812 protein-coding genes, 4 tRNA genes, 33 pseudogenes and 1 riboswitch (2 of these 850 only partly in view) are annotated in these 915,631 nt (G+C 63.4%); of the genes and pseudogenes, 426 read left to right on the top strand and 423 right to left on the bottom strand.

The genetic code is table 11. The annotated features are described in order from the left end of the window. The 3 genes from IVB19_RS06615 to IVB19_RS06625 form a co-directional block, all read left to right on the top strand. On the top strand, positions 1-96 hold the end of the coding sequence (locus IVB19_RS06615) for an aspartate/glutamate racemase family protein (RefSeq protein WP_247296136.1). Its footprint begins 570 nt before the window's first position; 96 of the gene's 666 nt are visible here — the last part of the coding sequence; its start codon lies off the left edge, out of view; it ends in the stop codon at positions 94-96. A gap of 126 nt (positions 97-222) precedes the next feature. Then, positions 223-3,528 carry an acetyl-CoA carboxylase family protein gene (locus IVB19_RS06620; protein WP_247821166.1) on the top strand — a complete coding sequence of 1,102 codons (3,306 nt, stop codon included), beginning with the start codon at positions 223-225 and terminating at the stop codon, positions 3,526-3,528. Between the two features lie 109 nt (positions 3,529-3,637). Continuing rightward, positions 3,638-5,515, top strand: coding sequence for a sigma-54-dependent Fis family transcriptional regulator (locus tag IVB19_RS06625; protein ID WP_247296133.1), 1,878 nt, complete (start codon positions 3,638-3,640; stop codon positions 5,513-5,515). 190 nt (positions 5,516-5,705) lie between these two features. Here IVB19_RS06625 and IVB19_RS06630 read toward each other — a convergent pair whose 3' ends face one another. Together IVB19_RS06630 and IVB19_RS06635 are read right to left on the bottom strand one after the other, a co-directional pair. Then, on the bottom strand, positions 5,706-6,275 hold the full coding sequence (locus IVB19_RS06630; RefSeq protein ID WP_204512308.1) for a flavin reductase family protein: 570 nt from the start codon (positions 6,273-6,275) through the stop codon (positions 5,706-5,708). Positions 6,276-6,332: 57 nt separating this feature from the next. Further along, positions 6,333-7,430, bottom strand: a complete 1,098-nt coding sequence (locus tag IVB19_RS06635; protein WP_018453642.1) for an LLM class flavin-dependent oxidoreductase — start codon at positions 7,428-7,430, stop codon at positions 6,333-6,335. A gap of 239 nt (positions 7,431-7,669) precedes the next feature. Between IVB19_RS06635 and IVB19_RS06640 the strand changes: the two genes are divergently transcribed. The 3 genes from IVB19_RS06640 to poxB all read left to right on the top strand — a co-directional run bounded on the left by IVB19_RS06640 (position 7,670) and on the right by poxB (position 11,047). Then, the gene (locus IVB19_RS06640) at positions 7,670-8,584 is read left to right on the top strand and encodes a 2-dehydro-3-deoxygalactonokinase (RefSeq protein ID WP_018453643.1); all 915 of its coding nucleotides are present in this window, start codon (positions 7,670-7,672) and stop codon (positions 8,582-8,584) included. A 13-nt stretch (positions 8,585-8,597) separates the two neighbouring features. Beyond that, positions 8,598-9,230, top strand: coding sequence for a 2-dehydro-3-deoxy-6-phosphogalactonate aldolase (locus IVB19_RS06645; protein ID WP_204512306.1), 633 nt, complete (start codon positions 8,598-8,600; stop codon positions 9,228-9,230). A gap of 80 nt (positions 9,231-9,310) precedes the next feature. Continuing rightward, positions 9,311-11,047: a ubiquinone-dependent pyruvate dehydrogenase gene (gene poxB, locus IVB19_RS06650; protein ID WP_204512305.1), complete on the top strand. Its 1,737-nt coding sequence runs from the start codon at positions 9,311-9,313 to the stop codon at positions 11,045-11,047. On the opposite strand, the gene IVB19_RS06655 is transcribed toward poxB, so the two are convergent. Both IVB19_RS06655 and IVB19_RS06660 read right to left on the bottom strand, forming a co-directional pair. After that, positions 11,044-11,409 carry a hypothetical protein gene (locus IVB19_RS06655; protein ID WP_166517536.1) on the bottom strand — a complete coding sequence of 122 codons (366 nt, stop codon included), beginning with the start codon at positions 11,407-11,409 and terminating at the stop codon, positions 11,044-11,046. The two genes, poxB and IVB19_RS06655, sit on opposite strands and share 4 nt — an antisense overlap. 69 nt (positions 11,410-11,478) lie before the next feature. Further along, positions 11,479-12,387 carry a PaaI family thioesterase gene (locus tag IVB19_RS06660; RefSeq protein WP_204512304.1) on the bottom strand — a complete coding sequence of 303 codons (909 nt, stop codon included), beginning with the start codon at positions 12,385-12,387 and terminating at the stop codon, positions 11,479-11,481. A gap of 148 nt (positions 12,388-12,535) precedes the next feature. On the opposite strand from IVB19_RS06660, the gene IVB19_RS06665 reads away from it, so the two are divergent. After that, complete coding sequence (locus tag IVB19_RS06665) at positions 12,536-12,856, top strand: hypothetical protein (protein ID WP_204512303.1); 321 nt, start codon at positions 12,536-12,538, stop codon at positions 12,854-12,856. Between the two features lie 38 nt (positions 12,857-12,894). Here the strand turns inward: IVB19_RS06665 and IVB19_RS06670 are convergent, their stop codons facing one another. Beyond that, positions 12,895-14,364 carry an amidase gene (locus tag IVB19_RS06670; protein WP_247296130.1) on the bottom strand — a complete coding sequence of 490 codons (1,470 nt, stop codon included), beginning with the start codon at positions 14,362-14,364 and terminating at the stop codon, positions 12,895-12,897. Between the two features lie 124 nt (positions 14,365-14,488). Beyond that, positions 14,489-15,601 carry a cyanuric acid amidohydrolase gene (atzD, locus tag IVB19_RS06675; RefSeq protein WP_247296127.1) on the bottom strand — a complete coding sequence of 371 codons (1,113 nt, stop codon included), beginning with the start codon at positions 15,599-15,601 and terminating at the stop codon, positions 14,489-14,491. Positions 15,602-15,899: 298 nt separating this feature from the next. Between atzD and IVB19_RS06680 the strand changes: the two genes are divergently transcribed. From IVB19_RS06680 to IVB19_RS06695, 4 genes are all read left to right on the top strand, one after another. Further along, positions 15,900-18,236 (top strand): Tex family protein, encoded by a 2,337-nt coding sequence (locus IVB19_RS06680; protein WP_247296124.1) that lies wholly within the window; start codon positions 15,900-15,902, stop codon positions 18,234-18,236. Positions 18,237-18,426: 190 nt separating this feature from the next. Beyond that, a complete protein-coding gene (locus IVB19_RS06685) occupies positions 18,427-18,894 on the top strand; it encodes a hypothetical protein (protein WP_085349581.1) in 468 nt (155 codons plus the stop codon). 97 nt (positions 18,895-18,991) lie between these two features. Continuing rightward, positions 18,992-19,684, top strand: a complete 693-nt coding sequence (locus IVB19_RS06690) for a response regulator transcription factor (protein ID WP_018453654.1) — start codon at positions 18,992-18,994, stop codon at positions 19,682-19,684. Beyond that, entirely contained in the window at positions 19,671-20,744 is a 1,074-nt protein-coding gene (locus IVB19_RS06695) for a sensor histidine kinase (RefSeq protein ID WP_018453655.1), read from the top strand. Before IVB19_RS06690 ends, IVB19_RS06695 begins: the two co-directional genes overlap by 14 nt. On the opposite strand, the gene IVB19_RS06700 is transcribed toward IVB19_RS06695, so the two are convergent. Both IVB19_RS06700 and IVB19_RS06705 read right to left on the bottom strand, forming a co-directional pair. Next, positions 20,741-21,112 (bottom strand): response regulator transcription factor, encoded by a 372-nt coding sequence (locus IVB19_RS06700; RefSeq protein ID WP_007614569.1) that lies wholly within the window; start codon positions 21,110-21,112, stop codon positions 20,741-20,743. The two genes, IVB19_RS06695 and IVB19_RS06700, sit on opposite strands and share 4 nt — an antisense overlap. Next, positions 21,109-21,975 carry a S1C family serine protease gene (locus IVB19_RS06705; protein ID WP_018453657.1) on the bottom strand — a complete coding sequence of 289 codons (867 nt, stop codon included), beginning with the start codon at positions 21,973-21,975 and terminating at the stop codon, positions 21,109-21,111. The genes IVB19_RS06700 and IVB19_RS06705 overlap by 4 nt, the downstream gene beginning before the upstream one ends. Before the next feature lie 201 nt (positions 21,976-22,176). Between IVB19_RS06705 and IVB19_RS06710 the strand changes: the two genes are divergently transcribed. The 4 genes from IVB19_RS06710 (at position 22,177) to IVB19_RS06725 (ending at position 27,784) form a co-directional block, all read left to right on the top strand. Then, entirely contained in the window at positions 22,177-23,142 is a 966-nt protein-coding gene (locus IVB19_RS06710) for a VOC family protein (protein WP_085349580.1), read from the top strand. 63 nt (positions 23,143-23,205) lie between these two features. Continuing rightward, positions 23,206-24,081, top strand: coding sequence for a dihydrodipicolinate synthase family protein (locus IVB19_RS06715; RefSeq protein ID WP_018453659.1), 876 nt, complete (start codon positions 23,206-23,208; stop codon positions 24,079-24,081). Between the two features lie 168 nt (positions 24,082-24,249). Beyond that, positions 24,250-25,335 (top strand): S1C family serine protease, encoded by a 1,086-nt coding sequence (locus IVB19_RS06720; protein ID WP_018453660.1) that lies wholly within the window; start codon positions 24,250-24,252, stop codon positions 25,333-25,335. A gap of 124 nt (positions 25,336-25,459) precedes the next feature. Continuing rightward, positions 25,460-27,784, top strand: a complete 2,325-nt coding sequence (locus tag IVB19_RS06725; RefSeq protein WP_085349579.1) for a xanthine dehydrogenase family protein molybdopterin-binding subunit — start codon at positions 25,460-25,462, stop codon at positions 27,782-27,784. A gap of 107 nt (positions 27,785-27,891) precedes the next feature. Here the strand turns inward: IVB19_RS06725 and IVB19_RS06730 are convergent, their stop codons facing one another. Genes IVB19_RS06730 through IVB19_RS06740 form a run of 3 tightly spaced genes read right to left on the bottom strand, consistent with a single transcriptional unit; the run spans position 27,892 to position 31,111 of the window. Further along, positions 27,892-29,088: an acyl-CoA dehydrogenase family protein gene (locus IVB19_RS06730; RefSeq protein ID WP_204512298.1), complete on the bottom strand. Its 1,197-nt coding sequence runs from the start codon at positions 29,086-29,088 to the stop codon at positions 27,892-27,894. A gap of 15 nt (positions 29,089-29,103) precedes the next feature. Beyond that, positions 29,104-30,252: an acyl-CoA dehydrogenase family protein gene (locus IVB19_RS06735; protein WP_085360485.1), complete on the bottom strand. Its 1,149-nt coding sequence runs from the start codon at positions 30,250-30,252 to the stop codon at positions 29,104-29,106. Between the two features lie 4 nt (positions 30,253-30,256). Next, entirely contained in the window at positions 30,257-31,111 is an 855-nt protein-coding gene (locus IVB19_RS06740; protein ID WP_204512297.1) for an enoyl-CoA hydratase, read from the bottom strand. A 184-nt stretch (positions 31,112-31,295) separates the two neighbouring features. Here IVB19_RS06740 and IVB19_RS06745 point away from each other — a divergent pair, with 184 nt between their 5' ends. The 6 genes from IVB19_RS06745 (at position 31,296) to IVB19_RS06770 (ending at position 36,523) form a co-directional block, all read left to right on the top strand. Next, positions 31,296-31,904 carry a LemA family protein gene (locus IVB19_RS06745; RefSeq protein ID WP_018453665.1) on the top strand — a complete coding sequence of 203 codons (609 nt, stop codon included), beginning with the start codon at positions 31,296-31,298 and terminating at the stop codon, positions 31,902-31,904. A 132-nt stretch (positions 31,905-32,036) separates the two neighbouring features. Then, a complete protein-coding gene (locus tag IVB19_RS06750; protein WP_085349575.1) occupies positions 32,037-32,945 on the top strand; it encodes a TPM domain-containing protein in 909 nt (302 codons plus the stop codon). A gap of 3 nt (positions 32,946-32,948) precedes the next feature. After that, positions 32,949-33,446, top strand: coding sequence for a TPM domain-containing protein (locus IVB19_RS06755; protein ID WP_247821167.1), 498 nt, complete (start codon positions 32,949-32,951; stop codon positions 33,444-33,446). Positions 33,447-33,715: 269 nt separating this feature from the next. Continuing rightward, positions 33,716-34,690 (top strand): hypothetical protein, encoded by a 975-nt coding sequence (locus IVB19_RS06760; RefSeq protein WP_018453668.1) that lies wholly within the window; start codon positions 33,716-33,718, stop codon positions 34,688-34,690. Between the two features lie 93 nt (positions 34,691-34,783). Beyond that, on the top strand, positions 34,784-36,331 hold the full coding sequence (locus IVB19_RS06765; RefSeq protein WP_247296117.1) for a hypothetical protein: 1,548 nt from the start codon (positions 34,784-34,786) through the stop codon (positions 36,329-36,331). A 27-nt stretch (positions 36,332-36,358) separates the two neighbouring features. Beyond that, positions 36,359-36,523: a hypothetical protein gene (locus IVB19_RS06770; RefSeq protein ID WP_007596528.1), complete on the top strand. Its 165-nt coding sequence runs from the start codon at positions 36,359-36,361 to the stop codon at positions 36,521-36,523. 8 nt (positions 36,524-36,531) lie between these two features. Here IVB19_RS06770 and IVB19_RS06775 read toward each other — a convergent pair whose 3' ends face one another. The 3 genes from IVB19_RS06775 to putA form a co-directional block, all read right to left on the bottom strand. Continuing rightward, positions 36,532-37,179 (bottom strand): glutathione S-transferase family protein, encoded by a 648-nt coding sequence (locus IVB19_RS06775; RefSeq protein ID WP_018453670.1) that lies wholly within the window; start codon positions 37,177-37,179, stop codon positions 36,532-36,534. Positions 37,180-37,371: 192 nt separating this feature from the next. Continuing rightward, complete coding sequence (locus tag IVB19_RS06780) at positions 37,372-38,577, bottom strand: CaiB/BaiF CoA transferase family protein (protein WP_018453671.1); 1,206 nt, start codon at positions 38,575-38,577, stop codon at positions 37,372-37,374. Positions 38,578-38,690: 113 nt separating this feature from the next. Further along, the gene (putA, locus tag IVB19_RS06785) at positions 38,691-41,690 is read right to left on the bottom strand and encodes a bifunctional proline dehydrogenase/L-glutamate gamma-semialdehyde dehydrogenase PutA (RefSeq protein ID WP_018453672.1); all 3,000 of its coding nucleotides are present in this window, start codon (positions 41,688-41,690) and stop codon (positions 38,691-38,693) included. A gap of 114 nt (positions 41,691-41,804) precedes the next feature. Here putA and IVB19_RS06790 point away from each other — a divergent pair, with 114 nt between their 5' ends. Continuing rightward, positions 41,805-42,266, top strand: coding sequence for an Lrp/AsnC ligand binding domain-containing protein (locus IVB19_RS06790; protein ID WP_018453673.1), 462 nt, complete (start codon positions 41,805-41,807; stop codon positions 42,264-42,266). 168 nt (positions 42,267-42,434) lie between these two features. On the opposite strand, the gene IVB19_RS06795 is transcribed toward IVB19_RS06790, so the two are convergent. From IVB19_RS06795 to IVB19_RS06810, 4 genes are all read right to left on the bottom strand, one after another. Beyond that, positions 42,435-42,635, bottom strand: coding sequence for a cold-shock protein (locus IVB19_RS06795; protein ID WP_007596519.1), 201 nt, complete (start codon positions 42,633-42,635; stop codon positions 42,435-42,437). A 208-nt stretch (positions 42,636-42,843) separates the two neighbouring features. Continuing rightward, the gene (sorB, locus tag IVB19_RS06800) at positions 42,844-43,152 is read right to left on the bottom strand and encodes a SorB family sulfite dehydrogenase c-type cytochrome subunit (RefSeq protein WP_026232570.1); all 309 of its coding nucleotides are present in this window, start codon (positions 43,150-43,152) and stop codon (positions 42,844-42,846) included. An 11-nt stretch (positions 43,153-43,163) separates the two neighbouring features. Then, the gene (gene sorA / locus IVB19_RS06805; RefSeq protein WP_018453675.1) at positions 43,164-44,363 is read right to left on the bottom strand and encodes a SorA family sulfite dehydrogenase catalytic subunit; all 1,200 of its coding nucleotides are present in this window, start codon (positions 44,361-44,363) and stop codon (positions 43,164-43,166) included. A gap of 135 nt (positions 44,364-44,498) precedes the next feature. Next, the gene (locus tag IVB19_RS06810; protein WP_018453676.1) at positions 44,499-46,232 is read right to left on the bottom strand and encodes an adenylate/guanylate cyclase domain-containing protein; all 1,734 of its coding nucleotides are present in this window, start codon (positions 46,230-46,232) and stop codon (positions 44,499-44,501) included. Between the two features lie 225 nt (positions 46,233-46,457). On the opposite strand from IVB19_RS06810, the gene IVB19_RS06815 reads away from it, so the two are divergent. Further along, the gene (locus tag IVB19_RS06815; protein ID WP_018453677.1) at positions 46,458-48,023 is read left to right on the top strand and encodes a glycosyltransferase family 39 protein; all 1,566 of its coding nucleotides are present in this window, start codon (positions 46,458-46,460) and stop codon (positions 48,021-48,023) included. Between the two features lie 193 nt (positions 48,024-48,216). On the opposite strand, the gene IVB19_RS06820 is transcribed toward IVB19_RS06815, so the two are convergent. Together IVB19_RS06820 and IVB19_RS06825 are read right to left on the bottom strand one after the other, a co-directional pair. Then, positions 48,217-49,245, bottom strand: coding sequence for a YcjF family protein (locus IVB19_RS06820; protein ID WP_247821168.1), 1,029 nt, complete (start codon positions 49,243-49,245; stop codon positions 48,217-48,219). Continuing rightward, entirely contained in the window at positions 49,242-50,711 is a 1,470-nt protein-coding gene (locus tag IVB19_RS06825) for a YcjX family GTP-binding protein (RefSeq protein ID WP_026232571.1), read from the bottom strand. The genes IVB19_RS06820 and IVB19_RS06825 overlap by 4 nt, the downstream gene beginning before the upstream one ends. Positions 50,712-50,895: 184 nt before the next feature. Between IVB19_RS06825 and trhA the strand changes: the two genes are divergently transcribed. After that, a complete protein-coding gene (gene trhA, locus IVB19_RS06830) occupies positions 50,896-51,591 on the top strand; it encodes a PAQR family membrane homeostasis protein TrhA (protein ID WP_018453680.1) in 696 nt (231 codons plus the stop codon). Between the two features lie 56 nt (positions 51,592-51,647). Then, a complete protein-coding gene (locus tag IVB19_RS06835; protein WP_018453681.1) occupies positions 51,648-52,442 on the top strand; it encodes an SDR family oxidoreductase in 795 nt (264 codons plus the stop codon). 60 nt (positions 52,443-52,502) lie between these two features. On the opposite strand, the gene mdlC is transcribed toward IVB19_RS06835, so the two are convergent. From mdlC to IVB19_RS06855, 4 genes are all read right to left on the bottom strand, one after another. After that, the gene (gene mdlC, locus IVB19_RS06840; protein WP_247821169.1) at positions 52,503-54,125 is read right to left on the bottom strand and encodes a benzoylformate decarboxylase; all 1,623 of its coding nucleotides are present in this window, start codon (positions 54,123-54,125) and stop codon (positions 52,503-52,505) included. Positions 54,126-54,263: 138 nt separating this feature from the next. Continuing rightward, on the bottom strand, positions 54,264-55,112 hold the full coding sequence (locus tag IVB19_RS06845; RefSeq protein WP_018453683.1) for an HTD2 family dehydratase: 849 nt from the start codon (positions 55,110-55,112) through the stop codon (positions 54,264-54,266). 15 nt (positions 55,113-55,127) lie between these two features. Continuing rightward, on the bottom strand, positions 55,128-56,231 hold the full coding sequence (locus IVB19_RS06850) for a CaiB/BaiF CoA transferase family protein (RefSeq protein ID WP_026232572.1): 1,104 nt from the start codon (positions 56,229-56,231) through the stop codon (positions 55,128-55,130). A 10-nt stretch (positions 56,232-56,241) separates the two neighbouring features. Continuing rightward, positions 56,242-57,411 (bottom strand): acyl-CoA dehydrogenase family protein, encoded by a 1,170-nt coding sequence (locus IVB19_RS06855; protein WP_018453685.1) that lies wholly within the window; start codon positions 57,409-57,411, stop codon positions 56,242-56,244. Positions 57,412-57,535: 124 nt separating this feature from the next. On the opposite strand from IVB19_RS06855, the gene IVB19_RS06860 reads away from it, so the two are divergent. Then, on the top strand, positions 57,536-58,456 hold the full coding sequence (locus tag IVB19_RS06860) for a LysR substrate-binding domain-containing protein (protein WP_085349559.1): 921 nt from the start codon (positions 57,536-57,538) through the stop codon (positions 58,454-58,456). Positions 58,457-58,778: 322 nt separating this feature from the next. Here IVB19_RS06860 and IVB19_RS06865 read toward each other — a convergent pair whose 3' ends face one another. Continuing rightward, positions 58,779-60,053: a cytochrome P450 gene (locus IVB19_RS06865; RefSeq protein ID WP_018453687.1), complete on the bottom strand. Its 1,275-nt coding sequence runs from the start codon at positions 60,051-60,053 to the stop codon at positions 58,779-58,781. A gap of 93 nt (positions 60,054-60,146) precedes the next feature. Beyond that, a complete protein-coding gene (locus IVB19_RS06870; RefSeq protein WP_018453688.1) occupies positions 60,147-61,412 on the bottom strand; it encodes a cytochrome P450 in 1,266 nt (421 codons plus the stop codon). Between the two features lie 379 nt (positions 61,413-61,791). Between IVB19_RS06870 and IVB19_RS06875 the strand changes: the two genes are divergently transcribed. Further along, positions 61,792-62,937 carry a YjgN family protein gene (locus IVB19_RS06875; RefSeq protein WP_026232573.1) on the top strand — a complete coding sequence of 382 codons (1,146 nt, stop codon included), beginning with the start codon at positions 61,792-61,794 and terminating at the stop codon, positions 62,935-62,937. Between the two features lie 3 nt (positions 62,938-62,940). Then, positions 62,941-64,050, top strand: coding sequence for a M48 family metallopeptidase (locus tag IVB19_RS06880; protein ID WP_026232574.1), 1,110 nt, complete (start codon positions 62,941-62,943; stop codon positions 64,048-64,050). A gap of 18 nt (positions 64,051-64,068) precedes the next feature. Here IVB19_RS06880 and IVB19_RS06885 read toward each other — a convergent pair whose 3' ends face one another. From IVB19_RS06885 to IVB19_RS06900, 4 genes are all read right to left on the bottom strand, one after another. Beyond that, positions 64,069-64,278, bottom strand: coding sequence for a hypothetical protein (locus IVB19_RS06885; protein ID WP_026232575.1), 210 nt, complete (start codon positions 64,276-64,278; stop codon positions 64,069-64,071). A 78-nt stretch (positions 64,279-64,356) separates the two neighbouring features. Beyond that, positions 64,357-64,986, bottom strand: a complete 630-nt coding sequence (gene upp / locus IVB19_RS06890; protein WP_007614501.1) for a uracil phosphoribosyltransferase — start codon at positions 64,984-64,986, stop codon at positions 64,357-64,359. A 91-nt stretch (positions 64,987-65,077) separates the two neighbouring features. Continuing rightward, complete coding sequence (locus IVB19_RS06895; protein ID WP_247296112.1) at positions 65,078-66,316, bottom strand: URC4/urg3 family protein; 1,239 nt, start codon at positions 66,314-66,316, stop codon at positions 65,078-65,080. 7 nt (positions 66,317-66,323) lie between these two features. Then, entirely contained in the window at positions 66,324-67,580 is a 1,257-nt protein-coding gene (locus IVB19_RS06900) for a GTP cyclohydrolase II (RefSeq protein WP_018453693.1), read from the bottom strand. 389 nt (positions 67,581-67,969) lie between these two features. Between IVB19_RS06900 and IVB19_RS06905 the strand changes: the two genes are divergently transcribed. Continuing rightward, positions 67,970-69,097: a threonine synthase gene (locus IVB19_RS06905; RefSeq protein WP_247821170.1), complete on the top strand. Its 1,128-nt coding sequence runs from the start codon at positions 67,970-67,972 to the stop codon at positions 69,095-69,097. 104 nt (positions 69,098-69,201) lie between these two features. After that, positions 69,202-70,005: a class I SAM-dependent methyltransferase gene (locus tag IVB19_RS06910; protein WP_247821171.1), complete on the top strand. Its 804-nt coding sequence runs from the start codon at positions 69,202-69,204 to the stop codon at positions 70,003-70,005. Positions 70,006-70,042: 37 nt separating this feature from the next. On the opposite strand, the gene IVB19_RS06915 is transcribed toward IVB19_RS06910, so the two are convergent. Together IVB19_RS06915 and IVB19_RS06920 are read right to left on the bottom strand one after the other, a co-directional pair. Next, positions 70,043-70,858, bottom strand: a complete 816-nt coding sequence (locus IVB19_RS06915) for a DUF2927 domain-containing protein (protein ID WP_018453696.1) — start codon at positions 70,856-70,858, stop codon at positions 70,043-70,045. A gap of 68 nt (positions 70,859-70,926) precedes the next feature. Further along, on the bottom strand, positions 70,927-71,505 hold the full coding sequence (locus tag IVB19_RS06920) for a L,D-transpeptidase (protein WP_007596474.1): 579 nt from the start codon (positions 71,503-71,505) through the stop codon (positions 70,927-70,929). A 266-nt stretch (positions 71,506-71,771) separates the two neighbouring features. Between IVB19_RS06920 and IVB19_RS06925 the strand changes: the two genes are divergently transcribed. Beyond that, complete coding sequence (locus IVB19_RS06925; RefSeq protein ID WP_085349553.1) at positions 71,772-73,319, top strand: acetolactate synthase large subunit; 1,548 nt, start codon at positions 71,772-71,774, stop codon at positions 73,317-73,319. A gap of 36 nt (positions 73,320-73,355) precedes the next feature. Next, a complete protein-coding gene (locus IVB19_RS06930; RefSeq protein ID WP_018453698.1) occupies positions 73,356-73,874 on the top strand; it encodes a hypothetical protein in 519 nt (172 codons plus the stop codon). A 44-nt stretch (positions 73,875-73,918) separates the two neighbouring features. Here IVB19_RS06930 and IVB19_RS06935 read toward each other — a convergent pair whose 3' ends face one another. The 4 genes and pseudogenes from IVB19_RS06935 to IVB19_RS06955 all read right to left on the bottom strand — a co-directional run bounded on the left by IVB19_RS06935 (position 73,919) and on the right by IVB19_RS06955 (position 78,464). Then, complete coding sequence (locus tag IVB19_RS06935; RefSeq protein WP_247296111.1) at positions 73,919-74,485, bottom strand: hypothetical protein; 567 nt, start codon at positions 74,483-74,485, stop codon at positions 73,919-73,921. A 22-nt stretch (positions 74,486-74,507) separates the two neighbouring features. After that, a complete protein-coding gene (locus IVB19_RS06940) occupies positions 74,508-76,109 on the bottom strand; it encodes a tetratricopeptide repeat protein (RefSeq protein WP_018453700.1) in 1,602 nt (533 codons plus the stop codon). A 262-nt stretch (positions 76,110-76,371) separates the two neighbouring features. Then, positions 76,372-77,906: pseudogene (locus IVB19_RS06945) on the bottom strand (peroxidase family protein). A 324-nt stretch (positions 77,907-78,230) separates the two neighbouring features. Next, complete coding sequence (locus IVB19_RS06955; RefSeq protein WP_007596464.1) at positions 78,231-78,464, bottom strand: DUF3551 domain-containing protein; 234 nt, start codon at positions 78,462-78,464, stop codon at positions 78,231-78,233. Positions 78,465-78,718: 254 nt separating this feature from the next. Here IVB19_RS06955 and IVB19_RS06960 point away from each other — a divergent pair, with 254 nt between their 5' ends. The 4 genes from IVB19_RS06960 to IVB19_RS06975 all read left to right on the top strand — a co-directional run bounded on the left by IVB19_RS06960 (position 78,719) and on the right by IVB19_RS06975 (position 81,028). After that, positions 78,719-79,057 carry a hypothetical protein gene (locus tag IVB19_RS06960; RefSeq protein WP_018453701.1) on the top strand — a complete coding sequence of 113 codons (339 nt, stop codon included), beginning with the start codon at positions 78,719-78,721 and terminating at the stop codon, positions 79,055-79,057. A 149-nt stretch (positions 79,058-79,206) separates the two neighbouring features. Beyond that, positions 79,207-79,722 carry a ribosomal eL19 family protein gene (locus tag IVB19_RS06965; protein ID WP_018453702.1) on the top strand — a complete coding sequence of 172 codons (516 nt, stop codon included), beginning with the start codon at positions 79,207-79,209 and terminating at the stop codon, positions 79,720-79,722. A gap of 91 nt (positions 79,723-79,813) precedes the next feature. After that, positions 79,814-80,296 (top strand): transcription elongation factor GreA, encoded by a 483-nt coding sequence (gene greA / locus IVB19_RS06970; RefSeq protein ID WP_026232577.1) that lies wholly within the window; start codon positions 79,814-79,816, stop codon positions 80,294-80,296. A gap of 54 nt (positions 80,297-80,350) precedes the next feature. Beyond that, positions 80,351-81,028: an SNARE-associated domain-containing protein gene (locus IVB19_RS06975; protein ID WP_247296109.1), complete on the top strand. Its 678-nt coding sequence runs from the start codon at positions 80,351-80,353 to the stop codon at positions 81,026-81,028. A 228-nt stretch (positions 81,029-81,256) separates the two neighbouring features. Here the strand turns inward: IVB19_RS06975 and IVB19_RS06980 are convergent. The 3 genes from IVB19_RS06980 to IVB19_RS06990 form a co-directional block, all read right to left on the bottom strand. Continuing rightward, positions 81,257-81,331 (bottom strand) — tRNA-Val (locus IVB19_RS06980). Between the two features lie 156 nt (positions 81,332-81,487). Then, positions 81,488-82,786, bottom strand: coding sequence for a coiled-coil domain-containing protein (locus IVB19_RS06985; RefSeq protein ID WP_247337937.1), 1,299 nt, complete (start codon positions 82,784-82,786; stop codon positions 81,488-81,490). 119 nt (positions 82,787-82,905) lie between these two features. Beyond that, positions 82,906-83,511 (bottom strand): DUF1134 domain-containing protein, encoded by a 606-nt coding sequence (locus IVB19_RS06990; RefSeq protein WP_018458350.1) that lies wholly within the window; start codon positions 83,509-83,511, stop codon positions 82,906-82,908. Between the two features lie 139 nt (positions 83,512-83,650). On the opposite strand from IVB19_RS06990, the gene IVB19_RS06995 reads away from it, so the two are divergent. Then, positions 83,651-84,136, top strand: a complete 486-nt coding sequence (locus IVB19_RS06995; RefSeq protein ID WP_026233560.1) for a YHS domain-containing (seleno)protein — start codon at positions 83,651-83,653, stop codon at positions 84,134-84,136. A gap of 14 nt (positions 84,137-84,150) precedes the next feature. Here the strand turns inward: IVB19_RS06995 and IVB19_RS07000 are convergent, their stop codons facing one another. Next, entirely contained in the window at positions 84,151-84,978 is an 828-nt protein-coding gene (locus IVB19_RS07000; RefSeq protein WP_247300655.1) for a 3'(2'),5'-bisphosphate nucleotidase CysQ family protein, read from the bottom strand. A gap of 171 nt (positions 84,979-85,149) precedes the next feature. Here IVB19_RS07000 and chpT point away from each other — a divergent pair, with 171 nt between their 5' ends. The 6 genes from chpT to IVB19_RS07030 all read left to right on the top strand — a co-directional run bounded on the left by chpT (position 85,150) and on the right by IVB19_RS07030 (position 91,870). Continuing rightward, entirely contained in the window at positions 85,150-85,803 is a 654-nt protein-coding gene (gene chpT / locus IVB19_RS07005) for a histidine phosphotransferase ChpT (protein WP_018458347.1), read from the top strand. 197 nt (positions 85,804-86,000) lie between these two features. Further along, positions 86,001-88,793, top strand: a complete 2,793-nt coding sequence (locus IVB19_RS07010) for a hybrid sensor histidine kinase/response regulator (protein WP_247471177.1) — start codon at positions 86,001-86,003, stop codon at positions 88,791-88,793. 24 nt (positions 88,794-88,817) lie between these two features. Beyond that, the gene (locus IVB19_RS07015; RefSeq protein WP_085409211.1) at positions 88,818-89,288 is read left to right on the top strand and encodes a chemotaxis protein CheW; all 471 of its coding nucleotides are present in this window, start codon (positions 88,818-88,820) and stop codon (positions 89,286-89,288) included. 72 nt (positions 89,289-89,360) lie between these two features. After that, positions 89,361-89,726, top strand: a complete 366-nt coding sequence (locus IVB19_RS07020) for a response regulator (RefSeq protein WP_007600538.1) — start codon at positions 89,361-89,363, stop codon at positions 89,724-89,726. Between the two features lie 75 nt (positions 89,727-89,801). Then, a complete protein-coding gene (gene cheB, locus IVB19_RS07025; RefSeq protein WP_247294705.1) occupies positions 89,802-91,001 on the top strand; it encodes a protein-glutamate methylesterase/protein-glutamine glutaminase in 1,200 nt (399 codons plus the stop codon). Continuing rightward, a complete protein-coding gene (locus tag IVB19_RS07030; RefSeq protein WP_085357855.1) occupies positions 90,998-91,870 on the top strand; it encodes a CheR family methyltransferase in 873 nt (290 codons plus the stop codon). Before cheB ends, IVB19_RS07030 begins: the two co-directional genes overlap by 4 nt. A 173-nt stretch (positions 91,871-92,043) precedes the next feature. Here the strand turns inward: IVB19_RS07030 and IVB19_RS07035 are convergent, their stop codons facing one another. The 4 genes from IVB19_RS07035 to ctrA form a co-directional block, all read right to left on the bottom strand. Further along, positions 92,044-93,204, bottom strand: coding sequence for a glutathionylspermidine synthase family protein (locus IVB19_RS07035; protein ID WP_247294704.1), 1,161 nt, complete (start codon positions 93,202-93,204; stop codon positions 92,044-92,046). A 3-nt stretch (positions 93,205-93,207) separates the two neighbouring features. Beyond that, entirely contained in the window at positions 93,208-93,594 is a 387-nt protein-coding gene (locus IVB19_RS07040) for a hypothetical protein (protein ID WP_247294702.1), read from the bottom strand. 1 nt (position 93,595) lies between these two features. Further along, a complete protein-coding gene (locus tag IVB19_RS07045; RefSeq protein WP_247294700.1) occupies positions 93,596-94,000 on the bottom strand; it encodes a DUF350 domain-containing protein in 405 nt (134 codons plus the stop codon). Positions 94,001-94,170: 170 nt separating this feature from the next. Beyond that, positions 94,171-94,872: a response regulator transcription factor CtrA gene (ctrA, locus tag IVB19_RS07050; protein WP_007600544.1), complete on the bottom strand. Its 702-nt coding sequence runs from the start codon at positions 94,870-94,872 to the stop codon at positions 94,171-94,173. Positions 94,873-95,287: 415 nt separating this feature from the next. Here ctrA and fliI point away from each other — a divergent pair, with 415 nt between their 5' ends. The 6 genes from fliI to IVB19_RS07080 all read left to right on the top strand — a co-directional run bounded on the left by fliI (position 95,288) and on the right by IVB19_RS07080 (position 101,640). Then, positions 95,288-96,613: a flagellar protein export ATPase FliI gene (gene fliI, locus IVB19_RS07055; RefSeq protein ID WP_018455719.1), complete on the top strand. Its 1,326-nt coding sequence runs from the start codon at positions 95,288-95,290 to the stop codon at positions 96,611-96,613. 121 nt (positions 96,614-96,734) lie between these two features. Beyond that, positions 96,735-97,154 carry a flagellar export protein FliJ gene (gene fliJ / locus IVB19_RS07060; protein ID WP_007606301.1) on the top strand — a complete coding sequence of 140 codons (420 nt, stop codon included), beginning with the start codon at positions 96,735-96,737 and terminating at the stop codon, positions 97,152-97,154. 178 nt (positions 97,155-97,332) lie between these two features. Beyond that, positions 97,333-97,878, top strand: coding sequence for a sigma-70 family RNA polymerase sigma factor (locus IVB19_RS07065; protein ID WP_018455718.1), 546 nt, complete (start codon positions 97,333-97,335; stop codon positions 97,876-97,878). Between the two features lie 51 nt (positions 97,879-97,929). Next, positions 97,930-98,985, top strand: coding sequence for an anti-sigma factor (locus IVB19_RS07070; RefSeq protein WP_247294696.1), 1,056 nt, complete (start codon positions 97,930-97,932; stop codon positions 98,983-98,985). A 333-nt stretch (positions 98,986-99,318) separates the two neighbouring features. Beyond that, positions 99,319-100,278, top strand: coding sequence for a helix-turn-helix transcriptional regulator (locus tag IVB19_RS07075; protein ID WP_247294694.1), 960 nt, complete (start codon positions 99,319-99,321; stop codon positions 100,276-100,278). Between the two features lie 141 nt (positions 100,279-100,419). Next, positions 100,420-101,640, top strand: a complete 1,221-nt coding sequence (locus IVB19_RS07080) for an NAD(P)/FAD-dependent oxidoreductase (RefSeq protein WP_247294692.1) — start codon at positions 100,420-100,422, stop codon at positions 101,638-101,640. Between the two features lie 299 nt (positions 101,641-101,939). Here the strand turns inward: IVB19_RS07080 and IVB19_RS07085 are convergent, their stop codons facing one another. The 8 genes from IVB19_RS07085 to IVB19_RS07120 all read right to left on the bottom strand — a co-directional run bounded on the left by IVB19_RS07085 (position 101,940) and on the right by IVB19_RS07120 (position 109,300). Continuing rightward, a complete protein-coding gene (locus tag IVB19_RS07085) occupies positions 101,940-102,140 on the bottom strand; it encodes a hypothetical protein (protein WP_247294690.1) in 201 nt (66 codons plus the stop codon). Positions 102,141-102,433: 293 nt separating this feature from the next. After that, complete coding sequence (gene flhA, locus IVB19_RS07090) at positions 102,434-104,575, bottom strand: flagellar biosynthesis protein FlhA (RefSeq protein WP_085383680.1); 2,142 nt, start codon at positions 104,573-104,575, stop codon at positions 102,434-102,436. A 346-nt stretch (positions 104,576-104,921) separates the two neighbouring features. Then, complete coding sequence (locus tag IVB19_RS07095; protein ID WP_085357864.1) at positions 104,922-105,224, bottom strand: copper-binding protein; 303 nt, start codon at positions 105,222-105,224, stop codon at positions 104,922-104,924. Positions 105,225-105,240: 16 nt separating this feature from the next. Continuing rightward, positions 105,241-105,696: a cupredoxin domain-containing protein gene (locus IVB19_RS07100; RefSeq protein ID WP_085383679.1), complete on the bottom strand. Its 456-nt coding sequence runs from the start codon at positions 105,694-105,696 to the stop codon at positions 105,241-105,243. A gap of 35 nt (positions 105,697-105,731) precedes the next feature. Further along, positions 105,732-107,069 (bottom strand): copper oxidase, encoded by a 1,338-nt coding sequence (locus IVB19_RS07105; protein ID WP_247294688.1) that lies wholly within the window; start codon positions 107,067-107,069, stop codon positions 105,732-105,734. 13 nt (positions 107,070-107,082) lie between these two features. Then, positions 107,083-108,504 carry a TolC family protein gene (locus IVB19_RS07110; RefSeq protein WP_247821172.1) on the bottom strand — a complete coding sequence of 474 codons (1,422 nt, stop codon included), beginning with the start codon at positions 108,502-108,504 and terminating at the stop codon, positions 107,083-107,085. Positions 108,505-108,513: 9 nt separating this feature from the next. Next, positions 108,514-108,798 carry a hypothetical protein gene (locus IVB19_RS07115; protein WP_018455708.1) on the bottom strand — a complete coding sequence of 95 codons (285 nt, stop codon included), beginning with the start codon at positions 108,796-108,798 and terminating at the stop codon, positions 108,514-108,516. Positions 108,799-108,877: 79 nt separating this feature from the next. Beyond that, positions 108,878-109,300 carry a hypothetical protein gene (locus IVB19_RS07120; RefSeq protein WP_018455707.1) on the bottom strand — a complete coding sequence of 141 codons (423 nt, stop codon included), beginning with the start codon at positions 109,298-109,300 and terminating at the stop codon, positions 108,878-108,880. Between the two features lie 176 nt (positions 109,301-109,476). On the opposite strand from IVB19_RS07120, the gene IVB19_RS07125 reads away from it, so the two are divergent. After that, complete coding sequence (locus IVB19_RS07125) at positions 109,477-110,742, top strand: MFS transporter (RefSeq protein ID WP_026233006.1); 1,266 nt, start codon at positions 109,477-109,479, stop codon at positions 110,740-110,742. On the opposite strand, the gene IVB19_RS07130 is transcribed toward IVB19_RS07125, so the two are convergent. Together IVB19_RS07130 and IVB19_RS07135 are read right to left on the bottom strand one after the other, a co-directional pair. Next, positions 110,739-111,146, bottom strand: a complete 408-nt coding sequence (locus tag IVB19_RS07130) for a DUF4864 domain-containing protein (RefSeq protein ID WP_247294684.1) — start codon at positions 111,144-111,146, stop codon at positions 110,739-110,741. The genes IVB19_RS07125 and IVB19_RS07130 overlap by 4 nt on opposite strands. Positions 111,147-111,199: 53 nt before the next feature. Continuing rightward, positions 111,200-111,844, bottom strand: coding sequence for a TetR/AcrR family transcriptional regulator (locus IVB19_RS07135; RefSeq protein ID WP_247294712.1), 645 nt, complete (start codon positions 111,842-111,844; stop codon positions 111,200-111,202). 240 nt (positions 111,845-112,084) lie between these two features. Between IVB19_RS07135 and IVB19_RS07140 the strand changes: the two genes are divergently transcribed. From IVB19_RS07140 to IVB19_RS07150, 3 genes and pseudogenes are all read left to right on the top strand, one after another. Continuing rightward, positions 112,085-112,582, top strand: a complete 498-nt coding sequence (locus tag IVB19_RS07140; protein ID WP_018455702.1) for a (2Fe-2S)-binding protein — start codon at positions 112,085-112,087, stop codon at positions 112,580-112,582. Next, the gene (locus IVB19_RS07145; protein ID WP_247294681.1) at positions 112,579-113,634 is read left to right on the top strand and encodes an FAD binding domain-containing protein; all 1,056 of its coding nucleotides are present in this window, start codon (positions 112,579-112,581) and stop codon (positions 113,632-113,634) included. Before IVB19_RS07140 ends, IVB19_RS07145 begins: the two co-directional genes overlap by 4 nt. Further along, a pseudogene (locus tag IVB19_RS07150) lies at positions 113,627-115,881 on the top strand (xanthine dehydrogenase family protein molybdopterin-binding subunit). The gene IVB19_RS07145 and the pseudogene IVB19_RS07150 overlap by 8 nt, the downstream one beginning before the upstream one ends. A gap of 42 nt (positions 115,882-115,923) precedes the next feature. Here IVB19_RS07150 and IVB19_RS07155 read toward each other — a convergent pair. Continuing rightward, positions 115,924-116,076: a hypothetical protein gene (locus tag IVB19_RS07155; protein WP_018455699.1), complete on the bottom strand. Its 153-nt coding sequence runs from the start codon at positions 116,074-116,076 to the stop codon at positions 115,924-115,926. A 140-nt stretch (positions 116,077-116,216) separates the two neighbouring features. Then, positions 116,217-116,765 (bottom strand): type II toxin-antitoxin system RelB family anti-toxin, encoded by a 549-nt coding sequence (gene relB, locus IVB19_RS07160; protein ID WP_007600574.1) that lies wholly within the window; start codon positions 116,763-116,765, stop codon positions 116,217-116,219. Between the two features lie 149 nt (positions 116,766-116,914). Between relB and aptA the strand changes: the two genes are divergently transcribed. Together aptA and IVB19_RS07170 are read left to right on the top strand one after the other, a co-directional pair. Further along, a complete protein-coding gene (gene aptA / locus IVB19_RS07165; RefSeq protein WP_247821173.1) occupies positions 116,915-118,243 on the top strand; it encodes an omega-aminotransferase AptA in 1,329 nt (442 codons plus the stop codon). A gap of 70 nt (positions 118,244-118,313) precedes the next feature. Further along, positions 118,314-119,579: a D-amino acid dehydrogenase gene (locus tag IVB19_RS07170; RefSeq protein WP_247821174.1), complete on the top strand. Its 1,266-nt coding sequence runs from the start codon at positions 118,314-118,316 to the stop codon at positions 119,577-119,579. A gap of 105 nt (positions 119,580-119,684) precedes the next feature. Here the strand turns inward: IVB19_RS07170 and IVB19_RS07175 are convergent, their stop codons facing one another. Further along, positions 119,685-120,341, bottom strand: coding sequence for a helix-turn-helix domain-containing protein (locus IVB19_RS07175; RefSeq protein ID WP_247294672.1), 657 nt, complete (start codon positions 120,339-120,341; stop codon positions 119,685-119,687). Between the two features lie 181 nt (positions 120,342-120,522). Here IVB19_RS07175 and IVB19_RS07180 point away from each other — a divergent pair, with 181 nt between their 5' ends. Genes IVB19_RS07180 through IVB19_RS07195 form a run of 4 tightly spaced genes read left to right on the top strand, consistent with a single transcriptional unit; the run spans position 120,523 to position 123,992 of the window. After that, positions 120,523-121,281: an ABC transporter substrate-binding protein gene (locus tag IVB19_RS07180; RefSeq protein ID WP_247821175.1), complete on the top strand. Its 759-nt coding sequence runs from the start codon at positions 120,523-120,525 to the stop codon at positions 121,279-121,281. 30 nt (positions 121,282-121,311) lie between these two features. Then, entirely contained in the window at positions 121,312-121,965 is a 654-nt protein-coding gene (locus IVB19_RS07185) for an amino acid ABC transporter permease (protein WP_018455693.1), read from the top strand. After that, entirely contained in the window at positions 121,962-122,693 is a 732-nt protein-coding gene (locus tag IVB19_RS07190) for an amino acid ABC transporter ATP-binding protein (RefSeq protein WP_247375406.1), read from the top strand. Before IVB19_RS07185 ends, IVB19_RS07190 begins: the two co-directional genes overlap by 4 nt. A gap of 12 nt (positions 122,694-122,705) precedes the next feature. Beyond that, positions 122,706-123,992 carry an NAD(P)/FAD-dependent oxidoreductase gene (locus IVB19_RS07195; RefSeq protein WP_247294666.1) on the top strand — a complete coding sequence of 429 codons (1,287 nt, stop codon included), beginning with the start codon at positions 122,706-122,708 and terminating at the stop codon, positions 123,990-123,992. 2 nt (positions 123,993-123,994) lie between these two features. On the opposite strand, the gene IVB19_RS07200 is transcribed toward IVB19_RS07195, so the two are convergent. The 3 genes from IVB19_RS07200 to IVB19_RS07210 form a co-directional block, all read right to left on the bottom strand. Beyond that, the gene (locus IVB19_RS07200) at positions 123,995-125,584 is read right to left on the bottom strand and encodes a gamma-glutamyltransferase family protein (RefSeq protein ID WP_247294664.1); all 1,590 of its coding nucleotides are present in this window, start codon (positions 125,582-125,584) and stop codon (positions 123,995-123,997) included. 227 nt (positions 125,585-125,811) lie between these two features. Continuing rightward, positions 125,812-125,988, bottom strand: coding sequence for a hypothetical protein (locus tag IVB19_RS07205; protein WP_018455689.1), 177 nt, complete (start codon positions 125,986-125,988; stop codon positions 125,812-125,814). Between the two features lie 9 nt (positions 125,989-125,997). Beyond that, a complete protein-coding gene (locus IVB19_RS07210; RefSeq protein ID WP_007606355.1) occupies positions 125,998-126,231 on the bottom strand; it encodes a DUF6894 family protein in 234 nt (77 codons plus the stop codon). 205 nt (positions 126,232-126,436) lie between these two features. Between IVB19_RS07210 and IVB19_RS07215 the strand changes: the two genes are divergently transcribed. From IVB19_RS07215 to IVB19_RS07225, 3 genes are all read left to right on the top strand, one after another. Further along, the gene (locus IVB19_RS07215) at positions 126,437-128,509 is read left to right on the top strand and encodes a PQQ-dependent sugar dehydrogenase (protein WP_247294662.1); all 2,073 of its coding nucleotides are present in this window, start codon (positions 126,437-126,439) and stop codon (positions 128,507-128,509) included. Beyond that, entirely contained in the window at positions 128,466-129,407 is a 942-nt protein-coding gene (locus tag IVB19_RS07220; protein WP_026233001.1) for an SMP-30/gluconolactonase/LRE family protein, read from the top strand. The genes IVB19_RS07215 and IVB19_RS07220 overlap by 44 nt, the downstream gene beginning before the upstream one ends. Before the next feature lie 126 nt (positions 129,408-129,533). Further along, a complete protein-coding gene (locus tag IVB19_RS07225; protein WP_018455686.1) occupies positions 129,534-130,559 on the top strand; it encodes a histone deacetylase family protein in 1,026 nt (341 codons plus the stop codon). Positions 130,560-130,697: 138 nt separating this feature from the next. Here the strand turns inward: IVB19_RS07225 and IVB19_RS07230 are convergent, their stop codons facing one another. The 4 genes from IVB19_RS07230 to IVB19_RS07245 form a co-directional block, all read right to left on the bottom strand. Further along, positions 130,698-131,678 carry an LLM class flavin-dependent oxidoreductase gene (locus IVB19_RS07230; RefSeq protein ID WP_018455685.1) on the bottom strand — a complete coding sequence of 327 codons (981 nt, stop codon included), beginning with the start codon at positions 131,676-131,678 and terminating at the stop codon, positions 130,698-130,700. Further along, entirely contained in the window at positions 131,675-132,406 is a 732-nt protein-coding gene (locus tag IVB19_RS07235) for a 4'-phosphopantetheinyl transferase family protein (protein WP_247821176.1), read from the bottom strand. Before IVB19_RS07235 ends, IVB19_RS07230 begins: the two co-directional genes overlap by 4 nt. A 245-nt stretch (positions 132,407-132,651) precedes the next feature. Next, complete coding sequence (locus IVB19_RS07240; RefSeq protein ID WP_247821177.1) at positions 132,652-132,822, bottom strand: hypothetical protein; 171 nt, start codon at positions 132,820-132,822, stop codon at positions 132,652-132,654. Between the two features lie 141 nt (positions 132,823-132,963). Beyond that, positions 132,964-139,407 (bottom strand): non-ribosomal peptide synthetase, encoded by a 6,444-nt coding sequence (locus IVB19_RS07245; protein WP_247821178.1) that lies wholly within the window; start codon positions 139,405-139,407, stop codon positions 132,964-132,966. Positions 139,408-139,549: 142 nt separating this feature from the next. Here IVB19_RS07245 and IVB19_RS07250 point away from each other — a divergent pair, with 142 nt between their 5' ends. The 3 genes from IVB19_RS07250 to IVB19_RS07260 all read left to right on the top strand — a co-directional run bounded on the left by IVB19_RS07250 (position 139,550) and on the right by IVB19_RS07260 (position 144,857). Continuing rightward, positions 139,550-143,020, top strand: a complete 3,471-nt coding sequence (locus IVB19_RS07250) for an ATP-binding protein (RefSeq protein WP_085350333.1) — start codon at positions 139,550-139,552, stop codon at positions 143,018-143,020. Beyond that, positions 143,017-143,811, top strand: coding sequence for a protein-L-isoaspartate O-methyltransferase family protein (locus tag IVB19_RS07255; RefSeq protein WP_018455681.1), 795 nt, complete (start codon positions 143,017-143,019; stop codon positions 143,809-143,811). Before IVB19_RS07250 ends, IVB19_RS07255 begins: the two co-directional genes overlap by 4 nt. Positions 143,812-143,906: 95 nt before the next feature. After that, on the top strand, positions 143,907-144,857 hold the full coding sequence (locus IVB19_RS07260; protein WP_247821179.1) for a DUF6492 family protein: 951 nt from the start codon (positions 143,907-143,909) through the stop codon (positions 144,855-144,857). A gap of 3 nt (positions 144,858-144,860) precedes the next feature. Here the strand turns inward: IVB19_RS07260 and IVB19_RS07265 are convergent, their stop codons facing one another. Then, positions 144,861-145,928, bottom strand: coding sequence for an endo-1,4-beta-xylanase (locus IVB19_RS07265; protein ID WP_018455679.1), 1,068 nt, complete (start codon positions 145,926-145,928; stop codon positions 144,861-144,863). 304 nt (positions 145,929-146,232) lie between these two features. Here IVB19_RS07265 and IVB19_RS07270 point away from each other — a divergent pair, with 304 nt between their 5' ends. From IVB19_RS07270 to IVB19_RS07280, 3 genes are all read left to right on the top strand, one after another. Beyond that, positions 146,233-147,669, top strand: coding sequence for a lipopolysaccharide biosynthesis protein (locus IVB19_RS07270; protein WP_247294652.1), 1,437 nt, complete (start codon positions 146,233-146,235; stop codon positions 147,667-147,669). A gap of 181 nt (positions 147,670-147,850) precedes the next feature. Continuing rightward, positions 147,851-148,900: a fatty acid desaturase gene (locus IVB19_RS07275; RefSeq protein ID WP_018455677.1), complete on the top strand. Its 1,050-nt coding sequence runs from the start codon at positions 147,851-147,853 to the stop codon at positions 148,898-148,900. A gap of 329 nt (positions 148,901-149,229) precedes the next feature. Beyond that, positions 149,230-150,786: a L,D-transpeptidase gene (locus IVB19_RS07280; RefSeq protein ID WP_247441313.1), complete on the top strand. Its 1,557-nt coding sequence runs from the start codon at positions 149,230-149,232 to the stop codon at positions 150,784-150,786. Between the two features lie 23 nt (positions 150,787-150,809). On the opposite strand, the gene IVB19_RS07285 is transcribed toward IVB19_RS07280, so the two are convergent. From IVB19_RS07285 to IVB19_RS07295, 3 genes are all read right to left on the bottom strand, one after another. Then, a complete protein-coding gene (locus IVB19_RS07285; RefSeq protein ID WP_018455675.1) occupies positions 150,810-151,622 on the bottom strand; it encodes a class I SAM-dependent methyltransferase in 813 nt (270 codons plus the stop codon). Between the two features lie 114 nt (positions 151,623-151,736). Further along, positions 151,737-152,273 (bottom strand): VOC family protein, encoded by a 537-nt coding sequence (locus IVB19_RS07290; RefSeq protein ID WP_247489659.1) that lies wholly within the window; start codon positions 152,271-152,273, stop codon positions 151,737-151,739. A 25-nt stretch (positions 152,274-152,298) separates the two neighbouring features. Beyond that, complete coding sequence (locus IVB19_RS07295) at positions 152,299-153,288, bottom strand: Bug family tripartite tricarboxylate transporter substrate binding protein (RefSeq protein ID WP_085384393.1); 990 nt, start codon at positions 153,286-153,288, stop codon at positions 152,299-152,301. A gap of 118 nt (positions 153,289-153,406) precedes the next feature. On the opposite strand from IVB19_RS07295, the gene IVB19_RS07300 reads away from it, so the two are divergent. The 6 genes from IVB19_RS07300 to IVB19_RS07325 all read left to right on the top strand — a co-directional run bounded on the left by IVB19_RS07300 (position 153,407) and on the right by IVB19_RS07325 (position 158,415). Continuing rightward, positions 153,407-154,108, top strand: a complete 702-nt coding sequence (locus tag IVB19_RS07300) for a TetR/AcrR family transcriptional regulator (protein WP_247821180.1) — start codon at positions 153,407-153,409, stop codon at positions 154,106-154,108. Beyond that, positions 154,086-154,637 (top strand): carboxymuconolactone decarboxylase family protein, encoded by a 552-nt coding sequence (locus IVB19_RS07305; RefSeq protein ID WP_085384392.1) that lies wholly within the window; start codon positions 154,086-154,088, stop codon positions 154,635-154,637. Before IVB19_RS07300 ends, IVB19_RS07305 begins: the two co-directional genes overlap by 23 nt. Before the next feature lie 9 nt (positions 154,638-154,646). After that, a complete protein-coding gene (locus tag IVB19_RS07310; protein WP_247489653.1) occupies positions 154,647-155,495 on the top strand; it encodes an SDR family NAD(P)-dependent oxidoreductase in 849 nt (282 codons plus the stop codon). A gap of 73 nt (positions 155,496-155,568) precedes the next feature. Next, entirely contained in the window at positions 155,569-156,150 is a 582-nt protein-coding gene (locus tag IVB19_RS07315; RefSeq protein WP_085359682.1) for a HutD/Ves family protein, read from the top strand. A 149-nt stretch (positions 156,151-156,299) separates the two neighbouring features. Next, the gene (locus tag IVB19_RS07320) at positions 156,300-157,484 is read left to right on the top strand and encodes an adenylate/guanylate cyclase domain-containing protein (protein WP_085350341.1); all 1,185 of its coding nucleotides are present in this window, start codon (positions 156,300-156,302) and stop codon (positions 157,482-157,484) included. A gap of 133 nt (positions 157,485-157,617) precedes the next feature. Further along, positions 157,618-158,415 carry an adenylate/guanylate cyclase domain-containing protein gene (locus IVB19_RS07325; RefSeq protein ID WP_247372482.1) on the top strand — a complete coding sequence of 266 codons (798 nt, stop codon included), beginning with the start codon at positions 157,618-157,620 and terminating at the stop codon, positions 158,413-158,415. Between the two features lie 15 nt (positions 158,416-158,430). Here IVB19_RS07325 and IVB19_RS07330 read toward each other — a convergent pair whose 3' ends face one another. The 3 genes from IVB19_RS07330 to IVB19_RS07340 all read right to left on the bottom strand — a co-directional run bounded on the left by IVB19_RS07330 (position 158,431) and on the right by IVB19_RS07340 (position 161,383). Then, positions 158,431-159,264 carry an enoyl-CoA hydratase-related protein gene (locus tag IVB19_RS07330; RefSeq protein WP_247395445.1) on the bottom strand — a complete coding sequence of 278 codons (834 nt, stop codon included), beginning with the start codon at positions 159,262-159,264 and terminating at the stop codon, positions 158,431-158,433. A 212-nt stretch (positions 159,265-159,476) separates the two neighbouring features. Continuing rightward, positions 159,477-160,478 (bottom strand): NADP-dependent oxidoreductase, encoded by a 1,002-nt coding sequence (locus IVB19_RS07335; protein ID WP_018455665.1) that lies wholly within the window; start codon positions 160,476-160,478, stop codon positions 159,477-159,479. A gap of 47 nt (positions 160,479-160,525) precedes the next feature. Then, complete coding sequence (locus IVB19_RS07340) at positions 160,526-161,383, bottom strand: oxidoreductase (protein ID WP_247410401.1); 858 nt, start codon at positions 161,381-161,383, stop codon at positions 160,526-160,528. A 115-nt stretch (positions 161,384-161,498) separates the two neighbouring features. On the opposite strand from IVB19_RS07340, the gene IVB19_RS07345 reads away from it, so the two are divergent. From IVB19_RS07345 to IVB19_RS07365, 5 genes are all read left to right on the top strand, one after another. After that, on the top strand, positions 161,499-162,050 hold the full coding sequence (locus tag IVB19_RS07345) for a TetR/AcrR family transcriptional regulator (RefSeq protein WP_247821181.1): 552 nt from the start codon (positions 161,499-161,501) through the stop codon (positions 162,048-162,050). A gap of 120 nt (positions 162,051-162,170) precedes the next feature. Further along, positions 162,171-162,353, top strand: coding sequence for a hypothetical protein (locus IVB19_RS07350; protein WP_018455661.1), 183 nt, complete (start codon positions 162,171-162,173; stop codon positions 162,351-162,353). A gap of 25 nt (positions 162,354-162,378) precedes the next feature. Further along, on the top strand, positions 162,379-163,251 hold the full coding sequence (gene rpoH, locus IVB19_RS07355) for an RNA polymerase sigma factor RpoH (RefSeq protein ID WP_204513727.1): 873 nt from the start codon (positions 162,379-162,381) through the stop codon (positions 163,249-163,251). 365 nt (positions 163,252-163,616) lie between these two features. Next, positions 163,617-164,108 carry an Hsp20/alpha crystallin family protein gene (locus tag IVB19_RS07360; RefSeq protein WP_247821182.1) on the top strand — a complete coding sequence of 164 codons (492 nt, stop codon included), beginning with the start codon at positions 163,617-163,619 and terminating at the stop codon, positions 164,106-164,108. A 166-nt stretch (positions 164,109-164,274) separates the two neighbouring features. Beyond that, on the top strand, positions 164,275-164,565 hold the full coding sequence (locus IVB19_RS07365) for a hypothetical protein (protein ID WP_018455658.1): 291 nt from the start codon (positions 164,275-164,277) through the stop codon (positions 164,563-164,565). Positions 164,566-164,637: 72 nt separating this feature from the next. Here IVB19_RS07365 and IVB19_RS07370 read toward each other — a convergent pair whose 3' ends face one another. The 5 genes from IVB19_RS07370 to IVB19_RS40200 all read right to left on the bottom strand — a co-directional run bounded on the left by IVB19_RS07370 (position 164,638) and on the right by IVB19_RS40200 (position 166,289). Further along, a complete protein-coding gene (locus IVB19_RS07370) occupies positions 164,638-164,934 on the bottom strand; it encodes a hypothetical protein (protein WP_026232997.1) in 297 nt (98 codons plus the stop codon). A 103-nt stretch (positions 164,935-165,037) separates the two neighbouring features. Next, positions 165,038-165,250 carry a hypothetical protein gene (locus tag IVB19_RS07375; RefSeq protein ID WP_018455656.1) on the bottom strand — a complete coding sequence of 71 codons (213 nt, stop codon included), beginning with the start codon at positions 165,248-165,250 and terminating at the stop codon, positions 165,038-165,040. 261 nt (positions 165,251-165,511) lie between these two features. Beyond that, on the bottom strand, positions 165,512-165,691 hold the full coding sequence (locus tag IVB19_RS07380; RefSeq protein ID WP_247489641.1) for a hypothetical protein: 180 nt from the start codon (positions 165,689-165,691) through the stop codon (positions 165,512-165,514). A 120-nt stretch (positions 165,692-165,811) separates the two neighbouring features. Beyond that, positions 165,812-166,021 (bottom strand): hypothetical protein, encoded by a 210-nt coding sequence (locus tag IVB19_RS07385; RefSeq protein ID WP_018455654.1) that lies wholly within the window; start codon positions 166,019-166,021, stop codon positions 165,812-165,814. A 139-nt stretch (positions 166,022-166,160) separates the two neighbouring features. Beyond that, a complete protein-coding gene (locus IVB19_RS40200; protein ID WP_018455653.1) occupies positions 166,161-166,289 on the bottom strand; it encodes a hypothetical protein in 129 nt (42 codons plus the stop codon). A gap of 304 nt (positions 166,290-166,593) precedes the next feature. Between IVB19_RS40200 and IVB19_RS07390 the strand changes: the two are divergent. From IVB19_RS07390 to IVB19_RS07405, 4 genes and pseudogenes are all read left to right on the top strand, one after another. Further along, a pseudogene (locus IVB19_RS07390) lies at positions 166,594-167,063 on the top strand (alpha/beta fold hydrolase). Positions 167,064-167,126: 63 nt separating this feature from the next. Continuing rightward, on the top strand, positions 167,127-167,453 hold the full coding sequence (locus IVB19_RS07395; RefSeq protein ID WP_018455651.1) for an antibiotic biosynthesis monooxygenase family protein: 327 nt from the start codon (positions 167,127-167,129) through the stop codon (positions 167,451-167,453). Between the two features lie 8 nt (positions 167,454-167,461). Further along, entirely contained in the window at positions 167,462-168,349 is an 888-nt protein-coding gene (locus IVB19_RS07400) for a DMT family transporter (RefSeq protein WP_247489639.1), read from the top strand. Then, positions 168,346-168,918 carry a CGNR zinc finger domain-containing protein gene (locus tag IVB19_RS07405; protein ID WP_247489637.1) on the top strand — a complete coding sequence of 191 codons (573 nt, stop codon included), beginning with the start codon at positions 168,346-168,348 and terminating at the stop codon, positions 168,916-168,918. The genes IVB19_RS07400 and IVB19_RS07405 overlap by 4 nt, the downstream gene beginning before the upstream one ends. 34 nt (positions 168,919-168,952) lie before the next feature. Here IVB19_RS07405 and IVB19_RS07410 read toward each other — a convergent pair whose 3' ends face one another. Together IVB19_RS07410 and IVB19_RS07415 are read right to left on the bottom strand one after the other, a co-directional pair. Continuing rightward, a complete protein-coding gene (locus IVB19_RS07410; protein ID WP_247821184.1) occupies positions 168,953-170,602 on the bottom strand; it encodes an amidohydrolase in 1,650 nt (549 codons plus the stop codon). 467 nt (positions 170,603-171,069) lie between these two features. Then, entirely contained in the window at positions 171,070-171,501 is a 432-nt protein-coding gene (locus IVB19_RS07415) for a hypothetical protein (protein WP_240543239.1), read from the bottom strand. 184 nt (positions 171,502-171,685) lie between these two features. Here IVB19_RS07415 and IVB19_RS07420 point away from each other — a divergent pair, with 184 nt between their 5' ends. From IVB19_RS07420 to IVB19_RS07430, 3 genes are all read left to right on the top strand, one after another. After that, entirely contained in the window at positions 171,686-171,859 is a 174-nt protein-coding gene (locus IVB19_RS07420) for a hypothetical protein (RefSeq protein WP_240543238.1), read from the top strand. A gap of 166 nt (positions 171,860-172,025) precedes the next feature. Then, positions 172,026-173,066, top strand: coding sequence for a glycosyltransferase family 4 protein (locus IVB19_RS07425; protein ID WP_247489631.1), 1,041 nt, complete (start codon positions 172,026-172,028; stop codon positions 173,064-173,066). A gap of 140 nt (positions 173,067-173,206) precedes the next feature. Next, on the top strand, positions 173,207-173,722 hold the full coding sequence (locus tag IVB19_RS07430; RefSeq protein ID WP_085350354.1) for a PRC-barrel domain-containing protein: 516 nt from the start codon (positions 173,207-173,209) through the stop codon (positions 173,720-173,722). 280 nt (positions 173,723-174,002) lie between these two features. Here the strand turns inward: IVB19_RS07430 and IVB19_RS07435 are convergent, their stop codons facing one another. Further along, the gene (locus IVB19_RS07435) at positions 174,003-174,230 is read right to left on the bottom strand and encodes a hypothetical protein (RefSeq protein WP_085350355.1); all 228 of its coding nucleotides are present in this window, start codon (positions 174,228-174,230) and stop codon (positions 174,003-174,005) included. Positions 174,231-174,425: 195 nt separating this feature from the next. On the opposite strand from IVB19_RS07435, the gene IVB19_RS07440 reads away from it, so the two are divergent. From IVB19_RS07440 to IVB19_RS07450, 3 genes are all read left to right on the top strand, one after another. Beyond that, complete coding sequence (locus tag IVB19_RS07440; protein WP_247821185.1) at positions 174,426-175,538, top strand: DUF1236 domain-containing protein; 1,113 nt, start codon at positions 174,426-174,428, stop codon at positions 175,536-175,538. A gap of 25 nt (positions 175,539-175,563) precedes the next feature. Then, a complete protein-coding gene (locus IVB19_RS07445) occupies positions 175,564-175,884 on the top strand; it encodes a hypothetical protein (RefSeq protein ID WP_085350357.1) in 321 nt (106 codons plus the stop codon). 371 nt (positions 175,885-176,255) lie between these two features. Further along, entirely contained in the window at positions 176,256-176,630 is a 375-nt protein-coding gene (locus IVB19_RS07450) for a response regulator (protein WP_085350358.1), read from the top strand. On the opposite strand, the gene IVB19_RS07455 is transcribed toward IVB19_RS07450, so the two are convergent. From IVB19_RS07455 to IVB19_RS07465, 4 genes and pseudogenes are all read right to left on the bottom strand, one after another. After that, entirely contained in the window at positions 176,627-176,797 is a 171-nt protein-coding gene (locus IVB19_RS07455; protein WP_162847249.1) for a hypothetical protein, read from the bottom strand. The two genes, IVB19_RS07450 and IVB19_RS07455, sit on opposite strands and share 4 nt — an antisense overlap. A gap of 81 nt (positions 176,798-176,878) precedes the next feature. After that, positions 176,879-177,112 (bottom strand): annotated as a pseudogene (locus IVB19_RS07460) (sensor histidine kinase); the annotation flags it as partial. Between the two features lie 166 nt (positions 177,113-177,278). Then, a pseudogene (locus IVB19_RS40635) lies at positions 177,279-177,533 on the bottom strand (histidine kinase dimerization/phosphoacceptor domain -containing protein); the annotation flags it as partial. 906 nt (positions 177,534-178,439) lie between these two features. Continuing rightward, positions 178,440-178,994, bottom strand: coding sequence for a hypothetical protein (locus IVB19_RS07465; RefSeq protein ID WP_247821186.1), 555 nt, complete (start codon positions 178,992-178,994; stop codon positions 178,440-178,442). A 233-nt stretch (positions 178,995-179,227) separates the two neighbouring features. Between IVB19_RS07465 and IVB19_RS07470 the strand changes: the two genes are divergently transcribed. The 4 genes and pseudogenes from IVB19_RS07470 to IVB19_RS07485 all read left to right on the top strand — a co-directional run bounded on the left by IVB19_RS07470 (position 179,228) and on the right by IVB19_RS07485 (position 182,573). Continuing rightward, positions 179,228-179,440 (top strand): hypothetical protein, encoded by a 213-nt coding sequence (locus tag IVB19_RS07470; protein WP_247821187.1) that lies wholly within the window; start codon positions 179,228-179,230, stop codon positions 179,438-179,440. A gap of 150 nt (positions 179,441-179,590) precedes the next feature. Continuing rightward, the gene (locus IVB19_RS07475; RefSeq protein ID WP_247821188.1) at positions 179,591-180,106 is read left to right on the top strand and encodes a hypothetical protein; all 516 of its coding nucleotides are present in this window, start codon (positions 179,591-179,593) and stop codon (positions 180,104-180,106) included. After that, positions 180,058-180,303: pseudogene (locus IVB19_RS07480) on the top strand (SOS response-associated peptidase family protein); the annotation flags it as partial. The gene IVB19_RS07475 and the pseudogene IVB19_RS07480, both read left to right, overlap by 49 nt. Before the next feature lie 116 nt (positions 180,304-180,419). Next, positions 180,420-182,573 carry an exonuclease domain-containing protein gene (locus IVB19_RS07485; protein WP_247821189.1) on the top strand — a complete coding sequence of 718 codons (2,154 nt, stop codon included), beginning with the start codon at positions 180,420-180,422 and terminating at the stop codon, positions 182,571-182,573. 43 nt (positions 182,574-182,616) lie between these two features. Here IVB19_RS07485 and IVB19_RS07490 read toward each other — a convergent pair whose 3' ends face one another. Beyond that, on the bottom strand, positions 182,617-183,438 hold the full coding sequence (locus IVB19_RS07490; protein WP_256474593.1) for a Gfo/Idh/MocA family protein: 822 nt from the start codon (positions 183,436-183,438) through the stop codon (positions 182,617-182,619). Positions 183,439-184,142: 704 nt separating this feature from the next. Here IVB19_RS07490 and IVB19_RS07495 point away from each other — a divergent pair. Continuing rightward, complete coding sequence (locus tag IVB19_RS07495) at positions 184,143-184,367, top strand: hypothetical protein (RefSeq protein ID WP_247821191.1); 225 nt, start codon at positions 184,143-184,145, stop codon at positions 184,365-184,367. A 464-nt stretch (positions 184,368-184,831) separates the two neighbouring features. On the opposite strand, the gene IVB19_RS07500 is transcribed toward IVB19_RS07495, so the two are convergent. The 6 genes and pseudogenes from IVB19_RS07500 to IVB19_RS07520 all read right to left on the bottom strand — a co-directional run bounded on the left by IVB19_RS07500 (position 184,832) and on the right by IVB19_RS07520 (position 191,488). Then, the gene (locus IVB19_RS07500; RefSeq protein WP_247821192.1) at positions 184,832-185,476 is read right to left on the bottom strand and encodes a recombinase family protein; all 645 of its coding nucleotides are present in this window, start codon (positions 185,474-185,476) and stop codon (positions 184,832-184,834) included. Between the two features lie 67 nt (positions 185,477-185,543). Beyond that, positions 185,544-185,915: pseudogene (locus IVB19_RS40640) on the bottom strand (recombinase family protein); the annotation flags it as partial. Positions 185,916-186,038: 123 nt separating this feature from the next. Continuing rightward, complete coding sequence (locus IVB19_RS07505) at positions 186,039-189,224, bottom strand: efflux RND transporter permease subunit (RefSeq protein ID WP_247821193.1); 3,186 nt, start codon at positions 189,222-189,224, stop codon at positions 186,039-186,041. Further along, the gene (locus IVB19_RS07510; RefSeq protein ID WP_247821194.1) at positions 189,221-190,639 is read right to left on the bottom strand and encodes an efflux RND transporter periplasmic adaptor subunit; all 1,419 of its coding nucleotides are present in this window, start codon (positions 190,637-190,639) and stop codon (positions 189,221-189,223) included. Before IVB19_RS07510 ends, IVB19_RS07505 begins: the two co-directional genes overlap by 4 nt. Then, positions 190,636-191,043 (bottom strand): FixH family protein, encoded by a 408-nt coding sequence (locus tag IVB19_RS07515; RefSeq protein WP_247821195.1) that lies wholly within the window; start codon positions 191,041-191,043, stop codon positions 190,636-190,638. Before IVB19_RS07515 ends, IVB19_RS07510 begins: the two co-directional genes overlap by 4 nt. A gap of 91 nt (positions 191,044-191,134) precedes the next feature. Continuing rightward, entirely contained in the window at positions 191,135-191,488 is a 354-nt protein-coding gene (locus tag IVB19_RS07520) for a hypothetical protein (protein WP_247821196.1), read from the bottom strand. A gap of 276 nt (positions 191,489-191,764) precedes the next feature. On the opposite strand from IVB19_RS07520, the pseudogene IVB19_RS07525 reads away from it, so the two are divergent. Next, a pseudogene (locus IVB19_RS07525) lies at positions 191,765-191,968 on the top strand (metal-sensing transcriptional repressor); the annotation flags it as partial. Between the two features lie 13 nt (positions 191,969-191,981). Further along, a pseudogene (locus IVB19_RS07530) lies at positions 191,982-192,117 on the top strand (nickel/cobalt efflux protein RcnA); the annotation flags it as partial. Positions 192,118-192,217: 100 nt separating this feature from the next. On the opposite strand, the pseudogene IVB19_RS07535 reads toward IVB19_RS07530, so the two are convergent. From IVB19_RS07535 to IVB19_RS07545, 3 genes and pseudogenes are all read right to left on the bottom strand, one after another. Then, positions 192,218-192,949: pseudogene (locus IVB19_RS07535) on the bottom strand (PRC-barrel domain-containing protein). Positions 192,950-192,982: 33 nt separating this feature from the next. Next, entirely contained in the window at positions 192,983-193,354 is a 372-nt protein-coding gene (locus IVB19_RS07540; protein ID WP_247821668.1) for a response regulator, read from the bottom strand. Between the two features lie 56 nt (positions 193,355-193,410). Then, positions 193,411-194,634: a sensor histidine kinase gene (locus IVB19_RS07545; protein WP_247821669.1), complete on the bottom strand. Its 1,224-nt coding sequence runs from the start codon at positions 194,632-194,634 to the stop codon at positions 193,411-193,413. Positions 194,635-195,024: 390 nt separating this feature from the next. Between IVB19_RS07545 and IVB19_RS07550 the strand changes: the two genes are divergently transcribed. Beyond that, entirely contained in the window at positions 195,025-195,471 is a 447-nt protein-coding gene (locus tag IVB19_RS07550) for a hypothetical protein (protein ID WP_247821197.1), read from the top strand. Between the two features lie 202 nt (positions 195,472-195,673). Then, entirely contained in the window at positions 195,674-195,859 is a 186-nt protein-coding gene (locus tag IVB19_RS40645; RefSeq protein WP_524536743.1) for a DUF2934 domain-containing protein, read from the top strand. Between the two features lie 519 nt (positions 195,860-196,378). On the opposite strand, the gene IVB19_RS07555 is transcribed toward IVB19_RS40645, so the two are convergent. Together IVB19_RS07555 and IVB19_RS07560 are read right to left on the bottom strand one after the other, a co-directional pair. Then, positions 196,379-196,618, bottom strand: a complete 240-nt coding sequence (locus IVB19_RS07555; protein ID WP_247821198.1) for a DUF6894 family protein — start codon at positions 196,616-196,618, stop codon at positions 196,379-196,381. A gap of 455 nt (positions 196,619-197,073) precedes the next feature. After that, entirely contained in the window at positions 197,074-197,463 is a 390-nt protein-coding gene (locus IVB19_RS07560) for a response regulator (RefSeq protein WP_247821199.1), read from the bottom strand. A 1,166-nt stretch (positions 197,464-198,629) separates the two neighbouring features. Here IVB19_RS07560 and IVB19_RS07565 point away from each other — a divergent pair. Next, a complete protein-coding gene (locus IVB19_RS07565; protein WP_247821200.1) occupies positions 198,630-198,827 on the top strand; it encodes a hypothetical protein in 198 nt (65 codons plus the stop codon). Between the two features lies 1 nt (position 198,828). Here IVB19_RS07565 and IVB19_RS07570 read toward each other — a convergent pair whose 3' ends face one another. Then, entirely contained in the window at positions 198,829-198,996 is a 168-nt protein-coding gene (locus IVB19_RS07570; protein WP_247821201.1) for a hypothetical protein, read from the bottom strand. A 160-nt stretch (positions 198,997-199,156) separates the two neighbouring features. Between IVB19_RS07570 and istA (IVB19_RS07575) the strand changes: the two are divergent. Both istA (IVB19_RS07575) and istB (IVB19_RS07580) read left to right on the top strand, forming a co-directional pair. Then, positions 199,157-200,647: pseudogene (gene istA, locus IVB19_RS07575) on the top strand (IS21 family transposase); the annotation flags it as partial. An 8-nt stretch (positions 200,648-200,655) separates the two neighbouring features. Then, a complete protein-coding gene (gene istB / locus IVB19_RS07580; RefSeq protein ID WP_166107168.1) occupies positions 200,656-201,519 on the top strand; it encodes an IS21-like element helper ATPase IstB in 864 nt (287 codons plus the stop codon). 9 nt (positions 201,520-201,528) lie between these two features. On the opposite strand, the gene IVB19_RS07585 is transcribed toward istB (IVB19_RS07580), so the two are convergent. The 5 genes from IVB19_RS07585 to ku all read right to left on the bottom strand — a co-directional run bounded on the left by IVB19_RS07585 (position 201,529) and on the right by ku (position 206,140). Next, entirely contained in the window at positions 201,529-202,434 is a 906-nt protein-coding gene (locus tag IVB19_RS07585) for a GAF domain-containing protein (protein WP_247821202.1), read from the bottom strand. Positions 202,435-202,603: 169 nt separating this feature from the next. Then, positions 202,604-203,767 (bottom strand): PAS domain-containing sensor histidine kinase, encoded by a 1,164-nt coding sequence (locus tag IVB19_RS07590; protein WP_247821203.1) that lies wholly within the window; start codon positions 203,765-203,767, stop codon positions 202,604-202,606. Continuing rightward, a complete protein-coding gene (locus IVB19_RS07595) occupies positions 203,768-204,556 on the bottom strand; it encodes an alpha/beta fold hydrolase (RefSeq protein WP_276017732.1) in 789 nt (262 codons plus the stop codon). 78 nt (positions 204,557-204,634) lie between these two features. After that, positions 204,635-205,003 (bottom strand): response regulator, encoded by a 369-nt coding sequence (locus tag IVB19_RS07600; RefSeq protein WP_247821205.1) that lies wholly within the window; start codon positions 205,001-205,003, stop codon positions 204,635-204,637. 210 nt (positions 205,004-205,213) lie between these two features. Continuing rightward, positions 205,214-206,140 carry a non-homologous end joining protein Ku gene (ku, locus tag IVB19_RS07605; protein ID WP_247821206.1) on the bottom strand — a complete coding sequence of 309 codons (927 nt, stop codon included), beginning with the start codon at positions 206,138-206,140 and terminating at the stop codon, positions 205,214-205,216. Between the two features lie 370 nt (positions 206,141-206,510). Between ku and IVB19_RS07610 the strand changes: the two are divergent. From IVB19_RS07610 to IVB19_RS07630, 5 genes and pseudogenes are all read left to right on the top strand, one after another. After that, positions 206,511-206,757: pseudogene (locus IVB19_RS07610) on the top strand (hypothetical protein). 32 nt (positions 206,758-206,789) lie between these two features. Then, entirely contained in the window at positions 206,790-207,011 is a 222-nt protein-coding gene (locus tag IVB19_RS07615) for a hypothetical protein (protein WP_247821207.1), read from the top strand. A gap of 150 nt (positions 207,012-207,161) precedes the next feature. Next, positions 207,162-207,299: a hypothetical protein gene (locus IVB19_RS07620; RefSeq protein ID WP_247821208.1), complete on the top strand. Its 138-nt coding sequence runs from the start codon at positions 207,162-207,164 to the stop codon at positions 207,297-207,299. 127 nt (positions 207,300-207,426) lie between these two features. Further along, a complete protein-coding gene (locus tag IVB19_RS07625) occupies positions 207,427-209,490 on the top strand; it encodes a diguanylate cyclase domain-containing protein (protein WP_247821209.1) in 2,064 nt (687 codons plus the stop codon). Continuing rightward, positions 209,487-209,797 (top strand): annotated as a pseudogene (locus IVB19_RS07630) (PilZ domain-containing protein). Before IVB19_RS07625 ends, IVB19_RS07630 begins: the two are co-directional and overlap by 4 nt. Before the next feature lie 33 nt (positions 209,798-209,830). Here IVB19_RS07630 and IVB19_RS07635 read toward each other — a convergent pair. After that, a complete protein-coding gene (locus IVB19_RS07635; RefSeq protein WP_247821210.1) occupies positions 209,831-210,733 on the bottom strand; it encodes a GNAT family N-acetyltransferase in 903 nt (300 codons plus the stop codon). A 209-nt stretch (positions 210,734-210,942) separates the two neighbouring features. Beyond that, positions 210,943-211,101, bottom strand: a complete 159-nt coding sequence (locus IVB19_RS07640) for a hypothetical protein (RefSeq protein WP_201263780.1) — start codon at positions 211,099-211,101, stop codon at positions 210,943-210,945. A gap of 762 nt (positions 211,102-211,863) precedes the next feature. Here IVB19_RS07640 and IVB19_RS07645 point away from each other — a divergent pair. Further along, positions 211,864-212,075, top strand: a pseudogene (locus IVB19_RS07645) (hypothetical protein). A 72-nt stretch (positions 212,076-212,147) separates the two neighbouring features. Here IVB19_RS07645 and IVB19_RS07650 read toward each other — a convergent pair. Together IVB19_RS07650 and IVB19_RS07655 are read right to left on the bottom strand one after the other, a co-directional pair. Beyond that, on the bottom strand, positions 212,148-213,347 hold the full coding sequence (locus IVB19_RS07650) for an extracellular catalytic domain type 1 short-chain-length polyhydroxyalkanoate depolymerase (protein WP_247821211.1): 1,200 nt from the start codon (positions 213,345-213,347) through the stop codon (positions 212,148-212,150). 4 nt (positions 213,348-213,351) lie between these two features. Then, entirely contained in the window at positions 213,352-213,771 is a 420-nt protein-coding gene (locus tag IVB19_RS07655; protein ID WP_247821212.1) for a ribbon-helix-helix domain-containing protein, read from the bottom strand. Positions 213,772-214,004: 233 nt separating this feature from the next. Here IVB19_RS07655 and IVB19_RS07660 point away from each other — a divergent pair, with 233 nt between their 5' ends. Further along, positions 214,005-214,187, top strand: a complete 183-nt coding sequence (locus IVB19_RS07660; RefSeq protein WP_247821213.1) for a hypothetical protein — start codon at positions 214,005-214,007, stop codon at positions 214,185-214,187. 340 nt (positions 214,188-214,527) lie between these two features. Here the strand turns inward: IVB19_RS07660 and IVB19_RS07665 are convergent, their stop codons facing one another. Next, entirely contained in the window at positions 214,528-214,758 is a 231-nt protein-coding gene (locus IVB19_RS07665) for a hypothetical protein (RefSeq protein ID WP_247821214.1), read from the bottom strand. Positions 214,759-215,468: 710 nt separating this feature from the next. Between IVB19_RS07665 and IVB19_RS07670 the strand changes: the two genes are divergently transcribed. From IVB19_RS07670 to IVB19_RS07690, 5 genes are all read left to right on the top strand, one after another. After that, positions 215,469-215,771: a hypothetical protein gene (locus IVB19_RS07670; protein WP_247821215.1), complete on the top strand. Its 303-nt coding sequence runs from the start codon at positions 215,469-215,471 to the stop codon at positions 215,769-215,771. A 123-nt stretch (positions 215,772-215,894) separates the two neighbouring features. Next, entirely contained in the window at positions 215,895-217,712 is a 1,818-nt protein-coding gene (ligD, locus tag IVB19_RS07675; RefSeq protein WP_247821216.1) for a DNA ligase D, read from the top strand. Between the two features lie 5 nt (positions 217,713-217,717). Continuing rightward, the gene (locus IVB19_RS07680; RefSeq protein ID WP_247821217.1) at positions 217,718-218,281 is read left to right on the top strand and encodes a hypothetical protein; all 564 of its coding nucleotides are present in this window, start codon (positions 217,718-217,720) and stop codon (positions 218,279-218,281) included. A gap of 282 nt (positions 218,282-218,563) precedes the next feature. Next, the gene (locus tag IVB19_RS07685) at positions 218,564-218,818 is read left to right on the top strand and encodes a hypothetical protein (protein WP_247821218.1); all 255 of its coding nucleotides are present in this window, start codon (positions 218,564-218,566) and stop codon (positions 218,816-218,818) included. A gap of 84 nt (positions 218,819-218,902) precedes the next feature. Then, positions 218,903-219,142, top strand: a complete 240-nt coding sequence (locus IVB19_RS07690) for a DUF6894 family protein (RefSeq protein ID WP_247821670.1) — start codon at positions 218,903-218,905, stop codon at positions 219,140-219,142. 900 nt (positions 219,143-220,042) lie between these two features. On the opposite strand, the gene groL is transcribed toward IVB19_RS07690, so the two are convergent. From groL to IVB19_RS07715, 5 genes and pseudogenes are all read right to left on the bottom strand, one after another. Continuing rightward, the gene (groL, locus tag IVB19_RS07695) at positions 220,043-221,692 is read right to left on the bottom strand and encodes a chaperonin GroEL (protein WP_247821219.1); all 1,650 of its coding nucleotides are present in this window, start codon (positions 221,690-221,692) and stop codon (positions 220,043-220,045) included. 140 nt (positions 221,693-221,832) lie between these two features. Continuing rightward, the gene (locus tag IVB19_RS07700) at positions 221,833-222,150 is read right to left on the bottom strand and encodes a co-chaperone GroES (RefSeq protein WP_247789780.1); all 318 of its coding nucleotides are present in this window, start codon (positions 222,148-222,150) and stop codon (positions 221,833-221,835) included. Positions 222,151-222,253: 103 nt separating this feature from the next. Then, positions 222,254-222,514, bottom strand: coding sequence for a DUF1488 family protein (locus IVB19_RS07705; protein ID WP_247821220.1), 261 nt, complete (start codon positions 222,512-222,514; stop codon positions 222,254-222,256). A 1,110-nt stretch (positions 222,515-223,624) separates the two neighbouring features. Continuing rightward, positions 223,625-224,778 (bottom strand): IS3 family transposase gene (locus tag IVB19_RS07710; protein WP_247821221.1). Its coding sequence is split into 2 segments (ribosomal slippage): positions 223,625-224,529 and positions 224,529-224,778, totalling 1,155 coding nucleotides; the frame shifts between segments, so codons are not numbered across the junction. A 61-nt stretch (positions 224,779-224,839) separates the two neighbouring features. Then, positions 224,840-225,142, bottom strand: a pseudogene (locus tag IVB19_RS07715) (ABC transporter substrate-binding protein); the annotation flags it as partial. Between the two features lie 616 nt (positions 225,143-225,758). On the opposite strand from IVB19_RS07715, the gene IVB19_RS07720 reads away from it, so the two are divergent. Next, positions 225,759-226,373, top strand: coding sequence for a hypothetical protein (locus tag IVB19_RS07720; RefSeq protein ID WP_247821222.1), 615 nt, complete (start codon positions 225,759-225,761; stop codon positions 226,371-226,373). A gap of 14 nt (positions 226,374-226,387) precedes the next feature. On the opposite strand, the gene IVB19_RS07725 is transcribed toward IVB19_RS07720, so the two are convergent. The 24 genes and pseudogenes from IVB19_RS07725 to IVB19_RS07840 all read right to left on the bottom strand — a co-directional run bounded on the left by IVB19_RS07725 (position 226,388) and on the right by IVB19_RS07840 (position 249,321). After that, on the bottom strand, positions 226,388-227,308 hold the full coding sequence (locus tag IVB19_RS07725; protein WP_247821671.1) for a ribokinase: 921 nt from the start codon (positions 227,306-227,308) through the stop codon (positions 226,388-226,390). A gap of 13 nt (positions 227,309-227,321) precedes the next feature. Next, a complete protein-coding gene (gene rpiB / locus IVB19_RS07730) occupies positions 227,322-227,768 on the bottom strand; it encodes a ribose 5-phosphate isomerase B (RefSeq protein ID WP_247821223.1) in 447 nt (148 codons plus the stop codon). Between the two features lie 67 nt (positions 227,769-227,835). Next, positions 227,836-228,630, bottom strand: a complete 795-nt coding sequence (locus IVB19_RS07735) for a transporter substrate-binding domain-containing protein (RefSeq protein ID WP_247821224.1) — start codon at positions 228,628-228,630, stop codon at positions 227,836-227,838. Positions 228,631-228,646: 16 nt separating this feature from the next. Beyond that, on the bottom strand, positions 228,647-229,405 hold the full coding sequence (locus tag IVB19_RS07740; RefSeq protein ID WP_247821225.1) for an amino acid ABC transporter ATP-binding protein: 759 nt from the start codon (positions 229,403-229,405) through the stop codon (positions 228,647-228,649). A 2-nt stretch (positions 229,406-229,407) separates the two neighbouring features. Further along, the gene (locus IVB19_RS07745) at positions 229,408-230,076 is read right to left on the bottom strand and encodes an amino acid ABC transporter permease (protein ID WP_247821226.1); all 669 of its coding nucleotides are present in this window, start codon (positions 230,074-230,076) and stop codon (positions 229,408-229,410) included. A gap of 7 nt (positions 230,077-230,083) precedes the next feature. Further along, entirely contained in the window at positions 230,084-230,767 is a 684-nt protein-coding gene (locus IVB19_RS07750; protein ID WP_247821227.1) for an amino acid ABC transporter permease, read from the bottom strand. A gap of 10 nt (positions 230,768-230,777) precedes the next feature. Further along, positions 230,778-231,677 carry an NAD(P)-dependent oxidoreductase gene (locus tag IVB19_RS07755; RefSeq protein ID WP_247821228.1) on the bottom strand — a complete coding sequence of 300 codons (900 nt, stop codon included), beginning with the start codon at positions 231,675-231,677 and terminating at the stop codon, positions 230,778-230,780. A gap of 31 nt (positions 231,678-231,708) precedes the next feature. Further along, on the bottom strand, positions 231,709-232,449 hold the full coding sequence (locus IVB19_RS07760; RefSeq protein WP_247821229.1) for a FadR/GntR family transcriptional regulator: 741 nt from the start codon (positions 232,447-232,449) through the stop codon (positions 231,709-231,711). A gap of 376 nt (positions 232,450-232,825) precedes the next feature. Continuing rightward, positions 232,826-233,179, bottom strand: a complete 354-nt coding sequence (locus IVB19_RS07765; RefSeq protein ID WP_247821230.1) for a hypothetical protein — start codon at positions 233,177-233,179, stop codon at positions 232,826-232,828. A 137-nt stretch (positions 233,180-233,316) separates the two neighbouring features. Continuing rightward, on the bottom strand, positions 233,317-233,730 hold the full coding sequence (locus IVB19_RS07770) for a cyclophilin-like fold protein (protein ID WP_247821231.1): 414 nt from the start codon (positions 233,728-233,730) through the stop codon (positions 233,317-233,319). Positions 233,731-233,784: 54 nt separating this feature from the next. Beyond that, on the bottom strand, positions 233,785-234,540 hold the full coding sequence (locus IVB19_RS07775) for an SDR family NAD(P)-dependent oxidoreductase (protein WP_247821232.1): 756 nt from the start codon (positions 234,538-234,540) through the stop codon (positions 233,785-233,787). A 154-nt stretch (positions 234,541-234,694) separates the two neighbouring features. Further along, positions 234,695-235,089 (bottom strand): annotated as a pseudogene (locus IVB19_RS07780) ((R)-mandelonitrile lyase). A gap of 101 nt (positions 235,090-235,190) precedes the next feature. Continuing rightward, on the bottom strand, positions 235,191-235,973 hold the full coding sequence (locus IVB19_RS07785) for a carboxymuconolactone decarboxylase family protein (RefSeq protein ID WP_247821233.1): 783 nt from the start codon (positions 235,971-235,973) through the stop codon (positions 235,191-235,193). After that, the gene (locus IVB19_RS07790; RefSeq protein ID WP_247821234.1) at positions 235,970-237,178 is read right to left on the bottom strand and encodes an arabinose transporter; all 1,209 of its coding nucleotides are present in this window, start codon (positions 237,176-237,178) and stop codon (positions 235,970-235,972) included. Before IVB19_RS07790 ends, IVB19_RS07785 begins: the two co-directional genes overlap by 4 nt. A 17-nt stretch (positions 237,179-237,195) precedes the next feature. Beyond that, the gene (locus IVB19_RS07795; protein ID WP_247821235.1) at positions 237,196-238,212 is read right to left on the bottom strand and encodes a zinc-dependent alcohol dehydrogenase family protein; all 1,017 of its coding nucleotides are present in this window, start codon (positions 238,210-238,212) and stop codon (positions 237,196-237,198) included. A 107-nt stretch (positions 238,213-238,319) separates the two neighbouring features. Next, positions 238,320-240,539, bottom strand: coding sequence for an aldehyde oxidoreductase molybdenum-binding subunit PaoC (gene paoC, locus IVB19_RS07800; RefSeq protein WP_247821236.1), 2,220 nt, complete (start codon positions 240,537-240,539; stop codon positions 238,320-238,322). Next, on the bottom strand, positions 240,536-241,489 hold the full coding sequence (locus IVB19_RS07805) for an FAD binding domain-containing protein (RefSeq protein ID WP_247821237.1): 954 nt from the start codon (positions 241,487-241,489) through the stop codon (positions 240,536-240,538). The genes paoC and IVB19_RS07805 overlap by 4 nt, the downstream gene beginning before the upstream one ends. Then, on the bottom strand, positions 241,486-242,118 hold the full coding sequence (gene paoA, locus IVB19_RS07810; protein ID WP_247821238.1) for an aldehyde dehydrogenase iron-sulfur subunit PaoA: 633 nt from the start codon (positions 242,116-242,118) through the stop codon (positions 241,486-241,488). Before paoA ends, IVB19_RS07805 begins: the two co-directional genes overlap by 4 nt. 125 nt (positions 242,119-242,243) lie before the next feature. Beyond that, positions 242,244-243,479, bottom strand: a complete 1,236-nt coding sequence (locus IVB19_RS07815; RefSeq protein ID WP_247821239.1) for an MFS transporter — start codon at positions 243,477-243,479, stop codon at positions 242,244-242,246. Positions 243,480-243,625: 146 nt separating this feature from the next. Further along, complete coding sequence (locus IVB19_RS07820) at positions 243,626-244,534, bottom strand: LysR family transcriptional regulator (RefSeq protein ID WP_247821240.1); 909 nt, start codon at positions 244,532-244,534, stop codon at positions 243,626-243,628. Positions 244,535-245,149: 615 nt separating this feature from the next. Beyond that, the gene (locus IVB19_RS07825) at positions 245,150-246,628 is read right to left on the bottom strand and encodes a T6SS phospholipase effector Tle1-like catalytic domain-containing protein (protein ID WP_247821241.1); all 1,479 of its coding nucleotides are present in this window, start codon (positions 246,626-246,628) and stop codon (positions 245,150-245,152) included. Between the two features lie 14 nt (positions 246,629-246,642). Next, entirely contained in the window at positions 246,643-247,626 is a 984-nt protein-coding gene (locus tag IVB19_RS07830; RefSeq protein ID WP_247821242.1) for a CBASS cGAMP-activated phospholipase, read from the bottom strand. Continuing rightward, positions 247,623-248,087, bottom strand: coding sequence for a type II CBASS E2 protein (locus IVB19_RS07835; protein ID WP_247442217.1), 465 nt, complete (start codon positions 248,085-248,087; stop codon positions 247,623-247,625). The genes IVB19_RS07830 and IVB19_RS07835 overlap by 4 nt, the downstream gene beginning before the upstream one ends. Positions 248,088-248,121: 34 nt before the next feature. Beyond that, on the bottom strand, positions 248,122-249,321 hold the full coding sequence (locus IVB19_RS07840; RefSeq protein WP_247821243.1) for a nucleotidyltransferase domain-containing protein: 1,200 nt from the start codon (positions 249,319-249,321) through the stop codon (positions 248,122-248,124). 149 nt (positions 249,322-249,470) lie between these two features. Here IVB19_RS07840 and IVB19_RS07845 point away from each other — a divergent pair, with 149 nt between their 5' ends. Genes IVB19_RS07845 through IVB19_RS07855 form a run of 3 tightly spaced genes read left to right on the top strand, consistent with a single transcriptional unit; the run spans position 249,471 to position 251,277 of the window. Further along, positions 249,471-250,100, top strand: coding sequence for a hypothetical protein (locus IVB19_RS07845; protein ID WP_247442221.1), 630 nt, complete (start codon positions 249,471-249,473; stop codon positions 250,098-250,100). Then, the gene (locus tag IVB19_RS07850) at positions 250,097-250,522 is read left to right on the top strand and encodes a hypothetical protein (RefSeq protein ID WP_247442223.1); all 426 of its coding nucleotides are present in this window, start codon (positions 250,097-250,099) and stop codon (positions 250,520-250,522) included. The genes IVB19_RS07845 and IVB19_RS07850 overlap by 4 nt, the downstream gene beginning before the upstream one ends. Next, positions 250,519-251,277, top strand: coding sequence for an ImmA/IrrE family metallo-endopeptidase (locus IVB19_RS07855; RefSeq protein ID WP_247821244.1), 759 nt, complete (start codon positions 250,519-250,521; stop codon positions 251,275-251,277). The genes IVB19_RS07850 and IVB19_RS07855 overlap by 4 nt, the downstream gene beginning before the upstream one ends. 244 nt (positions 251,278-251,521) lie before the next feature. On the opposite strand, the gene IVB19_RS07860 is transcribed toward IVB19_RS07855, so the two are convergent. Together IVB19_RS07860 and IVB19_RS07865 are read right to left on the bottom strand one after the other, a co-directional pair. Then, positions 251,522-251,597: transfer RNA gene (locus IVB19_RS07860), tRNA-Ile, on the bottom strand. 380 nt (positions 251,598-251,977) lie between these two features. Then, positions 251,978-252,952: a Bug family tripartite tricarboxylate transporter substrate binding protein gene (locus IVB19_RS07865; RefSeq protein ID WP_247489629.1), complete on the bottom strand. Its 975-nt coding sequence runs from the start codon at positions 252,950-252,952 to the stop codon at positions 251,978-251,980. Between the two features lie 107 nt (positions 252,953-253,059). Between IVB19_RS07865 and IVB19_RS07870 the strand changes: the two genes are divergently transcribed. Then, positions 253,060-254,037, top strand: coding sequence for a TAXI family TRAP transporter solute-binding subunit (locus IVB19_RS07870; protein ID WP_247363727.1), 978 nt, complete (start codon positions 253,060-253,062; stop codon positions 254,035-254,037). Between the two features lie 184 nt (positions 254,038-254,221). Here IVB19_RS07870 and IVB19_RS07875 read toward each other — a convergent pair whose 3' ends face one another. Continuing rightward, on the bottom strand, positions 254,222-255,451 hold the full coding sequence (locus tag IVB19_RS07875) for an ABC transporter substrate-binding protein (RefSeq protein ID WP_247489626.1): 1,230 nt from the start codon (positions 255,449-255,451) through the stop codon (positions 254,222-254,224). A gap of 99 nt (positions 255,452-255,550) precedes the next feature. Then, a complete protein-coding gene (locus IVB19_RS07880; RefSeq protein ID WP_247821245.1) occupies positions 255,551-256,444 on the bottom strand; it encodes a substrate-binding domain-containing protein in 894 nt (297 codons plus the stop codon). Between the two features lie 301 nt (positions 256,445-256,745). Between IVB19_RS07880 and IVB19_RS07885 the strand changes: the two genes are divergently transcribed. The 3 genes from IVB19_RS07885 to IVB19_RS07895 are packed head-to-tail and all read left to right on the top strand — an operon-like array spanning position 256,746 to position 260,702. Then, on the top strand, positions 256,746-257,579 hold the full coding sequence (locus IVB19_RS07885) for an ABC transporter substrate-binding protein (protein WP_247489623.1): 834 nt from the start codon (positions 256,746-256,748) through the stop codon (positions 257,577-257,579). Between the two features lie 54 nt (positions 257,580-257,633). Beyond that, complete coding sequence (locus IVB19_RS07890) at positions 257,634-258,740, top strand: molybdopterin-binding protein (protein ID WP_247821246.1); 1,107 nt, start codon at positions 257,634-257,636, stop codon at positions 258,738-258,740. 12 nt (positions 258,741-258,752) lie between these two features. After that, positions 258,753-260,702, top strand: a complete 1,950-nt coding sequence (locus tag IVB19_RS07895) for a molybdopterin biosynthesis protein (RefSeq protein ID WP_085359758.1) — start codon at positions 258,753-258,755, stop codon at positions 260,700-260,702. A gap of 7 nt (positions 260,703-260,709) precedes the next feature. On the opposite strand, the gene mobA is transcribed toward IVB19_RS07895, so the two are convergent. Together mobA and fdhD are read right to left on the bottom strand one after the other, a co-directional pair. Next, positions 260,710-261,387 (bottom strand): molybdenum cofactor guanylyltransferase MobA, encoded by a 678-nt coding sequence (mobA, locus tag IVB19_RS07900; RefSeq protein WP_249799859.1) that lies wholly within the window; start codon positions 261,385-261,387, stop codon positions 260,710-260,712. Then, complete coding sequence (gene fdhD, locus IVB19_RS07905; RefSeq protein ID WP_018456157.1) at positions 261,332-262,222, bottom strand: formate dehydrogenase accessory sulfurtransferase FdhD; 891 nt, start codon at positions 262,220-262,222, stop codon at positions 261,332-261,334. The genes mobA and fdhD overlap by 56 nt, the downstream gene beginning before the upstream one ends. Before the next feature lie 207 nt (positions 262,223-262,429). Between fdhD and mobB the strand changes: the two genes are divergently transcribed. From mobB to ybaK, 8 genes are all read left to right on the top strand, one after another. Next, the gene (gene mobB / locus IVB19_RS07910) at positions 262,430-262,957 is read left to right on the top strand and encodes a molybdopterin-guanine dinucleotide biosynthesis protein B (protein ID WP_085350470.1); all 528 of its coding nucleotides are present in this window, start codon (positions 262,430-262,432) and stop codon (positions 262,955-262,957) included. Between the two features lie 9 nt (positions 262,958-262,966). Then, positions 262,967-264,223 (top strand): molybdopterin molybdotransferase MoeA, encoded by a 1,257-nt coding sequence (locus IVB19_RS07915; RefSeq protein WP_018456155.1) that lies wholly within the window; start codon positions 262,967-262,969, stop codon positions 264,221-264,223. Positions 264,224-264,289: 66 nt separating this feature from the next. After that, positions 264,290-264,553 carry a sulfurtransferase TusA family protein gene (locus IVB19_RS07920; protein ID WP_018456154.1) on the top strand — a complete coding sequence of 88 codons (264 nt, stop codon included), beginning with the start codon at positions 264,290-264,292 and terminating at the stop codon, positions 264,551-264,553. Positions 264,554-264,869: 316 nt separating this feature from the next. Continuing rightward, a complete protein-coding gene (locus IVB19_RS07925; protein WP_018456153.1) occupies positions 264,870-266,525 on the top strand; it encodes an OFA family MFS transporter in 1,656 nt (551 codons plus the stop codon). A gap of 91 nt (positions 266,526-266,616) precedes the next feature. Next, positions 266,617-266,904: a hypothetical protein gene (locus IVB19_RS07930; protein ID WP_026233096.1), complete on the top strand. Its 288-nt coding sequence runs from the start codon at positions 266,617-266,619 to the stop codon at positions 266,902-266,904. 248 nt (positions 266,905-267,152) lie between these two features. Further along, positions 267,153-268,862, top strand: coding sequence for an NADH-ubiquinone oxidoreductase-F iron-sulfur binding region domain-containing protein (locus IVB19_RS07935; protein WP_018456151.1), 1,710 nt, complete (start codon positions 267,153-267,155; stop codon positions 268,860-268,862). Further along, the gene (fdhF, locus tag IVB19_RS07940; protein ID WP_018456150.1) at positions 268,859-271,627 is read left to right on the top strand and encodes a formate dehydrogenase subunit alpha; all 2,769 of its coding nucleotides are present in this window, start codon (positions 268,859-268,861) and stop codon (positions 271,625-271,627) included. Before IVB19_RS07935 ends, fdhF begins: the two co-directional genes overlap by 4 nt. Before the next feature lie 246 nt (positions 271,628-271,873). Further along, complete coding sequence (ybaK, locus tag IVB19_RS07945; RefSeq protein WP_018456149.1) at positions 271,874-272,347, top strand: Cys-tRNA(Pro) deacylase; 474 nt, start codon at positions 271,874-271,876, stop codon at positions 272,345-272,347. Positions 272,348-272,360: 13 nt separating this feature from the next. Here ybaK and IVB19_RS07950 read toward each other — a convergent pair whose 3' ends face one another. Then, on the bottom strand, positions 272,361-273,044 hold the full coding sequence (locus IVB19_RS07950; protein ID WP_018456148.1) for a GntR family transcriptional regulator: 684 nt from the start codon (positions 273,042-273,044) through the stop codon (positions 272,361-272,363). A gap of 157 nt (positions 273,045-273,201) precedes the next feature. Here IVB19_RS07950 and tcuA point away from each other — a divergent pair, with 157 nt between their 5' ends. From tcuA to tcuB, 3 genes are read left to right on the top strand one after another with little or no spacing between them, the layout of a single operon-like run. Then, a complete protein-coding gene (tcuA, locus tag IVB19_RS07955; RefSeq protein WP_018456147.1) occupies positions 273,202-274,593 on the top strand; it encodes an FAD-dependent tricarballylate dehydrogenase TcuA in 1,392 nt (463 codons plus the stop codon). A 28-nt stretch (positions 274,594-274,621) separates the two neighbouring features. Next, the gene (locus IVB19_RS07960) at positions 274,622-275,650 is read left to right on the top strand and encodes an alpha/beta hydrolase (protein WP_085384376.1); all 1,029 of its coding nucleotides are present in this window, start codon (positions 274,622-274,624) and stop codon (positions 275,648-275,650) included. A 4-nt stretch (positions 275,651-275,654) separates the two neighbouring features. Then, the gene (gene tcuB, locus IVB19_RS07965; protein ID WP_247821247.1) at positions 275,655-276,761 is read left to right on the top strand and encodes a tricarballylate utilization 4Fe-4S protein TcuB; all 1,107 of its coding nucleotides are present in this window, start codon (positions 275,655-275,657) and stop codon (positions 276,759-276,761) included. A gap of 72 nt (positions 276,762-276,833) precedes the next feature. Here tcuB and IVB19_RS07970 read toward each other — a convergent pair whose 3' ends face one another. Continuing rightward, on the bottom strand, positions 276,834-280,238 hold the full coding sequence (locus IVB19_RS07970) for an acyl-[ACP]--phospholipid O-acyltransferase (RefSeq protein WP_247821248.1): 3,405 nt from the start codon (positions 280,236-280,238) through the stop codon (positions 276,834-276,836). Between the two features lie 539 nt (positions 280,239-280,777). Here IVB19_RS07970 and IVB19_RS07975 point away from each other — a divergent pair. Next, the gene (locus IVB19_RS07975; protein WP_162496297.1) at positions 280,778-281,398 is read left to right on the top strand and encodes a TetR/AcrR family transcriptional regulator; all 621 of its coding nucleotides are present in this window, start codon (positions 280,778-280,780) and stop codon (positions 281,396-281,398) included. A gap of 14 nt (positions 281,399-281,412) precedes the next feature. On the opposite strand, the pseudogene IVB19_RS07985 reads toward IVB19_RS07975, so the two are convergent. The 3 genes and pseudogenes from IVB19_RS07985 to IVB19_RS07995 form a co-directional block, all read right to left on the bottom strand. Next, positions 281,413-282,721: pseudogene (locus tag IVB19_RS07985) on the bottom strand (GGDEF domain-containing protein). Positions 282,722-282,967: 246 nt separating this feature from the next. After that, positions 282,968-284,272 (bottom strand): nicotinate phosphoribosyltransferase, encoded by a 1,305-nt coding sequence (gene pncB, locus IVB19_RS07990; protein WP_247397742.1) that lies wholly within the window; start codon positions 284,270-284,272, stop codon positions 282,968-282,970. A gap of 51 nt (positions 284,273-284,323) precedes the next feature. Beyond that, positions 284,324-285,268, bottom strand: a complete 945-nt coding sequence (locus IVB19_RS07995; RefSeq protein ID WP_247294527.1) for a LysR family transcriptional regulator — start codon at positions 285,266-285,268, stop codon at positions 284,324-284,326. An 83-nt stretch (positions 285,269-285,351) separates the two neighbouring features. Between IVB19_RS07995 and pcaH the strand changes: the two are divergent. Together pcaH and pcaG are read left to right on the top strand one after the other, a co-directional pair. After that, positions 285,352-286,107 (top strand): annotated as a pseudogene (gene pcaH / locus IVB19_RS08000) (protocatechuate 3,4-dioxygenase subunit beta); the annotation flags it as partial. Positions 286,108-286,111: 4 nt separating this feature from the next. After that, positions 286,112-286,738, top strand: a complete 627-nt coding sequence (gene pcaG / locus IVB19_RS08005) for a protocatechuate 3,4-dioxygenase subunit alpha (RefSeq protein WP_026233093.1) — start codon at positions 286,112-286,114, stop codon at positions 286,736-286,738. An 18-nt stretch (positions 286,739-286,756) separates the two neighbouring features. On the opposite strand, the gene IVB19_RS08010 is transcribed toward pcaG, so the two are convergent. Next, positions 286,757-287,368 (bottom strand): LabA-like NYN domain-containing protein, encoded by a 612-nt coding sequence (locus IVB19_RS08010; protein WP_018456136.1) that lies wholly within the window; start codon positions 287,366-287,368, stop codon positions 286,757-286,759. A gap of 359 nt (positions 287,369-287,727) precedes the next feature. Next, entirely contained in the window at positions 287,728-288,633 is a 906-nt protein-coding gene (locus tag IVB19_RS08015; RefSeq protein ID WP_247821251.1) for a helix-turn-helix domain-containing protein, read from the bottom strand. Between the two features lie 48 nt (positions 288,634-288,681). On the opposite strand from IVB19_RS08015, the gene pobA reads away from it, so the two are divergent. Continuing rightward, positions 288,682-289,854, top strand: a complete 1,173-nt coding sequence (gene pobA / locus IVB19_RS08020) for a 4-hydroxybenzoate 3-monooxygenase (RefSeq protein ID WP_247410623.1) — start codon at positions 288,682-288,684, stop codon at positions 289,852-289,854. Positions 289,855-289,889: 35 nt separating this feature from the next. Here the strand turns inward: pobA and IVB19_RS08025 are convergent, their stop codons facing one another. Together IVB19_RS08025 and IVB19_RS08030 are read right to left on the bottom strand one after the other, a co-directional pair. Continuing rightward, positions 289,890-292,031, bottom strand: coding sequence for an adenylate/guanylate cyclase domain-containing protein (locus IVB19_RS08025; RefSeq protein WP_247410625.1), 2,142 nt, complete (start codon positions 292,029-292,031; stop codon positions 289,890-289,892). 18 nt (positions 292,032-292,049) lie between these two features. After that, positions 292,050-292,721, bottom strand: coding sequence for a hypothetical protein (locus IVB19_RS08030; RefSeq protein ID WP_085384366.1), 672 nt, complete (start codon positions 292,719-292,721; stop codon positions 292,050-292,052). 589 nt (positions 292,722-293,310) lie between these two features. Here IVB19_RS08030 and IVB19_RS08035 point away from each other — a divergent pair. Then, positions 293,311-293,769 carry a hypothetical protein gene (locus IVB19_RS08035; protein WP_018456130.1) on the top strand — a complete coding sequence of 153 codons (459 nt, stop codon included), beginning with the start codon at positions 293,311-293,313 and terminating at the stop codon, positions 293,767-293,769. Positions 293,770-293,809: 40 nt separating this feature from the next. On the opposite strand, the gene galE is transcribed toward IVB19_RS08035, so the two are convergent. Both galE and IVB19_RS40205 read right to left on the bottom strand, forming a co-directional pair. Continuing rightward, positions 293,810-294,802, bottom strand: a complete 993-nt coding sequence (gene galE, locus IVB19_RS08040) for a UDP-glucose 4-epimerase GalE (RefSeq protein WP_247821252.1) — start codon at positions 294,800-294,802, stop codon at positions 293,810-293,812. A 33-nt stretch (positions 294,803-294,835) separates the two neighbouring features. Continuing rightward, entirely contained in the window at positions 294,836-294,958 is a 123-nt protein-coding gene (locus tag IVB19_RS40205; RefSeq protein ID WP_256474595.1) for a hypothetical protein, read from the bottom strand. 236 nt (positions 294,959-295,194) lie between these two features. Between IVB19_RS40205 and IVB19_RS08045 the strand changes: the two genes are divergently transcribed. After that, a complete protein-coding gene (locus IVB19_RS08045) occupies positions 295,195-295,479 on the top strand; it encodes a hypothetical protein (protein WP_247475214.1) in 285 nt (94 codons plus the stop codon). 147 nt (positions 295,480-295,626) lie between these two features. Then, entirely contained in the window at positions 295,627-296,073 is a 447-nt protein-coding gene (locus IVB19_RS08050; protein ID WP_085359795.1) for a CHRD domain-containing protein, read from the top strand. A 43-nt stretch (positions 296,074-296,116) separates the two neighbouring features. Here IVB19_RS08050 and IVB19_RS08055 read toward each other — a convergent pair whose 3' ends face one another. From IVB19_RS08055 to IVB19_RS08065, 3 genes are all read right to left on the bottom strand, one after another. Then, positions 296,117-296,482 (bottom strand): VanZ family protein, encoded by a 366-nt coding sequence (locus IVB19_RS08055; RefSeq protein ID WP_247397750.1) that lies wholly within the window; start codon positions 296,480-296,482, stop codon positions 296,117-296,119. Between the two features lie 115 nt (positions 296,483-296,597). Beyond that, positions 296,598-298,187: an EAL domain-containing protein gene (locus IVB19_RS08060; protein ID WP_524536745.1), complete on the bottom strand. Its 1,590-nt coding sequence runs from the start codon at positions 298,185-298,187 to the stop codon at positions 296,598-296,600. Positions 298,188-298,787: 600 nt separating this feature from the next. Beyond that, entirely contained in the window at positions 298,788-298,961 is a 174-nt protein-coding gene (locus IVB19_RS08065; RefSeq protein ID WP_162847250.1) for a hypothetical protein, read from the bottom strand. A gap of 1,315 nt (positions 298,962-300,276) precedes the next feature. Between IVB19_RS08065 and IVB19_RS08075 the strand changes: the two genes are divergently transcribed. Next, positions 300,277-300,693, top strand: a complete 417-nt coding sequence (locus IVB19_RS08075; protein WP_018456120.1) for a hypothetical protein — start codon at positions 300,277-300,279, stop codon at positions 300,691-300,693. A 203-nt stretch (positions 300,694-300,896) separates the two neighbouring features. After that, complete coding sequence (locus tag IVB19_RS08080; protein WP_083926416.1) at positions 300,897-301,172, top strand: hypothetical protein; 276 nt, start codon at positions 300,897-300,899, stop codon at positions 301,170-301,172. 20 nt (positions 301,173-301,192) lie between these two features. Here IVB19_RS08080 and IVB19_RS08085 read toward each other — a convergent pair whose 3' ends face one another. Next, positions 301,193-302,416 carry a hypothetical protein gene (locus IVB19_RS08085; RefSeq protein ID WP_018456118.1) on the bottom strand — a complete coding sequence of 408 codons (1,224 nt, stop codon included), beginning with the start codon at positions 302,414-302,416 and terminating at the stop codon, positions 301,193-301,195. Between the two features lie 759 nt (positions 302,417-303,175). Next, complete coding sequence (locus tag IVB19_RS08090; protein WP_204513756.1) at positions 303,176-303,568, bottom strand: hypothetical protein; 393 nt, start codon at positions 303,566-303,568, stop codon at positions 303,176-303,178. A gap of 142 nt (positions 303,569-303,710) precedes the next feature. Here IVB19_RS08090 and IVB19_RS08095 point away from each other — a divergent pair, with 142 nt between their 5' ends. After that, positions 303,711-304,160, top strand: a complete 450-nt coding sequence (locus IVB19_RS08095; RefSeq protein WP_247363721.1) for a hypothetical protein — start codon at positions 303,711-303,713, stop codon at positions 304,158-304,160. A 41-nt stretch (positions 304,161-304,201) separates the two neighbouring features. Here IVB19_RS08095 and IVB19_RS08100 read toward each other — a convergent pair whose 3' ends face one another. Next, positions 304,202-304,741, bottom strand: a complete 540-nt coding sequence (locus IVB19_RS08100; RefSeq protein ID WP_231188850.1) for a hypothetical protein — start codon at positions 304,739-304,741, stop codon at positions 304,202-304,204. Between the two features lie 183 nt (positions 304,742-304,924). Further along, positions 304,925-305,662 carry a metallophosphoesterase family protein gene (locus IVB19_RS08105; protein ID WP_247821254.1) on the bottom strand — a complete coding sequence of 246 codons (738 nt, stop codon included), beginning with the start codon at positions 305,660-305,662 and terminating at the stop codon, positions 304,925-304,927. A 192-nt stretch (positions 305,663-305,854) separates the two neighbouring features. On the opposite strand from IVB19_RS08105, the gene IVB19_RS08110 reads away from it, so the two are divergent. After that, entirely contained in the window at positions 305,855-306,478 is a 624-nt protein-coding gene (locus tag IVB19_RS08110) for a transglutaminase-like cysteine peptidase (protein ID WP_247821255.1), read from the top strand. Positions 306,479-306,488: 10 nt separating this feature from the next. Here the strand turns inward: IVB19_RS08110 and IVB19_RS08115 are convergent, their stop codons facing one another. The 3 genes from IVB19_RS08115 to IVB19_RS08125 form a co-directional block, all read right to left on the bottom strand. Next, on the bottom strand, positions 306,489-307,769 hold the full coding sequence (locus IVB19_RS08115) for a hypothetical protein (RefSeq protein ID WP_085359809.1): 1,281 nt from the start codon (positions 307,767-307,769) through the stop codon (positions 306,489-306,491). Between the two features lie 155 nt (positions 307,770-307,924). Next, positions 307,925-308,200: a hypothetical protein gene (locus IVB19_RS08120; RefSeq protein WP_247821256.1), complete on the bottom strand. Its 276-nt coding sequence runs from the start codon at positions 308,198-308,200 to the stop codon at positions 307,925-307,927. Between the two features lie 74 nt (positions 308,201-308,274). Next, a complete protein-coding gene (locus IVB19_RS08125; RefSeq protein ID WP_247821257.1) occupies positions 308,275-308,796 on the bottom strand; it encodes a hypothetical protein in 522 nt (173 codons plus the stop codon). Between the two features lie 278 nt (positions 308,797-309,074). On the opposite strand from IVB19_RS08125, the gene IVB19_RS08130 reads away from it, so the two are divergent. From IVB19_RS08130 to IVB19_RS08150, 5 genes are all read left to right on the top strand, one after another. Beyond that, positions 309,075-310,277, top strand: coding sequence for a polysaccharide biosynthesis/export family protein (locus IVB19_RS08130; RefSeq protein WP_247453669.1), 1,203 nt, complete (start codon positions 309,075-309,077; stop codon positions 310,275-310,277). A 218-nt stretch (positions 310,278-310,495) separates the two neighbouring features. Beyond that, positions 310,496-311,017, top strand: coding sequence for a hypothetical protein (locus tag IVB19_RS08135; protein ID WP_247821258.1), 522 nt, complete (start codon positions 310,496-310,498; stop codon positions 311,015-311,017). Between the two features lie 29 nt (positions 311,018-311,046). Beyond that, positions 311,047-312,534 (top strand): O-antigen ligase family protein, encoded by a 1,488-nt coding sequence (locus IVB19_RS08140; RefSeq protein ID WP_247821259.1) that lies wholly within the window; start codon positions 311,047-311,049, stop codon positions 312,532-312,534. Positions 312,535-312,672: 138 nt separating this feature from the next. Continuing rightward, complete coding sequence (locus IVB19_RS08145) at positions 312,673-313,299, top strand: hypothetical protein (protein ID WP_247821260.1); 627 nt, start codon at positions 312,673-312,675, stop codon at positions 313,297-313,299. A gap of 280 nt (positions 313,300-313,579) precedes the next feature. After that, on the top strand, positions 313,580-315,835 hold the full coding sequence (locus IVB19_RS08150) for a succinoglycan biosynthesis protein ExoP (RefSeq protein ID WP_247821261.1): 2,256 nt from the start codon (positions 313,580-313,582) through the stop codon (positions 315,833-315,835). Positions 315,836-316,579: 744 nt separating this feature from the next. On the opposite strand, the gene IVB19_RS08155 is transcribed toward IVB19_RS08150, so the two are convergent. The 10 genes from IVB19_RS08155 to IVB19_RS08200 all read right to left on the bottom strand — a co-directional run bounded on the left by IVB19_RS08155 (position 316,580) and on the right by IVB19_RS08200 (position 328,627). After that, complete coding sequence (locus IVB19_RS08155) at positions 316,580-317,479, bottom strand: class I SAM-dependent methyltransferase (RefSeq protein ID WP_247821262.1); 900 nt, start codon at positions 317,477-317,479, stop codon at positions 316,580-316,582. A 39-nt stretch (positions 317,480-317,518) separates the two neighbouring features. Then, entirely contained in the window at positions 317,519-318,532 is a 1,014-nt protein-coding gene (locus IVB19_RS08160) for a glycosyltransferase family 4 protein (protein ID WP_247821263.1), read from the bottom strand. 230 nt (positions 318,533-318,762) lie between these two features. After that, positions 318,763-320,091, bottom strand: a complete 1,329-nt coding sequence (locus tag IVB19_RS08165) for a polysaccharide biosynthesis protein (protein WP_247821264.1) — start codon at positions 320,089-320,091, stop codon at positions 318,763-318,765. Continuing rightward, the gene (locus tag IVB19_RS08170) at positions 320,088-321,470 is read right to left on the bottom strand and encodes a glycoside hydrolase family 71 protein (protein WP_247821265.1); all 1,383 of its coding nucleotides are present in this window, start codon (positions 321,468-321,470) and stop codon (positions 320,088-320,090) included. The genes IVB19_RS08165 and IVB19_RS08170 overlap by 4 nt, the downstream gene beginning before the upstream one ends. Before the next feature lie 685 nt (positions 321,471-322,155). Further along, on the bottom strand, positions 322,156-323,490 hold the full coding sequence (locus IVB19_RS08175; RefSeq protein WP_247821266.1) for an O-antigen polymerase: 1,335 nt from the start codon (positions 323,488-323,490) through the stop codon (positions 322,156-322,158). A 13-nt stretch (positions 323,491-323,503) separates the two neighbouring features. Further along, the gene (locus IVB19_RS08180) at positions 323,504-324,541 is read right to left on the bottom strand and encodes a glycosyltransferase family 4 protein (protein WP_247821267.1); all 1,038 of its coding nucleotides are present in this window, start codon (positions 324,539-324,541) and stop codon (positions 323,504-323,506) included. 35 nt (positions 324,542-324,576) lie between these two features. Next, a complete protein-coding gene (locus IVB19_RS08185) occupies positions 324,577-325,590 on the bottom strand; it encodes a glycosyltransferase family 4 protein (RefSeq protein WP_247821268.1) in 1,014 nt (337 codons plus the stop codon). Further along, positions 325,577-326,689 carry a glycosyltransferase family 4 protein gene (locus IVB19_RS08190; RefSeq protein ID WP_247821269.1) on the bottom strand — a complete coding sequence of 371 codons (1,113 nt, stop codon included), beginning with the start codon at positions 326,687-326,689 and terminating at the stop codon, positions 325,577-325,579. The genes IVB19_RS08185 and IVB19_RS08190 overlap by 14 nt, the downstream gene beginning before the upstream one ends. Next, positions 326,686-327,246, bottom strand: coding sequence for a WcaF family extracellular polysaccharide biosynthesis acetyltransferase (locus IVB19_RS08195; protein WP_247821270.1), 561 nt, complete (start codon positions 327,244-327,246; stop codon positions 326,686-326,688). The genes IVB19_RS08190 and IVB19_RS08195 overlap by 4 nt, the downstream gene beginning before the upstream one ends. A gap of 13 nt (positions 327,247-327,259) precedes the next feature. Further along, the gene (locus IVB19_RS08200) at positions 327,260-328,627 is read right to left on the bottom strand and encodes an undecaprenyl-phosphate glucose phosphotransferase (RefSeq protein WP_247821271.1); all 1,368 of its coding nucleotides are present in this window, start codon (positions 328,625-328,627) and stop codon (positions 327,260-327,262) included. Positions 328,628-329,019: 392 nt separating this feature from the next. Between IVB19_RS08200 and IVB19_RS08205 the strand changes: the two genes are divergently transcribed. The 4 genes from IVB19_RS08205 (at position 329,020) to IVB19_RS08220 (ending at position 333,113) form a co-directional block, all read left to right on the top strand. Continuing rightward, a complete protein-coding gene (locus IVB19_RS08205) occupies positions 329,020-330,009 on the top strand; it encodes an ABC transporter substrate-binding protein (protein WP_247821272.1) in 990 nt (329 codons plus the stop codon). 207 nt (positions 330,010-330,216) lie between these two features. Next, positions 330,217-330,489, top strand: a complete 273-nt coding sequence (locus IVB19_RS08210; RefSeq protein WP_247821273.1) for a hypothetical protein — start codon at positions 330,217-330,219, stop codon at positions 330,487-330,489. Between the two features lie 284 nt (positions 330,490-330,773). After that, positions 330,774-331,748, top strand: a complete 975-nt coding sequence (locus IVB19_RS08215) for a GDP-L-fucose synthase family protein (RefSeq protein ID WP_247821274.1) — start codon at positions 330,774-330,776, stop codon at positions 331,746-331,748. A 57-nt stretch (positions 331,749-331,805) separates the two neighbouring features. Further along, positions 331,806-333,113: a WcaI family glycosyltransferase gene (locus IVB19_RS08220; protein WP_247821275.1), complete on the top strand. Its 1,308-nt coding sequence runs from the start codon at positions 331,806-331,808 to the stop codon at positions 333,111-333,113. 118 nt (positions 333,114-333,231) lie between these two features. On the opposite strand, the gene gmd is transcribed toward IVB19_RS08220, so the two are convergent. The 3 genes from gmd to IVB19_RS40120 all read right to left on the bottom strand — a co-directional run bounded on the left by gmd (position 333,232) and on the right by IVB19_RS40120 (position 335,005). After that, entirely contained in the window at positions 333,232-334,323 is a 1,092-nt protein-coding gene (gene gmd, locus IVB19_RS08225) for a GDP-mannose 4,6-dehydratase (RefSeq protein ID WP_247821276.1), read from the bottom strand. 138 nt (positions 334,324-334,461) lie between these two features. Then, on the bottom strand, positions 334,462-334,764 hold the full coding sequence (locus IVB19_RS40115) for a transglutaminase-like cysteine peptidase (protein WP_345946561.1): 303 nt from the start codon (positions 334,762-334,764) through the stop codon (positions 334,462-334,464). Further along, on the bottom strand, positions 334,652-335,005 hold the full coding sequence (locus IVB19_RS40120) for a transglutaminase-like cysteine peptidase (protein ID WP_253075558.1): 354 nt from the start codon (positions 335,003-335,005) through the stop codon (positions 334,652-334,654). Before IVB19_RS40120 ends, IVB19_RS40115 begins: the two co-directional genes overlap by 113 nt. Positions 335,006-335,161: 156 nt before the next feature. On the opposite strand from IVB19_RS40120, the pseudogene IVB19_RS08235 reads away from it, so the two are divergent. Next, positions 335,162-335,362, top strand: a pseudogene (locus IVB19_RS08235) (UDP binding domain-containing protein); the annotation flags it as partial. Between the two features lie 544 nt (positions 335,363-335,906). Beyond that, positions 335,907-336,053, top strand: a pseudogene (locus tag IVB19_RS08240) (tyrosine-type recombinase/integrase); the annotation flags it as partial. Between the two features lie 150 nt (positions 336,054-336,203). Here IVB19_RS08240 and IVB19_RS08245 read toward each other — a convergent pair. The 7 genes from IVB19_RS08245 to IVB19_RS08275 form a co-directional block, all read right to left on the bottom strand. Next, positions 336,204-337,357 (bottom strand): IS3 family transposase gene (locus tag IVB19_RS08245; protein WP_088930867.1). Its coding sequence is split into 2 segments (ribosomal slippage): positions 336,204-337,108 and positions 337,108-337,357, totalling 1,155 coding nucleotides; the frame shifts between segments, so codons are not numbered across the junction. A gap of 88 nt (positions 337,358-337,445) precedes the next feature. Continuing rightward, the gene (locus IVB19_RS08250; protein ID WP_247821277.1) at positions 337,446-340,817 is read right to left on the bottom strand and encodes an adenylate/guanylate cyclase domain-containing protein; all 3,372 of its coding nucleotides are present in this window, start codon (positions 340,815-340,817) and stop codon (positions 337,446-337,448) included. Positions 340,818-340,859: 42 nt separating this feature from the next. Continuing rightward, on the bottom strand, positions 340,860-341,258 hold the full coding sequence (locus IVB19_RS08255) for a YybH family protein (protein ID WP_246648595.1): 399 nt from the start codon (positions 341,256-341,258) through the stop codon (positions 340,860-340,862). A 269-nt stretch (positions 341,259-341,527) separates the two neighbouring features. Continuing rightward, positions 341,528-341,947, bottom strand: a complete 420-nt coding sequence (locus IVB19_RS08260) for a hypothetical protein (RefSeq protein WP_247295628.1) — start codon at positions 341,945-341,947, stop codon at positions 341,528-341,530. Between the two features lie 950 nt (positions 341,948-342,897). Further along, positions 342,898-345,288, bottom strand: coding sequence for a peptidase domain-containing ABC transporter (locus IVB19_RS08265; RefSeq protein WP_247821278.1), 2,391 nt, complete (start codon positions 345,286-345,288; stop codon positions 342,898-342,900). A 3-nt stretch (positions 345,289-345,291) separates the two neighbouring features. Next, positions 345,292-346,542, bottom strand: coding sequence for a beta-barrel domain-containing protein (locus IVB19_RS08270; RefSeq protein WP_247821279.1), 1,251 nt, complete (start codon positions 346,540-346,542; stop codon positions 345,292-345,294). Between the two features lie 117 nt (positions 346,543-346,659). Continuing rightward, on the bottom strand, positions 346,660-346,854 hold the full coding sequence (locus IVB19_RS08275; protein WP_157643074.1) for a hypothetical protein: 195 nt from the start codon (positions 346,852-346,854) through the stop codon (positions 346,660-346,662). A gap of 815 nt (positions 346,855-347,669) precedes the next feature. Between IVB19_RS08275 and IVB19_RS08280 the strand changes: the two genes are divergently transcribed. Together IVB19_RS08280 and IVB19_RS08285 are read left to right on the top strand one after the other, a co-directional pair. Further along, entirely contained in the window at positions 347,670-348,287 is a 618-nt protein-coding gene (locus IVB19_RS08280; protein WP_247821280.1) for a sigma-70 family RNA polymerase sigma factor, read from the top strand. Positions 348,288-348,428: 141 nt separating this feature from the next. Then, entirely contained in the window at positions 348,429-348,971 is a 543-nt protein-coding gene (locus IVB19_RS08285) for a hypothetical protein (RefSeq protein WP_247821281.1), read from the top strand. Positions 348,972-349,026: 55 nt separating this feature from the next. On the opposite strand, the gene IVB19_RS08290 is transcribed toward IVB19_RS08285, so the two are convergent. Beyond that, positions 349,027-349,503: a hypothetical protein gene (locus IVB19_RS08290; RefSeq protein ID WP_247821282.1), complete on the bottom strand. Its 477-nt coding sequence runs from the start codon at positions 349,501-349,503 to the stop codon at positions 349,027-349,029. A 186-nt stretch (positions 349,504-349,689) separates the two neighbouring features. Between IVB19_RS08290 and IVB19_RS08295 the strand changes: the two genes are divergently transcribed. From IVB19_RS08295 to IVB19_RS08305, 3 genes are read left to right on the top strand one after another with little or no spacing between them, the layout of a single operon-like run. Beyond that, positions 349,690-352,917 (top strand): hypothetical protein, encoded by a 3,228-nt coding sequence (locus tag IVB19_RS08295; protein WP_247821283.1) that lies wholly within the window; start codon positions 349,690-349,692, stop codon positions 352,915-352,917. 12 nt (positions 352,918-352,929) lie between these two features. Then, complete coding sequence (locus IVB19_RS08300) at positions 352,930-354,750, top strand: type I secretion system permease/ATPase (protein WP_247457052.1); 1,821 nt, start codon at positions 352,930-352,932, stop codon at positions 354,748-354,750. An 18-nt stretch (positions 354,751-354,768) separates the two neighbouring features. Beyond that, on the top strand, positions 354,769-356,130 hold the full coding sequence (locus IVB19_RS08305) for an HlyD family type I secretion periplasmic adaptor subunit (protein ID WP_247475241.1): 1,362 nt from the start codon (positions 354,769-354,771) through the stop codon (positions 356,128-356,130). A gap of 3,130 nt (positions 356,131-359,260) precedes the next feature. Here the strand turns inward: IVB19_RS08305 and IVB19_RS08315 are convergent. The 4 genes from IVB19_RS08315 to IVB19_RS08330 form a co-directional block, all read right to left on the bottom strand. After that, positions 359,261-359,473 (bottom strand): Ada metal-binding domain-containing protein, encoded by a 213-nt coding sequence (locus IVB19_RS08315; RefSeq protein WP_247821285.1) that lies wholly within the window; start codon positions 359,471-359,473, stop codon positions 359,261-359,263. A 97-nt stretch (positions 359,474-359,570) separates the two neighbouring features. Continuing rightward, the gene (locus IVB19_RS08320) at positions 359,571-360,140 is read right to left on the bottom strand and encodes a hypothetical protein (protein ID WP_247821286.1); all 570 of its coding nucleotides are present in this window, start codon (positions 360,138-360,140) and stop codon (positions 359,571-359,573) included. Then, positions 360,137-361,300, bottom strand: coding sequence for an ERF family protein (locus tag IVB19_RS08325; RefSeq protein ID WP_247821287.1), 1,164 nt, complete (start codon positions 361,298-361,300; stop codon positions 360,137-360,139). Before IVB19_RS08325 ends, IVB19_RS08320 begins: the two co-directional genes overlap by 4 nt. Beyond that, positions 361,284-362,144, bottom strand: a complete 861-nt coding sequence (locus IVB19_RS08330) for a YqaJ viral recombinase family protein (protein WP_247456025.1) — start codon at positions 362,142-362,144, stop codon at positions 361,284-361,286. Before IVB19_RS08330 ends, IVB19_RS08325 begins: the two co-directional genes overlap by 17 nt. A 244-nt stretch (positions 362,145-362,388) precedes the next feature. Here IVB19_RS08330 and IVB19_RS08335 point away from each other — a divergent pair, with 244 nt between their 5' ends. After that, positions 362,389-362,784 carry a hypothetical protein gene (locus tag IVB19_RS08335; RefSeq protein ID WP_247393936.1) on the top strand — a complete coding sequence of 132 codons (396 nt, stop codon included), beginning with the start codon at positions 362,389-362,391 and terminating at the stop codon, positions 362,782-362,784. A 617-nt stretch (positions 362,785-363,401) separates the two neighbouring features. Here IVB19_RS08335 and terL read toward each other — a convergent pair. The 5 genes from terL to IVB19_RS08360 all read right to left on the bottom strand — a co-directional run bounded on the left by terL (position 363,402) and on the right by IVB19_RS08360 (position 368,541). Beyond that, the gene (terL, locus tag IVB19_RS08340; protein WP_247821288.1) at positions 363,402-364,658 is read right to left on the bottom strand and encodes a phage terminase large subunit; all 1,257 of its coding nucleotides are present in this window, start codon (positions 364,656-364,658) and stop codon (positions 363,402-363,404) included. A gap of 133 nt (positions 364,659-364,791) precedes the next feature. Then, the gene (locus tag IVB19_RS08345) at positions 364,792-365,214 is read right to left on the bottom strand and encodes a DUF5681 domain-containing protein (RefSeq protein ID WP_247375316.1); all 423 of its coding nucleotides are present in this window, start codon (positions 365,212-365,214) and stop codon (positions 364,792-364,794) included. Then, positions 365,211-366,674 carry a site-specific DNA-methyltransferase gene (locus IVB19_RS08350; protein ID WP_247456027.1) on the bottom strand — a complete coding sequence of 488 codons (1,464 nt, stop codon included), beginning with the start codon at positions 366,672-366,674 and terminating at the stop codon, positions 365,211-365,213. The genes IVB19_RS08345 and IVB19_RS08350 overlap by 4 nt, the downstream gene beginning before the upstream one ends. 103 nt (positions 366,675-366,777) lie before the next feature. Then, entirely contained in the window at positions 366,778-367,476 is a 699-nt protein-coding gene (locus IVB19_RS08355) for a hypothetical protein (RefSeq protein ID WP_247821289.1), read from the bottom strand. An 849-nt stretch (positions 367,477-368,325) separates the two neighbouring features. Continuing rightward, positions 368,326-368,541 carry a hypothetical protein gene (locus IVB19_RS08360; protein ID WP_007595450.1) on the bottom strand — a complete coding sequence of 72 codons (216 nt, stop codon included), beginning with the start codon at positions 368,539-368,541 and terminating at the stop codon, positions 368,326-368,328. Positions 368,542-368,939: 398 nt separating this feature from the next. Here IVB19_RS08360 and IVB19_RS08365 point away from each other — a divergent pair, with 398 nt between their 5' ends. Further along, positions 368,940-369,284, top strand: coding sequence for a hypothetical protein (locus IVB19_RS08365; protein ID WP_247363667.1), 345 nt, complete (start codon positions 368,940-368,942; stop codon positions 369,282-369,284). A gap of 735 nt (positions 369,285-370,019) precedes the next feature. On the opposite strand, the gene IVB19_RS08370 is transcribed toward IVB19_RS08365, so the two are convergent. The 4 genes from IVB19_RS08370 to IVB19_RS08385 all read right to left on the bottom strand — a co-directional run bounded on the left by IVB19_RS08370 (position 370,020) and on the right by IVB19_RS08385 (position 372,368). Continuing rightward, complete coding sequence (locus IVB19_RS08370; protein ID WP_247821290.1) at positions 370,020-370,196, bottom strand: hypothetical protein; 177 nt, start codon at positions 370,194-370,196, stop codon at positions 370,020-370,022. Positions 370,197-371,282: 1,086 nt separating this feature from the next. Continuing rightward, on the bottom strand, positions 371,283-371,474 hold the full coding sequence (locus IVB19_RS08375) for a hypothetical protein (protein ID WP_247402629.1): 192 nt from the start codon (positions 371,472-371,474) through the stop codon (positions 371,283-371,285). A 123-nt stretch (positions 371,475-371,597) separates the two neighbouring features. Beyond that, complete coding sequence (locus IVB19_RS08380) at positions 371,598-371,876, bottom strand: hypothetical protein (protein WP_247821291.1); 279 nt, start codon at positions 371,874-371,876, stop codon at positions 371,598-371,600. A 318-nt stretch (positions 371,877-372,194) separates the two neighbouring features. Further along, entirely contained in the window at positions 372,195-372,368 is a 174-nt protein-coding gene (locus tag IVB19_RS08385; protein ID WP_166517574.1) for a hypothetical protein, read from the bottom strand. 521 nt (positions 372,369-372,889) lie between these two features. On the opposite strand from IVB19_RS08385, the gene IVB19_RS08390 reads away from it, so the two are divergent. The 3 genes from IVB19_RS08390 to IVB19_RS08395 all read left to right on the top strand — a co-directional run bounded on the left by IVB19_RS08390 (position 372,890) and on the right by IVB19_RS08395 (position 374,145). Then, the gene (locus tag IVB19_RS08390; RefSeq protein WP_018459961.1) at positions 372,890-373,135 is read left to right on the top strand and encodes a PilZ domain-containing protein; all 246 of its coding nucleotides are present in this window, start codon (positions 372,890-372,892) and stop codon (positions 373,133-373,135) included. 431 nt (positions 373,136-373,566) lie between these two features. Next, positions 373,567-373,701, top strand: coding sequence for a hypothetical protein (locus IVB19_RS40210; protein WP_007595432.1), 135 nt, complete (start codon positions 373,567-373,569; stop codon positions 373,699-373,701). Between the two features lie 231 nt (positions 373,702-373,932). After that, positions 373,933-374,145: a hypothetical protein gene (locus tag IVB19_RS08395; RefSeq protein WP_085351526.1), complete on the top strand. Its 213-nt coding sequence runs from the start codon at positions 373,933-373,935 to the stop codon at positions 374,143-374,145. A 180-nt stretch (positions 374,146-374,325) separates the two neighbouring features. On the opposite strand, the gene IVB19_RS08400 is transcribed toward IVB19_RS08395, so the two are convergent. Next, positions 374,326-374,502, bottom strand: coding sequence for a hypothetical protein (locus tag IVB19_RS08400; protein WP_247547148.1), 177 nt, complete (start codon positions 374,500-374,502; stop codon positions 374,326-374,328). Between the two features lie 318 nt (positions 374,503-374,820). Continuing rightward, the gene (locus IVB19_RS08410) at positions 374,821-375,030 is read right to left on the bottom strand and encodes a hypothetical protein (protein ID WP_247821292.1); all 210 of its coding nucleotides are present in this window, start codon (positions 375,028-375,030) and stop codon (positions 374,821-374,823) included. Between the two features lie 1,184 nt (positions 375,031-376,214). On the opposite strand from IVB19_RS08410, the gene IVB19_RS08415 reads away from it, so the two are divergent. From IVB19_RS08415 to IVB19_RS08425, 3 genes are all read left to right on the top strand, one after another. Continuing rightward, positions 376,215-377,117, top strand: a complete 903-nt coding sequence (locus IVB19_RS08415) for a hypothetical protein (protein WP_247821293.1) — start codon at positions 376,215-376,217, stop codon at positions 377,115-377,117. Between the two features lie 868 nt (positions 377,118-377,985). Then, the gene (locus tag IVB19_RS08420; protein WP_247821294.1) at positions 377,986-378,432 is read left to right on the top strand and encodes a hypothetical protein; all 447 of its coding nucleotides are present in this window, start codon (positions 377,986-377,988) and stop codon (positions 378,430-378,432) included. A gap of 152 nt (positions 378,433-378,584) precedes the next feature. Next, positions 378,585-378,818, top strand: coding sequence for a hypothetical protein (locus IVB19_RS08425; RefSeq protein WP_247475248.1), 234 nt, complete (start codon positions 378,585-378,587; stop codon positions 378,816-378,818). Between the two features lie 1,150 nt (positions 378,819-379,968). Here IVB19_RS08425 and IVB19_RS08430 read toward each other — a convergent pair. Then, positions 379,969-380,205 carry a PilZ domain-containing protein gene (locus tag IVB19_RS08430; protein ID WP_247475249.1) on the bottom strand — a complete coding sequence of 79 codons (237 nt, stop codon included), beginning with the start codon at positions 380,203-380,205 and terminating at the stop codon, positions 379,969-379,971. 820 nt (positions 380,206-381,025) lie between these two features. Here IVB19_RS08430 and istA (IVB19_RS08435) point away from each other — a divergent pair. Beyond that, positions 381,026-382,536 (top strand): annotated as a pseudogene (istA, locus tag IVB19_RS08435) (IS21 family transposase). Continuing rightward, positions 382,533-383,345, top strand: a complete 813-nt coding sequence (gene istB, locus IVB19_RS08440; protein ID WP_247300139.1) for an IS21-like element ISBj11 family helper ATPase IstB — start codon at positions 382,533-382,535, stop codon at positions 383,343-383,345. The pseudogene istA (IVB19_RS08435) and the gene istB (IVB19_RS08440) overlap by 4 nt, the downstream one beginning before the upstream one ends. A 2,416-nt stretch (positions 383,346-385,761) precedes the next feature. Here the strand turns inward: istB (IVB19_RS08440) and IVB19_RS08445 are convergent. From IVB19_RS08445 to IVB19_RS08455, 3 genes and pseudogenes are all read right to left on the bottom strand, one after another. Further along, positions 385,762-386,019 (bottom strand): PilZ domain-containing protein, encoded by a 258-nt coding sequence (locus IVB19_RS08445; protein ID WP_085383468.1) that lies wholly within the window; start codon positions 386,017-386,019, stop codon positions 385,762-385,764. 194 nt (positions 386,020-386,213) lie between these two features. After that, positions 386,214-386,651: pseudogene (locus IVB19_RS08450) on the bottom strand (IS5 family transposase); the annotation flags it as partial. Between the two features lie 220 nt (positions 386,652-386,871). Continuing rightward, positions 386,872-387,072: a DUF6494 family protein gene (locus IVB19_RS08455; protein ID WP_247475250.1), complete on the bottom strand. Its 201-nt coding sequence runs from the start codon at positions 387,070-387,072 to the stop codon at positions 386,872-386,874. A gap of 26 nt (positions 387,073-387,098) precedes the next feature. Here IVB19_RS08455 and IVB19_RS08460 point away from each other — a divergent pair, with 26 nt between their 5' ends. Next, the gene (locus IVB19_RS08460; protein WP_247821295.1) at positions 387,099-387,413 is read left to right on the top strand and encodes a hypothetical protein; all 315 of its coding nucleotides are present in this window, start codon (positions 387,099-387,101) and stop codon (positions 387,411-387,413) included. 1,828 nt (positions 387,414-389,241) lie between these two features. On the opposite strand, the gene IVB19_RS08465 is transcribed toward IVB19_RS08460, so the two are convergent. From IVB19_RS08465 to IVB19_RS08475, 3 genes are all read right to left on the bottom strand, one after another. Further along, a complete protein-coding gene (locus tag IVB19_RS08465) occupies positions 389,242-390,780 on the bottom strand; it encodes an OpgC domain-containing protein (RefSeq protein WP_247821296.1) in 1,539 nt (512 codons plus the stop codon). A gap of 96 nt (positions 390,781-390,876) precedes the next feature. Then, positions 390,877-391,314, bottom strand: coding sequence for a hypothetical protein (locus IVB19_RS08470; RefSeq protein WP_085349975.1), 438 nt, complete (start codon positions 391,312-391,314; stop codon positions 390,877-390,879). 855 nt (positions 391,315-392,169) lie between these two features. Beyond that, positions 392,170-392,577, bottom strand: coding sequence for a hypothetical protein (locus IVB19_RS08475; RefSeq protein ID WP_085357631.1), 408 nt, complete (start codon positions 392,575-392,577; stop codon positions 392,170-392,172). 596 nt (positions 392,578-393,173) lie between these two features. Here IVB19_RS08475 and IVB19_RS08480 point away from each other — a divergent pair. After that, positions 393,174-393,443, top strand: coding sequence for an antibiotic biosynthesis monooxygenase (locus tag IVB19_RS08480; protein WP_009859273.1), 270 nt, complete (start codon positions 393,174-393,176; stop codon positions 393,441-393,443). A gap of 233 nt (positions 393,444-393,676) precedes the next feature. After that, positions 393,677-394,108, top strand: coding sequence for a hypothetical protein (locus IVB19_RS08485; protein ID WP_247821297.1), 432 nt, complete (start codon positions 393,677-393,679; stop codon positions 394,106-394,108). A 114-nt stretch (positions 394,109-394,222) separates the two neighbouring features. Here the strand turns inward: IVB19_RS08485 and IVB19_RS08490 are convergent, their stop codons facing one another. Beyond that, positions 394,223-395,056 (bottom strand): Crp/Fnr family transcriptional regulator, encoded by an 834-nt coding sequence (locus tag IVB19_RS08490; protein ID WP_204514099.1) that lies wholly within the window; start codon positions 395,054-395,056, stop codon positions 394,223-394,225. Between the two features lie 1,399 nt (positions 395,057-396,455). On the opposite strand from IVB19_RS08490, the gene IVB19_RS08495 reads away from it, so the two are divergent. Further along, positions 396,456-396,671: a hypothetical protein gene (locus IVB19_RS08495; RefSeq protein WP_247821298.1), complete on the top strand. Its 216-nt coding sequence runs from the start codon at positions 396,456-396,458 to the stop codon at positions 396,669-396,671. A 413-nt stretch (positions 396,672-397,084) separates the two neighbouring features. On the opposite strand, the gene IVB19_RS08500 is transcribed toward IVB19_RS08495, so the two are convergent. Both IVB19_RS08500 and IVB19_RS08505 read right to left on the bottom strand, forming a co-directional pair. Further along, positions 397,085-397,351 carry a hypothetical protein gene (locus tag IVB19_RS08500; protein WP_247821299.1) on the bottom strand — a complete coding sequence of 89 codons (267 nt, stop codon included), beginning with the start codon at positions 397,349-397,351 and terminating at the stop codon, positions 397,085-397,087. Positions 397,352-397,549: 198 nt separating this feature from the next. Continuing rightward, complete coding sequence (locus tag IVB19_RS08505) at positions 397,550-397,723, bottom strand: hypothetical protein (RefSeq protein ID WP_247821300.1); 174 nt, start codon at positions 397,721-397,723, stop codon at positions 397,550-397,552. Between the two features lie 184 nt (positions 397,724-397,907). Here IVB19_RS08505 and IVB19_RS08510 point away from each other — a divergent pair, with 184 nt between their 5' ends. Continuing rightward, on the top strand, positions 397,908-398,171 hold the full coding sequence (locus tag IVB19_RS08510) for a hypothetical protein (protein ID WP_247821301.1): 264 nt from the start codon (positions 397,908-397,910) through the stop codon (positions 398,169-398,171). Between the two features lie 90 nt (positions 398,172-398,261). Here IVB19_RS08510 and IVB19_RS08515 read toward each other — a convergent pair whose 3' ends face one another. Continuing rightward, positions 398,262-398,999 (bottom strand): metallophosphoesterase, encoded by a 738-nt coding sequence (locus IVB19_RS08515; protein ID WP_247821673.1) that lies wholly within the window; start codon positions 398,997-398,999, stop codon positions 398,262-398,264. A 588-nt stretch (positions 399,000-399,587) separates the two neighbouring features. Between IVB19_RS08515 and IVB19_RS08520 the strand changes: the two genes are divergently transcribed. Next, positions 399,588-401,018 carry an undecaprenyl-phosphate glucose phosphotransferase gene (locus IVB19_RS08520; protein WP_247821302.1) on the top strand — a complete coding sequence of 477 codons (1,431 nt, stop codon included), beginning with the start codon at positions 399,588-399,590 and terminating at the stop codon, positions 401,016-401,018. Positions 401,019-401,120: 102 nt separating this feature from the next. Here IVB19_RS08520 and IVB19_RS08525 read toward each other — a convergent pair whose 3' ends face one another. From IVB19_RS08525 to IVB19_RS08535, 3 genes are all read right to left on the bottom strand, one after another. Next, the gene (locus IVB19_RS08525; protein WP_247821303.1) at positions 401,121-401,408 is read right to left on the bottom strand and encodes a hypothetical protein; all 288 of its coding nucleotides are present in this window, start codon (positions 401,406-401,408) and stop codon (positions 401,121-401,123) included. A 484-nt stretch (positions 401,409-401,892) separates the two neighbouring features. Beyond that, positions 401,893-404,124: a succinoglycan biosynthesis protein ExoP gene (locus IVB19_RS08530; RefSeq protein ID WP_247821304.1), complete on the bottom strand. Its 2,232-nt coding sequence runs from the start codon at positions 404,122-404,124 to the stop codon at positions 401,893-401,895. 27 nt (positions 404,125-404,151) lie between these two features. Next, positions 404,152-404,715: a hypothetical protein gene (locus tag IVB19_RS08535; protein ID WP_247821305.1), complete on the bottom strand. Its 564-nt coding sequence runs from the start codon at positions 404,713-404,715 to the stop codon at positions 404,152-404,154. 434 nt (positions 404,716-405,149) lie between these two features. Between IVB19_RS08535 and IVB19_RS08540 the strand changes: the two genes are divergently transcribed. Genes IVB19_RS08540 through IVB19_RS08555 form a run of 4 tightly spaced genes read left to right on the top strand, consistent with a single transcriptional unit; the run spans position 405,150 to position 409,920 of the window. Further along, complete coding sequence (locus IVB19_RS08540; protein ID WP_247821306.1) at positions 405,150-406,361, top strand: acyltransferase family protein; 1,212 nt, start codon at positions 405,150-405,152, stop codon at positions 406,359-406,361. A 7-nt stretch (positions 406,362-406,368) separates the two neighbouring features. Next, positions 406,369-407,703: a hypothetical protein gene (locus IVB19_RS08545; protein WP_247821307.1), complete on the top strand. Its 1,335-nt coding sequence runs from the start codon at positions 406,369-406,371 to the stop codon at positions 407,701-407,703. Positions 407,704-407,722: 19 nt separating this feature from the next. Then, entirely contained in the window at positions 407,723-408,829 is a 1,107-nt protein-coding gene (locus tag IVB19_RS08550) for an acyltransferase family protein (RefSeq protein WP_247821308.1), read from the top strand. After that, positions 408,826-409,920 (top strand): acyltransferase family protein, encoded by a 1,095-nt coding sequence (locus tag IVB19_RS08555; protein ID WP_247821309.1) that lies wholly within the window; start codon positions 408,826-408,828, stop codon positions 409,918-409,920. The genes IVB19_RS08550 and IVB19_RS08555 overlap by 4 nt, the downstream gene beginning before the upstream one ends. Before the next feature lie 16 nt (positions 409,921-409,936). On the opposite strand, the gene IVB19_RS08560 is transcribed toward IVB19_RS08555, so the two are convergent. From IVB19_RS08560 to IVB19_RS08600, 9 genes are all read right to left on the bottom strand, one after another. Next, on the bottom strand, positions 409,937-411,073 hold the full coding sequence (locus IVB19_RS08560) for a glycosyltransferase family 4 protein (RefSeq protein WP_256474601.1): 1,137 nt from the start codon (positions 411,071-411,073) through the stop codon (positions 409,937-409,939). A 92-nt stretch (positions 411,074-411,165) separates the two neighbouring features. Beyond that, on the bottom strand, positions 411,166-412,671 hold the full coding sequence (locus IVB19_RS08565) for a lipopolysaccharide biosynthesis protein (RefSeq protein ID WP_247821311.1): 1,506 nt from the start codon (positions 412,669-412,671) through the stop codon (positions 411,166-411,168). Between the two features lie 36 nt (positions 412,672-412,707). Continuing rightward, on the bottom strand, positions 412,708-413,832 hold the full coding sequence (locus tag IVB19_RS08570) for an acyltransferase family protein (RefSeq protein WP_247821312.1): 1,125 nt from the start codon (positions 413,830-413,832) through the stop codon (positions 412,708-412,710). Between the two features lie 302 nt (positions 413,833-414,134). Further along, positions 414,135-418,049, bottom strand: coding sequence for an RHS repeat protein (locus tag IVB19_RS08575; RefSeq protein WP_247821313.1), 3,915 nt, complete (start codon positions 418,047-418,049; stop codon positions 414,135-414,137). A gap of 466 nt (positions 418,050-418,515) precedes the next feature. Beyond that, positions 418,516-419,907: a hypothetical protein gene (locus tag IVB19_RS08580; RefSeq protein ID WP_247821314.1), complete on the bottom strand. Its 1,392-nt coding sequence runs from the start codon at positions 419,905-419,907 to the stop codon at positions 418,516-418,518. Continuing rightward, positions 419,904-421,178 (bottom strand): glycosyltransferase family 4 protein, encoded by a 1,275-nt coding sequence (locus tag IVB19_RS08585; protein WP_247821315.1) that lies wholly within the window; start codon positions 421,176-421,178, stop codon positions 419,904-419,906. The genes IVB19_RS08580 and IVB19_RS08585 overlap by 4 nt, the downstream gene beginning before the upstream one ends. A gap of 27 nt (positions 421,179-421,205) precedes the next feature. Continuing rightward, positions 421,206-422,552, bottom strand: a complete 1,347-nt coding sequence (locus tag IVB19_RS08590) for a cellulase family glycosylhydrolase (protein ID WP_247821316.1) — start codon at positions 422,550-422,552, stop codon at positions 421,206-421,208. A 34-nt stretch (positions 422,553-422,586) separates the two neighbouring features. Beyond that, entirely contained in the window at positions 422,587-423,762 is a 1,176-nt protein-coding gene (locus tag IVB19_RS08595; protein WP_247821317.1) for a glycosyltransferase, read from the bottom strand. A gap of 221 nt (positions 423,763-423,983) precedes the next feature. Next, a complete protein-coding gene (locus IVB19_RS08600) occupies positions 423,984-425,069 on the bottom strand; it encodes a glycosyltransferase family 4 protein (protein ID WP_247821318.1) in 1,086 nt (361 codons plus the stop codon). A gap of 382 nt (positions 425,070-425,451) precedes the next feature. Here IVB19_RS08600 and IVB19_RS08605 point away from each other — a divergent pair, with 382 nt between their 5' ends. From IVB19_RS08605 to IVB19_RS08615, 3 genes are all read left to right on the top strand, one after another. Continuing rightward, positions 425,452-426,459, top strand: a complete 1,008-nt coding sequence (locus tag IVB19_RS08605; RefSeq protein ID WP_247821319.1) for an NAD-dependent epimerase — start codon at positions 425,452-425,454, stop codon at positions 426,457-426,459. A 24-nt stretch (positions 426,460-426,483) separates the two neighbouring features. Next, complete coding sequence (locus IVB19_RS08610; protein WP_247470628.1) at positions 426,484-427,896, top strand: mannose-1-phosphate guanylyltransferase/mannose-6-phosphate isomerase; 1,413 nt, start codon at positions 426,484-426,486, stop codon at positions 427,894-427,896. 74 nt (positions 427,897-427,970) lie between these two features. Continuing rightward, positions 427,971-428,861, top strand: a complete 891-nt coding sequence (locus IVB19_RS08615) for an aldose 1-epimerase family protein (protein ID WP_247470625.1) — start codon at positions 427,971-427,973, stop codon at positions 428,859-428,861. A 30-nt stretch (positions 428,862-428,891) separates the two neighbouring features. Here the strand turns inward: IVB19_RS08615 and IVB19_RS08620 are convergent, their stop codons facing one another. After that, positions 428,892-429,740: an MBL fold metallo-hydrolase gene (locus IVB19_RS08620; RefSeq protein ID WP_247821320.1), complete on the bottom strand. Its 849-nt coding sequence runs from the start codon at positions 429,738-429,740 to the stop codon at positions 428,892-428,894. 246 nt (positions 429,741-429,986) lie between these two features. Here IVB19_RS08620 and IVB19_RS08625 point away from each other — a divergent pair, with 246 nt between their 5' ends. Next, positions 429,987-430,799: a response regulator transcription factor gene (locus IVB19_RS08625; RefSeq protein WP_085349962.1), complete on the top strand. Its 813-nt coding sequence runs from the start codon at positions 429,987-429,989 to the stop codon at positions 430,797-430,799. Between the two features lie 149 nt (positions 430,800-430,948). On the opposite strand, the gene IVB19_RS08630 is transcribed toward IVB19_RS08625, so the two are convergent. Both IVB19_RS08630 and IVB19_RS08635 read right to left on the bottom strand, forming a co-directional pair. Beyond that, a complete protein-coding gene (locus tag IVB19_RS08630; RefSeq protein ID WP_247821674.1) occupies positions 430,949-431,851 on the bottom strand; it encodes a transglycosylase SLT domain-containing protein in 903 nt (300 codons plus the stop codon). Between the two features lie 85 nt (positions 431,852-431,936). Continuing rightward, positions 431,937-433,079: an alpha/beta hydrolase family protein gene (locus IVB19_RS08635; protein ID WP_247475120.1), complete on the bottom strand. Its 1,143-nt coding sequence runs from the start codon at positions 433,077-433,079 to the stop codon at positions 431,937-431,939. A 141-nt stretch (positions 433,080-433,220) separates the two neighbouring features. On the opposite strand from IVB19_RS08635, the gene pgm reads away from it, so the two are divergent. The 4 genes from pgm (at position 433,221) to IVB19_RS08655 (ending at position 437,958) form a co-directional block, all read left to right on the top strand. Then, entirely contained in the window at positions 433,221-434,867 is a 1,647-nt protein-coding gene (gene pgm / locus IVB19_RS08640; protein ID WP_247821321.1) for a phosphoglucomutase (alpha-D-glucose-1,6-bisphosphate-dependent), read from the top strand. Positions 434,868-435,158: 291 nt separating this feature from the next. After that, entirely contained in the window at positions 435,159-436,208 is a 1,050-nt protein-coding gene (locus IVB19_RS08645; RefSeq protein WP_198957655.1) for an aromatic ring-hydroxylating dioxygenase subunit alpha, read from the top strand. A gap of 6 nt (positions 436,209-436,214) precedes the next feature. Next, the gene (locus IVB19_RS08650; protein ID WP_247821322.1) at positions 436,215-436,967 is read left to right on the top strand and encodes a GntR family transcriptional regulator; all 753 of its coding nucleotides are present in this window, start codon (positions 436,215-436,217) and stop codon (positions 436,965-436,967) included. Between the two features lie 10 nt (positions 436,968-436,977). Continuing rightward, positions 436,978-437,958, top strand: a complete 981-nt coding sequence (locus tag IVB19_RS08655) for a PDR/VanB family oxidoreductase (protein WP_247821323.1) — start codon at positions 436,978-436,980, stop codon at positions 437,956-437,958. Between the two features lie 145 nt (positions 437,959-438,103). Here the strand turns inward: IVB19_RS08655 and IVB19_RS08660 are convergent, their stop codons facing one another. Both IVB19_RS08660 and IVB19_RS08665 read right to left on the bottom strand, forming a co-directional pair. Then, positions 438,104-440,065: a putative bifunctional diguanylate cyclase/phosphodiesterase gene (locus IVB19_RS08660; RefSeq protein ID WP_247821324.1), complete on the bottom strand. Its 1,962-nt coding sequence runs from the start codon at positions 440,063-440,065 to the stop codon at positions 438,104-438,106. Positions 440,066-440,409: 344 nt separating this feature from the next. After that, the gene (locus IVB19_RS08665) at positions 440,410-440,775 is read right to left on the bottom strand and encodes a nuclear transport factor 2 family protein (protein ID WP_018455021.1); all 366 of its coding nucleotides are present in this window, start codon (positions 440,773-440,775) and stop codon (positions 440,410-440,412) included. Between the two features lie 100 nt (positions 440,776-440,875). Between IVB19_RS08665 and IVB19_RS08670 the strand changes: the two genes are divergently transcribed. The 3 genes from IVB19_RS08670 to hemC are packed head-to-tail and all read left to right on the top strand — an operon-like array spanning position 440,876 to position 444,149. Continuing rightward, entirely contained in the window at positions 440,876-441,466 is a 591-nt protein-coding gene (locus IVB19_RS08670) for a TetR/AcrR family transcriptional regulator (RefSeq protein WP_018455020.1), read from the top strand. A gap of 51 nt (positions 441,467-441,517) precedes the next feature. Then, on the top strand, positions 441,518-443,143 hold the full coding sequence (locus IVB19_RS08675; RefSeq protein WP_085394149.1) for a GMC family oxidoreductase: 1,626 nt from the start codon (positions 441,518-441,520) through the stop codon (positions 443,141-443,143). 25 nt (positions 443,144-443,168) lie between these two features. Next, complete coding sequence (gene hemC / locus IVB19_RS08680) at positions 443,169-444,149, top strand: hydroxymethylbilane synthase (RefSeq protein WP_247475124.1); 981 nt, start codon at positions 443,169-443,171, stop codon at positions 444,147-444,149. 202 nt (positions 444,150-444,351) lie between these two features. On the opposite strand, the gene hemE is transcribed toward hemC, so the two are convergent. Further along, positions 444,352-445,386, bottom strand: coding sequence for a uroporphyrinogen decarboxylase (gene hemE / locus IVB19_RS08685; protein ID WP_085357455.1), 1,035 nt, complete (start codon positions 445,384-445,386; stop codon positions 444,352-444,354). 110 nt (positions 445,387-445,496) lie between these two features. On the opposite strand from hemE, the gene IVB19_RS08690 reads away from it, so the two are divergent. Further along, positions 445,497-445,712: a hypothetical protein gene (locus tag IVB19_RS08690; protein ID WP_007595236.1), complete on the top strand. Its 216-nt coding sequence runs from the start codon at positions 445,497-445,499 to the stop codon at positions 445,710-445,712. 170 nt (positions 445,713-445,882) lie between these two features. Beyond that, positions 445,883-447,787, top strand: a complete 1,905-nt coding sequence (locus IVB19_RS08695; protein ID WP_085357456.1) for a sensor domain-containing diguanylate cyclase — start codon at positions 445,883-445,885, stop codon at positions 447,785-447,787. Positions 447,788-447,793: 6 nt separating this feature from the next. Here the strand turns inward: IVB19_RS08695 and IVB19_RS08700 are convergent, their stop codons facing one another. Both IVB19_RS08700 and trhO read right to left on the bottom strand, forming a co-directional pair. Continuing rightward, positions 447,794-448,012, bottom strand: a complete 219-nt coding sequence (locus IVB19_RS08700) for a SlyX family protein (RefSeq protein WP_007606917.1) — start codon at positions 448,010-448,012, stop codon at positions 447,794-447,796. Next, entirely contained in the window at positions 448,002-448,784 is a 783-nt protein-coding gene (trhO, locus tag IVB19_RS08705; protein WP_018455015.1) for an oxygen-dependent tRNA uridine(34) hydroxylase TrhO, read from the bottom strand. Before trhO ends, IVB19_RS08700 begins: the two co-directional genes overlap by 11 nt. Positions 448,785-448,968: 184 nt before the next feature. Here trhO and ggt point away from each other — a divergent pair, with 184 nt between their 5' ends. The 5 genes from ggt to IVB19_RS08730 all read left to right on the top strand — a co-directional run bounded on the left by ggt (position 448,969) and on the right by IVB19_RS08730 (position 455,179). Beyond that, a complete protein-coding gene (gene ggt, locus IVB19_RS08710; protein ID WP_018455014.1) occupies positions 448,969-450,555 on the top strand; it encodes a gamma-glutamyltransferase in 1,587 nt (528 codons plus the stop codon). A 169-nt stretch (positions 450,556-450,724) separates the two neighbouring features. Next, positions 450,725-451,339: a (2Fe-2S)-binding protein gene (locus IVB19_RS08715; protein WP_026232860.1), complete on the top strand. Its 615-nt coding sequence runs from the start codon at positions 450,725-450,727 to the stop codon at positions 451,337-451,339. Between the two features lie 4 nt (positions 451,340-451,343). Next, positions 451,344-452,360 (top strand): FAD binding domain-containing protein, encoded by a 1,017-nt coding sequence (locus IVB19_RS08720; RefSeq protein ID WP_026232859.1) that lies wholly within the window; start codon positions 451,344-451,346, stop codon positions 452,358-452,360. Positions 452,361-452,362: 2 nt separating this feature from the next. Further along, on the top strand, positions 452,363-454,654 hold the full coding sequence (locus tag IVB19_RS08725) for a xanthine dehydrogenase family protein molybdopterin-binding subunit (protein ID WP_018455010.1): 2,292 nt from the start codon (positions 452,363-452,365) through the stop codon (positions 454,652-454,654). 60 nt (positions 454,655-454,714) lie between these two features. Next, complete coding sequence (locus IVB19_RS08730; RefSeq protein ID WP_026232858.1) at positions 454,715-455,179, top strand: FKBP-type peptidyl-prolyl cis-trans isomerase; 465 nt, start codon at positions 454,715-454,717, stop codon at positions 455,177-455,179. Between the two features lie 58 nt (positions 455,180-455,237). Here IVB19_RS08730 and IVB19_RS08735 read toward each other — a convergent pair whose 3' ends face one another. Further along, positions 455,238-455,456, bottom strand: a complete 219-nt coding sequence (locus IVB19_RS08735) for a CsbD family protein (RefSeq protein WP_007606928.1) — start codon at positions 455,454-455,456, stop codon at positions 455,238-455,240. A 127-nt stretch (positions 455,457-455,583) separates the two neighbouring features. Here IVB19_RS08735 and IVB19_RS08740 point away from each other — a divergent pair, with 127 nt between their 5' ends. The 3 genes from IVB19_RS08740 (at position 455,584) to IVB19_RS08750 (ending at position 457,187) form a co-directional block, all read left to right on the top strand. Then, positions 455,584-456,096, top strand: a complete 513-nt coding sequence (locus IVB19_RS08740) for a cupin domain-containing protein (protein WP_018455007.1) — start codon at positions 455,584-455,586, stop codon at positions 456,094-456,096. Between the two features lie 131 nt (positions 456,097-456,227). Beyond that, positions 456,228-456,656 (top strand): VOC family protein, encoded by a 429-nt coding sequence (locus IVB19_RS08745; protein WP_026232857.1) that lies wholly within the window; start codon positions 456,228-456,230, stop codon positions 456,654-456,656. A gap of 42 nt (positions 456,657-456,698) precedes the next feature. Next, positions 456,699-457,187 (top strand): VOC family protein, encoded by a 489-nt coding sequence (locus IVB19_RS08750; protein WP_018455005.1) that lies wholly within the window; start codon positions 456,699-456,701, stop codon positions 457,185-457,187. 155 nt (positions 457,188-457,342) lie between these two features. On the opposite strand, the gene IVB19_RS08755 is transcribed toward IVB19_RS08750, so the two are convergent. Further along, positions 457,343-458,512: a hypothetical protein gene (locus tag IVB19_RS08755; protein ID WP_247821326.1), complete on the bottom strand. Its 1,170-nt coding sequence runs from the start codon at positions 458,510-458,512 to the stop codon at positions 457,343-457,345. A 2-nt stretch (positions 458,513-458,514) separates the two neighbouring features. Further along, positions 458,515-459,216 (bottom strand): FecR family protein, encoded by a 702-nt coding sequence (locus tag IVB19_RS08760; protein WP_346283651.1) that lies wholly within the window; start codon positions 459,214-459,216, stop codon positions 458,515-458,517. A 51-nt stretch (positions 459,217-459,267) separates the two neighbouring features. On the opposite strand from IVB19_RS08760, the gene IVB19_RS08765 reads away from it, so the two are divergent. Continuing rightward, positions 459,268-460,698, top strand: coding sequence for a phospholipid carrier-dependent glycosyltransferase (locus IVB19_RS08765; protein ID WP_085352672.1), 1,431 nt, complete (start codon positions 459,268-459,270; stop codon positions 460,696-460,698). Positions 460,699-460,755: 57 nt separating this feature from the next. Here the strand turns inward: IVB19_RS08765 and IVB19_RS08770 are convergent, their stop codons facing one another. After that, entirely contained in the window at positions 460,756-461,397 is a 642-nt protein-coding gene (locus IVB19_RS08770; protein ID WP_018455001.1) for an OmpA family protein, read from the bottom strand. A 513-nt stretch (positions 461,398-461,910) separates the two neighbouring features. On the opposite strand from IVB19_RS08770, the gene IVB19_RS08775 reads away from it, so the two are divergent. From IVB19_RS08775 to IVB19_RS08835, 13 genes are all read left to right on the top strand, one after another. Next, positions 461,911-462,156: a hypothetical protein gene (locus IVB19_RS08775; protein ID WP_018455000.1), complete on the top strand. Its 246-nt coding sequence runs from the start codon at positions 461,911-461,913 to the stop codon at positions 462,154-462,156. Between the two features lie 119 nt (positions 462,157-462,275). Next, positions 462,276-462,524 (top strand): hypothetical protein, encoded by a 249-nt coding sequence (locus tag IVB19_RS08780; RefSeq protein ID WP_007595197.1) that lies wholly within the window; start codon positions 462,276-462,278, stop codon positions 462,522-462,524. A gap of 108 nt (positions 462,525-462,632) precedes the next feature. Continuing rightward, the gene (locus tag IVB19_RS08785; RefSeq protein ID WP_018454999.1) at positions 462,633-463,796 is read left to right on the top strand and encodes a winged helix-turn-helix domain-containing protein; all 1,164 of its coding nucleotides are present in this window, start codon (positions 462,633-462,635) and stop codon (positions 463,794-463,796) included. A gap of 145 nt (positions 463,797-463,941) precedes the next feature. Further along, positions 463,942-465,273: an MFS transporter gene (locus IVB19_RS08790; protein WP_018454998.1), complete on the top strand. Its 1,332-nt coding sequence runs from the start codon at positions 463,942-463,944 to the stop codon at positions 465,271-465,273. Positions 465,274-465,489: 216 nt separating this feature from the next. Continuing rightward, positions 465,490-466,596, top strand: coding sequence for an efflux RND transporter periplasmic adaptor subunit (locus IVB19_RS08795; protein ID WP_085361298.1), 1,107 nt, complete (start codon positions 465,490-465,492; stop codon positions 466,594-466,596). Between the two features lie 179 nt (positions 466,597-466,775). Next, positions 466,776-469,913, top strand: a complete 3,138-nt coding sequence (locus IVB19_RS08800) for an efflux RND transporter permease subunit (protein WP_018454996.1) — start codon at positions 466,776-466,778, stop codon at positions 469,911-469,913. Positions 469,914-469,947: 34 nt separating this feature from the next. Continuing rightward, the gene (locus tag IVB19_RS08805) at positions 469,948-470,547 is read left to right on the top strand and encodes a TetR/AcrR family transcriptional regulator (protein WP_018454995.1); all 600 of its coding nucleotides are present in this window, start codon (positions 469,948-469,950) and stop codon (positions 470,545-470,547) included. 178 nt (positions 470,548-470,725) lie between these two features. Beyond that, on the top strand, positions 470,726-471,349 hold the full coding sequence (locus IVB19_RS08810) for a flavin reductase family protein (protein ID WP_026232855.1): 624 nt from the start codon (positions 470,726-470,728) through the stop codon (positions 471,347-471,349). 176 nt (positions 471,350-471,525) lie between these two features. After that, positions 471,526-473,793, top strand: coding sequence for an acyl-CoA dehydrogenase (locus IVB19_RS08815; RefSeq protein ID WP_018454993.1), 2,268 nt, complete (start codon positions 471,526-471,528; stop codon positions 473,791-473,793). Then, positions 473,793-475,076 (top strand): acetyl-CoA C-acetyltransferase, encoded by a 1,284-nt coding sequence (locus IVB19_RS08820; protein ID WP_247821328.1) that lies wholly within the window; start codon positions 473,793-473,795, stop codon positions 475,074-475,076. The genes IVB19_RS08815 and IVB19_RS08820 overlap by 1 nt, the downstream gene beginning before the upstream one ends. Before the next feature lie 2 nt (positions 475,077-475,078). Beyond that, positions 475,079-477,175 carry a 3-hydroxyacyl-CoA dehydrogenase NAD-binding domain-containing protein gene (locus IVB19_RS08825; RefSeq protein ID WP_247299594.1) on the top strand — a complete coding sequence of 699 codons (2,097 nt, stop codon included), beginning with the start codon at positions 475,079-475,081 and terminating at the stop codon, positions 477,173-477,175. A gap of 36 nt (positions 477,176-477,211) precedes the next feature. Next, complete coding sequence (locus tag IVB19_RS08830; RefSeq protein ID WP_018454990.1) at positions 477,212-477,622, top strand: acyl-CoA thioesterase; 411 nt, start codon at positions 477,212-477,214, stop codon at positions 477,620-477,622. 222 nt (positions 477,623-477,844) lie between these two features. Then, positions 477,845-478,036, top strand: a complete 192-nt coding sequence (locus tag IVB19_RS08835) for a hypothetical protein (protein ID WP_018454989.1) — start codon at positions 477,845-477,847, stop codon at positions 478,034-478,036. A gap of 230 nt (positions 478,037-478,266) precedes the next feature. Here the strand turns inward: IVB19_RS08835 and IVB19_RS08840 are convergent, their stop codons facing one another. Further along, complete coding sequence (locus IVB19_RS08840; protein ID WP_026232853.1) at positions 478,267-478,743, bottom strand: nuclear transport factor 2 family protein; 477 nt, start codon at positions 478,741-478,743, stop codon at positions 478,267-478,269. Positions 478,744-478,897: 154 nt separating this feature from the next. On the opposite strand from IVB19_RS08840, the gene IVB19_RS08845 reads away from it, so the two are divergent. Both IVB19_RS08845 and IVB19_RS08850 read left to right on the top strand, forming a co-directional pair. Further along, positions 478,898-479,572 carry an HAD family hydrolase gene (locus IVB19_RS08845; RefSeq protein WP_018454987.1) on the top strand — a complete coding sequence of 225 codons (675 nt, stop codon included), beginning with the start codon at positions 478,898-478,900 and terminating at the stop codon, positions 479,570-479,572. A gap of 91 nt (positions 479,573-479,663) precedes the next feature. Further along, positions 479,664-480,506: a DeoR/GlpR family DNA-binding transcription regulator gene (locus IVB19_RS08850; protein ID WP_018454986.1), complete on the top strand. Its 843-nt coding sequence runs from the start codon at positions 479,664-479,666 to the stop codon at positions 480,504-480,506. 2 nt (positions 480,507-480,508) lie between these two features. On the opposite strand, the gene IVB19_RS08855 is transcribed toward IVB19_RS08850, so the two are convergent. Continuing rightward, positions 480,509-480,934: a type II toxin-antitoxin system VapC family toxin gene (locus tag IVB19_RS08855; protein WP_018454985.1), complete on the bottom strand. Its 426-nt coding sequence runs from the start codon at positions 480,932-480,934 to the stop codon at positions 480,509-480,511. Beyond that, positions 480,931-481,209: a type II toxin-antitoxin system Phd/YefM family antitoxin gene (locus IVB19_RS08860; RefSeq protein WP_018454984.1), complete on the bottom strand. Its 279-nt coding sequence runs from the start codon at positions 481,207-481,209 to the stop codon at positions 480,931-480,933. The genes IVB19_RS08855 and IVB19_RS08860 overlap by 4 nt, the downstream gene beginning before the upstream one ends. Before the next feature lie 230 nt (positions 481,210-481,439). On the opposite strand from IVB19_RS08860, the gene glpD reads away from it, so the two are divergent. The 7 genes from glpD to IVB19_RS08895 all read left to right on the top strand — a co-directional run bounded on the left by glpD (position 481,440) and on the right by IVB19_RS08895 (position 489,143). Continuing rightward, complete coding sequence (gene glpD, locus IVB19_RS08865; protein WP_085361305.1) at positions 481,440-482,990, top strand: glycerol-3-phosphate dehydrogenase; 1,551 nt, start codon at positions 481,440-481,442, stop codon at positions 482,988-482,990. Further along, the gene (locus IVB19_RS08870; RefSeq protein ID WP_018454982.1) at positions 482,987-484,126 is read left to right on the top strand and encodes an ABC transporter ATP-binding protein; all 1,140 of its coding nucleotides are present in this window, start codon (positions 482,987-482,989) and stop codon (positions 484,124-484,126) included. Before glpD ends, IVB19_RS08870 begins: the two co-directional genes overlap by 4 nt. Positions 484,127-484,138: 12 nt before the next feature. Beyond that, positions 484,139-485,224: an ABC transporter ATP-binding protein gene (locus IVB19_RS08875; RefSeq protein ID WP_247821329.1), complete on the top strand. Its 1,086-nt coding sequence runs from the start codon at positions 484,139-484,141 to the stop codon at positions 485,222-485,224. Then, on the top strand, positions 485,224-486,126 hold the full coding sequence (locus tag IVB19_RS08880; protein WP_018454980.1) for a carbohydrate ABC transporter permease: 903 nt from the start codon (positions 485,224-485,226) through the stop codon (positions 486,124-486,126). Before IVB19_RS08875 ends, IVB19_RS08880 begins: the two co-directional genes overlap by 1 nt. Further along, a complete protein-coding gene (locus IVB19_RS08885; protein WP_018454979.1) occupies positions 486,126-486,932 on the top strand; it encodes a carbohydrate ABC transporter permease in 807 nt (268 codons plus the stop codon). Before IVB19_RS08880 ends, IVB19_RS08885 begins: the two co-directional genes overlap by 1 nt. A gap of 11 nt (positions 486,933-486,943) precedes the next feature. Further along, a complete protein-coding gene (locus tag IVB19_RS08890; protein WP_018454978.1) occupies positions 486,944-487,273 on the top strand; it encodes a DUF2160 domain-containing protein in 330 nt (109 codons plus the stop codon). Positions 487,274-487,400: 127 nt separating this feature from the next. Then, positions 487,401-489,143, top strand: a complete 1,743-nt coding sequence (locus IVB19_RS08895) for an ABC transporter substrate-binding protein (RefSeq protein WP_039799251.1) — start codon at positions 487,401-487,403, stop codon at positions 489,141-489,143. Positions 489,144-489,331: 188 nt separating this feature from the next. Here the strand turns inward: IVB19_RS08895 and IVB19_RS08900 are convergent, their stop codons facing one another. From IVB19_RS08900 to IVB19_RS08910, 3 genes are all read right to left on the bottom strand, one after another. Further along, a complete protein-coding gene (locus IVB19_RS08900; protein ID WP_018454976.1) occupies positions 489,332-490,432 on the bottom strand; it encodes an alkene reductase in 1,101 nt (366 codons plus the stop codon). A 183-nt stretch (positions 490,433-490,615) separates the two neighbouring features. Beyond that, a complete protein-coding gene (locus IVB19_RS08905; protein WP_018454975.1) occupies positions 490,616-491,119 on the bottom strand; it encodes a DUF1993 domain-containing protein in 504 nt (167 codons plus the stop codon). 256 nt (positions 491,120-491,375) lie between these two features. Beyond that, the gene (locus IVB19_RS08910) at positions 491,376-492,677 is read right to left on the bottom strand and encodes a lytic murein transglycosylase (RefSeq protein ID WP_247366961.1); all 1,302 of its coding nucleotides are present in this window, start codon (positions 492,675-492,677) and stop codon (positions 491,376-491,378) included. Positions 492,678-492,863: 186 nt separating this feature from the next. Here IVB19_RS08910 and htpX point away from each other — a divergent pair, with 186 nt between their 5' ends. Next, the gene (gene htpX, locus IVB19_RS08915) at positions 492,864-493,796 is read left to right on the top strand and encodes a zinc metalloprotease HtpX (RefSeq protein WP_026232852.1); all 933 of its coding nucleotides are present in this window, start codon (positions 492,864-492,866) and stop codon (positions 493,794-493,796) included. Positions 493,797-493,930: 134 nt separating this feature from the next. Further along, on the top strand, positions 493,931-494,572 hold the full coding sequence (locus IVB19_RS08920; protein WP_026232851.1) for a tetratricopeptide repeat protein: 642 nt from the start codon (positions 493,931-493,933) through the stop codon (positions 494,570-494,572). Positions 494,573-494,766: 194 nt separating this feature from the next. On the opposite strand, the gene IVB19_RS08925 is transcribed toward IVB19_RS08920, so the two are convergent. Together IVB19_RS08925 and IVB19_RS08935 are read right to left on the bottom strand one after the other, a co-directional pair. Then, positions 494,767-495,108, bottom strand: a complete 342-nt coding sequence (locus IVB19_RS08925) for a hypothetical protein (protein WP_018454971.1) — start codon at positions 495,106-495,108, stop codon at positions 494,767-494,769. A gap of 164 nt (positions 495,109-495,272) precedes the next feature. Further along, a pseudogene (locus IVB19_RS08935) lies at positions 495,273-496,078 on the bottom strand (hypothetical protein). Positions 496,079-496,307: 229 nt separating this feature from the next. On the opposite strand from IVB19_RS08935, the gene IVB19_RS08940 reads away from it, so the two are divergent. After that, complete coding sequence (locus IVB19_RS08940) at positions 496,308-496,601, top strand: antibiotic biosynthesis monooxygenase (RefSeq protein WP_007607017.1); 294 nt, start codon at positions 496,308-496,310, stop codon at positions 496,599-496,601. Between the two features lie 138 nt (positions 496,602-496,739). Here the strand turns inward: IVB19_RS08940 and IVB19_RS08945 are convergent, their stop codons facing one another. Further along, on the bottom strand, positions 496,740-498,185 hold the full coding sequence (locus IVB19_RS08945) for a helix-turn-helix domain-containing protein (RefSeq protein ID WP_018454969.1): 1,446 nt from the start codon (positions 498,183-498,185) through the stop codon (positions 496,740-496,742). A 222-nt stretch (positions 498,186-498,407) separates the two neighbouring features. Here IVB19_RS08945 and IVB19_RS08950 point away from each other — a divergent pair, with 222 nt between their 5' ends. The 3 genes from IVB19_RS08950 to IVB19_RS08960 all read left to right on the top strand — a co-directional run bounded on the left by IVB19_RS08950 (position 498,408) and on the right by IVB19_RS08960 (position 501,029). After that, on the top strand, positions 498,408-500,039 hold the full coding sequence (locus tag IVB19_RS08950) for an isocitrate lyase (RefSeq protein WP_018454968.1): 1,632 nt from the start codon (positions 498,408-498,410) through the stop codon (positions 500,037-500,039). 29 nt (positions 500,040-500,068) lie between these two features. After that, entirely contained in the window at positions 500,069-500,275 is a 207-nt protein-coding gene (locus tag IVB19_RS08955) for a DUF4170 domain-containing protein (RefSeq protein ID WP_007595122.1), read from the top strand. A gap of 199 nt (positions 500,276-500,474) precedes the next feature. Beyond that, the gene (locus IVB19_RS08960; protein ID WP_018454967.1) at positions 500,475-501,029 is read left to right on the top strand and encodes a hypothetical protein; all 555 of its coding nucleotides are present in this window, start codon (positions 500,475-500,477) and stop codon (positions 501,027-501,029) included. 39 nt (positions 501,030-501,068) lie between these two features. Here the strand turns inward: IVB19_RS08960 and IVB19_RS08965 are convergent, their stop codons facing one another. Then, positions 501,069-501,950, bottom strand: a complete 882-nt coding sequence (locus IVB19_RS08965) for a metallophosphoesterase family protein (RefSeq protein ID WP_018454966.1) — start codon at positions 501,948-501,950, stop codon at positions 501,069-501,071. Positions 501,951-502,030: 80 nt separating this feature from the next. Between IVB19_RS08965 and IVB19_RS08970 the strand changes: the two genes are divergently transcribed. The 5 genes from IVB19_RS08970 (at position 502,031) to IVB19_RS08990 (ending at position 506,042) form a co-directional block, all read left to right on the top strand. Then, a complete protein-coding gene (locus IVB19_RS08970; protein WP_018454965.1) occupies positions 502,031-502,522 on the top strand; it encodes an NUDIX domain-containing protein in 492 nt (163 codons plus the stop codon). 62 nt (positions 502,523-502,584) lie between these two features. After that, a complete protein-coding gene (locus IVB19_RS08975) occupies positions 502,585-503,532 on the top strand; it encodes a glycosyltransferase family 2 protein (RefSeq protein ID WP_247821333.1) in 948 nt (315 codons plus the stop codon). A 67-nt stretch (positions 503,533-503,599) separates the two neighbouring features. Beyond that, positions 503,600-504,115, top strand: a complete 516-nt coding sequence (locus IVB19_RS08980) for a GNAT family N-acetyltransferase (protein WP_018454963.1) — start codon at positions 503,600-503,602, stop codon at positions 504,113-504,115. A 37-nt stretch (positions 504,116-504,152) separates the two neighbouring features. Then, entirely contained in the window at positions 504,153-504,854 is a 702-nt protein-coding gene (locus tag IVB19_RS08985; RefSeq protein WP_018454962.1) for a methyltransferase domain-containing protein, read from the top strand. Between the two features lie 30 nt (positions 504,855-504,884). Beyond that, positions 504,885-506,042: a hypothetical protein gene (locus IVB19_RS08990; protein ID WP_240543335.1), complete on the top strand. Its 1,158-nt coding sequence runs from the start codon at positions 504,885-504,887 to the stop codon at positions 506,040-506,042. Between the two features lie 22 nt (positions 506,043-506,064). Here the strand turns inward: IVB19_RS08990 and IVB19_RS08995 are convergent, their stop codons facing one another. The 7 genes from IVB19_RS08995 to IVB19_RS09025 form a co-directional block, all read right to left on the bottom strand. Further along, positions 506,065-508,425, bottom strand: a complete 2,361-nt coding sequence (locus IVB19_RS08995; protein ID WP_018454960.1) for a TonB-dependent receptor — start codon at positions 508,423-508,425, stop codon at positions 506,065-506,067. A gap of 147 nt (positions 508,426-508,572) precedes the next feature. Then, the gene (locus tag IVB19_RS09000) at positions 508,573-508,977 is read right to left on the bottom strand and encodes a DUF2946 family protein (RefSeq protein ID WP_018454959.1); all 405 of its coding nucleotides are present in this window, start codon (positions 508,975-508,977) and stop codon (positions 508,573-508,575) included. Between the two features lie 221 nt (positions 508,978-509,198). Then, positions 509,199-510,212: an alpha/beta fold hydrolase gene (locus IVB19_RS09005; protein WP_026232849.1), complete on the bottom strand. Its 1,014-nt coding sequence runs from the start codon at positions 510,210-510,212 to the stop codon at positions 509,199-509,201. Positions 510,213-510,473: 261 nt separating this feature from the next. Next, positions 510,474-512,537, bottom strand: coding sequence for a membrane protein (locus tag IVB19_RS09010; RefSeq protein ID WP_018454957.1), 2,064 nt, complete (start codon positions 512,535-512,537; stop codon positions 510,474-510,476). Between the two features lie 7 nt (positions 512,538-512,544). Continuing rightward, entirely contained in the window at positions 512,545-515,358 is a 2,814-nt protein-coding gene (locus tag IVB19_RS09015) for a DUF4159 domain-containing protein (RefSeq protein WP_026232848.1), read from the bottom strand. Beyond that, positions 515,355-516,299 carry a DUF58 domain-containing protein gene (locus IVB19_RS09020; RefSeq protein ID WP_018454955.1) on the bottom strand — a complete coding sequence of 315 codons (945 nt, stop codon included), beginning with the start codon at positions 516,297-516,299 and terminating at the stop codon, positions 515,355-515,357. The genes IVB19_RS09015 and IVB19_RS09020 overlap by 4 nt, the downstream gene beginning before the upstream one ends. Then, positions 516,299-517,297 (bottom strand): AAA family ATPase, encoded by a 999-nt coding sequence (locus IVB19_RS09025; protein WP_018454954.1) that lies wholly within the window; start codon positions 517,295-517,297, stop codon positions 516,299-516,301. The genes IVB19_RS09020 and IVB19_RS09025 overlap by 1 nt, the downstream gene beginning before the upstream one ends. Before the next feature lie 280 nt (positions 517,298-517,577). On the opposite strand from IVB19_RS09025, the gene IVB19_RS09030 reads away from it, so the two are divergent. From IVB19_RS09030 to IVB19_RS09050, 5 genes are read left to right on the top strand one after another with little or no spacing between them, the layout of a single operon-like run. Further along, a complete protein-coding gene (locus IVB19_RS09030) occupies positions 517,578-518,189 on the top strand; it encodes a DUF1285 domain-containing protein (RefSeq protein ID WP_018454953.1) in 612 nt (203 codons plus the stop codon). Further along, positions 518,186-518,857: a CoA pyrophosphatase gene (locus IVB19_RS09035; protein ID WP_027568565.1), complete on the top strand. Its 672-nt coding sequence runs from the start codon at positions 518,186-518,188 to the stop codon at positions 518,855-518,857. Before IVB19_RS09030 ends, IVB19_RS09035 begins: the two co-directional genes overlap by 4 nt. Beyond that, entirely contained in the window at positions 518,854-519,117 is a 264-nt protein-coding gene (locus IVB19_RS09040; protein ID WP_018454951.1) for a DUF6111 family protein, read from the top strand. The genes IVB19_RS09035 and IVB19_RS09040 overlap by 4 nt, the downstream gene beginning before the upstream one ends. A 9-nt stretch (positions 519,118-519,126) precedes the next feature. Next, entirely contained in the window at positions 519,127-520,383 is a 1,257-nt protein-coding gene (locus tag IVB19_RS09045) for a CCA tRNA nucleotidyltransferase (RefSeq protein WP_018454950.1), read from the top strand. Beyond that, entirely contained in the window at positions 520,380-521,147 is a 768-nt protein-coding gene (locus IVB19_RS09050; RefSeq protein WP_018454949.1) for a TSUP family transporter, read from the top strand. The genes IVB19_RS09045 and IVB19_RS09050 overlap by 4 nt, the downstream gene beginning before the upstream one ends. 50 nt (positions 521,148-521,197) lie before the next feature. Here the strand turns inward: IVB19_RS09050 and IVB19_RS09055 are convergent, their stop codons facing one another. Next, the gene (locus IVB19_RS09055) at positions 521,198-521,617 is read right to left on the bottom strand and encodes a nuclear transport factor 2 family protein (RefSeq protein WP_231188813.1); all 420 of its coding nucleotides are present in this window, start codon (positions 521,615-521,617) and stop codon (positions 521,198-521,200) included. A gap of 41 nt (positions 521,618-521,658) precedes the next feature. On the opposite strand from IVB19_RS09055, the gene IVB19_RS09060 reads away from it, so the two are divergent. After that, entirely contained in the window at positions 521,659-525,408 is a 3,750-nt protein-coding gene (locus IVB19_RS09060; RefSeq protein WP_247363615.1) for a LuxR C-terminal-related transcriptional regulator, read from the top strand. A 99-nt stretch (positions 525,409-525,507) separates the two neighbouring features. Here IVB19_RS09060 and IVB19_RS09065 read toward each other — a convergent pair whose 3' ends face one another. Further along, positions 525,508-525,723 (bottom strand): hypothetical protein, encoded by a 216-nt coding sequence (locus IVB19_RS09065; protein ID WP_018454947.1) that lies wholly within the window; start codon positions 525,721-525,723, stop codon positions 525,508-525,510. A gap of 390 nt (positions 525,724-526,113) precedes the next feature. Between IVB19_RS09065 and IVB19_RS09070 the strand changes: the two genes are divergently transcribed. After that, positions 526,114-527,187, top strand: coding sequence for a TauD/TfdA family dioxygenase (locus tag IVB19_RS09070; RefSeq protein WP_026232847.1), 1,074 nt, complete (start codon positions 526,114-526,116; stop codon positions 527,185-527,187). 112 nt (positions 527,188-527,299) lie between these two features. On the opposite strand, the gene IVB19_RS09075 is transcribed toward IVB19_RS09070, so the two are convergent. The 6 genes from IVB19_RS09075 to IVB19_RS09100 all read right to left on the bottom strand — a co-directional run bounded on the left by IVB19_RS09075 (position 527,300) and on the right by IVB19_RS09100 (position 531,027). Further along, positions 527,300-527,506: a YodC family protein gene (locus IVB19_RS09075; protein WP_018454945.1), complete on the bottom strand. Its 207-nt coding sequence runs from the start codon at positions 527,504-527,506 to the stop codon at positions 527,300-527,302. A gap of 371 nt (positions 527,507-527,877) precedes the next feature. After that, a complete protein-coding gene (locus IVB19_RS09080; RefSeq protein ID WP_018454944.1) occupies positions 527,878-528,630 on the bottom strand; it encodes an HAD family hydrolase in 753 nt (250 codons plus the stop codon). Continuing rightward, positions 528,621-529,520, bottom strand: a complete 900-nt coding sequence (gene hemF, locus IVB19_RS09085) for an oxygen-dependent coproporphyrinogen oxidase (protein ID WP_088930634.1) — start codon at positions 529,518-529,520, stop codon at positions 528,621-528,623. Before hemF ends, IVB19_RS09080 begins: the two co-directional genes overlap by 10 nt. Positions 529,521-529,524: 4 nt before the next feature. Further along, positions 529,525-529,890, bottom strand: coding sequence for a 6-pyruvoyl trahydropterin synthase family protein (locus IVB19_RS09090; RefSeq protein ID WP_018454942.1), 366 nt, complete (start codon positions 529,888-529,890; stop codon positions 529,525-529,527). Between the two features lie 17 nt (positions 529,891-529,907). Then, positions 529,908-530,540: a 7-carboxy-7-deazaguanine synthase gene (gene queE, locus IVB19_RS09095; protein ID WP_018454941.1), complete on the bottom strand. Its 633-nt coding sequence runs from the start codon at positions 530,538-530,540 to the stop codon at positions 529,908-529,910. Positions 530,541-530,568: 28 nt separating this feature from the next. After that, positions 530,569-531,027 carry a tRNA (cytidine(34)-2'-O)-methyltransferase gene (locus IVB19_RS09100; protein ID WP_018454940.1) on the bottom strand — a complete coding sequence of 153 codons (459 nt, stop codon included), beginning with the start codon at positions 531,025-531,027 and terminating at the stop codon, positions 530,569-530,571. Between the two features lie 279 nt (positions 531,028-531,306). Here IVB19_RS09100 and petA point away from each other — a divergent pair, with 279 nt between their 5' ends. From petA to IVB19_RS09125, 5 genes are all read left to right on the top strand, one after another. Next, positions 531,307-531,837 carry a ubiquinol-cytochrome c reductase iron-sulfur subunit gene (petA, locus tag IVB19_RS09105; RefSeq protein WP_026232845.1) on the top strand — a complete coding sequence of 177 codons (531 nt, stop codon included), beginning with the start codon at positions 531,307-531,309 and terminating at the stop codon, positions 531,835-531,837. Positions 531,838-531,899: 62 nt separating this feature from the next. Then, entirely contained in the window at positions 531,900-533,972 is a 2,073-nt protein-coding gene (fbcH, locus tag IVB19_RS09110) for a cytochrome b/c1 (RefSeq protein WP_018454938.1), read from the top strand. Positions 533,973-534,116: 144 nt separating this feature from the next. Next, a complete protein-coding gene (locus IVB19_RS09115; protein ID WP_008134159.1) occupies positions 534,117-534,791 on the top strand; it encodes a dienelactone hydrolase family protein in 675 nt (224 codons plus the stop codon). Between the two features lie 314 nt (positions 534,792-535,105). Then, a complete protein-coding gene (locus IVB19_RS09120) occupies positions 535,106-537,268 on the top strand; it encodes an anthranilate synthase component I (RefSeq protein ID WP_018454937.1) in 2,163 nt (720 codons plus the stop codon). 12 nt (positions 537,269-537,280) lie between these two features. After that, positions 537,281-537,820: an adenine phosphoribosyltransferase gene (locus tag IVB19_RS09125; RefSeq protein WP_007595035.1), complete on the top strand. Its 540-nt coding sequence runs from the start codon at positions 537,281-537,283 to the stop codon at positions 537,818-537,820. Between the two features lie 23 nt (positions 537,821-537,843). On the opposite strand, the gene IVB19_RS09130 is transcribed toward IVB19_RS09125, so the two are convergent. The 9 genes and pseudogenes from IVB19_RS09130 to IVB19_RS09170 form a co-directional block, all read right to left on the bottom strand. Continuing rightward, positions 537,844-538,176 (bottom strand): GIY-YIG nuclease family protein, encoded by a 333-nt coding sequence (locus tag IVB19_RS09130; RefSeq protein WP_018454936.1) that lies wholly within the window; start codon positions 538,174-538,176, stop codon positions 537,844-537,846. A gap of 86 nt (positions 538,177-538,262) precedes the next feature. Next, positions 538,263-538,931, bottom strand: a complete 669-nt coding sequence (locus IVB19_RS09135; RefSeq protein WP_018454935.1) for a hypothetical protein — start codon at positions 538,929-538,931, stop codon at positions 538,263-538,265. Positions 538,932-538,991: 60 nt separating this feature from the next. Then, positions 538,992-539,747: a P-loop NTPase family protein gene (locus IVB19_RS09140; RefSeq protein ID WP_018454934.1), complete on the bottom strand. Its 756-nt coding sequence runs from the start codon at positions 539,745-539,747 to the stop codon at positions 538,992-538,994. A gap of 204 nt (positions 539,748-539,951) precedes the next feature. Next, positions 539,952-541,195: pseudogene (locus tag IVB19_RS09145) on the bottom strand (M48 family metallopeptidase). A 32-nt stretch (positions 541,196-541,227) separates the two neighbouring features. Next, a complete protein-coding gene (locus IVB19_RS09150; protein WP_085352637.1) occupies positions 541,228-541,788 on the bottom strand; it encodes a LemA family protein in 561 nt (186 codons plus the stop codon). A gap of 138 nt (positions 541,789-541,926) precedes the next feature. Continuing rightward, positions 541,927-542,907, bottom strand: coding sequence for a small ribosomal subunit Rsm22 family protein (locus tag IVB19_RS09155; protein WP_247821334.1), 981 nt, complete (start codon positions 542,905-542,907; stop codon positions 541,927-541,929). Between the two features lie 60 nt (positions 542,908-542,967). Continuing rightward, on the bottom strand, positions 542,968-546,432 hold the full coding sequence (gene smc / locus IVB19_RS09160; protein WP_247821335.1) for a chromosome segregation protein SMC: 3,465 nt from the start codon (positions 546,430-546,432) through the stop codon (positions 542,968-542,970). A gap of 217 nt (positions 546,433-546,649) precedes the next feature. Beyond that, a complete protein-coding gene (locus IVB19_RS09165; protein ID WP_018454930.1) occupies positions 546,650-547,324 on the bottom strand; it encodes a DsbA family protein in 675 nt (224 codons plus the stop codon). 126 nt (positions 547,325-547,450) lie between these two features. Continuing rightward, complete coding sequence (locus IVB19_RS09170; RefSeq protein ID WP_018454929.1) at positions 547,451-547,945, bottom strand: DUF721 domain-containing protein; 495 nt, start codon at positions 547,943-547,945, stop codon at positions 547,451-547,453. 122 nt (positions 547,946-548,067) lie between these two features. Here IVB19_RS09170 and mutY point away from each other — a divergent pair, with 122 nt between their 5' ends. Both mutY and IVB19_RS09180 read left to right on the top strand, forming a co-directional pair. Continuing rightward, a complete protein-coding gene (gene mutY / locus IVB19_RS09175; protein ID WP_018454928.1) occupies positions 548,068-549,183 on the top strand; it encodes an A/G-specific adenine glycosylase in 1,116 nt (371 codons plus the stop codon). A gap of 52 nt (positions 549,184-549,235) precedes the next feature. After that, positions 549,236-549,658, top strand: a complete 423-nt coding sequence (locus IVB19_RS09180; protein ID WP_018454927.1) for a PaaI family thioesterase — start codon at positions 549,236-549,238, stop codon at positions 549,656-549,658. A gap of 206 nt (positions 549,659-549,864) precedes the next feature. On the opposite strand, the gene IVB19_RS09185 is transcribed toward IVB19_RS09180, so the two are convergent. Beyond that, positions 549,865-551,142 carry a flavin-dependent oxidoreductase gene (locus IVB19_RS09185; RefSeq protein WP_018454926.1) on the bottom strand — a complete coding sequence of 426 codons (1,278 nt, stop codon included), beginning with the start codon at positions 551,140-551,142 and terminating at the stop codon, positions 549,865-549,867. Between the two features lie 128 nt (positions 551,143-551,270). Here IVB19_RS09185 and IVB19_RS09190 point away from each other — a divergent pair, with 128 nt between their 5' ends. Continuing rightward, positions 551,271-551,891, top strand: coding sequence for a glutathione S-transferase family protein (locus tag IVB19_RS09190; RefSeq protein WP_247821336.1), 621 nt, complete (start codon positions 551,271-551,273; stop codon positions 551,889-551,891). A gap of 199 nt (positions 551,892-552,090) precedes the next feature. On the opposite strand, the gene IVB19_RS09195 is transcribed toward IVB19_RS09190, so the two are convergent. Continuing rightward, complete coding sequence (locus IVB19_RS09195; RefSeq protein WP_018454924.1) at positions 552,091-553,011, bottom strand: LysR family transcriptional regulator; 921 nt, start codon at positions 553,009-553,011, stop codon at positions 552,091-552,093. A 90-nt stretch (positions 553,012-553,101) separates the two neighbouring features. Between IVB19_RS09195 and IVB19_RS09200 the strand changes: the two genes are divergently transcribed. Both IVB19_RS09200 and IVB19_RS09205 read left to right on the top strand, forming a co-directional pair. Next, entirely contained in the window at positions 553,102-553,545 is a 444-nt protein-coding gene (locus tag IVB19_RS09200; RefSeq protein ID WP_018454923.1) for a nuclear transport factor 2 family protein, read from the top strand. Positions 553,546-553,885: 340 nt separating this feature from the next. After that, on the top strand, positions 553,886-555,895 hold the full coding sequence (locus IVB19_RS09205; RefSeq protein ID WP_247821337.1) for a methyl-accepting chemotaxis protein: 2,010 nt from the start codon (positions 553,886-553,888) through the stop codon (positions 555,893-555,895). Between the two features lie 59 nt (positions 555,896-555,954). Here IVB19_RS09205 and IVB19_RS09210 read toward each other — a convergent pair whose 3' ends face one another. The 3 genes from IVB19_RS09210 to IVB19_RS09220 form a co-directional block, all read right to left on the bottom strand. Next, entirely contained in the window at positions 555,955-556,638 is a 684-nt protein-coding gene (locus IVB19_RS09210) for a glutathione S-transferase family protein (protein ID WP_247821338.1), read from the bottom strand. 132 nt (positions 556,639-556,770) lie between these two features. Next, complete coding sequence (locus tag IVB19_RS09215; protein WP_018454920.1) at positions 556,771-557,097, bottom strand: hypothetical protein; 327 nt, start codon at positions 557,095-557,097, stop codon at positions 556,771-556,773. Positions 557,098-557,218: 121 nt separating this feature from the next. Continuing rightward, the gene (locus IVB19_RS09220) at positions 557,219-558,349 is read right to left on the bottom strand and encodes a site-specific DNA-methyltransferase (protein ID WP_026232842.1); all 1,131 of its coding nucleotides are present in this window, start codon (positions 558,347-558,349) and stop codon (positions 557,219-557,221) included. A 400-nt stretch (positions 558,350-558,749) separates the two neighbouring features. Between IVB19_RS09220 and ypfJ the strand changes: the two genes are divergently transcribed. Together ypfJ and moaB are read left to right on the top strand one after the other, a co-directional pair. Further along, positions 558,750-559,685, top strand: a complete 936-nt coding sequence (ypfJ, locus tag IVB19_RS09225) for a KPN_02809 family neutral zinc metallopeptidase (protein WP_018454918.1) — start codon at positions 558,750-558,752, stop codon at positions 559,683-559,685. A gap of 134 nt (positions 559,686-559,819) precedes the next feature. Beyond that, entirely contained in the window at positions 559,820-560,383 is a 564-nt protein-coding gene (moaB, locus tag IVB19_RS09230; protein ID WP_018454917.1) for a molybdenum cofactor biosynthesis protein B, read from the top strand. Between the two features lie 244 nt (positions 560,384-560,627). Here the strand turns inward: moaB and IVB19_RS09235 are convergent, their stop codons facing one another. The 4 genes from IVB19_RS09235 to IVB19_RS09250 all read right to left on the bottom strand — a co-directional run bounded on the left by IVB19_RS09235 (position 560,628) and on the right by IVB19_RS09250 (position 566,138). Next, entirely contained in the window at positions 560,628-561,554 is a 927-nt protein-coding gene (locus tag IVB19_RS09235) for a bifunctional helix-turn-helix transcriptional regulator/GNAT family N-acetyltransferase (RefSeq protein WP_018454916.1), read from the bottom strand. Between the two features lie 63 nt (positions 561,555-561,617). Next, complete coding sequence (locus IVB19_RS09240; RefSeq protein ID WP_247821339.1) at positions 561,618-562,193, bottom strand: glycosyltransferase family protein; 576 nt, start codon at positions 562,191-562,193, stop codon at positions 561,618-561,620. Positions 562,194-562,530: 337 nt separating this feature from the next. Continuing rightward, positions 562,531-563,715 carry an acetate/propionate family kinase gene (locus tag IVB19_RS09245; protein WP_018454914.1) on the bottom strand — a complete coding sequence of 395 codons (1,185 nt, stop codon included), beginning with the start codon at positions 563,713-563,715 and terminating at the stop codon, positions 562,531-562,533. Between the two features lie 8 nt (positions 563,716-563,723). Continuing rightward, positions 563,724-566,138: a phosphoketolase family protein gene (locus IVB19_RS09250; RefSeq protein ID WP_039799262.1), complete on the bottom strand. Its 2,415-nt coding sequence runs from the start codon at positions 566,136-566,138 to the stop codon at positions 563,724-563,726. Between the two features lie 211 nt (positions 566,139-566,349). Between IVB19_RS09250 and IVB19_RS09255 the strand changes: the two genes are divergently transcribed. The 4 genes from IVB19_RS09255 to IVB19_RS09270 all read left to right on the top strand — a co-directional run bounded on the left by IVB19_RS09255 (position 566,350) and on the right by IVB19_RS09270 (position 570,534). Beyond that, positions 566,350-567,513, top strand: coding sequence for a PA0069 family radical SAM protein (locus IVB19_RS09255; protein WP_018454912.1), 1,164 nt, complete (start codon positions 566,350-566,352; stop codon positions 567,511-567,513). Between the two features lie 23 nt (positions 567,514-567,536). Further along, positions 567,537-567,992, top strand: coding sequence for a VOC family protein (locus tag IVB19_RS09260; protein ID WP_018454911.1), 456 nt, complete (start codon positions 567,537-567,539; stop codon positions 567,990-567,992). 77 nt (positions 567,993-568,069) lie between these two features. After that, positions 568,070-568,927: a ribonuclease HII gene (rnhB, locus tag IVB19_RS09265; RefSeq protein ID WP_247821340.1), complete on the top strand. Its 858-nt coding sequence runs from the start codon at positions 568,070-568,072 to the stop codon at positions 568,925-568,927. A 98-nt stretch (positions 568,928-569,025) separates the two neighbouring features. Then, the gene (locus IVB19_RS09270; protein ID WP_018454909.1) at positions 569,026-570,534 is read left to right on the top strand and encodes a glycosyltransferase family 39 protein; all 1,509 of its coding nucleotides are present in this window, start codon (positions 569,026-569,028) and stop codon (positions 570,532-570,534) included. Positions 570,535-570,658: 124 nt separating this feature from the next. On the opposite strand, the gene IVB19_RS09275 is transcribed toward IVB19_RS09270, so the two are convergent. Beyond that, the gene (locus IVB19_RS09275; RefSeq protein WP_018454908.1) at positions 570,659-571,468 is read right to left on the bottom strand and encodes a uracil-DNA glycosylase; all 810 of its coding nucleotides are present in this window, start codon (positions 571,466-571,468) and stop codon (positions 570,659-570,661) included. Positions 571,469-571,603: 135 nt separating this feature from the next. Between IVB19_RS09275 and IVB19_RS09280 the strand changes: the two genes are divergently transcribed. The 3 genes from IVB19_RS09280 to IVB19_RS09290 all read left to right on the top strand — a co-directional run bounded on the left by IVB19_RS09280 (position 571,604) and on the right by IVB19_RS09290 (position 576,312). Next, positions 571,604-573,265 (top strand): electron transfer flavoprotein-ubiquinone oxidoreductase, encoded by a 1,662-nt coding sequence (locus IVB19_RS09280; RefSeq protein ID WP_018454907.1) that lies wholly within the window; start codon positions 571,604-571,606, stop codon positions 573,263-573,265. 331 nt (positions 573,266-573,596) lie between these two features. Continuing rightward, positions 573,597-575,399: a tetratricopeptide repeat protein gene (locus IVB19_RS09285; protein WP_026232840.1), complete on the top strand. Its 1,803-nt coding sequence runs from the start codon at positions 573,597-573,599 to the stop codon at positions 575,397-575,399. 28 nt (positions 575,400-575,427) lie between these two features. After that, positions 575,428-576,312 carry a 4-(cytidine 5'-diphospho)-2-C-methyl-D-erythritol kinase gene (locus IVB19_RS09290; RefSeq protein WP_018454905.1) on the top strand — a complete coding sequence of 295 codons (885 nt, stop codon included), beginning with the start codon at positions 575,428-575,430 and terminating at the stop codon, positions 576,310-576,312. Positions 576,313-576,339: 27 nt separating this feature from the next. Here IVB19_RS09290 and IVB19_RS09295 read toward each other — a convergent pair whose 3' ends face one another. From IVB19_RS09295 to IVB19_RS09315, 5 genes are all read right to left on the bottom strand, one after another. Beyond that, positions 576,340-577,215, bottom strand: a complete 876-nt coding sequence (locus IVB19_RS09295) for an alpha/beta fold hydrolase (RefSeq protein ID WP_039799260.1) — start codon at positions 577,213-577,215, stop codon at positions 576,340-576,342. A gap of 7 nt (positions 577,216-577,222) precedes the next feature. Continuing rightward, the gene (locus tag IVB19_RS09300; protein WP_018454903.1) at positions 577,223-577,855 is read right to left on the bottom strand and encodes a LysE family translocator; all 633 of its coding nucleotides are present in this window, start codon (positions 577,853-577,855) and stop codon (positions 577,223-577,225) included. 58 nt (positions 577,856-577,913) lie between these two features. Then, positions 577,914-579,170, bottom strand: coding sequence for a beta-ketoacyl-ACP synthase II (gene fabF / locus IVB19_RS09305; RefSeq protein WP_026232839.1), 1,257 nt, complete (start codon positions 579,168-579,170; stop codon positions 577,914-577,916). Between the two features lies 1 nt (position 579,171). After that, positions 579,172-579,687: a winged helix-turn-helix transcriptional regulator gene (locus IVB19_RS09310; RefSeq protein ID WP_018454901.1), complete on the bottom strand. Its 516-nt coding sequence runs from the start codon at positions 579,685-579,687 to the stop codon at positions 579,172-579,174. Positions 579,688-580,098: 411 nt separating this feature from the next. Beyond that, positions 580,099-581,106, bottom strand: a complete 1,008-nt coding sequence (locus IVB19_RS09315) for a polyprenyl synthetase family protein (RefSeq protein WP_007594965.1) — start codon at positions 581,104-581,106, stop codon at positions 580,099-580,101. A 131-nt stretch (positions 581,107-581,237) separates the two neighbouring features. Between IVB19_RS09315 and IVB19_RS09320 the strand changes: the two genes are divergently transcribed. The 6 genes from IVB19_RS09320 (at position 581,238) to glyS (ending at position 586,900) form a co-directional block, all read left to right on the top strand. After that, the gene (locus IVB19_RS09320) at positions 581,238-581,465 is read left to right on the top strand and encodes a putative signal transducing protein (RefSeq protein WP_007607161.1); all 228 of its coding nucleotides are present in this window, start codon (positions 581,238-581,240) and stop codon (positions 581,463-581,465) included. Further along, the gene (locus IVB19_RS09325; protein ID WP_204513854.1) at positions 581,458-582,228 is read left to right on the top strand and encodes a tRNA1(Val) (adenine(37)-N6)-methyltransferase; all 771 of its coding nucleotides are present in this window, start codon (positions 581,458-581,460) and stop codon (positions 582,226-582,228) included. The genes IVB19_RS09320 and IVB19_RS09325 overlap by 8 nt, the downstream gene beginning before the upstream one ends. A 211-nt stretch (positions 582,229-582,439) precedes the next feature. Further along, the gene (locus IVB19_RS09330; RefSeq protein ID WP_018454897.1) at positions 582,440-583,348 is read left to right on the top strand and encodes a S49 family peptidase; all 909 of its coding nucleotides are present in this window, start codon (positions 582,440-582,442) and stop codon (positions 583,346-583,348) included. 118 nt (positions 583,349-583,466) lie between these two features. Further along, on the top strand, positions 583,467-583,658 hold the full coding sequence (locus IVB19_RS09335) for a hypothetical protein (protein ID WP_018454896.1): 192 nt from the start codon (positions 583,467-583,469) through the stop codon (positions 583,656-583,658). A gap of 195 nt (positions 583,659-583,853) precedes the next feature. Continuing rightward, on the top strand, positions 583,854-584,789 hold the full coding sequence (locus IVB19_RS09340) for a glycine--tRNA ligase subunit alpha (protein ID WP_085352612.1): 936 nt from the start codon (positions 583,854-583,856) through the stop codon (positions 584,787-584,789). Further along, entirely contained in the window at positions 584,789-586,900 is a 2,112-nt protein-coding gene (gene glyS / locus IVB19_RS09345; RefSeq protein ID WP_026232838.1) for a glycine--tRNA ligase subunit beta, read from the top strand. The genes IVB19_RS09340 and glyS overlap by 1 nt, the downstream gene beginning before the upstream one ends. A 267-nt stretch (positions 586,901-587,167) precedes the next feature. Here the strand turns inward: glyS and IVB19_RS09350 are convergent, their stop codons facing one another. Further along, the gene (locus IVB19_RS09350) at positions 587,168-587,521 is read right to left on the bottom strand and encodes a DUF1236 domain-containing protein (protein WP_018454893.1); all 354 of its coding nucleotides are present in this window, start codon (positions 587,519-587,521) and stop codon (positions 587,168-587,170) included. Positions 587,522-587,742: 221 nt separating this feature from the next. Between IVB19_RS09350 and IVB19_RS09355 the strand changes: the two genes are divergently transcribed. The 3 genes from IVB19_RS09355 (at position 587,743) to IVB19_RS09365 (ending at position 592,895) form a co-directional block, all read left to right on the top strand. Further along, complete coding sequence (locus tag IVB19_RS09355) at positions 587,743-587,898, top strand: DUF3096 domain-containing protein (RefSeq protein ID WP_007594951.1); 156 nt, start codon at positions 587,743-587,745, stop codon at positions 587,896-587,898. Between the two features lie 96 nt (positions 587,899-587,994). Beyond that, positions 587,995-590,961 (top strand): pyruvate, phosphate dikinase, encoded by a 2,967-nt coding sequence (ppdK, locus tag IVB19_RS09360; protein WP_018454892.1) that lies wholly within the window; start codon positions 587,995-587,997, stop codon positions 590,959-590,961. A 479-nt stretch (positions 590,962-591,440) separates the two neighbouring features. Next, on the top strand, positions 591,441-592,895 hold the full coding sequence (locus IVB19_RS09365; protein WP_247821342.1) for a cell wall hydrolase: 1,455 nt from the start codon (positions 591,441-591,443) through the stop codon (positions 592,893-592,895). 4 nt (positions 592,896-592,899) lie between these two features. On the opposite strand, the gene nadC is transcribed toward IVB19_RS09365, so the two are convergent. From nadC to nadA, 3 genes are read right to left on the bottom strand one after another with little or no spacing between them, the layout of a single operon-like run. Beyond that, a complete protein-coding gene (gene nadC / locus IVB19_RS09370; RefSeq protein ID WP_085352608.1) occupies positions 592,900-593,778 on the bottom strand; it encodes a carboxylating nicotinate-nucleotide diphosphorylase in 879 nt (292 codons plus the stop codon). 11 nt (positions 593,779-593,789) lie between these two features. Next, on the bottom strand, positions 593,790-595,391 hold the full coding sequence (locus IVB19_RS09375) for an L-aspartate oxidase (RefSeq protein ID WP_247363584.1): 1,602 nt from the start codon (positions 595,389-595,391) through the stop codon (positions 593,790-593,792). Between the two features lie 9 nt (positions 595,392-595,400). Beyond that, complete coding sequence (gene nadA, locus IVB19_RS09380; RefSeq protein WP_204513858.1) at positions 595,401-596,507, bottom strand: quinolinate synthase NadA; 1,107 nt, start codon at positions 596,505-596,507, stop codon at positions 595,401-595,403. A 328-nt stretch (positions 596,508-596,835) separates the two neighbouring features. On the opposite strand from nadA, the gene IVB19_RS09385 reads away from it, so the two are divergent. The 8 genes from IVB19_RS09385 (at position 596,836) to IVB19_RS09420 (ending at position 608,812) form a co-directional block, all read left to right on the top strand. Beyond that, positions 596,836-598,089 carry an MFS transporter gene (locus tag IVB19_RS09385; protein WP_018458839.1) on the top strand — a complete coding sequence of 418 codons (1,254 nt, stop codon included), beginning with the start codon at positions 596,836-596,838 and terminating at the stop codon, positions 598,087-598,089. A 40-nt stretch (positions 598,090-598,129) separates the two neighbouring features. Continuing rightward, positions 598,130-599,116, top strand: a complete 987-nt coding sequence (acuI, locus tag IVB19_RS09390; RefSeq protein WP_085352604.1) for an acrylyl-CoA reductase (NADPH) — start codon at positions 598,130-598,132, stop codon at positions 599,114-599,116. A gap of 112 nt (positions 599,117-599,228) precedes the next feature. Next, on the top strand, positions 599,229-599,828 hold the full coding sequence (locus IVB19_RS09395; RefSeq protein WP_026233672.1) for a hypothetical protein: 600 nt from the start codon (positions 599,229-599,231) through the stop codon (positions 599,826-599,828). Positions 599,829-599,987: 159 nt separating this feature from the next. After that, on the top strand, positions 599,988-600,239 hold the full coding sequence (locus IVB19_RS09400) for a DUF6894 family protein (RefSeq protein ID WP_007594936.1): 252 nt from the start codon (positions 599,988-599,990) through the stop codon (positions 600,237-600,239). A 206-nt stretch (positions 600,240-600,445) separates the two neighbouring features. Further along, positions 600,446-602,179 (top strand): methyl-accepting chemotaxis protein, encoded by a 1,734-nt coding sequence (locus IVB19_RS09405; protein WP_240543332.1) that lies wholly within the window; start codon positions 600,446-600,448, stop codon positions 602,177-602,179. 329 nt (positions 602,180-602,508) lie between these two features. Then, the gene (locus tag IVB19_RS09410; RefSeq protein ID WP_247374553.1) at positions 602,509-604,665 is read left to right on the top strand and encodes a methyl-accepting chemotaxis protein; all 2,157 of its coding nucleotides are present in this window, start codon (positions 602,509-602,511) and stop codon (positions 604,663-604,665) included. Between the two features lie 206 nt (positions 604,666-604,871). After that, positions 604,872-606,842, top strand: a complete 1,971-nt coding sequence (locus IVB19_RS09415; RefSeq protein WP_026233670.1) for a methyl-accepting chemotaxis protein — start codon at positions 604,872-604,874, stop codon at positions 606,840-606,842. 281 nt (positions 606,843-607,123) lie between these two features. Next, a complete protein-coding gene (locus IVB19_RS09420) occupies positions 607,124-608,812 on the top strand; it encodes a methyl-accepting chemotaxis protein (RefSeq protein ID WP_018458833.1) in 1,689 nt (562 codons plus the stop codon). Between the two features lie 3 nt (positions 608,813-608,815). Here the strand turns inward: IVB19_RS09420 and IVB19_RS09425 are convergent, their stop codons facing one another. From IVB19_RS09425 to ygfZ, 6 genes are all read right to left on the bottom strand, one after another. Beyond that, on the bottom strand, positions 608,816-611,524 hold the full coding sequence (locus IVB19_RS09425; protein ID WP_247363575.1) for a DUF2339 domain-containing protein: 2,709 nt from the start codon (positions 611,522-611,524) through the stop codon (positions 608,816-608,818). Positions 611,525-611,573: 49 nt separating this feature from the next. Then, positions 611,574-612,542: an NUDIX hydrolase gene (locus IVB19_RS09430; protein ID WP_018458831.1), complete on the bottom strand. Its 969-nt coding sequence runs from the start codon at positions 612,540-612,542 to the stop codon at positions 611,574-611,576. Between the two features lie 205 nt (positions 612,543-612,747). Beyond that, entirely contained in the window at positions 612,748-613,254 is a 507-nt protein-coding gene (locus tag IVB19_RS09435) for a tyrosine phosphatase family protein (RefSeq protein WP_007607206.1), read from the bottom strand. A 107-nt stretch (positions 613,255-613,361) separates the two neighbouring features. Next, positions 613,362-613,976 (bottom strand): YfbR-like 5'-deoxynucleotidase, encoded by a 615-nt coding sequence (locus IVB19_RS09440; protein ID WP_085352596.1) that lies wholly within the window; start codon positions 613,974-613,976, stop codon positions 613,362-613,364. Beyond that, positions 613,973-614,599, bottom strand: coding sequence for a DNA-3-methyladenine glycosylase I (locus IVB19_RS09445; RefSeq protein ID WP_085361347.1), 627 nt, complete (start codon positions 614,597-614,599; stop codon positions 613,973-613,975). Before IVB19_RS09445 ends, IVB19_RS09440 begins: the two co-directional genes overlap by 4 nt. Beyond that, positions 614,596-615,477, bottom strand: a complete 882-nt coding sequence (gene ygfZ, locus IVB19_RS09450; protein ID WP_018458827.1) for a CAF17-like 4Fe-4S cluster assembly/insertion protein YgfZ — start codon at positions 615,475-615,477, stop codon at positions 614,596-614,598. Before ygfZ ends, IVB19_RS09445 begins: the two co-directional genes overlap by 4 nt. A 101-nt stretch (positions 615,478-615,578) precedes the next feature. Here ygfZ and IVB19_RS09455 point away from each other — a divergent pair, with 101 nt between their 5' ends. The 5 genes from IVB19_RS09455 to IVB19_RS09475 all read left to right on the top strand — a co-directional run bounded on the left by IVB19_RS09455 (position 615,579) and on the right by IVB19_RS09475 (position 619,547). Continuing rightward, the gene (locus IVB19_RS09455) at positions 615,579-616,916 is read left to right on the top strand and encodes a dihydroorotase (RefSeq protein WP_018458826.1); all 1,338 of its coding nucleotides are present in this window, start codon (positions 615,579-615,581) and stop codon (positions 616,914-616,916) included. Next, positions 616,917-617,786, top strand: a complete 870-nt coding sequence (locus IVB19_RS09460) for a sulfurtransferase (RefSeq protein WP_018458825.1) — start codon at positions 616,917-616,919, stop codon at positions 617,784-617,786. A 104-nt stretch (positions 617,787-617,890) separates the two neighbouring features. Further along, positions 617,891-618,595, top strand: coding sequence for an RNA polymerase sigma factor (locus IVB19_RS09465; RefSeq protein ID WP_026233669.1), 705 nt, complete (start codon positions 617,891-617,893; stop codon positions 618,593-618,595). A gap of 90 nt (positions 618,596-618,685) precedes the next feature. After that, a complete protein-coding gene (locus tag IVB19_RS09470; protein ID WP_247821343.1) occupies positions 618,686-619,219 on the top strand; it encodes a DUF4142 domain-containing protein in 534 nt (177 codons plus the stop codon). Between the two features lie 10 nt (positions 619,220-619,229). Continuing rightward, positions 619,230-619,547, top strand: a complete 318-nt coding sequence (locus IVB19_RS09475; protein WP_018458822.1) for a cupredoxin domain-containing protein — start codon at positions 619,230-619,232, stop codon at positions 619,545-619,547. 92 nt (positions 619,548-619,639) lie between these two features. On the opposite strand, the gene IVB19_RS09480 is transcribed toward IVB19_RS09475, so the two are convergent. The 4 genes from IVB19_RS09480 to IVB19_RS09495 form a co-directional block, all read right to left on the bottom strand. After that, entirely contained in the window at positions 619,640-619,906 is a 267-nt protein-coding gene (locus IVB19_RS09480) for a hypothetical protein (RefSeq protein ID WP_007594892.1), read from the bottom strand. A 142-nt stretch (positions 619,907-620,048) separates the two neighbouring features. After that, entirely contained in the window at positions 620,049-620,426 is a 378-nt protein-coding gene (locus tag IVB19_RS09485; RefSeq protein ID WP_007607220.1) for a TIGR02301 family protein, read from the bottom strand. A gap of 47 nt (positions 620,427-620,473) precedes the next feature. Continuing rightward, positions 620,474-620,908: an NUDIX hydrolase gene (locus tag IVB19_RS09490; RefSeq protein ID WP_018458821.1), complete on the bottom strand. Its 435-nt coding sequence runs from the start codon at positions 620,906-620,908 to the stop codon at positions 620,474-620,476. A gap of 18 nt (positions 620,909-620,926) precedes the next feature. Then, a complete protein-coding gene (locus IVB19_RS09495) occupies positions 620,927-621,427 on the bottom strand; it encodes a hypothetical protein (protein WP_085352590.1) in 501 nt (166 codons plus the stop codon). A 63-nt stretch (positions 621,428-621,490) separates the two neighbouring features. On the opposite strand from IVB19_RS09495, the gene IVB19_RS09500 reads away from it, so the two are divergent. Then, positions 621,491-622,246 carry an SOS response-associated peptidase gene (locus IVB19_RS09500; protein ID WP_026233667.1) on the top strand — a complete coding sequence of 252 codons (756 nt, stop codon included), beginning with the start codon at positions 621,491-621,493 and terminating at the stop codon, positions 622,244-622,246. A 12-nt stretch (positions 622,247-622,258) separates the two neighbouring features. Here IVB19_RS09500 and IVB19_RS09505 read toward each other — a convergent pair whose 3' ends face one another. The 6 genes from IVB19_RS09505 to IVB19_RS09530 all read right to left on the bottom strand — a co-directional run bounded on the left by IVB19_RS09505 (position 622,259) and on the right by IVB19_RS09530 (position 628,168). Beyond that, positions 622,259-623,452 (bottom strand): CaiB/BaiF CoA transferase family protein, encoded by a 1,194-nt coding sequence (locus IVB19_RS09505; RefSeq protein WP_018458818.1) that lies wholly within the window; start codon positions 623,450-623,452, stop codon positions 622,259-622,261. Between the two features lie 36 nt (positions 623,453-623,488). After that, positions 623,489-624,418, bottom strand: coding sequence for a glycine reductase (locus IVB19_RS09510; RefSeq protein ID WP_018458817.1), 930 nt, complete (start codon positions 624,416-624,418; stop codon positions 623,489-623,491). A gap of 279 nt (positions 624,419-624,697) precedes the next feature. After that, entirely contained in the window at positions 624,698-625,279 is a 582-nt protein-coding gene (locus IVB19_RS09515) for an NUDIX hydrolase (RefSeq protein ID WP_018458816.1), read from the bottom strand. A 9-nt stretch (positions 625,280-625,288) separates the two neighbouring features. Further along, complete coding sequence (locus IVB19_RS09520) at positions 625,289-625,732, bottom strand: GNAT family acetyltransferase (RefSeq protein WP_018458815.1); 444 nt, start codon at positions 625,730-625,732, stop codon at positions 625,289-625,291. Next, positions 625,729-627,156 (bottom strand): FAD-binding oxidoreductase, encoded by a 1,428-nt coding sequence (locus IVB19_RS09525; protein WP_018458814.1) that lies wholly within the window; start codon positions 627,154-627,156, stop codon positions 625,729-625,731. The genes IVB19_RS09520 and IVB19_RS09525 overlap by 4 nt, the downstream gene beginning before the upstream one ends. 22 nt (positions 627,157-627,178) lie before the next feature. Continuing rightward, positions 627,179-628,168: an L-threonylcarbamoyladenylate synthase gene (locus tag IVB19_RS09530; protein WP_026233666.1), complete on the bottom strand. Its 990-nt coding sequence runs from the start codon at positions 628,166-628,168 to the stop codon at positions 627,179-627,181. 68 nt (positions 628,169-628,236) lie between these two features. Here IVB19_RS09530 and IVB19_RS09535 point away from each other — a divergent pair. After that, positions 628,237-628,313, top strand: a tRNA-Pro gene (locus tag IVB19_RS09535). 198 nt (positions 628,314-628,511) lie between these two features. Here the strand turns inward: IVB19_RS09535 and IVB19_RS09540 are convergent. From IVB19_RS09540 to IVB19_RS09550, 3 genes are all read right to left on the bottom strand, one after another. After that, positions 628,512-628,838, bottom strand: a complete 327-nt coding sequence (locus IVB19_RS09540; RefSeq protein ID WP_085352582.1) for a hypothetical protein — start codon at positions 628,836-628,838, stop codon at positions 628,512-628,514. Positions 628,839-629,058: 220 nt separating this feature from the next. Then, the gene (locus IVB19_RS09545) at positions 629,059-629,283 is read right to left on the bottom strand and encodes a hypothetical protein (protein ID WP_026233665.1); all 225 of its coding nucleotides are present in this window, start codon (positions 629,281-629,283) and stop codon (positions 629,059-629,061) included. A 161-nt stretch (positions 629,284-629,444) separates the two neighbouring features. Beyond that, positions 629,445-629,675, bottom strand: coding sequence for a hypothetical protein (locus IVB19_RS09550; protein WP_456777241.1), 231 nt, complete (start codon positions 629,673-629,675; stop codon positions 629,445-629,447). Positions 629,676-629,882: 207 nt separating this feature from the next. Here IVB19_RS09550 and IVB19_RS09555 point away from each other — a divergent pair, with 207 nt between their 5' ends. The 6 genes from IVB19_RS09555 (at position 629,883) to IVB19_RS09580 (ending at position 635,236) form a co-directional block, all read left to right on the top strand. Beyond that, the gene (locus IVB19_RS09555; protein WP_018458810.1) at positions 629,883-630,317 is read left to right on the top strand and encodes a hypothetical protein; all 435 of its coding nucleotides are present in this window, start codon (positions 629,883-629,885) and stop codon (positions 630,315-630,317) included. 233 nt (positions 630,318-630,550) lie between these two features. After that, on the top strand, positions 630,551-631,432 hold the full coding sequence (locus tag IVB19_RS09560) for an N-carbamoyl-D-amino-acid hydrolase (RefSeq protein WP_247821344.1): 882 nt from the start codon (positions 630,551-630,553) through the stop codon (positions 631,430-631,432). 1,042 nt (positions 631,433-632,474) lie between these two features. Then, the gene (locus IVB19_RS09565; protein ID WP_039799656.1) at positions 632,475-633,095 is read left to right on the top strand and encodes a TetR/AcrR family transcriptional regulator; all 621 of its coding nucleotides are present in this window, start codon (positions 632,475-632,477) and stop codon (positions 633,093-633,095) included. A 52-nt stretch (positions 633,096-633,147) separates the two neighbouring features. Continuing rightward, a complete protein-coding gene (locus IVB19_RS09570; protein ID WP_018456177.1) occupies positions 633,148-634,341 on the top strand; it encodes an MFS transporter in 1,194 nt (397 codons plus the stop codon). Between the two features lie 136 nt (positions 634,342-634,477). Continuing rightward, positions 634,478-634,888, top strand: coding sequence for a hypothetical protein (locus tag IVB19_RS09575; RefSeq protein ID WP_026233102.1), 411 nt, complete (start codon positions 634,478-634,480; stop codon positions 634,886-634,888). 138 nt (positions 634,889-635,026) lie between these two features. Next, a complete protein-coding gene (locus IVB19_RS09580) occupies positions 635,027-635,236 on the top strand; it encodes a hypothetical protein (RefSeq protein ID WP_018456179.1) in 210 nt (69 codons plus the stop codon). A gap of 257 nt (positions 635,237-635,493) precedes the next feature. Here the strand turns inward: IVB19_RS09580 and IVB19_RS09585 are convergent, their stop codons facing one another. Then, complete coding sequence (locus IVB19_RS09585) at positions 635,494-636,465, bottom strand: LysR family transcriptional regulator (RefSeq protein ID WP_018456181.1); 972 nt, start codon at positions 636,463-636,465, stop codon at positions 635,494-635,496. A 121-nt stretch (positions 636,466-636,586) separates the two neighbouring features. On the opposite strand from IVB19_RS09585, the gene IVB19_RS09590 reads away from it, so the two are divergent. The 9 genes from IVB19_RS09590 (at position 636,587) to IVB19_RS09630 (ending at position 645,823) form a co-directional block, all read left to right on the top strand. Next, the gene (locus IVB19_RS09590; RefSeq protein WP_018456182.1) at positions 636,587-637,624 is read left to right on the top strand and encodes a class 1 fructose-bisphosphatase; all 1,038 of its coding nucleotides are present in this window, start codon (positions 636,587-636,589) and stop codon (positions 637,622-637,624) included. Positions 637,625-637,637: 13 nt separating this feature from the next. Continuing rightward, positions 637,638-638,513 (top strand): phosphoribulokinase, encoded by an 876-nt coding sequence (locus tag IVB19_RS09595; RefSeq protein ID WP_018456183.1) that lies wholly within the window; start codon positions 637,638-637,640, stop codon positions 638,511-638,513. A 16-nt stretch (positions 638,514-638,529) separates the two neighbouring features. Next, positions 638,530-640,551, top strand: a complete 2,022-nt coding sequence (gene tkt, locus IVB19_RS09600) for a transketolase (RefSeq protein ID WP_018456184.1) — start codon at positions 638,530-638,532, stop codon at positions 640,549-640,551. Positions 640,552-640,565: 14 nt separating this feature from the next. Beyond that, positions 640,566-641,651 carry a class II fructose-bisphosphate aldolase gene (gene fba / locus IVB19_RS09605; RefSeq protein WP_018456185.1) on the top strand — a complete coding sequence of 362 codons (1,086 nt, stop codon included), beginning with the start codon at positions 640,566-640,568 and terminating at the stop codon, positions 641,649-641,651. A 31-nt stretch (positions 641,652-641,682) separates the two neighbouring features. Beyond that, positions 641,683-643,143: a form I ribulose bisphosphate carboxylase large subunit gene (locus IVB19_RS09610; RefSeq protein ID WP_085352576.1), complete on the top strand. Its 1,461-nt coding sequence runs from the start codon at positions 641,683-641,685 to the stop codon at positions 643,141-643,143. Positions 643,144-643,154: 11 nt separating this feature from the next. After that, positions 643,155-643,562 (top strand): ribulose bisphosphate carboxylase small subunit, encoded by a 408-nt coding sequence (locus IVB19_RS09615; protein WP_018456187.1) that lies wholly within the window; start codon positions 643,155-643,157, stop codon positions 643,560-643,562. Positions 643,563-643,660: 98 nt separating this feature from the next. Next, entirely contained in the window at positions 643,661-644,596 is a 936-nt protein-coding gene (gene cbbX, locus IVB19_RS09620) for a CbbX protein (RefSeq protein ID WP_247821345.1), read from the top strand. Then, positions 644,593-645,330, top strand: coding sequence for a ribulose-phosphate 3-epimerase (gene rpe / locus IVB19_RS09625; RefSeq protein WP_018456189.1), 738 nt, complete (start codon positions 644,593-644,595; stop codon positions 645,328-645,330). The genes cbbX and rpe overlap by 4 nt, the downstream gene beginning before the upstream one ends. Positions 645,331-645,610: 280 nt before the next feature. Next, complete coding sequence (locus IVB19_RS09630) at positions 645,611-645,823, top strand: hypothetical protein (protein ID WP_018456190.1); 213 nt, start codon at positions 645,611-645,613, stop codon at positions 645,821-645,823. A gap of 114 nt (positions 645,824-645,937) precedes the next feature. Here the strand turns inward: IVB19_RS09630 and IVB19_RS09635 are convergent, their stop codons facing one another. Further along, positions 645,938-646,774 (bottom strand): universal stress protein, encoded by an 837-nt coding sequence (locus IVB19_RS09635; RefSeq protein WP_018456191.1) that lies wholly within the window; start codon positions 646,772-646,774, stop codon positions 645,938-645,940. Positions 646,775-646,983: 209 nt separating this feature from the next. Here IVB19_RS09635 and IVB19_RS09640 point away from each other — a divergent pair, with 209 nt between their 5' ends. Both IVB19_RS09640 and IVB19_RS09645 read left to right on the top strand, forming a co-directional pair. Further along, positions 646,984-648,522: a Do family serine endopeptidase gene (locus tag IVB19_RS09640; protein WP_018456192.1), complete on the top strand. Its 1,539-nt coding sequence runs from the start codon at positions 646,984-646,986 to the stop codon at positions 648,520-648,522. Between the two features lie 267 nt (positions 648,523-648,789). Beyond that, the gene (locus IVB19_RS09645) at positions 648,790-649,158 is read left to right on the top strand and encodes a hypothetical protein (RefSeq protein WP_247821346.1); all 369 of its coding nucleotides are present in this window, start codon (positions 648,790-648,792) and stop codon (positions 649,156-649,158) included. Between the two features lie 6 nt (positions 649,159-649,164). Here IVB19_RS09645 and IVB19_RS09650 read toward each other — a convergent pair whose 3' ends face one another. Together IVB19_RS09650 and IVB19_RS09655 are read right to left on the bottom strand one after the other, a co-directional pair. After that, a complete protein-coding gene (locus tag IVB19_RS09650) occupies positions 649,165-649,482 on the bottom strand; it encodes a DUF6496 domain-containing protein (RefSeq protein WP_018456194.1) in 318 nt (105 codons plus the stop codon). 85 nt (positions 649,483-649,567) lie between these two features. Further along, positions 649,568-649,762 (bottom strand): DUF3072 domain-containing protein, encoded by a 195-nt coding sequence (locus IVB19_RS09655; protein WP_018456195.1) that lies wholly within the window; start codon positions 649,760-649,762, stop codon positions 649,568-649,570. Between the two features lie 115 nt (positions 649,763-649,877). Between IVB19_RS09655 and IVB19_RS09660 the strand changes: the two genes are divergently transcribed. Both IVB19_RS09660 and IVB19_RS09665 read left to right on the top strand, forming a co-directional pair. After that, positions 649,878-650,099, top strand: coding sequence for a hypothetical protein (locus IVB19_RS09660; RefSeq protein WP_018456196.1), 222 nt, complete (start codon positions 649,878-649,880; stop codon positions 650,097-650,099). Between the two features lie 18 nt (positions 650,100-650,117). Further along, positions 650,118-650,327, top strand: a complete 210-nt coding sequence (locus IVB19_RS09665; RefSeq protein ID WP_039799669.1) for a hypothetical protein — start codon at positions 650,118-650,120, stop codon at positions 650,325-650,327. 130 nt (positions 650,328-650,457) lie between these two features. Here the strand turns inward: IVB19_RS09665 and IVB19_RS09670 are convergent, their stop codons facing one another. After that, positions 650,458-650,706, bottom strand: coding sequence for a hypothetical protein (locus IVB19_RS09670; protein WP_018456198.1), 249 nt, complete (start codon positions 650,704-650,706; stop codon positions 650,458-650,460). 94 nt (positions 650,707-650,800) lie between these two features. Further along, a complete protein-coding gene (locus IVB19_RS09675) occupies positions 650,801-651,058 on the bottom strand; it encodes a hypothetical protein (RefSeq protein WP_018456199.1) in 258 nt (85 codons plus the stop codon). A 138-nt stretch (positions 651,059-651,196) separates the two neighbouring features. Between IVB19_RS09675 and IVB19_RS09680 the strand changes: the two genes are divergently transcribed. Then, the gene (locus tag IVB19_RS09680; protein ID WP_018456200.1) at positions 651,197-651,418 is read left to right on the top strand and encodes a hypothetical protein; all 222 of its coding nucleotides are present in this window, start codon (positions 651,197-651,199) and stop codon (positions 651,416-651,418) included. Here IVB19_RS09680 and IVB19_RS09685 read toward each other — a convergent pair. Beyond that, entirely contained in the window at positions 651,415-652,905 is a 1,491-nt protein-coding gene (locus tag IVB19_RS09685) for an HWE histidine kinase domain-containing protein (RefSeq protein WP_018456201.1), read from the bottom strand. The two genes, IVB19_RS09680 and IVB19_RS09685, sit on opposite strands and share 4 nt — an antisense overlap. 13 nt (positions 652,906-652,918) lie before the next feature. After that, positions 652,919-659,206 (bottom strand): HAMP domain-containing protein, encoded by a 6,288-nt coding sequence (locus IVB19_RS09690; RefSeq protein ID WP_247363566.1) that lies wholly within the window; start codon positions 659,204-659,206, stop codon positions 652,919-652,921. A 281-nt stretch (positions 659,207-659,487) separates the two neighbouring features. Here IVB19_RS09690 and IVB19_RS09695 point away from each other — a divergent pair, with 281 nt between their 5' ends. Then, positions 659,488-659,784, top strand: a complete 297-nt coding sequence (locus IVB19_RS09695) for a hypothetical protein (RefSeq protein ID WP_026233105.1) — start codon at positions 659,488-659,490, stop codon at positions 659,782-659,784. A 4-nt stretch (positions 659,785-659,788) separates the two neighbouring features. Here the strand turns inward: IVB19_RS09695 and IVB19_RS09700 are convergent, their stop codons facing one another. After that, positions 659,789-660,301: a DUF4142 domain-containing protein gene (locus IVB19_RS09700; protein ID WP_018456203.1), complete on the bottom strand. Its 513-nt coding sequence runs from the start codon at positions 660,299-660,301 to the stop codon at positions 659,789-659,791. Between the two features lie 96 nt (positions 660,302-660,397). Here IVB19_RS09700 and IVB19_RS09705 point away from each other — a divergent pair, with 96 nt between their 5' ends. Next, a complete protein-coding gene (locus tag IVB19_RS09705) occupies positions 660,398-660,592 on the top strand; it encodes a hypothetical protein (protein ID WP_026233106.1) in 195 nt (64 codons plus the stop codon). Between the two features lie 315 nt (positions 660,593-660,907). Then, complete coding sequence (locus IVB19_RS09710) at positions 660,908-661,114, top strand: hypothetical protein (RefSeq protein ID WP_007594775.1); 207 nt, start codon at positions 660,908-660,910, stop codon at positions 661,112-661,114. Between the two features lie 137 nt (positions 661,115-661,251). Here IVB19_RS09710 and IVB19_RS09715 read toward each other — a convergent pair whose 3' ends face one another. After that, positions 661,252-661,500, bottom strand: a complete 249-nt coding sequence (locus IVB19_RS09715; protein ID WP_018456205.1) for a hypothetical protein — start codon at positions 661,498-661,500, stop codon at positions 661,252-661,254. Positions 661,501-661,676: 176 nt separating this feature from the next. On the opposite strand from IVB19_RS09715, the gene IVB19_RS09720 reads away from it, so the two are divergent. After that, entirely contained in the window at positions 661,677-661,844 is a 168-nt protein-coding gene (locus IVB19_RS09720; protein ID WP_162847273.1) for a hypothetical protein, read from the top strand. Here the strand turns inward: IVB19_RS09720 and IVB19_RS09725 are convergent. From IVB19_RS09725 to IVB19_RS09755, 7 genes and pseudogenes are all read right to left on the bottom strand, one after another. Further along, positions 661,841-662,329, bottom strand: coding sequence for a DUF3147 family protein (locus IVB19_RS09725; protein WP_018456207.1), 489 nt, complete (start codon positions 662,327-662,329; stop codon positions 661,841-661,843). The genes IVB19_RS09720 and IVB19_RS09725 overlap by 4 nt on opposite strands. After that, the gene (locus IVB19_RS09730; protein ID WP_018456208.1) at positions 662,329-662,676 is read right to left on the bottom strand and encodes a DUF3147 family protein; all 348 of its coding nucleotides are present in this window, start codon (positions 662,674-662,676) and stop codon (positions 662,329-662,331) included. Before IVB19_RS09730 ends, IVB19_RS09725 begins: the two co-directional genes overlap by 1 nt. Next, positions 662,673-663,257, bottom strand: a complete 585-nt coding sequence (locus IVB19_RS09735) for a phosphatase PAP2 family protein (RefSeq protein WP_018456209.1) — start codon at positions 663,255-663,257, stop codon at positions 662,673-662,675. The genes IVB19_RS09730 and IVB19_RS09735 overlap by 4 nt, the downstream gene beginning before the upstream one ends. A gap of 134 nt (positions 663,258-663,391) precedes the next feature. After that, positions 663,392-663,490 (bottom strand): annotated as a pseudogene (locus tag IVB19_RS09740) (SDR family oxidoreductase); the annotation flags it as partial. Positions 663,491-663,678: 188 nt separating this feature from the next. Then, positions 663,679-664,230 (bottom strand): DUF4142 domain-containing protein, encoded by a 552-nt coding sequence (locus IVB19_RS09745; protein ID WP_026233107.1) that lies wholly within the window; start codon positions 664,228-664,230, stop codon positions 663,679-663,681. Between the two features lie 87 nt (positions 664,231-664,317). Beyond that, positions 664,318-664,545 carry a hypothetical protein gene (locus IVB19_RS09750; RefSeq protein ID WP_018456212.1) on the bottom strand — a complete coding sequence of 76 codons (228 nt, stop codon included), beginning with the start codon at positions 664,543-664,545 and terminating at the stop codon, positions 664,318-664,320. Between the two features lie 8 nt (positions 664,546-664,553). Further along, complete coding sequence (locus IVB19_RS09755; protein WP_018456213.1) at positions 664,554-666,341, bottom strand: thiamine pyrophosphate-requiring protein; 1,788 nt, start codon at positions 666,339-666,341, stop codon at positions 664,554-664,556. Positions 666,342-666,498: 157 nt separating this feature from the next. On the opposite strand from IVB19_RS09755, the gene IVB19_RS09760 reads away from it, so the two are divergent. From IVB19_RS09760 to IVB19_RS09790, 7 genes and pseudogenes are all read left to right on the top strand, one after another. Continuing rightward, positions 666,499-666,873, top strand: a complete 375-nt coding sequence (locus IVB19_RS09760; protein ID WP_007594753.1) for a PRC-barrel domain-containing protein — start codon at positions 666,499-666,501, stop codon at positions 666,871-666,873. 24 nt (positions 666,874-666,897) lie between these two features. After that, a complete protein-coding gene (locus tag IVB19_RS09765; RefSeq protein ID WP_204513880.1) occupies positions 666,898-667,056 on the top strand; it encodes a hypothetical protein in 159 nt (52 codons plus the stop codon). Positions 667,057-667,255: 199 nt separating this feature from the next. Then, complete coding sequence (locus IVB19_RS09770) at positions 667,256-668,410, top strand: HlyD family secretion protein (RefSeq protein ID WP_247821347.1); 1,155 nt, start codon at positions 667,256-667,258, stop codon at positions 668,408-668,410. Further along, the gene (locus IVB19_RS09775) at positions 668,407-670,026 is read left to right on the top strand and encodes a DHA2 family efflux MFS transporter permease subunit (protein ID WP_018456216.1); all 1,620 of its coding nucleotides are present in this window, start codon (positions 668,407-668,409) and stop codon (positions 670,024-670,026) included. The genes IVB19_RS09770 and IVB19_RS09775 overlap by 4 nt, the downstream gene beginning before the upstream one ends. 107 nt (positions 670,027-670,133) lie before the next feature. Continuing rightward, a complete protein-coding gene (locus IVB19_RS09780; RefSeq protein WP_018456217.1) occupies positions 670,134-671,135 on the top strand; it encodes an NAD(P)H-dependent flavin oxidoreductase in 1,002 nt (333 codons plus the stop codon). Positions 671,136-671,242: 107 nt separating this feature from the next. Continuing rightward, positions 671,243-671,662: a hypothetical protein gene (locus IVB19_RS09785; protein WP_026233109.1), complete on the top strand. Its 420-nt coding sequence runs from the start codon at positions 671,243-671,245 to the stop codon at positions 671,660-671,662. A gap of 227 nt (positions 671,663-671,889) precedes the next feature. Beyond that, positions 671,890-672,706, top strand: a pseudogene (locus IVB19_RS09790) (aldo/keto reductase). Between the two features lie 235 nt (positions 672,707-672,941). Here IVB19_RS09790 and IVB19_RS09795 read toward each other — a convergent pair. Continuing rightward, positions 672,942-673,169 carry a hypothetical protein gene (locus tag IVB19_RS09795; protein WP_026233110.1) on the bottom strand — a complete coding sequence of 76 codons (228 nt, stop codon included), beginning with the start codon at positions 673,167-673,169 and terminating at the stop codon, positions 672,942-672,944. A 96-nt stretch (positions 673,170-673,265) separates the two neighbouring features. Beyond that, a complete protein-coding gene (locus IVB19_RS09800; RefSeq protein WP_026233111.1) occupies positions 673,266-673,718 on the bottom strand; it encodes a hypothetical protein in 453 nt (150 codons plus the stop codon). Positions 673,719-673,875: 157 nt separating this feature from the next. Here IVB19_RS09800 and IVB19_RS09805 point away from each other — a divergent pair, with 157 nt between their 5' ends. After that, positions 673,876-674,148: a helix-turn-helix domain-containing protein gene (locus tag IVB19_RS09805; RefSeq protein WP_018456224.1), complete on the top strand. Its 273-nt coding sequence runs from the start codon at positions 673,876-673,878 to the stop codon at positions 674,146-674,148. 4 nt (positions 674,149-674,152) lie between these two features. Here the strand turns inward: IVB19_RS09805 and IVB19_RS09810 are convergent, their stop codons facing one another. Together IVB19_RS09810 and IVB19_RS09815 are read right to left on the bottom strand one after the other, a co-directional pair. Next, the gene (locus tag IVB19_RS09810; protein WP_018456225.1) at positions 674,153-675,385 is read right to left on the bottom strand and encodes an aminotransferase-like domain-containing protein; all 1,233 of its coding nucleotides are present in this window, start codon (positions 675,383-675,385) and stop codon (positions 674,153-674,155) included. A gap of 91 nt (positions 675,386-675,476) precedes the next feature. Further along, positions 675,477-676,004 carry a DUF3124 domain-containing protein gene (locus IVB19_RS09815; RefSeq protein WP_026233112.1) on the bottom strand — a complete coding sequence of 176 codons (528 nt, stop codon included), beginning with the start codon at positions 676,002-676,004 and terminating at the stop codon, positions 675,477-675,479. 67 nt (positions 676,005-676,071) lie between these two features. Between IVB19_RS09815 and IVB19_RS09820 the strand changes: the two genes are divergently transcribed. The 4 genes from IVB19_RS09820 (at position 676,072) to IVB19_RS09835 (ending at position 681,477) form a co-directional block, all read left to right on the top strand. Further along, positions 676,072-677,799, top strand: a complete 1,728-nt coding sequence (locus IVB19_RS09820) for a cation:proton antiporter domain-containing protein (RefSeq protein WP_018456227.1) — start codon at positions 676,072-676,074, stop codon at positions 677,797-677,799. A 153-nt stretch (positions 677,800-677,952) separates the two neighbouring features. Next, positions 677,953-679,029 carry a 3,4-dihydroxy-2-butanone-4-phosphate synthase gene (gene ribB / locus IVB19_RS09825; protein WP_018456228.1) on the top strand — a complete coding sequence of 359 codons (1,077 nt, stop codon included), beginning with the start codon at positions 677,953-677,955 and terminating at the stop codon, positions 679,027-679,029. 160 nt (positions 679,030-679,189) lie between these two features. Beyond that, positions 679,190-680,404, top strand: a complete 1,215-nt coding sequence (locus IVB19_RS09830; RefSeq protein WP_007594720.1) for an acyl-CoA dehydrogenase — start codon at positions 679,190-679,192, stop codon at positions 680,402-680,404. A 149-nt stretch (positions 680,405-680,553) separates the two neighbouring features. Beyond that, the gene (locus IVB19_RS09835) at positions 680,554-681,477 is read left to right on the top strand and encodes an MBL fold metallo-hydrolase (protein ID WP_085352554.1); all 924 of its coding nucleotides are present in this window, start codon (positions 680,554-680,556) and stop codon (positions 681,475-681,477) included. Between the two features lie 7 nt (positions 681,478-681,484). On the opposite strand, the gene IVB19_RS09840 is transcribed toward IVB19_RS09835, so the two are convergent. Continuing rightward, positions 681,485-682,339, bottom strand: coding sequence for a DUF1499 domain-containing protein (locus IVB19_RS09840; protein ID WP_018456230.1), 855 nt, complete (start codon positions 682,337-682,339; stop codon positions 681,485-681,487). Positions 682,340-682,581: 242 nt separating this feature from the next. After that, complete coding sequence (locus IVB19_RS09845) at positions 682,582-684,210, bottom strand: fatty-acid--CoA ligase (protein ID WP_018456231.1); 1,629 nt, start codon at positions 684,208-684,210, stop codon at positions 682,582-682,584. A 65-nt stretch (positions 684,211-684,275) separates the two neighbouring features. Here IVB19_RS09845 and IVB19_RS09850 point away from each other — a divergent pair, with 65 nt between their 5' ends. Further along, positions 684,276-685,412 carry an extensin family protein gene (locus IVB19_RS09850; protein ID WP_247821348.1) on the top strand — a complete coding sequence of 379 codons (1,137 nt, stop codon included), beginning with the start codon at positions 684,276-684,278 and terminating at the stop codon, positions 685,410-685,412. 37 nt (positions 685,413-685,449) lie between these two features. Here IVB19_RS09850 and IVB19_RS09855 read toward each other — a convergent pair whose 3' ends face one another. After that, the gene (locus IVB19_RS09855; RefSeq protein WP_018456233.1) at positions 685,450-686,136 is read right to left on the bottom strand and encodes a L,D-transpeptidase; all 687 of its coding nucleotides are present in this window, start codon (positions 686,134-686,136) and stop codon (positions 685,450-685,452) included. A 335-nt stretch (positions 686,137-686,471) separates the two neighbouring features. Here IVB19_RS09855 and IVB19_RS09860 point away from each other — a divergent pair, with 335 nt between their 5' ends. Then, entirely contained in the window at positions 686,472-687,449 is a 978-nt protein-coding gene (locus IVB19_RS09860; RefSeq protein WP_018456234.1) for a magnesium transporter CorA family protein, read from the top strand. A 186-nt stretch (positions 687,450-687,635) separates the two neighbouring features. Then, a complete protein-coding gene (locus IVB19_RS09865; protein ID WP_026233114.1) occupies positions 687,636-687,854 on the top strand; it encodes a hypothetical protein in 219 nt (72 codons plus the stop codon). Positions 687,855-688,060: 206 nt separating this feature from the next. On the opposite strand, the gene IVB19_RS09870 is transcribed toward IVB19_RS09865, so the two are convergent. Together IVB19_RS09870 and pdxH are read right to left on the bottom strand one after the other, a co-directional pair. Further along, positions 688,061-688,813 carry an SDR family NAD(P)-dependent oxidoreductase gene (locus tag IVB19_RS09870; protein WP_026233115.1) on the bottom strand — a complete coding sequence of 251 codons (753 nt, stop codon included), beginning with the start codon at positions 688,811-688,813 and terminating at the stop codon, positions 688,061-688,063. Positions 688,814-688,910: 97 nt separating this feature from the next. Continuing rightward, positions 688,911-689,552 (bottom strand): pyridoxamine 5'-phosphate oxidase, encoded by a 642-nt coding sequence (gene pdxH, locus IVB19_RS09875; protein ID WP_018456236.1) that lies wholly within the window; start codon positions 689,550-689,552, stop codon positions 688,911-688,913. A gap of 113 nt (positions 689,553-689,665) precedes the next feature. Here pdxH and IVB19_RS09880 point away from each other — a divergent pair, with 113 nt between their 5' ends. Both IVB19_RS09880 and IVB19_RS09885 read left to right on the top strand, forming a co-directional pair. Then, positions 689,666-690,073: an RT0821/Lpp0805 family surface protein gene (locus IVB19_RS09880; protein ID WP_018456237.1), complete on the top strand. Its 408-nt coding sequence runs from the start codon at positions 689,666-689,668 to the stop codon at positions 690,071-690,073. Between the two features lie 109 nt (positions 690,074-690,182). Next, the gene (locus tag IVB19_RS09885) at positions 690,183-691,145 is read left to right on the top strand and encodes a DnaJ C-terminal domain-containing protein (protein ID WP_247821349.1); all 963 of its coding nucleotides are present in this window, start codon (positions 690,183-690,185) and stop codon (positions 691,143-691,145) included. A gap of 322 nt (positions 691,146-691,467) precedes the next feature. Here IVB19_RS09885 and IVB19_RS09890 read toward each other — a convergent pair whose 3' ends face one another. Both IVB19_RS09890 and IVB19_RS09895 read right to left on the bottom strand, forming a co-directional pair. After that, a complete protein-coding gene (locus tag IVB19_RS09890; RefSeq protein ID WP_085352549.1) occupies positions 691,468-692,238 on the bottom strand; it encodes an anti-sigma factor family protein in 771 nt (256 codons plus the stop codon). Positions 692,239-692,344: 106 nt separating this feature from the next. Then, positions 692,345-692,833 carry a sigma-70 family RNA polymerase sigma factor gene (locus IVB19_RS09895; protein WP_007594679.1) on the bottom strand — a complete coding sequence of 163 codons (489 nt, stop codon included), beginning with the start codon at positions 692,831-692,833 and terminating at the stop codon, positions 692,345-692,347. A 172-nt stretch (positions 692,834-693,005) separates the two neighbouring features. On the opposite strand from IVB19_RS09895, the gene fabI reads away from it, so the two are divergent. The 4 genes from fabI to IVB19_RS09915 all read left to right on the top strand — a co-directional run bounded on the left by fabI (position 693,006) and on the right by IVB19_RS09915 (position 696,960). Next, positions 693,006-693,821, top strand: a complete 816-nt coding sequence (fabI, locus tag IVB19_RS09900; RefSeq protein ID WP_026233116.1) for an enoyl-ACP reductase FabI — start codon at positions 693,006-693,008, stop codon at positions 693,819-693,821. Between the two features lie 14 nt (positions 693,822-693,835). After that, on the top strand, positions 693,836-694,435 hold the full coding sequence (locus IVB19_RS09905) for a histidine phosphatase family protein (protein ID WP_018456242.1): 600 nt from the start codon (positions 693,836-693,838) through the stop codon (positions 694,433-694,435). A 165-nt stretch (positions 694,436-694,600) separates the two neighbouring features. Next, on the top strand, positions 694,601-695,689 hold the full coding sequence (gene aroC, locus IVB19_RS09910) for a chorismate synthase (protein WP_018456243.1): 1,089 nt from the start codon (positions 694,601-694,603) through the stop codon (positions 695,687-695,689). Between the two features lie 80 nt (positions 695,690-695,769). Beyond that, complete coding sequence (locus IVB19_RS09915; protein ID WP_018456244.1) at positions 695,770-696,960, top strand: adenylate/guanylate cyclase domain-containing protein; 1,191 nt, start codon at positions 695,770-695,772, stop codon at positions 696,958-696,960. 44 nt (positions 696,961-697,004) lie between these two features. Here the strand turns inward: IVB19_RS09915 and IVB19_RS09920 are convergent, their stop codons facing one another. The 8 genes from IVB19_RS09920 to IVB19_RS09955 form a co-directional block, all read right to left on the bottom strand. Beyond that, the gene (locus IVB19_RS09920) at positions 697,005-698,174 is read right to left on the bottom strand and encodes a sensor histidine kinase (protein WP_026233117.1); all 1,170 of its coding nucleotides are present in this window, start codon (positions 698,172-698,174) and stop codon (positions 697,005-697,007) included. A gap of 61 nt (positions 698,175-698,235) precedes the next feature. Further along, positions 698,236-698,487 (bottom strand): hypothetical protein, encoded by a 252-nt coding sequence (locus IVB19_RS09925; RefSeq protein WP_247565638.1) that lies wholly within the window; start codon positions 698,485-698,487, stop codon positions 698,236-698,238. 189 nt (positions 698,488-698,676) lie between these two features. After that, positions 698,677-698,871, bottom strand: coding sequence for a hypothetical protein (locus IVB19_RS09930; RefSeq protein ID WP_219678576.1), 195 nt, complete (start codon positions 698,869-698,871; stop codon positions 698,677-698,679). Between the two features lie 178 nt (positions 698,872-699,049). Then, entirely contained in the window at positions 699,050-699,355 is a 306-nt protein-coding gene (gene clpS / locus IVB19_RS09935; protein WP_007594672.1) for an ATP-dependent Clp protease adapter ClpS, read from the bottom strand. Positions 699,356-699,400: 45 nt separating this feature from the next. Next, the gene (locus IVB19_RS09940; protein WP_007594670.1) at positions 699,401-699,742 is read right to left on the bottom strand and encodes a putative PII-like signaling protein; all 342 of its coding nucleotides are present in this window, start codon (positions 699,740-699,742) and stop codon (positions 699,401-699,403) included. Positions 699,743-699,744: 2 nt separating this feature from the next. After that, complete coding sequence (gene crcB / locus IVB19_RS09945; protein ID WP_247821350.1) at positions 699,745-700,173, bottom strand: fluoride efflux transporter CrcB; 429 nt, start codon at positions 700,171-700,173, stop codon at positions 699,745-699,747. 6 nt (positions 700,174-700,179) lie between these two features. Beyond that, positions 700,180-700,578 carry a fluoride efflux transporter CrcB gene (crcB, locus tag IVB19_RS09950; protein WP_162847276.1) on the bottom strand — a complete coding sequence of 133 codons (399 nt, stop codon included), beginning with the start codon at positions 700,576-700,578 and terminating at the stop codon, positions 700,180-700,182. Between the two features lie 7 nt (positions 700,579-700,585). Then, positions 700,586-701,794, bottom strand: coding sequence for an MFS transporter (locus tag IVB19_RS09955; RefSeq protein WP_085384122.1), 1,209 nt, complete (start codon positions 701,792-701,794; stop codon positions 700,586-700,588). A gap of 126 nt (positions 701,795-701,920) precedes the next feature. Next, positions 701,921-701,998: riboswitch (Fluoride riboswitch) on the bottom strand. Between the two features lie 286 nt (positions 701,999-702,284). Between IVB19_RS09955 and IVB19_RS09960 the strand changes: the two genes are divergently transcribed. Both IVB19_RS09960 and IVB19_RS09965 read left to right on the top strand, forming a co-directional pair. Continuing rightward, positions 702,285-703,169 carry a DUF1194 domain-containing protein gene (locus tag IVB19_RS09960; RefSeq protein ID WP_018456251.1) on the top strand — a complete coding sequence of 295 codons (885 nt, stop codon included), beginning with the start codon at positions 702,285-702,287 and terminating at the stop codon, positions 703,167-703,169. A gap of 175 nt (positions 703,170-703,344) precedes the next feature. Next, positions 703,345-703,977, top strand: coding sequence for a hypothetical protein (locus IVB19_RS09965; RefSeq protein ID WP_018456252.1), 633 nt, complete (start codon positions 703,345-703,347; stop codon positions 703,975-703,977). A gap of 4 nt (positions 703,978-703,981) precedes the next feature. Here IVB19_RS09965 and IVB19_RS09970 read toward each other — a convergent pair whose 3' ends face one another. The 7 genes and pseudogenes from IVB19_RS09970 to IVB19_RS10000 form a co-directional block, all read right to left on the bottom strand. Next, positions 703,982-704,365 carry a hypothetical protein gene (locus IVB19_RS09970; protein ID WP_247821351.1) on the bottom strand — a complete coding sequence of 128 codons (384 nt, stop codon included), beginning with the start codon at positions 704,363-704,365 and terminating at the stop codon, positions 703,982-703,984. 405 nt (positions 704,366-704,770) lie between these two features. Then, positions 704,771-705,094, bottom strand: a pseudogene (locus IVB19_RS09975) (SAM-dependent methyltransferase); the annotation flags it as partial. Positions 705,095-705,132: 38 nt separating this feature from the next. Continuing rightward, positions 705,133-705,735, bottom strand: coding sequence for a plasmid pRiA4b ORF-3 family protein (locus tag IVB19_RS09980; RefSeq protein WP_247365006.1), 603 nt, complete (start codon positions 705,733-705,735; stop codon positions 705,133-705,135). Continuing rightward, positions 705,732-707,297, bottom strand: a complete 1,566-nt coding sequence (gene tnpC, locus IVB19_RS09985) for an IS66 family transposase (protein WP_247476114.1) — start codon at positions 707,295-707,297, stop codon at positions 705,732-705,734. Before tnpC ends, IVB19_RS09980 begins: the two co-directional genes overlap by 4 nt. A 51-nt stretch (positions 707,298-707,348) precedes the next feature. Then, a complete protein-coding gene (gene tnpB, locus IVB19_RS09990) occupies positions 707,349-707,702 on the bottom strand; it encodes an IS66 family insertion sequence element accessory protein TnpB (RefSeq protein ID WP_247282115.1) in 354 nt (117 codons plus the stop codon). Then, positions 707,696-708,118 (bottom strand): IS66-like element accessory protein TnpA, encoded by a 423-nt coding sequence (gene tnpA / locus IVB19_RS09995; protein ID WP_247282116.1) that lies wholly within the window; start codon positions 708,116-708,118, stop codon positions 707,696-707,698. Before tnpA ends, tnpB begins: the two co-directional genes overlap by 7 nt. An 87-nt stretch (positions 708,119-708,205) precedes the next feature. Further along, positions 708,206-708,952, bottom strand: a pseudogene (locus IVB19_RS10000) (class I SAM-dependent methyltransferase); the annotation flags it as partial. Positions 708,953-709,120: 168 nt separating this feature from the next. Here IVB19_RS10000 and IVB19_RS10005 point away from each other — a divergent pair. Continuing rightward, entirely contained in the window at positions 709,121-709,720 is a 600-nt protein-coding gene (locus tag IVB19_RS10005; RefSeq protein ID WP_018456256.1) for a hypothetical protein, read from the top strand. Here the strand turns inward: IVB19_RS10005 and IVB19_RS10010 are convergent, their stop codons facing one another. The 9 genes from IVB19_RS10010 to IVB19_RS10050 form a co-directional block, all read right to left on the bottom strand. Beyond that, the gene (locus tag IVB19_RS10010) at positions 709,721-710,968 is read right to left on the bottom strand and encodes a class I SAM-dependent RNA methyltransferase (RefSeq protein ID WP_247821353.1); all 1,248 of its coding nucleotides are present in this window, start codon (positions 710,966-710,968) and stop codon (positions 709,721-709,723) included. Next, positions 710,961-711,695, bottom strand: a complete 735-nt coding sequence (locus IVB19_RS10015; RefSeq protein ID WP_026233121.1) for a TlyA family RNA methyltransferase — start codon at positions 711,693-711,695, stop codon at positions 710,961-710,963. The genes IVB19_RS10010 and IVB19_RS10015 overlap by 8 nt, the downstream gene beginning before the upstream one ends. Positions 711,696-711,721: 26 nt before the next feature. After that, positions 711,722-712,276, bottom strand: coding sequence for a nucleoside 2-deoxyribosyltransferase (locus tag IVB19_RS10020; RefSeq protein WP_018456259.1), 555 nt, complete (start codon positions 712,274-712,276; stop codon positions 711,722-711,724). A 33-nt stretch (positions 712,277-712,309) separates the two neighbouring features. Beyond that, on the bottom strand, positions 712,310-714,238 hold the full coding sequence (gene dxs, locus IVB19_RS10025; RefSeq protein WP_026233122.1) for a 1-deoxy-D-xylulose-5-phosphate synthase: 1,929 nt from the start codon (positions 714,236-714,238) through the stop codon (positions 712,310-712,312). A gap of 175 nt (positions 714,239-714,413) precedes the next feature. After that, positions 714,414-714,614: a hypothetical protein gene (locus IVB19_RS10030; protein ID WP_085361378.1), complete on the bottom strand. Its 201-nt coding sequence runs from the start codon at positions 714,612-714,614 to the stop codon at positions 714,414-714,416. A 222-nt stretch (positions 714,615-714,836) separates the two neighbouring features. Then, the gene (locus IVB19_RS10035; RefSeq protein ID WP_007594646.1) at positions 714,837-715,088 is read right to left on the bottom strand and encodes an exodeoxyribonuclease VII small subunit; all 252 of its coding nucleotides are present in this window, start codon (positions 715,086-715,088) and stop codon (positions 714,837-714,839) included. 73 nt (positions 715,089-715,161) lie between these two features. Beyond that, positions 715,162-716,091 (bottom strand): histone deacetylase family protein, encoded by a 930-nt coding sequence (locus tag IVB19_RS10040; RefSeq protein WP_018456262.1) that lies wholly within the window; start codon positions 716,089-716,091, stop codon positions 715,162-715,164. Positions 716,092-716,224: 133 nt separating this feature from the next. Then, positions 716,225-717,883: a bifunctional metallophosphatase/5'-nucleotidase gene (locus tag IVB19_RS10045; RefSeq protein WP_247821354.1), complete on the bottom strand. Its 1,659-nt coding sequence runs from the start codon at positions 717,881-717,883 to the stop codon at positions 716,225-716,227. A 200-nt stretch (positions 717,884-718,083) separates the two neighbouring features. Next, positions 718,084-718,842: an enoyl-CoA hydratase-related protein gene (locus IVB19_RS10050; protein WP_247821355.1), complete on the bottom strand. Its 759-nt coding sequence runs from the start codon at positions 718,840-718,842 to the stop codon at positions 718,084-718,086. A 245-nt stretch (positions 718,843-719,087) separates the two neighbouring features. On the opposite strand from IVB19_RS10050, the gene IVB19_RS10055 reads away from it, so the two are divergent. Then, a complete protein-coding gene (locus IVB19_RS10055; protein WP_247821356.1) occupies positions 719,088-720,329 on the top strand; it encodes an MFS transporter in 1,242 nt (413 codons plus the stop codon). A gap of 91 nt (positions 720,330-720,420) precedes the next feature. Here the strand turns inward: IVB19_RS10055 and IVB19_RS10060 are convergent, their stop codons facing one another. Beyond that, entirely contained in the window at positions 720,421-722,199 is a 1,779-nt protein-coding gene (locus tag IVB19_RS10060; RefSeq protein WP_247821357.1) for an acyl-CoA dehydrogenase family protein, read from the bottom strand. 254 nt (positions 722,200-722,453) lie between these two features. On the opposite strand from IVB19_RS10060, the gene IVB19_RS10065 reads away from it, so the two are divergent. From IVB19_RS10065 to IVB19_RS10075, 3 genes and pseudogenes are all read left to right on the top strand, one after another. Next, a tRNA-Gln gene (locus tag IVB19_RS10065) sits at positions 722,454-722,528 on the top strand. Between the two features lie 274 nt (positions 722,529-722,802). Next, positions 722,803-723,082, top strand: a pseudogene (locus IVB19_RS10070) (aldehyde dehydrogenase family protein); the annotation flags it as partial. Positions 723,083-723,157: 75 nt separating this feature from the next. Beyond that, complete coding sequence (locus IVB19_RS10075; protein WP_083926417.1) at positions 723,158-723,634, top strand: 2Fe-2S iron-sulfur cluster-binding protein; 477 nt, start codon at positions 723,158-723,160, stop codon at positions 723,632-723,634. Here IVB19_RS10075 and IVB19_RS10080 read toward each other — a convergent pair. Further along, complete coding sequence (locus tag IVB19_RS10080) at positions 723,582-724,034, bottom strand: cyclic nucleotide-binding domain-containing protein (protein ID WP_346283652.1); 453 nt, start codon at positions 724,032-724,034, stop codon at positions 723,582-723,584. The genes IVB19_RS10075 and IVB19_RS10080 overlap by 53 nt on opposite strands. A 1,636-nt stretch (positions 724,035-725,670) precedes the next feature. Between IVB19_RS10080 and IVB19_RS10090 the strand changes: the two genes are divergently transcribed. After that, positions 725,671-726,015, top strand: coding sequence for a hypothetical protein (locus IVB19_RS10090; RefSeq protein WP_204513898.1), 345 nt, complete (start codon positions 725,671-725,673; stop codon positions 726,013-726,015). Positions 726,016-726,785: 770 nt separating this feature from the next. On the opposite strand, the gene IVB19_RS10095 is transcribed toward IVB19_RS10090, so the two are convergent. From IVB19_RS10095 to IVB19_RS10105, 3 genes are all read right to left on the bottom strand, one after another. Continuing rightward, positions 726,786-726,959 (bottom strand): hypothetical protein, encoded by a 174-nt coding sequence (locus tag IVB19_RS10095; RefSeq protein WP_162847274.1) that lies wholly within the window; start codon positions 726,957-726,959, stop codon positions 726,786-726,788. Between the two features lie 1,037 nt (positions 726,960-727,996). Next, positions 727,997-728,179 carry a hypothetical protein gene (locus IVB19_RS10100; RefSeq protein WP_245333112.1) on the bottom strand — a complete coding sequence of 61 codons (183 nt, stop codon included), beginning with the start codon at positions 728,177-728,179 and terminating at the stop codon, positions 727,997-727,999. A 1,038-nt stretch (positions 728,180-729,217) separates the two neighbouring features. Next, the gene (locus tag IVB19_RS10105) at positions 729,218-729,556 is read right to left on the bottom strand and encodes an H-NS histone family protein (protein WP_085357172.1); all 339 of its coding nucleotides are present in this window, start codon (positions 729,554-729,556) and stop codon (positions 729,218-729,220) included. Positions 729,557-730,024: 468 nt separating this feature from the next. On the opposite strand from IVB19_RS10105, the gene IVB19_RS10110 reads away from it, so the two are divergent. Together IVB19_RS10110 and IVB19_RS10115 are read left to right on the top strand one after the other, a co-directional pair. After that, the gene (locus tag IVB19_RS10110; RefSeq protein ID WP_247821358.1) at positions 730,025-730,702 is read left to right on the top strand and encodes a hypothetical protein; all 678 of its coding nucleotides are present in this window, start codon (positions 730,025-730,027) and stop codon (positions 730,700-730,702) included. A 159-nt stretch (positions 730,703-730,861) separates the two neighbouring features. Next, positions 730,862-731,056 (top strand): hypothetical protein, encoded by a 195-nt coding sequence (locus tag IVB19_RS10115; RefSeq protein ID WP_247821359.1) that lies wholly within the window; start codon positions 730,862-730,864, stop codon positions 731,054-731,056. A gap of 258 nt (positions 731,057-731,314) precedes the next feature. On the opposite strand, the gene IVB19_RS10120 is transcribed toward IVB19_RS10115, so the two are convergent. Next, on the bottom strand, positions 731,315-732,871 hold the full coding sequence (locus IVB19_RS10120; RefSeq protein WP_247821360.1) for an ISL3 family transposase: 1,557 nt from the start codon (positions 732,869-732,871) through the stop codon (positions 731,315-731,317). Positions 732,872-734,257: 1,386 nt separating this feature from the next. Then, positions 734,258-734,743 (bottom strand): hypothetical protein, encoded by a 486-nt coding sequence (locus IVB19_RS10125; RefSeq protein ID WP_247404706.1) that lies wholly within the window; start codon positions 734,741-734,743, stop codon positions 734,258-734,260. 91 nt (positions 734,744-734,834) lie between these two features. Between IVB19_RS10125 and IVB19_RS10130 the strand changes: the two genes are divergently transcribed. The 17 genes from IVB19_RS10130 (at position 734,835) to IVB19_RS10210 (ending at position 776,913) form a co-directional block, all read left to right on the top strand. After that, on the top strand, positions 734,835-760,751 hold the full coding sequence (locus IVB19_RS10130) for a VCBS domain-containing protein (RefSeq protein ID WP_247821361.1): 25,917 nt from the start codon (positions 734,835-734,837) through the stop codon (positions 760,749-760,751). Positions 760,752-761,026: 275 nt separating this feature from the next. Then, complete coding sequence (locus IVB19_RS10135; RefSeq protein ID WP_256474602.1) at positions 761,027-762,739, top strand: type I secretion system permease/ATPase; 1,713 nt, start codon at positions 761,027-761,029, stop codon at positions 762,737-762,739. Between the two features lie 109 nt (positions 762,740-762,848). After that, positions 762,849-764,105: an HlyD family type I secretion periplasmic adaptor subunit gene (locus tag IVB19_RS10140; protein WP_247821363.1), complete on the top strand. Its 1,257-nt coding sequence runs from the start codon at positions 762,849-762,851 to the stop codon at positions 764,103-764,105. A 552-nt stretch (positions 764,106-764,657) separates the two neighbouring features. Continuing rightward, entirely contained in the window at positions 764,658-764,873 is a 216-nt protein-coding gene (locus tag IVB19_RS10145; RefSeq protein WP_247821364.1) for a hypothetical protein, read from the top strand. 102 nt (positions 764,874-764,975) lie between these two features. Continuing rightward, on the top strand, positions 764,976-765,482 hold the full coding sequence (locus tag IVB19_RS10150) for an A24 family peptidase (RefSeq protein WP_247363528.1): 507 nt from the start codon (positions 764,976-764,978) through the stop codon (positions 765,480-765,482). Position 765,483: 1 nt separating this feature from the next. After that, complete coding sequence (cpaB, locus tag IVB19_RS10155; protein ID WP_247821365.1) at positions 765,484-766,449, top strand: Flp pilus assembly protein CpaB; 966 nt, start codon at positions 765,484-765,486, stop codon at positions 766,447-766,449. After that, positions 766,449-767,654, top strand: coding sequence for a CpaE/TadZ family protein (locus tag IVB19_RS10160; RefSeq protein ID WP_247821366.1), 1,206 nt, complete (start codon positions 766,449-766,451; stop codon positions 767,652-767,654). The genes cpaB and IVB19_RS10160 overlap by 1 nt, the downstream gene beginning before the upstream one ends. Further along, positions 767,651-769,075 (top strand): TadA family conjugal transfer-associated ATPase, encoded by a 1,425-nt coding sequence (locus tag IVB19_RS10165; protein ID WP_247821367.1) that lies wholly within the window; start codon positions 767,651-767,653, stop codon positions 769,073-769,075. The genes IVB19_RS10160 and IVB19_RS10165 overlap by 4 nt, the downstream gene beginning before the upstream one ends. After that, complete coding sequence (locus tag IVB19_RS10170) at positions 769,072-770,004, top strand: type II secretion system F family protein (protein ID WP_018458246.1); 933 nt, start codon at positions 769,072-769,074, stop codon at positions 770,002-770,004. The genes IVB19_RS10165 and IVB19_RS10170 overlap by 4 nt, the downstream gene beginning before the upstream one ends. Then, positions 770,001-770,909, top strand: coding sequence for a type II secretion system F family protein (locus IVB19_RS10175; RefSeq protein WP_018458247.1), 909 nt, complete (start codon positions 770,001-770,003; stop codon positions 770,907-770,909). The genes IVB19_RS10170 and IVB19_RS10175 overlap by 4 nt, the downstream gene beginning before the upstream one ends. A gap of 2 nt (positions 770,910-770,911) precedes the next feature. Next, positions 770,912-771,559, top strand: a complete 648-nt coding sequence (locus IVB19_RS10180; protein ID WP_247441157.1) for a methyltransferase family protein — start codon at positions 770,912-770,914, stop codon at positions 771,557-771,559. A gap of 51 nt (positions 771,560-771,610) precedes the next feature. Next, a complete protein-coding gene (locus IVB19_RS10185; protein WP_247821369.1) occupies positions 771,611-772,057 on the top strand; it encodes a hypothetical protein in 447 nt (148 codons plus the stop codon). A 9-nt stretch (positions 772,058-772,066) separates the two neighbouring features. After that, complete coding sequence (locus IVB19_RS10190) at positions 772,067-773,404, top strand: TadG family pilus assembly protein (RefSeq protein WP_247821371.1); 1,338 nt, start codon at positions 772,067-772,069, stop codon at positions 773,402-773,404. Continuing rightward, on the top strand, positions 773,401-773,820 hold the full coding sequence (locus IVB19_RS10195) for a TadE family protein (RefSeq protein ID WP_346283653.1): 420 nt from the start codon (positions 773,401-773,403) through the stop codon (positions 773,818-773,820). The genes IVB19_RS10190 and IVB19_RS10195 overlap by 4 nt, the downstream gene beginning before the upstream one ends. 406 nt (positions 773,821-774,226) lie before the next feature. Then, complete coding sequence (locus tag IVB19_RS10200) at positions 774,227-775,882, top strand: type II and III secretion system protein family protein (protein WP_247821374.1); 1,656 nt, start codon at positions 774,227-774,229, stop codon at positions 775,880-775,882. Between the two features lie 12 nt (positions 775,883-775,894). Beyond that, positions 775,895-776,293 carry a hypothetical protein gene (locus tag IVB19_RS10205; RefSeq protein WP_247821375.1) on the top strand — a complete coding sequence of 133 codons (399 nt, stop codon included), beginning with the start codon at positions 775,895-775,897 and terminating at the stop codon, positions 776,291-776,293. A 203-nt stretch (positions 776,294-776,496) separates the two neighbouring features. After that, positions 776,497-776,913, top strand: coding sequence for a tetratricopeptide repeat protein (locus IVB19_RS10210; RefSeq protein ID WP_018458254.1), 417 nt, complete (start codon positions 776,497-776,499; stop codon positions 776,911-776,913). A gap of 37 nt (positions 776,914-776,950) precedes the next feature. On the opposite strand, the gene IVB19_RS10215 is transcribed toward IVB19_RS10210, so the two are convergent. Beyond that, positions 776,951-777,721, bottom strand: a complete 771-nt coding sequence (locus IVB19_RS10215; protein ID WP_026233543.1) for a hypothetical protein — start codon at positions 777,719-777,721, stop codon at positions 776,951-776,953. A gap of 598 nt (positions 777,722-778,319) precedes the next feature. After that, positions 778,320-779,582 carry an ROK family protein gene (locus IVB19_RS10220; RefSeq protein WP_026233544.1) on the bottom strand — a complete coding sequence of 421 codons (1,263 nt, stop codon included), beginning with the start codon at positions 779,580-779,582 and terminating at the stop codon, positions 778,320-778,322. Positions 779,583-779,836: 254 nt separating this feature from the next. Here IVB19_RS10220 and IVB19_RS10225 point away from each other — a divergent pair, with 254 nt between their 5' ends. From IVB19_RS10225 to IVB19_RS10240, 4 genes are all read left to right on the top strand, one after another. Next, complete coding sequence (locus IVB19_RS10225; RefSeq protein ID WP_085352214.1) at positions 779,837-780,802, top strand: sugar-binding protein; 966 nt, start codon at positions 779,837-779,839, stop codon at positions 780,800-780,802. 65 nt (positions 780,803-780,867) lie between these two features. After that, positions 780,868-782,394 (top strand): sugar ABC transporter ATP-binding protein, encoded by a 1,527-nt coding sequence (locus IVB19_RS10230; protein WP_085352050.1) that lies wholly within the window; start codon positions 780,868-780,870, stop codon positions 782,392-782,394. Beyond that, positions 782,391-783,452 (top strand): ABC transporter permease, encoded by a 1,062-nt coding sequence (locus IVB19_RS10235; RefSeq protein ID WP_018458260.1) that lies wholly within the window; start codon positions 782,391-782,393, stop codon positions 783,450-783,452. The genes IVB19_RS10230 and IVB19_RS10235 overlap by 4 nt, the downstream gene beginning before the upstream one ends. A gap of 137 nt (positions 783,453-783,589) precedes the next feature. Then, positions 783,590-784,936 (top strand): carbohydrate porin, encoded by a 1,347-nt coding sequence (locus IVB19_RS10240; protein ID WP_026233545.1) that lies wholly within the window; start codon positions 783,590-783,592, stop codon positions 784,934-784,936. Between the two features lie 109 nt (positions 784,937-785,045). Here the strand turns inward: IVB19_RS10240 and IVB19_RS10245 are convergent, their stop codons facing one another. After that, positions 785,046-785,933, bottom strand: coding sequence for a VOC family protein (locus IVB19_RS10245; RefSeq protein WP_018458262.1), 888 nt, complete (start codon positions 785,931-785,933; stop codon positions 785,046-785,048). A gap of 166 nt (positions 785,934-786,099) precedes the next feature. On the opposite strand from IVB19_RS10245, the gene IVB19_RS10250 reads away from it, so the two are divergent. Continuing rightward, on the top strand, positions 786,100-787,287 hold the full coding sequence (locus tag IVB19_RS10250) for a CaiB/BaiF CoA transferase family protein (protein WP_018458263.1): 1,188 nt from the start codon (positions 786,100-786,102) through the stop codon (positions 787,285-787,287). Here IVB19_RS10250 and IVB19_RS10255 read toward each other — a convergent pair. Then, positions 787,284-788,069, bottom strand: coding sequence for a DUF72 domain-containing protein (locus IVB19_RS10255; RefSeq protein ID WP_018458264.1), 786 nt, complete (start codon positions 788,067-788,069; stop codon positions 787,284-787,286). The two genes, IVB19_RS10250 and IVB19_RS10255, sit on opposite strands and share 4 nt — an antisense overlap. Here IVB19_RS10255 and IVB19_RS10260 point away from each other — a divergent pair. Beyond that, positions 788,068-788,379: a hypothetical protein gene (locus IVB19_RS10260; RefSeq protein WP_018458265.1), complete on the top strand. Its 312-nt coding sequence runs from the start codon at positions 788,068-788,070 to the stop codon at positions 788,377-788,379. The two genes, IVB19_RS10255 and IVB19_RS10260, sit on opposite strands and share 2 nt — an antisense overlap. Before the next feature lie 6 nt (positions 788,380-788,385). On the opposite strand, the gene IVB19_RS10265 is transcribed toward IVB19_RS10260, so the two are convergent. From IVB19_RS10265 to IVB19_RS10280, 4 genes are all read right to left on the bottom strand, one after another. After that, positions 788,386-789,534, bottom strand: coding sequence for an amidohydrolase (locus tag IVB19_RS10265; RefSeq protein WP_018458266.1), 1,149 nt, complete (start codon positions 789,532-789,534; stop codon positions 788,386-788,388). Positions 789,535-789,639: 105 nt separating this feature from the next. Further along, positions 789,640-790,728, bottom strand: a complete 1,089-nt coding sequence (locus IVB19_RS10270; protein WP_018458267.1) for a mandelate racemase/muconate lactonizing enzyme family protein — start codon at positions 790,726-790,728, stop codon at positions 789,640-789,642. Positions 790,729-790,802: 74 nt separating this feature from the next. After that, positions 790,803-791,996 (bottom strand): M20/M25/M40 family metallo-hydrolase, encoded by a 1,194-nt coding sequence (locus IVB19_RS10275; protein WP_018458268.1) that lies wholly within the window; start codon positions 791,994-791,996, stop codon positions 790,803-790,805. A gap of 24 nt (positions 791,997-792,020) precedes the next feature. Next, on the bottom strand, positions 792,021-793,274 hold the full coding sequence (locus IVB19_RS10280) for an MFS transporter (protein ID WP_018458269.1): 1,254 nt from the start codon (positions 793,272-793,274) through the stop codon (positions 792,021-792,023). A 143-nt stretch (positions 793,275-793,417) separates the two neighbouring features. Here IVB19_RS10280 and xylB point away from each other — a divergent pair, with 143 nt between their 5' ends. From xylB to IVB19_RS10320, 8 genes are all read left to right on the top strand, one after another. Next, a complete protein-coding gene (gene xylB, locus IVB19_RS10285; protein WP_247363508.1) occupies positions 793,418-794,848 on the top strand; it encodes a xylulokinase in 1,431 nt (476 codons plus the stop codon). A 210-nt stretch (positions 794,849-795,058) separates the two neighbouring features. Next, positions 795,059-796,594, top strand: coding sequence for a sugar ABC transporter ATP-binding protein (locus tag IVB19_RS10290; protein ID WP_247821376.1), 1,536 nt, complete (start codon positions 795,059-795,061; stop codon positions 796,592-796,594). Beyond that, the gene (locus IVB19_RS10295; RefSeq protein WP_018458272.1) at positions 796,587-797,642 is read left to right on the top strand and encodes an ABC transporter permease subunit; all 1,056 of its coding nucleotides are present in this window, start codon (positions 796,587-796,589) and stop codon (positions 797,640-797,642) included. Before IVB19_RS10290 ends, IVB19_RS10295 begins: the two co-directional genes overlap by 8 nt. Before the next feature lie 153 nt (positions 797,643-797,795). Continuing rightward, the gene (locus IVB19_RS10300; protein ID WP_247821377.1) at positions 797,796-798,743 is read left to right on the top strand and encodes an ABC transporter substrate-binding protein; all 948 of its coding nucleotides are present in this window, start codon (positions 797,796-797,798) and stop codon (positions 798,741-798,743) included. Between the two features lie 247 nt (positions 798,744-798,990). Next, the gene (locus IVB19_RS10305; protein WP_247821378.1) at positions 798,991-799,506 is read left to right on the top strand and encodes a TadE/TadG family type IV pilus assembly protein; all 516 of its coding nucleotides are present in this window, start codon (positions 798,991-798,993) and stop codon (positions 799,504-799,506) included. Beyond that, a complete protein-coding gene (locus tag IVB19_RS10310) occupies positions 799,458-800,369 on the top strand; it encodes a vWA domain-containing protein (RefSeq protein WP_247821379.1) in 912 nt (303 codons plus the stop codon). Before IVB19_RS10305 ends, IVB19_RS10310 begins: the two co-directional genes overlap by 49 nt. Positions 800,370-800,774: 405 nt before the next feature. Then, entirely contained in the window at positions 800,775-801,722 is a 948-nt protein-coding gene (locus IVB19_RS10315) for a phosphatase PAP2 family protein (protein ID WP_247368254.1), read from the top strand. A 387-nt stretch (positions 801,723-802,109) separates the two neighbouring features. Continuing rightward, the gene (locus IVB19_RS10320) at positions 802,110-803,156 is read left to right on the top strand and encodes a sensor histidine kinase (protein ID WP_247363506.1); all 1,047 of its coding nucleotides are present in this window, start codon (positions 802,110-802,112) and stop codon (positions 803,154-803,156) included. A 156-nt stretch (positions 803,157-803,312) separates the two neighbouring features. Here IVB19_RS10320 and IVB19_RS40365 read toward each other — a convergent pair whose 3' ends face one another. From IVB19_RS40365 to IVB19_RS10345, 8 genes and pseudogenes are all read right to left on the bottom strand, one after another. Then, positions 803,313-803,738 (bottom strand): hypothetical protein, encoded by a 426-nt coding sequence (locus tag IVB19_RS40365; protein WP_026233324.1) that lies wholly within the window; start codon positions 803,736-803,738, stop codon positions 803,313-803,315. A 196-nt stretch (positions 803,739-803,934) separates the two neighbouring features. Further along, complete coding sequence (locus IVB19_RS40370) at positions 803,935-804,135, bottom strand: adenylate/guanylate cyclase domain-containing protein (RefSeq protein ID WP_345946757.1); 201 nt, start codon at positions 804,133-804,135, stop codon at positions 803,935-803,937. Between the two features lie 14 nt (positions 804,136-804,149). Beyond that, a complete protein-coding gene (locus tag IVB19_RS40375; RefSeq protein ID WP_026233323.1) occupies positions 804,150-804,383 on the bottom strand; it encodes a HAMP domain-containing protein in 234 nt (77 codons plus the stop codon). A gap of 103 nt (positions 804,384-804,486) precedes the next feature. Next, on the bottom strand, positions 804,487-804,831 hold the full coding sequence (locus IVB19_RS40380) for a hypothetical protein (protein WP_085362217.1): 345 nt from the start codon (positions 804,829-804,831) through the stop codon (positions 804,487-804,489). A 335-nt stretch (positions 804,832-805,166) separates the two neighbouring features. Then, a complete protein-coding gene (locus tag IVB19_RS40385) occupies positions 805,167-806,573 on the bottom strand; it encodes an invasion associated locus B family protein (RefSeq protein WP_345956515.1) in 1,407 nt (468 codons plus the stop codon). A 358-nt stretch (positions 806,574-806,931) separates the two neighbouring features. Continuing rightward, positions 806,932-807,282 carry a hypothetical protein gene (locus IVB19_RS10340; protein ID WP_039799972.1) on the bottom strand — a complete coding sequence of 117 codons (351 nt, stop codon included), beginning with the start codon at positions 807,280-807,282 and terminating at the stop codon, positions 806,932-806,934. A gap of 407 nt (positions 807,283-807,689) precedes the next feature. Then, on the bottom strand, positions 807,690-807,971 hold the full coding sequence (locus IVB19_RS40305; protein WP_083926460.1) for an HGGxSTG domain-containing protein: 282 nt from the start codon (positions 807,969-807,971) through the stop codon (positions 807,690-807,692). Positions 807,972-808,025: 54 nt separating this feature from the next. Next, positions 808,026-808,622: pseudogene (locus IVB19_RS10345) on the bottom strand (hypothetical protein); the annotation flags it as partial. 441 nt (positions 808,623-809,063) lie between these two features. On the opposite strand from IVB19_RS10345, the gene IVB19_RS10350 reads away from it, so the two are divergent. Beyond that, positions 809,064-810,038 (top strand): Bug family tripartite tricarboxylate transporter substrate binding protein, encoded by a 975-nt coding sequence (locus tag IVB19_RS10350; protein ID WP_026233321.1) that lies wholly within the window; start codon positions 809,064-809,066, stop codon positions 810,036-810,038. On the opposite strand, the gene IVB19_RS10355 is transcribed toward IVB19_RS10350, so the two are convergent. After that, positions 810,025-810,507, bottom strand: coding sequence for an NUDIX hydrolase (locus tag IVB19_RS10355; protein WP_018457185.1), 483 nt, complete (start codon positions 810,505-810,507; stop codon positions 810,025-810,027). The two genes, IVB19_RS10350 and IVB19_RS10355, sit on opposite strands and share 14 nt — an antisense overlap. Positions 810,508-810,609: 102 nt before the next feature. Here IVB19_RS10355 and IVB19_RS10360 point away from each other — a divergent pair, with 102 nt between their 5' ends. After that, the gene (locus IVB19_RS10360) at positions 810,610-811,734 is read left to right on the top strand and encodes a DUF1236 domain-containing protein (protein ID WP_018457184.1); all 1,125 of its coding nucleotides are present in this window, start codon (positions 810,610-810,612) and stop codon (positions 811,732-811,734) included. Between the two features lie 49 nt (positions 811,735-811,783). Here IVB19_RS10360 and IVB19_RS10365 read toward each other — a convergent pair whose 3' ends face one another. Continuing rightward, entirely contained in the window at positions 811,784-812,740 is a 957-nt protein-coding gene (locus IVB19_RS10365; RefSeq protein ID WP_018457183.1) for a lytic transglycosylase domain-containing protein, read from the bottom strand. 183 nt (positions 812,741-812,923) lie between these two features. Between IVB19_RS10365 and IVB19_RS10370 the strand changes: the two genes are divergently transcribed. Continuing rightward, positions 812,924-813,958: a L,D-transpeptidase family protein gene (locus tag IVB19_RS10370; RefSeq protein ID WP_247821380.1), complete on the top strand. Its 1,035-nt coding sequence runs from the start codon at positions 812,924-812,926 to the stop codon at positions 813,956-813,958. A 346-nt stretch (positions 813,959-814,304) separates the two neighbouring features. On the opposite strand, the gene IVB19_RS10375 is transcribed toward IVB19_RS10370, so the two are convergent. Further along, positions 814,305-815,162 (bottom strand): VOC family protein, encoded by an 858-nt coding sequence (locus tag IVB19_RS10375; RefSeq protein WP_018457181.1) that lies wholly within the window; start codon positions 815,160-815,162, stop codon positions 814,305-814,307. A 147-nt stretch (positions 815,163-815,309) separates the two neighbouring features. Further along, positions 815,310-816,500: a urate hydroxylase PuuD gene (locus IVB19_RS10380; RefSeq protein WP_026233319.1), complete on the bottom strand. Its 1,191-nt coding sequence runs from the start codon at positions 816,498-816,500 to the stop codon at positions 815,310-815,312. A 235-nt stretch (positions 816,501-816,735) separates the two neighbouring features. Between IVB19_RS10380 and IVB19_RS10385 the strand changes: the two genes are divergently transcribed. After that, positions 816,736-818,076: a PQQ-dependent sugar dehydrogenase gene (locus IVB19_RS10385; protein WP_026233318.1), complete on the top strand. Its 1,341-nt coding sequence runs from the start codon at positions 816,736-816,738 to the stop codon at positions 818,074-818,076. Positions 818,077-818,244: 168 nt separating this feature from the next. On the opposite strand, the gene IVB19_RS10390 is transcribed toward IVB19_RS10385, so the two are convergent. From IVB19_RS10390 to IVB19_RS10400, 3 genes are read right to left on the bottom strand one after another with little or no spacing between them, the layout of a single operon-like run. Further along, positions 818,245-819,045 carry an SDR family NAD(P)-dependent oxidoreductase gene (locus tag IVB19_RS10390; protein ID WP_018457178.1) on the bottom strand — a complete coding sequence of 267 codons (801 nt, stop codon included), beginning with the start codon at positions 819,043-819,045 and terminating at the stop codon, positions 818,245-818,247. Between the two features lies 1 nt (position 819,046). Then, positions 819,047-819,601 carry a carboxymuconolactone decarboxylase family protein gene (locus IVB19_RS10395; RefSeq protein ID WP_018457177.1) on the bottom strand — a complete coding sequence of 185 codons (555 nt, stop codon included), beginning with the start codon at positions 819,599-819,601 and terminating at the stop codon, positions 819,047-819,049. A 14-nt stretch (positions 819,602-819,615) separates the two neighbouring features. Beyond that, on the bottom strand, positions 819,616-820,428 hold the full coding sequence (locus IVB19_RS10400; RefSeq protein ID WP_018457176.1) for an SDR family NAD(P)-dependent oxidoreductase: 813 nt from the start codon (positions 820,426-820,428) through the stop codon (positions 819,616-819,618). A gap of 231 nt (positions 820,429-820,659) precedes the next feature. On the opposite strand from IVB19_RS10400, the gene IVB19_RS10405 reads away from it, so the two are divergent. The 4 genes from IVB19_RS10405 to cyoD are packed head-to-tail and all read left to right on the top strand — an operon-like array spanning position 820,660 to position 824,510. Next, a complete protein-coding gene (locus IVB19_RS10405) occupies positions 820,660-821,493 on the top strand; it encodes a cytochrome ubiquinol oxidase subunit II family protein (protein WP_247821382.1) in 834 nt (277 codons plus the stop codon). Further along, positions 821,483-823,483: a cytochrome o ubiquinol oxidase subunit I gene (gene cyoB / locus IVB19_RS10410; protein WP_085362444.1), complete on the top strand. Its 2,001-nt coding sequence runs from the start codon at positions 821,483-821,485 to the stop codon at positions 823,481-823,483. Before IVB19_RS10405 ends, cyoB begins: the two co-directional genes overlap by 11 nt. Beyond that, entirely contained in the window at positions 823,483-824,124 is a 642-nt protein-coding gene (locus tag IVB19_RS10415) for a cytochrome (ubi)quinol oxidase subunit III (protein ID WP_018457173.1), read from the top strand. The genes cyoB and IVB19_RS10415 overlap by 1 nt, the downstream gene beginning before the upstream one ends. Further along, positions 824,121-824,510 carry a cytochrome o ubiquinol oxidase subunit IV gene (gene cyoD / locus IVB19_RS10420; RefSeq protein WP_018457172.1) on the top strand — a complete coding sequence of 130 codons (390 nt, stop codon included), beginning with the start codon at positions 824,121-824,123 and terminating at the stop codon, positions 824,508-824,510. Before IVB19_RS10415 ends, cyoD begins: the two co-directional genes overlap by 4 nt. Before the next feature lie 219 nt (positions 824,511-824,729). On the opposite strand, the gene IVB19_RS10425 is transcribed toward cyoD, so the two are convergent. Further along, on the bottom strand, positions 824,730-825,518 hold the full coding sequence (locus IVB19_RS10425; protein WP_018457171.1) for a thermonuclease family protein: 789 nt from the start codon (positions 825,516-825,518) through the stop codon (positions 824,730-824,732). A gap of 196 nt (positions 825,519-825,714) precedes the next feature. Here IVB19_RS10425 and IVB19_RS10430 point away from each other — a divergent pair, with 196 nt between their 5' ends. The 4 genes from IVB19_RS10430 (at position 825,715) to IVB19_RS10445 (ending at position 830,665) form a co-directional block, all read left to right on the top strand. After that, positions 825,715-827,313 (top strand): GMC family oxidoreductase, encoded by a 1,599-nt coding sequence (locus tag IVB19_RS10430; protein ID WP_247363502.1) that lies wholly within the window; start codon positions 825,715-825,717, stop codon positions 827,311-827,313. Between the two features lie 7 nt (positions 827,314-827,320). Then, the gene (locus tag IVB19_RS10435) at positions 827,321-827,770 is read left to right on the top strand and encodes a hypothetical protein (RefSeq protein ID WP_018457169.1); all 450 of its coding nucleotides are present in this window, start codon (positions 827,321-827,323) and stop codon (positions 827,768-827,770) included. 91 nt (positions 827,771-827,861) lie between these two features. Continuing rightward, positions 827,862-828,881, top strand: coding sequence for a S1C family serine protease (locus IVB19_RS10440; RefSeq protein ID WP_018457168.1), 1,020 nt, complete (start codon positions 827,862-827,864; stop codon positions 828,879-828,881). Positions 828,882-828,940: 59 nt separating this feature from the next. After that, complete coding sequence (locus IVB19_RS10445) at positions 828,941-830,665, top strand: FAD-dependent oxidoreductase (RefSeq protein WP_018457167.1); 1,725 nt, start codon at positions 828,941-828,943, stop codon at positions 830,663-830,665. Positions 830,666-830,870: 205 nt separating this feature from the next. Here IVB19_RS10445 and IVB19_RS10450 read toward each other — a convergent pair whose 3' ends face one another. Next, positions 830,871-834,347, bottom strand: a complete 3,477-nt coding sequence (locus tag IVB19_RS10450; RefSeq protein WP_247363501.1) for an indolepyruvate ferredoxin oxidoreductase family protein — start codon at positions 834,345-834,347, stop codon at positions 830,871-830,873. 176 nt (positions 834,348-834,523) lie between these two features. Between IVB19_RS10450 and IVB19_RS10455 the strand changes: the two genes are divergently transcribed. The 3 genes from IVB19_RS10455 to IVB19_RS10465 all read left to right on the top strand — a co-directional run bounded on the left by IVB19_RS10455 (position 834,524) and on the right by IVB19_RS10465 (position 838,065). Further along, positions 834,524-835,492 (top strand): hypothetical protein, encoded by a 969-nt coding sequence (locus IVB19_RS10455; protein ID WP_026233316.1) that lies wholly within the window; start codon positions 834,524-834,526, stop codon positions 835,490-835,492. Positions 835,493-835,697: 205 nt separating this feature from the next. Continuing rightward, positions 835,698-836,399: a cysteine hydrolase family protein gene (locus IVB19_RS10460; protein ID WP_018457164.1), complete on the top strand. Its 702-nt coding sequence runs from the start codon at positions 835,698-835,700 to the stop codon at positions 836,397-836,399. Positions 836,400-836,409: 10 nt separating this feature from the next. Then, on the top strand, positions 836,410-838,065 hold the full coding sequence (locus IVB19_RS10465) for a xanthine/uracil/vitamin C permease (protein ID WP_018457163.1): 1,656 nt from the start codon (positions 836,410-836,412) through the stop codon (positions 838,063-838,065). On the opposite strand, the gene IVB19_RS10470 is transcribed toward IVB19_RS10465, so the two are convergent. From IVB19_RS10470 to IVB19_RS10515, 10 genes are all read right to left on the bottom strand, one after another. Continuing rightward, a complete protein-coding gene (locus IVB19_RS10470) occupies positions 838,066-838,890 on the bottom strand; it encodes a carbohydrate ABC transporter permease (RefSeq protein ID WP_018457162.1) in 825 nt (274 codons plus the stop codon). It abuts the gene before it with no gap. Then, positions 838,887-839,825 (bottom strand): carbohydrate ABC transporter permease, encoded by a 939-nt coding sequence (locus IVB19_RS10475; RefSeq protein ID WP_018457161.1) that lies wholly within the window; start codon positions 839,823-839,825, stop codon positions 838,887-838,889. Before IVB19_RS10475 ends, IVB19_RS10470 begins: the two co-directional genes overlap by 4 nt. Next, positions 839,822-841,144: an ABC transporter substrate-binding protein gene (locus IVB19_RS10480; RefSeq protein ID WP_026233315.1), complete on the bottom strand. Its 1,323-nt coding sequence runs from the start codon at positions 841,142-841,144 to the stop codon at positions 839,822-839,824. The genes IVB19_RS10475 and IVB19_RS10480 overlap by 4 nt, the downstream gene beginning before the upstream one ends. Before the next feature lie 78 nt (positions 841,145-841,222). After that, on the bottom strand, positions 841,223-842,002 hold the full coding sequence (gene soxA, locus IVB19_RS10485; RefSeq protein ID WP_018457159.1) for a sulfur oxidation c-type cytochrome SoxA: 780 nt from the start codon (positions 842,000-842,002) through the stop codon (positions 841,223-841,225). After that, the gene (soxZ, locus tag IVB19_RS10490; protein WP_018457158.1) at positions 841,999-842,316 is read right to left on the bottom strand and encodes a thiosulfate oxidation carrier complex protein SoxZ; all 318 of its coding nucleotides are present in this window, start codon (positions 842,314-842,316) and stop codon (positions 841,999-842,001) included. The genes soxA and soxZ overlap by 4 nt, the downstream gene beginning before the upstream one ends. Beyond that, on the bottom strand, positions 842,316-842,783 hold the full coding sequence (locus IVB19_RS10495) for a SoxY-related AACIE arm protein (protein ID WP_026233314.1): 468 nt from the start codon (positions 842,781-842,783) through the stop codon (positions 842,316-842,318). The genes soxZ and IVB19_RS10495 overlap by 1 nt, the downstream gene beginning before the upstream one ends. A gap of 8 nt (positions 842,784-842,791) precedes the next feature. Continuing rightward, entirely contained in the window at positions 842,792-843,244 is a 453-nt protein-coding gene (gene soxX / locus IVB19_RS10500; RefSeq protein ID WP_085362234.1) for a sulfur oxidation c-type cytochrome SoxX, read from the bottom strand. Continuing rightward, entirely contained in the window at positions 843,237-844,508 is a 1,272-nt protein-coding gene (locus tag IVB19_RS10505; protein WP_018457155.1) for an NAD(P)/FAD-dependent oxidoreductase, read from the bottom strand. The genes soxX and IVB19_RS10505 overlap by 8 nt, the downstream gene beginning before the upstream one ends. A 54-nt stretch (positions 844,509-844,562) precedes the next feature. Beyond that, the gene (locus IVB19_RS10510; RefSeq protein WP_085352085.1) at positions 844,563-846,749 is read right to left on the bottom strand and encodes a xanthine dehydrogenase family protein molybdopterin-binding subunit; all 2,187 of its coding nucleotides are present in this window, start codon (positions 846,747-846,749) and stop codon (positions 844,563-844,565) included. A gap of 11 nt (positions 846,750-846,760) precedes the next feature. Then, on the bottom strand, positions 846,761-847,210 hold the full coding sequence (locus IVB19_RS10515) for a (2Fe-2S)-binding protein (RefSeq protein WP_007594050.1): 450 nt from the start codon (positions 847,208-847,210) through the stop codon (positions 846,761-846,763). A 257-nt stretch (positions 847,211-847,467) separates the two neighbouring features. Between IVB19_RS10515 and IVB19_RS10520 the strand changes: the two genes are divergently transcribed. Next, complete coding sequence (locus IVB19_RS10520; protein WP_018457153.1) at positions 847,468-849,087, top strand: B12-binding domain-containing radical SAM protein; 1,620 nt, start codon at positions 847,468-847,470, stop codon at positions 849,085-849,087. A gap of 4 nt (positions 849,088-849,091) precedes the next feature. Here the strand turns inward: IVB19_RS10520 and IVB19_RS10525 are convergent, their stop codons facing one another. Next, positions 849,092-850,480: an MFS transporter gene (locus tag IVB19_RS10525; protein ID WP_018457152.1), complete on the bottom strand. Its 1,389-nt coding sequence runs from the start codon at positions 850,478-850,480 to the stop codon at positions 849,092-849,094. Between the two features lie 169 nt (positions 850,481-850,649). Here IVB19_RS10525 and IVB19_RS10530 point away from each other — a divergent pair. Continuing rightward, positions 850,650-851,712: pseudogene (locus tag IVB19_RS10530) on the top strand (isocitrate/isopropylmalate dehydrogenase family protein). A gap of 237 nt (positions 851,713-851,949) precedes the next feature. Further along, entirely contained in the window at positions 851,950-852,303 is a 354-nt protein-coding gene (locus IVB19_RS10535) for a UBP-type zinc finger domain-containing protein (RefSeq protein WP_081747934.1), read from the top strand. A gap of 110 nt (positions 852,304-852,413) precedes the next feature. Here IVB19_RS10535 and IVB19_RS10540 read toward each other — a convergent pair whose 3' ends face one another. Next, positions 852,414-853,157 carry an SDR family NAD(P)-dependent oxidoreductase gene (locus tag IVB19_RS10540; RefSeq protein ID WP_085352088.1) on the bottom strand — a complete coding sequence of 248 codons (744 nt, stop codon included), beginning with the start codon at positions 853,155-853,157 and terminating at the stop codon, positions 852,414-852,416. Between the two features lie 163 nt (positions 853,158-853,320). Here IVB19_RS10540 and IVB19_RS10545 point away from each other — a divergent pair, with 163 nt between their 5' ends. The 5 genes and pseudogenes from IVB19_RS10545 (at position 853,321) to IVB19_RS10565 (ending at position 859,486) form a co-directional block, all read left to right on the top strand. Beyond that, positions 853,321-854,091, top strand: a complete 771-nt coding sequence (locus IVB19_RS10545; protein ID WP_018457149.1) for a methyltransferase domain-containing protein — start codon at positions 853,321-853,323, stop codon at positions 854,089-854,091. 209 nt (positions 854,092-854,300) lie between these two features. Beyond that, entirely contained in the window at positions 854,301-855,302 is a 1,002-nt protein-coding gene (locus tag IVB19_RS10550; protein ID WP_018457148.1) for a DctP family TRAP transporter solute-binding subunit, read from the top strand. A 151-nt stretch (positions 855,303-855,453) separates the two neighbouring features. Then, positions 855,454-855,933: pseudogene (locus IVB19_RS40390) on the top strand (TRAP transporter small permease); the annotation flags it as partial. Between the two features lie 204 nt (positions 855,934-856,137). Next, positions 856,138-857,430, top strand: a complete 1,293-nt coding sequence (locus IVB19_RS40395; protein ID WP_039799985.1) for a TRAP transporter large permease — start codon at positions 856,138-856,140, stop codon at positions 857,428-857,430. 124 nt (positions 857,431-857,554) lie between these two features. After that, positions 857,555-859,486, top strand: a complete 1,932-nt coding sequence (locus IVB19_RS10565) for an alkyl/aryl-sulfatase (RefSeq protein WP_018457146.1) — start codon at positions 857,555-857,557, stop codon at positions 859,484-859,486. A gap of 133 nt (positions 859,487-859,619) precedes the next feature. On the opposite strand, the gene IVB19_RS10570 is transcribed toward IVB19_RS10565, so the two are convergent. Together IVB19_RS10570 and IVB19_RS10575 are read right to left on the bottom strand one after the other, a co-directional pair. Continuing rightward, on the bottom strand, positions 859,620-860,690 hold the full coding sequence (locus IVB19_RS10570) for a glycosyltransferase family 4 protein (protein ID WP_018457145.1): 1,071 nt from the start codon (positions 860,688-860,690) through the stop codon (positions 859,620-859,622). A 110-nt stretch (positions 860,691-860,800) separates the two neighbouring features. After that, entirely contained in the window at positions 860,801-861,046 is a 246-nt protein-coding gene (locus IVB19_RS10575; RefSeq protein WP_018457144.1) for a hypothetical protein, read from the bottom strand. Here IVB19_RS10575 and IVB19_RS10580 point away from each other — a divergent pair. Genes IVB19_RS10580 through IVB19_RS10595 form a run of 4 tightly spaced genes read left to right on the top strand, consistent with a single transcriptional unit; the run spans position 860,969 to position 866,874 of the window. After that, positions 860,969-862,732, top strand: a complete 1,764-nt coding sequence (locus tag IVB19_RS10580) for an ABC transporter ATP-binding protein (RefSeq protein ID WP_026233312.1) — start codon at positions 860,969-860,971, stop codon at positions 862,730-862,732. The genes IVB19_RS10575 and IVB19_RS10580 overlap by 78 nt on opposite strands. A gap of 56 nt (positions 862,733-862,788) precedes the next feature. Beyond that, positions 862,789-864,993 carry an amylo-alpha-1,6-glucosidase gene (locus IVB19_RS10585; RefSeq protein WP_026233311.1) on the top strand — a complete coding sequence of 735 codons (2,205 nt, stop codon included), beginning with the start codon at positions 862,789-862,791 and terminating at the stop codon, positions 864,991-864,993. A 22-nt stretch (positions 864,994-865,015) separates the two neighbouring features. Continuing rightward, the gene (locus tag IVB19_RS10590; protein WP_026233310.1) at positions 865,016-865,537 is read left to right on the top strand and encodes a PRC-barrel domain-containing protein; all 522 of its coding nucleotides are present in this window, start codon (positions 865,016-865,018) and stop codon (positions 865,535-865,537) included. Between the two features lie 23 nt (positions 865,538-865,560). Further along, complete coding sequence (locus IVB19_RS10595; RefSeq protein ID WP_166517750.1) at positions 865,561-866,874, top strand: MFS transporter; 1,314 nt, start codon at positions 865,561-865,563, stop codon at positions 866,872-866,874. Between the two features lie 37 nt (positions 866,875-866,911). On the opposite strand, the gene IVB19_RS10600 is transcribed toward IVB19_RS10595, so the two are convergent. From IVB19_RS10600 to fixL, 4 genes are all read right to left on the bottom strand, one after another. Continuing rightward, the gene (locus IVB19_RS10600; protein ID WP_026233309.1) at positions 866,912-867,610 is read right to left on the bottom strand and encodes a helix-turn-helix domain-containing protein; all 699 of its coding nucleotides are present in this window, start codon (positions 867,608-867,610) and stop codon (positions 866,912-866,914) included. A gap of 103 nt (positions 867,611-867,713) precedes the next feature. After that, the gene (locus IVB19_RS10605; protein WP_018457138.1) at positions 867,714-868,136 is read right to left on the bottom strand and encodes a response regulator; all 423 of its coding nucleotides are present in this window, start codon (positions 868,134-868,136) and stop codon (positions 867,714-867,716) included. A 59-nt stretch (positions 868,137-868,195) separates the two neighbouring features. Next, on the bottom strand, positions 868,196-868,813 hold the full coding sequence (fixJ, locus tag IVB19_RS10610; protein WP_018457137.1) for a response regulator FixJ: 618 nt from the start codon (positions 868,811-868,813) through the stop codon (positions 868,196-868,198). Positions 868,814-868,816: 3 nt separating this feature from the next. Beyond that, positions 868,817-870,334 carry a sensor protein FixL gene (gene fixL, locus IVB19_RS10615; RefSeq protein WP_247821383.1) on the bottom strand — a complete coding sequence of 506 codons (1,518 nt, stop codon included), beginning with the start codon at positions 870,332-870,334 and terminating at the stop codon, positions 868,817-868,819. Between the two features lie 205 nt (positions 870,335-870,539). On the opposite strand from fixL, the gene IVB19_RS10620 reads away from it, so the two are divergent. From IVB19_RS10620 to ccoS, 10 genes are all read left to right on the top strand, one after another. Continuing rightward, positions 870,540-871,373 (top strand): universal stress protein, encoded by an 834-nt coding sequence (locus IVB19_RS10620; protein ID WP_018457135.1) that lies wholly within the window; start codon positions 870,540-870,542, stop codon positions 871,371-871,373. A 38-nt stretch (positions 871,374-871,411) separates the two neighbouring features. After that, positions 871,412-871,837 (top strand): CBS domain-containing protein, encoded by a 426-nt coding sequence (locus IVB19_RS10625; RefSeq protein WP_018457134.1) that lies wholly within the window; start codon positions 871,412-871,414, stop codon positions 871,835-871,837. Positions 871,838-872,048: 211 nt separating this feature from the next. Further along, complete coding sequence (ccoN, locus tag IVB19_RS10630) at positions 872,049-873,698, top strand: cytochrome-c oxidase, cbb3-type subunit I (RefSeq protein WP_007607681.1); 1,650 nt, start codon at positions 872,049-872,051, stop codon at positions 873,696-873,698. 10 nt (positions 873,699-873,708) lie between these two features. Next, complete coding sequence (gene ccoO / locus IVB19_RS10635) at positions 873,709-874,443, top strand: cytochrome-c oxidase, cbb3-type subunit II (RefSeq protein WP_018457133.1); 735 nt, start codon at positions 873,709-873,711, stop codon at positions 874,441-874,443. A 13-nt stretch (positions 874,444-874,456) separates the two neighbouring features. After that, positions 874,457-874,621, top strand: a complete 165-nt coding sequence (locus tag IVB19_RS10640; protein WP_018457132.1) for a CcoQ/FixQ family Cbb3-type cytochrome c oxidase assembly chaperone — start codon at positions 874,457-874,459, stop codon at positions 874,619-874,621. 6 nt (positions 874,622-874,627) lie between these two features. Continuing rightward, positions 874,628-875,503 carry a cytochrome-c oxidase, cbb3-type subunit III gene (gene ccoP / locus IVB19_RS10645; protein WP_018457131.1) on the top strand — a complete coding sequence of 292 codons (876 nt, stop codon included), beginning with the start codon at positions 874,628-874,630 and terminating at the stop codon, positions 875,501-875,503. Positions 875,504-875,614: 111 nt separating this feature from the next. Next, complete coding sequence (gene ccoG / locus IVB19_RS10650; RefSeq protein WP_018457130.1) at positions 875,615-877,081, top strand: cytochrome c oxidase accessory protein CcoG; 1,467 nt, start codon at positions 875,615-875,617, stop codon at positions 877,079-877,081. Between the two features lie 15 nt (positions 877,082-877,096). Then, positions 877,097-877,582, top strand: coding sequence for a FixH family protein (locus IVB19_RS10655; RefSeq protein WP_018457129.1), 486 nt, complete (start codon positions 877,097-877,099; stop codon positions 877,580-877,582). 11 nt (positions 877,583-877,593) lie between these two features. After that, positions 877,594-879,786 carry a cation-translocating P-type ATPase gene (locus IVB19_RS10660; RefSeq protein ID WP_247821384.1) on the top strand — a complete coding sequence of 731 codons (2,193 nt, stop codon included), beginning with the start codon at positions 877,594-877,596 and terminating at the stop codon, positions 879,784-879,786. After that, the gene (gene ccoS / locus IVB19_RS10665; RefSeq protein ID WP_007594007.1) at positions 879,786-879,953 is read left to right on the top strand and encodes a cbb3-type cytochrome oxidase assembly protein CcoS; all 168 of its coding nucleotides are present in this window, start codon (positions 879,786-879,788) and stop codon (positions 879,951-879,953) included. The genes IVB19_RS10660 and ccoS overlap by 1 nt, the downstream gene beginning before the upstream one ends. Here ccoS and IVB19_RS10670 read toward each other — a convergent pair. Further along, the gene (locus tag IVB19_RS10670) at positions 879,950-881,152 is read right to left on the bottom strand and encodes an MFS transporter (protein WP_085352100.1); all 1,203 of its coding nucleotides are present in this window, start codon (positions 881,150-881,152) and stop codon (positions 879,950-879,952) included. The two genes, ccoS and IVB19_RS10670, sit on opposite strands and share 4 nt — an antisense overlap. A gap of 100 nt (positions 881,153-881,252) precedes the next feature. Further along, positions 881,253-881,735, bottom strand: coding sequence for a cupin domain-containing protein (locus IVB19_RS10675; RefSeq protein ID WP_018457126.1), 483 nt, complete (start codon positions 881,733-881,735; stop codon positions 881,253-881,255). Positions 881,736-881,977: 242 nt separating this feature from the next. Here IVB19_RS10675 and IVB19_RS10680 point away from each other — a divergent pair, with 242 nt between their 5' ends. Further along, positions 881,978-882,262, top strand: coding sequence for a hypothetical protein (locus tag IVB19_RS10680; RefSeq protein WP_018457125.1), 285 nt, complete (start codon positions 881,978-881,980; stop codon positions 882,260-882,262). An 80-nt stretch (positions 882,263-882,342) separates the two neighbouring features. Further along, positions 882,343-883,059, top strand: coding sequence for a peroxiredoxin-like family protein (locus IVB19_RS10685; RefSeq protein ID WP_018457124.1), 717 nt, complete (start codon positions 882,343-882,345; stop codon positions 883,057-883,059). Positions 883,060-883,083: 24 nt separating this feature from the next. Here IVB19_RS10685 and IVB19_RS10690 read toward each other — a convergent pair whose 3' ends face one another. Continuing rightward, positions 883,084-883,971: a LysR family transcriptional regulator gene (locus tag IVB19_RS10690; RefSeq protein ID WP_018457123.1), complete on the bottom strand. Its 888-nt coding sequence runs from the start codon at positions 883,969-883,971 to the stop codon at positions 883,084-883,086. Positions 883,972-884,148: 177 nt separating this feature from the next. Between IVB19_RS10690 and IVB19_RS10695 the strand changes: the two genes are divergently transcribed. The 3 genes from IVB19_RS10695 to IVB19_RS10705 all read left to right on the top strand — a co-directional run bounded on the left by IVB19_RS10695 (position 884,149) and on the right by IVB19_RS10705 (position 887,213). Beyond that, complete coding sequence (locus tag IVB19_RS10695; protein WP_018457122.1) at positions 884,149-884,964, top strand: 3-hydroxybutyrate dehydrogenase; 816 nt, start codon at positions 884,149-884,151, stop codon at positions 884,962-884,964. 68 nt (positions 884,965-885,032) lie between these two features. Beyond that, positions 885,033-886,178, top strand: coding sequence for a patatin-like phospholipase family protein (locus tag IVB19_RS10700; RefSeq protein ID WP_018457121.1), 1,146 nt, complete (start codon positions 885,033-885,035; stop codon positions 886,176-886,178). 36 nt (positions 886,179-886,214) lie between these two features. Continuing rightward, entirely contained in the window at positions 886,215-887,213 is a 999-nt protein-coding gene (locus IVB19_RS10705) for an oxygenase MpaB family protein (RefSeq protein ID WP_249799825.1), read from the top strand. Between the two features lie 128 nt (positions 887,214-887,341). Here IVB19_RS10705 and glgA read toward each other — a convergent pair whose 3' ends face one another. Beyond that, positions 887,342-888,757 carry a glycogen synthase GlgA gene (gene glgA / locus IVB19_RS10710; protein WP_256474603.1) on the bottom strand — a complete coding sequence of 472 codons (1,416 nt, stop codon included), beginning with the start codon at positions 888,755-888,757 and terminating at the stop codon, positions 887,342-887,344. 195 nt (positions 888,758-888,952) lie between these two features. On the opposite strand from glgA, the gene IVB19_RS10715 reads away from it, so the two are divergent. The 3 genes from IVB19_RS10715 to IVB19_RS10725 all read left to right on the top strand — a co-directional run bounded on the left by IVB19_RS10715 (position 888,953) and on the right by IVB19_RS10725 (position 892,608). After that, complete coding sequence (locus IVB19_RS10715; RefSeq protein WP_018457118.1) at positions 888,953-890,149, top strand: CaiB/BaiF CoA transferase family protein; 1,197 nt, start codon at positions 888,953-888,955, stop codon at positions 890,147-890,149. Between the two features lie 184 nt (positions 890,150-890,333). Beyond that, positions 890,334-891,401, top strand: coding sequence for an alcohol dehydrogenase (locus IVB19_RS10720; protein WP_018457117.1), 1,068 nt, complete (start codon positions 890,334-890,336; stop codon positions 891,399-891,401). A gap of 127 nt (positions 891,402-891,528) precedes the next feature. After that, the gene (locus IVB19_RS10725; protein ID WP_085362255.1) at positions 891,529-892,608 is read left to right on the top strand and encodes an isocitrate/isopropylmalate dehydrogenase family protein; all 1,080 of its coding nucleotides are present in this window, start codon (positions 891,529-891,531) and stop codon (positions 892,606-892,608) included. Between the two features lie 33 nt (positions 892,609-892,641). Here the strand turns inward: IVB19_RS10725 and IVB19_RS10730 are convergent, their stop codons facing one another. The 5 genes from IVB19_RS10730 to IVB19_RS10750 form a co-directional block, all read right to left on the bottom strand. Next, positions 892,642-892,926 (bottom strand): hypothetical protein, encoded by a 285-nt coding sequence (locus IVB19_RS10730; RefSeq protein WP_085352111.1) that lies wholly within the window; start codon positions 892,924-892,926, stop codon positions 892,642-892,644. 180 nt (positions 892,927-893,106) lie between these two features. Then, complete coding sequence (locus IVB19_RS10735; protein ID WP_018457114.1) at positions 893,107-893,928, bottom strand: enoyl-CoA hydratase; 822 nt, start codon at positions 893,926-893,928, stop codon at positions 893,107-893,109. Between the two features lie 111 nt (positions 893,929-894,039). Continuing rightward, positions 894,040-895,389, bottom strand: coding sequence for a L,D-transpeptidase family protein (locus IVB19_RS10740; RefSeq protein ID WP_018457113.1), 1,350 nt, complete (start codon positions 895,387-895,389; stop codon positions 894,040-894,042). A 374-nt stretch (positions 895,390-895,763) separates the two neighbouring features. Beyond that, a complete protein-coding gene (locus IVB19_RS10745; RefSeq protein ID WP_026233304.1) occupies positions 895,764-896,135 on the bottom strand; it encodes a helix-turn-helix domain-containing protein in 372 nt (123 codons plus the stop codon). Between the two features lie 29 nt (positions 896,136-896,164). After that, positions 896,165-897,211 carry a LysR family transcriptional regulator gene (locus tag IVB19_RS10750; protein WP_018457111.1) on the bottom strand — a complete coding sequence of 349 codons (1,047 nt, stop codon included), beginning with the start codon at positions 897,209-897,211 and terminating at the stop codon, positions 896,165-896,167. A 515-nt stretch (positions 897,212-897,726) separates the two neighbouring features. Here IVB19_RS10750 and IVB19_RS10755 point away from each other — a divergent pair. Continuing rightward, positions 897,727-897,993, top strand: coding sequence for a hypothetical protein (locus IVB19_RS10755; protein WP_018457109.1), 267 nt, complete (start codon positions 897,727-897,729; stop codon positions 897,991-897,993). A 206-nt stretch (positions 897,994-898,199) separates the two neighbouring features. Further along, the gene (locus tag IVB19_RS10760; RefSeq protein ID WP_083926459.1) at positions 898,200-898,931 is read left to right on the top strand and encodes a cytochrome c biogenesis CcdA family protein; all 732 of its coding nucleotides are present in this window, start codon (positions 898,200-898,202) and stop codon (positions 898,929-898,931) included. On the opposite strand, the gene IVB19_RS10765 is transcribed toward IVB19_RS10760, so the two are convergent. The 3 genes from IVB19_RS10765 to IVB19_RS10775 form a co-directional block, all read right to left on the bottom strand. Further along, positions 898,928-900,064, bottom strand: a complete 1,137-nt coding sequence (locus IVB19_RS10765; protein ID WP_247375570.1) for a mandelate racemase/muconate lactonizing enzyme family protein — start codon at positions 900,062-900,064, stop codon at positions 898,928-898,930. The two genes, IVB19_RS10760 and IVB19_RS10765, sit on opposite strands and share 4 nt — an antisense overlap. 13 nt (positions 900,065-900,077) lie before the next feature. After that, the gene (locus tag IVB19_RS10770) at positions 900,078-901,535 is read right to left on the bottom strand and encodes a sensor histidine kinase (protein WP_039799959.1); all 1,458 of its coding nucleotides are present in this window, start codon (positions 901,533-901,535) and stop codon (positions 900,078-900,080) included. A 346-nt stretch (positions 901,536-901,881) separates the two neighbouring features. Then, a complete protein-coding gene (locus IVB19_RS10775; RefSeq protein ID WP_018457104.1) occupies positions 901,882-902,226 on the bottom strand; it encodes a DUF1236 domain-containing protein in 345 nt (114 codons plus the stop codon). A gap of 137 nt (positions 902,227-902,363) precedes the next feature. Between IVB19_RS10775 and IVB19_RS10780 the strand changes: the two genes are divergently transcribed. From IVB19_RS10780 to IVB19_RS10795, 4 genes are all read left to right on the top strand, one after another. Beyond that, positions 902,364-902,597, top strand: a complete 234-nt coding sequence (locus IVB19_RS10780; RefSeq protein WP_247821388.1) for a hypothetical protein — start codon at positions 902,364-902,366, stop codon at positions 902,595-902,597. 374 nt (positions 902,598-902,971) lie between these two features. Continuing rightward, the gene (locus IVB19_RS10785) at positions 902,972-903,970 is read left to right on the top strand and encodes a TRAP transporter substrate-binding protein (RefSeq protein ID WP_247821390.1); all 999 of its coding nucleotides are present in this window, start codon (positions 902,972-902,974) and stop codon (positions 903,968-903,970) included. 84 nt (positions 903,971-904,054) lie between these two features. Continuing rightward, the gene (locus IVB19_RS10790) at positions 904,055-904,570 is read left to right on the top strand and encodes a TRAP transporter small permease (RefSeq protein WP_026233300.1); all 516 of its coding nucleotides are present in this window, start codon (positions 904,055-904,057) and stop codon (positions 904,568-904,570) included. Further along, positions 904,567-905,886, top strand: coding sequence for a TRAP transporter large permease (locus tag IVB19_RS10795; protein ID WP_018457100.1), 1,320 nt, complete (start codon positions 904,567-904,569; stop codon positions 905,884-905,886). The genes IVB19_RS10790 and IVB19_RS10795 overlap by 4 nt, the downstream gene beginning before the upstream one ends. A gap of 49 nt (positions 905,887-905,935) precedes the next feature. Here the strand turns inward: IVB19_RS10795 and IVB19_RS10800 are convergent, their stop codons facing one another. After that, positions 905,936-907,210 carry a serine hydrolase domain-containing protein gene (locus IVB19_RS10800; RefSeq protein WP_018457099.1) on the bottom strand — a complete coding sequence of 425 codons (1,275 nt, stop codon included), beginning with the start codon at positions 907,208-907,210 and terminating at the stop codon, positions 905,936-905,938. A gap of 170 nt (positions 907,211-907,380) precedes the next feature. On the opposite strand from IVB19_RS10800, the gene IVB19_RS10805 reads away from it, so the two are divergent. After that, positions 907,381-908,298, top strand: a complete 918-nt coding sequence (locus IVB19_RS10805) for an intradiol ring-cleavage dioxygenase (protein WP_018457098.1) — start codon at positions 907,381-907,383, stop codon at positions 908,296-908,298. Positions 908,299-908,329: 31 nt separating this feature from the next. Here the strand turns inward: IVB19_RS10805 and IVB19_RS10810 are convergent, their stop codons facing one another. After that, positions 908,330-909,223, bottom strand: coding sequence for a LysR family transcriptional regulator (locus IVB19_RS10810; RefSeq protein ID WP_018457097.1), 894 nt, complete (start codon positions 909,221-909,223; stop codon positions 908,330-908,332). A gap of 100 nt (positions 909,224-909,323) precedes the next feature. Here IVB19_RS10810 and IVB19_RS10815 point away from each other — a divergent pair, with 100 nt between their 5' ends. Further along, a complete protein-coding gene (locus tag IVB19_RS10815) occupies positions 909,324-910,193 on the top strand; it encodes an SDR family oxidoreductase (RefSeq protein WP_018457096.1) in 870 nt (289 codons plus the stop codon). Between the two features lie 42 nt (positions 910,194-910,235). Further along, a pseudogene (locus IVB19_RS10820) lies at positions 910,236-910,908 on the top strand (NAD(P)-dependent oxidoreductase). Between the two features lie 23 nt (positions 910,909-910,931). On the opposite strand, the gene IVB19_RS10825 reads toward IVB19_RS10820, so the two are convergent. Together IVB19_RS10825 and IVB19_RS10830 are read right to left on the bottom strand one after the other, a co-directional pair. Further along, positions 910,932-912,668, bottom strand: coding sequence for a bifunctional protein-serine/threonine kinase/phosphatase (locus IVB19_RS10825; RefSeq protein WP_018457094.1), 1,737 nt, complete (start codon positions 912,666-912,668; stop codon positions 910,932-910,934). Between the two features lie 55 nt (positions 912,669-912,723). Beyond that, positions 912,724-913,563: a formate/nitrite transporter family protein gene (locus tag IVB19_RS10830; RefSeq protein WP_018457093.1), complete on the bottom strand. Its 840-nt coding sequence runs from the start codon at positions 913,561-913,563 to the stop codon at positions 912,724-912,726. 674 nt (positions 913,564-914,237) lie between these two features. On the opposite strand from IVB19_RS10830, the gene IVB19_RS10835 reads away from it, so the two are divergent. Both IVB19_RS10835 and ntrB read left to right on the top strand, forming a co-directional pair. Further along, on the top strand, positions 914,238-915,557 hold the full coding sequence (locus tag IVB19_RS10835) for a CmpA/NrtA family ABC transporter substrate-binding protein (protein WP_085352121.1): 1,320 nt from the start codon (positions 914,238-914,240) through the stop codon (positions 915,555-915,557). A 60-nt stretch (positions 915,558-915,617) separates the two neighbouring features. Then, positions 915,618-915,631, top strand: partial view of a nitrate ABC transporter permease gene (ntrB, locus tag IVB19_RS10840; protein ID WP_018457091.1) — the start only. The gene runs 883 nt beyond the window's last position; the window shows 14 of its 897 coding nt (coding positions 1-14); it begins with the start codon at positions 915,618-915,620; its stop codon lies beyond the right edge, outside the window.

Here is a 915,631-nt window from a genome sequence, read left to right on the forward strand (position 1 = left end):
GAGCTTCAGCCGATGTTCACCGTGCCGATCATCGCGCCGATCCCGTCTGCCGTGGCGCGGATTATTCGCCTCATCACGGCGCGCGCGACCGATTGAAATTCCGGCCCGCGGGAACGGTCGTCGGGACCGCGTTCTTGCCCTTGACGGCCTCGGTTAAAGTGACGAAGCAGAACCATGGGACCTGCCGACCCGCGCTTGGGCACGCGGGCATGGAGACGCTGCATGTCGTTCAAGAAGCTCCTGATCGCCAATCGCGGCGAGATCGCCATCCGCATCGCGCGCGCCGCAGCCGATTCCGGCATCGCGACGGTCGCGATCCATCCCGCGGACGATGCGATGTCGCTGCATGTGCGGGTTGCCGACGAGGCCGTCGAAATCCCCGGTCGCGGCGCGCGGGCCTATCTCGACATCGAGGCCGTGGTCAAGGCGGCGAAGAGCGCAGGCTGCGACGCCGTGCATCCCGGCTACGGCTTCCTCAGCGAGAACGCTGCGTTCGCGAAGGCCTGCGCCGATGCAGGCATCGCCTTCGTCGGGGCCCGGGCCGCGGCGCTCGAGTTGTTCGGCGACAAGGTGGCGGCACGGCAACTGGCAAAGCGCTGCGGCGTCCCGATCATCGCCGGCACCAGCGGGCCGTCCTCGCTGGAGGACATCGCGGCGTTCTTCACCTCGCTCGGCAGCAACGCGGCAATCGTGATCAAGGCAATGGCCGGCGGCGGCGGGCGCGGCATGCGCGTGGTCGAGCGCGCTGCCGATCTCGCGGAGGCCTATGCGCGCTGCCAGTCCGAGGCCAAGGCCGCGTTCGGCTTCGACGGCGTCTATGCCGAGCGGTTGATCCGGCAGGCGCGCCATATCGAGGTGCAGATCATCGGCGATCGCGACGGCGCGATCTCCCACCTCTGGGAGCGCGAATGCACCATTCAGCGCCGACACCAGAAGCTGATCGAGGTGGCGCCGAGCCCGTCGCTCAGCGACGGCTTGCGTGGCCGTATCATCGCGGCGGCGAAGCAACTCGCCGTGGCCGCGTCGTACGACAATCTCGGCACGTTCGAGTTCCTGGTCGACGGTGCCGCCGAAGACAGTTTTGCCTTCATCGAGGCCAACCCGCGGCTTCCGGTCGAGCACACCGTGACGGAAGAGGTGCTCGGCCTCGATCTCGTCCGCGCCCAGCTCGCGGTCGCCGCCGGTGCCTCGCTTGCCTCGCTCGGCCTGGCGCAAGGCTCGATCCCGAAACCGCGCGGCTATGCCATGCAGCTCCGCGTCAACATGGAGACACTGGACGAGCTAGGCGCGACGCACCCGACCGGCGGCGTGCTCGCCGTGTTCGAACCGCCGTCGGGCCCCGGCGTCCGCGTCGATAGTTTCGGTTATGCCGGCTACAAGACCAGCGCCGCCTTCGACTCGCTGCTGGCAAAGGTCATCGTGCATACGCCCGGTGAAGCCTGGCACGACGTGGTCGCCAAGGCTTCGCGCGCCTTGCGCGAGTTTCGGATCGACGGCGTCATCACCAACATCGCCTTCCTCCAGGCGGTGCTGGCGCATCCCGACTTCAGGTCCAACCGCATCGCGACCGACTTCATCGATTGCAACATGGGCAAGCTCGTCGAAGCCGCGGATGGCGCGGCCAAACCACTTTATTTTGCAGCGACGGAGCGAAACGGCGGTCCCGGCACCGAGGCGCATACGGCACAGACCGTGCCCGAAGGCACAGTGATGGTCGCGGCACCCTTGCAGGGGACCATTGTCACTATTCAGGTGAAGGAAGGCGAGGTCGTGCGCCCGGGCCAGCAGCTCGCCGTGATCGAATCCATGAAAATGGAACATCTGGTCATGGCCGAGCAGGGCGGCCGCGTCACGAAGCTACTCGCCGGCGACGGTATCACGCTGATGCATGGCGAGCCGATCATGTATCTGGAGCCGCTCGACGTTGCGGCGGACGCGTCGGCAACGGAAACCGATGTCGATCTCGACCACATCCGTCCTGATCTCGCCGAACTGATCGCCCGCCAGGCCAACACGCTCGACGAAAATCGCCCTGCCTCCGTCGAGCGCCGCCGCAACACCAATCAGCGCACCGCGCGCGAGAATGTCGCGCAGCTCGTCGACGACGACTCGTTCATGGAGTACGGCAGCCTTGCGATTGCGGCGCAGCGGCGCCGGCGCAAGCTCGACGATCTCGTCAAGAACACGCCGGCCGACGGCCTCGTCATGGGCGTCGCGACCGTGAACGCCGAGAAGTTCGGTCCCGAAGGCGGGCGCTGCATCGTCGTGGCCTACGACTACACCGTGCTCGCGGGCACGCAAGGCCACATGAACCACAAGAAGATCGACCGCATGCTGACGCTCGCGGAAGACTGGCGCGTGCCGCTGGTGTTCTATGCCGAGGGCGGCGGCGGCCGCCCCGGCGATACCGACCGGCTCGGCATGACCGGGCTTGATGGTCCGTCCTTCGTGCAGTTCGCAAGGCTCTCGGGTCTGGTGCCGGTTATCGGCATCGTCTCCGGCTATTGCTTCGCCGGTAATGCCGCGATGCTCGGCTGCTGCGATGTCATCATCGCAACCAAAAACGCCTCGATCGGCATGGGGGGCCCCGCGATGATCGAAGGCGGCGGGCTCGGTGTCTATCACCCGGCCGAGGTCGGTCCTGTTACGTTCCAGTCGCCGAACGGCGTGATCGACATCCTCGTCGAGGACGAAGAAGAGGCAACATCCGTTGCGCAAAAATACCTATCCTATTTCCAGGGTGCGGTGACGGACTGGCAGGCCGCCGACCAGCGCCTGCTGCGCCGCGCGATCCCCGAGAACCGCCTGCGCGTCTACGACATCCGCAGCGTGATCGACCTCGTCGCGGATAAGGAGTCCGTGCTGGAGCTGCGCCGCGACTACGGTGTCGGCATGATCACGGCGTTGATCCGTGTCGAGGGCAAGCCGTTCGGCCTGATCGCCAACAATCCGCGGCATCTCGGCGGTGCGATCGACGCCGATGCCGGCGACAAGGCCGCGCGCTTCCTCCAGCTCTGCGACGCCTTCGATCTGCCGATCGTCTCGCTGTGCGACACGCCCGGCTTCATGGTCGGTCCGGAAGCCGAGAAGACGGCAATCGTGCGCCACGTCTCGCGCATGTTCGTGACAGGCGCGAGCCTGACTGTGCCGTTGTTCGGCATCGTGCTGCGCAAGGGCTATGGGCTGGGTGCACAGTCGATGATTGGCGGTGGCTTCCACGCCTCATTCTTCACCGCGGCCTGGCCGACCGGCGAGTTCGGCGGCATGGGCCTGGAGGGTTACGTCCGCCTCGGCTTCCGCAAGGAGATGGAGGCGATCGCCGACCCCGTCGAGCGCGAGACTTACTATCGCAACAAGGTCGCCGAGCTCTATGCCAACGGCAAGGCGGTCTCGATCGCCTCCGTGTTCGAGATCGACAACGTCATCGACCCCGCCGAGACCAGGCGCTGGATCATGGCGGGCCTGCGCTCGGTGCCGAAGCCGCCGGCGCGGACTGGGAAGAAGCGGCCCTGTATTGATACGTGGTGAGGGCGGTGCAGCAATTCTGATTGCGCTTCGCCGCGTTCCCGGTTCCCGATTGACATCCCCGCCTGCGGTGCCAGACTTTGCACAATAATGCAGGGTGGAGACGTCCGCGATGGCCAGCCTTTCGGCCTCGAACCATGTCGCCCGTGTCTTGTCCGTCGCCAATCAGGTTATAGACCGCTTGGCCGACGTCGATGCCTCTTCGCGCATTGCCAATTCCTGGCGGCGCTGCCTGGTCAGCCACAAGCTCGATCCCGGCCGTCAGGGGCCGCCGCAGACGCTCACCGAAGCCGAGATCCGTCACGTCGCCGAACCCATGGAGGAGACGATCCGGCTTGCAACACCGGAGCTCGACGACCTCGCCCGGGTACTGCGCGGTGCCGGTTATTGCGTCAACCTGGCAGACGTGAACGCAACCATGCTGTTCAGCCGCCTGCCCGGCGAGGCCGACGCACGACTATTCATGGACTGGAAGATCTACACAGGCTCGAATTTTTCCGAGGCCTCCGAAGGCACCAATGGGCTCGGCACCGCGCTCGCCGAGCAGAAGCCGATCCTGGTGCATCGCGACGAGCATTTTCGCGCGCAGTGGCACATGTTTTCCTGCGCCGTGACGCCGCTGTTTGACCAGGCGGGACGGCTCGCAGGCGCCGTGAACATCACCTCCTGCCGCGAGGACCTCGAACGCACCGCGCATCAGCTTGCGCTCGCGGTGACGATGGAGGCAACGCGGCGCATGGAGGGCGCGATCTTCCGCAGTCATTTCCGCAACGCCTGGATCGCGACCGTGCCGGGCGACGGCGGCGGCGGCCTGCTCGCCTATGACGACGATCGCCGCATCGTCGGCGCCTGCCGTTCGGCGCGCGCACTGCTGGGTCTCACCGACGGCTTGATCGCAGCCGGCATCGATCTGTCGCGCTATGTCAAATTCGACCATCCCGCCGCGCGCGACGCAGACGATCTCGTCGAACTGCGCCGGGCCGATGGCAGTTCACTAGGGCACGGCCATGTCGCGCCGCCGCTGCGGGCGAGGGCCTCGACCCGTCCGCTCGCGCCGCGCCGCGATGCACCGGTCGATCGCTTCGATGCGCTGCAGCGGCTCGCCGGACGCGATCCCAGCCTGATCAGGAGCGTGAAGCGACTTAGAAGCATCGGCGATCGCAATCTGCCGGTGCTGCTGCATGGCGAGACCGGCGTCGGCAAGGATGTGTTCGCCCGTGCCATTCACGCAGCCGGCAATCGCGCGCGCCACAACTATGTCGCGCTGAACTGCGCGGCGATGCCGGAAAGCCTGATCGATGCCGAGCTGTTCGGCTACGAGGCCGGCGCCTTCACCGGCGCACGCCGCGACGGCTCGAAGGGCCTGATCGTGCAGGCAGACGGCGGCACGCTGTTCCTCGACGAGATCGGCGACATGCCGATCGCGCTGCAGACGCGGCTGCTACGGGTGCTGGAGAACCGCGAAGTCTGGCCGCTCGGCGCGCTGAAGCCCGTGCCGGTCGACATTCGCCTGATCAGCGCCACCCATCGCGATCTCGGCCGCATGGCCGAGGAGGGCGCCTTCCGCACCGACCTATATTTCCGTCTGCGCGGCATGGAGGTGCGGCTGCCGGCCTTGCGCGAGCGCGCCGACCGCGACGACGTCATCCGCCAGATCGCTCACGAGGAGGCGCCGAATTGCTCGCTCTCGGACGAGGCCTGGGCGCGGCTCGCGGCCTATCCCTATCCCGGCAACATGCGCCAGCTTCGGCATGTGCTGCGGCTCGCCGGCTGCACGGCGGAGGACGACGTCATCACCGATGCCGACCTCGATCTGCCGCCGTTTGGTGGAAGGGCGGAGCCGGATCTCGCAGCGGCGGAGCGCGCGGCGATCGTCGAAGCCTTGCGCAAACACGGCGGCCGCGTGACGGAAACAGCGCGCGCGCTGAAGCTGAGCCGCGCCACGCTGTATCGCAAGATCAAGCAGTTGAAGATCGAGACGACGCAGTAGCGATCTTTCTTCCCTCTCCCCTTGCGGGAGAGGGCGGCTCGCCGCGAACGCGGCGAGACGGGCGAGGGGTATCTCTCCGCACTTGACTCTCTTGCTTCTGAGTCCGCGGAGAGATACCCCTCATCCGGGGCTTCGCGCCACCTTCTCCCGCAAGGGGAGACGGGAGCGGCAGCGAGCCTGCCGCCGCTCTCTACGAAAAATCGCTCCAGCTCAGATGTCGCGAGTCGAGGTCGCCGACTGTCACGGTGCCGCGGATTTCGCGCGGGGCGTGGAAGCTGCTGCGCAGATACACGAGCGGCGCCGCCCCGTCGGAATGCGATGCGCCGCGCACCTCGCCGACGAAGATCGAATGCGTCTTGGTCTCGAATTCCTGCGCCAGCACGCAGTCGAATGCGGCGACCGCATCGCTCAGCACCGGCGCGCCGGTCACCCCACGCGTCCACTCCCCGAACGCAAAACGGTCGTCGCCATTGACGCCCTTCTGGCCACTGAAGGTAAGCGCCAGGAGGGCGTGGTCCTCGTGCAGGAAGTTGATCGCGAACGCGCCTTCCTCGCGGATGCGCGCGTGCGCACTGGCGTTGCGGTTGACGCACACGATCAGGGATGGTGGCGAGTCCGACAGTGAGCAGGCCGAGGTCACCGTCAGCCCCGTGCGCTTGCCGTGCTCGGCGCCGACCGTCACCAGCGCGACCGCGCCGGCGCACTGGCGCATCGCCTGCTTGAAATTCTTAGCGTCGAAAGCACTGGCGTCCACCGTCACGCGGAAATCTCCGAAATGGATGTGGGTGCGGCACGATCGCGCCGCACCCGCGTCGGGTCAAGCCGCCTTCTTCGCGGAGCCGAGATGCTTCAGGCGCGGCATCACCTCGTTCTTCAGCAGCGACAGCGAGTGATGCCAGGCTTCAGCCTTGTGCTTGTAGTCGAAGCCGAACACCAGCAGCACGCCGAAGCCGCCGACCTCCTCGTAGATCTTCTCGATTTTCTCGGCGACGGTCGCTGGCGAGCCGACGATCCAGTTCCGCTTGGCGCAATATTCGACGGTGACGTCGCTATCGGGCACGTCGGGCGCGTGCTTCAGATAGTCCTTGAAGCCGAAATGGCCGAGCAGCGGCAGGAAGTACTCGCCCATCATCCGGCCCATCATGTCGCCGGTCGAGAGCCGCCACGCTTCCTCGTCGGTATCGGCGACGAACACCTCGCGCACCAGCCGCCAATCGGCCCGGTCCGGCTTGCGCCCGGTCTTGGCGGCACCGGCTACAACCGAATCCCAATGACTGCCGACATAGGCCGGGTTCAGGTTGAGGCTCATTGGAATGAAGCCGCGCTCGCCGGCGAGCTTCAGCGTGTCCGAGTTCTTCGAGAGCCCAGCGACGCCGATCGGCGGGTGCGGCGTCTGCAACGGCTTGATGTGGGGTTTCAAGAAGTCGAACATCGTGTCCGGCTTGGTCACCGTCCAGAATTTGCCCTTGTAGGTCCAGGGCGCGGGATCGCTCCACATCTTCAGAATGATCTCCAGCGCCTCGCGCGTCATGTCGCGGTTCTGTCCGCTCATGCCGTCGACATTGAACATGGCCCAGTCGCTCGGCAGGCCGCTCGCCGCGACGCCGAAATTGAGCCGACCTCCCGAGAGGTGATCGAGCATGGCGACGCGGTTGGCGAGCTCGGCCGGGTGGTGATAGGGCAGCAGGAAGCCGCCCGGCCCGATACGGATATTCTTGGTCTGCATCAGCGCCTGCGCGATCAGCAGATCGGGCGTGGGATTGGGTTCCCAGGGCGCGGTATGGTGCTCGCCGACCCAGGCCTCCTGATAGCCGAGCTCGTCGAGCCAGCGCATGACCTGCAGGTCCCAGTCGTTCCCTTCCTTCAGGCCGCACTCCGGCGGGTGCGAAGGCATCGTGAAATAGCCGATCTCCATGGGTTTCCTCATCTGATGTTGACGCGTCTTATTGCGCGGTTCACGGACGTGAGCAGGGTTGCTTGAGCAAGCGGTGTGCCACCGCTCCGCAAGCGGTGTGCCAGCGCTACAGCGGCTCAGTCCCGCGAGAAAACGCTGGTTTGCGGCGGCAATAGCCGATATCCCGTGGCGAATTTGCGGGCCGTCGTCTCATTGTCGCGAGACGGCGTCTTGCCGGTGAGACGAGGACGAGAACCGAGATGACCGAACCCGCTTACGTCGCGGTGGACTGGGGCACCAGCAGCTTCCGGCTCTGGTTGATCGATCGTACCGGCGTAGTGCTGGCCGAACGCCGCAGCGGCGAGGGCATGCTGGCGGCGGCAAAGACCGGCTTCGCGGCCGTGCTGCAATCCCATCTTGCCGCCGTCGAAGCACCAGCTCATCTGCCGGTTCTGGTCTGCGGCATGGCCGGCGCCAAGACGGGCTGGGTCGAAGCCGGATATGTCGATACACCCGCGCCGCTCGCGGCCGTCCTGGAGCAGGCCGCGCACGTGCCGGGCGAAGCACGCGATATCCGCATCCTGCCGGGTATCGCGCAGCGCGATACAAGAGCGCCGGACGTGATGCGCGGCGAGGAGACACAGCTGCTCGGCGCGCTTGGTCTCGATGCCGCAGGTGAGGCGCTGGTCTGCATGCCCGGCACGCATTCGAAATGGGTACGCCTGAAGGACGATACGATCGCGCATTTCTCCACCTTCATGACCGGCGAGCTCTTCAGCGTTGTGTCGCGCGAGACGATCTTGTCGCTTGCGGTCGCAGGCGCCGAAGACGCCGAGGACGTCGCGAGCTTCAAGGCGGCGGTGAGAGCTGCGTATGAGGCGCCGTCGTTCGCGGCCAATTTTCTGTTCGGCGCGCGCTCGCGTCAGCTTCTGTTCGGGAGCACACCGGCCGCGGCGCGCGAAACGCTGTCGGGCACTTTGATCGGCATCGAGCTGGCCGCCGGGCTCTCCGGCGCCGTGCCGAAAGCAGGCATTACGTTGATTGCCTCGGGGCGGCTCGCGATGCTGTACACGTTGGCTTTCGATGCGTTGTCGGTCACCGTGAACCCCGTCGATGCCGATGAAGCGGTCCGCCGCGGTCTGTCGATGGCGGCTGCCGCGATCTGGACGAAATGAGAGGACTGTTGAAATGAGCGTTCCCTTTCCGGCGATGAAGCGGCCACTGCTTGCGATCCTGCGCGGCGTGAAGCCAGAGGAAACGCAGGCCATCGTCGGCGTGCTGATCGAGGCCGGCATGACCGCGATCGAGATCCCGCTAAACTCGCCCGATCCGTTCCGCTCCATCGCCACCGCCGTCAAGCTCGCGCCGGCCGGCGTGCTGATCGGCGCCGGCACGGTGCTGACCACAGCGGATGTCGATCGGCTCAACGATGTCGGCGGCAAGCTGATGGTCTCGCCGAATGTCGATACGCAGGTGCTCACGCGTGCGCACCAATACGCCATGGTCACGTTGCCGGGCGTGTTTTCGCCGACCGAGGCGCTGCTGGCCGCGCGCTCCGGCGCCTCTGGCCTGAAGTTCTTTCCGGCAAGCGTGCTCGGCGCGTCCGGCATCGCCGCGATCCGCGCCGTGCTGCCGGCCGGCGTGATGATCGCCGCCGTCGGCGGCGTCTCCGACCAGAATTTCGCGGAGTACATCGAGGGTGGCGTGACGGCGTTCGGGCTGGGCTCCAACCTCTACAAGCCCGGCATGACGGTAACGGACGTTGCCGCTCGCGCAAAATTGACGATCGCGGCCTACGATCGGGCGATTGCGAAAGACTGAAGCGGCAATAAACAAGCCGTGATGTCGTCACGGTCGCACGTTATCCTATCTTGCTGCACCAGCGAGATCAGGAGACCGACATGGCGATCAACAATGTAGCCGATCTGTTCGTGGCAACGCTCGAACAGGCTGGCGTCAAGCGCATCTACGGCATCGTCGGCGACAGTCTGAATGCGCTGACCGAAGCGCTGCGGCGGCGCGGCACGATCGAATGGATCCATGTCCGGCACGAGGAGGTCGCGGCCTTCGCCGCCGCCGGGGAAGCGGAAATGACGGGCAGCCTTGCGGTGTGCGCGGGCTCGTGTGGTCCCGGCAATCTGCATCTGATCAACGGCCTGTTCGACGCCCATCGCAGCCGCGTTCCCGTGCTGGCGATCGCCGCGCAAATTCCGACCGCCGAGATCGGCAGCGGCTATTTCCAGGAGACGCATCCGCAAAACCTGTTCCGCGAGTGCAGCCATTATTGCGAGCTGGTCTCCGATCCGAGTCAGCTTCCCTACGTGCTGGAAAACGCGATCCGCGCGGCGGTCGGCATGCGCGGCGTCGCCGTTGTCGCCATGCCGGGCGACGTCGCCTTCCGCAGCCCACCCAAGCGCGCGCTGTCGACGGCGCGTGGCCTTGCGCTGTCGGCGCCGAAGGTTGTGCCGCAGGCGGATGAGTTGAAGGCGCTTGCGGATCTCCTGAACGGCGCCGAACGCATCACCCTGTTCTGCGGTCGCGGCTGCGCCGGCGCGCATGCGCCGCTGATGCAGCTTGCGGAAGCCTTGAAGAGCCCGATCGTGCATGCGCTGGGCGGAAAGGAGCATGTCGAATACGACAATCCCTACGATGTCGGCATGACCGGCTTCATCGGCTTCTCCTCCGGCTATGCCGCCATGCACGCCTGCGACGCGCTGGTGATGCTCGGGACCGATTTTCCCTACAAGCAGTTCTTCCCGACCGATGCCAAGATCGCGCAGATCGACATCCGTCCGGAAAATCTCGGGCGCCGCTGCAAGATCGACCTCGGCCTGGTCGGCGACGTCAAGCTCACCCTCGAGGCGCTGCTGCCGCTTCTGAAATCCAAGACGCAGCGCAAGCACCTCGACGATGCGATCGCGCATTACAAGAAGGCGCGCGAAGGCCTCGACTCGCTCGCCAAGGGCACGCCGGGCAGCAAACCAATCCATCCGCAATACCTGGCAAAGGTCATCAGCGACCATGCGAGCGATGATGCGGTGTTCACCGCCGATGTCGGCACGCCGACGGTGTGGGCCGCGCGCTATCTCGAGATGAACGGACGCCGCCGGCTGATCGGCTCGTTCGTGCACGGCTCGATGGCCAACGCCATGCCGCAGGCGATCGGCGCGCAGGCCGCGCAGCCCGGCCGGCAGGTGATCTCGCTCTCCGGCGACGGGGGCTTCACCATGCTGATGGGCGATCTGATCACGCTGACGCAGATGAAGCTGCCGGTGAAGGTGGTCATCTTCAACAACGGCGTGCTCGGCTTCGTCGCACTGGAGATGAAGGCGGCCGGTTTCGTCGACACCAATGTCGATCTGGAGAATCCGGACTTCGCGGCGATGGCGCGCGCGATGGGTATCTTCGCAAGGCGGGTCGAGGATCCCGGCGAGCTTCCAGGTGCGATGAAGGAGATGCTGGCCCACCACGGACCGGCGCTGCTCGATGTGGTCACCGCCAAGCAGGAGCTGTCGATGCCGCCGACCATCACGCCCGAACAGATCAAGGGCTTCAGCCTCTGGGTCTTGCGCGCCGTGATGAACGGCCGCGGCGACGAGGTCGTCGATCTCGCCAAGACCAATTTGCTGCCGCGCTAGCCGCGCTTGACCGATGGCACGGGCAGCCGCTCATGGCGGCGCTGGAAGCGTTGCCAGTGCAGCACGATCCCGATCAGCAGCGCCGGCACGAAGCCGAGCGCGATCAGAAAGTGGGGCAGCTGCGTTGGCGAGATGAACGCGATGCCGATGTCGGAGATCAGCCAAAGCGCGGCGAACATCACCGCGAAATCGGTGCGCGGGCAGCGCAGATAGTAGAACACGGCGGTGATGACGACGGCGGGTCCGATGGCGATGCCGATCATCACCGTCGTCAGCTCCTTCGGCGTCAGCGCGTCGAGCACCATCGCTGCCAGCAGCCAGAGCGCGGCGAACATGGCGATGATGTCGAGCGGATGCCGCAAGCCAATACCTCTCGTGAGGGGACGCGCTATCGTTGTGGCCCAGACCTTGGCCGTCAAGGGAAAATGCGCCTATTCCTCGTCGTTTCCGGGCGTCGGCCGCAGCATGAAATGGCCGAAGGCTGTGGCGATCGGCTTGTTCGCATCGTCCTGCCAGGCCCGTGCCTCGAAGGCGACGATGCGCCGGCCCTGTTTCACGATCGAGACGTTGGCGAACGTGTCGAGCGCGCGGCCGGAGCGCAGATAGTTGACGGTCAGTCCGATCGGCTTGGGCAGTGCGGTGGCGCCGAGTTCACGGGCCACTCCGAAGATCGCGGTGGTTTCGAGGAAGGCGCCGGTCATGCCGCCATGGATCGCAGGCAGAATCGGATTGCCGATGATCTTTGGCGAGAACGGCATCGTCAGTGTGCCGTCGTCGTTGACGCGAATGCCGAGGCAGCGTGCGAACGGGCTGTTGGCGAACGGGCCTTCCGGATCGTCCGGCGCCTCCAGCCTCGGGATGCCGGGCGAATCCATCCTGCGATCCGCGAGCATGTTGGTGCGGTTGGCGCCGATCATGAAACAGGCGGTCGCGGTCGCGACCGGATCGTCCTCGGACTCCTGATAGGCGGTGGAGCGCACGAAGGCAATCGAACGCGTGGTGCGGTAGCAGACCGAATGCGCCTTGATGTCGAGGCCCGGCGTTGCCGGCTTCTGATAGTCGATGCGCAGATCGAGCGTCGCGATCGCGCTTGTGCCGTCCAGCGCGAGTTGCACCGCCATGCCGCAACTCTCGTCCAGCATCGCGGTGACGACCCCGCCATGCAGGACGCCGGTCTCGGTGTCACCGACAAAGACCGGCCGGTAGGGCAGGCTGGACCAGGCTTCGCGCGGTGCGAAGCGGTCGAGCTGGAGCCCGCTGATCTGGCCGTAATCGGAGCGGCGACCCTTGATCGCCTCGGCGAGGTCCTCGAACGAAAGTGTGGTCGGTGAGCTGGACATGAGGACGTTCTAGACCAGTGGCGGGCGCGGCGCAAAACCCCGAATGCGCGTCCCACGGTGGGTGCCGGGGGCGGTTTGGCCTCGACAGGGCGGGCCGAAGCAACGATGGTGGGCGCCTCGTTCGTTCGACCAGCCGTAAGGAGTGCCCATGGCCGATCCCGAAACGCCCGTCACCAGCCAGGGGCCCGTCATCATTTCGACATCGAGCTCGGAGCGGGCGCCGATCATCTATTTCGACGGTGCATCCTGCTTCGGCCACCACAACGGCGCGATTCAAATCGAGCTTGCGGCGAACCTTCTGATGCCGGTCGGCGCCGCCGTCAGGGTTGATGTGGTCCAGACCGCGCATCTGCGTTGCAGCGTGGCCGCGGCGCTGGCTCTGCGCGAAGCGCTCGAAAAGGCGCTGGCAATGTACCAGCAGGGCCAGCAGCAGCCCCGGCCGGAGGAAATTCCCTCGGTGAAGAACTGAGGCCGTTCGCGGATCGCAAGTTAATGCGATCAACTCGCTCAGCTCACATGCACCTTCGGCTTCCTGCCGTCGTTCCACTTGCCGTCGAGCGCGCGCTCGATCTGGGCGGCGAGTTGCAGCAGGAGGCCGTCATTGGCCTGCTTCGCAATCGCCTGGATGCCCAGCGGCAGGCCGTGGTCCTGCGTGGCCATCGGCATCGAGATCGCCGGCATGCCGCAGAGATTGGCGAGCGGCGTGAAGGCGAAGAAGCGCCAAAGATTGCCGAACCAGTCGAGCACGTCGGGGTTGTCGGAGATGGTGAGATATTCCCGGGTGCCGACCTTCGGCGTCGGCAGCGCCGTGATCGGGGTCAAGATCACGTCCCACTGCTCGAAGAAGGCGCCGAAGGCGCGCGAGGTCGTGTTGAACACGCCTTGCATCTTCGCCCGCTCGGCGAAGCTCGTATGCCGGCCGGCTTCCCAGATCCGGATATTCATGGGTTCGATGAGATCTTCCGGCGGCCGTTCCAGTCCGCGCGCGGCGAGCATGTTGGAGATCACCACGGCAAAATTCGAGATGTAGCAGGTGGTCTGCGCCTCGAACGCGGCGCGGAACTCGAGTTCGGGCAGGGCGTAGTCGACGTGATGGCCGAGGCCTTCGAGGAAGCGGCCGGCCTTCGCCAGCTCGGCCGCGATCTCGGGCGTCGCGGTGTAGTCGCCCCAGCTGTGCGACAGCGCGATACGAAGCTTTGACGGGTCGCGCTTGATCATCTCGGAATAAGGCTGCGCCGTGGTCCAGAACGGCATGAATTCGCCGGGCGCCGCTCCCCTTGCATGGTCGACGAAGGCGGCGGTGTCGCGCACCGAGCGCGACTGGCAGCCCTGGATCGAGACGAGGCCGGTGAGATCGGACATGTGCGGTGCGAGCGAGAACACGCCGCGCGAGACTTTCAAGCCGATATTGCCGTTGACGCCGGCGGGAATGCGGATCGAGCCGCCGCCGTCAGTCGCGTGTGCGATCGGCACCACGCCGGCCGCGACCATTGCGGCGCTCCCGGCCGACGAGCCGCAGGTGGTGTAGTCGGTGTCCCAGGGATTGCGCGTGACATAGACGGCCGGATTGTCGGCCGAGCTGCAGACGCCGAACTCCGGTGTCGTGGTGCGTCCGATCAGGTTCAGTCCGGCCTGGCGGAATTTGCCGGTCAGGAACGTGTCGGCGCTGGCGCGATTGCCGCGCATTAACAGCGAGCCCATCTCCTGGAGCCGCCCCTTCATGGTCGGGCCGAGGTCCTTCATCAGGAAGGGCAGGCCTGCGAACGGGCCGGCGAGATTGGCGCCGTCCTTGGCCGGATCGGCGATCACGTCATCGAACAGCTCGACCACGCCCGACAGTGCCGGATTGACCTTGGCGACGCCCGCGGCGGCCTGGCGCGCCAACTCCTTTGCCGTGAGCTCGCCCTTGCGGACGCGCGCGGCCAGCCCCACGCCATCGTGCTGCGCCCATTCGTTCCAGCTCATCGGGAAAGTCATGCGATCCAAACCTCTTCGTGCGGCGCCACCTTAGTTTCGCACAGGAACACTTTAATCAACTGAGCGGCGCGAAGGGCAGGGTTGCGCCGGATGGAGAGGTAATCCCGAATTGCATGCGCGCGCATCAATTGGAGAACTTTGCGATCACCGCGACCGGGCCGCCGCCGGCTGGGCCCTGATGCTCGGCGCCGCCGGAGACGTAGACCGCACCAGTGCCGGCGAGGCCGGCAATCAACCCGCCAACGGCAGCCCGGGCGTGGCGTGTCGAGCTGATATCGGTATCTTCGAGCATGGTGTGGCGGAAGCCGCGCACGCAGCCATCAGGGGAGGCCTCGGCCTTAGCGAAGATGTTGACAAGCTTGCTGCCGGTCGTCGTCTGTTGCCCGGCACGGAGCCCAACGCTCTCCAACGCCGCAAGCACCGCCGCGGTGTCGATCGCATCGCTCATCACGGCATGCCCGATCTCGAATTCGCTCGTCGAGGACATCGAATTGCCGAGCACGATGACGACGTTATGCATGAGCTCGATCCCGGACGAGGTCGAGGCGACGTTCGAGAACAGATCGTAGCGTCGCAGCACGTCCTCATCACGAACGCCGGTTGCGATCTCGCCGAGCGCGACCGCAACGCCGAGTGCGGAAGCGCCGCGCGAATAGGCCATCGAACTGTAGGCGCTGGTCGTCGCTGTCTTGTGACCGCGCGCATTCGCCGCTTCGACGCGCTCGCTGGTGAGCAGCGGGCATTTGATCTGCACGAAATGGACGTCGGCGGGATCGGCGATCCCGGCATCCGCCATCGCGGCCTTCACGGCCTTGGCTGTCTCCGTGATCTGAGCGGAGCGGCCGAGCTCTTCAGGGAGAAAATCCCGCGTGTGCGCCATGCCGATGCTCAGGCGCTTGCCGGAGAGGCCTGCCGGGCGCTGTAGAATGTCCTGGCGCGTGAACACCGTGATGTGCGGGCTGAGCACGCCCTCGGTGCCGCCCGACATCACGAAGGCGATGCGTTGCTCGACCTCCTGCGGCGACAGCCCGAGCTGCGGCGCCAGCGCCGTGCACAGCGCGGCAACGGCATATTCCCGGGTAAAGTCGTTGACGCCGCCGTTGCCTTCGGTCTTGCCGAGGATCGCCAGGATGGATGCCGGATCGATCGCGCCGGAGCCGATCATGCTCATCAATCCGGAGACGTCGCCGGGGCCTCTGGTGGCGACCTTGAAGACGCCGACCGATGTCGTCCGCATTATAATCCTCACATGAAGTTCAGGAGTCCGGCAGACAAAACAGCCGCTGAACCGGGGCGCCTGTCAAGGTGTCGAGGCAATCCCCGTCGTCGTCCTGGCGAAAGCCAGGACGACAGCAGGACGTGCGCCGTCTGCGTAGCACCCACGATTGTGGCGAGATCGCATCGCTTCGACAAAAAATCCCTTGTCGACGGTCGTCCGCCGCACCTTGATGAATCAACCCCGATTGGTCCATAAGCGGCGTCCCGCAGCCGGTGGTTCGCCTCCGCGATGCGTGCTTGGATAGAGGGGTTCTCGCGTGGTAAATATCAACCAGAAAATTGCGCAGGAGCTTGGGGTTCGGGCGGAGCAGGTCGAGGCGACAGTGGCGCTGCTCGACGGCGGCGCCACGGTTCCCTTCATCGCCCGCTACCGCAAGGAAGCGACCGGTGCGCTCGACGACGCACAATTGCGCACGCTGGAGGAGCGCCTGGGTTACCTGCGCGAGCTCGAGGACCGCCGCAAGGCCATCCTCGAATCGGTCCGCGAGCAGGGCAAGCTCGATGCCGCGCTGGAGGCCTCCATTCTCGCTGCCGACAGCAAGGCGCGCCTCGAAGACATCTATCTGCCGTTTAAGCCGAAGCGCCGCACCAAGGCCGAGATCGCCAAGGAAGCCGGGCTCGAGCCGCTCGCCTTTCAGCTCATGGCCGAGCCCAACAACGATCCGAAGGTGGTCGCTGAAGCCTTCGTCAATCCCGAGAAGGGCGTTGCCGATGCCGCTGCGGCACTCGATGGCGCCCGCGCCATCCTGGTCGAGCGCTTCGACGAAGACGCCGACCTGATCGGCGCGCTTCGCGAGGAGGTGTGGACTAATGCGCGCATGACCTCCAAGGTGCGCGACGGCAAGAAAACCGAGGGCGAAAAGTTTGCCGACTATTTCGAGTTCTCCGAGCCGCTGACCAAGCTGCCCTCGCACCGAATCCTCGCAATGTTCCGCGGCGAGAAAGAAGAAATCCTCGATCTCCAGATCCAGGCCGAGGCCGAACCATCGCCGCCCGGCGTGCCGAGCGTCTATGAACTGAAGATCATGAAGCGGTTCGGCATCGCCGACCTTAAGCGCGCCGGCGACCGCTGGATGATCGATACCGTGCGCTGGGCCTGGCGCACCAAGATCCAGGTGCATCTCAACATCGACCTGCGCATGCGGCTGTGGAATGCGGCCGAGACAGAGGCCGTGCGCGTGTTCGCCTCGAATCTGCGCGACTTGCTGCTCGCGGCGCCCGCCGGCACCCGCGTCACCATGGGTCTCGATCCCGGCTTCCGCACCGGGGTCAAGGTCGCCGTCACCGACGCGACCGGCAAGGTGGTGGATACCGCCGTGATCTATCCGCACGAGCCGCAGCGGCAGTGGAACGAGGCGCTTGCGATCCTCGGCAAGCTCGCGCTGAAACATCGTGTCGAGCTGATCGCGATCGGCAACGGCACCGCCTCGCGCGAGACCGACAAGCTCGCGGCCGACCTCGTCAAGGGCCTGCCCGACTTGAAGATGACCAAGATCGTGGTGTCGGAAGCCGGCGCGTCGGTTTATTCGGCCTCGGCGTTCGCCTCGGAGGAGTTGCCGGGCCTCGACGTCACCCTGCGCGGCGCGGTGTCAATCGCGCGGCGGCTCCAGGATCCTCTCGCCGAGCTCGTCAAGATCGAACCCAAGGCGATCGGCGTCGGCCAGTACCAGCACGACCTAGGCCAGGCCAAGCTCGCCAAATCCCTCGACGCCGTGGTCGAAGACTGCGTGAACGCCGTCGGCGTCGACGTCAACACCGCGTCCGCTCCGCTGCTCGCGCGCGTGTCGGGCGTCGGCTCCGGCCTCGCCTCGAGCATCGTGGCACACCGCGACGCCAACGGGCCGTTCAAGTCGCGCAAGGCGTTGAAGGACGTGCCGCGGCTCGGCCCCAAGGCGTTCGAGCAGTGCGCGGGCTTCCTGCGCATCCTCGGCGGCGAGGACCCGCTCGACGCCTCCGGTGTGCATCCGGAAGCCTATCCGGTGGTGCGCCGGATTCTCAGCGCCACCAAGAGCGACATCAAGGCGCTGATCGGCAGCAGCGACATCGTTCGCACGCTGAAGCCGAAAGACTTCGTGGACGAGACGTTTGGTCTGCCGACCGTCACCGACATCCTGCGCGAGCTCGAGAAGCCCGGTCGCGACCCGCGTCCGGCCTTCAAGGCAGCTGTGTTCATGGACGGCGTCGAGGAGATCAAGCACCTCAAGAAGGGCATGATCCTCGAGGGCACCGTAACCAACGTCGCGGCGTTCGGCGCCTTCGTCGATATCGGCGTGCACCAGGACGGCCTCGTGCACATCTCGGCGATGTCCAAGACCTACATCAAGGATCCGCGTGAAGTGGTGAAGCCCGGCGACATCGTCAAAGTGAAGGTGCTAGACTTCGAGGTCGCGCGCAAGCGTATCTCGTTGACACTACGGCTCGACGACGAGGTCGGCGCCAAGAAGGACGCGCCCGGCATGCAGCGGGATAACAGCTCACGTAACCCGTCCCGCATGACGTCGTCGGCCCCGCGCCAGCAGGAGTCTTCCGGCGGCGGTGCGCTCGCCGAAGCGCTGCGCCGCGCGGCCGAGAAAAACGGCGGCAAGCGGGCGTAGCTTCTAACCTCTCCCCGCTCTCACCCCACCCTCTCCCCGCAAGAACGGGGCGAGCGAGTGAGAGAGCAGCGTCTCCCTAACTTCCGCGTCAGAATCTGGCGCGTTTGTAAGTTGAAGGCGCCTGTCCCTTCCTCTCATCTGATCCTCCTCGCGCGGCAGAATATTGTCGCGCAGCACGGAGGATGCTTCGATGGACAACAGGATTCTCAAAGGCCTCACCGCGGTGACGATCGCAGCGGTGATGGCGCTCGCTTCACCGGTGCTTGCCAGAGGCGGTGGCGGTGGCGGTGGCGGTCATGGCGGATTCGGCGGTGGTGGGCATTTCGGTGGCGGCGGCATGCACACGGGAGGCTTCGGCGGCGGCATGCACACCGGTGGCTTCGGTGGTATGCGCGTCGGCGGCATGGGCGGCGCCCGTTTCGGCGGCCCGGGCTTTGGCGGTGCACGTTTCGCGCATGCGGCGATCGGGCCGCGCTTCGCTGGCTCCGGCTGGCACGGCAGGCCCTTCATCGGCCGCCATGCCTTCTTCCGGCAACACCATCGCTTCTTCTTCGGAGCACCTTTCATCTATGCCGGCTACTATGACGGCTGCTGGCGCAGGAGCTTGACGCCCTATGGGTGGCAATGGGTCAATGTGTGCGGAGACTCTTGGTACTAGCATCGCCGTACCGCACCATTGTCGCGATCGTCATCGGACGGTTCCGCTCAGCCCCGGAACGGGATAGTCTGGTGGCGATCGTCGCGCGGAGTTTGTCATGACCGGAGCTCACCGCCGCATTCTGGTCGTCGAGGACGACGCGGAAACCGCAGGCCAGCTCGTCGAGGAGCTGACGACTTCCGGCTACGACGTCGATCTCGCCGCCACCGGGCGCGAAGCACTCAGCCATGGCGCCGCGCGCGACTATGCCGTGATCACCATCGACCGCATGCTGCCCGATATCGACGGCATCAGCGTGATGCGCCAGTTGCGCGACGACGGCATCGCCGCGCCGTTCCTAATCATTTCCGCACTTGGCGAGGTCGACGACCGCGTGCGCGGCTTGCGGGCCGGCGGCGACGATTATCTCGTCAAGCCGTTCTCCTTCACCGAATTGCTGGCGCGGCTGGAGGCACTCGGCCGGCGCAGCGACACCGTCGCCAAGGAGACGATCCTGCGGGTCGGCGATCTCGCCATCGACCTGATCGCACGCAGCGCGAGCCGCCGCGGCCGGAAGATTCCGCTGTTGCCGCGGGAATTCCAATTACTCGAATATCTGGTCCGCAACGAGGGCCGCGTCGTCTCGCGTGCGATGCTGCTCCAGCATGTCTGGGATCTGCATTTCGATCCCTCCACCAACATCATCGACGTCTATGTCGGACGCGTCCGTCGCAAGGTCGATGATGCCCAGGCCTATCCGCTGATCCACACCATCCGCGGCATCGGATATTGTCTCCGTGCTCCTGGCTAAAACGCTCCGCTCCTCGACCTTCCGCCTTGCGCTGATCGCGATCGCGGCGTTCGGGCTGATCGTCGCGGCGATCATGGCCTATGTCTATTTCGGCACGATCGCCTATGTGCAGAGCCGTGTCGGCGATGCCGGCGACCACAGCGGCTTCACCGCGATGATCGAGCTCGCAATGGCCGCTGTCGCCGTGCTGATGCTGGTGCTCGCCGGGCTCGCCGCGGTGCTGGTGACGCGCCGCACGGTCGGGCGGATCGAGGAGATCAACGCCACCAGCCGCGCCATCATGATGTCGGGCCTCGACCAGCGCATTCCCTTGCGCGGCAGTCACGACGAATGGGACCGGGTCGCCGAAAACCTCAACCAGATGCTCGACCGCATCGAGACTTTGATGGGAGAGGTCAAGCAGGTCAGCGACAACGTCGCCCATGATTTGCGTACGCCGCTGACGCGCATGCGGGGTCGGCTGGAAAAGGCTTATCACGCCTCGCGCAATGGCGAGGCCGACGCGGCGCTGATCGGTGACACCATCGCCGATCTCGACGCCGTGCTCGGCATGTTCGCCTCCATCACGCGCATCTCGGAGATCGAGACCCGCGCCCGCCGTAGTGCGTTTCGCACCCTCAATCTCGCCGAAATCGCCGGCGAGGTCGTCGAGCTCTACGATGCCGCCGCCGAACAGGTTGCGACGCGGCTCAGCCTCGGCGGCGATCGCGAGGTGGCGATTATTGGCGATCGCGACCTGCTGTTCGACGCTATCGCCAATCTCGTCGACAACGCGATCAAGCACGGCTGCAAAGGCGGGCAGGTGACCGTCACCTGCAGCAGCACCGACGGCGGTGCGACGATCGCGATCGCCGACGACGGCCCGGGCATTCCGGCGGATCAGCGCGATCACGTGTTCAAACGCTTCTACCGGCTCGAGCAGAGCCGCTACACCCCGGGTAACGGCCTTGGCTTAAGCCTGGTCGCCGCGGTCGCTCGCCTCCATGGTGCCGAGATTGCCCTGCACGACAACGCGCCGGGCCTGACGGTCCAGCTCAGCTTCCCGCCGCACCCGACCTAGAGCTCGATCACGCCGCGGCGGGCCGCATGTGCCACCGCATCGGTGCGGCCGGTAGCGTCGAGCTTGTCGAGCAGCGAGCCGACATGGAATTTCACCGTGTGGACGGAAATGCCGAGCTGACGCGCGATCATCTTGTTGGAGCCGCCTTCCGCCATCAACGCCAGCACGTCGAGCTCACGTTGCGTCAGCGCAATGTCCTCAGGCATGATGCGCGGATCGCGAGTGACAATCGTCGCGGCGGCTTTCTCGCCGGGTTCGGCGAGGCGAAGCCCGGCGATATTGCCGAGCAGAGCAGCCAGGCGATCGGCGAGGGCGGGATCGTCGATCTCCAAAGCCAACACGATCTCGGGCGCGATGTCCTCGCTCACGCCGCCGGCCTCTCGCCGATCGTGACCTTGAAGCTGACCGGCTCGCCGCCGCGGCGCGCCGCGATATCGACCACCGCGCCCACGCTCGCCGGACCCAGCGTCCGCGACAGCGCGCGCACGCCGGACAGCTTCTGGTCGTTGACCGCGACGATGACGTCGCCCTGGCGGATGCCGGCCGCCGCCGAAGGGCCGGCCTTGTCGACATTCATCACCATCGCGCCGACGCCGTCGTCGAGCCGGACCGGCTGCAGCCCGAGGCCGAGATATCCGCGTGCGATGCGGCCGCGCGCCTCTAACTGGGCCGCGACCCGCTCGATCGTCGCTGTCGGGATCACCAGCACACGCCTCGGGCCGAGCACGGCCATGCCGAAGGCTTCGCCCGATGCGTCGAGCGCGAGGCCGCCCTGCTGGCTGGAGCGCAAGCGGACGTCGAGCTCGATCCGCGCGTCGATGTCGCCGCCGCGCAGGGAGCGCCAGCTCTTGCCGGACTGCGACACCATCGCGAGCGCGGCGCTCGGCGTATCGCGGTTGGTGGCGACGACGACCGACAACGCGCCAAGGGGCGGCACAATTGTGGCCAGCTTGACCGGGGCAATCGCCGTATCGGCGCGCAGCAGTGCGATATCCGTCGTATGGTCGCGGCCGGCGATCGTGGCGGCCGCGGTGCTGCCGTCGGGGAGGCCGATCTCGACGTCGCCCTCGTCGGCCAGCGCCTCGTCGGCGGTGACGATCAGGCCGGGTTTCCAGACGAAGCCGGTGGCGCGGGAACGATGCGAATGGACGGCGACGACGGACGGCGCGGTGCGGGACACCATATCCGCGAGCGCGGACGACAGCGAAGTCAGGGGAGTTGAGTCGGTCATGGCAGGCTCCTGTAAAGCTGTCCTCAATCTGGGATGTCGCGGGCGATCGCGTAACTGGCCGCATGGCCAGGAAATAAGCAGGGAAGCTGGTCCGTAAGAGCACGGCCGACGAACATGTGATTGGAGCCGCTCACGGGAACGTGTAGCAATCGGCTCGACCTTGTGCCGTACGGCCTCAAGCCTTTTTGCGAGCCCTGATTGATGACCATCGACCTTACCCGCCGCACCCTGCTTCAACTCGCCGGCGCCAGCTCGCTCGCAATGGCGGCTGCGGGCGCGGCGCGCGCCGAGGGCACACCGCAGGGCGGCGGTCCGACCTATGCCAGCCGCACGCCGATGCGCGTCGGCATGGTGACGCTCCGGGTGAAGAATCTCGACAAGGTTGCGAACTACTACCGCGACGTGATCGGGCTCACCGTGATGGAACGCTCGGCGAGCGCCGCCAAGCTCGGCACGGCCGGCATCGCGCTGCTGGTGCTGGAGGCCCGTCCTGATGCCGAGATCGAGCCGCGCAACGCCGCCGGCCTCTATCACACCGCCTTCCTGATGCCGACCCGCAAGGACTTGGCCCGCTGGCTGGTAGCAGCCGCTTCGCATCGCGTGCCGCTGTCGGGCTTTGCCGATCATCTCGTCAGCGAATCCGTCTATCTCGACGATCCCGAAGGTAACGGCATCGAGGTCTATGCCGACCGCGATCCCTCGCAATGGCAGTGGAGCGAAGGCAGCGTGAAGATGGCGGCCGACGAGCTCGACATTCCCGACCTGCTGTCGCTGACCAATACGCGCGTGCCTGATTATGCCAAGGCACCGGACGGAATGCGCATCGGCCACATGCATCTGCGCGTCGGCGACCTCGCGCAGGCGCAGAATTTCTACCACGGCACGATCGGACTCGACCCGACCCGCAGCCGCAACGGCGCCGCGTTCCTGTCGTCGGGACGCTACCATCATCATCTCGGCATAAACGTGTGGCAGAGCGAGGGCGCCGGCCAACGCGACGATCAGACAACGGGGCTCGCCTGGTTCTCGCTGGTGACAGCTAAGCAGGATCTGCTCGCCGCACAGGAAGAGCGCCTGCGCAAGGGCGGCGCGAAAGTCACGGCGCTAGCGGACGGCGTTGAGGCGATCGATCCCTGGGGCACGCGGGTGCGGCTGATCAGGATTTGATCGCCGGCACGAGCGTTGGTAAGACCGTCAGGCGCTAGCCAGTTTCCGGGATTCACACCTGACATGTCCGATTTTCGCGGCGTCTTCCCTTATCTCGTCTCTCCCGTCGCTGCCGATGGCGCGGTGCGGACGAACGTCCTCGCAAAGCTCTGCGACGATCTGATCGGCGCGGGCGTCCACGGTCTGACCCCGCTCGGCTCGACCGGCGAGTTCGCCTATCTCAACGCCGCCCAACGCACCGCGGTCGTGCAGACCACGATCGAGGCGGCAAGGGGACGTGTGCCTGTTGTCGCGGGCGTCGCCTCCACCTCGACGGCAGATGCGGTGGCGCAGGCGAAGGCGTATCAGAAGCTCGGCGCCGACGGCATTCTGGCGATCCTGGAAGCGTATTTCCCGCTCGCCGACGCCCAGATCGAATCCTATTTCCGCGCCATCGCGGATGCCGTGGACATCCCCGTCGTCATCTATACCAATCCGCAATTCCAGCGCTCCGATCTCACCCTCGAAATCATCGCGCGCCTCGCCGAACATCCGCGCATCGGCTACATCAAGGACGCCTCGACCAACACCGGCCGGCTGCTCTCGATCATGAACCGCTGCGGCGATGCCTTGCGGGTGTTCTCCGCCTCCGCCCATATCCCGGCCGCGGTGATGCTGATCGGCGGCCTCGGCTGGATGGCGGGCCCCGCCTGCATCATTCCGCGCCAGAGCGTCGCGCTCTACGACCTCTGCAAGGCCGGCCGCTGGGACGAGGCGATGGCGCTCCAGCGCAGGCTGTGGCGCATCAACGAAGCTTTTGCCCGCTTCAACCTGGCGGCCTGCATCAAGGCCGGCTTGGCCATCCAGGGGTACGACGTCGGCGATCCTGTCCCGCCGCAGGCCGCTCTCACCGCCGATGCGCGCAAGGTCGTAGAAGCGGCATTGCGGGAGCTGGCGTAGCGGTTTGTCACGCGGCAATGGGCCCCGGCACGGGCAGCGGAACCGTCCTTAGCTGCCCGATTCGAGAAACTTCCATTCATTTTCGACGTTGCTGCGTGAGCTGGCTCTGTCACCTCCCGGCATGTGCATTCGAGAGATCGTCTTCAGCATACGACACGGTGATCACTGATGAATCGTCGCTACGCAATCATTGCGGCGGCTTTTGCCGCCCTGCTGCTCGTGGTAACTGCCGTGAAGGTCCAGCATGCGCCATGGACAACCCCCTCCGCGCGCGCCGTCGAGCAACGTGGTCCGCTGTCCGAGGCCGAAAGGGCCACCATCGACATCTTCGAACGAGTGTCGCCCTCGGTTGTCCAGGTTGCGGTGAGATCGGCCGCTACTCCTGTCATGGGAGAGGAGGGGCAGGGCGGCGCTTCCGGCACGGGATTTGTCTGGGACCGCGACGGGCATCTCGTCACGAACAACCATGTCGTGGCCAATGGCGGCGAGATCGCGGTGCGCTTTGCGTCGGGAGAGGTGGCTCGGGTTGATCTGATCGGCACCGCCCCCAATTACGATCTTGCGGTCCTGCGGATCCGCAGCGTGCGCGAGCTTCCACCGCAGGTGGCTCTCGGCAGCTCGACCGACCTGAAAGTCGGGCAATCCGCGTTTGCGATCGGCAATCCTTTCGGGCTAGATCAGTCGATGACGAGCGGCATCATCAGTGCCCTCAAGCGGAGGCTTCCGACCCATGGCGGCCGGGAGATTGCCAATGTCATCCAGACGGATGCCGCAATCAACCCGGGCAATTCAGGCGGGCCGCTGCTGGACTCCGCCGGCCGGCTGATCGGCGTCACGACTGCGATCATATCGCCGTCCGGCTCGAATGCAGGCATCGGTTTCGCGGTGCCGGTGGACGTCGTGAACCGGATTGTCCCCGAGCTCATTCGCAATGGCCGCGTGCCGACGCCCGGCATCGGCATCGTCGCCGCCAGCGAGGATGTGTCGACGCGGCTTGGCGTCCAAGGGGTGATCGTGGTCCGGACAGCCCCCGGCAGCCCTGCGGAACAGGCGGGGATTCGCGGTGTCAACTTGTCGACTGGAACGGTCGGAGACATCATCACCGCGGTGGAAGGCAAGCCGGTGCGGCGGCTCTCCGACCTGACTGATGCGCTCGAGCAGGCCGGTGCCGGTAAGACCGTTCGCCTCACGGTAAAGCGGGATTCGGACACCCGTGATATCAATGTGGGCATCATCGACATAGAGCGCTCCTGACCCGGCAATCTGCGGCCAAAGCGGGCGTGACACGCAATGCAGATGTGCCGCGGCTCGGTTGTATCGACCGCAAAATCGGCTAAAACCCCCGCGGTCGTTTTCTGGGTTTCAAGGACATGGTGGAATGAACATTCTTCCCGGCAATTTGCGTTTCGGAGCGGGGCAGCCCGTCAAGCGTTTGGAAGACCAGCGACTGCTCACCGGGAAGGGGCAGTTCATCGACGACAAGCCGGAAGATGGCGCGCTGTGGTTGTACCTGCTGCGCTCGCCGCATGCCCATGCGAAGATCGTCTCGATCGACACCAGCGCCGCCACGGCGATGCCCGGCGTGACCGCGGTCTATACCGGCGCCGACCTCGTCAAGGACGACATCGGCGTCATCCCGACCTTGAGCATCTTCAAGCGCCCCGACGGCAAGCCGATGACGGTGCCGCCACGCCGCCTGCTGGCGCACGAAGTCGTGCGCTATGCCGGCGAGGCCGTGGCCGCCGTGGTGGCCTCCTCGCGTGCCGACGCGCAGGGCGCGGCCGAAGCGATCGTGGTCGAATATGACGTGCAGCCGGCGGTGGTCGATCCGGTCGAGGCGGTCAGGCCCGGCGCGCCCGTGGTGTGGCCGGAGGCCCCCGACAACATCGTCGGCGCGATGGCTTACGGCGATGCCGCCAAGGTGGACGAGGCTTTTGCCAGGGCGGCGCATACCGTCGAGCTCGATCTCGTCAGCCAGCGCCTGGTGCCGTCGGCGATGGAGCCGCGCTCGACCATTGCCGAGATCGACAAGACGTCCGGCCGCCTCCTGCTGCATGTGCAGTCGCAGACGCCTGCCTCGACCCGCGACGTGCTGGCCGAGGCCGTGCTGAAGCGTCCGAAGGACAGCGTTCGCGTGCTGGTCGGCGATATCGGCGGCGGCTTTGGCCAGAAGACCAACCTCTATCCCGAGGACGGCATCGTCGCCTATGCCGCAACCAAGCTGAACAGGAAGATCCGCTGGCGCGGCGACCGCACCGACGAATTCGTCGGTGGCACCCACGGCCGCGATCTTACCTCGACAGCTTCCTTCGCGCTCGACGAGAAGGGCAAGGTGCTGGCCTACCGCGTCAGCTCGATCGGCTGCACCGGCGCATATTCCTCAGGCGCGGCCAACATCATCCCGCTGGTGCTGGGGCCGTTCGTGCAGACCGGCGTCTACGATTTGCCGCTGGTACATTTCGAGGTGAAGTCGGTGATGACTCACACCGCGCCGGTCGGCGCTTATCGCGGTGCGGGCCGCCCGGAGGCCGTGTTCATCGTCGAGCGCCTGTTCGACGCGGCCGCGCGAAAAATCGGCATGGACCCGCGCGCGATCCGGAAAGCCAACTACATCAAGCCGGCGCAACTGCCCTACACCAACGCTGCAGGGCAGGTTTACGATTCCGGCGCCTTCGCGCACATGCTCGATCGTGCCGTGAAGCTTGCGGATTGGGACGGCTTTGCCGCGCGCAAGAAGGCGGCGAAGAAGAAGGGCCTGCTCTACGGCCGCGGGCTCACCTCCTATATCGAATGGACCGGCGGCCGCGCCCACACCGAGAAGGTCAGCCTGCATGCGACCGCGCAGGGCCGCGTCGTCCTGCATTCCGGCACCATGGCGATGGGGCAGGGGTTGCAGACCACCTACACCCAGATGATCTCCGACACGCTCGGCATCCCCATGGACAAGATCGACGTGGTCCAGGGCGACACCGATCTGGCGACGGGCTTCGGCAGCGTCGGCTCGCGTTCGCTGTTCGTCGGCGGCACGGCGGTCGCGGTCTCATCCAACGATCTGATCCAGAAGGCGCGCGAGAAGGCGGCGAACGTGCTGGAGACCTCGATCGAGGACATTGAATATCAGGGCGGCATGCTCACCGTGGTCGGCACCGACCGCCGCATCAGCCTGTTCGACATTGCCGAGAAAGAAGGCGGCGCAAAGCTCAGCGTCGATTCCGAAGGCGAGGTGGACGGTCCGAGCTGGCCGAACGGCACCCATATCTGCGAGGTCGAAATCGATCCCGAGACCGGCGTCTCCAAGGTCGTGCGCTACACCACGGTCGACGACGTCGGTGTCGCGGTGAACCCGATGCTGGTGACGGGACAGATCCATGGCGGTGTGGCGCAGGGTATCGGCCAGGCGCTGTATGAGGGGGTGTCCTATGATGCCGACGGCCAGCTGCTCACCGCGAGCTACCAGGACTATTGCATCCCGCGCGCCGACGACGTTCCGCCGATCGTGGTGACGCTCGACGATTCCGCGCCCTGTCGCACCAATCCGCTCGGCGCCAAGGGCTGCGGCGAATCCGGCGCCATCGGTGGCCCCCCTTGCGTCACCAACGGCGTGATGGATGCGCTCGCCGAGCTCGGCATCACCCAGCTCAACACGCCCCTGACGCCGCAGAAGATCTGGCAGGCGATCCGGGATGCGAAGGTGGGCGGTTAGCGGCCATTGTCGTGCTGGCTGTCGCCACAAATCCAACTCGTCGTCCCGGCCTTCGCCGGGACGACAGTGAGACCGGGACGACAGTGAGAATGTAGCGCCAGTGCCCCTCAGATCCCCAACATCATCTTCGCAATAATATCGCGCTGGATCTCCGAGGTGCCGCCGAAGATCGTATAGGCGCGGCCGTTGAGATATTCCGGCATCACCGTCAGCATCTCCTCCGGCATCGCCGGCTCGTGGTTGAGCTTGTAGAGCGGGCGCATCGGCTCGACCGCGAGGGCGTCATGGCCGATCACGTCGGCGCCGAGCCGGGTCACGGCCTGGCGGATCTCGCTGTTGCGCAGCTTCAGGATCGACGACACCGCACCGGGATTCTGTCCGGTCTGCAGCGCCGACAGCACGCGCAGCTCGGTCATCTCCAGCGCGTCGATGTCGACCTCGACTTCGGAGATGCGCGTCGCGATGTCGGGACTGTCGATCGCGCGGCCCGTCAGATCGGACTCGGCAAGCTCCGCGATCGCCTTCAGCCCCTCGCGCAGCTTCGCCGAGGCGATGCCGGAGCCGCGCTCGAACTCGAGCAGATACTTGCCGTAGGTCCAGCCCTTGCCTTCCTCGCCGACGCGGTTCGCCACGGGAACGCGCACGTCGTCGAAGAATACCTGGTTAACCTCGTGGTCGCCGCCGATGGTGAGGATAGGACGCGTCGTGATGCCCGGTGTCTTCATGTCGATCAGGATGAAGCTGATGCCGTCCTGCTGCCGTGGCCCGTCGCTGGTGCGCACCAGCGCGAACATGCGATTGGCGTGGTGGGCATGCGTGGTCCAGATCTTGGTGCCGTTGATGACGTAGTCGTCGCCATCGCGCACCGCGCGCGTCTTCAGCGAGGAGAGATCGGAGCCGGAGCCCGGCTCGGAATAGCCTTGGCACCAATAATCCTCACCGGACAGAATGCGCGGCAGGTAGAAGTTCTTCTGCTCCGCCGAGCCGAAGCCGATGATGACGGGCCCGACCATCTTCACGCCCATCACATTGACATTGGGCACGCCGGCCCGCGCGCTTTCAGTCTCGAAGATCCAGCGCTGCGCCGGGGTCCAATCCGGCCCGCCATGCTCGACCGGCCAGCCCGGCGCGCCCCAGCCTTGCTTGTGCAGCGTGCGCTGCCAGGCCATGCCGATATCGGGATCGGAGAACACCGACGGCGTCAGCGCCGTCGCGCGCTTCATCTCCTCGGTGAGGTTTCTGGCAATGAAGCCGCGCACCTCGTCCTGGAAGGCGCGCTCCTCGGCATTGAACGACAGGTCCATGATGCGCTCCTTGTATCAGGCCGGCACGCTGGCGCGGCCAAGCCGGGCGTGGCGGCCATAATGGTGGGCGCTGCCGCCGAACAGCGTGTCGAACGCGACCAGCCGCTTGAAATAGGCGCCGACCTCGAGCTCCTCGGTGACGCCCATGCCGCCGTGAAGCTGGATCGACTGCTCGCCGACGAAGCGCGCAGATCTGCCGATCTTCGCCTTCGCGCCCGACGCGGCCCGCGCGCGCTCGACCGGATCGGCGTCGAGCTTCAGCGCGGCGCGCAACGCCATCGAGCGCGCTTCGTCGACCTGCACCGCCATGTCGGCAAGGCGGTGGCGGATCACCTGGTTGGCGGCGAGCGGCCGGCCGAATTGCTTCCGGATTTTTGTGTACTCCAGCGTAGTATCCAGCAGTACCTGCATGATGCCGACGGCCTCGGCGCCAAGCGCAGCCATGGCGCGATCAACAGCCCATTCGATTGCCGGCAGCGCGTCATGCCCGTTGCCGAGCAAGGCATCCTCCGGCAGTTGCACGTCCGACAGCTCGATGTTGCAGGCCCGCCCGCCGCCGAGGCGCTCGTAGTCGGAGATCGCAACACTCGGAGTTGTCGCCTGCACCAGGAACAGGCCGATGCGGCCGGAGGAGCCCTGATGATCATGGATATGCGCGGAGACGATGATCTCGTCGGCGGCGTGGCCATCGAGCACGGCAATCTTGCGACCGGCCAGGCGCCAGCCTTGCGCCGTGCTGTGGGCGGTGGTTGCGACCTTGGCAAGATCGAACCGCGCCGCGCGCTCGGAATGCGCGAGCGCGAGCTTCAACGATCCGTCCGCGATCTTCGGCAGGATGGCCTGCTTCTGCGCCATGCTGCCGCATCGCTCGATCAACGCGGCGCCAAGCACGACCGACGCGATATACGGCTCCGACACAAGCCCGCGGCCGAAGGCTTCCATCAAAATGCCGATCTCGACCGCGCTGCCGCCGAGCCCGCCACACTCCTCCGCGATCGGCAGCGCCAGCCAGCCCAGTTCTGCGAATTGTTTCCACACCGCCGGACTGAAGCCGAGCGGATCGTTCGCCATCTTGCGGCGGTGATCGGCATCGTAGCTTTCGGCCACGAAGCGCTCCGCGCTTTCGCGCAGCAGGCGTTGCTCGTCGCTGAGATTGAGATCCATCCGTCTACTCCGCGGCGGCCGGCGGCTTGCGGACGGAGGGGTGTAGGCCCGATGGATCGACGATCATGCCGAATTCCTGAAGATTATGCGCGTGACAGAGCTGATGCAGCGCAAAGGCCTGGTCGATTGCAGCCGGTTGGCCCATCACGTCAACCGAACGATTCACGGCTTCCTTGGTCAGCTTCAGCGCAAAGGACGGTTTTGACGCGATTTTGCGCGCCAGCGCCAGCACGGCGGATGACAGCTCTGCGCGCGGCACGACCCGGTTGACCATCCCGAGTTGATGCGCCTCCTGCGCGCTCCATGCGTCGGCCGTGAACAGAAATTCCTTGGCCTTGCGCGGGCCGAGCTCCCAGGGATGCACGAACCATTCGACGCCGCAGACACCCATGGTGACCACGGGATCGCAGAACTGCGCATCGCCACTCGCGATGATGAGATCGCAGGCCCAGGCCAGCATCAGGCCGCCGGCGATGCACTTGCCGTGAACCTCTGCAATGGTCGGCTTGGCGAGGTTGCGCCAGCGCCGGGTGATCTGGAGATAGATCTCCTGCTCGCGCGCGAAGCGGCCATGGGCGTTTGCTTCGGCGAAGCCGCCCCAATTTCCGATCGGCGGAAAATCCACGCCCGCTTCATTCTTGCTGCCGGGTCGCAGGTCATGGCCTGAGGAGAAGTGCGGACCATTGCCGGCGAGAATGATCACCTTGACCGCGTCGTCCTGCACCGCCTCGTCGAAGGCGGCGTTGAGATCGTAGGTCATTTGCAGGTTCTGCGCGTTGCGCGCGTCGGGCCGGTTCATCACGACCCGGGCAATCGCCGGCTCCGGCCTCTCCACGAGGATGGTCTCGAACGAGCTCATCGCGTTCCCCTGGCGTTCCCGACCTGGCATTATTGTTCCCTCAAGTTGACTATTACAGCCAGGATTAAGCAAGAGGCTTGCGTACATCGGCTGCTTTTCACAGGCCACGGCCGGGACGCAAGATGTCTGGCATCTCGCGCGCGCAATCTGGTAGCTTGCGCCCGATTCCACCGGGAGAAATTTGATGCGCAAGATCCTGACCGTGCTGGCGGCGCTGGCCTCGTTGAGCCTCACCAATTGCGGCTATAACGCGATCCAGAGCGAGGACGAGCAGATCAAGGCCAATTGGTCCGAGGTCGTGAACCAGTATCAGCGTCGCGCCGATCTCGTGCCCAACCTCGTCAACTCGGTGAAGGGTTTTGCGCAGCAGGAGAAGGACGTGCTGCTCGGCGTCACCAATGCCCGCGCCAAGGTCGGCAGCATCCAGGCGACGCCCGAGGTGCTGAACGATCCCGCCGCATTCCAGAAATTCCAGGCCGCCCAGGGCGAACTCTCCGGCGCGCTGTCGCGGCTGCTCGTGGTCACCGAGAACTACCCCCAGCTCAAGTCGGATGCGCTGTTCAAGGATTTGATGTCGCAGCTCGAAGGCACCGAGAACCGCATCACGGTGGCGCGCAACCGCTACATCAAGGCGGTGCAGGACTATAACGTCACCATCCGTTCGTTCCCGAGCAACGTCACGGCGATGATGTTCGGCTACAAGGAAAAGCCGAACTTCACGGTCGCGAACGAGAAGGAAATCTCGACCGCGCCGAAGGTCGATTTCAATCCGGCGCCCGCGCCGTCGAAGTAAGTGCCTTCGACCCCGATGCATGCCCCACCCACCACCGTCATTCCCCGCGAAAGCGGGGAATCCAGTACGCCGCGGCTTCACGGTTCAATCACTGCTGCCTCTGGAATACTGGATCGCCCGCCTTCGCGGGCGATGACAACGATGTTGTGGCGTGCCGTTTTGGGCTTCTCAGCATTCGTCCTCGTCTTCGCGCTCCTGTTCACCTTTGCGCTCCCCGCCTCAGCCGATGTCGCCGTGCCGCAACTGACCGGCCGCGTGGTCGATCAGACCGGCACGCTCTCCAGCGGCGACATCGCCGCGCTGTCGCAAAAGCTGCAGGACTTCGAGATGCGCAAGGGCAGCCAGATCGCCGTCCTGATCGTGCCGACGACGGACCCGGAGACCATCGAGCAATTCGCGATCCGCGTCGCGGAGGCCTGGAAGATCGGACGCAAGAAGGTCGACGACGGCGCCATCCTCGTTGTGGCCAAGAACGACCGGCATTTGCGCATCGAGGTCGGTTACGGCCTCGAGGGCGCGCTCACCGACGTCACGTCGCGGCGCATCATCGATGAAGCCATCACGCCGAAATTCAGGAGCGGCGATTTCGCCGGCGGCATCACGGCGGGCGTCGACCGCATGATCCGCGTCATCGACGGCGAGCCGCTGCCGACGCCCTCGCGCAGCGTGAATTTCGGCGATTGGAACGACGTCGAGCCGCTTTTCTACTTCCTGCTGTTCGGCCCGCTGGTCATCGGAGGCATCCTGCGCTCCATGTTCGGGCGGCTGTTCGGTTCGGGAATAACGGGAGCGATCGTTGGTGTCCTCGCCTGGTTCGTGATCGGCTCAGCGGTCATCGGACTGGGCGTCGGTGTGCTCGGCGCTGTCCTGACGTTTATCGCCGATCTGTTTGGGGCGGGATCGGGCACGGGGTCCTCGCGTCGTGGCTCGTGGTCGAGCGGCTCGTCATCCGGCGGCTGGAGCAGCGGGTCGTCGTCGAGCGGCGGCTTCAGCGGTGGTGGCGGCAGTTTTGGCGGCGGCGGCGCCTCGGGGAGCTGGTAGGTCATGAGCATCAGGCGCATCACCCGGCATCTGCTCCAGCACCATTGGCGTGCCAAGCAGGTGTTCCCGAAGGGCGTGCTCGGCCGCATCGAGCAGGCGATCAAGCGCGGCGAAGCCAGCCATTCCGGCCAGCTCCGCTTCGTGGTGGAAGGCGCGCTCGACGGCGGCCCGCTGTTTCGCAACCAGCCGACGCGCGAGCGCGCGCTTGACGTGTTCTCGCAACTGCGCATCTGGGACACCGCGCACAACAATGGTGTCCTGATCTATCTCCTGCTCGCCGACCGCGATGTCGAGATCATCGCCGACCGCGGTATCGATGCGAAGGTTGGTGGCGAGCGTTGGGAGAGCATCTGCCGCGCCATGGAAGTCGAGTTCAGGTCGGGGCAGTTCGAGCGCGGCGTGATCGGCGGCATCGAGGCGGTGTCCCGGGAGCTGACAAAGCACTTTCCGTCAAGCGGCCCGCACCCCAACGAGCTGCCGGATCCACCGGTGCTGATGTGACGGACAGTGATGTGGACAGAGCGGGCGTCATCCACGCCCGTCGTTGACCACGTGGGGGCGGCAGACCCTGTCCGTTGCGCGGCCGTTCATCTTCGCCCGGTTACAAATTGCTTCATACCCGCCACACCGGTTCCACGTTCCCGGCCCAATTCGGCCCCGGATGACTCCCTAAAATTTCGGTAAGCGGGTCCCGAAGTAAGGATTTCGCAAGCAATGAAAGTTACCAAAAGGTCAATCCAGAGTGGAGTATTTGAGCTGTGAGCGAACCAATGGCTGAGCAGGCTGCCCAAACGACCGGTGAGCAGACGAGCGTCGTCGAAGCCGCCGCGACCGCGCCGCAGGCCGTCGAGTCTGCGGGAATCGAGGCCCCTTCGATTGCCCCTGACCACGAGGCGCCGCCCAAGCCTGATCCGATCGAGATTGAGCCGCCGCGGATCGAGGTGCCGAAGTTCGAGGCCCAGGTTGAGCCCAAAGCCGAGACCAAGTCCGAGCCAAAGCCCGGCAAGCTCATCGTCATGGCACCCGCAGAGCGGTCCTGGGACCGTGAGGAGTTTGCGCCGCATGTGAAGGCGGACGAGCCGCGCGAGAGCGGCGGCGCGCGCCGCCTGTCGGCGATGGCCGCGGTAGTGGCGATTGCAGCCAGTGTCGGCGCCATCAGCGGCGCGCTCGCGACCGCAGGGATGATGCACTTCGCAAGCTCCGCGCCGGCACAGGTTGCCGACACCAGCGCGCTGGAATCCTCGGTCGCCCGGATTGATGCCGATGTCGTCGCGCTCAAAGCCAACGTCGAGCATACCTCCAAGACCGGCCTCGGCCAGTTCAACCGGACCAACGACCGCCTCGACAAGCTCGAGAAGGCGCAGGCCGAGCCAATGGCCAAGATCGCAAAGCTGTCCGAGACGGTCGACAAGCTCCGCGCCACCCCGCCCGCGGCGCCCGTCCAGGCCGCAGCCGCCGTGCCCGCCAAGGAGACCACTGGTTCGATCGCACCGACCCAGGTTGCAACCGCCGCAGCTGCGCCGGCTCCCGTCGCACCCAAGACCGAGGTCGGCCGGTTGCCGACGGTCGAAGGCTGGGTGCTGCGCGACGTCTCCAACGGCGGCGCACTGGTCGAGGGCCGCGGTGGCCTCTACGAGGTGTATGCCGGTGACCCCATCCCAGGGGTTGGCCGTGTCGATGCGATCCGCCGTCAGGACGGCCGCTGGGTCGTCGTCACCAGCAAGGGGCTGATCGTCGCGCGCTGAGCGGCCCATATCCGATTTCCGAAAAGGCGCTTCACCACGATGTGAAGCGCCTTTTTGCTTGAATAGCCGTCCCTGCGCGGTGTTACCTGAGGCATGAGCCGCGCCTTGCGAATTCTCGTTGCCGCCGCCGTATTTTTCGGCGGCATCGTGTCGTTGTTGGCCGCGGAGAACGCGCAACTGGCACGCGGCACGGCGATCACCGATCCCGATCTCCTGCGCGAGCTCGACCAGCACGATGCGCTCACGATCTCGCGCCTGTTGTGGCCGGAGCGGAACGCGAACTTTCCGCTGACGACCGATCTGATGTTTTCGTGGTTGTCGCAGCTCAAGGAGATTCCTCCCGCGATCGAGGCGGAGATCGATCGCTACGTCGCCCAGCAGAAGGCGGCATATCCGACCGAGACCATCGGCGTCGGCGAGGGCTTCGACGTACAATTGTTCGATCGCGCCAATCTGAAATCCCGCGACACCCGTTTCGTGCTGGCCGGCATCGTCAACCGCATGGACCGGGCCTATGTCTCGGAAGACTCCTGCGGCGAGATCAGGCTGATCTATCGTCTTGTGCGTTTCGAGACCAAACCGGATGGCGGCAGGACAGCCACGCGGCTGCCGATGACGCTCAATCTGGTGATGAAGGCGCGCGACGTGCGCCAGATGGACGGGAACGGCAAGCCGATCACCTGCGCCGAGGTCGCGCGACGCTGGCTCGGCAATGGCGACTGGCAGGGGCTGATCGGCAGCGACTTCTTCCCTTACGATGCGATGCTCGATCGCATCGAGACCAACATTCAGATCTCAGTTGCGGCGAAATCGGCGCTGCACGATTTCCGCTCCGACTATCTGCTCAAGGTGTTCAAGTACGACGCCGCCTCGAAGACGTTCGAGGAATCGACGCTGGAGAACCAGATCGACCGCGACCGCATTCTCGCTGACAATGATCTCCGGCGCGACTTCAGGGATTGGCTGCTCGCGCCCGATCATCTTCGCGACTTCGATCGCGGTACGGTGCTGATCCCCGAGAAATTCCTGGCCAAGGCTGCAATCGTGCCGACGCCAGCCGGCCTCGATGCTTCTCCGTTGCAGCCGGAGTTCGGGATGGTGCAAGGGGAGCGCAACGGAGAGGGACAGGGCGAGCCGGTCTTCTCCGACAACGATGTGGTTGGTGCGTTGAAGCAAGCTGCTGCGCGCGGGGACATCCAGAACGTCCGCTCGGTCGCGGGCTTCCAGCGCCGCCTCAATGACGTCACCTGCGCCGGCTGCCACCAGACCCGCGGCATCGGCGGCTTTCACTTCCCGGGCGTTGATTGGCTTGCGGACAAGCCGTCCAACTTGACCATCGTGCCGGCCTCGCCGCATTTTCTTGGCGACCAGGTCCGCCGCCGTGACATCCTGACCGCGATGGCCGCAGGCAAACGTCCTGATTTCTCACGTGGATTTGCCAGCCGGCCGCAGACCCGCGGCAGCACTGAGCTGGCGGGGACCGAATATCAGGACGGCTGGGGCGCGCATTGTTCCCTGGAAAATGCGGGATCGCGATCGACCGACAGGAGTTTTACGTCATGGAGCTGTGCTAAAGGATTGACCTGTCAGGCTGCCGCGGCTTCGCGCCGCATCGGCATGTGCTTCATCAAGACGCGTTAGGCTGTCTCGAACCGGTTTGGATGACCCATGACGGACTCCAGCGAAGCCAACAAGGAGCGCAATCGCGAGATCGCGCAGAATGAAGAGGCCAAGCAGGTTACCGGCAGCATCCGCGTCAGCACCTGGGCGGTCGCGGTCGTCGTCATCATCGGCGGAATCCTGTTCACGCTCGGCTGGCTGGCGCTGAAGTAGCCGCGCCCTCACTTCGCGTAATTCGTCATCCGCTTGCCGGGCAGCAGCTCGTAGGCCGGCTGCCAGCCGGGCAGTGTGGCCATGCGGCCAAGCCAGGCGTGAATGGCGGGATAGCTTTCCGCGAAGTCGAAGCCGTGCTCGTCGCTCGGATAATGCAGATAGGCCATCATCGAGATATCGGCGACGGTCGGCCTGGTTCCGATCGCGAATTCGTTGTGCTGGAGATGACCGTCGAGAATGCCGAGAAAGTCTTCGAGCCGCCTGCGAAAATGTTTCAGCACCTGCGGATCGTTGCTTTGCGTGAAGGCGCGCATGAAGCGGTAGGTCGCCATGTAGCCGGTGAGCTTGTGGTTGTCCCAGAACAGCCAGCGCAGCAGCTCGAACTTTTCCTCCTCGGTCTCGGCGCCGAAACGCCCGTGCTGCTCGGCAAGCTTGAGCAGGAGAGGCGCGGTCTGCGTCATCTTCACACCGTCGACTTCGAGCACGGGAATCTCACCCATCTCGTTCACGCTCTTGCGCCATTCCGGCGTGCGCGTGACGCCGCCGCCAAAATCGGTCCAGACCGGCTCGAACCTCTCGCCGCAAAGCGTCAGCATCAGCCCCAGCTTGTAGCTGTTGCCGGATTCGGGGAAGTAGTGCAGGCGGTAGCTGGGCATGGGACCTCGCGATGACTGTGATTGTTGAAGCGATCTACGTCGTCGTCCCGGCGAAGGCCGGGACCCATAACCACCGAACGCAGTTTGGCGAAGATTTGGAGTTATCAGCTTCGTTCGACCTCTTCCTCTCTGGGATATGGGTCCCGGCCTTCGCCGGGACGACAGCGTGGATGTATGACCGCTGTCGGCTCCTTACCCCACAGCCCCCTGCGACCGCAGCTGCTTGATCGCGGCGTCATCGTATCCCGCGCCGCGCAAAATTTCGTCACTGTGCTCGCCGACGTCGGGCGGCTTGCGCGGCTGCACTTTCTTGGCGCCGTCGATCCAGATCGGGCTGGAGATGGTGAGCATGGTGTCGTTTTCGAATGGCACTAGAACTTCGTTGTCAAGCATCTGCTTGTCGTTCGGGATGTCGTCCAGGATGCCGACGATGCCGAACACGAGACCGTTGCCGTCGAGGATCTTGCGCCATTCGGCGAGATCCTTGGTCGCAAAGGTCTCGTCAAAGATCTTGATCAGCTCGACGGAGCGGGCGTGGCGGTCGGGCTTGGTGGCAAAGCGCGGGTCGGTGATGAGATCTTCGCGGCCGAGACACCTGGCCAGCGTCGGAAACTGTTTCTCTTCGCTCAGCAGTGACAGGATCAGCCAGCGGCCGTCCTTGCACTGGTAGTGGTTGGCGACCGCGTTCAACGCGCGTTCGCGCGGCCGCCGCTCGGCGAACTTGGCGCCGCAGAGCTTTGCCTGCGCCAGCACGCTCGCAGCCCACACGCCGTTCGCCATCAGATTGGAGGCGACGTGCGAGCCCTTGCCGGTCTTCTCGCGCTGGTACAGCGCGGTGACGATCGCGCCGTAGAATGCCATGGCGCAGGGATGGTCGCCCATGCCGGCGACCGAGCGGGCTGGCGTCGTGTCGGTGTCGGCGCGGACGAGGTCCATCAGGCCGGAGCGCGCCCAATAGGCGTTGCTGTCGAAGCCGGGCTTGTTGGCCTCTTCGCCTTTCTCGCCATAACCGGTGAACGAGGCGTAGATCAGGCGATCATTGAGATGGGCGAGATGGTCATAGGTGATGCCGAGCTTGGTGCGCACCGGCGGCGGCATGTTGGTGATGAAGACGTCGGCCTCTTCGACCAGCTTGTAGAGCACGGCCTGCGCCTCGGGCTTTGCGAGGTCGAGCGCGATGCTCTTCTTGTTGCGGGCCTCCAGCAGCCAGGCGAAATTGTGCTCGCTGGTCGGATAGCCCGGAATGTTGGGCAGATTGCGGTAGGGATCGCCGGCGCCGGGCGGCTCGATCTTGACGACTTCGGCGCCGAAATCCGACAGCACGGTCGCGGCCGCTGGTGCTGCGATGAAACTCGCGCAATCCAGCACCTTGAGCCCTGCAAAAATGCCCTTTTCCATTGCGGCGTTGCTCCCTCACTCGTGTTGTATCCCGCGCGCTGGAATTGGCGAGGGCCACGTCACGGCAGCATTAGACCGATGTTTCGGCGGGATGCAACGCTCCTCGCCGCGCCTCACTCATCCCCTGCGAGCAGGGCAGCATTGCCGCCGGCTGCTGCGGTGTTGATCGTCACGGTCTGCTCGGTCGCAAAGCGCGCGAGGTAGTGCGGGCCGCCGGCTTTCGGGCCGGTTCCGGACAGGCCGTTGCCGCCGAACGGCTGCACGCCAACCACGGCACCGATCATGTTGCGGTTGACGTAGATGTTGCCGATCTGGACGCGGTCGACGATCGCCTCGATCGTATCGTCAATGCGGGAGTGGATGCCGAGCGTCAGCCCGTAGCCGGTGCGCTCGATCGCTTGCAGGACGCGTTCGAGATTTTCCGCACGATAGCGCACGACGTGGAGGATCGGGCCGAACACCTCCTCGGTGAGCTGGCCGGCATCCCCAAGCTCGAAGATGTGCGGCGCCACGAAGCAGCCCTCCGGCGCGGTGCCGGCAAAGTGCAGCCGCGCCTCTCTCTTCATGCGTGCGATGTGCGCATCGAGGCGCTGCTTGGCCTCGACATCGATCACCGGCCCGATATGGGTCGCGACGTCGCTTGGATCGCCGATCTTCAACTCGCGCGCCGCGCCCGCGATCATCTCGATCATGCGGTCGGCTACGTCCTCCTGCACGAACAGCAGCCGCAGCGCCGAGCAGCGCTGGCCGGCGGAACGAAACGCCGAGGTGACGACGTCGTCCGCGACCTGCTCTGGCAACGCGGTCGCATCCGCGATCATGGTGTTGATGCCGCCGGTCTCCGCGATCAGCGGCACGATCGGCCCGTCCTTGGCTGCCAGCGCCCGGTTGATGCTGCGCGCGACCTCGGTCGATCCGGTGAAGACGATTCCACCGATATCGGGGTGCGCGGCCAGTGCGGCGCCGATGCGGCCGTCGCCAGTGACGAGGTGCAATGCGCTTGCGGGGATGCCGGCCTCGTGCAGCAGCCGCACCGCCTCGACCGCGATGCGCGGGGTCTGCTCTGCGGGCTTGGCCACCACGCTGTTGCCGGCCATCAGCGCCGCCGTGACCTGGCCGAGGAAGATCGCCAGCGGAAAATTCCATGGCGAGATTGCCACGAAGACGCCGCGGCCGCGCATGGCCAGCGCATTGCTCTCGCCGGTCGGGCCCGGCATCGCCACATCGTTGCCGAACAGCTTGCGACCCTGCGCGGCATAATAGCGGCAGAAGTCGGTGGCCTCGCGCAGCTCCGACAGCGCATCGTCGAGCGTCTTGCCGCCCTCGCGTTGCAGCAGCGCTATGAAATGGGGCGCGCGGTTCTCCAGAAGATGCGCGGCCTGCTCCAGCGCCGCCGCGCGCGTGGCTGCGGGTGTCCGGCTCCAGGCGGCAAAGCCGGCGCGCGCCGCAGCCACTGCCGCATTGGCCTGATCCGGCGTTGCGTCCGCGATCGGCTTGAGGTCGATCGTCTCGGCTTTGACCTCCGTCAGCAACCGGTCGAGCGCGGCGCGCGCGCCGAATTCGACGCCGCGCGAATTGCGCCGCTCGGGCGCGAACAGGTCGCCCGGCAACGGAATCTTGGGATGGGCCGCGTGCTGCGGCCGGACGATGGCATCCGCCGGGCGCTGCAACAGCGCCGTAACCGGCACGCGATAATCGGACGCTTGCGCCACGAAGGAGGAGTTGGCGCCGTTCTCCAACAGTCGCCGCACCAGATAGGCGAGCAGGTCGCGATGGCTGCCGACCGGGGCGTAGGTGCGGTAGGCGATGTCCGGGTGATCCTTGGCGAGCTGCTCGTAGAGCGCCTCGCCCATGCCGTGCAGGCGCTGGAATTCGAAGCCGCCGTTCGCACCGGCAAGCTCCAGCACGGTCGCGACGCTCAGCGCGTTATGGGTGGCGAATTGCGGGAAGATGCGTGGCCGCAGACTCAACAGCTTTTGAGCGCAGGCGACGTAGTTCAGATCCGTCATCGCCTTGCGGGTGAACACGGGATAGCCGTCGAGCCCGCGCTCCTGCGCGCGCTTGATCTCGGTGTCCCAATAGGCGCCCTTGACCAGCCGCACCATCAGCTTGCGGTCGTGCGCCCGGGCGAGCGCATCGACATAGTCGATCACGTCGCCGGCGCGCTTCTGATAGGCCTGGATCGCGAGGCCAAATCCGTCCCAACCGGCAAGCGAGGGATCGGCGAGCGTTGCCGCAATCACGTCGAGGGACAATTCCAGCCGGTCGGCTTCCTCGGCGTCGACGGTGAAGTTGAGATCATGGACCTTGGCGCGCTGCGCCAGGTCCAGCAGTTGCGGCACCAGCTCGGCCATCACACCGTCGCGGCTGATTGCCTCGAAGCGCGGATGCAGCGCCGACAGCTTGACGGAGATGCCGGGCCGATCGGGCAGGGGATGGCTGCCCGCCGCCTTGCCGATAGTCAGAATCGCGCTGGCATAGGCGTCGAAATATCGCCTTGCGTCGGTGGCGGTGCGGGCGCCTTCGCCGAGCATGTCGAAGGAATAGCGCTGCCTCTCGCCGGAGCGCGGCCGGGCCCGCTCCAAGGCCTGCGCGATGGTCTCCCCCAGCACGAAATGATTTCCCATCAGCCGCATCGCCTGGCGCGTGGCGGTGCGCACGGCGGGTGCGCCCAGCCGCTTCACCAGCCGGCCGATGGTGCCATCGGGCGTCTCGCCGGGCTGGATCACCCGCGCCGAGAGGCCCAATGCCCAGGCCGAGGCGTTGACCAGGAAGGCGGTGGACTTGGTCTCGTGGTGGATGAAGTCGCCCTCGCCGAGCTTGTCCTCGATGAACTGGTCGGCGGTGCGCGCGTCCGGCACGCGCAACAGGGCCTCGGCCAGCACCATCAAGGCCAGCCCTTCCTTGGTCGAGAGCGCAAATTCCCGCAGCATATCCTCGACTCCACCAAGCCGGTCGTCGCGCTTGCGGATGGCTTCGATCAGCCGCGTCGCGGTGCGATCGATCCGCGCCTCCTGCGGCGGGCCGAGATGCACAGATGGCAAAAGGCGCGCGGCGATATCGGCGTCATCGGGCGCGTAGGCGGCGGAGAAGGGAGGCGGAATGTTCGGCATGGCGTGTCCTGTGGCTTCAATTCAGGATAATGCCCACGCTACCTTAGCTCGATAGACAATTTAGCTCATTCGGCTTAGAAAATGAAGTCGCCCAGTCATTTGACCTTACGGAATATGGAATTAGATCGAACCGACCGGAAGATCCTCTCGATTTTGCAGCAGGACGGGCGAATCGCTAATGTCGAGCTCGCGGAGCGCATTGGGCTGTCGCCGACCTCGATCGGCGAACGGCTGAAGCGTTTGCAGCGAGAGGGCTTTATCGAGGGCTATGGCGCGCGGCTAAACCCGCACCGGCTCGGCCTCGGCCTCCTGGTGTTTGTCGAAGTGCTGCTCGACAAGACCACGCCCGACAATTTCGAGCGTTTTGCCCGCGCGGTGAAGCTGGCGCCCGAGGTGCTGGAGTGTCACATGGTCGCCGGCGGCTTCGACTATCTTGTGAAGGCGCGGCTGGCAGACATGGCTGCGTATCGGCGCTTCCTCGGCGAGACCTTGCTGTCGATGCCCGGCGTGCGCGAAACGCGAACCTATGCGGTGATGGAGGAGATCAAGCGCGACGCACCATTGCCGGTGGACTAACGAAGTGCCGTCGCGATTGTCATTGCTGTGGCGTCCAATGGGCGGTCTTCGCGGGCAAATAGTTCTCCCTGTGCAATCGCAACGCCTGTCGTCGAGTGCACTGACCGTTTCTAAAATTTCTTGGCCCGGCTCCCGGATCGATCCGGGAGTTAGCAAAAGCCGGCGGGCTTATACTTTGAGGTTCTCTGCGGAGCTTTTGCCTCGGTTTGCGATCTCTTCATATTCAACCGTCTGTCCTTCGTTCAGGGACGACAGACCGGCTTTCTGCACTGCCGAGATATGCACGAACACATCCTTGCCGCCCGACGCAGGCTGGATAAATCCATAACCCTTCGTCGGGTTGAACCACTTGACCGTACCTTTAGCCATCACGACTTCTCCGCGGGTCTTCCTCCGAGATCTCGAACCGCCAGTCCCCGCCAACCGGCCGGTTCGGTCCTAATACGATACGCGGAATGTGGCTGGCTTGGTAGCTCAAACCACATCGGCATTTCGGCGAATTCCGCTCAACTTCGCGGCGTTTTTGCCGGATTTGCCCTTTTCGCGGTCACTTGGTCGGCGCGCCGCGCGCCATCCGTCAATAAGTCGCGGCCAGATAATCGACGATCTTGCTGACATCGGCATCGTCGATGGGGGCGCCATAGACCTTGATCATCTTGGTCACCTCGGCCTGCCAGAAACCTTTCTTGTCCTTCATCGGCGGCTGCGTGTTGATGTAGTCGGCGGAGTGGCAGGCGCTGCAATTGCCCTGCACGACTTCGAGATTGGGCCCGAGCTTGAACGCCGCGACCTCATCGGGGGTCTTGTAATTGACCGGTGCTGCAAGTGCCGAACCCACCACGGCGGCGAGGGCGAGCGTGATGGCGAGGAAAACGGTGCGCTGCATGATCATTCCCCTCAAGCCACGGTAACGCGGACGGTTTCGACGACGTTGCGCAAGTAACCCGCCGGATTCCAGCGCGGCGTATCCGGCTGGGTTTCGCCGCCATTGCCGGTGGCGCGCACCTTGAGCTCGTGGGAGCCCGCCGCGAGCTTCACCGGCAGCGTCCATTCACGGAATGAGTATTTGCCGAGATCCTTGCCGAGCCTGGCGTTGGTCCAGGTCTTCCCGCCGTCGGTGGAGACCGCGACCTCCTTGATACCCTTGCCGCCGTCGAAGGCGATGCCGCGCAGCGTCGTGCCGCCTGCTTTCAGCTTGGCTCCGTCCGGGACGCTGGTGATGAAGGAACGGATGGTGAAGCGGTTGATCGGGATCGTCGCCTTCGGCGCGGTGCCCGGCTCGACCGCATTGTTCGGCGTGTCCGGAATGCGATAGGCCGACTTCATCCAGAACCCGTCATAGACATTGTCGACGACGGTGATCTCGTTGAGGTGCTTGACCCAATAGGTGCCGAAATAGCCGGGCACGATCAGGCGCAGCGGAAAGCCGTTGAGGAACGGCAGGTCTTCGCCGTTCATGCCATAGGCCAGCATCACCTCACCGTCGTTGGCGTGATCGATATCGAGCGCCTTGACGAAATCGGGCGTTTTGTCGCTGACCGGACCGTCCATGCCGTTGAAGGTGACCTGCTTGGCGCCGCTCTGCACGCCCGCCATCGCCAGCACGGCCTTCAGCGGCACGCCGCGCCAGCGCGCATTGCCCATCGCGCCGTTGGCGAGCTGACCGCCGGCCACGCGCGGATCCAGGAAGCCGCGGCTGTTGCCGGAGCACTGGTTGACGGCGACGATCTCGGTCGCCTTCATCTTCCTTATATCCTTCAGCGACAGCTTGAGCGGCTTGTCGACCTTGCCCTTGACCTCGAGCGTGAACTTGTCGGGGTCGAGACTGTAGGGCAGGTCGGAAAGGTGATAGCGCACGAAGAACGCGTTATTCGGCGTGATCGGGCCGTCGTTGAACACCGCGAACGGCGTCTCGAGCTGCGGCGGGCGGCTGGTCAGGCCGATCATCGGCCGCTTCTGCGGATATTTCACCAAAGGCCGTTCGCCATTGGCAAAGGGCAGGGCGACGGTGTCGAGTGCCAGCGCTTTGGTCGAGTTCAGTGCAGTCGCAACAGCGGCAAGGCCCGCTCCTTTGAGCAGGTCGCGTCGATCGAACATGTGGTCTCCTCCCGGAGCTTTTCGTTGGATCACGGTCATCACCGCGATCTCTCACTCATCTGTCGCAACGACTCAGATGAAGTCAATTCGTGCTTTCGCAGCAGGCCCATGCCGCTGCGTTGCAGCAAGCCGGTGTTACGCCGCGACGCGTTCGCCGGGATCGACGAGCGCCGACAGCTCCCTCGCGTCCGCAACCACACGCACGGCCATCGGTTCGTCGCGGCCGCGGATCGCGACCTCCTGCTGCGGCAGCGCATCGTCGGCAAGGCCGGCGGTCCGGCGGACTTCCTCCGAGACGATCGCTTCGCAGGCCAGCGTCTTGGTCATGTCCTGGAGGCGGGCCGCGACGTTGACAGCATCGCCCAGCGCCGTGAAGACGATGTGATCGCGATACCCGATGTCACCGATGATGACCTCGCCGCCATGGATGCCGATGCCGAAGCGGATCGGCTGGCGTAGATCGTGGGACAGGAGCTCGTTGAGCTCATCGATATGCCTGGCGATGCCGGCGGCGGCCTTCAGCGCCTGCCGGCAGGCGGTTTGCGGATCGGCGCTCAGTCCGAACAGCGCCAGCATGCCGTCGCCGACAAATTGGTTCGGCTGGCCGCCATTCTCGATCACAGCCTGCGAGACGGCGCCGAGGAAGCGGTTGACGATGAACACGGTGTCGAACGGCAGCCGCTTCTCGGCCAGCTGCGTCGAGCCGCGCATATCCACGAACAGGCTGACGAGATAGCGCTCCTGGCCGATTCTGGCAGGCGTCGAGGCCTGTGTGTTCGCCGAAAGCGTATGCGCGGTGAAGAGCTGGAAGAAGGAGAGATCCGACGTCGGCCGCAGCTGGCAGGCCAGCCTGATCGAGGGGTCACTGGTGCCGACACGGGTGAGCACGAACGCCTCGCGCTGCGACGGCTCGGGCAGGGCGCCATGATCGCCGATGATGCGGATGCGGCAGGTCGAGCAGCGGGCGCGGCCGCCGCAGACGCTGGCATGCGGCACATTGTGGCGCAGGCTCGCTTCCAGCACGGAGAGGCCCTTGGGGACGCGCACCGTCTTGCCGTTGCCGTAGGACAGCGCGATCATGCCGCCGCGCCGCTCGCACAGGGCGCGCGCGCCACGCGCCAGCAGCGCCAAAGCGAGCAGTCCGAGATAGCCGGCGGTGAGGCCGCCGGTGATGCGGTCGAGCATCGCGGCCTCTGCCGTGGTGCCCAGCTGGCGGCGCGTGAGATTGTGCGTCCGCCATTCCCCGTCGTCGGCCTCGACCTCGACGCTGCGGCCACCCTGGTAGACACCCAGCAGCGACAGCGTCGGGATCAGCACGGCAGCCGCGAGCAGATAGGGCGCCGCGCGCGTGAAGAACGGTTTGAGGCGAAGCCAGAAATAGATGCCGATGCAGCCGTGCACCCAGGCGATGAGAAGCAGGATCGTCATGGTCCAGATACGGTTCGACGCGACGAAGAACAGATAGAGTTCCTGCGGATAGAGTTTTTGGTGTCCGTAAAGCGTCTGACCGAGCCGCACCCCGATCACATGCGCCATGACCAGCGCGGGGATGCTCAAGCCCAGCACGAGCTGCAGCGGCTCGACCGTCCGCCAACGGAACTGCCGGCGCTGATACAACGCGTAGATGCCGAGCCCCATATGCGTGAGCGCCGCCGTGTAGAACACGATCGCAACCGGCAGGAACTGCCAGAACAGCATGTGGTAGTAGACCCCGATCTCCATGGCATCGACCGAGATGTTGCCGAGCGCATGGTTGAGGAAATGGCTGACCACATAGGCGAACAGGATGACACCGCAAACCAGCCGCACCTGGCGTACGCTGATGGCGCGGGAAAGATCGGAAAATCGTGTGGATGCGGTTGCGGCCATGATTCTGTTGTATCAGTTCATGAAGGAGAACAGCCAGCGTCGCGTTTAATTCCGGGGGTGGATAGCGCGCCCGATCACATGCGCGGCAAGCGGCCGCAATCTCCGTGTCGTCCTGGACAAGCACCCCCGGGGGCGCACGCGGATCCGGGACGACGGTACCCAACATTGACTCCCCCTCCCAGGTTGGCGAAAAGCGCCGCCGTGAGGACAGCTCCCGACATCACGATGCTCCCCGCCGGCGCGGCGCGCCGGCCGCTCGTCATGGCCGCGGCGATCATCGCCGCGATGACGCTGCTGCGCATCGTCTACGCCTCGGTCATCGAGCTGCGCACGGACGAGGCCTATTACTGGACCTGGTCGCAGGAGACGGCGCTCAGCTTCCTGGATCATCCCCCCGGCATCGCCTGGCTGATCCGGTTCGGTACTGCGATCTTCGGCGACACCACACTCGGTGTGCGCTTCGGCGGCATCGTCGCGATGCTGGTGACGCAGCTCCTGCTCGCGGACATCGTCCGCCGCCTCACTCATGATGTGCGCGCCGTCGTGCTCGCGGTGCTGATGCCGGAGGCCGCGCTCTATTACGGACTGCTGATGGCCAAGGTCGCGCCCGATGTCGCCATGATCCCGTTTGCGGTGGCAATGATGTGGTGCCTGGTGCGGCTCGCGCAGGGCGGCGACGGCCGCTGGTGGCTCGCGGCCGGCCTGTTCGCCGGGCTCGCGATGCTGTCGAAATTTACCGTGATCATGTTCGCACCGGCGGTTGCCGCCTTTCTGCTGGTGCCGGATTGGCGCTGGCGCTGGTTGCGCAGCCCCTATCCTTATCTCGCGGTCCTGATCGCAATCGCCGTGTTCTCGCCGGTCCTGATCTGGAACGTGCAGCACGACTGGGCCGCGATTCGCTTCCAGGGTGTGCGCGCCACCACCAGCTACGGCATCTCGCTCCGCACATTCGGCGACTACATCGGCCTGCAATTCGGACTGGTCGGCTTCGTCATGCTGCCGGTGGTACTGACGGGGGTGGTGCTGACGGCGTGGCGCGGCTATAGCACGCGCGAGCCGGTCGCGATTTTGCTGTCGACCGCGGTCCTGGTGCCGTTTCTCTATTTCCTGGCGAAATCGCTGACCCTCCGCGTCGGCGACACCTGGCCGATGTTCATGTGGCCGGTCGGTTTCGCCGCCGCCGCTGTCAACCTCACCATGCTGTCGCGTGAAAAATGGTCGGCGCGGATGATCAGATCGTCGCTGTTCTGGGTCAACACGGCGGTGGTCTCCGGCACCGCCTTTGTCGTCATCGTGTTCCTCTACTACGTCGCCGCGCCCTGGAATTTACTTGGCAAGATCGATCCGATCGGTGCCGAGTCCGGTTACGAGCAGGTCGCCGCGCGCGCACAGGCCGCATTGGACGAGACTGGCGCGACCTGGATCGCCACCACGGACTACCGCACCTATGCCATGATGCGCTGGCTGTTCAGGGGACGGGTGCCGGTGATCGAGATCAACGAGCGCGGCCGCTTCCAGGACTTTCGCGATCCGGGCATGGACCGGATCAAGGGCCACGTCGGCATCTATGTCGGGCGCGAGCCGGACAATCGCTCATCACTGTGGGAGAACATCCCCGCCAAGCGCGAGCCGCTCGGTCAGGTCGAGCGCCGCTGGCGCGGTCTCGTGATGGACACGTACACGCTGGAAAAGCTCACCGGCTGGACCCCAGAGCTGTCGCCGCCGAAAGACTCGCCGCTGTTCCGGTGGCGCGTGCTGGCGGGCGAGTTTGAGCGGCGTACGCTCGCCTAGCAAGGCGGCCTTCTTCCTTCTCCCCTTGCGGGAGAAGGTGGCGCGAAGCGCCGGATGAGGGGTCTCTATCCGCTAAGACGACTGCGAGAGGCGCGCGCGGAGAGAACCCCTCACCCGTCTCGCCGCTCTGCGGCGAGCCACCCTCTCCCGCAAGGGGAGAGGGGAAAACGAGTCCGCCGCGCAAGATGGCGTTCTACTCTTCCTCGTCCTTCTTCCGCAGCAGATCCGTCGCGAGGTCCGACAGCTTCGGCGGCGGCAGTGCGGCGAACGGCAACGGCCGTGTGACGTCGATTGCGGCGAGGCCGAGCCGCGCCGTCAGTAATCCATTCAGCATGCCTTCGCCCAGCCGCTGCGACAGCTTCGCCGCAATGCCGTGGCCGAGCATCTGCTGCACCAGGCTGTCGCTCGCCGCCATGCCGCCGGTGATGGCGAGATGGGCGATGACATGGCGGAGCAGGCGGATCATGCCCAGCGCGCCAGGCCGGCCGCCATAGAGGAAAGCGAGCTGGCGGATCAGGCGCAGCGACACGATGAACACAAACATCACGTCGATCGCCGCTCGCGGGCTCACCGCCGTGACGATTGAGACTTTTTGCGCGGCTGACGACACCAGCCGCCGCGCCTCGATGTCCAGCGGCGACATCAATTCGCGCTCGGCGAGCCGGATCATGTCGGCGCCGTCGATGATCTCGCCGGCGTGGCTCTCCAGGGCGGCACGGGCGCGCGCGAGCTGCGGGTTCTGATGCGCTATCTTGAGCAGATCCTGCACGATGATGCGGCTCTCCTTGCGATCGTCGCTGGCAAGAACAGCGGCTGCGCGCTGATGCAGCTTTTCGATGGTTGCTAGCCGCGCCAGCCCGAAAGCCTCGCGTCCGGTCACCACCGCGAGCGCAAGCGCGGTGATCAAGGCAAGGGCCACTCCGACGAAGCCGAGGCTGTCGCTGCGCGCAAACAGATCCTCGATCAGACGGACGACGCCGAGTCCGACCCCGAGCAGCGTCAGCCCGGCAACGCCGGACCAGAACATTGGGCCCCAGGGAAAGCCGCGCCGCGCCGGAAGCGTCGCTGCGATTGGCACCGGCAAATTCGCCGGATCGGGCTCCGGCGTGATCTGGATGGTGGTACGGCCGAGCCGGGTCGTCTCGTCGGCCTCGGTGACGACGACGCCGGGGTCGTCGAGCCGGAACGTCGCCGGTCGCCGTGGCTTCGATCGGTCGTTCATGACAATTTGTCTCCGATCAGGAACTGCAAGGCACGGTCGAGGCGGATGTGAGGCAGCGCCGGGTGGTCGGCCCCCTCACGTTCGAGCTTCGGCGGACGGAAGCGCAGGAAGCGAAAATCGCTCTTCCCGGCGGCCTCGGTCGAGAGGCCGCGGAATGCGTCGGTGCCGTTGAACAACGGCTCGGGATCCAAGGGCAGGTCGCCCGGAAAGGTTGCCACCTCGGTGCTGCCGTCGAAGAATTCGCCGCCGGCGCTTTCTCCCGCGGCGGGCGTTCCCAAGATCGACGGCAATTTGTCACGGCCATGCGCGACCTGCGCCTCGCGCGTGGCGCGGACGGCGGCGAGCGCGACGACGTCGATCGCCGCACCGGTATTTTCCGCGCGCGCAACGGCGCGGGTGACCGCGCGGCGCAGCACGGCCTCGAGCCGGTCATGGCTGGAATGATGCAGATGATCCGCCTTGGTCGCCGCGAACAGCACGCGGTCGATCCGCGGCCGGAACAGGCCGGAGAGGAATGTGCTGCGGCCGATGTTGAAGCAGTCGAGAATGCCCGCGAGTGCGGCTTCGAGATCGTGCAGCGCTTCGGGGCCGGCGTTGAACGCGGCGAGCGCGTCGGCCAGTACGATCTGGCGATCGAGCCGAGCAAAATGATCGCGGAAGAACGGCCGCACCACGACGTCCTTGTAGGCCTCATAGCGGCGCACCATCATCGCCCACAGCGATCCCTCCGGCGCCTGGCCACCCGCGGGTACGTCGAGCGGCGCAAAGGTCAGCGCCGGTGTGTCGGCGAGATTGCCCGGCATCAGGAAGCGGCCGGGCGGCAGCAGGCTCATCGCAAACCGCTCGTCGCGGCAGCCTTGCAAATAGCCCCTGAAGAGCTTTGCGGCCGTCAGCGTCGCCTGCTCGTCCTCGCGCGCCTCGGGCTTGAGCGTTGCGAGATGCGCGTGCCAATCCGCGGCAAGATGGACGCGCGGCGCCTCGCGTGACAAGGCGAGACTTTCGGCCGACCATTGCTCAAAACTCTTCTGAAGCAGCGGCAGGTCGAGCAGCCACTCGCCGGGATAGTCGACGATGTCGAGCGTCAGCGTGCGGTCGGCGCCGTTCTGGCGCTGGTAGTCGATGACGAGCCTGAGCTCGCTGATGTCGACAGTCGAGTTCGGCCAGCGCCGCTCCTCGATCAGCGCGCGCAGATGGCTCTCATAGGCAAAGCGCGGCACCGCGTCGTCCGGCTGCGGCGCCAGATGCGCCCGCGCGATCCGCCCGGATGAATAGGCCTCGAACACCGGAAACCGGCCGCCACGGGTGAGGCCGTGGATCAGCGCGGTAATGAACACCGTCTTGCCGGCCCGGGACAGGCCGGTAACCCCCAATCGTACCGTCGGATTGAAGAAATGCTCGCCGTAGTCGATCAGCGCCCGAGCCGACAGGCGCGCCTCCTCGATCATATCCTGGAAACTAAATGCCATATGAACGTTGGGAATCCCGGGCGAGGGCGGATAGGCAAAAAGGACTAATCACAAAAGTGGCAACTGCCTGAGGAAAATCAAGCTTCATACTTCCACCGTCTTTGTCGGCAAATCAGCCGTTTGAACGACGCGCCGATCCCGAAACACCCATACAAGAGGGTATTAACTCACCTTGCGGATTGCCATGACCGTCTTCCAATTGAAACAGCTCGCATCCTCCTCCGTCCACGCAGCCGCCGACGCGGTCGGCTGGCATTACGACCGCGCCGAGTTGATCGCCGACGGCGTGATCCACGCGATCGGCGTGCTCTGCGGCATCATTGCCGCGACCGTGCTGGTGGTGCTGACGGTGCTCTTTGCCGACGCGACCGACATCGTCGGCGTCTCGATCTACGTCGCCGGCCTGCTTTCGATGCTGGTGTTGTCGGCGACCTATAATCTGTGGCCAGTCTCGCCGGCCAAATGGCTGCTGCGGCGCTTCGACCATTCGGCGATCTATCTCCTGATCGCGGCGACCTACACGCCGTTCATCCTGGAGGTGAAGGACAGTGGGTTCGCGCTGGTGCTGCTCGCCGGCGTCTGGTGCGTGGCGCTCCTCGGCATCGTGCTGAAACTTCTCTACCCCGGCCGGTTCGACCGCGTTGCGGTCGGGATCTACCTAGCGATGGGCTGGAGCGGCATCATGCTCTACGATTCCGTGGTCAAGGCGCTGCCTGCGCTGGTGCTGGGCTTCGTCCTTGCGGGTGGACTGCTCTACAGCTTCGGCGTGATCTTTCATGCCTGGCGGCGGCTGCGCTTCCAGAATGCGATCTGGCACGGCTTTGTCTTGGCCGGCGCGGCGTGCCATTATACCGCGGTGCTCGACCTCGTGTTGAGCTGAGCAAGCTCCGCGAAGCGCAATAAGCCAAAACGGTACAAGACAAGAGGAGACGTCGCATGCAGGTGACCGGCAAGGTCGTGGTCGTCACGGGCGGCGCCAACGGCATCGGCAAGGCGCTGTGCGAAGCCTTTCACAAGGCGGGTGCGGCCAAGGTCGTCGTCGCCGACATGGACGCGGACAACGCGCGGGCGGTCGCGGCCACGGTGGATGGCGCGGCCTTCAAATGCGATGTCGCGCAGGAAAAGGATATTTCCCACGTCATCGAGGAGACCGAGCGTCAGTTCGGCCCGATCGAATTGTTCTGCTCCAATGCCGGCATCGGCGGCGGCTTCGACCCGATGTCGGTCAATGCCGGCGGCGCCTCGGATGAGCCCTGGCAGCGCAGCTGGGCGATCCACGTCATGGCGCATGTCTATGCGGCGCGGCATCTGATCCCGCGCATGAAGGCGCGCGGCGGCGGCTATTTCCTTAACACGATCTCGGCCGCCGGCCTGCTGTCGCAGGTCGGCAGCCCGGCTTACTCCACCACCAAGCATGCCGCGGTCGGCTTTGCCGAAAATCTCGCGATCTCGCACAAGGCGCACAACATCCGTGTCTCGATCCTCTGCCCGCAGGGCGTGGACACCAACATGCTGCGTTCGATCCCCAAAGGCCCGCAATCCGGCGACGGCGACCTCTCGCCCGAGCAGGTCGCCAAGGACGTGCTCGCCGGTCTCGATCAGGAGACGTTCCTGATCCTGCCGCACCCGCAGGTGCTCGGCTACATGCGCAAGAAGACCGAGAATTACGACCGTTGGATCGGCGGCATGGCCAAGATCCAGGCTAAGATGCGGGAAGATTTCGGGACGTAGGAAGGGGCCTGCCACGACCTCCGGTGTCGTCCTGGCTTTCGCCAGGACGACGGTCGGCCCTCAATGCTTCTGCCCGTACAGCACCGGCACCGCCGAATCCACGACCACCTCCACCAGGCTCGTCCCTTCGAATGCCATCCCGCGCTTGAGCGCCTCGCCCAGTTCGGCCGCCTTGCTCACCCGCACCGCATGGCAGCCCATGCCCTCGGCCAGCCGCACGAAATCGATCCCCGGCAACTCGAGTCCCGGCACGTTCCTCACCTGCATCACCTGGCTGAACGAGCGCATCGCGCCGTAGCCGGAATTGTTGACGACGATGATGGTGAGCGGCAGCTTGCGCTGCGCGGCGGTCCACAGCGCCTGGATCGAATACATCGCCGAGCCGTCACCGATCAGGCACACCGTGCGGCTCGTCGGCTTGCCGAGCGCCATGCCGACCGCGGCCGGCAGCGAGTAGCCGAGGCCTCCGCTCGCCATGGTGTAAAAACTGTCCTGGCCGCGCATCGGCATGAACTTTTGCATGGCCGGCCGGTGCGAGGGGATTTCCTCGACCAGCGACGCGCCGTCCGGCATCGCCTGCGACAGCGAATGCAGCAGGAATTCGACCGGCAACGGATCGCCGGCTAGCAGGGCCGGCGGCAGCGTTCGCCCCTTCGGTGCCGCGCGCTTGCTCTCCGGCAAGAGGTCGAGCAGCATTGCGAGCGCCGGCTTCATCGTCGCGATGATGCTGGTGCCGACCGGCGTCACCGCCGCGGCATCCGGGTCATCGGTGATCTGGAAGATCGTCGCGCCGCCGTCGAAGATCGCGGCATGGCCCTCGACGTGGAAGGTGAACACCGGCGCGCCGATCACGACGACGAGGTCGTGCTCGCGCAGCGCGTCCGACAATTGCGCCGGCGAGGCATGCAGGAAACCCGCGAATTGGGGATGACGTTCCGGGAACGAGCAGCGCGCCGAAAACGGGCTGACCCAGACGCTGGCCCTGGCCTTCTCGGCCACGCGCACCATCAGGTCGACCGCGCCGGCGCGATCGACGCCGGGGCCGACGACGAGGGCAGGGTGCTTGGCTGAATTGAATGCGGTGACCAGCGCCTTCATCGCGTCAGCTTCGGGCCCGATCTCGCGGCTGACCTTGCGTGCTTCGATGGGAGCGGCCGCATGCGCCCAGTCGTCGACCGGGATCGAGACGAAGGTCGGCCCGCATGGCGGCTGCATCGCGGTGTAATAGGCGCGCGCGATGGCGGCCGGAACGTCCTCGGGCCGCGCCGGCTCCACGCTGTACTTCACATAAGGCCGCGGGAATTCGGACGCACGCTCGGCATAGAGGAACGCCTGCAAGGGGAGGATCGAGCGTGCCTGCTGGCCCGCGGTGATCACCAGCGGCGTCTGGTTGCGATGCGCGGTATAGATGTTGCCGAGCGCGTTGCCGACGCCGGCGGCCGAATGCAGATTGACGAAGCCGGCATTGCGCGTCGCCTGCGCATAGCCGTCGGCCATGCCGACGGCGGAGGCTTCCTGAAGCGCGAGCACGTAGTCGATGTCGTCGGGCCAGTCGCTCAGGAACGGCAGCTCGGTCGAGCCGGGATTGCCGAATACCTTCTTGATGCCGAAGGAGCGTAGCAGGTCGAGCGTCGCCTGCTTGACGGTGACGGATTTGGTTGTGGCTTTGCCGTTCTTCACCATGGTTGCCGTTCCCTGTTGTCCATCGGCGCTGCTACCTCACCCGTCATTGCGAGCGCAGCGAAGCAATCCAGAATGCCGCCGCGGCGACAGTCTGGATTGCTTCGTCGCTTCGCTCCTCGCAATGACGAGGAGAGACCATCACCACACCGCGGTCCCCTTCATCGTCGGCTGCCCCTCCGCGTTCGCGGTCCACAGCTCCATGCCATCAGCGGTCTCGTTGGCGTTGATGGAGAACTCCGAGCCCTCGAACAGCGGCTGGAGGCCGCGATAGGTGAACTTCTTCGGCGGCTTGCCGCCGCGCAGCTTCGCCGCCATCTCGATGATGAAGGTTGCCTGCAACGGCCCGTGGAAGATCAGGCCCGGATATCCCTCGACCTTGGTGACGTAGTCGCGGTCGTAATGGATGCGGTGGCCGTTGAAGGTCAGCGCGGAATAACGAAACAGCAGCACGGGATCGGAGACATGCGTCTGGCGATGCTGCGCCTTCGGCGGCGGAGGCGGCGCCTTTGCCGGCGCGGACGTCGTCGTCATCTCGCGATAGACGATGTCCTGCCGCTCGCGGATGGCGATGCCGCGCGGCGAGGAGATGCTGTGCTCGACCGAGACGAAGCACAGCGTGCCGGTCGAGCCGGTCTTCACCTGTACGTCCGCGATGCGCGAGCTCCGCGTCGATTCGTCGCCGACGCGCAGCGGCTGCAGGAACTCGATCTCGCCGCCGGCCCACATCCGGCGCGGCAGCGGCACCGGAGGCAGGAAGCCGCCGCGGGTGGGGTGGCCGTCGGGGCCGAGCATCGACATCGGAAACACCGGCTGCGCCAGGCACCAATGCACCGTGAACGGCGCCGCGTCGCCCGGCTTGGGCGCGCCGACCTCCTGGAACAGCGTCGCACGCAGGCCCTTCACGAGCTGCGCGGTGACGGTGTCGGTGGCCTCTTCGCTGCGGCCGATCCATTGCCTGAGATGATCGATGTCGAGCTTCTCGGTCATGACGCCTCGCTCTTGTTATTTCTTGGATTGGGGATTTTCGCCGATCGCCGGTACAGCACCATAGCTGCGCGTCTCGCCGACAATGATCGGCGCCGGCGCGGGATAGCTGACGCGTCCCTGCGGCGTGTCCACCTCGATGCGGCGCAGATGCGGATGCTTGGTGAGGTCCGCCATGGTGTTGACCTCGGCAAAGGCGATGTCGGCCTCGGACAGCCGCTTCAATAGCTCATCGCGCGTCATCTTGCCGAAGGCATCCGCGACCGTCTTGTCGGTGAAGTCGCGGTTGCGCACGCGCTCGACCATGTTGGCCACGCGCGGATCGGCGGGCAGATCGGGCTGGTCCAGCACTTTTGCGCAAAGCGTCTTCCACTCGCGCTCGCTTTGGATCGAAATCAGGATGTCCTTGCCGTCGCTAGACGTGAACACGCCATAGGGCGCGATCGAGGGATGGCGCAGCCCCATGCGCTTGGGCGGATTACCGGCTTCGGAATTGAGCAGCGGCACGGTGCACCAGTCCGCCATCACGTCGAACATAGAGATGCGGATGTCGGCGCCCTTGCCGGTGCGTCCGCGCCCGATCAGCGCCTCCAGGATCGCCGCATGCGCGGTGGCACCGGTCGCGACGTCGACGATGGACATGCCGACGCGCGAGGCGCCGTCGGGATTGCCGGTGATCGAGGCAAGGCCGCTCTCGGCCTGGATCAGGAGATCATAGGCCTTGCGGTGCGCATAGGGGCCGTCGTCGCCATAGCCGGTGATCGTGCATGAAATCAGCCTGGGATAATCCTTCAAGAGCCGCTCCCGCGAAAAGCCGAGCTTGTCCATCGAGCCGGGCTTGAGATTCTGGATCAGCACGTCGGCGCTCGCGATCAGTCGCTCCAGTTCGGCGCAGCCTTCCCTGGTGGCGAGATCGACCACCGCCGATTGCTTGCCGCGGTTGAGCCACACGAAGTAGCTGCTCTGGCCCTTGGCCGCCGCGTCATAGCCGCGGGCAAAATCGCCCTCGGGCCGCTCGATCTTGATGACTTCCGCGCCGGCATCCGCCAGCCGCGACGAGCAGAACGGTGCCGCCACCGCCTGCTCGACCGCAATCACCCTGATCCCGTCAAGTGCTCCCATGATGGCTGCCTCAGTACGAGCGGGGCATGCCGAGGACGTGCTCGGCGATGAAGGACAGCACGAGGTTGGTCGAGATCGGCGCGACCTGATAGAGCCGCGTCTCACGGAATTTGCGCTCGACGTCGTACTCCTCGGCGAAGCCGAAGCCGCCATGGGTCTGGACGCAGGCATTCGCCGCTTCCCACGACGCATCGGCCGCGAGCATCTTGGCCATGTTGGCCTCCGCGCCGCAGTCGAGCCCGGCCTCGTATTTGCGCGTCGCTTCCTTCACCATCAGTTCGGCCGCGCGCATCGCGGCGTAGGCCTTGGCGATCGGGAACTGGATGCCTTGGTTCTGGCCGATCGGCCGGCCGAAAACGCTGCGCTCCTTGGCGTAGCTGGTGGCCTTGGCGATGAACCATTTGGCGTCGCCGACGCATTCGGCAGCAATCAAAATGCGCTCGGCATTCATGCCGGAGAGGATGTAGCGAAAGCCCTTGCCCTCTTCGCCGATCAGATTTTCCGCCGGCACCTTCATGTCGGTAAAGAACACTTCGGTGGTGGCATGGTTCATCATGGTGCGGATCGGGCGGATCTCGAGGCCCTTGTTCTTGGCCTCGCGCATGTCGACGATGAACACCGAAAGTCCATCCGTGCGCTTCTTGACCTGGTCCTTCGGCGTGGTGCGCGCCAGCAGGAGCATCAGGTCGGAATGTTCGGCGCGGCTGGTCCAGATCTTCTGGCCGTTGACGACGTAGCCGGCGTTGCCGTCCTTGCGCGCGAAGGTCTTCAGCGAAGTGGTGTCGGTGCCGCTGGTCGGCTCGGTGACGCCGAAGGCCTGCAGCCGTAATTCGCCGCTCGCGACCTTCGGCAGATATTTTGCCTTCTGCTCGTCATTGCCGTGCCGCAGCACGGTGCCCATCGTGTACATCTGGGCGTGGCAGCCGCCGCCGTTGCAGCCCGCGCGCTGGATCTCTTCGAGGATCGCCGCGGCCGCTGAAAGCTTCAAGCCCGCGCCGCCATATTCCTCGGGGATCAGCACCGAGAGATAGCCGGCCTCGGTCAGCGCGTCGACGAAGGCCTTCGGGTAGGCCATCTCACGGTCGAGCTTGCGCCAGTATTCGCCGGGAAACTGCGCGCAGAGCTTTGCGACGGCTTCGCGGATGTCGGCGTGATCTTCGGTGTGGTGTTCTTCACTCATGGGGTTTCCCGTATGTGCGGCAGTTAAGATAACGCCGGCCGATCCTCTGGCGTTGTGAAAACACTGCCAGCCCCCTATGCTCATTTGCTATAGCGTATGGAGTAGCCTTCCAGGATTGGCAAGCATGGATTTCCGTCAGCTCAGGACCTTCAGTTGCGTGGCGGAGCTCGGCAGCCTCTCCAAGGCGTCCGATACGTTGCGCGTGGCGCAGCCGGCGCTCTCCAGGCAGATCAAGCTCCTGGAACACGAGCTGCGCACGGAATTGTTCACCCGCAACGGCCGCGGCATGGTGCTCACGGATGCCGGCCGCCTCTTGCTGGCGCGCACCTCCGGTATCGTGCGGCAGATCGACCAGATCCGCGACGACATCCAGTCGTCCAAGGGGCCGCCATCGGGCCAGGTCGTGCTCGGCCTGGTCCCGACCGTGAGCTGCGTGCTGTCGGCGCGCTTCGCGCGGCGCTGCGTCGAAAAATTTCCCGGCATTTCGCTGCGCATCGTCGAGAGCTACAGCGGCCATCTCGTCGAATGGCTGCATCGCGGCGAGATGGATCTCGCCATCCTCTACGGCCGCTCCGCCGATCTGCATCTCAACGTGGAGAGCTTGGGGCGCGACAACATCGTCGCGGTTGGTCCGCGCGGTTGTGGCCTCGCGCGCAAGAAGAGCGTCGATGTCGGCTGGCTGCTGCGGCAACGGCTGGTGCTGCCCAGTCATTCCCACGGTCTCCGTGCGCTGATCGAGCATGCGGCGGCCCAGCGCAAGATCAAGCTCAACGTCCAGCTCGAGGCGGATTCGTTCCGCGTGCTCACGAGCCTCGTCGAGGAAGGCCTCGGCTTCGCGCTGCTGCCGCCCTCGTCGGTCCACGGCGAGGTCGCGGACGGGCGGCTGGAAACGGCTGTCGTCTCGAAGCCGATGACGCGCGAACTCATATTCGCCTCTCCGATCGACCGTCCGGTCTCGACGGCCTCGCTTGCCGTCACCGCCCTCCTGCGCGAGGAAGTCGCCGCCTGCCGCAAGGACGGCGTGTGGGACATCAAGTTGAGTTAGATGTGGCGGTGCGGTTTAGGACAGAAGGCCGTATGCGACCCATCGCATGTTGCGCGAGCTGTCATGCCGGAATTTTATAGCTGGGGTGGAGTCGCCCGCTCTCAATCCACCCCCGCGTGTCATTGCCCGCGAAGGTGGGCAAATCCAGTATTCCAGAGCCCGCAGTGCTTGAGCCGAGAAGCCGCGGCATACTGGATGCCCCGCTTGCCGCCTACGCTAAAGCTTCGGCGCCCCTGGACCTCAGCCCGGCGAAGCCTTGGCGTAGCCGGGTCGCGGAGCATGACAGCTGAGGTTGAGAAACACCTGCCGTATAGCGAGCACTCTACCCCGGAATCCTCACCGGCAGCGACTCGTACCCCTTGATGAAGCTCGAATAGATCCGCTTGGGCTCGCCGACTACCTCGATGCGGTCGAAGCGCTTCAGCATCTCTTCCCAGACGATCTTGAGCTGGAGTTCGGCGAGGCGCATGCCGACGCAGCGGTGGATGCCGAAGCCGAAGGAGAGATGGGTCCGCGGCCGCGGGCGGTCGATGATGAACTCGTTCGGCTTTTCGAACATCTCCTCGTCGCGATTGCCGGAGACGTACCACATCACGACGCGGTCGCCCTTCTTGATGTGCTTGCCGCCAACTTCAGTGTCCTGCAGCGCGGTGCGCCGCATATGCGCGAGCGGGGTCTGCCAGCGGATCACTTCGGGCACCATGGAATCGATCAGTTCCGGGTTGGCGCGCAGCCTGTCGTACTGCTCCGGATTCTCGTTCAATGCCAGCACCGAGCCGGTCATGGTGTTGCGCGTGGTGTCGTTGCCGCCGACGATGAGCAGGATGATGTTGCCCATGAGATTATCGGGGTCCATGAAGCGCGTGGCGTCGTTGTGCGCCATCAGCGACAGCAGGTCGTTGCGCGGCGCGGAGTTGACGCGCTCGTTCCAGAGCTTGGACATGTAGGCGTAGCATTCGTCCATCTCGCGGCGGCGCTCTTCGGCCGAGGCCACGATGCCGCTCTTGGGCAGCGCGGTCGCGACATCGGACCAGCGCGTCAGCTTGCGCCGTTCTTCCCAGGGGAAGTCGAACAGGGTGGCTAGCATCTGCGTCGTCAGCTCGATCGAGACGCGCTCGACGAAATTGAAGGTCTCGTTGCGCGGCAGATTGTCGAGCACGGTCTGCGAGCGCTGGCGGATCAGTTTTGCCAGTTCGTCCAGATGCGTCGGCGTGAACATCGGCGACACCGTCTTGCGCTGCGACGAATGACGCGGCTGGTCCATGGCGATGAAGCTCGGCCAGTCATAGCCTTCCGGCACGTCGCGGATCCCGATGCCGCCGAGCGTTGAATCCGAGGAGAACAGGCCGTGATTGGTGTCGACATGCATGATGTCGTTGTACTTCACCACCGACCAATACGGCTCGATCGGCGCATTGGTGCAGTAATGCACCGGCTCTTCCTTGCGCAGCCGCTCGAACCACGGCCACAGGGTGTCGTCCTGGAACAGCCTGGGCGCGCCCGGGTGGAATTGCGCCAGCGGCGTCGCATAGGCCTCCTCGCGCGCCCTGCGCATGCGTTCGGCCTTGTCCACTTGAACCGGCGCTTGGATGTTCATGGTGGTTTGCTCCAGTTGCTTGCTTGACCTCTCCCGCGTGCGGGAGAGGGGGCACAGCTTCCTTGTGGACGTGTCGAACTCATCTTTGCGAATCTAAGCCGCGATCTTCACCGGCAAGGTTTCAAGACCCTTCACGAAACTCGAATAGACCCGCTTGGGTTCGCCGACCACCTCGATATGGTCGAATCGCTTGAGGATCTCTTCCCAGATAATCTTGAGCTGGAGTTCGGCAAGCCGCAAGCCGACGCAGCGGTGGATGCCGAAGCCGAACGAGAGATGCGTGCGCGGCCGCGCGCGGTCAATGATGAATTCGTAAGGCTTTTCGATCGCATCGGCGTCGCGGTTGCCCGAGACGTACCACATCACGACCTTGTCACCTTTCTTGATCTGCTTGCCGCGGAACTCGAAGTCCGCAAGCGCTGTGCGCCGCATATGGGCCAGCGGCGTCTGCCAGCGGATCACTTCCGGCACGAAGCTGTCGAGAAGCGCTGGGTTTTCGCGCAGCTTGCGATATTGCTCCGGGTGCTGGCTCAGCGCGTGGAGCGAGCCCGACATGGTGTTGCGGGTGGTGTCGTTGCCGCCGACGATCAGAAGGATGAGATTGCCGAGGAAGTTCTTCGCGTCCATGTCGCGCGTCGCGGCGCCATGCGCCATCATCGACAACAGGTCGCTCTTCGGCGGCTGTTCGATGCGTTCCTTCCACAGTCGCGTGAAATAGCCCGCGCATTCCGTCAGCTCGGCCTGACGCTCGTCTTCGGTGGCGACGAGGCCGTCGGGGCCGGGAATGGTGGTCGCGATGTCCGACCAGCGCGTCAGCTTGCGGCGATCCTCCCAGGGAAAGTCGAACAGCACCGCGAGCATCTGCGTGGTGAGCTCGATCGAGACATGGTCGACCCAGTCGAACACCTCGCCGCGGGGCAGATTGTCCAGGCACTCGGCCGAGCGCTGGCGGATGCTGAGCGCGAGATTGTCCAGATGCGTCGGCGTGAACATCGGCGCCACGGTCTTGCGCTGCGCCGCATGGCGCGGCGGGTCCATCGAGATGAAGCTCTCGCGGCGCAGTTCCGGATCGATGTCGCGGATGGTGATGCCGCCGAGCGAGGAGGCCGAGGAGAATACCGAATGATTGGTCTCGATCTCCATGATGTCGTTGTAGCGCGTCACCGACCAATACGGCCCGAACATCGAGTCCTTGCAATAGTGCACGGGATCTTCGCGGCGCAGGCGATCGAAATAGGGCCAGAACGTATCGGTCCTGAACAGCTCTGGGTCGCCCGGATCGAACTGCTCCAGCGGCAGTGACGTAGCGCGTGCGCGTAACGCGTCGAGCTTCGCCGCGTTTTCGATGGTCCCATGCATGACCGCTCTCCCTGACATCAACCGCGCGTTCTCGTTGAATTCTGCGCTGCGGTATTTGATTTGCAATTACAGCCGGTTGTCTGCGCCGGAGCAAGGGCGAGTTTTGCCACATGGGTGTGATGTAGCCCGGATGGAGCGGAGCGAAATCCGGGATTCGGTCCGCCACTGCCGCTGTCCCGGATTGCACTGCGCTCCATCCGGACTACGAGGCCATTGATCCAACAACGTGATCTCGCGCACGCCCTCGGCCGTGGAATCGTGCCAGAAATCGACCGGAATCGAGCTAAATCGAACCCGCCCATCTTGGGGATCGACTAATCTCTGATCTATAAGTTTGATCGAACCAGGTCCGCACCCCGAGGTTGCCGCCGTGAACGACATGCAATGGGCCCCCATCGGCTCCGAACCCTTACCCCCGCCGCTGCCGCCCACGCGGGTCGATTTCACCGGCAACCGTACCGAGTTTCGCAAATTGGTCACCAAGGGTGCCCTGCTCGAGCTCGTCACCTTCGGCTTCTACCGGTTCTGGCTCGTCACCGACATCCGCCGTCATCTGTGGGCGAACACCGCGGTTGATGGCGACGCCGCCGAATATACCGGGCGGGCCAAGGAGCTGCTGGTCGGCTTCCTGTTCGCGCTCGCGATCCTGGTGCCGATCTACCTCGCTTACTTCCTTGTCGGTATCGAGTTCGAACGCTGGCAGGGCTTTGCCTCGACGCCGCTGTTCATCAGCTTCTACGCCTTTGGTCAGTTTGCGATCTTTCGCGCGCGGCGCTATCGCCTGACGCGCACGGTCTGGCGCGGCGTGCGGTTCTGGATGGACGGATCGGGCTGGGCCTATTCGTTCCGCGCCATGCTGTGGGGCTTGCTCGTGTTCCTGACGCTCGGGCTCGCATTGCCGTGGCGCGAGGCCTCGCTCGAACGCTACAAGATGCGGCACACCCATTACGGCGATTTACGCGGCGATTTCGAAGGCGACGGCTGGACATTCTTCAAGCGCGGCTGGTGGCTGTGGCTGCTGAGCCCGATCGCGATGGTGATCTTCCCGCTCGCGCCGTTCTTCTATGCCGAGTTCAAGGCGCGCGAGTGGCGCTGGTGGCTCGACGGTATCCGCATCGGCGACGTCAGCGTGTCCTCGCAATTGCCGCACAACGCATTCTACGCGTTGTACTGGAAAGTGATCGGCTGGTGGATGCTGCTCTCGGCCATCTTCGCCGCCTATATCGGCGGAGCGACCATGCTCGTCGTCAAGCTGAGCGGTCTTTCGGTCGAGCAGGCGTTGGTGCGGGGCAATGCCGCCAAGAGCATCCCGACGCTGGTGATGATGGTGATCGGCTACTTCGCACTCGCTCTCGCCCTCAACATCGTCATGCGGGTCTATCTCCAGCGCGATCTCTGGGCCAAGGTGCTGGAAACTGTCGAGGTGCACAACATCGGAGCCGCGGCGGATGTGCGCGGCAGCGCCGAGCTCGCCAGCGCGCTCGGCGAAGGCTTTGCCGATGGACTCGATGTCGCGGGATTCTGAGCTGTGAGTGAGTTGTCCACAGAGGTCCCGGCGCAATCCGCAAAGCCGACGATCTTCTTCGACGGCGTGTCGAGCCGCAGGCGGCAGGTGGCGCTGACGCTCGGTGACGCGCTCGAGATCCTCGAAGAGGGTGCGACGCCCGTTCGCTGGGCCTATGCCGACATCCGCCGCGCCGATAGCCCGCCCGGCATCTTGCGGCTCGCCTGCGCTTCCGCTCCGCCGCTGGCCCGGCTGGAAATCCGCGACGCTCTGCTCGCGTCAGACGTGACCGCGCGCTGCATGCGGCTCGACGAGCACCAGACCTCGCGCCGCGGGGTCGCAAAAATCGTCGGCTGGTCGATGGCTGCCGCCGTCTCCATTGTCTGCGTCGTGCTGTTCGGCGTGCCGCTCGCTGCCGACCGCCTCGCGCCGCTGGTGCCGAAACCGATCGAGCGGCGCATTGGAGATGCGGCGGAGGTTCAGGTGAAGACGATCTTCGGGCGCAGCGAGTGCCAGGATGGGGCGGGGAAAGCCGCCTTCGTCAAGCTCGTCAATCGGCTGCGCGATGCCGCCGGCCTCGACGACGATTCCATGACCGCGGGCGTGCTGCCGACCCCGGTGCCGAACGCGTTCGCGCTGCCGGGCGGCAAGGTGTTCGTGCTGAAGGGCCTGCTCGACAAGGCCGAAAATGCCGACGAGATCGCCGGCATCCTCGCCCACGAGCTCGGTCATCTCAAGCATTACGACAACATGCGCGGCCTGATCTACAACGGCGGCACCTCGTTCCTGATCGGCCTGTTGTTCGGCGACGTCACTGGCTCGAGCGCCGTGATCTTCGCCTCGCGCAGCGTGGTTGAGGCTTCCTATTCGCGCGAGGCCGAGACCGCTGCGGATACGTTTGCCATCGAGATCATGCACAAGCTCGGCCGTTCGCCTAAGCCTGCAGCCGAATTGATGTTCCGCATCACCGGCAAGGAAGGCGGCGGCCTCACGTCGATCCTGGCGAGCCATCCGCTGACCGAGGACCGCCTCGCGCGCATGACGAAAGAAGACCGCCCCGCCAGCGGCCCGCCGCTGCTCACGGATGCGGAGTGGCAGGCGCTGAAGGGGATCTGCGGCAGCGGCAAGGTGTGACGGCCCGCCCTCAGCGCATCACTTCGCGGGCGCAGCAGGTGGATTCGATCCGGTGGTGACGCTCGGCGCGTTGTTCGGATTGGAGGTCGTGGTCTGCGGGCCGACGTCGCGTCCATTGTAGAAGAAGACGGCAGCGACCACGGCGATCACGAAGATCGCGCCGATCGCCCAGCCCACCGGGCTGTTGCGGCGTGCTCTGTCTGCCCTGCGGTCATCCTGATAGGTCATCGTGCTCTCCATCGTAGAGCAGGAAAACCTTGCGCGAGCGAACCTGTTCCTAACGTGACGCGGTTTGCAAGCCGGCGCCTATCTCGTCCCGTAGGCGCGGTCGCCGGCGTCGCCGAGGCCCGGCAGGATAAAGCCGTTCTCGTCGAGACCTTCATCGACTGCGGCCGTCCAGATCGGCACGTCAGGATGCAGTCCGCGCAGCCGTTCGAGCCCTTCGGGGGCGGCGATCAGGCAGGCGAGGCGAATATCCTTGGCGCCGCGCTCCTTCAGCCGGTCGATTGCGGCCACAGCCGTGTTGGCGGTCGCAACCACGGGCGTCACCACGATCGCCAGGCGCTCGCTGAGATCGGACGGCGATTTGAAGAAGTACTCGACCGCGGCAAAGCTGTGCGGCTCGCGGTAGAGGCCAATATGGGCGACGCGCGCGGTCGGCACCAAATCCATCATGCCGTCGACGAAAGTGGTGCCGGCGCGCAGCATCGGCACGAACACCAGCTTCTTGCCCGCGATCTTGGCCGAATGCATCGTCGCCAGCGGCGTTTCGATAACGGTATCGGCGAGCGGCAGGTCGCGCGTCACCTCGTAGCACAGCAGCATGCCGATCTCCTTGATCAGCTCCCGAAACGATTTGGTCGAGATCGATTTGTCCCGCACCAGGGTCAGCTTGTGCTGCACCAACGGATGATCGACGATCGTGACGCCTTGCATGATCGGATGCCTTTCTTCCTTCTCCCCTTGTGGGAGAAGGTGGCGCGAAGCGCCGGATGAAGGATCTGTTTCCGCGAACTCGAACGAGAGACTAGAACACCGTACCGTCGCTGATCACCTTGAGCGGCGGCGAACCATCGGGCCGGCGCGCGAAGGCGATGGCGCGGCCCGCGGCCCAGGTGCCGCCTTCGAGAATGCTGGCGAGCGGCAATGTCTCAGGAGTGCGCCCGAGTTTGGCGCGGACCAGTTCGGCGAGCCGGTCCAGCAGCGCCACGGTCAGCGCGCGCCACTCGACGACGAGCAGGGAATCCACCGCATGCGCGCGCTCGGCATCGGCGGCGTCGCGCAGGCGCAGCACCTCGTGATCGACGAACAGCCCGCCATTGCGATATTCGGCAAGCCCGGTCAGGCCGTCGATGTCGGTGACGTCGAATCCGGCGCGCTGCAGCGGCTCGATCAACGAATAGCTCAGCCATTGCGACAGCTTGTGCAGGGGCACAAGGCCCGCGGTAGCGTCATCGGCCTTGATCGCCGGGTGGCGCCAGCAATCGCCGAGCGGAATCCCGGCAAGCTCCAGCCGCGACGGCCAGATCGGTCCGAGCTGATTCAGCACCGCCGAGAGAATCGCGGGCGCGGGAACCGCGCCGCCCTTCGCCTGCGCCGCGATGTGATCGAACAGCCCGCCCGGCCGCGGGGTGTCGTGCGCGCCGAACACGTCCGCCCGCTCCGCCACCAGCTTGCCCAAGCGGCGCAGCAGATCGGTCCGCCCCTCGACCCCGAGCAGCGGATTGGCATCGCTCACCTGAAAGGCCGAAGTGAGCGCGGCGAGTGGCAGTCGCGCGAGCACGTCGGCATCGGTCCTGAAGGGCGCGCGGGGATCGTGGGAAAAAAGGCCGCTTGCGAACATGTCGAGGCTCGCAATCGCGAGTCCCTCGGATCGGCCGATGCTCTGTCCCGTCACCGCGTCGCGGTATCGCCACGCGGCACCCGCGCCGGCGTCGAGCAGCACGCTGACGATGGCAAGGTCGAACTCCGCGCGCGCCCGTGCCGCGCGGTCGGGCCATGACGTCGCGTCCGCGAGCCGCGCCCAACGGTCGACGCCATCAAGCACGAAATGCCGCCAGCGCGCATGGAACGGAATCTCCAGCGTCGGATAGGCCTCGCGCGTCACGGCGAGAACGGCGTCGGCAACGCCATCCATGCGATCGAGATCGATGGTGAAATGCGTCAGCCCGCCGTTCAGACCGATCCCAAACATCTCGCCGGCACGCGCGCGAACCGCTGCTGCGCTAAGCAGCGAACGGGCCTGCAATTCCAAAGCGTCTGCCATCAATCGATCAGTATTTTTCCAGCGAACGCCCGACCACGCCGTCGACGTCCTTCTCCGGCGCAATGTCGGTGGAGTAATAGCCGGCGGCCTTCTTCGCGGCGATCTCGACATAGGCGTCGGCGGGAATGAGCTCGGGCGGGATCGGCACGCGCTCGACGATGTCGATGCCCTGCGAGGTCAAAGCGTCATGCTTCATGTCGCTCATCGAGAGGAAGCGGTCGATGCGCTTCAGGCCCAGCCAGTGGATGGTGTCGGGCATCAATTGCTGGAAGCGCGCGTCCTGGACGCCGGCGACGCATTCGGTGCGCTCGAAATAGGCGGCGGCCGCATCGCCGTCCTCCTGGCGCTTGCGCGCATTGTAGACCAGGAACTTCGTGACCTCGCCGAGCGCGCGGCCTTCCTTGCGGTTGTAGATCACGAGCCCGAGTCCGCCCTCCTGCGCGCCGCGCGCGGATTCCTCGATGCCGTGAATGAGGTAGGGCCGGCAGGTGCAGATATCGGAGCCGAACACGTCGGAGCCGTTGCACTCGTCATGCACGCGGCAGGTGATCTTGGTGCGATGGTCCGGCAGCTTGGTGACGTCGCCGAACATGTAGACGGTGGTGCCGCCGATCGGCGGCAGAAACACCTTCATGTCCGGCCGGGTCACGAGCTCAGGGAACATGCCGGCGGTCTGCTCGAACAGCGTGCGCCGCAGCTCGGTCTCGTTGGTCGCAAAGCGCTCCGCAAGGCCTGGCAGATACCAGACCGGATCAATCGCGATCTTCACCACCGACACGCTGCCATTGGCGTGCACGACGTCGCCGTCGGCGCGCAGGCGCTTGGCGGCGAGCGCCTCGCGGATCTCCGGCAGGTCCAGCCGCGCGCGCGTCACCGCGATGCTCGGCCTGATGTCGATGCCCTCGGCGATGTCCTTGCCGAAATTCTCGGCGACGAGATGCCCCCAGGGATCGAGCGCGACGATCTTGGCGGGATCGCTCCATTGCGGGAACGGCCCGATGGTCGCCGCGGGAAACGTGTTGGTGAGGTCGGGCCTACGAATCGGATCGAGCGCGCCGGCGGACACCGCGAGCGCGCGGTACATCGCATAGGAGCCGCCATGGCTGCCGATCACGTTGCGATCTCCCGCGCGCGACACCGTGCCGATGATCGGACCGCGGGTGCGTGCGTCGGCGGCGCCCCAGTGGATCGGGAAGGCGGCTGTCCTGCCCGGCTCCGGATGGGAGGTGAGGCGGATGTGGTCGGTACGGTTCGCGCGGCTCATGACCAAACTCCTAAAAAGCCAACGGCCCGCCGCTCGGACGGGCCTTGGCTCGTCGCGCTGCCGATGCGGAACACCGGCGGCGCGAGCTCAATCCAACATATTGTAGCGGGCAGTCGCGACAGACAAGTTAATCGTGCTGCGCGGGGGCGGGGCGGTTCGCGGCCAAATTCCTGTCGTCCCGCGACCCGGCAGCGCTTGCCCGAGTCCCACGCTACCGCACTGGCGGAGCTCTCCGCCACCGCAGTAAGATGATGAAGTAATTATGGTTTTCACGTTTTCAAGAGGCGCCACACGGTTGGCGTGCCGGGCGTCGAGTTTCCGGACAAAACGTGTCATCAAACCAAAACGTACAGATCGCCTTTGCCGCATCGCCTTCCTTGGAGACCGCCATGCCCGCCCCCGCCTACATCGACCCCCGCAACGGTAAGCTCTATCCGCTGGACCAGCCGCGCTGGTGCTCGGACGAGCGCACGCCGCTGCTGGTGACGCCCGGGGCAGGGATGTCGCGGGAGGAGATCGAGCCGCGCACGCGTTCGCTCTGGCGCTACCGGGCGGCGCTGCCGGTCGAGATCAAGACTCCGATCACGCTCGGCGAAGGCTGCACGCCACTGGTGCAGCAGGCCTGGGGCGAGCTGCGCCCGTTCTTCAAGCTCGAATGGTTCAACCCGACCGGCAGTTTCAAGGACCGGGGCTCCGCCGTGATGCTGTCCTTCCTTCGGCAGATCGGCGTCGACGCCATTCTGGAGGACTCGTCCGGCAATGGCGGCTCGTTGATGGCGGGTCTCGGCGCCGCCGGCGGCATGCGCGTGAAGATTCTCGCGCCGGCCTCGACATCGCCGGCCAAGATCGCGCAGGTCCGCGCCTATGGCGCGGCGGTGCAGCTGGTCGAGGGCCCGCGCGAGGAATCGGAGGCCGAGGCAATCCGGCAGTCGAGCCAGACCTTCTATGCCAGCCACAATTGGCAACCGTTCTTCCTCGAAGGCACCAAGTCGCTCGCCTATGAGATATGGGAGGACCTCGGCTTCCGCGTCCCCGACAACGTCATCGTGCCCGTCGGCGCCGGCAGCAGCCTTTTGGGTTGCGCCCTTGGTTTCCGTGAGCTGTTGAAAGCCGGCCAGATCACCAGGCTGCCGCGCCTGTTCGCGGCGCAGCCGCTCAACTGCTCGCCGATCGATGCAAGCTTCAAGGCCGGCGTCGACACCCCTGTCGCGCGCGAGGTGAACAAGACCATCGCCGAAGGCACCGCGATCAAGCATCCGCTGCGCCTGCGCGAGATCATCGGCGCGTTGCGCGAGAGCGGTGGCGGCACTGTCGCGCTGACCGAGGACGAGATCGTCGCCGCGCTGCGGCGTCTTGCGCGGCAGGGCCTGTTCGCCGAGCCGACCAGCGCAAGTGCTGCCGCCGCGCTGGAGAAACTATCCGTCACCGGTAGCATCAAGGCGACCGAGACCACGGTCGCGGTCCTCACCGGCACCGGCCTCAAGGCCGCGACCATCGTTGCCGATCTCGTGCAATAGGACCGCCAGGGAGGCGAAGCCGTCGCCGTCATGGGCTTGCGTTGAACCTTTGGCATCCGTCGTCAGCCTCATGAAAAACTGACATTGAGCGAAGGGAGAGTTCCATGGCCGACCAAGACCCGTTTGCTGGTTTCAAGGCAGTCCAGAAGGAAGCCTGGTCGCTGTTCACGCCGATGGAAGTGTTCACCACGCCCTCGGCCGCCAAGCTCGTGAGCTTCGCCGGGGTCGCGACCGGCCAAATGCTGCTCGACGTCGGATGCGGCACCGGCGTTGCCGCGATCACGGCGGCGCGCCGCGGTGCGAAGGTCAGGGGTCTCGACCTGTCGCCGGTCCTGCTCGAGCGCGCCCGCGAGCACGCGCAGCTGGCGAATCTCGATGTCGACTTCGCCGAAGGCGACGCCGAAAGCCTGCCCTATGGCGACAACGAGTTCGACGTGGTGCTCAGCCAGTTCGGCCACATGTTCGCGCCGCGTCCCAAGGTCGCCATCGGCGAGATGCTGCGCGTGCTGAAGCCCGGCGGCACCATCGCCTTCTCCACCTGGCCGCCGCATCTCTATGTCGGCCGGATGTTCGCGCTGATCGGCCGCCATCTGCCGCCGCCCGAGGGCGTGGCCTCACCGGTGTCGTGGGATCCGAAGATCGTCGCCGAACGTCTCGCAGGGAAAGCGAAGGATATCACCTTCGAGATGGACATCATGACGCCGTCCGCACTCAGCCCGCAGCATTTCCGCCGCACCATGGAAACGACGATCGGGCCTTTGATCAAGCTCGTCGCCCAGTACAAGGACGAGCCGGACAGGCTGCGGAGTTTTCGCAGCGAGTTCGAGGCGCTGATCTCCGAATATTACGACGGAAGCAACAACGTGATGCGCCAGCAATTTTTGATGTCGAAGGCGAAGAAGGCGTAAAGCCGCGCCACGGTGCTTTCCTTCTCCCCTTGCGATCTCACTCCTTCAGATCGTTCACGCGCCTTACCCAAATGCGTACATCGGTGAGCACGTCGGGCAGCGCCGCCTTGACCTCAGCCACGGTCATGCCGGCCTTGATGCGGGGATCGTAGAGCAGGTTGAGGATGTACTGGTCATAGACGTCGAAATAGCCCATCGAGACGTTGTCGTTGAACATGGTCCAGGGCACGCTGGCGGTGTCGTTGATCGGGCCGAGCGATTGCAGCAGCTCCTCATAGGCGCAGTCGAGGAAGGTGAAATCGCCGTTGTCGACGGTGAGGATGACGTCGGAATGCTCGATCTCGAAATTGTCGTTCTTGCGGAAGCCGGACAGGCATTGCGGATCGAGCGAGGTGCGGATCTCGCGGGCCTTCTCCGCACCGTAGAAGCTCGAGATGGTGCGGAACAGATCGCGGTCGCGCACGAGCTTCACGCGCACATTCGCCGCTTCGCTGGAGTCGATCATGGCGATGTCGAGATGCTGCACGCGCTTGCCGATGTCGGCTACGACTTTCGCGAGCTGCGCCTTGCGGTCGGCGCGATCGCTCTCGGCGAACACGCGCACCGGTCCGTCGAACTTGCGGATGCGATCGACACGGCCGGCAAGGTGGTATTCGGCGCCGAACGCCGTCTTCAGAAAGCCGTCGACGATCTCGCCGTCGGTAAAGCTCTTCTTCTCGGCGCGCTGGCGCGAAGCGATCGCGGGCAATTCGCCCGCGACGGCGATGGTAGCGGTGTCAGGCGCGAACGCGACGGTGGCGAGCGCCAGCAGCACGATGCGAAAGCCGGACGGAGACGGGGCCAATGCGCTCATTGCCAGGCGACGCTGCCGTATTCGGAACCGACGCACAAGGCCGCATATCCACGCGCCGCCGATTCTTGCTAGTTGTTCAGCACGACCACCGTGGTGCCGACCCCGACGCGGCCGTAGAGGTCGGTGACGTCGTCATTGGTCATGCGGAAGCAGCCCGAGGACACCGCCTGGCCGATCGTCTCCGGCTCGTTGGAGCCGTGGATGCGATAGAGTGTCGAGCCCAGATACATCGCGCGCGCACCGAGCGGATTTTCGACGCCGCCCTTCATGTGACGCGGCAGGTCCGGCCGGCGCGCCAGCATCTGTGACGGCGGCGTCCAGTCCGGCCATTCCTTCTTGGCGGTGATCCGGTGCACGCCGCCCCAGCGGAAGCCGTCGCGGCCGACACCGATGCCGTAGCGCAGGGCCTGGCCGTTCTGGAGCACCAGATAGAGCCGGCGCTCCGAGGTGTTCACCACGATCGTGCCCGGGGCGTAGTTGCCGTTATACATGACGGTGGTGCGGGGAACTGGGCTCGAGCCGCCGCGGAAGAAATTCGGGCCGCCGCCCATGATGTCGCGCGAGTCGAACTCCTCGGCGAAGGCGCCGCCGGCGGTCGCCGACAGCAGTGCGATGGCGGCAATCGGCGCGGCAAAATACCGGATCATTGTTCCCCCAGCAAAAAATCGATTCAACTGAAGTTACAGGCCATATTTGCGGGCTTTCCGCAAGCCACGGCCTCGTGAGACGGGGCATCCTTAACGGTTGGCGTTACCAAACCGGCAACCGCGCCAATTTGCCGGAAAGTATTAGCCAAACCAGCGCATCGCCGCGCGGGGCAGGGCGGCGACGCCGGCTATTGCTTTGACGAGACGAGCGAACAATGATTGATCGGATGGATTGTTGGAACATTGCCGGTTGCGGGAGCTGACGGATGAACGGTGCGGAAAGTCTGGTGCGGACGATGGTCAAGGGCGGGGTCGACGTCTGCTTCTCCAACCCCGGCACCTCCGAGATGCATTTTGTCGCAGCGCTCGACCGCGTGCCCGGCATGCGTTGCGTGCTCGGCCTGTTCGAAGGCGTGGTGACCGGCGCCGCCGACGGCTATTTCCGCATGAAGGGCACGCCGGCCTCGACGCTGCTGCATCTCGGCCCCGGTCTTGCCAACGGCCTTGCCAATCTGCACAACGCCAAGAAGGCGAATTCCGGCATCGTCAACATCGTCGGCCAGCACGCCGTCTACCACATCGACTACAACGCGCCGCTGACCTCCGACATCGAGGGCCTGGCCCGGCCGATGTCGTCCTGGGTCCGCACTTCGCCGGACTCCAAATCGGTCGCCGCCGACGGTGCCGCGGCGATCGCCGCCGCCAAGAGCGCGCCGCCGCAGATCGCGACCCTGATCCTGCCCGCCGACACCGCCTGGAACGAAGCGGACGGCATCGCCGAGGTTCCGGCCGAGCAGCAGCGCGCGAGCTATTCGCCGCAGGCGGTCGAGCAGGCCGCAAAGATCCTGCACGGCGACGGCGAGGGCACGCTGCTGCTGATGACCGGCAGTGCGCTGAGCGAGCAGGGCCTGGCGCTGGCCGAGCGCATCGCCGCCAAGACCGGTTGCACCGTGATGGGCCCGACCTTCCGTCCCAGGATGGCGCGCGGCCGCGGCCGCTTCTCGATCGACCGCATCCATTACGTGATCGACAACGCGCTGCAGATGCTGGCCAGGTTCCGCCATATCGTGCTGGTCGAGTCCGACGATCCCGTGGCGTTCTTTGCCTATCCGAACAAGCCGAGCATCCTCAAGCCCGAGGGCTGCGAGGTGCATCGCATGACCTCCTGGGGGGAGAATTCGGTCGCTGCACTGGAAGCGCTCGCCGGCGCGGTGAAGGCCAGCGCGAAGGACGTCAAGCCGCAGGCCGCGGCTGAGCTGCTCAAGCCGACCGGCGCACTGACCCACGCCTCGATCGCGCAATCGATCGCCTATGCGATTCCGGAGAACGCGATCCTGGTCGACGAATCCCTCACCACCGGCCGCGCCTTCTTCCCGCCGACAGCGGCGGCTGCTCCGCACGACTGGCTCCAGAACATGGGCGGCTCGATCGGCTTCTCGACGCCGCTCTCGATCGGTGCCGCGATCGCCTGCCCGGACCGCAAGGTGATCTGCATGGTCGGCGACGGCAGCGCGATGTACACGATCCAGTCGCTGTGGACGCAGGCGAGAGAAAACCTCAACATCGTCACCATCGTGTTCGCCAACCGCATCTACCAGATCCTGCGCGGCGAGTTCGACAATGTCGGCGCCGGCGAGCCCGGACAGCGCGCCAACGACATGCTGCGGCTCGACCGGCCGACGCTGGATTTCGTGGCACTGGCCAAGGGCATGGGCGTGCCCGGCCGCGCCGTCACCAACGCGGACGAGTTCAACAAGGCGCTGGCCGAGGCCGTCGCCGAGCCCGGACCGCGGCTGATCGAAGTCCAGATGTAGGGCACCGCATCAGGAGCGCCGAGGGCCGGGGGCAAGATGCAGACCGAGCTGAACAAGGTGATCGCGGCACTCCGGGACTTCTACGCACACGAAACATTCCTGTTCGAGAAGGACATCGGCGAGCGTGCCATCACGCACCGCTTCGCCGTGCATCTGGAGAAGCAGTTCTGCGGCTGGTCGGTCGATTGCAACTACGACCGGCTAGGCGAGCGTACGCTGCATCTGCCGCACGGCACCATCATCTCGACCGACGATCATCTGGGCAAGTCGATCTACCCTGACGTCGTGGTGCATCAGCGCGAGATCCCGAACAATTTGCTCACCATGGAGATCCGCAAGGCCAGCAATCACACCGCGCTCGACCACGACCAGCACAAGCTGATGGCGTTGACCGATGCGCATGTCTGGTTCGCCTTTTGGATCGGCGTGCTGCTGGTGCTGGACAAGGACAACGTGACGATCTCGGAAGTCTATGTCAGCGGCGTCCTCGATCAGCCGCTGTCGCGCTGGTTCGCCACGCGGCTGGAGGAGGTCGGCCTCGGGATGGCGCGTTAAGGCGTGTGCCGAATTGTCGCCTTTAATTCAGCTATTCCCTTGAGTCATAGCCCAAGCGCGATCTCGGCCCATTTCAGCATGCGGTCGCTATTGAGGAACGCCAGCACCGCCGGCTCGAGCGACGCGGTGGCGCCCGGTGCGAGCAAAGCCGTCGCGGCCACCATGTCGCAGCGTTGATTGAAGGCGAGTGAGAGCGCGGCCTTGGCGTTCCCCTCGACGCGATATGCCCGGCTGCGGCCGCGCATTGGACCGACAAGGATCTCTCGGCCGGCGGCCGTCGGCGTTGCCTTCCCAATCAGCGCCAGGTCGCCCATCTGCTCGAGGTCGCCGTCATCGGCAATGCCGGTGGCGCAATTGCAAAAGCCGAGCTTGGCGCGAACGTAGAGCTGGACTTCGCCGCCGCAATCCGCGGCCTTGCAGCGGAACGCTTTTCCTTTCCCCCAGGGATCCGCACCGAAAGGCCAGTCGATTTCCGTCCACACTGGGCGAACCTCGCCGGAGGTCGCTGTTGCGCGTGCCGGTTCACCGGATCGCAATATCCAGAGCGCTGTGGCTGAGCAGAACAGTGCGATGGCTGCGCTGGTTGCAACGAGCTTGCTTGTCAGGCGCATGGAAGTTGCCGCGACATCTTTGCTAATTCTGAGCCATCAACTTTCGTGCGGCCGCGAGGTCCTCTCGCGATGAGTCGCCATTTCTCGCGGTTTCGACGACTTTCGCGTAGTACTGGCGGGCCTTCACAGGATCCCCCGCTTTCTCGGCCGCGTGAGCGGCGCCGATCGTCGCGCCAAATCGGTTCGGCTCCTTGCGCATGGTGCTTTCGAACGCGACCAATGCCTCCGTCGCCATGCCGCGTTCGAGCAGCATGGTCCCGTAAAGCTCGCGTGCGGGGGCAAGTGGACCCGGCGTCACGATGGATTTTTCGGTCTTGTCTTCGGCATCGGCGGCAAGGCGCATCGCTTCCAACGCATCCGCCTGCTTCCCCAGGGCGTTGAGCTGCCAGGCTGTAGCGACCTGCCGCTGAATGTCCACGATTTCGGCCCAATAGGCGTCCTTGTCCTGCTGCAGCTTGTCCCGCAACTCCGCCAGCTTGGCGATGTCCGCCGTTGCCGCGTCTGCATTGCCGGAGCGCGCGGCGCCAAGGGCGCGGGCGAAATAGGTGATCGCATCGACATAGGCAAACCGGCTCGGCTCGACCTTCAGCGCGGCGGCGCCCTGCCAATCACCGCGCTCGACCATATAGCGCGCTTGGCTGGCTGCTATCGCGTAGGGACCGGCGCGGACAGCCGGCACATAGCCAGTGGTCGCAATCATGTCCGCGATGACCTCGCTGGCTCGGCTGTCCTGCGCAAGCTGGAGCAGCGCGTAGACCATATAATCGTCGGCATGCAGCTGCTCGCTGGGGTCTTTGCCCTCCTTGGCAGCCTTCGCGGAACGGCTATTGGCGTCGATGGATTCGTTCCAGTAGCCGACGCGCGTGAAGATGTGCGACGGCATATGCAAGGCGTGCGGTGCCGCCGGCGCGATCTCGGAATAACGCTTAGCAGCGTCGAGTCCTTGCTCTGCGATCGCCGGATAGTCATAGAGATGGATCAGGTAATGTGCGACGCCGGGATGCCGCGGCTGGCGCTTGAAGATCGGCTCCAGGATAGCGGCGCCCTTGAGCTGGTTGGCATAGGACTTGTCGTTTGGTGACGCCGTGACGTTCAGCGTAATGGCGTAGGCGATCTGCGCCTCGTCATCATCGGGATAGCGCGCGGCGACGGCTTCGGTTGCCCTGAGATAGGCCTGCGCACGCTGTCCAAACGTCGTCTTTTCGTCGCCCGAATAGAAGGCCAGCAGCGCATCGATATAGTCGCGTTCGCGTTCGCTCTTGGCGCCGAGTGCCTTCGCCTTCTGCAGCGCGGCGAGCCCTCCGGTGAGGTTTTCCTTCGGCGCGGCAAAATGCGGATTGTACAGCAGGCTCAGCGCAATGCCCCAATAGGCGATCGCGCATTCCGGATCGGCCTGCAGCGTCTCCTCGAAAATTTCCTTTGCGGGCCGGTACCAGAACGAGTGCTGATAACGCATCCCGCGATCAAAGCGGCGCTGCGCCACCTCGTTGCAGGAAGTCTGGAAGTGCACCTTGCCAAATTGCTCATCGGCCCCGTCTTCCGCGCGTGCGGCGGGCGTGCCGGAAATCGAGCCTAAGGTAGCGAGGGCGAGAAGAGAGACGGTTCTCAAGGCGAGCGCGCGCATCGGCCCCTCCGTTTCTGTTCAGAATAAATCTGGTCAGATGGCGCCGATAAAACCGAGGGCGCCGAAGTTCGTACTGCTGAGATCGGCAATGGCAATTGCGTTGTTGAAGGATTTCTCCATTCGCGATGCGAGTCAACAGGAAGCGGACGGATTTGCGTTAGGGAAGCACGCCTGCCAGGATCCATCCGCCCGCGCGTCGAGGCGAGTGGGTCACAAGGCCGCTCGCACGACGAGCGGCCTTGCATCATCGACCGTCATCCCCTCAATGCAGCGGATCGCCCTGGCCGAGCGCGTAGGCGACGAGGTCCTTCAGCGCGAAGCTGGAGCCGGTCACCGGCGTCCATTGCGGGTCGAGCGACAGCACGGAGGAATTATCTCCGAACATCATGCCGAGGAAGACTTCGGCGACGATGCGACCGCCCACCGGTCCGAGCTGCGGTGTCTTGACCGTGGCGGGCCCACCAGTCGCGGAGATTGGCACGTCGGTCATGTTTTGCCGCGCCTCGGCCAGGATGTAAGCCCACAGCGGACAGTTGCCGGCGAACGCGCCGTTCGCGATGCTCGCGATCTTGACTTGCGGATCGCCCGTCCCGGGCTCGTCGACGGCCTTGCCGATGATGATCTCGTCGTCGCTCAGCGGCGTCAGGTTCATCGCCCTGGCGACGGCCTGGCCCGACGGCAGTCCGAGCCGCCAGCTGCGCTCGAGATTGCGCAGCGCCAGCGACGCCGGATTGGACGCGACTTCCGGCGGCAGCTTGCGCAGCGGGTCCACCAGCGAGGCATCGATGCGATAGGCAAACTGCAGCCGCCTCTTGTTGTCGGGATTGGTGTCGACGTCCTCGACCCCGTAGGGGCGCGTGTCGAGATCGATGAAGCGGCCCCAGTCCATGGCGCGTCCCGGTCCCATGGCGCGGAAGCCGGTCAGTGCGTTGTGGTCGGGATTGTTGGGATCGGGGAAGATCTGCAGCAGCATGTTGGCCGCGTCGTTCAGCCGGTATCCAGGGCGGATCATGGAGTGCCCGAGCCGGTAGGCCGCGACCGAGAACTCGACCGGCATGAACGGATAGGTCTTCCAATGGTAGTAAGCGAGCTTGCTGCGATCGTAGTGACCCGCGGTCTTCAGCTGGTCCAGCACGCTGGCGTGGACGATGCGCGGCAGGAAGTCGTTCAGCACCACATACTGATAGTGGAATCGAACGCGCTGCTGCACGTCTTCGAACGACAGGCTGTCATTGTCGTCGACCATGCGGTTGTGAAAGCGCAGCATCAAGGCCTGGAATTGCGAGACGATGCTGTTCTCGTCGTTGCGGGGTCGCCGATCAGCGCGCGGCCCTTGAAGCGCGGCAAATCGACCGCATCGGGCACGCCCGCGCCGGTGACCTTTTCGCCGAGGCGGAACTTGATGCCGTCATACATGTAGGGCTGGTCGTTCGGACCGCGGCCGTAGACATTGTCCATGTCGAGCGACGGCGTGCGGAAATCGACGAGACCGTCGGGGTCCTGCTGCTTGGTCAGCGAGCTGACCGGATCGAAGGTGATGTCGTGGTCGATGAACTGGCCGAAATAAGTGTAGAGCGAGGGAATGCCGCTCTCTTCCGCGTCCGGTCCGTCCTTCGGCCCGTCGAAGCCGGCGACCATCTTGTCGGCGAGCGCCGACAGGTTTGCGATCGTGTTGGAATCGTTCGGGCCGAATTTGGCCGGTGCGAGCTTGCGGAACATGCGGCCGAAGCGGCCTTGCGAAAGCGGCGAACGCGTTGCGTTCAGACCGCGCGGAACAATTGCGTGGCGGCTGCTCATTGAAACACCTTCCTGAAAAGTCGAATGGAAAGATCGGGCTAAGGTTTCTCGCGCTGGAGTTTGCAGCCTAGGCGCGATCACGCCTGCCACGAGCGAGATGGATCACAATTGCCCGGTATCGAAATTTTCGGAAGGTGCGCCTTGGCCCGCAAGCCACGGCTGCGCATCGTGAATTTCTCGGTGCTGATGACGGATAACATTCTCGTCATCGACGGACGCAAGCGGCTTCGCACAGTTTCAATTCGCCGGCACGTCGGCGAAGCGGGTCGTCTTCACGCAAAAATTGTGGCGGCGCGCGCGTCATACGCGCACGCCGCCAATTCGTCAGTAGTCGCGCTGCTGCGAGAACGCGTAGCGCGGGTTGATGCCGCAATAGGACGACGTGCCGGAGGCGGTAGCGAGGCACTGCTGATAGCTGGCGAACTGGCAATTGCCGGGATAGCCCCACGAGCGGCCCTGGATGCAATATCGATCGTTCGCAGGATGTGCCTGGGCTGCCGGGGATGCTACGGCGAGCAGGGCCGCGAGCGATGCGAGAGTGAGGATCGTGCGACGCATGTCAGTCTCCTTCGAGAGCGAGTGGGTGGGAATGTCAGCGAGCCTGGCTCGTCTGTTGCGCAGTCATGCCTGTATTGGTGTCGCCAGAATGCTTTGCGTTCGCGACAAGGCGCATCATGACGCAGCCTGCTGCCGGCAATGTGATCTCGGCCACAGTTCACCATGGGGTTCGAGCCCATCGTGAACGGACTTGCACGCGTCGATCCCGCAGAAATACGCTTGCCTTATTCGGATCAGGTATTTTGGAGGTTCTAATGCAGAAATCATACTTGCTGGCTGCGACAGCAGCGCTGGCGCTTCTCATGCAGACACCGCTCGCGTTGGCGCAGGGCGCACCAGCCGCCGCCGGAACCGCGGCGCCTGCGGCGACAACCGCCGCGCCGGCAGCGACGCCGGCAGCGCCGGGCGCAACCAACGACACCTCCAGCCAGCCGACCGACTCCAAGAAGAGTGCGTCGAAGAAGCCGGCGAAGAAGAAGATGACGCGGCAGCAGGAGATCGATCACTCGGTCGACAGCGGCACGGTGCCCGCGCGCTACCGCAGCTCGGTGCCGAAGCAATACCAACAATACATTCCGTTCGATAAGCAGTGACGGATCGCACGGCAGCGCGGCGTGATCGGGCATCGCCCCGCCAATGCCATCACGTGAAATAGGATCTTGGCCGGACGGAATCCGGCCATACATCCCCAGTGGCGGTCCGCGCGAGCGGTGCTAGAGTAGGTCGAAGCCTGGGGGGAGTAATGAGTGACGACGTGAAGGATGCTGGCCTCGTGGCCATGATCAGCAGCATCCTGGGAGGCAACAGGCGCGCCGCAGAAAGCATTGCGCCGCCGCCGCTCATCGAGGTTCCGCCGCCGACCGCGCCGACGAACGGATTTGAGCTGGTCGAGCCGCCCGCCGCCGATACGCCGCCGGCCAACCTCGAGGGCAAGCCCGAAACAAATTCCGAGAACGCGCCCGATGCGGCGCTGGCCCCCGCGAAGCCAGTCGAGCCGCCAGCGAAGATCGCCACGACACCTGATGGCAAGCAGTTGCTGCCTGCTGAAGCGATCGCCGATCTCGTCCTGGGTGAGTTGCGCAAGCTCGAGAATTTTCCGGCGACCGGCGCCTCCGTCACGGTCTACGGCTACAGGCACTGGAACGCGATGATCACCTTCGCGCCGTTCTCGACCACGTTCCGGGATGCCACGCGGTTCCGGCAGGCCATGCCGGACATCGTTTTCAAGCTGCGCCGTTTCGTCGTACTTGAGATATGATCCGGGATGATCGCCAGCTTCTGCCCGCCGCGATTGCTTGCGGCGCGAAGGCGCGGGCCGTGAGCCCGAACAGTTCGACAGGATTTTCGACTTGAGCGTTGCCTTTACCAAGGAAGAGAGCGCGGAAACCGCCGCCGAGACGCTGTTGCCGGATCGGCCGATCTCGCCGCATCCAAACCTCGTGACGGAAGCAGGCTTGCAGGCATTGCAAAAGCAGCTTCAGGACGCGCGCGAGGCCTATGAAGCCGCGCAAGCCATCGAGGACGTCAACGAAAAGCGCCGGCAGTCGGCGGTGCCCTTGCGTGACGCCCGCTATCTCACCGAACGGCTGCGCACGGCGCAGGTCATTCCCGCCCCGGCCTCGACCGATGTCGTCGCCTTCGGCAGCACGGTGACCTTCAGCCGCGCCGATGGCCGCGTGCAAACCTATCGCATCGTCGGCGAGGACGAAGCCGATCCCAAGGCCGGCACGATCTCATTCGTGGCACCGGTGGCGAAGTCGTTGATGGGGAAGGCGGTCGGGGATGTCGTGGGGTCCGGTGCGCAGGAGATCGAGATTTTGTCGATTGGGTAGGGGGCGTTTATCGATGGTTTCCGCTGTGTCCGCGCAACAAGGCGCGATAGCTGGATGAGGCGGTTTCTATCGGGAGCATTGCCGTTTTACGCGCTGGCCGGGTTGGCCATGTGCATGTACCTCGTCCTGTACAGGACAAACCTCTTCGACCTGAACGCCATCGTCCAGGATGCGACCGGTTCGGCGTGGTTTCCGGCTTTCATATTCGTCTGCGTGCTGCTGGAGGCGGTCTTCCCGTATTTTGGCTATTTCCCCGGAACCGCTCTCATCTTGATGTCCGTGGCGCTCAATCCGAAGCCCGCGGACGTCTCCGTTTTCATCGTGGCATGGCTGGCCATCATCCTGGGCGCCGTCCTGAGTTACGGACAGGCTCGTTTTTTCAGACCGCTGTTGCAGCGAGTTGCCTCAAAGGCGGCACTGAACCGGTGTGAGTCCCTCCTCGACGCCTACGGTCCTTACGCGCGCATTGCGCTGTTCGTTCATCCTAACGCCTGCGCGATGTATTTCACGGCACTCGGACTCCTCGGCCGCAAGCTGACGCGCGAGCTCGCCTATCTCGGCGTGGGTGCAGCAGCCTCCGTGGGCATTCTGTTCGTCGTGGTGACCAGACTTGTGTCGTCCGTAGGCACCACGGACGATGGAGAATTGCAGCTGCTGCTGGCCGCAGCGCTGGTTATTATCGGCACCCTGGTCGGTTTGTACGCAGCCTGGCGACCGGCGCGGGTTGCGTGAAGCTTGATGCGATCGCGCTTCAGGTCCCCGCGATGATGCCATCATGCCGGTGTTTTGCCCGACGAGTCAAATTCTATTTCGGAAAAGTCGCAATCCCGTAACTCATTGATCCGACTGAGGTCGGCTACTGTGCATGGGGTTGTTTTCGCTGTTTTTGATTTGGACGGGTGAAGACAGCCGCCGAGCGTCGGTTATCTTCCGCAGCAAATTATGGTTCAGGAAGGTGAATGGTGGGCGCACAAGGGATCGAACCTTGGACCTCTCCCGTGTGAAGGGAACGCTCTCCCGCTGAGCTATGCACCCGAAACCATCATGCAGGCGACCCGAGTTTCGGCCGCCGATGCTTTGGAGCCCGCGATTTAGAAGTGCAGGCCGAAGGTGTCAAGTTTCGAGGCGCTGCCGGGCCGGAAAACCTTCCCCCGGACCCGCAATTCGGCGGTCAGACCATCTTGGGGCCGCTTACGCGCCCTGCTGGCGGGCGCGGGAGGCGTGGGCCTGGAGCGCGCGGATGCGTTCGGCCAGTGTTCCGCCGCCTTCGGGCAGGGTGCCTGCGGCGGTGCCGTTGGCAGGGGCGTCGTTGGCCGGGCGTGGCGCCGGCCTCGGCGGCTGGCCGGCCTCCGCCGCGAGCAGGGCCTCGATCGGCGAGTTCGGCCCTTCGAGCTGCATCGCGAGCTTGGCCACCTCGGCTGCGATGTCGTTGATGCGTTCGCGCAGCAGCGCGTTCTCCATCCGCTCGGTCGCCCAGGAGCTCTCGGCCTGTTGCTGGATCGCGTTGATGTCGCGCTGGAGCTTGGCGCGCTCGTCGCGGGCGGTGTGCAGCTGCTCCTCGAGCGCGGTCTTTTCCGCGCGGATCGATTCCATTGCGGCCGAGGACTTGCCGCCGCTCAACGCCGCGATCTCAACGCGCAGCTCCTTGATGATGCGCTCATTGGCCTCGTTGGCCTGGCGGAGCTGGTTGTTCTCATAGTCGCGTTCGGCGAGCAGCTTGCCCTGCGTGGCAAGGCGTCCCTCGAGATCGCCGACGCGGCCCGACAACATCTCGGCCTCTTTCACCTGCACGATGAGTTGGCGATCGAGGTCGGTGACGCGCTGGCTCAGATTCTCGACGCGGCCGCGGGCGTCGCCGAGCTCGCGCGAAGCGGTCTCGGACTCGGTGCGCTCCTGCGCCAGCCGCGCCTGTGTCGCGGCAAATTCCTTTTCGGCGTCGCCGACGCGGTGCTTCAGCTCCTCGATCTGCGCACGGACCGCGACCAGCTCGACCTGACGGCTCTCCGCCATCATCGAGCGGTCGGACAGTTCGGAATTGATCTTTGCGAGCTCGCCCTGCTTGTCGGTCAGCGCGAGCTCGGCGGCGCGCAGGGCTGCGGTCTTGGTGTTGAATTCCTCTTCCGTGGCGCGGAGCTGCTCCTTCACCGCCTTCTCGCGCGCTTCGAGCGCGAAGATCGTGGCGTTCTTCTCGCCGAGCTCGATCTTCATGCGGTTGATGGCGTCGCTCTTCTTGCCGAGCTCGGCGAGCTGGCTCGTGGTCTTGTTCTTGAGCTGGTCGACGCTCATCTCCAGCCGTCGCGCCGACATGGCGAACTCGGCGCGGAGCTGGTCCTTGTCGGCCTGGATCTCGGCCATCGACAACGGCGTGGCGGCCTCGAGCCGGCGCGTGGTCAGGCGCACGGCGCGGTTATGCACCAGCGGCACGATCGCGAGCCCGCACAGCATCGAGAGCAGGAAACCGATCGCCAGGTACATGATCGGTTCGACCATGGGCCAGAACTCCCAAAGCTAAGGAAAAATTTACCAAGGACATTGCATGCGGGGCCGGCAAAAAGCCAGCCCCGACATGTCGTTAACCTTGATCCGTCGCCGGAGGGGAAAGCGGAACGCTAGAACGGGTTCCAGGTCGCGCGCGGGGTGAATTTCAAATAGCCGATATTGGCTCCCAGCCGCAGGCCGAGGCCCGAGCGGATCGGCACCAGCACGATGTTGTTGGCGGTGAGCGCCGTCATGCCGAAGCCGCCGATGATGTAGGCCGAGCCGTCGAGGCCGGCGAAGCGCTGGTAGATCGCGTTGGTGGCGGGCAGATTATAGACCAGCGTCATGGTGCGCGCGCCGTCGCCACCCCAGTCGAAGCCGAGCGAGGGACCCTGCCAGTAGACCCTGAGGTCACCGGCGTTCTTGGTGTAGAGCGTGCCTTCGCCGTAGCGCAGGCCGGCGACGAAAGCGCCGGACCCTTCCTCACCGAGGATATAGCCGTTGGGCAGGCCCCATTGGCTGACCGCCTTCTCGATGATCGAGGCGAGACCGCGCGAGACGTTGCCGAAGAAGCGATGCCCGGCGTTCACGAGTTCGTCCGGCCCATAGGTGCTGGGCGTCTGGGTCCGCTGCGGCGGCGGCAAGTCGGGCGGCGGCGGCTGCTGGGCGGAAGCCGGACTGATCCACCCGACCATCGCGGCAAGCGCGACTGCGGCAAGGCGTGATGCGAAAGTCATAAAAGAACCCCTGGTATCGAATCCGGTCGCTTCCTTAACCTGGCGCCAACAGGCGCGGCTCTAGGTTGCGCCGGATGTCCCCTCGACTCGGATGTTATCCGCAGCAACTATGACGGCACAACGGCAGGAAGCCAGCCCTTTGCGCCCCGGAATTGCCTTGATCGGCCTTCTGGTCTGCATGCTGTCGGGCATTTGGATCCTCTGCGCGGGGTTGCCGGCGCAGGCGGCCACCACCGAGCGGATCGTCGTCAACCGTTTCAGTGGCGTGGCGATCGAGGGCTTCGACCCCGTGGCCTATTTCGTCGCTGGCACGGCCGTGCAGGGGACGGCCGAGTTCGAGGCGAACCTGTGGGGCGCCGTCTGGCGCTTTCGGAACGAGGGCAACCGGGCGTCTTTCCTCGCCCATCCCGAGGTCTACGGGCCGCAGTTCGGCGGCTACGATCCGGTCGATATCGCCCGCGGCGTCATCATCGCCGGTAACCCCCGCTTCTTCGCGATCGCGGCGCAGCGGCTCTATCTGTTCAGCCGGGAAGCCAATCGCGACGCCTTCGCCGCCAATCCCGAGCGCTTCCTCTATGAGGTGGGCAAGCGCTGGCCCGCCCTCCAGGACAAGCTCAGCCAGTAGGCCCCTTTACGACCTCAGAGTCTTGCCGCCTGCGGGTCACCCCAAGCAATGAACTCCGGGATGATGAAGCCGCCATCGTGCCGCTCGCCGAAGCGGAGCGCGCCGCCCTTGCCGTCGGTCACGCTGCCGCCGGCCGCGGTCACGACCGCGTAGCCGGCCCCGACGTCCCATTCACAAGTGGGCCCCAAGCGGGGGTAGATGTCGGCACTGCCTTCCGCGATCCGTCCGAATTTCACGGCCGAGCCGACCGCCTTTCTGACGGCGCTGGGGCGATGATCGATGAACGCCTCGGTTCGGGGATCTCCATGCGAGCGGCTCACCGCGGCGATCCAGGGTTCGCCCAGGGGCGGCAGCTTGCGGGTATGGATCGGCTCGGCAGCGCCGATGGTTGCGCCGTCGAACCCGACGCGCTCGGCGCCACGGCCGACGATGCCGCGCCAGAGCAGCCCGAGTGCCGGCGCGCTGACGATGCCCAGCAGCGGCACGCCCGATGTCACCAGGGCAAGGTTGACGGTGAACTCGTCGCGCCCGGCGACGAACTCCTTGGTGCCGTCGAGCGGGTCGATCAGGAAGAAGCTGGCGCGGAACGGCGGCGAGGCGAGCTGGGTCCGCTCTTCCGAGAGCGTCGGGATGTCGCCCGCAAGCTGTGCCAGCCCGTCCGCGATGATGCGGTCGGCCGCAAGGTCGGCCTCGGTCACCGGCGAGCCGTCCTGCTTGCCGTCGACCCGCATCGCTGCGCGGTTGACCGCGAGGATGGCTTCGCCCGCCTTCACCACCAGGGCGGTGAGCGGCTCCATCAGGTGGGAGGCGGCCGCGCCGTCGATGATCCGCTTCACCTGCATGCCTCATTCATCGGCAATTCCATCCCTAAGCGAGTGATTCGCCGCGGCATTAGGGCCGCTTCGAACCGATCGCAAGCTAGCTGCCACGTGCCAGCGAATGTTAGAACCTGCGGCATTCGTCAAGCATGCTTGATTCGCCGCGTCCGCGCCGTGCAATTCCAGGAACCCTTTATGTCTGACGCTTCGTCACCCGCTACCGCCACCGCTCCAGATGCGCTCGAACTCGCTGCGCTGCTGTGCTCGCGGGTCTGCCACGATCTCATCAGCCCTGTCGGCGCCATCGTCAATGGGCTCGAAGTGCTCGACGACGATCCCAAGCCCGACGACCGCGAGTTCGCACTCGACTTGATACGCAAGAGCGCGAAAACCGCCTCCGCTCGCCTCCAGTTCTGCCGCCTCGCTTTTGGTGCGGCCGGCTCGTCCGGCGCGCAGATCGATCTCGGCGATGCCCAGACCATGGCGCGCGGCCACATCGAGGACGGCAAGTGCTCGATCACCTGGAATCTGCCGCGGATCTTGCTGCCGAAGAATCGCGTCAAGCTGCTGCTCAACATGCTGGTCGTTTCGCAGCACACGATCCCGCGCGGCGGCACGCTGACGATCGATCCGATCGGCGAGGGCGAGACCATGAGCTTCCGCATCACCGCGACCGGACATAATGCGCGCCTGCCGCAGAACATCTCCGAGCTCCTGAGCGGCGAGCGCGGCCCGGCTGCGGATGCACATGCGATCCAGCCTTATTATACGCGGCTGTTGGCAGAGGCTTGCGGGCTGACCGTGAGGCTCGCGCACGAAGGCGAGGCCATCACCATTATCGCGTCGTAGACACGCCGCCGCTCTCAAACGTTAATCGAATCTTTACGAGGCGCTTCGGCTTGTCCGGAGCGCCTTATCTCTTTGTTGGTTCCGTTCTTTTCCACATACTCAACCATTATTAAACGCTTTGCGGTGAAGCTGGCCCCATTCCGAATTGGCGCATCACGTCTTGTGTGCGCGCCCTCCCTGTATGAAGGCCTGTTTTCATGGATGATCTGTTGCGGGAGTTTTTGACGGAAACCAGCGAGAGCCTGGACACCGTGGACAATCAGCTGGTGAAGTTCGAACAGGAGCCGAACAACGCCAAGATCCTGGATAACATTTTCCGGCTGGTCCACACCATCAAGGGCACGTGCGGCTTCCTCGGATTGCCGCGACTGGAAGCGCTGGCGCATGCCGGCGAGACGCTGATGGGCAAATTCCGTGACGGCATGCCGGTGACGGGGCAGGCGGTGACGGTGATCCTGTCCTCGATCGACCGCATCAAGGAAATTCTGGCCGGGCTGGAGGCGACCGAAGCCGAGCCCGAGGGCACCGACCGCGATCTCATCGACAAGCTGGAAGCGATGGTCGAGCAGGGCATGGCCGCCATGGCGGCCGGCGCTGCTGCTGCTGCCGTTGCCGAAGCGCCGCCGCTGGTGCCGGACGCGCCTGTCGCCGTCGAAGCCGCGCCGACCTCCGGCGTGCTGGCCGACCAGAGCCTGGAGCGTCCGCTGCGTCCGGGCGAAGTCTCGCTCGACGAGCTCGAGCGTGCCTTCCGCGAGACCGCGATCGAAGTGCCGGTCCCGGTTGCCAGGGCCGAAGTCAAGGCGGAGCCTCCGCCTGCCGCTGAAGCCCCGGTGCCTGTTGCCAAGGAAGCCGCGAAGGAGACCAAGGCGAAGGACAAGGCCGCGCCGAAGAAGTCGATCGCCGACGAGGGCGCCGCCGAGGGAGCCAGCATCGCCAACCAGTCGATCCGCGTCAACGTGGATACGCTGGAGCATCTGATGACCATGGTCTCGGAGCTGGTGCTGACCCGCAACCAGCTGTTGGAGATATCCCGCCGCAACGAGGACACCGAGTTCAAGGTGCCGTTGCAGCGGCTGTCCAACGTCACCGCCGAGCTGCAGGAAGGCGTCATGAAGACGCGCATGCAGCCGATCGGCAATGCCTGGCAGAAGCTGCCCCGCATCGTTCGCGACCTCTCGAGCGAACTCGGCAAGCAGATCGAGCTGGAGATGCACGGCGCCGACACCGAGCTCGACCGCCAGGTGCTCGACCTGATCAAGGACCCGCTCACCCACATGGTGCGCAACTCCGCCGACCATGGCCTGGAGACCCCGGCCGAGCGTCTCGCCGGCGGCAAGGGCGAGCAGGGCACCATTCGCCTGTCCGCCTATCACGAGGGCGGCCACATCATCATCTGCATCGCCGACAACGGCCGTGGCCTGAACACCGACAGGATCAAGGCCAAGGCGATCTCCTCAGGTCTGGTCACCGAGGCCGAGCTCGAGAAGATGAGCGAAGCCCAGATCCACAAGTTCATCTTCGCCCCGGGCTTCTCCACTGCTGCCGCCATCACCTCGGTGTCGGGGCGCGGCGTCGGCATGGACGTGGTGCGCACCAATATCGACCAGATCGGCGGCACCATCGACATCAAGTCGGTCGCCGGTGAAGGCTCCTCCGTCACCATCAAGATCCCGCTGACGCTCGCCATCGTCTCCGCGCTGATCGTGGAAGCCGCCGGCGACCGCTTTGCGATCCCGCAGCTCTCCGTGGTCGAGCTGGTGCGGGCCCGCGCCAACTCGGAGCACCGCATCGAGCGCATCAAGGACACCGCGGTTCTCAGGCTGCGCAACAAGCTGCTGCCGCTGATCCATCTCAAGAAGCTGCTCAAGATCGACGACGGCGCCGTCTCCGATCCCGAGAACGGCTTCATCGTGGTGACGCAGGTCGGCAGCCAGACCTTCGGCATCGTCGTCGACGGCGTGTTCCACACCGAAGAAATCGTGGTCAAGCCGATGTCGACGAAGCTGCGCCACATCGACATGTTCTCGGGCAATACCATCCTGGGCGACGGCGCGGTCATCATGATCATCGACCCCAACGGCATTGCCAAGGCGCTCGGCGCCGCCGGCTCCTCGGCCCATGACATGAACAGCGAGAACGGGACGCACAGCATCGGATCGGGCGAGCAGACCACCTCGCTGCTGGTGTTCCGCGCCGGCTCGTCCCAGCCCAAGGCGGTCCCGCTCGGGCTCGTCACGCGCCTGGAAGAGCTGCCGGCCGACAAGATCGAGTTCTCGAACGGCCGCTACATGGTGCAGTACCGCGAGCAGCTGATGCCGCTCGTTGCCATGGAGAGCGTCACCATCGCGAGCCAGGGCGCCCAGCCGATCCTGGTGTTCTCCGACGACGGCCGCTCCATGGGCCTCGTCGTCGACGAGATCATCGACATCGTCGAGGAACGGCTCAACATCGAGGTCGGCGGATCCTCCTCCGGCATTCTCGGCTCGGCCGTGATCAAGGGCCAGGCCACCGAAGTGATCGACGTCGGCCACTTCCTGCCGATGGCGTTCGCCGACTGGTTCACCCGCAAGGAGATGAAACCGTCGCTGCACTCGCAATCGGTGCTGCTGGTCGACGACTCGGCGTTCTTCCGCAACATGCTGGCCCCGGTGCTCAAGGCCGCCGGCTACCGCGTCCGCACCGCGCCGACCGCGCAGGAGGGCCTCGCGGCGTTGCGCGCGCAGAGCTTCGACGTGGTCCTGACCGACATCGAGATGCCCGACATGAACGGGTTCGAGTTTGCCGAGACCATCCGCTCCGACAGCAATCTGGGCGCGATGCCGATCATCGGCCTCTCCGCGCTGGTGTCGCCGGCGGCGATCGAGCGCGGCCGTCAGGCCGGCTTCCACGACTATGTCGCCAAGTTCGACCGTCCCGGTCTGATCGCGGCGCTGAAGGAACAGACCGCGGGCGCCGCCGGTGCCTCCGAGCTGAGCCGCGCAGCAGCGTAACCAGCGGGATCAGGAGATACGCACATGACCAAGAAGACCCAGTCCGGCGAAGGCGCCATGGTCGAATACGTCACCGCGATGATCGGCGGCCAGCTGTTCGGCCTGCCGATCTCCCGCGTCCAGGACGTGTTCATGCCCGAGCGCGTCACCCGCGTGCCGCTGTCCTCGCGCGAGATCGCGGGCGTGCTGAACCTGCGCGGCCGCATCGTCACCGTGGTCGACATGCGCGCCCGGCTCGGCCTGCCCAAGCCCGAGGACGGCAAGATCCCGATGGCGGTCGGCGTCGACCTGCGCGGTGAATCCTACGGCCTCCTGATCGACCAGATCGGCGAAGTGCTGCGGCTCGCCGAGGACGGCATGGAAGAAAACCCCGTCAATCTCGACCCCCGCATGGCCAAGCTCGCCGGCGGTGTCCACCGTCTCGACGGCCAGCTCATGGTCGTCCTCGACGTCGATCGCGTCCTCGAGCTCGCGCCCGATATGATGGCGGCCTGATACGCCGGCACATCCGCCGACGTACCTGCAATTGGAAGTGCCCCCGCAAAAGGGGGGGAAGCAGAGGTTCACATGCGAACTTGTCTCGTCGTTGATGATTCCAGCGTCATCCGCAAGGTTGCGCGCCGGATCCTGGAGGGCCTCGACTTCCAGATCCTCGAAGCCGAGGACGGTGAGAAGGCGCTGGAGGCCTGCAAGCGCGGCTTGCCCGATGCGGTGCTGCTGGACTGGAACATGCCGGTGATGGACGGCTATGAGTTCCTCGGCCATCTCCGGCGCATGCCCGGCGGCGACCAGCCCAAGGTGGTGTTCTGCACCACCGAGAACGACGTCGCGCATATCGCGCGCGCGCTGCACGCTGGCGCCAACGAGTACATCATGAAGCCCTTCGACAAGGACATCGTGACGGCGAAATTCCAGGAAGTCGGCCTTATCTGAGCGACCGCCCTGGAGGCTGAACGGCTCCTTCGGCGTTTGTTTTCAACTGACCGTTTCAGTCTGAGTTGGTGAGTAATGAGTGTTGCGTTCGCAGGTAATTCGACCCCGGGCTCGTCGCGGGAAGCCGGACCGTTGCGGGTGATGGTCGTCGATGACTCCGTCGTCATCCGCGGTCTGATCTCGCGCTGGATCGGCGCCGAGCACGACATGGAGGTCGCGGCCTCGCTGCGCACCGGGCTCGAGGCGGTCAACCAGATCGAACGCATCAATCCCGATGTTGCCGTGCTCGATATCGAAATGCCCGAGCTCGACGGCATCTCGGCGCTGCCGCAACTTCTGGCGAAGAAGCGCGATCTCGTCATCATCATGGCCTCGACGCTGACCCGCCGCAACGCGGAGATCAGCTTCAAGGCGTTGTCGCTCGGCGCCGCCGACTACATTCCGAAGCCGGAATCGACGCGCGAGGCTTCGGCTGCGGACATCTTCCATCACGACCTGATCCAGAAAATCCGCCACCTCGGCGCACGGCTGCGCCGCAAGGCCGCGGTTGCGAGCCCGCCGCTCGCGCCCGCAAGCCCGGCTCCGGCGACACGTGGGCCGGTTGTCGCGCGGCCTGCCGCGTCCGCGGCGGCTCCGGCTTTGCATGCGTCGTCGTCCTCGCCGCTATCCACGCGTCCGTTCTCGACCCAAGCCCCGAGGGTGCTGCTGATCGGCTCATCGACCGGCGGTCCTCAGGCCCTGATGGCGCTCGTCGCCGAGCTTGGCCCCGTGATCGACCGCGTCCCGGTGCTGATCACCCAGCACATGCCGCCGACCTTCACCACCATTCTCGCGGAGCATCTGGCACGCACGAGCCGCAAGCCGGCGGCCGAGGCGGTGGATGGCGAGCCGGTGAAGCCGGGCCGCATCTATCTTGCGCCGGGCGGCAAGCACATGCGCGTCGTGCGTAGCGGCGCCGACGTGGCGATCGCGCTCGACGACGGTCCCGCCGTCAATTTCTGCAAGCCCGCGGTCGATCCGCTGTTCACGTCCGCCATCGACATCTGGCATGGCGCCATCCTCTCCGTGATCCTGACGGGCATGGGCTCGGACGGCATGCGCGGCGGCAAGGACATCGTCGCCGCCGGCGGCAGCGTGATCGCGCAGGACGAAGCTTCCAGCGTGGTCTGGGGCATGCCGGGCGCAGCGGCCAATGCCGGCATCTGTGCGGCGATCCTGCCGCTCAACCAGATCGGCGCCCGGGTCAATCGCCTGTTCGCGGGAGACCGCTCGTGACGCCGGTTGACTACGACTATCTGCGCAAATTCCTGAAAGAGCGCTCCGGCCTCGATCTCTCCCCGGACAAGCAGTATCTGGTCGAGAGCCGGCTGCTGCCGCTGGCCCGCAAGGCGAGCCTCGCCGGGATTCCCGATCTCGTGCTGAAGATCAGGAATGGCGACGGACGGCTTGCAAGCGACGTGGTCGAGGCGATGACCACCAACGAGACTTTCTTCTACCGCGACAAGATCCCGTTCGATCACTTGCGCGAAACGATCCTGCCGGGACTGCTTCGGGCGCGCGCGGCGCGCAAGTCGCTGCGCATCTGGTCGGCGGCGTCGTCGACGGGACAGGAGCCGTATTCGATTGCAATGTGCGTGAAGGAGATGGGCGCAGCCTTCGCCGGCTGGCGCATCGAGATCGTCGCCACCGATCTGTCGCAGGAGGTGCTGGAGAAATCCAAGGCCGGCGTCTACAGCCAGTTCGAGGTGCAGCGCGGCCTGCCGATCCAGCACCTGATGAAATACTTCACGCAAGCGGGCGAAGTCTGGCAGCTCAATGCCGACATTCGCGCGATGGTGCAGTTCCGCCAGCTCAATCTGTTGCAGGACTTCTCCCATCTCGGCACGTTCGACGTGATCTTCTGCCGCAATGTGCTGATCTATTTCGACCAGGACACCAAGGCCGTGATCTTCGAGCGCATGGCGAAGGTTTTGGAAGCCGACGGCACGCTGCTGTTGGGCGCCGCCGAATCCGTCGTCGGAATTACCGACGCGTTCCGCCCGATCGCCGATCGTCGTGGCCTCTATCAGCTCAATCCGACGCGTTCCGGCCGCCCGATGGGTGGACTGATGCCGCCGTCATTGAAGGTAGCAGCGGCGCGTTGAGATGCGTTCTTCCCCTCTCCCCTTGCGGAAGAGGGTGGCTCGCCGCGTAGCGGCGAGACGGGTGAGGGGTTCTATCCGCGAGCCCACCGACACTTGAACTCGCGGATAGAACCCCTCATCCGGCGCTTCGCGCCACCTTCTCCCACAACGGGAGAAGGAATGAAGAGCGCACCTCACAAGATCGCATGCGGCAGAAACCGCGAGCCGTTGCCGGTGATCGGGCTTTCGTCCTCGCGGATCGACAGGCCGCAGGGTTCGTGATCCACCAGCCAGCTTCCGATCACGGGATAGAAGCCGGAAAAATTCGGCAGCGGCGCGAGCGCCTGCCGCACGAATCCTTCGGCGCCGTAGGGGCCTGCCTGCTCGTCGAGCGGCATTCCACCAGACACCAGCGTGACATTGGCCCCTTCGCGCGACAGCAGCGGCTTGCGCACATAGGAGCTGCCGAGCTCGGCTGCCTGCGGATCGTCCTCGAAGAACGCCGGTAGCAGATTGGGATGGTTCGGAAACATCTCCCATAGCAGCGGCAGGATGCCCTTGTTGGAGAGCACCGCCTTCCACGGCGGTTCGATCCAGCGTGTCTGTGCGTCCCTGAGCTTTGCGCCGAAGCTGTCGTGGAACATCCATTCCCAGGGATAGAGCTTGAAGGCGAGCGTGATGTCGCGGTCGCCGAGATCGACGAAGCCGCCGGTATCATTGCGCCAGCCGATCGCCTCGATGTCGAGTAGCGTGGTCGTCAGTCCCGCCTGGCGCGCGGTATCTTCGAGATAAGCGAGCGTGCCGGCGTCCTCCTCATTGCCCGTGGTGCCGGTGAGATGGACGTGGCGGCTAGCGGCAATCTGCTTCCAGGCTTCGATCAATCGTTCGTGGATGGAGTTGAACTGGTCGGCCCGCGACGGGATGATGCGCCGTTCGATCGCCTGTTCGAGCCAGGTCCATTGAAAGACCGCGGCTTCGAAAATCGAGGTCGGCGTATCCGCGTTGTATTCGAGCAGCTTTGCCGGTCCCTTGCCGTCGAATTTCAGATCGAGCCGGCCATAGAGGCTGCGGTCGTCTCGTGCCCAGCTCTCGGCGATCAGGCTCCAGAACGCCTCCGGTATCTTCAAGCGCTGCAGATGGCGCTCGTCGCCGATCACGCGGCCGGCGAGCTCCAGGCACATCGCGTCGATCTCGCCGGTCGGCGCCTCGATGCCACGCTCGATCTCGTCGAGCGTGAAGGCGTAATAGGCGCGCTCGTCCCAATAGCGCTCACCGTCGATGGTGTGGAAGGCGAAGCCGCATTGTTCGGCGGTCTGCCGCCAGTCGTCGCGCTCGGGGCAGACGATGCGTTGCATGGGTCAGCCGCCGCCGGAGAAGCCATGGCCAAACGAGCCGAAGCCGCCGCGGCTCACGCCGCCGGAGCCTGAATCGGACGACGTTCCGGACGAGGAATGGCTCGAGGAGTCGCTGCTGAAGAAACTCGATCGCGACGAACTGCCGCCGCCGCTGGAGGAGCTGCGGCTGCTGCTGCACGAGGTGCTCGCTTGCACCGCCGGGTCCGTGCCGGCAGGAGAGGGCTCGCAATTCTGCCGCGGCATCAGCGTGTAGGCGGTGGTGCCGACCGCGATCGTGCCCATCACCAGCAGCGCGACATGGCGGGAGCGCTTCACCGGCTGTTGTGCAGGCGGCGGTCCGGCCGCCGGCCGGCGCTTGCCGAACTCCTTTTTGGAGGGCTTGCCGGCCATGTCAGTAGATCATGCAGGCGGCATTGAGCAGGCCTGCGGCGAGCGAGGACAGCCCGAGCCAGATGGCAGCTGCAAGTTCGCCGGCGGCAATCCGCGCCGACAGGTTCGGCACCGGCACTCTCACCAGGAAGAACACGACGATCTGGACGATCAGCGCGATCATCGCCCAGATCAGGCAGTCCAGCACATTGGCCGAATGCGCGATCGCGCTGACCAGCGGCGCCACGAAGCCGAGCAGGCTGAGGCCGAGTGCGATCGCCGCAGCCGGATCGTTGTCGCGGATCAGCTGGAATTCGTTATGCGTCGTGATGCGGGTGTAGACGAACAGGTACGCCACGATCGCGATCAGCCCGGTGCAGAAATAGACCAGGAAGGCGGGCAGGCCGGTCAGTGATTGCAGGATCATCGTTCCCCCATCGTGCAGCGACCATTCGTCGGCGGGGGAAGGATAGCGGTTCAACGGCGCAAGGACGATGAGGCCCCGTTCGCGTCCCCAAAAAACAAAACCCCGCCATTTGCGGCGGGGTCCAGGCTGGGAGGAGCAAGCCCCGAAGGGCTCGCGGGTAAAACCCAGGATCAGGCGGGGATGCGCTCTTCGACCTCATGCGGCTCGCGCAGCACGTAGCCGCGGCCCCACACGGTCTCGATGAAGTTGCGGCCTTCGGAGGCATTCGCGAGCTTCTTGCGGAGCTTGCAGATGAAGACGTCGATGATCTTCAGCTCGGGCTCGTCCATGCCGCCATAGAGGTGGTTGAGGAACATTTCCTTGGTGAGGGTCGTGCCCTTGCGGAGCGAGAGCAGCTCCAGCATCTGGTATTCCTTGCCGGTCAGATGCACGCGCTGGCCGCCGACTTCCACGGTCTTGGTGTCGAGGTTGACGACGAGGTCGCCGGTCTGGATCACCGACTGGGCATGGCCCTTGGAGCGGCGCACGATCGCGTGGATGCGGGCAACCAGCTCGTCCTTGTGGAAGGGCTTGGTCATGTAGTCGTCGGCGCCGACGCCGAGACCCTTGACCTTGTCCTCGATGCCGGCGAGGCCGGAGAGGATCAGAATGGGTGTCTTGATCTTGGAGACCCGAAGCTGCTTGAGCACGTCGTAGCCGGACATGTCGGGCAGGTTGAGGTCGAGAAGGATAATGTCGTAATCGTATAATTTACCGAGATCGACGCCTTCTTCCCCCAAATCGGTCGTGTAGACGTTGAAGCTCTCAGACTTCAACATCAGCTCGATCGACTGCGCGACGGCGCTGTCATCTTCAATCAGCAAAACGCGCATGCCAGTTCCCCATAGTCGCCGCTCCTGGGCGTCAGGTCGGCCGCATTCGCGGCACACAACAAAACGCCTTTGAACAACTGATTCGGATCCTGACAACAGATGGTTAACAAATTCTGATTCTGGAACGCAAGCCCTGTAGATGCAATTTTCGTCGAATCGCCCTAAGGTCTTGTGTGCGAAGCAGCTTTCGTTATCCGGTTGCGTTCAAGTTCCACTTTAAGAGACGGGCCTAACCGACTCCCGCGACTCAGCCTTCTTCTGAAGGGGAGCCACGCTCAGTCACAAAGACAGTGACGCAATGATTAACGATGCGGGTAAACACGAAGTTAAGCGCCGTTCAGAAATATGGCGAAACTTAAGGTTCTCGCCACGAAACCCCGGATTATGAAGGCGATCACCTCATGAAGGCCCTCTTGTGAAGGCTCTTGCCGAACAGATCGGCGACATTGACGGCATCAATATTTATGGCCGTGTGGTCGGCGTGCGCGGCCTGATGGTCGAGGTCGCCGGTCCGATCCATGCGATGTCGGTCGGCGCGCGGCTCGTGATCGAGACCGGCGGCAACCGTTCCATCCCCTGCGAGGTGATCGGCTTCTCCGGCAACAACGCCGTCGTGATGCCGTTCGCCGGTCTGGACGGCGTACGGCGCGGCTGCAAGGCCGTCATCGCCAATGCCGCAAATCAGGTGCGGCCTTGCGCGGCCTGGCTCGGCCGCGTCGTCAATGCGCTGGGGGAGCCGATCGACGGCAAGGGGCCGCTGCCGCAGGGCCCGGCGCCGATGCCGTACCGCAATTCGCCGCCGCCGGCGCACTCGCGCAAGCGCGTCGGCGCGCCGCTCGATCTCGGCGTGCGCGCGATGAACACCTTTCTGACCTGTTGCCGCGGCCAGCGCATGGGCATCTTCGCAGGCTCCGGCGTCGGCAAGTCGGTGCTGCTGTCGATGCTTGCGCGCAACGTCGATGCCGCCGTCAGCGTCATCGGGCTGATCGGCGAACGCGGCCGTGAGGTGCAGGAATTCTTGCAGGACGACCTTGGCGAGGAGGGCCTGGCCCGTTCCGTGGTCGTGGTCGCGACCTCCGACGAGCCGGCGCTGATGCGCCGCCAGGCCGCCTATCTGACGCTTGCGGTCGCCGAGTATTTTCGCGACGAGGAGCAGGACGTCCTCTGCCTGATGGATTCGGTGACGCGCTTTGCCATGGCCCAGCGCGAGATCGGCCTGTCCGCTGGCGAGCCGCCGACCGCCAAGGGCTACACGCCGACCGTGTTCACCGAGCTGCCGAAGCTTCTGGAGCGCGCCGGTCCGGGCCTCGGGGAGGGCGCCATCACCGCGATCTTCACGGTGCTGGTCGATGGCGATGACCATAACGAGCCGATTGCGGATGCCGTCCGCGGCATCCTCGACGGACACATCGTGATGCAGCGCTCGATCGCCGAGCGCGGCCGCTACCCCGCCATCAACATCCTCAAATCCATCTCCCGCACCATGCCGAAATCGGCCGACCCGCAGTTCTGGCCGACCATCCAGAAGGCGCGGGCGGTGATGGCGACCTATGCCGACATGGAAGAATTGATCCGTCTGGGCGCCTACCGCGCCGGCTCCAGCCCCGAGGTCGACGAGGCGATCCGCCTGCACGAGCCGCTGGAGGCCTTCCTGCGCCAGCGCAAGGATGAAAATGCATCGCTGGCGGACGGCTACCGCCAGTTGGCGCAAATCCTTGGTGATTTGGAAACGGAACGCTAACTTTGTCCCGTCATCATCCCATCCCACAGAGTAGTAGAGCCGGTCTTGGCCCCCGTCGGGCCTGTGGGGAGACCGGTGTTGTCCCACGTGCAGCCAAGGGACTTCTGGGGAGTACGAGTCGATGAAGTCACGTGATACACTCATCCGCCTGAAGAAATTTCAGGTCGACGAGAAGCGCCGCCGGGTCACCCAGATCGAGACCATGATCGCCGACTTCCAGCGGATGTCGACCGATCTTGAACGCGAGATCTCGACCGAGCAGGAGCGCGCCGGGATCAACGATCCCTCGCACTTCGCCTATCCGACCTACGCCAAGGCTGCCATCCAGCGTCGCGAGAACCTGACCCGCTCGGCCGACGAGCTGAAGGGCCAGCTCGACGAAGCCAAGGCTGCGCTGGCCGAAGCCTTCGAGGAGCTGAAGAAGGTCGAGCTCCTTGACGAGCGCGATCAGGCCCGCGAACGCGCCGAGGAAAACGCCCGCGAGCAGGCCGATCTCGACAGCATCGGCCTGATGCGTGCCCGCATGGGCGCCGTCGCCTGAGACGCTAGCCGCCAGACCTGCGAGAATTTGCAGAACCCGGACCCCAAGGTCCGGGTTTTCGCATGCCCTGTCCACAGTGTGGCGCCGCGCCCCCTTGGTGGTCGGCTTTGTCGCGCGCTATGGTGGCGGAATGCCAGCGCCTGCGCGGAATGCGACGGGCCGCGCATTGGGGGGCTGAATGCTGACGCCAGCAGAGCTGGTCGGGCTGATTGGGGCGATGGCGCAGGGCGATCAGGCCGCGTTCGAGCGCCTCTACGTCGCCACGCGCGCGAAACTCTATGGCGTCGTGCTCCGTATCTTGCGCCGACAGGATCTCGCAGAGGAGGTCATTCAGGAGACCTACGTCAAGATCTGGAACAGCGCCGGCCAGTTCAATCCCGCTCTCGCGTCGCCGATCACATGGATGGCGTCGATCGCGCGCAACCGCGCCATCGACATCGTGCGCAAGAAGACGGAAGTCTCCATCGAGGAAGAGCCCCAGGCGATGGAAGTCGCAAGCGACAGCCCCGATCCGCTGGCGCGGAGGGAGATGACCGAGGAATTGAAGCGGCTGCTGGAATGTATCGGCCGGCTCGAGCCGGACCGTCAGAGGCTCGTGCTTCTCGCCTATTACAACGGCTGGAGCCGCGAGCAATTGGCGGAGAAATTCGCGGCGCCCGTCAACACGGTGAAGACGTGGCTTCGGCGCAGCATGATGGATATTCGCGAATGTCTCGGGCTATGAGATTCGGGCTACGGGAGCTCATACGGTGAGGGTGGGTCTGGACCGCAAGTGATGGCCTATACGGAGGACCATATCGCGCTCGCCGCGGAATATGCGCTCGGCACGCTCGACGCCGGCGAGCGCGCGCAGGTCGAGACAATGATGGCGGTGGACAAGGCGTTCGCCGATGTCGTGCAGGCGTGGGCATTCCGGCTCGGCGTCCTCAACCAGATGGTCGGCTCGATCGAGCCGCGTCCGATCGTGTGGGAGAACATCAGGTCCGAGCTCGCGCGGACGGGCTTTGCGCAGGATCCGCCAGCACTGCCGGACGCAGCGCCGCCGCCACCTGTGCCGGAATATTCCTCGCCCGAGACCGTGCCTCCGCAGGTGCCGTCGGAGAATATGCAGCCGGCGCCGCAGCCTCCTGAAGCGGAGCAGCCTGCCGCGGCGCGACTTGAGACCGATGCGATTCCCGACGTCGTGCCGATATTCATGCCGCAGGTCCACGCGCCGGACCCGGAGGTCGCGCGTGCGCCACCGCCGCCGGTTGCCGACAACAGCAACGTGATCCGGCTCGAGGGCCGCGTGAAGCGCTGGCGCACCATCGCATCCGCCGTCGGCGCGCTCGCGGCCGCGCTGCTCGTGACGCTGTCGCTTCAGATCTTCCTGCCCGACGCGCTGCCGGGCGGCTTGCGACCGGCACCGCGCATCCAGACCGTCGAGGTGAAGACACCGGCGCCGCTCCCGGCGTCGTCGCAATATGTCGCCCTGTTGCAGGGCCAGGGCGGAGGTCCCGCCTTCATCCTCACCATCGACGGCGCGACCAAGAACTTTACGGTGCGTAAAGTGGGCGCGACACCGGAGCCCGGCAAGAGTTTCGAGCTCTGGCTGATCTCCGACAAGCTGCCGCGTCCGCGTTCGCTCGGCGTGATCGGCGCCGGCGATTTCACCGCACGACCGGTGCTCGGCTCGTACGATGCCGACGTCGTCAACGGCGCGACCTACGCCGTCACGCTCGAGCAGGCGGGCGGTTCGCCCAACGGCCAGCCGACCTCGGCGCCGGTGTTTTCCGGCAAGCTGATCGAAACCGTGCCGCCGTCACAGCCGCAGGCGCCCGCGAAGAAGTAGGTTTCCATTGTCGTCCTGGCGAAAGCCAGGACCCATTGCCCCAAGAGCTTGTTGCAACGGGTGAGCAACCACTCAATCTCGGGGTAATGGGTCCTGGATCGGCGCTCGCTCTGTTCGCTTGTCCAGGACGACACCGGGGGCATTGGACGCTTCAACATCGTGGTGGCAATGCCTGATCGGTTCTGTCGCCACGGTCCGTCCCGCCGTCGTCTTCCGACAAATTCCGCCGAATCCGCCCTCGATTTGAACCTCTCCGCGCTTCGCGGCGTCAAATGCCCGGAATTTGCAGTCGGCGCCCCCCAATCATGGTGCCGGAGAGGGGCGAGAAATCAGATGGATGCAGCGAAAACATCGGGCATCTTCATTCACCAATATGCGGGGCTGCCACACGGCCCGGCCTTCGAGCATTGGCGCGAGCGGACTTTCGGGGCCTGCGGCCTCGATATCGGGCCGAGCCGAGGCGATAGCATCGATTGCCGGCTCCAGGTCAGCGTGGTCGACAATATCGCGCTCGCCATTCCCGAAGGCGCCTCCGCGCAATATTCACGCACCCAGAGCCATCTTGCCGACGGCAGCGACGATCTCGTCCTGATCGCCGCGCATGCGGGCCTCGTCCGCGTCGGGCAGAACGGCCATGCCGTGGAGCTTGCGCCCGCGCAAATGGTGCTCGTCGACATGGGCATCACCGGCACCGTCGGCCACACCGAGGAAGATCGCTTCACCACCATCCGCATGCCGCGCCGCGCGCTGCTCGAGATCCATCCGCGCGCCGAGGACAAGCTGTCGCAAGTGCTCTCGGACGGCGCGCTCGCCGAGACGATCTTGCGCTACCACTCCCTTGCCGCCCATCATGCGCCGCATCTCGATGCCGTCGGCCAGCGCCTCACCGCGCAGCACATGGTCGATCTCGTCGGCCTGCTGCTCGGCACCGACGCCGAACATGCAAGTCTCGCGCGCGGGCGAGGTCATGCGGCGGCCCGTCTCGATCTCATGCGCGCCGACGTGATGGCTGCGCTTGGCCGCAACGATCTCTGCCTGTCCGAGATTGCTACGCGCTCCGGCCTGAGCCCGCGTCAGGCACAGCGCCTGTTCGAGCAGGCCGGAACGACCTTCACCGAATTCGTGTTGGAGCAGCGCCTGCTGCAGGCGCGCAAGCTGCTCAGCGATCCCCGCGCCAGGACCCGCAAGATCAGCGACATCGCGCATTCGTCTGGCTTCTCCGATCTGTCCTATTTCAACCGCGCCTTCCGCAAGCGCTTTGCCGCGACGCCGTCGGAACTGCGCGAGGCCTGAGCCGACCGAGAATTTGTGCGGCGCGCCGGTACCACCGCAGTTGGTCCATCCGGCAGGATGAGCTATATTTGTCTGCGCGGTCAGACAGCTTGATCGTTCGTCGCTTCGTCGTCGCTCTCTTGGGAAATGCAGTCAACGGACATGGCGCGTATCGTCGTGCTCGGCGCCGGGTTTGCAGGTCTGTGGGCGGCCATCGGTGCCGCACGCAAGCGCGAGGAGATCGGCGCGGCCGGCCGTGACATCGAGATCCGTGTCATCGATCGCAATCCCTACCACAACATCCGCGTCCGCAATTACGAGGCCGATCTCAGCGAGGTCGCGCTTCCGCTGCCGCAGCTGCTCGATCCGATCGGCGTCAGTCACGGGATCGGCGAGGTCGAAGCCATCGATCCGGCACGGCGCGAGATTTCGCTGGTCACGGGAGGCGGCGACGAGACGCTGGCTTATGACCGGCTGGTGCTGGCGCTCGGCAGCGAAGTGATGCGTCCCGACATTCCCGGGATTGCCGAGCATGCTTTCGATGTCGACACTTATTCAGCGGCGCGCCACCTCGAGGATCATCTCACCTCGCTCGGACGCAGCGTGCCCGCGCCGGGGCGCTCGACGATCGTCGTGGTCGGCGCCGGCTTCACCGGCATCGAGGTCGCGGCCGAGATGCCCGACAGGCTGGCGCGCGCCGGCATTACCGGCAGCCGCCGCATCATCCTGGTCGATCCCAATCCGGTGGTGGGCGCCACGATCGGCGCGCATGCGCGTCCCGTCATCGCGACGGCGTTGGCCTCGCTTGACGTCGAGACGCGGCTCGGCGTGCGCGTCGTCTCCGTCGAGGCCGCCGGACTGCGGCTGAGCTCGGGCGAATTCATTCCGACGCGGACGGTGATCTGGTGTGCCGGGATGCGCGCGAGCCCCTTGGCCGCAAGCTTTCCGGACGCACGCGATCGCCTCGGGCGTCTTCTGGTCGATCCCATGATGCGGGTTGCGGATGCCGGCGGCGTGTTCGCGGCCGGCGACGTCGCCTCGAGCGTGGTCGACGGCTTGCATCCGACCGTGATGTCCTGCCAGTTCGCGCGTCCGATGGGCCGCTTCGCCGGCCACAATGTGGTCGCCGATCTCGCGGGCCTGCCGATGCTGCCGCTGCGGATAGACTGGTACGTGACCGTGCTCGATCTCGGCGGCTGGGGCGCACTCTATACGGAAGGGTGGGACCGCGAAGTCCGCGCCACCGGCGCGGCCGCGAAGGCAACCAAGCAGACGATCAACCGCAAGCGCATCTATCCGCCGTTGTCGGGCAGCAAGGACGAGCTATTCGCTGCGGCAGTCCCAACCGTGCAGGCGCCGCCGCCGACGTATGGGGCGCGGTAGTATCCGTGCCTGTTGCGGGATGACGGCGGTACGTTTTCCATCGTCATTGCGAGCGTAACGAAGCAATCCAGAATGTCTCTGCGGAGGGATTCTGGATTGCTTCGTCGCAAGAGCTCCTCGCAATGACGCAGCTGCACGCGCGTGCGCTCACGGTGACGACATACCCCAGACATGAGAAAGCGCCCGTGGGGGGCGGGCGCTTTCTGTAGTCGACTTGGGGTTGGGGTCGTCTACATATCCACGTGGCGACTTTGGGGGGCTGATAAAGAGCCGCGTGAATTCCTGAAACTCAAATCTCCTTAGCGAACGAGGGAAACGTTCGAGCTGGTGATAGCGATCGGCTTGCCCGCCTTCATGACGCGAGCGGTCTGGGTCAGGCCGTCATCTGAACTCGTACGCGCGGTGATCCCGAGACCCGCCACCGTGATGCCGGCAACGAGCGCGACAACCACGATCTTGAGGTGGGTCGAGCGATCTGCGCTGTAAATCGAGTGGTTCATGGAAGGCTCCTGCCGCCATCTACCCGAAGTAGTCGCCTGCGTGCTTGGGCAGATTCATGCTTCCGGTGCCCAACAACCTAGTATTGGGGGGATTCGTTCCCAAGAGGCGATCACAAGGGCGTGACAGGACGTGAGAAGCCGCGATCAGAAAACGACCCTATCGTGCAATTTAGCAATTATTTCAAAGCTGTAATGTGTCTGCCAAGCGCCTTGCCCGCCGTCGATCGGCAAGGCGCCAAAACCTGAAAAACCATTTGCCTGTGGCCAAAAAACACACGGCTTCTTAAGGCAAATCAGATGCTTCCGACCGTTTTCAACCTCGCCCTGGGGTGGATTTCAGCCTGCGACAGCACGGTCGTCTGGGCCCGGAACCGCTCGACCAGGGAACGCACGAAGGGACGAATTGCCGCAGAGGTGACCAGCACCGGGGCCTCGCCTTCACGCGCCGCGCGCTCGAAGGCGTCGCGCACGCCGGTCATGAACTCCGACAGCTTCGAGGGCTGCATCGCGAGGCTGCGCTCCTCGCCCTGGCCGATAATGGATTCGGCGAAGGCTTGTTCCCAACGGGCCGACAGCGCGATCAGCGGCAGGTAGCCGCTGTAAGAGGTGTTCTGCGCACAGATCTGCCGCGCCAGGCGGGCGCGGACGTGCTCGACCATGGTGGCCGGATTGCGCGAGAAGGCGAGCGAGTCGGCGATGCCTTCGAGGATGGTCGAGAGGTCGCGGATCGAGATGCGCTCGGCGAGCAGCAGCTGCAGCACGCGCTGGATGCCGGAGACGGTGACCTGTCCGGGCACGATGTCCTTAACCAGCTCGCCCTGCTCCTTCGGCAGCTCCTTGAGCAGCTTCTGCACCTCGCCATAGGAGAGCAGGTCCGACATGTTGGCCTTGAGCAGCTCGGTGAGGTGGGTCGAGAGCACGGTCGCGGCGTCGACGACGGTATAGCCCTTGAGCGAGGCCTCCTCCTTGAGGCTGGCATCGACCCAGGTCGCGGGCAGGCCGAAGGTCGGCTCGGTGGTGTGGATGCCGGGCACCTGCACCTGGCTGCCGCCGGGGTCCATGACCATGAACTGGTTCGGCCAGATCTTGCCGGTGCCGGCGTCGACCTCCTTGATCTTGATGATGTAGGTGTTGGCTTCGAGCTGGACGTTGTCGAGGATGCGCACGGCGGGCATCACAAAACCCATCTCGATCGCGAGCGAGCGGCGCAGCGCCTTGATCTGCTCGGTGAGGCGATCGGTGCCGTCGGGGCCGTTGACCAGCGGCAGCAGGGCATAGCCGAGCTCGATCTTGAGATCGTCGATCTTCAACGCCGCGGAGATCGGCTCCTCCGCCGCAGCGGAGCCGGCTGCGCCCGGCGTTCCCGGCGCAGGTGCGGTCTTCGCGACTTCCTCAGCCCTGGCAGTCGCCCGGTTGCGGTTGCGGGCGTGCCAGGCGAGCGCACCGGCGCCGGAGCCGAGCGCCAGGAAGGGAAGGGTCGGGATGCCCGGCAGGGCCGCCAGCACCAGCATGACCGCCGCGGACATCGCGAGCGCCTGCGGATATCCGGAGAACTGCTTCATCAACGCCTTGTCGGCGGCGCCGGACACGCCGGCCTTGGAGACGAGCAGGCCGGCCGCGGTCGAAACGATCAGCGCCGGCACCTGGGTGACGAGGCCGTCACCGACGGTCAGCAGCGTGTAGCTGCGGCCGGCATCGGCAAAGGACAGACCCTGCTGCGCCACGCCGATGATCATGCCGCCGACGACGTTGATGAAGACGATCAGGAGGCCGGCGATGGCATCGCCGCGGACGAATTTGGAGGCACCGTCCATGGCGCCGAAGAAGCCGCTCTCGTCCTCCAAATCCTTGCGCCGCTGCTTGGCGACCGTCTCGTCGATCAGGCCGGCGGAGAGGTCGGCGTCGATCGCCATCTGCTTGCCGGGCATGGCGTCGAGGTGGAAGCGTGCCGCGACTTCGGCGATACGGCCCGAACCCTTGGTGATGACGACGAAGTTGACGATGATCAGGATGGCGAAGACGATGATGCCGATGACGAAATTGCCGCCCATCACGAAGCTGCCGAAGGCTTCGATGACGTGACCGGCGGCATCCGTGCCCTCGTGCCCGTGCGACAGGATCAGGCGGGTCGAGGCCATGTTGAGCGACAGCCGCAGCATGGTCGAGATCAGCAGAACGGTCGGAAAAGCGGAGAATTCCAGCGGCGCCTGGATGAACAGCGACGTCATCAGGATCAGGATCGAGAGTGTGATCGAAATCGCCAGGAACAGGTCCAGCACTATCGCAGGCAGCGGAAGGATCAGCACCACCAGGATGGTGAGAACGCCGAGCGCGAGCGCGATATCGCCGCGCTTGAGGATGTTGCCGACTTCGGCAAGGGTCGGGAAACCGGCGTTCGTGCTGCCTACGCCCTGTCCTGCGGTGACGTCGACCATGGTAGCTGCCCCTCCGCGCGACTGCCGTCCGCGCGCCCCAAATGTCTGCGCGGCGGCCGAGGGGCCGCCGTTCCGAAAGTGAGGCACCGCACTGGCGTCCACGGGAGCTCCCGTTCTACGCGGCTGACGACACTCGACTCCACTGGGCAATTCTTGCCGGGTGTATGGTTAGCAAAGGGTTAATAAAGGGTGCGGCATGGGGGCTGACCGGGGTATTTCGGCCATCTGGCAGGCAAGCAGTCGTCATGCCCGGCTTGTCCCGCCGAAGGCGTGGATGGCCGGGACGAGCCCGGCCATGATTTGTGGAAGCGTCTGGGGCCGATATCGGCGGACGGAGGAAGTGGCCCTACTTCGCCTTCTCCATCCGGGTCACCGTATAGCCCGAAGTCGCCTCTTCGGCTTCGAAAGTCACCTTGTCGCCGACCTTCACCTGCTTGAGCACGGCCGGGTCCTTGACGCGGTAGATCATGGTCATGGGTTCATCCATGCCGAGGTTCTTCGCGGGCCCGTGCTTGAGCGTGATCTTGCCGGCGCCCTCGTCGATCTTCTTGACCTCGCCGCTGATCGCGGCGCCCTGGGCTGCCAGGGCACCTGTGGCAAGGCCGACGGCCAGCGCCAGCGCGGCGGCGATACGGATGATGCGGTTCATGGGAGCCTCCCTTGCGTTACTTCACGGTGACGTGGCCGACCATGCCGTAGTCGCGGTGGTCGGGAATCAGGCAGGAAAATTCGAACGTGCCGGCCTTGCTGAACTTCCAGAGGATCTCGGCTGTCTTGCTCGGCGCGAGCCTGACCCCGTTGGGATCGTCATGCTCCATGTGCGGGTGCTTCTTCATCTCCACCGCATGCGCGAGATTCTCCTTTGTGGTGGCGAGCAGGAATTCATGGTCCTCCTTACCGACATTGCGCAGCACGAAGCGAATCTGCTCGCCGCGTTTGACCTCGATCCTGGCGGGGGCATAGTCCATCTCGTTCAGCAGGATCTCGATGGTGCGCGCGGGCTTTTTGGGATCGCCGGGCTCGCCGGCCGAAAAGGTGCCGTGCCCGTGCTGGTCGTGGGCCAAGGCCGGCGCGGTGGAAAGCGCGGCCAGCGCGAGACCGAGCTTGATCGTCGTCTTCATTGGTAGCTCCAGTTGGTGGTGGTTCATCGAAACGCTCACATCTTCATGTTCTTCATCGGCGGTCCGCCTGGTTGTTGCCGCACGGGCTCCGGGGCCGGCGGCGTGACCTCGTAGGCGACGGTGCCCTGCGGGAATTGGTAGGGGCCGGGATCGCGATAATCGTCCCGCGCGAGGCCTTCGCGGATCTTCATCACCGTGAACATGCCGCCCATCTCGATCGGGCCGAACTGACCGGTGCCGGTCATCATCGGCAGCGTGTTGTCGGGCGCGGGCATCTCCATGTTGCCCATCGCCATGCCGGTCGAGCCCATCGCCATGCCGTCAGGCGCGAGCTTGCCGACCGCCTTGACGAGATCCTTGCGCGACACCCCGATCATATTGCGCATGTCGTGTCCCATCGCATTCATGGTGTGATGCGACTTGTGGCAGTGGAACGCCCAGTCGCCGGGGTTGTCGGCGAGCACGTCGAACACCCTGACAGCGCCGACCGGTACGTCCGTCGTCGTCTCCGGATATTGCGCGCTCTCCGGAATCCAGCCGCCGTCGGTGCAGGTCACCGCAAAGCTGTGGCCGTGCAAATGGATCGGATGGTTGGTCATGCTGAGATTGCCGATGCGCACGCGCACCTTGTCGCCGAGCCTGACCGGCAGCGGATCGATGCCGGGAAACACCCGCGCATTCCAGGTCCACATGTTGAAGTCGGTCATCTCGTTGACCTTCGGCAGATAAGTGCCGGGATCGACGCGATAGGTGCTCATGACGAAGACGAAGTCGCGGTCCACGGCCCGAAAGCTCGGGTCGCGCGGATGCACGACGACCATGCCCATCATGCCCATCGCCATCTGCACCATCTCGTCCGAATGCGGATGGTACATGAAGGTCCCGCTCTTCCTCATCTCGAACTCGTAGACGAAGGTTTTTCCCGGCTGGATGTGCGGCTGGGTAAGTCCGCCGACACCGTCCATGCCGCTGGGAATGATCATGCCGTGCCAGTGCACGGTGGTGTATTCGGGCAGCCTGTTGGTCACGAAGATGCGGACCTTGTCGCCCTCGACGGCCTCGATCGTCGGGCCCGGTGACTGGCCGTTATAGCCCCACAAATTCACCTTCATGCCCTCGGCGAATTCGCGCACCACGGGCTCGGCAACGAGATGGAATTCCTTCCAGTCGCCGTTCATCCGGAACGGCAGCGACCAGCCGTTCAGCGTGACGACGGGTCGATAGTCCGGCCCGCTGACGGGGTGCAGCGGCGGCTGCATCACGACCTTGTCCATGTGCGGGGCTTCCGGAATCGAGGCGGCCTGGGCGCGGCCGCTGACGACGGATGCGCCGGCGAGCGCGGCGCTACCCAAAAATCCTCGGCGGGAAAACATGTTGGCCTCCATGTCAGTGACCGCCATCGGCAGGCGCTGCCGCGGCGAGAGTGGTTGAATTGTCGCCGTCAGCAGGCGCGCCGCCGCCATTGACAGCGGTCTGCAAGTCGGATTGGGCAAGGAAAAATCTTTGCCTGGCATCGATTGCACCGCGCAGCGACGCGAGCCGCTGCCGCGCCTCGGTGAGCAGCGCGAAGATATCGACCTGCATGCTGGAGAAGCGGAGCTGCATCTCCTCGGTGATGATTTTTCGCAAGGGGATGATCTCGCGCTGATAATGGCTGGCGATGTCGTAGCCGGAGCGATAGACCCGATAAGCATCGCGTGCCTCGGAGCGTACATTCACGGCGCGCTCGGTCAGCCGGTTGAAGGCGAAATTGTAGGTCTCCGCCGCCTGCCGCACCCGCACCTCGCCGCCGTCGAAGATCGGGATCTGGAACTGCACGTCGAAGCCGCGCTCGCGGAACGGCGCGCCTTCCGGATCCCGGGTGCGGCGGGAGATGCCGGCGAGATCGAGCAGGGTCACGAAGCGCGTCGCCTCCGTGAGGTTCAGCGACTTTGCGAGCGCGCTCAGCTCGAGCCGCGCGATCTGCAGGTCGATGCGATGGGCGACCGCGTCGGCTTCGATCGACGGCAAAGCCTGCGGCCGGCGTGGCAGCGGCGGCAGTTGATTGGGCAGCCGGAAGTCGAGGCCGCCGTCCCACAGCCCCATCAGGCGCGCCAGCTTTTCGCGCGCGCTCGTCGCCGTCTGTCGCGCGGTGGCGAGGTCGGCGGTGGTTTCGGCGTAAAACACCTGTTCTCGGGCCTGATCGAGCTTGTTGATCGAGCCAGTTTCGCCGAGCTTGACCGCGAGCTGCGCGGTTGATTCCGCCGTCGCCTTCGCATCCGTCAGCAACGCCACCATCTCGTTGCCGCCAACGGCGCGCCAATAAGCGCGGCGGACATCGGCGGCAAGCCGCAACGTCGCCAGGCTTGCGCGCAATTGCGCCTGGCGGAAACGGTCGCGGGCGATTTCCGAGCGGAACGGCAGGGTGGCGAGCGCGAGGATGTCGCTGACAATTTGACGCTCGATTTCGCTGGCGCCGTTGCCCGAGATCCGGGAGACCGAGAACACGGGATTGGGCGGCAGGCTCTGCTCGACGAGATCGGTCTCGGCCAGCGCCAGCTCGTTATAAGCGGCCTGAAGCCCCTTGTTGTTGAGCAGTGCGATCTGCACGGCGGTCTCGATGCTGAGTGTTCGCGACAGCAGCTGGCGACCGCGCGCGTCGACCGCGCCGGCTCCTTCGGTTGTTCGCACAAAGGCGACATCCTTGTTGATGGTCTGGCTCGTCAGTTCCGAGACGGCCTTCATGCCGCTGTCGGGCGAGAAGGCGGCGCAGCCTGCAAGTCCAAACGAGGTGAGACCGAGCAGGCTTAGCGCGAGACGATGTGTCATGGCGCGCTCCTACCGGTCTTGCTTGAGCTGCGGCGCGACGCTCTCGTTGCGCTCGCGCCATGGTGCCGGCGTCGCGGGCCGCAGGCTGGTGTAGGGCGCAATCGTCGAACGATAGCCGGCGCGCGCGATCTTGGCCGCGGGATCGGCAGGATCAGCGCCAGCGACTTGTATCGTTGCCGGCATGCAGCCGGACAACGCCAAGGCCGTCGCGGCCAGCAGCGGCCAATTGAATCGAAAGTGTCGTCCCCGCGCCGCGGATGCAGCGGCGGACTTCGCCCCGGAAAGCGTAAGCATGAGTCATCCCTGATCTGTCTGGAGACCACAGGTGCGCGCGCGCGGATGCGCGCTCGGCCTGACGTCGTCGCGCGTCAGATCAGGCGATCGGAGGGCGGTAGTGCAGGGGCGGCGCCGCGCTGTGCAGGCTGGCCACGATCTCGGGCGAGCAGGCGGAAACCGGCTGAAGCGACTTTGCGACGCTGGGCAGGTCGGCCGGCAGCGCGCTCACGCACATCATCGCGCAGCACGGTCCCGCCGTACCCTTGCCGCCGTGATGATGAGGGGTGGGGGGCGCGTCCTGCGCGGCGCCCTGATGATGCGCATGCGGCCTGGCGTGGTCATGCGAGGCGCCGTCATGCGTGTGGCCGGCCTGCATCTGGTGATGCACCGGCACGCGGTCGGCGAGAAGCGCGTCGTCGAGGCACGGTGCTGGAGCGCTACCCCAGGCGAGGCTTGCGGCCGGCGCGATCACGCAGAACAGATAGGCGAAGGCAATGAAGCGCCCCACCTTGATCCGCATCGATCGTGTCAATCGCAGCAACATTCCGCCGACATGCTCTCCGCGCCGCCGTGTTGCATGCGCTGATTTGCAAAATAATGACAAAACGCGCGTTCGCCAAGCTCCATCTTACCGCAGTGCACCGTGCATGCCCAATATCGCGCCACAATGGTTGACCCTGTGGTGATCCGCGGGCCATGGTCCCGCCCGTGCACGCACCAAATCAGTCAGGACAAACACCCGAAGCATTCACCCCTGATTCGCGTCAGGCCTGGATGCGCCTCGTCATTGCGCTTCTGATCGGCTCGATCGGCGGCGTCGGCATGTGGGCGATCGTCGTCATGATTCCCGCGGTGCAAGCCGAATTCTCCGCCACGCGCGGCGCGGTGTCGCTGGCTTTCACCCTGATGATGTTCGGTTTCGGGCTTGGCGGCGTCATCGCCGGCAGGATCACCGACCGCTTCGGCATCGTGGCGGCTATGGCGATCAGCATTGCCTTCCTCGGGGTCGCCAATGTGCTGGCGGGTCTGTCGACCCAGCTCTGGCAGTTCGTGGCGGCGTATTTCCTGATCGGGCTCGGCACGTCGGCGACCTTTGCGCCGCTGATGGCGGAGGCCTCGCACTGGTTCGAGCGCTATCGCGGCCTGGCCGTGACGATCGTCGCCAGCGGCAATTATGTCGCCGGCACGATGTGGCCGCCGCTCGTGAGCACGGGCATGCAGACGATCGGCTGGCGCTTCACTCATATCGGCATCGGCCTCGTCTGCGTCAGCCTGATGACCATCCTGGTGCTGGTCCTGCGCGCGCAGATGGGCGACGACAAGGTTCACGATCATGCCAATGCAGCTCCGCCGCGGGTCGACCTCAAGCTCTCGACCAACACGCTGACGGTGCTGCTCTCGATCGCCAGCATTTCCTGCTGCGTCGCCATGGCAATGCCGCAGGTGCATATCGTCGCCTATTGCGGCGATCTCGGATATGGCGTGGCGCGCGGCGCCGAGATGCTGTCGCTGATGATGGCCTGCGGCATCGTCAGCCGGATCGGCTCGGGCTACCTCGCCGACAAGATCGGCGGCATCCCCACACTGCTGATCGGTGCGGTGGCGCAAGGCTTCGCACTCGTGTTCTATCTGTTCTTCGACGGCCTGACCTCGCTCTATTTGATCTCAGCGATGTTCGGCCTGTTCCAGGGCGGGATCGTTCCGAGCTATGCCATCATCGTACGCGAGGCGATGCCGGCGAGCGAGGCCGCAACCCGCGTCGGCATCGTGATCTTCGCGTCCGTGTTCGGCATGTCCTTCGGCGGCTGGGTCTCGGGCGTCATCTTCGACGCGACAGGTTCCTACGCGGCGGCGTTCGCCAACGGCGTGGCGTGGAACGCGCTCAATATCGGCATCGTCTTGACGCTGCTGATCCGCTCGCGGATCAATGCAGTCAGGACCGGTCCGGGTTTTGCGACCTAGACTGCCTGTCCCACCTTCAGCAGCGAACAACCCGTGATCTTGTAGCTGCCGTCCGGTTGCTGCTCCAGCGTGTAGAGCGCTTCCCAGGCCTCGCCATTGGCATCGATGATATGGACGTGCTGGGCAATCCGGCTGCCCTCGCTCTTGCTGCCGCCAAATTCAAAGCTCTTGTGCCGGTACACCGGCGGATAGCCGTTTTGCACCATGGACATGAAGATGTCGGGCGCGGGGAAGATCTCCTGGATCGCAGGAGCGGCGTAGGAATAGGCCCCGCGCGCGTCGTCACGGCCGAATGCCTGCTCCTGGGCGCGGATGATACTCTGTGCCGTCGCGACATCGTCGGCGCGCGCTGAGATGGGACCGAAGGCGACACTGAGAAAGACCAGCAAGGCGGCGATGCGCATGACAAGCTCCGCGTTGAAATCCCGGCGGCGCCGATCCTAGCACATCTCGAGGGCTATCGCTTCCGCTTTGCAGCCGGCTTCGCAGGCTTGGCGGACGCGCGGACCTTGGCTTTCATGGCAGGCTGCACCCGCAAACCGTCAACGAACACGTCGAGCATCCGCAGCACCGAGGATTGCCAGCCGGGCTGGTCGTGCATGTAGCACATGCCAAAGAACGCGCGCAGCAAGTCCTCGGGACTGACGTCCGCGCGCATCGCGCCGGCCGCGGCTGCGCGATCGAGCAGCGAGCCGATCGCCTTGGTCAGGCGCTCAAAGGAAAAGGCATGCAACTCCGACCCGCTCTGCACCGCGAGTGCCAAGGCTGCCACCATGCCCTTCTTGGTGGCAACGAATTCGACTCCTGAGCGCAGCCAGCGCCTGAGCGCGTCGACCGGGTCACTGGCGTTCTTCAACTGCTCGGCGAGCTCGCTGAGCTGCTCGACCTCGCGCCGGTACACCGCCTCGAACAAATCCTCGCGGGTCGGGAAATGCCGATAGAGCGTGCCGATGCCAACGCCGGCGCGTTTTGCCACCGCCTCCAGGCTCGCCTCCGGACCACCCGCGTTGAACACGGCCTTGGCCGCCTCGAGCACGCGCTCGCGATTGCGCACGGCATCGGCACGGGGCTTGCGGGTCTGGTCGGTGGTGTGGTCGTCCATCCACGCAATGTAGATCACGAATTGGTTAGATTGAACCCTTACGGGGCTGCATCGCGCTGATGCGCACGGGCTTTTGACGAATTCCAAATATTTCCCGCCGGCCCTTGTTAAGCGGAGGCTGCCTCCGTATCTTCGCTGAAGTCGTTGCCCCGGATGATGTTCGGGGGGCGCATATCGACGGCGGCCACGGCGGTGGCGCGCTGCGCGATCACTCATGTCTATTCCTGATCGGAGCCTTGTATGAACCACTCCATCAGCCTCACCGTGAACGGTGCGCGGCGCGACTTCGTCCTCGACGATCCGCGCGTCACGCTGCTCGATCTCCTGCGTGAGCGCCTCCACCTGACCGGAACCAAGAAGGGATGCGACCGCGGCCAATGCGGCGCCTGCACCATTCTCGTCGACGGCAAGCGCATCAACTCCTGTCTCGCGCTGGCCATCAGTCATGATGGCGCCGACATTCTCACCATCGAGGGCCTGGCGCGCGGCGACCAGCTTCACCCCGTGCAGGCCGCTTTCATCTCCCACGACGGATTTCAGTGCGGCTTCTGCACGCCCGGCCAGATCATGAGCGCGATCGGCATGATGAGCGAGGCACAGGCCGGCAACGATCCCGAGCGCATTCGCGAATGCATGAGCGGCAATCTGTGTCGCTGCGGCGCCTATGCCGGCATCGTCGATGCCGTGCTCGACGCGCAGGCCGGCATGGACGAATCCAATCAGAGGCGCTCCGCATGAAGCAATTTGATTATGTCAGGCCCGCCACGGTCGCCGAAGCCGTCGCGGCCGCGACGCAGCCGGGCGCCGTCTATCTCGCCGCCGGCACCAATCTGCTCGATCTGATGAAGGGCGGCGTCAGCCGTCCGGATCGTCTGGTCGACGTTACCCATCTCGACGGACTCGATCGGGTCGAGCGCCTCGCCGACGGTGGTATCCGCATCGGCGCACTGGTGAGCAACGCCGATCTTGCGCATGACGCAGACTTTGCCAAGGCCTATCCGGCCGTCGCCGAAGCGCTGCTCTCCGGCGCATCGGCGCAACTGCGCAATGCCGCGACCGTCGGCGGCAATCTGCTGCAGCGGACGCGCTGCGCGTATTTCTACGACACCGCAAGCCGCTGCAACAAGCGCGAGGCCGGCAGCGGCTGCGACGCCCGCGACGGCGAGAACCGCACCCACGCCGTGCTCGGCTGGAGCGAAAACTGCATCGCCACGCATCCGTCCGATTTCTGCGTGCCGCTGGTCGCGCTCGACGCCATCGTCGAGATCGAAGGCAGGAACGGGCGGCGCGAGATCGCGCTCGACGAACTGCATCGCCTGCCCGGCGATACGCCTGAGCGTGAATCGGCGCTCGAACCGGGGGATCTCATCGTCGCGGTGCGTCTGCCGCCCGCGGCGCGCGGCTTTGCCGCTCATGCGCGCTATCTCAAGGTCCGCGATAGAACGTCCTACGCGTTCGCCGTCGTCTCGGCTGCGGCTGCGCTGCGGATCGAGAACGGCAAGATCGCGGAGGCGCGGCTTGCGCTCGGCGGCGTCGCCGCAAAGCCCTGGCGCGCCCGCGCTGCGGAGGACATGCTCAGGAACGTCGCGCCCACGGTGCACGCTTTCCAGGAAGCCGCCTCGCGCGCGCTCGCCGACGCAAAACCGTCCGGCGACAACGCCTTCAAGATCGAGCTCGCGCGCCGCATCGTCGTGCGCGCGCTGAGCCTCGCCGCTGCCGGTACGCCTGCGCGCATCCCCGCGCTGCCGGCCTCTCCCTTTGCCTCGACGTCCGGAGCCATTCATGCCTGAGGTTAATCTCACCAGCGCGCCCGCTCATCTGCGCCACGGCTCGAACATCGGCCAGCCGCTGACCCGCCGCGACGGCGTGCTTAAGGTCAAAGGCCAGGCGACCTACGCCGCTGACAATCATCCGCCCGGTATGCTGTTTGCAGTGATGGCCGTTTCCAGCATCGCGCACGGCCGCGTGACTTCGCTCGACGTCAGCGCCGCCAAGCGCCACCCCGGCGTCGTCGATGTCATGACGCCAGACCACAAGCCTGGGCTCGCGATCGATCCCGAGATCAAGACCAATCCCTTCGTGTTCCGGATGGAGGTGTTGCAGAGCAATGAGGTCCGCTACGCCAACCAGCCGATCGCCGTCGTGATCGCCGAGACGCTGGAGGCTGCGACCGAAGGCGCGGCGCTGCTGGCGCCGCGCTACGAGACGCTGCCCGCGCTCATCGGCCTCGATGCGGGTGAAAGCTTCGTGCCGCCGGTCGTCGGTGTCGGCAACCCCACGGAAAATCACCGCGGCGATGTCGAGGCGGGGCTTGCCTCCGCCGACAAGCGGATCGACGCGATCTACGAGACGCCGCCGCAATATCACAATGCGATGGAGCCGCATGCGATCGTGGCTGCCTGGGACGGCGACAGTCTGCAGATCGACATGCCGACCCAGGGTCTCATGCTGTCGCTGGCGCGCGTTGCCGAATTATTCGGCATCGCGCACGACAAGATCCACATCCGCAGCCCGTTCCTCGGCGGCGGCTTCGGCTCGAAGGGGCTCATGGCCGGCCCTCCGGTGCTCGGCATCATGGCGGCAAAGCTCGTCGGCAAACGGTCAAGCTGGTGCTGCGCCGTGAGCAGATGTACGGCCCGGTCGGCCATCGCGCGCCGACGCGGCAGCGGCTGCGCATCGGCACAGATGGCGAGGGGCGCCTGACCGCGCTCGATCACCATGCGAGGACCGTGTCGAGCACGTTCGACGATTTCTACGAACCCGCGGCTGATGCCTCGCACACGCTCTATGCGGCGCCCGCGATCCGCACCTCGCATGATGCCGTGCGCGTCAACACCGGCACGCCGTTGTTCATGCGCGCGCCGGGCGAGGCCACCGGCTCGATCGCGCTAGAGAGCGCGATCGACGAGATGGCGTGGGCTTGCGGCATCGATCCGCTCGCCTTTCGTCTGAAGAACTATGCCGAGGTCGAGCCCATCACCGGCAAGCCGTTCTCGTCCAAGGCATTGCGCGCCTGCTACGAGCAGGGAGCGGCGCGCTTCGGCTGGGCGAAGCGATCGCTCCAGCCGCGGCAGATGCGCGACGACGATGGCCTTCTGGTCGGCTGGGGCATGGGCACCGCGACGTTCCCGGCGCTGATGTTCCAGGCCGAGGCACGCGCAGTGCTTCGCCGCGACGGCTCCGGCGCCATGGAAATCGGCGCGCATGACATGGGGCAGGGCGCCTGGACGGCGCTGGCGCAGATTGCGGCCGACGAACTGGGGCTTGATATCGACCGCGTCGAGTTCAAGGCGGGTTCATCCGACCTGCCCGATGCCGGCATCGCCGGCGGCTCGGCACACACGGCAACCGCGGGTGCCGCGATCCACAGCGCAGGCGCGGCCGTGATTGCAAAACTCGCCGATCTCGCCACCAACGATGAGCGCTCGCCGCTGTTTGGCGCCGGCAATGCCGGCGTGATCGCGCGCGATGGCAGGTTGATCCGGCGCGACGACGAGAGCCGCGGCGAAAGCTATTCCGAGATTCTCGCGCGCGCCGGCGTCGCCGAGCTCGAGGCGCGCGGCACGGGCGCGCCGAATCCGGCGGCGATGGAGGAGTATGCGATGCACGCCCACGGCGCGGTGTTCGCGGAGGTGAAGGTCGATCCCGAGCTCGGCCAGGTCCGCGTCACCCGCATGGTCGGCGCTTTCGCCGCCGGACGCATCGTCAACCCGCGTATGGTGCAGAGCCAGCTGTTCGGTGGCATGATCTGGGGCCTGTCCTTTGCGTTGCACGAGGAAGCCATCACCGACCGCCGCACGGGCCGGATCATGAACGCCAATCTCGGCGAGTACCATATCCCGGTGAATGCCGACGTGCCGCCGCTCGACGTGATCACGGTCGATGAGCACGACCCGCACGTGAACGCGCTCGGTATCAAGGGTGTCGGCGAGATCGGCATCACCGGCAGTGCGGGCGCGGTCGCCAACGCGGTGTGGCATGCGACTGGGGTGCGTGTCCGCCGTTTTCCGATCCGGATCGAGGAGTTGCTGACGTAGCCTGAGGCCGCGGGCCGGCGAGGCTGTCTCGCTCTCCGCCTGCTAGTGCAGCTTCTTGCGAAGAGCCTTGAGCGCTTCTCGCTGCGACTCGATGTAGTTCGCGATGGCCTTGCGCAGCTCCTCCGAATGGAGCTTGTCGTTGTCGCGCTGCACTTCATCGAGTGCGGCCTCTGCATTTGCGAGCGTGATCTTCATAGCGAGCCCTGTTACGAAGCGGCTCCGGAAAGCGGAGGCTGCTTGGCTATGGCTCGAAATATATAGAGGATCAGGCTGCGGAAATTGAGATGGCTCAAGCTCCGTAAGATACCGGTGGCTCCGTAGGATCGCGGATAACTTTAAAATGTCGGCGGTGTGCAGGCCGAGATCACCTCGCACGGCTTGCCGCCGACGCAGCGGAAGCGATGCGGACGCCGGCTCTCGAAGTAATAGGCATCGCCCGGATTGAGGATGCGGCGCTCGTCCTCGACGGTGACTTCGAGCTTTCCCGAGATCACGATGCCGCCTTCCTCCCCGTCATGGACGAGGTGAACGCGCCCGGTGTCGCTGCCGGGCTCGTAGCGCTCCTTCAGGATCTGCAGGCTGCGACCGAACAGATTGTCGCCGATCTGCCGATAGGAGATCGGCTTCTTGCCGACCTCGGTCAGCTCTTCGCCGCGGTAAAATATCTTGCGCCGGCTCTCCGGCTCCAGCGCGAAGAATTCGGCGAGCCCCATCGGAATGCCGTCGAGGATGCGCTTGAGGGCGCCGACCGACGGGTTCATCTGGTTGGATTCGATCAGCGAGATCGTCGAATTGGTGACGCCGGCGCGCTTGGCGAGTTCGCGCTGCGACAGCTTCTGGCGCGCCCGGATGAATCGCAGCCGTCCACCGATATCGACGCTCATGTCCCTGTCCCGTGTTGCAGGTGTTGCGGATCGCGCAAATATGGACCGGCAGCCCCAGTCAAATCAATGGCTTGCAGCCTCTCAGAAAAGGACTTGTTGCGCTTTTCAAGCCGTGCCTCTGGTAGCAGGTCAGCAAAGGAGCGTGGCCCGTGACCCTTCATCAGATTCCGAACACCATCAAGACCGACTCGTTCTGGATGCCGTTCACGGCCAACCGGCAATTCAAGAAGGCGCCGCGCCTGTTCTCCTCGGCCGAGGGCATGCACTACACCACCGTCGACGGCCGCAAGGTGATCGACGCCTCCGCCGGCCTCTGGTGCGTCAATGCCGGCCACGGCCGCAAGCAGATCGGCGCCGCCGTCGAGCGCCAGCTGATGACGCTGGATTTCGCACCGTCGTTCCAGATGGGCCATCCGCTGGCATTCGACTTCGCCGAGCGTCTGGCCGAGATCGCGCCGAAGGGCCTCGATCGCATCTTCTTCACCAATTCCGGCTCCGAGTCGGTCGACACCGCGCTGAAGATCGCGCTCGCCTATCACCGCGCCAACGGCCAGGCGAGCCGCACCCGTCTGATCGGCCGCGAGCGCGGCTATCACGGCGTCGGCTTCGGCGGCACCTCGGTCGGCGGCATGGTCGCCAACCGCCGCGCCTTCGCGACCCTGCTGCCGGGCGTCGACCACATCCGTCACACCCACGATCTCACCCGCAACGCCTTCGCCAAGGATCAGCCCGAGCATGGCGCCGAGCTCGCCGATGATCTCGAGCGGTTGGTGGCCCTGCATGGCGCCGAGACCATCGCCGCCGTCATCGTCGAGCCAGTGCCCGGATCGACCGCGGTGTTGCCGCCGCCGAAGGGCTATCTCCAGCGCCTGCGCGACATCTGCGATAAGCACGGTATTCTCCTGATCTTCGACGAGGTCATCACCGGCTTCGGCCGCCTCGGCACGCCGTTCGCCGCCAACTTCTTCGGCGTCACGCCTGACATGATGACGACGGCCAAGGGCATCACTAACGGCACCGTTCCCTGCGGCGCCGTGTTTGCGAGCCGCAAGGTTCACGACGGCCTGATGGTCGGCCCGGAGAACGCGATGGAGCTGTTCCACGGCTACACCTATTCGGCGCACCCGGTCGCCTGCGCCGCGGGCATCGCGACGCTCGACATCTACAAGGATGAAGGCCTGCTGACGCGCGGTGCTTCGATCTCTGAATACTGGCGCGACGCGCTGCATTCGCTGAAGGGCCTGCCCAACGTCGTCGATATCCGCAATTGCGGCCTGATGGGCGCGGTCGAGCTGTCGCCGCGTGACGGTACGGTCGGCGTGCGTGGCTACGACGTCATGGTCGACTGCTTCAATCGCGGGCTGTACTTCCGCATGAGTGGCGATAGCTTTGCGCTGTCGCCTCCGCTCATCGTCGAGAAGAGCCACATCGACGATATCGTGTCGATCCTCGGCGATGCCATCAAGCGGGTGGCCTGATAATTGCTCTCGCCGTTGCGGAGTTCCCTCTTGCAGCGGCGAGCGTGATGCCGCAGGAGTTTGACCAAGCGTGAAAGTTCTGATCCTCGGCAGCGGTGTCATCGGTGTCACCTCTGCCTACTACCTCGCGCGTGCCGGCCATGAGGTGACGGTCGTCGACCGTCAGCCCGAACCGGCGCTCGAGACCTCCTTTGCCAATGCCGGCGAAGTGTCGCCCGGCTATTCCTCGCCCTGGGCCGGTCCCGGCGTGCCGGTGAAGGCGGTCAAATGGCTGCTGATGAAGCACGGCCCGCTGGTGATCCGGCCGAAGCTCGATCCCGTGATGTGGGTCTGGCTGCTCAAGATGCTGCGCAACTGCACCAGCGAACGCTACGCGATCAACAAGAGCCGGATGATTCCGATCGCGGAATACAGCCGCGATTGCCTGCGCGACCTGCGCCGCGACATCGGCGTCCAGTATGACGAGCGCTCGCAGGGCACGCTGCAGCTGTTTCGCTACCAAGCCCAGCTCGACGGCACCGGTGAGGACATCGCCGTGCTCAAGCAATACGGCGTGCCGTTCGAGGTGTTGAGCCGCGAGGGCTGCATCGCGGCCGAGCCGGCTCTGGCGGGCGTGAAAGAGAAGGTCGCGGGCGGACTACGCTTGCCGCAGGACGAGACCGGCGACTGCCACATGTTCACGCAGGCACTGGCCAAGCATGCCGAAGCGCTCGGCGTGCGCTTCATGTTCAATACCGGCATCGACCGCATCGTCACCGACGGGGCGCGCGTTAGCGGCGTCGCGACCAGCGCTGGGATGTTGCAGGCAGAAGCTTACGTGCTCGCGCTCGGAAGCTGGTCGTCGCGGCTGGTCGCGCCGCTCGATATTTCGCTGCCAGTCTATCCCGTGAAGGGTTATTCGATCACGGTACCGATCAAGGACGCTTCCGGCGCGCCGGAATCGACGGTGATGGACGAGAGCTATAAAGTCGCCATCACGCGCCTCGGCAATCGCATCCGCGTCGGCGGCACCGCCGAAATCTCCGGCTTCTCGAGCCAGCTCTATGGTGCGCGGCGCGCCACGCTCGATCACTCGCTGACCGATCTGTTTCCGCGAGGCGGCGATCTCTCCAAGGCGACGTTCTGGAGCGGCCTGCGCCCGATGACGCCGGACGGCCCGCCCGTGATCGGCCCGACGCAATACGCCAACCTTCACCTCAACACCGGCCATGGCACGCTAGGCTGGACCATGTCCTGCGGCTCCGGCCGCGTGCTCGCCGACATGCTGTCAGGCAAGAAGCCGGACATTGATGTGAGTGCGCTGACAGTGGACCGGTACAAGTACCGGTTTGGCTAAGACTCTATCCTCCCGTCATTGCGAGGAGCTCTCGCGACGAGGAATCCAGAGTGTCTCCGCGGTGAGAATGTGGATTGCTTCGCTTCGCTGGCAATGACGGCTGCGCTACGCCGTCCCCGTCACGCAATTCACCCACAGCACCACCGCCTTCGCGTCATTGGCTGGATTTAAAAACCGGTGCGGCCGACGGCTTGCAAACCGAAAACTGTCGCCCGTCTTCAGCGACCACGTCTCGCTGTCCACCGTCAGCATCATCTCGCCTTCGAGAACGAGGCCGGCTTCCTCGCCGTCATGGGTGTAGAGCTCGTCACCGGTGGAGCCGCCCGGCTCCAGATGCACCAGGAACAGGTTGAGCCGGTTGTCGGGGCTGGCGGGGCTCAGCAACTGCTTGGACACGCCGGTGCGCCAGAGCTTCAGCTCGGGCCGCTGCAGTCCGCGCGTGACCACCTGATCTGGTGCACCGTCGGCGTTCGGGCTCGCGCCGAACAGCGCGGCGATGCCGACGCCGAGCACGTCGGCGAGCGTGGCCAGCACGCGCAGCGACGGCGACGACAGTCCGCGCTCGATCTGGCTGAGGAAACCGATCGACAGCTCCGTGCGCGAGGCGACCGTCTCGAGCGAGAATTGCCTGATGCGCCTGAGATCGCGAATGCGGCGGCCGACCGCAACATCCATCGCCGGCTCGGCCGCTTTGGCGATAGCCCGGGCGGAGGCTTTCACCTTCACCTTCTTCACCGGCTTTGCGGCGGCCGGCCTGTGCATTCTCTTGCCACCGCTCACGTCAAACCGCTTCCTTCATGTGCATGAAAACCACTTGCATCGGCCGCAGAAGTGTGACCAAATTTTCATATTGGTGAAAATAGGCCGAAACGGCTTTGCCCGCAACGTCTGCGATGAACGAGGTTTGCGAGCGCCGCCATCGGTCGGGCCCAAGGGGGATGCGATGAAGCGTTTTGGTCTGGCCGCGCTCGCGGCACTCGCGATTGCCGCAGCAGCGCCGGCTTCGGCGCAGCAAGTGCTGAAGGTCGGCTCGACGCCGACAGGCATTCCCTTCACCTTCCTCGACACCAAGACCAATAGCATCCAGGGCATCATGGTCGATCTCGTCACTGAAGTGGGCAAGGATGCCGGCTTCAACGTGCAGATCGAGCCGATGCAGTTCTCGGCCCTGATCCCGTCGCTGACATCAAGCAAGATCGACATCATCGCGGCCGCGATGTTCATCACAGCGCCGCGCAAGGAGGTCGTCGACTTCTCCGACCCGATCTACACCTATGGCGAAGGCCTCGTGGTCCCCAAGAGCGACACCAAGGCCTACGCCACCCAGGACGATCTGAAGGGCGAGACGGTCGGCGCTCAGGTCGGCACCGCCTTCGTCGACGCGCTGAAGAAGTCCGGCCTGTTCGCCGACGTCAAGGCCTACGACACCATCCCCGACATCCTGCGCGACGTGAACACCGGCCGCCTCAAGGCCGGTTACGCCGACTATCCGATCCTCGCCTACAATCTGAAGCAGGGCGGCTTCCCCGAGGTGCGCCTGGTCGATGGCTACAAGCCCGTCACCCTCGGCTCGGTGGGCATCGGCGTGCGCAAGGGCGAGGCCGCGCTGCTCGGCAAGATCAACGCTTCGCTCGCCAAGCTGAAGGCCAACGGCACCATCGACAAGATCCTCGATAAATGGGGTCTGAAGGCACAGGGTTGATCGGCAGAGGCCATCGATGAAAGCTGATCGATGAAAGGCTTCTGGCACGACGCGGCCGAATTCTTCCCGATCCTGATGAGCGGCGTCGCGCTGACGATCGTCGTCACCATCGGCTCGCTGCTGCTTTCGACGGTTCTTGGCCTCGTCTGGGCGATGATGCGGGTCTCCGGCATCCGCGTCCTGTCGCTGCTCAGCGCCAGCCTGATCAACGTGATCCGCGGCATTCCGATCATCGTGCTGTTGTTCTACCTCTATTTCGTGATGCCCGATCTCGGCGTTACCCTGTCCGCGTTGCAGGCCGCGATCCTCGGGCTCGGCATCGCCTACTCGGCCTATCAGGCGGAGAATTTCCGCGCCGGCATCGAGGCCATCGACAAAGGGCAGATCGAGGCGGCGCAATCGATCGGCATGGGCTGGTGGCTGACCATGCGCCGGGTCGTGCTGCCGCAGGCGGTGCGGATCGTGCTGCCGCCCTATGGCAACGTCATGATCATGATGCTGAAGGACTCTTCGCAGGCCTCGACCATCACGGTCGCCGAGCTCGCCCTTCAGGGCAAGCTGATCGCGTCCTCGACCTTCAAGAACACCAACGTGTTCACGCTTGTCGCGCTGATGTATCTCACCATGAGCATTCCGCTGATCCTGCTGGTCCGTCACTTCGAGAAGCGGGCCGGCAAGAAATGATCGAGTTGACCGACGTCCACAAGAGCTTCGGTGCGAACGAGGTGCTCAAGGGCATCACGGCGTCCGTCCAGAAGGGCGAGGTGGTCTGCATCGTCGGCCCCTCCGGCTCCGGCAAGTCCACCATCTTGCGCTGTATCAACGGTCTCGAAAGCTACGACCGCGGCGAGATCAGCGTCGAGGGATTGAAGGTCGACAGCGACGCGCCGTCGATCGTGAAAGTCCGCACCCAGGTCTCGATGGTGTTCCAGCGCTTCAATCTGTTTCCGCACCGGACGGTGCTGGAGAACGTGGTTGAAGGTCCGCTCTATGTGAAGCAGGAGCCACGCGCTGCCGCATTCGAGCGTGGCCGCGCGCTGCTCGCCCAGGTGGGCCTTGCCGAGAAAGCCAACGAGCATCCGCCCCAGCTCTCCGGCGGCCAGCAGCAGCGCGTCGCGATCGCACGGGCGCTGGCGATGCAGCCCAAGGCCATCCTGTTCGACGAACCGACCTCGGCGCTCGATCCTGAATTGGTCGGCGACGTTCTCGGCGTGATGCGCAAGCTCGCCGACGACGGCATGACCATGGTCGTCGTCACCCATGAGATGGGCTTTGCCCGCGACGTCGCCGACCGCGTGCTGTTCATCGACGGCGGCGTCATCGTCGAGCAGGGGCCGGCCAAGTCGCTGCTCAATCAACCCCAGCATCCGCGCACGCAGGACTTTTTGCGCCGCGTGCTGCATCCGCTCTGACCGGTCTTCGCCATGACCACGCGCCTGCCTCTGCCGCCGTCCCTCTACGCCGACACCGCCGTCGTGCCGCCGACTACGCCGCCGCTCGAAATCGACAGGACGGTCTCGGTCGCGATCGTCGGCGGCGGCTACACCGGCCTGTCCACGGCGTTGCACCTGGCGGAGCAGGGTGTCGAGGCACTGGTGCTGGAGGCGCAGGAGCCGGGCTGGGGCGCATCCGGCAATAATGGCGGTCACACCAATCCCGGACTGAAGCACGATCCCGATCAGATCGAGGCGGATTTCGGCGCTGAGCTCGGCCGCCGCATGGTCGCGTTCTCCTACGGCACGACGAACTTCACCCACGATTTGATCCGCCGCTACCAGATCCCGTGCGAAGCACGGCAGAACGGCACGCTGCGCGCGGCCTATAACGAGGCCAGCGCCGCCGCGATCGAGACAACCGCACAGCAGTGCATCGCCCGTGGCATGCCGGTGTCGTACCTCAATCGCGAGCAATTGCGCGAGATGACGGGCACGGATCGCTACATCGGCGCCATGCTGGATGCGCGCGGCGGCGATCTGCATCCGCTCAGCTATGCCCGCGGCCTCGCGCGCGCCGCGATCTCCGCGGGCGCGAAGGTGTATGGCGAAACACCCGCACTATCACTCCGTCGCGAGGGCAGCCGCTGGCGCATCGAGACGCCGCGCGCGGTGGTGCATGCCGACAAGGTGCTGCTCGCGACCAACGGTTTTACCGACGATCTCTGGCCGGCGCTTCGCCGCACCATCGTGCCGGTGTTTTCCTCGATCGCGGCCACGGCCCCGCTCTCTGACGACGTGGCCCGTTCGATCATGCCGACGCGTCCCGTCCTTTACGAGAGCGGCCACATCACCGTCTATTACCGCATCGATCAGCAGAACCGCCTCTTGATGGGGGGCCGCGGCCCGATGCGCTGGATCAGTTCGCCGCGCGACGTCGCCTATCTCATGCGATACGCCGAACGGCTATGGCCGCAGCTCAAGGGCGTGGCCTGGACCCATGGCTGGAACAGCCGGCTTGCCATCACCGCGGATCATTACCCGCATGTGCACGAGCCCGCGGACAACATCCTGATCTCGCTCGGCTGCAACGGCCGCGGCGTCGCGCTCTCGACCGCGATGGGCGCGCAGCTCGCACGACGTCTGATCGGCGGCGCCAAGGCCGAGATCGACATGCCCGTCACCGGCATCAAGCCGATCCCGATGCACGCCTTCTGGCCGGTTGGCGTGACGACGGCAGTGATCGCTGGCCGCGTGCGGGACCGGTTGGGGATCTAAGCTCAGCCTTCCGCCACTGCGTCGGCCCAGGGCTGAAAAATCTCGACCGCGCCGGAATTGGTGTCGCCGTCGCGCATCACGACGCTCGGGCAGGCGAACTTCTGCGGCAAGTACTGCACCCGCGCTTCCTCGTAGTCGAATCGGGCCGCGAGCATCTCGCGTGTGTCCGCCGGCAGCCTGGTATCGCCGATCACGATCGCGCCTTCGCTGGCGTCGATGCGCGGTTGATGGATTGCGGCATCGAGATCCATGCCAAAATCCATCGCAAACGACACGATCTGCATCACCGACGGGAGGATGCGGCGACCGCCGGAGGCACCGACCGCGAGCCGTCTGCCGTCCTCGGCCTCGGCGATGACGGGCGTGTAGTTGGTGAGACAGCGCTTGCCAGAGGCGAGCGAGTTGGTGGTGCCTGGCTTCGGGTCGAACCACATGATGCCGTTGTTCATGGCGATGCCGGTGTGCGGCGTGACGTATTTCGAGCCGAAGGACGACAGCAGCGTCTGCGTCACCGCCGCGATGTTGCCGTGGCGGTCGACCACGGAGAAGTGCGTGGTGCAGGCGGGCGCCAGATATTCCGCGCCGAGCGAGCGCTTGCCGTCGGCATCGCCCATATCCTTGAGTCGCTCGCGATAGGCCGATTGCAGCGCGGCGGCATATTCGGCATAGGCGGCCGCGTCGGGCGCGCTTCCCGGCTTCAGGTTCTGCTGCAACAGGCGCAGCGCATGCGCCATTGTCGGTCCGGCTGTGAGCTCCGGCGTCGCAAACACGTTGCCGCCACGATAGGGGATCGCCAGCGGATCGCGCCGATGAGCTCGGAACGCGGCGAGATCCTCCACTGACAGCGCGCCGCCGTCGGCCTTGATGTCGGATGCGATGCTCCTGGCGAGATCGCCCTGGTAGAAATCGCGCGGACCGGCGTCGGCCAGGTGCGCCAGTGTCGCCTTCAGCGTGTCCAGCGGCAGTCGCGTCTCGGACTTGATGCCCCACGGCGCGCTCGGCGGGAGGCCGTCCTTCAGGAACGTTGTCGCGCTCGCGGGATAGCGCCGAAGATCGGACGCCGATGCCGCGATCGTCAGCGTGGTCCACCAATCGACCAGCAGGCCTTCGCCGGCGAGGGCGACGGCCGGCGCGACCAGATCCTTCCACGGCAGCCTGGCGTGACGGCGATGCGCCTCCTCCATGCCGGCGACGACGCCGGGCACGGCGATCGAGCCGGGGCCGTGGATGTTGCGGTCGTCCTTCACCCGCTGCCAGGGAAACAGGTCGGAAGCCGCGCCTTCGCCGCTGAGCGGATAGTCGGCGGCGCGCAGGCTTTGCGGCGCGCACATGCCGTAGTCGATCACCTCGTGGAGATTTTCCGCGGCACGGTAGAGCACCATCGCGCCGCCGCCGCCCATGCCGCTGTTCCAGGGCTCCAGCACGTTAAGTGCGAAGGTGGTGGCGACGATCGCGTCCACACAGTCGCCGCCCGCCGCCAGCACTTGCGCCCCCACTTCGGCCGCCCGCCGCGATTGCGCGGCGACGATGCCGCCTTTGGATGTGACGGCGGGCTTGCGGACGGTTTGGGTGTGGCTGAACTGGTGCGGCATGATGATGTCTGTGTGCTGTCTTCGGTTTGGCTTCGTTGCGCTGAGCTCCGCGAAGAATGGCACATCGCCCCCATCGAGAACATCGAAAGGGCGACGCGGCATGGCTGGTGTGTAACAGCGGGGGTGGCGCAGTCGGCAAGACGTAGATGCCAAGACGAGAAAGCCCGGGACAGGCCCGGGCATGACGAGTTATGAGACCGATCAGTGGGAAGCGGAAGCCGCAGGGCTCAGCGCGCGCGATCCAGCCGGCTGGCCTGATACCTGGCGTGCCATTTCGGGCCAGGCCCGCGCATGTAGTGGAGCTCGGGGCGGTAGGGATTGCCCGCGATCCGGATCAGCGTCAGCCATTTGCTGGCGATGAAGTTCAGGGGCTGGCGGAGCAGGGTCAGTGACGCGAGCAACATGGCATCACCTCAGTGCGGCTTGCCGAGCATGGCAGTGAAGGGGAGGTCGAAGATCTCCTCGCCGTCGGAGCCGCTGACATGGATTACCCAGTCGCGCCAATCCTCAGCGCCGGGCGTCAGGATCATCGCGTTCATGATCTGGGCGGCACGGTCGCGCGCCTCGGTCAGGTTGGTCACGGCTGTGCCGCTGCGATCGATCAGCGTGCCGTCCAAGTTGGAGCAGTGAAAATAGACCTGGACCATATGCGTCTCCTATTGGGAGCGATTGGGACGGCAAACCGATACCATTCCAAGCCTTCGCGAAACATTCGGGTCGAGCCCGGTAAGGGAATCTACGGAGATTGGTCGGCGCCAAGCCCCCTGCTGGTTTGATCACAAGGGGTGTTGATCAACTGCACGGCGTTCCCGCGGCGTGGAACAACCCTGGACGGAACGTCCGGGAGGCGCCGTGAACCACCTCACATTTTGGCGTGAAAGCCGAAGCCTGCGCGCATGCACGGGCGCCTTGGTGGTCCTCCTGACCCTCGCCTCGGTAGGCTCATCAGAACCGGTCCGCAAGAGCGGCTATGCGATCGGCACGGAGACCTGCGGCAGCGCCGATCTCGCCTTTCCCAGAATCCAGATCGACATGAAGGCGGGATTTTGCGCTGGCCTCGTCGCCAGCGAGGAGGATCGGCTGAAATTCCCGCGCTCGATCATCCAGGTGCCCGGTCGTGACCTGTTCGTGGTCGCCGACATGGCGGGCTGGGGCCATACCGTTGGCCGGCTGCTGTTGCTCGACCCGCGGGCACCCCAGGGACAGCTGTTCAAGGAGTTGCTGACTGCAATCGAATATCCGTTCGGCCTCGCGATCGGCCCGGACAAGAAGCTCTATGCCTCGAGCGCGGAGACGATCTTCCGGTTCGATCCGCTCGCCGACAATCCGCGCGACACGGTCGAGACCGTCGTCCGTCACATGCCCGGCCGCCGGATCACATTGCCCGACGGCAAAAAGCTCGACGAGAGCGCGCATCCATTCAAGCAGTTTGTCTTTGATAAGAACGGCCGGCTGTTCGTCAATGTCGGCTCGCACAGCGACGACTGCATCACGCCGGCGCCGATCACGAGACCTTGCGCGGCGGCCGAGGGCGTTTCCGCAATGGCGTCGATCTGGCTGTTCACGCCGCCCCCGGGCGGTATCTTCCCGGCGTTGAAGCCTGGCGAACCCGACCCGCCGCACGGTGTCTATGCGCGCGGCCTGCGCAACTCGATGGCGCTGGCGCTGCATCCGAACTTCCCTGATGCGGGCTATGCCTTTCTGCAAGGCGAGAACGGCCGCGACCTGCCTGACATTTTCAAGCCGAACGAGGAGATCAACGCGATCGAGCAGGGCAGGCATTACGGCTGGCCCTATTGCTACGATTTGTCGACGCCGAGTCTAGAATTCAGGATCGTATTGCGGTCGGGGGTCTACAAATCGCTGTGCACCGCCAACGCTCTCTACAAGGCGCCGTTCTCGCTGCTGCCGCCGCACGGCGCGCCGCTCGCGATGCTCTATTATCGCGGCGCGAAATTTCCGGAGCTCGAGGGCAAGCTGCTGGTCGGCCTGCATGGCTATCGCCCGACCGGCAGCCGCGTCATCGTCTATGACGTCGACGATCACGGCTTCCCGAAGCCCGCCCCGGCGCCGGTACGCTATCATGTCAGTTGCGCGGCCGATCCGACCCACAGCTTTCAGACCGAGGCCGGCGCCGTCGCCGCCGCGCCGTTCGAGGAGCTGATCGCAGGCTGGCACCGCGTCAACGGCGCGCGGCCGCAAGGTGCGCCGGTCGGCATGACGGTCGCGGAGGACGGCGCAATCTGGCTGGTCGAGGACAAAAACCAGACCGTGATCCGGATCGACCGCGCCGCGGGCGATGCGCCGTCGCCGCTGCCCTGCGACGTGCGTAGCCAGGCGCTGATCGAGCAACTGGCGGTCTTCGTGGCCAGGGACGCGCAGAACAGCGTCCGGCTCACCAATTTGCGCAAGGGCCTCGTCGAAAAGCACTGCGTCGGCTGTCACTCGGATTTCGGCCTGAAGCCGGGCCTATCGGACGCTCAGAAGGACGCGACGGTGCTTCGCTTCATGCTGTCGCAGGATGGCTGGATCTATCCTGGTGATCCCGATTCCGGAAAGTTGCGCACGCGGCTTCGTGGGTTGGGCGCGGAGAAACTGATGCCGCCGGGTGGCGACGGCCTGCCGAAGGCCGAACCCGGTTACACGCGCCTGCTCGACACGGCGGATCTGCTGGTGTCAAGAATGGTTCCAGGCATCCGGATGCGGATCAAATCCGGCCCGCCGCAGCGCAAGTTCTTTGGCAAAACGAACAAGGAATGCGGCGAAATACCGGCTGCCAAGGTCGTCGTCGTGACACAAAGGAACGCTGTAGACAAACCCGGTTTCAGCCGCTTCTTCCGACCGGCCGATGCCTATCTGAATGGCGAGTGCAGCGACGGCGATGGCTATTACATCCGGCAGGAATTTCTGGTGCCTGTGCAGTAGCGTTGTTCTCGTCCTTGCGACGGCACCGGCCCGAGCGGAAACGAAACTGTTCGAAAGCGTGCAGGTGACGCCATCAGGCGAATACACGTTCGGCATCGAAGGGCCGGCCGCCGATCTCGACGGCAATCTCTTCGTCGTCAATTTCGGCAAGCCCGGCACCATCGGCAAGCTGCCCGTCGGCGGCACGGCGTCCGAGCCGTTCACGGCGCTGCCCGAGGGCAGCGTCGGCAATGCCATCCGCTTCGCGCGCGACGGCACCATGTTCATCGCCGACTACAAGAAGCACAACATCTTCGCGATCCCGAAGGGATCGACCGAGCCCGCCATCTGGTTTCACTCCGACGAGATGAACCAGCCCAACGACATCACCATCGCCCGCGACGGCACGATCTACGCGAGCGATCCGAACTGGAAAGGTCGCGAAGGCCACATCTGGCGCATCGCGAAGGGAGCCGACGGAACGGTGCAGGGACAGCTGATGTCGGCGCCGCGCGCGATGGGCACGACCAACGGCATAGATCTCAGCCCTGATGACAAGACGCTCTATGTCGGGGAATCCAGCAGCGGTCAGATCTGGTCCTATACGGTCGCCGGCAACGAGCTCACCAGTCCAAGACTCGTCAAGGCATTTCAGCCCGACACTGTCGACGGCCTGCGCACCGACATCGCTGGCCGCCTGTATGTTGCGCGCATCCTCAAGGGCACGATCACGTTGATGAAGGCCAATGGCGCGGTGGAGCGGGAGATCACGCTGAGAGCCAAGGAGCCGACCAACCTCGCCTTCGGAGGCCACGACGGCAAGACGATCTTCGTCACTCAGCGTCAGGGCGGCTTCGTCGAGTCCTTCCGCACCGACCAGCAGGGCCGCGAGCACTGCCTTCAGCGCGGGCGCTGCTGAGCTTCACGAGGGATCTGCTTCCGGCGCAGGGCGGTGCGACAGGGGCGGCATTCTTCTTGCTTGCATCTCGCCGCCGCGGGGATTTAGACATCTGTGGCACCCTCAAAGCGACCACGGAGTGTTCGAGTGAAAGCCGTCCATACCGAGCTGCATCGCAGCCACGATCCGCAATTCTTCCTGGTTCGCGGTGTGGTCAAGCGCACCACCGAGCAGCCCGAACGTGCCGACCGCCTGCTCAAAGGGCTCAAGGACGGCAAGCATCAACTGGTCGAGCCGACCACATTCGGGCAGGGACCGCGTGCGCGCATCCACAGTCCGGAATATCTGTCGTTCCTGAGCGAGGCCTGGGAGGCCTGGACCGCGCTCGGCGATTCCGGCCCGGAGATGATCGGCAATATCCATCCGGTGCGCCATGCCGCGACTTATCCCACCCATATCACCGGCAAGCTCGGCTGGCACACCGCCGACACCGCGGCGCCGATCGGCCCGGGCACCTGGGCTGCGGCCTGCGCTGCGACCGACGTCGCGGTCACCGCGGCACAGATGGTGATGGACGGCGAGGATGCGACCTATGCGCTCTGCCGGCCGCCCGGCCATCACGCCTATCGCGACATGGCCGGCGGCTTCTGCTTCCTCAACAACAGCGGGATCGCGGCGGCGCATCTGCGGCAGAGGCACGAGCGTGTCGTGATCCTCGACGTCGACGTCCATCACGGCAACGGCACGCAAGGAATCTTCTACGCGCGGCCGGATGTCTACACGGTCTCGATCCATGCCGATCCCGTCGCGTATTATCCTTACGTGTGGGGCTATGCGCATGAGCGCGGCGAAGGTCCCGGCCTTGGCACAAATCTCAACATTCCCCTGGCGATCGGCACCGGCGATGACGGCTACATCCAGGCGATGGACGTCGCGCGCAAGGCGATCGAGTCCTTTGCGCCCGGCGCCCTCGTCATCGCGCTCGGCCTCGACGCCTCCGAGCACGATCCGCTCAAGGGTCTCGCCGTCACCACGCCGGGCTTCCGCCGCATCGGACAGGCCATCGCGAAGATGGGCCTGCCGACCGTGTTCGTGCAGGAGGGCGGCTACCTCTCGGACATCCTCGGCGCGAACCTGACCTCGGTGCTGGCCGGCTTCGAAGAGGCGCGCTGATTCTCGCTGAGTAGCCCATCATTCTCCGTCATTGCGAGGGTAGCGAAGCAATCCAGAATCTTTCCGCGGAGGGACTCTGGATTGCTTCGCTACGCTCGCAATGACGATGTGGATGGTTAGGTCGACTTCATCCACAACTCAAAACATCCCGCTTGCCGCGAGCGCCTTGCAGACGTGCTGCATCTCGGTCTCGTCCGCGACCATGTCGAGCATGATCGTGGTCAGCCCCTTCGCGGCAAACTCCTTCAGCTTCGCGCCGATCTCCGCGTAGCTGCCGACGAGGTAGGGGCAGTCGGCCTGGAAGGTCAGGAACGGCAGCAGCCAATAGCCATTGTCCGCGAGCTCGCCGCTCTGGCTCTCGTAGAGGCGCCGTTTCCACACGGAATCGCTGTTCTCCACGGTGAGCGCGAGCAGCTCGCGATCGTCGGCATTATCGCGGAAACGCGCCTTTGCCGCTTGCCGCGCCTCGTCGCGTCCCTCGCGGGCGAAAATTCCAAAATTCATGCCCGGCGCATCGAGGCCGCGGTCGAGATCCGGCGGCAACATCTGCATCTTGATGCAGCCGGTCTCCTTTGCGACGCGCTGTGCCGGCTCGGACTGGCCTGCGACCAGAAATTCCGGCATCAGCTCCGGCGGCAGGCGCGGCCGAAGTTGCAGGTTGCTGGCGCGGTAGAACCGGCCCTCGAAAGTCGTCGGACGCGGGCTTGCCAGCAGCTGGCGCATCAGCGCAACGAATTCGCCGAGCCGGACATAGCGATCGGCGTGCGACTGCTCGTCGCCGAGCCCCTGCAGATCGCTGACCGCCGTCCCCGTGATCATGTTGAGATAGACCTTGCGGCCGTGGAGCTGCGCAAAGGACGAGACGAATTTTGCCGCCGTGAACGGGTGCATGTAGACCGGATTGACCGCGATCAGCGGCGAGGATCGGGTCGTCTCGCCGATGATGTGCTGGGCCATCGCCCAGGGCTCGACGAACACGTCGTTGCCTTCGAATAGCAGGATGCCTTCGAAGCCGTTGCGATCGGCGAACTGCGCCACCCGCATCAGCTCGTCGACATATTTCTTGGGGTCGCGGTTGCGCGAAATCGCGGGAAAGACGCGCAGCCGCCGCGGCGTCATTCAGCCGCCTCCTGTAGCGGCCATCCATTGCGGGTGATGGGAAGGCCGCCGGTGGCGCGGGAGCCGTCCGCGATCGCGAGACGATGCGAGGGCGACGGCGAGATCAGCTGGAATCGCCAGCCTTGCGGATCGTCGGGGATATCGGGCTTGAAGCTGATCTCGATGGCCTCGCGCGATACCTGCATCGCGAAGGCGTCGAGCGGCAAATTGAGGCCGAAACCCCTGGCCTTCAGATAGGCTTCTTTCAGCGTCCAGTAGTCGAAGAAGCGCTCGGTCGCGGCGGGCTCCGGCAGCCTGCGCAGCGTTTCGACCTCTTCCGGCGCGAAGAACCGAAGCGCGGTCGACAGCGGCGCCACCCGACGCGACACGGTCTCGACATCGACGCCGACGGTCTCATGCCCCGACACGACGCAGGCGACGCAGCCGTCGGCGTGCGACAGGCTGAAATGCAGCGTGCTCGATGTCCTGGGTGATGCGACAAACGGCCGCCCGTAACGCCCGGCCGCAAATGACCAGTCGGACGGTGCGACCTCAGGTGCGACGTGCGAGAGCGCAAGGCGCAACATCGCGTGCGCGAAAATATACTGTCGCTGGTGCCGCTCGAACACGAAGTGGTCGGCTCGTACCCGTTCGTCGACCGAGAGCAGGCGCCGGCACGTATCGATCGCACCTGGCGTGTCAAAATTCTCGATCAATCCGACAAACAGTTCAATTCTGTCGTCTGCCATCAATTGGGCCCATGGCGCCAGGCCGGGGCCAAATCCCCTGCCATGACGGAAGAATCAACTGAGCAAGAATCAACTAAGCGGACCGCTTCTAGCGGTCCACTCGGGCGAATCCTTGTCGATTGCTGGCCGGTTTACGGGCGCAAGCTTGTGCGAGACCCCAACTCGACACGCGAGCGGCCAAATGTGAAAAATGAAGCCCGAAAACTGAAGCCTGAAGATTCGTGCGGCGTCCCGGCCGACGAGTCTTACGTCTTCTTCTTCTTGGACTTCTTGGAGCTGCCCAACATCGAAATGCTGGCGTCGACGTCCTTCAGCGCGGACTGCAGCTTCTTCTTCTCGGCGCCGAGCAACTTCTGCAGGGCCTTGCGGTCCTTGTCGCTCAACGAGGTGCCCTTGGTAAATTTGATGAAACCCATAACGAACTCCCCGGTTGAAAATACTCGTCCAAATCAAAACGCGAGAATAATCTTGCGCGATGGCGCCAAATAATCAAGATGCAACTTGGTCATTCACAGCTTTGACGAGTGACCCCGTATTCATCCGTGATGTACGGCCGGTCATGCCGCCCTGCGATTGAGCAATCGGCCGAGCGGTGTGTTGGGTTGGGCGAGGGCGGCCGCGAGCAGCGCGAGGAGATCCTCCATCCACTGGCCGACCGTAGCGCCGTCGAGCAGCTCGCTCTTGTAATTGCACGAACCGGTGATTCCCGTCGGCCGCTCCTTGAGCATCAGCGACAGCCATGTCTGGTCGATCGGCAGCACCGGCTGGCCTTCGCGGGCGATGTTGCCGATCGATCCTGTCGTGAGATCAGGCAGATCGAGCGGCTGGCGCAGCGGATTTTGCAGGGTGAAATAGACCTGGAGCAGCGAGGCTGGATTGACCCCCTCCTGCTCCAAATGATCGGCCAGGATGTTGAAAGGCAGCTCCTGGCGCGCATGCGCGTCAAGCACGCTCTGGCGGACCCGGACTACGGCCTGCGCGAACGACAGCTCCGGCGTGATTTTGGTGCGAACGATCACCGTGTTCTCGAACGGACCGACGATCCGGTCGGTGTCCGGCTGGGCGCGATTGGCCATGGCGGTGGCGATCGAGATGTCGTCGCGGCCGGTCCGCGCCAGCAGCACGGCCTTCAAGCCGGTCAGCAGGCACATGAACAGCGTGCAATTGTGCTGGCCGGCGAAAGCCGCGAGCCGGCCGATCAGCTCACGCTTGAGACTGACCGGATGGTGCCCCCTGGACGGGCCCGGCCTTGATTCGCCCTCGAAGAGGGGAGCCGCCCCGCGCAAATTCTCGGTCCAGTCGGCCGCCTGACGGCGGGCGGCATCGGTGCCGCACCACCAGCGCTGCCAGCGCGCCACGTCCGAAAAGGCCGGCGGCGGTTTGGGCAGCGGCACCGACGAATATCCGGCCAGCGCCGCATAGCGGTAGGACAATTCCTCGAACAGCACGCCGATCGACCAGCCATCGACGACGGCGTGGTGCAGCGTCAGCAGCAACACGTGATCGCCATCGTGGAGCCGCAACAGCCGGGCGCGCAGCAGCGGCGCGCGCGTGGTGTCGATCGGGACATAGGTCTCCTGTTCGATCAGGAGATTGATCTTGCGGAGCTCCAGCGCCTTGCGCCGCTTGTTGTTGTGGGGCTGACCGTCGCCGATCGTCCCGACAGTCAGGACACGGCCGAGGGCGCCGGGCGCGGCGATGCGGCTGACGGGCTCCCCGCCGCTCCAGCCGAAATGAGTCCGCAGCGATTCGTGCCGGCGCACGATGTCGTCGATCGCCTGCGCCAGGGCGGCCGGATTCAGCGGCCCCTGGAGGCGGAAAGCGAAAGGCAGGTTGAACAGCGGCAGTCCGCGAAGATTCTGCTCGATCCGCAGCATCTGGTCCTGCGCGATCGAGAGAGGGCTGCCTTCGGCCAGGCTCGCACTAGCCAACCTCGCTACAGTTGGGGCCGGCTTGCGCGGCTTTGCCGCCACGGCCTCGTCGACCCGCCGGGCAAGCTCGTCGATCGTCGGTGCCTCGAAGATGGTCTTGATCGGCAGCGACGCGCCGAGCGCCCGAGCGACGCGCGCCATGACCTGGCCCGCCAGCAGCGAATGGCCGCCGAGGTCGAAGAAATTGTCGGTGACGCCGAGGCTTTCGACCTTCAGCAGGTCGATCCAGATGTCGGACAGCACCTTTTCGGTAAAGCGCCGCGCCGGCACGGCCGCATCCGGTCCGAACGTTTCCTGCTGCGCCGACGCCAGCAGCGCGGCCCGATCGATTTTGCCATGGGCATTGAGCGGCACCTGACCCAGGAACAGGAACGCGGACGGGATGGCATGGCCCGGCAGCCGGCTCTTCAGGAAATCGCGCAGCTCGCTGGCGCTGCTCCGGCTGCCGGATCTCGCGACGATATGGGCAATCAGCCTGATATCGCCGCTTGCTTCGCGACGCGGCTCGACGATGCCGGCGCACACACTGGGATGGTCGGTAAGCGCGTTCTCGATCTCCTTGAGCTCGATACGGTAGCCGCGGACCTTGACCTGATGGTCGGCGCGACCGAGGCATTCGATCGTGCCGTCGGCACGGCGACGGGCGAGGTCGCCGGTCCGGTACAGCCGGCTGCTAGCTTTGCGCGAGAACGGATCGGGCAGGAAGCGCTGCCGGTTCTGCGCGGGATCGTTGACATAGCCGCGGCCGACGCCGGCGCCGCCGATGCAGAGCTCGCCGGTTACGCCGACCGGCTGCGGCTGCAGGCTTGCGTCGAGCACGTAGAGCTGGGTATTCGGCAGCGGCGCGCCGACCGGGACGTTGCCCGTCGTGGTCGTGGGCGCCCTGGTCAGGCGATGCAGCGAGACGTCGTCGGAACATTCCGAGGCACCATAGGCGTTGATCAGCGGCACTTTCGGACAGCGGGCGAACCAGGCCTTGCACAGATCGACGGGCAGCGGTTCGCCCGTCGAGATCAGAAGGCGCAGCCTCGCAAAGGCGCGTCGGATTTGTGCCTCGTCCATGCGATCGAGGATCACGCGCAGCAGCGATGGGACGATCTCGAGCACCGTGATGCCCTCGCGCTCGATCTCGCGCGCGAGCAAAATCGGGTCCTGCACGATCGCGGTCCCGCAGATGTGGACGCGCGCGCCGACCATGGGCCCCGCGAGGAACTGCCACACCGAGATGACAAAACTCTGTGGCGCGGTCTGCGCGATCACGTCCCGGGACGAGAGGTTCAGCTCGGAGATGAGCGACGCCAGATGGTTTGACAGCCCGCGCTGCTCGATCATGACGCCCTTGGGCGCGCCGGAGGACCCGGAGGTGTAGATGAGATAGGCAAGGCTCGACGCCGCGCGCCGCTTTGCGGGGGCCGGCTTGGCCGACGCTGGCGCGATCGCGTCCTCGAGCTCGGCCATTTGGATGCGCTCGACCAGCGGTTCGAGCAGCGCCTCCGCCATGGATGACTGCGCCCGTTCGATCAGCAGCATGCGGGCCCCGCTCGATCCGAGGATGGTTGCGAGCCGTTCCCGCGGCTGGTCGGGATCGAGATTGAGGAAGGCGGCGCCCACGCGTTGTACGGCGATCATCGCGGCGAGCAGGTCGGGCCCGCGATCTGCAAGCAAGGCGACCACGGCCTCGGCGCCGACGCCTTCGAGAGTGAGCCAGCGCGCAGCCGCTTGGCTGCGGCGCGCCAGCTCGCGGTAGCTCAGGGATGTGCGGCCGTCCGACACCGCGATCGCGTTCGGCGTCTTCTTGACCTGGCGATCGAAACCTTCGCTCAAATTGCCGCGCGCGACGAAATTGGCCGGCACGCCCCGGCCCTGCGCCAGCAGCTGCCGGCGTTCGGCCTCAGTCAGGAGTGCCAGGCGGGAGATGCGCTGCTCCGGATCGGCGATGACGGATTTGAGCAGGGTTTTGAACTGAGCGGCCATGCCCTCGATCGTCGCCGCGTCGAACAGATCGGTGGCGTATTCGAAGAAGCCGGTGAAACGGCCGTCGGCCTCGACCAGTTCGAGCGTGATGTCGAATCGCGCCACTTTTGGATCGATCTCGATCCGCCGCGTCGACAGACCGGAGAATCGTGCCGCCTCGATCGAGGCATTCTGGAGGATGAACATGATCCGGAACAGCGGATTGCCGTCCGTCCTTCGTGCGATCTGAAGCGAGCGCAGGACTTCCTCGATCGGGAGATCCTGATTGCGATAGGCATCGAGCGTGACCTGCCGTACCCGGCGCAACATGTCGCCGAAGCTCGGATCGCCGCCAAAATCATTGCGCAGGATCAGGGTGTTGGCGAACACTCCGATCAGGCGCTCGCTCTCGATCTGATTGCGGTTGGCGATCAGCGATCCGGTCGCGACATCTTCTTGTCCGGTGTGACGGAACAGCAGGCACTGCAACACGGCGAGCAGGGTCATGAAGGGCGTGACGCCCTTGTTCTGGCTCAGCGCGCGCAGGTCGGCCGACAGGGTTTTGGAGAATTCGAGATAGTGACGGGCACCGTGGCCGCTCCAGACCTCCGGCCTTGGGCGGTCGGTTCGCAGCGGCAGCGTGATGACGCCGTCCAGTTGCACCCGCCAGTAATCGAGCTGCTCCTTGGCCGCCGGCGTCTGCGCCCAGCTCTGCTGCCAGAGCGCAAAGTCGCGATACTGGAAGGCGGGCGAAGGCAGTGCTGCCACGTCGTTCTTGCGCGCTGCCGAATAATGGGCGGCGAGTTCTTCCCAGAACAGCCGCTGCGACCAGCCGTCGGTGACGAGGTGGTGGACGTTGACCACCAGCACATGGCTGCTCTTGTCGAACGAGAGCAGCGTGACCTTCAGCGGTGCCTCGTTCGCAAGGTCGAACGGATGTTGCGCGAGCCGGAGTGCTTCGCGCCTGACAACAGCGACCCGCTTGTTCGCGGGGCAGGGCTTGAGCTTGATCCGCTCGAACCGCGGTGGCGATTGCAGCACAAGCTGCACCGGCTCGCCCTCGCGTTCGACGATGACCGACCGCAACGCCTCATGGCGCGCCGATACGGCGGTGAGGCTCGCAGAAAGTGCGGCGACGTCGAGCCCACCCTTGAGGAGCGCGACTTCGACGACGTTATAATTGTAGCGCGTGGGGTCGAGCCGCGAGAGCACGTACATCCGCTGCTGCTGGAACGACAGCGGCGCGTCTGCTTCCCCGGCCTGGCGCCAGGCCGGTAGCATCGTTTCGCGATGGATTGCGGCGGTCTCGATCCGGGCCGCAAGCGCGGCGGCCGTGGCGCAATCAAAAACGTCCTCGAACGAGAAATCGACATTGAAGCGTTCGCGCAGGCGCGAACGCATCTGCGTCACCGCGAGCGAGTCGGCACCGAGCGCAAAGACGTCCTGATCGCCCCCGACCTGCGGCAGCTCCAGCAGATTGGCCCAGATCCCGGCGAGCTCGGTCTCCAGCTCGTTGCGCGGCAGACGGGCCTCCTCCTCGCCGCCGTCCGTTGCAATCAATTCGGCGAGCGCATTGCGCTTGACCTTGCCGCTGGCGCCTTTCGGCAGCGTCGCGACGCTGCGGATCAGGCTCGGCACCTTGTAGGCCGCGAGCCGTTTCCGGGCGAACTGGCGCAACTGGTCCGAAGTCGCCTCGGAATTCGGCCGCAGCACCACGATTGCGGCGACGTTCTCGCCGAGCTTCGGGTGCGGGACGGCAAACACGCCGGCCTCCAGCACCGCCGGATGGCTGAGCAGAACCTCTTCCACCTCCAGAGGCGAGATCTTCTGCCCGCCGCGGTTGATGACGTCCTTGATGCGGCCGACGATGAAGAGATAGCCGTCGGCATCGAGATAGCCGAGATCGCCGGTCCGGAACCAACCGTCGCGGAAGGCAGCCTGCGTCGCCGCCTCGTCATTATAGTAGCCGCGGCTCATGTTGGGTCCGCGCAGCATGATCTCGCCGTGCTGGCCGCTGGCGAGCGCGCGGCCCGTCTCGTCCATGATTGTGATCTCGGGGCCCGCGGCGCGGCCGACCGATCCGACCTTGCGCAGCTCGAACGGGTTGGCCGCGATCTGCGAGGCCGCCTCCGTCATGCCGTAGGTTTCGAGCACGGGAACGCCGAACGTCGCCTCCAACCCGTCGAGGATCGCAGGCGTAAGCGAGGCCGAGGCGGAGCGGATCACGCGCAGCGACGACGATCGGGCAAGATCCGGGTTGGCTTCCGCCGCCGTCAGCAGCGCGCGATGGATGGTCGGCACTGCCGTGTACCAGGTCGGTCGCAGCTGCCGCATCCAGCCGAAGAAGGAGGCTGCGTCGAAACCCTCGGTACAGACTACGCTGGAGCCCGCGGCCAGCGCCGTCAGCAGGCCGGAAATCAAACCATGGGCGTGAAACAGCGGCAGGACGTTGAGCAGACGATCGTGGGACGCGAGCGAGAGCACGCGGCCGGCATTGTAGGCGGAGAGGCACACATTGCGATGCGTCAGCGGCACCATCTTCGGTCGCGCCGCCGTGCCCGAGGTCAGCAGGATGAACGCGTCGTCGTCGCCGCGCGAGGCGCCGCTGCTGCTCGCCGGTCCGACCGCCGGCCCGACCAACGCGCAGCCGCCGAGATCGTCTTGCGGCCCCGGCACGAAATCGATCACCGCAATATCGAGCGCCTTGGCGACATCGCGGGCCGCCGAGTTCGTGTCGGCCCGGGTGACGAGCGCCGTCAGCTTCAATTCGCTGAAATAGCGTTGCAGCTCGTCCGCCGTCAGATCGGGATTGACGGGAACGCAAGCGCAGCTCGAGGCTACCGCGATCAGGGCCAGTGCGCTGTCGGCACCGCGCGGCAACGCAACCGCGATGCGGTCGGTAGGAGCGATGCCGAGCCCGCGCAGCGTGCGGACGAGATCCTGCGTCCGCGCGCCAATCCCGCCGTAGTTGAGGACCGGCTGGCCGGGGGCGAGGAGGGCGGGGGCCACCGGCATCTTGCGGGCATGGAAATCGAGAAGACCGCCGATATCCTCGAATATCTTCGCTTCGGCCGTCGTGCTCGCTTCCCGCGGGGCTGGGCGTGTGGCGTCCGACAATTCCGTTCCCTTTTGATCCGATTGGGCTATTCTTCCAAGAAGTTAGGAAAGGCGTCCAGTCTGAGGTGAAGTTTTGGCCCCAAAATCTGTGGTTGCGGGGCCCTAAGCCCTTCGACGGAGTGATTGGTCGGGCGGAATCACCATGCTGGAGAATGAGCCGGGCACGGGAGCGGAAGGCGGGCTGAAGCGCTGGCTCGAGGGTATCGGTCTTAGCCACTATACCGATCTCTTCGCGCAGCACCGTCTCGATCTCGACGTCATGGCGGACCTGACCGAATCCGATCTGGTCGAGCTCGGATTGCCGCTCGGCGATCGGAAGCGGCTCCAGCGCGCCATGACCGCGTTGTTCCGGGCCGAAACCGCGGAGAAGCCCGACGCGACGGCGCGCCCGCAAATCCGGACGGAGGTCGGCGCCGAGCGGCGTCAGCTCACCACCATGTTCTGCGACATGGTGGATTCCACCTCGCTCTCGGTGCAGTTCGATCCGGAAGACGTGCGCGACATGATCGCGAGCTTCCGCGAAACCTGTGTCCGCGTCGTGAAGCATTACGAAGGTTTTGCTGCCCGCTTCGTCGGAGACGGTATTTTGGTCTATTTCGGCTATCCGACCGCACATGAGGACGACGCCGAGCGCGCCGTGCGTGCGGGGCTGGAAATCGTCCGGGTGCTGTCGACCGCTCGCGCGATCGAGCCGCGTGGCGCGCTCAGCCACTCACCCGCCGTCCGCATCGGCATCGCAACCGGTCTCGTCGTGGTTGGCGACCTCGTCGGACAGGGCACCGAAGAGCGCGACTCCGCGGTCGGAGAAACCGTCAATCTCGCCGCGCGCCTGCAGGGCCTGGCGCCGCCCAACGGTGTGGTGATTTCCACGTCGACCCAGTCGCTGCTGAAGGGGAAGTTCGACTACCGCGATCTCGGCGTCCACGTGCTCAAGGGAATCTCGGAGAAAGCCCAGGCCTGGCACGTGATGCGCGCCTCGCGGGTGGAGACCCGCTTCGCCGCCGCCATGGGCACGCGGCTGACCCCGCTCGTCAACCGGGAGGAGGAGATTGCGCTGCTGATGGGGCGCTGGCAGCAGGCCAAGGAGGGCGAGGGCCAGGTCGTGGTCAAGTTCGGCGAGCCCGGCATCGGCAAGTCGCGCATCATCCAGGAGATCTTCGACCGGATCGCGGGCGATCGCCATGGACAGGTCTCGTTCCAGTGCTCGCCCTATTACACCTCCACGGCGTTCTATCCGTTCGCCGAGCAGCTCAAATTCTCTCTCGGTCTCGATCGCGAGGATGCGTCCGTTCAGTCGCTGGCGAGCCTGGAGACCGCGATCGCCGCCGCTCATGGCGACATCGAGCAGGTTGCGCCGCTGTTTGCCGTGCTGTTGTCCATTCCGACCGGCGACCGCTATCCGCCGCTCGAGCTGTCGCCGCAGCAGCAAAAGGATGCGACCGTCGCGGCGCTGGTCAATCATTTCCTCGGCCTTGCGCGCGAGCAGCCGCTGGTGATCGCATTCGAGGATCTGCACTGGATCGACCCGACGTCCCGTGAGGTGATCGATCTCCTGGTCGACCGGGCACAGAACCGGGCAATCCTGGTCATCATCACCGCGCGCACCGAATTCCAGCCGAGCTGGAACGCCCATTCGCATATCACGACCCTGGTGCTGAACCGGTTGAGCCGGCAGTTGCGCGCGACGCTGGTCGAGCGCGTGGCGGGACGCGAGCTTCCCAAGGAGGTCATCGAGGAGATCATCGTCAAGACCGACGGCGTGCCGCTGTTCCTGGAGGAGCTGACCAAGACGGTTCTCGAATCCAACCTCCTGACCGAACGGCACGGGCGCTACGTGCTGTCGGGTCCGTGGCGGCAGCTTGCGATCCCGGCGACGCTGACGGACTCGCTGATGGCGCGGCTGGACCGGATGGGGCCGTTCAAGCGGATCGCGCAAATCGGTGCCACCATCGGCCGCGAATTCTCCTACGAGACTCTGCACGCGGTCGCCAACACACCCGCCGAACAGATCGAGGCCGCGCTCAATCATTTGGAGGAGGCCGGACTGATCATGCGCCGCGGCCATCCGCCCGACGCGCTCTACTCCTTCAAGCACGTGATGATTCAGAACGCCGCGCATGCGAGCTTGCTGCACAGCGAGCGGCGCAAGCTGCATTCCCGGATCGCCCAGGTGCTGGCCGAGATGTATCCCGAGAAGACCGAGCGCGAACCGGAACTGCTCGCCCATCATATGACCGAATCCGGCCAGAGCGAGAGCGCCGCCAGCTTCTGGCTTAAGGCCGGTAAGCAGGCGGCCAAGAGTGGCGCCAATCTAGAGGCGATCGGGCATCTGGGCCGCGGCCTCGGCGTCGTGCAGGCCAATGCGCGCATGCAGGGCGCCGATGAGATGGAGCTCGAATTGCGCATCGCGCTCGGCAACGCGCTGATCGCCGCCAAGGGCTATGCCGTGCAGGAGGTCGAGGAGAACTACGTCCGCGCCCTCGAACTCGGCCAGCAGCTCGACGACGACGAAAAGGCCTTCGCCGCCACGCGCGGGCTCTGGGTCTGTCATTTCATCCGCGCCGATCTGACCCGCGCGCACGATCTCAGCGTCGAGCTGTTGAAGTTCGCCAAGCGCGAGCGGCTGAACGAGGGGACGCAACCGGCGCAGCAGACCGGCTATCTGATCGAGGCGCATCGCTCGATCGCGATGACTATGCTCTATCGCGGGCGCTTTGCCGCGTCCCAGCATCATCTGCACCGCTGCATCAACCTCTACAGCCCCGACCTGCACTCCGATCTGATGGAGCGGCACGGCACCGATCCCGGTGTCGTCTCGCTGTCCTATCTCGGCTACCTCCTGTGGTTCCTCGGCCGGCCCGACGCGGCGCGCCAGCACAGCGAACAGGCGATCGCGAACGCCGAGAAGATCCGCCACCCATTCACGCTCGCCTTCGCGCTCGTGTTCGGCGCCTATCTCTGCCAGCATTTGCGCGATGTTGAGGGCACGCGCGACCATGCCAACCGCGCCATGATCATCGCCACGGAGCACAATTTCCTGCACTGGAAGCAGCAGGCGGCGATCCTGCGCGGCTGGGCGCTGGCGCAGCTCGGCGAGGCCGACGAAGGCCTCAGCCAGATGCGGTTCGGCCTCGACGAATACGAAGCGATGGATTCCTGGCTCGCCGGCTGCTGGTTCCGCTGCCTGCTCGCGGAGGCCTACGCCAAGGTCGGAATGCGCGATGCCGCCTTGCGCGCGCTGGACGGTGCGCTCGCGACCGCAAGACGGACCGGCGACCACTCCTACCTCGCCGAAGTCTACCGCCTGCAAGGCGAGATCACCCTGTCGGATGAGAATCCGGCCTCGGTGCAGGAGGCCGAGGACCTGTTCAACCTGTCGCTGGAGATCGCGCGTAAGCAGGGCGCTCTGTCCTGGGAGCTTCGCACCGCCGTCAGCCTCGCGCGCCTGTCGCACCAAGCCGGCAAGCGCGAGCACGCTCGTCTCCTGCTCGTACCGATTGTGGCCAAGTTCAGCGAGGGCTTTTCCACGCCGGACCTGAAACAGGCGATGCAACTGATCGACGAGCTCGGCGTGGACGCGCTTGTTCGTAAACAGGCCGATTCCGTGAGATGAGCGATCTTGCCGCCGCGCGTGCGCGTTACGTGGAGCTGATCTCAAAACGCGAGCGGATCTCTTCAACGCGCCTGCTCGAAGCCCTCGGCACTGTTCCGCGCGAAAAGTTTCTGGCGAAGGGGCCGTGGCGCATCAAGACCGAGGCGGCGCGCAACTATCGGCTGACGCCGGATGCTGATCCCGTTCATCTCCAGGACAATGTGCTGGTCGCGATCGATGCGCGCCGCAAGCTTGATACCGGACTTCCGAGCCTGTGGGCGCATTTCATCGATTTGCTCGACGTCGGGGAAAAAGACCGTGTGGTCCAGATCGGCTGCGGGCTCGGCTATTTCTCAGCCGTGCTGTCGAAGATCGTGGGGCCCAAGGGCAGGGTGCAGGCAATCGAATGCGACGAGCGGCTTGCGGCGCGCGCCGCAACCTATCTTGGCGCCTATCGCAACGTCGCGGTCGTCCATGGCGACGGATGCGAGGACATCGGCGAACCCGCCGACGTGATCATCGTTCATGCCGGCTTCTCGCAGCCGCATCCGCTCTGGCTTCGGTCGCTTCGTCCGCGCGGCCGGCTTCTGGTGCCGCTGACCCAGCGGGACCGCGAAGGCGCCGCCCTCAAGATCACCCGCAAGGGCAGGGGGTTCGAAGCCGAGGCGGTGCAGCAGATCCGGATATTTCCCGGCCAAGGCCGCGGTCTGACCGCGCTCGACGACCGCGTCGCCGACTGGTGGCAGCGCGCCTCCGCGCTGGCGCCGCTGCGCTTTCGCGGCATCGCGCAGGGGTTGCCGTCGGATGGCTAATGCTTCGTTTCATTTTACCTTGATTGCGAATGTAAGTATCCAACGCGTCTCGGCGCCGCTATGACTGCGGCCTGATCGCCATACGAGCGCGCGCCATGCATTCCGTTGCCCTGCTGACCGCCAGCTACGCCAAGGATATCGAGCGCTTTTCGCTGCTCAGCGAGAGCATCGACATCTGGTTGACGGGCTACACACGGCATTATGTTCTCGTTAACGATGAGGATCTGCCGCTGTTCGCGCGGTTCGCTTCCGACAAACGCGTCATCGTTCCGGCCTCGCGCTATTTGCCGAAATGGCTGTGGGCGTTGCCGCCGGCTCTGCAGTTCATCAGCAAACGGCGCGTCTGGCTGTCGCTGCTGTCGTCACCTGTTCATGGCTGGCACATTCAGCAGATCCTCAAGATCGCCGGCGTCCTCAACGCGCCAGAGCAGCGCGTTTGCATCCTGGATTCGGACAATCTGTTCTTCCGCGAATTCGACGTCGGTGAGTATGCCGGCGCCGAGAAGACCCCGCTGTTCGTCACGCGCAACGGGATCGACGCCGCCCACCCCTTGCATGTCCTGTGGCTCCGCACCGTCGATCAGCTCCTTGGCATCAAGGACCGGTCCTTCCCCGCGGACGACTATGTCGGCAACGCGCTGGTCTGGAACAAGGACACCGCGCGCGCGATGACCGATTCGATCAAGTCGGCAACGGGATTGAACTGGGTTCTAGCACTGTGCCGGAAGAAGAAGTTCTCGGAATATCTCATGTACGGCCATTTCGTCGCGAACGCGCCCGCGCATCTGGCCACTCATCGGGTCACCGAGGACAGCATCGCGGTCTCGCATTGGGACGACACCCGCCTCGACCGTCCCGCCATCGAAGCGATGATGCGCGCCGCTTCGCCCGACCAGGTCGCGCTGTGCATCCAGTCCTATTCGTCGACCTCGATCGACGACATCCGCGACGTGTTCCGCCTCAGCTCGCGCGACCGTCGCGGTCCGAGTCTTTCGCCCGAGCACATGGGCGACGAGGCTCAGTTCGAAGTGCCGAAAGCTCGCTAGACCTTACACGTCTCTCGTGAACTTGCTGATCACGTTCATGAACGGCTTCGGCTTGAACTCGCCGTCGAGCGGCAAAGGACGGTTCGGCTGCTTGTCGGCGCGGGCAAAGGTGCCGTTGATCCAGCTGTAGCGGTCCGAGAGGCCCCAGGTCAGGATCGAGCGCACCGGTCCGCTGGTCGAGATCGCGGTCAAGAGATCATCGACGCGCTTGGCGACGATGGCATCGCGCTCCGCCGGCGTCCCCGTCAGCTTCTGGTCGTCGACATCGAGCTCGGTGACGAGCACCTCGAGGCCCCAGGCGCGCAGCTCGGTGACGAATTCGGCAAGCCCATGGGTGTCGATCTCGAGCTCGGCATGCAGATGCGCTTGCAGTCCCACGGCGTGCAACGGCACGCCCTGGTCGAGCAGCTCCATGATGAGATGGCGGTAGGCAGCGCGCTTCGCGACGAACGTGTCCTTGGCCGACTCGATGTCGTATTCGTTGATCGCGAGCTTGACGAAGGGATCGGCCGCGGCCGCCGTGCGGAACGCCAGCGGAATCCAGCGGTTGCCCAGATGCTGCGTCCAGAACGACTCGCGTCGGTCTTTCGGGCTGTGCGGATTGTCCGGGATCGGCTCGTTGACTACGTCCCACGACGTCAGCTTGTCCTTGTAATAGGAGACGACGGTGCCGATGTGGTCGACATAAGCGCGCTCGACGCCCTTGGTATCCTTGATCTGCTTGGTCCAGTCCGGAATGTCGTGATACCAGGCGAGCGCGTGGCCGCGCATCGTCAGGTCGTTCTGCCGGGCGAAATCCAGGATCGCGTCGGCGCGTTCGAAGGCAAAGGTGTGCGCGTCCGGACGCAGCATCGGCCATTTCAGCTCGAGCACCGGCACGACTTGTGTGCAGTAGGTGCTGATGGCTTCGCCGAGCCTGGGATCCGCTTGCAGATCCCAGAGCGTGGCCGCGGCACCAAATCCCTGATAGCGCTGGGCGAGTTTCGACGCCGGCGCTGCGGACGCCGATGCGGCTGCCGCGAGTGCTGCGGCGCTGCCGAGGAGAAATTCGCGTCTGTCGAGCCTGGTCACGGCATTCCTTATCGGAGCCAACGCGCCACCGTACCAAGCGACGCCTTGCAACGCCGGGGATTTCCCTCGTTGGGTTAACTTTGCCAGTGCGAATCACGGTTCCTTTCGGTGGCCGTGGCGCCGTCAGGGAAGGGCAAATTTAACGCTAACCCGCGAAAGCGGCTTCAAAACCGGATTCGCCGCCCGATCTCCAGACTTATGTGACACTCTTGAGAGATGTTGCGGCGCAATTCGTTGGCCCCGCCATGGTCCAATTGATGAACGGCCGTCACACTCGCAACAACGTTGCCGGTCCCGTGCTCGCATGCTGAACCGCCATTTCTCGATTTATCTCGTCGCCTACATCCTGCCTGCGGCGGTGGGCTTCTTTGCCGTCACGGCCTACACGCGGCTGCTGACGCCGGCGGAGTACGGCGTTTATGTCGTCGGCATCAGCCTGGCTGGCATTCTAGGCGCAATCTTCTTCGCCTGGATCAAGCTGTCGGTGTCGCGCTATCAGGCGATGTCGGCCGAGGTCGATTTTCGCGGCACAGCGATTGTCGCCTTCGCGCTCACCGTTGCCGTCCTCTGCGCCACCACGCCGCTGGTTTTCCTGTTCCGCAATGATCTCAGCGTTGGGCTGCTGCTTGCCAGCATGTTCGTCGCGATCATGGCGAATGCCGTCGATGTCGGCCAGGAGTTCGAGCGCGCAAAACTGCGCCCTTACAGGTTCGCGGCGATCTCGATCGTGCGCAGCGTGTCGAGCGTCGGTTTCGGCCTGCTCGGCATCTGGCTCGGCTGGGGTGGACTGGGACTGCTCGCCGCATTCGGCCTGGGTTCGCTCGCCGGGATCATCCTGAACCTTCTCGGTGACCGCACCAGGATCGCGCGCTTTCAGCGCAGCCAGTTCGTGCAGCTCGCGCGCTACGGCCTGCCGCTGACGCTGGCCGGATTGTCGGTTGCGGTCTACTCGGCCTGCGACCGCCTCATCGTGGCTTATTTGCTCGGCAAGGACGCCGCCGGAATCTTTGGCGTCGCCGCCGATCTGCCGCGACAGTTCATGGTCATGATCGCCTCCAGCGTCGCCGCGGCGACCGTGCCGTTGGTGTTCCGGTCATTATCGGACAAGAACATCGAGACGACGCGGGAGCGGCTGACCGAGAGCCTCGAACTTCTGCTCGTCGTAGTTGCGCCCGTCGCGGTCTGGCTCGCGCTCGTAGCCGACCAGGTCGCCGGCACGCTCGTCGGCGTCGACTTCCGCGCCGGCGTGTCGGTATTGCTGCCGACCCTGGTGCTCGCGCGCTTGTTCGGCATCGCCAATCAGTTCTATGTGCAGATCAGCTTCCAGCTTGCCGAGCGACCGTTCATGCTGGCGGCGCAGTCGTTCCTGACGCTGGTCGTCAGCGTGGCGTTGATGTTCGTGCTGGTGGCCGGCCATGGTCTCTACGGCGCGGCGCTGGCGACCCTTGCAACCGAAGCGATCGGTTTCCTCGTTGCCGTCGTGCTGATGCATCGCGCCCATCCGGTCCCGTTCGACCTCCACCGCCTCGCCGGCGTTGCGGTCTCCGCCGCGGCGATGGCGGCTGCGATCCTCGTGGCACGATCCCAGGTCAATGGCATCGGCCTCGTCCCGCTCATGCTCGTGAGCCTCGCCGGCGGGCTCGCTTATGCCGCTGCCGCGTGGTTGCTGAACATCGCAAACGTCCGGACGCTGTCGCTGCGTTTCCTGCGAACCTTCAACCGCAAGGCGCTGGGCGTTTAAGCCGCGATGCCTGACGAGGCTCGGCCTCAGCGTCTGAAGCTCTGAAAGCGCCGCCTGGCCTGGCGATGGCTCGGTTCCGACCGGAAGCGCACAGCCGCCCGGGTCTAGGGCGGAGGGCGATTTTGTTGCGTCCGTGGCCATAACTGTGCTTCTTGGGCGGCATGTCGGAAGCAGAGCAGATATGACCCAAGGAACGCCGGAAATCCGCGCATCGGCGCAGTTGCTTGCCCGCTATCGCGAGCCTGACAATACGCGGGGTGTCCTCGAACTGGCGATCACGGCGATCCCGTTCGTCGTCATCTGGGCTCTGATCTGGGTCGCTCTTGACCAGGGCTATTGGTTTGCCCTCCTGCTCGAGGTGCCCGCGGCGGGTTTGCTGGTCCGCCTCTTCATGATCCAACACGATTGCGGACACGGCTCGTTCTTCCGCGGCCGCGTTGCCAACGATTGGGTCGGCCGTGCCATCGGCGTGATGACACTGACGCCATACGGCTACTGGCGGCATAACCATGCGGGCCATCACGCGAATTCCGGCAATCTCGACCACAGGGGCTTGGGCGACATCGATACGTTGACCACGCGCGAATTTCTCGGGCGGTCGCGATGGCGCCGGACGCTGTATCGCTTGTATCGACATCCCCTCGTGATGTTTGGCGCCGGTCCCTCGTATTTGTTCATCTTGAAGCACCGATTGCCGGTCGGGATGATGCGTCGCGGCTGGAAACCCTGGCTGAGCACGATGGGCACGAACATCGCCCTCGCGGTTCTCGCCGTCACGATGATCTGGCTGGTCGGCTATGGGCCGTTGCTGCTTGTGCATCTGCCGATCGTTGTCCTGGCGGCGTCGATCGGTGTGTGGCTGTTCTACGTCCAGCACCAGTTCGAGCACACGCATTGGGCCCACGACGAGACCTGGAACTTTCACGACGCCGCGCTGCACGGCAGCTCTCACTACCAATTGCCGGGTGTCTTGCGATGGTTCACGGCAAATATCGGCGTCCACCACATCCATCATTTGTCCAGTCGAATTCCCTGCTATCGCTTGCAGGACGTATTGCGCGACCATCCGCAGTTCGCTGGTGTCGGGCGGATCACGCTGCTCCAGAGTTTGCGGACCGTGCGGCTGACCTTGTGGGACGAGGAACGGCAGCGGCTCGTCTCCTTTGGAGAGGCAGCCTTGTTTGGCAAGGCAGCCTTGTTTGAAAAGGCAGCCTTGACTCCAGTGGCTTAGCTTTACGCCGCCCCGCGCGGCCGCCGACCGGCGTGAATTCGCGCGATCGGAACGCGATGGGCGTCTAGCGGCCGTTCAACGTGGCTTCGCCGTCCGACGCCGGGCGCTGGCAGCCGTGTCACCGATCCCCGGTCATTCTGTCGCAGCGATAGACCGCCAGCTTCGGCCGCGCGGCGCCCTTCCGCCTGCGTTAACCGTCGTATATGAGATTTATCGCCGGAACGTGCCGAATGTCGCCACAGACGGAACGTAAGGCGGCGGCGATTTCTTAATTCAAAGATCGCAATCTGATCAATGACCGGCGGACTGGCATTTCGACCGAGGATGGCATGAGAAACCTGATGACAACGGCGCAATCCACCGTGGCGATGCGGCGTTGGGGGCCCCCCGGAATTGTGACCCTGGCGGCAATGCTCGCCTTTGCGGCCGTGGCTCCGGCCAATGCGGCCAAGCAGGCGCGTCAGCCGGCCGAGGCGGTGGCACCGCGCGAGGCTGGCGAACCGATCATGGCGATCGTGTCGATCAAGAGCCAGCAGGTCACCTTCTACGACGCCGAGGGCTGGATTTTTCGCGCGCCGGTGTCCACCGGCACGACGGGACGCGAGACGCCGGCCGGCGTCTTCGCCATCATCGAGAAGGACAAGGACCACCACTCGACCATGTATGACGACGCCTGGATGCCGAACATGCAGCGCATCACCTGGAACGGCATCGCGCTGCATGGCGGGCCGCTGCCCGGCTACGCCGCTTCGCATGGCTGCGTGCGGATGCCGTTCGGCTTTGCGGAGGGCCTGTTCGACAAGACCAACATCGGGATGCGGGTGATCATCTCGCCGAACGACGCGGCTCCGATCGACATCGTTCATCCCGCACTGTTCATGCCGAAGCGGGACGCCATTGCGGCGGCGCCGGGCCAAATTGGCAGGCTCTCCGGCGAGGCCGAGGAGGCCACAAGGGCGGCCGACGAGGCCAAGAAGGCCGCGACGGCGGCCGCGAAAGAGGCGGCATCGCTGCCGGCCTCGTTGCGCAAGCTGGAACAGCAGAAGACCCGCGCCGACGCCGAGCTCGCCTTCGCCGACAGGCAGCTCGCGGCCGCCAAGACCGATCAGGCCCGCGCCAAGGCCGAGGAGCTGAAGCAGAAGGCCGCCACCAAGGCCGCCGACGCGGCGACGCAGCTCGATGCCGCCAAGAGCGCCGCACAACCGAAGCGCGACGCGGTGGCTGCCACGAAAGAGGCCGCCAAGGCGGCAGCGGCCAGGAAGGCCGATGCCGTGAAGGCCGCGACCGACGCAAAGCTCGCACTCGAGCCGGTCTCGGTCTACATCAGCCGCGCGACGCAGAAGCTCTACGTGCGGCGGAACACGCACAAGCCGGCACCGGACGGCGGCGGCGAGGTGTTCGACACCAGCATCGAGGTTCCCGTCACGATCCGCAATCCGGATCAGCCGCTCGGCACGCATATCTTCACCGCGATGGCGAAGACCGACACCGGCCTGCGCTGGAGCGTGGTCACGATCGAAGACAGCGACAACGCCAAGAACGCACTCGACCGCATCACCATCCCACAGGAGGTGCTCGATCGCATCGCGCCGACCGCGTTGCCGCGCTCCTCGATCATCATCTCGGACGAGCCGCTGAGCAGCGAGACCAACTACCGCACCGAGTTCGTCGCAGTGCTGAGCAACCAGCCCCAGGGCGGTTTCATCACGCGCAAGCCGACCGCGCCTCCGATGGCCATGGCGAGCGATGACGGCTGGGACAATGGCGGCAACGGTTTCGGCTTCTTCTTCCAGCGCGATCCGAATCCGCAGCCCGTCAATCCGCGCCGGCGCGGCCAGTATCAATATTATCAGCCGGCACAGCCGATGCAGCGGGGCTTCTGGTAGGAGCGGGCGGATCGAAGCTCGCACTATCGCCGCGCCTCGATGACGATAGCCTGGATCTTGCCTTCGATCGGTCCGGACCCATGGCGCGTTCGGATCGCCTCGGCGACGATGTCGGTCGCAGCCTGAAGCTTGCTGGCATCGCGCGCCTCGATCTCGCTGCGCAGCGGCGTGCCCTGGCAGAGCGCGATCGCGACGTGCTCGGGCGACGGGGCCCGGCTTATTTCAGCTCGCGTTTCGATCGATATGTCACGGAAGCCTGCGCGTTCGAGGTCGGTTCTGATGACGGCCTTGTCGTGATAGCCGTGCGGCGTCCGGGCCATGAAACGAGGCGGGTCGTCGGGAAACAGCTTTTCGAGCGCGACGGTCGCTTCATGCGTCAGCACATTGTCCTCGATGCGATCCCAGACGTTGAACACGAACGTGCCATTGCCGTTGAGGACGCGCTTCACTTCCCCGTAGGCCTTCACGCGGTCCGGAAAGAACATGGCGCCGAACTGGCAGCAGACCACGTCGAAGGCTGCATCGTCGAAGGGCAGGGCCGATGCGTCGGCCTGGCGCCACGAGATGCGATCGTCGTCTGCCTGACGCTGCGCCGCGACAGCCAGCATCGGCTCGTTGAGGTCGGTCGCGACATAACGAACGCCGCGCGGCAGCGCCGCCGCCACCGCGCGCGTCACGGCGCCGGTGCCTGCCGCGATCTCGAGCAGCACGGAGGGAGACCGGGCCGCGACACGTCTTGCGATGTCGTCGGCGTAAACGGCGAAGATCATCGGCACCAGATATTCGTCGTAAAGCTTCGGGATCGAGCCGGCGAAAACCTTGTCAGTGTTGGACATGCTTGCCTCGCTGAAGTTCGGAGACGAGGCTCACGTTACCATGGATTGCCGTCTACCGCGCCAGCAGCACGGTGAACCCGGCTGATTCCTGCATCGCCTTGCTGGCCGCCTGCGTCATGGGCTCCCGCCGACCTCGCGGATCGGCCGCGTGCCGTCCCAGCTCAAAGCAGCCTGCCGGACCTTCTCGAAGAACGGCCCCTTGGTGCCGCTGATGTCGGAGATCTCGATCACGGTGCCTGGATGGGCCTGGGTGTCGAAATAGGCAAAGCGCCCCTTGTCGCCGCCGATCTGGCCCTCGTGGCCGATCCTGTAGCCGAGCCCGAGCGCCCTGTCGTAGAGCGCCTGGTAGTCGTGGCTCCAGTAGGACATGTGCTGAAGGCCTTCGTGGCCGGACTCGAGGAACTCCCTGTACAGCGAGGGCGCGTCGTTGCGCTGCTGGATCAGCTCGATCTGGAGATCGCCGGAATTGGCCAGCGCGATGCTCATCTCGACGGCGGAGTTTTCGCCGCGATGGCAAAACCAGTCGGTCTTGACGCGGTCCATGTAGTACCAGGGACCGACGCCCATCACCTCGATCCAGTGCTTCATCGCGGAGTGGATGTCCCGCACCACATAACCGTTCTGGCGTACCGCGCCGAAGATGCGGCTCATGCCCGCGCTCCTCTTGTCAGCTTGATCACTTCAGTTCAATGCCCGCGTCCTTGGCAACCTGCTTCCAGGCCGCGATGTCACGGGCGTTGATGTCACGCTGCTCGTCGCCCGGCACGAATTGCGGCGTGATGCCAAGCCCCAGCAGCTTCTCCTTCACCTCGGCATCGGCGAGCGCGTCCTTCAGCGCCGCGGACAGCTTTCTTGCGATCGGTTCGGCAAGCCCCGCAGGCGCATACATCGCCCAGGACAGGCTGCGGTCGAACGGCACGCCTTGTTCCTTGTAGCTTGCGACATCCGGCAGGCTCGGCGAGCGTTCGCCGCAGGCGGCCAGCGCCTTGATCGAGCCGTCCTTCACCAGCGGCGTCGCGGTCGCCATGTCGAGTGTCGCCAGCGAGATGTGGCCGCCGAGCAGATCGCCGGCCAGTTTGGCGATGCCGTTGAACGGCACGTGGTCCATCTTGATTCCGGTCTGCTGCATCAGGATTTCCGCGCAGAACTGTCCGGTCGAGCCGACGCCCCAGCTTCCGTACTGGATCGGCTCGCCCTTCCTGGCCAGCGCGATCAGGCCCTTGATGTCGTTGGCGGCAAAATCCTTGGTCGCCACCAGCATGATCGAGGACGTGCCGATGCGCCCGATCGTGGTGAAATCCTTGATCGAATCGTAAGGCAGTTTCGGATAGATCGCCGGCGCCAGCACATGCGTGGTCATGCCGCCTACGGTGATGGTGTAGCCGTCATTCGCCGACGCCGCGACCATCTGGGTGCCGAGCGTGCCGGCAGCCCCGGTGTGGTTCTCGATATAGACGCTCTGTCCGAGCGTCTTGCCCATCCTGTCGCCGAGCAGTCGTCCGATCACGTCGCCGCCGCCACCGGCCGCATAAGGCAGCAGCATCCTGATCTTGTGCGTGGGATAGGCGGCCGGATCCTCGGCCCGCGCAGGCAGCATTGCCGAGAACGTTATGACCAATGACAAAGTTGCGGCGCGCAGCAGACGAAAATGGACGAAGCGCGCCATGACCTGATCTCCCCAGATTGCTCTCCGCTTCTTTTGAGAGCGGAGTTGAAGCGCAAGACCGAACGAGCGATCGTGCCGGCGGTTGACTAGCGAACGATCGTTCGTTAGTCAAGCCCGCATGGCTGTCCACACCACCAGCGCGGCGGAAGCGGCTGCGCCCACGACCCGCGCGCGCATTCTCGCCGAGGCGCTCGATCTGTTCGCGCAGAGCGGCTATGGCGGCGCCTCGATGCGCGAGCTCGCGCGTCGCGTCGGCATTCGCGAGAGCAGCCTCTACAATCACTTCGCCGGCAAGGCCGCGATCCTCGAGGCGATCGTCAGCGAGCACGGCCCGGCCAGCTCGGCGAGCCGGCTGGAAGAGCCGCGCTACAAGCAGCTCGCGCGCCAGCCCGCCGCGTTCTGCCGCCAGTTTGCACTGGATCTCGTCGAGCAATGGTCCGATCCGCGCGAGCACCAGTTCCAGAAAGTGATCACCGCCGAGCGCAACCGCGTGCCCGGCATCCGCGCCCAATTCGCCGATCATTTCTATGCGCGCGAGCAGAGCATGATGACGGATTATTTCCGCGGCTTTGCGCTCGCCGGTCTCGTCTCGACGCCGGACCCACGCGAGACCGCGCGGCTGTTCGCGGCCGGGCTGATCTACATCCGTCTCGAGCATTACGTGATGGGCGCGGCACCGTCGCCGCGGCCGAAGGTGATCGAGGCGATCGACTGCTATCTCGCCTTCTTCCTGTCGCTGATCGCGGCGGATGGCGGGACACAGGACAATAAGAAACGAAAAGCCAAGGGAGAGACTCGTGGCAAGGCTGCCCCTGATTGATCCGGAGACGACGAGCGGCGACATCCGCGCCTCGTTCGACCGCATGCCGGTCAAGCTGAATATTTTCCGCATGATGGCCCATGCCGAGGCCAACATGATCCCGGCGATGCGGCTCGGCAATTCGATCCTGCACAAGCAGAAGCTCAGTGCGGTCCATCGCGAGCTCCTGATCCTTCAGGCCGCCCAGCTCGAAGGCGGTGCCTATGAATGGCGCCAGCACGTGCCGATCGCGCTCGGAATCGGCTGCACGCAAGCACAGATCGATGCGGTCGAGCGGGCCGACTACGATGCCGCCGGCCTGAGCGAGGCCGAGCGCGCGCTGCTGAAATTCGGCCGCGAAGTGGTCGAGCACGTTCGCGTTCCCGAGCTGATCTTCGCCGCCATGCGCGCGCATTTCAGCGACCAGGAGATCGTCGAATCCATCGTCGCGCTCGGCTTCTACATGATGATGGCGCGTGTCACCGAGGCGACCGAGACCGATCTCGACCCGGCAGCCGGCATGAAGGTCTACGACAGCGGCAAGAGATAGGCGGCGCGCATGCGTGAGAATTCCGAGACCAGGCCGGAGCGCTATGTTCTCCCGCCGAGCGCGGAATCGCTGGGCGAAGCGCCGGGCAGGGGACGCCTTGAGAGGCGTCGCATCCTGATCGTCGGCGGTGGCCAGCGTGTGTTCGACGCCGCCACCGATCCGATCGGCAACGGCCGCGCCATGAGCATTCTTTGCGCGCGCGAGGGCGCGAAGGTCGCGGTCGCCGATCTCAACCACACCTCCGCGCAGCAGACGGTCAAGCACATCACCGACGAAGGCGGCGAGGGCTTTGCCATCACGGCCGATGTCACCTCTGAATCCGACGTCCAGCGCATGATCGAGGAAGCACATCGCGCCATGGGCGGGCTCGACGGCATGGTCCTCAACATCGGCACCTTCGGCAAGGTCGGCCTCGACGCCGTCAGCCCCGAGGAGTGGAATGCGATCTACGACGTCAACGTTCGCGGTCCGATGCTGTGCTGCCGCGCGGGCCTGCCGAAATTCGGCAACGGCGGATCGATCGTCTTCATCTCCTCCATCGCCGCTCTGAAGGCCGGCTCGCAGATGGCGGCGTATGATTCCTCGAAAGCCGCGCTCGGCGGCCTCATGCGCAACATCGCCCATCTCGGATCGCGCCGCGGCATCCGCGCCAACCTCGTCTATCCCGGTCTCGTCGACACGCCGAACGGTCGCGAGGCCGGCGCCGGCCGCCCCTCGCGCGGCAAGGGTCACGTCCCGTTCGGCCGCCAGGCCACCGCCTGGGAAATCGCCTATGCCGTGCTGTTCTTCCTCTCGGACGAGAGCGTCTACGTCACCGCGCAAACGCTCGCGGTCGATAGCGGCCTGAGCGGGATGTGACGTCGATCCGTAACAGGCTGCGGCTCGACGCGACAGTTTCGCAGGGCCTGCTCATCTGATAAGCCTCAAAGGCATGAAAACCACACTGCTGAAATCCGAAGACTACGCCCGCTCGCCCTGGAAGAACGGCGGCGGCATCTTCACCGATATTGCGGATGCCCATCGCGCTGAATCCGTGAAGGATTGGGACAGCCTGCTCTGGCGCTTCGCGACCACGCCGATTGTGGCGCCGGGGCCATTCTCCCATATGCCCGGCATCGACCGCCTGCAGATGGTGGTCGGCGGACGCGGGCTGGTGCTGAAGTCGCCCACCGAGGAATTCGACGAGCGCGAGCCGTTTACGACGGTGCGCTTCACCGGCGAGCTCGAGATCGTGACCCGGCTCGAGGAAGGGCGAGTCGAGGTGGTGAATTTGATGGGCCGGCGCGGTGCGGTCGCGCTTGAGCTCGAAGCGCTTAAGGAGCCCGGTGAGCGGCGATTGTCCGCCGGCACGCATCTAATTTATGCGGCGCGCGGCGACTGCACTATCCGTCTCGAAGGCACGGATTTTTCGATTTCGCACGAAAACACCTTGAAAGTCGAACTGACGGGGGCATCGACGCTTGCGCTCGTCTCGGGGCTGGCCGTGCTGGGCTCTATCCAGATCGTCGGCTGAACGGCGTTCCAGCCCACCAGAGCGATGCGCACAATCCGTGCAACTGGCTAGGTTGACGCCGTCGCGCCGGAGCACGATATCTGCCCTGATGCAGCCGCCGCCCAAAAGCCAAAGCACGATATGGGCGGCCACGATATGAACGGGCAGATATGACCGCGCCAGAGAACAAATCCGCCACGCTGTCCGACGGCGTCGTCGACTGGTTGATCAACGGCACGCGCGACCAGCGCTTTATCGACAATATCTTTGCCGAGATGTGCATCCGGCTTCAGCAGGCCGGCATTCCGCTGGCGCGCTCAACCCTTCACGTGCTGATCCAGCACCCGCAATGGCTGGGCGCCCGCTTCATGTGGGCCGACGGCATGCGCGAGGCAGAGATTGCACGGGTCGACCATGACGTCCGCGAGCGGTCTGAATATATCGGCAGTCCCGCCAACGAAATGTTCGACGGCGCGACCGAGTTGCGCGAAAATCTCGAGCAGGACCCAGCGCTCGGCCGCAAGCACGCGCTCTACCGCGAGATGCGCGCGCAGGGCCTCACCGACTATGTGGCTTGGCCGCTCTATCATACGCTCGGCAAGCGCCATCTCGTCACCTTCGCGACCAACCGGCCCGGCGGCTTCGACGACACCCATGTCGCTGCCCTCAAGAACTTGTTGCCTGTGCTGGCGCTGGTCAGCGAGATCCGCGTTAAGAATCGATTGGCGCGAACGCTGCTCGAGACCTATGTCGGCTCCCATGCCGGCGAGCTCATCCTGGCCGGCGCCACGCGGCGCGGTACCGGTACGACGGTGCGCGCCGCGATCATGATCTGCGATCTGCGCGACTTCACCAAGATTTCCGACAATTGGCCGCGCGACGACGTCATCGATCTGCTCAACGATTATTTCGACGCGATGTCGGAGCCGATCGCGCGGCATGGCGGCGAGATCCTGAAATTCATCGGTGACGGCCTGCTCGCCATCTTTCCGCTGAGCGAGCCCAAGGCCTGCGCAAACCTGCTGCATGCCGTGACCGAAGCCAGGCAGGCCATGATCGCGTTGAACGCGCGCAACGACGGCACCGGCCGAGCGCCGCTGAACTACGGCATCGGCGTCCATGTCGGCGACGTCATGTACGGCAATATCGGATCGTCCACCCGGCTCGACTTCACCGTGATCGGTCCCGCCGTCAACATGGCCTCACGCCTCGAAGCCTTGACCAAGCAATTGGGAAAGAAAGTGTTGCTGTCACGCGACTTTGCCGAGCTGGTCGAGCGAGAGTTCGAGCTGGAGCATGTCGGAAAATATGAGGTGCGCGGCTTCAGCGATCCGATCGAGCTTTTTGCGTTTTGAAGATGACGGAGGCCCTCGGCTAAGCAGCGGGCGATCATCGAGTCCTGTTGCCAACGCAGGATTGTGTGACTACGCTCGGTGCGAAGCGCAACCAAGCGTTTCGTCCAAGCGTGTCATCGATCGGCCGCAGTACATGCCAAAATTCCTCCGCATCGGAATCCATCAGTCGAACGTATCGGGTTACACGTCGAAGGCGTGGTGTGTCCGGCGCGTTGGCACGGCGATCCTCCTGAAATGGGGCGCCGTGGAAGTCCAGGGCGCGGGTGACGGACGAAAGGTCTACTGGACGCGTCTGCCGCAGCAGAAGACAATTCGCTGCGGCAGCGCGCAGCGTGCCCAGGATTACGCCAAGGCCGCGATCGCGCGGCGCCGCAATCATCGCTATGAACCGCTGACCGGCGCGATCGTGCTCCGGCGCCGACCGGCCGCAGGCAACACCGAGCTCAAGCGGGCGCTTGCCACGATCCTGATCGTCGATATCGTCGGCTCCACCGCAAAAGCCGCAAAGCTCGGCGATGTCCGCTGGACCAAGATCATGGGCCATTATTACGCGGCGGTCCGCAAGGAGCTGAAGAGCTCGCGCGGCAAGGAAGTCACGACGACGGGCGACGGCGTGCTGGCGACGTTCAAGACGCCGGCCGCCGGAATCAATTGCGCGACCGCGATCCAGAAGGCCGTGCGTACGCTCGGCCTCGAGATCAGGGTCGGCCTGCATGCCGGCGAATACACCGTGAGCGGCACTGAGGCGGTCGGCCTGGCCTTCCACATCGGCACCCGCGTCGCCGCAAAGGCGAGCGCCGGCGAGGTGCTGGTGTCGAGCGCGGTGAAGGAGCTGATGGCGTCGCAGTCGGCGATCAACCTGAAAGATCACGGCATTCACCGGCTCAAGGGCGTGCCGGAAAAATGGAGACTCTATAGAGTGGAGGGGTGAGAGTGGGTGAAGCTCTCACCGTCCTTCGTAAACGGGTGGACGCTTCTGTGCCTCGGCATCCCGCCCTTCCTGGAAGTCCCTGGTCGTGAGCAGCGCACGATATTGGTCGCCAAGTTGGGCAAGCGCGGCCTCGGGGTCTTCGAGCGCAAGGTGCGAGGACGCAATCGAGGTCTTGATGCCGAGGGGAGCGCATGCGGCGATCTTCTCGGCGATCTCGACGGCCTTCGCGCGAGCGGCGTCGCGGTTTGTTGCCACCTCCTGAACCGTTCCCATCCGGAGCGCTTCGTTCGCATCCCAATGATCGCCCGTCAGAATGAACCGCATGGCATTTCCCCAGCCGGCTTCTCGTGGGAAGCGAACGGTTGAGCCGCCGCCGGGAAAGCGGCCGTGCGTGTTCTCGTCCTGGCCGAAATCCGTGTCTTCCGATGCTATGCGGATGTCCGCAACGAGGAAGATTTCGTGCGCCATATTCCAGGTATCGCCATGCACCGCGACAATCAGCGGCTTGGTGAGCGCCGGTTTGGTCCGCCCGAGAGGGTCGATGAAGCCGGGTCCCTCCATCATCGTCTTTCCCGATTGAGCAAATGCCTTGTAAGCGTCGACATCGACACCTCTGGAGAAGCGTTCGCCGTAGCCGAACAGAACCGCTGCACGCAGCGAGGGATCTCGATCGTACTGGTAGTAGGCTCTCGCCAGGCTCTCTGTCGCCTCCGGGTCCAGCCGATTGTCGATGCCAGGCCGGTTGATGCCGATCAGCACGATGTGGCCTTTGCGCTCGATGGTGATCTTCGTCCGCTCACCGTACGGAATGTCCGCCATCGGCGCGGACTCGTCAGATTGTGACATCATGGATTCTGTCTTCCCGTGCTGATGAGAGCGCTGCAGCGATGATGTGGTATCATGCAGAAGATTGCATCAGGCCCGACATGGGCGATCGTGCGTATCGGAAAACGCATCTGCGTTTTCGAAACGACGATGAACGAGGGTGTGGGCTCAAGAGCGTGCCGGAGCGGTGGCGGGGTGGGGACTGAGGCGATTGCGCGCGGGGCGGATCCACGCCCTCATCTCATCTGGACGACGATTTTCCCCCTGGCTCGTCCCTTTTCGAGATAGGCCAGCGCGTCTTTCGCCTGTTCGAACGGAAAGACCTTGTCGATCACCGGCCGGATACGCTCCGCCTTGAGAAGCTCGCCGATCTCGGCGAGTTGCCTGCCGTCCGGGTGCACGAACACGAACGAATACTCCGCGCCGATCTTGCCGGCGCGGCGAATGATCTTGCGGCTCAGCCATCCGAACAGGAACACCATGACGACGTTCATCCCGCGGTCGCGCGCGAACGCGGCGTCCGGCGGCCCGACCAGCGAGGCAATCCTGCTCCCCCGCTTCAGGATCCGAAGCGATGTCTCGACCGCATCGCCCCTGAGCGTGCCCAGCACCGCGTCGTAGTCCCGCAGCACTTCCTCGAATTGCTGGGTCTTGTAGTCGATCACCTCGTCAGCCCCGAGGCTGCGCACCAGATCGATATTTCCAGTGCTGGTCGTCGTCCCCACTTTGGCGCCGAAATATTTCGCGAGCTGGATCGCGAACGTGCCGATCCCGCCGGCGCCGGCGGGGATGAAGACTTTCTGGCCGGGTTTGAGACGTATGCGCTCCCTAAGAGCTTGCCACGATGTCAGGCCGACCATCGGGATCGAGGCCGCGTGCACGAAGTCCAGGTTCGGCGGCTTGAGCGCGGCGGCATCCTCCGGCACGGTCGCGAATTCGGCGAGAGCGCCTGTGCCGAGATCAAAGATGCTGGCGAAGACGGCGTCGCCCGGCTTGAAGCGGGTCACGCGGCTTCCGACCTCGACGACGACGCCCGCCAGGTCGCTGCCCAGCGTGGCCGGCAGTTCAAACTTCAGGATCGGCTTGAACGTTCCCTTCGGAATCATGTTGTCGATCGGGTTCAACCCCGCGGCATGAACCTGGACCAGGATTTCGTTCGGCTTCGGCGTCGGCCGCGGGATATCGGCCAACGCGATCTGGTCCGGCTTGCCGTAGCGCTTGAACACGAGGGCTCTCATTTTTTCTCTCGGTCCGAAGGTTCTTCGCACTGGCAAGATTGCGGCCCTCAGAAAGCCCGCGCGGTGCGGGCGGGCTGCAGCGCCGCCGTCGCATCCAGCCGCAAATCCTTTCGGATTCCGGCATCCACCAGGGCTGCGGGCGCGAACCGGCGCAGAAATCGCAGGCGCTTCGCAAGGCTGCCGGCCGCGTATTTGAGTTGCGGGCGCACCGCGCTCGCGGCCTTCAGCACGGCATCGGCCACGACGCCGGGCTGTTCGGCCGTCGCCATCACCTCGTTCACCCGCTTGGTCACGCCGGCGCGCGCCTCGCGATATTCGTCGAGCGTGGCGTCGGGCTCCATGAAGTTCGCGTCGAACGGCGTCTTGGTGTAGGCGGGCTCGACTACGGAGACCCGGATGCCCCGCGTGCGCAGTTCATGGTCGAGCGATTCCGAATAGCCTGCCGCGGCGTGCTTGGTCGCGGCATAGAGCGCGCCGTAAGGCATCGGCAGAAAGCCGAGCACTGAGCCGATGTTGATGATGCGGCCGCTTCCATGGCGCCGCATGTGCGGCACGACGGCGCGCGTCATCCGGATCAGGCCGAAGAAGTTCGTCTCGAAAATCGCGCGCGCCTGCTCCATCGAGCTCTCTTCCGCGCCGGCAGGGGCAACGCCGAAGCCGGCGTTGTTGACGAGCAGGTCGATGCGACCCTCGCGCCGGATCACTTCGCCGACGGCGGCTTCCACCGATGCATCGCTGGTGACGTCGAGAGCCAGCATCTCGAACGCCTGCTTGCCCGCCTGCGCGCCCCGCCTGCTGGTGCCGAACACCTTGTAGCCGGCGTTCGCGAGTCGCTCCGCCGTCGCCTGGCCGATGCCTGAGGAGGCGCCGGTCACTAGCGCGATCTTCGGTGTAATCCTGTTCATAATGCCTCTCCGACGCCACTACCGGGCCTGAAATCGTTTGATTACGATCGTAACTATTGATATACATGACGATCGTAATTATAAAAGTCAAGCCCCGCCTCTAAGGATCGGTCCCATGCGCGTCTCAAAGGAACAGGCCGCCAAAAATCGCGAGCATATTCTCGAGACTGCCTCGCGCCTGCTGCGGGAGCGCGGCATCGCCGGCGTCGGTGTCGACGCACTCGCCGAGGCGGCCGGGATGACGCACGGCAGCCTCTACAGCCAGTTCGGCTCCAAGGAGCGGCTGGTCGAGGAGGCGGTGGCCCATGCGATCGACGCCAAGGGTCAGGAATTCCCCGAGGCCTTCGAGCTCGAGGACTATGTTTCGCACTATCTCTCGCCGGGGCATCGCGACGATCCCGCCGCCGGCTGCCCCTTCGCTGCGCTCGCCTGTGAAGTGTCACGTCAAAGCAGCGGCCTGAAGCAGCGTTTCACCGCCGGCGTGCGCGGCGTGATCGGCTTGCTGAGCAGCCGAATGGCCACCGATCTGAAGCCACGCCAGCGCGAGGACAAGGCGCTCGCCGCCGCCGCCTCCATGGTGGGAGCCCTCGTGCTTGCCCGCGCCGTGGACGATCCCAAGCTGTCGGACGATATTCTTCGCGCGACGAGGAATTGGCTGGCGGGGTGAGGCCGCGTCCCGGCGGGGCGCCGAAAGTCCGGAACAAAATTCCGGTGACGACGTTCGACGTCGCGGACAGCCAAAAGCGATGGCTGCCGATCTTCGACATCGACATACTTTCGAACGCGCATGGATGACTACAGCGATCTGGTGCTCGGCATGTTGGCCCTGGCCGTCGCTGCCCTCCTGTTGGTGGCGGGCGAGCTCTATCTCGTGACCCGGCCAGAGCCGCCGCAAACTCACGCGCCGGCCCCACCGGTCGTTACATCGTCGGCCGAAACCATTTTTTGTCATGTCGATTTTGGAGCGTAAGCAGACCAACTCGAAGAGGTGGGCAATGGGAAGCACTGCAACTGTTCCGATGCTGTCGTCTGAGGGCGGATTGACACATTACCTGGCGGAAATTCGCAAGTTTCCGATGCTGCGGCCCGATCAGGAAATCGCCTACGCCAAGCGATGGCGCGAGCACGGCGACCGCGAGGCAGCCTATCATCTCGTCACAAGCCATCTGCGGCTCGTTGCCAGGATTGCGATGGGATATCGCGGCTACGGCCTGCCGGTTGCGGACATCATTTCCGAAGGAAACGTCGGCCTGATGCACGCCGTCAAGCGCTTCGAGCCGGAGCGCGGCTTTCGGCTCGCGACCTACGCGATGTGGTGGATCAAGGCGTCGATCCAGGAATACATCCTGCGGTCCTGGTCGCTGGTCAGGATTGCCAACAGCGGGGCGCAGAAGAAGCTGTTCTTCAAGCTTCGCCGGACCAAGGCGGAAATTTCCGCCCTGGAGGATGGTGATCTCCGCCCCGAGCACGCCAGCCGGATCGCGCGGCGGCTCGGCGTGCAGGAGAACGACGTCATCGAGATGAACCGGCGCCTCGGCGGCGACCTGTCGCTCAATGCCTTGGTGCGCGACGCCGACGGCGGCGAAGTCCAGGACTGGCTCGTCGACCCCGCGTCCAGTCCTGAAGCCGCGTACGCCGAGCAGGAAGAAACCAGACGGAGGCGTGAAGCCCTCGCCGGCGCCATGGGCGTCCTCAAGCCGCGCGAGCGCGACATTCTCGAGGCGCGCTGGCTCTCCGAGCCGCCGCTGAGACTTGAGCAGCTCGCGGCACGGTATGGCGTTTCACGCGAGCGGGTGCGGCAGATCGAAATGCGCGCGTTCGAAAAGGTTCGGGCTGCTATCGGCGGACGCCTCGCAGCCGGCTCTTGAAACCAAATCGGCGCCTCCTAATTCTTTTGGCAGCCGCATGCGAGTGCGGTGCCGGACGCCAAAGCAGGGTCCGGCAAGGCCATCGGGGCTCGCCCCGGTGATGCTCTTAATCCATGTTGCTCACAGGAGGATGTGGTTATGAGAACCGACGATATGTCTCCCCTCTGGCGTTCGACCATCGGTTTCGACCGCCGTTCCGCCGCGTCGCATCGCGATCGATGCTGCCGGCAATGCCGACCCGAAATCGAGCACAAGCAGGCGGCCTGACGAGTTGATCGTCCGGGCTTTGCAGCGCGTGCGTGGCCCTCGCCGCGCGCCGAGCTGCGCCAATCGACAATTAAGACAGGAGATAAGGAGAAACGACAATGGCACTACGCGATCTCATTCCGTGGAACAACGGCTCACGCAACATGGCCGTTCAACGCGGCGAAGCCGGCAACCCGCTGCTTGCGCTTCATCGTGAGATGAACCGGCTGTTCGACGACGCCTTCCGCAGCTTTGATCTCAGTCCGTTCGGCTCCTCGACCGCAATGGGCTGGCCGAACGTCGAACTCGACGAGAGCGACAAGGAAGTCAAGGTCGTCGCCGAGCTTCCCGGTCTCGAACAGAAGGACGTCAACGTCGAGCTTGCAAACGGCGTGCTGACGATCAGCGGCGAGAAGAAGAGCGAAACGGAAGACAAGGAGCGTCTCTTCAGCGAGCGTTACTATGGCCGTTTCGAGCGGCGCATTCCGGTCGATGACGTCGACCAGGACAATGTCGCGGCTTCCTTCAACAACGGCGTTCTCACCGTCATCCTGCCGAAGTCACCGGCGGCACAACAGAAGGTGAGGCGCATCGCGATCAAAGGCAAGTAAGAACGATGTGTAAGCATGGCCGTGGGCGGGAGCCGCCGCTCCCGCCCGCGTCCGGCCGGCGGCCGCATTTGCGTCCGTCGGCTCGCTGCAAATTTTCCGGAACGCTCGGAAACTTCAATTCCGGTCTGGCGTTTTGCGGTCGGTTTCCAAGTTCTGGGAGTCGCACATGAAGAAACTTGCTTTGGTCCTGACGATGATCTCGGCCCTGTTCGTGGCGGCGGCCTCGCCGGCGGAAGCCCATGGCTGGCGCGGCGGCTGGCACGGCCATTGGGGCGGTCCCGGCATCGGCTTCGGTCTTGTTGCCGGTGCGCTTGCGGCGGGGCTGGCGGCCGATGCCTATTATGGCCCGCGCTTCTATGGCCCGCCCTACGGCTATTATGGACCGCGCGTCGTGCGGCGGGCCTATTATGTGCCTTACGCCTACGCTCCACCGCCCTATTGGGATCCCTGGTGGTGACGAGACAAGGCCCGGACCATCATCCGGGCCTTTTGCGTGAGGGTCATCCACTGGATGCGCGTCGCGCCGCGTCTATTTGCGGTTCGCTCCCGTCGAGCCTGAGCCCGGCATGGCCTGCTGACCGCCCTGGGTTTGCCTGGTGTCGTTGTCGCCTGGCCGGGTCGTGGAGGACTTGGCCGGTGCGTTCGCGCCGCCGCCATTGTTGTCCGATGACGTGTTGAGGCCGGAGGCTCCCGCTCCCGTTGTGCCGCCGGTGCCTGAGGAGTCGATGCTCGACCCGGTCCTGGACGCACCCGCGCCGCCTTGCGCGAATGCGGAAGAGGGGAATGCGAGAGCCGCAACGAGCCCTGCGAGAACCAGCTTTTTCATGTCCGCTCCTGTGTTGACGTCGTCACATGCCGTGCCGAGGCAAAGATCTCGGCACGCACCTGTTCCTGGGCGGGAGCGGAAATCCCGCGACAGCGACGATGAGTCATCCCGAGCTCATCGCACGCGGGGCGATCCGTTCCTGCGCCTGCGGCGTCAACTCGTAGCGATCGCCGGCTTTCACCAGCCAGCCCGCCTCGATCATGCGTCGCGTCATGCCCGCGCTGCACAGCGGGTGGCTGCCGCCGGGATGAAACAGCGCGCCCTCGCGTTCGATCAGGTAGCCGTAGAGCCGCGCCTGTCGAAGCGGGTTTTGCATCCCTGGTGTGGGCGCCTCCATGGTCTCTCGCGCAGTCCTCCAAGACGGCCTGAGATGCCGGGCCGATCCCCCGTCAGGCGGCCCCGGCCTGTGGCCCGGGGGCGGGGCTTCGAGCCGAGGCCGCCATTGCCGGAATCGCAAGGACCCGGCGCGGCCCAATACGCAACGGCCCCAGGTCGTTCCAACGACGTCGTTCCTGCGAGCTCGGTCCTACAAACTATCCGTTGCTCTTTCCGGATGGGTGTCGGCAAGGCGAATTGCCTAGGCCGACCAACGATCCTGCTCTTCCTGGTGAGCATGCTCGTTCAGCCGTTCGACGATCTGATCCGCGATCGTGTCCGACTCGGCCGAGGCCACCGGCTCGCCCTTGTGGGTCCTGAGCTTGTCCTTGTCGGCTTCGATGGGGAAATCGTCGGGCTTCAGTCCGGCATCTTTGGTCATGGCGCGCCTCATTGTGTCTCGCATCCGGAAAACACGGGCGAGGGCCGTTCGTTGCTGGAACAATGAAGGCGCAATCGAAAGCCACAGCCTGGCGCAAGCGCCGCGCGGCCCGCGCTTTGCTCAGGCCCCGCCGACGGCCCGGATCACGGTCCCGCTGCCGCCGCACGTCGCGCAGGGCGCGCCGTCGATCCGCCCCTTGCCATGGCAATCCGGACACACATCTTCGCCGGTGCCCATCGTCCCCGGTGCGGCTTCGTCCCCGGGGTTGAGCGCCGCCGAACCCGTCGGCGGTGTCCCGGTCTTTACGCCCTCCGTGTCGGTCTTGGTCATCTGCAGCTCCCTCGAAAAGACCGCAACGCGTCTTGCCGCAGGAAGTGCCAATCGTGATGTCAGATGCGGTGCACGTCAGTCGCGAGCCTGCGCAACCTGGGAAAGTACGCCGTCCGCATTGGAGGCCATCACCTCATCATCACCGCACGCCCGTGCCTTTGCAGCGCTGGCACTTCACCACCTTGTCGCCCTTCTTGAGCAGGCCTTTGCCTTCGCAGTTCTTGCATTTCTGCTTCTTCTTGATGTTCGGGCCTTTTTCATTGGTCATGGACGGCTCCTGCCGCGAAAGGGCGGTTGATTGAGCATTGTATGGGCGGGTTCTCGGCGAGAACACGCAGCGTTTCTGGTGGGGCAGCCCAGCGGAACAGCCGAACGGTGCCAGATAAGCCCTACGCTCATGTCGGCTTCGGCACCACCCGCACAACGATGGCGCGTGATCGCGCCGATTGTTCGTCGCCACACGGCTCCCCGGCCTCGGAACGTTCACCGCCTAAATGCATTTAGGTGGTGTCAGATGATGGAGGCCCGAATGGCGAGCGGACTGGCGCACCGGCGCTTGGCGTTGAACGGGAATGTCGATCTTCTATCGCGAAGCGGGGCGCGCCGGCGCGCCGGTCCTGCTGCTGCCGCACGGCTATCCCTGTTCCTCCTTCCAGTTCCGCCGGCTGATGCCGGCGCTCGCCGACCAATGGCGGACGACGTCGCTGCCCGGGTGCCGCCCGACCTCTGGAAGCTTCATTGGCCACTCATGGACACGCCAGTGCGCCGACAGGTCTGCGTCGGGCTGATGGAGAAGCTGGAGGAGAATCTCGGCTGGTTCGCGCGCTATCAGGCGTATCTGCGCGAGCACCGTCCTCCAACGCTCGTGGTGTGGGGCCTCGAAGACGGATACATGCCGGCCGAGTCCGCCCGCGCCTATCGCCGCGACTTGCCCGATGTCGATCTGCACCTGCTCGACGGCGCCGGTCACTGGCTGCTCGAGACGCATTTCGATGAGGCGCTGCCACTGGTCCGCGCCTTCCTTGCGCGTGTCCATGCCTGATCGTCCCACGGCGCGGCCTTCGCCGCGCTGGTGTCCCTTCGCCGCCTAAAGGAGGAAGCAAGCATGCCAACCAATCCTTCCATCGCACGAATCTGGCGTGGTCGTACCCGGCGGGACATCGCCGACAGCTACGAGCAATATCTGCGCGCTGAAGGCATTCCGCCGCTCGAGAAGACGGCGCTCGGCGTCCAGCTGCTGCGCGAGGACCTTGACGAGGAGACATGGTTCACGACCATCTCCTACTGGTCCGACATGCAGGCAATGACTGCCTTCACCAAGGGCGAGCCGACCAAGGTGCATCACCTCGACCGCGATCCCGAACTCCTGATCGAACTCCCTCAAAGGGTGGAAATCCACCGCGTTCTGGTCGATCGGTACGGCATGCGCTGAGCACGACGGTGCGCAACTTTGTCCTGTTCGCCGCAATGTCGTTGATCTGGGGGCTGACCTGGGCCGCCATCAAGGTCGGGCTCGGCGATCTGCCCCCGCTGCTGCTCGCCGCCGCGCGATACCTGCTGGCGGCCGCACTGCTGGCCATCGGGGTGCGCGGGGCCGGCGCCGCATTCGCCGAAGGCCGCGCACGGCCAACGATCGTTTCAGCTCTGCTGGTCAACACCGACACCTACGGCTTGCTGTTCTGGGGGATGCAGCACGTGCCATCAGGGCTGTCGGGGCTGGTCAACCTTACCCTGATTCCGGTCCTGCTGTTTGCCCTCGCCGCGTTGACCGGCGAGGAGAGGCCGACCTGGCATCATGCCGTCGTGCTCGCGATCGGTTGTGTCGGTGTCATCGGGCTGTTCTGGGCGCGGCTCGGGGCCGGGTCCGATGCGAGCGGCCTTGGGCTCGCGGCGATCGTCGCCGCGACCGTGAGCTATTGCGTCGGCAGCGTGGTCGCGCGTCCGTTGGTCGGTCCGGTGAAGCCCCTGGCGCTGACGATGGTGCAGGCGGCGATCGGCGGCGCCGCCCTGCTCGGCCTTTCGCTGGTGCTGGAACCCGTATCGAGAGACACGCTCGACGCTTTCCTCACTCCGGCGGCAATCGGCAGCCTGTTGTTCCTGTTGCTGCTCGGAACGATCGTGGCTTATACGATCTATCTCGTGCTGCTGCGTGAATGGGGTACGATGCGCGCAGGTCTGTATGCCTTTGTCTCTCCGATCATCGCGCTTGGCACCGGTGCGTGGTTGTTCGGCGAGGCGATCGGCTGGCTCGAGATCGGCGGCGCTGCCCTCATGCTGGTGGCCGCCGCGATGGCGCTGCTCCGGCCTTGGGAAGAACGTCCGACGTGAAGCGTTTGCGCAGCATCGCCGATCGACCGCCGCCGCTTCACCGCGTAGCGGGGAATCTGGCGCTCGATTTCGCCAACACGATCAGCTGGCGCGGCACGGACCAAGAGGTCGATCACTTGCGCGACGCCGAGGGAATGCTGGCCTGGGCAAGGGATGCTGGACTGGTGGGCGTCGATTTTTCGCTTAATGCAAGGCAGCGGGCGTTGCTGGCCGACGATGGCCGGCGCCTGCGCAACGCGATCGACAAAGTAGGCGCTGCGATCGCGGACGGCGATGAACCGCCGGCGCTGGGCATGGCGGTGATCCACGATGTTGCGGCCCGTACCTTCACGGCCGCATTGCTGACCGGTTCGCCGGCCACCATCGAATTCACGCACGGGGACCGGATCCTTGGTCCGCTTGCCTGGGCTGCGGTCGACCTGCTGCGCGGCGACGAACTCGACCGATTGAAACGATGTCCACAGCACGACTGCCACTGGCTGTTCATCGATCGCACCAAAAACAGATCCCGTCGCTGGTGCGAAATGGCCACCTGCGGAAACCGCGCAAAGATGCAATCGCGCCGGTAAGCCGACAGCCGCCTTGAACAACAAGCCTTCAGCTCTATTTTGCGCTCGAGAAAGCATCCGCTGCGTAGACGACCTTGCCGCCCACGACCGTCAGCAGAGACGCCGTGGCGCCGATCTGCTCGACGGGGATGGACATGAAATCCCGATCGAGAATCGCGAAGTCGGCGAGCTTGCCGGTCTCCAGCGTGCCGCGCCGCGTCTCGTCGAAGCAGAACCACGCGCTTCCCACGGTGTAGAGGCGCAAGGCATCTTCGCGGCTGGGTGTTTCGTCCGGGCCGCGCGTCGAGAGTCCGCCGACGGTCTTGCCGTCGAGCATCCATTGCAGCGCCACGAACGGATTGTAGGATGCGACCCGATGCGCATCCGTGCCGGCCCCGACATGGACTCCCATGCGCAACGCCGTGACGAGGGGTGGCATGCTGCGGGCGGCTTCGCCGACCTGCGCCACGATACGGTCACCTCCGAGATACATCGCGTCCTGCATGGTCCAGCCGATACCAAGGGCTTTCATGCGCGCCAGCGTTTGGGGCGAGGTGTTGTCGAGATGGGCGATGGACCAGCGCAACGGCGCGAGCGGCGTCTCCTTGTTGACCTCGTCATAGAGGTCCAGGAGGTGATGGACGGATTTGTCTTCCTGCCAGTGGATGGTGACTGTCAGCCCTTGTTTGGCCGCCCAGCGAATGATCTCGCGGAACTTGTCCTTGGCGGCCGCGTCAGGCGCATTGTTGTTGTACATGGCGCCGGTGATCCGCTCGCCTAGTCCGTTGAACCGCAGCATGTCGTCGCCGAATCCCATCGGCAGGAACGGCGTGAGAGTCTTGTACTCGTCGAATTCCGCGCCGACATTCTGGGCGAACAGGCTGAAGGCAACGCGAACCGACAATGATTTGTCACGCCAGAGCTTTTGCAAGGCCGCGTAGTGGCTGGGATAGATGCTGAAGCCGCCGGGATCCACGATCCCGGTCACGCCGAGACGATTGAGCTCCGTGAAGAACTGCCGGGTCCCGGCGACATTCTCTTCGAAATTCGGCCTCGGCAGCCGATCGAACAGCGCGGAGATACTGACGATGGAGCCGTTGAGCCACCCCGTGGCGTCGCCCGATGCGGCGCGCTCAGTCGTGATACCGGCCGGCAACTGATCCGCGGACATCCCGAGGGCTTGCTGCGCTTTTGGCGTCATCAGCACCGCCGAATAGAACAGCTGGATGTAAGCCGGATTGTCGGGAACGGCCGCCATCACCTCGGCGAGCGTTGGCCGCCGCTTCTCAGTAAACTGCAATTCGCTCCAGCCGCCGGCCACGATGATCCAGGATGCCGGGCGCGCTGTTGCCGCCTGGCGCAAGCGTTCCATGGCCTCGGGAATCGTCTTTGCGCCGATCCAGTTGACCTCGGTTGCGTAGGTGAGGCCGGCGCGCACGGCGTGAATATGGGAATCGATCAATCCCGGAATGATGGTGCGTCCACCTGCGTCGACCCGGCGCGTCGCGAGCCCGATCAGGCCTTCCACGGCATCGTTGCCGCCAATAGCAACGATCCTGCCGTCGCGGACTGCGAGAGCCTGCGCGATCGTCGATGCGGGATCCAGCGTCACGAGCTTTGCGTTCGTGACAATGAGGTCGGCCTTTTGTGCGTAAGCCAAACTGGCCCAGCACGAGATCAGCAATATTGCCAGAAGCTTGCGCATGGTCAGTCCCGAAATGAGAGAGGCCGCCGCTGGATGCGCTCGCGGACATCGCGTGTCGCAACGGTGTCGTGATATTGATCATGTCTAGCACCAACAAAATCAGCCGGCCCACCGAAAAATTTGGTGGCGGCCCAAGCAATTGATGTTGCAGCCGCCTTCGCCCGCCTCGCAGCAGTTCGTCCGTCTTCGCTCTCACTTCGTTCAATCTACGCCGGACACCACGCTTCGCCCTCGTTCTCCGCGCGGCTGCGCCACCCGTAGCCCGAGGTCAAGATAGAACCGCCCGGACGCATCGCATCACAGGCGCGCCCGCATCCAAAGCGCTCGACGAGGCCGGCGACGAGAGCGCCCGAACGACGCCTTGCCTTCGAACGGCACGACCCGTTTTTCCGGTGGATTGTGGTAAGCGGAAAGAAAAGGCCGCGCCTTCGGGTGCGCGGCCTTCGTTGCGTTCAGACGGACCGCTCTCACCAGTGGTGGCGATGCCAGCGGTGCCGAACGACCGGGTAGGATCCGCGGTAATAGGCGTATGCAGGTCGCACGACTCGACGGTAGCGGTAGCCGTAGGACACGGGCGCCGTGTAGTAAGTCGTGGTGGCGTACCCGCCACCCCAGCGATACGGCTCGTCATACCCGTAGTCGTACGCATAGGGTCCGCCGTAATAGCCCGCTCCATAGTAGCCGGGGCCACCGTAGTAGCCATAACCTGGTCCCCATCCATACGCCGACGAGGCAAGCCCGCCGATCACAGCGCCGGCCAACAGGCCGCCGGCGATGCCCGGTCCCCAGCCCCCTCGCCAGTGGGCTTCTGCAGGAGACGTGGCGGCCACCGAGGACAGACCAAGAGCGCCGACCAGCAGCGCCGACATCGCGATCTTCTTCATCGAGATTCCTTTCACATTGCTGCGCCCTGTCGATAACGGGAAAAATAGGCAATGGTTGCAGCTGCACCCCCGCGGCGAGGGGGCAATGGATCCTCGCCTCCTGACTCACCTCCTTTCGTATACTTCCGGGAAAAACTGGAAACCTTCCAGATTGCCTTGAGTTGGCAGCGACTGGGTTCGGCCTCCGGAGACAGTAAGTATGGTCGACGAAGTCGTCTTGAAGAACGCCACGGAGACCGCCTGGACGGTGTATCGGGCGCGGCACCCCGAGGTCGATGCGCATGACAGCCGGCGCTGCCTTCTGGAGCGCCACCTCCACAGCAGGTCGGAAGCGCGAGAGAGCGATACCGAAGAACTCGCTGGCTTGGGATAGCCTACCTGCAGCGGCTTCCTCCAGACGAATGTTGACGATCGTGAAGACGCTCGCAGCGCGCGTGGTCCGTGGAAGCACGAGGCCCAATTGGACGCTGCTTGCGATTTCATCCCTCATTTCCGCTGGCATCGTCACGGTCCTGCGGTCCGTGTTCGGGGCCTAGCCGATGCGGATTGCCCAGCTTGCTCCCTTGGCCGAGAGCGTACCTCCAAAGCTCTACGGCGGCACCGAGCGTGTGATAGCCTGGCTGGTGGACGAACTGGTCGAATCCGGGCACGACGTCACCCTGTTCGCAAGCGGGGACTCGAAGACGAAGGGAAAGCTCCACGCGGTGTGGCCGCGCGCGTTGCGCCTGGGGCGGAAGGGTGCGGATCCGAACGCCGCCTGCGCGCTTCTGATCGAGGCCATCGCCGAGCGCGCGCGCGACTTCGACGTGATCCACTCCCACGTCGACTGGTTGCCTCTTCCGGTGCTGAGCCGGACCGGCGTGCCTTTCCTGACGACGATGCACGGTCGGCTCGATCTGCCCGGCCTGCCCCAGGTAATCGGTGCCTTTGCGGACGCTCCATTCGTCTCGATTTCCGCCGACCAGCGTCGGCCGCTTCCGGAAGCGAACTGGATCGCGACGATCCAGCACGGACTGCCCAAGGACATGTTTAGGCCCTCCTACGAACCAGGTTCGTACCTGGCCTTTCTGGGGCGGCTGACGGCGGACAAGGGTCCGGAGGACGCTATACGAATCGCGCGCGCGGCCCGGATGCCGCTGCGGATCGCGGCCAAGATCCCTCGGGCGGAGACGGCCTACTTCAAGAACGAGCTCGAGCCGAACATCGATGGCCAGGCGGTTCAGCTCGTCGGCGAGGTCGACGACGCGAAGAAGCAGCCGTTTCTCGCGAACGCAGCGGGCCTGCTGTTTCCGATCGATTGGCCCGAGCCGTTCGGTCTGGTGATGATCGAGGCGATGGCCTGCGGGACACCCGTGATCGCTTATCGATCAGGCTCGGTACCGGAAGTCGTGGAGGATGGCGTCACGGGCTTCATCGTCGACGGTGAGGAGCAGGCGATCAGAGCAGTGAAAGAACTGGGCCGGCTGGACAGACGAGTGGTCCGCGCCCGGTTCGAGGAGCGCTTCGCCGCAAGCCGGATGGCGAAGGAGTACGACGCCCGATATCGCGACTTGGTCGCTCGCAGAGGACGCCTCGCGTGAGAGATCTATTGCGCGGCTGGTTTGTCGGACAGGCGCGATCGAATCCTTGGCAATCCGTTCCCCGTCGGGAACAAGCGGTAATTCGGGGCGTTGAAGCCGGGCATCCGAACGGATGCGGCTCACGTTGGAGGAGATAATCCATGAAAAGCTTCCTTGCCGTCGCGTTGCTTGGCACTGCTGTGATCGGCGGCGCTGCTTTCGCGCAATCCACTCAGCCCGTCGATCGCACGGCGCCGGCGGCCACCGCCCACCCCGCCGATGCGAAGATGGCGTTCAAGGGAAATTGGCGCGCCTCGAAGCTGATGGGCCTGAACGTCTACAACGAGGCCAACGAGAAGCTCGGCGATGTCAACGAACTGCTCGTCGACAAGAACGGCAAGATCAACGCGGTGGTTATCGGCATCGGTGGCTTCCTCGGCATGGGCGAGCACGACATCGCGGTCTCCATGGACAAGCTGAAGTTCGTTGAAGAGCCGGTTCGAACGAGCTCGAGCGGCACGTCGACCCCGGCCCGCGACACCACCACGACCGGGACCGCGTCCACAACCACGACGAACCGCACCGCGAACGATTGGGTTCCTGACCACGCCGTCATGAGCGGCAATAAGGAGCAGTTGAAGGCGCTACCGCAGTTCAAATATTCGGACTACAACTAAGCGCGACGAGTGCTCTCGGCGAATTGGGGCCCCATTACGGGGCCCTTTTTTGTGCCCACAGGGCTAGTGTACCGATCTGGCGCAATGAAAAACGGCCCGCCCAAATCATTGGGCGGGCCGTTCATCCGTGCGGGGTCATCCGCTCAGTGCATGTGAACCAGGAAATAGCCGACGCCGCCAACAACCAGGACGGCTGGAACGGCCCACAAAATCAGTACGGGCATTTTTTCCTCCAATCGTTGTCAGAATGCTTAAACGGCTCTTACCGCCGTCGCGACTATTACTGCTCGGTGCAGACCTTCGTGGTCTTGACCGCGGACTCTGCCTCTACCTTGGTCTTGTAGACGCCGTCGCCCACGACCGTCGTGGTGGTTGTGGTCGGCTTGGTGTCGACGATGGTGCACTTCTTGGTGGTGGCATCGCGCACGATGTAGAACTCGGCGGCGCTGGCGGCCTGCGTGCCGAGGGCGAAAGCGGCAAGAGCGCCGCACACGATAAGCTTCTTCATGGTGTTCTCCTCAAAGTGAAAATGACTCGTAAGTAGTCATTGCCAACGACGCTGCGCGACCGAAGTTCCCACTCTCACGATTTGCATAATTCGGGATAAAAGAAAATGCACATCTCGCGCAATTGCCTAGTTTTCCCCGAATGGAACCACGCGTCTCGCCCCAGGTTGTCCGACGTCCGCATTAAGGAGGTTCAGATGAACAAGCGTTTATTTTTGGCTACCACCGCTGCAGTCGCGATCGCGACTTCCGCTTTTGCCCAGTCTTCTCCGAGCACGTCGAACTCCAATCCGCCGTCTCGTCAGCAGGATTCCACATCCACGACGCCGTCGACTTCGCCGACCAATTCATCTTTGGGATCCGCACAGTCCGCCAATCCTTCGACGAATTCGGCCCAGACGCAGTCGCCGTCCTCGAGCGGTCAGACCGCTGCAGGCCAGCCGTCCAATTCGGGTACCGGCACCAACACCACGCAGGCGCCTGCCTCGAACAACTCGACCAACCAGGCTCAGACCAATCAGCCGTCCAATCAGACAACTACGCCTTCCAACCAGGCGCAGACCAATTCTCCTTCGAACACGAATACCCAGACGCAGAGCGCCAATCCGCCTGCTCCGGGCAATACCCAGGCACAGTCCCCGGCGGGCAGCGGTTCGACCAACACGGCGCAGCAGCCGAACAATCAGCAGAACACGGCCGATCGCTCCTCGAACACCAACGTGAACGCGTCGGTGAACATCAACGATCAGCAACGGACCCGGATCAGCACGTCGATTTCGCATCTGAACGTGCAGCCCCTCAACAACGTGAACTTCTCGTTGTCGGTGGGCACGGCGGTGCCGCGCGATGTCCGCTTGCAGCCGCTCCCGGCGGAGGTCGTCGAGGTCGTGCCGCAGTACAGAGGCTACAACTTCGTGTTGGTGAAGGACGAGATCGTGATCGTGGAGCCTTCGAGCTACCAGATCGTCGCGGTCCTCCCGTACTCGGGTCGTTCGACCGCGGCTGCGCCGGCCCGCACCGAACAGCGCAAGGTGACGTTCAGCGATCGCGATCGCGAAGTGATCCGCAAGCACGCCAAGGCGCGTTCCGAGGCGCGTCCCGTCGAGCGCGAGCGGCAGACCACCGGCAGCACCGCGCGCACCGAAATCCGCAGGGGTGAGCGCCTGCCGGCAGACGTAGACGTGGAGACGTTCCCCGAGGAGGTCTATCGCGACGCACCGAGCCTGCGGGAGTACCGGTACATCAACCGGGATAGCCGGACTTACATCGTCGAACCGCAGGAACGTCGCGTCATCGAAGAGATCGATTGATCTCGTCACAACAAGGAGAACGAACATGAGGACTATTGCTCTCGTAGCGTTTGCGGCCACCGCCATGCTCGCGTCGGCGGCCTCGGCAGCTCCGCTCAATCCCAGTCTGGTTGGATCGGAGGAGGCGGCAAACGTCGATCAGGTTCGCCTGGTCTGCAACGAGTACGGCCGCTGCTTCCGCACCCGCGGTCCCCGCTATGTGCAGCGTTACTACGGCGACGATGACAGCTACGTCGTGCGCAGGAGCTATGGCTCCTACGGCGGTCCGGGCTATTACGATCGCGGATACGGCTATTACGGAGGCGGGCCGAGCATCGGCTTCAGCTTCGGTACCGGCCGCTGGTGATCGATGATCTAGGCGCCGCCCGCAAGGGCGGCGCCATTCTGGATGGATCGACAGTTCAGTCTGCCGCTCCAGCGGGCCTCGTGTGGCTGCCAACGATAGGCAGCCGATCAGCCTCGCGCAGCAGTCAGGCTCAGGCTCATCACGCGTACGACGAGGTTCTGAGAGCGCTACGTCGATCCGCAAGGGAACGATCGGCATTCCACCGCGTCGAGTCCTTGCTCTCGGCCCCCTTGCCCCCCAAAGCCCCAGCCGGGAGCAAAACCTAGCCCATAGGTTGGCGACCTCGACCCCGGTCGAGGTCGTTTATCCGTTTCCCTCGTGAATTCCGGGCGTCGTGCCGGCCGCTGCGGGAGCATCGACCTTCTCCAAGGATCCACGTGAACCGCCCCAGACGATCTTTCTTCCTCGTCGAAGACGAAGCCTTGATCCGAATGATGCTCGTCGACATGATCGAGGAGCTTGGACACGCTGTCGTCGCCGAGGCAGGGCGGATCGAGGATGCGGTGCGACTTGCGCACGATCCGGCCTTCGATATTGCCATCCTAGACATCAACCTCGGAGGTCCGACAAGCACTCCCGTCGCGGAAATTCTCGCGAAGAGATCTGTTCCGTTCGTCTTCGCGAGTGGCTACGGGCAAGAAGATATACCCGAGGGCTTCAAGAATAGACCGATGCTGCGCAAGCCCTTCCAGTTGGATGGTCTTGACCGAGCGATCCAAGCGGCCGTGGCGGAGCATGAGAACTAGCCGCGTTCCACCTTCGAACCGGTCTCCTGCCGCTGCGGATTCAGATCTGCTTCGAGTTCGGATATAATGTCCTGCAGCAGCCGCGCAGCCAAAGGATCCGTCGTCTCGGCGTGAAGCTTGCGGAATCGGTCTAGTTCCTCGGCGTGTTTTGGTGATCGATCGACCATAGTGTTCTCGCAAGCTCCGACATCATCTACGTCACAAGCCGTCCATGGTTGCAGAGGAAATCCGAAAATGCTTCGCGGTCTTCAGCTGTCGAGCGCGATCGAGACTTGCACCTCGCAGCCTTGCGAAAGAGGCTTCCTCGCGACGGTGCCCTTCATGTGGGTGGCGAGGAGGTTGATGAGCCGAGTGCCAAGTCCGCTCTTCGCTTCCGCGGAGCAACCGATTCCGTCGTCCCTCACCGACACCAGAACGTGGGTTTCCTTGGCCCGCAGCTCGACCTCCACCGAGCCGTGGCGGCCCTCCGGAAATGCGTACTTGAAGCAGTTCGTTGACGATCAGCCCGATCGAGGCCGCCTGCGAACTCCTCACCCAGATGTCCTCGCAGCGGACCCGGATCGAGATCGTGCGCACGCCCCGGTGAAAATCCGCAAGGCTGGCGCATAAGGACTCGATGTCCGGCGCCAGCGCGATCCGGCTGGTGTCCGCCGTCTCGCGCAGCCGGTCGTGAACCTTTGCGACGTCCACCCGGCTTACCGCGGACGCAATCGCCCTCTGCACGCCCGGGTCGGTTTCGGAGCGGGCCTGCAGCCTGAGAATCGATACGATAGTGGCGAGGTCGTTCCCGCGTTCGATGTGCGAGCTCCTGGAGCAGAACGTCCCCCGGCGGTCGAGGCCGGCCGGGGTATGAGGTACGTCATGGCGAGAACGGCGGCCGCGGCTGTCGCAACAATTCCACACCCGCGGCCGAAAAGGACAGATGACAAGAAGATGGCGGGAATGAAAAGCAGGAGCGGGTAGGATCGAAGGTATTCATCGGCCATCACCCTGGCGAAAAAGGCGAGACCGACGAGGCCGAGGGTGAGGAGGTAGCGCACCCAGACCGGAAAATCTGACTTGGCCGTGAAGAGGCGGTGCAGAAAGGCTTCCATGGAAGGCCAACGTTCCGCCCAGCCGCGCTGTTCCGAGGAAGGATTGCTCGTCGCTCGGTACTCCGGACTTCAGTGCGGTAATACCTTCTTAGGCCGCGTGTGCGACGGCTCTCGGCGCCGCGAGCTTGTCAGGGACAACCCGGACGGGCTTGAACTCGGTTTCGGTTTCAGCAACGCCTTCGCACCGGACTCACAAAGCCATGGACGATCGTGGTTACCGGCTCTTGGCGCTCCAGCTTCGACATGAACCATCGCATCTCGATCCTGCACCTCATGCAGGTGGGCGACTCCAGTTCGGACAGTGAATTCTTCAGACGATCTACCATTCGGCGAAGTCTGCTGCGCGGTACGATACCACGGCCGTTCGAGACGTCTGTAGGATTTGGGACGCAAGCGGCCGGCAGTCTATTCCTCTGGTCGCAACTGAACCTCACATAGGGAGCCACTTTGCCATGCAAGAACGTTCGGGAGGCAAAGCGGTCCGCACAAAAGTTGTGGGGCCACTTCGAAAGCGACTCGGCTATCTCGTTGATTTTCCACGGCCCCGTGTTTTGAAATCGACTCGATCTCTACTTTAAGAACGACTCGATCACCTCGCTTTTCGATTTAAGAGCGACTCGATCTTGTAAGTCGTTGAGAACGCATCTTCATTTCTGCTGATTTCATCCCGCTTTTGCTCCGACCTACATTCGATCGGGGGCGCTGTCTGAGGAGCCTAAGCGGGCTTCCACTGAGTACCCTTCGGAGCGTCGCGTAACCTGATCCAATGGACCAGCGCGGCTCCGAAATCCCTGGCAGCCTTCTGCTCCGTGATCTTGTCGGGGTCCGTCGCACTATTGGCCCGCCAATCGTTGGCCAATTTTTTCAGGTCTTCCGGAACGTCGAAGAACTTCGGCCGCATCATGGCGCCCCAGATGTGAAAGCCTCTCATCTCGGGAGTTAGTTTTTTTGTATGGTGCACGTACAGTCCAGCCGCCATACCCATTCCGGCTTCGGTAAACAGGTGAAAATTGTCGTCGATTTCGCCATCCGAATCGCGGTCGGCATGCTTCAGAAAATTAGTTTCTTCGTTGAAGCAGTCGACGCCCACTTTTTTTATGTGCGCATCCAGTGCGACCTTGGCTTCGCCCTCTTTGGTGATGTCGTAGAGAATACGAAAAGCCGCCCGTGATACGGTGTGGACCGCCAGGATGTCCTCGTTGGCGAAGAACATCCGGATTGCGGAATCAAGCTGCCGTCCGCCCGCTTCAAGCTTGGTGATTTTCGGCATTGTCCGTCCTTTGTTGGTTGCTATATCGGTTTTACGCAACCTTGTCAGGGGCCAGGGTCACCGAGCCGAAACCAAAGGCGACCCGGGATGTATTGCCATGACACCCCGACGTACCGAATTCGCCGTATTCGTCCTCGAGCTTCTCGACTTCATGGAGGAGAAGTTGCGGGAAGCCCTCGCCGACGAAAACTCAAGGATCGCGGCGGGTCGGCGAGGCCGCCGGCGCCGTGCCCGTGCTGCGCGACCGCCTGCGCGAGGACGAGGTGGTACAGACCCAGTTTATGATGGTCTGCGACAACGAGCTCTACGAACCGCACGCCACCGGGCGCTGGCGCGACCTGGCGCAGATGCCACGTGCGGACTTCGAGGCCGAAGCCGAAGCTTTTATCAAGCCGGACGGTGTTTTCGTAGCGCTACGTGGCATCGTGGAAGCGACCAAGGGATAGCTGATTCTAGCGCTAATCTCCAGCTGCGCGTGCCCGGGCAACGAAAGCTCGCTGCTGTGGAAACGAGCGGCAACGGACTCTGCTCGCTTGTTTCTGACGGCCGCTCATGGAACGATGACGCATCTCCCATGACCGAGTTAACGTATCTCGATGACCGACCTCATCGCCGTACCGGAATGGACGCAGGTGCGCCAAAAAGGCGGCTTGGACCCGCTTGGCCTGCAGGCGCCTAGCATTCGGCTATATCAATCGCTGGTGCCTGGCATCAGCAACGTGACGCTCAGGACAAGGTATTACGGGCTGTATCCTTGGCTAAGCGAGGAGTACGCCAGGCAGAGCCATGACGTTGACTCAGAGGTCTGGAAAAAGACTGTTCGGCGGGCCGAGGCAGTCTATGCGTTGGTCGCCGCGAGAGCGAACATCAAAAATGAGCAACAGGAAACCGGCGTCGCTGGGCTCAAGTGGGCAAGGGAGACCCTGCAGGCGCATGAGGGGGGCGCTGTCGAATTCGCCGACCACACAGACCCGGACGGAGACGGAAAGCCGTATCTGAAGCAGGCTTGGGGCGCCTTTGGGGCTGCCTATGAAAGTCAGCTTCGAGAGGCCGGCGTGCTGGGCGACGCCGAGGCGAAGGCGAGACCACCAACGACCTCTACGCTTTCCTGACGACCGAACCGAACGCCGAGGTCGGCGCCATCCACCCGAAGGCGATGCCCGTTATCCTGACCACGCCCGACGAGGTCGAAACCTGGATGACCGCGCCTGCCGAAAAAGCCCTCAAGCTGCAGCGGCCGCTTCCGGACGGAGCGCTCCGGATCGTGGCCAGGGGCGTCAAGGAAGATACGTCGGCTTCGCCTTCCTAACTCCGCTGACACCGAGCGGTCGGCGACTAGGGGAGCTGGAGCCCGTCGCGGCACTTGACTTCACTCACAGCATTCGAACAAAAATAGAACAAACGATTCCAGCCGCGAAGGTCCGCTTGGCCAAATTGCCGCAACTGCCCGTCTATTATTATCTCGACCATTTCGCCGAAATGCTCGGGTTCGTGCAGCGAACGTACGAACCCGTGCTTGGTCCGGACCATCACGCTTTCATGGCGCGCTTCGAGCGCCTCTCGAGAGATGCCCGATGCCTGTTGATCCGCATGATCAACCGGCGTGGTGCGATATTCAATCGGTCCCTGTTCGACTACCCCGAGATCGACGATATCGAGCAGGCGACGTCGGATCTGATGATGGTCGGTCATGCCCGGGGGATCGGTGAAATCGACTACCCAGGGTTCGTCGCGTGTCTTCCCAAAGATGTCCTCTTCACCGGTGCACAGGCGGCTGGTCGCAAAGACGTCCGCAAGTCGTGGGCCAAAGCCAAGTTCATCGACTATTATCTCGAACAGATCCCGTTTTCGGCGGCCGCGCAGCACTGCGGTGCCCGGAAATTCATCGCTCTCGACGGCACGCGGCCAATCGAATTCCTGCTCTATCTCTACTTCGGCAAGACCGAGGTGAACCTCAAGAACTTCGCGCTGCGGGATCTGGGTATCCTCCGCACCAATCGCGAGACCGCGTTCAGCGCACGCTTCACGGATGCCGAGGAGGCGCTTGCCTCGTTCCACTACAGCCAGATTCTCGACAGCCTTGAGCACGGATCAGAATCTGTCCACAGGCGGGCCGCCATCGACGTGCTGTCCGGGCCTGCCTGCGGGACACAGTACGGCAAGGACCTCCGCAGCCGAGCGGCTCATCAGACCGGTCTTTTCTTCGAGAAAGCGGGTGAGAGCGATCTTGCGCGGCAGCTCTATCGCGCGGGGTGCTCGCCGGAGTGCAACGAGCGTCTGGTCCGCCTGCTTTACAATACCGGGGATCGCACCGGAGCCGAAGACCTGCTGCAGCGGATGATCGATGATCCCGCCAGCGACGGGGAGCACGTTTTCGCAACTGACTTCTACGCTCGCAAGTTCGGAGGGAGGCGCACAGGCGTCTGCACCGAACTGCTGCGGTCCGGGCGAACGATCACCGTCGACGATTCCCATCGCGGCAATCCAGAAGCAGGCGTCGCCGGCGTTCTGCGGCGCGAGGGCAGCAAGGTTTTCTTCACCGAGAATGTGCTGTGGCACACCCTGTTCGGCCTTCTTTTCTGGGACGAGCTCTTCGAGAGCACCCGGATGCCCAGCGGGTTCGACTGGCTACCTCATTGCCTGAAGGACCGCAGCTTCCGGCGGCTCTTCGCCGTGACGATCGACGAGAAGCTGGCCGCCGCAGCGTCCGGAGATTCTCTTCCGTTGATCCTCCGCACCGTCGCAGCAAAATGGGGCCGCCCGAATGGGATCTTCAGCTGGGATCATGTGCAAGTGGAGGCGCTCCGCGCGCTGCTCGAAGGATTCGATCCGGCCGCCATAGCCACCATCGTCCGCAGCATGTGCGACGACTTCCGCGGCATGCGGGACGGTTTCCCCGATCTGATGCTGGTGCAGGACGGCAAATCCTCCTTCATGGAGGTCAAAGCCGAGGGGGACGTGATCCGCCGCAACCAGCTGACCCGTCTCCGCCAGCTCGGCGCCGCCGGCATCATCGCCGAGATCGGTCGGGTGGACTATCGTTTCGACCCCGAGCAGGACTACGTGGTGGTCGATATCGAGACGACCGGCTCCTGGTCGAATGGCGATCGCATCACCGAGATCGGCGCGGTGAAGGTTCGCAATCACTGTGTCGTCGACGAGTGGCATTCTCTCATCAATCCTCAGCGTTCCATTCCCGCAAGGATCGTTCAGCTGACTGGCATCACGAACGAAATGGTTCGGGACGCACCCTTGTTCGCGGAGGTAGCCGACCGTTTCATGGAGTTCATGGGGGACGGCATTTTCGTCGCCCATAACGTCAGCTTCGACTACGGTTTCATGGCCTACGAATTCGAAAGGATCGCGCGGCGCTTCAGATTCCCGAAGCTCTGCACTTGTGCGGGAATGCGACGGCGCTATCCGGGGCACAAGTCCTACGGACTTGGGAAGCTTTGCGAGATATATGGCATCTCGCTCGACAATCATCATCGAGCCTTATGCGATGCGCAGGCCACCGCGCAGTTGTTGAACCTCATCAACAAGAAGCGGAGCGAAGAGGGGTACCGCCAAGCAGCGTAGCCATTCCCGGGAAGGGCCGAGCTATGCGGCCACTTCAGAGAACTCAGTCGATTCTAACAAGGGCTCGTTGATCCGCCGACTTGTAGATCGCTTCCATGAGTTTCATGTCGCGCAGGCCTTCCTCGCCCGGCGTCCTTGGCGACCTATCGGTGAGAACGCATTCCGCCATGTGATCCAACTCCAGAGCGAACTGGTCTTTTGCAGGGATCTCGATCAACGTCTCGGTCTCGCGACTGTCTATTGCGCGAGGCACTGTCAGCCGCTGCCCTTTGTACGGATAGGCATTGTCCAACAGGAGATTGCGGCCGTCCGAGTGGACCGCCAGGCGCGATGCCCTATGGATGCCGTAGCTGGTCGAAAGGTTGGCCATAGCGCCCGAGGGGAAGCGCATGATCCAGGCGACGCTCTCTTCCACTTCGCGAAAGCGCGGATCGCCGTCGGCCGAGTGGATGCGAGCCTCGATCTCGACTGGCTCCTCGCCGGTGACCGCCCGCGCGGCGTTGAGACAATAGATGCCGACGTCCGGCAGGGATCCGCCGCCGGCCAATGCCTTGCGGAGCCGCCATTGCTCCGGATCTCCCTGGTTCTGACCGTTGATGGATTCGATCAGCTTGATGGGCCCGAGGTCTCCGCTTTGCGCACGACGAATGACCTCCAAGTGATGAGGCTGGTAGCGACAGCGATAGGCGATCATCAACTTGACGCGCGCCGATGAGCACGCCTCGATCATCGACCGAGCATCCTCTGAACTCGTGGCCATCGGCTTCTCGCACAGCACATGCTTGCCGATGGCCGCCGATCGGAGAACGTATTCCTTGTGCATCGAGTTCGGCAGAACGACGTAGACGGCCTTGACGTCTTCCATCTATCGCGGAGGCGCTCGAGATCCTCATAGCCGAGCAGAGCTTCTTGTCTAACGCCATACTGCCGTCCAAGCACGGTCAGCTTGTCCGGCGACCCCGAAACCAGCGCGGCCAGTCGGCTTTTCTTCGCTTGCCCGAAGGCAGGCAGTATTTGCTCGACGGAGAGACGACCCAAAGCGACGATGGCGAAGCCGACGCGTTGGCTCGCGGGGAGGGGTCCGTCCGCATTCTCTTCGCTCGCTTCACTAGATCTTACGATGGACGGGAAGGTTAACTTGTCCCCTTGCGTCATCCCGGTGTCTACAGGTGCTGCCTGAGCCAATCCGGCACGCGATGCGTTCATAGCCAATAACGTTGCTGCCGACAGTCCAAGCGCACCACGGCGCGTCAGGGAAGAATGCGGAGAGCCTATGCCGAGCTTTGTCATCGCACTCAAACCTGCCAAGTCTGCACGGGTTCCTCCACGTCTCGCACCTGCCGGCGAATAAAGATCGGGCAGCTAGGTGATCCAATGAAGCACCGAAAGCGTGGGCGCTGCCAGGATGGAAGGCCGCCTTTACCGTGCAATGCGGGGTAAGCGCTAAAGCCGACGGCCAAGTTCCAGTACGAGCATGTGATTTCTGATAACGCGAAATATCGCTTGCGCCGTCGGGCAAAACAGTGGTTCATAAGGCGCTGGTCCTAGCAAGACGAAGGAGCCAGCCCGATGGCAAATGACGTCGATACATCCTCGGAATTGTCCAAGTTTGCGAAACTGAATGGTGACTTCCGAAGGAACTACGGCACGCTCATCGGAGCGGTTTTGTATCTCCGCACCGTGAGCGCCGCCCGTCGAAGCCCTTGGCTTTGGGCCGGCCTGATTTCGATCGCTCTTTCGACTTTGCTGAGCTGGTTGGGGCGGCACGGTTGGTTTTTGCCAGCATTGTCTTGATGGCACCGAACAATGCCTCCTTTTCCTGGTAAAGCGCGCCCCGACGTCGACGAAGGGAATCAGATGAGAGCCACACGTAGCGTCCTGATCTCAACGGGGCAGGCAACAACACGTAGTCCTCGATCTCCCGATTCGCCGCATCCAACCGCATCACGGCAAGCAGGCCCGATGAGATCTGCCTTCGGTAGGCTTTCCATTGCGCAGCGTGGTCCTTTCCACGATGCGCCAGTCGTCGCGCGAGGAGAAACGAAACCACGCGCGCGCCTCCGACAGCAAGCCCTATGCCGTCCGGAACAACATCAGCCTTGACGTCAAATTCCGTTCGCAGGGCCTCCGCGAGTTCGGTGGCATGCCTCGGTTGTTCGGCGGCCCAAAAAATCCCGGGTATCGATCCAGTCGCAGTCGCGCGGGGACACATATCCGATCAGCGCATAGGCCTTCCGCAGCGAACCGAAGTGCTTCACTTACGAGGAGACGTAATTGAGACCCAGCGTCGTATTGATGATGTGCAAGTTGAGCTTACCGCGCCGGCGGAGCGTGAGACGAAGGCGCAACAGCAACTCTTCTTCCGGAATCTCCACGCGGCGCTCGGCCCGCAGCTTCTGGGCGCGAGCGAAGATGCCTTGGTCCGCGATAGGCTCGATCGCCGCAGCGCGCCGGACCCAAGCGTTATCCGGATTCTTGACCAGCTTCTGCCCCAAGCGTCTTGAGGTGCGATTGTAGACGGTCTTGCCGACGTAGTTCTCGTTCCTGAGAATGGTGGGTATCATGCCGTCGGTCCAGGGCCGACCGTTGTGATTGGCGATGCCGGCGTCATTCAGTTGGCGACTGATCTCGCTGTAGGATTTTCGGCAGTTGACGAACTGATCGAAGATTTCCCGGATGACGGCGGCCTCTTCGGCCGAGCCGTGCTGCAGCCGAACGCGATCCGACTGCAGAGCCTTGAATTGCCCCTTTAACAGAAGAGCCTTCGGATGCTCGCCTTCGTCGACCATCAAGCGTCGGAGGCCGTAGCCGACGGGAGCGCCAACGCGGTACCCAAGACTCGCGACCCGGCAGTGTCCGGCGTGCACCTTGACGGAGAGCTCCCGGCTCCACTCGGCGGCCATCCCGCGCTTCAGGCTTTTTGATCCCGGAAACAAAGGTGCCGTCGTTCTTGAATATCTCCGCACAGTATTCGACCTGAACGCCGCTCCGCTTGCACAGGAACTCGTAGTAGGCACTCTCGTCGACATCCTGGAACCGGCCCCAGCGACTGACGTCGTAAACGAGAATGTGGTCGAAGTCGGCTCGGCCGGACTGAACATCTTCGATCAGTTCGATGAGACCAGGACGCCCCTTTATCCGGAGCCCGCTGCGGCCTTCGTCGCGATAGGTGCGCACAATCGTGAGCGCGTTCGTCTCGGCATAGGCGGCGATGGCCGCCATCTGGTTCGCGATCGAGTAGCGCTGGAGCTCCCTCGACATTCGAACGTACTGCGCAGCACGGCGCGCCCGGGTCCGCCTCGCCAAGCTTGTCCCTTTGGGAACAACGAGCCAGTTACCCATGCAGCCCTCCTGCCATTCAGAGGTATCCGCGAGTGGAAATACACCTCGCCCCGGTCGGGATAGCAATCTTCCAGAAGCACTGGGCGCGCCTCATGCCGGCGCCCGAAATTGGCGTTTGTCACCTCATTCGGCGGGCTCAGGGACATGTTGAACACGTTCGATCTGCTCGCGGATCCGCGGCGGAGTGCGGCCGTGGTCGTGCGGTAATCCGAAGCCCTTCACCAGTCCGAAGATCGCCGGGATCACGATCAGCGTCAGCAGCGTGGAAGAAATCATCCCCCCGATCATCGGCACCGCGATGCGCTGCATGATTTCGGAGCCGGTCCCGGTGCTCCACATGATCGGCAGCAGCCCCGCCATGATCGCGACCACTGTCATCATCTTGGGCCGGACACGCTCCACGGCGCCCTCCATGATGGCATCGTAGAGATCGCCGCGGGTCAGGGGTCGCCCCTCGGCGGCACGCCTCGCCGCGGTCTCCGCGAAGGCCTGGTTGAGGTAGATGAGCATCACGACGCCGGTCTCGGCCGCGACGCCGGCGAGCGCAATGAAGCCAACGGCGACCGCCACCGAAAGGTTGAAGCTCAACCACCACATCAGCCAGAGCCCCCCGACCAGCGCGAACGGCAGCGAGAGCATCACGATCATCGTCTCCGCGATCGAACGGAAGTTCAGGTACAGCAGCAGGAAGATGATCAGCAGCGTCACGGGCACGACGATCTTCAGCCGCGCGGTGGCCCGCTCCAGGTATTCGTATTGACCACTCCACATCACGTAGTAGCCCGGCGGAAACTTGATGCTGGCCTGCACAGAGGCTTTGGCGTCCGCGACGTAGCCCCCGAGGTCGCGATCGCGGATGTCGACGTAGATGTAGGTCGCGAGCTGGCCATTCTCGGTCCGGATCGAGGTCGGCCCGCGCGCCGGCGCGACCTTGGCAACCTCGCCGAGCGGTACCGCGCCGCCCGCGGGCATCGGCACCAGCACATCGTTGGCGATGGCCTGCGGATTGTCGCGCAGATCGCGCGGATAGCGCATGTTGACGGTGAAGCGCTGCCGCCCTTCCACGGTCGTGGTCACGGTCTGGCCGCCGAGCGCAGTCGCAATCGTGTCCTGAACGTCCTGGACCATGATGCCGTAGCGCGCCAGCGCGGCACGGTTGGGGGTGACTTCCAGATAGTAGCCGCCGATGCCACGCTCGGCATAGGCCGATGAGGTGCCCGGCACGGCCTTGAGGACCTGCTCGATCTGCTTGGCGAGCTTGTCGATCTCGACCAGGTCGGTCCCGATCACCTTGACGCCGATCGGCGTTCGTATACCCGTGGACAGCATGTCGATGCGGGCCTTGATCGGCATGGTCCAGGCGTTGGAGACCCCGGGAAACTGCAGTGCCTTGTCCATTTCGGCGATCAGTCCGTCGATGGTCATGCCGGGCCGCCACTCCTCCTTGGGCTTGAGGTTGACCACCGTCTCAAACATCTCGGACGGCGCCGGATCGGTCGCCGTCGCGGCGCGCCCCGCCTTGCCGTAGACCAAGGCCACTTCCGGAAACGAGCGGATGATCCGGTTTTGGATCTGCATCAGTTCGCCGGCCTTCGTGACCGAGATGCCCGGCAGCGTTGTCGGCATGTAGAGCAGCGTGCCTTCGTTCAGGTTCGGCATGAACTCGGTACCGAGTTGCCGCGCCGGCCAGATGCTCACGGCCAGAATGGCGAGCGCGAGCACGACCACCAGCGTCTTGGCGCGCATGACGCCCTTGATCACCGGGCGGTAGATCCAGATCAGGACGCGGTTGATCGGATTCCTGTGCTCCGGAACGATCCGCCCGCGCACGAAGATCACCATCAGAGCCGGCACCAACGTCACCGACAGGAGCGCGGCGGCCGCCATCGAGAACGTCTTCGTGAACGCCAGCGGGCTGAACAGCCGCCCCTCCTGCGATTCCAGCGTGAAGATCGGCATGAAGGACACCGTGATGATCAGCAGGCTGAAGAAAAGTGCAGGCCCCACCTCCGAGGCGGCGGCGATCAGGACGTCGATCCTGGGCTTTCCCGGCTCGGCGCGTTCGAGGTGCTTGTGGGCGTTCTCGATCATGACGATGGCCGCATCGACCATGGCGCCGATCGCGATCGCGATCCCGCCGAGGCTCATGATGTTGGAGCCGAGCCCGAGCAGCTTCATGGCGCCGAACGCCATCAAGACCCCGATGGGCAGCATCAGGATCGCGACAAGGGCGCTACGCACGTGCAGCAGGAACACGATGCAGACCAGCGCGACCACGACGCTTTCCTCGAACAGCGTGTGCTTGAGCGTGTCGATGGCCGCGTAGATCAGGTTGGAGCGATCGTAGACCGGCACGATCTCGACCGACTTCGGAAGACTTGAGGCGATCTCCCGGAAGCGCTTCTTGACGTTCTCAATCACCTCCAGTGCATTGAGGCCGAAGCGCTGTAGCACGATGCCGCTGGCGACCTCGCCCTCGCCGTTCAGCTCCGTGATGCCGCGCCGCTCGTCGGGGCCCAGTTCGACACGCGCGACGTCGCGCAGCAGCACCGGCGTCCCGTTGTTCGTCTTCAGCACGATGTCGCCGACGTCATTGATCGACTTGATGTAGCCCTTGCCGCGGATGACGTACTCGAACTCGGACAGTTCGACGGTCCGCCCCCCGACGTCGGCGTTGCTGGCGCGGATGGCATCGCGCATCTTCTGCATGGTGATGCCGCGGTCGCGCATGCGTTGCGGATCGAGGATCACGTTGTACTGCTTGACGAAGCCGCCGACGCTCGCAACCTCGGCGACACCCTCGGCCTTCGCCAGTGCGAACTTCAGATTCCAGTCCTGGATGGTGCGGGTATCGGCGAGGTTCAGTTCCTTCGATATGATCGCGTACTGGTAGACCCAGCCGACGCCGGTTGCGTCGGGGCCGATCGTGGGGCTCACGCCGGCAGGCAGGCGCGCGCTGGCGCCGTTGAGGAATTCCAGCACGCGCGAGCGCGCCCAGTAGATGTCGGTGCCGTCCTCGAAGATGACGTAGACGAAGGAGACGCCGAAGAAAGAGAAGCCGCGCACGACCTTCGATTTCGGCACAGTCAGCATCGCCGTCGTCAACGGATAGGTGACCTGGTCCTCGATCACCTGCGGGGCTTGTCCCGGGTACTCCGTGTAGACGATGACCTGGGTGTCCGAGAGATCCGGGATGGCATCGAGCGGCAGATGCAGAAGCGCGTACAGCCCCGCCGCGGCGGCGAAGGCGGTCCCGAACAGGACCAGCAGCAGGTTGCGGGCGGACCAGGCGATGAGACGCGCGATCATTGCTGCGCCCCCTCGGCAAAGCCCTTCAGGGCGGCCTTCAGATTGCTTTCGGCATCGATCAGAAAATTCGCCGAGACCACCACGGCCTCGCCCGCCGCGAGGCCTTGCCGGACCTCCACGAACCCGCCGCCACGATTGCCGAGCTTGACCTCGCGCGGCTCCAGTCGACCCTGCCCCTTGTCGACGAAAACAGCCTGCCGGGCGCCGGCGTCCATCACGGCACTCTCGGGCACCGTGAGAACCGCCTCGCCGCTTCCCGTGTCGATGTCGGCATCGACGTACATGTCGTGCAGCAGAATCAGGTCCGGATTCTGCAGTTCGATCCTGACGCGTGCGGTCCGGGTCTCCTTGTTAATCTCGGGATAAATCACCTCGACTTTCCCCGCGAACTCCCGTCCCGGAAAGCTCCGCGCCTTCACCGTGACCGGCTGGCCCTTGGCGATCGTGCCGAGGTCGCGTTCGGCGATATCGATCAGGGCCCAAACAAAGGAGTGGTCAGCGATCCGGAACAGGACGCCGCCAGGCTCGACGCGCATTCCCTCGATGGCGTTGCGCTCCAGCACGATGCCGTCGCGCGGCGAAGTCCATCCGATCGACGTCGGCACGGTCCGGCTCTTCTCGATCGCCGAGATCGCAGCATCGGGCACGTCCAGGTTCATCAGGCGCTGGCGCGATCCACGCCCATACTGAACGTCGCCGCTGGTCGTCTTCGAGGTGATGGTGGTGAGGTACTCGGCGGCAGCAGAGGAGACGGATGGGCTGTAGACCTCCATCAGCGGCTGCCCCTTGATCACGTGAGATCCGGTCGTGACGTCGGCCACCTTCAGGATGAAGCTTTCCGCCCGCATGGCGACGACGGAGATCCGCCGCTCGTCGAGCGCGATCGTGCCCGGCGCCCTGACGAGGGTCCGGATCGCGCGCATCGCTGCGGGCTCCGACTTGACGCCGGTCCGCTGGATCTTGCCGGGCGAGAGTTTGATCGATCCGTCGTCGCTGTCGTCGCCCTCATAGACGGGGATGTAGTCCATCCCCATCGAATCCTTCTTCGGCGTCGGCGATGTGTCCGGCAGGCCCATGGGATTGCGGTAGTATTTGATCTTGCGCTCTCCGGAGGCGCCGGCCGCCGTTGTCGCCGGCGGCGGGGTTTCCGCCTGGTCATCGTCGAAGCTGATGTCGGCGCCTGCGGGCACCGCGCGGAAATCCCGGCCATCCGGGGTCTTTCTCGGCACCAGCGAGTACGACGGCTTGCCGTCCGGATCCTGGTAGTAGATCGGGGCGCCGCTCTCCTCGGCCGCAGCGGGACCGATCACGGCGGCGGTTCGCGCCGTCGGCCACTGCGGGCCGGCGACGACGAATGCGATGCCCGCCGCCGCGATCAACGCGGCTGCCAGGCTTACTGCGATGGGGCGGGTCACTTCTGCGCCGTGATGACGAGCTTGTTCTCGACGGTGCCGGTCTCGCCTTGGACCTTGGCTCCGAGCGAAAGCTGCCATCGCCCCGCCATGCCGAAGGTCGCCTTGAAGCGATACGTGCCCGGCTCCGTCCCCGGCATGGGGGTGACCTTGGTCGCCATCTCCTGCATGCCGTCCGGAGCCATGTCCAAACGGCTGGCGAAGATCACCGCATCCGGCACCGGTTTGCCGGTTTTGGTGTTCACGAGCCGGACCGTGACGACCTTGTCGGGCCCGGCCTGGACCGACTGGTCGACGAGCTCGAACTTGTAGTCCTTGATGTCGGCCAATACGGCCGTGCTTGTGCCGCCGATGGCCGCAGCGATCAACGCGGCCTGGACGGCGCGCGCGAAGGTAGACGTATTCATGTTGTATCCTCGATGTCCTAATTCGCCGCCGAGGCGGCGCGCGTCATCCGCGCGCGCGAGGCGCACGGACGCGACCGGCGTCAAGCGCCGTTCAGGCCAGGGTTCGAGGGGGTTGGTCGGGAGGTGGACGGACCAAACCGTCGCCGACCACGTCGTCCGCGACGAAGTGCGCGGTCCGGATCGCGTGCCGCAGCGGGAGGGCGGCGGCCTCAGCGGGCCCCACCTGGGCCGTCTTCAAAACGCACATCGCAACTAGCGGGCAGTCCTGGCAGTCCTTGCTCTTCTGCTCGTCGGGGCAACAGGGCATGTCGGCCGACACCGACATGTCGCTCATGCCGTCCGCATGAAGTTGCGCAGCGGCGGCCGGCGCCGCCAAGGGCGCCAACGCCAAGCCGACGGTCACCAAGACCGCGAACGCAACTCTGAGCAGTCGTCGCAGATTCATATCCTGAGCATCCCATGGCCCGGGCCGCTTTGGAAGTCGGCCCGCTTCACATGTTCGCCACCCGGGATCCGCAGCGACATAGCTGAGCCGGTCGTTTTGGCCTCGCCAGTGAGGATTCGATGCCCTGGATGGCCCAGGGTACCGCATTTTCACTCCAAGGCGCTCCTGGCCGGTCCAGATCGGCGAGCCGCAGCCCCCTGCAACTGTCGGAACCGGCGACCTGACAACTCTAGGCTGACCGGTGCAGGCTTGCCGCCCCGTCATTCAGCGGGGCCTGAGCGTGCGCTGCGGGCCGAACTCGGCTGTACGGACGTCCTGATGCTGGTGGCGTCGGTCCGGGGCGCCGTCGGCGGTTTGACCACGGAACTGCTTGAAGACCACATTCGCCATCACGTCGTGGATTCGGATCGAGAGAAGGATCCCGAAAAGGCCAAGGGCGCAGCCGACCTGATCCACGTCGTCAGAACCTACTTGAAGTGAATTCACGACCGACCTGTCCCAACTTCTGCAGCAGAGCAGCGGGCAGGCATGGCTCTCCGTACCGAGCGCGATTCTTCTCGGAGCGCTGCATGGGCCTCGAGCCAGGCCATTCCAAGAGCATAATGGCCGCCTTCATCGTCGCGACGAGACGAAGGTCTATCTTCGAGCCCTCCTGCAGGAATAGTCAGAGCGGCTTGAGCGCTGAGAGACGCGGCGCTTGGGGAGGCCCATCTACTAAGTGATCAGCACCTAGGGCTTTGCAAAAAATGCATCGTTGTGGACGCGCCAGGTCTTGTCAGAGAGCCACTTGTAGTCTTGATCAGGCATCACAGGCACCGTTTTCATGACTTCTTTTGCAATAGGAAGAAAGAAGCTCGATCGATCCTGCGTCACCTTGAGAGATCGGATCGGCACCACGATGCTGTCCTTGCCCGTGGTGAAAAAACCGCCCGACGCGACAATGGCGTAGTCCGTTCCATCTTTAGTGCCGAACACGATGTTTCGCACCTCGCCAACGATCTTGTCGTCGGAGCTACGAACTTCGGCCCCAATCATCTCGTCGGTCCTCAAGCCGGGCGTCAGTTCGTCGATTTTCATCAACGGCTTGGCGCCTTTCTTGTCCCTGCTCCCTGACGATGCCCCGCGCCTGGCTTTGGGTTCGCTATCAGCCATTTGCTTGTCGGCCGCCTCTTCATCATTGTCTCCCAGGGACCCCATTGGCGGTCCGGCAATAAGTTCGCGAATGTTGGCGAGCAGACGCTCACAGTCTTCGTGACGTCCTTAGGAACGGAGCGTGAAAGCGGCATCCCTCAAACTTCGGAGGTCGCGCACGGACTGACTGTTGGCCGGGCCTCGAAGTCGAGGATTTTGCTGAATCGCCTCTTCAAGCCCTGCGTCGGCAATCTGGCAATCAGCCACCGCCTGGGTGACACAGCCGGAAACTATTGGCGCAGCCATGAAAAGGGTTCTTAGGGTCTTCATTGCAGCCTACCTTTCGGCCGTTCGAATTGATCATCACACAGTGCTCGTCAGCTCATGGATAGCGTCGATAATTTGCACCGGATTGTAAGGTTTGGGGATAAACCTTGCGTCGGCCGGAAGGTCACCGGCTCGTATTTTGAAATGCCCTGAAGTTGCAATGATCCTGATCGGCGGCCAGCAGTTTCTGACGGCGGCTGCAAGTTTCAAGCCGTTCATTGAACCGGGCATATCGATGTCGGTGAATATAAGGCGGACGTTGGAGTGGCGTTCGAGCAGCAGAATAGCCTCGTCCGCGTTGGCTGCCTCCAGAATATTGAAGCCGGCGGCTCGGAGCATGTCGACCACATCCATGCGAATGAAGGCTTCGTCTTCGACAACAAGGACTTGGATGGGTGCAGTGACCATGGGCATGCGAGAGGAACTCTCAAGAATCGACGCGGACCCACCCGGGAGCGAGGTTTTCAGCTCGCATCGAGCGGTCGTGCAGGATGGTCGAGAGGAAATCTGATAGTAAACAGCGCCCCCCTTGGTATGTTTTTTGAGATTGTAAACTCGCCCATCAACTGCCTGACCAAGCCGTTGATGACACGAAATCCGAGGCTCTTCCGGGGCTGATTGATGTCAAATCCCTCGGGTAGCCCAGTGCCCTCATCGGAAATTTCGACGCGCAGATGCCCGTCGATTTCTCGGGCGTCTACCATGATGACACCCGGCCCATCCACATAGGCATATTTAATCGCGTTTGTGACGAGCTCGTTGACCAGCAAGCCCAGAGGGATGGCCTTGTCCGCGGATATGATAATGGGGTCAGATCGCGATTGAAGCCGGTGCTCCGGTGCCGAACTTTGGAGGTTTTGGCAAAGGTGACTGACGAAGTCAGAGAGATTGACAAATCCAATCTTGCTGCCTCGCCAGAGATGATCATGAACTTCCGCGATTGATGCGACGCGCATGGCGGCATTTTCCAGCGCGTTCTTAACATCAACGGACTCCGATCCACGTGCTTGCACACGCAGCAAGCCAACGACGGAGGTGAGGCTGTTCTTGACTCGGTGGCTCATCTCTCGCGTCAGCAAGGCCTCGTGATCGAGGGCTTCCTGAAGCTTGGCATCGGCGTGCTGGCGTTCGATGGCGATTCCGAGCAGACCTGCAAAGCCCGCTAGAAAATCCGCATCCGCGTCGTCGAATTGTCCGGGATAGTGACTGTCAGCCTCGAGAACACCGAAAGCCGTGTGGCCCGCTCCGCCCCGCCTGATAAGCACGTTGATCGCGCGCTTGATGCCATGATCGGCGAGAAGTTTCGGGGTTCGGAAGCGGGTCTCCTTCTCCAAATGATTGGAGATCACCGATTGCCCCGTCTGATAAGCAAAGCCGGCGGGCGATTCGATATCGGCGCCTAGCGTGACATGATCGACGGTACCCGCCTGCCAACCGATGCCGGCACGTACTATTAAATGCTGTTCGTCCGGGAGATATTCGAGAACCTTGGCGTATGAACATCCCAAACCGCGGGCACTGAGTTCGACCGCGTGCTGGAGAATTTGCCGGAAGTCTCGGGTTTGTAGTGTAGCCGTACCGAAATCCCTGAGAAGAGCCTGTTGGCGGCGGCGGTATGGAAGCTCATCTTGTTGATCGGGGACAGCATCGGCGGCCGTAGACGAGACCAGCCTCGGTTCGGAGGTCATTAAGGCGCCAGTTCTGAGTAGCGTCTTCGCAAAGGCGATGGCCATACACGGTACTTAGAAAAGCACCGTACCAACTGCCGGAGGAGGACATTCAACAACGCTGTCGGCGGGTCTTGGTTCCCGGCGTAACCGCCGCCTGCAAGGAAGCCAGAACTAGCGAAGCTGCGCCAACGGACAGCGCTTTTGCCTTCTCGAAGGTTTCCATTTGCCGATAAACAAATGGGGCACGAGCGCCTCGTTCGTGCGGCTTGCTTATCCACGCAGCGGCCTCTCCCGGAGCGAACTCGCTACTTGCTCTTATCGATCGCGTTTCAGATCAGCTGATGCCGCTGATAAGCCGTAGTGCTATGAAATACATAATCGGGTGGGCCGAGCTCGAATGGAACAAGAATGAACGCCGAGCAGCTGGCCGAAAAATTCCGACAGAAAATATCCGCAGCGGTCGCCGAAAAAGAGAGGCAGACGATTATCGCCGCAGAAAACAAGGACAAGAGAACCGCCGATATCGAGCACTGCAAGCAGGCGATGGAGCGGGAGGTCATACCTTTTCTGGAAGAGCTGAAGCATCATTTAGGTGAAGAGCAATTCTCCTTTGCTCCACAGATTGAACGCAACGATCACCGTCCGGTCGGGGTTTCTTTCACTGTGGGCAATGGTGCTCCGACCAGCATCTCAACTGCATTCGGCAACATCGTTGTGACTCGCATCGGCGACAGCGGAACCAAGAAGGGTATCCCTTTCGTTTTTGCCCCTGATGTCGAGCCCTACATTTCCAATTCCGGTGATCTGACTCGAGCCAAAATAGCGAAGCTGGTCGAGATGGTGATTGATGAGTAAAGGAGAGCCAATACGGACTGACGCTTGAGGAGAGTTCCGCGGACAGAGTTTAACGCAGTCACTGGGACACCCGAGCAGCGTGGTGCATTCTTTTAGGTGTGCCCGATATGCGATCCACTATCGTCTCCAGTGACGGTTCGCCGAACGGCCCAACGGCAAGTTTGAAATGGCAGCGACCTCCGCAACATCCAAGGTTGAAGACATGTCCGATTCCAACACTCACGACGATCAAGAACGGCGCATCCGAGAGCGGGCCTACCAGCTTTGGGTACTCGAGGGCCGCCAAGAGGGGCGAGCGGAAGAATACTGGCACCGGGCTATAGAGCAATTGGACGCCGACACACATGCTGCCTATCCGCCGGTTGCTTCCAGAGGACACAGGACTTGATCTCCTAGAAACAACTTCGCGGCTATTTCGAGAGCCAAGACTGTCCCAAGCTGAACGGTCGCCATTGACGGGACATCTCGCGTTCGATACCGCTCGACGAACCCTCTGTCGAACCAGCTGTTGTGCGCGATGATGACCATCGCGTCATCGACAAAGGTGGTAGAAGCGGCTTAGCATAAGGTATTCCGCGCATTTTGCAGGTATGAACTTTTCGCGTGCCGGGCTTCGTCCTCGCGGGACGGCTTGGGTGATGGCTTCGCTTCCCGCGGTTCATTGTCGCTAAACAAGCCACGCCCAAAATCACTAAGGTCGGAAAAAGACCATTACCTGCCTCCACGTGGGAACAATCAGGCGACATCATTCAGCAGCACGGCATTAAGGCGGCCATGGACCACAAGCGGTATGATGTCGTCGATCGGCGAGCCGACCATCCCGCATAGTTGCGCCAGGCCGCTGGCAAAGTGGCTATCGGAAGGAGTGATGTTGTGCCTGCACGCCCGATCGTGCAGCTTATTCAGGCTAATGCAGGCGCTGGATCACGAAAGAGAACTTAGCAAGCAACACCGGGCCGTCACCGTCGCGAACTGCGACGGCTAAATCACAAGGACCTGTTCGGGCGGCTTGAACTTCATCTCGTGCCAGATCGGCAAGAGCGTGGGCGGCTTCGTCTTGCACGGCGTCCAGGGAGGCAAATTCGACTCCCTCCTCGTCGGGAACGACTTCATGACCATCGTACATGTCAAAAAAATATCGGTGCATATCTGGCTCCGGCTGGGCGGGAGCGCAGTTGCGTCTCTCAGTCACCGGTAAGGCCTAGGGCGGGACGGTGGTTATTCATCAATACCGGGAAGGGCGACACGTTCCTATTCCGGCCCTCTCGGTGCGAAGGTCCACAACGATGCGGGCATCCCCAGCGGTCGACGCGAGTATCCTTAAGCGGATCCGCGGCCAACCGACCGCCAGGATAGAAGCCGAGTCGGAGCTGTAGCTACTTCAATCGACGTGAGCAGCTTTGTAAGCGTTTGCAATCGTCGCAGGGAGCGCTCGGCGGACTTGCCTTCGCAAATGATCAAGGCAACTCCGTCGATCTCTTCACCCATGCGGCGCCGGATGTTTTCGATTAGGCGCAAACGCTGTTCAGGAGTGCCAATGAGAATAAGCATAAGTCGATACTCTGCTGGGTTGCTGACGTCCCCTCGCTCAGGAGGGCTACACTACGCTGGCGGCGCTCCGGTGTTCAGAAGTTGAGATACCGCGGTCACGATTTGCGCAGGTGCAAATGGCTTGTTCAACAAAATGCTGTTGGGGGCGCCGTGGGCGGACCATTGATCGGCCGCCGCGCCCGTCATGTAGATGACTGGGATGTCCGGATTTAGCTCCCTCGCGCGGTGGCCGACTTGCCAGCCATCGAGCGTACCGAACAAATTTATATCGGTGATGATCGCGCGATACTTGGTTTGCTCACCCTGCAGAAGATTGACTGCATCCTCTCCACTGACGGCGACCTCGGCTTCAAAACCGCCATCCGACAATGCGTCTGCCACCATGTCGCGGATAAGCTGTTCGTCTTCGACGACGAGGACTATAATTGCCGCCCCTCGCATGGCTATCCCCTGCGCACCTGCTGCGCCCGGGAAGCAACTCACGATGGAGGGTTATGTTCCATTGTGAACACACTTGCTCAAGCCGGTCCACTCCCTCAGGGCCAGAGCAACGCGTTGGAGTCCGCTGTGGGTCACAAGCCGCCGCTCCACGGTCGGCTCGGCGTCGGGTTTACCAGGGATAGCCGACGTCACGGCGGCTCTGGCGCTCTTCGGCTACGGGCCACAAGCGGGCATCGCCAAATGAGCCCCCGCTCAAGCCTCATCGTGCAAGGATGGATGAAGTTCACTCCCCTCGGGAGAGCGCATCGATGCATCAGGCGGGTTTGCCAGTGACGGATTGCGAGATTATTCGTCTGTTGAGAGGGGGGCGGAGCTTCTTCAGGCTGAGGGCTAATCTTAGTCTCTCCCTCAGTAGACGGATTTCGTCCTATTGCTTTTTGATCTCTGGATCGATGCGCAGCCGTTCTAATTGCTGCTCGTGCAGTTTTGACAATGCCGCAATAGACGAACTTTGGATGGGCGGGACACGCATGATGACCCTTCAATAGAATCCGAGAAAAGCCGATCTTAAAAACTTGGCCGAAGCACAACTTAGAAAGAAATTTGGGGGGTGCCCTTTCTGACAATGCGGGCTCGCTTGCAAAGTTCGGCCGTTGCGGCCTTATGACGCCGTCGGACTGTTCCCCGGCCTTCAGGACTGCAGCTTCTGGCGGAGCTTCCTGATCAATTCGCGGAGGTGCGCGGCATACTCTTCGATGATGCGCCGCCTGGCCTCGTCGCTTTCGCGAAGGGAGCGTTTAGAGGCAGCGTCAAAGTGGCGGCCTCACCATTCTCGCTGCAAAACGTGATCGCAGCTATAGCAGCGGTACACTCGTGAAGCCTCGAATCCCGCAGTGGATTTCAGGTTAGCCAGGTGCTTCATTTGCTGGCCGCAAACAGCGCATTCGACCGCTGGCACCTTGGGTTCAATAATCTTGGGCATCACACAACCTATGCGGCTTATGCTCGCCACAATAGCAACCTCAGCCATACGTGGTACTACTACGCCCAATCCCCAATCAGGCCATCCCCAAGCCCGAAACTGATGGGTTGGGATGGTCATTTGTCTTTTTTTTCCCTACGCCAACGGTTTAACATGGACCGTGTGAGGTTACGGGGGCGTAGCCATGCTGGACTACCGAAGGCAGTTGGAAAAGCTCCGCACGGATGCTGCTGAATGCCGACTGATCGGCGACCTCGCCACGGACCCAGCGAAGCGAGACCTGTTCGAAAGGCTCGCCCAGCACCTTACCACCCTTGCAGATCAGGTTGAGCTTGCGATGATCGCTGCTGCGAAGTCCGTAGAGCGAGGTGATGCTAAGTAGGTCAATAGCCCTTCGAACACGTCGGCGGGGGCTTGTCCCTCGCCAGCTCCGCGGCAAGCAATTTCAGCAACATGGCATGCCGCTGTTCAATGCGAGCTGGATTAAGATCGCTTTCGGCGATGAGCTTTCGATAGCGCGCGATGTTTTCAAGACGTTCGTAAACCGCCATTTCGACCTCCAAGGGTCATGGGCGAACAAGCACACCTTGCGCTCGCGGTGTGTTTCGGCATGGAATAAGGACCCCGTTTTCGGGGTGATCGGCATCCAATCGGGACCCCGGGATAAGGGTCCACAGTGGCTTCCATCGAGTCATGGAAGCCGAGGTTGGGATGCTGGTGGTGGAGACGATTGGTAAGATCCGTCGCGCCTACTTTGTTGATGGTCGTCCGATCAAGGCGATCTGCCGAGAACTTGGCGTATCGCGGAAGGTGGTTCGCAAGGTCATTCGTTCTCAAGCGACGGAGTTCCGGTATGAGCGCGAGACGCAGCCGCTCCCGAAGATCGGTGCCTGGAGTGCCGAGCTTGACCGGTTGCTGGCAGGGAATGAGAGCAAGGCAGTACGGGAACGGCTGACGCTGATCCGGCTATTCGAAGAGCTTCGCGGCCTGGGTTATGCCGGCGGCTATGATGCGGTTCGTCGATACGCACGGCGGTGGAGCAAGGAACGCGGGCAATCGACCGCAGCCGCTTATGTCCCGCTGAGCTTTGCACCAGGCGAAGCGTACCAGTTCGACTGGAGCCACGAGGTCGTCCTGCTGAGCGGCACCACGGTGATGGTGAAGGCTGCTCATGTCCGGCTCTGTCACAGCCGCATGCTGTTCGTGCGGGCCTATCCGAGGGAGACGCAGGAGATGGTGTTCGACGCCCACGACCGGGCGTTCGCCCTGTTCAAAGGCACCTGCACCCGCGGCATCTACGACAACATGAAGACCGCCGTAGAGACGATCTTCGTCGGTAAAGGCCGTCTCTACAATCGCCGCTTCCTGCAGATGTGCAGCCACTATCTGGTCGATCCGGTCGCCTGTACGCCAGCGTCGGGCTGGGAGAAGGGGCAGGTCGAGAACCAGGTCGGGCTGGTCCGGGAACGCTTCTTCACGCCGCGGCTGCGGTTCAAAAACCTCGACGAGTTAAACGCCTGGCTGCTCGACAAGTGCATCGCCTACGCCAAGGCTCATCGCCATCCGGAGCTGGCCGATCAGACGATCTGGGACGTGTTCGAAGCCGAACGCCCCAAACTCGTTCCCTATGCCGGCCGCTTCGACGGCTTCCATGCGGTGACGGCATCGGTCTCGAAGACCTGCCTGGTGCGCTTCGACAACAACAAGTACTCGGTCGCAGCCAGCGCAGTCGGACGACCGGTCGAGGTCCAGGCCTATGCCGATCGCATCGTGATCCGTCAGGATGGACGTATCGTTGCCGAGCACCCGCGATCCTTTGGCCGCGGCGATACCGTCTACGACCCCTGGCATTATGTGCCGGTGCTCGCCCGCAAACCCGGCGCCTTGCGCAACGGTGCTCCCTTCAAAGACTGGGTGCTGCCGGCCGCGATCGAGCGGATCCGGCGCAAGTTGGCCAGCACCGACGATGGCAATCGGCAGATGGTCGACATCCTCAACGCGGTGCTGACTGACGGTCTGTCTGCGGTGGAAGCGGCCTGTGCCGAAGCGCTCAGTCACAGCGTCCATTCCGCCGATGTCGTTCTCAATATCCTGGCCCGTCAACGTGAACCCGCCCCACCGGCAAACATCATGACGCCGGCCGCACTGACGCTCCGTCATGCACCGATCGCCGATTGTGCTCGCTACGACAACCTCCGGAGGACCATCTGATGGAACGAACCCAAATCTTCGATCTTATGGGCGAACTCAAGCTCTACGGCATGAAGGCCGCCTTCGACGAGATCATGGCAACTGCCGTCAAGCGCCAGCACGAACCTCAGCGCATTGTCGGAGACCTGCTCAACGCCGAGATCAACGAGAAGCAAGCCAGGTCGATCAAATACCAGCTCACCATTGCCAAGCTGCCGCTCGCCAAGGACATCGCCGACTTCCAGTTCGACGGCACGCCGATCAATCAAACTCTCGTCAATGATCTCGCTGGCGGCGGCTTCATCGCCCAACAACGCAACGTCGTGCTGGTTGGCGGCACCGGTACAGGCAAAACACACCTCGCCATTGCCATCGCCAGAAGTTGCATCCGCGATGGCGCCAGAGGACGCTTCTACAACGTCGTCGACCTCGTCAACCGGCTCGAGACCGAGACCCGCAACGGTCGGCAGGGACGGCTCGCCGAGCATCTGACCCGCATGGACTTCATCGTTCTCGACGAGCTGGGCTATCTGCCGTTCGCGCAATCCGGCGGTCAGCTCCTGTTCCATCTCATCAGCCGGCTGTACGAGCGCACCTCCATCATTGTCACCACCAATCTTGCGTTCGGCGAATGGCCGAGCGTGTTCGGCGATGCCAAAATGACCACCGCGCTACTCGACCGATTGACCCATCACTGCGACATCGTCGAAACCGGCAACGACAGCTGGCGATTCAAAAGCCGCGACGATGTTCAAACAACCCGCGCTCGCGCCGTCTCCGCAACCCCGACCAGCTCCGACGACCCGAGCGCTACCAGCAGAGCACGCCGATCAAAGGGGTCCCTTTTGGATGCCGATAGGGGGTCCCAGTCGAACGCCGATTGACAGCGGACGTTATCGATGGCGACCGCGGCCTCCGCGGCGAGTCCGGACAGCCCACGCTCGGAGCGGTCGTCGAACACGCCTGTCGTGGCCAAAGAAGAGACCGCCGAGCACCTCCCCGGTCCGGGATATGACGGAGACGGCGAGGTAGCTTCGGACCGGCAGGTGACCTTCCGGCATTCCCTTGGGGGCGAGTTTTTCCCGTAGCGCGGATCCTTCGTATATCGTCCGGCGAACGATGCCCTGACCCAGAAAGGTAGGCGCGAACACCTCCGTATTTCGCGGCATCGGGAATTTAGAGAATGCCTCGATCGGCGCACCGGAGAGCGTATAGAGCGTGTACCTCTCGCCGGCCTTGTCGATTACGTTGTAGAAGAAGGCGCCGAATTCGGCTCCCGTAAGCTCCACGCCCGCATCCGTAACGATCTGAACCAGGCGCTCGAGGTCCGTCTCCGCGGCGAGCGCCGAGCCGGCACGGTTGAGGACTTCGAGCGCGTGCCGCTCTTCTCTGATAGGTTCTTCGGCGTCGCGTTGCGCCGTGCGGTCCCTCAGGATCTTGATGAATCCTACGACGTCCGATTTGTCCCGGATCGGGCTGAGCTCTCCGACGGCCCAAAAACGTGAGCCATCCTTGCGAAGGCGCCAGCCTTCTTCGCCGCCGCCCTTGCCCTTCGCAATCGCGTCCGCGATTTCACGGCGAAGTTGGGCTTCCTGGTCCTGTTCGGCGAACACGCGGGACAGGGATTGCGCATCTCGGCCGGCTCCCATCCGAGGATCCTGGAAGCTCCGGTATTCCAGCTCGTCAACTCGCCCCTGGAGATCAGTCGTAATGATGGCAGTATCGGTGGCCCCATTGACGATCTGCCTCCACTGCCACGCCGCAATCTGCGGCTCCGATTTATCCGTAATTTGGGTCATGAGCCTCCAAGGCGGGTCGAGCGGAAACGCCGTCGATCGCAATTGCCGGCCGTTAATGCTGGGTTGGTGGTTGGAATGGCCCCCGTTGGCGCATAGGCAACGAACGTCAGATGCGCTGGTTCCGCGCTTAGCGTACCATGACACCTCCGTTGGTCGGGCGGCCGGGCTCTTATGGTGCCAGACCATAGGGACGTAGTGCGCCTTCGCCTTGCAGGGGCATGCGGAAGGTGAACCTGGTCTCCGCTTCGGACGAGGCGACGTCGATCGAACCGCCGTGAGCCTTGGCAATCTCGGCAGCGATGTACAGCCCGAGTCCCAGGCCTTGAGATGGCCCGTGAGCCTTTCCCCGGTAGAACGGCTGAAACAGGCGTTTGCGGGCCTCCTCCGGAATGGCAGCGCCTGCGTTGGCCACCGAGAGTTCGAACATGTCTGTCTTGGCGCTCGCTTCGACCCGCACGGGCTCGTCCGGCGCGCCGTGGCTGATCGCATTGCCGAGCAGGTTCGAGAACAACTGGGCGACGCGGGCGGGATCGCAGAACACCGGGGTCTCGACCTCGAAATTGCTCTCAATGCTGCGATCCGGATGGGCTGCAGCCAGTTCCGCTACGACCTGATCGAGAACGGGCTCGATAGCGGTGATGGCCTTCGACAGCGAGATGCCTCCGCCAAGCCGACCTCGAGCCAGATCCATGACGCTTTCGATCATCTTGGCCATGCGGCCCACGCTGCTCTGCATCATGGCCTCGAGCCGCAGCGCGTCCTCCGGCGTCTTGGCCTTCAGCATCAGCCGCGCGCCGGCCGCGATCGATGCGAGCGGATTGCGCAGGTCATGGCCGAGGACGGCGATGAACTGCTCCCGCAGTTCGGCATTTTCGCGCTCCTGTCGCAGGCGCTCCTCTAGAGCGGTCTTGAGCTCGTCGCTTTCCTTGCGGGCGTCGATCAGCCCTCGCTCATAGCGGCGCCTGTCTGTGGCCCGCATGATCGTCAGGCGCGTGAACAGGAGCGCACCAGCGTCGGTCCGCCGCTCACGCGCGTTGGCGATCGCCGGCAGCCGCGTCCCGGTTTTGGTCAGGAGATCGAGCGCGAACTCGTCGAAGAAGCCCTGCATACGCAGCAGCGGTGCGACATGGGTCTCAAGGAATATGCGCCCCGCCATGTTGAGCAGATCGCTAAGCCGCATCCCGGGAAGGTCATCGGGCTGGTACCCCATCCAGCCCGCAAGGGTCCGATTGGCCCGATCGATACGACCGTCTGGACGAACGGACAGGTAGCCGCAGGGTGCGTTTTCGTAGAGGTCTTCGAAATCGCTGTCGGCGGGATGATTGTTGTTCACTCAGACGAATTCTCGGATTGCGGCAACGACTTCGTCGGGCGCGCTCAGGTTGGGACAATGGCCGGTCGCCTTCAGCACGACCATTTTGCTGTTCGGTATGTTGCGATGGACGTACGCACCCACCTGTTGCCCGGCGATGATGTCTTCACTGCACTGGAGAATCAGCGTGCGCGCCTTGACCTTGGCCAGGTCCGCGCGGTTGTCGGACAGGAACGTGACCCGGGCGAACTCCTTGGCGATGGCGGGGTCGGTCCGGCAGAAGCTGTTGGTCAGTTCCTCGCCAAGTTCGGGACGGTCGGGGTTGCCCATTATGGCAGGCGCCATCTGCGCCGACCATCCCATGTGGTTCTCCTCCAGAAAAGAAAGCAGCTCTTCGATCTGCTGGGCGCTGAAGCCTCCGACATAGTCCCCATCGTCGATGTAGCGCGCCGAAGGCCCGACCAGCACCAGGCTCCCGAAGAGTGTCGGATCCTTGATCGCGGAAAGCACTCCGATCATCGCGCTGACAGAATGCCCAACGAATACGGCGTCCTTCAGGCGCAGCGAGCGGCCGATCTCGACCACGTCGTCGGCATAGCCGGACAGGGTCGAATACTTCTGGCGATCGTAAGCGGTCAGATCCGAACGACCGGCCCCGACGTGGTCGAACAGCACCGTGCTGAAATCGCGCTCGAACGCAGGCGCTACGAGGCGCCACATGTTTTGGTCGCACCCGAACCCGTGGGCGAACATCATGGCCCGCTCACCGCGACCGCGGACCTGCACGTTGTTGCGGAATTCGACTGACACTTGGCCCACCCATTGCGTATTACGCACATTGTTGTTTTGCGCGCACCTTAGGTCAAATGGGCCCGGCACATCCATCTTCTATCGCGGGGCTGCCCCGCACCGAAGGAGAAGGCTCGATATCTCCTCAACCAATTGCGCGGGGGCGAAGGGTTTGGCCAGGAGGACGCTTCGCGGCACGCCGTTCGCGGCCCAGCGATGCGCGCTATCGCCGGAGACGTAGAGGATCACGCAGCCTGGATCGTTCTGCCGCGCGATACGGGCGAGCTCCCATCCGTCCATCCTGGCGCGGCCCAGATTGATGTCGGCCACGAGGGCCCGCGGCAAAGGGGGCCTGCTGAGCAGATTGGTTGCCGCCTCGCCGGAAGCGGCGCTTACGACCCCGTAACCCGCCTCGATCAAGGTCTCTTCCAGCATCTCGCGCAGGAGATCTTCATCCTCGACCAGCAAAATTGTCGGTCTTTCTGCGGAGTCTTGGGAGTTGCTCAGGTGCATCTCGCATCTCTTCTTGAAAAGGGCACCCGCAGGGCGACGAGCAAACGTGCCACGCGCTCCAACGTAGCAAAGGGCGAAGTGTTCACTTTTTTCAGCCATCCGCGCCCGAGCGACGAGTCCTTGCAGGAGAAATGCCGGTGTGGGCTCGATATCCACAGCCTGTGGTCAGGCCGATTTCCGCTGCTTGGAGGTCGCGGGCTTCTTTGCCGCTGCTTCCTTCGCCGGTTTTTTGCCGGCGATCGGCATCAGCATTTCCTTCTGTCCGGCCCCCGCCTTCCGCGGCTTCTTGGCCGCCTTGCCCACTTTCGCCGGCGCCACTTCTTGGCCGACGCTCCGACGCAGCGCCTCCATCAGATTGACGACGTTGGTCGCGGCCGGCTTGTCCTTCGGCGTGATCGGCTTGCCAGCCCGCTTCTGGTTGATGAGTTCGATCAGCGCGCTTTCATAGTGGTCCTCGAACTTCTCCGGCTCGAAGCTGCCCGCCTTCTGGTTCACGATGTGCCTGGCGAGGTCCAGCATATCCTTGGTCACTTTGACGTCCTGGATCTCGTCGAAGTATTCCTGCTCGCTGCGAACTTCGTACGGGTATCGCAGCAGCGTGCCGACTAGGCCCTTGTCCATCGGCTCGAGCGCGATGATGTGTTCGCGGTTGGTCAGCACCACCCGCCCGATAGCGACCTTGTTCATCTCGCGGATGGTCTCGCGGATGACCGCGAAGGCGTCGTGGCCGACTTTACCGTCGGGGCGGATGTAGTATGGGCGGATCAGATAGCGCGGGTCGATGTCGGACTTGTCGACGAACTCGTCGATCTCGATGGTGCGCGTGGATTCCAACGCGATCTCCTCGAGCTCCTCCTTGGACACCTCGATGTACTCTCCCTTCTCGAGCTCGTAACCCTTGACGATGTCTTCGTTCGGCACCTCGTCGCCGGTATCGGCGTCGACCTTGAGATACTTGATGCGGTGTCCGGACTGCCGGTTGAGCTGGTTGAAGGAGATCTTCTCGCTTTCCGACGTCGCCGGGTACAGCGCGACCGGACAGGTGACGAGGGACAGACGCAGGAAGCCTTTCCAGTTCGCTCGCGGGGCCATGGTTACGCAACGCTCCAAGTACGGGACTTGGACTCAAGACGAACGGGCGCCGCCGGTTCCGACATGCCGGCCGGCCCTCGCCGAGATTCTCCGAAGGCCGTTCGCCCTTGGGTAAGTCGGGAGAGTGGGGTCTTGACTCTTGAGAACAAACTGAGAACATAATCATATGAACGCAACCTCTAAGCAGTCCGATCCGGGACCTGGACCCCGCCCGTGAGCAGGCCATCGAGGCGTGCGGTGGCGACGCCCGGGAAGCCCGAAAGCCTTGCTGGTGGCGAACGAGTTTCAGCGATGCAGCTTGCAGGAGCTCTGCTCCAAGTTATCAACGGGCCACGCCCGGGATGGCTTCCAGAGGCGAAGGACGAGCCAGATGTCTGAAGTGACCTACTATGTCGCTCTACCATTCGTTTCTCCGGCGACGGCGTGGCCGCCGGCGAGGCGGCGGAACGCCTGAGCGCCAACACCGCGATCGTCCGGGCTGAGGCGCTCTCCCGCCATCCTGGGCAGGCCGGCGCCATCGCGTTCTCGCGGACCGGGGTCCGTCAAGCGGCGACTTCAATGACGCCAGGCTGATCCGAAAGTTCGGCGACGTTCCGGACGACCTCAGTCCCTTATGAAACTCCACTGGGTCCGGAACGAGATCGCCCGCATGCGCGGGCAGATCCGCGCACGGGAGCGCGAAATCCACATGCTGCAGTGGGCCGGCGTCGCGACCGTTTCGGCCGAACTGCTGCTCTCGAGGATGCGGGCCAAGGTCGACGACCTCTGCCCGGAGCGGACGCGCTCCGGAAGGCTGCGAGCGGGCAAACTACCGAGCCGGTCGATATCCAGCCGATATGAGAGCTGGTTCGCACTGGCCGAAGCCTTTTGAGGCCTAGGCTCCCCCCCGCGCTTCCGGAGGCGATCGATGATGGCCGCACACTTTAAAGGTGCGCTCGACCGGTGCGAGAGATCGAGGTCTTTCCCGCGCGGGCCGCGGCTGTGCTCGGAACGAGGTGTCGCAGCGGGCATCGGTGTCTCCATGGACGACAGGAAGTGGATTGCCATCATGGTCGCCTCGATGCTGCTGCTGGTCGGCGTCGCTGCGTTGCTGGTGCAGCAACCGGAGCTAGTCGTGACCGGACATTCAGTGGTGAGCGGCCGTCCTTCCGGCTTCTGAAACGATAGGCCGACCGGGGGCACTGCCCTCACGCATGAGAGGCGTTCAACTACACAGGCGCCCGCGGGCAGGGAATTTCAAGGCGAGCGGAGTGTCCGGAGTGCCCATGACGCACTGGAGAAGTACCATGGCACTGCCGGATTCCGCTCGGGTTCTCAAAGGCCTGTTAGCCAAGCCTGCATTTGCCTCAATCTCCGCCACGGTCGTTAGCAACTTTGAAGCTAAACATGATGATCGTCATATCGAATGCACCCGAACAGGTGACACGGTCGTGGCATCCCTCCATCAGGCGATACACCGCAAGCCCCAACTCGTCGTCGGCGCCTTCCTTGCCGTCATGATGGCGTGCGTCCTTGGCCTCGTCTTGTGGAAGGCGTCGGTGGCGCATCACGCCACGCTGCTCCGGGCACAGGAGGATTTGGGCAATCTGGCCCGTTCGCTCGCCCAGCACGCAACCACTACACTCAAGGCCCCCGATGTGGCCATGACCGGCCTGGCGGACTTGCTGAAGTACCAAAGTCCGCTGCCCGAGCGCTTCAATCCGCATCTCGTCGCCACGACCCGCTCTCTGCCGCAGATCCGACTGATTGGCGCTTTGAACGCGGAGGGCAACTGGCGGTACTCGTCGTCCGAGCGTTTGCCGGACTACAACAACTCCGATCGGGCGTACTTCGCGCACCATCGAGACAATCCCAGCCCCAAGATGCTCGTGAGCGGGCCGATCGTCTCCAGGACTAGCGGGCAACCATCCATTATCCTGTCGAAGCGGATCAGCACTCCAACCGGCGACTTTGCAGGTGTTGTAGTCGCCGTGGTCGACTGCGACTACTTCAGCAGCTTCTATTCATCCTTTGGTGTCGGCGCTCAAGGCGGCATAAGCCTGCTCTCGGCCGATGGAACGATGTTCGCTCGCTGGCCGGTGGTGGAAAGCGGTCGAAAGATCGGCGACACCTCCCTGTTCCAGAAACGCATCAGCGAAAGCCCGAGCGGGTCATACAAGATCGTCTCCCCATTCGATGGCCTGACCAAATACATCGCATACGAGCTGGACCCGGAATATGCGGTGGTTGCCACGGTGGCGCGCTCAGAGAACGAGGTACTGGCGAACTGGCGCACCGATCTCATCTCGGATGCGGTCGTCGCGGCCGTGCTGGTCGCGATCATCGTCGCCATGGCGGCGTTGTTGAGGAGCCAGTTCACGTTCAGGACTGGACTTGAACGGTCGCTGCGGGAGCGGGAGGCGCGTCTTCGGTTATTGGCGGACAACATCGCCGACATCGTCATCGTGATGGACCGAAAGGGATACCTCCGCTACGTGTCACCTTCGGTGGTGGCTGTGCTCGGGATGACTGAGAATGATTTCCTCGGTAGGTCGTGTCTCGACGTCGTCCATGACGACGATCGCGAGAAGGTCATGGCCGCGAGCGGAGAGCTGAAGCACGCGAACGCCTCCAGCTCTGTCCGCTTCCGTATTCGACGGGGAGATGGGGCCGTGGCTTGGCTGGAGGCTCATTTCAAGCTGGCGGAGCAGTCGTTCGGTGGCGAACTGGAGATCGTCGGGACTCTTCGCGACATCACGAAGCAGAAGCGGCTCGAGGACGAGCTGACATCAGCCAACCTCAGACTGGCGCAGCTCGCAACCACAGGTGGTCTGACACGGCTTGCGAACCGGCGCAGCTTCGATGCCTTCATACGGGAGGCCTACGCCAAACATGACATACTATCGGTGCTCCTGATCGACATTGACCAGTTCAAGGGCTTCAACGACGCCCTGGGCCACCAGGCCGGGGACGGCTGTCTTCAGCGCATTGCCGAAGTGATCGGAAGCGCCACCGCAAACACGGGAGGATTGTCGGCGCGTTATGGCGGTGAGGAGTTCGCGGTGATCCTGCCCGGGGTGAACGAGGAAAGGGCGGTGAAGGTGGCCGACGCGATTCGGATGCTGGTCGCCCGCTTGCAGATCCATCATCCGCGCTCGCCACGAACCTTCGTGACGATAAGCGTGGGCGTTGCTGAAAAGGGCGATGACACCACGGACGAGTTGGCGCTCACCCGTGACGCCGACATCGCCTTGTACCATGCAAAGGAACAGGGCCGGGACTGCTCGGTCGCAAGCTCCTCGCTCGTATCCTCACGCCTGGAGATGCCGTCGCTGGTGCCCTCACTGCCTGATCTGGAGGGCGCGCGATGAGAGCGCCGGATAAGCGAGGAGCGCGGCGAGTTGCGTTCGAGCGGACTATTCCGGCCAGCATGATCGCGATCGACGGAAGGAGGCAGCGCGCTTGCACCTTGAAAGATATATCTGACGTCGGAGCCAAGCTTTTGATCGAGGACTCAATAGAGGGGCTGCCATTGAAGGAGTTCTTCCTGGTGCTCTCCTCCACGGGCCTTGCTATCGCCGATGCGAACTCGCGTGGCTAAACGGCGGCGAAGTCGGCGTGACCTTCCTCAGACAGGACCTCAGAGGAGGGACGAAAGTCCAACCTAGTGCCCGCTGACCACACCTGAATAGCGGAGAAAGCTTGGTCGCTTCACATAAAGCCTGGGTTCCGAGGCAGGTACTGGGCCCAGCTACCGAAATCGCGGGAGGACATCAGCAACATCGGAAACTTGATCCGCATGCCGTGCTCGAACGCGGTCGTCAGGACGGCTTCGCCCGCGCCCGGAACAAATGCCGATATTTGCGGTGCGCCGCTCTCAAGGGCCAGCCGCAGCGCCGTCCTGAAGGCCGTTGTTGCGGCGCCGGACTGCAGAACCGCGACCGGTCCAATATGGCCGCCGGCATCGACATAAACGTAGCCGGCCCAATCGTCTCCGTCGTAGAGGCTGAAGCCTCGCGTCCGGCTGTCGTTGATGAGATAGCGATGATGCTTCTGCCGGGATACCCCAAGCACCCGCTCATCCGCCTGCGCGAGGCGAGCCAGCGTCGAAGCGTCTTCGTCGAGCGGAGCGCATTTGAATTGCGGCCCACTCAGGCGGTCGATCAAACGCTCTCGGGGCACACTGACGGTGTAGATTGGAAACCGCGGAAAGAGTCCATGTCGGATGTAGAGCCCCTGCGAGACGGCGTTGAAGGCAAAGGTGATCAGAACCTTGTTGGAAGCGCCGGATTTCCTGGCGTGATCCAGGGTCCGTTCGATCAGCTCGTTGCCCACGCTCCCACCCTGGCGGTCAGGCGTTACGAAGAGCTGCGCCAAAAACCAGATATCTCCGCAGACCCAGCTCCAAGCAAAGCCGAGGATCCGGTCCCCGTCTTCCGCAATCCAGAGACCGTCGGGATCGTCCGCGAGAGAGAACAACTGAAATTTCGGAGGACTCGCTGCGGCCATGGTCCCAAAGCCATGGCGGACCGTCAGATCGTTGATGCTGGCGACGACAAGCGCATCGGCGAGCTCCAGGTCCTCAGCGCGAGCGGGCCGGCAAACCACTGTCATCGAACAACTCCACGAACAGGCGGACGTCGAAAGGATCTTACACCTGCTGCCGAAGGGATCAGCCTTCAGAGCGTCAGGGCCTGGAAAGCCGCACCGAGGCTTCTGCCGCGCCTGACAGGACGGCGAGCCATCGACGGATGCCACATAGAGCGACCTCGCCGGCAGCCAAGGCACAAGCGCGACCAAACGCTGGAGTCCGAGCGCTCAGCTCAGAACCATTCGCCCGGCGTGTATTTATCGACGATCAGTACAGAAAGGGACAGCAGCAGGCCCAGGCCACTGAACATCGCCACCGAAAGGGCCGTGTCGATGTCTTCGATCGATTTGGCGGACGCGCGGGGCAGCAACCATGTAATCGCAGCATTCATGTCACTCTCCATTGAGGCCGGCCAACACCCGACGCCGAGCCACAACAGCAGGCGTTCGTTTCAGAATGACTTCGCGGGATTAACGAAATGGCTTCTCGAGATGGCGAAAACGCGTCTCTCTGGCACGGACGGTCCGCGTCCTCTTCTACTGCCTGACGAGGCCGCGCCAGGCTTTGCGTGTGTAGGGGCCGATGAAAATTCCGGTCTTCATGCAGGCCTGCCCCGCAGCGGCACACTGCGGATCCGCGTCTGGATGCCTGGATCCGTCCTGTTTGCAGTGCGCGATCGCTTCTGAGCACGTCGCTGCGGAGGCCGGCGAGGTGAACAGGCAGGCGACGAGAACAGCAGCTGTCAGTATTCGCATGGGGAGCAAATCCCGGCTGTGGTGCGATCGCTGCATCATAACCGGAGCGGGGTCGCGGGGAAATTCCTATTTCGCCGGCGGGCGCAGCGGACCGTCGGCCCACTTGCGGGCCGCCAGGTCCTGCAGCGGGTCGTCGCCGCAAGCGGTGTCAGACGTACCGCAGCTTCCCGTCGGCGATTTCGTGGGGAACAGGCTTCATCGGCCTTGCCGCACGACGTGCACGCCTTCCGGACCGGATAGGACACTGGCATCTGATTTTCCCCTGCGCCGGTCAGTCTACGTCCGCTGACATCGCGATCTCAAGACGGTCGCGGAAAGTTGCAAGAGCGTGTCGTGCCTTCTTGACTCAACGAACACAGGCTACTCAACTCGGGGCAGTGATGTTGTGGGGGTGCGTCATGGAGCAGGAGTTCTACCAAAGCCTCGCGCAGCGGGTGCGTGTCATCTTGCCGAAGAGGCCGATCCGTTCACCCCACGTCGTCTGCTGGATCTCGCCAAGCGGTACGACGCCAAGGGCGGCCTTGGGCAATCCGGAGCAACCGAACGACCACTGCCGGTCCCGCGCACCACGCCTCCGGCTTCCATCTTCTCCGAAGCGGGCGAGGCTTGACCTCAGGCCCTACCCGCTACCGGCTGCTCCGTCGCGTTCAGTCAAACCGGAGATCCGGCGATGACCGCCGCCCTATCTCCGCGTGAAGCTTGCCAGCGAATGCTCGAGGAAGAATCGCATCATCTCCCTGGTCGCGTCCGGCCCACGCGGATCCGTGTAGGACCCGGCAGGACTGCCTCCTGACCAGGCATGGGCGGCGCCGTGGATGCTCCAGTGCTCGGAGATGTCCAAGCCACCTCCATCGGTGAGGATGGTGCGGGTATATGCGTGCCCCTCAGGTACTCGCCCGCGAAGAATCTTCGTCCTCAGGCTCGCATCTTCGCCGGGCCCACGGAGAATCCGATCAGCATTGCTCGGATGCACCGTGGTGTCGCGGTCGCCATGGAAGACGATGGTCGGCACCGACGGGCCAGCCGTCTCGATCGGTCCAGCGCTGCCCTGCCGCATAGCGGCCAGTGCAGACTTTAGGTCGCTGGCAGCCCCGCAGGCCAAGCCGGAGTGAACGCCGACGGCGGCATATATGTCGGGGTACGTCGCACCCATAATGGCTGCGGCGGCGCCGCCGGCCGACAGGCCTGCGACGTAGACGCGCTTGGGATCGATAGGATGCTCCCGCATGATCTGGCGGGTGATGCCGGCGATCAGCGAAGGCTCGCCGCCATCCCGCCGCTGGTCCCCCGTGCGAAACCAGTTCCAGCATTTCGCATGGTTGGCCCCGCGTGGCTGCTCTGGATAGACGACGAAGCAATTTCGCTCGTCCGCCAAAAAATTCATCCGGGTGGCGGCGGCGAAATCGTCCGGTGACTGGGTGCAGCCATGAAGCATGACGATGAGGGGACGCGGTTCTCCATCAGTGCGGCTGGGGATGAACAGCTTGTAGGTCCGACTTCCCGCCGCGTTGCTGAAGGTGGAAGCGACGAACCTTGTGCCGTCCGGTGCAATATCCGCCTTGGACAGTGGAGCGCGCCCGACCGGACCTGGCAGGCTGAAACCGGAAAGATCTTTAATGCCGCCGAACGGCGCGCGGCCTTTGTGTCGTTTGGCAGGCGTGGCTTGCGTGGACGGCCCGCTCTCCCTCTCCTCGATGACATTGGCCTTCAGCTCGAGTGTCGGCGGCTCGAGCCTCGCACGCTCGACAGGCGCAGCATTTCCCCTTGGCGCTGCGGGGTCGCCATGGCCGCGCAGCATTCGCTGCAGCACTGCAGTGGCTTCGACCAGTTGGCCGGCACGTGTGAGGCGAGTCGCTTCGCGGACCATGTCTGGATTCAGCATCGTTTCACCTCGTTCGGTCGGCGAGAGCGGCCTTGACCGCGGGGCTGGCATGAAGGGCTCCGAGCACCGAGACAGAGGCAATTGTGGCGCGCGCCAGCTCGGGCGTGACGTCCTGGTCGATGGTCGCCAAGCCGAGAACGTTGATGTGCAGCATCTCGCCGTCGCGCCGCGCCCTCTCGAGATCGACGCGGGCATAATTACGCAGCCCCAGGTCCAGACTTTTACGGGCCGTGGATTGCTTGACCACATCCGCGTGCCGCTCGAGCTGGTTGCGGATCGCCGTCCGGATGAAATCGGTGCGGTTCGAGTAGAACCCTTCCTGCACCATGAGATCGACCTGGCCGAGGTCGACATAACCAAGGTTGACCGTGATTTTCTCAGTATCCGGGGTTCGTGGTCGCAGTTCGCGTACATTGTCGGTCATCGATACACCCACTTTACCATCCACATGGATGGCCTACGGATGGTAAATAGATATCCACGGTGGGGTTTCAAGACCCTCCCGCTGCTGCGCTTCGGGACCGGATCTGCTGCCATTTCGCGACTGTCGGGGTGGGACGGACCCTTCGTCCGGCCGTCCGGTTTACTTCCGCCTGAAATCAAATCGAGGACGCGTTGGGTGGCGTGGTATCATTCGCGGTCAAGGAGGAAGACGTCATGTTCACTTCCAAGAAGCCATTAGCACCCGATGATTTTCCGGTGACCGCCGAAGGACAAAAGATCAAGAAGCAAGATGGCGAGCCCATCGCCACTACGAAGGATCATGAAACCGCTGCCGACTTGGCCGAGCGCATCAACGACGACGAAGCGCGCCGTGAGGAAGACAAGTGGTCGGCCTGAGCGCCTTCTCTCAGCCCTCCAGCAGAGTGTCGATCAGCTTCAGCAATTGCTGGCGCTCCGGACCCGGCGCCACTACGCAGGAATTGGCCGATATCCGTATAGGAGACTAGGTCCCCTGAGCTGATGTTGGGCTGGTGCTTCACGACGGGCGTATTCGTCCGCAGATCTCGCGTCAGCGCCCAGACGTCACCATTGCTGCTTTCGTAGAGAACTCGCTCGGTCATACTGACCAATCGAACGGACGATCATCCGTTCCAGATTGGCCGAAGGCAGCTGCGAGCATCTCTGTCGATTTCTCGCTCGGCGCGGAGCGGTCGCGCCGTCGCACGCGTTGGGGCGGCTACTTCTGTCCCGACGGCGCCTGGGCGTTCGAGTTGTTCGGGTTGTTGGCACTCTGCTTGTTGGCCTCATGATGCCCGATTGCGCAGCCGGCCACCGCCCCGAGCTTCCCATGGCCCGCCATGTGGCCGGCAACACCACCCGCGATCGCGCCCTTGATGCATCCTTTGGCCTGCACTGGCGAGGCCAACGCAATTGCGAGCAGGCAGGCAGTGGCGAAGATGGTTTTCATGATCGTTCTCCTCCGAAATGACGTCGCACCGATCATCAATCCGACGGGAGCATTGCCGTTCCGCGAGAAATTTAGGCTGAGCCATTCCGGGCCCTGCGGCCTACGCCACCCGGTGAGGCTCGTCCCCTTTCACTGTCCTCGCGCGTAGAAAACGCCCGCGTCGTGGTGAGTGCAGCGGGAGCATCTGAACTCGCCGTGGGATGCTTTTCGGGAGGTTTGCGGCCATAGGCCATGCCCCACAGCTCGGGCATTTTACCAGCAAGATATCCGTTTCAAGCATGGTCGGAGCTCTCCGCACCCACGTGGCAACCGCACGAAATTGGAGACGTTCCTGCGGCTGCGCCGAGGGGAGAAGGCGCCGCTGGAGTGTCAACGGTTCGGCAGCAGACGAGTCAGGGACCGAATCTGCTCCAGCTCCCAGACCGAACGGGCGCTCCGGCGAGGCTTGTAACGTTCGGCGGTCCGTCTACGATCCCGAAATGACAGAGCACAAAGCTTGCCCGAAATGCGAGAAGACGATGGAGCGGGGCTTCATTCCCAGTCTGGGGCGTGCGCAGTTGCTCTGGTTTGCGGGAGCGCCGCCCGCCACGTACCGCGAGTCGTTCATGTTCGGCAGGAAGGCGCTTACCGTGACCACCTATCGGTGCTTGGCCTGCGGCTATCTGGAATCGTATGCGGAGGGATGAGTCCGACGCTAAATTGAGTCCTTTATGGAAACGATTGCCACATCTACCGCTCTTGTGCTCGCGATGCTCGTGGCGCTGGCGTTCTATTTTCGCTTGAAAATAACAGGCCTGCAGCGGCGACTGGTCTCGCTGGAAAGAGTTGAAGCAAAGCTCGATTTGCTACTCAAACATGCCGGTGTGAGCTATGACCCGCTGGGTGGTTCGACGGAAATAGAGCACGCGCTCAAAGCCGGCGAGAAGGTCCGCGCAGTTTCACTTTACCGTGCCGCGAACGGTTGCACCTTGGCAGAAGCAAAGGCAGCGATTGAAAGGGCGCAGCGGCCGTAGCCATCGCCACATCATCTGCCTCTGCAGCGCTCCGGCACGTACCTCAGAGAGGGGAGCTGGACTTCGCGCCCCGGTGGCGGACTCCGCGGACGGAACGAATCAGCGCGACCGCGTTGAATCGGCATGTGTGCCGTGGCGTTGCGTCAGTCTCGTTTGGGAGTATCGCGTGTCCATGGCGCCATCAAAGCTGCTATTCCTGGTTACATCGAGCCGTGTGATCCCACGCTGCGCGAGCAGCCGCCCCGCGGCGAAGACTGGGTCTACGAGATCAAGGCCGACGGCTACCGCGCGCAGCTGCATCTGCAAGGTGAGGACGCCAAGGTCTATTCGCGTACGGGCCTGGACTGGACCGAACAGTTCTCCTCGATCGCAGCCGGCGCCCACCTGCTCAAGGCACACAGCGCGATCATTGACGGCGAAGCGGTGGTGTACGGCAGTGGCGGCCTACCTGACTTCCAGCAGCTCAGGCGAGAGCTCGGGGCCAAGCAAAGCGAGCGCGTGCGCTACCACGCTTTCGATCTCCTGTACCTCGACGGCTACGACCTGCGTGGCGTGGTGTACGAGGAACGCAAGCGCCTGCTGCAGCGGCTTCTGAAGGACGCGCCGGAGACATTCATCTATGTCGAAGCGCTTGCGGGCGACGGCAACGTAATCCTTAAAAAAGGGTGCCAGCTGGGGCTGGAAGGCCTGATCGGCAAGCGGCTTGGCGAACCCTATCGCTCGGGGCGGCAGGAGAGCTGGATGAAGCTCAAATGCAAGAAGAGCGAGACCTTCCCGATCATCGCGTTCGTGGAGAAGCTAGGGGCGCGCCCCCGGAAAGTCGCCTCGCTCTACGTCGGCCGGCACGACAACGGCAAGCTGCTCTACGCCGGCAAGGTGCGTACCGGCTACACCGAGACGACCGCGCGCGAATTGCGCGAGCGGCTTGATCCGTTGATCCGCAAGGCTTCTCCGCTCGATGTGACCGTCAAAAAGCCGAAAGCGACCTGGGTCGAGCCGACACTCGAAATCGAGGTCCAATATGGCGCGCTGACCGATGATGGCCTGCTCCGCGAAGCCGTGTTCAAGGGCTTTCGCGATGATCTCGCGGTGCGCAAGGTCAAGGCGCCGCGGCTGGTGCCGTCCGCAGCCGGCCGGCCGAAGCTGGGCGTCCCCCGAGAGAACATCCTGCAGCTTCTGCCCGACGCCGTTGTGCCGTCGAAAGAAGAACTCGCCGACTACTGGCGCAGGGTGTGGAAGAAGGCCCTCCCGCACCTTGGCCATCGTCCGCTCAAGCTGGTGCGTCACATGCACGGCACCACCTTCTATCACAAGGGGCCGCTTTCGAAGCACATTCCGGCCGCCGTGCACCAGCTCCGGATTCAGAAGCGCGAGGGCGGCGAAGGCACGCGCCTGTGGGTCGACAGCCTGGATGGATTCCTTGGGCTGGTCCAGATCGGCGCCGTCGAGCTGCACCCGTGGAATGCGGTCGTCGAGGACTTCGAATATGCCGACCGCATCGTGATCGATCTCGATCCTGGAGAGGGCGTCGATTGGGATGCCGTCGTGGAGACCGCGCTCGATCTGCGCACGCTGATGAAGCGCAAGGGGTTCGAGACCTGGCCCAAGCTCACCGGCGGCAAGGGAATTCATCTGATGGCGCCACTGGATCAGCCGATGCTGCACGACAAGGCGCATCGAGTGGCGCATCAGCTGGTGTCCCCCCTCGCAGAGCGCCATCCGGACCGCTACCTCCTGTCCGCGCAGGCAAAGCGTCGCGATCGCATCTTCCTCGATTATCTGCGCAACGGCCGCGGTACCACGGCCATCGGCACCTATTCTCCCCGAGCCCGAGAGGGATTTCCCATCGCTGCGCCCGTGACCTGGAAGCGCATCGAGAGCGGGATCGCGCCGAACGCCTTCACCATGGACAGTCCATTCCGCGCCAGGTCGACGAGGTGAGCCACATGTCGGATGCATTTGATCGATGGGTGGAATGGTGCTCAAAGTCGCCGGGCGACAGGCGCGGCATTCCTGCCGAACTCTACGCCGCGGTGATGTCCCTGCCTGAGGCCGATCATTCCGACCGACAGAGGGTGAACGAGGCTGTCCGCCACCATGACGAGGCTCGCCGCGAGGGCAGAACCGTATGGCTCTACCTCGACGACTACAAGGACGGCAAAACGCGCGCGATAGGCGAGCCCGGATGGATAAAGGTGTTTGCGTCTGCCGATACGGCCGACAGGTGGTTCAAGGAAAATGACCCTGAAGGCGTGGCCTGGGAATACGAAGTGGAAGGCGGTCCAGCCGCAGGGTCGGTCTGGCTCTACTCGCCCGACCCGGGCTCCCGAGACGTCGGGGACGTCGATTGGGTCAGGCTCTTTGCTTCGAAAGAGAGCGCGAACAAATGGGTTGAGGCCAACGAGCCGAACCGCGACATTTGGGAGTACCCTGTTCAAAGCGCCCCTCAGTGGTCAGCCTCTTTCCAGGGTCGCAAGCAACGTCTGCTCGTGGTCCATGCCTGCCGTTGATGCGAAGCAGCAAACGGTCAAATGTCAGTTGATAGGCAGGTCGGATGATAGGCAGACCGGACGTTCGGCGGGTGAGCGGCAGTGCTTTTGACCCTACAATAGACCCGAGACCATTCTGAATGCACCCTTGGGTAACGGGTCAGTTTCCTATGAGAGGCTGGCCGGTGGCCCGTCTCCGACCCGGTACCTGTTTGGCTCTTCGCTATTTTTGGGTGCATCCGGGAACCAGCTGGCCTGAACGTCCATTAATAGTCTGAATGGTCCGATTCAGGGGATTTGGCCATGGGCATCGAGCGAATGCACTCACCGAAGTACTGGCTCGCACGGGCAGAGGAGTTTCACACCAAGGCCGACAACTGCGAACACATGCAGGCGAGAGCCACGCTTCGCCAGGTTGCGAAGAACTATGAAGCGATAGCGCGGCGAGCGCAGCAAATTCTCACTGCGACCGAAATGGACCAGCGCCGCCGCGTGCGGGTCGCACAAGAATACGCTGACAACCAGCGCGTCATCATGGCCCAGCTACGACCCGGATGAATCGAGACGGTCCTATGTAGTCGTTTTTTTGAGGGTGTTCTAATTTGTTATAGGAACACCCCGCGCGACTGCGTCTTGACCGCCATGTCCCACTACTACTTCGACACGCGCGACAACGACAGGTTCGTTCCTGACGAGATCGGGGTCGAAATCGCCACCTTAGCGAAGGTGAAGCGCGCGGCCTCCGAGGCAATGGCAGACTTCGCCAAGGACGTGCTGCCGGGCTCGGTAGTTCGTACCCTCTCAATAGAGGTGCGGGACGGCTCCGGACCTGTGCTTCGCGTGGTGCTCCGCTTTGAGATTGTGCACGCCGCCGTCCATTGAGACCGCGTCAGTTCACCGTCTCTTCAGACAAGCCTCGACTTCCGGTTATGACCGGTAACCGAAGGGCGCTTGAACCGGGGTTATGTCCGCTGTCCGGAGCAAACGGGGCTACCGTCTGACTTGGGACCTGCCGCCGCGTTTGACGCGCAGCGGACAATGAGCCCCGCTGAGTCCGGCTTGACGATCGGCTCTAAGGCTGCCTAGTTGAGCCAGTTCCAGAGGCTAGTCTCTAGTTTTGAAATCGTTAGCCTGTTTTGATTTTTGGGCGCACAGTTAGGCATGTCCGAATCGCATCACCGATCGTGTCAGTGCGGCGCAGTTTACAGCCGCGTTGAATCCATGGCACCCGGTCGTCAGATCGCTAGTTTTGAATGCTCGGTTTGCGGCACCACCCTTGAGAACTGGAACACGGCTTGGGTGCCAACCTATCGCCTAATTGCCGATCCCGTTACGCAACCGCAGCAAAGCACCTAAAGCGTGGCGACGTTCGCGCCGATTCAATGACCAGCAAATGTTGGGTGGAATCGCTGTTCTCATAGCGGAGGTATGGACGCAAAAGCCGTTTGGCATCCCACCGCAATGTTCCCTGATCCCATACATTCGCTGACTGGGCCATGGCACTGCGCGTCGCTCCCCGATTTATTCCGTGCATAGCCTGACTATGTTACCGATCGGCCCGGCCTTCGTGGCCGGGCTGATCGCTTGGGCGGCCGTTCGCGCTCCATGCCGGTTGAACAGCAGCCTCATCTCGGCGCCTGCATGCAAGAAGAGCTTCCTTGGAAGAGTTCGCCGTATTGCGGGGCAGGCAGCCGGGCCCTCATGCCCCTTCCTTTGAGCAGATAATCGTCTGCCTTCTGGAAATAGGTCTATCCTCTGGGGTTCCGCCATGAGCGGGTTGACCTAGAAATCCATACCACCCATGCCTCCCATGCCGCCGCCACCCGCAGGCCCGCCGCCGCCTGCGTTCCTCTTCGGCACCTCGGCCACCATAGCTTCAGTGGTGATCAAGAGAGCCGCGACCGAGGCCGCGTTCTGGATCGCCACGCGAACTACCTTCGTCGGGTCGATGATGCCCTTGGCGACCAAGTTGCCGTACTCACCGGTCTGCGAGTCGAAGCCGTAGGAATACTGCTCCTTTTCCAGGACCTTGCCGACGATCACGGAGCCATCTTCACCGGCGTTGATCGCGATCTGGCGAGCGGGCGCGGAGAGCGCCTTGCGCACAATCTCGACGCCGGTCTTCTGGTCGTCGTTCTTGGTGCGCAGGCCCTTGAGCTGCCCGGAAGCACGGAGCAGGGCGACGCCGCCGCCCGGGACGATGCCCTCCTCAACCGCAGCGCGGGTCGCATGCATCGCGTCATCAACGCGATCCTTGCGCTCCTTGACCTCGACTTCGGTCGCGCCGCCGACGCGGATCACCGCGACGCCGCCCGCGAGCTTGGCGAGACGCTCCTGCAGCTTCTCACGATCGTAGTCCGAGGTGGTTTCCTCGATCTGCGCCTTGATTTGATTAACACGCGCCTCGATGTCGGCCTTCTTGCCGGCGCCACTGACGATCGTGGTGTTCTCCTTGTCGATCATCACCTTCTTGGCGCGACCCAGCATTGCAAGCGTCACGTTCTCCATCTTGATACCGAGATCTTCCGAGATGGCCTCGCCGCCGGTCAGGACCGCGATGTCCTGCAGCATGGCCTTGCGGCGATCGCCGAAGCCGGGAGCCTTGACGGCCGCAACCTTCAGGCCGCCACGGAGACGGTTCACGACCAGGGTCGCAAGCGCTTCGCCTTCGACGTCCTCGGCGATGACAACCAACGGCTTGCCGCTCTGAACGACCGCTTCGAGCAGCGGAAGCAGCTCGTTGAGCTGAGACAGTTTCTTTTCGTTGATGAGGACGTAGGCGTCGTCCATCTCAACGCGCATCTTGTCTGCGTTGGTGACGAAGTAGGGCGAAATGTAGCCGCGGTCGAACTGCATGCCCTCGACGACCTCGAGCTCGGTCTCGAGCGACTTGGCTTCCTCGACGGTGATGACACCCTCGTTGCCGACCTTCTTCATGGCGTCGGCGAGGAACTTGCCGATCTCCGCGTCGCCGTTGGCCGAGATGGTGCCGACCTGGGCGATCTCCTCGTTCGAGGTGACCTTCTTGGAGTTCTTCTGGAGGTCCGCAACGACGGCTTCGACCGCGAGATCGATACCGCGCTTGAGGTCCATCGGGTTCATGCCGGCGGCAACCGCCTTGGCGCCTTCCTTCACGATCGCGGCCGCGAGCACGGTCGCGGTGGTGGTGCCGTCGCCGGCCGCGTCAGCGGACTTGGAGGCGACTTCGCGCACCATCTGCGCGCCCATGTTCTCGAACTTCTCTTCGAGCTCGATTTCCTTGGCGACGGTGACGCCGTCCTTGGTGATGCGGGGAGCGCCGAACGACTTGTCGAGCACGACGTTGCGGCCCTTCGGACCGAGGGTCACCTTTACCGCGTTGTTAAGAATTTCGACGCCGCGCAACATGCGGTCACGGGCATCGACGCCGAACTTGACTTCTTTGGCTGACATAGTGATCTCCGTTTCAACTGGTCAAATCCCAAAGACCGCGCAACTGGCGAGCTTTTGAGCGATGAGATTTGAATTGCGGCCTCATCCTTCGGAGAGCCCGGCTACGCCGAATCCCTAGGGTAAGGAAAACTGGCTGGCGCTTACGCTGCCTTCTTCTTGGCAGCGGGCAGATCGTTGAGAACGCCCATGATGTCGCTCTCTTTCATGATCAGCAGGTCGACATTGTCGATCTTGACCTCGGTTCCCGACCACTTGCCGAACAGCACGTGGTCGCCGACCTTCAGGTCGATGGGGATCAGCTTGCCAGCTTCGTCGCGGCCGCCCGGGCCGACGGCAATGACTTCGCCCTGGGAGGGCTTCTCCTTGGCAGTGTCCGGGATGATGATGCCACCAGCGGTCTTGTCCTCGGGCTCAATGCGCTTGACCACGACACGGTCATGGAGCGGACGGAATTTCATGCGGTTCTCCCTGGCTTTTGTAATTATTTCTAAATTTGCGGTCGGAATGAACTACGTGGCGTAAATCGAGCCTTCCGCGTCCACTAAGACGTGGGTCTTCGTTTCAAAAATTAGCGGCGACCAGATCGTAAGAACCCCTGCTGCCGCGGACGTACACCCTGGCAGCGGCGGCACATATCGCATCACGATTGAAATCGAATGCGTTCAGGAAACCCGATTCATTAGGGTGAGCATCCGGTTGAAGTCGCCTCAGCGCGTCTTCCTCTATGAAAAAAGACGCCTCTAGCGCGCTATCGTATCCCCAAAAACGCACGGCATGCCGCGTTTGATCATACGAACGACTATGATTTGGAAACTCGATCATGGTGGGTCCGATCAAGTTGGCGCACCGGAAGAGATGCTGAAAGCAATCGGACGCCGCTATGCTTTAAATGGCTACTCTGGAATTGGATTACAACAGCCCGCGACAATTAAGTCTAAGACCAACCTAGCAGCTGGTTGGCTCCGATGAATGACTAACGAGCTGAACGTCGGGCCGTGGTCATTGGCGCAATCCTGCGCAAGGTAGGACATCGCGCGTACTGCGCTCCAAACAGGTGGGCAGCGCAGCTTGTCCTCAGCGGGCCCCAAGCTTGTGTGAAGCTCGCATTTCGCACCATAGAGAGCGAGTATGCCGTTCGACAGGGCCGCAAACCCCACTGCAAGCCAAGAGCCTGGCTTAGTTCAATTTTGGGAATGGCCCGATTGGAGAATTGGGCCGTAGTAGTACGACGTATCGCTGAGTTGCTACCAGAGGAGGTGTAATCCTCCTAAGTTGTGTATGCCCAAGATTGTTGAACCCAAGCTGCCCACCGTCGAATGCGCTGTTTGCGGCCAGCAAATGAAACATCTGGCCAACCTGAAATCTACTGCGGCATTCGAGGCTTCACGAGTGTACCGCTGCTATAGCTGCGATCACGTTCTGCAGCGAGAATGGTAAGGCCCCTAACAGTTGGGGACTTCTCTAATTTTCGATCTACGATCAATTGATCAGCCCCCGTCGCCCATCGATGCAGCCGTCGGTCGTGACCATCACTCGGATAGAGCACCTGCGGTACCCTGATGCAGCAAGATCGCGACGCCGAGCTGTTCGAGATAGCCGTTCAACAACGGTTTCCGCAACGCGCCGGAGGGCTTCGATGTCATCCCCGGCAAGTTCGGTAGCGACTTTGACTGCACGGGGCAGCCTTACTCTTCCTATAGCCGCGATCGTCAGTAGCTTATTTTGGTTGGGGAGAAGGGTAAATCTGGACGCTGACAGTTCGCGGAAGAAGATAACGGACCGTCATTCCCCCTCCGTTGGTCCGGTCCAGAAGCACCGTATCGCCGGCCATAAATTCTGCTTCCATCGCCTCGCAGCAGGAGGCCGACCGCAAACCACCATTGACTACAGAGCGGCAGAGTTCTGAGCTGCTGCCGGTTTGATGGACACCGGTTAAGCTAATCCCAACTTGCGCTCGAACTCAACAGGGCTGAGGTAACCGATCGTCGAGTGACGTCGGGTCGTGTTGTAGAACCGCTCGATGTAATCGAACACATCTGCTCTGGCCTCGTTCCTGGTGCGATAGGTTTTGCGCTCGGTGCGTTCGGTTTTCAGCGACGAGAAGAAGCTCTCCATCGCCGCGTTGTCCCAGACGTTGCCGGACCGACTCATGCTGCAGACGATGCCGCTATCAGCCATCAAGCGCTGGAACTGCTCGCTGACGTACTGGCTGCCGCGATCGGAATGATGCATCAGGGCATCCGGCTTGCCGCGCCGCCAGACCGCCATCAACAGGGCGTCCGCAACCAACTGGGCGGTCATGCTGGCGCTCATCGACCAGCCGACCACCCGGCGCGAGAACAGGTCGATCACCGCCGACACATAGAGCCAGCCCTCAGCCGTCCAGATGTAGGTGAAGTCGGCGATCCACTTCTGGTTCGGGCGCTCGGCCTCGAACTGCCGATCCAGAAGATTCGACGCCACGTTCGCAATCTGGCGATGGCCTGCGTCCTTCGGCAGACCCCGGCGTCGTGGCCGCGCCCGCAGGGCCTGCAGGCGCATCAGCCGTTCGACCCGGTGCAGGCCGCATTCGACGCCGTCCGCCAGAAGGTCTCGCCAGACGCGCCGCGCGCCGTAAGTCCGGTCACTGGCAAGGAAGCTGACCTTGACCTGCTGGCCTACGGTCTCGTCGCTTCGGGATCTGGCGCTGGGCGATCGGTTCAGCCAGGCATGAAAGCCCGACCGCGACACGCCCATCGCTTCGCATAGCCATGCCACCGGCCAGATGCCCCGGTGCTTCGCGATGAAGCCGAACTTCATGTCGCTTCCTTCGCGAAGTAGGCAGCGGCCTTTTTTAGGATATCCCGCTCCGCCTTCAGCTTGTTGACCTCGCGCCGCAGCCGCTCGATCTCCAATTGCTCAGGCTTCAGTTGCCCGTGGCCGGGGAAGGACTGCGCAGCGTCGAAGCCGAACTCCTTCACCCATTTGCGCAGCACGTTCTCATGAACGCCCAGGTCTCGGCCAGCTTGCGCCACAGATACCCCGCGCTCCCTGACGAGCTTGACCGCCTCGATCTTGAACTCTCGACTGAACTTCCGTCTCTGCATGACCCACCTCTGACTCGATAAAACACCCAATCCCGGTGTCCATCAAACCGGCAGCAGCTCACTTACGAGCTTGCTCGACCGTCTTAGGCGGGCTGTACGTATCGTCATAAGAGATAAAGTTGATCTTCCGACCGTTGATGCCGCCTTCAGAATTGATTTTGGTGAAGTAGGCGGCTTCAGTTTTGCCGATCGTAGCGTAAGCGGATGCTGGACCGGAGTACGGCATGATGTTGCCGACTTTGATTTCGGTGTCCGATGCACCGGGATCGTATTTCTTTTGCGCGATAGCGGCCGACGAGATCGTTGCAACAAGTGCCGCTGTGATTGCGGTCGAATAGACAAGCTTGACGTAAGAATCACGCATTGTTGTCCTCCCTTTAAGCACAAGCTATTCAGCCATTCTGGTGAGCTGTTCAGCCGCGGGAGAACCGTCCGCGGCAGCAACGAAACGTGCCTGCCATTTACTTCAGCAGTCAGAAAGCCCACCTTAGACGCAGCGCACAATTCCTCCCGCAGGAATTAGCGGGAGCAGGCGGGCTGCAAGTTGAGGTGGCGCAGCATGGAGCTTACGCCATCTGCTCGGCATTCTTTGTGCATCAGCCAACTTTGTGGCGGAGGCGTTTCGCGAGGTGCTTTTCGTAGGGTCCGCCTTTGGGTTCTTGGCGCTGACCCGGGTGTCATTAGGATCGTGCCAATGGCGAGGAATGAACGCCGGCGCACTCGCCTTACCCATTTCCTTTGGCTGAGGCTGAGCTGGTAATCGAGGCTCGGAAGGTGGCGTGTAAGGGAGGGCAACCCGCTCCACCGTCGGCTGAATGTCTTGGACGCTGATCAGCGATAGCCGATCAGCCTTGTTGCCGGTTACAGCAGGATAGACAATTGAAGGTGTCGGCACCGGAGCAGACTTGGACGTGGCGGCAGCAATAGCTCCAGCCCCACCAACACAAACTAATCCAACTACGACGACCTTGATCACAGCGATGCCCCACACCGAGGCGTCGAGGCTAGATGACATTTGGCCCGGATTAAGGCGACTTGATTTTTTGGTTAATTCTGCCGCGCAAGCAAAGCTGGCATGGTCCGGGCCAAGCGGTAACAGAGCGCAGGATCGTTATCCGGATGCGCGCCCAGGAACCAGCCCGTATGCAAGAAAGTACGGCTGCGTTTCCTGCGCAACGGCTACAGCATCGATACGATTTGGCGGCGCGCTTAGCCCCTCGGACGCGTTTTCGGTCTTCGCTGATGACGGGCCACTTTCAATTCGAGCAATGCTTTCGGGCGAGCCACTGCGATTGCCCGGCCCTAAACGTTTGTCTTCTGTCGATTCCAGTGAGCGCCACCGGCGCCGAGATGCAGGCTACGACCTGCCTGCCAACGTCAAGGTGATAGTTGTCGATCACAGGCTTGACGGATCTCATGACGCCTACCTTTCTCAAATCGACCGGAACGACATCGGCCATGTCCCTCCGGAGAAGGGCCGCCTGGTCGGGTTGAGACAACGGCCCTTTGTTCAGACCGGCTTCAACGACACGGCTCTCGTCGGCGAAGGCGATCACCCGCAAGCCAGGAAACCTGCTGCCAGCCATCGTGCCTGAATGATCGCTGATATTCAGGCGATCGACTTTACCGCACCTCGGACGGGCATTCCGTCCTGCGCGCCCTCTTTAAGGCATTTTAATGCGGCAGCCTCGCATCCAATCTCCAAAGACTTTTGCAACGGCACTATCTCACTTACCATAGACGCGAACGCGCCGACGAAGGCATCGCCGGCCCCGGTCGTGTCGATGGGGGTGATACAGGGAGCAGGCGCGCGGAGACAGTTGCCATTGGCGGTGAAGGCGATTGCGCCTAGCGCGCCAGCGGTTACGATGCAGTTGAGGTCACCGGCCCTGGCAAGTTCGGCGGCCGCGGCGTCGTAATCCGGCGGCGGGGCGAAGCCGATGGCCCTCGCCGCATCCAGAGCCTCATGCTCGTTGACGAGGAGATAATCGGCCACGGAGAGAAGCTCGACCACCATCTCGCGGCTCATCAACTCCGGCACGGGAGCGAGATTCCAGATGACGGTACCGGAGGCGGATTTCGTCTTGCGTGCGGCCTCCAGCGCTTCTGCGAAAGGCACTTCCATCTGAAGCACCAGGATTGTGTCACGGCTGAATAGCGCGCTGGGGAGGTCATCGGCGCAGGCGGTCGTATTGGCGCCGCTCGCCACCGTAATTGCATTTTCACCGGCCTGATCGACCACGATGAAGGCACAGCCGGTCGGCTGGTCCGATCTGACGACGAGATCCGTGTCGACGCCGTTTGCTCGCAGATTCTCTATCGCGCTGTCGCCGAATCCGTCGCGTCCGATACGGCCCGCCATTCGGACGCGTCCCGGCCCGGCAATGCGCGCGGCAGCCACGGCTTGATTGGCGCCCTTGCCGCCGAAATGGGTCCGATAGGAGGGCGCGAGCACGGTGCGGCCGGGGCCCGGAATGACCGGGACATGGGCGACCAGATCGATGTTAAGCGATCCGAACACTAGGATCATGGCGGCGAAACCGTCACCCTTGCTCGTCCATGACTCGCAGTTTCTCGACGCGGCGGCGGAAATCCTCGTCGGTGGAGAACTCGGCGGAGAGATAGGACGAGACGAGATCGACGGCAAGCCACGCGCCGACGATCTGCGCGCCGATGCACATGACGTTGACGTCGTCATGCTCAACGCTCTGATGGGCTGAATGGATGTCGTGGCAGACCGCGGCGCGAATTCCCTTCATCTTGTTGGCGGCGATCGAGGCGCCGACGCCGGTGCCGCAGACCATGATGCCACGCGTGGCTTCGCCCGAGGTCACCTTCAGAGCCACGGCGCGGGCGATGTCGGGGAAATCCACGGGCTTGTCGTCATAGGAGCCGACGTCGACGACGTCATGGCCGAGGCTGCGGATGTGGTCGATGACGGTTTGCTTGAGCGGCCAGCCGGCGTGGTCGGATCCGATGACGAGACGCATGTGATGCCCTTCTTGATTTTGCATGGGTCGTGGCAGCCGCGCACGGCTGCCACGATTGTTTCTGGTCTTAACTACGCATGTCCGGCGGCAGCTCGACGCCGTGGAACTTCTTGTAGATCGCATTGAGCTTGCCGTTCTTGACGTTTTCGGTGATCCAGCCGTTGAGCTTGTCCATTAGGCGCTGCTCACCCTTCTTCAGTCCGATGGCGAGGTCGAAGGTCGCCAGCGGAATCCGGGACTCGAACACGCGCGAGGGGTTCTTCACGCCGATCTGGTTGATGATGGTCGCGGACGAGGCGACACAGTCGACCTGACCGGACACGGCCGCCGTCACCATGGTGGCGTCGTCATCGTACCGCGAGATTTTGAGGTCCTTGTCCTTCATGTTGGACAGGCTCGTGTCCTGCGTGGTGCCGCGCGAGACGCCGATCGACTTGTCCTTGAGATCGGGCCAGTCCTTGACCGTCGATGATTTCAGGCAGCCGACATCGGATTGCAGCGTCGCATAACGCTTGGTGAAATCGATCACCTTGGCGCGATCGGGCGTCACAGACAGCGTCGAAATGATGATGTCCGCCTTGCCGGTCAGGATGTTCGGGATACGGGTTGCGCCCGTGGTCTGGATGAACTCGAGCTCGAGCCCCCAGTCCTTGGCGAGCAGCTGCGCGACTTCGACGTCGGAGCCGGTCGGCTTCATGCTAGAGTCCATCATGCCCGAAGGCGGGATGGCGAGGTCGGTCGAGATCCGGATCTTCTTGGCCTGCGTGATATCGTCGAGCAAGTCGGCCGACGCCGGCGTCGCCGCCATCATGACGAGGCCACACAGCGCGGCGGCAGCTCCCAGCAATGTCTTGTTGGTCATTCCTAGTTCCTCCCTATTATGATTTTAAGTTTCCCGTGCCCACGAATTGCGTGAGTTCGGGGGTCGTCGGTGCCGTCAGGATCGAGGCAGGTCCGGTTTCGTGAACCTTGCCGCGATGCATGAACACGATCCGGTCGGCGATGCCTTTGGCAAAGCCCATCTCGTGGGTGACCATCACCATGGTCATGCCATCAGCCGCCAGCTGCTCGATCACCTTCAGCACTTCGCCGGTGAGCTCCGGATCGAGTGCGGACGTGACCTCGTCGAACAGCATCACTTTCGGCTGCATGGCGAGCGAGCGGGCGATTGCGGCGCGCTGCTGCTGGCCCCCGGAAAGCTGCTCAGGGTAAGCGTGAAGCTTCTCCTCGAGCCCGACCTGCGCCAGCACTTTTCGCGCAAGGTCTTTGGCCTGCGACGCTGTCATGCCCTTCACGGTACAGGGCGCCAGCGTGATGTTCTGCTCGATCGTGAGATGCGGAAACAAATTGTAGCTCTGGAACACGATACCGACGTCCTGGCGCAGCGCGCGCAGGTCGACGTCGGGACGGTCGACCCGATGTCCGCAGACGACGATCTCGCCCCCGTCGACCTTCTCGAAGCGGTCGATGCAGCGCAGCGCCGTGCTCTTGCCGGAGCCGGAGCGGCCGATCAGCGCCAGCACCTCGCCGCGCTCGACGGCAAAACTGACACCATCGAGCACCCGCAGCGGGCCAAAGCTCTTCTGCACGTCGCGGAGCGACACAATCGGTTCGGAGGCGGAGGCGTTCTGCTGCATCTTCAGGCCGGTGCGAGGTGAAACTTGCCACGCCCCATGCGACGTTCCAGTTTCTGGCTGAACAACGACAGGGGATAGCACATGGTGAAATAGGCGACGGCAATGATGGCGTAGATGACGAACGGCTCGAAAAGCGAATTGTTCACGATCTGGCCCGAGCGCATCAGCTCGATGAAGCCGACGACGGAAGCCAGCGAGGTGTTTTTGATAATCTGTACCATGAAGCCGACAGTAGGCGGCGTCGCGATGCGGATCGCCTGCGGCAGGATCACCTTCATCATGCGCTGGGTCCGGCTCAGCGCGAGGCCTTCGGCAGCCTCCCATTGCGGCTTCGGCACGGACTGGATGCAGCCACGCCAGATCTCGCCGAGATAAGCGGCGACATAGAGTGTCAGCGAGGCGCCGGCGGCCGTGAGCGAGGAGACCTTGAGGCCGATTGCGGCAAGGCCGAAATAGCCCAGGAAGAGGATGACCAGCAGCGGTGTGCCTTGGATGAGCTGGACATAGACGCCGCTGGCGATCCGCACCGATTTGAGCGGCGAGGTGCGTGCCAGCGCAATCACGAAGCCGACGATGCCGCCGCCGATCAGCGCGATCACGGATAGACCAACGGTCCACAGCGCGCCCTGGCCGAGGAACACAAGATGGTTGATGTTGAAATGTCCGCCCATGGTCATCTCACAAGGGTGTGCCGAGCCGGCGACGGCGCGGGAACAGCACGAGGCCGAGGCCCCAGAAGCCGGCGCGCATCACTAGCGACAGGATGATGTAGAGCACGGCGACGATGATGTAGGTCTCGAACGCGCGATACGTGTCCGACTGGATGTAGTTGGCGACCGCGGTGAGCTCTTCGGCCGAGATCTGCGAGCAGACCGAGGAGGCCAGCATCAACAGCACGAACTGGCTGGTCAGCGCCGGGTAGACCTTCTCGATCGCCGGCAGCAGGATGATGTGCCAGTAGATCTGGAGGCGTGACAGCGCCAGCCCTTCGGCGGCCTCGATCTGTCCGCGTGGGATCGCCTCGAAGCCGGCGCGCATGATCTCGGCGGTATAGGCGCCGACATTGATGGTCAACGCGGCCACCGCCACGGTGAAGGCCGAGAGTTTCAGTCCCAGGCTGGCGAGGCCGAAATAGACCAGGAAGATCTGTACCAGCAGGGGCGTGTTGCGGATTGATTCGACGTAGACCTTGCAGGCACTCGCGATCAGCGCGCTGTGCGAGCCGCGGCCGATGGCTGCAAGCGTGCCGAACAGGGCTCCGAGCACGGTCGCAAAAACCGCCAACTCCAGCGTCAGCGCGGCGCCGGCGAGAAAGCTCGGCCAACGCTCCAGCACTGCGGGGAAGTCGAGTTGAAGGCTCATTGTGTCAGGTTCAGCCGGTGGTCTGGTTGGTCATGCGGTCATAGACGCGGAATAGCGCCTGGTTGCCGTTGTTGCCTTCGCCATGCGCGCGCGCGTCCACATATTGGCTGGTGACGAGCGCCGTGCCCGGCAACGGCACGCTCAGCGCCTGCGCGTGCTCCTGCACCAGGCGGAGGTCCTTGAGCTGGAGATCGATCCGGAAGCCGGCGGAGACGTCACCCGCGATCATCGCGGGTCCGAGCTTGTCGAGCATCCAGGAGGCGGCGGAGCCTCCGAGCAGCACCCGGCGCAGCAAATTGAGATCGAGGCCCGAAGCGCGCCCGAGAGCGAGCGCCTCGCAGATGGCTTGGATGTTGATGCCGCAGATCAGCTGATTGCAGAGCTTGACAGTCTGGCCGGCGCCGGACGCGCCGACATGCGTGATGGTGGTGCCCATCGCGCGGAAGAACGGCTCCGCCCGGGTGAAGGCGCTCGCATCGCCGCCGGCCATGATCGAGAGGGCGGCGTTCTTGGCGCCTACCGGGCCACCCGAGACCGGCGCGTCGATGAAGCTGACGCCAATTTTTTGCAGGTCGGCATGGATGCGGCGGACCGCGACCGGCGAGATCGTGCTCATGTCGACGATCAGCTTGCCGGGTGGCGGCGACTTCAGCAGCCCATGCTCGCCGTAAACAGTCGCCTCGACATGGGGCGTGTCGGGCAGCATGGTGACGACGATGTCGGCGCCTTGCGCAGCATCGGCCGGGTTCTTGGCCCGGGTCGCGCCTTCCTTTACGATATCGGCTACGGCGGCCTCGTTGAGATCGAATGCGTGCACCGCGTGCCCTGCCTTCAGAAGGTTGCGCACCATCTCCAGGCCCATCGTGCCGACGCCGATGAAGCCGACGCTGCCCTTGTCGTTCCGTCCCATGTTATTCGTCCGTTTCTTGGTTAGTCCGCGATCAGCGTGAGGCGCTGGTCTTGTCGATGTCGCCGACGACGGCCCTCCTGCGGTATTCGTCGCCGATGGCAAAATGCTTGCGCAGTGTCGCATCCGCTCGCTCAGGATCGCGCGCGATGATCGCGTCGAAGATGCGCCGGTGGTCGTCGATGAGGTACGTCTTCATCGACGAGAAGGCCTGCACCTGCTTGCGGCGGCTGCGATGCGAATGCGTCAGCAGACCCGCCAGCGACCCGTGCAGGACGGTCAACGTCTCCGAATGCGCGGCCACGACGATGGTGCGATGGAATTCGAAGTCGGCCGTGCCGCCGGCGTCGGGCTCGTCGATGGTGTCCCCGATTTTCGCCAGTGCGCGCTGGAGCCGTTCGAAATCGGCAATGTTGGCGCGCTCGCAGGCGAGGCGGATCGCCTGGCATTCGATCGCGACGCGCGCCTGCATGACGTCGTCAAGCATGTCCGCCTGGTGGGCGAGGGCGAAGGTGAAGAAGTCGTTCAGTACCGAGACGTCCGGCCGGGTCACCACAGTACCGATCCGGTCGCGGATCTCGACGATGCCGAGCACCGTCAGGGCACGCAGCGCCTCGCGGACGATCGGCCGGCTAACGCCAAGCAGGGTGGCGAGCTCGCGTTCCGAGACAAGGCGGTCGCCCGGCCTGAGCGAGCCCGCGAGCAGGCGTTCGCGCAGGAAGGCAAATACCTTCTCAAACCCTTTTTCGCCTTCGGCGGCGCGCTTAAGCTCCATCCCGGATCTCTTTTGGTCTGATCTTGGTCAGACCAGTATGGCGACAAGCTGACCTCGTCAACTCTTTTGATGTGGGGCTACCCGTGGCATTCCGGTTCCATCTGCAACTGATCAAGTTGGGCCGTGCAGCGCGCCCCCGGAATCAGGCGTGTGTGTTGGAAACGGCGCCTCCTTGCGATTGTGCTGGACGGCTGTGACCGGGGAGCACTGCGGAAGACACTCATCCAAACTCTTTTGAGGGCCGTTGCTCCGCGGCATCGAGGGCAAGGCGACGGCGGCAGGCCGCATCGCCCGTGGCCTCGATAGCAGCGTCTTTCCACTGAAGGGACATCCGCCGGAAACGGCCCTCGATTCAAATGCAGAGTGCTGAGCGTGCTCAGGCCCGGCGGAGCGTTCGCGCTGGCGATAGCGCCGGCTTAACCTGCGTCGTCGCGACTTCGCAGCCGCATCCTCCTCGACCAAAGGTGCCTGGATCGGTTCTGGCGCAGCGGGGGCGGGATTGCATGAAGTCGCCCTTCGCCGTGATCTGCCATCCGCCGCTGATGCGCTCGACCATCCCGTGGGAAAAGATGTCGAGATTGAGCTCGCGCGCGGCCAGGCGCTTGGTCCGGTCCGGCCATTCGCGGCCACTGGTCGCCAGGATGGCCATGTCGCGTTTGATGTCTTCCATGACGGCGAAGCCGTCCGGATAGCTCACCAGGATCTTGAGGACCGTCACCTGGAAGTTCACAACCGCCTCGACCTATCAGCGCCCTATGGCAGGCGTGCAGGAGAGCGGGCACCGCGATCAACCTGCCCAAGCCAATCCGGAGACACCTCACCTTTGAAAGCGCCGGAATAACTATGAGGTGCCCATTTTCCCCTAGCTTACCGTTTCTCGGCCTCGATGCGAACAGCGATCGGGCCAGGACGGTCGAAAACGGAGACATCCCCCATTACGTTGCCGAGTATCACAATCCCGGGCTGTGGGAGCCTCCCTTTGCGATAGTAGATCACGAAGTGATCGGGTCCCCACAGCCCTAGCGTGCCCACGTCGAAATCCCGCTGACGCGGAACCTCCGGCAGCGGCGACGGAAGACTGCCTGTCTTCTCCTGGCGCAGGTGGTCGCTCATTTGAGTCGTGAACGGCAGCATGCTCACAAGCGAGCGTGCCGCATTGTTGTCGGACAGCTCGGCGGTGACATTCCCCCAGTCCGATGAAATCCGAATACGTTCTTGGGCCATGACGGGCTCCATTGAAGAAAACGCGAGAGCGGCTGCAGCGATCTGGAAATTGCGCATAGAGGTTCGTCTGTCCTGACGTTGCGAGATTATTTTGCAGTCGCCGAGGGGCACCTAAAGCGACCAACCGCCGTCGACCACTATCGAGGCCCCGGTCACGAAGCCGCCGAGGTCCGAGCACATCCATAGTACGGCCTCAGCGATCTCCTCGGGCTTTCCGAGACGGCCTACCGGTTCCAGATCGACCGCCTTCTGAATGTCGCCCTCCGTGAAGCGGTCCATCATGGGCGTCGCTATGTTGCCGGGCAATACAGCGTTCACGCGGATGTTCCGTTTGGCATAGTCGATTGCAGCGGATTTGGTCATGCCGATGATCGCATGCTTGGAAGCGGCATAGGAGGCACCGCCCGCGACACCGCGGATGCCGGCACCCGATGAGGTATTTACGACTACGCCGGCGCCTTGGCTCAACATCTGTGCGATCTCATGCTTCATGCAGATGAAGGTGCCACGAAGGTTTATGTTGAGAACGCGGTCCCACTCCTCTAACTCGATTTCATGAAGCGGCGCCGCTTTGTTCTCAACTCCAGCGTTGTTGAATGCGCAGTCGATGCGGCCGAAGGCCTTGACGGCCTTGGCCACCGCCGCTGCGACCTCTTCAGGCTTTGAGACATCACAGGTGACCGTCAGCACGACTCCACCGACGGCCCTCACCTGCTCGGCAGTCTCCTGTAGCGCGGCCTCTCCTCTGTCTGTGATAGCAACGCGCGCGCCCTCTGCAGCGAAGGCTTTAGCGGTCGCTCGGCCGATGCCGCTTGCGGCTCCAGTGATGAAAGCAGTCTTTCCTTCAAAGCGTTTTGAACCGGTCATTGCTGTCTACCTCCTGAAATTGGCTGTGTCGGGCTAGTTTGGTGGACGTAGAGTAGCTGAGAGGAAATCAAATCCTCCGTCGAACGGATCAGCGCCCTCAAAAGCGGACTCAACCCTGGCAAGCCGGAATTCGACCGCTTCGGTCGCCGCTCGATCACTTGCGGTATTGTTCGTCCCGGACCTTCTCCATCCATTCAACATTCTTGCCGTTGAGAGCTTCCTGGATCGCGATGTGCGTCATGGCGGTCGTCGCCGATGCGCCGTGCCAGTGCTTCAGTCCTGGCGGAAACCACACGACGTCGCCTGGGCGAACTTCCTCGACCGAGCCGCCCTCGCGCTGCACCCAGCCAAGGCCGGCGGTGACGATCAGCGTCTGGCCGAGCGGGTGCGTGTGCAAGCGGTCCGCGCCCCGGGCTCGAACGTGACATAGGCGCCGCTCGCGCGGGCCGGTTCTGGCGCCTGAAATAGCGGATCGATGCGCACCGTCCCGGTGAACCAGTCCTGAGGTCCCTTTTGGGAAGGGCGGGAGCCGTTCCTCTTGATGTCGATGTCCATTTCGGTCTCCTTCTGTGTTCCAGCTGCGAAAACCAGCGGGTGGTGAATCTCGGCCATGGCGACGCTGCCAAAAATGAGGACGGCCCTGCGCGTGATCACGGTCGCTTCTCGATGACTTCCTTGACGACAGGCGCCGCGGAGAATGCGTTGGGCCAGCCGGCGTAGAAGGCGAGATGGCCGAGCACCTCGCCGGCTTCCTCCCGCGTCAACCCGTTGTCCATGGCGCGGTTCAGATGATAGGTGATCTGCGCGACCTGACCGGTGGCGATGAGAGCGCTCACGGTGACCAGGCTGCGGTCGCGCGGAGCCAGCGCCGGCCTGAGCCAGAGATCCCGGAACAGCAGGTCGGTCGTGTACTGGACAAGGCTTGGCGTGATCTGCCCGAACTGCTCCGCCACGAGCGTCGCCCGCTGCTTCTCCCGCGCCTCGTCGAGCGGTAGCTGCGGCCCCGACGCCGGCGGGAGCTGATCGGCCCCGACGTTGCGGCTCTCGAAGACTGCCTTCGCCGGCGGGATCGCACCCATCGCGTTAGCCCAGCCGGTGTAGAAGGCCAAATGCGTGATGATCTCCGATATCTCCGAGGGCTTCACGCCGTTGTCGAGCGAGAGAGCTAGATAGTACGGCAGCTCCACCGTCTGATTTCGGGCGATGAGCGCCGCGACCGTGACGATGCTGCGGTCCCGAGGTGAGAGACCCGGCCGGTTCCAGAGATCGCCCTGGACATTTTTTTGCGCGTAGCCTTCGAGGGCAGGCGCAACCGCCCGGACATCTTCCGGCTTTGACATGGTCTTTGCTCCTTCGGTGGATTCCTGTCCCGCGACGGCGGAGCCGCCAGCAAACAGGCAAAATGAAACCATGGCCGCTGCGAGCATTCTCATTGCGAGGATCCTTCCAGATTTGACGGGTGCGCGATCAGCCACGAAGCGACGAGTGCCGCGCAGAGGACGGTGCCACCGCTAACGAGAAATACGAGGTTCAATCGCGCCCCGGCTGCGATCAATCCGAGAGCAGGGCTGGCGAGCCCTTGGGCAAGATCGAGAAACGCAGTGTAGGCGCCCATCGCCAGGCCGCGACTGTGTGCCGGAACGCGGCGGACCGCTTCGACGCCGAACCCGGGATAGACCAGCGAGAAGCCGAAGCCGGTCAGTGCGGCGCCAAGCAACGCCATCTCGGGCCGGGAGGACATCCAGATCAGTGCCTGCCCCGCGGCTTCGATGACCGTGCACACCAGCGCGACCTTGGCGCCGCCGAGCTTGTCGGCCACATGGCTGAAGAAGATCCGGGCCGTGATGAAGGCAACCGCATAGGCAGTGTAGGCGAGCCATCCGTTCTCCCATCCGTGGTTCGCGAACAGCAAGGCGACGAACGTGGTCACGGCTCCGAATCCCACGCTGCCCAGAGCCGAGCCGAGGCCCGGTACCCAGACGGCGCCGATCACTTCGACGAACGAGAAGCGGGCGTGGTGCGTGGGGGCAACGGCGGGAAGCCGCGCAACAAGCATCAAGGGAGCAAGAGGCGCCGCGGCGGTCGCGGCAGCGATGGCAGCGAAGCCGTACTTCGTGTACAGGGCAGAGCCAGCAGGCGCGCCGATCGCAAAGGCCGCGAACATCGCCATGCCTATCCACGCAATGACCTTGCCCGTGCTGCCGGCATCGACGAGCGCCAGCCCCCAGCTCACCGCGGCTGTGATGATGAAGCTCTCGGCGCCGCCCAGAAGTCCTCGCCCCAGCAGCAGTAACGCCACGGAGACCCGGGGAACCGGAGTAAAATAAAGCGAAACGAGGTACAGCAACCCCGACGCAGCGGCAGCGACCAGCCCAACGACCACACCGCGCCTGGCTCCTTTGCTGTCCGAAAAGTTGCCCGCCCACGGCCGCGAGACCAGAGACGCCGCGAACTGACTGCCGGCGACCAGGCCGACCACGAACGTTCCCTGACCCAAGCCGTCATGGACGTGAAGCGGAAGGACGGGCATCGCGATGCCGATGACGAGGAAAGCGACGAAGACCACCCCCATGATCGGCAGCAGAGTAGCGGTAAGGCTCTGCGCCACGGGCGGCGTTGGGAGTGTTGTTACCGACATGCAAGGACGCCCTCCGCTCACACCGTGAGCATCGTCTTGATCGCACGCCGTTCGTCCATTGCGCGGTAGCCTTCCGCGACCTCGGCCAGAGGCAGCGTGAGATCGAACACCTTGCCAGGCTTGATCCTGCCCTTCAGAACGCGATCCATCAGATCGGGCAGGAAGCGACGGACCGGGGCGGGTCCGCCCAGCATTCGACGTTGCGCGAAGAACATCGCCTGGCCGTCGAAGGTCACGCCATGAGGTACCCCGACGTAACCGATCGAGCCGCCGGGACGCACGGAATCGATGGCTTGGGTCATGGATTCCTGCGTGCCGACGCACTCCAGAACCGAATCCGCACCGATGCCGGCCGTGAGCTCTTTCACTCGCTGGATGCCGGGTCCCCCCCGCTCTGCCACGATGTCGGTCGCCCCGAAGCCGCGTGCCAGTTCCTGGCGGCTCTTGTGCCGGCTCATGGCGATCATGCGTTCTGCCCCCATCTCCTTCGCTGCCAGCACCCCCATGAGTCCCACTGCGCCGTCGCCGACGACGGCCACCGTCGAGCCTGCTCGGACGTTGGCGGCCTCCGCGGCGTACCAGCCCGTCCCGAGAACATCGGACGTCGCCAGCAAGTGCGGGACCAAGTCCTGGTCCGGCACTTCGGCGGTGGCGACGAGCGTTCCGTCGGCGAGCGGCACTCGCGCGTACGGCGCCTGCGCGCCCGTCATGAATTCGCGCTGCACGCAGGAGGAGTGAAAGCCGAACTTGCAGTGCGGGCAGGTATTGTCGGACAGGCAGAACGAGCCGACGACGAACTGCCCAGGGCGGACGGTTCTGACCTCGCTGCCGATTTCGACGACGATGCCGCAGTATTCGTGACCCATGTGAGCCGGACCATCCGTCGGCTGCAATCCGCGATACGGCCACAAGTCTGACCCGCAGATGCAGGTGGCCGACAACTTTATGATGGCATCCGTCGGCTTGAGGATCTTCGGGTCATCGACCTGTTCGCAACGGACGTCTCGCGGCCCGTGCATAACCGTGGCAAGCATGATCATTACTCCTGTCAGGCTGGCGGAAAAAGCTCAATGCGCAACACGAACTTGCCTTAGTGACCAGCGGTTGTGACCGGCCGAGACGATGCGGACGGCCGCGCAAATCAAGAAACCGCCGGCAAGCGATCCAGGTGTTTATCCAGGGTCACCGGGTATTCACGGACACGGACGCCGGTTGCGTTGTAAACTGCGTTGGCAATTGCGGCGGCAACTCCGCATATGCCGAGTTCGGCCACGCCCTTTGCCTTCATGGGCGAGACCTTGTCGTCAGCCTCGTCGAGGAAAATCACTTCCTGATGCGGTATGTCGGCATGAACCGGCACTTCATAACCGGCCAAGTCGTGATTCACGAAGAACCCGCGCCGCTTGTCGACCGCGAGTTCCTCCATCAAGGCGGCTCCCGCGCCCATGGTCATGGCTCCGACGACCTGGCTGCGCGCGGTCAGCGGATTCAGGATTCGGCCGGCTGCGCACACCGCGAGCATGCGGCGGATCCGGATCTCGCCTGTGAAGCTATCGACGGCAGCCTCGACGAAGTGGGCACCGAAGGTCGACTGCTGGTAGCTCTTGTCGAGGCCGCCCCATTCCATCTTGTCCTCGCCCAGCAGATCTCCTTGGCAGACGGCGTCCGTAAGCTTCGCAGAACGATTGCCGCTAAGCACATGCCCATCCGAGAACGTAGCATCGGCCGAGTTGAAGCCGAGCCGCTGCGCAACGGCTTCCCGAAGCTTTACGCATGCCGCGTAAACACCCGAAGTCGAACAGTTCGCGCCGAACTGTCCTCCGGATCCGGACGAAACAGGGAAAGAGGAATCGCCAAGCCGAACCACGACCTTGTCGAGGTCGACCCCCATCATCTCGGCGGCCGTCTGCGCGATGATCGTATAGCTGCCGGTGCCGATGTCGGTCATGTCCGTTTCGACGACAACCACCCCGTCCGTTCCCAGACGAACGCGCGCCTCCGAAGGAATCAGCAAATTGTTGCGGAACGCGGCTGCTGTGCCCATGCCCACCAGCCATTGTCCGTCCCGCACCGCGCCCGGGGACGCGTTTCGGCGTTGCCAGCCGAACCGCTCGGCCCCCTCGCGCAGGCAGCGCACCAGATTGCGCTGAGAAAACGGACGGTCCGGCTTCTCGGGGTCGACCTGGGTGTCGTTCCGCACGCGTAGCTCGACCGGGTCCAGACCAAGCTTCTCGGCCAATTCGTCCATCGCGATCTCGAGCGCCATCATGCCTGGCGCCTCGCCAGGAGCGCGCATCGCGTTCCCTTCCGGCAGATCCAAGACGGCGAGGCGCATCGCTGTCAGGCGATTGGCGCCGGAATATAGCAATCTCGTCTGATTGGTTGCCGTCTCCGGTTGACCCTCAGGAAGATCTCCGGAGCCGCTCTCGTGCGCCATGGCGACGATGCGTCCATCAGGGCCCGCCCCGATCCTGATACGCTGCCGGGTGGCGGGGCGGTGTGTGGTGTTGTTGGGAATGAGCGCCCGCTGCAATGCGACTTTCACCGGACCGCCGGCGGCCTTCGCTGCCAGCGCGGCCATCACCGCATCCGAGCGCAGGAACAGCTTGCCGCCGAAGCCGCCTCCTATGTACGGCGACACGAAGCGGACGTTCTCTTTGGGGATGCCGATGGTGGTCGCGAGATCCGTCCTGCCCCAGTCGATCATCTGGTTCGACGTCCACACCGTGAGCTTGTCGCCGTTCCAGGCCGCGATCGAAGCGTGAGGCTCCATCATCGAATGGCTCTGGTCGGGGGTCGTGTAGAACTCGTCCAGCTTCACCGGCGCCTGAGCAAAGGCCGGCTCGAAGTCGCCGACGCGACTTTCGGGTGGCCCCTGTTTTTCGGGACTGTTCGGGTCCTTCGCAAGGGGTGCGGCCTTCAGCGCGTCTTCGAGATCGAAGCTGCCTTCAGAGGGCGTGTATTCGATCCGTAGCAGCCCGGCTGCCGCCGTCGCCTGTTCGAACGTTTCCGCGACAACCACCGCGACCGCCTGATGGTAGTGGTCGATCTCGGGACCGCCGAGCAGCTTGGCCGTGTTGAATTTTCCCTTGCCGAGCTTGCCGGCGCTCTCGGCCGTGACGATGGCGATGACGCCAGGCTCGCGCTGCGCCTCCGCCAGGTTCATGCTCTTGATGCGTCCCTTGGCGACCGCCGACCCCACGATGACACCGTAGGCCGGATTGGTCACGACGTCGTGGTGCTCATATGCGTAGGTCGCTTTCCCGGTGGTCTTCAAGGGGCCATCGATGCGGGGATGAGCGCGACCGACGACACGCAAGCGGTCGATGGGGTTGGTTTCGGCGGGTCTGTCGAACTTCATCGCTGCCTCATTTCGTTCATGGCGGCGGCCACGGTCCGCTCGACCAACGGTAATTTGAACGCGCTGGCGTTGGTGGGTTTTGCATCGGCGAGCAACCTTGCGGAGAAGGGCTTTGCACCTTTAGGAAGCTCAGCTTCGGCGGCTTCGACCCGCCACGGCTTATGGGCGATGCCGCCGACGGCTACCCGCCCGGTCCCGTCGCGCTGCAGGATTGCAGCGACGGAGACCAGCGCGAAGGCGTAGGACGCGCGGTCGCGCACCTTCCTGTAGATGTGCGTTCCGCCGATGGGTGGCGGCAACGTCACCCCGGTGATCAGTTCACCTGGGGTGAGCGTCGTCTCGATGTGAGGGGTATCTCCGGGCAGGCGATGGAATTCTGCGATCGGAATCTTGCGCGTCTGCCCTTTGTCGTCGACCGTCTCGATCTGAGCGTCTAGGACTCTCATGGCGACGGCCATATCGGAGGGGTTGGTCGCGATACATGCTTCGCTCGATCCGATGACCGCCAGTTGTCGGCTGACGCCTTCGATCGCGGCGCAACCGGAGCCGGGGCTTCGCTTGTTGCACGGCTGATTGGTGTCGTAGAAGTAGGGGCAGCGCGTGCGCTGGAGCAGATTGCCGGCGGTCGTCGCCTTGTTGCGGAGCTGGCCCGAGGCGCCGGCGAGCAGCGCACGGCTGAGGAGCCCATAGTCCCGCCTGACGCGCATGTCGGCGGCAAGCTCTGTGTTTCTGACCAACGCGCCGATGCGGAGTCCGCCGTCCTGGATATTCTCGATCTTGTCGAGACCGAGACCATTGACGTCGATGAGATGACGGGGCGTCTCGATCTCGAGCTTCATCAGGTCGAGAAGATTGGTGCCGCCCGCGATGAACTTCGCACCTCTCGTTTGCTGGGCCTTTGCAGCCGCGTCTTGAGGCGAAGCGGCTCGTTCGTAGGTGAATTCCTTCATGTGCTGCTCCCGGCGACCTCGGCGATTGCCTCGGCGATATTGGAGTAGGCACCGCACCGGCAGATGTTGCCGCTCATGCGCTCGCGCAACTCGGTATTCGTCAGTTCAGGTGAAACAGTCAGGTCGCCGCTGACGTGGCTCGGGATTCCCGACTTGATCTCGTCGAGCACCGCCACCGCCGAGCAGATCTGCCCGGGCGTGCAGTACCCGCACTGGTAGCCGTCGTGTTTGACGAAGGCCGCCTGCATGGGATGAAGGCGCTCCGGCTGACCCAATCCTTCGATCGTGGTGATCCTGTCGCCTTCGTGCATGACCGCAAGCGTCAGACACGAATTGATGCGCACTCCGTTCACGATCACGGTGCACGCCCCGCATTGGCCTTGGTCGCAGCCCTTCTTTGTTCCGGTCAGACGGAGATGCTCGCGCAAGGCATCGAGAAGCGTCGTGCGGGTGTCCAGTTGAAGGCTGGACGGCTTGCCGTTCACCTCGAAGGAGACAGCGGCTTGCGGCGCTTTCTGACTCGCCGCTTGCGATTGCGCCGGTGCGCCTGGGACGACGCCGATCATGGCGGTGGCCGTGCCGGCGGCGAGAAGGCGCCGCCTCGAAACTTCCAGTTCGGATTTGGGCATGTCTTCACCGCTTCGTTCTCTGTGGGTAGCTCGGGGGGCGGTCGCAGGTGCGGTTCCGCTGCCGAACAATTCCCGAAGCGCGCGCAAGTTCTTGCGAGCGGTTCGCATGCCACGATGAATGTTTTTCATGTATGCAACGCCGGGCTATCAACAGCCGCCTCATCCTTGAGCGATCGGCAACTTGCACGCCATGCGCAGTAGGCCAAGAGCGCAGAGGCACAAAGGATAGTGGCGCTAACGCTGAAGGTGCTTTCGTAGCCGCTGCCGTCGTAGAAGAAGCCGCCGATAGTGGCGCCCAAAGTGATCGCCAACTGGATGATGGCGACCATGAGCCCTCCGCCACGTTCGGCATCGTCGGGCAGCATCTTGCTTAGCCAGGTCCACCAGCCGACGGGCGCGGCTGTGCCGATCAACCCCCACCCGGCGAGCAGTGCCGCGACGGCCGGGACCGCCCCTCCGAACAAGATGAGTCCGGTTGCAATCAGCGCCATGAACAGCGGCATCGCGATCAGAAGTCCGTAGAGCCGGGTCTTCAGGAGCAGACCGATCAAGGAGGTCCCCAGGAGACCGGCGATGCCCATGATCAGCAGCAGCGAGGAAAGCGTGGATACGCTCACGTGAGTGACCGCTTCAAGGAATGGGCGCACATAGGTGAACAGCGCGAACTGCCCCATGAAGAAGAACGCGACTGCGATCATCCCCAGGCCGACCTTCGGCAAGCGAAGGATTCCGAACACGGAGCCCCTGCGGCTGTCGTCTGCGGCTGGCATCGAGGGGAGCGTGAGAAACTGCCAGGGCAGCGCGAGCGCGGCGAGCGGAACGACTGAAAAGAAGGCTCCGCGCCAGCCGATGTACTGGCCGAGAAAGCTTCCCAAGGGAGCGGCAATCGTGGTCGCCAGCGCGTTTCCGCCGTTGAAGATGGCCAGCGCTCGTGGGACCTCGCTTTCGGGAACGAGGCGCATCGCGGTCGCCGCTGACATCGACCAGAAGCCACCGATGACGATCCCGATCAGGGCCCGTCCCGCCATGAAGATGGTTTCGTTCGGCGCGAGCGCCACGACCAAGCCGGACACCATCATGAGGAGCGTGAGAGACAGCAGCACGATCCGCCGGTCGATGCCGCGCGTCGCCCGCGAAATGAACAGACTCGCAAGAACGGCGAATATGCCGGAGACGGCGATGGCCTGGCCCGCTCGACCTTCGGTGATGTGGAGCTCCGCGGCGATCGGCGTCAGGAGACTGACGGGCATGAATTCGGACGCGATCAGCGTCGCGACGCAGAGAGTGAGGGCGAAGACCGCGCCCCATGCCGGCGCTTCTCGCCGGACGGCGCCGTCCTCGAAAGTAGCTTGAACTGTCATTGTAGCCTCGGAAAAACTGCTCCGCACCCGATCGGCCGGATCCAGACGGCCATTGGCCGCCGATCTCAGATAAGCCGGAGCGAGTCTCGGCAGCAGCCCGAGGCTATCGGATGTTCCATTGAGAAGGATTCATCGATCTGGCGGCCTTACAGGCCGAGCGGCCGTAACTCCCGGACGAGATCGATAAAGAGCCGGAGCGCGGCCGGAACCTGCCGTCGGCTCGAATAATAGATGTGGAAGCCAGGCCCGAGGGGCGCCCACTCCTCCAACACAGTGCGCAGCGTGCCGTCCCGCAGGTCCTTCCGTACCATCGGCTCGGCCACGTACATGAGCCCCGCCCCGTCTCGGACGGCGACCAATCCGATCTGCCCTTGATCAACAGTCATCCCGCCCGGAACATTGACCTCGATCTTCTCGTCGCCGCGTTCGAACTCCCAGCGATAGATGCTCTCGTCCCCGATCCTGATCTTTACGCAGCGGTGAGATTGCAGGTCGCCGGGATTCACCGGAGTGCCCATGCGGTCGAGGTAGGAAGGAGCCCCGACGACGAGCCAGCGGATATCGGCGGACAGACGCTGCGCGACCATGTCCTGCGGCACTGTGCCTCCGTACCGGATACCCGCGTCGTAACCGTTTTCGATGACGTCGATCATACGGTTGTTCACCGAGAACTCGATCTCGACCTCGGGGTACCGTTCCAGGAACGTGGCCATCACGGGTCCAACGAGAAACTCGGCAGCTTCCGTCGGTACGCTCAACCGCACCCGACCCATTGGCGCGTCGCGAAAGCGGTTGAGAACGTCCAGGGCGCTGCCGATCTCATCGAAGGGCCGCGCAAGCGCCGACTGCAACGCCTCGCCCGCGGCGGTAAGCGTTACGCTGCGGCTTGTCCGGTTGAGCAGTCGAACCCCAAGACGCTCCTCCAAGCTGCGGAGCGCGTGGCTTAAAGCGGAGGCTCCGATGCCGAGTTCGATCGCGGCGCGTCGGAAATTCCGGTGCTTGGCAATCTCCAGAAAATAGGAGAGGTCGGCGAGGTCCGAGCGACGAAGCTGCATCTCAAGCGCGTGTATCCGGCGGCTGCCCGACTGCCGGGCGAGCAAGGGTCGAGGTTGGCCTATTGTCCGGCGGAGTCAACAATGCTCGGCGGCCGAGGCGCGGAATTGGACTTTCCCGGACTGACGGACGGGTGCTCACCGCAGTCCTTACAGCCCCCTATGGTCTCGCCCGCGCCGCCCGCGGGCGTTCCGGCCGCCGCCCGAGATGACCTCGGTGAGGGCTAGATCGACGGCGCGGGCCGGACAATTATGCATCGCAAAAATGGTCGGACGGGAAAGGCCCCGAACTGCCCCGACATCGCCGGACGTTGACGACCTTTTCAGCAGATCAGGTGGTACACAGCGGTGGTCACAATATCCGACCGGGCTTTTAGGGAATCCTTGTTTTTCGCTGGCTTTTGCGCAATCGGGGCATCGGGGATGGGAGTCCCACTCTCTCCGCTGCGGTAAGATTCAAGCGGCGTGTTTTCGAGGCGTAAGCCCCTGCCCAAAAGGGACGAAGGTCCCAGCCGCGGGTGAGCTCGACGTGACGATCGGACAGGATCCAGAGGCGCACGGTTTCCTAGCGAGCGCTTTTATAAAGGAACAGATCTCCGGCCAGGTCGTCGAACTCGCTTAGACCGGATTCGGTTGCGATCGAGCCGGACCAGCGATGATTTCTGCTCCGTTCGAAGTCGAAGCCTCGAGCCCGTAATACTTCTTGACCTTTACATGCGACCTGAGGTTTTTGGGGCGGTACGGCAGCCGCTCATAGTAGTGCTGCACGCCGCCGTTGACGGCAAATCGCTCGAGAACGGTGGAATGCAGGATCGCTTCGTCCTGGACTTCGCGCAGACCTTCGTCCCATTTGAAGCGGCCGCCCAGGTAACCGGGCTCGCGCTCGTCGTGCTGTGGACCGAGCGGATCCGGATGCAGTTTCAGGTAACTGTCGTCTACCTTGATGCCGAAGCCATCGGGTGTCTTGCCGTCGGGCAGATTTCTTGCCGCATGCACCATCCATCCGAGTGAGATGTCGGAAAGCCGCGCTTCGTTTTCCGGATAACTACCTCCGACATCGGAATGGTTGCCGGCAAACCAGACCTGCTGCAGCCAGTCCGGATATTCATAGGGACGTTCCGGACCTTTGTTGTGTGATCCGCCCCAAGGAACCCGAGCAAAGTCAGCGCGGTTCTCGTCGATGGACATGGCGTGGCGCGCGTACCAGACAGCATTGTTCAGGTGCAGGTCGTAGAATTTCATTTTCGGCGAAGCGAGATGCAACGTCTGCCAGAACGTATAGCCGGGGAGGCTCACGGCGGACTTCAGGTGCGTGGCGACGTAGCCTATTCCCGCGACAGCCGCCGCGCCCCCGGCCGCCCATAGGAAGGTCGGCAGGAATGGGAACAGGAAAAATGACTGCGCAAAGCTTAAGGCGGCGATGACACCGGCGGCGCCACCCACCAGAGCGGCGGAGAGGGCGTAGCTGCCGAGCGATGCGACCGTGTCGAACACCCCGACGAAGAACGGAACGGCATTGGCAGCGCCGTCGGCGTCGCTGCCATATTGCTGGCGAAAGTGCGTTGCCAGCGCCTCGCGTTGAGGCAGGTACTTGGTGTCCTTCGGCGAACTGACGTGCTGGTACACTTTCTTTACGGCGTCGCGTGCGATGCGGGTGGTCGTGCCGACATCGCGCCGCAACGGTGAGCCGTCGGACATCGTCGTCGGTACGCCGCACTGGCCGAGCACGGCGGCAAGACAGCGGACCGTGTAGGCACCTCGGCTGAACCCGAAGAGGAAGATCCGGTCGCCCGGCTCCCACATCCGGATGATCGCGGCATAGCAGTCGATGATGTTGGTGGTGATGCCGAGGCCGGTCGCCTGGCTGGCCACATTGTGCAGCCAGCGATAGGCGCGCGTGACGAACAGCGCGCCGCCCGGCGGTTGGGAGCCAAGGCCGGCGTCGTAGAAGGCGAGCTGCTCCCGCGGGTCGATCGCTGTGTCGGGGCCGCAGCGCGTCGCCCGGTACAGCTTGTAGACATTGGAGCGGTTCTCGTCCGGACGCAGGCCGCCGGCCTGGCCGGTGCCGTCGGAGAAGATCAGGATGTTCTTTGGCATGGCGTCCTCGCCGGTCAGAGTGAGTGGAAGGGAACGAAGGGCTCGGCCTCGCGGTCGAAGAAGTGGCGCCGCAGTTCGGGCAGTTGTTCGCGGGCCTCGGTGAACCCGCGGTTCTTCATCTCGGCGATGCGTTCTGCGTCATCCATCGTGTAGCGGCCGGCAGGCGCGGTTTGGTCGATGCGCCAGATCGCGCGGTGGTCATGGCTGTCGCCGGTAACGATCTTGGCCGTCCCGAGCGCGCTGTGCGACTGGCCCGCCATGAATAGGCGCGCGATCGAGGATGCCATCGGAAGCTTGCCCTTCCACCGCGGCGGTGCCTTCACGTCGTTGATGGTGCCGATGCTGAGGATCTTCAGCCTGTCCGCCGGCCAATTCAGCATCCCGACGGCCTCGATCGTCGCCACGCCGATCGGGTTGTTCGCCCAGACGCCGCCATCGACGAGTTCGATCGCGTCGTCCGTTATGTGGGGCTTGAGGAATGTAGGCGCGGCCGCCGTCGCCATCGCCGCATCCAATGCGCGGACACGGTAGTCGGTCTCGAGCCGCCGGTGATGGGCCGTCTTGTAGATGTAGACGCGCTCGAGCATCGGATGCCATGCCGGAATCACCAAACGAGTGCGGCTTTCGCCGAGCCGGCGCTCGCCGAGGATGTCGGCGATGGCGTCGTGCAGCGCCTGCGACGAGTATTTGGTTCCAAACCAGTGCATGGCTCCGCGCAGCCGCTGCCGAACGAAGTTGCCGACCAAGCCGTGCTGCTGATCGAAGATCGCCGGTCCCCGCTCCTCATAGAGCTTCAGGATGTCCTTGGCCGACAGCCCGAGGCCCAAGGCAATCGCGATGATGCCGCCGGTCGATGTGCCGGCGATCAGGTCGAAGTAGGACCCGACCGGCGACCTCAGGTGATCTTCCAGCTTGGCGAGGAGGGACGGGGGAAACACGCCGCGGATGCCGCCGCCGTCGATCGACAGGATCTTGTAGGTGCGCGTTTCGTCGCTCATTCTTCGTTTCCAATCTCGCATTCGTCGGGCCGGCGGATTCCCAGCCGACGCCGGCCTTGCCGGGTGCGGGAGGCTTCCCCCGGATGCATGCCGCCGCCCTTCCACTCTCCCGACTCCAGCCAGTCTTCGAAGTAAAACAGCCAGAGAGACGTCCAGGGCACGATGGTTTGGTCGAGCCGCAACCACGGCTGCCATTCTCGCGTCCCCGGCAAGTAAAGGCAGAGGCGCGTGGGGTTGCGGTAAATGTGGGGAAGGTCGCGGTCGCTGGCGAGCAGCTCGATGTCAGGGTCGTCGACGAAGACCCTGGGCGACGCGTCGCAAGCCATCTCGATCCGGATCAGGTAGTCCCGGCTCAACGGCGTTGGCGACGTGGCGTAGGCCCACGTGAAGCTGCCGGCCCGTAGGGCGCCGGCGCCTGCGCTGAGGGGATTGCCCTGCAGGTTCACGTATTGCTGCGCCATCGTCAGCGCTTTCGGTCGTCCGAGCCGCATGATGTCAGGGCCCATCGCCGAAGAAGGTGTTGGCGCGAACCGGAGTCGCGCTTGCCGCGGTACCCACGATCAGGCCCGCCGGCCGCGAGACCGAGAGGCGGTTCGTGGCGCGCGCGGTGTCGACGCGTTCGGTCAGGGAATCCATCGCCTTGTTCGCCGGCGCCGTGCCGAAGATGTCGCCGAGGAGACGCCGCACCTGGTCAAGGCCCCGCGCGCCGGCGAGGTGCTCGACGTCGGCAACGACCTTACAGTGCCATGCGAAGAAGGCGCTCGCACGCTCGGGGTGCTTGTTCCACTTCTCGCAGAAGTTTTCGCCGGCAGTGGTCTGATTCCAGAGGCACCACATCACGCGCCCCTCGACCGTACTGGTCTGCAGCATCTGCGGCATCCGGCTGAGCACATCGACGATCAGGTCGAGCTCGTTGTCGTACTCAGAGGTGCTGACGCACATTTCATAGGCCCGCGACGCCAGCGTCGTGATGATGATCGAGAGTGGTGCGAGCCCTTGGTCGTCATCGATGAAATGGACGTCACGGTGGCGCTTGGCGATCTGCACGATTCGGCGCAGGATGCCCTTCAGCCGCTTCTCCTCGGGGTACGGCTCGACCTGCGCGTCGGATCGGGCGCTGTCGAATGCCTTGCCGAACACCGACCGAATGCGCGGCAGAAGCGCTGCCCGTCGCTCGAACTTGGCGCGGTAGCCTTGCGGATTGGACGCTTTCCACATCTTCAGCGTCTTGTCGGGAACGAGCTCTCCACCCAGGCGGCATTCCGGATTCGGGATCGAGGGCGTGATGTCGAGGTGGAATTCGTTGGCGTAGTCTAGGCGCCAGCACCGCGGCATCTCGACCAGCAACCCTGCATAGTTGCCGTTGCTGCGGAGTCGGTCGCCGATCCGCTGCTTGAGCAGCGCCGGAGTGACCGCGAGATCAAGGTCGGGCACATGCGCGACCAGGTCAACGTCGTGCTCGTTGGCTCCGATCGGCTTCACGGCCGTGCCGATGGCAACCGATCCCTGAAGCCTGATTGCGATCGATGCCAACAGCCAGTCGTCCGATCGGGCCAGCCAGTCACCGACGCGTTCATATCGCTGCTTTGCGAGGTCGCGCTGATAGGAGGACGGCTCCACGTACTGGCAGACCTCCTCGATGAGGCCGACCAGTTGCGTCTGGCGCAACTGCGCCCGCTCTGCTATGTAATTCATTGTTCCGACACCAGTTTTCGAGTTACTTGCCCCCGGTTGCCTCTCGAAACCGGTCGCCTCTACAACTGAATGCCCGCCAGCCGGACCTTTCGGACTCAAAAAATCTTTGTCCGAAATGATTTTTCAGCCGGCATAGGAAGCGTGAAGTTATGGATCTCCTTGGCGCGCCTTCTGCCGAAGCTGCGGCTCCTCCCCCGGATCACCTTACCTATGACGAGGTGGTCTCGGCGCTGGATGGGCTGACCCCGCTAGATCTCGCTCGGCTCGATGCAATTGAGCGGCGTCACCTCGAGGGCACGGACTTCGCGGATGGCGACTTGCTTCAAGAGGCTGTGTGCGCCGCGCTGTTCGAGGAGAAGACGTGCCCCCGATCCATCCTGTTCATTGCCTTCCTGGCTCAGTCGATGCGGAATATTGCGAGCAGGCGGCGCAAGCGGCTCCAGAAGCAGGTGGCACCTGAGGATGCCAGGACGGACGACGGCGGCAGGAAGACAAGCGACGGCAAGAGTAAGTCGCCGCTGAAGGATGCGTCGCCGAATCCGGAGCAGGGCATGATGGAAGCGGAGCAGGACAGGCGGGCATCGGAAGTCTGGACGGTGCTGAATGCCCACTTCGGCCCCGACGAGGAGATGAGCATGGTGCTGCTGGGCTGGGAAAATGACATGAGGGGCGAGGAACTCCGCGATTTTGTGGGCATCGACCAGGCTCGCTTGGATTACGTGATCAAGAAGATCCGGCGCATCGGTCGCCGGGAATACCCGAGGGGATGGCGGATATGAGCAGAGATCCAACCGACCTCGAACGGCTGGCAAAAATCGGCAAGGCCATCGACGACAGCATTCTCGACGCATCCGAAGCCGACCTTCGTGAAGATTTCAAAGAGGCGGGCGATGATTTCGACAAAGCTGCCACGCGCGCCGGCTCGGCCGTAGAAGAGGCCAAGGCGCGCGCGGCTCGAATGCGCTTCAAGCAAGCTCAGGACGAGGTGAACGCGTTTCGCGACCAGCAGAATGTCAAAAGTCTGGATCTTGAAAAGGCGCGCCGACGGCTGGATGGAATGAGATCTGGCCGCGTGACGGACGCCATGATGGCCGCGCGTAAGGGTGGCAAGCTGTCGGAACGCGACGAAGAGGGGCTACTTAACGACTTGGCCCAGCTACAGGCGCTCGAAAACGAGGACCAGGAAGAAGGGGAAGAATGACGCCAGCGGAGCGCCTGCTCATCGGACTTGGAATCACTGAGCCCAAGGACATCGACCTCGATGCCATCGCTTGGACCCAGGGCGCGGTAGTCAACTACAAGCCGATCGACAATTGCGAAGCCACGATCGTGGGATCAACGCGGCATGCGGTGATCTCGATCAATTGTCTCAGCATGCGTCAGCGCCAGAGATTTTCGCTAGGGCACGAGCTTGGGCATTGGCACCATCATCGCGGACAGGTTCTCTTCTGCGGCAAGAACGATGTCTGCAACTTCAAGCACGACGCGCTCAATCCAGAGCGCCACGCCGACGAGTTCGCATCCGACCTGCTTCTGCCTAATTTCATGGTGCTTCCCCGCTTGCGCAAGATGAAGCGGCTCATGTTAATCGCGTCCAGAGAATTGGCCGAGGAATTCGACGTCAGCCTCACCGCTACGCTGGTGAAGATGACGGTCCTGAACCATTTCCCCATGGTCATCGTTTGCCACAACAAGCGGGAACGGGTCTGGTACCAGGCGGCTCCGATGATTGCGCCGTGGTGGCGACCTGTCAGGCAATTGGACGACCAAACGTTCGCCGCTGACATGCTATTCCGGGGTGCAGGCGAGCAGACCTTTCCTAGAAAGAACCCGGCGGACGCTTGGTTCGACTTCAAGGGGTGCGACCGGCATATGGTGGAAGAGCAGTCGTTCCTTTTGCCCGACGAGGAGATCCTGACGGTGCTGACATTGCCGCAGCAGGCGATCGCACATTAGTCCGCCAGTGCGACGTCGATCAGGTTCGCAGATGCGTCTTGCGCCCATTCGCCAAGCGTGTCCACACAGCCAAAAGACCCCTCGGGGCTTTTTCGCGCTCATAAGCAAGATTGCGAAAATCCAAGTGGATTTGGTAAATCAAATCAGTGATCTACGAAATCGAGTCACTCTTAAGGGCGGCGATCGAGTCACTCTTATTCGGGAATCGAGTCACTCTTTTGGTGTCCGCACAAAGTGCTTTCATTGGTGGGCCCGGCAGGACTCGAACCTGCAACCAGACCGTTATGAGCGGCCGGCTCTAACCATTGAGCTACAGGCCCCGCCGCGAGACGGCCGCGAAAGCTGCGGCCGGCAACGGTGCGCGGTTCGTTTACAGGGACGGAGGCGGGGGTGCAATGCTGGCGCCGGCGGTTGCAAACGTTGGCGCGGCAAGCCTTGGGATTTTTGAATAACCGAAATTGGCGATGATGCCCTTATAGTCCTGTTTTGCCCGACGGCGCAAGCCCATCTCGCCGAGCCTTCGTCCCCGCCCTCTGGCAATCGCGCCAGGGGGCTCGGTTTTCGATTCTGTAACCCCTTGTAATGCCAAGATCTTTCTACTGTGCATGGGGTTGTTTTCGCACATTTTGTTGGAGAGGGGTCTTCCGATCCCCTCCGATGTCGCGTTGGCGCGCTGCAGGCGCGCGGCAGTTCCGCAGGCCTAGTCCACCGACACGCCGGCGAACTCCACCACCTTGCGCCACTTCTCGGTCTCGTCGGTGACGAGCTTGCCGAACTCGGCCGGCGTCATCGGCTTGGGGATGCCGCCGGTCTCGGTGAGGCGCGCGACCAGCTTCGGGTCCTTCAGCGCCTCGTTGACGGCCTTGTTGAGGATCTCGATCACGTCGGCCGGCGTGCCCTTCGGCGCGGAGATGCCGTAGAAGCCGACCGATTCGAAGCCGGGCAACGTCTCGGCGATCGCGGGCACATCGGGCACGCTCGGCCAGCGCTGCGGCGAGGTCACGCCGAGCGCGCGGACATTGCCGCCCTTGGCCTGCTCCATCGCGGAGGGCAGGTTGTCGAAGATCAGCTGCACCTTGTTGGAGATGATGTCGGGGAAGGCGATCGCAGATCCCCGATAGGGCACGTGCACCATGTCGCACTTGCTCATCACCTTGAACAGCTCCGCCGACATGTGCACCGAGGTGCCGTTGCCGGACGAGGCAAAGGAGATCTTGCCGGGATTGGCCTTGCAGTAGTCGATGAACTCCTGAACCGTCTTGGCGGGAAACGCGTTGGAGACGACCAGCATGTTGGTGAGCTGCATGATGCTGGCGACCGGCACGGTGTCGCGCAGGAAGTCGAACGGCAGCTTCTTGTAGAGCGAGGTCGAGATCGCGTTGTTGGGCGCGACGAACAGCAGCGTGTAGCCGTCCGGCGGCGAGGCGATCGCGGCAGCGGCCGCGATGTTGCCGCCCGAGCCGGTGCGGTTCTCGACGATGAATTGCTGGCCGAAGCGGTCGGTCAGCCACTGCGCCATGATCCGCGCCACGATATCGACCGGGCCGCCGGCGGAGAAGCCGATGATCCAGTGCACGGGACGGTCGGGATAAGCGGCGGAGGCGGGAGGTGCGGCGCCCAACAGCGTTGCAAGGAAAACCAGCCCGAAAACACTGTTACGCAAAATTCGCAACATGACGCCTCCCATTGTTCTATTGTCGTTGGGCTGCATGCTTTCACAAAATCGGGGCGCTGCCTACATCGCCGCAAGTCGATGTTGACGCGCCCCCGCCGGGACCGACCATGAGATTCGCTTTTGTTTTCCTGCTCGGCGCGGCGCTGCTTTCAAGCCCCGCCGCCGCTCAAACCGGAGCCAACGCCATTCCGACCAACACACCCAGCCTGACGATCAGCTTGGGCACTGCGACGCCCGGCGGCGGCTTTCCGCTCTATGGCAACGCCTTTGCGCAAGCGATGAACGCAGCCGATCCGCAAACCATCATTGCCCCGCGCAACACCAAGGGCAGCAACGAGAACATCCCGCTGCTGGAGAAGGGCGAGCTCGATCTCGCTCTGGTCGCGGGCGAGCCGGCCTATGAAGCCTTCGCCGGCATCGGCCGTGCGAAGGTCTCGTTGAAGATTCTCACGGCGATCTATTCCAACCCCGGCATGTTCGTGGTGCGCGCGGACAGTCAGTACAAGACCATTCGCGATCTCGTCGGTCAGCCCGTCGCGTTCGGCGCCAAGGGCTCCGGCCTGCCGATCCTGGCGCGCTACGTGCTCGATGGCCTCGGCCTGAAGCAGGACGAGGACTTCAAGGCGATCTATCTCGACCGCGCCGGCGACGGCCCCGCGATGGTCGAGGATGGCCGCGTCGCAGCACTCTGGGGCGCCGGCATCGGCTGGCCCGGTTTCGCGGCGGTGGCCTCGAGCGTATCAGGCGCGCGCTTCATCGCGCCCAGTGCCGAGGAGATCGCGCGCATCCGCGCCAAGCATGCGTTCCTGAAGCCGCTCACCGTGCCGGCCGGCAGCTACCCGAACCAGTCCGAGCCGATCGCCTCGCTCGGCTCCTGGAGCTTTGTGCTGACACGCGAAGATTTGCCTGACGATGTCGCCTATCGCCTGGCGAAGACGCTTCACGGTGTCGAGCCGACCTTCTGCAAGCAGCTCGCGCAAGCCTGCGAGACTACGGCCGCGAACACCGTCGCCGCCGCGCCGAAGCCCGAGCTGATCCATCCCGGCGTGATCAAGTACTTTCGCGAGATCGGGGTGGTGAAGTAGCGCGCTTCCTTCCTTCTCCCCCTGTGGGAGAAGGTGGCGCGAAGCGCCGGATGAGGGGTATCTCTCCGCGAACTCAACAGCGAGTTGGACTCGCGGAGACGACCCCTCACCCGGCTTCGCTTCGCGAATCCACCCTCTCCCGCAAGGGGAGAGGGTGCACCGTCAGCGCGGCGTCGCTACACCCTCACTTCTTCACCATCGCACACGCCGGGTCCGGCGGACCGAACGCCTTGTCGCCCGAGATCGTGGTGAGGATCTTGTAATAGTCCCACGGATATTTGCTTTCCTCCGGCGTCTTCACCTGCACCAGCCACAGATCGTGCACCATCAGATTGTCTTCGCGTAAGCGGCCGTTGCGGGCGAAGAAATCCTCGATCGGCTTTTCCCGCATCTTGGCGGCCACCTTGAGCGGATCGTCGGTGCCGGTGTCCTTGATGGCGTTGAGATAGTGCATCACGCTCGAATAGACGCCGGCCTGCCACATCGACGGCATCTTGTTCATCTTGGCGAAGTAGCGCTTCGACCATTCGCGGGTCTTGTCGTCCAGGTCCCAATAGAACGACGTCGTCAGCAACAGCCCTTGGGCGGCCTGCAGGCCGAGGCCGTGGATGTCGGTGATCAGCGCAAGCAGTGCCGCCATCTGCTGGCCGCCCTTGAACACGCCGAACTCGGAGCCGGTCTTGATCTCGTTCATGTTGTTCGGCGGACCCGCCGCGATGCCGATGATCTTGGCCTTGGAGGACTGCGCCTGCAGCACGAACGAGGAGAGGTCGGGCGTTGCCAGCGGCGGCTTCACCGAGCCCAGCACCTTGCCGCCATTGGCGGTCACGACCGCCGAGGCGTCGCGCTCCAGCGAATGGCCGAAGGCATAATCGTCGGTGATGAAGAACCAGCTGTCGCCGCCGCGCTTGACCACCGCGTCCGCGGTGCCGACCGCGAGCGCGCGGGTGTCGAACACCCACTGGATCGCATAGGGCGAGCAGAACTTGCCGTGGAAATCGGCGGTGCCGGTGGAGTGGGTGATGAACAGCCGCTTCTTCTCGTTGGCCATGTTCTGCACCGCGAGCCCGACCGCGGAGACCGGTACGTCGACGATCAGATCGACCTGGTCGACGTCGTACCAGCGCCGCGCGATGGCGCCGCCGATATCGGCCTTGAGCTGGTGGTCGCCGACGACGATGCTGATCGGCTTGCCGAGCACGGTGCCGCCGAAATCGTCGATCGCCATCTGCGCCGCCGTCACCGAACCCTGGCCGGTCGGCGCCGAGGCCGGACCGTTCATGTCGGTGAGCACGCCGATCTTGACGACGTCGTCGGACACCTGCGCCATTGCGGCGCCCGGCAGCAGCGTCGCCGCCAGGAACGTCGCTGCAAAGCCGGCAGCGACCGGCAGTCCAAATCTCGTTGGCTTCATATTTGTCCTCCCCTGATCCGGCGCGTTGGCCGGTGTACCCCCGGGTATGGCCCGGCTGAATTGGTTTCTTTTGCAACTATTTGGGGGCGGGCGTCAACGTCAGGCGGCGAAGCGGATTTGTCCGGCCGGGGAGGGATCGTAGCCGGTCAGCTCCTCGGCGCGCTGGAGCAACCGCTTTTCGCCGAGGAACCGGATCAGGCCCTTCATAGCGGGGCGGAAATAGCTGCGCTGCCGCATCGCGAGGTCGAAGTTCTCCCAGACCAGCGGCACGAAATCGAGGCCGGCCGAGCGCGCGGACGCACGCGTCGCGAGGCCGCAATCGGCCTGTCCCGCGCGAACGATCTCGGCGAGATCCGGCCCGGTCAGGGCCGGCATCTCGATCCGGCGCAAATCGCGCGTCGAGGCGCCGGCGCGCTTGAGCAGCACATCGAGCAGCATCTGCGCGCCCGTGCCCTGTTGCCGCATCGCCATCCTGGCGCCGAGCGCGAGCACGTCGGAAAGGCCGCGCAGCCGCTTGGGATTGCCCGGCGGCAGCACGAGACCCTGCTCGCGACGCACGAACGCGACCAGCAATGCATCATGCAGGTCCGGAGCGTCTCGCAGGACCGTTGCATTGGCGTCGGCGGCGAGATTGCCGTCGGCATCGAGGCTGTGGAAGTGCACCGCCACGGCCATCACCTCGTCGCGCTGCAAGCGCTCGAGCCCGCGCGCGCTGCCCTCGCTCATCGATCCCAGGCCCGAGCCGGATTCGCGCAGAGCCCAATCCAGCAGCTCGTCCTGGCTGCCGCCGACGACCGGCGGCGGCTCAGCGATCAGCATGCCGGCCGGGCGCGCCAGTCCGGACAGCACCCAGAGGTCGAGCTCGTGCCGCGGGAAGAGCCACTTTCCGGTCACCTTGGTGCATGGGATCGCGCCGGTGGTGACGAGTTCGTAAAGCTTGCGTTCGCCAAGCCGAAGATAGTCGGCGGCTTCGCTGGTCGTCAGGAATTCCATCCTGCATTCCTATGCAAATTCTTGCTTCTTTTTGACGTTCGACGCAGGTGGAATTCTGCATTTCAAGTTTTGTCCGCCACGACCATGCCCGATCATCTCGCTGCTTTGCAACACATCCCCACGCGCGATCTCTGCCTTGGTGAACGATCCTGAATCGCTCGCGTGGTGCGGATCTTGCGGTCTTCGCGCGCGGCGCATTGCCGGAATTTCCCGACGCTGCGGGCACAATGTGCAAACGCGTCACGAGTGCGGCGCAATCCATCAGCATCATGATCGCGTCATAGCCAGTGGGAACCCGATCATGGCCGTCCGCCGCCTCTCCGTTGCACTCGCGCTTCTCTGCGGCCTCGTCGCCGGCGTTACAGCGTCATCCGCGGAGGACCGCGCGATCGTGCTCGCCACGACCACAGCGACGCAGGAGTCCGGCCTGCTCGACTATCTGCTGCCGATGTTCCGTGAGAAGACCGGCATCGAGGTGACGGTGATCGCGCGGCGCGCCGACGAGGTGCTCGAGGGGGCACGAAGGGGCGAAGTCGACGTCGTGCTGATGCATGCACGGCCGCAGGAGGAGAAATTCGTTGCCGACGGTTTTGCGGTGAAGCGCTTTGACGTGATGTACAACGACTATGTGCTGATCGGGCCGAAGAGCGATCCCGCCGGCGTGAAGGGCAAGGACATCGCGACCGCGCTGAAGGCGATCGAGGGCAAGGGCGCGCCGTTCGTGACGCGCGGCGACCGCTCGGGCACGCATGCCGCAGAGCTCGCGCTCTGGATCGTCGCCGGCATCGACATCGCCCGTACCAAGGGCGCATGGTATCGCGAAGCCAAGCAGGACATGGCCTCAGCCCTTGATGCAGCGCGCACGGCGAACGCCTATGTGCTGTCCGACCGTGGCAGCTGGATCGCTTTTCGGGATCGCGGCGATCTCGACATCGTCGTCGAAGGCGACAAGCGGCTGCTCAATCAGTACGGCGTGATGCTGGTGAACCCCGCGAAGTTTCCGAACGTCAAGAAGGAATTGGGGCAAGACTTCGTCGACTGGCTGATCTCGCCGGACGGGCAGGCGGCGATCGCCGGATACAAGGTCGACGGACAACAACTGTTCTTCCCCAATGCGGACAAATCGGGCGGCTGACGTTCGTGTCGCCAGCGGTTGCCAAACCGGGCGATGCATGGTCCATCATGGCGCATGACCCAGCGCCTGCCGCCATCGCTGACGCCACTCGACACCGCGCTCGCCGCGTTGCTGAAGGGGCTTGATCCGCTCACGCCGGTGGAGTTGCCGCTGAGCGAAGCGGCCGGCTGCATCGCCGCGGGCAATCCGCTGCTCGCGCCTCGACCATCCTGTGACGTCGCTGCCGCGGACGGCTGGGCGTTATGCGCCAATGATCTGGTCGGCGCGTCCTCCTATTCACCGCTGCCGCTGCCGACAGCGCCCGCCTGGGTCGATGCCGGCGACGCGATGCCAGCGGGATGCGACTGTGTGCTCGATGCTGACGCAGTCGAGGTGTCTGGTCCGCTCGCCCAGGTGTTGGCGGAGGGCGTGCCGGGGCAGGGCGTCAGGCGCGCAGGAAGCGACATCGACGGACGAACGCCTGCCGCCGCAGAGGGGTATCCGGTCGGTCCTGCCGCTCTTTTGCTCGCGCGCGCCGCCGGGCTGGACCGGCTGAGCGTGCGCCGTCCGCGGCTGCGCATTGTCAATGTATCAGGTGCAACGCTGACCATGCATTTGATCGCGGACATTGCTCGCGCCGCTGGACTGGATGTGCAGACGAGCGAGGCCGGCGCGCGAGACGCGGGATCGATCGCGGAGACGTTGGGGACGCCTACCTGCGATCTCCTGCTGACGATCGGCGGCAGCGGCGTCGGTCGCAAGGATGCCGCGGTCACGGCGCTGGCCCAGGGTGGTGACGTGATCGCCCATGGTCTTGCGCTCCAGCCCGGACGCACCGCCGCGATCGGGCGGCTGGGAACCATTCCTGTCGTCGGCTTGCCCGGATCGCCGGACCATGCGCTCGCGGTCTGGCTCGCGCTCGTGCTGCCGCTCGTCGACCTTCTGTCGGCGCGGCAGCCGCGCCGACAGATAGTCTTGCCGCTCGCGCGAAAAATTGCATCCAGCGTCGGCATCGCCGAAATGGTCCTGCTGGCCGAGGAACATCATGCGTGGGTGCCGCTTGCGGTAGGAAAATGGCCGCTCCAGGCAATGGCCCGTGCTGATGCATGGCTGCTTGTTCCCGCCGGCCACGAGGGATTTGCAGCGGGCGCGCCGGTCGATGCCTATCTGATGCGGGAATGATATGGGTTTAGCATGACCATGATCCCGCAATCGCAAGTCCGCAGCGCACTCGAACAGGAACAGTTCCTGAAAATCCTTTCCCGCGAGGAGGCCCAGGCACGCTTCGAGGCTGCGCTGTTCCCTCGCGCGATCTCAAGCGAAAGACGCAAGCTCGCAGCAGCGCTCGGCGCGTCGCTTGCTGAAGACATCACTGCGCCAATCGACGTGCCACCGTTCGACCGTTCCAACGTCGACGGCTTCGCGGTGCGCTCAGCGGACCTTGCGACAGCCGGCGAAGGTGCGCAAGTTCGCCTCGGGCTGAATGGCGAGACTATTCACTGCGGCACCGTACCCGCGCTGCAGGTGGCGGCGGGAACGGCAACGCCGATTGCCACCGGCGGTCCGCTGCCGCGCGGTGCCGATGCCGTGGTCATGGTCGAGCATACCCAGCCGGCGGGATCGGCCACCATCGACGTCCGTCGCGCCGCCTCGCCCGGGCAATTCATATCCTACGCAGGATCCGATATCGCGCGCGGCGAGGCGCTGCTGCGCGCCGGCACGATCGTGGGCTCGCGCGAGGTGGGCATGCTGGCGGCTTGCGGTCTTGCCGAGGTGAGCGTCGTGCGCAAACCTCGTGTGGCCGTGATCTCCACCGGCGACGAACTGGTTCAGCCCGGCGAGGTGCTCGCGCCTGCTGCGATTTACGATACCAACGGCGCGATCGTCACTGCTGCGATCGACGAGAACGGCGGAGAGGCGGTTTTCCTCGGCGCCATTCCCGACGACGAAGCTCAGCTCGAAGCCGCCATGCGGCGTGCGCTGGCGGACGCCGACATGCTAGTGCTCTCCGGCGGCACGTCGAAAGGCGCCGGCGATCTGTCTCATCGCATCATCGGCCGGCTCGGCCAGCCCGGCATCATCGCGCATGGCATTGCGCTCAAGCCCGGCAAGCCGCTGTGTCTTGCGGTGTGCGACGGCAAGCCGGTGGTGATCCTTCCCGGTTTTCCGACCTCGGCGATGTTCACCTTTCACGACATGATCGTGCCGGTGTTGCGCAAAATGGCCGGACTGCCGCCGCGCTCCGATGCCAAGGTGAACGCGACCGTGCCGGTGCGCATTGCTTCCGAGCTCGGCCGCACCGAATTCGTCATGGTCTCGCTGGTCGAAGGCAAGGACGGCTTGATCGCTTATCCCTCCGGCAAGGGGTCCGGTGCGATCACGTCGTTCGCGCAGGCCGACGGTTTTCTGCGCATCGACGCACTCGCCGACCAGATGCCGGCCGGGACCGAAGCCGAGGTGACGCTGTTCACGCCGCATGTGCGGGTGCCCGATCTCGTCATCGTCGGCAGTCATTGCGCCGGCCTCGATCTCGTCACGGCGCAACTCGCGCATGCCGGGCTGACCGTGCGCTCGATCGCGGTCGGCAGTCTCGGTGGACTTGCGGCGGCGCGGCGCGGCGAATGCGATCTGGCGCCGATCCATCTGTTCGACGACAAGAGCGAGACCTACAATGCGCCTTACCTCGTCGAAGGTCTCGAACTCGTGCCGGGCTGGCGACGGATGCAGGGCATCGTGTTCCGCAAGGGCGACAAGCGTTTCGAAGGCCACAGCGCGAAGGACGCCGTCGTCGCGGCGCTCGCTGATCCCTCCTGCATCATGGTCAACCGCAACCAGGGCGCCGGCACGCGCATCCTGATCGACCGGTTGCTCGGTGGTGCGCGCCCGGAAGGCTACTGGAACCAGCCACGCTCGCACAACGCGGTGGCCGCGGCGGTCGCGCAGCATCGCGCCGACTGGGGCATGACCATTGCGCCGGTCGCCAAGGCGGTCGGCCTCGGTTTCATTCCGCTCGCGGAGGAGCATTATGACTTCGCGTTGGTGACGGCGCGGAAGCAGCGTCCGGCGGTGCGGGCCTTTCTCGATGCGCTCGGCTCGGACGAAGCGCGTGCCGCGCTGGAGCGGGCCGGATTCCGGCCGGCGTAGAGCTTGGTTAGGACGCCGCATCCAGTGCGGCGAGCCGCTCGGCTTCCGCGATATCCTCGACCGTATTGGCATTGAAGAACGGATCGAGCGGTTCGCTCGGCCACGTCACGGTCGCGAGCGGATAACGCGCGGTCCAGCGGTCGATCTTGCGGAGATCCTCGACCACCAGCGCGTGACGCAGTTCGTCTCGCAAGCCAACGCGCCACAAGCCTATCACCGGATGCGACTGGCCGCCCGACGCCGCAACGGCGAGCTCGGCATTCGCCGCGATGCGTTCGTCATGCAAGCGCGCGACCAGATGGCGCGGCAGGAATGGACAGTCGCCGGCGGCACTGAGCACCCATTCCACCTCAGGCCGGTTCGCCGCGGTCCAGTCGAGCGCGGCAAGGATGCCGGCGAGTGGACCGGGAAAGCCGGGCACGTCGTCGGCGACGACCTGCAAACCGAACGCGGCGAAGCGGGCGGGATCGCCGTTGGCATTGAGGATCAGCCCGCTGCATTGGGGTGATAGGCGCGCGATCACGCGTTCCAGAATGGTGCGGCCGCCAATAGTGCGCATCGGCTTGTCGCCGCCGCCCATGCGCCGCGCGAGGCCGCCGGCGAGCAGCACGCCTTGCGTGGTCGGACAGCTAATCGTCACCACCTTCACCCTTGCGCTTGTGCTTGGCCGATTCCTCCTCGACATAAGCGAGGTTCTGGTCGTAGACGATGCGCTCTTCCCCCGACAACGCGATGAAGCGTTTGCCGCGCGCGCGGCCGACCAGCGTCAAGCCCACCTGCCGGGCGAGATCGACGCCCCAGGCGGTGAAGCCGGAGCGCGACACCAGGATCGGAATTCCCATGCGGACCGTCTTGATCACCATCTCAGAGGTGAGCCGTCCCGTGGTATAGAGGATCTTGTCGGATGCATCGACGCCGTGGCGGTACATCCAGCCCGCGATCTTGTCGACGGCGTTGTGACGGCCGACATCCTCGGTGTAGCAGAGCGGCTCCCCCTCCCTGCACAGCACGCAGCCGTGGATCGCACCGGCCTCCAGATAGAGCGAGGGCATGGTGTTGATGGTCTGCGTCATCTGGTACAGCCAGGAGGTCCGCAGCTCCGCCTTCGGCAACGCCACGCTCTCGACCGCCTCCAGCAGATCGCCGAAGGCGGTGCCCTGCGCGCAGCCCGATGTCTGCGTGCGCTTCTTCAGCTTGGCTTCGAAATTGGTGTGATGCTCGGTGCGCACCACCACCACCTGGAGGTCGTCGTCGTATTCGACCTCGGTGACCGCGTCATTATACTTCAGCATGTTCTGGTTGAGCAAATAGCCCAGCGCCAGATATTCCGGATAGTCGCCGATCGTCATCATGGTGACGATCTCCTGCGAATTCAGGTAGAGCGTCAGCGGGCGCTCCACCGGCACCTTGATCTCGATTCTGGCGCCGGACTGGTCGGTCCCGGTCACGCTCTCGGTGAGGCGCGGGTCGTCGGTATCAGGGACGATCAGGGGCACTGGGGCTTTGTCGATCTTCATCATGGCCGCGACGTTAGCATGACATTCGGGTCAAGCCGATATAAGCATGCTAGCGAAAGAACGAAATGCCGCCTTTTCGTCATTGCGAGCGAAGCGAAGCAATCCGGGCTGCCGCTGTGGATCCATTCCTAGATGCTTCGCTGCGCTCGCAATGACGGAGGAGAGAGTGGTTCCATCAGGGACCTGGTCGCTCGCGGAGACGGAGCTGGAATGAAAGTCATCGGCCTTGCGGGCTGGAGCGGTGCGGGCAAGACCACGCTGTTGACGCGGCTGATCCCGCATTTCAATGCGCTTGGCTTGCGCGTCTCGGTCATCAAGCATGCGCATCACCAGTTCGACGTCGACGTTCCCGGCAAGGACTCCTGGCGCCATCGTGAGGCCGGCGCGGCCGAGGTGCTGGTTGCTTCGTCAAATCGCTGGGCGCTGATGCACGAATTGCGCGGGGCGGCGGAGCCGCGACTGCCGGAACTGTTGAGCAAATTGTCAGCCGTCGACCTCGTCGTGGTCGAGGGTTTCAAGCGCGAGCCGCATCGCAAGATCGAGGTGCATCGCGCGGCCAACGACAAGCCGTTGCTGTTTCCCGATGATCCCGGAATTTACGGGATCGCGGCCGATGTCGCCATTGAAACGCGACTGCCGACCGTCCATCTCGACGATATCGCCGCTGCCGCGGAATTGCTGCTGCGCGCGGCGATGCCGGTCGAGGAAGCGGTCGCGAAAAGCGCTGCGATGCGCTGACGAGGCACCATGGCGCAATTGTCGGACGATTGTTTTGCCTTCGGCGGACCGATGATGTCGGTCGACGAGGCGGTTGGCCTGATCACGACGCGCGTCAACGCGATTGTCGATCTCGAAACCGTGAGGCTCATCGATGCTGATGGGCGGGTGCTGGCCCGCGATATCGCGGCGCCGCTGCCGTTGCCCCCCTTCACCAATTCCGCTGTTGACGGCTACGTCGTGCGCAACGCCGATCTTCCGGACAGCGCCGAGCGGGCACTCCCGCTCGACGGCCGCATCCAGGCCGGCGGTCTGGCACTAGCGCCGATCAAGGCCGGCCACACCGCGCGCATCTTCACCGGCGCGCCGATGCCGCCGGATGCCGAAACCGTCTTCATGCAGGAAGACGTCCGCGTCGATGACGCCGGCCGAATTGTGCTGCCGCCGGGGCTGAAGCCGGGCGCGAATGTCCGCCCTGCGGGAGAGGACATCCCCCAGGGCCACATCGCGCTGCGCGCAGGCCAGCGCTTGCTGCCGCAACATGTCGCGCTCGCGGCGGCGTTCGGCCTGGTCGGGCTCGACGTCGTCAGGCGCATCCGTGTCGCGGTGTTCTCGACCGGTGACGAATTGACTTCGCCCGGCGAGCCGCGCGCGGCCTCGCAGCTGTTCGACTCCAACCGCTTCATGCTGATGGCGATGCTGCGCCGGCTCGGCTGCGAGGTCAGCGATCTCGGCATTTTGCGCGACGAACGTACCTCGCTTGCGAATGGCCTCAAGCAAGTCGCAGGCACGCACGATCTGATCCTCACCACCGGCGGCGTCTCGACCGGAGAGGAGGACCACGTCAAGGCCGCGGTCGAAAGCATCGGCTCGCTGGTGTTGTGGCGGATGGCGATCAAGCCGGGACGGCCCGTGGCGATGGGCATCATCGAGGGCACGCCGCTGATCGGATTGCCGGGCAATCCCGTCGCGAGTTTCGTCACCTTCGTGCATGTGGTGCGGCCGACGGTGCTCGCGCTTGCGGGGAGCCTGCCGGCGCCGCTGTTGCCGATCCCGGTGCGCGCGGCATTCACCTACAAGAAGAAGGCGGGCCGACGCGAATATGTTCGCGCCTCCTTGCGGCGCACGCAGGACGGCGCATTCGAGGCAATCAAGTTTCCACGCGAGGGGGCTGGGCTGTTGTCCTCTCTGATCGACACCGACGGCCTCATCGAGCTCGATGAGGAGGTCACGCGTGTCGAGCCGGGGCAGAGCGTGGGTTTCCTGTCCTATGCCGATTTGCTCTGAGTCTGAACGTGATGCTGGTGCTGGCTCGGCGTTGACGCCATCGGTCGCTCCCGCCATGTTGCGCCGATGACCAGAACGACGCTCGATCTCACCGGACTGAAATGCCCGCTGCCCGCCCTGAAGACGCGCAAAGCGCTGAAGCCGTTGCATCCGGGGGATCAGCTCGAAGTGTACTGCACCGATCCGCTGTCGGTGATTGACATTCCGAACCTGATCCGGGAGACCGGCGACACGGTGGAGATCACCGAGCGCAACGACGCGCGCATCGTGTTCTTGATTGAGAAGGCCGATCGATCGATAGAAAATATCAATGGTGCGCCGCCCACTTAGCTCGCGGTCACTCGGTTGATACCTACCTTTTGTCTATCGACATCGATCATCACTTCTGCCCCAATTGACGTCCTCCGCCGAGACGCGGAGGTCGAGTCGTGCCTGCGATATGCGGAGCAAATGGGCCGTCGAAAGAAGCCCGGCCGTGGCGTCGGGCATAGTCCCCACGGTTAGGGGTTTAACGTCTCGGATGCGCGTGACGATCCTGGCGCGCGTCGATCATTGTGGAGCAGCAGGGACAAAGGCTGCGCTGCAGGCTGAGGAACAGGACCGTCGTGGCAGGCCGTTCAGAAGGGCGGCTTTAGGGGAGGAATGCATGTCTACCATCGAGAGCGCTGGAACACTTTCGGGTGCCGGCGCAGGTTTTCTGGATCGCGAGCGGACCATCGCGACCGCCGGGTTCAATCGCTGGCTGGTGCCGCCGGCTGCGCTGTGCATCCATCTCTGTATCGGCATGGCCTACGGCTTCTCGGTGTTCTGGTTGCCGCTGTCGCGCGCGATCGGAGTTACCGCGCCGAAGGCGTGCGCGGACATGTCACTGTTTCAGGAGCTGTTCACGACCAGCTGCGACTGGAAGGTCGCCAGCATGGGGTGGATGTACACGCTCTTTTTCGTGCTGCTCGGTATCGCGGCTGCGGTCTGGGGCGGCTGGCTGGAGCGCGTAGGCCCGCGCAAGGCCGGCTTCGTCTCGGCCTTGTGCTGGTGCGGCGGCCTCTTCCTCGGTGCGATCGGGGTATACACCCATCAGCTCTGGCTGTTGTGGCTGGGTTCGGGCGTGATCGGCGGCATCGGTCTCGGTCTTGGCTATATCTCGCCGGTCTCGACGCTCGTGAAGTGGTTCCCGGACCGTCGCGGCATGGCGACCGGCATGGCCATCATGGGTTTCGGCGGCGGCGCCATGATCGGCGCGCCGCTGGCTAACCTCTTGATGAACTACTTCAAGACCCCGACCTCGGTCGGCGTCTGGGAGACCTTCGTCACGATGGGCGTCATCTACTTCGTGTTCATGATGATCGGCGCGTTCCGCTATCGCTTGCCGCCGCCCGGCTGGCAGCCCGAGGGCTGGACCGCGCCGTCGAAGGCCAACGCGATGATCTCGAAGGCCAACGTCCATCTCAACGACGCGCACAAGACGCCGCAATTCTGGCTGATCTGGTGGGTGCTGTGCCTGAACGTATCGGCCGGCATCGGTGTGATCGGCATGGCATCGCCGATGCTACAGGAGATCTTCGCCGGCAAGCTGATCGGCCTGCCGGAGGTGGGCTTCAACGCGCTCGATGCGGGACAGAAGGCGCAGATCGCCGCGATCGCCGCGGGCTTCGCCGGATTGCTGTCGCTGTTCAACATCGGCGGCCGCTTCTTCTGGGCATCGCTGTCGGACAAGATCGGGCGCAAGAACACCTACTATACGTTCTTCATCCTCGGCATCGTGCTCTACGCGCTGGCGCCGACCTTTGCCGCGATGGGTTCGAAGCTCCTGTTCGTGCTTGGCTTCGGCATCATCCTGTCGATGTATGGCGGCGGCTTCGCCACCGTGCCGGCCTACCTCGCCGACATGTTCGGAACCCAGTTCGTCGGCGCCATCCATGGCCGGCTGCTGACGGCGTGGTCCACCGCAGGCATCATCGGTCCCGTCGTCGTCAACTACATCCGCGAGTTCCAGCTCGCGGCAGGCGTGCCGCGCGATCAGCTCTACAACACGACTATGTACATCCTCTGTGCGATGCTGATTGCGGGCTTGATCTGCAACTATCTGATCAAGCCGGTCGATTCGAAGTGGCACATGAAGGACGCCGATGTCGCCAAGTTGCAGGCTGCAAGCGCCAGCGCCGCCGCCGCGGGGCCGCACGGCTCCTACGGCATCGGATTTGGCGGGCTTGACGCCAAGGCGGCGCTGTTCTGGGCGTTCGTCGGCGTCCCCCTGCTTTGGGGTGTTTGGAAGACATTGGAGAGCGCGGTCAAGATCTTCTGACCGTCGTCGAGACAGAAGCGGGATGCTCATCAGGCGTCCCGCTTCGTTGGCCTTTCGGACATCATCAGAAATGGGACTTAGGGGGATTGAAATGATTCGCACCCGAATTTGCCTTCGAATTTGCCTCGCGGCCGTGTTGCTCGTCGCTGGCCTTCATGCCGCATCCGCGCAGACGGCGACGCCGCCGGCGGCGCCTGCTGCAGCGACGCAAGCCAAACCTGGCAAGATGAAGCTCACCATGCAGAAGCTGAAAGACATGAAGGCGAAATGGGCAACCAACAAGCCGAAGCTGAAAGCCTGCCGCGCCGACGTGAAGTCCAAGGGCCTCGCCGGCGACGATCGCTGGTTCTACATTGAAGAGTGCATGAGCAAGACTTGAGATCGGGTTCCATCCGACGCTTGCGCAAAAGGGCACGGCGGGCGACCGCCTGCCTCCTAAATCATTCTAGAGACGCTCTAAATTCTCTTGCATCTGGCATACCAGAGATTAGAGTTGCGTCGAATTTGGCTTGATCGGCGGGACGCAGGAACCGGTGGTTCCGTTTGATCGAGTCGGGAAATGAAGACTGATCGCCTTGGCGGTCCGGTCCAAACTCATCACGCATTTGAAGAGAACGCGACGTCTCCATGAGCAGCAACGACGACGTTCACAAGGTTCGCGAGTTCGAACATCCCGGCCAGGGACGGAAGCGCGCCAAATCCACACCCAAGGGACGGCAGGTCGATCCCACCGCCTCTCATGAGATCGCGCAGTTGCTCGGCGACCGACCGCGGCGTCGCGACCTGTTGATCGAATATCTGCACCTGATCCAGGATCAGTACCGCCAGATCTCGGCCGCGCATCTCGCCGCGCTCGCCGACGAGATGAAGCTCGCGTTCGCCGAAGTGTTCGAGACCGCGACCTTCTATGCGCATTTCGACGTGGTAAAGGAAGGCGAGCCCGATATCGCGCCGCTGACGATCCGCGTCTGCGATTCGCTGACCTGCGCGATGCTCGGCGGAGAGAAGCTGCTCGCGGATTTGCAAGACGCGTCAGGTCCCGGTATCCGCGTGGTGCGTGCGCCCTGCGTCGGCCGCTGCGATACGGCGCCTGCCGCGGAAGTCGGACACAACTTTGTTGACCATGCGACGGTGGCCAATGTCATGGCGGCGGCGAAGGCTGGCGATACCCACGCGCATCTGCCCAACTATATCGGCTATGAAGCCTATGTCGCCGGCGGCGGCTACAAGCTGCTCAATCGCCTGTGCTCGGGCGAACTACCGACGGACGACCTGCTGAAGGCGCTCGACGACGCCTCGTTGCGCGGTCTCGGCGGCGCCGGCTTCCCGACGGGACGTAAATGGCGCGCGGTGCTTGGTGAACCCGGCCCGCGCCTGATGGCGATCAACGGCGACGAGGGCGAGCCCGGCACGTTCAAGGATCGCGTCTATCTCGAGAGCGATCCGCACCGTTTCCTCGAGGGCATGCTGATCGGTGCGCATGTGGTGCAGGCCTCGGATATCTACATCTACCTGCGCGACGAATATCCGGCCTCGCGCGAAATCCTCGAACGTGAGATCGCGAAGCTGCCGCCGGGCGGTCCGACGCTGCACATGCGCCGCGGCGCTGGCGCCTATATCTGCGGCGAGGAATCCTCGCTGCTGGAAAGCATCGAGGGCAAGCGCGGCTTACCCAGGCACAAGCCGCCTTATCCATTCCAGGTCGGTCTGTTCGGCCTGCCGACCTTGATCAACAATATTGAGACCTTGTGGTGGGTGCGCGACATCATCGAGAAGGGCGCCGACTGGTGGAAGGGCCACGGCCGGCATGAGCGGCACGGCCTGCGCAGCTTCTCGGTTTCGGGCCGCGTCAAGAATCCCGGCATGAAGCTCGCGCCTGCTGGCATCACCGTGCGCGAGTTGATCGACGAATATTGCGGCGGCATGGCCGATGGCCATCAGTTCTACGCGTACCTCCCGGGTGGTGCGTCCGGCGGCATCCTGCCGGCGGCGATGGACGACATCCCGCTCGATTTCGGCACGCTTGAAAAATACGGCTGCTTCATCGGCTCTGCCGCGATCGTGATCCTGTCGCAAAAGGACAGCGTGCGCGCGGCCGCATTGAACCTGATGAAGTTCTTCGAGGACGAGAGCTGCGGCCAGTGCACGCCGTGTCGCGTCGGAACCCAGAAGGCCGCGCTGCTGATGCAGCAACCGGTCTGGAACCGCGCTCTCCTGGACGAATTGAGCCAGGCGATGCGCGATGCCTCGATCTGCGGGCTCGGACAGGCGGCATCGAATCCGCTTGCCACCGTGATTAAATATTTCCCTGACGAGTTCAAGGAAGCGGCCGAATGACGAAGATTACGTTCGAGCTCGACGGCAAGCAGGTCGAGGCCAATGCAGGCGAGACGATCTGGCAAGTCGCAAAACGCCAGGGTCGCGAGATTCCGCATCTGTGCTACTCGCCCGCGCCGGATTATCGCCCCGACGGCAATTGCCGCGCCTGCATGGTCGAGATCGAGGGCGAGCGCGTGCTCGCGGCGTCCTGCAAGCGCACGCCATCGGTCGGCATGAAGGTGAAGACCGAGAGCGCGCGCGCGGTTTCCGCGCAAAAAATGGTCATGGAGCTGCTGGTCGCCGACCAGCCGGCGCGCGAGACCTCGCACGATCCGGACTCCAAGTTCTGGCACTGGGCCGAAACCACTGGGGTTACCGAGAGTCGCTTCCCCGCCGCCGAGCGTTGGGCGACCGACGCCAGCCATCCGGCCATGCGCGTCAATCTTGACGCCTGCATCCAGTGCGGACTGTGCGTGCGCGCCTGCCGCGAGGTCCAGGTCAACGACGTCATCGGCATGGCCTATCGCAGCCACGGCTCGAAAATCGTGTTCGATTTCGACGATCCCATGGGCGAGTCCACTTGCGTCGCCTGCGGCGAATGTGTGCAGGCCTGTCCGACCGGGGCCCTGATGCCGGCCGTAATGCTGGACGAGAAGCAGACCCGTGTCGTCTATGCCGACAAGAAGGTGGACTCGCTCTGCCCGTTCTGCGGCGTCGGCTGCCAGGTGACTTATGAGGTCAAGGACGAGAAGGTGATCTATGCCGAGGGCCGTGACGGCCCCGCCAATCACAACCGCCTTTGCGTCAAGGGCCGCTTCGGCTTCGACTACATCCATCATCCGCATCGCCTGACCAAGCCGCTGGTGCGGCTGCCCAACGCGAAGAAGGATTCCAACGACCAGGTTGATCCGGCCAATCCGTTCACGCATTTCCGCGAAGCGAGCTGGGAAGAAGCGCTCGACATGGCGGCCAAAGGCCTGGTCAAGATCCGCGACGAGAAGGGCGTGAAGGCGCTGGCCGGCTTCGGTTCGGCGAAGGGCTCCAACGAGGAGGCCTATCTGTTCCAGAAGCTGGTGCGCACCGGCTTCGGCTCGAACAACGTCGACCATTGCACCCGTCTGTGCCACGCCTCGTCGGTCGCGGCGCTGTTCGAAGGTCTGAGCTCGGGCGCCGTATCGGCGCCGTTCTCGGCTGCGATGGACGCCGAGGTCATCATCGTGATCGGCGCCAATCCGACCGTGAATCATCCAGTCGCCGCGACCTTCATCAAGAACGCGGTCAAGCAGTACGGCGCAAAGCTGTTCGTCATGGACCCGCGCCGGCAGACGCTGTCGCGCCATGCGACCAAGCATCTGCAGTTCAAGCCGGGCTCCGACGTCGCCATGCTGAACGCGATGATCCACACGATCATCACCGAAGGGCTGACCGACGATCAGTACATCGCCGGCTACACCGAGGGGTTCGAGGAGCTCAAGGAGAAGATCAAGGAGTTCACACCGGAGAAGATGGAGCCGATCTGCGGTGTCCCGGCGCAGACCCTGCGCGAGGTCGCGCGAACCTATGCGCGGGCAAAATCGTCGATCATCTTCTGGGGCATGGGCATCAGCCAGCATGTCCACGGCACCGACAATGCGCGTTGCCTGATTGCGCTGGCGCTGATCACCGGCCAGGTCGGGCGTCCCGGCACCGGCCTGCATCCGCTGCGCGGCCAGAACAACGTGCAGGGCGCTTCCGATGCCGGTCTGATCCCGATGTTCCTGCCGGATTATCAGCCGGTCGGCCGCGACGACATGCGCGGCGTCTTCGAGAAGCTGTGGGGCCAGGATCTCGATCCCGTGCGCGGTCTGACCGTGGTCGAGATCATGAACGCGATCCATGCCGGCGAGATCAAGGGCATGTATATCGAGGGCGAAAACCCAGCGATGTCCGACCCCGATCTCCAGCATGCGCGCCAGGCGCTTGCCATGCTCGACCATCTCGTGGTGCAGGATCTCTTCGTCACGGAGACCGCGTTCCACGCCGACGTCATCCTGCCGGCCTCGGCGTTTGCCGAAAAGGAAGGCTCCTTCACCAACACCGATCGCCGCGTGCAGCTCGCACGCCAGGTGATCAAGCCGCCGGGCGATGCGCGGCAGGATCTCTGGATCATCCAGGAGATCGGCAAGCGCATGGGGCTGCCGTGGAATTATGCCGGTCCCGGCGAGGTCTTCACCGAGATGGCGGAGTTGATGCCGTCGCTGAAGAACATCACCTGGGAGCGGCTGGTGCGCGAAGGCGCGGTGACCTATCCCGTCGACGGTCCCGACGTGCCCGGCAACGAGATCATCTTCACCACGGGCTTCCCGACCGCCAGCGGCCGCGGCAAGATCGTTCCGGCTCACGTCATCCCGCCGGACGAGATCCCCGACACCGAATATCCGATGGTGCTCTCGACCGGCCGCGTGCTCGAGCATTGGCACACCGGCTCGATGACCCGCCGCGCGCAGGTGCTCGACCAGATCGAGCCCGAGGCGGTCGCGTTCATGTCGCCAAAGGACATGCACAGGAAGAAGCTCGCGCCCGGCGATTTCATCCGGCTCGAGACCCGCCGCGGCGCGGTCGAGGTCAAGGTCCGCTCCGACCGCGACGTTCCCGAGAACATGGTGTTCATGCCGTTCTGCTACGCGGAGGCGGCGGCCAATCTCCTGACCAATCCGGCGCTCGATCCGTTCGGCAAGATCCCGGAGTTCAAGTTCTGCGCGGCCAGGGCCGAACGTGCCGAGATGCGCGACGCGGCGGAGTAGGGCAGCGCGCTCGCCGGTTATTTGGCGACACAATGCCTGCGGTGTCGTCCCGGCGAAGGCCGGGACCCATACCGCGAGGTGTCTCGTTAGCGGATGGTGGGCGTACCGAACGACGAGTCTTCTCCAAACTCCTCCCTGTGGTTATGGGTCCCGGCCTTCGCCGGGACGACGCTGAGGCTGTGGTGCATGTGTCCACCCGTGTCGCCGTCCCTTCGCTCCTCGCAGCGGCGGTGCTAGACATCGTCCATGTCCAAAGCCACCCCAGCCACACGCGCGCTCACGGCCGCCGGTCTTGCCTTCACTGTCCACACCTACGACTACGATCCCGACGCCGAGAGCATCGGCCTTCAGGCTGCATCCGCACTCGGCGAGGATCCCGCGCGCGTCTTGAAGACGCTGATGGCGCTGGTCGACGGCAAGCCGGTCTGCGTGATCGTCCCGTCCGATCAGGAAGTCTCGATGAAGAAGCTCGCCGCTGTTGTTAGCGGCAAGTCGGCGCAGATGATGAAGCCGCCTGAGGCCGAGCGCCTCACCGGCTACAAGGTTGGCGGCATCAGCCCATTCGGGCAGCGGAAGCTTGTGCGCACCGTGATCGAGCAGAGCGCGCTCGCACATGATTACGTGTACGTGAATGGCGGTCAGCGCGGACTGCAGGTGCGGCTCAGTCCGGGCGATGTGCGGGACGTGTTGAAGGCGATCGTCGCGGAACTGGTCGCCTGAGCGCGGCGCTCTGCTATTGTTTTTGCAACAGCTTCAGCCGACAGCGCAGCGCTTCGCGGATGTGTGTGCGCGCGAGCTGCTCCGCTTTGCCGCCGTCGCGAGCCGCGATGGCGTCGATGATGGCCTGGTGCTCGCCGTGGCTGGTCGACGGGCGACCGGATACGGTGAACGTGGTTGGACCGAGCAGGGCGATCCAGTCCTGCAATTCCCGCGAAGCGTTGTCGAGATAGCGGTTGCGCGCGGCGCGGCAGATCGCCTCGTGGAAGGCGCGGTTGAGCCGCGCCATCTCGGCGGGATCAGTCCCCGACGCTTCCACGAAGGTCTGCTCGATGTCCCTGAGCGCGTCGACCTCGGTCGCAGACGCGTGCTCGGCGGCAAGTCGGGCGGCGGCGCCCTCCATGATCTCGCGCATGGCGTAGAGCTCGAGCACCTCCGAGATGTCGAGGTTGCGTACGATCAGGCCGCGGCCGCCGGCAGGTTCGACGAACCCACGTGCGGCAAGCCGCCCGAGCGCTTCCCGCACCGGGGTGCGGCTGACCTTCAGCCGCTGGGCGACCTCTTCCTCGCGCAGGCGGTCGCCGGCGCGGTAGCTGCCGGCCTGCAGCGCCTCGCAGAGCGAGCGGAACACTGCTTCGCCGAGCGCCACGCCGCTGCCGCGCGCGATCGAGCCGCCTGCTTTTGTCGGGCGTCTTGCCATGCATCCTCGTGCTCGCCACGCGCATCCTTCCCATGCAGGATAACGCTTGCCGGACATTCGTATATCTTTGTATACAAAGGTGCGCAATGACCAGCCGGATTGGCCGGGGCCGCCGGCGGGCAGAATGTCTCCAACTTCGTCGCATCGGACAGACGGCATGAGCAGCAAATACGATGTGCTGGTGATCGGCGGCGGCAACGCGGCGCTGTGTGCGGCGATCAGCGCGCGACGCGGTGGGGCATCGGTGCTGGTGCTCGAAGGCGCGCCAAAGTTCTATCGCGGCGGCAACACGCGCCACACCCGCAACATGCGTTGCGCACATGACGAGGCGACCGAAATCCTCACCGGCCCCTACACTGAGGAAGAGTTTTGGGAGGATCTCCTGCGCGTCACCGGCGGCCAGACCGACGAGGTGCTCGCCCGGCACATGATCCGCGAGTCCAAGGACATCTTGAACTGGATCGTGGAGCAGGGCGTGCGCTGGCAGCCCTCGCTCGGCGGCACGCTGGGCCTCGGCCGCACCAACTCATTCTTCCTCGGCGGCGGCCGCGCGATGTTGAACGCACTTTATCTCACCGCCGAGAAGCTCGGCGTCGAAATCGAATACGACGCCGAGGTTATCGACCTCATGATCGAAGACGGCATGTTTCTCGCCGCCCACCTCAGGCGGCCGATCAAGGGCGACACCGAGATCCGCGCGACGTCGCTGGTCGCCGCCGCCGGCGGATTCGAGGCCAACATCGAATGGCTGAAGCAATATTGGGGTGAGGCCGCCGACAATTTCCTGATCCGCGGTACCCCCTATAACCGCGGCTCGATCCTGAAGATGCTGCTCGCCAAGGGCGTGCAGGAGGTCGGCGACCCCACCCAGTGCCATGCGGTCGCGATCGACGCGCGCGCGCCGAAATTCGACGGCGGCATCATCACGCGGCACGATTCTGTCGTGTTTGGCATCGTCGTCAACAAGCACGCGCAGCGCTTCTATGATGAAGGTGAGGACATCTGGCCGAAGCGTTACGCGATCTGGGGCCGGCTGGTGGCCGCGCAGCCCGAACAGATCGCCTACATCATCTTCGACTCCACCGTGGTCACGAGCTTCATGCCGACGCTATTCCCGCCGATCGCAGGGCAGACGGTGGCTGAGCTTGCCGGCAAGCTCGAGCTCGATCCGGCCGCGCTGGAAAAGACGATCACCGAATTCAACGCCGCGGTGCAGCCCGGCACCTTCGACCACACCATTCTGGACGATTGCCGCACGGAAGGCATCACGCCGCCGAAGACGCATTGGGCACGGCGGATCGAGACACCGCCCTACCTTGCCTATCCGGTGCGGCCCGGCATCACCTTCACCTATCTCGGCACGCGCGTGACCAGGGAAGCGCGCATGCTGATGGCTGACGGCAAGCCGTCGGCCAACATGTTCGCGGCCGGCGAGATCATGGCCGGCAACGTGCTCGGCAAGGGCTATGCCGCCGGCATGGGCATGACCATCGGCAGCGTGTTCGGGCGGATCGCAGGACGGGAAGCGGCACGCCACGCGAAGAATTAGGCGGAAGAACAGACACGAGGGAGGAACCATGTCACGCATTGCCATTGCTTCGATCGCGGCGCTGCTGACCGTCGGCTACGCCCACGCGGCCGAGCCGATCACGCTGCGAGACATGGGCTCGTTCCATGTCGGTGGCCGTCTTGTCGAAATCTCGGGCAAGCCGGTGAGGGAGGTCGTGTTCGCGCCCGGCGGAGTGCCGGCCAAGGTTGATCCCAACGGCACGTATCAGGTCGAGCAGATGTATGTTCAGTATTTCCTGCCGGCAAACGAGAAGGGTGCCTATCCTTTGCTGATGTGGCATGGCGGCGGACTGACCGGCGTCACCTACGAGACCACGCCTGACGGACGCGAAGGCTGGCTGAATTATTTTCTACGCATGGGGTGGGGGGTCTATAACTCCGACGCAGTAGAGCGCGGACGCGCGGGCTGGGCGCAATATCCCGATATCTTCAAAGGCGAGCCGGTCTTCCTGACCACGGCCAACCCGTTCGAGCGTTTCCGCATCGGCGATGGGCCGAACTCGTACGATCCCGATCCCGCCAAGCGAAAATTGTTGCCGGGCAACCAGTTCCCCGTCGAGGGTTACGAGAATTTCGTCAAGCAGAACGTACCGCGCTGGACCACGACCGACGATGCGACCATCGCCGCCTATATCGCTGAGATCGATCGCGTCGGCCCCTCGGTGCTTCTGTTCCACAGCCAGGCCGGCACCTTCGGCTTCAAGGTCGCGCAAGCCCGCCCTGACAAGGTCAAGGCGCTGATTGCGATCGAGCCGGCCGGCATCGGCGATCCCGCCAAAGCGGATGTGCTGAAGAACATCCCGACCCTCATCATCTACGGCGACTATATCGAGCGCGATTCGCGCTGGCCCAAGATCCGCGCCAACGGCATCGCCTTTGCGGACGCCATCAAGGCGGCCGGCGGCAGCGTCGACATCATCGATCTCCCGCAGACAGGCATCAAGGGCAATTCGCATATGGTGATGATGGACAAGAACAATCTCGAGGTCGCGGCCCTGATCCAGAAATGGCTCGAGGGCAAAGGCCTGACGAAGTAAAGCCATGCACGGAAGCAAAATTTTGGATGAAGGCGACCGCCTGATGACGGTCTGCAATTCCTGCCGTTACTGCGAAGGCCTTTGCGCGGTTTTTCCCGCCATGGAGATGCGCCGCGCCTTCTCCGACGGCGACCTCAATTATCTCGCCAATCTCTGCCATGGCTGCGGCGCCTGCTACGTCGACTGCCAGTTCTCGCCGCCGCACGAATTCAACGTCAACGTCCCGCAGACGCTGGCGATCGCGCGCGCGGAATCCTATGCGACCTATGCCTGGCCGCAGGCGCTGTCCGGTGCCTTCGCCCGCAATGGTCTCGTCATCAGCATCGTCGCCGCGCTCAGCATGGCCGCCTTCATACTCGGCTTCGCTGCCCTAAACGACCGCAGCGTGCTGTTTGGCGTGCACACTGGCCCCGGCGCGTTCTACAAGTTGATGCCGCACAACGCGATGGCAGCGTTGTTCAGCGCCGCCTTCCTTTATGCGATTTTCGCGCTGGTGATGAGCGTGCGTGCCTTCTGGCGGGATATCGGCCCGCCGATCGGCGGCCGTGCGGACGGCGGCTCGATCTTTCAGGCGATGCGCGACGCTGGTGAGCTGCGCTACCTCCATGGTGGCGGCGTCGGCTGCTACAATGAGGATGACAAGCCGACCGACCGGCGCAAGCTTTTCCATCACCTGACCTTCTACGGCTTCCTGCTCTGCTTCGCCGCGACCTCGGCCGCAACGCTGTATCACTATCTGCTCGGCCGCGAGGCGCCGTATCCGTGGTGGGATCTGCCGGTGGTTCTCGGCACGCTCGGCGGCATCGGCCTGATCATCGGGCCGATCGGCCTGTTCGTCGCCAAGATGCGGCGTGATCCGGCGCTGCTCGACGAGCAGCGCTACGGCATGGATGTCGGCTTCATCGCCATGCTGTTCCTGACCGGGTTCACCGGCATGCTGCTTCTGATTCTGCGGGAGACTGCCGCCATGGGACCGCTGCTGGCACTCCATTTAGGTGCAGTGTTCGCGCTGTTCATCACCATGCCCTACGGCAAGTTCGTGCACGGCATCTATCGCTTCGCGGCGCTGGTGCGTTATGCGCAGGAGCGACGCGGAGAAGCCGGTTCTTGAGATTCAGGCGGCGCGGAAGCGGCCGATCGGGGCACCGCGCCTCGCCTGATTGAGGCGCCTCGTGCATCTCTCTTATGCCATCTCGCGCTCTGGTCCAGACGCCTGCTCGCGGGCCATCGTCGTTGCCGTGACGTAGTCGGTCTTGCCGGTCCCGAGCAGTGGCACCTTGTCGACCACCATGATCGCAGCGGGAACGGTCAGCTCGGACGCGCCGATCGCCTTGGCGTGGCCTTGCATGGCGCTGCGCTCGGCGTTCTTCTCCGTCGTCAGCAACACGATGCGCTCGCCCTTTCGCTGGTCCGGGATCGACACGGCGACTGAACCGGCCTGCGGCCACAGCGTTGTCGCGATGTTCTCGACCGCCGACAGCGAGACCATTTCGCCGGCGATCTTGGCAAAGCGCTTGGCGCGACCCTTGATGGTGATGAAGCCGGCCGGGTCGATCGCCACGATGTCGCCGGTGTCGTGCCAGCCGTCGGCGAGTGGCTCGAGCACGCCGGGATTTTCGGCCCGCAAGTATCCGAGCATTACGTTGGGTCCGCGCACCGACAGGCGTCCGCCTTCCTCGATGCCGGGGACCGGGTCGAGGCGGCTTTCCATCAGCGGCGACAGGCGGCCGACCGTGCCTGGACGATTGGCCATCGGCGTGTTCATCGCCAGCACCGGTGCCGTCTCGGTGACGCCATAGCCTTCGAGGATGCGGATGCCGTAACGCTCCATGAAGACCTGCCGGGTGCGATCCTTGACCGCCTCCGCGCCGGCGATCACCAGGCGCAAGGTGCGGAAGTCGTAGGCATGGGCCGAGCGTGCATAGCCCGTGAGGAATGTGTCGGTGCCGAACAGGATCGTGGCTCCGGTCTGGTAGATCAGCTCGGGCACGATCCGGTAGTGCAGCGGCGAGGGGTACATGTAGATCGGAATGCCCGCGAGCAGCGGCATCATCATTCCACCGGTCAGCCCGAAGGAGTGGAACACCGGCAGCACGTTGAACACCTTATCATTGGCGTTGGCATCGACCCGCGCCAGCGCCTGTGCGGCGTTCGCAAGGATATTGCGGTGGGACAGCACAACGCCCTTGGGCGTGCCTTCCGAGCCCGACGTGAACAGCACGACCGCCGGATCGCTCGCCTGGCGGGCGACGCGGGGCGCGGTGCCGGCGAGCAGGCCCTTGATCTTGTCGGCCGTGCCGATCGAAGCACGGACGTCCTCGAGGTAGACCACGCGAACTTCCGCGGAGATCGCCGCCATCAGCTTGTCGAGCTTGCCCTTCTCGATGAAAGCTTTCGACGTCAGCACGGTTTTGACCTGCGCGGCTTTCATGGCGGCAAGCACGTTGACCGGGCCCGCCGAGAAGTTGAGCATTGCCGGCACCCGGCCGATGTTTTGCAGCGCCATGAAGACGACGGCGACGCCAGCGGAATTCGGCAGCAGCACACCGACATTCTCACCGATAGCGGTGCCGTTCTCCAGCTTCCGGCTCAAGACCTGCGCGCCCAGGATCAGCTTGCGATAGGTCAGCTTGGTACCGAGCGCGTCCTCGACGATGACCTTGCCGGTGTCGCGGTCGCGATAGGCGTGTCCGAGCGCCTCGAACAGGGTGTGATCGAGCATGGCGTTCTTCACCATGGCGTCGATCATCACGTCCTGAAGTGCTGCGCCCGCGGCGTTGCGGCGCGCCTTGCCCTTGAGCGACGGATCGACCGGAAGCTTGACTGGCGGCAGGATGGTGACGGTCACCCGCGGAAACCACGAGCGCTTGATCTGGCTGCCGTTGAGATAGCTGAGATGCGAGCGCTGGGCGCCTTCGATGCGGACCGGGACGACGACTGCGTCGGCCTTGTCCGCGATCATCGCGGTGCCGTCATAGACCTTCATCAGCGAGCCGGAAACAGTGATGCGTCCTTCCGGGAAAATCACCACCGGCTCTCCGGCGGCGACGAGCTTGATGAGGTCGCGCGCCGCCAGCGGCTTGGTGGGGTCCATGGTGTAGTGCTTGACCACCCGCAGGAACGGCTTGGCCCACCAGGCCTTGGCGATGCCGGTATCAACCGCGAAGCTCGCGTCGATCGGCAGCACGGCGTGCAGGAGCGGGCCGTCGATCAGGCTGACATGATTGGGCGCGATCAGCATGCGCGTGCCAGCAGGCGGCAGGTTCTCCAGCCCGCGGACCTCGGTGCGGAACAGCGCGCGGAACAGCAGCCCGCCAAAGTCGCGCACGCCTTCCTTGCCCCACTTGGTCAGCACGAACCAGACTGCGCCGAAGCTGATGACGCCGAGGCCAAAGAAGATCCAGCCGATGTGCAATCCGCCGGCCTGCAACAGCGCGACGAACAGCGAGCCGGCCACCATGAAGGCGGCCTGCAGCACGTTGCCGGCGGCGATAATGCGGGCGCGCTCGGAGGGGGCCGACCAGGCCTGGACGGCGGCGAAGGACGGAACGACGAACAGCCCGCCGCCGAATGCGAAGGCGACGAAGTCGAGCAGCATGCGCAGGCCCGCGAACGAAGTTGCGAAGTCGGCAGCAGTGATGTCCTGGCCCTTGGCGGTCACGCCGATCGCCCAAGCGAGGTCGATGCCGGCAAACCCCATCATGACGGCGCCGATCGGCACCAGCGCGAGGTTTGGGCGAACGTGGCTCAGATTCGCGGCGAACAGCGAGCCGATGGCGATGCCGATTGCGAAGATCGCGAGACACAACGTCACCACGCCCTCGGTGCCGCCGATGACCTCCTTGACCAGCGCCGGCAGCAGCGAGAGCACGATGGCGCCCACCAGCCAGAACCAGGAGACGATCACGGTGCCGTCCCACAGCCGGTGGTCGGCGTGCAGCGTCTTCAACAGGCCGAGCGTCGAGGTCCAGGGATTGGCGTTGACCGGCAGATCGGGTGCAGACGGCGTCGTCGCGGGAATGCGGGAGGCGAAGGTCCAGGACAGCAGGGCCAGCACGACCACGGCCGATGCGACCCAGCCCATATGCGCGGAGCCGGCCACGAACTGGCCACCGGCAACGGTGCCGAGCAGGATGGCCATGAAGGTCGCGCCTTCGACCAGCGCGTTGCCGGTCGCGAGCTCGCCGAGCTCGAGCTGGTCCGGCAGCATCGCGTATTTCACGGGTCCGAACAGCGCGGCGATGACGCCGAACAGTGCGAGCGCTGCGAACAGCAGCGGCACCGAGTGCAGGAAGAAGCCGGCCGCGGCAAAGCCCGCGGCAAAGATCTCGGCGAATTTGAGCCGCCTTGCGACGAGGGATTTGACGTATTTGTCGGCGAGCTGGCCGCCGAGCCCGGACAGGATGAAATAGGGGAAGATGAACACCGCGCCCGCGACCGTCACCAGCGCATCACCGTGGCCGGTCGCGGCACTGTAAAGCAGGATGATGACGAGTGCGTTCTTGAGCACGTTGTCGTTCAGCGCCGAGAAGAATTGCGCCCAGAACAGCGGCGCGAAGCGGCGTGACGACATCAAATCCCTGATCATGACTAGTCCTGTTTTGGAAACGCTGTCTGAGGTTGTTTCATTGTCGGATGGGCGTGTCGGGACCCGAGGAGATGCGACGGGCATTTGCGGGTTGACGAACGATCGCCCCGGCCTGCTCTGCGCCTTTACCTTCCGATCCTGTTGGTCTCCGCGTGGCGACGTTTGGTTCGCAAATGGCTGGTCGCGGCTCTATCACGCCCCGGCAAGGAGGCGTGCGCGCCTCAGGTAAGGTGGGCAAGGCGGCGAAAGGGCGAGAGGCGGCCGAGCAGGCTAATGCGGCGGCCCTCATGACGGGCGCGGTCGCGGTTGGCCCGCCACATCGGGAAGGTCACGCGGCGCTCGGTCAGGACGCCGGCAATGTCGCAGCCATTTGCAATGCGATCGATCGGCCCCGTCGCGAACCGCAGGAAGGCGCGGCCAAATCCGGTCACGAGAGCTGTGGCGTCATCGACGAAGGTGGAGGCGATATCAACAGCGAGGGTTTGCATTTTGCAGATCTCCAGGTTAATTTGAACATTGTTCAAATGAGTACCTTGAAAATGAACAATGTTCAAGACGAATCGTTGCGAGACCGAAAAAAATCTCGCCGGCGGCAGCAGATCGTGGAGATCGCTCGCAGCATTATCGCGACTAAGGGGCTGAAATCGTTGAAAGTCCGGGATGTTGCGGACGCCGCAGGCTGCTCGGTTGGGAGCGTCTACAACGAGTTCGGCGACTTCGACGGGGTGATCCTGACCGTGAATCGGGAGACCGTTAAGGAGCTGACGGTGCGGCTGGGCCAGGTTCCCGCCGAGGATCCCGTTCGCCAGCTCTACGGGCTGGCCGCGACCTACCTCGAATTTTTTGCGGAGCACGCCAATCTGCTGCGCTCGCTGTTCGAACATCGGATGGAGGACGACCGCCCTTACCCCGATGACATCCTTCAGATGGTGATGGACGCCTTCGCGCTGATGCATCCACCCCTGGTGCGGCTGCTTCCGAATGCAGACGACGTGCAGATCGCGCTGCTGTCACGCACCCTGTTTTCCGCCGTGCACGGGATCATCTCGCTCGGCCTCGAAGAACGCATGGTAGCCGTGCCGCCGCAGATGCTGCGCCAGCAGGTCGATCAGTTTCTGGATGCGCATCTCGCAGGGCTCGGGATTGTGCCAGTACGATAAAGTGTGGAGCGCTGCTACGCGCTGGCGGCCTTGCGGTGCCGCGAGGTGACGACGACGACGTCCGTCGTCCCGTTGTCGACCTGAACACGGTTGCGTCCGTTCTCCTTGGCGCGATAGCAGGCGGCATCCGCGCGCCGCATCGCGTCCTCGAGCGTGGTGTTGCCGTCGGTGATGCAGGCAACGCCGATGCTGGCGGTCACTGCAAAGCAACGATCGTCCCACGCGAAGACGGATAGCTCGAGCGACCGGCGCAGCCGTTCGGCGATATCCACGGCGTCGTACGGCGTGCTTTGTGGAAGGATTAGGCCGAATTCGTCACCGCCAAGCCGGGCCACCAGGTCATGCGGCCGTCGTTCCTGTTGCAGGAGACGCGAGATCTGGCAGAGCAGGCGGTCGCCGGCGAGATGACCGCAGCTGTCGTTGACGTCCTTGAATTGGTCGAGATCGAGCAGGACCAGGCCCAGCGAACCCGCCGCGGTGTCGTCCAACTCGCTTTGCAGGCGGGCCTCGAACGCGCGCTCGGTTGGACAAGCCGGTCAGCCAGTCGTGCGACGCCTGCCAGACTAGGCGCTCCTTCTCGGCGTGCAGGGCATCCTCAAACGCCTGTCGTTGCAGCACCAATCGCCGCGTGTGCCAGATCAGGAGCAGGATCAGCGTCATGGCTGTGACGATATTGACGCCAGTCAGCGTCATCTTGATGGAGCGCGAGCCTTCGCCGAGAATGGTGGAGAACCGCTTGGCGTGCACCGTGAACTGAGTGTTGAGCTCCGAAAGCCGCGACGACAATAATTGCAGGCGGTTGCCGTCCTGAACCGGTCCGCTCTTCAACTCTGACCGGATGACCTCGCCGAAAACGCTCAGCTCCAGCAGCATGGGGTCGGTGGCAGCCCACTCGCTGATCGCTTCCTTGAGAAAGCTGACCTGTTTGAAGTAGCGAAACAGCCAGATCAGTCCCGGCACGTCATCGGGATGGTTGCCGCCTTGCAGGAAGCCGATGCGGGCGGCCTCGACGTCGACCGGATCGCGCTCGAGCGCCCAGCGCGCGAACTCGTCGCCGATGGGAACGGCCAGCGAGGTCTGATATTGCGCAAACTGGCTGGCGTCGCCCGAATGCAGATAGAGATTGAGGAAATAGACGGCGTTCTTCTGCGAGCGCGACCACAACGCTTCGCCCGCGACATAGGCGCGGACCGAGGACATCACCTCCAGGCTGAATCCGGCGATCGCCGCCTGCAGCAGAACGACCGTGACGAAAGGCGAAACGAGCTTGATGACATGAAGGAAGCTTCGTCCCTTCGTTGACGGCGCTGTTCTGCGAAACACTTTGCGTTCCCCAAGTCGCTCAACGACCCCAGCGGAGCGATCCGCTCATAACGCGGATTACGCGCGAAAGGTGCTTAACTCGACTTGAAAACGCCAGGAGACTGCGTCGCAGGGTGAAGGCGTTGTGAAGTGGATGCTTGCAGATCGTCGCAAATGCCGTCGAACCGGAACTGACGCGGCATCGGCGAGCCGATGTCGCGCATTTGCCCCAGATGGTTTACTTGATGGAGAGAGATTGCTCTGGCGCTAGACCAGCACCGGCTTGCGCACGCGGCCGGCGTCGCCGAAGACGCGCAAATAGCGCTCGATCTCCGAAGGCAGGCCGGTCGCCTTCTCGGGATTGTCGGAAAGCTTGACGGCCGGACGTCCGTCGACCGACGACACCTTGCAGACCAGCGAGATCGGATCGAGGTTGAACGAGCCGTCGGGCGTGCAGCCGACGAAATCATTGGTGAGATTGGTGCCCCAGCCGAAGGAGAGCCGCACCCGGCCGGCGAAGTGGTGGTAGGTCTCCTCGATCGAGCCCACATCCATAGCGTCGGAGAACACCAGCAGCTTGTCCCTGGGATTGCGGCCCTTCTGCTCCCACCATTTCATGATCTCCTCGCCGGCCTGGATCGGCGGCGCGCTGTCGGGGCGGAAGCCGGTCCAGTCGGCAACCCATTCCGGCGCATCGCGCAGGAAAGCCTTGGTGCCAAAAGCGTCGGGCAGCGCAATCAGGAGGTTGCCGCCATAGGTTTGGCGCCACTGGTCGAGGATGCGATAGGGCGCCCAGCGCAATTCCTCGTCGTCCTTGGCCAGCGCAGCCGCGACCATCGGCAGTTCATGGGCGTTGGTGCCGATGGCTTCGAGATCATTGTCCATCGCGAGTAGCACGTTGGAGGTGCCGATGAAGGACGGGCCCAGGCCTTCCTTCACGGCCTCCACGCACCAGCGCTGCCAAAGGAAGCCATGGCGGCGACGGGTGCCGAAATCGGAGAGCCGGAGGCCATCCAGCTTGCGCAGGCGTTCCACCTTGGTCCACAGCTTGGCCTTGGCGCGGGCATAGAGCACGTCGAGCTCGAAGCGGCCGCGGCCCTTCATCGCCGCCCGCGAGCGCAATTCGTTGAGGATGGCGAGCGCAGGAATTTCCCACATCGTGGTATGGCTCCACGGCCCGTGGAAGTGCAGCTCGTACTGGCCTTCGACCTTGCGCAGCTCGTATTCGGGCAGCCGGAATTCGGCGAGCCAGCGGATGAAGTCCGCCGAGAACATGTGGGTCTTGCCGTAGAAAGTGTTACCGGCAAGCCAGATCAGCTCTTTCTTGGTGAAGCGGATGGTGCGGGCGTGGTCGAGCTGGGCGCGCAGCTCGCCCTCGTCGATGATTTCGGCGAGCCGGACATGGCGCGATCGGTTGATGACCGAGAATGTCACCTGCTGATTCGGGTAAGATTCCCGAATCATTTGCAACATCAATAGCTTGTAGAAGTCGGTATCAAGCAGGCTGCGGATGATGGGATCCAGCCGCCAGCTGTGATTGTAGGTCCGGCTCGCAATGTCGGTCACTGTCATGGGGGAATTCTAGCGTGGCGGCCCCGGCGCAACCAGTGGGTTTGACGGGGATCAGGTTTTCGCGGGGACGGGGTGCGAGGCCGTTGCCGCCACGGTCTCGAGCTGGCTTCTGATCCAGCGATGCGCCGGGTCCTTCTGATATCGCTGGTGCCAGACCATGAACATCGGCAGCTCGGCCAGGGTTCGTGTGCGCGAGGCCAGCGGAATCCGCACACGCGCGAAGCCGTGCATCACGCCGGGCGCCAGCAGGCTCGGCATGCTCGCCAGCATCTGCGAGCCACGCAGGAAGGACGGCACGCCGGAGAAGCTCGGCACGGAGATCGCGATGTCGCGGTGGAAGCCGTTGGCTGCAAGCCGGCGATCGAAGTCGAGCCGCTCATTGTCAGTGTAGACCACCGTGACGTGACGCGCCGCGAGATAGGCGCCGCGCGTAGCCGGCGCGGCGCGCGCTTTGGGGTCGTAGTAACAAACGTAATGGTCTTGCAGCAGGCGCTTCTGCACGATGTCCACGCCGGATGGCGGCAGCGGCGTGATCAGCAGATCGCAGCGGTTTTCGCGCAGCATCGCCGGCGAGGGCGACTGCGAGGGGATCACGCGCAGGTTCAGGCTCGTCACTTGCGCTGCGACATGATCGAAGAACCGCGGCAGCAGCAGGTCGCGCTGGAAGTCATTGGCGGCGATTGTCAGCGAAAGCTGCGCGCTCGCCGGCTCGAACGTGACGCCGCCGGCAAAGCTGCGCATCTCGTCGATCAGCGCTCGCGCCTTTGCCGCGAGCGCCTGGGCGTGCGCCGTAGCGACAATGCCGCGGCCGGATTTGGCAAACAGCGGATCGCCGACGATCCGCCGCAGCTTGTTCAGGGCGTGGCTGACCGCGGATTGCGTCAGGCCGAGCCGCGTTGCGGCCGCCGTCACCGAACCTTCTTCCAACACGGCCAGGAACAGCTCAAGCGCGTGGCCATCGAGCGCCAAATGATCGATTTTATTCATGGAATGCATTATAATCGATCTATTTATCTTGAGAATAGCCGGCGCCATCATCTCCCGACAAGCCGTGCGCCCCAACGGGAGCGTGGGAATCCCGCCCCAACCGTCCCGAGCCGTTCACGCCGCCGCTCGGTGACGGCGGCTTCTTCCAGCGCGACCGTTCCATGCATCCGCCGGCGCACGCGCCGGGCTACAAATCCTCGGTGCTGCGCTCGCCGCGCCAGGCGTTGCTGTCGCTTGAGAACTCGGTCTCGGAGATCACGGGGCCGGTGTTCGGGCACAACGATCTCGGCCCGCTCGACAATGATTTGATCCGCAACTACGCCAAGGACGGCGATCCCGTCGGCGAACGCATCATCGTCCACGGCCGCGTGCTGGATGAGACCGGCCGCGGCGTGCCGAACACGCTGGTCGAGTTCTGGCAAGCCAATGCCGGCGGCCGCTACCGGCACAAGAGGGACACGTATCTGGCGCCGATCGATCCGAATTTCGGCGGTTGCGGCCGCGCGCTGACCGACGACAGCGGCTACTATTATTTCCGCACCGTGAAGCCGGGACCCTATCCCTGGCGCAACTACGTCAACAGCTGGCGTCCCGCTCACATCCACTTCTCGGTGTTCGGCTCGGGCTTTGCACAGCGTCTGATCACCCAGATGTACTTTGAGGGCGATCCCCTGATCCCGGTCTGCCCAATCCTGACGACGATCCCGGACAAGGATGCGCTGGAGCGCCTCATCGCGCCGCTCGACCTCAACGCATCGACCCCGTTCGACTCGCTCGCCTACCGCTTCGACATCGTCTTGCGCGGCCAGCGCTCCACTTACTTTGAAAATCGCACCGCAGGGAACTAGGTCTATGCCGCAGCCGCTCAACTACCTCAAGGAAACCGCCTCGCAGACCGCCGGGCCCTACGTCCATATCGGCCTGATCCCGGCAATGGCCGGCTTCGACATCTTCGAGAAGAACTTTTCCAACGTGCTGGTGACGCCGAACACGCAAGGCGAACGCATCACGCTGGAGGGCAAGGTGTTCGACGGCAGCGGCACGCCGCTGCGTGACGTGCTGTTGGAGATCTGGCAGGCGAACGCGGCCGGCCGCTACAACCATCCGGCCGATCGGTCGACCGGCGCGCTCGACGAGGAATTTCGTGGCTGGGGCCGCGCCGGCTCCGACTTCGAGAGCGGGCTGGTGACGTTCGAGACCATCAAGCCCGGGGCCATCACCGACAAGGCGGGCCGCAAATGCGCGCCTTACGTCAACATCTGGATCGTCGCGCGTGGCATCAATATCGGGCTCAACACCCGGCTGTATTTCTCCGATGAAGAGACTGCGAACGCCGCCGACCCCGTGCTCAGCCTGATCGAGCAGCCGGTGCGACGTTCGACGTTGATCGCAAAGCGCAGCGAGCGTGGCGCCAAGATCGTGTATGCTTTCACGATCAATTTGCAGGGGCCGGAGGAGACGATGTTCTTCGACGTCTGAGAGCCGCCGCCCGAAGGTTCACTCCACCTGGTCACTGCGATCGATCGCTACGCGCGCGTGGAATTGCGGTGACTGACGCATCTCGCGCGATCCCGGCCTATTCGCCGGATCGCGCCCCACTTTTGGTTTCAGTTCTGCCAAATCGATGAATATGTCCGCCTGTCGGCGCAGCTCGTCAGCGACCATGGCCGGCTGAGTGGAGAGTGTGGAGACGACCGTCACGCGGACACCGAGGCGTTGCAGGGCTTCCACCAGCGAACGAAAATTCCCATCGCCCGAGAACAACACGATCTGGTCGACGTGCTCGGCGAGCTCCATCGCATTTACGGCGAGGTCGACATCCATGCTGCCCTTCACCTTGCGGCGGCCGGTGATGGCGTCGACGAATTCCTTCGTGAGTTTCGTGACGACGGTGTATCCGTTATAGTCGAGCCAATCGATCAACGGACGGATTGACGAATACTCCTGATCCTCGACGACGGTCGTGTAGTAGAAGGCCCGCAACAGCGCACCTCGGCTTTGGAATTCGCCGAGCAGTCGCCTGTAGTCGATGTCGAAGCCGAGCGCCTTGGAGGTGGCATGGAGATTGGAGCCATCGATAAAGAGTGCGATCTTCTCAATCGAAGACATTATGCACAAATCTCCAGTTGTACGCGAAAGGTGGCCGGTCCAACCGCCGGGGGCGGTGTGTCGGCCGGAAAAACATTGAAGGCACCGATGGCTTGCCGAAAAAGCAGCGCAGACGACCGGACAGGGGCGGCCGTCTTGCGCCCAGGTTAGGGAGGATACAATGCCACCGGCGCCAGGGCGCCGAATGCAGCCAGGCTAAGGCGCGCGCATTCCCTACTCAATTGTACTGAGGTAAAGGGCGCCTATCCAAAGGATAGGGCCCCATATACGAAGGTTAAGTGGCAGCGCTGGCACAAAGGCCATTGCGGTTCCCAGCGTGGCCTTCGACCACAGGCGCGGCTGATCGATCGGCCGGTGTGTCAGCCTTCATCGCCATGAAGCTGGGCACGAAAGGCCCGCGGTGACACGCCCGTGGCGGCGGCGTAGACCCGGCTGAAATAGGCGGGGTCCTCGAAGCCAAGCGCATAGGCGATCGTCGAGACCGGTAAATTGGTGTAGACGAGGTTGCGCCGCGCCTCGCGGATCAGCCGGTTGAGGATCAGGTGCGAGGCGGTGTCGCCGGTTGCTGCCCGGGTCACACGGTTGAGATGGGTCGGCGTGATCGACAGCGCGCCCGCATAGTCCGCAACGCTCCAGCGTTCCAGATGATGCTGTTCCAGCAGCGCCTCGAAGCGGCGGAATAGTCCGCTTTCAGCCGTGCCGTTGCCACCGCTCTCGCCGGTGAGCGCGCGGGCCACCAGCCCGATCATGGCCGCCGAAAGTGCACGCAGCACATGCGCTCGGCCGAAATCGCGCGCGGCGTGTTCGGCAAAGATCTGCTTCATGGTGGTCCGAATCTGCGGCGTGCCGCGTATCACGGCCGAGCGCGACAAGGCACCTCGCAGCCCTTCGGAGGCGAGCAGCGCTTCGTCCAATATTTCCGCGGCGATGGTCAGCACCCAGCCCTGGGTATCAGGCACGAAACGGAAGCCGTGGACGTGGCCGACGGGCACGTTGACGATTTGCATCGGCTTCAGCTGCACCACGCGCCCGTCGAGCGTCGCTTCGCCGCCGCCACGCTCGATCAGCAGCACCTGGTGCAGCCGGGCATGGCGGTGCACGGCGAGCGTCCAATCGTGCAGCACCGAGCGCGACGCTATCGTCTCGCAATACACGACATCGGGCAGATCACCGGATTCGCCGAACAAATTGTAGACCCGGATTGCCGGGGCGGGGGCTGGGTTTCTCATGTTCGAATAGTACAAGACAAAGACGAAAGCCTCCATCCGTCAGCGGCGCTGAATCTGCAAGAAAGTGCCGAGGAGGACGCAAAAATGAAAGTCCAGGTCTGTATCATCGGCGGCGGGCCGTCCGGGCTGCTGTTGTCCCAGCTCCTGCACCTCAAGGGCATCGACACGGTCGTGCTGGAAAAGTACAGCCGCGACCACGTGCTTGCCCGGATCCGTGCCGGCGTGCTCGAGCACGGCTTCGCCAGGCTGATGCGCGAGGCACAGTGCGGCGAGCGGATGGACCGCGAGGGCGAGATCCACAAGGGATTCGAGATCGCCCATGACGGGGTGCTCTCCCAGATCGACCTCCACAAGCATTCCGGCGGCAATTCGGTGCTGGTCTACGGCCAGACCGAGCTGACGCGCGACCTCTACGAGGCGCGCGACCGCCTTGGCGGCAACGTCGTGCACAATGCCGAGGACGTGACGCCGCATGACCTGACCTCGGACCAGCCGTACGTGACCTATCGTTCGAATGCCGAAACCGTCCGAGTCGATTGCGACTATATCGTCGGCGCTGACGGCTTTCACGGCGTCAGCAGGAAGTCGATCCCGAAGGACGTGCTGCGGGAATACGAGAAGATCTATCCGTTCGGTTGGCTCGGCGTGCTGTCGCGCACGAAACCGGTGTCGCCGGAGCTGATCTATGTGAAGCACGAGCGCGGCTTCGCGCTGTGTTCCTTGCGGTCGCAAGTGCTGAGCCGCTACTACGTCCAGGTGCCGCTCACCGACAAGGTGGAGGACTGGAGCGACGATGCGTTCTGGGCCGAGCTGAAGCGCCGTTTGCCGCACGAGGTCGGCGACCGCCTGATCATGGGGTCGTCCATCGAGAAGAGCATCGCGCCGTTGCGCAGCTTCGTCGCCGAGCCGATGAGCTACGGCCGCCTGTTTCTCGCCGGCGATGCCGCCCACATCGTGCCGCCGACCGGCGCGCGCGGGCTGAACAGCGCCGGCTCCGACATCTATTATCTCTACCACGCCATGCTCGCGCATTATCAGAACGGCGATGATTCCGGGCTCCAGGGCTATTCCGCCAAGGCGCTGGCGCGGATCTGGAAGGCGCAACGCTTTTCGTGGTGGATGACGATGCTGCTGCATCGCTTCCCCGACCGTTCCGAGTATGAAGAGAGGCTTCAGCAGACGGAGCTGGAGTATCTGCTGTCGTCCGAGACGGCGCAGCGTCTGCTGGCGGAGAATTACGTGGGGTTGCCGTTCTAGCGGGGAGTGGACCCGAAAAGCGGTGGGACGCTGCGCTACTTTCCTTCTAGGATGTTCACCGGCGTCCAATCCGACCCCGGTGGATTTGTAGCGAGCGCAGTCGCGCGCTTGCCAAAAAGCGCTGACGCCGGATCCATTTCCGCCATTCGCCCGAACGCATCAGCCGCCTTCGCAAACTCCCTTGCCCGCCAGCACGCCAGCCCTTCCGCATACGCGGCGGCAACCTTCGTCTGCCCGGCACTCTCCGTGCCCTTCTCCGCGAGGGGCTCGAACACCTTGATCGCCTCGCCGCGTCCTATCACTTTGATGGCGTCGAGCTCGCGCCAGGTGAAAGTATTGCCTGTCTGCGCGACAGTCGTTTCTGAAGCCATGATTGCGGTGCCATAATATTTGTTGGCGCCTTCGAGCCGCGAGGCGACGTTCACGGTGTCGCTCATCACGGTGTAGTTGAAGCGGCGGCGGGAGCCGATATTGCCGACGACAGCCTCGCCGCTGTTGAGCCCGATGCGGTGCGACAGGCCGCGGCCGGCGAAAGCGGCGCTGCCGGCGTTGAGCTCCGCCAGCTTTGCGTGACATTTCAGCGCGGCATGGACGGCGTGGCGCGCATGCGCGGGATCGTCGGCGGGCGCGCCGAACATGGCGACAATGGAATCGCCGATATATTTGTCGACATAGCCGCCATGGCTCTCGATGATGTCGGTCATGGCCGACAGATATTCGTTCATCAGCGTCACCAGTTCGCCCGGCGTCATCGTCTCGGCGATGGAGGAGAAGCCACTCAGGTCGGAGAAGAACATGGTGACGTTGCGCATTTCGCCGCCGAGCGCCGGCATCTTGCCGGAGGCAACCATGGTGTCGATCACTTCGGGGGCGAGATAGAACGCAAAGCTCTTGCGCAGGAAACGCTCGTCGCGATCGGCCAGCATGAAACGGTAGCCAATCATCATCGCGAGCGCGGCAAGGCTCGCGAGCGCGGGCTCGGCCAATGGTAGCGCCAACGCGTGTACGAAGGCGGCGACGGCTGCAGCGGCGTAAACGGCGGTGAGGACGAACCAGGCGATCAGTGCGCCACCCGGTGCGAGCACGCAGGCCGCGCAGGCCACGATCGCTGCGAACACGATCGTGAGAATGCTCCGCAGTGGAAAGCCGAGCTCGGTCACCGCATCGCGTTCGATCAGATTTCGCACCGCGTTGGCATGCACGAAGACACCGGCGATGTCGCTGCGGGCTTTTTGTTCAGTGGTTGCCGGTGCGGGCAGGGCGCATCTTGCGGCCGGCGTTCCGTCATAGCCGCCGGAAAGACGCATCGAGGTGATCTTGCGGTCATCGACATTGAGGATCGTGCCGAGCACCACAATCTTGCCACCGAAGGCGCGGCGGAAGAAGTCGCGGTCGTTCTTCTCGACGCAGGCGTGCAGGTCTGCGAACGAATATGTCGGCACGTCGCGGCCGAGTCCTCGGAAATTGAGCGTTAGCGTGTTCGGCACCGCGCTCGGGATCGTATACCCGGACAAAGCAGTCACGCCAGAAGGCGCGGTCTGCGGTTTTGCGCCGAGCGCGCGGGTGGCGAGTTCGACGGCCATTGCGGGAGCTGGCATGTCGCCGACAGGAAAACTCAGCGGCATTCGCCGGATTACATGGTCGGTGTCGGTATAGACGTTGAGGCCGCGGACGTTATTCCCCACAGCCAATTGCTGTGCGCGGTCCGGATGATCGCTGCTGAGGACCTCGCCCAGCACCAGCTTGCCGTCACTAGAGAGTTTCCGCAAGGCGATGAGATAGTCTCGGTCGAATCCCTTCAATCGCGCGCCAACCGGCGCATCGCCAAAGGGAATCTCCGACCGCTCGATCGAGCTCGGAAAGATGACATCGAAACCGATCACCTTGGCGCCGCCGTCGGCAATGCTGCCGAGCACCCGGCCGATCTCGCGCGTCCAGGTCAGCGTCGGCGACCCCTGGAACGGCGGAGTGTCGTAGGTCTCGCCGTCGATGGCCACGACGACGACCGGTGATGTCGCGGGATCGCGGTGGTCGCCGACGAGCTTGCCGCGCAGTGCCGTGAGGATGTCGAGCGACAGGCCCTGCAGCGTCTGGAACGGCGGAGACGTGACGACGGCGCCTGCAAGAAGCGCAATCAGGATCGCTGCAACGATGTCCCGTCTGCCGATCCGCCGCATCGCCCCGTCGCTAGCTGCCTATTCGAGCCGCAGCAGGCGTCCCACGATCGGCGTCGGCGACGACGTGGCGCTGGGATCGACCTGGAAGGCGTAACGCTTGGTGCCGAGGATGGCGAGATAGCTGCCGCCCGGCGTCAGCGACTTCCCGGCCTTGGCGAAGTCATAGAACTTGCCTCCGACCATGGTCTCGCTCTTGAGCGGCACGCTGATCGTGGGCTCCTTGCCATCGGTGCGCTCGATCACCAGGGTGCTGCCGCTCTTCGCCTGCACCAACGGCGCGACACCGTAGAGCGTCGGCAGCTTGGCCGGAGCGCTGCCCTTGGCGTCCGACCGCATGGTGCGGAAGGTCGTCGCGGCACTCTGGTTCGCCTCGCGCTCCGACAGTTTTGCCGCGTTGGTATCGCAGGGGACCTTTTCCCGCTTGACCTCGCCGAGTTGCACGGTGCTCTGCTCGGTGCCGACCATGACGACGCCTTCGCTGATGGTCTCGCGCTGGCACGATTTGAGATAGCTGAGCGTAATGGTTGCCTTGGGCCCCAGCTTGATGATCTTGCCCGGCACCACATAATCCATGAACGCGACACCGTCGACCTTGCCTTGCACGTCCTCGACGATGGCGGTCGGGCTCTCCGCCAAAGCCGGAGCAGCAAGACAGCATGTGCCGACAACAGCGCCGATCAGGCTTTTCATGGCAATTCTCATCCAATTCGACCAATATTTGCCGGTCCCCATCCAGGCCCGATGCTTAGCAGCGAAACGCCCAGGCAAGTGTGACCGGAATCACTCTTTGATATTGGTGCACTCTATCAGGAAGAGGTTCAAGCCGGCGACTCGAGAAGACAGTGCGCCGGCAAGCTGGATGGATAATTTCATTCGGCTGGGACGGCCTCAACCGGGTGGCTCTCCATATCTATGATGGGCGCGAGCGTAGCCTCGGTCTTCTGATACGGCGTCGCCTGCTGACCGGCGGCGATCTCGACCACTTCCTCCCGCGTGACAGGCTAGCTGTCACGAGCTGGCTGGAGTTGATAGCGGTTATATGCGTGCTGCCAAACGAGGTCGGCACGCCGATCGTTTTTAGCGCGGTATGCAACGAGGTCCAGCTCCAGCTTTCTTGCCCGCCGCACGGGAAGCGTGCGCCCGCGTCGCCGCGCCTCGGCGTCAAATTGACGAGTTGATTTTGCAGGGCGTTAACCGTGGCGGAATGCTCCCCGCGCAGGTCATTGTCGCGCCCCAGAGTTGGTTGCAAATACGTTGGAGTTTTACGGTGGATGTTTTCATGCTGAGAGACGGCAAATATGCGGCCTGGTTCAGGACCCCGCGCGGTCAGGGCACGGGCGTCGTGCATCTGGCGGAGGGACGAATCTCCGGCAGCGACAGCTTCTTCACTTATGGAGGCTCTTACCGAATTGACGAGCAGCGCTTCACGGCGGTTCTGACCACGCGGCGTCATGCCGAGGGGCCGCCGACCGTGTTCGGGCTCGACGAGGTCGAGGTCAAGCTCGCGGGCGTGTGCAGCGGTGCGATGGCGACCTGTTCCGGAACGGCCGAGCAGGCCCCCGATGTGACCTTCGAGGCGACGCTCATCTACAGCCAGGACGAGGTGCCGGCCGTTGACGCCCGAGGTGCGGTCGTGAAGCTCAACGCCGACAAGCTGCCCAAGGGGCTCGACGGCCGTTCGCGATCGCGCCATCCGTTTGCGCCGGGATCGCTCGGCTCAGAACGGAATAGACCATAAGGCCACGTCTTATCCCGCCTGATCGACTTCGAGGATGTTGTCAGGGCTGCTTAAGCGGATGAGCCCTCTGGTGCCAGGCCCAGGCGGTGCGGATTACAGTCGGCAGATCCGAATATCGCGGCACGAAATTCAGCACTTTTCGCGCTGCCGAGGGATCGGCGACCAGATAGGTGGGATCGCCGGCGCGGCGCGGTTTGACGGTGTGGGGCACCTCGCGCCCGGTCTCCTGCCTGATGGCGGTCAGGATCTCCCGCACCGAAAAGCCGGAGCCGGTGCCCAGATTGAAGCTGCCGCCGGCATGCCCTTGTTCCAGCAGCTTCAGCGCCGCGACATGCGCTGCGGCGAGGTCGGTGACATGGATGTAGTCGCGGATCGCGGTGCCATCGGGCGTGTCGTAGTCCTGACCGAACACGGCAAAATCGACATGGCCCTGCAATGCCATCATGGCGCGCGGAATGAGATGGGTTTCATTGTCACGCAATTCGCCGATGCCGCCGGCAGGATCGGCGCCGCTGGCATTGAAATAGCGCAGGCAAAACGCGCCGAAGCCGTAAGCCGACCGGTAATCGGCCAGCATGCGCTCGATCATCCACTTCGATGCGCCATAGGGGTTGATCGGCGCGCAGGGGAAGTCTTCCGGCAGTTCCTTGGAATCGGCATTGCCGTAGACGGCGCCGGTCGAGGAGAACACGATACGATGGCAGCCCGCATTGCGCATCGCCTGCAATAGCGACAGCGTGCCCTGCACATTGTTGATGTAGTACTTTTGCGGGTCGGTCATGGACTCGCCGACGAGACTCGCCGCCGCGAAATGCATGACCGCCGTGATTTTGTGCTCGGCGAAGGCGCGCGCCAGCGTGGCGCCGTCGAGCAGATCGCCTGTTACCAGCGGGCCGGCGACGAAGCCGTGATGACCTGTCGACAGATTGTCATAAACAACGGGCTGATAGCCGGCGGCGGTCAGGGCGCGACAGGCATGCGAGCCGATATAGCCCGCGCCTCCCGTAACGAGGACAGTCGGTCGGTCGGTCATGTCTGCTTACCTCGAGGTGAAATCAACGATCATCTATGCGTCCGCGGCCAGCACCAAATCGGCACCCGGCACGAGCACCGCAAGCGTCAGCCATGCGGGACGTTTGCGGAAGGCGAGGACATGCCGCGTGGCGCCACGGGACACGACATCAATCAAGGAGAGGGCTTCCGAAGTGACCTGTCCCAATGCGATTGCCTCAGTTCAATAGTTGATCGATCTGGTGAGCATAGATTGATCTTCGCTGTATGCAACCCACCGGCGGCTCGGCACCGTCCTTCTTCGTTTAGCTCGCATTGACCCTATCGCTGCGAAACGGTGGGCGCGCGCATCGCGGCAACCGAAGCTTTAAGCACCAAAATTAAGCTGATGCCGAGTAAAGGAGTGACTGAAACATGGCACAGATCTGGATGACCTATGACGAACTCGCCGAGCTTAGCGGCTGCACGTCTGCCGAGGCACGAATGCGGGCCATCCATTTGTCACTTGACCGCCGCAAAAGCCGCGACGGCGCAACCCGCGTCAAGCTCGATCTGGCGCTGACGGCCAAATATTTCGCCTCTGTCCGGGACGCCGATTTTGATCTGGACGGTGCCATCGAGGCGCTCCAGGCCACCCATCGGCAGATGGCAGAACTCCTGACGCCGAACCAGTTCCTGGGCCAGCGCCGCTCGGCTTAGCTCCCGCGCGCAATCGGTCAGGCTCCGGGTGTGGGAGCCGAGATTCTCGCGATAGTTGTTCCGAATCAGGCATAAATCTCCATCCGGAATTTTCATTGCTGGCCGGGGTTTAACCGCAGCGGGCCGTAGAGCCTGCAGGAGGATGCCATGAGGAACGACAGCGATCGAGGCTACGCGACACTGTTGGGAGCGGCGATGCTGGGTGCGCTGATCATCATGACAGCCGCAACGGCAAATGCAGAGCTCGTGAAGTTGCAGGCCGATTTAAAAGGCAGCAATGAAGTGCCTCCGAACAACTCGCCTGGAACAGGCAAGGCCGAGGCGACTTACGATACGGAGGCGAAAACCCTGACCTACACAGTCAGCTTCGCCGGCTTGACCGGGCCAGCCATGGGGGCACATTTCCACGGCCCGGTGGAGCCCGGCAAGAACGCCGGCATCGTGCTGCCGTTCAAGACGGTCCAAAGCCCGATTCAGGGGAGCGCAACGCTCACCGAAGCTCAGGCTGCGGACCTGCTGGCTGGGAAATGGTATGCCAACATTCATACGGCCGCGAACCCGGGCGGTGAACTACGCGGACAAATGATAAAATAAGGACGGTCACTTCCCGATGCAGACGTGCAGGCCATGCATCTGCTCAGGAGGGCGGCCTCGGTAAGAAGGCCAGGATTGTTTGAGCGAGGAGGACCCCGACGGTCCCGCCTGCTGCCTTTTGCAGCACGTCCAGGAAACCCGGATCACGATCGGGCGTCATTGCTTGCAGGATTTCCAGCCCCATTGCGACCGCCACGACAAGCGAGCATGCGAGGGTGAGCCGACCGGGCAACAGGAAGGACAAGAGAAATCCCAGCAACCCGTAGGCGCTGAAGCGCTCGATCACGACGACCCAATAAGCCTCGTGATGGCCAATAAGCACGGGTCTCCCCGCCAGTCTCGCAAGCGTGGCATAGACGATGAGCGCGAAGCAGACGCCTGCGGCTGCGATAAGGTGGTTGCGGCGCATTGGACGACCATAGCCGGACCGGAGCCAGGCCGCGTTGAAAGATGAGAGTATCGTTAAGGCTGATTGAGCAAGGGGCGCGGCGCGTTTGCCGTCCCGGGTTAACGGCTCAATCCTTTCAGGCCACCAACGCCGCGTCGGTCGGCAATTTAGCGCTCTGCGCCAAGCAGCGTGACTCGACCAACTCGTTGAATCGAGCGAAGGGCAGTGGGGCGGAGACCAGATAGCCCTGCCCCTCCTCTACGCCGGATGAAATAAGCGCCCGGACCTGCTCCTCCGTCTCGATGCCTTCCGCGACCACCGTCATTTGGAGGTCCTTCGCAAGTGCGACCAGCATCTCCACGATCGTGGCAGTCGATGCGTCCACGGTGATCGTGTCGACGAAAAATTTGTCGATCTTGATTGTATTGGCGCCCAGGCCCTTGAGCCGGGATAGCCCGCTATGACCGACGCCGACGTCATCGATGGCGACGCGAAACCCGTAGTCCCGCAATTCGCTGACTACGGCTGCGGCGCGTGCGAGGTCGTCGAGCTCGTCGCGCTCGGTCACCTCGATGACGATCTGGCGCGCGGAGACTTGCGCCGCCATGACCGTGCGGCGGAGCGTTTCAATGAAGCCCGCACTCAAGAGATGCTTTGGTACGACGTTGAGGGAGAGCTTAAAATCCTTGTTCGCTTTCAACAGCGGCTGCAGATCCGACAGCGCTGATCGCAGGATCTGCCAGGTCATGACCTGGATGCGGCCGCTGGATTCCGCGAGCGGGATGAAGTTCATCGGAGGCACGACCGATCCGTCTTTGAGGAGCCACCGAGCCAACACCTCGCAGCCTTTGATCCGACCGGTCTTGAGCTCGAAGATGGGCTGGTAGTACGGCTTGAATTCGTTCGCGGCCAGCCCGCGGTCGAGATCGGCGACGGGCCCTTCCATGCGGCGGCTCCGCGCGAAAAGCCCGCCGAAAAGGGCGCCGATTGCAAATGCTACGGCCAGCGTCGGCCAGTAAGCCTCGTTGTTCCACGTCGTGAGGATGCCGCGTTCGAGGCGAATGGTCGCATGGAGTGGGAATCGAGCTGAATTTTTGTCGAGATCGATCGGGGCCTGCAAGGCTTTGTCGGGATCGAGCAGGAATTCGCCAAGTTTCTCGCCGTTGCTCAACGCGAGGATCACTTCGCTGTGGGCGCGCAACTCGGCGGGCATGATGTCGAACAGGCTGGCGTTGACGCCAAGAATGGCGACCAATGCGGCATTGCCGTTGATGTCTTTGAGCACGCCCAGAGCATCCCCGCCGAATTGCTCAACACGGAAGAGCGAAAGGTTCTTGTCGTGCGAGGGAAGCATATCGCGGCGGTCGATCCATCCCTTGTCGAATTCCAGCGTTTCGGAATAGGCCGAACAGATCACCGAGCCATCCGGGTTGACGAGGCGCACATCCTTGATTGCGGAACGTTGGTAGACGTGGAGCCGGATCGCCTGCAGCGTCGCGGGCCCACAATCGGCAAGATCGCGCCGCGCGAGTTCGCCCAGGCTCGCGCCGGCAAAGTCGACCGCAAATTCGGCGCGACGCAGAACCACCTCGGTCAATTCGTCGAGCTGGTGGGCCTGCTGGTACCGAATGAACGAAGTTGCCGCAAAGTGGCCAGCCACGCCGAACGCGGCCGCGCTCGCGAGCACGAACGCCGCAAATACGAAAGTCGGTCGCTGCAATCTCATTCGGCCCGGCGGAACAGAGGGAAGCGTCGGCCGATCCTAATCAGGACGCGCTAAGATAGGGTTTAATGCGCGGGCGAGGCATGTGGAACCGGCCTTTGGGGGTGGGCAGGCGAGGGACCCGTCTGCCCCCGGACCGGGGGACCCTATCGAAAATGCTACTTAACCTTCCGCTCCCAAGTTCTGGCGGCCCATTCGATGGCGGAGGGAAGCGGGTGCGGGATTGTAGGGCGCGATGGAAGCCTGCCGAGGGCTGCCACCATGCTGTGGCCGGGTGGCTCGCAAGCGCAAGACCACGAAGGCGATATTGATAGCCAACCAGACCAGAATGACGGAAATGGCAAGATGGGCCACGGCCAGACCTCGCGATGAAGTTGGAGTCAACGCGAGCGCGCTGGTTCGGTTCCCTGGCGAACCGGGCTAGAGCGCATCTATTTCATGTAGCCGGAGTCGAGCCTTCGGGGCGGACGGCGACCTCACCTTGCCTTGAGGTCCTTGCTCTACTCCGATCAGCAACACGACGCATTCGTTCTTCGTCAGAACCGGCGATCGCGCGCCCGCGGCCATCATGACGTCGTTGGCGGAACGCCGCCGCACGCTCGCTTAGGCCTTTTTTCTCGCCTTCGTTTTCAACGAAAGACCAAGGCGCAGGGCCATGCGCTTGATCGCATCGGGCGATCGTCCGAGCTGTTTCGCCGCCTCCTCCAATGAAGCCGAAGACTTAGCCAACTCCATCAGCCGGCGGTCTTCCTTGAACGACCAGGGCTTGCGCGCCATAACCGAAATCATCCTCTCGTCGCGACAAGGACAAAGCCGCCAAGCGGACCCATGTCGCTCGACGGCTTTGCTTGGGTGGGGCCGAGCTTGGGGGAGCCCGGTGAGACGATGGGATAAGTGATTAGTGAGAATTCGCAACAAACAACGCGGATTAAGCTAACCGCTCAACCTTAACGCGTCTAATCCGGCTTTGTCGCTCCGTACTATCACGGAGGTGTCAATGCTGATCAGCGGCGGCCGTTACCGCGCTTTGAATGGCTGGAAGCCGAATTGTCGGGCGCCGGTTCTGAAGGCTGCATGGACTGCGTGAACCCCGATTAACATCCGGCCGGATCCAACTTCAATCAGTGAGACGTTTTGTCATTCCCCGGCCCGCGGCTGTCCGGCAACGACCAAACTTCAATCAGCTCCTTGCACAAATTTCGTCATCGCCTGGCAAAACTTTCAGCGGTGCCGATCTTGAAGTCGTCACAACGACAAGATGAAATGCAATGGGAGGAACGCGCCGAAAAAATGGGACGTTCAAATGTTGGCAATTGTGATTTTGGGTTCGATCTTCGCGGGCGGTTTTGCTTGCGGCTATGGTGCGAGGGCGTGGCGCTCACGCAAGCGATCGGCAAGATATCGTCTCTATGCGCCCTATACTCCCGCAACAGGGGCGGGACGAAGTCGGTCGCCCTCCTAATGATGGTATTTCGCGCCTGGCCTGTTTGCCGAGCGATCTCTGTAGCATTATCGAAATAACCATGTGCGGTTAGGTTAACTTGTCGCAATTCTTGAGAGCCTAGCCAATGCCACCTAGAACATCTCGATTCACGGCGGAAGCTTAGCCGCCCCGATTTTTCCGTGGCCCCGCGTTAGGGTAGGCGTAAATGACGTATCTGATTGCATTGCTAGGCGCGATAATTTGCATCGTTATTTTGATGGTTTTCGTTCGCGCCTATGATCGACACCTGAAAGATCTTCCAGGTCCTTGGATCATGGACGAGGCTCATTCGAATGACTGAAAGGCACAACGCGCCCCGCAGGTATTTCGTTGATGCGCAAGGGAAGCGGGTGCTGATAGGGCTGTCGCTTCCGGAAACGGCGGAGTTCGAAGCGCTGGACATCACATGGGAGAGACGGTTCAAATCGGTCCGGGCGATGGGGCCGCCGCGGCGCACGAAGCTCGATGGCTTGAGCTTTATTCGAAACACGAAGGAGCCTGGCGGGCGTGGATCGTACAAAGCCAGGCGGAGCAGCCACAAGATTCAAGCTTTGTTAACTATGTCTGACCGATGTTAGCGGTCCAAATCTCGAACGTGGGATGGCCCAAATGTTTCAGCTGTTCCTGAGAGCGCGCGCACACAATTTTCTCAGCTCCCGCCGTGAGGACAAAGGCTTCAAGGCCCGCACCATCGAGCGCGATGCGGAGACGGACCGCGTTCGAATCGATGCCGTCATGGTCGCGATCGATACGGCATTGCGCGATGCGGAGAGGGAGCAGGTCGGCCTCGGACGACGTGTTGATGACGCACTCGCGCGTGCATCCGTCACTTTCGGAAACGGCACCGATGAATATCTCGAACGGGAGCCGATCGACAGTCATCATCAAGATCTCTTTGCCGCCGACATCTCCAACGGCCAGCGGCGGCTCAAGGAATTGGCAAACACCATCGCTCATCTGAGGTTTATCAGGACCGCGATGCTCACGCGCTTTCCGAACCTGAAGCCGCCGCAGCTCAATAGCTAGGATCGAGGGTTTGGCTCGGCACCCTTCCGTCTGCTAAACGCAGCAGGTTTGGGCACGATGGATATCTCGGTCCGAAAAGCATAATCTCTCGCTGAACAGCTTTGCCACGGGACAATTCGGGCGCCGCTTTGCCGTTTGGCTCTTCTGCCGATTTTGATATGGTCCCGTCCAGCGTTCTCGGACGGATTGAAGGAGCGAGCCAGGTGATCTCCAGAAATTTGCAAAGGTCTATGGGATTGGCATTTGTTTTGGCTATTGGCGCGCCAGTAACGGCGTCGGCCGTCACTGTAGAAGTAGCGCGTGCATGCGACGCAGCTTTGGCCAAGGCCTTTCCTCCAAAGCAAATCGGCAATCCCGCTGCCGGCAGCGCAGGGACAGCCAAGGAGCGGCGCGATTATTTCAGCAAATGCGTCACGAACAACGGCAAGGTCGATGATGCGCCCGCGGATGCGCCTAAAGACGCCAAGGCCAAGAAATAAACGGAACGCGTCGCGCCACTTTAGCGTCGCGGCGGGCAGGGGGAGTAGAATGCGCCGTTCGTTGCATTGATGCGTTCGACGCATTGGTTGGGATCAGTCGGCGTCCCGGCCACCGTGAAGTCATAGCCCATACCTTTGACGACCACGACGTAGCGACCCGGCGAAAGCGTAAAGCCGTCCTGCTCCGGCTGCAGCGATAGCATTCTCGGCTGATCCTCGACCGGACCTACTTTGTAAGGGAAGGACATGCTGCGGATGACCCAGGTGTCGCCGGCAGAGACCATGGCCGCTTTCCCGGTTGCATCGACGCCCATCGCTCGGGAGACTTTTGCGACTACTCGAACCTCGGTCCCGGTTGCATCGACACCACCGTCGGGCCTGAAAACAATGAAGCTGACATCTCCGCTTGTCAGGGTCGTCGCGCTCGGTGTGGTGATTGCTGCTGAGATCGCGACACGACGATCCGGAATCTTCCCGGGGACCGGCTTGAGCTCCTGGAGCTGGCCTTGGCTCAGGGCGTAGACGCCGAAGGTCGTCGGCAACGGCATCGAGGGTTGCGCAGGCGTCACCGGCTCCTTCGGTTGATCCGGTGTCCGTTCGACGCTCTCACCGCTCGATGGAGTCACAGCCCCGGTGGGGTGAGGCTCGGGGCTTGTGGAGGTGCGCTTGGACAGCGTCGCGGACTGCCACAATGCGAGGGATTGTGTCCTCAACCGCGGCCAATAAGTAACCGCCGCGCTGGCACCGGCAATGACGACCAGGATGGCGGCTAATCGGATGAGGGAGTTGAGGATGCCGCTTCGCCGAGATTGGTCGGGCGGGCTTGGCGGTGCGACAGAACCGCGCCCTGTTTCCGCAGGCTTCGGGACGGGCGGCGAGGGCGGAACGGGCGCCAGATGCGGAACGGGCTGAGGAGCCGGGGGACTGGGTGGCGACTGATGCGAAGCGACGTCTAGCGCCAACTCCGGCGCTTTGGACAGCGCGTCGCGCTCGCTACGGTCAAATGAAAGCTCAACCTCCCGGATGGCGCGCTCAAGCACTTGCTGGAGCTCGCGGGACTCCCGTGCGTCGCCATGCGTTAATTGTTCCAGAAGCTTGATGCGAGCCAGCTCGTATACGATTTCGCGGATCTGCCGGGGGTCGCTGGATATGTCGCGAATCCGCCCGGACAGGAGACGCACAAACCCGGCCTTGATCGCGTGCATATTTGGCGCGCCGGCGGCGGTGTCGCTGGGGTCGGTCATCAAGGCCGATCAAGTAACCCGGAACAGGCTGTTTCGCTAGGCTTTTCCGCGTCAAAATCCTATCTCGGCGAAAGCCGCTCTGATCGCCAGCCTTGCAAGAGCCCATGTCGAACAGCTTCGGGGGCTTGCTTTTGGGCAGAAAGCTGTGACAGTTCGACGAGCTCCTCTTTCCGGTATTTTGATCATGCGCGACGGTTTCATAGCACTCACGTTTGTGGCTCTCCTGGTGCAACCTTCTTTTGCACAAGGGACCAAGGACAAAGCCAATTTGACGAGCACCAGCATCGTGACCACCCCTACGAAGAAAACCCAAACGGCCCAGAGCGCCTCACGACCCACAGCCACCCGAAACCTGGCGCCGGGCAAGCTGCCGAGCGGGATGGCGGCTCAGGGGGTCTGGAGAGACGGCAAGTTGATCGCCGTGCCTCGGCAATGACGACCCAAGCAACCGTGAAGGAACGGTGATCGCCTCCCGATGTTCTCGCTTGGGAGACATCTTATGAAACGATTAGTCCTGACCGCGTTTACGCTTCTTGTGACGGCAAGCACGTGGGCCCTCAGCGCTCGGGCCCAGGGGGTCAATGATCCATCGACCCCCGATCGAAATGTAATTATCGTCAATCCCTCGCAGCCCGCGCCGAGCACGGCTACGCGGAATATTCCGAGCCAGATTCAGCCGCCTCTGGTCAGTGGAGGGCGCGCGCGCCCCTATTACGGCAACAGAACGCGGACTAGTGGGTCGAGCAGGCGTTAGTCTGGCTACTGTACGTTGGGTGTCATTCCGCCGCCGGCGGGGAAGTTGCTGGATTTGAGCGCCATCCCACTGACGCGAAAGCGGACATTTCCTGCCAGATACAGATAGTCCGACGTCGTGCTGCTGACGGTCCGCACCTCGACATAGGTCAGTGTGATCGAACCCACGCTTGGGGTTACCTGGGTGATGTCGACAAACCGAGCTCCCGGGAAAAGCTTCTGGTCCAGGCCATAGAAGATCTTTTCCCGCTCCGACCACAGCACGAAGTGACCCCCGGTCTTCTGATCGACGGCTTCGTATTGCGTATGGATCACTTGCGGGTATTCGATCTGGCCTGCTGTCGCAAAGTGAGTGCCTAAAAAGATCACCAGAACCAGGAAAGTAACGTTGCGGACCACTGGTCAATATCCTCGCGAGCTAAAGCACGAAGCTTGCCCGCGATTTGGCTTTCGTGCAATCGGCAAACGTATAGATTGAAGGGAATGGACGAGAAGTTTCCGGCCCTTGCTCGTTCTTCTCGCTCTGCCCTGGAGTTACAGCGTGCCAACCGCGCGACCTCACACCTTTCTAGCTCATGCCAGGCGGCTTGGGCAGCTGGCCGGAGTGGTCCTGACCGTTGCCGGTGCAATCGACTTCGGTCTCGCCAATCCGCCCTCGTGTTTTGCGCAGACCGAACCGGAGCCCTCGGTCAGCGACTATCTTCCACCAAGCGAGCCGGAAGTCAGCCGTGACGAGTGGCGTCAGCGTATCGAAGATGCGCGGCGACGAGCCAAGGAGCTCTCGCGCGAGCGGCGGGACCATCCAGAGCTCTATAAACCGGTCCCGGAGGATCCGGACCTTGTCGCGACCGAACGCCTCCTCAACGACGACAGCCTGCAGCGCGGCGACATCGTCTCGACCAAGAAGGGCATGTTCGTCTACCAGGGGCGACCGGATCAACCGCGCCGTGAGCGGGATTTCGTGCCGATCGCACCAAAAGCGACGCGCTGAAAAATTGACTGCAAGCCAGCAGGCTAACTCGCGCTCGAACTTCAGTACCGCCGCAAAATCTGATTGAACTTGGGATCGGTCCCCTGCGTGGTCTCCAGAAGCAGCGACTTGCCTTGCGGCGTGGCCTGCAGGTAGGCAGCGATCAGGAGCTGCTCGTAGCGAGAGCGGTTGGCAAGCGCCGCGCGGACGTCCGATTGCGCCAGCAGCTTGATCTCTTCGTCGGCTGCTGCCGCGTTCGATGTGACGGTTTGGAGCCGTGCGAAGGCGACGGCGATCGGCACCGCGCCGGCCAGGTAAGACATTTTCACTGCAGGCGTCGCCAGCTCACCCGCCTGCGTCTTCAGCGTGCCGAGCGTCAGCCAAAGCGCGGGCCGGATGGGCGATACTTTCAGAGCCGCAACAACGGCATCCTGGGCAGCCTTGTTCTCGGCGGCCCTGCTGTTCACATCGGCTGCAGGACGGTGAAGAAAATCCGCGGCTTTGGCCGCCGCATAATTCGCCAGCAAGTCGCCGTCGAATGAAAGGGGCGCCAGAACGCCCGAAGCGGCTACGTTGACCTTCTCGGGCGGAAACTCGCCCAAGAACAAATCGCTCGCCCGAAAGTTCGACCGCGTGAGATCGCCGTAAAACCCCAATGCTGCGTAAAGCAGCAACATCACTGCGATGCAGGCGCCAATGATGCGAAGCAAGGTCATGCGGCTCATGATGAATTTCGATGCCCGTGTGGAAGGGCGCAGGAGTTGGCCAGCAACTCTGCAAAAGTCCTAAATTGCGAGCAGACTATCGCCCTGGATCGTGAGCAAGGTCAAGTTGCCGGTCGCGTAAGCGCCGGTGTCGATATTGATCCGGTTTGAGCGGATATCCGGGACGCTGACCGGGGTATGGCCGTGGACGATATATTTGCCGAAGCGTCTTTCGGACTCGAGGAATTCCTCGCGGATCCAGAGCAGATCCTCCTCCTTCTGACGTTCCAGGGCTACGCCCGGCTTGACGCCGGCGTGCACAAAGAAGAAGTCGCCACACGCGAAGGACGGGCGGAGCTGCTGAAGAAACGAAAGATGCTCCCGCGGAAGCGCCTCCCTCAACCCTTCGATCAATTCAATCTGCTGCTCCGGCGTCGGATTCATCGTCGGGTTGATGCCGTATGAAACAAGGGTCAGCAGGCCTCCGTAGCGACGCCATTCCTCCAGGCGCGCCGGGTCCTTGAGGACCTCGAGCAGGAACACCTCGTGATTGCCCTTGAGGCACACTGTCTCATGCGACTTCGAGCGCTCGATCAGGAGATCAATCACAGCGCGCGAGTCCGGGCCCCTGTCGACGTAGTCGCCAAGAAAGACCTGAATCGCTCGTTCGGGAGCGGAGCGGGCAAGGTCGGCGTCGATGACAGTTAAGAGCGACTGAAGCAGGTCGGCGCGTCCATGCACATCGCCGATGGCATAGATCCTCACGCCGTCGGGGAGCCGCGGCTTGACGTTCTTACGAAAACGCTTGGAAAGGCCCATCAGCTGGTCGAATCGGGTCTGGCGTCATGAATGGAGGGCATGGTCGCTCATAGCAGAACAAGTTACGCATCGGTATTCTTAATTGTTTCTGACGGAGTCGCAGCGGTTTTGATTAAAGGATCGCTCGGCTTTTGAGCCGGATTTCAAGACGTGTCCCGTAGCGTTTCCCCAACAAGAAATGGGGAGCGCGACATGCGCAAGACTTTAAAGTTCCTGGCGATTGCCGCCGCTCTGTTGGCTGGGGCGGCTCAACACAAGGCCGAGGCCGCCTTTGTCGGTGCGCCGTCGGCGTTGCGCGGCGCCATCCAGTACATCAAGTTCGACCAGCCGACCCTGGCGCCGATGGCTTTCACGCTCTTTTGCCTGAAGTACGAGGGCGACTGTAAGCCGCGACCGCAGCAAATCGTGTTCAGGGGCGGACGTCTCAAGCTCACGGCCGAGCGCATGGCCCAGCTTCAGGAGGTCAATCGGCGGGTCAACAGCGCGATCCGACCCGAGCCTAATTTGGAGGGGCTGCGCGGCGAGAAGTGGCTGCTGCATCCCACCAGCGGCGACTGCAACGACTACGCCGTGACAAAACGCCACGATCTGATTGCCAAGGGCTTCCCGGCGCGATCGGTGTTGCTCAGCGAGGTCGTGACGACCTGGGGTGAGCATCATCTTGTGGTCGTGGTGCGCACGTTCGCCGGCGATCTCGTGCTGGATAACCTCACCGGGCACATCCTGCCCTGGTCGAAAAAGTCCTATCGGTGGGTCCGCATCCAAATGCCCAAGAACCCGACCTACTGGGCGTCACTGGCTGATCGCGACGTCTAACGACGAACGACTAATGACCCGTGCCGCGTGGGGACTGGGTGATGCTTTGGGACAAGCCGAGTCCCATGATCGTTGACAGGCAAAGGATTGCTGCCGGATGCAGCAGTCCTGAACCGGCGAAGCCCTCAACCAGCGCGAAGACAAGGCAGGCCGCGGCCGCCGCAGGGAAGAACGAGTCGCGGCCGCGCTGCAAAGCCCCCAAAAACAAGCGGCCCAAAGCCAACATGCCCGCCAGCAGCGCGGCGGAAAAACCGATCCATCCGGTATCCGCGAAGATGGCAAAAGCCGTCGAGGGCGCCATCAAAGCCGCGCCGGAATCGCTTTGGTAGATCCTGCCAACGGCAGAAAAGGTGCCTGCCCCCGCACCGAACCACCTGGTGTCGGCCAACATTCGCTCCAGCGCGGCTCTGGTTTCGGCCCCCACCTCCGCGACGAGCCGCAAAAGAATCGGCCCTGCATTCTTTTCGAACAAGAAGCTCAGGACAATGATCGCTCCGACCAGCGCGGCTAAGGACAGCGCGCCTGCGGCCAACGGGGATAGGTCGATCCTTCGAATGACAAGGATCAGCAACATCAACACGAGGCCAAAGGCCGCGGCGATCGCGCTGTTCGTCCCCGACAAGCCAAAAACCGCGACCGCGCTGGCCAGAGCGCCCACAAGGCCGCAAAGGCCGATGGCGACCGATCGAACGACCGAGTGGCGCGTTTCGGCCCGCTCGGCGGCCAGCTGCATGACGGCTATATTAAGCATGACGCCAAGACCGGCCATCGTTGTCGCCAGGTCGGAAGGAACGGCGGTTGCAAGGGCGGATGAGAACGGACGCAAATCCAAGGTCAGAGCCGACACCGCTGTTACCCCGCTCAGCACGAACAGCACCAGTTCGGCACGGCTGCGGTCACGGACCACGACGATGGTCACGCTGAGCAACGAGATCGCTGCGAGGGCTTGAAACAGCGCATTCAGGGTGAGGCCGAGATCCGCCGTCACTGGCCCAAGCGACAGGCCAGCCAGAGCATCGTGGCTGCTCGCCCAGATCGGATGCGCCCAACTCAGCCACAGCGGCACCAGCTGAGCCGCGATACAAAGGGGAATGCCGATCAGGATCCAACGGCCCCAGACCGTGGCACGCAGATAGTGCTCGTAGTCGGCCTTTCGTGCGCTGAAGACCGCTGCAAACAGCCCCAGGGCCGTAGCCGTCATCCCGAGCTGTACGCCGAATTTGGCGCCGGCAATGTCGAGAGCGGATGCAGAAACAAGGCAAACGATGAGGGCAAAATAAGCGAAGGACAAACGTGCGCCTGGAAGGAATCCTGAAAGGGTCAGGCCACCATACAAGCCGGAGGCAAGTTTTCAAACAGAGCTCTGCAGCCAACAGCTCCCAACCCACCCCACATCAACGCAGCGTCGCCCGCGGGATCAGGCGGACTCTTGATGAGCCACAGAGGTCAGCGGGCGGTCTTGAGCGGACGGGCAAACACGCGGGCGGCACGACCGACGGCGAGAGCAAAGCGGGCGGCCGAGCCGAAGAGATAACCGGCCTGGAGCGCGATGGCCGCGAGCACGACGCCCTTCAGGCCGTCAAGGAAGCCCAGATTGGCGATCCAGCCGACCGGGATTGCGGCGAGCAGCATGACGAATGTCAGCGGCAAGAGCACCAGGACGCGAAAGCGTTGGCCCAGAACTGCGCCTACCAGAAAGCTGAAGATCAAAAGCTCGGTCATCCGAAACACTCCGTGCTTCGGACCTTAGGTTCCACCCCCTAAAAAGACCCTTAAGTCGTATGGCTAAATTTTGTCTATTGGCCGCAACTTGCTGCCAGGGAATTATAGGCTTCGCGAAGCCCGTTCAGGGCCACCACGCCTTTGATTTCGGTGTCACTTTCCTTCACCACCACGGAAAGCGAGGGCGTCGTCTGCCACTTACCGGCGGCAAAGGCTGAGACCTCGTCCGGTAACAGGACTGCGGCCCCGGCCGCCGCCATGCTGGCCTCGAACGTCTGGGTACCGCCGCCAGTTGAGGAGATCGTCACTCGCGGGTGGCTCCGTGGCGGGAAGGGCCGGATCAAGGCGACCAACACGTCGATCTTGCCCTTGGGAGCGCAGCGGACGATCAGGCCGGCGAACTCCGGGTCAGACTGCATCGTCTCGGCTGTCTTGGAGATGGAGGCGAAGCTCTCGCCCTCTTTGGGGCCTGGGGTGCGGGTGAATTTCCAAATCGAGGAGGATGGGCCTGCGATCTCAATGAAGGGGCGCCCCGGGGTTTCGTACCCCGGTCCGGCGAGCAACCATCCTGTCAGAGCAAGGGAAAGAATCGCCAAGAGCAACGCCGGAACTCCTCATGAGACGGCCGGAGCAATACCAGACATACGCGGGGTGAGAAACGCCTCGCCCATCGGTTGAGCGGCTGCCTATCGATCGGGCACACGAATTACAACAAACAGTCACAAAGGGTTAGGAGGGTTCCGAAGTAGTGGCGCGGGCGCAACACCGGCGGACTCATTGCGCCGTTAACCATCGGTTTCGGCCTGGAACCCTTGTCGCGCGGTCCGCTAGCCCGTACCACTTTGAGGTAATTGGGACGATTGGGGCCGCGTTGATGCATTCCTTTGCTAAGACCTATTTATTCAAGCCCGCATTTTTGGCCGTGGCGCTGGCGCTTGGCGCCTGCTCCACCAATCCAGGCTCCGGCCCGCTAACGGACGACGTTAACAACCACATACAGACTGAAAGTGCGCCGGCTTACGAGTTGGTGCCGCTCAACCCAGCCACCGTGAACATTCTACATACCCATGAACCCAAGGGTCTCGCGGGCGCGTTCACGGACAAACGACCGCCGGCGAGCATTGTGTTCGGGATCGGCGACGTCGTCAGCGTGACCATCTTCGAAGCGGCTGCGGGTGGTCTGTTCATTCCGGCGGAAGCCGGCGTCAGGCCCGGTAACTTCGTCACCATTCCGGATCAGTCGGTGGACAATGACGGGTTCATCACCGTGCCCTACGCCGGTCAGGTCAAGGCCGCGGGTCTCACGGCGGTTCAAATCCAGCGCGCGATCATTGAAAAGATATCCAACCGCGCCATCGAGCCGCAGGTCGTGGTGGCGATGTCGTCGCAGCGGACGCAGCTCATCAGCGTGCTCGGCGAAGTCAATGCGCCCGCGCGTTATCCGGCGAGCGCTGCGGGCGCGAAGGACAAGGTGCTCGACGCGATCACCCGCGCCGGCGGCATCCGAGGCCAGGGCTTCGAGACCTGGGTGATGCTGGAACGTGGCGGACGGCGCGCAACCGTTCCGTTCGAGAATCTGGTCATGTCGCCTGAGAACAACATCTATGTGCGTCCCGACGACAGCATCTATGTCTATCGCGAACAGCAGAAGTTCCTGGCGTTCGGTGCCAGCGGCCAGAGCGGCGAGTTCAACTTCGATGCCTGGCGCATCAACCTTGGCGAAGCGGTGGGGAAGGCCGGCGGTCTCCTCGATGGTCAGGCCGATCCGGCTGCAGTGTATCTCTATCGCCGCGAGCCGCGTGAGGTCGCTGCCCAGCTTGGCATCGACGTCAGCAAGTACACGACCGAGACCATCCCGGTCATCTTCAACGTGAACTTCCGCGATCCGGGTGGCTTCTTCCTCGGCACCAAGGTCATGATGAAGAACGGCGACATCATCTACGTTTCGAACTCGCGCAACGTCGAGACTGCCAAGTTCCTGCAGTACCTGCGTGTGATCATGGCGACCGGCAGTGATGCCGTGAACCTCGGAAACAACGCGCTGATCTTCCGCAACAACATCAAGCTGGCGCCGTAATCAGCGGACTTGATCTACCGAGAGCGATGGCACCGGGGCTTTGTCCCGGTGCCATTTTCGTTTAGCAATCACAGCGGTTCTGTTCGGGTTATGGATCAAGGCACCACTGAGCAAGGCGTGCCGATCATCGGTCATCCCGCAGTGTTGCAAGGGGCGGCATGCGCTTTCGACGACGAGCATTCTGGTGTTTTCTGACCCTTATCATCGGGGGCCCTGTTTTGCTCGAGCAGGCTGCCGGTGCGGCGGGGGAGTTCGGAGTACGCCACCGGATCGATGTCGTAGTCTCTGCCGAGCCCGACGCGCCAATCTTTCAGCGCCTTCGAGGTGCCAAGGGCGAAGTTTCATTCGCAGTCCGCCTGTCGGCGAATTCCAAGGAGAGCCGGTTCTTCGGGATGCTGCACCCGTCCTTTCAGGATATCGTTGTGCCGGAAGGAGCGGGCAAACCTCTCGTTCGGCAGACCAAGCTATGGGAAGAGGAGGTCTGCCATCAGCGACGGGGCCTGCCAAAGGTGACGGTGACCCAGCTCGCGGGACATTTCGGCGAGGGGGACGGGCGAATTGAGATATCCGGCATCAACCGCCACATCGGGCTTCTGGTGCCGCCGGATGAATTAACCCCCGGAATAAAACTCGACTCAGGGAGTGATAACCTTGGGCAATTCTACGGCTTCCGGGCGCAGACTCGGATCAGCCGCTTGAACGTGGATCTGAAGATCTATCCGATCGATTGCTTCCTCTAGAGCTAGAGCCAAAGGCCGGCTGACCGACGATGCGCTTTCCGCTTCCCCGTATAAGTTGGTCGTGGAGCTGGCCTGCGACCTTCATCCTGTTCTTCGTCGCTGCCGGCGCGCCGTTCCCGTTTGGCTCGACCAACGACCTCTCGATCGCGTTCTGGTGCCTGTGCCTGGGCCTCGCCTTGATCGTGGCGCCGACGCGCGACTTGCGGCGCCCCCATTTCTGGATGATCGCGGGCATCGGGGTGATCGTGGCCGGATACGCCTTCGTGCTGCATGAGCAGCTGTCCGACCATCCCTGGATCGCGCCGTTCAATCCGATCTGGAAGCAGGCGTCCGACCTCCTGGGCGTGCCGATCGCGCCGTCGGCGTCCATCGTCAAGAACGAGGCGTTCTTCGCATTGGGTGCGCCGCTCGCCAACATTCTGGCGATCCTCCTCGGCATCACCGTCGGTGCCGAGCGTGAGCGCGCCCGACGTCTGCTTTGGGTCATCGCCGTCTCCGGCAGCCTTTACGCGCTTTACGGCGTCGCCTCGTTCCTGATCGAGCCCACCATGATCCTGTGGCGGGACAAGACGGCCTATATGGGCAGCGTCACCGGCACCTTCATCAACCGCAACACGGCCGCCGCTTATTTCGGGTCCTGCGCGGTGATCTGGATGCTCTTGATCCTGGAGGATGTCCGCCGGCGCTGGCCTGAGCGGCACATCGAATGGAAGCGCGTGTCGCGCGACGTGGCCGAGATCCCGCCGCGCCAGATCCTGCCGCATCTCGGAGCGCTTCTGATTTGCCTGATGGCGATGTTCATGACCGGCTCGCGCGCCGGCGTCAGCCTGTCGCTGCTCGCGATGATCGCCTCCTTCACGGTGTTCCTGCGCAAGGACCTGCCGCCGCGGACCGGAATCTGGATCTCGCTCGGCTCCGGCGTGGTGGTGGCGCTCGGCCTGATGCAGCTGCTCGGCGGCCGCGTTTCCAGCCGGTTCGACAGCCACGGCCTGGTCGACGAGGGCCGTATCGAGGCCTGGAAATCCACGTTGAAGATCATCGCCGACAATCCCTGGTTCGGGACCGGCATGGGCACCTTCCAATGGGCCTTCCCGCCCTACCGCAGCCCCAACATCTCGATTCGCGGAATCTGGGATATCGCCCATTCCACGCCGCTGGAGCTCGCCTCCGACGTCGGCATCCCCATGGCTCTTGTGGTGGCGGCCGCATGGGCGGTCATGTTCGTCATCCTCGGCCGCGGCGTGTTCGCAAGGCGGCGCGACGCCATCATCCCGCTGGCGGCGGCGGCGACCGCGAGCCTGTCGCTGCTGCATTCCTGCCTGGACTTCACGCTCCAGATCCCCGGCTATTCCATTCCGTTCTTTGCGCTTTTCGGCGCGGGGCTAGCGCAATCGTTCCGCATCCGCGAGCCGGCGCGGGCGCAAGGCGAGGCGGTCGCCGCATCGGACGAGAAGGGGCGCCGGACGCAGCCTGCGCGCGGCCTGCGCCGCGCCCGCGAGCTTCACAAAACTGTCTAGTTTTGAAGCAGTTGCGCCGTTTACGAAGTCTTTAGAATAAGTGGACAGCGATTTGCTCTTCCGCTAGGTTCCGACACTACACAGCCACTTGCCCGGGCCGAGACGTAAAGTGGGCAGACGTTTTTTGGAGGTTTTATTATGAGCGTTATCAAGATTGCGCTTCGCATGGCTGCGGCCGCGGCCCTGGCCGCGACGATTTCGAGCGCCGCCAGCGCCGCCGTCTATCCGCCGCAGCGCCAGCTGCCGGCCACGGTCATTTCCGAGTTCAAGGCGACACCAGGCACGCTGTTGACGCAATTTCCAGCCGGTGCGCAGCTGATCTCGCGCGTGCGCGACCTCGGCGCGTCTGATCCGACCACGGTTCCGGCCCTGATTGCGCTGCTCAAGGACCCCGCGACCAACAAGGACCAGATCCGCGCGATCACCGCCGGCCTGGCCCAGCTCGCCCGCATGGCCGCGGTAGCCGACCAGGCTTTCGCCAATGAGATCCAGACGGCGATCGCCGGCACAAACAACCCCGACGTAATTGCAGCCTACCAGGCCGCAACCGGCGACGTCGCGATCGCGGCGGCCGGCGGTGGCGCAGGCGGTGGCGGCGGCTCCGGATCGGGCGGCCCGATCGGCAATCCCGGCAACACCGGCGGCTCGAATAACGGTGCGCCGAGCTTCGGCGGGCTGCACTACGCGAACCAGGTCAATGGCGGCGCCGCCTCGGGAGGCGTAGCCGGCACCACCAACGCCGCCAACCGCATCAGCGACCGCTGACCGTATTTGCCCGGAGGCCATGAGCCTCCCGCTGCCTTATTCGCGATCCAGTCAAAGCGGCGCTTCATCGCGCCGTTTTGCTTTTTGCCGTTAAGCTTCCCACAAGATCCTGGCCCAGCCGGTACGGTGCGCCGCATCAACAACGTTCAATTGCAGCGGGCATTGTGCTAAGCTTCCCGTCGGCGCGGGTTTTGCAGATCAAGTTCGCTCGGAGATGCCGCGGAACTTTTGGCAGACCACTAATCCTTAAACACAATCGATCCATTTCAGGAATTGCCGGATGTTGCAGGTGAACAAGCCGACCTCGGAGATCAACCGTGATTTCGCCGAGGCTGACGGTTCTCCGTCCCAGACGCTGACCTCCTATCTCGACATTATCAGGCGCCAGTTCCCGACCATCATCGCAATCGTGTCTGCCTGCGCGATCGTGGCCCTGCTCTATCTCTTCACCGCTGCTCCGCAATTCACCTCCACCGCGTCAATGGTGATCGACACCCGCAAGGTGCAACTGTTCCAGCAGCAGTCGGTGCTCGGCGACATCGCGATCGATTCCGCTACCGTTGAGACCCAGGTCGAGATCCTGAAATCCGAGAACATTAGCCTCGCAGTGGTCCGCGACCTGCACTTGACGGACGACCCGGAGTTCACCGGCAGCGGTGGCGGCCTGCTTGGCACCATCATAGGCTCGGTGACGGGTCTGTTATCCTCCAGCCGCCCGGCGTCCGAATTCGAGCTGACGCGCAAGGCGCTTGGCGTATTCGCGAACAATCGCACTATCAAGCGCCTCGGCCTCACCTATGTGATGGAGATCGGCTTCACCTCGCGCGACCCGCAGAAGGCCGCTCGCATCGCCAACGCCATCGCGGATGCTTACATTGTCGACCAACTTGAGGCGAAGTATCAGGCAACCCGCCGCGCCAGCGTCTGGCTGCAGGACCGCATCAAGGAGCTGCGCACCCAGGCCTCCGCGGCGCAAAAATCAGTGGTGGATTTCAAGGCCGCCAACAACATCATTGCCACGGGCAAGGGGCTGATTGGCGAGCAGCAACTTGCTGAGGTCAACAGCCAGCTCATCATGGCGCATGCGGCGACCGCGGAAGCCAAGGCGCGACTCGACCGCCTGAACGACATCTTCAAGCAGGAAATTCCGGACGCCAGCGTCGCCGACGCACTGAAGAACGACACCATCGTCAAGCTGCGCGGGCAATATGTCGACCTGGCCTCGAAGGAATCGATTTGGTCGATGAAATACGGCTCGGAACATCTCGCTGCCGTCAACCTTCGCAGGCAGATGGCAGAGATCAAGAAGAACATCCTGGACGAGCTCAAGCGCATCCAGGAATCCTACAAGAGCGACTACGATATCGCGGGGACACGCGAGGAGAGCATCAAGTCGAGCCTCGCCAATGCGGTCTCGGAATCGCAGCTCACCAACCAGGCGCAGATTCAGCTGCGCGAGCTCGAGAGCACCGCCCAGAGCTACCAGGCGATGTACGATAATTTCCTGCAGCGTTACATGGAAAGCGTGCAGCAGCAGTCGTTCCCGATCACCGAGGCGCGCGTCATTAGCGCAGCGACCACGCCACTGGTGAAGAGCGCTCCGAAGAGTTTGGCCGTCCTCGGCGCGGCACTGCTCGGTGGGCTGATGCTGAGCTTGGGCGCGGCGATGGCGCGAGAGCTCTCCGACAAGGTGTTCCGCACCACCGGCCAGGTTGAGGAGCAGCTAGGAGCCAATTGCGTCGCCATACTGCCGACGCTCGGCGCGTCCGCATCTACAACAGTGCTCCCCGCCAGGCCCGGCCGCAAGAAAAACAACCCTGAGCCGGACCTGTTGCGCTATGTTGTCGACAATCCCCTATCTCGCTTCGCCGAGGCGATACGCTCACTAAAAGTGGCGGTCGATCTCAACTCGATCGTGCGCGAGAACCGCGTGTTGGCCGTGACCTCGACCCTGCCCAACGAAGGCAAGAGCACGCTCTCGACTAACCTCGCGCAGCTCATCGCCCATGGCGGAGCGCGGGTGATCCTCGTCGATGCCGATCTGCGCAATCCCTCGTTATCACGTGCCTTGCGACCGGACGCACACGCGGGCCTGGTCGATGTCGTTGCGCAAAAGGCGGAGCTCAATGACGTCGTCACCATTGATCCGCAGACTGGGCTCGCAGTCCTCCCTGCCGGGACCACCTCGAAGCTGCTGCACACCAACGAGGTGCTAGCCTCAAAGCCGATGCGAGAGCTGGTCGCGTTGCTGCGTTCGAAGTATGACTACGTCGTGCTCGACATGCCGCCAATGGCACCGGTGGTGGACGTCCGCGTTACCGCACCTTTCGTCGATTCTTTCATATTCGTGGTAGAGTGGGGTAAGACCCGGATAGATGTCGTACGTCACAATTTGCGCGGCGCGCCAGAAATTCAGGAGAAGCTGCTAGGTGTTGTCTTGAATAAGGCCGACACCAAATTGTTGGCTCGCTACGAGTCCTATCACGGTCGATACTACTACCAAAAGTACTACGCACGGTATGGGTACGTCGAGTAACGGACAGGTGCTACTGCGAGGAGTCCCGTCTGCGCTCGGCCTTGCCGGCGTAGTCTGGTCCCTTGTCTCCGTGCCACTCCTGCAGCCGGCACTTTTAGCGAAGGAAACTGCGTCCCAAATTTTGTCTAACGATCACTTCAAGCCGGGTGTGCTAAAGGATATCTTGGCCGTCGTCGAGGCGACCAAAAATCCTATCGTGTCTCGCAGCGACACAATGCGAGCCGTGGCACTTATCCGCGTTAGGATTGCTGAAGGAGCGATGGGGCGGAATGACCCTGCCGAAGCGGACAGGCAAGCGAGCGTCGCTGACGAACAAATAAGAGCCTCGCTAGAGTTCAGTCCTGCCGATTCTCTGTTTTGGCTGTTACTTTATTCCGTCGATATCCAGGGGAGGGGCTTCGACCAGCAAAGCCTAAAATACATGGAGCAATCCTACATTTCAGGTCCGCGGGAGGGATGGATAGCACTGCGCCGGAACAGGAGTGCTCTCGCCGTATTTGAAATGTTGAACGCGGCAACTCAGGAAGCTGTCATACTTGAGTTTACTGCCGAGGTGCGTGACGGGTACCCTCAGGAGGCGGCAGACGCGCTGACTAGCGTTGGCTGGGCTTCGCGAGAGCGACTGGTTGGAGCCTTAGCGAATACTGACATTGCTTCCCGAGAGACCTTTGCCAAAGCGATCGCCCGAACAGGTGCGGTTGTCTCAGTCCCTGGAATAATTCTCGACAAGGATAGACTTTGGCACTAATCGACTCTTGATTGCGCGAAATTTGATTGGGAAATCATTCGCAACCACAGTTGGGGTATTCGTCGACCTTCCTGGATGTCGATTACATCGATCAAGCCCGTCGTTTCGTCGGAAACCCGACGCGCGTCGTCAAGCTTCCATGCATCTGGAATAGCTGCGACGGCCTCTATACGATGAGTATTCCTGAAGCGGTTGAGAATCCGGTACGTCACGCCCGGCTTCTTATGCTCATGAAGCTCAACGATTATGTCGGCAGCCTTTAAATGTGGAGCAAGTTTGGGATCCAAAAACTGATCTTCGAACCCTTCAATATCAACCAACAATAGTGGATTCCTTGCGTCCGCTAAGAGAGTCTCAAGTTGCTCTGGCGTGCACCTGCCACCTATCGAAACACGCTGGCTTACCTGATTTGCTCTCGCGAGATCTCCCGCCATTTGCTGAGCCGATGGGTTGATATCAAAAGCGTGTACTGGAATGTCGGGGCAAGCTCGTGCCATTCCTACAGCATAGTATCCTTCGGCGGCTCCAACATCTATGAAGAGATCATTCTTTTTACCAGCAATTGCTTCAGAAAACCAGTGACCGATCTCTGTCTCGTAAGTACCAAAGATCTTTGCGCCCAGTAGGCTTCCGGCCGAATAGCGTATGTAACGCATCCCTGCGAACGGCCCTGCTCGAATTATCAAAGGTTCGTCGTCTTTCAAAACAAACTGATTCCGCTGAGCGACCTCCGCCGCGATCTTGTTAGCAACTTGCTGCGTGCGCTTCGAGCTTACTCCCGTAAAATCCGAGACATCCTTCAGAGCCGCCATCAGGAGCGGCGAGATTATGTACACACGCTCAGTCAGCGTCGGCGCGTTCCGCAACTCTCTCAGTGCTTCAAAAAAAAAGCTCATCTTCCTACACTCAACTGGACTACTTATCTGCTGCAAAGTTCAAACGGATCTTGCAACTTCTAATACCCGCGTTCTGTACGCACTGTAAGAAAACATCTGAGCCTTAGTTAACCCGGCGAGACTCTGCTGCTCCAGCAACCTAGGGTTCTCAATTGCGCTCATGACGCACCTGCGAAGTTCATCTTCAGTAACATCTTTCATTAGCAGTTCCGAGTCTGGAGGGAGGACTACATCAGCGTGTTTGGATTGAATGATGCTGAGGCCGCTCGCCAGGGCCTCATAGAGCACGATTCCGGCGCCCTCGAAGTACGTTGGAAATAGGAGGCAGTCGGAGTCAGCCATGATTCTTGCTACATCAGGCCGCGCTACAGTCTGACGTAGTTCAACCCTGTCTGCATATTTTGCGAACGTCTTGCTAGGAATCTGTAAATCTCCAACGATCGTCAGCGTGGCCGCTGTCGGTGGAATGCTCTGAAATACCTTCAGGATCAGATGAATTCCCTTCCGCGGCCCAGCAAGTCCCGTAAAGAGGAACCGAATTGGGCCTTTTGGCCGGGCGCGAGGCTCTGCAGGAGGGAAAAAAACCTCGTCATAACAATAGGGTACAACTTTGACTTTCGCGGGCTGCACTGCTGACACGCTCGGATCCAGCAAGGTCTCCGCACAAAAGCTCGATCCAACGAGAATTGTATCAGCCAATTGATGCTCCTGATCCGACCGGTCAATCGCCTCCTGGCTAATTTTGTCAGATGCTGAATCGAAGAACTCAGGGTATTGCTCGTGGATCTCGTCAAGAATTCGATTGTAGACTGCGGGGTGCCCTATCGTGCGATCCAGAATGGTTTTTATACCGAGCTCTCGTGCTAAGCCGAAGACTTCAAGCGAAGATTGGTCATAGCCCCAAACGGCTCTCACCGGCTTCTGTTTGATCAGACGGCTAACGGGCGCCGCGAACGCCGTGTTACTTGAGCGCTGCAGTCGTCGAGCGAAGCGCCGAATCCGAAGACGAGCGGCAATTCGCATCGCCCATTCAAGTCCGGCAAAGGTCTCCACGCGTCCTAAATCTAAGCCAGGATGATAGAATCTTCGTAGTTCGGCGGTGACGCGCCTATACATAAACCGGGGTAAGAACGGAACTAGGCTATACGGCAACCGGTCTTTCGCCCAAAAGATCGAAGTAGCATACCATGCAAGGTCGTCGTTGTCTTGCAGAGCGCGCGCGGTCTGCCACGAGTGTTGAGTTCCTGGATGGAAAACGCCTACTTGTAGTTCGCTCTGTTCCATCATGATCCTTGCACTTTGATTGTTGGTCGAAACGATAGTGCGGCGAGCGCTGTAAGCCGAGCTAATCGCATCAGCGAGAGTGAAAGGAAGCAGATGAATGCGACGTAAACCGTGATCTCGGAAGCCAGTAGCGCGGGCGCGGCAAGGGCGATGCAGTCTAATGCAATGCCAATCATGGGAGACTGGAAGTATCCCCGACTCCTCAGAAGTTGGTCCGCTAAATCAGCTGTGATCCAGAAAAGCATTCCTGCTGAGTAGACCATCAGAGGAGCCGTAAGCTCTAGATAATTGGGTCCCAGGACCTGTAGAACGTGCGCTGGCCATAGCAGGGGAATTGAAGCGACTGGGAGAATCAGAAGGGCTGCACAGCCCAGCAGTGCTAGGAAATACTTAGCGATTGACACCCCGCTCTCTAGCTTAGCAAAGCCAGGTACGAAATAACCGCGGAAGAGGAGTGCAAGAGGAAATAACACCTGGCTAAGCCGAGTAAGTGCAGCAAATCCCGCGAGGGCAACGGGCCCGGCGAAGAAAGCCAGCAGCCAGTAGTAGTATTGGCCGGAAAGAGCTTGGAAAGCATCCGTAGCCAAACTCCGTCTACGCATTCTCGAAACCTCGGAAGCAAACGCCGGACAGTGGCTGTCGTTGGGGTTGGCAATGGAGTCGCCCAGCATGTGCCTGCAATAAACGCAGTTGAGAAAAGCAGCGAAGATAGCGGCAGCCAGCATGAGGGCCACCGCGTGATTGTGGAAGCTTAGGAGTGGAAGTGCGGCTAACCGAATTAGTGATTGGCCCAAGGCGCCAATAGTGACAATCCCTTGTTTTTGCAGCAGCTGCAAACTCGCGTCGTTGATGGCTTGCTGAGCTGTTATTACTGACATTGCAAGGACTGCCAAGGTTCCCAATGCTATATCAATCGGGCCTTCGGCAACTCGAGTGAGCAGTACGATAACTGCCGCTGTACCGATACACACAACCCACCAGTTTTGGCTGTACAGGCTCGATTCGGCAGCACTACGCGCGGCCAAAACATACTCGGCGCCTTCGCGGCGACTCACGTGTGTCCACAACACGGGTAGTATGCCAGATAGTAGGATCATTGAGAAAATGGGAGCCGTCGCGACCATGATGCCGTAGGTTGCATAATCTACGGGAGACACAGATCGAATGATCACAATTCCGCTTATCAGCTCCAAGACGCGAGCCGCGGTCCCTCCCACGGTAAATGCCAAGAAAGTCCAAGTTAAGAGGTTGAATTTCTGGAGAAACCGGAGCAGAGGGGCGAAGAGAACACGTCGCCATTTTGATAATCGCGACTGAACGAAGATCACTGGTCCGTCCCAAGTTGAAGTTGACCGGTGAAATAGTTGAAATTGCCAATATCTGCATTCGCGCCTACAGATAGGGGGAGTTGGATCGAGATGTCACCCGTACGGGTATGTTGGATAACTTCGACCTTTCCCAAGCTGAGTGGCACCGAGGTGACCGAATCTCCTTCTGGTAGCTCCACATCGTATGAGAACGCTCCAATTTTGATTGTGACGGCAAGCGGATGAGTCAAAAAAGCAGCAAGATGGAATTTGTTTGTCAGCTTTTCCCAAAACTTAGGCCGACCTCGTTCCATTGTCCGAAAGTCGACAATACCTTGCGCTTCGTTCGCATGTAGTTGGTAAAAGTAAAAAAGTGTGTCGGATTGGAGAGCTGGACGACGGCCATGTTTGAACCAATTTATGTAGTAGCGACTTGCACCTAAGAAGCCACTGTGGTCAGGCAAATTCTGCCAGCCAGGGATATTCCAAACACTTGTAAGCGGGCGATCAAATGGCTGCAAATATGTGGCCTCACTCCAGTCGTTCCAAGTAACGAGCTGGATCCAATCAGCTTTTGATTCTATCGCTTTCATCCAACGCTCTCTCATTCCAGAGAAGCCGTCCGTTTCAAAAACGCGCGAGTTGTTCTGAAAGCCTCTATAAAATGCCGATACTCCACACATGAATAGCTTGTCATGAGATCGGGCAAGTTTAGCAATACCCTCGATGGAGTTCGATACGGTCGCCGCCGGACTACCCGCACCGAAATAAAAGTAGCCATCAAGTTCTGGCACCTCATTCAGCAGGCTGCGGGCTGCGTTTACATCGCTCGTTTCAGGGGCAAAGCCAATCTCTGGGCGCCAAGGATACTTCAACTGTGGCGTCATAAAGCTCGGTATTCCTCTAGCGGCCAAAGCGTCTTTCACGTCTTTGACCCACCTAGGCGTTTGCCACCATCCTGAAACGACGACACGTCCATCCTTCGTCATCATGTTGCTGTGACGGCCGTACGCTGTGACCATCTGTACGGCTTCTTCAGACTCACTCTGATCAAACGAGAACACGAGACCAAAGCTCTTGTGACGCTCGGCCGCTTTGAACATTCGATCTACGAGAGCTGCATTGGCGGGATAGCGAGCATACCACCCTCCATTAAGTACAAAGCCGTCAATTCCATAGCTCTCGGCCAGACTGATTTCGGAGTCGAGATCATCAACACTTGCATTGAGCCCGGCCCGTGCGCAGCAAACCATATAGTGAGCCAGTACGGCCCTGCGCGGAGCTTCCACAGCTCCCGCCGAACTCGCTAAAATTGCTACAATGAAAGTTAAAGCGAGGTGCTTAAACTGCACCTGAAACCCCGTGGGAGAGAAGCCGCTCTGATGCGGTCGCGCCAGCATCGGATTACTCCACTCGTCCCAAGTTACGCGAGAAGTACAGCAACTCTGGTTTCAGGGGCTTCGTCTTAACGGCGGGTACCCCGGAATACACCCAGAAGGACTCAGTCTCCGCTGATGCAAGTACCGAGCCGGCAGCCAAGGCAGTTCGATCTGGTAATATCGCTCCCCTTAGCAAGATACATCCCGTGCCTACAAAGCTGTAAGAACCTATCGATACAGGAGCAGATCTTTGGCGCGACAAACTGAGGTCGATTGAGTGCGTCAGGATTTGGCAGCGCCAGCCTGCCACCGTCGCGAAAGCGCCGAGCGTTACTCGATTTGTGCAATCGATGATGTGGGAGTTAGTAAGCGCTGATTGCGGGCCCATTATAAGGGAGGGAGATCGTTCGCTTTCGCTTGAAAATGCCCCCTCGTCGCTTGATGGCACTCCTGCGATCTTATTAAAGTTACCAATTGTGGCACCTTGCCCGAGATCAATCAAATCAACGTTCCGGATCAAAGTTAAGTGGCCGATCCTACTCTCAGGGGCCAACTTGACGCTCCGCGCCAAGATAATTGAAAAGCCAATCCTTGATTTACTAGATATCTCGTATCCAAACGCCCTGCCGAGTAAGAAGCGCCGAATACTCCAAGGTATCGGCCAAAGCATAAGCTGAAAGGCGGCGGCAATGGTCTGATACATTGGTCAGCAAACGTTCGTTCGATGGACTAATTTTCGACGCGGCCAATTTAGATGGCTTAGTAGTTGCGTCATTGCGATCGGGGCAACAAAAAACAGCGGAAATTTCACTAGCGACAATAACAACCCGTCCCTGAACCATTGAAGGGAGACAGGCACGCACAAGCAATAATATAAGGTGACGAAAGTAGATGCGTTGTGCCGAACGAACCAAGAGTAAAACCGGCCCATAAAAGCGCCGGCGAACGTGCACCAGATGATTACACCGAAATAACCGAGGGACTGCCAACCTTCTCCTATGAGGGTATATGTGATCCCAACTGGAAAGCCATATTCATTGATATTGAACAGCTTGATCGGTGGACCAACAGGTTTCTCAGGCCAAAGGACGCGCGGTATGGGTGCGGTGAGTATTTCAAGAGTGTCCGAGAAGTAGCTATATGTGCCTGTTCTTTCAGGCACCACGTGGACCAAGTATTCCACGAACTCCAAATTAGCGAAGTCCAAGCTATCGAAAAAGTGCTTCTTCTCCTGATTGAACTGAGCATCCTTGGACTGCTCTCCCTTGATCCAATCGGCGATCAATGCTCGCTGAGAAGAGAGGGCGCTGAAAACTAGCAGAAGCACAAAGCCAGCCAATACCATCCATTTTTCGATCCATTTTCGTCGATGATCGAACAAGTACAAGAGGGCGAGCCCCATTGACGTCATTACGAAAGTGTACCGTGACCAGCCAACTGTAAGTCGAAGTGTTACGAACGAAAGGAAAGGAAGCAGCGCAATAAAGCGGAACCTGTAGGCCCAAGCGATAGCAACGCCAAAAGCACCGAGCATCAGGTTAGAATCCACGAGATAAGCTGACGTATCCGTGTACACCGTATGGAAAGTCGCCGCGTCGCGTGCAAGTTTGCGCAAGTCTTCGGTGCCGAAATTGACGCTTAGAGCATACCGAATCGAAAGGAGGATCAATGGTGATGCAAGCAGGAGAGCTAACAATAACCGTTCCCCTTGGCGATATCTGCTTCGGATTGCTCCATGTTCCCAAAATCGTATGGCCGTATTCCCGGTGAGCATTGCGGAGCTGAAGAAGCAAAGCAGGCCGAGGTTCACAACTAAGAGCGTGATATGCTTAACTTCGTCGTTTGGCCAAAAGCCATAGAGCCTATAAACGCTGTCAAGTTCTAGAAAGTGCTGGAAGAAGGGGCGAATGACAAAAACTACTCCATGAAATGCCAGGTAGAAGGTAATTGGATGGAATATAGACGCGCAGCTGCTTCGCAGGAAAATGGCGATGAGACAGAGCCAAAGAGACAGCCCAAATAGTAGGTGCAGTTCGTACACTTTGCCTGCCCTTCTAGGCCGGTGTCGCCGAGCCAGTCGGTGAAGCCACCATCTTCCGCAAAACTGCGATATACTCAGAAGCTATCTGGTCTGCTCGATGCAGCAGGAGATGTTCTTCTAGTCCTTTGAGTAACTGATCTCGGACCGAATGCTGTGTGAGAGCGAGTACTAAGCACCGAGCCAGCTCCTCGAAGTTCCGGTTTTCGAAAACGAGTGCGTGGGGGCCAACAGCATCCACGAGGCCTCCGCTATTGGATACGATCATAGTACATCGGCACGCCAAGCCTTCAAGCGCGACAATTCCAAAAGGCTCTTCATAGGAAGACGGTACCACCATAATTTGATGGCGGCACATTATGTCTACTAGCTCAATTCCGCGTTTTGGCCCACTGAAATGCACATAATCTGCGATTCCCAAAGTAGTCGCCAGTTGCAGGTACTTCTCCCGCTCCGGGCCCTCTCCTACGAAAGTGGAGTGAAATGGAGGGACACTCCGAAATGCAAGGCTTATTGCGCGTAGTAATATGTCCACCCCTTTAACCGCCGCGAGGCGGCCAACAAAGAGAACCTCCCGCCTCTTCTCTTGTCCACGATACTCGAAGAGCCGGTGGTTGTAGGGGTTGGGGATGATGATGGAGTGCGCGATCTTTGACGACATATACCGACTTGGAACGATATTAACGAGTCTACTGCTGAGCAGGTGCTTTGCGCGGTCGAGAAGCCTCGTGCTGCCGTCGGCGGCAGTGATCGGATTAGGATGGTGTATCATAATTGGGCGAAAAGAAAGGAGCTGTTCGGGGCATCGTCTGAGGCTCAGCGCAAAGCTCAAAATGATGTCGCTTGAGCGGAAGAGAAACAGCCGGCGCGCGAAGGTCTGACCGCGATAAACCCGAAAACTAAACCTGTCGTTATCTTCCTGTCGAGAAGGTGTGTCTGTTAAGACAAGAACGTCATGCCCTGCAGCGACGAATTCATTAGCGAGAACCTCGCAAAGAATTTCCATGCCGCCAATGTTCGGATAAAATGAACCTGTAAGAATGGCAATTCTCATGGATAAACTCGGTAAAGGTCGGACAATGAGCTCGCCTAGTGGCTTACCTTGTGCAGTAGCTCTAGATACCTTTGAGCAACAATGCCTTCGTGATGTCTTTCCAAATGTACGGAAACACCGTTTAAGAGGTGATCCCGTAGTCCTGGCTCGAAGAACGCTTCTTTCAATCCCTGCGATAGCGAAAGTGCGTCTCCATTCTCAAATGTCAAAGAATGTGGACCCGTCGCATCCGCCAGCCCTCCCTTGCGAGAAACAATCAATAAACAGCCGCTAGCTAAGCCTTGCAGTGCAACGTTTCCGAACGGCTCATTGTATGTTGAAGGAACGACCATCACGCGGTGACGGCGCATTTGCATGGCGAGTGCATCGCCAATCAACTCGCCAGTAAAGTTCACGCGAGAGCTAAGCCCTAATTCATTTGTCAGTACTTTGAGATGCTCACGCTCGGGTCCATTCCCGACGATCGTAGCCGTCAGTGTCGGCAGTTCCGGCTCAACTCCCTTAATAGCTCGAATCAAAACATCTGCGCCTTTGACGGCGTCTAATCGGCCAACGAATAGAAGGTCGCCCGTTTTCGGCTGGCCGTCATCGTAAAAAAGCGAGTCATCGTACGGATTTGGGATAACAACCGGAGATGGGAAAAATCCCGCCATGTAATCTCCGGCAACTATATTGGTAAAGCGTCGGCACAACAGAAGTTTTAGCCGATCGCGAAAGCGGGTCTGGCCGCGATGACCAGTTAGGGGGTTGGGATGCTTAACGACTATTGGGCGTCCAGACAGAAGCGGAGGCACAATTCGTCGGAGTGAAACAGGTGACAGAAACACGACGTCGCTGCGGCGGCACAGCTTCAGGAACTGCCAGAAGCTTGGTTCTCTCACGACAGGAATTTCAAGTCGTTCGCTGCCGGTCGCAGGCGTGTCTGTCGCTACGACGACTTCACAGCCGGCTTCATGAAAGCGTTTGGCCAGAGTCTCCGCTACGATCTCCATGCCGCCAACTGAAGGATAGAAGTGACTCGAATAGATCAGTACTTTAAGTGATTTCATTTTTTTGGACTGTCGGAGCTGTTATGCTTCGTGCAATGCGCGAGGCTGAAGAATGGAGTTGCTCGAAGCTACGCGATACTGTTTTTCGTTCGGAGGGACCATTGGCGTGCTTCTGAGTAATAGAGCGCACGTAGTCAAGGGCTCTCGCGCAGAAGTCTTCCTCCGGCGGAATCGCTAGTCCATTGCTCCTAATTTGGTCGGCAATACATCCGCGGTCGAAAGCTATGATACGAATTCCGGCAGCTAGGGCTTCGAAGAGTACAGTTGGTTGGGCCTCATTGGCATATTGAGTTGGAAAAACGAAGAGATCTAGATCCTCGTAGAATCCATTTTTCTCCAGGCCATAGACGGGTCCGATATACTGAAGCGCCCCATTTAGCTCCACTTCGGCAGCCCTGACGATTGCGGCATCTTTGATGTTCTGGATCGGGCCAGCTAACACGCCTTCGACTGCGAGGTCGTTCTTTCGGAGTAGCCGAATGAGATCTATGAAGGTGTGCAGGCCTTTCTCTGGGGTAAGATTGCTTAAAAGGCCGATGCGCAACGGTCCGTTGGCAAAATGGCGTTCCTTAGTATTGGGGCAAGGCTTCACAAAAGCCGCGTTAGAGATGATTTCGAAATCCGAAACCTTGCCGTAACGGGCTTCGAGGCGCTCATGCATTTTCTTACAGAGGAAAAGATGACGGATGTGCTTTCCGCCAACGCTCAGAATGAATCGCATCAATCGAGAGTTACGATCAACATAGCTGAAGCTGTGGTGGTGAAGAAGAATGGCATGATCGAATACTCGTGAAGCGACAACAAGCACCGCCGTGTAAACCAGACCCCAGTCCCCTTCGCACCCCAGATACACTGTCTTGGGCTGTCGAGAGTTTCTCGAGATCTGACGACAGGCCAGGATTGTTTGAGCGCCTTTGTAAAAGTGCTTCCGGAGCCCTTTGCGATCTGCTGGCGACATATTGATTGCTTCGACGTCAGCGTTCTCTCGGATGGTGGCTATCATTCGGCCGGTAATGTAGGCGTACCCCGTCATAGGTGGCGGGATCTGACCAACCGCAATGACCAATGGGCGCGTCTGAGCGTCGTGTTGCGCGGTCATCGCAGGCCCTTGAATTTTGCAGGATAGCCCGCAACGATCGTTGCCGGCTCAACAGAGTTGAGCACTGTACTACGTGCACCTACAATTGCGCCGGCACCTATCGTAACTCCGGGTGCAATAAAGCAGTCTGCTGCCACCCAGGCCTCGCATTCGATAATGACTGGCTTGGCAACGAGCGGAAAGGTGATGTCCTCATAGTCATGCGTGGCTGCGCACACGTAAGAACGTTGAGAGACAACTGCATGAGCGCCGACCGTGATCGCTCCCAGGCTATAGAGCTCAGCGTTGTCGCCAATCCAGCAATGATTGCCCAGCTTGACTTTCCAAGGATAGGTTATTCGCACTGTCGGTCTTAAATGGACCCCTTTTCCGACCTTAGCTCCGAATAGCCGCAGTAAGAATCGGCGCCATGCATAGGCTGGTTGCGGAGACCATGCGAACAGCGTCTGCTGAACCATCTGCCAGAGCAGAACGACGAGTCCCGAGCGTCCTCTAAATCCGGGCGGCACTTTCGATTGCGACAGGTCCTGAAACCTCGGTCGCTCGTCAATCGTCATGTTTTACTCGGAATCAATACGCAGTAGGCCGCGTGAAAGTGACCATTGCTGTTCCCAACAAGATCTTTACGTCTAACACTATGCTCCAGTTATTGATGTACCACAGATCATGCTCCACGCGCTTCTCCATCATCTCGAGCGCGCGGGTTTCTCCGCGATAACCATTAACCTGGGCCCAACCGGTGATGCCGGGCTTGACGTGGTGACGGAAGGCGTAGTTGCCGATGATCTGCTCATATTCGGTGTTGTGGGCGGCCGCGTGCGGGCGCGGGCCGACCAGCGACATGTCGCCCTTGAGCACGTTGAAGAGCTGCGGCAGCTCGTCGATCGAGGTCTTGCGCAGCCATTTGCCGATGGCCGTCACGCGGGGGTCGTTCTTCTGCGCCTGCACGATTTTCGGGCCGTCCTCGAGCACGCGCATGGTGCGGAACTTGTAGATCTTGAAGGCGCGGCCGTTGAAGCCGTTGCGGGTCTGGCGGAAGAACACCGGCCCCTTCGAGGTCGCCTTGATCAGCACGGCGGTCACCAGCATCACGGGGGCGAACACGATCAGCGCCAGGGCCGTGCCGGCAAGGTCGAGCGTGCGCTTGAGCGCGCGTTCGTTCCGGGAGAGCGGGGCGCGGCGCAGCTCCGCGGTGAAGGTGTTGCCGGTCGATTGCAGCGGATAGCGCAGGAAGCGCGCGGCGTGGGCATCGGGCACCAGATGCACGGGAACGGGCAGGATCTTCAGCGCGTCCAGGATGCTGTCGATCGCGTGCTGCCGGCTCCAGTTCATCAGCAGGAAGATGTGCTCGACCCGGTTCTCGCGCGCATAGGCGATCAGCTCGTCAAAGCGCGGCGCGATCGCCGACAGCAGCAGTGGCGAGGCGAGGTCGGCGGAGCGGATCTCCATGATCCGCATCAGGCGATAGCCGTGCTGGGCGAGGTCCATCATGGTGTTGGAGGCCGCCGGCAGCCCGAATTCGGCGATCATCACCGCGCGGCTGTTGGCGAATGCGCCGGTCGCAAGCGCCCTGGCGGTCCAGCGCCCGGCCGCCAGCTTCCAGGCGAGCAGCACCGGGAGCCCGACCAGGTAGAACGAGAGCGTGGTGCCGCGGGAAAACTCCTCGCTGACCTTCATGGTGAAGGCGATCGCCAGCAGCGCGCCGAACAGCCCGGTCCACGTCGTCACCGTGGTGCGGAACGCGCGCGACAGGTTGGTGATGTTCTTGAGCCGATAGCCGTGCTGGACCGTGGTCAGCAGGATGAAGTTGACGGCGATCAGGAGGCTTGCCGCGACGTAGACATCAGCCTTGCCCAGCGCCGATTGGGTGTAGAAATGATAGGCGACCGCGCAGCCGATGCCGCTGACCACGATCAGCGCCGCATCCACAACGGCCATCCCCCGTTCCACAACCAAAGGTCGCAGCCACCGCGGCGCATACCCTTTAGGTGTTTTTGCAAATGGCTCGACTCCACCAGTTTCCGTCGCAGAATCAGGGACGGGCACCTGTCGAGTGGAAAGAATTGTCATCCTGGCAAACCCACTGACGCAAAATTCCTTACCGAAGAAGCCGTGCTATCGGTCAAAATCGCTGTTAAAACAAGGCGAAGGGAAAATTAACCTTACCCGATCAGTTGCATTGTAGTCCATCTCGCCCCGACTGATATGTTCAATTTTACAAACCATTAGGAAAAATCCCGTTGCCTCGAACCCAGTCCCGGCGGCGGACGACGCCGAGAGGGAAGCGTTACCTCGCCGTTGCCTTGGCTGCCCTTGCCTTGGCCGGGACCGTGCTGCTCCTGCTTCGCCCCGATGCGGCGCCCGTACGAGTCCCGACGGCCTCCAGCGCAGCGGTCAAGCTCCTCCTGGACGGGCCATATGGCGCGCGCTTTGGCGGCGAACTCGCTGCATCCCGGCAGGGATATTTCTCCTCCCGCATTGAGGTGGCGGCCCAACCCGACCCGGACTTCGTCCAAACCATTGCACGTCAACATGCCATCGGCGTGACGAGCGGCCAAAAGTTCCTGCTGGCAAGCTGGCGCGGGGTCGCGGTGACGGCGTTTGCAGCAAGCTTTCTCGATACTTCCGTCTCGATCTTTACTCTCGAAAGCTCGGGCCTGCGGCGGCCGGCTGATCTGGTCGGAAAACGAATCGGATACCGCAAAGCGAGTGAGGGCGATGTGGTGTTCGATGCCATGATGGCGCAGCTTGGACTGCCTCGAAGCCAAATCGCGAAGGTGCCCGATCGCGACAGTTTCGAGGCTCTCAGGGCCGGGGAGGTGGATGCGGTCATTGCCGCAATCGACGCCCAACCAGATCCGGCCAGTTCGAATAGCATGAAGTTGAATGTCATCAAGCCGCAAGACTACGGGATTCATGTTCCTGGCTTGGTCTACTTCGCAAGCACCGCTCTCGTCCATGAACAGCCATCCATGATCGCCGACGTCCTTCAGGGCCTCATCCGAGGATGGCAATTCACCTACGCTGACTATGCACGGAGCGTGCCTGTTCTTCTCGCTGGTACCGGACCGACCGCTCTGGATCCCGTACGGCTCAGGTTCGAGCTGCAGCAGCAGCGGTCCCTCGTGCTTCCGACAGGCGGCCGCATCGGCGACTACGACGAAAGCCGCTGGCGGACGCTCCGGGATATCCTGCTCTTTGCGAAGCTCGGCGAGGAAGACGTGCCTTTGGCTCAGACGGTCAACTACCAGTTCCTTCGGGATGTGTACCGCCGTTCACCCGACCTCGCTGCTCCAGGCGCCTGGAGTGAGCAGAAATAGGACCGAGAAGCCACACCCGCGCGCCATATCGTCCAAAAGTCGCTTGGCCGCCCGGCATCGGTTGCATTTCTGCCGGTGGCTTTGGTAAAGTTCGGCTCACTATTTGGGCTGGTCGTGGAGTGGTCTTGCGAACTGGCGGCGTCGGTCGGCCGGGGCCTGACGAGCGCGTTCGGGGATTAACTCCGCAGGGCTGAGGAGCTGTTTTGGATGTTTAAGACGTTGATGCGAGCAGGCCTTTTGGGCGCAAGTGTTACGTTCATCGCGGCGAGCGGAGCGAACGCCGCGATGCAGACGCCGGCACCGGCAGCCCTGCTCACGGGTGAGAGCCAGGTCACGCCTGTGACGTTCTGGGCCCAACCCTATCCCTATCGGTACGTGCCGTGGCGCCGTTGCCCTCTGGTGCGGGTCGAGACGCCCTATGGCTGGTATATGGACCGGGTTTGCGCGCCTCTCGGCCCTGTCCTGCGCCGGGCCTACTGAGATTGAAGTAACCCGAGCGGCGCTGCCGTTTCAACGAATTTCAGGGCAGCCGCGCGGACGACGCGGCTGCCTTGCTCGTTTTTGTTTCATTCTGTGCCAACCTTTTGTGCGCGCGGCGCGGGTTCACCATGAATATCTTCCCGTAGTCTGGACAGGCTGTCGCATGATGAAGATTGTGTTACCTGTCCGGCGGGGCTGCATCGGCAGCGTGATTGCGTAATGCGGCGGTCGCTAGATCTCACAGGATGAGGTTCCTGCGCACCGAGCGCTGGTAGAGGATTGCGATGACAGGGGCTGCTACCTACGAACTCTCCGGCAAACGTGTCTTTGTCGCGGGTCACCGAGGCATGGTCGGATCAGCTGTCGTCCGCAGGCTTGCGTCCGAGCATTGCATCGTGCTGACGGCCGATCGTCACGAACTCGATCTGACGAAGGAAGAACCCACGCTGAGATGGCTTGAGGCGAATCGCCCCGAGGTCGTTGTTCACGCTGCTGCAAAGGTCGGCGGCATCGCAGCCAACAACAATTTCCCGGTCGATTTTCTCTGCGACAACCTTGCGCTAGAATTGAACGTGATCCGCGCAAGTCACATGGTTGGCGTGCAGCGCCTGTTGTTTCTCGGCTCGTCTTGCATCTATCCCAAACACGCTAAGCAGCCGATCGCCGAGAGCGAATTGCTGACCGGACCGCTTGAGCCGACCAACGAATGGTACGCCATCGCGAAAATCGCCGGTCTCAAGATGTGCCAGGCCTATCGTCGCCAATACGGAGACGATTATATTTCGGCGATGCCCACCAACTTGTACGGCCGCGGCGATAACTATCATCCCGATCACAGTCACGTACCAGCCGCACTGATTCGCCGCTTCCATGAAGCAAAGCTCGCGCAAGCGCCGACCGTGACTGTCTGGGGCACGGGGACGCCGCTCCGCGAGTTTCTCAATGTCGAAGATTTCGCCGACGCGTGCATCTTCCTTCTGAAGAATTATTCAAGCGACCTGCCGATCAATGTCGGTAGCGGCGACGAATTGTCGATTGGCGATTTTGCGGCAACGGTTGCAGACGTGGTGGGCTATCGGGGCAAGCTGGTTTTCGATACGTCCAAGCCGGACGGTACGCCGCGTAAGCTGCTCGATAGCTCGCGGGTGCGGGCGCTTGGTTGGCAGCCAAATACTTCTCTGCGCGCCGGTCTCGCTGCTGCGTATGCGGATTTTCTAAAAGGCTACGGTCGTCATTTGGAGGTTAGCGCCACCAGCTGAGCCAGCTATTCTGCTGCAATAGTTTAATCTCTGAAAACTTACTTGGATTGCGCCTTTATGCGGGTTCTTTTGGTCGGCATCAATTACGCCCCCGATCTGATCGGAGTGGCGAAATACAATAGCGAGCTCTGCGAAAGCCTCGTCGCCGAAGGTCACGAGGTCAGGGTGATCACGGCTCCGCCGTATTATCCCGCCTGGAAGATCCCGCACCGCTTTAGTAGTTCTTACTTTAGAACGAGTCATATCGATGGCGTTCGGGTCACGCGTACGCCGATCTATGTGCCTGAACATCCGTCAGGGGCGAAGCGACTTATCCATCATGCCTCCTTCGCACTCTCGAGCGCAGTGCCGGCCCTCGCGAATGCGCTCTCCTGGCGACCAGACGTCATGATCGCGGTAGCCCCGTCTCTGATGTCGGCTGCCTTCGTCTCGTTCGTTGCTCGTCGCGTCGGCGCCAAATCGTGGCTCCACATCCAGGATTTCGAGGTCGATGCAGCGTTCGATCTTGGTCTGCTGCGCAACGGTTTCTTGCGCAAATGGATGCTTAGAACTGAAGCAGCGATCCTCAAATCCTTCGATCATGTTTCGACCATCTCTCAGCCGATGCTGGATCGCCTGATCCTCAAAGGCGTGGACTTCGATAAAGCCACTGAGGTCAGAAATTGGATTGATACCCGGGCGATCTGCCCCGCTTCGCGGATGACGAAATATCGCGAGCAGCTCAAGCTTGGCGAGACCGACATCGTTGCGCTCTACTCCGGAACGATGTCGAGAAAGCAAGGGCTTGAATTCGTGATCGAGGCCGCGATCGGGTTGGAGCAAAGCCATCCACATATTCGCTTTATCCTTGCCGGCGACGGACCAGATAAGACGAGGCTCGAGCAAATGGCCGTCGGGCATCCCAACATCCACTTTTTCGGGCTTCAGCCCAAGGAAAGCTTCAACGAGTTGTTGGCAACTGCAGATTTCCACCTGATTCCGCAGAAGGCGGAGGCGGCCGATCTGGTGTTACCTTCCAAGCTTGGCGCGATCTTCGCGTCCGCTCGGCCAGTCATCGCCATGGCCGAAGAGGGTACGGGGCTTGCCGCGGAAGTCATCGGCGCGGGCCTTGTGATTCCACCGGGAGATTCGTCCGCTCTTCAAGCCGCAATTTGCCAACTTAGTGAGGCATCCGGCCTCCGCGAGCACTATGGCGAGGAAGGAAGAAAGCGCGCCCTTGATCGGTGGGACCGACAAACCATTGTTCATCGGTGGTCGGAAGTCATGGCCGACGCGCGCAAGTCGACAGGGCCGAAGGGTATCGGACCGACAAGCGCTAACGACAACATTGGACTCCCGGTGGAGGATGCGGTTCGCTTGCCTTGAGGCGTCTGACCGCGACTGCGGAGAGATGACGGCTGATGAACAAGAGCAGCCAAAGGTGAGCGTCGCGATGAGCGCTTACCTCCAGGCCGCTCGTTGTGACGGCTGATCTGACTCAGGATCACTCGTGACGCGGAAAGTATCTGAATCCGTGCTGCTTGATCAGTTCGTCCCGTTTTGCCGATTCGAGATCTTCCTTCATCATTTCCTGAACCAGAGACTCGAAGGAGGTCGTTGGCTCCCATCCGAGTTTCTGCTTGGCTTTCGATGGATCTCCCAAGAGAGTCGCGACCTCGGTGGGCCGAAAATAGCGAGGGTCGACCGAGACGATACATTTGCCGGTAGAGACGTCGTAGCCCTTCTCATCGACGTCGCTGCCTTCCCAGCGAATGCTTATCCCGACTTCGCTGGCCGCAATATTAACGAAGTCTCTCACGGAATGCTGCACACCAGTGGCGATGACGAAATCCTCCGGCTTCTCCTGCTGCAGCATCAACCACTGCATCTCGACGTAGTCGCGGGCGTGGCCCCAGTCGCGCAGCGCGTCGAGATTGCCCAAATACAGGCGCTCCTGAAGACCTAAATGGATTCGCGCGAGTGCTCGCGTGATCTTTCGGGTAACGAAGGTCTCACCGCGAACAGGAGACTCGTGATTGAACAGGATGCCGTTGCAAGCATACATGCCGTACGCTTCGCGATAGTTCACCGTGATCCAATACGCGTAGAGCTTGGCGACTGCGTAAGGAGAGCGCGGGTAAAAAGGAGTGGTCTCCTTTTGCGGAATTTCCTGAACCAGTCCGTATAGTTCGGAAGTCGATGCCTGGTAAAAGCGGGCCGCCTTCTCGAGCCCCACGATGCGCATGGCTTCGAGAATCCGCAGCGTCCCCAGCCCATCGGAATTCGCAGTGTATTCGGGTTCCTCGAACGACACGGCCACATGGCTCTGCGCAGCCAGATTGTAAATTTCGTCAGGCTGTACCTGGGCAACGATCCGGATGAGGCTGGAGGAGTCCGTCAGATCGCCGTAATGGAGGCGGAACGGCGGATCAGGCTCGTGGGGGTCAAGGTAAAGATGGTCAATGCGGTCCGTGTTGAAGAGCGAGGTCCGGCGCTTGATGCCATGGACTTCATAGCCCTTCCCAAGGAGTAACTCGGCCAGGTAGGCCCCGTCCTGGCCGGTAACACCAGTGATCAACGCGCGCTTTTTGGTCATAAAAATCTCATCGCCATGGATGCGTGTTCTTACCCAAAAGCCCGTCCCGAGGCTACCCGCGGTGCAGCATTTTGGCCCGGATTGTGCGCTATTATTAACGACCCGGGCGCCTTGCGAATTCGCAGCGGAAGGACGCAGCTAAGACCTCGTGAGTCCGCGGGTCCAGAGCTGAGGGTTCAGATCCGCTTCCGTACGCAAGAAGACGTAGTTGTCCAAAGCCTCACCCAACTGGATGATAATGCCGCTCAGATTGTCCAGAACGAAAAGCGCTCGTCCTCCTCGAACGAGCAATACCAGATGATGTTCTCCTGTCGTACGGATAGCGACTTCACCAAGGAGGAGAGACGAGCTCGGCCAGCCCGATCGCAGCAGCAGATGGCGCTTCGTTACAGCATTTCCCACAGTTTCCGGCGGAGGGGAAAATCTGCCAGTCATAGTCATTCCGGCTTACGGATAGACTCTCTGGCGCGATACCAGAATTGACCGTCGAGATGATCAGGTTGAGTTCGCGCCAGCGCTGTCCTCGAGAGCGGAACACGGTTTTGCGGCGGTCGCGCTGTTCCTGACAGTCGTCGGGATACTGAGTACAGAACAGCATAAATGAAAGCGGAGGTACGACCTCCTGCAGTTCAAGACTGGAGTAAGCGGGCTGGCTGCAAACGCAACACGCCAGCACCAGCATGCGGGTAGCATGTCGGATCATCCCATCGGCCTCATGGCGGACCGGGACGATCCTTGTATAATGCGACGCAATGGTGAAAACGCCATATCAAATGTGAGGCAGTCAATGCCTCAATCTGCACCGCTAACCCGATTGGTTCTGTCGGCGCCTCGCTGCGGCGAGACCATCGCGGTGCTCGGCCTCACCTTCAAGCCCGACACCGACGACATGCGCGATCCGCCGTCGATCCCGCTGGTCGCCGGCCTGATCGACATGGGCGTGAAGGCCTTCGATCCTATCGGCATGGAGCAGGCCAAGGGCGAACTGCCCAGCATCACTTATTGCAAGGACGCCTATTCCTGCGCGGGAGGCGCCGATTGCTCCGGCTGGCGAGCGCATCAGATGATGTCGAGGCGGACCAGCAGGTGATAATTCGCGACCAGTACACCGAGTACGCCTTCGGCGGGAATGACGCGCTCGCGCTTGCAGAGGCCGAAGTTTTCGCCCGCGCTCATTGTCCGCAGGTGTGGTGGTAGTCTGGGTGGCCGCGAACTTCAAGCCGTACTTCCTCAGCGGATTGGGTAGAAGGCCGAGCGTTTTTTCCTCGACGGTGCTCTCACCCGTATCCGGATCGGCCGGCTTGTCGACGGCCAGCAGCGATGGACGGTCCCTCGGAAACGGGTCGACGCGAGCCGCGTCGCGGCCCAGGCACCGACCTCCCGTATGGGGCAGATTGCGACCTCGAGCCCATCGAATTGAAACTAAGTACGTCTCCAATCCTCCCGAAGCCGACGTAGCTTCAGAGCTTCAGAAGACTATAGGTGCGAACGTGACCGGCCTCATCAACTGACGAGGTCGTGATGACCAATGTTTCAAGCACTGCAGAGGCGCCCAATAGCGCGTCCCGTGGAACAAGGGGAAGATCGTTGGTGCTAAGCCGCCACTCCGCCCGAAGCACGTTTGCTCAATCCGGACGAAGCTCCAAGTTGAGGGTCAAGTCCGCGATCTTGCGTTGTTCAACGTCGCGATCGACAGCAAGCTCCGGGGCTGCGACGTCATAAGCTTGAAAGACGGCGTGGCGCCAGATCGCGAGTGCGGGCCCGAGTCCCACCAACAACCAATTTAGTTTTCCAGCTTGCGCGAGCCTCAGCAGAAGCTTCGGTCCACCGGAAGCCCCGGACCATGCGAATGAGCTGCTGCCGGTTTGATGGACACCGGGTTAAGCTAATCCCACCTTGCGCTCGAACTCAACAGGGCTGAGGTAACCGATCGTCGAGTGACGTCGGGTCGTGTTGTAGAACCGCTCGATGTAATCGAACACATCTGCTCTGGCCTCGTTCCTGGTGCGATAGGTTTTGCGCTCGGTGCGTTCGGTTTTCAGCGACGAGAAGAAGCTCTCCATCGCCGCGTTGTCCCAGACGTTGCCGGACCGACTCATGCTGCAGACGATGCCGCTATCAGCCATCAAGCGCTGGAACTGCTCGCTGACGTACTGGCTGCCGCGATCGGAATGATGCATCAGGGCATCCGGCTTGCCGCGCCGCCAGACCGCCATCAACAGGGCGTCCGCAACCAACTGGGCGGTCATGCTGGCGTTCATCGACCAGCCGACCACCCGGCGCGAGAACAGGTCGATCACCGCCGACACATAGAGCCAGCCCTCAGCCGTCCAGATGTAGGTGAAGTCGGCGATCCACTTCTGGTTCGGGCGCTCGGCCTCGAACTGCCGATCCAGAAGATTCGACGCCACGTTCGCAATCTGGCGATGGCCTGCGTCCTTCGGCAGACGCCGGCGTCGTGGCCGCGCCCGCAGGGCCTGCAGGCGCATCAGCCGTTCGACCCGGTGCAGGCCGCATTCGACGCCGTCCGCCAGAAGGTCTCGCCAGACGCGCCGCGCGCCGTAAGTCCGGTCACTGGCAAGGAAGCTGACCTTGACCTGCTGGCCTACGGTCTCGTCGCTCCGGGATCTGGCGCTGGGCGATCGGTTCAGCCAGGCATGAAAGCCCGACCGCGACACGCCCATCGCTTCGCATAGCCATGCCACCGGCCAGATGCCCCGGTGCTTCGCGATGAAGCCGAACTTCATGTCGCTTCCTTCGCGAAGTAGGCAGCGGCCTTTTTTAGGATATCCCGCTCCGCCTTCAGCTTGTTGACCTCGCGCCGCAGCCGCTCGATCTCCAATTGCTCAGGCTTCAGTTGCCCGTGGCCGGGGAACGACTGCGCAGCGTCGAAGCCGAACTCCTTCACCCATTTGCGCAGCACGTTCTCATGAACGCCCAGGTCTCGGCCAGCTTGCGCCACAGATACCCCGCGCTCCCTGACGAGCTTGACCGCCTCGATCTTGAACTCTCGACTGAACTTCCGTCTCTGCATGACCCACCTCTGGCTCGATAAAACACCCAATCTCGGTGTCCATCAAACCGGCAGCAGCTCAGAATGGTGCACCGCTGAACACGGGACGTTAAACTTCGGCGATTTCCTCCAAGAGTGCTTTGGCAGAACGAAGGTCTGATGTTTCGAACCCTTCCGTAAACCAGCCGTAGACGGGACCGAGGAGGCCTCTCGCGTCGGCCTTCCTGCCCTGGTCGCGCCAAAGCCGAGCCAGACTCATGGCCGCACGTAATTCAAAGGATTTCGCGCCTTGGCTTTGGGCAATCTTGAGCGCAGCTTGCAAGTAGTTCTCGACCTCCTCAGCTGGAGCACCACGAGTAAGATGCAGTTCGCCCTCAATGCATGCAAGCTCCGCCTCCCACATATGTTCTTCGTTGCGCGCAGCAATGGCCTTCGCTTCGGCCAGGGTGGCCAGCCCGTTTTCGTCGTCACCTAACTGGTGGTGCATCGCCGCGAGCATCCACAAGTACCGGACCTGGTACCAACTGGCTCCGAGCCTGGCCCTCTCGTTCAGACTGAGGCGCATGAGGGCCAGGCCGCCCTCCACGTTACCTTCTTGGGCCATTGCCCAACCCCGTAGGATGAGACCGCTCAAGCGCCAATAATTCAAACTGTGCTGATCGGCGAGATCGATGATGGCTTCAGCGTGCGCATGCACACCCGCCACGTCACCCATCAGCTCCGCAGGCCCCGCTCCGCCATAGACCTGCACGTGCGCCGTAAGGTTCGTTTGATTTAACTCCGCAGCGTATTCAAACGCCGCGCGGCTGGCCCTCTGCGCCTGTTCGGAATAGCCAAGTATCCAAAGCACGATCGCCAGGTAGGGTAGCGCCGAGGCCTTCGGGTCATGTACATAGTGGACAGGTGGCGGCCGATGCGTATCCGGCTGATAGCGCCTCACGATCGCTTCGAGCTCTAAGCGCGCCGTAAGAAAGTCGCCGGCGTGCATGGCGGTGAGCGCCGCCAAACGATGCGTAGCTAGTTTGAGCGCCGTGTCCCCGGTGCGCTCGGCAGCGCGCTGGGCCTCGGCGACAAGGCTCTGCATGGCACCAAAGTCGCCTCGCACGAAGTGGAAAACAAACTTGCCGCTAAGGGTGGCGAACAAGGCATCCGTGTCATCGAGTTCATAGCAGAGCGCATGGGCCCTGCTGAAGGCCGTGCCAAGCTGCGGAGCCGTGTATCCGTGAATGGCAATCAGCGGACCTCCGATCGCCGTTTGCAGGGCGAGTTCCTGGCGATCGCGCTCCGGCCCTTCTGGATTCGACTTGAGTGCATCCAGCCCTCTTGTGAGATGAGCGATCGCCTCGAGATTGGCGGAACGCCCCGCGGCAATCCGGCCCGCCCGCAGCCAATAGCCGACCGCCTTTCCCGCCAGTCCCCCCTGCGTGAGGTGCAAAGCGATCGTCTCCGGCTCAGCTTCTGCACGGGCAGGATAATGTTCCTCGAGAGCTGCAGCGATGCGAGCATGGATCTGCTGCCGCTTGCTCTTTAAAAGGCTCTCATGCGCGATGTCTTGGACCAGCGCATGTTTGAAGCTATAGCCCGTATCCGGAGGTGCTCCACGGCGGAATATGAGTTCCGCTGTCATTAGATCATTGAGAGCACGCTGCAGCGCGTGTTCGTCGAGCGCCGTTACCGATCTTAGAAGCTCGTGTCCGAATTCGCGCCCAATGCATGCCGCGATCTGGGCGACTTCCTTTACCGGCGCCAATCGATCGAGGCGCGCCATCAACGAGTCCTGGAGCGTCGTCGGGATCGCTAGGGGCGGCAAAGGACCAATCAACTCATAGTAGCTACCCCGGTCTTTGAGCAACCCGGATTCGAGGACGGCCTTGGTGAGTTCCTCGACAAACAGCGGCACGCCATCAGTTTTAGCCAGAATCTGCTCAAGCACTTCTTGTGGAAGTATTTTGCCGCCAGTGATCCGGTCCACGACAGTCGCCCCTTGCCTGCGGCCTAGTCGGCTTAAAGAGAGCGCCGTCACGTGCCCATGACCTGCCCAGCGCGGAACGAACTCAGGCCGGAAGGTGATGATGATCAGAATCGGGAGTTGCTGCACTTCGTCAACGGCCCGGTCGAGGAGTTCGAGCATGGTAGGATCTGCCCAGTGAACATCCTCGTAGACGGCGAGCAGCGGCTGCCTTGCCGCCAGGCCTTGTATCTGCTCCAGGAGAGCCTGGAACGTTCGCTCCTTCTTCTGGTGTGGGCTAAGTGCAAGTGGCGAGTATCTCTCCCCCGTCGGGATTGCCAGGAGGTCCGCAAGAACCGGCGCGCTCTCATGCACGTCGTTTGTGGCAAGAGCGAGCATGGCCTCGAGTTTATCGAGCTGTTCTTCGGGAGCGTCCTCCCGTCGTATTCCTGCTGCCCGCTCAAGGAGCCCAATGACAGGATACAAGGCGGTGCTGGTATGGAACGGAGAACAGAAATGGCTCAGTGGCGTGTGCGGCGCACCTGCGAGGTGGTCGCGCAGCGCCCGCACGAGCCGGGACTTGCCAATGCCTGCTTCGCCGCCGAGCAGGACAATCTGTCCCTCTCGCTCTTTCGCCTGCTCCCAGCGCTCCAGGAGCAATGCAAGTTCTTGGTCTCGTCCGACCAGCGCGGTCGTTGCCATGCCGTGCTGGGCGTCGAATCGACTCTCGGCTGCGCCCTCACCACTGACAAGCCAGGCCTGCACCGGCTCCGGGAAACCTTTGAGCGGCACTGTGCCGAGGTCCTGGTAAATGAAGGCTTCGGCCAGCAGGCGGCGCGTTGACTCGGCGATCACCACATCACCGGGCTCGGCCAGACTCTGCAGTCGGGCAGCCAGGTTCGGGGTTTCGCCGATCACGGCGCGCTCGCGAGCCTCTCCCTCGCCTATCAGTTCGCCGACCACGACGAGACCGGTTGCAATGCCGACGCGTGCGGCAAGCGCTACACCGCCCGGCTCGGTAAGGGAGGCGACCGCCTTGGTCACTCGAAGCCCGGCGCGGACGGCACGCTCCGCCTCATCTTCATGCGCCCGCGGCCAACCGAAATACGCGAGAACGCCGTCGCCCAGGAGCTTGGCTATGTGGCCTTCGAACCGGGCGATCTCGCCCGCCACGGCGTTGTGGTAGGCCTGCATGAGGTCACTCAGCTCCTCGGGGTCGCGCCCTGAGGCGAGCGCGGTGGAACCGACCAAGTCGACGAACATGACCGTAAGCTGCCGACGGTCCGCCTCTGAGGGCAGTGACGGCCTTGTCCGTTCGGTTGGCTCACCAGCATCAGTGGCGACGGAAGCGATCGATGACATGCGCGCCTGAATCGCTTTCAATATGGTCTTGCGCGGCCCGAGCGGCAAGCCGAGTTCTCGCAGATCGGCTTCAGTCAGGTCTTGCAGGACATCAGGCGTGACTTCGGCTTCCTGGAAAGCGCGAGTGTAGCGCTCCAGCCCAAGACTGCGAAGCCATTCGGCTATATCCACGCGACGTCTCCTCGCGCGGCGCCAAGCGATACGACGGCGAGTTCAGTTGAAGGTATGTAACCTCAGCTTCAGTGAGCCATCCGCTTGACGCTCGAACACATGGGTGGCAATGCCGCCGGCACTTTGGCGGCTCCCATCCGGTCCCTTGCCATTGGCCGTCCATTTTGCGGTACTGTAGACGACCTTCTCGTCTCCACCCGCATCTATGATTGTTAGTTTGTGATCAGTGAATCCGCCTGAAAACAGCCCAGCAAAGAATTTTTCGATTTCTTCCGGACCCGATATAACCTGATGCGTTGGTGGTAACACTTTCGCGTTTGAAACGTACGCTGTGGCGACCCCTTTGGCGTCAGCTTTGTTGAACGCCGTATCCCACGCGGCATAAGCTCCGGTAACTTCGGCTCTCACGTCGGAGTTCGTCGAGGAGGCCAGGTTCGGCATGATTCCCTCCCTCAGAATTGGCTTAGTGACCTCCATCATACTACTGCTGGCTAGTCCGCGAAATCGGAACTCGCGGGAACAGGGCGTGCTATTAGGCCGCGGACGAAACGAGGGCACATCCATACTTCCGCTGAGGGCTATGAGCGCCCTTTTCCGACTTCCTAGATTTCACAACGGCAGGGGGGATGGGCGCAGCAAGTCCAATTGTCGGAAGTCACGCCGAGCCCGGCGGGATAGGAGGCGAGTTTGGCGAACGTGATCGGCAGAACCTAGTTTTCGAGCTCGACGTACCCCCGAAGCCTGAAGACGATGTCGGGCACAGCGTGGCGCAGGCGTGCAGCGTCTTGCGACGTAGTCGAGAACGGTGCGAACCTGATCATGGCGTTCCAAGGTCGACTTCCGTAGACGGTGATCGAGACTCCGGATTTCGGAAAGCCATCCATTTTGCGAAGCTCACCAAGGACGAGGTCGGCGATCGCCACCGCGGGCAGTCGCGCTCGTTTTTCATCGGGGCCGCCCGGGGACAAGGGAACGAGCGGCTTGGCTGGCGGCGCTGCCGCGACCGCGGGCTCCCGTTGGAGTGTTGACGGCATCTCCGGCGCTGGAGGCGCGGCGACGGGCGACGCGGACCGAGCAAAAATACCACTGATTAACGCCGCAAGGCCTGCATCTTTCGCGTCATCGCTCATTCGCTCTCTCGCAGTTGAGGGTAGCCTAGCAGCTTTCCGAAAGGATACCACCACGCTCTGAGCAAGCGCAGGGCGGTTCCTGTGTTCGCGATCGAACATTCAGGCGTGCAAAGTTTCGCTAAGCTCCTCCTCAGCGAGATACCTGATTCACGAAGGGGCGTCGAAGGTGTTGGGCGGTCTGGTGATGCGCTGGCGTATGCGCAATTTTTTGTTGATTTGTCCATCGTGCAAAAATGCCGCTACCGCGATCCACGGGCGCTACATGCTCGGCCAGGAGCGATTGACGTGCGATCGCTGTGGAGCGACTGACTGTGTGACTTTCTGGCGTTTTGAAGGGATAGCTCACCGCGCGTGCGCGATGAGCAGCCGGAAGCACTCTTGCGTTCAGGGCTAGTTAGAACAGCGCTTTTTTGGGGGTAAGAGAATGACAAATTGTGTGATCGTTCGGGCCTATGGAAGGCAATTGGATCAGTTGCGCGGAGAGGCATCCCGCATTTCGCGGGCAAACAAAATCGATCGAGCGCGGAGTCCAAGGCACACGATTTTGCTTTGAGGACGCTGACGCGAAGAGGGCGTTCGTCTCAATCTGCGAAAACGTCGGTGTTTCGCATATTGATGGCGCCCCGCCCGCGTGAACAGGCGAGACCGCGATTGGTTTGTTCGAGGCGTTCTTCGAATGCCTTGATGGCGGCAGCAGCCAACCGGAGCGTGAGCATCGAGACTAATTCCATGAGGTTCGGAGCGACCCAGGCTCAAGGCTGGGGGAAAGTTGAGCCCGGCCTTACATCGGAATCCAGGCAACAATGAATCGGCTTGTTGAGTCCTATCCGGCCAGGACGTCCTCGCGCGACTTCAGCAGGCGTTTGGCCAGCCGATGGCGTATCCGAGCGGGTCATCGAAGCGAGTGCGCCTTGCATGTCAGGCGAAGGATCCGGACTGCGCGAGCCGAATCAGCATCGTGAGAAGTCGATCCTGGCCAGCGCTTCACCCGGGTTGTCGGCTTTGCCACAGTCGTCGGACGGCTTGGGGTTGCAGTCTTTCCGCGACTGGCAGCAGTCCTTCTGTGAATGGCAGTCGTCGTCCTTGGCGTCTTTCCAGTCACTATCGCGCTTCGAGCAATCGCCCGTGGGGTCACCGGGGCAGTCATCGTGGCCGGTCTCGGCCGATTTCGCACATTCGGCGGCAAACCCGGTGACGCCGACATCTTGCGCAGGCCCCGCTTCTCGTCTGAGGCTCGTCATTCCGACCCGAAACGGTCTGGCCGCCGCGGCAAGATGGATGATCATATCTGTTCCATGGGTAATTTCCGGTCGGTGCGCTACGCTCACGCGAGTCATACTAAGGTGCCGGAGATTCGCATTGATTTCCTTTTCCTTCTCGGTGTCGAGATGTGCCGTGCCCTCGTCCAGAAACAGGATCTTTGGTCGGCGATAGAGCGCGCGCGCAAGCAATACTCGCTGTTTCTGCCCGCTAGACAACGAGCTTCCCATGTCACCGATGAGGCTGTTGTAGCTCATCGGCATTGCCATGATGTCGTCGTGGATGCCGGCAATCCGCGCGCAATCGATCATCGCTTGCAGATCGAATGCTGTGTCAAAAAAGCAGATATTGTCGGCAATCGATCCCGACAGCAATTGATCCTCCTGCATCACCGCGCCAATCTGCTCGCGATAAGCGCGCGGTCCAATCTGGCCTAGCGGAAGACCGTCGATCAGAACCTCTCCGCTCGTTGGCTCGAGCAGCCCAAGCATAATCTTGACAAGAGTCGACTTGCCGCAGCCCGATGGTCCCATGATCGTCACGAATTGTCCGGGAGCAACGCACAGATTGACGTTGTTAAGAATCAGAGACTCTCCTTCTGCATACCGGAAGCACACGTTGCGCAGTTCGATCGCGCCGCGAATCTGCCGGATATACGACAGGTCCAGGTGGTGCCCGCGCTCGAGCGGGGTGAGCGCAATGTCGGCGAGACGCTCCAGGTGCAGTCCGAGAATGCGGACATCTACCAGCTTCTCGATCAACAGCGCTGTCCGCTCAGCGAACTGCAGCTTGTAGCTGACGAACGCGAATATCATTCCAACCGTGATGAGGTTGTCCAGTGCGAGACGAGCGGCGAGGTAGATCGTGATTACGTTCTCCAAGCCAAATATCGTGTCGTTCATCGCTTTGAAGCTGATCCTGGCCCGGCCTAGCCGCACGTTGGCGTTAATATACGCAGCATAGCGATTCAGCCACTGGCCCTCCCGTTCGTTCTCTCGGTTGAGCAACTTTAGGCTTTGCACCGCTCGCACGGTTTCGATGAAGGTGGAGTTCTCGTCTGCCTTGCTGTGAATGGCCACTTCGCTCCGTTGTCGGAACATCCCGAAGAGAGCGAGCCGCAGGGCGGCATACAACGCGAACGCCAGCAGGACGACAAGTCCGAGCTGGATGCTGTAGGTGAACATCAACACCAGCATCAACACCGACATGAGACCGTCGATCAACCCCGTGATCAATCCCTCCGCGAGCACGTTGCGGATGGGCTCGATCGAATTGAAGCGTGACAGGATGTCGCCGATGTGCCGCTTTTCGAAGAATGAGAGCGGCAAGCGCACCAAATGATGAAACAGCCGCGCGCCGATTTGAAAGCTCAACGTGTTTTGCAGAACGAGAATAATGAAGGAGCGGGTTGCGGTCGAGGCGATCCGTATCAGGAGAAGGAGCGCGAATCCTAGCCCGAGTACGACCAGGAGATCGACATCTCCCCTGGCGATGACCTCGTCAACCGTGAGCTGCATATAGAAAGGGGCGGCGAGGAGAAGCAATTCGATGACCACTGACAGAACTAGTATTTGGGCCAGAGCATAATTGCTTCCGTTCATTCCGCTCCAGAAAACCGAGAACGGCAGTCGCATTCTCTCATCTGTGCGGCAGAACGTTTCAGTAGGCGAGAGTTCGAGCGCGACCCCGGTAAGATGTCTTGATGCTTCAGTGAGGGGAAACCATTTCTCGCCGGCTGCCGGATCGTGCACCACGATCCCTTTCCTCCTGTACGCTTTCAGTACAACGAAATGAGCCATGTCCCAGTGCAGAATAGCCGGGACACGCAATTGGCAGAGATGGCCGATCTCGATTCGCAGCGGCCGACATGACAGCCCCAGGTGAGCTGCTATCTGCATGAGGTCGCGGAGAGTGACGCCCTTTAGGGACACTGGATGCCGCCGCCGCAGGCTGTTCAAGTCAGTTCGATGACCATGATAAGACGCCACCATGGCGAGGCATGCGAGCCCGCATTCCGTCGCCTCCGTCTGCCGGATGACCGGGAGGGATCTGCGTCCGCTGAAATTCAATAGTCCCTGCATGGGCTACATCCTTGCGCTTAACACCGGATCAAGCAGCCAGCTCATCAGGGACCGCTGCTCAAGGATCACGTCGGCCCTGAGCAGCATGTCCGGCTGAAGCGGCATCTTACGGCCATAGGCGTCGATGTCGGGCCGCTCGAGAGCCGCAGTCACACGGTAAGCCGGTTCCTTGAGGGCGATCGGCCCGGTCGTTTCGTTGCCGGTCAGAATGGTGTGAGAGACGTTGGTCACGCTGCCGCGGTAGGTGCCGAATTTCTGATAAGGAAATGCATCGTAAAGTATCCGAACCTGCTGGCCGGGGCGCACAAAACCAAACGCGCGTGTCGGAAAGAACAGCTCGGCCCGCAAGTGCGCATCAACGGGAATGATTTCGAGCTGCATATGCCGGGGATCCGCGATTTGGCCTATTGTCGCCTGCAGCGTCGATACGCGCCCACTCGTTGGCGCCTTGATAACGTAAGCCTGCCGCCCATTCACTTCGGCCACGCGCTGTTCGATCGAGGACAGTTCATTACGCAGTCCTCGGATCCTCTCTGCGGCGATGGTTGGGAGTTGCTCGAGTGTATGCCGAGCGTCTGTCAACTGGGTGTGTCGCGCGGTGATCTGCTGATCGAGCGACACCACACTTTGCTTTTGCTCAAGTGCGGCCTGCTCGCGGCGCTTGAGCTCAATCGTTGGTAATGCGCCGCTCGCGGTTAGCTTAGCGCCCGTTGATACGAAGCTCTCGGAAAGTTTCAGTCGCTCGTTTTGGATGTTCCGCTGGTCCTCGAGTTGGATAATCTCTCCTTCAATCCCCTTGATCGTGGAACCGAGGCGATCCCGTTCTGAGGCGGTTCGGCGATCTTCGGCATCGATCTGTCGCTCGACCACATTGCGTTGCTGCGTCAGCACCGCAAGTACGGTCGCATTGACGTCATCTCCATTGGCCGTGATTTGGGAAGTAACTATGGTCAGGAGCGGGTCGCCCCCCGCAACCTCTTGCCCCTCCTTCACGTGTATCGCCTTGATGAAGCCCTGTTGTGATACGAAAATCTTAGCTGTGCCGGAGGTCGGCGTCAGATACCCGGAGACGGTCTCCTTGCGGGCGTATTGCGCGATGGAGAGAAAACACAAAATGAATACAACGAGCGCCGCAAGGCTCCAGCTAAGCAGTGTGCTCGACAGCGGCTGCAGCAATACGACCTCACCCCAGGTGTGGCGCTGATGCAAAAAGTCGACGGCTTCCTTACGAAACAGAGTTGGTCGGTTCGCCATGGACGCACCTTACTGAAGCGCTGCGCGGAGTATCTTTCCGCCCAAAGCAAGACTGCGGATGGCTACCGGAGAACCGCTTCCCCTGCTGGAGAAGCGGTTCGCCGATGCATCCCGCCTTTACCCAATAAAGACTTGGGACTGCTTGGACAGCAGGCCAACCTGAACTTGGTTTCCGCTGAGCACATTGATGTCGCCAGTTCGGATCAGTGATCCGCCATCCTGGCAGCCACAGCCGCCGGTGCCGGCGGCCACGAGGTCGAGCTCCTCATCAGACAGTTCGATAGGGTGAGCAAGTTTGGTCATCTCCAGCATGTTGGTCTCCTTTCGATGTAAGTGGCGGAACATTGATGTAACTGTTGCCACGTCATCACTAGGTGCGAGACGCCAATCTGGATGCACGGTCGCGTAAATTTTGTGAGCGGCGCGTGTTTGACGCTCGCTGTATCGCGTTCTGCAGCGTCGTGTGCAAGGCGCTTTAAAGTGGGAGTCGGTGGCGGCTTCGTCACAGTGAGTTGGACGGTCTGGTCTGCTGGATGTTCTGCGCGGCTGAGATGCGACATCGCGCGTTCGAAGGAAAGCGCGATGACGCGCCATGTGGCGAGCTCGGCCCAAGAAGCGCCTTAGCTTGTTTCGATCGCTGCACTCATCGCGGAAGCTGCGCAAGTCGCCGCGACTTGTCACGTCCTGTCACATAGCGTGTTGAAGGTGCTTCGAATGTCCCTCGATGGCATTACATGGTGGTCGGATCCGATGCGTGCTCTGAAGTTATAAACGCGACTAGCGACGATGTTGACGCTGTCCATTTTGGAAGTTGGGTCGAGGACTTACGTTGCTCCTCTCAGCGGCTCACCTGGCCGCCGAGAACGACGTGCTATGGTCCGCCTGCACTCTGAGACCACGTCACCCTTTGGCGATTGGGAAAAAAATTTTTGAAAACTTCCGGGAACGAAGTCGATGCTTGCTGACTTGAGTTCGCCGACAGCGATTTCGTATTTTTTTAAAACCGATCATTTAAATAAATTAAATGCTCGGCATTAAATGCCGCAGGCCCTGTGCGTGAAAATGTCGCGCATCTGCTCTGCCTTATGTCGCGCATCTGCTCTGCCTTATGAGGGGTGACTTCGACCATGCCCCATCAGTGCCTCGATTTAACAAAGGCAAAGTCTCGCTGCGGCGTAGCGCGCCATGACAGCTATCTCACTGGCGAGACGGCTCTTAATTACGAAACAGCTCTGCTCGAGTGCGCCTCCGGATCGCAGTCCGCCGTCGGCCAGATCTACGCGCGGGAGAAGGAACAGTTGCGCGCGATGGCGCACCGTATCGTGCACGACAGATCGCGTTCCGAGGACGTCATCCACGACGCATTCGCGCAGATTCTCCGATATGCGAAAAACTTCGATCCTGCACGAGGATCCGCCCGGGGCTGGATCTACGCGATCGTCCGCAACACGGCGCTTAAGATGCGGCAGAACGCCAGGCGCGAACTCGCGCTCGAGGACGATGCATTGAATGCCATCTGCGCGCGCGAGCAGGCCGCTCCGAACCCTGCCTCTTGTATCCCAGACAGCATGACGCTGCGAACCATGCTCGATCAACTCGAGCCACAGCGCCGCGCGAGCCTGCTTCTGGCGATCGTCGACGGGCGCACGCACGAGGAGATTTCCGAATACCTCCGGGTTCCTGTCGGAACCGTCAAGGCGTGGATCCGGAGAGAGCTTGTGGCCATGCGCCGGCAGCTCGAATGAGGCGTGAATTGTTTTTTCGCCGCTGCATCCATCGGCGTGCTTCGGCGACAGTAGGGGTGATGGCGCGGTGATCCGGGCAGGGCACGCGCGCGTGACGCACGTGCCCGCGACTGTCGCAAAGCTGAAGCGAGGAGCGAAGCCATGTCTATCCTGAGCAGTGTTACGAGCATTCTCGGGCTGATAAAGGGCGCCCCACCCGAGCAATGCACGTCAACCAAGCCCGACGATTGTGGCGACGGCAGGCAGTCAAAATGGAACGACGATCACAGCGCTGACGACGACTGCTCGGAGAACGGCGACGGCAAGGACAATTATGCCAAGCTTAGCGGCGCCTACCCCAAGGGCGACTACCCAGAGCACGATGGGGGCTGGAAGGACGCCAAGGACGGCGAATACCAGCCCAAGGACCATTGCGATCTCGGGCCGGCTGACGATCGCAGCAGGGGCGACACCGATCGCAGTCCGGGTGACGCGCTGGCCAAGTTCGACTTCTCCCATAGTGAGTTCGCGGGTGATTTCAGCTCGCACGGTCCAGATCATTCGGGTGACATACACGGCGCGCTAGCTTCGATGTCTTGCGACGATGCGCTCGAATACGCCATCGGTTTGATGGGCCCAATGGATCACTTCGACGTAGGGCATTTCGACACGGCGACGGATACGTCGCACGACACGGACGCCTGACATGCCGAAGAGACTCGCCTGGCGGTGAATGCTGCCGGGCGAGGGTGATTTTTGATCAAGAAAGGCGGCGGTCATGCACCAGGTAGAAAAGCGCGAACTGTTCGAACAAGAGCGGAAGATTTTCGAAGCCGGAGTGCAGCGTGCTGATAAGCGATCCGGCTCCTTCAGTTTCTTGACCTGGTCGTTCTTCATTGCCCCGCTGATTGCCTGCGAAGAGTTTCTTGCCGCCCCGTTCAGATCCGCGCTGGCCGAGCAAGAAGACGCGACAGCGGCTCAGGCAGGTGCGAGGCCGCAACGGACGAACGACGAGCTGCCTGCGAGCGATCCCGCGAAGCTGGGCGCGGAGGATGAGAGGCCCAAAGCGCCGGCCGCTTCGTCGGAGACGCATGTGACTCAGCTCGATCGCGCCGGTCTCCTGGCGGAGCCGCATGAACACACGCCCAGACCGGGCACCGCTCGTGGCGAAGCAGTCGCCGCGAACTATGGGGGTGAGGGCGTAGGTGGCGAAGATGCAGATTCTTGCAAGCACCATGCTCACACCTCGGCCGACGTCAGTAGCGTCACTTGCATCAACTCGCTGTCAGCAGATTCCGACCTCGGAAGCACTGAACTGTCTGGTGGGGCAACGCTCGAATCCATTGGCTCCAATGTGCTTTACGACTCGTTTAGTCCGTCGGTGGTCAGCTCCTTTCCTCTGCTTGGAGATCTAAGCAATGACGTGGTGGTAGGGATTGCGCCGGTCGAGGCGGCGGTGCCGCCGGCACTGGCGGCGGCGACCAACAGCGTCAGCACGCTGCCCAACGACGTAGCTGGAACGATTGCTCCGGTCGACGCGGCGGTGCCGCCGACACTGGCGCCTGCGACCGACACCGTCAGCGCGCTGCCCAACGATGTGGTTGATGCGATCGCGCCGGTCGAGGCGGCGGTGGCGCCGGCACTGGCGACGGCGACCGACACCGTGAGCACGCTATTCCACGACGTGGTCGGCGCAATGGCGCCGGTCGAGGCGGCGGTGCCGCCGGCACTTGCGACGGCGAGCGACAGCGTCACCGCGCTGCCCAACGACGTAGTTGGAACGATTGCGCCGGTCGAGGCGGCGGTGCCGCCGGCACTGGCGACGGCGACCGACACCGTCAGCGCGCTGCCCAACGACGCGGTTGGGGCGATCGTGCCGGTCGAAGCGGCGGTACCGCCGGCACTCGCCGCGGCGACCGACACCGTGAGCACGCTATCCAACGACGTGGTTGGCGCAATCGCGCCGGTCGAGGCGGCGATACCGCCGGCACTGGCGGCAGCGAGCGACAGCGTCGGCGCGCTGCCTAACGACGTAGTTGGAACGATTGCGCCCGTCGAGACGGCGGTGCCGCCGACCCTGGCGACGGCGACCGACAGCGTCAGCAGGCTATCCAACGACGTGGTTGGCGCAATTGCGCCGGTCGAGGTGGCGGCGCCGCCGGCACTGGCGACGGCAACCGACAGCGTCAGCACGCTACCCAACGACATGGTTGGCGCGATTGAGACGGTCGAGGCGGCGGTAGCGCCGGCACTCGCCACAGCGACCGACACCGTGAGCACGTTATCCAACGACATGATTGGCGCAATTGCGCCGATCGAGGCGGCGGCGCAGCCGACATTGGCGACGGCAACGGACAGCGTCAGCACGCTACCCAACGACATGGTTGGCGCGATTGAGACGGTCGAGGCGGCGGTAGCGCCGGCACTCGCCACGGTGAGCGATACCGTGAGCACGAGACCCAACGACGTGGTTGGCGCAATTGCGCCGATCGAGGCGGCGGTGCCGCCGGCACTGGCGACTGCGACCCACACCGTCAGCGCGCTGCCCAGCGACGTGGTTGGCGCGATCGCGCCGGTCGAGGCGACGGTGCCGCGGGTGCTCGCGATGGCGACCGATAGCGTCAGCACGCTATCCAACGACGTGGTTGACGCAATTGCGCCGGTCGAGGCGACGGTGCCGCCGGTGCTCGCGACGGCGACCGACACCGTCAGCACGCTGCCCAACGACGTGGTTGGCGCGATTGAGCCGATCGAGGCGGCGGTGCCGCCGGCGCTGGCGATGGCGACCGACACCGTCAGCACGCTATCCAACGACGTGGTTGGCGCAATTGCGCCGGTCGAGGCGGCGCAGCCAACGCTCACCACCTTGGACGATACCGCGGGCACGCTGCCCGACGACGTGGTTGGAACAATTGCGCCGGTCGCGGCGGCGGTGCCGCCAGTACTCGCGACGGCGACCGACACCGTCAGCCCACTAGCTAACGACGCGGTTGGTGCGATTGCGCCGGTCGAGGCGACGGTGCCGCCGGCGCTCGCGACAGCTAGCGACACCGTGAGCACGGTGAGCAACGAGGTGGTTGACCAGACGACGGGTCCAGACACTCAGTCGACCGCGTTGTCGCAAACGGTTGCATCGGACAGCACGGGAACTGACACCCTTGATAGTTCAGCATCACCCCTTGAGATCGCGGAGGCGGAACTGATCACCGGTAACGGTGCCCCTGGTCATGTATCACAGCCCACCGATGTGGCTGGCGATGGACTTGCGGGTGCCGCGCCGGTCCTAGACACGAGCGAGCCCGCGCTGACCACAACGGCTGCGGCTGCGACCGATGCGACCAGCGACGCGTCGCAATCGGCCGACACGGGCAGCGTGGCTGGCGATGCTCTGGCCAGTGCGGCACCGGTCGCGGACATCAGCGAGCCGGTGCTCACCACAACGGCTGCCGCGCTGACCGATGCGCCGAGCGACGTGTCGCAACCGGCGGACACGGGCAGCGTGGCTGGCGATGCTTTGGCCAGTGCGGCGCCGGTCGCGGACACGAGCGAGCCGGTGCTCACCACAGCTGCGGCTCTGACCGATGCGCCGAGCGACCCGTCGCAACCGGCCGACACGGGCAGCGTGGCTGGCGATGCCTTGGCGAGTGCGGCGCCGGTCGCGGACACGAGCGAGCCGGTGCTCACCACAACAGCTGCGGCTCCGACCGATGCGCCGAGCGACGTGTCGCAAGCGCCCGACACGGGCGGTGCGGTTGGCGATGCCTTGGCCAGTGCGGCGCCGGTCGCGGACACGAGCGAGCCGGTGCTCACCACAACCGCGCTGACCGATGCGCCGAGCGACGCGTCGCAACCGGCCGACACGGGCAGCGTGGCTGGCGATGCCTTCGCGAGTGCGGCGCCGGTCGCGGACACGACCGAGCCGGTGCTCACCACAGCTGCGGCTCCGACCGATGCGCCGAGCGACGCGTCGCAACCGGCCGACACGGGCAGCGTGGCTGGCGATGCCTTGGCCAGTGCGGCGCCGGTCGCGGACACGACCGAGCCGGCGCTCACCACAGCTGCGGCTCCGACCGATGCGCCGAGCGACGTGTCGCAACCGGCGGACACGGGCAGCGTGGCTGGCGATGCTTTGGCGACTGCGGCACCCGTCGCTGACACGACCGAGCCGGTGCTCACCAGCACCGGAGACTCGCTCAGCACCCCCGCGACCGAACCGGTGGAGCCGGCCGTGCCGGACACCAGCAGCGCTCAAACTCCTGGATCGGCCGACACGCTTCTTGCGCTCGCCACCACCGCTGACGCACCGATCGAGAGTTCGGCATCCGCCACCACTGCCCCGGAGAACGTCGTGAAGGACACCTCAAATGCCGCGGCGACGACCGCCGTCACGGGCGATGTGATCGCGTTGAACGATGCGCCACCGCCGCCGGCAGATTCGCTGTTCAACGAAACCCAGTATACAGACTATGGCGTCACGCTCAGCAGCGAGATCGCGCCCTCCCAGACTGCCGTGTCGCAGGCGGACGCCGCATCGGCTCAAGACGTTTCCGCGCCGGTGGCTGCCGATGTCCAAAAACCCGCGCCGCCGCCTCCCGACATCGTGGATAATACTCCGATCGATCACGTTGGAACTCATGATGCCATCCTCTAGTGGGAGGAAAACATGGCAGCTGTCGAGACACTGGACGATCCGCCGCGCAACCACTCCGGAGCTCAACTTCGCGTCGCACCCCGCGGCGAGGCGCGCGACTATGTCGGACCTGTCAGCGCGCTGGCCGCCTGGCGTTCGGTCGCGCGCACCAACCTGATAGCGGTCGCAGCATTTTCGGTCGTTGTGAATCTGCTGATGCTCACGTTGCCGATCTACCTCTTTCAAATCTCCGATCGCGTGCTGACGAGCCGGAGTCTCGAGACACTGCTGATGCTCTCGGCTCTCGCGCTGACATTCATCGGTATCCTCTCCATCGTCGACATTCTGCGTCGGCAGGTGCTGGGGCGTCTTGCGACCAAGATGGAGGCGGTGCTCGGCGGCGCCGTGCTGGCGAGCAGCATCAACAACGCCAGGGCCGGCGAGGGCGGAACCATCCAAGCGATCCGCAGCCTTCACCAGGTGCGGGGCTTCATCTCGAGCCCTGTCATGCTTTTACTGATGGACGCGCCCCTCTCGCCCCTCTACTTCGCAGTCATATTCCTCGTTCACCGAGATCTGGGCTGGATCGCAGTCGTATCGGGTTTAGTCCTGGCACTGATTGCGTTAATCAACCAGAAAGCGACCTCGGAGCGTCTGAGCGAGGCTGGCCTGCATGCCGCCGAGGCCGATGCGGCGGCGGAGTCGCTGGCGCGAAATTCGCAGGTGATCAATGCGATGGGAATGCTCAGCGAAAGCATTCTCCACTGGGGGAGCCGGCAGGCGCCGGCGCTGACGGTGCAGAGCCAGGCCCTTGACCGGAATTTCTGGATCAGCGGTGCGTCGAAATTCGTCCGCCTCGTGGCCCAGATCACGATCCTCGGCACCGGGGCCTATCTGGCCCTGCACGCCGAGATCACCGGGGGCATGATGATCGCGGCTTCGATCATTGCCGGCCGCGCCCTGCAGCCGCTCGAGGGTTTGATCGAGGGATGGCGCAGCTGCGTGCAGGCGCGATCGGCCTATGCCCGCGTAAAGCAGGCGGTCGAGTCATTCCAGCGCGAGGCGCCCAAGCTGCGCTTGCCGAGACCACAAGGGCGCCTGAGCGTTGATCGGGTCTTGTATCTGCCGCCCGGCTCAAAGGAGCCGGTGCTCAATGGTGTGTCGCTCGAGCTCGCGCCCGGAGAGTCTTTGGCCATTGTCGGACCGTCGGGATCGGGCAAGTCGACGCTCGCGCGCATTCTGGTGGGTTGTCTGGTGCCGACCGCCGGCAAGGTCAGGCTGGACGGAACGGAGCTGCGCAACTGGGATCGCCGCCAGTTCGGGGAATATAGCGGTTACCTGCCCCAGGAGGTCGAGCTATTTCCCGGCACCATCAAGCAGAACATCTGCCGCATGCGCGATGACTTGCCGGACGAGAGCATCTATGAGGCGGCGATGTTGTCGGGAATTCACGACATGGTCTGCCAGTTGAAGCAAGGATACGAGACCGTGCTCGACCGCAGTGGCGGGCCGCTCTCGGGAGGACAGAAGCAGCGCATCGCGCTCGCCCGGGCTTTCTTCGGTAATCCGTCCCTCGTCGTGCTCGACGAGCCCAACTCGAATCTCGACGCAGCGGGCGAGCAGGCTCTGACCGAGACCCTGCAGCGCGCCAAGAGGCGGGGGGTCACGGCGGTGGTCGTAACCCTGCGCCCGGCGCTACTGAACAGTGTGGACAAAGTGCTGATACTGCGGGCCGGACGCGCGGAAGCATTCGGCTCTCCGAGCGAGGTGTTGCATCGCCTGGTTCGGTCGCCCGCCAGGGCCGGCGGTGATGAGCCGGAGCAGCCGCAACGCATCGAATCCTCGGGCGGGTGACCAGCGCGGGAGGACAGCATGAGAGCGGTAAAGGACGACATCGAGTGGTACCGCGGTGTTCCGCTGAGCGCCAAATGGCCCATCTTCACCGGCCTCGCCATCCTGGTTGTTTGGCTCGGGTGTTTCGGCGTTTGGGCCGCGGTCGCTCCCCTCAACAGTGCCGTCGTCGCCTCCGGCACGTTCGTGGCTACCGGCCAGAACAAGCTTGTCCAGCACTTCGAGGGCGGCATCATCCGCGAGATTGCGGTCAAGGACGGGGATGCCGTCGAGGCCAACCAGGTCCTGGTTCGCATGGACGATACCGCTGCCAACGCCAAGCTGAAACGGCTGGTTTTGAAGAAGTATCGACTGCTCGCCATGAAGGCGCGTCTGGAAGCTGAAATGAGCTCTTCTGACGCAATCGAAACCCCGGCCGCATTCAGCGAGAACGCACGTGATCCAGAAATCAAAGCGATTCTTGAGCGGCAACGTGCCGAGCTTCAGGCCCGCCGGGCAAGTCTGGTGACCGACGAAAGCGTACTCCTAAAGCAAATCGCTGGGCTGGAGGAAAGCATCCGCGGATATCAGGCGCAAGTTCAGTCCACCAAAGAGCGAATTTCCTTGTTCGTGGAAGAGCTGAAGGACAAGAATTCCCTTCTTGGCCAGCAGTTGGTCCGCAAGTCGGATGTGCTTGCGTTGCGACGCTCAGAGGCGGGTCTCGGGGGTGAGCTAGGCGAATATCTCGGCCGCATCGCCGATTCGAAGGAGCGGATCGCCCAGGCGAACGAACGAATAGCGCAGCTCCACACGACGGCGCTTCGGGAGGCGATCAAGGAGTTGCGCGAGACCGAGGCCGAGCTGGACGACGGAGAGGAGCAGATTCGCGCCGCTCAGGATGTGGTCGATCGGGTCGATGTCCGGTCGCCGGTTCGAGGTATTGTGGTGAAGAACAACTTCCATACACCGGGCGGCGTGGTCTCTCCTGGTGCCGTGATCCTTGAGCTCCTGCCGATTGGCGACGAGCGCATCATCGAGGCACATGTGAACCCCAAGGACATTTCGCATGTGAGCGTAGGCCAGGAGGCGCTGGTGCGGCTGTCGGCGCTCAACCAGCGCATCACGCCCATGGTCGGGGCGAGCGTCATCTACGTGTCAGCGGACGCCTTGGCGGAGCAAGTGCAGGGGAAGGCCGAAACCCGTCGCGACGGCGACACGCGTCGGGAATTCTATGTTGTTCGGGTGCGCCTGGATCAGGACGATATTCTCAGGCAAATGCCTGAATTCATCCCGACGCCCGGGATGCCCGCGGACATTTACATCAAGACCGGAGAACGTACGTTTTTCGAGTACATCATGAAGCCTGTCCTCGACAGCTTCTCCCGCGCGTTCCGCGAAACCTGAAGCGAGCGGTTTGGACCTCAATGCTGAGCACTCGCGTGGTACGGTGAGCTCAAGCCTTTCGGTCTAAGGCTTGATAAAACGGTGCTGCTTCGCTCAGCCCTTCTCGCGTTCGTTTTTCATGGCGGCAGGACGGCCCGAACTCGATCCTGCTCGTTTCGGCCTTAGGTCCTGAACAGCGAATGCGCGACATACAGCGTCGCTTCCGTGCGGTATCGGCGCGCCATGATCGCGAGAGTTAGCTACCCTAGCGGCCGCAATGGCATTTGCGGTCCGCGTGCCGTCGTTTCGGGGCCAGCGTCGAGCCGGTGGCCGGCGACGACAACGCTCAAACACATGGCGTGCTCCCGAACGGTGATTTTGCTCTTGGTCGGCTTGGCACCCGCGAAACGAGGGAGCACGAACCAATGGAGGCGCCATGATCGGCTTGGGAGTTGCGAAACTGTTCGTTAGCTTTCATGTGGCCAGCTGGGACCGTGCCGATTACCGCCGATCCGGCACATTGGAATGGGAATGCCGGCCCCGGCTGTTGACCCCATCCTGCGGCTGGGTGTCAATCGGCGTTCGACTTTATTCCATGCCGAAACACAATCCCGAGATACCGGACGGAGGCTGGCCCGGGAGAGAGGGTACGTGGCAGCGACATGCACTATCCGAACCCTCTCGTCGCTCCATTCCGAAAGTCGATACTGGCACCAACGTTCGGGCCCTCGCGAAACAGGTCCTCAGCCCTTTGGACGGGATCAGCAGGCCAAGGCAATGCTGACATGTCGGGATAGTAAGACGGAGCAACGCCCCGATCGCCCTTGCCCCATTCGACTGGATGGCGCCGGGGGAGCCCTTTGTCAGGTACGTCGAACTCAAGGTTATAAAGGACGCGATATGACGGGACGGAGACTGCATCTAAAGCGCCATGAATATCAGTCGGACAACCTCTCGATTGTTCGCACTGACGGCCGTTGTTCTGGTGGCGGCTGGTGCTACTATGGTAACTCGTGGAGTGGTGGAGCCGAGTTTGGGGCAAGATTGGCAATGCAACCGAACCTTGCTGGTTGTGACGACTTGTACTCACTCGAACGTTCGGCCGGGATAAGAACCACTTTCAACGACCATCATTTAGTGGTTCCCACGCAAAAAAGTGCAACCTTTCGTCGGCGGCCTTTGGTGATTGCGCGCTTGTGTAGGGAGCTAAGCGCCATTCAGCGGTGCAGAGAATCCCTCGATCGCATTCATCTGCGAGCTTAAGAAGCAGGTCAACGTTAGCCTTGTCGCCAGAAGCGAGGGCTAACCTGCGATATCGGTTGGCACGGGCGTTGCTCACGAATCCCGATCTCAACGCTACAAAACAAAGACGTTGGTCCTAGTCCGTCCGCCGCTCGCGGGATTACCACCAGCAAAGCCGCCGGTTCATTCACGCAGCATCTTACTTCGGCGGAGGCAAATCGCCTTGAAGGCACCGGCCCACTTTGGAATGCATAGGATCTTCGCACGCGGCAAGGGTTGTAAGTACGTGATTGCAGACAGCGCACTGAAACGTATGCAAGTCCACGCCTGGGCGTTCTAGCTCGATACTGACCAGCATCATCGAAGATTTGCACCTCGGACAGGCGGGGCGCTGCAACGTGATGGGCGCAAAGGCGGGCGGCAGCTGTTCAGATTGGGTCATAGGTGCTTCCCTCAAGGCGGGAGCCCAACACTCCCAGTCACCGGTAATGCCTCGGTGCGGACGCCGGTGATGGAATGAGTATGCGCCGAATGGGGTCTCAATCGCTAGTCAATTCCCGGTGCGCGCTGGTCCGTGCGCCAGCGGCTTGCGGCGCACGCCCGCCGGCTCGATTTACGATGGAGGAGCCCGATGTTGCGAACCGTCACGGTGCCACGGCTCGTATCCAAAATGCCCTCGGCTCTGAACCCTTGCAGGACGAGGCAGCTTCTTCCCACGCTCAGGATGGGCGAGTTCTTCGCGCGTGGGCAGCACCTGCTCCGGTGTGCTCCATCAGATGGATGATCCATTTCGCCGCGTTTGCAAGCGCAAAGGACTTCAAGACGCTCCAGCCCCATCTGGATCAATCAGAGGTATGCGAAGGCCGCAGCGGAAGGTCAACCGCTGCGGCCCGCGCGAGTCAAAAGAGCCGGGTAAAATGAACTAAGTGAAATATGCAGCCAGCCCCGGTCGCAAAATTTAGCGCTCTTTCTTATCAGGTTGCAAAACAAACTTCGCCGGAACCGAAATGCGGTTAGGGTGCATTATGTTCCGTAGCGGTAGGCATCGGCCCCTTTTCGCCGGTGAGAGCACTGCCCGCGAAGCCTTGAGAGGTGGTCGGCGCTCGGTGGAACCGCCATCCTGCTCTGTGCTGGATGTAATCCTGATGCTGCTGGGCGCCGGCGGTGGGGCCTTTCTCACAATCGCGCTGTGGGCATCTACCGCCGCGCATAGGGGTCCCTTTTCACCTAGGCATTAAAGGGGGCGCTGCATATGCCCGGTGCTGGCCTGTTCCCGACGGTGGTGGCCTAATTTGATTTTGACAGTGGCCTACGTCCGTTCCGGCGCAGGAACTGAACTTGCCTTTTCTCGTTTTGGAGTCGTTGTTAACCGCCCGAGGAAAGCGCCATGACGGAGCGCCGCAGAGTGAAGCAGACCCACTCTCTTGAGGAACGATTGGATGAACTGGCAACAAGGTACAAAGAGCAGGCCAGCACATTACCGGCAGGCGCGGAACGCGAGGCCCTTCTTAGGAAAGCACGGTTAGCTAATACTGGCGCGCACATCAGCGATTGGCTGACCTCTCCCGGCCTACAGTCTCCGAAGTAAGCCGTCGTACTCAGTGCCCCGTTTTCCGTTTTGTGCCGACCTTGAGATAGATCAAGGGATTTAGTCCGCACGGAACACGTTGCAAACGCGAGTGTATCTACGGACGGAACGAGCCGCATTGGTCTATTTTGCTTTGTCGCTATCGCCCAGCTTGCCCCAGGCGTCCACCATAAAGCGAGACTTCCGGAGCGCCCGCTCGCTTTCAGCCAGGTTCGGTAGCTCCGTTCCATGGCTTCGAGATGGTAGCGCGTGAAGGTGTCCTTGGCCGTCTCGATCACCTTCCGGTATCGCTCCGCCAGTTCGAGATATTGATGGGGGGCATCACCGACGACCTTTCTGTCCTCCACCCAAGCGTCCTCTGATTTGAGGGTTCCTAAAGCTCTCGGCTAAGGCTGGCTGAACAGCGCCGATCGGGGAGTGCAGCAATCGAACCGTCGTCCAACGCACGTTACGGGTCAACGGCTGCTTCACCGGACAAACTGGACGGCAGTAGATTCGCGTGGTTCTGACACGCCGTGTAGAAACGGCCGTCATAGCGCGGATTCATGCCCGTAGTTGCGACGCCACCCACACACCGATCGAGCGGGCACGACGTTTTGGCGTCAAAGGGATCGGCCGAAACCGAGCGGCGTCACCGGCGCAGCGGTCCAGCTAAGAGGCGCGGATTCCTGATCTCGCGCAGGAGCAGCATGCGCTTGGTTTGTGCGGCGTTGAGCAGCCGCTCGAACAGGACCAGGACCTCGCGCGCCTGAACGTAGACTTCGGTGGTGATGGCGTGTTGGTCGAAGCCATAGGTCGCAAGCCGCGCGTCGATCTCGGTCGCGGCGACGGGATCAAGTCGCCAGCTCAATGCGTTCTGCCGCGTGTAGGACTCGGCCTCCGCTTCGAACTCGGAATCGATCCCGACCAGATCGATGCGACGCAGCGCCGCTTCAATCGCGCTTTGGCGATAGGTCTCGAGCAGCTTGTGCCGCAACATGCGGTAGCGCTGGATGTCCCAGGACAGCTCGGCAATGTCGATGGCGAGCAGCCATTCGATGGCGGAGCGCGGCGCTAGGTCGGCGAAGATCGCCTGCCGCAGCGCGTGGTATTGGTCGAGGTGTTCGCCGGGCAGCAGCAGGGGCGGCGGCGCCAAGGCCTCAAACTCGGCCGGCAGCGCGGTCGCAGTCAGCTCGCGTGCCGTTTGGACGAGGCCGTTCATCGGACTGAGGCCTCCGATCCAAGGTTGACCGGAAACGGCGCGGTGCCGATCGCGGTGTCGGCCGGACCGTGGACGGGGCTCGCCGCCCACAGCTCCTGCGCGACCGGCAACGGCGCGATCTGCAGGTTGGCCCACCAAGCCCGCTCGTTGCCGTGTCGATGCAGCTCCTCGTGATGGGCGCGGCACAATGGCACGGTAAATTCGTCACCGACTTTGCGGCCGAGTGCTCTGGGTTGGGCGAATTTTAGGTGATGGGCATCGCACGGGGTTTGCTGGCACACCAGGCAGGGCTGCGCCCGGACAAATAGCAGGTGCGCCTTGCTGCGCTTGCGGGGCGGCTCCTTGGGATGGACGAGCCCGGACTCGGGGAGAGCTGGCTGCAACGCGGCCTCGGTGCCTGCAGCAGGACCGGGTGCTGCTGGCGAGCTTGGGTCGCAATCCAAGGCGGCCGCTTGATCGGCGGCTGCGAGACCTGCGTCGTCCTCTAGCTTGGCCTGATAGGCGGTCTCCACGAGCTTGGCGTCCGGCTCCAAAAGGGTGTTCTTGCGCGGCAGGCTGGCCTTGGCCCAGGCGAGCAGGTCCGCGCTCTCGGTCAGGGATGCGAGCTGGCGCAAGAGCTGGTCGCGGAGCTCGGCGGAGTCTGGCGGCGCCAGCACCGGTGCGCGGTTGACAATGCCGCGGGCGAGCTTGGCTGTCGCCCCTTGAGCTACTTGCGGCCCCGCCGCCGGCGAGGGGGCGTCGGGAGCGTCCAAATCATCCTCGCCGGCAATCCCGACCAGCGCGAACAGGGAGTAGCGTCGGGCGTAGGTCAGCGCAGCGCCCATCCGATGCGGCGCCTCGATGTCCCTTGAGGCGCAGACCGGCCAGTCCGAGGAGATCCACTCGCCGGAGGAATGGGCGAGCAGGGTAGTGAGGTGGATGTGGCCGGTGCTAACCTCGACCCGGGTGCTCTGGATGGCGGCGATCTCCTGCTGGCTCAAGGTCTTGCGCACGATGTCGAGGCCGCTCGCCAGCGAGGCATAACGAAAGGTGCGGTCGTCATCGCGCAGGAACGGCGAGCGGATCTGCGCGGTCAACGTCTTTTCCGGGTTGGTCAGTTCGGCCTGGGCGCGGGCCAAGGCCGCTGCGATCGTCCCGATATGCTCACTGGCCTGGTGCATGGACGGCCTCCATCTCAACCGGATCAAAGCTGATCGCGCCGGCTTTGGAGCGCTTGGCGCGAACGCCGTGGCCAAACGCCTCCTTGGCGTCCTCCGGTAGCAGCTTCTTGAGCTCGGCCTTGACCAATTCGTGCTCGCCATGGGCCTCGCGGGTGCGCAGATAGGTCGCCGCGCATGCGGCCCACAGATTGGACGCGGTCATGTCGACGACCTTGACGGCGGCCAATCGCGGCCGTGGCGGCTCGATGTTGAACAGGGCCGGCGGCTCGCCGCTCTGCACGCAGCGCCAGAACTTCTTTTCGGCCGTGAGCAGCAGGTGCTGGTAGAGCGGATCGGCATGCATCGTGAGCTCGACCCACTTGCCGCCGCCGGTGATGATCGAGAGCACGGCCGCGCGCGCCGCGACCACCCACATGTTGTGCTGCAGCTGCGCCATGTGCTTCTCGGCCGCCGCCTCTTCAGTAAAGGCCCAGGGCAGCATGAACTTGGCTTCGAACACCGCGCCGGTTTCTGCGACAATGCCATCGAGCGTCGCGGCCATCCAGTGGTGGACGGGATGGCGAATCCGCTTCTGAATGTCGGCAATGGTCATACCCGATGCGCGCTGGTACCAGCTGCGGTTGAGGTCTTCGGTGACGGTGCCGAGCTGAACGATCAGATTTTGCGACAAATCTTGCGGCGCGATGTCGCCGCGTTTTTCCCGCCACAGCCGCGTGAGGTCCTCCTGATCATTGCCCATGATGATGCGGGCGTCCGAGCCGCCGACAAAGGCGCGCCGGTCAATGGGGTCGAACTTGATGATGCGATGTGGCGCCTCGGCGCCGTCGGTTGCAATCGGGATCACCGGTCTCTCCTTGGTTTGGCAAACGCGGCTTGGCGCCGCACCACCAAAAGCCCCGCACCGGCGAGGAGAGAGACCGGGGCCAACGGCGAAGGCCCGGTTGCCATTATTAACGCTCCTTTGGCGCGGGAATGCCAGTCCTTTCTGCAGCATTTTGCTGTTTTTTAGTCCGAAAAATCTTGATGAACCAAGATGTTAGAGCGATGTTTCCGAGTGCCGCAACCAGCCTCGGACAAGGAGCTCGCAGATGGCGTCAATTCGACAAATCGAAGCCAATCGTGCCAACGCCAAGCGCAGCACCGGCCCGAACACGACGGCCGGAAAGGCAAGGTCCAGCGGCAATGCCCTCCGCCACGGATTGGCGCGTCCCCGCGACCGTGCTGACCCGGATATCGCACGTCTGGTCAGCGCCATCATTTCGGGATTTCGGCTTCATGGCGCATCCGAGATGGTCGTGGACCTCGCGCGGGCCAAGCTCGAGCTGGTGCGCATCCGCGCCGCCCGCCAGCAGATGTTGGCGGCGCTGCTGGACTGCCCAGTCCCGGCGGATGCAAAGTGGGTCACGGGCCTTGACCGCTATGAGCGCGCCGCCCTGGTCAGGCAGAGACGGGCGCTTCGGTTCTTAGGACGAGAGCAAGGTTGAACGGCAAATTGGCTTCGTTCCGGAATTTGCTGCTGATGCCGATCGGGCACCTTAGCGGACATCGGACAGGGCACATGCGCGATGCGTTTCGGTATCCGCATGTGCAAGAATGGCGCGGTGCACCGCCGGTGCGGCGTGCCCGCACGAGCCGTCCCAACGTGCATCGATCGGGTCTGCGGCGGACCTAGCCAAGGACGGTCCGCTTCCGCACCGCCTTTCCGGATAGCAAATCGCGCAAGAGCTTCACGGGATCGGCACTCAGTGCGCGGCTGACAGCGAGAAGACGGTTCGGCAAATCAAGCTCAGCGCTGACGGCCGGTGGGAGAACAGCCCGGACAGCGCTGAGCTGCACTGCGGGTATGGTTCGGTCACCCACGAACTTGGGCTTGAAGACAACCGGCCGCCAACCAAAACACCCTCGACCCCTATATCCGCCGGATGGACGCCACCGAACAGTTCGACCGGTTCTTCTTCATTTGCCATTCGCCGAAGGCGGGCTGAGCGCCCCCGACGACCCGGCTGATGTTCACGTCTGGAGCGGTCGCGAGCTCGGTTCGCCCATCATGCGGCTCGGGCTGCACGATTGGGTGATGGAGCGGCTCGCCTAGCGCCCAGCATCAGACCCAACTCAGCGTGTAATCGTACCCATTGTCCTCATAGGCGAGCGCCTGGCTGATGCTGTCGACCTGATCGTCATGACGGCCTTGCGGGAAGGTCAGTAGCTCCATCTCGAGCTCGGCCAGGAACGGCGCGCTCCTGGGGAACCAGACTCGTCCGGCGGCAAATTTGCCTTGCTGGACGTAGAGCCGGCCGATCTTGTCGTGCTCAACCTTGATGGGATTGACGAAGCAATTGCCCTTGTCGCGGAGCTCCTGCGCCAGCGCAATTCCGGTGGAGGCGTCTTCGACCAGGATCTCGTGCGGCTTGAAGCGCTTGGCGAGCTCGAGCGCGGTGTCGCGGAGGACGGGATATTCGAACCGTCCGCGCACAAGATCCAGCAGGTAGTAATTCCCGTCAACGACCAGCCACGTCGTACAGACGGACCAGTCATTTTGCGCGCCATTCTTGGCGGCCGTATCCCAACTCTGGATGATGCGGCAGCCCAGCACCTCTCGTGAGGGGACCTCGTCGTAATATCGCAGCCAGTCTCGCTTGATCATGGCACCGCCGGCCGGAACCGGCGCCTGCTGGTACTGCGCGGCGAACACGTCGGGCCCGAGCGTTTGGCCCAGCTTGCGCAGCGTTTCGATCGATTCATGGGACGGATGCAGCGCGTCACCGGCCTTCCTGAGGTGAAATTGATTGGGGCCGATTGGGATCGCGGCATCGGTCTCGGCGATCGCGGGCAGGCTGAGCACCTCCCAGTCATCGGATGAACTGGCCAAAAAACCGGACAGATCGTCCAGATGAACGCGCTGCATCACCACGATGACCGCGCTGGTCTGCTTGTTGTCGAGCCGCGACATCAACGTATTCGTCACCCACTGGTTGATGCCGGTTCTGCGCGCCTCCGACTGCGCATCAACCGGCTTTTGCGGATCATCAATCAGGATCACGTCGCCGCCCAGCCCTGTCAGGGTCCCCGAAACCGATGTCGTCCTGCGCGAACCGCGCCGGGTCGTGATCAGCTCGGTTTCGGTGCTGCGCGCGATGCGCATGTCCGGAAACGCGCGGCGGTACCAGTCGGCATGCACGATGGATCGGAAGTCGCTGGCATGCTTGGCCGAGAGGTCATCGCCGTAGCTGATGGAAATGAGCCGGCGACTTGGCGCGAGCCCAAGCAGGAAGGCGGAAAATGCCACCGACACCGTGATCGATTTGAGGTAGCGCGGCGGCATGTTGATGATCAGGCGGGTGATCTCGCCGCGGCGCACGCGGTCAAGCTGGTAGGCAATTGCCTGGATGTGCCAATTGGGCAGGAATTGAGCGCCCGGGTTGAGGTGGAGAAAGCAGCGATAGACAAAGCTGATGAAGTCAGTGCGTCGATTAGTGCGCGGTCGTGTTTGGTCACTCGGGTTCTCCTCGCTTCTTGAATTTCTCTTCCAGTTGTCGGACGTAAGATTCCAAGACCTTACGATCGTCCATATCGAGGACATCGTTGGCCGGCTGCTCGGAGGACTCGACCAGCAGCTTGCGGTTCAGAAGGAAGGCGGCCGATTTCGGATTGCCCTTGAGCGCATCATCCGCGAATTTAAGCAGGATGCCTTCGTGCACGCTGATCTTGCGCGCTCGTCCGTTCTCACGGATATCGATTTTGCGGTTGAGAAGCTCGTTGATGATGGTCGCCTCGTTTTTGGATCCCCTTGGTCGGCCCTTCTTGTTGCCGGATTGACCCGGCTTGAACTGGTGCTCGCGGGGCGGGCGGCCGTACCCGACGTCGTCTCGGTTTCTGGACACGCCAGCGCGGCGCGGTGGCTTGCGGCGGCTCATGTGCTGCTCCCCGCGGTTGCGGCCGACCGCTCGGCGGCGACTTCCTCGAACGTCTGGCCGGTGGCAGGAAGAATCGCATCGCGCCTGGTGACGTCCTGCCAGCGGCGGATTGCGGCATCGACATATAATGGATCGATCTCCAGCCCATAGGCCTTGCGGCCGACGCGCTCCGCCGCCAGCAGGGTGGTGCCTGACCCGAGGAACGGATCCAGCACGAGATCCCCACGCCGCGTGCAGTCCTTGATCGCATCCGCGATCAAGGCCACCGGTTTGACCGTGGGATGTACCGTAAGGTCGGCGAGCCGACCTTGGCGGAAGGTATTGACGCCGGCGTAGGTCCAGACGTTGGAGCGACTGCGGCCATGGCGGCCAAGCTCAACGTTATTGAGATGCGGCGCTTCGCCGTTCCTGTAGACGAAGATCAGTTCGTGCTGGGACCGGTAAAAGCTGCCTTGGCCGGCATTGGTCTTGTTCCAGACCACCAGATTCTGCAGCGGACCAAAAACGGCGTGTCCGGCGCCGTGCATCTCGCCCAGGTGTCGCCAATCCATGAAGATATAATGCATTGACCCGTCGTGCGAGAATTGGACGGCCAGTCGCATCCAGCTCGTGAGAAAATCGGTAAACTCGGGCGACGACATTTCCCCGGAGGCAACTTGAAATTCGCGGTGCTTGATCTTGCCGCGGCCGAGCGTCGTGCCGATGCGGAGGTTGTATGGAGGATCGGCTACTACCATCGCCGCGAGATCTTTCCCCACGAGCGCCGCCCAATCCACTTGATCACAGGCATCACCGCACAGCACGCGATGTTGGCCGAGCCGCCACAGCTCTCCTCTGCGGCTGATGGGCTGCTCGGCGATGACGCAGGGGGCGCCCGCCGAATCCTGGTCCACATCGCCGAAATCAGTCATCAGGCCGTCGATCTCGGCCGGTGCAAACCCGGTGATGTCGAGGCTGAGATTGCACTCGGGCAGGAGGGAGGCGAGTTCTCCGAGTTCTTCGGCGAGCAGCTTGCGATCCCAGCCTGCGTTCGCCGGAATCTTGTTGTCGGCGAGCGCCAGTGCGCGCTTTTCCGCGTCGCTCCGACCGCGCAGCACCTGGACGGGGACCACCTTCAATCCAAGCTGCTTGGCCGCCTCGCAGCGGGCGTGCCCGCAGATGATCCGTCCATCTTCATCCGCGACAATGGGAGCGATGCAGCCGAATTGCCGAATCGAGTCGGCAACTTGCGTGATTTGCTTCTTGGAGTGCGTCCGAGCGTTCTTCTTCGCCTGCTTGAGGGATTGCGGCGGGAGCATTCGTACGTCCGGTTGATCAACCGCAGGCAGACGGGAGCTTGCCTTCAGAACCTGCAGATGGCTTTTGATTGGGCGTTGGACTTGCTCAGTTAACTTTCGAGACTGGGAAAGATCTGTCTGCTTGCGGTATGATTTGGAGGCGGCCTTCGTTCGCTCCATCATGGTGGTGCTCCTGGTCGTTTAAGGAGCAGTTCATATGCATCATGAAAGCCGCGTTGGGTAAACGGAAATAAAAGCTTAAAATAATCAGCTGGTTAGATGGGTTTTACTTCAGCCATTTTGGGGTCCTCAATCCGATTGCGATGAGGCCCTTGCGGAGTGTCTCAGCCGAGATTTTCGTCGGAAACGGCACATAGCGCGGCGCAACGTCGCCGGCCTTGAAATAGCAAATTGCACTGTACGGCTGCTGGCCCGTTTTCTGAAGCTGTTCAAGTCGTTCATTTACCCGATGATGCGCTTCCTTGATATGAGGAATTAGCGAAGCGAGGCGCTCATATTCCTGCGGCGACCGATTGTAGCGGTCCTCCCCCAATGTATCGAACAGCAAATCTACGGCCAGCTCTTGGAGGGACATGCGGTTTCGGTGCATTGATGCACTCCAAGGCAAAGCCGGTACGAGCTCGACCGCGCGAAGCCGCGTGCCATCGACAAGCTCGACAGTGCCGCTCCCATCGACGATCGCTCCGTCAAGACGAAAGATGTCGAATTCTTCGACTTCCTGGCTGCCCTCGCGGCGGCCGCGACATTTCTTGCAAGTTGGGAGCGTGACGATGGAGATCGACCCTGCGACCGCATTCTTGGCAAAGACGGCAACCTGGCCGACTACCTCTCGTGAGCGGAGTTGCAAGCCCACGACCCGGATTTCGCCCTTCCGCGCTCCGTCTGAGGGCAGAAGGTCGGTGGCATCCGCAATCGAGCGTCGTTTATTGCGTTCGCCCGGCTGCAGCCATTCGTAACTGGGCATGTTTGGTCTCCCAGGACGTCAATGAAGCCCTCAGCATGCTAACGTGAGGCATATGCGCTTAACGTTCTACCCCGTAGCTCTACGGTCGTGTTAGACCGATATCGCGCGCGCCGCTGCAGCGAGATCAGTGATCGCGGATCTTTGTTGAGCCAACTGGAAGCGGCGGTCCACGGCCGCCATTTGCTCTAAGCGCCCTAGAATGATCTAGATTTGCCGCCGTGAGGGGGTGTTTGCCATTGCGCTCTGACACGCCGTGAGCTCCTCCGAAATAGAACTTTCCGCTTCCGTTGGAACAGTAGACCGGTTGGGCAGGCCAACAGGAGGCCTTCTACGCCGAAGTGGGCGACCGCTGACGCGCCCGCGACCAGCTTCCGCCATGCCTATTCCGGCCGGCGGCCCCTGACACGCCCGGACCGGTCGCCCTCAGTTTCTCAACGTTCATTTTCCAAACTCAGTCATTGCAGCGGCTGCTGCTTCCTTTTGTTGGTGGTGAAGGCCTGTGCCTGACGTGTATGCCACCAAGGCTAAGTTGTATGCTTGCCAAAGCGTGTGCCGGTCGAGATCCGGGAAACACTTCAACACGAGTGGTTCAACGTCAGCGGCTTGATATGCATCCAAGCATTGAAGAATGACGCAGCTGACGTCCGCGATGCTGTGGTGTTGCATTTTCATTGGTCCCGGTTATGGACATCAGCTGGTTCGGCGGCCGCGGTCTCTTGGTCTGTTGCCAGGACGACAGGTGCAGCCACAAGCTGAAGCAACCGCCGGCAGACGTTGATCGATGGCCCGATCACCTTAGGTGGGGAGCCTCGCTCGCGCGCAGGGTTTGCGGCAAGCGCGACGCCCTTGTCAGAGCCGGTCGCGACCCGACGATGATGCGCGGACATTGAGCTCTGATGAACCGCCCGGTCCATTAGTTTGGTGGAGTTGTTGGAGTCGCCTGTCGAGTTCTTGTTTTTTGGCAACGATCCTCGCGGCGAGAATCTGATCGACGTCGGTGTAGAGAGCCCACAACTCATCGAGGGACATCTGCTCAAATTGCGGTTGGTAATCACGAATGTCCACAGTCCGGCCCCCGGCTGGGGCGGGTAGCAGCTAAGTCAGTCTTGAAAGCCCGGACTCTTACGCTGATCAGATAATCGCGTTGCTGGCCGGGCCGACCGCGCTGCCCTCATAAACCGCCTTCCCAGCTCTAGTTTCGTGTGTCGCACCGACGATTCTGCGCTCGGCCTTAGCTACTCGGTCTCTAAGGGTCTCAAGTTCGGATACTTGAGACGCGAGTGCCTCATAATGTTGGTGCAGAGCGAATTGCCAACCATCCAGTCGCGCACGAGCGTCCATTGCACGCCCCTCTATGGTACTGCCACAAAAGACGTGGCCCGCAATTGGGACCACCGCGAGACTAGTCAAATTGACCCATCAGGTCTGTTCGCTTTCGCACATTCGCTGTATGCTTTCCCTCGGTGGATCGCCACGCGTCGATTGCTGCGAGCGGCAAGCAAGATATTGCTGCTGACCTGCCGCTCGGGCCTCACGGTTTTCGAATTCGCAAAATCGACGGCTTCCAGGCGACTGCCGCCCGCAGGCAAGGCCGGGCCTTGGATCTCGCGATCGCACAAAATACCGCCAGCGCCGTCTACGGCCCCGGCATTTCGGGTTGTGCTTGGGCCGCCGCGACTGCGCGCGTTGACGAGCGATGCGGGAAGCCTCAGCCCTTAGCCGGTCTATTTCGGGCGGAGCAGCGCTTACGATTAGACAAGTGCGCGATTTTGGTCTTCTTCACGAAAATCCAATTAAATGGCAAGTGACGTCCAGCGATTCAGGAGCGCATCGCGTCGATAGCGTGTGCGATTAAAATGCCCACGCTCAAAATAACTAGAAAAACGAGCAACCAGGTACTCACGTCCACCTCCTGTCTTGGAAGTGAACCTTCCTGTTTATGCACAGTCAAAGGCATCACGTAGGGAACCGCGATTTCAGCGGCCGCTGAGGATTTATTGCCACACGGCGGGCTATCGTCGGAACGCAAGAAAAAGGAGTGTGCCGACGATGGCGGTCGCGAGAAGTGGAAACCAAATGTCCGGCACTTCAGGGACTCCGACTCACTGCGTCGGATTAAATGCGAGCTGCGCTCTTATTTCTTCTGGTTTTCACTATTCTCCACAGCTCAAACAGAAGTGGCCGCAACTCGCAACGAATATTTGCGGTATTATGTTCGTGGTTTGGCGTCGTCAGTATTCGGAGCGGTTCGATCTCGCGTGTTCGTATAGCTAGCCGGCTCACGTGCAGATCCATTTCTGGTAGCAGTTCCAGGTTTAACGTATCTCGGCAGCATCAAGCTTAACGAGTGACATTCGTTGCCAACTTGCCGGGACGGAATATCGTCGCGTCGATCGGGCATTTTCTTTCCGAACCACCAGTTAGCGGGGTTGCCTGAAAACGGGTTCGATTTCCAGGATTCGATATTCGTCGGATGGAAATTCGAACTATCGTGCACCAGCCGCGCAGCTCTCCTATCGCGACCCGCTGGAAGCCGAGTACCGTCAGCTCATCGAGCTACGAAAGCGGGTCAGACAGGCCGAAGCCGCGGCCTCAAAACGGTTTACGATCGCGACTAGGAAAAAAGAATTCGCCGCAACGAAGATGAATCCGCTGGCAGGCATCTGCTCGATGCGCGCGGCGGAGTTCGTGGCGTGCAGCGCCAGGGTTGTAACCACCAAAGTCAGGTCGTCGAGAGGGGTCGAGATGCCTTGGTGGCGGGCTTGGGGGAGAAGCGTGCAGTCGGTGGGACTACGACCGCTTTGAATGCGCCCGCGAACCGCCTACGCGCGAATGAGGCCGCCTCAACTCCGGTTCACTTCTGCTTTTGCGTCACCAATCGCAAGGGGATGTTGTGGAGATGCGCGCGACCTCGCACAGCCGGTTCTGTCCATGCCCCAGCGCGCGAGCGATGTCGTCGGGTCGATTTCCTGCGGCGGCCATAGCGATCAGCCGCTGATGATCTTCCGGTGTCCACCTTCTCACCAGTGGGTAGCGTGACCGTTCTATCACGCCAGCGGCCCCCCAGCCTGTTGCACGCCTATGCCTGCCTATACAGTTCGCAGATTCGCGCCCAACAAGCGAGGTGGGCTGCTGGTCGGCGATCGGCCAGAATGAAAGTGCTGCTGCTGGTCGCGGAGCGAGGCGCGCCGGTGATGTTCGCCCGGATCGGGGTCGTGCGCCTGTGGAAAGCGCCCTGGAGCGCAGGGGGGCTAAAGGAGCGCCCCAGGGCCGCCCACTCCATGCCGGCGACGGCGTAAGGCCGGCATGATCGCCTACGGCGTTGCCCAAGGCACCGCCTATCGAAATGCCACTGCCTTAATCGTCATGATGGTGGTGGTGGTGATGCTCATGCGAGCTGCCCCCGCCAGACCGCGCAATGGCGTTAGACGTCAGCGATGTTGATAGCAGGAGCGTCATCGCTGGAGGCGTCACGACGGCAAACCTACCGCAGGTCTTTAAGAACTCGCGGCGGTCCTCGTCTTCTGTGGGGCTTGGCATGCTTGAGCTCCGGTCGGTGGCGTGCGGATATTAAGCCGCACGAAATTTAAAGCAATTAAACAAATTAAGTTCCTTTTATTATTTAAAGGCCGCGAGCCGGCTCAGGTTAGGTGGGTGTGTCCGCTACCAGACAGACCGGCGGTTGGTTGTATGTTGCCGCCCGACGTCAAGAACTCGCGATTGAATACAAGGCCGTTGCTAAATCATCCGCTATTTCCACCGAACGAGCAATTTTGTTGAAGAGCGTCGCAAGGACCCTCACCGGATTAGCTAATCAATTGGACCGACTTGCCTCTCTGACGAGAGACGAAGGGCGTCACGCACGAGCCGCCGATGATCGCCCTGGGGCCGAGCCGGAAGACGGCCAACGTCTTTAGGATGTTCGCGTCGGCGACGATGCAGCCGAAAGCCACGCCTTCGAGCGCGCCAAGAAGATCGTCAGGAGCGATGGTGCACATTTGGGAGACGCAAGACCTCAGACAAGAACTCGCAAGACAGCTCGGCAAAGCAGCAGATGGGGAGTGTCCACGTTGCGCTCAACATTGAACAGCCCGGGCAGTGCATCCGAAATTCAACACCTCCTATCGTTCGCCCTGCTCAGTTCCAGAATTAACTTGCAACACGAACATCAAGCTTAATTCCAGACCGTGATTGCTGCCGCGCGCTAGAGGACTAGGTTTGCGCACACGGACATTGTCCTTGTCCGCTCCACCCCAGCGAAGTCGCCGCACCATTATATTCGGTGCAGCGACTTCGACGCTGGACAGTCGCGCGAGCTTCACTTGAGAGAGCAGCCGGACCACGAAACGCTTGATCTCATCGAGATGCGTCGCCGACTTACGGCGCTCCGGTCGAAACATTCGGACAATCTTTTAATTACTTCGCTGTTGAACCGCTTTTTCGTGAAAGTCGCATTTCTTCTGAAGCCAACAGACCTGGCGCACGAGCAATATCTCAAATCCGAATTCGAACGAACGTTGATAAAGGTCAAAGAGATTGCTGCACGGACGAGATCTGACTGAAGGCCGCACCAACGCGTGGCTCTGGACCCGATTGGCCGGGTATCCGCCACTGTTCTATCGGATCAGCCAGGAGCGGTTGTCGGCTTTGGGCACCGGTGTCTGAACAACAATCTCCGCATTCGTCTTCGTCCTCCCTTAAAAAATCGGGTGCTGCTGCTATTCCCGGGGCTTGTCGGTAATCTCTCGCACAGCCAGGCTCAGCTCCAGCTCTCTGAGCTGCTCAATCAGAAGTTCTACGATCTGGTCGTAGTCAGACGCCTTTAGCGAATGCACGCCTCGCAAGGCCAGTTGGTCCTGGAGGATCATCGCCATCATGGCTTTAACGCTCATGGGCCCTCTCGTCGGGAAACAAACATCGTCATAAAAACAATCAGAAGTAGACGTCAAAGCTTGCGGATGCGCAACGTCCGTAAGAGTACGGACAACGTAAGGCGGCAAATCCCTTTGGCGCGCCGCACAAACGGGAGAATGTGTCGCGTATGCGCCTTCAGAACTAATCCGTTGGAAAAGAAGGCGCCGGGCTGCTGGGACAAGTGTAACGTTTTCGCAGGTAAGGCCAGGTAGGATGTAGCTTTACTCGCCGACAGGCCAGCCATGAGATTGCTAATGACTTCGGATTGCAATGATGAACTAGCGGCTATCGCTCGAGCAATCGCAACCAAGCAGCTTTATATCGAAGGTCAAACCACCTTGATCCAGGTGCTCGAGCGTGACGGACACGACATGCTTGAGCAAAGAAAAGCTCTTGCTAAGGAACGATCAGACCTAGCAACACAGATTGCGCGACAATTTAAGCTGCTAGAGACAAGGTGCACATCGGGCGAAGATGATCTCGTTGCGGCTATAATGAAATGATCGAACGTCGAAAGCTGGAGCGCATCGATGTGGACGAGGTCGCCTACATTTCAGGCGACGGCGCCAGCTTACGCTGCCGCGTGGTCAACATGTCGGAAGAAGGGGCAGCAGTTGAGCTTCCGTCGAAGCGGCACGTGGCCTCCACATTCAAACTAATGCTCGAGAAAGATCGCATCATCCGAAGTTGCCGCCTAGTCTGGTTGAGTGGAAATCTTATCGGGGTCTCGTTCGAGGATCTTTAGGCGGAGAAGAGTCAGTTAGCTCTGCCCTACAATGGAACTCGCGGTTCTTTTGCTGGCATGGATGGGCGATGTCAAACAATAGACCGGAAATCCGCTCGTGGTCCCCCGATGCAGCAGACGCCATGAAGAAGTGACTTCCATTTTGTGGGGACTAACACTCACCGCTTCTTGTTTGCGCTATCGAGGAACCGCGCGCCTCTGTGCAGCGGCTAATCTTCCTTTCCTAACTCTCGCATCACGACCTTGAGCACATGAGCAACGGCTCTTGCAGCGCCTTCGCCTCGTCCCTTGGCGCGCGCACCTAACGCCGGTTAAGGGATTGGTTACCGGTCACTGTCAGCATTTACATACAGTCGCATTATGCGGCAGCGCATTCTGAGAACAGTCTATTCGACACGCCCGGTTGGCGGTCTCTTTCAGGAGACGCCCCAATGCTTAAGGGCTTCACGGTCTTCGTTGTTGCGCTGATCAGTACAGCGCAAGTGGATCAATACCTGACCCACGGTCGGTACACCGACGCGGCCATGGCTATGCTGCGGCAGATCGGTCGCGCGTTTGGATTTTAAATAGTTCTTTTGCGACGGAGGCCCGTGATGGACGGCATCTCATGGGGCGATCTCGAAAGGGATGAACAACGCGCAATCGCGATATTGGGAGCCGGTCTTTCCATTAAACTGTGCAGCCCCCTTGCTCTCCTGGCGTCAGGTCGGCTTGGGCTGCTGCACACAATTTGCGAAGAGATGCCGTTTTGAAGTGTGTAAGCGGTTCGGCGCCGGTCGATCACGACAGGGGGTGGGATGCCAAACGCAATCGAGCTGATTGTGGACGGTTACGTTCGCTTGAACAATCGGAGGGCTCTGGATGATCTCCGCATGCAGCGTCGGAAACTGGCCGTGGACCTAAAGGCACGTACAGGTTTTGATTTCCGGACGACCGTCCAGCAGATCGAGGAGGATATCGCCGTGATCGAGGCTGGGCTAGCGCGGTTGGATGGCGCGGCGGCGAGCTAAGCTGCCAAAGCAGTTCGCGGCTCAAGCCGCCCGATTAGCTTCTTTCTCGGTCCCGCGCATAATGATCTTGAGCACATCATCCGGCAACGGGCCATTGCAGCGCCTTCGCCTACTCTCATGTCGGCGTGGCATCCAGCCACCTGCTACAGGTCACATCGTCTCGACGCATTTTACTGGCGCTTAGTAAGGCAATAGTTCGGACGCTTTTGTCGCGGCCAGGCTGTGGAAATTCTTGCAATGACCTATGGCTGTACGGGTGACATGGCGCTCAGCCGAAGGTGTGTAAGACCACAGCATAGTGGTTGCAACAATGAGGAAGGCAACGGCGGCGATTGCAGATGAGATCAGACGCTTCATGGGAAACCTCCGGTTTCCGATTGAAGGTTCGTCCGACAGTTCGATTAAAGGTTCAATGGAAAAAGCCAAAATCTCGGGCCGCTCATGGAGTTCCATTTGAGGCGTCAGGGCGGCCCGCCCGTGCTAGGCGGCATGCCCACCCGCAATCGTGAGGATCTCGCACCCTGCACCCTCCGAAAAGCCCGTTCCGAATGGTTCGGAAACACCGCGGCATCGGTGCGAAGTTGCCGACATAGCGGTTGACGACGCGGAACAGCGCGATAATGGCGGCTTGGTTGCTGGTGATCAAACGCGCAAACGAGAACACCCGCTCGCCACCTACTCGACGTCGATCATTCGCTCCTTGGTGATCCGCAGGCTGCGGACGTAATAGCCTTGTGCCTGAACGGCTGACTTGATTTCGTCGCTGACCTTGAGAACTCGTTTCCTGCTCCTCCGCCACTTATGTGCAGAGTAAAGCACGGGCACGGGAGAGCCTGAACTTAGAACGAGCAGGAAGCGCCTGTCATTGCGATAGACATCATACATTTCGCCCCCGCGATCATGTTGAAGTAAGCATGTCTGGTCGTCTCATGGACGAGCTTAGTATCGCGAATGGCTGCGCGGGTTGTAAATCTGCAACGTCCGGGATTTCTTCAGCAACGTTCCAGATTGGGAACGAACTTGGTGCAGCTCGGCCGTGGGTATGGATCAAGCCCTTGCGAGCGGTCGGGTAAAGAGGTGATCGAATTCCGCCACAACTGCGTGAGCAAATGCGCGGATGCTCGAAATGCCCCGCTGCGATCACTGCGAAGAAGAGTTCGCGCCAGAAGAGCTGATAGTTCTTGCGCCACCGGCCGGGGATGGCGAGTTGATCTGCGGTCGGTGCATCGAAGTCAAGCTCCGTCGGGCCGTCGCGAAGCTACCGCGCGGTGATAACTGATGCTCCAGCGCATCAGGATCATCTCGATCCCACAGCTTCCGCGTAGGCGGTTCACGAGCGCGGGCGCAATCCAGCCTCCTCGGTAGCATCAAGCTTAACGAGTGACATTCGTTGCCAACTTGCCGAGACGGAATATCGTCGCGTCGATCGGACATTTTTGTTCCCGAACCACCAGTTAGCGGGGGTTGCCTGAAAACGGGTTGGATTTCCATGATTCGATATTCGTCGTATGGATTCGAACTATCGTGCACCAGCCGCGCAGTTCTCCTATCGCGCCCGCTGGAAGCCGAGTACCGTCAGCTCATCGAGTTACGAGAGCGGGTCAGAAAGGCCGAAGCCGCGGCCTCAAAGCGGTTTACGATCGCGACAAGGAAAAGAATTCGCCGCAACGAAGATGAATCCGCTGGCAGGCATCTGCTCGATGCGCGCGGCGGAGTTCGTGGCGTGCAGCGCCAGGGTTGTAACCACCAAAGGAAGGTCGTCGAGAGTGGTCGAGATGCCTTGGTGGCGGGCTTGGGGGAGAAGCGTGCAGTCGGGGGGACTACGACCGCTTTGAATGGGCCCGCGAACCGCGAGGGCCAGCTCCGTCGGATTGCCGGGCGATGCGCCGCCGTCCGTCGTTCCCGAAGATCCTCGACAGATTAGAGCCTGTGCGCTGTCGCCGAAAATCCGCCCTCCGGTTTTCATCTTGTGGCCTTGCTTTGGTCAAACCGGCGTTGGGGAGTGTGGACCTGCCCGATTTAATGCTCGGCTTCGGTCCGGGTGACATTGGGTGCGATGGGGAACGCCGATGCATTCGCCGATTAAACCGATATATCCCGGCTCACAAATTCATAGTCCCGCGCTCTCACCGGAAGACGTCGAGCTTGTTGCGCGCGCGGATGAACGGCTCGTCCACGCCTATGATCAGATCGCACGTGCAGATGAACAGCTGGCGCGTGTCAACGAACAGCTTTCCAAGTTAGATCAGGATGGCACGCGCCATCCTTCTCAGCCGAAGAATTCCGCGAAATGGTTTCGACCACCTGACCGCGGGGCGAGCTCATCGCGCGGAAGGCCGGCACTGCGCGGCCTGATCGGTCTGCTGTTGGCAAGCGGCATCTGTTTAGCTGCTCTTGCAGCGCAGTCATCCGACGGCGATGCGGTCAGAGCAATGATGTATCGGTGGTCCGCGCGTGCCGTTTCACCTTCGTTGCCGCAAGAAAGAGCCGAGATCTCCTCGGCTCTGCCTACCACTCAGACGAGTGCAACCTATGTGGCACTTCAGCAACCGGGGCCGTTGACTACACCGCACGATGCGATCCAGGCTGCCGCCGGCCCCAGTTCGCCGGAGCTGGTGCTCCAGGGATTGGCGGGCGACCTTACGAACCCGCCGCAAGCGATCGAGCAGCTCAAGGCCAGCCAAGATCAAATCGTTCGCGACCTTGGCCAGCTCTCCGACCAGCTTACGGCGGTCCAGGCACAAATGGTGCGAGACAGAGCGGATGCCGGCGAACAGCTCAGAATGGTCCAAGAACGATTGGCCGGCATCACCACCAACGCTTCCGAGCAGATCCTACGCCCCAAGACGCCGGTGCCGTTGCCCAGGCCAATTGCCGCCACGATCCGCAAACCTGTGCCAACCGTTCCGCGGGCGCAAGACAAGGGGCGGCCACACGCGCCGCTGCAGACCGACCAGGCCGTGCAGGACTAGGGATTAACTGTTTCCAACGCGTCTGATCGCTGCGAGACCTCGATGCGGAGGGCAGAGGGCGCTGTTGCTTGCTCTGCAGCTGTCGCTATCTCGCGGCTTCCTGCCCATAGTTCACTCGCAACCGGGAGGGAGATCATCGTCCCAATGTGGGGGATGGCGACCGGCGCCTTTTGGCGCTCTCCTTCCCTGTTCGATTTGGGGCGGGAGCGCGACTGGCGTTCTCATCACCGGAGCTCTCCGCGGACGCTCAGATGGCACGCTCCTTGCCAATCGGTCGCACCAGTGATTTTCGTTGCGAGGAGACGTGTAGCAATGGGACCAAAAATTCGAATCTTCAAACGCCCTAAGCCCAATCTGGCACATGTTGCCCGCAATCTGATGCAACTACTCGACGCGCTCGAGGATCTTGAGGAGCTGAGAGAGAAGGTCCGGCTAGCAGAAGCAACCCGAGTGTTACATTAAAGCGGCCACCTCCGTCAGAGCTGCTGACTAATCTGCAATGGCACCTTGAATCGGCAATAGTAGCTCGCGCGGTTTTGCGCTTTGCGTGCGACCAATCGAGGGCGCGCGTGCGGTCCAGCACTATGCGGCAGAACCCGCCATGGCGCAGAGGAACCGCGCCGGGGGATCATGGTTAACGGTCTGGCAAGGAGATCGTCCAATGCCCCATGCCACCCCTTTGGTGCTCGCCGCCATCGTCGCCAGCTCAGCTCTGCTGGTCCTCGCGCCAGGAGGCGCCGCAAATGCTGGGTCGGCGGGTGCGGGCACGGGGACAAGCGCGAGCAGCGCCAGCGCTGGTCCGTCGGCGCCTGCCGGAATGGGGACGAATGCGGGTAGCGCCGGCGCTGGTCCCTCTGCGCCTGCCGGAATGGGGACGAAAGACAGCGCCACCGGCGCAAATCCGAGCACCAACAATCAATTGAACAATCCGAACGTTGAACCCGCCACGCCGACAAAGTCGCGGACGGCCGCACAGGCCGCAAGAAATGCCGGGGTTGGCCACGCGCAAAATGGCCTGCCGATCGGGGCCATTGGGACGGGTACGAGCAACGAGGACCAGTTGATCATCGGCTCATTACCCACCCGAAACGCATCAGCCCCGGCAGCACAGGCCAAAGGAAACATCAATGTTGGTCACGCAACAAATGGTCTCCCGGTCGGAACGTTTGGAAAGGGCCCCAGTCTTTCGGACCAGGTGAGCCGGCCGCGCGCCGCGCGAGCTGGCGATAAAGTGCTGGACGCCAAAGCACAGGTCGAGCGACGAACGACCGTTTCGCCCAAACGCGTTCCCGGCATCACAAAGCAGGGTTTGTAGCTGCGAGCGAAGCGGCGAGCAGACTTGCTATGGCTTCGCGCCCATGAGTCCACGCCCTAACAATCGGTTAACGAAGAACCCATAGCGTGTTCCGCCGTTGACCTGCATCCCGTCACCGCATGACGAGGTGGGTCTAGGACGGGGCCAATACCATGGCGGACCTAAGGGAAAAATTGGACAAACTCCGTGCCGATGCCGCGGATTTGGTCCTTATGAGCAGGCGATCGAGCGACCCGCAAAAGCGCGCACTTTTCGAACGCTTGGCAGATGAGCTCGCCATAGAGGCTCTCGAACTCGAGCAGGTGGTGAAGCTGCAAAGCCGGCGCTCCGGTCACAGCGACATGGGCAAAGTCGTGCCCCTCCAGGTGCGTCTAGATCGTCGCTGACCTAATCCGCTTCCTTTTGTGGGCGTCGATACCAACAAACCCCATGCGGCGGCGGCCCGATGTAGGTCAGGCCCGAGCTAGCTGCTCGAATGGCGCGAAAAAGCAGATAGATAGCTCGCCGCCAAAAAGCACCCCTGGCTCGCTCAACTAGGAGATCGGCGGCTTGCAATCCTTTCCGATGTCACCCGATTAAATATTGAACAATAAAAAATGAAATTAACTGATTAAATGCTAGACGAGATTTAAATTTTGATTAGGATGCGAATGCTTGGCGCCGGACGCACGCGTCAAGGACCTCCTGGAAGCGGCCCCATCATCGTGCCCCCTGCTCACGCCGTCCAATGGATGTAGGGGCCGCTTCTTTGGCAAATTGGGGAGGCGAATCATGCAGTTCCTGTCATTAGGTGATTGGTTTTTCATCTCCGCAGCAACGGGTACGCTCCTACTGGTCGAGGTCGGAGTTTTGATCATTGTGGGCGTGATCTGAGCCGGGCGTTTTCCCTCCATTCAATTTCAGCGCTCCCAGCGCGCGGACTGCACTTTATGCCCTCCATCGAGTCTACCCACTTCAGCACGGAGCTTTCGGAGCAACGCTCCCATGGTCGCGGGCGTGCGCCTGCTGCCTGCCTCTCTTCCACTCCTACGGAGGGTGCGAGTGGGCGGAGAACCATCAAGGTCATGCCCGAGGTCGCGAATGACAACGCGGGCACCTGGCCTCTGCTACCGTTTCCGGATGGTTGGTACGCCACCTGTTGATCTGTGATGCGGCTCGGTCCTGCGGTTGCTCAGCACGTAGTAGGCGGGCGCATTTTGAAAGCTTTCGATTGCCGACCATCCGCCGGTTCTCGCTGGCGTGCCTTTGTGCTAAAGTAATTTCGCAGTCTGTCCGGATCGCAATCCTGGTCATCCCGCCGGCTCCCAGGTCGTCGGGCTTTTCATTTCAGCGAAAGGCGCCCGTTGCATCCGGTAGAAGCATCTTGACGCCAGTTAATGCAAACGTTGTACTGGGCCACATTTACCGCTTTAGCGGCCTCGCAGTTTTTGTGTATGATTATTGTAGACGGATCGGCCTTGTCTTGGCGTTCGACGCGCAGGCGATACCTCTTCCAGAGTCAGCGCTTTGCCCTAAGATCTTCGATCTGGTGGCGTGTCAATAGAATGCGACAGCGATACGTTTTTCTTTACGCCAGACGACTGAACAGCGACGTAGGCCACCGTCCGGCATGACAGTCAGCGCGAATTCGTCGGGAATCTTTTCATCTCCTGCAACATCAAGGGCGGCACCGTATTCAGAGATGCTGCGGATCAAGCAAGCTGCTTTTGATCGGCCGAAGCTGATTGAGCCGGACTTTAGGATGCGTGTCGAATGCGAACTGTTCTGCGCCATAGTCTTCCTCCGAGTGAAGGGTTCGTCCCCCACAGCGCAAATCGATTGTCGCGGGCACCTACTGCGAGCATCTGGGAAGCCAATCAAATCTCGGCGTCCATTTAATTAAATCGAAATGCGATTTAACCGATCGTTATACCAAAAGCGCAATTAAATCAAATTAAATCGTTGCAGAAGGTGTATGCCGAATTTCTGCAAAATGGTTGGACCAGCGCAAGCGGCCTGAGATCGCTCATACAGCCATATCTCGATCCCGCAGGGCCCTCGTCAGTCTCTGCGGCCGCCGACAGGACCGGACCGGGTCGATGGCGGTTGCTGAGACCGCGCTACTTCGGGCGACTACCGCGATACGAAGGGAATTGAGAACCCGCCGGCACTCAGGCCCGCAGTATCGCAACGCATGGGCATAGACAGCCCGCCGGCTACCGGAGCTGGCGGGTTTTTCGCTTCTAGTGTGATGCAACCAACGCTGCCAAGCTGAATGCGACAACGCACGCAGCGGCCAAGGACCAAAGGGCTATCGCGATCTGTTTGGGCATGGTGGTGGCCTCCTAACGGACAGCCGCCTAGTCCTTACTGCCGGACGAGCTTAGAGCGCATACCGATCAGCATTGTGTAGGCAAGCCTGCGGCGCGGCAATCAGGATGGAAGTGCAGCGTCAATCAGGATGAGAGAGCTTCGCCGGGCTCGTGACGCAGGGAGGGCGTAGCCCGACCGGAGTTACGAGCCCGGCGACGGCGCGATCCGAGCGGACCGCGCCGTCTGGTGATCGCGGCTGGCCGGTGATGGATGGTTCTTCTCGCCAAAGAGGAATCACCCGTTGCCAGGCTGCCATGTCACCGATCACCAGATGAGGCTCTACATGAAGTTCCGTCAAACCAATTCGCCGCCAGAGGCGGCCGCGAAGGCGTCGTTCAGTTCGTCGACCGCTTATCGGCTCGAGAAGGATCTGCGCCTTCCGTCGCAAAAGAAGACACCGCGGCAAAGGCGGCGGCCGGATCCCTTGGCCAACGTCTTCGGCCTGGAGGTCGTGCCGATGCTGAAGGCGGCTCCCGGCGTGCGGCCCGTGGCCATCTTCGAGGAGATGCTCCGACGCCATCCTGAGCTGGGGGCTGGAATCCGCCGCACGCTCGAGCGCCGGATCCGCGCCTGGCGGGCGATCCACGGCGAGGAGCAGGAGGTCATCTTCCGCCAGACCCACGAAGTGGGCCAGGTCGGCCTGTCCGACTTCACCGATATGGGCGAGCGGTCGCCATCGCTGGCGTGCCGCTCGATCATCGCCTGTATCACTTCCGGTTGGCCTATTGCGGGTTTGAACACGCCCATGTCGTGCTCGGTGGCGAGAGCTTCGTCGCATTGGCCGAAGGGCTGCAGAATGCCCTGTGGTCGCTCGGTGGGGCACCGCGGGAGCATCGGACCGACAGCCTGTCGGCCGCCTTCTGCAATCTCGATCGCAATGCGAGGGACGATCTGACCAGGCGGTACGAGGACCTCTGCGCCCACTACGGCATGCGGCCTTCCCGCAACAATCGCGGCATCGCCCACGAGAACGGGGCGATCGAAAGCTCGCATGGCCATCTCAAGCGCACGATCGCCGATGCGCTGCTGTTGCGCGGCACTGCCGACTTCGATGATCTCGCCGCCTATCGCGGCTTCATCGACGAGATCGTCAGCCGCCGTAATGCCCGCAACTCCAAGCGGATCGACCACGAGCGCGCCACCCTGCAGGCGTTGCCAGATCGCCGCACCTCGGACTACGAGGAGGTGATTGTCCGCGTGACGTCAAGCGGCGGCTTCACCTTGCGCAAGGTGTTCTACACCGTGCCGTCGCGTTTGATCGGGCACCAACTGCGGGTGCGCCTTTACGACGATCGTCTCGACGTGTTCGTCGGCGGCACCCATCTCGTCACCCTGCCGCGTGGGCGGCCGCATTCCAACGGCAAGCACGACCAGGTCGTCGATTATCGGCACGTGATCCATTCCTTGCGGCGCAAGCCAATGGCGCTGCTCAATCTCGTCTACCGTGATCGGCTGTTCCCGCGCGATGCCTATCGCCGAACCTTCGATTGCTTGCGCGAACGGCTGCCGGACAGGAAAGCCTGCCGGATCATGGTCGATCTGCTCGCACTGGCCCATGAGCGCGGCTGCGAGGCCGAACTCGCCGATCAGCTCGCGACCGAGCTTGATGCCGGCCGACTGCCCGACCTCAACCGGCTGCGCACTTACTTCTCTCCCGATCCGGCCTGCGTGCCGCACGTCGTGGTGCAGCTCGCACCGCTCGCCACCTATGAGTGCCTCATCGGTGCCGGCGAGATCGGAGGTGCCGCATGAGCACGGCCAACACCATTGACACCGCGCGCCTCAATCTATTGCTCAACGAGTTGCGGCTGCCAGCCATCAAGGTGCTGTGGCCGCAATTTGCCGAGCAGTCCGACAAGGAAGGCTGGCCGGCGGCCCGCTTCCTCGCCACCATTGCCGAGCACGAGATCGCCGAACGCGGCCGCCGCCGCGTCGAGCGCCATCTCGTCGAGGCGCGGCTGCCCGCTGGAAAGACCTTCGACAACTTCGACTTCGAGGCTGTGCCGATGATCTCCAAGGCACAGGTGACCGCGCTCGCCGCCGGCGATGGTTGGCTCGGCAAGGGCGCCAATCTGCTGCTGTTCGGCCCGCCCGGCGGCGGCAAGAGTCACTTGGCGGCAGCCATCGGCCTGGCCCTTATCGAGAACGGATGGCGCGTCCTCTTCACCCGCACCACCGATCTCGTCCAGAAGCTCCAGGTGGCGCGGCGCGAGCTCAATCTCGAGGCCGCCATTAACCGCCTCGACCGCTTCGACCTCCTGATCTGCGATGATCTTGCCTACGTCACCAAGGACCAGGCCGAGACCAGCGTGCTGTTCGAGCTCATCAGCGCTCGCTACGAGCGGCGTTCCATGCTGATCACCGCCAATCAGCCCTTTGGAGAGTGGAACAGGGTCTTCCCGGATCCTGCTATGACGCTCGCCGCCATCGATCGCCTCGTTCACCACGCCACCATCGTCGAGATGAACGTCGAAAGCTATCGCAGGCGCACCGCGCTCGAGCGGAAGCGTGGTCCAGGGCGACCATCCTCGCACGCGACACCAAAAACACTCGCTGATTGACGCTCCGCGACAATCAGAGCGAACAAAACTCTTGCGCGCGACAATCATCGCGGCAATCATCACCTCGCCGCGACACCGACTCGCCATCCTGATTGTCGCGCGCTTCCCATCCAGATTGTCGCGCTATACAAGCCGGCGCCAAATCAGGTTCATCAGGACTAGCATGTGGCATCCCCGTAGCTGATGCGATCAGCTTCGACCTGCTATGTTTCAAGAAGATTTCGCCGGTGTGCGAAATGGCTTCGTGCCGAGGGTAAGCGGGCAGCCCGCCGGACGCTGGCCGGCCGCTACTAGCGCTTTAGAAGCCCGTGGGCAGCCAATGTTTCCGCCACCGCCTTGGCGAGAACGTTGCACTATTGATAGTCCCCGGCATCGCCAGCGGCTGATCCATCGAGTTCTGGACATGTGCCACCATCGAAGAACCACTTAGTGGTCCCGACAGCAGCTATCACCCGACATTTCGGACACTGCACCTGCATTCCCTAGATATGCCTCACGGAGCGATGATTCTGTAGCAGGGACATTGTCGGATCGGCGACCGCCTCATCGTGGCGGCCCCATGCTGGCGGGGTTTCTCTTTGTCTTGTCCGATGGCAGATCGGTGTGCGGCCAGGATCGGGAGTGATTCCTAAAATCGTCCGGCGAGTGCATCTGCTCGTGTTGAACTCCTGGTCACTCCGCTCAACCTCGAAGCGGGAAGCCAACCAGCCTCAATCGTCTGGCTCCCGGTCGAGAGGATACTTTCTGGCCAGCCGATCAAGTGGTTCGTGTGCTTCGGCATAGGCAAGTTCGTGGAAGGCGAGGACCTGCTCAGCCGATCGGCTCCGGTATACTTCGAGGTTGTCCCGCCAAATCTCAGCGGTAGGGCCGCGGAGGCCTCGAATCCATACGAGCAAGACCGGTCTCACAGCTCGCGCTCCATGGCGGGATGGCCGCAATTCTTGACTTTGACCCAGTGCTTCTGCCGGCCGCCCTACGAGGCTGGCTTTTTTGCAGGCGAAGGCTGCGGCGATTCACGGCGACGGGCGGCCCTTCAGCTTTGTAGTAGCTGCGGCACGAGCGGCCCCCCTTAGCGCTGCCGCGATGGTTTTCGACCGCGTACTCAAAGGAAGTCTTCCCTTCGGCGCCTTGCGCCCAGATGATTTAGACACTTTGGTCACAAGCCTGAGATCGCTGCCGCAGCTGGCGCATTCGTAGATCTTCAGCTCATAACCTTTGGTCGTGGGGAAAAAGGCCTTGAGTACTCGGGGCTGACTACAAGCTGTGCATCCGGCTTCGCTGTTCACGATGGTCCTCGGGAAAGCAATTTGGTCGCAATAAACGCATTTAAAGCTGAGTCTCCGTTCAGGCGCAACTTGGAGCATCATATGTGTTCATTCGCGCAGCGGCTCCTCCGCAGGCCGCGGAGAGACGGCCCCGGCTTGGGCGCCTGGGGGATAATGCCGGGGCCACTCCGCTAGCTCGAAGGAGACAGTAGCGCGACGGCAAACCGGGTAATCATGGCGCGGTTCCTAATGTCCTGCCCGGCAGCCAGTAGCCGCACGTAGGTCCCGCTCTCATGCAGCTCTAGCCAACCTGTTTTCCACAAGCATCCGAACCTGCTCTTCCTGCTTTCCAACACTTCTCTGTAGGCTGATAACGCTCCCCCTGTTTCACCAACCAGCCGCCTTCGATCATCTTCTCTGCCAAAGCCTTCGAGCATGCCGGCAGGTTGCCGGGGTAATACAGGCCGTCTCTGCGATCGACTCTAAAGCCGTAGATGCGCGCCAGACGAAGGGGCTTTCAGCATGCCGGGAATGAGAACTACGCTCGTGCTCGTCATCGCTCTCCAAATGGCGGCACCACCCAAACGTTCCTGAAGCCATTCGGCAAAATCTGGGTCAAATCATCTATTCCTGGCGGTGCAGAAGGCCGTCAAGCTACTGCGCGTCGTGGGTATGGAGGAGTCAGCGAAAAAGCCCCAGCTTCACAAAGGATAGTGAGCTGGGGCAAGTTCACCTTCTGACCCGGGATCACGAACCCGGGCTACCGGGAAAACTTGGCAATGTAGCTGACGTTCCTATGGCCACCGCGCGTCGTGGGTGTGGAAAGCAGATCGTCCGGCGTCCTTTGATCCATCTCAATGCTCAGCAGTGGTTGTCGACGAGCCTTCGGCCATGAGCCCCTCGGACGAGCCAGGCCCGAATAGAGAGGCGCCGGACCCAGGCCTTCGCGCATGGAGGAAGCTCGACGCATCATCGAGGAATATGCGGACAACCTGCGCGAGATCATCAGGAAGCTACGCGCCTCCATTGACTCGCGCGCGACTTGACGGCACCGCGGCAGCCGGAGTTCGATCGGCGGCATAGGGCAGCATCAGCACGACATCGACGAGCTCGCGCGCATGGAGCGCATCTGCGACAGCCCGGATTGATGCTTACGACCCTACTGTCTCTCCGGAAGCAAAGGCGATCCCGATCCGCTTGGCCGAGCGCCACACCGTTCGGCACGGCCGGTGCAATTCCGCCGTCGGGATGCTCAGCATGAACTCGTGCGGTATACCAATTTGACTTGGTACATCCAAGTTGGCCCCGCCGTCAGACAGGTCACGGACGACGCAGCTGAAGGCGCCCCCAGGAAATTCGATCATCGCGGCTTTCAAGACGCGCCGCCGGCGTACGTTGCGTTTTTCCATGACCGCGAGACTACGAGCCACAGATGAGAAATTGTTGAAACTTGTCGCGGAAAGTCTCGCTCGAATCCTCGGGAGCAATTAGGGGTGCGTTAATCAATCAGGCGCGGGTCGCAGCGACGGTAACTGTCGGGCAGATGCTTCTCCTCGAACCACGCTTCCGCGGGATCGACCGTGGAGAAGACCTTGATGTGGTCGATAGTTCTGACTTGGCTTGTCCTGGCTGACAGCCGTATAGGCAGGCCATTGCTATCGACCACCGCATGGATTTTGCTCGTCAAGCCGCCGCGTACCTTCCCATCGATTGGCGCTCATTCCTTGTGATGCAGGCTCCATGCTGATGCCCACGGACAATCGAGTTGTCGATCATTTGGACAGCGGCATCGTGGGCAACGGCAAGTGCGTCTATGATGCAGCCCCAGACACCAGCCCGCCGCCAGCGAACAAAAGCGGTTGTAGCAAGTCGTGTAAGGACCGAATGCCGCCGGAAGATCACGCCATGGCGCCCCGGATCGAAGAACCCAGTAGATGCCATTGAGGACGCGGCGGTCATTCACCCGTGGCACGCCGCGCGACTTGTTTGGTAGCATCGGCCTGATGACGGTCCATTCGTCGTCCGAGAGTTCGTAGCGCATGATTCGAGCTCCAGTTCGGGAGTTTGAATCACGGCAATCCGGCCAAACGCAACGCTCATGGGCAGACACTGGTACGCGCCTTTTGGACAGGAACGGGCATCAACCATCCCGCACTCTGTGCCAAAACTGTCGAAAATGACCCAAAGCAGTCGTTGCTGGAAATCAACAGGATTGAATGCTCCACCAACAGGGCGGCAATGCCGGGGCAGCCGGGACATCGTCAGAGTGCGATTGTTTCCTCGACTACATGTTTCAGCGCCGTCCCCTCAGCCGACAGGGTCATTCGCAGTTTGAGCTGGCCACCTTTCACCGCCCCGCTGCGCACTAGGTTTTCGACTTCGCGCTGCGATGTAACTCCAACATGCTTCAGAAATTTACGGATAGCCATATTGAAGCGATCTTCATCGAACTCGGCGGTCATGGCTGTTCTCCCTGGTCGGTCAGGCGATGTCTAACACGAGGCGAGCAAAGACCCAACATCGAGGCCCAACTCGCGTCACCCCCGACTTCCTCCTCAACCTGATTGCCTACAACGTCGGCCCGGAGCTGAAGACTACACCCGAGGCGGCGCAAGGTCGGCCGTTTGAGGTGGACCGGCCACGGCTGGAGCTGTCGCCGACCGCCGCTTGTGACCCATGGCGGAAGTCAGTGACCGGTCAAAAAGATATTCCTTCGAAGGCCGCTGAAGTCATCTTCCATTTGTTCGGTTTTGGCGATTACACTGTTGCACTCGTATGGTACCCAATTTTTTTGATTTCATGACCTTGTCAGACGTCACCCGCCGCAGATTGATCGGCAGTCTCGCGGCCGGAGTAAGCGCGGTCTCGGTAACTTCATCAAGCATCAGCAGCGCACGTGCTCAATCCGCGCAAAAGACGTTTGTTCTTATTGGCGGAGCCTTTTACGGAGCTTGGTGTTGGCGTCACCGAGAGGCTCGAAAAGCAGGGCCACAAAGTCTATGCGCTTACGCTTACGGGATTGGCAGAACGCTCGCATCTCCTCAGCAGAGACATAAATCTCGACACGCACATCACGGACATCGCAAATCTCGTCGAATGGGAAGACCTCACAGACATTTGCCTCGTTGCTGGGCTGCCATAACTAAATTGTAGCCGAGCGATCCGTCTCGCTCGGCTTGCGAGTAGCCAGTGTACGAACGACTTCCACACATGGCCCGTCACCGACCTCAGTTAGAGCGCTGCGAGGGCCGCTTCCGGGAGATGAGCCGACCCGATCATGCAAGCTGCCGAGGGCTGCCTTTGACCCAAGCCGAACAAGTCAACGCGGGCGCTTTTTTCGGCCAGAGATCTCTGATGCTTCGTGGCTGCGAGCCTACGGCACGTTCGTCGCCACGGTGTGTGGCTAGAAAACAAAACGCCGCTGTCGCCGCAATCGGCGACGCATCGCCGAGACACCTGTGACTTTTGAACGTTTGCCGACTTCGTTCCTCGGCTTGCTCAACCCGGCTGCGAGGGTTCTGAAGCTCTGTCAGTTGAGATCTTAGAAACCAAACGCGTTCGTGCAGAACTGTCATGCGGTTGTGCCCCTGACCAGGCCTACTCATCAGCGCGCCTTACTATGACTATTTAAAAACCGCCATTGTCAGGCCGGAGGACGTAAAATCACTCAGTTCAATTAATAGTAGCTCAGGTTCGCTGAAAGTGCTGTGAAATACCTCATTATCGTGGAAAAGACGTGTCCTGAGCGGTTTCATTTGCTTGTGAGGTGGGTACCAACGTCGGCGGATTAACCGCGCGATCCGGTTTAATTTTAATGAGACAAAACACTGCTTGTTAGCCTAGGCGGTGCAGATCAACGTGCAGATATTGCCGTTTTCCGGGCTCGGCGGGATCGGAAAACTGACTCTGTAGAGGTGCAATCGCGATCGCTGCGATGGCTCGATTGGAAGTTACCTCTTCATTGGAGAATCTCGCCATGGTCGAACGTCGAGCAATGGAGCGGATACCGATCAACCGGGCGGCGCGGCTGTCGTTTGGTGGATGAGTGGGACCCATCCGTGCGTGGTGCGCGACATCAGCGCCCTGGGAACCTGCATCTCCACGCCGTACTACATATTCGCCAGCGAATTTGCGTTATCGTTCGACGAACATTCCGAAACTTTCACCTGCCGCCTCATGTGGAGGAAGGAGACACTTTGCGGGGTGTGCTTCCTCCTGCGCCGCAGCTCGCCGAAATTGGCGAATGACGTGGTGCGGCTTGACCACCAATGATGTGCTGCCGACTCTGAGCATCCTTGAGCTCATGTGTCGACATAACTCCTCGCGTGCGCTGAGAGGCGATCGGGCGGCCGTTTTGGGCGACAAAGTCGAGCCCCTCCACAAGGTCCGCTGATTGAGGGATGGCAGACCAGATCAACTCACGTTCAGTTCTTCGCGTTTTGACCCGAAGCGGTCATGTTGCGATTTTGGGAGGAAGCATCTCAACGTTCGCATCACGCTGCAAATCGTGTCACCGCGTGAAGTTCGCAGCTTGATCGCCTCCCGGAAGAGAAGACGTGGAGGCTGGCCGTTGGCAGCCTTCTCCGAATTTTGCCTGCTCGCCTCTCTGGCCAACAAGTTTCCTCAAGTCTTCAAATCAATCGTGGCTGCCTGGGTTTGATCCTGATTGAGTTCAGCAGCGTTGCGGCGGCGATCATCAGCAGGATGCCGGCGAGGCTGAGCGCGATCTGCATCGCAAGACCATTCGAGATGTCGGCCAGCGCTATTTGGCTGGCGAGCGCCAGCAGAACACCGAGACAATAGATTGCCAGCGAATTCTCCCCAGAGCGGATCGCTGCGCGCATCAGCGGCATCGGCAGTCCTTGCCAATCGCGGGGTACGAGCCATACCGCCAAAATCGCAAGCGCTAAAAAATGCAGCAACCGCAAGGGAGCGAGATCCGATTTGTCGACTTGGTAAACCACATTGGCGAGCGCTTGTGGGACCAGATCTTCCAGGGTCGTGAGCCACCAACTCAATGCGACGATCAGGCTAAAAGTCAGATAGAGAACTGCAAGTACAAGCGCGATGCGACAGGTCATCCAGGGCCAGACTCCCTTGCCCGCAATGACACACCAGGCGCCGAGCACAACCAGCAGCTGCCAAGCCAGCGGGTTGAAGAACCACACGTTGTTGGGCCAGGCCGGGACGGTCCAGCCGAAGACGTGTACCAGCGCATAAAGCAAGAGCGACGCGCCGAGTGTCACGTTCGGCACTCGCAACAGCAACCACAATAGTGGTGCAAACAAAAGATGATAAACCACGAAAATCGGCAAGACGTCGGTATTGACCGGACGGTATTGCAGGATCGCCGCATGCGCGAGCGCCGCACCCGGATGTTCCAGCAAAAGGCGCGTGTTGCTCTCGTCGGCGATCCGGCCACCGCCGGTTAGGTAGACCATGATGGCGCAAGCTATAGTGAGCAATAGAAATGCAGCATAAATGTCCCAGCTTCGCCACAGCGTACGGGCGATGACGCCGGGCCAGCCATCGCGCGAATGTGCGCTGCCGTAAGCCAGTGCGCAGGTCACACCCGAGACGAACATGAATACTTCCGCGCTATCACTGAAGCCGTAGTTCCGCAGCGTCAGCCAGCTTCCGATGTTGTTGGGGAAATGATTCAAAAAGATGCACCAGAGCGCGAGGCCGCGGCAAGCATCGATGCGTAGGTCGCGGCCTAGCCCTTTCGGCTCCGGCCGCGGGCCCGCCAATGGCATCGCAGGCGCCGCGAGCAACTCGGGTTCGGGCTGCGGATGCAGTCCGCGCAACGCGTTTCGCTCGATCTCCGCCAGCATCCGGCGACTGTCAATGTTCAGCGCAGTCCGATGCTTGTCGAGATGGGCCGGCGCGTCACTAACGGGATACGATCGCATCGGCTCCCGCGCATCGGACAGATCGATCGAACTGATCGCCACCATCTCGACGAAAGAGCTGCGCGGCGGCGGCGCAGGCACCATCATCATGGTGGCGACGGACCGAAAGGACGGAAATGATAATCCTTCCATTCCTTCCATTAATTCTTCGTCGGTAATCACTTCATAGGAGCCAGCCGGTAGTATCCGCTCGAAGCTTGTGATCCGAAATGGGTGCTCGAACTCCACCGTTTCACGTCGTGATCGGGTAATCGTCATGATCATCCTCGCATGTTGGCGAGGACGCGCCGGGACAGCGGATAACAGCTGGCATAAAGAGGCGATCTCGCGGGTGCTGAACGCTCAATGACGGGGCTATTCAGCACCTCGGGCGAAAGCGATTCCACTGCAAACCGAAACCGGAAACTCCGCCTCAGAGCCATGCGCGTCCGGATTAATTGTTATCGAATATTCGCTGCCGTCCCGGCAGCCAATGCGCCAAGCATCGACCCCAGATTCGGTGCCGCCTTGATACATGGTCCGAACAACAGCTCCACAGGCCTGCTTTCTATTCTTCAAAACGGACGTCCAGAAAGCGAGATGCTTAGCCTGATCCAGTGCAAGTATCCTCATCGACCTTTTGTTAGCGGCGTGGGCCGTTCTGAAAGGCTCGGCAGCTACGACCTCGGGTGGCATGGCTGTTGTTGCAGTGGCAGCCGCCCTTCTAAAATGCAGATCGGCATCCAGAACAAACCATAGGACGGTGAAGCTCGCGACAGCCACCAGAGAGAGAATAGGCGATCGCTTCATCATGTCTCTCCCTCCCAGAGATCGAGACATTGCGGCCATCGCGGCGTCGCGAGGCCCGAGAAACCTAACGAAATATGGTACGTCGTGAACGGCGCTGATCGCTGCAACCGCCCAGGAACTGAGCCCTACCCTTCGATGAGCAGTGGCACAGCGGGGAGTGCAGCAGCGGCAGCGGGTTCAAGCAGCGGCACTGACCTGTCGCGAAAAGATGTCAAGCTGGCTGACTGATACGTTTAAAGCCGCGTCAGCTCGGCTCGAACCTTGCGTGTCACTGCGTGCCGAGCGGCGAGCCTGGCAGCGCACTAGATGTCCGATTCGGGCACACGTTTACCTAGTCGACTGGAAGAGCATGATCTGATCAACGGCAAACACAACTCACGATTTATGAACGCGCGGAGGTTTCACACAACCGCTGAGGCATAGAAGGGCAACGGCGCGCGAGACGGACTCAGATCGCATGACGCGCAGCGCGAGATAAATGTCTCTTCCTGGCCCCATAGCCGACCTGTGGGGAGCAGGCCGGTCGAGGACCGCTTGTGACCCCAATTCAGACATCGGCCTCCCTCTCCCTCTCCCTCTCCCTCTCCCTCTCCCTCTCTCTCTCTCTCTCTCTCTCTCTCTCTTCATGTTGCAGTAGTCTTGAATTGAGACGCCCCGACCAATTGTCGCGGCGCTCGTCGATTTCATATCGTCCGCCAACTAGCCCTTAGACGTTTGTCTCGCGTCGGTTGGCGCAGCGACATATCTAGAGTTCGGCGCAACCAGGAAGTCACGTCAGAGGGCAAACCGACCCGATCGGTGCGCCGTCGCGTGCGCCATTCCCAACTACAATCGTTTTTTTTTGCGAAGAAACGCACCTTAAGCCTTTAGGTCGGTGATCCGCATAATCGCGACCACGTTCCCATCATTGAACGCCTGCTCCTTTGTGTCCTTGTTGCAGGTCCAGACAAAATTCTTCTTGCCGGTAAAGGTCTTTTCGTCCTGCTCAAGCCGAAGCTCTCCTTCGGTGATATGGCAGACCATGGCATTCATCATCGGGGGCCCCATGGTCTTCGATCCCGGCTGCATGATGATGTCGCGCATTGAGACGGTCTTAAAACCCGGGATCAGCGATGGTGTCTCGCTATCATACTCACGCACCACCACACCTGGCCACGGAGTTGTGTCCTTGTAGCCCGTCGTTTGAGCGGCGGCGGGCTTTATCATGGCCGCCGAAGCCGCTGCCAACCCGAATGTCAATGCAGACCTTCGATCGATCTTGCTCATCGCTTTTCTCCCTGGGTTACTGCAACAAGCCGCCGCAAAAGCTGCGCGCGTGTGGAATGTGAAATCGTGGTGTGAAACCGAAAAGGGGGCGGTCTCTTAGGGTAGCGCACCTGCCGATAGCGCTAGTACTGCTCGTTCGTCCCGAACGGTGACTTCGGCACATCCCGCTTCAAGGGCAACCACATTCTACGAGAACGGACGCGCCCTAGAAATGGGTGTTTCGCCCAAGAGGCATAATGCCTCAGTTTGCTTAGGCCTGAAGTTCGGACCCGGCGTCAGCAACTTCACACTGCGACCAACTGAATACGCAAGTCAGTGTCACTGACTGGTCCTGTGGCTGGTCGCAGTAAGTGCGCGGCCACGACCTATTGGCGTCGAGTGCGGAGGCGATGATGCTGCTCCCGCAAGACCGCCCGGAGTTAGCCCATCAGCGAAGTGGCAGCACGCCTCAGTTTTATCAAAGGGTCCGATGGCATCAGTGCAACCCGGAAATGAAATAGCTCCAAGCGGTGGCCGGTATTATACTGGTGCTCCTGGAAGTGCTGTTTCAAGCGTTCGTGGAAAGATTGCTACGACCAGTCTGGGAGGAACATCTGATGACGACTATGTTTGTTAGACACACGGTTTCCGACTACAAGACCTGGCGGAAAGTTTACGACGATTTTGCTCCGGTTCAGAAGGCGAAGGGCGTAACAGCCGAGGCTGTCTACCGAGCAGTCGAAAATCCCAATGACATCACAGTAACTCACGAGTTTGCCACGATTGAAGCTGCGCAAGCCTTCGCGGAGAGTGCCGAATTGAAGAATGCCATGCAGAATGCGGGAGTAGCGAAAGCTCCAACGATTTGGTTTACCAAAAAGGCGTGAAGTATCGATCCCGGCCAAGTGCCGGCTGTGGTGGTACCATGTCGCCTGTTGGCCCATTGAGACATGCCGAGGCGGTCTGACGATATCCGTTCACAGGGGTAGACCGGTAGAGGACGGCACGCGGCCAAAGTGACGCGATTGACCCTGGCTGTGTAAAAACGCAAAGATCGAAACGCGACGAGAATGACATTCTGGCTTTGCGGGCCCGCCGCCCTAGAATTGCGGCGATCAGGATGGGCGAAATGCAGTATGTTTGCGACACGCCGAAGGGTAAGACCTGGTTCCGTATCGAAACGGAAGGTGAAGCGGCGCAAGAGTCGCGCCTGATGCGCCACACAGTCGAGAAATATTTCTGCCGCGAGCGAGAGAAGGCAGTCCAATCCTGGCGTCCGGAGCAGCCCAACGCGATCGAGCGCGACATCGGCCTCGAGGCCCATGTACAGCGAGAGATGCCGCTTTTCCTCACGTTGCGTGACAGGGAGGGTAATCCACTGGCTACAGCGATGCTGCCACCGGGTGGCAAGGACCGCGGCGGGTTCCGGATCATCATCGTTGCCGCATGCAATTCCGATCCTTATCCTGAGCAGGATGCGGCCATCGCTGCGCTAGGAGCGCATTTCGGTCTCACACTCGATCGCCACCGCTGCTTCCCCTACGGCCGCTAAGGAGCCTGACAAGTATCGCTGCTTGGAGCGAAGTCGGCTCATGTCCCGTTGCGGACCTGCGCCGGCCTGCTACCTAATGGCAGCTTCTGACCGAAGGCGGCTATCGCATGGTCTCTATTTCTGCGAAACGGCTCTGGATTCACCACTCGCTCCGCCGGACGAGACGATGGCGCTTTCCCGGAACGGCGCACGGGTAGGCTGGGGCGCCGACAATTCCTGGCAATACATCCGATCGATCTTGCGCTGCATGAGCGCATAGCAGTCGCATACAACGCGCTCGAGCCGCACCCGATCGATCTCGATAAACCCGCGCCGGTCGGAGGGGACGGCGCCGGCCGCGCGCAGCTTGCTCATCGTCAGAGTCACTGTCGTCCGCCGCACCCCAAGCAATTGCGCAAGCGCCTCCTGCGTCACCGGAAGGAGGTCATCGGGAACGCGGTCGTGAAGCTGCAGAAGCCACCGCGCCATGCGGCCATCCACCCGGTGCAGCGCGTTGCAAGCGGCTACGTGCTGGAGTTGCAATAACACCGCGCGGGCGTGGAGCTGAACGACATTCCTGATGGCCGCGCTTTGCGCATAGGCATCCCGAAATTTGGCGGCGGAAATCAATGATGCTGTGCCAGCGATGCGTGCAATCGCGGTCACGGATGAAAGCGATGGGCCGAGTACGGAGAAAGAGGCCAAAGCGCCTTCCCGTCCCATCAAGGTGGTTGCGACCGTTTGCCCGTCCGGCATATCGAGCATGAAGGCGATTGCGCCGCTATGGGGAAAATAGACCGGGTCCATCTCATCGCCCGAGCGCACCAGAACCGCATCTGGCTCAAACGAGATCTTCTGGAAGTAGGGCGTGAGCAAGCTGAGATCCGCTGGCGGCAGCGCTGCCAGTAGCCGATTCCCGATGCCAGTGCGGTTGACGGTCCCGATGCTTTCTTGTGAAAGAGCCCCCACTGAACGGCCGTGTCCATCTATTTCATTCACTAGGATTATCCGAATTATGAGTTGCCGAAAGGCAACTATCCAAACAGAGCCATTAGTCGAGATCAAGCACGGACATTTGCGGAGACGCTGCCGGCGTCTCGCCGCGCAAGTAGGATCTTGCATACATCATACTATTCACGCCCGTTGTGCGACTCGGCGAGCGGGGCCTGCGGGATGATCGACCGGTGATGGTTCCGGCAGCGCCCGCTCTTGGCTTCCTAGCTGACGTCTTCGGCGGTGTGGGGCGTGCACGTCTTTTGGCCCGGCGCTTCCGTTGACACGGTGCAATTATCCGTCGGTTGATTGGGGTAAAGCCGGAAGTTTGCCGCCGTCCGCCAGAGCGACGCTTTTGCCCTCAACGGACATGCGGGCGTTGTCCGTCAGGAGGCCCAGGCCAGCACGCTTAGGTTGCTCTGCCGAAAGTGCGGACATAACGCGGCCAGCTGCTCAATGAGTACACAGCCTAGGAGGGTCCTGCTGCCAGTTAAATTCGGCCACCGTTCGCGATTCCTCGCCGTGCGCAGACGCCGCCCCTGCACTGGCGGTGATCCACAGGCGATGCTTGCGCTATTCGCGCCACGGCATGCGGCACGGATCCGTAGCCCGCACATCGCCTGTTTCGTCCAGCCGTTTGCACGCAAATTTCCTGTTCGCTAGCGATAAATTCCCTGTTCGGATTTGGCGGATCGCGCCCCGGATGCACGGAATTTCAAGGCAAATGTTCGCATTTTCATGGGATAGCGGCCTCACCGCAGGCGCGCTTTCCCTGTAAAATTCCCTGTTCGCAGGGAATTCGGACCGCGGCAGCGAAGGAATTTCCTGCGTCTGTCGTGATTGCTGTTCAAGCTCAGGGAGACGCATCCATGATCCGCAAACCTCTGTTCGTTGCCCTTGCCTGCATAGCATTCTCGTCGACCGCGTTTGCCCAAGGTGGCGGTGGCAGCTCGGGTGGGGGAGCCGGCGGCGGCGCGGGTTCGGCGGCAAGCTCTGGTGCTGGGACAGGCACCTCGTCGAGCAGCGCGACCTCGGGCCCCTCGGCTCCTTCCGGCATAGGGACTCAAGGCACCACCACCGGCGCTAACGTGAACACGAGCAGCCCCAACCCAGCCAGAACAATCCGAACGTCCAACCCCCAACCGCGAACGGAAAGACGCCGGCCGCCGCGCAAGCCGAGCGTAACTCCGGGGTTGGTCATTCAGCTAATGGTTTGCCGATCGGAAGCCCCGGATCAGGCACCAGCAACGAAGATCAGAAATAGGGCGATCTATTCATCAGCTCTCACCGAAAGGCCCACCGTTGCGGGCCTTTTCCTTCGAGCTATGGCTCCGAATAGACCGGACAGCCTGCGGCCGTTGTGTTAAAGGCGGGGATGAAAAAATTGATATTGGCGATGCTGCTCATCACGACGCCGGCATTGGCGCAGCCCGAACCGCCAGCTGCGAAGGCTCCATTAACTGATCGCGAGCGGGTTCAGGCCGATCGTGCGCAGGCCGCCACCCAGGAGAAGGACGCCCCAACGGCGCGGCCGTGGGACAGGGGCGCGGATGGCAAGCGGCCCTGGGACCGGGGTGCGCAGGCGAAGTAGCGGCGTTCTCGACGGGACCTCGAAAGCCTGGCGGCAATCGGCAGCTTCCATGCGGAGCCTTCGTGACGGAACTGAATTCACGCGGCACGGGCTGAGCTGCCTCAATTTCTCTATCGAGCCGCCCATTTCAGCGACAGGGCTCTGGCGCGTTGCCAATCGGCGTGGCCTTGTCTGACGGTCACCTCCACAGTGATGACCGAAGATCCGTGCTGTCTGCGGTTTTCGCCCGACACCGGAATTCGAAACCGGTCAGTTCCTGGAGGCGAGGGGGCTTGGTAGCGAACTGACGGGCCGCCCATGCGGTGATCATGGTTGGATCGGCCAGGCAAGCTCAAACAAAATCGCCGCCACCGGCTGCCCGGTGTTGCGGCGATTCATGGGTGAACGCGGCTGGTTGCTAAACGCTGTGCCGTTCACCGAGCGTACCAATATCCCCACCAGCGTTGCGAGACGGGCCGGGCCTCCGCCTTGAGCACCGCGACTTCCTCGACAGAGCGAAGGTGGGGGCCATAGATCGCAGGCGGGTAGACATCATCCCAAAACACGTAACCGGTTCGGACGTAGGCCGACCGATGATGCGCAGGAGCCAGCGCAAGCTCCGCGGCTGAAGCTGCGGTCGTTATCAACGCAAGGCCAAGAACAGAAAGAGCAATGGATGGAGCAAGGGTGCGGAAGTTCATTGGATCAATCCCTCTCGAAATGGGCGAGAAATAATGCGACGGCCTCTAAAAGGTTGCAAGCGCATCGTTCCATAGAACGGCTGCGAAATCCAGCTTTTCAGGTGTTCGAATCCGGCCGGAAGGTTCGGTCAGAGCAGACTTGAGGGTGACACCCGTCGTTGCGGCCGGCGAAGACAGCGCTACCGATGAGCCGACAACTCAGATGCTGCTGCTCACGACATGATCAGGCCTGAACAATCTTTTGGCGCCAGGAGAGTCATCAGGAATCATGATGTCGACACACTGCTCACTCTTGATGAGCACCACACTCTTCAGGACGATTCCTATGGCTTCTGCTTTTGTCTTCGCCTTGATCTTCTGCACCGGCGTCATGTTGGGCTATGCGCTGCGGACCATGCGCCCGCAACGAACGACGACGAACGAGCCCTCCGGTACCTCGCGCAGAACGGCCCGGTCGACTCCCAGCTCGGCATTCGGACACGCCCGACGTGCCTTTTAGGCCTTGTCCAGGGTGCGAGCGACACCTCGGTTCTCACGACCATAGGCGACACAGGACATGACCCAGCCGATGAGGGACGCACCGCGACGCTACATCGTGGACGGTACAGGACAGCGTGTCCTTTTTGGTTTGACGATTGCGGAAACCATCGAGTTCGAGACGTTGGACAAGCCCGACGCGCCCCTCGGCCCTGGCCTTCGCCTCGATCAGAACAAGCCAGGACAACGCTGGCTGGAGCTATACGCCAAGCATGAGCGGGCCTGGCGCAACTGGATGGCCGACACGCGAGCAGGACGGGAAGTGCCCCTCGTGCTCAACTAGGTGACGCCGTTAGCTTCGTGACCGCCGAGGCCATCCGTTCGCTTCAGCAGATAATCTCACCGACGGAACGGCAGTCATATGCCGAGCCAGTCATACCGCGAGCATCCTGCTGCCTTGGATGCTCATGAGAGTCAGATTGCCCGTCGCGTAGGCGCCCGTATCGATGTTGACCCGGTTTGCCAGGACTTCGGCGGTGCGCACCGGCGTGTGACCATGAACGACATATTTGCCGAACTGCTCCTCACTCTGAAGGAACTCTTCGCGAATCCAAAGTAGGTCGCTTTCGCTTTGCTCGGCCAAGGGGACACCCGGGCGAACGCCGGCGTGGACGAAGAAAAAGTCTCCACAGGTAAAGCTAAGCCGTAGTTCGTCCAGGAACTCCAGATGCTCACCCGGCATTGCGCGGATCAAATCGCGCATGATCGACGCCGGGTCGTCGCGCTTCAGGTCTGGCGGCGCGAGTCCATAGGACATGAGTGTCTGGGCGCCACCGATGCGAAGCCAATCTTCGAATAACGAAGGGTCTTCGAAAACCCTCACTAGAAATGCCTCGTGGTTTCCCTTGAGAAAAATCGAGTTTCCCCGCCGGCTTCGTTCGACCAAGAGGTCAAGGGTGGCGCGCGTGTCCGGGCCGCGATCGACATAGTCGCCCATGAACACCTCGATCGCATAGCGTGGCCGACTGTGGGCCAAGTCGGCGTCGATGACCCGCAGCATGGGCTGCAGCAAATGCGAGCAGCCATGAATATCCGAGATCGCGTAAATTCGGACGCCATCCGGCAGTTGCGGCCTGTGAATGGGCGGGTGTGATTGGGCAAAAGATGTCATGGCGCGCACGCTCGGTGAGGTGGTGGGGATCATTTCGCCAAGTCGGTCCGCGGCCGGACCTTATTGAAGGGTGTCGCCTCTCAGACAGCCCGATTGCGCCGAAGGAAAGGAGGATATTCGCTTGCTTAGCTCGTCGGCGCGCGCTGAGCAAATCAGGCAACTCTGCCGTGGGCTGCATCGCGCCCGGCAGTGCATGCCTCGCTGAAGACAGTTGGGCGGATACAGCTCCAGATCGCAATTCATCGGACTTCTAGTAATCGAATCGTATCGCTTGCGGAGTGACTCAATGTGGGGCAACAGGCGCATGAAAGATGAGCTGCCAGCGCTTCATGCAAAGCGCCCGACCCAATTCGAAGCGGAACTTGATTCAAAATAGGGCAGCGAGTTTCCATGGTGTGTCAGCACTGTGTCGCAAATATTCCGCGCCCGATGAACATCTCAACAAAACGCGATGCATTCATGCGTCGCAAAAGTTTCGCGTGCGGCGCCATAATGTCGCTGTGATCAGTTCACAGTTTGCGTTCGGGGAAGTGACGGATCTTCAGCATCACGGATCAGCGTCAAGCATTCTCGATAGCAGAGGTTCGAATGGCTGTTGCAACTTATGGTTCTGAAGGCGCTGGTGCACTGTCGTCAACGCGCGGCACGGCTCTTCAGCGGCCTTTTCAGATCGTCATCATCGCTGCTGACCTGCTGCTGATCCTGCTCAGTTATGGTGCAGGGGCGGCGCTTTACAATGTCGCGCTTGGCTCCACTGGCGACGGCGTATCCATGGGGGCAGGACTGATTGTCGGCGCGGTGTTCGTGGCGCTTGCGTATTTCCAAGACGTCTATGCCACGCACCGTCTGCTGAATGTCGTCTGGCAGCTCCGCAAGGCCGTTTTCATCTGGTTGACGTCGCTGACGTTTCTCGCCGTCGCTGCTTTTCTATTGAAGTCGACCGACAATTTGTCTCGCGGAACAGTGATCATATTCGCGGCCATCGGCGGCGCCGGATTGATCAGTCTGCGTTTTCTCTGGCCGGTTGTGCTTGGGACAAATTACGCCAGAAGCCGTCTGGTCGATCGCAAGGTCATCCTGTTGAGCCTGAAGCCGCTCGATTTCACCTCACGCCGTTTCAAGGATCTGCGCAGGAATGGCTTCGATGTCGTACGCCATTTCGTACTGGGGGATGACAGCGGCGATGGCCATTGGGAGCGTCAGATCCGCGATGTCATTCGGCAGTCGCGGGCGGTTGACGTCGATGAATATCTGCTTGCAATCGATTGGAACGAATTGCCCATGGTTCGGAAGATCGGGCCCTATCTGCGCGCCGTGCCCCAGCCCGTCCGCCTTCTGCCGGACGATTCAATCGCGGACCTGGTTTCGCGGCCGTACCTGCCAGTCAGCGGAACCGTGGCGGTGGAGATCCAGCGGCCGCCGCTCAGTGTGTTTGAGCGTCTGCAGAAGCGCTGTCTGGATGTGGGGGTGGCCTGCTTAGCACTGGTTATACTCGCGCCGTTGCTGCTGACGGTTGCCGCTTTGATCAAACTTGGTTCTCCCGGTACCGCCATCTTCCGACAGTCCCGACGCGGGTTTAACGGCAAGGTGTTCGAGATATGGAAGTTTCGGACCATGACGGTCAGCGAGAATGGCCAGACCGTCATCCAGGCAAGCAAGGGGGACGCCCGGGTGACCAAGATCGGGCGTTTCCTTCGCATGACAAGCATCGACGAGTTGCCGCAGCTTTGGAATGTCTTGCGCGGCGACATGTCCCTGGTCGGGCCGCGCCCGCATGCGCTCGCCCACGACAATTACTACGACGAGCTCATCAGCAAATACGTGTACCGCCATCACATGAAGCCGGGCCTGACAGGCTGGGCGCAGGTCAACGGCTTCCGGGGAGAGACGCCGACGATCGACTTGATGGAAAAAAGAGTTGAATACGACATCTGGTACGTCAGCAATTGGAGCATCTGGCTCGACCTGAAGATCATGGCGCGGACGGCGTCGGCCGTCATGTTCCAAGAAGCCTACTGAGGAAGCAGGGGCCCGCGACGTTTGAGCGGGCCAGCCTTGGCCTGACAGCAAGGCGCGATCGCACGGCTCGGCTTCCCGTGTGCAGCCAGGAGAGGCTCGCCTCTAGGCTCTCGGCGGGCTCCTGAAGAGCCGCGCTATTGCATCACGCAGCGCAAGCAGCGGAGGCACCAAGACGAAAAACGCTCCCATTGCTAATGAGGCCATGACGTGGCGCAGCGAAAAAGCCTCCTCCTGCTCGTATTGGCCCCCAGTTCGGTCGAGGGGCGCAGGGGACAGCGTCGTTGCCAGCGGGCTAGGCTGGCGGCGCGGCTTGCGCGGGGGAACCACAATCAACACGAAAAGGATGTTGAGAAGAACCCAAACGCTCAAAACGATGAGGGCGACCAGCATTCCAACCTGCCGAAAAATACCAAGAATATGACCATACGGTAGCCTGAAGGAACTCGAAAGGAAAGTTGCCAGGCCCGACAGACATTCCGAACATCGATCAGCTTACGGGGTGGAACCGAGGATCACGAGCGCCCACTTTATCGCCGGTCGTTGGTGCTTAGAGCAACGAGCGCAATTTGTGGATACCGGACGAATACGGGCGTCCGCCGCGCGCGCGCACGCGATCACTCCCAACCAAAATCCCTCTTGGAAAGCCGGTTGTTAGGTCTTGTTGCCAGTGTGGGGGGCGGAGAGGATTATTCAGACGGTCTATGCCGCGAACAAATTCGGTCGAGAGCGGGCGGTCGTATGGAATAAAGTCGCTCGAGGCGCGCCCAAGCCTGCCACATCGACTACCGGACGCCCACTCACGCCCGTGGCGAGAGCCTGCGGTATGGTGATCGTCCGCATGCAAACGGCAGGCGAAATAAGCCGCCGGCTTCGGTCAAGCGCTTTCGACGTAGTAGCTGTTGCGGTGCTTGCCCTTATACGCCTCGATCCGTCCAAGCATTTTGGGGTCTGCGCGATTCAAAACGGCACCCAGCAGCTTCTTCTGAAGCACTTCTGATCCCGAGACGGACTCTTGAACTGCAGCGCGCGTGGTTGACCCCCATTCGATGACATAAACCATGGCGTCGATGAGCGGACTGAATGCCTTGGAATCCGCCACCGGCATCACTGGGGCGAGGTCAATGATGATATATTCGTACTGCTCCCGGAGCACCGCAAGCAGGTCGGCCATCGCTTTCGACGCTATAAGGTCGGCCGAATTGACCATGCGTGAAGCAACGACGGAAGGCAGGAAATCGAGGCCGGTCTCGGTGCTTCGTTGCACGTAATGGCCGAAGGCGGCCGGATCACTGAGGGCTTCGACCAGTCCGCTGTTGGCGTTAGGTGAAAGCTCACGCGTGAGTGAGCGCGTATGCAAATCGCCGTCGATCAGGACGGCGCGGTGCCCTGTCATGGCGATCAGCTGGGCGAAGTTGGCCGCAACGGTCGTTTTCCCCTCTTTCGGCAGCGACGATACGATGCCGATGACCTTGATCTCCCGGCTCATGCGCGCAACATCGATCGAAACCTTGATGTTGCGCAACGTTTCGGCGAACCGCGAGAACGGATGATCGACCACATACCGTGACACTCCAGGCATGCTGCCCTTGGCGGAAGTTCCAAACAATCCGCCTCGGCTTTCCGCCGGGCGAATATCCGGAAGGACCCCGAGGCACTTCACTCCGAGTTCCTCCTCCACCTCTGCGGGAGTCCGCAGCACATCGTTGAGCAGCTCGCGGGCAAAAGCGGCGCCCAAACCCAGGCAGAGCCCGCCGACCAAGCCACCAACCAAAGCCAGAACCGACCGCGGCGAACTTTTACGATCAGGCGTCGTAGCCGTACTGATCAGGCGGGCCTCGCTGAGCGGGAAGCTCTGATTCTGAGTGGCGCTTTGCAGCTTTTCCAGGAAGCTATTGTAGAGATTGCGATAGGTATCCGCCGCACTTTCGAGGTCCCGGAGCTTGACCTCTGCTTGGCCCTTGTTACCAGCTTGGGCGACGAGCTCTTTCATGCTTTTCTCGAGAGACGCCTCGCGGCTTTTTGCGATCTCGTAATCACTGCGATACGCGTCTCCGATCCGATGAAGTTCGTCAGCAATATTCTTGCGCAATTCTTCCATCTTGTTGGCGAGGTTTACAGCCGCAAGGTGGGTCTTGCCGTAGCGTCTGGACCAATCGGCATATTGGGCGGCTAGGTCGAGATACTGAGCGCGCAAGCGGGTAATCACGGAGTTGTTCAGCGCATCCGTCACTGTCGGCTGGGCAAGGTCCTGGTCGGAAATAGCGTCGATCCGGTCGAGGCGCGCCTTTGCTTCAGCGGTTGCCCCCCGCGCTTGCAACAGTTGGGTATTCAGATCCGACAGTTGCTGCTCAGACATCAGGCCACGGCTGGTGCCGACGATATTGTGCTCGGCCTTGAAGGCCTGCACCGCACGGTCGCTCGCGGTTGCTTGCTCACTCAGCTCAACGCTACGTTGCTGAAGCCATTCTGTCGCCCGCTTGGTGGACTGATATTTCGCCTCCAATGCGCCCACGAGATAGGCATTCGCGATGGCATTTGCGATCTTGGCCGCCTTCTCCGGGCTATGTGCGCGATAACTGAGCGAGAGCACGTATGTTGTTAGAAGGCGCTCAACTCTTAAGTTGCCTTGGATGGACTCGACCACCGCATGTTCGATGCGCTCCTGTGACGGTGGTTTGCTGGAGCCGAAAAGCCCCGTGACTTTGCCGCTGATAGTGGGGAGCACGCCTTGGCTCGACCCGTTGAACTCTGGATCGTCAACCAACCGCAAGCGACGGACAACGGAGAGGATGAGATCGTCAGAGTTGATAATCTCGACCTGGCTGTCGACGAAGCCCGGGTCAATCAAGGCGCTGTTCGTGCCCCCTTCCTTGTCCAAAACCTGAGTTTGTCGGGTATCCATCATAATGCGCGCGTTGGCGGTATACATCGGCTTCGCCAATGCAAGGTAGACAATGACAAGTGCCAGCGAACCGCCGACAGCAGTTGCGATGAGAGGCCATTGCCGGCGTAGAACGTTCCCGACGCGGTCGAAGCTGAGGACCGTCCCGCCGAACTCGATGCCAAACTTAGTCCCTGAGTGAAATTGTTCTCTCGGCTGGTACATCTAACTTTTTCTACTTATGAGGGTCGATTAGCGCGGAAGCGGGAGAGGCTTGAACGGGTCGACCAGTTTAGTCTTGCCTTCGCCTTCTAAGAGACCTCCACCGCGCGGCTGCCCAACTTGCTTGTCGCGTGACACAGGCCGCGCACCAGGATCGTCCGCGCTGGCGGCTGAATAACCTCCCTTTACGGCGAGATCGCCCAGCCTTTGAGTGAAATTCCTGATCTTTTGTGCGATGTCCGGCTTCGTAAGCGTGCATCTCGCTTCGGCCATTCGCAGTGCCTCGCCGATCGCCGAACGATCGGCGGAAGGCGCCTCAGAGATGAGTGTCTGCACGGAGGGCAACACCGAAGGATCAGAGACTATATAGGCAGCGAGGCGAGAGCTGAGCTTATCCTTGTCGTTGCGAAGCTTCTGCAGCAGAGATGAGGGCGACTTTGCGAATGCGTCCAATTCCGCCCGCGAAGCACGACCGGAAAACTCTACGCACTGAGCAAAGCAGGAATCAACGCTCCACGTCAGCATCGCACATGCCAGCCAGAGGGCGGCTAACCTTGCTGAAGCGCTGCAACGGTATGTCAATGTCCAATTCATTCGTCCTCTAGATCGCGGGTCGTCGCCCGCCGCAACTTGGCAAGGAACTGTGTCAATTTTTGTGCGCCGCAAAAGTTGCATCGAAAACCGTCCTCACGAGATCGGCTCCGGCCATGGCGCTACCCCCGATGTCTACGAGGCACGCAGCTCTGCTCACAATTTTTGCAAACGGCATTGGAACGAACGCCACCCGCTCTAGCACGTGGGATGGACCGATGTGCCGGTTTACCTTGCATCGCAACAACGCCGAATTTTGCGCACACTTTGCCCGCAAACACCGGCGATCATGCATCGCTCTCGCAAATCAGGGGATAGGCAGTGTTGCTCGACGTAAGCGATGATTTCTTTGCGAGCCGCATGCTCCAAGTCACGTCGCCGAGATAATTGAAGCGCCTGCAAGTTGATACGAGCGCGCATAGAATTGGGACATCGACGTGGCTGAGTTTGTTCATCGTGAGAAGGCCCATGTTCTACCGCTTGATAGCATCAGGGGCATTGCAGCGGTCTCGGTCGTCATTCACCACCTCCTCTTGATGCCAACGTTCCTCGCGGTCTTCCCGCACAACGCCTGGATCAATTGCTCGTTTTTCAGGAGCGCGTGGCTTCTCGTCGACTTGTTTTTTGTGCTCAGCGGCATCGTTATGTCACTCAGTTATGTCCGTGGTGACTTCGGGCGATTCTCCCTTCGTGAGTTCATGCTAAGGCGGTTTGCGCGTGTCTATCCCCTGCATCTTGTCACGCTGCTAGCCGGCCTTCTGTTCCGCCTTTTGCGCATAGGACTAGTCGCGGCGGGCCTCGTGATCGCTGCTCCGGCGGCCTTCGAAGTCAACAACTTCTACTCCTTCGTCCTGAACATCTTCCTTCTCCATTCAATGGGCCCCATCGATTACCTGAGCTGGAATGCTCCAAGCTGGAGCATTAGCGTCGAGTTCTACACCTACCTCGTGTTTGGCTTGGTGATATTGTTTGCTCAACGGATGCGTTCATTGAGCTATCTATATGCATGTGCAGGGCTCCTGGTGGTCGGAAGCCTGTTCGTCATAATATTTGTGCTCGATAAGCCGAGTCTTGGGCTTCAGACCGACTTCGGGATTTTACGCTGTTTTGTCAGCTTCTTCCTAGGCGTCCTCACGGTCATGCTCGTGGAGCGCATGCGGCCCGGCATGCATCCTACAGTGCAAGGAGGAATTCAGCTCTTTACTATGATCACGAGCATAGTCCTGGTTTCCGTCGTGGAGGTCTATCCGCCCGCGAGCTTCCTAGCACCATTGATCTTTGCGGCCTTTCTCGGGAGCTTGCTTGCATTCCCGAATGCTGCATTTGTTCCCCGCATGCTCGTAGCTAGACCTCTGGTGTGGCTGGGGCGGAGATCGTATTCCATCTATATGGTGCATTCGATAGTCGTGCTGTTCGCCGAGTACTTCGTACGCGCGCTTGGACCTGCCCGGATTGCAGCGCTTGATGCGGTCAGTACCGGGCTGCCAGCAACACTTAATCTCTGCGTCTCACTGGCTGCAGTTCTGGTCGTCTCGCACTTTACATATCTGCATGTCGAAATTCCGGGGGGCAAACTGTTCCGAAACATGGCCGGGAGTCGTTCGAGGCTGGGCGGCGCAGCGGCGCCCTCGGCGCCACCGCTGAACTGAGCTCGTCATGGATCGCATTCAACGCCAACAGATCACGGTCGTTAGCGTCAGTATCGAAGCGATCGCGCTTGGGGTCTACCTCATACGCGACGCCTTTGGCGGCGTCATGCGATACTACACGAGCATCATGCATCTGGATGCGCTGTGGTACATTCCTGACGCGGTCGCTCTCGTTTGTCTCGTTCAGTTCATTCTGCAGTTCATCGTGCGACAACGCAGCGTCCTGGCGTTCCTGGTGCTGCTCCAGATCATTCTGTCCATCGTGCTCGGCTATTTTATGCTGGGCACCGCCAACGCCGCGATGTCGTCGTTCAAAATGATGTTGCCGGTTTTTGTGGGCTTCTGCTTCTGTGATGCAAGCCTCGGCTCATACCGCAGATTGCTCGCGGTGATCGCCGCTACGTTTTATCTCTCCGTGATCGGAGTGTTCTTGACCAAGTTTTACGTCATGCCTTGGGTCGGGTTCAAATACGAATCTTTCGGGGCCGTTCGCGAGGCTGGCCGCCTGTGGTGGGCCTATGGCGCCGACGACCAGCGCCTGATGGGTTTTGCGGCTGATAACACCATGGCTGCGTTCTTCATTCTGGTCTCGTTTGCGATCACATCCATTCGCAAGAGCACGATTTGGAATCTGGCATTTGGATCGATTGCCGTCTACGCGGTTGTCCTGACGACCAGTAAAACCACCCTGATTGTTCTCGCGTTTTATTTGTTGCTCTTGCTCGTCGTACGGATGCTGCCGGAGTCCTCGCGCTTTGCGACAGTTCGCGGCATTGCTCTGTGGTCGTTCGCCGCGATCCTGGTTCCATTTCTGATGATCTGGATCGCATCCGGTACTGTTGCGGTCCCGCATACAACCTTGTTCAGCATCCTGGACCGCATCAACAACAGCTGGCAATTGCCGTTTGTGTACCTGAGCCAGCTGATGCCGATCGGATTGATAACGGGCTGTGGCGCCGGGTGCTTTAACTACCCGCAGCAGCTGTTTTCGCCATTGGCGTCGTATTGGGTGCCGGTCGACAACTTTTACATCGGGACGTACCTGATGTTTGGGCTCCCATTTGTCGCGTTCATGGTCCTTGTATTCCGCGCCACGTTTGCTGCCACCGACGTCTACAAGCTCACCCTGCTTTTCGTCGTGAACATGTTCACTATCACGGTCTTGAACTACGGCCCGGCATCCGGCCTGCTCATCATCGCCCTGAGCTTCAGTGAAGTGTTCTCGCGCAGGGCGGCGGGCTCGCTACACCATCGTGGCGCGGCGATCCTGTCGGATCGGGATCTTGTCGGGCGGAAAAAGGCAGTACGCTATTTCGGTGCGGATGCGCCGAGGCCAGCATAGTCGGACAGGTGAAATCTTGATGCACAAGCGGCTTGCATTCGTCGATACGCTGCGCGGCATTGCCGTGTTGTCGGTGCTGTTCCAGCACGTGCTCGAGGTGATCGTCCAGAAGCACCCCACCGGCACGTATTATTGGGTGTTCCACGATGCGATTGGCTACTACATGAATTTCGGCCGGTTCGGAGTCGTGCTGTTCTTTTTCGTCAGCGGATTCGTCATCCCGTTCAGTTTTCCGGACAGTGCTACTCCCGTGCGCGATTTCACGATCAGCCGCTTCTTTCGGCTCTATCCGGCGTATTGGACCTCGATGGTGATCGGGCTCGTCACGATGCAGATGCTGGAGTCCAATACCTATCCGTTGTCGCAGGTCATCGCGAACGTGACGATGCTGCAGACTTTCGTGAACATCCCGAACCTCTGGGTCTTCTACTGGACCTTGGCGATCGAGCTCCTGTTCTATGTCGGATGCACCATCCTTTTCGCGATGGGATTGCTGAACCGGCGCTTTACGGCCGTCGCGATCGTCATTGCTGCGGCGCTGGTCGGGACAGCCGCCGCACTTCTGGTCGAAAGCAGGACGGTGTCGTCGCTGATGGAGGTTGGGCTAAACCTCTCGGCGATGTTCCTGGGCAAGGTCATCCGCGACACCGTCATCGGCGGAAAGCTGCGATGGTCGCACGTCGCCATATGCACGGTGTTCTATGCGATCTTCGCCGCCACGCTGGCGGAGAGGCGGTTCGGCGGCGTCTATCAGGAGAACTTCTTCTACAGCTATTCGATCGGGGCGGCTTATGTCTGCGCTGCGCTCGTCTTCATCGCGTTTGCGGCGTTCGGTGAGAGGATGGCCTGGCGCCCGATGGCGTTCGTGGGAACCATCAGCTATTCGGTCTATTTGATGTCGCCATTCGTGATCGTCTGGATCCATCGGCTCGTCTGGCTCGGTGATGGACCGCTGGGATGGGCTGCTTTCGCCGCGCTGGTCGCGGCGCTGTCGATCCTGGTCAGCTGGTCGACTTATGCGCTCATCGAGAAGCCCAGCATCTCGTTCGGCCAAAGGTTCCGGTCGAAGCGCAGGAGGGCGGTCGTTCTCGAGCCAGCGCTCAGCGCGCAGGGGGCAGCTGAGTGATCGAAACAACGCGCCAGCCGAATGCGGGATCCGACGGATCTTTCGTTCCCTCCGTCCAGGGACTTCGTGGCATTGCGGCGCTGAGCGTGCTGATGGATCATTTCTACGACATGCCAAAGGGAGGCGTGTACGACATTCCGGACCCGGGCTTCCTGCCGCCGCTCTGGCTCTGGCTGCAATCGGTGATCAATGTCGGCGGTCACGGTGTCGAGCTGTTTTTCATGATCAGCGGCTTCCTGATCCCGGCCAGTCTGGTGCGGCACGGCTCGCTGCCACGGTTCTTCTTCGACCGTGTCCTGCGCATCATGCCGGTGTTCGTGGTGCTGCATCTCGCCCTATTCACGATCGGACCGATCGTCGGCTACAAATTCTTCCGCGGGATCGATTTGACCGGTTACCTGGCGATCTTCACGGCCAATCTGTTCTTCGTGCAGGACGCGCTCGGCTTGCCGATCGCTCAGCAGAATGCCTGGACCTTGACCTACGAGTGGGCGTTCTACATCTGGTTCGCGCTGACATTCTCGATGTTGCGCATCGGAGGCAGATTGCTGGCGGCGCCCATGATCTTGCTGGGCGTGGCCTGCCTCCTGCATTGGCCGATCACGGCGTTCTTCTGCATCGGCATGCTTCTCAGCGCCACGGGGTGGCACATCTCCATTCCGGGACCTCTTGGTTTGATGGCGGGCCTGACTTGCGGGATCGCCATGTACGCGAGCCTGGTGCTGTTTCACCCGTTCCTCGGTCTTATTCCGGGTGTTTTGCTGTTTGCCATGGTGCTGGCCCCGGAGTCCGGCCTCGCCAGGGCCTTAAGCACGCCGGCCCTGCAGTATGTCGGCAAGATCAGCTATAGCCTTTATCTCGTGCATCCCTTTGTGCTGTTTCCGTTGCAAGTGGCCGGGCTGAAGCTCGTTGCGTTCGGGGTCAACCGCTGGCTGCTCTGGAGCGCATTTATAGTGTTCGGGTTGGCGATGTCCCTGATCGTGAGCGCGATCAGCTTTGAGCTGATCGAAGTCAGGCTGAGGCGGCTTCTGGATACTGCGGTACGCGGAGTGTTGTTTCGCCCGCTCCGGAAGGTCGAGCAATCCGCCTAGAACGGGTCCGCCACCATCAATGCACGGGGCTGCCGACGACCTTATGGTAGGATGACAACAGCCTCTCGGCGATCTGATCCCAGTTCAACAGACCGGCCGCGGTTTGCCGTGCGCCTTCAGCCAGAGCCGCAGCAAGCGAGTTCGATGTCAGCACGCATTCGAGCGCATCTGCCAATGCAATAGCGTCTCCAGGGGGGACCAAAAGTCCGTTGACGCCGTCCGTCACGACGTCGGGAATGCCACCGGTGGCGCTGGCGACCACGGGACGGGAATTCCCGTAGGCGGACGCCAGCACGCCGCTCTGCGACGCATCCTTATAGGGCAGGGCAACCACGGTCGCGGACTGAAACAACCTTCCGGTATCCTCGGGCGAGATATAGGCGTTGATCATCTTGACCGTCGGCATCGCCTCCATGCGCGCGCCGAGCCGCGTCATTTCGGGACCTCGACCCGCCACGATCGCTTCATGGGTTACGCCGCGCTTGGTCAGCATATCGATGGCATCCACGAAGACGTCGAGGCCCTTGTACGCCCACATTCGCCCAAAGAACAGGATGCGCGCGGGTTCGGGTTCAATGACGGGCGCCCCCGCAGGTGGGACCATGAGCACGCCGTGCATGCTGGAGACCACCTCTCCTGCAAAATCTGGTGAAGCGCGGCGGAAGTCGGCGATGCAGCTCTCGCCATGCGTCGTGACAATGGACGCGGCCGCGCGCATGCGTCCGCGCCAGCCATCCTCGCGTGGAGAGGTGCCGGAGCCGCCTTCCGAATGCGGAATCGCATCATGAACGGTCAGCACCAAGGGGATTCCAAGCGGCCGCAGCAACTGGATCAGGCTCGACGTATAGATTTCCGGTACCTCGTGACAGTGGATCACGTCAGGCCGAAACGAAATGACATCGATGAACGATGACGGAATTCCAATCACGCCCGCACGGCGCAGGCTCAGGTCCCGGATTCGCGTCTCAAAGGGATCCGTCACGGCAATGTTTGTCAGTTCCCATTGCTGGTTCGCGTCCTTGCGATTGAGGACGAGGCGGACATCGCAATGGCGTGCCAGCGCCGCGGCCAAGCGGTAGGAATATTCGGCAAAGTGCGGAGCGTAGATGGCGACCCGCAGGCGGCGTCTTCTGGTGGCAGCCTTCCCGTGCACATTAGTCTCCGAGCAGTCTCGAGGTTCAGAATTGTAGCTTCGCGCCCCGTCAAGGCTTGATGATGGCGATGCGCAAGATGCAAAGCAGAGCGTCAGTTGTTCGCCAAGCTGACACCTGCCTTTGTCCTAGCCACTCCGCGCGATGAATATCGTTTGATTTCCCGACGACCGGCAGGAAAAAGCGAGAGCACCAAGACGGCGAGAGCGTAGGATAGGCTAAAGCATGCCGCCAAAGTGAGCAGCGTCCCGGAAGAGTGACTTGTCATCCAATGATGCAGGCAAGAGGCGCCGATGATCGATGCGATCGCTCCAGCGAGATGCGGCAGGATTACTCTTGCAGCATCGGCATGACCTACCGGACCGTTTCGGCCGACTGCCCACCAAAGTATCGGCGTTCGAAGGCACTCGCTGATCGAGTATGCGGTTGCGACCCCGACCGGCCCAAACGGGAGGCCGCACAGGAACCCAACGAGAGATGTCCCTGCGCTGAAAAATCCCCAGCGCATGTACTCGCGCGTACGTCCTTGGCTGAGAAACAGCCAGCTCGCCGGACTGTTCATCGTTTGCAGGAGACCGGCGACGCTCAAACCGACAAAGATGGGTGTCACTTCAGCCCATTGGCTTCCCAAGAGGGTCGTGACCAGAACGTCGGCGCTCGAGATCATGAAGGCGACGCCGGGTACCACTGCGACGAAGGCGGGGAAAACCGCCCGCTGAAATGACTGACGGTAACGATCGGGATCCTTGGTGAGGCTGGATAGGGTCGGCAGCATAACCCTGATCATCGGGCTCGTGACTTGCTGCAGCGGAAACAGCAGCAGCCGGTAGGCGCGATTGTAAGCACCTAGCGAGGCCGCCCCACATAATTTTCCGATCAGCACACTATCGGCATTTCGGGAGATGAATTCAGCAAAGTTGAAGCCGGTGACGCCCAACCCGAAGGTGAGCATTCCACGGGCGTGTCGGATTGATCCCGGTCGCGAGGGCCACCACCCCGACGTCAGCCAAGCCCCACTTGCCAAAACCACGCCCGACACGAGACTTCCCACCAGGATCGCCCAGTAATTGTGGTAGATCGAGGCGATCGCAATCGCCGCGACAAATCCAGCGACGGCGGCTGCGGATTCGAGCACTGCAAGGGTCCAAAATCTCATTTGTCGGGTCAGAAGCGACAGATGTTGAACGTCTGCCCCGCTCAGCAGCAGGGTCAGGCTCATTCCAGCTGTCAATGCAGCGAGCTTCGGCTCGTTGTAGAACAGGCCCACGAGAGGAGATATTGCAACCAGCGAAAGGGCCAGCATCGTACCGACCGAGAGATTCACCCAGAACAGCGAGCTCAGATCGCTCTGGCTGAGAGAATCCTTCTGCACTGTCGCGTGTCCCAGCCCCAGGTCCTGAAACAGCACGGCAAATGCGAGTATGGGCGACGCCATTGCATAGATGCCGAAATCGACCGGCGTGAGCAGTCGTGAAAGCACGATCACGGACCCCGCTTGGGTGGCCACCCGCACCGCTTGAGTCGCGATCGCAGCGAATGCGCCGTTCCGCACCTTGCGCGCATGTGCTTCTTCAGAGAAACAGGGGTTGAGGTCCGTCAATCCGATGTCCTTACCTTCGAACGGGAACAGAGGCAGCTAGCGCCCGGTGGCAGCCCGCAAGCTCTCGCCAACTTCCACCGCGTCCGCTTCTGGTGCGATCTGCGGTTGGGGCAGCGGCGGCGCAAGACGGTTGATCATCCTGCGTGCCGGATTCTCAACGTACGCATAGGTGAGACCCGCCACAATCGTGAGAACGATGCAGCATACAGCCACGAAGAGGGGGAATGCGGCCGGTTGGAGTCCGAGATGGCGCCAGGCCGGCTCGAACAGAATGATAATCAAGAGCTCGTGGAGCATGTAGATCGCATATGACGTGTTCCCGAGCGGACCGAGCCACGCCGAGCCAGGGAACCGTGAGAACGCGCTCTCGCCGACAGCCGTAAAGAGCAGGGCCAGAGAGAACAGAATGATCGCAAGATCGGGCTTGGCGTAGACGTTAAGAACGAGAACCGCCGTCAGGAACAGCACGATCCCGCCGACGATTACGGGCTTCTTGCGGTAATCGCCAGAGAGACGAAACAGAACGGCGAGCAGCACTCCGTTCAGGAAACTCGGCATTGCCCGGAGCATACCGTAGTCAAAGTTGGCCCCATACATTTGCGACCGGTCATGCCATATCGGTAGGTAGGCATGCGCAAGGATTGCGTAAGACAGAGCAACAATCAGGGCGAGGACGAGGGGCCGAACTGACGCTGCGATACACATCAGAACCGGGAACAAAAGGTAGCAGAACAGTTCCGCGCTGATGGACCAAGCGGGCGAGTTGAAGCTGAGATGATCGGTAACGCCCCAAGCCTGGACCAAGAATAGATTGTAGATGAAGTCCGGCCCGTTCGACTGCGGCGTGGCGCCCTTGACGCCCATCAGCAACAGCAAACCAAACACGAGCAGCGCCAGAAAGTGCAAGGGATAGATCCGCGCTATCCTGCGGACCATGAAGCGAAAATATGATTGGGCGTCCGTCGAGGTCGACGGGTACGAATAGGCAATGACGAAGCCCGAGAGGATGAAGAACATGTCGACGAACAAGCCGAAAGAGCCGTTCCAGGCAGGGGAGATGCCGCCGTCGATGGTCTTGAGGTGAAAGATAAAGACGCCTAGTGCGGCCACGAACCTGTAGAAATCCAGAACTACAAATCGTCGCGGTTCGTTACTTTCCATATCGGGCCATCAAGCTCGTGGGACCAGTCTGTCTTCTAAAGGGCGAATGTGACGCAAGTTCGTGCGAGCGGCTGGAGAAGCCGCCAACGAAGAGTGGCGCCGTCCGCACTGCCTAGACGACGCTAGTCGCGCAATCAGCAAAACTAAAGAACGTTTATCAGGCTGTGGCTGCCGCGCCCGGCAGCAAGCGCCCAACGCTTGAACACCGATCTCATCCACGGACTGACGCGGGCCGGGAACACGGTCCCGGCCCACTTAGTACCGCTAAACTGTTGCCAGAAATTTGCCTTCTTTCGACAGCCTCAGACAAACAGAAAGTCGTGGCTGGTCAGGCTGGCGAGGCCGATATTCTTGATCACAATCGAGTCGGCGGCCCCCATTGTGATTGTCACATCCGTGCCCGCTTGCGTCATTTGGAGGTGGCTGTAATCAGGCGCCAGCAGCTTGGAGATTTGGATGATGTCGTGATCGGCCGAATCCCCGGCGTTGAAGTTTGTGATCTGATCGTGGCCGTGATCGTAGACGATTGTGGTCGAGCTCGGCGCCGCCGAGAAAAGGTCGTTGCCGGCGCCGCCCTGGATCGCCACGCCGCTCGCAACCGCTGTGGCGTTGTGGGTGCCGTCTGGCTTAATATCGTCGAAGAACTGCAGTGCGTTCGCCGCACTGTAGTGCTCGTGCTGGATCAGCCCCTGTTGTCCGTTGAAGTTGAAGAGCAGGACGTCCTTCGATCCGTCTACATTGTTCGCGATCTCCTGCGTCTTCGTGCCCGAGCCGTCATAGGTGTCGGTCAGCTTGCTGCCGTCGCCATTGATCACCTGAGTGAAATCCAAGCTGCCGTCCGCGTGAGTCCTAGTCATCGATATGATATTGCCGGATGCATCAAGGTGCTGATGCTGGGTCGTGTAGCTCTGACCGGAGATGTTGTAGCTCCAGTTGTCGCTCGTATGATCAGCGTTCCTGATGTAGGAGGCCAACTTCAAGCCATTGGTGTAGAGGGTCGTGGAGCTGTAACCGTCCGCCTTCTGCACGCCTTCGCTCGTGAGACTCCCCGAGCTATCATACCAATCCGAAGTGGTGGTGCCGTTCCGTGTCTGGGCGAGCGTGAACGCCAAGCTGCCGTCGGCATGAGTTCGGACGATGTTCGTCAGAAAGCCCGTGCTGTCGTAAGTGTCATGCTCCGTGGTGTAGGTCTGGCCGAGGACGTTGTAGAGGAAAACGTCTTTTGAATTGTCCGTATGGGTATCGGTCTCGGTGGTCTTGACGCCCGCGGCATTGTAGTTGGTAACGACACTGCTGCCGTCAGGGTTGATGACCTGGCTAAAGTCGAGTGTCCCGTCGGCGTGGGTTCGATCCACTTCCGTAATTTTCCCGGAACCGTCGAGGTGCTGGTGCTGGGTGGTATAACTCTGACCGGCGATTTCGTAACTGTAGTTGTCATGACTCTGGTCGGCGTTGGTGATGTAGGCGGCGAGCTTGGAACCGCCCTGGCCGTAAACCGTGGTGGAGCTATAACCGTTCGCCTTTTGCACGACTTCGTTGGTCAGGGCGCCCGCCGCGTCGTACCAGTCTGTGGTTTTGGTGCCATCGCTAGTTTGTAGCAATTTGAAGGCCAGGCTGCCGTCGGCATGGTTGCGCACGAGCGCGGTGAGGAAGCCGGTCGCATCATAGGCATCATGCTCGGTCGCATAATTTTGACCTGTGATGTTGTAGGTAAAGACGTCCTTACTTTGATCGGCGTGAAAGTCGGTCTCGACCAGCTTGTCGCCCGTTGAGCTGTAGTTGGTGATGACCACACTGCCGTCGCTGTTGATCAGCTGAGTCGAATCGAGCGAACCGTCCGCGTGGTTTCGGATCACGGAAACGATCTTCCCAGCAGCATCCAGATGCTGGAGCTGCGTCGTGAAGCTCTGTCCCGTCACGTTGTAGCTGTAATTGTCTTGGGTGTGATCCGCATTCACAACATAGGCCGCGGTCTTGATGCCGTTGTTGTAAACAGTGGTGGCGTAATATCCGTCCGCGTTTTGCACCACCTCGGTGCTGAGTGTGCCGCCAGCATCGTACCAATCGGTTGTTTTGGTCCCACTGGGCGATTGAACCAGCTGAAAAGCGAGGCTGCCGTCCGCATGGCTGCGCACGAGTCCTGTTAGGAAGCCGTTGGCGTCGTATGCATCGTGCTCCGTCGTGTAGTTTTGACCAATGATGTTATACGTATAGACGTCCTTGCTCTGGTCGGCATGATAGTCTGTTTCGACGAGCTTAACTCCTGAGGCGCTGTAGAGCGTAATCGTGCTGCTGCCGTCCGCGTTGATCAGCTGGGTTGAATCTAAGGATCCATCGGCATGGGTTCGGGTCACCGAAGTGACTTTGCCAGATGCGTCCAGATGCTGGACCTGCGTGGTGAAGGTTTGACCGGTGATGTTGAAGCTGGAATTGTCCTGGGTGCGGTCGGCGTTCAGGACATAAGCGGCCGATTCTACCCCGTTGCTGTAAACCGTTGTGGAATAGTAACCGTCGGTCTTTTGCACAACCTCGCTGGTTACCTGGCCGGCGGCGTCATAGCTATCCGTGGTTCGCGTGCCGTTGGCGGCGACGTGCACAAAGGTGCTACGCAAACCTGCGGTGTAGCCGATCAGATCCTGAGCGCCGTCCGCATAAACGATGGTCGTGGAGACGGGTGCGCCGCCGCTGGTCAGCCCGGTGTCGGAGGTCGACACGAGCGTACCACCCGCATCATAGGTCATGGTGTTGGACCAGCCAGGCGCCGAGGTCGTCACTGAGAACGAATATCCGCCCTGGATCTTGGACAGCGCATTCCCGTAATGGGAAATCATGTAGTCCATCGTGGCTTGGGAGGCGACCGGCAGGACGTGCGTGTCGGTCAAGGTAATGGCTTGCAGCGTCGTCGACGAACTCAAATCGGACAATTGGGGCACGATCTGCGCCGCAGTGCCGCTCACATTGGCTTGGGTGCCCGGCGGCGTCAGGGTGGTCGCAGGCGCGTCGATCTCGATGATCAGCGGGTGGTCGCTGACCGGAAGCGTGATCGTGGAGACGTCCGTGTAGCTCGCGATCGCGGTGGTCCCGGTCAGCGTGTCGTACACCTTGACCGAATGATGCACGCCGCCCAGGTTCACCGTGACCGTCTGGGTCGGATTGGAGATCTCGGCATCGGCCGCATCATTCCAGAGCTTCGGCTCCGCCCAAACGACCAGCTCGTAGGCGCCATTGCTCTTGCCCAGCACCATGCTGTTGCCCGAGGCCGGCATGTTGCTCAGTGTGTAGTTCAGCGGACCAGTCGGCTGCTGACCACCCTTGCCGTCATCGGCCAGGATGGTGGTCAGGTTGTGGATCGCCGTCGCGGCGAGCTTTGGCGTTCCGTCCGAGTTGAACAGGCCGAAGTTGGCTTCTGGATCGGTGTTGTTCGCAGACGAGTCCCGATCGAACATCTCATAGAGATAGGTCGCACTCACGCCAGCCTTGTAGGCGTCCACCAGGGTGTTCAAGATCAACTTGGCCTGCACCGTCTCGTCGACGCCGAGATATTGGGTGTTGGCTTGGGTGGTGTAGCCGGTCTCCGTAATCACGATGGGCTTTCCCGGCGCGGCGGTCGAGACGGCGCTCAAGGTGGCAGCAAGTGAGCTGCTGGTCGTCAAGCTGGTGCTGACATAGGCATGCGCATTGGCGAAATCGACCGAGCCCGACATGTTGCCGAGCTGGCTGTAGCCTTGGGGATCGTTGTAGGCGAGCGACAAATTGATGACGGGAATGCTGGCAAGCGTGCCGTCTGCCTTGACCGCCTGATAGAGCGCGCTTTGGAACTGGGCCGCGGCGCTAAGGCTCGAGCTGCCATTGTAGCTGAAGGGCTGGTGATTGGCCTCGTTGAGCCCCTCGATGGCGCTGATGCTGCCCGGATGGCTCGCCACGAACTTCTCAAGCGACACGATATAGTTCTGGAGGCCGGCGGCGCCGAGCTGAGGCAGGGCGGACGACACCAGGAAGTCGAACTTGTAGCCGGCAGCCGCCAGCCCTTCAACGACCGGTTGTGCGGCGGGGCTAGTTCCCATCGCGTCGCGCAAATGGGTGACGCCGAGATACTTCAGATCATCGACCATCAATGCGAGGTTATTGTAGTCGGTCCATCCGAAGCCGGCATGCGTGTTGACGCCGATGGAGTTAATGAAGCCGCTGGCGGACAGGACAGGTTGATCTGACGACATTGCACACTCGAGTTTCTACGCGAACGAAATTGCTCGCAGGGATTTGCGGTCAACCTTCTTTGTCGAGTGTGAATTTCAGATAAAAATGGAAGCGACAAATCACAGCGAAGCGAAGTTCCTTGTGTAGGAACGAATCGCTGTCGTGCAGTAGAATATCGATGCGATGCCCGGGCAGGATGGCCTCAGGAAGGCGCTTTCAAGATTTCTCAATGGGCCGCTGCTGAAACGCATGCGCGCCGGTGAATCCAGCTGCCGGATTGAAAGCGAGAGGCCGTATGGTCTGCAGCCACTGAATTGGGCGCGTCGAATGGTCAATGCGAGTGAAATAAGGTATTATCGCGCTGGTTGCAGCGCTTTAAGTCAGGCTTCTCGATCGCAGGAGCACCCGGGGGGTATGTTCCATGTGTTGGAACGGCGGTCGAGACAGACGCACAGCGCTCGTTCGGATGCTCCTCCCCCACGGTGACTAGCTGCGACGGCCCAACATTAGAAATTCTCCGCGCCATCCGACAATCGCCGTTGCGACCGCGGCAATCGCGATCTTGCCGGCGAGCCATGCCGCCGGTTCGGTCGGGATCGCGCCGAGTGACCCGATCAGGATGGCGGCCGCCAGCGCCTGAAGCACCAATGACCCGCGCGGGAATGCCTCAAACCGCACAGTGGGGCCAAGCCCGGCCAGGATCGCTGCGAGCGTGGCAATTGAGGCGCAGGCGACGGCTGCTTGTGGCGACAGGCCGGCCCAGACGGCAACCAATGAGAACGCCGCAACCATTGCGAGCTGCCCGGCAGCGACGAGGACGAGCCTGATCGCGAGCTTTTCCAGGTGGGGAACGACCGCGATCGTCGCCTGCAGGTGGGTATGGAGGAAGTAGAAAGCAGCGACCGCCGGCCCCGTCGCCAGGAAGCCCTCGACGCTCTCCCGCGGAACCAGGATGCGGGCCGCGTCCGGAATGAAGGCGACGAGCCCACCCAGCAGGACGAGAGTTGTGCAGATCATGAACTCGAACATGTGCCGCGTCGATTGTCGCGACGTCGTGGCGCACCCGTGCTCGAAATCATTGACCACGTCAGGATAACTCACGGTATGGATCGCCGCGTTGAGGACCCAGAACGGACGTTGCAGCAGGTCGAGCGCAATGGAAAATCCTGCACCGGCTCCTGTGGCGCCCAGTCGCCCGACGACGATGATACGGAGCAGGACCGGCACGGACAAATGGATCACGGAGGCGCCGGCCGCAAGCATGCCGTAACGCGAGAAGTCTTTCCAGTCAGCCAGCATTGTTCGCGGCGACACGCGATCCAGCGGCGTGCGATATGCGATGAGGCCGGCCAGGAGCCCAAGCAGGTGACCCAATGCGATGCCGAGCAGCGTCGCTTCGGCCGTGCCTGAGATCATTCCGCCCGAGACCGCCCCGCCCAAAAGCGCTGTCGCACGCAAGGCAAGGAGGCAGGAGGCGGTTCCCAGCCGGTTCGACAGACGTACCGACAAGAAATACAAATCCGTCGAGCCCTGAAGAACGGCCACGCTCAGGCCGAGGACGACCAGCCGTGGCGTGAGGCCGCTAATCAAGGAGGCGCAGCTCCCGACGGCAACGAGCGCGCCGGCGCTCATGAGCCCCGCTGCAAAGAGCGACGATCGCAGTCGAGCAGCCTCGCTCTCCTTGGCGGCCGCCAGAAAGCGCAGCCCCGCGAGCTGCAGCCACTCGAACATGAGGACGCAGAGCAACTGGCTCGAGGCCATTGCGAGAGAATAATTGGTGTAGTCGGCGGCCGGCAACAGGTGACTGATCACAAAGATCAGGATAATCGCTGCTGCGCTTTGGTAAACGTAGCCGGCGATCGCGAAGAGACGTGTCATCTCGGAATGAAGCTACTCTTTGCCACCGCATGCGCTTGTGGCGCCTCGGCTATTGCCGGGCGCACGGACGACATCCGTCGCTGACGCAGTTGTTCATACAGGTTCTTGTATGACGACAATACGTCGGAAAAGATCCACTTGTTCGTGTCGGCGATAAGCCGACGGCTGATCTCGTCGATCTTGTGCGGGTCCGCAGCGATTTCACGCATGCTCGTGGCCAAAGACTGTGGATCGGCTTCGGTCAACCACCCCGTTACGCCATGCTCGATCGCCTCCGGCATGCCGCCAAAGTGCGTACCGAGCAGGGGTCTGCCCGCCGCCTTGGCGTCCGCGACGACGAGCGGGCCAGGATCGTGCCAGATGGATGGCGCGACCACGACGTCAACCTGCCTGTAGAATTCATCGGGAGATACGAATCCCATGAACTCGACCCGTGCCTGCGGCGCCAGTGCTCTCAGCCGCTGTTGTTCCTGGTCGCTCAGGCGGCCGGCAATCAACATCCGGATCCGATCAGGTGGCAGCATGGCAAGCGCCCGCATGAGATTGTCGATGCCCTTCTCCTCGGTGATCCGTCCGATGAAGCCGAACGTCACTTCCGTCGTGCAGACAGGCCGCGGGTAGGGCGAGCGCGGCGGCTCGGTCGAGGCATTGCGGATGACGGTGCGGATTGGGGTCTCGGCAAACATGCCCATATCGGTGTGAATGGACAGGACGCGCTCGCTGACGCCGACCACGGCATCGAGCCAATGCGTCGCTCGCTTGCGGTGGTACGTCAGGATCCCGCAGCTCGTACAGGTGCGTTCGCAGGAGTGGCCCTTGTCGAAGCGGGAGCAGCGTGGACACGTCAGATAGTAGTCATGAAGTGTATGCAGGACCGGAACTCCGAGCTTGGCGGCGACCCGCCAGATCGCCGTGGTCAGGCCCGATAAATTATTGGAATGCAGAACGTCCGGCTTGAAGGCGCGGATGCGCTCCGCGATCATCGGGGCCTGGATCTGCCAATCGTCGATCGCATGCCAGATGCTTCGCGTCACGACGTTCTTTTGCTCCGTGAACGGCGCATAAACGTTTTGCACCGGTGCGGAATAGACGTTGATACCGTTGCACAGTTCACGCCCCTGTTCGGGTGTGGGTGCGGTGCGGACCACCTCGACCTCGTCGCCGCGCTGAGCCAGGCCCTCGGCAAATCTCCGCGCGAAGATCTCTGCTCCGCCGACGATCTTCGGTGCCTGCGGGGTCGGATAAAGTGTGGATGTCAAAAGGATCTTCATCGCGTCAACCTCTTTGTGCCGATCCGATTACCGTGTCGGCCGTATATCCAGTATGGGAATGGCGTCATTATTGGCGGCGATCAGGACCGGCGTGCTCGAAACCGGCAGCCAGATCCCGGAGGCTGGCCTTGCAGTTGCATCGCAGGGGGCCGCGAAAGTCGCGCCCGGCAGATCGCCTCTAATCCGGACCTCGTAGCGTCGATCCGGATCCTCGGACCAGACCGCGATTTTGCCGCCGGTGGTGGAGGATGCTCCGATCGACATCACCCCGTTGGCAAGGCTTCTTCGTTCGGCGGTTAGGGTGGAACGGACGAATGCCCAGGCGCCACGCGCCGCGCAGGCTACGGGTTTGGGCGAATTGTCGAAACCGTAGAGGCCAAAATTGTCCTCCAGCTCGGCTGGATTCTGACCACTATTTTTGAGCTCATAGATCCACATCCCCTTGAGCCAGCGCGCCGCTGTCGAGGCCCACAGGATGAGCTGCGCCGTGTTATCGGCCTGGGCCTGCTCGCTGACACCACATTTGTTCGCAGCCGTGGTCCAGCCAGTCTCGGTCACGTAAATGGGGAAGTCGGGATTGCCGCTCGCTTGGCCGACCAGCCGATGAAACGCCGTGAGCCGGTCGATAATCTCGGTCGAATTGCGCTTCGCCGGCGCCATGCAGAAATTGTAAAGATGAATCGAGGCGCCATCGGCGTATTGAAGGATGCCGGTTTGCAGCATCTTCTCCGTCCACGTCCAACCGGGATCGTCGCCGATCGCGCCGACGACGAAAGGCGCATTCGGCACCGCCTGCTTGACCGCGGGCCGTGCCACCTTGGCGAGGGCCAGGTAGTTCTCGGCTGAGAATGCAGGGTCCTTCTTGGCTGCCAGATTCCACTCGTTCCAGAGTTCGAAGATCGGGCGCTGCGGCGCGACCGATCGCGCGGCCGCTGCCGCATAGTCCGCGAATCGCTGCCGGGCTTCGTCCGTCGTCGGGGGCGACGAGTTCGGCACGAGGTGATGGCCGAATGCAAGGATGAGGAGCGGCCGGGCGATGCCGGACTGCACCTGCGCGTCGAGCCTGCCCAACCGCGGCGTGAAGCCCATCCGACGGCCAGGCAATTCGAAATCAGACCAGGGAAAATCGTCGCGGAAGGCGTTAAAGCCCAGTTGCTTGATCTGGCTGACGTTCACGGAGGGCACGTAGCCTCGCGAACTGACCGGCCCTCCCAGTCCCTGATGGGTGCCGATACCCAACAGGAATCTGCTTTCAAGCGTCTGAGCCTGTTGGGCGCATGCCGGGACAGACAGAGAAACAGACGCGATGAGGCTCGCGATCCAGAGCAGCCTGTTGCGACCCAAGGTGCGGTGGCCTGCCATCGCCTGGATCATACCCCTCATCATGTCTCGCCTGCCGCAACTCACCTCAAAAAGGCTTCGAGAGGTCCAGTGCCACGTTCTGCTCGACTCCGCTCTTGTTGTCGTCGAGGAGTTCGACATAGACCTGGTGCAATTGGCGGTGTGTCTTCTGGACGTCATAAAACTGCTTGAAGCGATCGTAGCCGCGTTGTCCCAGGACCTTGAGATCCAGATCGAGCATCCGTCGGAAGCCGTCGATGAGAGGTTGAACCGCAACAGGTTCGCAAAGCACGCCGGTGACGCCGTCAACGACGATTTCAGGGAGCGCTCCGCTGTGGAAGGCCAGGATGGGCTTGGCCGCGCGCATCGCTTCCAGAGCGACGAGGCCGAAGGCCTCCCATCGTGACGGGATGACGACGAGATCGGCCGCCTCCAGCTGAGCCTCGATCTGCTGACGATCCAGCCAGCCTAGCAGCGAGACGTTGGCGGGAACCGCAGCTCCGTCGAACTTGTTGACCACGGAGGCGCCGACAATGCGAACATCCAGGACATCCTCGAGGGATCGTGCGGCCTCGATCAGAAGGTCGAAGCCCTTTTGTCGATCAAGACGGCCAATGAAAAGGACCTTGGCCTTCTTTGAAGTCCAATCTGTCGCAACGCCGTAGGGCAGTGGGCGGCTCTTGGAGATGCCATTGTGCACCAGGGTCAGACGGTCGGTCGGAATTCCCGCCCGGACCGCTTCATTGAATTCATCGCCGGAAATGCAGATGATACGATCCGACGTGCGGGCCAGAAGCGTCTCTGCAGCTTTTGCCGCCAGATGGCTCAGGCGGCCGGTCTCTCGCGAGAATGCCCAGCCATGCGGGCAATAGACGACGCGAGGACCTTCGGAACGAGCCGCCAACGCGGGCCTGAGAACGAGTCCGGCAAACGACGAATGGAGATGCACGACGTCGGGCTTGAAGGCGTCGAGCGCCTGCATGCTCGCCCGCAGCATCTGAAATAGTCCGGCGATGCTGCGGCCCGATCTGTCGAAGGTCGTGATCTGGCTGTCATCGATTCCGACGAGGTCGTGGCGATGATCCGATGGCACAACATAGTGCACGTTCTCCGCGCCGAAGCTCGCTTGCTGCTGCGGATGCAATTCGTTCAGGTAGCTCGCTATCCCACCTCGGATAGTTTCCGCGACATGCAGCACCTTCACCGCCTGCCTTGCGGAAGATTGAGTTGGGAAGATCGACATGGCGCATCCTTAATTGAGCATCAACGGATGCGATCACAATCCATCCAATCCATAGCGAGATTTGGGCAGCGGTGTGGTGTTGTTGCGCCGCGATGTGAAGCTCGCGTCCGTCGAAGTCGGACGTGCGCATGGAACCCGTTGGATACCGAGCCGCTGTCAGCATCGTGATCGAGACAACTGCGCACAAATTTGAGCGCTTCTGCTAAACCGGCGGCGCCTCGCTATGCGCGCGACGCGAGAAAATCCAACAGTGTTCGCGCCGACTCTTGCCACGAATATAATGCAAGACGATCTTGTTGCTTTCGGCGCTCCTGATCAGAGATTGCGCCGATTGCCAACCTTTCGAGCATAAGCTGTTGCAGCGCTCGAGCATCGTTGGCGCAAAAATAAGCAGCTGCTTCGCCGCACGTTTCCATCACCGCGTCAGCCGTCGAGGCTATGACCGGACAGCCGAAGATCATGGCTTCAAGTGGCGGGACACCGAAGCCCTCGTAAAGAGAGGGAAAGACAAACGCCAGAGCGTGTGCATACAGAGCTGCAATCTCGCCGTCCGCCAGGCGTCCTGCCAAAAGCAGGCCCGATTCGCTCTCGCCCAGATTGTCTTGAAATACCTTGCTGTTATCTCCGCCAACAATGACGAGCGGAACGTCTTTTCGTTCGAGTAGCCGCGCGGCCTCGATTGCAACGGCGAGATTCTTGTTCTTGGTTCTGGAGCCGACAAAGAGAAAATATTTTCTCGGCTGAAGCCCTAGTCGGTCGAGAATACCGGGATCAGGCGTGGTGGACGCGAAATGCTCCGCGCTGTTGGGGAATATCGGAATGTCTGTTTTCGACAGGCCAAGCATTGCAGCCAGTTCATTGCGAGAAAAGGCCGATACGGTTGCGATCGTGGCCCGGCGTGCAAGCAGGCGGCCCATCGTGCGGTGGACGGCCAAATAGCGCCAATTGAAGAAATCGGGCCGGCGGAAGACCTGTGCGTCGTGGATGACGACGATATGATCACGATGAAACACAGGTCCGGCGTTGGCTAGGCTGATCAAGCGACCTCCAGCGGCGGCGCGCGCAAGTTCAATCTGATCCCAGGCATGTCCGCTCAACCGTCCTATCTTGCGCACCTTGATGTGGGCGAGATTGATCGCTTCGCTCGTCTCGCTCGGCACGAGCAATTGCCACTCGGCTCCTTTGAGGGCAGCGGGCGATTGGTCGGACGCAAGCAGGGCATCGATCGCTTTGACCAGTTCGGCGGCATAACGCTGAACGCCGGTCAGCTTTTGCGAGAGAAAGCGGCCGTTGATGAAAAGCTTCAATTTTGTGCCGTTCGGGTTGTCGATGCCACAACGCGTGGGTCGCGATGTGTGCTTTCGAACCAAATGTGAGCACGGAAAGAAGCAGCCTGAAGGCACGGAATTATGACGGCATCGGCCGCGTGATCGCGCTGTTCGTTCGGTGCTCCCCGGGAACACTTGTTGAAAGTCTTGCCGGGCAGCCGGGAGCCTTTTATGGACGCACGCCTGATGTTGCGTCGGCAGGCAGAGGGCGCTCCCGTCTGGTTAACTTGGGAAGGCTTACATCCGAAGCGCCCGGCATTAAGCTTGCCGATGCGAGGGGACTGTTCTCCAATGCTGAACCCTTGCCTCTACCGGTTCAGTCTGGCAATGCGGTATATGAGGACGAACAACGGAGTTTATTTTGGCCCCCGTGGTGGTTACCGGCGCTGCCGGCTTCATCGGCATGCATGTCTGTGAGCGCTTGCTCGCGCGCGGGGAACGGGTTGTCGGCATCGACGCAGTGACCCCTTACTATGATCCGGCGCTCAAGCGCGCTCGCCTCGAGACGCTCAAGCATGATGCTTTCACATTCCACGAGATCGATCTTGCAGACTTCGCTGCGGTGACGCGTGTGTTCGACGAGGTCTCGCCCGACCGCGTGGTGCACCTTGCGGCGCAGCCCGGCGTACGCGCATCGATCGACGATCCCATCACCAGCATCCGCGCCAATTGTGATGGCTTCGTCACCGTGCTCGAAGCGGGCCGGCGCCACGGTCTGGCGCATCTCGTCTACGCCTCGTCGAGCTCCGTGTATGGCGCCAATCGCACCTTGCCGTATTCGACCGAGCATTCGGTCAATCATCCGGTCAGCCTCTATGCCGCGAGCAAGAAGGCCAACGAGCTGATGGCGCACACGTTCGCACATGTTCACAAGCTGCCGGTGACCGGACTTCGCTTCTTCACTGTCTATGGTCCATGGGGCCGGCCTGACATGGCCGCCTGGCTCTTCACGCGCGCGATCTTTGCGGGTGAGCCGATCAAGCTTTTCAATCATGGAAATATGTGGCGCGATTTCACGTATGTCGACGACATCGTCGAGGGCGTGATCCGCACCCTCGATCGTCCCGCGACGCCGAATCCCGCGTGGAACGCCGAGCAACCGGAAAACTCGTCGAGCTATGCGCCGTATCGCGTCTATAACATCGGCAACAATTGCTCGGTCAATTTGATCGAGTTCGTCGAGACACTGGAGAAGATCATCGGCAAGCCCGCGATCCGCACGCTTTTGCCGATGCAAGCTGGCGACGTCCTCGAGACGCGCGCCGACATTTCGGCCCTGCAACGCGACGTCGGCTTCACGCCCTCGACGCCGCTCGCGGATGGCTTGGGCCGCTTTGTCGAATGGTATCGAAATTATCACCGCGTATAAACCCCTCTCTTGAGTAGCTCACACGTGTCCCAAAAAATTATCCCCCTGATCATGTGCGGCGGTGCCGGAACGCGGCTGTGGCCGGCTTCGCGCGAGGTGCGGCCCAAGCAGTTCCTGCCGCTGTTCGGCACGCGCTCGACCTTCCAGGACACGCTGTTGCGCGTCTCGGAAGCCTCGCTGTTCGATCGCCCGATCGTCATCACCAATGCGTCTTATCGCTTCATGGTGCTGGAGCAGCTCGCCGAGATCGGCATTGAAGCCGACGTGATCCTCGAGCCGATGCGGCGCGATTCCGGCCCCGCGATCGCCGCCGGCGCGGTGTTTGCGCAGAACCGCGCCAGTGAGGCGATCGTGCTCGCGCTCGCCGCCGATCACGTGGTGCAGGACAATGCCGCGTTCGTCGCGGCGTGCCGCCAGGGCCTCACCGCCGCGAGCGCCGGGCGCATCGTCACCTTCGGCGTCAAGCCGGAGCGGCCGGCGACCGAATACGGCTATATCAGCCCGGGCGAGGTCATTTCCGGCGAGGTGCACGCGGTCGCGCGCTTCGTCGAGAAGCCGGATGCGGTGAAGGCGGCCGACTACGTCAATTCCGGCTATCTCTGGAACAGCGGCAACTTCATGTTCCCGGCCAGCGTCCTGCTGGACGAATACCGCAAGGTCGATGCGGCGAGCGTGGAGACCATCTCCAATGCCGTGACCAATGCCGGTCGCGATCTCGGCTTCGTGACGCTGGAGCCCGAGGCGTTCGGCGCGGCCAAGGCGATCTCGATCGACTATGCGGTGATGGAGAAGACCGCGCGCGCCGCGGTGGTGCCGGTGTCGTGCGGCTGGTCCGACGTCGGCTCCTGGCACGCAGTGTGGGAATTGTCGGACAAGGACGCGCAAGGCAATGCTTCGCATGGCAGTGCCGTGTTCGAGGATAGCCGCAATTGCAACGTCACCACCGACTCTGCGCTGGTCGCGCTCGAAGGTGTCGACGATCTCATCGTGGTGGCGACCGCGGACGCAGTGCTGGTCTCGCGTCAGAAGGACGCCAACGGGCTGAAGCGGCTGGTCACAAAACTCAAGGCGGTCGCACCGAAGGTCACCGAGGAGCACCTCAAGGTGCATCGGCCCTGGGGCAGCTACCAGTCGGTCGACAATGGCGAGCGCCACCAGGTCAAGCGCATCGTGGTGAAGCCGGGCGGGCGTCTGTCGCTGCAGAAGCACCATCATCGCGCCGAGCACTGGATCGTGGTCCGCGGCACCGCCCGCGTCACCGTCGACGAGACCGTCAAAAGCGTGCACGAGAACGAGTCGATCTACATCCCGATGGGCGCGGTGCACCGGATGGAGAACCCCGGTAAAATCATGCTGGAGCTGATCGAGGTCCAGACGGGAAGCTATCTCGGGGAAGACGACATCATCCGGATTGAAGACGACTATCAGCGCTCTTGAGCAGAATGTCGCTCCAACATTCCGCGAACATTTAGAAATTGTCCTGCGAACTGCGATGATCGGAGCAGGCTGTTATGACCGACGACACGCATATGATCCGCTGCGGCGGGCTCACCGCGACCATCAAGGCGCAAGGCGCGGAGATGTGTTCGCTGGCAAGCGATGCCGGCGTCGAGTTCGTATGGCAGGCGGAGCCGGCCTGGCCGCGCCATGCGCCGCTGTTGTTTCCGATCGTCGGGCGTCTCGCCAATGACGAATTGCGGCACCGGGGCAGGACCTACCGGATGACCCAGCACGGCTTCGCGCGTGACAGCCGCTTTGCGTGGGTGGAACGTGGCGAAAGTCGCTGTATCCTGGTGCTCGAAGACAGCGAGACGACGCGCGCGCTCTACCCCTTTGCGTTCCGCCTGACGGCAACCTATGCGCTCGACGAATCCGGTCTCGATCTTTCACTCGTGGTCGCGAACACCGGCAAGGAGATATTGCCGGCCTCGCTCGGTGGCCATCCGGCTTTCAACTGGCCGCTGCAACCAGGACTGGCGAAGGAGAGTTACGCGCTGAGCTTCGCGAACGCAGAGCCATCTCCGGTCCGCCGTCTCGACGGCGGCTTGCTGCGTCCGGCAACGGAGCCGAGCCCGGTCCAAGGCTCCGTGTTGCCCTTGTCAGAATCCATGTTCGTCGACGACGCAATCATCTTCGATCGGATCGCGAGCACTTCGGTCCGCTATGCCGCAGAGCAGGGCGCGTCCACCGGGCCGTGGTTGAAAATGTCATGGCGCGGCTTTCGCGAGCTTGGCGTCTGGTCGAAACCGTCGGGCGCGCCGTTCCTCTGCATCGAGCCCTGGCGCGGCTATGCCAGTCCCGCCGGCTTCGACGGCGAATTCACTGACAAGCCGGGCCTGATGCACATCGCGCCCGGAGCGGAAGAGCAGTTGTCGTTTCGGGTTGAGGTCGGATCGGCCTGAGGCCGCACGGCCTTCGCGCATCTCGAGTTCTCAGACCTCGATCCGCGTGAGGTCCTCGCCGAGCACGACAGGACCCGCGTAGTCCCGCCTGACATCCGCGAGCAGCGCATTCAGCATGGAATCATCGGTGCGAGGCCGGTGATGGGTCAGCGCGAGCTTCTTGACGCCGGCCTTGGCCGCGACCTTGCCGACTGTATCGCCGCAGGCGATCGTAAATTTCGCAAGCCGGCGGAGGTGCTCGTTGTCGATCTCCGGCGTGGCGAGAAAGCAGCACTGGACCAGCAGATCGGCGCCCTCAGCCAGTCGTTCGAGACCGGGGCAGGGCACCGTATCGCCGGAAATTGCGATGACCTTGCCTTCGGCCTCGAAGCGATAGCCGAGACACATCCAACGTGCGAGAAAGGCCGGCGACATGTCGAGGCCGTCGCCATGCGAGACGAGTTCTGCACTGATCTTCCAGCGCCCGGTGTCGCGAACGGGGCCCGGTATAATGTCGGTCGCGACGACAGGTTTCCAGCCGCCGAAGCTCGGCTCGCCCTGATCGCGCCAGGCGATGTCCTTGTCGTAGACCTGCGTGACCAGCGTATTGACGAGCCGTTCGGTATCCGGCGGTCCATAGATGCGCAGATCGTCCTTGCGCCCGTGCATCCATGAATTGAGCATCACGTCGTAGAGGTCGCCAATGTGGTCGAAATGGTGATGGGTGAGAAAGACCGTGTTGATGGAGCCGAGCGGCACGCCGGCCTTGTTGAGCTGCACCATGACGCCGCGGCCTGCATCGATCAGGATATTTTCCTCGCCGAGCCTGATCAGCGTTGTCGTCGCCATGCGGCGCGGGTCCGGGCGCGGGCCGCCGGTGCCGAGCAGGATGACTTCCATGGCGCCACCTCCTGGGGCAGACTTTTCGGGCGTTACAGTAGATTTGAAGCGGTTGGCGAGGCAAGCGTCCGTGGGACGGCCGTCAGCCCCCACAACAACCGCTTGTGCGGGGCTCCCGAACATGATGCGCGGGACGAGAAGTGTGGGCCAATTCATACTTAATACGGCCAGATCGTGACCAATGTTGTTTGGGCGCGATAACGCGCCTAGTATTGCAGCAGGCAATTCGAGGGGGCTCGAACAGTCGTGAATGTACGTTCACAGGACGGCGCGCTCGGCGACCTGAGCTTCGAGGTCGGCCCGCAAGCACACAGGACATCCAACATCGTGGCTGATTCCGCAGTCCAGGAATTGCGTGTCGCTGGCCGCGAGCGGCTGATCGTCGTCGAGGACGATCCGGTGACGCGGACGATGCTGGTCGGCTATTTCAGCGAGAACAATTTCGACGTGGTCGGCGCAAGCTCCTGCGCGGAATGCCGCCAGGCGCTGCGGACGCGGACCGATCTCGTCTTCCTCGACGTGCAGCTGCCCGACGGCGACGGTTTCGATCTCGCCAAGGAGATCCAGGCGACCAGCAACGCGGGCATCATCTTCGTGACCCGCCGCGACACCGACGTCGATCGCATCCTCGGCCTCGAGGTCGCGGGCGACCACTACGTCACCAAGCCGATCGATCTGCGCGATCTGCTCGCGCGCGCGCGAAGCGTGCTGCGGCGGCGCTCGATCGACCGCAAGGCGGCGCGCAACCACAATTCGATCGCCTTCGGCGACTGGATCATCGACCTGACGCGGCGCGAGCTGCTCGGCAGCGACGGCAAGCCGGTGGCGCTGACGCGCGCCGAATTCGACCTGCTCGCAGCGCTCGTCGGTGCCGACGGCAGGCCGCTTAGCCGCGACTATCTGATCGAGGTCGTCAGCAATCGCCAGGCCGAGGTCGACATCCGCACCGTCGATGCCTTGGTGGCGAGGCTGCGCCGCAAGCTCGTCGGCAGCGGCACGCCCGTCATCACCACGGTCACCGGGGTCGGCTACAAGCTCGCGCTGAGCGAACGGCTCTAGAGCCGGGCGCAGCACGAAACGGTGCCGGCTGAGCCGTCGGCTTCAGCCACTGAAGCCGACCAGGAACCGAATGGCGAGAAAGGCCGACAGCGCCACGGCGCCGGTCGCGAAGATTGCAAACAAAACTCTCAAACTATTGTGCATGATCTCTATTCAGGTTCGGTTTCAAAGTCCGGTTTCAAAAATGTCGTTCGTCCAATCGCTGCTCGTCTCAAGGCAGGCGACTCTAATTCTATTGGCGTGGATGCGACCCGTTTCCACTTGGCTTCGACGCGAGCCTTGATGATGCGGACCCGGGCTTCCTGTGCTGCCCAGTATGCCCTGCTCGCGACCGCCGTGCCTTGACGGTAACGTGCGTAAACGTCCTTCGGCTGTGCCGGTCTGTTTTGATTGTGCGCTGATTTCTGATTGTGCGCCGACTTCGAGACGGTGGGCGCCGGAGTTGGCGCCGGTGCCACATCTGGGACGGCGGCAGCCTGGTTTCCCACATTCATCGAGTTCATAGAGACAAGACGATTACGGGCGCGATGACAATAAACCTGGGAGCGCGGCGTCATGGACTCCTCGTCATGACCGGCTCGATATTTCATCAGGGCGCGGCAAAGGTCCCCGCCTGCCAGGCGCCATGCGCGGCTCAGATAGAGAACGCCATAGTGGATGTTGATATCGGGCTCTGCGAGCTCTGCGTTATGTCCCCGAAATCCGAGCATCGCTGCCGTTTCGGGTCGAATTTGCATGAGGCCGATCTCGCCGACGGCGCCAATGGTGCCCGGATTGTATCCGCTTTCAACGAAGACGACGGCCTCCGCGATGTCGGCGGGCAGATCGGTCCTGGCCGTTTCTCTTTCGATAATCTTTCGAATCGCCGCCCGCGAGGCCGGCGTCTCTCCAGCGCCGAGATCTGCATGGTGACCGCCAGCCGCCAACGCCGGTTCCGCGCCGTTCAGAGCGCTGCCCTGAGCGTGCACGGAGGTGGATGCCAACCAAAGCACAGCGATCGCAACGTGTGTCCACGCCGCGCGGGCATTGATGTGTGTTCGATCCCGCAGCATGGACATGTATTATATCTTTCGAGTTAACAACCGATTTTCTGGCGGCCTGGCTCGGACGGCGCGACCGGCCAGCGGCGCAATGAAGCTATCGCGACCGCGAGCTCTGGTCGGTTGATGTGCTTGGCGCAGCCCCGGCCAATTTGTCGTCGACCGCATAGAGCGTGCAGGCGGGCGACCATTTTGTGCAGGCGCCAAGTGAATCGCGCTGGGCGTCGTCGACGGTTGCCCGCCCCGAGCGCCAGCCGTAACCGCCGTTCGGCGACACCGCAAAAGCCTTGTGCGGCACCGTGCTGGCGAGATAGCGCGCGAACTCGGCACGCGCGGCCTCGCTGAGCTGGCCCGGCGGCGCGAGCGGATCAGGCGGGCTCAGGATATCGTGGCCGAGACCTCGCTCGCGCAGGAAGGCGTCGAGATATGGCGTCCATTGCGGACGGCTGACCACCGAATAGAGATAGTGGCCGTCGTCGCCGTAAGGCGGCGCTGCGACGAATTTCGCGTTGCCGCCATTGGCGCGAAATCCGTCATGGAGGCGGCGCGCGAGCTCGGGACCGAAGTACGAATCGTTGGCGGCGTAGACCCACAGCATCGGCGCACGCGAGGTTTTGCCGAACGTGGCGAAGGCCTGCACCAGCCCGTTGGGATTGCAGACGTCGTCGTCGTCGCGCGAGCCGCGCCCGCCGGCAAAGCTGATCGCGGCGACGAGACCCGCTGGCGCCTGCGCGGTCAACGCGACGGTGGCGAACCCGCCGGCAGAATGACCGGCTGCGATCATGCCTGATGTGGCGACGTCGGCCCTGCGCGCCATCGCCTCGATCGCCGCGCGCAAATCCGCAACCGCGACCGCCGCCGCCGGCAGGTAAGCGGCATTGGCGCAGCCCCCGACGCTGTCGACGCGCCCGCCGGGCGAGGTGCCGTAGCCGCGCCGCATCACGATCAGCGCCGCAAAGCCGCGCCGGGCATATTCGAGAGCGATGCCGTAATATTTGTGCGCGGACATCGTCGCGCGATCGTCGAAACTGCGCGGCGAGCCGTGGCTGAGCAGCGCGAGCGGATAGCGCCTGGTCCCGGCCGGCCGGACCAGGAACGCCTCCAGCCCCTGCAGTCCGGCCTCGGCCATCGGGATACGCAAGTCCTCGGTGTAGAACTCCGCGGCCATTGCATCGGGCACGATGCCAGCCGTCGCAAACCAGGCCATCAGAACAACCAAGAGCCTCTGAAACAGCGTCATGCCCCGACTCGAAAAGCCCCGATCAAAAGACCATAGCATGATCTCAGGAACGGCCGCCCCATCGCGGGTGTTGTGCTCTTGGCGGGGGCTTGGCCGATGCTATGGTATCGCGCAATTCTACGACAGGACGAGGTATATCCAGTGGTTGATGTTCATCCCGCGGCGGGCAAGCAGGCCTCGCCGGACGCGCTCACCAACGTTCCGCGGCTGGTGACGGCCTATTTCGCCGGCAAGCCTGATGTCGCCGATCCCGCGCAGCGGGTGGCGTTCGGCACCTCCGGCCATCGCGGCACCTCGTTCAAAACCAGCTTCAACGAGAGCCATATCCTCGCGACGACGCAGGCAATCTGTGATTACCGACGTGAAAAGGGGCTGACCGGTCCGCTCTTTATCGGCATCGACACCCATGCGCTGGCCGAGCCGGCGCTGGTCAGCGCCGTCGAGGTGTTCGCGGCCAACGGCGTCGACATCATGATCGACAAGGACGGCGGCTACACGCCGACGCCGGTGATCTCGCATGCGATCCTGACCTACAACAAGGGCCGCACCTCCGGCCTTGCCGAGGGCGTCGTCGTCACGCCTTCGCACAATCCGCCCGAGGACGGCGGCTACAAATACAATCCGCCGCATGGTGGACCGGCCGACACCGACGCGACCTCCGTGATCGAGAAGCGCGCCAATGCCTATCTCGCCGACGGCCTCAAAGGCGTGAACCGCATCGACTACGCCAGGGCACGCAAAGCCGCGAACGTCCACGCCTATGACTTCGTCACACCCTATGTCGCCGATCTCGGCAACGTGGTCGATCTCGACCTGGTCAAATCCGCCGGCGTGAATATCGGCATCGATCCGCTCGGCGGCGCCGCCGTGCATTACTGGCATCCGATCATCGAGCGCTACGGCCTGAAGGCGACCGTGGTGAACGAGGCGATCGACCCGACGTTCCGTTTTATGACGGTGGACTGGGACGGCAAGATCCGCATGGACTGTTCCTCGCCTTACGCGATGGCGAGCCTGATCGCGATGCGCGACCGCTTCGACGTCGCCTTCGCCAACGACACCGACGCCGACCGCCACGGCATCGTGACGCGCACCGGCGGCCTGATGAATCCGAACCATTATCTCGCGACCGCGATCTTCTATCTGTTCGCGCACCGCCCGAACTGGGGCAAGGGCGCCGCGATCGGCAAGACGGTGGTGTCGAGCTCGATCATCGACCGCGTCGCGAAAAAACTCGGCCGCAAGCTGGTCGAGACCCCGGTCGGCTTCAAATGGTTCGTCGACGGCCTGCTCACGGGCGGCTTCGGCTTCGGCGGCGAGGAGAGTGCAGGCGCCTCGTTCCTGCGTCGCGACGGCACGGTGTGGACCACCGACAAGGACGGCATCATCCTCGGCCTGCTCGCGGCCGAGATCATGGCAAAGACCGGCCGTGATCCGAGCCAGCTCTTCAACGATCTCACCGTCGAGTTCGGCGTGCCCCATTACGCGCGCATCGACGTCGCCGCCACCACGCCGCAGAAGAACATCCTGAAGTCCGTCACGCCCGAGCAGCTCGGCCTGAAGGATCTCGCCGGCGATCCCGTCCGCGCCACCCTGAGCAAGGCGTCCGGCAACGGCCAGCCGTTCGGCGGCATCAAGGTCGAGACCGATTTCGGCTGGTTCGCCGCAAGGCCGTCAGGCACCGAGGACGTCTACAAGATCTACGCGGAGAGTTTTCGCAGCCCCGAGCACCTGAAGGCGATTCAGCAGGAGGCTCAGACAGGGTTGGTGAAGGTGTTCGGGGCGTAGTCGTCGAGCCAAAGCGCCGCTGCCACTGCTCCCCCAGGGGGAGACTCGCCGCATCAACAGGTGTCATCACCCGCGAAAGCGGGTGATCCAGTACGCCGTGGCGCCAGTTGAATAAACCAACAACCGCCGCGGAGTACTGGATTCCCCGCTTTCGCGGGGAATGACAGCGGAACAGGTTTGTATACACGATGCGAGATAAAGGTATTATAATACGCTCCCATCCGCCCTTGAACGATTCCATTCCTCCGCTATTGTATACATAACGTATCCACAAGCCTTGGGAGTGAACCGGTGACAAAACCCTTCCCGATGAACGCCTGGTATGCCGCCGCCTGGGACGCCGATGTGAAGCCGGCACTGCTGCCGCGGACGATCTGCGGCAAGCACGTCGTGATGTACCGCAAGGCCGATGGTTCGGTGGCTGCGCTGGAGGATGCCTGCTGGCACCGCCTGGTGCCGCTGTCCAAGGGTAGGCTCGAAGGCGACACCGTCGTCTGCGGCTATCACGGCCTGAAGTACAACGCGCAAGGGCGCTGCACCTTCATGCCCTCGCAAGAGACCATCAACCCGTCGGCCTGCGTGCGCGCCTATCCGGTGGTCGAGCGTCATCGCTACATCTGGCTCTGGATGGGCGATCCCGCGCTGGCGGATCCTGCGCTGGTGCCCGACCTGCACTGGAATCACGACCCCGCCTGGGCCGGCGACGGCAAGACCATCCACGTCAATTGCGACTATCGCCTCGTGCTCGACAACCTCATGGACCTCACCCACGAGACGTTCGTGCACGGCTCGTCCATCGGCAACGAGGCGGTTGCGGAGGCGCCGTTCGACGTCACCCATGGCGAGAAGACGGTGACGGTGACGCGCTGGATGCGCGGCATCGAGGCGCCGCCGTTCTGGGCCAAGCAGCTCGGCAAGTCCGGGCTCGTCGATCGCTGGCAGATCATCCGCTTCGAGGCGCCGTGCACCATTGCCATCGACGTCGGCGTGGCGCCGACCGGCACCGGCGCGCCCGAAGGCGACCGCTCGCAAGGCGTCAACGGCTTCGTGCTCAACACCATCACGCCGGAGACCGAGAAGACCTGCCACTATTTCTGGGCCTTCGTGCGCAATTATCAGCTCGGTGAGCAGCGCATCACCACCGAGATCCGCGAGGGCGTCTCCGGCATTTTCCACGAGGACGAGCTGATCCTCGAGGCGCAGCAGCGCGCGATGGACGAGAACCCGGATCGCATCTTCTACAATCTCAACATCGACGCCGGCGCGATGTGGACGCGCAAGCTGATCGACAAGATGGTGGCAAAGGAAAATCCGCCGCAGCATCTTCAGGCCGCGGAGTAAGCCGACATGGCCGAGCGCGAGGTCGACCGCTCCGTCTCGCAGACCGTGAAGGCGCAGCTCGCGCTGCGCGACCAGCTCCTGTCGGGCTCGTTGCGCCCGGGCGAGCGCATCTCCGAGCTCCAGGCGGTCGAGACCACCGGCGCCTCGCGCACCCCGGTGCGCATGGCGCTGGTGCGGCTGGAGGAGGAGGGCCTCTTGGAGGCGATTCCCTCCGGCGGCTTCATGGTGAAGGCGTTCTCCGAGCGCGACATCTCTGATTCCATCGAGCTGCGCGGCACGCTGGAAGGGCTCGCCGCGCGCTTTGCCGCCGAGCGCGGCGTCTCCGCGCGCGAGCTCGAGCCGCTGAAGGAGTGCCTCGCCGCGATCGACGAGTTGTTGCGCCAGGTCCCGATCTCGGTGGATGCGTTCTCGTCCTATGTCACTTTGAACGCGCGCTTCCACGCCCTGCTCACCGAATTGGCGCGAAGCCCGCCGCTGATCCGGCAGATCGACCGCGCCTCGTCGCTGCCGTTTGCGTCCCCGAGCGGTTTCGTGATGGCGCAGTCGGCGCTGCCCGAGGCACAGCAAATCCTGATCATCGGGCAGGAGCACCACCGCGTCGTGATCGACGCCATCGAGAACCGCGAAGGCGCCCGCGCCGAAGCGGTCATGCGCGAGCATGCGCGGCTCGCGGTCCGCAATTTGCGGCTCGCACTGCGCAACCGGACCCATCTCGACCTCTTGCCGGCGCTCGCGCTGATCAGGTCCGCAACCGATTGAGGGGAGTGCCATGCGCTTCATCGAAACCTGGATTCCGGCGACGCTCGTCTCGATGCGCGATCTCGCACCCGGCATCCGCGAATTCCTGATCCGGCCCGACCAGTTCGACGGCACGGCCTATCCGGTCGGCAGCCACATCAATATCAGCGTTACCATCGACGGGCAGCCCGAGACGCGGTCCTATTCGCTGGTCGGGGAAGCCTCGTCCCAGGGTCTAAGGATCGCCGTGCGCCGCGCCGAGGATTCGCGTGGCGGCTCGCGCTATATGTGGTCGTTACGGCCGGGCGCGCGGCTCGACATCACGACGCCCGCCTCGCTGCTCGCCGTCGATTGGGCACGCCAAAACTACTGCCTGATCGCCGGCGGCATCGGCATCACCCCGATTCTCGGTGCCGCGCAGGCGCTGGCCCGGCGCGGCACCGATGTCACGCTGCATTACGCGGTGCGCTCGCGCACCGAGGCCGCCTATCTCGACGATCTCGCCGCAACGCTGGGTGATCGCCTGGTCGTTCACGCCAGCGATGAGGTCAAGCGGCTCGATCTCGACGCCCTGTTCGCCTCGGTGCCCAAAGACACGCTGGCGCTGTTCTGCGGCCCGATGCGCATGCTGGATGCCGCGCGCCACGCCTGGATCGGCGCCGGCCATCCGCTTCCCGATCTCCGCTACGAGACTTTCGGCTCCAGCGGCACGCTGCCGACTGAGACATTTCGCGTGCGCCTGAAGGGCTCCGATGTCGAGCTGGAGATCCCGCGCAAGCGCTCGATGCTGGACGTGCTCAACGCCAGCGGCCACGACGTGATGTACGATTGCAAGCGGGGCGAATGCGGCCTCTGCGCCATCGACGTGGTCGCGATCGACGGCGAGATCGACCATCGCGACGTCTTCTTCAGCGACCATCAGAAGCAAAGCAACCAGAAGATCTGCGCCTGCGTTTCCCGCGCGCGGGGCACCATCACGGTGGACACGCTGCTGCGGGCGGATCCGGTCTGAGGTGAGGTCGTCATGCCCGGGCTTGTCCCGCCTGCGCGGTCGGAGCCGCTTCGGCGAGGCGAAGGCCCGGGCATCCACGTTCTTCGTGCGATGTCGTAGGTGTGGATGGACAGGCCCGGCCGTGACGCCGTGAATGCTTTGGTGGCTACGCCGCGTAGGTCGCCCGCAACTTCTTCGGATCAAGCAGCGCCAGAACGCCATCCGCCGACACCGGCCGGCTGATGAGATAACCCTGCACCTCGTCGCAACCGATCTGGCGCAGATATTCGAGCTGGTCGGCGGTCTCGACGCCTTCGGCGACCACGCCGATGCGCAGGTCGCGCGCGAGCCCAATCACGGATTTCACGATCGCGGCGCAGTCCGGCTGCACCAGCATGTCGCGGATGAAGGACTGGTCGATCTTGATGCGGCTGAACGGCAGCTTGCGCAGGTAAGTCAGCGAGGAGAAGCCGGTGCCGAAATCGTCGAGCGCCACGGTGACGCCGAGCTCCAGCAGCGCATTCAGGACGGACGCGGCCGAGCCGTATTTCGACAGCAGCATCGATTCCGTGATCTCGATCTCGAGGCGGTGCGGGGCGATCTTCGCGTCCGCGAGCGCCTGCACGATGATCTGGAGGAGGCCGTTGTTGTGAAACTGCGCGGCCGAGAAATTCACCGCGACCCTGATCTCTTCGGGCCACTCGGCAACCGTCGCGCAGGCGCGGCGGACGACCCATTCGCCGATCTCGTGGATCAAGCCGGTTTGCTCGGCGATCGGTATGAATTCGCTCGGCGGCACCAGCCCGCGCTGGGGATGCTGCCAGCGCAGCAGCGCCTCGAAGCCGGTGATGCGGTTGCCGCCGAGGTCGAGGAACGGCTGGAACACCAGGAACAGCTCGTCCCTGGCGATGGCGCCTTCCAGATCCGATTGCAGCGCCTTGCGGTCGCGTGACGAGCGGTCGTCGACCTCCTCGAAGAAACACACCGTGCCGGGTCCGGCCTTCTTGGCGCGGTAGAGCGCGGTGTCGGCGTTCTTCATGATGTCGAGTTGCGTGCTGCCGTCGCGCGGCGCCAGCACGATGCCGACGCTGGTCGCGCCGACGATCTGGCGGCCCTCGATCTGGAACGGTTCATCGAAGGCCGCGACGAAGCGCTCGGCGATCTCGAGCGCATCCTCCGGGCGCGCCCGATTGGCCATCACCAGCGCGAACTCGTCGCCGCCGATGCGTGCGACATGCTCGGCCGCGCGGGTGCAGCGTTGCAGGCGGCTCGCGATCTGGACCAGAAACTCGTCGCCGGCGGGATGGCCGAACTTGTCGTTGACCTCCTTGAAACGATCGAGATCGAGCAGAAGCACCGCGAATTCCTCGCCGGACAGAGCGAGCCGCTTCAAGGCTGCATCGAGCGTTTCGTTGAACGCGACGCGATTGGGCAGATGGGTCAGCGAGTCCTGCCGCACCGTACGCTCGGCCTCGATCTGCCGCATCACGCGCCGCGCGAACACGAATGAATTGACGAACACGCCGCGCAACAACACGCTTCCGTAGACCACGACGAGAAAGGCGATCAGCAGGAAGGCGAGGTCGCCGTTCCTGCCGAGGCAGATGGCGATCCCCAGGAAGATGGGCGCCGTGAATGCGATGGCCGCGATCGGGATCGTGGCGAAAGCAAGCGCGCCGCCGGCCAGCATTCCCGAGCAGAGGCAGGTGATGACGAGCTGTCCGCCGGTCGAGGCGCCTGCAAAGAACGCGGCCGGGACGATGCCCCAGGCGGCGCCGAGGAGAAAGGCATTGCGAACGAGCCGGTGCATGGCGCGGCGCGAGACGAATTGCGGCTTGGTGATGCGGCGCGCGGCGTGGGATTGCAGACCGAACCCGATGGCGGCGCCGGCCAGGGCGAAGGCCCAGATCAGCACGAACACCCGGTCGGGCGATTGCCACAGCGCGATCGCCAGCACCGCGGCGTTGCAGGCATTGGCCAGCATGATGCCGACGGAATAGCCGAGCACCAGTGACATCTGTTCGGCGCGGATATGGCCGGCGACGGCTTCGTCGGTTACGGGACCGCCAAAGGCCGAAAGATCGCCGGCGAACAGCCGCGCGAAATAGCTGGTCGTTTCAGTCCGCATTGCAGAGCCTGCAGCATGGGCCGCCTGTCCGGCCCGGTCCGGGAAATTCGCTGCAAACCTTTGACGAACTATGAATTATCCGAGCTTGCGACGATCACCGCGACCACTTCTGCGTGTTCGTGAGGTCGTATCGACAACAAATCGATACAAATGCGGCGCCTCGCGTTACGGCTGTAACGGCAGCCCGGTGTTCGCCAACAATTCCACTGTCATGCCCCTCCTTGTGCGCACTTGCACACTGGGGCGGGGCATCCAATACGTCGCGGCCTATCGGATCAATCACGCCTGTCTCGGAGTACTGGATCGCCCGGTCAAGCCGGGCGATGACAGTTGTGCTTCAGGCATCACCGCCCCAACTGCTTCGGATCGTAATAGAACCGCTCTTCGATCAACTGATCGCCCCGCCAGGTCTGCCATGCGATCTCATCCAACGTTCGGATGATGCCTTCGGCATTGGTGAAGCTGAATCTCCAGCGCGTCGCGACATGATCCCCTTCGATCAGGCTCGGCCCAATGCGCACCGCCTTGACCTCCTTGAAGGCTGCCAGCACGCCGCGCTCCTTGGCGGCGAGCTTGTCGCGTCCGACCACGGGGTCGCCCTGGTTTTCATAGGTGGCGGCGTCCGGCGTGTAGTAGTCGAGGATCGCCCCGACGAAATCCCCGTCCTCCAATCGTTTGGCAAAAGCTTCGACGACATCACGGCTCGGCATGGTGCACCTCACGAATAAAACCGACTGTTGGTCGGTAAATACCGACCGACGGTCGAAAAGTCAACTGGCTGTCCTCGTCCATTTCGACTACAGCAGACCCATGGCGAAACAGGCGGAGCGGCGGGCTGCGACATCGGAGGCGATCCTGACGGCGGCGCGCCGCCTGTTCGGGACGCAAGGCTTTGTCGCGACGACGATGGACGAGATCGCCGAAGCCGCCCACGTCGCCAAGGGCGCGGTGTATCATCACTTCAAGACCAAGGAGGCGGTGTTCGAAGCGGTGTTCAATGAGGTCTCGCGCGACCTCGTCGCCGAAATCGACAGCACGGCCCGTGCCGAGAAGGACGTGCTTGCCGCGATGGTCGCCGGCACCCAGCATTATTTCGCCGCGACCGCGAAGGGCCCGACCGGCCAGATCATCCTGCGCGACGGCCCGGCCGTGCTCGGCTGGGAGCGCTGGCGCGAGATCGACGCCAAACATTTCGGCGGCAAGCTGCCGCGCGCGATTGCGGCGGCGATGGAGGCCGGCCTGATCGCGCGGCAGCCGGTCGAGCCGCTGGCCCGGCTGCTGCTCGGCGCGGTAACGGAGGCCGCCGTCGCCTGCGCCGGACGCGCCGATATCGCAAGGGCGGGTGCGGAATATGCCCGTGCGTTCAGGTCGCTGGTCGAGGCGCTGCGCGTGGCTGCATGATCGTGCTAAGTGATGATTGGAAACGCCCGTCAACAAAAAGAACAGTAGCGCATGAACGCAACTTCCTCCCTGACGCCCTCCGACCCTGAATTCGACTACATCATCGTCGGTGCCGGCTCTGCCGGCTGTGTGCTCGCCAACCGGCTGTCGGCCAACGGCAAGCACAGCGTGCTGCTGCTCGAGGCAGGCCCGAAGGATTCCAACATCTGGATTCACGTGCCGCTCGGCTACGGCAAGCTGTTCAAGGAAAAGACCGTCAACTGGATGTACCAGACCGAGCCGGAGCCCGAGCTGAAGGGCCGCCAGGTGTTTCAGCCGCGCGGCAAGACGCTGGGCGGATCGAGCTCGATCAACGGCCTGCTCTATGTCCGCGGTCAGCACGAGGATTACGACAGATGGCGTCAGCGCGGCAACGCCGGCTGGGGCTATGACGACGTGCTGCCCTATTTCAAGAAGGCCGAGAACCAGTCGCGCGGCGCCGATCAATACCACGGCAGCGGCGGCCCGCTGCCGGTCTCCAACATGGTGGTGACCGACCCGCTGTCGAAGGCCTTCATCGATGCCGCGGTCGAGACCGGTCTGCCCTACAATCCTGATTTCAACGGCGCCACCCAGGAAGGCGTCGGCCTGTTCCAGACCACGACGCGCAACGGCCGCCGCGCCTCGACGGCGGTGGCCTATCTCGGCCCCGCCAAGGCCCGTCGCAATCTCAAGATCGAAACTGGCGCGCTTGGCCAGCGCGTGCTGTTCGAGGGCCGCCGCGCGATCGGCGTTGAATACCGTCAGGGCGCCACATTGCGCCGCGCCCGTGCGCGCAAGGAGGTCGTGCTGTCGAGCGGCGCCTACAACTCGCCGCAGCTGCTCCAGCTCTCCGGCGTCGGACCCGCCGACCTCCTGCGCAAGCACGGCATCGACGTCGTGCTGGACGCGCCGGGCGTCGGGCACGATCTCCAGGACCACATGCAGGTCCGCATCGTGATGCGCTGCTCGCAGAAGATCACGCTGAACGACACCGTCAATCATCCGCTCCGCCGCACCATGGCTGGCGCGCGCTATGCGCTGTTCCGCAAAGGCTGGCTGACGATCGCGGCCGGCACGGCGGGTGCGTTCTTCAAGACCAGTCCGCGGCTGGCCTCGCCCGACATCCAGGTCCACTTCCTGCCGTTCTCGACCGACAAGATGGGCGAGAAGCTGCACGATTTCTCCGGCTTCACGGCGTCGGTGTGCCAGCTCCGTCCCGAAAGCCGCGGGTCCTTGCGCATCAAGAGCGCCGACCCGACAGTGCCACCGGAGATCCGCATCAACTACATGTCGACCGAGACCGACCGCACCACCAACGTGGAAGGCCTGAAGATCCTGCGCAAGATATTGCATGCACCGGCGCTGAAGCCGTTCGTGGTCGACGAGTACGATCCCGGAGCGAAGGTGTCCACGGATGCCGAGCTGCTGGACTATTGCCGTGAGCGGGGCAGCACCATCTACCATCCGACCTCGACCTGTCGTATGGGCAATGATGCGCTCGCGGTGGTCGATCAGCGGCTGAAGGTGAGGGGCCTCGAAGGCCTCCGAATCGTCGACGGTTCGATCATGCCCGATCTCGTGTCGGGGAACACCAACGCGCCGATCATCATGATCGCCGAAAAGGCGTCCGACATGATATTGGAGGATGCGCGGTAAACTCGCGTCTTGAGAGGATTTGGGCTTGGCTACGCGATTCAAGATCGGCACACGCAAGAGCGCGATGGCGCTGGCACAGACGGAAGAGATCGCGCGCCGCCTGACCGCTGCCATGCCCGATCTCGACGTCGAGATCGTCAAGTTCGACACCACGGGCGATCTCGACCAGACCAGCAAGCTGCTGCCCCATGGCGGCAAGGGCGGTGCCTTCGTGGCGCAGATCCGCGCCGCCGTGTTGTCGGGCGAACTCCAGGCGGCGATGCATTCGCTGAAGGACATGCCCGGCAACGAAGACACGCCCGGCCTCGTGATCGGCGCCACGCTCTCGCGCGATCCTCCCAATGACGCGCTGGTCCTGCGCAACGGCGTGACGCTGGAGGCATTGCGCCAATCGCGTGGCAAGGGTTTCAAGATCGGCACCAACGCCGTCCGCCGCGCCGCCTATGCGCGGCGGCTGTTTCCGGACGTGGAGATCATCCACTTCCGCGGCGCCGCGGACACGCGCGTGCGAAAACTCGACAATGGCGAGAAGCAGCGCCTGCCGGATGGCGGCGCGGTGGGGCCTGCGGATGCGCTCATCATGGCGCGGTCCGGCCTCGACCGCGTCGGCCTTTCACAGCGCATCGCCTACGAGTTTACCGCAGCCGAGATGCTGCCGGCAGCGGGGCAGGGCATCGTCGCCGTCGAATGCGCCGCGCAGGACTGGCAGACGCGTCGCATCCTCGCATCGATCGACGATCCCGCTGCCCACGCCTGCGCCGATGCAGAGCGCGAGGTGCTGTGGGTGCTGAACGGCCATTGCAATTCGCCGGTGGCGGGCTTTTCGACCATTGCGGGTGATCAGATGTCGCTCACCGCGTCCGTGCTCGATCTCTCCGGCAACACCATCGTCGAAGCCTTGCGTTCGGGCCCCGCCAATCGCCCACGCGAACTCGGCCGTGCGGTGGGACTGGATCTGCTGGCCAAGGGCGCCGCGGGGATCATCGAGCGCAGCCGGCCGCGCTAAGTCGGCCGCGAGGCGGGGGTCGGTGGGATGATGGCATCATGCGCCTGTTTTGCCCGACGGGTCAAATGTTGGCGCGCTCTGATGCGATGACGGCGCACCTAATTTCAGTCCGCCCTAAGTCATTGATCGGGCGTGGCCTCTCTACTGTGCATGGGGTTGTTTTCGCGTTTTTTGTTTTTCCGCTCCCCAGGCGCAAAATAAATCAGCCCCGAACCCGCTTCAGCATCTGCTCGACATGGGCGATCGGCGTCTCCGGCTGGATGCCGTGGCCGAGATTGAAGATGAACCGCCCTTGCGCGAAATTCGCCAGCGTGTCGTCGACCGCGCGGTCGAGCGCGGCGCCGCCTGTGATCAGCACCAGTGGATCGAGATTGCCCTGAACCGCAACCTTGCTCTGCACGCGCTCGCGGATGAAGGCCGGCTCCGCGGTCCAGTCGATGCTGACGGCGTTGACGCCGGTCGCCTCGACGAACCCGGGCAGTTGCGCACCGGCACCGCGCGGAAAGCCGATGATCTTGGCGTCCGGCACCTTGGCGCGCACGCCTTCGACGATGCGCCGGGTCGGCTCGACCGACCAGCGCGCGAACTCGGAGGGTGGCAGCACGCCGGCCCAGGTGTCGAAGATCTGCAAGGCGTTGGCGCCGGCCGCAAGCTGCGCCAGCAGATATTCGATCGAGTTCTCGACCAGCACGTCAATGATCTCGGCGAACGCCTCCGGATGCCGGTAGGCCATCATCCGCGCCGGGGCCTGGTCGGGCGTACCCTGGCCGGCGACCATGTAGGTCGCCACCGTCCACGGAGCGCCGCAGAAGCCGATCAGCGCGATCTTGGGATCGAGCGCGCTGCGCACGATCTTGAGGGCCTCGAACACCGGCGCGAGCTTGCCGAAATCGGCGTGCTTCGCCAGTGTTGCGACCTTGGCGGGATCATCCAGCGGTTCGAGCCGCGGACCCTCGCCGACCTCGAAGCGCACGGAACGTCCGAGCGCATAGGGGATCACCAGGATGTCGGAGAAGATGATCGCCGCATCGAAGCCGAACCTCCGGATCGGTTGCAGCGTCACCTCGGCGGCAAGCTCCGGGTTGAAGCAGAGATCGAGAAAGCCGCCGGCCTTGGCGCGCACCTCGCGATATTCGGGCAAGTAACGGCCGGCCTGCCGCATCATCCAGATCGGCGGAACGACCTGCCGCGGGCCGGAGAGGACGTCGATGAATGGTTTGGTCGCAGACTGGGGCACGAACGGTCCTGAAGATGGTTAGGGCTCCTGATACACCGCCACGGCCCGAAGCGGAACAGGGGAACCAAGCGCAATTGGGCCGCGTTGACCAGCCAACGGAGGACGAGACCATGGCTGAGACATTCAACCCCGCGCCGCATGACAAGCACGCCGACGATCTGCACGAAGCGCTCGCCGCCGACCGCCACGCCAAGCTCGACGCCGGTCTGAAAGATACCTTCCCGGCGTCCGACCCCGTGAGCGCCGCCCAGCCGACGCCCTCGAAGGCCGATGCGGAGGCCGACAATCCCTCGCTCTGGGACAAGGTTAAGGCGATCTTCAGCTAAGGCGGAGAGCGCCGGATTCCGATAGGTTTGCTAATGCCTTGTTAGCGATGCGCTGATTCCGGCGTCCGTACGACTACGGAAGCCGGGGACATCACTGCATAGTTCTCCCGGTGTTTCAGAGTTCAATAACAGAAGCAGCAGAGTTTCCGGTCATCGGAGAATTCTGCTGCATGAGTGCTGTAACCCAAAGAGCCGGATGGAGCCGCCTGCCGCTGCGGGCGGCTGCGTTCGTCGCGCTGACCTGCGTGGCCATCCTCGGCGTCAGCGGCTGGCGGGAATGGGCGGCCCGCGACGCGGTGCTCAAAGGCGCCGAGGCAGAAATGGCGAACGTTGCGCGCTCGCTGACGCAACATGCCGAGGACAGCCTCGATCTCCTGGATTCAGGCGTCGTCGGCGTCGTCAGCCGGCTGGAGATGGACGGCACCGAGCCGGCCACGATCGCCAAGCTCCGAAACCTGCTGGAGGCGCGAAAGAAGGCGATAGAGCGCATCCATAGCCTCGCCATCATCGACGAGCGCGGCAACTGGTTGACCTCGCCTGGCACGATCGGCTCGACGCTCAATGACGACGCGTTCTTCCGCTATCACCAGCTCTCGCCGAAACGGGAACCCCATGTCGGCCGCCCCGTGAAGAGCCTGCTCGACGGCGAGTGGGTCGTCACCCTGTCGCGCCGTTTCAACAAGCTGGACGGCAGCTTCGGCGGCGTGGTGCTCGCGACCATCAGCTCGGGATATCTCTCGCATTTCTACGAACAGTTCGAGATCGGCCGCAACAGCTCGGTGGCGCTGACGCACGGCGACGGCCTGATCATCGCGCGTAACCCCAGCAACGACAGGTTCGTCGGTCGCAGCGTTGCCGATACGCCGCTGTTCCGCGATACCGCCTTGCAGCGGCCGGGCGGCGCCTACCATTTCAAGTCGCCGCTCGACGGTGCCGACCGGGTCAGCTTCTTCAAGCGCTCCGGCCGTTATCCGCTGGTCCTGCTCGCCACCGTCGACAAGGCCGAATTGCTGGCGCCCTGGCGTGCTGCGGCGATCTCCCGCATGCTCTACGTGCTCGCGCTGGTCATGCTGATCGCGATCATCGGTGCGGTGTTGGTGCGGCAGCTGCAACGGGGCCAGAGTATGGCGGCCGCGCTGGTCGAGAAGGAAGCGCATTTCCGGCTGCTTGCCGAAGGCTCCAGTGACATGGTGACCCGTATCGGGCTCGACGAGCGGCTGCGCTATGTCTCGCCGTCATCGATCGGCGTCGTTGGCTGGCGCGCCAATCAACTGATCGGTACCCTCGCGCTGGCCGGCATTCACCCGGACGACCGGCCGCAGGTCCAGGCCCTCGTCGACGCCATGAAGCGCGGCGATGCGGAGGAGGCGCGGGTCACCTATCGCAATGTGCACCGGCAGAACTCGGAAGTCTGGCTCGAATCGACCATGCGGGTGACCCGCAAGGAGAATGGCCGCGTCGACGGCGTGGTCGCGATCTCGCGCGACATCACCGAGCAGAAGAAGCTCGAGACCCGGCTCGAAACGCTCGCGATCGAAGACAGCCTCACCGGGCTTGCCAATCGCCGCCGCTTCGATGAACGATTGAAGGAGGAGTGGGCGCGTGCCTATCGCGAGCGCTCCAGCCTCTCTTTGCTGATGATCGACGTCGACCACTTCAAGTCTTACAACGACGACTACGGCCATCCCGCGGGCGATGCCTGCCTCCGGCAGGTGGCCCAGATCATCGCTGCTGAGGCGCAGCGTTCCGGCGATCTTGCGGCGCGTTACGGCGGCGAGGAGTTCGCCATGTTGTTGCCGAACACCGACGCTGCGGGCTGCGCCCTGATCGGCGACCGGATTCGACGGGCGATCCGTGATGCGGGCCTGGTCCACACCAGCAACCATGTGGCTGGCTGCGTCACCGCTTCGCTCGGCGGTGCTGCGTGCCGGCCGGCGCTGGAGCGCACGGCCGGCGTCACCTCGCTGGTCGAGGCCGCCGACCAGGCGCTCTATGCCGCCAAGGAGGCCGGGCGCAACCGGCTGATGATGTCGGGCGAGGTGAGTAACCTTCTTCTCAAGGCGTCCGGTCAGTAAGCCCGCTCAATAATGCGGCGGACGCTCATTGGCGGCTCCCGGCGCATTCGCCTCGGCCTCCTGCAGCCGCTCGCCGAGCTCTGCGATTCTCCGCGTCAGCGCGTCGATCTGCTTCCACTGCGCGGTGATGGTCTGGTTCAGCGTCTCAATCGCGTCGTCCTGATAGGCGAGGCGGGTCTCCAGCGTGTCGATGCGCTCGCCGAGCGTCTTGATCTCATTCGTCACGTGCCGCGTCCTTGTCCCGTTCGCGCAATCCAAATTCTTGCAAACCAAGTTGTTGCAAACCGTGGCCGAGCGCGACGCGCTCGTCGAACACGAAGCATTCGCCGCGCCAGCGACTCTGAGCCTCCGGCACCTCTTCCAGATATTTGAGAATGCCGCCCTTGAGGTGATAGACCTCGGCAAAGCCGCGCGCGAGCAGGTGTGCGCTCGCCTTCTCGCAGCGGATGCCGCCGGTGCAGAACATCGCGATTCTGCGGTGTCTGGCGGGATCGAGCTGCTCGGCCGCAAAATCTTTGAACTGGCCAAAGCTCCTGATGCCGGGGTCGAGCGCGCCCTCGAACGTCCCCATCGCCACCTCGAAGGCGTTCCTGGTGTCGAGCACCAGCGTATCCGGCGCTTCGATGAGCGCGTTCCATTCGGCCGCATCGACATAGGTGCCGACCTGCCGCGTCGGGTCGGCGCTTTCGTCGCCGAGCGTGACGATCTCCTTCTTCAACCGCACCTTGAGCCGGCCGAATGGCATCGTCTCGGCGGTCGAGAACTTCAATTCGAGATTGTTCAACCTGCCGCCGAACATGTCGCCGTGAGCGAGCTCTTGGGTGAGCGCGTCGATGGCCTCGCCCGCGCCCGCGACCGTGCCGTTGATGCCCTCCTGCGCGAGCAGCACGCTGCCCTTTAGCTCCAGGCCGGCGCAGAACGCGCGCAGTGGCTCGCGCAGCTCGCGGTAATCGGGCAGCGCGGCGAATTGGTAGAAGGCGGCGACCTTGTAAATCATGGCGCCCGTTTAGCAGGCGGGGCTCGCCCGGAAAACCCGCATCGAGCAGCTCTATTCCCGGCGGATGGCAGCCATTTCCCTGGCATGCCAGCATTGCCCCGGCCGGCCGGAATGTGTCATGTAGGCCCGGTTTTTCCGAGATGGCGCGCCATCCGCACCAGACGCCCAATGAGAGCAGAATTCGATGAGAAACTTCCATTTCCCCGGCAGGTCCACGGTCCACGCCACCAACGCGATGGTGGCGACCTCGCATCCGCAGGCGTCGCTTGCCGCGATCGAGGTGCTGCGCGAGGGCGGCACGGCGGTGGACGCGGCCGTCGCGGGTTCGGCCATTCTCGGCGTGATCGAGCCGCAATCGACCGGCATCGGCGGCGACTGCTTTGCGCTGATCCAGCCGCGCGGCGAGGGCAAGATCATCGCCTATAACGGCTCCGGCCGCGCCCCGAAGGCGGCGAACGCCGATTGGTATCTCGAGCGCAAGATCAACTCCGTGCCGCTGACCTCGGCGCATGCGGTCTCGATCCCCGGCGTGATCGACGCCTTTGCAACCGTCTTGCGCGATCACGGCAAGTTCGGCTTCGACCGGCTGCTTCAGCCCGCGATCAAGGCGGCCGAGGAAGGCTACGTCGTCGCCCCCCGCATCGCCTTCGACTGGAAGAACCAGTTCGAGAAGCTGAAGGCCGGCACCAACACGGAGCGGTATCTGCTGCCGCACGGCAAGCCGCCGGTGGCCGGCGACGTCATCCGCCAGGCCGAGCTCGGCAAGACGCTGCGGGCGATCGCCAAGGACGGCCGCGACGCCTTCTACAAGGGCCCGATCGCGGAAGACATGGTGGAGACCCTGCGCGGGATCGGCGGCCTGCACACGCTCGACGATTTCGCCGCGCACACCACTGAGACGACGACGCCGATCGGGACCATGTACAAGGGCTATGACGTCTGGCAGTGCCCGCCGAACGGACCCGGCCTCACCATGCTGCTGATGCTGAACATCCTGTCGCGTTTCGACCTGACGAAATACGCGCCGCTCAGCATCGAGCGCTTCCACCTCGAAGCCGAGGCCGCGCGCATCGCCTACATGCATCGCGAGCTGCATGTCGCCGATCCCGAGCATATGCAGATCGAGGTCGCCAGGATCCTCGCCAAGGAATACTGCAACGAGCACATCGACAAGATCCGCATGGACGGCATGCTCGACCTGCCGAACGTCGCGCCGCCGATGAACCCGTCGACCATCTACATCACCGTCGTGGACAAGGACCGCAACGTCTGCTCCTTCATCAACTCGGTTGCGCATTCCTTCGGCTCGGCGATCGTCTCGAACAAGACCGGCATTTTGCTCCAGAACCGCGCCGGCGGCTTCCGCATCCAGCCCGGCCACCCGAATTGCATCGCCGGCGACAAGCGTCCACTGCACACGATCATGCCAAGCCTGCTCACCAAGGGCGGCCGTTCCGTGATGCCGTTCGCGGTGATGGGCGGACAATATCAGCCGGTTGGCCAGACCCATGTGGTGACCAACATTCTCGATTATGGCTGCGACGTGCAGGAGGCGATCGATATGCCGCGCGGCCTGCATTATGAAGGTCAGTACCAGCTCGAGGACAGCGTGCCGGCCGCCATTGTCGAAGGCCTGAAGAAGCTCGGCCACAAGACCACCAGCGTCGTCGGTCCGCTCGGCGGCGCGCAGGCGATCTGGATCGACTGGGACAAGGGCACGCTCACCGGCGGTTCCGATCCGCGCAAAGACGGTTGCGCGCTTGGATACTGACCACCGCGCACGGAGTTCCCCGCGCGAGATCAGGAAAAGTTGACGAAGGGCGACGCGGCATTTGCTGCGTCGCCCTTTCTCGTTCGGAACGGAGCTCATTGCTTCAGGTTAAGGGCCGATGAGCGGTGCAGGCGTGCGCTGCTCTTGCTCGAAGCGGCGGAGGCCCTCCATGTCCGAAAAATCAGGTTCCGGACCGTCCGAATTCGATCGGCGCGCCTTCATGGCCGGCGTTGCCGGCAGCGCGCTGGTCCCCATGACGGCGCGTGCGGCCGCGCAGGATGCGAGCGTGTCGGCCGCCCAGGATCCGGCGCTTCCTGTCGATGTCACGCTGCGGGTCAACGGCAAGGACAAGCGCCTGCGCATCGACGCCCGCACGACGGTGCTCGACGCGCTGCGGGAGCATCTCAAGCTCACCGGCAGCAAAAAGGGCTGCGACCACGGCCAATGTGGTGCCTGCACGGTACTGATCGACGACCGGCGCGTGGTGTCGTGCCTGACGCTCGCGCTCGCGGCCGAGGGGCAGGAGATCACCACGATCGAGGGCCTTGCCACCGACGATCATTTGCATCCGATGCAGCAGGCCTTCGTCGACAACGATGCGTTTCAATGCGGCTATTGTACGCCGGGCCAGATCATGTCCGCCGTTGCCTGCGTCAAGGAGCGGCATGCGGGCAGCGAGGCCGACATCCGCGAATACATGAGCGGCAACATCTGCCGCTGCGCCGCCTATCCCAACATCGTCGCCGCCGTGAAGCAGGCCGCGCCCGAGATCATGAAAGGCTAGGCGCATGCGACCGTTTTCGTATCAAAGGGCAACAGACCCCGACATGGCGGTGCAGGCGCTCAGTGCTGCCGCAACTGCGAACAATCCGCTGACGAAGGCTACAGCACAGCCGCTCGCTGGTGGCACCACGCTGATCGACCTGATGAAGCTGGACGTGATGCGGCCCGCCGCGATCGTCGATATCAATCCGCTGGCGCGGGGCTGGTCGGCGATCGAGCCCGGCAGTGACGGCTTGCGGCTCGGCGCGCTCGCGAAGATGTCCGACGTGGCCGCGCATGCCGAGATCCAGCGCCACTATCCGGTGATCGCGAATTCCCTGAAGCTCGCCGCCAGCGCCCAGCTGCGCAACATGGCGACGCTCGGCGGTAACGTGATGCAGCGAACGCGTTGCAGCTATTTCCGCGACGTTTCCTATGAGAATTGCAACAAGCGCAATCCTGGTTCGGGCTGTGCCGCCATGGACGGCGTCAATCGCATGCATGCGGTGCTCGGTACGTCCGATCAGTGCATCGCGACCTATCCCGGCGATTTTGCGCAGGCGCTGATCGCGCTCGATGCGATGGTCGAGATTACCGGCAGGTCCGGAACGCGCAACCTGCCGTTTGCGGATTTGCACAAGGCACCCGGCAGGACGCCCGACATCGAGACCACGCTTCGGCCCGGTGAGCTGATCTCTGCGTTCTCCGTTCCCGGCCGCTGGCCGCGCTCGGTGTATCTCAAGGCGCGCGACCGGCAGTCCTACGAGTTCGCGCTGTCGTCGGCTGCGGTCGCGCTCGACGTGCAGGATGGCACGATCAGGGACGCGCGTGTCGCGCTCGGCGGCGTCGCCACCGTGCCGTGGCGGGCGCGCGAGGCGGAGGCGCTGCTGAAGGGACAGAAATTCGACGACGGTCTGGCGCAGCGTGTGGCCGATGCCGCGTTTGCCGACGCCAGGGGCCGCCAGCACAACAGCTTCAAGATCGCGCTCGGCAAGCGCGTGGTGGCGCGCGCGCTCCAGCAGGCCGTAACGATGGAGATCTGATCATGACCGCTGCAGCTCCCGAGCCGAAAGCGAACATGGGCAAGCCGGTGCCGCGCTATGACGCGGCCGCAAAGGTCACGGGCCGGGCGACATATGCGTCCGACATGCCGCTCGACAATCCAGCTTACGCATTCCTGGTCACCAGCGCCATCGCCAAGGGCCGCATCGACAGTTTCGATCTCGACGATGCCAGGCGGGTCCGCGGCGTGATCGACATCGTCACGCACGAGAACGCTCCGAAGCTGAAGGAATCGAAACTGTTCAGCAATGGCGGCTATGCCGGCACCACGATCCAGCCGCTGAAATCGGCCGACATCGCCCATGACGGCCAGATCATCGCCGTCGTCATCGCCGAGAGTTACGAGGCGGCGCGCGAGGCCGCCAATCGCGTCAAGGTCAGCTACACGGCCGCGGCGCCGAGTGCGAGCTTCGACTCGCCGGGGACCACCACGGCAGCGGCAAAGGGGCAGAACGCACAGTTCAAGGAAGACCCGGAGGTCGGCGATTTCGCCAAGGCGTTCGACGCGGCCGAGGTCAAGCTCACCGCCTCTTATGAAACGCCGACCCAGCACCACAATCCGATGGAGCTGTTTACGACGAGCTGCGCCTGGATGGGCGACGAGCTCGTCGTCTACGAGGGCAGCCAGTACGTCTACGGCCTGAAGAACGGCGTCGCCGAGCAGCTCGGTATCGACGCCGACAAGGTCCGTGTCGTCAATCCCTATGTCGGCGGCGGCTTTGGTTCGCGCGGTTCGATGACGTCCCGCACTGCCATCATCGCCGGCATTGCCAAACGCCTGAACCGGCCGATCAAGCTGGTGCCAACCCGCGACCAGGGTTTCACCATCGCCACCTACCGCGCCGAGACGCGCCATGAGATCAGGCTTGGTGCGGGTCGGGACGGCAAGCTGGTGGCTTTGAGGCACGACGGCGCGGAGGTTTCGTCGCGTCCGGATGCCTATTGCGTCGGCGGCACCAAGACGACGACGCGGCTCTATGCCTGCCCGAACGTCGCAAGTCTGGTGTCGATCGTGCGCGCCGACCGCAATACGCCCGGCTTCATGCGCTCGCCGCCGGAGGTGCCGTATCTCTTCGCGCTGGAGAGCGCGATGGACGAGCTCGCTGTGAAGCTGAACATGGACCCCGTCGAGCTCCGCCGCATCAACGACACCACCGTCGAGCCGATCGGCGGCAAGCCCTATACATCGCGGTCCTTGATGGCGTGCTTCGACGAGGCCGCGAAGGCGTTCGGCTGGTCGCAGCGCTCGCCGCAGCCGAAATCGATGTCGGACGGCGACTGGCTGGTCGGCTATGGCTGTGCTGCCACCTGCTATCCGACGCAGATGGCGCCGTCTGCCGCGCGCGTCCGCCTCCAGCGCGACGGCCGTACCCGGGTCGAGATCGCCGGTCACGAGATCGGCACCGGTGCGTATACCGTCATCGCCCAGACCGCGGCCGAGCGGCTCGGCGTGCCCCTGGAGAAGGTCGCGGTCTTCCTGGGTGACAGCGATCTGCCGCCGGCGCCCGTTGCCGGCGGTTCGAACTCGACTGCCAGCACCTGCTCGGCGGTGATGATGGTGTGCGACCGCATTCGCCAAAGGCTGTTCAAGGCCGTGATGCCGAGCGACAGCCTCGCCGACAAGGCCAAGGAGACTGTCGGCATCAGCCAGGCGCCGAGCACGCAGGCGGCGCAGAGCGATCGTCCACTCGATCTCGAGAAGGCCTTCGACGCGCTCGGCGTCGGCATCGTCGAGGAATACGGCGAGTGGAAGCCCGAAGGCGCGCCGCTGGATTCCTTCACGGCCATGCACAGCGGGCACGCGCGGCTCGTCGGTGGCCATCAGATGAAAGACAAGATCGCCTATGCCTTCGGTGCTGAGTTCGTCGAGGTCCGCGTCAACCGCTTTACCCATGAAATCCGCTGCCCCCGGCTGGTGGGAGCGTTTGCGGCGGGCCGCATCATGAATCCGCGCACGGCGCGCAGCCAGCTCATGGGCGGCCTGATCTGGGGCATGTCCTCGGCGCTGCTGGAGGCCACCGAGATCGACGAGCGCAATGCACGCTACGTCAACGATAATCTCGCCGACTATCTCGTCCCCGTGAATGCCGACGTGCCCGGTGTCGAAGTGATCCTGCTCTCCGAGCAGGACGACCGTATCAACCCGGCCGGCGTGAAAGGCCTTGGCGAGCTCGCCAATGTCGGCACCAATGCGGCGATCTGCAATGCGATCTATCACGCCACGGGCCAGCGCATCCGCAAGCTGCCCGTGCGGCTCGAAAATATCGAGGTGTGAGGGGTGGAAACGGCGTCAGCGTTGCGCTAGACACCTTGCGCCTCAAACGGAAGGTCTCTTATGCAGCGTTTACAGCGCATGCTCCTCGCCATCATGTCGGCACTCGCGATCACCGTGATCGCCGGCGTGTCCGATTTCGTTTCCACCACGGCCTCGGCCCAGACCGCAGGGAAGACCATGACAACAGCTTCAGGTTTGCAGATTACCGATAGCGTCGCCGGCACCGGAGCTTCGCCCAAGCCGGGCCAGATCTGCGTGATGCACTACACCGGCTGGCTCTACGAGAACGGCCAGAAGGGCAAGAAATTCGACTCGTCAGTGGATCGCAACGAGCCTTTCGAATTCCCGATCGGCAAGGGCCGCGTCATCGCCGGCTGGGACGAGGGTGTTGCCTCCATGAAGGTCGGCGGCAAGCGCACGCTGATCATTCCGCCGCAGCTCGGCTATGGCGCCCGGGGCGCAGGCGGCGTGATCCCGCCGAACGCGACGCTGATGTTCGACGTGGAATTGCTCGGGGTGAAGTAAGCCCGCAAACAAAAAGACCGGCCTCTCGGCCGGTCTTTTCGCATTCAGTGCGACGCCGTTACTCCGTCGCGCGCTTGGCCGCAGCGGCTGCGCGATCAACCGCGTCCTTCGCGGCGTCCTTGGCGTCGCCCATGGCCTGCTGGCCCTTGCCCTTCACTTCCTGGACTGCACCTTCACCCTTCAGGCGCTCGGATCCAGTGGCTTCACCGACGCCCTGCTTGGCCTTGCCCATTGCCTCGTTTGCGGTGCCCTTGATCTTGTCGGTCGTGCTACCCATGAAACTCTCCTGCGGTTTGCTCGCCAAGACAACGTTCGACGGTTATGAGGGTTCCGATTTTGTTATGGCTCGATGTCGCGGCTTTGGGTTAGTTTGCCGCACACGGAACCAATAGAAAGCAAGTCCCATGACCGGCCATGACCATTCGCATTCCCACCATGACCACGATCACCACGATCGCTGGAAACATGACGGCGTGCGCGTCATTCCCGGCAACCAGCTCGATACCAACGTTCCGTCGACGGCGGGCATGGACCGCGCGGCCGCGATCAATTTCGCGCGCGTCGGTGCGCAGAAATTGTGGGCGGGCACGGTCAGCATCAAGCCCGACGCCAAGACCGGCGCGCATCACCACGGCCATCTCGAAAGCGTGATCTATGTGGTGAAGGGCAAGGCGCGGATGCGCTGGGGCGAGAGCCTGCAATTCACCGCAGAGGCCGGCCCCGGTGACTTCATTTTCGTGCCGCCCTACGTGCCCCATCAGGAGATCAACGCCAGCGCGGACGAGGTGCTGGAATGCGTGCTGGTGCGCAGCGACGGCGAGGCGGTGGCGATCAACCTCGATATCGAGCCGGTCGAGAAGCCAGCGACCGTCCTGTGGGTCGATCCCATTCACCGCGATCCGAACGAGAAGAAGTGAGGATCGCCTGAAAGCCAGCGGGTTCTGTGTGACAGAACCTCGCGGGCAGGGCTCCAAAAAAGATCCGGAAGCCGTGTCGGATCGCCGCTTGGCTGTCCGTCCTTGGGCAGAACCCCGCCCAAGGAGCTCCGATGCCCAGGATGATTTTCCTCAATCTGCCCGTGACCGACCTCAAGCGCGCCACTGCCTTTTACGAGGCGGTCGGTGCGACCAGGAACCCGCAATTCAGCGACGAAACAGCGAGCTGCATGGTCTTTTCCGAGACCATCTACGCGATGCTGACGACCCACGAGAAATTCCGGCAGTTCACGCCGAAGCCGATCTCGGATGCAAAGACCTCAAACCAGGCGCTATTCTGCCTGTCCGCCGATAGCCGGACCGAGGTCGACGATATCGTCAGCAAGGCCGCGGCTGCAGGCGGGGTGGCCGATCCCAGCCCGAAGGACGAATACAGCTTCATGTACGGCCGCAGCTTCGAGGATCCGGACGGCCACATGTGGGGCGTGAACTGGATGGACATGGCAGCCTTCGCGGCGCAGTCCGACATGGCGAACGCCTGATCTAACCCCACAACAGCAAGAAACCGAAGAGGAGCATTCAAGATGTCCAAGGTCGTTCCCTGCATGTGGTTCAACGGCGATGCCGAGGAAGCCGCGAAGTTCTACGTCTCGCTCGTGCCGAATTCGGCGATCACGCATGTTCAGCGCAACGTTTCAGATGGCCCGTCCGGCAAGGAAGGCTCCGTGCTCGTCGTCGAATTCTCGGTGGCGGGACAGCCTTTGGTCGCGCTCAACGGCGGCATGAAAATGGAATACACCCACGCGATCTCGCTGATGATCCATTGCGACGATCAGGCCCAGGTCGACAGCGTCTGGAATGCGTTCCTGGCCCATGGCGGCAAGGAAGAGCAGTGCGGCTGGCTCAGGGATCGCTGGGGCGTGGCCTGGCAGGTGGTGCCGAAGGTGATGTTCGAATTCCTCTCCAGCCCCGACAAGGCGGCTGCCGCACGCGCGATGCAGGCCATGATGAAGATGGTGAAACTGGACGTGGAGGCGCTGCGGCGGGCGTTCGATGGCAAGTCGGCGGCGTGAAGGGCGTCCCCTTGCCACATCCTCACTGTCATCGCCCGGCTTGACCGGGCCATCCAGTACGCCGAGACGGTCGTTGGTCAATCGATAGGCCGCGGCGTACTGGATGCCCCGGTCGAGCCGGGGCATGACAGCGGAATATGAGCGAAGGCCTGCCGCTAATAATTGATCCGCAGCCCCACGCCGCCATGGATGGTGTTACCCACCGGCTGCGGGCCGAGCGTGCCGTTGGCGAACAGGTCGACGATCCAGCCCTTCTGCACGCGGAAGCCGAGCCGGCCGCCATATTCGAACCAGCCCTGGTTACCCATGGTCGGCACCACCATGCCGTCACCGGTCACGGTGGCGACGATGCCGCTATGGCTGGCGAATGACTGCACCCAGCCACCATTGATGTTGGCCTCGATACTGCTGCCGTAGAGATGCGTCCACTGGCCGCCGATCTTGACCAGGCTGGTGCGGTCGGTGCCGGTCGCGATGCTGGCGTCGAACGGATTGAACGCCACTGCGCTGTCGGTATAGCCCGAGACACGCTGCCAGAGCTGCCAGACCTCGATCGAGGCGGCGACCTCGTCGCGGGGCGACACGCGGCTCATCCAGCCGGCGCGGCCATAAACGGCGTAGTTCGCGGCGTTGGTCGAACTCGTGACGTTCACCGGGCCGAGGCTGGTGTTGTAGCTGCGGGTGTAGCGCGCCTTCTCCCACGGCGTCAGGATCGTGCCGACGTCGAAGAACGGGCGCGACGAGCCCCAGTCGGTGAAATCATAGCGCAGCGCGAACGCGGCGATGGGAGCGCTTGTGATGTTGTAGCCGCCCTCGCTGTACTGCGTGTAGGCGATGCCGGCGAGCAGCGACAGATTGTTGGTCAGCTCCTTGCGGCCGTGGATTCCGGCCGAGAACGAGCCTGCGGAGCCGAACGCGCTGACGCAGTTGCTGCAATTGATCTGCTCGTTGACCCCGAGCAGCACCGTGCCAAGCACCCGGTTGGTGATCATCTGGTTGAAGCGCTGATTGGCAAGGCCGCCGATCGAGCTGCCGCTTGAATCCGCGCCGGTTGGTGTCGGTGTCGGCGTCGGGCTCGGCGAGGATGACGGATAAGGGCTCGGCGACGATGACGGGGTGGGGCTGGGCGAGGACGAGGGGCTGTAGGTCGGCGTGGGCGAGGGGGAATAGCTCGGCGCCGGGGTGGGCGTCGACCCTCCGCACTCGGACTCGCAAATCGCGGCGGCTGCCGCCGGACGGGCATGGAACGCGACAAACGCAAACGCAGCCACGGCGGTCAGCACGCTCGCCAGGATGAAGCGCCTGAGGCTGGTGAGATTCGCCATCTTCAGCGTCCGCACAGCATGCCGTCGTCATGGATGGCGGGCGTGACGGTCGGCGAGGCCTCCGCATATTGGCTGACCGCGCACAGTCCCGCGCTCGCGGCGCAGGTCGCGGCAAAGGTCCAGGGCGGCGTATTGGTCTTACTGATGGAGATCTTGCCGCCGGTCGAGGTGATGATTGCGGTGTCGCCGGGCTGGGTGAGCTGCACGCATTGCTGGCTCGTCGTGCAGACGCTGGCGGCACCGTCCTGCAGCACGACGACCGAGCGGCCGCGCTGGGACAGGATATCGAGAGTGGTACCGCGCACGCCGATGGTCGCGAGCGGGGTCGTGATCTTGTAGGCGGTCTTCTCGGAATGTCCCGTGACGAAACGGAATGCGCCGGTCGTCATGCGGATCGCGACGTCGCGATAGCTGTGCTCGTCGTTGAAGACGGTGCGGTCGAGCTTGAGCGTGGCGCTCGGACCGAGCGACAGATTGGTGCTGTCGGCCATCACGAAGCGAGCCGCGCTGCCGGCGCCGGTGCGCACGGTCTCGTCCCGCAGCATGCTGTCGCCGACGCTGATCGGCGTCGTGGTCGAGGCCACAAGAACGACTTCATTCTGGATCAAGACGGCTTCACCGACGCGCGTCTGGGCTTGGGCGCAAGGGGCCGCGCACAAGAGGGTCGACAACAGCGTGGAGAAAAGCCAGAAACGCAAATTCATTTCGCAACCGATCGATGTGTCCCTGATCGTACCGGATCACGCGCGCTTGCGATGTGGCGGAATTATCACAAGCAGCGCGAGACCTGCGTTATGCTTAGTGACAGTTGCGGCAGAATGCGTTCAATGAAAACCGCGATCTCTATTATTCTCCGCGGTGACGCAAAATTGCCACGCAAGACATCCCCACAAACGCGACTTGACTTGCCTGCGGTTCCGAAGGTGTCGCGGAGCGCAGTGATTGCTGTCGCGATTTTCCTGGTCGCGCATCTTGCCCTGCTGATTGGCCTGACGACGCCGGAGAAGTTCGTCTTCGACGAAGTGCACTACGTGCCGGCGGCGCGGCAGATGCTGGCACCAGCGGTGTCGCAATCGATGCTCAATCCGATGCATCCACCTTTGGCGAAAGAGCTGATCGCGCTATCGATCGCGGCCTTTGGCGACAGCGCGCTGGGCTGGCGCTATCCCGCGACATTGTTCGGCGCGCTCGCGATCGTCGCGATCTATCTGTGCGGCCTCGCGCTGTTCGCCGCGCAAGGGCCTGCGATCGCCGCCGCGCTGATCGCCGCCTGCAACCAGATGCTGTACGTGCAGGCGCGCGTCGCGATGCTCGACATTTTTGCACTCGGCTTCGGCCTGCTCGCGATTGCCGCCTTCATGCATGGCTTTCGAAAGGATCGTCCCCATGCATTATTCGCGGCTGCCGGCAGCCTGTTCGGCTGTGCGGCCGCCTGCAAATGGAGCGGCCTGTTTCCGCTCGGAATCTGCATCGTCATCGTCGCGGTGATCCGCCTGATGCAGGGCTGGCACACCCTGTTTGCCGACGCGAAGCCGGGGGATTGGTACCGGCCTGATCTCTGGCCCGACTTCAGATTACATCACGTCGTGCTCTGCTTCACTGTCCTGCCCGCGATGACATATCTTGCGGCCTTCGTCCCACTCTACGGCGTGTCGCTGCCGGATCTGGTCGAGGCGCAGCGCCGGATCTTCGCGGACAACACCACCACTGCCATCGCCGGCCACACTTATATGAGCGCCTGGCCGTCATGGCCGCTGCTCGCGCGCCCGGTGTGGTTCCTGTTCGACAAGACCGTGGACGACAATGTCTCCGCGATCGTCTTTCTCGGTAACCCCCTGGTGCTGTGGCCGACGCTGCTCGCGCTCGCCGTCGTGCTGCGCGATTTCGTCGTCGCGCGTCGCCGGGATGCGTTCCTGATCGCGGTCTTCTATTTCGGGTCCTGGCTCGCCTGGGCGTTGCTGCCGCGTACGCTCGCCTTCATCTATTACTATCTGCCGGCTGCGACCGTGGCGTCGCTCGCGCTGGTCTACGTGCTGCGGCGGGACGGTCTACCGGGCTGGCTGTTGTGGGCCTATGTCGGGGTCGTCGCGATCGGCTTTGCCGCCATGCTGCCGATCTCGGCGGCCTTCGTCGGCACATCGATGCAGACCTTCAATCGGCTGATGCTCTTCCAAAGCTGGATATGAAATCGCCGCCCGCCGGGAGAACGGCAGGCGGCGTCTTGATGGGCGACAATTTCGGAATCACTTCGACGCGGTCTTGGTGTCCATGTTCACGACCTGGACGCGGCGGTTGATCGGGTCGGCGCCGTTGGCGGCGTCCTTCAGCTTGGTCTTGCCGTAGCCGACGGTGACGAGATCGGTGCCGGTGAGACCGTAGTTCAGCACCAGGTATTTCTTGATGGTGTCGGCCCGCCGCTCGGAGAGCCCCTGATTGTAGGCCTCGGTGCCGACCGCATCGGTGTGGCCGGCGACCACGAAGGTCGAGCCCTTCAACGAGGGATCGGACAGCGCCTTGCCGAGCGCCTGTACCGACGGCACCGACGTCTTGGCGATGTCGGCCGAGTTGTAGTCGAACTGGATCTCCAGATCGATCTTCGGCTTGGTCGCGGCGAGCTCGGCAATCTGCTCGCGCTCGCCCGTCGACAGCGACCGCGTCGAGCGGTTGCGCACGGTGTTCAGGAACGTCGATTCCTTGGCCTGGACCGCCGGATCAACCTGCGGACCTGCGGACAGACCCCGGGTCACGGGCTTCGGCTTCAGTGCATCCAGGATCTGGTTGGTAGAGACATTGCCGTCGCCGGCCATAGCCAAGCCGGCTGTCATCGACAGAATTGCCGAGAGGGTCACCGCCTTGAGTGCAAAAGAGTTATTGAAACGGGTCATTGTCGTATCCTCGTTGTGACGCCTGATGGCTATTTGATGCTGCGAGCATAGGGCAGGTTCAAAAGCCCTGGTGTGATCTTGGTCACGGTGGAAACGGGGCCGTCCTGGACCACGGCAGCGTATTTCAAGCGGTTTCGGTTCATAGAGAGCCGACCCGCGGTCCGCTCCGAGGAGGGGCGCCAGCGCGGGAAGAGAAGTGGTCGCACACCTCTCCGGCGATGGTTCGAGCCGTCGCAGTCCTGTCGTGATCCGCATCACTGAGGACCGCCGCGCCGAGGTGCCGCTCGGGCGGCGGGGGCCGGTTCACTCAAGGAAACCCATGCTCACCGATTGTCGCAAAGCCGTCGCGTGTTGGCCTGTCTGTGAACAATTTTTCGGCCAGATGGACGCCTAGCAGGGCACAGCCTCCAACAAGCGCAAACGAAGGGAGCTGAGTTCCACCCAGTGCCGAGGCCAAGTGATTACCAGTTTTATCGCAATGGCCCGCCGGATCGGACCGTGTCCCTGAGCTCCATGCCCATCTATATCGGGGCGGCGATGATCGCGGTGGCGATCTTGCTGTCGACACTAATCACGGGGCTGACCTCCCGCTATGTCGGGCTTCAAGCGCCGACCGACGAGAACATGTGGCTGGTCGATCGTCTCACCGGCAACGTCTATCGCTGCCAGGCGGAGGAGCGCGGCAAGGCCTCGTGCGAACCCGATGTCGCAACAGGCAGCGTCGGCGACCGGTCCAAAGCCCCGAAAGCCGGCCGCTGAGTCCTGCCGTCTTCGCACCGCAGCAAGAAATTGTCTTCTCCACGAAACGTCTTCGCGGGAGAATACGTATTGCGAAGGCCGACATGACGCCGGTTTCGTTTTGCGGAGGAGACTTTTCGATGAAAATCTTGCTCACAGCTGCAGCTTTGGTCGCGTTCGCCGTTTCCCCTGCATCTGCCGCGATGATGGCGTGCACCAGCGACAATATGATGAAGTCCGCCGCCATGATGGGCGGCACGGCGGATACGCCGGCCAAGACGGCCATGAACAAGGAAATGGCCATGGCCAACACCGACATGAGCAACGGCAAGATGAAAAGCGCCTGCATGCATTACATGAAGGCGCAGAAGGCCATGTCGATGAAGTAGCAAGCGCCTTCCGACCGCGCTGTCAGCAGATGGCGGCGCGGTTTTTCCTTGTCCGCTCCTGGATCGGCTTCTTGGCTGGATGCGAATCCCGCTACACTGCATTCCGCAATGTCCCGCGCGCCCAAACCGATTCCACTCACCACGACACAGGCCCGGCAAATCTGGCTTCATGCCCAGCGGCTGGACGAGCGCGCGCCGTTCGGTGACGGCGCGCAAGCCGTCTCCGACGCGGTCGCCCATCTCGGCTATGTGCAGATCGACACCATCAACGTGATCGAGCGCTGCCATCATCACATCCTGTTCAGCCGGATTCCGTCCTACCGGCGCGCCGACCTGCGCCATGCCCAGAGCGTCGACAAGAGCGTCTTTGAATATTGGACGCATGCGCTGTCTTACGTGCCGGCCGGCGACTTCCGCTTCTTCCTGCCGGCGATGTGCGAGCACCGCCGCGAGGGGCACAAATGGTTCGCCTCGGTGAAACCTGCCGACATGCGCAAGGTGATGCGGCTGGTGCGCGCCGGCCCGCTGACGATCCGCGACATCGAGGACGACGTGCTCACCGAGAAGGAGCATCTCTGGCAAAGCCGAAAACCCTCGAAGCGGGCATTGCAGCTCGCCTTCTACATGGGTGCCGTGACCGTCAGCGAGCGCCAGGGCATGCTCAAGACTTATGAGCTGATGACGCGCCATTTCGGCTGGGACAAGCTGCCGAAGCCGGCGTCGGCAAAGGACATCACGGTCTATCTGCTCGATCGCGCGCTGCGATCGCAAGGTGTCGTGAGCCTCGATTCGGTCTGCCATCTCAACGCGCCGCGCAAGCCGGCGGTGGCTGCCCTGATCGGCTCGCGCGTCCGCCGTGGCGAGCTCGTGCCTGTCGCCATCGACGGTGCCGGCAAGCAGGAGCACTGGGCAGTGCCGGCTGCGCTCGAGCCGGGCGAGTGCGCGCCGCCGGATCTGGTCCATATCCTGTCGCCGTTCGATCCGCTGATCATCCAGCGCAAGCGCACCAATCTCATTTTCGGTTACAACCATTTGTTCGAGGCCTATGTGCCGAAGGCCAAACGCAAGCTCGGCTATTTCGCGCTGCCCGTGCTGGTCGGCGACGAGATCGTCGCCGCGCTCGATCTGAAGACCGACCGGCAGGCGAAGAAGCTGCTGATGCAGAAATGGACCTGGGTCGGCGAGGGGAAGAAGACCGCGGGGCGCAAGGAGCTCAAACGGAAGATCGAGGAGGAGCTCGATCGCTTTGCGAAGTTTCAATTGGCAGAGTAGTTGTGCGCGGCGGGGATCACCGAGCTCTGTCGTAGCGCAACGTGGTGGCCGGCTGCGCCCCTTGCATTGCTTGCTCCATTGACTCTTTCGCGGCGATGCTCAAAACCCCGGATCAGCCCATAAAAGCAACAACCCGGGGGAAGCCATGAGCCAGACCACGACCTATGCCGGTTCGACCGGCGCAGCCAAGTCGGAAATCGAGACCTCGACGATCCGCGCCATCTCCTGGCGTCTGATCCCGTTCCTGGTGCTGGCCTATTTCTTCTCCTATCTCGACCGCGTCAATCTCGGCTTCGCCGCGCTGACCATGAATGCCGAGCTGAAATTCACGCCGCTGATCTTCTCCTGGGGCGCCGGCATCTTCTTCATCGGCTATTTCATCTTCGAGGTGCCGAGCAATCTGGCGCTGGAGAAGTTCGGCGCCAGCCGCTGGATCGCCCGCATCATGGTGACCTGGGGCATCATCTCGGCGCTGATGGCGCTCACGAGCGGGGTCACGAGCTTCTACGTGCTGCGCTTCCTGCTCGGCGTCGCCGAAGCCGGCTTCTTCCCCGGCATCATCCTCTATCTCACTTATTGGTATCCGGCCGAATATCGCGCCCGCTTCCTCGCGGCCTTCGCCATCGCCGTTCCGGTCTCCACCGTGATCGGCGCGCCGGTCTCTGGCCTGCTGCTCGGCCTCGACGGGGCCATGGGCCTGAAGGGCTGGCAGTGGCTGTTCATCATTGAGGGCATTCCCTCCGTGCTGCTCGGCATCGTCACCTGGTTCTATCTCACCGACAGGCCAGAGAAGGCGGATTGGCTCTCGGCCGAGCAGAAGGCCTGGCTCAAGACCAAGCTCGATGCCGAGATCGCGGCCAAGCAGGCGGTGAAGCATATGTCGCTCGGCGAGGCGCTGACCTCACCTAAGGTGATCATGCTGAGCCTCGTCTATTTCGGCTTCGTCGGCGCGCTCTATGGCATGCAGTTCTGGCTGCCGCAGATCGTCAAGGCGTTCGGCCTCACCAACGCCCAGACCGGCTTCGTCACCGCGATTCCGTATCTGTTCGGCACCATCGCAATGATCCTGTGGGCGCGGCATTCCGATGCCACGCGCGAGCGCGTGATGCATGTCGGCGCGCCGTTGCTGCTCACCGCCGTCGCTCTCGGCGTCTCCAGCTATCTCACCGACCCCACCCTGACGATGATCGTGCTGACGGTTGCCGCGATCGGCGTGTTCTGCTGCTTCGGCGTGTTCTGGACCCTGCCGACGGCCTGGCTCTCCGGCACGGCGGCGGCCGGCGCCATCGCTCTGATCAACTCGATCGGCAATCTCGCCGGGTTCGGCGGACCGTATCTGATCGGCTGGGTCAAGGAAGCCACCGGGCAGACCTCGACCGGACTGCTCGTGCTCGCGGTGCTGCCGCTGATCGCCGGCATCCTGGTCTTCATCGGTGGCCACGACAGCAAGCACGAGTTCGCCGAACAGGGGCGGTAGCCTCGAAATGTCGCCCTGGCGAAAGCCAGGCCCATTCCGTGCGGTCCCTCTGGGCCGCGGCGCGACGCTCTCTTCCAACAGTCCGGGCTTTCCGCCAAGGGCAGCGGGGAGGTTACCACCTCTTAACGATCACGCTTTCCTGATGACTGACGATTATTGACTTTCATCAGTGATTAGTCGACATTCCTCTCATTGCAGCCGAGGGAGTGTCCTCCGATGTTCGTCCGATCCGTTTTGTCCAGCTATTCGAGGCTTTTGGCCGGTGTTTCGCTGGCGCTGATGGCTGCCGCCCTCGCTGGGTGCAATGACACCGTCGCTGAAAAGGCCGACCCGCCGCGGCCGGTCCTGGTCGCCACCGCCCACTACGATGCCGAAAAGCCCGAGCGCAGCTTCGTCGGCACGATCAGGCCGCGGATCGAGAGCGATCTGGGCTTTCGGGTCGCGGGCAAGGTCGCCAAGCGTCTGGTCGAAGTTGGCCAGACCGTCGAGATCGGTCAGCCGCTCGCGGTCCTCGATGAGGTCGATCTGAAGCTCCAGGCCGAGCAAGCCGTCGCCGAACAGACCGCTGCGACCGGCGTGCTGGCCCAGGCCGCCGCGGCCGAGCAGCGCGCCAAGGATTTGAAGGCCAAGGGCTGGACCACCGACGCGCAGCTGGATTCGAGCCGCGCCGCTGCCGACGAGGCCCGCGCCCGCCTGAACCGGGCCGAGCGCTCGGTCGAACTGACCAACAATTCCCTTTCCTACGCGACGCTCAACGCCGACGCCCGTGGCGTCGTCACCGCAACGCTGATCGAGCCTGGCCAGGTGGTTGCCGCAGGCCAGACCTCGATCCGTGTCGCCCGCTTTGCCGAAAAGGAAGCGGTCGTCGCGATCCCTGAGACGCTGGTCGGACGTGCCAAATCGGGCGCCGCCAGCGTCACTCTTTGGTCGGAGCCGGGCAAAAAGTACACGGCCAAGCTGCGCGAGATCGCGCCCACCGCGGATCCCGCCACGCGCACCTATCTTGCCAAGTTTTCGCTGCCCGAGGCCGACGACAAGGTCTCGCTCGGCATGACCGCGACGCTGACGCTGTCGGACGCCGCCACCGAACGCGTCGCGCGGCTGCCGCTGTCGGCGCTGTTCAACGAAGGCGGCAAGCCGTCCTTCTACGTCGTCGACGACAACGGCGCGGTCACGCTGAAGCCGGTCGTGGTGAAGTCCTACGAGAGCAACGACGTCGTCATCACCGGTGGTGTCGAAGAGGGCGCCAAGATCGTCGCCCTCGGCGTTCAGAAGCTCGATCCCGGCCAGAAGGTACGGGTCGTGTCGTCACTGTCCTTTTAAGTCTCTTTTACGAGTTACGTCGTGTGAGGTGAGTTTCGGCCCAAGCGCAAATGCTGGGGCTGAAGCGGCGAAGCGATCCAGAACCTGCCCAGCCCCCTGGATTGCTTCGCTGCCTCGCGACGACGCGTTCAACAGAGTGGCTGTGGTTTTTTGCAACCGGATCATCTTTGGAGAGTGCGATGAAGCGCTTCAATCTTTCGGCCTGGGCCGTCAGCCATCCGACGCTGATCCTGTTCCTGATGCTCATACTCGGCGTCGCCGGATTCTTCTCCTATCAGAAGCTCGGTCGCGCCGAGGATCCGTTCTTCACGGTGAAGGTGGTCAACGTCTCCGTGCTGTGGCCGGGCGCGACAGCGCAGGAAATGCAGGCGCAGGTCGCCGATCCCATCGAGAAGAAGATCCAGGAGCTGCCCTACTTCGAGAAGGTGCAGACCTATTCCAAGCCCGGATTCACTGCGCTCCAGGTGACCTTCCGCGATTCTACGCCGCCGAAGGACGTGCCGTATCTCTTTTATCTGCTGCGCAAGAAGCTGGTCGACGTGCAGGGCCAGCTGCCCGCAGGGATTCTCGGGCCCGTCGTCAACGACGAGTTCTCCGACGTCGATTCCATCCTCTACATGATGACGGGCGACGGCGCCGACTACGCCCAGCTCAAGAAGGTCTCGGAAGGTTTCCGTCAGCGCCTTCTGAAGGTGCCGGGCGTGACCAAGGTCGACGTTTACGGCAACCAGGATGAGCGCATCTTCGTCGAGTTCAGCCATGCCAAGCTCGCCACGCTCGGCATCACGCCGCAGGCGCTGTTCGATTCGCTCGCCAAGCAGAACAACGTGACGCCGGCCGGCACGGTCGAGACCTCGTCGCAGCGCGTGCCGCTGCGCGTCACCGGTGCGCTCGACGGCGCCAAGGCCGTCGCCGAAACCCCGGTCGAGAGCAACGGTCGCGTGTTCCGCCTCGGCGACATCGCCACCGTCACCCATGGCTATGTCGACCCGCCGAGTTTCGTCGTGCGCCAGGAAGGCAAGGCCGCGATCGGCATCGGCGTCGTCACCGCCAAGGGCGCCAACATCCTCGATCTCGGCAAGGAGGTCGAGAAGGCGACGGCTGAATTCATGAAGGCGGTGCCGCAGGGCGTCGACGTCAAACTGATCGCCGACCAGCCCAAGGTGGTCGAGCACGCGGTCGGCGAGTTCGTACACTCTTTCATGGAAGCCCTCGTCATCGTGCTGTTCGTGTCGTTCCTGGCGCTTGGCTGGCGCACCGGCATCGTGGTCGCATTGTCGGTGCCCCTGGTGCTCGGCATCGTCTTCGTCGTCATGAACACGATGTCGCTCGACCTGCACCGCATCACGCTCGGTGCGCTGATCATCGCGCTCGGCCTGCTGGTGGATGACGCCATCATCGCCGTCGAGATGATGGTGGTGAAGATGGAGCAGGGCTGGGACCGCATGCGTGCGGCGTCCTTTGCCTGGGAATCCACTGCGTTTCCGATGCTCACGGGAACGCTGGTCACGGCCGCTGGCTTCCTCCCCATCGGCTTTGCCAATTCCGCGGTCGGCGAATATGCCGGCAGCATCTTCTGGATCGTGGCGATCGCGCTGGTCGCGTCCTGGTTCGTGGCGGTGATCTTCACGCCCTATATCGGCGTCATGCTGCTGCCCAACATCAAGGTGCACCACAATCACGATCCGCACGCGGTCTACGAGACCCGCATGTATCGGGGCCTGCGCGCCATCGTGCAGTGGTGCGTCGACCACCGCATCACCGTGGTGGTCGCGACCGTCGGCGTCTTCATCGCCTCGATCGTCGGTTTCGGCCACGTCCAGCAGCAGTTCTTCCCGCTGTCCGAGCGTCCCGAGCTGTTCCTCCAGCTTCGCCTGCCCGAGGGCACCGCCTTCAACGTCACCGAAAAGGCGGTGAAGAAGGCCGAGACCATGCTCAAGGACGACAAGGACATCGAGACCTACACGGCCTATGTCGGACAGGGCTCGCCGCGCTTCTGGCTCGGCCTCAATCCGCAGCTTCCGAACGAGGCTTTTGCCGAAATCGTCATCGTCGCAAAGGGGGTCGAGGCGCGCGAGCGCATCAAGGCCAAGCTTGAACACGCCGTTGCCGACGGCGCGCTCAACGAGGCCCGCGTGCGCGTCGACCGCTTCAATTTCGGTCCCCCGGTTGGTTTTCCCGTGCAGTTTCGCGTCATCGGACCCGACGCCAACAAGGTGCGCGAGATCGCCTACCAAGTCCGCGACGTCATGCGGCAGAACAAGAGCGTCAAGGACGTCCAGCTCGATTGGAACGAGCAGTCGCCTTACCTCAAGCTCGTCGTCGACCAGGATCGCGCACGCGCCATGGGCCTGACCCCGCAGGACGTGTCGCAGGCGCTGTCGATGCTGATCTCGGGCTCGCAGGTGACGACCGTGCGCGACGGCATCGAAAAGGTCGGCGTGGTCGCGCGCGCCGTCTCGTCCGAGCGGCTCGACCTCGGCGCCGTCGGCGATCTCACCATCACCTCGCGCAACGGCGTGGCCGTGCCGCTGCAGCAGATCGCCAAGATCGAGTATGCGCACGAGGAACCGATCATGTGGCGGCGTAACCGCGACATGGCGATCACCGTGCGCTCCGACGTCGTCGACGGCGTGCAGGCGCCCGACGTCACCGGCCAGATCGCGCCGAAGCTGAAGGCAATCAAGGACAACCTGGAGCCGGCCTACCGCATCGAGGCGGGCGGCGCGTTCGAGGAATCCGCCAAGGGCAACGCCTCGATCTTCATTCTCTTCCCGCTGATGGTCATGGTGATGCTGACGCTGCTGATGTTCCAGCTGCAGAGCTTCTCGCGCCTGATCCTGGTGTTTCTGACTGCGCCGCTCGGCATCGTCGGCGCCTCGTTCGGGCTCAACATCGCCAACGCCCCGTTCGGCTTCGTGGCGCTGCTCGGCCTGATCGCGCTCGCCGGCATGATCATGCGTAACGCCGTGATCCTGGTGGATCAGATCGAGACCGACGTCTCGCACGGCCTGACCCGCCGCGAGGCGATCGTGGAGGCCACCGTCCGCCGCGCCCGTCCGGTGGTGCTGACGGCGCTTGCCGCCATCCTCGCCATGATCCCGCTGTCGCGCTCGGCATTCTGGGGGCCGATGGCGATCACCATCATGGGTGGCTTGTTCGTCGCGACCTTCCTGACGCTGCTGTACCTGCCGGGCCTCTACGCCCTCTGGTTCCGCAAGAGCCTGGATGAGGCGGGCACGCCCGAGCAGCCTGCCGCGCCGCAGCATGGGAGCGATGACCAGAACGCAATTCCGCTTGCTGAGGCGGCTGAATAAGTGAAGATGAACTGCTGATTGACGAGTCTGACAGATGACACTGGTTTCGGAACATATCGAAGGCGACACCCGGGAACGCATTCTCGAGGTGGCCGAGAGGCTGTTCCGCCAGATCGGCTATCTCAAGACCACGGTCGGCGACATCGCCAAGGAGCTCAAGATGAGCCCCGCCAACGTCTATCGCTTCTTCGAATCGAAGAAGGCGATCCATCAGGCGGTGGCCCGTTCGCTAATGGGCGAGGTCGAGCTGGAAGCGCAGCGGATCGTGGCCAGGCCCGGTCCGGTACTGCCGCGATTCCGTGAGCTGCTCACCACCATCAATCGCATGAACACCGAGCGCTATGTCGGCGACAATAAGCTGCACGAGATGGTCGAGATCGCGATGCAGGAGGACTGGGACGTCTGCGTCAACCACATGGAGTGCATTGCCGGGGTCATCGGCCAGATGATCACGCAAGGCGTGGCTTCCGGCGAGTTCGAGGCGCCGGACCTGCAACTGGCTGCGCTGTGCGCCTGCACCGCGATGATGCGCTTTTTCCACCCCCAGATGATCGCCCAGTGCGCTACCAAGCCGGGCCCGACCATCGACCAGATGATCGATTTCGTCATCGCGGGATTGTCGCCGCGCCACTGACGCGGCGGCGGATTTCCTCCTATAAGCAGGCCGACCGCCACGGAATGACGGCTGATGGCGGGCAAGGACGGATCAACAAACTCCGTCATTGCGAGCTTTGCGAAGCAATCCAGACTGTCTCTGCGGAGGGATTTTGGATTGCTTCGCTGCGCTCGCAATGACGAGAAGGAAACAGCGCGTGACCGACAAAGACCTGCACTTCTACGAGCCCGCCAAGGGCCACGGCCTCAAGCACGATCCCTTCAACGCCATCGTCGCGCCGCGGCCGATCGGCTGGATTTCGTCGCGCGACACCAACGGCCACGTCAACCTCGCGCCCTACAGCTTCTTCAACGCTTTCTGCTACGTCCCCCCGATCATCGGCTTCTCCTCCACCAACTGGAAGGACACGGTCGAAAACATCCAGCAGACCGGCGAGTTCGTCTGGAACCTCGCCACCATGGACCTGGCCAGGCACATGAACGCGACTGCGGCGCATGTTGGCCCTGAGGTCGACGAGTTCAAAGTTGCGGGCCTCACCGCCGTGCCCGGCAGGCTCGTCAACGTGCCGCGCGTCGGCGAGAGTCCCGTCGCCTTCGAATGCAAGGTGTCCGATATCGTCCGCCTCAAGGGCGCCGACGGCAAGGAAGCCAATGCCTGGCTGACGCTCGGCGAGGTCGTTGCCGTCCACATCGACAAGGCCATGATCAAGGACGGCGTCTACCAGACCGCCGCCGCCCGCCCGATCGTACGCGCCGGCCGCAGCGGGGATTATTTCGAAATCAAGCCGGAAAACATGTTCGAGATGGTGCGGCCGGATTAGACCGGCCGACCGCGAAGCTATCCCCTCCCGGAACTGCCACCACGCCTCGGCCGTTATGGCCCCTGGGCGGCTGCCCGGCCGCGTCAATTCGCGTCTTTCCGCAGGCGAAGTCTTCACCGCCGCCGGCCACTTTCCGCTAAAATGCCCGATCACCGCGCCGATGCATGAGGTCCGCCATGAGCTTCCGCCGCGACACCCTGACCAAGCCGATTTTCTCCTGGGCGCGCGGCGTGCTGCCGGCGATGTCGGACACCGAGCGCGAGGCGCTGGAGGCCGGCGACGTCTGGTGGGACGCCGATCTCTTCACCGGCAACCCCGATTGGTCGAAGCTGCTGAAGGTCCCGCAGGCAACGCTGACCGAAGAGGAGCGGGCCTTCCTCAACGGCCCCGTCGACGAGCTTTGCGCCATGCTCGACGAGTGGAAGATCTTTTGGGAATGGCGCGACCTGCCGCCCGATGTCTGGCACTTCGTCAAGCGCGAAAAATTCTTCGGCATGATCATTCCGAAGGAGTTCGGCGGCCTCGGCTTCTCGCCCTATGCGCATTCGGAAGTGGTGCGCAAGATATCGACCCGCTCGATCGCCGCCGCGGTGACGGTGATGGTGCCGAACTCGTTGGGCCCCGGCGAGCTCCTGATGCACTTCGGCACGAAGGAGCAGCAGCAGCGCTGGCTGCCGCGTCTTGCCGATGGCCGCGACATTCCCTGCTTCGGCCTCACCAGCCCCGAGGCCGGCTCTGATGCCGCCTCGATGGTCGACACCGGCATCATCTGCAAAGGCACCTTCGAGGGCCAGGAGGTGCTGGGCCTGAAGCTCAACTGGCACAAGCGCTACATCACGCTCGGCCCCGTCGCGACGCTGCTTGGCCTCGCCTTCAAGGCCTATGATCCCGATTATCTCGTCGGCGACCAGGAAGAGCTCGGCATCAGCGTGGCGCTGATCCCGACCAATCTTCCCGGCGTCGAAATCGGCAAACGCCATTTGCCCTCGATGCAGGTCTTCCAGAACGGTCCGAACTGGGGCCGCGACGTTTTCATTCCGCTCGACTACGTCATCGGCGGCCAGGCGCGGCTGGGGCAGGGCTGGAAGATGCTGATGACGGCGCTCGCCGCCGGCCGCGGCATCTCGTTGCCGTCGCTCTCCGCCGCCGGCGCCGCCTATGCCGCCCGCACCACCGGCGCCTATGCCCGCATCCGCGAGCAGTTCGGCATCTCCATCTCCAAATTCGAGGGCGTCGAGGAGCCGCTCGCCCGCATTGTCGCCACTGCCTATCAGCTCGACGCGGCGCGACGGCTGACCTGCGCGGCACTGAATGCCGGGATCCATCCCGCCGTCATCTCGGGCATCATGAAGCTGCACGCGACCGAGCGGATGCGCACCGCGGTCGACGACGCTATGGACATCCATGGCGGCAAGGCCGTGATCGACGGTCCGCAAAACTATCTCGGCAATCTCCACCGCGCCGTTCCGGTCGGCATCACCGTCGAGGGCGCCAATATCCTCACCCGCAATCTCATCGTGTTCGGACAGGGCGCCATCCGCGCCCATCCCTATCTGCTCGACGAGATGAATGCGCTTGCCGATGCCGATCGCGAGCGCGGGCTCACCGCCTTCGACAAGGTGTTCTGGAAACATGTCGGCCACAGCTTCGAGACACTCTTGCGCGCGTTCGGCCGGAGCTGGAGCTTTGGTGTCTTCGCGCTTGCACCCGATGCGGGTGACGCCAGGCCATTCTATCGTCAGCTCTCGCGCTACTCGGCGGCTTTTGCCCTCTGCGCCGATATGGCGCTGTTGACGCTCGGCGGCGCGCTCAAGCGCAAAGAGATGCTGTCGGCGCGCTTCGGCGACATCCTGTCCGAGCTGTATCTGCTCTCTGCCGCGCTGAAGCGCTGGCAGGACGAGGGCCGGCAGAAGGAGGATTTTGCCGCGCTCGAATGGTGCATGGCGACGGGCTTTCGGACCATCGAGAACCGGCTTGCCGAGATTCTCGCCAATCTGCCGAACCGCTTCGTCGCAGGCATCCTCAAATTCGTGGTCCAGCCCTTCGGCGCCCGCGTGCTGGGTCCCTCCGACCGGGTCGTGCATCAATGCGCGAGCCTCGTGCTGGAGCCGTCGGCCGCGCGCGACCGCCTCACGCCCGATCTCGCTTATGTCGACGACGATGGCGGCTTCGCCCGGCTGGAGCGCGCGTTCAACCTGATCGCAGGTGCGGACGCCATCGCCAGGCGCATGCGCGCGGCTCATCTGAGCGACTGGAAGGATGCGGTGGCCAAGGGTGTGATCACGCAGGCGGAGGGCGAGCAGCTGGCCGCGGCCCGCGAAGCCGTTACAAAGGTGATCGAGGTCGACGATTTTGCGCCGGAGGCGCTGTCGCCGATTTACAAGAAAACCGGCGACGTGCATCAGTTCTTCCAGGAACTCGGTGAACAAAGGGCGGCGAGCTGATGGCACGACCGGTTTTCATCGTCGACGGCAGTCGGACGCCGTTTTTGAAGGCGCGTTCGGGGCCGGGGCCGTTCACGCCGGTCGATCTCGCCGTGCAATGCGGCCGGCCACTGCTGGCGCGTCAGCCGTTTTCGCCTGATACCTTCGACCAGGTCATCCTCGGCTGCGTCAACGTGATCGCGGACGAAATGAACCCGGCTCGCGTCGCCGCGCTCCGGCTCGGCATGGGCGAGGACATGGTCGCCTTCACCGTTCAGATCAATTGCGGATCCGGCATGCAGTCGATCGACACCGCGTACCGCTACATCCGCGAGGGCCATGCCGACATGATCCTGGCCGGCGGCACCGAGGCCTTGAGCCACGCGCCGCTGGTCTGGCCCAATTCCGGCGTGCGCTGGTTCGCCGGCCTCGCCACCGCCAAGGGCGTCGCCGCGAAGCTTGCCGCGGCCTTCAAGCTGCGGCCGCGCTATCTCAAACCGATCATCGGCCTCGAGCGCGGGCTGACCGATCCTATTACCGATCTCAACATGGGCCAGACGGCCGAAGTCGTCGGCCATCTCTTCGGCATCACCCGTGCGCAGTCCGATGCCTATGCCGCCGAGAGCCATCGCCGGCTCGCGCATGCGCAGGCGGAAGGTTTTCTCAAGGGCGAAGTCGAAACCGCGTTCTCCCGCGACGGAAAATTCTTCGACCATGATGATGGCGTGCGTCCGGACTCGACGGCCGAGAGGCTCGCAAAACTCCGGCCCGTGTTCGAGCGTCCCTGGGGCCAGGTCACCGCCGGCAATTCCTCGCAGATCACCGATGGCGCGTCCTGGGTGATCCTGGCGTCCGACGAAGCGGTCGCCAGGCACAAGCTGACGCCGAAGGCCGTCATCGTCGACAGCAACTGGGCCGCACTCGATCCAAGCATCATGGGTCTCGGTCCTGTGATGTCGGCGACGCCGTTACTGAAGCGCAATGATCTCACCATCCAGGACGTCGAGACCTGGGAGCTCAACGAGGCGTTCGCCACCCAAGTGCTCGGCTGCCTCGCCGCCTGGAATGACGACAAGTTCTGCCGCGAGACTTTGGGACTGGACGGCGCTGCCGGCGAGGTCGACCGCGACAAACTCAACGTCGATGGCGGCGCTATCTCGCTCGGGCATCCCGTCGGCACGTCCGGCAATCGCATCGTGCTGCATCTCGTCAACACCATGAAGCGGCTCGGCACGCGGCGCGGCGTTGCCACCGAATGCATCGGCGGCGGGCTCGGCGGCGCCATGCTGATCGAGGCGGTATGACCATGGATTCCAGGATCATGACCGCGCTCGGCGACCGCGTGCTGGAGCTCGGGCCCAAGCCCGCCGCCGATCGTCCCTACAAGCACTTCAAGCTGACGCGCGACGCCGACGGTGTCGCCTGGCTGCTGTTTGACCGCACTGACGCCAGCGCCAACACGCTGTCCTCGGAGGTGATGGAGGAGTTCGACGCCGTGCTGGCGGCGATCGAGACCGAGCGCCCTGCCGGCCTCGTGATCCGCTCCGCAAAGCCGTCCGGCTTCATCGCGGGCGCCGACGTCAACGAATTTCGCGGCGCCAGTGACGCCGGGATGGTGGAGACGCGGATCCGCGCCGCCCATGCGGTGGTCGATCATCTTGAAGCGCTGAAGCTGCCGACGGTCGCGGTGATCCACGGCTTCTGCCTCGGCGGCGGGCTCGAAGTCGCGCTCGCCTGCCAATCGCGCATCGCGATCGACGGCGCGCGCTTCGGTTTCCCTGAGGTGATGCTGGGGCTACATCCCGGTCTCGGCGGCACCGCGCGTTTCACTGCGCTGGTCAATCCGACACAATCGATGGCCCTGATGCTGACCGGCCGCACCATCGATGCCCGCCGCGCCAGATCGCTCGGCCTCGTCGACACCGTGACGCAGGAGCGCCACGTTCGCAATGCCGTCAAGGATGCGCTGTTCGGCCGCCTCAAGAGGGCGCGGCCGGGTTTTCTGACGCGTGCGGCGAATTTCGGCCCGGTGCGCGGGCTGCTGGCCAAACGGATGCGATCGGAGGCGGCGAAGGCCGCGTCCCGCGAGCATTATCCGGCGCCCTATGCCTTGATCGATCTCTGGGAGACCCATGGCGGCAGCAAGGCCGCGATGCTCGGGGCAGAGCAGGCCTCGTTCGCCAAGCTGATGGTGACGCCGACCGCGCAGAATTTGATCCGCGTGTTCTTCCTGCGCGAGCAGATGAAGAAAGCGGCAGGCTCCGGCAACACGATCAGGCATGCCCACGTCATCGGCGCGGGCGCCATGGGCGGCGACATCGCGGCCTGGTGCGCGGGGCAGGGGGTGCGCGTCTCGCTCGCCGACATGAAGGCGGAGCCGATCGCGGGCGCAGTCAAGCGCGCCGCCGAGCTCTACGGCAAGATCATCCGCAAGCCGACCGAGGTGCGCGACGCGCTCGATCGCCTCATGCCTGACATGGATGGGGAGGGCGTCCGCAACGCCGATCTCATCATCGAGGCGGTCCCGGAGAAGCTCGAGCTCAAGCAGAAGGTCTATGCCGGCCTCGAGCCGCGAATGAAGCCGGGCGCGATCCTCGCGACCAACACGTCGAGCATTCCGCTGCAGGATTTGCGCACCACGCTGGCGCGGCCGGAGCGGCTGGTCGGTCTCCACTTCTTCAACCCGGTGTCGCGGTTGCAACTGGTCGAAGTCGTCAGCCATGACGGTAACGATACGCAGGTGCTGAAGGAGGCACTCGCCTTCGTCGGCGCGATCGATCGGCTGCCGTTGCCGGTGAAGAGCTCGCCGGGCTTCCTCGTCAACCGCGCGCTGACGCCTTACATGCTGGAAGCGATGGTGATGCTGGACGAGAAGATCGACCAGCGCCTGATCGACGCCGCCGCGGAGCAGTTCGGCATGCCGATGGGGCCGATCGAACTGGCCGACCAGGTCGGGCTCGACATTTGTCTCGATGTCGGCGACATGCTGCGCACCAAGTTCGGCGATCTGCTGCCGCCGACGCCGGCCTGGCTGCGCGAGAAGGTCGCCAAGGGCGAACTCGGCCGCAAGACCGGCAAGGGCTTTTACGTCTGGCGTGACGGCAAGGCCGAGAAGGCGCCGTTGCCCGAGACCGGTCCGCGCGTCACCGACCAGATGATCGACCGCCTGGTGCTGCCGATGTCCAACGTCTGCGTCGCGGCGCTTCGCGAGGGTATCGTGGATGATGCCGACATGGTCGACGGCGCCATGATCTTCGGCACCGGTTATGCACCGTTCCGTGGCGGCCCGTTGAATTATGCGCGCACGCGTGGCGTCGATCATGTCGTATCCACCTTGCGCGCGCTGGCCGGAAGATTCGGCGAGCGCTTTGCGCCGGATCCGGGCTGGGACAATTTCAAGTGAGCAATTTCAAGTGAGCAATCTTCAAGTGAGAGCGGCATGAACGAGCAAGCCGATGCCGGGCCGGGCGGCGATCTCTGCATTCGCACGCTGGCGATGCCTGCCGACACCAACGCCAACGGTGACATCTTCGGCGGCTGGCTGCTCAGCCAGATGGACGTCGGCGGCGGCGTGTTTGCGTCAAAGGTCGCGAAGTCGCGCACCGTGACCGTCGCCATCGAGGCGATGAATTTCCGCAAGGCCGTCTATGTCGGCGATCTCGTTTCGGTCCACGCCCACCTCGTTCGCGTCGGGCGCACCTCCATCACCGTGCATCTGGAAGCATGGGCGCTGCGCCGCGGCGAGCAGCAACCGTTCCTCGTCACCGACGGCAACTTCACCTACGTCTCGATCGACGAGCACGGCCGCCCGCAGCCGGTTCGCCCGACCGACACCGCGATCGCGACGTAATCGCACGCGGCGTTGCGCCTCATCTGTCTGATGCGTGCGGCAACACCAAACGCGGCGCGACTGAGTCCCGCCGCCGCGGCTTTGCCAAGAACCAGTCATAAAACGGATGAGGTCCCGGCGTACTCCGTCGCGTGTCGATCCGGGGTGGAAACGGCGTCAAAATGCCCAGGAACCTTTGGGCAGAACTGCCGTTGTTTGCCCGCACTGAGGAATCCACGGACCATGCCGGACAGCTACATCATCGAAGTCGATTCGCAGACCGCAGGTATCGTCGTTCGTTCCCAGGGAGGCTACTGCTTTTTCGCCTCGTCCAGCCGCTTCAACCGTCTCGAAGGCCAGCTCTTCCGCAACGCCCGCGAAGCCGAGCGCGCCGCGCGCAAGCTGGTTAACGGTGATGTGAAGGAAGCGGCTTAGTCCTCCCGCGGGTCATTCCGGGCCGCGTGTGGCCCGAGAGGTGGGAATCTTTTGCCGCGAACTCTGCCTTCCCTTCTCGCCTTGTTGGAGAAGGTGGCGCGTAGCGCCGGATGAGGGGTCGTCTCCGCGAATTCCAATGCGAGAGGATTCGTTGTCGGACAGAAACCCCTCACCCGACTTCGCTTCGCGAAGCCACCCTCTCCCGCAACGGAGAGGGGAAGAGCCGTTGTTCACAACTTCGTCGCCGCCCGTGAGAGCAGCTTCCAGTCGTCGCCCTGCTTCTGCCAGTTCATCAGGATGTGAAGGTTGGTCGGCACTTTTTTCCCATCAGCCGCCATCTCTTGTTCCGCCACCCAGTGGAAGCGCACGATCGCGGCGGGGCCGACGACCTTGATGGTCGGGTCCTTGTACTCGATCGACAGGAATTTGGATTTGCCGTCGGTGGCGTTGGCGATGAAGGTCGCCTTGTCCTCGACCTTGCCGCTGGAATGGCTGTAGCTCACCTCTTCGGCGCAGAGTGCGCCGAGCGCCTTGGGATCGGCCGCGATCTGGGCGAGACGGAACGCCTCGACCTTCTTCGCCACGGCTTCCTCGTCGGCCGAGGCCGCCAGCACCGGTGTCGTGAGCGCTGAAACTGCAAGAGTGGAGACGGCAAGAGCTGGGACGGCAAGAGTCGAGAGAGCGAGATCGCGTCGGTTGATCGTCATCGTTTCCTCCTTTTTGGTCTTGCATGGAGTGTTGCAGTCGCACGCGACTTTGTCGAGGGTCGCGTATTGGTCATGCACGTGCGTCATTGCGCGATTGACGCTGTATTGATACGGCTTTCGTATTGATGCGTCATATATTCGGGAAAGTACGGACATGATCGAGGCTATCGGCAGGGCGTTGCTGTTCGACATCGACGGTACGCTCGCCAACACCGATCCGCTGCACTTGAAGGCGTTCAATCTGGTGCTCGGCCCTCGCGGCCACGTCTTCGATCACGCGCGCTTCTCCAGAGAGCTGCAAGGCTTCGCGAATGTATCGATCGGCGAGCGTTTTCTGCCCGACGAGGCGCCCGAACGGCGTGCCTTGATCCTCGATGAGAAGGAGGAAGTCTTCCGCACGCTTGTTGCCGGGCAGATCGAGCCGCTGCCGGGCCTGATGGCGCTGCTCGACAGGGCGGATGCGGCCGGTATTCCCATGGTTGCCGTGACCAATGCCCCGCGGCTCAATGCGGAGCTGCTGCTGTCCGGCCTCGGCATCACGCACCGCTTCAAGGCGCTCGTGATCGGTGCCGAGCTGTTGCACGGCAAGCCGCATCCGCTGCCTTATCAGGAAGGGTTGCGCTTTGCCGGCGCCAGCGCCATGGCCTCGATCGCGTTCGAGGACTCCCGCACCGGCGTGCAATCGGCCGCAGCGGCCGGCATTCCGACCATCGGTATCCGGACCAGCCTCAGCCATGCTGATCTCGTCGCCGCCGGGGCCATCGCCTCCGCCAGCGCCTTCGACGATCCGGAGCTGCTGGCGCGTCTCGCCGCCGCAATGGCGTGGTGAGGACCTTGGTCCGTTAACCGTGATCGGCGCGCGCATTGACCGAGCGCGCGAACCGCCGCACCATGCAGCTTCCTGACTTGAGGCCATCGCCGTGACCGGACTGACCCATCGCCAAGCCGAAATCCTCAACATCGCGCGAGCCTCGGGCCGCGTCATGGTCGAGGAGCTGGCGCGCCGGTTCGAGGTCTCGGCGCAGACCATCCGCAAGGATCTCAACGACCTCTGTGAGCGGCGCTCGCTGACCCGCATTCATGGCGGCGCCATCATCGCATCCGGCGTCGAAAACCTCGCCTACGAGGCGCGGCGCTTCGTCGCCGCCGACGAGAAGAAGGCGATTGGAGCCGCGGCCGCCTCGCTGATCCCGAACGGCTGCTCGCTCTTCATCAACATCGGCACCACGACCGAGGAGGTCGCGAGCGCGCTGACCTCGCACGAGGACCTCCTCGTTATCACCAACAATCTGAACGTCGCCATGCTGCTCTATCGTCATCCCCGCATCGAGGTGGTGGTCGCCGGCGGCACGGTGCGGCGCGCCGACGGCGCGGTGGTCGGCTCGACCGCGACGCAGCTGATCGGCCAGTTCAAGGTCGACTATGCCATCATCGGAGCGTCCGCGATCGACGAGGAGGGCGCGCTGCTCGACTTCGACTATCGCGAGGTGCAGGTGGCGCAGGCCATCATCGCCAACGCCCGCAGCGTCATGCTGGTCGCTGATTCCACCAAGCTCCGGCGCAGCGCGCCGGTCCGCATCGCGCATATCAGCCAGATCCAGACCTTCGTCACCGACCAGGAATTGCCAGAGCGCCTCGCCACCATCTGCCACGGCAAGGGCATCGAGGTGATGGCCGCGATGCCGAAGGGGGCGGACGTCGATGAGGCTCAGGCCGAGGCACAAGAAGCGCCCGAGGCCGCGCCGGTGGTGCGGCTGAGGTAGGACTATGGGTTGTCCCACGGGTTCAGCAGCGGCACGCCGAATACCGCAAAATCCTTCACATTGCGCGTGACGAGCATGAGGTTGTTTGCCAGCGCGGTCGCGGCAAAGAAGCCGTCCATGACAGACAATGCGAGACCGCTTCTGCGACTCTGAGCCATCAGGTCACCCCAGCGTTCCGCGACCGCGTGGTCGATCGGCAGTGTGCGCCCGGCAAAACGCTCCGGCAGATCGCGGGCAAGCCAGGCGGCCAGTGCTGCACGGCGACGGCCGTCCTCCAGCAACGCGATGCCGCGACGAAGCTCGGCGATCGATGCCGCGCTGATGAACGCACGATCCTCGTCGATCGTATCAAGCCATGACAAGACTTTCGGCGAAGGGGCGGGCCTCTGGACCTCCGACAACACGTTGGTGTCGAGCAGTAGATTCACGGCAGCTCGTCGTGCGGCGCGTCGTGAACGCGTTCAAGCTCGAGGTCGCCGCTGCGCAGCGGCGAAGCCAGCAGGAATTCGGCCAAGGTACCTTTGCGCGCCGTCTTGCGCGCCCATTCCTCGACGGAAACGATCACCGCGTTGGGCTTGCCGTGTCGGGTGATGATTTGCGGGCCGGCTTGGGCACGATCGATCACCTCGGAGAGCCGGGCCTTGGCGTTGGCAAGCGTCCACGAGTCCGTCGCTGGTGAATCTGGTGCAGTGTGTTCCGTCATGCAAACAACGACCAATATGACTATTCTTACTAATAAGGGTCATCGACGACTTTTCAAGAGCAATAATGCCGCTCAAATCCCTCCTGAACTGCCTATTTCGCCCCCCGTGTGCCCGCTTAAAAGTTCCGCTTTCACTTCGTTTCTCTCCTCTTTCATCTTGCTTTCGTTTTCTGGTGTGATCTAATCAAAAGCGAAAGTAACCGCTCGATTGAACGGGCGGTCGCCGGGGGATGCGTCTGTTGGATCGTATTTTCGACCTCGCCATTATCGGAGGCGGTGTTAACGGCTGCGGCATCGCGCGCGACGCGGTGGGCCGCGGCAACACGGTTTTCCTGTGCGAAATGAACGATCTGGCGAGCGGGACGTCGTCCTGGTCGACCAAGCTGGTGCATGGCGGCCTGCGCTATCTCGAATATTACGAGTTCCGGCTGGTTCGCGAGGCGCTGATCGAGCGCGAGATTCTCTGGGGCATCGCGCCGCACATCATTCGCCCCCTGCGTTTCGTTTTGCCGCACCATGCGGGCCTGCGGCCAGCCTGGCTGCTGCGCCTCGGCCTCTTTCTCTATGACCACATCGGTGGCCGTCATCTGTTGCCGGCGACGCGCTCGGTTGACCTCCGACGCGACGAGGTCGGCCGCCCGCTGATCCCGAACCGCTACGGCCGCGCGTTCGAATATTCCGACTGCTTCGTCGACGACGCCCGTCTCGTCGTGCTCAACGCACGCGATGCCGCCGACAAGGGCGCCGAGATCCGCACCCGCACTCGCGCGACGGATATCAAACAGTCAGACGGCATCTGGACCGTCAGCATGATCGACACGCTGACAGGCGCGCGCTCGTCGATCCAGGCCCGTGCGGTTGTCAATGCCGGCGGGCCCTGGGTCGAGGATGTGCTCGGCCGCGGCGCCGGCGTCAACGCGAAAGCCAAGGTGCGCCTGGTGCAGGGCTCGCACATCGTCGTGAAAAAACTCTACGACCACGACCGCGCCTACATGTTCCAGAATGCAGATGGCCGCATCATCTTCGTCATTCCCTATCAGGACGATTTTACGCTGATCGGCACCACCGACCGCGACTATGACGGCGATCCCGCCAAGGTGAAGGCGACGGCCGAAGAGATCCAGTATCTCTGCACGGCGGCGAGCGAATATCTGGCCAAGCCTGTCACGCCCGATGACGTGGTTTGGACCTACTCCGGCGTACGTCCGCTCTATGACGACGGGGCCAGCGAAGCCAAGGCCGCGACGCGCGACTATGTGTTCGAACTCGACACGCCCGGCGGCGTGCCGCTGCTGTCGATCTATGGCGGCAAGATCACGACCTATCGCCGTCTCGCCGAGGAGGCGCTGGAGCGGCTCGCGCCCTATCTTCGCAGTGCGAAAGCACGCGAAGGCTGGACCGGCAAATGGCCGCTGCCCGGCGGCGACATGGGCGTGTCCGATGTCGACGGCCTGATCGCCGAGCTTCAGCGCGGCTATCCTTTCCTCAGCCACGAGCATGCGCGGCGCCTGGCGCGCGCCTATGGCACGAGGGCGATCAAGCTGCTTGGGGATGCGAAATCGGCGGTCGATCTCGGCCAGGCCTTCGGTGCGACGCTGACCGAGCGCGAAGTCCGCTATCTCATCGCCAACGAATGGGCCGTCACCGCCGAAGATATCGTCTGGCGCCGTTCCAAGCTCGGCCTGCGACTAAGTGCCGACGAGATCGCGGCGCTGGACGACTGGATCAGGACCCACGCCGTGCAGCAAAGTCCCCTGCTGGAAGCCGGAGGACGCTCATGACGGTGACACTCGATCACGTGACCCGGACTGTCGACGGGGTCCCACACATCCGCGACGTCTCGCTGACGCTCGAGAGCGGCACGCTCAACGTGCTGCTCGGGCCGACGCTGTCGGGCAAGACCTCGATCATGCGGCTGCTCGCTGGCCTGGACAAACCGACATCGGGCAAGCTGCTGGTCAACGGCAAGGACGTCACCGGGGTCGACGTGCGCCAGCGCTCGGTCGCCATGGTCTATCAGCAGTTCATCAACTACCCCTCGCTGTCGGTCTACGAGAACATCGCTTCGCCTTTGCGCGTGCAGGGCAAGCCGCGCGCCGAAATCGAGGCGCGCGTTGCGGAAGCCGCCCGGCTGCTCCGGCTCGAGCCGTTCCTGAAGCGCACGCCGCTCCAGCTTTCCGGCGGCCAGCAGCAGCGAACTGCGATGGCGCGCGCGCTGGTGAAGGGCGCCGACCTCGTGCTGCTCGACGAGCCGCTCGCCAATCTCGACTACAAGCTGCGCGAGGAACTGCGCACCGAGCTGCCGCGCATCTTCGAGGCCTCCGGCGCGATCTTCGTCTATGCCACCACCGAGCCGACCGAGGCGCTGCTGCTCGGCGGCAACACGGTGTGCATGTGGCAGGGAGAGGCGCTCCAGATCGGCGAGACTCCAAAGGTCTACCGTCATCCGCAGACCTTGCGGGTCGCGCAGGTGTTCTCCGATCCGCCGCTGAATCTCGTCGGCATCGAGAAGAAGAACGGTTCCGTGCAATATGCGGGCGGCATTGCCGCGCCGGCGTCCGGTCTCTATTCCTCGCTCGCGGACGGCGCCTATCGCGTCGGATTTCGCGCCCATCAGCTCGCACTTGCCAATGGCGAGACTGACCGCCACGCCTTCCATGCGACGGTAACGGTGACCGAGATCACCGGTTCGGAGAGTTTCGTGCATCTGACCCGCGACGGATCGAACTGGGTGGCGGTGCTGCACGGCGTGCACGAATTCGAGCCCGGCCAGACGCTCGATGCCGTGCTCGATCCCAACGACGTGTTCGTTTTCGATGCTGCCGACCGGCTGGTCGCGGCACCCGGTCCCATAGCGTTTTCAAGCGAAGTGCCGAGCGGTTCGCGTGAAGAAAACGCGTCAAAGAAAAAAGCCTGAGGGGGATGCGACATGGCCCGCATTGACCTCGTCGATCTCGCCCACTCCTACGGCGGCAATGATGCCCCGCAGGACAGCTTTGCTCTCAAGCCTGTCACCATGACCTGGCGGCAGGGCGGCGCCTATGCGCTGCTCGGGCCGTCCGGCTGCGGCAAGACCACGCTGCTCAACCTCATCTCCGGCATCATCACGCCGTCGCGGGGGAAAATCCTGTTCGACGGCGAGGACATCACACCGCTGTCAACCCAGAAGCGCAACATCGCCCAGGTGTTCCAGTTTCCGGTGATCTACGACACCATGACGGTGGGGCAAAATTTGGCGTTCCCTCTGAAGAACCGCGGCGTGCCGAAGGCTGAGATCGACAAGCGGGTCGCCGAGATCGGCCGCTTGCTCGACCTCGAGCCCTATCTGAACCGCAAGGCGACGCGGCTCACGGCCGATGCCAAGCAGAAGATCTCGCTCGGCCGCGGCCTGGTACGCTCCGACGTTGCCGCCGTGCTGTTCGACGAGCCGCTCACCGTGATCGACCCCGAGCTGAAATGGCAGCTCCGCTCCAAGTTGAAGGCGCTGCATCGCGAGCTCGACCTGACGATGATCTACGTCACCCACGACCAGACCGAGGCGCTGACCTTCGCCGACACCGTGGTGGTCATGCATGACGGCCGCGTGGTGCAGAGCGGCACGCCGGCCGAGTTGTTCGACAAGCCGGCGCACACGTTCGTCGGCTATTTCATCGGCTCGCCCGGCATGAACATCCTGCCGGCCGAGGTGAGGGGCCGTGAGGCCAAGATCGGCGGTCATGTGATCGCGCTCAACCGCAGCTACGACAAGCTGCCTGCTGGCGCGAAGATCGAGATCGGCGTCCGTCCGGAATTCGTTGAGGCCGTCGCGCCGGCGCCCGGCCTGCTCAGTGCGAAGATCGAACGCGTCGACGACCTCGGCCGCATCCGCTTCGCGCGCGCGCGGCTCGGTGACGCCAAGCTCGCGGCGCGCGCGCCGGCCGGCTTCACCAGCCCGGACGGCACGGCCGGCCTGAAATTCGATCCGTCGCACGTCCACGTCTATGCCGACAGCCTTCTGGTGGAGGGAGCCGCCTGATGGACAAGACTATCAACCAAAAAGCCTGGTTCCTGGTGCTGCCGGTGTTCCTGGTCGTCGCCTTCTCGGCAGTGCTGCCGTTGATGACGGTGGTGAACTATTCGATGCAGGACACCTTCGGCAACAACCAGTTCTTCTGGAACGGTGTCGGCTGGTTCAAGGAATTGCTCGATCCTTCGACCGACCTCGGCGGCCGCTTCCTGGCTTCGCTCGGCCGCAATCTGTTCTTCTCGCTGGTGATCCTCGCGATCGAGGTGCCGCTCGGCATCGTCGTCGCGCTCTCGATGCCGCGCCAGGGCTGGACGGTTGCGGCCTGCCTCGTCATCCTCGCGTTGCCGCTGCTGATCCCGTGGAACGTGGTCGGCACGATCTGGCAGATCTTTGGCCGTCCCGACATCGGCCTGCTCGGCTATGTCCTCAATGCGACCGGCATCGATTATAATTACGTCTCCAACGACATCGACGCCTGGGTCACGGTCATCGTGATGGACGTCTGGCACTGGACCAGCCTGGTCGCGCTGCTGTGCTATGCCGGACTTAAGTCGATCCCGGAGGCTTATTACCAGGCGGCGCAGATCGATGGCGCCTCGCGTTGGGCCGTGTTCAAGGCGATCCAGCTGCCGAAGATGAACCGCGTGCTGCTGATCGCGGTGCTGCTGCGCTTCATGGACAGTTTCATGATCTACACCGAACCGTTCGTGGTGACTGGTGGGGGGCCCGGCAATTCGACGACTTTCGTGTCGATCGAGCTGGTCAAGATCGCGCTCGGCCAGTTCGACCTCGGCAAGGCCGCCGCGCTGTCGCTGGTCTACAACCTCATCATCCTGATCGTCTGCTGGATCTTCTACACCGTCATGACCAACGCCGGCAGCGATCGGAAGCCGCAGGAAGGAGCCGTGTGATGCACTCGATCCCCGGCCGTCGCCTCATCATGGCGCTGTTTTTGATCTTCCTGCTGTTGCCGATCTACTGGCTCGTCAACATGAGCTTCAAGACCAACGCCGAGATCGTCTCGACGATGACGCTGTGGCCGCACGCGCCGACGCTCCAGCACTACAAGCGCATCTTCACCGATGAGAGCTGGTATTCCGGCTATATCAACTCGTTGGAATATGTCGTCCTCAACACCATCATCTCGATCTCGGTGGCGCTGCCGGCGGCCTACGCGTTCTCGCGCTACCGTTTCCTCGGCGACAAGCATCTGTTCTTCTGGCTGCTCTCGAACCGCATGGCGCCGGCCGCGGTCTATGCCCTGCCGTTCTTCAATCTCTATTCGGCGATCGGGCTGTTCGATACGCCCTGGGCGGTCGCGCTCGCGCACTGCATCTTCAACGTCCCGCTGGCGGTGTGGATCCTGGAAGGCTTCGTCTCCGGCGTGCCGCGCGAGATCGACGAGACCGCCTTCCTCGACGGCTATTCCTTCCCGCGCTTCTTCATCAAGATCCTGGTGCCGCTGATTGCGAGCGGCATCGGCGTCGCCGCCTTCTTCTGCTTCATGTTCTCCTGGGTCGAGCTGCTGCTCGCGCGCACGCTGACCTCGGTCTCGGCCAAGCCGATCGCGGCGATCATGACGCGCACGGTGTCGGCTGCGGGCATGGACTGGGGCCTGCTGGCGGCAGCCGGCGTGCTGACGATCATCCCGGGCGCACTCGTGATCTGGTTCGTCCGCAATTATATCGCGAGCGGTTTCGCGCTCGGTCGGGTCTAGGGAGGCATCAAATGGAATGGATTGCATGGATGGCCTGGACGCCGCCGACGGCGATCTTTTTTGTCGCGCTCGCCTGCACGCTGGCTGTGATGACCTGGCTCGGGGTGGCTTATCCCGAAGCCGAGCGCGTCGGCGTGCTGCGCATCCCGACCACGCGCGGCGACCGCCTGTTCATCTCCCTGATCACGGCGGCGGTCATCCACTTGCTGTGGATCGCCTTCGCCGGCACCGACCCCCTCGCCACGCTGCCGATCGGCGAGGACGGAGTTGAAATTTCGCGCCTTTGGATCGCATCAGGAATTTCGCTGGCCACGGCCGTACTCATTTTCCGCACGGTCTAGCCCGCGAAGGAACGGCCAGATCCGGGACCAACCCGGGCCTGTAAAAAGTTTGTCGCTGCAACGGAGGAATAACATGCGGCAGTTTAGGAGAAGGGAACGTCCATTGACCAAGAATAGCTTTCTGACGATGTCCAGCGTCGCCGCCATCGTCGCGGTGTCGCTGGCCGTCTCGGCGCCGGTGCGCGCCGCCGACGACGCCGCGATCCAGAAGTGGATCGCGGAATTCCAGCCCTCGACGCTGTCGAAGGAAGACCAGAAGAAGGAGCTGGAGTGGTTCGCCAAGGCCGCCGAGCCCTTCAAGGGAATGGAGATCAACGTGGTCTCCGAAACCATCACGACCCACGAATATGAGTCGCAGACGCTGGCCAAGGCGTTCTCCGAGCTCACCGGCATCAAGCTCAAGCACGACATCATCCAGGAAGGTGACGTCGTCGAGAAGCTGCAGACCCAGATGCAGTCCGGCAAGAACGTGTACGACGGCTGGATCAACGATTCCGATCTGATCGGCACCCACTTCCGCTACGGCCAGACCATCGCGCTGTCGGACTATATGACCGGCGAGGGCAAGGACGTCACCGACCCCATGCTCGACGTCAACGACTTCATCGGCAAGTCGTTCGGCACGGCGCCGGACGGCAAGCTCTATCAGCTGCCCGACCAGCAGTTCGCGAACCTTTACTGGTTCCGCTACGACTGGTTCACCAACGCCGACTACAAGGCCAAGTTCAAGGCCAAGTATGGCTACGAGCTCGGCGTGCCCGTGAACTGGTCAGCCTACGAAGACATCGCCGAGTTCTTCACCAACGACATCAAGGAGATCAACGGCGTCAAGGTCTATGGCCATATGGACTATGGCAAGAAGGACCCGTCGCTCGGCTGGCGTTTCACCGACGCCTGGCTGTCGATGGCCGGTAACGGCGACAAGGGCATCCCGAACGGTCTGCCGGTCGACGAATGGGGCATCCGCATGGAAGGCTGCCGTCCGGTCGGCTCCTCGGTCGAGCGTGGCGGCGACACCAACGGTCCGGCCGCGGTCTACTCGATCACCAAGTACCTCGAGTGGATGAAGAAGTATGCTCCGCCGCAGGCCCAGGGCATGACCTTCTCCGAGTCGGGTCCGGTGCCGGCGCAGGGCAACATCGCCCAGCAGATGTTCTGGTACACCGCCTTCACCGCCGACATGGTGAAGCCGGGCATCGCCGTGATGAACGCGGACGGTACGCCGAAGTGGCGTATGGCTCCGTCGCCGCACGGTTCGTACTGGAAGGAAGGCATGAAGCTCGGCTACCAGGATGCGGGTTCGGCGACGCTGCTCAAATCGACTCCCCCGGATCGCCGCAAGGCGGCCTGGCTCTATCTCCAGTTCATCGTCTCCAAGACGGTGTCGCTGAAGAAGAGCCATGTCGGTCTCACGTTCATCCGTGAATCCGACATCTGGGACAAGTCGTTCACCGAGCGTGCGCCGAAGCTCGGCGGCCTGATCGAGTTCTACCGCTCGCCCGCGCGCGTGCAGTGGACCCCGACCGGCAACAACGTGCCCGACTATCCGAAGCTGGCGCAGCTGTGGTGGCAGAACATCGGCGATGCGTCGTCCGGTGCCAAGACGCCGCAGGCCGCGATGGACTCGCTTGCCGCGGCCCAGGACTCCGTCATGGAGCGTCTGGAGAAGTCGGGCGTGCAGGGCGCCTGCGGTCCGAAGCTGCACAAGAAGGAGTCGGCCGAGTTCTGGTTCGCCAAGGCCCAGAAGGACGGCACGATTGCCCCGCAGCGCAAGCTCGCCAACGAGAAGCCGAAGGGTGAGACGGTCGACTACGACACTCTGATCAAGTCGTGGCCGGCACAGCCCCCGAAGCGCGCTTCGCTGCAGTAAGGCACATCAGCATAACGACGAAAGGCCGGGAGCAATCCCGGCCTTTTTTCTTTTTATTGTCGTGGATTTTGCTTCCACACGTCATTGCGAGCGAAGCGAAGCAATCCAGAGTCTTTCCACGGAGGTAGTCTGGATTGCTTCGTCGCTTCGCTCCTCGCAATGACGGAGGATGGAGCGACAACGACGCCTTATTCCGCCGGCTCAGCCGCCAGCGTCGGATAGTCCGTGTATCCCTTCGCGCCGCCGCCGTAGAACGTGTTCTTGTCCCAGTCGTTCAGCGCCGCGCCCTGCTTCAGCCGCTCGACCAGATCGGGATTGGAGATGAACGGCTTGCCGAAGGCGATGAGATCGGCCGCGTTCGCCTCGAGCACCTTGGCAGCGAGGTCGAAATCATAGCCGTTGTTGGCGATGTAGGCGCCGGGGAAGCGCTTGCGCAGGCCCGCATAGTCGAACGGCGCGATGTCGCGCGAACCGCCGGTGGCGCCTTCGACGACATGGAGATAGACGAGCTTGAGCGCGGCGAGGCCGTCGACGATATGGTCGTACAAGGCTTGCGGGTTCGAATCCGAGATGTCGTTGGCCGGCGTCACCGGCGAGATGCGGATGCCGGTGCGATCAGCGCCGGCCTCGGCGACGACGGCCCTGGAGACCTCGAGCATCAGCCGCGCGCGGTTCTCGATCGAGCCGCCATAGGCGTCGGTACGCTTGTTGGTGCCGTCCTTGGCGAATTGCTCGAGCAGATAGCCGTTGGCGCCGTGGATCTCGACGCCATCGAAGCCGGCTTCGAGCGCATTCTTCGTGGCGCGCCTGAAATCGTCGATGATGCCTGGAATTTCGGAGAGCTCGAGCGCACGGGGCTCGGAGACGTCGGCGAAAGTGCCGTTGACGAAAGTCTTGCCCTTGGCGCGGATCGCGCTCGGCGCCACCGGGGCTGCGCCATTGGCCTGAAGGTCGACATGCGAGATGCGGCCGACATGCCAGAGCTGGATGAAGACCTTGCCGCCGCGCTGATGCACCTGATCGGTGACCGTGCGCCAGCCGGCGACCTGGTCCTTTGAGTAGATGCCGGGGGTGTCCTGGTAGCCTTGGCCCTGCTGTGAGACCTGGCTCGCTTCGGTAATCAGAAGCCCCGCCGAGGCACGCTGGGCGTAATAGTCAGCGGCGAGCGCGCCCGGTACGAAGGTGCCGGGAACGGCGCGGTTGCGCGTCAGCGGCGCCATCACGAAACGGTTCGCCAGCGTGATCGGGCCGAGCTTGTAGGTCTCAAACAATTTGGTCGAACGGCTCATGAGAATGCTTCCAGGCGGTGAGAGATCCGGAACACTTGTGCATTGCGGCAATCAGCGCAAGGGAGGAGCCATACAGAAACTGCAGGCGAGATGCGCAGCCGAGCCGCGCAGCATAAAGCATGTGCAATTTCAGCCGCAGCAGCAGATTGGATCTCCCGCCGCGGCCGTCTGAATAATCGCCTTTCAGTTCGCGCCGAGGAAATCGCGCTTGCCGATCTCGACGCCGGCGTGGCGCAGAAGGCCGTGGGCGGTTGCGGCGTGGAAATAGAAGTTCGGCAGCGAGAACGCGCTCAGGAATTGCTGGCCCTTCATGGTGATGGACTTGTCGGGGCCGGCCGGGAAGGTGACGTCCTTGGTGTCGGCGCCCTCGAACTGCTCGGGCTTGAACGATTTCACGTAGTCGATGGTCTTCGCCAGGCGCTGCTTCAACTCCGCAAAGCTGGTCTCGGTGTCCGGTGTGGAGGGCACGTCGCTATGGGTCAGCCGGGCGCAACCTTTGGCTGCGAAATCGCTGACCAGCTGGATCTGCTTCGAGAGCGGCAGCATGTCCGGAAACAGGCGGGAGCCCAGCAGGACGCTGGGGTCGACCTTCTTGGCCGCACAATGCGCTTCGGCTTTCGTGAGCAGGCCGATCAGGCTGTTCAACATTTGCAAATAGGCAGGAACGACGGCGTCGTGGAAGGACATGTGATGCTCGCTTCAAAAGTGGGAAATCTCAGGAGAAACCTGAGCTACTCACATGGGAACGTCATGGAAAAATACAATCGCCGGAGGGGCTTGTGCAGTGCGAAAATTCTACCGAGCGGGCTGTGGTGCTATCGGCGTCATACCCTCGTGTCATCGCCCGGTTGACCGGGCGATCCAGTACTCCGAGCAGCTGTGATTGAAGGCCGCAGCGTACTGGATGCCCCGCTTTCGCGGGGCATGACAGCGATCCTGGTGCTTACCGGATCGTCCCCACTGGCTGCGCCTGTGCCGTGCCCCCACGCATGCGAGCGAGCAGTTCGGCCGAAGGCCAGGAATCGGCCGGCAGACCGTATTTGATCTGCATCGCCTTCACCGCGGCGCGGCTTTGCTGGCCCAGCACGCCGTCGACCTTGCCGACATTGAAGCCAGCCTGGACCAGAAGCTGCTGCAATTGCTTGAGCTCGTTGAATGGCAGCTGCGCGACCGGTGTGGACGGCTTTCGCATCGGAGCCGCGCCCGCGATGCGGGTGGCGAGATAGCCCGCGGTGGTCGAATAGATCAGCGAGTTATTCCACTCGGTGTAGGCCGCGAAATTCGGGTATGCCATGAAGGCCGGACCGAAGCGTCCCATCGGCAGCAGCACGGAGGCCGCGAGATTGTCGTTCGGCAGCGGCCGGCCGTCGGGATAGGTAACCCCGAGCTGCGCCCATTTTGAGCGCGGCAGCTGCACCGTGAGGTCGGTCTGATCCCACGGCAGGTTCTGCGGCACCTTGATCTCCTCCAGCCACGGCTCGCCGCGCCGCCACTTCAAGCCGTTGGCGATGTAGTTCGCGGTCGAGCCGATCACGTCGTCCTCGCTGCGGAGGAGATCGCGTCGGCCGTCGCCGTCATAGTCGACGGCATAGTTGACGTAATGCACGGGCAGGAACTGGGTCTGACCGAGCTCGCCGGCCCAGGAGCCGACCATCTCGTCCGGTTGCAGGTCGCCCCGGTCGATGATCTTCAGCGCGGCGATGGTCTCGTTCACGAACATCTCCGAGCGGCGGCAATCATAGGCCAGCGACACCAGCGATTTCAGTGTCGGCAGATTACCCATGTTGACGCCGAAATCGCTCTCCAGTCCCCAGAACGCGGCGATCACTGCCGGCGGCACACCGTATTCCTTTTCCGCGCGTGCGAACGCGGCCGCATGTTGCTTGATATGTTGCTGGCCGTTCTGCATGCGATAGGGCGCGGCCATGCGGCCGGCAAATTCGGTGAAGAGCTGGCCGAACACGCGCTGGCCGCGGTCGCGATTGACGATGCCCTGGTCGTAGACGAGGTAAGGGGAGGCCGCCGCGATCGTCCGCTGCGACACGCCGGCGGCAACGGCCTGCTGTTTCACGTCGACCAGGAAGCGATCGAAGTTCGCCCCGTTATGGCACGACGCCGCGCGCGGCGAGGGCCCAGTGGCCCTGGGAGCCGCGGGCTTTGCCGGCGGCGGCGCGAACTGGGCAGAGGCGGGAAGGGCGAGCGTGAGCAGGGCGGCGGCCGCGATCGCAAATCGGGTCTGGAGCATGAGGTTTCCGCAAGGGGAGGAGACGCTTGGATTCTCGGCCAAGCTTAATGGAACGATTGACCTCAAACCAGTGCCGCGGCTCCGCGACGCACCTTGAAACCTTGCGGGCGGGCCGGGGTCATCCCTACCTCATGCTCGCCGGCCCGCAACGCCTCCAGCGGCTACGGCCGGCCTCGGGAGACGGCCATGAATTATCTTCGTACCGCAATGCTGCTCGCAGGCCTCACCGCCCTGTTCATGGGCGTCGGCTATCTGATCGGCGGTGCCGGCGGCGCCATGATTGCGCTCGTCATTGCCGCGGCGACCAATCTCTTCACCTACTGGAACTCCGACCGGATGGTGCTGTCCATGTATGGCGCCCATGAGGTCGACCGCAGCAGCGCACCGGAGCTGGTCGGGCTCGTGGCCGAGCTAGCGGCCCGCGCCGGCTTGCCGATGCCGCGCGTGTTCCTGATGGACGAGCCGCAGCCCAACGCGTTTGCCACCGGGCGCAATCCCGAGAATGCCGCGGTTGCGGTCACCACCGGGTTGATGCACCAGCTCAGCCGCGAGGAGCTTGCGGGCGTGATCGCGCACGAGCTCGCTCATATCAAGCACCACGACACGCTGCTGATGACTGTGACCGCGACCATTGCCGGTGCGATCTCGATGCTGGCGCAGTTCGGCATGTTCTTCGGCGGCAACCGCGACAACAACGGCCCGGGCATCGTCGGCTCGATCCTGATGATGATCCTCGCCCCGATCGGCGCCATGCTGGTGCAGATGGCGATCAGCCGCACCCGCGAATACGCCGCGGACAATCTCGGCGCACGCATCGCCGGTCAGCCGATGTGGCTGGCATCGGCGCTGGTGAAGATCGAAAGCGCGGCGCATCAGGTCCCGAATTTCGAGGCGGAACGAAATCCAGCCACCGCGCACATGTTCATCATCAATCCGCTGTCGGGCCACGGCGTGGACAATCTGTTTGCCACCCATCCCTCGACGCAAAATCGCATCGCGGCGCTTCAGCAGCTCGCAGCCGAGCTTGGTGCGCAGGCGTCGCCGTCGGTCGGCGCCAATGAGAACTATCCGCCGCGGAGCCCCTGGGGCCGCTCCTCCTCGCGCGGGCCTTGGGGCTGACGCAGCAGCGGCTCTAATTTGCACGCTTTGTGACCTGTCGCACACAGGACGGTCCCGGCCGGTGTTAACACCCTGCCGTGACAGTTCCTGCGAAAGGGGATGCGTGGCCGGCCCTCTGCCTGCCACCGTCGAAGATGACCAAAGCTGCAGTACCATTGTTGATCGTCGTGGGCGTGCTGATTGGCCTGTCCACGCACACCGTCGTCAATTGCGGAGACGAGGACGAGCCCGACATCTGTTCGGCGGTGATCGGCTTCTCGCCGCTGCGCGGCTCGCTGATCGCGTTCGCCTATGAGGGGCGCGGACGGATCGCGTTGCGCCACGGCGACTGGCGGCGGGCGATCGCGGATTTCGACGAGGCCATCCATCTCAATCCCAACCGTGCCTCGCTCTATCGCGATCGGGCGCTGGCGCGCCGGCAGAACGGCGACCTCGAACTTGCCATCGAGGATTACGACGAGGCGATCGCGCATGATCCCAGGCACGCCGCGCCCTATCACCAGCGCGGTCTCGCGCTCGCGGCCGCCGGCGATCTCGATCGCGCGATCCTGAGCTACAACACCGCGGTCCGCCTCGACCCCTCCGATGCGCAGCCTCGGCTCGATCGCGGCCTCGCCTTCCTGGCGCGTGGCCAGGCGAATGAAGCGCGCGCCGATTTCGAAGCCGCGCTGGCGCTGCCCGCCGGCAAGGATGCCCGCACCCGCGACGCGGCACGCGCAAAACTCGCTGAACTCGCGAGCGCCGAGCCGACCCGGCTCGCCGCGCCAGGGCGGTAGAGATATCTAGAGCTGCGTGCGCCGCTGCAACCCTCTCCCCTTGTGGGAGAGGGTGGCTCGCCGCGAAGCGGCGAGACGGGTGAGGGGTATCTCTCCGCGCGTGAGTCTGCTGCAGTTGAATTCGCGGAAACCACCCCTCGTCCGGCGCTTCACGCCACCTTCTCCCACAAGGGGAGAAGGAAGAAAGTGCGCTCCTACTTCTTGGTTTTGGCCTTCTTCGCCTTCTTCACCGGCTTTTCCTTGGGCGCCTTCTTCTCCACCTTCACCGCGACCGGTGTGCTGGCGGCGATCCGCATCGACCGCGCGTAGCTGTCGGCGACGTTGTCGGCGGACATCTGCAGGCGCTTGGCGGCGGCAACGGCCTGCTCCATGGTGGCCTTGGCCATCATCTTGAAGCGGTCGCCGGTCTCCTTGCCCTTGGCCTTGGCCGCAAGGCCGTTGAATCGATCCCGGCGCTCCTTGGCGCGGGTCATCAGGCCCGTATGCAGCTGTCTGGCCAGTTGCCGGATCACGACATCCAGGTCGGCGTCCGCCATGTTGTTCTATCCTCTTCGAAAACGGTATCGATGCGGGCGGGACTATGCAGATCGGGCCCCACCTTGGCAATTCCCGGCCGCGCGTCATCCGCAGCTTCCGGTGACCAAAACAAAAAAGCCGCGCTGTGCGCGCGGCTCTCTGCCTTGGTTTTGCGCTGTCTGTCTTACTTCAGCGAGGCGACCGGGCCGCTCGCAGCTGCCGGATCGGGGTCGAAGCCGAACACCCCCACCAGATACTTGTAATAGTCCGGCAACTTCTCCTTGAGCGCCTCGCGCGACTTCGGGTCGTGGAATTCGCTCTTCCCGGCCAGGAAGATGCTGGCGGTCACCGCAAAGAATTCCATGTGATTCTTCAGCGCATAGGACTCCTTGGCAGGAGATCCTTGGACTTGGCGTAAGCGTAATAGCCGATCACGCCTTTGTTGGCGTAGCCGTCCGGCAACAGCCGCGCATGGTAGGCGTGCAGGAGCTCGTGCAGCAGCACCGCTTCCTTTTCGTAACGCATCATATCCGGCCGCAGCATGATCACGCCGAGGCCGGAATCGACCGCGAGGTCGACGGCGTTCGGATTGCTCCAGCGCTGCTTGTTGGGGTCCCAGACCGTCAGCGTGCGGGGAGCGGTGCGCTGGATGTCAGGCGTGACCCGGCCGTAGCACGCGGTCGCGGCGCCTTCGTCGAGGCAGGCCAGCTCGCTGGCGATGATCGGGACGGTGCGGAAGAAGCGCAGCACGCGCGGCGAGAGGCCGGCAGCCTCGACCACGTCGATCTGGCTCTTCACATTGTCGGTGAGCTTGTCGACATCCTTGCGGTCGGAATTCTCCGACAGGTCGAACATGTAGCCGCGGTAGCTCTGGAAGCCCGGCGGTAACGCCTGCGCTGCGCCGGAGGACGGATCCAGCGGTCCGGCATGGGATGGATTGGCAAAGAGCGCGCCGACAATGGTCGCGGTCAGCAGCAACGCAATGCGCATGATGAACCCCCTGATGTCACTTCACGCGGCAGAATAAGCCGCCGTTGTTTGCGAAAAGTGAGTGGGGCGAGACTAAGGCAGCGATGTTGAGGCGTGCTTAATCGATCGTTGCGGATCGCGGAACTGAATTAGCGCCGAGTTAACCAAGCGTGGATTGCCCGCGCGCTTCGGCGTAGCATGCGGTCCGGGCACCAAGCCCTCAAACCAGATAGCCGGAAGCGAGGATGCCATGTATGCCGCCATCCGTCAGGCCAAGGCAAAAAGCGGGAGCGCCGAAGAGCTGGCGCGCCGTATCAAGGAAGGCGCCGTTCCGATCATCAGCGACGTCGACGGCTTCCGCGCCTATTACGTCGTCTATGCCGGTGACGACACGGTCACGGCGATTTCGATCTTCGACAAATTCGAGCAGGCGGAGGAGGCGAACAGGCGTGCGATCGCCTGGATCGAGAAGGATCTGGGCGCGCTGCTTGCAGGCGACGCCCGCGCCGCCGCCGGGCCGGTGATCGTGCATACGCTGGCGTAGGGATTGGGTGCAGCCGCACATTCAACTGTCATCGCCCGGCTTGACCGGGCGTCCAGTACTCCGAGACGGCAGGGATTGAACCGATAGGCCGCGGCGTACTGGATGCCCCGCCTTCGCGGGGCATGACAGCGGTGTGCTTTACAGCTCCCTCGCATTCGAGAATGCAAAGCTCGACACCCGCCGCGTCGTCTCGTCCAGGATCAGGGTGCGCGTGATCGGCGGCTCGGCGCGCTGGGCGCAGTTTTCGCGCTCGCAGAGACGGCAGTTGACGCCGATCGGCGTGCCCTCCGTTTTCTCCAGATCGATGCCGGCAGCGTAGACGAGGCGCGCGGCGTGACGGATCTCGCAGCCGAGGCCAATGGCGAAGCGCGGCTGTGGCAGCGGGTGCGGCGCGACGGGGCGGCGCACCATCTGCGCGATCGAGAAATAGCGCGTGCCGTCCGGCAGCTCGATCACCTGCTTCAGCAGGCGGTCAGGCGTGTCGAAGGTCGAGTGCACGTTCCACAACGGACACGTGCCGCCGAATTTCGAGAACGGGAACGTGCCCGACGAAAATCGCTTCGAGACATTGCCTGCATTGTCGACGCGCAAGAGGAAGAACGGGATGCCGCGCGCGTTCGGCCGCTGCAGGGTGGTGAGCCGATGGCAGACCTGCTCGAAGCCGGAATTGAAGCGCTGCGCCAGCAGATGGATGTCGTAGTTCAACGCTTCTGCCGCGGCCAGGAAGGCCGGGTAGGGCATCATCACCGCGGCCGCAAAGTAGTTGCCGAGCGTGATCCGGAATAGGCGGCGCGGTGTGTCGTCGAGCGCGCCGGCGCGGCCGATGATGGTCTCCAGATGCTGCGCGCATTCAACGAGGCCGAGCTGAAAGGCGAGCTGGAACGCGCGGCCGGGCGGGTCGACCAGTTCGGAGATCAGGAGCTGGCGCCGATGGCGGTCGAAGCGCCTCAGCGTCTCGCGCATCACGTCCACCGGCATGATGCGGGTCTGGATCGAATGCTTTTCGCGCAGCCGTGCCGCCAGTGCCGCATAAAGCTCTTCGGCCGGCACGTTCAGTCCGTCGCGCAGAGTCTCCGCGGCCTGCTCGAGTTCCGGAAAGTAGTTGCGGTTGGCCTCGATCAGCTCGCGGACGCGCTCGACCGGATTGGCCTCATAGCGGGTGCCGACGTCGCGGTCGGCCATTTGCGCCGCGGCCAGCGTCTCGCCCTGGCGGGCCTCGGTATAGGCGGCATAGAGCCGTTGCAGCGCATGGGTGACGCCGGGGCAAAGCTCGGCCAGATCGCGCAGTTCCTGCTTGGGAACGTCGATCTGGCGGAACAGCGGGTCGGAGAAGATCTCGTTGAGTTCGGCGAAGAAGCGGTCCTCGTCGGCGGTCGCGAGGTCGCGCAGGTCGAGGTCGTAGGTTTCGGCCAGCCGTAGCAGGATCTGCGCAGTCACCGGACGCTGGTTGCGCTCGATCAAGTTGACATAGCTCGGCGAGATCCCGAGCCCCTCGGCGATCTGAGTCTGCGACAGCCCCAATTGCTGCCGGATCCGCCGGAAGCGCGGGCCGACGAAGAGCTTCTTACCGGATCCGGCGGGCATTCTCAGGTCTCCAAAGTCGTAAGGCAGTCTTACTGACCTATATTCTTTACAAGTTTTACAAAGTGACATTTATTACAATCACCTATGTTACATGACATCACCATTCAAATACAAGACTACTATACGAGCTAGGCTTTCTCGCGTTTAGCTTCTGACACGCATCTCGCAATGCATTGTCAAGAATGTCGATGGCGGTGCCATCGTCGTGAAAGGATCAGGCACATGAATTACCAGCCCCGCGGCATCAGCACCTTCCAGGCCCCTGCCTCGTATCAGAGTGAGGTCGAGGCGGCCCGGTCGCTCCTTGAGACCCAGCCGACCTGGAACGGGGTGTCGGCCGAGGCCGTCGCCCGCATGCGCCTGCAGAATCGCTTCAAGACCGGCCTCGACGTCGCTCGCTACACCGCGGCGCTGATGCGGGCCGACATGGCCGCCTACGACGGCGACCCCACCAAGTACACGCAGTCGTTGGGCTGCTGGCACGGCTTCATCGCCCAGCAGAAGCTGATCTCGGTCAAGAAGCACTTTGGCAAGACCGATCGCACCTATCTGTACCTGTCCGGCTGGATGATCGCGGCGCTGCGCTCCGAGTTCGGCCCGCTGCCGGACCAGTCGATGCACGAGAAGACCTCGGTGCCGGCGCTGATCGAAGAGCTCTACACCTTCCTGCGTCAGGCCGATTCGCGCGAGCTGAACGATATCTTCCGCAACCTCGATAAGGCCCGCAAGGAAGGCGACAAGACCAGAGAGAAGGAGCTGATCGAGAAGATCGATAACTTCCAGACCCATGTCGTGCCCGTCATCGCCGACATCGACGCCGGCTTCGGCAATGCGGAGGCCACCTATCTGCTCGCCAAGAAGATGATCGAGGCGGGTGCCTGCGCGCTCCAGATCGAGAACCAGGTCTCGGACGAAAAGCAGTGCGGCCACCAGGACGGCAAGGTCACCGTGCCGCACGAGGTGTTCCTGGCCAAGATCCGGGCCTGCCGTCACGCCTTCCTCGAACTCGGCGTTGAAGACGGCATCGTCGTGACCCGCACCGACTCGCTCGGTGCCGGCCTGACCCAGCAGATCGCGGTCAGCCACAAGCCCGGCGACCTCGGCGACCAGTACAACAGCTTCCTGGATTGCGAGGAAGTGACCGCGGAGAACGCCCGCAACGGCGACGTCATCATCAACCGTAACGGCAAGATGATGCGTCCGAAGCGCCTGCCCTCCAATCTCTATCAGTTCCGCCCGGGCACCGGCGAAGACCGCTGCGTGCTGGATTGCATCACCTCGCTGCAGAACGGCGCCGACCTGCTCTGGATCGAAACCGAGAAGCCGCATATCGAGCAGATCGCCAAGATGGTCGACCGGATCCGCAAGGTGGTTCCGAACGCGAAGCTGGCCTACAACAACTCGCCCTCGTTCAACTGGACCCTCAACTTCCGTTGGCAGGTCTACGACGCCATGAAGGAAGCCGGGAAGGACGTCAGCAAGTACAATCGTGCCGAGCTGATGAAGCCGGAATACGACGATACGCCGCTGGGGAAGGAAGCCGACGAGCGCATCCGTACCTTCCAGGCGGATTCGGCCAAGCGTGCCGGCATCTTCCACCACCTGATCACGTTGCCGACCTATCACACGGCGGCGCTATCGACGGACAATCTGGCGAAGGAATATTTCGGCGACCAGGGAATGCTCGGCTATGTCAAGAACGTCCAGCGCGCCGAGATCCGTCAGGGTATCGCCTGCGCCAAGCATCAGAACATGGCCGGCTCCGACATCGGCGACGACCACAAGGAATACTTCGCCGGCGAGGCTGCCCTGAAGGCGGGCGGTGCCCACAACACGATGAACCAGTTCGGCTAACGCATCACGCTAATCGACAGGAGACGACAATGACCAACAGCAATTTCTGGGTGATCGGCGGCGAGTTCGGTTCGATGAACTTCCACAAGCTCGTGGAAGGTTCGGCCCAGGTGCAGGGTCCGTTCAAGACCCGCAAGGAGGCCGAGGACGCCTGGCGCTCGGTCTCGGAAGAGAACCGCCACAAGGCGGGCGTCCGCTTCTCGATCGTGGAAGAGCCGTCGCGGGTCTCGGCGTGACAATCTGAACTTGCATGCCAATCTGAATAAGAAGACGTCCAAGGACGGAGGGTCCCATCCGGCGCAAGCCGGGTGGGACCGTCTGTTTTTGGCACAGGTGAAAGATTTGTGGGCGTCGTAAGTCACTGGAATTGTAGGCCCTTTGCGGACACTTTGGTTGCTGATAGGTTAATCCCGCCAAGTGAGGACGAGGCCGCCAATGTCAGAGCCCGAGACCAGCGGGATCCATCCCAGCCAGCCGCGCCCGGTGCGGCTGCGCGATGCGCTGTTGCGCGCGCGGATCGAGGCCGCCGACCGGACCGGCGTCGTCGTCGATTTGCGCGATGCCGAGGTGGCGCGGCTCGAGATCCTCAACGATTCGCTCGATCCCCTGTTCGCGCAGGTGCCCGATCAGATCGACCTGTTCGACCGTGGCATCAGCCAGGGCGACACGCCCAGGCTCTGGATCGACGTCGTCGCGCATATCTTGATGGGGCGTGACAAGCGAATGTACCGCTTCGTGCAGGACACCCGCTTCGGCCGCATCGTGCTCGCCGAATCGCACGACACCGCTGTCATCGTCGAGGCCGTGACTGATTATGTCGCCCGCCGCATGATCGAACGCGAGCATGCGATGGTGGTCCCGCCCGAGCCGAAGCCCGAGCTAGCGCCGCCGCGGCGCCGCTCGCGCGTGTGGCCGTTCGTGTTCGGATTTGTGCTCGGCGCCGCCGCGCTGTTCGGTGTTGCCGTGCTCGCGGCGCTGCGGAGCTGGTGAGACGTTCGCCGTCGTCATTGCGAGCAATGACGGGCGGCCTCAAATCAATCTCACATGCTTGATCTGTCCGATCTGAAGTCCAACCCCCAGGCTCCGCACCGTCTGCTCGCAACGCCAGCCGGCGTTGTCCTTCTCGATCGTGAACAGATTGTAGGCCGCAGCCGGGGTGCGGCCGTGCGCGAGCGCGGAGGCCGACGGCACGCCGAGGGCCGGAATATTGCCGTTGGGTCCCTCGAACCACATCGTCGAATGAATGTGGTCGTGTCCATGCAGGATCAACTCGACGCCGTGGCGTTTCAAAAGCGTCAGCAGCCCGGCGGAGTCAGTCATGCGCTTGTGGCGCGCGCCGGACTTCAGGGGATGATGCACCAGCAGCACGCGAAAGACGTCCTCGGTTGCGAGCCGCTCGAGCACCTCTTCGAGCGCCGCGAGCTGTTCGCGTCCGAGCGCGCCTGTCGCCATCAACGGCAAGGTGGGCACCGCCGTGGACAGGCTGATCAGTGCGAGCGGCCCGCGCCGGCGCAGGCTCGGAAAGCCGATACGGCCATCGTCGCCCGCAAGATAGGGCGCGAAGGTTTCGCCGAAGCGATGAAAGGTAGCGCGGACATAAGCGTCGTGATTGCCGGGAATCGTGGTGACGCGGTCGGGCGGACCGACGCCGTCGAGCCAGGCGCGCGCCGGCGCGAACTCCGCCTCCAGCGCCAGATTGACGAGATCGCCTGTGACCGCGATGTGGTCGGGACCTTGCGCCTTCACGTCGGCGACAAGGGCGTCGAGCACCTCGCGGCGCTGGTATTTGTGACGGTTGCGCGTCCAGTTGACATAGCCGAACGCGCGCTTGCCGGCGAGCTCGATCAGCCGCGGCTTCGGCAGCGGCGGCAGATGCGGGTCGGACAGATGGGCGAGCGTGAAGGGAGCCATGGGGGGCGATTGCCTCGCTATTCGTCCGCTGTAATGGCAAGGTCGCAGGCTAGGTGCAAGCGGGGCATCAAGGGAGCCCGATGGGGGAACGTCTGAACAGCGTCCGACGGAAATTCGAGCCGCTGCTGCGGCGAATCTTCCACGCCTATTTCCTGCTGGTCCGCGGGATGACGCTCGGCGTCCGCGCCGTGGTGGTGGATGCCGACACCAGGGTGTTCCTGGTCAGGCACAGCTACGTCACGGGCTGGTATCTGCCCGGCGGCGGCGTCGATCTCGGCGAGACCATGGAGCACGCGATGCGCCGCGAGCTCAAGGAGGAGGGGGATATCGATCTCACCGGCGACGCCGTGCTGCACGGCATCTTCCTCAACAGCCACGTCTCCCGCCGCGACCATGTCGCGGTCTACGTCGTCAGGCAGTTCAAGCAGGATCGCCTGCCCGCGCCCAACCGCGAGATCGCGGAGTGCGGATTCTTCGCGGTCACTGCGCTGCCCGAAGGGACCACGCCGGGCACGCGGCTGCGGATCGCCGAAGTGCTGGACGGCAGGCCGCGGATTGCGACGTGGCGATGATGGCTGCCCGTGCTAGTAGATCGCCGCGCCTGCGGTGTCGGCGCATGGACGAGGGATGAAGATTGTCTGAATCGACGACGTCATGGCCATTTCGGGTCGCCGTGCTGGTGCCCTGCTACAATGAGGAAGCCGCCGTCGCGACGGTCGTCGCCGATTTCCGCAAGGCCCTGCCTGCGGCCGAGGTCTACGTGTACGACAACAATTCGACCGACCGTACCGCGGCGGTCGCGCGCGAGGCGGGAGCGATCGTGCGCAGCGAACGGCGCCAGGGCAAAGGCCACGTCGTTCGCCGCATGTTCGCAGACATCGAAGCCGACATCTACGTGCTCGTCGATGGCGATGCGACCTACGACGCGCCGAGCGCGTCGCGCATGATCGACCAGCTCCTCGACGAGCATCTGGATATGGTTGTCGGCCTGCGTGTCGATCAATCGCAAGCGGCCTACCGGCGCGGTCATCGCATCGGCAATCGGCTGTTCACCGGTTTCCTGGCATCGACTTTCGGCCACACCTTCAAGGACATCTTGTCCGGTTACCGCGTGTTCTCCCGCCGCTTCGTCAAATCCTTTCCCGTCCTGTCCGGCGGTTTCGAGATCGAGACCGAGTTCGCGGTCTTTGCGCTGGAATTGTCGCTGCCGGTCGCCGAGGTCGGGACGCCCTATTATGCGCGCCCGGAAGGCTCCTTCTCCAAGCTCAATACTTGGCAGGATGGGTTGCGCATCTTCAACACGATGCTGAAGCTCAACCGGTTGGAGCGGCCGCTGCGCTTCTTTTCGGCGATCGGCATCGTCTTCGCGCTGCTGTCGATCGCTTTCGGATTGCCCGTGGTGATCACCTTCCTCGAAACCGGCCTGGTACCGCGCCTGCCGACCGCCGTGCTTTCCATGGGTCTGATGATCATGGCGCTGCTTTCGGCTTCGTCGGGGCTCGTGCTCGACACCGTGACGCGCGGGCGGCGGGAAATGAAGATGCTCGCCTACCTGTCCCAACCACCGCTCGGGCGGAGCTGAAATTGCCCCGGGGGCCGGGCGCAATCGTATGGACCGCTGCCCTCCAAGGTGATATCCCGCCGACGCGATGAACGATCTTTCCCTCACCATCCGGTCGGAAGCCGTCGGCGATGCTCAGGCGATCGAGCGGCTGCACGAACGCACCTTCGGACCGGGCCGCTTCGTGCTCAGCGCGTACCGCATCCGCGAGCACGTGGACCATGTGCTCGATCTATCCTTCACCGCCCGCGTCGGTACGTTGCTGGTCGGATCCGTCCGGCAATTGCCGATTTGCGTCGGCGACACGCCGGCGTTGCTGCTCGGGCCCCTGACGGTCGAGCCTCCGTTCCGCAGCCGCGGCGTCGGCCGGCTGCTGCTCGAGCGCGCGCTGAAGGATGCCAAGGCGCAGGGCCATCGCCTGGTGCTGCTGGTCGGCGACGAACCCTATTACAGCCGCGTCGGCTTCAAGCAAGTCCCCAAGGGACGCGTCACCATGCCGGGCCCGGTCGATTACAGCCGGCTCCTCGTCATCGAGTTGGTCGAGGGCGCGTTCGAAGGCGTATCGGGGCCGGTCGGTCCCGACTGGAGCAAGACGCGAACCTGACGCGCCCTCGCTTCGAAGCTCACATGAAGGTAGGGCAGTGCCGGTCGATCAGCAATATTACCGGGAAGTGGCGTCCGGGAGCACGGCGGAAAAGCTGCTGATCGCGGCGCGCGACCGCATCTACCAGGATTTCATCGCCCAGATGCAGCCGTCCTCGGCGGACGAGATCCTGGATGTCGGCGTGTCCGACGTGATCAACGACGGCGCCAACGTGCTGGAGCGAAGCTACCCGCATCAGCACAAGATCACGGCTTGCGGGCTCGGCGAAGGTATCGGGTTCAAGGCGGCTTTTCCGCTTTGCCGTTACGTGCAGATCGAACCGAATACACGGCTGCCGTTTGACGACAATGCGTTCGACGTCGCGACGTCCAATGCCGTGCTCGAGCATGCCGGCAGCCATGAAAACCAGGTGCTCCTGGTCGAGGAGCTTGGCCGCGTCGCGCGGCGGGTCTTCATCACGGTGCCCAACAGGTTCTTTCCGGTTGAGCACCACACGGCCATCCCGCTGGCGCACTATCTGGACGGCACCTTCAGGATCGCCTGCATGATCGCCGGCAAGTCGGAATGGACCGACGAGCAGAACCTGATCCTGATGACGCGAAAACGGCTGCTGGGGCTCGCCGCGCTGGTTGCCGAGTCTGCGAGTGCCAAGTCGTCCAACCCCATGTCCGCGGCTGTGGGCTACACCGGTTTGTCGCTCGGCCCGCTATCGTCCAATCTCTATCTTGCATTCCGCTGAAGCAGCGCCTCCCGCCCCAGCATGATCCCGATGAAGAAGATCCACACCAGCAAAGCCTTCTTCGTCGTGTTGTTTCTCGCGGTGCTGGTCGGCCATTTCTGGACCATGATGCGATGGAACGAGGCGCGCGGCGTCTATGACGACATCTGCTACCTGCGGCAGGCGCATCTGTTCCAGAGATTCGGGCTGGTGGAGGGATTCGACACCAGCCTCACCCGCGACGACGATGGCTATCAGAAAGCAAAGCTGAAGGAGATCGGCTACCCCGACTGGAACGATACGACCGCGGCGCCATGTCACAATCTGATGCCGGCCACGGGGAAGGTCGTCATTCAATACCCGCCGGGCGTCGGCCTCGTGTTGGCGTTGTTTCCGCCAGGGCACCAGGTCGCGCCCATGTACATGCTGGCGACCATTGTCGTCCTGGGCTTTGCGCTGTTTGCGCTTTCTCTCGCGCGCAGCATGAGGTTGGTCCTGATGGCCGGGACGTTCGGCTGTCTTGCGATCTACCTGATGGTCAATCCGGTCAAGGCGAGCTATTCGATGGCCCCGACGGTCGTCGTGTGCGCGCTCGTAGGATGTCTCACGGCGCGATGGCTGGCGGGCCCGCGATCTCAACCGAATATCTGGCTGCTGGCGCCAATCGGTTTCCTGCTCGGATTGACCGTCGACTTTCGATTGGCCAACCTTTTCCTGGCGTCGGGCTATGGTCTCTTTCTCCTCGTCGCGTTTCTTGCGAAGCGGACGATGTCCCGGTTCTTGCAGGGGCTTGTGTTCGGCGTCGCGTTGCTGGCCGGCGTGATCCCGACCATCGTCTCTTACGCCGTCAACGCCGGCAGTCCGTTCGCATCGACCTACGGCAACAATCCCGATGTCAGGCCACTGGATTTTTCGTTCGCGGTGGTCCGGGACTATCTGGCCGATCCGCTCCAGACCTTGCTGATCGTCATCGGAATCGCAGGCTCGATCTGGCTGTTGCGGCAGGCGAACGGCATTCGCCGCGTCGCGCTGCTCACGATCGCCAATCTGGCGCTCAACCTCGCCTTCTTCTTCACCTATCCGATCGCGACGCCGTACTACACGATCCCTATTTCTCTCCTGACATTGTGGACCCTGCTGTTTGCCGTGCTGTTTCAGGAGGCATCAGAGGGGGCCCCCGAAGCGGCCGCCTCAGCCACAGCACGATGAAGTCCGGCTAGCAATCGCGCTTTCAGAACTTGAAGTTCGCGAACGCCCGTACCCCGATGCCGGGCATCAACACCTCGTCCTTGGTGTAGGACACCGAGTTGCGGATGTTTTCGTTCAACAGATTGTTGCCGACGAGGCCGAGCAGCATCTCGCGCGCGCCGAATGCATTCGGGTTGAGCTTGGTCTTGTAGCTCACCTCGGCCTTCAAGAGATTGTAGCCCGGCGTCGGCGTCTCCGCGATCACCGCGACGTTGTTCTGAGCGAAGGCGTGCAACAGATTAACGCGCATCAGCCAGTTGTCGTCGCGCCAGAACACGCCGCCGCCCAGTCTCACCGGCGGAATGCGCGGCACATTGGTGCCGTCGGTGAAGGTGGCCCGGACCACGTCGAACTGGTTCTCGATGCCCCAGATGCCGCCCTGGAATGCACCGACGTCGAGCTGCGACTGGAATTCGCCGCCGCGGAAGTTCGCGTCCCGCTGCGAATAGACCGCCTGGTTCACCTCGGCGCCGGGCGTGCCGCACGAGGCAAAGTCGTCGTCGCACATCACGCCGGTGAGACGGCGATAGATGAAGTTGTTGAAATGCGTGTAGTAGACCGTCGCCTCGAAGCGGAACGGCCCCGTTGCCTTGCGCAGGCCGACCTCCACGGATTTCGCGGTCTCGATGGTGAGGTTGGGGTTGCCGATGTCGAAGGTCGCGGTCGCATCATGTGCGCCGCGCGAGAACAGCTCCGCCGCCTTCGGCGCGCGCTCGACGTATTGCGCGGTGATGCTGCCGACCAGGCCGCCCGGCAGGTCCTGCAACAGGCCGATGCTGCCGCTCTTCGGCGTGAAGGACGGATTGCGACCGATACCCGCCTGCGGCGTGCCGTCGGGCAGGAAGTCCGCGGGAAAATCCGGCGTCGTGCCGTGCAGCTCGACATGCTCGATTCGGCCGGCGATCTGCGCCCGCGTCGCTTCCGTGAACTTGAACTCGTTGAAAGCATAGCCCGCAACGCGCGTGCTGTTGTTCGGGTCCCACAGGCCGTTAAACAGCGTGCCCGGATTGTCCGGGCTCGGCGCGCTCAATTCCTGATGGCCGACCTGGAAGCCCAGCGCCGTCGTTACCTCGGCGAAGCGCGCGTTGAACGGCATCAGCTGCACCTCGGTGCGGATCTCCTGCTCCTTGTTGGTGAAGGTTTGCCGCACGCCGTCGGTGTTGGGATCGGCGGGATCGGCAAGCCCGATCTCGTTGTGTCGGTAGTCGGTCGCGCCGGCCCAGAAGCGAACGACATCGATGGCCGTAGCGTCGGGATGGTACTCGCCCTTGACGTTGATCTTGGTCTGATGGCCGTCGATGCGCGTGTTGTGGTCGGCGCCGTCGACGCCGGGGATGTGGTAGAGCGCGTCGTTCTGCGTGATCGCCGCACCGATATAGCCGCCCTGGAAGAAGTAGGAGCCGCCGATCGAGGCGCCGTCCGAGCGCGTCGCCGAGTTGGGCTGGCGTCCGTTGGCGACGGACCGGGTCTGGTCATTCAGGTACGGGTAGCTCGGGATGCTATAGTCGGTGGTGTTGCGGCCGTAGACGTCGGCATGGAAGGCAAAATTGCCGCCGCCGGTGTCGAGCAGCACGCCGCTTTCGACGCCGCGGTCGACCGAACTGAACGCGCTGCGCGTCTCGGCGCTGACGCAAGGCGAAGTCGCGGCCGCTGCGAGCGGCGCCTTGACCGGCAGGCCGAAGCTCTGGAACGGCTGGGCACCGCAGTTCGGCAGCGCATCCGGAATCCGGTTGTTGGTGGCGCTGACGACGCCGCCGATCGAGGTCGAGCCATAGCGCAGCGCAGCCGGCCCGCGTACCACCTCGACCTGGTTGGTCGCGAGCGGATCGATTGGAACGAAGTGATCCTCGCCGAGATCGGAGGCGCCGCCGGCATTGGTGCCGTTCTCGACGATGCCGACGCGGTTGACGTCAAGTCCCCGGATGATCGGCCGGCTGGAGGCGCCGGGCGCGAAGCTCGATCCGGTGATGCCGGGTTTCGAGAACAGGAGGTCGCCGAGCTGGCCGCCGCCCTCGCGGCGGATCTCTTCGTTCGGCACCACCGTGACCGTCGCGAACTGGTTGGTCACGATGGGCAGCACGCCCTGCTGAGGTGCGGCCGGCGTGGAGGTTGCCGGCGTGGCGTCCGCAGCGCGTTGGTGGCTGCGTGCCCGCGCGGTTCGGGTGGGACGACCGGGGTTGCGGGTCGGCACCACCGCCCTGCGCACGATGGGGCTCGGAGCCGTCACGGTGACGGCGGGGATCTCGGTCGATGACTTATCCTCGGCCAGCGCCGAGGTGGCGGCGCCGAGCAGGAGCAGGCTTGCTCCGCCAAGGCGCTGCGCGCGCCGCAATTTGAATGACATGGTCCTGATTCCAGTCAGGCGCCGTCCGCATGTTCGTCTGCTGATCGGAGGCGGCCTGCCGTCGCTGCGCGACGGAATTCGACTTCAGCTGCTCCCGGGAATGCGCCTGAAAGCGGCGAGCCCGGGCGTGATCAAGCGTTGTGGAAGTCAGGACGCGGGAGGGGCGCGGGGCTGGAATGCCGTACCGGCCGATTTCAGGTGGACGAATTCGGCGTCGGTGGTGCGGTAGAGCAGGTCGATCGCCTGCGGCAGCAGCAACACAGGCGGCGCCGCGAACAAGACGGTGCCCGCCATCGCGACCAATGCGCAGATCGCGCAATTGTCCTCGCCCGGTTGCTCCCTGTCGGGAGCCAATGGCGATTGCCTCTCGACCGCGGAACGGTCGATCGAAGCGGGAGCTTGGGCGCCGTCGGTCTGCTGCAGCGAGGACTGGGCGAGGGGAGCCGCCTGGGCGAACCAATGGCTGTGGCCGAACGTCAGCGCGAACTGCACCAGCATCGCGAAGATCGCGAGCCGGGCGCCGTGCCTGATATTCGACCGGAACCACTTCATCTGGAAACGCCACCCCACATCGCGAGGTATCATCCCCTGATCCCGCGATGTTATAATGTAACATCGCGCAATCCGTCAGCGGATGTCAACCGCTGTCGAGCCGACCCGAGCGGGCCGGCTCCTTGCCGTGTCGTGCAGGCAACTGAAAGCCTAGGCTGAGGACCTGTCAAACGGCTTACGCGGACGGCGATTGGACTCAGTGTCAGCGCGAGCAGGTGGCATCAGAGCTTTTTGCTCCGGAGCCAGGTGCGGATGGCCTCGATGTGTTCTGCCTTGCGCTCCAGCGGCAGCCAATGCCCTGCGGGCATGCTCGTTACGGTCAGGTCCGGGCAGGTGGCGCGCATCGGGTCACCTTGGCGATTTCCGGTGATGCTGCAGATCTGATCAAAGTCGCCGTTAACGAACAGCACCGGCTGCGACAGGCGGCCGCCATTGAGTGCCTTGCGCGCATAGGCGATGTTGGCGTCGTCGTTCATGTACCACGCGCAGGATGGGCGGAAGCCATGAGCCTTGAACGTCTGCACCAGCACGTCGAAGTCCGCCGGCGGCCAGAGAGCCGAATCGGGCTCAGTCGGCGGAGCGCGGTGCGCGGCGCCAAAGCGCCCTCCATTGCGCGTGACCATCGCATTCGGCGAAACCTTGCCGATGCCGGCGGGGTCGCCTGGCCGAAAGATCGACGCCAGCGATGCTGCCAAGTCTGCATCGAGGTCGGCGACTGCCGCCTCGAAGTGCGTGTTGTAGTAACGGTAGTAATCCCATTGGCCATCCGGATATTGGTCGACCGGATAAATCGTCCGGTCGACCAGCGGGACGACTGTGCGCAGGGCGTGCCCGTCGGGTTGATATGCCAGCGAGGTCAGCACGACTCCGCGGCTGCGCTTTGGCTGATGCGCGACCAACTCACCGACCACAACACAGCCCCAGTCGTGGCCAACCCAGATCGCAGGCTTGCCGCCCAGGTGATCATGGAGTTCGGCCATGTCCGTCACGATTTCCTCGATGGTATAGGCGTCGTTGGCTGCAGGCGTGGAAGAGCCGCCGTAGCCGCGCAGATCGGGAGCGACGCAGTGCCAACCGTCGGCGGCAAACGCTTCCATCTGCGCGCGCCACATCAAACTGATGCTCGGCCAGCCATGGACGAAAATCATCAACGGTCTGTCGACCGGCCCGCACTCGATATAGCGCGTTGTCTGACGAGGCGAGCTGAACGTGCGCTGGTGAAGTGGGTCTGTCATGGTCGAGTAACTCCGCTTCTCATCGAACGCTCGCACTGTTTAAGTGCTGCGAAGGGCTGCGTTCAGAACTGCTCTTGTCCGCTGCGGGCGATGCCTGGACAGGGACACGCCTGCCCAGGGTCGAGGAAGAACCGCCTCCAGATTTCACAACGTGCTACATGCGACCGAGTTCGGGGTCGAAGGCGTTATGGAGCTTCCGGCGAAGAAGTGACGATGGGATTTATCCGACTAACGGGAAGCGAAGGGACGCGCGTAAGCCGCCTAGCGCCCCTCGCGCATCCACGTCGCAGCAAACGCGCCGAGCAGCAGCAACAGCCCGATCAGGCCGGCGAAGATCGGCAGCACGCCGACGCCCTTCACCACGCTGGCGTCGCGCATCCGCACGCCCATCCAGCCGTCGCCATGGAAGACGCTCGCCGAGCGGACCGGCAGAATGCGCGGCAGCTCGACGCTGGCGCCGTCGACCACGCGCACGGCGTCACCGCCGGTCGCCTGGGTCAGCGGCTTCAACGTTTCGGTGGTGGAGGTGACTTCCGAAAACTCCTTCGGATTGGTCGGGCCGACATTGATCAGCGCCTTCAGCGTGCCGTCGGTGGCCTGCCACAGCCCGAGCTCGCTCGCCGGCAGGCTGGCGCGCCATTCGCCGGGATCTCCGGCTGCAAGCGTCAGGTCGCGCGACACGCCCGACGGCGAGGTCACACTCACCGGCTGGACGCTGTCCGCCATGGTCTGGCGCACCACCACGAGATTCTTGCCCTGCACCTGCAGGCGCAACGCTTCCTCGTCCAGATCAGGCTGCTTCATCAGCCAGTGCGACATCCGCCGCAACAGGTCGAGATGCGGACCGCCGCCTTCATAGCCGCGCGCCCACAGCCAGATGTGGTCGGAGAGCAGCAGCGCGACGCGGCCCTCGCCGAAACGCGACAGGAACAGCAGCGGCTTGCCGTCGACGCCCGTCATGACGGGCGGGTTGACCGCATTGCGGGTATCGACGGTGCGGAAGAACCTGCTCCAGCGCGGCGGCTCGGAGGCGGAGCCCTCGAGGCCACGCGTGACGGGATGGCGTTTGCCGACGTCGGACAGATGCGCGTAGAACGGCTTTTCCGTCACCCCGACCGGTTCGGCGGGCAGCACCGAATCCAGCGGCGTGCGCCAGATGCTGGTGTTGGAGGCGTAGTCGGGGCCGGCCGAGACCAGCACCGCGCCGCCGGAACGCACGTAGCGTGCGATGTTGTCGAAATAAGCGATCGGCAGCACGCCCTGGCGGGCATAGCGGTCGAAGATGATCAGCTGGAATTCGTTGATCTTCTGCTGGAACAGCTCCCGGGTCGGAAACGCGATCAGCGACAATTCGTTGATCGGCGTACCGTCCTGCTTCTCCGGCGGCCGTAGAATGGTGAAGTGGACGAGATCGACGCTGGCATCGGATTTGAGCAGATTGCGCCAGGTGCGCTCGCCGGAATGCGGCTCGCCCGAGACCAGCAGCACGCGCAGCTTGTCGCGCACACCGTCGATGGCGACGACGGCGCGGTTGTTCACCGGCGTCAATTCCCGCTCGAGCGGCGAGGCCTCGATCTCGACGATGTTCGGCCCGGAATGCTTGATGTCGACGTCGACGCTTGCGCTCTGGCCGCTCGAAAGCGTGCGCTCGTTGATGACCTCGCCGTCTCTGCGGACCGTAACCTTGGCGCGCTCGCCGCTGACGCCCTGGTCGTCGAGGCGGTAGGTGATGGTCTGGGGCTGCCCGACGATACCGAAGCGCGGCGCGGCGATGACCGCAATACGGCGGTCGCGCTCGTCCTTCTGCCCCGTGATCAGCGCATGCACCGGCGCCTGGAAGCCGAGCCCGGCGGCGTTGGCCGGAATGTCGTGGACGCGGCCGTCGGTGATCAGGAACGCACCGGCGACGCGGTCGACCGGCACGTCCGACAAGGCCGAGGCCAGCGCCCCGAACAGCTTGGTGCCGTCGGTCTCGCCGTCAGCCTGTCCGGCATCGACGACGCGGACCTCGAGCCCCTTGATCTTCTTCAGGCTGTCGACCAGCGCTTCCTGCGCCGTTGCGGCCTCGCGATTGCGATTGCCGAAATTCTGGCTCGGGCTCTTGTCGACGACGATTGCGGCGACCGAGGTGAGGGGATCGCGGTCCTCGCGGGTAAAGGAGGGATTGGCGAGCGCCAGCAGGAACAGCGCCAGCGCGGCCACGCGCACGGCAGCGCCGCGCGCCCGCGCCAGCAGCAGCACGAGCGCGATGACGGCGATCGCGGCCAGCGCGAGCCACAGGACGATCGTGGGAACAAGCGGCGTGAATGCGATGCCGTAATTCATATCGATCCTACTGCCCCAGCCGTTCGATCAGGGCCGGTGCGTGCACCTGGTCGGCCTTGTAGTTGCCGGTCAGCGTGTACATCACGATGTTGGCGCCGGCGCGGTAGGCGAATTCGCGCTGGCGGGGGTCGGCGCCGATCACCGGCAGCATGGACTGGCCGTCGGGCCGCACGGCCCAGGCGCCGGCCAGGTCGTTCGAGGTGATGATGATCGGCGAGACGCCGTCGCCGCCGCGTGCCGGCCGCTGCGCGCTGTCCTCGTCGTCTTCGCGCGGCAAGGTCTCGACCCAGGTCTGGCCGGTGCTGAAGCGGCCGGGGAAGTCGCGCAACAGATAGAAGGTCTTGGTCAGCACGTGCTCCCGCGGCACCGGCTCCAGCTCGGGCACGTCGAGCGAGGACAGGATCTCGCGGAGCGTCTGCATGGCCGGGGTCTGCGCGGCGCCGTTCGCGCCGGGTGGCGCTTCGACCGCGTCGCGGGTGTCGAACAGCACGGTGCCGCCCTGCTTCATATAGGCGTCGATCTTGTTGATGGCGTCCCGCGACGGCTTGGGCGCGCCCGGCACGATCGGCCAGTAGATCAGCGGGAAGAAAGCGAGTTCGTCGCGCGCCGGGTCGATGCCGACGGGATCGCCGGCCTCGAGCGCGGTGCGCTGCGCCAGGAACAGCGTCAGTCCGGATAGCCCGGCCCTGACGATGGAATCGACGTCGGCATTGCCGGTCACGACATAGGCGAGGCGGGTCTGCGACACCGCCTTCATCGCGAACTCGTCGGGCGCGCTGTCCGCATGCGACGGCGTCGGCACGAACGAGGCGAGACCTGCGAGCACCAGCCCAAAGACGATCATCGCGGGCGCGGCGCGGCGGCGCACCAGCGCGGCAAGGCCGCCGCCGAGTACCGCGACGATGATGGCGTCGATCAGGAACAGCGCGAGCGCCGTCGATAGCAGCCAACCGCGCAAGTCCTGCGGCTCGGCGTTGGTGTAGGTGGCATGCCGGGCGCGCAGGCTCGCGGTGTTCAGGGCTGCGATACGGTCGGCGCTGGCAAGCGTGTTCACGGCGAGCGGTCCTTCTGCCGGACCATAGAAGCCCGGCGGATGATCGGGTGTGGCGCGGTCGCGATAATCCGCGGGCAGCGGCTTTGCGGCGGCCGGCGGCGGGCCGAAGGCGCCAAAGCCATCGAGGATGTGCAACGGCGCCACCGTTTCGGCGCTCGCCTCAGTGGCAACGCCTGGGCCCGGCTTGGCGGTATAGCCGGACATGTCGACGACACGTCGCAGGATTTCGACAAAGGTCCCCGACATCGGCAGATCCGACCAGCGCATGTCGGCGCTGACGTGGAACAGGCTGACGACGCCCTTGCCGCGATGCTCGCCTGTTACCAGCGGCGTGCCGTCTTCCAGCGACGCCCAGCTTTTGGTGGCGAGCACGGCGTCGGGCTCGGCCAGCACCTGGCGGCTTATGGTGACGTCCTTGGGGACCACGACGCCGGCAAACGGACCATCGGCGGCAAAGGAGGCAAGATGTTGCGGCTTTTCCCAGGTCAGGCTGCCGCCGAGCGTCCGGCCGCCCTTGCGCAGCTTGACCGGGACGAGATCGTCCTCGGCCTGCGCCAGCCGCGGACCGGCGAACCGCACCAGCACGCCGCCCTGGTCGATCCAGGCATTGAGACGCTCGCGGATTTCAGGGGCGATGGTGCCGACATCGGCAAGGATGATCATCGGCAGCTTCTGATCGAGGAACTGCGTGATGCCCTGCTGCGGCGAGCCCTTGTCGGCAAGCCGCACGTCGGCGAACGGCGCCAGCGCACGGGTGAGATAGAAGGTCGGCGCCAGCAGCGGCTGCGCGGTCTCGCTGGTCGAGCCCGAGACGATGCCGATGGCGCGGCGGCGCCAGCGCTTGTCGAGCAGCTGCACTGCGCCGGCGGAGCGCTCACCGGCAATTTCCAGCCGCGTGATGTCGTTGCGCAGCTCGACCGGCAGATCGAACGACGCTTCGGTTTCCTTGTCCTGCGGGCCGAACGAATAACGCGCCTCGCCGATCGGCGAGGCCTTCTGGTCCAGCGCGCGCACGGTGCCGATGGCGATGCCGCCGTCGGTGCGCAGCACCTTCACCGTCATCCTGGCTGCGGCGTTCTCGGCCGCGACCAGGGCTAGGGCTGAGGAGGTGCCGCCTTCGAACACGGTCAGGCTGCGATCGCCGATGGTCTTGCCGAGGCCCGCCACGAATTCCTCGCCGCGACCGGTATCGACGCTGTCGGAGAGCCAGACGATCTCGCAGTCGCCGGTCGCCTTCAGGAAGCGATCGATTGCGGTCAGGGTCTCGACGCGCTCGATCGAATACGGCTTTGGCGTCAGCTGCCGCAGCGCGACGCGCGCGGCGCCCGCCGGCATCAGGGTGATATCGCGGTTCGGCTCGGACAGCGGCACCAGCGCGATCGCACGGCGGTCGTTCTCGGCACTGGCGATCAATTCGTCGGCGGCCCTGATCCGGATGTCCCAGTTCGAGGCCGCGCTCCAGCCGTCGTCGAACATGATCATCAGCGGCGCCTTGCTGGCGGCCGCGCCTGTTTGCGGATTCCAGATCGGACCGGCGGCGGCGAAAATGACCAGTGCCGCAGCCAGCAGCCGCAATGCGGTCAACCACCACGGCGTTCGCGACGGGGTCTCTTCGCGCGGTGCGATGTCGAACAGCAGGCGCGTCGGCGGAAACTCGATCCGGCGCGGCCGCGGCGGCATCACGCGCAACAGCCACCACAGCACCGGCAGGCTGACGAGGCCGATCAGGAGCAGCGGTTCGGTGAAGGCGAGCGGCAGTCCCATCATGCTGCCGGCCCCGCCTTGATCGTTGTGGTGCGCGCGCCCGATTTGCTCACCTGCATGCCGGCATGCAGGAACAGCAAGAGCTCGGCGGCCGAGCGGTCGGTCGCATGCGTCGTGAACAGCCAGTCGAGCTTGTTGGTCTCGGCGCGGATCTGATCGCGGTGCAGCGCGAGCCGGGCGGTGTAATCCTGCGCCCAGCTCTCGGCGCGGCCGGCGGTGATCACGCCGAACCCCTCGGGCTCGACGAACTCGACGCGGCCGGAATAGGGGAATGATTCCTCGGCGGGATCGACGACCTGCACCAGCGTGCCATGCGCGCCGGAGCCGGACAGGCCGGCGAGCGTGGTCCTGATCTCGGAGAGCGGCGACCAGAAGTCCGACAGCACGATCGTCTCGGCCAGCGCCGCGGGCACAAAGGAGGGCGGCAGGCTCAAGCGGTCGGCATCGTCATGCAGCATCGCCTGCGCCATCTTGTCGATGACGCTGCGGCTGGCGGTCGGTGCCATCAAACCGGGGATGCCGACGCGCTCGCCGCCGGAGACCAGCAGCTCGGCCAGCGCGAAGGCGACGATCAGCGTCCGCTCGAGCTTGGATTCACGCGCCTGCTTTGACGCGAACGCCATCGAGGGCGAACGATCGGGCCAGATCCAGACCGTATGCGAGGCTTCCCATTCGAGCTCGCGGACATAGAGGAGATCGTCGCGCGCCGAGCGCCGCCAGTCGACATTCTGCGACGGTTCGCCGGAGACGAAACGGCGGTATTGCCAGAAATTTTCGCCGGAGCCGGCGCGGCGGCGGCCGTGCAGGCCGTGGATGACGTTGGCGGCGATACGGCGGGCCTCGAGCACCAGGCGCGGCAGCGAAGCGGCGAGCGTGCGGCTTTCGCCATCGGCACGTCGGATCGCGATGACCTCCTTTGCTGTGTGCCCGTTCTCCGCCGCCATCAACCGATCCGTGTCTTCAATTGCCGGATCACGTCCGGAATCGTGCGGCCTTCGGCGCGCGCCTGGAACGTCAGCGCCATGCGGTGCTTCAGCACGGGCTCGGCGAGGTCGAGCACGTCGTCGATTGAGGGCGCGAGGCGGCCGTCGATCAGCGCGCGAGCGCGCACCGCGAGCATCAGCGATTGGCTGGCGCGCGGGCCCGGTCCCCAGGCGATGAACTTGCTGGTGTCGCCGCCGTCCGGACCCGGACGGGCCGAGCGCACCAGCGACAGGATCGCCTCGACCACGGAATCGCCGACCGGCAGGCGCCGGATCAGTCGCTGCGCGGTGATGAGTGCATCAGGTGTCATCGAGCCCTTCGCCAGCGTCTCGTCGGCGCCGGTGGTCTCGAACAGGATGCGGCGCTCGGCGTCGCGGTCGGGATAGTCGACGTCGATCTCCATCAGGAAACGGTCGAGCTGGGCTTCAGGCAGCGGATAGGTGCCTTCCTGCTCCAGCGGGTTTTGCGTGGCGAGCACGTGGAACGGCTTCGGCAGATCGTGACGCGCGCCGGCAACGGTGATGTGCTGCTCCTGCATCGCCTGCAGCAGCGCCGACTGCGTGCGCGGGCTGGCGCGGTTGATCTCGTCGGCCATCAGCAGTTGCGCGAACACGGGGCCGGAGATGAAGCGGAAGGCACGCTTGCCGGAGGTGCTCTCGTCCAGCACTTCGGCGCCGAGAATGTCCGACGGCATCAGATCGGGCGTGAACTGGATGCGCTTGGCATCGAGGCCGAGGGTGATGCCGAGCGTCTCGACCAGCTTGGTCTTGGCCAGACCGGGGACACCGATCAACAGCGCATGGCCGCCGGAGAGGATGGTGACCAGCGTGTTCTCGATCACGCGATCCTGGCCGAAGATGACGGACGCGATCGCATCCTTTGCCGCGCGAATCTGGCTCGACACCTGCTCGGCCGAACGGACTATCCCGTCTTCGAGCTTCTCGACACTCTCCGCCATCCGTTAGCTCCTTCAGCCTGCCATGCAGCTCGCTTGCGTCGTCATGTCATCACGTCCTCAACTCAAGACGTGGGCCCTATGCTAGACTTGCAGGAAGGCCATGTATTCGTTGAATTAACCTATCCCCACCTTATCGGCTTAGGGATATGTAGGGCATCACGAAGTGGCGACCTCCACACCGGACGAATGCGGGGTGGAACCGAGTACCCGGATACAACGTAAACCTGCACCAATCGTGCCAAATGACCGATCGTGCCAAATGACAAAGTCAGGGCAAACCATGGCGAACCAAGGGCAGAGCGCCGATCGCGGTCTTGAGGGGCTGACTGCCGCTGCCAAAACTGCTGCCGATGCCGAAGGCGCCAAAAAGGGCCTGCCTCCGGTGCATTTGTGGAATCCGCCGTTTTGCGGCGATCTCGACATTCGAATCGCGTCAGATGGTACTTGGTTCTATTTGGGGACGCCAATCGGCCGTCATGCCTTGGTTCGCCTGTTCTCGACCATCCTCAAGCGCGAAGGCGACAAGCATTTCCTCGTCACGCCGGTGGAGAAGGTCGGCATTCGCGTCGACGACGCGCCGTTCATGGCGGTCGAGATGCAGAAGGACGGCGATGCCAACCATCGCGTGCTCCGCTTCCGCACCAATGTCGACGACTGGGTCACCTGCGATGCGGCGCACCGGCTGCGCTTCGAGCAGGCCAAGGACGGCGGGCTGACGCCCTATCTGCATATCCGCGCCGAGCTCTGGGCCAAGGTCACCCGCGCGCTCTATTACGATCTGGTTGACATGGGTGAGGAGCGGATGGTCGATGGCCAGCCGATGTTCGGTGTCGAGTCGGCCGGCGAGTTCTTCGCCATGGCCGATGCGGAGCAGGTGAGGGCCGCGCTTTGAACAAGCCTATCTCCAGGAACGATCCCGCCGTGATCGGTGCGGCGGATTTCTTCGCCCGCTCCGCCGCGCGGCTCGGCTTCGACGTTCCGCCCGGCCTCTACGATCCCAACATCATTCCGGCCTCGGGCGATCCCGGCACCGACAAGATGCTCGAGATCATCGCGCGCGAGCAGCCGGTGCGGCCGGCGGCGGTCTTGATCGCGGTGGTCGATCATCCCGAGCCGACCATTCTGCTGACGCAGCGTTCGGCGCATCTGAACGACCATGCCGGCCAGATCGCATTCCCCGGCGGCAAGATCGACGCAACCGACCGCTCGCCGCTCGATGCGGCGCTGCGCGAGGCCGAGGAGGAGGTCGGGCTGTCGCGCGACTTCGTCGAGCCGATCGGCTATCTCGATCTCTACGGCACCGGCTTCGGCTTCCGCATCCTGCCGACGGTGGCCAGGGTGCGCCCGGGCTTTGAGCTGACGATCAACCATTCCGAGGTTGATGATGCGTTCGAAGTGCCGCTATCCTTCCTGATGAACCCGGCCAACCACCAGGTGCACAGCAAGGAATTCCGCGGCATGGAGCGGTCCTACTACGCGATGCCGTTTGCCGAACGCTACATCTGGGGCGCGACGGCCGGCATGCTCCGTGTGCTCTATGAGCGGATCTATTCGTCATGATTCGGCCGATCCTGACCGAGATCGGAATCTTCCTCGTTCCCTTTGCCGTCTATGCGCTGTTCCTGGCCGCCACGCGTTCCGGCCTGTTCGTGCAATCGTCCTGGCCGATCACCATCGTCGCGCGTCTCATGCTGGCGGCGCTCGTGCTGGTGATCGCCGGGCTGATCGGCTTTGCGCATTTCTCCGGCGCCGCACCGGATTCGACCTATGTCCCCGCCCATGTCGAGAACGGCAAGCTCGTGCCGGGCGTGGAAAGATAGGGCCGGCCGATGAGCGCGGTGCCCATGCTCGCCGATGCGCCCTGGCTGATTTCGGGTGGCACCGCGCGCGTCCTGCAATTGCTCAATGCGGATGGCGAGGAGGCGCGGGTTGTCGGCGGCGCCGTGCGCAACGCGCTGCTCGGCCTCGTCCCCGGCGACATCGACATCGCGACCACGGCGCTCCCGCACGAGGTGATGCGGCGCGCCAAAGCTGCCGGCATCAAGGCTGTGCCGACCGGCATCGACCACGGCACCGTCACCCTCGTCATCGACGGGCAACCTTACGAAGTCACGACGTTGCGCGAGGATACCGAGACCTTCGGCCGCAAGGCCAAGGTCGCGTTCGGCCGCGACTGGGTGAAGGACGCCGAGCGCCGCGACTTCACGATGAACGGGCTCTCGGTCGATGCCGACGGCGTCGTCCGCGATTACGTCGGAGGCATCGCGGATGCGGCCGCGCGGCGCGTGCGCTTCATCGGTGATCCCGACCAGCGCATCGCCGAGGATTTCCTGCGCATCCTGCGCTTCTTCCGCATCCACGCCGCCTTCGGCGCCGGCGATCCCGACCGCGACGGCTATCTCGCCTGCATCCGGGGACGCGCCGGCCTCGCGAGCCTCTCGGCCGAGCGGCTGCGCATGGAGACGCTGAAGCTTCTGGTCGCTCCCGGCGCGTCCGCCGCCGCGCTTGCGATGGCCGATGGCGGATTGCTGCAGGCGCTGACCGGCGGCGTGGTCTACACCGGACCGCTCGCGGCGATGATCGTGATCGAGCGCGAGCTCGGCCTCACCGCAAGCAGCACGCGGCGCCTCGCCGCGCTGGCGATCGCGGTGACTGAAGACGCCAAGCGCGTCGCCACGCGCCTGAGGCTCTCCAATGCGGAAACCAAGGCGCTGGATTCGATGGGGCACCGCTGGTGGCGCTTGGCCACCAAGGACGAAGCCGATGCGCGGCGGCTGCTCTACCGGCTCGGTGCGGATCGCTATCACGATCGCGTGTTGCTGGGCTGGGCGAGAGCCGGCGGTGACGTCGGCTCGTCGCGATGGCGTGCGCTCGCCGAGCTGCCGCAGCGCTGGACTGCGCCGAAATTTCCGCTTCGCGCCGCCGACTTCATCGCGCGCGGCATGGCGGAAGGACCCTCGCTCGGACATGTGTTGACGCTCGCGGAGGACGCTTGGCTTGCGGCGGATTTTCCCCTAGAGGAAGCCGCACTCGCTTCCATCGCCGATCAAGCTGCGGCACGCGTCAGCCGCGATGAGAGAACGTGACCATCGTCTCAGGCTTCGCCGACATCTCGATCTTTCAGCTCCTGCTGGTCGCGTTGATGGCGTTGTTTGCTTCGATTATCGGTGGTCTCGCCGGCTACGGCACCGGCGCCCTGATGCCGCTGGTGCTGGTGCCTCTCGTCGGCGCCGAACCGGTGGTGCCGATCATCGCGATCTCCGCGATCTTCACCAATTCCAGCCGCGCGCTCGCCTATCTCCGCTATGCCGATCGCCGCCGCGCGCTGATCGTGCTGGCCTGTGCGGCACTGACGGCAGCGCTTGGTGCCTACGGCTACACACGGCTGACCAATGCGGGCGCGGCGCTGGTGATCGGCTCCATGCTGATCCTGAGCGTGCCGCTGCGCCGTGTGCTCCGCCGCCGCCAGGTCAAGATCGGCGACACTGGGCTTGCGGCCGGCTCGGTCGGCTATGGCGTGCTGGTCGGCGGCACCTCCGGCTCCGGCGTGATCCTGCTGTCGCTGCTGATGGCCGCGGGCCTGGAAGGCGCGGCCGTGATCGCGACCGATGCCATGATCTCGCTCGGCACCGGCCTCATCAAGATCTCGGTGTTCGGCCTCGCCGGCGCCGTGACCGCACAGGTGCTCGCCTTTGCGCTGCTGATCGGAGCAATCGCAATCCCCGGCGCGTTCCTCGCAAAAGCCTTCGTCGAGCGGATGCCGGTGCACATCCACACCGCGATCCTCGACGTCGCGGTGATCACCGGCGGCGTAGTGATGATCTCGGCTGGGGCGAGGCAGCTCATCTAATCAATCGGATGTGGCGCTGTCCCGCTGCCAGTTTGGTTCACGCCGCGGGTCTAGTGTGAGGGACTGCAGTCCAGTTCCTTGATCCTGCCGGCGGCGTCAAATGCCAAAAGTGCACTCATGACGCCAGCACTGGTGAGGTACGAGATAATGGTGCCGTCGTTGCGCCAGGGATTGAGATCATCCAACGTGCCTGCCGGATATTTCCGGAGGTGATCGACCCAATAGGCACGAAGTGCTTCGCGGCCGGTGATGGTTTGGCCGCCGGCGCAGCCGCAGTGGACCACGGCGTCCTCGGCATGAAGTTCCAAAATCGCTTCGATATCGCCCGCGCGATAGGCATCAAGCCAGTCGACCGCAACGGCCATCGGGTCAAAGGACATATTTTTCACTCGCATCGCGTCCAAATCTGGGTCAGGCTCTGGAACCGCCAGGCCTTTTTTGATTTTAATATCCCACCCGGGCACGGCCATATGGCGAACGACATAGGGGACCGGGCCGAGGGCCAAAGTCGATGTTGGACACGTCCGCCAGGCAGGGGATACTCAAGCCCATCCGGCTCGTGATCGTCGATCCACAGCCGATCGTTCTGCAGGGACTGAGGTCGGTCCTCGGGACGCAGCCGGACTTCGACGTTGTCGCATCGTCCAGCGATCGGACAAGCTGCCTCGAAGCAATTCGGAAGCTGACACCTGACGTCGCGCTTCTTGCCGACAAGGTGCCGGATCTGACGGTCTCCGAGATCCTCGCGATTGTGAAGGCGGAGAAGCTCTCCACGCGCCTGGTGTTCTTCACCGAGTCCGATACCGACCACGATCTGACTTCAGCCATCGCAGCCGGCGCCTGCAGCGCAATTTCGAAGTATGCCTCTCCCGCCACGATGCTGCGATCGCTGCGGCTGATGACGAAGAGCGGCGTGGCACTGGAGAAGTCCGATCTCTCCGCACCCGGCAAGGAGGCGGACGGCGATAGCAAAGTCGAAGGGATGCTGGAGCTGTTGACGCAACGGGAACGTCAAATCGCACGACTCGTGGCGGAAGGAATGTCGAACAAGGAGATCGCGCGTCAGCTCAACGTTTCCGACGGGACGGTCAAGGTCCACCTGTACAATATTTTCCAGAAGCTTGAGATCACCAACAGAACTGTGCTCGCGACCATCGCATTGCTGCAACGGCCCTCCGGCCTGGCCGCGCTCTCCCTGGCATTTCTGGCGCTCGCAATTGCGGACGAACTCAAGGCGTCGGAAGCGAACGACATCTTCCCGGATGAGAACGGCGTCGGCCACGTGGACGAGCACGCGGGGTACGAGCCCTGGAAAAAAGGGATTCTCCGGCACCTCGTCGTCTGGGAATCCGGCGAGCCGCCCACGCAGGCTCAGAGAGACTTGTTCGCCAAGGCCGCCCAAATCACCAACCCGGCGGCGGCAATGGAAGCGCTACGCGCGGCCGAGCAATTCGGGGGCGCGAAAGCGTGGACGCACCACGCTCCTGCTGGATCGGGCGCGCCCGATCTTCCCGTGCCCTTACTGCGAGGAGCAAACGACATACAGGTCGGAGCTGACCCGGCCCCGGAACATCAATTCCCGCGGCTTCTTTCCAATGCGATGTCGATGCATGGAGGGTATGGCAACTTTGCTATTCTCACCGGTGCGTTGATCTACGCACTGGAGGATCCCCATCTCGCCGCCCACGCGCATGACCTTCGTCAAGCGTCGATCGACAGCATCCTGGCCGTCACTGAAGAGAGTGCGACCACAAAACTGGCCGCGATCACCCATGCTGCCGCCAATCATGACCACAATTCAGCCCCGGGTTTCCTTTCGCACGATGTCCGCCTGTCTTTCGCCGCTGTGACCACTGGAAGCGGCAACCTCGCTGAAGGCGCTCTGGGCGAAAAGGGCCCGGGCGATGCGGGTGACAATCTCCATAAATTTGTTGGCGCGGACCCTGGTCACGATGCCGGTGTCGGCGGGGGCGGCGACGTTGGAAAAATTGTTTATCGCTCCCCGATTGACTCCGAGTCTAACCAGTTCAAGTCGACCTCTTCCGACGCCGTGTTCGATTTCGCATCTGGGCCGGGCAGGATCAATCTTGCGGCTTTCGGAGGGCTTGCCTGGCTGCACATGACGGCGGCAACCAAGTCTATACCGCCACATACACTCGCCTGGGTCTACGACTCCGCAAGCAACGAGACGATCGTCTATGTGAATGCGACCGATCATATCCTTGATATCGGCGATCGCGGCCTGCTGGAAATCCATCTCGAGGGGATCGTGGCCGTTGCGGAGGCGGATGTCGGCTCCGAGCCAGATGGCGCGGCTGTTGCGACCACCTTGGAGCAGCTCGAAGCCGCGCTGATACCGGCGATCGCAACCGATGAGGCCGCTCTGACGAAGGATCATGTCCAAACCAGTATCGAGGGGAGCGAGAGCACGCTCGGGACGGCTGGAGCCTGGGCCCTTCTGGCCAACAACGGCTCGGGTTTCCATTTCGGGCCGGCCCGGACCGGCTTGGGAACGTCGACGAGGCTCAGAAGCTCCAGCGACGCGTCGGCGGATGCAACGGAAGAGAGCGATGGTGCGTCTGCCGCGTCGGCTCACGCATCATCCATCGAGCTTGCTCATAGCGCGACGGCCCCGGCAGCGGCAAATGTCGCATCGAACAATGGTCCGATCAATGCGGGCAACGGCGTTTCGTCGACGGGGCCCAACGAGATCGGCCAACCCAGCGTCGTAACCGCCGACAGCGCGGGGCACGGCAACTCGCAGCACGCTTCGGACCCATCGACTGAAGCTGGCTCCAAACCGGGCAACGGCGTCGGCCATGGCGCCGAGCATCACGATAAGGCCTCGGACGCTCCAGGAGGGTCAGCGAAGAACGCAGAACCAGACGGCGCGGAACACGGCAAAGCCGGGCACTCAAATGCTGCAAAAGCACCGGACGCAGCCGAGACCGATCCGGACGTCGCAACGGCCGCCGACGCGGGTCACGGCAACTCGAAGCACGCTTCGGAGCCGGGGTCTGCAAAGGCGGCAGCCGACGAATCGACTGAAGCTGGCTCCAAAGCGGGCCACGGCGTCGGCAATGGCGCCGAGCATCACGCTTCGGCTTCGGAAGCTCCGGGAGGGCCAGCGAAGAAGGCCGACCCAGGCGGCGCCGAACACGGCAAATCCGGGCACTCCGCCGCCCCAAACGCACCAGACGCAGGCGAGATCGATCCGGGCGCCGCGATAGCCGCCGGTGCAGGCCACGGCAACCCGCCGCACGCATCGGAGCCAGGATCTGCAAAGGCGGCAAGCACGGGGTCGACGGAAGATGGGGGCAAACCCGGCAACGGCGTCGGCAATGGCGCCGAGCATCACGATAAGGACCCGGAGGCTCAGGGAGGGGCAGCGCAGAAGGCAGAACCAGACGGCGCGGAACACGGCAAATCCGGGCACTCAACCGCTGCAAACGCACCAGACGCAACCGAGATCGATCCGGGCGCCGCAACGGCCGCCAGCACGGGTCACGGCAATGCGCAGCACGCTTCAGAACCAGAATCTTCGAAGGCGGCAGCCAGCGAATCGACTGGAGCTGGCTCCAAAGCGGGCAACGCCGCCGACCGTGGTGGCGAGCATCACGCTTCGGCTTCCGAAGGCGCGCAAACACCAGCGACAACGGCAGAACCAGACGGCGCGGAACACGGAAAATCCGGGCACTCAGCCGCTGCAAGCCCGCTGGACGGAGCAGCGATCGATCCGGCCGCCGCAACGCCCGCCAGCGCGGGCCACGGCAACTCGCAACGCGCTTCGGAGCCAGGATCTGCAAAGGCGGCAAGCACGGAATCGACGGAACATGGAGGCAAACCGGGCAACGGCGCCGGCGATGGGGCCGAGCATCCCTCTTCGGCTTCGCAGGCTGCGGGGACCGTGAAGACAGCAGAACCAGCCACCGTGGACCACGGTAACTCGCAGCACGCTGCGCAATCTGCAGCAATCGCAGACGACGCACACGCGGCCAAGGCTGCGTTCGAAACCGGCGGCGCAGACCAGGGACCGGTATTCCGGTTCGATAGCGGCGTAGCTCCTTCTGCTTTCGTCGAGATAGTCGGACTGAAAGAGTTCAATCATCCGCTGGATGCGCACGTTCCGCCCGGTCAGGAAGAAGGCCTCGGGTTCAACGTCAAGCTCGTCCCTCATGCACTGAACGGACACGCGGACGATCACGGCACCAACAGCCCGCACCAAGCGATTCTACCTGCGCATCATGATTTGCTGATCTGAACCGCTGCATCGTCATTGACCGAAAATGGCAACTGTCACCGTAGCCACGGCTCAGGAACGCGACGCCTTTGGCGGATCAGCCTGATGGGGAGCAGTTGTTCAGGGTTGCAGCCGTGAGAGCAGACGTTGCCGATCCTGATCGCGACCTCGCTGCTCCATGCGCATCCGTTCGAGTTCGCCTTCAGCTTTGGTTGTGTCCTCGTTCTGGCGCTTCATTTCGATGATCAGCGCCTCCTGCTCGGCGAGCCGGCGTTCTCCTTCGACGACGTCGCGCTCGATCTGCCTCAGCTCATCGTATATCGCCGTCGTGTACATCGCGATCCTCGCGCGGCCGTGCTGCGAAGCACGCCGCAGAGTAGGTTTCGCTTCGTGCAGGGCCTTTATCGGGCGCGCGGTGCGGCTATGACCACAGCGCGACGCGTATGGCTTTTAACTCAGCCAGCTTCGCGAACGTTCCGGCTGATGCCATTTTTTCCCGGGCTTTGATCGATCGCACGAGAGGCCATGTTGTTAACCGATCCCCTTGGCGGAAGCGGATCGCCAACTGCCCGGAACGGATCTCGTCAAGCGAGCGCACCCGTTGTCGGCGACAGTGCACTCGGCCCAGGGCTGCGCGTCAGCCAAGTTGCAAACAAGCGGTCGGCACAATATCGTCGATCGTCCGCGCCGATGTCTGACGTTCAATCTCCCTCAGGAACCAACCCTATGAATGTGGTCTCACTGCCCAGCGGGATCCATCGCCCTCCAGGGAAGGTCGATATCCCATCCGCCTGGGAGGGGGCTGAGATGAAAGCCAATCCTGATCGATGGTTGATATCGCTTGCTGCCGGCGAAATCGCCGAACTCGAGGGCGTGGCTGAAACATATCTTGGCAGAAACAAAAAAATCGCCGAGATCACGAAGGAAAGCTTTCCGCTTCCCCATCTCGGCGCGCACCTGGAAGATCTCAAGAAGAAGCTCCTGGTAGGCATTGGCTTCGAAGTGATCCGCGGCCTCCCGGTGGCAAAATACAGTCAGGAGTTTGCCGCTACGATCTTTTGCGGAGTGGGCGCCCATCTTGGATCGGCGCGGTCTCAGAATGCAGCGGGCCACATTCTCGGTCACGTCCGTGACACCGGCGCCGATGCTAAGGATCCGAACACCCGAATTTATCAAACCTCGGAACGGCAAACATTCCACACGGATTCGTCCGACGTGGTTGGATTGTTATGCATTCGCGAGGCGATGGAGGGAGGGGATTCTCTCCTTGTCAGTACGACGACAATCTACAACGAGATGTTTGACAGACGTCCCGACCTTGCCGCTCTCTTGTTTGATCCGATCGCGACGGACCGACGGGGCGAGGTGCCGGAGAACGAAAAGCCATATCTTGAAATCCCGGTGCTGAATTGGCATGCGGGGTTCCTGACCGGGTTTTATCAGCGCCAATATATCGATAGTGCGCAGCGCTTTCCCGATGCGCCGAGACTGACGCCGGCTCACGTCGAGGCGCTCGATCTTTTTGACGCGCTCGCAAATGATCCCGCGCTGCATTTCGGCATGCGGCTTCAGCCGGGCGACATGCAGTTCGTTTACAATCATGCCTTGCTGCATGACCGGACCGGATTCCGCGATTGGCCCGATGCAGGCCAGAAGCGTCATTTATTGCGCCTTTGGCTCAGCATGGAGAGCGACCGGCCGTTGCCCGATTGCTTCAAGCAGCGCTATGGCTCGATCGAGATCGGTAACCGTGGCGGCATCATCACCAAAGGGACCAGTTTGAACGTTCCGTTGGATTGACGTTCGAGCATCCAGCGATGTCCGCTCTCGTGCCGATATGGACAGAGGAGCGGACACCAGGTTGGGCGGAGCCGAGCACCCCGACCTAATGAGGACGCGGCCTCAGCCGCGCTTACTCCTCGTCTTCGTCGTCTTCATCCTCGTCTTCGTCGTCGAGCTCTTCCAGGTGCTCGAGCACCGCAAGCGGGAGCGTCTCGCGAAACAGATCGCCCTCCGCGCCCATCCAGAGACAGATCACGTCGTCGCCCTTCACGTCCGCGACGGTGAGCGGCTGCCCGCCGGATTTCAGCATGACGATATCGCCGGCTTTTAGTTCCATGGATGGTCCTTTCGGGTTGATTGACGGCGAAGCTAGCAAACCGGCATGACATGCCGATCACGGGCTACTCGGTCAGTGGATGTGTTGCGGTAGCGCGCATCCGCCGGCCAGACTGCTGAAACGTCGATCAGAGAGCTTTAGGCCGGAGCGATCCCATCACGAGAGGCAATGGTGCCTGTTCGATGGATGGCACAAGGGCTCTTCCGTCCCGTGCGTCGCGACCATCACACCATGCGCCTGTTTTGCCCGACGGCGCAAATGATTTCGTCAGATCCGCAGTTTGCGCTTGCCGCAAGTCCTTGATTTTGCTGCGGCCGTCTACTGTGCATGGGGTTGTTTTCGACGTTTTTGTTTGCGCACCCCGATTGCAGTCAGTCCGGCACCAGTTCTGTCAGCGAGCGGATGATGCGGTCGGGCTTGACGATCGAGCCTTCGGGCAGGCCGTCGCCATGCACGTCGATCCAGATCGAGTAGATGCCGAGACGCTGCGGCGTCACGACTTCCCATTCCAGATTGTCGCCGATCATCCAGGTGTCTCTTGCGGTGACGCCGAGCGCCTCCATCGCGTGCAGATAGGCGCGCTCCTCGGGCTTGCCGAAGCCGTGCTCGCCCTCGATCTGGATGTGGTGGAAGCGATGCGCCAGCTCGAAGCGCTCCACCTTGGCGCGCTGGGTGTCGGCGGCGCCGTTGGTCACCAATGCGAGCTTGATGCCGAGCGCCTTGAGCCTGTCGATAGCGTCATGCGCGCCGGGGAAGACGAACATCTCCTCCTCGCGATAGGCGGTGAAGCGGTCGGCCAGGCGAATGGCGAGGTCGTCGGGCAGGGCGCGATGACCGGCGGCTGCGAGCGAGGCGAAACCGCCCTTGACGGTGAGGTGCCGGGCTTCGGCGAGCTTGAGCCGCCACGAAGCGTCCGCATTGGCCCAGAAATTCTTCGCGAAGGCCAGGACGGTGCTCGCGACCAGTTGCGGCGGCAGCGGCGCGAGTTCCTCGGCGAACTCCGCTGTGATCGTGTTCCAGGCGATCTCGGGCCGCGCATAGGCCGACAGGATGGTGTCGTCCATGTCGATCAGCATGGCGCGCGGCAGCGGTCTCATTGCGGGCTTCATCGTCGTCATGGCCATTTCACCACCGGTGGCAGCGACGACAGGATCGAATCCACATTGCCGCCGGTCTTGAGACCGAAGATGGTGCCGCGGTCGTAGAGCAGGTTGAACTCGACATAGCGGCCGCGCCGGATCAATTGCTCCTCGCGATCCTCCGCGGTCCAGCTTGTCGCGAAATTGCGCCGCACGATGTCGGGATAGACCTTCAGGAAGGCGCGGCCGACATCCCGGGTGAAGGCGAGGTCAGCGTCCCAGTCGCCGCTGTCGTGCCAGTCGTAGAAGATGCCGCCGATGCCGCGCGCCTCTTTGCGGTGCGGCAGGTGGAAATACTCGTCGCACCACTTCTTGTACTTGTCGTAATCGGCGATGCCGTTCGGCTGCGTGCAGGCCTGTTTCATTGCGGCGTGGAAGGCGATGCTATCGGCATCGTCCTGCGTGCGCCGGCGGTCGAGCACCGGCGTAAGATCGGCGCCGCCGCCGAACCAGGCTTTGGTGGTGACGACGAAGCGCGTGTTCATGTGCACCGCCGGCACGTGCGGATTGCGCAGATGCGCAATCAGCGAGATGCCGGAGGCCCAGAACTTCGGGTCGTCCGCCGCGCCCGGAATTTGCGCGCGAAACTCTGGTGCGAATTCGCCGTGCACGGTGGAGCAATGCACGCCGACCTTCTCGAACAGGCGGCCGGACATCATCGACATCACGCCGCCGCCGCCGGCCGCGCCGGTATGATCGGTGCGCTGCCAGGGTGTGCGTTTGAAGCGGCCGGCCTCACCGGGATAAAGGCTCTCGGGGGCATCGTCCTCCAGCCGCTCGAAGCTCGCGCAGAGGTCGTCGCGCAAGGCTTCGAACCAGGCGCGTGCGCGCGTCTTGCGGTCTTCGATCAAGCTCGGGTCCAATGTGGATGTCATTTCGTCAGCCCTGCGGACCGTAATAGGTGCAGCTCTCGTTGCAACTGTCGCGGTGGATGCTGACGCGGGTGAGCTTGCCGATAGGAGCCAGCCGCTCCCAGACGAAGAGCGAGAGGTTTTCCAGCGTCGGTGTGCCCAGCGCCTCGATCTTGTTGAGGTACTTGTGATCCAGCGTCATGCGCACATCCTCGATGGCGCGCTGGACCAGGCCGAGATCGACCACCATGCCGGTTTTGGGATCGGGCGTGCCGCGCAGCGTCACCTCGGCGCGAAAGGAGTGGCCGTGGATCTCTTCGCTATCCGCGCCGAACGTCGTTCCCGACAATGAGTGCGCCGCCTCGAAGCGAAACGATTTCGTCAATTCCCACATCTGTTCGAAAACCAATCCTATCTGATACCAAGCGACTTATGCGTCTGCACGCTGAGCCGCCATTGCGGATGATTGAGGCAATAGTCGATGGCGCCCGCGGTGTTTTGGGCGACCTCGGGCCCGTCCATCGGCTGCAGTGAGAAGCGCTCGAAGGCGAGATCCGCGAAGGCCTCCGGCATGGCGAGCGGTTGCGGATAGACCAGCTTCAGCTCGTGGCCGCGCCGGATCACCAGATCGCTGCCGCCCTTTGGGCTGACGCAGATCCAGTCGAGCCCCTCGGGCGGGGCGATGGTGCCGTTGGTCTCGACGCCGATCTCGAAGCCGCGGGCATGGAGCGCGTCGACCAGCGCGGTATCGACCTGGAGCAGCGGCTCGCCGCCGGTGAGCACCACATAGCGGTCTTCGGTGGAGGCTGTCCATTGCGCGGCGATGGTGTCTGCGAGTTCCGCGGCCGAGCCATAGCGACCGCCGAGGGTGCCGTTGGTGCCGACGAAATCGGTGTCGCAGAATTTGCAAGTGGCCTCCTGACGGTCGGCCTCGCGCCCGCTCCAGAGGTTGCAGCCGGCAAAACGGCAAAACACGGACGCGCGCCCGGCATGGGCGCCTTCGCCTTGCAAGGTCAGGAAGATTTCCTTGACCGCGTAACTCAACCGTCTCTCCTCAACATACCTCAACATATTAAACTTGCGGGTTCCGGAGCTGCCGCAGCGCTTCGCCTGCGGCCATCGCCGCGGTCATGGCGACATTGAGCGACCTCAGCCCCGGAGCGATCGGGATCACCAGCCGCGCGTCCGCCGCCTCGACCACCGCCTCGGTGACGCCGGCGCTCTCGCGCCCGAATAGCAGGATGTCCGCCGTCTGGTAACGGAAATCGCGGTAGTCGGTCGCCCCCTTGGTGGTGAACAGCAGCAGGCGAGCGCCTTGCGCCGCCCGCCATTGCTCGAACTTTGACCAGGAGTCATGCCTGACGATGCTGACCTGATCGAGGTAGTCCATTCCCGCCCTGCGGAAATGCCGGTCGGAGACCGGGAAGCCCGCCGGTTCGATGATATGGGCGGCCATGCCCAGACAGGCGCAGAGCCTGAGAATCGTGCCGGTGTTCTGGGGGATGTCGGGTTGGAAAAGCGCTATCTGCATGGGCGGTGCCGGGTTCGGTGCGGGCCGGAAATGTCTCAATAAAACATCGCTGGCCGCGGAATTCGTGCATTGCACGCTCCCGCGCCGATAGCGGGCTTGCGCTCGCCCGGCAAGGGTGCCAATAGAACGATTCTGGACTGCTGTTTTCGCCTTGTTTTGGTGGGGGCACGCGAAGTTCTGCCGCCGCGGGGGGGCCGCGGGCGCCGGCAGGCTGTTCTGGGCACCTTGGGGGCTCCCGGAGCGGTTCCGCCGGCTGCATAAGAAGAAAGGGTTGGAATCGTGACGACAGCGTCTTCGGCGGACCATCCGACACGCCGTGATTTCTTATTCGTTGCAACGGGGGCAGCTGCAGCAGTAGGGGGCGCAGCCGCGCTCTGGCCCTTTATCTCCCAAATGAATCCTGATGCGTCGACCATCGCCGCTGGTGCGCCGATCGAGGTCGATCTCAGCCCGGTTGCCGAGGGGCAGGACATCAAGGTGTTCTGGCGCGGCAAGCCGATCTATATCAGCCACCGCACCAAGAAGCAGATCGACGAGGCGCGCGCCGTCAACGTGGCGAGCCTGCCCGATCCGCAGTCCGACGAGGCCCGGGTCAAGTCCGGCCATGAGCAGTGGCTGGTCGTGATCGGCATCTGCACCCATCTCGGCTGCATCCCGATCGCCCATGAAGGCAATTACGACGGGTTCTTCTGCCCCTGCCATGGTTCGCAGTACGATTCGTCCGGCCGCATCCGCCAGGGGCCCGCGCCCGCGAACCTGCCGGTGCCGCCGTACCAGTTCGTTTCCGACACCAAAATCCAGATCGGCTGAGCTTCGGGCCCTCGTCCGAAGCTTCGCGCCGTCTCGTCGTATTATTTCCTCAGGATCGCATCATGAGCGGACCATCCGACTACCAGCCGAGCAATCCGGCCCTGCAATGGATCGAGCGACGTCTGCCGATCCTCGGCCTCATGCACTCCTCCTTCGTGGTCTATCCCACCCCGCGCAACCTGAACTATTGGTGGACCTTCGGCGCCATCCTCTCCTTCATGCTGGGGATCCAGATCCTGACCGGCGTGATCCTGGCGATGCACTACACGCCGCATGCCGACCTCGCCTTCAAGTCGGTCGAGCTGCTCGTCCGTGACGTCAATTACGGCTGGCTGCTGCGCAACATGCATGCCGTCGGCGCCTCGATGTTCTTCGTCGCTGTCTACGTCCACATGCTGCGCGGCCTCTATTACGGCTCCTACAAGGAGCCGCGCGAGGTGCTGTGGATCCTTGGCGTCATCATCTACCTCCTGATGATGGCGACGGGCTTCATGGGCTACGTGCTGCCGTGGGGCCAGATGAGCTTCTGGGGCGCCACCGTCATCACCAATCTGTTCTCCGCCATCCCCTATGTCGGCGAGAGCATCGTGACGCTCTTGTGGGGCGGCTATTCGGTCGGCAACCCGACGCTGAACCGCTTCTTCTCGCTGCACTATCTACTGCCGTTCCTGATCGCGGGCGTCGTCGTGCTCCACGTCTGGGCGCTGCATGTCTCCGGCCAGAACAACCCTGATGGCGTCGAGCCCAAGACGGAAAAGGACACTGTTCCGTTCACGCCGCATGCAACCATCAAGGATATGTTCGGCGTCTCCTGCTTCATGCTGCTCTACGCCTGGTTCATCTTCTACATGCCGAATTATCTCGGCGACGCCGACAATTACATTCCGGCGAACCCGGGCGTGACGCCGCCGCACATCGTGCCGGAATGGTATTACCTGCCTTTCTACGCGATCCTGCGCTCGATCCCGAACAAGCTCGCGGGCGTGATCGGGATGTTCTCGGCGATCATCATCCTGTGCTTCCTGCCCTGGCTCGACGCCGCCAGGACGAAGTCGTCGAAGTACCGTCCGCTGGCCAAGCAGTTCTTCTGGATCTTCGTCGCGGTCTGCATCCTGCTCGGCTATCTCGGCGCGCAGCCGCCGGAAGGCATCTATGTGATCGCCGGCCGGGTCCTGACGTTCTGCTATTTCGCCTACTTCCTGATCGTGCTGCCGCTGCTCTCGCGGATCGAGAAGCCGCGTCCGGTGCCGAACTCGATCTCGGATGCCGTCCTGGCCAAAACCGGGAGCAGGTCGACGCCGATGGTGTCGAGCGCGATCGTGCTTGCGCTGGCGGGCGCGTTGTTTGCGGGCTCAGCCGACAGCGCGCGCGCCTCCGAAGGCAGCGACAAGCCGCCGGGCAACAAATGGTCGTTCGCCGGTCCGTTCGGCAAGTACGATCGCGGCGCATTGCAACGCGGCCTGAAGGTCTACAAGGAAGTCTGCGCCAACTGTCACGGCCTGTCCTACGTCGCCTTCCGCAATCTCGCGGAAGCCGGCGGTCCCGGCTATTCGGTCGCGCAGGCTGCAGCCTTCGCCTCCGACTACAAGGTCAAGGATGGTCCGAACGACGCCGGCGACATGTTCGAACGCGCGGGCCGGCCGGCGGATTATTTCCCCTCGCCATTCCCGAACGAGCAGGCGGCGCGTGCGGCGAACGGCGGCGCGGCGCCGCCGGATCTGTCGCTGATCACCAAGGCGCGTTCCTACGGCCGCGGCTTCCCGATGTTCATCGTCGACTTCTTCACCCAGTATCAGGAGCAGGGTCCGGACTACGTCTCGGCGCTGCTCCAGGGCTTTGAGGACAAGGCGCCCGAAGGTGTGACCATCCCGGAGGGCTCCTACTACAACAAGTACTTCCCGGGCCACGCCATCAAGATGCCGAAGCCGCTCAGCGACGGCCAGGTCACCTATGACGACGGCTCGCCGACCACTGTCGCGCAGTATTCCAAGGACGTCACCACGTTCCTGATGTGGACCGCCGAACCGCATATGGAAGCGCGCAAGCGCCTCGGTTTCCAGGTGTTCATCTTCCTGATCATCTTCGCCGGCCTGATGTACTTCACCAAGAAGAAGGTCTGGGCAGACTCGCACTGAGGGGCCCGAGGCGAGAATGAAGAGGCCCCCGCAAGGGGGCTTTTTTGTTGGGCACGAGAGTGTGTTGTCAGGCGCGATTGCCTATCGCCCGCTCAAACGCCAAAATGCCGCCAACCGCTCCCCAAAAACTCGTCGGAGGACACCATGGGAACCGCCATCACCTTCAAGCGCCCGGACGGCAAGGACGCATCGGGCTATCTCGCCAATGCCGCGCGCGGCAACGCGCCGGGCGTGGTGGTGATCCAAGAATGGTGGGGCCTTTCGGACCAGATCAAGGGCCTCTGCGACCGCTTCGCGCTCGCCGGTTTCGATGCGCTGGCGCCAGATCTCTACAAGGGCAAGGTGGTGCCGTATCACGACACCGACGCCGCCGGCAAAGAGATGAACTCGCTCGACTTCATGGACGCCACCACGCAGACGGTGCGCGGCGCCACGCAATATCTGTCGCGCAACGGCGCCAAGGTGGGCCTGACCGGCTTCTGCCTCGGCGGCGCCGTCACCATCATCGGCGCGGTGCATGTGCCGGAGCTCGCCGCCGGCGTGGTGTTCTACGGCATCCCGCCAGAGCAGGCGGCCAAGCCCGCCGACGTCAAGATCCCGCTTCAGGCCCATTTCGCCAACAAGGACGATTGGTGCACGCCGGAGCTGGTCAACGGTTTCGAAAAGGCCATGAAGGCCGCCGGCAAGTCGCTGGAGCTGTTCCGCTATGACGCCGAGCACGCTTTCGTCAACGAGCAGCGCCAGGCCGTGCACGACCGGGAAGCCGCCGAGCTCGCCTGGGGCAGGGCGACGGAGTTTTTCAGGAAGCATCTGGGGTAGGTGTGCTGCGCCAGTCGCGCTACCATTTCAGTGTCGCCCCGGCCTGGTGCGCAATTGCCCGGCCTTCGCCGGGACGACTGTGGTGATCGGCGTTGAGCAGCCAGCCCAGCCAGCCTTGACGTCGTCCCCGCGCCATGGTGAGTATCCGCCCATGAGCACCGCCGTCCGCCCATCCCGTCTTTGGTGGCGCACCTCCTGAGAGGTGGCCGGTGCGATTTATTCTCCCAAAATCGTCTGAGGTCGCCCACGCAGTGCGGCGGCCTGATCGTTTGTCCTGTGTGGCGTTCCCTCGACAAGTTTCGTAAGAGGACCCCATGAACAGGACCGTCTTTGCCCTTCCGGCTCGAAGCGACTACGTGACCCGCGCAGGGCTTGCGATCACGCGCGTGGCGGAACAGTTTTCCGGCGGCGCCAACCGGCTCGACGATCTCGTCAGCCTGCTCGACCGTCGCCGCGGCGTGGTGCTGTCGTCGGGGACGACCGTGCCCGGCCGCTACGAGAGTTTTGACCTCGGCTTCTCCGATCCGCCGCTCAAGCTCGAGACCACCGGCGTCAATTTCAAGCTGGAAGCGCTGAACGCGCGCGGGGAGGTCCTGATCGCCTTCCTTGCGGATGTCTTGCGCGAGCCCTGCGTCGTGATCTCCGAGAAGACGCCCACGCGCCTTGCGGGTCATATCGTCCGCGGCGAAGCCCCGATCGACGAAGACCAGCGCACGCGGCGCGCCAGCGTGATGTCGCTGGTGCGCGATCTCGTCGCCGCTTTCTCCGCCAATGACGACGGCGTGCTCGGCCTGTTCGGCGCCTTCGCCTACGACCTCGTGTTCCAGATCGAGGACCTCGTGCAGAAGCGCGCGCGCGAGAGCGACCAGCGCGACATCGTGCTCTACGTCCCCGATCGCCTGCTCGCCTATGACCGCGCCACCGGCCGCGGCGTCGTGCTCACATACGATTTCGCGTGGAAGGGCAAGTCCACCGCGGGCCTGCCGCACGAGACCGCCGAGAGCCCCTACCTCAAGACACCGCGCCAGGGTTTTGCCGATCACGCCCCCGGCGAATATCAGGCCACTGTCGAGACCGCGCGCGCTGCCTTTGCGCGTGGCGATCTGTTCGAGGCGGTGCCGGGGCAGCTCTTCGCCGAGCCCTGCGACCGCTCGCCGGCGGAAGTGTTCCAGCGGCTCTGTGTCATCAATCCGTCGCCCTACGGCGCGCTGATGAATCTCGGCGAGGGCGAATTTCTCGTCTCGGCCTCTCCGGAAATGTTCGTGCGCTCGGACGGACGCCGGGTCGAGACCTGCCCGATCTCGGGGACGATCGCGCGCGGTACCGATGCGATCGGCGATGCCGAGCAGATCCGCCAGCTCCTGAACTCCGAGAAGGACGAGTTCGAGCTCAACATGTGCACCGACGTCGACCGCAACGACAAGGCGCGCGTCTGCGTTCCCGGCACCATCAAGGTGCTGGCGCGCCGGCAGATCGAGACCTATTCAAAACTGTTCCACACCGTCGACCATGTCGAAGGCATGCTGCGTCCCGGCTTCGATGCGCTCGACGCCTTTCTCACCCACGCCTGGGCCGTCACCGTCACTGGCGCACCAAAACTCTGGGCGATGCAGTTCGTCGAGGATCACGAGCGCTCGCCCCGCCGCTGGTATGCCGGCGCGATCGGGGCGGTGAATTTCGACGGCAGCATCAACACCGGCCTCACCATCCGGACCATCCGGATGAAGGAGGGCCTCGCGGAAGTGCGTGTCGGCGCCACCTGTCTGTTCGACTCCGATCCCGCCGCCGAGGACCGCGAATGCCAGGTCAAGGCCGCGGCCCTGTTCCAGGCGCTGCGCGGCGATCCGCCGAAGCCGCTGTCGGCCTTTGCGCCCGACGCCACCGGAAGCGGCAAGCGGGTACTGCTGATCGACCATGACGACAGCTTCGTCCATATGCTGGCCGATTACTTCCGCCAGGTCGGCGCCGACGTCACCGTGGTCCGCCATGTGCATGCGCTCGACATGCTCAAGCAGAAGCGGTGGGATTTGCTGGTGCTGTCGCCAGGGCCGGGCAGGCCCGAGGATTTTGGGATCAAGAAGACCATCGACGCGGCGCTGGAGGACAAGCTGCCGGTGTTCGGCGTCTGCCTCGGCGTCCAGGCGATCGGCGAGTATTTCGGCGGCGAGCTCGGGCAGCTCACGCATCCCGCCCATGGCCGGCCCTCGCGGGTTCAGGTACGTGGCGGGCGGCTGATGCGCAATCTGCCGAACGAGATCGTCATCGGCCGCTATCACTCGCTGTATGTCGAGCGCGACAGCATGCCGGAGGTGCTATCCGTCACCGCCAGCACCGAGGACGGCGTCGCCATGGCGCTCGAGCACAAGACCCTGCCGGTCGCCGGCGTGCAATTCCATCCGGAATCGCTGATGTCGCTGAGCGGCGAGGTGGGCTTACGAATTGTCGAGAACGCGTTCCGCCTGGATGCGTCGCGCTGATTGAGAGGCACCATGACTTTTGACCATGATCTGAAGGCGAGCGTCCGCACCATCCCGGACTATCCGAAACCCGGGATCTTGTTCCGCGACATCACCACGTTGCTCGCAGATGCGCGTGCGTTCCGCCGTGCGGTCGACGAACTCGTCAATCCCTGGGCCGGCAACAAGATCGACAAGGTCGCTGGCATGGAAGCGCGCGGCTTCATCATCGGTGGCGCGGTGGCGCACCAGGTTTCGGCCGGCTTCGTGCCGATCCGGAAAAAAGGCAAGCTGCCGCACACCACCGTGCGGATCGCTTACTCTCTCGAATACGGCATCGACGAGATGGAGATGCATGTCGACGCCATCCAGCCGGGTGAGCGTGTGATCCTGGTCGACGACCTCATCGCCACCGGCGGCACCGCGGAAGGTGCGGTGAAGCTGCTGCGCCAGATCGGCGCCAATGTGGTCGCCGCCTGCTTCATCATCGATCTGCCCGATCTCGGCGGCGCCGCCAAGCTGCGCGCGATGGACGTGCCGGTGCGCACGCTGATGACGTTCGAGGGGCACTGAGGGCACGGCACGGCTGGCGACGTTCAGATCGGCTCGGCCTTTAGCTCCGACAGCCAATGCAGCATGCGCTCTTTGAGGAGCGCATTCCTGACATAGTCGCTCGCCTCATCTTTCAGCCGCTCGCATTCGCCGAGTGTCAGGCCTGCCTCACCGTGCATGTTCCACGCAGTCTGGAGTCTACGGCAGGTGTGGCTACCCTGGCGCAGCGAGAACCAGATGCGATTCTGGATTGTCTCGAGGTTCGAGGCTTGGCCGACCCAGGCCTCGCCCGAGGCCGCGCAGCGGACGACGTAGATGCCGGCAACGGTCTTCCGCTCCTTATAGGCGGCGATTGCTGCTTTACGGTCGATGCTCACGGTGAAGAGGCCTTGCTGAGGAACGATGGTGCGTACACTCAGTAACCGCAACGTCGCTGGGCGTCAATATTATCCGGGTAAAATATTCAGGACCGTTGCAGGATCAGGCTGAGCTCGAGTTCGCGGAAGGCGAGGTAATTGCGCCGGGTCCATTGGTGCAGCTCGGTCGAGGCATCCTTCTCCTGGCGAAGATAGCCGGTGAAGGAGAAATTCAGGCGGCTGATATAGGTCTTCAGGAATCCGGGCAGCGCCGGCAGGCGCAGCAGCCGGCCGCCGGCCATCGCTTCCGGCAGCTCGCCGCGCACGATGTGCTCGTTGTCCACCGTGATCAGGTTGATCCGCGGGATCTGTTCGCGCAGCATCTCGTGGGCGCGGGCCGAGACGCGGTCGGTGTCGGCGACGAACAGGATCATCGGCGCGACGTGGCGGCGCGCAGCCTCTTTCAAGAGGCCGATCTCCTCCGTCATCTTGAAGAACTCGTCAAAGGCGTGGAAGCCGAGGTCGATCACCTTGGCAAGCCCGTCATCGACGATGACACGATCCATCAGCTGCATCTTGCCGTAGGTGTCGATCACGTCGGCGGTCTCGGTGATCGTTGGCAGATAGTCGAGCAGCGACGGCTCCTTCAGGTTGACGTCGAAGGCCACGACGTTGCCGTTCTTGAGCAGCAAAAATTCGCTCAAAAGCCGCGCCAGCAGGGTCTTGCCGACCTGCGGGCGGGGCGAGCAAATGATGTAGAGGGGCGTTGCGGACATCGATAGCTATATCAGTCGAACTTGGCGACCAATCCAGCCGTATCCGCCCGGCTTGCGCAACTATTTTTCGCTGTTGCGGGCCCCGGATTTCGTCGAGCCGACGATATCGGTCAGCCGGATCCGATCGAACTCACTCCAGACGTTCGCCAGCCAGTGTCGGACATAACCACGCAGCACGAAGGAGTAGTTGGCGGCCTCGTCGTTGACGCCCTTGTTGGCGACGAATTTCAGGAATGGGACGGAGGACACCTCGACCTGCTCATAGGCCATTTCGTTGAGCTTGGGGATGGTCAGCTCGGTCGCGTCCTTGATGCGGTTGAAATACGATTGGTAAGTCGACTGATCCCACTGGAAGAACTGAGTATCGTTGATGAAGTTCTTCACCAGGAAATATTTCGCGCCGCCCATGAAGCCCGCGGTCTCGGCGATCTCGTCCAGCGAGGCGATCGAGGGTCCGAGGATGTGGAACACGGCAAAGGTGATCTGGCCGGCCTTGGCGGCGTCGAGGAATCCGATGTCGCGCAAGGAGGCGAGCGCCGGCGAGAGCAGGCCGGCCCGGACGTCGATCACGGTGACCGACGGGCTCGTCGCGTTGAGCGTATCGAAGATCTTCATCTGATCCGACGTCGTCGTCATGTCGACGATCTCGGTGATGTCAGGATGGAAGCGCTTCAGGGTTCCGCGCGGCGATTCGGTGTCGAAAGCGCGCGTCGGCACGTTGTTGGCGGAAAAATAATCGAGCAGGGTGCGCGACACCGTGGTCTTGCCGACCCCACCCTTGTCCGCGCCCACCACAACCACTGCCGGCTTTGCCATTGCTGTCCCCTAACGCGCGCCCCCGATCGCGAGGTTGCAATCGGACGGGCCCCAAATCGAGTCGCAGACATGTCCCAAGTCTGCTGTTGGGCGCGAACATGGCAGAAACAAGGGAGAATTCAATTCCGCAGGGCCCAGTTATGGCAATTCCCGAGGTTTTTCCCAAGCACGACGAATCCTGCCGGGCATGGCGTCAAATCACGCTCAATGGCGGCCCCAAGGACCCAAGGAATTGCCCAAGGGATTGCTTACTCGATTGCCTATCGGGTTGCTGCTGGCGGTTCCGGCGGAGCTGGGTGCGGGCAGGGGCGGCGGACTGGCCGCGCCGCCTACGTCGTTCCAGGGCCCCTGGCGCGGTGGCGGTCGGACGCCCTGCTGGTCGGCTGCGTGTCTGGCTCCTCGGCCTCGTCGGCGGAAAGCGGCAGCGGGCCGGGATCATGGCCGCCGGCGAACTTGACCAACGCGTCGACTCGCGACTGCACCGAGGGGTGGGTCGCGAACAAATCGGCAAAACCCTCGCGCGGATTGTCGACGCAGAGCTCCATCACTGCCGAGGTTGCGCCCGGCAGCTCGCCGCGGTTCTCGATCTTGCGCAGTGCCGAGATCATGGCGTCCGGATTTTTCGTCAGCTCGACGGAGCCTGCGTCCGCGAGATATTCGCGCGAGCGCGACAGCGCGAGCTTCACCACCTGAGACAACAGCCAGGCCACCACGATCAGCACGACCGCGATGATGATGACGATCACCGCGCCGCCGCCCGAACTCTTGCTGTCGTTCGACGACGAGGACGATCGTGACGAGGAGGAGCCCGACGACCACGAGCCGCCGGAGCCGGAGCTCCAGCTGAAATTCGTGAACAGGCGGAAGAACAGTTCGCCGAAGAATCCGACCACGCCCGCGATGATGACGGCGACCACCATGAGCTGCACGTCGCCGTTCTTGATATGGGTCAGCTCGTGACCCAGCACCGCCTCGATTTCCTGGTCGTCCAGCGCATTGAGGAGACCGGTGGTGACGGTGACCGAATATTGCCGCGGGTTGAGGCCGGTCGCGAACGCGTTCAGCGCCGGGCTTTCCATGATCTTCAGCTTCGGCATCGTGATGCCGCGCGAGATGCAGAGATTTTCAAGCAGATTATAGAGCCGCGGCTGCTCCTGCCGGGTGACGTCGTGGCCGCCGGTCACCGCATCGATCATCGACTGGTGGAAGAAATAGGCGATCACGATCCAGGTCGCTGCCACGACGGTCGCAACCGGTGCGGCGACTTTCAGATCATAGAAGGCGCGTCTCAGATAATGGAGGACGGTCTCGTCGCCATTGATGACGGCTTCGGCGATCAGCGCGCCGGCATAGACCAGCACGTAGACCAGCGCGAACAGACCGGCGAGCAGGAGCATCGAACGAAACTTGTTCGAGGCGATGTGCGTGTAGAGACCATACGCGGCCATGACGCGATGCCCTGCCGGCCTATCGGCTCAACTCAGAATTTCACCTGCGGCGTGGCCTCGACCTCGGTGCGGCTGGCGCCGAGATCGAAGAAGTCCTTTTTGGTGAAGCCGAACATGCCGGCGAACAAGGCTGCCGGCATCTGCTGGATGCCGGTGTTGTATTCCTGGACCGCGCTGTTGAAGAAGCGTCGGCTGGCCGCGATCTTGTTCTCGAGATCGGACAGCTCGCTGGCGAGCTGCTGGAAATTGGCGTTGGCCTTGAGGTCGGGATAGGCCTCCGACAGCGCGATCAGTCGGCCGAGCGCGCCGGAGAGCTGGGTCTCGGCCGCGGACACCTGCGCCGGTCCCTGCGCCGACATCGCCGAATTGCGCGCCTTGATGACGTCGTCGAGCGTGCCGCGCTCATGCGAGGCATAGCCCTTCACCGTCTCGACCAGGTTCGGGATCAGATCGTGGCGCTGCTTGAGCTGCACGTCGACGTCGGCAAAGGCCTGGCCGACGCGCTGGCCCAGCGCCACCAGCCGATTGTAGGCGGCGAAGGCAAAGAACACGAGGACGACGATAACGCCGAGAACGATCCAGCCGGTCGACATGGAGAACTCCTGAAGGGGGAAGAAGGCGGGCGCTAGGGTAGACCAAATTGACGCCGAGCGAGAGCCCGGTACAGACGAGAGGTAAGACTTGGTCGGATGAGGGACTATCCGAGTTCAAGGCGAAAGCGCCGGAGCAGGTTAACTTTCGGACAGGATGGCATCACCCCAGCGCCAGCGGCGGGCGCTTGCATAGGCGACCTTGTCCCGCCGTGGGACTTTGGCGAGTTCGACGCCTTGCTCGGTGCAGAGCTTTGCCGTGATCTCGGCCTTGCCGAGATCCGGCGGCGCCAACACGCGCGCGGCGCGGGTGGCGGGAGGCCTACGGGTTAGCGCCACGTAGATGAATCGCTCGTCCTCGAACGGCACCTCGGCGCCCTTGATTTGGCGGTGAGCCTGCGAGCGCGGCAAGCGCTGGGAGAAATGGCACCAGTCGGGCGCCGTCAGCGGACACGGCTTTTCGTGCGGGCAGGGTGCGGCGACATAGGCGCCCGCCGCGATCAGTTGCTGGCGCAAGGTGAGGATGCGGGCGCAGCCGGCGGGCGTGCCGGGCTCGATCACGACCAGCACGTGGCGCGCTTTCGCCCACATCGCTTCCGCGAGCTTGCGTTGATCGCCCTCGCTGAGCTCGCCGATGACATAGCTCGCGACGACGAGATCGGCTTGCGAAACCTCAGCGAGGTTCGCGCCGGCATCGCCCGGCAGATAGCGGCAATTCGCCAGACGCGTGCTGTCGCGCGCCAGTTCGAGCGCGAGACGGCTCAGCGTGGCGTTGGCATCGAGCAGGGTGAAGGATTGCAGCGACGGAAAAGCTTCCGCAGCGGCCCAGCTCGCGGTGCCCGGACCTGCGCCGACGTCGAGCAGCGTTTCCGGACCGAGGTCCGGTGCGACCTCGGTCAGCGCATTCAGACTTGCCGCCACCGCAGCGTAGGTCGCCGGCATCCTCGCGAGCGCATAGGCGAGCGCATCGGCCTCGGACTTGATCGTGCCGGAGCCGCCCCCTGCACGATAGGTGGTCGAGATTTTCTGCGATCGCTGCGCAGCGTCGGTGCGCGAGAACCCCTGGAGCTTGCCGTCGAGGGCCGCTTTCAGTTCGGCGGGGAGGGTGGGTGAGATCATCATTCGTGGTCATCATCCGCTTGCGCGGATGACGACGTCAATGGGTGCGTGACGGGAGCGGACTCACGCCACGTTCTGGTCGAGAATGTCCACCGCCTCTTGCAGGTTCACCGACACCAGTTGCGAGACCCCGCGTTCGGCCATGGTGACGCCGAACAGGCGGTTCATCCTCGCCATCGTGATCGGGTTGTGGGTGATGATGATGAAGCGCGTGTCGGTCGAGGCGGTCATCTCGTGCAACAGGTTGCAATAGCGCTCGACGTTGTGGTCGTCGAGCGGCGCGTCGACTTCGTCCAGCACGCAGATCGGCGAGGGATTGGTGAGGAACACCGCGAAGATCAGCGCCATCGCGGTCAGCGCCTGCTCACCGCCGGAGAGCAGCGATAGCGTCTGCGGCTTCTTGCCCGGCGGCTTGGCGATGATTTCGAGGCCGGCTTCAAGAGGGTCATCGCTCTCGATCAAATGCAACGCGGCTTCGCCGCCACCGAACAGCTCGACGAACAGGCGCTTGAAGTGGTTGTTGACGACCTCGAACGAGGTCAGGAGCCGCTCGCGAGCTTCCTTGTTGAGGCTCTGGATACCCTGGCGCAACCGCTTGATGGCCTCGACGAGGTCGTCGCGCTCGGTGACCAGACCATTATGCTGGGTCTCGACCTCGCGCAGCTCTTCCTCGGCGCGCAAATTGACCGCGCCCAGGCGCTCGCGATCGCGGCGCATCTTTTCGAGGTCTTCCTCGATGTCGTGCAGCGGCGGCAGCTCGGCGCCGGGCTCGATCTCGGCGAGCCCGGCAACGGCCTGCGGCTCGACTTCGAGCATGTCGCGGATCTCGCGCTCGATGTCATCGAGCCTGCGCCGCGCGCTTTCCATGCGCTCCTCGGCGCGGGCGGTGGCCTCGCGCGAGCTCGACAGCGCCTCGAGCGTCAGCTTGGCGACGCGATCGGTTTCGGCCATCGCGGTTTCCGCGCTGGCGAGCGCGTCGGCGGCCATGCGGCGGTCGTTTTCGGCATATTCGATCTCGGTGATCAGCGCGCTGCGCTTCTCCGCGAACACGGCCGGCGCGTTCTCGAGATCGCTGCGCTCGATTGAGACTTCGGCGATGCGCGCCTGGATGGTGTCGATGTGGGAGGCCGCGCTCTCCTTGCGGTTCTGCCACTCGGTGCGTTCGGCGAGGATCGCCTGCACGCGGCGGTCGGCCAGCTCGGCTTCGCGCGCCAGCGCCTGTGCCTCGGCCCGGACCTGGGCGGCCATGCGACGATGACCTTCGATGTCGCTGCGGACAGCGGCGAGACGGGTTTCGGTGTCCTCGCTCGACGGCAGCTCGGAGATCCCGGCTTCGGCGTATTCGTAGGCGGCTTCGGCCTCGGCGCGGTCGGCGGCCAGACGGCTGTGCGCTTCCGACAGCGTCGCCTTGCGTGCAGCGTGGCGGCTGATCTCGCGCTCGACCGTGGCATGGCGCTCGCGCGCGACGTTGAGTTCGCGCTGCGCAGCGCGCCAGGCTTCGCGGCTCGCACCTTCGGTGCTGGCGGCCATCTGCAGCTCGGCCTCGCCGTTCTCCAGCGCCTGACGCTTGATCTGCGCGTCGATGCGGGCCTGCTCCAGCTCGTTCTCGATGTCGATGAGGCGGGCGCGCTCGGCAAGCCGCCTTGCTGCGCCGGTCGGCGCGTGGGCGGCTGCGACAAAACCGTCCCAGCGCCAGACGTCGCCTTCGGGCGAGACCAGCCGCTGGCCGGTCTTGAGCTGCGAGACCAGCTCGGCGCCGCGCTCGCGCGGCACCACGCCGATCTGCGCCAGGCGGCGGGTCAGCTCGGCCGGGGCCTGCACGTGGCTGGCGAGAGGCACGACGCCTTCGGGCAGTTCCGGATCGCCGTCGGTGACGCCGGCATTGGTCCAGCGCATCGGCGCGGACGGATCGACCGGGGCGTCCAGATCGTCCCCAAGGGCTGCGCCGATCGCCTTTTCAAATCCCTTGTCGACGGTGATGCCGTCGATGATCGGCGGCCACAAATTCTTGGTCTCGCCGTTGAGGATCTTGGAGATCGTGCGCGCCTCGGTATCGAGCCGCTGCACGCGCTTGTCGGCTTCGACCAGCGGCGAGCGCGAGGATTCCAGCGTCTGCCGCGCGGCGACGTGCGCGGCTTCGCTGGCCTGAGCGGCGGCTTCCGAGGCCGCCAGCGTCTGCTCGGCGCTCTCGACCGTCGCGGTCAGCTCGTCGAGATCGCCGAAGCCGCCGGTCTCCTCGGTGAGCTTCTGCTCTTCCGCCGCGACGTTCGAAATCTCCTGGTCGAGCCGGGCGAGCTTGTCGCGGTGGGTGCGAACGTTGGCTTCGAGTTGGTTGCGCTTGGCGGTGAGGTCTGCGAGCGCGGTGGTGAGCTCGGCGAACTGCTGCTCGGTTTCGGTCAGCACCGCCTCGGCTTCGGCGACACGCTCGTCGACGCCGGAGCGCTTCTCAACGCGCGACTTGATCTCTTCCTTCAGCTCGGCATCTTCGGCGTCGAGGCGCTGCAGCGCGATATCGGCGTCCATGGTCTGCTGCTGGGCGCGCGAGATGTCGCCTTCGAACTGCGCGAGGCGCCGCTCGAGTTCCGCGACGCGCTCCTTGGCGCGCTCTTCCTCGCGATCGAGCAGCTCGCGGGCGTTGGTCAGGCGCTGCAGCCCCGCTGCGGCGCGCGCTTCGGCATCGCGCAGCGCCGGCATTTCGGCGGCGCGAATCGCCTGGATGCGAGCGGCCTCGGCCTGGTGCTGGGTCCGCTCGGCCATCTCGCGGACCGCGAGATCGTGGGTCTGGCCGGATTCGTTGACGTCGGCATGGGCGCCGATCCAGCGCAGATGGAACAGGGTTGCTTCGGCCTTGCGGACCTTGGCCGCAACTTCGCGATAGCGCACGGCCTGGCGGGCCTGCTTCTTGAGGCCTTCCATTTGCCCCGCGAGCTGGCCGATCACGTCCTCGACGCGGGTGAGATTGGTTTCGGCCGCCTTGAGCCGCAGCTCGGCTTCGTGGCGGCGGGCGTGCAGGCCGGCCACGCCGGCGGCGTCTTCCAGCACGCGGCGGCGCTGCTCGGGCTTGGCCTGAATGATCTCGCCGATCTTGCCCTGGTGGACGAGAGCCGGCGAGCGCGCGCCGGTGGCGGCGTCGGCGAACAGAATCTGCACGTCGCGGGCGCGCACGTCGCGGCCGTTGATGCGGTAGACCGAACCGGCCTCGCGCTCGATGCGGCGGGAGATTTCCAGAAGCTGGCTGTCGTTCATCGCCGCCGGCGCGGTGCGATCGGAATTGTCGATCGTCATCGTCACTTCGGCGTGGTTGCGCGCGGGGCGATTGCCGGAGCCGGCGAAGATCACCGCGTCCATGTCGGCGGCGCGCAGCGACTTGTAGGAGGTCTCGCCCATTGCCCAGCGCAGCGCCTCGACGAGATTCGACTTGCCGCAGCCGTTGGGCCCGACCACGCCGGTCAGGCCGGGCTCGATGACGAAGTCGGTGGCCTCAACGAAGGACTTGAAGCCGTGAAGGCGCAGGCGGGTGATTTTCATAAGCACGCATCTCTGTTGGCAGGCGCGAATCCCCCTGCCGGGACAATACCATGGAAGGCAATGTCGGTATCCGGGCGAGTCGCGCGAGGCGCCTCATGCGGCTGGACAATGGCCGCGGTGCGCTGCGAGGGCAACCGGCGAAAGCCGCTTTTCCCAAGGGATTTATGCCGGGAAAGATACGGCTATCGAGATGCGAATCAGGATTGCGCCGTGCGAATCAGCTCTTGAGCAGCGGATTGATCTTCTTGGCGAATTCCTCGAACGAGGTCTCGCCCTTGATCTTCTCGCCGTTGACGAAGAACGTCGGCGTCGAATCGACCTTCAGAACGTCGCTGGCATATTTCTGGTCGGCGGCGATCTTGTCGAGCAGCGCCTGGTCCTTCAGGCAGGCCTCGACCTGCTGCTGGGTGAGACCGGCCTGCTTGCCGATCCGCGTCAGGGTCTCCGTGGTGTTCTTCACGACCCAATCGTTCTGCTGGCGGAACAGCATGTCGGTGACGGCAAAGTATTTCGGCGCGTCGCCATTGGCGATGCAGCGCGACAGCATCGAGCCGGCGGCGGCTTTGATGTCGAGCGGGAACTCGCGGAAGACGTAACGCACCTTGCCGGTGTCGATGTATTCCGACTTGATCTTGGGAAACACTTGCTCATTGAAGGCCGCGCAATGCGGGCAGGTCATCGAGGCGTATTCGGTGATGGTGACGGCGGCGTCCTTCGGGCCCAGCGCCATGTCGGGCAGCGACACCGGTTTGGCCACGTCACCAGCCGCTGCCTGCGCCATGGCTTCAGGGATCATGGCATCGGAGATGAATCGCAGCGGAGAGAACCCGGCGAGCGCGGCAAGCCCGGTCAGCGACAGCATCGAGGTGAAGGCGCGGCGGGTGATGATCAAGGTCGGCTCCCGGATTGGCGTGGTCTCGCCCGAATTCCCATTCAGACGGCCTGTCGCTAGCTTGAAACGTCGTTTGAGGCAATGGCGAGCGGCAAGGACAGGTCCAGTTTGGCCGCAGAATAAGGCTCAATTTCGCTTGATGGCGGCCCCGAGGCGCGCCAGCGCCGACTTCAATTGTTCATCTTCGATATCGCCCAGGCGCTCAGCCACCTCGGCCACCGATTTGGCGTCCGGCGGGCCGGGCCGGGTCGGCCGGCGGGCGCGTGATAGCGGAGCCTGGCGAAAGGCCAGCTTGCCGACCGCGCTCCAGCCGAAGAAGCGGTTGACCCGCTGCAGGATCACATCGGCGGAGTGCTGGATCTCGAGCGCCATCGGCCCCTCGACCCGCAGCACCAGCGTCGCCGGCTCCTGCGGCTGACCCTCGACCGGCCGCGGCCATTGCATCTTGAGCGGCTCGGCGTGCGCCGCGATCTCCGGCCCGGCAATCTGCGCCCATCGCGTCACCAGCTCGCGCGCGGCAAATCCCTGCTTGGCATAGGCCTCGGCAAAGACGTCGTTGAGCAGGAGCGATAGCGGCTTGGCGCTGATGGGACCGGGTTTGATGGGTCGAAGCTTGGACATGGGACCTTATAGCACTCCGGGGCGTCGGCCGCAGGCTCTTCACCGCGAAGAAAAACGTGGATGCCCGCGACATGCGTGGGCACGACGTGGAGAGATCGACGCATTGCCGTTACAGTGCGGACATGAGCCCCAAATCCGCCCTCAAGGCGAAATCGGAACCAGTTCCGCCGGAGACCCCATCGCGTCCGCTCGCGCTGCTCCAATGGTATGACCGCCACCGCCGCCGATTACCCTGGCGGGCTCCGCCCGGCGAAGCATCCGACCCTTACCGCGTCTGGCTGTCCGAGATCATGCTGCAGCAGACCACAGTGAAGGCGGTCGGGCCCTATTTCGAAAAATTCGTCTCGCGCTGGCCTGATGTCACCGCGCTCGGACGGGCCTCGCAGGAGGACGTGCTGCGGATGTGGGCCGGGCTGGGCTATTATTCTCGCGCCCGTAATCTCCATGCCTGCGCGGTCGCGGTGACGCGCGAGCATGGCGGCACCTTTCCCGACACCGAAGTGCGTCTGCGCGCGCTGCCGGGCGTCGGGCCCTATACGGCGGCAGCGATCGCGGCGATAGCGTTCGATCGACGCACCATGCCGGTCGACGGCAATATCGAGCGCGTGGTCTCGCGGCTCTTTGCAGTTGAGGAAGAGCTCCCGCAGGCCAAGCCGCTGATTCAGGAGTTGGCTGCGACGCTGCTTGCCGATTCTCGCGCCGGTGATAGCGCGCAGGCGCTGATGGATCTGGGCGCCTCGATCTGCACGCCGAAAAAGCCGGCCTGCTCGCTATGCCCGCTGAACGAGGGCTGCACGGCGCGCGCGCTGGGAACGCAGGACACGTTTCCGCGCAAGGCCGCGAAGAAGAGCGGCGCGCTACGGCGCGGCGCCGCTTTCGTTGTCACGCGCGGCGACGAGCTTCTCGTCCGCACCCGTCCCGAAAAGGGGTTGCTCGGCGGCATGACCGAAGTACCGGGGTCGGACTGGCTGGCCGGGCAGGACGACGCCAAGGCAAAACGGCAGGCGCCCGAGTTGAAGGGGCTGTCGCGCTGGCAGCGCAAGGTCGGCGTGGTCACCCACGTCTTCACGCATTTTCCGCTGGAACTGGTGGTCTACACGGCGAGGGTGGAAGCGCGGACGCGGGCACCCGCCAGCATGCGCTGGGTGCCGATCGCCACGCTCGCCGATGAAGCATTGCCCAACGTCATGCGTAAGGTGATTGCGCATGGATTGGACCCTAGCAGCCCATCCTGCTGACAAAATGCTGGCAGCAGGCCTGCGTTAGCTGTGGTAGGCAACGGAGGCTCGCATGATCAAGACCGCGCTCGACAACTTTCCCAGGCCGCCCTGTGCCGAGCTATTGGGGTGGCGCCTGCTCGATGCCCGACCCAGGGAAGGCTGGATCAAGCTCGCCTTCGACGGCAAGCCGGAGTTCTGCAATCCGGCCGGCTTCATCCAGGGCGGCATGCTCTCGGCCATGCTCGACGACACGATGGGCCCCGCCGTGCTGGTGATGAGCGAGGGCAGGCTCTACACCACCACCATCAGCATGACCGTGAATTTCCTGGCGCCCGCAAAGCCCGGACCGATCATCGGCGAGGCCAAGGTGACGCAGCTCGGCAAGACGATTGCGTTCGTCGAGGCAAAGCTGATGGCAGAGGACGGAACGCTGCTGGCGACGGCGACGGCGAGCGAGCGGCTGCTGGAGGCGGCGAGGGTGGTGGGCAAATAGCTGCCGCGCAGTCTTTTTTCCTTCTCCCCTTGCGGGAGAAGGTGGCGCGAAGCGCCGGATGAGGGGTTTGTCTCGGCGAGTTCAAATGAGAGTTAGACTCGCGGAGACAGACCTCTCACCCGAGTGAGCTTGCGTCTAGCGGCGTCGCTGCCCTCTCCCGCAAGGGGCGAGGGCGCATCAACGTGCGTCTCGCTTCGTGCGAATACTCATTTCGTCGCGCGCGCGTCCTTGCTCACGATCGGCGGCTTCGCATTCAGCGCTTCCACCTGGAAGCCGGCGACGCGCTTGTAATTGGCGGCAACATCCTCGAGCTCCTGTTGCGACAGCACGTCAGTGACGACCTTGTAGCCGTCGGGCGCGCGCTCCTCGACCAGCTGCATCACCTGCTCGGGGCCGTTCTTGCGGTTGAGCAGGACGAGACTGGTGGTTGCAGGCCGCCGCTCGGCCTCATAGGCGAGCAGGGCCGCTTGCGTCGGGCCGTGCGCCAGGATCTCGCGCGTGATGGTGCGCGCATCGAGGATCGCCTGCGAGGCGCCGTTGGATCCGATCGGATACATTGGATGTGCGGCGTCGCCCATCAGCGTGACGCGGCCGAAAGTCCATTGCGATACCGGATCGCGGTCGACCAGCGGATATTCATAGGCGTGCGGGCAGTTCTTGATCAGGCCGGGCACGTCGAGCCAGTCGAACTGCCAGCTCTCGAACCAGGGTAAGAACTCCTCCAGCCGCGCGGTGCGGTTATAGTCCTCGCGCCGCCATTGATAGGTCGGCGGCATGTGGCGCTCGGCAACCCAGTTGATCAGATGGTTGCCCGCGGCGTCCAGTTCCTTCGAGATCGGATAGCAGACGAATTTCAGGATCTCGTGACCGGCCATGATCATGGTGCGGCCGCTGAGGAAGGCTTTTGCGGGCGTGACGCCGCGCCACAGGATGCGGCCGTTCCAGATCGGCGGGCCTTCGTCGGGATAGAGTTTTTCTCGCGCGGCGGAATGGATGCCGTCCGCGGCGATCAGGATCGTGCCGTCGTAAGTCCCCGCGGCCTTGCCGGTGGCCTTGTCGACGAAATCGGCGCGCACGCCGTCGGCGGTTTCGCTCCAGCCGGTCAGATGATGGCTGGTGAGGATGTTGTCGCGGCCGAGGCGCTCGATGGCGGTGTCGAGCAGCAATTGCTGGAGCGTGCCGCGATGGATCGAAAACTGCGGCCATTTATAGCCGGCCTCCAGCCCGCGCGGCTCGCTCCAGATCGGCTTGCCGTGCTTGGAGAAATAGGCAAGCTCGCGGGTGCGCACGCCCCTGGCATCGAGCTTGTCCATCAGCCCGAGCTCGATCAGCTCGCGCACCGCGTGCGGCAGCACGTTGATGCCGACACCGAGCGGCCGCAGTTCGGCGGCGCTCTCGAACACTTTCACGGGAACGCCGACTCCGTGCAGGCTGAGCGCAAGCGTCAGCCCGCCGATGCCGCCACCGGCGATGAGTACGGTCATGGGAAAGCCCCTCCAACTCGGGGCGTCTTGGCACAGCCGGGCGCCGGTGGGCAACTGCGAAGAGAGGTTCGTGCTATGGACCTCGGGGCCCGCAGCCGTTACCTTCCGGCTTTCCCATGAGGTCCGACATGCTCAAGCTCTACTACGCCACCGGCACCTGCGCGCTCGCCACCTACATCACCCTGGAAGAAGCCGGCGCCGACTACGCGGCGGAGCGGCTGAGCTTCAAGGACAACCAGCAGAACAGCGTGGAGTACCTCGCGATCAACCCGAAAGGCCGCGTCCCCGCGCTGGTGACCGATCGCGGCGTTTTGACCGAGACCCCGGCGATGCTCGCCTATCTCGCGCAGACCTTCCCCAAGGCGAAGCTCGCGCCGCTCGACGATCCCTTCGACTTCGCCCAGGTCCAGTCGTTCAACTCCTACCTCTGCTCGACCGTGCACATCAACCATGTCCACAAGATGCGCGGCGCACGCTGGGCGAGCGAAGAGAGCTCGTTCGCCGACATGAAGGCGATGATCCCGAAGACCATGGGCGCCTGCTTCGCCCTGATCGAGCAGAAGATGTACAAGGGGCCGTGGGTGATGGGCGAGCAATACACGATCTGCGATCCTTATCTTTACACCCTGTCGACCTGGCTCGAAGGCGACAGCGTCGACATCAACGCGACGCCCAAGATCGCCGACCATTTCAAGCGCATGTCCGACCGCCCCGCCGTGCGCAAGGTGATGGACGCGCAGAAGGCGTAGGAGCGCGGCAATATATTCCCCTGTCGTGCCGGGCAAGCGTCAGCGCAGACCCGGGACCCATAACCACAGGGAGAAGTTGTGACGCAAGCTGACAATCACGAGTCTTCGCCAAACCACGTCCTGTGGTTATGGGTCCCGGATCGGCGCTCCGCTTCGCTGCGCTTGTCCGGGACGACACCATTTGCTTTGAAGTTGCGTCCTATCCAGCGCGCCCTTTCTTCTCCAAATCCCGTCCCGTCTCCAGCATTAGCCGCCGCAACCAGATCGAGCCCGGATCCATCTGGGCGCGGGTCGGGTAGAACATGAACTGCTCATCGATGCCGGGGTCGAGCGGCGGCGTCACCGTGACGAGGCCGAGCTGCTTGGACAGCGCCGCGATCAACCGGCGCGGCACGAAGGCGACGAGGTCGGTACGGGCGGCGACGTGCAGCGCTTCGAGATAACCCGGGACGACGAGAGCGATATGCCGGTCTATGCCCTTGGTGCCCAGCCAAGTGTCGATGAGGTCCTCCGGCTGGCCGCGGATGATCACGCCGACATGGCGCGCGGCCAGGAACGTCTCGCGCCGCTTCAGCTTCGTGGTCATGGGGTGGCCGCGCCGCACCGCCAGCGCGTCGCTGTCGGTGTAGAGCAACTGGCGGTGAAATCCCTTGAAGGCGTTGCCGATCGAGATCACGAGATCGATGGTGCGGGCGAACTCGGCGTGGAAAATCGCCGGTCCTCGCCACGGCACCACGTCGATGCGGACGTTGGGGGCGGCCTGCGTCACCTTTTCCATCAAGGGCGGCATCAACAGCTCGACCGCGAGGTCCGGCATCATCAGTCGGAATTGCCGCTCGCTGCGCGCCGCATCGAATTCATCCGATACGAACAGCCCGCGCACCTGGTCGAGCGCCTGCGCCAGCGGCGCGCGCAAGGCTTGCGCCCGCGGCGTCAACTCCATCCGCGCGCCTGTGCGTACCAAGAGCGGATCGCCAAGGATGTCGCGCAGACGCTGGAGCGCATGACTCGCCGCCGGCTGCGACAGCCCGATCCGCAATGCGGCGCGGCTGACGCTGGCCTCGCGCAGCAGCGCGTCGAGCGCGGTCAGGAGATTGAGGTCGAGCGAATTCAAATTCATGAGGCGAATAGATATCATATCCACTATCGATTTGAAGAATTTAGCACCGGCGGCGATGATTTCCGTGTTCTCACCAAAGGAGATGCCGCCATGAGCGCGAGCGCCAACAAGAAACTGATGCAGGATATCTTTGCAGCCGCCGCCAGCCCCGATCCGGCTGCGCGCGACCGTGGCTTGTTCACCGAAAGTCTTGCCGACGACGCCAAATGGATCGTGACCGGCCAGTATTCCTGGTCGCGCACCTTTTCGGGCAAACAGGCGATCCTCAACGATCTGCACGGCTATGTGCGGACCCGCCTTGTCGACCGGACGCGGACGGTCGCTCATCGCTTCATCGCCGACGGCGATATCGTCGTCATCGAAGCAAAGGGCGACAATGTCACGCCAGAAGGCGTGCGCTACGACAACGACTATTGTCTCGTGTTTCGTCTCGAGGACGGCAAGATCAAGGAGATCCGGGAATATTGCGACTCGGTGCTGACCGAGAAGGCCCTTGGTCCGTTTCCACAAACGGCCGTGAGGGCCGCGAGCTGAGCGGATCGAGCAGCGTCGCCTCCGTCGACCGGTGCCGTCCGCCGCGGTCGGCGAGGGGCGTGTTGGTCTGGCGCAGGCCGGACCAGCTGCAGCGGCCTGCATGCCGCTGCGGGCTTCTCGCTAAAACCTTGCTCACCTGCCGATAAAATCAGCAGATGTTGTACCATCCGACGGATGCGCGCGCGAAAAATTTGAAGGTTCAATTAACGAGTGTCCCCCATTGTGTCGCGGTGCAGCGTGGGTCGCGAACAACGCGACGCGCGGCTGCCAGAGTGGCCGGTGACGATCGCCGGATTAGGCCGGCCGCTCGAATTGACATGCATCTGGGTGGACAGTGGGAATGCCGAGTTTTCGTTTGCGGATCAGGGGACGCCTGTACGCAGGTTTCATGGCCTTGGTGGCGGTTGGTCTTGTGATGGCGGTGGTCGCCATCTGGAATTTGCGATCCGTCCAGGATCAGGTCGCAAAACTCTCCGCGTTGTCGGACAGCACGGCGCGCGTCCTGGAGATATCGACCCATCTTCAGGCCATCCAGCGGGCCAATCTGCGCTACATTTACGACGCCAACGAGCCTGCGATGCGGGAGGCTGCCGAGCGAGAGGCCGCGGCGACCGGGCTGTTGCAGCTGGGAGCAAAGGGCACCCTCTCGGAGGAGCGGCGGAAGCTCTACGACGATCTGATCGCCGACATCGCCAAAATGAAAAGCCTGCGCGACAGTCTCGGCGACGCCGTCAACGAGGCGCGGACCGGCAAGGCGACGCTGTTGCCGAGTGGCGAAGAGCTGACCGTCAAGATGGCCAAGCTGGTCGATGTGGCCCGTGCCGCCGCCGACGACGACACGGTGTCGCTCGTCGCGGACCTCGAGTCCCGGGTCCTGCTGGTTCGAATCGCGAACTGGCGCTTCCTCGCTCTGCGCGACGCCAACGGGCCCACCGCCTTCAGAACCAATGTCGACAGGGCGGTGCAGCGGCTGGCGGCCGCCGAAAGGAGCCCGCAGGCGGCGGACCTTCGCTCGTCTCTGACGCCTGTGAAGACCGCCCTTGGTATCTACAAATCCGCGTTCGAAACCACCTCTGCGGCGATGCTGCGGTCCGACGAGATCTACCACAAGGATCTCGCACCGCTCATCTCCGCCAGCATAGCCAAGCTCAAGGTCGCGGAAACCGCCTTGAAGACGGATTACAATGATTCGCGCACCGCGGCCGATGCTGTGATCGACGGCACGACCTCGCTGCAGGAGATCGCGGGCGGCCTCGCCGTCCTGTTCGGACTGATCGTCGCCTTCCTGACCGCCCGCAGCATCGTGCGGCCGCTGACCTCGATGACGCGCGCAATGGGGCTGCTTGCCGGCGGCAATCTCGCCGTCGAGATCCCCTCGCGCGGCAAGGTCGACGAGATCGGCGACATGGCCAAGGCGATCGACGTCTTCAAGACAAACATGATCGAGACCGAACGGCTGCGCCAAGAGCAGACCGCAACCGAGGCCCGGCAGGCCGAGAGCCGCAAGGCCGACATGGCCCGGCTCGCCAGTCAGTTCGAGCAGGCGGTGGGCGAGATCGTCGATACCGTATCCTCGGCATCGCACGAGCTCGAGGGCTCGGCCGGCACCCTGACCGCGACCGCGAGGCGCGCTCAGGATCTCTCCACCGAAGTGCAATCCGCCTCCCAGGAAGCCTCGGCCAATGTGCAGGCGGTCGCCTCCGCGACCGAGGAGTTGTCCTCCTCGGTGACGGAGATCGCGCGCCAGGTGCAGGAATCGGCGCGCATAGCGGGCGAAGCCGTCGGTCAGGTAAGCAAGACCAACGCGCGCGTCAGCGAGCTCTCCAAGGCTGCAGCCCGCATCGGCGACGTGGTCGAGTTGATCAGCACCATCGCCGGCCAAACCAACCTCCTGGCGCTGAACGCCACCATCGAGGCGGCGCGCGCGGGTGAAGCCGGCCGCGGCTTCGCCGTAGTCGCCTCGGAGGTCAAGGCGCTCGCCGAGCAGACCGCGAGGGCCACCGGTGAGATCGCCCAGCAGGTCTCGGGCATCCAGGCTGCGACGGAGGAGTCGGTCGGCTCGATCAGGGAAATCAGCGGCACCATCGAGCGGCTGTCGGAGATCTCGTCGACGGTCGCCGCCGCCGTGGAGGAGCAGGGTGCGGCGACGCGGGAGATCTCCCGCAACGTCCAGCAGGCGGCCCAAGGCACGCAACTCGTGTCGTCCAACATCGGCGACGTGCAGCGCGGGGCGTCCGAGACCGGCTCGGCGTCTTCGCAGGTGCTCTCGGCGGCACGCTCGCTGTCGGCCGACAGCAACCGCTTGAAGCAGGAAGTCGCCAACTTCCTGAACTCGGCCCACGCCGCCTGAGCCTCAAGAAGCAAAAGGCCACGCGCACGCGCGTGGCCTCGCATTGTGACCTGAGACGATCAGGCGACTTTCGTCGTCATGTGCTTGAACATGTTGCTGCGGGCCTCGTCGTCCATCTCCGCCTTGAAGGTGAACTTGTCCTTCAGCGCGATCGCGCGCGCCGCCGCGGGCCGCGCCGTGACCTCGTCCACCAGCCGCTTGACGTTCGGGTATCGCGCGAAGGCATCGTCGCCGAGCTTGAACGGCACCATCCGCGCCCAACCCCACAGCGCCATGTCGACGATCGAATAGCTGTCGCCGACCATGTAGCGGCGGCCTTTGAGGTGGCCGTCGAGAATCTTGTAATGGCGATCGGTCTCGAACTGATAGCGGTTATGCGCGTAGTCGTGGTTCTGGTCTTTCGGCGCAAAATGCTTGAAGTGCACGGCCTGGCCCGAATACGGCCCGACGCCGGTGGCGACGAACATCAGCCATGACAGCATCTCGCCGCGAACATTGGCGGCCGGCAGGAATTTGCCGGTCTTCTCGGCGAGATACAGCAGGATGGCGTTGGAATCGAACACGATGGTGCCGTTGTCGTCGATCGCCGGCACCTTGCCGTTCGGATTGATCTTCAGGTAGTCCGGCGTGAACTGCTCGCCCGTGCGGGTGTCGATCTTCACCGGCTCGGGCAGGCCGGCCTCTTCGAGATAAAGCGCGACCTTGGTCGGGTTCGGCGAACCGTTGAAATAGAATTTGAGCATCGGGCATCTCCCCTGTGTTTGTTGGCTGAGAGTGGAGTCAGCAACATGTCCGCAAGCGGCCTTGTCTTGCCTGAACCTTATCGGGGAGGGCAACCGGCGAGTTTGCCGGGCGGCGTCTGCGCGTCACGCAGATCAGCCGGCGTAACAAAGGCCGATCGCCGCCGTAATGACCATGGCCGCGCCCACGACCTCCAGGCGCAACCCGAGCCGGGTAGCGATATGCATGTCGGAGGCCCGCGCCGCGCGCTCCGATCCGCGCGCGTAGCCGTGAACGATGACGTCGTGATTGAAGCTGTCGTGGGCCTCGTTGCTGCTGGCGAGCCCGACACAGACCACGAGCACGCCGAACAAGGCGAGGCCGAAAAATCCCAGCAGCGCGATCAGGAACATCGGAAACATGCCGACCAGAAAGATCGGCAGCAGCGGCACCAGCAGCAATGTCTCGGACTGTCGTCGCATGGCTCGACCGATCAAGACGGGGCGTAGGCGGTCAATCTAGTCCCGCCGGCCGCTGTATTCAACCAGTCTCGTCATTCCGGGGCCGCGCCAGGAGGCGCGCTCCGGGACGACGAAAGGAAGGCTACCCCGCCGCCATGCCGGCGCGGATCTCGGCGCGCAGCTCGTCGATCAGCTTAAGGCCCTTCTTGGTCTCGATGTGCCAGAAGGTCCAGCCGTTGCAGGCTTGCGCGCCCTGCGCCACTGCGCCCATGCGGTGGATGGAGCCGACCTTGTCGCCGAACATGATGGCGCCGTCGGCACGCACCAGCGCGCCGAGTTTCTTCTTCGCGTCGAACAGCTTGGTGCCGGGCATGATCATGCCACGCTCGATCAGCTCGGAGAACGCCACACGCGGCGCTTCGCGCGCCGTCATGAACGGGGCGAGGCTTGCCTCCGGAAGCGGCTCGATCGCGGCGATGCGCGCTTCGGCCGCTTTCGCATAGGTCTTGTTGCGCTCGAAGCCGATATAGGAGCGGCCGAGGCGCTTTGCGACCGCGCCGGTGGTGCCGGTGCCATTGAAGGGATCGATCACGAGATCGCCGGGTTTGGAGGACGACAGCAGCACGCGCGCCAGCAGGCCTTCCGGTTTCTGCGTCGGGTGCACTTTCTTGCCGTCGGCGCCCTTGAGGCGCTCCTCGCCGGTGCAAAGCGGGATCAGCCAGTCGGACCGTGCCTGCACGTCCTCGTTGGCGGCCTTCAGCGCCTCGTAGTTGAACGTGTAGCCCTTGGCCTTCTCGTCCCGCGCGGCCCAGATCATGGTCTCGTGCGCATTGGTGAAGCGGCGGCCGCGGAAATTCGGCATCGGGTTGGTCTTGCGCCAGACGATGTCGTTCAGCAGCCAGAAGCCGAGGTCCTGCATGATCGCGCCGACGCGGAAGATGTTGTGATAGGAGCCGATCACCCAGATCGTCGCCGACGGCTTCATCGCGCGGCGGGCGGCGAGCAGCCAGGCGCGGGTGAAATCGTCATAGGCGGAGAACGAATCGAACTTGTCCCAGTCGTCGTCGACCGCATCGACATGAGATTCGTCGGGGCGCTTGAGATCGCCCTTAAGCTGGAGATTGTAGGGTGGATCGGCGAACACCAGGTCGACCGAACCAGCCTGAAGCTTCGACATCTCGGCGACGCAATCGCCGAGGACGATGCTGTGCGAAGGAGACTCAAAATTTGTGCGGGGCGCCTTTGCAGACGCCCCGCGACGCGACTCTACCATGACTCAAGAACTCTGACTCAGGCGACGCTGTCGGCGACGCGGGACCAAACAACCGACTGACCGTTACATTGAAGCGGCAAAGTAAAAATCGACTTAACCCGTGGCTTTCGTGAACAGCCCTCACATCGCGCCTTGCACGCGGCTCGCTCCGCGCATTCTCCATGTTTTGCAGTGTATTTCGCGTTTCTTCGCGTTGCGGCTGTGATCGGAGCGCAAAAAGACTCAAAATTCCTCTCGGAAAAAATTGCTCGATGCCCGGAAAAAATTGCTGGCATTGCCATGCTGTCGCACTAGGCAATAATTGCCGAGCGGGATATTGATTAACGCAACGGAAACGTATGTGGCGCGTTGAGCTTTCGCGCTTTCGCGCCGAATTGAGCTAGGACCGAGGGAAGCCGCCATGCGCTACGATGATTTCCGCCGCAGCGACGACATCGAGGATCGTCGCGACGATGGTGGCGGCGGCGGTGGAGGAGGCGGGTTCGGCCTCCCCATGGGCGGCGGCGGGCTTGGGATCGGTACCATCATCGTGCTCGGCCTGGTCGGCTACGCCTTCGGCATCGATCCGCGCATCCTGATCGGCGGCGCCGAGATACTCACCGGCGGCGGCCAGGCGCCGTCCTACCAGACCGATCGCCAATCGTCGTCCAACGGCAAGCGCGGCGCGCCGACAGACGAGATGGGCAGCATGATCTCCGGCATCCTCGGCGAGATCGACGATCGCTGGAGCGAGATCTTCCAGGCCTCCGGCCAGTCCTTTACCGGTCCAAAGGTCGTGCTGTTCCGCAACGTCACCAATGGCGGGCGCTGCGGCCGGGCGGAGTCGGCGATGGGACCGTTCTATTGTCCGCCCGACAGGACCATCTTCCTCGACACCGGTTTCTTCCGAGAGGTCGAGACGCGTTTTCGCGGCTGCTCCGGCAAGTCGGCCTGTAACTTCACCACCGCCTACATCATCGCCCATGAGGCCGGCCATCACATCCAGAACCTGCTCGGCATCATTCCGCGCGTGACGCGGCTGCAGCAGCAGGCCGGCAGCAAGGCGGAGGCCAATGCGCTGCAGGTGAAGGTCGAATTGCAGGCCGACTGCCTGTCCGGTGTCTGGGTCAATCGCGAGGCGAAGAAGCGGCCGAACTTCCTGGAGCCGGGCGACATCGACGCCGCACTCACCACGGCGAGCGCGATCGGCGACGACACGCTGCAGCGCCAGTCCACAGGCCGCGTCGTGCCCGATTCCTTCACCCACGGCTCGGCGGCGCAACGCAAACAATGGTTCATGACCGGCTACCAGCAGGGCACCGTCCAGGCCTGCAACACGTTTGGGGGCGGACAGTAGGGGTTATCCGTCATCCTGAGGTGCTCGCCAATTGGCGAGCCTCGAAGGATGGCGAGCCCGTGGCCCATCCTTCGAGGGCGCAAGAGCGCGCACCTCAGGATGACGTCAGTGGTCTGTGAAGAAGGTGCGTTGCAATGACCTCCATCGACGAAACAAAACAGTTCGTCCCGCTCAACATCGCGGTGCTCACCGTGTCGGACACGCGCGCGCTGGCGGATGATAAATCCGGCCAGACCCTGGCCGACCGTCTCACCGCTGCCGGCCATCATCTCGCCGCGCGCGAGATCGTCACCGATGACGTCGAGGCGATCCGCACCGTCATCCGCCGCTGGATTGCGGACGCAGGTGTCGACGTCGTCATCACCACCGGCGGCACCGGTTTCACCGGGCGCGACGTCACGCCGGAGGCGATCGAGCCCTTGTTCGAGAAGCGCATGGACGGTTTCTCGATCTCATTCCACATGCTGAGCCACGCCAAGATCGGAACGTCGACGATCCAGAGCCGCGCCACGGCCGGCGTCGCGGGCGCAACCTACATCTTCTGCCTCCCAGGTTCGCCCGGTGCCTGCCGCGACGGCTGGGACGGCATTCTCAAAGCCCAACTCGACTACCGCACCCGCCCCTGCAATTTCGTCGAGATCATGCCACGGCTGGACGAGCATCTGCGCCGGCCGAAGGCCCAGGGCGCGACGGTGTAGTTGGACATTTCTTCTCCGCTCATGTCGGCCGAAGCTTTAGCGAAGGCGGATGCGGGGAAGGTGGCATAGGCCGCCTTCGGCCGCCCGTCCTTAAAGAATGCCGAAGCGAAGCTTGGGTATCTATCGGCACGGAGTGCTCGGAGACATACCCCTCGCCCTAGTGAGTGTGCGTCTGGCAGCATCGCTGCCCTCTCCCACAAGGGGCGAGGGCGCATACATGCGCCTCTCGCTCGTTGCGAGAGTTCTACAGATCCCGCTCCCACGTTTCCCCAAGCAGATCCTGCCCGAAGCTGTGATGCGGCTCGCTCTTCACGAGCTTGAAGCCTGCGCTTTGATAGATGCCACGCGCGGCGACCAGGATGCTTTGCGTCCACAGCGTCATCTTGCTGTAGCCCCTCTCGCGCGCACCCTGGATGCATTGGTCGACCAGCGCGCGGCCGACACCGAGTCCCCGCGCTTTCTTTTCCACCTGCAACAGGCGCAGCTTGGCGATCTGGTCCGTGGCCTTGACCAGAAAGATAGAGCCGACCGGCTCTCCGCCCACTTCCGCAATCCAGCAGTGCTCGCGGGCGGCGTCATAGTTCTTGATGAACTGTGCGCAGATCTCGGCGACCAGGGCCTCGTAGCTGATATCCCAGTTGTAGTCGGCCGCATAGGCGGCGGCCTGCCGGGAGATGACCCAGCCCATGTCGCCGACGCGATGGCTGCGCAGCATGAAAGCCGCGGGGTGGCTTCGATGCTCCAGCACGGCCTCGATGGTCGCCATAGCCTGCGTGAGCCGCGTTGCATCGCTGGTCGAAAGCTGAGCCAGCATTGCGGCGACCTCATTTTGCGAGCCCAGGTTCAGCTTGGCAAAGGCCTGGCGCCCCTTGGCGGTGAGGCTGAGCTGGTATTGCCTGCGATCCGCGGGCAGGGCCCTGCGGGTGATCAGGCCCTTTTCGTCGAAGCTTTGCACGATCCGGCTGAGATAGCCGGGGTCGAGGCCAAGCTCGTTGCCGATCTCCTTGGCGGCAAGGTCGTCCCGTTGCGCGAGCTCGTAGAGCACGCGGGCCTCGCTGAGCGAGAACGGGCTCTTGCCAAGGTGCTGGTCGAGCACGCCAAGCTTGCGGGTGTAGAAGCGGTTGAAGGCGCGGACCGCTGCGATGTGGTCGTCGGTAGGATTGAACGACATGGGTCACCTCCGATATTTGCCATTGTCAAATAATTATTTGACCTTGGCAAGTATCGACGTGCCTCAGCCGACCATGACGATCCGGCTGCGCAGCAAGATCCGCGACGAGCGGCCGAGCCGCCGGAGCAGCCGTGCCTCGGAGTGGCGGGCTTGGGGCGGGTAGCCGCCAATGCGGTCGTAGTGATCACGCGCGATCAAAAGTCCCTGATCGCCGAAGGGACCGAAGAGCTTGCGCATCAGGGCCCGGAGGATGTGGCGGAAGCCGGCATCGGCGTAGGGCGAGCGCGCATAGCGGAAGACGGCCGCACGATCCCGGCCGCTGGTCGAGACGGACTGGATGAACTGGGTGGTTTCCTCGATCCAGCCGGTTTCCAGCACGGCGCCCGCGGGCAGGAACATCAGCCAGGACGAACGGGCCTGGAGTGCGCCGGCGGCGAGCGCGGCGCCTTGAGTGGATCCTTCGAAGCCGATGAAACGGCAGCCCGCGACGTCGGCAACGCGCTCGATGACGCCATTGCGGGTGCCGTCGACCAGGAGCACTTCCCGGATGACGCCTGCGGCGGCACCGGGTACCAGCGCGGCCAGAGTTGCGACGGCCGTCTGCTCGACGCCTTCGGTCGGAATGATGACGCTCAGCATGATGGAAGCTTCACTGTCCACACTTCGGGAGAAGCGTAGCTCATTATGAGGGCGTCATAAAACATGGCGCTGCCGAGTGCAACTTTCCGGCCGCGCCTCGGCAGACGATGGTAAACCGCTGCAGCCCTCGCATCCAAATATGTCCCGTACGGGGCGGCGATATTGCCGAATGTGTCGCCCCAGCCTGTCCTGTCCGTATTAATCCGGAGGTGAGCCGCAATATTGCGCGGCGCGCCGGCCGTTCGCGATCATGCAAGAGGAGGATGCGAAGCGGACGAGCGCGAGGACGGGAAAACGTGCAACCACGCTGCTGACGAGGGCTTCGAATGAACGCCGGTCAACTCGCTGTTCGCAGCACCGCCGCACAATGTCGTGCAATCATCAGTTCCTCATTCGTTGGAATGACGAAGACATCGACTGCGCTATCGCCATCGTTGATGCGCTCGCGCGCCGCATCATTCGCAGCGGCATCGATGCGCACGCCGAGCCAGTCGAGACGCTCACCGATCGCGCTGCGGATTTCGCTGGCATGCTCGCCGATGCCGCCGGTGAAGACCAGGCAGTCTAGCCCTGCAAGCGTTGTCGCCATCGCCGCCACCTCCTGCGCGGCGCGGAAGGTGAAGAGCTCGACCGCCTCCCGCGCCGCAGCTTCGCGGCTCGCAAGCAGCATGCGCATATCCGACGCGATGCCGGAGACGCCGAGCAGGCCCGATTCGTGGTAGAGCAGGTGCTGGACATCTTCGACCGACATCTTCTCGTGCTGTTGCAGATAGAGCAGCACGCCCGGGTCGAGCCTGCCGCAGCGCGTGCCCATCACCAGCCCGTCGAGCGGCGTCAGTCCCATCGTGGTGTCGATGCTGCGGCCGTCGCGCAAGCCGCACAGGCTCGCGCCGTTGCCGAGATGCGCGATCACAGTGCGCTTCGCCACGAGCTGCGGCGCGATTCGGGCGAGCCGTCCCGCGACATATTCGAACGAGAGGCCATGAAATCCGTAGCGCCGGATGCCGCGCTCTTCATAACGTCGCGGAATGGCGAAGCGGCTGGCGGGCGGCGCAATGCCGTGGTGGAAAGCGGTATCGAAGCAGGCGATCTGCGTCAGGTCGGGCCTGATCGCCGTGATAGTGCGGACCGGAGCCAGGCAGCGCGGCTGGTGCAGGGGCGCCAGCGGCGTCAGCGCTTGCAGCTTTGCGGTGACATCCTCCGTCAGCTCGACCGGAGCGGAATAGTCCGGACCGCCATGGACGACGCGATGGCCGACGGCGCGCAAGCGATGGTCGCCGAAACGATCCTCGATGAAGCCGAGCACGTCGGCGAACAGATGATCGCTGGCCGCATCCGATGCTTCCCTCCGTTTCTCGAACAGGTCTTCGCCCGCGGGACTCTTCACGACGAGCCGCGGCTTCGTCTCGTGCTCGTCAAGCAGGCCCTTGCAGAGCAGGGCGGGCTCGGCCGCCGAGATATCGAACAGGCCGAATTTGATGCTCGACGATCCCGAGTTGAGAACGAGAACCGTGTTCGACATGGCTCCCCTCAGTCGCCTGCCTCTGCCGGCGTGTTGCCGCCGGCGCTGTTCTGCCAGACCCATTCCTGGATTTCCGGCATGTCCTCGCCGTATTCGCGCACATAGCGCGAATGCTCGATCAGCTTGTCGCGGAATTGCTGCTTCACCTGCGCCGCCCTGGTCGCGAGCCCCGGCACGCGCTCGATCGCCTCGATCGCGAGGTGATAGCGGTCGAGCTCGTTGAGCACGACCATGTCGAACGGCGTCGTCGTGGTGCCTTCCTCGGCAAAGCCGCGGACGTGCATGCCGGCGTGGTTGGTGCGGTTATAGGTCAACCGGTGGATCAGATAAGGATAGCCGTGATAGGCGAAGATCACCGGCTTGTCGCGCGTGAACAGGCCGTCGAAGTCGCGGTCGGACAAGCCGTGCGGGTGCTGCTCCCTGGGTTGCAGCGTCATGAGGTCGACGACGTTGACGACGCGGATCTTCAGCTCGGGCAGCGCCTTGCGCAGCAGGTCGACGGCAGCGAGCGTTTCCAGTGTCGGCACGTCGCCGGCGCAGGCCATCACGACATCGGGCTCGCCATTCGCATCTTCCGTGCCGGCCCAGCTCCAGATGCCGATGCCGGCGGCGCAATGCGTGGCTGCCTCCTGCATCGACAGCCATTGCGGCGCCGGCTGCTTGCCAGCGACGATGACGTTGATGCGGTCATAGGTGCGCAGGCAGTGATCGGCGATCCACAGCAGCGTGTTGGCATCCGGCGGGAAGTAGATGCGGACGATGTCGGCCTTCTTGTTGGCGACGAGATCGACGAAACCGGGATCCTGATGGCTGAAGCCGTTGTGGTCCTGACGCCAGACATGCGAGGTGAGCAGATAGTTGAGCGAGGCGATCGGTCGCCGCCACGGCAGATGCCGGGTCACCTTCAGCCATTTGGCGTGCTGGTTGAACATGGAATCCACGATGTGGATGAACGCCTCGTAGCAGGAGAAGAAGCCGTGCCGGCCCGTGAGCAGGTAACCCTCTAACCAGCCCTGGCAGAGATGCTCGCTCAGGACTTCCATCACGCGTCCGTCCTGGGCGAGATGCACGTCGTAAGGTTTTGTCGGCTCCATCCAGACGCGTTCGGTGGCCTCGAACACCGCATCGAGCCGGTTCGACGCAGTCTCGTCCGGGCCCATGATGCGGAAGTTGCGGGCATCGGCGTTGAGGCGGATGACGTCGCGCAGGAATTTCCCGAGCTCGCGGGTTGCCTCCGCCACGACGCCGCCCGGCTGCGCTACTTCGACGGCGAAACTGCGGAAGTCCGGCAGCTTCAGCTCCTTCTTCAGAAGGCCGCCATTGGCGTGCGGATTGGCGCCCATGCGGCGATTGGCTTCGGGCGCGAGCGCCTGGAGCTCGGCAATGAGCGCGCCGTTCGCGTCGAACAGCTTTTCCGGCTCGTAGCTGCGCATCCAGTCTTCGAGAATCTTCAGATGCGCCGGGTTCTCGCGACAGTTCGCGACGGGCACCTGATGCGCCCGCCAAAAGCCCTCCACCTTCTTGCCGTCGACTTCCTTGGGGCCGGTCCAGCCCTTCGGGCTGCGCAGCACGATCATCGGCCAGCGCGGGCGTTCGACGCTCTTGCGGCCGTCGCGGGCGTGCTGCTGGATCGACCGGATGCTGACGAGCGCGACGTCGAGCGCGTCTGCCATGGCCCGGTGCATCAATTTGGGATCGTCGCCCTCGACGAACAGCGGCTCGTGGCCGAGCCCGCGGAAGAGATCGCGGATCTCGTCGTCGCGCATCCGGCCGAGCACGGTCGGATTGGCAATCTTGTAACCGTTGAGATGCAGGATCGGCAGCACCGCGCCGTCATGCGCAGGATTGAGGAATTTGTTGGAGTGCCAGGACGCGGCGAGCGGGCCGGTCTCGGCCTCGCCGTCACCGACGACACAGGCGACGATCAGGTCGGGATTGTCGAAGGCCGCGCCATAGGCATGCACCAGCGCGTAACCGAGCTCACCGCCTTCGTGGATCGAGCCCGGCGTTTCCGGCGCCGCGTGACTCGGGATGCCGCCGGGGAAGGAGAATTGCCTGAACAGCTTGCGCAACCCCTCGGTATCGCGCGCGATATCGGGATAGAGCTCGCTGTAGCTGCCTTCGAGATAGGTGTTGGCGACCATGCCGGGGCCGCCGTGCCCGGGACCGCAGACATAGATCACGTTCAGGTCCAGCGCGCGGATGACGCGGTTGAGATGGGCATAAATGAAGTTCAAACCGGGCGTCGTGCCCCAATGGCCGAGCAAACGCGGCTTGATGTGCTCGGGCCGTAAGGGCTCGCGCAGCAGCGGATTGTCGAGGAGATAGATTTGCCCGACGGAGAGATAGTTCGCGGCGCGCCAATAGCGGTCGAGCAGTTCGAGGTTGCTGCTCGCTGCGGCCAATTGTTGTTGATTTGTCATGTTCTTGCCGACCTTCACCCAACGATCGTCATCAACCATGTTCCGCGACGATCGATCCCTCCCGTGATCAAACGGAATCGTGGTCACGCTGGTGTTGCGTGAAGTCAAAAACCCCCGCCCGAAATTTGGGCAGCTCTACTGTGCATGGGGTTGTTTTCACGTTTTTTGTTTGTGTTCTTGATTTGTTCCTTTGACATGCTATCTTGGCTTCATGAGTCCAGCATCCTCTCATGCTCTCAAGCACCCGCCGGTCACGGCGCCCTCCGAGCCGGCGGGTGCGCCTTCTGACTTCCCTGAGCTGGCGGTCGCCATCGACCGCCAGCGCAGGCGAGGCCGGGGCGCGCAGTCCAACGCCAGCGGCCGGTTTGAGGCCGAGGCGCGCGTCGCATTCGACGATGGCTGGCAGAGCCTTGAAGAACTGCCCCCGTTCAAGACCACGGTCGGGATCGACACCTCGCGCAAGGTGATCACCCGCAACGAATCTCCCGACATCGGCTTCGATCGTTCGATCAATCCCTACCGCGGTTGCGAGCACGGCTGCGTCTATTGCTTCGCGCGGCCGACGCATGCCTATCTCGGCCTGTCGCCGGGGCTCGACTTTGAGTCGAAGCTGTTCGTGAAGCCCGAGGCGCCGGCGTTGCTCGAGAAGGAGCTTGCGGCGCCGGGCTACGAGCCGCGGATGATCGCGATCGGCACCAACACCGATCCCTATCAGCCGATCGAGCGCGAGCGCAAAATCATGCGCGGCATTCTGGAGGTGCTGGAGCGCGCCGGCCATCCCGTCGGGATCGTCACCAAGTCGGCGCTGGTCGTGCGCGACATCGACATTCTCGCGCGAATGGCCAAACGCAACCTCGCCAAGGTCGGGATCTCCGTGACCTCGCTCGATCCGAAACTAGCGCGCACCATGGAGCCGCGGGCGTCCACGCCGCCGAAGCGGCTGGAGGCACTGAAGCAGCTTTCCGAGGCTGGCATTCCGACCACCGTCATGGTCGCGCCCGTGATCCCCGCGCTGAACGATTCCGAGATCGAGCGCATCCTGGATGCCGCCGCCCATGCCGGCGTCAAGGAGGCCTCCTACGTGTTGCTGCGGTTGCCGCTCGAGGTGCGCGATCTCTTTCGGGAATGGCTGATGGCGAACTATCCGGACCGGTATCGCCACGTCTTCACGCTGATCCGCGACATGCGCGGCGGCCGTGACTACGATGCGAAATGGGGCGAGCGCATGAAGGGCACCGGCCCGATGGCCTGGACCATCGGCCGCCGCTTCGAGATCGCTTGCGACAGGCTCGGGCTGAACAAACGGCGCGCCAAGCTGACGACGGATCATTTTGCCAAGCCGAAGCGGAACGGCGATCAGCTCAGCCTGTTCTGAGGGACGAAGTGAGAGAGGCGTCTATGAGTAAGGAACCGCCAGCTCCTATCCCGCGGCTGACCGTCATCACGCTGGGCGTGAACGACATCCGCGCCAGCATTGCCTTTTACGACGCGCTCGGTTTCTCGCGCCGGCTCAAGGTAACCGGCGAGACCGTTGCGTTCTATGACACCGGCGGTCCGGTGCTCGCGTTGTTTCCCTGGGATCAACTCGCGGTCGACGCCAAATTGCCTGATCATCCGAGGCCATCGACGTTCCGCGGCATGACGCTCGCCTGGAATTGCCGCGCGCGTGAGGAGGTGGATGCGGTGCTGGTCTTCGCCGTCAGCAAGGGAGCCGCGTTGCTGAAGGCAGCACATGAGACCGACTACGGCGGCTATTCCGGCTATTTCGCCGATCCTGACGGCCATCCCTGGGAGGTCGTGGTCGCGCCCGGCATCGACGTCGGCGAGGACCGGCGGGTGCATCTGGCGGAATAGGGCGGCTGGCTTGAATAACGGGAATTGTTCGAGGTTCCCGATTGCGCAGGCCATGCCGCTTGCGCACGATCCCGGCCATGATTCGGGATCAATCCGCCAAGAAGCCGGCCAAAGGCGCGCCCAAAAAGGCTGCGCCTAAGAACGAGAAGGCTGCGCCTGAGAACAAGAAAGCTGCGCCCAAAAAAATCGCCAAGGCGCTGGCCGGCACAAAGAGCGCCATCATCGTTGCCCCAAGCTTCCGCCGTGAGCGCGCGCTGATCAAGTGCGGCGTTTGGCCGGTAGCGGGCTGCGATGAGGCGGGCCGGGGGCCACTGGCCGGTCCGGTGGTGGCGGCGGCGGTGATTCTCGATCCCGACCGCATCCCGCGCGGCATCGACGATTCCAAGCGCCTGACGGCCGAGGAGCGCGAAAGGCTGTTCGGCAAGATCTGCACGACCGCCCAGGTCTCGGTGGCCGTCGCCTCGCGCTCCCGCATCGACCGCGACAACATCCTGCGCGCCTCGCTGTGGGCGCTGAAGCGCGCCGTGGTGGCGCTGCCCCAGCAGCCGCGGCACGTCTTCGTCGACGGCCGCGACCGGCTCGACACGGAATGCGATTGCGAGGCCGTGATCGGCGGCGACGGCATCGTCCTGTCGATCGCAGCGGCCTCGATCATCGCCAAGGTAACGCGGGACCGCCTGATGTGCGCGTTGGCGCAGGACTGTCCCGGCTACGGTTTCGAGCAGCATAAGGGCTACGCCGTGCCCGAGCACCTCGACGCGCTCAACCGCCTCGGTCCCACCGTCCACCACCGCAGCTTCTTCGCCCCCGTCGCCGCCGCACGCGCCAAGCACATGCCCTGGACGGTCGAGCCGGCGCAGGATCTGTTTGCGGTGACCGAGATCCAGCTGCAGGTGGACGCGAGCCTGGAAGTCGACGCGTCGGCAAATCTCTAGACGAGACTCAGTTGCCACGACGCGTCACGCCCTTTATCAAAACAGTCGTGAGCGAATAGGGCCGGCTTCACGGGTTGGCTGCATCTTTCGGACGTTACATGCGGTTTACCTCCCTGGTCATCGAGCTCATTCGCGCGCGGCCGCGGCTGATCGTCTGGATCGCCGTGCTGCTCCAGGCCGCGATGTGGCTGTTCGTGGCGCTCGTGTTTTATCGCAGCCCGCCCGGCAGTCTCGCGACCCTGCTGGCCTTCGGCCGCGAATACCAGGTCGGCACCGATCTCGGGCCGCCCTTGCCGGTCTGGCTCGCCGACATCGCCTATCGCGCTGCCGGCGGCCACCTGTTCGGTGTCTACGTGCTGGCCGAACTCTGCGGGATCGCGACGTTGATCACGCTCTATCATCTGTCCCGCGCGGTGGTCGGCCCCCAGCAGGCAGTGCTGGCCGTGCTGCTGACCATGACGCTGCTGGCCTTCTCCTCGCCCACACTCGACTTCGGCCCTCTGGTGCTGGCGCGACCGCTCTGGGCGCTGCTGCTGCTGCATTCCTGGCAGATCATCGGACAGCGCCGCGGCAACGCCTGGTTTGCCTGGTCGATCGAGGCCGGCCTCTTGCTGTTGACGACGCCGGCTGCGATCTTCCTGCTGCTGCTGATCGTCGTCTTCGCGCTCGCAACCGCGGACGGCCGCCGCACGTTGCGTGCCTTCGACCCGCTGTTTGCGCTGGTGGTCGTCGCCGTGCTGGCATTGCCCTATGCCGTCTGGCTGACGCGCGCCGAGGCGCTCGTCCTGCCGGCCCTGCCTGAGGTCGCCCAGCTCAATGCCCGTGCGCTGCACGCGGCCTGGCTGCTCGGGGGGCTCCTGCTCGGTGCGGCGGCGATCCCGGCGCTGACCGTCCTCAACACCGGCCTGTTCGTGCCCAAGAGCGAGGAGGCGCCGATCATCTACCGCCCGCCGGTCGAGCCGCTCGCACGTAATTTCGTCTATTTCTTCGCGCTGGCGCCGGCGCTCGGCGCGGTGCTGATCTCCGGCCTGCTGGGCCTCGACGCCGTCGTCGGCGGCGCCGGCGTCGTGCTGGTGTTGTCGGGGCTTGCCGTGGTCGTGGGGGCCGGCGATCTCATCGCGATGCGCCGCGCGAGGATGCTGCGGATGGTCTGGGCGGCTGCCGTCGTGGCGCCCGCAATCGGCGTCGTGCTCGCCGTCCTGCTGCTGCCGTGGACCGGTGCCAACGAGATCGCGACCTCGATGCCGGCCCGCGCGATTTCGGACTTCTTCGACGAGAGCTTTGCCCGCCGCACCAATCATCGCCTGCGCGCGGTCGCCGGCGAGACCCAGCTTGCGAGCTTGATCACGCTGCATTCCGGCCGGCCGCATCTCTTCATCGATGCCGAGCCCGCGCGTACACCCTGGATCAATCAGGCCAAATTCAGCGAGACCGGCGGCGTCGTGGTCTGGCGCGCTTCCGATACCGCCGGCACGCCGCCGCCGGACATCCTCGCGCGCTTTCCCGGCATCGTGCCGGAAGTCCCGCGCGCCTTCGAATGGCTGGTGACCGGACGCCAGCAACTCCTGCGCATCGGCTGGGCCATCGTGCGGCCGAAGGGGACTTAGTTGCTCGCTCTTTCGGTGGTCATTGCGAGGAGCCCTTGCGACGAAGCAATCCACAGCCCCTCCGCGGAAAGATTCTGGATTGCTTCGCTGCGCCCGCAATGACGGCGAAAGGCTGTACGGCCCCTCACGCCTCCGCCAGCACCTTCGCGATCGCGCGCAGATCCTGCCAGGCCAGCCGCTTGTACGACGGCGAGCGCAACAGATAGGCGGGATGGAAGGTCGGCAGCGCGCGAATGGTGCGCCCGCCCGTCTCGTAGTCGAACCAGCGGCCGCGGGTACGCATGATGCCTTCGCGGGTCGACAGCAGCGTCTGCGTCGAGGGATTGCCGAGTGTCACCAGCACCTCCGGATTCACCAGCTCGATCTGGCGCTGGATGAACGGCAGGCAGATTTGCGTCTCCTGCGGCGTCGGCGTGCGGTTGCCGGGCGGCCGCCAGGGAATCACGTTGGCGATGTAGGCCGTGGTGCGGTTGAGGCCTATGGCTCCTATCATCAAATCGAGCAGCTTGCCGCTGCGCCCGACGAAGGGCAGCCCCTCGATGTCCTCGTCGCGGCCCGGTGCCTCGCCGACGAACATGATGCGTGCCTGCGGATTGCCGTCGGCGAAAACCAAACGTGTCGCCGTGTGCTTCAGCGCGCAGCCGTCAAAGCTCTGCATCAGCTCGCGCAGCGCCTCCAAGCTTGGCGCGGTGCGTGCGGCCTCGCGCGCCGAGGCGATCGCGATGTCGGGCGCAGGTGCCGCCTCGCCGCGCATCACCGCGGGCGCGGCGACCGGCCGTGGGGCCTCGACTGGAGGTGGCGCGCGCGGGGCCGGAGGTGGAACATCCAATTCCGCCAGGCGGTCGATCGGTTCCTCCGCGAGCGTGCAATCGACTCCGGCCTCCAGATAGAAGGCGAGCAGCTCTCGGACCGTGGGTGCGGGTTCTGGGATCATCGGAAAGTCTGACTATTAGTCCAGTTTGGGGCGCCTTGCACCCCGGCGAAACGCATTTCCGAGGTTGTCCTACCCGGAAAAATCGGAAACAAGAGGGCGCAATCGACCAAGGACCGTCTCAAGGGCTGAGATCAGATGAGCACCGAAGAACTTCCCCCGCGCGAATCCATGGAATTCGACGTCGTCATCGTCGGCGCCGGTCCCTCGGGCCTGGCTGCGGCGATCCGGCTGAAGCAGATCAATGCCGATCTCAATGTCGTGGTGGTGGAGAAGGGCTCCGAGGTCGGTGCGCATATTCTCTCCGGCGCCGTGATCGATCCGGCCGGGCTCGACAAGCTGATCCCGGACTGGCGCGAGGATTCCGATTGTCCGCTCAAGACGCAGGTCAAGGACGACCGCTTCTTCTGGTTCACCGAGACCAGCGCGATCAAGCTGCCGAACTTCATCATGCCGCCGCTGATGGACAATCATCACTGCTATATCGGCTCGCTCGGCAATGTCTGCCGCTGGCTGGCGCGCAAAGCGGAAGCGCTAGGCGTCGAGATCTATCCCGGTTTTGCCGCGGCCGAAGTGCTCTATGACGACAATGGCGCGGTGCGCGGCATCGCCACCGGCGACATGGGGATCGGCCGGGACGGCAAGCCGAAGGACTCCTTTACCCGTGGCATGGAATTGCTCGGCAAGTACACGCTGTTCGCCGAAGGTGCGCGCGGCAGCCTGACCAAGCAGCTGATCTCGAAATACGCGCTCGACACCAAAAGTGAGCCGCCGAAATTTGGCATCGGGCTCAAGGAAGTCTGGCAGATCGATCCGGCCAAGCATCAGAAGGGCCTCGTGCAGCACGCGGTTGGCTGGCCCTTGAACAACAACACCGGCGGCGGCCTGTTCTTCTACCATTATGACGAGAACCTGGTGTCGATCGGTTTCGTCGTTCATCTCAACTACAACGACCCCTATTTGTCGCCATTCGACGAATTCCAGCGCGTCAAGAACCATCCGGCCGTCCGCGCGACGCTTGAAGGCGGCAAGCGGCTGGCTTACGGCGCGCGCGCCATCACCGAAGGCGGGTACCAGTCGGTGCCGCGGCTGAGCTTCCCGGGCGGTGCGCTAATCGGCTGCGCGGCCGGCTTCGTCAACGTGCCCCGGATCAAGGGCGTGCACAATGCCATGGGCACCGGCATGCTCGCGGCCGAACATGTTAACGTGGCTCTCGCTGCGGGCCGCGCCAATGATGAGCTGGTCGAATACGAGAACGGTTGGCGCGATTCCGTCGTCGGTAAGGACCTCTATCCTGTCCGCAATGCCAAGCCGTTGTTGTCGAAGTTCGGCACCTTCATCGGCGCCGGGCTCGGCATCTTCGACATGTGGTGCAACACGCTGTTCGGCGGCTCGCTATTTGGCACCCAGTCGCACGCGAAGCCCGATCGCGCGACGCTCGATCCGGCCAAGACCCACGCGCCGAGAACCTACCCGAAGCCGGACGGCAAGATTTCCTTCGACAAGCTCTCGTCGGTGTTCCTGTCCAATACCAATCATGAGGAGGACCAGCCGGTCCATCTCAAGGTCACGGACATGAACCTCCAGAAGACCTCCGAGCACGACGTGTTTGCCGGTCCCTCGAATCGCTATTGCCCGGCCGGCGTCTATGAGTGGATCGAGGAAGGTTCGGGCCCGCGCTTCCAGATCAATGCCCAGAACTGCGTTCACTGCAAAACCTGCGACGTGAAGGACCCCAACGGCAACATCACCTGGGTTCCCCCGGAGGGCGGCGGCGGTCCGAACTACGAGGCCATGTAGGCTGGGGTCAGCAAGTCACGATCCATGTGACCGAGGCCAATGTGACCAGAGTTGCGTGATCTTCGCCCTGTGACGCACGTTCGCGTGAGAACCCGGCCGCGGTCCCCGTGGTCACGATAAGGCCATACTGGCGGCGTCTTGGGGCGCTCTTGACGGGTCACTTGGCCGATTTGTGCCGTGCGGAGGGGATCGCCCGGCCCGAATCCTTGCGGTGAAGCGCCAAAAGCGGCATTGTCGGCCTGACGGTTCCGGGTCCCCATGCCACCGGCCGCGTTCGCTTGCGATACGGCCTTCTGCAAACCCAGGCACTACCAACTCAAGGCGAGCCCCGATGCTTTCAAATCGTTTCAACCGTTGGACTGTTGCCGCCATTGCCCTCATGGGCTCAGCGATGGCGACGGTCCCCGGCGCGGTCCGGGCGCAGACGCCGGACCATCCGTCCGACACGGCGGCGCAGTTTCCGACCCGAAACGATCTGAAGGCGCTGACCACCTCCGGCAGCTATCTCGCCGCCCGCCACGCCAGCGTCGAGCGCGACGCGGCCTCCGCCGCTGCATTCTATCGCTCGGCCCTGCGCACCGACCCCAAGAACAACGAGCTGCTCGACCGCGCCTTCATCTCCTCGGTCGCCGACGGTGACATCGACGAGGCTGTCAAGCTCGCCGAGCGCATCCTGACCATCGACAAGACCAACCGCGTTGCACGGCTCGTCGTTGGCGTGCACGATCTCAAGTTCAAGAAGTACGCGACCGCGCAGACCAACATCAACCAGTCGATCCGCGGTCCGATCACCGATCTCGTCGCCACGCTGCTGTCGGGCTGGGCCGCCTATGGTGCGGGGGATGCCAAGGGCGGCGTCGCCACCATCGACAAGCTGGCCGGTCCTGAATGGTATCCGCTGTTCAAGGATCTCCATGCCGGCATGATCCTCGAACTCGCCGGCAAGGAGAAAGACGCTGGCACCCGGTTCGAGCGTGCCTACAAGCTCGACGATTCCATGTTGCGTGTCACCGAGGCCTATGCGCGCTGGCTATCTCGCAACAAGGACTCGGCCGCCGCGACCACGGTCTACCAGGCTTTCGACAAGAAGCTCGCCCGCCATCCGCTGATCGTGGAAGGGTTGCGCGACACCAAGGCCGGCAAGAAGATGCCGCCGCTGGTCGATAGCGCGCAAGCCGGCGCCGCAGAAGCACTCTACGGCATCGGCGCCACACTGACCCGCCGCGGCGGCGAGGATCTGGCGCTGGTCTACCTCCAGCTCTCGCTCTACCTGCAGCCCACCCATCCCCTGGCGCTGCTCTCGCTCGCCGATCTCTATGAATCGGTGAAGCGGCCGCAGATGGCGATCAAGGTCTACGAGCGGGTGCCGTCGTCCTCTCCACTCAAGCGCAACGCCCAAATCCAGCTCGCCATCGATCTGGATTCCGCCGACCGCACCGACGAGGCGATCAAGATCCTCAAGGGCGTCACCACTGAGGATCCCAAGGATCTCGAAGCCATCATGGCGCTCGGCAACATCGAGCGCGGCCGCAAGAAGTTCGGCGAATGCGGCGCGACCTATTCGCAAGGCGTCGACGTGCTGCCGGCCGGCAACGATAAGGCCAACAGCGTCTGGTATTATTATCGCGGCATCTGCGAGGAGCGCTCCAAGCAGTGGGGCAAGGCCGAAGCCGACATGAAGAAGGCGCTCGAGCTGCAACCCGACCAGCCGCACGTCCTCAACTATCTCGGCTATTCCTGGATCGACCAGGGCATCAATCTCGACGAAGGCATGAAGATGATCAAGCGGGCAGTCGAGCAGCGCCCGGATGACGGCTACATCGTCGACTCCCTTGGCTGGGCCTATTACCGCATCGGCAATTACGAGGACGCGGTGAAGAACCTCGAGCGCGCCATTGATCTCAAGCCCGAGGATCCCACTATCAACGATCACCTTGGCGACGCCTATTGGCGCGTCGGCCGCACGCTGGAAGCCAAGTTCCAGTGGGCCCACGCCCGCGATCTCAAGCCCGAAGCGGATGAGCTTCCGAAGATCGAGGCCAAGATTGCAAACGGTATGACCGACGACAATTCGAACTCCTCGGCTGCGCAGGCGGAGAAGGAGAAGAAGAAGGACGACGGCAAGGGCGGCTGAGTGAGTTGAAGTTGGGGGCGTGTCGTCAATGCCGGCGTTGATTGAAGAAGGGCGCGCGAAGGTCAATCTGAGCCTTCGCGTGGTCGGCCGTCGTGCCGACGGCTATCATGATCTCGAAAGCGTGGTCGCCTTTGCCGACTGCGCCGACCGGCTCACGCTGGAGCCCGGCGGCGAGCTGAAGCTCACCACGACGGGGCCGCTCGCCGCGGCCTGCGGCAATATGGCCGACAACCTCGTGTTCAAGGCGGCCAAGCTCCTGGCCGAAGCCGTCCCGAACCTGAAGCTGGGCGCCTTCGCGCTCGACAAGGTGCTCCCGGTCGCCGCCGGCATCGGCGGCGGCTCGGCCGACGCCGCGGCGGCGCTGCGGTTGCTGGCGCGCCTCAACGATCTGTCGCTCGACGACGCCCGCCTCCAGAAGGTTGCGCTTGCGACCGGCGCCGACGTGCCGGTGTGTCTGTTCTCGCGCGCCTGCGACATGACCGGTGTCGGCGAGCAGCTGCTGCCCTTGATGCTGCCGAGCATGCCCTGCGTGATGGTCAATCCACGCGTGCCGGTCGCGACAAAGGACGTGTTCCAGGAGCTGGGCCTGCGCAACGGCGAACTCCTGGTCGGCGCCACGTCCGTCTTCGACGGCCCGGCCTGGCCAGGCGAGGGCGCCTCCATCGCCGACTGGATCGATACTCTCGAGACCGTCGCCAATGATCTCGAAGCGCCTGCGATGCGCATCAAGCCGGTGATTGGCGACGTGCTGGAAGCCTTGCGTGGCTCCGCCGGCGTCAAGCTCGCCCGCATGTCCGGCTCGGGGGCGACGTGCTTTGCGATCTATGGCGCATCTGCCGAGGCGCATGCCGCCGCCGAGAATATCCGCAGGGATCATTCCGGCTGGTGGGTGCACTCGGGAACGCTGAGCTAGATCTGCAATGACGCGGATGTTGCGGAGCTAGCCCGCAGCGTCCTCGCCAAGCCCGAGAAACCGCCGGATCTCACCCAACACCTCCTGCGGCTTGTCATGCTGCAGCCAGTGTCCGGCCCCTGCAATGGTCTCGACGCGCGCCTGCGGAAAGTAGCGCTCCAGCCCCGCGGCCCTCGCGCCAGCCAGAAAGCTTTCGCCGGCATTCAAGAGCAGCGTCGGACAGGTGATGCGCGACCACAGCGCGATGTGATCGTCCGGCCAGAGCCGGTGCGGCGCAGAGGCGCGCTGGTAGGGATCGAACTTCCAGCTATAGGTGCCGTCCTCGTTCTGCCGCGCGCCGTGGGTGGCGAGATGCAGCGCGAGCTCGCGAGACAGCCGCTTGTTGTGAAGGACCATCTGCGCCGCCGCGTCTTCGAGGGTCGAATAGCGGCGCGGTGCGCGGTCGTGCAACTTGTCGAGCTGACCGACCCACTTGCCGATCCGCTCATGCACCGGCGGTTTTGGTGTATCCGGCAACATCGTCACGCCGTCGAGCACGACCAGCTTCGAGACCTGTTCGGGGAATGCCCCTGTAAAGATCAGGCTGACCATGCCGCCCATAGAATGGCCGATGAGAGTGACTTGAGGCGCCGCGATGGCACGGACGAGCTGGGCCAGATCGTACACATACTCCGTCAGCGCGTAGCTGCCGCCCCTGGTCCAGTCGGAATCGCCGTGACCGCGCAGGTCCGGTGCGAGCACGTGAAAATGCGGCTGCAGCGACCGGGCGATGACGTCCCAGCTCCGGCAGTGATCGCGGCCGCCGTGAACCAGGATGGCGACCGGCGCGCCGTCGTTGCCCCAGTCGGCATAGTGCAGCCGCAGGCCGTGAGACTCGTAAATGCGGCTTTGCGGGGCGGGCATGGTGGCGCTATCCATTCACGGGCCGCCGCGCCAGTGCGAGCGACAGGCCGAGCCCTGCGATGAAGACGCCGGAGCCCTGGGTGAGACGTCGCATCAGATGCGGGCGTCCGATCAACTGCGTACGTGTCGCGGAGGCCATCAGCACCACCACGATATCGGCGAGCGTGTTCAGCGTCACCGAGAGCGCGCCCAACGTGATGAATTGCAGTGTCGGGTTCGATCCCGCCGGGTCAAGGAACTGCGGAATGAAGGCGAGGAAGAAGGCGGCGGTCTTCGGGTTCAGCGCCTCGACCAGCACGCCGTCGCGAAAGGCGCGCTTGTCGCCGACGGGCTTGCTGTCGAATGACGGCGCGCGGCTGGCGCTGCGAAAAGTCCTGATGCCGAGCCAGACGAGATAAAGTGCGCCGACGAATTTCACGGCGGCAAACAGCTCGGCGCTGGCAAGAATGATCGCGGAGATGCCGAAGCTGCCCGCGACCACATGAACCAGCCCGCCGAGCGCGGTGCCCGCGGTCGATGCAAAACCGCTGCCGCGCCCTTCCGATAGGGTCCGTGCCGCGACGTAGAAAATGCCGGGGCCGGGAACGGCGGCGATGAGACAAGCGGCGGCCAGGAACAGCCAGAAATTCGTGTTGATCATCCTGCTTTGGTAGCGATGCTTGCCGCGATTGCAAGGCCCGTCGACTAAGGCCCGTCGTTCAGCCCATCCGGCGGAAGATCACGCTGGCATTCACCCCGCCGAAGCCGAACCCGTTCGAGATCGCGTGCTGCATCGGCATCGGTCGCGCCACACCGGCGACGATGTCGATGCCGTCAGCGGCGGGATCAGGGTTTTCGAGATTGAGCGTCGGCGGCGCGATCTGGTCGCGCAGGGCGAGCACGGTGAAGACCGCTTCGAGGCCACCGGCGGCGCCGAGCAGATGCCCGGTGGCCGATTTGGTCGCGCTCACCGCGATGCCGCGGTGGCGGCCGAACAGCGCCGCGATCGCGCCAAGCTCGCTCTCGTCGCCGGCCGGCGTCGAGGTCGCATGCGCATTCAGGTGCTGTAAATCCGCGGGCGCAAGCTTGGCCTGCCGGAGCGCGATCTCCATGGCGCGCCGGGCGCCGTCGCCGTCAGGCGGACCCGATGTCATGTGATAGGCGTCCGCGGTCGTACCGTATCCGACGATCTCCGCGATCGGCCTCGCGCCGCGCGCCAATGCATGCTCCAGCTCCTCGATCACCAGGATGCCGGCGCCTTCGCCCATGACAAAACCGTCGCGGTCGCGATCGAACGGGCGCGAGGCGCGGGCGTCATTGAATCCGCTCGACAGTGCGCGGGCCGCGGCAAAGCCGCCGAGGCTGACGATGTCGATGCAGGCTTCCGCGCCGCCGCAGATCGCCACATCAGTCTCGCCCGCGCGGATCATGCGCGCGGCATCGCCGATCGCCTGAACGCCGGCAGCGCAGGCCGTGACCGGTGTGCCCAGCGCTCCCTTGTAGCCGTATTTGATCGAGACGTGGCCGGCGGCGAGATTGGCGAGGAAGGAGGGGATCGTGAACGGCGACAGCCGGCGCGGGCCGCGCTGTTCGGTGATGCGCACCGCCTCCGCCATTGCCGGAAAACCGCCGACGCCGGAGGCGATGATCGTCGCAGTTCGTTCCTGCGCCGCCGCGTCCTGCGGCGTCCAACCGGCCTGCGCAACCGCTTCCGCGGTGGCGAGCAGCGCGAACAGGATGAAGCGGTCCATCTTGCGCTGGTCTTTCGGCGCGGCGGCCTGCGCGGGATCGAAGCCGCCCTCTGCGTCATCGGCCTTGTCGGGCACGAGGCCGGCAATACGTGCGGGCAGCGCCTGCGACCATTCCGGCAGCGGGCGCAGCCCGCTTTGGCCGGCCAGCAGCCGGCGCCACGAAAGTTCGACACCGCAGCCAAGCGGCGACACCGCGCCCATTCCCGTCACGACGATACGACGCATGTCAGTCTCCAGCCGGCGCGACGGCCGGGTTCATGGCTTTGAGCGAGGTCAGCCGTTTACGCATGACACGGCTGGCGCGGGGGCCTGCGACGACGACCGCATTGGTGAGCGTGATCGGCTGCATGTCGGCGGCATCGACCACGACCGGATTGAACGGACGACAATCGTGCCGGTTCGCGAGCAGGATCGCTTCGCCCATCGGTGCGAGATGCTTGTTGCCCCAAGCGAGCAGGGTTGCGACCACGGGGAAGAAGTCCCGGGCCTTGTCCGTCAGCACATATTCGTAGCGCGGCGGCCGTTCATTGTAGCGGCGACGGACGAACATGCCGCTTTCGGTGAGATGGGCCAACCGCCGCGACAGGATGTTCGGCGCGATCCCGAGGCTTTGCGAAAATTCGTCGAACCTCGTTGCGCCCTGGAATGCATCCCGCAGGATCAAAATGCTCCACCATTCGCCGACCGTCTCCACAGCGCGGCCGACCGGACATTCCTGAATGGAGGGGGATTTGGGCTGCATGAGGGGAAGGTAGGAGAGTGGCTTGCAAAATGCAAGTTAGTAGGCGAACCGTTGGAACACTCCGACGGAGGTGTGCCGCAAGATGGCGCACAGGATTTGAATGCAAGTTGGAAGGCGGCCCTCGCACACCTAGCTCGTCATTGCGAGCGAAGCGAAACAATCAAGAGTCCCTTTGCGGGAAGATTCTGGATTGCTTCGCTGCGCTCGCAATGACGCTGTTAATGCGGTGGTGGCGCGTATCTCAACGATGTCGTCCCGGCGAAGGCCGGGACCCAATAGCCACGACTGTTGTTGTGGTGCACGATGGTTGCCACAGGCGCTAAGACAACGCTGACCGGGGTAATGGGTCCCGGCCTTCGCCGGGACGACACTGAGGGTGTGGCTACCAGCAAGCGCTAAGGATCCAGGTAGCTAATGCGACCGAGCCAGGCAGAACGCCACGACCTGCTCCAGCGCGCTCTTCATCGGCGAGGACGGGAACAGCGCCAGCGCGTCCACGGCCATGGCGCCGTAGTGCTGGGCGCGGCTGCGCGTGTCTTCGAGCGCGCGATGCTTGTTCATCAACCCGATGGCGTGGTCGAGGTCGGTGTCGCCGATCTCACCGCGCTCCAGCGCGCGGATCCAGAAGGCGCGCTCGGTGTCGTTGCCGCGGCGGAAGGCGAGCACGACGGGCAGCGTGATCTTGCCCTCGCGGAAATCGTCGCCGGTGTTCTTGCCGAGCTTGGCGCTCTTGCCGCCATAGTCGAGCACGTCGTCGACGAGCTGGAAGGCGATGCCGAGATTCATGCCGACCGAGCGGCAGGCGGTCTGCTCCGCCTTCGGGCGGTTGGCGATCACGGGCCCGACCTCGCAGGCGGCCGCGAACAGCTCGGCGGTCTTGCCGCGGATTACGGCGAGATATTCGTCTTCGGTGGTTGCGGTGTTCTTGGCGGCGGCAAGCTGCATCACCTCGCCCTCGGCGATGGTGGCGGCGGCCGCGGAGAGAATGTCGAGCGCGCGGAGCGAGCCGACCTCGACCATCATGCGGAAGGCCTGGCCGAGCAGGAAGTCGCCGACCAGCACGCTCGCCTCATTGCCCCAGAGCATGCGCGCCGACAGCTTGCCGCGGCGCATCTCGCTCTCGTCGACGACGTCGTCATGGAGCAGCGTGGCGGTATGCATGAACTCGACGCTGGCGGCGAGTTTGATATGGCCGTCGCCGGTGTAGCCGGCGAGGTTGGCCATGGCCAACGTCAGCATCGGCCGCAGGCGCTTGCCCCCGGAGGAGATCAAATGGTTGGCGACCTCCGGGATCATGGTCACGTCCGAACCGGTCCGCGACAGGATCGTGGCGTTGACGCGCTCCATGTCACCGGCGACAAGGGCAACCAGCTCTTCGATCGACGCGCCGGGAGTTTCGAAAGGTACGATGACGGCCACGCCGGTCTCCAATATTTGCCCCGGAAGGGCTATTCTGATGGAAAGACAATAGAAACTGGACGGGGATGCGGCAAGGGCCGTGGAACCATTGACATTTGGCGCTTAGTCCCCGTCAGGCAGGAGGCTGTGTTTTGCGAGAACTGGTTCGGACCAACGATATGGTGCTGGTGTCGGCGATCGGCGCGCTGCTCGACGGCGCCAACATCCATCATCTGGTGCTGGACCAGAACATGAGCATCATTGAGGGCTCGCTCGGCATTTTGCCGCGGCGGATCCTGGTCCACGAGGACGACGCCATCGAGGCCCGGCAGCTTCTGACCGAGGCCGGCCTCAGCCACGAACTGCGCGGCGATGAGTGAAGCACTGACAGACCTCACCGAGGACGCCTTTCTCGGCGGGCAATTGCGGCTGAAGCAGAAGCGGTCTGGCCATCGCGCCGGGCACGACGCCATTCTGCTCGCGGCGGCGACGGAGGCGAGGGCGGGCGACCGTGTCGTCGATCTCGGCGCCGGCATCGGCACGGCGGGCCTTGCGTTGGCTCGGCGCGTCGCCGGGATCAGGCTCGGCCTGCTCGAGATCGATCCGGAGCTGGCGGAGCTTGCGCGCGCCAATGCGGCCGCGAATGCGATTGCCGCCGAGACGATCGTGCTCGACGTCACCGCGGACGCGCAGGCCTTCGCAGCGAGCGGGCTCGCGCCCGACAGCGTCGACGTCGTGCTGATGAACCCGCCCTTCAACGATCCCGCTCGCCATCGCGGTTCGCCCGATCAGGCGCGCCAGATCGCGCATGTGGCGACGGATGAGACGCTGAATGCCTGGGTGCATGCGGCGCGGCGCATCCTCCGATCGCATGGCGCGCTGACATTGATTTGGCGCGCAGATGGGATCGCTGAGGTTTTGGCGGCGCTGTCGCGCGGCTTCGGCAGTCTCGCGATTCTGCCGGTTCACGGTGAAGCCGGGCGGCCCGCGATCCGCGTGCTGGTGCGCGCGGTCAAGGGCGGCAGGGCCCCGGCGCGATTGTTGCCGGGCCTCATGCTCAACGAGGAGTCACGCGTGTCGAAAAAAGAGGTGATGGATATTCTGGAGGGAAGGGCGGTTCTACCCCTGGTGGAACCGTGCTGAGCTATTGCGGAAGCGATTCCGACTGCTGCTCTTGCGGAGTCGTCAGGCGGATCGCCATGAACAGCGCACCGATCAGCAGCATCAGCAGATAGATTTTCATGGTGTTCTCCGCTGGCCCATTGCAGCCTCTCAACGGGTTTTCTGCAAAACACGTTCCGGGCCCTTCCAATGACAGTCGCGTGATAAGAAACGGTTAATCAGAGGTAATGGCATGGCCGAAAAATTGAACGATCGTGAGAGTTCCGGCCTGGCCGACAAGCTCATGCAATATCTGCCGGCGCGCTTCCGTCCCGGCACGGCCGTGGTGCCGGTGGTCCGGCTGTCCGGTGTGATCGGCGCAGTGACGCCGCTGCGCCCGGGCATGACGCTCGCGACGGTTTCGCGGGTTCTGGAGCGGGCGTTTTCGACGCGCAACGCCAAGGCGGTGGCGCTGGTGATCAATTCGCCCGGCGGCTCGCCGGTGCAGTCGCGCCAGATCTACCTGCGCATCAAGCAGCTCGCGGCGGAGAAGAAGCTGCCGGTGCTGGTGTTCGTCGAGGACGTCGCGGCCTCCGGCGGCTACATGATCGCGTGCGCCGGCGACGAGATCATCTGCGATCCGTCCTCGATCCTCGGCTCGATCGGCGTCGTCGGCGGCAGTTTTGGTTTCCAGGAGGCGATCAAGCGGCTCGGCATCGAGCGGCGCCTCTACACCGCCGGCGCGCACAAGGCGATGCTCGATCCGTTTCTCCCTGAAAACCCCGACGACGTCGCCAAGCTCAAGGCGCTCCAGCGCGAGATCCACCAGATCTTCATCGCGCTGGTGAAGGAGAGCCGCGGCGCGCGGTTGAAGGGCTCCGACGACACCCTGTTCACGGGCGAATACTGGGCCGGCGAGAGTTCGATCACGCTGGGGCTCGCCGACAGCATCGGCGATCTCCGCTCAACTCTTCGTGCCCGCTATGGCGAGAAGGTTCTCACCCCCGTGATAGCCCAGCCGACCGGTCTGCTCTCCGGCCTTTTGGGCCGGAAATCGCCCGGCGCGGGGCAGCTTTCGGCCATGGAATCAATGGCCAGCCTGCCGGACGACCTGATCTCGGCGGTCGAGACCCGCGCGATCTGGGCGAAATTCGGGTTCTAGACGGCGCCCCTCCGCGCCATTTGGCCCCAAGGAGACTTGAAGCCGTGCCAATTGCCGCGCGGCCCGGTCTGCGCAAGAATGCGCGTGGGGGCTGAGCATTGTGAACAAGGAATGACCGATGCCGCCGTTCGTCGCATTCGCGGGCGTCCTGGGCGGGCTTGCCGTGGTCCGCTGGGCCTACAAGACCGCCGTCGGGATCAACCAGGAGCTGGAGGAGATGCGCCTCTCGCGCGTCGCCGAGGCCGCCCATATGGGGGCCGTCCAGACGCTGAAGCAGGATCCCGTCACCGGAGCCTATCGGCCGGGTTAGCTGCTGCAGTCGTCATGGCCGGACTTGTCCCGGCCATCCACGCCTTGTCTCACCGCACGAAGAACGTGGATGCCCGGGACAAGCCCGGGCATGACGGAGAACTAGGCCCGAATCCACCCCCTTCACCTTGATTCCCACCCTTGCCGTCGATACGGTCCCGCGCGATTCAACCCCCCGCGAGAGCCCGATCTGACGATGGACGCCTCCTTGCCCGCCCATATGCGCCCGGAACGCTCGTTCCAGGGCTTTATCCTCGCGCTCCAGCGGTTCTGGGCCGAGCAGGGCTGCGTGATCCTGCAGCCCTACGACATGGAGATGGGTGCGGGCACCTTCCATCCGGCGACCACGCTGCGCGCGCTCGGGCCAAAGCCCTGGAATGCGGCCTATGTGCAGCCCTCGCGGCGGCCCAAGGACGGCCGCTACGGCGAGAATCCGAACCGGCTGCAGCACTACTACCAGTTCCAGGTGATCATGAAGCCGTCGCCGCCGAACCTTCAGGAGCTGTACCTGCAGTCGCTCGCCGCGATCGGCATCGATTCCGCCGTGCACGACATTCGCTTCGTCGAGGACGATTGGGAGAGCCCGACGCTAGGCGCCTGGGGCCTCGGCTGGGAGTGCTGGTGCGACGGCATGGAAGTCAGCCAGTTCACCTATTTCCAGCAGGTCGCGGGTGTCGAATGCGCGCCGGTCGCCGGCGAGCTCACCTACGGGCTCGAGCGCCTCGCGATGTACGTGCAGGGCGTCGACCGGGTCTACGACCTCAACTTCAACGGCCGCGACGGCGACGCCAAGGTCACCTATGGCGACGTCTTCCTGCAGGCCGAGCGGGAATATTCGAAGCACAATTTCGAAGTGGCCGACACCGCGATGCTGTTCGAGCAGTTCAAGATGGCGGAAGCCGTCTGCCGGAAATACCTCGATGCGGGTTGGAAAGATGGCAAGCGCGAGGCGCATCTGATGTCGCTTCCGGCCTATGACCAGTGCATCAAGGCAAGCCATGTGTTCAACCTGCTCGACGCGCGCGGCGTGATCTCCGTGACGGAGCGGCAGAGCTACATTCTTCGCGTGCGCGAACTGGCAAAAGCTTGCGGCGAGGCCTGGATACATACTGAAGCGGGCGGAGCGACCTGATGCCCGATCTTTTGCTTGAACTTTTCTCGGAAGAAATCCCCGCGCGCATGCAGGCCAAGGCGGCGGACGATCTGCGCCGCATGGTCACCGACAAGCTCGTCGCCGAGGGTCTCGTCTACGAAGGCGCGAAGGCGTTCGCGACGCCGCGCCGCCTTGCGCTTACCGTGCACGGCATCCCTGCGCGCCAGCCTGACCTGAAGACCGAACGCCGCGGACCGAAGATCGGTGCGGCCGACGCGGCCGTGCAGGGTTTTCTGAAAGCGACGGGTTTGACGTCGCTGGACGAGGCCAAGATCCAGCGCGATCCGAAGGGCGACTTCTACATCGCGCTGATCGAGAAGCCCGGCCGCGACGCCATCGACGTGCTCGCGGAAATCCTCCCCGTGATCATCCGCACTTTCCCTTGGCCGAAATCGATGCGCTGGGGCGCGCGCTCCGGCAAGCCGGGCTCGCTGAGCTGGGTGCGTCCGCTGCACGCGATCACCGCGACGTTCGGGCTCGAGACCGAAGAGCCCGATGTCGTCAAATTCTCGGTGGACGGCATCGAGGCCGGCCAGACCACTTACGGTCACCGCTTCATGGCTCCTAGCGCGATTTCCGTGCGCCGCTTCGAGGACTACGAAGCGAAGCTGAAGGCCGCAAAAGTCATCCTCGATCCGCAGGCGCGCAAGGACATCATCTTTGCCGACGCCAAGGAGGTGACCTTTGCGCAAGGGTTCGAACTGGTCGAGGATCAGGTGCTGCTCGATGAGGTTTCGGGTCTCGTCGAATGGCCCGTCGTCATGATGGGATCGTTCGAAGCGGAGTATCTCGCGATCCCCGACGAGGTGATCCGCGCCACCATCCGCAACAACCAGAAGTGCTTCGTCGTCAAAGATCCCAAGACGGGCAAGCTGACCAACAAGTTCGTACTCACCGCCAACATCGAGGCGCCCGACGGCGGCAAGACCATCGTCGCCGGCAACGAGCGCGTGATCCGTCCGCGTTTGTCGGATGCAAAATTCTTCTATGAGACGGACCTGAAGACCAAGCTGGAAGACCGGCTGCCGAAGTTCGAGCAGATCGTGTTCCACGAGAAGCTCGGCACCCAGGCTGCGCGCATCAAGCGCATCGAGCGTCTCGCCGCAGAGATCGCGCCGCTCGTCGGCGCCGATGTCGCCAAGGCGACGCGCGCCGCGCATCTGGCGAAGGCGGATTTGCTGACCGAAGTCGTCGGCGAATTCCCCGAGGTGCAGGGCCTGATGGGCAAGTACTACGCGCTGGCCCAGGGCGAGGACGCCTCCGTCGCTGCCGCCTGCGAGGAGCACTATAAGCCGCAAGGGCCTGCCGATCGCGTGCCGACCGATCCGGTCAGCGTCGCAGTCGCGCTCGCGGACAAGCTCGACACGCTTGTCGGCTTCTGGGCGATCGACGAAAAGCCGACGGGATCGAAGGATCCGTATGCGCTGCGCCGCGCGGCGCTGGGCGTGATCAGGATTGTGCTCGAAAATCAGACTAAGATTAGTTTGCGAGAACTCGCTTGGGGGCACTTAGAGCGCTCGTACGACAAACAATACTTGGAAGTTGCAGAAAAGCTTGATGATCTGATGGTCTTTTTCGAAGACCGGCTTAAGGTCCAATTGCGAGATCAGAAGGCGCGTTACGATCTCGTCGATGCGGTTCTCAACGCTGGTTCGTTGGTGCAAGGGCATCCAATAGTGGCGGTCGTCCGCCGCGTCGAAGCACTCGGAAAATTCCTCGATACCGACGACGGCAAGAATCTGCTGGCAGGCACCAAGCGCGCCAGCAACATTCTCTCGATCGAGGAGAAGAAGGATAAGCGCTTATTCGACGGCGCACCCGATGCCTCGCTCTACGCTCTCAGCGAGGAGAAGGCGCTGGCCCGCGCGATCGATGAAGTGACGGCCGAAGCCCGTGCCGCCGTCGCCGGGGAAGACTTCGCTGCCGCGATGAGTGCGATGGCCAAGCTGCGTCCGCCGGTCGATGCGTTCTTCGAGAAAGTTCGCGTCAACGACGAGGATGCGAAGGTGCGTGAGAACCGGCTAAAACTGCTCAACGAGATCCGCAGCGCCACGCGTGCGGTGGCGGATTTCTCGAAGATCCAGGATTGAGCGCGTCTTGGCGCAACTGGACACCGTCATGCCCGGGCTTGTCCCGGGCATCCACGTTCTTCTTCGCTCGTGGAGACGCGTGGATGGCCGGGACAAGCCCGGCCATGACGACGCAGTTGGTGGCCGCAATTGCTGTGCGCGAAGAGTGCCCACACAAAAGCCCCGCCCGGCGGGGGGAGGACCGGGCGGGGCCTGATGTCCGACTATACTGCTCGCGTCAGCCTGATTGATGTGACGCGCCGGACACCTAGTCGATCCCTGAAGACGCTAGTCCATCACCTCGACGATGCGCCGCGAGCGCGGCTCGACCAGCACGGTCTCGCCGTTCACGACGGTGTAGCGATAGGTGGTGGCGCCGAAACGTTGCGGCACGTCATAATAGGTGACACCGCTTTCAGGTAGGGTGGCACCGACCACCACGCGATCCGGAATGCGGAAAGCCGGCACGCGTTGTTCGACGACATAGTCGCGGAAAGCCGGCCGCTGCTCGACCGCAATGGTCGGGCCGCTCTCGACGACGACGGGCGCGCGTCCCACGGTGACGCTGCTTTGCGCCTGCGCCGCAAGGGGCGAGCCGATCGAGGCCGCGAGCGCTGCAAGAGCAAGAATCCTGTTCCGCATGGGCAACTCCTTCGAGAAGGTTTTCGGGAAGCGCCACTGGCGCGACCGGTTGCCAATGCATGCGTCTCCGCGATGTTCCGGAAAACGCCCGCCGCATTCGCGGCATTTTCGGGCAGTTTTCGCGAAGCCGGGAACTCGCGCGCCCCCGGTGCGTCTCTACCCGCGGAACCCAGTCCGCTATGATCCCGCCGCGATTCGCCCCACCCACGGAAAGAAAATTCATGCACATCACCGTCGCCCACATCTCGCCGATCCTGTCGCTGCTTGCGGGTGTGCTCATCCTGATCATGCCGCGCCTCCTGAACCTGATCGTCGCGATTTTTCTCATCATAAATGGTGCGATCGGGCTCGGATTGTTGAAGTGGCTCCATCTCTAGGCCTTCATTCTAGGGAACTCTTCGACTTGCGCGGACCTGCCCAAAGTGGTGTAAGGCGCGCAATTACCCATTCCTCTCGCAGGTTGTGTGCAAGCTATGGCCAAAGCCGCCTCGAAAACTCCAGCGAAAATGCCAGCGAAATCAAAGTCCTCGACCAAGGCGAAAGCCGCGCCGGCGGCCCGCAAGTCACTTGCCAAGCGCGTCCCGAAGCCCATGGCCAAGGGCGCTGCCAAGCCGGTGGCCAAGCCGGCTGTGAAGCCCGCCGCCAAGTCGGTTTCCAAGGCTGTTGCAAAGGCACCGACGAAGCCGGTTGCACCGAAGGTCGCCGCGAAGCCGGTACCGAGCAAGACTGCTTCAACCAAGGCTGCGCCTGTTGCGGCCAAGGCCGGCAGGTGGGTGTTCACCTTTGGGGACGGCAAGGCCGAGGGCAAAGCGGAGATGCGCGATTTGCTCGGCGGCAAGGGCGCCAACCTCGCCGAGATGGCCAATCTCGGCCTGCCGGTGCCTCCGGGCTTCACCATCCCGACCTCGGTCTGCACCTATTTCTACGCGCATGACAAATCCTACCCGAAGGAATTGAAGTCGCAGGTTGAGAAGGCGCTCGACCATGTCGGCAAGTTGACCGGCAAGATCTTCGGCGATTCCAGGAATCCGCTGCTCGTTTCCGTGCGCTCCGGCGGCCGCGCCTCGATGCCGGGCATGATGGATACCGTGCTCAATCTCGGCCTCAATGACGAGACCGTGGAAGCGCTGTCGGAACTGTCAGGCGATCGCCGCTTCGCTTATGACAGCTATCGCCGCTTCATCACCATGTATTCGGACGTGGTGCTCGGGTTCGAGCATCATCATTTCGAGGAAATCCTCGACACCTTCAAGGACAGCCAGGGCTACACGCTCGACACGGATCTCACCGCCGACGACTGGGTCGATCTGGTCGGCAAGTACAAGGACGCGGTCGCGCGCGAAACCGGCAAGGATTTTCCGCAGGATCCGCACGACCAGCTCTGGGGCGCGATTGGCGCGGTGTTTTCATCCTGGATGAACGCCCGCGCGGTGACCTACCGCAGGCTGCACGACATTCCGGAATCCTGGGGCACCGCGGTCAACGTGCAGGCCATGGTGTTCGGCAACATGGGCGAGACCTCGGCGACCGGCGTTGCCTTCACGCGCAATCCCTCGACCGGCGAGAGCAAGCTCTACGGCGAGTTCCTGATCAACGCGCAAGGCGAGGACGTGGTCGCGGGCATCCGCACGCCCCAGGACATCACCGAGGAAGCGCGCAAGGACTCCGGCTCCGACAAGGCGTCGATGGAATCGGCGATGCCGGAGGCGTTCAAGGAGCTGACGCGGATCTACACGCTGCTCGAGAAGCACTACCGCGACATGCAGGACATGGAGTTCACGGTCGAGCAGGGCAAGCTCTGGATGCTCCAGACCCGCGGCGGCAAGCGTACTGCCAAGGCGGCGCTGCGCATCGCGGTCGAACTCGCCAATGAAGGCCTGATCACCAAGAAGGAAGCGGTGACGCGGATCGACCCCGCCTCGCTCGACCAGCTGCTGCATCCGACCATTGACCCCAACGCCAAGCGCGACGTGATCGCGACCGGCCTGCCGGCCTCGCCGGGTGCGGCCTCCGGCGAGATCGTGTTCTCCTCGGACGAAGCGGCCAAGCTTCAGGCCGACGGACGCAAGGTGATTCTGGTCCGGATCGAGACCAGCCCCGAAGACATCCACGGCATGCACGCCGCCGAAGGCATCTTGACCACCCGCGGCGGCATGACCTCGCATGCTGCGGTCGTCGCGCGCGGCATGGGCAAGCCCTGCGTCTCCGGCTGCGGCACCATCCGCGTCGATTACGGCCGCGGCACCATGAGCATCGGCTCACGCACCTTCAAGACCGGCGACGTCATCACCATCGACGGCTCGCTCGGCCAGGTGCTCGCCGGCCGCATGCCGATGATCGAGCCCGAGCTGTCCGGCGAGTTCGGCACGCTGATGAAATGGGCCGACCAGGTCCGCAAGATCGGCGTGCGCGTCAACGCCGACACGCCGGAGGACGCGCACACTGCGATCAAGTTCGGCGCGGAAGGCATCGGCCTCTGCCGTACCGAGCACATGTTCTTCGAGGAGACGCGCATCCGCACGGTGCGCGAGATGATCCTCTCCGAGGACGAGCAGTCGCGCCGCGCTGCGCTGGCAAAACTGCTGCCGATGCAGCGCGCCGACTTCGTCGAGTTGTTCGAGATCATGAAGGGCCTGCCCGTCACGATCCGCTTGCTTGATCCGCCGCTGCACGAGTTCCTGCCGCACACCCATGCCGAGGTCGAGGAAGTGGCGCGCGCCATGAACACCGACCCGCGGCGCCTGGCCGACCGCGCGCGGGAGCTGTCGGAGTTCAATCCGATGCTCGGCTTCCGCGGCTGCCGTATCGCGATAGCCTATCCCGAGATCGCCGAGATGCAGGCACGTGCGATCTTCGAAGCGGCGGTCGAGGCCGAGAAGCGCACCGGCAAGGCCGTCGGCCTCGAGGTGATGGTGCCGCTGATCGCCACCAAGATGGAGCTCGACCTCGTCAAGGCGCGCATCGATTCCACCGCGAAGGCGGTGATGCGCGACACCAACACCAAGCTGACCTATCAGGTCGGCACAATGATCGAGCTGCCGCGCGCCTGCCTGCTCGCGGCCGAGATCGCGGAGAGCGCCGAGTTCTTCTCATTCGGTACCAACGACCTCACGCAGACGACGTACGGCATCAGCCGTGACGATGCCGCAAGCTTCCTCGGCACCTACGTGTCCAAGGGCATCCTGCCGATCGATCCCTTTGTCGCGCTCGACCAGGAAGGCGTCGGCGAGCTCGTCAAGATCGGCGTCGCACGCGGTCGCAAGACGCGCCCCTCGCTCAAGGTCGGCATCTGCGGCGAGCACGGCGGCGATCCCGCCTCCGTCGCCTTCTGTCACGCGATCGGCCTCGACTACGTCTCCTGCTCGCCCTACCGCGTCCCGATCGCCCGCCTCGCCGCCGCGCAAGCCGCGCTCGGCAAGGCGATCGCGAGCCAAGCGTAAGGTAAGCGGCGAGTTGAATGTTGAGAGCGAAAGAGGCGGGGCCAAAACCCCGCCTCTTTCTTTTGAGGCGACGTTCTTGCCACACATTCAGTGTCATCGCCCGCGTAAGCGGGCGATCCAGTATTCCAGAGGCGGTGACGTGATAGGGAAGGAGCCGCGGCGTACTGGATGGGCCGCCTTCGCGGGCATGGCGGCTGTGGTCGAAGTGGCGATGGAACCGCGCGCGTCCCGTAATGACACGTGCGCGCAAGAGTTCCTTCACCATTCGCGTTGACCAGTTGTTTACCCCTTCGCGTGAGGGCGCATTTACCAAGGCGCATCATCGCCCCGTGAAAACACCTGCGATTGCTTGCGTGTGCCGCATGCTCAACGCCGATTAACGCCCCAGCAACCTAAATTAGATACTCACGATAAAGATCGAATTGCACGGATGTACTGCGGCTCGATTTTTCTAGCGTAAGCGTAGCGTGAGCGTATCGATGTTTTTGTTGCGTACCCATCCGAAGGGCGCGCGGTTCGCGTCCTTCGGCATCGGTCTCTGCATCTTCGCATTGATGCCGAGAGAGACCGGCTATCAGGACATTGCCTCGCTGCTGGCGCGCCAACCCGGCGTCGCGGAGCGTTGGCAGAAGCAGGTTTTCTCTGCTGCGTCCTCCATACAACTGGCCACTTACAGTTTTTCCCGGCCGATCGGCACTTCGGCTCCGCAGAGCGCGATGGTTCGTCTCGCGAGCCTCGACGGCCGCGACGTCACCGGCGCGATCAGCCGCAATCCGGCGCTGCAGGCGCCGCCCCGCTACCAGGCCGCCGATTTTCCCAAGGTCGATCGCTCCATGAAGGGTGACCGCCTCGCAACGGTCACACCGACGCAGGCTCCCGAAGCGGGCGCGCCGACGGCAGCGCCGACGCAGGAGGATCCCGCGACGTCGAACAGCTCGGTGTTCGGCGCCAAGACCGTCGCGCTGCCGCAGGCGATGTCGCCGGAATCCGCGGCCGCGCTGGATCCCGAACTCGCGGAGGCGCTGCGTGCGCCGCCGCTGCCGCAATACACCAATGCGCCACAAGCCAGCGACGCTGCGCGCTCGCTCGCGCTCCAGCCGCTCGAAGCGCTGAAGCAGGCCACCATTCCGGCTGCACCGCCGCGCGATCCGTTCCGGGTCAAGACCTCGAGCCTGTTCTTCGGCAGCTCCTCGCTCGGAGGCAACGTCGAGAGCATCGAGAGCTGGCAACCCGGTGCGGAGCCGCTGATCGTGATGCCCGACCCCGACATGAAGGTGACGGCGTCGCTATCGCCGCCGTCGGAGGATATTGCGAAGGATATCGAAAGCGGCGAGAGCGTCGCGCCGAAGGGTGAGGTCAACGTCGACAATCAGCGCGCCAGATCGCCGGCGGAACGGCTCGCGCTCGACGACAACTCGCGCGCGAAGTCCGAAAAATGCCTCGCGGAGGCCGTCTATTTCGAGTCCCGCGGCGAGGCCGTGCGCGGTCAGATGGCGGTTGCGCAGGTGGTGATGAACCGCGTGTTCTCCGGCAAATACCCGGACACTGTGTGCGGCGCCGTCTATCAGAACAAGCACCGCCATCTCGCTTGCCAGTTCACCTTTGCCTGCGACAACAATGCCGACGTGATCCGCGAGCCCGAGATGTGGGACCGTGCGAAAAAGATCTCGAAGGCCATGCTCGACGGCCAGATCTGGCTGCCCGAGGTCGGCAAGTCCACGCACTACCACGCCTATTGGGTGCGCCCGTCCTGGGTCGCCGAGATGAAGAAGATGTACAAGACCGGCGTCCACACCTTCTATCGCCCACGCGCCTGGGGCGATGGCAGCGAAGAGCCGAGCTGGGGCACCCCGGCGCAGACCGCCGCGCTCTCCGCCGAGCTCACTCAGCAAGCCAAGAGCTCCGCCGAGATGGGCGCGACCGAGCGGCGGTAGCGCCTCACGCCTCGATATCCAGCGCGCAGTCGAAATTTGGCGCCGAATGCGTCAGCGCGCCGGATGAGGCGTAGTCGACGCCGGTCGCAGCGATGGCTGGGATCGAGTCCAGGGTGACACCGCCGGATGCCTCCAGCTTGAGGCGTCCCTCGTTGAGCCTGACGGCTTCGCGCAGCGTCGCAATATCCATGTTGTCGAGCAGCACGGCGTCGGCAAGGCCGGTGTCGAGCACCTCGCGCAACTGCGGAAGCGTGTCGACCTCGATCTCGATCTTGACGAGATGGCCGGCCTGGGCGCGGGCGCGCTCCAGCACGGGACGGATGCCGCCGGCGACCGCGATGTGGTTGTCCTTGATCAGGATCGCGTCGTCGAGCCCGAAGCGGTGATTGAAGCCGCCGCCGCAGCGTACCGCGTATTTCTCCAAGGCGCGCAGCCCGGGCGTGGTCTTTCGCGTGCAGCAGATTCTCATCCGGGTGCCCTCGGCGCGCGCAACGTAGTCCGCCGTGAGCGTCGCGACGCCCGACAGCCGGCCGACGAAATTCAGCGCGGTCCGCTCCGCCGTGAGGATGGCGCGTGCCGGCCCCGAGATCGTCAGCACCTGCTGCCCGCGGGCGACGCGCGCGGCGTCGCGAACATGTGCGCGTACCTCGATGTCGGGCGAAAGCTTTTGCAAGGTGGCGAGCGCCAGCGGCAAGCCGGCGATCACGCCGGACTGCCGTGCGACCAGGATCGCTTGCGCCTTCGTTGCCTCGGGGATCGTCGCAAGCGAGGTAATGTCGCCGGCGCGGCCGAGATCCTCATCGAGCGCGCGGAGCACGGCCTCGTCGATCGCGAGCGGGGAGAGAAAGGCGTCGGGATAGAGCAGAGAGGTCGGGGTGATCATGGCAGACTCCGTCAGGCGATCATGGGTTGTGCGGTGCGCGGTGTCGGGCGTTCGCTCAGGCTGTCCGCGACCTCGCGTACTGCTGCGAGCGTCGTCATCGTGCGCTGCGCGAGGGCGGGTACGTCCGCGGCATGGTCGGAGCGGAAATGCGCGCCGCGGCTCTCGCGCCGGTTCCAGGCCGACGCCGCCACGAGCAGGGCTGCCGTTGCCATGTTGCGGACCGCGATGCTCGTGGCCTCTCGTTCGAGCGCGGCGAAGCTGCGAACCGCGTCCGCAAGCCCGTAACCGTCGCGGATCACGCCGACATGCGCGCTCATCAGCATCCGCAGCCGCTTCACGGCCGCAGCATCCGGTGCGCCGCCGCGCGGCGTCGCCGCGTCCGCAAGGCGGGCGGGCGAGGGGCTGGTGCGGCCGGCGATGTCATCGGCGATGCGTGCGGCGTAGACCACGGCCTCGAGCAGCGAATTCGACGCAAGCCGGTTCGCGCCATGCGCGCCGGTGGACGACACCTCGCCGCCGGCCCACAGCCCGTCGATCGAGCTGCGGCCGCGATGGTCGACGGCGATGCCGCCCATGTGGTAGTGCGCCGCCGGTGCGATCGGGATGGCCTGCGTGGCGGGATCCATGCCAGCGGCCATGCAGCTTGCATGAACCGTCGGGAATCTGTCGCCAAAACGTGCGCCCAGCGCTTGCCGCGCATCGAGAAAGGCGCCGCGCCCGGCCGAGATCTCCGCGAACACGCCGCGGGCCACGATGTCGCGCGGAGCGAGCTCGGCGAGCGGATGGCGCGCCGCCATGAAATGCTCGCCACGGCCGTTGATCAGCGTCGCGCCTTCACCGCGCAGCGCTTCGGTGGCGAGCGGCGCGGGATCGCGACCGACCATGATGGCGGTCGGGTGAAATTGCACGAACTCGGGATCTGCAATCACCGCGCCGGCGCGTGCGGCGATCGCAAGGCCGGATCCGCTGGCCTCGCGCGGATTGGTGGTGACGGCATAGAGATGGCCGATGCCGCCCGTCGCGAGCACCACCATCCGCGCGGCGAGCAGGATCGGCTGTGCTGCCGCGTCGCCAGCTTCGCGCAATCGTAGGCCGGCGACCGCGCCGTCCTCGGTCAACAGCGCTTCGGCGACGAAACCTTCGATCAGCCGGATCGACGGCGTGCGCCGCACGGCTTCGCTCAGCGCCGCGATGATGGCGGCGCCCGCGCCATCGCCACGCACATGTACGATACGCCGCGCCGAGTGTGCGGCCTCGCGCCCGACTGCGAGCCTGCCTTCGAGATCGCGGTCGAACGGCACGCCATAGGCGAGAAGGTCGTGAATCCGCGGTGCGGCCTCGCGCGCGATCCCGAGTGCGACAGCTTCGTCGACGATGCCGCAGCCAACTGCAACCGTGTCCGCGGCGTGCGCTTCCGGCGTATCCCCTTCAGCCATTGCCGCGGCGATGCCGCCTTGCGCCCATGCGGACGACGCGCCCTGTCCGAGCGGCGCCGCCGAGATCAATATTACCGGCCGCGGCGCGAGCTTGAGCGCGCAGAACAATCCGGCAAGGCCGCCGCCGACGATGACGACGTCGTCGGAGCGGGGGAGGGTGTTGATGTTGTTTGTCATGGCTTTATCTCAGTTCTTCAAATTGATCATCCGCTCGACCGAGCGCCTTGCGCGGTCCGCGAGCGCGGGATCGATCGTCACTTCTTCGCGAAGCGTCAGCAGGCTCTCCAGAATGTTGGCGAGCGTGATGCGCTTCATGTGCGGGCAGATGTTGCAGGGGCGCAGCATCTCCACATCGGGCAGCTCGGCGCGGACATTGTCGGCCATCGAGCATTCCGTGATCATCACCAGCCGCCGCGGCCGCCGCTCGCGCACCCAGTTGATCATGTGCGCGGTCGAGCCCGTGAAATCGGCCTCGGCCAGCACGTCCGGCGGGCATTCGGGATGAGCGATGATCTGCACGGAGGGATCGGCCTCGCGGTAGCTGCGCAGCTCGGCGCCAGTGAAACGCTCGTGCACCTCGCAGGCGCCCTTCCAGGCAATGATCTTCACGTCGGTCTTCGAGGCCACGTAAGTGGCGAGATAGCGGTCGGGCAGGAAGATCACGGTTGGTGCGCCGAGGCTTTCGACCACCTGCACCGCGTTCGACGAGGTGCAGCAGATATCGACCTCGGCCTTCACCTCCGCGGAGGTGTTGACATAGGCAACGACAGGCACGCCGGGGAATTTTTCGCGGAGCAGGCGGACGTCGGCGCCGGTGATGCTGGCAGCGAGCGAGCAGCCGGCGCGCGTATCAGGAATAAGCACCGTCTTGTCCGGATTGAGCAGTTTCGACGTCTCCGCCATGAAGTGCACGCCGCACTGGACGATGATGCCGGCCTTCACCCTGGTGGCTTCGACCGCGAGCTGGAGCGAATCACCGCCGATGTCGGCGACGCAGTGGAAGATCTCCGGCGTCTGGTAATTGTGCGCGAGGATCACCGCGCCCCGGGCCTGCTTCAGCTCGTTGATCGCCTTGATCGTCGGGGCCATCAGCGGCCATTCGATCGGCGGGATGACACGTTTCACGCGCTCGTAAAGCGGTGCGGTGGCTCGCTCGACCTCCGGCGTCCATTCCAGTGAAGGCATCGGCAGCGAAGGTCCGGTTCGCGACTGCTTGGCCTGTGCCGGGGTGATGACGTGGCCCTGCGGCCGGTTGGCAAAGTCGTCGGGGCCGTAAATTCCAGTTAGCGGCATCCAAGCCTCCCGTGCATGTCATTTGTACTCATTTTGAGCATATATAAAGCCTGAGAAATCCGGCCGACAGGCCGGGGGATCATTCGATATGCTCGATATGAGCAAATATAAAATAACACGTCGTGTTGGGAGCCGCCAGATCTTGCCGCACACGTTTCCGTTAAGTCGCGCCCGGCGCGTCGGCTGAGGCCGCGAGGAAATGCAATGCTCCCGCGCCAGCTCTTCGCGGAATGCAATCGTTTTTGACTTGGGGTTTCCATGCAGATGCATTAAACGAGCTGGCTCGCGGCCGCCATTTGCGAATCCGCGACCACGCACGAGGAACAGCATGTCGATACAGATGGGTGAGCTCGGTTCGGTCTCCCGTTCCTCCTCCTGGCGCACGCCGGCGATCATCATTCTCTGCGGCTGCGCGATCGGGATGCTCGGGTTCGGCCCGCGCTCGGCGCTGGGCTTCTTCGTACAGCCGATGAGCCATGAATACGCCTGGGGCCGCGACGTGTTCGGCCTCGCGATCGCGTTTCAGAATTTGCTGTGGGGACTGGGCCAGCCCGTCGCCGGCGCGGTCGCCGATCGCTTCGGCCTGTTTCGGGTGATGTGCGTCGGCGCTCTGCTCTATGCCGGGGGCTTGCTCCTGATGCGCTACTCATCGACGCCGCTGTCACTGAACATCGGCGCTGGTGTCATGGTCGGCTTCGGTCTCGCCGGCTGCTCGTTCAATCTGGTGCTCTCGGCCTTCACCAAGCTCTTGCCGGCCGAGAAGCGCGGCCTTGCGCTCGGCGCCGGTACTGCGGCGGGATCGTTCGGGCAATTCCTGTTCGCGCCGATCGGTGTGGCCCTGATCGACAATTTCGGCTGGCAGCAGGCGCTCACCGTGTTCGGCTTCCTAATGCTGCTGATCATTCCGTTGTCGCTGGCGCTCTCGACGCCGCCGGTCGCAAGCACGGCAAACGCGGCGCCTGCGGACCAGCAGACCTTCACCAAAGCGCTCGCGGAAGCCTTCGGCCATCGCTCCTACGTGCTGCTGGTGCTCGGCTTCTTCACCTGCGGCTTCCAGCTTGCCTTCATCACGGTGCATCTGCCGGCCTTCCTGGTCGATAGCGGCATCTCCACGCAGATCGGCGGCTGGGTGATCGCGGCGATCGGCCTGTTCAACATCATGGGATCGCTCAGCGTCGGCTATCTCCAGAACAGCCTGCCCAAGCGCTACATCCTCTCGACCATCTATTTCACCCGCGCGCTTGCGACGCTTGCCTTCATCTCGTTTCCGATCACGCCGTTCTCGGCGATTGCGTTCGGCGCGGTCTCCGGCCTGACCTGGCTGTCGACCGTGCCACCGACCTCGGCACTGGTCGCGATCATGTTCGGCACGCGCTGGTTCGCCACGCTCTATGGCTTCGCCTTCGTCAGCCATCAGGTCGGCGGCTTCCTCGGCGTCTGGCTCGGCGGCATCGTGTTTGAGCGGTTCGGTTCCTACACGCCGATCTGGTGGCTCTCGATCCTGTTCGGCGTGCTCTCGGCGCTGATCAATCTTCCGATCGTGGAGAAACCGGTCCAGCGGGCGGTTGCGCAGCCTGCCTGATCGGCTAAACATCCCCTGAAACAAGTCAGGGAGTTTTGCTGTGGCGACGTTCAAGGCGATCCGGATCGACAAGGCGGACAAGGGCACCACCGCGCAGCTCACGCAGTTCGACGAAGCCGAACTGATGGAGGGCGACGTCACCGTCCGCGTGGAATGGTCGACGTTGAACTACAAGGACGGCCTTGCGCTCACCGGCAAGGCGCCGGTGGTGCGCCGCTTCCCGATGATTGCCGGCATCGACTTCGCCGGCACCGTCGAGCAGTCCTCGCATCCGCAATGGAAGGCGGGCGATAAGGTTGTCTGCACCGGCTGGGGCATGGGCGAGACCCATCTTGGCGCCTATGCCGAGAAGGCGCGGGTGAAAGGCGACTGGCTGGTCGCTCTTCCGCAGGGCCTATCGGCGCGCGACGCCATGGCGATCGGCACTGCCGGCTTCACCGCGATGCTGTCCGTGCTGGCGCTGGAGAAGCACGGAGTGTCGCCGAACAGCGGTCCGGTCGTGGTGACGGGGGCTGCAGGCGGCGTCGGCTCGGTTGCGACCGCCGTGCTCTCGAAGCTCGGCTATCACGTCATCGCCTCCACCGGACGTGCGTCCGAAGCGGACTATCTGAAAGAGATCGGCGCGGCTGAGGTGATCGACCGCAACGAATTGTCGGCGGCCGCCAAGCCCATCGCCAAGGAGCGCTGGGCGGGTGGCGTCGACAGCGTCGGCTCGACCACGCTCGCAAACCTGCTGTCGATGACGAAGTACGGCGGCGCGATCGCGGCCTGCGGCTTGGCTGCCGGCATGGACCTGCCGTCTTCCGTCGCACCCTTCATTTTGCGCGGGGTGTGCCTTCTCGGCATCGATTCCGTGATGTGCCCGATCGAGCCGCGGAAAGCTGCCTGGCAACGCCTGGCGTCCGATCTGGACCGGTCAAAACTAGCTGAAATTACTCACGAAATTCCGCTTTCTGAAGTTCCGGAGTGGGGCGCGAAAATCCTCGCCGGCCAGGTCCGCGGTCGCACCGTTGTAAAAATTGTCTAACGGCGTTCAGACTTTACCAACCATGCTGCTTCAATGTCGCCATGGTTAGTATGGTAAGCAGCAGGTAAAGAGATAAGGCATAGCCCGCTGCGGGGTTGGTTCGGAGTTGAGCATGCTTGCGCGTATTGTGTTGGGGGCGGTCACGGCGGTAGCGACGCTTACGCCGGCCATTGCTGGAAGCATGAACGCCGATGAGGCGCGCCGCTTCGTCGCCGGGAAGGTGTTTGCTTTCACCTGTTTTGACGGCACCCGCGGCGCTGGCCGCATCATGGACGACCTCGGCGCCGCTGGCGCAGTGCAGTTCTCGGGTGCAGGTCCGGTGAAACATCTCCGCCTGCCCGGCAACACGCTGCAGATCCGCGGCCAGAACGTCTGCGCCTCGATCAAGGGCATTCCGTTCGAGCCCTGTTTCAACCTTGAAAAGACCGACGATCGCAGTTTCCGCGGCTCGGTATCGGGGATGGGCTTCGCCTATTGCGACTTCCATCACCAGGGCGGCAACCAGATGCTGATGGCGCGGGCCGTCGCGCGGCCGCGCTCGCTGCGCACCTCGGAACACACGGGTTCGGTCGGCACGCCCAACACCGAAGTCGCCGCGCGTGTCGAGACCCCGCGCGTCGAGAGTAGCCGGCTCGAGCCGGTGAAGCCGCAAGTTAAATCGGAGCCCGCCAGGGACGACGCCCCGCTGGAGCTGCGCCGCTCGACCCAGTGAGTTGGCTGCGCGCGTCCGCGCACTTTGTCGTTGAGAGCTGCCATCAGACACGAAGCCGCCGCGCCGTAGTCATACGGACGGCGGCTTTCATGCGTTGGTAGCTGTTCGCGCCCCAGTTTAGGTACGGCCGGGGGCGCGGCCCGATAAAAGGGTTCAACGATGTCGCTGTACTTCTTCCGTATCAGCACGGGCCGCTATTCCGGTGCTGCCGACCAGCCATATGAGTTCGAGGACCGCGCCGCGGCCTGGACCGAGATGACCGAAGTCTGTGCCAATTTGCTCGGCGGCATCTCGCGCGGCCTGAAACAGGACGCCGAATGGCGCATGGAGCTGCTCGACGAGAACAAGGAGCCGGTGTTCCGGATCAGCTTGATTGGCGAGAGCCAAAAGGCCCTTGGTCGCACTGGCTAGAAATCGGGCATCCTACCGCCGCGTGTGGTTAACCTGTTAAGCGCGCGGACCGTGCCGTTTTCAAGGGATTTTCCGATAAGTCCGGTATTTGTCCGGGGGCGATCGTTAACCAGATCACCACACCTGAAGCTCAGTTTTTAGGCAAGGGCGATCAACGCCGAGGGCGGCCGACAATGACTTGGCCGCGCAACCCGGGAAACGCCCTCATGTCGAGACTCATCCAGAATCTGCAAATCGGTACCAAGCTCGCGCTCGCTTCGGCGTTCGGCGTTGTTCTCGTCGGCGCCATGATCGCGAGCCAGGTCATCGGCAACAACAACGTGCGGCATTCCAACCAGGCCGCGCTTGCGCAGCAGGAATTGGTGCGCGAGGCTACCGAAGCCAAGCTTGGGATACGCGGCTTGCAACTCGCCGTACGGGACATGCGTCTCGCCAACAATCAGGGTGACTTGCAAAAGGCGAGCGAGCTTCTGCTGGAGCGGTCGAAAGCACTGAACGGCGTTGTCGATTCCATGCTCAGGTTGTCGCACGCCCCGGAAAACCGCGCGCGGATGGAGAAGCTCAAGTCTACGTCGGCCGATTACCTGAAGGGCGCGCAGCAGAACGCCTCTGTTCGCAGCGAGGCCATTGCGGTTGCGGCCACGGACCCCGTCCGCGCCGCCAAGATTTCCGAGGAAGGCGCGCGCCAGATCCGCGAGGTGACGCTGCCGCTTGCCACACAGCTGGACAATTTGACCAGCGAGATTGCCGATTTCGCCAAGCACAAGAGCGATGAAGAAATCGCTGCCGCGAGCCAGGAGATGGCCGTGAGCGAGCGTCTCGGCATGGTGGTCGGTGCGTGCGCCGTGCTCGTCCTCATCGGTTCGTGGCTGATGTCCTTCCTGACCATCGCGCGGCCGATCCGCGCGCTCACGGTTGCCATGGACAAGCTCGCTGGTGGTGACTTCTCTGTTGTCCTGCCGGGTCTCGGCCGCAAGGACGAGGTCGGCGGTGTCGCCGCGGCCGTCGAGAAATTCAAGGTCGTGTCGGAGCAGAAGGCGCGCCAGGAAGCGGAAGCCAAGATGCGGCAGGACCAGGTGGCGGCCGAGCAGCGCAAGGCCGATATGCGCAAGCTTGCTGATAGTTTCGAAGGCGCCGTCGGCGAGATCGTCGATACGGTGTCGTCGGCCGCGACGGAGCTCGAGGCTTCGGCCTCGACGTTGACCTCGACGGCGGAGCGGGCACAGGAACTGACGATAGTTGTGGCTGCGGCCTCCGAGGAGGCGTCGACCAACGTGCAATCGGTGGCGTCGGCCACGGAAGAGCTGTCGTCTTCAATTACGGAGATTAGCCGCCAGGTGCAGGAATCGGCGCGGGTCGCGAGCGAGGCGGTTACCCAAGCCCGAACCACGACCGACCGTGTCGGAGAATTGTCCAAGGCGGCGGCTCGCATTGGCGACGTGGTCGAGCTGATCAACACCATCGCCGGCCAGACCAACCTGCTGGCGCTTAATGCCACCATCGAGGCGGCACGCGCCGGCGAGGCCGGTCGCGGCTTTGCCGTGGTGGCTTCCGAAGTGAAGGCGCTTGCCGAGCAGACCGCGAAGGCGACCGGCGAGATCGGCCAGCAGATTTCCGGCATTCAGGCCGCGACGCAGGACTCCGTCGCCGCCATCAGCGCCATCAGCAACACCATTGAAAAGCTGTCCGAGATATCGTCCACGATCGCGGCGGCCGTCGAGGAGCAGGGCGCGGCGACGCAGGAGATCTCGCGCAACGTGCAGCAGGCGGCCGAAGGCACCCATCAGGTCTCGTCCAACATCACCGACGTGCAGCGCGGTGCAGGCGAAACCGGCTCGGCATCGTCGCAGGTGCTGGCAGCCGCGCGGTCATTGTCCGGCGACAGCAACCGCCTCAAGCTCGAGGTCGGCAAGTTCCTCGACACCGTGCGCGCCGCCTAAGAACCTCGTTCCAGACAGTTCGGAAGACGCCCTGCCTCCTCAGGCGGGGCGTTTTTGCATCCTGATCTTCGCCGCGAACGTCTCGCGCATGACTTCGGCGAACGTCGGCTGCAAAAGCAAACAGTGGCGACCTCAAGCTGAAATTTACAACTTTCTGGCGAGATTATCTCTTCCATTTCAACTGTTTGGGTTGAAATCTCAGTATTTCTCCGAGCCCTCCCGTTAACCAGAATGAGTAACCCTAAGGAATAGATTCTCCGGCAAGGGCGATCAACGTCCATGCAGCCGGCAAGGACTTGGCTGCGTGTTTCCTTTGGGGGAAACGTACCATGTTGAGCCCTGCTCATCATCAGCAGGTCCGAACTCAGTCCGCCAGCGCGTGGAGTCGGCTCGGACATGTTCGGATCGGCACGATCTTGCCGATCATCATCTCTGCCCTGGTCGTGCTTGGGTTGGCCTCGGCCGGATTCATCGCCTATGAGGCCGTCCTCAAGAGGCGAGAGTCCGAGGCATTCCTGAAGGTCAATGCAGTTGCGCAACTGCTGCTGCGCAGCGCAGGACATTGGGCGATTGAACGCGGGCTGACCAACGCCGTGCTGAAGTCTCCTGATGTCGTCAGTGCCGAGCGCCGTGCGGAAATCGCAAAGGCGCGCGCGACGGCCGACGAGGCCTTTCGCCAAGCCGTCCTCGATATCAGCGCGATTTCCGAAATGACGGCGGGGCAAAGACAGATTGCGGACGCAGCGACGAAATTCGAGGCGCTGCGTCTCCTGCGTGAGAAAGCCGACGCGGGAATGTCGCGCTCGCGCGTCGAACGCGAGCCTGACCTCGTAGATGGCTTCGCGCCAACGATTACGGAGGTGATCGACGTCGCGAGCAACCGCTTGCGGCTGACGCTCGAAACACTCACCAGCCCGCCCGTGGCAAGGCTGGCCCAGCTCATCGGCTTGCGACATCTGACAGCTCAGATGGTCGAGAATGCTGGAAGGGAGCGGGCCCTGCTGGCTGGGGTCGTCGGTGCGCGCGCGAAGCTCGGGATGGAGGGCTATGAGCGCCTTTCGGCGCTGCGGGCCAAGGTCGAACTCGCATGGGACACGGTATTGCCGGTGCGGCTGCGTTCGGACCTCGCCCTGCAGATCGGCGAGGCGATGACGGAGGTCGAGAAATCCTATTTTGGTGCCTACGGTGAAACGCGGGTGACTGTGCTCGCCGGTGGCGAAGGCGGGGACTACAGAATCACGGGACCCGAGTACTTCACGCGGGCCACCGCCGGCATCAATGCAGTGCTGAAGCTCGGTGAAGCCATTGGCGCGGCCGCTGACCGCGAAGCCACGATGCAGGCAGAGGTCAGCACTCGTAATTTTGTTTTCACAGTTGTGTTGCTCTGCGCCTCGGTGATGCTCGCTGGCCTCAGTTTCTGGATCACCTTTGGCCGGATCCTCAAGCCGCTTTCAGCCATTTCGGTTGCGATGCGTGGGCTCGCCAATGGCGACTTCACGACGGTCGTGCCTGGCACCTGCCGAGGTGACGAGGTCGGCGAGATGGCGCGGACCGTTGAAGTCTTCAAGCAAAACGGCCTCGAAGTCGAACGCATGCGTGGCGATCACGCTGCGGCCGAGAGCCGGGCAGCCGAGCAGCGCAAGGCGGAGATGCGGAAGCTGGCCGACGGCTTCGAAGCCGCGATCGGGGAGATCGTCGACACCGTCTCCTCGGCAGCGACCGAGCTCGAAGCCTCGGCGTCGACCCTCACATCGACCGCGGAGCGAGGGCAGCAGCTCACGACCATGGTTGCTGCGGCCTCCGAGGAGGCGTCCACCAACGTGCAAGCGGTGGCGTCGGCCACCGAGGAGCTGTCGTCTTCTATCACCGAGATCAGCAGGCAGGTGCAGGAATCGGCCCGCGTGGCCAACGAAGCTGTCGGCCAAGCGCGTGTCACCACTGAGCGCGTCAGCAAATTGTCCAGGGCGGCGACGCGGATCGGCGACGTGGTCGAACTGATCAACACCATCGCGGGTCAGACCAATCTCCTGGCGCTCAACGCGACCATCGAGGCCGCGCGCGCCGGCGAAGCCGGTCGCGGCTTTGCGGTTGTGGCCTCCGAGGTCAAGGCACTCGCCGAACAGACCGCAAAGGCCACTGGCGAGATCGGGCAGCAGATCGCCAGCATCCAGACCGCGACCGAGCATTCGGTCGGCGCAATCAAGGACATCAGCGGCACTATCGAGAAGCTCTCGGAGATTTCCTCTACCATCGCGGCTGCCGTGGAAGAGCAGGGCGCGGCGACACAGGAAATCTCCCGCAACGTGCAGCAGGCGGCGGAAGGCACCCATCAGGTCTCGGCCAACATCACCGATGTGCAGCGCGGCGCGAACGAGACCGGCTCGGCGTCGTCGCAGGTGCTGGCGGCGGCCCAGTCGCTCTCTGGCGACAGCAACCGCCTCAAGCTCGAGGTCGGCAACTTCCTCGATACCGTGCGCGCAGCATGACGCGGTCGCCGTCACCAATCATCGATCGACTACAACCGCCGCGCGAAGACGCGCGGTGGTTCGCATGCGTTCGCAGTTGGATGTCGCGGCGCGATGAGCCGCACGGTTAACCTTCCGGAAAACCGATGCAGTCATGATCCCCGCAATATTCCGGGTGCCGAGTCGCCCTCCTCGTATTGCGTATCAATCGTATTGGAGCACATTCCATGAGTGGCCCTTCCATTCGTCTCACCCATAAGGTCATGGCGATCGGACTGTTCGGATTGTTGGGTCTCGTCGCCTTCGGCGCGATCTACGAGATCGGCAGTCTCTCCCAGGACGCCTCCCGCGAGATTGCCAACCGCGCTCGTGCGATCGCTGACCTCGACAAGCAGCTCTCGATCGAGATGCTGGAGGCCCGCCGCAACGAGAAGAACTTTCAGCAGCGCCGCAACGAGAGCTACGCCAAGGCACATGCCGAATTGATCGGGCCGATCAATCGCGACTTCGACGAGGTGGAGCGGCTGATGTCGGCCGGCGGCTTGGGCGCGCTGTCCGACCGGATGAAGCAGGCCCAGGACGGCTTCAAGCGATACGCGTCGGACTTCGGCGCATTGGTGGCCGCGGAGACCCGGCTCGGCCTAAACGAGACTCTGGGCCTCTCCGGCTCGCTCCGCGCCGCCGTGCACGACATTGAGGCCAAGCTCAAGGAGATCGACGATCCCAGGTCCACGAGCTGGATGCTGATGATGCGCCGGCACGAGAAGGACTTCATGCTGCGGCGCGACCCAAAATACATCGCCGAGATGAAGAAGGCCGCGGTCGAATTCTCCAAGGCGATAGAGGTCGTCGCAATCCCTACGGCAGTGATGAACGACATCACAGCCAAGCTGCAGAAATATCAATCCGAGTTCACGGCGTGGGTGGAGACGGCGCAGCAAACTGCGGCCCTCGACGCCAGCATGATGAAAACGTTCCGTGGGTTAGAACCGAGCATGATCGAGGTGCGCAACACAGTCGAAGACCTCTACAGGAAGGCCGACGTTGCGGAAGCTGCGACCCGCGATGCCGTGCGCATGTGGATGATGGTCGCCTTCGCCATTGCCGTCGTCGTGCTCGCCGCGGTGGGCTTCCTTCTGGGACGTTCGATCTCGAAGGCGCTTGCCGGCATGGTCGGCGCGATGACGCGGCTTGCGCGCGGCGAGCTTTCGATATCCGTTCCGGGCATCGGGCGCAAAGACGAGATCGGCGAGATGGCCGGTGCCGTCGAGGTGTTCAGGACCAATATGGCGGAGGCCGAGCGGCTGCGCACCGAGCAGGTCGAAGCTGAGGCGCGCGGGCGCCAGCAGCGCAAGGCCGACATGCACCGGCTCGCCGATACTTTCGAAGGCGCGGTCGGCGAGATCATCGATACTGTTTCGTCGGCGGCAACCGAGCTGGAGGCCTCGTCAAATACGCTGACGCAGGCTGCCGAGCGCGGCAACGGGCTTGCCACGGTCGTGGCGGCCGCCTCCGAAGAGGCCTCCGCGAACGTGCAGTCGGTGTCTGCAGCGAGCGAGGAAATGACCTCCTCGATCTCCGAGATCAGCCGTCAGGTGCAGGAATCGGCCCGTGTCGCCGACGTGGCGGTCGGGCAGGCCCAGCGCACCAATGCACGCGTCGCCGAACTGTCGAAGGCCGCCGCCCGCATCGGCGACGTGGTCGAACTGATCAACACCATCGCCGCCCAGACCAACCTGCTGGCGCTCAACGCGACGATCGAGGCGGCGCGTGCCGGCGAGGCCGGCCGCGGCTTTGCCGTGGTCGCTTCCGAAGTGAAGGCGCTCGCCGAGCAGACTGCGAAGGCCACGGGCGAGATCGGCCAGCACATCGGCGCGATCCAGACCGCGACGGAAGATTCCGCCGGTGCGATCAAGGAGATCGGCGACACCATCGCGCGGATGTCGGAGATCTCGTCAACCATCGCCGCCGCGGTCGAGGAACAGGGTGCCGCCACGCAAGAGATCTCCCGCAACATCCAGCACGCCGCGAATGGCACCTCCGAAGTCTCGGCGAATATCGGCGATGTCCAGCGTGGCGCAGGCGAAACCGGGGCGGCCTCGGCGCAGGTGCATTCGGCTGCGCAATCGCTGTCGCAGGAGAGCCATCGGCTGAAGAGCGAGGTCGCGCGCTTCCTGGATTCGGTACGGGCGGCGTGACAGCCGTCGCCTTCCGCACATTGCGTCGCAAGTGGACAGGTCGCGTCGCAGCATCAGGTGGCTGTGCAGCTGCACAGTTGGTTGCAGGAGAAATAACGACCGTCAGCGCTGTCCCGTAATTTTACGTAGGGCCCTGTTAACGCCTGCTTGCGACTATGTGTGCAATCTCACGGGACAAGAACCAGCCAGCATTGTTGAACTGACCTCCGTCTCGCCATCTTCGTGGCGGTTTGCGGCGCGGACAATTTGCGCGTTGCCAGGTAACATCGGGATTTGTCGTGATGTCGAAATTGTCGATCGTCTTCAAGCTTCTGGCCGTGTTGTCGGTCCTGGTCCTTTCGCTCGCCGGCGTTGGCGTGACGGCGATCGGCACCATGCAGAACATCAATTCCCATACGGTCGAGATCGCGGAGAGTTGGCTGCCCAGCGTGCGCGCGCTCGGCTCGCTTCGCGCCGACATCAACGAGCTGCGCGTCGCGCTCCGTCTGCATCTGATGCAGGACAGCGTTGAGGGAAAGGACGCCGCCGAGAAGCGCTTGGCCTCGCTGCGCGCGCGCATCGACCAGACCCGCAAGGTCTACGAGCCGCTGATCACTTCGGCCGAGGAGCGCTCGCTCTATGGGCAATGGAGCACGGCGTGGGCCGAGTATCTGAACGGCGTGCAGGACGTGATGGCACTGTCGCGCAAGGGCGTTGGCCGTTTCCCGGCCGACGCCAACGAGCTGCTGCAGACCAAGGTTGCGAAGATGGCCCAGGCCGCCGATCCCCTGCTTCAGAAGGGCATCGAACTCAACAACCGGGGCGCCGAGCTTGAGACGAAGCAGGCCGCCGACAGCTACGCCATGATCTTCCGCGTGCTGGTCGGCATCATCGTGCTCTCGGTCGTGATCGCGATCGGCGCCGCCTATTACCTCGTGCGCGACGTTTCTCGCGGCATTGCCTCAATCATCCGCCCGATGCAGTCCCTCGGCGAGGGCGACCTCTCGGCCGACGTTCCGCATCGCGGCGAGAAGACCGAAATCGGTTCGATGGCAGATGCGCTGCAGATCTTCAAGGAGGCGCTGATCGCCAAGAAGGCCGCCGACGAGGCCGCTGCGCGCGACGCCGAAGTCAAGATCGAACGCGGTCGCCGCGTCGATGCCATCACCCGCAAGTTCGAAGCCATGATCGGCGAGGTGGTCGGGACCGTCTCCTCGGCCTCGACCGAGCTCGAGGCCTCCGCCTCGACGCTGACCAACACCGCGCAGCGCGGACAGGAACTCGCGACCGTCGTCGCAGCCGCCTCCGAGGAAGCCTCGACCAACGTCCAGGCGGTGGCATCCGCTTCGGAGGAGCTGTCGTCCTCCATCACCGAGATCAGCCGCCGCGTGCAGGATTCGGCGCGGATGGCGGCGGAGGCCGTCGAGCAAGCGGCGCGGACCAACGACCGTGTCAATGCGCTGTCGCAGGCGGCGTCCCGCATCGGCGACGTCGTCGAGCTCATCAACACCATCGCGGGCCAGACCAATCTGCTGGCGCTGAACGCGACCATCGAGGCCGCGCGTGCCGGCGATGCGGGCCGCGGATTCGCGGTCGTCGCCTCCGAGGTCAAGGCGCTGGCCGAGCAGACCGCGAAAGCGACCGGTGAGATCGGGGCGCAGGTCTCGGGTATCCAGGCGGCGACGCAGGAATCGGTCAGTGCCATCCAGGAGATCGGCGGCACCATCGAGCGGCTCTCCGAGGTGGCTGCGGCCATTGCCGCCGCCGTCGAGGAGCAGGGCGCGGCCACGCAGGAAATCTCGCGTAACGTGCAGCAGGCCTCGGTCGGCACGCAGGAGGTCTCGTCGAACATCACCAACGTGCAGCGCGGTGCGATCGAGACCGGCGAGGCTTCGACCGAGGTATTGTCGGCGGCGAAATCGCTGGCGACCGACAGCACCCGTCTCAAGGTCGAGGTCGCGCAGTTCCTGGAATCGGTTCGCGCGGCCTGACGCTCACGTGCTCGTCTGCGGAGCCGGCGGCGGTGCGATCTGCCGCCGGAACAGGATACGCTGGTAGAGCCAGCCGATCGCGACCAGCACGATGCCGAGGCACATGAACGATAGCGCGCGGTAGACGCCCGTCAGCGTCGACATGTCGATGACGAAGGCCTTGAGGATCGTCAACGCGATCACGACGGCCGATGCCAGCCGCGCCCGCTCCGACTTGACGAGAATGCCGACGCCGAGCAGCACCACGCCGAAGCCGAGCCAGCCGATCGAATAGGTATATTGCTCGGCGCCCGTCGTCGCCCCGGAGGAGAGGATCGGGCCGTGATGGAAGCGGCGGATCTCCAGCGTGACATAGATCAGCGCGAACAGCAGCGCGCCGCCTGCAATCGTGTTGGCGTAGGCCTTGCCGCGTTCGCCGGCCACGGCATAGGACAAGAGCAGCATCAGCACTGCCGGCAGCGCGTAGCCGAGCAGCAGCAGGTTGAACACGGCGCCGCCGACGTCGGTGCGCCACAGCAGCGGGTTCTCCAGGATCAAGAGACCGAACACGCTGACGAGCCCGGCGATCACCGTGAGCACCACCGCGCCGACATTGTGCACGACGCTGCGGCTGCGCAGCCGCAGGCGCTCCAGCCCGATCGCCATGGCGAGCGTCACGCAGGCCTGGAGCGCGCATTCGAGCAGCGACGGCGCCGACGTCACGTCGCCGCCGGTCGCAAAATGGCGGATCTCCATGAAGGCGAGCAGCGCGGTGAACAGGATCGCGGCGCTCTCGACCATGCGCAGCGGGGCGTCGTCGCCGCGGCGGCGCAGGAACAGGCTCGCCGCCCAGAACGATGCCGCCGGCAGGCCGTAGCCCCACAACAGCCAGTTGAAGATCGGCGTGGTTCCGACGGCGTCGCCGACGATGCGCGGGTCATAGCCGATCCGAGCGGTGACGAGGCCTGCGAAGATCGCGGCCAGCCAGCGCAGGAACGGGATCGGCCGCTGCATCGAGATCCAGGCGGTGCCGAGCGACATCAGCGCCAGTGCGATCGTGAGCCAGCCCTTCTCCAGCGCAAACGTCAGCGCCAGCGCCAGCGCACCGAGCGTGCCGGTCGCGAACAAGGCCGTGGAGATCATGGCGCCCGGCCGGGTCTCGCGGCGCGCAAGCGCTTCGGTGGCGGCGCCGAAGGCGGCGGCGAGCAGCACCGCGAGGATGGCGAACGGGATCGAGCGATCGAGATGCGCGATGCGTGCGTAGAGCGCGACCAGGATCGCGATCGGCGTCGCGACCCCCGCGACCGACCACACCACCGGAATGATCGCCGAGTTCGAACGTCCCTGCGCGAGGAAGCCCGCGATGCCGAAGCCGGCGGCGAAGATCGCCGCCATCACCAGATGCAGCGTCACCGCGCTATCGATCGCCGTCGGTGCGATGCCGGCCATGGGACCGCTCGGCAGCACGAGCATGTCGGGATTGGCGCGCACCGCCCATTCGGCGAACACGACGAAGACGGTCGCGGCGGCGGCACCGAGTGCGCCGGTCGCCGCAGGCGCGCGCCAGGCGACCAGCAGCGTCGCGCCGACCAGCAGCGTGAAGGCGATCAGCGCCAGATCCGCATGCGCGCTCGACAGCACGATCAACATCGCGCCGAACAGATAGGCACCGAGTGAGCCCGACGAGACCGGCTCGATCTCACCGTCCTCGATCGTCGGGCCGAACATGAAGCCGCAGACCACGAGAAGAGCGGCAAGAACGAACCCTGCGATCACATGGAAAGCGTGCGGCGCGACCTGCAGGTCGCCGGCATCGAGCCCCGGAAAGATCCAGAGCACGGCGAAGGCGATTGTCGTGACCGCAAGCCAACGCCACAGCCGGATACGGGCAAGGCCGAAGCTCGCGGCGGTGACGATGGCGAGATAGATGTAGAGCGCCCAATAGTCCGGCTTGTCGCTGGAGACGAGGATCGGCGTCACGAAGGCGCCGACCACGCCGAGGCCGGCGAGCGCGGGTCCGTGCAGGAGCGCGGCAGCCAGCGTGCCGAGCGCGACGAGGCCGAGCAGCACGAAGGCGGTCGCGGGCACGAGGAAGCCATAGAGCGCGTACGCCGCGTAGATGGTCGCAAATGCCACCGCCGTACCGGCTGCGGTGAGGATAGCGGGAATGTTGGCGATCGGCAGCGCGGCGATGTTGGAGATGCTCTCCTTGCGCCGTGACCATTCGCCGGCGCCCAGCAGCGCCAGCGCGAATACGCCGCCAAGGAACACGCGCACGCCGGGGCCAAGGAGGCCAGCCTCGATCGAATAGCGCACCATGAAGAAGCCGCCGAGCGCGAGCGCCAGGCCGCCGATCCAGACTACCCAGCGCGTGCCGAGCCGTTCCTCGAACCCGGGCGCGGGTGCGGGCAGCGGCGGCGTCGCGTCGGCCTCGGTGCTCGCTTCGAGCGGAGGCGGTGAAATATCTTCGGTGACGAGCGGGGGCGGCGCCTCGGCTCTGGCTTCGGCTTGGGGCACAAGCGGCGGCGGCGCTGCGGAAGTTGTGGGGGGCGCGTCAGCCCACACATCTGCGGGGATCAGCGGCGGCTGCACGGGCCGTTGCGCGCGGAACATCTCTTCGAGCGAGCTTAGCCGTCGTCGCAGTTCAGCCGCCTGGCTGGAAGCCTTGATCGCGATGATGAAGGCGATGATCGCAATGATCAGCGCGAAGACGTCAAACGGGCCGTCAGACACAAAGCCTCCAGGCAACCGGCGGGCAGGGGCCGATCACGCATATCTCGGGTTAGCGCCGGGAGCGTACGCGCAAGCCCGGCGCGGGTCGCTCCTGAAGCACGTCGCGACGGAAGCGGTAGAGCGCCGCCGGACGTCCGCCCGTCTGTGTCGACATCACCCCGGTCGGTTCGACCAGGGCTTCCATTTCGACCAGGCGGCGGAAATTTTGTTTGTGCAGGTGTCGGCCGGAGATCGCCTCCACCGTATACTGCAATTCGGTAAGTGTGAACTCGGCGGGCAAAAGTTCAAAGACCACAGGACGATACTTCAGTTTTGCACGCAGTCGCGCGACCGCTGTCGCAAGAATCCGGCGGTGGTCGAAGCGCATGGATGTGCCGAGCGCTGACAGCGCCTTGCGCGCTAATGCCGCAGGGCGACCATCGCGCCGCGCTTCCTCGACCAGCCCTGCCTCGTACAGGAGCTCGTAGCGGTCGAGCACGCGCTCCTCGTCCCAGGACGCGCCGTCGAGACCGAAATAGAACCGCATCCGATCCTTGCGCGGCAATGCGCGCGTCGTCTCCGGCGTCTCCTCTTCGGCCCAGCCGGTCAATGCCGGGATGATGTCGTCCGCGATGATCGCGGGCGGCCCCTCGCGCCAGTCCTCCCAAGGCAGGAAGCGATACCACGGCGCGAAGCTCGCACTCGTGGCTGCCAGTTCGCCGCCGAAGGCGCGCGTCAGTGCGAGATAGCCGATCGACACCATGTGCGCGCCGGTGTCGCCAGCCTCGGCATGCCGGCCGCGATCGCCGAACGTGTAGAGCTGCTCGACATAGCCGAGCCGCAGGCCCGTCTGTTCCTCGACCCACGCCCGCAGCCCGATCTCGAAAGTGCGATGGCTAGGCGCATCGAACGGGCCGAACGGCAGGCCGGCCAGGCCGTCACTGTCGCGCGCGGTGAGGATCAGCGGTTCGTGATCCTCGATCGCGACGATCGCGGCGGTCAGGCCGATCTCGATCGGCGTCAGCAGCTTTTCGCTCATGCGATGGCGATCGCCGGTGCGGCCGTGAACTGGTCATGCCCGGGCTTGTCCCGGGCATCCACGTTCTTCGTGCCGCAGCAAAGGTCGTGGATGGCCGGGACAAGCCCGGCCATGACGATGTGGAGGCGTCTGCGTAAAGGCTCGCATGCGATTGCTCTGCTCGCAAGCGGGAGAGGGGGCACACCTGTGCTGTGGTGCGCAACTGTCATTCGAGCTCGATCACGAAGGGGCGGCCCTCGACCATCATCGCGCCCGGGCCCATCTCGTCGAGTGCGCGCAGCATGCGGCCGTTGCGCCCCAGCGCACGGTCGGCAAGGCCGACGATGCGGCGGTTCGGTGAGGCGATCGGGGACGCCGCTCGGATCTTCTTCGCGATCTCGGTCTCGTCGCGATTCGGATTGAGTGCGCACACGGCGGCAAAGGCGCTCGCGGTGGAGCGGCTGATGCCGGCATAGCAATGCACCACCAGCGGCGCGTCGCGGTCCCAGCCGCGCACGAAGTTCAGCACCTGCTCGATATGCGTTTCCGACGGCGCGACGAAGCCGTCCATCTCCTCGGTGATGTCGTCCATCGACACCTTGAGATGGTTGGCCGGCAGCACCGACACCGGCCGCGCCACCTGTTCGACATTGGCCATCACGGTCAGCACGTGGCTGGCCTTGGTGAGGCGGACGGTTTCGGGAAGGGCGGCGAGGGAGCAGACGTGGATCATGGCGGACCTTTTTCCGCAGATTATAGCGAGCGTTGGCGGGGTGGGCAAAACAGTGGGCGGCAAGGGCCCCTTTGCCCGCCCTGCAGGACTCTAACCCACGACAACGATCACGCAAACACGGCGCCAAACCGCTCCAGAAACTGCTTCTCGGCCCGGGCAGCCGTCCAGGGGGTGAGATAGTCGCGCCGGACGCTGTCGGACAGGCCGGGATCCTTGCCGAACAGGCGCTTGGCCTCGCTCTCGCTGAAGCCGGCAAGCGTCGTTGCCTCCAGATAGGCCGCGCCGCGATCGGCGGCCTTGATCGCCAGCGTGATCTCGTCCGGCAGTACCGGCGGCAGGCCAAAGCGGATGTGAATCGCGCCGAGCAGACGTTTCTCGACCGCCTTGTAATGACCGTCGAGCACGGCCTTGAACGGCGAGATCATGTCGCCGATCACATATTCGGGCGCGTCATGCAGCAGCGCGGCAAGCCGCATGCGCTGATCCACGCGGGGATTCTCGTGCCGCATCACGGTTTCGACCAGCAGCGTATGCTGCGCGACAGAGAAGATGTGTGCGCCGATGGTCTGGCCGTTCCAGCGGGCAACACGCGCCAGCCCATGCGCGACGTCGGCGATCTCGATATCGAGCGGGGAGGGATCGAGCAAATCGAGCCGCCGGCCCGACAGCATGCGTTGCCAGGCGCGGGTGTCGGCGCCGCGGTCCGTCTTCTTCGCGCTCATTTGGCCTTGAGGCGCGGCTTGCGCTGCGACTTGCCGCAGCTCGCGTGACAATGGCAGTCGACGAGATGATCGTTGACCATGCCGGTCGCCTCCATGAAGGCATAGACGATGGTCGGGCCGACGAATTTGAAGCCGCGCGAGGCCAGCTCCTTGGAGATCTGCATGGAGAGCGGCGTCGAGGCAGGCACGCTCGCGGTGGTCTTGAAATGATTGACCTTGGGCCTTCCGTCCATGAAGTCCCACAGGAATTTCGAGAAGCCGGGGCCCTTCTCCATGATGGCGAGATAGGATTTCGCGCTTGATATCGCGCCGTCGATCTTGGCCTTGTTGCGCACGATGCCGGCATCGTTCATCAGCGCGTGAACCTTCTTCTCGTTGTAGCGTGCGATCTTTTCCGGCTGGAAATCGTCGAAGGCTTTGCGAAAATTGTCGCGCTTGCGCAGGATCGTGATCCAGGACAAGCCGGCCTGGAAACCGTCGAGGATCAGCTTCTCATAGAGCGCGCGGTCGTCATATTCCGGCACGCCCCATTCAGTATCGTGATAGGCGACGTAAAGCGGATCTTCGCCGGGCCAGGGGCAACGCGTCTTTCCGTCGGGATGCAGGCGAGGGGCACGGCTCATGCGATGGGTTGCTTCGTTGGAATGCGCACGACGTCTGGTTCCGCAAGCCTCACAGCGAGCCCACCGGCAGTCAGCGCCTGTCCCGCATCGAGCGCATCGGCGACGCGGTCGATGCGCACCAGCGCGATACCCTTTCCTTTCGCCGACGAGCCCATCGTGCCGACCGGCTTATCGCCGGCCATGACGCTGACGCCGGGCTCAGGCGAGAAATCCTCGAGCAGCACCTTCACGCTGCGGGTGCGCGCGGTGCCCCGATGCTGCATGCGCGAGACGACCTCCTGGCCGACATAGCAGCCCTTGTCGAAATCGACGCCGGAAAGGCGGTCCATGTTGGTCTCGTGCGGGAACGCATCGCTGTAGGTGAAATCGAGCCCGCCTCGCGGCACGCCGAGCGCGATGCGGTGGGCCTCGTATGCGGCGGCGTCGACGAGTTCGGCGCCGATCAGATCGGACAGCTTCTGTTGGAGGTCTTGAGGGATCAGGATGCGATAGCCGAGGTCTTCATTGCGCGGATCGGCGAAGGCGAGGTCGGGCTGGGCCGCAGGCTTGCCGTCCCAGGCCGCGAGCACGCCGAGATCCTCGGACAGGTTTTCCACCGTGACCTTGGCGCGCAGCTTGTAGAATTTCAGCTTGGTGGCGAGGCCGTCGGCAAGCGGCTTCGGGCAATCGATCAGGAACCCGCCGCCATGGCCGGCAGGCGCTTCCGTGATCAGGAAATCCACGATGATCTTGCCCTGCGGCGTCAGCAGCGCGCCGAATCGGCCCAGGCCCGGCTTCAGCTTGTCGACATCGGTCGTGACGAGGCCATTGAGGAAGTTGCGCGCATCCTCGCCCGCGACCTTGATCACGCCCCGGTCCGGAAGAAACGCTGATTTCATACGAAAATCTCTTGCGACATGTTGCTCCGGAACGTAAGCCCGCAAGGCAAAAACGACAAGACCTCAAGCCCCGCGCTTGGGGACGAGAGAGGCCTTCAGCCATGACCCAGCGTTTCGACGTGATCCTCAAGGGCGGCACTGTCGTCAACCAGGACGGCGAGGGGACCCGCGATGTCGGCGTCGTCAACGGTCGCATTGCCGAGATCGGCGCGCTGTCGCAGGCTTCCGCCGCGGAAGTGATCGACTGCAAGGGCCTGCACATCCTGCCCGGCGTGATGGATACGCAGGTGCATTTCCGCGAGCCCGGGCTGGAGCAGAAGGAAGACCTCGAGACCGGCTCGCGCAGCGCCGTAATGGGCGGCGTCACCGCCGTGTTCGAGATGCCAAACACCGCGCCGTTGACCGTGACGGAGGCCACCTTCACCGACAAGGTGAAGCGCGCCCATCACCGCATGCATTGCGACTTCGCCTTCTTCATCGGCGGCACCCGCGAGAATGTGCAGGACCTGCCGGTGCTGGAGCGTGCGCCCGGCTGCGCCGGCGTCAAGGTGTTCATCGGCTCCTCGACCGGCGCGCTCTTGGTGGAGGATGACGAAAGCCTGCGCCGCATCTTCCAGGTGATCCGGCGCCGCGCGGCGTTCCACGCCGAGGACGAATACCGCCTCAACGACCGCAAATCGCTGCGTATCGAGGGCGACACGCGCTCGCACCCGGTGTGGCGCGACGAGACCGCCGCGCTGATGGCGACGCAGCGGCTGGTGAAGCTCGCACACGAGACCGGCAAGCGCATCCACGTGCTGCATATCTCGACCAAGGAAGAGATCGAATTTTTGCGCGACCACAAGGACGTCGCCTCCTGCGAGGCGACGCCGCATCATCTCACGCTGGTTGCGCCCGAATGCTACGAGCGGCTCGGCACGCTGGCCCAGATGAACCCGCCGGTGCGCGGCGCCGATCACCGCGCCGGGATCTGGCGCGGCATCGAGCAGGGCATCATCGACGTGCTCGGCTCGGACCACGCCCCGCATACGCTGGAAGAGAAACAGAAGACCTATCCGGCCTCGCCCTCCGGCATGACCGGCGTGCAGACGCTGGTGCCGCTCATGCTCGACCACGTCAATGCGGGTCGGCTGTCGCTGGCGCGTTTCGTCGATCTCACCAGCGCCGGCCCCGCGCGCCTCTACAACATGGCCTGCAAGGGGCGGATCGCCGCCGGCTATGACGCCGACTTCACCGTCGTCGATCTCAAGCGCAGCGAGACCATCACCAACAAATGGGTCGCGTCCAAGGCCGGCTGGACCCCCTATGACGGGTTGCGCGTCACCGGCTGGCCCGTAGGCACCTTCATCCGCGGCCGCCGCGTGATGTGGCAGGGCGAGCTCGTGACGGCCGCGCAAGGTGAGCCGGTGCGGTTTCTGGAGACGCTGAGGGAGGAGTGAATGACCGAACCGACACCCCTCATCACCACCGAGCAACTTGCAGCCCAGCTCGGCGATCCCAACCTGCGCCTCTACGACTGCACGACCTACAACGAGCCGGTGCCGCCAGGCAGCGATGTGCCCTATCGCGCCGTGCCGGGCGATAAGACGTTCGAGGCCGGCCATATTCCGGGGGCCGATTTTCTCGACCTGCAAGGCGAGTTCTCCGACGCCTCTGCGCAGCAATTCTTCATGATGCCTGATGTGGCCCAGCTGGAGGCCGCCTTCGGCCGCCACGGCCTCGATGCATCCAAATCCGTCGTGCTCTACAGCATCGGCACCATGATGTGGTCGACGCGGTTCTGGTGGATGCTGCGCTCGCTCGGCGTTGAGGCGCGGGTGCTCGACGGTGGCCTCGACAAATGGAAGGACGAGGGACGGCCGGTCTTAACAGGCGCCCCGAAGGGCTATCCGGCCACGACCTTCAAGGCCACACCGCGCGCAGGCTTCTTCGTCGACAAGAATGCGGTCAAGGCACGGCTCGGAGATCCCGCGACTGTTATCGTCAACGCGCTCGGTCCCCAGTTTCATCGCGGCCTCGAGCCGAGCCGCTACGGGCGGCCCGGCCGCGTTCCCGGCAGCGTCAACGTATCAGCGGCAGCGCTCGTCAATGCGGACAAGACGCTGACGACGCTCGCCGATGCCGAGGCCAAATTCGACGCGGCAGGCGTCACCCGCGACAAGAATGTGATCCTGTATTGCGGCGGCGGCATCTCGGCGACGATCGACCTGATGCTGCTGACGCAACTCGGCTACGACAAGCTGACGCTGTACGATGCCTCGATGGGGGAGTGGGCGAAGGATCCGGCGCTGCCGATCGAGACGGATTAGGACATTCCTTGGCCCCTCCCCAGGGGAGGGACAGAAAGTTGGGAACCTTTCCCTTGGGGCGGCATCCAATGTCCGGAATGAAGCCAAACGAGCAGGTGACCGCCATGCCACGGATCGCAGCCGGCCTGTCCGCCGGCGCCAAGACTTCAGAAATCAGGACATTGGAAGCCGAACTGGTCGAGCGGGCGCGGGGCCATGACGAGGCCGCGCTGCGCGAGATCATGCAGGCCAACAACCGCAGGCTCTATCGTCTGGCGCGCGGAATTCTGCGCAGCGACAGCGAAGCCGAGGATGTCGTTCAGGAAACCTATGTCCGCGCTTTCACCCATCTCGACGGATTCCGCGGCGAGTCCGGACTGTCGACGTGGCTGTCGCGCATCGCCATCAACGAGGCACTTGGCCGGGCGCGAAGCGCCAGGCCGCAGGTCGAGCTCGGCTCGGTGCCCGAAGCGACGCTCGAGGCGCAGATCATCAAATTTCCCGCTTCTCCCCCAGGCGATCCGGAAAGGACCATGGCCCAACGTGAAATCCAGCGCGTCGTCGAGCGCGCCATCGATGAATTACCGGATGTCTTCCGCATGGTCTTCGTCGCCCGCGTCATGGAAGGGATGAACATCGAGGAGACCGCCGAGCTGCTCGGCGTCAAGCCCGAGACCGTGAAGACGCGGCTGCACCGTGCGCGGACCATGCTGCGCGAGAACGTCGAAAAGGAGATCGGTCCGGTGGTGATGGATGCGTTCCCGTTCGCCGGGTGGCGCTGCGAGCGGCTGACCGTGTCAGTGCTGAAGCGGCTTGGCATCGGCGGCTGAATTTTTCGGGAACGTTTGCGCGAGAATTCCATCCAACGCCTGTGAAGCAACGCGCCGGCAAAACGTCCGGCACCACAGGAGTGTCAAACCATGTTCGTTCGTTGGACCACGGCGATCGCCGCTGCAATTTTGTTGTCGAGCCCCGCGCTGCTGCAAGGCGCCAGAGCAGCCGACAAGCTGACCGATCCGCAGATCGCCCACATCGCCTACACCGCGGGCGTGATCGACATCAACGCAGCCAAGCAGGCGCAGAAGAAATCCAAGATCAAGGACGTGAAGGCGTTTGCCGAGGACATGCTGCGCGACCACGAGGCCGTCAACAAGCAGGCGCTCGCGCTGGTCAAGAAGCTGAACGTCACGCCTGAAGACAACGACACCAGCAAAGCGCTGTCAAAGCAGGCGAGCGAGAAGCTCGCCGAACTGGACAAGCTGAGCGGTGCGGCCTTCGACAAGGCCTATGTCGCGAACGAGGTCGCCTACCACAAGACGGTCAACGGCGCGCTGGAAACCCAGCTCATTCCGTCCGCCAGCAATGCCGAACTGAAGAGCCTGCTGCAGACCGGCCTGAAAATCTTCCAGGGCCATCAGCAGCACGCCGAGCACGTCGCGGCGGAGCTGAAATAGGGAGGCGATGATGCTGGGACGATTGTCCGCGATCGCGACAGCGGTCCTGCTCGTGGCGGTGGCCGTCCCGGCGCACGCTGCGACCATCGAGATCACGATGGAGAATCTCGAAGTGTCGCCGAAAGACGCTTCGGCCAAGGTCGGCGACACCATTGAATGGATCAACAAGGACGTCTTCGTCCACACCGCGACAGCCAGGAACGGCGATTTCGACGTCAACCTGCCGGCGAAAAAATCAGGGACGTTGGTTCTGAAGAAGGCGGGCACGATCGATTATTACTGTCGCTTTCATCCCAACATGAAAGCGACGCTCAAGATCGAGCCGTAACGGGCTCGGAGCGTATTCCCGACCGTAGCGGAAGCTGGCCCCGCCTACGTGGCGGGGTCATTTTCGGCAAGGCTTACTGCCTGGAGAAAGACTTACTGTCTGGAAATGTCGACCGAGAATTCGCCGTTGCGGATGCGGCCGGGAAAGCCTTCGACGAACTTCGCCACCGCGTCCTCGCCATAGGTGCCGACGAGCTCGGCAAGGGCCGCAAACAGGCTCGCCTGCGCCAGGCAGTCGCCGTCGACGCCATCATGGCGCGCTTCGGCCCAGGCCTCGTTGAGATAACTCAGTGCGGCCTGCTTCTGCTCGTGATCGGGCAGCGGCGCGCGTGCGGGAGCGTAGGACACTGGATGGCTCATGAAACTCGTCGGGGCTGGGGCGCAATCCACGGCGATGCGCTGTGCGAGAGGTGTAGCACGCACGTTAACGCCCGCTAGGCCACATCTTTAGGAACGGTTAACGGCTGTGTACAAAGTCGATGACAGGGTTCCCGCCGCTGTCTCAGTTCGCGTAACGCGCCGTGAGATCGCGCGAGATCTTGGCGCCTTCCTCGATATAGCGGCGGATCGCCACCGTCGCGGCCGGCGTGCAGCTCCGGTAGGTCTGCTGAAAACCGTTATAGCCGCGGTTGAAGCCGGCGATCATGCGGGTGCGGCGTTCGCCGGCGGGGGTTTCGGCATCGATCAGCGCCTGCATCTCGCTGCGCCATTTGTTGCCCTCGTTGGACCCGCAGATGCCGCGCAGATAGTGCAGCCCGCCGAGGATCTCCGCCAGTCGCTGCAAATCGCCGTCAAACGGCGCTGCCCCGTCCTGAGCCCTCGTGGGCACCGAGGCGCAGGCGAGAATCAGGGCAAAAATGGCCAGAAATCGCGTCGACATCGGCCGGGTGTATGCCTCCTCGGGGCGATAGACGCAAGGCGGGGCCGTCAGGCGCCCATCAGCCGGTGAGCGGACTGGATGACCTCTTCCAGCCCGCCGGTCAGCTTGAGGTCGCCAAGGCTCGCCAGGGCCTTTGGGGCGATCCAGCGGCAGTCGTCGAGCTCGTCGTTGAGAACCGGCTCCCGGGCCACCCAGCGGGCGGCAAAGGACATGATCAGGTAGTGGCCGGCGCCGGCCGCGGCCGGCAGCACTTCGCGCCAGCCCGCGAGGCCAATGATTTCGATATCTAGCCCGGTCTCCTCGTCGATCTCGCGCGCCAGCGCCTGGTGCAGCGATTCGCCGAACTCGACCCGGCCGCCCGGCAGCGAATAGAACCCCTTTGCCGGCGAGCGTGCGCGACGGGTCAGAAGCACCTTGCCGTCACGAAAAATCGCGGCACTGACCGCGATCTGGGGACGGGTGGGCTGAACGATCGCAGCCATGACTTCACCTGCTCGGGCTCAGTTCGCCATGATGTTGTCGACGTCGGCTTCCGCGCCGCCATTGATGATGCCGCCGCAGGCCGCGATCAGCGGCTTGACCCAGTGGGCGGCCTGCTCGGCGAGGCGAACGCGGGTCGTGTCCTTCTCGACCTCGCGCATGGCCGAGCCGACCGCCGTCAGGATCGAGGTCATGGTGTCGGTGAGGTGGTCGAACTGGGCGCGCACGTTCGGGTCGGCCTTTTCATAGGCCTCGATCGCCAGATCCCGGGCCTTGAAGTTCGAGGCGGTGAAATGCTCGGCATAGGACAGCGGCGACCAGGTCAGAAAATCTTCCGCGCATTCCGGCATGTCGGGGACCATTTCCAGCAGCATCACGGCTTCATTGAAATGGTTGAGATAGTCGGTGGCAAGCCCGGTCCGCGGGTTGATGTTGGCCACGCGCAGCCGCTCGGCCCAGGCTGCAGCCTCGGGCCCCGTCTGTCCATGCATTCGCGCCGGCTGGGAGACCGTTGAGCTCATCTGCCGCAGTGTTAACGTTCGGGGTTAAAAGGACCTGAACGGACCCTATATAGGCCCTCAAGGATGTGTGGACGCTTCGTCATAACTTCGGCCCCCGCGGCTTTGCGGCAACTGTTCGGCTACATTGAGCAGCCGAACTTCCCGCCCCGGTTCAATGTGGCCCCGACACAACCGATTCCGGTCGTGCTGGCCGAGAACGGCGCGCGCCATTTTCGCCTGATGCGCTGGGGTTTGCTGCCGGGTTGGGTCAAGGATCCCAAGGGATTTTCGCTCCTGATCAATGCCCGTTCCGAGACCGTGCTGGAGAAGCCCGCTTTCAAGAACGCGATTCGCCGGCGCCGCGGCCTGATTCCGGCCGACGGCTATTACGAATGGAAGGCGGAGGGTGGGCGCAAGCAGCCGTTCTTCATCCATCGCGCCGACGGCGCGCCGCTCGGCTTTGCAGCGGTGTTCGAGACCTGGGTCGGGCCGAACGGCGAGGAGCTCGACACGGTCGCGATCGTCACGGCGGCGGCGAGCGAGGATCTCGCCACGCTCCATGATCGCGTGCCCGTCACCATCAGCCCGCGCGATTTCGAGCGCTGGCTCGACAGCCGCAGCGATGACCTCGATGCGGTGTTGCCGCTGATGACCGCCCCGCGCATCGGCGAATTCGCCTGGCACCCGGTCTCCACCCGCGTCAACCGCGTCGCCAATGACGACGACCAGTTGCTCCTGCCGATCAGCGCGGAGGACATGGAGGCGGAGGCGCCGAAGAAGAAGGTGGTGCGGAAAGCGGCGGCCGGGCCGGCTGATGACGGGCAGGGGTCGTTGTTTTAAGCGGCTTCGCCCTTACACGATCTCCCGCGCCCGTAGTGCTGCGATCTCCGCTGCGTCAAATCCCAGCTCGCCCAGCACCGCATCCGTATCCGCGCCGAGCTCCGGCGCCATCCGGTCGAGCCTGCCGCCGCCATGCGCGAGCTTGAATCCGCTGCCGGCGAAACGAAGCCGGCCGTAGGGCGTATCGAGTTCCTGGATCGCGCCGCGCGCCTTGATCTGCGGATGGTCGATGACTTCCTCGACCTTCCAGATGCTGGCGCAGGGCGCGCCGGCGTCTTCCAGAATGGTCTCCCATTCGCGCGCAGGCCTTGCCGCGAGCGCCTCTTCGATGATGGCGCGCAGCGCCGGCTCGTTCTCGTTGCGCGCAAACCAGTCGGCAAAGCGCGGATCGCTGAGCGTGTCCTCGCGGCCGAGCGCAGACATCAGTGCGCGATATTGCTTCTCGTTGTTGACGGCGAGCAGGATGTGACCGTCGCCGCATCTAAACAAATTCGCCGTGGTCCTGCGGCTGACGGCCTGATTCCCCGACAGCTGCTGGCGATGGCCCGCGACCGACCAGTCCGCGATCTGCCCCGACAGGAACGCCATCGTCGCCTCCAGCATGGAGACGTCGATGAGCTGGCCCTTGCCGGTGCGGTCGCGCTGGTAAAGCGCGCTCGACACGCCGAACGCAGCGGTGGCGCCCGACAGCACGTCGCACACCGCAAAGCCGGCGCGGGTCGGCCCAGTCTCGGGATGACCCGTGATCGCCATGATGCCGGACAGCGCCTGCATCTTGCCGTCATAGCCGGGGCGCAGCCGGTCCGGACCGGTCTGGCCGAAGCCGGACACCGCGCAGTAGATCAGCTTCGGATTGATCGCGGACAGCGCCTCGTAGCCGATGCCGAGCTTGTCCATCACGCCGGGGCGGAAATTCTCCATGACGACGTCGACTTGCGCGGCGAGCTTCTTCACGATCGCGATCGCATCGGGCTTTTGCAGGTCGAGCGTCAGGCTGCGCTTGTTGCCGTTGATGGCCTGGAACGCGGGCGCGAGCCCGCGCTCCGCCCATTCGCGTGACAGCGGCGTGCGGCGCATGTCCTCGCCCTCGCGCCGCTCGACCTTGACGACGTCGGCGCCCAGTAGCGCGAGCTGGTAGCTCGCATAGGGGCCGGCCAGCACTTGCGTGAAGTCCAGGATCTTCACGCCCTCGAACGGTCGCGTCACGTCGCTCTCCCTGTTTGTTTTGGTTGTCGGAGGACGTCAGGCGGCGCGATTGCCGCGCGCGATCTCCTTCTGCTTGTCAAATTCGGCACGGCGGCGCTCCAGCTCTTCAGCTGAGAGCTGCGCGACGTTGTTGTAGTCGAGCTTCCAGGAAGCGTCCTCGCTCCAGCGCAGCGGCGACTGCATCGTGGTCTGCGGGCCGCTCGCGGTCTCCAGCAGTCTGAGCGCCAGCTCGAGCGTCTGCGCCTGCGAGGCGATGTCGTGCGGCTTGCCGGCGGAATTGCCGAGCGGGAAATCCGAGAACAGGAAGCGCGGCACGGCGGCGTGCTCGATGATGTCCTTGGCGCAGCCCATGATCACGGTCGGAATGCCGTTCGCCTCGAGATGCCGAGCCACCAGCGCCGTGGTCTGGTGGCAGACTGGACAGTTCGGCACCAGCACGGCGACATCGACCTTGTCGGCAAGGCAGCGCGCCAGAATTTCCGGCGCGTCGGTGTCGAGGGTGACGCGATGGCTGCGGTTGGTCGGCGCGCCGAAGAAGCGCGGGGCCACCTCGCCGATGCGCCCGGCGGTGCTTGCCTTCAAGAGCTGCGGCAGCGGAAACCAGGTGCCGTTGTCGGTGGCCGTGGTGTGCTTGCGGTCGTAGCCGATATGCGAGATGCGAAGGTCGTGGGGCTTCGCCGTGTCGCCCTCATAGACCTGGTAGAATTTCGCGCCGCCATTATACGCCGCGCCCGGTCCCTGGTCGCCCTTGGCGGGGTCGTATGGCGCGGCGGTCGTGATGATGGTGACGCTTGATTGCGACAACGGCTTCTTTAGCGGCTGGAACGGCGCCTCGGTGTAGTGAGCCCAGCGATACGCCGTGGTGTAGCCAATCGCGGCGTAATAGTCCCGCGTGCGCTGCATATAGGGAACGGGGGCGTCATAGTCGGGCGCAAAGCCGAATTCGTCGTCGCGCGAAGCGGACATGGGGCGCGTCTCCTGGTTCTTGTTGGCGACAGACTAGAGATAGTCGGGGGTGAGCTCAACGGGGGGCGAGGCAATGCAGGTCAGAATTGCACTGATAGAGCCAGGTCCGCTTTTTCCCCTCTCCCCTTGCGGGCGAGGGTGGCTCGCCGCGAAGCGGCGAGACGGGTGAGGGGTCTCTCTCCGCGTGCTCAACTGCATGAGATGCGCGCGCGGACAGAAACCCCTCATCCGCCGCTTCGCGCCACCTTCTCCTGCAAGGGGAGAAGGAAGGAAGACAACCTACCGAAACACATGCAGCGCCACATGCTGCAGCAGCATGATCGCCTTGGCGTCGATGATACGCCCGTCCGCGATCATCGCCAGCGCCTCGTCAATGCCGAGCTCCAGCACCTCGATGTCCTCGCCTTCGTGTTCGAGGCCGCCGCCGTCGCTGACTCGCATCTCCGGCTCGTACTCGGCGACGAAGAAATGCAGCTTCTCGGTGATGGCGCCGGGGCTCATAAACGCTTCGAACACCTTGTGGACGCGGTGCAGGCGATAGCCGGTTTCCTCCTCGGCCTCGGCGCGGATGCGCACCTCGGGCGAGGCGTCGTCGAGCACCCCGGCGGCGGCTTCGATCAGGAGATCGTCGTAACCGCGGATGAAGGCCGGCAAGCGGAATTGCTTCACCAGGATCACCGTGCGCCGCGCTCGGTTGTAGGGCAGCACGGCGGCGGCGTTGTCGCGCTCATAGGTCTCGCGGTGCTGCGTCTGCCATTCGCCATTGGCGCGCCGGTACTCGAACGTGGTGGTCTTGAGGGGGGTCCAGCCGTCCGAGAGCACGCGGACGTCCTTGATGCGAACGCGGTCGGATATGGTCATGCTTCGATCTCAGTTGCTTGGCGTTGTGGTGCGGCCGTCGATCCACTTCTGGAACATCACCGAGGTCGATTCCTCGAAACCCAGCGACTGGTAGAACGCATTGGCCTGCTCATTGCCGCGCCGGACCAGCAGCTGGAGCTTCAAAATTCCAGCCGCGCGCAGCCAGTCTTCGGCCGCGGCCATGATGACGCGGCCGTAGCCACGCTTCCGGCTATCCGGATCGACGGCGACGTAATAGACCCAGCCGCGATGGCCGTCATGGCCGACCATGACGGTGGCGACGATGGCGCCGTTGTCGCGGCCGAGCAGGATGGTGGAATTGTCGCGCCGTCGCGCCAGCGCGATGTCGGCATGCGGATCGTTCCACGGCCGCGTCAGCCCGCAGCGCTGCCACAGCGCGACCACGGGCTCGACTTCGGCCTCGGTGATCGCGTCGATCTTGAGCGCACTCACAGCACTTTTCCCGGGTTCATGATTCCAAGCGGATCGAGCATCGCCTTGAGCTGTCGCATCAACTCAATTGCGGTCTTGTCCTTCACGTCGGGCAACTCGTCGCGCTTGAGCACGCCGATGCCGTGCTCCGCCGAGATCGAGCCGCCCATACGCAGCACGATGGCGAACACGACCGCGTTCATCTCGTGCCAGCGCGCCAGATAGTCCGCGGTGTTGGCGCCGATGGGCTGGCTGACATTGTAGTGCAGATTGCCGTCGCCGAGATGGCCGAACGGCACCGGCCGCGCGCCGGGAATCAGCTTCACCACGGCTTCATTGGCCTCGGCGATGAAGGCCGGCACGGTGGCCACCGGCACGGAGATGTCGTGCTTGATCGAGCCGCCCTCCGGCTTTTGTGCTGACGACATTTCGTCGCGCAGCTTCCAGAAGCCAGCGCGCTGGGTGAGATTGGCCGCGATCACCGCGTCGTCGACGATCTCGTCCTCCATGGCGCGGCCGAGGATCGTTTCCAGCGGCGTCCGGGCGTCATCGCCGGGCGACGACAATTCCATCAGCACGTACCAGGCATGCTTTTGCGCGAGCGGATCGCGCACGTCGATGCCGTGGCGGATCGAGAAATCGACCGCCATCTCCGAGAGCAGCTCGAAGCTCGTCAGCGCATTGGCGGCCTCGCTTTGCGCGATCGCCAGCAGCTTCAGCGCGGCGTCCGGCGACTTCAGCCCGACGAAGGCGGTCTCGATCGACCGCGGCTTCGGAAACAGCTTCAGCGTCGCCGCCGTGATGATGCCGAGCGTGCCTTCGGCGCCGATGAACAGGTTGTGCAGATTGTAGCCGGTGTTGTCCTTCTTCAGCTTCGACAGCACGTTGAGCACGCGACCGTCCGCCAGCACCACCTCGAGCCCCAGCGCCATCTCGCGCGCGACGCCATAGGCCAGCGCGGCCGTGCCGCCGGCATTGGTCGAGAGATTGCCGCCGATGGTGCAGCTGCCCTCCGCCCCCAGCGACAGCGGAAACAGCCGGTCCACGTCCGCGGCCTTCTGCTGCGCGATCTGCAGCACGACGCCGGCCTCGCAGGTCATAGTGTTGGAGGCGGTGTCGATCTCGCGGATCTTGTCGAGCCGGCGCAGCGACACCACCACCTCGCCATTGTGCGGGGTCTGGCCGCCGACGAGCCCGGTGTTGCCGCCCTGTGGCACCAGCGCGATCTTGTGCTCGGAGGCGAGCTTGCAGATTGCGGCGACTTCCGCGGTCGAGCCCGGGCGCAGCACCAGCGGCGAGCGGCCGTGGAATAGATTGCGCTCTTCGGTGACGTAGGCCTCGATGTCGGCTACATCGGTGATGGCGTGCCTCTCGCCGACGATCTTGCGGAATTGTTCGATCAGCTCGGGCGCAAGCGGAGGGGTGGCGGGATGATTAATGTTCATTGTCTTGTCTCTTGCTTCGCTCTTATCGCGCCACAGCCGCCCGGCGCAGGCGGTCGTTGATCGCTTCGCCCAGATCCTCTTCGGGGATCGCCATCACGGCGATCGCCCGCGGCCCCCTAGCATCGAGGGCGCGAAGATAGCCGAACAGATTGGCGGCGGCTTCATCGAGATCGCCGGTGGGCGACAAATTCATGACGGCGACGGCGGCCTCCAGACCAGGCAGGCGCGCCGGGCCGAACGCCAGCAGCGCTTCGCCCGGCGCGACGTCCAGCGCATTGAGCCGCACATGGGCGTGTGGCGCGTAATGCGAGGCCAGCATGCCCGGCGCCAGCGGCTGGCTGTCTTCGCTGTCGGTCTCCGCGGGCAGTCGCGCCAGCGCTGCACCAAGCACGGCCTCGATCCGCTCGCGAGACAGCCCGCCGGGCCGCAGCAGCATCGGCGCCGCAAAACAGCCGACGATCGTCGATTCGACGCCGACCGTAACAGGTCCGCCGTCGACGATCAGGTCGATCCGCCCCGCAAGGTCGCTCTCGACATGGGCCGCCAGCGTCGGCGAGACGTGGCCGGAGATGTTGGCGGACGGCGCCACCACCGCCCCGCCAAAGGCGCGCAGGATCGCCTGCGCCACCGGATGGGCCGGAATGCGGATCGCGACCGTGTCGAGGCCCGCGGTGGCAAGCTCGGCCACCGGGCAGTTTTCCGTCTTCGGCACCACCAGCGTCAGCGGCCCCGGCCAGAACGCCTCCGCAAGGCGCAAGGCGCAGGCGTCGAATCGTCCGATCCTGCGCGCGGCCGCGAGGTCGGCGACATGCGCGATCAGCGGATTGAAGGCCGGCCGCCCCTTGGCGGCGTAAAGATGGGCGATGGCACTGGCATTTCCGGCGTCCGCCCCGAGCCCGTAGACCGTCTCGGTCGGGAACGCGACCAGCCCGCCGGCTGCCAATGTCCGGGCGGCAGCTTCCGCGCCGGCCTCGCCGGCCGGTAAAATCAGCGTTTCAAGACCCGTTTTCACAGGGATAAGATTCCTCAGCTCGGCCGCTTGCGGTGCGCCAAACCCGACGCTATAAGCCGGCCTCTTGTCGGAGTGTGGCTCAGCCCGGTAGAGCACTGCGTTCGGGACGCAGGGGTCGCAGGTTCGAATCCTGCCACTCCGACCATTCTTCCAAAAGTCGACGTTTTTCTAGAGGCTCGTTCCCAAGCTTGGCGGACCAGCCGCCGGCGCCCGGGAGCGTCTTCTTGCAACGATTTTCAGGGCGGGTCCACGGCCGATTTGGCCGGACAGGGCGGTCTGTCGCGGTGGCATGGCTCGGCATTGCCTGTTTCGATAACTCGGCGTTGCAAGCTAGGTCAGAGGACTACCGCCTCGCCACCAGCACGCCGACCATAAACGCAATCATCAGCGCCGGCAGCGGCGCCTCACGCACCATGCCGCGAACGACGTGGGTCCAGTGCTGCTCCGGGACGAGGTTCGGAGACCTGATCTCCGGCGTTGGCGTGATGCCCCATTCGGAGGCGAGTTCGGCAATCTCGCTTGAGGCAAGCCGGACGCCGTCGCGGACGCGGAAGATGGCGGCATCCGCGCGCTCGCGCGGCGCAAGCAACATCATCGTCGTGACGGCCGTACGCAGGGTCATCTCGCCGTAGCCTTGCAGCCTGACCGATTCCTCGGGGTCGGACGTCATCGAAAATACCTCACAGCGCCAAATGCCTTACAAAGCGAAGTGGCGCGCGATGGTGAATGCCATCGTCGCGCACAGGACCAGCGTGGATACCGCGCCGGCCACGCCGCGCGCGAGATCGGCCCGCGTCAGGTGCCTGGTCATGATTTTGCTCCATGCTCGGCATGGCAATGGCGGGGAGGCGGCGTTGGTTCCTGCGCGACGGGCGAATCGCGAACGCCGGCTATTTCCGCAGGAGCTCGCTCAGCGCCGCCGTCGCCTCGGCGCAGCGGATGTCGTCGATCTCGCGCGACAGGCTGAGCGCAGTCGATCTGAGCTCTTCGACCTTCCAGCTCTCGGGGTGCTGAGTCTCGAGTTGACCGAGCCGCTTGTTCAGATCGTCCAATCTGGTTTGCAACTGTTCGACGCTGGCGGCCCCATTCACCACCCAGACTCTTTGCGCACGCATCGTCGTTCCCCTGCTCGTCTCACGGCGTTGTGAGAGGGGTTCGTGGCCGCAATGGGAGTTTCTTTTGTCCGGCTTCAGACGGACGGGAACCGTTGCAGATCGGCAACGGGAGTTCCTTCGCGTTAACCTGGGTGCGACGGGAGCCAATCGCCGTCGCCGCATCAGGCCGCGCGCGGCCGCTCCGTCGATCGCTTTTCGAGGCGGCTTTCGAGAATCGCGATGCTCACCCGGATATTGTCGCGCCGGGCCCGCAGGTTCTGCGCTAGCATGGGGTAGGCGAGGTTTTGGGGATCGGAGATTCCGGCCTTCCGTTCTTCCTCCAGAATGTCGGCGTCGATCATTTGCAAGCGCCAACGCAGATCGGAGATCAATGCGTGGAGCTGTGTCGGCATGGTCGCTTCGAAACGGGACGTCGGGTGCATGATCGCCTCACGATGAGACAGACCCACTGCGGGTCTGAGGGATTTGACTCCCGTGCAGCAAGCGGAATGCCAGTGGGCGGCTGAGCGTCTCCCGCGATTGCTCGACAGCGCACCGGAACGATTGCCACTCTTTCCCGTTGCTGCAGGGGCCTCGACAACGAGGCGATCGAGGGACCCATGCCGCTCATCCGCTATTTCGTCTTCACCGGCGGCGCTCTGCTCGCCCTCCTTTTCCTCGCCGACCGGTACATGACCGCCCCCGTGAGCGCCGCCGCGCCGGCCGAGCCAGATCGGTCGATTGTGCGCGTTCATTCCGCGCAAACCTGGCCTGAGAAGATCGTCCTCGACACCAGCGTACGGCAAATATCGCTGTCCAAAGCCGAGTCGGTTCCGCCGACTCCCGCGCCTGCCGTCGCCGACGCGCTGCCCACGCAGGAGAGGCCCCGCCAAGCTTTTGCAATGGTGGCGCAGCCTGATGCGACGCCGAAGCAAGCAGCTCGGACCGTTTCGAACAAGCGCAGTGCGGAGAGGCACCGTCGACGCCAGCCCTCGCGCATGGCGGCGCGCGATCAGACGATGTTCTTCAACGAACCTGCATCGGCGGGTTGGTAAGTCGCGCTCCGTGAGATGCATCTTCCCCCCGGTAGGCGTGTAGCTGCCCATGCTCGATCGCCTGAGCAGCACGAGCGGGGGTTTGCGAGATTATCTGTTCTCGGTACTTTCCACGTGACGGTCGGGCTGCCTCTCGGTTGGGCACCGTGCCGGACAGCGAGGCTGTGCGCGCGGCGCATCGCGCGATAGTCTCTGCCGCGACCTGACCCGGGAAGCGGACGAGGGAAAGATTCGTGACGAGATTTGTGACGATCGCAGCCGGCCAGCTTGGCCCTGTCGCGCGGACCGAGACGAGAACCGCGGTCGTGGCGCGCCTGATGGCCTTGATGCGCCAGGCGAAGGCCAACGGCTGCGACCTGATCGTCTATCCCGAGCTCGCGCTGACCGCGTTCTTTCCGCGCTGGTATTTCGAGGATCAGGCTGAGATCGACAGCTTCTTTGAGCGCGAGATGCCGGGGCCGGAGACAAGAGGCCTGTTCGATCTCGCGCGCGAGATCGGCATCGGATTTTATCTTGGCGTCGCGAGATATCGCAAGGTTCATCTGCCCGGGCATGCCGAGCATGAGCCGTGGCGCGAATTCCAGCATCTGGAAAAGCGCTATTTCGATCCAGGCGATGGCTTTGGCGTGACCGAGGCCTTTGGCGGCGTGATGGGGATGGCGATCTGCAATGACCGCCGCTGGAGCGAGACCTACCGGGTGATGGGCCTGCAGGGCGTCGAGATGGTGATGATCGGCTACAACACGCCGGTGCACAATCCGCCCGCACCCGAGCATGACGATCTCTCGCTGTTCCACAATCATCTGGTGATGCAGGCCGGCGCCTACCAGAACGGCACCTTCGTGGTCGGCGTCGCCAAAGCGGGTGTCGAGGAGGGCGTCGACCACATCGGCGGAAGCTGCGTCATCGCGCCCTCCGGCGAGATCATCTCGCGATGCACGACCAAGGGGGACGAGATCGCGCTCGCCCGTTGCGATCTCGATCTCTGCAATTCTTACAAGCGCACCACTTTCAATTTCGACGTTCACCGTCAGCCGCACGCCTACGGGATGATTGTCGAACGGAAGGGAGTGACACTCATGGCCGACGGAACGCCGGTGCGAACGAAGCGGTGAGCTCTCGTAGCCCGGGTGAGCGCAGCGACACCCGGGACCGCTGTCGCTTGTGGCAAGACCCCGGATGTCGCTTCGCTCATCCGGGCTACGGGACCTTGCTGTGTCGCCCCCGTGTCAATCCGCTCTCACAAAAATATTCCGCTTTACCGAAATTCGGAAAGGGCGTATGTGTCGCCCATCCCGGCTCATCCTTGAGGGGCGATCTTGTGGTCGTCATGTTCGCGAGCCGGGCTTGCGGTGGACGCGGCAGCGTTCGGGTGCGAGAGGCTAAGGGCAGGGCGGATTGCTCTCCGTGAGCCCAAGGCTGCGTGCCGACGAGCGGCGCTGCTAGGCTTCGTCTCGTCTGTAAGTTTCCGGCTCCGTCGACAGGGCTGGGAAAACTGCGGCGAAATGGCGAGCCGTGCGTACGGCAAAACCGTGTGGTCCTGGCCGTCGTTGCTACGGTCAAGCTCTTGCGGATGCGGCATCTGCGTCAACCGGCGCGGGTGCCGGTGACTTCTGCGAGGACGAGGGAGGCCAAAGAGAACTCGGCTCCCGGGAGAGCACGGCATAAGCCGTCCAACCATCGCGCAGGGAAGGCCGAGTGATTGGCTACACCTGTATGCTGCTGTGCGGTTCTCTCTGCGTGTGCTTTTCGCGCAGCGGACCGCGGGTGCCAGCCGGCACCCGGCCTTCCCTGCGCCCTCTTGGACAAGAGGGTGAAGCGACGAAGCAAAGCTCGGGCGGAATCAGCCGCGAGGATGAGAAGGCATGTCTGCAAGTTGAAATGTGCGCAGGACCGCGATGTGGCCTGCGCCGTGGCGATGCCCGGCAGTCAGGCATAACAACCTCAAATGTCGTCGTGGCGAAGGCCAGGACCCATACCGCGAGGTCTATCGATTTAAGGCGATATCAATCCCACCGAACGAATGTCCGCCCAACCCCTTCCCTGGGATAATGGGTCCTGGCCTTGGCCAGGGGCGACGCCGGAGTTAGTGGCCCTACCGCCCCAATCACAACCAAGTGTCTTTGTTTGGAAACAAACATTCCCTATTATCCTGCAATGCAAAAAGCGGCTCGCAAATCCCCGCCCATTGGCCGTCCGCCTGGCCGTCCCCGGGAGTTCGACATGGACACCGCGCTCGACAGGGCCGTCCGCGTGTTTTCCGAGCGCGGTTATCATGCCACCTCGATCGGCGATCTCACCGCGGCGATGCGGCTGGCGACCGGCAGCGTCTACAAGGCGTTTCGCGACAAGCATGCGGTGTTTCTCGCCGCCTTCGAGCGCTACGCCGCGCTGCGCCAGGAGCAGACGCGCAGCGCGGCGGCAAAAGGCGACAATGGCCGCGAGCGGCTGCGCAACATGCTGCTGTCGTATGTAGAGCACTCCCAGGGCAGCGAGGGGCGGCGCGGCTGCCTCGTGGTCGGCAGCGCGGTCGAATTGTCCGCGGTCGATCCGGTGGTCGCCGCCCTCGTCAGCGCGCGGCTCGAGACCAACGAAGGCTTCATCGCCGGCCTCATTCGCGAGGGGCAGGCCGACGGCTCGATTCCCCGCCATGTCGCCGCCGCCGACACCGCGCGCCTGATGATCTGCATCACGCAAGGCCTGCGCGTGGTCGGCAAGGCGGGCCTTTCGCTCGACGGCAAGCGCCTGGTCGCCGTCGCGATGAAGCTGCTCGCCTGAATTTTTTGTCATATTAGGAAACGACCGTTTCCGATATCTGGAGAGCCTGTGAATGACGATGAATGCCACGATCGAGACCGCGCCGGATCCGGATGCGGTGTCGCAGCGACTGACCTTCGTGCTTGCCGCGGCCTGTGGCATGGTCGCCGCCAACATCTATTACGCCCAGCCGCTGATCGCCCCGATCAGCGCCGCGCTCGGCCTGTCGCATGAAGCGGCGGGACTGATCGTCACCATGACGCAGATCGGCTACGGCGTGGGGCTTCTCTTCATCGTCCCGCTCGGCGACCTCGTCGAGAACCGTACCCTGATTTGCTCCGTCATCACGCTCGGCGCGGCAGCCCTGCTCGCCGCGGGGTTCGCGTCCCACGCGCTGCCCTTCCTGATCGCCGCGTTGTTCATCGGACTCGGCTCGGTCGCGGTGCAGATCATCATTCCCTATGCGGCGCATCTTGCGCCGGCAGCCATTCGCGGCCGCGTCGTCGGCAACGTCTCGACCGGCCTGATGCTCGGCATCATGCTGGCGCGGCCGGTGTCGAGTTTCGTCACGGCGATGCTGTCGTGGCATGCAGTGTTCTTCTGCTCGGCCGCGTTGATGATCGTGCTCGCAGCGGTACTCTGGATGACGCTGCCGAAGCGCAGGCCGGTCGCGCGGATGCATTACGGCGAGTTGCTGCTGTCGATGCTCCATCTGGTGCGGACCACGCCGCTGCTGCGCCGCCGCGCGCTGTACCAGGCCAGCCTGTTCGGCGCCTTCAGCCTGTTCTGGACCGTGACGCCGCTGCTGCTCGCGAGCGAATTCGGCTTCACCCAGCGCGGCATCGCGCTGTTCGCGCTTGCCGGTGTCGCCGGCGTGTTCGCAGCCCCGATCGCGGGACGGCTTGCCGATCGCGGCCATAGCCGCATGGCCACGCTGGTCGCGCTGCTACTCGCGGCCGTAGGATTCCTGATTACGCATGTCGGCGCGCCCGGATCGGTGCTGAACCTCGCCTGCCTGGTCGTGGCTGCGATCGCGATCGACATCGGCGTGCAGGGCAACGTCGTGCTCGGCTTCCGCGCGATCTTCGCGCTGGGGCATGAGCACCGCAGCCGCCTGAACGGTCTCTACATGGCGACCTTCTTCACCGCGGGCGCGGCGGGCTCGGCGGTCGGCGCGTGGGCGTTTGCACAAGGCGGCTGGACGCTCGCATCGGCCTTTGGCCTCGCGCTGCCCGTCGCAGGCCTGGTCTATGCGGCCACCGAGTAGGGGCTGGTTGCTCCAATTAGCGATCCGGCCCGTTTACCAAGGCCGCCGGGTCGGCAATTTCCACCTCGCAGTTTCCCTGCCGCTGTAGTACTTTGGTCGCAAGCGAGCCTGGTTAACGGGCGGCAGGGGGAGGCTGATGAGGCGTGCGGGGCTGGTTGGCGTACCGCGGGTACGACCATGGTCGTGGCAGGCGTTTCTGCTTGGATTCATCGTTGTCGCAATGTCGGCTGCGCTCCAGGGCGGCTGTGTCGCGCTCGGCGCAAAACTCTATTTCGCGGCGTTCCTGCCCAGCCTGTTCGTGCTCGGCATTATTGCGGGCGCACCGGCGGCGGCGTTCGCCGCACTACTCACCATTCCGCTGGTATGGTGGGCATTCATGCCGCCCTTCTTCGAGTTCAATTCGCTGACCAGCGCGCATGCCGATTCCATCAAGCTGTTCTGCCTGCTCGCCGTGCTGGTGATCGGCCTTGCCGATCTCTGCCGCGAGATCATCAGCCGCGGTGGGTTGAAGCCGCGGGGCGAGAGCGCGGCGACGAATTCGCAATAGATCGGCCTTGTGCGGCCGCGCACGTTGCGCGCGGGCAACAGTCCGGAAACCATTCGCACGCTTGCTGTGCGGCGCTAACTTTTCGAAAAAGATTTGGCCGCAATTTCTCCCTCGGGAATGACGAGGGAGTTTTCGGACATGAACGGCCAAATCACCGGTCACGCCATCTTGGAGAACGTGCGCCGCTACCGCGGTATCGCATCGCTCTATCGCCAGACCGCTGCATTCCGCCCGGACCAGAGCTGGTCGCTGCTCGAGCAGGCGAAGGATTGGGAAGCGCGGGCGCTGCTGGAGCTGGAAGCCTATTTCGCCGCGCGGATGGACTACGCCCCTACACGCGCGGCCTGATCGTTAACCATCGGCGCGGCCTTGCGCAGGCCCGCCGAAGGGCCGGTCGTCGGGTCGTGCACGGAAAACACGGGGCGATTACGGAGTTATCTCGTCGCCCGTCTGTGCTAGCAACGTCCCGACCGAGACATCCCAATTCGGCCGGGGCAAGCGATGACCACCTTCAACCGCATCTTCACGACCGAGCGCCTGCTCCAGATCATCGTCATTCTCGCGGCTACGGTCGCGATGAAGCTGATGGGCTGAATTTCGACGGGCTATCGCGCGCCGAATTCGGGCACGTCGGGAAGATAGTTCGACCCCTCCGATCCCAAGAAATCGAACATCGCCTGCGCCGGCGGCAACAGCACCTTGTCGCTGCGGCGGATCACGTACCATTGCCGCACGATCGGCAGGCCCGCGACGTCGAGCACGATCAGCCGGCCCTCGGTGAGCTCGTGCGCCACGGTGTGGGCCGAGATGAAGGCGATGCCGAGCCCGGCGATGACCGCCTGCTTGATGGTCTCGTTGCTGCTCATCTCCATGCCGATGATCGGCTCAAGATCCGACCTCTGGAACATGCCTTCCATCAGTGTCCGCGTCCCCGAGCCGGGCTCGCGGGTGAGGAAGGTCTCGTGCACGAGGTCGGTGAGGTTGAGGCCGGAATCCTTCTCCAGCCAGTGCCCCTTGCGCGCGACGATGATGTGCGGATTGCGCCCGAGCTGCCGGACGTCGACGCTGACATCGGCCGGTGGCCGACCCATCACCGCGAAGTCGAGGTCGTAGCCGTGCATGGCCCCGCGGATCTCCTCGCGATTGCCGACCGTGAGCTTGATCTCGATCTTCGGATACCGCTTCGAGAATGCCGCGATCGCGTGCGGCACGAAATATTTCGCGGTCGAGACCGCGCCGAGATGCACCGTGCCGCCGGTTCGCCCCGCAAGCAGGTCGAGCGAACCCTGGCAGTCCGCGATTGCGGCCTCGACGCGCTCGGCGAGCGCCAGCACCTCCTTGCCGGCTTCCGTCAGCAGCATGCCGTCGCCGGTCCGCTGCAGCAGCGGCAGTCCGGCGAGATCCTGCAGCTGGCGCAATTGCTGGGTCACGGCCGGCTGCGTCAGGCCGAGCTGGGTCGAGGCTGCCGTGACGCTGCCTTTTGCCGAGAGCGCCGCAAGCGAGCGAAGCTGCCGGATCGTGAGATGCCGGAGCTGTGCCGCCGAATGGACATTATAAGATAATTCTTTAGCGCTCATTATGAATAGAAATTTTCCTTATTAAGCCGCCTCTGTCAATCTCGTCGTTGTTGGCACTGACCGCACCGACCTCCCAGCGAGGAGGGAACTGGATGCGGCGCCTGCAAAGGGATGGACGCAGATGACCGGGCAACTCAGGCTGGACGACCACCTTCAGCGGTATTCCGAGACGGCGCCGCATGCGCTGGCCGTAGCGGCCGCGGTCGATGCCATCGCGGCGGCCGCGATCGAGATCGCCGATCTTATCGCCACGGGAGACCTTGCGGATGCGTCGGGCCTGACCACCGGCCGCAACAGCGACGGTGACGTGCAGCGCGATCTCGACGTGCAGGCGGATGCGATCCTGCGCCGCTGTCTCGGCAAGCTGCCGATCGCGGCACTGGCGTCGGAGGAGATGCGTGAACCGCAGATCGGTGACCGCGCGGCGAAGATCTGCGTCGCGATCGATCCGCTCGACGGCTCCTCCAATATCGACATCAACATGACCGTGGGCACGATCTTCTCGATCCTGCCCGCGCCCGACGATCTCGCGCTCGCCTTCCATCAGCGCGGCTCGGCGCAGCTCGCGGCGGGATTCGTCACCTACGGCCCGCAGACCTCGCTGGTGCTGACGCTCGGCGAGGGCGTCGACATCTTCACGCTTGACCGCGGGTCCGGTTGCTTCCGTCTCGCGCGTAGCGCCGTGCAAATCTCCGAGACCTGCGAGGAGTTCGCGATCAACGCCTCGAACCGCCGGCATTGGGAACAGCCGGTGCGCGCCTTCGTCGACGAATGCCTCGCCGGTGTGGAAGGGCAGGCCAACCACAATTTCAACATGCGCTGGGTCGGCTCGCTGGTGGCCGAGGCCTATCGCATCCTTACCCGCGGCGGCGTGTTCCTCTATCCCTCCGATGCACGGCCTGGCTATGGCGACGGCCGCCTGCGCCTCGTCTACGAGGCGCATCCGATGGCTTACATCGTCGAGCAGGCCGGCGGCTCGGCTTCGACCGGGCGCGAGCGTATCCTCGAACTCTCGGCGCAGAGCCTGCATCAACGCGTGCCGCTGATCATGGGTTCGAACAACGAGGTGCAGCGCGTCGAGGAACTGCATTGCGATCCCTTGCTGGTCGCCAGCGTCTCCGCACCGCTGTTCGCGCGGCGCGGCTTCTTCCGGCTCTGAGCGAGGCGCCCCGATGTCCAGGAAGCATCCGATCATCTCCATCACCGGCTCTTCCGGCGCCGGCACCACGTCGGTCAAGAAGACCTTTGAGCAGATCTTCTTCCGCGAGAGGGTCAACGCCGCCTACATCGAAGGCGACGCCTTCCATCGCTACGATCGCGCGGAAATGCGCACGCAGATGGCGAAGGAGGCCGATCGCGGCAACAGGCATTTCAGCCATTTCAGCCCCGAGACCAATCTGTTCGAGGAGCTGGAGCGGGCGTTCCGCGACTATGGCGAGACCGGCACGGCGACGACGCGGCACTACGTCCACGACGCCGAGGAATCCGCGCTGCATGGCGCCGCACCCGGCACCTTCACCGAATGGAAACGGCTGCCGGAGAGCTCCGACCTTCTGTTCTACGAGGGCCTGCACGGTGCTGTCGTTACCGACAAGGTCAACGTCGCGCGTTATGCCGACCTCAAGATCGGCGTCGTGCCCGTTATCAATCTCGAATGGATCCAGAAGCTGCACCGCGACCGCAGTGCGCGAGGCTATTCGACCGAGGCCGTTACCGACACCGTTCTGCGGCGGATGCCCGATTACATCCACTACATCTGCCCGCAATTTTCCGAGACCGACATCAACTTCCAGCGTGTGCCGACGGTGGACACCTCCAATCCGTTCATCGCGCGCTGGATCCCGACGCCGGACGAGTCGATGGTCGTGATCCGCTTCAAGAACCCGCGCGGCATCGACTTCCCCTATCTGCTCTCGATGCTGCCGCAAAGCTGGATGTCGCGTGCCAATTCGATCGTGTGTCCCGGCGCGAAACTCGATCTTGCGATGCAGCTGATCCTGACGCCGCTGATCATGCAGCTGATCGAGCGTAAGCGAAACCTGAAGTGAACGAGGGGAGGATCCGATGAACATCTCCGTCCACGCCGACGCTGACCTCACGGCGGTATCGCATGGCGATCTCGCCAACGCCGTCCGCTTCCTCGCGGTCGACGCCATCGAGACTTCGCAGTCCGGCCACCCCGGACTGCCCATGGGCATGGCCGATGTCGCCACCGTGCTGTTCTCGCGCTTCCTGAAGTTCGACTCGGCTCACCCCCATTGGCCGGATCGCGATCGCTTCGTGCTGTCGGCGGGCCATGGCTCGATGCTGCTCTATGCATTGCTCCATCTCACCGGCGGCGACGTCAGCCTCGATGACATCAAGGCGTTCCGGCAATGGGGCTCGAAGACGCCGGGCCATCCGGAATACGGCCATACGCCGGGCGTCGAGACGACGACCGGTCCGCTGGGGCAGGGGATTGCGACCGCGGTCGGCATGGCACTCGCCGAGCGCATGGCCAATGCGCAACATGGCGACGGCCTCGTCGATCATTTCACGTACGTCATCGCCGGCGACGGCTGTCTGATGGAAGGCATCAGCCAGGAAGCGATCTCGCTCGCCGGGCATCTCGGGCTGGGCCGCCTGATCGTGCTGTTCGACGACAACGGCATATCCATTGACGGCCCGACCTCGCTTGCGACCTCCGATGACCAGCTCGCGCGCTTCGCTGCCTCCGGCTGGTCGGTGCGCGGTGTTGACGGGCACGATCCCGAAGCAGTTGCGCAGGCGATTGCCGAGGAGCGTGAGAGCACAAGACCGTCGCTGATCGCCTGCCGCACCATCATCGGCTTCGGCGCGCCGGATCGTCAGGGCACCGAGAAGGCGCATGGCGCGCCGCTCGGCACGGAGCAGACGGCCGCGGCGCGGCGAACGCTCGGCTGGGACTATCAGCCCTTCGTGGTGCCTGTCACGATCCTGAAAGCATGGCGGATGATCGGGCAGCGCGGGCAGGTCGAGCGTCTCGCCTGGCTCGATCGCTATGAATGCGCGACGCCCGAGCAGCGCGACCTGTTTATCGAGGGCAAGGCGGTTGCCCTGCCGAACGCCTATGCCCAGGCCTCGGCGAAATTGCGCGAGCGCTTTGCCACCGAGCGTCCGAAGCTCGCGACGCGGCAGGCGTCGCAACAGGTGCTCGACGGCATCGCCGAGACGATTCCCGGATTTGTCGGCGGCTCGGCGGATCTCACGCATTCGAACCTGACGCATGCCAAGGCGCAGACCCCGGTCAAGCGCGACGCGTTCGCCGGCGATTACATCCATTACGGCATCCGCGAGCATGGCATGGCGGCCGCGATGAACGGCCTCGCGCTGTACGGGGGCTTCATTCCCTATGGCGGCACCTTCCTCGCGTTCTCCGATTACAGCCGGCCGGCGATCCGCCTTGCGGCCTTGATGCGGATCCGCGTCATTCATGTGATGACCCATGACTCCATTGGCCTCGGTGAGGACGGCCCCACGCACCAACCGGTCGAGCATCTCGCAGCGCTCCGCGTCATTCCGAACCTGCTTGTTTTCCGGCCGGCCGACGCGGTTGAGACGCTGGAAGCATGGGACTGCGCGCTCCAAGCTGAAAATCGTCCCTCCGTGCTGTGCCTGTCCCGTCAGGCGCTGCCGACCTTCCGCAGCGATGTCCGCGGGAGGAACCGCGTCGCACGCGGCGCCTATCTGATCGTTTCGCCGGACGGTGGCCGCGACGTGACGCTCATCGCAACGGGTTCGGAAGTGTCTATTGCGCTGGAGGCGGCCCGCCTGCTCGCTACCGAGCACGTCCGTGCGGCCGTGGTCTCCGCGCCCTGCTTCGCGTTGTTCGAGGAGCAGCCGGAGGATTACCGCGCCGCTGTGCTCGGCACCGCGCCGCGGGTTGGCATCGAGGCGGCAGTCGTCGGCGATTGGCACCGCTGGATCGGCACCGAGGGCGAATTCGTCGGCATGCGCGGCTTCGGCGCTTCGGCGCCGGCCCCGGTGCTCTACCGCGAATTCGGCATCACGCCGCAAGGCGTTGCGGAAGCCGCCCGGCGGGCGATGGCCCGCGCCGGCAAGCAATAACAGGAGGATTTGTCGTGGCCCGTATCACTCTTCGTCAGCTGCTCGACCACGCCGCCAGTCACGGCTACGCGGTGCCGGCGTTCAACATCAACAACATGGAGCAGGGCATCGCGATCATGCAGGCGGCGGCCGAGGTCGACGCGCCCGTCATCATCCAGGCTTCGCGCGGCGCGCGCAGCTATGCCGGCGACCTCATGCTCTCGCACATGATCGATGCGCTGGAGCGGACCTATCCAGACATCCCGCTCTGCCTGCACCAGGACCATGGCAATGACGAGGCGACCTGCGCGTCCGCGATCGCCCATGGCTTCACCTCGGTGATGATGGACGGCTCGCTCAAGGCCGACGCCAAGACCGCGGCCGACTACGACTACAACGTTGCGATCACCCGCCGCGTCGTCGATCTCGCGCATTGGGTCGGTGCCTCCGTCGAAGGCGAGCTCGGCGTGCTCGGCTCGCTCGAGCATGGGGGCGGCGAGCAGGAGGACGGTCACGGCGTCGAAGGCACGGTCAGCCATGATCAGTTGCTCACGGATCCCGACCAGGCGGTCGACTTCGTCCGCGCCACCAAAGTCGATGCGCTCGCGATCGCGATGGGCACCTCGCACGGCGCCTACAAGTTCAGCCGCAAGCCGGACGGCGACATTCTGGCGATGCGGGTGGTCGAGGAGATTCATCGCCGGCTGCCGAACACGCATCTCGTGATGCACGGCTCTTCCTCTGTGCCGCAGCCCCTCCAGGACATGTTCAACCAGTTTGGCGGCGAGATGCCGCAGACCTGGGGCGTGCCGGTCGAGGAGATCGTCCGCGGCATCACGAGCGGCGTGCGCAAGGTCAATATCGACACCGACTGCCGGCTGGCAATGACCGCGGTGTTCCGGAAAGTGGCCGCGCAAACGCGCTCCGAGTTCGATCCGCGCAAATTTCTCAAGCCCGCCATGGATGCGATGCGCGAGCTCTGCCGCGAGCGCTTCGAGCAGTTCGGCACCGCAGGCCACGCCAGCGGTATCAAGGTCGTTCCCTTGAGCGAGATGGCGCGGCGCTACCGCGCCGGCGATCTCGATCCGCGCGTCGACGCCCGCGAGCCCGTCGCGGCCTAATCATTCAGAGAGAGAAGAGCAGGAGAGAGCCATGAATGCACATGCAGGAACCGTCCGCGGCAAGGAAAGATATCGATCGGGCGTGATGGAATACAAGCGCATGGGCTATTGGGAGCCCGACTACGTGCCCAAGGACACCGACGTCATCGCGCTGTTCCGCGTCACGCCGCAAGAGGGCGTCGATCCGATCGAGGCGTCAGCCGCAGTCGCCGGCGAATCCTCGACCGCGACCTGGACGGTGGTGTGGACCGATCGGTTGACCGCCGCCGAGAAGTATCGCGCGAAATGCTACCGCGTCGATCCGGTGCCGGGCACGCCGGGCTCGTACTTCGCCTACATCGCCTATGACCTCGACCTGTTCGAGCCGGGCTCGATCGCCAACCTCTCGGCCTCGATCATCGGCAACGTATTTGGCTTCAAGCCACTGAAGGCGCTGCGGCTGGAGGACATGCGTTTCCCGGTCGCGTATGTGAAGACGTTCCAGGGACCGGCCACCGGCATCGTGGTCGAGCGCGAGCGGCTCGACAAGTTCGGCAGGCCGCTGCTCGGCGCGACCGTCAAGCCTAAGCTCGGCCTCTCGGGCCGCAATTACGGTCGCGTGGTCTACGAGGCGCTGAAGGGCGGGCTCGACTTCACCAAGGATGACGAGAACATCAACTCGCAGCCGTTCATGCACTGGCGCGACCGCTTCCTTTATTGCATGGAGGCGGTGAACCGGGCGCAGGCGGCCTCCGGTGAGGCCAAGGGGACCTACCTGAATATCACCGCGGGAACCATGGAGGATATGTACGAGCGCGCCGAGTTCGCGAAGGAGCTCGGGTCCTGCATCGTCATGATCGATCTCGTGATCGGCTACACCGCAATCCAGTCGATGGCGAAATGGGCGCGCCGCAACGACATGATCCTGCATCTGCATCGCGCCGGTCACTCGACCTACACGCGGCAGAAAAGCCATGGGGTGTCGTTCCGCGTCATCGCCAAGTGGATGCGGCTCGCCGGCGTCGATCACATCCATGCCGGCACCGTGGTCGGCAAGCTCGAAGGCGATCCCAACACCACGCGCGGCTATTACGATGTCTGTCGCGAAGACTTCAACCCGGCCAAGCTCGAACACGGCCTGTTCTTCGACCAGTCATGGGCGAGCCTGAACAAGATGATGCCGGTCGCCTCCGGCGGCATCCATGCCGGCCAGATGCACCAGCTGCTCGACCTGCTCGGCGAGGACGTCGTGCTCCAGTTCGGCGGCGGCACCATCGGCCATCCCATGGGCATCGCGGCCGGCGCGATCGCCAACCGTGTGGCGCTGGAAGCGATGATCCTCGCCCGCAACGAGGGCCGCGACTACGTCCACGAAGGACCGGAGATCCTGGCCAGGGCGGCCGAGACCTGTACGCCGCTGAAAGCTGCACTTGAGGTTTGGAAGGACGTCTCCTTCAATTATGAATCCACCGACACGCCGGACTTCGTGCCGACCGCGCTCGAAACCGTTTGAGGAGATTTGACATGAAGCTGACCCAAGGCTGCTTCTCATTCCTGCCCGATCTGACCGACGACCAGATCACCAAGCAGGTGCAGTATTGCCTGACCAACGGCTGGGCGGTGAACATCGAGTTCACCGACGATCCGCATCCCCGCAACACCTATTGGGAGATGTGGGGCCTGCCGATGTTCGATCTCCAGGACGCCGCCGGCGTGATGATGGAGCTCGCCGAATGCCGCAGAGTGTATGGCGACCGATACATCCGCCTCAGCGGCTTCGACTCCAGCCATGGCTGGGAATCGGTGCGGATCTCGTTCATCGTCAACCGCCCGCCGCAGGAAGCCGAGTTCGAGCTGGTGCGGCAGGAGGTGAGCGGACGCGCGATCCGCTACACCACCGTGCGCCGGCAGCTCGCGCACGCACCAACCTAAGTCATTCTCCTCCGCGCGGAGCACTCCCTGCTCCGTTTCCTTGGCGGACCACTGCTTCGCCGCTCCCCCGCGGCGAAGCCCTTTTCTTCGAGGTGCCGATGCTGGATGTTCCCCACGCCATGACCACTGAGCCCGGCGAGACCAGTTTCGATCTCCGCAAGGAGGCCGAAGAGGCTGGAATCACGGGCACGCTGCAGCAGCTCGAGCAGGAGCTGATCGGATTGAAGCCGGTGAAGAGCCGCGTGCGCCAGATCGCGTCGCTCTTGCTGATCGAACGTATCCGGCAGCGTGCGGGATTGGCTTCGTCGCCACCGACGCTGCATATGTCGTTTACCGGCAATCCCGGCACCGGCAAGACGACGGTCGCGCTGCGCATGGCAAAGATCCTGCACGGCCTCGGTTTCGTGCGGCGCGGGCAGGTGATCTCGGTGACGCGCGACGATTTGGTCGGCCAGTATATCGGCCACACCGCGCCGAAGACCAAGGAGATCCTGAAGAAGGCGATGGGCGGCGTGCTGTTCATCGACGAGGCCTATTATCTGCACCGTCCCGACAACGAGCGCGACTACGGCCAGGAGGCGATCGAGATCCTGCTCCAGGTGATGGAAAACCAGCGCGAGGACCTCGTCGTGATCCTTGCCGGCTATGGCGAGCGGATGACGAGCTTCTTTGCCTCTAATCCCGGCTTCCGTTCGCGGATCGCGCATCACATCGACTTTCCGGACTATGCGGAAGCCGAGCTGCTCGTCATCGCCGAGCTGATGCTGAAGGAACTGGGTTATCGCCTCTCGGCGGCGGCGCGCGAGGCGTTCGAGAAATACATCGCGCTACGTCGGACCCAGCCGTTCTTCTCCAATGCGCGCTCGATCCGCAACGCCGTCGACCGCATCCGCCTGCGGCAGGCCGATCGGCTGGTGTCCGATCTCGACCGCATGCTCGATATCGCCGACCTCGAAACGATCGATCCCATGGACGTCCTGGCGAGCCGCGTCTTCAGCGGCGGTGCGGACGCGCAGGGGAGTGCGAAGCCATGACGAGAGAAATCCTCATCGCGCCGTCAATCCTGGCTGCGAATTTCGCCCGCCTCGGCGAGGAGATCGTGGCGATCGATGCGGCGGGTGCCGACTGGATTCACTGCGACGTCATGGACGGGCATTTCGTCCCGAACATCAGTTATGGCGCGGACGTCATCAGGGCGATCCGGCCGCTGACGAAGAAAATGTTCGACGTGCATCTCATGATCGCGCCCGCCGATCCCTATCTCGAAGCGTTCGCGAAGGCCGGCGCGGATGTCATCACGGTGCATGCCGAAGCCGGTCCGCACCTCGATCGCTCGCTCCAGGCCATCCGCGCGCTCGGCAAGAAAGCCGGCGTCAGCCTGTGTCCCGCGACTCCCGAAAGCACGATCGAATATGTGCTCGATCGCCTCGACCTCGTCCTGGTGATGACGGTCAATCCGGGCTTTGGCGGCCAGTCCTTCCTCGAATCCCAACTCGAGAAGATCGGGCGTATTCGAAGCATGATAGGCGACCGGCCGATCCGACTCGAGGTTGACGGTGGCATCACGCGCGACAATGCCGCCGCCGTGGCCGCTGCGGGCGCCGATACGCTTGTAGCGGGCTCCGCCGTGTTTCGCGGCAAGAGCAGCGCGGACTATGCCGGCAACATCGCGGCCATCCGCGCCGCTGCGGAAGCCGGCAGGGTTCCGATGCTGCAACATAGTTCGGCGCAGACAATGCGTGCCGGTGAGCCCGCGCTCATCCGGTAGACTGCCGGATACAGGCGGGCGAGCCGGCACCGTAATGGGGTGTGCCAGGGCGTGCCCCTTTGCACTGCAGATATACGAGGATGACCCACAACCCTAGCCTTGGCCTGCGGTAAGGTCCGAAGCGGTTGAGTCCGCGCTGATTGGAACTTTCGCCTCGATACGCGTTTGCCTAGAAACAAGCGAGTCAAGCGCGCGGCGGGCGCAGCAAATCTTTTGCACAACCGCCATCGCCCTGACGCAAATAAGGGCAATAAGCTCTGTGAATGCGAGGGAGGGTCTCATGGACAACGTACGTCGCTACCGCGCGCTAGCGTCCCTCTGTCGTCAGCAGGCCGCCTACCGGCCGCTCCAGAGCTGGGAACTGCTCGGCCAGGCCGAACATTTCGAACATCTCGCCGAAGTCGAACTCAAGGCGCATTTCGACGCGTGCAATGCGCAACAAGACGAGGACGGCGTCGAGGCCACGGCGTGGGAGAGACCCGCCGCGGCGTGACGGTCCAACTTGTTCGAATATGACCTGAACTTGCCGACGCCGGCACCGCTCAAGACGCGGTTGTCAGCCCGAACGACAAGGCTTGTGACCGGCCCGACCTGGATAAGCCCTCGATTAATGCGACATCAGCGTCGGGACGGTCATGGCTTCCAGCATGGCGCGGGTGACGCCGCCGAGGAACCGCTCCTGCAAACGCGAATGGCCGTAGCCGCCCATGATCAGAACATCCAGGTTCTCATCGGCTGCCAGCGACAGCATGGTCGGCTGAATGTCAGAGCGCGGGGCCGACAGGTTGACCGTGCGGGTCGACAGTCCGCGCCGGCCGAGATGCCTTGCCAGATTGCGCGTCGAGACTTCCTCGGGAACCATATCTGTTTCGTTGATCGCAATGATCACGATCTCCTCGGCGCGGGCCAGGAATGGTGCGGCGTCGCGCATAGCGCGCGCGGCGAGGCGGCTGCCATCCCAGCAGATGCCGATCCGTTTCGCCTTGAACGCTCCATGGAAGGTGTAGGGCAGGAAAAGCACCGGGCCACCCGCCTGGAACAGGATCTCGCCGGGCACATCGTTGTCGAGTGAGCCTTGCGCCGGATCCGGCTGGAGCACGATGCTGAGATCGTGCAGCCGCGCCATCTCGCCGAGCAAGCCGACCGCATCCCCCGGCATCGCCCCGAGTGGGTGGCATGTGTAGGAAATGCCGGCGTTCATCGCTTTGCTCTTGAATACCGCGAGCGCCGCCTCGGCCCGCTCCACTGCACTCTCGCGCTCCATCTCGAACACCGCCGCCACCGCAGCGCCGCCCTCCATGATATAGGCCGCACTGGTTGCCACATAGCCAACCGCGACTGCATCGAGATGGGCGTTGAGGCCCGCTGCGAGCGAGATCGAGCCGTCGATCACCGGGCGGATCGGCCGCTCGGTGGGGATGTGGACGAGAATGTCTTTGTACATGACGTGCCTCCGATGGACATCATCCGGTGGCCGCAGTCTTCCACGGTGCGCATGGCCCGCGTTGAGCTGCATCAAACGTGCAGCCTTGACCTTTGGCCGTATCGCCGGCCCGGCTACTTTGCCAAGATTTAATCGCGTGGACGGGACGCTGTAAGGTGGCGACCACCATGTTGGGTGCAAGGCGACTTACCCAACATGGACATATCGACATGAGCGATCACGTCAATTCCGACACCACAACGTCCCGCAAGGTCCTGAGGCCGCGCCGGCTCGCGCTGCTCGGCACCGTGGCCGCGCTTGGCGTGGCCGTGCTGGCGACTGCTCCCGGCTCTTCGCCGTTCAGCGCGACCTCCTTCATTGCGCCCGCCCAGGCCGCGGAGACCGCCGCGACACCGCCGGGCTTCGGCGACCTCGTCAGCAAGGTCAAACCCGCCGTCATTTCGGTGCGGGTCAGGATCGACCAGGACAATGATAAGAGCGCGATGCTGCAACAGAACCGGATGGATTCGGACGAGGCGACGCCGTTCGACCAGTTCTCGCGGCAATTCGGCTTCCGCGGCCCGGGTGGCATGGAGGGCATGCCGCGCCAGCGCCGCCAGATGATCACGGGTGAGGGCTCCGGCTTCTTCATCTCCGCCGACGGCTATGCCGTGACCAACAACCACGTCGTCGATCACGCCGAATCGGTGCAAGTGACGATGGACGACGGCACCATCTACAGCGCGAAAGTGGTCGGCACCGATCCGAAGACGGATCTCGCGCTGATCAAGGTCGAGGGCAAGAAGGATTTTCCGTTCGTCAAATTCTCCGACCAGAAGCCGCGTATCGGCGACTGGGTGGTCGCGGTCGGCAATCCCTTCGGCCTCGGCGGCACCGTGACCGCCGGCATCGTCTCGGCCAGCGGCCGCGACATCGGTAATGGTCCCTATGACGACTTCATCCAGATCGACGCGCCGATCAACAAGGGCAATTCCGGCGGGCCGGCCTTCGACATGAACGGCAACGTGATCGGCGTGAACACCGCGATCTTCTCGCCCTCCGGCGGCTCGGTCGGCATCGGCTTCGACATTCCGGCTTCGACCGCAAAGCTCGTCGTCGCACAGTTGAAGGACAAGGGCGCGGTCACACGCGGCTGGCTCGGCGTGCAGGTGCAGCCGGTGACGTCGGATATCGCCGACAGTCTCGGCCTCAAGGAGGCGCGCGGTGCGATCGTTGACAATCCGCAGGACGGCAGCCCGGCGGCGAAGGCGGGCATCGAGGCGGGCGACGTCATCACCGCCGTCAATGGCACCGCGATCAAGGATTCCCGCGATCTCGCCCGCACCATCGCCACCCTGGCGCCGGGCACGTCCGTGAAGCTCGATGTCGTCCACAAAGGCGACAGCAAGACGGTGACACTGGCGCTTGGCGAGTTGCCGAACGAGCGGCAGGCTAGAGCCGACGAGGGCAAGTCTCAGCCAGATGCCGGCATGCCGCCGCGTCTCGGGCTCAGCCTGGCTCCGGCCGGCGACGTGCAGGGCGCCGGCCAGAAGGGCGTCGTCGTCACTGAAGTCGATCCGCAAGGCCCGGCCGCGCAACGCGGCATCCAGACCGGCGACGTCATCCTCAACGTGGGCGGCAAGGCCGTCGCCAATATCGGCGATGTCCGTTCGGAGCTGGCGCAAGCGAAATCGTCCGGCAAGCGCAGCGTGCTGCTGCAGGTCAGAAGCGCGCAGACGACCCGGTTCGTGGCGGTGCCGCTCGCATAAGGCGAACGTCGATCGGCGCAACTCCAAAAAGGCGGCCTTCGGGCCGCCTTTCCCGTTCGCCTTCAGGATTTCCGCACATCGCCGATAACATTCTCGTTAACGGCAGGGAGGATGACCCGGTTTCGTCCGAAAAAGCCGTGTTCGCTCATCACAATTGCGGATCTCGTACGGACTCGGCGGCAATGAAGCCGCCGACGATTGCAAGCGTGGAACTTCGAACTTGCCGCCGCTGAGCCGGCCGGCAATTCGTATTTGATCGGTGCCGACATGGATCGATTGAAGCTGAGAAGTGCGCTGCTTGTGGCGCCGTTGGTAGCGCCACTCGTGCTATGGGGTGGAAACGCTCTCGGGCGCGACGACGGCCGCTACGCGGACTCACCTCTCAAGCCGTGGTTCGACGGCCTGCGCAGCCATCTCGGTCCGTGCTGCTCGGATGCGGATGGGTTTGCGGTCGCCGATCCCGATTGGGACTCGCACAATGGACATTACCGCGTGCGGCTCGACGGCGAGTGGGTCGAGGTACCGGACGAAGCCGTGATCACCGAGCCGAACCGGGCCGGCCGCACCATGGTGTGGCCGGTGAAGACCGCGTTCGGCGTTTCGATCCGCTGCTTCATGCCGGGCAGCATGATCTGACTGAGGTCAGCGCGACCGTTTGGAGGATTTGCGCTTCGACGTCTTCTTCGAACTCTTTCTCGAAGTCTTCTTGGATGTTTTCCGAGATGTCTTCTTTGACGTCTTCTTGGACGTCTTTCGTTTCGCGGCCTTCTTCGGGACCTTCTTGCCCTTCTTGCGCGCTTTCGACAGGCCGATCGCGATTGCCTGCTTGCGGCTCTTCACGCGTCCGCCTCGACCGCCCGGTCCGCTTTTCGCGGTCCCCTTCTTGTAGCGCTTCATCTCGCCTTCGACATCGCTGCCGGAGCTGCGCGAGTAGCGGCGCTTCTTTGCCTTGCGTGCCATGCATGTTCTCCCTTGGCCTGGGAAAACAATCCGGGACAGGCATGGTTCCGAAAGCGCAAGCAACGTTCCGGATGGGCGACCTAGCCTAGAACGAATCCGCCAGCTCGATCTCCGCTTCCAGCACCTGAATGCGCCGTGCTGCCTCGCTGGAGGACAGATCCCGCGCGTATTGCGCGGGCTGATACGCCTCTTCGCTCAGCCGTTTCAGCCGGAGGCCCTGCGCCCGCGTCATCTGCTCGGTGAGGAAAGACTTGGCATCGTATTTACCTTGAACCTGCATGTCGCTTCTCCCTTCTGAAATCGTGACTTGACTATATGTTCTTATTTTGTTCTAACAAGTCATGGACAACAAAATTAATGAAATTCGACGTAAAATCAGCGCCTTGAGGCTGGAAATGGCCGATGTCGAGGCGGCCGTACGCGAGCTTGTCGAGCGCGATCGGGACTGCACGGAGAAGGCCCTGGCGCAGATGGATCTGCGCCGGAAAATCAATCTGCTGATCGGCGAATGGAAGGCTGCAGGTGGCGGCGATGTCCTGCCGAATGTCCGCGATAGGATGCGCCTTCGTTCCGCGAAGACATCAGGTAGTCCTCTGCGCGTGATCGCGCGCCGCTGAGAGCCTTGGGAGCGCATGGTGGAGGAAGATCCGGATGCATACCGGATTCTAAAGCTGCGCGCCGAGATTCTCGAACTGGGCTCTGCCATCCGGCAGCTGCAACGCGAGGGGCTCGACGACGCCGCGGCCCAGCTCTTGATCGCGCGCAAGCGCGCACGACTCGACCATCTGGTGAAGTCAGATCCTGCAGGCGTTCATCCTGACATCCTGGGCAGCCATCGTAGCTGAAGCCTACGCGCAACGCGAGGTGCGGGGCTCGTCGATACCGCATGTTGACGAAGCGGCCCGAGAGAAGTCTGTTCGAATACCAAAGCAAGAGGCCCCGCGATCGCGGGGCCTTCGTGTTTTCGACGAACGCCTACTTGGTGTTGCTCATGCCGGCTTTGTTGTTCGTCATGGTGCCGCCCTGGTCGGAGCCGGGGCCGGAGCCGCCCTGACCGGAGGGATCAGCACCCTTGGAGGACTTGGTGTTGGCGCCCGTGGTGGTCTGCGACGATGACATCGATGATCCGTGTTTTGCCTTGTGCGACTTGGCCTGCACGGCGAACGGTGCAGCGGCGAGGCCGGTTGCCAACATCACGGCAAGAGCGAGCTTGGTGGTCTTCATCTGCGGGAACTCCCTGAGTTGAATTGACGCAGGCAGCCAACTGCCATTCGTCGCAGGAGTTCCGAACAAAGAATTCCGGTAAAGCACGCATAGTTCAAGATTGCTTGTCCTCGGCCAGGATGAAAACGACGCCGGTCAGTGTCGCGCCGATCGCGAACGTCGTCACCAAGGTGAGGGCGAAAACGACAACGGCCTGCCTTCCGCCGTGACTCAGCAAATTGGCGACGCCGGGATTGGACAGCACGAGCAAGAGGCTGAAAGCGAGTCCTAAGGCTGCGCCCATCATCGCGTGCGTCATCAGCTTGACGAGCCCGCTGGGAGAGATCAGGTCAGACGACTTCTTCGCGCGCATGGAACTCTATCCCAATCTCGCATGCAACGCCTGCGACACGCGCCGGTTCCACCCGCATGAAGGAATTGTCATCGTCCGCTTCATCCGACGTTCATGCCGGGTGGGCGAGAATGACCGCGCAACACGGGAACATTCGATATGGGTAAGGTGGTCTTTCTCTATCGCTCTCTGGCTTATCGTAATGCCGCTGCGGACATCCTCCGCAAAGCGCGCAAGCTGCCCCGCGGCGCGGAGCGAAGCGCGGCGTGCCGCTATGCCAAGGCTCTGCGCGATCTCGCCCAAACAGAAGCCTGGCTCGAAGGACGGGTCGCGCGCGAGCCGCAAACGACGCAGCGCAGGAAGAGTGCGGCCTCCGGTTAGCCGGAAGCGCGCTGCAATTCGGCGGAGCTGGCGGCTTCGAAGTTGCCGGGCGCGGTCGTCGCGGCAGTCTTGCGGACCAACGGCACCTCGAGCCGGCACAGCAGACCCTCGGCGCGCCAATCGAATCGCGCCTGCCCGCCGAGCTGGGACTCGACGCTCGCAAGCAGGCTCCGCGTACCAAAGCCGCGGGATTTCGGCGTCATGACGAGCGGGCCGCCGGATTCCTCCCAGGTCAGCGTGAGCAGCTCGTCCTCGACCTGCCAGCCGATTGCGAGCCGTCCCTTCCGCGTCGAGAGCGCGCCATATTTCGCCGAGTTGGTGAAAAGCTCATGCAGCGCCAGCGCCAGCGTCTGGGCGGTTGCCGGCAGCAACTGAACTTCCGACCCCGCCAATTTGATCTGGCCGCCGAGGGAATAGGGCGCAAGCTCCTCGTCGATCAGCTTCGAGAGTTCGGCGCCCTGCCAGCTCGATAGCGACAGGATCGTGTGCACGCGCGCCAGTGCATTGATGCGTCCCTCGACGGCGCTGACATAGGCTTTGACCTCGTCGGCGCGGGTGAGGCGCACGATCGATTGCGCCAGCGCCAGCGCATTCTTGGCGCGATGATCGACTTCCCGCGCCAGGAGAGTCTGCCGTTCCTCGGCGCGCTTGCGTTCGGTGATGTCCACCGTCACGCCGCTGACGCGCATGACCCGACCGCTATCGTCAACCGTGGCGGCGGCCGTGCCGACACACCAGCGCACATCGCCGTCGGGCCGCACGATGCGGAACTCCGTTTCATAGGAGCGCGTGCCCTTGTTGAATTCGGCGATCGCCTTGCGCAACTGATCGACGTCATCCGGATGCAACAGCGCCTGAACGTTGGCCGGATTCACCTCGAAGCTCTCCGGGCCAACACCAAAGATGCGGTATTGTCCCTCGTCCCACATCCAGTCGCCGGTGATCCAGTCCCAGTCCCAGGAGCCCATCTTGCCGGCGGCGATCGCCATGCTGCGCCGCTCTTCGCTCTCGCGCAGCTTTGCTGTGGAATTCTCAAGCTCGGCGGTGCGTGCACGCACGCGGTCCTCGAGGTCCTGATTCAGCCGTTCGAGCTCGCGCGTCTTGCGATAGAGCTCTGCAAACACCTTGACCTTGGCGCGCAGCACCTCCGGCACGACCGGCACCGGGACGTAGTCGACGGCGCCCATCTCGTAGCCGCGCAGGCGGTCGATGTCGCTGACTTGAATGGCCGAGATGAAGATCATCGCGGTCTTCTGGAAGCGCGGGTGCTCGCGGATCATCGCGGCGAGCTCGAAGCCGTCGAGCTCGGGCATGCAGACGTCGACCAGGATCACCGCGATCTCGGTCTTGAGCAGCACCTCCAGAGCCTCGCGACCGGACGAGGCGATCACGAGGTTCTGGCCGAGATCCTTCAGGATCACCTCATAGGCGAGCAGCTTGGCCGGCTGGTCGTCGACGAGGAGGATGTTGACCTTTTCGTGGTCCATACGGGCATCCAACTCAGCGGTGCAGCCACATGCGGATTGCAAGCAGCAATTGATCGGTGTTGACGGGTTTGGCGAGATAGTCGGACGCGCCGGCCTCGAGGCATTTCTCGCGGTCGCCCTTCATGGCCTTGGCCGTCAACGCGATGATCGGAAGACGGGCGAAGGTGGGGTTTTCACGAATGACGCCGATGGTCTGATAGCCATCCATCTGCGGCATCATGATGTCCATCAGCACGATGGCGATCTCCGGGTTGGATTCGACCAGGGCCACCGCCTCGTTGCCAGTCGTGGCCGTCAGCACCTTCATGCCGCGCCGCTCCAGCACGCTCGACAGCGCAAAGATGTTGCGGGCGTCGTCGTCGACGAGCAGGGCGGTCTTGCCGATCAGGTCTTCGTCGGAACTGTTCAGCTTCTCGAGCATGCGCTGCTTCTCGATCGGCAACTCCGTGATCACGCGGTGCAGGAACAGCGCGGTCTCGTCGAGCAGGCGCTCCGGCGATTCCACGCCCTTGACCACGATGCTCCGCGCCATGGTGTGGAGCTCCGCATCTTCCTCGGCCGACAGCTCGCGGCCGGTGAAGACGACCACCGGAACGTTCGAGAGCGCCTCGTCATTGCGGATCTGGTCCAGCACCTCGAAGCCGGTCATGTCGGGCAGGCGCAGGTCGAGCACGACGCAATCACAGGGGTTCTCACGCAGCATCGAGAGCGCGTCGGCACCGGTGCCGGTCGTCACGATCTCGATGTCGTCGTGATGCAGGAGCTCGCGGATCGAGAGCTGCTCGGCCTCGTTGTCCTCGACAATGAGCAGCCGCTTGCGCCGCGGTCGCGCATATTCCTTGATCTGGGTCAGCGCGGCCGAGACACCCTCGGTCGTCGTCGGCTTGTTGACGAAGGAGAAGGCGCCGCGCGCCAGCGCATGCTGGCGGTCCTCGTCGAGCGTGATGATCTGCACGGGGATGTGGCGGGTCAGCGGATTGTGCTTGAGCTGGCTCAACACGGTCCAGCCGAGCATATCCGGCAGGAATACGTCGAGCGAGACAGCCCTCGGCTGGTACTGCTTTGCAAGCTCCAGCGCCTCCGCGCCGCGGGCCGCGACCAGCACCTTGAATCCCTTGTCGCGGGCGAGGTCGACCAACACGCGCGCGTAGTGCGGGTCGTCCTCGACGATCAGGAGGATGCTATCGCCGGGTTCGAGGTTGAGCCGGTCGTCGGGAAGCTGCTCGATCACGCGCTGCGGTTCGGCTGTCGCGGGCTGCAGCGCCGGCGGCTGGCTCTGTTGGGGCGTTGCGCGGGGTGCGAGCGTCGGGCCGGAATATTTCAGCGGCAGGTAAAGCGTGAAGCACGAGCCCTTGCCCGGCAAGCTGCGCAGGTGGATCTCGCCGCCGAGCAGGCTTGCGAGTTCGCGGCTGATCGCAAGGCCGAGGCCGGTACCGCCATATTTGCGACTGGTGCCGGCATCCGCTTGCTGGAACGCCTCGAAGATCAGCTTCTGCTTCTCCAGCGGAATGCCGATGCCGGTATCGGACACTTCGAATGCGATCACGGCCGGCGCCGAGTTCAGCACGGGATGATCCGTGCCCCAGCCGCCGACCGCGGCGGCGACCTTCAGGCGCACTTCGCCCTCGGCGGTGAACTTGAAGGCGTTGGAGAGCAGGTTCTTCAAAACCTGCTGCAGGCGCTTGGAATCGGTGACGAGGCTGCGCGCAAGATTCGGATCGACGTCGATCTTGAACGACAAATTGCGGTTCTCCGCCTCGTGACGGAACGGCCGCCCGACCGTCTCGAGCAGATTCGCGGTCAGGATTTCCTCGGCGTCGACCGTCACCGTACCGGACTCGATCTTGGAAAGATCGAGAATGTCGCTGATGAGATTGAGCAGGTCGGTGCCGGCGCCATGGATGGTGCGGGCGAATTCGACCTGCTTGCCGGTAAGATTGCCGTCCGGATTGTCGGTGAGCTGCTGGCCGAGGATCAGGATCGAGTTCAGCGGCGTGCGCAGCTCGTGGCTCATATTGGCCAGGAATTCGGACTTGTACTTCGAGGTCAGTGCGAGCTCGGTCGCCTTTTCCTCCAGTGCGCGCCGGGCCTGCTCGATCTCCTGGTTCTTGCGCTCGACTTCGACGTTGCGCTCGGCGAGCTGCTGCGCCTTCTGTTCGAGCTGGTCGTTGGTCTGCTGCAATTCGCGCTGCTGGGTCTGGAGCTCGCCGGCGAGCTGCTGCGACTGCTTGAGCAGGCCCTCGGTCTGCATCGTCGCCTCGATCGAGTTGAGCACAATGCCGATCGAGTCCGTAAGCTGCTCCAGGAAGGTCATCTGCGAGGTGGTGAAGGAGGTGAGCGAGGCGAGCTCGATGACCGCCTTGACCTGGCCTTCGAACAGCACCGGCAGCACCACGAGGTTCTTCGGCGCGACGCGAAGCAGCGCCGAATTGATCGGCACCACGTCGGCCGGAATGTCCGCAATCACGCGCGGGCGCCGGTCGAGCGCGCATTGGCCGATCAGGCCGTCGCCGAATGGCAGCACGCGCGGATACGGATAGACGCCGTCGCCGGCATAGGAGGCAAGCAGCAGGAGCCGCGGATTCTCTTCATTCTCGACCTGGTAGATCACGCCGGTATGCGCATTCACCAGCGGCGACAATTCGGTCAGCAGCAGGCGACCGACGGTGGTGAGGTCGCGCTGGCCCTGAAGCATGTTGGTGAATTTCGCCAGATTGGTCTTCAGCCAATCCTGCTCGGTGTTCACGTCCGTCGTGAGACGGAGGTTCGTGATCATCGTGTTGATGTTGTCTTTCAGCTCTGCGACCTCGCCGCGGGCGTCGACCTGGATCGACCGCGTCAGGTCGCCCTTGGTCACGGCGGTCGCCACTTCCGCAATCGCGCGCACCTGCGAGGTGAGGTTGGCTGCCAGCAAATTGACGTTGCCGGTGAGGTCCTTCCAGGTGCCCGCGGCGCCAGGCACGTCGGCCTGACCACCGAGCCTGCCCTCGACGCCGACCTCGCGCGCCACCGACGTCACCTGGTCGGCGAAAGTCGCGAGCGTCTCGGTCATGTTGTTGATGGTGTCGGCGAGCGCCGCGACCTCGCCTTTCGATTTCACGGTGAGGTTCTGCTTGAGATCGCCGTTGGCGACCGCGGTCACCACCTTGACGATGCCGCGGACCTGCTCGGTCAGGTTCGCCGCCATGAAGTTGACCGTGTCGGTGAGATCCTTCCAGGTGCCGGCGACGCCGGGCACCTGGGCCTGGCCGCCGAGTTCGCCTTCGGTGCCGACCTCGCGGGCAACGCGCGTCACTTCGCCGGCGAAGGCATTGAGCTGGTCCACCATGGTGTTGATGGTGTTCTTGAGCTCGAGAATTTCGCCCTTCACGTCGACGGTGATCTTGCGCGACAGGTCGCCGCGCGCGACGGCGGTGGTGACTTCGGCGATGTTGCGGACCTGGGTGGTGAGGTTCGCGGCCAGCAGGTTGACGTTGTCGGTGAGGTCCTTCCAGGTGCCGCCGACGCCGGGCACGACGGCCTGGCCGCCGAGCCGGCCCTCGGTGCCGACCTCGCGCGCGACGCGCGTCACTTCGGCGGCGAAGGAGCGGAGCTGCTCGACCATGGTGTTCAAGGTGTCCTTGAGCAGCAGAATTTCGCCGCGCACGTCCACCGTGATCTTCTTCGACAGGTCGCCGCCGGCGATCGCGGTCGCGACCTCGGCGATGTTGCGGACCTGCGCCGTGAGGTTCGAGGCCATGAAGTTGACGTTGTCGGTGAGATCCTTCCAGGTGCCGGCAACGCCGGGCACCTCGGCCTGGCCGCCGAGCTTGCCTTCGGTGCCGACTTCGCGCGCGACGCGCGTCACTTCACCGGCAAAGCCGTTGAGCTGGTCCACCATGGTGTTGATGGTATTCTTCAGCTCCAAAATCTCGCCACGGACGTCGACGGTGATCTTGCGCGAGAGGTCGCCGCGCGCCACGGCAGTGGTGACTTCGGCGATATTGCGGACCTGGGCGGTGAGGTTGCCCGCCATCGAGTTGACGCTGTCGGTGAGGTCTTTCCAGGTGCCGGCGACGCCGGGCACGTTGGCCTGGCCGCCGAGCCGACCTTCAGTGCCGACCTCGCGCGCCACGCGCGTCACCTCGCCCGCGAAGCGGTTGAGCTGGTCGACCATCGTGTTCAGCGTGTCCTTGAGCTGAAGGATCTCGCCGCGCACGTCCACGGTGATCTTGCGCGACAAGTCGCCGCCGGCGATCGCGGTCGCAACTTCGGCGATGTTGCGGACCTGGGCGGTGAGGTTGCCCGCCATCGAGTTGACGCTGTCGGTGAGGTCCTTCCAGGTGCCGGCGACGCCGGGGACTTCGGCCTGGCCGCCGAGCTTGCCTTCGGTGCCGACTTCGCGCGCGACGCGCGTGACTTCGCCGGCGAAGGCGTTGAGCTGGTCCACCATGGTGTTGAGCGTTTCCTTCAGCTGAAGGATTTCGCCTGACACGTTGACGGTAATCTTCTTCGACAAATCGCCCTTGGCCACCGCGGTCGCGACTTCGGCGATGTTGCGGACCTGGCCGGTCAGGTTCGAGGCCATCGAGTTGACGCTGTCGGTGAGATCCTTCCAGGTGCCGGCGACGCCGCGCACCTGGGCCTGGCCGCCGAGTTTGCCTTCGGTGCCGACCTCGCGGGCAACGCGCGTGACTTCGCCGGCAAAGGCGTTGAGCTGGTCCACCATGGTGTTGATGGTGTCTTTCAGCTCGAGGATCTCGCCGCGGACATCGACGGTGATCTTTTTCGACAAATCGCCGCCCGCGACCGCGGTCGTCACCTCGGCGATGTTACGGACCTGCGCGGTGAGGTTCGAGGCCATCGAGTTGACGCTCTCGGTCAAGTCCTTCCAGGTGCCGGCGACGCCGAGCACGTTGGCCTGGCCGCCGAGCCGGCCCTCGGTGCCGACCTCGCGCGCGACGCGCGTGACTTCGCCGGCGAAGGCGTTGAGCTGGTCGACCATCGTGTTGAGCGTTTCCTTCAACTGAAGGATTTCGCCCGAGACGTTCACCGTGATCTTCTTGGAGAGGTCGCCGCTCGCGATGGCGGTGGCAACGTCGGCGATGTTGCGGACCTGCGCGGTGAGGTTCGACGCCATGAAGTTGACGTTGTCGGTGAGGTCCTTCCAGGTACCGGCGACGCCCGGCACCTGGGCCTGGCCGCCGAGCTTGCCTTCGGTGCCGACCTCGCGCGCGACGCGCGTCACTTCCGAGGCGAACGAGTTGAGCTGGTCCACCATGGTGTTGATGGTGTCCTTCAGCTCCAGGATTTCGCCGCGCACGTCCACCGTGATCTTGCGCGACAGGTCGCCGCGGGCCACGGCGGTGGTGACGTTGGCGATGTTGCGCACCTGTGCGGTGAGATTGCCGCACATCGCGTTGACGCTGTCGGTGAGATCCTTCCAGGTGCCGGCGACGCCTGGCACGATGGCTTGGCCGCCAAGCTTGCCGTCGGTGCCGACCTCGCGCGCCACGCGCGTCACTTCCGACGCAAAGGAGCGGAGCTGGTCCACCATCGTGTTGATGGCTTCCTTGAGCTGAAGGATCTCGCCGCGGACGTCGACCGTGATCTTCTTCGAGAGGTCGCCGTTCGCAACTGCGATCGTCACCTCGGCGATGTTGCGAACCTGGTTGGTCAGGTTGTTCGCCATCGAGTTGACGCTCTCGGTCAGATCCTTCCAGACGCCGGTCACCTCAGGCACCTGGGCCTGGCCGCCGAGCTTGCCTTCGGTGCCGACCTCGCGCGCCACGCGCGTCACCTCGGAGGTGAACACGCCGAGCTGCTTGATCATGGTGTTGACGATGGTCGCCGACTGCAGGAATTCGCCGCGCAGGGGGCGTCCATCGACGTCGAGCTTGACGGTCTGGAGCAGGTCGCCCTGCGCCACGGCTGCGACCGCGCGCGTCACCTCGCGCGTCGGCCACAGCAAATCGTCGATCAGCGTATTGACCGAGCCTTCCATGTCGGCCCAGGAGCCGGAGGCCAGCCCAAACTTCACGCGCTGGCGGGTCTTGCCCTCGCGGCCCACCACCTGGCCGACCAGTTCGAGCTGCTGCGCCATGCGCTGATTGGCGGCGATGATGTCGTTGAAAGTGTCGGCGAGCTTGCCGTCGATGCCGAGATAGTCGCCGCTCATGCGCACGGAGAAATCGCCGTTGCGCATGGCCTGCAGGGCGAGCAGCAATTCTGCCCGGGAATCGGGCTCCGACATGCCGTTGGTTTTTGGCTTTGGAACGCGACGACCGGAACGTGATGCAGATCCGGGATCGAGGTCGCTCATAATTTGTCCCCCGCAGGCGTCAGCCGATTCCCAGGCAAGACGCGGATTATCAAAATAGAGCGTCAGCCAAATTCGAAATCAAGCGCCAACGTTACGGCGCCAGGACGTGGAACCTGCTTTGCTCAGCCCGATTAACATAATAGCGATACCTCGGAATGGTTCCATTGGGTTCCTGATTTCTGCCGAGGGAAGACACCTTGGGGGCCCGTTCGGGCCTCGGTCATCGCTTCCGGAACTGACCGCTGGTCCTGCTGTTAGCCTCGAATACAGGGAGAGCGCACATGAAAGCAGGATTTGCCGTGATCGGCACCGTGATGTTGTTGGCTGGATCGGCGTTCGCACAAGGCGGCGCGCCCAGCGGCCGTGGTGCGGTGACCGGCGACCCCGCCGCAAGCTCCGCCACCCCACGCGCGGACACACCAACTACGGGTGCGTCGACCCGGTCCAATCCCAGCGGTAGCGGCACCTCGACTTCGGGCGGCAAGGATGACAATGGGGATGCCGGCCGGGACCGGATGCCGGAGAGCGACCGCACCGTGCGGCCGGAGAGCCAGCAAAGTCGTCCGAACAATAAATAAACGGCTACTTGTCTGCCATGGTGCGCTCGGCTTCTTTGACCTGTGAGCGCAACAGTGGGAGCTGCTCGCGCGCGAATGTTGCAAGCGCGGCATTGTCGGGCGCCTTCAGATAGCGCTCGAGCAGGTCGATCACCGATTCATACTCGGGAATCTGCGCGGCATAGAAGCTTCTGACGAAAGTCGGTCCGTCCGAAGTTTCGGGCTCGACCAGGCTCGCGCTCGCCGAGGTCGTCTTGGCGACGCGCGGTTCGGTGCCGATCGTCTCCTGAATCTGTTTCAGGGCCTTGTCGCGCCGGGCTGCTTCTTCGGCGCGCAGGGCGGCGAGGTTCTTGACCTCGGCATTGCCCTTCAGGTCGGTGCTCTCCAGCAAGCCCTGCTGAAAGCGGCTGAAAGTGTAGAGGTCGCTGATGGTCTCGGTTGCGGTCGGCGTGCTGCCGGTCGGCCGTCGCTCTCCGGTGCTGTCGGCAAGCGGTGCAGTGCTGATGAACGCCAAAACCATCGCGAGAAGAATCCGCATGGACGTCCAATGGCGGACGGCGGTCGAAAGTTCCGCAGATGTTACGATCCGGTAAGGGCGGTTGCGACGCGTCGGTTCCGTCCCCAATTCATGTTGATGAAACAGTCCGAGATCTTCAGGGATAACGCCGACAACTGCCTCCAGCTCGCCGAGAGGGCCGAAGCACAGCCGGCACACAATCGTTTTCTGCGCATGGCGAATGCGTGGACGGCACTTGCCGACGAGCAGGATTGGCTCGACGGCGAGGTGCCGCCCGTTCCAACGCGCAGGCCTCAAAAGCAGGATGCGTAATTCTGTCGTGTTCGTGGATCTGCGTGTGAGACTGCGCACGGACAACAAGCAGGATCATTCGTAACAGTCGATCGCGTTGATTTCCTATTTCAGGAGGTTTTTGCAATGGCTCCACGTCTGGCTCTTCTTTCGCTCATCCTCGCCTTTGGCGTGTCGGTCGCGTTCGCCACCGTGACGACAGTGCGGCAGGTGCATCACGAAAATGCATCGACCCCGGTGCACTCAGCGCACAGTTAGCAGTCTGATCTCGCGGGTCGGAACCTTCGACGCTCCGGCGCGTAAGCGCTTCGAGACAGCAAAGAGGCGAGAGCTATCATGGCCCATTCCGACCAAGGCATCATCAGAGATCAGCGCGGTGAACAGCAGCCGCGGGACAAGCAGCGTGCGCAGACCGTGCACAAGTCGGAGCCAAAGGGCTCGCCCTCTCGTGAGGCCACGCGCGATCCCAAGCTGAACGACAACAGCAAGACGCCCGGTTCCGGCATGGCGCCCGATGATTCCGGCGACGCGCCGAGCGGCTAATTCCTTCAGGAACGAATTCGCACGCGAAGAGTCGAGGGATTGCTTCCGGTTGTCATGCCCCCGGTGATCCGGAAGTAATCTCCAAGGACGGCCCTGGCACCCCGTGCCGGGGCCGTTTGCTTGAGCATCAGGCTGGACTAATCCTCGGAGCCGCGCTCGGGATGCGGTTGCGTATGGCCGTCCGGGCCGCGCCCGAAAACTCCGAACCTGCTCGATTTGACATTCGCCCCTGCATCGACTGCGGCGGTGGCCAGTCCGAGCTTCAGGAGCTCGCGCACGGCCGCGGCTCGCGTCGGCATGCGATGTTTGAACCGGAAGTCGTCCACCGCGGCCAGTTCTTCCGGTGACAGCATGACCTGGAGCCGCTCGGCGCGAAGGTCGTTCATGATCAATCACCCAAAATGAGCAAGTTGAGTAGTTTACTCAACGAACTCATTCGGCCGCGGTTCCACAAGATGCGGCTATGACGCCAAGTTAGCCAGAAAATATAATGAAATCAATAATTTATGTGATGCAAGGATCCTTTGACAGGTGTATACTCCCGGCAAATGGGAGAGACGTCATGACGAACGAAGTCAGATTGCCCCGCACACATGTCGAAGAGAGCGAAGCACCCAGGCCGGTGCGCCCCAGCCACCAGAAGGTCATCGAGCAGGTCGAGCGCTGGGCCAACAGCCCGGGCCTTCAACCGCCGAGATTGCAGCCGTCAATGCATGCCAAGGCGGGCTAACGCTTCGTAAGGGGAGAACCCTTTGCTGATGGCGAATGGGCTGACCGGTGCGGTTTGCGGGAGACGATGCGCAGCTTGCGCCTGAGCCCCCAGGCCAATACCGAAACCACGGCCCAAGCTATCAACGCGGCGGCGAAAGCGCCCGGAACGCTTGCGGCCACGGTAACATGAAAGACGGCGGCGAATGCCAGGAGACCGATGCTTCCCCAGGCGGCACCAGCCGCGTCGAGCCCGGCGGCCTCTTGTCCGCGGCGCGTGCCGCTGAGGCCGGCCTTCTCCTTGGTGCGGCGTTCATGGCTTTCGACCAGCGTTGCGCTCGCGCAGAAGATGGCGGGAAGCGCAAGGAAAAGTCCGCCGACGGAAACACCGAAGCGCGCTCCCAGAACCCCCGTGAGCACGGTCGCCAGGCCACCGAGCAGGAAACGAATGCCGTATTCGTACCAGCGCGTCTGCTTCAGCGCGGAGAGCGACAGCTTGACCGGCATCAGGCCGCACCTCCAAAGCCGGCGAGCAGGCCGAAGGCGACCGCAAGCCACACGATACCAGCAAGGACGGTCGCCGGCAGCGCGGACACACAGTATCTGATCAGCAGATGGCAGACGACGACGCTGTAGCAGCCGAGCGCGACCGCGCCATAGATCATCGTCCAGCTTTCTGCCGCGGCGTATTGCGGGCCGTGCTGGACGACGGCGATGCCGAGCGTCGCCAGTGCAACTGACGGTGCTGCGCCGAGCAACCCCGCAAAGCTTTTGGGTTTGAGCATATCGCCCAAGATCGCAAAAGCGGAGACGATGATGCCACCGGCGATGAAGCGCACGACATATTCGGTCATGGCCGTTTCCGCCAAGTGAGCTGCTTGCGCAACGATTGCGTCAGTGTCCATGGCCGCAAGAGTCTCTCTACGGCCGCGCCCAGCGCAAAGCCTGCGACGACGTCGCTTGCCCAATGCGCGAGTACCGCAATCCGTGTCAGCGAAAGTGCGACCGCAATCGCACGCACCAACCGACGCGGCGTTTTTGGCAGCAGGCCCGCCGCCGAGGCAAGTGCGCCCATATGGACCGCGTGACCGGACGGGAAGGCGTCGCGCGCCTGTCCTGAGATGGGTACTCCATGTCGGTGTCCGCGTATGGTCAGCCGGTCTGGCCTGGTCTGATCGAATATGGATTTCAGGACATGCGGGAGGACGGCAGTCGCCAGCGACACGGCCAGAACGTGATTTGCAACGGGGCGCTGTTGGGGCTGCCAAATATGAGTGTAGAGCCACCCTGCCGCGGCCAGCGCGAGCAGCACGTGCTCGTCGGCAGCCCAGGTCAATGTCTGCGCCGTGTGCTCGATGCCTGAATTGGTGTGATCAGCGATCGTATCCGCGATCGCGGTGTCGATCCGGCTAGGTTTAACCTCTACTAATGCCATCGGTCTGCAAGCGTGATGTCCTTCATGACAGTTTTGTAAAGCCCGGAGACAAAGAAGGTTCCTGGGCTCTGCCTCGTGGCATAAGTCTGCCGCGCCGACTACGGCTGTCCCGATCCACCAGCGGACCCATACACCTAGCCGGTCGCATTGCTCGCGTCGGCCGCGGCACGCTGCACATAAATCGAGGCCAGTTCGGCGGGCTGGCCGGAACGGCCGAGCGGCGTCATGCCTCCGCTGTCGAAGAGGCCAGCGAAGCAGCAGCGAGCGTTGCGCTCGCCGCTTGGACGACGTGCCGGCGGGATACTGAAGTCTTGTCGTGATGTGTCATGACGATCTCCGCGATCTTCGATCTCACTGCGCGGAGACAGGCATCGTTGCAAAACGAGAGGACGCCGGTAGGGCCGGCGTCCTCGTAAGATGTTTACTTGGTCTGACCGACGCTCGGCGCCTTGCCGAGCTCCTTGGCCATGTCGAGATGGTGCTTGAGCGCCGGCAGCGTCTTGCCGGCCCAATCCTTCAGGTCGGAATTGTCGCCGCCCTTGGCGTAACGCTCGAACAGCGAGACCGCGTCCTCATGGGCGCTGACCTGGTACGAATTGTAATCCGAACTGAAGTCCTTGCCATTCGCGCTCTTGAGCTTGTCGAGTTTGCTCTGATGCGAGCTGTCGAGTGCTGTCGGCAGCGTCGCCTGCACCTTGCCGCCGCTGACAAGGCCCTTAAGTTCGCTGCTGGTCTTGGTGTGGTCGGTCACCATCTGTTGCGCAAAGGTCTTCTCCTGCGCGTTGCCTTTCTGCTCGGCAAGCTTGCTCGACTCGAGCTCGAACATATCGCTGATGGCGACTTCCTTGACGAAGTCGGCGGTGGCGGGCGCGACGCCGAGCGCCGAGTTGACGCCGGTTTTCTCGCCGAGCGACTGGGCGAGTGCGGGGCCTGCGAGCAGCACGCAAGCAGCTGCGATAATCATTCGTTTCATGGTCCGATCCCTCCGAATGGGCGCGCAGCCTCTCGCCGCGCGACGTTGCGCCCACCAACACACTGCAGCGGCCGGAGTTCCTAACGGCTAATCCGTCGGTCTCCGCCCGCTCCGCGGGTTGATTGGATCGGTAGGCTTGCGCCGAAGCCGTTCGGGCAGAAATGGCTCGCTCGGCGTGGCAGTGGCCTCGGCACGCACGTCTGCATGGCGTTGTGCCCGTTCATGCGGCGTCCGGTTGTCGTTGATCTGCCGCTTCACGTCGAGGCCATCCACGGGATCGTTGACGCCGTGCTGGATATCGCGGAAATCGCTCATGCTTCACCTCATTCGTTTCCAGGTAGGATCTTTTCCAGCACCTGCCGCGCCGCCCCCTTGATCACTCCGCTCTCGTTGGGATCGCCCTTCAGCAGCGCAAGCGAGAAGTTCTTGGCCTGCTGCAAGGTGATGTGCGGCGGCAGCGGCGGCACTTCGGGATCGGTCTTCACCTCCAGCACCACCGGCATCTCGCTCGCCAGCGCCTGCTCCCAGGCCGAGCCCAGCAGCCGCGGGCTGTCGACATAGATGCCGGAGAGGCCGATCAGTTCGGCAAAGCGCGAATAGGACACGTTTGGTATGCGCTGCGATGCCTCGAATTTCGGATCGCCGTTGATGACGCGCTGCTCCCAGGTCACCTGGTTGAGGTCTTCATTGTTGAAGACGCAGACGATGAAGCGCGGATCCTTCCAGTCGCGCCAATACTTGGCGGCGGTGATCAGCTCGGCCATGTTGTTCATCTGCATCGCGCCGTCGCCGACGAGTGCGATCACCGGGCGGTCGGAATGGGCGTATTTCGCGGCGAGCGCATAGGGCACCGCGGCACCCATCGAGGCGAGCCCGCCTGAGAGCGAGGCCGTCATGCCGCGGCGCATCTTCAGGTCGCGCGCGAACCAGTTGGCGCAGGAGCCGGAATCGCTGGTGACGATGGCGCGGTCGGGCAGGCGCGGAGACAGCTCCCAGGCGACGAGCTGCGGATTGACCGGTGCTGCGGGCTGATGTGCCCGATCATCGAGCGTCTTCCACCATTTCGCGACGTCGTCCTGGATACCCTGGCGCCAGGCGCCATCGCTCTTGGGTTTCAGTCGCGGCAGCAGGGCGCGCAGCGTCTCGGCGGCATCGCCGACGAGGCCGACCTCCATGGGAAAGCGGATCGACATCATGCTGGCGTCGATGTCGATCTGCACGCCGCGCGCCGCGCCTTCCTTCGGCAGGAATTCGGCATAGGGAAAGGCGGAGCCGACCATCAGCAGTGTGTCGCATTCCATCATCATGTTGTAGCTGGGTTCGGTGCCGAGCAGGCCGATCGAGCCGGTGACCCACGGCAGATCGTCGGGGAGCGCCGCCTTGCCGAGCAGCGCCTTGGCGCAGCCGGCGGACAAGCGGTCGGCGACCGCGATCACCTCCTCGGTGGCGTGGAGCGCGCCGGCGCCGATGAGCATCGCGACCTTCTTGCCGGCATTGAGCACCTCGGCGGCACGGTCGAGGTCAGCGTCACGAGGCTTGATGCTTGGAGCGCTATAGCCAATGCCGGAGTGCAGAGTGCCGTGAGCGCGCGGCGGGTCCTCGTAGGGCTCCTCCTGGATATCGTTGGGCAGGATGATCACCGTTGGCGTCCGCCGGGCCAGCGCGATCCGGATCGATCGATCGATCAGATGCCGGATCTGCGCCGGCGAGGAGGCCTGCATGACGTAGGCGCCAGCCACATCCTTGAACATCGAGACGAGATCGAGTTCCTGCTGATATTGCCCGCCCAGCGCATTGCGTGCCTGCTGGCCGACGATCGCGAGCACGGGCTGGTGATCCAGCAGGGCATCGTAGAGCCCGGTGATCAGATGCGAGGCGCCGGGGCCCGAAGTTGCGATACAGACCCCGAGTTGGCCAGAGAACTTCGCATAGGCGCTCGCCATGAAAGCGGCCATCTCCTCATGCCGGGTCTGAACAAAGCCGATCTTGCCCTCAGCACGCTGAAGGGCTCCGAACACGCCGTTGATGCCATCGCCAGGATAGCCAAAGAGGTGGCGCACGCCCCATTGATGCAGACGTTGAACGATGAAGTCGGAGACGGTCTGGGACATCAAGGGCGGCCCTTCGTTTTCCGGTATTTGGTTTCCGGGATTTGAAGTTGAGAGAACCACCCGTTTCCGGCGATGTTCCTCAAGTCTGACGGAACATGCCGGAACGATCGCGCACCTCTTCGGGTTGTCTCCACAACTGGCTGAGTGGAGAATTGAGATGTTGAATCAGGGTGAACTGGACCAAAACGAGATGGGTCGGTTGATCGGCAGCGACAAGGTCGAGGGAACATCGGTCTACGGTGCCGATCGCAACAAAATCGGCTCGATCGAACGCGTGATGATCGACAAGATCAGCGGCAAGGTGTCCTACGCCGTGCTCGGCTTCGGCGGATTTCTGGGCCTCGGCAACGACCACTATCCGCTGCCGTGGCAGTCGCTGAAATACGACACGGAGCTCGGCGGTTACGTCACCGGCATCACCACCAAGGAACTGGAAGGCGCGCCCAAATACGGCGAACGGAGTGATTGGAACTGGGGTGATGACGCCGCGGTTCGCGGGATCAACTCCTATTACGGTGTCCCCTTCGCGTAAGCGTTTCCAACGAAAGGAAGCTCGATGAGCAAGGAATGGCCTAACGACGATCCCCGGCAGCAGAGCGACTGGGGTTCGCACAAGCAGACGGACAAGCCCTGGAAGGGCACTCCGGAAAAGGAGCAGGGATCGGACGAGGTGAAACCCGATCTCGAGAAATGGCACGCGACGAAGACGCACTGAGACCGGGTGCGCTTCCCATGAGATATCGAGGCGAGCGCGGCATGCACTGTGCCGCGCTCGCTTTTTGGGCAGGCGTTCACGAACGCGATGGTGCTCGCAACAAGCGGAACCATGATCAGGAGTTGCAGTTGGGCTCGCGGCGCGTGTGCCGGCCTTGGCGGCTCTGCCGCCAGTTTGATCCCCGAGAAAGGTGTTCACCGTGGATGCTCAAACACGGGAGCGTGGACCGTCCGCGGAGCAGCCGCAGAGGGCGAAGGAAGCTCCGAAGATATCTCCTGATCAGGCCCGTGACGCCACGGACTCGAAGCCGGCCAAGGCGCCGTCGCTGCGAGAGCGGATTCGCGAGCATTGGTTGCTGGCAAGCGTTGGCACCATCGTCTTGCTCGCGGCCCTTATCGGCGGAGTGCTCTATTGGCTCCAGGTGCGCCACTATGAATCCACCGACGATGCCTTCGTCGCCGCGCGCAGCTTTTCCGTGGCCTCCAAGGTTGGCGGCTACGTGACCGACATACCCGTGACGGACAACCAGCATGTCAAAGCCGGGGACCTTCTCGCCAAGATCGACGAGCGCGACTATCGCATCGCCATCGATCAGGCCAATGCGCAGGTCGCGGTCGCCAGGGCGAACATCGCCAATGTCGAGGCGCAGATCGTCTCCCAGCAGGAGCAGATCAAGCAGGCGGAGGCGCAGCTCGAACAGGCCCAGGCCCAGCTTCAGTTCTCGCAGGAAGAATTCGCGCGCGCCCAGGATCTGGTCGAGAAGGGCGCCGGCACCGTGCAGCGCCAGCAGCAGACCCGCTCCGATCTTCAGGCGCAGCAGGCCAACACGGAACGCGCGAAGACCGCTGTGACGGCCGCGCAGGTCGGCATCAAGACGCTGCAGGCGCAGCTCGAGGGCGCCCGGGCGCAGCTCCAGCAGTCGCAGGCGCAGCTCGATCAGGCCAAGCTGAACCTGCAATATACCAGCGTGGTTGCGGCGCAGTCCGGCCGCGTCGTCAAGCTCAGCGGCGCCAAGGGCACTTTCGTGACAGCCGGACAGAGCCTGATGATGTTCGTGCCTGACGAGGTCTGGATCGTCGCCAACTGCAAGGAGACGCAGCTCAACGACATGCGGCCGGGTCAGCCGGTCGAGATCCGCATCGATGCCTATCCCGCGCGCAAGCTCACCGGCCATGTCGACTCCGTGCAGCCGGGCTCCGGCACCGCGTTCAGCCTGTTGCCGGCGGAGAACGCCACCGGAAATTACGTCAAGGTGGTGCAGCGCGTGCCGGTGAAGATCGTGGTCGACAGCTGGCCGGCCGATCTGCCCGTTGGTCCCGGCATGTCGGTCGTGCCCTGGACCAGGGTGCGATGACCGACACGGCGCAGGGCAGTGCATCCGCGGGCGGCTGGTCGCCGGAGCGCTCGGCGGCGGGCGGTCATAATCCCTATCTCATCGCGTTCGTCGTCTCGATCGCGACCTTCATGGAGGTGCTCGACACCACCATTGCCAACGTTGCCTTGCGCCACATCGCCGGTGGGCTTGCCGTCGGCATCGACGAGAGCACCTACGTCATCACCAGCTATCTCGTCGCCAACGCCATCGTGCTGTCGATCTCGGGCTGGCTGTCGACCGTGATCGGCCGCAAGCGCTTCTACATGATGTGCGTTGCGATCTTCACGGTCTCCTCGCTTTTGTGCGGCTTCGCCTGGAATCTGCAGGCGCTGGTGCTGTTCCGAATCCTTCAGGGCCTTGGTGGCGGCGGCATGGCGACCAGCGAGCAGGCGATCCTCGCCGACTCCTTCCCGCCGCACAAGCGCGGCCAGGCGTTCGCGATCTATGGCGTCGCGGTCGTGGTCGCGCCCGTGGTCGGTCCGACGCTCGGCGGCTGGATCACCGACACCTACACCTGGCACTGGGTGTTTCTGATCAACGTCCCCATGGGATTGCTGTCGCTGTTCCTGGTCGGCACGCTGGTCAAGGAGCCCTCGGGCGCGGAGGAGGAGAGGGAGAAGCTGCTGAGCAAGGGCCTGCGCGTCGACTATGTCGGCTTCCTGCTGGTCGCGATCGGGCTCGGCTCGCTCGAATACGTGCTGGACGAGGGCCAGCGCAACGACTGGTTCGGCTCGAACATGATCGTGTTCTTCGCGGTACTTTCGGCCATGTCACTGCTTGCGCTGATCCCGTGGGAGCTGACGCGGGAGGATCCCATCGTCGATCTCCGCCTGCTGGGCCGTCGCCAGTTCGCCGCCTGCTTCCTGGTCATGCTTGCGACCGGCGCGGTGCTGATCTCGACGACACAGCTTTTGCCGCAACTGCTCCAGAGCGATTTGAACTACACCGCCATGCTGGCCGGTCTCGCTTTGTCGCCCGGCGGCGTCGCGACCCTGGTGCTGATGCCAGTGGTCGGCCGCCTCGTCAGCAGCGTGCAGCCGAAATATCTCATCATGTTCGGTGCCGCCATCGTCGCCTTCTCGATGTGGCATCTCACGGGCCTTACCGGCGATATCACCTACGGCTATGCCGCGATGTCGCGGATCTTCCTCGCGCTCGGTCTTCCTTTCCTGTTCCTGCCGGTCACGACCGCGTCCTATGACGGTGTGCCGCCCGACAAGACCAACCAGGCGTCGGCGCTGATCAACGTCGCCCGCAATATCGGCGGCTCCATGGGCGTCGCGCTGGCGCAGACAATTCTGGCGCAGCGCCAGCAATTCCACCAGAGCCGCCTGATCGAGCACGCCGCGCCATCGGACCTCGGCTATCAGCAGACCATCGAGATGATGACCCGCTTCTTCCAGGCTCAGGGCTCGAACGCGAGTGATGCAGCCTCGCAGGCGGTCGCCTGGGTTGGGCGCACCTTGCAGCAGCAGGTCGATTTGCTCGCTTATATCGACGTGTTCTGGACGCTCGCGATCATCGCGGTGCTGATGATCCCGACCGCCGCGGCGCTGCGCCCGATCAAGCTGGGCGCTCCCGCGCGGGGGCATTGAGCCTACGGCCGTTCTGAGAGAAATGGCGAGAGAGAAAGGATGACCGCGGCGCAAAAGTCCGGCTAGACTGGCGCGAACGTCAAGCAAAAGCCCGGGAGGTAATTTAAGTGAAGACCGCGATCACCGAACTGTTCGGCATCGAGCACCCCATCATCCAGGGCGGCATGCATTTCGTCGGCTTTGCCGAGCTGGCGGCTGCCGTCTCCAATGCCGGCGGACTCGGCATCATCACCGGTCTCACGCAGAAGACGCCGGAGCTGCTGGCAAAAGAGATCGCACGCTGCCGCGATATGACCGACAAGCCGTTCGGCGTGAACCTCACTTTCCTGCCGACCTTCGCCGCGCCGCCTTATCCGGAATACATCGCCGCCATCGTCGAAGGCGGCATCAAGTCCGTGGAGACCGCCGGCCGCAGCCCGGAAGCCTACATGCCGGCGCTGAAGGCCGCCGGGATCACGGTCATCCACAAATGCACCTCGGTGCGCCACTCCTTGAAAGCCGAGCGCATCGGATGCGACGCGGTCAGCGTCGACGGCTTTGAGTGCGGCGGCCATCCCGGCGAGGACGACATTCCCAACATGATTCTGCTGCCGCGCGCGGCGGAGGAATTGAAGATTCCGTTCGTCGCATCCGGCGGCATGGCGGACGGCCGCAGCCTCGTCGCGGCGCTGTCGCTGGGGGCGGCCGGCATGAACATGGGCACGCGCTTCATCGCGACCAAGGAAGCCCCGGTGCATCAGAACGTCAAGAACGCGCTGGTCGCGGCGACCGAACGCGACACCCGCCTCATCATGCGGAGCCTGCGCAACACCGAGCGCGTGCTGAAGAACGCCAATGTCGACCGCCTGCTCGAGATTGAACGCGAGAAGGGCGACAAGCTGAAGATCGACGACATCCACGACCAGGTCGCGGGCGTCTATCCCAGGATCATGCTGGACGGGCAGATGGACGCCGGCGCCTGGAGCTGCGGAATGGTCGCAGGCCTCATCCACGACATCCCCACCTGCAAGGAACTCGTCGACAGGATCATGGCTGAGGCGGAAACCATCATCCGTACCCGTCTAATGGGGTTTCTTGAAGAGACGGGTGCACCGCGAAAGGTCGCCTGACACCGCCAAACTTCTTAACCACGGCGGCAGCTGACCGCTGGAATTGCGCGCGACGCCTTCTAAATAGAGGTAAATTACCTCTTAACAATCAATTTCAGGAGGCGTCCGTGATTCTGAAGAGCGCTCCTTTTGCAATGGCCGTTGCCCTCGTGCTCGCATGGGGCGGCGTCGCGCGCGCTGACGACTACAAGCCCGACGACTATCTCGGCCTCGATCTTTCGAAGGCGGTGTTGTCGCCCAAGCGGCTCGGGCCCGAAACCCGGTTCGCGCCTGTCGCGCTGGAGGCGCGCGGTGGCAACGAGGCGCAGGCGCGCGCCGAGCCGGTCGACGTGCCGAAGAAGGTCGCCGCCGAACGCGTGCGCGTGTCGGAGCCGAAGGTCGCGCACGTCAAGCCCGCGCAGCCACGCGGCGCGGCACGCACCAAGCTCGCGCATCGCCACGGCAATCCGCTCGACGCGCAGGCGATGGACACCCGGATCCAGACCTGGCCGTGCCGCAGCGGCGGCATCTGCAACTGGAAGCACTAGGTCAGCTCCGAGCCGTCATCCGGCACGTTGCAAAACCGTAGGCCCGCGGTCAAGAAACCGTAAGCCGGGGGACGGTGAGGAAGCACCTAACCCGATCTTGATTGGCCGCCGTGCGTCTGCCGCACTATGCTGTCCGCTCCCGCCACCTCTTTTCCATCCCCGAAGAGTCTGCTCACGCAGCATCGCTGCTGGCCTCCGGCGGGCCGAACGATGTCAGGAACTTGTTCATGGATAATCTCAAGACACAGGGCATCAGCATGCCCAAGCTCGGCCTCGGGACCTTCCGCATGCAGGGCGATACCTGCCGCGCGGCGGTCGAGAGCGCACTGTCGATCGGCTATCGCCATATCGATACCGCCGAGATGTACGGCAACGAAGAACCGATCGGCGCGGCGCTCGCCGCGGCCCGGCTGCCGCGGGGCGAGCTGCACGTCACGACGAAAGTCTGGCACGAGAACCTCAGCCCCGACGCCATCCGCCGCTCTTTCGACGCCAGCCTGACCAAGCTCAGGCTTGACCATGTCGACCTCTATCTCGTGCACTGGCCGTCCAAGGCGGCGAACTGGGGTGCTGTGTTCGAGACCTTGATGACGCTGAAGCAGGAGGGGCGGACGCGGGCGATCGGGGTCGCCAACTTCACCACGGCGCTGCTGAAGATCGCGGTCGAGGACATCAAGGCGCCGATCGCATGCAATCAGATCGAATACCACGCCCTGCTCGATCAATCGAAGGTGCTGGCCTATCTCAACGCCAAGTCGATCCCGCTGGTCGCCTATTGCCCGCTGGCGCAGGGACGCATCGCGTCAGATGAGGTGCTGGCCGAGATCGGCGCCAAGCATAATGCATGCGGCGCAGGTCGCGCTGAAATGGCTGCTGGACCAGGACGGTGTGGCCGCGATCCCGAAAGCCTCGCGCCGAGAGAGCCAGCAGGCCAATCTCGACGCGCTGAAGATCACGCTCGACGATGCCGACCGCAACAAGATCGCCGCGCTGCCGAAGGACAGGCGCTGCGTCAATCCCGGCTTCGCACCGGCATGGGACTGAGAGTCGACGCTGGGCCGCACCGCCGGACCCTCTCCCCTTGTGGGAGAGGGTGGCTCGCCGCGCAGCGGCGAGACGGGTGCGGGGTCTCTCTCCGCGCGCACATTTGTCAGTTTGAATTCGCCGAGGGATACCCCTCATCCGGCGCTTCGCGCCACCTTCTCCCACAAGGGGAGAAGGAAGAAGGCACGCAAAGAAAATGGCCCCGTGAAGGGCCATTTCCATATTGCGTTGCGCATTAGTCCCAATGATGACGGTGACCACGCTTGATCACGACGACGCGGTCGCGATGGCGCCAGCCGCGATGCCAGCCGTGATCGCGATGCATGCCGTATTCGGCGCGGGCGCCATACATGCCGTGATGATGACCACCGCGCTTGATCACTACCGTCTCCGCGCTGGCGAGCGTCGGCATTGCAACCGCGAGCGCGCCGACAGCGGCAAGCACATAACCAATCTTCTTCATGATGTCCTCCTCCAATGGAATGCAAATCTAAACGGCGCATTCGCGGGAACGTTCCGGAGGAATCGCAGGAGATTTCTGAACGCCTGTTCAGGTGGGTTAATCGCAGCGCTGTTGTGAAGGTGTTGGCGCGCCGGTCGCGACGTATTTGCCGTCCCTGATCGTGTACTCGCCGCGCTCACTGCGATTGTAGATTGCGCGCAAGCTGCCTTGCTTCGAGAGTAGCAGACCGAACTCGCGCGTCTGCTGCAGCAAGGGGAAGTACACCATCACATTGAGCAGGCCGTCGGCGTTGACCATCGCCGATACCACTTCGTTTTCGTCCTTGGCCTCGCCGAAATTGCGCCGGTACATCACCCTTCCGTCCTTCCGGATCTCGTAAGTCAAGAGCGCGCCCTTCTCGCGGTCGGGCCGGCCGGCGCAATCGACCGCCCATGAGCCGAGCAGGCCCCATTGCTCGACGGTCGCCGCAAGCGACTCGGCACCGGCCGCGGGCGTGAACGCAACCCACAGCACTGCTGCCGCGATAGAGCGGCACAAACAACGTCTCATGTCCTGAAAGGCCCCACCTGCAAAGAATTCCGAAGTGTAGCATCCCGCGCGCCATCGTCCACGCTGACCGCCATTCGCGCGCGAATTTGATCCGCGTCAATGAGGCAGCCCGTTTCCCCGGTAGGATGGCGCTCCCGAAGGGAAATTGGATAAACCGATGCTGAATCAAGTCAGGGATTTCGCAGGCGAGGTGCTGCCGGGGAGCTGCGCCGTGCCGCCTTATTCCGAGAGCGCGTTTCTGGCCGAGCTGGGCGACCGCTTGAAGTCCTCGCGCATGCGCTGCGTCCTGTCGCGGCGGGAGCTCGCCCGCCGCTCCGGGATATCCGAGCGCTACATCGCCCAGATCGAGGCCGGAAAGGGCAACGTCTCGATTGTGCTGCTGCTGCGGCTGGCCTCCGCGATCCACGGCAGCCAGCCCCAGATCGTCTGAAGGCTCAAGCTCGATTCTCCACATTGGCACTGCGGGCCGGCACGCCGAACTCCTTGCGGCAGACCTCGGCCAGCACGGCCACGCCCTCGCGGATCTGCTGATGCGAGGGGCTCGCAAAGCACAGCCGCAGTCGCGATCTGGAGTGGTTTTTGTCAGTCGACCATTCCGGCCCCGGATTGATCGATACGCCGGCGGCAAGCGCGGCCTGATACAGCTTCAGCGTATCCACCTGATCGGGCAGCTTCACCCACAGGAAGATCCCGCCCTTGGGCTCCTCGAACTCGGCGGCCGTCCCGAACTGCTCGTTGACGGCCTCCATCAGCGTATCAAGCTTGGTCCGTAGCGCCTTCGTCAGTGCCGGCACGTGGGTCGAAAAATGCGGCTTGCAATAGGCAGCGAGCACCATCTGCTCCAGCGCGCCTGAGCCGGCGTCCGTCTTCAGCGCCAGCATCCGCGACATCACATCCCAGGGCGCGACGATGAAGCCCACGCGCAGCGCCGGCGCGATCGACTTGGAGAACGAGCCGATATGGATCACGCCGCCGTTCGGGCTCATCGCATGGATCGCCGGCGGCCGCTGTCCCGACCAGACCAGATCGGCATAGCAATCGTCCTCGAAAACAGGCACGCCGTAGTCTGCCGACAGCCGCAACAGCTCGGTGCGGCGGCCCTCCGGCATGATGCTGCCGGTCGGGTTCTGCACGGTCGGAATGGTGTAGATGTATTTCGGACGGATGCCGCGGCCCTTGAGGTCGGCCAGCGTCGTGGCCAGCACGTCCATGCGCATGCCGTCGTTGTCGAGGGGAATGCCAATCACGTTGACTCCGAGCCGTGCCAGGCGGGTCAGCGAGCCCTGATAGCTATCCTGCTCGAAGATCACGGTGTCGCCGCGCGTCAGCAGCGTGGCGTTGACGAGGTCGAGCGCCTGCAGCGAGCCGGACACGATCAGGAGATCGTCGACCGTGCAGTTGATGCCGGCATCGCGCTTGAGTTTTGCCACCAGGAATTCGCGCAAGGGCAGATAGCCCTGGGGACCATGTGCCAGCCCGTAAGTGGCGAGCGAGCGGCCTTCGCGTTGCAGAGCCAGATTGGCCGCCTCGATCAGATCATCGAGCGGCACCTGCTCGGAGTCGTTGTTGCCGCCGACAAAACTGTATTTGGCGAGGCCCGTCCAGCGCGCAGAGGGGGCCGGCAGCCCTGCGGGAAACAGGGGCGCAAAATCGAAGCTGGACGTCATGGGAGCGTTCCTCGTTGTTTTCTTTTTGAGCCGGCCGGCGTTGCGTCGGCCATGCCTATTTCTTTTGCCCGCATCCGGCGGACAGACGGCCTTAGTTCTTGCCGGCCGTCCGGGTCGGACGGCCCTGGCTGATGAAAGCGTAATGCGCATTGGCGACGCCGCCAACCATCAAGGCCTCGACAGCAGGCTCGGCGATCTCGCTTGCTGCGGCCCAATCGACCAGGAAATTGGCTCCGGTCCCGCCGCGTACGTCGTCGGTCGGAATGAAGATTGAGACGGTGGCGAGGGGCTTCAACGCGACGGGCGCCTTCAGATAGCTCTCGACCTGCTTGCCTGCGGTGTCGAAATAGGCGATGCGTTTGACAACCAGTGCTTGCGTCTCGGAGGCGTTGTGCACGCTCAGGGTCACCGAGAAGTCGACGCGCAGCTTGCCCTGGCTCATCGCGACACTGGAATAGGCGGGCACGTAGAACCCGCCGGCGACGGCGAGTTCTTCTTTCGGCAGTGCGGTGAGGGAATCTGCAAAGTTTTGTTCGATATTCACCTTGGATTGAGCGGCTGCGGGCACGGAGCAGGCGAGGGGGCATAGCAGCAGTGCAATGGCGAGCCCCATCCGCATGTGACGAATTGCTCGCTTGCCGCAACGCACTCGATCACTAGGGTGCGGCAAAACGGACCAATCTGGCATGCACGAGCTCATTCGCGACATCACTCTCTGTATCCTGTTTGCCTGGATGCTGGGCCTGCTTGCCCACTTCTCCAGGCAACCGCTGATCCTGGCCTATCTTATCGCCGGCTTCTGCATTGGTCCATTTGGCGCCGGCTGGGTCAAGTCGCAGGAATCGATCAGCGTCATCTCCGAGCTTGGCCTGATCTTCATGCTGTTCATGATCGGCCTGGAGATCGACCTGAAGAAGATCGTGCGGGCGGGAAAGGTCATCCTGTTCGCGGCGGGCGGCCAGCTCCTCGGCGGCTGCCTGCTCGGGGTGCTGTTCTTCGTCGGCATCGGCCTGTCGCTCGGGGGCGGACAGTTCGATGCGGTTTACCTCTGTGTCGCCTGCGCGCTGTCGAGCACCGTCATCATCGTCAAGGTGCTCTACGAGAAGCGCGAGCTCGACACGCTGCCCGGCCGCATCACCCTCGGCGTGCTGGTGCTCCAGGACATCTTCGCCATCCTGTTTCTGGCGGTGCAGCCGAGCCTTGCCAATCTGGAAATCAGCGTGATCCTGCTCTCGATCGGGCGGGTCGCAGTGCTGGTCGCCGCGGCACTGCTGGTGAGCCGCTACGTGCTGCCGCGCCTGTTTCACCAGATCGCCCGCCGCCCCGAGTTGATCCTGCTCGGCGCGCTCGCCTGGTGCTTCCTGGTCGCCGAGACCGCCGAGCGGCTGTCGCTGTCGCGCGAGATGGGCGCCCTGATCGCCGGCGTCTCGCTCTCGACCTTTCCCTATGCGCTCGATGTCACGGCCAAGGTCACCACGCTTCGCGATTTCTTCATCACGCTGTTCTTCGTCGCGCTCGGCATGACCATTCCCGTGCCCGGCCTCTCCGTGATCGGACTTGCCCTGATGATCGCGGCGTTCACGGTGGTGAGCCGCCTCGTGACCACCTTCGTCCCGCTCTATCTGATGAGGCAGGGCCTGCGAGCCAGCTTGTTGCCGGCCCTGAATCTCGCGCAGATCTCCGAGTTCTCGCTGGTGGTGATCCAGACCGGCGTCGCCGACCACCACATCGCAGCCCAGACGGCGAACGCGGCCTCCTTCGCCTTCGTGGTGCTGGCGGTGCTCTCGACATTCGTGATGACCCGCAGCGACGAGATCACCCGCTGGGCGATCGGTCCCCTGAAGCGGATCGGCCTGCGCGATCTCGACCACGGCAATGGCCACGGCGAGGAAGGACACGAGGGCCATGGCGAGGCGCGCCGCATCGTCATCCTCGGCTTTTTCCGTGCGGCGAGCGCGCTGCTGGCCGAGATCGAGCGGCAGGCACCGGTGCTGCTCGAGCAGATCACCGTGATCGACTTCAATCCCAATGTGTACCAGACGCTGCTGTCGCGCGGCCTGCACGTGATCTACGGCGATATCAGCAGCGCCGACACGCTGCTCCATGCCGGCGTCGGCAAATCCGAGATGATCATCCTCAGCGTCCCGGATGCGCTTCTGAAGGGTGCCAGCAACGAGAAGCTGGTCCGCCACGTCCGCACCCTCAACCCGACCGCCATGATCATTGCCACGGCCGATCTGTTGTCGGATGTAGACGAACTCTACGCGGCTGGCGCCAGCTATGTCACCGTGACCCGGCTCAGCGACGCCCATGAGCTGTTCACGGTGATCGAGGCCGCCCAGGCCGGCCTGTTGGCCGACAAGCGGGCCGAGCTCGATCAGCGGCTCGGCGAGCGGCGCGAAGTGCTGCCCTGACCGCTCCCGGCCGGCTTCTCACCGGGCTTAGGCCCGACGCGAGCCGCCCGTCGGGCAGGGCTGCGGTCCGGCATATGCGGTTGCGCCGGGGACACTAGCGCCCCGGCTCAAGTCCGGCTAAGCCTCCGGGCCATAACCGATAGAGATTGGGAAATGCCGGATAACGTCCAGGAAGTCTTGCAGGCCTTTGCCCGGGGTGAGCTCGTGGTCGTCACCGACGACGAAGACCGCGAGGGCGAGGGCGATCTGATCGTCGCCGCCTCGTTCTGCACCGCCGAGAAGATGGCGTTCATCATCCGCCACACCTCCGGCATCGTTTGCGCCCCGATCACCAGCGAAGATGCGCGCCGCCTGCGGCTCGATCCGATGGTGGCCCACAACGACTCAGCGCACACCACCGCATTCACGGTCTCGATCGACTACAAGCCCGACGGCGGCACCGGCATCTCGGCCGAGGAGCGCGCCTCGTGCTGCCGCGCGCTGTCCAATCCCAATGCCGGCGCCAACGACTTCGCCCGTCCCGGTCACATCTTCCCGCTGATCGCCAAGGACGGCGGCGTGCTGCTGCGCTCCGGCCATACCGAGGCCGCGGTCGACCTGTGCAAGCTCTCCGGCCTGCCGCCGGTCGGCGTCATCAGCGAGTTGATGAACGACGACGGCAGCGTGATGAAGGGCGAGCAGGTCGCCCGCTTCGCCGCCCAGCACAAGCTCAAGCACGTCACCATCGCCGACATGATCGCCTACCGCCAGGTGCGCGAGAAACTGATCGAGCGGGTCTCGACCTTCGTCACCGAGAGCCCGATCGGGCCGCTGCAGGGCTATGCCTACCGCTCGCCGTTCGATTCCATCGCCCATGTCGCCTTCGTCTACAACGGCGTCGGCGACGGCAAGAACGTCCTGACACGCTTTCACAAGCCGAACATCGTCAAGGACATCTTCACCGGCCACAAGCGCATGGCGGCGGTGCTCGAGCACTTCAAGAAATCGGGCCGTGGCGTTCTGGTCTATCTGCGCGACGGTGCGGCCGGTGTCCCTGTGGCGCCGCTGCCCGATGAGAGCGCGACCGAGGCCGACCGCAACCGCCAGTGGCGCGAAGTCGGCGTCGGTGCACAGATCCTGCGCGATCTCGGCGTCACCTCGATCCGGCATCTCACCTCCTCGGTGCACGACTACAAGGGCCTTTCGGGCTTCGGCATCGAGATCGTCGCCAACGAGCTACTCGAAAGCTAGCGCTGTTATCCAGGGGTGCGCGAAGCGCATCCCCCGAGGCGCGCCTCGCGGGTCCCCGGGAATCACGCAGACCCGTACATCTGCAACGCAATTGCACTTGTTGCCGCGGCGCTTTACTTTGTCGGGCAAATTTTGACGGAACCAGACGAAAGGACGTTTCATGACCGCGCGCCCTCAGGCCAAGGACAAGCCGGCTTCGGCTTCTTTCCAGTGGGACGATCCGTTCCTGCTCGACGAGCAGCTCACCGAAGACGAGCGCATGGTGCGCGACACCGCGCGCGCCTACGCCCAGGACAAGCTGCTGCCGCGCGTCGCCAAGGCCTATCTCGAAGAGAAGACGGATCGCGAGATCTTCAACGAGATGGGCGAACTCGGCCTGATCGGCATCACGTTGCCGGAGGAATATGGCTGTGCCAATGCAGGCTATGTCGCCTATGGTCTGGTCGCGCGCGAGATCGAGCGGGTCGATTCCGGCTACCGCTCGATGAACTCGGTGCAGTCCTCGCTGGTGATGTATCCGATCTACGCCTATGGCGACGAGAACCAGCGCAAGAAGTACCTGCCGAAGCTCGCCAGCGGCGAGTGGGTCGGCTGCTTCGGGCTGACCGAGCCTGATGCCGGCTCCGATCCGGCCGGCATGAAAACGCGCGCCGAGAAGGTGTCGGACGGCTATCGCCTGACCGGCAGCAAGATGTGGATCTCGAACGCGCCGATCGCCGACGTGTTCGTGGTCTGGGCCAAGTCGGCCGCGCACGACAACCAGATCCGCGGCTTCGTGCTGGAGAAGGGCATGAAGGGCCTGTCGGCACCGAAGATCGGCGGCAAGCTGTCGCTTCGCGCCTCCATCACCGGCGAGGTCGTGATGGACGGTGTCGTGGTTCCGGAAGACGCGCTGCTGCCCAACGTCTCCGGCCTGAAAGGCCCGTTCGGCTGCCTCAACCGCGCCCGCTACGGCATTTCCTGGGGTGTGCTCGGCGCGGCCGAGGACTGCATGCACCGCGCCCGCCAGTATACGCTCGACCGCAAGCAGTTCGGCAAGCCGCTCGCCGCGACCCAGCTCGTGCAGAAGAAGCTCGCGGACATGCAGACCGAGATCGCGCTGGGCCTTCAGGGCTCGCTGCGCGTCGGTCGCCTGATGGACGAGGGCAAGTTCGCTCCCGAGATGATCTCGATCATGAAGCGCAACAATTGCGGCAAGGCGCTCGACATCGCCCGCGTCGCGCGCGACATGCACGGCGGCAACGGCATCTCGATCGAGTATCACGTGATGCGCCACGTCCATAACCTCGAGACCGTCAACACCTACGAGGGCACCCACGACGTCCACGCCCTGATCCTGGGCCGCGCGATCACGGGCATTCAGGCGTTTTTCTGAGCAAACCGCCCCAGTGTGGGATGCGACTGAACTCTCCAATCGCGTCATGGCCGGGCTTGTCCCGGCCATCCACGTCTTAGACCACGCGAAGAACGTGGATGCCCGGCACGAGGCCGGGCATGACGAAGTCAGCAAGGTACGAGCAAGCCATGTCCGACAACGACGACGTCCCGTTCAACCGCGACTTTCCGCTGAAGCCCGGCATCGTCGAGGAAGTCCGCCCCGGCGTGCGGCGCGTGCTCTGTAACAATCCGAGTCCGTTCACTTTCACCGGCACGGTCAGCTACATCGTGGGCCGGGGCAACGTCGCGATCATCGATCCCGGTCCGGACGACGAGGCGCATGCGGCGGCGCTGCTCGATGCCGTCAGCGGCGAGACGGTGAGCCATATCTTCGTCACCCACACCCACCGCGACCATTCGCCGAACACCGCGCGGATCAAGCGGTCGACCGGCGCGCCAGTTTACGCCGAAGGCCCGCACCGCGCCTCGCGCCCGCGCTTCGAGAGCGAGAAGCACAACCCGGAATCCGGCGCCGACCGCGACTTCGCGCCCGATATCAGGATCGGCCATGGCGACGTGGTCGAAGGAGATGGCTGGCGGCTCGAGGCCGTGGCGACACCCGGCCATACCGCCAACCACCTCGCTTTTGCCTGGCCCGAGCGAAAATTCAACTTCGTCGGCGATCACGTGATGGGATGGTCGACCTCGATTGTGGCCCCGCCCGACGGCTCGATGATCGACTACATGGAATCGCTGGATCGTCTCGCCGCGCGCGAGGAGGATGTGTATTTCTCCGGTCACGGCCCCGAAATTCCAGAAGGCCCGCGCTTCGTGCGCTTCCTGATCCGTCACCGCAAGGCGCGCGAGGCCTCCATCCTGCACCGCCTTGCGAAGGGCGAGACCGACATCCCGACCATGGTCCGGGCGATCTATATCGGCATCGATCCGAGGCTCACCACCGCGGCGGGCTATTCCGTGCTGGCGCATCTGGAAGACCTGGTCGCCCGCGGCGTGGTGGCGACGGACGGCGATCCCGTGATCGGCGGGACCTATCGGATGGCGAACGCTTAGCCTTCCGTCACTTCTTCACCGTCTTTGCCGGCGCCTTCGGCGGCGCCACCGGCGTCTTCTTCACCGGTTTGAGTGCGTCGGCATCGGCGGCGGTGTTGAGATCGTCGATGAATTTCTTCACGCGTGCGGCGTTGCTGCCGAGGTCGCTCTCGAAATAGCGCGAGGCGGAGCGGATATCGACGCGGGAATCCTCGCCGTCGGGCACGACCCGGATGGCGATGTCCTCGCGGAAACCCATGATCGGTGAGCGCGCCACCGCCTCGATGCGGCCGATGCGGCGCGGGGGCTGCGGCGCGCGCTCGTCGATGATCAACCATTTGCGCTTGTTGACCAGCTGAAGCGCGATCGCATAGGCGCGGTCGACTGAAATCTCGAGCTCGATCGGCTCGATATCGGGATAGAATTGACGCTGCTGCTCGGCCGAATAGAGGCCGGCATACACAGCGGTATTGGCACCATCGCCGGTGCGCAGGCGGGCCAGCGCGTCGAAGCGCGGCGGGTCGATCGGGTCGGTGGTGATGTCGTGGATCGCCGGCAGCTTGCGGTATTGCAGGCCGAGATAAGCGGGATAGGCGAGGATCGCGCCGTCGATCAGGAACGCAAGCAGGATGCGCGCCATGCCGCGCGAGCCGTTCTGCCAGATCGCGGCGAAGCCGGCGAGCCCGAACAGGATCGAGAGCGCGGCAATCCCGAGCCCGCCGAAGAAGGTCGCGAGCGCCGGCTTCATCTCCAGGAAGCCGAACCGGACGATGATGATCGAGACCACCACCGCTACCAGGGCGAACACGGCCAGATTGCGCGCCCAGCTCGCGAGGCTGGACACGGGCTCCGACTGGTAGGGAGCGGAAAACCTGCGGGCCATCGGGTCAGCTCTGCCGGGATCTTGGGGACGGTGCCGGCCGATCTGGCACGACGATGGGCCGTTGAGACCACGGCCGGCGGGCAAATTCAAGAGTTCCGCAGAAGGCTGCATCGTCATGGCCGGGCTTGACCGGCCATTCACGTCTTTTTGCCATGAGGACGCGGATGTCCGGGCCGTCGCCGCGCCGAAGGGGCTTTGACCCCGCAGGCGGGACGAAGCCCGGGCACGACGTCCGAGATGGCCTACGCCGCCGCGTTCGGGAAGCGGTATTCCCTAAACTGATCGCGCAGCGCGGTCTTCAGGATCTTGCCCGTCGCCGTGTGGGGTATGCCGTCGACAAAGGCAACGTCGTCGGGCATCCACCATTTGGCGATCTTGCCATCCATGAACTTCAGGATGTCCTCGCGGCTGGCCTGCTGGCCCTGCTTGAGCTGCACGATCAGCAGCGGACGCTCGTCCCATTTGGGATGGAACACGCCGATCACGGCGGCTTCCGCCACGGCGGGATGGCCGACGGCGAGGTTTTCCAGCTCGATCGAGGAGATCCACTCGCCGCCGGACTTGATCACGTCCTTGGAGCGGTCGGTGATCCGCATGTAGCCGGCTTCGTCGATGGTCGCGACGTCTCCGGTGTCGAAGAAGCCGTCCTCGTCGAGAATATCAGTGTCGACCCGGTAATAGGCCTTGGCGACGGCCGGGCCGGCGACCTTGAGGCGGCCGAAGGTCGTGCCATCCCACGGCAGCTCCTTGCCCGCATCGTCGGTGATCTTCATCTCGACGGCGAAGGGCGCGTAGCCCTGCATCTGGAGCACGTCGAGCCGCGCCTCGCCGATCGCATTCTGGAACGGCGGCTTCAGCGCCGCGACGCTGCCGATCGGGCTCATCTCGGTCATGCCCCAGGCGTGGCGGACGTTCGAGCCCATGTCGAGGAAGGCCTTGATCATCGAGCGCGGCATCGCCGAGCCGCCGCAGATCACCATCTTCAGGTCCGGCAGCTTCAGATTGTTGGCGGTCATGTGCTGGAGCAGCATCAGCCAAACCGTGGGCACGCCGGCGGTATGCGTCACCCTCTCGGTCGAGAGCAGCTCATAGACCGAGGCGCCGTCGAGCTTGGCGCCCGGCATCACGAGCTTGGTGCCCTGCGAGGGTGCGGAGAAGGCGATGCCCCAGCTGTTGGCGTGGAAGAGCGGCACCACGGGGAGCATGGTCTCGGAGGCGCTGGTACCGAGCGCGTCGACATTGTTGGCCATCATCGCGTGCAGCACGTTGGAGCGATGCGAATACAGCACGCCTTTGGGATCGCCGGTGGTGCCCGATGTGTAGCACATCGCGGCCGCCGTGTTCTCGTCAAAGTCCTTCCATTTAAACTTGCCGTCGGCCTCCGCGATCCAGTCCTCGTAGGCGACCACGTTCTTCAGCGTCGTCTGCGGCATGTGCGCCTTGTCGGTGAGCACGACGTAGCGTTCCACGCTTGTCAGCTTGTCGGCGATCTTCTCCAGGACCGGAACGAACGTGATGTCGGTCATCACGATGCGGTCCTGCGCATGGTTGATGATCCAGGCGATCTGCTCGGGGAAAAGGCGGGGATTGACGGTATGGCAGATGGCGCCGATCCCCATGATGCCGTACCAGACCTCAAGATGGCGCCAGGTGTTCCAGGCGATCGTTGCGACACGGTCGCCGAGCTTGATGCCGTCGCGCTCCAGCATCTGCGAGACCTTGAGCGCGCGCTTGTGGATATCGGCATAGGTGGTGCGATGGATCGGTCCCTCGACCGAGCGCGTCACGACCTCCTGCTTGCCATGAATCTTGGCGGCGTGTTCGATGATCCTGTGGCAGAGCAGGGGCCAGTCTTGCATCAAACCAAGCATTCCGTCGTTCCTCCGAGAAGCCGCTGGGCGGATTGTCGCTCTCAGCGTTGGGCCAAAGAATTGTCATGAGTTTTAGCCTGCCCGCCTTTCGCCGCAAATGGTCTTGTCGCGGCTATATGTCCGTCGGCGCGGCAATGGTTACCGTCGCGCTCGGGCTCGCGGATCGGGCAGAGGCGCGCAAATATGGGTCCCCGCTGGACATCTTTGGTATTGCTGCACCACGGCCGCGCGCCACGGTTCATTCTGCCAATATCTCTGGCAGGATCCCGCTCCCAAAACCTCGCCCCGAGGAGGCCCCCAAGGGGTCGGCTAAGGCATCGGACGAGGCTCCTGCGGAGACCGGCGGCAAGCCTTCCGCGGAAAAGCCTTCCGCGGACAAACCAGGCGCCACCAAGCCCGCCGAGGCGGCGCCGCCGCCCGAGAAGCAGGCCTCGGCGTGCCGCCTCGCGCTGACCGAGGAGATCGCGATCGCGCCTTCGATCCCGGATATCCGCGGCCCCGGCGCCTGTGGCGGCGAGGATCTGGTGCGGCTCGAGGCCATCGTGCTGCCGGACAAGCGCAACGTGGCGGTCAAGCCGGCGGCGATCCTCCGCTGCACCATGGCATCCGCAATCGCCGATTGGGTGCGCAAGGACGTGGTGCCGCTGGCCGCGAGCCTCGGCTCGACCATCGGCGATCTCGACAATTTCGACAGCTTCGAGTGTCGCGGCCGCAACCGCGTCGTCGGCGCCATGCTGTCCGAGCACGGCAAGGCCAATGCGATCGATGTGCGCGCCATCAAGCTCGCTAACGGGCAGTCGATCGGCCTGACCGACCGCACCATGCCGCGCGAGGTGCGCGAGCGCGTGCTGCATTCGGTCTGCTCGCGCTTTTCGACCGTGCTCGGCCCCGGCTCGGATTGGTACCACGAGGACCATATCCATCTCGATCTCGCGCAGCGGCGCAACGACTACCGGATCTGCCAGTGGAACGTCTGGGATCCGCTGCCGCAGGTTGCCCCGCTGCTGCCGGCGGAACGGCCCGAGGAGGCGCCGCCGCGTGAGGTCGCGGCCAAACCCGAAGCGAAGCCCGAGGCCAAGCCCGAGACGAAGCAAGGAATTGACGACGAGGCGGCGGAGACATCGGCTGCCTCTGCGGACAAGCCGGCGGCCGACGGCCACAAAGCCCGGCCGCACAAGCCGGCAACAAAAAAGCGCCGGTGAGACCGGCGCTTTTGAATGTCAGAGATCAGGTACCTGATCAGTAGCTGCCCGCCTGGCCAGTTTGGCTGCCGCCGAGCGCAAGCCGTGAATTGTAGGGCGAGTCGCCATGCTTGGGCTCGAGCACCACAACGAGGGTGCCGACCTTGACGCGATCATAGAGGTCGATCGCGTCCTCGTTGGTCAGGCGGATGCAGCCCGACGAGATCGACGCGCCGATATATTCCGGCTGGTTGGTGCCGTGAATGCGGAACAATGTGTCCTTGCCGCCCGAGTAGAGATACATCGCGCGGGAGCCCATTGGATTGTCCGGACCGGGGGCGACGAAGGTGGGCACGCCCAGGCGCGAAATTTCGCCGGGGGTGGGGTGCCAGGCCGGCCACTCGGTCTTGCTGCCCACCTTGGCGATGCCCGACCAAGCCATGGCTTCTTCACCGACGGTGATGCCGTAGCGGATCGCCTTGCCGCCATCCAGAACGTAGTAGAGGTAATGGTTGTCGGAATCGACCACGATCGAGCCCGGCGATTCCTTGCGGTGGTACTCAACGATGGCGCGGCGGAACGGCTCTGCGACCGGGGTGTTCTCGTACCGAACCTTGGCAAGGAGTTCCTTGTCCTTCGGCTTGAAGGCCTTGGTGTCGGTCGCTTCAAAATGCGTGGCCTGCATGCAGCCCGACAGCATCAGGCCAGCGGCCAAAATACCCAGCGTAACTTTCAGCGACGACATGATTTGGTTCCAATCGACAACAACAAGCTTCGTGGAGCTTGAGTAAGCCCAATTCCACGATTCCGTTGGCCCCCATTATCGTTGAAATCTGCCACAATTCCAGCCTCACGACGCTTCTCCCGCGCTGCAAGACCTTACCTGTGGCTTTTCTGCCGCAAGTTTTGCGGGCCAGAGCCGGTTTTTGGGCAAAACGGTCGTATGTGTCGATTCCGTGCCACAGTTGGGCCATGCCGTCGCCACAAATGCAAACGCTCGTTAATGTGCTTGTCATCATCAACTTGTCAGAATCGCGCTAAGCGCTGTCAGTCTGTCGCAGGCCCCTGCTGGAGTTGTGCATGTTTTCTGTGTTCGTTCCCTTCGAGTCCTCCCTCAAGAAGGCCGTCATCGAGGATCTCGCAGCAGTCCCGGAGCATGCGGTCTGGATCGACCTGGTCAACCCCACCGCGGCCGAGGACAAAGCCGTCGAGAAGCTCTCGGGGATCGCAATCCCGACCCGGGAGGACATGCAGGAGATCGAGATCTCGAGCCGCCTCTATATGGAGAACGGCGCGCGCTACATGACCGCGACGCTGATGTGCCAATCCGATACCGATATGCCGAGGACCACGGCGGTCACGTTCATTCTGGGCGACCACCGCCTGGTAACGGTGCGCTATGACCAGCCCAAGCCCTTTGCGCTGGTCGAGGCCAAGCTGGCCCGTTCCTGCACACCGGCCATCACCGGCGAGATGGTGCTGATGGAGCTGCTCGATGCCGTGATCGACCGCTGCGCCGACATCCTGGAGCGCTGCGGCGCCGAGATCGATCAGGTCTCCCATGACATTTTCGAGCCGGAGAGCGAGCGCCACGGTCACGCCAAGCAATATTCGCAAATCCTGATCTCGATCGGCCGCAAGGGCGATCTGACCTCCAAGGTTCGCGAGAGCCTGGTCTCGATCGGCCGCGTCGTCGCCTTCCTTTCCGCGGTGGTGGAGGGCGTGAAATGGTCGAAGGACATGCGCGAGCAGCTCAAGACCATGCAGCGTGACGTCGTCTCGCTGACCGATCATGCCTCCTATCTCTCCAGCAAGATCACCTTTGTGCTCGACGCCATGCTCGGCGTCGTCAATCTCGAGCAGAACAACATCATCAAGCTGTTTTCGGTCATGGCGGTTGTCCTGATGCCGCCGACGCTGATCGCCTCGATCTACGGCATGAACTTCAAGTCGATGCCGGAACTCGAATGGGTGCACGGTTATCCGTTCGCGCTGGTGCTGATGCTGATTGCGGCGATCGTTCCGTACTGGATCTTCAAGTGGAAGAAGTGGCTGTAATAGTGACCGAGACCTTACGCCGGACGCAGAGACACAGTGTCTGGTGTCGCAGAATAGAGCGGGATTGCGGCCGCACGGCGATGTGTGCTCGCCGCCCCAATTCCTCCGGTAAAATTTGAGCGGTGGGCTGAACGTTTGCGCGAAACTTGTCTGCGATAAGGAGCAGGTAAGCCGCGAGGAACAGCCATGGTTGAAAAACACATAACGACGCCCCCCAACGTCATCGATCTGGCGAGCTATCGCCACGTCGCGACGAGCGGCAAGGCGTCGTCGATGTCGGCGCGCATGTGCCGGCACTGTGGTGCTCCGCTGCTCGACGGCGAGAACGACGACGATTGCTCGACTGCAATCAGCACGGCCGCTCCGCAGCCACGCGAGAGGTCACGTCGGATTCGACTCGATTGAGGAACGGAAAGCTAAGGGCGATCCAGGTCTTGCGGCGGCGTTGTCTGGATCGCCTTGCTTCTCCGGCGTAATTTCCAACATCATCATTGCGAGGAGCTCGCGACAAAATTGCGAAGCAATTTTGCACTGAAGCGACGAGGCAATCCAGACTGTCCTCACCGAGGCAGTCTGGATTGCTTCGCTTGCGCTTGCAATGACGCGGTAGCCTACACGTGCTGGCCGCCGTTGATGTGGATCTCGGCGCCGTTGACGTAAGAACTGGTGTCCGTGCACAGCACGTAGATGATCTTGGCGACCTCGTCCGGTGTGCCGAGCCGGTGCATCGGGATCTGCTGGTCGACGATCTTCTCGGTGCCCGGCGACAGGATCGAGGTGTCGATCTCGCCCGGCGCGATCGCGTTGACGCGCACGCCGACGCGGCCGAAGTCGGAGGCCATTTCGCGCGTCAGGGACGCCAGCGCGGCCTTCGAGGTGGCGTAGGCCGCGCCCGCGAAGGGATGCACGCGCGAGCCCGCGATCGAGGTGACGTTCACGACAGAGCCCTTGGCCGCCTTCAATTCCTCGATCAGCCCGCGCGCCATCATGATCGGCGCGAAGAAGTTGACATTGAACACGTGCGTCCAGGTGTCGAGGTCGGTGTCGATCGAGCCGAGCCTGGAGCCGCCGGCCCCCTTCGGCGAGATCGCGGCGTTGTTGACCAGCGCATGCAGCATGCCGCCTTCGAGACGGTCGCGGATGTCGGAGATCGCGCGCGTGGTATCTGCGGGGGTGGCGAGGTCGACCTGGATATGGTCCTCAGGGCCCGCGTCCCAGGGACAATCCTCCGGGAACGGATGCCGCGAGCAGGTGATCACGCGCCAGCCGGCCGAGGAGAAACGGATCACGGTGGCATGGCCGATGCCGCGGCTCGCCCCGGTCAGGAGCAGCGTACGGCGCGGCGCATTGGACGACTGCGGCATGGACATCTTTCAGGCTGGAGCATGATCCGGACCCGGAGGGCCGCGTTAGCGCAAACTGTGCAGCGGTTTTCCGAAGGGATCATTCTCGAACAAAATTCTAGGGATACATTCGCGTCTTGGACCATTTCTGGCCGGCCGCGTCACGGCGAAATTCAATGCGGTCGTGCAGGCGGAACGGGCGGTCGTGCCAGAACTCGATACGCGACGGTGTTATACGCCAGCCGCTCCAGCCCGGCGGACGCGGCACCTTGCCGATCATGTGCTTGGCGGCGACCTTGGCGATCGCCTGCTCGAAAGCGAAGCGGCTCTCGAGCTCCTGCGACTGCTTGCTCGCCCAGGCGCCGATCTGCGCCTGCTTGGGACGGGTGGCGAAATAGGCGTCGGCTTCGGCCTCGGTCACCGGCGTCACGTTGCCGCGGATGCGGACCTGACGGCGCAGCGACTTCCAGTGAAAAAGTAACGCCGCCTTAGGATTTGCGGCGAGTTCGCGGCCCTTCTGGCTGGCGATGTGGCTGTAGAAGACGAAACCATCGGTATCGAAGCCCTTCATCAGCACCATGCGCACGTCCGGCAGGCCGTCGGGATCGACGGTCGCGAGCGCCATGGCGTTCGGATCGTTCGGCTCGCTCTTGATGGCTTCGTTCAGCCAGGCCTCGAACAGCGCAAACGGCTCGTCGGCGGCGGTGAAATCACCGGATGTTAAGGGTGTCTGGTGTTTCATCGAGGTCGTGTCGGTCATGTCTGGGGTCCGAGTTGCGTCCTGCGGTCCAAAACGCGTTGTTGTCTGCTACCGCCCTATATAGGGTATGGGGACGCGTTGGCCTATCGGCGATCCGGCCGTTCGGCTTCGTCATGACGATCATTCTGATCGGACTCGGCACCGGCGGTTGCAGCTTTTCCCGCAACGACAAGAGTGCCTACGCCAAGGCCGATGACAGCGACCTTACCGGCTCGATCGCAATGCCGGCCAGGGTGGCGGCACCGACAGAGACCGATCTCGCCTTCGCCCGCAACGCCGCCTCCGACGTGCTCAGCAAGAACGATAAGGATTCCAGCCAGCATTGGGAGAATCCGGAAACCGGGGCGCGCGGTTCGGTCACGCCGATCGCGCAATCCTATGCCGCCGAGGACGGCCGCAAGTGCCGCGACTTCCTGGCGAGCTACGTCAATGGCAGCACCGAAAGCTGGCTCCAGGGCGCGGGCTGCCAAAGCAGCCGTGGCAGTTGGGAGATTCATACGCTAAAGCCGTGGCGGAGCTAGGAATCGCTTCACCAGGCTAGTTGCAAAAATACCACTCGCCCCCCACATGAGGCTCAGTTGGGGCGGGGAGCCCTTTGAACAATTCGATTTCTTGAAGGAGACGTGACGGATGCGCGACCCCTATGAGGTCTTGGGGGTGCCGCGGAGCGCCAACGCTGCCGCGATCAAGAGCGCCTATCGCAAGCTTGCCAAGAAGCACCATCCCGACAGCAACAAGAACGACCCGAAGGCGGCCGAGCGCTTCGCTGAGCTCAATACGGCCAATGAGATCCTCGGCGACGAGGACAAGCGCAAGCAATTCGACCGCGGCGAGATCGACGCCGACGGCAAGCCGCGCTTCCAGGGTTTTCCGGGCGGCGGCGGTGGGCCGCGCGGGCGCGCGGGTCCCGGCGGGTTCGAGAGCTATACGTTCCGCGGTGGCGGCGCGGGCCCTGGTCCGGGCGGCGGCGCGTTCGAGGACATCCTCAACAGCATGTTCGGAGGAGGGCCGCGTCCGCGCCCAGGGGCCGGCGGCGGTGCCCAGTTCGAATTCGACACCGGCGGGATCGGGCTCGATCTCGACGTCAATGTCGCCATGACCGTCTCGCTGGAGGAGGCGGTGAAGGGCGGCGAGAAGCGCGTCCGGCTGCCGAACGGCAAGGAGCTCAACGTCAAGATTCCGGCCGGCGTGACCGAAGGCCAGCAGATCCGGTTGCGGGGGCAGGGCGAGAGCGCTCAGGGCCATCCGCCGGGCGATCTCCTGATCACGATCGGCATCGCGCAGCATCCGTTCTTCAAGATCGAGGGCGCCGATCTCAGGATCGACCTGCCGGTCACGCTCTACGAGGCGGTGCTTGGCGGCAAGGTCCGCGTGCCCACCCTCGGCAATGCCGTGGAGCTTTCGGTTCCGCAAAACACCTCCAGCGGCCGGACCTTCCGCCTCAAGGGCAAAGGATTGCCAAAAACTGGTGGAACCGGGGATCTCTTCGTCACCGTCAGGATTATGCTACCGGACGGGAACGACGCCGAGCTTGAAGCATTGATGGAAAAGTGGCGGGAGCAGCGCCCCTACAATCCACGTAGCGGGCTGTGATCCGGAAAGTGTGAGGGGTTCTCCTAAAGACTGAGAGCGTCGTGCATCGAGATGATGCTCATCATATGCCCGAGGCGTGGTACCCCTTCTTGGCTCACGTGCTCGACGTGTCGGCTGTCCGGCGGGGCAGCCGATAAAAAGGTGCGGCCTCGAGAGGGGGACCAGCGCGGTACCAAAAACCCCAATCGAGGCCGCCCGCGTCGATCGGCGGATCGAACGCTGCTCATTTTCGCGTGATCATCCGGTGCGATAATGAGACGCGCCGATGTCTTCATTCCAAATTTTCAATGTCGGAATCGAGGCACCGCGTTTGCGTGGTTGTCTAGGTGCCGCTTTTCTCTGCTTGGTCGTAGACCGCCTGCGCCACTTTGGTCAGCCGGTCCCGGTCGCCGCCACCGCTGACGACGTAGCCGACGCCGCGCTCCGACCAGAACAGCGCCCCGTCCTTGTCCGTTCTGGCATACCGCATCTGCGTCGCGCCATTCTCGGTCTTGGCGGTGTAGATCGTGTACCGCTCGCCCGAGGCGCCCTCATACATCAGGAACGACGCCGGGCCGTTCGGCCCCGGCAAGAGCCGGCCGCCGACGAGCTTTAGTCCACTCGCCTCCAGGTTCGGAGCAAACACGGTCCAGCCGCAGCGTCTGGTCAGCCAGGCCTGGAGGTGGTCGCGCTCGTTGCCGCCGACCTCGACGGGATGGCGAACCTCGACGACATAGAGGCGGTGGGCGTCGAGTGCGTCGGTCGTAAAGCTCTGGAAAGTCGAGGGCGCGTTGGCGGCACCGTGCGCCAGCCAGCCGGCGGTGCCGCCGGCCATGAAGGCCACCAGCACAGCCGCGGCGGCGCCATAGAGCCAGTGCCGCGGGCGGCGCTCCAGCCGTTCGAGCTCGAGCCGCGCCGGCACCGGCTCCTGGGCGACGGAATCGTAGCGGGCGTGCAGCATCTCGGCCATGGCGCGCCAGGACTGCACGCGCTCGCCATCCTCGGGCTGCGCGGCAAGCCAGGCCTCGACATCGGCGCGGCGCTCGGCCGGCAGCTCGCCGTCAACATAGGCGTGCAGTTCGTCCTCGGTCACTGGGATCTTGCGGTCGTTCATATCGATCGTCTCTGGCTCTGCGGCCCAAAATGTTCTTCGTGGTTCAACTGCGCCGCTTCCCGCGCCATGCAGGAGAAACGACCGGCGCGATGCATCAATCCTGCCATCATTTCACCCGCCTGAGCGCCGGGCGCTCGCCCTCCAGCGAGGCTTTGACGTGGGCGCGGGCGCGTGCCAGGCGCGACATCACGGTGCCGATCGGCACGCCCTGGATGTCGGCGACCTCGCGGTAGCTCATGCCCTCCAGCATCACCAGGAGCAGCACCGAGCGTTGCTCCTCGACGAGCGTCGCCAGCGCCCTCTCGATATCGCGCCCTTCGGCTTCGGTCCCGCTGGCATCCGGGTTGTTCTCCGTCAGCTGCATGAATTGCGGCCGTCGTGCCAGCGAACGCCGCCGGTTCTTGTTGAGGTTGGTCAGGATCGTATAGAGCCAGCTCCTGACGTCGCCTCCGAGGAACAGACGCTCCGAACGCAGCGCCCGCACCAGCGTATCCTGCACCAGATCGTCGGCCGCATCCGCCTCGCGCGTGAGCGCGCGGGCGTAGCGGCGCAACGCCGGGATCATGGCTTCAACACTCTGGCGAAACGCACTCATTGCGGTCTTGACGTCCTGATGTCGGCGCGAGCGCCACAACGATCATAACACCCGAGCGGAACGGCTATTCCGGCGCTTGAAACAGCGTTAACGCCGCGTATTAGGACTGTACCGCAACGGAGGGCTGGTGTACCTCCAAACCTCACCGGGAGCTCGACGGGACGTTAGCAAAATGGCGCAGAATTCAGGTCTGATGCAGGGCAAGCGGGGCGTGGTCCTCGGCGTTGCCAACAACCGCTCGATCGCCTGGGGCATTGCCAAGGCATGCCACGCGGCCGGCGCGGAGCTTGCCTTCACCTATCAGGGCGATGCGCTGAAGAAGCGCGTCGAGCCGCTCGCCGCCGAGATCGGCGGGCTCGTGCTCGGCCATTGCGACGTCACCGATGCTGCGACCATCGATGCGGCCTTCGCGGTGCTGAAGGAGAAGTGGGGCAAGATCGACTTTCTGGTGCATGCGATCGCCTATGGCGAGCAACTCGACGGCCGCTACGTCGACACCACGCAGGAGAATTTTTCGAAATCCCTGCTGATCTCCTGCTATTCGTTCACGGCGGTGGCGCAGCGCGCCGAGAAGCTGATGACCGACGGTGGCTCGCTCATCACGCTCAGCTATTACGGCGCCGAGAAGTGGATGCCGCATTACAACGTCATGGGCGTCGCGAAAGCGGCGCTCGAAGCGAGCGTGCGTTATCTCGCCGTCGATCTCGGTGAGAAGAATATCCGCGTCAACGCGATCTCCGCGGGGCCGATCAAGACCCTCGCGGCGTCCGGTATCGGCGATTTCAGATATATCCTGAAGTGGAACGAGGCCAACGCACCGCTGCGGCGCAACGTCTCCACGGAAGACGTCGGCGGCAGCGCTCTGTATTTCCTCTCCGACCTCTCGCGCGGCGTCACCGGCGAGGTGCACCACGTCGATTCCGGCTATCACGTGCTCGGCATGAAGCGCCCGGAAGCGCCGGACATTTCGTTCGGCGGGAAGGACTAACTTTTCACCCAGCAATGCCTGTGCCCACGATTTATTACCTTCGCCACGGCGAGACCGAGTGGAATGCGCTCGGGAGGCTTCAGGGCATCAAGGACATTCCGCTGAACGCACGCGGTCGCGGTCAGGCGGTGCAGGCCGGCGGCATTCTCGCCGATCTCTTCAAGCGCGAGGGCCGCGACAAGGCCGCATTACCCTACGTGTCGAGTCCGCTTGGCCGCGCACGAGAGACCATGGAACTGGCGCGGAGCAAGCTCGAACTGCCGACTGCGGGCTATACGCTCGACGATCGCCTGCGTGAGATCGGCTACGGCACCTGGGAAGGACTGACGCTGGCCGAGAGCGAGGCCTCCGATCCCGACATCTACGCCCGGCGCCTCGCCGACAAATGGACGGTGGGCCCCGCGGGCGGAGAGACCTACGCCGATGTGCAGGTCCGCGTGCGCGCTTGGTACGACCAACTCCGGACCGACACCGTCGCGGTCGCCCATGGTGGGACCTGCCGGGCCCTGATGGTTTCACTCGGCCTGGAGACGCCGGCGAGCGCCGCCGAACTTTATATCGAGCAGGGCGCCGTCTACGTGTTCCGCGACGGGCGGTTGGAGAAGTTTAGTTAAGCCGGTTCGCTTGCGCGTCCTGCGCCGTCATGCCCGGGGCGCCCTTTTGCGCTTGTGGGCCAAGAACGTGGATGGCGGGACAAGCCCGGCCATGACGACCGTGTAGGCATTTGACCCCAATTTCAGGGCGAGTTAAGTCAGCACTGACTTACGAGCTAGATACGGATGTCCTTCAACACCTTCGGCCACATGTTCCGCGTCACGACCTTCGGCGAGAGCCATGGGGTGGCGATCGGCTGCGTGGTCGACGGCTGCCCGCCCATGATCCCGCTCGTCGAGGCCGACATCCAGGGTGATCTTGATCGCCGCCGACCCGGCCAGTCGCGCTTCACGACCCAGCGTCAGGAGCCGGACCAGGTCAAGATCCTCTCCGGCGTGATGGCGCATCCGGAGACCGGCGTGCAGGTGACGACGGGCACGCCGATCGGGCTCCTGATCGAGAACACCGACCAGCGCTCAAAAGACTATTCCGAGATCAAGGACAAGTTTCGGCCTGGCCACGCTGACTTTACCTATGAAGCGAAGTACGGCCTGCGCGACTATCGCGGCGGCGGCCGCTCCTCGGCGCGCGAGACCGCGACGCGCGTCGCCGCCGGCGCGATCGCTCGAAAGGTGCTGCCCGATGTGAAGGTGCGCGGCGCGCTGGTGCAGATGGGGCCACACAAGATCGACCGCGCGAAATGGGACTGGGACGAGATCGCGAAAAACCCGTTCTTCTGTCCGGACAAGGACAAGGCCGCGTTCTTCGAGACCTATCTCGACGGCATCCGCAAGAGCGGCTCCTCGATCGGCGCGGTGATCGAGGTCGTCGCCGAAGGTGTGCCGGCTGGCCTTGGCGCCCCGATCTACGCCAAGCTCGATGCCGAGCTCGCCGCCGCAATGATGAGCATCAATGCGGTGAAGGGCGTCGAGATCGGCGCCGGCTTCGGCGCGGCCGAACTCACCGGGGAAGAGAATGCCGACGAGATGCGCACGGGCAATGACGGCACGCGTTTTCTGTCCAACCACGCTGGTGGCGTGCTGGGCGGCATCTCCACGGGGCAGCCGGTGGTGGTGCGTTTCGCCGTCAAGCCGACCTCGTCGATCCTGCAGCCGCGTCTCACCGTCGATCGCAACGGCGCCGACACCGAGATCATGACCAAGGGCCGCCACGATCCCTGCGTCGGCATCCGCGCCGTCCCCGTCGGCGAAGCCATGATGGCCTGCGTGTTGGCGGATCATTTCCTGCGCGACCGCGGCCAGGTCGGGCGCTAGCGTTCCGCAGGGCGCTTGTATCGCGCCACTAGTCCACCGCGCAGCTTGACGATCCCACAACTTCGTCCGCAAATGCGCGCATGGAAAGCTCCGAGCTCCAACGTATCACCAACTGGCTGATCGACGGCGCCTGGTCGTCGAAGGCCCCGGCCGAGATGACGGCCGAAGCCTGCGAACGGATGGTTGCAGCCGGTCTGCCGCTATGGCGGTTCGGCATCTTCATCCGCACGCTGCATCCCGAAATTTTCGGTCGCAACTTCATCTGGCGGGAAGGCGAGGAGGTCGAGATCGGCACGGTCGATTTCGAGATCCTGGAGACGCCGGAATTCGCCAGAAGTCCGCTGCGGGTCGTGTTCGAGCAGGGACTTGAGGTGCGGGGACGCATGGACGATCCCGGCAGCAAGCATTTCCCTTTTTTCGACGATATGCGTGCCGAAGGCGTAACCGACTACGTCGCGACGCCAATGCAGTTTCTCGACGGCTCGGTCCACGCGACGAGCTGGACAACGCGCCATCCAGGCGGCTTCACCGATGAACACATCGCGGCGATTCACACCATCGTCAAGCCGCTCGCGCGCATCACCGAGATCATCAGCCTGCGCCGCACCGCCGAGATGCTGCTCGACACCTATGTCGGCAATCGTGCCGGCGCGCGCATCCTTGGCGGTCAGATCCGCCGCGGCCACAACGACACCATGCAGGCTGCGATCTGGCTCTCCGATCTGCGCGGCTTCACGGCACTGTCGGACCGGCTGCCGGCCGAGACCGTGGTCGAGATCCTCAACCATTATTTCGACTGCCAGGTTGCCGCGATCCGCGGCCATGGCGGCGAGGTGCTGAAATTCATGGGCGACGGCCTGCTCGCGGTATTCCCGATCGACGAATATGTCGGCGATGCCGCGCATGTCTGCACGCGGGTGCTGGAGGCAGCGCGCGAATCTCGCGCCAGTGTCGAGGCGCTCGCGTATCCTGTCGGCGACGTCGTCGAGCGCTTCCGCTTCGGCGTGGCGCTCCACGTCGGCAACATCCTCTACGGCAATATTGGCGGCGGCAACCGCCTCGACTTCACCTGCATTGGCCCCGCGGTCAATCTTGCTGCGCGGCTGGAGAAGATCACGGGTCGCCTGGGGCGGACCGTCGTGGCCTCAGAAGGCTTCGCCAATGTCTGCCGCCACGACTGGCACGAGCTCGGCGAATTCCCGATCGCGGGCTTTTCCAAGGCGCAGCGCGTGTACGGGCTGACGGAGGAGACGCCGGTGGTGATGGCCTGAGGTCATCCTCGGATGTCCGCCGCCGTCAGCCTGGTGAGCAGAATTCAGGCGTTCGACGCCATCACCGACTTCAGCGGTACATCCAGCTGATAGACAAATCCGGACGGTTCGTAGGCCAGCCGCACCTGTCCGTTCAGTTGCTGGCCGAGCGACTCGATCATCCGGGTGCCGTAGCTCCGTCGTGTCGGCGGCGCCACCACGGGGCCGCCGCTTTCGCTCCACTTCAGGCGCAGCCTTTGCTCGATCTCGTCCACCGTCCATGCGATCTCGACATGTCCGGAGGAACTGGACAGTGCGCCGAACTTCGTCGTGTTGGTGCAGAGCTCGTTGAACGTCATCGCGAGCGCTATCACGGCACCGGATGTGATCCGGAGATCCGGCCCATTGAAATGGAATCGTCGACCTCCCTGACCGTCATAGGGATCGGTGGCGCCGCTCAGGGTATGAGTGAGGCTCGCATTGGACCAGCTGACCTGTATCAACAGGTCGTGGGCGCGCCCCAACGCCAGCAAGCGGCCATCCATGGCTTTTTGGCCTTGCTCGAGATTGATTGCGGCCCGGAAGCTCTGGGCTGCGATTGCGCTCACCGTCGCAAGCGTATTCTTGATGCGATGATGCAGCTCTCCGAGGATGAGCTTTTGCAACTTGTCGGCCGCCTCGCGTTCGTGGGCTTCGATGCCGGCTTGAGCGAGCAGGACCTTGGCGTCGGTGTCGGCCTGTTCCAGCAACAGGCGCAGATTGTCGTTCTCCGCCACCAGAACCGATTCCTGTGGCGATCGAGCAACCCCAAGGTTTTCCCCGGGATCCGTCGTTGTGGTCGGAAGGATTTTTAGCGCGCCCGCTCCGATCATCGTCTGCAACTGCGAGATCATTTCGTCGACGGCGAGCGGCTTGCGAAAGAAGCGGCTGTCCGCCGGCGTTTCGGTTTCAGACGGCTTTACCTGACCGGAGACCAGTACGATCTTGATGGCAGGCCAGCGATCGTGCACCGCGTGGGCCAGCTTCAGGCCGTCCATGGTCCCGGGCATCTGGATGTCGCTGAACAGAAGCGAGATGTCCGACCGCGACTCGAGGATCGAGATGGCTTCGTCGGCGTTGACGGCCTCCACAGGGCAGAAGCCTGCATCCTCTACGATATCGACCGCGCGCATGCGCAGGATCATCTCGTCTTCGACGACGAGAACGTTCGGCAAGGAGGTTGGGGGCGTTGACATCTGTGCACGACACTTTCCTGGATCATCCGACAAGCTCGGCCGGCGCTTTGCGATGGTTGGTCTAGCGGCGAGCCGTCACCAAACGAGCTTCATGAATCCTGACATCGGATTCACCTCGGCGCAGACACGATGCTTCGAAGTCCGGCCAGACCTGGCCCAGGCAATTCCGCGCCACCGGATGGCTCGCCAGCCGGTCCGACTTCGCCAAAGCGACTGTCTCGCGCGCCTTCACTTGCGGAGCAAAACCGGGCAACAGCATCACGGACACTCCGAGGAGCGCGAACATCGCGAAGGCGATAAGAGATTTCATCATCGGGGGCTGCTTTGCTGTTGGCTGCTCCCGCTGCGTTCGGGGAACGCTATCTCAACAATCAAAACAAGATATCGTTCACCACGTACAACTTATATTTGAGTTCGGTTGCCGGCAATGCGGCGTCGGCGCTCAACTGGCACTGCTGCCTTGGGCTTCCGCTCCGTCAGCAGGCCGATGCTGCATTGGCGACTAGCGCGGCGCCTTCAGGCCTGGCGAACTCAGCCAATCATGAATGTGCGAGGCCGTTTCGCTCAATCGCGCCGCTTTGAGCAGCGATTCCCGCTGAACGCCGGGCGGGGCTATCTCCGCGCGACGGCGGGCCTCGGCGGCCAATTGGGCAAGGCGATTGCTCAGCGGGATGGTGCGCTTGGTGGTGTCTTGCATGGGACGCTCCGCATTGGCGGGAGCGCAAAGACTCTCTCAGTCACCGATGGACGCCGTGATGGGCCGGTGATGGCTCACCATGCGCCTGTTGACGGCCAATAGATACATTATTCGGCAGAGCGGATTCGGCGCTGAATCCGAAAGAAGGCGCAAAAGCACCAAAGCCGGGCCGGGGCCACTATTCCTCCGGCTCCGTCGTGAACAGCAGGGGATAGCCCTTGGTGCGGCCGGCATCCGTTGCGCGGGTAGCCTTGGTCTCTGCGACGTCCTTGGTGAACACGGCGACCACGCAGGCGCCGAGCTTATGGGCCGTGATCATGACCTTGTAGGCCTGATCCTCGGTCATGCGGAACTCGGCTTTGAGGATCATCGTGACGAATTCGCGGGGCGTAAAGTCGTCGTTGATCAGGATGACCTTATGCAGCTTCGGCCGCTCGACCTTGGTCTTCGTCCTGGTTTTAGGTTTGGCAACGGTGTCGTTCATTCCGCCTCCCGGATATGGCGGGCTCGGGTTCCTGCCGGCGCGCGCTCAGCGCGCGGCCTTCTCACCATATTGCAGGACCTGCACCTTCTCCAAGGTGATCAGGCCGCTCGACATCATGCCATCCAGGATGGGCAGGAATGCATTGATGTTGTCCTCGCTGTCGACGATCTCGATCAACAGCGGCAGGTCTTCCGAGAGCCGCAGAATCTTCGACGTGTGGAGCCGGCTCGACTTGCCGAAGCCCATCGGGCCGCGCAGCACGGTAGCGCCGGCCAGATGCCGCTCGCGCGCCGTCATCACGATCGCTTCATAGAGCGGCTTGCCGTCGAAATGGTCGTTCTCGCCAATGAAGATCCGGAGCGAAACTGCCTGATTGGGGATTTGCAAGATTAGCTCCTTCGCAAGCGGTTGGCGCCGCTGGCTATCATATGGCCTGCCCATACCGACACCAGCCAGCAAATGACGGATGCCGCGATATAGGCGAGCGCCGTATATTTCATGCCGCCGTGGAACAGGCGGAAGGTCTCCAGGCTGAAGGTTGAAAAGGTCGTGTAGCCGCCGCAGAACCCGGTCATGACGAACTGCCGGTGCTCGGGCCGCGCCAGCACGCGGCCGTCGGGCCCGGTCAGCGTCGCGTAGAAGCCGATGATCAGTGAGCCCGTGGCGTTGATGAACAGCGTCGCGACCGGGAAGCCGGAGCCGGTGTCGAGCGCGATCCCGACCAGATAGCGCGTTAGCCCGCCGACCATGCTGCCGGCGGCAATCCAGGCATAGAGCGTCGCGGTGCGCCAGCGATCGGCAGAGGAGGGGGACTTCATCTGCCTCTAGCCTCCCAGAGTGTCCGCGAGGAGGAAGCCGCAACTGACGGCCGCGAGGCAGAGCACGACCGAGACCGCGAGATTCCCGAGCGCGTGCATCGCCTCGCCGTTGCGCGCCAGCGTCAGCGTTTGCAGGCTGAACGAGGACACCGTGGTGTAGCAGCCAAGAAAGCCGGTGACCGCGAACAGCCATGGATCGGGCGCGGCGAAGACCGAGCCGGGATGGGTCGCCAATGCGCCAAAAATGCCGATCAGGAAGGCGCCGGTGACGTTGACGGTCACGGTGCCCCACGGAAACGTCTCGCCCAGCCGCCGCGCGATCGCGCCGGAGATGAAATAGCGCGCACAGCCGCCCAGCACGCTGCCGATCATAATCGCAAGCACTCCGCTCAGCACGGCGAACAGCCCCCCGTCATCGTTTCTCCTCCGTTGCCAGCCCGTTGCCGACGGCAAATAGTCCCATGAGCGCGACCAGCGCGAAGCCGAGCCCCGCCAGGAACGTGCCGGCCGGACCATAGGCATCCCACAAGGCGCCGGCGATCACGCTTGCGGCCAGCAAGGCAAGGCCGGTGAACAGGTTGAAATAGCCGAACGCGGTGCCGCGCAAGCTCGGTGGCGCTGCGTCGGCGACGAGGGCCGAGAGCAGGCCTTGCGTCAATCCCATATGCAGTCCCCACAGCACGACGCCGAGGGCGAGGCCGCCAAGGTTTGGCAGCAGCGCGAGCGCGAGATCGGCGCCGGCGAGGAAGACGAGGCCGAGCGCGAGCAGGCCGGTGCGGTTGATCCGGTCCGAGAGCACGCCGGCCGGATAGGCCGACAACGCATAGACGATGTTCATCAGCACCAGCACGGCCGGCACCCACATCGCATTGAGCCCGATATTCTGCGCACGCAGGATCAGGAAGGCCTCGCTGAAACGTGCCAGCGTGAACACGACGCCAACCGCGACCACGCGCCAGTACACGGACCCGAGCTGGCGCATCGCAGCGGTATTCAGCGGATTCCTTGACGGCTCCCGGCCGGGGTCCGGCTCCGGCTCGCTCACCGCGAACGCGATCAGTCCGAACGACAGGAAGCCCGGCAGCACGGCCACCCAGAACACCATCGTAAAATTGTCCGCCGTCCACCACATCAGGCCGATCGCCATCAGCGGCCCGACGAACGCACCGATGGTGTCGAGCGACTGCCGCAGGCCGAAGCTCGCGCCGCGCAGACCGATAGGTGCTATATCGGCGATCAGCGCATCGCGCGGCGCGCCGCGAATGCCCTTGCCGACGCGATCGATGAAGCGCGCGGCAACCAGCCATTCGACGCTGGGGGCAAGCGGGAACAGCGGTTTTGTCAGCGCGGCCAGCCCGTAGCCGAGCGCAGCGAGCAATTTGCGCCGACCGAGCCAGTCGGACAACGCGCCGGAGAAGATCTTCGTGATCGAGGCGGTCGCCTCGGCAATGCCCTCGATGAAGCCGACGGTGAGCGTGGAGGCGCCGAGCACGGTGACGAGATAGACCGGCAGCAGCGCGTGGATCATCTCGGAAGAGACGTCCATCAGCATCGAGACGAAACCGAGCACCCAGATCCCCCTGGGCAGCCCCGCACGCGCAGCATTCGGTGTTGTCGTCATCACGTCCAGGACTTCTCCTCGGCCTCTGCTTGACCTCTCCTCGGCCTTCATCCAGGCAACAAAAAACCCGCCGGCGGCGGGTTTGTCCATGCTCCCGCCGAAGGCAGAGGCCTAGAAATTGCCTCTCCTCAAGCAGGAGTCATCAGCCCACTACGGTCACAGGCCGCCGGGCGGTTGTCGGGGGACTCCATCCCCATCTGTCCGGCCAGCCTAACATGGAAATCGCGCCGGACAAGTGGGCGAGGTGCGCTGTCCAGTGGCCCGTCAGTCCGGGAGCGGACCGCACATGACGGCATGCCGGCGCCAGCGATCGCGCAGTCCAGCGGCGCGAGCGCGGCAACATCGCGGCCGCTTTGCGTACTGCTTCGCAATTCCGCCTGCAAATGCCTAACTGGCAAATGCCTAACCGGAATGTGAAGCGCGAGCGATCTTCGGACTTTGCGGCAAGGCGATTGCATGTCACCATCAGGTCATACGACGGGAGGCTGCGATGCGCTTGCTGTTCTCGATCGGGGCTGTGCTGGTGACCGGCATGTTCGCCGGAGGGGACGTCGCGGGCATCGCGGCACCAGGACCCAAGTTTGAGTCGCCCAGACTGGCGCTACTCAAAAATCAGCCGCAGCGGCAAGCAGCCGACAGAGACGCGCAGACGGTCGATGTCGAGCTGATCCTCGCCGTCGACGTCTCCTACTCCATGGACATGGACGAGCTCGCGGTCCAGCGTGAAGGCTATGCGCAGGCGATCCAGTCGAAGGAATTCCTGCAGGCGCTGAAGCTGGGCCCGAACGGCCGGATCGCGGTGACCTATTTCGAGTGGGCCGCTTCGACCGACCAGAAGATCATCATTCCGTGGCGGCTGGTCGACGGACCGGAGACCGCCGATGCCGTCGCCGCCGAAATCCTGAAGACGCCGATCCGGCGTGCCTCGCGCACCTCGATCTCCGGCGCGATCAGTTTCGCGATGCCGCTGTTCGACGAGGATCCCTATCGGGGCTTGCGCCGCGTGATCGACATTTCCGGCGACGGTCCCAACAACAATGGCACTCCGGTCACGATTGCGCGCGACGCAGCGATCGAGAAGGGTATCGTCATCAACGGCCTGCCGATCATGGTCAAGGAACCCTCCTACTCGACTATGGATATCGACAATCTCGATTTCTACTATGAGGATTGCGTCATCGGCGGCCCCGGTTCCTTCGTCATCACGATCAAGGACCGCGATAAGTTCAAGGAAGCCATCCGCACCAAGCTCTTGATGGAGGTTGCGGGCCGTATGCCGGAGCGTCCCGTGATGCGGGTTGCGGAGAAGGACAAGGAGCCGCGTGTGAACTGCATGATCGGCGAGAAGATCTGGTCGGACCGCTGGGGTCGCTGAGCGCGGCCACCGGACGAGACCTTTTGCCCTATTTGCCGGCGATGGAATTTTAACCATGCGTTTACCGTTGCGTGGCCCTAATCGGCTGCTTTCATTTGTTTCCGGATAAGGTTCTGACGTTGCTGTCGGGGCGCGAAAGAAGCGGGCCTGTCAGACACATCCGCCGAGCAACCCAATGGCCATCGTCACCTCGAGCACCAGCCAGATTTCTCCCGCTCTCGAGCGAGTGTATCACCAGAGCTCCCTGCTCGGTGAGTGGAAGGGCAATTGGGCTGGCAACAACCAGCCCGTCAGCTTCAAGGTCGTGAACATCCGCGGGGCCCGGGCGCAAGTCGAGTACACCCATAACGGGCGCACCGAGCGCGGCTTTGGCGAGGTCGCCGGTTCGCTTCTCACCTTCGGCACGGTCACGGTCGGCACCAAGGACGGCAAGAGTCTGGTGCTGTTGTCATCTGCAGGCGCGGGCAAGCAGACCGCGACTCTCGAGAAGCAGGCGCCGCCGGCCTCCGACAGCCGCCTGATGGGAAGCTGGGGCGGCTATTCCAGTGACAATGGCAAGAGCGCGAGCTTCAGGGTGCTCGCTGTCAACGGCAACGAAGCGCAGGTCAGCGTCACCACAGATGGCGTCACCCGTCAGGGCACCGGCACCGTCTACAAGAACGTCATCATGTTCGGCCAGGCGCAGATTGCGACCGACGACGGGCAGAATGGCAAGATCATCTACCAGGTCCGCAACAAGTCCTTCGTGGTGCCCGTGACCAAATATCCGCCGTCGGATACATCGTCCTCGGTGGACAGGACGGCGTAGCAGATCACGGCTGCTGCTCGCTGGACCGCGTCAGCGCCTTCAATTGCCGGTCGATCTGACGCAAGACGTCGCAGGCGGTCGCCAAAGCGCCATTGCCGATCAGTCGCCAGATCTCCGTCGCCTGCTCGTCCAGATGCGGAATTGTCAGCGGTAACCGCGCTGCTTCCATAGCGCACCCTTCTCGTTGATGAGATAGCGCTCGTTCAGTGCGAACACGATCTGCGCAACGCAGGCCAGCGACCGGTAGACGCATCCGGCGATAATGGGTCTGCTCGTTACGTGCGGCCGCAAGCTCCGCATTCTCGATGCCGAAGAGGATTTCCCACTGGAAGCGCCGGATCAGAGCATTCCGCAACGGTTGCGGGTAGGGCAGCGCGATCGATTTCAACCGGTTGATCAGGTCTTGCGGATCGCGCAGTGGTTGGCAATGCGATCTCGCCCATCCAGATCGCCGAGCAGAAGCCGTGTGGATGGCCGGGTTGGTAGTCCATGGTGATGATGCCGGCCCGACAGGATTCCATGATGACTTCGACAGCGTCGGCGTTGCGATAGAGCAGGTCGACCCTTTGTCCGCCAACGGACAGTCAGGCACCTCCGATGATCCACGGCCCCCATTCAGCGCCATCGCAAATTCATGGAGAGCGGCTTCGTCGTCCTCCCGTCATGACGGACTCGCGTCGCCTTGTCCGATCGCCAGCTTATGTCGCGGCGCGAGCGAGGGAGGGTGTCGGCGCCGGGCATGGCTGCAGCATCGGCATGGCATATGCCGCGGCCACGCGCCGGAATCGGAAGATCAGATCCGCGCCTCCAGAATCAGATTGAAGGGCGTTTCAGCGGCGCGGCGGAAGCGCGTCAGTCCGCCCTCTCGCGCGACCTTGCGCAGCCTTGCCTCGCCCGCTTGCGCGCCCAGTGCGAGGCCCACCTCCTGGTCGAGCGAGGCCGGCGTGCAGATCATGGTCGACGCCGCATAATAGACCCGCCCGACCGGGTTGAGATTGTCCTCGAGGCGGTCGCCTGCGAACGGCTCGACCAGCATGCAGGTGCCGTCCTTTGCCATGGTCTCGCGCACGTGGCCGATGGCGCCGACGGGATCGCCCATGTCATGCAGGCAATCGTAAGCGTAGCTCTGCGGCCCTTTTGAATGGCGCTTGACGTCTATTTTGTTCGCGTGGCGCGTCGCCGCGGTTTCCATGTGTCGGACAACGCGTCGACGGCGGCCTCGAGGGCCTTCCGGTCGATTACGTTGGGATCGAACCGCTCTGGGCCCCAGCGGCGCATATGTTCGTGCTCCGGATGAGCAGGGTCGCTGATGGCGTCGAGGTATTCGGCATAGCCTGGCGCACCGCCGACGTCTTCCGGAGGACAACGACCGGCGGCCTCGAGCAGGAAGGGCATGCCCTCCGTCGTGGTGTTGTCGAACCATTTTTCGAGCTTGATCACATGGTCCCAGCTGTCGCCGAAGTCATAGAGATAGTGGATCGTCTTGGCGCCAGTCTCTCGAACGATATCGCAAAGCCGCGCTTTACGGGCATCCATGGGCTGGTGGCCGTAATCATTGTCGGGGTCGGGAATCCCCCAATGTGCCTCACCAGCGAAGAACTCGAAGAGATGGCTATTCGTCCAGCCAAACGCCGCCTGAAGCGTCAGATGCAGCCGATCAAGGCGCAGCGTGAGCGGCACGACAAGGCATCGCATCACCTCCGGTTTCACGTCCTTGAGAGTCACCTTGATCCGGACCGCGGTCGTGCTGAGGCTCATGCCGCAAGCCTCGGATCTTGTGCATGCATCGTATAGGTGGATGCCCAGGGAAGCAGTTCGTCCAGCCGTGCCGCCGGCCAGCCATTGACGAGCTTTGCGAGAACGTCGGCAAGCCAATACTCGGCGCTGACGCCGTTGAGCTTACAGGTCTCAATGAGCGACGCCAGCAATGCCCAATTCTCAGCACCCTCGTCACACCCGGCGAACAGGGCGTTCTTGGCATTGAGCTTGATCGGCCGCATCGCACGCTCGACTGCGTTGGTGTCCATTTCGATGCGCCCGTCATCAAGGTAGAGCGTCAAGCCGTCCCAATGACGCAGTGCATAGCGTAAAGCTTTCGCCGTCTCACTCTTCTGCGCGAGGTGACCAAGCTTCGCCTCAAACCACTGCTTCAAGGCTGCAGCCAACGGCCGGGCATGCGCCTGCCGGCCCGCGCGGCGCTCGGCGTCAGATCGGCCACGGAGGACTTTCTCGACCGCGTAGAGCTGGGCGATGCGCTCGAGGGCCTCGCGGGCAACCGGCGCCGGCGCCGGCGAAGCCTCGCGCTCGATCTTCACAAACTGGCGCCGGAGATGCGACCAGCAGAATGCGAGCGTCCCGGACAAGGCGTCCGCACGCGTCTCTCGCATCATGGTCTTGTAAGCCTGATAGCCGTCGCAGTGGATGATGCCGCGATAGCCTTCGAGCAGTCGCAAGCCATGAACGGCGCCGCGGCCTGGTGCATAGGCATAGACCACGCCGGGCGGATCAGGCCCGGCCCAAGGCCTGTCATCGCGCGACAGCGCCCAGAAGTAGCCGGTTTTGGTCCTGCCGCGCCCGGGATCCAGCACCGGCGCCGGGGTCTCATCGACACAGAGCTTCGGAGAGGCGAGCAGAAGCTGGCGCAGACGATGCCACAAGGGCTTCAATTCCTGGGCCGCATAGCCGACCCAGAAGGCGAGCGTGGAACGGTCGATGGCAATACCGTGCGTCGCCAGCATCTGCGTCTGGCGGTAAAGCGGCAAATGCCAATGATACTTGGCATCGATCACATGCGCGACGAGCCGCTCGGTCGGCAGTCCTCCCCTGATCAATCGCTCGGGAGCAGCATGCTGGAGGACGACGCCGTGACAGGCGCGGCAGGCCAGTTTGGGGCGGCGGGTGACGATAACGCGATACTGCGCCGGTACGACGTCCAGCCTCTGGCTCTCATCGTGACCGATCTCAAAAAGGTCGCCTGCGCAGCATGGGCAGCAGGTTGCAGCGGGCATCAGGTCCTCGATGATGCGCGGCAAATGCTCCGGCAGCTTGCCACGATTGGCCCTGCGCTCGGCAGCTCTCTTCTCGCGTGTTTTGGGATTGGCGCGGTCCTCGGCTGCTTCGAGAGCCGCGACAGCCTGATCAATATCCTCCAGAATAAGCTGGAGCTGATCAGCGTCAAGCTTTTCCGACGATCGACCGAACTGCGCGTCTTTTGCAAGCTTGAGCAACCGCTCGAGCCTGGCGCAGCGATCCAGCAGAGCCGCGGCAAAGGCACGCAACTCGGCTGGATCGCTCGGCAGTTCATCAGGCAAATCACTCATTGGCCCGAGTCTGCCATGCTTCGCGCCCCGATGCAGCGAAGATTTTATGTCCTACGCAAGCGCTTTCGGCTGCGGGATTCGAGGCGCATGCATGCGTGTCCAATCCATGCCGGCCAGAAGCGCGGACAACTGCGCGGCGTTCATTCGCATGACGCCGTCAACGACCGGCGGCCACTTGAAGGCGCTGCCCTCAAGCCGCTTCCAATACAGCACGAGGCCACTACCATCCCAGACCACGATCTTCACCCGATCAGCGCGCTTCGCACGGAAGACCACCGCCACGCCCTTCATCGGATCGTGGCCCAGCGTCTCCTTCGCCAACAGCGCCAGACCATCCGCGCCCTTCCTGAAGTCTACAGGTCGGCTCGCAACGTAAATCATGAGGTTAGCGGGAGCCGTCAGCATGAACGTGTCCGGCGCAACGCAACAAACACATCACTCAGCACGGCAAGTCCAGGCGTCCCTCGCACCTCAACTCGTGCCCCATGGAGCTCAACCGTCACAACGGCTGCTTCCGGCGCCCCGGAGGGAGCTGCAGCCGCCGATGGCGACGATTCCGACACTAACGGCACAAACGACAGTGCACCCGCCGCAGCTGGCAGCACCAGTTGACCCAAACGCGCCCGGCGCCGCCAGTCATGCACCTGCTGGGGCCGGCAGCCATGGCGACGTGCGACATCTGTTACGATCGCGCCCGGCTCGAGACTGTCCGCGACAATCTGCGCCTTCAAATCATCTGGCCACTGTTTCCGGCCGCCGCCGGCGTACACTTCTATGCGCGGTGACAACGGTCGTCTTATGTCGTCCGAATGGTCGTCCATTGTGAGCACCCTTGCAGAAGATGACTCTTCTAACGGCGCTCACAGGTCTACGCACAAACAATCTGGTGGGCCTCGCAGCCCCGCTTACAGGCAATCGAAGAAGCAGACGAGATCATAGCCCTCGGCCGGATAGGTCTTGGCGGAATGAACAGCGAAGCTGACCCGGTCGCCCAATCCGGCTTCGGTGGCCGCCTTTCGCGCGGCCTCGATCGAACCCTCGTGATAGTCGAAGCCGTAGAAGCGGGAGTTCGGGAAGGCTTCCGCCATCAGCCGTGTCGAGACGCCGTGCCCGCAGCCGACATCGGCGACCTTGGCGCCGCGCTTCAGCTTGTCCACGACGCCGTCGAGCGCGGGCAGCCATTCCTGCACCAGATGATGCATGTACCCGGTCCGGAAGAAGCGGGCGGTGCCGCAGAACAGGCACTCGCTGCGCCGGTTCCAGCCGACGCCCTTGCCGGATTTGAATGCGTCCGAGATCTTCGGCTCGTCGAGAAACGCCGAAGCAATGACATTGCCGAACGCGCCGAGGAACACCGGACTGTCCTCATCGGCAAGCGCCATCGCCTGCTCCGGTAGCATCGAGAATTTTGCCGAAGCGGAATCGTATTCGATGTAGCCGGACGCCGCCTGACTCGCGAGCCATTCGCGGACGTAGCGCTCCGCCGTCCCGGTGGCGCTTGCGAGCTCGGACGAGTTCATCGGTCCCTTGGCGGCAAGGGTACGGTAGAGACCGAGCTTGTCCCCGAGCAGGACCAGCGATGCATTCATCGCCGCCCCGAATTCGGTGACCATCTTGCCCATAAAGGCATTCAACTTGTCGGAATTGACCTCCATGACAGCCTCCGTGCTGACGCGCCCCCTTAGGTGGGTCAATCCGGCATGGGGGAAGTTCAAATTGGCAGAAAAACGTGATCCCGGAACTCAGGGGGAGAATGGTGTCGCTATGCTGGCATTCATGATGTCTGGTGGGTATAATTCGCAAGCTTTTCGACGGTTATTTGAATGTTCAGGCTTACACCCTCTTGCGGTCTCGCGGTTTTTCTTGCCCTGCTCTGCCTCGGCGAAGCGCCGGCTCATGCGCAAGCCGCACCCCTGCAATATTGGATCCCCGGCGGACCTTTTGGATTCGGCGGTGTTGCCGGCCAGAGCGCCGATAGCTACGGCATTTTCCCGAGCTTCAATGGCGGCGACGCAAGCGGCCGCAGCAATTCGAACGGCTTCTTTGTCGGCAGCCAGCATGGCAATCTCAATTGGAGCGGCCTCAGCCCGGCCGGACTGAGCGGCAATTTCAGCGCGCTCTCCTACGACAGCACGCAGTTCGGCTACAACACCAAGACCGCGGGCGGCATGCCCGTCACGTTCTTTGCCGGGTTCGACACCCTGAAATACGGCGGCGGCATTGGCAGCTCGCTTGCGCCGCTCACCTCCAGCGCCTCGCCCGGCTACGGCGCATTTGCGGGTGTCGAGTTCAAGCCGACCTCCAACCTCAGCCTGTCGTTTGGGGCCGGGTTCACCCAGCAGGACTCGGGCCGCATGGACAGCGATCTCAGATCGAACATGCTGCCCGGCGAGTCGCCGGCGTTGAGTGGCCTTCGACGCTAACTAGCGCGTGAACTTCGCAACGAGCTCGACATGCGGCGTGTGGCGGAACTGATCCACCGGCACGACTACGTCGATCTTGTACCCGCCATCGATCAGCAGCCGCGCGTCGCGGGCAAAGGTCGCGACGTTGCAGGAGACCGCGACCACCACAGGCACCTTGCTCGCGGCGAGCTTCAAGGCCTGCGCCTGCGCGCCCTGGCGCGGCGGGTCGAACACGATGGCGTCGAAATCGCGCAGCTCCGGTGCCACCAGGGGACGGCGAAACAGATCGCGCGGCTCGGCCTTGATCGGCTTGAGACCCGGCGTGCGCGCGGCCTTTGCGAGCGCCGTAATGGCGCCGGCGTCGTTGTCATGGGCAGTGACGCGGGCCTTCTCGGCGAGTCGCAACGCGAACGGACCAACGCCGCAGAAGAGATCGAGAACGTTCTTCGCCTTGCCGATGCGCTCGGCGACCAGCGACGCGAGCGTCTCTTCGCCGGCGACGGTCGCCTGCAGGAACGAGCCCGGCGGCAGCGTCACCTCGGCGCGGCCCATCTGCAGGGTCGGTGGCAGGCGTTGCAGCACCAGTTCGCCGTGCCGTGTCAGCCGCGCCAGGCGGTGCTGCTCGGCCACGCGCGACAGCGCCGTCACGAGCGGCGTTGGCAGCGGGCCGGAGCCGCGCACGTCGACATCGAGACCGTTGGCGGTCGCGGTGACCTGGATGTCCAGCGGTTTCGTCACCGGCATTTTGGACGTCAGCAGCTCGGCGAGCGCCCAACCGGCATCGAGTGCACCCTCGAGCCCGGGATCGAGGATCGGGCAGCGATCAATCGGGATGACGTCGTGCGCGCTGGCAGCCGAAAAGCCGACCTTGAGGATGTCATGGGTGCCGAACCGGCCGTGCAGCGTGATGCGCCTGCGCCCCGCGCCGTGAGCGTCGACCAGCGGCGTCACCTCGCAGTCGATGCCGGCCTGGGCCAGGGTGTCGACCACGATGCCGCGCTTCCAGGCGTGATACGGTTCAGTCGCCCAGTGCTGGATCGCGCAGCCGCCGCAGACGCCGAAATGCGGACAGAACGGCGCGACGCGCTCGGGACTGGCGACGTCCACTACCAGCAGCTTGCGGCGGTCGGGATGATTACCGACGACATGATCGACTTCGACGGTCTCGCCGCCGAGCGTGTAGGGCACATAGATGGCATCGCCAGCGTCGAGCGAGACGCCGTCGCCGCGATGGCCGACGTGATCGATCGTCACGCGCTCAACCACGGCGCGCGCCCAGGAAGAATTCGATGTTGCCGTCGCCGCCGGTGATCGTCGACGGGAACACCTCGATATCGGTGCAGCCGAGCGAGGCAGCAAAGGCGGCGATGTCGTCGCAGATCTCGCGGTGCACGGCGGCGTCGCGGACGATGCCCTTCTTGTTGTGCTTCCGGTCCGCCTCGAATTGCGGCTTGATCAGCGCCAGCAGGCTCATCGGCGCGGCGGCCAGCGACAGCGCGATGGGCAGCACCGTCTTGAGCGAGATGAAGCTGACGTCGATCACGACGACATCGGGCCGCGCCGGCAGGCGCTTGCCGTCATAGGCGCGGATGTCGGTCTCTTCCATCGACACGATCTTGGCGTGACCGCGCAGCGAGGGATGCAACTGGCTGGTGCCGACATCGAGGGCAAAGACGAGGCTCGCGCCATTCGCCAGCAGTACCTCGGTGAATCCGCCGGTGGAGGCGCCGACGTCGAGGCAGACATGGTCCTCGATCTCGATCGGGTAGCGCTCCAGCGCGCCGGCGAGCTTGACGCCGCCGCGGGAGACGTAGGGGTGCGCGGGCTCGGCCTGGATCACGGCGTCCTCGGCGATGGTCTCCGACGGCTTTGCGACCTGCTTGTCGTCGGCGGTGACGAGCCCGGCCTCGATCGCCGCGCGCGCCCGCGCCCGGCTCTCGAACAGGCCGCGCTCGACCAGCAGAACATCCGCGCGCTTGCGGGCAGGGGACATCATCTCTCCGAAGACGCCTGAGGCGCTTATGTAGCGATCAATCGCGCGGCCGCCATCCGGACGCAAGCCTCGAACGCGGCCAGATCGTGCCAGACGTCGATCGGCATCTGCGCCGGCGTCACCAGCGGGCAGCCATGCAGCTCCAGCGCGTGGATCATCATGAGATTGTCGACGAGGCCAAAATCCTCGACCGTCAGCCCCTGCGCGTCGACCAGCCGTCCGTCTTCGGACGTCACGTCCATGAAGCGACTGACACGGTCGGCATAGGCGGCACCGTCATTGGAATAGGCGAGGCAGAACTTGCGGCGGCCGGCCATGTAGCCGAGCTCGTAGACGGTGCCGGGATCGGCGCCGGCGCCGCGGAACGGCGTGAGGTTGGCGATGATCGCATCGGCCGCGTCCATCATCGCCTCGTTGCCGCAAAAGATCTGCCGCGAGGCGTCGGGCGCGGCGAGGTCGATTTCGTTGTCGAGGGGATAGAGGCCGGTGACGCCGTGCGCGGCACAGACCGCGACTTTGTGCCGGCCGATCTCGACCGCATCTGGCAGGAACACGTCGGGGCCTGCCAGATAGATTTTCATCACAGCTGCTTCGCGGAAGGTCGAAGCTCGCTATCAGGCGAGCTTGACCGTCTCGGCCTTGACGTCCTTGCCGAGCGCCTCGAACACCTTGGCGACGATGCCCTTGGCGTCGAGACCGGCACGACCGTACATCGCCGCCGGGGTGTCGTGGTCCTGGAACACGTCGGGCAGCACCATGGTGCGGAACCGCACCAGGCCGCTGTCGAGCGCGCCCTGATCGGTCAGATATTGCGCGACATGCGAGCCGAAACCGCCGACCGAGCCTTCCTCGATCGTGATCAGGATCTCGTGGTCGCGCGCGAGCTTGAGCACGAGCTCGGTGTCCAGCGGTTTCATGAAGCGCGCATCAGCGATCGTGGTCGAAAGGCCGTGGGCTGCAAGCTCGTCGGCGGCCTTCTCGCATTCGGCGAGGCGCGTGCCGAAGGAGAGCAGGGCGATCTTGCTGCCCTGGCGGACGATGCGGCCCTTGCCGATCTCGAGCGGAATGCCGACTTCGGGCATCTCGATGCCTCGGCCTTCGCCGCGCGGATAGCGCAGCGAGCTCGGACGATCATTGATCGCGACCTGGGTTGCAACCATGTGCACCAGCTCGGCTTCATCGGACGCGGCCATGATCACCATGTTCGGCAGACAACCGAGATAGGCGTTGTCGAACGAACCGGCATGGGTGGCGCCGTCGGCGCCGACGAGGCCGGCGCGGTCGATGGCGAAGCGAACCGGCAGGCTCTGGATCGCGACGTCATGCACGATCTGGTCGTAGCCGCGCTGCAGGAACGTCGAGTAGATCGCGCAGAACGGCTTGTAGCCCTCGGTGGCGAGACCGGCGGCGAACGTCACTGCGTGCTGCTCGGCGATGCCGACGTCGAAGGTGCGGTCCGGGAACGCCTTGTTGAAGATGTCGACGCCGGTGCCGGAAGGCATGGCCGCGGTGATGGCGACGATCTTGTCGTCCTTCTCCGCTTCCTTGACGAGGCTCTGGCCGAATACGTTCTGATAGGCCGGCGCGTTCGGCTTGGACTTGGCCTGGGTGCCGGTCGCGACGTCGAACTTGACGACCGCGTGGTACTTGTCGGCGGAGGCTTCCGCCGGGCCGTAGCCCTTGCCCTTCTGCGTCACGACGTGGAGCAGGATCGGGCCGGTCTCCATGTCGCGCACGTTCTTCAGCACCGGCAGGAGATGGTCGAGGTTGTGGCCGTCGATCGGGCCCACGTAATAGAAGCCGAGCTCCTCGAACAGCGTGCCGCCATCCATCATGAAGCCGCGGGAATATTCCTCGACGCGGTTGGCTCGGTTCGCGAGGATCTTGGGCAGGCGCTGGTTGATCTGCTTGGCCACATCGCGCAGCGTGCGATAGGTCTTGCCCGAGTAGAGCCGCGACAGATAGGCGCTCATCGCGCCGACCGGCGGCGCGATCGACATGTCGTTGTCGTTGAGGATGACGATCAGGCGCGAGTTCATCGCCCCCGCATTGTTCATGGCCTCATAGGCCATGCCCGCCGACATCGCGCCGTCACCGATGACGGCGATAACGTTGTTCTTGCCGCCGGAGAGGTCGCGCGCGACCGCCATGCCGAGGCCGGCGGAGATCGAGGTCGAGGAATGCGCGGCGCCGAACGGATCGTAATCGCTCTCGCTGCGCTTGGTGAAGCCGGACAGGCCGCCGCCGGTGCGCAGCGTGCGGATGCGATCGCGCCGGCCGGTGAGGATCTTGTGCGGATAGGCCTGGTGGCCGACGTCCCAGATCAGCCGGTCGCGCGGGGTGTCGAAGACGTAATGGATTGCAGTGGTGAGCTCGACCACACCGAGGCCTGCGCCGAAGTGACCGCCGGTCACCGAGACGGCATCGATGGTCTCCTGACGCAGCTCGTCGGCGACCTGGCGAACCTGCTCGACCTTGAGTTTGCGCAGGTCGTCCGGCGTCCGGATGGTGTCGAGAAGCGGCGTTTTACTATATGCGTTCACGGCGATTTCCAATTTGTCAGCGCCGGAAGATCGTTCCGGCGCGCGATGGGTTTGCTCAATATCGGCGCAGCGCGAGTCCTTAAACCGTCGGAGCCACCTGCATGGGGCAAAGCCCCGTCTTCAAGCTTAGGTGAGCTTAAGTGCTCTCCGGTTCAGTCTCTGTGATCCCTGTCACTTAGATCGGCTTCGTCCATCCCAGCCAATTCATCAGCAGTTTGAAGCGCTTGTCGTCGGTAATCAGTGCCCACGCAAGGCTTACAAAAAGCCACACTCCGCGCAGCTTTACACCAAAGCTTGGGCCAAAGCCAACCCGCTGGGCCCGATTACGGGCATGCACCTGCAACCCGCGGGCCAGAGTGGTTAATCCTGGCGCCATCGGAAGGGTTCCAAGCTAGCCCGGTTCCTCGGCAAGGTTTTTCGCGTGGGGAAGCTATTTTTAGGCCGGATTCAGGAGGGCGAGGAGCGCTCTGAGGGAGGTTCCATAATCTCCGGAGCGCCGGTTCCCTGGAATCAAGCAGCAGCAACGCCGACGGCGGCGTGCGATCATGAAAAATTGCCGGTGCGCGCTGCGTGAGATAGGCGGCTTTGAAGGCGGCCCTTACTGGACGTCGAGCGGCGCGGTGCCGGTCGCCTGGCCGCTGGCATCGGTGGTGATTTTGTCGACGCGCGCCTCGGCCTGGCGCAGCAACTCCTCGCAGCGGCGCTTCAGGGCCTCGCCGCGCTCGTAGATCGTCACGGATTCCTCGAGCGGCACCTTGCCGTCCTCGAGCCGTTTCACGATCGTTTCGAGCTCCTCGATGGCGCGTTCGAAGGTCAGCCTGGAGATGTCGATTTGGGTATTTTCGGCCATATAAGTTTCCGATTGCCCGATTCGGTTCACGTGGCAGAAAGCAAAGTTTTGCGGGCGCAATGTGGCGGGTGTATCAGGCGCCCATCAGGGCGCCGACATGCGCCGTAACAGATTCTTTCAGTCCTTGCAGGTCGTAGCCGCCCTCGAGCACAGAAACAACGCGCCCCCCGGCGGTCTTGTCGGCGAGGTCCATCAGCTTGCGCGTCACCCAGGCATAATCCTCCGCGCGCAAATTCAGCGACGCCAGCGGATCGCGATAATGCGCGTCGAAGCCGGCAGAAATGACGAGCAGTTCCGGGCTGAATTTTTCGAGCTGCGGCAGGATCAAATTCTCGAATGCGATGCGGAATTCCGGCCCACCGTCCTCGGAGGCGAGCGGCGCGTTGACGATGGTGTCGTGGTCGCCGCGCTCGCTCTTGGCACCGGTGCCCGGAAACAGCGGCATCTGGTGCGTCGAGCAGTACATCACGGTCGGGTCCGACCAGAAGATGTCCTGCGTGCCGTTGCCGTGATGAACGTCGAAATCGACGATGGCCGCGCGCTTGATGCCGTATTTGCGCTGCGCGTGGCGCGCGGCGATCGCGACGTTGTCGAAGAAGCAGAAGCCCATCGGCTTGCCGATCTCGGCGTGGTGGCCGGGCGGGCGCACCGCGACGAAGGCGTTGCGATGCTCGCCCGCCATCACCGCTTCGGTTGCTGCGACCGCGCCGCCGACGCCGCGCATCACCGCTTCCCACGTGCCCGGCGACATCGAGGTGTCGCCATCGATATAGACCTGTCCGCTGGTCGGCGCGATGTGGCGCAGCTCCGTGACGTAGTGCTCGTTGTGGCAGAGCGTGACGAGATCGAGATCGCCCTCCGGCGCCTGGTCGCGCACCAGGAACTGGAAGCGCTCATGCGACAGCGCCTCCTCCACCGCGCGCAGGCGGTCCGGCCTTTCAGGGTGTCCCGGCGGCGTGACGTGGTCGAGGCAGGCCTTGTGGGAGAGGAGAAGCGTACTCATCAGTCGGCCTCATGGGATGCGGGCTCTCGACGTCGCTTGGCGCATCCGGCGCCAAAACGCAAATGCAAAACCCAATCTATGCGTTCCCCCGGGAATGGCAAAGGGTGTCCCGAACCAGCCCGTTTGATCCGGATCAATTCACGCGCAGGATGCGGCTCAGCGGCAACGGCCCGATCGGTCCGTGCGCCCTGAAGAACGCGAACAGCGCGTCGGCGTCGTAGCCGCCATATTGCGGCCCCGTGCCTTGTTTGGCGGCCGTAAAGCCGTCGCCACCGACTGCGAGGTAATCGTTGAGGGTGACGCGGTAGCCGCTTCCGGCTTCGATCGGCCTGCCATTGAGCGTCATCTTCTCGTTGATCACGCGCTCGCCGAATGGCTTCGCCGCATCCCAGGCGTAACTGAACCCGTTCGAGACCTGGAGTATCCGCGGCCGCTTCGGATCGAGCCATTGCTGCTCCAGCATATCCTTGAGCTGGCTGCCCGTGAGCGTCATGGTGACGAGCTGGTTGCGGAACGGCTGGCTGGCGAAAACGTCGCCGAAGGTGATCGCGCCGTTCTCCTTTGGAACGATGTCGGTGCGGATGCCGCCGGGATTGGTGAGCGCGATGACGGCGCCGCCGTCCTTGGCGTCCCTGGTCGCGGCGAGCTGCGCGTCCGCGATGACGTCACCGAGCGGGCTTTCGCCGGCCTCGTTCGGCACGCGTGACAGCGTCTGCGTCACCGATCCAGCCGGGCGATCGGCGATCGGCGCCGAAAGCCTGTCGTACGCGTCGATCAGTGCGGTCTGCTCGGGATCCCTAGGCAGCGAGGCATTGGCGACGAGGACGTTCTCGGCCCTAGCGCCGACGACGTCGCGCGTCGCCGGATCGAGCTTGAGGTCGATCGCGGTGACCAGGGTACCGTATTTGTCGCCGCTGGTGACGAGCCGCCCGTCAATATCGCAGACATAAGCACGATGGGTGTGGCCGCTGACGACGAGGTCGACGGCGCGATCGATTTTTTTCACGATGTCGACGATCGGCCCCGTGATAGCAGGGCATTCATTGTAGTCGCCGGCCGGCTCGCCGCCCTGGTGGATCAGCACTACGATCGCCTCGACCCCACCCGCTTTCAGCTGCGGCACCAGCGCGTTCACCGTTTCGGCTTCGTCGCGGAATTCGAGGCCGGTGATGCCCGATGGCGAGACGATGCCCGCGGTGTCCTTCAAGGTCAGCCCGATGAAGGCGATGGGGATGCCTTCGAATTCCCTGATCTCGTAAGGCGGCAGCACGCTCTTGCCCGTCGCCGTCTCGATGGTGGACGCCGCTAGATAGCGGAATCTGGCGCCCGTAAAGGAATGCGGCCCCTGACAGCCGTCGAGGGGATGACAGCCCCCGTTCTGCATCCGCAGGAGCTCGGTCTTGCCTTCGTCGAATTCGTGATTGCCGACCGAGCTGATCGCGAGCCCCATCATCGAGAGCGACTCGATCGACGGTTCGTCGTGGAACATCGCCGACAGGAACGGGCTCGCGCCGATCAGGTCGCCGGCGGCGACGAAGATCGTGTTCTTGTGTCCCTCGCGCAGCTGCTTCACCAGCGTCGCCATGTATTCGGCACCGCCGGCCGCCACCATCACCTTCCTGGCCTTGTCCTCGGGATCGCTGATCCGGATGCCGCCCGGCGGCGGGCGCAGATTGCCGTGGAAATCGTTGATCGCCAGGATGCGCAGCTCGACGGGTGCGGCGGTTTGGGCGGACGCGGGCAGGGCGGCGAGCGCGAGCGAGAAGACGGTCAGCCGGAGAACATGTTGCATGAAACCAGACTAGTCGTTCCGCACGAAGATTTCACGAAGCTTTCTTCCTTCTCCCCTTCTCGAGAAGGTGTCGCGAAGCGCCGGATGAGGGGGTGTCTCCGCAAATTCAAATGTGAGTTCGACTCGCGGATAGAACCCGTCACCCGTCTCGCCGCTTTGCGGCGAGCCAGGCTCTCCCGCCATGGGAGAGGGAAGACAGCCTACCGCTTCTTCCTGTTCATAAACGCGTTGAACGCGGCGGTGGCTTCTTCCGACTTCAGCCGCTCGCCGAACAGATGGGCCTCCTGATCGATGCGGCGGGTGAGCTCCTCGGATGCGACGCGGAGCAGTTTGCGCGAGATCGCGACCGCTTCGGCGGGAAGCCGGCAGATATCGCGCGCCACCTTGCGTGCCTCGACCTCGGTATGACCCGGCGAGACCACGGTGTTGACGAAGCCGGCGGCATGCGCTTCCGCGGCCGTAAAAGTCCGTCCCATCACCAGCATGGCGAAGGCGCGCTGGTAGCCCATCGTGTTCGGCATCAAGAGGCTGGACGCGCCGACCGGCACGAGCCCGAGATGGATGTAGGGCGCGGAGAAGGTCGCCGCGTTCGAGGCCAGCACATAGTCGCAATGGAACAGCATCACGGTGCCCATGCCGATCGACGCGCCGTCCACGGCCGCGATCACCGGCTTGGCGTTGTGAGCTAGCGAATAGAGAAACATGGCGCCGTCGGACAGCGTCTCGGGGCGCGACGTGTCGGCGTGCATGAAATCGTCGATGTCGTCGCCGGCGGTGAACACGCCGGAGCCCCCGGTGATGATCATGCAGCGGATGTCGGGATTGTTCTGCGCGGTGTCGATCGCGCGGCTCATCTCCCGATACATGTCCTGCGTGATCGCGTTCTTCTTGCTCGGGCGGCGCAGGGTGATCACGCGCGTTCCGCGCTCTTCGCTGACGACGATATTGCCATTCGGCATGAGGGGCCCCTGCGGTCGCCGCGATACTGACATTGCTAGACTCGCGAAACGTCAGCCTACATCATCTTGCAGGCGTGCCAATGCGCTAGCGCGACCTTTTGGAGACCGAATTCGCCCGAGACGGGCGCATCACGCTCGCCGCCGTGTTCCGCGTTGCAATGATCAACCGCCATTTTCGATTGAAAAACCACTGGTTGTGGTGCACGATCGCCTCGCGCCGTTCCATTTGGCCGATTGCCCGATTGATGATTGCCGCCACTCGTGTTGACGAATCCTCGCTGCACTATCGCGGCTGGCGCGTCGTGCTGGCCTGCTTCCTGATGGCTTTCTTCATGTTCGGCTTCGGCCTGTACGGTCAGGGCGTCTATCTCGCGGAACTGCAGCGCGCCCATGGCTGGCCGGGCACGCTGGTCTCCGCGGCCAGCACCTTCTCCTTTCTCCTGACTGCCGTCCTCGTCATCTTCACCGACGATCTGCTCGCCCGCATCGGGCTGCGGTCGCTGATCCTGTGCGGCCTGTCGGCGCTCGGCGCTTCGACGGTGCTGCTGGCGCTGCTGCAGACGCCGTGGCAGCTCTATCTCGCTTATGCGCTGATGTCGGTCGGCTGGACCGGCATGGGCACGGTGGTGATCGCGACCGTGCTGAACTCCTGGTTCGAACGGCGCCGCGGGCTCGCGCTCAGCCTCGCCTACAACGGCGCGACCTGCGGGGGCATCGTGCTCGTGCCGCTGCTGCTGTCGCTGAGCGGCAGCATCGGCTTTCGTTCCGCGATGCTGGCGGCCACGCTGGCGATGGTGGTGCTGGTGCTGCCGGTGGTGGTCATCTTCACCGGGTGGCGAACCGAAATGCCGCCGACGTCGGGTGGGAATTCATCCACTGGCGGCACTGCCTTGCCTTCGGTTCACTCACGCAAGACGCTGCTCGCCAACGCGGCGTTCTGGACCATGGTGCTGCCGATCGCGGTCGCGCTGCTGGCGCAGATGGGATTCATCATCCATCAGGTGACGTTCCTCGAACCGCTGATCGGCCGCGCCAGTGCGGGCCTTGCCGTCACCGTCATGGCGGCGATGGCGGTGGTCGGGCGCCTCTCGCTCGGCCTGTTCGTGGACCGGCTCGATCCGCGGCTCGCCTGCGCGGCATCGATGACGAGCCAGGCGGCGGCGCTGTTCGTGCTTCTGCAAAGCACGAATCCGACCGTGCTGCTCGTGTGCTGCGCCGTCTACGGTTTCTCGATCGGCAACATGATCACGTTTCCGCCCTTGATCATCCAGCGGGAGATCGGCGCGAGCGCCTTCGCCGCTGCGATGGGGCTGGGCACCTCGATCAGCGGCATCGTCAGCGCCTTCGGCCCCGGCATCGTCGGTCTCGTGCGCAGCGTAACCGGCGACTACACGAGCGCGTTTGCGATGTGCGTGGTGCTCGACGTGGTGGCGGCGAGCGCCGTACTATGGCGGCCGGGGCGACGTACGAAGCTTGCGGCTTCGTAGCCCGGATGGAGCGCAGCGCAATCCGGAATTCGTGTCACCAGCAATGATGGCCCCGGATTGCGCTGCGCTCCATCCGGGCTACGCGTCCCAGCTACCCCAACAGCACCGCATCCGCTGCCGCGACCGACTCCGCACTCTCCGTCACGGTGCGCTCGAGCGCGCCGGCCTGCACGGCGATGTTCTCGGCGAAGAAGCGCGCCAGCGAGACGTAGCGCCCGGCGTCCGCGATGCCGTCGGATTTCGCGGCGAGCGCTTCAGACGCCAGCATGCAGCCGCCGAGCGTGGCGCCGAACTGTTGCAGATACGGCGTCGCGCCGGCCAGCGCCTCGTTCGGCGCGGAAGGAAGCCGCTCCAGCAGCCATTTGCTGGTGCGCGTCAGCGACTCCAGTGCCTCACGCAATTTCACGCCCGTGGTGCCGAAGGCGGGATCGTTGGAGGCTTCGACCTGCTTCACGATTGCGGAGAGTTCGTCGAGCAGCGCCCACACCGACGCGCCGCCGTTGGCCGCGAGCTTTCGCGTGACGAGGTCGATGGCCTGGATGCCGTTGGTGCCCTCGTAGATCGCGGTGATGCGGGCATCGCGATAGTGCTGCGCCGCGCCGGTCTCCTCGATGAAGCCCATGCCGCCATGCACCTGCACGCCGAGATAGGCGACCTCGTTGCCGATGTCGGTCGAATAGCCCTTGGCCATCGGCGTCAGCAATGCCGCACGCGCTGCAGCGTCGGCGCGGACCTTCGGATCCCTGGCACGCGTCGAGACGTCGATCGCCACCGCGGTCGCATAGCAGATGGTGCGCGCCGCAGCGGTCTGCGCCCGCATCCGCATCAGCATGCGCTTGACGTCGGGATGCACGAAGATCGCATCGGAACCGTCACCCTTGTTGCCGAGGGCGCGGCCCTGCTTGCGCTCTTGTGCGTACGACAATGCCTGCTGATAGGCACGGTCGGCAACACCGACGCCTTCGAGGCCGACGCCGAGGCGGGCCTGGTTCATCATCGTGAACATGCAGCGCATGCCCTGGTTCTCTTCGCCGACCAGGAAGCCGATCGCGCCGCCATGATCGCCCATGGTCATGGTGCAGGTGGGGGAGGCATGCATGCCGAGCTTGTGCTCGACGCCGGAGGCAAAGATGTCATTGCGCGCACCCAGCGAGCCGTCTTCGTTGACCATGAATTTCGGCACGAGGAACAGCGATATCCCCTTGGTCCCTGCGGGCGCGTCCGGCAGGCGCGCCAGCACGAAATGCACGATGTTGTCGGTCATGTCGTGCTCGCCGTAGGTGATGAAGATCTTCGTCCCCTTGATGCGATAGGTGCCGTCGGCCTGCTTCTCGGCGCGGGTGCGCAACGCGCCGACATCGGAGCCGGCCTGCGGCTCGGTCAGCTGCATCGTGCCGGTCCATTCGCCGGAGACGAGCTTCTCGAGATAGATTTTCTTCAGCTCGTCGCTGCCATGCGCGTCCAGCGCCTCCATCGCCGACGCCGTCAGCAGCGGGCAGAGGCCGAAGGCGACGTTGGCGGCGCTCCAGATCTCGGTGCAGGCGGCGTTGATCGCGAGCGGCAGGCCCTGGCCGCCGAAATCCTCGGGGCCCGAGACCGCGTTCCAGCCGCCCTCGGTCCAGCGCTTGTAGGCATCCGGCCAGCCCGGCGCGGTCGTGACCTTGCCGTCGCTGAGCTTGATGCCGTGCTCGTCGCCGACTTTGTTGAGCGGCGCCAGCACGTCGGTTGCGAACTTGCCGGCTTCCTCCAGCACGGCGCTCACGATATCGCCGTCGAAATCGCCGTAATGGCCGGCCTCCATGGCAGCTTTCAGGCCGGCGCCGTGGTTGAGCGACAGCAGCATGTCAGAGATCGGCGCGCGGTAGGTCATGGCTCACTCCCGTGGACAGTTCTTGGCGCCGTATTCCCATGAAACGGGGGAGGTCTCAACTGTCAGGAGGGGTGGCGGAACGCCCGTCGGCAACGGGCTGGCGTAGCGCTCCTGTAAGGCATGGCGCGGCGCCACCGGCGCCTGTGGTATTTTGCCCCTCCGGGCGGTTGAAATGCCGCGCCTCTCCCTATAGACCGGCACCACTCGAGGGAATCCGCGGACGCTCCTGTCGCCGCCGTTTCCCGAGGGCCTGATGGGGCGTAGCCAAGTGGTAAGGCAGCGGATTTTGATTCCGCCATTCGGAGGTTCGATCCCTCCCGCCCCAGCCAGCGCTTAAGCTGCTGAGTTCGTTATGTAAGCAGCTCTGATGCCGCCGAATTTTTTGAACGCGTTTGGAAATGGAGCTTCTGATGCTCGTTCCCGAATCAAACTAAACGGCGTCGTGCATTACATCGACCATAGTGGCCTATCTCCGTGGCTTTCATCTCAGTATATACCGCCGAGGCTACTTGGGGTGGTCTGTTACGCCCTCATCGTAGGATAGGGTACTACAGCGAACAATCGGACAAGCAGTCGAAATAATGCATTGGTGCGGAATTCGCCGTGCTGTCCATCATTTCCTACAACACAGTGGAGGAGGCGATCGAGATCGCCAACGACACTGTCTACGGCCTCGGCGCCCACGTGCAGGGCACGGATATGGAAACGGTGCGGGCCGTAGCCGGAGAGATCCGGTCTGGTCAGGTCCATGTGAACTATCCTGACTGGGACCCGAACGCACCTTTCGGTGGATACAAGCGTTCCGGCAACGGCCGGGAGTACGGCCTAGAGGGGTTTGGAAGAATATCTCGAGACAAAGGCCGTTCTCGGATTCTACTCATGAAGTTGCTCTCGTCGCATCGGGTCTTGGCGCTCGTCACGACCAGCGTCCGCCAATGCAAAAGTGTTTCCGGCCGTGATGGCACACGCGTCGGAATCCGCAGAACACCTTCTGGCTCAAGGTCGGGGCTTTGACGGCTGGCTGAGTTGGCCCGTGAGTTCAGTTCGCCCGACATGTGGAGCGGTATCTCATATTTCTCCAGGCCATTTCGAAATCAATCTGTCGCGAGAAACCCGTGCGGCCGTGGATAGATGGCTCCGCGTCGCTGAAGCAAACCGATGGTTCGCGCGATCTTGGGTTGGAAGATGGGCACGGCCGTTATGTTTCGATATCGTACGATTGCCGTTGAGCCCGGGAAGTCGATTCCTGGATGCACTGATCGATTCAGGAATTTCGCTTGTGGAAGGTGGCTGCGGAACCTGCGAGACACGCGTGATCGAAGGCATGCCGGATCACCGCGAGCAGTTTCTGAGCAAGCAGGAACAAGAGACAAACAAGACGATCATGATTTGCTATTCGGGTGCAAAGTCGAAAAAGCTGACCTTGGACCTCTAAATAGGCCCAACCGACTGCCAACGTCTAATGACAGAACGTGCGCCTTATCCGATGAGGGGATTCGCGAGGCGATGCCCGCGGCACGAACGACGGCGGTAACGGCCGAAGGGGACGGCTCTAGCACGGAAAGAGTGCCTACTGCTCCCTCGCGCCCTATTGCGGCGCTGGCGACCGTCTGTCCGTTGGCCATGTCGATCATCACAGAAATGGCGCCACTATGAGGAAAGAGGACGTGCTCGGTCTGGTCACCCGCCTGCGAGACGACCGCATCCCGATCGAGCGCTACCATCTCTAGCTCGGGCGCCAGCAGATCGAGGTCCGCCGCCGGTAGTGCTGCCAGAAATCGGTTACCAATTTCGGCGGGAAGCGTCACTGCGGCCTCCTCTAACGATCGCCGCATCGCATTTCGAGCGTCATGGGGCGGCCAACTCGAACTTTGTTTGAATCCGCCTACGCCTCGCGCTCAAAGTCCAATTCAGCTGTGGAAGCTCTCAATCTCAAAAACTCCAACCACACGCGCTCGGAGGCGAATTGTTGTCTCTCAGGGTGATTGAGGAGTTAGGTCCCAGCGCGCCGCTCCGCAATTGTGAAATGCGCATGGGTAATACCATAGGGAGTTCCGCTTTCCGGGACGCGGCAAACGCCGCGGCGATCTCGCAAGAGAGGGCTCGGCTTGACCTAGAAGCTCAACAGCTACGTGATGAAGCCGGGTCATTTCCGCCAGGACAAACGAGACAGTCTGCTTAGGAAGGCCCGGCAGAACGAAATCACGTCTCAGTAACCGAGTGGCTGACCTTGTCAGTAACCGAGTGGCTGGCCTTGCCAAGATGGCAGCCACCGAAATAGGGCGCCTCCGTTGGCGGCATGAGTGGCGGCTCAAACGAGCATCCACATCGTAAACGCGGCGCAGAGGCAGATCGTGCCCACGACAGTCATCCGGCAAAGAAGCGCTCGGTCCGGTCCATGTCGATCATCTTCGAGATCGATCCACGCCCGTAAACGTTTAAAGCTGCACGCTGGCTCCTGCTTGCGCCTGTCGTAATCTGTCAGAGCTTACGTCCCATCAGATGGTGTGAGCGCTCTGCGAACTGGCATTCCAGCAAATTCGATCTGAGGGGCTTCGAAACCAACTGAATCAGCTGGTTGCTAACCGCTATCTGCAAGCCCGCACTGAGCAGCTCTTGACCCTGAGTACGGCAACGCTCGTTGCGTGTGTCGGGCTCTTAGTGTCCAAGTTGCAGTAACTGATAGCCCTCCGAGGCTCGCGCAATAGCGGGGGTTGTGTTGATCAATTGGCATCGGTCGTCGAGCAGGTTCGTGGTCCAATGCGGCGAGACAAAGTAAGGATCAAACGTCGGAGTGATGAAAAGCTAACCATAATCGAAGAAGGATCGCTCAAAAGTTCACTGCTGCTGGTGCGAACCTTATTGCATGCCTGCGCAGAGCGCAGGCGGACGACGCTCTGGCGCTGACACTCGACATTGCACTCAGCGCTGGGACTGCTCACCTGCTTTGATGGATGGCGGACAAAAGGCTCCAGTCATCGGACTGGAGCCGCCACCTTCCTAAGCGCCTCCGCGAGGGGGATTGCGGGCAGTCGGAAGAGCGGGGTTTATCGATCTAGGTCAATGTTTCAACCGGATGCACGCTAGCGGCAAAAGTCAGACTATTGCGCTGTCATAAAACCAGTCAAACACCGGGCTTGTCATTTCAATCTGCGAGACTTTAACTCTGACACTCAGAAATAACAGGTTTGTGAAAAACAAGCCGAAGGGGGTCCGCAGTGGAGAAGGTGCGACGCTTACGCGCGATGGGTTCGCTGTGTCGTCAACAAGCAGCGTACAATGGCGTGAATAAATGGAAGCTCCTCGCGGAAGCAGAATACTGGGAGCACTTGGCTGAGCTTGAGCTGTCGTCCCATTTCCAAGAATGCAACGTCGCTTGTGCAAATGAAAGAACAGAGCCTCAAGCACGCACAGAGGAGAATGATTACTCGCGCCGGGAGACGATTGCCCCCGGATCAACGGCGACCACGAATGACGCGCAGTGTGCGCTTATGCCCCTATGAGCAAGATCCTCGTCGCGGCAATCGAAATGTGGGTTGGTCCAGCGCGCCAGTGTCGGCGACCTTACTCTTCTGGCCTATATGTCGCGATTTTGCGCGCACCTTCCCAAAGCTCGACGTCTTGGCCGTTAACGAGCTGCTTGGCTCGTTCGCTCGCCGTTGGTTCGTCGACGCAATCAAGTTCAAGGCGAAGCTGTATGTGGCCGTCCGATCCAAGAATGTAGGCTCGATACTCCGGCATGAGTTGCTCCAAAACATCAGTTCCGAAGCTGAAACCCGAGAAAATTACAACAACATCAAGAAGCTGTCCATTTAATTAGGACGATACTCCCATCCGTTCCCGACGGATCACTGCTCTGGACATACTCAAGAGCGCCACCGCCGCTGAGGAGGTACACGTTCGGATTCACTCAACCCCGAATATTAAGCTGCCTTCGTTGCATTGCATGATCGATTAAATACATTTAACGAATTAAATTCGGATAACTGAAAATAATGTGGTACCTCTGTCGGTCCGAAGACATTCGTGACGTGGATGTCATACCTCGACAGAAGATGACGATCGACGTGAATTTTTGAAGACCTGCGGTAGATTTGCGGCCGTAACGCCGCCCGCCATGACCTTGCTTCTATCGACCTCACTCACGTCAAACGCCATCGCTGCGTCTGGGGCAAAAGGTGTGAACGGAGGTGGGGCAGAGCACCATCACCATGAGCACCACCTCGAACACCATCCTCACGACCGGGACGACGATTAATTGATGAGGGAAGAGGTCCGCCTCAGGCACTCCGGGGCCTCTGCCTTGTAAGCACATGGCCTACTCACCTAGTCGTGAGTTGGGTCGCTGTCGGCGCTCTACACATCTCGGTCGGGTTAATCGAGACGGTCTCTCGCCCATGGGCGCGACCTGCGCCGATAGTGCCACAAACAGCATCAATGTCGTTAGGGGCACCATTCCGGCGCATCATGCTCGCGCGCCGAGAGCGTCGTCGGTCGTGGCGACGTGCAGCGTGTTCAGACTGCGGGCAGCGGAACGGATCAGCAATCACGCCGCTGTCAGTCTCGATTGCTCATCATGCTTCGTGCTACTGCAGTTTCTGGTTGTTGGCTACTTCTCGCGCTAAACTAAGCTCAAGCTCAGTGAGCTTTTCGATCAAGTGCTCCACGATCTCCGCGCAGTCCGAATGCGTCAGCGAATGCACTCCGCGCGATGTCAGTTGGTTCTTGAGGATAGTCGCCATCATGGCTTTGACGCTCATGGACCGGCCTCGTCTGAAAAATCGGATCGTCACAACATCAATCTGAAGTAGACGTTGAATATGGACGACACGCAACGGCAAGAAGTTTGGTTCAACCTCCGTACAAGTACGGGCGGCGCTCGCGCTATGTTGCGTTGCGAAGCACGTTGCCGTTGCAACACCAAAGCAGCGCTTCGCTCCGAATTCGGGACTTACGAAACAATTCGTTAGCTTTTATCTGGCTTGCTAGGTGCGTGCCGATTACCGCCGATTGCGGCACATGGAATGGGAATACCGGCCCCGGCTGTTCCTCCCAACCTGCGGCCGGGGCCGTTTGAACTTGCACTGCACCGTTCAACCCGGTCCACGACAATGTTTAGAGGCATTGCCATCACGCTATTTGGGCTGACCATTCTTTCGCAGCTCGATCAGACGCTCTTCTATGGTCGAAATACTGGCGCCGCGCTCAGGCTTGTGCGGGACATTAGTCGTGGTTCCGGCCTGTAGGTCAGCCGTGCTACGCTCCTTCGGGCGGGCCCGCGCGAGCTTCCTCGACGGCTACTTCTTCAACAATACCCCTATCGTTCGCGCCATTCGCCTCACTGATCCTGCGTGACGGCCCAGCTCGGCTGCAATCTTCGATACGCCAGCGCCCGTTCGTGCCAGCTTCGACAATTGCTGGACCTCGCGGTCGGTCCATTGCTTTGGCTTCGGCGTTTTCATGGTGCGGTGCTCACCCGTACCAGTTAACCAGCGCGCCTCGTTTCGAACACTTGGGAAATTTACGGGTGGGTCCGTGGACTGCGATCGAGGTTCACCGAGAAATAGTCGACCACTTCCGTAGCCTCGGCGCCTTGCCTGAAACCCCGCTGTTCTTCGAAATCGACGGAAGGACCATATGGATGAACTGCTGCGGCGTACAATGACATCACCGCTTCCGGATTGGGCCCCTCCCAACCGCAATGTGATGCGGCGAAGGCGGAGCAGCGTTCGCTGGCGGAGCCATGCACCAAAGTTCGGTTGTGCACGTCGATCTAGCCGGCTTGACCTCTTCCGCGTCAGCCACGCGTTCGCTGAGAGGGCGGCTTAAACTCCACGACCTCGTGCTGGTCGCACGGATTAGCTCGCTCGTTTTTCTTGACGATTAGCTCAAGCTCGAGAGCCTCGAAGGCGAGTTCATCCGCCAAGCGCTTAAACAGCTCGCGCTTTTCTATGTCCGTCGCTTGCTGACTCATCAGCATAAACTCTCTGGCGTCAGCGCGGACCTTTCCCAAACGTCGTCGGAGGTCCTTCATGTGTGCCGGCTTAGCTTTAAACTTATCCTTGGCCCGAACAAATCAGTTTGCTGGTTCGGATTCACCCGGAGTCAACTGCCGAAACTCGATAATGGTTCTATGCGGACCGCCAAATTCGCCGCTCATCGTTCTGCGATATTTGGGCCACGCTCCATGACCCCGCCCCTGTTCAGGGATTGCGGGCTGAGGACAGCCGTCTTGGCCGATGAGCCATCCTGTCCGGCTCTCGCCGGATGATGCATAGAACTAGCATACCTGAAGGGGGCATGAATGTTCGAAAGCGCACAGACGCGAGTGTTGCGCCGGACTAGGCTGCGAGCGATCCTGGACGCTCGCAAAGCGCTCGGGGCCCAACGGCCTCGGGGAGATGCGAAAATGTGCCGGCTGCGCTGAAGCGGCTCCGTCCGCGAACGCAGTGTTGCCGGTTGCGTGCCGGGTATGAGGCAGGAGTAAGCTCGGCAGATTTAGATCAACGATGGTCGTTCTCGTGCGTACTTTTCTTCTCATTGTGGGAATATGGCTACTGGTGAACGTTCTGTTCGTTGTAGTTGTCCTGCCCTCGCGCAGACCGGCACCTACTCGGCGAGCAGGAATTCCATCTCCGGTGACGATTAACACAACGGCCGGTCGCTCGGACGATCACGACCCACCACTCCTGCAGCGCGCAATGAGGCCGGTTGCAATCAGGGTTCTTTTCATCGTGCTCATCCTTCCAGTCCTTCGAGCGTGGAATGCGGTTAGGCGGCACTTCAGAGGGCACGACAACTAGACACGGCCATCGCGTGCTTGAGATTCTCGTCGATGTCCTCACTGCGCCGCGGGCCCCCCGAGCGATTCAGCGAGACCATCAGCCCAGCGCTCTCGCTATGGCCATGCCTCGAAGCATGGTTATGACCCGCGCTTCAACGATGATGTGAGGAGCTCAGAGCCCAGGGGGGAACAGCCGGCGCCAGCATTTCCATCCCAAAATGCCGCAACGCGCGCTCAACTTGTCTGCCGCTTTTCGGCTGAAGCCCGATCGATTAGGAAATCGTCCAATTTTCGGCCGCCTCGAAGCTGCGGCCGCAGCCATCGAGGCAGCCTGCCGCGACCCGACCATGTCTCCGCCGGGTTCTTCGGATTGCGATATTTGGGACGAACGGGCGGGTATGGACGGCGCTCGCGATTGAACCGCGTGGCCTCGTTGGCCAGTCCAATCCTGTGGAGCCGTTCCTCCAAATGTGCTTTTTGCACCAACATTTTCTGAGTGAGTTTGGCGGCGACCTCTTGGTGAAATATCCAGAGCTCGTCAACGGAGAGCGAATTGAAATGCGCGGTGTTCATGGCTCCATCCCTAATCTTGGGCAGAAGGCCCAGGCAGACAAGTCGGGAATCCGGGAGCAGACAAGCCCTCAGTTAAATATTGATCGTGCAATCCACATTTAATACGACAGGTAGCAGGGAGAAAGGCGCGACAGTGGTAATATCGTGGCGGAGTATTTAAATCGCCGCGCGGGGTAGCCACGTCTCGTGACCTCCACAAACTCACCCTCGGCCAGTTGCGCTTTCGTGCTCGGGGACGAGCGCAAAGATGGCGATCGACCGGGCGGCGGCGGCGCGGATCGCGGGGAGCGAGGCCCAGCACAACTCAGGTGGCTCGATGAATCGATCGCGCTGCCTCGTGACCGGCATATTAATCAGGTAGCCAAGAGTACAATTAATTAATTCATCGCGCCGCCCGATTTAAGCCGCATGGGAGCCGTTGTCGCCGCTAAGGTTCGAGCGGGGGTGGGGCGCACCCGGGAGTTTTCGATGTCCGGTCATTTGCGATTATACTTCGCCAGTTTGGTGCTTGTCGGAGGTTTATCGGCGGCGCCTGCGTCTTCCAACCCTCTTGCCGACTTCTTCAATACTGCCACGCCCCAACCCACGGTAACCTCTCCGCCGCAAGCCGAATGCGTGCCGCGTCCCGGTACCTCGACCACTGGTGGACAGCATTGGGTCTACCGAATGGACGGTCGCCGCAAATGCTGGTTCCTGGCCGAGGGCATCGCGACGGTGAAGAAGCCCATTCGGGCTCGCATGGCCAAAGACCGTAGCGCCAGTTTGGACGAGAACGGGACGAGGTGGAGCGCGGTCGTTGATGCGCGCGCGGAGGTGCTGCGCTCCGCACCGCCCGAGCAATCTCAGCCGCCTGTACCCGAAATGAAGGTAGCTGATGCCGCTTCCAATCTCGGCACGGGGTCGGCGGCCCCCATTGTCGATCTTCCCAACCAGCTCACCTCCGAACACTCCGTGCCGGGCCAAGTCGACGTTGGGCAGATTCTCGCCGACGCACCTCAAGATATGCCGCTGGGCGCGCGCACTGCAGAGGCGCACGGCGAAGCGCGCAGCTGGACGGCCTGGTTCGGTGTGCTGCTGATGACGCTTGGTGGCCTCTCGCTCTTAAGCTCGAGCCGCACGCTTCGGCATGCGTGGAGATTACGTTAGCTTAGATGCGAGGTACCAGCCGCCGCGCAATCAATGGATTCCACGAGCTGGTATAGCCGAACTGCCACACGTACAAAGATTCCGTGCGCCACACCTAGTTTGGCACTGCCTTAGACGGACATTCGAGTACGATGACGGTCGCCTTTGGGATCGGACTGCATGATGCGGTACAAGGTGTTCGTGGTGGACGGCAGCCGCCAAGTGATCTGCGCTGCAAAGCTCGACTGCATTGACGAGCAGGCGGCGAGACGCCGAGCCGAGCAAATGCATGACGAGCACGACGTTGAGCTTTGGGAAGGCGATCGACTCGTTGCTGTGTTCCGAAGTGCAACGTCGAATGAAGGTCGGAGCTAACGCGCGATCCTGAATAGACGGCCGGTCTCGCCGCGGCACCCCGGCCTGGCTGGTTGCCGACATGTCGCAGCGACGTGTCACCGAGGCTCGCTCCTGCAGTGATGAAGGCGCCAGTCCTCTTTCAAAATGGTCGCAGATGCGAGGATAGCGGGCAATTCGTCCATCGAATCGCGCGAGTGTGTCAATCGGCGTTCGACCGGGACCCCGTATCGGCATCCAAAAGGGGCTCTGACGCATATTCGATGATCGTGTTTGTTTTTATGGCGCGCCAATCAGCCTAGCCTGAAGGAGATCGAGCTTAGCGCGCCCGTACATCTGCCGTTTGACCAGCTTGAGCTTAGTGATCTGCGCTTCCACTTGGCCATTGGACCATGGTTGCGTAATAGCGGCGTGCACCGCGCCCTTATCGTTGGCGATTCCATTCGCGAACGAGGCAATGAGGCTCCGCTTGGATTCTTCAATCCAAGGTTCGAGCTCGATCTCGGCCTTCCTTCGGATCATCGCGTGGAAGCGGCCAACGAGAGCTTGGGCATCGGCCAGCATAGGAACGTTTTGTTCGATGACCGCAAGCGTGACGGTCTCCGCCCTGGTTAGGTGGTCGCGCTTCGTCGTCATCAGCTGCGCTATCGTCCTGGCGGCGGGGACCTTCTGCAATTGTTGATGGCTGATAGTCTCGGCACGCCGCCGTCGCGTCGTCCATTCCGCCACCACGCGCAGCGATCCCTTGAAGCCTTGTCCCTTCAAGCGGCGCCAGAGCTCGGCACCGTTGCGACAGCCGCCTGACCACTGCGCGTCCAGGAACGGCAGATGCCCGTCCAGGGTGCTTTGACGGGTGCGGAACATATCCGTACCGCCGCCGCGGCTAATTTGGCGAACCAGATTGCGACTATGTCCTGTGCGGCGGACGATCTCCTTGAGCGGCACACCGTCGCTGACGAGAGCCGTAATTAAGGCATGGCTGTCCTGGCGCTGCAGATAGCCCTGATAGCGCAGCTTTTCCGCACAGGTCAGCAATTCCGGGTCGATCGTCGTCGCTCCGATTGCGGTTCGGATTCTGTTCATGGAGCGGCGCACCGCATCAAGGAAGGCCGCGCTCGCATTTTCCATCAGATGCCAGCGGTCGGCGACTTGGATGGCGTTCGGCAGCGCCTTGGCTGCTGCCTCGCCGTATCCACCACCGCGATCTCGCGACACAATGTTGATCGCTGGGTGCTTCGATAGCCACGCCCGAACGGCCGCAGTTTCCCGGTCGGGCAGCAGGGTAACGATCCGCCGGCGCTCCAAATCGCACACGATCGTCCCGTATCGATGGTTTCTCCGGAACGCCCAGTCATCGATGCCCACAACAAGCAATGGATCTGTCGGCATCGCCGCCCGCCGGCGGACCACCCGTAGCAAGGTATCGTTGCTAACGGGCAGCATGAGCCGCTTGGCGAAGCTTGCCGCCGGCCGGCCGCCCAGCGCCAACCCCAAGTGATGGACGATGTATTCCAGCCGTGCCGTCCGGCGCCGTCGAAGCGGAACGATGTCTTCTCCAAACCGCTCTGAGAAGATCCGCCGGCGGCAATGCGGCACCTCACATGTGAAGCGCCGCGTGAGCAATCGGAGGCGCACCTTTCTGCCCGCTGATGGCAAATCAGCCACGTGCCGGATGTAACGGCTATGGATTCGGCGCGATGCTGTCGTGCACAAAGGGCACTGGGCCTCCGTAGCCTCTGACCGAACAGCCAGAATAACCGAATCCTCTGAATCACTTACGCCATCAAACACCAAACCACTCGGTACGAGCGATGAAATTCGAAAGCCTGTCCGCATGGCGCTGATTCTCCGTTTGAGAACACAGTCGCCCGGCAAACTTCATCAGAAATGAGTCAGACCCCCGATTGGATGCCGATCACCCCGAAAACGGGGTCCTTATTCCATGCTGAAACACACGAGTGAGCCAACGCGAGTCAACCTTCGGTCCCGGCGGTCTCTAAACGGCTCTTGCTCTGCCGCTCGCTTTGGTACGCCGTCTTCTTGTTCTTGCTTTTACATGTCGGAGCTTACTTCGAAGCTTCTCCACCTCTCTAAGCTCCTCCAGAAGCGCCTGGTGCCGTTCGTTCAGAACAGCACTCGAAAAAATCTGACGCGTACTCGACATCACATGCCTCAGAAAATGACTTGAAGTAAGAAGTTGACGAAAGCGAAAGAAAGAACACTCGACCGAAGCTCAATGAGCTAAAGCCGCAGCCGCCAGATGCTCCCAGTACTCTGCCTCTGCAAGCAGTTTCCAGCTTCTCTCAGGTTGGAGTGCGGCAGTCTGTCGGCACAGCAGCGCCATTGCACGCAGGCGGCGGGCAGCTTCCATTTCAACCTCCCATGTTTTCCCCAAACATATTTTTCAAATTCGCGATGGAGTCATCATGATTATATGAGATAATCAAATTTCTCGTTTAATGGCGGTCAATTTGGTTCCATTTGTAAGCCGACCGGGAGCTGCTTTCGGTTTAAGCTTCACATCGATTTCGAATGCTTGCTCGCCGGGCCCCGCTGCGCCGTAAAGCGAACGAGAAACGTGCGCAAGACGGCAGCACGAGATGCGAAGCTTCGTGCGCGAGCATCGCTATGTCAGAAATCCCAACCGAGGCCTCTTCTCGCCGCACTCCAGGACACATGCGCCGGCTACCGAGCCATAACCCAGCCCTTGGATTGCGTCAGCGGTCTGGCTACGCGCCTCGCGTTGGAGCGCACCACCCTTGAGTCCCGCGATGATCTCACACTCTGGAACGTGGGCCCCGGCGACAAGGACGGCTACTGCTCCCCATAAGGATGACCAGCATCACATTGAAAGCCAAGTTCGCCGCGTCACGGCGGGCGGGCCTGGATCGCGTCGGGTGCGCAAGTTAATAATCACGCGCAACGCATTGCGAGGCCGTTGCTTTCATGCCTCGTCTTCGCAGATAGGGCTGAGTTTGGCTCCAGTTGGCTCCCTGCGACTGTCGATCTACGCATAGCAATGACCATCTCGCGGACCGAGCATCTGGGTAAAAAGCCGTACAATTCCGGAGTCGCCTCGCAAGGAGTGGCGCAAGAGCCTCCTTCTCCTTGATTTTGATGCATTAATCATTAAATGCGGCGTATAAATAAATAATTGGACGAACGCTTTAATTTTAAATATGTTTGATCTAATCGAGAGTGGATGATCGTGACGCTTCTTGGTCACGTTGTCGTTTCTGAAGTCGCGAGTATTGCAAAATCAATAATTGCCAAACGTGGGCGGCCAAGCACCGGCCACGATGGGGCAAGGGGGATACCGCTAGATCTTTCGCGTAACTTGGCAGCAGTTGATGGATTGCTGCGGTGGGCGGACCTATCGCCGTTCGAGCGAGCGCTACCAATTTGCGTGATTTGATTTTGCCGGACGCTCTCTGCTCTGCATTGGCAGGCGAGGTTACGAATGACGTGCACGCATTTTGTCGCAATGTTCACTCGGGCCCGGGAAATTTCGAATTCTCCTCCGCCAATTTTCGATTTTTCGATCCAGCCAAGTTTGCGGTTTGCAAACATGGCGGCTGTCAGGCGCGCGACCGTGCACACGACATTCGCTCGCAAGCTCGGAGCGGCTCTAGTCCAGCTTGAGCGGCACGAAGCGCTGAGCAGGACGATAGGCATGCTCAGTAGCTCGGCATCTTTCTTCAGCAGCATAGGCAAGGCAACGGCCGATCATCCCCGCGCCATTGTGCAATTTGTGCCGGTCCGTGAATGCGGACGGCGCATCACCCAGAGGATTTAAGCTATGGCGACGCAGGCAACGGGCGGCGGCAGCACGGTTTCGTTCGGCAATACTCCGCAAGCCAACACGGACATTTTCTCGTTTACGGAAGACGCCAGCAACATTCTCATCTTGAACGTGCTGGCAAATGATCTTGGGGGCGCGGCCAAGACGCTATTCTCTCTCGACGATGGGACGAGCGCCTCCGCGTCCACCAAGAACTACGCACCGGCCGATTTGCTGGTCAAAGATGTGGCCTATAGCAGTGATGCCGCCGGAATGGCCGGAACCGGTGACCGCAGCGCGCTCGGTGCGCGTATCTGGATCGAATCGGACGGCACGGTTCATTACGACAAGGGAGACATCAACGTTCAGCTTCAGGCGCTGGCGACCGGGCAAACTCTCACTGATACATTCACCTACGCCATCCAGCTGGGCAATGGCACGCTCAGTTGGGCGACCGTGACACTGCAGTTCAATGGCGCAAACGACTCGGTTGTCGTCACATCGGCTCCGCAGAGCGGCTCGGTGGTAGAAGACGCAAATGCCACGCCGGATCTCTCGGATTCCCAGAGCGCGGCCGGCATCATCAGCTTCAGCGACGCCGATCTCAGCGACACCCATTCGGCCACGTTCGCGGCGGTCGCTTCCAACACCACTGCGCTCGGCACTTTCTCGCTCGACCCGGTCAGCGAGGCGCCCAATGCCGCCAACGGCTCGGTGCAGTGGCACTATGCGCTTAACAATTCGGCCGCCCAGTATCTAGCCGCAGGTCAGAGCGTCACCGAGAGCTTCGTGGTGACCGTCAACGACGGCCACGGCTCGACGGCTACCGAGACGGTGACGGTGACCATCACCGGCACCAACGACAATGCGGTGATCACGGTTGGCGCCGGCAATAGCGCCAGCGGCGTGGTGACTGAGGACGCCCACCCGACCAGCGAGACCGCGAGCGGTATGCTGTCGTTCAGCGACGTCGACCTTTCCGACACCCACAGCGTCACCAGTGTGACTCCGTCGGCCGGGGCGCTCGGGATGCTGACGGCGTCGGTCACCACCGACGACTCGCACACCACCGGCACCGGCGGGGTGATCACCTGGAACTACTCGGTTGCCGACAGCGCGATCCAATATCTGGCGCAGGGCCAGACCAAGACCGAGACCTTCACGGTCCATCTGTTTGACGGCACCTCGACGGTCGACAAGATCGTCACCATCACCATCACCGGCACCAACGACAATGCGGTGATCACGGTTGGCGCCGGCAATAGCGCCAGCGGCGCGGTGACTGAGGACGCCCATCCGACCAGCGAGACGGCGAGCGGCACGCTGTCGTTCAGCGACGTCGACCTTTCCGACACCCACAGCGTCACCAGTGTGACTCCGTCGGCCGGGGCGCTCGGGACGCTGATCGCGTCGGTCACCACCGACGACTCGCACACCACCGGCACCGGCGGGGTGATCACCTGGACCTACACCGTGGCGGATTCCGCCGTCGAGTATCTGGCCAAGGACCAGACCAAGGTCGAGACCTTCACGGTCCATCTGTTTGACGGCACCTCGACGGTCGACAAGATCGTCACGGTCACCATCACCGGCACCAATGATGCGCCCGTGATCACCGCCCAGGATCTGACCGGCGCGGTCACCGAGCAGGTCACGCCAGCCGGCAACCTGTCCGACAGCGGCACCATCTCCTTCAGCGACGTCGACCTCACCGACGTGCATCTGGTTTCGGCCACCGGCACCCCGATCGGCTCCGTGCTCGGCTCGCTCACCGCGGTCAAGGACAGCGACACCACCGGCACAGGCACCGGCGGCCAGCTCACCTGGACCTACACCGTGGCGGATTCCGCCGTCGAGTATCTGGCCAAGGACCAGACCAAGGTCGAGAGCTTCACCATCACCCTCGACGACGGCAATGGCGGCCTGATCACCAAGCAGATCGACGTCACCATCACCGGCACCAATGATGCGCCCGTGATCACCGCCCAGGATCTGACCGGCGCGGTCACCGAGCAGGTCACGCCAGCCGGCAACCTGTCCGACAGCGGCACCATCTCCTTCAGCGACGTCGACCTCACCGACGTGCATCTGGTTTCGGCCACCGGCACCCCGATCGGCTCCGTGCTCGGCTCGCTCACCGCGGTCAAGGACAGCGACACCACCGGCACAGGCACCGGCGGCCAGCTCACCTGGACCTACACCGTGGCGGATTCCGCCGTCGAGTATCTGGCCAAGGACCAGACCAAGGTCGAGAGCTTCACCATCACCCTCGACGACGGCAATGGCGGCCTGATCACCAAGCAGATCGACGTCACCATCACCGGCACCAATGATGCGCCCGTGATCACCGCCCAGGATCTGACCGGCGCGGTCACCGAGCAGGTCACGCCAGCCGGCAACCTGTCCGACAGCGGCACCATCTCCTTCAGCGACGTCGACCTCACCGACGTGCATCTGGTTTCGGCCACCGGCACCCCGATCGGCTCCGTGCTCGGCTCGCTCACCGCGGTCAAGGACAGCGACACCACCGGCACAGGCACCGGCGGCCAGCTCACCTGGACCTACACCGTGGCGGATTCCGCCGTCGAGTATCTGGCCAAGGACCAGACCAAGGTCGAGAGCTTCACCATCACCCTCGACGACGGCAATGGCGGCCTGATCACCAAGCAGATCGACGTCACCATCACCGGCACCAATGATGCGCCCGTGATCACCGCCCAGGATCTGACCGGCGCGGTCACCGAGCAGGTCACGCCAGCCGGCAACCTGTCCGACAGCGGCACCATCTCCTTCAGCGACGTCGACCTCACCGACGTGCATCTGGTTTCGGCCACCGGCACCCCGATCGGCTCCGTGCTCGGCTCGCTCACCGCGGTCAAGGACAGCGACACCACCGGCACAGGCACCGGCGGCCAGCTCACCTGGACCTACACCGTGGCGGATTCCGCCGTCGAGTATCTGGCCAAGGACCAGACCAAGGTCGAGAGCTTCACCATCACCCTCGACGACGGCAATGGCGGCCTGATCACCAAGCAGATCGACGTCACCATCACCGGCACCAATGATGCGCCCGTGATCACCGCCCAGGATCTGACCGGCGCGGTCACCGAGCAGGTCACGCCAGCCGGCAACCTGTCCGACAGCGGCACCATCTCCTTCAGCGACGTCGACCTCACCGACGTGCATCTGGTTTCGGCCACCGGCACCCCGATCGGCTCCGTGCTCGGCTCGCTCACCGCGGTCAAGGACAGCGACACCACCGGCACAGGCACCGGCGGCCAGCTCACCTGGACCTACACCGTGGCGGATTCCGCCGTCGAGTATCTGGCCAAGGACCAGACCAAGGTCGAGAGCTTCACCATCACCCTCGACGACGGCAATGGCGGCCTGATCACCAAGCAGATCGACGTCACCATCACCGGCACCAATGATGCGCCCGTGATCACCGCCCAGGATCTGACCGGCGCGGTCACCGAGCAGGTCACGCCAGCCGGCAACCTGTCCGACAGCGGCACCATCTCCTTCAGCGACGTCGACCTCACCGACGTGCATCTGGTTTCGGCCACCGGCACCCCGATCGGCTCCGTGCTCGGCTCGCTCACCGCGGTCAAGGACAGCGACACCACCGGCACAGGCACCGGCGGCCAGCTCACCTGGACCTACACCGTGGCGGATTCCGCCGTCGAGTATCTGGCCAAGGACCAGACCAAGGTCGAGAGCTTCACCATCACCCTCGACGACGGCAATGGCGGCCTGATCACCAAGCAGATCGACGTCACCATCACCGGCACCAATGATGCGCCCGTGATCACCGCCCAGGATCTGACCGGCGCGGTCACCGAGCAGGTCACGCCAGCCGGCAACCTGTCCGACAGCGGCACCATCTCCTTCAGCGACGTCGACCTCACCGACGTGCATCTGGTTTCGGCCACCGGCACCCCGATCGGCTCCGTGCTCGGCTCGCTCACCGCGGTCAAGGACAGCGACACCACCGGCACAGGCACCGGCGGCCAGCTCACCTGGACCTACACCGTGGCGGATTCCGCCGTCGAGTATCTGGCCAAGGACCAGACCAAGGTCGAGAGCTTCACCATCACCCTCGACGACGGCAATGGCGGCCTGATCACCAAGCAGATCGACGTCACCATCACCGGCACCAATGATGCGCCCGTGATCACCGCCCAGGATCTGACCGGCGCGGTCACCGAGCAGGTCACGCCAGCCGGCAACCTGTCCGACAGCGGCACCATCTCCTTCAGCGACGTCGACCTCACCGACGTGCATCTGGTTTCGGCCACCGGCACCCCGATCGGCTCCGTGCTCGGCTCGCTCACCGCGGTCAAGGACAGCGACACCACCGGCACAGGCACCGGCGGCCAGCTCACCTGGACCTACACCGTGGCGGATTCCGCCGTCGAGTATCTGGCCAAGGACCAGACCAAGGTCGAGAGCTTCACCATCACCCTCGACGACGGCAATGGCGGCCTGATCACCAAGCAGATCGACGTCACCATCACCGGCACCAATGATGCGCCCGTGATCACCGCCCAGGATCTGACCGGCGCGGTCACCGAGCAGGTCACGCCAGCCGGCAACCTGTCCGACAGCGGCACCATCTCCTTCAGCGACGTCGACCTCACCGACGTGCATCTGGTTTCGGCCACCGGCACCCCGATCGGCTCCGTGCTCGGCTCGCTCACCGCGGTCAAGGACAGCGACACCACCGGCACAGGCACCGGCGGCCAGCTCACCTGGACCTACACCGTGGCGGATTCCGCCGTCGAGTATCTGGCCAAGGACCAGACCAAGGTCGAGAGCTTCACCATCACCCTCGACGACGGCAATGGCGGCCTGATCACCAAGCAGATCGACGTCACCATCACCGGCACCAATGATGCGCCCGTGATCACCGCCCAGGATCTGACCGGCGCGGTCACCGAGCAGGTCACGCCAGCCGGCAACCTGTCCGACAGCGGCACCATCTCCTTCAGCGACGTCGACCTCACCGACGTGCATCTGGTTTCGGCCACCGGCACCCCGATCGGCTCCGTGCTCGGCTCGCTCACCGCGGTCAAGGACAGCGACACCACCGGCACAGGCACCGGCGGCCAGCTCACCTGGACCTACACCGTGGCGGATTCCGCCGTCGAGTATCTGGCCAAGGACCAGACCAAGGTCGAGAGCTTCACCATCACCCTCGACGACGGCAATGGCGGCCTGATCACCAAGCAGATCGACGTCACCATCACCGGCACCAATGATGCGCCCGTGATCACCGCCCAGGATCTGACCGGCGCGGTCACCGAGCAGGTCACGCCAGCCGGCAACCTGTCCGACAGCGGCACCATCTCCTTCAGCGACGTCGACCTCACCGACGTGCATCTGGTTTCGGCCACCGGCACCCCGATCGGCTCCGTGCTCGGCTCGCTCACCGCGGTCAAGGACAGCGACACCACCGGCACAGGCACCGGCGGCCAGCTCACCTGGACCTACACCGTGGCGGATTCCGCCGTCGAGTATCTGGCCAAGGACCAGACCAAGGTCGAGAGCTTCACCATCACCCTCGACGACGGCAATGGCGGCCTGATCACCAAGCAGATCGACGTCACCATCACCGGCACCAATGATGCGCCCGTGATCACCGCCCAGGATCTGACCGGCGCGGTCACCGAGCAGGTCACGCCAGCCGGCAACCTGTCCGACAGCGGCACCATCTCCTTCAGCGACGTCGACCTCACCGACGTGCATCTGGTTTCGGCCACCGGCACCCCGATCGGCTCCGTGCTCGGCTCGCTCACCGCGGTCAAGGACAGCGACACCACCGGCACAGGCACCGGCGGCCAGCTCACCTGGACCTACACCGTGGCGGATTCCGCCGTCGAGTATCTGGCCAAGGACCAGACCAAGGTCGAGAGCTTCACCATCACCCTCGACGACGGCAATGGCGGCCTGATCACCAAGCAGATCGACGTCACCATCACCGGCACCAATGATGCGCCCGTGATCACCGCCCAGGATCTGACCGGCGCGGTCACCGAGCAGGTCACGCCAGCCGGCAACCTGTCCGACAGCGGCACCATCTCCTTCAGCGACGTCGACCTCACCGACGTGCATCTGGTTTCGGCCACCGGCACCCCGATCGGCTCCGTGCTCGGCTCGCTCACCGCGGTCAAGGACAGCGACACCACCGGCACAGGCACCGGCGGCCAGCTCACCTGGACCTACACCGTGGCGGATTCCGCCGTCGAGTATCTGGCCAAGGACCAGACCAAGGTCGAGAGCTTCACCATCACCCTCGACGACGGCAATGGCGGCCTGATCACCAAGCAGATCGACGTCACCATCACCGGCACCAATGATGCGCCCGTGATCACCGCCCAGGATCTGACCGGCGCGGTCACCGAGCAGGTCACGCCAGCCGGCAACCTGTCCGACAGCGGCACCATCTCCTTCAGCGACGTCGACCTCACCGACGTGCATCTGGTTTCGGCCACCGGCACCCCGATCGGCTCCGTGCTCGGCTCGCTCACCGCGGTCAAGGACAGCGACACCACCGGCACAGGCACCGGCGGCCAGCTCACCTGGACCTACACCGTGGCGGATTCCGCCGTCGAGTATCTGGCCAAGGACCAGACCAAGGTCGAGAGCTTCACCATCACCCTCGACGACGGCAATGGCGGCCTGATCACCAAGCAGATCGACGTCACCATCACCGGCACCAATGATGCGCCCGTGATCACCGCCCAGGATCTGACCGGCGCGGTCACCGAGCAGGTCACGCCAGCCGGCAACCTGTCCGACAGCGGCACCATCTCCTTCAGCGACGTCGACCTCACCGACGTGCATCTGGTTTCGGCCACCGGCACCCCGATCGGCTCCGTGCTCGGCTCGCTCACCGCGGTCAAGGACAGCGACACCACCGGCACAGGCACCGGCGGCCAGCTCACCTGGACCTACACCGTGGCGGATTCCGCCGTCGAGTATCTGGCCAAGGACCAGACCAAGGTCGAGAGCTTCACCATCACCCTCGACGACGGCAATGGCGGCCTGATCACCAAGCAGATCGACGTCACCATCACCGGCACCAATGATGCGCCCGTGATCACCGCCCAGGATCTGACCGGCGCGGTCACCGAGCAGGTCACGCCAGCCGGCAACCTGTCCGACAGCGGCACCATCTCCTTCAGCGACGTCGACCTCACCGACGTGCATCTGGTTTCGGCCACCGGCACCCCGATCGGCTCCGTGCTCGGCTCGCTCACCGCGGTCAAGGACAGCGACACCACCGGCACAGGCACCGGCGGCCAGCTCACCTGGACCTACACCGTGGCGGATTCCGCCGTCGAGTATCTGGCCAAGGACCAGACCAAGGTCGAGAGCTTCACCATCACCCTCGACGACGGCAATGGCGGCCTGATCACCAAGCAGATCGACGTCACCATCACCGGCACCAATGATGCGCCCGTGATCACCGCCCAGGATCTGACCGGCGCGGTCACCGAGCAGGTCACGCCAGCCGGCAACCTGTCCGACAGCGGCACCATCTCCTTCAGCGACGTCGACCTCACCGACGTGCATCTGGTTTCGGCCACCGGCACCCCGATCGGCTCCGTGCTCGGCTCGCTCACCGCGGTCAAGGACAGCGACACCACCGGCACAGGCACCGGCGGCCAGCTCACCTGGACCTACACCGTGGCGGATTCCGCCGTCGAGTATCTGGCCAAGGACCAGACCAAGGTCGAGAGCTTCACCATCACCCTCGACGACGGCAATGGCGGCCTGATCACCAAGCAGATCGACGTCACCATCACCGGCACCAATGATGCGCCCGTGATCACCGCCCAGGATCTGACCGGCGCGGTCACCGAGCAGGTCACGCCAGCCGGCAACCTGTCCGACAGCGGCACCATCTCCTTCAGCGACGTCGACCTCACCGACGTGCATCTGGTTTCGGCCACCGGCACCCCGATCGGCTCCGTGCTCGGCTCGCTCACCGCGGTCAAGGACAGCGACACCACCGGCACAGGCACCGGCGGCCAGCTCACCTGGACCTACACCGTGGCGGATTCCGCCGTCGAGTATCTGGCCAAGGACCAGACCAAGGTCGAGAGCTTCACCATCACCCTCGACGACGGCAATGGCGGCCTGATCACCAAGCAGATCGACGTCACCATCACCGGCACCAATGATGCGCCCGTGATCACCGCCCAGGATCTGACCGGCGCGGTCACCGAGCAGGTCACGCCAGCCGGCAACCTGTCCGACAGCGGCACCATCTCCTTCAGCGACGTCGACCTCACCGACGTGCATCTGGTTTCGGCCACCGGCACCCCGATCGGCTCCGTGCTCGGCTCGCTCACCGCGGTCAAGGACAGCGACACCACCGGCACAGGCACCGGCGGCCAGCTCACCTGGACCTACACCGTGGCGGATTCCGCCGTCGAGTATCTGGCCAAGGACCAGACCAAGGTCGAGAGCTTCACCATCACCCTCGACGACGGCAATGGCGGCCTGATCACCAAGCAGATCGACGTCACCATCACCGGCACCAATGATGCGCCCGTGATCACCGCCCAGGATCTGACCGGCGCGGTCACCGAGCAGGTCACGCCAGCCGGCAACCTGTCCGACAGCGGCACCATCTCCTTCAGCGACGTCGACCTCACCGACGTGCATCTGGTTTCGGCCACCGGCACCCCGATCGGCTCCGTGCTCGGCTCGCTCACCGCGGTCAAGGACAGCGACACCACCGGCACAGGCACCGGCGGCCAGCTCACCTGGACCTACACCGTGGCGGATTCCGCCGTCGAGTATCTGGCCAAGGACCAGACCAAGGTCGAGAGCTTCACCATCACCCTCGACGACGGCAATGGCGGCCTGATCACCAAGCAGATCGACGTCACCATCACCGGCACCAATGATGCGCCCGTGATCACCGCCCAGGATCTGACCGGCGCGGTCACCGAGCAGGTCACGCCAGCCGGCAACCTGTCCGACAGCGGCACCATCTCCTTCAGCGACGTCGACCTCACCGACGTGCATCTGGTTTCGGCCACCGGCACCCCGATCGGCTCCGTGCTCGGCTCGCTCACCGCGGTCAAGGACAGCGACACCACCGGCACAGGCACCGGCGGCCAGCTCACCTGGACCTACACCGTGGCGGATTCCGCCGTCGAGTATCTGGCCAAGGACCAGACCAAGGTCGAGAGCTTCACCATCACCCTCGACGACGGCAATGGCGGCCTGATCACCAAGCAGATCGACGTCACCATCACCGGCACCAATGATGCGCCCGTGATCACCGCCCAGGATCTGACCGGCGCGGTCACCGAGCAGGTCACGCCAGCCGGCAACCTGTCCGACAGCGGCACCATCTCCTTCAGCGACGTCGACCTCACCGACGTGCATCTGGTTTCGGCCACCGGCACCCCGATCGGCTCCGTGCTCGGCTCGCTCACCGCGGTCAAGGACAGCGACACCACCGGCACAGGCACCGGCGGCCAGCTCACCTGGACCTACACCGTGGCGGATTCCGCCGTCGAGTATCTGGCCAAGGACCAGACCAAGGTCGAGAGCTTCACCATCACCCTCGACGACGGCAATGGCGGCCTGATCACCAAGCAGATCGACGTCACCATCACCGGCACCAATGATGCGCCCGTGATCACCGCCCAGGATCTGACCGGCGCGGTCACCGAGCAGGTCACGCCAGCCGGCAACCTGTCCGACAGCGGCACCATCTCCTTCAGCGACGTCGACCTCACCGACGTGCATCTGGTTTCGGCCACCGGCACCCCGATCGGCTCCGTGCTCGGCTCGCTCACCGCGGTCAAGGACAGCGACACCACCGGCACAGGCACCGGCGGCCAGCTCACCTGGACCTACACCGTGGCGGATTCCGCCGTCGAGTATCTGGCCAAGGACCAGACCAAGGTCGAGAGCTTCACCATCACCCTCGACGACGGCAATGGCGGCCTGATCACCAAGCAGATCGACGTCACCATCACCGGCACCAATGATGCGCCCGTGATCACCGCCCAGGATCTGACCGGCGCGGTCACCGAGCAGGTCACGCCAGCCGGCAACCTGTCCGACAGCGGCACCATCTCCTTCAGCGACGTCGACCTCACCGACGTGCATCTGGTTTCGGCCACCGGCACCCCGATCGGCTCCGTGCTCGGCTCGCTCACCGCGGTCAAGGACAGCGACACCACCGGCACAGGCACCGGCGGCCAGCTCACCTGGACCTACACCGTGGCGGATTCCGCCGTCGAGTATCTGGCCAAGGACCAGACCAAGGTCGAGAGCTTCACCATCACCCTCGACGACGGCAATGGCGGCCTGATCACCAAGCAGATCGACGTCACCATCACCGGCACCAATGATGCGCCCGTGATCACCGCCCAGGATCTGACCGGCGCGGTCACCGAGCAGGTCACGCCAGCCGGCAACCTGTCCGACAGCGGCACCATCTCCTTCAGCGACGTCGACCTCACCGACGTGCATCTGGTTTCGGCCACCGGCACCCCGATCGGCTCCGTGCTCGGCTCGCTCACCGCGGTCAAGGACAGCGACACCACCGGCACAGGCACCGGCGGCCAGCTCACCTGGACCTACACCGTGGCGGATTCCGCCGTCGAGTATCTGGCCAAGGACCAGACCAAGGTCGAGAGCTTCACCATCACCCTCGACGACGGCAATGGCGGCCTGATCACCAAGCAGATCGACGTCACCATCACCGGCACCAATGATGCGCCCGTGATCACCGCCCAGGATCTGACCGGCGCGGTCACCGAGCAGGTCACGCCAGCCGGCAACCTGTCCGACAGCGGCACCATCTCCTTCAGCGACGTCGACCTCACCGACGTGCATCTGGTTTCGGCCACCGGCACCCCGATCGGCTCCGTGCTCGGCTCGCTCACCGCGGTCAAGGACAGCGACACCACCGGCACAGGCACCGGCGGCCAGCTCACCTGGACCTACACCGTGGCGGATTCCGCCGTCGAGTATCTGGCCAAGGACCAGACCAAGGTCGAGAGCTTCACCATCACCCTCGACGACGGCAATGGCGGCCTGATCACCAAGCAGATCGACGTCACCATCACCGGCACCAATGATGCGCCCGTGATCACCGCCCAGGATCTGACCGGCGCGGTCACCGAGCAGGTCACGCCAGCCGGCAACCTGTCCGACAGCGGCACCATCTCCTTCAGCGACGTCGACCTCACCGACGTGCATCTGGTTTCGGCCACCGGCACCCCGATCGGCTCCGTGCTCGGCTCGCTCACCGCGGTCAAGGACAGCGACACCACCGGCACAGGCACCGGCGGCCAGCTCACCTGGACCTACACCGTGGCGGATTCCGCCGTCGAGTATCTGGCCAAGGACCAGACCAAGGTCGAGAGCTTCACCATCACCCTCGACGACGGCAATGGCGGCCTGATCACCAAGCAGATCGACGTCACCATCACCGGCACCAATGATGCGCCCGTGATCACCGCCCAGGATCTGACCGGCGCGGTCACCGAGCAGGTCACGCCAGCCGGCAACCTGTCCGACAGCGGCACCATCTCCTTCAGCGACGTCGACCTCACCGACGTGCATCTGGTTTCGGCCACCGGCACCCCGATCGGCTCCGTGCTCGGCTCGCTCACCGCGGTCAAGGACAGCGACACCACCGGCACAGGCACCGGCGGCCAGCTCACCTGGACCTACACCGTGGCGGATTCCGCCGTCGAGTATCTGGCCAAGGACCAGACCAAGGTCGAGAGCTTCACCATCACCCTCGACGACGGCAATGGCGGCCTGATCACCAAGCAGATCGACGTCACCATCACCGGCACCAATGATGCGCCCGTGATCACCGCCCAGGATCTGACCGGCGCGGTCACCGAGCAGGTCACGCCAGCCGGCAACCTGTCCGACAGCGGCACCATCTCCTTCAGCGACGTCGACCTCACCGACGTGCATCTGGTTTCGGCCACCGGCACCCCGATCGGCTCCGTGCTCGGCTCGCTCACCGCGGTCAAGGACAGCGACACCACCGGCACAGGCACCGGCGGCCAGCTCACCTGGACCTACACCGTGGCGGATTCCGCCGTCGAGTATCTGGCCAAGGACCAGACCAAGGTCGAGAGCTTCACCATCACCCTCGACGACGGCAATGGCGGCCTGATCACCAAGCAGATCGACGTCACCATCACCGGCACCAATGATGCGCCCGTGATCACCGCCCAGGATCTGACCGGCGCGGTCACCGAGCAGGTCACGCCAGCCGGCAACCTGTCCGACAGCGGCACCATCTCCTTCAGCGACGTCGACCTCACCGACGTGCATCTGGTTTCGGCCACCGGCACCCCGATCGGCTCCGTGCTCGGCTCGCTCACCGCGGTCAAGGACAGCGACACCACCGGCACAGGCACCGGCGGCCAGCTCACCTGGACCTACACCGTGGCGGATTCCGCCGTCGAGTATCTGGCCAAGGACCAGACCAAGGTCGAGAGCTTCACCATCACCCTCGACGACGGCAATGGCGGCCTGATCACCAAGCAGATCGACGTCACCATCACCGGCACCAATGATGCGCCCGTGATCACCGCCCAGGATCTGACCGGCGCGGTCACCGAGCAGGTCACGCCAGCCGGCAACCTGTCCGACAGCGGCACCATCTCCTTCAGCGACGTCGACCTCACCGACGTGCATCTGGTTTCGGCCACCGGCACCCCGATCGGCTCCGTGCTCGGCTCGCTCACCGCGGTCAAGGACAGCGACACCACCGGCACAGGCACCGGCGGCCAGCTCACCTGGACCTACACCGTGGCGGATTCCGCCGTCGAGTATCTGGCCAAGGACCAGACCAAGGTCGAGAGCTTCACCATCACCCTCGACGACGGCAATGGCGGCCTGATCACCAAGCAGATCGACGTCACCATCACCGGCACCAATGATGCGCCCGTGATCACCGCCCAGGATCTGACCGGCGCGGTCACCGAGCAGGTCACGCCAGCCGGCAACCTGTCCGACAGCGGCACCATCTCCTTCAGCGACGTCGACCTCACCGACGTGCATCTGGTTTCGGCCACCGGCACCCCGATCGGCTCCGTGCTCGGCTCGCTCACCGCGGTCAAGGACAGCGACACCACCGGCACAGGCACCGGCGGCCAGCTCACCTGGACCTACACCGTGGCGGATTCCGCCGTCGAGTATCTGGCCAAGGACCAGACCAAGGTCGAGAGCTTCACCATCACCCTCGACGACGGCAATGGCGGCCTGATCACCAAGCAGATCGACGTCACCATCACCGGCACCAATGATGCGCCCGTGATCACCGCCCAGGATCTGACCGGCGCGGTCACCGAGCAGGTCACGCCAGCCGGCAACCTGTCCGACAGCGGCACCATCTCCTTCAGCGACGTCGACCTCACCGACGTGCATCTGGTTTCGGCCACCGGCACCCCGATCGGCTCCGTGCTCGGCTCGCTCACCGCGGTCAAGGACAGCGACACCACCGGCACAGGCACCGGCGGCCAGCTCACCTGGACCTACACCGTGGCGGATTCCGCCGTCGAGTATCTGGCCAAGGACCAGACCAAGGTCGAGAGCTTCACCATCACCCTCGACGACGGCAATGGCGGCCTGATCACCAAGCAGATCGACGTCACCATCACCGGCACCAATGATGCGCCCGTGATCACCGCCCAGGATCTGACCGGCGCGGTCACCGAGCAGGTCACGCCAGCCGGCAACCTGTCCGACAGCGGCACCATCTCCTTCAGCGACGTCGACCTCACCGACGTGCATCTGGTTTCGGCCACCGGCACCCCGATCGGCTCCGTGCTCGGCTCGCTCACCGCGGTCAAGGACAGCGACACCACCGGCACAGGCACCGGCGGCCAGCTCACCTGGACCTACACCGTGGCGGATTCCGCCGTCGAGTATCTGGCCAAGGACCAGACCAAGGTCGAGAGCTTCACCATCACCCTCGACGACGGCAATGGCGGCCTGATCACCAAGCAGATCGACGTCACCATCACCGGCACCAATGATGCGCCCGTGATCACCGCCCAGGATCTGACCGGCGCGGTCACCGAGCAGGTCACGCCAGCCGGCAACCTGTCCGACAGCGGCACCATCTCCTTCAGCGACGTCGACCTCACCGACGTGCATCTGGTTTCGGCCACCGGCACCCCGATCGGCTCCGTGCTCGGCTCGCTCACCGCGGTCAAGGACAGCGACACCACCGGCACAGGCACCGGCGGCCAGCTCACCTGGACCTACACCGTGGCGGATTCCGCCGTCGAGTATCTGGCCAAGGACCAGACCAAGGTCGAGAGCTTCACCATCACCCTCGACGACGGCAATGGCGGCCTGATCACCAAGCAGATCGACGTCACCATCACCGGCACCAATGATGCGCCCGTGATCACCGCCCAGGATCTGACCGGCGCGGTCACCGAGCAGGTCACGCCAGCCGGCAACCTGTCCGACAGCGGCACCATCTCCTTCAGCGACGTCGACCTCACCGACGTGCATCTGGTTTCGGCCACCGGCACCCCGATCGGCTCCGTGCTCGGCTCGCTCACCGCGGTCAAGGACAGCGACACCACCGGCACAGGCACCGGCGGCCAGCTCACCTGGACCTACACCGTGGCGGATTCCGCCGTCGAGTATCTGGCCAAGGACCAGACCAAGGTCGAGAGCTTCACCATCACCCTCGACGACGGCAATGGCGGCCTGATCACCAAGCAGATCGACGTCACCATCACCGGCACCAATGATGCGCCCGTGATCACCGCCCAGGATCTGACCGGCGCGGTCACCGAGCAGGTCACGCCAGCCGGCAACCTGTCCGACAGCGGCACCATCTCCTTCAGCGACGTCGACCTCACCGACGTGCATCTGGTTTCGGCCACCGGCACCCCGATCGGCTCCGTGCTCGGCTCGCTCACCGCGGTCAAGGACAGCGACACCACCGGCACAGGCACCGGCGGCCAGCTCACCTGGACCTACACCGTGGCGGATTCCGCCGTCGAGTATCTGGCCAAGGACCAGACCAAGGTCGAGAGCTTCACCATCACCCTCGACGACGGCAATGGCGGCCTGATCACCAAGCAGATCGACGTCACCATCACCGGCACCAATGATGCGCCCGTGATCACCGCCCAGGATCTGACCGGCGCGGTCACCGAGCAGGTCACGCCAGCCGGCAACCTGTCCGACAGCGGCACCATCTCCTTCAGCGACGTCGACCTCACCGACGTGCATCTGGTTTCGGCCACCGGCACCCCGATCGGCTCCGTGCTCGGCTCGCTCACCGCGGTCAAGGACAGCGACACCACCGGCACAGGCACCGGCGGCCAGCTCACCTGGACCTACACCGTGGCGGATTCCGCCGTCGAGTATCTGGCCAAGGACCAGACCAAGGTCGAGAGCTTCACCATCACCCTCGACGACGGCAATGGCGGCCTGATCACCAAGCAGATCGACGTCACCATCACCGGCACCAATGATGCGCCCGTGATCACCGCCCAGGATCTGACCGGCGCGGTCACCGAGCAGGTCACGCCAGCCGGCAACCTGTCCGACAGCGGCACCATCTCCTTCAGCGACGTCGACCTCACCGACGTGCATCTGGTTTCGGCCACCGGCACCCCGATCGGCTCCGTGCTCGGCTCGCTCACCGCGGTCAAGGACAGCGACACCACCGGCACAGGCACCGGCGGCCAGCTCACCTGGACCTACACCGTGGCGGATTCCGCCGTCGAGTATCTGGCCAAGGACCAGACCAAGGTCGAGAGCTTCACCATCACCCTCGACGACGGCAATGGCGGCCTGATCACCAAGCAGATCGACGTCACCATCACCGGCACCAATGATGCGCCCGTGATCACCGCCCAGGATCTGACCGGCGCGGTCACCGAGCAGGTCACGCCAGCCGGCAACCTGTCCGACAGCGGCACCATCTCCTTCAGCGACGTCGACCTCACCGACGTGCATCTGGTTTCGGCCACCGGCACCCCGATCGGCTCCGTGCTCGGCTCGCTCACCGCGGTCAAGGACAGCGACACCACCGGCACAGGCACCGGCGGCCAGCTCACCTGGACCTACACCGTGGCGGATTCCGCCGTCGAGTATCTGGCCAAGGACCAGACCAAGGTCGAGAGCTTCACCATCACCCTCGACGACGGCAATGGCGGCCTGATCACCAAGCAGATCGACGTCACCATCACCGGCACCAATGATGCGCCCGTGATCACCGCCCAGGATCTGACCGGCGCGGTCACCGAGCAGGTCACGCCAGCCGGCAACCTGTCCGACAGCGGCACCATCTCCTTCAGCGACGTCGACCTCACCGACGTGCATCTGGTTTCGGCCACCGGCACCCCGATCGGCTCCGTGCTCGGCTCGCTCACCGCGGTCAAGGACAGCGACACCACCGGCACAGGCACCGGCGGCCAGCTCACCTGGACCTACACCGTGGCGGATTCCGCCGTCGAGTATCTGGCCAAGGACCAGACCAAGGTCGAGAGCTTCACCATCACCCTCGACGACGGCAATGGCGGCCTGATCACCAAGCAGATCGACGTCACCATCACCGGCACCAATGATGCGCCCGTGATCACCGCCCAGGATCTGACCGGCGCGGTCACCGAGCAGGTCACGCCAGCCGGCAACCTGTCCGACAGCGGCACCATCTCCTTCAGCGACGTCGACCTCACCGACGTGCATCTGGTTTCGGCCACCGGCACCCCGATCGGCTCCGTGCTCGGCTCGCTCACCGCGGTCAAGGACAGCGACACCACCGGCACAGGCACCGGCGGCCAGCTCACCTGGACCTACACCGTGGCGGATTCCGCCGTCGAGTATCTGGCCAAGGACCAGACCAAGGTCGAGAGCTTCACCATCACCCTCGACGACGGCAATGGCGGCCTGATCACCAAGCAGATCGACGTCACCATCACCGGCACCAATGATGCGCCCGTGATCACCGCCCAGGATCTGACCGGCGCGGTCACCGAGCAGGTCACGCCAGCCGGCAACCTGTCCGACAGCGGCACCATCTCCTTCAGCGACGTCGACCTCACCGACGTGCATCTGGTTTCGGCCACCGGCACCCCGATCGGCTCCGTGCTCGGCTCGCTCACCGCGGTCAAGGACAGCGACACCACCGGCACAGGCACCGGCGGCCAGCTCACCTGGACCTACACCGTGGCGGATTCCGCCGTCGAGTATCTGGCCAAGGACCAGACCAAGGTCGAGAGCTTCACCATCACCCTCGACGACGGCAATGGCGGCCTGATCACCAAGCAGATCGACGTCACCATCACCGGCACCAATGATGCGCCCGTGATCACCGCCCAGGATCTGACCGGCGCGGTCACCGAGCAGGTCACGCCAGCCGGCAACCTGTCCGACAGCGGCACCATCTCCTTCAGCGACGTCGACCTCACCGACGTGCATCTGGTTTCGGCCACCGGCACCCCGATCGGCTCCGTGCTCGGCTCGCTCACCGCGGTCAAGGACAGCGACACCACCGGCACAGGCACCGGCGGCCAGCTCACCTGGACCTACACCGTGGCGGATTCCGCCGTCGAGTATCTGGCCAAGGACCAGACCAAGGTCGAGAGCTTCACCATCACCCTCGACGACGGCAATGGCGGCCTGATCACCAAGCAGATCGACGTCACCATCACCGGCACCAATGATGCGCCCGTGATCACCGCCCAGGATCTGACCGGCGCGGTCACCGAGCAGGTCACGCCAGCCGGCAACCTGTCCGACAGCGGCACCATCTCCTTCAGCGACGTCGACCTCACCGACGTGCATCTGGTTTCGGCCACCGGCACCCCGATCGGCTCCGTGCTCGGCTCGCTCACCGCGGTCAAGGACAGCGACACCACCGGCACAGGCACCGGCGGCCAGCTCACCTGGACCTACACCGTGGCGGATTCCGCCGTCGAGTATCTGGCCAAGGACCAGACCAAGGTCGAGAGCTTCACCATCACCCTCGACGACGGCAATGGCGGCCTGATCACCAAGCAGATCGACGTCACCATCACCGGCACCAATGATGCGCCCGTGATCACCGCCCAGGATCTGACCGGCGCGGTCACCGAGCAGGTCACGCCAGCCGGCAACCTGTCCGACAGCGGCACCATCTCCTTCAGCGACGTCGACCTCACCGACGTGCATCTGGTTTCGGCCACCGGCACCCCGATCGGCTCCGTGCTCGGCTCGCTCACCGCGGTCAAGGACAGCGACACCACCGGCACAGGCACCGGCGGCCAGCTCACCTGGACCTACACCGTGGCGGATTCCGCCGTCGAGTATCTGGCCAAGGACCAGACCAAGGTCGAGAGCTTCACCATCACCCTCGACGACGGCAATGGCGGCCTGATCACCAAGCAGATCGACGTCACCATCACCGGCACCAATGATGCGCCCGTGATCACCGCCCAGGATCTGACCGGCGCGGTCACCGAGCAGGTCACGCCAGCCGGCAACCTGTCCGACAGCGGCACCATCTCCTTCAGCGACGTCGACCTCACCGACGTGCATCTGGTTTCGGCCACCGGCACCCCGATCGGCTCCGTGCTCGGCTCGCTCACCGCGGTCAAGGACAGCGACACCACCGGCACAGGCACCGGCGGCCAGCTCACCTGGACCTACACCGTGGCGGATTCCGCCGTCGAGTATCTGGCCAAGGACCAGACCAAGGTCGAGAGCTTCACCATCACCCTCGACGACGGCAATGGCGGCCTGATCACCAAGCAGATCGACGTCACCATCACCGGCACCAATGATGCGCCCGTGATCACCGCCCAGGATCTGACCGGCGCGGTCACCGAGCAGGTCACGCCAGCCGGCAACCTGTCCGACAGCGGCACCATCTCCTTCAGCGACGTCGACCTCACCGACGTGCATCTGGTTTCGGCCACCGGCACCCCGATCGGCTCCGTGCTCGGCTCGCTCACCGCGGTCAAGGACAGCGACACCACCGGCACAGGCACCGGCGGCCAGCTCACCTGGACCTACACCGTGGCGGATTCCGCCGTCGAGTATCTGGCCAAGGACCAGACCAAGGTCGAGAGCTTCACCATCACCCTCGACGACGGCAATGGCGGCCTGATCACCAAGCAGATCGACGTCACCATCACCGGCACCAATGATGCGCCCGTGATCACCGCCCAGGATCTGACCGGCGCGGTCACCGAGCAGGTCACGCCAGCCGGCAACCTGTCCGACAGCGGCACCATCTCCTTCAGCGACGTCGACCTCACCGACGTGCATCTGGTTTCGGCCACCGGCACCCCGATCGGCTCCGTGCTCGGCTCGCTCACCGCGGTCAAGGACAGCGACACCACCGGCACAGGCACCGGCGGCCAGCTCACCTGGACCTACACCGTGGCGGATTCCGCCGTCGAGTATCTGGCCAAGGACCAGACCAAGGTCGAGAGCTTCACCATCACCCTCGACGACGGCAATGGCGGCCTGATCACCAAGCAGATCGACGTCACCATCACCGGCACCAATGATGCGCCCGTGATCACCGCCCAGGATCTGACCGGCGCGGTCACCGAGCAGGTCACGCCAGCCGGCAACCTGTCCGACAGCGGCACCATCTCCTTCAGCGACGTCGACCTCACCGACGTGCATCTGGTTTCGGCCACCGGCACCCCGATCGGCTCCGTGCTCGGCTCGCTCACCGCGGTCAAGGACAGCGACACCACCGGCACAGGCACCGGCGGCCAGCTCACCTGGACCTACACCGTGGCGGATTCCGCCGTCGAGTATCTGGCCAAGGACCAGACCAAGGTCGAGAGCTTCACCATCACCCTCGACGACGGCAATGGCGGCCTGATCACCAAGCAGATCGACGTCACCATCACCGGCACCAATGATGCGCCCGTGATCACCGCCCAGGATCTGACCGGCGCGGTCACCGAGCAGGTCACGCCAGCCGGCAACCTGTCCGACAGCGGCACCATCTCCTTCAGCGACGTCGACCTCACCGACGTGCATCTGGTTTCGGCCACCGGCACCCCGATCGGCTCCGTGCTCGGCTCGCTCACCGCGGTCAAGGACAGCGACACCACCGGCACAGGCACCGGCGGCCAGCTCACCTGGACCTACACCGTGGCGGATTCCGCCGTCGAGTATCTGGCCAAGGACCAGACCAAGGTCGAGAGCTTCACCATCACCCTCGACGACGGCAATGGCGGCCTGATCACCAAGCAGATCGACGTCACCATCACCGGCACCAATGATGCGCCCGTGATCACCGCCCAGGATCTGACCGGCGCGGTCACCGAGCAGGTCACGCCAGCCGGCAACCTGTCCGACAGCGGCACCATCTCCTTCAGCGACGTCGACCTCACCGACGTGCATCTGGTTTCGGCCACCGGCACCCCGATCGGCTCCGTGCTCGGCTCGCTCACCGCGGTCAAGGACAGCGACACCACCGGCACAGGCACCGGCGGCCAGCTCACCTGGACCTACACCGTGGCGGATTCCGCCGTCGAGTATCTGGCCAAGGACCAGACCAAGGTCGAGAGCTTCACCATCACCCTCGACGACGGCAATGGCGGCCTGATCACCAAGCAGATCGACGTCACCATCACCGGCACCAATGATGCGCCCGTGATCACCGCCCAGGATCTGACCGGCGCGGTCACCGAGCAGGTCACGCCAGCCGGCAACCTGTCCGACAGCGGCACCATCTCCTTCAGCGACGTCGACCTCACCGACGTGCATCTGGTTTCGGCCACCGGCACCCCGATCGGCTCCGTGCTCGGCTCGCTCACCGCGGTCAAGGACAGCGACACCACCGGCACAGGCACCGGCGGCCAGCTCACCTGGACCTACACCGTGGCGGATTCCGCCGTCGAGTATCTGGCCAAGGACCAGACCAAGGTCGAGAGCTTCACCATCACCCTCGACGACGGCAATGGCGGCCTGATCACCAAGCAGATCGACGTCACCATCACCGGCACCAATGATGCGCCCGTGATCACCGCCCAGGATCTGACCGGCGCGGTCACCGAGCAGGTCACGCCAGCCGGCAACCTGTCCGACAGCGGCACCATCTCCTTCAGCGACGTCGACCTCACCGACGTGCATCTGGTTTCGGCCACCGGCACCCCGATCGGCTCCGTGCTCGGCTCGCTCACCGCGGTCAAGGACAGCGACACCACCGGCACAGGCACCGGCGGCCAGCTCACCTGGACCTACACCGTGGCGGATTCCGCCGTCGAGTATCTGGCCAAGGACCAGACCAAGGTCGAGAGCTTCACCATCACCCTCGACGACGGCAATGGCGGCCTGATCACCAAGCAGATCGACGTCACCATCACCGGCACCAATGATGCGCCCGTGATCACCGCCCAGGATCTGACCGGCGCGGTCACCGAGCAGGTCACGCCAGCCGGCAACCTGTCCGACAGCGGCACCATCTCCTTCAGCGACGTCGACCTCACCGACGTGCATCTGGTTTCGGCCACCGGCACCCCGATCGGCTCCGTGCTCGGCTCGCTCACCGCGGTCAAGGACAGCGACACCACCGGCACAGGCACCGGCGGCCAGCTCACCTGGACCTACACCGTGGCGGATTCCGCCGTCGAGTATCTGGCCAAGGACCAGACCAAGGTCGAGAGCTTCACCATCACCCTCGACGACGGCAATGGCGGCCTGATCACCAAGCAGATCGACGTCACCATCACCGGCACCAATGATGCGCCCGTGATCACCGCCCAGGATCTGACCGGCGCGGTCACCGAGCAGGTCACGCCAGCCGGCAACCTGTCCGACAGCGGCACCATCTCCTTCAGCGACGTCGACCTCACCGACGTGCATCTGGTTTCGGCCACCGGCACCCCGATCGGCTCCGTGCTCGGCTCGCTCACCGCGGTCAAGGACAGCGACACCACCGGCACAGGCACCGGCGGCCAGCTCACCTGGACCTACACCGTGGCGGATTCCGCCGTCGAGTATCTGGCCAAGGACCAGACCAAGGTCGAGAGCTTCACCATCACCCTCGACGACGGCAATGGCGGCCTGATCACCAAGCAGATCGACGTCACCATCACCGGCACCAATGATGCGCCCGTGTTAAGCGACACGACGGACCCGGTGGCTGTGCTGGAACTCTCCAACGCCTCGGCACAAAATCTCGCTCCGATCGCGAGCAGCTTCACCGTCTCTGACGCCGATGTGGGCGACACGCTAACGCCGTCCGTTGTTGGCAGCCCGACGGTCCTGCTCAATGGCAGCGCGTTCACGCTGCCGGCGGGTGCTGCGGCATTGACAGCGGGTGGGGCCTTCACGCTCACGGGGACAATATCCAATGGAGTGTCGGCCAACATCGGTTACACTTACGATCCAACGGCGGCCAATCTCGACTTCCTGCGTGCCGGCCAGAGCCTGACCATCACCTATGTGGTGAAGGTCAACGACGGCACTGTGGATTCGGGCATGCAACACGTGACCTTCACCATCACCGGGACCAACGATGCGGTGACGCTGTCGGCGATCACCCAGCCGTCGTCGGTTGCCGAACTGGCGAGCGCCTCGGCGCAGGATCTAGCGCCCATCAGCGGCACGCTGCCGGTGAGCGACTTCGATGTCGGCGACACGTTTACGGCTTCGATCAACGGCACGCCGACCCTGGTGTGGAGCGGCGGATCATTGTCGGCGGGACAGATCAGTTCGCTGACGGCAGCCTTGGTGACTGGGAAGCTGGCCTTCACCTCCGGCGTTCAGTCCAACGGCGGGGCGCAGACCATCGGCTACACCTATGACGCTGCGGCAGCGAATCTCGACTTCCTGCGGTCTGGACAGACTCTGACCGTCGGTTATTCGGTCCAAGTTTCGGACGGAACGGTCACGAGCGCGACCCAGCCGCTGAGCTTCGTCGTCACCGGGACCAACGATGCGGTGACGCTGTCGGCGATCACCCAGCCGTCGTCGGTTGCCGAACTGGCGAGCGCCTCGGCGCAGGATCTAGCGCCCATCAGCGGCACGCTGCCGGTGAGCGACCTCGATGTCGGCGACACGTTTACGGCTTCGATCAACGGCACGCCGACCCTGGTGTGGAGCGGCGGATCATTGTCGGCGGGACAGATCAGTTCGCTGACGGCAGCCTTGGTGACTGGGAAGCTGGCCTTCACCTCCGGCGTTCAGTCCAACGGCGGGGCGCAGACCATCGGCTACACCTATGACGCTGCGGCAGCGAATCTCGACTTCCTGCGGTCTGGACAGACTCTGACCGTCGGTTATTCGGTCCAAGTTTCGGACGGAACGGTCACGAGCGCGACCCAGCCGCTGAGCTTCGTCGTCACCGGGACCAACGATGCGGTGACGCTGTCGGCGATCACCCAGCCGTCGTCGGTTGCCGAACTGGCGAGCGCCTCGGCGCAGGATCTAGCGCCCATCAGCGGCACGCTGCCGGTGAGCGACCTCGATGTCGGCGACACGTTTACGGCTTCGATCAACGGCACGCCGACCCTGGTGTGGAGCGGCGGATCATTGTCGGCGGGACAGATCAGTTCGCTGACGGCAGCCTTGGTGACTGGGAAGCTGGCCTTCACCTCCGGCGTTCAGTCCAACGGCGGGGCGCAGACCATCGGCTACACCTATGACGCTGCGGCAGCGAATCTCGACTTCCTAGCCACCGGTCAGACTCTGACGGTGAATTACGCAGTCCAGGTCTCGGATGGGACCGTCACGAGTGCGACGCAGCCGCTGAATTTCGTTATCACCGGGACCAACGACGCGCCGGTGATCACCAGCGCTGCTCAAGCCGGCGCAATCACCGAAATCGCGAACACTCACGGCTCAACGACCGCGGATACCGCAACCGGTGCGGTAACGTTTACCGACGCGGATCTCAGCGATACCCATACCATGACGGTAACCGGTGTGACCACGTCGGGCACAACAACCAATGCCTCCGGCAGCCTGACAAGCAACAACGCGACCCTTCTCAGCTGGCTCTCGCTCGGAGCATTGACCGATTCCACGAACGGCGCCACCGGTTCCGATACATGGACCTTCTCTGCCCAGGATCAAAGTTTCGACTACCTCTTCGCGGGTCAGACCGTGACCCTGACTTACACGGTGCAGGTCGCCGACACTCATGGCGGCACGACCACGCAGAACGTGGCCGTGACTATCACAGGTGCTGACGAGCCCAACAACACGCTATTGGCCACGGTAGTCCAGGGCCATCAAGGAAGCAGCGCCGATCCAAGTACTGTTACCATTACGTTTAGTACGGGAGTTCATACAAATTTTGTCAATCTTTCCAACGTAATGCATGTGAGTGGGCTGCCAAACGTAACCGTAATAAATGGCTCCGGCAGTTTCACTGACTCAACTCACTATCAGTTTAGCGTTGATAAAGGCGCTGGGAGCAACAATGGGTCGCAATACACTCTCACTATCGATGCCGGCGCATTTTCTGATAACGCCGGAAATACCACCATTGCGAAAACGCAATCGGGTCTCAAGCCAGCCGGCATTTCCGGAGAGCCGATCAACCTGGGTCTGACAGATCTGACGGGACACCACGGAGAGGTGACGTCGACCATCACCGGGACACCATCAGATTGGACCCTGAATGGCGCAACACATAACTCGGACGGTTCGTGGACAGTGGTAATGAACGACGTTGGTTCGTTGACCGTCACGACGGCCGCTAACTATACGGGCGCACTGGTGCTCAATGTCGTGGAAACCTGGGTCAATGCGGACGGCAGCGCGGGGAATGCAACCGTCGTCGACAACGTCGAAGCTTATGCGCAGGGCTCCCCAATCTTCGCGCTGTCAGGCGAGGACAACCTGACTGGCTCCAGTGGCCACGATATGTTCGTGTTGTCGCAGCCGATCGGTAATGACGTCGTGCACAGCTTTCAAGTTTCCTCCGACGTCATCGACCTGATCAGCTACGGCTGGCACACCTTCAGCGATGTCCAGGCCCACACCGCCGATGATGCGGGCGGCAATGCCGTGATCACGCTGGCCGACGGACAGACTGTCACACTCGACGGCGTGCATGCGGCAGATCTCATCGCGGCTAACTTCGAGTTCGACGTCACGCCGACCGTCGAAAATGCGGGCCCGATGACCATTGGTGATGGGGCGATGCTGCCGCTGTCCGGCAACATTCACAACGCCGGCACGATCGAGCTGCAGGCCGCGGGCGACGATACGCTGCTGCAGCTGATCCAGACCGGCATCACGCTGAGCGGTGGTGGCCACGTGACCATGTCTGACGATGATCACAACATCATCGCCGGCACCGCTGCCAACGTCACGTTCGACAACGTCGATAACATGATCTCCGGCGCGGGTCAGATCGGTCAGGGCGGCCTAATGCTCAGCAACGAGGGCACCATCCATGCCACAGGCGCCCATGCCCTCGTGATCGACACCGGCACCAACGTGATCACGAACCCAGGTACGCTCGAGTCGACCGGCAGCGGAGGCCTGGTAATCGAAAGCGCGGTCGCCAATTCCGGCCTGCTGTGGGCCAACGGCGGCACTGTGACGGCGCAGGCTGAGGTCACCGGATCGGGTACCGCCGAGATCAGCGGGGCCGGAGCAATGGAGTTCGGAGCGGCTTCGAGCGCCAACGTCGTCTTTGACGCGAACGCTACTGGCCACCTGATCCTGGATGATGCGTTCCATTTTACCGGAACGGTCAGCGGGTTGGCGGCCAGCAACGACATCGATCTCAAGGGGATCGCTTTCGGGGCAGACACCACGCTGAGTTTCATCGAAAATCAGGCGGGGACGGGAGGCACTTTGACCGTGTCGGATGGCGCTCACACCGCAAACGTCGTCCTGCTCGGGCAGTACGATCCGACGGGCTTCAACGACAAGGCGGACTCAACGAACGGCACGGCTATCAGCTATGATCCGCACCACATGGCTTGAGCGAGATTGGCACCGGCTCCGGCAAAGGGGGTGTCATGAATTGACTCGAAATGGATGGAGCCTGCGCGAGCCGATCCGATGCTTGGCGAGGCTGGTATCGCTGTCGTCGCAGAAGCTGAACCGGTAGATTTACCGTCTGTGTGGTTTCTTGCCGTCCACAGCTTTCCGCCGCGCGGCTAGCCGTGCTAATAAGTTCTGACTGATTAGTTTGGAGTTCGTCCCTGATTTAATTCACAGTTGGCATAATGGGAGCGGTTTTTCCGCCAGGTAACCGAGTGATTGTTCCGCGCAAAACCCCGGACGAACTCCGGCAGTTACTGCAAGCCTGCAAGGGCTATTTTGCGACAGCCGCTATGTTCAGCCTGGCCATTAACCTGCTGTATTTGGCCGGCCCGCTCTACATGATGCAAGTCTATGATCGGGTGATCTCGAGTGGCAGCGAGATCACACTGCTCATGCTCACCATCGCCCTGTTGCTGGGCTATGGGGCGCTTGCAGGTCTCGACGCGTTGCGCGCGCGGGTACTCACGCGCGCCAGTGTTCGCCTCGACCATCAAATGGCACCGCGCGTGATGACAGCGGTGATCGACCGCAATGCAAGGGGCGGCAGCACGCGCAGCCAGCTGCTGCGCGATTTCGACACCTTCCGCCAGTTCATCACCGGCGCAGGAGTTCACGCAGTCTTCGATCTGCCCTGGGCGCCGATCTACATCCTTGTGATTTTCGCGCTGCACCCGTTGCTGGGCGCCTTTGCACTCGCGTGTTGCGTCATTCTGATCCTGTTGGCCTTCCTTAATGAATTGGCAGTCAAGTCTCCGCTGTCGGAGGCCAACGAGGCGGCGAGCCGAAACTACATTTTTACCGAGATGAGCCTGCGCAACACCGAGGTGGTGCGCGCCATGGGCATGACGGTCGGACTGTTGCGACGCTGGAGTCGGGACCGCATCCGGATGATCGAGCGCCAGGTCACCGCCAGCGACCGTGCTTCCACCATGCAGAGCCTGATCCGTTTCTCGCGGCTTTCCATGCAATCGCTGATATTGGGAGTCGGCGCCTATCTTGTCATCGAGCGCCTCACCACCGCAGGCGCGATGTTTGCGGCCAGCATCCTGCTCGGCCGTGCGCTCCAGCCGATCGAGCAGATCGTCGGGTCTTGGCGCGGCCTTGTCGCGGCCCGCGGCGCCTTCCTGCGCCTGCGCGAGCTGTTGAGCGCCCATCCGCCGCGTGAAACCGGACTGACTCTGCCGCGCCCCGACGGCCAACTGTCGGTGGACGGCCTATCATTTGCAGCGCCGGGAACGTCAAAGGCCATTTTGCGCGGGGTCGCCTTTCGGATTGAACCGGGAGAAGTGCTTGGCATCATCGGTCCGTCCGGCGCTGGGAAATCGACGCTGGCGCGCCACCTCGTCGGAGTACAGACGCCTTCGGCAGGCGCGGCACGGCTGGATGGCGCCGATATTTCGACCTGGATCAGGTCTTCCTTGGGCCAGCACCTCGGCTATCTTCCGCAGGATGTCGAGCTCTTCGCCGACAGCATCGCCGCAAACATTTGCCGGTTCGACGACGGCGACGATAATGCGATTATTGCTGCGGCAAAGCTGGCCGGCGTGCATGAAATGATTGTGCGACTGCCGGAGGGCTACGATACCCAGGTCGGGGAGGGCGGTGCCATCCTCTCCGGCGGCTATCGCCAGCGGATTGGCCTCGCCCGGGCGGTGTATGGCAATCCGAGCCTTGTCGTGCTTGACGAGCCGAGTTCGAACCTCGATGCGGATGGCGACGCGGCGCTTGCCCATTGCGTCCTGCAGCTGAAGCAACGTGGAACGACCGTGGTCCTGATCTCGCACCGGCCTGCCACCATTGGCGTTTGCGACAAGATCCTGGTGCTGCGTGAGGGTGTCGCCGAGATGTTCGGCCCGCGGAACGAGATTTTGTCGCGCTTGACGCGACCGGTGCCGGTCCCGTCCGTTCAGGCAGCGGCGAGTTAGGATGCATCGCATGGCCCTGTTGGATGCCGCAAACCGCCCTAGGACCCCGATGTGGGCTGCAACCGGCCAACACAGCGGCCCAAATGACTCGATACGACGGATTGCTCTGGTGGGATGGCTGATCATCGCCATCTTTTTCGGCGGTTTCGGCACCTGGGCCCTGACGGCACCACTCAACGGAGCCGTGGTTGCAAATGCTATCATCAAGGTCGACGGCAACCGCAAGAGCGTCCAACACCTCGATGGCGGGATTGTCAGGGAATTGCATGTCCGGGAAGGGGAGCGGGTGCTGACAGGCGATCTCCTGATCGTTCTGGACGATACGCAGGTCCGTGCCGAGTATGAGGTGCTCACACAACAATATGCCGTGCTTCGTGCGACGGAAGTACGGCTCCTGACGGAGCTCGATCATGGATCCGAGCTGACCATGCCGGCCGATTTGAGGGCGCGCTCTGATGACCGCTACTTTAAGAGCGTTTGGACCGGTCAGCTTAATCAGTTCGACAGTCGGCGAGCATCGCTTGACGGGCAACGAAGCGTCATTCGCGAGAAGATCAACCAGCTTGGCTCGCAGATTGTGGGCGCGGAGGCGCAGGTCAAGGCCTTCACCGATCAGATCAACTCGGTCCGCAACGAGGCAAAGGATCTTGCGCCGTTGGTCGAACGGGGCCTGATTGCGCGTCCGCGAATTCTCCAGCTGGAGCGGACGGCGTACGGTTTGGAAGGCCAGATCGCCGATACAAAAGCCGGTATCGCGAAGGCCCGACAGGCCATCGCCGAGCAGGAGCAGCAGATCGCCCAACTCGACAATGATCGGATGACAGATGTCACCAAGGACTTGCGTGACACGCAGGCCAGATTGCTTGAGGTCATTCCGAAGGCGTTGAGTGCAAAGTCGGTCCTGGGTCGCATGGAAATTCGGGCGCCCTATACCGGCCGGGTCGTGGGATTGACCGTGTTCGCCGTCGGCAGCGTCATCCAGCGCGGCGACAAGATCCTCGACATCGTACCGGCCGAGGACGCACTCACCATCGAAGCCCAGGTTGCGGTGGAGGACATCAGCGACGTACATCCCAATATGCGCGCCGAAGTCCATCTCACCGCCTACAAGCAGCGCATCGTCCCGATCATTCACGGCGACGTCATTCAGGTTTCGGCTGACCGCCTCACTGATCCCAAGACAAATGCGCCGTACTACACGGCCTTTGTCCGGATTGATCAGAGTGAATTGGCGGACATGCCGAACATTCGCCTGTACCCTGGCATGCCGGCGACCGTTATGATCCCGACCGTCCAGCGAACCGCGTTTGATTACATCGTCGGGCCGCTTGCAATGTCATTCAATCAGTCGTTCCGGCAGAAGTAACCGGTCAAGCAACCGATGGAAGAGGCAATCCAGTAGCGACGCCGAGCCGGACGACAAGGGATCAAATGGCCTCATCCCGGAGGCCAAGTTCGCTTGACGACGCAAATCGCTGCAAAAGCCAGAGGTCGAGGAGGTGCGGTGTGAGAGGCACGAGGCCATCAAGGCATCCATAGCGCTTACCGCACGGGCGATATCAACAGCTTACAGACGGCGCGCATCGGCTTTGCATTAATATCGAATTTCCGAATAATCAAATTATACCGCTGATCGCCCGTAATAATCCGGTGATTCTTTAATGACTCTCAGCCGGCGCTCTGCCCAGGATTCCGATTGTTGGCCGGCTATCGTCTTTGTATTACGACGTTTTATCGATTTTTGGATTGTCACGACGGCTCGTTTTGCGGCGGTTAATTCAAAAGACATTATATATTAAATGTTGACGCTAATAAACATTTAATAGATAGTTTATCGCTGGCGGCCGGACATAAATCCGCAGCCGCTGGAAGTTGCCGAGGTGTCCGCAAATTCATCTTGAAAGAAGGGATTCTTCCAATGTTGCAATATTACATCGAGACCAAGGAAGTCTTGAAGCGTCTGCGAACGGACCAGGATGGCGTGGTGTCATTCGAGTACATCATCGTCGCGGTTTGTATCGTTGGCGCAGTGGGTGCTGTGTTCGGTGGTGGAGCTGGTGGGCAGATCGGGGCGGCGTTAACGACCGGGATCACCGCAATCACCACCGCCTTCACCACCGCGATCGCTGGTTGATACGGCCATTTTGGCGCCAGAGGGGGGCAATCCAAGCTGCTGCCCCCCTCCCGCTGGAGTGCTCCAGCTAATTTGCCTTCCACTTTTTGAAACGTGCATTTCATGAGTTGGATTGCTCCCACAGTCTCGATCCTGGAAATCCTGTTGTTGCTCCATGTCGCAACGATAGACGTCGCGACGCGTTCGATCCCAAACGAAATTTGTCTCGCGCTGGCGCTCCTTGGGATCGCCGGTCAATTGCCCAGCTCGATACACGTCGCTGTGTCGCTGATCGCAGCCGCGATCCTCTTCCTGCTCCTTTTTGTCCTATACGCGCGCGGAGGAATTGGTGGCGGCGATGTCAAGCTGTTGGTTGCCCTGGCGGTTGGTCTCCCCCCGAGCGGCGTGATGCAGTTGCTAACGGTCACCGTGCTGGCCGGCGGCGTTCTTGCCTTGGGGCATCTGATGATGCGCCACCTGCCATATCCCAGGTTGGCACCCGCCGGATCGTCGCTCGTACGGCGGATCTACGCGATCGAGCGTTGGCGCCATTTGCGACACGCCCCGCTGCCTTACGGAGTTGCTATCGCATGTGGCGGTATCTGGACCATTCTGAGCAAAGGATCGTGAAATGTCATCCGCGCTGCGTCTGTCGATCATCGTGGTGCTTTTGCTTGCAACCACAGCGTTCGGACTGATTGCCTATAGCATGAACCTGCCGAAGGCCACGCCTCCGGTCCCAGTACAGGTGACAGCGACGACCCTCGCGCCGGCGGCGCCGGCGACGGCCGGATACTTTATCGCGGTACGGCCGTTGCCGAGGGGGACGTTGGCCCGCGAAGAGGATTTCGCCGTGCGCGCGGTGCTGCCGGAGCGCGTTCCCCAGGGAGCTATCCTTGAAACCCCCGAGTCCAAGTCCGGACTTCCGGGTTCACTCATCCGCAACTTCGTCGAAGCGGGCAGTCTCATTACATTGCAGGATATCCTGCGTCCGCGGGACCGCGGTTTCCTCGCCAGTATCCTGGCGCCAGACAGCCGTGCCATCAGCATCAAGGTTGACGAGGAGGCCGGTGTCTCGGGCCTCATCAGGCCGGGCGATCACGTGGACGTCGTGTTGACCCAGGTTTTCGAGAAAGTCGATACCGCGCGTCGCGCCCTGAGCGAAACCGTTCTGCGCAATGTTCGAGTCATCGCGATTGATCAGGAGATCGTGCAGGGCGCGCGACCCATTAGCGGGATGGCAGGTAAGCAAACGCAGACTGTTTCACTGGAGCTTACGCAGGTCCAGGTCAAGAAAGTCACCGTCGCAAAGCAGCTCGGGACGCTCTCCTTGGCCGTACGCGCAGCAGTCGATCAGTGGGACAAGGCAGACACCGGCGCGATGTCGAGCTGTGATGTGTCGCCTGAACTTGCCCGCCAGTATGCAATTTCTGCACAGAGAACGGCAGTAGTCGTTCATTCAGGCGGTGAGGTCAAGCAATACACGGTCAGAAAGCAAGTGGAAGACGCTCTCGTCAGCTGCGACGGTGCATCGGATGCCGTAGGCCCGACTGCAACGGCGGTGGGTTACGATAACAGGTTGTCGGAGAAACGCTGATGAACATTGCCATAGCCACTCCGCCTGAAGAATCGACCTCAATCGTCACGCGTAACCGCATCGTCGGTTTCGTAAATGATGAGCTCAGCGCTGCGGCGTTGCGCAAGGGGCTCGAAGGCGCCAATCTCTCGATCAGGCGCGGCACGATCCGCAATGCCATACGGATGCTTGAAACCGATACGGATCTGTTCGCGCTGGTGGTAGACATCAGTGGCGTCGATGATCCCTTTACCGAGCTGGAAAGGCTGGCCGGCGTCTGTCCACCCGATGTCCGCGTAGCCGTGATCGGCGACAACAGGGAGATCACCTTCTACCGTGAGCTCCTGGAGCTCGGCTTGACGGAGTATCTGCCGCGGCCGCTCACGCGCGATATGGTGCTGGACAAGCTGCGTCCCAAGCTGCTCGGCGACGTGGCAGCCAACCAGATCGATCGTGGCGGGCACGTGGTCTCGATTTGCGGGGCGCAGGGCGGCGCCGGCGCCACGAGTATCGCGATCAATCTGGCGCTGCAACTTGCCGAGACAACCAAGGCCAAGGTGGCGCTGCTTGATCTTCATTTGCAGGGCGGCGAGGCCGCCGTGATGTTGGGTGTTCGTCCCGGGCCGGGGCTGCGTATCGCTCTGGAAAATCCGATGCGGGCGGACACACTCTTCCTCGAGCGCGCGGCGATCGAAGTCAACGAAAGGGTTTGCTTGGTCTCGGCCGACGAAGACCTCGATGCGCAGCTCGAAATTACGGAAGCTGGCATACGACACGTGCTGGGTCTGCTGCGTCAACGGTTCAACTACATCGTCGTCGATGTACCCGTTCCGTTTCCGCCGTCGATCTATCCCGTGATTAAACTTTCCCGTCATGTGATGGTGCTGCTCGAATCCGAGGTGACCGGACTTCGCAATGCCCATGCGCTACGCGCCGCCGTGATCAACATCGCGGGCAAGGACCGGGTCTTTACCTTGCTCAACCGAGCCGGTCGTCCCGGGGGCCTGCCGAGGGCGGCGGTCGTCAAGGCGTTGGGTGCAGAGCCCGACATCGTCATTCCCGATCTCGGCAAGGGCATGACCGAGGCGCTCAATCTGGGAATTCCAGCTCTGAAGCACGTCAGAAAATTGCGGCGCCACCTGGCACCCATCGTACGGGAGATCAGCGGTGTCGCTGCCGAGCGGAGTGGCTGGTGGAGGAGGGTGCTCACAGCACATCTGCGATGAAAATGTTTGGTAGGCGTGAAGACGACGCACCAGCTCACGTATCTTCATTGGCGACAAGCCGCCCTGCATCGGCGATGGGCTTGCCTTTGCCGCCGCTCAGCACGGCTGCATCCGCACCGAGCGTGCCGTCGCCTGCGCCAAGGCGCGACGAACCGCCGATCGACCAACCCATTATTTCGCCTTCGCTGCGTGAACGGGTGATTGAGCAGATCGAGCCATCGGTGGCCGCAACCGTCTCGCGGGAAGTTCTCCGGCGGCAGATTGAGGAGATCATCCATCAAATTGCCAACCAGGAACGGCTCGAGCTGTCGGGCCGTGAGCAGCTGCAGCTGGCGGACGAAATTGCCGACGACATGACGGGCTACGGGCCGCTCCGTCCGCTACTGCTGGACCAATCGATCAACGATATCATGGTGAACGGTCCGAGTAATGTCTACGTGGAGCGAAACGGCAAGCTGGAACGAGTTGCAGTGCGATTCCGGGACAATGGTCACATCGCTTCCGTCGCTCAGAAGATTGCCGCGCAGGTTGGTCGGCGCGTCGACGAGTCCAGTCCGATGGTCGATTGTCGCCTGCTCGATGGCAGCCGGGTCAACATCATCCTCCCGCCGCTGGCGATCCATAGTCCGTGCATTTCCATCCGAAAATTTCCAAGCCGCCGTTTGGACATAGCCGGATTGATTGAAAACGGCTCAATGACCGCGGCCATCGGACGTTTGCTGGAGATCGCCGCCCGCTCGCGGCTCAATGTTCTGGTCTCCGGCGGTACCGGATCCGGCAAGACGACGCTCCTGAACGCTATGAGCCAGTTCATCGATCACACCGAACGCATTGTCACGATCGAGGACGCGGCGGAGTTGCAGCTTCAGCAGCCGCACGTGATCAGCCTGGAGACCCGGCCCCCCAGCCTCGAGGGCACAGGGCAGGTGACACAGCGCGATCTGCTGGTGAATGCCCTGCGCATGCGTCCCGACCGGATCGTCGTTGGCGAGGTGCGCAGTGCCGAAGCATTCGACATGCTGCAGGCGATGAACACCGGCCATGATGGTTCGATCTCCACGGTACACGCGAACAGTACCCGGGATGCCCTGACCCGCATCGAAAACATGGTGCAGATGGGACAGGTCAATCTGCCGTCGCGCGCCATTCGAAGTCAGATCGTCGCTGCGTTGGATCTCATTGTGCAGGTCGAACGCATGCGGGACGGACAGCGCCGCATCATTCAGATCAGCGAGGTGATCGGCCTTGAAGGGGAGGTGATCACCACCAATGACATCGCAGCCTTCGAGTATCAAGAGGAGGATGTGAACGGGCGGATATCGGGCAGCTATAAGTCCAACCTTGCAACTCCGAAGTTCAAAAGCCGTCTTGTCTATTTCGGGCTAGATGGTGCTTGGGCCGAGGCCATGAGGCAAGTATGATGCTGGAGTCCGTGATCGTCACTGTTCTGGCCCTCGCGATGTGTGCAGCAGCCATCTCGTTGTGGCTCGACGCTCGGGAAAGACGCATCAATCGCCAGTTGGCGATTGCTCTGCCAACGTCGCATCCGGCTAACCTACCATCCATTCGCCGCTTGGAGACCGGGTCCCAGGCTCAGTTTCTCAATCGGCTGTCCAATTACAATCCCGATATACCCTACGTGTTGCATCCGGCCTATGTGCTGCTCGCCGGTGCATTCGGAGCAGCAGCGATCCTTTATGCGAACAGCCAGCTGGGATATTCCCTGGTCTACGTGTCCATCGTCGCCGCAATCACGGCCATTATTGTGATACGAGGCCTGTTCGGATGGCAGAAACGTCGCTTCGCTCTTCAGCTTTTTCGACAGCTGCCTGACGCGATCCAGCTGGTGACAAGTACCGTGCGATCAGGTCTGCCTGTGCACGAGGCATTTCGTGCCCTCGCGCGCGATATGCCGCAGCCAACGGCTGGGCAGTTTGCCATCGTATGCAGCGAAGTGAATCTGGGTAGACCTCCAGAGGAAGCTGTCCAGGCTGTCTATCGGCGAACCCAGGTGGCGGAGTATGCGATCTTTGCGGTGACACTTGCCGTTCAGATGAAGTCTGGTGGCAGCCTGGCCGAGACCTTGCAGAACCTGGGAGACACTGTCAGGCAACGTGTTGCGCTGGCTGCTCGCGCCAAGGCACTGGCGGGAGAGGTGATCTTTTCCTCACGAGCGCTGACGGTCTCGCCCTTGATTGCAGGTGGGGTCCTATACGCAGCCAATCCGCAAACCGTCGATCTGTTGTTCACCGATCCGGTCGGAAACAAGCTGCTGGTCTACGCAGTCGTTTCGGTGCTTGTTGGAGCCCTGGTGATAAGTTGGATGGTCAGAAGGGAAACAGCACTATGACCTCTGGTCTCAGTCTGGTGGCCCTCGCAGTCGTGGCTGGGACTGCGTCCTGCATGTTGATTATCCGCGAAATACACGTTCGTACATTGGACGCCCGGGTGTCGAACGCCGTGATGGGCGTTGCTGGCCAGTCTGCCCCCTTCCAGGATGTGACCGGTTGGTTTTCGTCACTCGGCATGCGGTATCGTCGCTTCTATGCTGAGGAAAATCTGGATCAGCTACGAACCATCCTTCAATCATCAGGTTTTAATCATCATCGAGCCTTGCCGACCTGGATCGGTGTCAAAGCCGTCAGCATGGCCCTCTGCCCGATCATCGCCGGGTGTGTCGCTCAGCTTTTCGGGAAGGCACTGCTGGATGTGCTGGTCTTCACACTTATTGGCGTGGCGATCGGGATTCTAGCGCCGCGATTGATTCTGGCGGTGCTGAAGCGGCGGTTTGATGCCGCCATTCGACTGGGCACGCCGGATATGATCGATTTGCTGGTTGTGTGCAGCGAATCGGGAATGGGCCTGGAAAGCGGGCTGGCACGCGTAGCGCAAGAAATGCATGAGACCAATCCCGCTATAGCCCGGGTCATGAGCGGCCTTCTTGATGATCTCCGAATCCTGCCAAGGCGCAGCGACGCATTCGATAAACTGGGATCTACGTCGGATGGGCTCCGCCGGTTCGGACTCATGGTCGCCCAAAGCCTGCAATACGGAACGCCGGTCGGCCAGGCTCTGCGGAGTGTCGCTGTCGACCTCCGGCGCGAACGTATTACCAAGCTTGAGGAAAGAGCACACAAGTTGGGCGCCAAGCTGACCATTCCGATGGTGTTGTTCCTGCTGCCAGCCATGTTCGTCATTTTGGGAGGAAGTCCCATTCTGCACCTCGTGCGTTCGTTCGCCAGCTTCGGTAAGTAGCCATGAGCACGATTGCCCTGTCGAAAACGTCCTCTTACGATCGGACAATGCAACTGTTCGGCGGCATGTGGTTCATGTTGCTGGCGCTTGGCGTCGCCATCAAGATCGGATCATCGGCTCATGATCCCTGGCCGTCGCTCCTGTCGAGTGTTTGCCTCGCTGTCTTCTACGTGCTCCTGGCGCTGTTGATCATCACGCGGCCTCCGGCGAAGGCGCAAGCGAACGGCCGTCTGCCAAGGATCGCGGCGTTCGTCGGCACCTATATGCCGTGGACGATCGCCTTCTTCGGCGAAACCGACAAGGTGTTGCCAAACCTGGCGTCCACCGCGTGCGTGTTGATCGGCATGATCATGATGCTGGTCACCATCCGACATCTTGGCAGGTCGTTCAGTCTGGTGCCACAGGCGCGCAACGTGGTGCAAACGGGCCCGTATCGATGGATCAAGCACCCGCTCTACCTTGCGGAAGAAATCGCCGTGTTAGGCGTGGTGCTGAGAAGCCCGACGCCGCTGACAGCGGCCTTGCTCGTCTTGCATATCGGCGTTCAGGTTTGCCGCATTTATTACGAAGAGGACCTGCTTCGTCGCAACTGCCCGGAATATTCCGATTACGAAGCATCGCGCTGGAGAGTGGTCCCTTACGTTTGGTGAGTGCTGTTCCAGTCGACGACCGGATGGGTGAGTATCGGTGGAGGTCAACTCATGAGCCACAAGAAGTCTTTGATCGTGGATCAACGCGGCGCCGTCGGGCTTGAGGCCATGATCGTCTACATTTTCTTGGCGTCGTTCCTGCTTGTGCCGCTCGCCGACCTGGCTGCTGCGGGCTTCCAGTTTATCTCCGCATGGAGCGCATTGCGCTCCTTCGGGCAGTATGTGCAATACGCTAATCCGCTCGCCCCTGACGGCACGGTGAGCTGGAAGACTGGGCTACAGACGACAGTCGCTGGTCATGCGATCAGCAACCTTCAGGTTTTGTGCGGAGACGCAGGGGCCACCTGTTCGCCAAGCAATTTAGCTTCTCCAAAGTACATTACATTTTCGACAACCATCACTTTGGCCCCGCTTGGGGCACGCCCGCCTTTTGTGGCTTCGCTGCTGTGTCCGACCACCTGCACGTACACGCTGCGTCACTCAGAACGCTTCCAGTAGGGTGTTTCCATGCGTGATCTGCTCCGTTCCCAACGAGGTTCCGCCGCATTAGCAACAGTCATCGCTCTCGTGCCGCTGATCGGAGTGGTCGCACTCGGGGCCGAGGCCGGATCGTGGTACGTCACCCGCCAACACGCGCAGAACGCCGCCGACTCGGCGGCCTATTCGGGCGCATTGCGGCTTTCATGTACGATGGCGGGCGCGGCCTGCGAAACCCAGACAGTGGATTATCGCGGCAAGGAATTCGCGGCACAGAACGGGTTTTGCAACTACAGTCCCAACGACGCTACCGGCTATCCGGGGAGAAACTGTCCGACGAGCCTACCGACCAGAACCTCGCGGGCCGTGCAGATCGATATCGGCGATTACAATGCGGGCGCGTTCACAACGCCACCTGCAGGCACCGGCAATGCCGTTCGCGCCAGGGTCAGCCAGCAACAACCGGCGTACTTGGCGGCAGTGCTGGGTTTGACCACCGTCACCATCCCCGCCCAAGCGATTGCCATGGTTCAGCAGCCGACAAAGGCCTGCGTCCTGGCGCTTGGACCTGACTCAGGCGCGCTCAAGCTTGCTGGTAACCTCAGCAACAACGGAACCGGCTGCGCGCTGATGTCGGATAGCAGTGTTAAACTCGCCAGCACTCCAACGTTCACCGGCTCGGGATGGGCAGTTTATGGTGTAAGTGGCTGCACCCCCACGGGCAGCTGCAGCAATGTCAGCGTGCCGCACAACTATTTTATGACGTACGCTAGCAATCCGCTCAACAAACTGGACACCGCATCGTTTAACAGCAGGACGGGCAATACAAATATCCCATGCACCCTTCAGGCGGATGGGTGGAAGCATTGCGCGCCCAATAGCGCCGGGACTGGAGCTTACGGCAATTTCACGGTGCAGAACGGCGACAAGTACGTTTTGGATCCGGGAACATATTTCTTCTACAAAGCAAATATAAAGATGACCGGCGGACAGCTGAAAGGCGCAGGCGTAACCCTCGTCTTGCTCGGAGACTCGCAGCTCACCATCAACGGGGGGGCGGCTGATCTCTCCGCACCTGCCACTAACACCTTCTCCTCTGATCTAAATGGCGTCCTGATTGATGATCAGGCCCCGAGCAAGACCAGCAACAAGGTCACCATAAACGGTGGCGGCCAGGTTAGCCTGGGCGGGGCTATCTACTTTCCCAAGGTTGACGTTAGCTGGGCCGGTACGACTTCAAGTGCGAATACGACCTGTTCGCAAGTGATCGCCAAAACGATCGACATGAGCGGTGGCGGCTACCTCAGCACGCAAGGCTGTGCGCCGGCCACCATCATTTACACCCAAGTTGTCGCTTTGGTGCAATGATGAGAAAGCTCGACAATCGCGGTATGGCGCCGTTTGAATTCATCGTGGTGTTCGTGGCGCTTTTCACATTGATGTTCGTCATCTTCGATCTTGGGCGCTATGCCATCACGATGCAATCCTTGCGGACGCTTGCGAGTGCTGGCGCCCGTGCGGTCATGATCAGCTGCTATACGCCTGCCTTGCTTCAAAGCCCGCCGCAGTCGCCGGCCGGCTGCACCGGGGATCCCCTGTCCACCGCCGCCAAGAAGAACGCGGCTCCCTTCCTGTTTTTCGGAGGTCTGACGCCAACGCTGACCGTGGGGGCCAACAGCAACCGCTTGAGTGTTACAGCTTCCCAAGCAAAGTTTACGATGCTGATGCCCATATGGGGAACCGCGCTCAATGCGCCGAGCGCCTCCAACGAGATTCCCTTCTAGCGCAAATATGGCAGCAAGCCTGACATGTTTCGCTCGACAGTGCCTCGTGGCCGCGGCGTGCGGGCGAAATGCGCAAGTGCGGAATTACTCCGCCAAGCGAATCGCCAAGCGTGCAACGACCGGAGCGCGCGCCAGCAAGAGGTTGTGCGGCGGGACAGTTCCTGGCAACCAGTGCGAATGATGCGCGCTGGCAACATTGAAAGGTTTTCTTTCTGCTTGCGGCGGTGCGGTAAGTATCTCGTCTTGCAAGCTGCCTCCATGAGGGAGGATGATCTTGGAACACGAAGTAACGAATTGTAGTGGGACAGATTGTAAGCTCTGCGACGTGGTGCGCAGAGGGGAAATGTTGAGGACGTCGAGCACGTAGATTTGCGGGAATCTTCGTGGATCGCAGTGGGGGACTCGGATGAGTGGCGATGGCGTTTCGGGTAACAAGGTCGGGAGGCTTCTCGCCTTCGGCGTGATGGGTCTGGGCGCGGCGCTCGCCTCGTCTGGGTTCGCTGACCGCGCGGCGGCTGCAGACCGGCGGGGCTCATCCGGCGGCGTCATCGTCAGCGAGATGAACGACGTCCAGCGGGTCAAGCTCGTCCTCAACAAGTCACGTACCTTCAAGGTCGACACGGCCTTCGCGACGATCGTGGCGGGCTCGTCTGACATTGTCGACGTGAAGTCGCTGAGCGATCACCTCATCTACGTGCAGGGCAAGCAGACCGGCACTACCAACGTCATCCTGTTCGACAGCTCGATGAAGCAGATCGGGATCCTCGACGTCGAGGTCGTGATCGATACCGGCAATCTGCAGCAGAACATCCGGACCAGCACCGGCGGGCAAGGTATCCGCGTGTCGGCTTCCGAGGGCCAGGTGGTGCTCAGCGGGGTCGCGGCCGACGCAGTTACGGCCGAGCGGGCCATGGCGATCGCCACCAGCACGGTCGCGAAAGGGGGTGTCGTCGTCAACGCGATGAGCGTCGCGGCCCCGCAACAGGTGATGCTCGAGGTGCGCTTCCTCGAGGTCAACCGAGAAGCCGGCCGCAACCTCGGCGTCAATCTTTATGCGGCTAATGCCAACGGCACGAACGTTGGTAACACCGGGCTGGGCCGTGTGACCGCCGCCGGTCGATCACCGATTGGTGGGATCAATACCGCCAACGGTCCTCTCGGTGCCGGGGGAGGGGATGTCGGCGCTCCCCCGACGGGTAGCCTTCCGGTACTAGGAACTCTGGGAACGCTCGCCGGTACAGCGGGGGGCATCGCGCCGGCCCCGTTCGGAAGCTTGTTGACCAGCATTGTCAGAACCAGCAGCGGCGGCTCGGTGGACCTATTGATCTCGGCGCTGGAAACCAAGGGGTTGGCACGCCGGCTGGCGGAGCCAAATCTGACCACGCTGTCCGGCGATGCCGCGCGCTTTCTTGCCGGCGGTGAGTTTCCGGTACCGATACCGACCCAGACAACAAACGGCTTTCCCACCATCACGATCGACTACAAGAAGTTCGGTGTTGAGCTCGCCTTCGTCCCCACTGTGCTCTCGCGCGGTGTGATCAATCTTCGGGTCGAGCCGTCGGTCAGCGAACTTGATTTCGCCAACGCGGTGACGATCCAGGGGACGACCGTTCCTGCGCTGACCCGTCGCGACGCGCGAACCACGGTGGAGTTGCGCGATGGCCAGAGCTTTGCCATCGCCGGCCTGTTGCAGACCCGCAATCGCCAGGACGTTTCGCAGTTACCTTGGATCGGCTCGGTGCCGGTGATTGGAAGCCTGTTCAGCAGCAAATCTTATCAGCAGGAAGAAACCGATCTGGTGATCATCGTGACCCCGCGCCTGGTCGCGCCGGCGGCACCCGGTCAGCAACTGGCATCGCCACTCGACTCCCGCCTGCCGGCCAACGACGTCGATTTCTTCCTCAATGGTCAGATGGAAGTCCGCAAGCGGTACAATGACTACGTCAATTCCGGAGGCGAGGTGAAGGGACCGTATGGCCACATCATCGCGCCTGAAGTCCGGACCCCCGTCGTCGTCCCGGCCGCGAGTGCCGATCAGACGGTCGTCAAAACTCTAAACTAGAGGATGCGCGAGATGACGATCAGGTATCTGGTTCTGTTTGCGCCCCTCCTCCTCGGGGGATGTTACGGCGTCGCCGGTCATGACGAGGTGGACCGCTACTTTCAGCGTTCCGACAGCATCACGATGACCGCCGGCGATGCCAAGCAGGTCAACGCCGTCACCCATACAATCCATCCATGGCCGCGAAATGTGGGTGATCGCCGGATCGCGTACGACGCTCGACGTGTGGGCTCGGCCGTGACGCGCTACGGCAACCAGCAACAGCCGGTGGATCAGCTTCCCGATAACGGTGATCCGACGAAACTAATGGGCCAGCGCCCGCCCGTCACCCAGAATGTCAACGTAACTGGATTGGGAGCGGGAGCATCGTCGGGAATATCGGTGCCAGTCGGCGGGGCAGGGGGCAGGTAACGGCTTCTGGTAAATGAGTTGGGCGACGGGACATTTGAGTGCGGTGCAGTGAGTCCGCTGGGCCGGGCGGGGGACAAAAAATTATGCGACGTGCCATTCTACTGCTGACCTGTTGCTGGCTGGCGCCAGGCCTTGCGGCATGTGACCAGACCACGAGGGTGGCTGCCGTCGTGGCTCCCGTAGACCCACCGGGTGGGGACCCGGTGCAGGAGCCGACCGACGTCAAGTACTACCCGTCGGACGAGCCTGTGCGGCTGGGGCTGGAGCATTACAATCGCGGCAGTTACGGGCTCTCACAGCGCTATTTCAAGGACGCCGTCGAGAAATCACCCAAGGACGTCACCGCCTGGATTGGTCTCGCAGCGAGCTACGACAAGCTGCGTCGTTTCGATCTGGCCGATCAGGCCTATGCGCAAGCGATCCGGCTGGGAGGCGAAACCGTTCAGATTCTGAATGACCAGGGATATTCGTACATGCTGCGCGGCAATCTGAATGCAGCGCGACGGAAATTCGAGAAGGCCTATTCACTCGACCCAGGTAATCCGGTCATCGCCAACAACCTCGAGCTTCTCAATGGCAGCCGGCGGTTCATTGAAAGACCACCAAACAACCAGCCATAAGCAATCGACCGGATACTGCGATCACGGCCAGTTCTCGTCAATTTGGCCCAATCACAGCATCAGCGTGACGGCTGCCGCTGCGGACGATGACAACAACGCCATTGCGAACGGTAAATCGTGCGCCGAGCAGTTTCCGCACCTTCTCCGTGATCGGAGAGGGAAACGGAACGGTGTCTCCCACGACGGGTTCGCCGACCTTGATCGTCGCAGTCGCGGAGCCTGCAACTGGTGCAGGCTTGATATAGTCTCGGATAAGCTGAATCTCTTCACGTGATAGGATGAGCGGAGCCTGGTCAGGACGGGTCTCCGACGGCGGCTTGGATGTTTCACTGCTTGCTTTTTCACGTATCTCATTGGTGCTTGCGATCTGATCGAGCCTGGCTACGCGTAGCTTGAGCGCGATGATGTCACGTTGCAGTGCTGCGATCTCCAATTTGCGCGCGTTGGCCTGCATGAAGACAATGATCGCGCAAACGCAGCCCACGACAAAGCCGACGCTCAGCAATGCGATCAACCACCGCTCAAAGTTTCCCATCGACCGTCCGGCCGTCCGGGGGAGTTGTTCGCGCTGGAGATGGCTCCGCCAGATGCGGCGTGCTCGGTGCATCCAGTCGGTAGAGCCCGTTACGCTTGCCGCCGACCGGCCTGACCCAAAATGCGCGGGCGACGAGGCGGCTTCCTCTCGGGCCGGATCAACTAACGACGCCGTGTCGACTTGCTCAAGCTCTAGATCCTCGGGGACGCGATCCTCCGTAGTCAGATGAGCGGCAGGGTGGAAGGGATCCATCTGCTTATCGAGCCGGCCCATCTCCATTCTCCGTGGAGCCATCTATCAACTTCAGCAGTTCCGCCGACGCGGATAGAATAGGGTACCCGAAGATTGGATCAATCGGAACGAAAAAGGCGCCAGGCCGCGCCGTGAACCGTTCTGAGGATAGCTTCAGGAGATAGGGCACCAACAGATGCCAAGGTTCGCCCCGCGAATGCACGTTCCGACCACGCGGACCATAGACAGTGCAATGAGGCACCATGTCGTGCGACGAATGCCCAATTTCAGCTGGTTAAGCCCAGGGTGCGACCGGTACGTTATTGGTTGTTCTACCGCTGTGGCTGTCTCTCAATGAGCCGCTTTATCGGGTTCTTCAGACGCTTACGCCAAGGCGCTTGCATGCGTGATAGCGCGCGCCATGACTAAGCGAATCTGAAGGGCAGCTGCGTTGCTCGATCGATCGCTAGCTGCCCCCTTTTCATTTGGAAACACTAGCCAACCTACTGAAATTACTGGAGCGTGTTTCGACCATTTTTTCCAAATGCGCCTTGAAATCACTATATAATCGGGCAGGTTTTGATTCCGCCATTCGGAGGTTCGATCCCTCCCGCCCCAGCCAGCGCTTAGCTCTCGGCGCTTACTCGGTCGCTTCCATATGGTTTTGGTCCACGACCCGCAGCGTCCGTCGCACCATGCCCTCGACAATGACCGCCGATTCGCTTGGACGCAGATGGATCGCCGTGGACCTGAGCAGCCATGGCAACACCGCCTGCTCAAGCCGCTCCTCATAGGCGTGGCGCATCATGTCGAATGCCATCAGGCCTGGACCCGCCAGGATGACATGGTGCGGCCGCAGCACGGATATCGTTGCTGCGACCGCCTCGGCGAGCGCGCGACCCGCCTGCAGGAATAGGTGCTCGAGACGTGGATCGCCGCCCAGCGCGCGCTCGCGCAACAGGGCCATCTGTCCCTCCGATGGCTGCTGCGAGTCCGCCGGCGGCAGATCGAGAAAGGTGCGGGCGTCGCGGTAGAGCGCGTAATCGGCAAGATAAGCCTCGATACAGCCGCGCTGGCCGCAGCGGCATTGCGGCCCGTCCGGCGCCAGCTTGACATGGCCGATCTCGCTGCCGGCGCCCCAACGTGCTTCACCATCGGCAACGACGCCCATCCCGATGCCGTGACCGACCATGATCGTGGCCGAGAGGCCTTGCGCCAATGCCGGTTCGGCGGCCGTGAGGGCGAGCGCGACCGCGACAGCGTCGTTCGCCATGACGACATCGACGCCGAACGCCTGACGTATCGGCGTCGCCAGATCGACTTCGGTGATCGACAGCGCGGGACTCCACAGTGTCGTGCCGGTGTCGACGTTCACGATGCCTTGCAGCGCAATCCCGATTCCCAACAGCCGATGGCGCGGCGTCGCCGTCGCATCGAGCAGCGCATTGATCTGCGCAATCACGAGATCGCGCAGCGCGCCTGCATCGAGCGCGCGCGTCGACAGTGCAAGTCGCGACTGCGCGACGCCGGAGCCCCGGAAATCCGCGATCAGCGTCTCGATCAGGTTCATGCGCACGGAGACCGCGGCGATGCGCCCGAACTCCGGATTCAGGGTCAGCAGCACGGCCGGCCGGCCGCGGCGGCGGCCATTCAGCCCGTCCGCATCTTCTTCCTCGCCGTCCTCGGACCACGGCGTTGCCGCCGTCTCGCTCTCACAGAGCAACTCTTCTGCGATCAGCCGCGACGTCAGGCCGGAAACGGCCGGGAAGCTCAGCCCTGTACTCCGGGCGAGCGCCACGCGCGGCAGCGGCCCTTGGCGTCGCAAGACATCGACGAGACGGCCGCGGTTGGATTCACGGGCGGTGTTTGACACGCGTCTGGACGGCTCAATTTGGTCAACCATGCTGCCTCTTTAATTCATCAGGTAAATTTAATTGAGGGATGGGATGCGTGTGTGACCGGAAAAGCACAATCGGATTCGGTTTTCAGCAGCCATATTTACTATTATCGTACCGTCTGTACTATTTAGACTTGAAGAAGGGGCAAGTACATCCTGATCCGGCTGGTTTGCCCTGCGACATTTGTTCGCGACGTAAATAAAAGATAGCGCATAAGCGCTGTGAAACCCCTGAACGGGGTGACCCAAGGGAGGTGTACATGAACGAATCGCTGAAAAAACTAATGGTGTCGCTGTTTGCGACCGCAGCTGCGCTGGCCATCGCCACGGGGGCGGCGCAGGCCCAGCAGAAAAAGACCATCGCGCTGGTCACCAATGCCGCGGCCGATTTCTGGACGATCGCCGGCCGGGGGCTCGAAAAGGCTCAGAAGGAGCACCCGGAATACGACATCCAGTTGATCGTCACGAACGAAGCGACGGCGGCGGGCCAGCGGCGCGAGCTGGATGACCTGCTGGTGCGCGGCGTCGCCGGCATCTCCATCTCGGTCGACGATGCGCCGCACGCAACCGAAGAGCTCAACAAGGTTGCGGCCAAGACCGTGTTGATCACGACGGATAGCGACGCGCCGCAGAGCAAGCGTCTCGCCTATATCGGCACCGACAACGTCGCGGCCGGGCGCCAGGCAGGCGAGGAGATCAAGAAGGCGTTGCCGAACGGCGGCAAGATCGCGCTGTTCGTCGGCACGATGGACGCGGACAACGCCCGCGAGCGGGTGCAGGGTATCAAGGACGCGATCGCCGGCACCAAGGTCGAGCTGGTCGACGTGTTCACCGACCAGGTGGACTTCGCCAAGGCCAAGGCGAACATGGAGAACGTGCTGGTCAAATATCCCGACATCGCGCTTTTGTCCGGCCTCTGGAGCTACGAGACTCCGCTGATCTATGACGCAGTCAAGGCGGCTGGCAAGGCCGGCAAGGTGAAAATAGTCGGCTTCGACGAAGATCAGCGCACGCTGCGGGGAATATCCGACGGGACGATCGAGTCCACTGTCGTGCAGCAGCCGTACGAGTTCGGGTATCTCTCCGCCATCAACATCATCAAGACGCTGAACGGCGACAAGTCCTGGATTCCGGCCGACAGCAAGCTGATCGTGCCGACCCAGGTGGTCAGCAAGTCCAACGTTGCGGAGTTTACCGCTCATCTGAAGGAGCTGCTGAAGAAGTGACTTCAGCGTGCTTCACGGCCCGGCCGCCGCGGTGGCCGGGCTTTGGGCGGGAGGAAAGCGGAGACATGGCAGAGACACTGCTGGAGCTCAGCGGGATCAGCAAGACCTATCCCGGGGTCAGGGCGCTCGACGACGTCAATCTGCGCGTCTATCGCGGCGAAGTGTTGGGTTTGATCGGCGAGAACGGCGCCGGCAAATCGACGCTGATGCGCGTGCTGGGTGGCGTGATCGCGCCGAGCGAAGGCGTGATCCGCATCGGCACCAGCGAGTATGCCCGAACCACGGTGACCGAGGCGACGCGGGCCGGCATCGCCTTCGTGCACCAGGAGCTGAACTTGTTCGAGAATCTCGACGTCGCAGCCAACGTGTTCATCGGGCGCGAGAAGCTGATGGGCGGGCCGCTGAAGCTGGTGGACAATGCCGAGATGCGTGCTCGGGTGACCCCGCTGCTGGAGCGGCTGGGTGCCGATTTTGCGCCGGATACGCTGGTCGAAGACCTCTCCATCGCCGAGCGGCAAATGGTGGAGATCGCCAAGGCGCTCTCGATCGACGCCCGCGTGATCATCATGGACGAGCCGACCTCCAGCCTGACGATCTCGGAGACCGAACGGCTGCTGGAGGTGATTGCCGATCTGAAGGCGCACGGCATTTCGGTGATCTATATCTCTCACCGGCTCGGAGAGATCATGACCTGCGCTGACCGCGTCGTGGTGCTGCGTGACGGTCGCACCGTGGGAGAGCTGGCGCGGAACGAGCTAAGCCATGCCGCGCTGATCCGGTTGATGATCGGTCGCGACCTCAAAGCGCTGCATACCCCGCCGAAACAGGCGCCGCGGCCGGGCGGCTGCGATATCGTCGGCGCCGTGACATCGGCCTTTCCCGACCGGCAGGTTGATCTTTCCGTGCGGCATGGCGAGATCCTGGGACTGGCGGGGCTCGTGGGCGCTGGCCGCACTTCTCTTGCCCGCGCCGCCTTCGGCATTGACCCGCTGCTGGGCGGCGAGATCAGGATCGACAACGCACCGGTCGCTGTCGCATCGCCGCGCGACGCGATCAGCCAAGGCATCTATCTGGTGCCGGAGGACCGCAAGAAATCCGGGCTCGTGCTGGAGCTGCCGATCCGCGAGAACATGACGCTGGCGAGCCTATTGGATCACGCGCGGATGTGGCTGGTCAGCGGCGCGGCCGAGCGCAAGGTCGCTAAAGAGCAGGTCAGGCGCCTCTCCATCAAGGCGCCAAGCATCGATATGGAGGCCGTGACGCTCTCCGGCGGCAACCAGCAGAAGGTCGTGCTCGGCAAATGGCTGTCCATGCAGCCGCGCGTGATGTTCTTCGACGAGCCGACCCGCGGCATCGACGTCGGCGCCAAGGGCGAGATCTACGCGTTGATGCGCGAGCTTGCCGACCAGGGCGTCGCGATCGTGATGATCTCCTCGGACATGGAGGAGGTCATCGGCGTCTCCGACCGCGTGGCGGTCATGCATGAAGGCGGCGTCAGCGGCGTGCTCGAGCGGGAGCAGTTCAGCGAATACAACGTGTTGCGGCTAGCCATGGGCCAGGCGCTGGAAACCGCGGAAGCGGCCGCGCCATGATCAGGAAAGAGCTCGGTCTGGCATTGCTGCTGGTGGTGATCGCCGCCATCACCGGCGCGATCAATCCCGCCTTCCTGTCGCTGGTGAACCTCTTGAACATGGCCAATCTGATCGGCCTCTTCGGTGTGTTCGCGCTCGGCGAGGGACTCGTGATCATCACCGGCGGCATCGACCTGTCGCTCGGCTCGATGTTTGCGCTGCTCGGCGTCGTGTTCGTGGATCTTCTGACGACCTACCAGGTGCCGTGGCCCCTGGCACTGCTGGCCGTGCTGCTGGGCGGGCTGGTGCTCGGCGGCATCCAGGGGTTCCTGATCACCCGCCTGAAGATGCAGCCCTTCATCGTGACGCTGTGTGGGTTGCTGATCTATCGCGGCGCCGCCCGCTATTACACGAGCGATTCGACCCGCGGCTTCGGTTACGGCGACGAGGCGGCGACACTGAGCAACATCGCCTCGGGCCATTTGGCGGGAATCCCGAACACCTTCATCCTCCTGATCATCCTTGCGCTGATCCTTGGCGTGCTGCTGCACCGCTCGGTCTACGGGCGCTGGCTTTATGCCGTCGGCAAGAACGAGGAGGCGGCACGCTTCTCGGGCATCAACACCAATATCGTGATCGCAACCGCCTATATCATCAGCGGCGGACTCGCCGGAGTTTCGACGGTCTTGTTCGTGTTCTACACGAACTCGGTGTCGCCGAGCTCCTTCGGAAATTTCTACGAGCTCTACGCGATTGCTGCCGCCGTGCTGGGCGGGTGCAGCCTGCGCGGCGGCGAGGGGTCCATTCTCGGTATCGTGCTGGGCACGGCGCTGCTGCAGGTGCTGCAGAACCTGGTGAATATCCTGGGCATCCCGAATTCGCTGAACTTCGCGGTGATGGGGACGGTCATTCTGATCGGCGTGTTGGCGGATCAGCAATTGCAGGCGCGACGGCGGCGCAAGCTGGCACTGGCCGGCGTCGCCCGCACTGCGCCGAAATCGACATTGGCGGAGCAAGTCCAGGGCACGTCACCGCGCGCCGCGGATGCATTGCCGGCGAGAACGGTTGATCGGGCATGACAGATCCACGCTCCAGTTGACACAAGGCTGCCTGGTCGGCGGCCGCTGGGGGAGGGAGCGCGTTCCAGGCTCGAGGGCTTTGGGCAGGGGCGTGAGGCGAAACAAGTAAAGCCTGAGACGGCGGGAGGACGAGTAAAATGTTGCGCAGGTTTATGAACACCGCAGGGGTGTGCGGTGTGGGGATTGCTTTCTCATCGCTGTTTTGCGGTGGAGTGTATGCGGCCGACTTTTCGACGAAAGCTGCGCCTGTTCCTTATGCGGCTGACGATTTCTGGACGAGACCGTATCTGTTCGGCGATCTCGGCAGGACCAGGCTGAAGGAGCAGGGCATCGATGTCGGCCTGACGCTCGGTAACGAATCGGTCGGCAATGTCTCCGGCGGAAGCAGGAATACCGCGGCCAACGCCGGCCAGTTGTGGTTCGGCGCGAAGCTGGACATGGGAAAACTCGCCGGCATTCCCGGCGGCACCGTCGGTCTCACGCTGGTCGACCGCTTCGGCAAGAATCTGAATACCGAAGCGGACATTCCCGCCCTGCAGCTGACCAACGAAGTGTTCGGCCGCGGCAATATTCTGCGCCTGACGCAGCTCTATTACTCGCAGAAGCTTTTCGATGACAGCCTTGAACTCAAGGGCGGCCGTCTTCCGGTCGGCTCCGACTTCTTCTTCGGCCTGTGCGAGTTCATCAACCTGACCTTCTGCGGCGGTCAGCCCGGCAACATCCAGGGCGGCTACATCTACAATTGGCCGGTGAGCCAGTGGGCCGGTGTCGTCCACTACAAGATCGCGCCGGAATTCACGGTGTCGGTCGGTGTCTACGATGCCAATCCGGGTTACCTGACGACGTCAGACCCGGGCGTCTACTTCTTGCCCGGCATTCCCGCCTCGAACCCCGCCAGTGGCGTGATGGTGCCGGTGGAGTTGGTCTGGACGCCGAAGGGCCCCTTGACCGGGACCTGGAGACTCGGCGGCTGGTACGACAGCGCCTCGTCCATTGATGGCGGCCTTCCGGGTGTTATCGGCACCATCCCGGGCGTCGGTGGTGTGCCCGATCAAAATATCAGCGATCAACGCGGCCGCTACGGTGTCTACGAATCGATCCTGCAACGATTGACCGTTGACGGTCCCGGTGCGGTAGGTTGGTACACCTTCCTCAATACGACCGTTGCCGATCACCGGACCTCGTACCAGGATTACCAGATCGCCCTGGGCTTCAGGCATACCGGAACGTTCTCCTGGCGTCCCCAGGACGAAGTCGGCTTCGCGGTCGGCACGACGCACGTGAACACGGCTGCCCTCAGTCCGAACGCCGGCGGCAACGAAGTGCCGCTTGAAGTCTGGTACGGATGGCAGGCGACCGGCTGGCTGAACCTCAAGTTCGACGCTCAGTATGTCATCAATCCCGGTGGGCGCGGCTATAACGCGGCGGGCGTGAAGACCGACAACGCCGTGGTTCTTGGCATGCGCACCGAGGTCCACTTCTGACGGGACGCTCACCCGTCTGATGCGAAAGGTGGGGCATGCCCGTCCCACCGGAGCGCACGCAACGTGTGGCGGCTCCACTCAGCGGAGCCGCCCGGGACTTGGTTATCACCTATCCCTCGTATTGATCCGGTCCCATCGCCCAAGACGCCTGATCGTGACCGAACGCGTAATTGCGGTTGTTGATCGCCGGATTGCGATTGACCATCGGCCGCATGAACATCGGGTGGGTGGCGCTGCGCACCTCGTGCTCGACCGTGAACAGCGGCTTGCCGCTGTCGAGATCGACGATGTCGCAGAAGCGGTACTGGTACTGATTGTCCTCGCGCGAGATCAAATCGCGCGCCAGCAGCTTGCGGTAAGGGCCGGAAAAATCGGTGATGTACATCTGCACATGGTGGCCGTCATAGTCGCCTTGCGGCCGATCGGTCTCGCGAAACAACAGATGCTGGTCGCGGCCGGTCTTCACGGCGGCAACCGTACCGTCGCCGTTCCGTAACTCGGATGGCATGCCCATGATCTCGGGGTAGAAGGCGCAGATGCGAGCGGCCGATCCCACCGGCACGTCGAACTCGACATAGGGAACGCCGAGCGCGACACGGCCGAAGCGCGCGGCGTCGGGCTCGTAGCAGCGCAGGCGGTTGCCCCACGGACAAATCGCCTCGACATGGTCGTTATGCTCGGCGAAGGCGAACGCGGTGCCCTCGAGCTTTTTGGCGACCGACGCCAATCGCGCCAGCAGCGCCTCGCGGCCCGCGATGACGAGTCCGACATGACCGCGCAGCACCTGCGGCCGGCCGCTCGGCAAATGAAACTGGCTCCGTCCGGCGTTGATCCACATGTTGGTGTCGGACACCATCAGATACGGATCCCGGGTGAGCCCGAGACCTGCGACATAGAACAGCGTGGCGAGGCGCTGGTCCGGGACCTGGATGTTGACGTGCTCGAAATGGATCGCGTTGCCGAGATCTTCTTTGGATCGATCGAATTGTTGCGGCATGGACGGGGCTCTGATGGGGGAGGGACAGGTCCATACTAGAGCACAATTTCCGCCAGTCGAAATGATTCGCCGATCACATCTCGAGGGTGGGGCATGGCGTCCATTGCCACCTTGCCGCAAATGCCAATCCCTGTAAGCTGACAAAAAGCACAAAGGAAAGAGATCGATGGGAGGGGTTCTGGCGGGCGTCCGCGTTCTTGATTTCGGGCGCTATATCGCGGGGCCCTATTGCGCGACCTTGCTGGCCGAATTCGGCGCCGAGGTCATTCGCGTGGAGAAGCGCGACGGCAGCGAGGATCGTTTCGTGGCGCCGGTCGGCGAAACTGGCGAAGGCGCGCTGTTTCTTCAAGTCAACCGCAACAAGAAGTGCCTCACGCTCGATCCGATGAAGCCGGAAGGACAGGAGGTGATGCGCCGCCTGATTGCGACCGCGGACGTGGTCGTCGCCAATTTGCCGCCGCAGACCTTGGGCGCGATGAAGCTCGACTACGATTCGCTCAAGGCGATCAAGCCGGACATCATCCTGACGACGGCCACCGCGTTTGGCGGGCCGGGGCCATGGTCCGACCGTGTCGGCTTCGATGGTGTCGGCCAGGTCATGTCGGGCTCGGTGTACATGACGGGCGCCGGCGATCCACCCTACCGGGCCGCGGTCAACTGGGTCGATTTCGGGACCGCGCTACATTGCGCGTTCGGCACGCTCGCCGCACTGATCGAGCGCGGCAAATCCGGGCGCGGGCAGATCGTCGAGGGCGCGTTGCTCGCAACCGCCTTGTCCTTCACCAACGCGACGCTGATCGAGCAGGCCGTCATCAACGTCAATCGCGTGCCGACAGGCAATCTCGGCCAGACCGCGGCGCCTGCCGACATCTACCGCACCAGGGACGGCTGGGTGCTGTGCCAGGTCACGGGGCATCCGCTGTTCAAGCGCTGGGCGAAACTGATGGGCGAGGAGGAGGTCTGGCTGAACGATCCGCGCTTTGCCGACGACATCAGCCGCGGCAACAATGGCCCTGTCATCAGCGAGCGCATGGCGCGCTGGTGCGCCGAGCGCACCACGCAGGAAGCCGTCGACACCCTGGGCAAGGCCATGATTCCGACCGGCCCCGTGCTGAGCCCGCAGCAGGCGCTGGATCATCCGCACGTCCGCGCCGCCGGATTCATGCAGGACGTCGACTATCCAGGTCTGCCGAAGCCCGCACCGGTGGCACGCGCCGCCGTCCGCCTGTCGGAAACGCCCGGCGAAATCGCGATGCGCCCGCCCACGCTCGGCGAGCATACCGATCTTATCCTGACCGAGCTCGGCTACGACAAGGCCGCGATCGCGGCGCTCCGGCAAGGCGGCATCGTCTAGCGGTGAACAACGGCACCTGCACGGCGGCTTGCCGTCGTGATCGCCGCGCTTTGCCGCACGTTGAGCAATTGCTTCAACGCCTGTGCATCGGCCGGCGCCGCGCTCTTCTGGTCGTTGTCGAAATAGACGTAGACGTCGCAGCCCTGCCGCTTCCAGGATTTGATGCGCCGCGCCCATTGCGCCAGCGTGGGTTTCGTATAGTGCCCGTGATAGCGCCCGCTGGGCCCGTGCCCGCGCACATAGACGAAATCCGCCGTGCGCTTCCATGGCGCGGGCGCGTCGTGATGATCGGACAGGCACAGCGAGATGTTCTCGTCGGCCAGCATCCGCAAGATGCGCGGCTGATACCAGCTCGGATGACGGAATTCGAAACTGTAACGCCGCTTCCGCGACAACAGCTTGAAGAAGCCGGCGAGGCGGTCCGCGTCGGCCTCGAATTGCGGCGGGAGCTGGAACAGGATCGGGCCGGCCTTGCCGCCGAGCCGTGAGATGCGATCCTCCAGCAGTTCGAGGCTGTTCACCGAGCGATCCGACAGGCGCTTCCAGTGCGTGATGAATTTCGAGGCCTTCCAGGCAAAGACGAAATCGCGGCCGGTCTGCTCCCGCCAACCCTCGACGGCCTCCGGCGTCGGGGTGCGGTAGAACACCCCGTTCAGCTCGGTGGTGTCGAACTGTCCGGCGTAGTAGCTCAGCTGCTGCTTCAGCGTCACGCCCTTGGGAAAGAACGGGCCTCGCCAGGAGGCGTAATGCCAGCCGGAAGTTCCGATCAGAACGCGCGCCATGTTCGACGTGTCCATCCATTGCGATTTGCCGGATGGGAACGTCCGTGCGGCCGATACGTTGCTCGTGAGCTTGATCAACGCAGGACCGGAACCGATGTACGCGCTGTTCGAAGGCAACAAGCAGATCGGCGATCCCTTTCCGACGGAGAAGGAGGTGTGGGAAGCCGCCTTGATCGAGGGGCTGGTAACCGACGTACCGGTCGCGGACGAGGAGGGCGGCCGCCTTCTGCCCGCCGGCTATCACGTCGCGCAGGTCGAGGAGACGTTCGAGCCGAAGCCCGGCTGGAAGTTGCCGCGCGAGATCTCGTGAGCGGGCCTAGTTCGAGGCCAGCGCCGCCTTGGCGAGTTCCGCCATCCAGCTCGATGCCACCGGTAGGATCGCGTCGTTGAAATCATAGCGCGGGCCGTGCAGCTCGGCGCCATCCCGCAATTCGCCATTGCCGATCCAGACGAAGGCGCCCGGACGCCGCGAGAGATAGTGGGCAAAATCCTCGCCGGCCATGCTGGGCGCGAGGTCGCGCCGCAACTCGGCCCGTACCGTGTCCGCCGCGAGGCGCGCGAGATCCGCTTCTGCCGGCGTGTTGATGACCACGCCGACGCCAATGACGATCTCGGGCGTGACCTTGACGCCGAAGCTCGTGGCAATCCCGGCGCAGATCTGTTCGATCCGCGCCAAAACGGTGTCCTTCACCGCATCGCGATGGTAGCGCAGCGTGCCGCCGATCGAGACGCGTCCGGCGATTTGGTTGCGTGCCGTGCCGCCTTCGAGCGTGCAGAGCGAGAGCACGGCGGTGTCGAGCGGATCGACGCTGCGCGAGACGATCGATTGCAGCGCCACGATCAAATGGCCGGCCGCCATCACCGGATCGCGCGTCAGATGCGGCATGCCGGCGTGACCGGCATGGCCATCGATGGTGATGGTGATGCGCCCGCCGGAGGCCATGACGACGCCGTCATGGACCGCGATGGTGCCGGCGGCGAGCCCCGGCCAGTTGTGAAAGCCGAACACCCGTTGCATCGGAAAGCGGTCGAACAGCCCGGCCGCGACCATCGCGCGCGAGCCGCCATAACCTTCCTCGGCCGGCTGGAAGATGAAATCGACCGTCCCGCTCCAGCTGGTGTCGGCGGCGAGCAGCGCGGCCGCGCCGAGCAGCGAAGCGGTATGCCCGTCATGGCCGCAGGCATGCATCACACCGGGGTTTTGCGAAGCGTAAGCTAGCCCCGTATCTTCGGTGATCGGCAGCGCATCCATGTCGGCCCGCAGGCCGACGCGGCCCTGGGCGTGGCCGCGCGTCAGGGTCGCGACGATGCCGTGACCGCCGATGTTGGCCTCGAAGGAAATGCCGAGCTCGGTGAGCTTGTCCTGCACGAAGGCCGCGGTGACTTTCTCCTGGAGGGACAGTTCGGGATGCGCATGCAAATGCCGGCGCCACGCGGTCAGTTTCTGGTGCAGCTCGGGGGTCAAGGCGGGAATCTCTCGGCTTGTGTGTCGGCGTCGACACCATAGCCGAATAACCGCAGCTTGCATCAAGCCTCAGCGAATGCCTCGCGTGCAGCAACGCGCTCCCGTCTACGCCGACAGCTTCGCCAGCCCGTCCCAATCGAAGCTGATGCCGTGGCCGATACGGTCCGGCGCGAGCGCAAGCCCGTCCTGCAGCACCAGTGGATGCTCGATAAATTTGTCGAGCCCAAAACCGTGCGCCTCCAGATACGACCGGTTCGGGCAGGCCGCGAGCAGGTGCACGGTGACGTCATGCGCGCCATGGCTGGTGACGGGCAGGTTGAACGCCTCCGACAGCCGCGCGATCTTCATGAAGGCGGAGACGCCGCCGCAATTGGTGACGTCAGGCTCGGGATAGGACACCGCGCCCGCGACGATGTAGTTCTTGAACTCCCAAAGCGAACGCAAATTCTCGCCCGCCGCGATCGGCACGCCGCCGGCCTGCATGATGCGAGTGTGGCCCGCGACGTCGTCGGGAATGATCGGCTCCTCGAGCCAGGTGAGGTCATACGGTTGGAACGCGCGGGCGGCGCGGATCGCTTCCTCGACCGTCCATTTCATGTTGGCATCCACCATCAACGGAAAGCCGTCACCGAGATGCTGTCGCATCGCCGCGACCCGCGCCACATCCGATTTGAGATCGGGGCGGCCGGCCTTCATCTTGATGGCGCGAAAGCCCTTGCTGAGATTGCCGTCAGTCTGCGCGAGCAGTGCCTCGACGGAGAGATCGAGATCGATGCCGCCCGCATAACACGGCACGCGCGCGTCGAACCCGCCGAGCAATCGATACAGCGGCAATTGCGCGCGCCGCGCCTTCAAATCCCACAGCGCGATGTCGAGTGCCGAGAGCGCCAGCACCGCCGGCCCGCCGCGCCCGCCATAATGCAGTGCCCACCAGACCTGGTGCCAGATCGCCTCGGTATCATCGGCCTCGCGGCCTTCGACGAGCGGCGGGATCTCGCGCTTGAGGATGTCGGCGACGGCGCCGCCATTGCGTCCGACCGTGTAAGTGTAGCCGACGCCCTCGGCGCCATCGGCATCCCGGATGCGGCAGGTGATCAGCTCGAACGCCGCCATGTCGCCATGCATCGAGTCCGACAGCGTGACGGGAAGGGGGATCCGGTAGAATCCGGTCTCGATGGTCGAAATGCGCGGCATGCGGCCTCCCTGCGTTTTCTTTGCAGGCTAGGCCGACGCGCACCGCCCGGCAAGCGCGCGCCATGCAAGGCAGCTCACCGCATCGTCGCGAGCTGCACGGCCAGCGCGCAGGCGCGGTCGTATTCGTCGAGATTGATCCACTCGTCGATCGTGTGCACCTCGTTCTGGCCGGCGCCGAAGGTCACGGTCGGAACGCCGTGGCGGACCATCCAGTTGGCATCGAGGCCGCCATTGGCGGTGCGCACGTTCGGGGTGCCGCCGACGGCGGACACGGCCTCCACCGCGCGTCTGACGACGGGAAGGTTGTCCTTCATGCGGAACGGGAAATAGTCGGTCTCGGCCTTGAACTTGACCTTGCCGGACTTGCCTTGCGCGTTGGTGACTTTCTTGGCCGCCTTCTCGAACGCGGCCTTGTAGGCTTTCGTGATCTCCTTGAAGAACTTTCCGTCGTGGCTGCGGCTTTCGCCGCGCACATGCACGTAGTCGGTGACGACGTTGGTGGCGTCGCCCGCGGGCCTTCCCTCGCCGCCGGTGACGGGGCCGACATTGCTGGTGCCTTGCTGCTTGCGCTTGACCACCTTGCCGAACCAGCCGCCGGCCTTCACGTCGGCGAGCGCAAGCGCGAGGATCATGGTCGAGGAGATGCCGCGCTCCGGCGCGACGCCGGCATGCGAGGCGCGGCCGAAGATTTCCACGGTCCAGCGGTCGGCACCCACGGCGCCGATGACGACGTTGGAGGCCGAGCCGCCGTCATAGTTGAAGGCCATCACCGGCGAGCCGAACTCGTCCAGCTTGACGTGGCGCGCGCCATAGAGCCCGCTCTCCTCGCGCACGCAGAACAGCAGCGTGATCGGCGGATGATCGAGTTGCTGCTTTTCGAGCTCGGCCGCCAGCGTCACCAGCACGCCGCAGCCGCAGCGATTGTCGCCGCCGAGCGCGGTCTTCGCATCATTGACGATCTTGCGACCCGACTTTTTCGGCTTGGCGCCGGCGCATAGCGGCACGGTATCCATGTGGGTCATGAACATGATGCGCGGCTGGTTGTGCAGCGCGCCGCGGCCGGGCAGGTCGACGATGAGGTTGCCGGTCTCGGTCGGCACCGGAATGCGGGTATTGGCGTCGTCGAGCCGGATCGCTTTCGCCGGCACGCCGCTCTCCTTCAGCGCAGCCGTGAGCTCACGCCCGATCGCGGCCTCCTGTCCGGTGACGCCCTCGACGGCGAGAAAGCGCAAGAGGCGGTCGGTGGCGGCTTTGGTGTCGACAGGCATGAGATGTCCCCTTGATGCAGGGCTCTACTCTATCGTCGGTCTTGGCGAGGTATAGACCAAAAAGATCAGCGCGCCGATGCCAAGCATGGCTGCCATGAAAAGCAGCACCGCCGGCAACCCTGCAAACGCCGCCACCGCACCGGTGATCGATTGCATCAGCGCCGCGCCGAGGAAGAAGGCGAGGTTGATCGCCGCGAGCGCCTTGCCCGCAACTTGGGCGTCGACCAGCTGCCGCGACATGCCGAACAGCAGCGGCTGTGCGGAAGTGGCAAGCCCGATGAGCACGAACAGCACGAGGTCGTATTGCGGCGGCATCACCGCAACACCAGACAACACGGAAATGGCATAGCGCGGGGCCCCTAACGCCATCAGCGCCAGCAGCAATGCCCCGACGAGGTGCGTTCCCGCCACCAGCGCGCGGCGGCGTCCCAGCCTGCGGTCGATCATGCCGATGACAAGCGGACCTGCGATCATGGCCAGCGTGAACGCGCCGAGCTGGTTGCCGGCCTCGACCCGCGACAATCCCTTGACCTGCATCAGCCACGGTCCGCCCCACAGGCCGCGCAGCACCAGCGAGGTCGCAAGCGACACCAGGGCCAGCGCGATCAGGCCGCGCAAGGGCCGCGACAGTCCGAGCCTGAGCACCTCGATCATCTGCGACAGCGGCGAGGACTCGTCCTTGTGCTCGGCCGGCTGGCTCGGCACCAGCAGGAACACCGCGAGCGCCACGGCGACGCCGCCGAGCGCCGAGATCCAGAACCCGGCGCGCCAGCCGTAAGTGTCGACCACGAAGGCGAGCGGACTCGACGACAACAGCATGCCGATATTGCCGATCGAGAGGATCGCGCCCGACCACAGCCCAAAGCGCGCGGCCGACAATTGCTTGGCCGCCAACGTCATCGGGCACATCAGCATGCCGGAGGTGGCAATGCCCAGCAGCACCTGCCCGATGGCGAAGCTTTCGGGTCCCGTTGCGAACCCCGACGCGATGGCGCCGACCACGGTTCCCGCGAGCAGGCTCAGCGACACCGGCCGCACGCCAAAGCGGTCCATCGCCGCACCGACCGGGATCTGCGCGGCCGCAAACGCGAACGGGTAGACCGAGGTGAGGCTCGCCAGCGCCTGCGGTTCGATGCCGAAATCCGCCGCCATCAGGTCGAGGCTGACCGCCGGAATGGTGCGCAGCAAGGTCGAGAGCATGTGCCCGCAGGCCAGCGCAAGCAGCGCAAAGATCAGCGCGCGGGTGGCTCCCGCGTCGTGGGTGGCGGCGGTGGTCATGGGCGTTGCGTCCCGGCAAGGTTTCGGGTGGGGTTACATGATTGACGGGTGCATGCCAACATCGGGACCGCCATGGCCGCAATGTCGTGGATGCACAAGGCAACGGACGCGCAAGATCCTAAACGTGCAAGGCTAGTGACATCATGTATCTCGGCATCGACCTCGGCACCTCCGCCGTCAAAATCGTTCTGGTCGACGACGCGCAGCGCGTGGTGGCGAGCCGCAGCCGGTCACTGACGGTCTCCTCGCCGCGTCCCGGCCATTGCGAGCAGGACCCGGCACAGTGGATCGAGGCGACGTTCGCGACGCTGGACGCGCTGAAGGCGGATCACGCGCGCGAGCTGGCCGAGGTCGAGGGCATCGGCCTGTCCGGCCAGATGCACGGCGCGACGCTGCTCGACGCCAGCCACAGGCCGTTGCGGCCCTGCATTCTCTGGAATGACGGACGGTCCTTTGCGGAATGCGCCGAGCTGGAGCGGCGCTGGCCCGCCTTGCGGACCACGACAGGCAACAAGGCGATGCCGGGATTCACCGCGCCAAAATTGCTGTGGGTCGCCAGGCACGAACCGGAGATCTTCGCGGCGACAAAACTCGTGCTGCAACCAAAGGCCTATCTGCGCCTGGTGCTGACCGGCGAGGCGATCGAGGATGTCTCGGACGCCTCGGGTTCGCTGTGGCTCGATGTTAGCAGCCGCGATTGGTCGGATGAAGGACTCGCCGCGACCGCGCTATCGCGCCGGCAGATGCCCCGTCTGGTCGAGGGCTGCGCGCCGGCTGCACGGCTGCGGAGCGAGTTGGCGCAGCGCTGGCCGATGATCGCGGGCGGGGCCGGCGACAATCCGGCGGGAGCCATCGGCATCGGCGCCATCAATCCCGGGGCAGCCTTCATTTCGCTCGGAACCTCCGGCGCATTGCTGGTGCCGACCGAGACGATCGCGGCCAATCCGGAGCGGGTCGTGCACACGTTCTGTCACGCCGTCCCCGACAGGTGGATTCAAGCCGGCGCGATCCTCTCGGCGGCATCGTGCCTGGCCTGGATCGCGCGGCTGTTGGGGATCCCTGAGACTGAGCTGCTGGCGCCGCTCGGGTTGCGCCCGCGGGCGCCGTCGCCGGTCAGCTTCCTGCCGTACCTCTCCGGCGAACGCACCCCGCACGATGACCCCGACGTGCGCGGCATGCTCGATGGGATCAGTCACGCCACCGATCGTGACGCGATCGTGCAAGCCGTGCTCGAAGGCGTCGCCTTCGCGCTTGCGGATTGCCGGGACGTGCTGGCCGAGACCGGATTGGTGATCGCGGAGGCGGATGTCATCGGCGGCGGCTCACGGTCGCGGTTCTGGCTTTCGGTGCTGGCCAATGTCCTGAACGTGCCGGTGCATCGCTTTGCCGACGGCGAGACGGGCGCGGCGTTCGGTGCGGCGCGGCTTGGCCGCCTCGCCGTCACCGGTGAGGCGATCGACGCCGTCTGCACCGCGCCACAGCGCGTCGAGACCTTCGAGCCCGACGGCGCGCTTGCGCAGGCCTATGCCGAGCGGCTGCCGCAATGGCGCCGCCTGTACCGGCCGCGGCGCTGATCGCGATACGCGATGATGTGGCGAAGAAAAGGCATCACGCGCGGGATCGGTTCCGTCTGCAAAAGATAAAAGCAGCGCCGGACCGTTGGTCGGTATGCCGGAGGTATTGCCCTGCGCCACAACCTTTTGTTTAATGCTTGCGCGCGCGCCAGGGACCAACGAGACGCGGGTGAGATTGCGATGCCGCCGTCGGCGCATCGGGGAGGTGTGATGAGCGAGCCCATCCTCGAGATGCGCCGGGTCTCTAAATCGTTCTTCAGCATCAAGGCGCTGCGCGACGTCGACCTCACCGTCTACGCGGGCGAAATCCACGCTTTGATGGGCGAGAACGGCGCCGGCAAATCCACCCTGATGAAGATCCTGTCGGGCGCCTACCGGCCGGACCCGGGCAGCGAAATCCGCATCGACGGCCAGCCCGTGCAGATCAGCGGTCCGCTCGGCGGCCGCGCAGCCGGCATCGCGATCATCTATCAGGAACTCTCGCTCGCCCCCAACCTGAGCGTTGCGGAGAATATCTATCTCGGTCGCGAGGTCTCCCGCGGCGGCTTGCTGGCGCGCGAGGCGATGCAGGCCGGCGTCGGTCCGATCCTGGCGCGGCTCGGCGCGGATTTCACGCCGCAGACGCAGGTCGCCAATCTTTCGATGGGCCAGCGCCAACTGGTCGAGATCGCGCGCGCGCTGCACGCCCGCTCCAGGATCCTGATCATGGACGAGCCGACCACCGCGTTGTCGGCCGGTGAGAGCGAAAGGCTGTTCGCGCTGATCCGCCAGCTGCGCGCCGAAGGTCTCGCCATCATCTACATCTCGCATCGCATGGACGAGGTCTATGCGCTCGGCGACCGCGTCACGGTGCTGCGCGACGGCACGCTGGTCGGCTCGCTCGACAAGGCAGACATCCGTGCCGACACCATCGTCCGGATGATGGTGGGACGCGACGTCTCGTCCTTCTACAAGAAGGAGCATGATCCCAGGAACGATCCCAACGCGCGGTCGGGAGCTCCCGTGCTTGCGGCCGTCGACATCGCCGACGGCAGGCGCGTCAAGGGATGTTCGCTGGCGGTGCATGCGGGCGAGGTGGTCGGCCTCGCGGGCCTGGTCGGCGCCGGCCGCACCGAGCTTGCGCACCTCATCATCGGCGCCGCGCCCATGATCTCCGGCCATGTCGAGATCGACGGGCGCGAGGTCTCCATCCGCACGCCCGGCGAGGCGCTGGACGCCGGCATCGCCTATCTCACCGAGGACAGGAAGGCGCTCGGCCTGTTCCTCGACATGTCCTGTCTCGACAACATCAATCTCGCGGTGCTCGGCCGCGACGCGAAATTCGGCGGCATCCTCGATCGCGACAAGGCCCGCGACCGCGCCAAGCGCGCGTTCGCGGGGCTCGGCATCCGCGCTGCGAATGTCGGTGTTCCCGCTGGCGGGCTCTCGGGCGGCAACCAGCAGAAAGTGCTGCTGTCGCGGCTGCTCGCGATCGGCCCGAAAATCCTGATCCTCGACGAGCCGACGCGCGGCGTCGACGTCGGCGCCAAGTCCGAGATCTATTCGATCATCGACAATCTCGCGAAGTCGGGCACCGCGGTTCTCGTCATCTCGTCCGACCTGCCCGAGATCATCGGCATCTGCGACCGCGTCATCGTGATGCGTGCAGGACATATCGCCGGGCAGATCCGGCGCGACGCGAAATCGCCGCTCAATCAGGAGGAGATCATGGCCCTCGCCACCGGAACGGAGCAGCTCGATGCCTGAGAACGGCGCTTCCGCCAACACCGCCCCCGCCAAAGCCGTCCCCGTCGCGCCCGGTCTTGCCGCCGCGCAGGAGACGAAGCGGCAGCGGACGCGGATGATCATTCGCGCGGTCGGCATGCTGCCGGTGCTGCTGCTCTTGTGCATCGGCTTTCACGTGCTGTCGGACGGCCGCTTCTTCACCGGCCAGAACATCGGCATCGTGGTGCAGCAGTCCGCGGTCAATACCGTGCTGGCCGCAGGCATGACCTTCGTCATCCTCACCGGCGGCATCGACCTGTCGGTCGGCTCCATCTTGGCGGCGGCGGCGATGGCCGGGCTGATCATCTCCAAATTTCCAGATCTCGGGGCGCTGTGGTTGCCGGCCGCGGTGCTCACCGGCACCGTCTTCGGCATTCTCAACGGCGGCTTGATCGCGCTGTTGCGCCTGCCGCCCTTCATCGTCACGCTGGGATCGTTGACCGCCGTGCGCGGCGCGGCGCGCCTGCTCGGCGCCGACACCACGGTGTTCAATCCGTCGATCCCCTATGCCTTCATCGGCAACGGTGCTCTGACCCTCATTCCCGGCGTATTGTCGATTCCCTGGCTCTGGGTGATCGCGTTGCTGGTCATCCTGGTGTCGTGGCTGGTGCTCAAGCGCACCGTGCTCGGGGTGCACATCTACGCGGTCGGCGGCAATGAGAGCGCGGCGCGGCTCGCCGGCATCAAGGTCTGGGCCGTGTTGATTTTCGTCTATGGCGTGTCCGGCCTGCTCGCGGGCCTCGGCGGCGCGATGCAGGCAGCGCGCCTCTACGCCGCCAATGGCCTGCAGCTCGGCCAGTCCTACGAACTCGACGCCATCACCGCCGTGATCCTGGGCGGCACCTCCTTTGTCGGCGGCATCGGCTCGATCTGGGGAACGCTGGTCGGCGCGCTGATCATTGCCGTGCTGTCGAACGGCCTGATCCTGATCGGCGTGTCCGACGTCTGGCAATATGTGATCAAGGGTCTGGTCATCATCGGCGCGGTGGCGCTGGACCGCTATCGGCTGCAGGGCTCGGCTCGGACTTGAGAGCATGATCCGAAAAAGTGCGAAGCGGTTTTTCGAAAGGATCATGCTCAAACAAGGAGCATGAAAATGCAGCCGGCACCGCGCCGTCATGTTCATTCCGTCACGGCAACTGGTCGCCGCGCCGGAGCTTCAAACAGACCAGGGAGGAAGCCAATGTTGAAGTCGATCTCGCTTGCCGGCGCCGCGATGGCGCTCGTCCTGAGCTCCGCGCCGTCCTACGCCAAGGAGCTTAAGTCGATCGGCATTTCGCTGGGCTCGCTCGGCAATCCGTTCTTCGTCGCGTTGTCGAAGGGCGCCGAGTTCGAGGCCAAGAAGACCAACCCCAACGTGAAGATCACGACGGTGGGCTTCGAATATGATCTCGGCAAGCAGGTCACCCAGATCGACAATTTCATCGCCGCCGGCGTCGACCTGATCCTGCTCAACCCTGGCGATCCCAAGGCGATCGGACCAGCGATCAAGAAGGCGCAGGCCGCCGGCATCGTCGTCGTTGCCGTCGACACCGCGGCCGAAGGCGCCGACGCCACGGTGACCACCAACAACGTCCAGGCCGGCGAGATCTCCTGCCAGTACATCGTCGACAAGCTGGGAGGCAAGGGCGACGTGATCATCGAGAACGGCCCGCAGGTCTCCGCGGTGATCGATCGCGTGGTCGGCTGCAAGAACGTGCTCGGCAAGAATCCCGGCATCAAGGTCCTGTCCAGCGACCAGGACGGCAAGGGCTCGCGCGAAGGCGGCCTCACGGTGGCGCAGGGCTATCTGACCCGCTTCTCCAAGATCGACGCCATCTTCGCCATCAACGACCCGCAGGCGATCGGCACTGACCTCGCCGCGCGCCAGCAGCAGCGCACCGGCATCGTCATCACCGCGGTCGACGGCGCCCCCGACATCGAAGCGGCCCTCAAGGACCCGCAGGCGACGCAGATTCAGGCCTCCGCCTCGCAGGACCCGTTCTTCATGGCCCGCCGCGCCGTGCAGGTCGGCGTCAGCATTCTCAACGGCCAGAAGCCGGCGTCCACGGTTGAGCTGCTGCCGTCGAAACTCGTGACGCGCGACAATGTCGGCGAGTACAAAGGCTGGACCTCGGATCGGTCGCAGTAGCGGGCGAGAGGCGGCCGGCGCCGGATGCGGCGCTGGTCGGCTCGCGTGGCACCAGCGGAAGATGTGGCAGCGATCCCTGCAGGATGGCCCCGTTCGCATATCACCAAAGCGGCCTGCGGAACCCGCAGGAGGTCCGGGTCTCCTTGGCGGCGCCGCGCATGCGGAAGGCGGTTTGCCAGCATTTTCGCGCGTAACTTAACGTATACTTTAGAGTCCACTGCCTATTGGAGGTTGCAGAGGATTCCCGATGACCTTGAGCCCTTCTTCCGCCGCCACCACGTTGGGTCGCCTAGCCCGGGACGAGCGCGGCAATATCGCCGTCATCTTCGCCATCGCCTTGTTGCCGGTCTTGTCATTCGTCGGCGCTGCGATCGACTACAGCCGCGCCGCCCACGCCCGCACCGCGATGCAGGGTGCGCTCGATTCGGCCGCGCTGATGGTCGCCAAGAACCTGTCCGATGGGAAGATCACGGCTGACCAGGTTCCGACCGCTGGCGCCGCTTACTTCGCCGCACTCTATACCCACACCGGCAGCCAGAACGTCAAGGCGTCCGCCACCTACACCGCCAACAATAGCGGCAAGGGATCGACGGTGACGATGGCGGCGTCGGGCGAAATCAAGAGCCAGTTCATGCAGATTGCCGGCTTTCCAACCCTCGACTTCAGCGTCGGCTCGACCTCGACCTGGGGAACAACCTGCTGCGCATCGCGCTGGTGCTCGACAACACCGGTTCCATGGGGGGCACCAAGATCAGCAACCTGAAGACCGCATCCAAGAACCTTGTCGACAAGCTCGGGGCGCTGGCGAAGACCCCGGGCGATGTCATGTTCTCCGTGATTCCGTTCGCGAGCGCCGTCAACGTCGGCATCGACAAGGTCTCGGCCACGTGGCTGCGCTGGGATCTATGGGACCCCAGGTCGGAGGATTCCTCCAGCAACTCCTATTGCAGCAGCGGACGGAGCTCCTGGTACACGATGGCGATGTGCAAGGGGCATGGCTACACCTGGAGCCATTCCGTAGGCTCGCCTTCAACTTCGAACTGGAACGGCTGTGTGACCGACCGCGATCAGAGCTACGACGTCTCCGACGCATTGCCATCGGCGCTGACAACGCAATTTGTCGCCGACCAAGACCCGTACTGCCCGGCCAAATTGCTGGCGCTGACCAGCACAGCCAGCACCGTCAAGAGCACCATCGACGCGATGTCGGCGAACGGCGGCACCAATCAGACCATCGGGCTGCACTGGGGCTGGCTGTCGCTGCTGCAGCAAGCGCCGCTGAACGCGCCGGCCGAGGACGTCAACAACGTGTACCAGCACGTGATCATCCTGTTCACCGACGGCCAGAACACGGTCAATCGGTGGAACGGCGACGGGTCCATGACCTCGTCCTCGACTGAACGCGGCAAGATCGACACGCGAATGGAGGCTCTGTGCACCGCCGTCAAGGCCAAGAACACGACCATCTACACGGTCCAGCTCGACGACGGCACCGGGGTGTCGCCCGTGCTTCCCAAATGTGCGAGCGGCTCGGCAAACTTCTTCATGCTGAGCAACCCCAGCGAAATCGACGCCGCCTTCACCCAGATCGGCACATCCATTTCCAAGCTGCGCGTTTCGAAGTAGCCCCACATATCCATTTTGCTTGATATTGGCCCGGGGAAGCAAAGGCTGAAACAGCAGGCAGAGCCCGCCAAGGGCGAAATCGCATCCTCACGTGAGCGCCAACGCGCGTCATATGTTGGCTCGGCGGCTGACCTTCGCGCGAGCGATCGTGACGTCCGTTCGCGAGCTAGACCGGACCGTCGCTCATGCAAAGCGGAGTCGCAGTTTGACCCGAAGCGGACGTGAGCTCCCTCGGAGCCTACGGTCAGCCGATGAATGCGAACACGCGTAGCCAGATTTGATGAGCAGCGCGGAACCCATCGAGTCCAACACGCTGAATTTGTATAAGCCAAATTAAACAATCATTAGATGAGCACCAGATATTGATGCTCCAGAAGGGGTCAGGGATCCCAAACGATGCGATAGATGGACAGAGTGATGCGAAATGAAGGCTTTGTCTTTGCCGTCCTCAATGCTTATCGGTTCAGCGAAATTCTGCGCTTGTGGATCGCAATTGCGATTGTTGCAGCCGTTGACCTCATATGGCTTCGCGCCGCTGGGATGACGATGGCTATCGATCCGACGCAAGCGATTGCGTTCTGTGCTGCTGCTCTTCTCTCCTTTGTTTACACGAGGTTGAGGCCGGATCGGCGTATCGCTGAGCTTGCCACGGCTTTGGCTCAGATCATTGCCTTTACGGTCGTGGGCGCGATCCTGAGTTATCTAACCATCACGGCAAAGTTTCCGTTGGTCGATTCCCAGCTGGCCGGCGTCGACACCCTGCTGAGACTGAATTGGCTGGCTTTCTTTGAGTGGGTTGAGGTCAGACCAATTATCAAAGCGGTCCTCGCAGTCGCGTATCACAGCTGTATGCTGCAGGTCGCCATCTTGTTGGTGTGGCTGAGTGCGTGCGGGCGATTTGAAAGGATGCGAGAGTTTGTTTGGCTGTTCGTAACATCGCTCCTCGTGATTCTTCCGATCTCATGGAGACTGCCGGCAGCGAGCGCATGGGTCTACTTTGGCGTCGTCGAACGCGTCGACGCGTATCATTTGATCGATTTCAACGCACTCCGAAGCGGCGAGATGACACGCATTTCGTTGACGCACGTGAATGGTCTGATCACATTTCCTTCGTTCCACGCTGCGCTGGCCACAATACTTATATACGCCAGCCGAGGCGTGAAGATGCTTTTCCCACTATACCTTGTCTTGAACTTGCTGATGCTTGCTGCAACACCTACTGTAGGCGGCCACTATTTCATCGATATCATCGCCGGTGCGGGCATCGTTCTCTGCCTCGCTTGCCTTCGACAGCTTCGCTGGGGCGTTTTGTTTGCGCGATGGAACACCTCGCCATCGCACGCGGCCGGATAGTCATCCACGCTCTGCAAGCGACAGAGCGATTTGTCTTGGCAGAGGTCATCAAACGACAAACAGATTGAAGTTCGCTTGTGGCCCGAAGGCGAAGGTCGCCATCGCCTGCGGTACACCGGAGCGGGGGCCAGCCGACATCGAGAACACGCGGGCAAACTGACCCGGAACGGACATCGCCAGGGTCTGGTCGATGTCGCCGGCGCGCCCGGTGTAGTGGCACCCCCATCTGGCCCGAAACTGATCTATCGCAGCGCCCGGCGTGGACCGCTTTGACCAACCATCGACATTGCATTGCCGAGAATTTTGGCTTTACGCTTGGGCAACGTGTCAGGAGTTGCGCGCATGGGCGGGGACACAGGTAGCCTTTTCTTGTCGGGGGGCGGCGAGATGGGCGCTCTCACAAGAGCGTTTGACTGGTCAAAAACATCGCTCGGCTCGCCGGAAGCGTGGCCGCAAAGTCTTCGGGTCACGGTGCGGCTCGTTCTTACCTCACGCCACCCGATGTTCATTTGGTGGGGACCGGACCTCATCCAGTTCTATAACGATGCGTATCGCGAAACGATGGGTCCCGAGCGGCATCCGAGCGCCTTGGGCGCGGGCGGCCGTGAATGCTGGGATGAAATATGGGACATCATTGGTCCCCAGATTGAATACGTCATGGCAGGTAAGGGGGCGACGTGGCATGAGGATCAATTGGTGCCTGTAACCCGCCACGGTCGGCGCGAGGATGTCTGGTGGACGTACAGCTTCGGTCCAATTGACCTTGAAGATAAAGTCGGCGGCGTACTCGTTGTCTGTAAAGACGTCACCTCCGAGCACATGGCAAGGGAAGCCCTGAGGCTTATCAACGAAGAGCTAAAGCACCGGTTCAAGAACACCTTTGCTGTGCTTGGTGCTGTTGCCAGCCAAACATTTCGTGACGTATCGAGCCGCGCCGATCTTGAAAAGTATAAGGCACGACTTGCCGCGTTCGGACGAGCACACGCCTTGCTGACTGCGGCGAATTGGGCTGCTGCCCCACTTCGAGATGTCGTCAACACGGCCCTGAGCCCTTACAGAACAGGCGAAGGCCGGATTACGACGTCCGGTCCTCCGCTTGTTCTCAGATCGCAACAGGCTCTCGCCCTTTCCTTAGCGGTTCACGAGCTCGCCACCAATGCAGTAAAGTATGGCGCTCTGAGCGTGACAGGCGGCCGGGTGTCCATCGTGTGGTCAACCGAAGATCAGGCGGGTGATCAAAAATTCGTCTTCGTCTGGCAAGAATTCGGCGGTCCATCTGTGTCGGAGCCCACCGATAAAGGCTTCGGTTCGCAACTCATTTCGGGGGCGCTGGAATACGACTTCAGAGGGTCGGTTGCGGTGTCCTATGAATCGACCGGACTCACTTGCCGCCTCACGGCTCCGCTCGAAAATCTGGAAATGTCACCACAATAGTGGGAGCTTTTACCCGACCCATGTTGACTGCCGCGAGGACGAGGAGCCCCTCACGGGCCCGCATGTCGGGTCATGTCCCGTAGCTGACCTGCCGCGCGCAGCCGGTGGAGGACCGCTTGTGACCCATTGGAGACGTCCGCCGTATCAGCCCGGCGCTCATTTTTCGATGTGCCACGACCCGTCCCAGTCGTTCGGAGGCGGTTCTGCTTTGAAGCTTCCGATGCGCTCGATTAGGGCCCTTGCAGGCCCGTCGTCGGGCATCGCTTCAAGCGACGCATTGAACGCAGCAAGCGCATCATCCCATCGCCGGTTGCGATAGTTCGAGAGCCCTTCCAGATACTTGTCCCGCAAGACCAGTTGTTGTGGCGTGACATCAGCTCGGCTTCCGAGGATTTCAGAAACGGCCTCGAAACGAGTTTGACCCGCCACCACAATGCGATCGATCTCCCGCGCCTCAAGTGAAGTGCCCACGGCAGCAATAGTTCTTTCGGAAACGAGATTGCGGGTGCCGTACACCTTGTTCGCGCCTTCCAGCCGCGAGGCGAGGTTCACCACATCGCCCATGACGGTGTAGCTCATCATCACGTCGGCCGATGCTGCCGACCAGCGCCTCGCCGGTCGCGATCCCGATCCTTAGATCGCATTGCTTCATTGGAGTTGCGCGAACGCCAAGTAGCTCAGGAATCTCCTCGCGCAATTTTCCGATACGTTCGATCATTTCCAGGGAGGCGAGGCATGCAAGTCGGGCATGATCGGCCTCATCGACGAAAGGTGGGGCTCAATAAGCCATGATGCTGTCGCCGATATACTTGTCGATGATCCCTCGGTTGTTCCGGATTGGTTCGGACATGACCGAAAGGTAGTGGTTCATGACCTTGACGAGTCCTTGCGGGGTCATGCCTTCGCTAAGGCTGGTGAAGCCCTTCAAGTCGCAGAACAACACAGTCATCACCCGGCGCTGGCCTTCGGGGGCCGTCAAATTTGGGTGATCGATCAGCCTTCAACGACGCGCGGATCGATGTATTTTCCGAATGTTTCCTTGATGCGTTGGTTGTTGCGCAATTGCACAATCATTCGATTGAAGGCGGCAGCCAGTTGTCCGATTTCGTCAGTCGCCCTTACATCGATTGATTGATCGAGCTGACCCGCTTCCACCGCGCGGGCACCTTCAAGCAATAGTCGGACAGAGCGAATGATGCCGCCGCTGACCAGATTGGCGAAGATCAATCGACGATCGCGGCAAGCAGCGTCACGATGGCCGAGGTCAGCGCCACCCGGGTCTGTTCCGACCTCACTTTTGCGATAGCCCCCTCGCTGACGGTCAGCATACTCAATCGAATAGCACTGACCTTCTCATCCAGTCGTCGCGAACAGCGTCTGCTCGCGCAAGGCTGCGTCTCGCCGCTGGAAAGTCTCTCGCCTCAAGGTGTGAAAGTAGCTCTCTGGTCTCCTGCTTCAGCTGGCGGCGAGTATCGTCCAGATTTTCAATCCGGTTGTCGATGCGCGCCAGGGCTGCGTTGTCCGATGGTGTACTTGTGTCTTCAATGATCGAATTGATCAGTGTCCGCGCGGCTTGCGCTTCGCTTTCGACCTCGGCTCCCTTCTCGTTGTAGAGCTCCAAGCGGGCTCTATATCCGAGCACATCGGGCGGCTCCTGCATCTTCGCGATCACCATGCGGCGGAGCCCGAGGCCTCGTTCGAGCGATAGAGTATTGATCCGTGTCAGACGGGGCGTTGATAGGTGCGTAACGTGCAGAGAGCTCATCAAGCAGGTAGCCGACTCGCCTGACCATCGCGATCGATAGGACCGACGTCACGAGCATGAGGATGATCAGTCCGACAGCGATTGCTACAATTCGCTGCCGGATTGACTGCTTGATCGTCGATCCGGAGAATTTTTTCAGTCCGTTAAGAGCGAGGATCCGTTGTCTCGTGCTCCGTAGAGGCATATCCGACGTACTCACAGTCGAGCTTCCTTTCGGTCAGCCCCGTCAGGCGGTCCAACTCCATTCATTCTTCAGTCAGGCTGAAATCGAAAGTTTCGGCAGGCGGGTCTTGGTGAACAGCCCCGAACTGGCTCAGCGGCAACTTTATCGTCACCGAAGAGGAGTAAAGGTCTGTGAGTTCGAGTTTGAGCTGTTGGCCGGCTTCCATTTGAGCCGCCACCGTTGGTTCAATTCCACGTGCTGCGATGCAGATGTTGGTGAGACACCAGGTGAAAGGAACCTGGACAGGACTGCCTTGATCTACCGTCACCTTGACTCCCTGCTGCAGATTTGCCCCTTGCGGAACGAACAGCTGCAGGCGAGCGGGACCGTCAGCTCGTTCGATCAGATCGACACGGGCCACGATCTGATCGAGATCGTCCGTGGCGGTTGACGTCGATCGGCATATGTTGGTTCGATCGGATGAGGCGAAACAAAGCTTTTTCCAGGTTGAGAAATGGATGTTCTCAGGCAGCCGCAATCGTGGCGGCTTCGACGGAGGCTCCCGCTGGGCAGAAGGGCCGTTGACTGGCTGCCCAAGCGGCGGAGCGGTCGCTGAATGCTTCTCCAGAAATTGCGATACCAAGGGCGACCAGATCGGCACCGCGTCGGCGAAATCGATCATGAAGTGCCCGTCGGTCCCAAAGGACGGGAGCATACGATAATCGGCATTTCCGCCCGCTTCGACAAAGGCCTGATGCATCCTCATCGTCAATTCCGGACCGAAGTAGCTGTCGTTTTCCGCGTAGATCCAAAGCATCGGTACGCGTGCGGTGCGGCCGAATTCGCTGGTGGCGGCAACGAGCTTGTCGGGAGCACAATTGTTGTTGGGTTTGCCGTCAACTCGGCCTCCGCGTCCCGCTGCAAAGGTAATGATGGCCTGAACTGATGACGGGTTTAGGCTCCCAAGAGCAATCGAGCCCCATCCGCCGCCCGACTGGCCAACGACGATGACCTTACCCGGCTGGATCATCTTCTTCTTGCTCATGTAGTCGATGACCCACTCGTTCAGAGTGGCGATGGCGAGCCCGGGACCACGGAAGTTTGGGTTGTCGCAGCTACCGACGTGGGCAAAGACGGCTCCGTAGAGACCCTGATCTTTATCATCGAGACTGCTGGCCCCGTACCTGACGGGCGAGATGACCACATAACCGCGACGTGCAAACCAACGTGCCGCGTCACGATACTCGATCGCCGGAAACATCGTCCGCTGGTTGGCTTCCAGCGAAATTCCATGGTTCATAACCACTAGCGGAAACGGACCATCTCCGACCGGCCGTACCAGGAAGGCAAGCACCGGCAGTGGAAACGGCAGCGCCCAAATTTCCTCTTGGATTACTTGTCCCGCAGTTCGGTCATCTGCCGCGGCTGGGAAATGGACTGCCGAGGGGAAAGCCAGCAAAAGAAGAATGGCCAGCAAGTGCTTCAGCATCTTCTTTCTCCAACGATCTGGTCTGGGTCTGACGCTAGGTCTCGGAGGCAGGAATCCGTTGATTTGGATCAAAGCGACCAACCGCAAGTTCCCGACGTCGTGCGGCTTAGTGGCCTAGCAAAGAAAGCGTCGTCGGAAACCCGGATGAGCGTGCACGGCCTTTCATGCGGCTCCTGGCTTTTTGACGGCCTTAGGGCCTGTTTCGAGCTTTAACCCCGCCGCCGCTATCGTCGTTGGTCTGCTTGTGGGCCTGAAGGCGAAATATCCGGCACGCCGGCAGCTAGGGCCATAGCGGACATCGAGAATACGCGGGCAAATCGGTGCGAATGACCCGAAGCGGAGCACCTTGAAAGTGAGGTCAAGTCATGAATCCGGGCATGAAGCATCGGACGCGCGGATGGCCGTCTATGTAATGCCTCCAGACCATTGTACGGCCGAAGCGGTTTGGTTCTGTGACAACCGCACCGTCAGGTACGAGCACCCATTCGCCGTCGATGAGGACGCGGTAACGGCCCCGACTGGACTCCCAATCGGCATCGGACACTATGTATCCGTCGGCATCAGTACAGCACTTTCCAAATTCGCTCTGCAAGCTTTCAAACCAAGACTTCAGCGGAGAGTGGTCGTATCGGCCATCGTCGCGTGCAAGGACCGGCGTCAGTAGCAACGCTGAACCCAGCAACGATGCCGCAAGTTTCGCTGGAAACATCTGTTTGCCTCCGCGATATTCGCCGGCCGATCCGCTGGCTTGGTGCGGCTTAGGCTGGCAACCCGGAAACTAAATCCGTTGCAACTGCCGCTGACGATCGCTCGATGCTGTGATGGGACAGTTCATTCCCATCCCCACTGAGGTGAGTCCGGAAATTCGAGCGAAGGTTCAAATACGACAACGCTTCAACTAAAGGTCAGTGCAGCTGCTTCTTTGGCCTAGCCTGCCCTTAGCCGACCTCTCAGCTGGCGCCGAGCTTGTCCGCTCATGACGGCGTAGCCGACCAAAGCCCTCACAGACTTAAGGAAATGACCCACGGTGCATGAGTCTGCAGGGCATCTGTTGCGGGTCTCCACAACCGCGTTCGTCAACGACGATTGCGATCTACGGTGCATCGCCTTTATGGCCTATTCGGCAACTCGCGACAGCTCCGCAAGGAGCTTCAACGCATCATTCAGCACGGCCCGATCCTGCGCTCGTTCAGCGGCCGCATCACCCGTGAATTCGCCATGCGTCCGCGCATTCTGATTTCCCTTCGGCGCGCCTGATCTCCGTGCGCCGCCGTGCATGCGGCAGCGAGACTTGCCGTGCACTGCAGGCGCGCGGCAGGTGGTGCCGTTTCGCGTTTCGGCGCCACAGCGCGGGCTCGTCCACATCGCACGCGTCTTGCGAATTTGGTCGCCGCTCATGCATTGCTGCCTTCTGGATTCGGCCTGTTCGCATGCGCCGGCCTCACGCGGCGGGACCAGTCCTGCGACTGTCGCAGCGTGCGGCTCCGCGACGATCATACTCGCGTGCTGGGTCACGTTGCCCACGATCGCCCTGCCGCCATCCTGCACCGACAAGTTCCGGACCGTGATCGCACGCTCGCCGTTGTTGCGGTGGCGGCTGAGTGCCTCGATCTGGCTCGCGAAGGTGCGGGCCAGCCGGGTCAGCACGCGGGTGAGGCTCTCTTGCTGCGGAACGTCGTCGGTGAGGGCGAGGCGGCAGGCAGAGCGCATCGTGGCCGCGTGAACGGACGCCATTTGCACTGCGAGCATCGCCTCGATCGAGTCCTTCGGCGCGATGCTCTTCACCAGCGAGATCATGAAGGCGAGATTGGCTTCATCGGGCTTGCGTCCGGTCACGCTGGCCTTCACCAATTGCTTGAGGAGACCATGCAGCGCGTCGCGGTCAGCGGCGCCGAGCGCCTCGGCCAGCAGCCGTTCGCCGGCTTGCGGGTCCGCGTGGAGGATCGCAATTCCCCGCTTGTAGAGCTTGATCCGCGGGCTCGCGTCGGGGCCGCTGCGATCGTTTGCCGCAACCGGCAGCGTGCCGTGGCGTTTGGCAGATGTCGTCATGTGCTGTGTCCTTTGCCCGCGCGGGCTCATTGCGCGCGACATCGATCGCTCGGCTTGCGCGCCTGTGGGGTTTTCGGGATGTTGATGAAGGGCTTACGCGCAATCGCCGCGCGACGCCCCGTGGTCGGGCGGCGTGGACGCTGACGATTGTTGCGATGATGGCATTCTGCCGGTGTTTTGCCCGACGTGTCAAACGAAGATTGCGAAGCGCGCAATCCTCGTTCGTGCAAATCCTCGTTCGTGCAAGTCCTTGATCTCGCAAGCGTCGGCTACTGTGCATGCGGTTGTTTTTGCGTTTTTTGTTTCGAACCGGCTCCGACCTGCCGCGCGACGGAATGCCGGCCTGCAAACGCGATTGCGAAATCCGGCGCGGCCGCTCATCATGATCCGCGAATGCGCCGCGACCTGCAAAAGCGGCGAGAACTTCTGGGGAGAGAACGAATGCAACGAACGCTTCGCCTGCTGGCGATCGTCGCCGGATTGTGCGTGACGACGGAGGCCTTCGCGCAAAAATATCCGGTGCGGCCGGTCAAGATCATGGTCGGCTTCAGCGCGGGCGGCCCGGTCGACGTCGTCGCGCGCATCGTCGCCGATCGGCTGAGCAACAAGCTCGGACAAGCTTTCGTGGTCGAGAACCGCGCCGGCGCCAACGGCATGATCGCGGCCGAAGGCGTCGCGCGTGCGGAAGGCGACGGCTACACGATGCTGGCCTGCAACTCCTCCACCATCACGCTCAACAAGACGCTGTTCAAGGATATCCGCTACGACCCGGAAAAGGACTTCGCGCCGCTCACCACCGTCGTGTCGGCGCCGCTCGTGCTGGTGGTCAATCCGGAGAATTCCAAGACGGCCAACATCAACACCGTCGCCGATCTCGTCGCCGCGGCAAAGGCTGCGCCCGGCGCGCTTGCCTACGGCTCGGGCGGCAACGGCAACCTTGCCCATCTCGCCATGGAGCTGCTCAGCGAGAGGGCCGGCGTCAAGATGATCCACGTGCCCTATCGCGGTGGTGCTGCGTCCGAGGTCGGTATCCTCGCGCAGGAGGTCCTGGCAGTGTTCGATCCCTTATCCGCCGTGCCGCTGGTGAAGGCCGGCAAGCTGCGCGCGCTCGCGGTGTCCTCCGCCGAGCGGCTGCCGGCGTTGCCTGATGTGCCGACCGTCGCGGAAGCCGGCTATCCCGGCTTCGACATCTCGTTCTGGGTCGGCTTCTTCATGCCGAAGGCAACCCCCGCGCCGACGCTCGAGATGCTGCACCGGGAGATCGTCGCCGCAGCCAACGATCCGCTGTTACGGGAGCGGCTGGAGACGCAGGGCGTCGTCAGCGTGCTGAGTTCGGCCGACTACGCCGCCAAGATCGCGAAGGAGATCAAGGAACTCGCCGAAGTGGTGGCGGCGGCGAACATCAAGGCGGAGTAGGGCGTCTGCTTGGCGTGCTGCCGGCCACCTGAGCCAGCCGCTCGAGCAGCGGGCGCTGTCCTGCGTTGATCTTCTCGTGCGCTGCTGCGAGCGTGAACCATTCGGCACGATCGACCTCCGGGAAGGTCTGACGTTTGCCGCTGCGTGGCGGCCATTCCATCTCGAATGTGTTGCTGCGAATGCTGCGCAAATCGACGTCGAACTCGGCCGCGAACGCGGTGACGATCTTGCCGCCGCGCTGCCTGACCTGGCCAATCGAAGTCAGCGGCGTGGACAGCTCAAGCCCAAGCTCCTCGGCAAACTCCCGTCGCGCGGCGGTTTCTGCGTCTTCGTCTGCGTACTCGCCCTTCGGAATCGACCATGCCCCGAGGTCCTTGTTGCGCCAGAACGGTCCTCCGGGATGAACGAGCAGAACCTCGAGCTCCCCACGTTTGCGATAGGCAATGATCCCGGCGCTTTTCGATGGCATCGCAGGTTCCGTTCAGGCGGCGCATTCGGCCGGGAAAAAGTGGAACAGACGCTTTTAGCGCAGGTTAATAGCTAACGCTTTGACCGAACAAGGGAGTGAACCATGATCCGCCTGTTGGCAACGACCGCCTTAGGGCTGGTGCTGGCGAACGCCGCCTTTGCGCAATCGCCAAGCAGCAACACCAAGTCTGAGCAAACGCCGCAATCCCAGTCCAATTCCGCAGCTCCGTCCAACACGTCGCCGTCTGGCGCGGCACAAACACAGCAGTCGCGATCGCAGCCGCAGCAATCATCAACGCCCGGAGCGTCGACACAGAATACCCAGGCGACCACTCCGTCTTCCGGATCGGCCAATTCCGGCTCCGGGACCAACGCCACCAACAGCGCGGACACGTCCTCGCGGCCGCCCAGTGGTACGGCAAACTCCAACGCGGCCGGTAACCAGCCCGCCTCGCAGCAGAGCGCCAATCCGCCGGCGGCGAACTCGAACCAGACGCAGGATCGCTCCAACCCTCCGTCGAACAATACCAATCAGGCGCAGCAGGCGCCTGGTTCATCTGGTACCAACCAGGCCCAGCAATCGCCAAACACGCCGAGCAGCAATCAGGCGCAAGACCAGCGGACCGGTGCCAATTCACAGGCCGCCGCCCGCACTGACGTCAACCTCAACAAGCAGCAGGAGACCAAGATCAGCGCGTCCATCTCGCATCTCAACGTGCGGCCGCTGACCAGCGTCAATTTCTCGCTCAACGTCGGCACGGTGGTGCCGCGCGATGTCCAGCTATCGACGCTGCCACCCGATGTGGTCGAGATCGTGCCGCAATATCGCGGCTACAGCTTTGCGCTGGTGAAGGATGAAATCGTCGTGGTCGATCCGGCGACATACAAGATCGTAACCGTGCTGCCGTACTCGGGACAATCCACCGCGACAACGACGACCACGCGTGAGCGCAGCGCCAGCAAGTTTTCGGATCGCGATCGCGAAGTGATCCGCAAGCATGCGAAGACCCGCACCGAGGGACGGAGCGAACGACAGACCACCGGCAGCACCGCGCGGTCCGAAATCCATGTTGGTGACCGCGTTCCCGAGAGTGTCGAGGTCGAGGAATTCCCGAGCACCGTCTATCGGGACGCGCCCGACCTCCGCGAGTACCGCTACATCCACCGCGATACGCGGACCTATGTCGTCGAGCCCCGCGAACGCCGCATCATCGAGGAGATCGACTAGTTCGCGGCCACTGGAAGCCGCTCCATAGAGCGGCTTCCGGATTTGCGCATCAGCCCGAAGATCGTTCGCGCGCTGCAAAACGGATGGCGCGGGCCTTCGCGCTCTTTCCCGCCGCACGCGCGGCGATCATGCTGCGTGCCTTGCCGTGGGTGTTCTTCCGGATCAGAGACGCGAGCCGCTTGCGTGCGTGGCTGGCGGTCAATCGCGCCGCCAGTTGCTCGGCCTTGCGAATGATGGTGGCGACCGAGGGCGTCAGGTTCACCGGAACCCAGGCGACGTCCTTCGTCTTGGACAGGCTGCCGATGCCCTCGCAGGGTGCTTCGCGCGGCAGGTCGATCCGGATCGCGAGGGCTTCCGCGCGTTCGGTCCAGTCCTCGGCCCTGGTGCCGGTGATGATGCGGACATAGTCGCGTGTCTCACGCGGCAGCTCGCTCTCTTTGGCGAGCCATTTCTGGATTCGGCCGGGACCTGCGTTGTAGGCGGCTGCGGCAAGGCCGAGATTGCCGAAATCGTCGCGCAGCTTGCGCAGGAACTTGGCCGATGCCGGCAGCGCCTTCATCGCATCGAACGGATCATCTAGCCCGACCTCCGCTGCCGTTTCCGGCATGAACTGCGCGACGCCCTGCGCGCCGGCCTGGCTGACCTCGTTGGACTTGAAGCGGCTCTCCTGCCAGATCAAACGCGCGAAGAACGGCACGGGAATGCCGCTGGCTTCGGCAGCTCCGCGAAGCGCGTGGCAGAAGCGTTCCGTCGGCGAAACCGGCGCCTGCGCGACGGGTTCGACCGTATCCGGCGGCTCGGGGGTCTCCTCATAGGCCGCACGCGCATTGGCGAGCTCGAGGGCCTGCACGCTTGCAAGGAACAGCTCGACCACCGGAACAAGTGACGAGGCCTGAGTGTTTTGAAGAACGGCGTGATCGAAAGCTGATGGTTGGCGGGACGCCGACGGATCGAAGTCGCACATCAGAATCATGAACGCGGCGCACGCCGCGACGACAAATCGCATTGCTGGAGCAACCTCGAACTGTGGGTGAACGGCCAGCGATGCGCCGGCGATAAGGAGTTATTAACCGAGCGATTGCGGCAAAGCTGCGGTCTCGTCGGTTCCCACGGTGTTACTACGGTGTTCCCGCCGGAAACTCTTTGCTCCGCGAATTTGCGGGGGCGTTGGCGAATGGGGACGAGCGAGATGATGCGGTGGATGCTTGGCGCGGTGATTTCGCTGGCGGCGATCTCTTCGGCGCTTGCGGGCAATCTCGATGCGGCAGCGGTAAACGATGCTGCGCGTCCCGCAAAGCAACCTGCTAGCGACAAGCTCAACGCCGCGATCGTGAAGCTTCAGATTCTGCTCGACCGTGCGCGGTTCTCGCCCGGGGAGATCGACGGCAAGCTCGGAGAGAACGCGCAGAAGGCACTGAAAGCATTCGCCGAGCAGAACGGCGTTGCATGGGATAAAACGATCGCGCCCGAGCTTTGGGACAAGTTGAACGCCGCGAGCGAAGGCGCCGTCCTCGTCGAATACAAGATCACGGACGCGGATGTGAAGGGCCCGTTTCTGAAGGAGCTGCCCGGCAAGCTTGATGACATGAAGCCGCTGAAGGCGCTGAGCTACACCAGCCCGCTCGAAGGGCTTGCCGAGAAATTCCACATGAGCGCCGATCTGCTCAAGGCGCTCAACCCGGACAAGGCCTTCGACAAGGTGGGAGCGACCATCGTCGTTGCAAACGTTCCGGCGCGGCGAGAGCTTCCGAACATCGCGCGGCTCGACGTCGACAAAAGGAACGGGACGCTGAAAGCATTCGACCAGGGCGCCACCCTGATCGCGTTCTATCCCGCGTCAATCGGAAGTCCGGATCGTCCGACGCCGAGCGGTACGCTCAAGGTCACCAGCACCCACGAGAATCCGGTTTATCACTACAACCCTGACTACAAGTTCAGAAGCGTCAAATCGAAACAGCCGTTCGATGTTCAGCCGGGCCCGAACAATCCGGTGGGAGCATACTGGATCGGCTTGTCCGCACAGGGGTACGGCATCCACGGAACGGCGGAGCCCGACAGGGTCAGCAAGTCCGCGTCGCATGGCTGCGTCAGGTTGACCAATTGGGACGTGCGCGCGCTGGGCGAGCACGTCAAGCGCGGCACACCGGTGGTCTTTCTGGATGCGCCGACGGACTCCTCGTCCGAGCAGCGGCGGAAGTCCGGCGGTAGGCGCGCCTCGAACTAGTCTTTGGGAAAGTCCTTGCGCATCGCGATTTCGGCGGCATCACCGGGCGACAGCACGGTCTGGTCGAACGCTGCTTGCCCTCGTCATGATATCGTAGAGCGAGATGCCCTTGATGGCTTGCCCATGAGCTCGCGGACGCAGTCGGCGAGCGTGCCGTTGTAGACGGGATAGGGCGGACCTCGATCCTTTTGCCTCTGGCCCTTCAGCGACGGTCACTTCTTCAGTTCGGCCGGCGCGTCATAGGCGATCGGCGATTTCTCTTTGAACATGCGCTTGGCCCTGAAGGCGCGGGTAGCCCCGAAGCCTGGGGCCGCCCTGTAGACGCTCGTTGAAGAATTAGTTCAAATCAGCCGGCAACAAAGGCGAGCAGGGTGCCGTTCGCCTTGGCCGGCGGCACGCAGATCGCAGGTCCGCTGCGCACGGCTGCCGAACCAAGCGCCTTGTCGGTGGCAGCGAGATCGCCGCTGACAAGCACCAGGGCAGCGCCACCGCGTTCGGAAAGACCCGCGAGCGGCACGCCGGGATAACGTTTGCCGAGCTGCTCCAGCGTCAAGTAAACGAAATCGGCACGATCGCCACCGGAGGGCACGGTCACTGCGCCGTCGGCTTCAGCCTTCGGCTCGCGGTCGATCAGCTGTCCCAGATCCGCGGCTTCCTTCGCGGGCTCGGGCGTCGCGATCAATGTCTGCTTGATCCGCTTGGCCGCATTGGCGTGCTTCATCAGCTCGGGAATCCACACCGTCTCTGGCGTCTTGTGCTGGCAGGCAAAAATACGCACGCCGCCGGGCGCTTCTGCGGTCGGCCACATGAAGGTGCGGAATTTCGCCGCCGAGATCGTGCCATCAGGCAGCGTCACGGGCCGTTCGAAATCGGTCGGGCCGATCGGCTCCAGGCCACGCGCGCGGATTTCCTCCGCGCCGGCGGTGGAATCGACCGCTGTGAAGGCGATGCGCTCGATGCCTTCGCCGCGCTGGTCGAGGAAGGCACGCGCCGGCGCGTTGTGCTCGGTCGCCGCGAGCACGCCGAGCAGCTCCATATAATCCGGGTCGAACATGATCGTGTAGTTGCCGGTGCCCATATGTGCGCTGTGGGTGCCGCGCGGCGAGATGGTGAAGCCGAGCTGCCGGTAGTTTTCGGCGGCTTTGTCGAGGTCCTGCACCATGACCACGGCGTGGTCGATACCGATGACGTTCTTGAGGGCCACTGTTCTTTCCCCGAGTGCAAACTGACTGGACCGCCGTCGGCGGCCGCAAATCCTGTCTACGCCGGATAGGCGGTCAAGTCATTTTCAAATCGGTGGGACATGCGGAAATTTCATTCCGTGAAGCGCGATATCTGACACTTGATGGCGTCAGCGCGCCTGCTCGATATAGGCGGCGAGGATGGCGCGCTCCTCGCTGGTCATTTCGGTGATGTTGCCCGGCGGCATTGCATTGGACCAGGCGGCGACGCGGCCGATCAGGCGGATGTTGCGATGGATGTGCTCGGGCGCGTCCAGCAATATGCCCTTCGGCGCGGTGACGATGCCGGCCCAGACCGGTTCGGCGGCATGGCACATGCTGCAGCGGGACATCACGATCTCCTCGACATTGGCAAGCGTCGGCTGCGCCGACAGCGCGCTTGTCTTGACCTCGCGCGGGCCGGCCGCCGAGAGGAACAGGATCGCGATCACGCCGACCGCTGCGACGCCCCACACCCACCACGGCGATTTGCGCCCGGCGTGCCGCTCGTTGAAGAAATGGCGGATCACGGGGCCGAGCGCCAGGATGATTGCGACGATGATCCAGTTGAAGCGGGTGGCATAGAGCAGGGGATAGTGGTTGCTGATCATCAGCACGACGACAGGCAGCGTCAGATAGTTGTTGTGGACCGAGCGCTCCTTGCTGGTCTTGCCGAGCTTCGGATCGGGCGCCTGCCCTGCGAGAAGGGCGGCTACGATCTTCTTCTGGTTCGGGATGATCAGCGCGAAGACGTTGGCAACCATGATGGTGCCGATGATCGCCCCGATCTGGTTGAAGGCACCGCGCCCGCTCAGCACGTGGGTGAAAGCATAGGTCAACGCGACCAGGAACAGATAGCCGCCGATCGCGAAGGGCAGCTCGCGCTGCGCCAGCCCGGTACGGCAGGCGCCTTCATAGAGCAGCCACGCCAGCGCGAGGCTGCAGAGGCTGAACAGGCCGGCCTGGAATGGCGTGAGATCGAGGATCGACTTGTCGACCAGGAACAAATCGGCCTCGAGATAATACACCACCACCATCAGCGCGAAGCCGGACAGCCAAGTGGTGTAGGCCTCCCATTTGAACCACGTCAGCTCGTCCGGCATCTGGGCGGGCGCGACCAGATATTTCATGATCCGGTAGAAGCCGCCGCCATGGACCTGCCAGGCCTCGCCTTGCACGCCGTCCGGCAGATCGCGCCTGGGCCTAAGGCTGAGGTCGAGGGCGATGAAATAGAAGGAACTGCCGATCCAGGCGATCGCGGCGACCACGTGTAGCCAGCGGAGCAGCAGGCTCGCCCATTCCGATATGATGGATCCCCACATGATCACCCCAACAGGTGCGACCCCAATGCCGCAGCCTTGATGACCGCAACCGGCGGTCCCGCCCTTACAATGTGTCGCACCGATCAGCCGTATTTTCCAGTACGATGGGCTGCGGCTGTTGCACATCGTGCGGGCATGAGCTGACGTGGGATTCGGCAGGCATTTGACCTGTCGCAGAACGTTTGCGCGTCGATCGGCGTTGAAGCGCAATACGTGAAGGCCGGGAGGAAACGATTTGAAGAACAGGATTTCATTCGCGGCGATGTCCGCGGGATGGCTGGCCGCGGTCGCGACCTGCGCACAGGCTGAGGCGGTGCTGCAAGGCAAGGACGCCTACGGCGATTGGCAGGCCGACAAGCCCGGCACGGTCAGGTTGATCCGGCCGCAGGATCTGGTCAGGCCCGGCGCCACGCGGTCGGTTGCGAGTTCGTCGCGCGTGGTGCCGCGCCCGCCGGAGGGGGCGCTTCAGGTCCCGGCCGGCTTCAAGATCGAGCTGTTCGCAGAGGGCCTGCGCGCCCCGCGCATCGTGCGCGTGGCGCCGAACGGCGATGTCTTCGTCGCCGAGACGCGCGCGGGCAACATCCGCGTGTTGCGCGCCGGCGATGGCGGCAAGGCCGCGACCAACGAGGTGTTCGCTGCCGGAATGAGGCAGCCGTTCGGCATCGCCTTCTTCCCGAACGGCGACAATCCGCAATGGGTCTACGTCGCCAACACCGACAGCGTCGTCCGCTTTCCCTATCAGGCCGGCGATCTCAAGGCGGGTGGCAAGGCGGAGACGATTGTCGCGAGCCTGCCGCATGACGGCGGTCATTCCACCCGCGACGTCGTCTTCACGCCCGACAGCAAGCGCATGCTGGTGTCGGTCGGCTCGCTCAGCAACGTCGCCGAGGGCATGGGCACGCCGCCGGGTGGCGTGGAAGCCTGGTCGAAAGCGCAACCGCTCGGTGCGGCCTGGGCCAGCGAGACCGAACGCGCCACCGTGCTCGCCTTCACCCCCGAGGGCAAGGAGCGGAAGATCTACGCCAGCGGCATCCGCAACTGCGTCGGACTTGCGATCCAGCCGCAGACCGGGCTGCCCTGGTGCTCGACCAACGAACGCGACGGGCTCGGCGACGATCTCGTGCCTGACTACGTCACCAGCGTGAAGGAAGGCGCGTTCTACGGCTGGCCGTGGTTCTATATCGGCGGCAACGAAGACCCGCGTCACGCCGGAGCGCGGCCGGACCTCAAGGGCAAGGTGACGGTGCCCGATGTGCTGGTGCAGCCGCACTCGGCCTCGCTGGGCATGACCTTCTATCAGGGCACGCAGTTTCCGTCAGAGTATCAGGGCGATGCTTTCGCGGCCGAGCACGGCTCGTGGAACCGGTCGAAGCGCACCGGCTACAAGGTGATCCGCATCCGGATGAAGGACGGCAAGCCGACCGGCGAGTATGAGGATTTCGTCACGGGATTCGTGGTGAGCGACACCGAGGTGTGGGGGCGGCCCGTCGGTGTTGCCGTGGCGAAGGACGGATCGCTGCTGGTGTCGGAGGACGGCAACGGGACGATCTGGCGGGTGACAAGCGTGCCGCGATGAAGGTGTACCCTCGCCCCTTGCGGGAGAGGGTGGCTCGCCGCGCAGCGGCGGGACGAGTGAGGTTCTATCGGCGAACTCCTCTGCGTGTGCGGAGAGAAACCCCTCATCCGGCGCCTCGCGCCACCTTCTCCCGCAAGGGGAGAAGGAAGAGCAGCGTGCTTAGGATGTCTACCCCCGTCTCACACTCGCTCCGCCATCCACCGGCAACGTCACACCGGTGATGAAATTCGCCTCGTCCGAGGCCAGGAACAGCGCGGCATTCGCGACGTCCCACCCCGTGCCCATCTTCTTGCGCAGCGGCACCTTGCTGTCGCGCTCGGCTTCGACTTCGGCGCGGGTCTTGTGCCATTCGCGGGCCCGGGTGTCGACGGCCATCGGCGTGTTCATCAGGCCCGGCAGGATGACGTTGGCGCGGATGCCGTATTCCGCATTCTGGTAGGCGAGCTGTTCGGTGAAGGCGATCATCGCCGATTTCGTCGCCTTGTAGGCGACGTAAGGGTAGGTGGTGATCGCCGCCATCGAGGAGATGTTGATGATCACGCCGCTTCCTTGCGCGCGCATGATCGGGATCACCTCTTTCGCCGCCAGAATGCAGCTCTTCAGATTGATCGCGACGACGCGGTCGAACGCCTCCTCGGTGATTTGCAGCAGCTCGGCGTCGCCGCCGGACAGGCTGACGCCCACATTGTTGTGCAGCACGTCGATCCGGCCCCAGCGCGCCTGTGCCTCCGCGACCATTGCCTTGATGTCGGCAGACTTTGTGACGTCGGCCCTGAACGCCGCTGCCGTGCCATGCTGCGCGGCGATCATGGCGGCGGTTTCCTCGGCTGATTCCAGATGATGATCGACGCACAACACCTTGGCGCCCTCGCGCGCGAAGGTCAGCGCCGTGGCGCGGCCGTTGCCCATGCCTTCGCCCGGGCTCTGCCCGGCGCCCACAACGACCGCAACCTTGTCCTTCAAGCGCATGTTAGTTCACTCCCGGAATCGGGTACTGCTGGAGTACCTCTTTGTAATATGGCTCGTTGTCGATCTTCATGGTGGCGAGCACGCGCACCACGCCGCAATAGAAGGCGATGGTCAGCACGAGGTCGACCATATGTTCGTCCGAGAGATGCTGCTTGATCTCGGCAAAGGTCACATCCGAGATCGCGAGTTCGCGTACCATCTCGCGGGCACCTTTCAGGATCGCCTTGGCCTGTGGCTCGAGCGTCGAGGGCTTGCCCTCGGTCTCAGCCATCAGGCCGGCGATGTCATCATCGGTGACGCCGAACTCTCTGCCGATCTTCACGTGATGAGTGAACTCGTATTCCGACTTCTCCATCCAGCCGACCTGGAGGATTGCAAGCTCCCGCAGGCGCGGGTCGAGCTTGCTCTTGAAGCGGATGTAGCCGCCGATGCCGTTGAAGGCGCGCGCCATATCCGGCGAATTGATCAGCAGCTTGTGCAGATTGGTGTTGCGCTTGAGCATGTCGCGATATTCGGGCGCGACCTGGTCGGCCTCGAGATAGGGCAGGCGAGCCATCCCTGATGTTCCTTTCAGTGTTCTTGTGATTCACGTTCGGCGGCTTGTAGCGTCACGCCGCCGTCGACCACCAGCACCTGGCCGGTGATGTAGCGCGCAAAATTGCTGAGCAGGAATTTGACGGCATGGCCGACGTCCCAGCCGGTGCCTTCCGTTTTCAGCAAGGATGCCTTTTCCCGCTGGGCGCGGGCCTGCTCACTCATGCCGCGGGCATAGACCATCGGCGTGTACATCGGCCCGGGACAGATGCAGTTGACGCGGATGTTGTCGCGGCCGTGATCGACCGCCATCGCGCGGGTGAGACCGATGATGGCGGCCTTCGAGGTCGTATAGCTCGTGAGCCCGCGTGGCCGCAGCGCCGAGATCGAGGAGATGTTGACGATCGCACCGCCCTGCGCGGTCCGGATCATCGCAGGGATCGCGTGCTTGGAGAGCAGGAACATGCTTTCGACATTGACCTGCATGACGCGGCGATATTGCTCGGGCGCTTCGTCGACCACGCTGCCGCGGCTCCCGATGCCGACATTGTTGTCGAGGAAATCGAGCCGGCCCCAGCGGTCGAGCGCGGCTTCGACCAGTGTCTTGCAATCGCTCTCGCTGGTGACGTCACCGCCATGCGCCGCGGCCGTGCCACCTTCGGCTGCGATCATCTCCACGGTGCGTTCGGCGAGCTTGAGGTCGCGATCGGCCACCAGCACTTTGGCGCTGGCGCGAGCCAGTAGAAGTGCGGCGGCGCGGCCGTTGCCTATGCCGTCGCCCGCAGCACCCCCGCCGCTGACCAGCGCCACCTTGCCGGCGAGACCGGGATCGTCCTCGGGCCCCTGCATGTCGTTTCATCCCAAATATTTTCGTGCAGTCTAGCAATCGCGCGGAGCGGCGAGAAGGGCCGGCTCCCGCTTTCATGTCATTGACATCGCATGGAATTGCATGCCGCCGCGCGAGAAGGGCGAACGATCGACCGCGCCGTTAGGAACCGATCTCACGCAATCGCGTTTGTTGCGGAGCCTTTCCCGCGCTAGGCTCTGCCCCGGGGCTTTCCAACCGTCATTGGCCTGCCGATGAATCTGCTCGATCCACAAGGGCCTGTGGCTGCGGCCAACAGCACCATCCTGGTCGATTCCGTCTTCATCATGCTCGCGATCGTGGTGCCGACCATTTTCGCGATTTTGGCCTTTGCGTTCTGGTTTCGCGCCTCGAATCCCAAAGCAAAGTTTCAGCCCGACTTCGTCTATTCCGGGCGCGTCGAGATGGTGGTGTGGGCGATCCCCGCGCTCACCGTGATCCTGCTCGGCGGCGTCGCCTGGATCGGCTCGCACCAGCTCGATCCCGCGGCACCCGTGCCCGGCACCGGCAGCCCGGTTCGCATCCAGGCCGTCTCGCTCGATTGGAAATGGCTCTTCATCTATCCGGACCAGCGCATCGCCACCGTCAATACGCTGACGGTGCCGGCAGGCGCCGAGCTGAATTTCCAGCTGACGTCCTCGAGCGTGATGAACACCTTCTTCATCCCGCAGCTCGGCAGCATGATCTACACCATGAACGGCATGGTGACGAAGCTGAACCTACGCGCCGACAACGAAGGCAAGCTGCAGGGACTGTCGGCGCATTTTTCCGGCGACGGATTTCCGGACATGATGTTCGACGTCAACGCGGTCTCGCCGCTCGCCTTTCCGGACTGGGTCGCGACCACGGCGAAGAGCGATGCTGTCCTCAATGAGGACAGCTACAAGAAGCTGATGCAGCAGGGCGTCGAAAAGGGCAGGCCAAGCTACAGGCTCGACGATCCCCGACTGTTCGACCTGATCGCGACCCAGCACATTCCGCCGGGACCGGGGCCGGAGCTCGCATCCGAAGCAGGCCGGTCGCACAGTGGAGGCCATGATGCTAGGTAAGCTCGATTGGTCGGCCATTCCGTTCGATCAGCCGATACCGCTGATCGCAGGCGCCGTGGTGTTGGTCGGGATTCTCGGCGTGCTGGCCTGGGTCGTGGTGAAGGGGCATCTGCCCTATCTCTGGCACGAGTGGATCACCAGCGTCGACCACAAGCGGATCGGCGTGATGTACATCCTGCTGGCCTCGGTGATGCTGCTGCGCGGCGGCAGCGACGCCATCATGATGCGGATTCAGCAGGCGGTCGCCTACCAGTCGCAAGGCTATCTGCCGCCGGAGCACTACAACCAGATATTCTCCGCGCACGGCACCATCATGATCTTTTTCGTGGCGATGCCGTTCGTGATCGGACTGATGAATCTCATCGTGCCGCTCCAGCTTGGCGTACGAGATGTCGCTTTCCCGACGCTCAATTCGGTCGGCTTCTGGCTGACCGCGACCGGTGCGCTGCTGGTCAATCTCTCGCTTGTGATCGGCGAGTTCGCCCGCACCGGCTGGCTCGCCTTTCCGCCGCTGTCGGAACTGTCCTACTCGCCGGGCGTCGGCGTCGATTATTACGCATGGTCGCTGCAGATCTCCGGCGTCGGCACGTTGGTGGCCGGCATCAATCTCGTGACGACGGTGCTAAAGCTGCGCACCAAAGGCATGAACTATCTGCGCATGCCGATGTTCTGCTGGACCACACTGGCCTCGAACCTCCTGATCGTCGCGGCTTTCCCGATCTTGACCGCCACCCTCGCGATGCTGCTGCTCGACCGCTATCTCGGCTTCCACTTCTTTACCAATGAGGCCGGCGGCAATGTCATGATGTTCATGAACCTGATCTGGGCCTGGGGACATCCCGAGGTCTACATCCTAGTTCTGCCGGCCTTCGGCATCTTCTCCGAGGTGGTCTCGACCTTCTCCGGCAAGGCGCTGTTTGGCTATCGCTCGATGGTGCTGGCGACCATGGCGATCTGCGTCATCTCCTTCATGGTCTGGCTGCATCACTTCTTCACGATGGGAGCGGGTCCCGACGTCAACGCTATCTTCGGCATTGCCAGCATGATCATCGCGATACCGACGGGAGTGAAGATCTACAACTGGCTGTTCACGATGTATGGCGGACGCATCCGCTTCGAGACGCCGATGCTGTGGTCGATAGGCTTCATGGTCACCTTCATCATCGGCGGATTGACGGGCGTGCTGGTCGCGGTGCCGCCGGCCGATTTCATTCTCCACAACAGCATGTTTCTGGTCGCGCACTTCCACAACGTCATCATCGGCGGCGTGCTGTTCGGCGCCTTCGCCGGCTTCGAGTACTGGTTCCCGAAGGCGTTCGGCTTTCGCCTCAACGACCGCTGGGGCAAGCTCGCATTCTGGTTCACTTTCCTCGGCTTCTACGTCACCTTCATCCCGCTCTACGTCGCCGGCATGCTGGGCATGACGCGGCGCATGCAGCACTATGACGTCGCGGCGTGGCGGCCATGGATGCTGGTTGCAGCGGTCGGCATGGCCGTGCTGACGATCGGCGTGATCTGCCAGATCGTGCAGCTCGTGGTCAGCATCCGCAACCGCGAGGCCCTGCGCGACCGCACTGGCGATCCCTGGGACGGCCGCTCGCTGGAATGGGCGACGTCGTCGCCGCCACCCGTTTTCAACTTCGCTTTCAATCCCGATGTGCGCGGCGAGGATGCCTATTGGGACATGAAGGCTCATGCCAAGCAGCAATCGCTCGATCATGATGCGCCCGAGTATCATGACATCGAGATGCCCAGGAACTCGCCGACCGGGTTCGTCTGCGCGTTCTTCGCCACCGTCATGGGCTTTGCGCTGATCTGGCACATCTGGTGGATGGTGATTTTGGGCGGTATCGGAGCGTTCGCGACATTCGTCGTGTTCGCCTGGCGCGACCATGACGAATACGTCATTCCGGCCGAGGAGGTCGCGGCGATAGACCGCGTCAACCTCGAGGAGCGGCGCAGCCTCGTCAGCATGGCGGGGACAGTCTGATGTCAATGACCGCGACCGCCGGCCGAGCGCACGCCGATCCCCATCACATCGGCCTCGTTATCGAGCATCCCGGGCCGGCGCCGAAGCGCATCGTGACCGCCTATGGCTTCTGGATCTTCCTGCTCTCCGACATCGTGATGTTCTCCTGCTTCTTTGCGGCCTACGCGGTGCTGGCCGACCAGACCGCCGGCGGCCCGAAGGGTTCGGAGATATTCGAGCCGCGAAACGTCGCGATCGAGACGGTCTGCCTGCTGCTGTCAAGCTTCACGTGTGGCATGGCGAGCATCGCGGCCGATGTGCGCAACCGGCTGTGGTTCTATCTCGGGATGGCCGTGACGTGTTTGCTCGGCCTCATCTTTCTGGTCATTGAGTTTCGCGAATTCGCTGATCTCGTTGCCCGCGGCTATGGCCCATCGCGCAGCGCTTTCCTGACCTCGTTCTTCTCCCTCGTCGGCTGCCATGGCCTCCACGTCTCCGCCGGCATATTGTGGCTGCTCACCATGATGGCCCAGGTCTTCGCAAAGGGTTTTCGTGCCGACGTGCTGCGCCGGATGATGTGCTTTGCGCTGTTCTGGCACGCGCTCGACATTGTCTGGGTCGGAGTTTTCTCCGTCGTCTATTTGCTTGGGAGTGGCGTATGAGCGATCAGACGCATATGCCGGCCGGCCATGATCTTGCGCCGGGCGATGAGGAGCAACACAGTGTCGGGACGCGCATCCTCGGCTACGTGGTCGGTCTTGTTCTCGCGTTGCTGCTGACGGCGACGTCGTTCTTCATCGCGGGCACGGATCTGGTCTGGCAGCCTTCGATTCCCGTCGCGCTGATCGTGCTGGCGATCGCGCAAATGGGCGTGCATCTCGTGTTCTTCCTGCACATCACCACCGGCCCCGATAATACCAACAACGTGCTGGCGCTCGCCTTCGGGCTGCTGGTGGTGTTCCTGGTGGTCGGTGGCACCGTCTGGATCATGGCGCATCTGAACGCGAACATGCCGGCCATGGATCAGATCATGCCGATGCGCCGCTAGCGCATTGTGCAAAAAAGAAGAGCCGCTTGTTGTGACAAGCGGCCCAAGTCTAGGGAGGAAACGCCCGAGCAAAGCAATCGGGCCGGAGCCGGATTGCCGCTAAAGAAACGCTCGCGCAAAGCGCTCGCGTACGCTTACAAATGCAGCAACTCCCGATAGAGTTCAATTCCGGATGAATACTGTCTTCGGCTGCCGCTCACGGCTGCGTGATGAGCTTCGCTATTTTGGCCGCCGGCAATTGTAGGCCTTGCGGAAGCCCGCAGCCTGGGCGTCGTCCTCCGAGCAGAACCAGCGGTCCGGTTTGGTGGTCGCGGGGTAGCTCGGGCAGCCCCGTAAATGGTAGATGCCGATATTGCCGGTCACGCGCGCGCGCACCGCAAGCTTGCCCTTGATGCCACAGCTCGGCGGCATCGTCAGATCCTCGGGAAACAACACCGCGCGAATCTCCTTGTCGCGGTCGGCGCGGCAGGCGGCGCCCAGGAGCGCGCCGTCCTTCTTGCCGGTGCGGAATTCTTGCGGTGCAACAAAGCAGCCCTTCCAAATTCCGGCCGAGGTTGATTTCGCATCGGCCGCGGCCGACTTGACGTTCGCCTTGACCGGCTCGCGGGCGATGGCATAGCCCAGCTTGACGAGCTGCTCGTTCAAGCTGGTCTTGTCGCCTTCGGCCGTGCAGATCGCGCGGTGCCGCTTGCCAAAACTCTTTTCCGGTCCGACATCGTCGCAACGCACCGATCGCTTGCCAATCAGCTTGGCGAGCTGGTCGCGGGCCTCGATCCCGCAGGTCCAGGGATCGGCGTGATCGTCGATGCAGACCTGATCCAGCTCGGGTGCGTCGATGCCCTCGAGGCGGTAGGTGACGTCGCCGAGCTGAACGGCGTTGCCGTCGCGGACCGTCGCGGTGGCCGTCAACGCGGAGCCGGGGCCGGTGGTGCCCAGAAATCCGGACAGGGCGAGAAAGCAAACGAACGCAAAAGCGCGGGCGTTGGCAAAGGATTTTCGGAAGGACATAAGGTCTCGCTATCGATGGCTCGTGCGCCTTGTTCCTAGCATCCGGATGTGGCGATACCAATGGTCTGCGCCCCGCGAAGTGCGACATTCCGGCCTCGTGGCTTTACTCGGCCGCAGCTCTGATCCTATCGTTCGCCGGCCTCGCGGAGCGGAGGCCGAATCGCCCGGGAAGCGGCGAAGGGAGGAAAAATTTGTGATGAATGACCCTGTGGACGTCCTGATCATCGGCGCCGGCGCTTCAGGCGCGGCGGTGGCATGGTCGCTGGCCGAGACCAAGATGCATATTCTCTGCCTGGAGCAGGGCGGCTGGATGAACCCGGCGGAATATCCCAGCACGGGCCGGGACTGGGAGGCCAAATTCTACGGCGAGTGGTCGTCAAGCCCCAACGTCCGCGGCCGGCCCGAGGACTATCCGATCAACGACGACAATTCGCCGATCAAGGTCGTCAACTACAATGCGGTCGGTGGCTCGACGGTGATGTACACCGCGCACTGGCCGCGGCTGCATCCCTCCGATTTCAAGGTGAGGACGCTCGACGGCGTCGCCGACGACTGGCCGATCGATTACGACGCGCTGACCCCGTTCTTCGAAGAGAACGACCGGATGATGGGCACGTCTGGCCTGTCGGGCGACCCGCTCTCGCCGCTGACGCATCCGCCGATGCCGCCACAGCCGATGGGATTGTCGGGTGCGATCATCGGCAAGACCATGAACAAGCTTGGCTGGCACTGGTGGCCGTCGGATACGACGGTCGCGACCATGGACTACGAGGGCCGCGCGCGCTGCATCAATCTCGGCCATTGCACGCCGGCCTGCGCGCAAGGCGCCAAATCCTCGACCGACATCACCTATTGGCCGCATGCGGTCCGCGCCGGTGTCGAGCTGCGTACGCACTGCCGTGTGCGCGAGATTACCACCGACGAGAGCGGCATGGCCACCGGCGTGGTCTATTACGACAAGGACGGCGTCGAGCAGTTTCAGCCGGCGCATGTCGTTATCGTCGCCTGCAACGGAGTCGGCACGCCGCGGCTGCTGCTGAATTCGGCATCGAACCGCTTTCCGAACGGGCTTGCCAATTCGTCCGGACTCGTCGGCAAGAACCTGATGTTCCATCCCTATGCGCAGATCTACGGCTATGTGAAGGAGCCGACCGATAGCAACCGCGCGCCGCCGACCTGCCTGTGGAGCAAGGAATGGTATGACACGGACCTGTCGCGCGGCTTCGTGCGCGGCTATGGCGTTCAGTTCGTGCGCGGCGCGGGGCCGGTGTTCGAGGCTGTCGTCAGCGAGCAGAAGGGCATTCTGCCGTGGGGCGCCGATCATCACCGCGTCTTCCGCAAGCTCAACGGCCACCGGATCGGGTTTTCCGCGATCTGCGAGGACCTGCCGGAGGAGCATAACCAGGTCACGCTCGATCCGGTCTTGAAGGACGGTCACGGCATTCCCGCGCCGAAGATCAATTACACGATCAGCGAGAACAGCCGGAAGATGATGGAGCATGCGCTGGCGCGGGGCCGGGAGATTCTCGAAACCGCTGGGGCGAGCGACATCTGCGTCAACTCGCCGATCTCCTGGGGCGGCTGGCACCTGCTCGGCACGGCACGCATGGGCACCGACCCCGACCGCTCCGTAGTCAACGAATGGGGCCGCGCGCACGACGTCAAAAACCTCTTCATCGTCGACGGCAGCATCTTCGTTACCTCGGGCGGGGTCAATCCAACGTCCACCATCCAGGCCCTCGCGCTCTACATCGCCGACCAGATGAAGCAGCGCCTCGCCAATCTCTTCGACTGAGGCCATCATGTCCGCAGACAACCAACTGACACGCGCCCAGCGCGACGACCTCCGAGCCATCGCCGCGATGATCGTTCCCGCCAGCGAAGAGTACAAGGTGCCCGGCGCCGACGATCCCGCGATCCAGGCTGACATGCTGGCGACGTTGGGACGGGACAGCAAACTGGTGGTGGCGGCGCTCGACCATCTGGCGCGGCTTGCTGGCCAACCGTTGGCCGAGCTCGATGCTGCCAGGCGCGATGCGGTGGCGCAGGAGTTTCGCAGGCATGGCGGCCCGGCTGCCGCGACGCTCGTCCGTGTGGTGCTGCAATGCTACTACCGCGACGACCGTGTGCTGGGCTCGCTCGGGATCGAGCCGCGCGCACCTTTTCCCAAGGGCCATGTGCTGCCGGATGGCGACTGGTCGCTGCTCGACCCGGTCAAGGCAAGGGCCGGCACGCTGCGACGGGCGCCCTAGCCACCTGGGCAGTCCAGCCTTGCGCGCCGGACGGATCCCTTGCGCCTCACGGAGCAGGCCACCATCTGTGTGAGCCTCAAGGACTGTTGCCATGCTGGATTTTACTTCAGACATTGCCGATGACGGATCGTCATCGCGAGCGACAGCGGCTGTCCCGGGCAACGACCGGGCCCTGCTGGACGCCTATTCCAATGCCGTGATCGACGTGACCGACCGCGTTGGTCCCGCCGTCGTGCGCGTCGAGACCGGGCCAAAGGTGCCGAACGGCCGCGAGCGCGGCGGGCTCGGCTCGGGCATCGTGATCTCGCCGGACGGGCTCGTTCTCACCAATAGCCACGTGGTCGGCTCGTCGAAGGAGATCCGGCTGCGCGACGTCGAGGGCCATGTCGGCGACGCCCGGGTGCTCGGCGTCGATCCCGACACTGACCTTGCGCTGCTTCGCGCCAATGGCGTGCGGGACTTGCCCTATGCGGCGCTCGGCAACTCCAAGACCTTGCGGCGGGGCCAGCTCGTGATCGCGATCGGCAATCCGCTCGGCTTTGAATCGACCGTCACCGCCGGCGTGGTCTCGGCGCTCGGGCGTTCGATCCGCTCGGTCAGTGGCCGCACCATCGAGGACGTGATCCAGACCGACGCTGCGCTCAACCCCGGCAATTCCGGTGGCCCGCTGGTATCGTCGAATGCCGAGGTGATCGGCATCAACACCGCCATCATTAACGGCGCGCAAGGCATCTGCTTCGCGGTCGCCAGCAACACCGCGCAATTCGTGCTGTCGGAGATCATCCGCCACGGCTATGTCCGTCGCGCCTATATCGGCGTGGCCGGCCAGACCGCGCCGATCCCGCGGCGGCACGCGTTGCTGGCGGGTGTCGAGAACAAGATGGGCGCGCTGCTGGCGCAGATCGAGCCGGACGGGCCGGCGGCGAAGGCGGGCCTGTTGTCCGGCGATGTCGTCATCGGCCTCGACGGCGTCGAGATCAACGGCGTCGACGATCTGATCCGTGTGCTCGACCGCGACCGGATCGGCCGGCGGCTCGCCATGGACGTCCTGCGGCTCGGCCGTCTGCGGGCGATCGATATCGACCCGGTCGAGCGCAAGCCGGCCCGCTAGCGTGTGGGCGCCTAAGCGGGGTATGACGGTGTCATGCCTCGCTTCGGGAACCCCGCCGCATGATGCCGGCGCATGAGACCTACGATGTCATCGTCGTCGGCGCCGGTGCCGGTGGCATGACGGCCGCGGCCGTCGCCGCCGCCGAAGGCCTGCGCGTGTTGGTGATCGAGAAGACCGCTTTCGTCGGCGGCACCACCGCGTGGTCCGATGGCACGGTCTGGATTCCCGCCAATGCCAAGATGGAAGAGGCGGGGCTCTCCGATAGCGTAACGGACGCCGTGCAATATTTGTCGAGCACAGTGCCGGAGCCCGCCAATGCGGGCCTCCGCGCCGCTTTCCTCGCGCGCGGACCGGAGGCGGTCACCTATCTCGAAGCCAACACGCAAGTGCGGCTCCAGCCGGTGGAAGCGTGTCCGGACTATTATCCGGAGCGATTGGGCGCGACGCCGGGCGGGCGCGTGCTCGAGCCGGTCGTCTTCGACGGCACGCGGCTGGGGGCCGCATTCGCGCGGCTGCGCGCGCCGGTGCCGGAGTTCACGCTGTTCGGCGGGATGATGGTCAACCGCCTCGACATCCCGCATTTGCACCGGGCCGGAAGATCGCTGCGCTCGACTCTTCGCGCGGCGCGGCTGGTTTCGGAGCATGCGTGGCAGCGGCTGCGCGGCCCGCGCGGCACGACGCTGCAGCTTGGCAACGCACTCGCCGCACGGCTGTATGCCTCGCTGCTGGCCCGGCAGGTCGAGATCCTCTTCAGTGCGGACGTCGAAGGCCTGTCCACGCAGGGCGAGCGGGTCGGCGGGGTAATTATCCGTCATGGCTCGCGCGATCGCCTGATCGCCGCGCGGCGCGGTGTGGTGCTGGCGACCGGCGGCTTTTCGCACGACGCAACCTTGCGCAAGCGCTTCTTCCCACCCGCTGCCGGATTCATCTCGGCGACCCACCCGTCCGCCACGGGTGACGGGCTCCGCCTCGCGACTGTAACCGGCGCAGCGCTCAACACGGATGCGACGAGCCCGGCCTATTGGGTGCCGGCCTCGCTGTTCCGGCGTGCCGATGGAAGCCGTGGTGTTTTCCCGCATACAGCGACCGACCGCGCCAAGCCCGGCGTGATCGCGGTCAATGCGGCCGGCCGGCGCTTCGCCAACGAGGCGCTGTCCTACCACGAGTTCGTGCTCGCGATGCTGCGTGACGGTGACGGCGAATCGGACCGGCCGTTCTATCTGATCTGCGACGGTCCGTTCCTGTGGAGTTACGGCCTAGGCCGCATCAAGCCGTTCACCCGCAATATCAGACGCTATGTGGCGAGCGGCGAGTTGGTCGAGGCCGCTGATATCGCGCAGGTCGCAGCGAAGATCGGCATCAAGCCGTCGATACTCGCGGCGACGATCGCAAACTACAATTCCGATGCGAAGGACGGCCGCGATCCCGAGTTCGGTCGCGGCAGCACCATCTCTCAGCGACACCTTGGTGATATCAGCCACAAGCCGAACCCTTGCGTCGCGCCCATCCTCTACGCGCCGTTCTTTGCGATGCGGATTTATCCGGCCGATCTCGGCACGGCGATCGGCATGAAGGTGGATGCCCAGGCGCGCGTATTGCGCGAGGACGGCACGCCGGTTGCGGGCCTCTACGCCTGCGGCAACGACATGGGCTCGATCATGAACGGCAATTGTCCCGGGCCGGGGATCGCGTTGGGACCGGCACTGACGTTCGGGTACATCGCAGGAAGGCATCTGGCGGAGGGGAGTGTGGCCGGGGCGAGTGCGGCCACAGCGTTGGTCTAGCCATTTCCACCGCTGTCATGCCCCGCGACCCGGCTACGCCAAGGCTTCGCCGAGGTCGAAGTCTGGGCGCGCCGAAGCTTTAGCGTAGGCGGCAGGCGGCGCATCCAGTACGCCGCAGCCCATCGGACTAATCACAACCGCCTCGGAGTACTCGATCGCCCGCCTTTGCGGGCGATGACACCGAGAATGTAGCGCCAGTCTTCCGCTACTCCGCAGCCGCAGCAAAGCGGCTGTTCTCCAGTTCTGCTTCCAGCCGCGCCTTCTCCGCCGCCGCCAGTTTGATGTTGGCTTCCTTGACATGCCCGAAGCCGCGGATCGTCTCCGGCAGCCGCGCGAGCCTCGTCAGCAGCGGGATCTGCTCCGCTTTCAGCCCGGCGATGCGCTGATCGATCATGTCGAAATAATCCGCGACCAGCTTCCGCTCGGTGCGGCGCTCCTCGGTGCGGCCGAACGGGTCGAACGCGCCGCCACGCAGGAACTTCAGCCCGGCGAGGAGGCGGAAGGCGTGAATCATCCAGCCGCCGAATTCCTTCTTCTGGAGGTGTCCCGTCGTCTTGTCGCGCTGCGCGAAGATCGGCGGGGCCAGATAGAACTTCAGCTTGAAGTCGCCGTCGAATTTCTCCGAGACTTTCTTGGAGAAGCTGCCATCGGTGTAAAGCCGCGCGACTTCGTATTCGTCCTTATAGGACATCAGCTTGAACAGGTTTTTCGCGACAGCCTCGGTCAGCTCCGTGCTAGCAGGCGAGGTTGCTGCTTCCGCCTTGCGCACCTTGGCGACGGCGGCGAGGTAGCGATCGGCGTAGGCCCTGTCCTGATAGCCGGTCAAAAACTCCGCGCGCGTTGCGATGATGTCGTCGAGCGACTTTGTCGGCGCGGAGGTTCGGCTCCTGAATTGCAGCACGCTCCGCACCCGCGACATGTCGTGGGCGGCGAGGCGTCCCCAGGTGAAGGCGAGCTTGTTCATTTCGATCGCGGCGCCGTTGATCTCGATGGCGCGAAGCAGCGCTTCCAGCGACAGCGGGATTGCGCCCTTCTGGAAGGCGAAGCCGAGCATGAAGGGATTTGTCGCGATCGAATCGCCCATCAGTGCCGAGGCAATGCCGGTGGCATCGATGATGTCGAGGTTCTTGTCGCCGACGGCGTCGCGCAGCACGGTCTGCATCGTCCCCATCTCGAAATCGAGGTCGGGGTTTTGCACGAAGCTCGCGGTCGGCTGCAGGTCGGCGTTGATATACGCTTTCGTCGTTCCGCGCTCGGCGCGACTGAGCGCGGAGGGACCGGCCGAGACGATCATGTCGCAGCCGAGGATGACGTCGGCGCCGCCCGTCGTGATCCGGACCGCGGAGATGTCTTCCGGCTTCGCGGCGATGCGCACATGGCTCATCACCGCGCCGTTCTTCTGCGACAGGCCGGTGAAGTCCAGCGCCGAGCAGCCGCGGCCGTCGACATGGGCGGCCATGCCGAGCAGCGCGCCGATGGTGATGACGCCGGTGCCGCCGATGCCGGTGACGAGGATGTTGTAGGATGCGTCCAGCTCACGCGCGGGTGGCAGCGGCAGGTCGGCAAACAACTGGCCTGAATCCACCGCCGAGGTCTTGATCCGCTTGAGCGTGCCGCCGTGCACGGTGACGAAGCTCGGGCAAAAACCCTCGACGCAGGAGAAGTCCTTGTTGCAGTTCGACTGGTCGATCTGGCGCTTGCGGCCGAACTCGGTCTCCAGCGGCTGCACCGAGACGCAGTTCGACGCTTGCGAGCAATCGCCGCAACCTTCGCAGACGAGCTCGTTGATGAAAGCGCGCTTGGCGGGATCCGGATAGAGCCCGCGCTTGCGGCGGCGGCGCTTTTCCGCGGCGCAGGTCTGGTCGTAGATCACGACCGTAAGACCCTGGATGTCGCGCAGCTCGCGCTGCACGGCGTCGAGCTCGCGGCGATGATGGACGGTCGCGCCTTGCGGGAAGTAGTTGGTGTCAGGGTATTTGGTCGGATCGTCCGAGACGATCGCGAGCCGCTTGACGCCCTCGGCCCAGACCTGATGCGCGATCTGGGCGACGTTGAAGCCGCCCTCGGCCGGCTGGCCGCCGGTCATCGCGACGGCGTCGTTGTAGAGGATCTTGTAGGTGATGCTGATGCCGGCGGCCGATGCCGCGCGAAGGGCGAGCAGCCCGGAATGGGTGTAGGTGCCGTCGCCGAGATTCTGGAAAATGTGCTGCTCGGTCGTGAAGGGCGCTTGTCCTATCCAGTTCACGCCCTCGGCGCCCATATGCGAGATCAGATCGGTGCGGCGCGTCGGCATGCTCAGAGCCATGCCGTGGCAACCGATGCCGGCCATGGCTCGGCTTCCCTCGGGCACGCGCGTGGAGGTGTTGTGCGGGCAACCCGAGCAGAAGAACGGCGTGCGCGCGAGCTTGATTTGCCCGGAGGCCGGAACAGGAGTGTCGAAGGCCTCGAGCCGGGCGAGGCGCTGCTCCAGCACTGGGCTGTGGTGGCCGAGCTTGCGCAGCCGCGCCACCAGTGCGGATGCAACGATGGTCGGCGTCAGCTCGCCCTCGCTCGGCAATAGCGGCGCGCCGCGTTCGTCGCGCTTCCCGGTAACGGTTGGGCGCCTGGACGCATCGATATTGTAGAGGATGCGCATCAGCTGGTCTTCGATGAAACCGCGCTTCTCCTCGACCACCAGCACGTCCTGAAGCCCTTCGGCGAAGCGCTTGGCCCCGCTTTCTTCCAGCGGCCAGGTCATCGCGACCTTGTAGATGCGCAGGCCAAGGTCCTCCGCGTCCTTGTCGGAAATGCCCAGATCGGCCAGCGCCTGCCGCAGATCAAGATAAGCCTTACCGGTCGCGACGATGCCGAGCCGTGCCGGCCTGGAGTCGAGCACGATGCGGTCGAGCTGGTTGGCGCGCGCAAAGGCCTGCACCGCCGCCATCTTCGGGCCGAACAGGCGCCTCTCTGCGTCCAGCGGCGGATCGGGCCAGCGGATGTTGAGGCCGCCGGGCGGCATCTCGAAATCGTCGGGGAGCTTAATCTGGATGCGTTCGGGATCACTGTAGATCGACGCCGAACTCTCCACGGTTTCGCTGATCGCCTTGAAGCCGACCCAGCAGCCGGAGAAGCGCGACAGCGCAAAACCGTAAAGGCCGAGGTCGAGATAATCCTGCAGCGTCGCCGGGTTGATCACGGGGATCAGCGCCGCTGCGAAGACCTGCTCGCTCTGGTGTGCCAGTGTCGAGGATTGGCAGCCATGGTCGTCGCCGGCAAGCGCGAGTACGCCGCCATTCAGCGAGGTGCCGGCGGCATTCGCATGCTTGAGCGCGTCAACCGAGCGATCGACGCCGGGCCCCTTGCCGTACCAGATGCCGAACACGCCATCGACCTTGGCGCCGGGAAACAGGCCGACCTGCTGGCTGCCCCAGACGGCGGTCGCCGCTAGGTCCTCATTAAGGCCGGGGACGAAGGCAATGTCGTGCTGCTGGAGGTATGACTTCGCGCGCCACAGCGCGTGGTCGTACATGCCGAGCGGGGAGCCCCGATAGCCCGAGATGAAGCCGCCGGTGTTGAGGCCCTGAAGTCGATCGCGTTCGCGCTGCAACATGGGCAACCGGACCAGCGCCTGCGTGCCGGACAGGAAGATCCGCTTCGATTCGAGCCGGTATTTGTCGTCCAGCTCGACCTGCATCAGCGTCATTTCGGAAGTCCTCGTCTCTTGGTCGGCTCTTATTCGACTTGGGGTTTGCGCTGCGGGAGGGAGGAGCGGCTGCGCGACGCGAATTGTGACAGTCAAGGGCATGCACAGGCGAAGTCAATATCGCTGGCCGCATCCGTGGCGCTCCTGCTAGTCATGGCTTGCTTGCGGAGGACACCATGACGGCACAAGTGTTCGATACCGAGATCACGGAGACCGACGGCGCTCTGATCGGGCCGTGGCGTCAGCCGCGTCAGATGCTGCAATCCCAAACCTACGACGCGCACGCCTCGATCCACGACGACGCCACCGCGCAGAAGCTCGGCTTCAAGGGCGGCACCATCGAGGGCCCGACCCATTTCAGCCAGTTTGCTCCGCTCGGCGCGCGTTTGTGGGGACAGGTCTGGTTCGAGAGCGGCTGTCTCTCCGCGCATTACCGCAGCGTCTGTTACGAAGGCGAGGAGGTGCAGGCGATCCTGTCGAAGCCGCTGCCCGGCACCAGCCAGTGCCAGATCCAGATGGTCAAACGTGACGGCACCGAGGTGCTGCGTGGCACGGCCTCGGTCGGAGAACCGCAGGCCGCAACCGCGCTGGAGGCGCGTCTTGGCGAACTCAACCCGCTCACTGATCCCGTGATCCTGCGCGACGTGAAGGTGGCGCAGACGAGCCGGCGCCAGGCGGTGCGGATGGCGTTCGACCAGATCATGGGCGAGCTTTATCCGTTCTCGCTGCGGCAGAAGCTCGCCGTCATCACCGAGACCTCGCCGTATTATTCAGGCGCCGGCAATCCTTCTGCGAATCCGTGGGGCAGGGCGATCATCCCGATGGAGATGCTGAGCGTGCTGTTCCAGTACCGCTCCAAGGACGATCCTCTCCCGGCCAAGGGCCCGGCCGTCGGCCTGTTCGCCGACCAGGAGATCAGGCTGGTGAAGGGCCCGCTGTTTGTGGACGAGGACTACGAAGTCGAGCGCGAGGTCGTCGCGCTCTCCGGCAGCCGACGCACCGAGAGCGCCTGGGTGAAGACGCGCGTGTTCGACAAGACGAATTCGGTGGTGGCGACCATGCTGCTGAACATGGCGACGCTGAAGGATTCTTACGCGCCGTATGAGGAAGAATATCGACGGCTGTACGGAGATACTGCCCGGTAGAAGCGAGCTTCGTTGTCGCTCATCCTTTGGGCAAATGCACGTCGCAAAAGCCGCCGCACAGCGAATAAGCAGACCCCGGCTTTCCTCATAACATTCTGACGGCGCAGGAAATTTTCCCGCGCTGTCCGCCCGATTGCCATTGTACACAATGGCACGGCGCTTGCAGAACTCCGGGCAACGAGAGTTCTCGCGGGGGCCTTGAGTCATGTTGAACTCAACCAAGCCGACATTGGGTGTCATCATCGCCGAACCGGAGCCGGTCAAGCTCGACTGGTCGGCTACCGCGCTCCTCATCATCGACATGCAGCGCGACTTCATGGAGCCCGGCGGCTTCGGCGAGACGCTCGGCAACGACGTCAGCCAGCTCGCGCGCGCGGTGAAGCCGATCGGTGCGGTGCTGAAGGCGGCGCGGGAGACCGGCATGCTGGTGATCCACACGCGCGAGGGCCATCTGCCCGATCTCTCCGACGCGCCGCCGGCGAAAGTCGAGCGCGGCGCGCCATCGCTTCGCATCGGGGACCCCGGTCCTATGGGCCGCATTCTCATTCGCGGCGAGGCGGGCCACGACATCATCCCGGAGCTCTATCCGCTCGACAGCGAGATCGTGATCGACAAGCCCGGCAAGGGCGCGTTCTACGCCACCGAGCTCACCGACGTGCTGGAGAAATACGGCATCGAGAATCTGCTGGTGTGCGGCGTCACCACCGAGGTGTGCGTCAACACCACCGTGCGCGAGGCCAATGACCGCGGCTATCGCTGCATCGTTATCTCGGACGGCTGCGCATCCTACTTCCCCGAATTTCACGAGATGGGCTTGAAGATGATCAAGGCCCAGGGCGGCATCTTCGGCTGGGTTGCAAGCTCAGCCGCGGTTCTGGAGGCGATGAAGATTTCCACATCAGCGTAGGGGCATCACGATGAGCACAGGCACGACAGGGACGGCCGGCACCTCCGAGTTCAAGCCAGCACTATGGACACCGGGCGACTGGAACGCGTTTTTCGGCTTCGGCACCAACATCCTCGTCAACATGCTGGTGCTCACAGGCCTGTTGCGCTTCGTGTTGAAGATGCCCGACTCACTGGTGTTCGGCCGCATCCTTCCCGCACTCGGGCTGATGATGTGCCTTTCCACCTTCTACTACGCGTTCCTCGCTTATCGTCTGGCACAGACGACCGGCCGCAACGACGTCTGTGCGTTACCGTCAGGCGTCAGCGTACCGCACATGTTCATCGTCACCTTCGTGATCATGCTGCCGATCACGATCAAGACCGGCGATCCGCTCAAGGGCTGGTCGGCGGGCCTGGTCTGGGTGTTCTTCCAGAGCTTCATCCTGATGATCGGCGGCTTCATCGCGCCGTTCATTCGAAAAATCACACCGCGCGCGGCGCTGCTCGGTACGCTCGCCGGCGTATCCGTCACCTTCATCTCGATGCGGCCGGCGCTCGAAATGTACATGACGCCGCAGATCGGCCTGGTCTGCTTCGCCATCATTCTGGTGAGCTGGTTCGGTGGCGTGAAATATTGGCGCGGCATTCCCGCCGGTCTCGTCGCGATCGCGGTGGGCATGGTCATCGCATGGGGTTCGAACCTGTTCGGCCTCGGTCTCGGTGGACTGAGCGTCAAAGGCGTCGGTGATGCCTTTGCCAATTTCGGCTTCTCGGTGCCGATCCCGGCGGTAGGCTACGTCTTCTCCGGTTTCGAATTCCTCGGAATCATTCTGGTTACCGCCATTCCGTTCGGCATCTATGATCTCGTCGAGGCCATGGACAATGTCGAGAGCGCGGAGGCCGCCGGCGACGAATATCCGACCACGCGCGTGCTCACCGCCGACGGAATCGTCAGCCTGATTGGCTGCCTGATGGGCAATCCCTTCATCAACGCCGTCTATATCGGCCATCCCGGCTGGAAGGCGATGGGCGGCCGCATCGGTTACTCGGCTGCGACCGGCATCATGGTGGTGGTGCTGGCCTGGTTCGGCATCATCTCGGTGCTGCTGGCGCTGGTCCCGGTCGTCGCGATCTCGCCAATCTTGCTCTATATCGGCATGCTGATCGGCGCGCAGGCGTTCCAGACCACGCCGGTCAAGCACGCGCCCGCGATCGTGCTGGCGCTGACGCCGCATCTGGCCGCCTGGGCCAAGCTCCAGATCGACACCATGCTGGGCTCGACCATGAACGCGGCTGCGACCGTCGGCGGAATGGCCGCCGACAAGGCCGACGCGGTCAAGGCTGCGGCGATCGCAGCACTGCCTCAGCAGGGCGTGTTCTATCACGGACTCGAAGTGATGGGCGGCGGCTCCATCCTCGGCGGCCTGATCCTGGGTGCGATCGGCGTCTTCATCATCGAGCGCGACTTCGAGAAAGCCTCGGCATTCGCGCTGGTTGGTGCAGTCCTGACCTACTTCGGCTTCATGCACGGCGAAGCCGTCGGCATCGGCGGCGGATTTGGCGTCACGCCCGCGGTCGCGTTCGCCTATGCCGTGATGGCCGCCGGTCTGTTCGCGGCCAGCAGGCTCGGCGCGAGCGAGCCTTACATGCCGCACGCGGACATGCACGCGGCACCGGCGGAGTAGCTACCCGCCCTTGACGGCACCAGCGGTGAGCCCGGCGACGATCTGTCGCTGGGCGAACACCGTGAGCAGCAGCACCGGGAGCGTGACGATCAGCGCGGCGGCCGCGAGCGGTCCCCAGCTCAACTGGTCGAACGAGATCATGTTGTAGACGGCGACCGGAAGGGTGCGGGTCTCGCGTCCGGCCAGCACGATGCCAAAGACAAAGTTGTTCCAGGAGAAGATCACGGCGAGAATGAAAGCGACCGCGATGCCAGGCTTGGCGATCGGCAGCGCGACATGGCGGAAGACCTGCCAGCGCGTGGCGCCGTCGATGAGGGCTGCTTCTTCCAGCTCCATTGGCGTCGTCTCGAAATAGCCGATCATAATCCAGATCACGATCGGCACCGTGACCACGAGGTGGATGATGATCTGCGGCACCAGCGTGCCGAGCAGTCCCAGCCACTGGAACATGAGAAACAGCGGGATCAGATAGGACAGGCCCGGCGTGATGCGGGCGATCAGGATCACGATCGCGGATTTATGCGCGGCCATGCGTGCGATGCCGTAGCCGGCGGGAACGCCGACGAGCAGGGCAAGCAGCGTCGCACTGCCGGTGACGATCAGGCTGTTGATGAAATAGGTCAGAAAGCGGTTGGAGGCGAGCACGTCGGCATAGTTTTTCCAGGCGACATGCTCGGGAAAGAACACCGGCGGGTAGGCGGCGTTGTCGATCTCGAATTTGAGCGACAGCGACAGCATCCAGAGAAAGAACAGGATCGCCGGCGATACGATGACGAACACCGAGAACCACAGGCCGATCTTGCCGATGATTTGCCTTGGCGTCATGTGCCGCTCGCGATCTCGGTCCACAGCATGCGCTGGCGCGCATAAAGCATCACCGCCGCGAGCAGAACGATCAGCAGGAAGAACACGACCGCGATCGCCGAGCCGTAGCCGAGGTCGTAATAGGAGAAGGCGACGCTGTAGAGATAGATGTTGATCGTCTCCGACGCCGATCCCGGACCGCCCTGCGTGATCGCGAAAATGATGTCGAAGCTCTTCACGGCATCGATCATGCGGATCATGCCGGCGATGAACAGGAACGGCATGATCAGCGGCAGGGTGATGAAGCGGAACACCTGCCAGATGCTGGCGCCGTCGATCTGTGCACTTTCGTAAGGCTCGGTCGGGATCGCTGCCAGGCCGCCGAGCACGATCAGCATGACCAGCGGCGTCCATTGCCAGGTCTCGACCAACACCAGCGAGGGAATGACGGTCGCGGGATGGAATACCCAGAGCTGCGCGGGGATTCCGACCAGTGACAGCAGATAGTTCAGTACGCCGAGCTGCGGGTGGAACATCATGGTCCAGACCAGCGCGATCGCCACCGGCGTCGCCATCATCGGCATGATGAAGACGCCGCGCAGAAAGCCGCGGCCAGGGAATTTCTGGTGAAACACTACGGCCGCAAACGTGCCGAGCACGAGCGGCAGCAGCACGGAGAGTGCGGTGTAGACCAGTGTATGTCCGATGGCCTCAATGAAGCGGGGATCGCTCGTCAACCGCAGATAATTGGACAAGCCAACGAAGGTGGTCGACGAGCCGACCTTCCATTCGTTCAGGCTCATCCAGATCGTGAAGACCCACGGAAAGATGATGATCGCGATCACGACGACCAGCGCCGGGACCACGAACGGCCAGTAGGACGGCGGCCGCAACTCCTTCTCCGGCGCGGCATCAGACTGTGCCGCGCCCGGAGTCGATTGTGTCAACGCACTCACGCCTTCTCGCTACGCTCCAGGATCGGCCGGTACTGATCGTTGGCCTTCTTCAGCTCGGCGGCAGGATCGGCGCCGGACAAGGTCGCAGTGACCGCGGCGCCGACGATGTCGCGGAATTCGGCGACCGGAATCACGACGGGCAGGCCCAGCTTGCTGATCTTGCCGGAATCGATCACCGATTGCAGCCATTCCTTGGTCTTGACGCCCTTCTGGACCTCGGGATCGCCGAGGATCGAATTGCGGAACGGCACGCCGCCGCCGGCCTGCAGCAGCCGCGCGCCCTGGGTTTTCGAGACCACCCATTGGCAGAGCAGATAGGCGGCTTCCTTGTTCTTGCTCGCAGCGGCAACGCCGATGCCGTCGCCATAGGTCGAGGAATATTGGCCCTTGGGGCCAGCGGGCACGACGGTGTAGCCGACCTTGCCGACAACGCGCGAGGCGGCCGGATCCTCCAGCGGTGGCGCCCAGCCGACGCCGTCGATCCACATCGCGGATCGGCCTTGCGTGAACGAGGCCATCGACTCCATCCAGTTGAAGCCGGCGACGCCGGGCGGTGCCGATTTCGTCAGGAGCGTCTGATACAGCTTGGTCGCGGCAATCGCTTCCGGACCATCGGTCAGGATGTTGCCCTTGGCGTCGAGGAATTCCCCGCCATAATTGAGGAAGAAGTTGCTCCACATCGCCATGTTGGCATTGCGCAAGCCGCGCCCGACAAAGCCGTAAATCCCTTCCTTGGTATCGGTGAGCTTCTCGGCGGCCGCAGCCATCTCGTCGAGGGTCTTGGGAACGGCGACGCCCTTCTTCTCGAACAGCTCCTTGTTGTAATAGAGGATGAAATAATCGACCGACCAGGGCAGCGACAGCATCTGGCCCTTGTCGTTCCTGGCATATTGCAGGCCCGCGGCCGAGAAGTCGCTCTCGACGAGATCGGGCGCGGTCAGCGCCGGGTCCTTCATGAAGGGCGTCAAGTCGGCGAGCCAGCCGGCCTTCTCGAACTGCCGCTTCTGCACGTGGTAGCTGAGATGGACGACGTCGAAGCTCGGACGGCCCGAGGTGAACTCGATCACCACCTTCTGGCGCTGCTGCTGCTCGGGAATCTGCTCCGCTTCGACCTGTATGCCGGTGAGTTCGGTGAACTCCTTGACGTATTTTTGCAGGTTGTCGCCGCGGGGGCCCTTGGCAAGGATCACCTCGAGCTTGGTCCCTGCGTATTTCTTCCAGTTCACCTCGGCGCGCGCCGGCAATCCCGTCAGGCTGAGCGCGCCAGCTGCGGCAGTGCCGGTCAATAGCGTACGACGCGAGATTTTGTGGTTGACCACTTGAGGTCCCTCCCTGTGACTCAATTTGGGCGGATACTAGCGGCCGTTGCGCGTCTGCCTAGTCCTAATCTGTGGAATTCAGGGCCGCACGGCCGGCGTTTCCATCGGCAAGCCATGCGCTCGCGACATCAGATAGAGTTCGAGCGCGACCAGCTCGGGCGCGCCGAAATCATAGGCCTGGGCGCGGACACCCGTCATGCAACTGCGTAGCCGGCGCTCCAGCGATCCCAGCGTCTGCCATTCCAGCCGATAAAGCGGATAGCCGGTCGGCTGTCCCTGCGTGATCGGCGCGCCGGCAAGCCGGTTGTTGAAATTGTCGTCGTGGCAATTGGTGCAGGCAAGGTTGAGCTGCCCTTCGCGCTGCATGAAGAGGTCGCGGCCCTGCTCGACGAATGGCTTCAATTGCGGATCGTCGCCGGCCGTGATCGTGATGCCGCGCGATTGATGCGCGACGAAGGCGGACAGGGCCAGCAGGTCGCGGCTTTCGTAGGGGAGCGCCGGTGCTTGTTGATGATTGCTGCGGCACAGATTGATGCGCTGGTCGAGCGTGACGGGCCGCGCCAGCGCCTTGTCGAAGGCCGGATAGCGCGCCGCGACGCCTTTCATGCTGCCGCGTGCATCGCCATGGCAATCCGCACAGGCCTTGTCGGCGCTGCCGGTCTTCTTCGTCCACAACGCCTCGCCGTCGAGCACGAACAGCATGCCGGGATTTGAGGTGTCGTCATCCTGCATCGCGCGGGTGTCGGGCCCCATGAACGAATAGCCGGAGCGGCGCGCGTCCGGCGGAATCTCGCCGGCGAGCAGGGCAGGGGCCGTGGCGAGGAACGCCGCGGCCGATATCGCGCGCCAAAAACTCATTCGACCGTGATCGACGCCGATGCGCTGGACAAATAGCCGTTGTCGCCGATCCATTCGAACTCGAACTTGCCGCTCTCCTTCGCGACCGTGAAGAACGACAGATAGGGATTGGCCGCGATCGCGGGGAAGAGATCGGCGCGAAAAATCTCGGTACCGTTGTAGCGGCACGTGAAGCTCGTGATGATGTCGCGCGGCACCAGCGCGCCGTCCGCCGTATGGCGGAAGCCGGTTTCCATGATGTGCGAGGTCAACGTGCGGATCTCGACGATTTCGCCGCGTCTGGCTTTCGCGGGAACGTTGATGAGCGCGGCCATCAGTTCATCTCCTCGGTGCAGGCGGCCAGCGTCACGACGATTTCCGTCGTGACCTGCCAGAACGTGTCGTCGGAAAGACGCGCGATCGCCACCACCTTCTGGGTATCCGCGAGCCGAATCCGGGTCGAGATCTGGGCGCGGCCGGAGGAGGGGCCGAGATGGAAGTTGCCGATGTTCGGCTGCGGGTTCTTCTCGTTGAAGACGTGGATGCTCTTGACGTAGTCGTCCGCCGTCATCGGGCTCGCGACGCTCACGGTCAGCGGCACCGTGTTGCCGTTCTCGACCAGCGGCGGAATGTCGAGCTTCACCTTGCCGGAGCGTACAGGTGCTTCGCCGACGACGTTGCGGATCGCGGCGGTGAGCATCGCCGGTGTCGCCTCGAGCGGCCGCAGCGTGACGATCGGGAGCGTCCCGGCGACCGTCACGCTTCCAGCAAGGTTCAGGAATTGTCGTCGCGTGGTCGGCATGAACAGTCCTAGTCCCGAAGCGTTGCAAGGAAAGCCACGATGTCCTCGATCTCGGCGGCGGACAAGATCGGTTTGCCGACGAAGTTTCGCCCGACCCGCACGAGGTGATCGGTGCGATAATAGGACGGCATGATGGTCTTCGGGTTGAAGCGCGCCGCATCGACCAGTCGAAGCCGCAACTGGCTCACCGTCCAGCGGTTCCCCGCACCCGAGAGGTCAGGCGCGAGGTCGCCCTGGAACCGGGTCTCCGGGAAGGGGCCGGAATGGCACAGGATGCAGGTCGTCGTGCGCGCGAGCACCAGCGCGCGCCCGCGCGCGGCATCGCCGGGCGCGCCGGTGAGCGATTCCGCGATGCCGTCGCCGGCGACGTTGTAGTGCCGGAGCTCCTCGGCCCCTGCATGGCAGGCGAAGGCGCAACTGGCGGCGATCAGCGCTGCGATATGGACCGATGTTCTAGCCAAAGGTGTCCGCCGTGATGGCTCGAAACCAGCGCTCGGCTTCAGTCGCCTCGCGGGCGCGCAATTCGCGCGGCGCATCGGCCGGGCTGGTCGCTCCGCCCTCGACCTCGGCGAAGATGTCGCCCCTGGGCTGGTAATTGCCCGCGAGTGAAAAGCCGTAGCCGGGTGCGACAATGTTGTAGCACACGCCTGTCAGTCGCGGCGTTTCTGGTGCGCGGCCGGCAAGGAGGTTCACGATCGCGGAAGCGCAGGCCTTGCCCTGTGCGCTTGCCGCGGATGCCGATTTGGGAATGCCCCCGCCGAGGCAGGCATCGCCGATGACGTGGATGTTCGGGACAAGTTTCGATTCGAAGGTAACGGGATCGATCGGGCACCAGCCGGTGGCATCCGCCGCGCCCGCGACCTCAGCGATGCGTCCGGCACGCTGCGGCGGGATGACGTTGGCGACGTCGGGGGTGTAATTGCCGAATTCGGTGACGATGGTCCTGGTCGCAGGATCGACCGAGGTCACGCGGCCGCCTTGCGACAGAGCGATGCGTTCGATCATGTCCCCGTAAAGCTCCTTCCACGCCTTCTCGAACAGCCGCTGCTGGGAGAAAGTGTCCTTGGCATCGAGAATCAAGACCTTTGAGCGCGGCTTCGTCGTTTTCAGGTAATGCGCGATCAGGCTGGCTCGCTCGTAAGGCGCCGGCGGACAGCGCGAGGGATTGGCGGGGATGGCAATGGCGACAGTGCCGCCGTCCGGCATGGCCTCCAGCTGCCCACGCAGCAATAGCGTCTGCGCACCGGCCTTCCAGGCATGCGGCATCTTTTCTGATGTGGCGTCGTCGTAGCCGGGCAGAGCCTCGAAATGGAAGTCGATGCCGGGAGAGAGGACGAGACGATCATAGGGCAGCGCAACGCCATCGGCCGTCACGACGCTGCGCAGCTGCGGCTCGATTGTGGTTACGGCTTGGCTGATCACCGTGACGCCTTCGGCGGCGACCTTGTCATAGCCAAACTGCTGCACGTCGATCTCGCGCAGACCCGCGATCACCTCGTTGCTGAACGGGCAGGAAGTGAAGACGGTACTGGGTTCGATCAGGATGACTTGCAAGTTTGCCTGCGCGCGCTTCAGCGCGCGGGCGCACGCCGCACCACCGAAGCCGCCGCCGACCACGACGACGCGGCCCGCCGATTGCGCGCGCAGGATCGTAGGGGCGGCGAATGATGTGGCCGCAGCGGCGATGCCGAGGACGGCATCCCGCCGTGTCACCGGCGCATTCATGAGTCTTGTCCGGAAAGTGTGCCGCGGCGGCGATTGCGGCCGCCGCGGCGTTTCTCAGGCGAAGGTGATGTTCTGGTCGCGCAGCGGCACCGAACGGATGCGTTTGCCCGTCGCCGCGAAGTACGCATTGAGCACCGCCGGCGCCGCGACGCCGATGGTCGGCTCGCCGACACCGCCCCAGAACCCGCCGCTCGGCACCATCACCGACTCCACCTTCGGCATCTCGTTGATGCGCATCGAATTGTAGGTGTCGAAGTTGGTCTGCTCGATCTTGCCGTCCTTGACGGTGCAGCCGCCGTAGAACAGCGCGGAGAGGCCATAGACGAAGGACCCCGCGATCTGCCGCTCCACCTGGGCCGGATTGACGACGTAGCCGGGATCGGTGGAGGCGACGATGCGATGCACCTTGATCTTGTTGCCGTCGGTCACCGAGATTTCGGCAGCGCCGGCGACATAGCTGCCATAGCCCATCACCTGCGCGATGCCGCGATAGATGCCCTGTGGCGCCGGAGTGCTCCAGCCGATCTTCTCGGCCACGGCATTGAGCACCGCCAGATGCTTGGGGTGATTGCCCATCAGCTTGCGGCGGAATTCGAGCGGGTCCTGGCCTGCGGCCTGGGCCAGCTCGTCCATGAAGCATTCCATGTAGATCGCGTTGTGATTGACGTTGACGCCGCGCCAGAAGCCCGGCGGAACGTGCGGGTTGCGCATCGCATGCTCGACCAGGAGGTTCGGCACGGAGTAACCGAACGCGGCTTCGCCGGACTGGGCGACGCCCTGGAATGCGGCCGGATCCATGCCGTTCTGCAGCGCTTCGGGGCGGAGCGAGAACAGGATCGATTGCCCGGACAGGCGGTAGTGCAGCGCGACCAGATTGTTGTCGGCATCGAACGCGCCGGTCATCTTGCACTGGGTGATCGGGTGATATCTGCCGTGCGCCATGTCCTCTTCGCGCGACCACAACAGCTTGATCGGCGTGCCCGGCATCTCCTTGGCGATCAAGACGGCCTGGCGGACATAGTCGGTCTGGCCGCGCCGGCCGAAGCCGCCGCCCGGCATCACCTTGTGCACGTCGCACTTCTCCGCCGGCAGGCCCGACGCTTCCAACGTGGCCGCGAAGGCTGCCTCGCCATTCTGCGTGCCGCACCAGACCTCGCATTTGTCCGCCGTGTAGAGCGCCGTGGCGTTCATTGGCTCCATGGTGGCGTGGTTCTGGTAGGGATAGCTGTAGACGGCCTCGATTTTTTTGGCGGCACCGGCAATCGCCGCCTTCGCGTCGCCGTTCTTGTTGCCGACATAGGCCGGCTGCCCGTTATCGAGGCCCTCGGTCAGCCATTTCGCGATCGACTCGCTCGAGACCTTGGCGTTGTCGCCCTCGTCCCAGACGATCGGCAGCGCCTCCAGTGCGGTCTTGGCGTGCCACCAGGTGTCGGCAACGACGGCGACCGCGGTGTCGCCGACCTTGACGACCTTCTTGACGCCTTTCATGCCGGTGATCTTGGCTTCGTCATAGCTTTTCAGCTTGCCGCCGAACACCGGGCAATCCTTGATCGCGGCGTTCAGCATGCCCGGCAGCTTGACATCGATGCCGTAGACCATGGTGCCGGTGGTCTTCTCGGCGGTGTCCAGCCGCTTCACGCCCTTGCCGATCAGCTTCCAGTCCTTGGGGTCCTTCAGCTTGACCTCGGCCGGCGGCGTCAGCTTGGCCGCGGCCTCGGCGACCTTGCCGTAGGTCGTGGTCTTGCCGGACGGCGTGTGGGTAATGACGCTGTTGGCGGCCGTGCATTCGGACGCCGGCACTTTCCACGCCTCGGCGGCGGCCTGGATCAGCATCACGCGTGCGGTGGCACCGCCCTTGCGGACATAGTCTTGCGAAGAGCGGATGCCGCGGCTGCCGCCGGTCGAGAAATCGCCCCAGACGCGCTTGCGGGCGACGCTCTGGCCCGGTGTCGGATATTCGGTCGAGACCTTCGACCAGTCGCATTCGAGTTCCTCGGCGACGAGCTGGGCAAGGCCGGTGAGGGAGCCCTGGCCCATTTCGGAGCGGGCGATGCGGATGACGACGGTGTCGTCGGGCCTGACCACGACCCAGGCGCCGATCTCCGGGGAGCCGTCGGCCGCGCGGACCACGGCGGGACCGCCGAAGGGGATATCGAGGCCGATTGCGAGACCTGCGCCGACCGCGGCGGTGCCGATGACGAAGGCACGGCGGTTCATCCTGGGAGAGACATGCTTGTTCATGTGGCGGCTCCTTACGCGCTTGCGATCGTGTGGATCGCTTCGCGCACCTGCTGGAAGGTGCCGCAGCGGCAGATATTGGTGATGGCCTCGTCGATGTCGGCGTCGGTCGGCTTCGGCTTCTCGCTCAGCAGCGCCGCCACCGCCATGATCATGCCGCTCTGGCAATAGCCGCATTGCGGAACGTCCTGGGCAATCCAGGCTTCCTGCACCTTGTGCAGCGCGTTGCCGGAGGCGAGCCCTTCGATGGTCGTGATCTTCTTGCCTGCGGCTTCGCCGACCGAAACCCCGCAGGAGCGGGTGGCGACGCCGTCGATGTGAACGGTGCAGGCGCCGCATTGTGCAATGCCGCAGCCATATTTGGTGCCGGTGAGGCCGGCATTCTCGCGGATCGCCCAGAGCAGGGGCGTATCCGGCTCGACGTCGAGCGTGAAGGTTTTTCCGTTGATTGTTAGGTTTGCCATCGCAGTCCCCTGATTGGCCCAATCCACCGACTGGACTCAGCGGCGCAATGTGTCCGGCAAATTGGAAACGTTCAAATCAATAGTCCGAGGGGTAACCGGCGGGGATTCCTTCCCCGGGCGCCCGCGGCACGGCTTGGAGCGACGTCTACTGGCTTCCGCGCCGACGCCCCCGGAACCGAGAGCGACAGTTTGTCCCTTTTGGCAGGGTGCAAGTCGAGAATGCTCTGCTACAGTGGAATCAGCCAAAAAGGGGTTCCATGAACGTACCGCAGCCTTGCAAAGTCCTGATGCTCTATCCGCTGTTCTCGGCAGAGTCCTTCTGGAGCTTTGGCGAATCCTGCAAAGTGTTGGGTGTGAAGCGGCCCGCGGCCCCTTTGGGGCTGATCACCGTTGCCGCGATGCTGCCCGAGAGCTGGACGGTCCGGCTGATCGATTGCAACACGGAATCCTTCAGCGACGAGGATCTTTCCTGGGCCGACGTCGTCTTCACCGGCGGAATGATGCCGCAGCAGGCCGACACGCTGCGCCTGATCGAAATTTGCCGTGCCGCGGGCAAGCCGGTGGTCGTGGGCGGTCCCGATCCCACCTCGAGCCCCCATATCTATGAGAGGGCCGACTTCCAGGTGCTCGGAGAGGCCGAAAGCGTTCTCCACGAATTCGTCGCGGCCTGGGACAGTGGCGCACGCTCCGGCGTCTTCATTGCGCCGAAATTCCAGGCCGACGTCACCAAGACGCCGGTTCCGCGCTTCGATCTGCTGAAGTTCGAGGACTACCTTTATCTCGGTGTGCAGTATTCCCGCGGCTGCCCGTTCACCTGCGAGTTCTGCGATATCATCGAGCTCTATGGCCGGGTGCCGCGAACCAAGACGAACGAGCAAATGCTGGTCGAGCTCGACAGGCTCTATGCCATGGGCTACCGCGGCCATCTCGACTTCGTCGACGACAATTTCATCGGCAACAAGAAGTCGTTGCGGCTGTTCCTGCCCCAGCTGGCCGAATGGCAACGTGCTCACGGCTATCCCTTTGAATTGTCGACTGAGGCCTCGGTCAATCTGGCCGACGATCCCGAGCTCCTGAACCTGATGGGCCAGGCGAATTTCTTCGCCATCTTCGTCGGTATCGAAAGTCCGGATCCGGCGACGCTGGTCGCCATGCGGAAGAAGCAGAACACGCGGCGCAACATCGCCGAGAGCATCCACAAGATCTACGCCGCGGGCATGCTCGTCACCGCGGGTTTCATCGTCGGCTTCGACAATGAGAAGCTCTCGATGGCGGATGCCATGATCGACTTCATCGAAGAGGCGGCGATCCCGGTCAGCATGGTCGGCCTGCTCTATGCCTTGCCGAACACGCAGCTGACGCGCCGCCTAGAGCGCGAAGGCCGGTTGCATCCGGGCCACGACCTGGCGCCGACCATCGGCGCGGATCAGTGCACCGCCGGGATCAACTTCGATCCGGTGCGTCCATTGCGCGACATTCTGACGGACTACAAGCGCGTGCTGGAGCACATCTACAGCCCGGCCGCCTATGCAAGGCGTATCGACCGACTGATGACGCTGCTCGACCGCTCTCGCCAGCGCCAGGAGCTCGCGGAAGGCGATATCCGTGCCCGGATCGGCGCGATGGAAACGGTGCACAAGGTGGTCACAGCCCTTCCCGAGGCGCGCGGGCCGCTGTGGCAGACCTTCATGAACTGCGCCAAGCGCGACACAACATCGGCGCGGATCGCCGTGCAGATGATCGCTGCCTATGCGCATCTCGGGCCGTTCTCGCGCAAGGTCATCGCTGCCATCGATGAGCGCCTCGCTGCGCTCGACGAGGAGACTGTCATTCCGGCCGCGACAGTCGAGGTGACGGCGGCCCGACATCTGGCTTGACCGTCTACTCCACCGCCAGCCGCAAAAAGCTCATCACGCTGCCGAGTACGGCGAAGCCGGCGCCGAGTGCCAATGCCACGACTGCGCCGTCGTGACCGGCCAGCGAGAAGCAGAGCGCGGCCAGCGCCGCCCCTGTCGTCTGCCCCGTCAGGCGCGCGGTGGCGACGATGCCGGAGGCGCTGCCGCTGCGATGTGGCGGCGCGCTCGACATCACCGCTTTCATGTTCGGCGCCTGGAAGAAGCCGAATCCCATGCCACAGATCACCATCCGCCAGATGATGTCGGGAATCGCAGGATTGGCAGGCAGCATCGCCAGCAGCGCCGTGCCGAGGCCGAGCAGCACGAGCCCGATGCCGCCGAGCAGTCCGACCGCGTGCCGGTCGGAGAGGCGCCCGGCGATCGGCGCCATGATGCCGACCACCAGCGGCCATGGGGTCATGAAGAAGCCGGTCTCGACCTGCGAACGCCCCAGCACGTCCTCGAAATAGAACGGCAGCGAGACGAAGGCGAGGCCCTGCACTGCGAACGAGCACACCGCGGTCGCCGCCGACAGCGCGAACATCGGCCGGCTGAACAGGTCGATCGGCAGCATCGGCGCCGGATGGTCGGCGTGGCGGCGCGTCAGGATGAAGCCGAGCGCGAGGGCAGTGACCAGCTCGATGCCCACGACCATCGGTGAGAGATTGTGCGCGGCACTGCCGATGCCCGTGATGAACAGCCCGAGACAGGCCGACGCCAGGGCCGCGCCGAGAAAATCGAAGCCGTGATCGGCGCGCGGCGTCTTCGGCAGCATCGCAAAGCCGATGCCGATCGCGACCAGGCCGAACGGGATGTTGACGGCGAACAGCCATGGCCACGGGCCGAGCGCGAGGATAGCGGAAGCGATCGAGGGACCAAAGGTGAAGGCGGTCGCGACCACCAGCGCGTTGTGGCCGAAGCCGCGGCCGAGCATCCGGCCGGGATAGACGAAGCGCACCAGCGCCGTGTTGACGCTCATGATGCCGCTCGCACCTAACCCTTGCAGCGTGCGCGCAACCAGCAGGCTCTCCAGCGACCAGGCCACCGCGCAGAACAGCGAGGCGATGGTGAACAGGATCAGGCCGCCGAGATAGATGCGCTGGTGCCCGACGATCTCGCCGAGTGCTCCCAACGGCAGCAACGTCGCCACCAGCGCGATCTGGTAGACGTTGACCACCCAGACCGATTGCTCCGGGCTCACATGCAGGTCGCCGGCAATGGCGGGCAGCGCGATGTTGGCGATCGCGGTGTCGAGCGACGCCATCGCCAGCGCGGTGAAGATCGCGGCAATGGCCCAGCGCCGCTGTGCGGCTGGAAGGCCGTCGGAAATGGTGTGGTCGGGCTCGCGCGCGCCGGCGGGTAACGTGATTGTCATTGCGTTAGCGCGTTGCTCCGGCGGCCGGCTCCAGGGGACTCGGCATGTACTACGGCGCGGCCGCCTTCCACAGGCATATGCTTGCATGCTGTGTATGCGCGAAGGCTGGGCGATGAACCTGCGCGCCGGCGTATGATCGCGCGAACTGCTGCAATGTCAGGGGACCGCCATGCACATCGTCGTTTTGCCCGGTGACGGCATCGGGCCCGAGATCACGGCCGCGACATCAGGCGTGTTGCGCGCGGCCTCCGAACGCTTCCAGCTCAATCTGCAGCTGGAGGAGCACGCGGTCGGGCATGCGAGCCTCAAACAATTTGGCACGACGGTGCGCCCCGAGCTGCTCGACATCGTCCGCGCCGCCGACGGCCTGATCCTCGGGCCGACCGCGACCTTCGACTTCAAGGACGAGGCCCATGGCGAGATCAACCCGTCGCGATATTTTCGCAAGAACCTCGACCTCTACGCCAATGTCAGGCCCGCACGCACCTATGCGGGGCGGTCCGGCCGGGTGGGCGATTTCGACCTCGTCGTGGTGCGCGAAAATACGGAAGGGCTTTACGCCGACCGCAACATGGAGCAGGGCAACGGCGAGATGCTGGTCACATCGGACGTCGTGATCTCGCTGCGCCGGATCACGCGCCTGTGCTGCGAGCGCATCGCGCATGCGGCGTGCCGGCTGGCGATGAAGCGGCGCAAGCATCTCACCATCGTGCACAAGGCCAATGTGCTCAAGCTCGGTGACGGCATGTTCCTCGAGATCTGCCGCGAGGCGGCGAAGGCCTATCCCGGCCTTGAGGTCGACGACATCCTCGTCGACGCCATGATGGCGCATGTGGTGCGCAACCCCGACCGCTTCGACGTCATCGTCGCCACCAACATGTTTGGCGACATCCTGTCCGATCTCACCGCCGAACTCTCCGGCAGCCTCGGTCTCGGCGGCTCGCTCAATGTCGGCGACAGCTTCGCCATGGCGCAGGCCGCGCATGGCTCGGCGCCTGACATAGCCGGACAGGATGTTGCCAATCCAGTCTCGCTGATCCTATCCACGGCCCTGCTGCTCGGATGGCACGGCGAGAATAGCGGCGCGGTGCGCTACGAGGAAGCCGCACGTGCGATCGAGGCGGCGGTGGCAAAAGCGATCGGCGAGGGCAGGGCAACGCGCGATGTCGGCGGAAAGCTCGGCACGATCGCCGCGGGGGGCGGCGATTGCGGAAATCCTGCAGGCCGGGTGAGTGGTTATGCGGGGCCTTGTTTTTTTTAAGGGCTCAAAACAAAAAAGCGCGAAAACAACCCCATGCACAGTAGAAGGCCCCTTGATTAATAAGGGATTTCCGAACCGCGCAGCGGCGGCATTCGCCGCTGCCATGACGTTGACCCGTCGGGCAAAACACTGGCAAAATGCGATCGTGGCGGAGATCGCGGCGTGAATGCATCGGTGGTGGCTGCGGGCAATTTCAGTGAGCTGACCTATGAAGTCTGAGAGGGGTGGCATCAATCTCGCGGCCAAACCAAGCGGAACGGGGTGCGTGGAATGCTCGGCTGCGGGCGGGTGGTGGTTTCACCTTCGCAGATGTGTCGAATGCGGTCACATCGGCTGCTGTGATGCGTCACCAAATCAGCACGCAACGAAACACAGCGCGGCGACAGGTCATCCGATCATCACGAGCTTCGAGCCGGGCGAACGATGGTTTTACGACTATCGCACGGGAGAGGCTTTCGCCGGCCCGAAGCTTCAAGGTCCTCACGCGCATCCGTTGGATCAGCCGGTGCCCGGACCGGACGGCGCGGTGCCTCCGGACTGGCAAACGCTGCTGCATGAGTAAGGCGGTAGGCCGTAGGATGGGTAGAGCACTTGCGAAACCCATCAGGTTCACGTCGTATGCTGTCGATGGGTTTCGCTGCGCTCTACCCATCCTACGAAGTCCAATCGGTTCTAGAACTGATACCTCCGCAACCCCCCATCCACCGGGATCACCGTGCCCGTGATGTAGCGCGCCACGGGTGATGCCAGGAACACCGCGAGCGCGGCGAGGTCTTCCGGCTCGCCCCAATAGCCGACCGGGATCTCTTCTTCCGCGAAGCGCTCGCGATAATCAGGCGCGTAGTTGCGGCGGATCTGTTCGCTCATGATGCGGCCGGGCGGGATGCAGTTGATGGTGATGCCGTGCTCGCCGATCTCGCGCGACAGGCCTTTGGCCCAGGCGTGCACGGCGGCTTTGGCGGCAAACGCGGCGTTGAGGCCTTCCGGCTCGGACTTGCCGGTGATGTTGACGATGCGGCCCCATTTGCGCTCGATCATCTGCGGCAGCAGCGCATGCGCGATGCGGCGGTAGCTGGTGAAATTCAGCGCGATCGCCTCGTCCCATTGGCTGTCAGGCGCATCGACGGGGAGGGGGCGGCTTCCGCCGGCATTGTTGATCAGGATGTCGACATGGCCGAGCTCTTTGAGCGCGAACGCCGAAATCTTCTCGGCCGCGTCCTTGGCCATCACGTCCTGCTCGAATGGCGTGATCAGACCGGAGCCGACTTCCGTTACCAGCTCGGCGAGCAGGTCGGTGCGCCGTGCCACGCCGACGACGCGCACGCCTTCGGCAGCCAAGCCCTTGGCGATGGCACGGCCGATGCCGACGCTCGCTCCGGTGACGACGGCGGTTTTCGATTTGAGCCCGAGATCCATGGTGACACGCCCTCTTGTTCGCTTTTCTGCTTGTCGCTGGGCTGTTCGTTCTTCTGTTCGTTTTCCTGCCCTGTCCCCGTCAGCCTGATTTGCCCGACCGGGAGGAGCAGTGGTAACCAAGAGCCGCGTTGAAGGGAACACGAAAAAGAAAAGGCGCCGAGCGATGGTCTGGGATCCGCAGCAATATCTGAAATTCTCCGGCCACCGGCTCCGGCCCGCCGTCGACCTCTTGATGCGGATCCCGGATTCTGGTCCGCGTGCGATTGCCGATCTCGGCGCCGGCGCCGGCAACGTCACCAAGCTGATCAAGGAGCGTTGGCCGGACGCGACGGTGACCGGTGTCGAGGGTTCGGCCGAGATGGTCGCCGCCGGCCGCAAGGCGGCGCCGGACGTGGAATGGTCACACGAGGATCTCGGCCACTGGCGTCCGACGAAGCAATATGACGTCGTCTACTCCAATGCCGCGCTGCACTGGCTGCCCAATCATGCGGCCCTGTTTCCGTCGATCATGGAGAAGGTGACGCCCGGCGGAATGCTCGCTGTGCAGATGCCGCGCAACTTTCTGGCGCCCTCGCATGTGCTGATCGGCGAGACCGCGCTGAACGGTCCCTGGCGGTCCAAGGTCGAGCATCTCGTCACGCCGCCGCCGGTCGAAGCGCCGGCCTATTATCACGGTCTTCTTGCTCCGATGTCGGCCAATATCGACATCTGGGAGACCGAATATCTGCAGGTGCTGGAAGGCGAGAATCCCGTGAAGGAGTGGACCAAGGGGACCTGGCTGACGCGCTATCTCGACATCTTGCAGGGCGACGAGAAGGCCGCGTTCGAAGCCGCCTATGGGATGCGGGTCGCGAAAGCCTATCCGAAGAACGCCGCGGGACAGACGCTGTTTCCGTTCCGGCGTCTGTTCATGGTCGCCCAGCGCAACGGCTGATCGCACTGCCGCAATGCGACATAAGCGCTCGTTTCCGGGAGCGGCAGCAGGTGCCGGTTGCGCATTCAGCAGCGGCCAAGATAGCTTGAAGGTTGCTTGGCTGCGGCAAATTGGGCTTAGGTCTAGTTGTTCGGGTGGCGGATTGCTGTCAGTACTGAAATCGGAAAACAAAAAAGACCCGGTTTTAGAGGTTGTTGGGAGGTTCGTTCATGCGCAAGCTGCTTCTTGCGGTCGCCGCCGCAGCTGTTCTCGTGGGGCCCGCCGTTGCCGAGGCCCAGAGCCCGATCGTCATCAAATTCAGCCACGTCGTCGCCAACGATACTCCCAAGGGCAAGGGCGCCCTGAAGTTCAAGGAACTTGCGGAGAAGTACACCGACGGCAAGGTCAAGGTCGAAATCTACCCGAACTCCACGCTGTACAAGGACAAGGAGGAGATCGAGGCGCTGCAGCTTGGCTCGGTGCACATGCTCGCCCCCTCGACCGCGAAGTTCGCACCGCTCGGTATCAAGGAGTTCGAGGCGCTCGACCTGCCTTGGTTGTTCAAGGACGATCAAACCTATTCCAACGCGATGAAGGGCACGATCGGCAAGTGGCTGTTCGATAAGCTCGAGACCAAGGGCATCACCGGGCTCGCTTATTGGGACAACGGCTTCCACATGCTCTCCGCCAACCGTGCCCTGATAAAGCCGACCGATTTCCAGGGTCTCAAATTCCGCATCTCCGGATCGAAGGTCGCCGACCAATATCTCCGTATCATGGGTTCGATCCCTCAGATAATGGCGTTTTCCGAAGTCTACCAGGCTTTGCAGACGGGCGTGGTCGACGGCTGCGAGAATACCGCGTCCAATTACCTGACTCAGAAGTTCTACGAGGTGCAGAAGGACATCACGGTGTCCTATCACGCGCACCTGCAATATGCCGTCATCGTCAATTCGAAATTCTGGTCCGGCCTGCCGCCCGATATCCGCGCCCAGCTCGAGAAGGCGATGAACGAGGCGACCGACTACACCAATTCGATCGCGCGTCAGGAAAACGAGGATGCGCTGGCCGAGATCAAGAAGACGGGCAAGACCACGCTGCATTATCTGACTGACGCCGATCGCAAGGCGTGGCAGGAGGCGATGCAGCCGACCTACAAATGGGCAAAGGGGCGGGTCGGGCAGGAGGTGCTCGATCTCCTCGCCAAGGAACTCGACGTCAAGATGAACTGACGCCGGCGCGCTGGAAGAACAACCATGAACGGTCGGGGGTGATCGCACTCCCGGCCGTTGCTCTTGAATGATGAGCCAAGCTGAGGGGACCAAGTTGCTGCGTGCATTGAATCGTGTGCTCGATCATCTCGAGGAATGGCTGATCGCGACGATGATCGCGGCCGCGACATTGCTCATCTTCGTTGCCGTGCTGCACCGATATGGCGCCGGGCTGTCGATCGACATCGCCAAATGGGCGGAGGCGCGCAATCTGTCCTTGCTGGCCGCGCCCGCGCGAGCGGCGTTCGTCTGGCTTGCCGCTCTCGACTTGTCCTGGGCGCAGGAACTCTGCATTTACATGTTCATCTGGATGGCGAAGTTCGGTGCGGCCTACGGGGTGCGCACCGGCATCCATGTAGGCGTCGACGTCCTGGTCAATGTCCTTCCCGGCGGATCGCGCCGCCGCGTCATCACGTTCGGCCTGATGTGCGGCGCCCTTTTCACTGCCATCGTGTGCTATTTCGGGGCCGCGTTCGTCGGCCAGATGTGGCAGACCGGCCAGCAATCCAACGACTTGGAAGCACCGATGTGGCTGGTGTATCTCACCATCCCGCTCGGCTCCGGGCTGATGTGCTTCCGCTTCCTGCAGGTCGCCTGGTCGTTCTATCGCACCGGCGAACTGCCGCATCACGACATGGCAGGCGTCGAGGGCGTCGAAATAGACCCGGTCCATCCGGCCCCGGTCACGCGCAGTCAGGTCGTCCGCGACGAACGCAGCCCGCTCGGCTGGGTCCTGATGTTGTTGCCGGTCCTGATCGTCGCCGTGTGCTTCGCCCATTCGGCGCACGTGATCACGATGCCGCAGGGCCTGCGTGTCGCCGTGGTTTTCGGCCTTCTGCTGTCGTTGATGCTCACGGGCATGCCGATCTCCATCGCGCTCGGCCTGACCGTGCTCAGCTTCATGTTCACGTTGACCGACGTACGGACGGAATCGGTGGCGCTGAAGCTGTTTACCGGCATCGAGAGCTTCGAGATCATGGCGATCCCGTTCTTCATCCTTGCCGGCAACTTCCTGACCCATGGCGGCGTGGCGCGCCGGATGATCACGTTCGCGACTTCGCTGGTCGGCCATTGGTACGGAGGCCTTGCGCTCTCGGGCGTGGTCGCCTGCGCGCTGTTCGCCGCGATTTCCGGCTCGTCGCCGGCCACCGTGGTGGCGATCGGATCGGTGATCCTGCCCGCGATGGTCGCGCAGGGATTTCCCAAGAAGTTCGGGGCGGGCGTGATCACGACCTCCGGCTCGCTGGGAATTCTCATTCCACCGTCGATTCCAATGGTGCTGTTTGCCGTCTCCACCAACACCTCCGTCGGCAAGCTGTTCATCGCCGGCATCGTGCCGGGAATGGTGCTCGCCATGCTGCTTGGCGCCACGACGTTCTACCGGGCCTGGCGTAACGACTATCCGAGGATGCCGAAAGCAACCCTCTACGAACGCTTCGATGCGTTCCGCAAGTCGATCTGGGGTATCCTGCTGATCGTGATCGTGATCGGTGGCATCTACAGCGGCCTGTTCACACCGACCGAAGCTGCCGCCGTCAGCGCGGTGTACGCCTTCATCGTCGCAGTGTTCATCTACAAGGATCTGAAGCTGCGAGACGTGCCGCGGGTGCTGCTGTCGTCGGCAAATCTTTCAGCGATGCTGCTCTACATCATCACCAACGCCGTCTTGTTCTCGTTCCTGATGACTTACGAGAACGTGCCGCAAGCGCTCGCGCAATGGATGATCGACCAGGGCCTCGGCTGGATCGGCTTCCTCCTCGTCGTCAATCTCCTGCTGCTATTAGCCGGCAACGTGATGGAGCCATCCTCGATCATCCTGATCATGGCGCCGATCCTGTTTCCGGTTGCGATCAAGCTCGGCATCGATCCGATCCATTTCGGCATCCTGATGACGGTCAACATGGAGGTCGGGCTGTGCCATCCGCCGGTCGGCCTCAATCTCTACGTGGCCTCAGGCATCGCCAAGATGGGTATCACCGAGCTCACGGTCGCGGTGTGGCCATGGCTGCTGACGATGTTGGGATTCCTGGTGGTCGTGACCTATTGGCCCGGCCTGTCGCTGTGGCTGCCGAGACTGTTGGGCATGTAGCCCGCGAACACGCTGCTTCTCTCCACCTGTGGGCGCGGGGTTACGCATTGCTGCGTCCTCCCGTCATGGCAATCGGCCGCGGGATGCGGTTAGATGCCGCGCAACAGGCGGGGAGGAGATCGAGATGACGGACACGTCCAGCAACGAGCCGAAGGGCGCAACGCCGTGCGTCATCGCGCAGCAAACGGCGAAGCTGAGTGCACTGCCGTTTTCCGACACGCGCGATTTCGACGACGCCGCGCGCGGCTTCCTCGGCACGATCGAGAACGCGGAGATCACCAATCCGCAAGGGCGGACGGTTTGGAGCCTCGAGCCGTACGCCTTTCTCGCCGCCGAGCAGGCGCCGGCCACGGTCAATCCGAGCCTGTGGCGGCAGTCGCGGCTCAACATGCAGCACGGCCTATTCGAGGTGGTGCCCGGAATCTACCAGGTGCGTGGGCTCGACATCGCCAACATGACGCTGATCGAAGGCGACAGCGGCGTCATCGTCATCGACACCCTGACCTCGATCGAGGGGGCGCGCGCCGCGCTCGATCTCTACTACAAGCATCGTGGCCAGCGACCGGTCGCGGCCGTGATCTTCACCCATACCCACACCGACCATTGGGGCGGTGCGCGCGGCGTGCTGGAGGAGGATGCACTCGCGACCGGCCGCGTGCCGATCATCGCGCCGAACTTGTTCATGGAGCATGCCGTCTCCGAGAACATCATCGCGGGACCTGCGATGCTGCGCCGGGCGCAGTACCAGTTCGGGCCTCTCCTCGCCAAGGGCGCGCGCGGGCAGGTCGATTGCGGCCTCGGCAAGTCGATGGCGGCAGGTTCGGTGGCGCTGCTGCGGCCGACCGACCTGATCATGGCGACCGGCGACCGGCGCGTGATCGACGGCGTTGAATTCGAATTCCAGATGGCGCCGAACAGCGAAGCGCCGGCGGAGATGCATTTCTTCATCCCGCGCTACAAGCTGTTGAACCTCGCCGAGAACTGCACCCACAATTTCCACAATCTGCTGCCGTTCCGCGGCGCCGACGTGCGCGACGCGCTGGCCTGGTCGAAATATCTGGGCGAGGCCTTGCAGCTCTGGGATGGCAAGGCGGAGGCGATGTGCGGCCAGCATCACTGGCCGGTGTGGGGACACGAACGCATCGGCACGATGATCCGGCAGCAGCGCGACCTCTACAAATTCGCGCATGACCAGACCATCCGCCTGATGAACCACGGCCTCACCGCGGCCGAGATCGCTGAAACGATCCAGCTGCCCAAGAGCCTGGAGGGCGCCTGGCACGGCCGCGGCTATTACGGCCACATCCGGCACAATGTGAAGGCGATCTATCAAAAATATCTGGGCTGGTACGACGCCAATCCGGTCAATCTCGATCCTTTGCCCCCGGTTGAGTCGGGCAAGAAATACGTCGAGTACATGGGCGGCGCCGACGCCATCCTCGCGCGGGCGCGTGTCGATTTCGACAAGGGCGAATTCCGCTTCGTGGCGCAGGCGCTCGGCCATCTCGTCTTTGCCCAGCCGGACAACGCGGCGGCGCGTGCATTGCTTGCGGATACGCTGGAGCAGCTCGGCTACGCTGCTGAAAGCGCGACCTGGCGCAATGCCTATCTGTTCGGCGCGCAGGAATTGCGCCAGGGCATGCCGAAGGTGCCGGCGCGCCCGCCGATGCCGCGCGAGACGCTGGCGGCGCTGCGCACCTCACAGCTCTGGGACGTGCTCGGCATCCGCCTGAACGGACCAAAGGCGGAAGGAAAGCACATCGTGCTGAACTGGAGCTTCTCCGACACCGGCGAAACCTTCGTGCTCAATCTGGAGAACTGCGCGCTGACTTACACAGAGGGCATGCAGGCGCACAATGCCGATGCCAGCTTCACGCTGGCGCGGTCGACGCTCGACGAGGTGATCGCAAAACTGACCAGCTTCCCGGAGGCCGTGGCCGCCGGCAAGGTCAAATTCGCCGGCAACCCGATGCGCCTCGCCGAGCTGATGGGCCTGATGGACGAATTCCCGCGCATGTTCGAGATCGTCGAGCCGAAGCGGGCCGTGGTGAGGTAGGGCAGCCGTCACCGCGTTCCTACTGTCATCATCCGGCTTGACCGGACGATCCAGTACTCCGCGGCGGGAGTTGCGTGAGCAAACTGCTGCCGCGGCGTACTGGATGCCCCGCCTACGCGGGGCATGACAGTGGCTACTCCGCGCTGCTCACCAGCTTGATCCGCGGCGCCTGTTCCTCGCCGAGGCTGCGATAGGCCGCGAGATAATCCAGCGCCATGCGACGCGCCGTGAAACGCGTCTCGAACTGCTTGCGAATGACGGAGCGGTCGAGTTGCTGCAGGCGGCCGACGACGCCGGCCGCGCTGAGGACGTCCTCGACGACGAAGCCGGTGAGGCCCTCGTCGATGATCTCCGGCACTGAGCCGCGGTTGAAGGCGATGACCGGCGTTCCGCAAGCCATGGCCTCGATCATCACCAGGCCAAACGGCTCCGGCCAGTCGATCGGGAGCAATAAGCCCAGCGCGCCGCTCAAAAAGTCCGACTTCTCGTGATCGCTGATCTCGCCGATGAATTCCACCAGCGGATTGTTCTCGATCATCGGCCGGATCAGCTCGTCATAGTAATCCTGGTCGGCACGATCAACCTTGGCGGCGATCTTGAGCGGAATGCCACAATGCGTCGCGATCTTGATGGCGCGGTCGACGCCCTTTTCCGGTGCGATGCGGCCAAGCACGGCGAGGTATTCCTGTTTCGCCGGCTTCGGCGTCAGCAGGTTCTCCGGCAGGCCGTGGTGGATCGTCCTCACCCAGTTCGCCTGCGGCACCGGCCGGCGCTGCGCGTTCGAGATCGAGATGACGGGGACCTTCGAGAAGGTGTTGAAGACCGGTTGATGCTCCGGCAGGTCGAGCCGGCCGTGCAGCGTGGTCAGGAACGGTGTCGGCTGCCGGTAGAACAGCGACCACGGATAATAATCGAGATGGAAGTGGAGGAAGTCGAACTCCTCGTCGTCACATTTCTGCCGCACCCGCTCCAGCATCACCATGTGCAGCGCATTGGGATCGCGCACGGAACCGTCGAGGCGGAGCGCCCGGGGCCATAACGCGTCCAGCTTCGCCGAGGTCTGCGAATCGCCGCTGGCGAACAGCGTTACGTCGTGCCCAAGGGCCACCAGCTCTTCCGTCAACCAATGCACCACCCGCTCGGTGCCGCCATACAGCTTGGGTGGAACAGCCTCCGTCAACGGAGCTACCTGCGCGATGCGCATCTCACCATCTCCTCTGTGCGATCATGATTGTAGAAAGCCCCCGCCTGTTCTGCACCGGCACGCCAGACAAGGGAACGTTCCCGCACTTGCGAAGTTCCTCCTTCCGAACGTTACTTATTCGACACGTCGGACGCCTGTCGCGATGCTGCCATCACATCTTCGCAGAACGCCCGCATCCGCATGTCGTGATGGCGTTGCCCGGGAACCGAGGCGAAGTGGTCGATGTTCAGTCGGCTAACAACAAAAGTTTGAATCATCACGACGGGGTCAATAGTCACATGGATCATCTTTCTGGGTATGCGCACCGGCCGTTTGCCTTTGTTTTGCGCTATCTTCGGCGTCGGCTCGCGTCGCATCTCGTGATCCTGACCGCTGTGGTGGCGGCCGTTGCCTGCTCAGTAGGCACTCAGTATGGCGTCAAATCCCTGGTCGACAGCTTGTCGGCCGGCGCTTCGCATGGTGGGAGCGTATGGCTGGCATTCATTTTCCTCATGACGTTGATCGCCGCCGATAATTTCCTTTGGCGGATCGCGAGCTGGACCGCCAGCTTCACCTTCGTCCGTGTCACGGGTGATTTACGCCGTGACATATTTCGTCATCTGACCGGCCACGCGCCGAGCTACTTCTCCGACCGGATGCCCGGCATGCTGACGAGCCGCATCACGGCGACGTCCAATGCGGTGTTCACGGTCGAAAACATGTTCGTCTGGAATGTGTTGCCGCCGTGCATCGCAACAGTTGCGGCCATCGCGCTGATTGGAACCGTCAGCCCTTACATGGCACTCGGCCTGATGGTGATTGCCGGCGGCATGGTGCTTGCGATGTTCCGCCTTGCGGCCGCAGGGAAACCGCTGCATGACGACTTCGCCGACAAAGCCGCCGTCGTCGACGGCGAGATGATCGACGTCATCAGCAACATGCCGCTGGTGCGCGCCTTCTGCGGCATCGGGCACGAGCATGAGCGGTTCGACGCGACCGTGAACCGGGAGCTCACCGCGCGCGGCCGCAGCCTGCGCTATCTGGAGAAGCTGCGGCTTATCCATGCCGGCGTCACAGTCGTGCTCACGATCGCCCTGATGGCATGGGCGATCATGCTCTGGCAGGATGGCAGGGCAACGACCGGCGACGTCGTGCTGGTCTGCACCCTCGGTCTCTCCATACTGAACGCGACGCGCGATCTCGCGGTGGCGCTGGTCGACGTCACCCAGCACGTTGCGCGGCTGACCGAGGCGATCGCCACATTGCTGGTGCCGCATGAATTGCGCGACCACCCCGAGGCCGAGCCGCTGGTGAAGAGCGGCGCCGCGATCGCGTTCAACAATGTCACCTTCGGCTATCCCGGCGGCGAAAAGATCTTCGAGCGCTTCAGCCTGCGGCTGCAACCCGGCCAGCGCGTCGGCCTGGTCGGCCAGTCCGGCGGCGGCAAGTCGACGCTGTTCACGCTGCTCCAGCGCTTCTACGATACCGACGAGGGAAGTATCACCATCGACGGCCAGGACATTTCCAAGGTGACGCAGCTGAGCCTGCGCGAGGCCATCTCGGTCGTGCCGCAGGACATTTCCTTGTTCCACCGCTCGATTCGCGAGAATATCCGCTATGGTCGCCCGAACGCGACCGACGACGAGGTGCTGCGCGCAGCCATTGCGGCGCGCTGCGATTTCGTCGAGAGTCTGCCTGGTGGTCTCGACACCATGGTCGGCGACCGCGGCGTCAAGATGTCCGGCGGCCAGCGCCAGCGCATCGCAATCGCGCGCGCCTTCCTGAAGGACGCGCCGATCCTGCTGCTGGACGAGGCGACCGCCGCGCTCGACAGCGAATCCGAGGAGGCGATCCGCGAGGCGTTGTCGCGGCTGATGCGCGGCCGGACGGTCATCGCGATCGCGCATCGCCTCGCGACCCTGCGCAATTTCGATCGCGTGGTCGTGTTGAGGGGTGGTAAGATCATCGAGGACGGGTCGCCCGAGCGTCTGATGCAGGGCCACGGGCCCTATCGTGAGCTGGTCACGCAGGAAATGAGCCGGCTCGCCCAAGCCGCCGCGTAAACCAATAGTCGCGTTCGAGTCGGTTGCGTGTCGAAACAAGCGCAGGGGAGCTGCTGATGTCGGCTGAAGCCGTTACCCAATTCGTCTCTGTGACGCGGACCGTGGACCAGGTCGCGGAGCAGCCTTTCTATATTCCGATGACGGGACCGTCAGCGCGGCCGCGGCGTTCGCTCAAGCACGACGACACCTTTATCGTGCTCGACAGCCATGGTGACATCGGCGCTTCGGCCGGCGGGCCCGATGGCCTGTTTCATCACGACACGCGCTACCTTGCGAGGCTCGAGCTCGTGCTCGACGATCTCCAGCCGTTACTGCTGGGCTCGAACCTGCGCGACGACAACTCAGCCCTGACCGTCGATCTCACCAATCCGGACATCTACCGGCAGGGCAGCCTCGTGCTGCAAAAGGACCTGCTGCACATCGTGCGCACGATCTTCCTGTGGCGCGGCACCGCGTATCAGCGCATCGGCGTGCAGAACCACGGCGACCGCCCAGCCGGCTTTGCGCTGACGCTGCTGTTCGACAACGATTTCGCCGATCTGTTCGAGGTCCGCGGCGAACGGCGCCCGCGCCGCGGCATCGGCTCGAGCCGGCTGTTGGGACCGACCGACGTGCTGTTCGATTACCGCGGTCTCGATGACGCCGAGCGCACCACGGGCCTGCATTTCGACCCGCGCCCAACCAAGTTGTCGGTGAATGCCGCGACCTGGCAGCTCGAACTCGACCCGCATGAGTCGAAATCCTTGTTCGTGGCCGTGTCCTGCAACCGGCCGGTCGCGGAGAAGCCGGCGCGCTTTTTCAGGAGCCTGCTCGCCCATCGCCGCGAGATGCGGCAATCGACGATGGGGGCGGCCAGCATCGAGACCTCCAACAACATCTTCAACGAGGTGCTGTGCCAGGCCATGGCCGACCTCAACATGCTGATGACGGAGACGCCGCAGGGCCGCTATCCCTATGCAGGAATTCCCTGGTACTCGACGACGTTCGGCCGTGACGGGCTGATCACCGCGTTGCAGATGCTGTGGGTCGATCCGCGAATCGCCAAGGGCGTGCTGCGGCGGCTCGCCCATTTCCAAGCCAAGGCGGTCGACCCGCTCGCCGATGCCGCGCCGGGCAAGATCCTGCATGAGATGCGCGGCGGCGAGATGGCGGCGCTGCGGGAGGTACCGTTCGCGCAATATTACGGCAGCGTCGATTCCACGGCCTTGTTCGTCCTGCTGGCAGGAAGCTATTTCGAACGCACCGGCGACGAGGCGACATTGACCGAGCTGTGGCCGGCGATCGAGGCGGGGCTGGCCTGGATCGACGGCCCCGGTGATCCCGACAAGGACGGCTTCGTCGAATATCAGCGCGCCACGGAAAAGGGCCTCGCCAACCAGGGCTGGAAGGATTCCTACGACGCGATCTTCCATGCTGATGGCCAGCTCGCGGAAGGCAATCTCGCGCTGGCCGAAGTGCAAGGTTACGTCTTTGCGGCCAAGCGGCTCGCCGCGCGCTGCGCGCTCCGCCTGGGCAAGCCTGATCTCGCCAAGAAGCTCGAGGCCGAGGCCAAGACGCTGGCCGAGCGTTTCGAGGCCGCGTTCTGGTGCGAGGAGCTCGGTACCTATGCGCTTGCGCTCGACGGCAAGAAGCGGCCCTGCAAGGTGCGGACCTCCAACGCCGGCCAGGTCCTGTTCAGCGGCATGATCCGCGAGGACCGCGCGCGCCTCGTCGCCGCCGATTTGATGCGGCCGCATTTCTTCTCGGGCTGGGGCATCCGCACCGTCGCGCAAGGCGAGGTGCGTTACAATCCGATGTCCTATCATGACGGGTCGATCTGGCCGCACGACAATGCGCTGATCGCGCTCGGGCTCGCGCGTTATGGGCTCAAGCATTCGGTCGCGCATGTCTTCAAGGGATTGTTCGACGCCGCGACCTACATGGACCTGCGCCGGTTGCCCGAATTGTTCTGCGGTTTCCGGCGCGAAAAGCGGCGCGGCCCGACGCTCTATCCGGTCGCCTGCGCGCCGCAGGCCTGGGCCAGCGCAACGGCGTTCACGCTATTGGAGGCGGCGCTGGGCATCGAGTTCGACGTGGCGCGCGGCGAGATCCGGCTGCGCAATCCGCATCTGCCGGCGTTCCTGCACGAGGTGATCTTGCGCGATCTGCGTCTGGGCGAGTCCAGCGTGGACCTGCGCGTCAGCCGCCATGGCGACGACGTGGCGCTGGAGGTGTTGCGCACGCGTGGCCAGATTCAGGTCTCGATCGTGCTGGCGCGCTAGCGGCGCGCCGGAAGGAGGGTGCATGCGTACCGCCGGATGGTTGGCTCTGGGCGTCGTGATCGTCTGCGGAACGACTCTCGCCGTGTCACGCGCCGCGGAGGAGTCGCCCGCACCCTCGACGGAAGCGAATGCACCGCCGACGGCGCAGCCGCCGGCGTCATCGGTCCCCGTCACGCCAAAGAATGCCGCGCCACCGCCGTCGGTCACGATCATCGGCGCGAGCGATGCGCACGGTGTGCTTGGCCGTGACGTGCTCAGCGCGGCGAACGAAGACATGGGCCGCATCGTCGACGTCATCGTCGATCGGAGCGGGCACGTGCGCGCCGCCGTGATCGATTTCGGCGGCTTCCTCGGCGTCGGCAGCCGCAAGATCGTGGTGGACTGGAACGCGCTCCGATTCGGCAAGATCACCAACAAGAAGGACAGCATCACGCTGGAATTGACCAAGGCACAGGTCGCAGCCGCGCCGGAATACAAGGAGGACACGCCGATGGTGGTACTCGGCGCGTCCGGCAGCCTGCAGCCGCTGCAAGCCGTTCAGTGAGGCGCGGGGAGGGATGGCCGCCGGTGCTGTTGTCGAGGAAGCCGAATGATGCAGACCGCGAGGGCCGCGTTGAGCAGGATAAATTCTCGGCGCCGTCGCCTGCCGGCATTCCGGCGCCGTCGCGCCAAAGCCTGCGTGGCCTCGACTGGTTCATCTTCTTCCTCGCCGACGTGCAGACCGGATTCGGGCCGTTCATCGCAGTTTATCTGACGACCCAGAAATGGACCCAGGTCGAGATCGGCCTCGTGCTGTCGATCGGCGGCATCGTTGCCCTGATCGGCCAGATGCCAGGCGGCGCCATCATCGATGCCGCCAAATCCGAACGGCTGGTCGCAGGCCTCGCCATCGCCACCATCGGCTGCTGCGCGCTCGCCTATGCGGCGATGCCAGTCTTCCCCGTGGTGGTGGCTGCGGCCACCCTGCACGCGGCTGCGAGCTGCGTGCTCGGACCGGCGATCGCGGCGATCAGCCTCGGTCTGGTCGGCCCGCTCGCGATCGGCGAGCGTCTCGGCCGCAACGCGCGCTTTGCTTCGCTTGGCAACGGCGTTGCGGCCGCGGTGATGGGAACGGCCGGCTATCTGCTGTCGAGCCGCTCGGTATTCCTGGTCACCTTTCTGCTCGCAATCCCCACCTTGATCGCACTCTCTCGCATCCGCGAGCATGAGGTCGACATCGCGCGCTGTCACGGCGAGATGCCGCGCGAGGCGGAGGATCGCGGCGACACCAATATCTGGCATCTGATCCGGCAGCGGCCGCTCATTGTCTTTGCGCTCAGCGTGCTCTTGTTGCAGCTCGCGAACGCCTCGATGATGCCGCTGATGGCAAGCGCGGTGACAGCGCGATCGAGCGAGTGGGCGACGGTGCTCGTCGCTTTTTGCATTGTCGTGCCGCAGGCGATCGTGGCGCTGCTGTCGCCGAGCGTCGGGCGCAAGGCGCAAGTATGGGGCCGCAGGCCGCTGCTGCTGATCGGATTCGCGGCGCTGACGATTCGCGGTCTGCTGTTCGCGACAGTGCGCGATCCGTATCTGCTGGTGCTGGTGCAGGTGTTCGACGGCCTCACAGCGGCGGTGTTCGCGGTGATGATCCCGCTGATCGTGGCCGACGTCGCCTTCGGCAGCGGCCATTTCAACCTCGCGCAGGGCATTGTCGGCACGGCAATGGGCATCGGCGCGTCGCTGAGCACCGCGCTTGGCGGCTATGTCAGCGATAAATTCGGCAATGCCATGGCGTTCACCGGACTGTCCGGCGTCGCGGCGACGGGACTTCTGCTTATTCTGCTTGTCATGCCGGAGACGCGGCGCAAGGGCATGATCGCAGCAAAAGAAATGGCCGGCTGAATCAATCAGCCGGCCATGAGGGGTGGGAGAGGGGAGATCAGGCGTCGAGATTGTGCAGGCGTGCGCGGTTGCGCAGCACGATATGGCGGGCGCCGGAGAAGCCGAGAATGCCCTGGGCGTGAAGCTGCGACAGCGCGCGCGAGACGGTCTCGAGCGTGAGACCGAGATAGTCGCCGATGTCGCGGCGGCACATCGGCAGCGCCATCATGCCTGCAACCGCGAGGCGGCGGTCCATTTCGAGCAGGAAGGTTGCGACGCGCTCCATCGCGGTCTTGCGGCCCAGCAGCAGCATGTGGTCCTCGGCGTGGCGAAGCTCACCGGCGGTCATCGCCCAAAGCTTGCGGGCGACCTGGACGTCGGTGGCTGCGGCCTTCTCGAGGCTCGCGCGCTTCACGAGGCGCACAGTGGTGTCGATGATAGCTTCAGCAGCAAGGCGGTGGGTGGTGCCGGATTCGAGCCCGAACACGTCGCCGGGAAGGTGGAAGGAGCCGATCTGGCGGCGGCCGTCGGAGAGAAGCTTGTAGCTGCGCACGGCGCCGGTGACGACCTGATAGACATACTCGGCCGACTCGTCCTCGCCATAGATTTCCTCTTCCTTGCGGTAGGAGAACTCGGTGGCAACGAGGCCGACATGGCCGGCGATCGCACCGAACTGGTCGGAGACGGGATGGGCGGGTGCGATCTTGCCGCCGATCTGGGTCTTGATCGCCGGGGCGTTGAAGGTCTGGGTCAGCATCTGCGCCATCTCCGTTGTGATGACGCTTAGGTACGCGGTATCGGGTGCCTCGAAAATTTCGCGAGATATCTTAAGGAGATTGCCTTACGTAGAATCCCGTAGGTCAGCTATGGACCCGGTTCTGGATGGCGTGGCGAATGCGTTTGACCAGGTTTTCGTCCAGAAGCGGCTTCAGAATCACTTCATTCACGCCCGCGGCCGCCGCCCGGGCCGAGATATTCGAGTCGGGATAGCCGGTGATCAGGATCACGGGGGTATCGCCCTCGGACTGGCGCAGTCGCCCGGCCAGCTCGATGCCGTTAATGTCAGGCATTTTGTAGTCGATCACGTAACAGTCTGCACCGGACGGGCGCGCCGCATTGAGCAGCGCCGTGGCGTTCCTGAAGGTCCGTACGGCAAAACCGTCGGTTTCCAGCAAAAACCTCAGCGAGCCAAGCACAGCGGCATCGTCGTCGACCACATAGACAGTTGGCTTTGCGGGTGACGACATCTGGAGCCGCTCGGGATGGGAGCTGATCGCAATCATTCCGATCTGGTAGCACAGGGCGAGCGGAGGGTTTTGACTTGCCTCAACTCCTGTTGACTTCAATCATTGAGCATTCCGGCGCGCATCGCTAGCCGGACCAGCTCCGACAGGCTGTTGGCCTGCATCTTGGTCATTACGTTGGCCCGGTAGACCTCGATGGTGCGCGGGCTGATGTCGTACTCGCGAGCGATCAGCTTGTTGGAGAGGCCCGCGATCAGCCCCTCCATGACCTGTCGTTCTCTGGGGCTCAGGGACGCGACGCGAGCGGCGACGTCCTGGCCCATGGCCTCGTTCCTGGCGGCCGGCTCGCCCTCGCGGATCGCGGATTCGATCATGGCGACGAGGCGGTCATCCTCGAACGGCTTTTCCAGGAAATCCATCGCACCGAGCTTCATCGCCTCGACCGCGAGCGGCACGTCGCCATGACCGGTCATGATCAGGATCGGAAACCGGCTGCGCTGCGCCTTCAGGCGCTTCAGAAGCTCGATCCCATCGATGCCGGGCATCCGCACGTCGGAGACGACGCAGCCGAAGGCGAGGCCGGGCAGGGCATCGAGAAAACTCTGCGCGTTGTCGAACAGTGTGACGCCGAAGCCGGCTGAATCCAGCAGGAAGTTCAGCGAATCCCGCATCGCCTCGTCGTCGTCAATGACGTAGATGGTTCCCTTGGTCGTCATGGATCAGTTCTCGTCAGCTGCCGGCAAGGTGAAGCGGAATGTCGCCCCACCCGATGCATTGCTCTCGGCCCACATCCGGCCGCCGTGAGCCTCGATGATCGAGCGGCTGATGGACAGTCCCACGCCCATGCCGGTGTCTTTGGTGGTGAAGAAAGTCTGAAACAGGTTTGGCATGACGTCGTCCTGGAAGCCGGAGCCGGAGTCGGAGACCTCGATCTCGATCATGTCGTCGGCGGCGCGGGTGTTGGTGACGACGAGCTCGCGCCGTGGCGACTTCGCCATCGCTTCCAGCGCGTTGCGGAAGAGGTTGACCAGCACCTGCTGGATTTGCACCCGGTCGGCGAGCACGAGATCGGCATTTGGATTGAGGCTGAACCGAAGCTGCACGTCCTGCTCGCGCGCGCCGGCGAGCCCGAGCGCGCCGGCCTCCTCGATCAGCTTGGACAGGCTCTCGACCCTTTTCTCCGATTCGCCGCGGGAGACGAAGTCGCGCAAGCGGCGGATGATCTGGCCGGCGCGCAGCGCCTGCTCGGCGGCGCGGTCCAGCGCGCTCTCGATCTTCGGCGTATTCGGATCCTGGCTTCCGGCGAGGAGCCGCCGCGACCCCTTCATGTAGCTGCTGATCGCTGCCAGCGGCTGGTTGAGCTCGTGAGCGAGCGCGGACGCCATTTCGCCCATCGCGCTCAGCCGCGAGACGTGGACAAGTTCGGACTGCAGTTCCTGGAGCCGCGCCTGGGTTTTCTGATGCTCGGTCAGATCGCGGACGAAACCGGTGAAATAGGGCTCGCCGCCCGACTGCATCTCGCCGATCGACAGGTGCATCGGAAAGGTCGTGCCGTCGCGGCGCTTGCCGGTCACGATGCGGCCGATGCCGATGATGTGTGGGTCGCTGGTGGTCCGGTAGCGCGCGATGTAGCCGTCGTGACGTGAGCTGTCGGGCTCCGGCATCAGGATGCGGACGTTCTGGCCGATCGCCTCCGACTCGGCCCAGCCGAACAGGCGCTCGGCCGCCGCGCTGAAGAGCTGGATGACGCCGTGGCCGTCGATGACGATCATGGCGTCTGGAATCGTCTGGAGGATCGAGCGGAGGTGACTCTCGCGCGTGCGCAGGGTTTCCTCGACCTGCTTCTCTTCATCGACGTCAAGAAAGATGCCGCTGAGATGTCGGGCGGCGCCGGCGTCGTCCCGAATCAGCCCCGCGCGCGCACGGATCCACTGCGCTCTGCCCAACGCCCCCGCGACCCTGAACGACACGTCGAAGCTGCCGCCCCGTTCGGAGACGTGTCGGATCGCACTCTCGATCCGCTCGCGGTCGTTCGGCTCCAGCTGGGACAGGAACAGCGCGTAACTCACCGATTGGCCAGATTCGATTCCGAACAGGATCCTGGCCGTCTCCGACCACTCCAACTCCAGTGTCTTGAGATCGAGGTCCCAGGTCCCGACGCCAAATCCTTCGATTCGAACGCGGAAATGTTCGCCCCGGCCGTCATCTTGCGGATGAATCACGCGGGTCGGCGCCAAACGATCACTCCCATTCTGATGCGGGGAACCGCACAGCGTTACCGTTGGCAATGTACCCAAGGAGGGGCGAGAGGCAAGTTCCGATGTCTTATACCATCGGCAGATTTCCGGCCGTCGCGGTGATCCAAGGTTTTGATCTATCTCATCCTGCCCCGGCGGCGGTGGGCTTACGATCTGATCAAAGCTCATTGCCCCGGAGACTCCGATGACATACGCGACCGTGATGGTCAGCCTGGCGCTCGATCAGCCCAACGAGGCGCGGCTTCAGGTCGCGGGCGAGCTTGCCGAACGATTTGAGGCGTCGATCATCGGCGTTGCTGCGGCGCAGTTCGCCCCGCCGCTCTACTTCAGCGATGGCGCCGCAGCGCAGGGACTGATCGATGAGGGAGAAGCCTCGGTCAAGCGACGCCTGGGCAGGCTCGAGGCGCAATTCCGCGCCGCGATCAGGAATCGCGGCGGGCATGTGGAATGGCGCAGCGCCATGGATTTCCCGGCGCGCTTTACGTTCGCTCAGGCACGTTGCGCCGACATCGTCGTCGCTGGCGGGCAGAGCCCGGCCTTCTCCGACGCCTTCGCGCTCGCGAGCCCAAAGGATCTGGTGATGCAGGCCGGCCGACCGATCCTGGTCGTGCCTGACGGGGTCAACTGGCTCGATCTGCGCAGCGTCCTGGTGGCGTGGAAGGATACGCCGGAAGCGCGGCGGGCGCTCGCCGATGCGCTACCATTACTGCGCAAGGCCAGGGATGTCACCGTCCTCGCAATTCCCGAAGGTGACGACGACCGCACTGCCGCGGTCGCTGGCGCGACCGACGTGACGGCGTGGCTTGCCCGCCACGGCGTGACCGCGATCACGCGCGTTTCCGAAGCGGCCCGGAACGAAACCGTCGCCGGGCAACTGGAGAAAATTGCCGGCGACGTCGGCGCCAGCATGATCGTCGCCGGTGCCTACGGTCATTCGCGCTTCCGCGAACTGATCCTCGGCGGCGTCACCCAATATCTGGTCACTCAATCTGCCCGCTGCGTGCTGCTGTCGCACTGACGCTGGAGCGATACAAGACCAATCAAAGAGGACGCGCCGTGTACAGATTCCTTGAACAGACCGTCGAAAGCTACATGACGCAGGACGTCAGGACAGTGAGGCGCGACCTCGACCTGCTCGCGCTGAGCGAGATGTTCGAGCGCGATGATTTCAATTCCTATCCGGTCGAGGACGACGGACAGGTCGTCGGCATCGTCACCAAGTTCGACATCCTGAAGTGCTTCGCCTTCACGCCGAGCCAGATGCTGCCGCGCTACCACGACCTGATGACCCGCAAAATCGGCGACGTCATGACGCCCGACTTTATCTATGTCAGCCCCGACACGCGGCTGACGCGCGTGCTCCAGATCATGGTCGAGCACCGCATCAGGAGCATCATGGTGCTCGACGGCGCGCAGAAGCTGATCGGAATCGTCGCGCGCGAGGACGTCATCGCGGCGCTCAAGGCGACGGCACGCGACTGAGGAGGCGGCTGCAGATTCGCAATTCTCGACTCCGCCATGTCACGCAGGCGGTGGGCTGCCCGTTTATGCTCTGCGGTGCCCAAGCGACTGATATCGCTCTGCGATCTACATCGGTCTCACATTAACAGAAATCCACATAGCTTGATTTCAATCAATTCCCCGCGAGGGCGAATGTGGTTTCTGGCCCTGTGTTCTTTCAGAGAGAGTCCGCATGAGCCAGCCCTCCATCTCCAAGTCCATGACGTCAGGTGAAAGCGGCCTGGCTGTCGTGTTCGCGGTCACCGCCTTCCTCTGCGTGATTGCCTCGGCCAAGGCGCTCGATGCGCCCTTCGCCTTCCATGCCGCGCTGAGCGCGGCGGCGAGCCTCGCCGCGGTCTTCTGCATCATCAACCGTTACCTCGACCGACCGGCGGCGCTGCCGCCTGCGGAGATCAACGGCCGGCCCAACTACAACATGGGGCCGATCAAGTTCTCCTCCGTCATGGCGATGTTCTGGGGCATTGCCGGCTTTCTCGTCGGCCTCATCATCGCCTCGCAACTGGCGTGGCCGGCGCTGAACTTCGATCTGCCCTGGACCAGCTTCGGCCGCCTGCGTCCGCTGCACACGTCCGCAGTGATCTTCGCCTTCGGCGGCAACGTCCTGATCGCGACGTCGTTCTACGTCGTCCAGAAGAGCTGCCGCGTGCGCCTTGCAGGCGATCTCGCGCCCTGGTTCGTCGTCGTAGGCTACAATTTCTTCATCCTGATCGCCGGCACCGGCTATCTGCTCGGCGTCACCCAGTCGAAGGAATATGCCGAGCCGGAATGGTACGCCGATCTGTGGCTGACCATCGTCTGGGTCACCTATCTGCTGGTCTTCCTTGCCACGATCATCAAGCGCAAGGAGCCGCACATCTTTGTCGCGAACTGGTTCTATCTCGCCTTCATCGTGACGATCGCGGTCTTGCATCTCGGCAACAACCCGGCGCTGCCGGTCTCGGTGTTCGGCTCGAAATCCTACATCGCCTGGGGCGGCATCCAGGATGCCATGTTCCAGTGGTGGTACGGCCACAACGCGGTCGGCTTCTTCCTGACCGCCGGCTTCCTCGCCATCATGTATTACTTCATCCCGAAGCGGGCCGAGCGGCCGATCTATTCCTACCGTCTCTCGATCATCCACTTCTGGGCGCTGATCTTCCTGTACATCTGGGCCGGCCCACACCATCTGCACTACACGGCGCTGCCGGACTGGACCCAGACGCTCGGCATGACCTTCTCCATCATGCTGTGGATGCCGTCCTGGGGCGGCATGATCAACGGCCTGATGACGCTGTCGGGCGCCTGGGACAAGCTGCGCACCGATCCCGTGCTGCGCATGCTCGTGGTCTCCGTCGCCTTCTACGGCATGTCGACCTTCGAAGGCCCGATGATGTCGATCAAGGTGGTCAACTCGCTCAGCCACTACACCGACTGGACCATCGGCCACGTGCACTCCGGCGCGCTCGGCTGGGTTGGTTTCGTCTCCTTCGGCGCGCTCTACTGCCTCGTGCCCTGGATCTGGAATCGGAAGGGCCTCTACAGCCTCAAGCTCGTTAACTGGCACTTCTGGATCGCGACGCTTGGCATCGTCCTCTACATCTCGGCGATGTGGGTGTCCGGCATCCTCCAGGGCCTGATGTGGCGCGCCTACACCTCGCTCGGCTTCCTCGAATATTCCTTCATCGAGACCGTCGAGGCGATGCATCCCTTCTACATCATCCGCGCCGCCGGCGGCGGGCTGTTCCTGATCGGCGCGCTGATCATGGCCTATAATCTCTGGATGACGGTTCGCGTCGGCGAACAGGAAGTCCAGATGCCCGTCGCTCTTCAGCCGGCGGAATGAGGAGTCTTCCATGTCGTTCTGGACACGCCACCAAATCTTCGAAAAGAACTCGATCATCCTCATCGTCGGCATCCTGCTGGTGATCGCGATCGGCGGTCTCGTCGAGATCACCCCGCTGTTCTACCTCAAGAGCACGATCGAGGCGGTCGACGGGATCAGGCCGTATACGCCGCTGGAGCTCGCCGGGCGCAACGTCTACATCCGCGAGGGCTGCTATCTCTGCCATTCGCAGATGATCCGGCCCTTGCGCGACGAGGTCGAGCGCTACGGACATTTCTCGTTGGCCGCCGAGAGCATGTACGACCATCCGTTCCAGTGGGGCTCGAAGCGCACCGGTCCCGACCTTGCCCGCGTCGGCGCCAAATATTCCGACGACTGGCATGTGACCCATCTGGCCAATCCGCGCGCGATCGTGCCGCAGTCGGTGATGCCAGGCTATCCGTTCCTCAGCCAGACCGAGGTCGATCCGGACACGATCGCCGACCACATGCGCACGCTGCGGACCGTCGGCACGCCCTACACCGACGACCAGATCGCCAATGCGGGCGCCGACATGAAGGCCCAGGCCGATCCTGACAATGCCGACTCCGACGCTTTCACCAAGCGCTACGCCAAGGCCGTGGTGCGCAACTTCGACGGCAAGGCCGGCACGCCGACCGAGATGGACGCGCTGATCGCCTATCTCCAGATGCTAGGCACGCTGGTCGATTTCAAGATCTACAACGAGAAAGCCAATCTTCGCTGAGAAGGCACCCACGATGAAAGCCATCCTGACACTCGACAATCTCGCGTCCGGTCTCGTGACCACGATCTGGACGCCGGTGTTCGTCGCGATCTTTCTCGCGATCATCGCCTACGCATTATGGCCCCGTAACAAGGCTGCGTTCGACGAAGCAGCACACCTGCCGTTGCGGGAGGAGTGAGAGACCATGACCGATCATCATAGCGACATCGATTCCGTCACCGGCAAGTCCACGACCGGACATGAATGGGACGGCATCAAGGAGCTCAACACGCCGCTGCCGCGCTGGTGGGTGATCAGCTTCTACCTCACCATCGTCTGGTCGATCGGCTACTGGATCGTGTATCCGGCCTGGCCGCTGATCTCCAGCAATACCACGGGCCTGTTCGGCTACTCGACACGCGCCGATGTCGCGGTCGAGCTCGCCAATCTCGAGAAGATCCGCGGAGCCAAGATGGTTGCGCTGGGCGCGGCCTCGCTCGCCGACATCGAGAAGGACCCGGCGCTGCTGGCGCTCGCGCGCGCCAAGGGCAAGACCGTGTTCGGCGACAATTGCGCGCCATGTCACGGCTCAGGCGGCGCGGGTGCCAAGGGCTATCCGAATCTGAACGACGACGACTGGCTGTGGGGCGGTTCGCTCGACCAGATCATGCAGACCATCCAGTTCGGCGCACGTTCCGGCCACGCCAAGACGCATGAAGGCCAGATGCTCGCATTCGGCAAGGACGGCGTGCTGAAGCCGGATGAGATCGTCACGGCCGCCAACTATGTCCGGGCACTGTCGGGCCTTCCGACCCGCAAGGGCTATGACGCGGCCAAGGGCGAGAAGATCTTCGCGGAGAATTGCGTCGCCTGCCATGGCGACGGCGGCAAGGGCAACCCGGAGATGGGTGCCCCTAACCTGACCGATAAGATCTGGCTCTATGGTTCGGACGAGGCGACGCTGATCGAGACCATCAGCCAGGGCCGCGCGGGCGTGATGCCGGCCTGGGAAGGGCGGCTCGATCCCGCCACCATCAAGGCGATGGCAGTTTACGTCCACTCGCTGGGCGGCGGAAAATAGCCAATCCGGGACACGCGGAGGCGAACAAAAAAAGCCCCCGCTTGCGCTGGATCAACTGACGCGGCGGCGTCGGGTGTAGGTTTTATCGCACCTCTCGAAAAGCTGCAGGCGATGAACAGGACCGCGAACCCAAAAGAGCTCCCATTAGACGATGACAACGGGCCGCTCTATGTGGCCCAGAAGAAAGTCTATCCCCAGAGCACCTCTGGCACCTTCCGCCGGATCAAATGGGGCCTGATGGCCTTCTGCCTCGGCGTCTACTACTTCCTGCCGTTCGTGCGCTGGAACCGCGGACTCGGCGCTCCCAGCCAAGCGGTGCTGATCGATCTTCCCAACAGTCGCTTCTATTTCTTCTTCATCGAGCTGTGGCCGCAGGAGGTCTACTACTTCACCGGCCTGCTGATCGTCGCCGCGGTGGCGCTATTCCTGATGAACTCGGTCGGCGGCCGTATCTGGTGCGGCTATCTCTGTCCGCAGACGGTGTGGACCGACCTGTTCTATGCGGTCGAGCGTCTGATCGAGGGTGACCGGCGCGAGCGGATGAAGAAGGACAAATCGTCCGACCCGATGAAGCTGGAGCGGATCTCCGAGATCGTGCTCAAGCATTCGATCTGGCTCTTGATCGGCTGGTGGACCGGCGGCGCCTGGGTGCTCTATTTCAACGACGCACCGACGCTGGTCAAGGAACTCGTCACGTTCCAGGCGCCGATGCTCGCCTATGTCTGGATCGGCATTCTCACCGCGACGACCTATCTGCTCGCCGGCTACATGCGCGAGCAGGTCTGCACCTATATGTGCCCGTGGCCGCGCATCCAGGCGGCGCTGACCGATGAATGGGCGCTCAACGTCACCTACCGCTACGACCGCGGCGAGAAGCGTACGTCGGTGAAGAAGGCGGCCGAGCTGCGCGCGCTCGGGCAGCAGGTTGGTGATTGCGTCGATTGCTACCAGTGCGTGGCGGTCTGCCCGACCGGCATCGACATCCGCAACGGACCGCAGATGGAATGCATCCAGTGCGGGCTCTGCATTGATGCCTGCGACAATGTGATGACGAAAATCGGCCGGCCGAAGCGGCTGATCGGCTATGACAACGACGTCAACATCCAGCGCCGCCAGGAAGGCAAGGCGCCGATCTACCGCATCGTCCGGGCCCGCACCGTCGCCTACAGCGCGATCATCGCGGCGGTCGGCGGCATCATGATCTATACGCTGGCGACTCGCAGCCTGCTCGACGTCAACGTGCTGCACGACCGCAACCCGGTCGCGGTCAGGCTCAGCGACGGCTCGATCCGCAATGCCTACACGGTGCGGCTGCTCAACAAGAGCGGTTACGACCGGGTCATCGCGATCGACGCGAGCGGCCCGGTCAATGCGACAATCCATGTCATCGGAATCGATTCTGTGACGCCGGACCGGCCGATGATCGTGGTTCCGCGCGACTCCACCAGCGAACTGCGGCTGCTCGTGACCGCTCCGGTGGAGGGCAATCCGGAAAAGTCCATCCCGGTTCACTTTCACGTCACCGATATCGGCCTCGGCGAAGTCGCCAGCGCCACCGACAATTTCGTCGCGCCCTAGGATCAGGAGTTCGCCATGGCAACCAAGCCGCTGACCGGAACCAAGGTGTTTCTGATGCTGGTCGCCTTCTTCGGCGTCGTGATCGGCGTCAACGCGACCATGATGAAGCTCGCGATCGCGACGCTGCCAGGGACGGACGTCGACAGCCCCTATGCCGCTGGGCTCGCCTATGACCGCGAGATCTCGGCGGCGCAGGACCAGGCTGCGCGCAAATGGAAGGTCAACGCCCATGTCGAGCGCCGCGCCGATGGCGGCGCCGTGCTTCAGGTCGAGGTGCGCGACGCGAGCGGCCAGCCGATCGCCGGACTGAAATTCGGCGGCCGCCTGGAGCGGCCGACCGACAAGCGCGCCGATCTCGCCATCGAGCTCTCGGAGGCCGGCATCGGCCTCTATCGCGGCAATGTCGCATCGGTCGCGCCGGGCCAATGGGACCTGGTGATCGAGGGCGAGGCGCGGGGAACGCGCGTGTTCATGTCCCGCAACCGCGTGATCCTGAACTGAAGGATTTTGCCATGCACGTCTCGCGGGACTTTTCGCATTACGTCCGGACTGCGGGCGAGGGCGTCCAGCACATCGATCTCGCGGTCGAGGGCGTGCACTGCGCCGGCTGTATGGCCAAGATCGAGCGCGGGCTGTCCGCGATTCCCGACGTCACGCTGGCGCGCGTGAACCTCACCGACCGGCGCGTTGCGCTGGAATGGAAGGCGGGCAAGCTCGATCCTATCAGCTTCATCGATCGCCTCGAAGAGCTCGGCTACAAGGCCTATCCTTACGAGACCGAGAGCGCGGAGGCGACCGAGGTCGCCGAATCGCGCTTCCTGCTGCGTTGCCTCGGCGTCGCCGCGTTCGCCACCATGAACGTGATGATGCTATCGATCCCGGTGTGGTCCGGCAACGTCTCTGACATGCTGCCGGAGCAGCGCGATTTCTTCCACTGGCTGTCGGCGCTGATCGCGCTGCCGGCGGCGGCCTATGCCGGCCAGCCGTTCTTCCGCTCGGCCTGGCGCGCGCTGTCGGCCAGGACCACCAACATGGACGTGCCGATCTCGATCGGCGTGACGCTGGCGCTCGGCATGTCCGTGGTCGAGACCATCAACCACGCCGAGCACGCCTATTTCGACGCGGCGATCATGCTGCTCACTTTCCTCCTGGTCGGTCGCTTCCTCGACCAGAACATGCGGCGGCGGACCCGCGCGGTCGCGGGCAATCTCGCCGCGCTTAAGGCGGAGACCGCGGCCAAGTTCGTCGGGCCCGACGAGATATCCCAAGTGCCGGTGGCCGCGATCTATCCCGGCGACATCGTGCTGCTGCGGCCCGGCGAGCGCTGCGCGGTCGACGGCACTGTGATCGAGGGCCGTTCCGAGATCGACCAGAGCCTGATCACCGGCGAGACGCTCTATGTCACGGCCGAGCAGGGCACGCCGGTCTATGCGGGATCGATGAACATCTCGGGGACCTTGCGGGTGCGGGTCTCGGCGGCCTCCGAGGCGACGCTGCTCGCCGAGATCACGCGGCTGCTCGACAATGCGCTGCAGGCGCGCTCGCGCTACATGCGGCTCGCAGACCGCGCTTCGCGACTCTACGCGCCGGTGGTGCATGCCACCGCGCTCGTCACCATCCTCGGCTGGGTCATCGCGGGCGCCGGCTGGCATGATGCCATCGTGACCGGCGTCGCGGTGCTGATCATCACCTGTCCCTGCGCGCTCGGGCTCGCCATTCCGACGGTACAGACCGTGGCCTCTGGCGCGATGTTCGAGGCTGGTGTCCTGCTGAATTCCGGCGATGCCATCGAGCGTCTCGCGGAAGCCGATCACGTCGTCTTCGACAAGACCGGCACGCTGACGCTGCCCGATCTCGAAGTGATGAATGCGGCCGATATTCCCGCTGATATCTTCGAGCTTGCCGGACGGCTTGCGCTGTCGAGCCATCATCCAGTCGCCGCCGCGGTCGCGCAGGCCTCTGACGCCAGATCGCCGATCGTCGGCGCGGTCGAGGAGGCCGGCCAGGGCGTGCGTGCTGTGGTCGATGGCATCGAGGTTCGCCTCGGTCGTCCTTCTTTCTGCGGCGCCGAGACGCTGGTCTCGGACGTGACAAATCTGGATCCCGAAGCCTCGGTCGTCGGTTTCAGCAAGGGCAGCGAAAAATTCATCCTCTCCGTGCGCCAGGGCCTCCGCCCCGATGCGCAAGCTGTGATCGCGGCGCTGAAGGCGCGCAATATCGGCATCGAGATTCTCTCCGGCGACCGTGAACCGGCGGTGATCGCGGCGGCCCATGCGCTGGGCATCTCCGAATGGCGAGCCGGCGTGACCCCGGCCGACAAGATCGCGCGGATCGAGGTCCTGAAGCAGCGGGGCATGAAGGTCCTGATGGTCGGCGACGGCATGAACGATGCGCCCTCGCTGGCGGCGGCCCATGTCTCGATATCGCCGATCTCGGCCGCGCATTTGAGCCAAGCGACCGCCGATCTCGTCGTCCTCGGCCGGCCGCTGGCCCCGGTTGTCGCCGCCATCGATGCTTCGCGCAAGGCGCTGCACCTGATGCGGCAGAATCTCTGGCTGGCGATCGGCTACAATTTCCTCGCGGTGCCGGTCGCGATCAGCGGCGTCGTCACGCCGCTGATCGCGGCTGCCGCCATGAGCGGATCGTCGATCCTGGTGATGCTGAATTCGCTGCGTGCGCGCGGCGCCCCGCGGGAGATCGTGTGATGGAAATCCTGGTCATCCTGGTGCCGCTGGCGCTGATGCTCGGTCTCGCCGGTCTGGCCGCATTCCTTTGGTCGCTTCGAAGCGGCCAGTACGACGATCTCGACGGCGCCGCCTGGCGCGCCATCGCCGACGACGAGCCGCCGCAGGAGGCGCCGGCCAAGCGCTAGCGCTTCAAGGCGAGCGTCAGCAGGGCCGCGACAGCGAGCGCCAGGCCCACCCCGGCCACGCAGGCATGCCAGCCATACGCGTCGAACAGCCGGCCGAGGACGGCGGTGCCGACGAGCCCACCGCAGAAATAGCAGGCGAGATAGGTGCCGCTGGCGATGCCGCGGTTTACAGCCGCAGCCTGTCCGACGAATCCTGTCGCAGCCGCTTGCGCGGAAAAGGTGCCGCTTCCGACCAGAACCATCCCGGCGAGGACCGCGCCCAGGTGCGGGACCAACATCAGCGGCAAGCCGACCCCGGCGATGGCGAGCGAGCCCCAGATCGTCGGACGCGTTCCGAGGCGCGACGCCACTTTGCCAGCCAGCAACGTGGTGACCACCGACGGCAGGAAGACGAAGTAAACGAAGCCGAGGTCCATCATGCCCAGCGACAGCGGTGGTCGAACCAGAACGAAATTGACGAATGTGAAGGTGCCGATGAATGCGAACAGGATGCAGAAGCCGATGCCGTAGGCGGCACGCAGCCGTGCATCCTGCCACTGCGCGATCGTCGCGGCAAACGCCGATGCCGTCGACGTCGTTGCACGCGTCGGCTGTACGCGCGCAATGGTGAAATAGACCAGGGCGGCACCGGCCAGATTGAGGGCCGCGAAGAAGTAGAAATTCCATGCCAGGCCAAGGCTATCGGCGATCGCGGCCGACACCAGCCGGCCGACGAGATTGCTGGCGACGTTTCCTGTGATGTAGGCGGCAAAGGCGCCGCCGGAATCCATTGCGCTGCATTGCTCGCCGAGATGAGCCAATGTCAACGCGAAGGCGGATGCCATGCAGAGGCCCTGCGCGACCCGCAGGCCGGTGAAGACGGCAAGATTGGGCGCAGTCGCCAGCAGGCTCGTCGGAATCGCGAGCAGGGTCAGGCTGAGCAGGATGCCGGTCCGCCTGTCGATGTGCGGGCTGAGAAGGCCGACGACGAGGCCTGCGACAGCCATGCCGAACGTGCTGGCGTTGACGGCCAGGCTCATCGCGGCCGGCGTGACGCCGTAGCGGCGCGTCAGCGAGGGCAGGATCGCCTGCGTCGCGAAGAGATCGACGACCGTCAGGAAGGCAGTGAGGCCGATCACGAGAGAGCGAAGCGCAAGACCTGGTGAATGCGCGTCCATCGTCATCGCGGTTGGTTTGATCGGCGCGGAAAGATCGGTCATGGCAGGCCTCCCTTGTGATGAATGTGGCGCCCGCATGCGGGGCAGCATGGGGATCGCGGGCGCCACATTCCGTCACGCGTGCGCTGGGGTCGCGCACCCGTTACATGTTGTGGTCGTGCGGGTCCTTGCGGACGTCGCCGACATAGAGAATGACCGTTTCCTTGCCGAGGTTCTTCCACCAGTGCGAGGTGCCGGACACCTCCGGGCGGATGTCGCCGGCCTTGTGCACGATCGGATCGACGCAGTTGGAAACGTGTTCGACGATCTCGCCTTGCTGCACGAAGATCAGGGCAGGGCGGTCGTCATGGCTGTGCCAGGGCACGATGCCGCCGGGCTCGATGGTCAGCTTGCGGAAGCGCAGCTCGTGGCCTTCGATATGCGCCGGCTGTTTGCCGAGGTCGATGGCGCCGAGCGTGACGTCGGTGACGCCGACCGGCTTGTAGTCGACCATCTGCTGCGCGTTCGGCTTGATCTTGTCGGCCGGGCATTCGCCGGCGGAGACTGGCTGCGCCGAGAGTGTCAATACGCCGAGGATGGCCAGGCCGGGCCAGACCGCACGCGACAATGTGTGATGCTTGAACATCGGGACGTCTCCTGTGTTGGCCGCAACCGCAATGGTCGCTGGCTCTGTTGGGACTTTCGTCGAGAGGGCGCTCGTTCTGAAATGCTCTTTCGCTCTCGCTGCGATAGACCGGCGCTATCGGGCCCGATAGGCGCTCGCTATCGAACCGATTGGGGATTGGCATTTCCGCTTCCCGAGCGACTGGCGTTCGATGGTGGGGCGCCCGGTTGGCGGGCGTTCACGTCACTCCGGAGGAACATCTCATGACGAAATTGTCCAAGACCTTGATTGCCACGGCTGCGTTCGTGGTCATCGCCACATCGGCCTTCTCGGAAGCCACATGGGACTTCAAGGCCGGCATGGCCTACCTGTATGGCGGACCCGGCAAGATGTCGGCGATGGCCATGGCCCCGGCGGAGAAGAACCACGAGGCCATGATGAAGAACGCCAAGAAAGTCCCCGACAACACCGTCTTCTTCATGGACAACGGATCGCTGTATTCCACCTCGGGGCGGCTGGACCCGACCGGCAATTTCTACGTGAACTGATCGCGTGCGCATGACGGCCGCCCCTTGCGGGCGGCCGGATCGGGCACCTAATATTCGTCCCCTGAACGCTGGAGCGCAAGATGACCTCTCTCTCGCCGGCCGATGCCGAGCGGCTTAAACACGCCTTCCAGCGCTGCCGTGACATGGATGGCACGCTGAACGAGCAACTCCGCGCCTATGCCGACGCCAGCCGCGACGTGTTCCCGGCCTATGGCGAGGCAGTCGACAATCTGGTGACCAGATTGAATGGAAACGGCGGCGGCGAGACCGCGCCGCGTCCGGGCGAGTCGATGCCGCCGTTCATGTTGCCGGACGAGAGCGGGCGTCTCGTCGCGCTGTCCTCACTGCTGGAGAGCGGCCCGGTCGCCGTGATGTTTTTCCGCGGCCATTGGTGTCCCTATTGCCGGCTCAATGTCCGCGCGGTGGTCCAGGCGCTGGACCGCGTCGAGTCCATGGGTGCGCGCATAGTCGCGATCATGCCGGAGACGCAGGAATACACCCAGCAGCTCAAGGCGGAAGCTGGTGCCCCATTTCCGATCCTGACCGACCTCGACAACGGCTATGCGTTGTCGCTCAATCTCGCGATCTGGCTCGGTGCCGAGATCCAGCACCTGTTGTCCTATCAGGACATGGCGAAATTCCACGGCAATGATGGCTGGATGCTGCCGATCCCGGCCGCGTTCGTCGTTGGTCGCGACGGTCTCGTGAAAGCCCGCTTCGTCGATCCGGATTTCCGCAAGCGAATCGAGATCGATGATCTGCTTGAAGCGTTGGAAGGCGCGAGCAGGGAGGCCTGAAAGAGTGAGGAGCGAGCGTGGCTGCTACCCCGCAATCTCCCGCCAATCCGCACCGCGCAACATGCGCATAACGGCATTGGCCACCGCCGTGCGCTGCCGGCCGGCCACCCCGTAGAGGCTGACGGTGCGACGGGCGTCCAGCCCGGCGACCGCAGCGCGCGTCAACGTCTCCGGAACGGGCGAGGTGTGCGGCAGCATGGCGACGCCGATGTCGGCCTCGACCAGTTCGATCAAATCGCGCTCGTTCGAGATTTCGTGACCCTGCTCGATCGCGATGCCGTGCTCGCGCAGGCTCGCCGAGATACGGGCGGAATGCTCGCAAAACGTCCGGCTCAGCAGCTGCTCCGCGCGCAGATCGTCCAGTGCGATGCTGCTGCGGCCGGCCAGGCGATGTCCGTCGCTGACCACGAGCTCGAAGCTCTCGGTGAACAGCGGCCAGACATCGAGCCGCTCCCAGGCCTCGTCGATGTCCGCGGCAATCCCTAGCTCGGCCTCGCCCTTCTTCAGGAACTCGGCCACTTCACGACTCGAGCCGCGCAGGAAGCGGAATTCGAGCCGGTTGAACTGCCGCTTGATCTGGTTGAGATGCGGAATGAGGAGCGACAGGTCGATCGCATGCGTCAGCGCGACGCGGAGCGCGCCGATCTCGCCGCTCCGGAACGAGGAGGCCAGCGATCGGGCGCCGGTGGCCGCTTCGAAACACTGCTTCAGCAGCGGATGCATGCGCTGGCCGAGCTCGGTCAATTGCGCCGCGGGCCGTTCGCGGCGAAACAGATCGCCGCCGAGCTCGGCCTCGAGCTGCTTGATCGCGCGCGTCAGCGAAGGCTGCGTCACGTTGCATTCCTCGGCGGCACGCGTGAAGTTCAAGAGTTGCGCCACCGCGAGGAAATAGCGGACCTGGTGCATTTCCATGGATCGGCTCCCGGCAAGATCAGCCGAAAGCTAGCCGATCGGCGCGGAGAATGACATCCCGACCGCAATAGCGCACAGGCATGGTTTCGGAAGCCAACGGGCATTTCCGTCAAACCCGGCGATGCTTCACAGTCGGCTCAGCACAAGTCGTCATGTCAAAGGAGTTTGCCCGTGAATATGTCCGTCAAGCCGCAGACGTCCGCCTCCCGGGCGCTCGCGGGCAAGGTTGCGCTGGTCACGGGCTCAACCAGTGGCATCGGCCTCGGTATCGCGCGGGCACTTGCCGCGGCCGGCGCCGACATCGTGCTGAACGGCCTTGGTGTGGCGGCCGAGCTCGACCGGACGCGCGAGCAGATCGCGGCGGAGTTCGGCGTCAAGGCAAGGTTTTCGCCGGCCGACATGACCAGACCGAATTCGATCGCCGAAATGATCGCGGCGACGGTTGCGCAGGCCGGCCGCCTGGATATCCTGATCAACAATGCCGGCATCCAGCACGTTGCGCCGCTGGAGCAGTTTCCGGTCGAGAAATGGGACCAGATCCTCGCGATCAATCTGTCGTCGGCCTTCCACACCACGCGGCTCGCGCTGCCCGCAATGCGACAGAACGGGTTCGGGCGGATCATCAACATCGCCTCCGCGCACGGCCTGGTCGCCTCGCCGTTCAAGGCGGCCTACGTCGCCGCCAAGCACGGCATCGTCGGGCTCACCAAGGTGACCGCGCTGGAGACGGCAGAAGAGGGCATTACCTGCAACGCGATCTGTCCCGGCTATGTCTATACGCCACTGGTCGAGGCGCAGATCGATGGGCAGGCCAAGGCGCATGGAATCTCGCGTGACCAGGCGATCCGTGACGTGCTGCTGGCGCAACAGCCGAACAAGCGCTTCTCGACCGTCGAGGAGCTCGGTGCGCTCAGCGTATTTCTGTCCACCAACGCAGCGGCCACGATCACCGGGATTGCGTTGCCCGTGGACGGAGGCTGGACCGCGCATTGAGGCGAGCGCGTAACATAGGATCGCTAGGAGCGAACATGGCAAGGGTACGGGCTCTCAGGGAGCAGAATATGAACGATGTGAAGCGCGATACCAGCGTGTCGAAGGATCTGCCCGGCCAGGTGGTGCTGGTGCTTCAGGGCGGCGGTGCACTCGGATCCTATCAGGCCGGGGTGTACCAGGCGCTGCACGAGGCCGGCATCGAGCCGGACTGGATCATCGGCACCTCGATCGGCGCCATCAATGCGTGGCTCATTGCGGGCAACGCGCCTGACCAGCGGCTGCTGCGCCTGAAGCAGTTCTGGAAACGGATGGAGCAGAATCCGGTCTGGAATCTGCGCACCCCGTTTGCCGGCTTCAATGAAAAGCTCGCCTATTGGTCGACCTTGACCCACGGCATTCCCGGCTTCTTCCGTCCCAATCCATTGGCGCATGCGGGCGATTCCTATCCGCTCGGAGCCGATCACGCCGGCTTCTATTCGACGGCGCCGCTGGAGCGGACGCTGCTCGAGCTTGTCGATTTCGGCCGGATCAACCGCTGCGCGCCACGGTTGACGGTCGGCGCCGCTCACGTCCGCAGCAGCCAGATGCGCTATTTCGACAGCCGCGACGGCGAGCTGACGGTGAAGCATGTCATGGCTTCGGGCGCGCTGCCGCCGGCGTTTCCGGCGGTACGCATCGACGGCGAGCTCTATTGGGACGGCGGCATTCTGTCGAACACGCCGACCGAGGCCGTCTTCGACGACAATCCACGCAAAAATTCGCTGATCCTCGCCGTGCATTTGTGGAATCCCGCCGGCGCAGAGCCGACCACGATGGCGGAGGTGCTGAACCGGCACAAGGATGTGCAATATTCCAGCCGGATCGCGAGCCAGATCACGCGCCAGCAGCAAACCCATCGCCTGCGCCACGTCATTAGCCAGCTCGCCGCGCGACTGCCTGAAAGCGAGCGCAGCAATCCGGCTGTGAGGGAATTGATCGACTACGGCTGCCCGACCAGGATGCATGTCGTGCGCCTGCTTGCGCCGCAGCTCGACCGCGAGAGCCACACCAAGGATATCGACTTCAGTCCGTCCGGCATCATGCGGCGCTGGGATGCCGGCTATTCGCACACAAAGTCAGTGCTTGAGCGAAGGCCGTGGGTTGGCGAGTTCGATCCGCTCGCGAGCGTGGTGCTGCACGAACATATGGACGAGATGCCGATGGCGGCGGAGTAGGGCCGCAAGCGATCGTCCCCTTCATCGAATTGCCACATGCCTTGCGGATTGTCGGTCCTGGTCCGCAATCGAAAGTCCCTGCAGGTGGTGTCCGGGAGCGAACTTGAATCTGCCCTTGATACCGTCCGCGCCAACGCGGCGGGACCGGTCGCCGGCGTGTTCGGCCCTGACACGGTGACCTGGCAAATCGACCGCGAGGCCGTGATCTTTCTCGGCGCCGGCCGGGCGCTGCTCCTTCAACTCGCGCATCCCTGGGTCGCCGCCGCCATCGCCGAGCATTCGAAAACCCTCGCTGATCCGATCGGACGATTTCACCGCACCTTCGACATCGTCTTTGCCATGGTGTTCGGTTCGCTTGACCGCGCGCTGTTGTCGTCGCGGCAATTGCACCGGCGCCACAGCATGATCGTCGGCGAGATGCCCGAGACCGTCGGTCCGTTCGCGGCAGGCTCGCGCTACTGTGCCAACGACATCCCGTCGCTGCGCTGGGTTCATGCCACGCTGGTCGAGACCGCGCTGATGGCGCATGATCTGGTCTTGCCGCCTCTCTCGGCGGACGAACGCGAACGCTACTGGGCCGAGAGTCGGTTGTTCGGTGCGTTGTTCGGGTTGACGGCGCACGATCTGCCGGCGGACTGGTCCGGCTTTGCGGCCTACACCGCGGCAATGACGCAGTCGGATACGCTGACCGTCAGCCCGGCCGCGCGCGATATCGCCGCGCAGATCTTTGGTGGAGCGCGCCCGTGGTTGCGTCCGCCGCGCTGGTATCGCGCGCTCACCGCGAGCCTGCTGCCGGAAAGCTTGCGTGTGGGATTCGGGTTCGAGCTTGACGAGCGTGACACCAGATCCGCCGAGAAGGCGCTGCGATGGATACGGCGGGTCTATCCAAGGTTGCCAGACCGGCTGCGCTATGTCGGTCCCTACCAGGAAGCGCAAGCGCGGCTGCGCGGAGAGCCGCAGCCCGACTGGATGACGCGGTGCCTCAACCGTGCCTGGATCGGACGGTCGCAGATGGATGTGCGCGGGAGGGGGTGAAGTCCTCCGCCGTTGCCACAAACCACCGTCATTGCGAGGAGCTCTTGCGACGAAGCAATCCAGGCTGCTGCCACGGAAAACAGTCTGGATTGCTTCGCTACGCTCGCAATGACGAGGACACGCAGGCCTCACACCGCCGCCAGCTTCCGGTACAGCGCGTTGTAGCTGCCGGCCGGGATGCTCCAGGAGAACGACCGTCCCATCGCACTGCGACGCATGGTGTCGAGCTGGTCCTGCGCCATGAAGGCGGAGAACGCACGGCGGACGCCGCCGAGGAAGGATTCATGCGAAGGTTTTGAGAACAGGAAGCCGGTTTCGCCGTCGGTAATGGTCTCGGCGAGGCCGCCGGTCTGGTGGCCGATCGGCAGCGAGCCGAAGCGCTGGGCGTACATCTGGCTGAGCCCGCAGGGCTCGAAGCGTGACGGCATCAATGTGAAGTCGCTACCGGCGAAGATGCGGCGCGCCTGGGCCTCGTTGAAGCCGATCACGACCCCGATCGCGTCAGGCCGCCGGCGATGCGCGTCGATTAGCGCCTGCTCGAGCGCCGGCTCGCCGGAGCCGGTGACCACGATCTGCCCGCCGGCATCGACGATCTCGTCGGCCGCCGCCAGCACGAGGTCGATGCCCTTCTGGTGCACCAGCCGGGCGACGATGCCGAACATCGGGCCGCGCGACACCGCAAGCCCGAACTGCTTGCGCACGTAATCCGCATTGGCCTTCTTGCCGACCCAGTCGCCGGCGCCGAACTGCTGGGCAAGCTGGGCGCAGGAACGCGGGTCCCAGCTCTCGTCGATGCCGTTGAGGATGCCGGTGAGTTCGGCCGCGTCGGAGCGGACTCGAAGCAGACCCTCGAGACCGCAGCCGAATTCATCCGTGGTGATCTCCCGCGCATAGGTGCCGCTGACTGTGGTGAGATGCGAGGCGTAGACCAGCCCGGCCTTGAGGAAGGAGAGCTGGTCGTAGAACTCGACGCCGTCGATGTGGAAGGAGCTCTCCGGCGCGCCGATCCGCCGCAGCGAGTCCTTCGGGAAGAGGCCCTGATAGGCGAGGTTGTGAATGGTCAGGATCGACGGCAGCTTGGAGCCGCGCCAGGCGAGGTAGGCCGGCACGAGCGAAGCCTGCCAGTCATTGGCGTGGATCAGGTCTGCTGCCCAATCCTTGTCCAACGTGCCCATCGCCAGCTCAGCGGCGGCCGAGGCAAAGCGCGCGAAACGGATGTCGTTGTCGGGCCAGTCGCGCCCGGACTCGTCACCATAGGGGTTGCCGGGCCGGTCGTAGAGTTGCGAGCACAACAGCACATAGACCGGCAGGCCGTCCTTGGTCGCGGCGCGGCCGAGCGAGCAGGCCGGCATCTCCGCGAACGCCGGACAGCGGCCAACGACCTGGATATGCGTGAGTTGTTCGATGATGTCGCGATAGCCGGGCAACATGACCCGGATGTTGGCGAAAGGACGAAGGGCTCGGGGGAGTGCAGCGGAAACGGCTCCAAGTCCGCCGACGCGGACAAAGTCGTCCATTTCTGTCGTAACGAACAAGACCCTCAAGAACTGCTGCCCTCTGCCGGAGCCCGATTGCTGCTATGCAAGAACGGGTCCAGTTGCCCTGGAATTCCCAAGCCCGCCCGCGAGACGTGTCTGTTCGGTAAAGACTTTCCTACTCAGCCGCCGCCCTCTAGGGTCGGCGCACCAACAACAGAGAACTTCGATAAGTTCCTAAGTGACTCAAGGACGCAAGCAGGCATGCAGCTATCAGATAAGCATGAGGGGACCACGACAAAGGCCTTCGCCGGCCTCAGGGTCCTGGATTTTTCGACCACCATCGCCGGTCCCCATTGTGCGCGGATGCTCGCCGACATGGGCGCCGAGGTCATCAAGATCGAGACCGACGGCGGTGAGACGATGCGGACCCGGCCGCCGCTGCGCAAGGGCTGCAGCACCGTGTTCGGCCAGCTCAACGTCGGCAAGAAGAGCGTCGTGCTCGACCTCAAGTCCGAGGACGGCAAGGAGGCGGTCCGCCGGCTGGCCGCGACTGCCGACATCCTGGTCGAGAACTTCCGCCCGGGCGTGATGCATCGGCTGCGGCTCGACTATGACAGAATACGCACGGTCAACCCGAAGCTGATCTACTGCTCGATCTCCGGCTACGGCCAGAGCGGCCCGTCGGCCGAGCTGCCGGCCTATGCGCCGGTGATCCATGCAGCCTCGGGCTACGACATGGCGCATCTCGCCTATCAGCCCGGCCGCAGCCGCCCGGATTATTGCGGCATCTACCATGCCGACGTCGTCACCGGCACCTACGGGTTCGGCGCGATCGCGTCGGCGCTCTACCAGCGCACCCTGACTGGGCTCGGCCAGCATATCGACGTTTCCATGCTGGAATCGATGCTGACGCTGACATTGATCGAGTTGCAGAACTCGCAGTTCACCGTGAAGCCGCCGCCGCGCCCGATGTTCGGGCCGACCGAGACGGCGAGCGGTTATGTCATGATCACGGTTGCCAGCGAGAAGACGTTTCAGGGACTGATGGGAGTGATCGGCCGCCCCGAATGGATCTCCGATCCGCGCTTCTCCACCTACGCCGCGCGTCGCGATCATTGGGCCGACTTGATGGACGGTGTAGAGGCCTGGTCGCGGCAGCTCTCGACCGATGTCTGTCTTGTCGCGTTAGGTGCGGCCGGCGTGCCGGCCTCGGCCTACCGCACTGTGTCCGAAGCACTGGCCGATCCGCAGCTCGCGCACCGAGAGGCGCTCTCGTCTGTCGAGGATGAAGGCGGCTCGTTCCAGGTCCTCAATCTGCCGTTCCGGATGACCGGTGCTGATACAACACCGGGCAAGACGATAGCCGTTCTTGGCGAGCACACGGACGGACTGCGCGCGGAGATCGGGCTCACCGACAATGCGCCAATTCCGTCAGGCAAAACAGCCGTGCAAGGCTGAGGGCAAGGCTGACGGCAAGTCTCACGGGAAGTCTGACGGATACCACGCTGTGGCAAGCAATGCGGCGTTGCGCGTGGCCGGCTTGCCATCATCCGTCAGCCTAAATTAGACAGGTCCGAGTTTGTCTCGTCCTGCCGCCCATGCCATGGTGGCGACGACAACAAAAATATCCGAGAGGACGCCAATGAAAAGTTTCAAGGTCGCCGATTTCAAGGCGCCGCTGCAGGAGTTCGACGAGGCCACGCCGCAACCGTCCGGCACGCAGGTGCTGATCAAGGTGAAGGCCGCCGGCGTCTGCCATAGCGACCTTCACATTTGGGAAGGCGGCTACGATCTCGGCCACGGCCGCAAGCCGCTCTCGCTGAAGGACCGCGGCATCAACCTGCCGCTGACCATGGGGCACGAGACGGTCGGCGAGGTGCTCGCCTTCGGCCCGGACGTGAAGTCGTCGGACCAGGGCGACGTGAAGATCGGCGATGTCGGGTTGGTCTATCCCTGGATCGGTTGCGGCAAATGCGCGACCTGTCTCGCCGGTGACGAGAACATGTGCCTGACGCCGCGCTCGCTCGGCGTCTATTGCGACGGCGGCTATTCCGACCACATGCTGGTGCCGCATCCGCGCTATTTGCTCAACCTCAAAGGCCTCGATCCCGCGTCGGCTGCACCCTACGCCTGCTCGGGCGTCACGACCTACAGCGCGCTGAAGAAGCTCGAGCAGCACTTCGACACGCCGATCGTGATGTTCGGCGCCGGCGGACTTGGCCTGATGGCACTGTCGCTGCTGAAGGCGATGGGCGGCAAGGGCGCGATCATGGTCGACATCGACGCGAAGAAACGCGAAGCGGCGGAGCAAGCCGGCGCGCTCGCGACCGTCGATCCCAAGGCGCCCGACGCGCTGGAGCAGCTTGCCAAGAAAGCCGGTGGTCCCATCCGCGCCGTGCTCGATCTCGTCGGAAACGCCGCCACCACGCAACTCGGCTTCGACTGCCTGACCAAGGGCGGCAAGCTCGTCCTCGTCGGCCTGTTCGGCGGCGGTGCGACCTGGGCGCTGCCGCTGATTCCGATCAAGGCGGTGACGATCCAGGGCAGCTATGTCGGCAATTTGCGCGAGACGCAGGAGCTGCTCGACCTCGTGCGAGCGAAGAACATAGCGCCGATCCCCGTGACGCGGCAGCCGCTCGCCAAGGCCAACGACGCGCTGGTGCAACTGCAGCAGGGCGCGGTGGTTGGCCGCACGGTGCTGACGCCGTAACCAACGCTGCTAGTTTGTCGTCATGGTCGGGCTTGACCCGACCATCCACGTCTTGCCATGGAGTTGGTATCGAGGCGTGGATGCCCGGGACGATCCCGGGCATGACGTTGGAGAGAGTAGGAAACCGATGTCCGCAAATAACGCCTTCCACATTGCCGTGCTTGCCGGTGACGGCATCGGTCCCGAAGTCATGGCGCCGGCCATCGAAGTCCTGCGCAAGATCGAGACGAAATCCGGCCTGAGCTTTCGCTTCACCGAGGCGCCGGCGGGCGCCAATCATTATCTCGCCGCCGGCAAGTCGATGCCGGACACCACCATCAAGCTGTGCGAGGAGGCGGACGCGATCCTGCTCGGCGCCTGCGGCCTGCCGTCGGTGCGCTATCCTGACAACACCGAGATCGCGCCGCAGATCGAGCTGCGCTTCATCTTCGATCTCTATGCCGGTGTGCGCCCGGCGCGGCTCATTCCGGGCGTGCCGAGCCCGATCGTCGGCGCCGACCAGCGCGGCATCGATCTCGTCGTGATCAGGGAGTCCACCGAAGGCCTGTTCGCCTCGATGGGCAAGGGCGTCGTCACCCATGAGGAGGCGCGCGAGACCATGCTGATCACGCGCAAGACGTCCGAGCGCCTGTTCGAGTTCTCGTTTCGTCTCGCCGAGCGGCGCAAGGCGCGCGGCAAGCCCGGCGCGCTGGCCTGCGTCGACAAGGCGAACGTGTTCAAGGCCTTTGCGTTCTTCCGCGGCATCTTCGACGAGATCGCCAAGCGTCATCCGGAGGTGAAGACCGACCGGCTCTATGTCGACGCCTGCTCGGCGATGCTGGTGAAGCGTCCCTGGGATTTCGACGTGATGGTGATGGAGAACATGTTCGGCGACATCGTCTCCGACATCACCGCGAGCCTGATCGGCGGCCTCGGCATGGCGCCGTCGGCCGACATCGGCGACAAATACGCCGTGTTCCAGCCGTGCCACGGCACCGCGCCCGACATCATGGGGCAGGGCAAAGCCAATCCCACCGGGATGATCCTGTCGGCTGCAATGATGCTGGACTGGCTCGCCGACAAGCACGGCGTCGAAGGAGCGGCCGAGGCCGGCGAGACCATCGAGCGTGCGGTGGACAAGGTCTATGCCGACGGTCTCAAGCCGATGGAATTTGGTGGCCGCAACGGAACCGCCGACATCACGAAGGCGGTGCTTGCGGCGCTGTAGTCAAGGAAGAGAGGCCTCGCGGCCCCTCGCAATTCACCAGCGACGCCAGTGGCGGTGGCCGCCCCAGCCCCACGGACGGCCGCCGTAGAAGCGTCGCGGGCCGCCGTAAAAACCGTAGGCGCCGTAATAATTCGGACGCCAGAAGCAGCGACCCCAGGGGTTGCAGACCCAGCGCACCTGATCGACGTCGGCTGCCGGGCCGCTCGCGATACGGTCGGCCTGCGGAATGCCGTTCGGCATCGCTGCGAGTGCCTGTCCTGATGCGAGAGCGGCGCCGCCCAGGGCAGCCAGACCAACAACAGCAAATTTCAGTTTCATCGCAATCTCCCTCGTTTGATGGCGAGAGAACTTCCAGCAAATCAGCTGGTTGCTATGGTGTTGCGGGGCCGTGGGAATTTAATCTTCCTGAATGCATGTTCAGTTTGCCCGCCGTCATCGCGAAGAGCCAAGCAGGCAGAGGCACTCTGGATTGTTTCATTTTGCTCGCTGGCGACGGAATCACTGTCCCTGGAACTGCGGCTTGCGCTTCTCCATGAAGGCCTGCCGGCCCTCGCGAAAATCCACGCTGTCCATACAGGCCGTGCCGACCGCCCTGATCGCGTCCATGTCGCGCGCGCTTTCGTCCTTCAACACTTGCGCGATGGTGAGCTTGGCGGCCTTGATCGCGAGCGGCGCATTTTGCGAGATCGTCTCGGCGATGGCCATGGTCTCGCCCCAGAGCTGATCCTCCGGAAGCACGCGCTCGACCAACCCGATGCGCAGCGCTTCCGACGCATCGATGCGCATGCCCGTATACATCAGGAGCCGTGCCCAGGACGGGCCAACCAGCGACACCAAGTGCCGCAAGCCGTCATAGCCATAAGCGATGCCGAGCTTCGCCGCGGGAATGCCGAACTGGCTGCCATGGGAGGCGATGCGGATGTCGGCGAGCATCGCCACCTGCATGCCGCCGCCGAGACAAAAACCCTGGATGCAGGCAATCGTTGGCTTGGGATAATCGGCGAGCAGCGCGCGCTGGGCGGCGCTGCGTTTTGCGTATTCCTCGGAAGCGGCGGCGTTATGGCGCGTCTTCTCGAACTGGCTGATGTCGGCGCCCGACACGAATGCCTTGCCACCGCCGCCGCGCAGGATCACGACGCGCACGGCAGCGTCATCGCGTAAGGCGGTCAGCGCCTCGCCAAATCCCTCCCACATCTCCAGCGACATCGCGTTGCGCTTGTCGGGATTGTTGAACGTGATCACGCCGACGCCACTGGCTGTGTGCTTGAGGATCTTGCCGTCGGCGTAGGGAATTTCGGTCGTGCTGGACATGTCGGACATCGCGGGCGCTTTCGTTGGCGAGGCGCAATGTTCGGCCGGGGCGAGGCCAGGGTCAACCGCGACAACGGACCTGGCTTTGCAGCCGCCTGTGCCGCGATTGCATGGCGCGATCTATCTGGTCATGTGCGCGGTCAGCGGGTGGCTGCCGGCATTGCTGAAGAAGGCCGCCTCTTCGGCGGTCGCCTCCAGCAACTGCTCGTCCTGGTGATAGACGTCGTTGCGGAACTGGACGGTCTGGTCCTTGGTCATCCACGCCGTGAGGTAGATCCAGGCCACCGGCACCTTCTTCGCCATGGCGACGTCGAGATGCTGGCCGCTGGCGATCTCCGCGTCGATCGCGGCGCGGCTCCATTTCGGCTGGTCCTTCAGCAGCCAGGCGGCGAGATCGCGCACATTGTCGACGCGCGAGCAGCCGTGGGAATCGAAGCGGTAATCATCGCTGAACAGATTGCGCTGGTTGGTGTCGTGCATGTAGACCGAATAGGAATTCGGCATGTCGATCTTGACCGCGCCGAGCGCGTTGAACGTGCCGTTGTGCTGGCGCACGGTGAAATTCGGCGTATGCGTGCCCGACCAGTCAACCGAATTCGGGTCGATCGGATTGTCGTGAGCGTCGAGCACCTCCATGTGCATGCGCGACAGATAGGTGGGATCCTTGCGCATATGCGCGGAGATCTCGGTCTTGGCGATCGAGGAGGGCACCGTCCAAGTGGGATTGAGGACGACGCTGCTGATCTGGGCGGTGAGCGTTGGCGAGGGCTTTTCGGTCTTGCCGACGATCACGCGATAGCGCCTTACCACGACGTCGTTCTCGACCGCTTCGGCAAAGGCGGCGGGGATGTTGACCACGACATAGCGCTGGCCGAAGCCGAAATTCATGTTCTCGAGCCGCTGCAGCGAAGCCTCGAGCTGCCGGATGCGGTTCTGCACCGGCACGTTCATCGCCGCGATCGTGCGCGGCGTCATCGTTCCGGTCGGCGCGAGGCCGTGGCGGGCCTGGAAGCGTTTCACGGCGTCGGCGAGATCCTGGTCGAAGGCGCCGCTCGCCTTGTCGGCGGAAAGATCGCCGGAGACGATCAGCCGCTTGCGCAGGAGATCGTCATTGGCGCCCTGGGCGCCGGGCGCGAATTTGGCGTCTGCCGGGATCGTCGGCCAGCCGCCGCGCACGGCCAGATCGGAATAGCTCAGCGCCGCATCCTTGATGCGCTGGGCGGAGCCTTCGTCATAGGTCGGCTCATGCGTCAGCGCGAGCGCTGCGGCCGAACGGCTCTCCGCCGTAGATGCGGCCGCCGGCGCGGCGGTTTTCGGTGCGGCTGCGTGGGCCGGATTGGCGGTGGCCGGCACCGTGCCAGCCGCAGTCGCCGGCTTGGGCCCGGCCTGTCCAATGGTCTCGGTCTGAGCAAGCGCAGAGGCGCTCGCAAGCATGCCGACGGCAATGATTATCGCATGGCGCTTCGACATGTGTCCCATCTTCCCTATGAGAGCGAGGCCCGGACGGGCGCTCGCATCGGCAATTCCCGGTTCGTCGGGCTGATTCGAGAAATCGGCGGGAGGCTAGCGTCTCCCGGTTGCGGCTCCCTCAAGCACGGCGCATCGCGAGCCCCATGCGCAAGGCACGCGGTCTCTGGATCGGGTCGCGACAGGGCAGGAATGGGTTCGCGCAAACCGCGGGCGACGGCGGGAAAAATGGTCAACAAAAAGGGGCGGTCATGCCGCCCCGAGAAGTCCGCGCAAGCGCGGGCCGGATATATCTCGTCCGGGTCTCGTTCAATCCAGCCGCGCCCCGTGACGCGGCGGATTGAACATCGGGCGGAAAGGCACGAACGCCGATCGGCTCAGGCTTCGTTCGCTGCGATCGATTCCATCAGCGAGACGAGCTGACGCTGCACCGTCTGGTCCTTGATCTTGCTGTAGGCGCGCAGCAGGCGGAGGCTGAAGGCCGAGTCCAGGAAGAGCAGGCTCTCGACTTCGCGCGCCTTGTTGTCGCCGTCATAGAAGAAGGTCACGGGCACATCGAGGGCGGTGGCGATCTGCTGAAGCCGGGCCGCGCCGACGCGATTGACGCCCTTCTCGTACTTCTGGACCTGCTGGAAACTGACGCCGAGCTTCTCGCCGAGCTCGGCCTGCGAGACCTTCATCTCGACGCGCCGTAGACGGATTCGCTTGCCCAGCTCAATGTCCGGCTTGCCGGCACTGCGCTGCTTCATTCTCTTCGCCGCTGTCTTCATCTTTTTTCTCATCGGTCTTCGGTTGAAAACCCCCCGAAGAGCTGGGTCAGGGGTTCGCCCATATACTCGTCCTTGAATTCATGCGGGTGCACGAACTCTTCCTTAAACCACGGGAAACGCGCCGGATTGAAGGCTTCGATCAGCCAGTCAATCATGTGCCGTACGCGCGGAATCCGGCCGCTACCAGGATGGTAGGACAACCAGATATCCAGCGGTCTGTTCAGCTCGACCTCCAGTGGAATCAACTTCCCGCCAAGCGCAATGGCGTAGCTCGGGAACACGCCGATTCCGGCGCCATTCGCGACCGCCCAGTAGTTGGCGCTCGAGACGTTGGTCTTCATGACCAGAAGGTCACGTTCCGGAACGCCGGGGAAGAAGCTCTCGAAAGTTTGCTTGGCGGCGAGTTGGTCCGCGAATTGCAGCACCAGGCGGTGCTTGATCAACTCCGCCGCCGAGCGCGGCGCGCCATGTTTTGAAATGTATTTCTCGGAGGCCCAGAACATCAGATGCATGCGGCCGAGCCGCACCAGCTTGACGTCGAGTGCCGAAGGCCGCGACAGGTGAATGGCGACGTCGGCCTCGTGGCGGGAGACGTCGGCCGAACGCATCGCGCAATGCAGATCGACCAGGATCTTCGGATAGGTCTGCTGGAATTCGACCAGTCGCGGGGCGAGCCAGAATGTGCCAAGTCCCTCGGTGACGGCGACGCGGACCTCGCCGGACAGGGCGTTCGCTGTCGAATCGCTGGTGCGCAGCACGTCGAAGGCAGCCGCCTCCATTTGCTCGACGGCGGAGACCACCAGCGCGCCTTCGTCGGTCAGACGGGTGCCGTGGACGTCGCGGGTGAACAACGTGGTGCCGGTCTGGCGTTCGAAATCATCGATCCGGCGGCGAACGGCGTTGATCGACAGCGACAGGCGCTCGGCCGCCGAGCGGAAACTTCCGCATCGGACAACTTCCAGGAAAATGCGCGCCGCATCCCAGTCCGAGAGGCCGCTGACGTTTGTCTTTGGGCGTTCCTCCAGAGGAACGCCCCTTTCCGCCAAGGAGTGCATACAAGTCCCTTCGGGTCGCTAAACTGGCAGAATCTCGGGCAAACCACAACCACGGCGGGTTGGGGAACGACGAGTTTTGAACGTCATCCTTACTACGCCGCAGGTGGTATTCGGGTGCTGCCAAGCCTAGGAACAAGGGCTAGGAATCGGGCAAACCATCGCCCGTATGAGGGGGTGTGGCGTGAGTTCCGTTGTGAGCCGTGACTTGCCTGCGGGATTGTCGGCATTGTCCGCAATGAACGTCCTTGCGCGAGAGCAGGTGCCTTCCACGATGGATCAATTGCAGCACGCCAGGCGTTTTACGAGCGAGCGTTTTACGATCGAGCGCTTTACGACTGAGCGTTTCGACGGCCGGCGGCGCGACGCGATACGCGCCGGAACCGCGGTTTCAAGGCAGAAACACACTGAAATCATGTTCGGGGGCGTAGCGGCCTCGTGTTATCCTCGACGCTCCATGGGGGCCAAAGGGGTCGTCACAACCACGTCTCACAGGCCGAATTAGCGGAAAGAACGCCGTGTCGCATTCAGACGAACAGTTGCAGTCGGTGCTGGAAACGCTCGAAGAGTGCCGCAGGGTGCTCAACGAGAGCAATAGCCGTGAGTCGGCCGAGCTGCTGTCCATTGTCATCCTGGACGTGCGGATGAAGCTCAAAGGAATTGACAGTGCCGATCTCAAGGCACTGTGCGACGAAATGCTGCGGACGGCCACGAGCGAACCGCAGCCCCCTTCCAAGCAGACGCAGGACCAGCCCCGGCGTCCGCTGCTCCGCGTGGTGAAGTAGCCGCGCCGCCGAGTTTCGCTTTTTGGCGAGATTTGTGCGTGTCCCGGTGCCGCATCTGTGATCACAGACGGCATCGGGAGGAGCCCTGGTTTTGTGCGCCTCTGTTGCGCATTCGCTGGCATCGGCTACACCAGAGCCGGTTCGGCTCCGGGCCGCGCGCATTCCCCGCGCGCCGCATCGGCGCCAGAGATGGTTCCGACTGCATCATGCAAAATGTTTCGATCCCGGCGGCGCTGATTGCCGGCCTCGTCAGCTTCCTCTCCCCGTGCGTCCTGCCGCTGGTCCCGCCCTACCTGATCTATCTGACGGGCGCGACGATCGAGCATGTCGAAAGCGAAGAGCCCGCATCCGCCTCCAAACGCGCCATCATGATGTCGGCACTCCTGTTCGTGCTCGGCTTCTCCACGGTGTTCGTGGCGCTCGGCGCCAGCGCCTCGCTGATCGGGGCGCTGATCCGGGCCTGGTCGGCCGAACTCTCGATCCTCGCCGGCATCGTCATCATCGTCATGGGCCTGCACTTCCTCGGCCTGACGCGCATCGGCCTGTTGATGCGCGAGGGACGCTTGACCGCGCCCAAGCCCGTCGGCCTTTGGGGCGCTTATGTGATGGGGCTGGCCTTTGCCTTTGGCTGGACGCCCTGCATCGGCCCGATCCTTGCCGCGATCCTCTCGGTCGCCGCGGCCGAAGCCACGGTGACAAAGGGCGCCGTCCTGCTCGCGGTCTATTCGGCCGGGCTCGGCATTCCCTTCCTGATCGCTGCCCTGATGATCGAGCAGTTTTCCACCCTGTTTGCGCGCATGAAGGGCCATCTCGTCAATGTCGAGCGCGCTATGGGCGTCCTGATGGTGATCACCGGTATTGGATTCCTCACCGGCGCGGTCTCGAACGTGAGCATCTGGCTGCTGGAGACGTTTCCGACGTTGCAGACGATCGGTTAGGCCTCCGCATCAAAGCGCGCTAGCGCGGCGCGGTCGATCTCGATACCGAGGCCCGGCCCCTCGGGCACCCGCACGACGCCGCTCGCATGCTCGATCGGCTCCTGCAAAATCGCCTGCCGGATCGGATGTTCAGTGCGGTCGAATTCCAGCATCGGCTCGAGCGGTGACAGCGAAGTCGGCGTTTGCGAGGGCAGCACCGCGAGGAGCTGGAGCGACGCGGCGATCGCGATCCCGGTGCCCCAGACATGCGGATTGTAGCGGATGCCGAACGCCTCGCTCATGTCGGCGATCTTCTTGCATTCGGAGAGACCACCTGCCGCGCAGGTGTCGGGCTGGGCGATGTCAAGTGCGTGCGAGACGAACAACTCGCGGAAGCCGAAGCGCGTGAATTCGCACTCGCCGCCGGCGACCGGAATCGTAAGCGCGGATTTCACCGCGCGATAGCCCGCGATGTCCTCCGGCGGCACCGGCTCCTCGAACCATCCGATGTCATGGCGCTCGATCAGGCGGCCGAGCCGGATCGCCGCGACCGCGTCATAGGCGTGGTTCGCATCGACCATCAGCGCGACATCGGGGCCGATCGCCTCGCGCACCGCGCGGGTGACCGCGGCATCCTCCGCGATTCCGAAACCGACCTTCAGCTTCACGGCGCGGAATCCTTCGGCGGCATAACCCGCCGCTTCCTCCGCCAGATAGTTCAGCGGATCGCCTGACTTGCGCCGGTAGAGACCGGTCGCATAGGCCGCAACCTGCTTGCGCGCGCCGCCGCCGAGAAGCTGATGCACGGGTAGGCCGAAATGCTTGCCCTTGATGTCCCATAGCGCGATGTCGATGCCGCTCATCCCCTGGATCACGACGCCCTTCTGGCCGTGATCCCGCAGGCGCGCATAGACCATCTGCCACAGCACGTCGGTGCGCAACGGATCCTCGCCGATCAGCCACGGAGCGATACTCTGCACCACTGCCGCCGTGATGCGCGCCGGGCCGTAGCATTCACCCCATCCGACAAGACCATTGTCAGTCTCGATCTCGACCAGCATTGCGGTGCGCGTGTCGTACCAGGCGCGCGAATAGGCAAAGGGCTGCGACAGCTTTGCTTCGAGAATGTGCGTGCGAACCCTAGTGATCTTCATTGCCGGCCTCCGTTCATCGCGCCTCGTCCAGCGCGCAAATCACCGTGCAGACCACGCCGCGGGGCAGGAAGTCGACCGTTGCCTCGCCGCCGAGCTGGTCGCGCGCGCTGCGCTCGATCAGGCGCGAGCCGAAGCCGCGTTGCACCGGCGCCGTCACCGGCGGTCCGCCGATCTCGGTCCAGATCAGGCGCAGCCGCGGCTTCGGCGCATCGGCGACGACCTGCCACTCCAGCGTCACCCGGCCGGTCTCGTTGGATAGCGCGCCGTATTTCGCCGCGTTGGTGGCGATCTCGTGCACGATCATCGACAGCACCACGGCGAGCCGCGGCGACAGCGGCACCGCGGGTCCGGCCATGCGGATGCGCTCCGGATTATTCAGCAGGAACGGCTGGAGCGCGCGGGCGATCACGTCCCGCAGCTCGGAGCCCGCCCATTTCTCCTGGCTCAGCAAATTATGCGCCTCGGCCAGCGCGCCGAGCCGGCCCTCGAATTTTACCCGCTCGTCCCGGCTGGCGCTGCGGAAGGTCTGCACCGCGATCGCCTGCATCAACGCGAGCGTGTTCTTGACGCGATGGTTGAGCTCGTCGATCAGGAGATCGTGCAGCATCTCGCCGCGCGCGATCGTGGTCGCCATCCGGACCGCGAAGGTCAGGCCGGTCAGCAGCAGGACGCCGCCGATAAAACTGGTGATCGCGATGTTGCGCCAGAGCGGAGCGATTAGCGAGCTCTCGGCGACGCCGGCCACGATGGTCCAGCCGGTCAGCCGCGACCTCGTATAGACGGTGGACAACGCGACGCCGTCGAGCGAAACCGTCGAGAGTGCGGCTTCCGGCGTGCGCAACATACTCTCGTACAGTGCGCCGGTAGCCCGTTTGCCAAAGATCTCCGTAGGGTTCGGCGTGCGCGCGAACACGATAGCCTTGGTGTCGAGCAGGGAGACCGTCCAATCCCGGTCGGGCCGTTGCTTTTCCACCAGGTCCTGAAAGGTGCTGACCGGCGGGCTGAAGCAGAGGTCGTAGATCACTTCGCCGTCGCGGAGCACCGGAACCTCGACCGTAAGCACCTGCCGGCCGTTGATCGCGCCGGTGAACAGGTCGGAATATTGCGGCGACCTGGTCGCAAACACCCTCTCGATGATCTCAAGATGACCGCGTGGCGGCAGGCTTGCGGTGTCCTCGGTCGCGGAGGAAAACAACAGCCGGCCCTTGCGATCGGAGATCAGCACGAGGCCGCCTTTGCCGTACTGGTCGACGAAGCCGAGCGCGATGCGGCGGAAGCTCTGGAAGTCGTCGTTGCGCAGCGAATTCGTCAGTGCAAGCACCTGCAGGCCGCCGGTCATCCGCTGCACCTCGGAGTCCAGCACGAGGCGCATGCTGCGCACATTCTCCAGCACGCGGCGGGTCGCGTCGTTGCGGTCCTGTTTGTAATTGTAGACGGCAATGCCGACCGCGAAGACGATCAGCGGCAACATCGTTCCCGTCACCAGAAGAGCGAGCCGGACCGGCAAAGTGAGCTTTGACAAACGCGGGCGTCCCGGTTCCAGCGCAGGGGAGCGCCGGATTTATGATTTTGGGAGACCATAGGGGCGGGATTTGCGCTACGCCAATAATTTTTGCGTTCGGACGCGCCGCCCAGGAAGAAGATTTTGCAGCGCGGTCCGCGGCTGCGCCTCAGCTCATGCTGATTGCGGTCAGTAGGAGACACATGGCGTACACGGCCGCCAGGCTGAGCCCGGCGATCCGGGCCTCTCGATGCGATTTCATAATGTCAACTCCCAGAGAGGGAGGCCGCCTCAAGGCGGCCCCCTTACACCTGGATCAATCAATTTCCTGAACGACCGTGCGCGTACCGGGATCGACGAGCATCACGCGATCGCCGGAGTAGACGTAGCGATACTTCGTCAGCGACGGACCCCAGTCTGCGGGAACGGCCTCAAGCTCGACGTCGCTCGGCACCGCCGCACCGACAACGATCTTTTCCTTCGTGGTCACCGGGCGAATGCGATGCTCGGTGACGTAGGATTTGATCTTGGTTCGGTACTGCGGCTCGATCTGGACGGCCGCCGCGTGGCCCGTCCCGGTCGTCGTCACGACGGTCGATTGCGCGAAAGCACCGGTCGACATCAGGACCGCCGCGGCGGAAAGCAGGAACAACTTCTTCATCTCGTTCTCCTCGTTTGAACATGCGCCGCAACAACCCCTCATTGCGGACAGCGTTCCCGGCTCAGGGAACTAATTGCCGCTTTTTCCCGTTTGTAGATGACCGGGCTGACGGCTCGGGCTCTGGAGGAGGACTACAAATGAAGTTGAAGATAGTAACTGCAGCATTGATGCTTTCCGCAATATCCCTGCCGGCGTTCGCGGCCGACGAGTTCTATGGCGTGCAGGACGTCAAGACGAAGAAGTGCACAATCGTCGACAAGAAGCCGACGGACACGTCCATGACCGTCGTCAGCCCATCGGGCGCGATCTACAAATCGCGCACCGAAGCTGAAGCCGGCATGAAGACCGTCAAGGTCTGCACGTCCAACTGAGGAGGATGACAAATGCCAGTTCTGATTCTCTGGGCCGTGCCGGCCGTGCTGGTGATCGGCGGCGGCATCTATCTGATCGGCCACATGCACTAAGCGGCAGTGGAAGGCGGGTCTGTGCGTGCAGCGCACGGGCCCGCACGCCGTCTGTCTGCTAAGAGAGGCTGCTCCCCTCGGCCTGCCACGCACCGGCAGGAGCGCAAGTTGCAGTGCAGCAGTTCGCGAAAGGGGTGGCCCTGCGACGAAGAGGGCCTCCCGCGCGCGTGAAATGACTTCCGTCCCGCCGAGGTTTTCCATACGCTTCCCACTCGCAAGCCGCATACCGGCTGCGCTCACGGCCCGGCGACAGGGCCGGAGCATCAAAAGGAGGGGAGACGATGAAGCGAAGATCATTTCTCGCTGGGCTCGGCGCGACCACTGCGGCGGCTGCGATGGGCATGCCGTCAATCGTCAGGGCACAGTCGCCGATCACATTGAACGGCGCGGTCCAGTTCAACGACGACCACGCCTTCAACCGGGCCCTGCTCCGGTTCGAAGAGCTGGTCAAGAAGTACTACGGCAAGCCCGTCAACTTCACACTGCACAGGAATTCCTCGCTTGGCCTCGAAAAGCAATATTTCGAGTACATGTCGCAGGGCAAAGCCGTCGATTACGGCATCGTCTCGCCGGCTCACATGTCGACCTTCGCCAAGGCGGCCCCGTTCATCGACGCGCCCTTCGTGTTCAAGGGCATCGACCACATGAACAAGGTCGTCGAAGCCAATATCCTGGCGCCGATCGCCGACGAACTCGCGTCCAAGGCCGAGGTCGTTCTGATCGGCTATTCCGGCGGTGGCATCCGCAATATCTTCGCCAACAAGCCGCTCAAGACTCTCGCCGACCTTAGGGGACTCAAGGTGCGCGTACAGGGCGCGCCGATCTGGTCGAAGACCTTTGCGGCCGTGGGCATGAGCCCGACGGTGATCGCCTACAACGAAATCTACAACGCGATCCAGAACGGCGTGATTGCGGCCGGCGAGAACGAGGCGGCCGGCGTCGAGGCGATGAAGTTCTACGAAGTGGCTCCGCATCTCAACCTGACCCAACACGCCGTGTCGATCCGGCCGATCTGCTTCTCGGTGAAGACGCTAAAGACCTTGCCGAAGGAGTTGCAGGACGCGATCATGAAGGCCGGCAAGGAGGCCGGCGACTACGGCCGACAACTGGAGTCGAGTGAAGAAGTCGTCAAGCTCGACACGCTGGAGAAGGCCGGGAAGCTCAAGCGCGTTCCCTTCGAAGAACGGGACGCCATGAAGAAGCTCGCCGATCCCGTGATGGCCACCTACGCCAAGGAAATTGGCGCGGAAGGCATTTTCGAGAAGATCAACGTCGTCTGAAAACTGTCGCCGCCCACGCGACAGGACGTCGGGGCAAGCCAGACGGCTTGCCCCATTGCGTGATTGTGATCCCCCGGAGTCGTGATGACTGAAATATCGATGCCACCGAACCCGTCGCCATGGCGCCGAGCAACGGCGGCCTATGCAAAACTGCTGGAAATCCTGCTCGCCGCCTCCGTCGGTATGCTGGTCATTCCGGTCACGTTGCAGATCATCTCGCGCTACACGCCTTTGATTCCGTCCTACATCTGGACCGAGGAGATGGCGCGGTTCATGTTCATCTGGACGATCATGATTGGCGCCATGGTCGGCATCAGAGAGTCGCAGCATTTTGAAGTCGACGTCTGGCCTGACCTGTCACGCCGAAGCGAAGCCATGGTCCGGATTCTCGCGCGGCTCGGCGTGCTGGCGCTGGCACTGGTGTTCGTAACCGCCGGAATCGAGTTCACCCGCTTTGCCTGGAACAGAACTTCGGAGCTGGCCGATCTGCCGCTTTGGCTGATCCACGTCGCCTGGCCGATTTCCGGCGTGACCTGGATCGTGTTCGCCGGTGAACAGATCGTCGACGAGATGCGGATTTTGTTTGGGGCAAATCAATGAGCGGCAATGTTCTTTCTGCCGGGCAGGCCGCAATGGTCCTGTTCGGTACTTTCGTTGGCCTGCTCATCATCCGCGTCCCGGTCGCCTTCGCGCTTGGCCTTGCCTGCGTGCCGATCCTGCTGATCGAGCCGCATCTGTCGCTGATGACGCTCGCGCAGGAAACCTTCAACGCCTACAATTCATTCATCCTGCTAGCGGTCCCGTTCTTCCTGCTCACCGCCAATCTGATGAGCATCGGCGGCATCACCGACCGGCTGGTCGCGCTGTCCCGCTCGATGGTCGGGCACTGGCCGGGGTCGCTGGCGCAGATCAACGTGGTGCTGTCGGTGTTCTTTGCCGGCATCTCCGGATCCTCCACCGCGGACGCGGCGAGCCAGTCCAAGATATTCATCGATGCCCAGACCAAGGAGGGCTACGACCTCTCGTTCTCGATCGCCATCACCGCGGTCTCGGCCGTGCTCGCCGTCATCATCCCACCCTCGATCCTGATGATCGTGTGGGGCGGACTGATCTCGACCTCGATCGCCGCGATGTACCTCGCAGGCATCGTGCCGGGATTGCTAATCGCGGGCGCGCAGATGGCAACAGTGCATATCTATGCCGTGCGCCGGGGCTATCCGACCTATCCGAAGGACACCTGGAGGGAGATGTGCTGCGCCATCTGGCGCTCGATACCGGCGCTGATGACGCCGTTCATCATTGTCGGCGGCATCCTGCTGGGGTGGTTCACCGCGACCGAATCCGCCTGCGTCGCAGTGCTCTATTCCGTGGCGCTGTCGACGTTCTTCTACCGTGAAACCGGCGCGCGCGAACTCTACAAGGCGCTGCTCGATACCGGGCGCCTTGCCGGCGTGGCGCTGTTCTGCGTCGGTACCGCGAGCGCGTTCGGCTGGCTGCTGGCCTATTACAGGATTCCGCAGGAACTGCTGGCTAACGTCTCGACCTGGGGCATGGGCGCGATCGGGGCCGGCTTCTTCATCGCGTTCTGCTTTCTGGTGGTGGGCTGCTTCCTCGACGCCATTCCGGCGATCATCATCGTCGGCACCGTTCTCGAACCGCTGGCGAAATCGGTCGACCTTCATCCGGTGCAGTTTGCGATCATCTCGATCGTCTCGCTCGCCTTCGGATTGGTGACGCCGCCTTATGGCCTCTGCTTGATGATCGCCTGCTCGATCGCCGGGGTACGGCTGCGCTATGCGCTTAAGGACACGGTGATCATGCTGATCCCCATGCTGCTCGTGCTGGCGGCGCTCATTATTTGGCCCAGCGTTTCCCTGTTCCTGCCGCGCCTGATCGTGCCGGAGATGTTGAAATGAGCGGGGCTTGATCCCGCGGCTCTGATGCCGCGGAATCGGTGCATTTTTCTCAGAGATTGCTCTCGGTGATCGCAGCGTAGACCATGCTGCGCAGCTCGCGCCGGAGCGGGTAGGCGCTCGACGGCAGCACCTGCGTCATGAAGATGGTGATCAATTCTTCGGCCGGGTCGATCCAGAACGAAGTCGTGGCCGCGCCGCCCCAATTGTATTCACCGGGGCTGCCGGCGACCAGCGTCTCGGCCGGGCGCATCGTCACGGCGAAGCCGAGGCCGAAGCCGATGCCGTTGTAGGCGGCTTCCGCGAACAGCGAGCGCGACACTTCCGGCAGCGAGCGTCCACCCGGAATGTGGTTGGTCGTCATCAGCGCCAGCGTCTTCGGCCCGATCAACCTGACGCCGCCGAGTTCGCCGCCATTGAGCAGCGCACGGCAGAAGGTGAGATAGTCGGCCGTCGTCGAGCACAGCCCGCCGCCGCCCGAAATCAGGGACGGCGGTGACAGGAACGAACTCTTGGTTGGATCATCCTGCAACGTCAGGCCCTCGCGGCGCTGGCCGGCATGGAAGGTCATGCCGCCACCCGGGTCGGCCGAGTAACAGGCAGCGAACCGGTGGGCCTTGGAAGCCGGCACGTGGAAATCAGTGTCGGTCATGCCGAGTGGATCGAGAATGCGCTGTTTCAGGAACTGCTCGAAGGGTATGCCGGAGATCTTGCCAATGAGGTAGCCGAGCACGTCGGTCGAAACCGAGTAATTCCAGGCCTCGCCCGGCGAGAACTCCAGCGGGATTTTTGCAAGGCTCTCGATCATGGTCTGGAGCGTGCCGGATTTCTCGACCTCGCCGATCTTTTCGGCGCGGTAGGCGGCATCGACGTTCGAGCGCTGCTGGAAGCCGTAGGTGAGGCCGGAGGTGTGGCGCAGGAGGTCGACGATCAGCATCGGCCGCGACGGCGGCCGGGTCAGGAAGGAAGGCGCAGTGCCGGCGACGAACACGCCGAGATCCTTCCATTCCGGAATGTACTTGGCGACCGGCTCATCGATGGCGACGAGGCCTTGCTCGACCAGCATCATGAAGGCGACGCTGGTGAGCGGCTTCGTCATGGAATAGATGCGGTAGATGGTGTCATCCTTGACGGGCAGCTTGCGTTCGACGTCGGCAAAACCCTGCACCGAGCTGTGGGCGATCTTGCCACGGCGATAGACCAGGAGATGCGTGCCCGGGAAGCGACCGGCATCGATGTACCGGCTCTTCAGATGCGCATCGACACGGTCGAGCGCGGCCTTGGACATGCCCACGGATTCGGGCGACGCGGGGGTGGGGGCGAGCATCAGTTCCTCCGAAAGTTTTGTCCGCCGTTGATAGCCGAAAAGGCGGTCTTATTCCAAGCCGGTCGCGCTTAACGCCGGCCGGCTGTTTGGTGTAGGCTTCACTTTGGAACGCCTCCAAGCAGCCCAAAAAGATCCCCAACGGGCCAATGAGAAAACGCAGGCAAACGACCATGACCCAGTTCAACGAAACCGAACTCACCGAAGCCGTCGTCCGGAGCTTTGACCAGACACCTCACCCGCGCGCGAAATTCCTGCTCCAGGAATTGGTGAAGTCGCTGCACGATTACGTGAGCAAGACCGGCCTCACTTTCGCGGAATGGGAATACGCCATCGATTTCCTGACCCGCACCGGCCAGAAATGCACGGACACACGACAGGAATTCATCCTGCTGTCCGACGTGCTCGGCGTCTCCATGCTGGTCGACGCGGTCAACCATCGCGAGCGCGAGGGCGCCACCCAGACCACCGTGCTCGGGCCGTTCTATGTCGGCGAGCACAAGGTGACGGCGCACGGAACCGACATCTCTCCGAACAATCAAACCGGCGAACGGATGTTCGTGCAGAGCCGTGTCACCGATCTCGACGGCAAGCCGCTCGCGAATGTCCCCGTCGACGTCTGGCACGCTGACGATGACGGCTTCTATGACTCGCAGAAGCCGAACTATGACGAGGTCGGCGCCTCGGCGCGGGCGCGCTTCATCACCGACAGCGATGGCCGCTTCTTCTTCCGCACCATCTTGCCGTGCAGCTACCCGATCCCGACCGACGGCCCGGTCGGCGAGATGATCGTGCAGACCAACCGCCACCCGATGCGCCCGGCGCATGTGCACTTCCTGGTCAATGCCAAGGGCTACGAGCCGCTGATCACCCACGTCTTCATGGACGGCGACAAATATCTGGATTCCGACGTGGTGTTCGGCGTGAAGGACGACCTCGTCGCCAAGGTCGAGCCGCGCAACGATGCGGCGATGCCCGACGGCAGCAAGGCGAACGGGCAGTGGCATCTGATGAGCTACGAATTCCACCTCAAGCCGGGCGGCGGCATGGCGCCGAGGCCGCTGGGGACGAAGGCGGAGGAGCACGCCTGACCGTCAGGCGCGAGCAGCGCGCGCCACCCGCTCATCTCCCGATAAACGCCGCCAGCTCGTCAGGCGTCCCCATCGGAAAGGCTTCTTTCATGAAGTCGAGGAAGGCGGAGACGCGCGCGCTCAACAGCCGGCGCGATGGATAGAGCGTCCACAACGCGATCTCTGGTCCGTCCATGTCGCCCCAATGCACCAGCGTGCCGGCAGCCAGGTCGTGACTGACCAGTGATACCGGAAGGCGTGTGGCGCCGACGCCCGCCCGGACCGCGTCGCGAACCATGACGAGCGATGACAGGCGCAGGACCGGATCAATCGCGATGCGCGACCTTCCACTGGGCATCGTGACTTCCCAGCTTGTCAGCTGGTCGCCCGCTCCGCGCATGACAGCCGGCACAGCGATGCCGTCCCTCGGTCGTTTCAGGTCCGGGCTTGCCACGACCACCAGCCGATCGCGCAGAAAGATTCGTCCGACAAGGCTGTCATCCGGATCGGGATTGACCCGAATGACGAGGTCATACCCTTCCTCCACCATGTCGACGGAGCGATCTTCCGTCGTGACCTCAAGACGGATCTCCGGATATCTGAGCGCGAACCCGGCCGCGAGGTTTCCCATTGCAGTCTGCGAGAACAGCAAGGGCGCGCTGATCCGCAAGCGCCCCCGCGGCCTGTCCCCACCCGAGGCGATCGCTGTCGCCGTCTCATCGAGCTCGGTGAGCAAGGCCCCCGTCCGCTCGTAAAGGGCGCGTCCTTCCTGTGTGAGTTTCAGGGTGCGCGCCCCGCGCTCGAACAGGCGCAGGTCGAGGGCAGCTTCCAGCTCGGCGACCCGCCGGGACAGGGTGGCTTTCGGGCGTCCGGTGGCGCGTGCGGCCCGTCCGAAGCCGCCGTGCCGGGCGACGAGATTGAAGTCGGTCAGTGCGAGCAGGTACATCGTTCCACCAGTGAGACAGTCCGTCCAAATATAGCGGCTATCGGTTCGTTTGTGGATCGCTAATTTCCGGGTGTCTTCTGACCAACCCGGAGTGATCTCCATGACCATCCTCGTTACCGGTGCAACCGGCACCGTCGGCCGCCACGTCGTCGAACAGCTCGCCAAACGCGGCGCCGATGTCCGTGCTCTCGCCCGCGATCCAGCCAAGGCAAACCTCCCGGCAGGCGTCACCGTCGTGCAGGGCGACCTGCTCGACGTCGACTCGATCCGCAGCGCATTCAAGGGCGTCTCGACCCTGTTCCTGCTCAACGCAGTGGTGCCGGATGAATTCACGCAAGCGCTGATCGCGCTCAACGTCGCCCGCGAGGCTGGTGTCGAGCGGGTCGTATACCTCTCGGTGATCCACAGCGATCGCTACGTGAACGTCCCGCACTTTGCCGGCAAGTTCGGCGTCGAGCGGATGATCGAGCAGATGGGCTTCAACGCCACCATCCTGCGCACGGCGTACTTCATGAACAACGACGTCACGATCAAGGACGTGGTGACCGGATACGGCATCTATCCGATGCCGATCGGGAGCAAGGGGCTCGCCATGATCGATGCGCGCGACATCGGTGAGATATCGGCCCTCGAGCTCATCCGTCGTGAGCGCGCCGCAACGCCGCTTGCGCTCGACCGCGTCAATCTCGTCGGTCCTGATACGCTGACCGGCGCGAAAGCCGCCGCGGTCTGGTCGGAGGTGCTGGGCCGCACGGTCGCCTATCCCGGTGACGATACCGCCGGCTTCGAGAAGAATCTCCGGCAGTTCATGCCGAGCTGGATGGCCTACGACATGCGGCTGATGAGCGAGCGTTTCCTCACCGAGGGAATGGTCCCCGAAGCCGGCGACGTCGAGCGTCTGACCGCGTTGTTGGGCCGTCCCCTGCGCTCCTATCGCGACTTCGTCTCCGAAATCGCGGCCTCTGCCTGACGGCATGGGCACGTCCCCATCACGACAACGAGGACTCCCATCATGACCTCTTCAATCGCCACTGTTCCGGCGGATCCGCAAGGTGCGACGAAGATATTGGTGCTTGGAGCGACCGGTGCCACCGGTCGCCTGATCGTCAACCAGGCGGTGGCGCGAGGCTACGACGTCACCGTGCTGGTGCGTTCCGCCGAGAAGGCACGTGACATCACGGGGGCGAAGCTTATCGTCGGAGACGCCCGCGATGAAACAGCCCTGCGCGCAGCCCTCAAAGGCCGTGAGGCCGTGGTCAGTGCGCTGGGTACACCGGTAAGCCCGTTCCGCGAGGTGACGCTTCTCTCGACCGCGACGCGCGCGCTCGTGAGCGATGAAGGCCGAGCAGGTCTCGCGGCTCGTTTGCATCACGGGAATGGGCGCCGGCGACAGTGCCGGGCACGGCGGCTTTATCGCCGACAATGTGATCTTTCCGCTTCTCCTGAAGAAGGTGTACGCCGACAAGGACCGGCAGGAAGCAATCGTCAGAGACAGCGGGCTGGACTGGGTCCTGGTTCGCCCCTCGATCCTGAACAACAAGCCCGGCCGCGGCTCGGTCCGGGCCCTGACGGATTTTTCGGGCTTCCATGGCGGTACCATCGCGCGCGAAGACGTTGCGACATTCGTGCTCGATCAGGTGCGCGCCGATACCTGGCTGCATCGGTCTCCGCTGATCACGTGGTGATGCTTTGCGTGGCTACACCCGGATCAGCGCGCGTGCAGCATCGCTAGCAGGACCACGACGACGCAGGCGAGCGCCGCCGTGGTCAATTTCCAGAACATCAGCGGGCTGCGCTCCAAGAGCGGCGTGATCCGCGTGTCGAGATAGGCCGGATTGGGTGTGCGAAGCTCGAAGACGAATTCGGACAGATCCTCGTGCCGCTTGTAGGGATCCGGATGCAGCGCACGTCTGAGCGCGCCGTCGACCCAGGCGGGCACGTTGCTGTCGTCATCGGCCGGGCGGTATTTGAGCCTCCGCACGTCCGCCTTGCGCCGGACCCTGGCGATTTGGGTGCCATAGGGAAGCTTTCCCGTCAGCATCTGGTAACAGATCACGGCGAGCGAAAACATGTCGGAGCGCGGCGAGCCGCCTTGCCCAAGAAAATATTCCGGCGCCGTGTACTGGACCGTTCCCAGAATTTCGTCGGTCTCGTCCTGTGGCGCGGCCTCCGCGACGCCTGCCACCTTAACCGATCCGAAGTCGATGATCTTCGCGGTGCCGGTCTTGTCGATCAGGATGTTGTCGGGCCTGAGGTCCTGATGCAGCATCTCCATGCGGTGGAAGGCGCGCAGGCCCGCGGCGATTTGCTCGACCAGTCCGCGGACGGTTTCGAGATCGGGGCGCGGATTGTCCGTCATCCATTGCCGCAAGGTCTGACCTTCGACGAATTCGGTCGCGACGTAGAGGTAACCGCGCCGTTTCGACTGTGACAGCGGCTTCAGCACGTGCGGGCTGTCGATCCGGCGCGCGATCCACTCCTCCATCAGGAAGCGCTTCAGGTAGGCGGCATTGTCGCGCAAATCGATCGACGGCAGCTTGAGCGCGACCGGCTCCTCGGTCACCGCGTCGACGGCAAGGTAAATATGGCTGCGGCTGCTGGCGTGGATTTCGCGGACGATCTTGTAGCCGTCGAAGACGGCCCGCGGCTCCGGCAGCGGGGGAAGCGGCAGCTGGGAGGTCTGGTTGAAGATGCCGGCCGGCTCGCGCTGCGGCACCGCATCGATGCGGAGGATCTGGACTGTGATGTTGTCGTCGCTGCCGCGCCGGTAGGCTTCCTCGACGATCGCCTTCGCCGCTCCGTCGAGCTCGGCTGCATGGTCGCTGAGCGCACTCGTGACAAAACGCGCGTCGACGAATTCATAGGCGCCGTCGGTCGCCAGCAGGAACGTGTCGCCAGTCTCGATCTCGAAACTCTGGTAGTCGATCTCGAGCTGCGGATTGATCCCGAGCGCACGGCCGAGATAGGTCTGCTCCGAGGACACGATGATCCGGTGATCGTCGGTCAGCTGTTCGAGCGCCTTGCCGGCCACGCGGTAGACGCGACAGTCGCCGACGTGGAAGATGTGCGCGGTGGTCGCCTTGATGACCATGGCGCTCAGCGTGCAGACATAACCCTTGTCACGGTCATAGGCATATTGGCTCTTGCGCGTCTGCGCGTGGAGCCAGGAATTGGTCGCGTCCAGCACGCGGCGGGCGGAGGTCTTCACCGTCCAGGATTCCGACGTGCAATAATAGTCCATCAGGAAGCTCTTGACCGCCGACTCGCTGGCGATCTGGCTCACCGTGCTGCTGGAGATGCCGTCGGCGAGGACGGCTGCAATGCCCTTCAGGCTGAGCATCGGCTCGTCCGGAACGAGGACGCCGTGAAAATCCTGGTTGATGGGCTTGCGACCCTTGTCGGAATGCTGGCCGACCGAGATCTGAAGTCCACGAGTCATCGTCATCACCGGCAAAGGGGAGCCTCACCCTGATCGGGCGAGGCTCTCCTGTCGAGACGTATCAGGCCGCGACGCGGGGCGACGTGGCCTTGCCGGCCTGGCGCTTCGGCTTGGTCATGACGTGCGTGGCGTAGAGGGTCATGCCGGTGAAGGCGAGGCCGCCGACGAGGTTGCCGAGCACCGTCGGGATCTCGTTCCAGATCAGGTAATCCATGATCGAGAATTTTGCGTGCAGCATCAGGCCCGACGGGAACAGGAACATGTTCACGACGGAATGCTCGAACACCATGTAGAAGAACACCAGGATCGGCATCCACATCGCGATGACCTTGCCGGGGACCGAGGTCGAGATCATGGCGCCGACCACGCCGGTCGAGACCATCCAGTTGCAAAGCATGCCGCGCAGGAACAGCGTCGCCATGCCGGCCGCGCCATGCGCAGCGTAGCCCAGCGTTCGGCCTTCGCCGATATTGCCGATCGCGGTGCCGATCTTATCGGGGTCCTGCGTGAAGCCGAAGGTCGTGACGAAAGCCATCATGAAGGCCACGGTGAAGGCGCCGGCGAAGTTGCCGACGAAGACGAGGCCCCAGTTGCGCAAGACGCCACCGATGGTGACGCCGGGGCGCTTGTCGATCAGCGCGAGCGGGGAGAGCACGAACACGCCGGTCAGGAGGTCGAAGCCCAGCAGATACAGCATGACGAAGCCGACCGGGAACAGCAGCGCGCCGATCAGCGGCTGCCCCGTGTTCACGTTGATCGTGACGGCGAACCATGCCGCGAGCGCCAGGATGGCGCCGGCCATGTAGGCGCGGATGATGGTATCCCGGGTGGACATGAAGACTTTGGACTCGCCCGCATCCACCATCTTGGTGACGAATTCCGAAGGCGCGAGATACGACATCGATGGTTCCTTTTGCTTCCTAAGAAAGAGATCTCGCCCTCCTGCGAGAGCGATTGAACGTCACTGCCCGTGCGGGCTGACCTGCCGCGCACGAGGCGATGGAGAGTTGGAAGCCTTTGGGATTGCGTCACGACGACCGAGCCGAGGAGGGCCGCGAAGCAGTTGAGCTTCCGGGATGCAGCCGCCAGCGCCTGCATCAATGCGGCAAAGCCGCAGTCTTCATTGACGTAAATGGAGAAGCAAGTTGCGTGCCGTGTGCTGGGCTCATAAAAAGCAAGCAACATCAATCTGGTAGAGCTTTGGCTGCCCCGGCTTTTGCGCTTGATGCGGCCTTTTGCTTGGGCTGCTGCACAACTGTTGTGCGCCGCACAATTATTGGGCAGCCGCAAATTTCGCGAGCGGAACGGGCCTGCGACAGACTGGCGCGCTGCCTGTAGCATACTGATCTTTCGAGATTTTCTACGTTGTGGCGCTTGGCACGAAGCTTGAATAGTTCCAGCCCGACGCCATTGAAGCCGTCCCGCGAGACTTCTCATCCGAATTGCCGACGCCACCAGACGGGGGTCTCCCCGCCTCGCGTTCGCATGCGCAGCTTCAGGCGTCGCCGGACCGGATGGGCTGCTCGTGTGCACTGACGCAATCATTCTGCAACGACGCAAAGGACGATATCGCCCATGACCAAGCGCACCCGCCGGCCGTCGGACACTGGCCTCAGCCGCCGTCAATTGTTGAAGGCCGCCGGCTCGACCGCCGCACTCCTGGCCGCCGTAAAACTCAATTTCCCCGCTGGCGCCTTCGCGCAGGACGCCGGCCCCGAGGTCAAGGGTGCCAAGCTCGGCTTCATCGCGCTGAGCGATGCCGGCCCCTTGTTCGTCGCCAAGGACAAGGGCCTGTTCGCCAAATACGGCATGCCTGACACCGACGTGCAGAAGCAGGCCTCCTGGGGCACCACGCGGGACAATCTCGTGCTCGGCTCAGAAGGCAACGGCATCGACGGTGCGCACATCCTCACCCCGATGCCGTATCTGATCTCGGCCGGCAAGGTGACGCAGAACAATCAGCCGACGCCGATGTACATCCTGGCGCGGCTCAATCTCGACAGCCAGTGCATCTCCGTCGCCAACGAATATGCCGACCTGAAGCTCGGCGTCGACGCCACGCCCTTCAAGGCGGCGCTGGAGAAGAAGAAGGCCTCAGGCAAGGCCGTGAAGGCCGCGATGACCTTCCCCGGCGGCACGCATGACCTCTGGATCCGTTACTGGCTCGCCGCCGGCGGGATCGATCCCGACAAGGACATCGAGACCATCGTGGTGCCGCCGCCGCAGATGGTGGCCAACATGAAGGTCGGCACCATGGATTGCTTCTGCGTCGGCGAGCCCTGGAATCTGCAATTGATCCATCAGAACATCGGCTACACCGCCATCAACACCGGCGAACTCTGGAACAAGCATCCGGAAAAATCCTTCGGCATGCGCGCCGCCTTCGTCGATAAATATCCAAAGGCCTCGAAGGCGCTGCTGATGGCGGTGATGGAAGCGCAGCAATGGTCGGACAAGGCCGAGAACAAGGCCGAGCTTGCCGCCATCATGGGCAAGCGGCAGTGGATGAACTGCCCCGTCGAAGACGTGCTCGACCGCACCGCTGGCAAGTTCGACTACGGCATCCCGGGCAAGGTGGTCGAGAACTCCCCGCACATCATGAAGTATTGGCGCGACTTCGCCTCCTATCCGTTCCAGAGCCACGACCTCTGGTTCCTCACGGAGGACATCCGCTGGGGCAAGTACGAGGCGAATTTCGACACCAAGGCGCTGATCGCCAAGGTCAACCGCGAGGACATGTGGCGCGATGCGGCCAAGACGCTCGGCGTCGCAAGTGCGGAGATCCCGGCCTCTACGTCGCGCGGCAAGGAGACCTTCTTCGACGGCAAGGTGTTCGATCCGGAAAATCCCGCTGCCTATCTGAAGTCGCTCGCGATCAAGCGCGTCGAAGTCTGATGGAGCCAGCGGCCGCCTCCGGGCGGCCGCATCGTCTTTTGCAGCCGGAGAGATATTGCGATGAAGATGCCCGC

It is taken from the genome of Bradyrhizobium sp. 187, assembly GCF_023101005.1.
Lineage (GTDB): Bacteria > Pseudomonadota > Alphaproteobacteria > Rhizobiales > Xanthobacteraceae > Bradyrhizobium > Bradyrhizobium canariense_D.

What these genes read in the sequence shown, in the direction of transcription:
- IVB19_RS09630 (WP_018456190.1), top strand. Translation starts at nt 645,611, where the DNA reads ATGGACAACGTACGTCGCTACCGCGCGCTAGCGTCCCTCTGTCGTCAG.
- IVB19_RS08535 (WP_247821305.1), bottom strand. Translation starts at nt 404,715, where the DNA reads ATGAATTGGACATTGACATACCGTTGCAGCGCTTCAGCAAGGTTAGCC.
- IVB19_RS07300 (WP_247821180.1), top strand. Translation starts at nt 153,407, where the DNA reads ATGGCTGTCCACACCACCAGCGCGGCGGAAGCGGCTGCGCCCACGACC.
- IVB19_RS10745 (WP_026233304.1), bottom strand. Translation starts at nt 896,135, where the DNA reads ATGAAGCAGCGCAGTGCCGGCAAGCCGGACATTGAGCTGGGCAAGCGA.
- IVB19_RS08955 (WP_007595122.1), top strand. Translation starts at nt 500,069, where the DNA reads ATGACCAACAGCAATTTCTGGGTGATCGGCGGCGAGTTCGGTTCGATG.
- IVB19_RS09385 (WP_018458839.1), top strand. Translation starts at nt 596,836, where the DNA reads ATGTCGATACAGATGGGTGAGCTCGGTTCGGTCTCCCGTTCCTCCTCC.
- IVB19_RS06770 (WP_007596528.1), top strand. Translation starts at nt 36,359, where the DNA reads ATGACGGACTCCAGCGAAGCCAACAAGGAGCGCAATCGCGAGATCGCG.
- IVB19_RS09215 (WP_018454920.1), bottom strand. Translation starts at nt 557,097, where the DNA reads ATGCGACGACAGTCCGAGACATTGCTGCTGGTGCCGCTGCTGCCGATC.
- IVB19_RS10030 (WP_085361378.1), bottom strand. Translation starts at nt 714,614, where the DNA reads ATGGCGCCAGGATTAACCACTCTGGCCCGCGGGTTGCAGGTGCATGCC.
- IVB19_RS08305 (WP_247475241.1), top strand. Translation starts at nt 354,769, where the DNA reads ATGAGAGCGGTAAAGGACGACATCGAGTGGTACCGCGGTGTTCCGCTG.
- IVB19_RS09410 (WP_247374553.1), top strand. Translation starts at nt 602,509, where the DNA reads ATGTTGAGCCCTGCTCATCATCAGCAGGTCCGAACTCAGTCCGCCAGC.
- IVB19_RS10825 (WP_018457094.1), bottom strand. Translation starts at nt 912,668, where the DNA reads ATGACGATGACTCGTGGACTTCAGATCTCGGTCGGCCAGCATTCCGAC.
- IVB19_RS10180 (WP_247441157.1), top strand. Translation starts at nt 770,912, where the DNA reads ATGAGCACGATTGCCCTGTCGAAAACGTCCTCTTACGATCGGACAATG.
- fixJ (WP_018457137.1), bottom strand. Translation starts at nt 868,813, where the DNA reads ATGACGACCAAGGGAACCATCTACGTCATTGACGACGACGAGGCGATG.
- ybaK (WP_018456149.1), top strand. Translation starts at nt 271,874, where the DNA reads ATGTCCAAAGCCACCCCAGCCACACGCGCGCTCACGGCCGCCGGTCTT.
- IVB19_RS07155 (WP_018455699.1), bottom strand. Translation starts at nt 116,076, where the DNA reads ATGAAGATCACGCTCGCAAATGCAGAGGCCGCACTCGATGAAGTGCAG.
- IVB19_RS06990 (WP_018458350.1), bottom strand. Translation starts at nt 83,511, where the DNA reads ATGACTTTCGCATCACGCCTTGCCGCAGTCGCGCTTGCCGCGATGGTC.
- IVB19_RS10020 (WP_018456259.1), bottom strand. Translation starts at nt 712,276, where the DNA reads ATGAAAATCTATCTGGCAGGCCCCGACGTGTTCCTGCCAGATGCGGTC.
- IVB19_RS09045 (WP_018454950.1), top strand. Translation starts at nt 519,127, where the DNA reads ATGAGCGCGGTGCCCATGCTCGCCGATGCGCCCTGGCTGATTTCGGGT.
- ypfJ (WP_018454918.1), top strand. Translation starts at nt 558,750, where the DNA reads ATGCGCTACGATGATTTCCGCCGCAGCGACGACATCGAGGATCGTCGC.
- IVB19_RS10440 (WP_018457168.1), top strand. Translation starts at nt 827,862, where the DNA reads ATGCTGGATTTTACTTCAGACATTGCCGATGACGGATCGTCATCGCGA.
- IVB19_RS10775 (WP_018457104.1), bottom strand. Translation starts at nt 902,226, where the DNA reads ATGAAGAAGTTGTTCCTGCTTTCCGCCGCGGCGGTCCTGATGTCGACC.
- cyoB (WP_085362444.1), top strand. Translation starts at nt 821,483, where the DNA reads ATGCTAGGTAAGCTCGATTGGTCGGCCATTCCGTTCGATCAGCCGATA.
- IVB19_RS10450 (WP_247363501.1), bottom strand. Translation starts at nt 834,347, where the DNA reads ATGACGCTGATGCAGGTCGAGCTGGACGACAAATACCGGCTCGAATCG.
- fabI (WP_026233116.1), top strand. Translation starts at nt 693,006, where the DNA reads ATGGCGCAGAATTCAGGTCTGATGCAGGGCAAGCGGGGCGTGGTCCTC.
- IVB19_RS08140 (WP_247821259.1), top strand. Translation starts at nt 311,047, where the DNA reads ATGCGCTTTCCGCTTCCCCGTATAAGTTGGTCGTGGAGCTGGCCTGCG.
- IVB19_RS09815 (WP_026233112.1), bottom strand. Translation starts at nt 676,004, where the DNA reads ATGCGGATGGGGCTCGCCATTGCACTGCTGCTATGCCCCCTCGCCTGC.
- IVB19_RS09455 (WP_018458826.1), top strand. Translation starts at nt 615,579, where the DNA reads ATGACCCAGCGTTTCGACGTGATCCTCAAGGGCGGCACTGTCGTCAAC.
- IVB19_RS10120 (WP_247821360.1), bottom strand. Translation starts at nt 732,871, where the DNA reads ATGCGGACAGGCTTTCGAATTTCATCGCTCGTACCGAGTGGTTTGGTG.
- IVB19_RS08155 (WP_247821262.1), bottom strand. Translation starts at nt 317,479, where the DNA reads ATGAGCTTTTTTTTTGAAGCACTGAGAGAGTTGCGGAACGCGCCGACG.
- IVB19_RS08755 (WP_247821326.1), bottom strand. Translation starts at nt 458,512, where the DNA reads ATGGCGAATCTCACCAGCCTCAGGCGCTTCATCCTGGCGAGCGTGCTG.
- IVB19_RS08805 (WP_018454995.1), top strand. Translation starts at nt 469,948, where the DNA reads ATGACACTGGTTTCGGAACATATCGAAGGCGACACCCGGGAACGCATT.
- IVB19_RS10835 (WP_085352121.1), top strand. Translation starts at nt 914,238, where the DNA reads ATGACCAAGCGCACCCGCCGGCCGTCGGACACTGGCCTCAGCCGCCGT.
- IVB19_RS10235 (WP_018458260.1), top strand. Translation starts at nt 782,391, where the DNA reads ATGATCAGGAAAGAGCTCGGTCTGGCATTGCTGCTGGTGGTGATCGCC.
- IVB19_RS07755 (WP_247821228.1), bottom strand. Translation starts at nt 231,677, where the DNA reads ATGGGACGGAACGACAAGGGCAGCGTCGGCTTCATCGGCGTCGGCACG.
- IVB19_RS10075 (WP_083926417.1), top strand. Translation starts at nt 723,158, where the DNA reads ATGGCACACGCGTCGGAATCCGCAGAACACCTTCTGGCTCAAGGTCGG.
- IVB19_RS09680 (WP_018456200.1), top strand. Translation starts at nt 651,197, where the DNA reads ATGGGTAAGGTGGTCTTTCTCTATCGCTCTCTGGCTTATCGTAATGCC.
- IVB19_RS07490 (WP_256474593.1), bottom strand. Translation starts at nt 183,438, where the DNA reads ATGGAAGACGTCAAGGCCGTCTACGTCGTTCTGCCGAACTCGATGCAC.
- IVB19_RS07825 (WP_247821241.1), bottom strand. Translation starts at nt 246,628, where the DNA reads ATGCCAAAGAACATCCTGATCTTCTCCGACGGCACCGGCCAGGCCGGC.
- IVB19_RS08735 (WP_007606928.1), bottom strand. Translation starts at nt 455,456, where the DNA reads ATGGGTAGCACGACCGACAAGATCAAGGGCACCGCAAACGAGGCAATG.
- IVB19_RS08465 (WP_247821296.1), bottom strand. Translation starts at nt 390,780, where the DNA reads ATGACGATTACCCGATCACGACGTGAAACGGTGGAGTTCGAGCACCCA.
- IVB19_RS09820 (WP_018456227.1), top strand. Translation starts at nt 676,072, where the DNA reads ATGCACGAGCTCATTCGCGACATCACTCTCTGTATCCTGTTTGCCTGG.
- IVB19_RS07840 (WP_247821243.1), bottom strand. Translation starts at nt 249,321, where the DNA reads ATGAATTACATAGCAGAGCGGGCGCAGTTGCGCCAGACGCAACTGGTC.
- IVB19_RS08470 (WP_085349975.1), bottom strand. Translation starts at nt 391,314, where the DNA reads ATGATGAAGCGATCGCCTATTCTCTCTCTGGTGGCTGTCGCGAGCTTC.
- IVB19_RS08350 (WP_247456027.1), bottom strand. Translation starts at nt 366,674, where the DNA reads ATGATGGAGCGAACGAAGGCCGCCTCCAAATCATACCGCAAGCAGACA.
- IVB19_RS08760 (WP_346283651.1), bottom strand. Translation starts at nt 459,216, where the DNA reads ATGAATTTGCGTTTCTGGCTTTTCTCCACGCTGTTGTCGACCCTCTTG.
- IVB19_RS07310 (WP_247489653.1), top strand. Translation starts at nt 154,647, where the DNA reads ATGCGTGAGAATTCCGAGACCAGGCCGGAGCGCTATGTTCTCCCGCCG.
- IVB19_RS07890 (WP_247821246.1), top strand. Translation starts at nt 257,634, where the DNA reads ATGACCCAGCGCCTGCCGCCATCGCTGACGCCACTCGACACCGCGCTC.
- IVB19_RS07770 (WP_247821231.1), bottom strand. Translation starts at nt 233,730, where the DNA reads ATGCGCAATTTCCAGATCGCTGCAGCCGCTCTCGCGTTTTCTTCAATG.
- IVB19_RS06905 (WP_247821170.1), top strand. Translation starts at nt 67,970, where the DNA reads ATGCCCGCCCCCGCCTACATCGACCCCCGCAACGGTAAGCTCTATCCG.
- IVB19_RS06660 (WP_204512304.1), bottom strand. Translation starts at nt 12,387, where the DNA reads ATGTCCAGCTCACCGACCACACTTTCGTTCGAGGACCTCGCCGAGGCG.
- IVB19_RS09260 (WP_018454911.1), top strand. Translation starts at nt 567,537, where the DNA reads ATGAGTAAGGAACCGCCAGCTCCTATCCCGCGGCTGACCGTCATCACG.
- IVB19_RS10255 (WP_018458264.1), bottom strand. Translation starts at nt 788,069, where the DNA reads ATGGCGCGCGTTCTGATCGGAACTTCCGGCTGGCATTACGCCTCCTGG.
- IVB19_RS07330 (WP_247395445.1), bottom strand. Translation starts at nt 159,264, where the DNA reads ATGATGTCACAATCTGACGAGTCCGCGCCGATGGCGGACATTCCGTAC.
- IVB19_RS10800 (WP_018457099.1), bottom strand. Translation starts at nt 907,210, where the DNA reads ATGCTCGCCCCCACCCCCGCGTCGCCCGAATCCGTGGGCATGTCCAAG.
- IVB19_RS07095 (WP_085357864.1), bottom strand. Translation starts at nt 105,224, where the DNA reads ATGAACCGCATCATCCGTATCGCCGCCGCGCTGGCGCTGGCCGTCGGC.
- IVB19_RS09480 (WP_007594892.1), bottom strand. Translation starts at nt 619,906, where the DNA reads ATGAGCCATCCAGTGTCCTACGCTCCCGCACGCGCGCCGCTGCCCGAT.
- IVB19_RS09355 (WP_007594951.1), top strand. Translation starts at nt 587,743, where the DNA reads ATGCACATCACCGTCGCCCACATCTCGCCGATCCTGTCGCTGCTTGCG.
- IVB19_RS06910 (WP_247821171.1), top strand. Translation starts at nt 69,202, where the DNA reads ATGGCCGACCAAGACCCGTTTGCTGGTTTCAAGGCAGTCCAGAAGGAA.
- IVB19_RS07930 (WP_026233096.1), top strand. Translation starts at nt 266,617, where the DNA reads ATGATTCGCACCCGAATTTGCCTTCGAATTTGCCTCGCGGCCGTGTTG.
- IVB19_RS09920 (WP_026233117.1), bottom strand. Translation starts at nt 698,174, where the DNA reads ATGTCAACGCCCCCAACCTCCTTGCCGAACGTTCTCGTCGTCGAAGAC.
- IVB19_RS08815 (WP_018454993.1), top strand. Translation starts at nt 471,526, where the DNA reads ATGAGCTTCCGCCGCGACACCCTGACCAAGCCGATTTTCTCCTGGGCG.
- IVB19_RS07365 (WP_018455658.1), top strand. Translation starts at nt 164,275, where the DNA reads ATGAAGAAACTTGCTTTGGTCCTGACGATGATCTCGGCCCTGTTCGTG.
- mobA (WP_249799859.1), bottom strand. Translation starts at nt 261,387, where the DNA reads ATGTCGAGGAGGAATCGGCCAAGCACAAGCGCAAGGGTGAAGGTGGTG.
- IVB19_RS07240 (WP_247821177.1), bottom strand. Translation starts at nt 132,822, where the DNA reads ATGGGTTTCATCAAATTTACCAAGGGCACCTCGTTGAGCGACAAGGAC.
- IVB19_RS10445 (WP_018457167.1), top strand. Translation starts at nt 828,941, where the DNA reads ATGATGCCGGCGCATGAGACCTACGATGTCATCGTCGTCGGCGCCGGT.
- IVB19_RS09400 (WP_007594936.1), top strand. Translation starts at nt 599,988, where the DNA reads ATGTCGCTGTACTTCTTCCGTATCAGCACGGGCCGCTATTCCGGTGCT.
- IVB19_RS07035 (WP_247294704.1), bottom strand. Translation starts at nt 93,204, where the DNA reads ATGCAACGCATCGTCTGCCCCGAGCGCGACGACTGGCGGCAGACCGCC.
- IVB19_RS06690 (WP_018453654.1), top strand. Translation starts at nt 18,992, where the DNA reads ATGACCGGAGCTCACCGCCGCATTCTGGTCGTCGAGGACGACGCGGAA.
- IVB19_RS08345 (WP_247375316.1), bottom strand. Translation starts at nt 365,214, where the DNA reads ATGAGCCGCCGCAAGCCACCGCGCCGCGCTGGCGTGTCCAGAAACCGA.
- IVB19_RS40645 (WP_524536743.1), top strand. Translation starts at nt 195,674, where the DNA reads ATGTCCGATTCCAACACTCACGACGATCAAGAACGGCGCATCCGAGAG.
- IVB19_RS06725 (WP_085349579.1), top strand. Translation starts at nt 25,460, where the DNA reads ATGAACATTCTTCCCGGCAATTTGCGTTTCGGAGCGGGGCAGCCCGTC.
- IVB19_RS07210 (WP_007606355.1), bottom strand. Translation starts at nt 126,231, where the DNA reads ATGGTCCAGGTCTATTTTCACTGCTCCAACTTGGACGGCACGCTGATC.
- IVB19_RS08060 (WP_524536745.1), bottom strand. Translation starts at nt 298,187, where the DNA reads ATGAGATTGCAGCGACCGACTTTCGTATTTGCGGCGTTCGTGCTCGCG.
- IVB19_RS06940 (WP_018453700.1), bottom strand. Translation starts at nt 76,109, where the DNA reads ATGCGCGCGCTCGCCTTGAGAACCGTCTCTCTTCTCGCCCTCGCTACC.
- IVB19_RS40200 (WP_018455653.1), bottom strand. Translation starts at nt 166,289, where the DNA reads ATGACCAATGAAAAAGGCCCGAACATCAAGAAGAAGCAGAAATGCAAG.
- IVB19_RS08460 (WP_247821295.1), top strand. Translation starts at nt 387,099, where the DNA reads ATGTCTAACACGAGGCGAGCAAAGACCCAACATCGAGGCCCAACTCGC.
- IVB19_RS08385 (WP_166517574.1), bottom strand. Translation starts at nt 372,368, where the DNA reads ATGAGCGTTAAAGCCATGATGGCGATGATCCTCCAGGACCAACTGGCC.
- IVB19_RS09690 (WP_247363566.1), bottom strand. Translation starts at nt 659,206, where the DNA reads ATGAGCGACCTCGATCCCGGATCTGCATCACGTTCCGGTCGTCGCGTT.
- IVB19_RS08665 (WP_018455021.1), bottom strand. Translation starts at nt 440,775, where the DNA reads ATGCCGAGCCGTGATGTCGTCGAAGCTTTTGCCAAACGATTGGAGGAC.
- ccoP (WP_018457131.1), top strand. Translation starts at nt 874,628, where the DNA reads ATGACCGATCATCATAGCGACATCGATTCCGTCACCGGCAAGTCCACG.
- IVB19_RS10005 (WP_018456256.1), top strand. Translation starts at nt 709,121, where the DNA reads ATGTTCAGGCTTACACCCTCTTGCGGTCTCGCGGTTTTTCTTGCCCTG.
- pobA (WP_247410623.1), top strand. Translation starts at nt 288,682, where the DNA reads ATGAAAGTCCAGGTCTGTATCATCGGCGGCGGGCCGTCCGGGCTGCTG.
- IVB19_RS09835 (WP_085352554.1), top strand. Translation starts at nt 680,554, where the DNA reads ATGTCCGACAACGACGACGTCCCGTTCAACCGCGACTTTCCGCTGAAG.
- IVB19_RS07410 (WP_247821184.1), bottom strand. Translation starts at nt 170,602, where the DNA reads ATGCGCAAGCTTCTGGCAATATTGCTGATCTCGTGCTGGGCCAGTTTG.
- IVB19_RS09020 (WP_018454955.1), bottom strand. Translation starts at nt 516,299, where the DNA reads ATGGCGGCGGAGAACGGGCACACAGCAAAGGAGGTCATCGCGATCCGA.
- IVB19_RS09645 (WP_247821346.1), top strand. Translation starts at nt 648,790, where the DNA reads ATGGATCGATTGAAGCTGAGAAGTGCGCTGCTTGTGGCGCCGTTGGTA.
- IVB19_RS09725 (WP_018456207.1), bottom strand. Translation starts at nt 662,329, where the DNA reads ATGCCGGTCAAGCTGTCGCTCTCCGCGCTGAAGCAGACGCGCTGGTAC.
- IVB19_RS06645 (WP_204512306.1), top strand. Translation starts at nt 8,598, where the DNA reads ATGAGCGTTCCCTTTCCGGCGATGAAGCGGCCACTGCTTGCGATCCTG.
- IVB19_RS08690 (WP_007595236.1), top strand. Translation starts at nt 445,497, where the DNA reads ATGGCTGAGACATTCAACCCCGCGCCGCATGACAAGCACGCCGACGAT.
- IVB19_RS06955 (WP_007596464.1), bottom strand. Translation starts at nt 78,464, where the DNA reads ATGCGTCGCACGATCCTCACTCTCGCATCGCTCGCGGCCCTGCTCGCC.
- IVB19_RS08575 (WP_247821313.1), bottom strand. Translation starts at nt 418,049, where the DNA reads ATGTCGTCAGATCAACCTGTCCTGTCCGCCAGCGGCTTCATTAACTCC.
- IVB19_RS08110 (WP_247821255.1), top strand. Translation starts at nt 305,855, where the DNA reads ATGCGCAAGACTTTAAAGTTCCTGGCGATTGCCGCCGCTCTGTTGGCT.
- IVB19_RS09510 (WP_018458817.1), bottom strand. Translation starts at nt 624,418, where the DNA reads ATGTCCGCTTCGCGCGACGACGAATTCGGCTTTGCGCCCGACTATGAC.
- IVB19_RS07260 (WP_247821179.1), top strand. Translation starts at nt 143,907, where the DNA reads ATGCATTCCGTTGCCCTGCTGACCGCCAGCTACGCCAAGGATATCGAG.
- IVB19_RS09135 (WP_018454935.1), bottom strand. Translation starts at nt 538,931, where the DNA reads ATGTCCGCAACGCCCCTCTACATCATTTGCTCGCCCCGCCCGCAGGTC.
- IVB19_RS08825 (WP_247299594.1), top strand. Translation starts at nt 475,079, where the DNA reads ATGGATTCCAGGATCATGACCGCGCTCGGCGACCGCGTGCTGGAGCTC.
- IVB19_RS08950 (WP_018454968.1), top strand. Translation starts at nt 498,408, where the DNA reads ATGAATTACCAGCCCCGCGGCATCAGCACCTTCCAGGCCCCTGCCTCG.
- IVB19_RS08795 (WP_085361298.1), top strand. Translation starts at nt 465,490, where the DNA reads ATGTTCGTCCGATCCGTTTTGTCCAGCTATTCGAGGCTTTTGGCCGGT.
- IVB19_RS06870 (WP_018453688.1), bottom strand. Translation starts at nt 61,412, where the DNA reads ATGCATGGGACCATCGAAAACGCGGCGAAGCTCGACGCGTTACGCGCA.
- IVB19_RS09180 (WP_018454927.1), top strand. Translation starts at nt 549,236, where the DNA reads ATGATCAAGACCGCGCTCGACAACTTTCCCAGGCCGCCCTGTGCCGAG.
- IVB19_RS10680 (WP_018457125.1), top strand. Translation starts at nt 881,978, where the DNA reads ATGACGAAATTGTCCAAGACCTTGATTGCCACGGCTGCGTTCGTGGTC.
- IVB19_RS10535 (WP_081747934.1), top strand. Translation starts at nt 851,950, where the DNA reads ATGAAGTCTGAGAGGGGTGGCATCAATCTCGCGGCCAAACCAAGCGGA.
- tkt (WP_018456184.1), top strand. Translation starts at nt 638,530, where the DNA reads ATGAACATCTCCGTCCACGCCGACGCTGACCTCACGGCGGTATCGCAT.
- IVB19_RS09500 (WP_026233667.1), top strand. Translation starts at nt 621,491, where the DNA reads ATGTGTGGACGCTTCGTCATAACTTCGGCCCCCGCGGCTTTGCGGCAA.
- IVB19_RS06920 (WP_007596474.1), bottom strand. Translation starts at nt 71,505, where the DNA reads ATGATCCGGTATTTTGCCGCGCCGATTGCCGCCATCGCACTGCTGTCG.
- IVB19_RS40385 (WP_345956515.1), bottom strand. Translation starts at nt 806,573, where the DNA reads ATGCTGAAGCACTTGCTGGCCATTCTTCTTTTGCTGGCTTTCCCCTCG.
- tnpB (WP_247282115.1), bottom strand. Translation starts at nt 707,702, where the DNA reads ATGCTGACGGCTCCCGCTAACCTCATGATTTACGTTGCGAGCCGACCT.
- IVB19_RS10810 (WP_018457097.1), bottom strand. Translation starts at nt 909,223, where the DNA reads ATGTACCTGCTCGCACTGACCGACTTCAATCTCGTCGCCCGGCACGGC.
- IVB19_RS09925 (WP_247565638.1), bottom strand. Translation starts at nt 698,487, where the DNA reads ATGATGAAATCTCTTATCGCCTTCGCGATGTTCGCGCTCCTCGGAGTG.
- IVB19_RS09115 (WP_008134159.1), top strand. Translation starts at nt 534,117, where the DNA reads ATGGGAACCGCCATCACCTTCAAGCGCCCGGACGGCAAGGACGCATCG.
- IVB19_RS07020 (WP_007600538.1), top strand. Translation starts at nt 89,361, where the DNA reads ATGCGAACTTGTCTCGTCGTTGATGATTCCAGCGTCATCCGCAAGGTT.
- cheB (WP_247294705.1), top strand. Translation starts at nt 89,802, where the DNA reads ATGAGTGTTGCGTTCGCAGGTAATTCGACCCCGGGCTCGTCGCGGGAA.
- IVB19_RS09185 (WP_018454926.1), bottom strand. Translation starts at nt 551,142, where the DNA reads ATGACCGTACTCATCGCCGGTGGCGGCATCGGCGGGCTGACGCTTGCG.
- IVB19_RS08270 (WP_247821279.1), bottom strand. Translation starts at nt 346,542, where the DNA reads ATGGCGAACCGACCAACTCTGTTTCGTAAGGAAGCCGTCGACTTTTTG.
- IVB19_RS09190 (WP_247821336.1), top strand. Translation starts at nt 551,271, where the DNA reads ATGCTCAAGCTCTACTACGCCACCGGCACCTGCGCGCTCGCCACCTAC.
- IVB19_RS09350 (WP_018454893.1), bottom strand. Translation starts at nt 587,521, where the DNA reads ATGCGGAACAGGATTCTTGCTCTTGCAGCGCTCGCGGCCTCGATCGGC.
- IVB19_RS10570 (WP_018457145.1), bottom strand. Translation starts at nt 860,690, where the DNA reads ATGCGCATCGCGCAGGTAGCTCCGTTGACGGAGGCTGTTCCACCCAAG.
- IVB19_RS08120 (WP_247821256.1), bottom strand. Translation starts at nt 308,200, where the DNA reads ATGACCGAGCTTTTGATCTTCAGCTTTCTGGTAGGCGCAGTTCTGGGC.
- IVB19_RS09310 (WP_018454901.1), bottom strand. Translation starts at nt 579,687, where the DNA reads ATGCAGCCCAAATCCCCCTCCATTCAGGAATGTCCGGTCGGCCGCGCT.
- IVB19_RS10770 (WP_039799959.1), bottom strand. Translation starts at nt 901,535, where the DNA reads ATGTTGCCGCTGATCGTCTTCGCGGTCGGCATTGCCGTCTACAATTAC.
- IVB19_RS09010 (WP_018454957.1), bottom strand. Translation starts at nt 512,537, where the DNA reads ATGAATTACGGCATCGCATTCACGCCGCTTGTTCCCACGATCGTCCTG.
- IVB19_RS09205 (WP_247821337.1), top strand. Translation starts at nt 553,886, where the DNA reads ATGCCGAGTTTTCGTTTGCGGATCAGGGGACGCCTGTACGCAGGTTTC.
- IVB19_RS10215 (WP_026233543.1), bottom strand. Translation starts at nt 777,721, where the DNA reads ATGGGCCGGCTCGATAAGCAGATGGATCCCTTCCACCCTGCCGCTCAT.
- IVB19_RS10370 (WP_247821380.1), top strand. Translation starts at nt 812,924, where the DNA reads ATGATGCGGTGGATGCTTGGCGCGGTGATTTCGCTGGCGGCGATCTCT.
- IVB19_RS08195 (WP_247821270.1), bottom strand. Translation starts at nt 327,246, where the DNA reads ATGACGATTGACGAGCGACCGAGGTTTCAGGACCTGTCGCAATCGAAA.
- IVB19_RS07370 (WP_026232997.1), bottom strand. Translation starts at nt 164,934, where the DNA reads ATGAAAAAGCTGGTTCTCGCAGGGCTCGTTGCGGCTCTCGCATTCCCC.
- IVB19_RS09660 (WP_018456196.1), top strand. Translation starts at nt 649,878, where the DNA reads ATGGCCGATGTCGAGGCGGCCGTACGCGAGCTTGTCGAGCGCGATCGG.
- paoA (WP_247821238.1), bottom strand. Translation starts at nt 242,118, where the DNA reads ATGCCCAAATCCGAACTGGAAGTTTCGAGGCGGCGCCTTCTCGCCGCC.
- IVB19_RS10260 (WP_018458265.1), top strand. Translation starts at nt 788,068, where the DNA reads ATGTTCGACGTGTCCATCCATTGCGATTTGCCGGATGGGAACGTCCGT.
- IVB19_RS08570 (WP_247821312.1), bottom strand. Translation starts at nt 413,832, where the DNA reads ATGGAAAGTAACGAACCGCGACGATTTGTAGTTCTGGATTTCTACAGG.
- IVB19_RS06760 (WP_018453668.1), top strand. Translation starts at nt 33,716, where the DNA reads ATGGCTGAGCAGGCTGCCCAAACGACCGGTGAGCAGACGAGCGTCGTC.
- sorA (WP_018453675.1), bottom strand. Translation starts at nt 44,363, where the DNA reads ATGTTCGATCGACGCGACCTGCTCAAAGGAGCGGGCCTTGCCGCTGTT.
- IVB19_RS07540 (WP_247821668.1), bottom strand. Translation starts at nt 193,354, where the DNA reads ATGGTCACTGCACCCATCCAAGTCCTTGTTGTCGAAGACGAAGCCTTC.
- IVB19_RS09915 (WP_018456244.1), top strand. Translation starts at nt 695,770, where the DNA reads ATGGAAAGCTCCGAGCTCCAACGTATCACCAACTGGCTGATCGACGGC.
- IVB19_RS09905 (WP_018456242.1), top strand. Translation starts at nt 693,836, where the DNA reads ATGCCTGTGCCCACGATTTATTACCTTCGCCACGGCGAGACCGAGTGG.
- IVB19_RS08650 (WP_247821322.1), top strand. Translation starts at nt 436,215, where the DNA reads ATGGCCGAGCGCGAGGTCGACCGCTCCGTCTCGCAGACCGTGAAGGCG.
- IVB19_RS08730 (WP_026232858.1), top strand. Translation starts at nt 454,715, where the DNA reads ATGCAGCGTTTACAGCGCATGCTCCTCGCCATCATGTCGGCACTCGCG.
- IVB19_RS07375 (WP_018455656.1), bottom strand. Translation starts at nt 165,250, where the DNA reads ATGCAAAACCCGCTTCGACAGGCGCGGCTCTACGGCTACCTGATCGAA.
- IVB19_RS06710 (WP_085349580.1), top strand. Translation starts at nt 22,177, where the DNA reads ATGACCATCGACCTTACCCGCCGCACCCTGCTTCAACTCGCCGGCGCC.
- IVB19_RS07935 (WP_018456151.1), top strand. Translation starts at nt 267,153, where the DNA reads ATGAGCAGCAACGACGACGTTCACAAGGTTCGCGAGTTCGAACATCCC.
- IVB19_RS09960 (WP_018456251.1), top strand. Translation starts at nt 702,285, where the DNA reads ATGCGCTTGCTGTTCTCGATCGGGGCTGTGCTGGTGACCGGCATGTTC.
- IVB19_RS08075 (WP_018456120.1), top strand. Translation starts at nt 300,277, where the DNA reads ATGTTTCAGCTGTTCCTGAGAGCGCGCGCACACAATTTTCTCAGCTCC.
- IVB19_RS09955 (WP_085384122.1), bottom strand. Translation starts at nt 701,794, where the DNA reads ATGACGACAACACCGAATGCTGCGCGTGCGGGGCTGCCCAGGGGGATC.
- IVB19_RS08290 (WP_247821282.1), bottom strand. Translation starts at nt 349,503, where the DNA reads ATGGTGCTTGCAAGAATCTGCATCTTCGCCACCTACGCCCTCACCCCC.
- IVB19_RS08520 (WP_247821302.1), top strand. Translation starts at nt 399,588, where the DNA reads ATGGCTGTTGCAACTTATGGTTCTGAAGGCGCTGGTGCACTGTCGTCA.
- IVB19_RS09650 (WP_018456194.1), bottom strand. Translation starts at nt 649,482, where the DNA reads ATGGCACGCAAGGCAAAGAAGCGCCGCTACTCGCGCAGCTCCGGCAGC.
- IVB19_RS08780 (WP_007595197.1), top strand. Translation starts at nt 462,276, where the DNA reads ATGAAAATCTTGCTCACAGCTGCAGCTTTGGTCGCGTTCGCCGTTTCC.
- IVB19_RS09810 (WP_018456225.1), bottom strand. Translation starts at nt 675,385, where the DNA reads ATGACGTCCAGCTTCGATTTTGCGCCCCTGTTTCCCGCAGGGCTGCCG.
- IVB19_RS10550 (WP_018457148.1), top strand. Translation starts at nt 854,301, where the DNA reads ATGCGCAAGCTGCTTCTTGCGGTCGCCGCCGCAGCTGTTCTCGTGGGG.
- IVB19_RS07440 (WP_247821185.1), top strand. Translation starts at nt 174,426, where the DNA reads ATGAACAAGCGTTTATTTTTGGCTACCACCGCTGCAGTCGCGATCGCG.
- ppdK (WP_018454892.1), top strand. Translation starts at nt 587,995, where the DNA reads ATGGCCAAAGCCGCCTCGAAAACTCCAGCGAAAATGCCAGCGAAATCA.
- IVB19_RS09495 (WP_085352590.1), bottom strand. Translation starts at nt 621,427, where the DNA reads ATGAGCTCAACGGTCTCCCAGCCGGCGCGAATGCATGGACAGACGGGG.
- IVB19_RS06745 (WP_018453665.1), top strand. Translation starts at nt 31,296, where the DNA reads ATGCGCAAGATCCTGACCGTGCTGGCGGCGCTGGCCTCGTTGAGCCTC.
- IVB19_RS07895 (WP_085359758.1), top strand. Translation starts at nt 258,753, where the DNA reads ATGACCATGATCCCGCAATCGCAAGTCCGCAGCGCACTCGAACAGGAA.
- IVB19_RS10540 (WP_085352088.1), bottom strand. Translation starts at nt 853,157, where the DNA reads ATGGATCTCGGGCTCAAATCGAAAACCGCCGTCGTCACCGGAGCGAGC.
- IVB19_RS06810 (WP_018453676.1), bottom strand. Translation starts at nt 46,232, where the DNA reads ATGGCCGCAACCGCATCCACACGATTTTCCGATCTTTCCCGCGCCATC.
- IVB19_RS07815 (WP_247821239.1), bottom strand. Translation starts at nt 243,479, where the DNA reads ATGACAGTTCAAGCTACTTTCGAGGACGGCGCCGTCCGGCGAGAAGCG.
- IVB19_RS09365 (WP_247821342.1), top strand. Translation starts at nt 591,441, where the DNA reads ATGTTTTTGTTGCGTACCCATCCGAAGGGCGCGCGGTTCGCGTCCTTC.
- IVB19_RS10545 (WP_018457149.1), top strand. Translation starts at nt 853,321, where the DNA reads ATGGTCTGGGATCCGCAGCAATATCTGAAATTCTCCGGCCACCGGCTC.
- IVB19_RS07995 (WP_247294527.1), bottom strand. Translation starts at nt 285,268, where the DNA reads ATGCATTCCATGAATAAAATCGATCATTTGGCGCTCGATGGCCACGCG.
- IVB19_RS09890 (WP_085352549.1), bottom strand. Translation starts at nt 692,238, where the DNA reads ATGAACGACCGCAAGATCCCAGTGACCGAGGACGAACTGCACGCCTAT.
- IVB19_RS08510 (WP_247821301.1), top strand. Translation starts at nt 397,908, where the DNA reads ATGACCCAGCCGATGAGGGACGCACCGCGACGCTACATCGTGGACGGT.
- IVB19_RS10675 (WP_018457126.1), bottom strand. Translation starts at nt 881,735, where the DNA reads ATGTTCAAGCATCACACATTGTCGCGTGCGGTCTGGCCCGGCCTGGCC.
- IVB19_RS08415 (WP_247821293.1), top strand. Translation starts at nt 376,215, where the DNA reads ATGCATTCGCCGATTAAACCGATATATCCCGGCTCACAAATTCATAGT.
- IVB19_RS08085 (WP_018456118.1), bottom strand. Translation starts at nt 302,416, where the DNA reads ATGACCGACCCCAGCGACACCGCCGCCGGCGCGCCAAATATGCACGCG.
- IVB19_RS07680 (WP_247821217.1), top strand. Translation starts at nt 217,718, where the DNA reads ATGTCGGATGCATTTGATCGATGGGTGGAATGGTGCTCAAAGTCGCCG.
- IVB19_RS09120 (WP_018454937.1), top strand. Translation starts at nt 535,106, where the DNA reads ATGAACAGGACCGTCTTTGCCCTTCCGGCTCGAAGCGACTACGTGACC.
- IVB19_RS10185 (WP_247821369.1), top strand. Translation starts at nt 771,611, where the DNA reads ATGAGCCACAAGAAGTCTTTGATCGTGGATCAACGCGGCGCCGTCGGG.
- IVB19_RS06865 (WP_018453687.1), bottom strand. Translation starts at nt 60,053, where the DNA reads ATGAACATCCAAGCGCCGGTTCAAGTGGACAAGGCCGAACGCATGCGC.
- IVB19_RS07085 (WP_247294690.1), bottom strand. Translation starts at nt 102,140, where the DNA reads ATGAACCACTCGATTTACAGCGCAGATCGCTCGACCCACCTCAAGATC.
- IVB19_RS10225 (WP_085352214.1), top strand. Translation starts at nt 779,837, where the DNA reads ATGAACGAATCGCTGAAAAAACTAATGGTGTCGCTGTTTGCGACCGCA.
- IVB19_RS06735 (WP_085360485.1), bottom strand. Translation starts at nt 30,252, where the DNA reads ATGGATCTCAATCTCAGCGACGAGCAACGCCTGCTGCGCGAAAGCGCG.
- IVB19_RS10740 (WP_018457113.1), bottom strand. Translation starts at nt 895,389, where the DNA reads ATGTCGAAGCGCCATGCGATAATCATTGCCGTCGGCATGCTTGCGAGC.
- IVB19_RS06875 (WP_026232573.1), top strand. Translation starts at nt 61,792, where the DNA reads ATGCAATGGGCCCCCATCGGCTCCGAACCCTTACCCCCGCCGCTGCCG.
- IVB19_RS09055 (WP_231188813.1), bottom strand. Translation starts at nt 521,617, where the DNA reads ATGGCCGTGCCCGGGTGGGATATTAAAATCAAAAAAGGCCTGGCGGTT.
- cbbX (WP_247821345.1), top strand. Translation starts at nt 643,661, where the DNA reads ATGCTGGATGTTCCCCACGCCATGACCACTGAGCCCGGCGAGACCAGT.
- nadC (WP_085352608.1), bottom strand. Translation starts at nt 593,778, where the DNA reads ATGATCACCCCGACCTCTCTGCTCTATCCCGACGCCTTTCTCTCCCCG.
- IVB19_RS10695 (WP_018457122.1), top strand. Translation starts at nt 884,149, where the DNA reads ATGTCCGTCAAGCCGCAGACGTCCGCCTCCCGGGCGCTCGCGGGCAAG.
- IVB19_RS06930 (WP_018453698.1), top strand. Translation starts at nt 73,356, where the DNA reads ATGCAGACCGAGCTGAACAAGGTGATCGCGGCACTCCGGGACTTCTAC.
- IVB19_RS08010 (WP_018456136.1), bottom strand. Translation starts at nt 287,368, where the DNA reads ATGTCTTCGATTGAGAAGATCGCACTCTTTATCGATGGCTCCAATCTC.
- IVB19_RS08655 (WP_247821323.1), top strand. Translation starts at nt 436,978, where the DNA reads ATGCGCTTCATCGAAACCTGGATTCCGGCGACGCTCGTCTCGATGCGC.
- IVB19_RS07880 (WP_247821245.1), bottom strand. Translation starts at nt 256,444, where the DNA reads ATGGAATTCCTGACGACCAGCGAAGCCGCCGACTATCTTCGGCTTGGC.
- IVB19_RS07820 (WP_247821240.1), bottom strand. Translation starts at nt 244,534, where the DNA reads ATGCAGCTTCGTCGCTCGGACCTCGCCGACCTCTCCTATTTTCTGGAG.
- IVB19_RS07835 (WP_247442217.1), bottom strand. Translation starts at nt 248,087, where the DNA reads ATGGCGCAGCAATACGTGAACCTGCAGGGCAATCCCCTCAGCGCAGGC.
- IVB19_RS07010 (WP_247471177.1), top strand. Translation starts at nt 86,001, where the DNA reads ATGGATGATCTGTTGCGGGAGTTTTTGACGGAAACCAGCGAGAGCCTG.
- nadA (WP_204513858.1), bottom strand. Translation starts at nt 596,507, where the DNA reads ATGCCGCTAACTGGAATTTACGGCCCCGACGACTTTGCCAACCGGCCG.
- rpiB (WP_247821223.1), bottom strand. Translation starts at nt 227,768, where the DNA reads ATGCGTCTCGTCATCGGATCCGACCACGCCGGCTGGCCGCTCAAGCAA.
- IVB19_RS07885 (WP_247489623.1), top strand. Translation starts at nt 256,746, where the DNA reads ATGGCCGTCCGCCGCCTCTCCGTTGCACTCGCGCTTCTCTGCGGCCTC.
- IVB19_RS10400 (WP_018457176.1), bottom strand. Translation starts at nt 820,428, where the DNA reads ATGCAGGGGCCCGAGGACGATCCCGGTCTCGCCGGCAAGGTGGCGCTG.
- IVB19_RS08945 (WP_018454969.1), bottom strand. Translation starts at nt 498,185, where the DNA reads ATGCCCGCCGGATCCGGTAAGAAGCTCTTCGTCGGCCCGCGCTTCCGG.
- IVB19_RS07560 (WP_247821199.1), bottom strand. Translation starts at nt 197,463, where the DNA reads ATGCGAGGGGCGGCAATTATAGTCCTCGTCGTCGAAGACGAACAGCTT.
- IVB19_RS07420 (WP_240543238.1), top strand. Translation starts at nt 171,686, where the DNA reads ATGGTCGACGAAGTCGTCTTGAAGAACGCCACGGAGACCGCCTGGACG.
- IVB19_RS09075 (WP_018454945.1), bottom strand. Translation starts at nt 527,506, where the DNA reads ATGGAACTAAAAGCCGGCGATATCGTCATGCTGAAATCCGGCGGGCAG.
- IVB19_RS10355 (WP_018457185.1), bottom strand. Translation starts at nt 810,507, where the DNA reads ATGCCATCGAAAAGCGCCGGGATCATTGCCTATCGCAAACGTGGGGAG.
- ccoS (WP_007594007.1), top strand. Translation starts at nt 879,786, where the DNA reads ATGGAAATCCTGGTCATCCTGGTGCCGCTGGCGCTGATGCTCGGTCTC.
- IVB19_RS08895 (WP_039799251.1), top strand. Translation starts at nt 487,401, where the DNA reads ATGTCCAGCGTCGCCGCCATCGTCGCGGTGTCGCTGGCCGTCTCGGCG.
- IVB19_RS07660 (WP_247821213.1), top strand. Translation starts at nt 214,005, where the DNA reads ATGTTCACTTCCAAGAAGCCATTAGCACCCGATGATTTTCCGGTGACC.
- IVB19_RS07065 (WP_018455718.1), top strand. Translation starts at nt 97,333, where the DNA reads ATGCTGACGCCAGCAGAGCTGGTCGGGCTGATTGGGGCGATGGCGCAG.
- IVB19_RS09565 (WP_039799656.1), top strand. Translation starts at nt 632,475, where the DNA reads ATGCAAAAAGCGGCTCGCAAATCCCCGCCCATTGGCCGTCCGCCTGGC.
- IVB19_RS08145 (WP_247821260.1), top strand. Translation starts at nt 312,673, where the DNA reads ATGAGCGTTATCAAGATTGCGCTTCGCATGGCTGCGGCCGCGGCCCTG.
- IVB19_RS06835 (WP_018453681.1), top strand. Translation starts at nt 51,648, where the DNA reads ATGCAGGTGACCGGCAAGGTCGTGGTCGTCACGGGCGGCGCCAACGGC.
- IVB19_RS08400 (WP_247547148.1), bottom strand. Translation starts at nt 374,502, where the DNA reads ATGAAGCGTCTGATCTCATCTGCAATCGCCGCCGTTGCCTTCCTCATT.
- IVB19_RS06705 (WP_018453657.1), bottom strand. Translation starts at nt 21,975, where the DNA reads ATGACCGACTCAACTCCCCTGACTTCGCTGTCGTCCGCGCTCGCGGAT.
- IVB19_RS07185 (WP_018455693.1), top strand. Translation starts at nt 121,312, where the DNA reads ATGAAAGGCTTCTGGCACGACGCGGCCGAATTCTTCCCGATCCTGATG.
- IVB19_RS07690 (WP_247821670.1), top strand. Translation starts at nt 218,903, where the DNA reads ATGTCCCACTACTACTTCGACACGCGCGACAACGACAGGTTCGTTCCT.
- ccoN (WP_007607681.1), top strand. Translation starts at nt 872,049, where the DNA reads ATGAGCCAGCCCTCCATCTCCAAGTCCATGACGTCAGGTGAAAGCGGC.
- IVB19_RS08035 (WP_018456130.1), top strand. Translation starts at nt 293,311, where the DNA reads ATGCTGAGAGACGGCAAATATGCGGCCTGGTTCAGGACCCCGCGCGGT.
- IVB19_RS06965 (WP_018453702.1), top strand. Translation starts at nt 79,207, where the DNA reads ATGAGTGACGACGTGAAGGATGCTGGCCTCGTGGCCATGATCAGCAGC.
- IVB19_RS08740 (WP_018455007.1), top strand. Translation starts at nt 455,584, where the DNA reads ATGACCGGCCATGACCATTCGCATTCCCACCATGACCACGATCACCAC.
- IVB19_RS06755 (WP_247821167.1), top strand. Translation starts at nt 32,949, where the DNA reads ATGAGCATCAGGCGCATCACCCGGCATCTGCTCCAGCACCATTGGCGT.
- IVB19_RS08750 (WP_018455005.1), top strand. Translation starts at nt 456,699, where the DNA reads ATGTCCAAGGTCGTTCCCTGCATGTGGTTCAACGGCGATGCCGAGGAA.
- glyS (WP_026232838.1), top strand. Translation starts at nt 584,789, where the DNA reads ATGCCCGATCTTTTGCTTGAACTTTTCTCGGAAGAAATCCCCGCGCGC.
- IVB19_RS08315 (WP_247821285.1), bottom strand. Translation starts at nt 359,473, where the DNA reads ATGACGGCCGTTTCTACACGGCGTGTCAGAACCACGCGAATCTACTGC.
- IVB19_RS08940 (WP_007607017.1), top strand. Translation starts at nt 496,308, where the DNA reads ATGTATGCCGCCATCCGTCAGGCCAAGGCAAAAAGCGGGAGCGCCGAA.
- IVB19_RS09880 (WP_018456237.1), top strand. Translation starts at nt 689,666, where the DNA reads ATGACGATCATTCTGATCGGACTCGGCACCGGCGGTTGCAGCTTTTCC.
- IVB19_RS10795 (WP_018457100.1), top strand. Translation starts at nt 904,567, where the DNA reads ATGAGCGGCAATGTTCTTTCTGCCGGGCAGGCCGCAATGGTCCTGTTC.
- IVB19_RS07105 (WP_247294688.1), bottom strand. Translation starts at nt 107,069, where the DNA reads ATGTTTTCCCGCCGAGGATTTTTGGGTAGCGCCGCGCTCGCCGGCGCA.
- aroC (WP_018456243.1), top strand. Translation starts at nt 694,601, where the DNA reads ATGTCCTTCAACACCTTCGGCCACATGTTCCGCGTCACGACCTTCGGC.
- IVB19_RS09735 (WP_018456209.1), bottom strand. Translation starts at nt 663,257, where the DNA reads ATGGCATTAGTAGAGGTTAAACCTAGCCGGATCGACACCGCGATCGCG.
- IVB19_RS40305 (WP_083926460.1), bottom strand. Translation starts at nt 807,971, where the DNA reads ATGAGCGGCGACCAAATTCGCAAGACGCGTGCGATGTGGACGAGCCCG.
- IVB19_RS06715 (WP_018453659.1), top strand. Translation starts at nt 23,206, where the DNA reads ATGTCCGATTTTCGCGGCGTCTTCCCTTATCTCGTCTCTCCCGTCGCT.
- IVB19_RS08550 (WP_247821308.1), top strand. Translation starts at nt 407,723, where the DNA reads ATGCACAAGCGGCTTGCATTCGTCGATACGCTGCGCGGCATTGCCGTG.
- IVB19_RS10600 (WP_026233309.1), bottom strand. Translation starts at nt 867,610, where the DNA reads ATGCTGACCCAGACCTTCAACGCCCCGGCGATCAAGACCCAGATCGGC.
- IVB19_RS09610 (WP_085352576.1), top strand. Translation starts at nt 641,683, where the DNA reads ATGAATGCACATGCAGGAACCGTCCGCGGCAAGGAAAGATATCGATCG.
- hemF (WP_088930634.1), bottom strand. Translation starts at nt 529,520, where the DNA reads ATGACATCCACATTGGACCCGAGCTTGATCGAAGACCGCAAGACGCGC.
- IVB19_RS07585 (WP_247821202.1), bottom strand. Translation starts at nt 202,434, where the DNA reads ATGACCCAAATTACGGATAAATCGGAGCCGCAGATTGCGGCGTGGCAG.
- IVB19_RS08595 (WP_247821317.1), bottom strand. Translation starts at nt 423,762, where the DNA reads ATGTCGATCTTCCCAACTCAATCTTCCGCAAGGCAGGCGGTGAAGGTG.
- IVB19_RS08180 (WP_247821267.1), bottom strand. Translation starts at nt 324,541, where the DNA reads ATGAGAATTGCCATTCTTACAGGTTCATTTTATCCGAACATTGGCGGC.
- IVB19_RS07635 (WP_247821210.1), bottom strand. Translation starts at nt 210,733, where the DNA reads ATGACAGTGGTTTGCCGGCCCGCTCGCGCTGAGGACCTGGAGCTCGCC.
- IVB19_RS08920 (WP_026232851.1), top strand. Translation starts at nt 493,931, where the DNA reads ATGACCAAAGCTGCAGTACCATTGTTGATCGTCGTGGGCGTGCTGATT.
- IVB19_RS07495 (WP_247821191.1), top strand. Translation starts at nt 184,143, where the DNA reads ATGGCAAATGACGTCGATACATCCTCGGAATTGTCCAAGTTTGCGAAA.
- tcuB (WP_247821247.1), top strand. Translation starts at nt 275,655, where the DNA reads ATGCACGGAAGCAAAATTTTGGATGAAGGCGACCGCCTGATGACGGTC.
- IVB19_RS40115 (WP_345946561.1), bottom strand. Translation starts at nt 334,764, where the DNA reads ATGACTATGACTGGCAGATTTTCCCCTCCGCCGGAAACTGTGGGAAAT.
- IVB19_RS08790 (WP_018454998.1), top strand. Translation starts at nt 463,942, where the DNA reads ATGAGCCAGACCACGACCTATGCCGGTTCGACCGGCGCAGCCAAGTCG.
- IVB19_RS07255 (WP_018455681.1), top strand. Translation starts at nt 143,017, where the DNA reads ATGAGCGATCTTGCCGCCGCGCGTGCGCGTTACGTGGAGCTGATCTCA.
- IVB19_RS06670 (WP_247296130.1), bottom strand. Translation starts at nt 14,364, where the DNA reads ATGACTTTCCCGATGAGCTGGAACGAATGGGCGCAGCACGATGGCGTG.
- IVB19_RS07140 (WP_018455702.1), top strand. Translation starts at nt 112,085, where the DNA reads ATGAACCACTCCATCAGCCTCACCGTGAACGGTGCGCGGCGCGACTTC.
- IVB19_RS06815 (WP_018453677.1), top strand. Translation starts at nt 46,458, where the DNA reads ATGCTCCCCGCCGGCGCGGCGCGCCGGCCGCTCGTCATGGCCGCGGCG.
- IVB19_RS09290 (WP_018454905.1), top strand. Translation starts at nt 575,428, where the DNA reads ATGCCGGCGTTGATTGAAGAAGGGCGCGCGAAGGTCAATCTGAGCCTT.
- IVB19_RS10040 (WP_018456262.1), bottom strand. Translation starts at nt 716,091, where the DNA reads ATGAGTACGCTTCTCCTCTCCCACAAGGCCTGCCTCGACCACGTCACG.
- istB (WP_166107168.1), top strand. Translation starts at nt 200,656, where the DNA reads ATGGAACGAACCCAAATCTTCGATCTTATGGGCGAACTCAAGCTCTAC.
- IVB19_RS08355 (WP_247821289.1), bottom strand. Translation starts at nt 367,476, where the DNA reads ATGCCCAGTTACGAATGGCTGCAGCCGGGCGAACGCAATAAACGACGC.
- IVB19_RS09100 (WP_018454940.1), bottom strand. Translation starts at nt 531,027, where the DNA reads ATGCAGATAGCGCTTTTCCAACCCGACATCCCCCAGAACACCGGCACG.
- IVB19_RS09635 (WP_018456191.1), bottom strand. Translation starts at nt 646,774, where the DNA reads ATGTACAAAGACATTCTCGTCCACATCCCCACCGAGCGGCCGATCCGC.
- rpe (WP_018456189.1), top strand. Translation starts at nt 644,593, where the DNA reads ATGACGAGAGAAATCCTCATCGCGCCGTCAATCCTGGCTGCGAATTTC.
- IVB19_RS07130 (WP_247294684.1), bottom strand. Translation starts at nt 111,146, where the DNA reads ATGCGCATCGCCGCCTTGCTGGTCTTTCTCAGTGTCGCCTTCGGTCCC.
- IVB19_RS07745 (WP_247821226.1), bottom strand. Translation starts at nt 230,076, where the DNA reads ATGGGCGGACATTTCAACATCAACCATCTTGTGTTCCTCGGCCAGGGC.
- IVB19_RS09655 (WP_018456195.1), bottom strand. Translation starts at nt 649,762, where the DNA reads ATGCAGGTTCAAGGTAAATACGATGCCAAGTCTTTCCTCACCGAGCAG.
- IVB19_RS10315 (WP_247368254.1), top strand. Translation starts at nt 800,775, where the DNA reads ATGGACAGAGTGATGCGAAATGAAGGCTTTGTCTTTGCCGTCCTCAAT.
- IVB19_RS07115 (WP_018455708.1), bottom strand. Translation starts at nt 108,798, where the DNA reads ATGCTTACGCTTTCCGGGGCGAAGTCCGCCGCTGCATCCGCGGCGCGG.
- IVB19_RS06915 (WP_018453696.1), bottom strand. Translation starts at nt 70,858, where the DNA reads ATGAGCGCATTGGCCCCGTCTCCGTCCGGCTTTCGCATCGTGCTGCTG.
- IVB19_RS10685 (WP_018457124.1), top strand. Translation starts at nt 882,343, where the DNA reads ATGACCTCTCTCTCGCCGGCCGATGCCGAGCGGCTTAAACACGCCTTC.
- IVB19_RS10780 (WP_247821388.1), top strand. Translation starts at nt 902,364, where the DNA reads ATGAAGTTGAAGATAGTAACTGCAGCATTGATGCTTTCCGCAATATCC.
- IVB19_RS09000 (WP_018454959.1), bottom strand. Translation starts at nt 508,977, where the DNA reads ATGAAGTGGTTCCGGTCGAATATCAGGCACGGCGCCCGGCTCGCGATC.
- IVB19_RS09140 (WP_018454934.1), bottom strand. Translation starts at nt 539,747, where the DNA reads ATGGCAAAGCCGGCAGTGGTTGTGGTGGGCGCGGACAAGGGTGGGGTC.
- IVB19_RS06765 (WP_247296117.1), top strand. Translation starts at nt 34,784, where the DNA reads ATGAGCCGCGCCTTGCGAATTCTCGTTGCCGCCGCCGTATTTTTCGGC.
- IVB19_RS08695 (WP_085357456.1), top strand. Translation starts at nt 445,883, where the DNA reads ATGAGTGCTGTAACCCAAAGAGCCGGATGGAGCCGCCTGCCGCTGCGG.
- IVB19_RS07505 (WP_247821193.1), bottom strand. Translation starts at nt 189,224, where the DNA reads ATGATCGCGCGTCTCATCGCCTGGTCCGCCCGCAACCTGCTGCTGGTC.
- IVB19_RS09330 (WP_018454897.1), top strand. Translation starts at nt 582,440, where the DNA reads ATGGCCGAAAAATTGAACGATCGTGAGAGTTCCGGCCTGGCCGACAAG.
- IVB19_RS09575 (WP_026233102.1), top strand. Translation starts at nt 634,478, where the DNA reads ATGAGGCGTGCGGGGCTGGTTGGCGTACCGCGGGTACGACCATGGTCG.
- IVB19_RS07805 (WP_247821237.1), bottom strand. Translation starts at nt 241,489, where the DNA reads ATGAAGGAATTCACCTACGAACGAGCCGCTTCGCCTCAAGACGCGGCT.
- IVB19_RS07975 (WP_162496297.1), top strand. Translation starts at nt 280,778, where the DNA reads ATGAACAATGTTCAAGACGAATCGTTGCGAGACCGAAAAAAATCTCGC.
- IVB19_RS07830 (WP_247821242.1), bottom strand. Translation starts at nt 247,626, where the DNA reads ATGAGCGACGAAACGCGCACCTACAAGATCCTGTCGATCGACGGCGGC.
- IVB19_RS08215 (WP_247821274.1), top strand. Translation starts at nt 330,774, where the DNA reads ATGACAGGGGCTGCTACCTACGAACTCTCCGGCAAACGTGTCTTTGTC.
- IVB19_RS09325 (WP_204513854.1), top strand. Translation starts at nt 581,458, where the DNA reads ATGAGTGAAGCACTGACAGACCTCACCGAGGACGCCTTTCTCGGCGGG.
- IVB19_RS09125 (WP_007595035.1), top strand. Translation starts at nt 537,281, where the DNA reads ATGACTTTTGACCATGATCTGAAGGCGAGCGTCCGCACCATCCCGGAC.
- IVB19_RS07380 (WP_247489641.1), bottom strand. Translation starts at nt 165,691, where the DNA reads ATGACCAAAGATGCCGGACTGAAGCCCGACGATTTCCCCATCGAAGCC.
- IVB19_RS06730 (WP_204512298.1), bottom strand. Translation starts at nt 29,088, where the DNA reads ATGGACCTGTCGTTCAATGCCGAGGAGCGCGCCTTCCAGGACGAGGTG.
- mobB (WP_085350470.1), top strand. Translation starts at nt 262,430, where the DNA reads ATGAAAGTCATCGGCCTTGCGGGCTGGAGCGGTGCGGGCAAGACCACG.
- IVB19_RS08925 (WP_018454971.1), bottom strand. Translation starts at nt 495,108, where the DNA reads ATGGCGGACGCCGACCTGGATGTCGTGATCCGGCAACTGGCCAGACAG.
- IVB19_RS06780 (WP_018453671.1), bottom strand. Translation starts at nt 38,577, where the DNA reads ATGGAAAAGGGCATTTTTGCAGGGCTCAAGGTGCTGGATTGCGCGAGT.
- IVB19_RS06850 (WP_026232572.1), bottom strand. Translation starts at nt 56,231, where the DNA reads ATGGGAGCACTTGACGGGATCAGGGTGATTGCGGTCGAGCAGGCGGTG.
- ribB (WP_018456228.1), top strand. Translation starts at nt 677,953, where the DNA reads ATGCCGGATAACGTCCAGGAAGTCTTGCAGGCCTTTGCCCGGGGTGAG.
- IVB19_RS10080 (WP_346283652.1), bottom strand. Translation starts at nt 724,034, where the DNA reads ATGCGGCGATCGTTAGAGGAGGCCGCAGTGACGCTTCCCGCCGAAATT.
- IVB19_RS07465 (WP_247821186.1), bottom strand. Translation starts at nt 178,994, where the DNA reads ATGCCGAAAATCACCAAGCTTGAAGCGGGCGGACGGCAGCTTGATTCC.
- IVB19_RS07650 (WP_247821211.1), bottom strand. Translation starts at nt 213,347, where the DNA reads ATGCTGAATCCAGACATGGTCCGCGAAGCGACTCGCCTCACACGTGCC.
- IVB19_RS08715 (WP_026232860.1), top strand. Translation starts at nt 450,725, where the DNA reads ATGTCCGAAAAATCAGGTTCCGGACCGTCCGAATTCGATCGGCGCGCC.
- IVB19_RS09855 (WP_018456233.1), bottom strand. Translation starts at nt 686,136, where the DNA reads ATGTCGTCGCTGAAAGTTACGCTGGGTATTTTGGCCGCTGGCCTGATG.
- IVB19_RS06620 (WP_247821166.1), top strand. Translation starts at nt 223, where the DNA reads ATGTCGTTCAAGAAGCTCCTGATCGCCAATCGCGGCGAGATCGCCATC.
- tnpC (WP_247476114.1), bottom strand. Translation starts at nt 707,297, where the DNA reads ATGAGTGATTTGCCTGATGAACTGCCGAGCGATCCAGCCGAGTTGCGT.
- IVB19_RS09685 (WP_018456201.1), bottom strand. Translation starts at nt 652,905, where the DNA reads ATGGACCACGAAAAGGTCAACATCCTCCTCGTCGACGACCAGCCGGCC.
- IVB19_RS09220 (WP_026232842.1), bottom strand. Translation starts at nt 558,349, where the DNA reads ATGGTAGAGTCGCGTCGCGGGGCGTCTGCAAAGGCGCCCCGCACAAAT.
- IVB19_RS06790 (WP_018453673.1), top strand. Translation starts at nt 41,805, where the DNA reads ATGGAATTAGATCGAACCGACCGGAAGATCCTCTCGATTTTGCAGCAG.
- IVB19_RS07315 (WP_085359682.1), top strand. Translation starts at nt 155,569, where the DNA reads ATGAAAACCACACTGCTGAAATCCGAAGACTACGCCCGCTCGCCCTGG.
- IVB19_RS10690 (WP_018457123.1), bottom strand. Translation starts at nt 883,971, where the DNA reads ATGGAAATGCACCAGGTCCGCTATTTCCTCGCGGTGGCGCAACTCTTG.
- IVB19_RS08980 (WP_018454963.1), top strand. Translation starts at nt 503,600, where the DNA reads ATGAACGATCTTTCCCTCACCATCCGGTCGGAAGCCGTCGGCGATGCT.
- IVB19_RS06775 (WP_018453670.1), bottom strand. Translation starts at nt 37,179, where the DNA reads ATGCCCAGCTACCGCCTGCACTACTTCCCCGAATCCGGCAACAGCTAC.
- IVB19_RS07015 (WP_085409211.1), top strand. Translation starts at nt 88,818, where the DNA reads ATGACCAAGAAGACCCAGTCCGGCGAAGGCGCCATGGTCGAATACGTC.
- IVB19_RS07435 (WP_085350355.1), bottom strand. Translation starts at nt 174,230, where the DNA reads ATGAAGAAGCTTATCGTGTGCGGCGCTCTTGCCGCTTTCGCCCTCGGC.
- IVB19_RS09375 (WP_247363584.1), bottom strand. Translation starts at nt 595,391, where the DNA reads ATGACAAACAACATCAACACCCTCCCCCGCTCCGACGACGTCGTCATC.
- IVB19_RS10320 (WP_247363506.1), top strand. Translation starts at nt 802,110, where the DNA reads ATGGGCGCTCTCACAAGAGCGTTTGACTGGTCAAAAACATCGCTCGGC.
- IVB19_RS07775 (WP_247821232.1), bottom strand. Translation starts at nt 234,540, where the DNA reads ATGACCGGTTCAAAACGCTTTGAAGGAAAGACTGCTTTCATCACTGGA.
- IVB19_RS09210 (WP_247821338.1), bottom strand. Translation starts at nt 556,638, where the DNA reads ATGCTCAAATTCTATTTCAACGGTTCGCCGAACCCGACCAAGGTCGCG.
- IVB19_RS07070 (WP_247294696.1), top strand. Translation starts at nt 97,930, where the DNA reads ATGGCCTATACGGAGGACCATATCGCGCTCGCCGCGGAATATGCGCTC.
- rnhB (WP_247821340.1), top strand. Translation starts at nt 568,070, where the DNA reads ATGATTCGGGATCAATCCGCCAAGAAGCCGGCCAAAGGCGCGCCCAAA.
- IVB19_RS08515 (WP_247821673.1), bottom strand. Translation starts at nt 398,999, where the DNA reads ATGACATCTTTTGCCCAATCACACCCGCCCATTCACAGGCCGCAACTG.
- paoC (WP_247821236.1), bottom strand. Translation starts at nt 240,539, where the DNA reads ATGAAGTTCGACAGACCCGCCGAAACCAACCCCATCGACCGCTTGCGT.
- IVB19_RS08255 (WP_246648595.1), bottom strand. Translation starts at nt 341,258, where the DNA reads ATGCCGAACCTGGCCTCCTCGACGAACTCCGACGTGAGAGCCGAAGTT.
- IVB19_RS08410 (WP_247821292.1), bottom strand. Translation starts at nt 375,030, where the DNA reads ATGTATGATGTCTATCGCAATGACAGGCGCTTCCTGCTCGTTCTAAGT.
- IVB19_RS09155 (WP_247821334.1), bottom strand. Translation starts at nt 542,907, where the DNA reads ATGATGATCTCACCCACCCTCCCCGCCGAACTGAAAGCGGCCCTCGAC.
- IVB19_RS08380 (WP_247821291.1), bottom strand. Translation starts at nt 371,876, where the DNA reads ATGTTTCGACCGGAGCGCCGTAAGTCGGCGACGCATCTCGATGAGATC.
- IVB19_RS08965 (WP_018454966.1), bottom strand. Translation starts at nt 501,950, where the DNA reads ATGGCTCCCTTCACGCTCGCCCATCTGTCCGACCCGCATCTGCCGCCG.
- cyoD (WP_018457172.1), top strand. Translation starts at nt 824,121, where the DNA reads ATGAGCGATCAGACGCATATGCCGGCCGGCCATGATCTTGCGCCGGGC.
- IVB19_RS09340 (WP_085352612.1), top strand. Translation starts at nt 583,854, where the DNA reads ATGGACGCCTCCTTGCCCGCCCATATGCGCCCGGAACGCTCGTTCCAG.
- htpX (WP_026232852.1), top strand. Translation starts at nt 492,864, where the DNA reads ATGAATTATCTTCGTACCGCAATGCTGCTCGCAGGCCTCACCGCCCTG.
- IVB19_RS10060 (WP_247821357.1), bottom strand. Translation starts at nt 722,199, where the DNA reads ATGACCTACCGCGCGCCGATCTCTGACATGCTGCTGTCGCTCAACCAC.
- IVB19_RS10050 (WP_247821355.1), bottom strand. Translation starts at nt 718,842, where the DNA reads ATGCCGAATGGCAATATCGTCGTCAGCGAAGAGCGCGGAACGCGCGTG.
- ccoO (WP_018457133.1), top strand. Translation starts at nt 873,709, where the DNA reads ATGTCGTTCTGGACACGCCACCAAATCTTCGAAAAGAACTCGATCATC.
- relB (WP_007600574.1), bottom strand. Translation starts at nt 116,765, where the DNA reads ATGAGCGTCGATATCGGTGGACGGCTGCGATTCATCCGGGCGCGCCAG.
- IVB19_RS09200 (WP_018454923.1), top strand. Translation starts at nt 553,102, where the DNA reads ATGAGCGCGAGCGCCAACAAGAAACTGATGCAGGATATCTTTGCAGCC.
- IVB19_RS07195 (WP_247294666.1), top strand. Translation starts at nt 122,706, where the DNA reads ATGACCACGCGCCTGCCTCTGCCGCCGTCCCTCTACGCCGACACCGCC.
- IVB19_RS08525 (WP_247821303.1), bottom strand. Translation starts at nt 401,408, where the DNA reads ATGCTGGTCGCCCTCATCGTTTTGAGCGTTTGGGTTCTTCTCAACATC.
- IVB19_RS10300 (WP_247821377.1), top strand. Translation starts at nt 797,796, where the DNA reads ATGTTGAAGTCGATCTCGCTTGCCGGCGCCGCGATGGCGCTCGTCCTG.
- IVB19_RS10245 (WP_018458262.1), bottom strand. Translation starts at nt 785,933, where the DNA reads ATGCCGCAACAATTCGATCGATCCAAAGAAGATCTCGGCAACGCGATC.
- IVB19_RS07205 (WP_018455689.1), bottom strand. Translation starts at nt 125,988, where the DNA reads ATGTTGCTCGCGTCACTGACCCTGCTCCGCCAGCCCCTGAACTTCATC.
- tcuA (WP_018456147.1), top strand. Translation starts at nt 273,202, where the DNA reads ATGAGCAGCAAATACGATGTGCTGGTGATCGGCGGCGGCAACGCGGCG.
- IVB19_RS06750 (WP_085349575.1), top strand. Translation starts at nt 32,037, where the DNA reads ATGACAACGATGTTGTGGCGTGCCGTTTTGGGCTTCTCAGCATTCGTC.
- IVB19_RS07855 (WP_247821244.1), top strand. Translation starts at nt 250,519, where the DNA reads ATGACGCCAGCGGAGCGCCTGCTCATCGGACTTGGAATCACTGAGCCC.
- IVB19_RS10515 (WP_007594050.1), bottom strand. Translation starts at nt 847,210, where the DNA reads ATGGCAAACCTAACAATCAACGGAAAAACCTTCACGCTCGACGTCGAG.
- IVB19_RS08970 (WP_018454965.1), top strand. Translation starts at nt 502,031, where the DNA reads ATGGGGGAACGTCTGAACAGCGTCCGACGGAAATTCGAGCCGCTGCTG.
- IVB19_RS08485 (WP_247821297.1), top strand. Translation starts at nt 393,677, where the DNA reads ATGGGCGAAATGCAGTATGTTTGCGACACGCCGAAGGGTAAGACCTGG.
- IVB19_RS08820 (WP_247821328.1), top strand. Translation starts at nt 473,793, where the DNA reads ATGGCACGACCGGTTTTCATCGTCGACGGCAGTCGGACGCCGTTTTTG.
- IVB19_RS09525 (WP_018458814.1), bottom strand. Translation starts at nt 627,156, where the DNA reads ATGAACATTAATCATCCCGCCACCCCTCCGCTTGCGCCCGAGCTGATC.
- IVB19_RS07080 (WP_247294692.1), top strand. Translation starts at nt 100,420, where the DNA reads ATGGCGCGTATCGTCGTGCTCGGCGCCGGGTTTGCAGGTCTGTGGGCG.
- IVB19_RS10670 (WP_085352100.1), bottom strand. Translation starts at nt 881,152, where the DNA reads ATGACCGATCTTTCCGCGCCGATCAAACCAACCGCGATGACGATGGAC.
- IVB19_RS08840 (WP_026232853.1), bottom strand. Translation starts at nt 478,743, where the DNA reads ATGACGATCAACCGACGCGATCTCGCTCTCTCGACTCTTGCCGTCCCA.
- IVB19_RS10715 (WP_018457118.1), top strand. Translation starts at nt 888,953, where the DNA reads ATGCAGCTATCAGATAAGCATGAGGGGACCACGACAAAGGCCTTCGCC.
- IVB19_RS09805 (WP_018456224.1), top strand. Translation starts at nt 673,876, where the DNA reads ATGCTGAATCAAGTCAGGGATTTCGCAGGCGAGGTGCTGCCGGGGAGC.
- IVB19_RS09700 (WP_018456203.1), bottom strand. Translation starts at nt 660,301, where the DNA reads ATGCGGATTCTTCTCGCGATGGTTTTGGCGTTCATCAGCACTGCACCG.
- IVB19_RS08765 (WP_085352672.1), top strand. Translation starts at nt 459,268, where the DNA reads ATGTGGCGGAATTATCACAAGCAGCGCGAGACCTGCGTTATGCTTAGT.
- IVB19_RS08220 (WP_247821275.1), top strand. Translation starts at nt 331,806, where the DNA reads ATGCGGGTTCTTTTGGTCGGCATCAATTACGCCCCCGATCTGATCGGA.
- IVB19_RS06625 (WP_247296133.1), top strand. Translation starts at nt 3,638, where the DNA reads ATGGCCAGCCTTTCGGCCTCGAACCATGTCGCCCGTGTCTTGTCCGTC.
- IVB19_RS10175 (WP_018458247.1), top strand. Translation starts at nt 770,001, where the DNA reads ATGACCTCTGGTCTCAGTCTGGTGGCCCTCGCAGTCGTGGCTGGGACT.
- IVB19_RS07110 (WP_247821172.1), bottom strand. Translation starts at nt 108,504, where the DNA reads ATGACACATCGTCTCGCGCTAAGCCTGCTCGGTCTCACCTCGTTTGGA.
- IVB19_RS07335 (WP_018455665.1), bottom strand. Translation starts at nt 160,478, where the DNA reads ATGAGAGCCCTCGTGTTCAAGCGCTACGGCAAGCCGGACCAGATCGCG.
- cpaB (WP_247821365.1), top strand. Translation starts at nt 765,484, where the DNA reads ATGTCATCCGCGCTGCGTCTGTCGATCATCGTGGTGCTTTTGCTTGCA.
- IVB19_RS10125 (WP_247404706.1), bottom strand. Translation starts at nt 734,743, where the DNA reads ATGCTGCTGAAGAAAGATGCCGAGCTACTGAGCATGCCTATCGTCCTG.
- IVB19_RS09060 (WP_247363615.1), top strand. Translation starts at nt 521,659, where the DNA reads ATGTTGGACACGTCCGCCAGGCAGGGGATACTCAAGCCCATCCGGCTC.
- IVB19_RS07515 (WP_247821195.1), bottom strand. Translation starts at nt 191,043, where the DNA reads ATGAATACGTCTACCTTCGCGCGCGCCGTCCAGGCCGCGTTGATCGCT.
- IVB19_RS08505 (WP_247821300.1), bottom strand. Translation starts at nt 397,723, where the DNA reads ATGACGCCGGTGCAGAAGATCAAGGCGAAGACAAAAGCAGAAGCCATA.
- IVB19_RS08530 (WP_247821304.1), bottom strand. Translation starts at nt 404,124, where the DNA reads ATGTACCAGCCGAGAGAACAATTTCACTCAGGGACTAAGTTTGGCATC.
- IVB19_RS10470 (WP_018457162.1), bottom strand. Translation starts at nt 838,890, where the DNA reads ATGACGCCAAGGCAAATCATCGGCAAGATCGGCCTGTGGTTCTCGGTG.
- trhO (WP_018455015.1), bottom strand. Translation starts at nt 448,784, where the DNA reads ATGATTTACAAGGTCGCCGCCTTCTACCAATTCGCCGCGCTGCCCGAT.
- IVB19_RS10455 (WP_026233316.1), top strand. Translation starts at nt 834,524, where the DNA reads ATGACGGCACAAGTGTTCGATACCGAGATCACGGAGACCGACGGCGCT.
- IVB19_RS09765 (WP_204513880.1), top strand. Translation starts at nt 666,898, where the DNA reads ATGAGCAAGGAATGGCCTAACGACGATCCCCGGCAGCAGAGCGACTGG.
- poxB (WP_204512305.1), top strand. Translation starts at nt 9,311, where the DNA reads ATGGCGATCAACAATGTAGCCGATCTGTTCGTGGCAACGCTCGAACAG.
- IVB19_RS10160 (WP_247821366.1), top strand. Translation starts at nt 766,449, where the DNA reads ATGAACATTGCCATAGCCACTCCGCCTGAAGAATCGACCTCAATCGTC.
- IVB19_RS09540 (WP_085352582.1), bottom strand. Translation starts at nt 628,838, where the DNA reads ATGACGTCCGACCCCGAGGAATCGGTCAGGCTGCAAGGCTACGGCGAG.
- IVB19_RS40380 (WP_085362217.1), bottom strand. Translation starts at nt 804,831, where the DNA reads ATGGTGATCGCGAAGATGCAGGAGCCGCCCGATGTGCTCGGATATAGA.
- IVB19_RS07075 (WP_247294694.1), top strand. Translation starts at nt 99,319, where the DNA reads ATGGATGCAGCGAAAACATCGGGCATCTTCATTCACCAATATGCGGGG.
- IVB19_RS08670 (WP_018455020.1), top strand. Translation starts at nt 440,876, where the DNA reads ATGGCGAAACAGGCGGAGCGGCGGGCTGCGACATCGGAGGCGATCCTG.
- IVB19_RS07455 (WP_162847249.1), bottom strand. Translation starts at nt 176,797, where the DNA reads ATGGTCGATCGATCACCAAAACACGCCGAGGAACTAGACCGATTCCGC.
- IVB19_RS08285 (WP_247821281.1), top strand. Translation starts at nt 348,429, where the DNA reads ATGTCTATCCTGAGCAGTGTTACGAGCATTCTCGGGCTGATAAAGGGC.
- mutY (WP_018454928.1), top strand. Translation starts at nt 548,068, where the DNA reads ATGAGCCCCAAATCCGCCCTCAAGGCGAAATCGGAACCAGTTCCGCCG.
- IVB19_RS07285 (WP_018455675.1), bottom strand. Translation starts at nt 151,622, where the DNA reads ATGTCCAACACTGACAAGGTTTTCGCCGGCTCGATCCCGAAGCTTTAC.
- trhA (WP_018453680.1), top strand. Translation starts at nt 50,896, where the DNA reads ATGACCGTCTTCCAATTGAAACAGCTCGCATCCTCCTCCGTCCACGCA.
- istB (WP_247300139.1), top strand. Translation starts at nt 382,533, where the DNA reads ATGAGCACGGCCAACACCATTGACACCGCGCGCCTCAATCTATTGCTC.
- ygfZ (WP_018458827.1), bottom strand. Translation starts at nt 615,477, where the DNA reads ATGAAATCAGCGTTTCTTCCGGACCGGGGCGTGATCAAGGTCGCGGGC.
- IVB19_RS07555 (WP_247821198.1), bottom strand. Translation starts at nt 196,618, where the DNA reads ATGCACCGATATTTTTTTGACATGTACGATGGTCATGAAGTCGTTCCC.
- IVB19_RS10520 (WP_018457153.1), top strand. Translation starts at nt 847,468, where the DNA reads ATGAACGTACCGCAGCCTTGCAAAGTCCTGATGCTCTATCCGCTGTTC.
- IVB19_RS07230 (WP_018455685.1), bottom strand. Translation starts at nt 131,678, where the DNA reads ATGACGCCGCGGCGGCTGCGCGTCTTTCCCGCGATTTCGCGCAACCGC.
- IVB19_RS09930 (WP_219678576.1), bottom strand. Translation starts at nt 698,871, where the DNA reads ATGCAAGACACCACCAAGCGCACCATCCCGCTGAGCAATCGCCTTGCC.
- IVB19_RS07350 (WP_018455661.1), top strand. Translation starts at nt 162,171, where the DNA reads ATGGATGACTACAGCGATCTGGTGCTCGGCATGTTGGCCCTGGCCGTC.
- IVB19_RS08105 (WP_247821254.1), bottom strand. Translation starts at nt 305,662, where the DNA reads ATGGGCCTTTCCAAGCGTTTTCGTAAGAACGTCAAGCCGCGGCTCCCC.
- IVB19_RS10460 (WP_018457164.1), top strand. Translation starts at nt 835,698, where the DNA reads ATGTTGAACTCAACCAAGCCGACATTGGGTGTCATCATCGCCGAACCG.
- IVB19_RS06925 (WP_085349553.1), top strand. Translation starts at nt 71,772, where the DNA reads ATGAACGGTGCGGAAAGTCTGGTGCGGACGATGGTCAAGGGCGGGGTC.
- IVB19_RS07120 (WP_018455707.1), bottom strand. Translation starts at nt 109,300, where the DNA reads ATGCGGATCAAGGTGGGGCGCTTCATTGCCTTCGCCTATCTGTTCTGC.
- IVB19_RS09440 (WP_085352596.1), bottom strand. Translation starts at nt 613,976, where the DNA reads ATGAGCGCGAAGAAGACGGACCGCGGCGCCGACACCCGCGCCTGGCAA.
- IVB19_RS07280 (WP_247441313.1), top strand. Translation starts at nt 149,230, where the DNA reads ATGAGAAACCTGATGACAACGGCGCAATCCACCGTGGCGATGCGGCGT.
- IVB19_RS07500 (WP_247821192.1), bottom strand. Translation starts at nt 185,476, where the DNA reads ATGGCCGCCGAGTGGAGCCGGGAGCTCTCCGTCAAGGTGCACGCCGGA.
- IVB19_RS09445 (WP_085361347.1), bottom strand. Translation starts at nt 614,599, where the DNA reads ATGAGCCGTGCCCCTCGCCTGCATCCCGACGGAAAGACGCGTTGCCCC.
- gmd (WP_247821276.1), bottom strand. Translation starts at nt 334,323, where the DNA reads ATGACCAAAAAGCGCGCGTTGATCACTGGTGTTACCGGCCAGGACGGG.
- upp (WP_007614501.1), bottom strand. Translation starts at nt 64,986, where the DNA reads ATGCAAGGCGTCACGATCGTCGATCATCCGTTGGTGCAGCACAAGCTG.
- IVB19_RS09485 (WP_007607220.1), bottom strand. Translation starts at nt 620,426, where the DNA reads ATGTCGACGCGATTTCTGGCCATTTTTGCCCTGATTCTCGCCTGCGCC.
- IVB19_RS10360 (WP_018457184.1), top strand. Translation starts at nt 810,610, where the DNA reads ATGATCCGCCTGTTGGCAACGACCGCCTTAGGGCTGGTGCTGGCGAAC.
- IVB19_RS08835 (WP_018454989.1), top strand. Translation starts at nt 477,845, where the DNA reads ATGCCGGACAGCTACATCATCGAAGTCGATTCGCAGACCGCAGGTATC.
- IVB19_RS07845 (WP_247442221.1), top strand. Translation starts at nt 249,471, where the DNA reads ATGGATCTCCTTGGCGCGCCTTCTGCCGAAGCTGCGGCTCCTCCCCCG.
- IVB19_RS10015 (WP_026233121.1), bottom strand. Translation starts at nt 711,695, where the DNA reads ATGTCCCCTGCCCGCAAGCGCGCGGATGTTCTGCTGGTCGAGCGCGGC.
- IVB19_RS09555 (WP_018458810.1), top strand. Translation starts at nt 629,883, where the DNA reads ATGCCGCTCATCCGCTATTTCGTCTTCACCGGCGGCGCTCTGCTCGCC.
- IVB19_RS09090 (WP_018454942.1), bottom strand. Translation starts at nt 529,890, where the DNA reads ATGTGGGAATTGACGAAATCGTTTCGCTTCGAGGCGGCGCACTCATTG.
- IVB19_RS09965 (WP_018456252.1), top strand. Translation starts at nt 703,345, where the DNA reads ATGGCCATCGTCACCTCGAGCACCAGCCAGATTTCTCCCGCTCTCGAG.
- IVB19_RS09980 (WP_247365006.1), bottom strand. Translation starts at nt 705,735, where the DNA reads ATGAGCCTCAGCACGACCGCGGTCCGGATCAAGGTGACTCTCAAGGAC.
- IVB19_RS08830 (WP_018454990.1), top strand. Translation starts at nt 477,212, where the DNA reads ATGAACGAGCAAGCCGATGCCGGGCCGGGCGGCGATCTCTGCATTCGC.
- IVB19_RS09570 (WP_018456177.1), top strand. Translation starts at nt 633,148, where the DNA reads ATGACGATGAATGCCACGATCGAGACCGCGCCGGATCCGGATGCGGTG.
- IVB19_RS10830 (WP_018457093.1), bottom strand. Translation starts at nt 913,563, where the DNA reads ATGTCGTATCTCGCGCCTTCGGAATTCGTCACCAAGATGGTGGATGCG.
- IVB19_RS10145 (WP_247821364.1), top strand. Translation starts at nt 764,658, where the DNA reads ATGTTGCAATATTACATCGAGACCAAGGAAGTCTTGAAGCGTCTGCGA.
- IVB19_RS09595 (WP_018456183.1), top strand. Translation starts at nt 637,638, where the DNA reads ATGTCCAGGAAGCATCCGATCATCTCCATCACCGGCTCTTCCGGCGCC.
- IVB19_RS10585 (WP_026233311.1), top strand. Translation starts at nt 862,789, where the DNA reads ATGTCGGCTGAAGCCGTTACCCAATTCGTCTCTGTGACGCGGACCGTG.
- IVB19_RS06900 (WP_018453693.1), bottom strand. Translation starts at nt 67,580, where the DNA reads ATGAGCCGCGCGAACCGTACCGACCACATCCGCCTCACCTCCCATCCG.
- IVB19_RS10170 (WP_018458246.1), top strand. Translation starts at nt 769,072, where the DNA reads ATGATGCTGGAGTCCGTGATCGTCACTGTTCTGGCCCTCGCGATGTGT.
- IVB19_RS10425 (WP_018457171.1), bottom strand. Translation starts at nt 825,518, where the DNA reads ATGTCCTTCCGAAAATCCTTTGCCAACGCCCGCGCTTTTGCGTTCGTT.
- IVB19_RS09760 (WP_007594753.1), top strand. Translation starts at nt 666,499, where the DNA reads ATGTTGAATCAGGGTGAACTGGACCAAAACGAGATGGGTCGGTTGATC.
- IVB19_RS08420 (WP_247821294.1), top strand. Translation starts at nt 377,986, where the DNA reads ATGGGGACGAAAGACAGCGCCACCGGCGCAAATCCGAGCACCAACAAT.
- IVB19_RS10725 (WP_085362255.1), top strand. Translation starts at nt 891,529, where the DNA reads ATGTCCGCAAATAACGCCTTCCACATTGCCGTGCTTGCCGGTGACGGC.
- IVB19_RS06665 (WP_204512303.1), top strand. Translation starts at nt 12,536, where the DNA reads ATGGCCGATCCCGAAACGCCCGTCACCAGCCAGGGGCCCGTCATCATT.
- IVB19_RS08860 (WP_018454984.1), bottom strand. Translation starts at nt 481,209, where the DNA reads ATGACGGAACACACTGCACCAGATTCACCAGCGACGGACTCGTGGACG.
- moaB (WP_018454917.1), top strand. Translation starts at nt 559,820, where the DNA reads ATGACCTCCATCGACGAAACAAAACAGTTCGTCCCGCTCAACATCGCG.
- IVB19_RS10105 (WP_085357172.1), bottom strand. Translation starts at nt 729,556, where the DNA reads ATGAACACCGCGCATTTCAATTCGCTCTCCGTTGACGAGCTCTGGATA.
- ligD (WP_247821216.1), top strand. Translation starts at nt 215,895, where the DNA reads ATGTGTGCCGTGGCGTTGCGTCAGTCTCGTTTGGGAGTATCGCGTGTC.
- IVB19_RS09080 (WP_018454944.1), bottom strand. Translation starts at nt 528,630, where the DNA reads ATGGCCATGACGACGATGAAGCCCGCAATGAGACCGCTGCCGCGCGCC.
- glpD (WP_085361305.1), top strand. Translation starts at nt 481,440, where the DNA reads ATGCGTCTGTTGGATCGTATTTTCGACCTCGCCATTATCGGAGGCGGT.
- IVB19_RS09275 (WP_018454908.1), bottom strand. Translation starts at nt 571,468, where the DNA reads ATGATCCCAGAACCCGCACCCACGGTCCGAGAGCTGCTCGCCTTCTAT.
- IVB19_RS40120 (WP_253075558.1), bottom strand. Translation starts at nt 335,005, where the DNA reads ATGCTGGTGCTGGCGTGTTGCGTTTGCAGCCAGCCCGCTTACTCCAGT.
- IVB19_RS08585 (WP_247821315.1), bottom strand. Translation starts at nt 421,178, where the DNA reads ATGAAGATCCTTTTGACATCCACACTTTATCCGACCCCGCAGGCACCG.
- IVB19_RS08030 (WP_085384366.1), bottom strand. Translation starts at nt 292,721, where the DNA reads ATGAAAAGCCTGATCGGCGCTGTTGTCGGCACATGCTGTCTTGCTGCT.
- IVB19_RS09850 (WP_247821348.1), top strand. Translation starts at nt 684,276, where the DNA reads ATGAGTTTTAGCCTGCCCGCCTTTCGCCGCAAATGGTCTTGTCGCGGC.
- IVB19_RS10200 (WP_247821374.1), top strand. Translation starts at nt 774,227, where the DNA reads ATGAGTGGCGATGGCGTTTCGGGTAACAAGGTCGGGAGGCTTCTCGCC.
- IVB19_RS07785 (WP_247821233.1), bottom strand. Translation starts at nt 235,973, where the DNA reads ATGAGAATGCTCGCAGCGGCCATGGTTTCATTTTGCCTGTTTGCTGGC.
- IVB19_RS06685 (WP_085349581.1), top strand. Translation starts at nt 18,427, where the DNA reads ATGGACAACAGGATTCTCAAAGGCCTCACCGCGGTGACGATCGCAGCG.
- IVB19_RS08775 (WP_018455000.1), top strand. Translation starts at nt 461,911, where the DNA reads ATGCCCATCTATATCGGGGCGGCGATGATCGCGGTGGCGATCTTGCTG.
- IVB19_RS10435 (WP_018457169.1), top strand. Translation starts at nt 827,321, where the DNA reads ATGTCCGCAGACAACCAACTGACACGCGCCCAGCGCGACGACCTCCGA.
- IVB19_RS10280 (WP_018458269.1), bottom strand. Translation starts at nt 793,274, where the DNA reads ATGACCACCGCCGCCACCCACGACGCGGGAGCCACCCGCGCGCTGATC.
- pcaG (WP_026233093.1), top strand. Translation starts at nt 286,112, where the DNA reads ATGCCGCAGCCGCTCAACTACCTCAAGGAAACCGCCTCGCAGACCGCC.
- IVB19_RS09015 (WP_026232848.1), bottom strand. Translation starts at nt 515,358, where the DNA reads ATGATGGGACTGCCGCTCGCCTTCACCGAACCGCTGCTCCTGATCGGC.
- xylB (WP_247363508.1), top strand. Translation starts at nt 793,418, where the DNA reads ATGTATCTCGGCATCGACCTCGGCACCTCCGCCGTCAAAATCGTTCTG.
- IVB19_RS07565 (WP_247821200.1), top strand. Translation starts at nt 198,630, where the DNA reads ATGCTGGACTACCGAAGGCAGTTGGAAAAGCTCCGCACGGATGCTGCT.
- IVB19_RS10365 (WP_018457183.1), bottom strand. Translation starts at nt 812,740, where the DNA reads ATGCGATTTGTCGTCGCGGCGTGCGCCGCGTTCATGATTCTGATGTGC.
- IVB19_RS07640 (WP_201263780.1), bottom strand. Translation starts at nt 211,101, where the DNA reads ATGAATGCTGCGATTACATGGTTGCTGCCCCGCGCGTCCGCCAAATCG.
- IVB19_RS08050 (WP_085359795.1), top strand. Translation starts at nt 295,627, where the DNA reads ATGAGGAACGACAGCGATCGAGGCTACGCGACACTGTTGGGAGCGGCG.
- ggt (WP_018455014.1), top strand. Translation starts at nt 448,969, where the DNA reads ATGAGAAACTTCCATTTCCCCGGCAGGTCCACGGTCCACGCCACCAAC.
- IVB19_RS06820 (WP_247821168.1), bottom strand. Translation starts at nt 49,245, where the DNA reads ATGAACGACCGATCGAAGCCACGGCGACCGGCGACGTTCCGGCTCGAC.
- IVB19_RS10510 (WP_085352085.1), bottom strand. Translation starts at nt 846,749, where the DNA reads ATGAACAAGCATGTCTCTCCCAGGATGAACCGCCGTGCCTTCGTCATC.
- IVB19_RS07220 (WP_026233001.1), top strand. Translation starts at nt 128,466, where the DNA reads ATGGCTATTACATCCGGCAGGAATTTCTGGTGCCTGTGCAGTAGCGTT.
- IVB19_RS08375 (WP_247402629.1), bottom strand. Translation starts at nt 371,474, where the DNA reads ATGTGCACCATCGCTCCTGACGATCTTCTTGGCGCGCTCGAAGGCGTG.
- IVB19_RS10750 (WP_018457111.1), bottom strand. Translation starts at nt 897,211, where the DNA reads ATGCACTCCTTGGCGGAAAGGGGCGTTCCTCTGGAGGAACGCCCAAAG.
- IVB19_RS10220 (WP_026233544.1), bottom strand. Translation starts at nt 779,582, where the DNA reads ATGGTTGACCAAATTGAGCCGTCCAGACGCGTGTCAAACACCGCCCGT.
- IVB19_RS08455 (WP_247475250.1), bottom strand. Translation starts at nt 387,072, where the DNA reads ATGACCGCCGAGTTCGATGAAGATCGCTTCAATATGGCTATCCGTAAA.
- IVB19_RS07920 (WP_018456154.1), top strand. Translation starts at nt 264,290, where the DNA reads ATGACCAGAACGACGCTCGATCTCACCGGACTGAAATGCCCGCTGCCC.
- fliJ (WP_007606301.1), top strand. Translation starts at nt 96,735, where the DNA reads ATGAAGTCACGTGATACACTCATCCGCCTGAAGAAATTTCAGGTCGAC.
- IVB19_RS07325 (WP_247372482.1), top strand. Translation starts at nt 157,618, where the DNA reads ATGCCAAAATTCCTCCGCATCGGAATCCATCAGTCGAACGTATCGGGT.
- IVB19_RS10035 (WP_007594646.1), bottom strand. Translation starts at nt 715,088, where the DNA reads ATGGCCGAAAATACCCAAATCGACATCTCCAGGCTGACCTTCGAACGC.
- IVB19_RS06895 (WP_247296112.1), bottom strand. Translation starts at nt 66,316, where the DNA reads ATGGCAGACGCTTTGGAATTGCAGGCCCGTTCGCTGCTTAGCGCAGCA.
- IVB19_RS09745 (WP_026233107.1), bottom strand. Translation starts at nt 664,230, where the DNA reads ATGAAACGAATGATTATCGCAGCTGCTTGCGTGCTGCTCGCAGGCCCC.
- IVB19_RS10305 (WP_247821378.1), top strand. Translation starts at nt 798,991, where the DNA reads ATGACCTTGAGCCCTTCTTCCGCCGCCACCACGTTGGGTCGCCTAGCC.
- IVB19_RS09335 (WP_018454896.1), top strand. Translation starts at nt 583,467, where the DNA reads ATGCCGCCGTTCGTCGCATTCGCGGGCGTCCTGGGCGGGCTTGCCGTG.
- IVB19_RS08480 (WP_009859273.1), top strand. Translation starts at nt 393,174, where the DNA reads ATGACGACTATGTTTGTTAGACACACGGTTTCCGACTACAAGACCTGG.
- fbcH (WP_018454938.1), top strand. Translation starts at nt 531,900, where the DNA reads ATGAGCGGACCATCCGACTACCAGCCGAGCAATCCGGCCCTGCAATGG.
- IVB19_RS08675 (WP_085394149.1), top strand. Translation starts at nt 441,518, where the DNA reads ATGAACGCAACTTCCTCCCTGACGCCCTCCGACCCTGAATTCGACTAC.
- IVB19_RS10250 (WP_018458263.1), top strand. Translation starts at nt 786,100, where the DNA reads ATGGGAGGGGTTCTGGCGGGCGTCCGCGTTCTTGATTTCGGGCGCTAT.
- IVB19_RS07395 (WP_018455651.1), top strand. Translation starts at nt 167,127, where the DNA reads ATGCCAACCAATCCTTCCATCGCACGAATCTGGCGTGGTCGTACCCGG.
- IVB19_RS08065 (WP_162847250.1), bottom strand. Translation starts at nt 298,961, where the DNA reads ATGGCGCGCAAGCCCTGGTCGTTCAAGGAAGACCGCCGGCTGATGGAG.
- IVB19_RS08885 (WP_018454979.1), top strand. Translation starts at nt 486,126, where the DNA reads ATGCACTCGATCCCCGGCCGTCGCCTCATCATGGCGCTGTTTTTGATC.
- IVB19_RS10055 (WP_247821356.1), top strand. Translation starts at nt 719,088, where the DNA reads ATGATTGCCGCCACTCGTGTTGACGAATCCTCGCTGCACTATCGCGGC.
- IVB19_RS06640 (WP_018453643.1), top strand. Translation starts at nt 7,670, where the DNA reads ATGACCGAACCCGCTTACGTCGCGGTGGACTGGGGCACCAGCAGCTTC.
- IVB19_RS07475 (WP_247821188.1), top strand. Translation starts at nt 179,591, where the DNA reads ATGACCGACCTCATCGCCGTACCGGAATGGACGCAGGTGCGCCAAAAA.
- soxZ (WP_018457158.1), bottom strand. Translation starts at nt 842,316, where the DNA reads ATGGCCGCGCTCATCAACGTTCCCGCGAAAGCCAGACGCGGCGAAATC.
- IVB19_RS07720 (WP_247821222.1), top strand. Translation starts at nt 225,759, where the DNA reads ATGCCCCACACCGAGGCGTCGAGGCTAGATGACATTTGGCCCGGATTA.
- IVB19_RS09640 (WP_018456192.1), top strand. Translation starts at nt 646,984, where the DNA reads ATGAGCGATCACGTCAATTCCGACACCACAACGTCCCGCAAGGTCCTG.
- IVB19_RS09395 (WP_026233672.1), top strand. Translation starts at nt 599,229, where the DNA reads ATGCTTGCGCGTATTGTGTTGGGGGCGGTCACGGCGGTAGCGACGCTT.
- IVB19_RS10115 (WP_247821359.1), top strand. Translation starts at nt 730,862, where the DNA reads ATGATGCGGTACAAGGTGTTCGTGGTGGACGGCAGCCGCCAAGTGATC.
- IVB19_RS07290 (WP_247489659.1), bottom strand. Translation starts at nt 152,273, where the DNA reads ATGAGCCGCATCTTCGGCGCGGTACGCCAGAACGGTTATGTGGTGCGG.
- pdxH (WP_018456236.1), bottom strand. Translation starts at nt 689,552, where the DNA reads ATGACCGACACGACCTCGATGAAACACCAGACACCCTTAACATCCGGT.
- IVB19_RS07180 (WP_247821175.1), top strand. Translation starts at nt 120,523, where the DNA reads ATGAAGCGTTTTGGTCTGGCCGCGCTCGCGGCACTCGCGATTGCCGCA.
- galE (WP_247821252.1), bottom strand. Translation starts at nt 294,802, where the DNA reads ATGACCGACCGACCGACTGTCCTCGTTACGGGAGGCGCGGGCTATATC.
- IVB19_RS10405 (WP_247821382.1), top strand. Translation starts at nt 820,660, where the DNA reads ATGAATCTGCTCGATCCACAAGGGCCTGTGGCTGCGGCCAACAGCACC.
- IVB19_RS08025 (WP_247410625.1), bottom strand. Translation starts at nt 292,031, where the DNA reads ATGCGGCGGATCGGCAGACGGGACATCGTTGCAGCGATCCTGATTGCG.
- IVB19_RS07795 (WP_247821235.1), bottom strand. Translation starts at nt 238,212, where the DNA reads ATGCTTGCCACGGTTATGCACGGGCCGCGAGACGTCCGTTGCGAACAG.
- IVB19_RS08660 (WP_247821324.1), bottom strand. Translation starts at nt 440,065, where the DNA reads ATGCGGACTGAAACGACCAGCTATTTCGCGCGGCTGTTCGCCGGCGAT.
- IVB19_RS10100 (WP_245333112.1), bottom strand. Translation starts at nt 728,179, where the DNA reads ATGCTGATGAGTCAGCAAGCGACGGACATAGAAAAGCGCGAGCTGTTT.
- IVB19_RS07445 (WP_085350357.1), top strand. Translation starts at nt 175,564, where the DNA reads ATGAGGACTATTGCTCTCGTAGCGTTTGCGGCCACCGCCATGCTCGCG.
- IVB19_RS08320 (WP_247821286.1), bottom strand. Translation starts at nt 360,140, where the DNA reads ATGAACGGCCTCGTCCAAACGGCACGCGAGCTGACTGCGACCGCGCTG.
- IVB19_RS09240 (WP_247821339.1), bottom strand. Translation starts at nt 562,193, where the DNA reads ATGCTGAGCGTCATCATTCCGACCGAAGGCGTCGAGCAGACGGCCGTC.
- IVB19_RS07175 (WP_247294672.1), bottom strand. Translation starts at nt 120,341, where the DNA reads ATGCACAGGCCGGCCGCCGCAAAGCCGGTGAAGAAGGTGAAGGTGAAA.
- IVB19_RS09030 (WP_018454953.1), top strand. Translation starts at nt 517,578, where the DNA reads ATGGCGAACCAAGGGCAGAGCGCCGATCGCGGTCTTGAGGGGCTGACT.
- IVB19_RS09005 (WP_026232849.1), bottom strand. Translation starts at nt 510,212, where the DNA reads ATGACAGACCCACTTCACCAGCGCACGTTCAGCTCGCCTCGTCAGACA.
- IVB19_RS09795 (WP_026233110.1), bottom strand. Translation starts at nt 673,169, where the DNA reads ATGAAGAAGATTGGTTATGTGCTTGCCGCTGTCGGCGCGCTCGCGGTT.
- IVB19_RS09435 (WP_007607206.1), bottom strand. Translation starts at nt 613,254, where the DNA reads ATGATCCACGTCTGCTCCCTCGCCGCCCTTCCCGAAACCGTCCGCCTC.
- IVB19_RS07040 (WP_247294702.1), bottom strand. Translation starts at nt 93,594, where the DNA reads ATGGCCGGCAAGCCCTCCAAAAAGGAGTTCGGCAAGCGCCGGCCGGCG.
- IVB19_RS08275 (WP_157643074.1), bottom strand. Translation starts at nt 346,854, where the DNA reads ATGCTGGAGATGACCAAACTTGCTCACCCTATCGAACTGTCTGATGAG.
- IVB19_RS07620 (WP_247821208.1), top strand. Translation starts at nt 207,162, where the DNA reads ATGGACGACAGGAAGTGGATTGCCATCATGGTCGCCTCGATGCTGCTG.
- IVB19_RS40395 (WP_039799985.1), top strand. Translation starts at nt 856,138, where the DNA reads ATGCCGCAGGGCCTGCGTGTCGCCGTGGTTTTCGGCCTTCTGCTGTCG.
- IVB19_RS09470 (WP_247821343.1), top strand. Translation starts at nt 618,686, where the DNA reads ATGTTCGTTCGTTGGACCACGGCGATCGCCGCTGCAATTTTGTTGTCG.
- IVB19_RS09830 (WP_007594720.1), top strand. Translation starts at nt 679,190, where the DNA reads ATGACCGCGCGCCCTCAGGCCAAGGACAAGCCGGCTTCGGCTTCTTTC.
- IVB19_RS10765 (WP_247375570.1), bottom strand. Translation starts at nt 900,064, where the DNA reads ATGAAGATCACTAGGGTTCGCACGCACATTCTCGAAGCAAAGCTGTCG.
- IVB19_RS09420 (WP_018458833.1), top strand. Translation starts at nt 607,124, where the DNA reads ATGTCGAAATTGTCGATCGTCTTCAAGCTTCTGGCCGTGTTGTCGGTC.
- IVB19_RS10230 (WP_085352050.1), top strand. Translation starts at nt 780,868, where the DNA reads ATGGCAGAGACACTGCTGGAGCTCAGCGGGATCAGCAAGACCTATCCC.
- IVB19_RS07000 (WP_247300655.1), bottom strand. Translation starts at nt 84,978, where the DNA reads ATGCAGGTGAAGCGGATCATCGACGGCGCGGCCGCCTCCCACCTGATG.
- IVB19_RS08615 (WP_247470625.1), top strand. Translation starts at nt 427,971, where the DNA reads ATGACCGACGACACGCATATGATCCGCTGCGGCGGGCTCACCGCGACC.
- IVB19_RS10590 (WP_026233310.1), top strand. Translation starts at nt 865,016, where the DNA reads ATGCGTACCGCCGGATGGTTGGCTCTGGGCGTCGTGATCGTCTGCGGA.
- crcB (WP_247821350.1), bottom strand. Translation starts at nt 700,173, where the DNA reads ATGAAGTCCCCCTCCTCTGCCGATCGCTGGCGCACCGCGACGCTCTAT.
- IVB19_RS08910 (WP_247366961.1), bottom strand. Translation starts at nt 492,677, where the DNA reads ATGCTCCAGACCCGATTTGCGATCGCGGCCGCCGCCCTGCTCACGCTC.
- IVB19_RS08770 (WP_018455001.1), bottom strand. Translation starts at nt 461,397, where the DNA reads ATGACCCGTTTCAATAACTCTTTTGCACTCAAGGCGGTGACCCTCTCG.
- IVB19_RS09580 (WP_018456179.1), top strand. Translation starts at nt 635,027, where the DNA reads ATGAACGGCCAAATCACCGGTCACGCCATCTTGGAGAACGTGCGCCGC.
- IVB19_RS07125 (WP_026233006.1), top strand. Translation starts at nt 109,477, where the DNA reads ATGGTCCCGCCCGTGCACGCACCAAATCAGTCAGGACAAACACCCGAA.
- IVB19_RS07550 (WP_247821197.1), top strand. Translation starts at nt 195,025, where the DNA reads ATGAACGCCGAGCAGCTGGCCGAAAAATTCCGACAGAAAATATCCGCA.
- IVB19_RS07950 (WP_018456148.1), bottom strand. Translation starts at nt 273,044, where the DNA reads ATGGCAAGACGCCCGACAAAAGCAGGCGGCTCGATCGCGCGCGGCAGC.
- IVB19_RS08045 (WP_247475214.1), top strand. Translation starts at nt 295,195, where the DNA reads ATGGCACAGATCTGGATGACCTATGACGAACTCGCCGAGCTTAGCGGC.
- IVB19_RS09615 (WP_018456187.1), top strand. Translation starts at nt 643,155, where the DNA reads ATGAAGCTGACCCAAGGCTGCTTCTCATTCCTGCCCGATCTGACCGAC.
- IVB19_RS07545 (WP_247821669.1), bottom strand. Translation starts at nt 194,634, where the DNA reads ATGACCTCCGAACCGAGGCTGGTCTCGTCTACGGCCGCCGATGCTGTC.
- IVB19_RS09295 (WP_039799260.1), bottom strand. Translation starts at nt 577,215, where the DNA reads ATGCCCGCCCCGCAAAGCCGCATTTACGAGTCTCACGGCCTGCGGCTG.
- IVB19_RS06935 (WP_247296111.1), bottom strand. Translation starts at nt 74,485, where the DNA reads ATGCGCCTGACAAGCAAGCTCGTTGCAACCAGCGCAGCCATCGCACTG.
- IVB19_RS09755 (WP_018456213.1), bottom strand. Translation starts at nt 666,341, where the DNA reads ATGTCCCAGACCGTCTCCGACTTCATCGTTCAACGTCTGCATCAATGG.
- IVB19_RS10815 (WP_018457096.1), top strand. Translation starts at nt 909,324, where the DNA reads ATGACCATCCTCGTTACCGGTGCAACCGGCACCGTCGGCCGCCACGTC.
- IVB19_RS09065 (WP_018454947.1), bottom strand. Translation starts at nt 525,723, where the DNA reads ATGTACACGACGGCGATATACGATGAGCTGAGGCAGATCGAGCGCGAC.
- IVB19_RS10270 (WP_018458267.1), bottom strand. Translation starts at nt 790,728, where the DNA reads ATGCCGCGCATTTCGACCATCGAGACCGGATTCTACCGGATCCCCCTT.
- IVB19_RS09720 (WP_162847273.1), top strand. Translation starts at nt 661,677, where the DNA reads ATGACGAACGAAGTCAGATTGCCCCGCACACATGTCGAAGAGAGCGAA.
- IVB19_RS10275 (WP_018458268.1), bottom strand. Translation starts at nt 791,996, where the DNA reads ATGCCTGTCGACACCAAAGCCGCCACCGACCGCCTCTTGCGCTTTCTC.
- IVB19_RS10090 (WP_204513898.1), top strand. Translation starts at nt 725,671, where the DNA reads ATGACGCGCAGTGTGCGCTTATGCCCCTATGAGCAAGATCCTCGTCGC.
- IVB19_RS07270 (WP_247294652.1), top strand. Translation starts at nt 146,233, where the DNA reads ATGCTGAACCGCCATTTCTCGATTTATCTCGTCGCCTACATCCTGCCT.
- chpT (WP_018458347.1), top strand. Translation starts at nt 85,150, where the DNA reads ATGTCTGACGCTTCGTCACCCGCTACCGCCACCGCTCCAGATGCGCTC.
- IVB19_RS08845 (WP_018454987.1), top strand. Translation starts at nt 478,898, where the DNA reads ATGATCGAGGCTATCGGCAGGGCGTTGCTGTTCGACATCGACGGTACG.
- ccoG (WP_018457130.1), top strand. Translation starts at nt 875,615, where the DNA reads ATGAACAGGACCGCGAACCCAAAAGAGCTCCCATTAGACGATGACAAC.
- IVB19_RS09195 (WP_018454924.1), bottom strand. Translation starts at nt 553,011, where the DNA reads ATGAATTTGAATTCGCTCGACCTCAATCTCCTGACCGCGCTCGACGCG.
- IVB19_RS08265 (WP_247821278.1), bottom strand. Translation starts at nt 345,288, where the DNA reads ATGCAGGGACTATTGAATTTCAGCGGACGCAGATCCCTCCCGGTCATC.
- IVB19_RS07760 (WP_247821229.1), bottom strand. Translation starts at nt 232,449, where the DNA reads ATGGAGCTTAAGCGCGCCGCCGAAGGCGAAAAAGGGTTTGAGAAGGTA.
- IVB19_RS08475 (WP_085357631.1), bottom strand. Translation starts at nt 392,577, where the DNA reads ATGAGCAAGATCGATCGAAGGTCTGCATTGACATTCGGGTTGGCAGCG.
- IVB19_RS09865 (WP_026233114.1), top strand. Translation starts at nt 687,636, where the DNA reads ATGGTTGAAAAACACATAACGACGCCCCCCAACGTCATCGATCTGGCG.
- IVB19_RS10660 (WP_247821384.1), top strand. Translation starts at nt 877,594, where the DNA reads ATGCACGTCTCGCGGGACTTTTCGCATTACGTCCGGACTGCGGGCGAG.
- IVB19_RS08495 (WP_247821298.1), top strand. Translation starts at nt 396,456, where the DNA reads ATGAAAAAATTGATATTGGCGATGCTGCTCATCACGACGCCGGCATTG.
- IVB19_RS08445 (WP_085383468.1), bottom strand. Translation starts at nt 386,019, where the DNA reads ATGGAAAAACGCAACGTACGCCGGCGGCGCGTCTTGAAAGCCGCGATG.
- IVB19_RS10505 (WP_018457155.1), bottom strand. Translation starts at nt 844,508, where the DNA reads ATGAATGCGCCGGTGACACGGCGGGATGCCGTCCTCGGCATCGCCGCT.
- IVB19_RS07875 (WP_247489626.1), bottom strand. Translation starts at nt 255,451, where the DNA reads ATGAAGCCAACGAGATTTGGACTGCCGGTCGCTGCCGGCTTTGCAGCG.
- IVB19_RS09465 (WP_026233669.1), top strand. Translation starts at nt 617,891, where the DNA reads ATGCCACGGATCGCAGCCGGCCTGTCCGCCGGCGCCAAGACTTCAGAA.
- IVB19_RS10195 (WP_346283653.1), top strand. Translation starts at nt 773,401, where the DNA reads ATGATGAGAAAGCTCGACAATCGCGGTATGGCGCCGTTTGAATTCATC.
- IVB19_RS07725 (WP_247821671.1), bottom strand. Translation starts at nt 227,308, where the DNA reads ATGATCCTAGTGTTCGGATCGCTTAACATCGATCTGGTCGCCCATGTC.
- IVB19_RS08590 (WP_247821316.1), bottom strand. Translation starts at nt 422,552, where the DNA reads ATGATCCAGGCGATGGCAGGCCACCGCACCTTGGGTCGCAACAGGCTG.
- IVB19_RS08960 (WP_018454967.1), top strand. Translation starts at nt 500,475, where the DNA reads ATGTCAGAGCCCGAGACCAGCGGGATCCATCCCAGCCAGCCGCGCCCG.
- IVB19_RS09715 (WP_018456205.1), bottom strand. Translation starts at nt 661,500, where the DNA reads ATGAACGACCTTCGCGCCGAGCGGCTCCAGGTCATGCTGTCACCGGAA.
- IVB19_RS08260 (WP_247295628.1), bottom strand. Translation starts at nt 341,947, where the DNA reads ATGAGCGATGACGCGAAAGATGCAGGCCTTGCGGCGTTAATCAGTGGT.
- IVB19_RS09840 (WP_018456230.1), bottom strand. Translation starts at nt 682,339, where the DNA reads ATGGCCCGCAGGTTTTCCGCTCCCTACCAGTCGGAGCCCGTGTCCAGC.
- IVB19_RS08580 (WP_247821314.1), bottom strand. Translation starts at nt 419,907, where the DNA reads ATGACACGTCTCTTCGCGATCGCCGGCTACGTTTACCAAAGCGCAGCA.
- IVB19_RS09885 (WP_247821349.1), top strand. Translation starts at nt 690,183, where the DNA reads ATGCGCGACCCCTATGAGGTCTTGGGGGTGCCGCGGAGCGCCAACGCT.
- IVB19_RS09255 (WP_018454912.1), top strand. Translation starts at nt 566,350, where the DNA reads ATGAGTCCAGCATCCTCTCATGCTCTCAAGCACCCGCCGGTCACGGCG.
- IVB19_RS07960 (WP_085384376.1), top strand. Translation starts at nt 274,622, where the DNA reads ATGTCACGCATTGCCATTGCTTCGATCGCGGCGCTGCTGACCGTCGGC.
- IVB19_RS10380 (WP_026233319.1), bottom strand. Translation starts at nt 816,500, where the DNA reads ATGTGGGGATCCATCATATCGGAATGGGCGAGCCTGCTGCTCCGCTGG.
- IVB19_RS07915 (WP_018456155.1), top strand. Translation starts at nt 262,967, where the DNA reads ATGGCGCAATTGTCGGACGATTGTTTTGCCTTCGGCGGACCGATGATG.
- IVB19_RS07870 (WP_247363727.1), top strand. Translation starts at nt 253,060, where the DNA reads ATGAGATTCGCTTTTGTTTTCCTGCTCGGCGCGGCGCTGCTTTCAAGC.
- IVB19_RS07275 (WP_018455677.1), top strand. Translation starts at nt 147,851, where the DNA reads ATGACCCAAGGAACGCCGGAAATCCGCGCATCGGCGCAGTTGCTTGCC.
- IVB19_RS10790 (WP_026233300.1), top strand. Translation starts at nt 904,055, where the DNA reads ATGACTGAAATATCGATGCCACCGAACCCGTCGCCATGGCGCCGAGCA.
- IVB19_RS10205 (WP_247821375.1), top strand. Translation starts at nt 775,895, where the DNA reads ATGACGATCAGGTATCTGGTTCTGTTTGCGCCCCTCCTCCTCGGGGGA.
- IVB19_RS10150 (WP_247363528.1), top strand. Translation starts at nt 764,976, where the DNA reads ATGAGTTGGATTGCTCCCACAGTCTCGATCCTGGAAATCCTGTTGTTG.
- IVB19_RS09585 (WP_018456181.1), bottom strand. Translation starts at nt 636,465, where the DNA reads ATGAGCGCTAAAGAATTATCTTATAATGTCCATTCGGCGGCACAGCTC.
- IVB19_RS08800 (WP_018454996.1), top strand. Translation starts at nt 466,776, where the DNA reads ATGAAGCGCTTCAATCTTTCGGCCTGGGCCGTCAGCCATCCGACGCTG.
- IVB19_RS10565 (WP_018457146.1), top strand. Translation starts at nt 857,555, where the DNA reads ATGACGGACACGTCCAGCAACGAGCCGAAGGGCGCAACGCCGTGCGTC.
- IVB19_RS07385 (WP_018455654.1), bottom strand. Translation starts at nt 166,021, where the DNA reads ATGACCAAGACCGACACGGAGGGCGTAAAGACCGGGACACCGCCGACG.
- IVB19_RS10730 (WP_085352111.1), bottom strand. Translation starts at nt 892,926, where the DNA reads ATGAAACTGAAATTTGCTGTTGTTGGTCTGGCTGCCCTGGGCGGCGCC.
- IVB19_RS10430 (WP_247363502.1), top strand. Translation starts at nt 825,715, where the DNA reads ATGAATGACCCTGTGGACGTCCTGATCATCGGCGCCGGCGCTTCAGGC.
- IVB19_RS08720 (WP_026232859.1), top strand. Translation starts at nt 451,344, where the DNA reads ATGCGACCGTTTTCGTATCAAAGGGCAACAGACCCCGACATGGCGGTG.
- IVB19_RS09800 (WP_026233111.1), bottom strand. Translation starts at nt 673,718, where the DNA reads ATGAGACGTTGTTTGTGCCGCTCTATCGCGGCAGCAGTGCTGTGGGTT.
- IVB19_RS07360 (WP_247821182.1), top strand. Translation starts at nt 163,617, where the DNA reads ATGGCACTACGCGATCTCATTCCGTGGAACAACGGCTCACGCAACATG.
- IVB19_RS10240 (WP_026233545.1), top strand. Translation starts at nt 783,590, where the DNA reads ATGTTGCGCAGGTTTATGAACACCGCAGGGGTGTGCGGTGTGGGGATT.
- IVB19_RS10575 (WP_018457144.1), bottom strand. Translation starts at nt 861,046, where the DNA reads ATGCGACGCGAGCCGACGCCGAAGATAGCGCAAAACAAAGGCAAACGG.
- IVB19_RS07865 (WP_247489629.1), bottom strand. Translation starts at nt 252,952, where the DNA reads ATGTTGCGAATTTTGCGTAACAGTGTTTTCGGGCTGGTTTTCCTTGCA.
- IVB19_RS10785 (WP_247821390.1), top strand. Translation starts at nt 902,972, where the DNA reads ATGAAGCGAAGATCATTTCTCGCTGGGCTCGGCGCGACCACTGCGGCG.
- IVB19_RS10700 (WP_018457121.1), top strand. Translation starts at nt 885,033, where the DNA reads ATGAACGATGTGAAGCGCGATACCAGCGTGTCGAAGGATCTGCCCGGC.
- fdhF (WP_018456150.1), top strand. Translation starts at nt 268,859, where the DNA reads ATGACGAAGATTACGTTCGAGCTCGACGGCAAGCAGGTCGAGGCCAAT.
- pncB (WP_247397742.1), bottom strand. Translation starts at nt 284,272, where the DNA reads ATGACAGTGACCGACATTGCGAGCCGGACCTACAATCACAGCTGGCGG.
- IVB19_RS07250 (WP_085350333.1), top strand. Translation starts at nt 139,550, where the DNA reads ATGCTGGAGAATGAGCCGGGCACGGGAGCGGAAGGCGGGCTGAAGCGC.
- IVB19_RS08280 (WP_247821280.1), top strand. Translation starts at nt 347,670, where the DNA reads ATGCCCCATCAGTGCCTCGATTTAACAAAGGCAAAGTCTCGCTGCGGC.
- IVB19_RS08880 (WP_018454980.1), top strand. Translation starts at nt 485,224, where the DNA reads ATGGACAAGACTATCAACCAAAAAGCCTGGTTCCTGGTGCTGCCGGTG.
- IVB19_RS10165 (WP_247821367.1), top strand. Translation starts at nt 767,651, where the DNA reads ATGAAAATGTTTGGTAGGCGTGAAGACGACGCACCAGCTCACGTATCT.
- IVB19_RS08190 (WP_247821269.1), bottom strand. Translation starts at nt 326,689, where the DNA reads ATGACCGCGCAACACGACGCTCAGACGCGCCCATTGGTCATTGCGGTT.
- IVB19_RS08500 (WP_247821299.1), bottom strand. Translation starts at nt 397,351, where the DNA reads ATGAACTTCCGCACCCTTGCTCCATCCATTGCTCTTTCTGTTCTTGGC.
- IVB19_RS07320 (WP_085350341.1), top strand. Translation starts at nt 156,300, where the DNA reads ATGACCGCGCCAGAGAACAAATCCGCCACGCTGTCCGACGGCGTCGTC.
- IVB19_RS10495 (WP_026233314.1), bottom strand. Translation starts at nt 842,783, where the DNA reads ATGCCGACCACGCGACGACAATTCCTGAACCTTGCTGGAAGCGTGACG.
- IVB19_RS09280 (WP_018454907.1), top strand. Translation starts at nt 571,604, where the DNA reads ATGAGCACCGAAGAACTTCCCCCGCGCGAATCCATGGAATTCGACGTC.
- IVB19_RS06795 (WP_007596519.1), bottom strand. Translation starts at nt 42,635, where the DNA reads ATGGCTAAAGGTACGGTCAAGTGGTTCAACCCGACGAAGGGTTATGGA.
- IVB19_RS07235 (WP_247821176.1), bottom strand. Translation starts at nt 132,406, where the DNA reads ATGGCAGACGACAGAATTGAACTGTTTGTCGGATTGATCGAGAATTTT.
- IVB19_RS06740 (WP_204512297.1), bottom strand. Translation starts at nt 31,111, where the DNA reads ATGAGCTCGTTCGAGACCATCCTCGTGGAGAGGCCGGAGCCGGCGATT.
- IVB19_RS10720 (WP_018457117.1), top strand. Translation starts at nt 890,334, where the DNA reads ATGAAAAGTTTCAAGGTCGCCGATTTCAAGGCGCCGCTGCAGGAGTTC.
- sorB (WP_026232570.1), bottom strand. Translation starts at nt 43,152, where the DNA reads ATGCAGCGCACCGTTTTCCTCGCCATCACGCTCGCCCTCGCCGCCGTG.
- IVB19_RS07655 (WP_247821212.1), bottom strand. Translation starts at nt 213,771, where the DNA reads ATGACCGACAATGTACGCGAACTGCGACCACGAACCCCGGATACTGAG.
- IVB19_RS08545 (WP_247821307.1), top strand. Translation starts at nt 406,369, where the DNA reads ATGGATCGCATTCAACGCCAACAGATCACGGTCGTTAGCGTCAGTATC.
- IVB19_RS09490 (WP_018458821.1), bottom strand. Translation starts at nt 620,908, where the DNA reads ATGGCTGCGATCGTTCAGCCCACCCGTCCCCAGATCGCGGTCAGTGCC.
- IVB19_RS08390 (WP_018459961.1), top strand. Translation starts at nt 372,890, where the DNA reads ATGATCGAACGTCGAAAGCTGGAGCGCATCGATGTGGACGAGGTCGCC.
- IVB19_RS09550 (WP_456777241.1), bottom strand. Translation starts at nt 629,675, where the DNA reads ATGCCGACACAGCTCCACGCATTGATCTCCGATCTGCGTTGGCGCTTG.
- IVB19_RS09670 (WP_018456198.1), bottom strand. Translation starts at nt 650,706, where the DNA reads ATGAAGACCACCAAGCTCGCTCTTGCCGTGATGTTGGCAACCGGCCTC.
- IVB19_RS07340 (WP_247410401.1), bottom strand. Translation starts at nt 161,383, where the DNA reads ATGAACAGGATTACACCGAAGATCGCGCTAGTGACCGGCGCCTCCTCA.
- IVB19_RS06825 (WP_026232571.1), bottom strand. Translation starts at nt 50,711, where the DNA reads ATGGCATTTAGTTTCCAGGATATGATCGAGGAGGCGCGCCTGTCGGCT.
- IVB19_RS07740 (WP_247821225.1), bottom strand. Translation starts at nt 229,405, where the DNA reads ATGCAGCAGAACGCCTCCGCCTCCGAACCGATTGTGTCGCTCCGCGAC.
- IVB19_RS07570 (WP_247821201.1), bottom strand. Translation starts at nt 198,996, where the DNA reads ATGGCGGTTTACGAACGTCTTGAAAACATCGCGCGCTATCGAAAGCTC.
- IVB19_RS10580 (WP_026233312.1), top strand. Translation starts at nt 860,969, where the DNA reads ATGGATCATCTTTCTGGGTATGCGCACCGGCCGTTTGCCTTTGTTTTG.
- IVB19_RS07925 (WP_018456153.1), top strand. Translation starts at nt 264,870, where the DNA reads ATGTCTACCATCGAGAGCGCTGGAACACTTTCGGGTGCCGGCGCAGGT.
- IVB19_RS06635 (WP_018453642.1), bottom strand. Translation starts at nt 7,430, where the DNA reads ATGGAGATCGGCTATTTCACGATGCCTTCGCACCCGCCGGAGTGCGGC.
- IVB19_RS07145 (WP_247294681.1), top strand. Translation starts at nt 112,579, where the DNA reads ATGAAGCAATTTGATTATGTCAGGCCCGCCACGGTCGCCGAAGCCGTC.
- IVB19_RS09250 (WP_039799262.1), bottom strand. Translation starts at nt 566,138, where the DNA reads ATGACAAATCAACAACAATTGGCCGCAGCGAGCAGCAACCTCGAACTG.
- IVB19_RS40210 (WP_007595432.1), top strand. Translation starts at nt 373,567, where the DNA reads ATGCTTAAGGGCTTCACGGTCTTCGTTGTTGCGCTGATCAGTACAGCG.
- IVB19_RS09150 (WP_085352637.1), bottom strand. Translation starts at nt 541,788, where the DNA reads ATGTCGACCGGCTGGATCGTTCTCGGCGTTATCGTCGTCCTCGTGTTC.
- IVB19_RS09025 (WP_018454954.1), bottom strand. Translation starts at nt 517,297, where the DNA reads ATGGCGGAGAGTGTCGAGAAGCTCGAAGACGGGATAGTCCGTTCGGCC.
- IVB19_RS08890 (WP_018454978.1), top strand. Translation starts at nt 486,944, where the DNA reads ATGGAATGGATTGCATGGATGGCCTGGACGCCGCCGACGGCGATCTTT.
- IVB19_RS09475 (WP_018458822.1), top strand. Translation starts at nt 619,230, where the DNA reads ATGCTGGGACGATTGTCCGCGATCGCGACAGCGGTCCTGCTCGTGGCG.
- IVB19_RS10295 (WP_018458272.1), top strand. Translation starts at nt 796,587, where the DNA reads ATGCCTGAGAACGGCGCTTCCGCCAACACCGCCCCCGCCAAAGCCGTC.
- IVB19_RS10340 (WP_039799972.1), bottom strand. Translation starts at nt 807,282, where the DNA reads ATGTTTCCAGCGAAACTTGCGGCATCGTTGCTGGGTTCAGCGTTGCTA.
- IVB19_RS08210 (WP_247821273.1), top strand. Translation starts at nt 330,217, where the DNA reads ATGTTTAAGACGTTGATGCGAGCAGGCCTTTTGGGCGCAAGTGTTACG.
- ctrA (WP_007600544.1), bottom strand. Translation starts at nt 94,872, where the DNA reads ATGCGCGTTTTGCTGATTGAAGATGACAGCGCCGTCGCGCAGTCGATC.
- IVB19_RS09870 (WP_026233115.1), bottom strand. Translation starts at nt 688,813, where the DNA reads ATGCCGCAGTCGTCCAATGCGCCGCGCCGTACGCTGCTCCTGACCGGG.
- IVB19_RS10095 (WP_162847274.1), bottom strand. Translation starts at nt 726,959, where the DNA reads ATGAGCGTCAAAGCCATGATGGCGACTATCCTCAAGAACCAACTGACA.
- groL (WP_247821219.1), bottom strand. Translation starts at nt 221,692, where the DNA reads ATGTCAGCCAAAGAAGTCAAGTTCGGCGTCGATGCCCGTGACCGCATG.
- IVB19_RS08015 (WP_247821251.1), bottom strand. Translation starts at nt 288,633, where the DNA reads ATGGAGGCTTTCGTCTTTGTCTTGTACTATTCGAACATGAGAAACCCA.
- IVB19_RS07615 (WP_247821207.1), top strand. Translation starts at nt 206,790, where the DNA reads ATGCGCGGGCAGATCCGCGCACGGGAGCGCGAAATCCACATGCTGCAG.
- IVB19_RS09270 (WP_018454909.1), top strand. Translation starts at nt 569,026, where the DNA reads ATGCGGTTTACCTCCCTGGTCATCGAGCTCATTCGCGCGCGGCCGCGG.
- putA (WP_018453672.1), bottom strand. Translation starts at nt 41,690, where the DNA reads ATGCCGAACATTCCGCCTCCCTTCTCCGCCGCCTACGCGCCCGATGAC.
- tnpA (WP_247282116.1), bottom strand. Translation starts at nt 708,118, where the DNA reads ATGGACGACCATTCGGACGACATAAGACGACCGTTGTCACCGCGCATA.
- IVB19_RS07970 (WP_247821248.1), bottom strand. Translation starts at nt 280,238, where the DNA reads ATGATCAGGGATTTGATGTCGTCACGCCGCTTCGCGCCGCTGTTCTGG.
- IVB19_RS09040 (WP_018454951.1), top strand. Translation starts at nt 518,854, where the DNA reads ATGATTCGGCCGATCCTGACCGAGATCGGAATCTTCCTCGTTCCCTTT.
- IVB19_RS09775 (WP_018456216.1), top strand. Translation starts at nt 668,407, where the DNA reads ATGACCGACACGGCGCAGGGCAGTGCATCCGCGGGCGGCTGGTCGCCG.
- IVB19_RS10290 (WP_247821376.1), top strand. Translation starts at nt 795,059, where the DNA reads ATGAGCGAGCCCATCCTCGAGATGCGCCGGGTCTCTAAATCGTTCTTC.
- IVB19_RS07665 (WP_247821214.1), bottom strand. Translation starts at nt 214,758, where the DNA reads ATGAAAACCATCTTCGCCACTGCCTGCCTGCTCGCAATTGCGTTGGCC.
- IVB19_RS08425 (WP_247475248.1), top strand. Translation starts at nt 378,585, where the DNA reads ATGGCGGACCTAAGGGAAAAATTGGACAAACTCCGTGCCGATGCCGCG.
- IVB19_RS08150 (WP_247821261.1), top strand. Translation starts at nt 313,580, where the DNA reads ATGTTGCAGGTGAACAAGCCGACCTCGGAGATCAACCGTGATTTCGCC.
- IVB19_RS10760 (WP_083926459.1), top strand. Translation starts at nt 898,200, where the DNA reads ATGCAAAATGTTTCGATCCCGGCGGCGCTGATTGCCGGCCTCGTCAGC.
- IVB19_RS08905 (WP_018454975.1), bottom strand. Translation starts at nt 491,119, where the DNA reads ATGTCCTTCCACGACGCCGTCGTTCCTGCCTATTTGCAAATGTTGAAC.
- IVB19_RS07425 (WP_247489631.1), top strand. Translation starts at nt 172,026, where the DNA reads ATGCGGATTGCCCAGCTTGCTCCCTTGGCCGAGAGCGTACCTCCAAAG.
- IVB19_RS06855 (WP_018453685.1), bottom strand. Translation starts at nt 57,411, where the DNA reads ATGAGTGAAGAACACCACACCGAAGATCACGCCGACATCCGCGAAGCC.
- IVB19_RS08745 (WP_026232857.1), top strand. Translation starts at nt 456,228, where the DNA reads ATGCCCAGGATGATTTTCCTCAATCTGCCCGTGACCGACCTCAAGCGC.
- IVB19_RS09235 (WP_018454916.1), bottom strand. Translation starts at nt 561,554, where the DNA reads ATGTCGTTCAATCCTACCGACGACCACATCGCAGCGGTCCGCGCCTTC.
- IVB19_RS07045 (WP_247294700.1), bottom strand. Translation starts at nt 94,000, where the DNA reads ATGATCCTGCAATCACTGACCGGCCTGCCCGCCTTCCTGGTCTATTTC.
- IVB19_RS10395 (WP_018457177.1), bottom strand. Translation starts at nt 819,601, where the DNA reads ATGGCTCGCCTGCCCTATCTCGAGGCCGACCAGGTCGCGCCCGAATAT.
- IVB19_RS08635 (WP_247475120.1), bottom strand. Translation starts at nt 433,079, where the DNA reads ATGACGCTGTTTCAGAGGCTCTTGGTTGTTCTGATGGCCTGGTTTGCG.
- IVB19_RS06985 (WP_247337937.1), bottom strand. Translation starts at nt 82,786, where the DNA reads ATGGTCGAACCGATCATGTACCTGGCGATCGGTTTCCTGCTCTCGATG.
- IVB19_RS09285 (WP_026232840.1), top strand. Translation starts at nt 573,597, where the DNA reads ATGCTTTCAAATCGTTTCAACCGTTGGACTGTTGCCGCCATTGCCCTC.
- rpoH (WP_204513727.1), top strand. Translation starts at nt 162,379, where the DNA reads ATGGGAAGCACTGCAACTGTTCCGATGCTGTCGTCTGAGGGCGGATTG.
- IVB19_RS10415 (WP_018457173.1), top strand. Translation starts at nt 823,483, where the DNA reads ATGTCAATGACCGCGACCGCCGGCCGAGCGCACGCCGATCCCCATCAC.
- IVB19_RS08200 (WP_247821271.1), bottom strand. Translation starts at nt 328,627, where the DNA reads ATGGCCGTTGTGGATGCGGCGCTGATCGTGGTCAGCGGCATCGGCTGC.
- IVB19_RS09860 (WP_018456234.1), top strand. Translation starts at nt 686,472, where the DNA reads ATGTTTTCTGTGTTCGTTCCCTTCGAGTCCTCCCTCAAGAAGGCCGTC.
- soxA (WP_018457159.1), bottom strand. Translation starts at nt 842,002, where the DNA reads ATGAGTTTTTGGCGCGCGATATCGGCCGCGGCGTTCCTCGCCACGGCC.
- IVB19_RS10525 (WP_018457152.1), bottom strand. Translation starts at nt 850,480, where the DNA reads ATGACAATCACGTTACCCGCCGGCGCGCGCGAGCCCGACCACACCATT.
- IVB19_RS09460 (WP_018458825.1), top strand. Translation starts at nt 616,917, where the DNA reads ATGACCGAACCGACACCCCTCATCACCACCGAGCAACTTGCAGCCCAG.
- IVB19_RS07750 (WP_247821227.1), bottom strand. Translation starts at nt 230,767, where the DNA reads ATGAGCCTTCAACTCGACTTCCCCGCAGTGCTGGAGCGTTGGCCGAGC.
- IVB19_RS08875 (WP_247821329.1), top strand. Translation starts at nt 484,139, where the DNA reads ATGGCCCGCATTGACCTCGTCGATCTCGCCCACTCCTACGGCGGCAAT.
- IVB19_RS09405 (WP_240543332.1), top strand. Translation starts at nt 600,446, where the DNA reads ATGTCGAGACTCATCCAGAATCTGCAAATCGGTACCAAGCTCGCGCTC.
- IVB19_RS07850 (WP_247442223.1), top strand. Translation starts at nt 250,097, where the DNA reads ATGAGCAGAGATCCAACCGACCTCGAACGGCTGGCAAAAATCGGCAAG.
- smc (WP_247821335.1), bottom strand. Translation starts at nt 546,432, where the DNA reads ATGAAAATCACCCGCCTGCGCCTTCACGGCTTCAAGTCCTTCGTTGAG.
- IVB19_RS10350 (WP_026233321.1), top strand. Translation starts at nt 809,064, where the DNA reads ATGCAACGAACGCTTCGCCTGCTGGCGATCGTCGCCGGATTGTGCGTG.
- IVB19_RS07200 (WP_247294664.1), bottom strand. Translation starts at nt 125,584, where the DNA reads ATGCCGCACCAGTTCAGCCACACCCAAACCGTCCGCAAGCCCGCCGTC.
- IVB19_RS09545 (WP_026233665.1), bottom strand. Translation starts at nt 629,283, where the DNA reads ATGCGTGCGCAAAGAGTCTGGGTGGTGAATGGGGCCGCCAGCGTCGAA.
- flhA (WP_085383680.1), bottom strand. Translation starts at nt 104,575, where the DNA reads ATGGTCGACGTCACCGCAGGACAGGGCGTAGGCAGCACGAACGCCGGT.
- IVB19_RS08785 (WP_018454999.1), top strand. Translation starts at nt 462,633, where the DNA reads ATGTCCCGCGCGCCCAAACCGATTCCACTCACCACGACACAGGCCCGG.
- IVB19_RS07295 (WP_085384393.1), bottom strand. Translation starts at nt 153,288, where the DNA reads ATGGCGCGCTTCGTCCATTTTCGTCTGCTGCGCGCCGCAACTTTGTCA.
- clpS (WP_007594672.1), bottom strand. Translation starts at nt 699,355, where the DNA reads ATGAACGACACCGTTGCCAAACCTAAAACCAGGACGAAGACCAAGGTC.
- IVB19_RS08620 (WP_247821320.1), bottom strand. Translation starts at nt 429,740, where the DNA reads ATGGAAGTCATCCTGCTCGGCACCGGCGGCCCGCGCCCGGACCCGCGC.
- IVB19_RS08870 (WP_018454982.1), top strand. Translation starts at nt 482,987, where the DNA reads ATGACGGTGACACTCGATCACGTGACCCGGACTGTCGACGGGGTCCCA.
- IVB19_RS08055 (WP_247397750.1), bottom strand. Translation starts at nt 296,482, where the DNA reads ATGCGCCGCAACCACCTTATCGCAGCCGCAGGCGTCTGCTTCGCGCTC.
- IVB19_RS08995 (WP_018454960.1), bottom strand. Translation starts at nt 508,425, where the DNA reads ATGTCATTCAAATTGCGGCGCGCGCAGCGCCTTGGCGGAGCAAGCCTG.
- IVB19_RS09515 (WP_018458816.1), bottom strand. Translation starts at nt 625,279, where the DNA reads ATGACCATATCCGACCGCGTTCGCATCAAGGACGTCCGCGTGCTCTCG.
- IVB19_RS06845 (WP_018453683.1), bottom strand. Translation starts at nt 55,112, where the DNA reads ATGACCGAGAAGCTCGACATCGATCATCTCAGGCAATGGATCGGCCGC.
- IVB19_RS07790 (WP_247821234.1), bottom strand. Translation starts at nt 237,178, where the DNA reads ATGTCGGTAACAACACTCCCAACGCCGCCCGTGGCGCAGAGCCTTACC.
- IVB19_RS09845 (WP_018456231.1), bottom strand. Translation starts at nt 684,210, where the DNA reads ATGCTTGGTTTGATGCAAGACTGGCCCCTGCTCTGCCACAGGATCATC.
- IVB19_RS10805 (WP_018457098.1), top strand. Translation starts at nt 907,381, where the DNA reads ATGACCCAGTTCAACGAAACCGAACTCACCGAAGCCGTCGTCCGGAGC.
- IVB19_RS07430 (WP_085350354.1), top strand. Translation starts at nt 173,207, where the DNA reads ATGAAAAGCTTCCTTGCCGTCGCGTTGCTTGGCACTGCTGTGATCGGC.
- atzD (WP_247296127.1), bottom strand. Translation starts at nt 15,601, where the DNA reads ATGCGGACGACATCGGTCGGCGTCTTCAAGGTCGCCACCAGAGGCCCC.
- IVB19_RS07735 (WP_247821224.1), bottom strand. Translation starts at nt 228,630, where the DNA reads ATGACCAACAAGACATTGCTGGGAGCTGCCGCCGCGCTGTGTGGCCTC.
- IVB19_RS09710 (WP_007594775.1), top strand. Translation starts at nt 660,908, where the DNA reads ATGGCCCATTCCGACCAAGGCATCATCAGAGATCAGCGCGGTGAACAG.
- IVB19_RS06720 (WP_018453660.1), top strand. Translation starts at nt 24,250, where the DNA reads ATGAATCGTCGCTACGCAATCATTGCGGCGGCTTTTGCCGCCCTGCTG.
- IVB19_RS09245 (WP_018454914.1), bottom strand. Translation starts at nt 563,715, where the DNA reads ATGTCGAACACGGTTCTCGTTCTCAACTCGGGATCGTCGAGCATCAAA.
- IVB19_RS08170 (WP_247821265.1), bottom strand. Translation starts at nt 321,470, where the DNA reads ATGCTGGCGCGACCGCATCAGAGCGGCTTCTCTCCCACGGGGTTTCAG.
- IVB19_RS10465 (WP_018457163.1), top strand. Translation starts at nt 836,410, where the DNA reads ATGAGCACAGGCACGACAGGGACGGCCGGCACCTCCGAGTTCAAGCCA.
- fabF (WP_026232839.1), bottom strand. Translation starts at nt 579,170, where the DNA reads ATGCGTCGTATCGTCGTGACGGGAATGGGCGCGGTGTCGCCGCTTGGC.
- IVB19_RS10130 (WP_247821361.1), top strand. Translation starts at nt 734,835, where the DNA reads ATGGCGACGCAGGCAACGGGCGGCGGCAGCACGGTTTCGTTCGGCAAT.
- IVB19_RS09590 (WP_018456182.1), top strand. Translation starts at nt 636,587, where the DNA reads ATGACCGGGCAACTCAGGCTGGACGACCACCTTCAGCGGTATTCCGAG.
- IVB19_RS06960 (WP_018453701.1), top strand. Translation starts at nt 78,719, where the DNA reads ATGCAGAAATCATACTTGCTGGCTGCGACAGCAGCGCTGGCGCTTCTC.
- IVB19_RS08900 (WP_018454976.1), bottom strand. Translation starts at nt 490,432, where the DNA reads ATGAGCCGTTCGACCAAATTGTTTGAGACCTACAAGCTCGGCCCGATC.
- IVB19_RS09070 (WP_026232847.1), top strand. Translation starts at nt 526,114, where the DNA reads ATGAATGTGGTCTCACTGCCCAGCGGGATCCATCGCCCTCCAGGGAAG.
- IVB19_RS08630 (WP_247821674.1), bottom strand. Translation starts at nt 431,851, where the DNA reads ATGCTGCGGGATCGAACACACATCAATGCCCGCGCGGCGTGGACACAC.
- IVB19_RS40365 (WP_026233324.1), bottom strand. Translation starts at nt 803,738, where the DNA reads ATGATGAGCTACACCGTCATGGGCGATGTGGTGAACCTCGCCTCGCGG.
- IVB19_RS08185 (WP_247821268.1), bottom strand. Translation starts at nt 325,590, where the DNA reads ATGAAATCACTTAAAGTACTGATCTATTCGAGTCACTTCTATCCTTCA.
- IVB19_RS09170 (WP_018454929.1), bottom strand. Translation starts at nt 547,945, where the DNA reads ATGTCCAAGCTTCGACCCATCAAACCCGGTCCCATCAGCGCCAAGCCG.
- IVB19_RS09675 (WP_018456199.1), bottom strand. Translation starts at nt 651,058, where the DNA reads ATGCGCGCGAAGAAGTCGTCTGACCTGATCTCTCCCAGCGGGCTCGTC.
- IVB19_RS08130 (WP_247453669.1), top strand. Translation starts at nt 309,075, where the DNA reads ATGCATTCCTTTGCTAAGACCTATTTATTCAAGCCCGCATTTTTGGCC.
- ku (WP_247821206.1), bottom strand. Translation starts at nt 206,140, where the DNA reads ATGGCCCCGCGAGCGAACTGGAAAGGCTTCCTGCGTCTGTCCCTCGTC.
- mdlC (WP_247821169.1), bottom strand. Translation starts at nt 54,125, where the DNA reads ATGGTGAAGAACGGCAAAGCCACAACCAAATCCGTCACCGTCAAGCAG.
- IVB19_RS09705 (WP_026233106.1), top strand. Translation starts at nt 660,398, where the DNA reads ATGAAACAGTCCGAGATCTTCAGGGATAACGCCGACAACTGCCTCCAG.
- IVB19_RS07670 (WP_247821215.1), top strand. Translation starts at nt 215,469, where the DNA reads ATGGAAACGATTGCCACATCTACCGCTCTTGTGCTCGCGATGCTCGTG.
- IVB19_RS08325 (WP_247821287.1), bottom strand. Translation starts at nt 361,300, where the DNA reads ATGCACCAGGCCAGTGAGCATATCGGGACGATCGCAGCGGCCTTGGCC.
- IVB19_RS09895 (WP_007594679.1), bottom strand. Translation starts at nt 692,833, where the DNA reads ATGAGTGCGTTTCGCCAGAGTGTTGAAGCCATGATCCCGGCGTTGCGC.
- IVB19_RS10110 (WP_247821358.1), top strand. Translation starts at nt 730,025, where the DNA reads ATGTCCGGTCATTTGCGATTATACTTCGCCAGTTTGGTGCTTGTCGGA.
- IVB19_RS07135 (WP_247294712.1), bottom strand. Translation starts at nt 111,844, where the DNA reads ATGGACGACCACACCACCGACCAGACCCGCAAGCCCCGTGCCGATGCC.
- IVB19_RS09695 (WP_026233105.1), top strand. Translation starts at nt 659,488, where the DNA reads ATGAAAGCAGGATTTGCCGTGATCGGCACCGTGATGTTGTTGGCTGGA.
- IVB19_RS07345 (WP_247821181.1), top strand. Translation starts at nt 161,499, where the DNA reads ATGCGCGTCTCAAAGGAACAGGCCGCCAAAAATCGCGAGCATATTCTC.
- IVB19_RS07520 (WP_247821196.1), bottom strand. Translation starts at nt 191,488, where the DNA reads ATGAATCTGCGACGACTGCTCAGAGTTGCGTTCGCGGTCTTGGTGACC.
- IVB19_RS10620 (WP_018457135.1), top strand. Translation starts at nt 870,540, where the DNA reads ATGACATACGCGACCGTGATGGTCAGCCTGGCGCTCGATCAGCCCAAC.
- IVB19_RS10640 (WP_018457132.1), top strand. Translation starts at nt 874,457, where the DNA reads ATGAAAGCCATCCTGACACTCGACAATCTCGCGTCCGGTCTCGTGACC.
- IVB19_RS06885 (WP_026232575.1), bottom strand. Translation starts at nt 64,278, where the DNA reads ATGACCTATCAGGATGACCGCAGGGCAGACAGAGCACGCCGCAACAGC.
- IVB19_RS09415 (WP_026233670.1), top strand. Translation starts at nt 604,872, where the DNA reads ATGAGTGGCCCTTCCATTCGTCTCACCCATAAGGTCATGGCGATCGGA.
- IVB19_RS10735 (WP_018457114.1), bottom strand. Translation starts at nt 893,928, where the DNA reads ATGTCCGACATGTCCAGCACGACCGAAATTCCCTACGCCGACGGCAAG.
- IVB19_RS09300 (WP_018454903.1), bottom strand. Translation starts at nt 577,855, where the DNA reads ATGATCAACACGAATTTCTGGCTGTTCCTGGCCGCCGCTTGTCTCATC.
- IVB19_RS07625 (WP_247821209.1), top strand. Translation starts at nt 207,427, where the DNA reads ATGGCACTGCCGGATTCCGCTCGGGTTCTCAAAGGCCTGTTAGCCAAG.
- IVB19_RS07705 (WP_247821220.1), bottom strand. Translation starts at nt 222,514, where the DNA reads ATGATCGAGTTTCCAAATCATAGTCGTTCGTATGATCAAACGCGGCAT.
- IVB19_RS08395 (WP_085351526.1), top strand. Translation starts at nt 373,933, where the DNA reads ATGCCAAACGCAATCGAGCTGATTGTGGACGGTTACGTTCGCTTGAAC.
- IVB19_RS08990 (WP_240543335.1), top strand. Translation starts at nt 504,885, where the DNA reads ATGAAGAAGATCCACACCAGCAAAGCCTTCTTCGTCGTGTTGTTTCTC.
- IVB19_RS09730 (WP_018456208.1), bottom strand. Translation starts at nt 662,676, where the DNA reads ATGACCGAATATGTCGTGCGCTTCATCGCCGGTGGCATCATCGTCTCC.
- IVB19_RS09750 (WP_018456212.1), bottom strand. Translation starts at nt 664,545, where the DNA reads ATGAGCGATTTCCGCGATATCCAGCACGGCGTCAACGATCCCGTGGAT.
- IVB19_RS10705 (WP_249799825.1), top strand. Translation starts at nt 886,215, where the DNA reads ATGCCTTGCGGATTGTCGGTCCTGGTCCGCAATCGAAAGTCCCTGCAG.
- IVB19_RS07700 (WP_247789780.1), bottom strand. Translation starts at nt 222,150, where the DNA reads ATGAAATTCCGTCCGCTCCATGACCGTGTCGTGGTCAAGCGCATTGAG.
- IVB19_RS10390 (WP_018457178.1), bottom strand. Translation starts at nt 819,045, where the DNA reads ATGCGCTTGAAGGACAAGGTTGCGGTCGTTGTGGGCGCCGGGCAGAGC.
- IVB19_RS08725 (WP_018455010.1), top strand. Translation starts at nt 452,363, where the DNA reads ATGACCGCTGCAGCTCCCGAGCCGAAAGCGAACATGGGCAAGCCGGTG.
- IVB19_RS08430 (WP_247475249.1), bottom strand. Translation starts at nt 380,205, where the DNA reads ATGGCGCAGAACAGTTCGCATTCGACACGCATCCTAAAGTCCGGCTCA.
- IVB19_RS10655 (WP_018457129.1), top strand. Translation starts at nt 877,097, where the DNA reads ATGGCAACCAAGCCGCTGACCGGAACCAAGGTGTTTCTGATGCTGGTC.
- IVB19_RS07685 (WP_247821218.1), top strand. Translation starts at nt 218,564, where the DNA reads ATGGGCATCGAGCGAATGCACTCACCGAAGTACTGGCTCGCACGGGCA.
- IVB19_RS09430 (WP_018458831.1), bottom strand. Translation starts at nt 612,542, where the DNA reads ATGAGCGAAAAGCTGCTGACGCCGATCGAGATCGGCCTGACCGCCGCG.
- IVB19_RS10605 (WP_018457138.1), bottom strand. Translation starts at nt 868,136, where the DNA reads ATGATTGCGATCAGCTCCCATCCCGAGCGGCTCCAGATGTCGTCACCC.
- IVB19_RS10045 (WP_247821354.1), bottom strand. Translation starts at nt 717,883, where the DNA reads ATGCAACATGTTCTCCGGCTGACCGTCTTCTCGCTCGCGCTCGCCGCC.
- IVB19_RS08335 (WP_247393936.1), top strand. Translation starts at nt 362,389, where the DNA reads ATGGCGTCAATTCGACAAATCGAAGCCAATCGTGCCAACGCCAAGCGC.
- IVB19_RS07100 (WP_085383679.1), bottom strand. Translation starts at nt 105,696, where the DNA reads ATGAAGACGACGATCAAGCTCGGTCTCGCGCTGGCCGCGCTTTCCACC.
- IVB19_RS10190 (WP_247821371.1), top strand. Translation starts at nt 772,067, where the DNA reads ATGCGTGATCTGCTCCGTTCCCAACGAGGTTCCGCCGCATTAGCAACA.
- IVB19_RS08300 (WP_247457052.1), top strand. Translation starts at nt 352,930, where the DNA reads ATGGCAGCTGTCGAGACACTGGACGATCCGCCGCGCAACCACTCCGGA.
- IVB19_RS07190 (WP_247375406.1), top strand. Translation starts at nt 121,962, where the DNA reads ATGATCGAGTTGACCGACGTCCACAAGAGCTTCGGTGCGAACGAGGTG.
- IVB19_RS06860 (WP_085349559.1), top strand. Translation starts at nt 57,536, where the DNA reads ATGGATTTCCGTCAGCTCAGGACCTTCAGTTGCGTGGCGGAGCTCGGC.
- fdhD (WP_018456157.1), bottom strand. Translation starts at nt 262,222, where the DNA reads ATGATGAAGATCGACAAAGCCCCAGTGCCCCTGATCGTCCCTGATACC.
- IVB19_RS06975 (WP_247296109.1), top strand. Translation starts at nt 80,351, where the DNA reads ATGAGGCGGTTTCTATCGGGAGCATTGCCGTTTTACGCGCTGGCCGGG.